Genomic DNA, 922,746 nt, shown 5'->3' with positions numbered 1-922,746 from the left:
CAAGAAAATGGTGTGGCCATTGACAGCCAAGATCTCATCAATGCCATTGGCGAAGGAGCAGGCCAGCGCGTTCGTCCAGTTATGATGACGGTACTGACGGTTATTATCGGCCTGATCCCGATTATGTATGGCACGGGAACCGGTTCTGAGGTCATGCAGCGCATTGCCGCACCCATGATTGGAGGCATGGCTTCAGCACTATTACTAACCTTATTGGTACTACCCGCGGTATTCAAACTATGGAAAAACCGTGAAATCGCAACACTCAAATAGCGTGCAGTTGGCAAAGTATAAACTAAGCACCAATCGGAAAATAAATAGTAACTGAATCAATTTAAGGAAAATCAAAATGAAAAAAACACTAATTACACTTTCACTGGCGTTGTTCACCTCTTCTGTCATGGCTGAAATGGATCATAGCAAAATGGACCATGGCAGTATGGCGATGAAGCAAACAGACACGATGAACATGGCGATGGATGACATGTCAGAAGTCGGCATGCCTGCCAAAGGAGCCAAACCCGATAAAGTGGTGCATGTTTTACTCTCGGATGACATGAAAATCACCTTCAAAAAAGAGGTCAACATCGAACCGAATGACGTTGTGCAATTTGTCGTTATGAACACAGGTAAAATTGAGCATGAATTTTCGATTGGTTCAGCCGCCGAGCAGCTAAAACACCGAGAAATGATGCGCCAAATGGGCAATCATAAACACGATGGTGGCAGCACCGTCACCGTTGCGCCGGGTAAAGCGAAACAACTGTTATGGCACTTTCATGGTGATAACAATGTTGAGTTTGCCTGCAATATACCCGGCCATGCTGAAGCTGGGATGATTAAGAAAATTCAGCTTCAGTAAAAGTTGTCACGCTAACTCGTTAAAAGAAAAACCGCCCTTCCAATGTGGCCGGGCGTTTTTTTTGACCATTGATTAATTATTTCAAATCACTAAGCGGTAGCCAGTTTACTTTAACTCCCGCTTGTAAAAACATATCTTGGCTGACTTTGATCTTATCACCCCAACGGGATAAGAAGTCTTCTGTTTGCTCTGGGCAGTGCACTGCGGAAATCCCAGTTTGAATAATTTTTGCTGCACAGTTCGGGCAAGGAAAATGTGTCACATAAATTTCGCAACCATCCAAATCACGCTTGGCAAACAGGATGGCATTTTCCTCAGCATGCAGTGTTTTGAGGTATTTCATATCACGATCATCGGTGCCTGCACTGTCTGAAATACCATGCGGGTAACCGTTAAATCCAACCGAAACGATGCGATTTTGCTTAGTGATCACTGCGCCGACTTGCGTGGAGGGATCTTTACTCCAAGAGCCAACAAGTTCTGCCATTTGGTAAAAGCGCTGTGCCCATTTCGAAATCATGTGTTGTTCCTCTGACGATTTTCTTGCATTTCCTCAGTAGCGAGGGAGATGTGTGATTAAGATCGACATTAATATCCTAGTTTTCTCACACTTAGTCTAGAGCAATTCTCATTTCTAAACAGAATTCAGCCGTGCCAATCAGTATTAGAGTGAGAGCCCTATCTCATTTCGTGCGGGCTTCTTGGTCAGGGCGACCGCATGAGTGTTTAGTTTTTCATCACCTGAGTAAAATCTGCACTTAATACTGCTTCAAGCATTGAAGTTTTCATCATGCATCGTTTTTGTTTCCCGACGACGCTCAGTTTTGTTGGCTCTGAGCGAAGCATATTCAAGCTCATGTGGCGCAGACAAGATAAATTCTCTGCCCCGTGCTCTTTGTAAATTTGGCAGCTGTCTTCTCGATGGTATGAGCCTCGTAGCGTTTTTCCGTCTATCGAAACCACCTGGTCATCAGTAGGTTCGTGTACTGACGATCTCCAGTTCACGAAGCATGGGTGAAATTGCTCAGGCTCAATCGTGGATATAATACGGGCAATCGTGTCATCAACAGGAATACCATTTTAAAATAAACCATTACGCGTAAACCAAACCCGCCCTCTAAGAAGTCGGTTTTTTTACTTATAAAAATAGGAAGATTGAATTCTAAAGTGTTTTTTATGTCAATTTAAAGTTAATTTAAAGTCAATTTATAATATTAAATATTAAATGTGAAATTGGTTTTATTCTATAACTATCTGTTATTCGGGTTTTATTTTTAAGCTTTGTCTTTCTACGAAATTATGACGGCTGAATATAATCTTTTCTTAATTAAATCCTAAGTTTTCAAGTTTAACTTTTATTTGTAGAAACCAGTCAGCAAGAAGCCATTCTCGCTCGACTTCAGGAATGCCTTAAGCAGCGAGGTAAATATTGTGAAAAATAACAATCCTGTATTTGAATCTATTTCAATGCAATCGTCTATCTCCCCTGAGGAAATAGCGGTTATCTACAAAGATAAGTCGCTGACCTATTTTGAGCTAGAGCGGCTATCTAACCAACTAGCAAGCTATTTAGTTGTTCAATATCCTGATCGCGATAAAGGTAAAGTAGCCGTTTACCTTGAACCTAGCCTGATTTTACCGGTAGTTATACTGGGTATAATGAAAGCAGGGTTCAGCTATGTGCCTCTCTCTTCGTTCCAGCCGACAAAACGCATTCAGCAAATTTTGGATGATTCAGGTGCCTTCGTCATCATTACAGATGAGTTGTTGAGCAAGAAATCAAGCATGTCTGAATGTCGTACAGACAAACTGAATGTTGCAGCGCTTGATCTTGCTGATACCTCAGACGGTCAATTGTTGCCAAAGGTAAGCCATGCTGATTTGGCGTATACCCTATACACATCAGGTTCAACGGGGATGCCAAAGGGGGTTGAAGTTGAACATGGCAGTATGGCGTATTATCTCAATTGGTTTAATAACGATTTGTGGCCTGAAACTCAGGCTACACTCCCGCTCACATCCTCTCTAAGCTTTGCGGCTGCGGTGACTCAACTGTTTGCTCCGTTGCTACGTGGTGACACGCTTCATATTCTTCCTGAAGGGACATTGAATAACCCTCAACGACTCTTTGACTGGTATCAGAATCGAACCAACGCTGCAATCTACTGTGTTCCTACAATATGGAATGAATTACTTAATTACCGCAGTTCTGTCGATAGTGAGCTGTCGTTGCCTAAGACCGTTTTTTTATCAGGTGAACCTGTCGGTGACGATATTAAGCAACGTACTTTCGATAGCATCGAAAATGTGCGTTTGTTTAACCTATATGGCCCAACTGAAACTGTAGCAAACTGTGCTTTTACTGAGTTAGAGCAAGACAAGCCCGTGACCATAGGCAAAGCGTTGGCAGGAAGTGAGTTGTTTCTGCTCGATGAAAAAGGCGCATTAGTGACAGATAACGGCGTGGGAGAAATCTGCCTATGCGGCCCGGGCGTGGCTCGTGGATACAGTAACCTTCCTGAATTGAGTGCAGAACGCTTCTTCTATCATCACGGTCATCGCGCGCATCGCACTGGAGATTTAGGTCAGTTCAATGCAAGCGGCGACATGGTGTACCTTGGCCGGAAAGATCGTCAGGTGAAAATTCACGGTGTGCGAGTTGAGTTGGGCGAAATAGAAGCCAATCTTCGTCAGCATGGTGAAATAGCCGATGCTGCGGTGAAAATGGTCAATGGTGGGCTGATGGCTTACTTGTTGACAGACAAAAAGCCAAGTGCTTGGGAACTGCGTGCTTTCCTTAGTGAGCGTTGCCCGAGTGCGATGATACCCGTTCAATTTGTTTACCTTGAAGTTTTTCCTAAGTTACCTAACGGAAAGTTAGATAGTGCTCGATTGCCGGATTCTGCGCCTGTAAGACCTGAACTAAATTATGATTGCAGCGCTCCCACAAACGACCTTGAGCGAGACCTTGTGGACATTTGGCAAGAAGTGCTAGGCTTTAGTGGCCTAGGGGTTAATGATGACTTCTTCGACTTAGGCGGGAATTCCTTGCAGGCGATGCGTGCCAGAACTCTGATTCGACACCGCCTGTACAGCGAGATAGATTTCAAGCTCTTTTTCAGTAATGCGACGCCGCGTAAGTTGGCTGCGGTCGTACCTTATTACCTAGCAGATGACTTGGATGACGCGACGCCCACTCCAAGTGAAAAGAATCAACAAGCGCAATTTGAACCGCTCACATCGCAACAGGCTTATTTCCTGACGTTAGAACAAACCAGTACTAACCCGAGAGCCTACCAGCCTGCGTTTTGTATTTACCTTGACGGAAAGGCAAATACAAAGGGTGTTGAATGGTGCCTCAATCGGTTGTTGGCCAGTAACCCAGTCCTGACTACTCAATTTGATCTGGATAACTTTACCGCTAAAGAAGGTGGATATCGCTCAGAGCAAGTTGAAATTCTTCAGCGCAAGGTTGAGCATTTGACAGGCAAACTCAGTGAAATGACTCATTGTGAGTTGCTGGATATGGCAGATATCTCTGACATCGATATTGACAGAGAACCGCCAATTCGCTTGGCATTATTGAGCAAAAATGACGATGAACATGTGGTCGTTGTACGTGTTCACCACGCCGTGTTTGATCATGATTCCATTGGTATATTCTTTGAGCAATTTATTCAGGCTTATCGCGCGTATGTGGCAGGAGATTATGGCTTTGCACTGCATCATCAACACCATTTGAGCTTGAAGCCGCATCGTGGTGCGATGGTGGATGAAGAGAGCCAGATGCAATTTTGGTTGTCGACATTGAATCGTTATCGGGCAAAAGGTGCGGATAGTTCGTTGTACCCAAGGGCGGATTACCCTTCACCACAAGGTTACACGGTTGAACTTTCCCAGCCATTCAGCCGAGCGATAAAAGACTTTGCACACGCTCATAATACAACGGCTTATGTCGTGTTACTCACGCTGTTTAATTTCGTGTTAAATCATGAAACTCGTTATCACAACATAACGATTGGCTTGCCTGTCTCCAATCGAGCCCTTTGTCAGCACGATGGTCAGTTAGGTTGTTTCGTCAACATGGTCACCTACCACGAACAGGTAGATCAGGTGGATAGCATTGTGCGTTTGATTGAAGCCAGCGGCAAAGCGATCTACTCGTTAATAGAAAATCAGTCAGTGTCCTATCTAGAACTTGCTGATGAAATGCGAAGCAAAGGCTGGCTCGAGAAGCTGCGCTTCCCGGTCATGTTTAATTATCTGTCTGCGATGCCGGAAGCCGTAAAGGTTCAGGGCTGTCACATCAAAGTTCAACACATCGTTGAGCAATCCGCTCGATGTGATTTGACCTTAACTGTCGACGACGACGAGCAGTTGACCCTTAATTTTGATTATGAAAGCACGGCGTTTACTCAACAGCAGGTTACCTTGTTGACAGAACAATACTTGGCTCTGATTTCAGGCACATTATCTATGTAATACGGAGTGTCTTCAGCTTGCAGGAAGCCGGAGATGAATACGATTAAATATGGGGAGATGAATGCAATGTTAAAATTGATCCACAATCAGTTTATTCATCAGTGTACCAAAACACCGGATAATATCGCTCTGCGAAGTGACAGCGAAAACATCACATATCGCCAACTGGAGCTGCGTGCCAATAATATTGCCCAGTCATTGATCCGCTCTGGTATTACATCAGGTGATGTTGTCGGAATATACATGAATCGCAGCAATAACCTAGTTGCGACCATATTAGGTGTTTTAATGTCAGGAGCCTGTTACTTGCCGCTTGATCCTTATTACCCAAGTAATCGTTTAGCTTACATGGTAGAGGATTCGGAAGCCAAGCTAGTGATCACTGATAGTTTGAATAGCATGGATTGGCTTAGTAATAAGTTTTCAACGTTGGATGTGAATAGCATAGATTTTTCCAGTGCGACAACGCCAGACTTACCGCAGACAGACGAACAGAGCTTGTGTTACATCATGTACACCTCGGGCTCAACTGGTCAGCCTAAGGGCGTGATGATTGCGCATCATACGGTGGTGAATTACCTCAACTGGATGCAAGAGGCTTTTCAACTGACGACAAATAGCCGGGTTCTAAATCAGACCACATTCAGCTTTGATATTTCAGTTTGGGAAATGTTCTGGCCTCTGATGACAGGGGCAAGCTGCGCACTGATTGCTGAAGATGCTAAGTATGATCCCGTACTGTTGGCTGACTTTGTTGAGCAGCATCAGGTCACAGTGGCTCAGTTTGTGCCAACCGCCTTGCGTATAATTGTCGATGCGGATGTATTACAGCAATGTATGTCTTTAGAGCATATCTTCTCTGGTGGAGAAGCACTATCACAACGTTTGGTGGATGATCTGTCTGCTCAGTATCCGGGTCATATCCACAATCTCTACGGGCCGACGGAGGCCACCATTTTTGCCTGTCACTGGTACTGTCAGCCACAGTGCACAGAGAAAGTCGTGCCCATTGGTCGCCCGATTCCACACGCAGAAGTTCTTGTCCTTGACGAAGCTCTGCAGCCCGTAACACAAGGGCAATGCGGTGAATTGTATTTAGCGGGAGATATTCTTGCGAAAGGTTATTTCAAACGAGCCGATCTTACTCAAGAGCGCTTTGTGGATCATCCCTTTGCTGTGCAGAGTGGAGAGAAAATGTATCGTACAGGCGATTTGGTGAGTACCAGAGAAGACGGCGCCTTATTGTTTCATGGCCGAACCGATTCACAAATCAAACTGCGAGGTCACCGAATTGAGCTGGCCGAGATTGAAGCTCAGTTGCAAGCTATGCCCAGCATTTCTCACGCTGCGGTCATTGTTGATAGTAGCGATGATGGCAAGGCGTCTTATCTGACGGCATTCTATGTGCCCTCTCAGCAGTCCAACGTTGATGTGCAAGTGATCAGAGAACAATTGGCAACAGTATTGCCTTATTACATGCAACCCTCACGATATTACTCCGTTGATAGCTTACCCACGCTTCCGAATGGGAAGATTAACAAGTCAGCTTTAAACACTCACTAATATCAGCTTTAAACGCTCACTAATAAAAGGTTCTAGCACCATGTCGAATAACAAACCCAATATTACACCTGAAATTGAAAACCGCATTCTCTCAATCTGGCAATCGGTTTTAGACGTCAAAAAAATTGCCCGAGATGAGAATTTCTTTGATGCAGGAGGCAACTCATTGCTAATGAGTAAAGTACACAGGGAAATAAAAAGACAGCTTGGAATTCCGATTAATATTATCGAACTGTTTCAATCTCCTACAGTGGATTCATTAAGTAAGAATATATCTAAAAAATACCATCAAGTGTTATTGGAAAAGTCAGTGTTAAATATTGGCTAAATAGTTTTATCTAGAAGTTAAATACATTTTATTCGCTGATTGAACACTCCTTTCTTTTCATTGGAGAGGGGGGTGTTTTTCCCGAAATAAGTATAAATAATACGACGTACAACCCGTGAGGTAGAATATGAAAGACCAAACAACACTACGCGATAAAGATATAGCTATTATTGGTATGTCAGGTCGATTCCCTGGTGCAGAAGATATCACGACTTTCTGGAGGAATCTGGTTGAAGGGCTGGAAACCATCACGACATTTAGCGAACAAGAGCTTCGCGAATCGGGTGTCGATGAAGAATTGATAGCCTCACCCAATTACATTCCTCGTCGAGGAATTCTCGGCAACGCGCAACATTTCGACGCGCATTTCTTTGATATTACCCCTCGTGATGCGGAAATCATGGATCCTCAACACCGTGCGTTTCTGGAAAGCAGTTGGCATGCTTTTGAAGATGCGGGGTATGTGCCTTCAAGTTATCCGGGCAAAGTGGCTGTTTTTGGCGGCACTGGTACGGCCTGGCATTTGAACAAAGTCCATTCCCATCCAGGCGTCAGCCAGTTTGCCAGTGGTGCATCCATTGTGACCAATAACGACAAAGACTATGTCACGACGCGAGTCTCCTACAAGCTCGACTTAAAAGGGCCAAGTGTGAATGTGCAGACGGCATGTTCAACCGCAATGGTGGCGGTGGTAATGGGGATTAACAGCCTTTTAAGCCGTGAAAGTGATCTCGTGGTTGCCGGCGGAGTATCCATCGATACACCGGAGCGTCGCGGCTACAAATACATGCAAGGTGGTATGGAGTCAGCGGATGGACGCTGTTATGCGTTTGATTCTCGTGCCAATGGTACAGTGTTTAGCCGCGGTGTTGGTGCTGTGCTGCTCAAACGTGTTAAGGACGCAGTCAAAGATGGCGACCACATTTACGCAGTGATTAAAGGCGGTGCGATCAACAATGATGGTAGTCTAAAAGCTGGATTCACTGCGCCGGGCATTGAAGGACAGATCGAAGTTGCAAAACAGGCGATTTCCAACGCTGATATTGATGTAGAAAACATCCGCTTTGTTGAAGCGCATGGCACGGCAACAGCGTTGGGCGATCCGATTGAATTTTCGTCATTGTCGCAAACTTTCCGCCACTTCACAGATAAAGAACAGTTCTGTCGCTTAGGCTCAGTCAAAACTAACATCGGTCATACCGATGCCGCTTCGGGTGTTGCCAGCCTGATTAAAGCCTCAATGGCATTGGAATCCGGGCTGCTTCCTGCCTCACTGCATTATGCTGAACCGAATCCAAACATTGATTTTGAAACCAGTCCGTTCATGATGAACACCGAACTGACGGCATTTAAACAGCAGGACAAGCCGAACAATGCGTTGGTCAACTCCTTTGGTGTCGGAGGTACGAATGCTTGTGTGATTCTCGAAATGGCACCAGAGACCCAACCGGGTGACGAGCATAACTCGCCACTCATGATCCCATTCTCAGCCCGCAGTCGTAACGCACTGAATGAGATGAAGCAGCGTCTGGCTAGTTACCTGACAGATAGTCCAGATGTAGATGTTGCAGATGTGGCGTACACCATGCAGGTAGGCCGTAAGCAGTTCGAGTTTTCTACCTCGGTGGTAGGCCATGATCGTCAAACCATCATAAATGCGCTGGCTAAGCCTTCTCAGATTGTGTCTGGAAATAAATCGAAACGACCAATTGTGTTTATGTTCCCAGGACAGGGAAACCAATATCCGAACATGTCTCACGATCTTTACCAGACGTATCCGGTGTTTAAACAGGCGATGGATCAGTGCTGCGAATATCTGATGCCAATTCTAGAACAGAACCTGCGTGACATTATCTTCCCACAAGATGACCAAACTGCAGCGCGTATTAACGAAACGCAATTCACACAGCCTGCGTTGTTCGTTGTTGAGTACAGCCTTGCTCAGCTTTGGATGTCATGGGGAATTCAGCCGGATGTAATGATAGGTCACAGTGTCGGTGAATACGTGGCAGCCTGTTTGTCCGGCGTGTTTTCGCTGGAAGATGCGCTAAAAGCCGTAGCGATTCGTGGCAAGCTGGTTCAGGCTCTGCCAGCGGGTGCGATGCTAGCCGTTCTGATCGATGAAGCAGAGTTGACTGAGCGTTTATCAAACAGTGAACTGGATATCGCAGCGGTCAATTATCCCGAGCTATGTGTAGTAGCGGGCGAGCTTGAAGCGATAAAAGCGTTTCAATATGAGCTGGAAGAAGAAGGTATCTTCTGTAAACACTTGGATACGTCACACGGTTTCCACTCAAGCATGATGGATCCTATGTTGCCAGCGTTCAAAGATGTTATCGATGGCATTGAACTGAATGCTCCGCAGATCCCGTTCGTCTCTTCGGTAAATGGCGAATGGATAAGTGATGAGTTAGCACAAGATAGCGACTACTGGGTGCGCCATGTCAGAAATCCTGTGTTGTTCTCGCATGCATTCAAAACCTTGATGGCCGATCATCAAGATGGTTTCGTGGCACTAGAAGTGGGACCGGGCCGTTCTCTGGAGTCGGCGGCTAAGCAACACTTCCGTGAAGAAGAGGGTTCGAATGCCAATATTTTCTCGTCTTTGCCTACGGCGAAAGAAGTCGATATTTCAGGAGAGTATTTCGTCTCAATGCTTGGCGCTTTATGGTCGCACGGCATCGAGATTGACTGGTCATCATACTATCGTGATGAGCGCCGACTTCGCTTGCCTTTGCCGGGCTACCCGTTCGAGCGAAATGAATTCAAACTGCCTGAGCTGAAAACAGGTAATGCTGGGAGCCTATCAATCAGCAATGCGGAAGTAGGTTTGAAACGCAAGAAAACCGATATCGGTGACTGGTTCTATATGCCTGCCTGGAAGCGAACCATTCCTGCTGACTTCATGCCGAGTAAGCAAACTCAAGAAGCAAATGATTGTTGGGTACTTTTCGCTGACGAATATGGCATAGCTGATCAGTTGCATGCTCAGCTTCTTGCATCAGGCCATCAGGCAGTGACGGTGTTTAAAGGCGTTTGCTATCAGGAGAATGTCGTCACCAGCGACAACGCAAAGAGCTTTGTCATTGACCCCATGTCTCGTGAAGATTACATCCGAGTGCTCAAAGCAGTCAAAGCTCATGAGATGCATCCAGTTCGAATTGTCGATCTTCGGAACCTCTCTCCTGAGCAAGGTGATGTCGACCTTGAACTGTGTCGTAAACACCAGTTAGATTCTTTCTATAGTCCACTGTATCTGCAACAGGCGCTGGTGAATGAGAACTTGCTGGATAATCTTCATTTGTTGTTGGTGACTAATAATATCTTCAGTGTCTCTGGGGAGCGAGTTTACGCACCAGAGAAAGCACTGTTAGTCGGGCCAGCCCGTGTGTTCTATCACGAATACCCAGATGTTCAGTGCCATTTAGTTGATATTGATTGGCCTGAAGATTTAGCTGATAAATCGGGCCATTGGACTGCAGAGCAAGCGGCGCGTTGTCTTATTGCTGAGAGCTGTATTAACACCGACGGCCAACTGGTGGCGTATCGAGGAGGGTGCCGCTGGGAGGAAGACTATCAGGCGGTTAATTTAAAAGAGCAAGAGCCAGGCTTACCGGCGCAATTCAAAGATGATGGCGTTTATCTCATTACTGGTGGATTGGGCGGCCTTGGTATGCTAGTGGCCGGGCATATCTCGGAAATGAGCAATGCGACGCTTGTTCTGACTTATCGCAGTCGTCTTCCTGTTCGTGAGCAATGGAATGACTGGATTCAGAAACACCCAGTTGATGACCCTATGAGTGAAAAACTGGCGAGTATCCTACGCCTTGAAGAGCAAGGTAACACGATTGACCTAGTCAATGTGGACGTCTGTGATTATGTGGCTATGTCGGAACTGTTTGATCGCTATGATCGCTTTGATGGCATTTTCCACACTGCTGGTATTGCGGGGGGCGGCATCATTCCTCTGAAATCCGATGAAGATTGTGCCAGTGTTCTGGAGCCGAAAATCCTCGGCAGCCTGATTCTGGATGACCTGACTAGAGACAGTCAGCCTGATTTTATGGTGCTGTTCTCATCCATCACCTCAATTGTCGGTGATGAAGCTCGAATTGACTACTGTTCCGGCAATGCGTTTATGGATGTGTTTGCCTGCTATCGTAACCAGAACCGAAATGGTCGTACCATCGCAATCAACTGGGGAAAATGGGGCGATGTAGGTATGGCGGTTCAGTGGGCTCGTGAGTTAGATGAGAAAAACAAAGCTAACGAAGCGCCTCTAAAACAAACAGGGTTGCTTACGCTTCTCGGCCGTCAAAAAGATATGGAAGAATATCGAGTCAATCTGGATGTGCAGAATGACTGGGTACTCAACGAGCATCGTTTGTCGAATCAACCGACCTTGGTTGGTACCACCATATTGTCGATGCTATCTACCTTGATGAATCACTTCAAACCTCAGGAAGCGCTTCAGGTTAAGAACTTGCTGTTGACCAAACCCGTAATTTACCACAACGCATGGCCACGTGAAATGCGCCTGTATGTACGCAGTGAAGGATCTGGCTACAGCTTCAGCCTTCGTAGCCGCGGTGTTCGTGATATTGAGTGGAGCGAACATGCGCTGGGCAATCTTGGCCGTGGTGTAGAGAGTGAAGAGAGCCTTGCTGCTTTAGATTCACTTGAAGCGATTCAGTCTCGCTGCATGAACAAACTGCCTGACGAATTAACTGGACAGGATTACCCGAATGCCATCACGGGTGAAACCTTTCTGTCGCTGAGTGAGCGATGGAATGGCCCTAAGTGCGTATGGCGAGGTGACGATGAGTGGCTGATTCATAAAGACCTCGACGCTCAGTTCCAGAATGATTTTGAGCAGTATCCGTATCATCCGGCACTGATTGACTCGGTATCAATTCGATGTATCAAGCTTATAACGACAGACAACTACCTTCCATTCAGCTACGGCAAGATCAGCTATCTGGCACCGCTTGACGAAGATTGTTACGCGCACATCAAACTCAAACAGCCGTATAAGGCGGAAGACAGCACCATTGTTTGGGATGTGGTCTTCCTATCTGCTGACAGCAAGCCGTTGATGGTTTTGGAAAACTACACGCTAGTTCGTATGAAAGCTGAGAATCAGGTTGTCGTTTCTGCACCAGCGTCAGCTATAGCTCAGGTTGCAGTTGATGTCTCTGATAAGGACATTCTGTTCTACGAAGGTCTAGATGCACTCAAACGACAGCTTGCACATCTTGAGTTTGAGCAGCTTGTCGTGGTGACCAGTGATCTGCGCCAGCTTATCTATGAAGCGACTCCTAAACAGGAAGATGAACAGTTGGCTGAACTGGAAGTGGAAGTCAGCCAAGGGCACGCACGTCCAGAACTTTCTGTTGAATATGTCGCCCCTGAAAATGATATCGAAAGAGGGATCATTGCAGTTTGGCAGTCGATTCTAGGGATTTCAGGCATTGGTGTTGATGACAATTTTGTTGAGCTTGGCGGTAATTCACTGCTGGCGGTGCAAATTGTGTCAAAAGTATCAGCCAAGTTTGAAGTCGATATTCGAGTGGATCTCTTCTATCAGGATCAAACCGTAAGAGGGTTGTCCGGCCTGATCATTGAAGCGTTTGAATCTGTTCTTCAGGGTGAATAGCTCCCACTTCTTCCCGGGCGTTAGCCCGGGAAGTTCATCACCCACAGGTTGTCACAAAGGCAGCCAAATCTTACAAATGGTAAAAGGGCACGGCTATGACAACTAAAACGAATCAGATTTTGAACTCTATGGGACTCGAAGAGCTGAAAAGGCTTGCCAGAGAGAAAAAACAGAAAAAAGCGCAGCTTATGGAAGAGAGCCGTTGTTCAATAACGGAACCAAAACGCAAAATATTCCCTCTCACCAATGCGCAAAAGAGCATTTGGACACTGGACCAGTTCCTCGAAGACAATAAAGCCTATAACAACCCCTTAGCGATCACTTGCCAGATTGATCATGAATTTGAACCGGACAGAGTCGAACGTGCTCTGACGAAAATGGTCAATAATCACGACATATTCCGCACCACGATCCGAGTGGTCGATGGCGAGCCTTGCCAGTGTATTGACAACCATCTCAATTTCGTTTTTGGTTTCGATGATATTACCTCTATGGCAGAAGTTGAAAAAAATCAGTGGGTTATGCGAGTCGCTCGTGAGGAGGGCAGAAAGAACTTTGACCTGACTAACGGACCACTGTTTCGCTGGCGAATGGCAAAAACTCAGTCGGGCGAATACATCATCATGCTGACCTTCCATCATATTATTTCGGATGGTTGGACCGTCAGTTTGTGCTTCAAGGAATTCATGAGCATCTATTTTGGCCAGACGGTAGATCATGCAGCGCAATTTACCGATTACGCCTTAAAGGAAAACCGCTGGTTCGAAAAAGGCGAGTACCAACAGGGTCTCAACTACTGGCGCGATAAACTCAGTGGCGTTCAAGGTATGCTGGAACTGGCAACCGATCATCCCCGTCCGGATACGCTCAATTTTGAGGGGAGTTATGTCGGCCATCTACTTGATGCTGACTTCTGTCATCAGCTTCAGTTTTGCGCAGCAAAACAGGGGGCAACCACTTTTCACTTGATGTTAGCGGCCTACCTGTTACTCCTGCATAAATACAGTCATCAGAACGACATTGTGATTGGTGTGCCTTTTGCCAATCGTGGTGACGCACAGACGCAGGAAATGATGGGGCTGTTCATGAACACGCTACCGCTGCGTTTCAATTTCAATGACAATTTGCCTCTTTCGGCTGTGATTGAAGCTGCGAAAACCGAAAGTAAAGAGGCGATTGCCTATCAAAACGTGCCGTTTAATCGCATTCTTGATGTTGTCGACTATTCGCGAGACGCACGTGTTAATCCGCTTTATCAGGCGGTGCTGACTTATCAGGTCTATCCGCACTCGCGAACCAACCCTTGGTTCACCTATTCACCACTTAAAGTTGACTACGGTGTGTCTAAGTTGGATCTCAATCTATGGATAGAGGAAGACGGCGACAGTTTATTGTGCACATTCAACTACAGTACAGCGCTGTTTGAACGTGCCACTGTGCAGCGAATGCTACGCGATTTACACACCATATTAGCAGCATTGGTTGAGAACCCACATCAGTCGATTCAAGCCTTGTCATTGGTTACAGAAGATGAACGTCAGTTTCTACTTAAAACGTGTTTACCTACAGAGGCAAGTAAATGGTTGCCAGTTCATCACCAATTTGAGCAACAAGCGTTAGCTTGCCCTGAAGGTGTGGCAGTGCGTTGTGAAGGCCGTGAACTGAGTTATGCCGATCTTAATGAGCGCGCCATTCAGTTGGCTGGACAACTGGTCTCACAAGGTGTAAGTCACGGTGAGCCTGTCGCGATACTTATGGAAAAAAGTGAGCATAGCGTGGTGGCGATATTAGCCATTCTGAAAGCGGGTGGTTGCTATCTTCCTATCGACATGAATTTGCCGGAATCCAAAATCAGTTTCATCTTAAACGATGCTAAAGTTAAGCGTGTTTTACTCGTAGGTGAAGTGCCCATTGCTTTAAAAGCAATGGCTACACAATCTTCACTAAATTGGATAGACATTCTGAAGACAGAAACGAGTAACACCTCACCAACACTCACCCATCATCCAGATAATCTTGACGATGGGCCTGCGTACATTATTTATACCTCTGGCAGTACAGGGGCACCAAAGGGTGTATGTGTTTACCATTCGCAACTCAGTCATTATTGCCGAGCGATTGCTCCTGTACTCGGACAAACTCACAGGGCGCGTTATGGCTTAATGTCTTCCTTCTCGACAGATCTGGCTCATACGATGTTATTCCCGGCGTTGGTCGGGCAAGGCGAGCTGGAGATAGTGACCAATGGCTTGTTGGAAAGCCCCGAAAAACTCGCCAGTTATCTGAAAGATAAACCTCTTGATTGCATGAAAATTACGCCGACACATTTGTCTGCGCTGTTGAATGTCGCGAACGCGCAGCACCTGCTGCCGGAGCGCAAATTGGTACTTGGCGGTGAGCGTTTACCCATTTCTCTGATTAAAAAAGTCAAAGCACTCAAACCCAACTGTGAGATGGTTAACCACTATGGTCCGACTGAGTGCACGGTGGGGGTGACGACGTTGACTATTCCCGAGGATGTTGCGGGTTTAGAGTTTCAAGTTGCACCAATTGGTCAGGCCCTCGATGGGAGTCATGTACTGGTTCTCGATGTAAACCAACAACTGCTTCCTGCTGGCGTACCTGGTGAAATTTGCATTGGTGGGGCACAGTTGGCTTCTGGGTACCTTGGGCTCGATGAGCAAACGCAGGGCCACTTTGTTCCACACCCGTATTGTCCTGGTGAGCGTCTGTACCGCACAGGCGACAAAGGCCGCCTGCTAGCGGATGGCAACCTAGAGTATCTTGGCCGCTTGGATCGTCAGGTCAAAGTACGTGGTTACCGAGTTGAGTTGGCCGAGATTGAGCAGGCTCTGGGGCAGATTACTAATGTTGAACAGGTGGCGGTTGTAGAGCAGCAAAAAGCGGGCGCCCATCGTTTGGTCGCTTATGTCGTTGCGGATAACACTGGCGTTCAGGAAGAGATTAAGGCTGAACTGAGACAGCAATTACCCGCTTACATGCAACCAGAAGTATGGATGTGGCTCGATTCCATGCCAGTCACGGCGAGCGGAAAAATCAATTATCAGGCGTTGCCCGTCGCTATATTAAATACGCAGACAGCAGCTTCTTCTCACCCAAAAAATCAAACGCAAGCTCGTTTGCTGACGCTGTTTCAGCAAGCATTGAATAATCAACAGGTCGGTATTGAGGACGATTTCTTCAATCTTGGGGGAAATTCCATCAGTGCGTTGAAACTGCTGATTGAGGTGAATAAAGCGTTCTCCACTACTTTGACCCTCGGACAGATACTGGAAAACAGCAGTGTTGCTCGACTTGGCAAACTATTCGAACAGGTATTCGATAGCGTTGAATACGGTTCTTCGATTGTGATGCTCAATCGGGGTAATCCGCAACGCAAGCCGACCTTGTTGTTGATTCACCCTGCCGGTGGCAATGTGCTTTGTTACGACGAGCTGGTGAAGGGTTTGAGCAAAGAGTATCCGGTTTACGGTGTTCAGGTGGCTGATTTTCAGGGGCTAGCTGAGTACAACCGCCAAGTGACGACGTTAGCTGAGCACTACGTGAAGCAGCTTGGGGAACTAGCGGAACGTTCTGAACTGGTCATCGGTGGTTGGTCTCTAGGAGGAACCATCGCTTTTGAGATGGCGTGCCAGGTTCAGACACTGACAGGAAATCAACCGAAGGTTTTGGTTTTTGACCAACCAGCCCCTCAAGTGAACGTCGATAACAGCGCCAGTATGGCTGAGCATGATCGCCTTGCTTATTTTGCTCATAAGGTAGAACTGCTTACCGGAACGTCTTTTGATACATCGGGCCCGCAACTGGCGAAGATGTCACAAGCGGAAAGAACACAAGTATTCCTAACTGGTTTCCGCAAAGCGAATTTGGTGCCGGACAACATTAGCGCCGAGGACTTCCAGCACTTTCTCGCCATTCTTCAGGCCCACATGAAGGCGACAGATGAGTATCAGGGGCAGCCTTATTCTGGCCCTGTAGTGGTTGTAGAAGCAGAAGAGATTTTAATTGGTCGTACGCGACTGAAAGAAACCGGCTTAGGCTGGCAGGCATATAGCGAGCAGCCTCTGACCGTATTGCCCGCAAAGGGCGACCACATATCCATGATGAATGCGTCTCACATTGGTGATTTGGCGACCCGTCTACAGGAGGTATTGCTTTGAGTACGATCGCACTTTCAACGCTGGAAAACGAAGTTGTCGTTTCAAGGAAGGAGTGGTTGGCCATCATTGGTGGCCTTATCGGTGGCTTTATGGCGATTCTGGATATCCAGATTACGAACTCTTCGATGAAAGTCATTCAGGGGGCGCTGTCCGCGTCTCTGGATGACGCCTCTTGGCTGATGACATCGTACTTTACGGCTGAGATTATTGCGATCCCACTTTGTGGCTGGCTATCAAAAGCGTTGGGAACCGGCCGTTACGCTTTATGGTGTATCGGTGGTTTCCTTGGAGCGTCTTTGCTTTGTTCCATGGCGTGGAATCTGAACTCAATGATCGTCTTCCGCGCTTTACAGGGTTTCTGTGGTGGTGCACTGATCCCCCTGTCTTTCCGCCTGATTATTGAAATTCTGCCGCCAGAAAAACGCCCTATGGGGATGTCGTTATTCAGTATTATTGCCACGTTTGCCCCAGCGATAGGCCCAGCCATCGGTGGTTGGCTCACTGAATACTTTTCATGGCACGCGATCTTTTATGTCAATGTTTTACCATCTGTGGTCGTCTGGGCGCTGATTCAATGTTCAATGAAGCATCCCATCATTAACTGGCAAATCATTCATCAGGGTGACTTTATCGGCGTTGTTTCGGTGATGATGTTTCTCGGTACGCTGGAAGTCATTCTGGAAAAAGGTCGGGATGAAAACTGGTTTGATTCACGCATGATTTGTGTATTGGCGGTACTCTCTGCTATCAGCTTTGTCATTTTTATTTATGACCAAATCGTACATCGTAACCCGCTGATTAACATTCGCCTGTTTAAGACATATCAGTATACCTATGCTTTGCTTATCTTTGCCATGTTGGGTTCCGCTATCTACGGCACATTGTTCTTGGTACCGTATTATCTGACGATGGTTCATGATTACAATGCGACAGAAATTGGTCATGTGGTGATCTGGATGGGGCTACCACAACTGGTGATTTTGCCGATGATTCCATTTCTTCTCCGTCGCTATAACCCCAAGTATCTTATCTTCATCGGGTTTATGGGGTTAGCCATCAGTGCCTTTATGGACTGCCACATGAATGCTGATTTTGCCGGGTCGCAGATGATTGCGTCTATGTTAGTTCGTGCGTTAGGCCAGCCGTTTATCATGGTGCCGCTCTCCATACTGGCGACCCAGAACATTAAAGCAGAGGATGCTGCATCATCGGCAGTGTTGATCAACGTATTCCGAAGTTTGGGTGGTTCAATGGGTACCGCGGTGCTGTCGACCTATTTCACTACTCGGATCTATTTCCATCTCGATTCCATCAAATCGACTTTACTGACAGGTAGTCAGCAGTTTTATTACTATCTGGGTGAGGTAAAGAGCCTATTGGTCAATCAGGGATTGCCGTCTGATAGCACCAATGTCCAACAAACTGCGGTGAGCATTCTTGGCGAAAGGATGGCAATTCAAACGCAAATCATGGCCTTTAACGACCTGTTTATGATCATGGGTTTCATGATGCTTGCTACCGCAATAATGGTGTTGTGCTCAAACCGTGATTTCCAACTTCGACTGAAAGAAGAGGAAGCAGCATGAGTGATAAAACATCGATGAGTGTCTGGAGCTATCTGCTGTCTTCGGAAGCAAGAACGACCATCATCGTGCCCATTCTTATCTATAACCTGATTTTCTGGGGAGTAGGAGCCGGAGCAGCATTGTTCGTCACCGCTTGTTACTCCGCATTGCTGGAGTTGTTCAGCAAAGGAAGTGGTTCTCTGTCTATTATTGCTTTGATTTTGGCTTCTGGCACCATTCATTACCTGTACCTGCACGGTTACACTCTGTTTGGGATTGACCAAGAAAGCGTCTTTCTCTCAGTGGGGGGCTCTCTGTCCGTCATTGTTGTGTTCGGATTCTACTCCATGATTGGTCGCCCAGTGGTTCGCACTCAGGCGGAAAATGCGCTTCCTCGCTTGATGCAGTTGCCTGTCTATGGCTCTCAGAAATATGCCCAAGTATGGCAGGAGATTTCTTTGGTTTGGATTCTCGCTTACGCAGTGAAAGCGCTGCTCGTGATTAAGTTCTCCCGTGATATGCCTGATTACGCCGACTATTTTGTTTTCATTGGTGCCTGGCCGCTAACGCTGGCGATGATCGCTTTCAGTTTTTACTGGCCCAGCTTTCGTTGGTCATCGGAGTTAAACGCATAAATTTCCACGTTATTTGGCGTAAAATTACAACACTATAAACTTAATGAGGTATTTTATGAAACAACTAGTTAACCCATCAATTGTACTTGATAACCACCCGCAAGGTGCCGCTAAGACGAGCAATTTTCGCATTGCCAATCAGCCGATTGGAGCGTTAAAACCGGGGGAGTTTTTAATTGAAAACACTTGGCTTTCGATGGACCCATACACGCGACCTCGCTTGAACGAAAACACTGCGTATGTAGAGCCGATCAAGCTGGGTGAAGTGATTCAGGGAGAAACCATCGGTAAGGTCGTCGAAAGTAATAGCCCTAAATATCAGGTCGGTGACATGGTGTTCACTTTTTCAGGTTGGCAAAAATATTGTGTTGGTAACGATACGGATTTTATGACTTATCGATTGCCAGACACTGTGCTGTCGCCAACGATCTTTCTCAGTGTCGCGGGAACTCCGGGGCGAGCAGCGTACTTTGGATTGAATAAAATTGCTAAGCCTAAAGCGGGTGAAACCATGGTGGTGTCAGCGGCTTCTGGTGCCGTTGGGTCGGTGGCTGGTCAGCTTGGAAAAATGGCGGGTTGCCGAGTTGTCGGAATCGCGGGTAGTGAAGATAAGTGTCGTTATGTGGTCGATGAACTGGGTTTTGATGTTTGCGTCAATTATAAGTCTGACAATTTGGGTGAGGAGATTGAGGCCGCCTGTCCGAACGGTGTGGATATCTACTTTGAAAATGTCGGCGGACGTATTTCCGCACTAGTTGCGCGCCACCTAAACGAAGGCGCTAGAGTGCCAATCTGTGGCAGCGCAGCCTTGTATAATAAGGGCAAAGATGTGGATGTCTCGACGTTATCTCGCTTCTACTCGTCACTACCGAGTGCGCCGGAAAATCGATTCTTTCTGGTGACTGAGTGGATTAACGATTATGCCAGTTCGATCAATTGGCTTACCGCCGCAGCGGAAAGTGGTCAGCTCAAATTTCGTGAAACAGTAACCGAAGGATTGGAAAACGCACCACAAGCCTTTGTTGAGCTATTGGAAGGGAAGCACTTTGGTAAACAACTGGTTCGAGTTTAATGTTCTTCGCCTTTGTTGATTGGTTGGTCGTGCTATGAAAAAAATAATAAAGATTTTGATTCCACTGGTGCTGGTGCTGTTGGTTTTGGCTGGAGGTGCCTATTGGTATTACTATGGGCGTTTTTTCCAGACCACCGACAACGCCTACGTTCAAACGGACATTACTAACGTCAGTTCGCGCATAAATTCGGAAGTGGTAAAAATTAATATTAAGGATAACCAAAAGGTTAAAAAAGGCGATTTACTGGCGCAGCTTGATGATAGTGAATTCGTGATTAAAGAGCAGCTCGCGGAAGCGACATTGGCGCAAAGTCAGGCAGAGCAGTTGAATGCGGATGCGGCGTATAAGATGCAGAAAAGTGCCATCGAAGAGTACCAGAGCAAGGTGACGTCTGCGAAAGCGAAATATCAATACTCACACCAACAATACAAGCGTTTGCAGGCCTTAGAGAAGCAAAACTATGTGTCCAAACGTGAACGTGACAATGGCGCTTCTGCCTATAAAGTTGATGAAGCGGCGTATATTGAGGCTAAGGCCAGCCTGAAAACGCAGCAAGACAAGCTAGCGGTATTGGAAAGCGAGATAGAGAAAGCGGATGCTATGCTTAAGCAAGCGAAAGCAAGCTTGTCTCAGGCTAAACTGCAATTGGGATACACCCGTATTGTGGCACCAATAGATGGCGTGATCAGCAATCGTAATCTGCAAGTCGGCATGATGGTGCAGCCGGGGCAATCTGTTGTGAGCCTAGTATCGGAACGCACTCCGTGGATTCTGGCGAACTTTAAAGAAACGCAAAAATCTCGCATGCATAAGGGGCAGTCTGTCGATGTCACGATTGATGCTTATCCGGGGAAAACCTTCTCTGCTCGGATCGATAGTGTATCGCCCGCCACAGGTTCCACCTTTGCTTTGCTTCCGCCAAATAATGCGACGGGCAACTTTATTAAAGTGGTGCAACGTGTACCAGTGAAGATCGTGTTCAATGATTCTGTTCAGGTAGACAATGGACTGTCCGCGGTTGTCACTGTGGATACGAGGCAGTAACTATGGCGACACGATTTCCCGATATTGATGCCATAGTGGGAGCGCATGAGTCATCTGAGCAAATAAGCGGTAGGTTTATCAACAAGGAGCAAAGGTTTCTTATCCATGGTGCGAGCGTCTCTGTATGCCAGTTTAATCAAAGCCTCTACCACGACACCTTATTCAAGCAGTTAAGCATTCAATGCCCTGATGAACTTAGCCACGCTGTCAGCGCTAGACGAGCCGAGTTTCTGGCTGGTCGTTATGTGGCAAGACTGGCGATATGTACTTGCGGTGGATTTTTTGCTAGCAGGGTACAGGTCGCGATAGGTGAAAATCGTTGCCCGATATGGCCCGACGGTATTTTAGGTACCATTACACATTGCGCTGATATTGCTGCATGCGCAGTACTTCCGGCTATCCAGAATACTAGGAGCTACATCGGAATGGATATTGAGAAAGTGTTAGCAACCAGTGTAGTGCGTGAGATATCCAACTCCGTTTGCTCAGTATCGGAATGGCAACGTTTGGCGTCCCTGCCATTTAGTACCGATGTCATTACCACAATTATCTTCTCCGCCAAAGAGAGCTTGTTCAAAGCGCTTTATCCCTATATTGGTGAGTATTTCGGGTTTGAGTGCGCTCAGGTTAAAAGCGTTGATCCATGCAAACAGCGAATATGGCTGAACTTATCGCCTTCGCTGGTGGCTAAGTCGGGTTTTCGAGAATTGGAGTGCTATTACACCTTGCAGTCAGATTTCGTCATCACTTTTGTCTCTCAACAGTTATTATCTTCGACGAAGAAAAATGGAAGTATCTGTACAAACTGATGTGCTTAGTATACTCAACAATATTAGTATTACAGAGGTTTCCGAACTCCAAGCCAGCACTGGTAGGGCCAAAAAACAAAATGTTTTGTTGTTTATTAAATGTTTTGTTGTTTATTAAATGTTTTTTAAGTCTGGTTTGTTAGTTTGGATGAATTCCCTATTTGGCTTTTTGCGTTTTCCAAGGCTCTGAAGTTTGATACAGTGGATTGAAAGCAATGAGACTCAGTTAATAAAAACCATCGCCAGTGATCTTTCTTTTCTCATTGCTGAATGGGTCACGATGCAGAACAGAGATAGATATCATGCGTGTATTATTAGTTGAAGATGACCCTATGCTTGGCAATGCGATTACCGCTTCCCTTGTCAGACATCACTATACCGCAGATTGGGTAACATCGGGTGAAAGTGCGCTTCACGCACTGCATACGGACAGTTTCCTACTGGTCATTCTTGATATTTCTTTACCGGGTATCAGCGGTTTCAAAGTACTCAAAGAGCTCAGGAGTAAAGGTGACAAGACGCCGGTTTTGATTCTCAGTGCCCGTGACGAGCTCAATGACCGTGTATATGGGCTGAATCATGGTGCAGACGATTATCTCGTTAAACCTTTTCAACTTGAAGAACTACTGGCGCGTATCGGAGCGCTGATTCGCCGAGCTGTGGGGATGGCGGATGACACCATAGTGGTTGGCGATGTCTCCATGTCGGTGAATTCACACCAAGTGGTAGTTGCTGGCGAGTGCATTAATCTGACGCCTAATGAGTTTAAAATTCTTCTCTATCTGATGACGAATGCTGGTCGTGTGCTAAGTAAAAATCAGATACTGCAAAACATGCATGGTTGGGATGAAAGTTCTGGGCTCAACTCGATTGAGGTGCACATCCATAATCTGCGGAAAAAAATGCCGAAAGGCATCATAGAAAACATTAGAGGAGTCGGATACATCATCCAACACTAGTATGAGACTGAATTCTGTTAAACGTCGTGTTGCATTGTCGAGCGTGCTACTTTGCCTCGCAGTTATTACCGCCTCTACCATCTGGGTTTACCTTGATACGCGTCGGGCTATTATAGACGTTAAAGATGAACGCCTGCAGGATCTTAGTGAGAGTCTCTTAAAGGTGTTGCTACTGACCGCCCCCTCAGTGATTGGTGGAGACCAAAACCCAGACCCAGAAACTGTTTTTGCTAACATCGCTAGTAAAATGTCTTCCAAAGACAATCTAGAAAAATGGTCGCGCGCTAAGCTGTTTGAGGATTATTTTGCCTTCTTACTGCTGGACTCTAAGGGCGCTGTATTGGTAAGTTCTCCTAATGCGCCACCTGTGGATCTAAAGATGATGCGTCATCCCGGCTTTAACGACATACAGGATCTGGGGCAATCCAATATGTGGCGTGGCGTCACCATGCTATTAACGCAGTTGAAAACGGGTGAACCAATGTGGCTATGGCTGGGTGAAGACAAGCGCGTGCGTAGAGAAGCCGAAAACAAAATTATGCTCCCAGCTATCCTGCCTATGCTGGTGGCAACGCCGATCTTATGTTTGCTACTGGTGCTGTTTACCTATCATTTATTTGCACCGATCAACCGTTTGGAAAAGGAAGTGTCAGAGAAGTCGATTGACAACCTCTCGCCACTTAATATGACTGATGTACCAACCGAGTTGTATAGCTTAGTTAAACGCTTGAACTACCTGTTTGATCAAGTCGATGCCGCTTGGCAAAGAGAAAAACGATTTAATCAAGATGCTGCACATGAATTACGGACCCCTCTGGCCGTTATCAAGCTTAATGCGCAGAATGCCTTGGAAACGCAAAGTGCAGAGGAAAAAGACCATGACCTCAGACAGATTGAAAAGAGCATTACTCGTTCTGAGCGAACCATTGAGCAACTGCTGACCTTAGCAAAAGTAGAGGGCGGGCTGATTGTGGATTTAAGCCAAACCGTCGATGTTGCCCAGATACTACGCAATGTGATTGCTGACTTGGTGCCCCTTGCATTGAAGCAACAACAAAAAATCACATTAGAAGCAGATGATAAAACCTATGCCATTCAGGGCAATGAGATTTTACTTAACTGTCTGTTTCGAAATCTGATGGATAACGCGATTCGTTATTCCGGAGAGGGGACCCGAATTGGGGCTAAAGTCATTGAGCATGAAGAGCATGTACATGTGGTGATTACCGATAACGGCCGGGGAATGAGCCAGATTGATATTGACCGGATCTTTGAGCGTTTTTTCCGTGGCAAAGAAACTCAGAACAAAGCCCAAGGAGTAGGTCTGGGGATGGCGATAGTTGAACGTGTCATCACTATCCATCAGGGAGAGGTTGATGTCAGATCTCTAGAGCCGGGTCTGGCGTTTATCATCACTTTACCAAAATCCCGTTTCATTTAGCTTGAAAGTTGGCTATGGCTATAAGCTTACAAAATTAGATTTCCTATTAAATGATTTAGATTGGATTAAAAAGGGCGAAAAGCTAGGAATTGTCGGTGTTAACGTTCTATTGAGCCTGAAGTTCATGCCTAATGGGGTGTTTTGACAGCATGAAATCCTTTCCTATGCTTAGATTTGCGTATACGTCATACCAATCTGTAAAATTAACTGGTCAGTCCAATTCCTTGAGCACATGTTCATGACTCTATCGGTGAATGAAGGGTTGTCGATTAAACGTGAAACGTTGCGCTCTTGGGTAGATTATATTCATCATGTGAAGTGTACTAAACGGTGTAGAAGCCGCGTTAGAAAGGATGGAATCTCCTAGTCCCATGTTGCAAATGGATGGAAGTTCTCATTAATAGGCTTTCAATTAATGTCAATCTAGGCGCTTAAGAAAAATAGTTAACGCGAACATCGTTTATTACTGCATTTAGCGGTGCCGGTTAGCCAAAACGAGAAACGATAACGATGTTTGGCAAAATACAAATACGCTTTATCGGCCATAGGTTTCATCTTTTGAGCGCACAATGGACAGGTTGCATCGTAAAATAAAGTTAATTGAGACATGATTGGGTCCAGTTAAAAACATCATAATGATTATTATTTGAAAGAGAACATATGATCACAACTAAATATGATCGTTAAATCGATCGTTTCAAGTGGTCAGAAAACGTTCGCCTTCTTGCCCTGGCTTCTTGCTTGCTGTGATAGGCAATTATAGGATTAAGTTTGTGCGAGATCTCTTACACGTATCGTGAGACTTCAGCGTTTCCTTATGCAATAAAAAGAGATAAAAATACCATAACCATTTGAATGTAATTGATAATTTTTATTTCCCTTCTTTCTGGTAGAGAAAAAACAACAGGTGGGGGATTGCTGAAAAAATTGAAATCCGTAATCTGAGCTTGTCAGCAGGAAGCAGACACGGAACAGGAAAGACCCAAGGATAGGTCATCTTCAGGACGAAGATTCGATGATTCAGGAAGAATTGTCGGCAGGGATAGCGAAGGACATTAGCCGGATGCTGAATAACTAGGATGGTTATCAAGGAAAGTTAATGGACGGTGCAAAGGAAAAGTGCACAAATCTGTCGGGACGACGGAGTTAAGGACACCGCTAGGAAGGCGATGAAAGGGAATGCGCTGAGGGAATCAGCAGACTATCAAGGAATTGATGCAGGGAGCACTTATCAGTAGCTGGATTGCTGCGAGTAAGAACTGGAACCCCACTAAGCGAAAGCTTAGTGGGGTTTTCTTTATTTAGTTCACTTAAAAATAATCGTTACCTGAAAATAATAGTCACCTGAAAATAATGAGTGGTGAGGTTAACATTGCTTCCTGCGGAGTAACTCCAGATAATGGGTGAAATAATGAAAGGATAGAATGATGATTCGCTTAGCCGTTATTGGAACTAACTGGATTACTGACCAGTTTATTGAAGGGGCATTGGGTACTGGGAAATTTCAGCTCGTAGCGGTTTATTCCCGTTCGCTGGACAAGGCGAAACAATTTGCCGAAAAATACGATGATCCGGCTTTGTTTACTGACCTTAAGACCCTAGGTGAGAGTGACAATGTGGATGCCGTGTACATCGCCAGCCCGAATGTCCTGCATTGCTCGCAGTCGATTCAAATGATGCAAGCGGGCAAACATGTTATCTGTGAGAAGCCGCTGGCTTCTGATTTCTCATTAGCACAGCAGATGTATCAAGTTGCCAAACAGCATAGCGTGGTACTGTTTGAAGCCTTTATAACCCCACATTTGCCCAATTTTTCCGTTCTCAAACAAGAGCTATCGCAGATTGGCGCTATCCGTAAAGCGGTGCTCAGCTACTGCCAGTATTCCTCTCGTTACCCTAAATATCTCAAGGGTGAGATGCCTAATACCTTTTTGCCCGAGTTCTCCAATGGTTCGATCATGGATATTGGTTATTACTGTTTGGGCTCAGCCATTGAACTGTTTGGTGAGCCTAAATCGGTACAAGCCCAAGCGCATTTACTGGAGACGGGGGTTGATGGCAACGGCAGTGTGATCTTAGGATATGACGGTTTTGATGTGCTATTAATGCATTCAAAAACCAGTGACTCCTATTTGCCGAGCGAAATTCAAGGTGAAGAGGCCGCACTGCACGTTGAGATGATCTCTACCTGCAACCGCATTACGAGAATTAACCGTGCTGGCCAAACCCAAGATCTGAGCATTGAGCAACACGCCAATCGCATGTTTTATGAAGCACAAAAATTTGCAGATCAGATACAGAACAAGACAATAGATGAGCAATGCAAATTACGCTCACTCACCGTTTCCAAATTATTGACAGAAATACGCCGCCAAACGGGCGTGATTTTTCCAACCGATAACCTGTAGTTTCATCGCACAGAGAAGAGAGCAAAAATAATGCAAGCTGAAGTAAAGTGGGTCGAAAATTTCAAGTTCTTGGGCCAATCCCAATCTGGTCATTCGGTGGTGATGGATGGCAGTGGTGGTGCAACCGCGCCTAGCCCAATGGAGATGGTTTTGATGGCTGCGGGAGGTTGTAGCTCTGTGGATGTGGTTGATGGCTTAAAATCGGCCAATCAACAGGTCACGGCATGTAACGCCAAATTGACGGCTGAGCGCCGTGAAACCGCACCGCGGATTTTTACGCTAGTCAATATCCATTTCGACGTATCAGGCGTTGATCTTGACCCTAGTGTCGTTGAAAAAGTGACGACCGATTCATTAGAAAAGTACTGTTCTGTCTGCTTAATGTTAGGCAAAGGTGTCACAATGACTCACAGTTGGGCGATTGTTTAAGCCATTCAATCAATAAGACTAGAAAAAAGCAATATGCTCTGATCTTGCCTTTTCGCTGTGCGTTACCGGTTGGCTGAAATTAAAGAGGAAAGTGAAACAGTGAGCTTTTCTCTTTTTTCTTTTGTTTATCCAAGTAGTCTAAATACACTAGATGCATAAGGAGGAACGGCTCATGACCGAAATGGAAAAAATGATGAATGGTATGGTGTTTGACGGTGCAGACCCAGAAATGGAAGCCATTCGTAGCAAAGCAGGACATTTACTGTTGCAGATCAACCAATGCGCCGATGCTACAGCCCGCCATCAATTGCAAACTCAGCTATATCGTCAAATTGGTCAACAAAGTGTTGTGCAGCCTCCTTTCTATTGTGAATTCGGTGAAACAATTTCCATTGGTGATGAAACCTTTATCAACATGAATGTCACTATGCTTGATGGCGCTAAAATCACGATTGGTAATCATGTTTTGATTGGCCCTAACACCCAGTTTTATACACCAGCGCATGCTTTGGATTATCGCAGCCGCCGCTTGTGGGAAACATTTTGCAAGCCGATTACGGTTGAAGATGACGTATGGATTGGTGGCAACGTTGTGATTAATCAAGGAGTCACGATTGGTGCGCGTTCGGTTGTCGCTGCAAATTCAGTGGTCAATCAGGATGTGCCAGCTGATAGCCTAGTCGGAGGCACACCAGCGAGAGTGCTCCGTTCATTAAAAGAAATGAATGGAACATCTGACCTGCATAGTGCAGTTAAGGAAGGGCATCATTGAAGCAGCATAAACATACACTATTTGGTGTTGCGGCTATCTTGCTGTGGAGCTGTCTACTGGGGCTAATCAGAACGGTCACCGAGCAATTTAGCCCAATTGGTGGGGCGGCACTGATTTACACTGTGAGCTCAGTATTTCTGATGCTTGTCATGGGCGTGCCTAAATTCAAACACTTTTCTCTGCGTTATGTTCTGATCGGTGGCGCGCTTTTTGTGAGCTACGAAATCTGCTTAGCATTAGCGTTAGGTATGGCCAATGATCGCCATCAAGCGCTCGAGATGGCGGTGATTAACTATTTGTGGCCAGCCTTGACGGTGTTGTTTGCGGTATTTCTCAGCCGTAAACCCGTCCATATTCTGGTGTATCCAAGCGTTGCGCTCGCATTTGTTGGGGTTGCTTGGACCATTACTGGTGATAGTGGATTTTCGGTGATGCAAATCTCAGCCAATATTGCGACTAATCCTTTAACCTATAGCATGGCGTTTGGCGGGGCGATTATTTGGGCTGTTTATTGCAATATCACCAAACAGTTAGCCAATGGACAAAATGCTATTATCCCGTTCTTTATGGCTACGGCTATCGCCCTCTGGATTAAGTATTTTCTTAGCAGCGAAAGCACTTTAGTGTTTACCGTTCCAGCAACCTTGAATTTAGCGTTAACGGGTGTGGTGATGGGCAGCGGTTATGCACTTTGGAATGTGGCAATCTTGCGCGGGAATATGATGTTATTGGCAACTCTTTCTTATTTCACGCCAGTGATTTCAACCTTGCTTTCATCGCTAATCTTAGGTGTAGCGCTTGGGTTTAGCTTTTGGCAAGGTGTGATTATGGTGACGATGGGTTCTTTAATTTGTTGGTGGGCGACCAGAGAACGTCAACCTACTGTGCAAGAGAAAATGCCAATAGCCTGACATCGCAACAGCTTTGCTATGTATAAAAAAAGCCCTCTCGTTCCCGAGAGGGCTTTTTCCGTTTAATTGAGACTGATTAACGAGCTACGTTCATGGTTAATTGCAGTACGAATGGCAGCTTTGATAAACGCTTATGTAGCGAGCGACGAGTACTTTCTATATCTTCGAGTGCAATCATTTCATTCTCATCAGGGCGAATGTCGACATTGACCCACAGCTCATGACCGACTTTAGTCACCGCAGTCAACTCGATATCTTGCTCTGATTCTTCACCTACGGCAATGACACCTTGATCCACGGTTTTACAAATCTCTTTACTTGGTGACATCATCAACAATTCACGCGTTGCCGATTTAAGCATGTCATAAGGCACTTTGATAAAGTAAAACGACATTAATAGCATCATGATTGGGTCTGCATAGACGGCATATTTTGCCCAAGGAGACAAGGTCATCAACCAAGCGGCAATGAAGCCGACCGTTACCGCGACGCTTAGTAGTGTATCCATTTGCCACTGTTTTACTTCAGCGTCAATCAAACCAGAAGAGTAACGTTTACTCTTGTTGACCATGAACCACCACGCAATCGCACAACCAATCACGTTCACTGTGCCAAAAACAGTGGCGATAGAGGCATCAACTTCTCGACCACCGCTAAACAATGCCATGACAGCCGAGTACAACGAATAACTCACGACTAACAAAATAACGCTGGCTTTGATGGCAATAACCGCTGGTTCTAGCACCGCCCGTCCAAAAGGAAAAGTGGCGTCAGAAGGTTTACGAATGTAGCGTGACGCCACCAGCGACAATAATGTTAACAGCAAACTAACCAGTGAATACACACCGTCAAACACGATAACCAGTGAACCGACAAGCATACCAACTACCAAACCACTGCTAGCAAAGCCAGAAGCTAAAAGGGCTGAAATCGTCAAAATGCGATTTTCATTATTTCTTGTTCGAGCACACATAAAAGACTACCTGTTGAAAACATGCTGTTATTTTGGCTTAAAGCACAGTTTTGACAATCTCTAAGTGTATTGGTCGTTGGCTTGAATATTGGGGTTTAAGTTTATTTTTAATTAAAACAACTAGTTATGTTTTTATTTGCCTGTCAGGATAATTGACGCTGACTGTCTTCGCTTTAGATTGTTTGAAATGTGGGCATCTTAAAAACCAAACAACGAAAATTAAAAATCAAACAAGAAAATTAAAAATCAAACAAATAGTCACGCAACTTATCGGCTAACCAGTTCATGCCAGGGTGTTCGGCCATGCCCGTGGCCGTAAACATGCAGTAATCTTCTTGAGTGAGACCGTAGGTGTGTTTAATCACCGTTAGTTTTTGTTCACGTAGGAAGTGGCGAATTAAAGGTTCTGGCAATACGCCCCATGCATTCTCAGTCAAGATGGTATTGAGCATGTAATCGAAACTGGAGAAGCCAATGTAGCGACGAGAGAAAGGTTGTAATTCGGGGTTATCTTTTTCGTTTAAATAGACCATCACGGCTTGCATTGCTCTGCGCAGTTCTTCGTCGGTGACTCGCGAAATTTTAGTTAGCGGGTGGTCACTTTTGCACACCGACATCATCCGGATTTTACCCAAAGGTTGATAAGTGATCCGCGGGTCGTTGATTCTTTCATAATCGACGCCAAAAGCAAAATCGACTTGATGAGTGGCAATCAAGTTGGCTAAGTCGCCGCTTGAAGCCAATACAAGGTTAAACGAGGTCGCGGGAAAACGATTATTCAGCTGGTGTGCAAAATCTTGCCACAAGGCATCAGGAAGAGAATCATCACGGGCAATCCACATCTCGGCGTTGAAGCCCCGTGATATTTGCGTACAGGTGTGTTTTATACGTGCAACAGTCACCAAAACACTTTCACAATCTTTATAAATCGCTTTCCCCGCTTCAGATAAGGTCAGGTTGTTGCCAGTGCGCACAAACAGAGCGGTATCGAGCTCTTTCTCCAACGCTTTAATCGCCATACTGAGTTTGGTTCGGTTACATTCTAATTGTCGCGCCGCTTCAGAGACTGAGCCTGTGTCCGCGACAGAGAAAAATGCTTCAATTTGAGAAAGGTTCATAACGTTCTCTAAGGCACAATAATGGGTTGATCATAAACAATTTTAGTACCACTGCCTATCTGATGTTCTGCTAGCAACTGACGGTTTTCTCGCCAATCAAAGCCAGTTCATCATTTCTTAGTCAAGATTGAGCTGTAACTCTATGAACGTAACACAGTTTTGGTTTATTCTTGGGGAAATTTCCCCAATACAAGAAGTAACACGGAGGCCATGATGGCGAACGAATGGGATGAGTGTGCAGCTCAGTGGGAGCAGGACGAATCCACAACGCTTTTTGCTCAAAATGTGTTTCAGCAATTGCAGAAACGGGTCACTCTCGAAGGTAAACATGTTCTTGATTTCGGGTGTGGTACGGGTTTGCTGAGCCAAATGATGTCTCGCCATGCCAGAGATATTGTCGCGCTAGATGGCTCTGAGGCCATGATTGAAGAGTTGGATAAAAAAGAGTTGGTCAACGTTGAACCCGTGGTGGATTTTCTGACCCGTGGTCTAGTCGCGCAACATCCGGCCTTTCGCAAACAGTTCGATCTTGTTGTGGCGTCATCTGTGTGCGCGTTTGTGCCGAATCTGAATGAAGTATTTACCATCATTCATTCTCTATTAGATGAGCATGGCGTCTTTATTCATTGGGATTGGTTGGTTGAAGAAGATGATCCTGACTATGGTCTTAGCCAAAACCAAATTGAGACACAGCTGAAAAGTGCAGGTTTTAGCCAAGTCGAAACCGCAGTTGCGTTTGAGGTTAAAAACTCAAAAGGTCTCGCGCCAGTTGTTATGGGCATTGGTAGGAAATAACATCATAAATTGAATGGTTTTCCAGATTGAGAATGGCTTATTTACGTTATTTCACTGTTCCATACCAACCAACTTGCGTAATCTTTAGTTATTGATAAGTGTCACGATAGTGTTCCTTTCTAGAAAGCGCTTAGACACTTATCAGTAATAATTCTGTTTGTTGACTAATAACTCATGGCTAGGGTTAATTAAAAAATAAGAGCACATCAGAAAAAATAAAAGAAGGCCAGTACTATCATTGTGCTGGCCTTCTTTATTTTGAGCATTGAGCTAAATTTTCAACGTTGATTCACAAACATCAGTGTGGTTTTTTGAGCTGATCACACAACCATTTCAAAGCTTGGTCGTTCATACTGGGCTTGTTCCACACTAAGCTGTAAGCCACTTTCCCATAATTGAAAGGTAACGGTTTGACGAGCAACCCCTTAGCTTGCATCGCTTGTTCCGCCCAGCGTTTGGAGCAAGTAAAGAGTGAGTCGGTATGCTTGCATAAGATGGCGGCCGCACCAAAGTCAGCGACAATAACCGGAACATGACGAGCTCGATGAGATTGAGCTAAATTCTGTTCAAAAAAAGGTTCAGCCAGCTCTTTGTCCATGATGCCGATATGCGATTGAGCAAGGTAGTGATCGATAGTGAGTTCTTCATTGGCTAAAGCATGATCACTACGCATTAAGCAGACCATTTCATCGTGAGCCATCACTTCCCACACGAGTTCTTTATCCCGCGTTGGGGGCTGGCTGATATCGTGTGGCAAAATGACGAAATCAATCAACCCGCTTTGCAGGGCGTCGAAGCCATAGTGATCTTTCGAGTAGATAGTAAAGGAAGCTTGCGGTGCATGATTTTTTATTACGTTTGTCAAAATAGGAGCAAACAACTCAAAGGCACTTTCTCGCATCGCAAGGCGGTATTTCCCCTGATAATGTTGAGGTTCGAAATTTGAGTGATGCAGCAATCCATTCATGCTAGAGAGGATTGAATGGACAGTGGGGCCCATTTGTAGCGCGAAAGGGGTAGGTATCAAATGTGTACCGTCACGATAAAATAGTTCATCTTCCAAGAGAATGCGCAATTGCGACAAGTTTTTACTGATGCTTGAAGGGCTAATGCAGAGCTGGGCTGCTGTCTGCGTGACGCTGCGGGTACTGAGCATGACGTGTAGCGCTGTTAAGTGTTTTAAACTGATTCTTGAAAGGTGAATATAATCCATAAATAAAGGCGGTTCCTCCAAACTTTTTCAAAAGCATATCACTGACATACTGACAAATTACACGAAAAGATGCGGGTTATTTGAAAAGCTGCCGAAATATTTACCGCTATGCGCCTACATCAACTTCCATCGCCTTTATTTCAAGAATAATGTTTATGTAAACAGCGCGTGGATTTCTTCTAATACATGAGGATTGGCAATGGCACCTAAGTTTTTGACTGTCTCGCCATGCAGTACTTGTTTCACCGCGAGTTCTACCAGTTTTCCGGATTTGGTGCGTGGCACATCACTGATGGAATGGATCTGTGCAGGAACATGACGAGGGGAGCAGTTTTCTCTTAGGCGCTGTTTGATGGTGTTCACCAGTAGGGGGTTGAGTTCGCACTGTGGAGCCAGTTGTACAAAAAGGATGATCTGCTCATCATTATCGATTTTCTGACCCACTGCGACCGAATCTTGTATTTCAGGCAAGCTATTCACTTGCTGATAAATTTCCGCCGTGCCGATACGCACGCCTCCGGGATTTAAGGTGGTGTCACTGCGCCCATAAAAACGTATTCCCCCATTGTCGGTCCACTCAACTTCATCACCGTGGTGCCATACACCAGAGAACTTGCTCCAATACGCATCGTGATAACGTTGGCCATCGTCATGCCAAAACCCGATGGGTTGATTAGGGAAACTGTTGCAGCAGACTAACTCTCCCCGTTGTTGTATCACGGGTTGACCAAGGTCGTTAAATACGGCCACATCAAGTCCTAAGCCTGCGCCTTGGCATTCTCCTCGATACACCGGCGATATGGGGTTGCCAAGCACGAAGCAGCCACAAATATCGGTTCCACCGGAGATAGAGGCGAGGTGTAAGTCCGCTTTTATGTTGGCGTATACATAATCAAACTGTTTTGGGTACAAAACCGAACCTGTTGAACATAATGTTTTCAGTGAGGAGAGAGGGTAGTAATCGCTCGGTGAATACGCGGTTTTTTGCAGTGCCTCTAAATATTTGGCCGATGTACCGAACAAAGTGATATTGGCTTCTTCTGCCAAATCCCACAATACACCCGGTTGCGGATACATTGGGCTACCATCATAAATAACCAACGTAGCACCGCTAGCGAGCGCCGAAACATGCCAGTTCCACATCATCCACCCACAAGTGGTGTAATAAAATACACGATCGCACGGTTGAATATCACAGTGTAATTGATGCTCTTTGAGATGATTTAAAATCGTACCGCCAACCGAATGGGCGATGCATTTGGGTTTACCTGTCGTACCTGATGAGTACAAGATAAACAGTGGGTCATTGAAGCCAACGCGTTCATAGCGTAGCCCACGTGGAAGGTAACTTGCGAGAATCGCATTCCAATCAGAAAAAGCGTCGTTAAAATCAGCCGTGAGTGAGCGTTGCTGTAAATATTCGATCTGACAAATGTTGTGTAGGCTCGAAATAGCATCGGCAATCTGACGGTTTTTTTCTTCCATGAGGTGGGTTTTGCCATTAAACGTATACCCATTGCAGCAGAACAAAATTTTGGGTTGTACTTGGCAGAAACGCTCCACTACGCTGTCGACACCGAAATCAGGAGAGGTTGATGTCCAAACGGCTCCTAAGCTAGTCGTTGCTAACATAGCCACTAAAGTTTCGGTCATATAGGGTAAGTAACCGGCGACAACATCACCTTTTTCAACTCCATTTTGTTTTAACCACTGCTGGATAATAGAAACCTGATCACTGAGTTGCTGCCATGTTAGCTTCTTGCTTTGCCCATTTTCATTTTTAAACCAAACGGCAATGCCTTCTGGTTGTTGAAACGCATAAGAGAGCAGATTTTCCGCGTAGTTCAGTTGTGCTTGGGGAAACCAAATTGTGTCTCTGGCGGCGGTGAATTCGTCCCATCTCGCAGCCCCCTCACCGTAAATGCAGTTACCACGAAAGCCGATCACATCGCAAAATTGCCACACTTCTAACCAAAATTTTTTTCTCTCGGTGACTGACCACAGATGCAGTTGTGAGTAGCTTTCTATCGCCTCACTTTGCATATTAACGTGCTCAATAAACTGGCTTAAATTGGACGCTTTGATGCGGTCTTGGCTAGGGACCCAAAGCGGTGTGTGCGGCGTCAAATTTTCTTCAAACATAATCGCGATCCCTTGCACGTTTATTTTGTGATCTGTTGGCACTGTTTAGTGTTGTCGGCGAACGCCGTAAAGTCAAACGGGTTTGTCATAATCATATCCCTGATATCTAAGTAAAAAAACTATAAATGTAAAATATTTGTTACGCGTGAGCGTCGTCAGATGTCGAGCCTAAGATTGGCAGACTTTTCACGAGGCGATAGGCTTAATGTAATCGGTTTGTTAAAAGGTTGTGGTATGACGAAGTATCATTCTAAGCCATTAAATAGCAAAGGTTTCATTGACTGGAGTAACGAAGAGGATCGGATTTGGCATGATCTGATCGCGCGTCAAGAGACCGTCATTGAGCAGCGAGCATGCCAAGCCTATTTGGATGGGTTAGCGATGCTGCAACTCTCTAAAGATCAGGCTCCTCAGTTGCCCGATATCAACCGTATTTTGCAACGTGAAACCGGATGGCAAGTCGAGCCAGTGCCCGCTTTAATCAATTTTGATCGATTTTTCGCCTTGTTGGCAGACAAGAAATTTCCAGTTGCCACGTTTTTGCGTAGCCGTGAAGAGTTTGACTATTTGCAAGAGCCGGATTTTTTTCATGAGATTTTTGGTCATTGCGCGATGCTTACTCATCCTGATTTTGCATCATTTACTCAGGTTTACGGCAAACTTGGGGCTAACGCGAGCCCAAAACAGAGAGCTTATTTGGCGCGACTCTACTGGTTTACGGTCGAATTTGGTTTAGTGCAAGAAAGTGACGGTGTAAAAATCTATGGCGGAGGTATTTTATCCTCCCCCGCTGAAACCGTGTATAGCCTTGATAATCAAACGGCCATACGTGAAAAATTTGACATCCAACAAGTGCTGAGAACGCCATATCGTATTGATATCATGCAACCCATTTATTATGTGTTGGATGATCTACGAGAACTGTACCATTTGAGCCAAGAAAATCTTGTGCAGCAGGTAGAAAGCGCCATGCAGGCAGGCTTGTTGGCCCCCTTATTTCAACCCAAGGAAGAGACCCATGCTTGAAGAATTACGTTGTGAAGCTTGTAGCACTGATGCGCTAGCATTATCGATCCCCGAGCAGCAGCAACTACTCACTGAACTTGAGGGGTGGTCTATTGTTGTACGTGATGGCATCCCCCAGTTGGAAAAAGTGTATGTGTTCAAAAACTTCAAGTTGGCATGGGCATTTTCTAACCAAGTTGCTCAATTAGCTGAAGCGGAATTCCACCACCCCAGTTTGTTATTGGAGTGGGGTAAAGTGACCGTGACTTGGTGGAGCCATTCCATCAAAGGACTGCACAAAAACGATTTTATCTGCGCCGCAAAATGCGATGGGTTAATCGATTAAACTTATTACTATCAATATGTTAGGTTTATCTCGACCTGATGGTTATTTTCCCTTCGTTGTGTACTTGAAGCTGCAGCAGTGCTGGCTACGTTTGCTCACCCCAAGCATGGAGTTTATTTGTGTTCATGGCGATGAGCTCACTTGCAGCCTACCTGCAACTTCAAGTCGTTTGGATGTATCAGGTCGTTTTTCTACGCAAAAGCCAAACCGTGACCTACACTTTGAAAAGCTCATAATACAAATTTCATATAAACCCAGTGGCTGGGGGCGACGATGGCTTTACAAAAAGTTGTTCATTTCTATGCGTAGGGTTTGACTATGAAAATATCAACGAAAATCATCGCGGCATGTACTATCTTGTGTTCAGTTGGCGTGGTAATCAGTGGTGGTTTTGTTGGGTGGCGAGCATCAGAGCTCTCAAGCCAAGCACTTTATGACCGAGCCGCAAATCAACTTACCTCCGTACGCGAAATCAAAAAGAGTGAAATAACTAACTATTTCAAACAGATCCGTCTGCAAATTGAGACCTTGTCTTCCGAGGTATCGACTCAAGAAGCAATGGATTCTTTTACTCGTTCGTTCTCTCGTTATCCTGCCCACCGTATAACGCCCCAAGATATGGATGCGCTAGAACGGTATTATCGTGATCAGTTTGGTCGTACTTACCGTCAGGAAAACAATGGCAGTCAGCCAAATGAACTTGGTGCATTTGCACAGCTTTCAGAGCAGGGAAAAGCACTGCAGGCTCGCTACATCGGCGTAAACCCTAACGAGCTTGGATCCAAACATCACTTGGATTTTGATTCATTGGGCAGCAGCTATGATGAAGCTCACCGGCGTTATCACGCCTCATTTAGGCGATTTTTAGAAGCGTTTGGCTATTACGATATTTTCCTTGTCGATTTGTCAGGCAACGTGGTTTATACCGTGTTTAAAGAACTGGATTTTGCGACCAATTTATCAACTGGCGCATATCAAAATTCGGGGCTAGGCCATGCATTTGCTAAGGCAAAAAACTTGCAAGAGGGGCAATCCTACCTCGAAGATTTTGCACCTTATTATCCTTCCTATGAGGCAGCGGCTTCGTTTATTTCGGCCCCAATTTTCAAAGAACAGCAGCGGGTAGGCACGCTGATCTTTCAGATGCCGATCGATGTGATCAACAACATCATGACATTTGGCGGTAGCTGGGCTGATGCGGGGCTCGGTAAAAGTGGAGAAACTTACCTTGTGGGGCAAGATGGTTTATTGCGCAGTCAATCACGGTTTTTATTAGAAGATCCTGAGCAATACTTTCAAACTTTAACTGATATTGGTGTTGAGCCTGCCACCATTGAGCAAATCAAAACCAAGGGTTCGGCCATTGGACGTCAACGCATCAAGACCGACGCGGTACGACAGGCATTGGCGGGTGGACAAGGCCTAGAAACCATCAAAGACTATCGTAATGTTGAAGTACTTTCGGCTTACGCACCTCTGGATGTTTTAGGACAAAAATGGGCTATATTAACTGAAATCGATCAATCTGAGGCGTTGCAAGATGTCTCGACTTTAGAGCGTTCAGTACTGCAAACTGTGTTGATTAGCATTGCTGTTCTTGTGGTGCTCTCACTCTTTATTTCTTACATCGTGGGAAGTGGTATATCCAAACCTATCCGCAGTGCGTCGTTAGAGCTGCATCGGATTAATCAGGAGAATGATTTAACCGCGCGTTTAAGTGAAAAGGGTAAAGATGAAATGGCGGAAGTTGCGGTTGCCTTTAACCAGCTATTTAGCAGCTTACAGAAAACCATTGAGCAGTTTGCGCGGGCGACGGAGTCACTCAACGGCAGCACTCATCGTATGTCTTCCAATATGGAGAGCACGCGAGGCGCTGTTGCCGAGCAGAGTATGAGAACAGAATCGGTCGCGGCGGCGGTAAATCAAATGAGTGCTTCAATTGGCGAGGTAGCGCAGTTTGCTAGCCGAGCTGCCGATTATGTGAAATCAGCTAATGATACAGGGTCACAAAGTGTCGACGTCGGGGAAGCGTTGGGAAATGAAATCAGTTTGTTGAGCGATGAGATGAAGATGGCGGTGGAAGCTATTGAGCGGCTCCATAGTGAAAGTAATTCTATTGCTGAAGTGCTTGATGTTATCCAAGGTATCGCCGAGCAGACCAACTTACTGGCCCTTAATGCGGCGATTGAAGCAGCACGTGCTGGCGAGCAGGGTCGTGGTTTTGCGGTCGTTGCCGATGAAGTGCGATCATTAGCAGGGCGCACGCAGACTTCTACTGAAGAGATCCGTAAAAAAATCGATTCGCTACAACATGAAATAAACAGTGTGTCGCAGGGAATTGAAAAGGCCAATAAAACCGTGGTGAAAGGGGTTGAAACCTGCCATTTGAATACGGATATGCTTGCTCAAATCATGTCGATGTTAACCGAACTGAATGACATGAATGTGCAAATTGCTGCCGCGACAGAAGAGCAAAAATCAGTAACGGATGAAATCAGCAGCAGTATTACTTCGATTGCCGATGCTTCACTGTCGGTTTCTGGGCAGGTGAATGATGTTGATGGGGTACTTACCGACCTTGCTGGGCAAGCAGAGACACTAAACAGTGAAATTGCTCAGTTTAAATATAAGAATTAGCCATAAAGTTGAGTGTCAATAAAAGGTACCCAGTCATCTAGGGATGAGGTTGTGATCCTCATTGGAGTGTTAAGTTATCGATTTCAAAAACTAATAGATTCATCAGATTAATTAAGATTCTAGCCAAGCAACAAAGTGGTTATGTGCTAAACCTATAAGAGTAGGAATTGATTAATACAGAGAGATAGGCAATGGATCTGTTTGCGGATTATCGACAAGAAGAGCAACCTAATGATCAGAAATCTCATGAACTTAAGGTTGAAAATAAGCCATGGCAAGTATTGCTAGTCGATGATGATGAGCAGATGCACCAGATCACTCGTTTAGCGCTAAGAGGGTTTTCATTTCAAGGGCGGCCACTAGAGCTACTGTCTGCTATGTCTGGTCTTGAAGCCAGAGAAGTGATGAGTACTAAGCCTGATATAGCTTTAGCGCTCGTTGATGTTGTCATGGAGACAGAACACGCGGGGTTGAATTTAGTTAGGTATATCCGTGAAGAGTGTAAGAATAGAATCATTCGTTTGGTATTGCGTACCGGACAAGCAGGGCAAGCCCCGGAAGATAAGGTCATCCAAGAGTATGAAATTGATGACTATAAAGAGAAAACAGAACTCACCACACAAAAACTCAGAACCCTGCTCTATTCGATGCTGCGTTCTTATCGGGACCTCTGTTTGATAGAAGAGCAAAAAGAGGGGCTTAAACGCGTGATTGAAGCCTCAGCGAAGGTACAAAATACTACAACCTTACAAACCTATGCTGAATCTGTACTGAGCCAGCTCACGTCTTTACTTAAACTCCATGCATCAGCATTTTATTGTATTGTTCAGCCTAAGTCTGAAGGTGAAGGTTCGTGCGCTTTAACGTTGGCGGCGATTGGAGGATTTGTCGATTGTTATTCTGACTGTGATTTCTCCCGCTTACCTTCGGAAGTGGCTAAGCGCTGCCAGCTTGCACTGCAAACCCAAATGTCACATAGCTATGATGATGCTTCTGTGCTGTATATGATGGATAGCCGTGGCGTAGAGAATTTACTCTATATTAATTTGCTTGAGCTCTTATCTGAAAACGACGAACGTTTGCTTGAAATCTATATGTACAACATAGGATTAACTTTTGAAAACTTAAATTTACAGCTTGATCTACGCGAAACATCGAAAGAGCTTGTTTATAACTTAGCGAATGCAGTGGAAGCCAGAAGTAAAGAAACAGGTGCACACGTACAGCGTGTTTCACTAATTGCTGAAAAACTGGCCGAGCTGTGTGGCTTGCCCGAGCAGGAGATGTACATGATAAAAAATGGTTCACCACTGCATGATGTAGGTAAAGTCGCAATACCGGATAGTATTTTGCATAAACCAGGTAAGTTAACGGCTGATGAATGGGAAATCATGAAAAAGCACGTTGACTGTGGTGTCGAAATACTGAGTAAATCCAATCGTCCACTGATTGTGAAAGCAAAAGAAATTGCAGGTAGTCATCATGAAAAATGGGATGGCAGCGGTTATCCCAATGGATTGGCTGGCGAGCAGATACCCATCAGTGGTCGTATCACCGCGTTAGCGGATGTGTTTGATGCTTTAGGATCTAAACGTAGTTATAAAGAGCCTTGGTCGGAAGATGATATTAAAAATGAATTAATTAGCCAAAATGGTAAACATTTTGACCCGACTTTAGTTACTTTGTTGATTGATAATTGGGAGTATTTTATCGCTATTCGTGAACAGTATCCTGATTAAGTTTATTTACTTATTAACTATAGGTGTTGTTATGAGTGTTTTAATGGATTGCAATCGATTTTTTATATATGCATCATTTATTTTCTTTCCTATTTTATTTTCTATTAATGCAGAAGAAAAAGAACAATCTAGGAATGAAATTATTGCCCATTTGGGTGAAATTCCTGGGTTGATTAATGCTGATGGTACTGGGCCTTTTGTTGATTTAGTACGACGTATTGATGTAATTGATCCTAATGTAAATATTATTATTCATGTTTATCCACTCCATCGTGCTATCTATGGTGTTGTGAATGGTCAAGCTGATTTTGCTTTGCCAGCGGTTAGAGTGGATGATCAGGATGACAAACTGGCTTACCGGTTTAGTAGTCGTTCTTTTGGTTTAGTCGCCTCTGTTCTTTACACTAATAAGGATAAACCATTTAGCGTCGATCAGCTTTGGGCGAACCCTAATCATTATATAATCGAAGCATTTCCTGATGATATGCCTTTTCCAGTGATGCGTTCTAATAGTATCAATACATCATTACTTAAACTATCTTCTGGTCGTATTGATGGATTTGTTTGGGCACAAGAAGAAGCCGACATTGCTCTAAGAAGTCTAAACCTGACAAATATTTATCGCCAGCATTTTTATGACCATGAGGATGTGTTTATCATTCCCAAAGGGCCTAAAGGTGATTGGATTGATGATTATTTAACAAGAATGATTGATAAACTTAAAGAGAGTGGTGAGTTGCAAATACTCTATGATGCTATTCACCTTCCTTACGATGATTGGCAACCTTGACCCTTTTACTTTCTATCTATTATTACTTTCTATCCATTATTACTGCACATTTATTGCAGCATCATTATTAACAAGTTCAAGGGCCTTAGGCAGGGTAAAAACGTAATGAACACCTTGGCCAACATTAGAACTAAAATCTAGTTTTCCTTGTAGTTTTTGAGTCGCTAGATTAAAGACAAGATTCAAACCAAGCCCTGATCCGCCACGGCCTCTTTTGCTGGTAAAAAAGGGTTCAAAGATTTTATGGTGCAGTTTTGGTTCGACGCCACAGCCATTATCTTTATATTCTAAGAGAATATTCTGCCCTTCTTGTCGGAATGTAATGATTATTATCGGATTTTTTTCCTCACTGAAAGCATGGTTAACGCTATTCATGACTAAGTTCGAGACAATTTGAGTGAGGACGCCTGGTAAGCTATTCATTGTGAGCCCGACATCTCCCTCTAGTTGTGGGATGACTGGAATTTTCCTAGTTTCCGGATGTAGGCTAGCAATCAACGCGCTTAATACTTGGTGGATCGAGAATTGACTGCGACTCTCAGATACCTGATCGACCGCTGTTTGTTTAAAGTCTCGGATCAGTTTGGCAGCACGATTTAAGTTGCTCTCAAGCATAGTGTTGGTTTCATTCATTCTCTGCATCAATTCAGAAAACTGCTGGCTTGTAAGCGTTTGATTGGCGAAGGCGGTATTTAGCTCTTGTGTGACCTCAATTATCACCGAACTTGCGGTCACCGCGATGCCTAATGGCGTATTGACTTCATGCGCGACCCCCGCGACTAAACCACCTAAAGCCGCTAATTTCTCAGATTCAATCAACTGTGTTTGCGTGGCTTTTAATTCTTCTATGCTATTTTCCAAATCACGAGTTCGCTCTGTGACTTGACGCTCTAAGTTTTGGTTGAGTTTTTGTAGTTCAAGCTGAGCCAGTTTTAGCTCGGTGATATTAATGGCTGTGCCCCGTAACCCGAGAAACATATCCTCCTCATACCGTGCTACCGCTTGAAACATCAAATAATGCTTACAATCATTGATGATAATCGTCTCTTCACACATTGAAAACGAGCAGTGTTTAGTAATGGATTGGAGTAATTTCTTCATATCTCTCAGTGAGTCAATCTCTGAAAGTAGTGGCTTGCTATTTTCACTGATCTCTAAAGCTTGACGCATGGGTTCGGAAGTGTAAATCAACCTATCAGAACTATCCGTCTCCCATAACCAGTCTGATGAGACCTCCGTAAAATCGGCTAATCGTTCTTGTTCAAGTTTTATATTACTGTACAACGTAGTTACATTTCCGGTAATTTTATTAGTCTCATCGGCCAGCCAAGTGAGTTCATCGTTATGCCCCATAATCCATTTCTTATGGGGAAGTTTTAGTGGTTTTGGTGGATGGCGAGGGTTGTATTTGCGTAAGTATTGAGCAATGGCGAAGACTCGTCGGTTTACGCTCTCATGGAAAATCATCAAAATAGCGTAACAAATAAAGGCAGTCTTAATCGAGTTCACAACCAATATCAGTAGAAACTGCTTGATTAAGTAGTTGTAGATTTCTTGGGCATTAGACTCAACGTAGAGCTCACCAATCTGCTCTTTGGCTTGCGTTTTTGGGTTGATATAAAGCATGGGATAACGGTGTGCGACTAATTGCCCCGTCACTTTTTCTCCGGCACTGAATTGATAACCGCCAGACGTGATTTCCAAATAATCAATTTTAGGCAAATTGACTAAGCCATCTAAGCGCTGTTGAAGTGCTACCAGATCATAATTCCATAAAGAAGCGGCAAGCAGTTCGGCATGAACGAATTCTATTTCGTGATGACGTTGAGCCACATCATCGAACTCTCTGTCATAGTCGAAATACGTTTGTGCTAACGTTGTCATCATTGTTACAGCGCCACTCAAGATGATGAGGAAAAAAATGATCCTGCGACCAATACGACTCGATAGTGGGTTATCAATGCTTTCATTAAATGTTCGGCTTTTGTTCATCCTGCTTCTCATTTTTTTGAGTGATAATTTGAGTATAGATGCCACATGGGAAGTGTGAATGACATCTTATTGACTACACTTAAAAAATAGTCGAGTCATTGGCGGCAGTTCATGCGTTGGATATGGATATTATTTCTTGTAAGTACACCTGAAGAGTTGACTAAAATTGATAGGCTTTGTTTGGATGATGATATTGAGTTTTTGAATCCTGTGTTACGTCTAAAATAAAAAAAGCAAATAAAAAAGCAGAGAGGCGGTGGCCTGTCTGCTTTTTCTTCATTACAGTTTATTAAACAGCCAATGGCATTTCATTTGATGGGTCATGTTTACTGTAAACACGAATCAAACCAACCACAGCAAACACAGACATCAACAGCATCAATGCGCCAAGTGGCATCTGATCATGAGCTGGAAACGCTGAGGCCAAAAGGGTGGCTAAACCAGCCCCAAGGTTTTGCATACCGCCTAACACAGCACCCCCTGTTCCTGCATGGTAAGGCAGTGGTGTTAACGCTCCAGTGGTGGCTGCGGGGAATAGAATGCCCGCACCGAGAAAATAGACGGTGGCGCCACCGATTAAGGTCAATGCGCTGGTTTGTCCCAACACTCCAGGAACAAACACCACCAATGAGCCCAATGCTATCGCTACCAACCCCACATACAAGGCGCTTTTTTCGTTGAAGTTCAACGCAATCACACTCGATAGCGCCGCACCAACTAAATAACCTGGGATCGGTAAGACAAACAATAAGCTGACGGTGGTGGCAGGCAGTTGCAAAACGCCACCAAGTAATACACCTGCAGCGGCTTCAAACACCGCGACGCCAGAGAAAGTCGCCACGAGACAAATTAAATACCCTTGGAAACGTTTGTCACTCAGCACATAGCGATAGCTGTTTACAACCGATTCGTGTCTGCGAGCCGCTTTAGGCAATGTTTCTACCATACTCGTCATCATAGTGATCACCACGGCAATCGCGAATAGGGATAAAAATAAGTAACTAGAGCGCCAGCCAAAACTTTCTGTTAAGTACCCACCAAGAACAGGAGCAATGAGTGGCGAAAAAATAACGCACATGCTGATAAGGCTATTGGCCTTATGCAATTCTGCTCCTGAAAAACAGTCTCGGGTAAGGGTTCGAGACATTGCGCCACCACACCCAATGCCAAGCCCTTGAATAAAACTACCAACCAAAAACCAATCGTATTGGTGAGCAAATAATGCGAGTAGTGATCCTGCAATATAAATCAGCAACCCAGCGATAATAATCGGTTTGCGTCCTAGACGGTCTGACAATGGACCATAGACAAATTGTGATAGTCCATAAGGGATTAAATAACATGCCATGACCGCCTGCAGTGATGCAGGAGAAACTAAAAATTCTCCCGCCATATGGCCAATGGACGGGACGTACATCGTTTGTGTCATTTGGCCGACAGCGGTCAAAATCGCAATTAAAAATGTGAGTTTCACTAACGGAAACGATGCGGACATGGTCTATCTCCTGCACAATAGTGCAACTACGAAATATAATTAATATGAATAATGAAACTAATGGCCAGCGTTAAAAGTATCGCTCTTTCGGCGCGAGATATTAGTGAGGCTAGGCGCTTTTATCAATCTAAAAGTGTGAAGTTGAGCAAGATAAAAATCTATGATTTGAATTAGAAAAACTAATCATTATTCGGGTGGTTAAAGAGAAATGAAAGACGGTTCCAATGCCTGTGTTGAGTATGGCTCTTGGTGTCTGATAATGTACCTAGTTTTTCTATTGCTTTTGTGCTGAACAGTGACTAATATTTAATGCAAATGAGAATTAATATCATAAAGGTGTAATTAATGATGTTACCTTTACTTGCTGCATTATTATTTATAGTGGGACTTGGCAAAAAGTTGTCGGTTCCAAATTCGTGGCTCTTCTACTATGCACTTTCTGTTGTATTGTTAAGCTGGCTATTCAGTATGAACCCCATTTTTGTCCTGATCCCGTTGTTTATCTTGTCACCTTGTCTTATCCACTATCGACATATCAAGGTGATTAAAATGGCTTATGTGGGCTGCCTGCTGCTGTCTTTTTTCGTCTCTTGGCTTGTGTAAACCAATCCATGTTTTTTCTCGCCAGACAGTCCAAGTCGCTTGGGGATAGTATTTGTGAAAATCATAAGGTAGGATCGCCGGCCTTTTTCTGATGCTAGGAGGTAGCGATGTTTATTGGTTTTGACTATGGAACGGCGAACTGTTCTGTCGCGATGATGCAAGATGGGCAGCCAACATTGTTACCCATAGAAGGTAAAAGCCACTACATTCCTTCGACAATATGCGCCCCGACGCGAGAGTCCATTTCTGAGCATCTGTTCCGTCATCATAATATTACGCCAAGCGATAAAATTGGTGAGCAAGTACTTCGCCGCGCGATCAATGTGAATCGCGAAGAGAGTATTGAACTTGCCGCGCAAGACATTGCCTTTGGCCAAGCGGCGCTTGATCTCTATCTGCAGGATCCGCGCGATATTTATTACGTTAAATCCCCTAAATCATTTCTAGGTGCGGCAGGTTTACGTGATGTGCAGGTCAGTTTTTTCGAAGACTTGGTGTGCGCCATGATGGTCAATATTAAGCACAATGCAGAGCAGCACCTTCAGCGCACCATCCAAGATACTGTGATTGGTCGTCCTATTAACTTTCATGGCCGAGGTGGTGAAGAGGCCAATCGACAAGCGGAATCTATTTTACAACGTGCGGCGAAACGCGCCGGTTTTCAGCACATCAGTTTTCAGTTTGAACCCGTTGCGGCGGGCTTAGAATATGAAGCGACTCTGGTGCAAGATCAAACCGTACTGGTGGTTGATATCGGTGGTGGAACCACCGACTGTTCATTGCTAAAAATGGGGCCGAGTTGGCGAGGGCGTGACGACCGTACCGCGAGTTTGCTTGCGCATAGTGGCCAACGGGTCGGAGGCAATGATCTTGATATCTATATTGCTTTCAAACAGTTGATGTCTTCTTTTGGATTAGGAAGTAAAGCCATTTCTGGCATTGATATGCCGATCACACAGTTTTGGAACCCGATTGCAATTAACAACGTGGAAGCGCAACGCGACTTCTATGCTCAGCAAAATTTAGCTGCATTGAAGTTGCTGCACAAAGAGGCGCAGCAACCAGAAAAGCTGGCGCGTTTGCTGAAAGTCTATTTTGAGACGCTCGGCTATCAAATTGTACGCCGTGCAGAAGAGGCAAAAATTGCTCTATCTGATCTTACACAATGTCAGGTGGTGCTCGATCTTCTTTCTGAGCAGATCGAAGTGCAAATTGAGCGAGAGCAAATGATCTACGCCATCGAATCCCCTAAAGCGAAAATGGTGGAATTGGTCAAAGAAGCCGTTGAGCAAGGCGGTGTAAAGCCGGATGTTATCTTTATGACGGGCGGATCTGCTCGTTCTCCAATATTACGCCAAGCGGTAGAGCAGCAACTGCCCCACGTACCCGTTGTCAGCGGTAACTACTTTGGTTCAGTGACTGCTGGTTTGGCTCGTTGGGCAGAGATTTGCTATCGCTGATATGAGCGTTTAGCGCTTCGTTTTTGATGTGTTTGATGTGCTTCGTTTTTAATGTATGGGTGGTCGGTAATGTTGCGAATGATCGTGTTTCATTAAAACATTACTGGCAACCCATCCCGCGCTGACGAGCGCATGCAAATTCGCCACCCACGCACAAATCCTAAACACTGCCCACCTCGCCATGCGTCAAGTGAAAGCCGCTACCGCGATGCCTATTTGAGTCTAGAGACAGCACTTTGCGTGCTGTCTCTAAGGTCAGGCTTATTTAAATTGAAATGACGCGAGTGAGTTTTTACTGATTTCATCGGCAATTAATTTATGAATCGCAGTGGTAGGGTGCGTGACGCCCCAAAATACATATTTGTCAGAGCTATGGTAAGCGCAATCATTGGTTAAGCTATGACGGTATAAGTAATCTAAAGCTGAATTGCGATTGATGTTGAGGCATGCATCGGTCGCATTTTCAAAGCCGTATTGCTGTGGATTGGCGGTGAGATTTTCAAACAAGCTATGGGCGTCAAACAAGATGATATTTATTCCTTGCATGCGGTAGTACAGTGCTTGCTGCTGAATAAACGCATTAAAGGCGGTGATTTTTGCGCTGACTTTCTCGATCTCTTCCGCTGTTGAATATTTAAACTGCGGTGCTTTAGTGGCATCGGGCAGGGTGAGTAGAATAATATTTTTAGCTCCCGAATCGACAAGACGAATCATTGCTCGGCTAAAATCGGCTTTGACTTCATAGACTTCATGGTTGTAATTCATAAAGTCATTTAAGCCAAATCCTAGGGTAAAGAGCGTATTTTCTGGCTGATAGTGTTTGGCCATTGTCATGTAATTTAGGTAAGAGCGGACTTGATCGTTCACACCCTTCAGCGCGATATATTGATTACGTCCTGCTGCACCACCAATCGCCCAGTTATATACAGGTAAATCGTACATTTTTGCTAAATACTCTGTCCACACAAAACCGTTGGAAAAGTGTCCTAAAAACCAAGAGTTAGGGTTGGGAAATTTCCATTGTGACGCATTAAATATATTGCCTGTATCCGAAAGGCTATCACCTATGGTCACCATTTTATTAATGACGGGTTCGGCATTTTTTTTATCGTTAGTCCAAATCGAATGATTGTATGAGAACCGATTGTCTGCTGCGAAATAAGTAATATCGGCCGAATCGTGGCTGACGCCGAGCGTCTCTTCACAACGCTGTTTTATTTCATGCTGTGAGGTATCGGTATAAAACATATTTTTAAAGCGTACAGAAGACCACCAGTACCCATAGATTCTGTAGTCGTTTCCTTCTTCATCTAATGCCCATTCCCAGTCCGTTGCTGGGTCATCATGATTGCCAGCAGGTCGATACCAACAGCGTACATAAGTGTAGGTTTGCCGATTTTGTGCACTCATTACGTCATAAGCGGTGACTGGTTCTGAGGTGGTATCCGTATTTTCTGCAACCGCCATGGAGAGTGGCAATATTGCGGTAATCAATAATGTCATTAGTTTCATATTTTCTTCTTCTTCTTCTTATTGGTTTAGGCACATATCCATTAAAGGATAAGTGCGAAAGTGAAATTAACTAACTGGTCAGACCTATTTTGGATTTATGGTGTTAAGCGTCAATCAATAAGGGGATCCTTTTAATTAAATTTGGCAATAAATTCAAAATATTAATAACTTTCTTTATAGGAGCTAGCACCTTCCAGAGGGGTGTTAATAAATACTAATTTAGCTTAGGCATATTAAGCCTTATCTTTATTATTTCATTCTAATGTTCATTGATGATAGCTTTATAAAATTATCAACAATATAAAAGCTCGTCAATCAGTATAAAAAGTAATCTAGATTATTGTGATTTCAAGTCAAATTAACATTTTTTTTACTTCTCAATCCTTATTGATAGATGTATTGCTATTCACTAGTGACCATTCTAATGGGAATAAGACGAACAGCTTTATATCACTAACTTCGAATCTAGACGTGTATGAAAAATAAAATAATGGGTTTTATTAAGATAAATAAAACCTGAAATAATAAATGCTTAGAGGTTTATATGTTAATAAACAAAAGAAAAGCACTTAGCGCTATTGCTATTCTGTCATGCTTGGTATGGAACACCGCTCAAGCTGATATGCATCAGCCACAAGGTTTAGCCATTGAAATGTTCAGTGAGCTTCAGGATAACAGCCAAATCAACTACTTCAATGCAAGCTACTGGCTACAAGAAGCCGTTGAACCCCCGACACTAATGCAGATCCGTGACGATGTACTGAACCAACATATGCGCTATTTTGTCGATTTCAGTACGATTGAAGGTGACTCGCAAAAGACAGAGGCGAAAGCCCTGCTCAGGAAAAAATTGGGCTTAGCGTTTGCCAGTGACTTTTTGATCATCAGTGAACACAAAGGAGAATTGTTGTTCACACCGTTAGATGACGAGAATGATCCCAACATTAGTCTATTGGAAGCCGCTCAAATTACCCATTCTCGCCAGCGCCGTAGTACGGCTAGCATGGTGTCAAATAGTGGTTCAGAAACGAACTCTTTGCCACACGTTGCCTTTTATTTGAATGTCAATCGGCCTATTACTGATAATGAATGTACGTTTAAGAACTCGCATCTTTGGGATCGAGGTACGCGAGTGTTTTGCGATAACCCTAATATCTCGTTGATTTATCGAGTTAATTTAGAGCGTTCATTACAATATGGCACGATTGGTTCTGCGACGCCGGACGCGAAAATTGTTCGCATCAGCTTAGATGATGATACAACGGGTGCGGGAATTCATCTCAATGATCGTCTTGATTATCGTCAATCGGGTGCTGATTACACGACATTAGATGCTTATTTCCGAGACTGGTCGACCGATGCCATCGCTCAAGACTACCAATTTGTATTTAACTCTTCGAACAACAAAGCACAGATTTTAAAAACGTTCCCGAGAGAAAATCTCAATGCAGAGTATGAAGTTAAAGAGATATCTGGCTTCCAATTGGGCGTTAGTGGCGGGGTTGAGGTTAGTGCTGATGGACCGAAAGGAAAGTTAGAAGCCAATGCTAGTTACAACCAAAGCCGTTGGTTAACCTTTAAAACGCATGATTATCGGGTTGAACGTAGTACCAAGAACGCGCAAAACGTCAGCTTCAAATGGAATCGTAGCCAGTATGCGACCGCGGAATCGATGTTAAATCGCTCAACGGATGCGCTGTGGGTCAATACTTATCCCGTGGATACCAACCGCATTAACCCGATTGGTTACGCAAGCTTTGTACCGAAAATGGATGTGATCTATAAAGCGGCTCCTGATGCGACTGGCACAACAGAGTTCACCATTGATTCTTCGGTCAATATTCGTCCCATTTATAACGGTGCTTATAAGCATTATTATGTGGTAGGTGCGCATCAGTCCTACCATGGTTTTGAAAATGCGACGCGTCGCAGAGTGAGCAAAAGTGCTAGCTTCACTGTCGATTGGGAGCACCCAGTATTCACAGGTGGTCGTCCAGTGAATTTGCAATTGGGCAGCTTTAATAATCGTTGCGTCGATGTGGCTGATGATGGCGCGCTCTCTGCTTCAAGCTGTGATGAAACCAAAAACTCACAATCTTTTATTTATGATCAGTTAGGTCGCTATGTGAGTGCAAATGACATCCACCAATGTTTGGATGGACAATCGCTGGGTCAATTACAAACCTGTAACTCAAGTTTAAGTCAGCGTTGGGAATGGATAGAAAACAGCGATAAGCTGAGTAATGTTTTCTCTCATGAGTTGCTTGGCCATGATAAAACAAGCGGTAAGTTAGGTTTGTATGCTGATGGCAATGAGCAGGTAAGTGTGCGCACCATTACCGCTTACACCAACGTATTTCATTCAGATAGTGAATCGGCCGTATTTGGATTTACATCGGGTTCATTGGCATTACAAGATGTTGGTCAATCGGGAATACTGTATATTCGCCATGGCGCTGCGATTGATGCGATTGGTACGCAAGCCAATGCGATGCAAGGTGGCGGAAGTGGCAGTTTGACAGAAATTGATCTGAAACGCGTGACACAAATAACCGTGACTTCGGGTGAGTTTAAGTACGGCGGTAACCATTTACTCCGTATGGCTTTTAAGCTTGATGATGGTTCAACTAAAATTGTGGGGTCAAAAAACTTCGCAATCAGCACCCACGATGAAGTGTTTGAGTTGCCAGCCGGATCGGCAATTAGGCAAGTCAAGGTGTGGTCTGAAGGCTGGTTAGCCGATGGTATTCAATTTATTTTAAAATAGCGCGATCCGTTAATAATTTAGTAGTAAAGAGCACTCATTCTTTTGGCTTGGTTAGCTAAAACGTGAGTGCTCTTTTTTGTTAATGCAATGTTAAATTTATCTGTTGTTTTTTTCGATTCATTCACGAAGCTGACAAGCCGCCATGAAATGAATGCGTTTTCTTCTACAGTTAGAGTGCTCCTCAGAGGTCTAATCTCTGGTGTGGTGAGGGTAGAAATAGCCGTATATCGCACTAAAAGCCAGAGCACTACAATAAGAAGGAATTTACTTTGAAAAGAACGATTATTATTGCTGCTTTTTGTCTGCTGAGTACCACGGCGCTGGCGGCAACCAGCACTGTGGGGTTAAGTAAGACAGGCTATACCCAAACCCAGTATCCTATTGTTTTGGTTCATGGCTTATTTGGTTTTGATACCCTGGCCGGAGTCGATTATTTCTACGGCATCCCACAATCACTGACGAAAGATGGTGCAAAGGTCTACGTGGCTCAAGTCTCCGCAACCAACAGCTCGGAGCTGAGAGGTGAACAACTATTGCAACAAGTGGAGTCACTTTTAGCCGCCACGGGCGCTCAAAAAGTGAATCTGATTGGTCATAGTCATGGGGCCCCAACCGCTCGTTATGTTGCATCGGTCCGGCCCGATCTTGTGGCGTCCGTGACTAGTATTGGTGGCGCGAATAAAGGCTCAATCGTTGCAGATTTAGTGCGTGGGCATATTAAAGAGGGCTCCATTTCTGAAGCGATTGCCGTCAAAATGGCGCAAGGTCTGGCGGGTTTGATTGGCCTTCTTTCTGGGGGAAGTAACCTAGATCAAGATCCTTTAGCCTCCTTAGAAGCCTTAACTACCCAAGGTTCGCTAACGTTTAATCAACACTACCCGGAAGGCGTTCCAAGCAGTGAATGTGGTGATGGTGAATTACTGGCTGGCAATGGTGTTTATTACTATTCGTGGACAGGGTCTGCGACCTTTACCAACCTCCTTGACCCAACCGATGCTGCGATGATGTTGACTGGGCTTGTCTTTAATGGTCCTAATGATGGTTTAGTGGGGGTGTGCAGCGCACATTTAGGCAAAGTGATCCGCGATGATTACCAAATGAACCACTTAGATGAAGTTAACGGCTTGCTTGGGATACACCACCTTTTTGAAACTGACCCCGTTACCTTGTATCGCCAGCACGCTAATCGATTGAAGCTTCAAGGTTTATAGTTTCGAGGTTTATAGTTTCGAGGTTTATAGTTTCAAGTTTTGTAACATCAAACTTTATAAGGATTGGCTATGAAAAAGCCCGCACTATTTGGTTTTATCGTGATCATCTTGGGGAGCATCGGTGCGGTGCTTTTTCTGCAAAAGTCAGTATTACCACAGAGCGCGTTACAAACGTCATCTCAACAAGATACGCAGATAGACAGTGCATCGAGTCTTGATTTAATTCACTATTTTATCTCCACATTAGGAGAGAGCTCATTGGCTGAGGTTGAGCAGCGCATCGCGCAATATGCTGAGCAGGATGAAGGTATTGTTATCGACCCAATGCTTTTTGAGCAATTTATTCAATATAAACAGGCGCTAACCTCGTTAGAGGCTAATTCTTCCATCGCCAATCTCGATCTTTCTACTTTAGCTGGGATCAATCAGCAGTTACTGAAAATACAAAGTCAATTTTTTAACGTTGATCAGCAAAGTATGTTGTTTGGTGAAGAGAATGCGTTACGAAATTTAGCCTTAGAAAAGCTGCGCATTAAAGCTCAAGCAGTGGATTCATATGATGAGCAGCAGCAGTGGCAAACGCTATTAGCGCAGCAGCCAGAATACATTCAGCGCAGTGAACGCAATGTACAATTACTGCCAACGCTCAACGCCAGTCGCCATTTGTCCACGCAAGAGCAATACTTAGCTTGGAACGAGTTGGTTGGCGAAAAAGGAGCACAGCGGTTAACGCAGCTTAGTGAGCAGCGAGAGCAGTTTTCTCAGCATCTCGAAAACTATCTACAACAGCGTTCGGCAGTGCTTGAAAATACGCGCTTGAGCCAAGATGAAAAAAGTCAGCAAATTACGCAACTGCGTACCCAAACGTTTGAGGCCAAACAACTCAAACGCGTCGAGGCGTTAGAAAGGTTACGCGATCAATTGCTTTGATTCTGTTTATCCAATAAAGAAGAGCGCGACCGAAGTCGCGCTCAAGTTTTCTAAGAGAAAATAGAATAGGCGGTTACAAATTCACCTCGATGATTTTAGTCACAATGGCCCCTTTGTCGTCCATCACTTTGATTTTTACTTCATGTTTTCCATAGCTTGGGAAAATGGCGCTGAAAAATTTACCACGTTTTATTTTTCCATTCGGTAGTGTCCATTCGGTATCGACAATACGCCCATCACTATCGCTGCTGGTCGACCACATGGTTACCCAGCGTCCCAGGTGGACATACTCAGCACTGGCTTGCGGTAATGCATTTGGCACTTCAACCTGTATTGTGCGCGTTGTGGTGTTGGTTGCGCTTTTATCATCGGTGACGGTTAGGCTTACGGTGTATTGCCCTGCCTGAGTATAATTCCAGCTTGGAGCTATTTCGTTGCTCATTTGTCCGTTACCAAAATCCCATGCGTAACTGACTAGCTCTCCATCTTCATCATGGCTGTAGTTGAGAGCGGTGACAGATAAACCGTCGGTTTTTAGCTCAAAGTTAGCGATAGGGGCTTGGTTTTGTTCGTTGACTTTTGATAAGCGAATTACGGCGTACTCATTGTCTTGACCTTGGTTGAGGATGTCGATCATCAAGCCAAATTCCGTTAACTTACGCCCAGCATCTGGCACTAATGGCGAGCTGTAATCTGCGCCATCATAAAAATTACCATTAGCGATTAAGCTTGTGTCTTCAAGTACATTACCATCGGCAGCGACTAAACGAAGAGGGGTTTGATCGCGCAGTGAGAAAGTAGCATCTCGCACTTGGAAGCGCGTTTGTGCGGCTTCACCGGTTTTTGACCAAACCAATGCGTTTTGATCCGCATCGACGACACCTAACCAACCTTCACCTGGATGTTTGCCTACCCAGTTATCCGCGTAAGATTTATCCACATACCACACCAGCAGACCGGGTTCGAAGGTCATGAGTTGACCCATACGTTTAATATTGGCTAAACCTTGGTCAACGTCATTGTGACTACGCCATTGGAGCAGATAATAATGTGCGGCTTCATGGAAGCCATCGTTGGTGGTGTAACCCTTAAAGGTAAAGGTGGATATTCCCTCTGCATCATCAATGAGGGTTTGCTGTCCATCGACTTCTAGCTGTAAGTTATCAAGGTACAAACCTTCCATAGCTAAGCCGCCATCGGTGACATAGTCAAAACTGAGAGTCACTTCTTGGCCGGCCCATTGGGAGACGTCAAATATCGCATCGACCCAACCGTTTGACTGACCAGCAATAGCAGGTACAAGCCCAGTACTGTACGGGTCATCCATGGTGGTGATGTTACCTGCAATCGCTTTGCCATTGATCAGTACGCGCGCAAAGTCGTAGTCTTTTTCAATCTGATACCATGCTTTGAAATTCAGCGTGGCTTGTTCACCTGTAGGGATAGACAGTTTACGAGACATGCTATTTTTCAGGTCATCACCCTTATTTGAATAAAAAGCAAACGACCCTAGATAGGGTGGTACCCCTTCGATACGTTTCATTGGTAAATCAACTTTTACCATATTAGGTCGTGCATTATCCGTGGTTTGGAAAAGGGTGAATACGCGAGGATTTTTCTCTAACTCTGCAATCGAAATGTGATCATCATTGATCCAACGTCCACCGATCGCTTTTTGTAAGAACTGTTTAGACCAAGAGCTGAATGCAGTGGGTTGTGTTCCGCCAATTTCCCCAGCCCAACTGCCAGAAGACATGATAGACCAATAGGAAACTGGCTCACCTTTACCTGTATATTGGGTATCGTATTCGTCAGGTAAACCTAAGTCGTGGCCATACTCGTGCGCGCACACTCCAGCGGCCGCATCAATGGGTTGTATGGTGTAATCAAATGCAGCATATTGGCCGTTAAAGCGATCTGGAAGCGCGCTTTTTGTCCCTTTCAGCACATGATATTGGCCCAAGTTATAGCGATGTGACCAGATAGCATCAGCTCCTAGAGCACCGCCGCCTGCTTCCTCACCAACAGATGAGTGGAATATCATCAAGTGATCAATTACGCCGTCTGGCTCGCGGAAGTTGCCATTACCGTTGTAGTCGTAGCGATCTTCGATATCGTAATCGGCAAGGTTAATACTAGGGTCTTGTGCTAGTTGGTTCAGTGCTTCACGTACCAATTCACGTACATTAATATCATTGCTATTTATTTCAGAATTGCCGCCATAATACGCTGCATTTTTTGAAGCGCGATACCAACCTGCGGCTTGTCCAGCCACACTATAGCTTTGCCCAGATTCACTTTCATAGTACTGACGCATCGAGATGAAATTTTCTCCATTAGGACCGACATAACCTGTATTGGAGAAGAGCAGATCTTGATAGTGTGATGGATTGTAGCTGGCATAGAGCATTTCAGTGTGCTCTTTGGTCAGGCGGTTATCGTTCCAAGGTAAATCGGGAAAATCTATTAAAAGCGCTAACACCTTATCGGTACGTTTGGTGCTGATATCGAGAGCAAAAACGCTGGCTTTTTGTTGGCCTTTTTGTTTTTCAATCGTCTTTAATACCCGTGCGCGTTGCTCAAGAGCTTGCTTATCAAACTGCGCATCGCCGTGGAAGCCTGATTTGATTTTCTGCTCCAAATAACGATCCAAGGCATCGCGCTTGATTGCATCGGTAGCATTGGTATCCACAACACCGTTACGCACTAACATTTCAATGAGTTTATCTTCATTGACCACTCCTAAATCAATTGGGGTGTGCGCATAAGTATTGACGCTAAATAGTGTTACCATTGCTGACGCAAGCAATGTTTTTCTTATGTTTTTCATCTGCTTTCCTTATTTTTCTTTCTGTATTTATGGTATTAACAATTTCACTGAACGGATTTACATACGACGGAACGCTATAGAGAATAGATGGCTTTTGTCACCATAAAATAGAATTTATGAATGCAATTAATGGCTGGTATATTCTTATCTAGGCAAGTTTTCTGAGTATTATTCAGTGAAGATTGAACGGGTGATTTAGTCACTCTTTGGCGGAGAGATACACGCTTCTTCTTGATGAGTTGTCGAATTGAGAGACTTTTCTTTGTGGTGTTTTTTTTGTAAATAAAGAGTGAGTGCTTGCTGTTGCTGCTCTGATGTCAGCCCTTCACATATCACACCTCGTTTGATTAATGAGGCGAGCAAACGTTCATCATCAACTGAAGATTGAGCAAGGCTAATTGATGAGTAACTAATTAATAAAAAATAAATTAAATGTTTCACAGTATATCCATATAATGTGTGAATTATTTGTAACAATCTATATATCAGTTATACACATAGCAAGTGTAAATAATGGTTATTTCCAAATGCCATCATATTTTAAACACAAACGGTTAACATTTGGTTTGTTTTTAATTGATAAATATGTTGGCTCTTTATTCTTAAATTTAGAATTAATAATTGATGGATTTGTCTTTTATTTTTAATGATGAAGATGAAATTGTTTGGATAAATAAAGTCATAGGTTCGAATTCAATCGAAAGTGAATTTTTATTAAAAACTAACAATGACTAATAATAGGTTTCGTATTTTTAATAATATGAATCCCCCTAAAATGTGATCTTAGAACAATAAATAATTCACCAATTAAGCTGCATTTAGAGTGATTAATTCGTGGTGTTGGTGAGCTAAGTGGCCAAGGTATCGTTGCTTGGACACCTTGCAGCCGTTGAGCAAACATGCTTTATTGAAATCAGTGACTGATTATTTTGGAATGTTTGCATTATGTGCCGCTGGCTCGCCTACCAAGGAACTCCTATCTACCTCGATCAACTGGTTTATCAACCGGAACACTCTCTCGTGCACCAAAGTTTAGAAGCGCGTAAAGCGGTCACCCGTGTCAATGCTGATGGGTTTGGATTGGGTTGGTATACCGAACGAACTACCCCCGGGCAGTTTCATGAGGTCTTACCCGCTTGGGGAGATGAAAACCTGCGATCCTTAACGCATCACATACGTTCTCACCGTTTTATGGCGCATGTGCGTTCGTCCACCGGAACGCAGGTTTCCCGTTCTAACTGTCATCCGTTTATTTTGGATAACTGGATGTTTTTACATAACGGGCAAATTGGTGAGTTTGAAAAAGTGAAATTCGCCTTAGAACGGCAGTTACCGGAATCGCTATACGTCAAACGTGTTGGAACAACAGATAGTGAATTGATTTTTTTATTGATGATGAGTAATGGGTTACACCGTCAGCCAGTACACGCCATTACGACCACGATTGATCAAATTGCACAGGCTTTGGCGGAGAAACAGATAGAGACACCTTTTAAAGCTTCGATTTGTATCTCTGATGGGCAAGATTTTTGGTTAGTGCGTTATAGCTCTGATGGTCATCCGCCGACCGTGTTTAGTAAAAGCGAAGGCGATAATATGGTGGTTGCGTCAGAACCCCTTGACAGTGAAAGTGGTTGGCAAATGATTGAGCCGCAAACCATTACTCATGTGATTGGTACTCAATGTACTGTGTATCCTATTACTTAGTTAGTGGTGGAAAAAATTAGTAATGCATTGATATTTAATATCCATTGGTTAATCGATTGCTCTCACATTAGGCTGATTCTTTTTTGAAGTAAGGTCTTGGTTTCTATGCGCCATGTTTCATCTAATGAATCTGGCGCTGGTATAAGTCGCAGCTCATTTATTAATATAATTTATAGAGTTGTAACTATGATGACATTTCCTGTCCCATTTATTCAATCCCCAAGCCTTAAACCTAACGCTTTACTATTGGCATTATCGCTAGCGGGGTTACCATCTCTTTCTTATGCATCAAATGCCTGCCAGTTTAATGATATCACGCAAGCACAAGAGCCTATTTTAGCGATTAAAAATGCACAACCTGCCTGTTATAACTCGTGGTTTTATACCGATAGTAATGCCATCTTGGGTCTATACAGTGAAAATAGTATAGACAGCATTAACCGAGCGCTGGCGTTAGAGATTTCGCAATATAAAGGGACGGAAGCACAAGCCAAGTCTATCGCTAACTTAGGGGAGTTTATCCGTGCCGCGTATTATGTGCGCTATGGTGTAAAACAAGATTTTGGTGATTATTCGGACCAATTGAGTAATGCTATTGCGGATACGATTAACCAGTTTATGTTATCGCCTTATAGTTTGAGCTTAGGTCGTGAACAAGTGGCGGCCATGTCGAGCTTAACGTTAATGGTCGATAACGTGAAACGCCTACCTTTAACGATGGCGAATTTCATCGTGTTATTGGATGCCTTTAGCCCACAAACGGCGCAAGATGTGCAGTTTGTTGATGGTTTAAATAATTTGTTCCGCTCAATGAGCGGGCATACCTCACGTGATGATTTTTATCAACATATTGAAGCCCATCCAGAATATTTGGAGACACTGTATCGTTTTGCCACTGAACATGATTGGGCGTTAGGAACTGATGCCGATTTCATTTTGTACAATGCGGTGCGTGAAACAGGGCGCTTACTGGTTAGCCCTTACCCAAACACCAAAACCCGAGTTATTGCGATTTTAGAAAAAGTATTGGAACGTTACCCGCTGGGTGGACGTAGCGATAAACTCTGGATTGCTGCGGTTGAAATGCTTTCTTACTACGCCCCTGAGACATTGGAAACGCTTAATTTAACGCAAGCTAAGCAGCAACTTGAACAGCGTATCATGCCAAATCGCCATCAATGCGATGGGCCTGCTATTATCCGCTCACAAAGCTTAACATCCCAACAAGCAGAGCAAGCGTGTCAGGTGTTGAATAAGAAAGAAGCCGATTTCCATACCGTGGTAAATACTGGTTTCACGCCCGTGGCCGATGATCTCAATCAACAAGTGGAAGTGGTGGTATTTGATAGCAACGAAAGTTATGTCAGTTATTCCAACTTCTTGTTTGGCAATACTACCAACAACGGCGGGCAATACCTTGAAGGCAACCCGGCCGATGCCAACAACACCGCGCGCTTTGTTGCTTATCGATATGCGCAGGATGAGGCGTTATCTATTCTCAATTTAGAGCATGAATATGTGCATTATTTGGACGGACGTTACAATCAGTACGGTTCGTTTTCTCTCAATTTAAGTGAAGGCCATATCGTGTGGTGGTTGGAAGGCTTCGCTGAATACATGCACTATAAAAAAGGCTACCAAGCGGCGGTAGACTTAATTGCTGAGAAAAAACTGAGCCTCACGCAAGTGCTGGGCACTACTTATCAAAATGACACCAATCAAATTTATCGCTGGGGCTATTTAGCGGTTCGTTTTATGTTGGAAAATCATCCAAATGAAGTGGATCAATTACTAGCGTTATCACGTAGTGGCGATTTCAAAGCGTGGGCTGAGCAAGTCAAACGGATTGGCAAAAGCCTAGACAGCGAATTTTCAACTTGGTTAGACACTTTGACAACGGGCAGTGGTAATCCAGAAGATCCGACTGTGCCGCCAATTCAACCAGAAGACACGATGAATTATTTAGCGTTAGGGCAGAGTGTTACCTTGTCGGGTGAGCAGTACAGTGAACAACTCTATTATATTGATGTTCCAGATAATGTCAGTGAATTGTCGATTAATATCAGCGGTGATGGTGATGCTGACCTTTATTTAAGTTACGAAAAAATTGCGCATTATTATGATTATCAGATAACAAATTTTGAACTGCATAGTAATGAAACGATTGCGCTAGAAAAACAAGCCAATGGTACCGTTTTACCGGGTCGCTATTATTTTAGTATTACGGGCAGAGAAGCTTACCAGCGTGTTGAATTAAATACGAAAGTAAGTTACGCCATTACCGATAATACGCAAAAACCAAGCGATGATTTAGCACCTGTTGTTCTCGAAAATCGTCAGCCAATGATCTTGGATATTCATCAGACTCGCTATGCGGCAATTTATGTGCCTGAAGGAATGAATACAGTCAAAGTGTGGCTCCAACCAGTTGACCAAACCTCAGTACACAACGTCGATCTTTATGCTGCAAGCGAGAACTGGCCTACATTGATTCATTTTGATCAAGTATCTAAGCGCGCCGATAGCTATGAGTATATCGAACTGCCAGTGACACAAGCGGGTTATGTCCATTTGATGCTTAATGCACAGCAAGCCAATAGTCAAGTCGAGCTCTATGCAACTTATGAATAATGAATGAATAAAAAGAAGTGTTTTTGCACTTCTTTTTATTAAAATCATATAATTAGCCAGTAAAACAATAGCTATATTAACATTGTTTAATTTAATGTTTACTTAATGATAATTTGATCTTGTTGGAAGAATATAAATTAACACTCTATTTATTTCTTGAAAGAATAGCATTCGGTGATATTGTATTTTCATATAGAGCTATTACTCCATGTTGTAATTAAAAATATTAAGGGTTCATTATGAGATATATAACACCCGTTTCATTACTGCTTGTGGCCACTATTATGGGGTGCAACTCTGAAGAAGCGACAACTAATAGCAATAGCACCAGCCAATCCAATGCTGATGTGATTGCACAGCAAAAAAGAGCGTTAGCGCTGCAACTGAGTGAAAGCTACGCCAAGCTTGAAACCACACTTAAAACTGAAATCAATGCGCAAAACCTATCCATTTCTGTTTCCACTTTGTTTGAAGAGCAGCCTGATTCCGATTTTAGTCAACAGATGGTTGTAGCAGACGCGCAAATTCGTTCAATGAAAGGCATTGAGGATTTTACAGAGCAATTGCTGCAACTGCGTATTGCTGATGCGTCAATGATTAAAGAGTGGCAAGAAGGGCAAAGCCCATTGTTTGCTTTTGAGCCCAAAGGTAATGATGCGTCTTGGCAATATATTGAAGCGTTTGATGTGTACGGACAGGTGCATCAACTGGATGTATATCAAATGCCGGATGTACCCGTTTTCGTGGTTGATAGTAACAGTGAAGTAGAATTGCGTGCAGGCTTACAAGCAATGCGTGCACAGATGAACGCATTGGGTCAATCGACCACACTGAGTACAGTCGAAAGTGGTGGCGTGGCTACTCATCAAGCGATGACACGTAGCAGTGACGAGAGTGCTGAGGCTATTTCAACGACTGTATTGAAAAAAATTCGTTTAGCCGATGACAAAGAACCGTGGATTTCAGGAAAAGCGGAAATCTATGCAATTGTTACAGGCGTAAATCCCAGTCGAAATGAACCAACTATTGATTTAGTCGAAATGCCTTATTTGGATTACGACAAGCAAGATTACTTCCCCAACCAAGTAATGATCCAATGGCCTCGTTACCGTTGGGGGGCAGCGGATCTTATTTTGATGGAACAAGATAGCGGTACTGACTATAAAGAGTTGGCGAAACTGTTGGTCAAAGCTGCGGCAGAAGTCCTCAAGTTGATCCCAGATCCAGAAATGCAAGCCTATGCCGTTATTCCACAAATCACAGGTAAGATCATTGACATTATTCCAAATAGCCTCCTGGTCAATGATGACGATTTTGTCGATGTCTTTTATACCTTGATGCAAGACACCAGCTATGTTGACCATCCAGGAGCGAGCGGTAACGCGGTGGTGACTTTTGAACCTTTAACGATTAACCCGACACGCCCATAACATTTATCTCATCCTAGAAAGCGAGCGCGAATTTCTTGTTAGTGCTCGCTTTTTCATCACTCCTGCTGCTTCTGATCATCATAATTGATTTTGATGTGAATAGGGTTGCTCGAACGGCGGTCAACGATTATATTACCCGAACTTAATGCGAATGCTTATCAAAATCTGTCGCAGTTATTTTGAATGGGAACCTATATGAAATCGTTGTTTAGTTTGGCAGCACTTGGCTTGCTTACCTCTTTTACTCTCAGTGCTAAAACAGTTTCTGTGGATCATCAACTCGGTACCACGACGATCGAGCAAAATCCGCAACGTGTGGTTATCATTGGTTTAGGTGCGTTAGATACGTTAGATCGCTTTGGTATTGAACCTGTCGCGGTATCGAAAGTGACTGAACTGCCGAATTATTTAGCGAAGTACAACAGCGATAAATACGCACCTGCCGGTTCTTTATTTGAGCCTGATTTCGAAACCATTTATATGCAAAAACCGGATGTGATTGTGATTGGGCCGCGCGCCGCAACCAGTTATGACGAGCTATCTAAGATTGCACCAACTATCGTTTTTGCAGCCGATGCAAGCCAAGGTTACTGGCGGAGTACACAGCAGCAGTGGCGTAATCTAGGCAAAGTATTTGCGATTGAAGATCAAGTGGAAGCTAAAATTGAAGAGTTAGATAAGCAGTTTCAAGCACTTCGTAGCTTTAATCAGAACAACCAAATCGATGCGCTCACAGTGATGAGCTCTGGCGGTAACATTACCGCTTTCGGGCCTGAATCACGTTTCTCGGCGGTGTATAAAGATTTTGGATTCAAAACGACCGTCGATAGCATCAAAGCGACACGCCATGGCGATCTAATCTCTTATGAATTTATTCGCGAACATGATCCTAAAACCTTATTGATCATTGATCGTGATACGTTGGTCAACAAAGGGCAAAGTCACACTCGCCAAGAGTTTGAAAATGACCTGATCAAAGCGACTGCGGCCTACAAAAATAAAAGTATGGCGTTTTTAGACCTTAATGCTTGGTACCTCTCCATTTCGGGTGTCACCGCTACAGAGCAGATGATCAGCGACGTTAGAAATGCTGTACACATTCAATAATTTACCACAAACAAGCAGAGGTTAGCTTTGAAAAAGTTATTGCTTGCTTTGTTGGTAGTCAGCCTATCTTCATTGTTTGTGGGGGTAGGCAATCTATCACTAATGGCATTACTGCAAGGGGATGCCCATGCTTGGCAACTGCTCTTTAGCAGTCGTTTACCACGTTTATTGGCGATTGTTTTAGCCGGGGCAGGGCTCAGTATCGCGGGTCTTATTATGCAGCAAATCAGTCAAAACCGATTTGCCGCGCCTTCTACCTCCGGTACCATTGAATGCGCCATGCTGGGCTACGTGTTGAGCTTAGTCTTTTTTGGCCACGGTGAAAGCTTGTGGCTTATTTTCTCGGTTTCGATTGCGGGCACTTTGCTGTTTGTACAACTGATCCAGCGCGTGCAGTTTAAAAATGCCATTTTTGTCCCTTTGGTCGGCATTATTTTTGGCAATGTGGTGGAATCTGCCGCGTCCTTCATCGCTTATAAATACGATGCGATACAAAACCTTTCTAGTTGGACGATCGCCAATTTTGCCAACTTGCTGAAAGGGGATTTCGAACTGCTCTATATTGCGATTCCGGTTGCCCTCTTTAGCTATTTATATGCGGCGCGAATTTCGGCCGTCGGCATGGGTAAAGATTTTGCTGTGAACTTAGGGCTTAACTATCAGCAAGTGCTGGTGATTGGCGTTTGTTTGGTATCGGTGATGTCGGCGACGGTTGTGATGATTGTCGGCCAACTGCCTTTTTTAGGGCTGATTGTGCCTAATTTAGTCAGCCACTATTACGGCGACAACTTACGCAAAAATATCCCTCGTACGGCCATTTTCGGTGCGTTATTGGTACTGCTATGTGATTTGGGCGGCCGTTTGATTATTTTCCCCTATGAAGTGCCGATTTCGATGATCATCAGTATTCTCGGTGGCAGTGTATTTATTGTGTTGCTGCTGCGAGGTCAACGCCATGGGTAAGTCTGTATGTGCGAGCATCACTTTGCGTGATCATAGCAAACTGTGGTTACTGGTTCTGGCTTCTCTGCTTTTTGCTGGCTTATTTATTGGTGTTGGATTGAACGCCGACAACTATCACTATTTTCTTTCTCGTCGTGTACCCAAAGTATTGGCGATGGTGTTAGCGGGCATTGCCATTGCGCAGTCTTCTCTAGCATTTCAAACCATTACCCACAACCGAATTTTAACGCCCAGCATCATGGGGTTTGATTCGCTCTACCTGTTCGTGCAGGTGTTAGTGGTGACTCTTTTTGGTGGCCTAAGTAGCTACGCGCTCAATGCTTATCTCAATTTTTCGTTGTCCGTTGCTGCCATGTTGCTCTTTTCTAGTGTGTTGTTCGCTTTTTATTTTCGTAAGCAGCAGAGCAACTTAATGGTGTTGTTGCTATTAGGCGTGATTTTAGGGCAACTGTTTTCCAGCATTTCCTCCTTTTTGATCATGCTGATGGATCCGAATGATTTTTCATCGGTACAGGCCAATATGTTTGCCAGCTTCAACAACGTGAAAGTGGAGCTGGTGTATTGGGTGACACCGTTACTGCTGTTGGTTTGCTTTGGCCTGTTTCGCCTGCATCGCGTGTTGGATGTTTTATGGTTGGATAACGATAACGCGGTCAGTTTAGGTGTGGATGTACGCCGAGTGACACACCATGTGTTGATGCTCAGTGCGGTATTAATTGCTATATCTACCGCTTTAGTTGGGCCCGTGATGTTCTTTGGCTTATTGGTCACTAACTTAACGCGCGAGTGGTTTCGTTCATACCAACACCGAACCTTATTGATTGGCTGTTCCGCAATGGCGGTGTGTGCATTGCTTTCAGGTCAATGGGTGGTGGAAAAAGTATTCCAGTTTGAAACAACGCTGAGTGTGGTGGTAAATTTCATCGGAGGTCTCTATTTTCTCTCCCTCCTTTTACGCAATAAAATGGTTTAATTTCATATGATTCAGCTAGATAAACTGACTAAAGTGTTTGGTCAACAAGCCGTTGTGGATAAGGCCTGTGCGCAGTTTGAAAAAGGCAAGGTCACTTCAATTATTGGCCCTAATGGTGCAGGAAAAAGTACCTTATTGTCGATGGCTAGCCGTTTGGTTAGCCGTGATAGCGGTAAAGTTTGGATTGAAAGCAAAGAGCTGGTTGATTGGGATACTAAGGCGTTGGCTAAAAAGCTATCAGTTTTGCGTCAAGCCAATACTCTGACCATGCGTTTTACCGTGAAAGAGCTGGTGGCTTTTGGCCGTTTTCCTTATTCGCAAGGTAAATTAACGGCCAACGATCATGCGATGATTGAACAATCGATCGAATATCTTGATCTTAAAGCGATAGAAGATAAATACTTAGACGAACTGAGTGGCGGCCAACGCCAACTGGCCTTTATTGCCATGGTGATCGCCCAAGATACCGATTACATCTTTCTCGATGAACCATTGAACAACCTCGATATCAAACACTCATTGCAGATCATGACCACCATTCAGCGTTTAGCACATGAGTTGAATAAAGCGGTGGTCGTGGTGATTCACGACATCAATTTTGCATCCTGTTACTCCGATTCCATCATTGCGCTGAAACGAGGCCAAGTAGTAGCAACCGGCACGGTACAAGAGGTGATCCAATCGTCGGTTTTGAGCGATATCTACGAAACGCCGTTTAACGTATTAGAAATAGAAAGTAAGCGTATTTGTATGTATTACACTCATTGATGCGGCTTAACTTCCAGTGTGCGTAACGTATGAGTACTGAAGAAAAGGCTTTCGATTCACCGTAAGCCGCTTTTTACTGGCTAATGTAGCCAACGTGAACGAGTAAAGGTTGGAAGGGCAGATGTTTACGGTGCGCTACAGGATTGACTTAAATATTGATATATTTCTCACATCAAAAGAAATAATAACTTGCCTTAGATCAATAAAAATTCGTTTGAAGTGGTGTCAAAACTAAAACAAAGTTGAAAGATTAAAAAATTATTGAATAATGAGGGTCACGTAAACCAAGAAGTTGTATACTTCTACACTTAGTCTAAAACAGGAAACTTACCCCATGTCGAACTCGTTTGTTTTGGTTATTAACTCTGGCAGCTCATCACTGAAGTTTGCGGTGATTGATTCAAATACGGGTGATGCCGTACTGAGTGGTCTAGGTGAATGCTTTGGGCTTGATGATGCCCGTATGAGCTGGAAGTTTAACGGAGAAAAAGCCAATTGTGTGATTCAAGGTGAAGCCAATCACCACCAGTTGGCAGTTGCAAAGCTGGTTGAGCTCGTGAAAAGCTACGGCTTGATTGATGATGTCGTTGCGATTGGACACCGCGTAGTACATGGTGGTGAGAAGTTTACTAAAACCGTTAAGTTAGACGAAAGAATTGTCAATGAAGTGGAAGCGCTCAGCGATTTAGCACCACTACACAATAAAGCGCACGCGATTGGTATGCGTGCGGCAATGTTAGCGTTTCCTGAGTTACCGCAGTTTGCTGTTTTTGATACCGCTTTCCACCAAACTATGCCAGCAAAAGCCTACACAGGTGCGATTGCAAAAGAGCTATACACCGAATTTGGTATTCGCCGCTATGGTTTCCACGGAACCAGCCATTATTTTGTGAGCCGTGAAGCGGCAAAAATGATCAACAAGCCAGTTGAAGAAAGCAGCTTTATTTCTGTTCACCTTGGTAATGGTGCGTCAGTGTGCGCAATTAAAGATGGCCAGAGTGTCGATACCAGTATGGGTTTTACACCGCTTTCCGGTTTGATGATGGGTACTCGCTGTGGTGACCTTGACCCCGGCATCATTGAATTTCTATTGAAGAAGGGGTGGACACAAGAACAAGTGTTTAATTCATTGAACAAAGCCTCCGGTTTCTTGGGTGTTTCTGGTTTAACCAGCGATGCACGTGGCATTCTAGAAGCCATGGAGCAAGGTCACGAAGGTGCTATATTGGCCTTCCAAGTCTTCACCTACCGTGTGGCCAAATACATCGCGTCATACCTTGCGGCGCTTGACTCGCTCGATGGTATTATTTTCACTGGCGGTATTGGTGAAAACGCATTGCCCATTCGTCGTGAAATTCTACGCAACCTGAAAATTCTTGGTTTTGTGGAAGATGAGCAGGGCAACGAGCAAGCTCGATTCGGTAATGCTGGCATTATCGCAAAATCTGAGCAATTAAATGCCGTAGCTCTTGTGGTACCAACCAACGAAGAATTCGTGATTGCTCAGCAATCGGTTGAATTACTGTAATTAATAAAAAAACAGATCGTTAAAAGCGAGCTTCGTGCTCGCTTTATTGATTTTTCTGTTGTGTAGACCATCGAAAAGCATGCGAATGGCGATACTCACTACACTGACTTCCGCAGCTCATTTTTGTTACCCCAAGCTAGCGAGGTTAGTGCTGGCTTATTGATGCCCAAAGTGCGTTAGACCTTTTACTCATTCACGCCTTGTTCACCGACCTCAACTCAAAGACAAGTCATCCAATCTTATAGCGCTGTTCGTTGTGAATTCCTGATATGTATCGCAGGGAGGAGGCACACCATAGCATCTGAAAACTTCAGTATCCCTTTTCTACTATGCCGCTGCTTATGAATAAAGAGACTTTCGTGTTTGGCTAGAAAGAAAAAGCCGCCTAAGTCGGCGGCCAATTGCAAGCAAAGGTATCTTTAATTTTGAATCTATAGTTCATCGCAAACACTAAACGACAAACTTGCGCCACTCAATACAGTTCTGTATAAAAACCGATAGACAACAGATTGCTTATTAAATCATTGTAGTTATGAATTGCATAAATATTATCAAATGAGTTAATGAGACGGTTTTGAACCCCCTAGCTTCTTATAGCAAAGCATTTAAGAGTGATTCGCAACGCGTGGCATTTTTACTATGGGTTGCTTTTAGTGTTTCAGGTGGTTTGCGGCGGCTTCTGCATTGCTCACCTTAACAGGGCGTTATATGCCATCTAGTTCTGCGTTCTATACCGCATATGAAATAGCATCTTTACTATGTTGAGCGGTCGGCTTGTATTGTCTACAATAGCGCACTGTTTTACATATTTTAGGTTATAAACATGAACGACACTACAGCTAAACCCACTTTGCCGGATCACCTTGCTGGTAATCCTCGCAGCCCACACTATGTAGCGGAGTGCTTTGAACACCACATTGGCATTCGTCTAAATGGTAAAGAGCGTACTGATGTTGAAGAATACTGCATTAGTGAAGGGTGGGTGAAAATTCCTTCACCGAAAGCTAAAGATCGTTTTGGCCAGCCGATGCTGATTAAGTTAAAAGGTGAAGTTGAAGCTTTTTATAAATAAGCTGTATTTTGTACCGTCTGCATGCAATGTGTTGATAATTATCTAATTCAATGCATTGCATTGCATTCAAGATCTAGCTAGGTTTTTCATCTAAACATACAAACTATTTAAGAGTGATTCGCAACGCTTGGCATTTTTTGCTATGCGTTGCGTTTTGCTGAGCAAGGAATTGAGATGTATCGCCAAGGCACTTGGCAACGCATCACTCAGCCCAGCTCACATTCCAGTGCGAGATAAAATACTGTTGGCCATCTAGGATGACCAACTTAATTCAAAGCGTTTTATAAACCAATCACACCACACACGATGCGCGCACCACCGCCACCCAAGGGCATTGGATGGTCGGAATGGTTATCCCCGCCCGCGTGGACCATCAAAGCTTTACCTTTTACCTCTGCCATTTTGAAGCGGGATGCCAAAACAGGTTGATTTGCTTGGCCTTGCGCATCCACGTACAAAGCTGGTAGGTCGCCCAAGTGATTGTCGTTTGTCCACGGATAGCCGTGTTTTCCGGTATTTTGCGGATCATAATGCCCACCCGCAGCGCCACCTAATACGGTTTTGCCATCTTTGGACGAGGTTTCACATGAGTCATTCGCATGCACATGAAAACCGTGCAAACCGGCTGGTAAGCCAGTTAATTGCGGGGTAAATACCGTACCATGCTCGCTATTAGTTAAGGTAACGGTACCCACGGATTGGCCAGAGCTCAAATCCGTCATCACCACGGTCATTTCTTGAGCCAAAACCGAAGAAGTGAAGAAAGCGACGGCAGCAAACAAAGTAGATTTATTCATGATGGATATCCTTATTGAGGGTTTGAAAGTAATACATATTAGTTGAAAAGCCGTGATTGAGTAGGAGACGACACGGCCAATTTTTCTTGATGCAGCGCTTTTAACGTCTCAGATTGACCGTATAACTCAGCAAATTCTTGCACCGAGAGTCCCGCTTTATTGCGAAGGTCATCCGCACACTCTGCTTGGTACAAGGCTCTCGCGATTTGTATTTCCCGCTTCAGTAGAGCTCCCATTAAAGCAGTATTACCACGTTTATCTTGCAAACAAGCATTCGCTCCGAAGCGCAGTAAGAGTTCCACGGTCTGTGCGTTGCCTTGGTAAGCGGCAACCATTAATGCGGTATAGCTCTCTGCATTTCGTTGATTAATCGGAAATCCTGCGGAAAGAAATTCATTCACAACTTCGTCATTCCCCGTTCTTGCTGCCGCGAAAAAGAGTGAGATCAGAGATTGATATTCTTGGTGTATATCTTCCCCGACAATGCCAGACGGCTCCGAGGCCGCAACACTGAATCTAAAAGGGGATAGTACCAATAAGCCAGTTAAGGCGAGCGGCCATAGCCATTTCATCATTCCTCTCCTTTGCTATCGTGAATGCCCCACAAGAGTCCTATTTTCTGGGCAGAAAAGAGCGGATTTATCTCTTGCGGGGCAAATTTTTATCGGTTACATCGCGGCCAGTTTTACCACTTGTTTCAAGTCGGTATTGGTCGCACTGGCTAAGCGAGTGCCGTAATCCTTATCCGCTCGGTAGAAATGGCTGACCATAGTGGCTTTGATCTCTTTGTCCGTGACTTTGTTTAAGTCACCCGCCAAGTTGGTGATGAGGTCTTGTTTGTCCCGTTCATTTAAGCTGCGATAGAACACGCCCGCTTGATAAAAGTTGCGCGGATTGCTGATCGCTTTTTGCTGGACACTTCCAACCAACTGAGTTTGTACCGCTTTAAATTGAGGGTCCTCTTTCAATTCAAGCTTACGACTGGGTTGGTAGTTAATGTCTGAAGCCGTTTGTGCATTATTACTCGCGCCCTCTTGGTTATGACTGTTCACCTCAACCAACGGGCGGTTAATGGGCAGTTGGAACAAATTGGCGCCTAAGCGATACAGTTGTGTATCGGCGTACGCAAATAAACGCCCCTGCAACAGACGGTCTTCCGATGGCTCAATGCCAGGAATTAGGTTTGATGGTGCAAATGCCGACTGTTCGGTTTCCAAAAAGAAGTTGTTAGGCACCTTGTTCAAAGTCATCGTACCGACTTTCTTCTCGGGTAAATCCAACCATACTTTGGTGGCATCTAAGCCGTTGTAATCCAGTTTGCTCAGTTGTTCTGGAGTCAACACTTGTACATAAAGATCCCATTTTGGGTGATTACCCGCGTTAATTTGTGCATAGAGATCATCAGTCAAATGGTTGAAGTCCTGCCCCTGAACTTTTATGACCTCATCAGGGCGCAAACTTTCAATTCCTTGCAAGCTTTTCCAATGGAATTTCACGTAGTTCACATCGCCTTTTTGGTTGATCCATTTGTAAGCGTGAACTCCAAAACCGTCCATGGTTCGGTAGCTAGCAGGTGTACCTAAGTTGGTATACACCCAAGTCAACATATGTGTAGACCCTGGCTCATGACTGAAAAAATCAAAAAAGCGATTCGGATCCTGGAGATTGGTGACGGGCGATGGTTTCAGCGAGTGAACCATATCCGGAAACTTGATCGAATCACGAATGAAGAACACAGGCAGGTTGTTCCCAACCAAATCCCAGTTGCCTTGTTCGGTGTAAAATTTGGTCGCAAAACCTCGCGGATCGCGCAGCGTTTCTGGTGAGCCTTTTGAGTGAACCACCGTTGAAAAACGTACAAATACTGGCGTGATTTTGCCTTTGCTGGTGAACGGCGATGAGAGTGTCAGATCACTAAAATCACCGGATGCGACAAACTCACCATGCGCTCCTGTTCCTCTGGCGTGCACAACCCGCTCAGGAATACGTTCTCTGGCAAAACGCTGCAATTTTTGGATCAGATGAACATCTTGCAGCAACACACTGCCATGTTCACCTGCCGTGATGGAATTTTGGTTATCGCCAACTGGCGCGCCGTTGTCTAGTGTCAGAGTTTGTGCCTGTACGGATACTGCCACTAACCCCATTGAAATAATTAAAAAGCTTTTTGACATATGCATGGTTGCTCTCCAATGCGACCTGCCATTCTGACCGACGTTGCGGAGAATGAAGAAATCAAAAGCTCTTTTCTGCCCAGCGAGAATATACGGGTAAATAACCCTTTTCACTAAATGGGAAATAACGATGAATTTAATAGAGAAAATCGATTTAAACTAAAGTTGTAGACTACTTCTCATATTTTTATTTATCAATCGGCGTTATTTTAAACAAATATTTGTGAGATTGGTTCACAGTTTTATTTGTTAGCGATATATCCGTGATCATTGCTACCCGTGATCATTGAAGATGCTTGATTTTCCATGAAATCAGGATAATGCTACGCACCATGAAAATCGTAGCCACTCCTGAACAAAAACGGCAACTCGAACAGATGCATGATTCATTCACCTCTGCTATCAAAAAGTTTTTCGATGTAACGCTAGCAGAAGTTGCAGGCTCACTGGTATCTAGAATTACGGATAATTTTCAGATATTGAAACCTGCATCTTCAAGTTGAACGGGTATAGCGGCTTCGCGAGCGAAGGGTTTGAGTTCCTTTCTTATCTATATTTTTTTCTTAGTCTTTAAGGCTTAAGTTTAGACAATTACACAAAATTCAGGGCACTCTCATGTCTATTATACGTAGGCTAATCCATCACCATACATATTTCCCATGGTTGCATTGCATTTTTCAAGTAGATACTTTTTGCCTTCTTTAATCATATTTATTGGCCCACATAAGTAGATGTCAAAATCTTGCAAATCTGAAAAGTCATTTAATATTGCATCAACCACTAATCCTTCCCTGCTCATTATTTGGTCGCAGGATTCCTCCAGCGAACACACATAGTGTAGATTAGGATATTGATCTGAAAGCATTAATAATTCTGGGTGAAGATACAATTGGTTAATCCCTTTCACTCCCCAGTAAAGATAAATGCTCTGATCGAGTTGATTATGAAGAGCATTTCTAAGTAAGCTCATTATGTAGGATATTCCCGTTCCTCCAGCAATAAATAATATGGGATTGTTGCTCTCTTTACGTAGCCAAGCATTACCAAGTGGTCCTTCAATTTCTAGTGGAAGTTCAGCTTCTTTAAACTCATGTAAGGCAGCAATAGTACTAAGAATGCCTTCATCAGTCTTTGAGGTTCCAATATGTAGTTCTATAAATCCTGGTTGTGAAGGACAACTAGCAATAGAAAAGTAGCGATCTTTACCTGCCAATGTGAGCTTCAAAAATTGTCCGGCTTTAAAATCTAAGGGGTAGTGTGGAGCCAAAATGATTTGGTAGATCCCCGGTGCTAGGTGCTGCACTGTATGAACGTGACATGAAAATTTCATTTTCTTATTCCTATTCTTATTGAGGTGTGATTTGAGGGAATGAAAAATGTTGTGACATCTTTAGGGCACAGCCTTTTTGGGCTCGTGTATTGATTCTGCGTACAATTTGTACCGTCGTGTAGGCAATCTTTTCAGTGTGCTGATGAATGTAACCAAGATCATCAGTAATTAAAAATGCAGGATAGCTTGTAGCAGAGGCATCCATGTAACTCATTAAACCTATTTCCCCATCAGGCAGAGGTTGGAGAGTTCGGGGATTTAAAGCCCGAGCATAAACCCAAGGCGGAACACATTTGCGTTGCTGATCATCTTCAAAAAAGCAAGTGTTGAGTTCAACTTGGTTGAACGTATCGCGTATTTGGCTTATATCATTGAGACCAAAAGTTTCCATCAATAATTGATTGAATTGATCTCTATTTAAGGCGGAGTTTTCGTGAGTTTTCCAACCACCACCCGTTATGATGTAGAGCTTATGCCCTGCTCTGAAGTGGATTTTTTCTGCTTTCATGTGCTGGCATAGAAGATAAACAAAATAGGGGGGACCAATTAAGCAAGTAGTTTTTCCCATGCTTTGAATGCGATATAAGTGCATGAGGGTTTGGTCAAAATCCACGAGATCATCTTTTGCTGTAAAAGCGGTTGGGTAGAGTAATTCAACAAGACTCATCACATATTTAAACCATATGTTGTGAGCGTTAAATCGATCGGGGCCTAAATTAACAAGCTCCATCTCATGGTCAAACCATGCGCCCACTAATTTCATTCCATAGTTTACAGAACCTAACAAACGCTCAATGCTCAGACGATCTCGTGGAATATGACTTTTTTGTCCCTGAGTCCCACTGCTTGTAAACCAATGCTCGATCTCTTGAGGTTTTGCGCTGGTCACTCGCATGGTTTTAAATATCGACGTGGGATAGACGGGGATATCGTCCAAATGCTCTATTTCAAGGCCAATACCGATAGTTTGGCAATAACGACGATAGTCAGTATTGTTTTGGTAGTGCCAACGAAAGGCTTTCATGATCACATCATGTCGAATTTTTTCCTGCTCTTCGTATGACCATGAATTCGGTTCACTCATGAAGATTAAGTCATCAAGGTAGGAGCTTGCTTCAATATCAAATTTATCAACGGCTTGCTTGTCAATTAAGGGCAGTGTGGTATCCATTGTTTATTCCTTAAAAAAGGGCCGCCGCCGAAGGAGGTAATGACGGCCCAAGGGAAAAAGAAAAGCCTTTTATTGATGGTATTTAGCGATGTTGCTATTAATCACATCCAATACATGCAGACGGTGAGCTGGCTCTTTAATCGACTCAACGGAGATCAGCAGATCGGAAGCTCCACACATCTCAATAGCCATACGAGCAGCTTGAGTGCTTTCTTCGTAGGTGCCAATAGCACTCTCTTTGATGATTCGTTCTAAGACGATTTCAATTTCATCGCTAGGGTAGCGTTCTATAACGTATTGAGTGAGGTATTGGCGAGCCTCTATACGCGCGATTTCACCATCATCATTTTGATTGATCAATAACGCGAGTTGATGTCGCACTGCTTGAACATCGACACCGTATTTTTTAGCGGTCTCTCGATAATGTCGCGCATACTGCTGCCGAGTCGTGTTGCTATCATCCCATTTAAAGGTCAGCGGTAATGCCCGTTTAGCTGCCCATCCCACGACTTGTGTACTAGAGGCATAAACATACTGTTGTGGGCCTCCTTGGGTATAACTGTGTGGGTTAACAGAAATTTTTGGGAAACTGTAAAAGTCATTATCTGGATGGCAATAACCGGAGGTTAAAGCATCATTTATGATCTGATAACAGGCTTCAAATATCGGCTGCTGAGAATCTAAAGGGCGGTTAAAAAAGATCATCTCGTCGCGGTTTTCACAATCACTGAAGCCTAAAATGAAACGGCCTTGACTCATTTGATCGAGTAGTCCCGTTTCTTCAGCCGTTCGGACGGGATGGTGAGTTGTCAGAACATGATTGAGCGAACCGACCTTGATACGCTCAGTCATGCCCAATAAAAAACTGGCCGCTGTGAGGGGGGCGCCCACAATACCATGGTCATTAAAATGGTTTTCATAAATAAATAGTCGATCAAAATGTCCTTTTTCTGCATAGTTCACGCTATCGATCATGGCATCGAAAACTTCTGTGCACGATTGACCTGAATGAAGGAAATTTAAGAAAAATAATCCGAATTTCATAGGTTCTTCCTCTGAAAATAGTTGGTGTTAGTTTGGGTTTTTGAGGCGAGGCATCACCTCAGCTTGGAACAACTTCATTGAGGCGATAATTTCTTGTTCTGAACCGTTGGCTTCAAATCCACAGCAGATATTAGTAATGCCTGTTGTATCAATGTCTTGCTGGATAATTCGAATGCATTCTTCTGGCGTTCCTACCGGATTGATCTCGTAGCTGTAATCAATCCGGCGATTAGTATCACGATGGCCTTTTAAGACAAAATCTCGCCATTGTCCTTTATTAAAGTCATAGCCTTTAGTTTGGTCTGAATCATCAAAAATGCGGGTAGCATTGACATAGGAGTCATACCAGTGGGCGAGAAATTGGCGACAAATATCTTTTGCGTGTTGTGAATCATGATCTACAGAGGTGATGTAGGAGAGGCAGTGATCAATATTCTGGATATCGTGTCCATGCTCTAAAGCGATCTCGTTATATAGATCAAGCTGCGCTTTTTTCTCATGGGTGTTGATAATCCAACTTAGAATCATGGGTAAACCACGTTTTGCTGCCCACTCAGTTGTTGAAGCAGACTCTGCTACCACATAAACAGGAGCACCACTACGGTGATAGGGTGCGGGTTGGACTTTCACTTCAGGGAAATGGATATGTTCGTTATCAGCGGATACTGTGCCTTGTGTCATGCCTGTCGTGATTAAGTCGTACCAACAATCCATCAACGCGCGGCTGTTGTTCATGTCAGTGCCAAACACACGAAAATCTTTGTCATAGAGTCCACGACAAATGCCAAAGCGAAAACGTCCTTTTGAAAGTTGATCGAGCAAGTTCACATCTTCAAGTTGTCGGATGGGGTGAGCGGTCGGTAGAACGATCGCCGCTGTACCTACATGAAGATGTTTCGTTGCACCAAGGAGATTAGCGGCTGCGACATAAGGATTACCGAGTAGACCAAACTCAGTGAAATGATGTTCTAGTAACCAAACTGCTTCGAAACCGCATGATTCTGAAGCACGTCCAAGATTAACCAAACGTTGGATCACTTCTGTCTGTGATAACCCAGGTGGTTGGTAGGTCAGTAAGAAATTTCCAAATTTCATAAAATATCCTTTATTAAGGTAGGTAAGTGTATGAGCGGGCTTAAGCCTGCATGGCCGTTTCAGTTTCAGTTTCAATTTGATTTTTCATTCGACGCTCATTGACGGTCGTGATAGTCAATTGTTCAAATGTGGGCTCCACAAACGGAATATCAATATCGAAACTATTTGAATCGAGTGCGAGTGCGGCTTTAGTGACTGATTGATAGAAGTTGCGAAGTACTACTAAGTTCTCACCGAGATCATGGGAACTTCCAAGCAGGGAATAGAGCTTGCTTTGACCTGCAGGGAGTTGAGAAAGAAGTTCAATGACTTCGTCTTGTTTGACCCAATCATCCCCATTCGCGGTGAACGCGATGAAAGGGATTGAGAGATGGCGCATTTGTTCGACGGTGGATGAAAAGCTATCCCAGTTATTCGCAAAACAATCACGAACAAAGACTTCAGCACCTAATTTATGGCCTTCAAAATCCAGATCGTTTGGCAAATCTTGAATAGGGAGACTGAGATAATCAAAGCCGAAGGCTTTCTCTAATGTATCGCGCAGATTCACAACTCCAACCGCGGAGATCAAGAAGGATAGGTCAAGTTCATTAACGGTGGCGTAAGCAATTCGAGCGGATAAGCTTGCGGCAATCACCCCAACGTCTGTTACTCCACGGTTATTAAGCCAAGCCATCACGATTTCAAGACTCTGCTTGCCAATGCTCATCGTGTATTGATCAATTGTGCCTGAGCTTAATCCAACGTGGTGAAGTGAATCATAGCGATAGACATGAAATCCATTGGCTGACAAATATCGTGCTAGACCTGCAAAATGGTCCATCCGACGAGCAAAACCAGAAGCGATCAAAATACTATTCCGCCGTGTTGGCATCTGATTAAATTTAAGTATTGGAGGTGTTTCCCAAACATGGATTTGCTGATTTCCAGATAAGGAAATCACATGATCAATGGTGCAGGGTTCATCCACTTCCCAATGTGATCGGTGAGACATTCATTTCTCCTTTATGACGTTGGTTTAAGTAACTAAGGAACAAAGACTAAGAATTTGTCTTCTTCTAAATAGCGTGTTTGTTCAATATCTACGGCGACATCTTTGGTTGTAAAATGGCTTGGGCGTTCATGGGAAATAAAACGTACTAAACGCTGTAATGGGCGCATGACATCATGGGCACCACCGACGCGGAAAATATTATTCATTCCAGATTCGACGATACGTTCAGCCCCGTGAGCGGCGAGTTGATCTCGATATTGAAATGAACAGGACCAAGGAAATAGGGAAACAGTTTGAGTTTGTCCTTTTATCACAAAGGGCAAAATTTCCTCAAATGACGCCATTTGATGCAGATAAATGCAGCGCCCTAGCGGATGATTCAGCTCTGTGCCAGCTGGAGATTCAATCATCATCCAATCCTGTTGACTGCCCATTTCTGAGGTAAACCCCGCAAATTGGCATTCACGCAGTGTTAAGGAGAAGTCGGCTTGTTCATCAATACTGGACTGTGATTTCGGCAAAATTCGAGCATAGCGCTGTAACTGCTCTCTTAACGCTTGTTTAAATTCAGGAAAACGAGAGCCGAGATAAAAAAGATTTTGAGTAGAAAAGCAGGCTTGTTGGTCGTAAAAACAGATGTCGTGAGCTGCTCCTTCGGCCGCTTCGATTAAATTTTCAGGATCATTGATAATAGTGAGGCTTTTTTTCGGGCCAAACTTAATGAGCTCAGCATGCGAAGGCGTGTGCTCGGCTGCCCAACGTATTGCTTCTGAACCGCCCCAAGCGACGACCACATCCATCTTTTGCATTAAACGCTGGGCTACCTGAGTGCATTGAGTATGAGGCCAATAAATAACGGAGATGGATTGGGTAATGGGATGATTTGGGTCGACATCTATAAAACTCATCGCTAATGCATGAGGGGTGAACGGGTCATTCGACGACATTTTTACGATTATCTGATTCTTGGTCAGAATGGCGCGCAAAATAGAGGTCACGCCAGAAAGAGGCACATTGCCCGCTAATAAATGGAGTGAACGGCCTTTGGGCAGTGCCTTAACATAGCATTCATCTTGTGCTATCCATTCATCCAATATATGACGTGAGCCTAGCTCAGTTTGTACAATGTCATACAATGCACTTTTAGAGCACAGAATCATGGCGATCCAATTGGTTTCTAATTTGGCCATTTCTTCGGAATAACCCAAGTAATTCTTTAAGTCACGAATGTAACTACGTCGTCTGGTGTATTCTTCATTTTTCCAACGCTGACCAACGGTATAAAGGAAATTAACAATATTATTGAGTGTTAATTCACGAGTTTTTTTATGGTCTATGATTTCATCAGTAATATGGTCAGTTAAAATATCTAAGTCGAGAGTCTTCTCTCGAAAAATAACGCTATTCAATTCTGGCTTTTCTAATTTTGAGACAGTCGAAATCTTGCCATTGATTATAAATGGTATGTGTTTTGTCATTTTTATACTATTCCTACTTGAAGCGGCAGCAATTTTTACTACGTTTTTACCTGCAACTGGGTATAGATGCTTATTTCAATTTGTTGATGAAAAAATAAAAACACAAACTAAGCATCACGCAACATTGGTTTAACATGGAGCTAACATCATGTCTTTTCTTTTGTAAGTCAATGCGAAAAATTATTCATTGAAGCAAATATGATATTGGGCACTATTTTTATTGAATTTAATGATAATTAAATTTTTGTGTGTGGCATGTGAGTTGATGTTTTTGTTATTAACTTTAATTATTGACAAAGTTATTTAATGTTGATTTTTTATTATTATATATCCGTGATCATTGCTACCCGTGATCATTGAAGATGCTTGATTTTCCATGAAATCAGGATAATGCTACGCACCATGAAAATCGTAGCCACTCCTGAACAAAAACGGCAACTCGAACAGATGCATGATTCCAATCGTGATGGTCGAGTACGTGACCGTATTAAAGCCGTTTTGCTGGCTTCTGAAGGCTGGAGTCAGGTCATGATTTTTCAAGCTCTTCGTATCCATCAATCTAGCGTTGCTCGTCATCTTAGTGATTATGTTCTCTCTGAAAAGTTCAAGCCTGAAAATGGTGGTAGCTAGAGTCGGATTTTTGCAACGCAGACGATGCAGTTCATCGAGTATTTGACTGAGAAAATCTATTCTGCTTAATGTACATTTCTTTGGGTGGTAGCAATTGGCAGGGAAATTCAGAAAAAATCACGTGAAATTGATAATTTTGTGAGAATAATCATTGTTACCTAAAATTTAATTACTATTTCCCAGTATGAAAATACCATTATCATTTGTTGCAGAAAAAATAGCTCATTTTGAAGACTCAACGAGAACTATAAATATAAAAACATGTTCTAATGTTGTTACCAATCAAGACCCAAGTTCGAGGGTTAGAAATCTTATCCGTCAATTCAATAGTCAACCAGAACAATCAATAGGGAAACGAATAAAAAACATTAAGGTAGGGGCTGAATTCTCAAACTCGTTCACCAAAACAAAACAAGAAAAATATGCTGCTAACTTAATTGGAGATACATTCAAAGCATATAAACAGAGGAAAAAAGTCAAATCGGAGAATGAGCTTGGTATCAAGACATTAACTAATTCAAATGCGTGTCGAAGTTATTTCTATGATCAAAAAGGCCTGTTTCTTAGCCGAACCCCCGATAATTTTCAGAAAGGAAGAAAAGGCGGTTTTAAGCAGCTCATACGTAGCGACGAAAAATTTGTTCAACTCCATGTTCACCGCCTAGACGAAGGTCTTAACCAACGAAGCTACAACCAGTTAGCTAATTATACTTTGCGAGATTACGAATCAATATGTAAGGCACAGTACGTCAATCCTACAACCATGATTGCACGCAATGGGGGAAGGGAAGTTGCCTCTCTTATTGAGGAGGGAAAATCCGTTAAGCTTCTTGCATTTAAAACTTTGCTTAGCGACCTAAAAAACTTGCACGATCAATCTATTTATTTCCACGATATTAAGCCTGAAAATTTAACATTCAACGATAAAATAGTCAGACATATTGACGTTGATAACCTTATTGCTCCGGGCTACAACACAACGGATGAAGGCGTAGTATGCTCACCATACTACGTCACTCAGTCTCTTCTGAACGATATTATGCATGGCGACAAGAAGGAACAAGCGAGTCGGAGTCATGATAATTACGCAGTTCTTAAGTCGATGATTGAGGCTACGACAGGATCTTATTTTGATATGAATAATAGAGATGAAGAAGATGCTCCGATGCCAATATTCGGAATGGGTAATGAGGCCTTAAAATGTGCCAAAGTATGGATTGACGAAAATGTTTTGTCTGAATGGCGAGATAATGCTAAACAGTTGCTGAAGTTTCCAGGATCTCAAACCGAGTCTGTCGCAGTCTTTGACATGATTGACTGGGCTTCATTAGAAAAAAATGATTTGGCTTTATAATCCAGGCGCAGTTGAAAATAATCAGATAAGGCAGGTCTATTAATTCAGGAAGGAGCATTCAAAGTAACGCTCGTTGTTCGTAGGTGTCGTGTCGATTTAACGTAATAGCACTGAATCCGTAGACATCATCTCTTTTTTGGCTAGCGCAGTTTAACTCGTTGCGCTAGCTCCTCAATACTCACTTAGCAATACTTGAAGTTATTCATGAATTGATAATGTTTAATTTTCCAAAGCTCATTCTTGTTCAAAAATAATTAATACAAAAAGGCGAACCTCTCAGTTCGCCTTTATTATTGAATATGGATAACTCAGTCAGTCATAATCTTAATTACGCTCACAAACTATGGTGAATAGTCATCAACATCAGCACTTACTCTTGGTAGTTATCAATACTTGGGCATGAGCAGACAAGGTTACGGTCACCGTATACGTTATCGACACGGCTCACGGTTGGCCAGTATTTTGATGCCTTAGTATGAGCGGATGGGAAGCAAGCCGTTTCACGAGAATATGGGTGAGCCCATGCTTCACTCGCGAGATCCGATTGTGTATGCGGCGCATTCACTAACGGGTTGTCGGCTAATGGCCATTCGCCTGATTGAACTTTCTCCATTTCGGCGCGAATCGCAATCATCGCCTCGCAGAAGCGATCCAATTCGGCTAAGTCTTCCGATTCGGTTGGTTCAATCATCAAGGTACCAGCAACAGGGAAGGACATCGTCGGTGCGTGGAAGCCATAATCCATCAAACGTTTAGCAATGTCTTCTTCGCTGATACCGGTCGCTTCTTTAAGCGGACGAATATCAATAATGCATTCGTGCGCTACGCGGCCGTTACTGCCACGGTAAAGAATAGGATAGTATGGGCGCAGTCTTTCCATCACGTAGTTGGCATTTAAAATAGCGACTTGAGTCGCAGTGGTTAAGCCTTCTGCACCCATCATGGCAATATAAGCCCATGAGATAGGTAAAATAGAAGCGCTGCCTAAATCGGCCGCAGATACGGCGTGATCGCTGCCTTCAACTCCCCCTTCAATATGTCCCGGTAGGAAAGGCGCTAGGTGAGATTTTACACCAATCGGTCCCATACCTGGGCCGCCACCGCCATGAGGAATACAGAATGTTTTGTGCAGGTTAAGGTGAGAAACATCAGAGCCAATAAAGCCCGGATTGGTCAAACCAACTTGCGCGTTCATGTTGGCACCATCAAGGTAAACTTGGCCGCCCGCGGCGTGAACCATGTTACACACTTCTTTAACTTGTTCTTCGTAAACGCCGTGCGTTGAAGGATAAGTGATCATGATGCTAGAGAGGTGCTCTTTATGCTTCTCAATTTTGTCTGCGAGGTCTGCGATATCAACGTTGCCGTTATTATCACATTTCACGACCACCACCTTCATCGAAACCATTGAAGCGGTTGCAGGGTTGGTGCCGTGTGCTGAGCTCGGAATTAAGCAGACGTTACGATGCCCTTCACCACGGCTTTTGTGGTAGCGCTGAATCGCCACAAGCCCTGCATATTCGCCAGAAGCACCGGAATTCGGTTGTAGCGAGAAGGCATCATAGCCTGTGATTTCACAGAGCTTTTCTTTTAAATCTTTAGCGAGAGCGGCGTAACCTGCGGCTTGCTCTTTCGGTGCAAATGGGTGGATTGAACCAAATTCAGGCCAAGTGACAGGGATCATCTCGGCTGCGGCGTTCAGTTTCATGGTGCAACTGCCAAGCGGGATCATGCCGTGAGTTAATGAAAAATCTTTATTCTCAAGTTTTTTCAAATAACGCATCATTTGCGTTTCGCTGTGATAGGTGTTGAACACAGGATGCGTTAGGAAGCGAGATTGACGGCGGCACTGTTCTGGCATCGCTGCAAATTCGTTGGCGGCAATTTCTGCCGACAGCGCGCTTACCGATTGCTTAATATCGAAAACCGCAAACAGGGTTTCAAGATCAGCTGTGGTGGTGGTTTCATCTAAACTGATGCCCAGTTGGTCATCAAAGCGGCGTAAGTTGATGTCGGCTTGTTGCGCTTTTGCGTAGATCGCTTGAGTTTGAGCGGCACTCTTTAAGGTAATCGTGTCAAAGAAGCTGTTATGCACCAATTCGTAACCCGCTTGAGTTAAGCCTGCCGCTAGAATTGCTGTCATATGATGAGTACGGCGCGCAATGGTGCGCAACCCTTCTGCGCCATGATAGACAGCATAAAACGAGGCCATATTAGCCAGCAGAGCTTGCGCGGTACAGATGTTCGAGGTCGCTTTTTCGCGGCGAATGTGCTGCTCGCGAGTTTGCATTGCCATGCGCAGTGCTGGTTTACCTTTGGCGTCAATCGACACTCCGATCACGCGGCCGGGCATAGTGCGTTTGTGCGCTTCACGCGTGGCCATAAAGGCGGCGTGTGGGCCGCCATAACCCATAGGGACACCGAAACGTTGAGCCGAGCCAATCACGACATCCGCGCCCATTTCACCTGCTGGTTTCAGCAAGGTGCTGGCCAGTAAATCTGTGGCAACAGTGACCAAGATTTTATTGGCTTGCGCTTTAGCAATCAGGTCGCTTAAATCACGCACTTCACCTGTGGTGCTTGGGTATTGCAGCAGCGCGCCAAACACATCTTGTTCAGGCAATGAGTCGAGTGCGCCGATTTGTACCTCAAAACCGATAAATTCAGCGCGAGTTTTTACCACTTCAATGGTTTGTGGATGAACATCGTCCGCCACAAAAAAGACGTTACTTTTGCTTTTTCCTGCGCGTTTACACAGTGTCATTGCTTCGCCAGCGGCCGTTGCTTCATCGAGCAGCGACGCGTTGGCAATATCCATTGCAGTTAAATCCATCACCATTTGTTGGTAGTTAAGCAGCGATTCCAAACGACCTTGAGAGATTTCTGGCTGGTAGGGCGTGTAAGCCGTATACCAGCCCGGATTTTCCAGTACGTTACGCAAAATGACGTTCGGTGTGAAGGTGTTGTAGTAACCTTGGCCAATGAACGTGCGTTTAATCTGGTTTTGATTGGCAAATACTTTCATCGCGCTGAGCATATCGGCTTCGCTTTTAGGCGCAGCAAGGGACATTGGGCTTTCTAAACGAATTTGCGCAGGAACGGTTTGTTCGATTAACGCGGCTAAGCTTTCGGCGTTAATCGCGTTGAGCATTTTTTGTTGATCGGCTGAGTTGGGTCCGTTGTGGCGTGCAACAAACTCATTTTCGGTACTTAACTGGCTAAGCAGTGGGCTGTGAAGTAATTCAGTCATTTCCTTTACCTTTTCAAAGATCGTGTGCGACCTTAAAAAAAAGCCGCCCATGCTGGGCAGCTTTGATCCGTGATGGGCTAATTAATCTTCTTCGATAGAGTTTTGGTACTCTTCTGCATCTTTTAGATTGTCGAGTTCAGAAGCATCAGACATCTTCACTTTCACAATCCAGCCACCTTCATACGGTTCTTCGTTGATGAGTTCTGGGCTATCTTCTAACTCTTCGTTGATTTCAACGATGACACCTGTAATCGGTGCGTAAATGTCTGAAGCGGCTTTGACAGATTCAACCAGAGAAAAACTGTCTCCAGCATCAATTTCTGCATCTACTTCAGGTAGGTCAACAAACACGACGTCACCAAGCATCTCTTGCGCATGCTGAGAAATACCGATGGTCACTGTGCCGTCACCGTTGTCGCGCACCCACTCGTGGCTATCTGCAAACTTCAGTGTATTGTCCATTGCTTTATCTCCAAAAAAGTATCGTATTAATTTGAACTTGTGTTTAATTTAAAAAGGTTATTGATAGAGTGGGAAGCGTTGGCACAGCGCTTTAACTTGTTTGCGCACACGTTGCTCAACATCACTGTTTCCTTCTGGGCTCACAACAAGGCCATCAAGAACATCGCCAATCCACTCACCGATGAGTTTGAATTCTTCACGACCAAAACCACGGCTGGTTCCAGCTGGCGTACCTAAACGAATACCCGAAGTAATCATAGGCTTCTCGGTATCAAATGGGATGCCATTTTTGTTACATGTGATCCCTGCACGCTCTAATGCTTGTTCGGCGATATTCCCCTTCAGCCCTTTAGGGCGAAGATCAACAAGCATGAGATGAGTGTCAGTCCCGCCAGTCACAATGTCACAACCGCGAGTTTGCAATACTTCGGCGAGAACTTTTGCGTTATCGATCACCGAATCAATATAACGATGAAACTCAGGGCCCAGCGCTTCGCCTAGTGCTACCGCTTTGGCCGCAATTACGTGCATTAACGGGCCACCTTGCAGGCCAGGAAAAACCGCCGAGTTAATTTTTTTGCTGATCTCTTCGCTGTTGGTCAAAACCATACCGCCTCGTGGGCCGCGCAAGGTTTTATGTGTGGTGGTCGTGACAACGTGGGCATGCGGCAATGGGCTTGGGTGAGCACCAGTGGCGACTAATCCGGCAATATGCGCCATATCGACCATTAAGAGCGCGCCCACTTCATCAGCAATGGCTCGGAATTTGGCAAAATCAATCACGCGAGGAATGGCAGAGCCGCCCGCAATGATCATTTTTGGTTGATGCTCTAACGCGAGGCTGCGTACATCATCATAATTGATTTCTAAGGTCGTGCTATCGACACCATATTGAATAGCATTAAACCACTTACCAGAGAGGGCAGGCCGAGCGCCATGAGTGAGGTGGCCTCCGGCATCCAGAGACATACCTAAAATTGTGTCACCCGGTTGCAGTAAAGCCAGCATCACCGCGCCATTGGCTTGTGCGCCTGAATGTGGCTGCACGTTGGCGTATTGACAATGAAATAGGGATTTTGCACGTTCAATCGCAATGGTTTCGACGGTATCAACGTGTTCGCAACCACCGTAATAGCGACGGCCGGGGTAGCCTTCTGCATATTTATTGGTGAGACAAGTACCTTGCGCTTGCATAACGGCTTTTGAAACAATGTTTTCTGAAGCGATCAGCTCAATTTGTTCATTTTGGCGCACGTATTCGGCTTGAATACCCGCAAAGACAGCATCATCAGTGGCAGCAAGGTTGGTTGAGAAAAAGCTCTCAAGGCAGTGGTTGGGGTAACTTTTGTTCACGTTGGCATTCATGGTAGATGACCTTCCAATAATCCGACGGATTGGCTAAACATTCCGTCATTCCTTTTTAGTGGCTGCTTTATTGTTAAGCCGTTAGGCGACAACAAAACAGGGTGTCAGTTATCCTTAAACTGGATTGCAACCCCAACAATACGGGGTGAAAAGCCACTTAAATATTGTTAAATCTCTAACCGCAATAAGTGGTGAATAGCATCTCCTTATCTAACAAGTCAGTAACATACTCTTTGACTTATAAACAATCAATCAAAAATTTCCTATAGGAAACATGGTTTCTTTTTTTGTAAGCAAGAGCACGCTTTATTTACGTGCAGCCTCTTTAACCTTGCGTTGGCTTTATGCCACAATGATGGCCGAAATCAGGAAGATAACAATCGAGGGAAAGCATGTCTGAAGACATTTATGATGAGTACCCATCGTTGACTTTGGCCAAGGAAACGGGTGAACAAACGATCGAACCGCTTAAGCTTGGGCAACGTATTAAAGAGATCCGCTCTAAGCTTGGGATTACGCTAGAAGAGGCGAGCCAGCGGACAGGATTAGCTCGATCTACATTGAGTAAAATCGAAAACGAACAGATTTCTCCAACCTACCAAGCGATGCAAAAACTCGCTCATGGATTGCAGATAGATATGCCTCAACTATTTGAACCACCAAAGAAAATTGTGGCAACAGGCCGTAGGGATATTTCTCGTATTGGTCAGGGAAAGCCGCATCCCACCCCAACTTACGAGCATGAATTGCTCGCCACGCAGCTCTCTAATAAGAAAATGATGCCGTTTAAAAGCCGAGTGCGAGCTCGTGCATTTGAAGAGTACAGTGACTGGGTTCGTCACGATGGTGAGGAGTTTTTGTTGATCCTCACGGGTGAAGTTTTGTTCTATAGCGAATTTTATGAACCAGTTCGATTGGCGGAAGGTGACAGTGTTTATTACGACGCTAACATGGGGCACATGCTGGTCTCTGTCAGCGAAGAGGATGCATTGATTTTGTGGGTTACGGCAAAATGAGTGTGAAAACGCGAAGTTTCTTATAGTGACAGCAATCGTTTGCTATTTGGTGGTTTTACCCTCTGCAGTGTGCTTTTAATCACTTTTAGCTCCGGCGATGGTAAGCATCTCGCGACTTTTAATTGTGATTGGGTTGTTAATTTTGACAATCCATCTTGTTTTGAACTTGTTAATCCGCCCGAACGGGCGCATTCTTGTTCACTATTGGAAACATGGTTTCCTCTTCTTTGGACATAATAGCCAACATTTGGTGGTGAATTCCCTGCTGGGTCGGCTGAAATGGAGATAAAAATGACTCAAGAACATGCAAATCAAACACTACTCACTACTCCTTTACATGCGCTGCACATCGAAGTTGGAGCGAAAATGGTGCCATTTGCTGGCTATGACATGCCCGTTCAGTATCCATTAGGGGTAAAGAAAGAGCATTTGCATACTCGCGAGGCGGCTGGTTTGTTTGATGTTTCGCATATGGGCCAACTTCGTTTGCATGGAGCCAATGCCGCGCAAGCATTGGAGTCATTGGTTCCTGTCGATATTATTGACTTACCAGCAGGCAAGCAGCGTTACGCCTTTTTCACAAATAGAGAAGGCGGCATTATGGATGATTTAATGGTCGCTAATCTGGGTGATCATCTGTTTGTTGTGGTTAACGCGGCTTGTAAAGCACAAGATATTGCTCATTTACAAGCACATTTGCCACAAGGTGTTGAGCTTGAAGTCATTGATGATCGCGCGCTGTTAGCGCTGCAAGGACCAAAAGCCGCTGAAGTGTTAGCTCGCCTGCAACCACAAGTGATGGCGATGCACTTTATGGATATTCAGCTAATGGACATCGATGGAGCCCAGTGCATTGTCAGCCGAAGTGGTTATACCGGTGAAGATGGTTATGAAATTTCTGTACCAGCAGAACAGGCCGAAGCATTGGCGCGTAAACTGACCGCTTATGAAGAAGTGGAATGGATTGGTCTGGGCGCGCGCGATTCACTGCGTTTAGAGTGCGGTTTATGTCTTTACGGGCATGATCTTGATACCAGCACAACGCCAGTTGAAGCGAGCTTGTTATGGGCGATAAGCAAAGTGCGTCGTGCTGAAGGTGAGCGTGCGGGTGGTTTCCCGGGTGCAGACATTATTCTTGGGCAGATCGAAAGCAAAGATGTTGCACGTAAACGTGTAGGTTTAGTGGGGTTAACTAAAGCGCCAGTACGTGAAGGCACTGAGCTATTTGACGCCGATGGCCAGCATATAGGTGTAGTGACCAGTGGTACAGCGGGACCGACAGCCGGAAAGCCCGTGTCTATGGCCTATATCCGAGCTGATTTATCAACGATAGGCACAGAAATTTTTGCTGATGTGCGCGGAAAAATGCTGCCTATGGTGGTTGAGAAAATGCCGTTTGTGGCTCAGCGTTATTATCGTGGTTAATTTATATGTATAGGCAATAATAATAATTAGATCATTCTTTTTACCTATACTATTATGAATAGTATTTACACGTACATGCTAGGAGTTAGGTCATGAATAACTGGGTAGTGCTTTTATCTTCAGTTGCCGTCTCTGGTAATGCGTTTGCCGTTGATGCTCAGCCACAGATAGTTAATGGAATATATGCGAATGTAACCGATTTTCCTTCTATGGTAAGTCTATTTACTGATACAACAGGTTATGAAGGTTATACAACTTATGGTCTTTTTTGCGGGGGCTCACTCATTAATAACCAGTATGTACTAACCGCCGCACACTGTATTTATGGTAGTACTGCGAAGCAGCTTTTGACGTCAGTTGTACCTCAACTGCAAGTTGAAACAGATTTTCCACACAACATATTAGAAAAAGCGCGAGTAGCAGAAATCTATTATCCATCAACTTATAACGATACCTCATTATTTGATGATATTGCGATTCTCAAGCTTGAAACGCCTTTGACAACGGTATCCTCTGCTAATTATTTGAATTTTCCAGAAAGCAACAGTTACCGAGATGTCTCCAACAGTTTTATTGCCGTGGGACATGGTAATACCGCTTCTAATGTTGATAACTCGACCTCTCTATTAAAAACCACACTCACCTATGTCCCTAATGAAGATTGTAATGCTTATAAAAGCTCTACAGTGAACAACTTATGTATGAAGGGGACGCCAATCAGCAGTACTACTGGCTTGGCGAATGCAACGTGCCAAGGTGATTCAGGTGGTCCTTTATTTTGGAGTAACGGCAGTATATATATTCAAGTAGGTATCACAAGTTTTGGGCCAACAACTTGCGGTGATCCTAGTTTTGACCCGACTTCCATCTTTACCGAAGTTGTCAAATATAGGACGTGGATTGATAGTGTAGTTGCAGGAACTGAGTCACCAAAGATTGTTGTTACCGAAAGTGATCGTCGAGCTTATTTATACCCCGCGTCTGACAGTGGTGGTTCATTCGGCTGGTGGTCTTTACTGCTGATGTTTATCCCCTTCATTCGTAGACGTTGAACCCTTATTGATCTTGAGCGACCTGTTTAGGTCGCTTTTTTATTGCCTTTTTTGAGCAGGTTCTACTTAGGGCGCTAAACTTGAAAGTGATACACGCGTATCTTTCTAGATGAGTGACGAGGTGATGGATGTACAAATGGATACTGTTCAGTGCGATGCTATCAGCAAATGCTTATGCGGTTGATTTCCAGCCTTACATTGTGAATGGTTCGGATACCAGTAGTGCCACTTACCCTTCTTTTGCTAGCCTTTTATATCAAAACAGCACTCAATCTAGTAGTAACAGTTTTTGTGGGGCGAGTATCATCAATGCACAGTTTATTTTGACTGCAGCTCATTGTATCTACGGTAAAAAAGATACCATGCTTTATACGGTGGTCGTGCCTCAGTTGGATAATGTGGCTGATTTCCCCTACGGGAATATCCAGATATCGCGCGCGGCGGCTTTTTATTACCCCAGTACTTACATCAATTCGTCCAGCGCACTCTGGCGTGATGACATTGCGATTATCAAGCTCGAAACACCGCTCAATGTGGCGGACTATTCTGCACTACTCAATACTCAGTTAAATAATGATTACCCTGCTGGCAATAATTACCAAGCGATTGGGCATGGCTACGTGGCGGGTAATGTCGCGAGTTCAAATACTCAGTTACAAGAAACGACCCTCACTTTTGTTAGTAATGCCGTCTGTAGTGCTTTTTATGGCTCGGCACTGACCTCAAAGCAGATCTGTTTTGATGGTGCGGTAAGCGGTGCTTATAAAAACTCCACCTGTTCTGGCGATTCCGGTGGGCCTGTCTATTGGTTTAATGGCTCGCAATACATTCAAATTGGTTTAACCAGCTTTGGGCCTTCACTATGTGGTGATATTAACCAACCGATCACCTCAGTATTTACGGAGCTTTATGATTATCAGAGCTGGATTCAGCGCGTTCTTACAGGTGCAGAGGTGCCTAAATATTATGTTGCCACTCAAAATGGGGTACGTGTCCTGATTGATACTCAAACTGTTGCCCCCCAAGAGGAGAGCGGTGGCAGTTTGAGTATCCTTGGGTTGACTCTGCTGCTGTTATTTCGCTTTCGGGCGACTGATAATTCTGTTGTTCCTGTTAAGCGGGTAAAATCACCTCAATAAGAGAAAAAGCCTAAACATCGATTTATACCCTCCCTACTTACCGACGACTTGCAACTTCAAGTCGTTTGAATATAGATAGAAAACACTCTAGATAAATCATTAAATAACCAATCTATATTTTGTTGAATTGATTCATGGTTCTGATGATAAGTTTAATATTCAGTTGATATGTGAATGCAATATCGTCACTCTGCGTACTCTTCTGTGATGGAATATCACCTGATGTTCCCATAACTCATAACGTAGATCTTTATAATGAAAAAAATAATAACCATGTTGTCTATTGCTGCTCCTTTAAGTGCTGTAGCAAATGATTCAAGCATCGAAGCGTTTATGACCGCGTTTCATAATGCTCCTCAAAAAGTAATGGATGCTATACCAGAAAAAGAAGGTGATACTTATCAAATTGTTAGTGCTGAAGATGTAGAACGATTTCGAGATAGAATGCGTGAAAGTGTTATTGAAAAAGAGAGTGAGATGCTATCCCGATTTGCAGCTAATTTAAATAACGATAATCCTGCTCGTTTAGTTGATATGGGTAATCGATTAGTTCGCAATTTAGTTGAATTGGATAAATCAGCGCCGGACTCAAAACGTTTAGATATTCAACCTTGGTCTGATAGTTATTGGCCGCTTTATTCTGGTGCCGCTGCTTGGCGATATTCAGATCGAGAGCTTCAAGCATCAAACTGGCAGGAATATCATGACTTTTCTTATTCTATCAAACCGTTAGAGAGTTATTCTAATGAGCAGCGTCATATGCTTTCACCAGCAGAAAAATATGATCTATTGGTTGGAGATAAAAACTTTACACTCACCAAAAGATCATGGGACTCAGGTAAAGGATACTTTGAATCTCATGGACATGTAGAGCGTTGGATGGGCTTATGTCATGGATGGGCTGCTGCCGCTTATATGTTACCGCGTCCTACTAAGTCCCTGATGGTCCCGGATGCGAATGGAGAAATGCTAAAAATCTATCCTTCAGATATCAAAGCATTAGGTACTTTGTTATGGTCTCAAGCGCCATTTCAAACTCGGTTTATTGGTGGGCGCTGTAATGTCAAAGATCCTAAAAAAGATCAAAATGGGCGAGTGATTGAACCGGCATGCGTGGATACTAATCCCGGCACTTGGCACTTATCTGTGCTCAACCAGATCGGTATCGCTGGGCGCAGTATGATTATGGACGCTACTTACGATTATGAAGTTTGGAACCAACCGATTCTCGGATATCAACTGAAGTACTTTAGTCCTCAGACCAACCGTTCTTCTAATAACCCTTCTGACGTTATGATTAAGATATCTGATTATACTAGAGACAAATTTAAATCGTACCGTTCATCACAAGCGGTCTCATTGGTGGGAGTGCAGATGGCTGTTGATTATATGGTTGAAACCAGTCCGACACACAGGGAAAAGGATAGGCCTCAGTTAGACGGTGTTGCTCGCGTAACCTACTACTATGATTTGGAGATTGACAGCCAAGGCGACATTATCGGTGGTGAATGGTATCAGAATCGTCATCCTGATTTTTTGTGGACTCCAGCCCCAGAAGCGGTTGCTAAATCCTATTATGACGGTCGCGGTCAATGGAATATGGCTCAATCAGTCCCAGCGGATTGGCAAAAAATAGCTCCTAATGCTTCTCGGTATACTCAACCGATGACATCGGTAGTTTTAGCGCTATTTTCAGCTTCAGCGGATGGTTCACAAGCTGATCAAAATTGGAGACAGATAGTGACTAAAGAAACACAGTGTATGGATGTTGAAGGTAGCTCTAATGCTATTGGTACCCGAGTTTATGCATGGAGATGTCATGGCGGTGAGAACCAGCTATGGCAGCTAAACCAAGCTAGTCAGCTAGTCAGTAAAGTCGCACCAGAGTTATGTTTGGATCAGCAAGACATCAATATCACAATGCAACGGTGTACTAATAAGCCAAGTCAGAAGTGGCGATGGCATAATGGAGAGCTCAAAAATGAGTTAAATAATTCGCTCAAATGGGATCAGAATAGCTGGTTGTTAAGAGCCGATATTGATGGCGAACAGTGGCGTTGGCAGTAGTCATTAAGTCATTTTTTACCGATAAATGAAACGATAAAATGTGAGAGCCCATCCCATGAGCTCTCACTTCTTCGGTGGAAATATGCGCCGGAGGGTTGAAGTATTTTGAGAAATGTAATGGGTCACTCAGGTTTTGAGTAATTTACCCACTCTTGTATTGGATATCTCTAACGGTTCAGCTAGCGCCATAAAACAGAGAGGCTAGCTAATTTCTTCAACAGTGGAAGCATTAGCTTCACACTGCTGAGAGATTAGTTCGGTGCTCTACGGCCTTTCTTCGCTGATAAGAGGGGCTTTTTGCAGTGAACGTTTACGCATTAACCAACCCACCATTAGCGTAGAGATTGCGATCAACAGTGTCATTAATGGCGCTAATATCAACGCATGATTGGCTATTTTGGCAAGCTTATCGGGCAAAAGAGAAATGCCGAAGCCTGAGCCGACCAAAAACAGAATCCACGCCAACGCGCTCAGTGGTGAGACGAGCAGGAAGCGTGTTGGTGTTACTGCATTACGCAGCCCTATTACCATAGGCAGCAAAGAACGTACCACTGGTAGAAAGCGTCCCATGAACATGGCCAGTAGCCCATACCTTTGGATCAAGTTATCGGTAGTGCGCCACTGTTTTTCTGAGACTTTGTTGAGCCAAGTTGAGACTAATCGCCACTCTTTAAGTTGGTGGCCTTGATAAAAGGCGATCGCACTGCCCAGCCAACCAGCAAAAACCAGCACGCCAATAATGGCATACAGGTTGAGTACCCCAACGGCCGCAAGGCTACCACACAGCACAATCACACTATCGCAAGGCAGCGGCGCTGCTGGAATAAATGCACTTTCAACGAAGATAAGTAACCCAATGCAGAGGTAAAGTAACGACAGATCGACCTGCTGTAGCGCAAACAGATCTTGATGCCATAAGGCAGAGAAAATAGACAAAAAAGTATTCATAACAAGCTTCCTCAATCAGTAAATAGTAATAATTGGTCCGATTGAAAAAGGTGTTAAGCGTGGGCGAAGCGTGAATACAGGTTGGAAAATTGCAGTGCTTTACGCACAAAAACGTGAGTTGATTGACCTATATACAGAGAACAAATGACGACAAACGCAGTGGTACTGAGAGTGTAAAAAAGTAGGGTAGTTTCTGCGCTCGTCTTTTCGTCATCATCTGAGATTAACCGAAGCCCACTGACTCGTGGCGTTTCATGCCTTGTGGTTAATATCGCTGCATCACGATCAACAAAAAATCGATGACTGGAAAAATGAACATGCTGGCTTGTCGTAGACTCACTCGCCGAAAAGCTTTGTGTAGCATTGAGGTTGAGCGAGGAGAAAAGGCTCAATAAGCTAAACAAGAAGGCAAACATCAATGATTGGATCATAACTATCGCGAGGCTACTTAAACTGAGAGTGAGTATGCGGCGTGTCAGCGGTGCGTGTAAAGGAATTTTAGCCTTGGAAAATGTGCAAAAGTGAGCAGCACGGCTGCTCACTCATCATAGTTAAAGACTAAGCATGCTGACTATATCGCTGCAACCGTCGAGCTCTCGCTCGCTTTTGCGCGGTTTTTAAGGAATGCGTAACCAAAGCCAGTCACCGCCGTACCGGCCGCAATTGCGATTAGGTACATCAGTACAGGTGTAATCGCATTTGGGATCAGTAGGACAAATAAGCCGCCGTGCGGGGCCATTAATTTCGCACCAAACAGCATAGACAGTGCACCGGTTAACGCGCCGCCTGCCATACAAGCTGGGATAACGCGCATTGGATCTTTCGCTGCAAATGGAATCGCTCCTTCAGAGATAAAGCATAAGCCCAATACGAAAGAGGCTTTACCCGCTTCACGTTCACCGGCTTCAAATTTGTCTCTGGCAAGGAAAGTCGCAAGGCCCATACCTAACGCTGGCACCATACCCGCAGCCATAATGGCGGCCATTGGTGCGTAAGTTTGCGAAGCCAGTAGACCAACACCAAAGGTATACGCTGCTTTATTAATCGGCCCGCCTAAGTCAAAGCACATCATCGCGCCTAGGATTACACCCAGAAGTACGGCGTTGGCTGAGCCCATGTTGTTTAAGAACTCAGTCATTGCAGCCATGATGCTCGATACAGGGCCACCGACGATGTAGATCATCACCAAGCCAGTAAAGAGACTCGCCACAAATGGAATGATGAGGATCGGTTTTAGCGCTTCCATCGATTGCGGTAAGGAGACTTTATCTGCAATGAATTTAGCGGCGTAACCTGCAATGAAACCGGCCACAATACCGCCAAGAAAACCGGCTCCGGTAGAGCTTGCCAACATCCCGCCAATCAAACCAGGAGCAAGCCCCGGACGGTCAGCAATCGAGAACGCAATAAAACCCGCCATGACAGGGATCATTAATGCAAAGGCTGAACCGCCACCAATGGTCATCAGCGCTGCCGCCAATGTGCCTTGCTCTTTAAACGCTTCAATACCAAACACAAAAGAGAGTGCGATGATCAAACCACCTGCGACTACGACAGGAAGCATGTGAGATACCCCAGTCATCAGGTGCTTGTACACCCCTTTTTTCTCTTCGGTTTGATTGTTATTAGACGCTGACGATTGCATATAAATAGACGCTTGGTTAAACGCGTTGGTGATCTCTTGCTCGGTTTTTTTCAGTGCAAGACCTGTACTGGTTTTGTACAGTTTTTTGCCGTTGAAACGATCGAGTGGCACTTCGATATCGGCCGCAATGATCACCAAATCCGCATCAGCAATCTCTTGCGCCGTGAGTTGGTTTTTCGCGCCCACAGAACCACGTGTCTCTACTTTGATTTGATGGCCAAGGCGTTTTGCATGGTTTTCTAGCGCTTCTGCCGCCATAAAGGTGTGTGCAACACCCGTTGGACAAGCGGTAATCGCCACGATTTTTTTAGCGGCTTGCGTTACGACTGGCGCAGATACCGTTTTTGCCTCTTGCTCAGTTAGGATAGTCGCTGCATTTATCGCGCTGTTTAAAAAAGCAACGGGATCAGAGGTGCAGGCTGAAATGTCACTTTGGTACACTTTTTTGCCGATAAAGCGGGTGGTATCTATTGGTGTATTACGAGCAATAACCACCACATCTGCGTTGTCGATTTCACTGCTAGAGAGCGTATGGCCTTGAATGATGCTGGAATGGCATTCAACCACCGCGGTCCAATTGAGCGATTTTGCCGCTTGTTCAAGCAGCCCGGCAGCAATGATGCTGTTTGCAACGCCACTGGGGCATGCGGTAATAATGGCAATCTTCATAGTTACGACCTTCTGTCCTTATGAGTTAGCGTTTAAGCTAACGGGTTGTAATTGGATTTGTTGTTGTAGGGTTTCGAGTTGTTTTCGGTTTGACATACCCACGCCGACTTGCGTAACAGCTAAAGCAGAGAGGGCGGTGGCAAAAGTAAGCAGTTCTGTTTTTGCCATTTGCTGCATGTGTCCCCAGCAAAGGCCAGCGACTAAAGTATCGCCTGCGCCAACGGTGCTAACGACCTGCATACGTGGTGGTTTTGCATGCAGCCATTGATGTTGGTTCAACCACATCACGCCATTTGCTCCCATCGACACCACGATATTTTCGATGCCTTTTTCGGCCAGTTGCGCGGCGGCCGCTTGGCACTGCTCTGGAGTATGTAGTTCACATCCCACAAATTGAGAAAGCTCTTCATCGTTTGGTTTAATCAACCAAGGCTTAGCGTCAAGGCCCGCTTTGAGAGCATCACGGCTGCTATCAAACAGCACTTTTTTACCCATGGAGTGCAGTTTTTCGATCCACGAAGCACATAATGCTGGGGAGATGCCCTGTGGCAAGCTACCAGCGAGCACAAAATAGTCGTGATCAGCGGCTAATCTCTCGAGAGTGCGTTCGAACTGCTCAATGGCAAGCGGCGTCACTTCAACTCCGGGGAAATTGATGTCGCTCACTTCACCCGATTGCTCCACCAATTTCACGTTAATACGGGTTGCACCATCAACACGAACAAACTCATCAATTGCGGCCATTTGATCAAATAGCTGACAGAACAACGCTTGGTTATCACGGCCAAGAAATCCGGTCACAGTCACCTTTGCACCGAGATCGCTCAGTACTTTCGCAACATTAACCCCTTTACCTGCGGCGTGAAGTGAACCTTGTTTAACTAGGCTCACTGAGCCAACATTGAGCACATCCAAGCTACCTGTTAAATCAAGCGCTGGGTTTAGCGTGATAGTGACGACTTTATTTGTCATGGCTTAATCCTTACCCTTCACCTAGACCAGAAGCAATCGCTTTACCGATCGATGCTAATGCTTGCTCGGCGTCTGGCCCCTCAGCTGAAAACTGCAGCTGGTGGCCATGTTTTACGCCCAGCGCAATGACTTTCATCAGGCTTTTCGCGTTGGCTGTTTTTCCGTCGCCATCTAAGTTAGATACTTTGATATTGGCTTCAAATTTCTTCGCTTCGGCCACCAACATCGCTCCTGGACGAGCGTGCAGACCATGTGCGTTTTTGATTTTGAATACCGCAACCTTGCTTGCTGCGCTCTCATCTTTTGTCGGAGCTTGCTCATTGTCATTGCTGAAGAAAGCCAATAATTGGGCTGCATTCGCATTGAGTAAGGTTTCTTGCTGCTGCTGAAGCACAAGCTGCGTGAGCTTATCCAGAATGTTTTGGTGGGCATTATTACAAGCGGCAATCGCGATCAAGGCTTTGACGTTGAGTTGATTGTATTCACACGCATTGGCGGTTGACACAAACGAAATGCCCGTGCGTTTGACCGCTTTGTCACTGCTGATTAACCACAATCCCTTGCCTAGGTGGGTTGGCTCTTTCGTGACCAGTTCGGCAACAAATTCATTGTCAGCAAAGCCGGTATTGCGTAGCAAACCGCCAGCGACGGCGCTCATCTGTACCATATCACTGGCAGGGAAAAGCAGTTGGATCAACGAAGCATCAAAATCAGGCTCAAATTGCACTTCGCCATTGAGGAGTGCAATCACATCATTGGCACTGGACGCTTGTTTCAGTTTCTCTTCAACGCCATCGGCGGACAACACTTGCGTCAGTTGTTTCAGAATGCCCAAATGTTCATCGGATTTCGCGGCAATACCAATCGCGACATAAACGGTTGCGTCGTTACCCCAGTCAACGCCGTTAGGGAAGTGATGAACGGCAACACCGGTTTGCTTAACCAGTTGACGTGTATCGGTTGTACCGTGTGGGATCGCGATACCATTACCAAGAAAGGTCGAATTCTGAGCTTCACGATTAAGCATGCCATCGACATAACCTGCTTCGACGAACCCTTTGTTGGTTAGATCCGCTGCAATAGCTCGAATCGCCTCTTGCTTGTTCGTGGGTGATTGGCCCAAAGTAATATTGTTGGAATTGAGTTGCAGCATTTTGGCCTCTTTGCCTTACGGCTTAATTCGTTATCACTTTGAAGTATGTATTTCACCTAAGTGATCGTTTATTAGTATGATTTATTCAAGCTGAATCGTTTCAGCTTTTTTCCCAAAAAAATTCAGCAAACCTATTTTTGACGAAAAATGGCGCTGTTCAACTTATTCGCACTGCTCATTTTTTAATAACACTCACATTTGGTCATCTTTACATCGACGGAGTGATGGTCAAATGTAGCCTTAGTTATCATTTTGTAATTTTGCTGAATCCTTTCAGCTTTTATACTGAATCGATTCAGCGTATAATTCAACTTCATCAAGGATCAAAAAATGAGTTCTATGATCCGACGCACAGAACAAGAGTGGTTGATATGACACTAGATGAGATAGCGAAGTTAGCGGGAGTCTCTAAAACCACCGCCAGTTATGTAATCAATGGCAAAGCGCAGAAGTACCGGATTAGTGAAAAAACCCAGCAGAAAGTGATGGCCGTGGTGGATGCCCATAATTACCGTCCCGATCACGCCGCTTCTGCTTTGCGAGCAGGAAATAGCCGCTCTTTTGGGCTCATCATCCCTGATCTTGAGAACACCAGTTACGCGCGTCTTGCCAAATTGTTAGAGCAGAACTCTCGTCAAGCGGGTTACCAAATTCTCATCGCCTGTTCGGACGATGACCCGCATACCGAAATGTCGGTGGTGGATGCCTTGGTCTCACGCCGCATCGATGCGCTATTTGTCGCCAGCGCGATTCCTCACGCCAGTGAGTTTTATCTCAAGTTGCAACATTCAGGCACTCCGGTTATTGCGATTGACCGCCCGTTAGATGATGAATTTTTCGCCTGTGTGATCAGTGAAGATTTCAATGCCGCGTTTGAATTGACGCATTCTTTATTAACGCCGGAGATCAAAACCGTCGGCTTAGTCGGTGCATTACCAGAGCTCAATATTTCGCAAGAACGCCAGTTGGGGTTTGAATCAGCGCTGAGAGCGAAAAATGTGCACAGTGTCATCGGTTATGGCGCGCACTTTAATCGAGAAGAGGGCAAACGAGTGGTGAATGGATGGATCGCCAATAACAGCATGCCGGATGCGATCGTCGCGACTTCCTACACCCTGCTTGAAGGGATCTTAGATGTACTGTTTGAAAACCCAAGCTTGATGAATCGTGTGAAGTTATCGACATTTGGTGATAACCGTTTACTTGATTTCTTGCCGATTAAAATCAACTCGTTGCCGCAGCAGTTTGAGCTGATTGCCGACAGCGCACTCGCGTTGGCACTCAACGCTTCGGCAAAACGTTATCAAGCTGGGATTGAATTGGTACCTCGTAAACTGAAAGTTCGTATTCATTGATGGTCACTTTTTAGCTTGATTTTTATAAAGTCATCAAGAAAATTCACGTAACCTAAGCTCTGTTTTGCTCGATCTTACGTCGCTTTTCTTGGTTAATCGCGTATTATGAAGCACTTTGATTTTCGCTATCTTTAGGGTTGGAATGAAGTTTCTGCACACCTCTGACTGGCATCTCGGTCGACAATTTCATAACGTTTCTTTATTGGATGATCAGCGTGCGGTACTCAATCAATTGATTGAGTATCTGCAGTGCAATCGAGTGGATGCTTTAATCGTCGCCGGAGATATCTACGATCGTTCAGTCCCACCGACGGCAGCCATTGAATTGATGGATGATATAGTCAATCGCGTGTGTAACGAGCTTTCCATCCCCTTAATTATGATCCCCGGTAACCACGACGGGGCGAAGCGTTTAGGCTTTGCGGCCAAGCAGATGCAACACTCGGGCTTGCACATCATTAGCAATTTTGAACAGATGATGCAGCCTGTGGTGCTAAAATCAGCCATTGCTGGTGAAGTGGCATTTTATGGTATGCCTTATAACGACCCTGAAGTCGTTCGCCACCACTTTGGAGAGGTCGTAACCAGTCATGATGAAGCCCATCAATACCTTATTGAGCAGATTACATCGCAGTGGGATCCGTCACAACGTCACGTTATGATTAGCCACTGCTTTGTTGATGGCGCTATCGAATCTGACTCTGAACGTCCTTTGTCCATTGGCGGCTCCGATCGTGTCAGTCATCAGCACTTTGTGCCCTTTGACTATGTTGCGCTCGGCCATCTGCACCAACCGCAGAAAAAAGGGGAAGAGTATATCCGTTACTCGGGCTCACTAATGAAATACAGCTTTTCAGAGCAGCACCACAAGAAAGGGGCGACCTTGGTTGAGTTTGATGAGCAAGGTTTTGCTAGCGCTACGCATGTGCCACTGACTGCTCCTCATAGCATGCGCATTATCGAAGGCGAACTGTTGGATATCATCGAGCAAGGCAAAACAGACCCACACAACCACGATTATCTGTTGGTTCGTCTTACCGACAAACACGCGATACTGGACCCGATGGAAAAACTGCGTCAATCCTACCCCAACGTACTGCATTTAGAAAAACCGGGCATGTTGGTTGGGGGGGACCAAGCCATGGGGCGTGCACGTTTGGCACGCGGTGAGGTGGATATGTTCCGCGATTTTTTCTTAGAAGCTAAGCAAGAAGTGTTAACCGCAGCGCAAGAGCAAGCGGTGATCGACGTCATTCAAGCCCTAAGGCCGGGAGCCCAAGTCTAATGCGTCCAATACAATTGACTCTGCAAGCATTTGGCCCCTTTGCTCATAAAGAAGTGGTGGATTTTACCGCCTTGGGAGCCTCGCCGCTATTTTTGATTAATGGTCCAACCGGAGCGGGCAAAAGTTCACTGCTCGATGCCATTTGCTACGCTTTGTATGGTGAAACGACAGGCAGTGAGCGCACTGGTGATCAAATGCGCTGCGACTACGCGGACCCGCACACGCTCACCGAAATCAGTTATCAGTTTGAGCTTGGCGGGCGAATCTACCAAGTTGATCGTTCGCCCGACCAAGAAGTGCCGAAAAAACGCGGTGAAGGCTCAACAAAAAAATCCCATGCCGCGAGCTTGTTTGAATGGGTCGATGGCGAAATGAAATTGCTTGCTAACAAGCCTAATCCTGTCGGTAAAGCCATGGTGGAATTGATCGGTTTAGATGTAAAACAGTTTCGCCAAGTGATGGTCATCCCCCAAGGTAAATTTCGTGAATTACTGACTGCCAACTCCAAAGAGCGGGAGCAAATCTTTGGTCAGTTGTTTCAAACTCACATTTATAGCCAAATTGAACGAGCGCTGTTTGAGAAAGCCGCGGGGATCCGCAAAGCGAAAGAAGAATTTGATCACCAAATTAAAGGCGCATTGGACGTCGTGAACGCGACTAGCGAGTCACACCTTGAAGCGTGCATTGCTGAGCTGTCACCGCAATTAACGGCCGCTCACGCCGCGTACTTAGATGCCCAGCAAAGGTTTGATGCAGCGAGTAGCGAGCAAAAAGCGGCGCAAACCCTTGCTAAACAATTTCAAGAGCAGCGTCAACTCGTGCAACTTAAAGCCGATCACGATGCACAATCGTCCGTCATCGATGCGGTAAAAGCTCAAAGGCAGCAAGCCTTGCAAGCGACGCGCTTAGATTCACCCTATTACGAATTACAATCGTCACAACGTCAGTTAGAAGCGGCCAACCAAGCAAAAGTCGAAAAAGAACAAGCGCTTACGCAGTCACAACAGCAGTGGCAACAGGCCAAAGCGGCTCAAGAAGAGGCGGCAGAAAAAGTCAAGATAGTGCCGAATCTGACACAACAAATTTACGACTTAAACCTAATCAAAACTAAGCTTGTCGAACGGGAGCATCATCAAAAAACGCTGCAACAAGCCTTACGTGAAGTGGAGCTCGCGACGCAAAATCGCCACAACTTGCACGCCGCTGTTGAGCAGTTTGAGCAGCAAATTATGCTTAAGCGCCAAGAGTGCGAAAGAGTCAACCAACAGTTGGCTGAGTTAAAAGGACAGCGCTTAGAGCTTGAAACCATCAAACAGCAGATTGATCGCTTATTAAAGCTGCAGCAGCTTGAACAGCGTTTAGCCACAGAGCAAACTGCACTGAGCTATAGTCAGCAGCAGTTTGATTTGGCGCAGCACGCAACGTTGGACGCGAAACAGCAAGCCGATAAATTAGAGCTGATTTGGCACACCAACCAAGCCGCCGAGCTGGCTCGAACCTTGGAGCAAGGGGACGAGTGCCCGGTGTGTGGCAGTTGCGATCATCCTAAATTAGCGCGTTATGCCGGAGAAACCGTGACTAAGGCGCAAGTGCAGCAGGCGAGAGCGATACAGCAAAACAAACTAACCACTGAGCAAGAAGCGCTGAAGCAGCAACAACTGCGAGAGACCCAATACGCACGGCTTGAGCAAGAGATGGCAAGTTTGAGGGAGTCATTATCTGGAAATACGCAAAGTTTAGTACAACTGCAGCAAGCTCAAAGCGATCTTGAACATTCCATTGCTCATCTTGAATCGCTTAATCCAGAGCAATTAGCTCAACAATTGGCAAAATTAGAATTGCAGTTAGCACAAGCTAAGCAAAATGCTGAAACGCAACAGCATAAAGTCGAACAGGCCACCCTGAGGGTTGCCAAAGAGCAGACTGAAGTTTCTGCATTAAGCCAAGGGATCCCGGAGTCGTATCAAGACAGTTTGCATTTGCACCAATCTTTAACCCAGTTAGAGCTGCAATTGGCTAATCTCAACCATTTAGATGCGGAAACTAAAGCGCGCTTCAATCAAGCGAACGCCGATTTTTCTGGTGCGAAAGCGGCGTTGGCGGCGGCGGTCGAACATCAGATACATTGGCAAAATGCGTTTACGCAGTCACAGCAGCAGTGGCACAGTGCGCTGATTGAGAGCCAGTTCGACGATACTGAGCACTATTTACAGGCGCGTTTATCTTCGCAGCAGATCGAGCAGCTTGAAAAGCAGATCAAACAATTTGACGAAAGAAGTACGACGTTAAACGCCCAGCTTCAAACATTAGCCAGTGAGCTGAGTGAAAAAAATGAGCCCAATCTTGCTGAGTATGCAAGCGCGGTCGAGGCTGTTGCCATGTTACAGCAAAGCGCATTGGATCAATGGAGCAGGTTACGGTCTAAAATGGATGCCTTAACCAGTGTGAAAGAAAAAATCGCTATTTTACATATAAAAAATCAAGCCTTAGAGCAAGAGTACCAAGTATTTGGGACTTTGAGCGATATCGCCAACGGCAAAACAGGCGCTAAAGTGAGTTTACATCGCTTTGTTCTTGGCGTGCTGTTAGATGATGTGCTGATCCAAGCCTCAATGAGGCTGCAGATCATGAGTAAGGGGCGTTACCTGCTCAAGCGTAAAGAAGATCGCGCCAAAGGTAACGTGGGTTCAGGGCTTGATCTGATGGTCGAAGATGGTTACACCGGAAAATGGCGAGATGTGGCGACCTTGTCTGGTGGTGAATCTTTTATGGCGGCGTTGTCATTAGCGCTGGGTTTATCGGATGTGGTGCAATCATACAGCGGCGGTATTAAACTGGATACACTGTTCATCGATGAAGGTTTTGGCAGTTTAGATCCTGAGTCATTGGATTTGGCGATTCAAACCCTTGTCGATTTACAACAAGGAGGTCGAACAATTGGCATTATTTCTCATGTGAGTGAGCTGAAAGAGCAAATAACTTTACGCATTGATGTCGATGTGGCAAGAAATCACGGCAGTTCAATAAGACTTGTTGCATAATGAATGGGAATGTAGGTTATCTTGTGCTAGTTATTAATAGGCATAGCGTGGTGAGTGTGACTCACTTCGACGTTTAAAAAGACTAGGTTATGCATGATGACTGTAAAAATGAATGTATCAGTTTGGTAAGGTTGTATGGACGTAGTAAAAAAAATATACCAGTACGCTGAGCCGAACCTCACTCTTGTGGGATGGATGGGGTTCATTGGTTTTCCTCTTTATTATTACGTGTGGACTTATCTCTTTCCACAACCTTATGAAAGCATAGAGTTACGGGTGATTTGCTCAGTTTTCTTTGCAGGTATTATTTTTCGCAATTCAACGCCGAAACATTTACAGCGCTACTTACCCTACTATTACTTGTTTTCAATAGGATTTTGCCTGCCATTCTTCTTTGGCTACATGATGCTGATGAACGATTGGTCAACGATCTGGGCGATGTCATTCATGGCGTCGATTTTCCTCCACATCCTGCTCGTCTACGAAACAAAAGTCATGCTGATTCAAGCCGCAGTTGCACTAGCATGTGCTTACTTTGTGACTTATGGCGTAATGAACGCGGAACTGCGAGTGGTGGTGGAATGGCCGTATGTACCGATTTTTCTATTTACTTACATTTTTGGCAACCAGTTCTATTTTCGTAACCAAATTGAACACGAAGCGAAGGTGTCGATTGCCAAGTCTTTTGGCGCAGGGATTGCTCATGAAATGAGAAATCCATTAAGTGCGTTAAAGGCGTCAATTGAAGTAATGGGTTCAGTATTACCGAGCTCTACTGCATCTAAATCAGAATCTTATACGCTACCATCTAAAGATTTAGAGCTGATTACTGGGTTATTAAGAGATGCTGATGAAGTCATTCGCTCTGGTAATGAGACCATTGATTTGCTGTTAACCTCGATTGATCAAAATAGGGTCTCAACCTCAACCTTTAAAAAACATACTGTAAAACCTGTCATCGAAGAAGCATTACACAGTTTCTCTTATAAAAGACCAGAAGATCGGCAAGCGGTGACTCTCGATGTTGTGGATGATTTTAATTTTTTAGGCAGCAGTACTTTACTTAAATACGTTCTCTACAATCTGCTTAAAAACGCGTTTTATTATAAAAATAATACGATGTTCCATATCCATATCTGCATGGAGTCAAAGGGAAATAAGCCCCAAATTACAGTGAAAGATAATGGTGTCGGTATTGAACCGCACTTACTGGACGATATTTTTAAAGACTTTTATACCTTTGGTAAGAATGGTAGTTATGGGTTAGGTTTGCCTTTTTGCCGTAAAGTGATGAACGCCTTTGGGGGCGATATCACCTGCCGCTCTGAGTTAGGTGAGTGGACAGAGTTTACCTTAAGGTTTCCTGAGTATGATTCGCAAGCCGTTGCTAATATTAAACTCGATCTAATGAAGGCTAAATCTCTGCTTTATATTGGCAAAACGAGCATAGTCAATCGTTATCTCAGTGAGAAATCGTTCTATCTTGGTTTCCAACTTAATGTATTAGAGCCTGAGAGCGTTTTGCTTCGCGAAGAGTTTGAGTTTGAATTTGATCTGATCTTTGTTGATCTGCAAACGTTGCATGAAACGCCAGATTACTTAACCAAACTAGAGCCTAAATTGCATTTTACCCAAGCAAAAATTTGCTATTTATATGACCAAAATCAGCGTTATGCGCTGACGATGGAGCGTCATTTAACCATTTACCCAATTGAAAAGCACAAATTGTTATTGGATGGGTCGGCCATTATTGATGAACTACTCTTTGAAGCGGAAGAGCTTATTGCCGATAAGAATGTTATCCCGTTAAAACAATACGATTATGAAAAACGAATTTTGTTGGTCGATGATAACCACTCCTTGCGTAGTTTCACCGCTCTGCTGCTAGAAAAGCAAGGCTATGAAGTGTTGCAAGCGAGTGATGGGGAATTAGCGTTACAAATGTTGGCCAATAATTCAATTGATTTGGTATTAATGGATATTGAGATGCCGATTATGGATGGTATTTCGGCTACTTTATCTATTCGTTCATCCACCGCTTCTTATAGTAAAGTGCCTATTATTGGTCATACGGGTGACAATAGCCCATCAACGATCGAAAAAATTCGCTCATCAGGAATGAATGATTACATTTTGAAGCCAGCGGATAAGACGCTGTTGCTAAATAAGCTCAGTCACTTAATTTAATAACCCTAGGCGGTAACCTAGGGTTATTTCTTAGGTGCCAGTTATTTATTTGAAATAGAGACTGCTCTCTTTGTTCGCTTTGTCGCACACAGTTAATATGGTGTCAATTTGTGAGTCCGTGACATCACTATTTAACGAAAGTCGAATAATATTTTTATTCTTTGCAGTGGCTGGCCTGCAAAAAACAGCGCCAAATATTTGGTTATCTTCTAAATAATCACGAACTTTTTCTGTATTTCGCTCATCCCCTGTTTCTAACGCGATGATTTGGGACTCGCTTCGTACACTTAGCCCTATACTATTTAGCCCGCGACGCAGTGTGTGTGCATTGCGGTGCAACTGAGATCTTTTAGCATCGGCTGATTTAATAATGTCCAACGTTGCTTCTAAGGCTTCTACTTCATAAGGCAAAATAGTCGAACTAAAAATAGCGGGATAGCCGACAAAAGGGATGCAGTGATTCACATTATTATTCGCCCATATAGCGCCAGCGCGATACGCGAACGTTTTCGCAAGACTTGCCGTAATAAAGTCAACTTCTGATGTTAATCCTAATTCGTTGACAAGCCCTGCACCTTTCTTACCATGCGTACCGAGAGAATGGGATTCGTCAACTAAAATAGCGCATCCCCATTCTTTGGCTATGGTGACCAAATCAGTGAGAGGTGCAACAGTACCGATAGTGCTGTAAATCGAATCAACCACGATGATCCCTGGTCCGTGCCGAGCGATCAGTTTTTGCAAATGTTCACAATTATTGTGCATGAATGGGCGAATATTGGCATTCGCATAACGAGCACCTTCCCACATTGACATGTGAGCAAAAAAGTCAATGTAGACGTTACTTTGTGGCCCACACACAGCTTGTAGCAGCGCAATGTTCGCATTCCAACCAGATTGAGAAAGAAGGCAACTATCAAAGCCTAAAAACTCTGCAAATTTCGTTTCTAATGAAGGTTTAGATTCGTCATCTTGTAGAAAAATAGCGGACATAAAAACACTATCATGTGTTTTATCGATGGCATTTTTTAGCCGTGCTTTAATTAATGGATGATCAGCCAAGCTCAAATAATCATTACTTTGTAACACTATGTCGTTTTTTGTTGGCCTTTTCCCCAGGACAAGATGTTTTCCGTTGGCATTTGCATTAATCAAATCATTGATAAAATAGTCAATTCTAGACTGTATGGAAGTCGGTAGTTCGTGTTTCCACTTACGTGAATTCATGGTTATATCCTTTATATTTTTTAATTAAATGCCAGCTGACAAAGGATATATTGAATATTAATTTAAAATTGTCACGAATGAGTTTTTATTATTTTGGCTGCTATTGCAAATTAAGGTATAGTGTCTTCTATATTGTTCGTCACTGCCTAGGCTTATCCAGCCCTAATTTGTTTTTAATTAAAGCTAAATATTAGATTTTCATTTATTAGTAAACAATTCAGGCCAATACATTTTTATATAACCAATAGAAACCCAAACGACTAAAAAAGTAGCAATAATCAATTCAAATAAACCAAATTGATGTAACCAGTGCCATTGCGGGTACTGTCCTTCAAAGAAGGTGGTTAAACGATGCATGGCGATAGCACTGATGACAGAAGGGAAGGTCACAGCAGCAATAGACGGTTGAAACTTGAGCCTGAGCAGACGGATATAGCAAAGGTAAATAAGCAGTGTCATGGTGATGGCAATGCCAGCCAGTGCGCCTGTTAATATTGGATCAGGATGAGGGAAGTTGACCAAATACGTCGCGAGGGTGAGGTTAATAGGTGCAGCCATAATGGCGAGTGTTGGGCGTGCGCGTTTAGGTAACATTCCTGCAAACACCAAACGATATAACACCAACGGCAGCATAAAAAAATAGATAGCAATACAGACAGAGACGAGTGTTTCTGAAAAGACAGTGTGACCAAATTGCGTGCCAGCGAGCGAGCTACTGATTAACCCAACCGGATAAAGAAACCAGCTTGGAACAATATGGTTGATTTTAAAGTTCATGGCCTGAAAACTGAAGAAAAGCAGCATCATGGTGAAGTGTAGCAAGAGTGCGGCAAACCAAATAGGATAAGCAATAAGCGGTGAAATTAAGGCGAGATAATCACTTAGTATCAGTAAAGCCATGCTCATCGGAGCCATCAAGCTACCTGAAAGAGGGTGGCGAATGTCCTCCATGAATGTCTTGAAGCTGGTGAGGTATTTCAGCAATACAGGCAGCAATAATAACGCACCGGATAGTGCCAAATAGGGACGAATAACGAGGCCGATCGAGGGAATATAAAGCGCCCACGCATGGCCGAGACTGATCACACCTAATGCCAGTGCCGCTTGAGAGGGCGGCGTACCTTGTACTTGAATTAACCTTTTCCAGTTCAACGATAAACTCCATGTCATCATTTGCTCTAGAAAATGAATAATGAATTTCTAGCAGCCAGCAAACGAGCGCATTATCAAGTTTATCGAGTTGTGGTGCAACATCTCACCTTCTAATTTGTTACTTAGACATAACAATTCGCAGCGGAGTCAATATCCATCAGTCTCACGGTTACTCTTTTGGTGGTAGATCTTGTTGTTGCAGCTTGGCCTTTTTCAAGGTGCGATGAAGCAACTGGCTATAAATGGGTTGGCCGCCAAGTAATTGAGCGAAAATAACCGCGCCAAGGCTAGTAATAATAAGCGGTAAAATTAAATAATAATTATTGGTCATTTCAATAACTAACAAAATACCTGTAATGGGTGCGCGAACCGTTGCGGCAAACAGTGCACCCATGCCTGCAATGGCGAACATTCCCGGGTCAATCGCCAATTGTGGCAATAATTCTTGCGCAATCAAGCCAAAGGCGTAACCAAATAAGGTGCCTAATGCCAGCATAGGCGCAAAAATCCCACCCGGAGCACCAGAACCAAAGCAGATCAAGGTGGTAAAAATACGACCAATGAACAAAAGCAGCAAGATAGCGGCACCGTAGTCACCATTGGTGATATTAGGGATCAGTGCGATACCACCCCCAGTCAATTCAGGAATATACAATAAAGTTAAGCCAAAACAGCCTCCCAATAGTGAGCCCGTGAGTAAATATCGCTTACGATCATTGCGATGAATTTTGGCAAAAATATCTTGTGATAGTGTGATTAAACGGTTGAACAGCACACCGAAAATACCAAACAGTCCCCCAAGCAGCAAAAACAGCCACAGTGAAGCCAGCTCTGGTGCTTGATATTGCGGCATTTGGATCACAGCATGTTGGCCATTAATCACTCGAAAGACGATATTTGCCGCCACCGCAGAGACAATGACGGCACGTACTGAAATGAGGGTATAGCGAAACTGCGGGCGCATCTCCTCTATCACAAACATGATGCCCGCCAGCGGCGCATTAAATGCGGCCGCTAGGCCTCCAGCTGCGCCAGAGGCTAAGAGTGAATGGCGGGTATCGTCATTTTTGATGCGGAAAATATCCGACACCATTCGGCCAATGGCTCCCCCCATTTGAACGGTGGGCCCTTCGCGTCCCAAAACCATACCTGAACCTAATGCGCCCATACCGCCAAAAAACTTCACTGGCAGTACTCGCCACCAACGAACGGGGCGCATACCATCCATCGCGCCTTCAATTTCAGGAATGCCAGAACCAGCGGCTTCGGGCGCAAACCGGTGCACAAGGAAATAACCGATAAACGCCAACGCGGCACTGATAAGAAAAGCGGCCAACCACAAGGGTAAGATATTACCAATCTCACTTTTTAACCACTCGGTGCGTGTTTCTGAAACCAGATGTACAGCAGCCTCAAAGTAAGTACCAACAATCCCAGCAAGAATACCGACAATGAGCGAAAGAAAAAGGACGGAGAGTGGCATTTTGTCCTTAGAGAGAAATTGGTTGATCGTATCTTTTGAAACTTTTGCAAGCAGTGACTGTTTCAATCTCTCTGTTTTGGTCATCGAAAAAGGGCCTCGCTTGGTCGGGTAAGAACATATTTTGTTACAGAATTATACGCATCAAAGCAGTGAACTATAGCGTCAAAGCTGCAATGTTGATTTCCATATCTGGAAGATGAATAGATTCTCTGCTTCAAAATGAGATCTGAGCTAAAAAACAGAGATTGAACCTTGCTAAGCCAGCCAAATGAACCATAGTTAAGTCGTAAGGCAGATTCAGATATCGTACAGGGAGGAATTCAAGCCTTACCTACAATTTGGATGGAATCAGCAATATTTCAATTCTATGTCCTCGTTTATGATCGGGTTGCATCTATAGTCCTCCCGATTCGCGAACTCACGATTGAGTTACGAGGGGAAAGGCGCGCTCACTGTAGTGCGTCTTTTGTCGTTTATGTATCTCAGTTCATTGTTACCTGTCTGACTGGCAAACCATGCACTGGCTTCTTATTTCGGTATATACTGCCGCAAAAGGAGTGCTGACATGACAAAAAAAGTACCAACTAACATTATTACCGGTTTTCTTGGTGTAGGAAAAACGACGGCCATTTTGAATTTATTGAAGAATAAACCTGCTGATGAAAAGTGGGCGGTGTTGGTCAATGAGTTTGGAGAAATTGGTATTGATGGGGCGATGATGTCTGACCAAGGCGCGCTGATCAAAGAAGTACCGGGTGGCTGTATGTGCTGTACCGCCGGTGTTCCTATGTCTGTTGGAATTAACGCCTTACTCAGGCAAAAGCCCGATCGTCTATTAATTGAGCCAACAGGGCTTGGGCACCCTAAGCAAGTGGTGGCGACTTTAACTTCTGATCAATATGCACCGTATGTCGATTTAAAAGCCACGATCACTTTAGTGGATCCACGCAACTTGCGTAATGAAAAATACACATCCAACCAAAATTTTAATGACCAATTGGCCAGTGGTGATGTGGTGATTGGCAACAAAGTGGATCAATGCACTAGTGCCGATGTGGATGCGTTTAATGACTGGGTGACTGATCAATCACCCGCGAAGATTTTTAGCAAGTTAGTCAAGCAAGGTGAGTTGCCTTTAGAATTATTAGATATTGAACGTCTTCACGGCGCAGCTTCTACTCATATTGAAGCGCATCACCATCATCATGCTTCGTTAGAACCACAGTTTGCCTTACAGCCGGGTAAAGCGTTTGTGCGCAAAGAAAACCGGGGCCAAGGCTATTTCAGCTGTGGTTGGTTAATCGGCGCTGAATACCATTTTGATTTTGATGAGCTCTTTTCTATGCTGAGTGCCCTGACCGCTGAGCGTGTTAAGGCGGTCGTCAATACCGATAAAGGATGCTACGCCTTCAATATCAACCAAGGAGTCGTTTCAGTGAATGAGATGAGCTTAGAAGGGTTTGAATCACGCTTAGAAGTGATTGACTCACAGCTCATGCCATGGGATCAACTCGAAGCGGTATTGCTGAAATTGGCGGGTATCTCTCAATAGGATCCAAAGAAAAACCAACAAAGAACAAAGAAAGAACAAAGAAAAAATGAACTAAGAAAGGCGAACTGGAACAGCTTCGTCTTTCTCGTTCACTTTACAACTTCTTACAATGCGTTGAGCTATTTATGGCTGCCTTGTTACGTGATCAACACGTTCATCAGATAAAATCTGCCCATCTTTGATATTCACTATTCTGTGAGTTCGCTTCGCTAATGCGAGATCGTGAGTGACGACAATAAGCGTTCGTCCTTCTTGATGAAGCTCATTGAACAGGGCTTCAATTTCAGCGCCTGATTTTGAATCTAACGCACCTGTTGGTTCGTCGGCTAAGATAATTTGCGGATCATTGACCAACGCGCGCGCAATCGCCACCCGCTGTTTTTGCCCACCCGAGAGCTGGTTGGGTTTATGCTGCATGCGATCTCCAAGCCCCACTTTTTCTAATAGTGTTGCTGCACGTGCTCGGCGCTCTTTTAATTTCACCCCGCGATAGACCAAGGGTAGGGCGACGTTATCGAGCGCATTAGCGTATTCGAGCAGGTTGAAACTTTGAAAAACAAAGCCAATTTTTTGATTACGAATATGAGCCAATTGATGGCTGCTGAGCGAGGCGACCGCCTTGTCGTCCAACTGATATTCACCCGAGGTAGGAACATCCAAGCAACCGAGGATATTCATTAAGGTTGATTTACCCGAGCCAGATGGCCCTAAAATAGAGAGAAATTCGCCTGTTTGAATCGATAGCGAAACACCGTCTAACGCTTTGACCAACTCTTCACCACTGCGATAGTGCTTGCTGATATTGGTCAATTGAACAAGGTTCGGTAAGTTTTGTTTATTCACTTTGTAATGCCTCTAATGGCGTAATGCTAGCCGCGCGATTGGCGGGAAACCACGCGGCAATCACACCGACAATCGCCAGCGCCGCGATCACAAGAAAGACAATCGAAAACGACAGTTCAGGTAAGGGTTTCCCTAATTGCTCAAACAGCATGTTGCCTTCTAAGGGAGCGTATCTTAATAAGGTGATCAGCCCGTAAGTGGATCCTAAGCCAGCTAAACCGCCAAGCGACATCGTGAGCAAGGCTTGCACTAAATAATGGAGTTTGATGGTGGTTGGCGTAGCTCCGACGGCCATTCGTACACCGATGTCTCGCGTGGATCGTTTTACCGTGGCGTACATGACATTGGCAATACCAATGCCTGCTACGCCGAGGGTAATGAGCCCAATAATGCCCAAAAAGCCTTGTAGACCGAATAAGAAACGGCGCATGCTTTTTTGCCTCAATAGCATGTCTTCGACTTGCAAGATCTGCGCGTCTGAAGCACTGGCACCGTACTTTCTGGCGATCACTTGTTTAATCACTTGCGCGGCTTTTTCGCGATCAACCGTGGCATTGAGCTGCACATTGATCGCTGCAATCGCTGCGTTGGGGTTAAAACGTTGCCAAGTGCGAAAAGGCACAAATACCGCGTAGTCAATAGGGGTTCCTTGTTCTACCTCTGCACTTGTCTGCGCTATCACGCCGATAACGGTAAAGTTTTCATCACCTATTTTTATCAATTGACCTACGGGATTTATGCTCAGCGTCTGGGGTTCCAGCCAACTCCAACCATCCTCAGAATTGAACAATTGCACTGCGGCGTTATAACCGAGTACAACCACTTTACGCTGCTGTTGATTATCGAGCGGGTTGATCCATCGTCCTCCTTTGGCTATCTCAATACCAGCTAAGAACTGATATTCTGGGTTAACCGCTAGCGGGCGCTGCCAGGTGCCATTGTCTTGATTGCTGACGCGTTTATCCCACTGTGCGCTGACTTCAGCGCGTTGGATAAAGGGCAGTGCGCGAACAAGCTCAACATCATCCGCTTGCAAAGAGAGTGCTTTCCCTTCAAAAAAGCGCCCGGCGGTCTGGCTGGCGTAACCCCCGGTCACATAAAGCAAATTGCCATTGCCACTTTGTGATGAGCGTGTCAGCCCTTGGCGTAATCCTTCGCCTGTTGCGAGCATGGTAGCGATGCAAAGTGTGCCCCAAGCCACGGCTAAAATAGTGAGCAGTAAGCGCAGTTTTTCGGCCGCCATCTCTTGATAAATTTGCCTGATAGGTAACATCATGATTAAGCCCTCGCACTTAAGGCGATGACGGGGGTGAGGTTGGCGGCACGCTTTGCTGGGAAATAAGCGGCCAGCAGCGCAAACAACGTGGTGACGAGCAGTGACCAGCCTAAAGCCGGCGCAGTGATGACTGGTTCGCCGAGCCAATCAGGTAAGCCGATGTAATTCAGTAATAGCACTACCAGATAGGAGAGGAGCATTCCCAACACTGCACCTAATACCACTAGCAACCCACCTTCTAAAATAAACTGGCGTAAAATGATCTTCGGTGTTGCGCCAATGGCTAAACGCACACCAATTTCCCGCGTTCTTTCCGTGACAGAAAGGAACATGATATTCGCGACGCCCAAAGCGCCGACCGCAAGCGTCATCGCTCCACTTGCCCCTAAAAATAGTTGTATACCTCGAAACAAGGCATTGAAAAACTGAGCGCCGCTGCTGAAATCCGGTAGGTTTATGGCCTCAGTATCGCTCGGATCAAAATGTTTCTGTTTGGCGAAGAAAGAGAGGATGTTCATGCGCAATACCGCTGCGGGTATCCCTGCTGCGGGCTGCACAAGCAAAAATTCAGGCTCACTTTGCCAAAGATCATTAAAAGCGCTGCTTGGGATCATCACTTGGCTGTTTTCATTGTTTATAGAAATGCCCCCTTCTTGCTGCTGAGTAATACCGACAACCGAGAAGGGAATGGTATTGACTTTGATCGTATCACCAATAGAGAGCTGACCAACTTGTGCCAACTGCCAACCAACCACCGCAATTCGGGAATGGTTTTGCTGATCGCTGGCGTGAATGCCGCGTGACCCCGCGGTCAGTTGCAAGTTGCGCAATGCTAAAAATTGGGAGTCGATCCCGCTGACGTAACCGGGAAGTGTTCGGCCTTTGACATTCGTCACTTTAGCATCCCATTTCCCGTAGATAACTGATAATGCGTTGATGTTTGGGTGTCGTGCCAAAGCGCGCATTTCCGGCTCTGAAAGGGTAATCGCTCGTCTTGCCGCAAGGCCTTGCCAAGGTTTGGTGGTTTGGCTGGGGAAAGCCATTTGTGTATCGCTCATTAACAGCGCGAAAGATTGTGTATTGACGCGATAAAATCCTTCACCTAAGGCAACGAGCACTAAAACAGAAACAATACCCCAAACGATAGCAATGACCGCGAGGGCGCTGCGTAACCGATGGGCAAGCAGTGTTTGCACGACTTGTTGTAGGCTTGAGATCATGAGTGCAGAGCCTGAGAGAGCGAAGCGATCACGTCATCGTCTAACTGCCCAGCAGTTTGCAGCAGGCCAATCCGCTGCTTCCAATATTGGTACAATCGCCGTTGTAGACTGTTTTTACTGTTAAACAGAGCGTTATGGGCGTCAATCAAATCAGAAGCTTCAGTCATTCCTGACTCATAAACGGTCTGTTTACTTTTTAAAGCTTGCTCTCTTGAGCGGACTTGTAACTGAGCCATCTCCACTTGTCGCCAATCCAGATGGATTTGGCTAAAGCCACTTTGAATTTTGCGTTTAATCTCGATATCTACCTTGCGCAGTACTTGCTTGGCACTTAAGACTTGCAGCGCAGCCTGATCGACCGTGGCGCGCGTAGAACCATTCAAATCCAACGGAATTTTTAAGCTTAAACCTGCACTGAGATCCCCATCTCGACCCTGATCATTGTCTTGGTAAGAAACACGGCCAGATAAGGTGGGATAATATTTGGCTTTGGCGGCATCTCGGCCAAATTCCGAAGCGGCGACTTCCTGCTGGGCAGCCAATAACTCAGGGCTATTATTCTGCGCAAGCTTTAACCATTCAGTTTCGCTGCTGACCTGCATTGGCGGTTCAATGAGGTCGGTCGTTTTAATTTGGTCAATGTGCTGTGGGTCTTGATTGATGAGCGCGATAAGGGCTGACTTTTTCTCTTCTAGAGCGGCTTGCGCACTCAGTATATCCGCTTGCTCATCGACGTGGTTGGCGCGCATGTCTTCCAATGCCGTTGATTGAATTTTTCCTGCTTTGTAGCGCTGCTCGGTAATCTTCAGCAGTTTTGCACCTTCTACGAACTTTTGCTCAGCAAGTTGTCGATCGCCTTGTGCGCTGGCGAGATCGAGATAGGCATACAGTAATGTTGCAGCCAGCTCATTATGTGCAGTCTTCACTTTTAATTGTGATGCTACATAGCTTGCTTGAGATTGGTCGAGTTGTGCCCAATTAGCACTATCCCAAATGGTTTGATTTAATGTGGCACCATAACCTTTAGTGTTATTGCCATCGTCATCCCATGAGGTATCTGCGTTGACTTCAAAAGAAGGTAAAAGTGCACTTTTGGTACTTCGGACCTCTGTTTCACTGATTTGAGATTGGATCTGCGCTTGTGAATAAGTAGGGTCAAAAGCTTTTGCGGCTTGCCAAGCTTGTTCAATAGTGATGGCGTGAGCTGAAAAAGTCACCGCGCCACAGAACGTCATTAGCGCGGCTGCTAGCGCATTAGGTTGAAAAGGGCGCTTAGTGGTCATCTTTGCCTCCCAATAAACTGTTGTCGATGATCACATCGTCCGCTGATAAACCCGCAATCACTTCCACATTAATACCATCGGACAAACCTAAGCTTACGGCGCGCATTTGGTAACCTTGTTCTGACTGGTCTGGGATCAAGACTTCAGGTTTTTCACCGCTAAATCGTAATGCGCGCTCTGGAATGGTGACGACGTTTTCCACGCTCTTTAATGTGATCTGTGCCGTAGCAGAAAAGCCCGAGCGAATCACCATATTGTCAGGAAAACGAATCTGGTTAATCTCTACTTCAAACCCATTATCAAAGCTGGTCGTTTTAGTATCACTAGGGTTATTCAACTTATCAGATTGAACCGCAACTTTGCTTAATACGCCGCTGATTTCTGCTTCTGGATACGGTGCTAATATTAAGTTGACGGCCATCCCAGCGGCGAGTTGCGCCGCATCATGCTCACTGACACTGCCTTTGAAAATCATGTCATTCATATCGGCAATCGACATCATTTCAGTCGCCGCTTGGCTTGAGGCAGTGGAAATGATCGGCTCTCCTACTTCCACTTTTAGGTTTAAAATGGTGCCATCAATGGGGGCGACGAGTGTGGACGTGAGTTTCGAATCGCCAACCGATGCTTCACCGCTGCGGATCAGCTCAAGGTTCTGCCTTTTTTGTTGCACTTCGGCTTGTTTTGATTTCAGCTCTGATTTTGCTTGGATTAGCTCACCGTAGTTTTCCGGCACAATCTTTTGTTCAACTAACTGCTGCAAGTTTGCCAGCGTCTGTTTGGCGGAGTCTAAGCTCGCCTCACTTTGCATTAATTCGGTAGTCGCGTCAGTTAACGCTTGCGGTGTTGGATTTGGGCGCACTTTGATCAAAGGCGTGCCCAAAGTAACTTGCTCACCGACCCGATGATAAATTTCGCCGACAATCCCCTCAATTTGCGATTTTATAGATACCGAGTGAGCCGGCACGATTTGGCCAACAGCGATTGCTTGTTTGGCAATATTTCCCTGTTCAACGGTTAGAGTGGGGAAGGCCGAGAGAGATTCATTGCTATTGGTGGTTAGATAGTAACCCCCGCCGATTAAGGCGGCGCTAATTACCGCGATGGCCCAACGCTTTTTCATGAACAATTCCATATCAAGGAGAAAAGAAACAATGGTGGTATGACTTGAGTGTCATCAGAAGGTTCCTTGATGCTACAGAAGTGGCACATAAAAACCTGTATCGATTTGTCATGATAATGTCAGCTAGAAATAGCAAACAGCATGCAGTCTTCTGTTTGGATGAAAAGGGCGATCATTGACCGCCCTGATGGTAATAATAGAAATGAGGTGTAGCGTAGCAGGGAACCGAGAGGAATTTAGCGCTTATTACGCAAATAACGTTTACGGCGTTCTACTTTTTTGGCTGCTTTTTCCTCGGCTTCTCTGGCCGCTCGTTCTTCCACTTCCACTAACTCTTTGGTGATCATTTCAGGGCGTTCAAGAGTAATTTGGCCGAGAATACCTTGGCGTAACTCATGCAGCAGGATCTCCGACGCTTTGTGCAGGTCAATACGGCCACCGGGGCGCAGAGCACCACGTTTGCGGCCAATCTCTTCCATCCATTCCACGTCAGATTGAGGTAGCTCATCGATTTGATAACGCTCTTGCAAACGCTCAGGATAAGCTTGCGCTAAATACTCAACAGTATAAAAGGCTACATCCTCATATTCCATTGCCGTATCTTTTACTGCCCCCGTGGCGGCTAGGCGAAAACCACTGTGTGGGTTTTCCACTTTAGGCCATAAAATTCCCGGGGTATCAGACAGCACAATGCCATTTTGCAAATTGATACGTTGCTGGCGGCGCGTAACGGCGGGTTGGTTACCTGTTTGAGCCACAGCGCGACCGGCTAACGTATTGATGATGGTTGATTTACCGACGTTCGGGATACCCATGATCATGGTGCGAATATTTTTTCCCACTTCTTCACGATGTGGTGCCAACTTACGGCAAAGCTCCATGATCTTATGCACTTCTTGAGGGTTAGACGTGGTTACCGCCATTGCTTTCACCCCTTGTTCTTTCTCAAAATGGTCGATCCACAATTGCGTCATTTCAGGGTCTGCTAGGTCACGTTTATTGAGCACCTTCACACACGGTTTATTACCACGCAAATGAGAGATAAGTGGATTTTCGCTGCTAAACGGGATACGAGCGTCCAACACTTCGATAATCACATCAACTTGCGGAATGACCTCTTCGATCTCCTTACGTGCTTTATGCATGTGCCCCGGAAACCATTGAATTGTGTTGTTAACCATTTGAAAACTGCCTTTTAATGTAAAAATTCTGCTGGTGGAGGAAGAGAGTTTTTATTGATGTTTATGAGAATCATCAACAAGGTTTACTGATAACCACCGCAGTTTTAGATGTGACGATATTAACATTTAATTGGCGAGGCTGGAATCTAAGCTGTGTGGTGAACTTTACATGTTCTCTCAAAGGTGGGGCGGCTTAGGATTGACGACGCTCGTGCAGTTACATCTCTTATCGTTGAGAGAGCACTAAACCGAGCAAAAATTCGTTCATATTGCGCCTGATTAAGCAAGTTTTTGCCTAGCGGAGCAATTTATTGCTCAGACAGTGAATGAGTCAACGTTAAGTCATTGAAATATAATGCGTTAACACTGGCATTGCTTTTGCTTAGTGAGGCATTACATTATGCGATGCGATTCACGAAAAAGGACCAAACTATGTCAGCCGCTCTTCGAACCATTTCTTATCAAGCGTTATTAAACGCAGAGCAAGCCCATATGCCAGCCGTAAGATTATGCTCTACGCAGGGGAAACCATCATGATCCTCTCTTGGTTTCAACAGCAGCAAAATCATCGCTATTGGTTAGTTGATCGCAAGCTTCACAAGCAGGCCTTACAGCAAAATGGGGGCTTTGGATTTGAAGAGGCCGTGCCTCTGTTTTATGGTGCAATGTTTACTGAGGTGATGCCACTCTCTCCATGGTTAATCCCTGTTTCTGAATCGGTATTGTCGCTCCCTGAAGCGTTACTTGAACAGGGTATTGGGCTGTCAAGCCATGCCGTGGGTGATGAAGTTTTGCAGCATCTTCGCAGTTTATTAATTGCCGGATTAGAGGGCGAGGAAGTGATGTTTCGCTTTTACGATAGGTCGGTCATTATTGCTATGCTAGCGAGAATGGACCAATCAGAAGTGAACCAGTTTTTGGGCAATATCAATCAATTGGCTGCATTAGGTGATGGAGATCAAGGCCACGATCGAGATCAAGGCCACTTAGTCACGTTTGACAACACCTCGCACGCGCCATTCAATGCTCAGCAAGGCTCTTGGTGGGTGATAAAATCGCATCATCTTGATAAACAAGAGAACTTACCTTTGTTAAAAGCTAACCTTGAATCTTGGTTATGGCAGCATTTCCCCAAGGCAATGGACCAGCACCTTACGCAAGGGCGTGATATCGCTTCCATGCTCACACCGTTTCTCTCTGCTGCTGAGCAAACCTTAACGTATCGTGTGATGAGCGCGGCCATCGCGGCGATTATGGGTAACGAATACTTGGCTCAGCCTAGCATGATAGAACTGATCAAAAACAATCAAAATGAAGAGATTAAATACGCTTTGCATGCCTTAAGTCGCCAATTACAACATGAGGGATAATCATGGATTCATTTAACTATTGCGTGCAGTGCAATCCCGAGAAAAATTGGTTGGAACTGGAGTTCATGAGTGAAAACGATGAACCGATTGATGGCCTTGCCGTCACCATTACGAACAAAATTTCGTCCCATACACACACGCAAACCACCAGCGCCGGTAGAGTGTTATTTGCAAATATTGCCGCAGGTGAATGGCGCGCTTCTGTCAGCCAAGCCTCTTTGTTAAGCGAAGTCGAAAAGTACGCCAGCCGTAAAGAAGGGCAAGAGTCGCCAGTGAAAATCCGTGCATCGGCAGAGTTTGATGCTGTTGATCAAAGCCCGAAACGGTATCACAGCACTACCATCGGTGATTTTTGGGATGAGGCCCCGCAAGATGAGTTTTTACAAGAGCATCATAAAGGGATAGATACCAATGCCTCTGCGGAAAAAGCAGGGTTCAGCCTTAGCCACAACCAAAGTTACGTTTTCGAAATCAAAGCACTGCGCAGTTATATGCCAGTGATTATTGATACCGATGAATTTAGTTTGGTGAATAGTTATACCTTTGCGTTGTTGTCCAAATTAGCTTATGCGACTAACGATTTTAATAGGGATGATGGTAAGACAACAGATAATCAGGGTGCGATTAGTACGGTAATTTCTCAGTTAAAGCGCAAAGAAAGACCAACTTATTCTGGAGATTTACAGGCGAAATGGCTACTAGAAGAAATACCATACAGCAGAGCTTTAAGTGCTCAATATTATGCTGAGGATGATGTTGGCAGTGAAGGTTACATCATCTTCAACGATGAATTGGCGATTATAGGTGTGAGAGGTACAGAGCCTTATTTCCAGAGTAAGAAACCACCTGTTGACAACACTAAATTTAAAATTATAAAAGCGGCTTCAGGTATGGCGGCTGTGATTGCGGATAAGATAGAAAGTGCTACCGATTCACCAGGAATGAAAGACCTTATTATAACGGACCTTGATGCTGCGCAAATCGCCCCCGAAGAGTTTGGTGGAACGTATATCCATCGGGGGTTTTACCAATATACGATGGCTTTGTTATCTTTGATGGAGAAAGATCTAGGACTACATAAAATAAAAAAATTCTACTGTTGTGGCCATAGCTTAGGGGGCGCTGGTGCATTACTTCTAAGCGCATTGATTAAAGATAGCTATCATCCCCCAGTATTGCGTTTATATACATATGGAATGCCACGTACAGGAACGCGCAGTTTTGTTACTCGGTATCAGAATATTCTGCATTATCGTCATGTTAATAACCATGATTTGGTTGCTCAAATCCCCATGACATGGGCAAATACCGATCTTACAGAGGGGCTAGATAAATGGGATGTATTTAGTAGTGGTATAACATTGATTAAAAAAATGCTTACCGATAACGACGATGATAATTATCTCCACCATGGTCATTTATCGCAGTTATTAACTTATAATGATTCTGACCAGATTTTACTGACGCCAAGGCAAACACAAATCACTATGCTAGATCTGGCAAAATTAGCCAGTAATGATTCTGTTACTTTGGTAAATAGCTTATCCGACGCTTCAATTGCAGAGCATGGAATGGAATATTATATCCCTAATTTGTGGCAACAAATGTATTCTTTAAGTAATGAAAGTTTAATGGTGCATTACCAGCAAGCGATATCAGCTCTCGATCAAGAAATTGCTACTTTACAGAAAAATTATCTCACCGTTAAACAAACTTGGGCTGAATCTTTAGGAAATGCTACACCAGCGTTGAGCATTGGACGTTTGATGAATGAGATGAATTCTATAAATAAACTAATAGAAAATCGCAATAAAATAAGAGGAGAGCTCAAGCAGATAGTCTTTGACCCTCAGCGCTTACCACTAGCGAAGTTATTAATAGCGCAAAAAACATTGCCTGATGAAATTAAGGATCAACTACAATGAAGTTATTGAATAACCTCACAATGAAAAAGCGAATATTAATTATTGTACTATTCATCGCATTATTTTTCCTTGGGTATGATTATGACCAGACTTCTCAACCGAATATTTGGGGTGATGAACCTGATGAGTCCTATATTACTATATCAGGCAAAAAGCCTATAGATGCTTATTTAGAAGTTTGGACTCATTTTTGGGTGACAGGAGATGAGTGTGAGGCTTATTCCTACGATTTATTTGGTCAAAAAGCTCATAAAGGAGGAAAGATAAGTCAGAAAATTACGCATGATTTTGCTAAAGATGGTTCAAATTTTGAATTTAGAATTCCTTACCAAACGTATAAGAACTCACAAAATTGTATAGTGGAATTAAGAGACTTTTCCATACAAGCTCACAATGATTTTGATACTGTAGGCTTTGCTCAGTTGCGATTTTCTCCGGCAGGCAGAGAATATTACAATCGAGAGGTTGAGCTAAACTCATTGATTACAGCAGATAATTGCAATAGTGATATATTTAAAAGTGTAAGAAAAGAGTGGGCAGGGGCCATTGGTTGTCATTTTTATGTCGATGGAAAGAAAAAGACTAAAGATGAAGAATTTAACGCCTACACCGTCTACTACGATTTCTCGAAATTTAATAACGACACCGTGATTCATTACGATATTTTAGCCGGTGAAAATTACCGCTCTGAACCGTTAGATAAAGAGAAAGGGCCGCAATAGTGAAATTTATCACTAATACTAATAGGAAAAAAAGAATATCAATTATTGTACTATTCATCGCATTATTTTTCCTCGGGTATGATTATTACCAGACTTCTCAACCGAATATTTGGGGCGATGAACCTGATGAATCCTATATTACTATATCAGGTAAAAAACCAACCGATGCTCACATAGTTGCATGGGCTGCATTTTGGGTAACGGGCGATGAATGTAAAACCTATTCCTATGATATGTTTGGCCGTAAAGCTCATCAGGGAGGGAAAATTGACAAAAAATATACCTATAATTTTTCAGACGACCCAAACCGTTATGAATTACGTTTACCTTTTAAATCTGTAGTAGATAATAATGATTGCAATATTGAATTGAGAGATTTTCAGGTAAATGTCTTAAATAACTTTGATGGGATCGCAGGATTTAGAGCTTATTCTCAGGGCGAGCTGCCTTATGAAAAGGCTATTTCTACATCGATGATAATAGAAGCACGAGATTGTAATGCTGAATTCCACCATGGGAAAAACGATATGTGGGATGGATGGTTTAACTGTGAGTATTTTGTTGGTAATAAATCCAGACTAAAAGATGTTAGACCTTATGAGTTCTATTACGATTTTTCTCAGTTTTCTGATGATACGATAATAAAATTTAATGTTTTAGCCGGCAAGAATTACCGCGCTGAGCCGTTAGATAAAAAGATAGGGCCGCAAGAGTGAAATTTATCGCTAATACCAATAGGAAAAAGCGAATATCAATTATTGTACTATTCATCGCATTATTTTTCCTTGGGTATGATTATTACCAGACTTCTCAGCCGAATATTTTGGGCGATGAACCTGATGAGTCCTATATTACTATATCAGGCAAAAAGCCTATAGATGCTTATTTAGAAGTTTGGACTCATTTTTGGGTGACAGGAGATGAGTGCGAGGCTTATTCCTACGATTTATTTGGTCAAAAATCCCATAAAGGAGGAAAGATAAGCCAAAAAATTACGCATAATTTTGCTAAAGATGATTCACGTTATGAATTTAGGATCCCTTACCAAACGTATAAAAATGAACAAAATTGTATAGTGGAATTAAGAGACTTTTCCATTCAAGCATACAACAAATTTGATACTGTTGGTTTTGCCCAGTTACGAGTTTCACCAGCAGGCAATGAATATTATAATAGCTCAATTGAGCTTGGTTCTTCTATTGAAGCAAAAAACTGTAGAGCAAGATATTACGAAGATTTGAAAGAATGGTCTACGGGCTTAGCATGCAGTTTTTATACTAATGGGAAAATCAGAGATAAAAGAGATTTAGTCGAATTCAACGCTTACACCGTCTATTACGATTTCTCGAAATTAAATAATGACACCGTGATTCATTACGATATTTTAGCCGGTGAGAATTACCGCTCTGAGCCGTTAGTGCAAGAACAAGCTGCTGTAGTGCAGTAATTAGGCATAACGTCAGACTTTAATTGCGATCTTCCCAAACTGCGGCAGGTTTGTGTGAAGCCAAACGTTGTTTATTCAAATGGTTACATTTAAACTCGTTGCAACATCCTTATCGGTTACCCTACCAAGAATAGAAGGCTCGTGCTAACACGGTCATCGTTGAAAAATCGAGTTGGGTTATCGGTAGATGAAGCACATCCTGTAACAATAGAAGCTCAGCCTGTAACAATAGTGGCTAACCCAGAGAAGCAAGCAGGCGAGGAATTCGATAAGATGTTAAAAAATGCCAGTCAGGTTTATCTGACTGGCATTACAGCATAGAAGGGGCTTTTAGCATCATTTTGGTAGCTTTCTACTCTCATCTCGCCCTTTGCCTCTGACACATCCAGACCTAATGGGACCTATGATGCGTTCGTTACTCGTGATGCAGCGTGATGCAATCCAGTCCGCCGTTACCGCGCAGCAGAGCCTCCGCTTGATTCAACTCCTTCCGTTTATTACTGGCTGTCTGCCCTACAAAATAGGGAGTGATCCCTGCTACTTCACCTTTAAGCCAGGTGGCGAATGCTTGATTGAGCGGATCGATGCTGGATGCATTGGTGATGTAAAAGGCCTGCTGGTTGGTGCCCATGATGCCGTTCATCCAGTTCACGTGTCGCTTGCCCACCTTGAACGCGCCCGGGGCGGCGATGGGGGTCAGGCCAGTATCGCTTAACTGCTGGTGGATTAGGGTGTGGATCTTGTGCCAGCGCTCACTCTGCTGGCGAAGGTTAGTCACGCTCTGGGTGAGTTCCTGCTGCTCGCTGTCGCTTAGGTTGCCATTGTCGGCCAGTACTTTTTCGAGCAGCGCTGCACTTGCCGCATAATCGTTAAGCAGGATGCGTCCATCGGCCAGTGGGCGTATGGCCATATCGAGGTGGAAACCGGGCTGGGCCAGAATCACTAGGTCCCGTTCTGCCACCTTGAGCTCTTTCGCCATCAGATGCTGGCTGATGGCCATCATGGCGAGGAAGCGGCGGGTCTGATGCTCTTGTTCGGCACTGTCTATTTCTTGTCGTTGGTAGCCACCAGCCTGTAGCATGTGGCCTAGTCGGGCCAGAGTTGCAGCATCGGCTGCCAGCGTCGGTAGAGTATTCGCTATCTGTTCGTCGCTGAAGTCGGAATGGAGGTCGGCAGTTACCACCAGAGAGGCGTAAGCAAACTTCAACTGCAATAACAAGTCGAAGGAGGCCGGCAGTGGTTGACCATGGATGGTACGATAGCGTTCGGCAATCCGTTCCCCTTGCTGGGGGCTCAGGAACATTCGCTGTTTCGCCGCCTCCAACGTTTGCGAATCTACCTCGCTCCTAGCGAGCCTAGCCTTGGCGCGTGCAGTTTTGGCAAAAGCGTGGCGCTGCTGATCATCCAGCCCCTTTGGCAGCAAGTTGGCCGCTTCCAGCAAAATGAGGTCCACCTCGGTGTCATGGCCGCTCTGGTAGGTATGGGGTTGTCCAAGAAATTCACTCTCACTCAGCTTCAGTTTAAAATCGCCGTTGCGCTCCATCTTCTCCTGCTGGGCGGCGATACGTTCACTATCCAGCCTGCTGTGGTGCAGAGCGGTCTGCAGCAGAGCGTCACGGCCGATCAGGGCATAGGGTGTACCGTCCGCACGCCGGCCAGTCAGCATGTTGCCGCCATCAATAATGGAGAAGGTAGGGATGAGTTCACGTCCCTGCGCCTCGGCGAAGCGATTGGCTTGGGAGAGTGTTGCGTCGTTGAGTCCCTGAGAGGCTTGTATACCGAGGCTGTGATGACCCTCCTGCTCGGCTTGTGGGGTTTGATCGGTCAGAGCGGTGATGAAGGCGTGGTAGCTATCCTTGTCGGCTAGCGACGCCCGAGGGCGGAAGATCAGTGCGCCATCGCGCGACGGCCACATGTTGTCCTCAGTCCAAGTGTACATGTCGCTGTGGGTGTTGACCGAGAACCCCTGCTCTATGCCAATCTGCTCCAGCTCCGCTACCAGTTCCGGTTCGATCTGAATGGGCAGGTGGAGCTGATTGATCTTGTTGCTCAAGTCGTCCTGTGTCAGCTGAAAAGTACGATCGAGGGCGGGGGAGTGCTGACCGTCGGTGAGCGATGGATCGTCGGGGAAGATCAAAGGTGCTGCCATGGCAGAGTGGAACCAGAAGAGGGTGGAGATGGCAAGTGCCACGCTAGTTTTGCGCATGATTATTTCCTATTGTATGGCGGGAGAGACCCGCAAGTCTGAATATCGGCATGCAGCTCAGTGCCGCACACTTCGCGTGGAACCATAACCCGCTGAATAAATAAACATAAGTGCAAGCGAGAATTCTTTGCATTCATTTTGCAAACCTTACCAAGCTAAAACATTATGCATACTGATAATTCGATCTCGTTTGTAGATGCAGTGCAGATTCGCTCCGCGTGCCTCTGATCCTCAATCTTATGGCGACGGCCCCTAGCACATAAACCAGATTGCCGAATGGCCAACCGGCAGAGATGAAACCAGTAAACGGGCTTTGCCGATTACGTGTTGTTTGTGGGCCTAAAGCCGATAGGAATTGTCGAAGCGAAAAAAGACAACCAAGATGTGGCAGCCAAACTGAACTGCGTTGATGTATCGCTTGATTCAGTTGCAGCGCTTTAAACGCGTATTGTTCCTTGTTGACCGACCCCCAAACGACGAGCCCGCCGAAAAGCTGCTTGCGCGCATTACCGAAGAATTTGAGTCCTTTATTCCATTTATAGGCTGATTTTGCAGAAGATTGACGCATAGCATCAAGTTCAGGATTAGGCTGCCGTTAGTGTCGCTATGCGTTCGCAAACTAGACAAAAATGACATTCGGAGATTTCAACTATAATTAACGAACAATTAAAGCGTGCCGTGCCGAACAAGGTTGCGCACAACAAGAAAGGAATGAGCAGCAAGATGAAAAAAATGCTGATGTTTCTATTATTGCTGCTTGGGCTGGCGGGCGCAGGCGCTGGCTATTACTTTCTTTATTATCTTCCCGAGCAAGAAGCACTGCAGGCCGATTCGTCGAGTTCGAACGATGAAGAACAAGTGCCAACCACTGAGACGGCTCCTAAAACGGCCTTGCCAGCAAAACCGCTCGTTAATGATTTATATGTCGATTTAGCAAGGCTTGGGGTGAGAGAAAAGCCCGATGCACAAGCGTTTGTTGAGCGGGTTCTATACCGTGGTGATAAGGTAAAAATCTTGGAACGTAAATCGGGTTTTGGCCGCATTACCGATTATTTTGTCTATGAGGAAAACGGGCCTGAAGTCGCGGAGTGGATACCTTTGGATGGTTTAGTGGAGCAAGCCCCGCTGATCACAGCCGAGGAGCGCCGTAAAACGGTCACGCAGTACATTGCGAATTCGGATGATTTTAAACTCTATGAAACGGCTTTTGTGCAGAAAACCGATGAGTTGTTAAAAGACGGAACTTGCGTACCAGAAGATTTTGAAGAGCTTGGTGGTTGGGTAAAGTCATTCAAATATCAACAACGTGAAGTCTATTTTGTGTATTGTGGCGGCCAGAAGTTAGCCAACAAAATTTATTTTGATACACAAACCAAAGCGGTGTTTTACGTTTCTAGTGAGCCCCAATAAGCACAATATTTAGATCTTTTTACTTGAGGCTTACACGGGGCAGGAATATGATGCTAGCTTGAGTTGAGAGGAATTCTTTTCCATGCATTGGCACTTTATTAAATATGTCTGGTTTACGTTTCTTGCGGTGGTTTTGCCTTCGCAAGCGTTTGGCTATTTAATTGAAAGTGAAACGCACCGCGACGCTGAACCTAAAGTCAGCCTGCAACGTGATGCTGAAAAAATGCCGCTCACGGCGATTGTTGATCAGCAAACATTGCCTCAAGCTATTGCTATTCAACAACCTATCTCTGATCAACAATCAATATCTGTTCAACAGGATAAACAAACGGCTCCACCCGTATCAAAATCGCTTCACTCAGACACTTCTGCTGCAATCGTCACTGCGTCTCGTTGGGGGGTAACTTCCCGAGTCGTTGAATACGATGGCCCCACTTTTGTCGATAACACGCCCAATTACGACGTAACCGTCGCTCCCTTTAGGCTTTATCTTTTTCCTGTCGCTGAGTTGGTGGCATGGCAAGCTCGCCCCTATAGTTCTCACCACAGAATTTCTGGCTGGAAAGAAACCAATGCCATGTATGTGGCGTTAAATAGCCAGTACTGATCCTTCTTACTTTATATCAAGTGACAAAGTCACTCGCTTGTTCATTTAACTTGTTTATTTAAAGTAATAACAACTCAGCTTTGCTGAGAGGATTGGTATGAGAAAAACAAATAATAAAAAGGCGTCAGCACGTCTTATTAATCACTATTCTGCGTGGAAGTATATCGTATTGGCCGCCACTTTGGTTGTGCTTGCCTTGAGCGCTATACCCACCTGGTATGGCGAACAGCCGTCTATCCAACTGCAAGTCTCAGCTAAAAATGAGATGCTTAATTCAGTCGTGGAATTGACTCATCTACTCGAAAAAAACGATATTGCGGTGCAAAACATACAACAGCAAGGTGGGAAAACGACCTTGGTTTTTGCTGATGAAGTCCAGCAAACACACGCCAGAGAATTGCTCGATGGCATGATTGAAAAAGAAGACAGTATTACGTTCTCTTACGTTTCGGTTGCACCAGCATGGTTGACGAATTTAGGTTTTAACCCGATTAAACTAGGGCTAGATCTGCGGGGTGGTGTGCAATTTTTGCTGAACGTTGACGTGGATAAAGCATTCCAAGAGCAGCGTGACAGCATGATCGATACCGTGAAAGATAAGCTGCGTGATGAGCGTCTTCGTAGCGTGAAAGTTAGCTCTGAAGGCATTGATAGCTTCAAAGTGATGAGCAATTCAGCTGAAGATCTCAATAAAATCAATGCATTCCTTAAAGAGACTTACTCAGGGTGGGATATCCAACGCTCTTCTGATCAACTACTGATCAAGCCTTCAAAACAGAATCGAGTCGATTTCCAATCAACGACGTTGCAACAGAACCTCAAGATTATGCGTGATCGCATTGAAGAGCTAGGCATCACTGAAGCGATGGTCCAGCGCCAAGGCGAACACAGTATTCGTATCGAATTACCGGGCGTACAAGATCCATCACAAGCGAAAAACGTGATTGGTGCAACGGCGAGCCTCGCTTTTTATGAGGCGAAATCACCCAGCGAAGCGTTTACGTCGCAAGACATTGTGCTCAAAGATGAAAATGGCCGCAATGTGGTGCTCACTAAACGGCCGATATTAACAGGCGAGCACATTGTCAATGCGCGCGCTGGCATTGACCAAATGGGAATGTCTGAGGTTAACATCTCGCTTGACCACGCGGCTGGTAAAATCATGAGTGATTTTTCATCCAAGCATATCGGTAAGCCGATGGCGACTGTGTATCGCGAATACACCACTAATGCTCGTGGCGAAACCGAGCGGAGTGAAAAAGTGATCAGTGTTGCGACTATTCAATCGCAGTTGGGTAGCCAATTTAGAATTACCGGCTCAGGCACAATGGCAGAAGCGCAACAGCTTGCGTTATTGCTGCGTGCAGGTTCATTAACTGCTCCGGTCACTATTGTTGAAGAACGCACCATCGGCGCCTCACTGGGCGCGGAAAATATTCAAAATGGTTTTGCCGCATTAGCCTTAGGCATGGCATTGACACTGACGTTTATGGCGCTTTGGTATCGCCGTTTGGGCTGGGTGGCGAACGCGGCGTTGCTGTTTAACATGGTGTGTTTGATTGGCTTGATTGCCTTATTGCCGGGTGCTGTGCTGACCTTGCCGGGAATTGCTGGCCTGGTTTTGACGGTTGGTATGGCCGTCGATACCAACGTGCTGATTTTTGAACGTATCAAAGACAAAATTGCAGAAGGACGTAATTTCGCCCAAGCGATTGATTCTGGGTTTAGTAGCGCCTTTAGTACTATTCTTGACGCTAACGTTACTACTATGATCACGGCTGTAATTCTGTATTCGATCGGTAATGGTCCAATCCAAGGCTTTGCGCTGACTTTAGGGCTCGGCATTATGACCAGTATGTTCAGCGGTGTGTTTGCTTCGCGTGCGGTTATCAATCTTATTTGGGGACGAGATGCTCGTCGTGATGTAAGGGTATAAACATGATTGATTATTTGAAAAACCATATTCGTCCAATTCGTTACATCACGAGCGTACTCTCTGTGGCATTGATGCTGATTTCGTTAGTGGCGTTTGGTGTAAAGGGCCTCAACATGGGGTTGGATTTTACTGGTGGGATGGTCACCGAAGTCACGGTCGATAAAACCCTCACCAACAAAGAGTTGCTGCAAGCGTTGAAACCTACATTAGGGGATTCAACGATGATCACCAAAGCCGGTGAAGAAGGGCGTTGGGTTATCCGTTACGCGCTTCCTGAAAGCGATCAAGAAACGCCTAATATCCCAGCTCTGCTCAGCGATGTCTCTGAACAGGTGACGGTGGTAAGCAACAGTATGGTCGGCTCGCAAGTGGGGCAAGATCTGGTTGACCAAGGCAGCTTGGCGCTGATGATTTGCTTGCTGTGTATCTTAGGTTACTTGTGTTTCCGCTTTGAATGGCGTTTAGCGAGCGGCTCGTTATTGGCTTTGCTGCATGACGTTATTTTAGTGCTCGGTTTCTTTGCCCTGACACAGATGGAGTTCAACCTAACTGTGTTTGCGGCGGTGTTGGCGGTATTGGGTTATTCATTGAACGACTCCATTATCATTGCCGACCGTATTCGTGAACTGCTCGTGGCCAAGCAAAGCACGCCAACCAAAGAGATCACCGACCAAGCGGTGATTGCGACTTTCTCACGCACTATGGTGACTTCGGGTACGACATTACTCACCGTTTCCGCATTATGGTTTATGGGCGGGGAGCCGCTTGAAGGGTTTGCCATTGCAATGTTCATCGGTATTATTTCTGGAACTTGGTCTTCAATCTCAATCGGGACTGTGTTACCAGAGTGGTTGAAACTTGAGCCTAAACATTACTTGCCTGTAGTGGTGGATTCCGCGCCTTAGGAGCCTTCGCATATTTCTACATACTAGTTATACCCTTCTCACTTGAAGCTGCAGCGGTGTTGGCTACGTTCACTCACCCCAATCACATAGTTTATCTATGCTCATGGGGATGAACTTACTTGCCTACCTGCAACTTCAAGTTGTTTGGGTATAGCAATAGAGTTTTTGTTTCATCGAAAGAGCGCCGAAATATAGGCGCTCTTTTTATTGGAGTAATATCTATTTTCTCTAATGATTTATATTCTCTTATTCGCTTGCTACTTGAAGTTGTAGCGGTGTTAGTTGAGTTTGTTCACATTAATTACACAATATATTTAGACTCATAAGGTTTCATTTACAGATGCCTAGCGGCAACGCTAAGCCATTTGGTATAGAATTCGCAATAGTTTAGTTTCATTTTCATATAGAATGTTAATGATTCTTAAATGTCGTACTCTTTATGAAATTATCATTAAACGCATTCACTCAACCCCACCATACCGCTATTTTCGACAGATCGCATGTAACAGCAATAAATAAGATAACTCCTTTAGTTTCAATTGGTTGATTTTAATTTTTGTTATTGTCAATAGCATAATTCAATTATAAATCAACACATTGCACCGTTTTAACTATTTAATAACATTTCATTCCATATGAGATCAACTTCAACCTTATGAATATTAATGCTTAATTTATTTGAAATGTCACAATCAGCCATTAAATTTAGTGCAGGGCCGAGTCTAATGCGGTTTCATTAAGTAAATTGAAAATAAATTATTTATAAAGTTAAAAATAGATAGCAGGGTGTATTGGTTTGTTATGCCTTGTCTGATGGATTAATACTATGCTGTTGAGAATGGAGTTCTAAATGAAGAAAGTCGCTTTGATCACGGGATCAAAAGGCGGAATCGGTTCTGCTATTTCTTGCCAATTAGTCAAAGATGGATATCGAGTCATTGCTACTTACTTTACTGGCAATTACCAATGTGCATTAGATTGGTTTCAAGAAAAGCAGTTTACTGAAGATCAAGTTCGACTGTTTGAACTTGATGTGACCAGCACTGAAGAGTGCGCAGAGCGCTTAAGCCAGTTATTGGAAGAAGAAGGCACCATTGATGTCATCGTGAATAATGCCGGCATTACGCGTGACAGCATGTTCAAAAAAATGTCATCTCAGTCATGGAAAGAAGTGATCGATACCAACCTAAACAGCGTTTTCAATGTCACCCAACCTCTGTTTTCAGCTATGTGCGAGAAAAAAGGGGGCCGGGTGATCAATATCTCCTCGGTGAATGGCCTCAAAGGTCAAATTGGTCAAACTAACTACTCTGCGGCCAAAGCGGGCATGATCGGTTTTTCAAAAGCTTTAGCTGCGGAAGGTGCGCGTAGTGGTGTAACGGTGAACGTAATTGCCCCTGGCTATACCGCAACACCTATGGTTGAAGAAATGAAGCCTGAAGTTCTGGCTTCCATCGTACAGCAGATCCCTATGTTACGTTTAGCGAAGCCAGAAGAGATCGCCCAAGCGGTCAGTTATTTAGCCAGTGATGCAGGTGCTTACATTACGGGTGAGACATTATCAATTAATGGCGGCTTGTACATGCACTAAGCAAGGATGGTTGGAAAATGGAAAAAGTATTCATTGTGGCTGCAAAACGCACCCCTATAGGTTCATTTTGTGGAGCATTAAAAGATTTCTCAGCAGGCAAACTGGCGGCAGTTGCGATTAAAGGGGCAGTTGAGTCAAGCCAAGTGTCTGCAGAAATTATCGATGAAGTAATCGTCGGCCATGTCGTGAGTGCGGCACAAGGTATGGGTGTTGGACGCCAAGCTGCTTTGTTTGCTGGCCTTGCTGATTCGGTTCCGGCTTACAGTGTTAATATGGTATGCGGTAGCGGAATGAAAGCGGTAATGGATGCCGTTTCACACATCCGTAGTGGTGATGCACAAGTTGTCGTTGCGGCGGGTGTTGAAGTGATGTCGCAAATCCCATTTGCGGCTCCAGCCACACTTCGTGAAGGCAACAAAATGGGCAACATCAGTCTAACCGATTTGCTGGTTGCTGATGGTTTAACCGACGTTTACAACCAATACCATATGGGGATTACGGCCGAAAATATCGCCAAACAGGTTGATATTTCGCGTGAGCAGCAAGACCAATTTGCACTTAATAGCCAACTCAAAGCGATAGCGGCGATTGAATCTGGCCAGTTTATTGATGAGATTGTTACGGTAGAAGTGCAGCGTCGTCGTGACACCTTCACCTTTGATACCGACGAATACCCCAAAGCCACAACCACATTAAACGCATTATCGGCCTTACGTCCAGCGTTTGACGCGCAAGGTACTGTCACGGCTGGTAATGCTTCTGGCATTAACGATGGAGCGAGCGCGGTCATCTTAGCGTCTGAATCCGCAGTGCAACAGTATGGTTTAACGCCGTTAGCTGAACTAGTGACTTATGCGCAGACGGGGATTGACCCGACGATTATGGGGCTCGGGCCGGTTCAAGCGGTCACCAAAGCGTTACATCATGCTGGCTTGTCACTGGGTGATATTGATCTTTTTGAGCTCAATGAAGCGTTTGCTGCGCAAGCGCTTGGTGTGGTGCATCAGTTAGCGAAACAACATGAAGTGGCCAGTCAATCGATTTTGGATAAAACCAATGTCAATGGTGGGGCTATTGCGCTTGGCCATCCGCTCGGGGCATCTGGAAATCGAATTTTGGTCACTTTAGTTCATGAACTCAATAAACGCCGCGGACAGTATGGAGTTGCTTCTCTTTGTGTCGGTGGTGGTATGGGAACCGCGGTTATTATCAAATCCGTTTAATGCGTTATTAATGGAATATATACACTCGTTAGGAGAAACAACATGTACACCGATTTTTTCAAAACATTTACTGATCAAACTGAAAAAAACTTAGAACCCTACTTCAACTTCAATAAGTTAGTGACAAAAAATGTGGAAGTCTTAACCGAACTACAATTGAACGCGATCCGCACTTATAGCGAAATGGGTTTAGCACAAATGAAGGCGGCCAGCGAAGTCAAAGATGTGATGTCATTTGCCTCTTTCAATGGCCAACAAATGAGTGTGCTCAACAAGCTTTCACAACAGATGATGGAAGATAGCAATAAGTTACAAACCATCGCCAAAGAGTTTAAAGATGATGTAGAAAAACTGGCCTCGGAAAACCTAAAAACAGTGACTCCTGCGTAACCGCTGTATTTGCGCCGCTAGGCCTAAGCGGCGCTTTTTTTCCGATCATAGGAGCAACACTCATGTTTCAGCACTTCTTTTCGGACTACCTTGTTAAACTCCAAGAAACCAACCAAAAGTGGTGGGATGACTTAGAGCTGAACAAGGCGGCCGTCAACTCTCCCCTTAATAAAGCGATGCAAGAAGTGAACTTTGAAGATACTGCGAAGTTCTTTGAGCAGGCGATTAATCAACCCACAGCAATGCTCAAACTGCAAACTCAATGGTGGGAGCAGCAATTGCATATTTGGCAAAACATCGTGCTCGCAGGTAACAAAGAGTCGATAGTCAACACCGATACGGGCGACAAACGTTTTGACCATGAAGCGTGGCAAAATGAGGCTTTTTATAGTTTTATCAAACAATCGTATTTGCTGTTTAGCAAAACGTGTTTAGAAACCATCGAGGCTATCGAAGGTTTGGATGAAAAAACCAAAGAACGGATTACGTTTTTTTCTCGTCAGGCGATCAATGCACTTTCACCCAGCAACTTTATTGCGACTAATCCAGAGCTCCTTAAGCTGACCATTGAAAAAAATGGTGAGAATCTGCTCGCTGGACTGGAAAAATTAAAAGAGGATGTTGAGTCGAGCGCGGACATCCTTAAAATTCGCATGACCAACAACAATGCCTTTCGTGTCGGTGAAGATGTGGCTAATTCACAGGGCAGTGTGGTTTTCAAAAATGAACTGTTTGAGTTGATTCAGTATAAGCCGCTAACAAAGACCGTTAATGCAACACCGCTTTTGATTGTGCCACCTTTCGTCAATAAATATTACATTCTTGATTTGCGTGAAAAGAACTCCATGGTGCGCTGGTTGGTTGAGCAAGGGCATAGCGTCTTCATGATTTCATGGCGCAACCCATCTCAAGCTCAGGCTCATATCAGCTTTGAAGACTATGTACTAGAAGGCGTGGTGAAAGCGGTCTCTGCGATTGAAGAGATCACTGGGCAAGAGCAGATCAACGCCGCGGGATATTGCATTGGCGGGACGGTTTTGGCTTCAACCATTGCTTACTACGCTGCTAAGCGAATGAAAAAACGCATCAAATCAGCTTCTTTCTTCACCACCTTGCTTGATTTCTCTCAACCGGGAGAGGTTGGGGCCTATATCAATGACACCATTATCAGCGCGATTGAGCACCAAAATAATGCCAAAGGGTATATGGATGGGCGTTCATTAAGTGTGACTTTCAGTTTACTGCGTGAAAACAGTTTGTACTGGAATTACTATGTTGATAACTATTTGAAAGGGAAGAGCCCTGTTGATTTTGACTTGTTGTATTGGAACAGTGATAGCACCAATGTTTCCGCTGCGACTCACAACTTCTTGTTGAGAGATTTGTACTTAGATAACAAATTGATTGAGGATAAAGGGGTAAAAGTCGGTGGGGTGTGGATTGATTTGGATAAGATAAAAATACCCAGTTATTTTATCTCGACGAAGGAAGACCACATTGCACTTTGGCAAGGCACTTACCGGGGCGCAATGAAAACCGGCGGCAACAAAACCTTTGTGCTCGGAGAATCGGGCCATATTGCCGGGATAGTGAATCACCCGGTAAAAAATAAGTATGGCTATTGGCTAAACGATACTTTAGATGATTCAGCGCAAGAGTGGCTTAACCACGCTGAACGCAAAGAGGGATCATGGTGGTTACATTGGAATGAGTGGTTAATGTCGTTCAATCCAACCGAACAAGTTCCCCCTTATGCGATCGGTTCAGAGCTTCACCCCGTTCTGGGCGCGGCCCCCGGCCAGTATGTTAAGCAAGTGCTGCCGATCATTTGTCAAGAGTAATGGGTTAGTGCGTCGTAGTTTGACTTATTTAAAACGCAACAAAGAATTTAAAACGCAACAAAGAATTTAAAACGCAACAAAAATCCGCCTTTCATCGGCGGATTTTTACTTTCTTCAGGGTTATTCAGGGCTACCTGATAGCATTCAGCGCTGTTTATTGCTCTTTATCTTTACTCAGTGACAACAACCAAAGTGAAACGGCAGCAACCACCGCAAAGCCGCCGAAGATAATGATAGGCATCGCGCTGTAACCAAGAATATGCCAAATTACCGATTCTAATGTACTCATGGGTTAATTCTCCTATTGCCAGCCTTCAACGCCTTGCATGTCTGGCAGTTTATGTGCAATACCTTTATGGCAATCGACACAGGTTTTTTCACCACTAGCAAGGGCGGTTGAATGCTGTTTGGCACTGCGTGGACCTTGCTCTGAAAAATCCATGTATTCGAACTCATGGCAGTTGCGGCACTCTAATGAGTCATTATTTTTCAATCGTGACCACTCACGCTCCGCGAGATGTGCTCGACGTGCTTGAAACTTTTCTGGTGTGCTAATGGTGCCTAACACCACATGAGCAAACAACTCTTTGGAGGCTTGCACTTTGCGGATAATCTTGTCTGTCCACTCATGGGGAACATGGCAGTCAGAGCAGATAGCACGTACGCCGGAACGGTTAGAATAGTGAATCGTCTCTTGGATCTCAGCCACAATCGGTGCATGACAGCCGGAGCAGAACTCTTCTGAGTTTGTTGCTTCCATACCGGTGTTAAATGCGCCCCAAAATAGCAGACCACCTGCAAACCCCATGAACAATACAATGCCAACGGCCGCTTTACTTGGGCTTGTGAGTCTTTTCCAAAACGCTTTTAATAATTTCATAAATAGCCTCTTAAGTTATTATCTGGCTACGATTAGCGAAGTGAATCAACGGATTTAAACTCATTTTCCACTAAAGGCTTCGCAATAGCTTGCGGTACATGGCACTGTAAACAGAAGTAACGGCGCGGTGAGACGTCAGCGAGCACCGCATCTTCACGGTTAACATAGTGGGTCACACTGATTTTGGTTGCGCCCATCTCTTTGGCATTTTTCCAACTGTGGCAAGCAAGGCACTTATTGGCGTTTAGCGACACTTCGTAGCCACGAATGTTATGTGGGATCAAAGGTGGCTGATAGACGTATTCGCTTTCAAGCGCTTGATCTCTTGGATACTTTTTAAAGTCGTCAGCAGGACGAGTCTCTTCGAGCTGTGTTGCGCCACGCAGCGATTCCAGCCCGCCGTTGCCGCCGGGGTTATTCAGTTCCGCCTGTATCGCTTGGCTAAATAAAACTCCAAAAGATAAAAGGGCGATCAGTAGTTTTTTCATCTTAAATTCTCCGCCTAATGGCTCATTCTGAGATCGGCTCCCCATAGGACAGCCGATGCATTCATTAACTGGCTTACGCTACTTTAGTGATTTTTACCGGACATTTTTTGAAGTCTGTCTGCTTCGACAGTGGGTCCGTGGCATCTAAAATCAGCTTGTTAATCAAAATGCGAGCATCAAAGAATGGGATAAAGACCAAACCATGCGGTGGACGATTTCGGCCGCGCGTTTCCACACGAACACGAACTTCGCCGCGTTTGTTGGAAATCAATACTTCATCACCACGTCGTAACCCACGCGCTTTGGCGTCATCTGGGTGGATGTAACAGAGCGCATCGGGTACGGCTTTATAAAGTTCAGGCACGCGCCGCGTCATAGTGCCGGTGTGCCAGTGTTCTAACACGCGGCCCGTACACAGCCACAGATCAAATTCGGCATCAGGTGATTCCGGCGGAGCTTCATAAGGAGCGGAGATGATCCACGCTTTACCATCCGGTTTGCCGTAGAAATCCCAATCAGATCCTTTTTTCGCATAAGGGTCGGAGCCTTCTTTAAAGCGCCATAACGTTTCTTTGCCATCCACAACCGGCCAGCGTAAGCCGCGAACGTTATGGTATGTGTCATAAGGCGCTAAGTCGTGGCCGTGACCGCGTCCGAAACTGGCGTACTCTTCAAATAACCCTTTTTGTACATAGAAACCGAAGTGATGTGCGTCATCGTTCAGCTCACGCGCTTCTTCAAGCGGGAATTGGTCAACCTGTCCGTTTCTGAACAGCACATCAAACAGGGTTTTACCGCGATATTGTGGCGCTTTGGCGAGTAATTCTTCAGGCCACACTTCTTCCATTTTGAAGCGTTTAGAGAACTCCATCACTTGCCATGAGTCTGATTTTGCTTCGCCTACCGTGCCAACTTGCTGATACCAAGCTTGAGTGCGGCGTTCAGCATTGCCGTAAGCGCCTTCTTTTTCTACCCACATTGCGGTAGGGAGCACTAAGTCGGCCGCTTGTGCTGTGGCTGTTGGATACGGATCAGACACGACGATAAAGTTTTCTGGGTTGCGATAACCCGGTAAACGTTCTTCGTTAATATTCGGGCCTGCTTGCATGTTGTTATTACACTGCACCCAGTAAGCGTTGAGTTTGCCATCTTTGAGCATTCGGTCTTGCTGTACGGCGTGAAAGCCCGGTTTTTCAGGAATGGTGCCTTGCGGAAGCTTCCATGTCTTTTCAGCAATCGCGCGATGTTTGGGGTTAGCCACCACCATGTCCGCAGGCAAGCGATGAGAAAAGGTTCCGACTTCACGTGCTGTGCCGCAAGCGGATGGCTGGCCTGTTAATGAAAATGGACTGTTGCCAGGTGTGGCAATTTTGCCTGTCAGTAAGTGCAGGTTGTAGACCAAGCTTTGCATCCAAACACCGCGAGTGTGTTGGTTCATGCCCATAGTCCACAGTGACATCACTTTGGTGTTAGGGTCAGCGTACTGTTTTGCCAGCGCGATCAGTTTATCTTCGGCAACGCCTGACATTTGCGCGGCTTTTTCAACCGTATAAGGTGCAACCGAGGCTTTATAAGCTTCAAAGTCAATCGCAGTCACATCACCGGAGTTGGCATTTTTCGCTTTAACTTGCAGTGGGTGCTCGTCACGCAGGCCATAACCAATATCGGTAGTCGCTTGTTTGAAGTGGGTATGTTTATTGACGAAATCCCAGTTCACCGCATTGTTTTGAATGATGTAGTTGGCGATGAAGTTGGCGATGGCAAGGTCACTTTGTGGGTGGAAAATGTAACCGTGGTCGGCCAGCTCAAACGAACGATGATAATAAGTCGAAAGGACATTTACTTTAACGTGTGGGTGACTTAAACGGCGATCGGTAATACGAGTCCAAAGAACCGGGTGCATTTCAGCCATGTTTGAACCCCAAAGCACAAAGGCATCAGCGTGTTCAAAATCATCATAGCAGCCCATCGGTTCATCAATACCAAAGGTGCGCATAAATCCAACAACGGCTGAAGCCATGCAGTGGCGAGCGTTCGGATCAATGTTATTAGAGCGAAAGCCCGCTTTCATTAGTTTAACGGCGGCGTAACCTTCCATCACGGTCCATTGGCCTGAACCGAACATGCCAACACTGGTTGGCCCTTTCGCTTTTAGAGCTTGTTTCCACTTTTCAGCCATCACATCGAAAGCCTGATCCCACGACACTGGCGTGAATTCTCCATCTTTATGATATTGGCCATCTTTCATGCGCAGCAGTGGCTGTGTTAAGCGATCTTTGCCATACATGATTTTTGAGAGGAAGTAGCCTTTAATGCAGTTCAACCCCTTGTTGACGGGGGATTCGGGGTCACCTTGCGTGGCAACCACTTTGCCATTTTGGGTACCGATTAATACTGAACAACCCGTACCGCAGAAACGACAAGGTGCTTTATCCCAGGTGATTTTTGTTTGGTCTGAGCTGGCAATCAAGTTCGTTGCGCTGGCGGGTAGAGTAATACCAGCGATAGCGGCTGCGGATGCGGCTGCGTTTGCTTTCACAAACGCGCGTCTTGTCATTTTCATACGTCACCCTCAATGTGGGAATGTTGTGTTCCAGAGTTGGTATCCGTGTCATCCAGCCCACTTTCTATTTGGTGATAAACCAAAGCGGTGCTGAGAACATGTGGTAAGTTGTTAATTGCATCGATGGTGTCAGTAACGAAGCCTTGATTTTCCGTTTCCAAAACGACGATCATTTTCCCTTCGTTGCTTTGGCCATACACTTCGGCGTTCTCAAACGATTCGATTGTCGCTTTGAGCGCCGCTAAATGTTCAGGCACGACGTGAACGATCAAACTTGAAATATGTACTTCATTGAGTGACATGTTTATCTCTCATTATTATTAATATTGCTCACACTGATGGCTGAGGTTGGACAGATGGAAACGCACGCGCCACATCCGTTGCAGGCATCAAGTTCGACATTCGGTTGCGCCACTTTTCCGATCACTAAATTGAACGTTATAGCGCTGACTTCACATGACTCAGCGCAGCTACGACACTCCACATTGCGCTTAGCCAAGCAGCTTTCTTCAAGCTCTGCTTTAGCTAGCCACGGTTGTGTTGAGCGCGGTGCGAAAATCGGCTCTGGGCAGCTTTGCGCGCACTGATAACAAAAGGTGCACTCATCAATATGAAAATCTATGGTTGGGAAGCCGCCATCACCTAAGGTGATGATCTTTGTTTCGCACGCGTCTAGGCAGCGGCCGCAGCGAGTGCACTCATCTGAAAAGGAGAGCGGGTGAGCAATCCAAGGCAAGCGGACAATGGTGTCATCGACCTGATTACGAGAAAAAAAACGCCTTTTCGAGAGATCAACCAAAGTGCATTCCTGTATTTGTTAACAAATCTTCATTTATCCATACACAAATTGTAGTTTTTGTCCTATTTCTATAAATACCCCCAAGGAGGTAATTGGCTAGGCATGTTGTTTTAGATCAATAAATTCAAGCGCGAGTGATCACATATTGAATGACTTTAACGACAGCGGCGTCCGATCAGATACAATGCTCGAGGAGAAGTTCACGGAGAGATGCTTTGAAAAAACGATCCAAACAGTCGGTAACCAGCACCATTGCCAAAGCCATGGTGTCGATTTTACTGTTATCGGTTGCCATCACAGGGTACGCCATTTTCACACTCGCTTCCTCACTCAATGATGCGGAAGCGGTGAACGTGGCTGGTTCAATGCGCATGCAAAGCTATCGATTGGCACATGATATTCAAAGCGACTCGGTGGATTATTCATCTCACATTTATCTTTTTGAACGTTCGCTTTATTCACCATCAATGAAAGCATTACAGCGTTGGCCGGTGCCAAACGACATCACCAAAGATTATTATCAGTTGATCATCCGCTGGCACGAACTGAAAAGCTTGTTAAATAGCGAGAACAAAGAGCGCTACCTTGATGAGGTAGCGAAATTTGTCAGCCAAATCGACCGTTTTGTCTTTAAGTTGCAGCACTTCTCAGAACAAAAGCTGATCCAACTGGCTTGGTTTGGCGGTATTGGGTTGGGTGGCGTGCTGTGTATCTCATTGTTTGTGGTGCATTTTATTCGTAAGGAAGTGGTGGGGCCATTGCGCTCGTTAGTGACCGCCAGTGAGCAGATCCAAAACCGTTCATTTGATGTATCGCTCAATGTCACCAGCCATAACGAAATGGGGATCTTAACCCGCACGTTTAATAAAATGGCCACCGATCTTGGTAAGCTTTATCTTGGTTTGGAGCAAGCGGTGAATGAGAAAACCCATAAGTTGCAAAATGCCAACCAAGCACTGCAAGTGTTGTACAACTGCTTGCAAGAGTTAACCGCGTCGCGCATTAGCCAAGATAATTTCCAAGCAATTTTGCAACACTTGGTTACCATTGAAGGCGTTGCGTTTGCTCAGCTAGAAATTGGTGATGACGCGGGTAAAAGTACGCGCTTATCCGAAGGCGAGAGTAATGGGCTCTCCCTCTCTCCGCTTTTGCTGAGCCTAGATGGGATGCAACTGGGTTACTTGTATCTGCAATACAGCTTGCCTTGTCCAAATAGCGCCTTGATTGATAACTTCGTGCAAATATTGTCGCGCGCTATCTATTATAATCAAGCGCAGAAACAAGCCGAGCAGTTGATCTTGATGGAAGAGCGCGCCACCATCGCCCGCGAACTGCATGATTCGTTAGCTCAATCGCTTTCGTATCTGAAGATACAAGTATCACTGCTAAAACGCGTGATTGGCCGAGCAGATACCCCGCAGGGCGTAGAGAGAAAAGAGCAAATCATTTTAGATATTGATCAAGGTTTATCGGGCGCTTACACCCAGTTAAGAGAGTTGTTAACCACCTTTAGGCTAACGATTAAAGAAGGCAATTTTGGTCAAGCACTCAAGGGCATGCTAGAGGAACTTGGCGAGCAAACCACAGCGGAAATTGTGCTTAAGAATAATTTGTCATCGATTGATTTAGATGCGCATCAACAAGTGCATTTACTGCAGTTAATCCGAGAAGCGACCACCAATGCCATCAAGCATGCTCAAGCTAATGTCATTCAAGTCAACTGTGATGAATTAGATGATCAGGTGATGGTGACGGTCAAAGACGACGGGATTGGCTTTGATCAACAGCGTGCTAAGCTCAATCATTATGGATTAAGCATTATGCAAGAAAGAGCGGCGCGGCTGCATGGCGCAGTGTCAGTAACCTCCGCACTCAATGCTGGGTGTGAAGTTATATTGAAATATAAACGTTCAAAGGATACCAATTTTGACAAGATGTAGAGTAATGCTGGTAGATGACCACCCTTTGATGAGACGTGGTATCAATCAGCTATTGAGCTTTGAAGATGACTTTGAAGTGGTTGCTGAAGCTTGTAACGGCAGTGAAGCCATTGCTTTGGCGCATGACATCGAGCCGGATCTCATTCTGCTTGATTTGAATATGAAAGGCATGTCAGGGCTCGATACGTTAACAGCGCTTCGTGCCGATGAATCAACCGCTACCATCGTTATTTTAACCGTATCAGACAGTGCGCTCGATATTGAAGCTATGGTGAAAGCGGGGGCTGATGGCTACCTTCTTAAAGATACTGAGCCAGATGAGCTGGTGGAACTGCTTAGACAGGCCGCGACGGGTGTAAAAGCGTACAGCGAGTTTGTTACTCAGTACCTCGCCGAGCGTCATACGCATGAAGATCTTTTTGAAACATTAACCGACCGTGAAACTCAGATTTTAAAAGAGGTCGCGAAAGGGTATCGGAATAAGCAAATTGCAGATCGTCTCTTCATTTCTGAGTCGACAGTAAAAGTGCACATGAAGAGTTTACTGAAGAAGCTACGCGTCCCATCGCGCACGGCAGCAACGATTTTATACTTGGAGCGCTATAGCGAGAGTAAATAACACCTATTTGGAAATAGCGGTTTGAAAAAGGGCGTCCGGTTGGACGCCCTGATTGTTTGTGGTCATTATACCGTCATTGGTACGAGGATGACTGTACCAATAATGACAGTGATCAAACCAAGGATGACAGGGACGGAGGTGCGCTTTACCACTTCAAATGGACTGATTTGACCCATACCAGCCGTTGCGACAACGACGCCTGATACTGGCGAAATGGTACGCCCAAGGTTGGAGGCTTGCAGCATTGGGATAATGAGAAAGGCTGGATTCACGCCCAATTTAGCCGCCAACGATGGCGCTAACTCAACAAAGGCGTAGAACGGAGCGTTGCCTGAACCCGTCGCAATAGCGGCTGCTACGGTAAGGCCTGTCAAAATCAGCATCAAGGCTATGCCGCCTGCGCCTGCGGTTTCTGCAAGATGAAGCAGGTTATCAATCGCTCCAATCGACATCAAACCTTGTGCGAACACGCCCGCAGCAACCAATAACATCACCACGCCTTTGAATGCTTCCGCCATGCCTGCGTAGCACGATTCTAGATCTTCTAACGTTTCTTTACCTTTAAAACGCTTCGTCACGAAGTCAACCAATGCACCGATGAAGATGGATCCGACCACAATGGTGTAAATATCAATGCTCAGACCTTTAATGGTTTCTCCGTTGAATAGAAATACGCCCGCAATAGGTAAGAATGGAAGAGCGGCATAGTAAGCGGGTGCTTTCACTTCGATGGCAGAAACATCGATTTTTTCCATCGGTGTATTGTCTTTCTTATCGAGATACTTGTTCCAGAAGAAGGCCGCGATCGCCATGACGATAATGGCGCAGATCGAAACAGGAAGAACCGTTTCCACAGCAAAAACGTGTAAAGGTAGGCCTGATTTTTCCGCCGCAATAACCACATCACCGGAGGTCGGGGAAAGGATGATCGCAGCAGGAGATGCACACACCGCAACCGCGGCCGGGCGAGAGATCCCCATCGCTACCATCATCGGAAATAAAGTGGCCATTAACAGCACGCCAAGACCCGTTGCTGAGCTCACCGCTAAAGACATCAAACACGCCACAATGTAAGCCGCAACCAGCAAGATATAAGGGGATGTAATAACCGAAAGAGGTTTAGAAAACTGTTTTACAACCACATTGTTGGCGCCGATGTGTGTCATGTACGAAGCAAAACCACACAGCAACATAATTTGCATGCCTAAACCGCCACCACTGTAACGTAGCATGTATTTCACGAATTCGAGTGCATCTGTTACTGTGTTACCGGTTGAGGGTACTTTAGCTGGCAGTACTGAATAGCCAAGTGCGCCGGTTAATAGCAGCAAAACGATACCTGCGGTGAGTAGCACACCGGCTGGCTTGTAACCTTTCACAATGAAATAACCCACTGCTATTGTTACTACTAAGCCAATTAAAAGCTCTAGCATTTAAGTCTCCTGAAATTATTAACAATATTGAAAAAACGTGTATCAATTTATGACAAGGAATTTACCGAAAAGAGTACTGTAGCACGAGAGCAAGTTGAGCTTTAGATGATCTAAAACAATAAAATTATCAATTGATAAGCTAGTTGAAAACACTTTAACTTTGAATATGTTTTGGTCGTTCTAACTATTCATTTAGCAAATATGTGGCTAGAAGTTCTGTTAGAGGGGGGAATAATTTAAGCTAGGAAAAATGAAGCCACTTAAGCCATGGCTTCACTGAACACGCAAAGTATGAATTTAGGAGTATTGACGGACAATGAGCTGCCAATTGGACTTTTGTAGTGCTAATTGATGCTTTACTTGCAGATAACGCAGCACCAATAGGGAGTGCTCATATCGGCGAATCATAGTACTTTTCTTACTTTCGATTAGCTGTTTCTTTAATTCATAATACTCTTGTAACTGTATGACTAAAGTGTCAAATTCACGCTGTATGCTGGCCATAACGAGTTGCTGATTGGGCAACGCGGCGATCTGTTTTTGCGCGTGACTTAATGCCATTAACGCTTTTGCTTTTTCGACCCTGAACGGAGGAGAAACACGCAGTTTATGTGCTAAGCCAAGCCACGCACACAGCTTGATCAGCCATTTTGTGGGGTCGTATTGCCACCAATAAATCCCATTTCGGTAATCATTTTCAAAAACATGGTGATAATTGTGGTAACCCTCTCCAAAAGTGAAGAAAGCCAAAATACCGTTATCGCGGGCTGTATTTTTATCAGTATAAGGCTGGCTACCCCATATATGGGCCAGTGAATTGATGAAAAATGTCGTGTGATGATTGAGCACTAAACGCAGCGCACCCACGATCAGTAACATGCCCAGTATATCGTGATAAATAAAACCAAGGAGCAGAGGAACGCCCAAGTTTATTGCGAGTGCCAAAGGCACATAATATTTATGCTGCCACATGACGATCTTATCTTTTTGCAGGTCACGGCAGTTGGAGTAGTCATCGTACGTGGTTTTATTGTAGTGACGCAGCATCCAACCTATGTGTGAAAACCAGAACCCACGTTTCGCTGAATAAGGATCTTTGTCATTATTATCTACATGCTTGTGATGAACTCGGTGATCAGAAGACCAATGTAGCGCGCTGTTTTGCAGTGCGAACGCCCCGCCTAATGCAAACAATAACCTTAATGTCCAGTGAGCTTCATAGGCTTTATGTGACCATAATCGGTGGTATCCCGCGGTTATGGAAAGGTTACAAAAGGAAAAACAAATCACTAACCAAAGCCAATGTGCCATACCATAACCAAATTGCCAGCCATACAAAGGGGCGACAATCGTTGCCAAGCCTAAACTGAAACTAAAAATAATAATGTTTATCCAGATAAGTGGTGGTTTTGATATCGTTTCCATGATTGAAACTCCTTGAGCTTACAGTTGTTCGCTAGAATATCAGCGAACAACTGTAAGTTAAAGAGGTTTGATGGCTATTTTGAGGATTGTGAACAGTATATTTTGCTTTTCTATTTGAACCTAATAGTATGAAAGGCGATGTTAATCCTTACAGGAAGTAAGAAGGACTAGAATATGGAAATAAAAGTAGCGGAATATTGTGATTTTGAAAGGATTGCTCAGCTCCACGCCCAAAGTTGGCGAACCCACTACCAAGGCATATTAGGCAAAGAGTACCTTGATGACGACGTTCTAGAAGATCGTTTACTGATTTGGCAAACTCGCTTAATCAATCCACCATTTAATCAACATGTCCTATTGATTGAAGAGGGAGGGTTGCTGTGTGGGTTTATCTGCGCCTTTGGTAACCACGATTTTGACAAAGGTAGCATTATCGAGTCTCTGCACATTGATGAAAATTATCGAGGAAGGGGGATTGGCCGTAAGTTGATCCAAGAGATGGCGGCATGGTTTGAGCAGTATTTCCCTAATAGCGGTGTATATTTGGAAGTGATGGCAGACAATAAGCAAGCCATCGAATTTTATGACTACTTAGCTGGTCGACCTAAAGGAGAGCGTTTATGGCGGTCTCCCTGTGGGCAAGATATTAAAGAGTGGGTTTACGCTTGGCCTAACCCAACAGATTTGCTGGCTTCGGTTTCTTCTACGGTTGATTGAAACGCATAGTGCGCGGGCTATGTCTTACCTACCGGTATTCGTGTGATTCGTTCTTGATGTATTGAGGGAGAGTCGATGACCAAATATGATTGCATCTTCCAGACACATGAGTTTTTAACCATCTAAAGTGTTAAATGCTATAAATAGAAAAAGCCTTTGATTATCAAAGGCTTTTTCTTGATATTTGGCGGAGAGATAGGGATTTGAACCCTAGGATAGCTATTAACCATCGCCGGTTTTCAAGACCGGTGCTTTAAACCACTCAGCCATCTCTCCGTGTGGTGCGCATAATAGATAGCCACCATAATATTGTAAAGCAATAAGTTGAGTCATCGACTCGGTTCGGCTAACCGCAATAACGTTTTCAGTTACAGTAAAGCGCCGTTTTTTACCGCCTCCCTTGATTTTATGAGCTATATACTCTATAACCTAGTTATCTAATAAAATGGTGTTTTATTTTTATTTAATTGATTTATATGTAATTTGTGCCTTTCGGGGAACGGTTGTACGCTCGAAAGTGTTTGCAGCTAAGTGTGAAGTACTTCAAAATTACACCAATCCAAGGGCATTCTAACTAATCACCGAGGTTTAGATGAAAGTCGAGAATCTTTTTAAGCATCGTGGCGATTCAATGAACAAGTACTCCTCTGAGCTTATGCAGTGGGTATCACCTTCAGTACGTGAGTACTGGGGCGAGCTTCTGCATAAAACAAACAGTCGCCAGTTGTTTTCTTGGGTTAGAGATTTTCACCAACCAGCGGTGAATGAAGATGCTCCTATTGCCGAACCCTTGGTACTCAAACCTGAAGCGCAACGTCTGTATAAACAGCTCCAGACTCAGATTGGTGAAGTCATTCATACGGGTAAATGGCTGGTGGTTGATCAAGAGCGCATTAACCAGTTTGGTCAAGTAACTGAGGATATGCAGTGGATTCATACCGACCCTCAAAAAGCAGAAGTTGATTCTCCATTTAGGACCACAATTGCGCACGGCTTTTTGACCTTGGCCTTGTTACCTAAATTGACGGATAGCGTTGATCCTGACAAACCAATATTTCCGACCGCAAAAATGGTGGTGAATATCGGTTTAAATGAAGTTCGTTTTCCGTATCCAGTGAAATCAGGAAACCGAGTAAGAGCCATTAGTACTCTATTGAAAGTTACACCAATCAAAAAAGGTTTGGAGATCGAGAGAGAAATTAAAGTGGAGATTGAAGGTATTCGTCGCCCAGGTTGTGTCGTGGTTTCCGTCATCCAACTCCATTTTTAAAGCCATAAAAAGGAGAGCAGTCTCTCCTTTGCCTATTTTATTTTCAATGTAATCGTATTTTCAATACCTGCTCTTACTTTGAAGCCTTCAAACTTTCGTGCTTTGGTCGATTGATATACTACTCAATAACTTGCTACTTAAGGCTTTTCATATCGAAGAGAGAGGAAGTCCGCTATAGTCGTGATGTCAGTAAGTAACGCCTGAGCGAGGGTAAAATGGCGGTAGTGAATTTCTTGCAACGTCAACTAGAACGAAGAGCAGAGCTTGTTTGCCATAATCGTAACCAAAGTGTGTCTGTTGAATTAGGCAAATCCTGTTTTGAGCCGATCGTTAACGGTGTGCACTTCATCAAACACCATTACAAATTAGATTCAACGCATTGCGACTATTCAAGTATCGTGGCGAAAGTGATTTGGGAAGACGCTAAATGGGCGCTGTATATTCCCAATACGGATCCCGATAAAGAAATTGAAGATTGGTTGCCGTATCCTTTTCTCTCTAAAACAACGGATTTGACGGCGTTGATCCGCGAAATTGAAAAAGATCCTAAATCTTACTTTTGGTGATCAATAAGCAATAAAAAGGCACTCCGAAGAATGCCTGATAGAAATGTCTATGTCGCTAAAATCACTCCCCTTGGATAGTGGTGTTAGCTTCTGAAGGCATAGGTAACGGTTCGAAAACCTGAGTCGGTTTTGCAATCAGACTGCGGTTTTCCATATTCACATCTGCGAGCACGACTTCCAGTGTATCACCGAGCATAAAGACGACTTCTTTATCGACAAGCAGCGTTCCACTTTCCGCATTACATTCAATACGTTCTTTGTTGTCTAAGATTAAAGAGCCAGGAATGAATGCGGCAGCGCCATTTTCCAAAAGACGTACGCGCATGCCAGCGCGATTGATATCAAAGATTTCAGCCGTAAAACGGGTGCCTTTGCTAGGTTCGTTTACTAGCGTTCTAGCATAGAGCCAGTCACCTACGTTACGCTCGGCCATTTTGTGGTGTTTGCGGTGTAGTGCCAACTCTTCACCAACGCTTTCATCCGGTGTTTGTACGGGCTCTTTGTTTAAAATATGTGCTTTCAACATACGATGGTTGATCATATCGCCATATTTACGGATAGGAGAAGTCCAAGTGGCATAGATATCCAAACCCATTGCGTAATGCGGAAGAGGTTGGTTTCCTATTTCACTGTAAGCTTGATACTTGCGGATACGATTATCCAGATAGCGGGTATCTTGCTTACATAACCAGCGACGTAAAGAGGCAAAGCCTTCTAGAGTCGCTAAGTTATCGGCAGTGTATTCAAGCTCACCCGTTGGGTTGACTAATTCGACAACATCGGCAATTTTTTCGGGTTTGAACCCCGCGTGCGTATTGAACACGCCTTGGCCAAAATGCGCTTTGAGCGTTTTTCCCGCACAGATATTCGCGGTTATCATCGCTTCCTCAACAAGACGGTTAGCACTACGGCGAAGATCCGCATGAATTGCCACTACGTCGTTGTCTTCACTCAGTTCAAATCGATAATCAGGGTGATCAGGAAACACGACCGCGTATGTTTCGCGCCATTGTGCGCGCGCTAATGAAAAATCATACAAATCACGCACAACGGAAGCGATTTGGTCACTTGGTTGCCAATCGGCAGAAGTGCCCGTTTCTAACCAATCTGATACATGATCATAAACCAATCGAGCGTGCGATTTAATGTTGGCCGCAAAAAAGGTAATGTCATCGCCAATCACACCTTCCTTAGTCACTGTTACGGTACAGCAAAGGGCAGGGCGAACTTCATTTTCCATCAACGAACACAAATCATCGGCTAAATCACGTGGCAACATTGGGATATTGCGGCCAGGGAGATAAATAGTGAAACCCCGTTCACGCGCGACACTGTCCATCTCGTCATCTGGCGTGATGTATGCGGTTGGGTCTGCAATGGCAATGGTTAATGTGAAGTCACCGTTTTCGGTTCTTTGGGCGAACAGTGCATCATCCATATCTTTAGTTGATGCCCCATCGATGGTCACGAAAGGAAGGTGGGTCATATCGAGGCGTTGTAGAGCAGCATCATCTTTTAGCTGCCAATGTTCAATGCCTGCCGGCTCACTGTTAGGCAGGTCATTTTCAGCTAAAGTAACCCACCAAGGCGCAATTTTATCGTTGGCATCCGTAATTTTATGGGTGATTTCAACCATAAAACCGCTATCGTCTTTAAGTGGATGATTAACAAGTTGTGCAACGACCCAATCGCCTTCAGAGAAATGTTCAGGATTTAATCCTTTTTGCACCTTGGCTTTCAGCGATTGCCTTTTTAGTTGCGGGTTATCGGGCGTGACATTCAGCTTACCTTTGTACAGCTTTACACGGCCAATGAAGCGAGTTAATGAAGGCTCAAGCAGCTCTTGAGGCTCAGCCACTTCTTTCTCATTCTCGGTGCGAATGATGGCCACCACTTTATCTCCGTGTAGGCATTTCTTCATGTACGGAGGCGGAATAAAGAAGCTGTTTTTACTGTCAACTTCTAAAAAGCCGAAGCCTTTTTCAGTGGCTTTTATCGTGCCTTCTTTTTTAGGCAAGTTCTCTTGGATTTGTTGCTTGAGTTGAGCAAGGAGCGGATTATCTTGAAACATGTTTCTTTTTCTAACAAATGCGATTGGGCACACTATAATCATTGAGCGGGATGATTACTACCGAAAGCGTTATTTTTGCTAGTCTGCTTTAACAGTGCGCTGTAAATGCAGCTTCTGTGTTCGTTTTGGGTGAATTAATAAGCTTAATGGTCATTTATGACGAATTTTTGTGATGTAATTCAATTTTTACTGGCTTTTTTTATGCTTTTAGGGAATAATCCGCGTCCCTTATATGTCCCTAGCGGCTTGATGCGTTTTAAGACTTATCCGCATCTGAACGGAACTCAGCTCTTTTTAATGGATCGGTATTGGAATTGGTAGAGCACGTGGGACCTTTTGTTAATTAATCTAGTGGGATCTCCATGCAAGACTCTGTAATTCAATTTAGTGAATTAGCCCTAAACGAATCAATCCTTTCTGCTCTAAATGAAATGGGTTTCGTTTCTCCAACTCCTATCCAAGCTGCTGCTATTCCATTTCTTCTTGAAGGAAGAGATGCGCTAGGTAAAGCACAAACAGGTACAGGCAAAACGGCTGCGTTTTCTCTACCTCTACTGAATAAATTAAACCTTTCTCAACACAAACCACAAGCGATCGTGATGGCACCAACTCGTGAACTTGCTATCCAAGTTGCGGCAGAAATCAAAAACCTTGGCCAAAAGATTCAAGGCCTTAAAGTACTTGAGATCTATGGCGGTGCTTCTATTGTTGACCAAATGCGCGCTTTGAAAAATGGTGCTCATATTGTGGTTGGCACACCTGGTCGTGTAAAAGACTTGATCACTCGTGATCGCCTTCATTTAGACGAATGTCATACCTTCGTTCTTGATGAAGCGGATGAAATGCTCAAAATGGGCTTCGTTGATGACGTAACTTGGATCATGGAACAAGCACCTGGCACCGCTCAACGCGTGCTGTTCTCTGCGACTATGCCTCCTATGGTGAAGACGATTGTTGACCGTTACCTACGTGATCCAGCTCGTGTTGACGTAGCAGGTTCAAACCAAACTGTTGCGAAAGTAGAGCAGCAATATTGGGTTGTTAAAGGTGTTGAAAAAGATGAAGCGATGGCTCGTCTTCTTGAAACAGAAGAAACCGATGCGTCAATCGTCTTTGTACGTACTCGTCAAGACACCGAGCGTTTAGCTGATTGGTTATTATCTCGTGGCTTTAAAGCGGCAGCACTTCATGGTGATATTCCGCAATCACTGCGTGAGCGCACGGTTGATCATATCAAACAGGGTGTAATCGACATTCTTGTTGCGACAGACGTTGTTGCTCGTGGTCTTGATGTTCCACGTATTACACACGTGTTCAACTATGATATCCCATTCGATGTAGAATCATACATCCACCGTATTGGCCGTACTGGCCGCGCTGGACGCAAAGGTAAAGCGATCCTTCTAGTTCGCACGAACCAAATTCGTATGTTGCGTACGATTGAGCGTGTAACTCGTTCTCAAATGGAAGAGATTCAACTTCCAATGCGTGACAAAGTTGCTGAAGCTCGCCTCATCAAACTGGGTGCAGAGCTAGAAGCTGACAAAGGTCATACTGCTTTAGACAAATTTGTTGAGCTCATTGAAAAACTTCAACAAAGCCTAGAGATTGATGCCACAACACTGGCGGCCATTTTACTGAAGCGCCAACAAGGCAATCGTCCACTCTTCTATGTCGGCCCAGATCCAATGGTCGACGCGATCGAGCGTGAAAAATCACGTCGCCGTGATCGTAAAGAGGGTAGTGAGCGTGGTGAACGCCGTGAAGGCGGTCGCGATAGCCGTGATGGACGCGAAGGTCGCCGCGAGTATGGTACTGCGAGCAATGACTGGGATACTTATCAGTTACAAGTCGGCCGTGAGCAAGGCGTGCAAGTGAAAGACATCGTTGGTGCTTTAGCTAATGAACTTGGTTTAACCAAAGGTTCAATTGGTGCAATTAAACTTGCTCAAGGCCATACATTCGTACAGCTTCCTAAATCAATGTCTTCAGATGTTGAAGGCAAATTGCGTAAACTGCGTATTCGCCAAAAAGAAGTCGGTGCCGTTGTATGTGACTTTGATGACTTCCGCGAGTCTCGTGGTCGTCGTGAAGGTGGTAACGGTGGTGGTGCCCGCCGTGAAGGCGGAAACGGTGGCTTCCGTAATCGTGAAGGCGGTGCTCCTGCTGCTGGTGCAGGTCGTGGTGGCCGTGAAGGTGGCTTCCGTGGCAACCGTGACGGTGCAGCGGCGACTGGTCGTGATGGTGAGCGTCGTTTTGACCGCAACCGTGGTGGCGATCATCGTGGTAACTTCCGTGGTGAACGTGGTCACGGTAATGCTAATGCTAATGCTAATGCGGGTACGCTAAGCCGTCCTCGTCGCGCTGAAGCATAATCAATTATTGAAACTCCAAAGCCCGTGATATTTATCATGGGCTTTTTCTTTTGATTTACATAATTCGATCTTTGCATTTCTAGCGTGAGCTAGTTAAAATCTTCGCTTCATTGAAGTTCCGGTATTCGTGTTACCGAGTGAGCTTCGATGGGTTATTTTCAATCAAACTCAACACGTGTTGCTTGGTATGCAACACCACTGTAAGGATTATACATGCCTATTATTACTCTTCCTGACGGCAGTCAACGTCATTTTGAACACCCTGTATCGACAATGGAAGTTGCAGCTTCTATCGGCCCTGGTCTTGCAAAAGCAACGATCGCAGGTCGTGTCGATGGTGTGCGCGTCGATGCGTGCGATCTTATCGAAAATGATGCTAGCCTTGAAATTATAACGACAAAAGATGAAGTTGATGGTTTAGAGATCGTACGCCACTCTTGTGCGCACTTACTTGGCCATGCATTAAAGCAACTTTATCCACAAGCCAAAATGGCGATTGGTCCGACGATCGACAGCGGCTTCTACTATGATATCGATCTTGAGCAATCACTCACGCAAGATGATTTAGAGCAAATCGAAAAGCGCATGAAAGAGCTTGCCAAGACAAAATATCAAGTTGTCAAAAAGAAAGTCAGTTGGCAGGAAGCCCGTGATGCTTTTGAAGCTCGCGGTGAAACATACAAGATGGAAATCTTGGATCAGAATGTGGCTCGTGATGACAGACCGGGTCTATACCATCATGAAGAATACATTGACATGTGTCGTGGCCCTCACGTACCTAACATGAGCTTCTGCCAACACTTTACCCTGCTTAGCATTGCTGGCGCGTACTGGCGTGGTAACAGTGATAACAAGATGCTACAGCGCATCTATGGTACGGCATTCCATGACAAGAAAGCACTTCAAGCCCATTTAACGCGTTTAGAAGAAGCGGCTAAACGTGACCATCGTAAAATTGGTAAGCAACTCGATCTATTCCATATGCAGCAAGAAGCTCCAGGGATGGTATTCTGGCACCATAACGGTTGGTCTATATTCCGTGATCTTGAAGTGTTCATTCGCCAAAAACTCAGTGAGTACGACTACCAAGAAGTAAAAGGTCCATTAATGATGGACAGAGTTCTATGGGAGCGTTCTGGTCACTGGGATAAATATGCGGATGCCATGTTCACTACGTCATCTGAAAACCGTGAATATGCAATTAAACCGATGAACTGCCCAGGCCACGTTCAAATATTTAATCAAGGTTTGAAATCATACCGTGATCTGCCATTGCGTATGGCTGAGTTTGGATCTTGCCACCGCAATGAACCATCAGGTTCATTACATGGTATTATGCGTGTTCGTGGCTTTACTCAAGATGACGCCCATATTTTCTGTACCGAAGATCAAATTCAACAAGAAGTGACATCTTGTATCAAGATGGTCTATGACACCTACACGACGTTCGGTTTTGATAACATCGTGGTTAAACTGTCTACACGCCCAGAAAAACGTGTTGGTAGTGATGAAATTTGGGATAAATCGGAAGAAGCATTAAAGCTTTCACTGCAGGCAATGGATATTCCATTTGAAATTCAAGAAGGTGAAGGCGCATTCTACGGCCCTAAAATTGAATTTACTTTGCATGATTGCTTAGATCGTGCGTGGCAATGTGGTACAGTGCAGCTGGATTTCAATTTACCTGCTCGTCTAGGCGCGACATATGTTGGCGAAAGTAACGAGCGTCTTGTTCCGGTTATGATTCACCGTGCAATTTTGGGTTCACTTGAGCGCTTTATCGGTATCCTTATCGAAGAGTATGCAGGTTTCTTCCCTACGTGGTTAGCGCCAGAACAAGCGGTAATTATGAACATTACTGATAAACAGTCAGTTTACGCTCAGGAAGTAGCACAAAAACTACAAAAATGTGGAATTAGAGCCAAAGCAGACTTGAGAAATGAGAAGATTGGCTTTAAAATCCGCGAACACACTTTAAAGCGTGTACCGTATATGCTTGTTTGTGGTGACCAAGAGATGGAAGCCGGAGAGATCGCAGTACGTACCCGCAGGGGCAAGGACTTAGGTAAATTTAAATTGGATGACTTTATTGCGTATATCCAAGCCGAAGTTTCTAGCCGTAAGCTCAATCTGGAGGAATAAACTATTAAAGGCGGAAGACGTGGCCAACAGCCGGCCAAACCAAACCAGCACCGTTTAAACGGTGAAATTCGTGGCGTTCGTGAAGTTCGTTTAACTGGCGCAGATGGTGAATCCGTTGGTGTTGTATCAATCAACGAAGCATTAGAAGCTGCTGTAGAAGCTGGTATGGATCTTGTAGAGATCAGCCCTAACGCCGAGCCACCAGTTTGTCGTGTGATGGACTATGGCAAGTTCCTCTTTGAAAAGAGCAAGACTGCTAAAGAGCAGAAGAAGAAGCAAAAACAGATCCAGATTAAGGAAATTAAATTCCGTCCTGGGACTGATATTGGAGACTATCAGGTAAAACTACGCAACCTGACCCGTTTCCTAGAAGAAGGCAACAAAGTGAAAGTTACTATTCGCTTCCGTGGCCGTGAGATGGCGCACCAAGACATCGGTGTCGATGTTCTTCATCGTTTGAAAGAGGATACTGCTGAAATTGCAGTAGTTGAGTCTTTCCCGAGTCGAATTGAAGCACGCCAGATGATCATGATGCTTGCCCCTAAAAAGAAGTAATTAACGGCTTACAAGTAATGATACCTCGCCGTTGAAAGACGGTGGGGTGTTATTCGCCCTAATTACATGTTATTTAAACTACTACAATGCGGAGTTATTCATCATGCCTAAGATGAAAACCAACAAAGGTGCAGCTAAGCGTTTTAAGAAAACTGCTGGCGGTATTAAATTTAAGCACGCTACAAAACGTCATATCCTGACTAAGCGTACTACTAAGAACAAGCGTCAACTACGCCCTAACTCAATCCTTCCAAAATGTGAAGTGGCTGGTGTTATGCGCATGTTGCCATACGCTTAATTCTTTTTAGTTTATTTATCGTTTAGTTTAGGAGAAGCATAATGCCTCGCGTAAAACGTGGTGTACAAGCTCGTGCACGTCATAAGAAAGTTCTAAAACAAGCTAAAGGTTACTACGGAGCACGTTCACGTGTTTACCGCGTAGCTTTCCAAGCTGTAACCAAAGCTGGTCAATACGCTTACCGTGACCGTCGCACTAAAAAGCGTCAGTTCCGTCAGCTATGGATTGCGCGTATTAACGCAGCATCTCGCCAAAATGGTCTATCTTACAGCCGTTTCATTAACGGTCTTAAGAAAGCATCTATCGAGATCGATCGTAAGATCCTTGCTGATATCGCGGTATTCGACAAAGCTGCATTTGCAGTGCTTGTTGAAAAAGCAAAAACTGCTCTTTAATTTAGCAGTGAAGGTTTAAAGAAAAAAGGAGGGCAAGTATGCTCTCCTTTTTTATTGCGCTTATTTATAAGCGCGACAATGGGCTTAATACACCGCTAGCGCCTCTATCCAGTACGTGAGTGTAAATCTGAGTGGTTTTTACATCACTATGTCCTAATTGTTCTTGTACTGTTCTGATGTCCGCTCCCGCTTCTAGCAAGTGTGTCGCAAAGCTATGCCTTAGCGTATGGCATGAAACTGATTTTTGTATCTCAGCATCATGAGCGGTTTTCCGAACTGCTCGCTGCAATGCCGACTCATTAATATGGTGCCTTCGTTTCAATCCACTATTCTCATCTAAGGTAAGTAAATTAGATGGAAACAAGTAGTGCCAATTAAACTCATAAGGAGCTGAAGGATATTTTTCTCGCAACGCATTGGGTAACCAGACTCCTCCATAACCTTTGGTTTGCATATCCTTATCATAGTAACGCTTAGCTAATGCTTGTTGCTCAGCTAGTTGTGGATAAAGCTCCTTAGCAAGTGTGACGGTGCGGTTTTTTCCTCCTTTTCCTTGCCATACCCGAACCGCACCATAATCTAAATCAATATCCTGTATTCGGAGTCTGACACATTCCATCAGCCGCAGCCCTGATCCGTATAAGAGCATAATTTGCAATTGATATCGTGGCTCAATATGTTCTAAAAACCGCTTAATTTCAGTTCTTGTCATCACTACTGGTAATTTCTGAGCAAGTTGAGATTTCTTGAAATTCATGCTAATTGATAGCGGTTCTTTAATGATTTCACGGTACAGAAAATGGAGAGAGTTAAGCGCTAACGCTTGTGTTTTCGCGGCTACTTTCCCATTAACAGCTAAGTCAGTTAAAAACATCTCAACTTCTTTACTACCCATTCTCATTGGATGTGTTTTGTTATGGAAGTAGATGAATCGTGTTATCCAATGCAAATATGCCTCTATAGTTTTCTTTGCATAGTGTCGTGCTTGCATATATTCTTTAACGCTTAAAATGAATTGTGATTTCATTTTTCCCCCAATAAATGGACTGTTTTTATATACAGTATTATTGTTTTTGGTTTAGTCAACAAACTAAGATACATAAAGTCGTCTAATGTGATGTCCGACGCAATTTTTTTTCAACTAACAATCTGATTAAAAAGATTTATATGATAGATTTCTAATTATCAAAGTTCATGATAAGTGGCGGTAGCGTGGTAAATTAGGTCGCATTTTGTTATATAGATAGCGTTATGCATTACATCAAATTCAGCGTTAAAAGGATGAATAATGAGCGTTCAAAAAGTAGTTGTTATTACTGGCGGTAGCCGAGGGATTGGTGCGGCGACAGCAAAGCTTTTTGCTCAAAACGGTTTTTCCGTATGCATAAATTACAAATCTAATGCTGAGGCTGCTAATACTCTCGTTGAAGAAATCAAAGCGTTAGGTGGTCATTGTATTGCGGTTCAAGCTGACGTTTCCAAAGAAGGTGATGTTGTTAAACTGTTTGAAACCGTTGACCAAGAGCTTGGTGTTGTTTCTGTTCTTGTCAACAATGCTGGTATCTTAAAGAAGCAGATGCGCTTAGACGAAATGAGTGCAGAGAGGATTAACTCAATTCTCATAAACAATGTGACAGGTTATTTCTTGTGTTGTCGTGAAGTAGTGAAACGAATGTCAACTCGTCATGGTGGTCTCGGTGGTGTCATAGTTAATGTTTCTTCGGGAGCCGCTCGAACAGGTTCACCGAATGAATACATCGATTATGCAGCGTCAAAGGGTGCAATTGACACGTTAACAAAAGGTCTGTCGTTGGAAGTTGCCGCGGAAGGTATCAGAGTTAACTGTGTTCGCCCAGGATTGATTTATACCGATATGCACGCTGACGGTGGAGAGCCTGACCGTATAGAACGACTCAAAAATAAAATCCCAATGCAACGGGGTGGTTTGCCTGATGAAGTTGCTGAGGCTATTTATTGGTTAGCGTCTGAAAAATCATCATTTTCCACAGGTAACTTTCTAGATTTAGCCGGTGGTTTGTAATGCATAACAAACGCTTCAAGAGGGACAGCCAACGCGCGGCATTTTTACTATGCGTTGGTTTTTGTGGTTACGGTGTTATGCAGTAAGTTGGTAGTGGCGTTGGCTGCCCCTTAAGCGGGCGTTATGCAACTCAGGTAAATTTAGGGGTTCAATCTTTTTAGATTTCTCCGGCCATTCGTTTTGTGTTGTCGGCAAATGAGCACTTTTACCCTCAGATTCGTGGTTCACTCAAACCGTAAAACAGGCAAGGTTCTTTGTTTGCCTCAATCATTTTTAGCGTTGGCGCGTTGTGAATTTAGCGGGCGCAAAGTGTGGAAAGGGCAAGTTAATCGAGCATTTTGCACTTGCTGAAAGTCTTGCTTGTAGGGTTTGTTTCCTTCAAAAGCTTGGTTGGTTGTTGAAAGGTGGACTTTGTTTTGGTGGCTTATTTATCATGGCTCTGGTTTGGGTTGGTTCTTGAATCACTCAACCATTGCAATTGTGGTTTTTGGTCGTGTAAAGTTAATTTATCTCATTGAATTTGCATAACAAACGGCTCAAGAGGGATTGCCAACGCCTGGCGACTTTAGTGCAAAATTGCAGTTCAGTGTTTACGGTGTGTTTTTTGAGTTCGGCGGTGCGTTGTCAACCCCTTAGCCGGGCGTTATGCAACTCAGGTAAATTTAGGGGTTCAATCTTTTAGGATTTCTCCGGCCATTCGTTTGGTGTTGTCGGCAAATGAGCTTTTTTACCCTCAAATTCGTGGTTAACTTAAACCGTAAAACAGGCAAGGTTCTTTGTTTGCCTCAATCAGTTTTAGCGCTGGCGCGTTGTAAATTCAGTGGGCGCAAAGTGTGGAAAGGGCAAGTTTATCGAGCATTTTGCACTTGCTGAAGGTTTCGCTCGTTGAGTTTTCCTGATTCAAAAGCTTGGTTTGTTGCTGAAAGGTGGACTTTGTTTTGGCGGCTCATTTATCACGGCTCTGGCTTGGGTTGATTCTTGAATCACTCAACCATTGCAATGGTGGCTTTTGGTCGTGTAAATTCAGTTTATCTCATTGAATTTGCATAACAAACGGCTCAAGAGGGATTGCCAACGCGTGGCGACTTTAGTGCAAAATTGAAGTTCAGTGTTTAAGTGTGTTTTTTAAGTTCGGCGGTGCGTTGTCAACCCCTTAGCCGGGCGTTATGCAACTCAGGTAAATTTAGGGGTTCAATCTTTTGGGATTTCTCCGGCTATTCGTTTTGCGTTGTCGGCAAATGAGCTTTTTTACCCTCAAATTCGTGGCTAACTCAAACCGTAAAACAGGCAAATTTCTTTGTTTTCCTCAATCGGTTTTGGCGCTGGCTTGTTGTCAAATCAGCGTTCGCAAAGTGTGGAAAGGGCAAGTTAATCGAGCATTTTGCACTTGCTTAAAGTCTTGCTTGTAGGGTTTGTCTCATTCAAAAGCTTGGTTTGTTGTTGAACGGTGGACTTTGTTTTGGCGGCTTATTTATCTCGGCTCCTACTTGGGTTGGTTCTTGAATCACTCAACCATTGCAATTGTGGCTTTTGGTCGTGTAAAGTTAGTTTATCTCATTGAATTTGCATAACAAACGGCTCAAGAGGGATTGCCAACGCTTGGCGATTTTAGTGCAAAATTGAAGTTCAGTGTTTAAGTGTGTTTTTTAAGTCCGGCGGTGCGTTGTCAACCCCTTAGCCGGGCGTTATGCAACTCAGGTAAATTTAGGGGTTCAATCTTTTGGATTTCTCCGGCCATTCGTTTTGTGTTGTCGGCAAATGAGCTTTTTTACCCTAAAATTCGTGGTTAACTCAAGCCGTAAAACAGGCAAAGTTCTTTGTTTGCCTCAATCAGTTTTGGTGCTGGTTTGTTGCCAATTCAGCGTGCGCAAAGTGTGGAAAGGGCAAGTTTATTGAGCATTTTGTACTTGCTGAAAATCTTGCTTGTTGAGTTTGTCTCATTCAAAAGCTTGGTTTGTTGTTGAAAGGTGAACTTTGTTTTGGCAGCTTATTTATCATGGCTCTGGCTTGGTTTGGTTCTTGAATTACTCAACCATTGCAATTGTGGCTTTTGGTCGTGAAAAGTCGGTTTATCTTATTGAATTTGCATAACAAACGGCTCAAGAGGGATTGCCAACGCGTGGCGGCTTTAGTGCAAAATTGAAGTTCAGTGTTTACAGTGTGTTTTTTGAGTTCGGTGGTGCGTTGTCAACCCCTTAGCCGGGCGTTATGCAACTCAGGTAAATTTAGGAGTTCAATCTTTTGGGACTTCTCCGGCCATTCGTTTGGTATTGTCGGCAAATGAGCACTTTTACCCTCAAATTCGTGGTTAATTCAAACCGTAAAACAGGCAAGTTTCTTTGTTTGCCTCAATCGGTTTTAGCGCTGGCGCGTTGTCAGTTTGGCAGGCGCAAAATGTGGAAAGGGCAAGTTAATCGAGCATTTTGCTTTTGCTGAAGTTTTCGCTCGTTGAGTTTGTCTGATTCAAAAGCTTGGTTGGTTGTTGAAAGGTGGGCTTTGTTTTGGCAGCTTATTTATCATGGCTCTGGCTTGGGTTGGTTCTTGAATCACTCAACCATTGCAATCGTGGCTTTTGAACGAGTAAAGTCAGTTTATCTTATTGAATTTGCATAACAAACGGCTCAAGAGGGATTGCCAACGCGTGGCGACTTTAGTGCAAAATTGAAGTTCAGCGTTTACAGTGTGTTTTTTGAGTTCGGCTATGCGTTGTCAACCCCTTAGCCGGGCGTTATGCAACTCAGGTAAATTTAGGGGTTCAATCTTTTGGATTTCTCCGGCCATTCGTTTTGTGTTGTCGGCAAATGAGCTTTTTCACCTTCAGATTCGTGGTTTACTCAAACCGTAAAACAGGCAAGGTTCTTTGTTTGCCTCAATGAGTTTTGGTGCTGTTTTGTTGTCAATTCAGCGTGCGCAAAGTGTGGAAAGGGCAAGTTTATCGAGCATTTTGCACTTGCTGAAGGTTTCGCTCGTTAAGTTTTCCTGATTCAAAAGCTTGGTTTGTTGCTGAAAGGTGGACTTTGTTTTGGCAGCTTATTTATCACGGCTCTGGTTTGGGTTGATTCTTGAATCACTCAACCATTGCAATTGTGGCTTTTGATCGAGTAAAGTCAGTTTATCTTATTGAATTTGCATAACAAACGGCTCAAGAGGGATTGCCAACGCTTGGCGGTTTTAGTGCAAAATTGAAGTTCAGTGTTTACGGTGTGTTTTTTGAGTCCGGCGGTGCGTTGTCAACCCCTTAGCCGGGCGTTATGTGTTTTTGAGTTTACAAAAGGAGATTTGTAGTGAAGGTTTATGGAGATATCCAATCTGGAAACTGTTACAAGGTCAAGCTGTTGCTTGCCTTCTTAGGCATTGAACATGAATGGCATCACGTCAATATTTTAAAAGGTGACACAAAAACAGACGAGTTTTTATCCATTAACCCAAACGGAAAAATACCCGCAGTTGTTTTGGATGATGGTCGTTGTTTGTCAGAGTCGAACGCAATTCTTGGCTATTTTGCAGATGGCACAGCGTTAATTCCTAGTGACCAATATGAAAAGGCTAAAATGTACGAATGGTTGTTCTTTGAACAATACAGTCATGAGCCATTTATCGCCGTGGCTCGTTTTATCCAAAAATATCAAGGTATGCCAGAGTCAAGGTTAGAGGAATATCGTGCCTTACAACCTGGAGGTAATAAAGCCTTATCAATAATAGAAAGTCGCTTAGCTCAAACGGATTATCTTGCTGGTAAGCAACTCACTATCGCTGATATTGCACTGTACGCTTATACGCATGTTGCAGATGAAGGTGGTTTTAACTTATCCGATTACCCCAATATTCAAGCGTGGTGCAAAAGACTCCAAGAGCAAGCAGGCTACGTTGGTATGACGGAAACAAACACATAACAAACGCTTCAAGAGGGACAGCCAACGCGCGGCATTTTTATTGTGCGTTGGTTTTTGTGATTACGGTGTTATGCGGAAGCTTGGTAGTAGCGTTGGCTGCCCCTTAAGCGGGCGTTATGTTTACAATGAGGTTTGGAGAATTATGGAAGTAATAGTGGGAGAAAGTGCATCGGTAGATGAGTCTCTTTGGCGCTACATGTCACTTGATAAATTGATTAATTTGTTAGAAACCAAACAATTATATTTCACTGCGTTGGAAAGCTATAATGAAAGTGATCCATTTGAGGGTTATATGCCAGATGTTGCCGCTAAAGCCTTTGCTCAAGTATTTGGTTCTCAAGTTAGTGAGCTTAAACTGGCTTATGAGTCGCTAAAACAAATAGATGACACTCACAACAATCCTAAACTTGATGAAATGAGGGATGGAATTGACAAGCTTGGTTCCATCATGGAATTAGCTTTTCATAAAATTTCAAAAGGAATAACTGTAAACTGTTGGCATAGCAATCGTGTTGAATCAGAAGCGATGTGGAAATTGTATTCAGATGGTGGCAAGGGTATAGCGGTCAAGACATCAGTTGAACGTCTACGTAGTGCTTTAAAAGACCAAGTCTTTGGCAAGAAAGTCCAAATTAGTAAGGTAAAGTATCTCGACTTTTCAGATACAAACCTAACACCAAAATGCTGCGTTGTTGATGGTCATATCAGCCCTCTAATTAAGCGTTCATCATTTAGTCACGAAAACGAGCTTAGATGTTTCATTGTTAACCAAGTACCTACTACCAATATTGAGAATTATCTCCCAAGTGCCGATAGTGTTCCTGTTGATTTAAATGAGTTGATAGAGGCTATCTATATATCTCCTTTTGCCAAAGAGCCTTTCACTTCAAGTGTGTTTGCTATGTGCCGTAAGTACGGGATCGAAGATAAGGTTATAAAATCTACTTTACTGGATAGCAGTGGTTTCCTGTCAAAGCTAAGTGACTGGTAAACATAACAAACAATTTAAGAGTGATTCAGCACGCTTGGCATTTTTGGTTTGGGTCAAGTTTAGTGTTTACGGCGTCCTTTTTGAGTGTTGTGGTAGCGCGCTTCACACCTTAATTGGGCGTTATGCAACTCAGGTAAATTTAGGGGCTCAATCTTTTGGGATTTTTCCGGCCATTCGTTTTGTGTTGTCGGCAAATGAGCTTTTTCACCTTCAGATTCGTGGTTTACTCAAACCGTAAAACAGGCAAGGTTCTTTGTTTGCCTCAATGAGTTTTGGTGCTGTTTTGTTGTCAATTCAGCGTGCGCAAAGTGTGGAAAGGGCAAGTTAATCGAGCATTTTTCACTTGCTGAAAGTCTTGCTTGTAGGGTTTGTCTCATTCAAAAGCTTGGTTGGTTGTTGAAAGGTGGGCTTTGTTTTGGCGGCTTATTTATCACGGCTCTGGCTTGGGTTGATTCTTGAATCACTCAACTATTGCAATTGTGGCTTTTGATCGTATAAATTCGGTTTATCTCATTGAATTTGCATAACAAACGGCTCAAGAGGGATTGCCAACGCGTGGCGGCTTTAGTACAAAATTGCAGTTCAGTGTTTAAGTGTGTTTTTTAAGTTCGGCGGTGCGTTGTCAACCCCTTAGCCGGGCGTTAGGCAAAGTGAGTTTTTATCAGCTAAATCGAGTTGAAATTGAACGGTAAATTCCATGTTTTGTGGCTTAATTTAAGCAATAAATAATCATCACATATTTGTCGTTTCTTGATCGTGTTGGGTTGTTTAACGCTGTGAATTCATCGGTAAAATAACCTTCAGCATCCAAACGTCCGCCGAGAATGCTACGCTCGTCACTTTTCTTCCAAATCGCTCAATTTGAGTTTTTTTGTTTCTTTGCTGATTCAGCATTTTGGTTTATAAATGAATCGGTTAGTTTGTTTCAAGTTTACAAACAAGCTCGTTCTTTGGTTGTGAAAGTGTCGGTGTCAATTGGTTGGCCTAACAAACGGCTCAAGAGGGATTGCCAACGCGTGGCGGCTTTAGTGCAAAATTGAAGTTCAGTGTTTACAGTGTGTTTTTTGAGTTCGGTGGTGCGTTGTCAACCCCTTAGCCGGGCGTTAGGCAAAGTGAGTTTTTATCAGCTAAATCGAGTTGAAATTGAACAGTAAATTCCATGTTTTGTGGCTTAAGTTAAGCAATAAATAATCATCACATATTTGTTGTTTCGTGATCGCGTTGGGTTGCTTTTCGTTGTGAGTTTAGCGGCAAAATAACCTTCAGCATCCAAACGTCCGCCGAGCATGCTACGCTCGTCACTTTTCTTCCAAATCGCTCAATTTGAGTTTTTTTGTTTCTTTTCTGATTGGGCATTTGGGTTTATAAATGAACGGTTTAGTTTGCTTAAACTTTACAAAAAGACTTGTTCTTGGGTTTTGAAAGCATTGTTGTCAATTGATTGGCCTAACAAACGGCTCAAGAGGGATTGCCAACGCGTGGCGGCTTTAGTGCAAAATTGAAGTTCAGTGTTTACAGTGTATTTTTTGAGTTCGGCAATGCGTTGTCAACCCCTTAGCCGGGCGTTATGCAACTCAGGTAAATTTAGGGGTTCAATCTTTTGGGATTTCTCCGGCTATTCGTTTTGTGTTGTCGGCAAATGAGCATTTTTACCCTAAAATTCGTTGTTTACTCAAGCCGTAAAACAGGCAAGGTTCTTTGTTTGCCTCAATCAGTTTTGGTGCTGGTTTGTTGGCAATTCAGCGTGCGCAAAGTGTGGAAAGGGCAAGTTTATCGAGCATTTTGCACTTGCTGAAGGTTTCGCTCGTTAAGTTTTCCTGATTCAAAAGCTTGGTTTGTTGTTGAAAGGTGGGCTTTGTTTTGGCAGCTCATTTATCACAGTTCTTGCTTAGGTTGGTTCTTGAATCACTCAACCATTGCAATGGTGGTTTTTGATCGAGTAAAGTCAGTTTATCTTATTGAATTTGCATAACAAACGGCTCAAGAGGGATTGCCAACGCGTGGCGACTTTAGTGCAAAATTGAAGTTCAGTGTTTAAGTGTGTTTTTTAAGTCCGGCGGTGCGTTGTCAACCCCTTAGCCGGGCGTTATGCAACTCAGGTAAATTTAGGGGCTCAATCTTTTGGGATTTCTCCGGCCATTCGTTTTGTGTTGTCGGCAAATGAGCTTTTTTACCCTCAAATTCGTGGTTCGCTCAAGCCGTAAAACAGGCAAGGTTCTTTGTTTGCCTCAATGAGTTTTGGTGCTGGTTTGTTGTGAATTTAGCGGGCGCAAAGTGTGGAAAGGGCAAGTTTATCGAGTATTTCGCATTTGCTGAAAGTCTTGCTTGTTGAGTTTGTCTCATTCAAAAGCTTGGTTTGTTGTTGAACGGTGGACTTTGTTTTGGCGGCTTATTTATCATGGCTCTGGTTTGGGTTGATTCTTGAATCACTCAGCCATTGCAATTGTGGCTTTTGGTCGTGTAAATTCGGTTTATCTCATTGAATTTGCATAACAAACGGCTCAAGAGGGATTGCCAACGCGTGGCGACTTTAGTGCAAAATTGCAGTTCAGTGTTTACAGTGTGTTTTTTAAGTTCGGCGGTGCGTTGTCAACCCCTTAGCCGGGCGTTATGTGCCACTGAGGTTCATCAGAACAAATCACTATGAGAGCCAATTCTAGCTAATTGAAGTTGACCATCAAAAATGCGATAAATGAGCACTAGATCTGGTTTAACGTGACAGTCTCGGAATCCAACCCATCCGCCAGTTAAAGGATGATCAACATTTTTAGGATCGAGTTTTTCGCCTCTTTGCAGCTTTGATATGACGTTGCCGACTTCAATGATGTCCGAAATCGGCATTTTGGTGATTTTTTTAAAGTCTTTTTTGAATTGTGTTGAGTATTCTAAACTATACATTCTTAACTTTGCCTTCAGTTAGCTCAGTAAGCATAGCGCCAACAGATTCGGCTTTATGTCCATGACCTTGAACGAGTTCATTCATTGCAGAAATCGTTGTTTCATTTGGTTGAGGTACACGTAAGTCAAATGGAATACCACCATGATTAATCACGGCTTTTGCAAAAATTTTAATAGCTTGTGATGTACTAAGACCCATTTCGTCACAGATGCTAGTAAAAGCAACTTTGGTATCATGGTCTATGCGAGTACTTAGCATTTCTGTTCTCATAAGAGCACCTTTGGTTGTACAATGTATTACATAGTTAAACGTCAGTATAATGGCACATAACAAACGCTTCAAGAGGGACAGCCAACGCGTGGCATTTTTACTATTCGTTGGTTTTTGTGATTACGGTGTTATGCGGAAAGTTAGTAGTAGCGTTGTCTGCCCCTTAAGCGGGCGTTATGCAACTCAGGTAAATTTAGGGGTTCAATCTTTTGGATTTCTCCGGCCATTCGTTTTGTTGTGTCGGCAAATGAGCATTTTTACCTTCAAATTCATTGTGAACTCAAGCCGTAAAACAGGCAAAGTTCTTTGTTTGCCTCAATCAGTTTTGGCGTTGGCGCGTTGTTAATTCAGTGGGCGCAAAGTGTAGAAAGGGCAAGTTTATCGAGCATTTTGCACTTGCTGAAAGTCTTGCTTGTTGAGTTTTCCTGATTCAAAAGCTTGGTTTGTTGTTGAAAGATGAACTTTGTTTTGGCGGCTTATTTATCGCAGTTCTTGCTTGGGTTGATTCTTGAATCACTCAACCATTGCAATGGTGGCTTTTGATCGAGTAAAGTCAGTTTATCTTATTGAATTTGCATAACAAACGGCTCAAGAGGGATTGCCAACGCGTGGCGACTTTAGTGCAAAATTGCAGTTCAGTGTTTAAGTGTGTTTTTTAAGTTCGGCGGTGCGTTGTCAACCCCTTAGCCGGGCGTTATGCAACTCAGGTAAATTTAGGGGTTCAATCTTTTGGATTTCTCCGGCCATTCGTTTTGTGTTGTCGGCAAATGAGCATTTTTACCCTCAAATTCGTCGTTAACTTAAACCGTAAAACAGACAAGGTTCTTTGTTTGCCTCAATGAGTTTTGGTGCTGTTTTGTTGTGAATTTAGCGGGCGCAAAGTGTGGAAAGGGCAAGTTTATCGAGCATTTTGGACTTGCTGAAGGTTTCGCTTGTTGAGTTTTCCTGATTCAAAAGCTTAGTTTGTTGTTGAAAGGTGAACTTTGTTTTGGCGGCTTATTTATCGCAGTTCTTGCTTGGGTTGATTCTTGAATCACTCAACCATTGCAATTGTGGCTTTTGGTCGTGTAAAGTCGGTTTATCTTATTGAATTTGCATAACAAACGGCTCAAGAGGGATTGCCAACGCGTGGCGACTTTGGTGCAAAATTGAAGTTCAGTGTTTAAGTGTGTTTTTTGAGTTCGGCGGTGCGTTGTCAACCCCTTAGCCGGGCGTTAGGCAAGGTGAGCTTTTATCAGCTAAATCGAGTTGAAATTGAGCAGTAAATTCCATGTTTTGTGGCGTAACTTAAGCAATAAATAATCATCACATATTTGCTGTTTCTTGATCGCGTTGGGTTGTTTATCGCTGTGAATTCATCGGTAAAATAACCTTCAGCATCCAAACGTCCGCCGAGCATGCTACGCTCGCCACTTTTCTTCCAAACCGCTAAATTTGAGTTTTTTGTTTCTTTGCTGATTTAGTATTTTGGTTTATAAATGAATCGGTTAGTTTGTTTCAAGTTTACAAAAATGCTCGTTCTTTGGTTGTGAAAGTGTCGGTGTCAATTGGTTGGCCTAACAAACGGCTCAAGAGGGATTGCCAACGCTTGGCGACTTTAGTGCAAAGTTGAAGTTCAATGTTTACAGTGTGTTTTTTGAGTTCGGCGGTGCGTTGTCAACCCCTTAGCCGGGCGTTAGGCAAGGTGAGTTTTTATCAGCTAAATCGAGTTTGAATTGAACGGTAAATCCCATGTTCTCAGGCTGAATTTAAGCAATAAATAATCATCACATATTTGTTGTTTCTTGATCGTGTTGGGTTGTTTATCGTTATAAATTTAGCGGCAAAATAACCTTCAGCATCCAAACGTCCGCCGAGAATGCTACGCTCGTCACTTTTCTTCCAAATCGCTCAATTTGAGTTTTTTGGTTTCTTTGCTGAGTTAGAGTTTTGGTTTATAAATGAATGGTTTAGTTTGCGTCAAATTTACAAAAAGCCTTGTTCTTGGCTTTTGAAAGTATTGTTGCCAATCGGTTGGCCTAACAAACGGTTAAAGAGGGACTGCCAACGCGTGGCGGTTTTTGTTCAAATCGGCCTTTGTGATTACGGTTGTTATTTTGAGTTCAGAGTTTTGCGTTGTCAGCCCCTTAACCGGGCGTTATGCAACTCAGGTAAATTTAGGGGTTCAATCTTTTGGGATTTCTCCGGCTATTCGTTTTGTGTTATCGGCAAATGAGCTTTTTTATCCTCAAATTCTTGGTTAACTCAAACCGTAAAACAGGCAAATTTCTTTGTTTGCCTCAATCAGTTTTAGCGTTGGCGCGTTGTCAGTTTAGCGGACGCAAAGTGTGGAAAGGGCAAGTTAATCGAGCATTTTGATTTTGATGAAGGTTTCGCTCGTTAAGTTTTCCTGATTCAAAAGCTTGGTTTGTTGCTGAAAGGTGGACTTTGTTTTGGCGGCTTATTTATCACAGTTCTTGCTTGGGTTGATTCTTGAATCACTCAGCCATTGCAATCGTGGCTTTTGGTCGTGTAAAGTCGGTTTATCTTATTGAATTTGCATAACAAACGGCTCAAGAGGGATTGCCAACGCGTGGCGGCTTTAGTGCAAAATTGAAGTTCAGTGTTTACAGTGTGTTTTTTGAGTTCGGTGGTGCGTTGTCAACCCCTTAGCCGGGCGTTATGCAACTCAGGTAAATTTAGGGGCTCAATCTTTTGGGATTTCTCCGGCCATTCGTTTTGTGTTATCGGCAAATGAGCTTTTTTACCCTCAAATTCGTGGTTAACTTAAACCGTAAAACAGGCAAGGTTCTTTATTTGCCTCAATCAGTTTTGGTGCTGTTTTGTTGTCAATTCAGCGTGCGCAAAGTGTGGAAAGGGCAAGTTTATCGAGTATTTCGCATTTGCTGAAAGTCTTGCTTGTTGAGTTTGTCTCATTCAAAAGCTTGGTTTGTTGTTGAACGGTGGGCTTTGTTTTGGCGGCTTATTTATCACGGCTCTGGCTTCGGTTGATTCTTGAATCACTCAACCATTGCGATTGTGGTTTTTGATCGTGTAAAGTCAGTTTATCTCATTGAATTTGCATAACAAACGGCTCAAGAGGGATTGCCAACGCTTGGCGACTTTAGTACAAAATTGAAGTTCAGTGTTTACAGTGTGTTTTTTGAGTTCGGCGGTGCGTTGTCAACCCCTTAGCCGGGCGTTAGTTTTTTCAGGTCAAATCAATACAAACGTAGTTGGTCGATAAAATGAAAAATAAAAATGGGTATGTAAGTGTTAGTGGCTCCGAGATTTATTACGAGCTTTCAGGTAATCATGATGGCAAGCCCTTATTGATGCTTCATGGCGGTCTTGGTTCATTGAATGAGTTAAGTTCAATTCATAAATATGTTGCTGCTGACTATCAATTGATAAGTATAGATTTCCGTGGTCACGGGAAGTCCCTTTTAGGTGAAAGTCCACTTAATTACATGCAATATCAGCAAGACGTTCAGCATGTTCTGAGCTATTTGGGTATCGATAAATATTCAATTTTTGGTTTTAGTGACGGTGGTATCGTAGGTTATCGGTTAGCAATACAAGAGCCGGAAAAGGTATCTTGTTTAGTGACACTTGGCTCGCAGTGGCGATTAGAGGCAGATGATCCATCGGTTGAATTGCTAAGTGGTTTGACGGCTGAATTTTGGTTATCAAGGTTTGCAGATGATGTTGCTTTATATGAGGCGTCAAATCCTAAACCGGATTTCCCTAAACTCGTAGACGCTGTGAAAGCAGTCTGGCTTGATACAACAGAATCTGGTTATCCACATAAATTAGTTGAAAAAATTAGTTGCCCGACATTAGTAATGCGAGGTGATAATGACTTCTTGTTTTCGTTGGATGAGGCAGCGGCTTTGAAGTCGAAAATTACAGGCTGTAGTTTTGCGAATATCCCATTGACAGGACATTCGTCGCATCAAGAATCTCCGGAATTGGTTGGTAAAATGTTAGAGCAGTTCTTGTTGCAGCACAAAAACTAACAAACGCTTCAAGAGGGACAGCCAACGCGTGGCATTTTTACTATGCGTTGGTTTTTGTGATTACGGTGTTATGCGGTAATTTGGTAGTAGCGTTGGCTGCCCCTTAAGCGGGCGTTAGCCCTCTTTATTAGATCTCATGGGTGAGGTGAGGATGGAATATAAATCAGTAGAAGAAGTCCCCGAAGATTTTAAGCATGTCATAAGTCTGTTTCTAGGTGAACAGAGAAAGAAGAGGTTAATTAAGCAGCTTCATACTGATGATTTCAATCGGCTTTTCCAAGTTGGTTATTACTTACTCATGGTCAGCGATGAAGCCATTGGTAAAATCAGTTCTAAAACTGAGTTTCAGCAAGTTGTGAGATTAATTGAAAACGCAATTGTAGAAGGTGCAGTCAGCCCTCAATTGGGTGATATTCTAGAGAAGAATATAAGTATTGAATTACAAGTAATCTGTTCGGAATTAAAGTCGCTAAGAATCAAAATTCTGAGGAAAAAAGCACCTAGCTATGAATACATGATTTCACAGGGGAAAGACTCTGACGCGAAGAAGCTGTTTGAAAGCGAGTTATCTAAGCCAAATAACATTAAATTAAAGCGTCAATATGAAGATCTACTGTCGGCAAGCGAGCAAATTAAAAATACATCTTTTAATGCCGATATTAGTTTAATTACCACTAAGCTGAGTGGTGAGTATCCAACTAATAACATCGCATACCTAATATGTAACCCAGCACGGCTATCCCTAAATCGTTTATTCGGTCGAGATGTGTGGTTAAGGTTTCCCATGAAATGGGCAGTACAAAAGATGTCCGTCGCATCCCTTTATGACGTAGTTGAAGAGTTTGAATGTGGTACCGATGTATCTCACTATGTTTTTGATAAGTATAACTATAAAGAAGGGTTCGATACTTTTTTAGAGCTCGTTGACAGTTTAGTTGTGCAGCATGCTCTTGGTGGGTTCGATAACCAGCGAAAACAAGTGTTGCGAGAGATTGTCGCTGCTTATAACGCGGGACATTTTTCACTATGCGTATACGCAGCTCTTCCGATGATAGAAGGATTGTTATGGGATATTGCTAATTATGTTCAAAGGACCGGTGGAAGCATATTCAATTCGGAGTCAGATGCGATAGTTAAAGGTTCGGAAAAAGTTATTAAAAAGCCTAAGATACGCCAGATTGTGTCTGAAACGGATCTTTCTAGTGATTTAGACTCTGAGTTTATAAATTACTTCTGTTCTGAATTGTACGATGAAAGAAATGGAGCATTGCATGGTAGGGTCATACCAGATGTTTCAGCTGAAAATGCAGGGAAAAAAATCGTAACGATAGAATATTTGTTAGATTTCATTGCAACGTTACATCAAGATAAACTTTTCAAACATCTAGAAAACTCACTTTCAAGTGAATATATTGATGAGCTGTTAGAAAAAACTTCAAAATCAGAGGGCTAACAAAGCATTTAAGAGTGATTCGCAACGCTTGGCAGTTTCGCTTCGCTCAAGTATAGCCAAGCGTCGCTCACACCTTAATGCGGCGTTAACTCTCTTCTGGGTATATATCAATAAATTCAATCGCTTGACTGATTTTGATAATTGGCTCTCTCTTTTTTGAGGCTGAATGTGTTTATATATGCCAGCTTATATAAAACAGAGGTTGGTATTGAAATGAGTGATATATTTTGTGAAAAGTGTGGCAAACAAACAGAGCATAAAGAGCTCATAAAACAAAAGCCCTCAAAGTATGGAAAAAGTAAGAAAGAACAATTTAAGGCTTTTCTGGAGGGCTTTTTTGGTGGTGTGGCAAGCCCAGTTGGAGCATCGCTAGATTTAATCAACAGATATGTAGTTTGCAGTGAGTGTGGCCATAAGACTTTAGATAATCAAGGAGATGAATTTCTTTAGTCATGAGCGTGTTGCAGATAGTTAACAAACGGCTCAAGAGGGATTGCCAACGCTTGGCGACTTTAGGGCAAAATTGAAGTTCAGTGTTTACGGTGTGTTTTTTAAGTTCGGCGGTGCGTTGTCAACCCCTTAGCCGGGCGTTATGCAACTCAGGTAAATTTAGGGTTTCAATCTTTTGGGATTTCTCCGGCTATTCGTTTTGTGTTGTCGGCAAATGAGCACTTTTACCCTCAAATTCGTGGTTCACTCAAGCCGTAAAACAGGTAAGATTCTTTGTTTGCCTCAATGAGTTTTGGTGCTGGTTTGTTGTGAATTTAGCGGGCGCAAAGTGTGGAAAGGGCAAGTTTATCGAGCATTTTGCACTTGCTGAAGTTTTAGCTCGTTGAGTTTTCCTGATTCAAAAGCTTGGTTTGTTGCTGAAAGGTGGACTTTGTTTTGGCGGCTTATTTATCTCGGCTCCTACTTGGGTTGGTTCTTGAATCACTCAACCATTGCAATTGTGGCTTTTGATCGAGTAAAGTCAATTTATCTTATTGAATTTGCATAACAAACGGCTCAAGAGGGATTGCCAACGCTTGGCGACTTTAGTGCAAAATTGAAATTCAGTGTTTACAGTGTGTTTTTTGAGTCCGGTGATGCGTTGTCAACCCCTTAGCCGGGCGTTATGCAACTCAGGTAAATTTAGGGGTTCAATCTTTTGGATTTCTCCGGCCATTCGTTTTGTGTTGTCGGCAAATGAGCATTTTTACCCTCAAATTCGTCGTTAACTTAAACCGTAAAACAGACAAGGTTCTTTGTTTGCCTCAATGAGTTTTGGTGCTGTTTTGTTGTGAATTTAGCGGGCGCAAAGTGTGGAAAGGGCAAGTTTATCGAGCATTTTGGACTTGCTGAAGGTTTCGCTTGTTGAGTTTTCCTGATTCAAAAGCTTGGTTTGTTGTTGAAAGGTGGACTTTGTTTTGGCGGCTTATTTATCATGGCTCTGACTTGGGTTGGTTCTTGAATCACTCAACCATTGCAATTGTGGCTTTTGGTCGTGTAAAGTCGGTTTATCTTATTGAATTTGCATAACAAACGGCTCAAGAGGGATTGCCAACGCGTGGCGGCTTTAGTGCAAAATTGAAGTTCAGTGTTTACAGTGTGTTTTTTGAGTTCGGTGGTGCGTTGTCAACCCCTTAGCCGGGCGTTAGCTGAGGTTAAGAAAAATCATCAAATTACGTGTTTATTTTTCTTAGTCTGAGGCTCTAGCTTTACACCTGAAAGTCAGCACTTTTCCGCGTATCTCGCCAGTGGCACTGTTCGTGAAGTGTTTGAACTAACCAAAGTCTGTTTACGGGAAGTGGTGTGTTTGTTTATTTCTTTGGTGTGGCTTCTTTGGTTTTGAAGCTCTTTCGCGCTTAAATGGATTTCGCGCACTTGGCCGTTGGCTTCTTCGAAAGAATTCTTTGTAAATTGAAGTCTTAGAAGCTCGTCAGTTTTCCTATTATTTCTTCTTTGCCAAGTACGTTTCGTGGGTTAGGTTTTAGTTTCTCAGTTGTCCGTTTTACTTTGTCGCTTGAAAGCAATAATGTGTTTTAAATTAGGCCGTTGGGTAGTAAATCTCCGGCTAAAGTGTAGCAGCTAACAAGCGGCTCAAGAGGGATTGCCAACGCGTGGCGGCTTTAGTGCAAAATTGAAGTTCAGTGTTTAAGGTGTGTTTTTTAAGTTCGGCGGTGCGTTGTCAACCCCTTAGCCGGGCGTTAGCTCTATAAATAGGAGGATTGGTGATCGAATTTAAAGAGGGTGTTTCGACCCCAGAAAATTGGTTTAGGCAAGCTTGGCAGATGTTTGAAGCTTCAAAATCTCTTTATGAAGTATTTTCAGTTCGGGAGATGAACACGAGTGAAAAGGATAATTATCGTCATGTTGGTGCGATGAAAGGAGCTATGTTGCTGCTTGGTCTCGCCGCTGAAAATGCTCTGAAAGGTGCTCTTATATATAAACATAAACCTGACACCTCGAATGACCGGTTATATCCAAATCATTTCCACAAAAATGCACACGATCTAACAGATGTTGCAGATAAGCTGCATTTGGAACTATCAGAACCTCAACTTGAATTGCTTGGTCGACTCACAATCTTTGTGCAATGGGCATCCAAGTATCATGTGCCATTAAAGAAATCTGAGCTTGAACGGGCAAGTGGAAAAATAAAATTAGTGTATCCTTCAGACTATGCTGACGTCGAAAACCTTATTCTTAGACTTCAAATTGAGTCTGGCTATGACGAGACGTACGGTTGGCCGCAGAAAAAGAGCTAACAAACGCTTCAAGAGGGACAGCCAACGCGTGGCATTTTTACTATGCGTTGGTTTTTGTGATTACGGTGTTATGCAGAAAGTTGGTAGTAGCGTTGTCTGCCCCTTAAGCGGGCGTTAGGCAAAGTGAGTTTTTATCAGCTAAATCGAGTTGGAATTGAGCGGTAAATTCCATGTTTTCTGGCTTAAGTTAAGCAATAAATAATCATCACATATTTGTTGTTTCTTGATCGCGTTGAGTTGCTTTTCGTTGTGAGTTTAGCGGCAAAATAACCTTCAGCATCCAAACGTCCGCCGAGAATGCTACGCTCGTCACTTTTCTTCCAAATCGCTCAATTTGAGTTTTTTTGTTTCTTTGCTGATTTAGAGTTTTGGTTTATAAATGAATCGGTTAGTTGTTTTAAAATTTACAAAAAAAAAGCTCGTTCTTTAGTTTTGAAAGTGTCAGTGTCAATCGGTTGGCCTAACAAACGGTTAAAGAGGGACTGCCAACGCGTGGCGGTTTTTGTTCAAATCGGCATTTGTGATTATGGCTGTTATTTTGAGTTCAGTGTTTTGCGTTGTCAGCCCCTTAACCGGGCGTTAGGCAAAGTGAGTTTTTATCAGCTAAATCGAGTTGGAATTGAGCGGTAAATTCCATGTTTTGTGGCTTAAGTTAAGCAATAAATAATCATCACATATTTGTTGTTTCTTGATCGCGTTGAGTTGTTTTTCGTTGTGAGTTTAGCGGCAAAATAACCTTCAGCATCCAAACGTCCGCCGAGCATGCTACGCTCGTCACTTTTCTTCCAAACCGCTCAATTTGAGTTTTTTTGGTTTCTTTGCTGCTTTAGCGTTTTGGTTTATAAATTAATCAGTTAGTTGGTTTCAAATTCACAAAAACTCGTTCTTTGGTTTTGAAAATGTCGTTGTCAATCTGTTGGCCTAACAAACGGCTCAAGAGGGATTGCCAACGCGTGGCGACTTTAGTGCAAATTGAAATTCAGTGTTTACAGTGTGTTTGTTAAGTTCGGCGGTGCGTTGTCAACCCCTTAGCCGGGCGTTAGGTATTTGGAGGCATCATGAGATCAATCTTGTTGATTATTTGTACTGTTTTATTAAACGGCTGCTTGGGTATGCCCGAATCAGTAAAGCCTGTGTCGGATTTTGAACTGAACAATTATTTAGGTAAATGGTACGAGGTTGCTCGACTTGATCATTCCTTTGAAAGAGGTTTAAGTCAGGTTACTGCGGAATATCGTGTTCGAAATGATGGCGGCGTTTCGGTTCTTAATCGTGGTTATTCCGAAGAGAAAGGTGAGTGGAAAGAGGCTGAAGGCAAAGCTTACTTTGTAAATAGTCCAACAGACGGTTATCTGAAGGTTTCATTTTTTGGTCCGTTTTATGGCTCTTACGTGGTGTTTGAGTTAGAGCGTGAAAACTACAGTTATGCCTTCGTATCAGGGCCGAATACAGAATATCTGTGGTTACTTTCAAGAACGCCTAGAGTCGAACCAGACATTCTGGAGAAGTTCGTTCAAATGTCGAAAGAGCGTGGCTTTGATACAAATCGGCTCATTTACGTTCAGCAGCAATAAATACCTAACAAACGGCTCAAGAGGGATTGCCAACGCTTGGCGACTTTAGTACAAAATTGAAGTTTAGCGTTTACCGTGTGTTTTTTGAGTTCGGCGGTGCGTCGTCAACCCCTTAGCCGGGCGTTATGCAACTCAGGTAAATTTAGGGGTTCAATCTTTTGGATTTCTCCGGCCATTCGTTTTGTATTGTCGGCAAATGAGCATTTTTATCCTAAAATTCTTGATTTACTCAAACCGTAAAACAGGCAAGGTTCTTTGTTTGCCTCAATCAGTTTTAGCGTTGGCGCGTTGTAAATTCAGTGGGCGCAAAGTGTGGAAAGGGCAAGTTTATCGAACATTTTGTACTTGCTGAAAATCTTGCTTGTTGAGTTTGTCTCATTCAAAAGCTTGGTTTGTTGTTGAAAGGTGGACTTTGTTTTGGCTGCTTATTTATCACAGTTCTTGTTTGGGTTGGTTCTTGAATTATTCAACCATTGCAGTTGTGGTTTTTGGTTGTGTAAATTCAGTTTATCTCATTGAATTTGCATAACAAACGGCTCAAGAGGGATTGCCAACGCTTGGCGACTTTAGTGCAAAATTGAAGTTCAGCGTTTACAGTGTGTTTTTTAAGTTCGGCGGTGCGTTGTCAACCCCTTAGCCGGGCGTTATGCAACTCAGGTAAATTTAGGGGTTCAATCTTTTGGATTTCTCCGGCCATTCGTTTGGTATTGTCGGCAAATGAGCTTTTTTACCCTCAAATTCGTGGCTAACTCAAACCGTAAAACAGGCAAATTTCTTTGTTTTCCTCAATCGGTTTTGGCGCTGGCTTGTTGTCAAATCAGCGTTCGCAAAGTGTGGAAAGGGCAAGTTAATCGAGCATTTTGCACTTGCTTAAAGTCTTGCTTGTAGGGTTTGTCTCATTCAAAAGCTTGGTTTGTTGTTGAACGGTGGACTTTGTTTTGGCGGCTTATTTATCTCGGCTCCTACTTGGGTTGGTTCTTGAATCACTCAACCATTGCAATTGTGGCTTTTGGTCGTGTAAAGTTAGTTTATCTCATTGAATTTGCATAACAAACGGCTCAAGAGGGATTGCCAACGCTTGGCGATTTTAGTGCAAAATTGAAGTTCAGTGTTTACGGTGTGTTTTTTGAGTCCGGCGGTGCGTTGTCAACCCCTTAGCCGGGCGTTATGCAACTCAGGTAAATTTAGGGGTTCAATCTTTTTAGATTTCTCCGGCCATTCTTTTTGTGTTGTCGGCAAATGAGCTTTTTTACCCTAAAATTCGTGGTTTACTCAAGCCGTAAAACAGGCAAGGTTCTTTGTTTGCCTCAATCAGTTTTGGTGCTGGTTTGTTGTGAATTTAGCGGGCGCAAAGTGTGGAAAGGGCAAGTTTATCGAGTATTTCGCATTTGCTGAAAGTCTTGCTTGTTGAGTTTGTTTCATTCAAAAGCTTGGTTTGTTGCTGAAAGGTGGACTTTGTTTTGGCGGCTCATTTATCACAGTTCTTGCTTGGGTTGATTCTTGAATCACTCAATCATTGCAATGGTGGCTTTTGATCGAGTAAAGTCAGTTTATCTCATTGAATTTGCTTAGTATCAAGTTTGAAGTGCGACACTTTCTACAGATGCGCATGAATATACTCCGTTGGTGTTCTATACCCAAGCCTTTTGCGTGGGCGTGTATTTAATTTATATGCAATTTCATTACACAGCTTCTGTGTCACGTGTGACATGGAGGTTCGTTTTGGTAAGTATTGTCGTATCAAACCATTGGTGTTTTCATTAGTGCCTCGCTCCCATGAATGGTATGGATTTGCAAAGTAAAACAGGCAGTTATGATGTTTTTCTAGTTGTGCATAACCATGAAATTCAGTGCCGTTATCTGATGTTATCGTTTTAAAAGGTAAGTCAGAGCGGGTCATGATTTTGCTCATTCTTACGTTGAGCGACTCGCTTGTTCTATCGTCCATTTGACCGATAAAAGTGTAGCCAGTCATTCTGTCGACTAAAGTGACGATACAGTGCTTGGTTCCGCGACCCACGACGGTATCAATTTCCCAGTGGCCAGGCTCTTTTCGATGCTCAGCGTCTGCAGGTCTTTCGGAAATATGACGCTTATTTGCCAGCCGTCCTCGACTGTCTTTTGAGTTGTACCTTTTACGCCTTTTCTTGGTGGATTGGCGTAGGTGTTTCCATAGCGTTCCACCGAGAGTTTTGTCGTTCCAAACGTGCTGATAAATGAGCTCGTGGCTCATTGTTGGATAGCCTCTCATCCTTAGGTATCCGACGATTTGGTCAGGGCTCCAATCCAGTCGTAGCAAGGCTTCAGGTAGTCTGAAGTCAAGTTTGGTATAGCGTTTATTTCGCCGTGAACGACTAAGCCGGTTGCGCGCCATTTGCTGTGCTCGCTCTGGTTGATAAGAGTACCTATCGAAGAACTTGTTGTAACGACAATTACGTTCAATTTCTCGATAGATAGTGGCTTTGTGACGCCCCAGTTGTTTAGCTATTTTTGCGGTACTGATCCCTTGCTTTCTGAGCAAAGAAATCATATACCTTTCAATCTCAGTGAGGTGTGTGTATTTCATGTTTTTTACTTCTTGGCGGGAGCAAACTTCATGATTATCGCACCTTACTGTTTTTATGTTCAGAGGTGTCGCACTTCGTACTTGAATCCAAGTTGCATAACAAACGGCTCAAGAGGGATTGCCAACGCTTGGCGACTTTAGTGCAAAATTGAAGTTCAGTGTTTATAGTGTGTTTTTTAAGTTCGGCGGTGCGTTGTCAACCCCTTAGCCGGGCGTTATGTTTTAAGGAGAAATAATAAAATGAATCAACTAATCGAAGCTTTAGAGTGTTGGGCTGGTCGTGCAACATGGTTTAGCCCCCATCCAAGTGATCAGCAGAATTTTAGAAAGGCAGTGTCAAATGTTAAGAAACTGTCTTTTACTCCTTCAACTGAAGACATCTATGCTGCAATTCTTCATCATGTCCAAGATGCTCCAGTAATGTTAGGGACTCCTTCTAATATTGAAAGTGAAGCAATGAAATTTGCTAAAAAAATAGCGGTGAAACTATGAGCAAATTATTTGTAGAAGTAAAAGCTGATTTGGGCAAAGGAACAATCGTGGAGATAGAGTCATCTTTTGTTCCTAGAATAGGTGAAATCATCGATATATCGGATGCAGAAAACTCGAAAGGTTATGGAGAAGTTATAGCCAAAGATATTTCGTATAAAGTCGAGCTAGGTCATCTAGATGCATGGGTAATTGCTGACCCCATTCCTGAGTAAATATCAGCCCCAAACATAACAAACGCTTTAAGACGGATTCGCAACGCTCGGCGGTTTTGGTTTGCATTGGCTTTTGTGGTTACGGTGCAATAAGTTAGTGTCGTGGTAGCGTTGCTCACCACTTAAGCGGGCGTTAGGGCTTAAGAATATAAAGGAGTATGTACGTTGAAAAAAATTGGATTAGTGGGTGGACTAGGTTGGGTATCTACACTTGAGTATTACAAACTTGTAAATGTTTTTACCAACCAAAACCTAGGTGGTCACAAGAGTGCTCACGTCCTAATTGAAAGTCTTGATGAGGGATTGTTTCTCGAAAATCAGAGCAAAGATCCAACAGAAAAATTGTGCGAAAAAATGATTGTCGACGCTGTGGATGTGCTTGTTTCTGGAGGTGCGGAAGTAATCGCTTTATGCGCAAATGGATTACACCGTTTTATGCCTATCATAGAAGCTAAGTATGACGCTGAATTCGTGGATATCAGAGATGCTACTGCTAAATCTATCCAAAAAATGGGTTTAGACCGTGTTGGACTAATTGGTGTACAGAAAACTATGGAAACACAATTCTATAAAGGCGTTCTTCAAAGCAGTAGCATTGAAGTTGTAGTACCTGAGTCAGACTCCAGAGAGTACGTCCATCAGAAAATCGTATCAGAACTGGTGCTAAATGAATTTAGTGTAGAAACAAAGCATGGCTTTTTATCAGTCATTGAAGAATTAGTTGAACATAATGCGCAAGGTGTAATTTTGGGTTGTACTGAAATTCCTTTATTACTAACAGCTTCTGAACACAAGGGTATTCCTCTGTTCTCAACGACGGAAATTCATTGCCGTGAAATAGTGGAAAGAGCGCTCAATTAACATCGCCCTAACAAACAATTTAAGAGTGATTCGGCACGCGTAGCATTTTTACTATGCGTTGGTTTTCGTGATTAAGGTGGTATGCGGTAGCTTTGGTATTGAGTGCCTCACACCTTAATTGGGCGTTATGCAACTCAGGTAAATTTAGGGGTTCAATCTTTTTAGATTTCTCCGGCTATTCGTTTTGTGTTGTCGGCAAATGAGCTTTTTTACCCTAAAATTCGTGGTTAACTCAAGCCGTAAAACAGGCAAAGTTCTTTGTTTGCCTCAATGAGTTTTGGTGCTGGTTTGTTGCCAATTCAGCGTGCGCAAAGTGTGGAAAGGGCAAGTTAATCGAGCATTTTGCTTTTGCTGAACTTTTCGCTCGTTGAGTTTTCCTGATTCAAAAGCTTGGTTGGTTGCTGAAAGGTGGACTTTGTTTTGGCGGCTCATTTATCACAGTTCTTGCTTGGGTTGATTCTTGAATCACTCAATCATTGCAATGGTGGCTTTTGATCGAGTAAAGTCAGTTTATCTCATTGAATTTGCATAACAAACGGCTCAAGAGGGATTGCCAACGCGTGGCGGTTTTAGTGCAAAATTGAAGTTCAGTGTTTACAGTGTATTTTTTGAGTCCGGTGATGCGTTGTCAACCCCTTAGCCGGGCGTTATATGCCAATGCAGATAGGAAGTAAAAATGAACTTTGTATATGAATTTCTATATGTGCTTTCACTATCGAAACGCACTCAATTAGCACTGATTTTTGGTGTCGTTTTTCACTTCGTAATTTTATTGATCGGCAAATACTATATCGCTGAAATTGAGTTCCAAGGAGTAATGAAGCCTTTGGAAGATGCCATAGTTGGGAAGTTATTACATAGATACGACAAGGTAGCGTTGTTTGCCTTGGTTTCGTTCTGGGTCTTGGCTTTTAAATGTTACCGTAAAGATCGCAAAAGGCTATATAGCTTGTAGCCTTTAAGTTAGGTGCTTACTAAGGGACTTGTAGACTTTGCGAACAGGCATATAACAAACGCTTCAAGAGGGACAGCCAACGCGCGGCATTTTTACTATGCGTTGGCTTTTGTGGTTACGGTGTTATGCGGAAAGTTAGTAGTAGCGTTGGCTGCCCCTTAAGCGGGCGTTAGGCAAAGTGAGTTTTTATCAGCTAAATCGAGTTGGAATTGAACGGTAAATACGATGTTCTCAGACTGAACTTAAGCAATAAATAATCATCACATATTTGCTGTTTCTTGATCGCGTTGGGTTGTTTAGCGTTGTGAATTTAGCGGTAAAATAACCTTCAGCATCCAAACGTCCGCCGAGCATGCTACGCTCGTCACTTTTCTTCCAAATCGCTCAATTTGAGTTTTTTGGTTTCTTTGCTGAGTTAGAGTTTTGGTTTATAAATGAATGGTTTAGTTTGTTTCAAATTTACAAAAAGCCTTGTTCTTGGGTTTTGAAAGCATTGTTGTCAATCGGTTGGCCTAACAAACGGTTAAAGAGGGATTGCCAACGCTCGTCGATTTTAATGCAAAATTGAAGTTAAGTGTTTACAGTGTATTTTTTGAGTTTAGTGGTGCGTTGTCAACCCCTTAACCGGGCGTTAGCTGTAATGTAGCAAGGGAGACATTTTGGAATTAATACAAATACTACCAAGTTTTTTAATAGGGCTAGTAACAGGTTCTTTATCACTTTACTTCACTGCATATTTGAAAGAGAAGGGGAAGTCACGTGCTCTACTAGAGGAATTAAGAAATCTTGAAGACCAAAAGCAAAAAATAATATCAAAGTATCAAAAGGAAGTTGAAGATGTGAAGAAAACTCATCAACTCGATATTGAGAAAAGAAAACATAGGTATGAGAGCAAGAAGACTCAGTATTATCAATTTATGGAAGAGGTAGACGAATTTAACGGATGTCTAGCTAGAGTTCTTGCTGGTGAATTCTCTCAGATAATGATGGAGTTTTACGGGTTCACACATAATGTTTCAGGGCTATCGAAAAATGAGCTAACTGTGAAGTTTAATAACATGGCTCAGGAGGCAGTAACTAACATTAAAGGTCAGCAAATAAAGCTATATTCAAGATTGAATGCTTTTAAACTGTCAGCTAATGATGAAATAGGCTCATTATTAGAAAATATGCTGCATGAAATACAGAAATCAGAGAATAACCTTGTTAGCATTTTAACTTATATAGGGAGTCCAGAGTTTCAGATTTCTAGAAATGTGCCAGAAGAAATCTTGAGAATATCAGATTCTAATAAAAGCAACTTGGCGAATGTTAAACAAAAGTTGATGACCGCTCTAAAGCATGATCTAGATGCTATATAATCCAGCTAACAATCTGTTTAAGAGTGATTCGCAACGCTTGGCACTTTCGCTATGCGTTGCGTTTTGTGTTTAAGGTGGTATACGGTAGCATCTGTATTGCGTTGCTCACACCTTAACAGGGCGTTATGCAACTCAGGTAAATTTAGGGGTTCAATCTTTTGAGGTTTCTCCGGCCATTCGTTTTGTGTTGTCGGCAAATGAGCACTTTACCCTCAAATTAGTGGTTAACTTAAACCGTAAAACAGACAAGGTTCTTTGTTTGCCTCAATCAGTTTTAGCGCTGGTTCGTTGCCAATTCAGCGTGCGCAAAGTGTGGAAAGGGCAAGTTTATCGATCATTTTACTTTTGCTGAAGTTGTCGCTCGTTGAGTTTGTCTGATTCAAAAGCTTGGTTTGTTGTTGAAAGGTGGACTTTGTTTTGGCAGCTCATTTATCACAGTTCTTGCTTGGGTTGATTCTTGAATCACTCAACCATTGCAATTGTGGTTTTTGATCGAGTAAAGTCAGTTTATCTTATTGAATTTGCATAACAAACGGCTCAAGAGGGATTGCCAACGCTTGGCGGTTTTAGTGCAAAATTGCAGTTCAGTGTTTACAGTGTGTTTTTTAAGTTCGGCGGTGCGTTGTCAACCCCTTAGCCGGGCGTTAGGCAAAATGAGTTTTTATCAGCTAAATCGGGTTTGAATTGAACGGTGAATTCCATGTTCTCATTGCTGGACTTAAGCAATAAATAATCATCACCTATTTGTTGTTTCTTGATCGCGTTGGGTTGTTTGTCGCTGTGAATTCATCGGTGAAATAACCTTCAGTATCCAAACGTCCGCCGAGCATGCTACGCTCGTCACTTTTCTTCCAAACCGCTCAATTTGAGTTTTTTGTTTCTTTGCTAATTTAGCATTTTTGTTTATAAATTAATCGGTTAGTTTGTTTCAAGTTTACAAAAAACTCGTTCTTTGGTTTTGAAAGTATCGTTGTCAATCGGTTGGCCTAACAAACGGCTCAAGAGGGATTGCCAACGCGTGGCGACTTTAGTGCAAAATTGAAGTTCAGAGTTTACAGTGTGTTTTTTGAGTTCGGCGGTGCGTTGTCAACCCCTTAGCCGGGCGTTATGCAACTCAGGTAAATTTAGGGCTCAATCTTTTGGGATTTCTCCGGCCATTCGTTTTGTGTTGTCGGCAAATGAGCATTTTTACCTTCAAATTCATGGTGAACTCAAGCCGTAAAACAGGCAAGGTTCTTTGTTTGCCTCAATCAGTTTTAGCGTTGGCGTGTTGTGAATCTTGTGGGCGCAAAGTGTGGAAAGGGCAAGTTTATCGAGCATTTTGCACTTGCTGAAGTTTTCGCTCGTTGAGTTTTCCTGATTCAAAAGCTTGGTTTGTTGTTGAAAGGTGGACTTTGTTTTGGCGGCTCATTTATCACAGTTCTTGTTTGGGGTGGTTCTTGAATCACTCAACCATTGCAATTGTGGCTTTTGGTCGTGTAAAGTCAGTTTATCTCATTGAATTTGCATAACAAACGGTTAAAGAGGGACTGCCAACGCGTGGCGGTTTTTGTTCAAATCGGCCTTTGTGATTACGGTTGTTATTTTGAGTTCAGTGTTTTGCGTTGTCAGCCCCTTAACCGGGCGTTATGTGAATTGGAGAAATTGAGTATATGAAGAAGTTAATCGCTATATTTATAGCCGTCTTTTGTCTAGCTTCTATTGGTGCTCAAGCTAATGATCATCAGTTAAAAAATGCGTATGAAAATCATCAAAGTGATATTCAAGTTCAAGGCTCAGGCATGGTCATTCGCTTGTTACCTGATGACAACGAAGGGAGTAGGCATCAAAAATTCATATTGAAACTGGACAGTAAACAAACTTTACTTGTTGCACACAATATTGATTTAGCTCCTAGGGTTCCAAATCTAAAAGTTGGCGATCGAGTCCAGTTTTACGGTGAATATGAATGGAACAAAAAAGGTGGTGTCATGCACTGGACGCACAAGGATCCAAACAATAAACACCCGCACGGTTGGTTAAAGCACAACGGTAAGACGTACGAGTAAAATTCACATAACAAACGGCTCAAGAGGGATTGCCAACGCGTGGCGACTTTAGTGCAAAATTGAAGTTCAGTGTTTACGGTGTGTTTTTTGAGTCCGGCGGTGCGTTGTCAACCCCTTAGCCGGGCGTTAGGCAAGGTGAGTTTTTATCAGCTAAATCGAGTTGAAATTGAGCAGTAAATTCCATGTTTTGTGGCTTAACTTAAGCAATAAATAATCATCACATATTTGCTGTTTCTTGATCGCGTTGAGTTGTTTATCGCTGTGAATTCATCGGCAAAATAACCTTCAGCATCCAAACGTCCGCCGAGCATGCTACGCTCGTCACTTTTCTTCCAAACCGCTCAATTTGAGTTTTTTTGTTTCTTTGCTGATTTAGCGTTTTGGTTTATAAATGAATGGTTTAATTTGTTTCAAATTTACAAAAAAGCTCGTTCTTTGGTTTTGGAAATGTCGTTGCCAATCGGTTGGCCTAACAAACGGCTCAAGAGGGATTGCCAACGCGTGGCGACTTTAGTGCAAAATTGAAATTCAGTGCTTACGGTGTGTTTTTTGAGTCCGGCGGTGCGTTGTCAACCCCTTAGCCGGGCGTTATGCAACTCAGGGAAATTTAGGGGTTCAATCTTTTTAGATTTCTCCGGCGATTCGTTTTGTGTTGTCGGCAAATGAGCTTTTTTACCCTAAAATTCGTGGTTTACTCAAGCCGTAAAACAGGCAAGGTTCTTTGTTTGCCTCAATGAGTTTTGGTGCTGGTTTGTTGTGAATTTAGCGGGCGCAAAGTGTGGAAAGGGCAAGTTTATCGAGCATTTTGCATTTTCTGAAAGTCTTGCTGGTTGAGTTTTCCTGATTCAAAAGCTTGGTTTGTTGTTGAAAGGTGGACTTTGTTTTGGCAGCTCATTTATCACGGCTCTTGCTTGGGTTGATTCTTGAATCACTCAACCATTGCAATTGTGGCTTTTGGTCGAGTAAAGTCAGTTTATCTCATTGAATTTGCATAACAAACGGCTCAAGAGGGATTGCCAACGCGTGGCGGTTTTAGTGCAAAATTGCAGTTCAGTGTTTACAGTGTGTTTTTTAAGTTCGGCGGTGCGTTGTCAACCCCTTAGCCGGGCGTTATGCAACTCAGGTAAATTTAGGGGTTCGATCTTTTTAGATTTCTCCGGCCATTCGTTTTGTGTTGTCGGCAAATGAGCTTTTTTATCCTCAAATCCTTGGTTAACTCAGCCGTAAAACAGGCAAGGTTCTTTGTTTGCCTCAATCATTTTTAGCGTTGGCTTGCTGCCAATTCAGCGGGCGCAAAGTGTGGAAAGGACAAGGTTATCGAGCGTTTTGTACTTGCTGAAGTTTTCGCTCGTTGAGTTTTCCTGACACAAAAGCTTGGTTTGTTGCTGAAAGGTGGACTTTGTTTTGGCGGCTTATTTATCATGGCTCTTACTTGGTTGGATTCTTGAATCACTCAACCATTGCAATGGTGGTTTTTGGTCGTGTAAAGTCAGTTTATCTTATTGAATTTGCATAACAAACGGTTAAAGAGGGACTGCCAACGCGTGGCGGTTTTTGTTCAAATCGGCCTTTGTGATTACGGTTGTTATTTTGAGTTCAGTGTTTTGCGTTGTCAGCCCCTTAACCGGGCGTTATGTAACTAGGAGAAAAAATGAACATCAGTGAAATTAATGGTTTTGAGGTTACGGGGTTCGTCGTTCGTACGACTAATGCAGATGAAATGAATCCTATGACTGCAAAAATCGGAAATCTTTGGGAAAAATTTTACTTAAATGCAGCTCCAAAGTTAACCGACAAGTCAAAAGTGTATGGTTTATACACAAACTATGAATCTGATTTTACTGGTGCTTTCGATGTTATCGCTTGTTCGGACACATTATCGCCACAATTATTATCAGAATCAGTAAAAACGAAAGTTTCCTCTGGTAAGTACGTGACTTTTTCAGCGACTGGTGAAATGCCACAAGTAGTTATCGATTTGTGGAATGAGGTTTGGAATTATTTTGCTTCTGAACACTGCCCTCACAAACGAGCGTATACAACAGACTTTGAGTATTACAAAAGTGCTAATACTGTAGAAATCTCTATTGCCGTTAGATAGTTACATAACAAACGGTTCAAGAGGGACAACCAACGCGTGGCATTTTTATTATGCGTTGGTTTTTATGGTTACGGTGTTATGCGGAAAGTTGGTAGTAGCGTTGGTTGCCCCTTAACCGGGCGTTATGCAACTCAGGTAAATTTAGGGGTTCAATCTTTTGGATTTCTCCGGCCATTCGTTTTGTGTTGTCGGCAAATGAGCTTTTTCACCTTCAGATTCGTGGTTTACTCAAACCGTAAAACAGGCAAGGTTCTTTGTTTGCCTCAATGAGTTTTGGTGCTGTTTTGTTGTCAATTCAGCGTGCGCAAAGTGTGGAAAGGGCAAGTTTATCGAGCATTTTGCACTTGCTGAAGGTTTCGCTCGTTAAGTTTTCCTGATTCAAAAGCTTGGTTTGTTGCTGAAAGGTGGACTTTGTTTTGGCAGCTTATTTATCACGGCTCTGGTTTGGGTTGATTCTTGAATCACTCAACCATTGCAATTGTGGCTTTTGATCGAGTAAAGTCAGTTTATCTTATTGAATTTGCTTAGTATCAAGTTTGAAGTGCGACACTTTCTACAGATGCGCATGAATATACTCCGTTGGTGTTCTATACCCAAGCCTTTTGCGTGGGCGTGTATTTAATTTATATGCAATTTCATTACACAGCTTCTGTGTCACGTGTGACATGGAGGTTCGTTTTGGTAAGTATTGTCGTATCAAACCATTGGTGTTTTCATTAGTGCCTCGCTCCCATGAATGGTATGGATTTGCAAAGTAAAACAGGCAGTTATGATGTTTTTCTAGTTGTGCATAACCATGAAATTCAGTGCCGTTATCTGATGTTATCGTTTTAAAAGGTAAGTCAGAGCGGGTCATGATTTTGCTCATTCTTACGTTGAGCGACTCGCTTGTTCTATCGTCCATTTGACCGATAAAAGTGTAGCCAGTCATTCTGTCGACTAAAGTGACGATACAGTGCTTGGTTCCGCGACCCACGACGGTATCAATTTCCCAGTGGCCAGGCTCTTTTCGATGCTCAGCGTCTGCAGGTCTTTCGGCAATATGACGCTTATTTGCCAGCCGTCCTCGACTGTCTTTTGAGTTGTACCTTTTACGCCTTTTCTTGGTGGATTGGCGTAGGTGTTTCCATAGCGTTCCACCGAGAGTTTTGTCGTTCCAAACGTGCTGATAAATGAGCTCGTGGCTCATTGTTGGATAGCCTCTCATCCTTAGGTATCCGACGATTTGGTCAGGGCTCCAATCCAGTCGTAGCAAGGCTTCAGGTAGTCTGAAGTCAAGTTTGGTATAGCGTTTATTTCGCCGTGAACGACTAAGCCGGTTGCGCGCCATTTGCTGTGCTCGCTCTGGTTGATAAGAGTACCTATCGAAGAACTTGTTGTAACGACAATTACGTTCAATTTCTCGATAGATAGTGGCTTTGTGACGCCCCAGTTGTTTAGCTATTTTTGCGGTACTGATCCCTTGCTTTCTGAGCAAAGAAATCATATACCTTTCAATCTCAGTGAGGTGTGTGTATTTCATGTTTTTTACTTCTTGGCGGGAGCAAACTTCATGATTATCGCACCTTACTGTTTTTATGTTCAGAGGTGTCGCACTTCGTACTTGAATCCAAGTTGCATAACAAACGGCTCAAGAGGGATTGCCAACGCTTGGCGGTTTTAGTGCAAAATTGAAGTTCAGTGTTTACGGTGTGTTTTTTGAGTCCGGCGGTGCGTTGTCAACCCCTTAGCCGGGCGTTATGCAACTCAGGTAAATTTAGGGGTTCAAACTTTTGGATTTCTCCGGCCATTCGTTTGGTGTTGTCGGCAAATGAGCATTTTTACCCTAAAATTCGTGGTTAACTCAAGCCGTAAAACAGGCAAAGTTCTTTGTTTGCCTCAATCAGTTTTGGTGCTGGTTTGTTGTGAATTTAGCGTGCGCAAAGTGTGGAAAGTGCAAGTTTATCGATCGTTTTGCACTTGCTGAATTTTTCGCCCGTTGAACTTGTCTGTTCCAAAAGCTTGGTTTGTTGTTGAAAGGTGGGCTTTGTTTTGGCGGCTTATTTATCACAGTTCTGGCTTGAGTTGGTTCTTGAATCACTCAACCATTGCAATGGTGGCTTTTGGTCGTGTACATTCGGTTTATCTCATTGAATTTGCATAACAAACGGCTTAAGAGGGATTGCCAACGCTTGGCGGTTTTAGTGCAAAATTGAAATTCAGAGTTTACAGTGTGTTTTTTAAGTCCGGCGGTGCGTTGTCAACCCCTTAGCCGGGCGTTATGCTACCAGTCGAAATCTTCAATAAGGAATACTATGAAACAGAACATTGTCCATATTGCTTTAGTTGTAAAAGATTATGATGAAGCCATTGATTTTTATGTAAACAAACTCAAATTTGAACTTATTGAAGATACTCATCAACCTGAACAAGACAAACGTTGGGTGGTTGTGGCTCCACCAAATTCTCATGGTGTTACGTTGTTACTTGCCAGAGCCTCGAAGCCAGAGCAGCATGATTTCATAGGGAATCAAGCAGGCGGTCGAGTATTCCTGTTCCTAAATACTGATGATTTCTGGCGTGACTTTAAGCGTATGAAATCGATTGGTATTAACTTCGTCCGCGAGCCAACAGAAGAAGACTATGGAACGGTAGCAGTGTTTGAAGACTTGTATGGAAACTTGTGGGATCTTCTTCAATTGAATCCAAGCCATCCAATGGCAAAAAGGTAGCATAACAAACGCTTCAAGAGGGACAGCCAACGCGCGGCATTTTTAGTATGCGTTGGTTTCGGTGATTACGGTGTTATGCGGTAAGTTGGTAGTAGCGTTGTCTGCCCCTTAAGCGGGCGTTAGGCAAAGTGAGTTTTTATCAGCTAAATCGGGTTTGAATTGAACGGCGAATTCCATGTTCTCATGGCTGGACTTAAGCAATAAATCGTCATCACATATTTGTTGTTTCTTGATCGCGTTGGGTTGTTTAGCGTTGTTAATTCAGCTGTAAAATAACCTTCAGCATCCAAACGTCCGCCGAGCATGCTACGCTCGTCACTTTTCTTCCAAATCGCTCAATTTGAGTTTTTTGTTTCTTTGCTAAGTTGGCATTTTGGTTTATAAATTAATCGGTTAGTTTGTTTTAAGTTTATAAAAAAGTTCATTCTTTAGTTTTGAAAGTGTCGGTGTCAATCGGTTGGCCTAACAAACGGCTCAAGAGGGATTGCCAACGCTTGGCGACTTTAGTGCAAAATTGAAGTTCAGTGTTTAAGTGTGTTTTTTAAGTTCGGCGGTGCGTTGTCAACCCCTTAGCCGGGCGTTAGCTATTATTTTATTCAGCAGTAAGGAAATTAAAGATGGCAAAGTATCAGTTTTTTTGTAAACCAAATTCAAATCGTACCGAATTTACTTATCTGGATATGGGCTCAGAAACTTATCTGTTTGAAAAAAAAGAACTCTTGAGTTCGGGACTAGAAGTAGACGGCGATACGATACAAGCTTCTACTCCAGAAGAAGCAATTGATAAATTCAAATTAAATTTCTGTGAGCCTTTAGAAGATTATGCAAATTCCAGTGCTTCAGGTGGATTAGCGACATTCATTTTTGAATCCTTCAAATCAGTTACTGGGAAAAAATAGCTAACAAACAATTCAAGCAGACCCTCAACGCGTGGCATTTTTGTTGTGCGTTGAGTTTGGTGATTACGGAGTTATGCGGGAAGTTGGTAGTTGCGTTTCGGGCTACTTAATTGGGCGTTATGCAACTCAGGTAAATTTAGGGGTTCAATCTTTTGGGATTTCTCCGGCCATTTGTTTTGTATTCTCGGCAAATGAGCATTGTTACCCTAAAATTCGTGGTTAACTCAAACCGTAAAACAGGCAAGGTTCTTTGTTTGCCTCAATCAGTTTTGGTACTGGTTTGTTGTGAATTTAGCGGGCGCAAAGTGTGGAAAGGGCAAGTTTATCGAGCATTTTGCACTTGCTGAAGTTTTAGCTCGTTGAGTTTTCCTGATTCAAAAGCTTGGTTTGTTGTTGAACGGTGGACTTTGTTTTGGCGGCTTATTTATCATGGCTCTGGCTTGGGTTGGTTCTTGAATCACTCAACCATTGCAATTGTGGCTTTTGGTCGTGTAAATTCAGTTTATCTCATTGAATTTGCATAACAAACGGCTCAAGAGGGATTGCCAACGCGTGGCGGTTTTAGTGCAAAATTGCAGTTCAGTGTTTACGGTGTGTTTTTTAAGTTCGGCGGTGCGTTGTCAACCCCTTAGCCGGGCGTTATAAGCTTCGAGGGAAATTATGGAAAGTATTATCAAACAAGCAATTAAATTGCGGAAAGAGGCTAAGTACCAAGAGTCGAGAGCTTTGCTAAAAACGCTGTTAAACGATGAAACTTATTCTGCTAGGGCTCACCTGCAAATTGCTTGGTCATACGACAACGAAGGTAAAGAGCAAGAAGCGGTTACTCATTATCTGTCATCTCTTTCAGGTCTGTTATCGTCGGTAGAAAGGTTCGATGCTTTATTCGGGCTAGCGAGTACCTATCGAAGTCTTGGCATGTATTCGGAGGCGTTAAGCTATTTTGAGCAAACTCTAAAAGAGTACCCTAGTTCTATTGAAGTTCAGCCTTTCTATGCCATGTGTCTCTACAACTTAGGACGTCATAAAGAAGCAACATCATTACTACTCGAGCTTTTAGTATCAACCACGAACAGTGACGCAATTAAAGAGTATCAGCGAGCTATTTCTTTATACGCACAAGATTTAGATAGAATGTGGTAAAACGAAACACGCTTATAACAAACAATTTAAGAGTGATTCAGCACGCTTGGCACTTTTTGTTTGGGTCTAGTTCAGTGATTACGGCGTCCAGTTTGAGTATTGTGGTAGCGTGCTTCACACCTTAATTGGGCGTTATGTGGCAAATCAAGTTTAGAGGAAAAAATGAAGTATAAAGGGTTAATTTATTTTGCAGTTGCTGTCGTCGGACTTCAGCTAATTTATGGTGTGGGAGTGCTTGAGCTTATTCCAGAACATGGCGATCGCGGCTTGTTTGGAGATATGTTTGGTGGGCTTACTTCATTGTTTTCTGGTTTAGCATTTGCGGGGATGATCTATGCCATCCTTTTACAAAGCAAAGAGCTAGGGTTACAACGTGAAGAATTAGCATTGACTAGAGGCGAGTTGGCAGCATCCCGTGAAGAGCAAAGAAAGTCTGCTAAAGCACAAGAAGAATTAGTAGAAAAGCAGTTAATGACAGCTAAAATTCAAGGCGTTTCAGCTATTGTACAAGGTCGATACCAATATGCTTCATCATACGGAATACATGCTGAGAGTAAGGTTCAGTCAGCTATCCAGGCAGAACAACACCTTATTGAGCTAATCAATGAATGCTCGGATACAGACTTACCAATTGACGAAATGAAGCCCTAGAAAATAGCCACATAACAAAGCATTTAAGAGTGATTCTCAACGCTTGGCATTTTCAGCTCAAGATTGGGTTTTGTGTTTACGGCGCAGTGGTTTAGGTCAGGTGGTAGCGTTGCTCACACCTTAATGCGGCGTTATGCAACTCAGGGAAATTTAGGGGTTCAATCTTTTGGGATTTCTCCGGCCATTCGTTTTGTGTTGTCGGCAAATGAGCATTTTTACCCTCAAATTCGTGGTTAACTCAAGCCGTAAAACAGGCAAGGTTCTTTGTTTGCCTCAATGAGTTTTGGTGCTGTTTTGTTGCCAATTCTGCGTGCGCAAAGTGTGGAAAGGGCAAGTTTATCGAGCATTTTGTACTTGCTGAAGTTTTCGCTCGTTGAGTTTTCCTAATTCAAAAGCTTGGTTTGTTGCTGAAGGGTGGACTTTGTTTTGGCGGCTTATTTATCATGGCTCTGGTTTGGGTTGGTTCTTGAATCACTCAACCATTGCAATTGTGGTTTTTGGTCGTGTAAAGTTGGTTTATCTTATTGAATTTGCATAACAAACGGCTCAAGAGGGATTGCCAACGCATGGCGGTTTTAGTGCAAAATTGAAGTTCAATGTTTACAGTGTGTTTTTTGAGTTCGGTGGTGCGTTGTCAACCCCTTAGCCGGGCGTTATGCAACTCAGGGAAATTTAGGGGTTCAATCTTTTTAGATTTCTCTGGCCATTCGTTTTGTGTTGTCGGCAAATGAGCACTTTTACCCTCAGATTCGTGGTTCACTCAAGCCGTAAAACAGGCAAAGTTCTTTGTTTGCCTCAATGAGTTTTGGTGCTGGTTTGTTGTCAATTCAGCGTGCGCAAAGTGTGGAAAGGGCAAGTTTATCGAGCATTTTACACTTGCTGAAGGTTTCGCTCGTTAAGTTTTCCTGATTCAAAAGCTTGGTTTGTTGTTGAAAGGTGGGCTTTGTTTTGGCGGCTTATTTATCATGGCTCTGGCTTGGGTTGGTTCTTGAATCACTCAACCATTGCAATTGTGGCTTTTGATCGAGTAAAGTCAGTTTATCTTATTGAATTTGCATAACAAACGGCTCAAGAGGGATTGCCAACGCTTGGCGGTTTTAGTGCAAAATTGAAGTTCAATGTTTACAGTGTGTTTTTTGAGTTCGGCGGTGCGTTGTCAACCCCTTAGCCGGGCGTTATGCAACTCAGGTAAATTTAGGGGTTCAATCTTTTGGATTTCTCCGGCCATTCGTTTTGTGTTGTCGGCAAATGAGCTTTTTACCTTCAAATTCATGGTGAACTCAAGCCGTAAAACAGGCAAGGTTCTTTGTTTGCCTCAATGAGTTTTGGTGCTGTTTTGTTGTCAATTCAGCGTGCGCAAAGTGTGGAAAGGGCAAGTTTATCGAACATTTTGTACTTGTTGAAAGTCTTGCTCGGCGAGTTTGTTTCATTCAAAAGCTTGGTTTGTTGTTGAAAGGTGGACTTTGTTTTGGCGGCTCATTTATCACAGTTCTTGCTTGGGCTGATTCTTGAACCACTCAACCATTGCAATTGTGGTTTTTGATCGAGTAAAGTCAGTTTATCTTATTGAATTTGCATAACAAACGGCTCAAGAGGGATTGCCAACGCTTGGCGGTTTTAGTACAAAATTGAAGTTCAGTGTTTACAGTGTGTTTTTTGAGTTCGGCGGTGCGTTGTCAACCCCTTAGCCGGGCGTTATGCAACTCAGGTAAATTTAGGGGTTCAAACTTTTGAGGTTTCTCCGGCCATTCGTTTTGTGTTGTCGGCAAATGAGCACTTTCACCCTCAGATTCGTGGTTTACTCAAACCGTAAAACAGGCAAGGTTCTTTGTTTGCCTCAATGAGTTTTGGTGCTGGTTTGTTGTGAATTTAGTGGGCGCAAAGTGTGGAAAGGGCAAGTTTATCGATCGTTTTGCACTTGCTGGATTTTTCGCCCGTTGAACTTGTCTGTTCCAAAAGCTTGGTTTATTGCTGAAGGGTGGGCTTTGTTTTGGCAGCTCATTTATCACCGCTCAGGCTTGGGTTGGTTCTTGAATCACTCAACCATTGCAATCGTGGCTTTTGATCGAGTAAAGTCAGTTTATCTTATTGAATTTGCATAACAAACGGCTCAAGAGGGATTGCCAACGCGTGGCGGCTTTAGTACAAAATTGAAGTTCGATGTTTACAGTGGTTTTTTGAGTCCGGTGGTGCGTTGTCAACCCCTTAGCCGGGCGTTATGCAACTCAGGTAAATTTAGGGGCTCAATCTTTTTGGATTTCTCCGGCCATTCGTTTGGTGTTGTCGGCAAATGAGCATTTTTACCCTAAAATTCGTGGTTTACTCAAGCCGTAAAACAGGCAAGGTTCTTTGTTTGCCTCAATGAGTTTTGGTGCTGGTTTGTTGTGAATTTAGCGGGCGCAAAGTGTGGAAAGGGCAAGTTAATCGAGCATTTCGCATTTACTGAAAGTCTTGCCGGTTGAGCTTGTCTGGTTCAAAAGCTTGGTTTGTTGTTGAAAGGTGGACTTTGTTTTGGCGGCTCATTTATCACAGTTCTTGCTTGGGCTGATTCTTGAACCACTCAACCATTGCAATTGTGGTTTTTGATCGAGTAAAGTCAGTTTATCTTATTGAATTTGCATAACAAACGGCTCAAGAGGGATTGCCAACGCGTGGCGGCTTTAGTGCAAAATTGAAGTTCAGTGTTTACAGTGTGTTTTTTGAGTTCGGTGGTGCGTTGTCAACCCCTTAGCCGGGCGTTATGCAACTCAGGGAAATTTAGGGGTTCAATCTTTTTAAATTTCTCCGGCCATTCGTTTGGTATTGTCGGCAAATGAGCTTTTTTACCCTAAAATTCATGGTTCACTCAAACAGTAAAACAGGCAAGGTTCTTTGTTTGCCTCAATGAGTTTTGGTGCTGTTTTGTTGTCAATTCAGCGTGCGCAAAGTGTGGAAAGGGCAAGTTAATCGAGCATTTTTCACTTGCTGAAAGTCTTGCTTGTAGGGTTTGTCTCATTCAAAAGCTTGGTTGGTTGTTGAAAGGTGGGCTTTGTTTTGGCGGCATATTTATCACGGCTCTTGCTTGGGTTTATTCTTGAATCACTCAACCATTGCAATGGTGGCTTTTGATCGAGTAAAGTCAGTTTATCTTATTGAATTTGCATAACAAACGGCTCAAGAGGGATTGCCAACGCTTGGCGGTTTTAGTGCAAAATTGAAATTCAGAGTTTACAGTGTGTTTTTTAAGTCCGGCGGTGCGTTGTCAACCCCTTAGCCGGGCGTTATGCAACTCAGGTAAATTTAGGGGTTCAATCTTTTGAGGTTTCTCCGGCCATTCGTTTTGTGTTGTCGGCAAGTGAGCACTTTTACCCTCAAATTCGTGGTTCACTCAAGCCGTAAAACAGGTAAGATTCTTTGTTTGCCGCAATGAGTTTTGGTGCTGGTTTGTTGTCAATTCAGCGTGCGCAAAGTGTGGAAAGGGCAAGTTTATCGAGCATTTTGTACTTGCTGAAAGTCTTGCTTGTAGGGTTTGTCTCATTCAAAAGCTTGGTTTGTTGTTGAACGGTGGACTTTGTTTTGGCGGCTTATTTATCACGGCTCTGGCTTCGGTTGGTTCTTGAATCACTCAACCATTGCAATCGTGGCTTTTGATCGAGTGAAGTCAGTTTATCTCATTGAATTTGCATAACAAACGGCTCAAGAGGGATTGCCAACGCTTGGCGACTTTAGGGCAAAATTGAAGTTCAGTGTTTACGGTGTGTTTTTTAAGTTCGGCGGTGCGTTGTCAACCCCTTAGCCGGGCGTTATGCCTATTAGTCGGGTTCTAGTCCCTTTTTATGTGCATGGTTTCATGGTGTGCAATATGATTATACAGTGCGATATTGTGTAATGGTTGATAGTTTCACTGTCAGCTAAGTAATACTAACTAATCTTGAGAGAGGAATTTATGGAATTGCTAGTTTGGTTCTTAGTGTTTGTTGCTGTGATTATTGTCATAAGTGGTTACCTCGATAAGAAAAAACGGCAGAGACTAATGGCTAAATATGGAAATGCTGAATTAGTTGATAGGTTGATGAAAAAAACCATTTGGGAAGGCCAAACAGAAGAGCAACTAATAGATTCTCTTGGAAAGCCGTTAGATATAGATCAGAAGGTGTTAAAGACCAAAGTTAAAGAAACGTGGAAATATGATAAAGCAGGTAAAAACCGCTACAACTTAAGAATTATTGTCGAAAATGGATTTGTTGTGGGCTGGGATAAAAAATAGGCATAACAAACGGCTCAAGAGGGATTGTCAACGCGTGGCGGCTTCAGTGCAAAATTGAAGTTCAGTGTTTACAGTGGTTTTTTGAGTTCGGCGGTGCGTTGTCAACCCCTTAGCCGGGCGTTAGCTTAACTATTGCAAAGTTGCTAAATATGCCTTTGGAAGATAATTTTTCAGTTCTTCGAGGAGTAAGTGGGCATTCGTGGGAGTGATTAATCGGGGATCGAACTCGTCCGAGTCCATGAGTCTTTGATGCATTGGTACTAGTAGCGGAGATTGTAAAATGTAGGCCATAGCCCATTCGCCGAACTGTCTGGTTGCAATAGGTGCTTTCTCTACGACCATTATATTTGTATGGCGTTTATCTTTTTCTATCAGAGTAAATACTTCTTCAATATCCTTATTTTCGCCTTCAAGGCATTGAAAGAAATAATGATTTGAGTAATAGAGAACCCCTGTGATATTTTTGCTAGCGTTCCTTCCAATAGCTTCAGCAAGGATGTTATCGATTTCATCTAAATTGCATTTATCTGACATCGAGCTAGTGTAAATAAGTTTTGTAAGCTTCATCTTGTTACCCCTAGACATTTTTGTAAAGTATAGACGATTTAAGCTAACAATCTGTTTAAGAGTGATTCGCAACGCTTGGCATTTTTACTATGCGTTGCGTTTAGTGTTTAAGGTGGTTTGCGGAAGCATCGGTATTGCGTTGCTCACACCTTAACAGGGCGTTATGCAACTCAGGTAAATTTAGGGCTCAATCTTTTGGGATTTCTCCGGCCATTCGTTTTGTGTTGTCGGCAAATGAGCATTTTTACCTTCAAATTCATGGTGAACTCAAGCCGTAAAACAGGCAAGGTTCTTTGTTTGCCTCAATCAGTTTTAGCGTTGGCGTGTTGTGAATCTTGTGGGCGCAAAGTGTGGAAAGGGCAAGTTTATCGAGCATTTTGCACTTGCTGAAGTTTTCGCTCGTTGAGTTTTCCTGATTCAAAAGCTTGGTTTGTTGTTGAAAGGTGGACTTTGTTTTGGCGGCTCATTTATCACAGTTCTTGTTTGGGGTGGTTCTTGAATCACTCAACCATTGCAATTGTGGCTTTTGGTCGTGTAAAGTCAGTTTATCTCATTGAATTTGCATAACAAACGGTTAAAGAGGGACTGCCAACGCGTGGCGGTTTTTGTTCAAATCGGCCTTTGTGATTACGGTTGTTATTTTGAGTTCAGTGTTTTGCGTTGTCAGCCCCTTAACCGGGCGTTATACAAAAAGGAGAATTAAGTGGCATTTAAAGCAAAAGTGGCAGAAATGCTAGCATATCGTTCTGCGTATATTTGCAATAATCCAGAATGTAATACCTTAACGGTTGGTGCTGCATTAAATGACAGCAGCCTCAAGTTAAAATTAGGTGAAGCTGCGCACATAATTGGTGAAAAACCACTTGCTGCTAGGTATGAAAACATTAGTCAAGAGAAAGCAGCCTCAATAGAAAATGGTATTTGGCTGTGTGCAAATTGTCACACAATGATCGATAAAATCGATGGTGTTGAATTTAAAAAAGAAGAATTGTACGACTGGAAAGAAAAGCATGAGAAAATGATATCGATGCTTTTAAAAACACATAAAAGTCCAGTGCCATTGTTAGTTCGTCAAACAGAGAATTTTGATCTTGCTCAGAGCTTAGTGGACTTTTTGTATGGAAAGGGTGTGTTTTATGAGCACGCGAGTTTTGAAAACCCAACACATGTTATGCTATCACTCGACGAAACTAGAAAGTTCATCAATCGAGAGATGAGAAAAATTCAACTGGATACAGAGCTTAAGCAAGTATTCTCAAGTATAAGTAAGTGCGCACAAGATGTAATGAACGAAACGTCTAAATCAGCCCAAAATTTAGATGTACATGAACTGAATGATTATTTGACAGTAATGCGTCGTAAAGTTGGTAAACAACTTAAGATCCTACAAGAAAAGTATGGCTGCTCTATAACGGGACAAATAACCACAATCATGTAGTTTTTGTATAACAAACGCTTCAAGAGGGACAGCCAACGCGTGGCATTTTCACTATGCGTTGGTTTTTGTGATTACGGTGTTATGCGGAAAGTTGGTAGTAGCGTTGGCTGCCCCTTAAGCGGGCGTTAGGCAAAGTGAGTTTTTATCAGCTAAATCGGGTTTGAATTGAACGGCGAATTCCATGTTCTCATGGCTGGACTTAAGCAATAAATCGTCATCACATATTTGTTGTTTCTTGATCGCGTTGGGTTGTTTAGCGTTGTTAATTCAGCTGTAAAATAACCTTCAGCATCCAAACGTCCGCCGAGCATGCTACGCTCGTCACTTTTCTTCCAAATCGCTCAATTTGAGTTTTTTGTTTCTTTGCTAAGTTGGCATTTTGGTTTATAAATTAATCGGTTAGTTTGTTTTAAGTTTATAAAAAAGTTCATTCTTTAGTTTTGAAAGTGTCGGTGTCAATCGGTTGGCCTAACAAACGGCTCAAGAGGGATTGCCAACGCTTGGCGACTTTAGTGCAAAATTGAAGTTCAGTGTTTAAGTGTGTTTTTTAAGTTCGGCGGTGCGTTGTCAACCCCTTAGCCGGGCGTTATGCTACCAGTCGAAATCTTCAATAAGGAATACTATGAAACAGAACATTGTCCATATTGCTTTAGTTGTAAAAGATTATGATGAAGCCATTGATTTTTATGTAAACAAACTCAAATTTGAACTTATTGAAGATACTCATCAACCTGAACAAGACAAACGTTGGGTGGTTGTGGCTCCACCAAATTCTCATGGTGTTACGTTGTTACTTGCCAGAGCCTCGAAGCCAGAGCAGCATGATTTCATAGGGAATCAAGCAGGCGGTCGAGTATTCCTGTTCCTAAATACTGATGATTTCTGGCGTGACTTTAAGCGTATGAAATCGATTGGTATTAACTTCGTCCGCGAGCCAACAGAAGAAGACTATGGAACGGTAGCAGTGTTTGAAGACTTGTATGGAAACTTGTGGGATCTTCTTCAATTGAATCCAAGCCATCCAATGGCAAAAAGGTAGCATAACAAACGCTTCAAGAGGGACAGCCAACGCGCGGCATTTTTAGTATGCGTTGGTTTCGGTGATTACGGTGTTATGCGGTAAGTTGGTAGTAGCGTTGTCTGCCCCTTAAGCGGGCGTTAAATTGCAGTCAAGGATGGTGGATTATCAAAATTGATATTTATGATGTGTTTATTGGCGAATCGGCCTTTGGCAACCCTTGCGGGGTACTAGAGCTAAAGAGCTGGCTTTCTGATACCGAGTTACATCAAATCACCCGTGAAGTTGGACAGCCTGTGACTTCGTTCATTACTCACATCGACGGACAGTTTCACATTCGCTGGTTTGCATTGGATGGTGAAATTAATCTTTGTGGTCACGGGAGTTTAGGCGCTGGTGCCGCGATCCTTTCTAAGTACCAGCTAGAAAATGTAGTTTTCAACAGTAAACATGGTGAAGTGGTGATTGCTAAGAGAAATGACCAATATTCATTGTTATTACCCAATTGGGAAGGTAAGCCTTGTGCTGTTCCAGTAGAAATCTCTGATTTAGCGACAGATGCGATTGATGTTTTCTCTACCCGGGACTTAGTCTTGGTTTTGTCTTCGGTTGAGACTGTAATGAATTTCCAGCCAGATGATGAGCGCTTGAGAAAAATCAATGAATACCATGCTCTAATTGTAACGGCTGCAACTGGTAATAGTGGTTATGTTCTAAGATACTTTGCACCAAAAATTGGCATATCTGAGGATTTAGCAACAGGTTCAGCACAGTGCTCTCTTGCACCGTATTGGTTTAAAAAACTTGGCTCCGACTCATTGAATGTACGTCAACTTTCAATGTCAGGTGGTTATTTTGAAATAGAGAGAACAACTAAAAATTCAATTACAGTATTTGCCCAAGCAAAGCGGCGAGCAATTGCAATTTAACAAACGGCTCAAGAGGGATTGCCAACGCGTGGCGACTTTAGCGCAAAATTGAAGTTCAATGTTTACAGTGTGTTTTTTGAGTTCGGCGGTGCGTTGTCAACCCCTTAGCCGGGCGTTAGGCAAAGTGAGTTTTTATTAGCTAAATCGAGTTGGAATTGAACGGTAAATTCAATGTTTTCTGGCTTAAGTTAAGCAATAAATAGTCATCACATATTTGTTGTTTCTTGATCGCGTTGGGTTGTTTAGTGTTGTTAATTCAGCGGCAAAATAACCTTCAGCATCCAAACGTCCGCCGAGCATGCTACGCTCGTCACTTTTCTTCCAAATCGCTCAATTTGAGTTTTTTGTTTCTTTGTTAATTTGAAGTTTTGGTTTATAAATTAATGGGTTAGTTTGCTTCGAATTTACAAAAAGCCTTGTTCTTGGGTTTTGAAAGTATTGTTGTCAATCGGTTGGCCTAACAAACGGTTAAAGAGGGATTGCCAACGCTTGGCGATTTTAGTGCAAAATTGAAGTTCAGTGTTTAAGTGTGTTTTTTAAGTCCGGCGGTGCGTTGTCAACCCCTTAGCCGGGCGTTATGCAACTCAGGTAAATTTAGGGGCTCAATCTTTTGGGATTTCTCCGGCTATTCGTTTTGTGTTGTCGGCAAATGAGCTTTTTACCCTCAGATTCGTGGTTAACTCAAACCGTAAAACAGGCAAGGTTCTGTGTTTGCCTCAATCAGTTTTAGCGTTGGCGTGTTGTGAATCTTGTGGGCGCAAAGTGTGGAAAGGGCAAGTTTATCGAGCATTTTGTACTTGCTGAAGTTTTAGCTCGTTGAGTTTTCCTGATTCAAAAGCTTGGTTTGTTGTTGAAAGGTGGGCTTTGTTTTGGCGGCTTATTTATCATGGCTCTTGCTTGGGTTGGTTCTTGAATCACTCAACCATTGCAATTGTGGCTTTTGGTCGTGTAAATTCGGTTTATCTCATTGAATTTGCATAACAAACGGCTCAAGAGGGATTGCCAACGCTTGGCGGTTTTAGTGCAAAATTGCAGTTCAGTGTTTACGGTGTGTTTTTTGAGTTCGGCTATGCGTTGTCAACCCCTTAGCCGGGCGTTATGCAACTCAGGTAAATTTAGGGTTTCAATCTTTTGGATTTCTCCGGCCATTCGTTTTGTGTTGTCGGCAAATGAGCTTTTTCACCTTCAGATTCGTGGTTTACTCAAACCGTAAAACAGACAAGGTTCTTTGTTTGCCTCAATGAGTTTTGGTGCTGGTTTGTTGTGAATTTAGCGGGCGCAAAGTGTGGAAAGGGCAAGTTTATCGAGCATTTTGCACTTGCTGAAGTTTTAGCTCGTTGAGTTTTCCTGATTCAAAAGCTTGGTTTGTTGCTGAAAGGTGGACTTTGTTTTGGCGGCTCCTACTTGGGTTGGTTCTTGAATCACTCAACCATTGCAATTGTGGCTTTTGGTCGTGTAAATTCGGTTTATCTCATTGAATTTGCATAACAAACGGCTCAAGAGGGATTGCCAACGCTTGGCGATTTTAGTGCAAAATTGAAGTTCAGTGTTTAAGTGTGTTTTTTAAGTCCGGCGGTGCGTTGTCAACCCCTTAGCCGGGCGTTATGCAACTCAGGTAAATTTAGGGGCTCAATCTTTTGGGATTTCTCCGGCCATTCGTTTTGTGTTGTCGGCAAATGAGCATTTTTACCCTAAAATTCGTGGTTCGCTCAAGCCGTAAAACAGGCAAGGTTCTTTGTTTGCCTCAATGAGTTTTGGTGCTGGTTTGTTGTGAATTTAGCGGGTGCAAAGTGTGGAAAGGGCAAGTTTATCGAGCATTTTGTACTTGCTGAAGGTTTCGCTCGTTGAGTTTGTCTCATTCAAAAGCTTGGTTTGTTGTTGAAAGGTGGGCTTTGTTTTGGCAGCTCATTTATTACAGTTCTTGCTTAGGTTGGTTCTTGAATCACTCAACCATTGCAATTGTGGCCTTTGGTCGTGTAAATTTGGTTTATCTCATTGAATTTGCATAACAAACGGCTCAAGAGGGATTGCCAACGCGTGGCGGTTTTAGTGCAAAATTGAAGTTCAATGTTTACAGTGTGTTTTTTGAGTTCGGCGGTGCGTTGTCAACCCCTTAGCCGGGCGTTATGTTTAAAGGAGTTCGATTTGAAGTTTTTGGTATTATTAGGGGTGCTGATTCCATTTCTAACACCGTTGTGCTTCAACCTGTATATTGCATTTATGCCCGGCTATACCGTCGGTGATGCAAACGGGTGGTTAGGATACTTGGGCGGATATTCGGGTGGTTTCTTAGCTTTTATTTCTGCTTACTGGCTTTTTCGTCAAGAGAAAAAGCAAGCTGGCAAATGTTGGTTAAGGGTTCGAACTGAAGAAACAACGAAAGAATCTATAAAAACATGTCGATACTCTGTAATTTATTACTCCAAAAGTTCAGAGCCTAAGTTCGATTGTATTGAGAGAAAAGATAAAGGTTGGGGTGAGTATGCAGTAATCAAAGTTTCTATAAAGAACGTTAGTGTTAATTATGCAAAAAGTATATCGCTTTCGATAGTCCCTCATATCGGCGCTAGAGTTAACCCCCATGTACATTTTTGTGGAGGGAATGGGATTGCAGTTTTCCCTTCAATTGCAGAGCTGGAGCATGGTGAGGTATTTCAATTCACTATACATGTTGACCCCAAATTTTTCGCTCAAAACAATCCAGTAGAATTTAGGTTAATAAGTAAGGGGTTAGAAGGAAGCGTAAATGAGCAAACATTGTATCTTCATCAAAGTACAATGGGTGATAATGGTATGTCATTTGAGAATTAAACATAACAAACAATTCAAGTTGATTCGCAACGCTCGGCGCTTTCGGTTTCAATTGGTTTGGTGATTACGGTGAAGTGCTCAGGCAATGTGGCAGCGTTGCTCACAACTTAATTGGGCGTTATGCAACTCAGGTAATTTTAGGGGTTCAATCTTTTGGATTTCTCCGGTCATTCGTTTTGTGTTGTCGGCAAATGAGCACTTTCACCCTCAGATTCGTGGTTTACTCAAACCGTAAAACAGGCAAGGTTCTTTGTTTGCCTCAATGAGTTTTGGTGCTGGTTTGTTGCCAATTCAGCGTGCGCAAAGTGTGGAAAGGGCAAGTTAATCGAGCATTTTGCTTTTGCTGAAGGTTTCGCTCGTTAAGTTTTCCTGATTCAAAAGCTTGGTTTGTTGCTGAAAGGTGGACTTTGTTTTGGCGGCTCATTTATCACAGTTCTTGCTTGGGCTGATTCTTGAACCACTCAACCATTGCAATTGTGGTTTTTGATCGAGTAAAGTCAGTTTATCTTATTGAATTTGCATAACAAACGGCTCAAGAGGGATTGCCAACGCGTGGCGACTTTAGTGCAAAATTGAAGTTCAATGTTTACAGTGTGTTTTTTGAGTTCGGCGGTGCGTTGTCAACCCCTTAGCCGGGCGTTATATGCCAATTTGCAATGTCGTAGATTATAAAATAGACTTAATTAGTCTATTTTAGTCTTTCGAGGGTTGTATGTTAGAACAGTTAAAATTTGAACTTGAAGATATTGCTTTTATGTTGGCTAGAGATGTGAATAAAAAGGAAATACATTCTAAAGTCATTAAGTGCTTAGTCTTGGTTGAAGATATGAGCTCGAATATGACTACCGAGGTTAGTGATGTTGATGAGATAAATAAAGTTTCTAGGCGATTACGGATGTGGTCAAAGCCGGAGAGGCAGAATCAGTATAATGCTCAAATCTTGAATGCATTTCTTGAACTTTTTATGTCTGGTTCTACTCATGTAACAGAGCAAGAACTCAGCAAGAAGTTAGGTAATCCAGAGTGGTTCACTTCCAATTTTATTCAAATGAAAGCAAAAGCAGATAAAAATCACGGTAAAGTTTTTGATACATCATCCGGTTACATTAAAATCTGGGAGCCAATACGATCTGCTGTTGATGAGTATAGAAAAAAGGTTTTTAGAACGGGCATATAACAAACGGTTCAAGAGGGACAGCCAACGCGTGGCATTTTTATTATGCGTTGGTTTTTTGTGGTTACGGTGTTATGCAGAAGCTTGGTAGTGGCGTTGTCTGCCCCTTAACCGGGCGTTATGCAACTCAGGTAAATTTAGGGTTTCAATCTTTTTAGATTTCTCCGGCCATTCGTTTTGTGTTGTCGGCAAATGAGCACTTTTACCCTCAGATTCGTGGTTCACTCAAACCGTAAAACAGGCAAGGTTCTTTGTTTGCCTCAATCAGTTTTAGCGTTGGCGTGTTGTGAATCTTGTGCGCGCAAAGTGTGGAAAGGGCAAGTTTATCGAGCATTTCGCATTTGCTGAAAGTCTTGCTTGTAGGGTTGTCTGATTCAAAAGCTTGGTTTGTTGTTGAACGGTGGACTTTGTTTTGGCGGCTTATTTATCATGGCTCTGGTTTGGGTTGATTCTTGAATCACTCAACCATTGCAATTGTGGCTTTTGGTCGTGTAAAGTCAGTTTATCTCATTGAATTTGCATAACAAACGGCTCAAGAGGGATTGCCAACGCTTGGCGACTTTAGTGCAAAATTGAAATTCAGTGTTTACAGTGTGTTTTTTGAGTTCGGCTATGCGTTGTCAACCCCTTAGCCGGGCGTTATGCAACTCAGGTAAATTTAGGGGTTTAATCTTTTAGGATTTCTCCGGCGATTCGTTTTGTGTTGTCGGCAAATGAGCTTTTTTACCCTAAAATTCGTGGTTTACTCAAGCCGTAAAACAGGCAAGGTTCTTTGTTTGCCTCAATGAGTTTTGGTGCTGGTTTGTTGTGAATTTAGCGGGCGCAAAGTGTGGAAAGGGCAAGTTTATCGAGCATTTTGCACTTGCTGAAGTTTTAGCTCGTTGAGTTTTCCTGATTCAAAAGCTTGGTTTGTTGCTGAAAGGTGGACTTTGTTTTGGCGGCTTATTTATCACAGTTCTTGCTTGGGTTGGTTCTTGAATCACTCAACCATTGCAATTGTGGCTTTTGGTCGTGTAAATTCGGTTTATCTCATTGAATTTGCATAACAAATGGCTCAAGAGGGATTGCCAACGCGTGGCAACTTTAGTGCAAAATTGCAGTTCAGCGTTTAAGTGTGTTTTTTAAGTTCGGCGGTGCGTTGTCAACCCCTTAGCCGGGCGTTAAATGAACGGAGTGATAATGAGTAATTTGCATGAAAGATCTAGTGTCCGAAATGGAATATTTGAAATAGAGCTTAATTCATGGATGGAATTTGTAGAGTTTTGTGATTTCTATTGGTCTCAGGATTTTGGTCTTTATTTTAGGGGGCAGCGAGATTCAAGCTGGGGACTTAATACGACATTAGATCGTTTTTCTCAAACGCTTGATCGTCGATGTGGTGGTACGTACAAAACACTGCTGGGTAGCTTTACAAAATCTTTAAGAGGAAGATCCAATGTAGAAAAAGTAATAGACAGGAATGAAGACGAGATTTGGGCTATTGGTCAGCACAATGGATTGGCAACACCTCTTTTAGACTGGACTACTGCAAGTTATATTGCTTTATTCTTTGCATTTGAGGAGGATACTCCTTCTTCTACTGGTAAACGTACTATTTGGGCGGTACATAAATACATAGCTGAAGAAATGGAAGTATTTAATAAAAACAAAACTGCTGAAGACGAATTTAAGTTCGTGGACTTAATCACTGACCATAATCCAAGACTGCTGTCTCAGTCGGGGGTTTTTACCAAGCAGCCGATAGCATTTAACTTTGAAAGTTGGATAGAAAAAAGATGGAAAGGAATAACTGATAGGCCAGTTATGTTTAAAGTCCACTTACCTGATTCAGAGCGAGTTCGAATCTTAACAAATTTACGACAAATGAATGTTCATCATGCTTCAATATATCCAGATGTAATCGGTGCAACAAAGTATGCTCAACATGAGTTGAGTTTACTTAATGAAAAAGTGAAAAAGATGGATAACTTGTCACTTAATGCTCATGTGCACTACTCGAAGTAGTTAATTTAACAAACAATTTAAGAGTGATTCAGCACGCTTGGCATTTTTGATTTGGGTTTAGTTTAGTGTTTAAGGTGGTCAAATTAAGTGTCGTGGTCGCGTGCTTCACACCTTAATTGGGCGTTATGCAACTCAGGTAAATTTAGGGGTTCAATCTTTTGTGATTTCTCCGGCTATTCGTTTTGTGTTGTCGGCAAATGAGCTTTTTTACCCTCAAATTCGTGGCTAACTCAAGCCGTAAAACAGGCAAGGTTCTTTGTTTGCCTCAATCAGTTTTAGCGCTGGCGCGTTGTAAATTCAGTGGGCGCAAAGTGTGGAAAGGGCAAGTTTATCGAGCATTTTGCACTTGCTGAAAGTCTTGCTTGTTGAGTTTTCCTGATTCAAAAGCTTGGTTTGTTGTTGAAAGGTGGACTTTGTTTTGGCGGCTCATTTATCACGGCTCTTACTTGGTTTGATTCTTGAATCACTCAACCATTGCAATTGTGGCTTTTGGTCGTGTAAATTCTGTTTATCTCATTGAATTTGCATAACAAACGGCTCAAGAGGGATTGCCAACGCTTGGCGGTTTTAGTGCAAAATTGAAGTTCAGTTTTTACAGTGTTTTTTTTAAGTTCGGCGGTGCGTTGTCAACCCCTTAGCCGGGCGTTATGTGTTTTTGAGTTTACAAAAGGAGATTTGTAGTGAAGGTTTATGGAGATATCCAATCTGGAAACTGTTACAAGGTCAAGCTGTTGCTTGCCTTCTTAGGCATTGAACATGAATGGCATCACGTCAATATTTTAAAAGGTGACACAAAAACAGCCGAGTTTTTATCCATTAACCCAAACGGAAAAATACCCGCAGTTGTTTTGGATGATGGTCGTTGTTTATCAGAGTCGAACGCAATTCTTGGCTATTTTGCAGATGGCACAGCGTTAATTCCTAGTGACCAATATGAAAAGGCTAAAATGTACGAATGGTTGTTCTTTGAACAATACAGTCATGAGCCATTTATCGCCGTGGCTCGTTTTATCCAAAAATATCAAGGTATGCCAGAGTCAAGGTTAGAGGAATATCGTGCCTTACAACCTGGAGGTAATAAAGCCTTATCAATAATGGAAAGTCGCTTAGCTCAAACGGATTATCTTGCTGGTAAGCAACTCACTATCGCTGATATTGCACTGTACGCTTATACGCATGTTGCAGATGAAGGTGGTTTTAACTTATCCGATTACCCCAATATTCAAGCGTGGTGCAAAAGACTCCAAGAGCAAGCAGGCTACGTTGGTATGACGGAAACAAACACATAACAAACGCTTCAAGAGGGACAGCCAACGCGCGGCATTTTTATTATGCGTTGATTTTGGTGATTACGGTGTTATGCGGAAACTTGGTAGTAGCGTTGTCAGCCCCTTAAGCGGGCGTTATGCAACTCAGGTAAATTTAGGGGTTCAATCTTTTGGATTTCTCCGGCCATTCGTTTGGTATTGTCGGCAAATGAGCTTTTTTACCCTCAAATTCGTGGTTAACTTAAACCGTAAAACAGGCAAGGTTCTTTGTTTGCCTCAATCAGTTTTGGTGCTGTTTTGTTGTCAATTCAGCGTGCGCAAAGTGTGGAAAGGGCAAGTTTATCGAGCATTTTGCACTTGCTGAAGGTTTCGCTCGTTAAGTTTTCCTGATTCAAAAGCTTGGTTTGTTGCTGAAAGGTGAACTTTGTTTTGGCAGCTTATTTATCATGGCTCTGGCTTGGTTTGGTTCTTGAATTAGTCAGCCATTGCAATTGTGGCTTTTGATCGAGTAAAGTCAGTTTATCTTATTGAATTTGCATAACAAACGGCTCAAGAGGGATTGCCAACGCTTGGCGACTTTAGTGCAAAATTGAAGTTCAGTGTTTATAGTGGTTTTTTGAGTTCGGCGGTGCGTTGTCAACCCCTTAGCCGGGCGTTATGCAACTCAGGTAAATTTAGGGGTTCAATCTTTTGGGATTTCTCTGGCCATTCGTTTTGTGTTGTCGGCAAATGAACATTTTTACCTTCAAATTCATGGTGAACTCAAGCCGTAAAACAGGCAAAGTTCTTTGTTTGCCTCAATGAGTTTTGGTGCTGGTTTGTTGTGAATTTAGCGGGCGCAAAGTGTGGAAAGGGCAAGTTTATCGAGTATTTCGCATTTGCTGAAAGTCTTGCTTGTAGGGTTTGTCTCATTCAAAAGCTTGGTTTGTTGCTGAAAGGTGGACTTTGTTTTGGCGGCTTATTTATCACAGTTCTTGCTTGGGTTGATTCTTGAATCACTCAACCATTGCAATTGTGGCTTTTGGTCGTGTAAAGTCGGTTTATCTTATTGAATTTGCATAACAAACGGCTCAAGAGGGATTGCCAACGCGTGGCGGCTTTAGTGCAAAATTGCAGTTCAGTGTTTAAGTGTGTTTTTTAAGTTCGGCGGTGCGTTGTCAACCCCTTAGCCGGGCGTTATACCCCCAATCGGCATTGCCGAATATATCAATATAAGGATTTAGTATGAAGATAGTTGTACCTGAAATTCAGATTTCTGATGAGAGTGGATTTAGTTCGGATATTGATATATTCAAACGAAAAGGCTTTGGTGAAAGGCTTGCTAATCTTGTTGAAAATTCAGGCGGAAGTCCCGTTATAGCTCTAGATTCGGGCTGGGGTGAGGGTAAAAGCACATTTATTAAAATGTGGCGAGGTTACCTTGAGAACCACCGAGATCCACAAATTAAATCTATTTACTTTGATGCTTTTGAAAATGACTATCAAAAAGACCCATTTTTGACATTGGCATCCGAAATGTATCAACTTATCACAGTTGAAGATGAAGAAAAGAAAGCGAAGTTTAAGGATAAAGCGGCAAAGGCTGCTAAGTCTCTTTTCAGAGGGGCTTTGAAAGTATCAGTAAAAGTTGGTACAGCCGGAATCGTTGATGGGAGTGCGTTGGACGCGGCAGAGAAAGAGATATCAAATTTGGTTTCGGATCAAGTTGATGACTTGATAAAAGAAAGGTTTGAATACGCAGAAAAAGATAAGTTGGCTCTGAAAGAGTTTAGGAATCATTTGTCTACGTTTGCCAATGAAATGAATGGTGGCAAGCCGATTGTATTTATTATCGATGAACTTGATCGCTGTAAGCCTGATTTTGCGTTAGAGTTGCTAGAACAAATTAAGCATTTGTTTTCAGTTAAAGGTATTACCTTCCTTCTAGTTACTAATAGAGAGCAGCTAGAAGAGTCAATTAAATCCAAGTATGGTCAAGGAATCGACCCTACAAATTATCTTCATAAGTTCATCAATGTATGGTTAACGATGCCTCGTGCCGCAAGTGAGTATGATGATAATGGTTATCAATTCTTACAAAGTGCTCTTTCTGCAATGAAAGAGGAAAGTGAGGTTATTGCAAATTCTGATTCAGTTTCAGTGTTGAATGATATCGTTAAGTTTTATCAGCCATCATTCAGAGAGATAGAGCGCATGCTGTCATATTTCGCTATTATAAACAATATGCTAGGTGCTAAGCCATACTACGAAAATTATCAGTATATGATTGCTATGGTATGTTATTTGAAAGCTTGTCACCCAAATTGCTTGAAAACAGTTAATGGGCAATTGGACTCTCGTAATATTATCAATGCAGCCAGATTAGACGAAATCGGATCTTCCGAGTCATATTACTCCCTTGAATATGTTAATAAACTTTTACGCTTCGATTTAGCTGACGACGCTACTAGACAAAGTATGTTAGAAGATAAACAGATTCAACTCGACAGACCGAGTCGAGCACCTAAAAGTTTTCTTAAAACAATCAGCTCATGGCTGTCAGAAATCAATCCAAGCTAGTGGTGGTATAACAATCTGTTTAAGAGTGATTCGCAACGCGTGGCATTTTTACTATGCGTTGAATTTAGTGATTAAGGTGGTATGCGGAAGCATCGGTATTGCGTTGCTCACACCTTAACAGGGCGTTATGTATATTTGGAGAGAGAGATGGCAAGTCAAGCATATGAAAATCAGAAGGTAACCCTTCATTATTCAAAAAAATCAATAGATAAGGCTGCTCGAGATATTCGCCATGGGTGTAAAGGAGCAGCAAGGGAAGATGCAATAAACAAAATCCAAAATTATCGAGAGCTTCATGCTTATCCTCTGATGTTAATGAAAAATCATTTAGTTAGAACGTCTAACAGAGTATCAGATGAAATACTTGTTGCGCGTAGGTTGAAACGCTTACCTACAATTATTAATAAATTGGAACGCCCTTCATTAGACGGAAAAAGTGATAACGCTATAAAATTTACACGTATGCAAGATATCGGTGGTTGCAGAGCGATAGTCAAAAACTTGAAACAACTTAAAGAGCTTCAGACATTATTGGTAAAAAGTCGCTCAGTTCATAAAATTATCCATACTTCCGACTATTTGACTCCAAAGGAAAGCGGCTATGGTGGTATCCATCTCGTCTATAGTTGCTTTAATGATGCAGAAGATAATCACAATTGGAAGAAAACAAAAGTTGAAGTGCAGTTAAGAACTCAGTTGCAACATGCTTGGGCTACAAGTCTTGAAATAATCGATACACTTGAACAGATTGAGCTCAAAACGAGCATTGATGGTCACCCTATTTGGCGAGAGTTTTTTGCAATTGCAGGGAAGCTAGTGGCACATGATGAAAAAGCATGTGTATTAGGTAGTACAGAAGTCGAAACGTTGGAAAAAAGGCTTCATGAACTTGAAGTGACGTTGGACGTTGAGAGAAAGCTATCAAACTTTTCACTGGGTATACAAGCAGCTACTCGTGGGCTAAAAGAGCTTAAATCACCAAAAAATATCGGTATGTGTTTAGTAACGTTGCACTCGAGTTCTTTATCTTCAGCTAAATTTACAAGCAAGAATACTTTCAAGCTAGAAGTAGGGTTTGAGACATTTAAACTCGATCAAACTCCTAACGCATTGAAGGAACTGAACAAGTGTGAAAAAGATCCTGATGTACTAATTTGTGTACTCCTGTCAGCTAAAAATGCTAAAAGCCTCCAAAAAGCTTACCCTAACTATTTTGGTTCTACCGCAGACTTTAGGCGGTTTATCCGAAAGCATACACAAAAATATACATAACAAACGCTTCAAGAGGGACTTCCAACGCGTGGCATTTTTATTGTGCGTTGATTCCGGTGGTTACGGTGTTATGCGGAAACTTGGTAGTAGCGTTGTCAGCCCCTTAAGCGGGCGTTAGCTGAGGTTAAGAAAAATCATAAAATTAAGCGTTTATTTTTCTTAGTCTGAGGCTCTAGCTTTACACCTGAAAGTCAGCACTTTTCCAAGTATCTCGCCAGTGGCACTGTTCGTGAAGTGTTTGAACTAACCGAAGCCTTCTTACGGGAAGTGATGTGTTTGTTTATTTCTTTGGTGTGGCTTCTTTGGTTTTGAAGCTCTTACGCGCTTAAATGGATTTCGCGCACTTGGTCGTTGGCTTCTTCGAAAGAATTCTTTGTAAATTGAAGTCTTAGAAGCTCGTCAGTTTTCCTGTTATTTCTTTTTTGCCAAGTACGTTTCGTGGGTTAGGTTTTAGTTTCTCAGTTGTCCGTTTTACTTTGTCGCTTGAAAACAATAATGTGTTTTAAATTAGGCCGTTGGGTAGTCAATCTCCGGTTAAAGTGCAGCAGCTAACAAACGGCTCAAGAGGGATTGCCAACGCTTGGCGGCTTTGGTGCAAAATTGAAGTTCAGCGTTTACAGTGTGTTTTTTGAGTTCGGCTATGCGTTGTCAACCCCTTAGCCGGGCGTTAGCTGAATGGTGGTAAATATCAGCATGATCGAAATTAGAAAGTATCAAGAATCAGATGCGCTTGATTTATGGGCTATTTTTTATCATACGGTTCGTAATGTGAACTTACGTGATTATTCACAAGCCCAAGTTGAAGCATGGGCTCCAGATGTTTTTTCTTCAGAGATTTGGCAACGAAAAATGAACTTGCTGTCACCTTTTGTGGCTGAAATTGATGGGAAAATTGTTGGTTATAGTGATCTTCAAGAAAATGGATTAATTGATCATTTCTTTTGTCATCATGAACATCAAGGTAAAGGAGTCGGACGCCAGTTAATGGAATATGTACTCAGAGTGGGTGAGTTACAAGGAATTACTAGGCTTTACTCTGAGGTGAGTATTACAGCTCGTCCGTTTTACGAGAGATTTGGCTTCAAGGTTATAGAAGAACAAACCATAGAAGTTCGCGGTCAAAAGCTGTGCAACTTTGTCATGGAGAAATTCAGCTAACAAACGGCTCAAGAGGGATTGCCAACGCTTGGCGACTTTAGTACAAAATTGAAGTTCAGTGTTTACAGTGTGTTTTTTAAGTTCGGCGGTGCGTTGTCAACCCCTTAGCCGGGCGTTATGCAACTCAGGTAAATTTAGGGGTTCAAACTTTTGAGGTTTCTCCGGCCATTCGTTTTGTGTTGTCGGCAAATGAGCACTTTCACCCTCAGATTCGTGGTTTACTCAAACCGTAAAACAGGCAAGGTTCTTTGTTTGCCTCAATGAGTTTTGGTGCTGGTTTGTTGTGAATTTAGTGGGCGCAAAGTGTGGAAAGGGCAAGTTTATCGATCGTTTTGCACTTGCTGGATTTTTCGCCCGTTGAACTTGTCTGTTCCAAAAGCTTGGTTTATTGCTGAAGGGTGGGCTTTGTTTTGGCAGCTCATTTATCACCGCTCAGGCTTGGGTTGGTTCTTGAATCACTCAACCATTGCAATCGTGGCTTTTGATCGAGTAAAGTCAGTTTATCTTATTGAATTTGCATAACAAACGGCTCAAGAGGGATTGCCAACGCGTGGCGGCTTTAGTACAAAATTGAAGTTCGATGTTTACAGTGGTTTTTTGAGTCCGGTGGTGCGTTGTCAACCCCTTAGCCGGGCGTTATGCAACTCAGGTAAATTTAGGGGTTCAATCTTTTGGATTTCTCCGGCCATTCGTTTTGTATTTTCGGCAAATGAGTATTTTTACCCTCAAATTCTTGGCTAACTCAAACCGTAAAACAGGCAAGGTTCTTTGTTTGCCTCAATCAGTTTTAGCGCTGGTTTGCTGTCAATTCAGCGTGCGCAAAGTGTGGAAAGGGCAAGTTAATCGAGCATTTTGCACTTGCTGAAAGTCTTGCTTGTTGAGTTTGTCTCATTCAAAAGCTTGGTTTGTTGTTGAACGGTGGGCTTTGTTTTGGCGGCTTATTTATCTCGGCTCCTACTTGGGTTGGTTCTTGAATCACTCAACCATTGCAATTGTGGCTTTTGGTCGTGATAAGTCAGTTTATCTCATTGAATTTGCATAACAAACGGCTCAAGAGGGATTGCCAACGCGTGGCGACTTTAGTGCAAAATTGCAGTTCAGTGTTTAAGTGTGTTTTTTAAGTTCGGCGGTGCGTTGTCAACCCCTTAGCCGGGCGTTAGGCAAAGTGAGTTTTTATCAGCTAAATCGGGTTTGAATTGAACGGCGAATTCCATGTTCTCATGGCTGGACTTAAGCAATAAATCGTCATCACATATTTGTTGTTTCTTGATCGTGTTGGGTTGTTTTTCGTTGTGAATTTAGCGGCAAAATAACCTTCAGCATCCAAACGTCCGCCGAGCATGCTACGCTCGTCACTTTTCTTCCAAACCGTTAAATTTGAGTTTTTTGGTTTCTTTGCTGATTTGAAATTTTGGTTTATAAATGAATCGGTTAGTTGGTTTTTAGTTTTCAAACAAGCCTTGTTCTTGAGTTTTTAAAGTATCGTTGTCAATCTATTGGCCTAACAAACGGCTCAAGAGGGATTGCCAACGCTTGGCGACTTTAGTGCAAAATTGAAGTTCAGTGTTCACAGTGTGTTTTTTGAATTCGGCGGTGCGTTGTCAACCCCTTAGCCGGGCGTTATGCAACTCAGGTAAATTTAGGGGTTCAATCTTTTGAGGTTTCTCCGGCCATTCGTTTTGTGTTGTCGGCAAGTGAGCACTTTTACCCTCAAATTCGTGGTTCACTCAAGCCGTAAAACAGGTAAGATTCTTTGTTTGCCGCAATGAGTTTTGGTGCTGGTTTGTTGTCAATTCAGCGTGCGCAAAGTGTGGAAAGGGCAAGTTTATCGAGCATTTTGTACTTGCTGAAAGTCTTGCTTGTAGGGTTTGTCTCATTCAAAAGCTTGGTTTGTTGTTGAACGGTGGACTTTGTTTTGGCGGCTTATTTATCACGGCTCTGGCTTCGGTTGGTTCTTGAATCACTCAACCATTGCAATCGTGGCTTTTGATCGAGTGAAGTCAGTTTATCTCATTGAATTTGCATAACAAACGGCTCAAGAGGGATTGCCAACGCTTGGCGACTTTAGGGCAAAATTGAAGTTCAGTGTTTACGGTGTGTTTTTTAAGTTCGGCGGTGCGTTGTCAACCCCTTAGCCGGGCGTTAGGCAAAGTGAGTTTTATCAGCTAAATCGAGTTGGAATTGAACGGTAAATTCCATGTTTTCTGGCTTAAGTTAAGCAATAAATAGTCATCACATATTTGTTGTTTCTTGATCGCGTTGAGCTGTTTTTCGTTGTGAGTTTAGCGGCATAATAACCTTCAGCATCCAAACGTCCGCCGAGCATGCTACGCTCGTCACTTTTCTTCCAAACCGCTCAATTTGAGTTTTTTGTTTCTTTGCTGATTTAGCATTTTGCTTTATAAATTAATCGGTTAGTTTGTTTCAAGTTTACAAAAAAGCTCGTTCTTTGGTTGTAAAAGTGTCGGTGTCAATTGGTTGGCCTAACAAACGGCTCAAGAGGGATTGCCAACGCGTGGCGACTTTAGTGCAAAATTGAAGTTCAGTGTTTGCAGTGTGTTTTTTAAGTTCGGTGGTGCGTTGTCAACCCCTTAGCCGGGCGTTAGGCAAAGTGAGTTTTTATCAGCTAAATCGAGTTGGAATTGAGCGGTAAATTCCATGTTTTCTGGCTTAAGTTAAGCAATAAATAATCATCACATATTTGTTGTTTCTTGATCGCGTTGAGTTGCTTTTCGTTGTGAGTTTAGCGGCAAAATAACCTTCAGCATCCAAACGTCCGCCGAGCATGCTACGCTCGTCACTTTTCTTCCAAATCGCTCAATTTGAGTTTTTTTGTTTCTTTGCTGATTTGGCATTTTGGTTTATAAATTAATCGGTTAGTTTGTTTTAAGTTTATAAAAAAGTTCGTTCTTTAGTTTTGAAAGTGTCGGTGTCAATCGGTTGGCCTAACAAACGGCTCAAGAGGGATTGCCAACGCGTAGCGGCTTTAGTGCAAAATTGAAGTTCAGTGTTTACGGTGTGTTTTTTAAGTTCGGTGGTGCGTTGTCAACCCCTTAGCCGGGCGTTAAATTTTATTCATCTATAGAGGAATCGTTGTGAAAAAAAATATTGTCCTGCTCATTTTATCTGCTTTGCTTTCCACAAATACTATGGCTTGGACCTTTGGCCAAAATGTAACTATTACAGCTGTAACACTTTGGGAAGGTTCTGGTATAAACCCTTTATACTTCAAAAGGTCAGATAACGTTTGGTGTTATGTTTCTGCAGATGAAAAAAATGTTCATTCACTTATTTTGACTTTGTATGCGTCTGGAAAAACAGCGGATATCCACTGTTATGATCAAGCAGAAAATAAAATGGGTGGTATTGAAGCAGCGCATAAGATGCATAGAATAATCGCAAAGTAGTGTATTAACCTGAAAAGCGCCCTACTTTCGTTGACCAAAAAATTAATTGCAAGGGTTGAGGCAGTTGTAGAAAAAGCAAGAGATTTATTGTATGAAAACAAGCTAGTTGTTAGTTTGCAAAGTTTTACTACAGATACCTAAAACATCTCGAACAATAAATTTAACAAACGCTTCAAGAGGGACAGCCAACGCGCAGCATTTTTACTATGCGTTGGTTTTTGTGATTACGGTGTTATGCGGTAAGTTGGTAGTAGCGTTGTCTGCCCCTTAAGCGGGCGTTAGGCAAGGTGAGCTTTTATCAGCTAAATCGAGTTGAAATTGAGCAGTAAATTCCATGTTTTGTGGCGTAACTTAAGCAATAAATAATCATCACATATTTGCTGTTTCTTGATCGCGTTGGGTTGTTTATCGCTGTGAATTCATCGGTAAAATAACCTTCAGCATCCAAACGTCCGCCGAGCATGCTACGCTCATCACTTTTCTTCCAAATCGCTAAATTTGAGTTTTTTGTTTCTTTGCTGACTTGGCATTTTGGTTTATAAATGAATCGGTTAGTTTGTTTTAAGTTTATAAAAAGTTCGTTCTTTAGTTTTGAAAGTGTCGGTGTCAATTGGTTGGCCTAACAAACGGCTCAAGAGGGATTGCCAACGCGTGGCGGCTTTAGTACAAAATTAAAATTCAGTGTTTACAGTGTGTTTTTTGAGTTCGGCTATGCGTTGTCAACCCCTTAGCCGGGCGTTAGTTGCCAGCGGTAAAAATGCAGCTAAATCAGAAAATTTTGGGCTAATGCATCGTGCAATTTTACTCGTTTTTCTATCTGGGTGTGGTTTGCTGAAATTGTGTTCGATTTTTAGTGTTGTGGTTTTGTTCTGCCGTTTCAGACGCGAATTTACTCGTTGAAAGTCAGCTTTGTGGCATTGCCTTTCCAAAAGGTTTATTGGGTGCTTTTGGCCAGTTTTCTACGTCGTTGTAAGTTCCAAGTGGTTTCAGTGGCAGGCGCTTTAAAACTGCGCCTGATTTGAGTTGTCAAAGCGCTGAAAAACGGCGTTGGCAAAAAAGTGGAAATAACTGGAAATCAAAGGTTTAGAATGGCAACTAACAAAGCGTTTAAGGCAGATTCGCAACGCTAGGCATTTTCAGTTTGCTTTGAATTTAGTGTTTACGGCACAATGGTTTAGGTTAGGTGGCGATGTTGCTCACTACTTAACGCGGCGTTATGTGAATTGGAGAAGTTGAGTATATGAAGAAGTTAATCGCTATATTTATAGCCGTCTTTTGTCTAGCTTCGATTGGTGCTCAAGCTAATGATCATCAGTTAAAAAATGCGTATGAAAATCATCAAAGTGATATTCAAGTTCAGGGCTCAGGCACAGTTATTCGCTTGTTACCTGATGACAACGAAGGAAGTAGGCACCAAAAATTCATATTGAAACTGGACAGCAAACAAACTTTACTTGTTGCTCACAATATTGATTTAGCTCCTAGGGTTCCAAATCTAAAAGTTGGCGATCGAGTCCAGTTTTACGGTGAATATGAATGGAACAAAAAAGGCGGTGTCATGCACTGGACGCACAAGGATCCAAACAATAAACACCCGCAAGGTTGGTTAAAGCACAACGGCAAGACGTACGAGTAAAATTCACATAACAAACGGCTCAAGAGGGATTGCCAACGCGTGGCGACTTTCGTGCAAAATTGCAGTTCAGTGTTTACAGTGTGTTTTTTAAGTTCGGCGGTGCGTTGTCAACCCCTTAGCCGGGCGTTATGCAACTCAGGTAAATTTAGGGGCTCAATCTTTTGGATTTCTCCGGCCATTCGTTTTGTGTTGTCGGCAAATGAGCACTTTTACCCTCAAATCCGTGGTTCACTCAAGCCGTAAAACAGCTAAGGTTCTTTGTTTGCCTCAATCAATTTTAGCGCTGGTTCGTTGCCAATTCAGCGTGCGCAAAGTGTGGAAAGAGCAAGTTTATCGAGCGTTTTACAGTTGCTGAAAGTCTTGCTTGTTGAGTTTGTCTCATTCAAAAGCTTGGTTGGTTGTTGAAAGGTGGACTTTGTTTTGGCGGCTCATTTATCACAGTTCTTGCTTGGGTTGGTTCTTGAATCACTCAACCATTGCAATCGTGGCTTTTGATCGAGTAAAGTCAGTTTATCTTATTGAATTTGCATAACAAACGGTTAAAGAGGGACTGCCAACGCGTGGCGGTTTTTGTTCAAATCGGCCTTTGTGATTACGGTTGTTATTTTGAGTTCAGTGTTTTGCGTTGTCAGCCCCTTAACCGGGCGTTAGGCAAGGTGAGTTTTTATCAGCTAAATCGAGTTGAAATTGAGCAGTAAATTCCATGTTTTGTGGCTTAACTTAAGCAATAAATAATCATCACATATTTGCTGTTTCTTGATCGCGTTGGGTTACTTATCGTTGTGAATTTAGCGGCAAAATAACCTTCAGCATCCAAACGTCCGCCGAGCATGCTACGCTCGTCACTTTTCTTCCAAACCGCTCAATTTGAGTTTTTTTGTTTCTTTGCTGATTTAGCATTTTGGTTTATAAATGAATCGGTTAGTTTGTTTCAAATTTACAAAAAAGCTCGTTCTTTGGTTTTGAAAGTCTCGGTGTCAATTGGTTGGCCTAACAAACGGCTCAAGAGGGATTGCCAACGCTTGGTGACTTTAGTGCAAAATTGAAGTTTAGTGTTTACAGTGTGTTTTTTGAGTCTGGCTATGCGTTGTCAACCCCTTAGCCGGGCGTTATGCAACTCAGATAAATTTAGGGGTTCAATCTTTTAGGATTTCTCCGGCCATTCGTTTGGTGTTGTCGGAAAATGAGCTTTTTTACCCTCAAATTCGTGGTTAACTTAAACCGTAAAACAGGCAAGGTTCTGTGTTTGCCTCAATCAGTTTTAGCGTTGGCGTGTTGTGAATCTTGTGGGCGCAAAGTGTGGAAAGGGCAAGTTTATCGAGCATTTTGTACTTGCTGAAGTTTTAGCTCGTTGAGTTTTCCTGATTCAAAAGCTTGGTTGGTTGCTGAAAGGTGGACTTTGTTTTGGCGGCTGATTTATCACGGCTCTTGTTTGGGTTGGTTCTTGAATTACTCAACCATTGCAATTGTGGCCTTTGGTCGTGTAAATTTGGTTTATCTCATTGAATTTGCATAACAAACGGCTCAAGAGGGATTGCCAACGCTTGGCGACTTTAGTGCAAAATTGAAATTCAGTGTTTACAGTGTGTTTTTTAAGCCCGGCGGTGCGTTGTCAACCCCTTAGCCGGGCGTTAGCTGAGGTTAAGAAAAATCATGAAATTACGTGTTTATTTTTCTTAGTCTGAGGTTCTAGCTTTACACCTGAAAGTCCGCACTTTTCCGCGTATCTCGCCAGTGGCACTGTTCGTGAAGCGGTTGAACTAACCGAAGTCTGTTTACGGGAAGTGTTGTGTTTGTTTATTTCTTTGGTGTGGCTTCTTTGGTTTTGAAGCTCTTTCGCGCTTAAATGGATTTCGCGCACTTGGTTGTTGGCTTCTTCGAAAGAATTCTTTGTAAATTTAAGTCCTAGAAGCTCGTCAGTTTCTCTGCTATTTCTTCTTTACCAAGTGCGTTTCGTGGGTTAGGTTTTAGTTTTTCAGTTGTCCATTTTATTTTGTCGCTTGAAAGCAATAATGTGTTTTAAATTAGGTTGTTGGGTAGTAAATCTCCGGCTAAAGTGCAGCAGCTAACAAACGGCTCAAGAGGGATTGCCAACGCGTGGCGACTTTAGTGCAAAATTAAAGTTCAGTGTTTACAGTGTGTTTTTTAAGTTCGGCTATGCGTTGTCAACCCCTTAGCCGGGCGTTATGTATTTTAATCAGTGGGTTAGTGATAACTGGCTAATTAACGTTGGAGCTACTGTCAATGCAACTAGAAACGAGTAAAAGCATGATTCGTACTGTTAAGAGAATGTGTGGGTCATATTATGCGCCTGGAATTCTCATGGCCATTTTTATTATGTCGATATGTGTTGTAGAAAATAGAGTTATTGAGGGACCATACACTGATAATGATGTGTTATACCATAAAGCTGAGGTAACTGGTAAGCATGGTACAACTGGTCGTGGATTATCTTATCAAATTATTTTTGATAAAGAATACAAGCACGATATTAAAGTTCAATGGTATGACTTTAATTCAATAAATCACTACTATTCCCTAGGATATGGTTCGCGTAAAGATACAGAAAATCTAAGTGTTGGGCTAGTTAGAACGCATATAGATAATATCTATTATACTGTTTATGTTAAGGCTGGAGATGAAGTTCTTCTTTCGAGTTCTGATGGTCTTCATAGGATAAATAAATTTAACGCCGAACAAGTTAGATGGAGCGCTTACTTAAGTCTTATTGCATTTATTTTGCTTTCTCTAATCTTTAGGTTTCTAAGGAAGTGGTATTAAATTCTCTATAATAAAGTTTGCTATTAAATTTGTGCACTCAAAATACTTAGTATCAAGTTTGAAGTGCGACACTTTCTACAGATGCGCATGAATATACTCCGTTGGTGTTCTATACCCAAGCCTTTTGCGTGGGCGTGTATTTAATTTATATGCAATTTCATTACACAGCTTCTGTGTCACGTGTGACATGGAGGTTCGTTTTGGTAAGTATTGTCGTATCAAACCATTGGTGTTTTCATTAGTGCCTCGCTCCCATGAATGGTATGGATTTGCAAAGTAAAACAGGCAGTTATGATGTTTTTCTAGTTGTGCATAACCATGAAATTCAGTGCCGTTATCTGATGTTATCGTTTTAAAAGGTAAGTCAGAGCGGGTCATGATTTTGCTCATTCTTACGTTGAGCGACTCGCTTGTTCTATCGTCCATTTGACCGATAAAAGTGTAGCCAGTCATTCTGTCGACTAAAGTGACGATACAGTGCTTGGTTCCGCGACCCACGACGGTATCAATTTCCCAGTGGCCAGGCTCTTTTCGATGCTCAGCGTCTGCAGGTCTTTCGGCAATATGACGCTTATTTGCCAGCCGTCCTCGACTGTCTTTTGAGTTGTACCTTTTACGCCTTTTCTTGGTGGATTGGCGTAGGTGTTTCCATAGCGTTCCACCGAGAGTTTTGTCGTTCCAAACGTGCTGATAAATGAGCTCGTGGCTCATTGTTGGATAGCCTCTCATCCTTAGGTATCCGACGATTTGGTCAGGGCTCCAATCCAGTCGTAGCAAGGCTTCAGGTAGTCTGAAGTCAAGTTTGGTATAGCGTTTATTTCGCCGTGAACGACTAAGCCGGTTGCGCGCCATTTGCTGTGCTCGCTCTGGTTGATAAGAGTACCTATCGAAGAACTTGTTGTAACGACAATTACGTTCAATTTCTCGATAGATAGTGGCTTTGTGACGCCCCAGTTGTTTAGCTATTTTTGCGGTACTGATCCCTTGCTTTCTGAGCAAAGAAATCATATACCTTTCAATCTCAGTGAGGTGTGTGTATTTCATGTTTTTTACTTCTTGGCGGGAGCAAACTTCATGATTATCGCACCTTACTGTTTTTATGTTCAGAGGTGTCGCACTTCGTACTTGAATCCAAGATACATAACAAACTGTTCAAGAGGGATTCGCAACGCGTGGCATTTTTACTATGCGTTGATTTAAGTGTTTAAGGTGATATGCGGCGACTTTAGTATTGCGTTGCTCACCCCTTAACAGGGCGTTATGCAACTCAGGTAAATTTAGGGGTTCAATCTTTTGGATTTCTCCGGACATTCGTTTGGTATTGTCGGCAAATGAGCTTTTTTACCCTAAAATTCGTGGTTCACTCAAGCCGTAAAACAGGCAAAGTTCTTTGTTTGCCTCAATCAGTTTTAGCGTTGGCGCGTTGTCAAATTAGTGGGCGCAAAGTGTGGAAAGGGCAAGTTTATCGAGCATTTTGCACTTGCTGAAGGTTTCGCTCGTTAAGTTTTCCTGATTCAAAAGCTTGGCTTGTTGCTGAAAGGTGAACTTTGTTTTGGCAGCTTATTTATCGCAGTTCTTACTTGGGTTGATTCTTGAATCACTCAACCATTGCAATCGTGGCTTTTGATCGAGTAAAGTCAGTTTATCTTATTGAATTTGCATAACAAACGGCTCAAGAGGGATTGTCAACGCGTGGCGACTTTAGCGCAAAATTGAAGTTCAGCGTTTACAGTGTGTTTTTTAAGTTCGGTAATGCGTTGTCAACCCCTTAGTCGGGCGTTATACGTTCTCGGAGGATTTTAGTCTTGGAAGAATTAGTTCAGAAATTAGCATTAATTGATGAGCTAGAAACTTGGAAAGAATATAGCCAAGGTTTTAGTCCTCAGGATAAGAAATTAGCTTTTGAGCGTGCTCAGGCTCTGTGGATAGCACGAAAGGTTTCTGAGAATGCGCTTTATCTTCATCCTGATGTTATTTCCGATCTTCAACGTCAAAGTTGGATTCCAAATGATTTACAAAAGCGCATGATTTGGGCTAGCGTTTTGGTATCTGCTGAGGGTGTTCGAAGTAGAGAACGTTTTAAATCAATTAAAAATAGTCTCATAAATAGATATGGTCGAGATTGGTGGGAAGACGTTTATAAACGTCAGAAACCAGCTTTTGCGGCAAAAGAACGTATTCGCAAGCAAATTGCTTCTAATGGCGCCGCGGTTAATATGCTGATGGCAAATACTCATCTATTTGGGGAAGTGGCAAGAGATCAAATTACTTCTGCTTTGAGTATGGTCCCCAAGTGGTAAACACGTATAACAAAGCGTTTAAGACGGACTCCCAACGCATGGCGTTTTCGGCTTACTTTGGTTTAAGTGTTTATGTCACAATGGTTTAGGTAAGGTGGTTAGCGTTGCTCGCCACTTAACGCGGCGTTATGCAACTCAGGTAAATTTAGGGTTTCAATCTTTTAGGATTTCTCCGGCCATTCGTTTGGTATTGTCGGCAAATGAGCTTTTTTACCCTCAAATTCGTGGTTAACTTAAACCGTAAAACAGGCAAGGTTCTTTGTTTGCCTCAATCGGTTTTAGCGTTGGCGTGTTGTAAGTTCAGTGGGCGCAAAGTGTGGAAAGGGCAAGTTTATCGAGCGTTTTGTACTTGCTGAAAGTCTTGCTTGTTGAGTTTGTCTGACACAAAGGCTTGGTTTGTTGCTGAAAGGTAGACTTTGTTTTGGCGGCTCATTTATCACAGTTCTTGTTTGGGTTGATTCTTGAATCACTCAACCATTGCAATTGTGGCTTTTGGTCGTATAAAGTCGGTTTATCTCATTGAATTTGCATAACAAACGGCTCAAGAGGGATTGCCAACGCGTGGCGACTTTAGCGCAAAATTGAAGTTCAATGTTTACAGTGTGTTTTTTGAGTTCGGCGGTGCGTTGTCAACCCCTTAGCCGGGCGTTATGCAACTCAGGTAAATTTAGGGGTTCAATCTTTTGGATTTCTCCGGCCATTCGTTTTGTGTTGTCGGCAAATGAGCTTTTTTACCCTAAAATTCGTGGTTAACTCAAGCCGTAAAACAGGCAAAGTTCTTTGTTTGCCTCAATCAGTTTTGGTGCTGGTTTGTTGCCAATTCAGCGTGCGCAAAGTGTGGAAAGGGCAAGTTTATTGAGCATTTTGTACTTGCTGAAAATCTTGCTTGTTGAGTTTGTCTCATTCAAAAGCTTGGTTTGTTGTTGAAAGGTGAACTTTGTTTTGGCAGCTTATTTATCATGGCTCTGGCTTGGTTTGGTTCTTGAATTACTCAACCATTGCAATTGTGGCTTTTGGTCGTGAAAAGTCGGTTTATCTTATTGAATTTGCATAACAAACGGCTCAAGAGGGATTGCCAACGCGTGGCGGCTTTAGTGCAAAATTGAAGTTCAGTGTTTACAGTGTGTTTTTTGAGTTCGGTGGTGCGTTGTCAACCCCTTAGCCGGGCGTTATGCAACTCAGGTAAATTTAGGGGTTCAATCTTTTTGGATTTCTCCGGCCATTCGTTTTGAGCTGTCGGCAAATGAGCATTTTCGCCTTCAAATTCGTAGTTAACTCAAGCCGTAAAACAGGCAAAGTTCTTTGTTTGCCTCAATCAGTTTTGGTGCTGGTTTGTTGCCAATTCAGCGGGCGCAAAGTGTGGAAAGGGCAAGTTAATCGAGTATTTTGCACTTGCTGAAGTTTTCGCTCGTTGAGTTTTCCTGATTTAAAAGCTTGGTTTGTTGTTGAAAGGTGGACTTTGTTTTGGCGGCTGATTTATCACAGTTCTTGCTTGGGTTGATTCTTGAATCACTCAACCATTGCAATCGTGGCTTTTGGTCGTATAAATTCTGTTTATCTCATTGAATTTGCATAACAAACGGCTCAAGAGGGATTGCCAACGCGTGGCGACTTTGGTACAAAATTGCAATTCAGTGTTTACAGTGTGTTTTTTGAGTTCGGCGGTGCGTTGTCAACCCCTTAGCCGGGCGTTAGGCAAAGTGAGTTTTTATCAGCTAAATCGAGTTGGAATTGAGCGGTAAATTCCATGTTTTGTGGCTTAAGTTAAGCAATAAATAATCATCACATATTTGTTGTTTCTTGATCGCGTTGAGTTGTTTTTCGTTGTGAGTTTAGCGGCAAAATAACCTTCAGCATCCAAACGTCCGCCGAGCATGCTACGCTCGTCACTTTTCTTCCAAACCGCTCAATTTGAGTTTTTTTGGTTTCTTTGCTGCTTTAGCGTTTTGGTTTATAAATTAATCAGTTAGTTGGTTTCAAATTCACAAAAACTCGTTCTTTGGTTTTGAAAATGTCGTTGTCAATCTGTTGGCCTAACAAACGGCTCAAGAGGGATTGCCAACGCGTGGCGACTTTAGTGCAAAATTGCAGTTCAGTGTTTAAGTGTGTTTTTTAAGTTCGGCGGTGCGTTGTCAACCCCTTAGCCGGGCGTTAGGCAAAGTGAGTTTTTATCAGCTAAATCGAGTTTGAATTGAATAGTAAATTCCATGTTTTGTGGCTTAAGTTAGGCAATAAATAGTCATCACATATTTGTTGTTTCTTGATCGCGTTGGGTTGTTTATCGCTGTGAATTCATCGGCAAAATAACCTTCAGCATCCAAACGTCCGCCGAGCATGCTACGCTCGTCACTTTTCTTCCAAATCGCTAAATTTGAGTTTTTTGGTTTCTTTGCTGATTTGAGATTTTGGTTTATAAATGAATCGGTTAGTTTGTTTCAAGTTTACAAAAAAGCTCGTTCTTTGGTTGTGAAAGTGTCGGTGTCAATTGGTTGGCCTAACAAACGGCTCAAGAGGGATTGCCAACGCTTGGCGACTTTAGTGCAAAATTGAAGTTCAGTGTTTACAGTGTGTTTTTTGAGTCTGGCGGTGCGTTGTCAACCCCTTAGCCGGGCGTTATGCAACTCAGGGAAATTTAGGGGTTCAATCTTTTTAGATTTCTCCGGCCATTTGTTTTGTATTGTCGGCAAATGAGCACTTTCACCCTCAAATTCGTGGTGAACTCAAGCCGTAAAACAGGCAAAGTTCTTTGTTTGCCTCAATCAGTTTTAGCGTTGGTTTGTTGTGAATTTAGCGGGTGCAAAGTGTGGAAAGGGCAAGTTAATCGAGCATTTTGCGCTTGCTGAAAGTCTTGCTTGTAGGGTTTGTTTCCTTCAAAAGCTTGGTTGGTTGTTGAAAGGTGGACTTTGTTTTGGCGGCTTATTTATCACAGTTCTTGCTTGGGTTGGTTCTTGAATCACTCAACCATTGCAATCGTGGCTTTTGGTCGAGTAAAGTCAGTTTATCTCATTGAATTTGCATAACAAACGGCTCAAGAGGGATTGCCAACGCGTGGCGACTTTAGTGCAAAATTGCAGTTCAGAGTTTACAGTGTGTTTTTTGAGTTCGGCGGTGCGTTGTCAACCCCTTAGCCGGGCGTTATGCAACTCAGGTAAATTTAGGGGTTCAATCTTTTGTGATTTCTCCGGCCATTCGCTTTATGTTGTCGGCAAATGAGCTTTTTACCCTCAGATTCTTGGTGAACTCAAGCCGTAAAACAGGCAAGGTTCTTTGTTTGCCTCAATCAGTTTTAGCGCTGGCGCGTTGTAAATTCAGTGGGCGCAAAGTGTGGAAAGGGCAAGTTTATCGAGCATTTTGCACTTGCTGAAGGTTTCGCTCGTTAAGTTTTCCTGATTCAAAAGCTTGGTTTGTTGTTGAAAGGTGGACTTTGTTTTGGCGGCTTATTTATCTCGGCTCCTACTTGGGTTGGTTCTTGAATCACTCAGCCATTGCAATTGTGGCTTTTGGTCGTGTAAAGTCAGTTTATCTCATTGAATTTGCATAACAAACGGCTCAAGAGGGATTGCCAACGCGTGGCGACTTTAGTGCAAAATTTCAGTTCAGTGTTTAAGTGTGTTTTTTGAGTCTGGCGTTGCGTTGTCAACCCCTTAGCCGGGCGTTATGCAACTCAGGTAAATTTAGGGGTTCAATCTTTTTAGATTTCTCCGGCTATTCGTTTTGCGTTGTCGGCAAATGAGCATTTTTACCTTCAAATTCATGGTGAACTCAAGCCGTAAAACAGGCAAGGTTCTTTGTTTGCCTCAATCAGTTTTAGCGCTGGCGCGTTGTAAATTCAGTGGGCGCAAAGTGTGGAAAGGGCAAGTTAATCGAGCATTTTGCACTTGCTGAAAGTATTGCTTGTAGGGTTTGTCTCATTCAAAAGCTTGGTTTGTTGCTGAAAGGTGGACTTTGTTTTGGCGGCTTATTTATCAAAGTTCTTGCTTGGGTTGGTTCTTGAATCACTCAACTATTGCAATTGTGGTTTTTAGTCGTGTAAATTCGGTTTATCTCATTGAATTTGCATAACAAACGGCTCAAGAGGGATTGCCAACGCTTGGCGACTTTAGTGCAAAATTGAAGTTCAGTGTTTACAGTGGTTTTTTGAGTTCGGCGGTGCGTTGTCAACCCCTTAGCCGGGCGTTATGCAACTCAGGGAAATTTAGGGGTTCAATCTTTTTAGGTTTCTCCGGCCATTCGTTTTGTGCTGTCGGCAAATGAGCTTTTTTACCCTAAAATTAGTGGTTAACTCAAACCGTAAAACAGGCAAGGTTCTTTGTTTGCCTCAATGAGTTTTAGCGTTGGCGTGTTGTGAATTTAGCGGGTGCAAAGTGTGGAAAGGGCAAGTTTATCGAGCATTTTGTGCTTGCTGAAAGTCTTGCTTGTTGAGTTTGTCTGGTTCAAAAGCTTGATTTGTTGTTGAAAGGTGGACTTTGTTTTGGCGGCTCATTTATCACAGTTCTTGCTTGGGTTGATTCTTGAATCACTCAACCATTGCAATTGTGGCTTTTGGTCGTGTAAAGTCAGTTTATCTCATTGAATTTGCATAACAAACGGCTCAAGAGGGATTGCCAACGCTTGGCGACTTTAGTGCAACATTGAAATTCAGTGTTTGCAGTGTGTTTTTTAAGTTCGGCGGTGCGTTGTCAACCCCTTAGCCGGGCGTTATGTTTAATCACCAAAAATCAGTGGGTTATGGTTTTTCTTTGTTCCCTCGGCTGATTGGTTTTGTGTTTGTCGGCAAGTTGGCTTCAGCGGGCGCTGTTTTCCGGACACTTGTTCTTTGGTGCTGGAAATTCAGAGAATTGCCTCAATCAATTTTTTGCCAAGCGCGAGGTTAGTGCTGCTGGCTCAATCAGTATTTTGATCACAGGTTTTTGTGCTTGAATTGCCAAAATTCGAAGTCTGTTTTTCAAATCTATGAGTCGTTTCAGTTTTTCAGGTCTTGGCTTTTGTTTGTGAATCAAAGCTGAGTTAATCTTGGTTTTGGTAAAACGTAAGTCATTGAAGCTTAAACATAACAAACGGTTCAAGAGGGACAGCCAACGCGTGGCATTTTTACTGTGCGTTGGTTTTTGTGGTTACGGTGTTATGCGGAAGCTTGGTAATGGCGTTGGCTGCCCCTTAACCGGGCGTTATGCAACTCAGGTAAATTTATGGGCTCAATCTTTTGGGATTTCTCGGGCCATTCGTTTTGTGTTGTCGGCAAATGAGCATGTTTACCCTAAAATTCGTGGTTAACTCAAACCGTAAAACAGGCAAGTTTCTTTGTTTGCCTCAATCGGTTTTAGCGCTGGCGCATTGTCAGTTTGGCAGGCGCAAAATGTGGAAAGGGCAAGTTAATCGAGCATTTTGCTTTTGCTGAAGTTTTCGCTCGTTGAGTTTGTCTGACACAAAAGCTTGGTTTTTTGTTGAAAGGTGGACTTTGTTTTGGCAGCTCATTTATCACAGTTCTTGCTTGGGTTGGTTCTTGAATCACTCAACCATTGCAATTGTGGTTTTTGATCGAGTAAAGTCAGTTTATCTTATTGAATTTGCATAACAAACGGCTCAAGAGGGATTGCCAACGCGTGGCGACTTTAGTGCAAAATTGAAGTTCAGTGTTTAAGGTGTGTTTTTTTGAGTTCGGCAATGCGTTGTCAACCCCTTAGCCGGGCGTTATGCAACTCAGGTAAATTTAGGGGTTCAATCTTTTGGGATTTCTCCGGCCATTCGTTTTGTGTTGTCGGCAAATGAGCATTTTTACCCTAAAATTCGTAGTTCACTCAAACCGTAAAACAGGCAAGGTTCTTTGTTTGCCTCAATCAGTTTTAGCGTTGGCTTGCTGCCAATTCAGCGTGCGCAAAGTGTGGAAAGGGCAAGTTTATCGAGCATTTTGTACTTGCTGAAAGTCTTGCTTGTTGAGTTTGTCTCATTCAAAAGCTTGGTTTGTTGTTGAACGGTGGACTTTGTTTTGGCGGCTTATTTATCTCGGCTCCTACTTGGGTTGGTTCTTGAATCACTCAACCATTGCAATCGTGGTTTTTGATCGAGTAAAGTCAGTTTATCTTATTGAATTTGCATAACAAACGGCTCAAGAGGGATTGCCAACGCTTGGCGGTTTTAGTGCAAAATTGAAGTTCAGTGTTTACAGTGTATTTTTTAAGTTCGGCGGTGCGTTGTCAACCCCTTAGCCGGGCGTTATGCAACTCAGGTAAATTTAGGGTTTCAATCTTTTGGATTTCTCCGGCCATTCGTTTGGTATTGTCGGCAAATGAGCACTTTTACCCTCAGATTCGTGGTTCACTCAAACCGTAAAACAGGCAAGGTTCTTTGTTTGCCTCAATCAGTTTTAGCGTTGGCGTGTTGTGAATCTTGTGGGCGCAAAGTGTGGAAAGGGCAAGTTAATCGATCATTTCGCATTTACTGAATGTTTCGCTCGTTGAGTTTGTCTCATTCAAAAGCTTGGTTTGTTGCTGAAAGGTGGGCTTTGTTTTGGCGGCTTATTTATCACGGCTCTGGCTTGGGTTGATTCTTGAATCACTCAACTATTGCAATTGTGGCTTTTGATCGTATAAATTCGGTTTATCTCATTGAATTTGCATAACAAACGGCTCAAGAGGGATTGCCAACGCGTGGCGGTTTTAGTGCAAAATTGAAGTTCAGTGTTTACAGTGTGTTTTTTGAGTTCGGCGGTGCGTTGTCAACCCCTTAGCCGGGCGTTAGCATTCCATTAGGAGATAATTATGCTTCCGAGCATATTGTATAAATATAGAAGCTTTGAAAAATATACAATTTTAGGTTTGATCAATAACAGCTACTGGTTGCCGAAGCCATATAACTTGAATGATCCTTTTGATGTGCAGATTAAACCGATACACCAGGCAATATCGCAAACTGAATTCGTAAGCGAACTTGAAGCTTTTCTTGTAACTCAGAGAAACATTAATAACGTAGATTTCCAATATCAGAATGTTGACTCTTTATATGAAAACGGACAACCATCTAAGATATTGAGAGAGAATGTTAAAAGCTTTAGTAGATCTGTTGAGCAGATAGCTAATGAAATCGGCGTGTTCTCACTATCTGAAATTAATACGAACTCTACAATGTGGTCGCATTACGGTGATGAACATCGTGGCATCTGTATTGGATACAGAAGTAGTGATTTACTGCCATTGTCTGGTGCATCGAGTCAAACTAGAATAGCGCCTGTAACATACAAGCCTCAAGAGGAACTACTTAGAAATGCTTACCTCCTGTATGTGCATTCTAATATGGGCGCTGATATTCAAATGTTGGTAGATTATGTCCTTAACTTATTCGCTCAAAAATCTGATGACTGGCAGTATGAGAAAGAATGGAGGTTATTAGTACCAAACATGGGTGGGAAAGTGATTGAATGTGAAGAAAGTATAATTCAAACGATTACTTTTGGGTTAAGGACTACAGTAGAAACTAAAAAAACAGTTAAAGAGCTTTTGCATAGTGAAGTTCAGTACTATCAGATGGTTAGGCATCCTATATATTTAGGCTTAATCGCTGAACCTATGTCTGAAACGAGTGAATATTGGTACTCGTCCGCAGAATGCTAACAAACAATTTAAGAGTGATTCAGCACGCTTGGCATTTTTGGTTTGGGTTAAGTTCAGTGTTTACGGTGTTCAAATTGAGTATGGTGGTAGCGTGCTTCACACCTTAATTGGGCGTTATGCAACTCAGGGAAATTTAGGGGTTCAATCTTTTGGGATTTCTCTGGCCATTCGTTTTGTATTGTCGGCAAATGAGCATTTTTACCCTAAATTTCGTGGTTTACTCAAGCCGTAAAACAGGCAAGGTTCTTTGTTTGCCTCAATCAGTTTTAGCGTTGGCGCGTTGTAAATTAAGTGGGCGCAAAGTGTGGAAAGGGCAAGTTTATCGAGTATTTCGCATTTGCTGAAAGTCTTGCTTGTTGAGTTTGTCTCATTCAAAAGCTTGGTTTGTTGTTGAAAGGTGAACTTTGTTTTGGCAGCTCATTTATCACAGTTCTTGCTTGGGTTGATTCTTGAATCACTCAACCATTGCAATTGTGGCTTTTGGTCGTGTAAATTCGGTTTATCTCATTGAATTTGCATAACAAACGGCTCAAGAGGGATTGCCAACGCTTGGCGACTTTAGTGCAAAATTGCAGTTCAGTGTTTAAGTGTGTTTTTTTAGTTCGGCGGTGCGTTGTCAACCCCTTAGCCGGGCGTTATGCAACTCAGGTAAATTTAGGGGTTCAATCTTTTAGGATTTCTCCGGCCATTCGTTTGGTGTTGTCGGCAAATGAGCTTTTTTACCCTCAAATTCGTGGTTAACTTAAACCGTAAAACAGGCAAGGTTCTTTGTTTGCCTCAATCAGTTTTAGCGCTGGCGCGTTGTAAATTCAGTGGGCGCAAAGTGTGGAAAGGGCAAGTTTATCGAGCATTTTGCACTTGCTGAAGGTTTCGCCCGTTGAACTTGTCTGTTCCAAAAGCTTGGTTTGTTGCTGAAGGGTGAACTTTGTTTTGGTGGCTTATTTATCATGGCTCTGGTTTGGGTTGATTCTTGAATCACTCAACCATTGCAATTGTGGCTTTTGATCGAGTAAAGTCAATTTATCTTATTGAATTTGCATAACAAACGGCTCAAGAGGGATTGCCAACGCTTGGCGACTTTAGTGCAAAATTGAAATTCAGTGTTTACAGTGTTTTTTTTTAAGTTCGGTGGTGCGTTGTCAACCCCTTAGCCGGGCGTTAGGCAAGGTGAGTTTTTATCAGCTAAATCGAGTTGAAATTGAACGGTAAATTCGATGTTCTCATTGCTGAACTTAAGCAATAAATAATCATCACCTATTTGTTGTTTCTTGATCGCGTTGGGTTGCTTAGCGCTGTAAATTCAGCGGCAAAATAACCTTCAGCATCCAAACGTCCGCCGAGCATGCTACGCTCGTCACTTTTCTTCCAAATCGCTCAATTTGAGTTTTTTTGTTTCTTTGCTGATTTAACATTTTGGTTTATAAATGAATCGGTTAGTTTGTTTTAAGTTTACAAAAAAGCTCGTTCTTTGGTTGTGAAAGTGTCGATGTCAATTGGTTGGCCTAACAAACGGCTCAAGAGGGATTGCCAACGCGTGGCGGCTTTAGTACAAAATTGAAGTTCAGTGTTTACAGTGTGTTTTTTGAGTCCGGTGGTGCGTTGTCAACCCCTTAGCCGGGCGTTAAGTTTCCATCAGGATAAAACTATATAGAGGAAAGTAAAGTGGCTGTACCAAAGGTATTTATAAGTTCAACATGTTTTGATTTAGGTGAAGTTAGAGACCAAATGAAGCGCTTCGTACGTTCGTTTGGTTTTGACCCCGTGTTGAGCGATCATGGTGGCGTGTTTTATCATCCAGATCTACACACACATGAAGCTTGTGTGCATGAGGTATCAAACTGTCAGTTATTTATCCTAGTTATTGGTGGAAGATACGGTGGTAAGCATATTAGTGACAAAACTAAGTCGATCACCAATGCTGAGTATGAAGCTGCGCGTCAAGCTAATATTCCTGTATTTACGTATGTGCGTAATGGCGTTTTAAATAATCACCACATCTATAGGGAAAATAAAAACTCATCATTTGTTGCTGATATAAACTATCCAGCAATTGATAAGCAAGAAGATGCCAAAAACATATTTAATTTTATCGATGATGTAAGACGCTCTCCCGTTAATAATGCATTTGAAGGGTTCGATAATTTTTACGATATTGAGTCACATTTGCGAAAGCAATGGGCTGGTATGTTTTTTGAGTTTTTGAGAACTCGTGAGGTTAAGTCTCAGATTGATGCAACAAATCATTTATTGTCAGGGCTAAAATCTTCTCATACAAAACTTGAAGACTTAGTTAAGAGTATGTATCGCTCTACTGCCCCTGATAATGTAGAAGAATCGATATCTGAAATTGAAACAATTGCTCTTATTCGGGCATTCTTCCATGAGTTGATTGAATTTGATGGAGATATAGATATAGACGTTGACGAGCTTGGTAATAGCTCTGAATTCGATGTGGAAAAAATCGCCAAAGTTTCGCCAAAAGGGAAAAAGTGGGATGACTACTTGGTTCAAACAGGTCTTTTTGAACGAGAAGATGATGCTCACATTATATTCCATACTGGTTCATTCGGTTTCCTGATCGAGGATGGTTTCCATAAGCAGTTGGAACTCGCTTACAGCAAGGGGCTCTTGAAATCTACAAAAGAGCAACGAGAAAAAGTACTTAAAGAGTTCATAAAATAGAAACTTAACAAACTGTTTAAGAGTGATTCGCAACGCGTGGCGTTTTTATTATGCGTTGCGTTTAGTGTTTAAGGTGGTATGCGGTGACTTCGGTATTACGTTGCTCACACCTTAACAGGGCGTTAGGCAAGGTGAGTTTTTATCAGCTAAATCGAGTTGAAATTGAGCAGTGAATTCTATGTTTTGTGGCTTAACTTAAGCAATAAATCGTCATCACATATTTGTTGTTTCTTGATCGCGTTGGGTTGTTTATCGCTGTGAATTCATCGGCAAAATAACCTTCGGCATCCAAACGTCCGCCGAGCATGCTACGCTCGTCACTTTTCTTCCAAATCGCTCAATTTGAGTTTTTTGGTTTCTTTTCTGATTTGAGATTTTGGTTTATAAATGAATCGCTTAGTTGGTTTTCAGTTTTTAAACAAGTCTTGTTCTTTGGTTTTGAAAGTATCGTTGTCAATCTGTTGGCCTAACAAACGGCTCAAGAGGGATTGCCAACGCTTGGCGGTTTTAGTGCAAAATTGAAGTTCAGTGTTTACAGTGTTTTTTTTAAGTTCGGTGGTGCGTTGTCAACCCCTTAGCCGGGCGTTATGCAACTCAGGTAAATTTATGGGCTCAATCTTTTGGGATTTCTCGGGCCATTCGTTTTGTGTTGTCGGCAAATGAGCATGTTTACCCTAAAATTCGTGGTTAACTCAAACCGTAAAACAGGCAAGTTTCTTTGTTTGCCTCAATCGGTTTTAGCGCTGGCGCATTGTCAGTTTGGCAGGCGCAAAATGTGGAAAGGGCAAGTTAATCGAGCATTTTGCTTTTGCTGAAGTTTTCGCTCGTTGAGTTTGTCTGACACAAAAGCTTGGTTTTTTGTTGAAAGGTGGACTTTGTTTTGGCGGCTTATTTATCTCGGCTCCTACTTGGGTTGGTTCTTGAATCACTCAACCATTGCGATTGTGGCTTTTGGTCGTGTAAATTCAGTTTATCTCATTGAATTTGCATAACAAACGGCTCAAGAGGGATTGCCAACGCTTGGCGGTTTTAGTGCAAAATTGAAGTTCAGTGTTTACAGTGTGTTTTTTGAGTTCGGCGGTGCGTTGTCAACCCCTTAGCCGGGCGTTATGCAACTCAGGGAAATTTAGGGGTTCAATCTTTTGGATTTCTCCGGCCATTCGTTTTGTGTTGTCGGCAAATGAGCATTTTTACCTTCAAATTCATGGTGAACTCAAACCGTAAAACAGGCAAATTTCTTTGTTTGCCTCAATGAGTTTTGGTGCTGGTTTGTTGTGAATTTAGCGGGCGCAAAGTGTGGAAAGGGCAAGTTTATCGAGCATTTTGTACTTGCTGAAAATCTTGCTTGTTGAGTTTGTCTCATTCAAAAGCTTGGTTTGTTGTTGAAAGGTGAACTTTGTTTTGGCAGCTTATTTATCATGGCTCTGGTTTGGGTTGGTTCTTGAATCACTCAACCATTGCAATGGTGGTTTTTGGTCGTGTAAAGTGGTTTTATCTCATTGAATTTGCATAACAAACGGCTCAAGAGGGATTGCCAACGCGTGGCGGCTTTAGTGCAAAATTGAAGCTTAGTGTTTACAGTGGTTTTTTGAGTTCGGCGGTGCGTTGTCAACCCCTTAGCCGGGCGTTATGCAACTCAGGTAAATTTAGGGGTTCAATCTTTTGGATTTCTCCGGCCATTGGTTTTGTGTTGTCGGCAAATGAGCATTTTTACCCTCAAATTCGTGGTTAACTCAAGCCGTAAAACAGGCAAGGTTCTTTGTTTGCCTCAATCAGTTTTAGCGCTGGCGCGTTGTAAATTCAGTGGGCGCAAAGTGTGGAAAGGGCAAGTGTATCGAGCATTTTGTAATTGTTGAAAGTCTTGCTTGTAGGGTTTGTCTCATTCAAAAGCTTGGTTTGTTGCTGAAAGGTGGACTTTGTTTTGGCGGCTCATTTATCACAGTTCTTGTTTGGGTTGATTCTTGAATCACTCAACCATTGCAATTGTGGCTTTTGGTCGTGTAAATTCGGTTTATCTCATTGAATTTGCATAACAAACGGCTCAAGAGGGATTGCCAACGCGTGGCGGTTTTAGTGCAAAATTGAAGTCTAGTGTTTACAGTGTGTTTTTTGAGTTCGGCGGTGCGTTGTCAACCCCTTAGCCGGGCGTTATGCAACTCAGGTAAATTTAGGGGGTCAATCTTTTTAGATTTCTCCGGCCATTCGTTTTGTGTTGTCGGCAAATGAGCTTTTTTACCCTCAAATTCGTGGTTAACTCAAACCGTAAAACAGGCAAGGTTCTTTGTTTGCCTCAATGAGTTTTGGTGCTGGTTTTTTGCCAATTCAGCGTGCGCAAAGTGTGGAAAGGGCAAGTTTATCGAGCATTTTGTACTTGCTGAAAGTCTTGCTTGTTGAGTTTGTCTCATTCAAAAGCTTGGTTTGTTGCTGAAAGGTGGGCTTTGTTTTGGCGGCTTATTTATCACGGCTCTGGCTTGGGTTGTTTCTTGAATCACTCAACCATTGCAATTGTGGCTTTTGGTCGTGTAAATTCAGTTTATCTCATTGAATTTGCATAACAAACGGCTCAAGAGGGATTGCCAACGCTTGGCGACTTTAGTGCAAAATTGAAGTTCAGTGTTTACAGTGTGTTTTTTGAGTCTGGCGGTGCGTTGTCAACCCCTTAGCCGGGCGTTAGTTTTATTTGGAGTTACGAGATTAAATGAAAGCGAAAATTTACAAGAATAGAATAACAACCATCCCAAACTTTATAGATCCGCTTCATGAACTTGAACCAAATGGGTATGGCTACCAGATTGACGATATTTTTGTTCATGTATACGGACAGGATAAAAATCTGTACACACTTTCTCATGGTTTGACAGTAACAGAACAAATCAATCAGTCTGCGGATAATTTGACTCAATGGATTGAGAACCAGTTCGGAGCAGTTGAACTAGAAGATACATTGAATGATGTAGGCACGGTTATAGACTCAGTGTGGCGTCCAGGTTTATACCTCTACAATGATGTGAAAGCAGCGCTGTCTATTGACGAGCATGAGCAGCGTTCTGCCGAACTTTCGCTTCGGATCTTAATAGAAAAATTAGAAGAAGTATTCTTATATATTGAACCCTCTGTGCACGGGTTACAGACATATAGCCATAAAACCCGAGAGCTTTTATTACTAGCATGTACAGAGGTAGAAAATAGTTGGAAAAACTACTTGGAGTTAGCGAATGTGCAACCAAGGGGGCGCTACTTTAGTACTTCAGATTATGTTTCATTGATGGACGTTTTGTTTTTGAATGAGTACCAAGTGACGTTAAAAGCGTATAATGCAGTTGCGCCAGTTCGCCCATTTGAAAACTGGAGTGCTCAAGCTCCAAGTCAAAGTATTCCTTGGTATGAAGCATACAACTTAACCAAGCACGACAAGAGTCAACATTTTGATAAAGCAACTCTCCATCATTGTATATCGGCTATAACTGCTAACCTAATAATGTACTGTTGTAGATATAGCCCATTTCCGTTAGTTAACGGAAATACGATGATAGCTAGTTTGTTCAATCAACTCTTTCAGATTGAACTTGTTAATGCTGACCCTAAATCATTTTATGTGCCAAAGATTCAGAGAATCAATAACTTGAATACTCATCTTCAGATGTTTGATAGTAAAAGAATCATGGAAAACTGGCAGAAGCTACCTTTCAGCATATAAAACTAACAAACTGTTCAAGAGGGATTCGCAACGCGTGGCATTTTTACTATGCGTTGAATTTAGTGATTAAGGTGGTATGCGGCGGCTTTTGTATTGCCTTGCTCACCCCTTAACAGAGCGTTAGCTGAGGTTAAGAAAAATCATGAAATTACGTGTTTATTTTTCTTAGTCTGAGGTTCTAGCTTTACACCTGAAAGTCCGCACTTTTCCGCGTATCTCGCCAGTGGCACTGTTCGTGAAGCGGTTGAACTAACCGAAGTCTGTTTACGGGAAGTGTTGTGTTTGTTTATTTCTTTGGTGTGGCTTCTTTGGTTTTGAAGCTCTTTCGCGCTTAAATGGATTTCGCGCACTTGGTTGTTGGCTTCTTCGAAAGAATTCTTTGTAAATTTAAGTCCTAGAAGCTCGTCAGTTTCTCTGCTATTTCTTCTTTACCAAGTGCGTTTCGTGGGTTAGGTTTTAGTTTTTCAGTTGTCCATTTTATTTTGTCGCTTGAAAGCAATAATGTGTTTTAAATTAGGTTGTTGGGTAGTAAATCTCCGGCTAAAGTGCAGCAGCTAACAAACGGCTCAAGAGGGATTGCCAACGCGTGGCGACTTTAGTGCAAAATTAAAGTTCAGTGTTTACAGTGTGTTTTTTAAGTTCGGCTATGCGTTGTCAACCCCTTAGCCGGGCGTTATGCAACTCAGGGAAATTTAGGGGTTCAATCTTTTTAGATTTCTCCAGCCATTCGTTTGGTGTTGTCGGCAAATGAGCTTTTTTACCCTAAAATTCGTGGTTTACTCAAGCCGTAAAACAGGCAAGGTTCTTTGTTTGCCTCAATCAGTTTTAGCGCTGGCGCGTTGTAAATTCAGTGGGCGCAAAGTGTGGAAAGTGCAAGTTTATCGAGCGTTTTGCACTTGCTGAATTTTTCGCCCGTTGAACTTGTCTGTTCCAAAAGCTTGGTTTGTTGCTGAAGGGTGGACTTTGTTTTGGCGGCTTATTTATCATGGCTCTGGTTTGGGTTGGTTCTTGAATCACTCAACCATTGCAATTGTGGTTTTTGGTCGTGTAAAGTGGTTTTATCTCATTGAATTTGCATAACAAACGGCTCAAGAGGGATTGCCAACGCGTGGCGGCTTTAGTGCAAAATTGCAGTTCAGTGTTTACGGTGTGTTTTTTAAGTTCGGTGGTGCGTTGTCAACCCCTTAGCCGGGCGTTATGCAACTCAGATAAATTCAGGGGTTCAATCTTTTGGGATTTCTCTGGCCATTCGTTTTGTGTTGTCGGCAAATGAGCATTTTTACCCTAAAATTCGTAGTTCACTCAAGCCGTAAAACAGGTAAGTTTCTTTGTTTGCCTCAATCAGTTTTAGCGTTGGCGTGCTGTCAAATTAGTGGGCGCAAAGTGTGGAAAGGGCAAGTTTATCGAGCATTTTGCACTTGCTGAATTTTTCGCCCGTTGAACTTGTTTGTTCCAAAAGCTTGGTTTGTTGTTGAAAGGTGGGCTTTGTTTTGGCGGCTTATTTATCACGGCTCCTACTTGGGTTGATTCTTGAATTACTCAACCATTGCAATCGTGGCTTTTGATCGAGTAAAGTTAGTTTATCTTATTGAATTTGCATAACAAACGGCTCAAGAGGGATTGCCAACGCTTGGCGGTTTTAGTGCAAAATTGAAGTTCAGTGTTTACAGTGTGTTTTTTGAGTTCGGCGGTGCGTTGTCAACCCCTTAGCCGGGCGTTATGCAACTCAGGTAAATTTAGGGGTTCAATCTTTTGTGATTTCTCCGGCTATTCGTTTTGTGTTGTCGGCAAATGAGCTTTTTTACCCTCAAATTCGTGGCTAACTCAAGCCGTAAAACAGGCAAGGTTCTTTGTTTGCCTCAATCAGTTTTAGCGCTGGCGCGTTGTAAATTCAGTGGGCGCAAAGTGTGGAAAGGGCAAGTTTATCGAGCATTTTGCACTTGCTGAAAGTCTTGCTTGTTGAGTTTTCCTGATTCAAAAGCTTGGTTTGTTGTTGAAAGGTGGACTTTGTTTTGGCGGCTTATTTATCACAGTTCTTGCTTGGGTTGGTTCTTGAATCACTCAACCATTGCAATTGTGGCTTTTGGTCGTGTAAATTCTGTTTATCTCATTGAATTTGCATAACAAACGGCTCAAGAGGGATTGCCAACGCTTGGCGGTTTTAGTGCAAAATTGAAGTTCAGTTTTTACAGTGTTTTTTTTAGTTCGGCGGTGCGTTGTCAACCCCTTAGCCGGGCGTTATGCCACTTCATTGAATATCTTTAACTATCTGTAATTTATGGGTTAAATCAGTGACAAGGAAGCTAGTGATAAGATGAAAATGATATTTGTAGATGCTGAAAATATTGGCCTCAAAGAATTGGAAAAGGTTAAAGCGACAGTAATTGATAAAGTGTTTGTCTTTTCTAAAGTCGAGTCAGTGCAACGTATTTGTGAAAAATCACTATTTTTGTACCTTTCTGACTATCCTTCTGGCACAAATCAAGCGGACTTTTATATTATCGCTTACCTATCTAAAGTGCTGTTATCATTAGATAAAAAGCAGTTTAATACAGTTATTTTTGAACTTTACAGTAATGATGAGAGTTTGATTTCTGCTTTCGAGTTTCAGTGTGGACAACTTGGTGCAAATGTCCAAACTATACGTACTAAAGACGATACCGTAGTTCAAATGCCTAGCGTGCAGCAAGAAAACACGCCACAAGATAAAGTGTTTTCTGCTCTTAAATCTCCGAAGGCTTTGGATCCGACATTGCAACAGCAATTAGGCTTATCTAAGTCTGATTTTACTAAGGCAATTAATGAGTTGGCCAAATCCAAAAAAATTCAACGTTCAGCAGAAAATAAACGGAAATGGGTTCGTTGTTAACAGTGGCATAACAAACGGTTCAAGAGGGACAACCAACGCGTAGCATTTTTACTATGCGTTAGTTTTTGTGATTACGGTGTTGTGCTGAAGCTTGGTAGTGGCGTTGGTTGCCCCTTAACCGGGCGTTATGCAACTCAGGTAAATTTAGGGGTTCAATCTTTTGGGATTTCTCTGGCCATTCGTTTTGTATTGTCGGCAAATGAGCATTTTTACCCTAAATTTCGTGGTTTACTCAAGCCGTAAAACAGGCAAGGTTCTTTGTTTGCCTCAATCAGTTTTAGCGTTGGCGCGTTGTAAATTAAGTGGGCGCAAAGTGTGGAAAGGGCAAGTTTATCGAGTATTTCGCATTTGCTGAAAGTCTTGCTCGTTGAGTTTTCCTGATTCAAAAGCTTGGTTTGTTGCTGAAAGGTGAACTTTGTTTTGGCGGCTTATTTATCACGGCTCTTGCTTGGGTTGATTCTTGAATCACTCAACCATTGCAATCGTGGCTTTTGGTCGTGTAAAGTCAATTTATCTCATTGAATTTGCATAACAAACGGCTCAAGAGGGATTGCCAACGCGTGGCGACTTTCGTGCAAAATTGCAGTTCAATGTTTACAGTGTGTTTTTTGAGTCTGGCGGTGCGTTGTCAACCCCTTAGCCGGGCGTTAGCCGTTTTCATAATCATTAGCCAAAGTGTAAGTTGCAAAATGAGTAAAAAGGGTGTAATTTTTACTCATGACGAAATTCGAATTTGATGAAAATAAAAGCAGGTCAAATTTTGAGAAACATGGAATTGATTTCTATACAGCTCAAGGTTTGTGGAATGACTCTGATCTTATCGAGATCCCTGCAAACACAAGTGATGAACCTAGGTATTTGGTCATCGGCATGTTAAATGGTAAGCATTGGTCTGGCGTCATTACATACCGTGGACTAAATATTAGGATCATTTCAGTCAGACGTTCACGTAAAGCGGAGGTGAACTTATATGAAAGCGCATGAGTTTGATGCCAAGTTTGAAAGTGACGATGACATTTTAGGTGATCTAGATTTATCTAAAGTTAAGCGTCCAATGCAAAAGCAGAAACGGGTAAATGTTGATTTCCCCTCATGGATGTTAGATTCACTAGATCGTGAAGCTAACCGAGTAGGTGTTACACGACAGTCGATTATCAAGATTTGGCTAGCTGAAAGGCTTGAAAATGTAGCTCATCACCACACTTCAAACTAAACGGCTAACAAACGCTTCAAGAGGGACAGCCAACGCGTGGCATTTTTACTATGCGTTGGTTTTTGTGGTTACGGTGCTATGCGGAAAGTTGGTAGTAGCGTTGGCTGCCCCTTAAGCGGGCGTTAGCCGTCATTAAACTTGCCATCCTCAAAGTGATAGAATAGTATCACTTTAGTGGTCTGTTTTTGGAGTAAGTCTAATGAAAGTTGAATTGGTAACATCACTTAAGCGACAAGCAACTAAGATTCTTGCTGATCTTCATGATACCAAAGAGCCTGTATTAATCACTGAACATGGTAAACCATCGGCTTATCTTATTGATGTTGATGATTATGAGTTTATGCAAAATCGATTAGCGATTCTTGAAGGTATTGCTCGTGGTGAGCGAGCGATTACCGACGGTAGAGTAATTTCTCATCATGAAGCCAAGGGCAAAATGTCAAAATGGCTGAAATAATTTGGACTGACCCAGCGTTATCAGATCTTAACGATATCGCTGAATATATAGCACTTGAAAATGTTGTGTCTGCAAAACAATTAGTCCAAACGATTTTCTCTAAAGTTGAACGTTTGGAAACCTTTCCTGATTCAGGCCGTATCCCACCAGAACTCGAACATTTAAGTTACAGGGAAGTTGTTATTAATCCGTGTCGTGTTTTTTATAAACAAAATGACGGCAAGGTTTATATTTTATTTGTTATGCGAGCAGAAAGAGATCTTCGTAAATTTTTGTTAAATAGACAATAGCTACGTGAATAAACGGCTAACAAACGCTTCAAGAGGGACAGCCAACGCGCGGCATTTTTACTGTGCGTTGATTTCGGTGGTTTCAGTGTTATGCGGAAACTTAGTAGTAGCGTTGTCAGCCCCTTAAGCGGGCGTTATGCAACTCAGGGAAATTTAGGGGTTCAATCTTTTTAAATTTCTCCGGCCATTCGTTTTGCGTTGTCGGCAAATGAGCATTTTTACCCTAAAATTCGTGGTTAACTCAAACCGTAAAACAGGCAAGGTTCTTTGTTTGCCTCAATGAGTTTTGGTGCTGTTTTGTTGTCAATTCAGCGTGCGCAAAGTGTGGAAAGGGCAAGTTAATCGAGCATTTTTCACTTGCTGAAAGTCTTGCTTGTAGGGTTTGTTTCATTCAAAAGCTTGGTTTGTTGTTGAAAGGTGGACTTTGTTTTGGCGGCTCATTTATCACAGTTCTTGCTTGGGCTGATTCTTGAACCACTCAACCATTGCAATTGTGGCTTTTGGTCGTGTAAATTCGGTTTATCTCATTGAATTTGCATAACAAACGGCTCAAGAGGGATTGCCAACGCTTGGCGATTTTAGTGCAAAATTGCAGTTCAGTGTTTAAGTGTGTTTTTTGAGTCCGGTGGTGCGTTGTCAACCCCTTAGCCGGGCGTTATGCAACTCAGGGAAATTTAGGGTTTCAATCTTTTGGGATTTCTCCGGCTATTCGTTTTGTGTTGTCGGCAAATGAGCACTTTTACCCTCAAATTCGTGGTTCACTCAAGCCGTAAAACAGGTAAGATTCTTTGTTTGCCGCAATGAGTTTTGGTGCTGGTTTGTTGTCAATTCAGCGTGCGCAAAGTGTGGAAAGGGCAAGTTTATCGAGCATTTTGTACTTGCTGAAAGTCTTGCTTGTAGGGTTTGTCTCATTCAAAAGCTTGGTTTGTTGTTGAACGGTGGACTTTGTTTTGGCGGCTTATTTATCACGGCTCTGGCTTCGGTTGGTTCTTGAATCACTCAACCATTGCAATCGTGGCTTTTGATCGAGTGAAGTCAGTTTATCTCATTGAATTTGCATAACAAACGGCTCAAGAGGGATTGCCAACGCGTGGCGACTTTAGTGCAAAATTGCAGTTCAGTGTTTACAGTGGTTTTTTGAGTCCGGCGGTGCGTTGTCAACCCCTTAGCCGGGCGTTATGCAACTCAGGTAAATTTAGGGGTTCAATCTTTTTAGATTTCTCCGGCCATTCGTTTTGTGTTGTCGGCAAATGAGCATGTTTACCCTCAAATTCGTGGTTAACTCAAACCGTAAAACAAGCAAGTTTCTTTGTTTGCCTCAATCAGTTTTAGCGTTGGCGCGTTGCGAATTTTGTGGGCGAAAAGTGTGGAAAGGGCAAGTTTATCGAGCATTTTGTACTTGCTGAAAATGTTGCTTGTTGAGTTTATCTCATTCAAAAGCTTGGTTTGTTGCTGAAAGGTGGACTTTGTTTTGGCGGCTTATTTATCACGGCTCTGGCTTCGGTTGGTTCTTGAATTACTCAACCATTGCAATTGTGGCTTTTGATCGAGTAAAGTCAGTTTATCTTATTGAATTTGCATAACAAACGGTTAAAGAGGGACTGCCAACGCGTGGCGGTTTTAGTTCAAATCGGCATTTGTGATTACGGTTGTTATTTTGAGTTCAGTATTTTGCGTTGTCAGCCCCTTAACCGGGCGTTAGGCAAAGTGAGTTTTTATCAGCTAAATCGAGTTTGAATTGAACGGTAAGTTCCATGTTTTGTGGCTTAACTTAAGCAATAAATAATCATCACATATTTGCTGTTTCTTGATCGCGTTGTGTTGCTTTTCGTTGTGAATTTAGCGGCAAAATAACCTTCAGCATCCAAACGTCCGCCGAGCATGCTACGCTCGTCACTTTTCTTCCAAATCGCTCAATTTGAGTTTTTTGTTTCTTTGTTAATTTGAAGTTTTTGTTTATAAATTAATGGGTTAGTTTGCTTCAAATTTACAAAAAGCCTTGTTCTTGGGTTTTGAAAGTATTGTTGTCAATCGGTTGGCCTAACAAACGGTTAAAGAGGGACTGCCAACGCGTGGCGGTTTTTGTTCAAATCGGCCTTTGTGATTACGGTTGTTTTTTTGAGTTCAGTGTTTTGCGTTGTCAGCCCCTTAACCGGGCGTTATGCGCCTAAGCATAGAAAAGCATTCATATTTGTAAAATTAACAGGGATAAAAATTGAGCAAAGTAATTCTAAAAGGCTTCATCATTGTTCCACAGTCGGAGTTAGCAACTGTGCTCAATGAGTTAGACAATCATATTTGTTTGACGAGATCAGAGGATGGCTGTTTGATTTTTGAAGTCACTCCAAATGAAGAAAATCCATGTCGATTCGATGTATATGAAGAGTTTAGAGATCAAGCTGCTTTTGAAAATCATCAATTAAGAGTTAAATCGTCTACGTGGGGTAAGGTTACCATTAATGTTGAACGAAATTATGAGGTTACGGGAATTTGCGCATAACAAACGCTTCAAGAGGGACTTCCAACGCGTGGCATTTTTATTATGCGTTGATTTCGGTGGTTTCAGTGTTATGCGGAGGCTTGGTAGTAGCGTTGTCAGCCCCTTAAGCGGGCGTTATGTGTTTCATGAACTAAGGAGAAAAAAATGGCAATTTTTGGCATCGGTGCGTTTTACGATGAAGATATGAGTCAGCAGTTTATTGATAACTCGATTGCAGGTCCTGGTTGGAGTGAATCTAATGCGCCAGAACTATTCCAATACATTGCATCTTTAAAGGTTGGCGATATTGTGTACATCAAATCGTGCCCTCCAAGTAGCAAAGACATTCATGTTAAAGCTATTGGTTTTATTGCTGATCATAGGCTCTTAACTGACATAAAAGATACGAATAATTTGGTAAGTGCTGGACGAAAAATTACTTGGATTAACACTGAGAAGTTCAAAATTCCTAAGCCTCAAGAAAAGAACAACGTTCGATCCAACACAATGTACGAAGAATTTCATCCAGAGGTGCAGCAGGTAATAATGTCAAAAGTCATTGATGCGATAAAAAACACATAACAAACGGTTTAAGAGGGACTGCCAACGCGTGGCGGTTTCACTTCAAATCAGCATTTGTGATTACGGCTGTTAATTTAAGTTCAGTGTTTTGCGTTGTCAGCCCCTTAACCGGGCGTTATGTTTAATCACGCAAAATCAGTTGGTTGTATCTTTTCTTTGTTCCTTCGGCTGATTGGTTTTGTGTTTGTCGGCAAGTTGGCTTCGTTTGGCGCTGTTTTCTGGACACTTATTCTTTGGCGCTGGAAATTCAGAGAATTGCCTCATTCAATTTTCGAGTAAGCGCGAGGTTAGGGCGGTTGGCGCAATCAGTATTTTGAACACAGGTTTTGGGGCTTGAATTGCCGAAATACAAAGTCTGTTTTTCAAATCTATGAGTCGTTTCCGTTTTTTAGGTCTTGGCTTTTGTTTGTAAATCAAAGCTGAGTTAATCTTGGTTTTGGTAAAACGTAAGTCATTGAAGCTTAAACATAACAAACGGTTCAAGAGGGACAGCCAACGCGCGGCATTTTTATTATGCGTTGGTTTTTGTGGTTACGGTGTTATGCGGAAGCTTGGTAATGGCGTTGGCTGCCCCTTAACCGGGCGTTAGTTGCTATGCGTGAATATGCTATTCAACTTCATTTGTTTCACTTATAGGAACTATGCAACTTAGGATATATAATCCCATATGTTGGTTAGCAATGATAATGATAGAGGTAAATAGAGGTAAAATGTTAAGCAAACATATGTTTCACTTCGCTCTAGTTCATGAGCAATTCGCTGAAACTGGCGATTTAGTTAGAGGACTTTTGCCTCTTTTTACTCCGCTTTTATCCGACTTGGAAGGGAAAGAATTTGTCCCAGAAAAGTTTTGTAAAGAGATAAATGCTACATATGGGCTAGAAATGCATCCATATGTAGCCGAAGATCTTGCGCCAAAACTGGTGGAGGCTGGAGTCTTAACTATCATAAACGAGAGGAACAAGGGCAAAAAATATTATATCGACTCAATTCCAAAAATAGACAATGCAAAGCTTCAGTCTGATATACAAAAGATATTCAATGAGTATGAGAAGCATGCTAAAAAGAATATGAAGCGAGCCAAGGTCACTAACCCTGTCGTAGACTATTCAAGTGAGTTTATCTCAAGATTAGTTCAGATAGATACTTTTGTTGAAAAATATGATCCTAGTAAAGTTAAACAATATAAATGTAGCGACATTCTAGATTATACTTTTGTCTGGTTTGTAAATGCGATTGAAGAGAAAGGAGGCGAACTAAAAGAAGTGCTAAATAAAGCCTATTCAGGCTGTATTTTGTCAGAAGTCGTTCTAAGTATTAAAGAACCATCCATAGCAAATGGTTCGATTAATGGAAAAAGTTTCTATATAGACGCCCCGATTCTACTCAATGTATTGGGCTTTAACGATGACTACTCCGTCCAATGCTCAAGGTTGTTGATCAACAAAATTCTCGATGAAGGTGGTATTCTTACTACAACCGAAAGCTATATTGAAGAGGCTCAAACATCTATTAGAATAGCACTTTCAAATAGAGATAGAAAACAACCCAGAGTTAGCTCTTTAGATCATTATATTTTCAAGAACCCAAGTAAGATCATTGATGTTAGAACGGCTCAAAATAATGTTAAAGATATTTTATCTCAAAAATATAATTTCAGCGTTAATAATAAATATATAAACATATCCTCATATGCGAGTAATCGTCATGGAGCAGCTCTAAAAGAGAAGTTATCAACAGAATTATCTTGGTATAGTAATGAGGTTGCATTGTATAATGATGTTGAGTCTATTACATATGTTGTAGCTAACCATGGGTACTCTTCGATTAAGAAGATCGCTGAATCTAAATCTTTTCTAATTTCACAGAATGAGAGCTTGATTAAATCTGCTAATAAAGTTTTGTATACACTAAGAACGTTTACTAAGCCAGATATGACTCCGTTACTTAGTGAAAAAAAATTAGCGGTGCTCTTGTGGGTTATTAGTGGCGGAGTTGGCCAAGATATAACTTCGCTCACGCTTGTTAGCTCTTGTGCTCGTGCTTTTGAGATGCACAAGGAGGTTTTCTATAAGGTTAAAGAATTCTTAAAAAACTTACCGGAAGAAAAAGTTAAAGACTATGAGCGCATAGTTTGTAATGATCGTGTCTTTAACTATCTAATTGATGAGGTGGGCTCAAACTATAACCAGATAGATGAAGATAATTTCGAAGAACTACTTGTTCAATCTAAAATAAAGCTTGATGAAGAAGAAATATTAAAAGAGAAGCTTTATAATTCCGAGAAGTCTAATTTGGAAGAAAGGGTTAGAAAGGTTGAGTTGGAAAGAAATAAAGCTCGTGAAGCTATTATTGCTAAATCAAAAGATCAAGTTATTAAGGAAAAGCAAAATTCTGAACTTAATGATAAGCTTGGAAAGCTACAAGAAAAAGTAGAGTTTTTGGAACGCCAAACAACTGAATCAAAGAGTGGTTACCTTAATGAAATTGAAAAAGCTAAAGCGGGATCATCTCGAGACATTGAAGATAGCGTTCAAGCTGCCCGCAAGGAAGTAAGTGCGGTTAACTTTTCTCGTTTATCGTCATTTTTTGAGAAAATTCTTAGATTAGTTGTGTCTTTAACGCTGGCTTTAGTTTGTTATCAATTGAGTGCTATGTCGCTCTCAGACACCATTGTTTTTGCTGATATTACTATATCTGGTGAAGCGGCGAGTTTGGTTAAATACCTTGTTTCGGTAATACCATTTATTGCAACTTGGGCATTACCAGACTTAATCTTTGGTGGAACCATTAAAATGCTAAGCGATAAAACTGCTAGTAGAATTTTGAGTGCGTCTTAAGCAGCACAATGTTAGTACGTTCGCAAGAGTGATAAATGGCAACTAACAAACGGCTCAAGAGGGATTGCCAACGCGTGGCGGCTTTAGTGCAAAATTGAAGTTCAGCGTTTACAGTGTGTTTTTTAAGTTCGGCGGTGCGTTGTCAACCCCTTAGCCGGGCGTTATGCAACTCAGGTAAATTTAGGGGTTCAATCTTTTTAGATTTCTCCGGCCATTCGTTTTGTGTTGCCGGCAAATGAGCACTTTTACCCTCAGATTCGTGGTTCACTCAAACCGTAAAACAGGCAAAGTTCTTTGTTTGCCTCAATCAGTTTTAGCGTTGGCGTGTTGTGAATCTTGTGGGCGCAAAGTGTGGAAAGGGCAAGTTTATCGAGCATTTTGCACTTGCTGAAAGTCTTGCTTGTTGAGTTTGTCTCATTCAAAAGCTTGGTTTGTTGTTGAACGGTGGACTTTGTTTTGGCGGCTTATTTATCATGGCTCTGGTTTGGGTTGATTCTTGAATCACTCAACCATTGCAATTGTGGCTTTTGATCGAGTAAAGTCAATTTATCTTATTGAATTTGCATAACAAACGGCTCAAGAGGGATTGCCAACGCTTGGCGACTTTAGTGCAAAATTGAAATTCAGTGTTTACAGTGTGTTTTTTAAGTTCGGCGGTGCGTTGTCAACCCCTTAGCCGGGCGTTATATTTTTTGAGGGACTATGAAGAAACAATTAGCGGTAATTTTGACATCAGCTACAACCGTATTGAGTGCAGTTTGGTGGTGGAAAGAAGGTGGTTATGAACCAGCAATTGTGTTTATTAGTGGTGTTGGTGGCTTGATTCTTTCCATGTACCCTACTAAGGATGGACATTCTGATCAGTTACCGGCACCGACACATATAGAGCATGAAGTTTTAGATGATCTCTATACACACATCTTGCATGTTGAAGGAACTATTAATAAGAGTTTTCTTGACCGACGACTTTGGAATGAGCTTCAAGACAACTTAGATCAACTAAAGCGTTTTTATCATGAAAATAAGATCAAATTCCCTGATACATTAGATCAAAAGGTACTTGAAGTAATTATGGTTGGGCGGAGCGTGATGAGTTCGGAAATTAATCAATCTATACCTGCAGAGCTAGCAAGTGCTTATCGTAGTTCAAAAGACAATGTTATCGCTGAAATTCGGTTACTAAAAGGTATCGAGCACTAAAAATATAACAAACTGTTCAAGAGGGATTCGCAACGCGTGGCATTTTCACTATGCGTTGAGTTTAGTGATTAAGGTGGTATGCGGCGGCTTTTGTATTGCGTTGCTCACCCCTTAACAGGGCGTTATGCAACTCAGGTAAATTTAGGGGCTCAATCGTTTGGGATTTCTCCGGCCATTTGTTTTGTATTGTCGGCAAATGAACACTTTTACCCTCAAATTCGTGATTAACTCAAACCGTAAAACAGATAAGGTTCTTTGTTTGCCTCAATGAGTTTTTGGCGCTGGTTTGTTGTCAATTCAGCGTGCGCAAAGTGTGGAAAGTGCAAGTTTATCGAACATTTTGTACTTGTTGAAAGTCTTGCTCGGTGAGTTTGTTTCATTCAAAAGCTTGGTTTGTTGTTGAAAGGTGGACTTTGTTTTGGCGGCTTATTTATCATGGCTCTGTCTTCGGTTTGTTCTTGAATCACTCAACCATTGCAATGGTGGCTTTTGATCGAGTAAAGTCAGTTTATCTTGTTGAATTTGCATAACAAACGGCTCAAGAGGGATTGTCAACGCGTGGCGGCTTTAGTACAAAATTGAAGTTCAATGTTTACAGTGTGTTTTTTGAGTTCGGCGGTGCGTTGTCAACCCCTTAGCCGGGCGTTATATTCTTTTGCGAAAATTTGACAGTTATAGGTAAGAAAGTGGTTTGGACGGTAATAAAAAATTCGTTTTTTAATGCGATGGATGCTTGGGAGTTACGAGCTGGTGATGTTCTCATTTGTCATAAAAAAACGAAGTTTAGTCTAGTACGAGCAGCGATTAAGGGATTTACTGCGAGTGAATATACCCATGCAGCTATAGCATTAGGTCAAGGAAAAATTTTAGATGCTGTAAAACCTAAGGTTAGAATCAGCAAAGGGATAGATTTCTTTGATGAGTATGATCATGTTGCAGTTTTCAGACGCAATGACTTCTGGGACAAAGGGCGACAGGCTCAACTTAATTTGTATGCAAATAAACTTGTTGAAGAATCGCGTGAGTATAGCGCTATTGGTGCTGTAAAGGCATACACTGAACGTAACAAAGAGCAAAGCCCTAAGCTGCATAAGTTTATGCAGTACTTAGAAGAAAGTAATACTAACGATAAAGAACAGTTTTTCTGTTCTCAGCTTGTAGTTCAATGCTTCATCGAGGTGGGTATCATTGACCAAGAAGCTGGAGAGTACTCAACGTTCCTAAATCCTAAGTTAGTGTATCCAGTTGACCTAAGCAAAGACTCAGTATTTGGTTATCACTATAAGTACATCAAGTTTAAGTATGAATATGATGTACCTGATGATGAGTTCACAACTATAGATAAATACAAAGACATCTATAAGTAAAAGTACGAATATAACAATCAATTTAAGAGTGATTCCCCACGCTTGGCATTTTTGGTTTGGGTTAAGTTCAGTGTTTACGGCGTTCAATTTTAGTGTCGTGGTCGCGTGGCTCACACCTTAATTGGGCGTTAGCCAACATTTGAAGGATGGAAGATGAAGGAAAAAATAAAGCAAGCATTTGTTCGGTATGATGAGGGAGAAAGGCCCCAAAATTATGGACGACCTGGTCATTGGTATGTACTTGACCAAGAAAATGTAATATATCCGGCGAAGATCATTTGGGCTCTTGCTAATAATATTTCAGATACGACAGACTTTCATTCTAAATATGCACGAGAGCAATTTGTATTGAATGGTTTTGGTTTGTTTGATAGCCGTAATCAAAAGGACAATGATTTCGATACTGCAGTGGATATAGCTATTAAAGACAGTCCAGAAAATCGTCGAAAACGATTGGCTCAAGCAACTAAGAAACCGAAGGTTATTTATGAAATGGTCAAACGATTCAAACGTAATCCTGATGTAGTAGCAGAAGTTATTCTACGCGCAGACGGTAAATGTGAAGGTTGTAATAAAGCAGCTCCTTTCCCTCGTCGCACAGATGGAACTGGATATCTTGAAGTTCATCATAAGTTGCCGCTAGCCAACGGAGGTGAAGACACTGTAGAAAATGCAGTTGCTATGTGCCCTAATTGTCATCGCGAAGCACATTTTGGCTAACAAACGCTTCAAGAGGGACAGCCAACGCGTGGCATTTTTACTATGCGTTGGTTTGTGTGATTACGCATGTTATGCGGAAGCTTGGTAGTAGCGTTGGCTGCCCCTTAAGCGGGCGTTAGCTGAGGTTAAGAGAAATCATAAAATCACGTGTTTATTTTTCTTAGTCTGAGGCTCTAGCTTTACACCTGAAAGTCAGCACTTTTCCACGTATCTCGCCAGTGGCACTGTCCGTGAAGTGGTTGAACTAACCGAAGTCTGTTTACGGGAAGTGGTGTGTTTGTTTATTTCTTTGGTGTGGCTTCTTTGGTTTTGAAGCTCTTTCGCGCTTAAATAGATTTCGCGCACTTGGTCGTTGGCTTCTTCGACATAATTCTTTGTAAATTAAGCTCTAGAAACTCGTCAAGTTTTGCTGTTATTTCTTCTTTGCCAAGTGCGTTTCGTGGATTAGGTTTTAGTTTCTCAGTTGTCCGTTTTACTTTGTCGCTTGAAAGCAATAATGTGTTTTAAATTAGGCCGTTGGGTAGTAAATCTCCAGCTAAAGTGCAGCAGCTAACAAACGGCTCAAGAGGGATTGCCAACGCTTGGCGACTTTAGTGCAAAATTGCAGTTCAGCGTTTACAGTGTGTTTTTTAAGTTCGGCGGTGCGTTGTCAACCCCTTAGCCGGGCGTTAGCAATATAAGGAGAATTTAGATGTATACAATGTATTCGCAACCTCGAACTGGATTGCAGTCAAAGTTCGAAATGTTTCGTGAAAATATAGAGTTAACTCAAACTCAAAAGGAAAAAATAATATCTAGTCATACACATTTACGGCAAAGAAACTTACAGCCACTTTTTTATGTCAAAGAGTCATTTCTAACCGGTTCGTATAAGCGTAATACAATGATCCGTCCACCAAGTGACGTAGATGCCTTTGTTGTTATTAACAAGTCAACTTATGAGACAACACCTAATGCCATTTTGGCGCAATTAAAGCGAGATCTAAATGGGTGCTACCCTAATAGTATAATCCGTCAAGATAAACCCTGTGTGACGTTAGATTTTAATCACTGTAAAATTGAGTTAACGCCTGCAATTCTTGCTGGTTACTATCCTGAGCAGGGATATTATATTCCGAAGCAAGGAACAAATGAATGGATGCTAACAGATGATCCGAAACGAGCAGAAACTCGGCTGTCCCAAGCAAATTCACGGTTAAATGGCAAACTTACTCCATTAATAAAAATGATTAAGCACGCGAAACAAATTAATAATATAAAAGATGTTAAATCTTATCAGATTGAAGATCTGGCAATACAAAACATCAGAACCATGTCTAGCTATCGCGATGGTGTTCAACAAATGTTTCGGGCTTTAGGGTGGACGGTTAACAACATGTCTCAGTTTCAATTAGAGCAGTTATCTGACTTTGCTTTTGCTGAACTGTGCCGAAGTTCAATATTTGGCAATGAATTTCCAGCGTAAATATTATGAATGACAATGAAAAACAATTACTAAGACGTTTAGGCGAAGATTCTGCATATACGTTTAAGGGTTTGCATAAACAAGCTGATTTGTTGGATAGAAAGTACAAATTGTATTTGTCGTTACCAATAATTTTTAGCATAGTGGCAATAGGTTTTGACGAAGAGATTCCCTCACTAATTCTGAAACTCATAGCTGTAGTTGCTTTGACTGGTTCTACACTTGCACTCATTGAACAAAAAGATTTCGAGAAATCAGGTGGCTATAGAGAGCTAGCAGATCAAGTGAAGAATCTTTATGAAAAAATAGAGGCATCTTACCACTTAGATGATTTTTCTAACTTTGCTTCATTATCAACTGAATGGAGCGAGTTACGAAAAAGCTTCAAAGATTATCCTATAGGTTCTAGAGCATATAAGTTGACTCAAAAAAACATAAAGCAAGAGATGAACCTTGATTGGTTGGGTGGTGAATATTGCTAACAAAGCATTTAAGAGTGATTCGCAACGCTTGGCAGTTTCGCTTCGCTCAAGTATAGCCAAGCGCTGCTCACACCTTAATGCGGCGTTAGCTGAGGTTAAGAAAAACCATAAAATTAAGCGCTTATTTTTCTTAGTCAGAGGCTCTAGCTTTACACCTGAAAGTCAGCACTTTTCCATGTATCTCGCCAGTGGCACTGTTCGTGAAGTGCTTGAACTAACCGAAGTCTGTTTACGGGAAGTGGTGTGTTTGTTTATTTCTTTGGTGTGGCTTCTTTGGTTTTGAAGCTCTTTCGCGCCTGAATGGGTTTTGCGCACTTGGTTGTTGGCTTCTTCGAAAGAATTCTTTGTAAATTTAAGTCCTAGAAGCTCGTCAAGTTTTCCTGTTATTTCTTCTTTGCCAAGTGCGTTTCGTGGATTAGGTTTTAGTTTCTAAATTGTCCGTTTTACTTTGTCGTTTGAAAGCAATAATGTGTTTTAAATTAGGCCATTGGGTAGTCAATCTCCGGCTAAAGTGCAGCAGCTAACAAACGGCTCAAGAGGGATTGCCAACGCGTGGCGACTTTAGTTCAAAATTGAACTTCAATGTTTACGGTGTGTTTTTTGAGTTCGGCTATGCGTTGTCAACCCCTTAGCCGGGCGTTATGCAACTCAGGTAAATTTAGGGGTTCAATCTTTTGGATTTCTCCGGCCATTCGTTTTGTGTTGTCGGCAAATGAGCATTTTACCTCCCAAATTCGTGGTTAACTCAAACCGTAAAACAGGCAAGATTCCTTTTTTTGCCTCAATCGATTTTAGCGTAGGCGCGTTGTGAATTGAGCGGGCGCAAAGTGTGGAAAGGGCAAGTTTATCGAGTATTTCGCATTTGCTGAAAGTCTTGCTTGTAGGGTTTGTCTCATTCAAAAGCTTGGTTTGTTGCTGAAAGGTGGACTTTGTTTTGGCGGCTTATTTATCACAGTTCTTGCTTGGGTTGATTCTTGAATCACTCAACCATTGCAATTGTGGCTTTTGGTCGTGTAAAGTCGGTTTATCTTATTGAATTTGCATAACAAACGGCTCAAGAGGGATTGCCAACGCGTGGCGGCTTTAGTGCAAAATTGAAGTTCAGTGTTTACAGTGTGTTTTTTGAGTTCGGTGGTGCGTTGTCAACCCCTTAGCCGGGCGTTAGGCAAAGTGAGTTTTTATTAGCTAAATCGAGTTGAAATTGAACGGTAAATTCCATGCTTTGTGGCTTAAGTTAAGCAATAAATCGTCATCACATATTTGTTGTTTCTTGATCGCGTTGGGTTGCTTTTCGTTGTGAATTTAGCGGCAAAATAACCTTCAGCATCCAAACGTCCGCCGAGTATGCTACGCTCGTCACTTTTCTTCCAAATCGCTCAATTTGAGTTTTTTTGTTTCTTTGCTGATTCAGCATTTTGGTTTATAAATGAATCGTTTAGTTGGTTTTAAGTTGGTAAAAAAAGCTCGTTCTTTGGTTTTGAAAGTGTCGGTGTCAATCGGTTGGCCTAACAAACGGCTCAAGAGGGATTGCCAACGCTTGGCGGTTTTAGTGCAAAATTGAAGTTCAGTGTTTACAGTGTGTTTTTTGAGTTCGGCGGTGCGTTGTCAACCCCTTAGCCGGGCGTTATATTTTTATTGATCAGGAGGTGGTTTTGTTTTCGTATAAAAAAATAGAAATGCCCTATGACGTAATAGGGCATTCAATGAGATCTCAAACGATAATAAATCGAATGCTTATTATGCGTGAAGTGTACTTAAAAGTGCACAATGTTCATCTTGAAGAATATAAATTGATGGAGCATCTTGATAAGCAAGAATATGAGCGTACCAAAGATGATGAGACGGATGAATTTTATGAATATGAGTATGCTAATAGACTTCAAGAGCTTGACCTATTGTTTTATAGAATTCATCGAGCATCAACTCTCTTAATGATTTATTCATTTCTTGAGCATTCAATGATGCGTATTTGCTCAATTTATGAGGAGATTTTAAATATACCTATTTCTGTTAATGAATTATCTGGAAAGGGGATTCAAAGATGCAAAATGTACCTATCAAAATTTTCAAGTTTTGATTTTTCTGATGAAAGTATTAAGCGTGATTGGGATTTTCTTAAATTTTTGAATCAATTAAGAAACTGTTTAGCTCATGAGGAAGGCTACCTCTCCGATAAGTCCAAAATCAAGAAAAGTACTATAAACGGTACTAAAGGGCTTTCTATGTATAATGACACGATATTAATATCTCATGAGTATGTTTTGTGTGCTTTTGATATTACTGAAAGATTCCTTATTAGATTTTGTGATAACAAAATATAACAAACGCTTCAAGAGGGACAGCCAACGCGTGGCATTTTTATAATGCGTTGGTTTTTGTGGTTACGGTGTTATGCGGAAGCTTGGTAGTTGCGTTGGCTGCCCCTTAAGCGGGCGTTAAACGTCGTTATAGTTCGGTGGTTATAATTTTTTATTTAATTACCAGTATGAACTTATAGACATATACATCCTCTTTGGTAAGAATACTTCATTCTTAACTATCTGAGGCATAAGTAAATGAAAGGTACCATCATCGATTTTAATGAGTTGGATCGAACTGGATTAATCTCGGGCGAAGACGGCATTCGCTATCCACTCAATATTAATGAATGGAAGGCAGGGCAGCTTCCTAAATCAGGAATGGCTGTAGACTTTTCTGTTGAAAATGATGAAGCGAAAGCTATTTATCTGATATCTACAAGCGTAGGTTCCTCAAAGAAAATTGCTGCTGCTCTGCTTGCTTTTTTCTTTGGAGCGCTAGGCGCTCATAAATTTTATTTAGGGTATACCAAACAAGGTTTAATAATGCTGCTGGCATTCTTATTTGGTTTTGTATTGCTTGGATTGCCTTCAATAGTCATAGGTGTTATTGCTTTTGTTGAGTTTATTATTTATCTCACTAAATCAGATGAAGATTTTGAAAAAACATATGTGACGGGACGTAAGGATTGGTTCTAATATACTGATGTAATTACGTTTAACAAGCGGCTCAAGAGGGATTGCCAACGCTTGGCGACTTTAGTGCAAAATTGAAGTTCAGGGGTTACGGTGTGTTTTTTGAGTTCGGCGGTGCGTCGTCAACCCCTTAGCCGGGCGTTATGCAACTCAGGTAAATTTAGGGCTCAATCTTTTGGGACTTCTCCGGCCATTCGTTTTGTGTTGTCGGCAAATGAGCATTTTTACCTTCAAATTCATGGTGAACTCAAGCCGTAAAACAGGCAAGGTTCTTTGTTTGCCTCAATCAGTTTTAGCGTTGGCGTGTTGTGAATCTTGTGGGCGAAAAGTGTGGAAAGGGCAAGTTTATCGAGCATTTCGCATTTGCTGAAAGTCTTGCTTGTAGGGTTTGTCTCATTCAAAAGCTTGGTTTGTTGCTGAAAGGTGGACTTTGTTTTGGCGGCTTATTTATCACAGTTCTTGCTTGGGTTGATTCTTGAATCACTCAACCATTGCAATTGTGGCTTTTGGTCGTGTAAAGTCGGTTTATCTTATTGAATTTGCATAACAAACGGCTCAAGAGGGATTGCCAACGCGTGGCGGCTTTAGTGCAAAATTGAAGTTCAGTGTTTACAGTGTGTTTTTTGAGTTCGGTGGTGCGTTGTCAACCCCTTAGCCGGGCGTTATGCAACTCAGGTAAATTTAGGGGTTCAATCTTTTGGGATTTCTCCGGCCATTTGTTTTGTATTCTCGGCAAATGAGCATTGTTACCCTAAAATTCGTGGTTAACTCAAACCGTAAAACAGGCAAGGTTCTTTGTTTGCCTCAATCAGTTTTGGTACTGGTTTGTTGTGAATTTAGCGGGCGCAAAGTGTGGAAAGGGCAAGTTTATCGAGCATTTTGCACTTGCTGAAGTTTTAGCTCGTTGAGTTTTCCTGATTCAAAAGCTTGGTTTGTTGTTGAACGGTGGACTTTGTTTTGGCGGCTTATTTATCATGGCTCTGGCTTGGGTTGGTTCTTGAATCACTCAACCATTGCAATTGTGGCTTTTGGTCGTGTAAATTCAGTTTATCTCATTGAATTTGCATAACAAACGGCTCAAGAGGGATTGCCAACGCGTGGCGGTTTTAGTGCAAAATTGCAGTTCAGTGTTTACGGTGTGTTTTTTAAGTTCGGCGGTGCGTTGTCAACCCCTTAGCCGGGCGTTATGCCTATTAGTCGGGTTCTAGTCCCTTTTTATGTGCATGGTTTCATGGTGTGCAATATGATTATACAGTGCGATATTGTGTAATGGTTGATAGTTTCACTGTCAGCTAAGTAATACTAACTAATCTTGAGAGAGGAATTTATGGAATTGCTAGTTTGGTTCTTAGTGTTTGTTGCTGTGATTATTGTCATAAGTGGTTACCTCGATAAGAAAAAACGGCAGAGACTAATGGCTAAATATGGAAATGCTGAATTAGTTGATAGGTTGATGAAAAAAACCATTTGGGAAGGCCAAACAGAAGAGCAACTAATAGATTCTCTTGGAAAGCCGTTAGATATAGATCAGAAGGTGTTAAAGACCAAAGTTAAAGAAACGTGGAAATATGATAAAGCAGGTAAAAACCGCTACAACTTAAGAATTATTGTCGAAAATGGATTTGTTGTGGGCTGGGATAAAAAATAGGCATAACAAACGGCTCAAGAGGGATTGTCAACGCGTGGCGGCTTCAGTGCAAAATTGAAGTTCAGTGTTTACAGTGGTTTTTTGAGTTCGGCGGTGCGTTGTCAACCCCTTAGCCGGGCGTTATAAATTTTTAAGAGGACATATGAATACGGAAGTAAATTATCTTATCTTGTTTGACAAGAAAAAGTTTCAGTTTTCCGGAGTTGATACTTTTATCAAACTAATAAATTTGTTGGATGATGTTACGGCAACAAATGACTCAATTAAGTTCAAAGGTAGTGAGTTTGGTTTTGGTTTAACTAGTGAGGGAGATCGTTTCGAAAATCATGATACTGAACTTTTCGATCTAGTTATTACTTCCAACAAAAATGAAAAAGATGTAGAGCATCTTGCACAACTTTTAAGAGAAATTCGCATAACGGTTTCTAATCAGCAAGGAACTATAACTCCTGTATTTGATGGTGTTTCGGCATTCTATGCTGAAAAAGCCTATCCCTATATTCACTATATTGAGAACCTGATGCGTAAGCTTTACTCAAAGTTTGCACTTATCAAGTTGGGACCTCAATGGGTTGATAGTATCCCAGATAACGTGGCTGTCTCCGGGAACAAAAATGGCGTCAATGGTTCTAATCCTCTTTATGATATGGACTTTATCACGATCAATGATTTGCTCTTCAAAGAACACCCTCTAAAAGAAATTACTCCCGATATTCTTAAAAAATTGAAAGCTGGAGATATCTCACCTGAGGAGATCGAACCATATATTCCTACATCAAATTGGGTTCGTCATTTTTCAGACCTAGTTGACTGTGAATCCAACTATCTTGAAACAAGATGGAAAAAACTCTATGAATTGCGTAATAAAATTGCACATAACAAGCAATTTACAAAACCAGATCTAGAAGATGTCAAGAAAATTACGGAAGATGTAAAATCTAAGCTTTTACCTGCATTTACTAAAATATCGGATTTAGAAATTACAGAAGTTGAAACTCCAACTGTTGGACTACAAAAAGAGAGTAATCCTCCAATTGAAGGTGAGCTTTGTAATGGGGATATTGTTAAGCAGAGTAGCGAAATCGTCAAAAAGGAAAATGATTTGGGAGGGCTTGCTACTTTAGCTTTGGTCGTAGGTTTTCTCGCTGCAATATCGAAGTGAAAAATTTATAACAAACAATTTAAGAGTGATTCAGCACGCTTGGCATTTTGGGTTTGAGTCAAGTTTGGTGATTACGGTGCTCAATTGAGTTGTGTGGTCGCGTGCTTCACACCTTAATTGGGCGTTAGCTGAGGTTAAGAAAAATCATAAAATTACGTGTTTATTTTTCTTGGTCTGAGGCTCTAGCTTTACACCTGAAAGTCAGCACTTTTCCATGTATCTCGCCAGTGGCACTGTTCGTGAAGTGCTTGAACTAACCGAAGTCTGTTTACGGGAAGTGGTGTGTTTGTTTATTTCTTTGGTGCGGCTTCTTTGGTTTTGAAGCTCTTTCGCGCCTAAATGGGTTTTGCGCACTTGGTCGTTGGCTTCTTCGAAAGAATTCTTTGTAAATTGAAGTCTTAGAAGCTCGTCAGTTTTCCTGTTATTTCTTCGTTGCCAAGTACGTTTCGTGGGTTAGGTTTTAGTTTCTCAGTTGTCCGTTTTACTTTGTCGCTTGAAAACAATAATGTGTTTTAAATTAGGCCGTTGGGTAGTCAATCTGTAAGCGCGTCATAAACACCGCATTCTAATCATCCTCAGTCCGCCATAAGATCAAATCTCCAACCTCAAGGAGATCTGAAATGGCAAAACGACGCACCAACCAAGAATGGCAAACCTTGTTCGAGCAATACCAATCCAGTCAACTATCCCAGCGTGTTTTCTGCGAGCGCCATAGTCTGAGTCTTTCGACCTTTTATGCAAAGCGTCAACAATTGCAGTGCTTTGGGCAATCTCAAACTGGTGGCTTTATCAAAGCTGAAGTCGTTGAAAAAACGACTCGCTACCAAGTAACTCAAACACCCGTCGCCAACATGACATTATTTATTAATGACGCTGAACTCAGCATTCCACAGGGTACACCTGCCTCGTATCTGGCAGAGTTAATCGGAGCACTGTCATGAAACGAATGTTGAGCGCCCCGAATGTTTACCTGTATCGAGAGTTCGTGGACTTTAGAAAATCCATCAATGGCCTAGCGGCGATTATCGAGTCCGAAACCGATTTGCCGCTAGGTACAGGCGCACTTTTCCTGTTTACCAATAAACAACGCGACAAAGTCAAAGTGTTGTACTGGGATAAAACGGGCTTCGCCCTGTGGTACAAACGGCTCGAAAAAGCCAAATTCAAATGGCCCACTCAAGAGAAAAAACAGGTCTACACCCTGACTCAATTTGACTTAGATAGACTGTTATCTGGCTTCACGATAATCGGCCATAAACCGATAAAAATAGACAATTTTACAATGAGTTAATCTCGATAAAAGTCAGTTATACCAAGCCTTGACGTGGTGTTTTTAGTATAATCAATGCCATGAAAAAGACGCCCGATATTAACCCAGAAAGCCAAGACATCGCCGAGCTTCAAGCTATGGTGAAAGCGTTGATGTCGGAGAAAAAAGAGTGGCAACAAGAGCGCCAATCCTTAATTGAGCAGTTTAAACTGGCCCTTGACCGTCAATTCGCCAAACGCTCGGAAGCGTTAAAGCCTTATAATGAAGCGCAAGGTGACCTCTTTAATGAGGCGGAATGTGAAGCAGCGAAAGTGGAAGATGAGGTTATCACCACCACAACGACGACCATTAAACGTCGTGGTAAACGTCAACCGCTGCCTAAAGACTTACCGCGTGAAACACTCGTACTTGACCTAGATGAGCACGACAAGCAGTGCTCATGCTGCCAACACGCTCTGCATAAAATCGGCGAAGACCGCAGTGAAAAGCTGGAGTTCACGCCCGCCGTCCTAAAAGTATTGGAAGTCGTTCGCCCGAAATACGCCTGTCGTCAGTGTGAACAACAGGCTGAAAAAAGCCACATTCACCAACAACCCGCACCGATAAGTATCATCCCCAAAAGCTTCGCTACCGAAAGTCTGCTTGCCAACATTATTTTAGGTAAATATCAGTATGCGCTTCCGCTGTATCGTCAGGAAACCTTGTTCACCCAATCAGGTATCGAGTTATCGAGAACGACCATGGCCAGGTGGGTAATCCAGGTGAGTGAAAAGTTCAAACCGCTTTATCAGGCACTGAAGGCTCACTTACTCGAACAAGTGGTGGTTCAGGCCGATGAAACGCCGCTCAATGTGCTCAAGGAAGACAAGCAATGTTACATGTGGTTGTACTGCTCGGGAGCCGACTCCCCTGAAGCTAAACTCCCTGACATGAAAAATATCGTCTTGTTCGACTATCAAAACAGTCGCGCGAGAGTGTGCCCCGTGAACTTCTTGGGTGATTACTCAGGCTATCTGCAAAGTGATGGTTACGCGGCTTATGATGGATTAACCAACGTCACCAATGTCGGTTGCTTCGCTCATGCACGTCGTAAGTTCATGGAAGCGAAGAAGCTTCAGGGCAAGGGTAAAACAGGTAAAGCGGATGTGGCGTTAGCCAAAATCCAAAAGTTGTACGCACTTGAATCTCGATTAAAACTGGCTTCGGTCGAAGAGCGTTGGGCAGAAAGACAAGCGCAGGCTAAACCGATGTTGGATGACTTCTATGACTGGTTAACCACGCAGAAAGTCATCGAATCGAGTCCTCTTGGTAAAGCGATCAAGTACACCTTGGGTCAGTGGCCTAAGCTGATACGCTATGTTGAAGATGGGCATTTATCTATCGACAACAACCGAGCGGAACGCGCAATCAAATCGCTGGTCATTGGCAGAAAAAATTGGTTATTCTCGACGAATCCGCTTGGTGCTGATGCGAGTGCTTTGCTGTATAGCATCATCGAGACGGCGAAAGCGAACGGACTGATACTCTACGATTACATGGTCAAATGTATGAAAGAACTGGCAAAGCCAGAGCCTGATATCAACTCACTGCTTCCTTGGAACTTCTCACACTAAAACGCCCCGTGGGATCATGGGGCGCATACGTCAATCTCCGGCTAAAGTGCAGCAGCTAACAAACGGCTCAAGAGGGATTGCCAACGCGTGGTGACTTTAGTGCAAAATTGAAGTTCAGTGTTTACGGTGTGTTTTTTGAGTTCGGCTATGCGTTGTCAACCCCTTAGCCGGGCGTTATATTTTTTAAGGTGAGTTATGGCAAGAATAGAAAGCTTAGATTTTAGTGTGGTTGAATCAATTTGCCGATTACTTGGTGATACTTCTAGTGGTTTTACTGGGACGGAAATAGGAAAGTTACTTTATGAATCTGGTATTGAAGATATTGATTCAGCCAATACCAAATGGAAAAGGTTAAACTCAGCATTAGCAAATAAACAAATGATTGATGGGTGTGCTAATAATGTTTTGGCTTTCATCCAAAACGCGATTAATCCGGCACGTCATTATAATAATTTGGAATGGTTTAATGACACTCGATTCCAATTAAATCAAATTCTCAGTTTTGCAGGCTTCAATATTGGCGAAAATGGCAAGATAGGTAAAGTAACCAAATCGAACACGATCAGTGAAGCTGCTGCAAGGGCTTATAAATTAAAGGACCATTTAGTTTCTCGTAATGTACATCCCGATGTTCTGAAATATTGCAAAGAAGAATTAGTTGTAGATAATTACTTCCATGCAGTATTCGAGGCTACTAAAAGTGTTGCTGATAAAATCAGAAATAAAACAGGTTTAACTTCTGACGGTTCAGCGTTAGTTGATGAGGCTTTTTCCTTTAAGCAAGTACCGCATTTAGCATTAAACTCTTTAGTTAGTGAAAGCGAGAAAAGTGAACAAAAAGGTTTTATGAATTTACTAAAAGGGCTATTTGGTACATTTCGTAATACTACAGCTCATGCACCAAAAATCACTTGGGCTATAGAGGAAATCGATGCATTAGATATCCTTTCTATGGTCTCTTTGGTTCATCGCCGATTAGACAAAGCTGTACAGGCTAAAATGATTTACGAGTCAAAAATATAACAAGGCGTTAAAGAGGGACAGCCAACGCGCAGCATTTTTATTATGCGTTGGTTTTTGTGATTACGGTGTTATGCGTTAAGTTTTTAGTGGCGTTGGCTGCCCCTTAACGCGGCGTTAGGTTTAAGGTTGTTCATGGAAATCAAAGAGTTTAGTGCCTGTAATCTCGAATCGTTGAGAAAGCTCTACTTGGACTCTAGACGAGATAGTTTCCCATGGCTCAAGGCGGATAGTTTTCGGATAGAAGACTTCGACCGCGATAGTCAAGGTGAACGAATTTGGTTGTCTGAGGTTTTAGGAAATGTTGCCGGCTTTATTTCCATTTGGGAGCCTGACAATTTTATTCATCATCTCTATGTCGCAACCGAATATCAGGGCCAAGGTGTGGGCTTGATGCTGCTTAACGGCGCAAAAATGAAATATGGCAACTTAAGCCTTAAGTGCATGGTTCAAAATCAAAAGGCACTCAACTTTTATTTGTCGCAAGGTTTTGAAATTGTGTCGAAAGTGGATGATGAATTGGGTGGTTATTACTACATGAGCTTCAGCGCACAAACCTAACAAACGCCTCAAGAGGGACTGTCAACGCGTGGCGTTTCCAGTCCCATTGAGCCGCGGTGGTTATGGTTGTTGTGTTTGAGTTTTGTGTTAATGCGTTGCCAGCCCCTTAGGCGGGCGTTATGTTTAAGGAGCAAAATTGGAGACATTACTGGTTGGGATAGCATGTGGTTTGATTGGGTGTTTTGTTGGTCACTGGTTGGCAATTGGCCGAGATCGGAGAAAAGAACATAACGATGTTATTTACCCATTAAAGCAAAAAATTTTAACGCATTTAGATGCATTATCTGAAGGAAACGTAAACTATTATATTTCAGAAGACGACATAAAGCCGTTACGTTTGTTTTATAAGGAAAGCAAGTATCAAAGAATAAAACATCTACACGATGACTATCAAAAAATAGCCAGAGATCATATGAGTCAAAATGATTATGGGGAAGTTATGTACTCTAAAGCTGGATGTGAAAAAATGGCAATAGAGGTTACAAAGCTTAATAAGATATTGCGGCTGAAATAAACATAACAAACGCTTCAAGAGGGACAGCCAACGCGCGGCATTTTTATTATGCGTTGGTTTTTGTGATTACGGTGTTGTGCGGAAAGTTAGTAGTAGCGTTGTCTGCCCCTTAAGCGGGCGTTATGCAACTCAGGTAAATTTAGGGGCTCAATCTTTTGGGATTTCTCCGGCCATTCGTTTTGTGTTGTCGGCAAATGAGCATTTTTACCCTAAAATTCGTGGTTCGCTCAAGCCGTAAAACAGGCAAGGTTCTTTGTTTGCCTCAATGAGTTTTGGTGCTGGTTTGTTGTGAATTTAGCGGGTGCAAAGTGTGGAAAGGGCAAGTTTATCGAGCATTTTGTACTTGCTGAAGGTTTCGCTCGTTGAGTTTGTCTCATTCAAAAGCTTGGTTTGTTGTTGAAAGGTGGGCTTTGTTTTGGCAGCTCATTTATTACAGTTCTTGCTTAGGTTGGTTCTTGACTCAACCATTGCAATTGTGGCCTTTGGTCGTGTAAATTTGGTTTATCTCATTGAATTTGCATAACAAACGGCTCAAGAGGGATTGCCAACGCGTGGCGGTTTTAGTGCAAAATTGAAGTTCAATGTTTACAGTGTGTTTTTTGAGTTCGGCGGTGCGTTGTCAACCCCTTAGCCGGGCGTTATGCAACTCAGATAAATTTAGGGGTTCAATCTTTTTAGATTTCTCTGGCCATCCGTTTTGTGTTGTCGGCAAATGAGCACTTTTACCCTCAGATTCGTGGTTCACTCAAACCGTAAAACAGGCAAGGTTCTTTGTTTGCCTCAATCAGTTTTAGCGTTGGCGTGTTGTGAATCTTGTGCGCGCAAAGTGTGGAAAGGGCAAGTTTATCGAGCATTTTGTACTTGCTGAAAGTCTTGCTTGTTGAGTTTGTCTGATTCAAAAGCTTGGTTGGTTGTTGAAAGGTGGACTTTGTTTTGGCGGCTCATTTATCACAGTTCTTGCTTGGGTTGATTCTTGAATCACTCAACCATTGCAATCGTGGCTTTTGATCGAGTCAAGTCAGTTTATCTCATTGAATTTGCATAACAAACGGCTCAAGAGGGATTGCCAACGCTTGGCGGCTTTAGTGCAAAATTGAAGTTCAGTGTTTACAGTGTGTTTTTTGAGTTCGGCGGTGCGTTGTCAACCCCTTAGCCGGGCGTTAGCTGAGGTTAAGAAAAGCCATAAAATTAAGCGCTTATTTTTCTTAGTCTGAGGCTCTAGCTTTACACCTGAAAGTCAGCACTTTTCCATGTATCTCGCCAGTGGCACTGTTCGTGAAGTGTTTGAACTAACCGAAGTCTTCTTACGGGAAGTGGTGTGTTTGTTTATTTCTTTGGTGTGGCTTCTTTGGTTTTGAAGCTCTTTCGCGCCTAAATGGGTTTTGCGCACTTGGTTGTTGGCTTCTTCGAAAGAATTCTTTGTAAATTTAAGTCCTAGAAGCTCGTCAAGTTTTCCTGTTATTTCTTCTTTGCCAAGTGCTTTTCGTGGATTAGGTTTTAGTTTCTAAATTGTCCGTTTTACTTTGTCGTTTGAAAGCAATAATGTGTTTTAAATTAGGCCGTTGGGTAGTCAATCTCCGGCTAAAGTGCAGCAGCTAACAAACGGCTCAAGAGGGATTGCCAACGCGTGGCGGCTTTAGTGCAAAATTGAAGTTCAGTGTTTACAGTGTGTTTTTTGAGTTCGGCGGTGCGTTGTCAACCCCTTAGCCGGGCGTTATGCAACTCAGATAAATTTAGGGGCTCAATCTTTTGGGATTTCTCCGGCCATTCGTTTGGTGTTGTCGGCAAATGAGCTTTTTTACCCTCAAATTCGTGGTTAACTTAAACCGTAAAACAGGCAAGGTTCTTTGTTTGCCTCAATCAGTTTTAGCGCTGGCGCGTTGTAAATTCAGTGGGCGCAAAGTGTGGAAAGGGCAAGTTTATCGAGCATTTTGTACTTGCTGAAGTTTTAGCTCGTTGAGTTTTCCTGATTTAAAAGCTTGGTTTGTTGCTGAAAGGTGGACTTTGTTTTGGCGGCTTATTTATCAAAGTTCTTGCTTGGGTTGGTTCTTGAATCACTCAACCATTGCAATCGTGGCTTTTGATCGAGTAAAGTCAGTTTATCTTATTGAATTTGCATAACAAACGGCTCAAGAGGGATTGCCAACGCTTGGCGACTTTAGTGCAAAATTGAAGTTCAGTGTTTACAGTGGTTTTTTGAGTTCGGCGGTGCGTTGTCAACCCCTTAGCCGGGCGTTATGCAACTCAGGTAAATTTAGGGGTTCAATCTTTTGGATTTCTCCGGCCATTCGTTTGGTATTGTCGGCAAATGAGCTTTTTTACCCTCAAATTCGTGGTTTACTCAAGCCGTAAAACAGGCAAGGTTCTTTGTTTGCCTCAATGAGTTTTGGTGCTGGTTTGTTGTGAATTTAGCGGGCGCAAAGTGTGGAAAGGGCAAGTTTATCGAGCATTTTGCACTTGCTGAAGTTTTAGCTCGTTGAGTTTTCCTGATTCAAAAGCTTGGTTTGTTGCTGAAAGGTGGACTTTGTTTTGGCGGCTTATTTATCATGGCTCTGGCTTGGGTTGGTTCTTGAATCACTCAACCATTGCAATTGTGGCTTTTAGCCGTGTAAAGTCAGTTTATCTCATTGAATTTGCATAACAAACGGCTCAAGAGGGATTGCCAACGCGTGGCGACTTTAGTTTAAAATTGAAGTTCAGTGTTTAAGGTGTGTTTTTTGAGTTCGGCGGTGCGTTGTCAACCCCTTAGCCGGGCGTTAAGCGATTCGACATATCATCGATATAGAGGAATATAGATGAGTACAATTATGAATAATCCTGCGGCAAGATTATTAAATATCTTAGAGGAAGGTAAACAGCAAAATGCTACTCAAAACTGTAGAGCAGTGTGGTGTAAGCTGTTAGATGTAAACCCTAATGATAAAGTCACTTTTTTAGGTAAGCTTGGTAAGGTACTTGCGTTGTCATCTGAGGTTGTAGATGAGTTGAAGAAAGTTGATGGCATAAATATTGAGCGTTACATGCATTGGTGCCAACCCGTAGAAAGAGCATTCTCGGAAAGCAATTTCAGTGGGCAATGGAATGAGTTTTCAAAGCATCTTAATGAACATGTTTTCAATTACTTAACTATGACATCAGATTTTTTATCTTTGCGTGCCCCTCAAGCGATATTGCCGCAGCAAGAAGTGGAAAAAATTTCATCTGGTGCTTTGGAGCTTATTTCAGAAGTAGAGGCATCTGAGCTACCAGAAAGTATTAAGTCGTATATGCTAGCTCAGTTAAAGAAAGTGGTAGTTGCAGCTGATGACTACAAAATTACGGGTTCAAAAGAAGTTATTCAGATTGTAGAAGAAACATTTGGACATGCGATCTTGAAAAATGATCTAGTCAAACCAGTAGAGAATCATCCAGTTGCTAAGAAGTTTTGGGCTTACATGGCAAATGCCGCTGTTATTACAACAATAGCAACTGGTGCACTTCAAATAGCTCCAGCGGTATCTAAACTTCTACCTGATATTCAGTTTACACAAGAGCCTGTGATTGAAGTGATCGAAAATCAATACCAAATAAGTACGGACAAAATCGCTTAACAAACTGTTTAAGAGGGATTCGCAACGCGTGGCATTTTTACTATGCGTTGGTTTAAGTGATTAAGGCGGTATGCAGCGGCTTCGGTATTGCGTTGCTCACCCCTTAACAGGGCGTTAAATGCTTTCAGCTTTGCGTGAAAACCTAAGTATGTGACCTTTGAATTTTTGCTCTAGATAGTCGGTATTGTCAGGTCTTATGTGATCACTAGTGAATCCATATTCACTCATTTTCGAGCTAAGTTTATTTTTTCGTCCTCGGCCTGGGTCAACGATAATAATATTGCATGTCGGATTAGCATGAGTTTGAATGAACTGAGCCAACAATGAGATGTGTTGGTCTTCATATAAAAGGTCGCTACCAATAATTAAATCAAAAAGGCCGAGCTGACTATTCGTATCTGCCCAATCGACACGTTCGAAAGCAATTTTTTTCCGATTATTCAGTTGAGTATTTCTGTCCAGGAATATTTCAACTTCAGGGTGATAATCCGTGGCGGTGATGTTTGCCATTTGCTCATTCAGAAGTAGGCTTGATAATCCAATTCCGCAACCGACTTCTAGAATTCGTTTGTTATTGGTATCTAAATTAAGGACGTGATGTGCTAGAACTAAACTGGATGGCCAAACTACCCCGAAAATTGGCCATGACGCAGAAGAAATACCTAAGTTTCGTGCCGTGTTTTTAGGGTCGCTAAACTGTTGTTTATCACGCAAGGTGCATAGATGTATATCATTGTTTCCAATGACAATTGTTTGGTAACGAAAACGAAGTGTAGTTATCATAATGGTTCTTGGTTAGGTAGAGAAGCTAAGCCAAATATTAATAATCCATATATGACGAAACAAAAAGTGTAATAAAGGCTAAAGCAATTTGAGTTTAGTGCAAGGCATTTAACAAACGGCTCAAGAGGGATTGCCAACGCGTGGCGACTTTAGTGCAAAAGTGAAGCTCAGTGTTTACGGTGTGTTTTTTAAGTTCGGCGGTGCGTCGTCAACCCCTTAGCCGGGCGTTATGCAACTCAGGTAAATTTAGGGGTTCAATCTTTTGGATTTCTCCGGCCATTCGTTTTGTGTTGTCGGCAAATGAGCATTTTTACCCTCAAATTCGTCGTTAACTTAAACCGTAAAACAGACAAGGTTCTTTGTTTGCCTCAATGAGTTTTGGTGCTGTTTTGTTGTGAATTTAGCGGGCGCAAAGTGTGGAAAGGGCAAGTTTATCGAGCATTTTGGACTTGCTGAAGGTTTCGCTTGTTGAGTTTTCCTGATTCAAAAGCTTAGTTTGTTGTTGAAAGGTGAACTTTGTTTTGGCGGCTTATTTATCGCAGTTCTTGCTTGGGTTGATTCTTGAATCACTCAACCATTGCAATTGTGGCTTTTGTTCGAGTAAAGTCAGTTTATCTCATTGAATTTGCATAACAAACGGCTCAAGAGGGATTGCCAACGCTTGGCGGTTTTAGTGCAAAATTGAAGTTCAGTGTTTACAGTGTGTTTTTTGAGTTCGGCGGTGCGTTGTCAACCCCTTAGCCGGGCGTTAAGCCTCAATCGATACTTTAGGAGTTGTAATGAAAATATATTTCTCGGATTTCTTTGATGTTAGTGAAGAGTCGATTGAAGGCTATGGCGCATTCAATCTATCCTTAATCAACGATATGCCTTTGTTTGTTGACCCATTTTTGCTGTTTAATAGTGATAAGCAGGAATATCAAAACTTACATAGCGATATGATTCAGTACCTATCTTTTCTTAGAGAAGTGTCTAAAGATGAAAGAGTCAATAAGGGGCTGATAAAAAGCTGGTTTATGTTTCCAGAAGTGAAACAAAATTGGTTTGGTTATAGTACGGTAGGAAATGGGGGCAGTGGATTAGGAGCTAAGTTTGCTAAAGCTCTCAACGAAAACTTGCATACAGTTTTTACTAACTTTGGCGCTGAAGAAATTACAACGAGTAGTCATTTAGAAAAACTATGCCTTATCAAGGATGGTGTTGGTAGAGATAACATAAGTGACTTTTCTACCAATTTAATCAAATCATTCCTTCTAAAGTACACTCAAGATTTTGCACAGAAACACATTGATAAAAAATTTAGGCAAGTCCACCTTGTCGAAAAAGTCTATTTTAACTACCAAACGAGAACTTGGGTTAACAAACAGTTTGATCTCCCTACTATTGATGGTGATTTTGTACTTTTGACACCAAAAGACATCCTTACTAAAGATGAAACGTGGATAAATAAAGCAGACATGATTGCCAACTTTAGTGGTATTGCTAACGCAATACCAAATGATCAATTAAGGGCACAACTAAATGATTATTTAGCTCGCAATTTACCGAATGAACCCAAGAAGAAAGACTATGATAAAGCAATTGCATCTACGATTCTAAAATACCCAGAATATATTGACTATTTTATCAAGTTTAAAGAGGACTCTGGGGATGAAGCAAAAGATATAAGCAAACTGAAAGTTAAAGAAACAGAAGTGATGTTTATTGAGAGAGTCAAATCTCTTGCGGAAAAACTCAAGGCTACAGAGTTTTACGAAAACAAATTTGATACTTTTGATGAGACGTTTCAACGAATAAGCTTTATGAAGCAAGTCATTGAAAATAATGACGGCTATAAGATTTTCTATATCAAAGGGCAACCAGTCAAACGAGAGTCAGATTTACAACTCCTGTTTCGCTTAACTTGGTTTGCATCAGTGTCTGATGTAAACGCTGAAGTAAATAATGGTCGAGGGCCTGTTGACTATAAAATTTCGAGGGGTAATAAGGACAAAACTCTCGTTGAATTCAAATTGGCTAGTAATAGTAAGTTAAAGCAGAATCTTAGAAATCAGGTTCAAGTATATGAGGCAGCGAATCAGACCAAGAAGTCTATTAAAGTTATTCTTTATTTTAATGACACTGAGCTAGCTACGTTGCTCAAAGTCTTTAAAGAGTTGGGGTTAACTCAAGGTGATACACTTGTCACTATTGATGCCCGTCCCAATAAAGAATCAGCGTCCAACGTAAAATAGAGGCTTAACAAACGCTTCAAGAGGGACAGCCAACGCGTGGCATTTTCACTATGCGTTGGCTTTTGTGATTACGGTGTTATGCGGAAAGTTAGTAGTAGCGTTGTCTGCCCCTTAAGCGGGCGTTAGGCAAAGTGAGTTTTTATCAGCTAAATCGAGTTGAAATTGAACGGTAAATTCCATGTTTTGTGGCTTAACTTAAGCAATAAATCGTCATCACATATTTGTTGTTTCTTGATCGTGTTGGGTTGTTTTTCGTTGTGAATTTAGCGGCAAAATAACCTTCAGCATCCAAACGTCCGCCGAGAATGCTACGCTCGTCACTTTTCTTCCAAATCGCTCAATTTGAGTTTTCTTTTTTCTTTGCTGATTTAGGGTTTTGGTTTATAAATGAATCGGTTAGTTTGTTTCAAGTTTACAAAAAAGTTCGTTCTTTGGTTTTGAAAGTGTTGTTGTCAATCTGTTGGCCTAACAAACGGCTCAAGAGGGATTGCCAACGCTTGGCGGTTTTAGTGCAAAATTGAAGTTCAGTGTTTACAGTGTGTTTTTTGAGTTCGGCGGTGCGTTGCCAACCCCTTAGCCGGGCGTTATGCAACTCAGGTAAATTTAGGGTTTCAATCTTTTGGATTTCTCCGGCCATTCGCTTTGTGTTGTCGGCAAATGAGCATTTTTACCCTAAAATTCGTAGTTCACTCAAGCCGTAAAACAGGCAAGGTTCTTTGTTTGCCTCAATGAGTTTTGGTGCTGTTTTGTTGTCAATTCAGCGTGCGCAAAGTGTGGAAAGGGCAAGTTTATCGAGCATTTTGCACTTGCTGAAGGTTTCGCTCGTTAAGTTTTCCTGATTCAAAAGCTTGGTTTGTTGCTGAAAGGTGGACTTTGTTTTGGCAGCTTATTTATCACGGCTCTGGTTTGGGTTGATTCTTGAATCACTCAACCATTGCAATTGTGGCTTTTGATCGAGTAAAGTCAGTTTATCTTATTGAATTTGCATAACAAACGGCTCAAGAGGGATTGCCAACGCTTGGCGGTTTTAGTGCAAAATTGAAGTTCAGTGTTTACGGTGTGTTTTTTGAGTCCGGCGGTGCGTTGTCAACCCCTTAGCCGGGCGTTAGGCAAAGTGAGTTTTTATCAGCTAAATCGAGTTTGAATTGAATAGTAAATTCCATGTTTTGTGGCTTAAGTTAGGCAATAAATAGTCATCACATATTTGTTGTTTCTTGATCGCGTTGGGTTGTTTATCGCTGTGAATTCATCGGCAAAATAACCTTCAGCATCCAAACGTCCGCCGAGCATGCTACGCTCGTCACTTTTCTTCCAAATCGCTAAATTTGAGTTTTTTGGTTTCTTTGCTGATTTGAGATTTTGGTTTATAAATGAATCGGTTAGTTTGTTTCAAGTTTACAAAAAAGCTCGTTCTTTGGTTGTGAAAGTGTCGGTGTCAATTGGTTGGCCTAACAAACGGCTCAAGAGGGATTGCCAACGCGTGGCGACTTTAGTGCAAAATTGAAGTTCAGAGTTTACAGTGTGTTTTTTGAGTTCGGCGGTGCGTTGTCAACCCCTTAGCCGGGCGTTAGGCAAAGTGAGTTTTTATCAGCTAAATCGAGTTTGAATTGAATAGTAAATTCCATGTTTTGTGGCTTAAGTTAGGCAATAAATAGTCATCACATATTTGTTGTTTCTTGATCGCGTTGGGTTGTTTATCGCTGTGAATTCATCGGCAAAATAACCTTCAGCATCCAAACGTCCGCCGAGCATGCTACGCTCGTCACTTTTCTTCCAAATCGCTAAATTTGAGTTTTTTGGTTTCTTTGCTGATTTGAGATTTTGGTTTATAAATGAATCGGTTAGTTTGTTTCAAGTTTACAAAAAAGCTCGTTCTTTGGTTGTGAAAGTGTCGGTGTCAATTGGTTGGCCTAACAAACGGCTCAAGAGGGATTGCCAACGCGTGGCGACTTTAGTGCAAAATTGAAGTTCAGTGTTTAAGGTGTGTTTTTTAAGTTCGGCGGTGCGTTGTCAACCCCTTAGCCGGGCGTTATGCAACTCTGGTAAATTTAGGGGTTCAATCTTTTGGGATTTCTCCGGCCATTCGTTTTGTGTTGTCGGCAAATGAGCATTTTTACCCTCAAATTCGTGGTTAACTCAAGCCGTAAAACAGGCAAGGTTCTTTGTTTGCCTCAATCAGTTTTAGCGCTGGCGCGTTGTCAGTTTGGCAGACGCAAAATGTGGAAAGGGCAAGTTAATCGAGCATTTTGCACTTGCTGAAGTTTTAGCTCGTTGAGTTTTCCTGATTCAAAAGCTTGGTTTGTTGCTGAAAGGTGGGCTTTGTTTTGGCGGCTTATTTATCACGGCTCTGGCTTGGGTTGATTCTTGAGTCACTCAACCATTGCAATTGTGGCTTTTGGTTGTGTAAAGTCAGTTTATCTCATTGAATTTGCATAACAAACGGCTCAAGAGGGATTGCCAACGCGTGGCGGTTTTAATGCAAAATTGAAGTTCAATGTTTACAGTGTGTTTTTTGAGTTCGGCGGTGCGTTGTCAACCCCTTAGCCGGGCGTTATGCAACTCAGGTAAATTTAGGGGCTCAATCGTTTGGGATTTCTCCGGCCATTTGTTTTGTATTGTCGGCAAATGAACACTTTTACCCTCAAATTCGTGATTAACTCAAACCGTAAAACAGATAAGGTTCTTTGTTTGCCTCAATGAGTTTTTGGCGCTGGTTTGTTGTCAATTCAGCGTGCGCAAAGTGTGGAAAGTGCAAGTTTATCGAACATTTTGTACTTGTTGAAAGTCTTGCTCGGTGAGTTTGTTTCATTCAAAAGCTTGGTTTGTTGTTGAAAGGTGGACTTTGTTTTGGCGGCTTATTTATCATGGCTCTGTCTTCGGTTTGTTCTTGAATCACTCAACCATTGCAATGGTGGCTTTTGATCGAGTAAAGTCAGTTTATCTTGTTGAATTTGCATAACAAACGGCTCAAGAGGGATTGCCAACGCGTGGCGGCTTTAGTGCAAAATTGAAGTTCAGTGTTTACAGTGTGTTTTTTGAGTTCGGCGGTGCGTTGTCAACCCCTTAGCCGGGCGTTAGGTTTATAGGAGAAAAAATTGAGTTTTATATCAAAATTGAATAATTTGGAAAGCAAATTTTCATGGTCTTTGTTTGGCTTTGTTCTAGCCGTTTTCTTCGGTAGTTTAACCATTTATACAGAGTTTTTTAAGGTGGAAACCCCTTACTTAACTACCGAAATATTAAGTGAAACAAATGTTCTTTCCTTTAAAGAAGACGTAAAGGAATTAAAAGTTCTCTGGGGTGACATCGACATAAAGAGCTTAGATAAGACAATCTCGGTAGTCAGTGTCAGAGTCAAAAATGATGGAGGTTCCTCTCTGTTAAAGGAATATTACGATTCAGAATACCCAGTGACGATTGTTGTTAAAGATGCTCAGATAATGGAAGTCGAGCTAATTTCATCGTCAAGTGACTATTTGAAAAATAGGGCTTTAATTTCATTTCATGAATCAAAGGTACTTTTACCTGAAGTCATCTTAGATCAAGGTAATAGCTATATATTCAAAATATTATTACTACATGAAAATAGTACACATCCTAGATTTTCTATGGTTGGAAAGATAGCAGGTGTGAAAGAGCTAAAAATAGAACGTCTAAATGAAGAAAAGAAAGTGGGATTCTGGAGTGAAGTTTTTTCTGGTGGTATAGGGGTGCAACTTGTTAGAGCTCCGCTGTATTTCTTTGGCTTTATTTTTTCTTTGACTTTAACATTTCTGCCTATAATTATAACTTCCGAATTCATATCTAAGCTTAAAAGAAAGCGCATACTTAAAAAGTATAAAGAAATGGAAGTTACAGTCTGTGAAGAGGTTCAAGATTATATTTTTGACTTGTACTTGAGTAGTGGTGTAAGCGATATCGAAAAAATAAGCACCTTCATTTCTGATGAAAATAATTTGGTGTCTTATGTTGAAAAGTCCAAAAAATATCTTACTGATGAGCAGCGAGAAGCGTACTATTTACAGCAACGATATTATGCAGAGAACCCTAGTTATAAAAGATCTGAAAGGAGAGCTTCCTTCGATAGATATCAACTTTATTCTTTACTAAAAAAATCAGGTGTGATTGAAGTGCAAGGTGATATTGCCAAAGTGCGAGAAGGTGCATCTGAGCTTATCTCTGACTTTCTAAAATTTGTGAAAATTAGAGAAAAATAAACCTAACAAACGCTTCAAGAGGGACAGCCAACGCGTAGCATTTTTACTATGCGTTGGCTTTTGTGATTACGGTGTTATGCGGAAAGTTAGTAGTAGCGTTGTCTGCCCCTTAAGCGGGCGTTATGGCTATCAAGTTGAGTTCATCATTAATGTCGGTAAATTGGTTTAAATTAGAGTACTATTCTGCGATTAAACTTGCTGAAGAACTCGATGACAATCCCAATTAAAAATGTATCAAATCCGGAAATATCGTGCTCAAACTGCCATGCTTGTTGTTGCCGTTTGGAGGTTATGATCATTACCGATACAGGTGTACCAGAGCAGCATATTGCATTCGATGAATGGGGTGGAGAAACTATGCTGCGTTTGTCAGATGGTTGGTGTTCAGCTCTAGATCGTGAAACGTTCATGTGCACAATTTACGAAAATCGCCCTTGGATTTGTCGAGAATTCGAAATGGGCTCTTACGAATGTCGAGATGAACGGATAGACCTTTTCTAAAGTTTTACCCAATAAATCAGTGAGTTGTTAGCCATAACAAACGGTTCAAGAGGGACAGCCAACGCGTGGCATTTTTATTATGCGTTGGTTTTTGTGGTTACGGTGTTATGCGTAAGCTTGGTTGTGGCGTTGGCTGCCCCTTAACCGGGCGTTATAACTCAAGGAGTAAAAATTGAAAACATTTGCACAAGTATTAGAAGAAACAGATGGCAAGCATCGTCACTTGTTGTTGGGTAATGGCTTTTCTCAAGCATGGCGACATGACATATTCAACTATAAGAATTTGCTGGACTCAGCGAATTTCGGAGCAAGAGATGCAGCTATCAAAGCTATTTTTCAAAAGCTAGAAACGTATGATTTTGAAACAGTCATGCAAAGCATGACTGTGAGTGCAGATATATGCGAGTTGTACGGAGGTGATGCTGCATTACTAGAAGCAATTCGCGAAGATGCTGATATTTTGAAATCATCATTAGTTAAAGCGATCGCGCAAACGCATCCAAGCTTACCTAGCGCTGTCACTGATGCACAATACGAAATGGCGCGAAACTTTCTTAGCCAATTTGGCAGCGTTTTCACTTTAAATTATGATCTGTTGATGTACTGGGCAAGGAATAAAGTTGAACTTGATCCTGATAACTATGAGACAGACGATGGATTTAGACGCAATAGAACTTGGGTCGGCTCGGAAACCGACCAAAATATCTTCTTTCTTCATGGTGGACTTCATTTATACGACGAGTCAGGCGTCATTAAGAAGCATGCCTATACACAAGATGGTGAAACAATTATCGATCAGGTCAGAGCAAACTTAGCTCTGAACAGGTTTCCTATTTTTGTATCAGAACCCACTCACTTTCAAAAACTCGATAAAATTCTGCATAACCCATACCTAAACTACTGCTACGGTAAATTGGGTAAAATGAACGGGAATTTGGTTATTTATGGGCATTCGATGGACGAGACCGATACGCACATTTTTGAACAAGCAGATGTGAGCAATATCGAAAATGTTTATATAAGTATATTCGGAGACCCTAATTCTCCGCAAAATAGGCGTACTAAAGCCAATGCAGTAAGTTACTTTGCTAGTTGCAATGTTCATTTTTACAGCGCAGAAAGTACCCCAATTTGGAGTTGAGTTATAACAAACAATTTAAGAGGGATTCACAACGCTCGGCATTTTTGCTTCTACTTCAAATTTAGTGTTTATGGCACAATGCTTTAGGTTTGGGTGGAGGCGTTGTTCACCCCTTAATTGGGCGTTATGTGAATTGGAGAAATTGAGTATATGAAGAAGTTAATCGCTATATTTATAGCCGTCTTTTGTCTAGCTTCGATTGGTGCTCAAGCTAATGATCATCAGTTAAAAAATGCGTATGAAAATCATCAAAGTGATATTCAAGTTCAAGGCTCAGGCATGGTCATTCGCTTGTTACCTGATGACAACGAAGGGAGTAGGCATCAAAAATTCATATTGAAACTGGACAGTAAACAAACTTTACTTGTTGCTCACAATATTGATTTAGCTCCTAGGGTTCCAAATCTAAAAGTTGGCGATCGAGTCCAGTTTTACGGTGAATATGAATGGAACAAAAAAGGTGGTGTCATGCACTGGACGCACAAGGATCCAAACAATAAACACCCGCACGGTTGGTTAAAGCACAACGGTAAGACGTACGAGTAAAATTCACATAACAAACGGCTCAAGAGGGATTGCCAACGCGTGGCGGCTTTAGTTCAAAATTGAAGTTCAGTGTTTACGGTGTGTTTTTTGAGTCCGGCGGTGCGTTGTCAACCCCTTAGCCGGGCGTTATGCGCCAAAGATTGGATTCACATCCATACTCTTATGCAAGATCCTAATTATCTGGATGTTTTGGCTACCAATTTGTTGATAAAAAATAACATGGCTTCCTTGCGGAAACTTTCGGTAGCCATCTCTGATTTCATCACAAGTTTTGCCAATGTCAGGATTTTCAGCTAATAGCCAAAATGACTCATCGAATTGTTTTAGGTAAATATTTCGCTGCTCTCGCCCCCATCTACGGGAGGTAAATAAGGCAATATCTTTTAAATCGGATTTTGCCTTGATTGTAAGTTGGAATGGTTTCATTTTCTCTCTTCGCTATCTAGTTCACTGATAAACGAATCGAGGTCATAATCAGCCATACCACTTTCTTCACCTTCAACGAGTAGCTGTCGTAACGTGTTCATTTTTGTTTCTTGTGTTTCGAGTAAACGTAAAGCTGAACGAATCACTTCACTTGCTGAACCATAGCGTCCACTTTGGATCTGGCTACTGATAAAGCCATCAAAATGTTCACCAAGAGTAATGCTAGTATTTTTAGCCATTGCGAGCTCCTTAGTACCAAATAATACCTAATTATGGTATTAAGTTGGCTTGACCGCAAGTGGCGCATAACAAACAATTCAAGCAGATTCGCAACGCGTGGCAGTTTTGGTTTGCAGTGAGTTTTGTGTTTATGGCGCAATGCGGTAGCTTTTGTATTGCGTTGCTCACTACTTAATTGGGCGTTATATTTTAGGAGAGTTTTGTGCAAGTAAATCATTCTTTTCGGCTATTAATAGAAGCTGCACTGTGTAAAACACAATTTAGTCTAGAGGATTTTGATATAACGTATCCTTCGTATGGCGATTTGGTGACAATCGAGTTTAAGCACCATGAAGGATTCAAAATATCTCTGGAAGAAGTAGAGTTTGAGGAAACACTGAAATTAACTAAGGGACTATCAGACCATTTAGCATTGGGTTTGCCGAGTTCATTTTACGGTGAGCCAGATACAAAAACAGTGACAAAAACAAAGTATGTATCCACAGAATCACCAGGTTCAATCAAAGCCACTGATGATGTGACAATTAAAAGCTTGACTGAATTTCCACGACGCTTCATCGCTTGGACTAGCAACATCGAGGCAGAACTACTGTCAATCTATAGTTTGCCAGAAAGCCCTGAAAATGATCTTGAAAGCCAAATTGAAGCAATTTTTCCTAATGAAATTGCCGAACCGACCAGCAAGTTTGATGCAAGTGAAGTATCAAAGCTAAAGGAAAGTCTTGAGACTTTGTACAAACGGGTTGAACAGCTGCAAGAGCAATGTGCTATTTCCAGTAGTGAACTTGAGTCTCTACGTAAAGCTTTAGATAACGCCAGTGAAAGTGCTCCTAAATATCCGAAAGGAATGTGGCTTAAACTGAATAAGGGAAAAATCAAAGAGTCGTTAGTAGCGATATTCAAGTCTGAAGAAGGGCGCCAGTTTTTGCTAAAAGTAGTTGAAAAAATCACACTAACATAAAATATAACAAACGGTTCAAGAGGGACAGCCAACGCGCGGCATTTTTATTATGCGTTGATTTTTGTGGTTACGGTGTTATGCGGAAGCTTGGTAGTGGCGTTGTCTGCCCCTTAACCGGGCGTTATGCGCCAAAGATTGGATTTACATCCATACTCTTATGCAAGATTCTTATGATCTGGATGTTTTGGCTACCAATTTGTTGATAAAAAATAACATGGCTTCCTTGTGGAAATTTTCGGTAGCCATCTCTGATTTCATCACAAGTTTTACCGATATCAGGATTTTCAGCGAGTAGCCAAAATGATTCATCGAATTGTTTGAGATAAATATTTCGTTGCTCGCGGCCCCACCTGCGAGAGGTAAATAAGGCAATATCTTTTAAATCGGATTTTGCCTTGTTGGTTAGTTGGAATGGTTTCATTTTCTTTCTTCGCTATCTAGTTCACTGATAAACGAATCGAGGTCATAATCAGCCATACCACTTTCTTCACCTTCAACGAGCAGTTGTCGTAAAGTGTTCATTTTCGTTTCTTGTGTTTCGAGTAAACGTAGAGCGGAACGAATTACTTCACTTGCTGAGCCATAGCGTCCACTTTGGATTTGGCTACTAATAAAACCATCAAAGTGGTCGCCGAGAGTGATGCTAGTATTTTTAGCCATTGTAATCTCCTAATACCAAATAGTACCTAATTATGGTATTAATTTGAGGTAATCGCAAGTGGCGCATAACAAAGCATTTAAGATGGATTCCCAACGCCCGGCATTTTCAGTTTGAATCAGCTTAAGTGATTACGGCACAATTGTTTAGGTTTGGTGGAGGCGTTGCTCACCACTTAATGCGGCGTTATGCAACTCAGGTAAATTTAGGGGTTCAATCTTTTGGATTTCTCCGGCCATTCGTTTGGTATTGTCGGCAAATGAGCTTTTTTACCCTAAAATTCGTGGTTTACTCAAGCCGTAAAACAGGCAAGGTTCTTTGTTTGCCTCAATGAGTTTTGGTGCTGGTTTGTTGTGAATTTAGCGGGCGCAAAGTGTGGAAAGGGCAAGTTTATCGAGCATTTTGCACTTGCTGAAGTTTTAGCTCGTTGAGTTTTCCTGATTCAAAAGCTTGGTTTGTTGTTGAACGGTGGACTTTGTTTTGGCGGCTTATTTATCGCAGTTCTTGCTTGGGTTGATTCTTGAATCACTCAACCATTGCAATGGTGGCTTTTGGTCGTGTAAATTCAGTTTATCTCATTGAATTTGCATAACAAACGGCTCAAGAGGGATTGCCAACGCGTGGCGACTTTAGTGCAAAATTGCAGTTCAGTGTTTAAGTGTGTTTTTTAAGTTCGGCGGTGCGTTGTCAACCCCTTAGCCGGGCGTTATGCAACTCAGGGAAATTTAGGGGTTCAATCTTTTTAGGTTTCTCCGGCCATTCGTTTTGTGTTGTCGGCAAATGAGCTTTTTTACCCTAAAATTAGTGGTTAACTCAAACCGTAAAACAGGCAAGGTTCTTTGTTTGCCTCAATTAGTTTTAGCGTTGGCGTGTTGTGAATTTAGCGGGTGCAAAGTGTGGAAAGGGCAAGTTTATCGAGCATTTTGTGCTTGCTGAAAGTCTTGCTTGTTGAGTTTGTCTGGTTCAAAAGCTTGATTTGTTGTTGAAAGGTGGACTTTGTTTTGGCGGCTTATTTATCACTGCTCTGGCTTGGGTTGATTCTTGAATCACTCAACCATTGCAATTGTGGCTTTTGGTCGTGTAAAGTCGGTTTATCTTATTGAATTTGCATAACAAACGGCTCAAGAGGGATTGCCAACGCTTGGCGGTTTTAGTGCAAAATTGAAGTTCAGTGTTTACAGTGGTTTTTTAAGTTCGGCGGTGCGTTGTCAACCCCTTAGCCGGGCGTTATGCAACTCAGGTAAATTTAGGGGTTTAATCTTTTAGGATTTCTCCGGCCATTCGTTTTGTGTTGTCGGCAAATGAGCACTTTTACCCTTAGATTCGTGGTTCACTCAAACCGTAAAACAGGCAAGGTTCTTTGTTTGCCTCAATCAGTTTTAGCGTTGGCGTGTTGTGAATCTTGTGGGCGCAAAGTGTGGAAAGGGCAAGTTTATCGAGCATTTTGTACTTGCTGAAAGTCTTGCTTGTTGAGTTTGTCTCATTCAAAAGCTTGGTTTGTTGTTGAACGGTGGACTTTGTTTTGGCGGCTTATTTATCTCGGCTCCTACTTGGGTTGATTCTTGAATCACTCAACCATTGCAATTGTGGCTTTTGGTCGTGTAAAGTCGGTTTATCTTATTGAATTTGCATAACAAACGGCTCAAGAGGGATTGCCAACGCGTGGCGACTTTAGTGCAAAATTAAAGTTCAGTGTTTACAGTGTGTTTTTTAAGTTCGGCGGTGCGTTGTCAACCCCTTAGCCGGGCGTTATGTTTTTAAGGATAATTGTGAAAAATTTTACACATTTATATCAGAGCTTTAAGTACTCAATGGTCCGTATAACTGTTAGAACAGAAAGTGGAGACTTGAGTAATGGTTCTGCGTTTCATATTGGAGATGGTTGGCTTGCTACCGCCGCACACGTAGTGAATGGCGGAGAAATCGAGGAAATTGTTTCTGAGTATTGTAATGAAAATTTGGTAGTCGAAAAGATTATTAGTCACAGTGATGACCGAGTTGATCTAGCAATAATTAAGACTAACCTCGATCTTACTCACTATTTAAAAAAAACGACTATTGTGGGGTCTCCAGAGGGATTTGTTCAAACTGATCATGTTGAAATTGGGGGGCATTTAGATGACTGGATTGGAGATGAGTTAGTTCTATCTAAAGTATTGCTAATGGGTTACCCGCCAATTCCCTTTTCAAATGGACCAGTATTACTCGCATCGGAAGGTGAAGTTAATGCAGTAGTTGACAAGTATAATGGTCCACACCCGCATTTTATTATTTCTAATATGGGACGTGGGGGATACAGTGGTGGACCTGTTTTAAGTGAATATGGCTTTTTACTTGGTGTACTTACCGAATCATTAGTAGCAAATAACCAATCTGAGGAGCTTGGGTATTCATCTGCAATATCAGTTGAACCTTTATTGGTGCTACTACAAGAAAACGGCGTTTATCCTGGTAAAAATAAAGAGACCATCGAGGTGCTTCTTGAAGGTGCTGACCATTGGGATAACAAAACATAACAAACGCTTCAAGAGGGACAGCCAACGCGTGGCATTTTTACCATGCGTTGGTTTTTGTGGTTACGGTGTTATGCAGTAAGTTGGTAGTGGCGTTGGCTGCCCCTTAAGCGGGCGTTATGCAACTCAGGTAAATTTAGGGGTTCAATCTTTTGGATTTCTCCGGCCATTCGTTTTGTTGTGTCGGCAAATGAGCATTTTTACCTTCAAATTCATTGTGAACTCAAGCCGTAAAACAGGCAAAGTTCTTTGTTTGCCTCAATCAGTTTTGGCGTTGGCGCGTTGTTAATTCAGTGGGCGCAAAGTGTAGAAAGGGCAAGTTTATCGAGCATTTTGCACTTGCTGAAAGTCTTGCTTGTTGAGTTTTCCTGATTCAAAAGCTTGGTTTGTTGTTGAAAGGTGAACTTTGTTTTGGCGGCTTATTTATCGCAGTTCTTGCTTGGGTTGATTCTTGAATCACTCAACCATTGCAATTGTGGTTTTTGGTCGTGTAAATTCGGTTTATCTCATTGAATTTGCATAACAAACGGCTCAAGAGGGATTGCCAACGCTTGGCGACTTTAGTGCAAAATTGAAGTTCAGTGTTTACAGTGGTTTTTTAAGTTCGGCGGTGCGTTGTCAACCCCTTAGCCGGGCGTTATGTGCTATCTAAGTATGCAAGGAATTTTGATGATATTTGAATGGTTTTCCACAGTATTTTCTGAGCCTACAGAACAAGCAAAGTTGTTTACTGTTGCTATTTCTACAACGCTTGCTGTTGCGCTATTATTGCTAAATCAATGGTTTATTAGGAAGCGAGATAAGAAAGAAAGGACTATAGAAAAGCTAGAAGAACTTACAGGATCTGTACGTGAGTTTTACTCACTAGGAAACGAGGTAAACCGCTCTCTAAATCTAAATAAGAATTACGACGAAAAGCTAATTGAGAAGTTTGTCGGGCTTGGAATTAGGATTGATACTTTGTGTAATCTATATTTTTGTCAGTCAAAGATAGATACCTCGATATCTGCAGATGTCATCAGTTTAGGAATGGACGCATTAAGTGAACCAAAGCTCGAAAGTGGGGATACGATTCCTAGCGACCATCCTTATTTAGAAACTAATGAAGAGCTCCATATGTGGTTTGAAACGTCGCAATCAAAATTGGAAAAATTAATACATCAGCACGTAAAATAGCACATAACAAACGCTTCAAGAGGGACAGCCAACGCGTGGCATTTTTATTATGCGTTGGTTTTTGTGATTACGGAGTTATGCGTTAAGTTGGTAGTAGCGTTGTCTGCCCCTTAAGCGGGCGTTATATTTGTTCTTTCACTCTACTTACGTCATACCGTAAGGTTGTGATATTATCTTCGCATTGATTCCGAGTGTAGTTAATTCTATGCCAACTTATTATGATGTTTTAGGCGTAACTCCAGAAGCACACCTTGTGGTAATAAAAGCTGCATATAAAGCTCTAGCTAAGGTTTATCACCCAGATCGTTGGAATGGCGATAACAAATTTGCTAAAGAGAAAATGCAAGAAATCAACGAAGCTTATAATATTTTATCAAATGAGCAGTTGCGTTCGAGTTATGATCAGAAATTTGACGATGAAAACCGTTTTTACTCTACTGATTTTGATGATAGTAACGTTGGTGATACTACGGATTCGATGTTTGAATCTGATTGGAACTATGCAGTAGAGTTCTATCCTTATATTAGATTTCACTATGAAGACTTGCGTCGACTATCGGTTAAGCTTGCTCAAATGTATAAGTTCACATTGCTGGATAGTAAAGATTTTGATAGGGCAGACCGATTAAAAGAGGACTTGGAAAGTAATTTTATTAGGAAATATTTCGGTTCTAGTCATGTGTTACAGCAACGGGGTAAGTATCATCTACTAAATAAAGAAAAACATATAGCTCTAGAGATTAATAAAGCAGCGGCTTTTTTTGGGAGTAATGTGCCTGTCGAACAAATTCTAAGTAAAATTGATGCTAAATATGGTGGAGTTGATTTCAATAAAAATACCACGGTTTCCACATCTAATAACTATTTTCAATTGAGCTTAAAGCAAGGTGCTATAGTAGCTGCATTTCTTATTATTTGTGTTTCTATTACCATTCTTAACCTATAAATATAACAAACGCTTCAAGAGGGACAGCCAACGCGCGGCATTTTTACTATGCGTTGGTTTTTGTGGTTACGGTGTTATGCGGAAGCTTGGTAGTAGCGTTGTCTGCCCCTTAAGCGGGCGTTATGCAACTCAGGTAAATTTAGGGGTTCAATCTTTTGGATTTCTCCGGCCATTCGTTTTGTGTTGTCGGCAAATGAGCTTTTTACCTTCAAATTCATGGTGAACTCAAGCCGTAAAACAGGCAAGGTTCTTTGTTTGCCTCAATGAGTTTTGGTGCTGTTTTGTTGTCAATTCAGCGTGCGCAAAGTGTGGAAAGGGCAAGTTTATCGAACATTTTGTACTTGTTGAAAGTCTTGCTCGGTGAGTTTGTTTCATTCAAAAGCTTGGTTTGTTGTTGAAAGGTGGACTTTGTTTTGGCGGCTCATTTATCACAGTTCTTGCTTGGGCTGATTCTTGAACCACTCAACCATTGCAATTGTGGTTTTTGATCGAGTAAAGTCAGTTTATCTTATTGAATTTGCATAACAAACGGCTCAAGAGGGATTGCCAACGCTTGGCGGTTTTAGTACAAAATTGAAGTTCAGTGTTTACAGTGTGTTTTTTGAGTTCGGCGGTGCGTTGTCAACCCCTTAGCCGGGCGTTATGCAACTCAGGTAAATTTAGGGGTTCAATCTTTTGGATTTCTCCGGCCATTCGTTTTGTGTTGTCGGCAAATGAGCATTTTTGCCCTCAAATCCGTGGTTCACTCAAGCCGTAAAACAGCTAAGGTTCTTTGTTTGCCTCAATCAGTTTTAGCGCTGGCGCGTTGTGAATCTTGCGGGCGCAAAGTGTGGAAAGGGCAAGTTTATCGAGCATTTTTTACTTGCTGAAGTTTTCGCTCGTTGAGTTTGTCTGATTCAAAAGCTTGGTTTGTTGTTGAAAGGTGGACTTTGTTTTGGCGGCTGATTTATCTCGGCTCCTACTTGGGTTGGTTCTTGAATCACTCAACCATTGCAATTGTGGCTTTTGATCGAGTAAAGTCAGTTTATCTTATTGAATTTGCATAACAAACGGCTCAAGAGGGATTGCCAACGCTTGGCGGTTTTAGTGCAAAATTGCAGTTCAGAGTTTACAGTGTGTTTTTTGAGTTCGGCGGTGCGTTGTCAACCCCTTAGCCGGGCGTTAGCTGAGGTTAAGAAAAACCATAAAATTAAGCGCTTATTTTTCTTAGTCAGAGGCTCTAGCTTTACACCTGAAAGTCAGCACTTTTCCATGTATCTCGCCAGTGGCACTGTTCGTGAAGTGTTTGAACTAACCGAAGCCTTCTTACGGGAAGTGATGTGCTTGTTTATTTCTTTGGTGTGGCTTCTTTGGTTTTGAAGCTCTTTCGCGCTTAAATGGATTTCGCGCACTTGGTTGTTGGCTTCTTCGAAAGGATTCTTTGTAAATTTAAGCTCTAGAAACTCGTCAAGTTTTGCTGTTATTTCTTCTTTGCCAAGTGCGTTTCGTGGGTTAGGTTTTAGTTTCTCAGTTGTCCGTTTTACTTTGTCGCTTGAAAACAATAATGTGTTTTAAATTAGGCCGTTGGGTAGCAAATCTCCGGCTAAAGTGCAGCAGCTAACAAACGGCTCAAGAGGGATTGCCAACGCGTGGCGGCTTTGGTGCAAAATTGAAGTTCAGCGTTTACAGTGTGTTTTTTGAGTTCGGCGGTGCGTTGTCAACCCCTTAGCCGGGCGTTAGCTGAGGTTAAGAAAAACCATAAAATTAAGCGTTTATTTTTCTTAGTCTGAGGCTCTAGCTTTACACCTGAAAGTCAGCACTTCTCCGCGTATCTCGCCAGTGGCACTGTTCGTGAAGTGTTTGAACTAACCGAAGTCTGTTTACGGGAAGTGGTGTGTTTGTTTATTTCTTTGGTATGGCTTCTTTGGTTTTGAAGTTTTGTCGCGCTTAAATGGATTTCGCGCACTTGGTTGTTGGCTTCTTCGAAAGAATTCTTTGTAAATTGAAGTCTTAGAAGCTCGTCAGTTTTCCTGTTATTTCTTCTTTGCCAAGTGCGTTTCGTGGATTAGGTTTTAGTTTCTCAGTTGTCCGTTTTACTTTGTCGTTTGAAAGCAATAATGTGTTTTAAATTAGGCCGTTGGGTAGTAAATCTCCGGCTAAAGTGCAGCAGCTAACAAACGGCTCAAGAGGGATTGCCAACGCTTGGCGGCTTTAGTACAAAATTGAAGTTCAGTGTTTACGGTGTGTTTTTTTAGTTCGGCGGTGCGTTGTCAACCCCTTAGCCGGGCGTTAGGCGTCAATTTGGAAAACTCGATCGAAAATGAGATTTTAGAATAAATGAAAGACTTGTTAAAAAAAGCTAGTGGGGGTTTAGAGGGTGTTGCTCTAGATATAGTTAATGCAGCATCAGGAGTTCTAAAGAAGAAGCTAGCTGAAGCGTTTGCAATGGAAAGGCTTAAGGTTTTTCGTGAAAATATTCAAAGGATAGGTTTCGTAAAAACTATTTTGAACCCAGATTCGATAAAAAAACTGGATGATATCTATTTCGATAAAACGGTTGCGTATGATAGTTGCCATTTCGAGTTATTTTCTCAATTTAGGTGTCCTCACGTACTTATTGAAGGTGGTCCGGGTCAAGGTAAATCTCTATTCTTACGTAAACTCTGCTTAAATGAAGCCAAAGGCAGTTCCTTGATCCCTATTTTTATAGAATTTCGTAACTTAAAGTTCGAACAAAATTTGAGAACAGAGTTGATCGAGGCAATAAATGAGCTTGGTGTTAGTCTCGACTCAAGTATGTTCGATTTTGTAGCAAAATCGAAAAAGGTGGTCTTATTTCTTGATGGCTTTGATGAAATCCCTAATTGCTCAAGAAGAAAAGTAGCACAAGAACTTGAAAACATTGGTAGGGCATATCCTGATTTAAAAATGTTAATCTCGTCAAGACCAGATGCAGGTATGGGAGGGTCTTATTATTTTACCAAGATCAAGATAGATCCAATGCCTTTAGCTATACAGAAAGAGTTTATCGAGCATATTTATGAGTGCCCGCATCAATGTAGAAGCATTAACGATATTCTTGACAGTAGCACTTTCCTGTCAGAAGTAACGGTTTCACCGTTACTTCTGACATTGTTTGCAATCACGTATAACTCGCGGCAGTTTAAACCAGATAGCTTGTCAGAATTTTATAGCCTCATCTTTCCAACGATGCTTTATAGGCATGATCGAATGAAAGTTGGTTTTGAGCGAGAGCGGAAATCAAATCTCACTGACTTTCAAATGCAAAAAGTGTTTGATTTGTTGAGCTTTCTATCGTTGCAGGATAACAATACTCGTTTTAGTGCGTATGAGTTTAGTTCTTATCTTGAGAAGATAATAAAAATTGAAAGACTAGAAGAAAATCTAGAAGATTTTTTAATTACAGATATATCTGATATTACCGCCCTTATTGTCAAAGATGGGTATGATGATTATTCATATACGCATAAAAGTATTCAAGAGTACTTTGCGGCTGTTTTCATCAATCGATTACCTGAAGAGAAAAAATCTGCTTTTTACAGCATGATTGTTAATAAGCAATATGAGTTTACAAAGTGGCAGAATTCTCTAGCATTTTTAGAAACACTCGATCACAGAAACTATTTGAAGTACTTCTTAATACCTTTTAAGAAAAAGCTATTAAGGTTAACAGAGAAAAACACTGTTAAAATGACTTACGCTCAAGTAATGCAATTATTTGGTGAAGATAGTCGATTTTTAGTGACAGAAGACGGAATTGTAAAGGGCTTCTACTGGGGAGATACCGTTGCGTCTGTGCTTTACAAGTCATACTCAGATTTTGCAAAGTCCAAAATGGAAAAATATCTAACTTCTATTCGTAGAGAAATTTGTGATGTGATCTCATTTTCAGATGCCTATTATTATGATGACTGCCGCACAGATGACGGTGATTTTTTGCTACCCATAGACTACGTGATTAAACATGCGAGTCATCAAATAAAACTTAGTTCATTTATTTCTAAAGAATTTAATAACAGCAAATTTAAACGGGAAGTTATCGAACTTGAAGCACAGCTTGACTTAGTCGATATCTATACGGATGAAATCTTGCCTTTCTAAGTCGCCGCCTAACAAAGCATTTAAGAGGGACAGCCAACGCGTGGCATTTTTATTATGCGTTAGTTTTTGTGATTACGGTATTATGCGGTGAGTTGGTAGTAGCGTTGGCTGCCCCTTAATGCGGCGTTATGCAACTCAGGGAAATTTAGGGGTTCAATCTTTTTAGATTTCTCCGGCCATTCGTTTTGTGTTGTCGGCAAATGAGCACTTTTACCCTCAGATTCGTGGTTCACTCAAACCGTAAAACAGGCAAGGTTCTTTGTTTTCCTCAATCAGTTTTAGCGTTGGCGTGTTGTGAATCTTGTGGGCGCAAAGTGTGGAAAGGGCAAGTTTATCGAGCATTTTGTACTTGCTGAAAGTCTTGCTCGTTGAGTTTTCCTAATTCAAAAGCTTGGTTTGTTGCTGAAGGGTGGACTTTGTTTTGGCGGCTTATTTATCATGGCTCTGGTTTGGGTTGGTTCTTGAATCACTCAACCATTGCAATTGTGGCTTTTGGTCGTGTAAATTCAGTTTATCTCATTGAATTTGCATAACAAACGGCTCAAGAGGGATTGCCAACGCGTGGCGACTTTGGTACAAAATTGCAATTCAGTGTTTACAGTGTGTTTTTTGAGTTCGGCGGTGCGTTGTCAACCCCTTAGCCGGGCGTTATATTTGCTATTGAGTTAGGAGGAAAATTGGAAGTTTCGTGGAATGATGTAAATAAAATTGGTCAAAATAAAGCTTTATCAAAGGCTTATTTATGGTTCTTTTTAGTACCAATTTTAGCCAAAATAATAGCGTTAGTTGAAAGTCCTATTGTTCTGACATCTATAGCAGAGGGGTTAATTTTTGACCTGTCATTGCCATTTTCTTGGAAATTGTTTTACTTAAGCTCTGTGTTCGTTTTTCTCGGAAATGCTATGTATCTTTTATGGTGTCCGCAGATTATTAAAGATTACCCAACATTTTCAAAGTTTGAGACTGACGGTCTAGGTGGGAAGTATCTGCTCGATTATGCTGAAAGAATAGATTGCTCAATAGAAACAGCAGAGACAGAAATGATCAACAATCTAGATTATGACCCAGTTAGAAAAAAAGAAGCAGTTAAGGCTGTATTTTATACTGTTTGTGAGCGTGAGAAAATGACTAAACTTAAACGTAAGTGTCTCTGCTTATTAATGTATATTTTGGGCTTTTTATGCTTATTATGGATTATGGGTCAAAATGCAATATATGTCGCACAACAAATATAACAAGGCGTTAAAGAGGGATTCACAACGCGCGGCATTTTCATTATGCATTGATTTTATTGGTTTTTATTGTAATGCGGTGAGTTAGTCGTTGCGTTGCTCACCCCTTAACGCGGCGTTATGCAACTCAGGTAAATTTAGGGGTTCAATCTTTTAGATTTCTCCGGCCATTCGTTTTGTGTTGTCGGCAAATGAGCTTTTTTACCCTAAAATTCGTGGTTCACTCAAGCCGTAAAACAGGTAAGGTTCTTTGTTTGCCTCAATCAGTTTTAGCGCTGGCGCGTTGTAAATTCAGTGGGCGCAAAGTGTGGAAAGTGCAAGTTTATCGAGCGTTTTGCACTTGCTGAATTTTTCGCCCGTTGAACTTGTCTGTTCCAAAAGCTTGGTTTGTTGCTGAAGGGTGGACTTTGTTTTGGCGGCTTATTTATCATGGCTCTGGTTTGGGTTGGTTCTTGAATCACTCAACCATTGCAATTGTGGTTTTTGGTCGTGTAAAGTGGTTTTATCTCATTGAATTTGCATAACAAACGGCTCAAGAGGGATTGCCAACGCGTGGCGGCTTTAGTGCAAAATTGCAGTTCAGTGTTTACGGTGTGTTTTTTAAGTTCGGTGGTGCGTTGTCAACCCCTTAGCCGGGCGTTATGCAACTCAGGTAAATTTAGGAGTTCAATCTTTTGGGATTTCTCCGGCCATTTGTTTTGTTTTGTCGGCAAATGAGCACTTTTGCCCTCAAATCCGTGGTTCACTCAAGCCGTAAAACAGCTAAGGTTCTTTGTTTGCCTCAATCAGTTTTAGCGCTGGCGCGTTGTGAATCTTGCGGGCGCAAAGTGTGGAAAGGGCAAGTTTATCGAGCATTTTTTACTTGCTGAAGTTTTCGCTCGTTGAGTTTGTCTGATTCAAAAGCTTGGTTTGTTGTTGAAAGGTGGACTTTGTTTTGGCGGCTGATTTATCTCGGCTCCTACTTGGGTTGGTTCTTGAATCACTCAACCATTGCAATTGTGGCTTTTGATCGAGTAAAGTCAGTTTATCTTATTGAATTTGCATAACAAACGGCTCAAGAGGGATTGCCAACGCTTGGCGGTTTTAGTGCAAAATTGCAGTTCAGAGTTTACAGTGTGTTTTTTGAGTTCGGCGGTGCGTTGTCAACCCCTTAGCCGGGCGTTATGCAACTCAGGTAAATTTAGGGGTTCAATCTTTTAGGATTTCTCCGGCCATTCGTTTGGTGTCGTCGGCAAATGAGCATTTTTGCCCTCAAATTCGTGGTTAACTTAAACCGTAAAACAGACAAGGTTCTTTGTTTGCCTCAATCAGTTTTTGCGCTGGTTTATTGTGAATTTAGCGGGCGCAAAGTGTGGAAAGGGCAAGTTTATCGAGCGTTTTGCAGTTGCTGAAAGTCTTGCTTGTTGAGTTTGTCTCATTCAAAAGCTTGGTTTGTTGCTGAAGGGTGAACTTTGTTTTGGCGGCTTATTTATCACAGTTCTTGCTTGGGTTGATTCTTGAATCACTCAACCATTGCAATTGTGGTTTTTGATCGAGTAAAGTCATTTTATCTCATTGAATTTGCATAACAAACGGCTCAAGATGGATTGCCAACGCGTGGCGACTTTAGTGCAAAATTGAAGTTCAGTGTTTACGGTGTGTTTTTTGAGTTCGGCGGTGCGTTGTCAACCCCTTAGCCGGGCGTTAAATGCTTTCAGCTTTGCGTGAAAACCTAAGTATGTGACCTTTGAATTTTTGCTCTAGATAGTCGGTATTGTCAGGTCTTATGTGATCACTAGTGAATCCATATTCACTCATTTTCGAGCTAAGTTTATTTTTTCGTCCTCGGCCTGGGTCAACGATAATAATATTGCATGTCGGATTAGCATGAGTTTGAATGAACTGAGCCAACAATGAGATGTGTTGGTCTTCATATAAAAGGTCGCTACCAATAATTAAATCAAAAAGGCCGAGCTGACTATTCGTATCTGCCCAATCGACACGTTCGAAAGCAATTTTTTTCCGATTATTCAGTTGAGTATTTCTGTCCAGGAATATTTCAACTTCAGGGTGATAATCCGTGGCGGTGATGTTTGCCATTTGCTCATTCAGAAGTAGGCTTGATAATCCAATTCCGCAACCGACTTCTAGAATTCGTTTGTTATTGGTATCTAAATTAAGGACGTGATGTGCTAGAACTAAACTGGATGGTCAAACTACCCCGAAAATTGGCCATGACGCAGAAGAAATACCTAAGTTTCGTGCCGTGTTTTTAGGGTCGCTAAACTGTTGTTTATCACGCAAGGTGCATAGATGTATATCATTGTTTCCAATGACAATTGTTTGGTAACGAAAACGAAGTGTAGTTATCATAATGGTTCTTGGTTAGGTAGAGAAGCTAAGCCAAATATTAATAATCCATATATGACGAAACAAAAAGTGTAATAAAGGCTAAAGCAATTTGAGTTTAGTGCAAGGCATTTAACAAACGGCTCAAGAGGGATTGCCAACGCGTGGCGACTTTAGTGCAAAAGTGAAGCTCAGTGTTTACGGTGTGTTTTTTAAGTTCGGCGGTGCGTCGTCAACCCCTTAGCCGGGCGTTATGCAACTCAGGTAAATTTAGGGTTTCAATCTTTTGGATTTCTCCGGCCATTCGTTTTGTGTTGTCGGCAAATGAGCATTTTTACCTTCAAATTCGTGGTCAACTCAAACCGTAAAACAGGCAAATTTCTTTGTTTGCCTCAATGAGTTTTGGTGCTGGTTTGTTGTCAATTCAGCGTGCGCAAAGTGTGGAAAGGGCAAGTTTATCGAGCATTTCGCATTTGCTGAAAGTCTTGCTTGTTGAGTTTGTCTCATTCAAAAGCTTGGTTTGTTGTTGAAAGGTGGACTTTGTTTTGGCGGCTCATTTATCACAGTTCTTGTTTGGGGTGGTTCTTGAATCACTCAACCATTGCAATTGTGGCTTTTGGTCGTGTAAAGTCAGTTTATCTCATTGAATTTGCATAACAAACGGCTCAAGAGGGATTGCCAACGCGTGGCGGCTTTAGTACAAAATTGAAATTCAGTGTTTACGGTGTGTTTTTTAAGTTCGGCGGTGCGTTGTCAACCCCTTAGCCGGGCGTTATGCAACTCAGGTAAATTTAGGGGTTCAATCTTTTGGATTTCTCCGGCCATTCGTTTGGTATTGTCGGCAAATGAGCTTTTTTACCCTAAAATTCGTGGTTCACTCAAGCCGTAAAACAGGCAAAGTTCTTTGTTTGCCTCAATCAGTTTTAGCGTTGGCGCGTTGTCAAATTAGTGGGCGCAAAGTGTGGAAAGGGCAAGTTTATCGAGCATTTTGCACTTGCTGAAGTTTTAGCTCGTTGAGTTTTCCTGATTCAAAAGCTTGGTTTGTTGCTGAAAGGTGGACTTTGTTTTGGCGGCTTATTTATCATGGCTCTGGCTTGGGTTGGTTCTTGAATCACTCAACCATTGCAATTGTGGCTTTTAGCCGTGTAAAGTCAGTTTATCTCATTGAATTTGCATAACAAACGGCTCAAGAGGGATTGCCAACGCTTGGCGACTTTAGCGCAAAATTGAAGTTCAATGTTTACAGTGTGTTTTTTGAGTTCGGCGGTGCGTTGTCAACCCCTTAGCCGGGCGTTATACATAAGGAGATATCGAGAATATGCCAGAATTAAATGAAGTATTTGGGGTAAACCCAAATCAAGTACTTTCCTATATCGAGAGGGATAAAATTGACACTAAGTTTAGTGATTCACTAAGTACTGGAAATCACATAGTCGTATATGGAGCATCGAAACAGGGTAAAACAGCCTTGGTGTCGAGACATCTTCCCTATGAAGAAAATATCGTTGTTAGACTCACTCCAAATACAAATATATCCGATATTTATTCGAGTATTTTAAGACAAGTAGGAGTGGAAATTGAGACTGCCAATCAAAGTGAAGAAACGTCGACCTCTTCCGCTAGTGTTGGCATAAAGGCTAAAGCAAAAATATGGCTGTTTGGAGAGGGTGAGGCAAGCGCATCAGGTACTATTAGTGCGGGCAGCAAACAGTCAAAAACATATCAAACAGTTCCATTTAATTTAGCTGTCGCGCAGGATATATCAGAGCTTCTACATAAGATTAACTTTAGCAAAAAGATCATCTTAGAAAATTTCCACTATTTGGATGAAGAGAAGCAAAGGGAGCTTTCATTCGATCTAAGAACTTTTCAAGAAACGGGCATAATATTTGTAGTCCTTGGAGTTTGGCGCAAGAAAGATAGGCTGAGAACATTCTGCCCTGACTTAACGGATAGAGTGAATGACATACCTGTTGAACCTTGGGTTGAAGGTGATTTTAGGAAGGTGGTACAAAAAGGGTGTGAAGAACTGAATATTACTATTAGCGAAAGCATTATTGCCAAATTTTTGGCAAATTCGTTCGGAAGCATCGGTGTGCTTCAGGAGTTATTAAAGGCTTGTTGCAATTTTGCAGGCATTAATCGAACCCATGAAGGCGAAAGCCTTCATTTAGCAAATGATTCTTATGCAGATCAAGCCTTAGAAGAAAAGTGCAATGAGTATCGAGAAAACCACCAGCAGGCGTTAGAATTATTGGCGGCTGGAAATGTAACGCACTCAAAGGGTAAGGAAAAAGCGCCTCTTCACCTTCCTTACTATCTAGTTAAAGTTATTGTCCAAAAAGGATATGACGGCATAATTGGTGGTTTATCTAGAGCCGATATTACTAATGGAATTAAAGCTATGCATCACCGCGCTGAGGATGTTAGGCCCGGAGATATAAGTAACCTACTGCATAATATATCCCACCTTCAGTTCAAGAAAAGGTTGAATCCACCTTTGATTGACTATGACCAAGGAAAAAGGCTTCTTTTTGCAATAGATTCTACGTTCTTCTATTTTCTCAAGAATAGTAATCTTAACGAGTTCGAAGAAGAGCTACCTTCACCTTTGGATTAAAGATGTATAACAAACGCTTCAAGAGGGACAACCAACGCGCGGCATTTTTACTATGCGTTGGTTTTTGTGATTACGGTGTTATGCGGTAAGTTGGCAGTAGCGTTGGCTGCCCCTTAAGCGGGCGTTATGCATATTGGAGGAAACATTGGAAGAATTAGTTACAGCAATTAATAATGCGGCTTTGCCAAGGACAATAGACTATGTAACATTGCTTGTTGCAGGCGCATCTTTGCTTATCGCAGCAGTGTCTCTCATTGCTGCTGGGTTCGCTACATACTATGCGAGAGCACAGAAAAAAATAGCTCAACGTGCAGAACGTAATCAAATTACATTAGAGCTTTTTGACTGCTTACATATTGTTAAGAAATTTAATGGTTCTAACCTGGATGATGAGCTTGTAGATCGCACATTCAAGCGTCTTCAAAAGTTAAAGCTAAAAGCTTGTGATAAAGAGTTATTAAGCGCAGAGTCCCATGCATTTATCTCAAAAGTTTTGACAATAGTTCATGAAATGCCAACAAAACAGAGCTTGCACAAAGAGAATACTGACGATGAGCTTCAGGTATTTCTAAATAAATTTGGTGTTGAGGTCACTGTTGAGCAGTTACAGAAAAAGTTTCGAACAGATTACATGGAAGCTCGCTATTTTTTACAAAAAGAAGCTTTCTTAAGGTTTGAGGAACTATTTGCAAAATATGCTTAGTATCAAGTTTGAAGTGCGACACTTTCTACAGATGCGCATGAATATACTCCGTTGGTGTTCTATACCCAAGCCTTTTGCGTGGGCGTGTATTTAATTTATATGCAATTTCATTACACAGCTTCTGTGTCACGTGTGACATGGAGGTTCGTTTTGGTAAGTATTGTCGTATCAAACCATTGGTGTTTTCATTAGTGCCTCGCTCCCATGAATGGTATGGATTTGCAAAGTAAAACAGGCAGTTATGATGTTTTTCTAGTTGTGCATAACCATGAAATTCAGTGCCGTTATCTGATGTTATCGTTTTAAAAGGTAAGTCAGAGCGGGTCATGATTTTGCTCATTCTTACGTTGAGCGACTCGCTTGTTCTATCGTCCATTTGACCGATAAAAGTGTAGCCAGTCATTCTGTCGACTAAAGTGACGATACAGTGCTTGGTTCCGCGACCCACGACGGTATCAATTTCCCAGTGGCCAGGCTCTTTTCGATGCTCAGCGTCTGCAGGTCTTTCGGCAATATGACGCTTATTTGCCAGCCGTCCTCGACTGTCTTTTGAGTTGTACCTTTTACGCCTTTTCTTGGTGGATTGGCGTAGGTGTTTCCATAGCGTTCCACCGAGAGTTTTGTCGTTCCAAACGTGCTGATAAATGAGCTCGTGGCTCATTGTTGGATAGCCTCTCATCCTTAGGTATCCGACGATTTGGTCAGGGCTCCAATCCAGTCGTAGCAAGGCTTCAGGTAGTCTGAAGTCAAGTTTGGTATAGCGTTTATTTCGCCGTGAACGACTAAGCCGGTTGCGCGCCATTTGCTGTGCTCGCTCTGGTTGATAAGAGTACCTATCGAAGAACTTGTTGTAACGACAATTACGTTCAATTTCTCGATAGATAGTGGCTTTGTGACGCCCCAGTTGTTTAGCTATTTTTGCGGTACTGATCCCTTGCTTTCTGAGCAAAGAAATCATATACCTTTCAATCTCAGTGAGGTGTGTGTATTTCATGTTTTTTACTTCTTGGCGGGAGCAAACTTCATGATTATCGCACCTTACTGTTTTTATGTTCAGAGGTGTCGCACTTCGTACTTGAATCCAAGATGCATAACAAACAATTTAAGCTGATTCGCAACGCTCGGCGCTTTCGGTTTCAATCTGTTTAGTGATTATGGTGAAGTGTTTGAGTAAGGTGGCAGCGTTGCTCACAACTTAATTGGGCGTTATGTGCTTGCGAGCCTTGTAAATAAGTGGTGGTTCGCCATACTATTAAGTCGTTTAAATATCGAGGTTAGTTATGAAGAATGCATTACTACGCTATGTAAAGGATAAACTGGAAACAGAAACTCGCCTTATTGGTAAAAGCTATATTTCAGGCTCTGATTTGTCTAACCCTCGCGGTGACACTTATGTTTCGATTGGGGTTAGAGGTTTTCCTGTTAACCTGTCTTATGGTCATCCGAAAATGAAAGATCAAGAGCTTATTCACATTGGAATTACCATCACTAGAGCAATTTATATTAAAAATAGCTCAAAGTTTGACTCTGATGCAAAAATATTTATAACAAACATAACGGGAAATGAGCCTCAACGAGGTGCAGAACACAGTGGTGAATTGAGACCAATTTGGAGATCAAAAATTGATATTCCTGTTCGTCAAGAAAACTTTGATATGTTCTATGAGCTATTGATCGATACATATTTAAAGTTCTATGGAGAACTATACAAAAGTGAGTTAGTTAACAAAGTTTAACTACGCACATAACAAACGGCTCAAGAGGGATTGCCAACGCGTGGCGACTTTAGCGCAAAATTGAAGTTCAGCGTTTACAGTGGTTTTTTGAGTTCGGCGGTGCGTTGTCAACCCCTTAGCCGGGCGTTATGCAACTCTGGTAAATTTAGGGGTTCAATCTTTTGGGATTTCTCCGGCCATTCGTTTTGTGTTGTCGGCAAATGAGCATTTTTACCCTCAAATTCGTGGTTAACTCAAGCCGTAAAACAGGTAAATTTCTTTGTTTGCCTCAATCAGTTTTGGCGTTGGCGTGTTGTGAATTTAGCGGGTGCAAAGTGTGGAAAGGGCAAGTTAATCGATTATTTCGCATTTGCTGAATTTTTCGCCCGTTGAACTTGTCTGTTCCAAAAGCTTGGTTTGTTGCTGAAAGGTGGACTTTGTTTTGGCGGCTTATTTATCACGGCTCTGGCTTCGGTTGGTTCTTGAATTACTCAACCATTGCAATTGTGGCTTTTGGTCGTGTAAATTCAGTTTATCTCATTGAATTTGCATAACAAACGGCTCAAGAGGGATTGCCAACGCGTGGCGACTTTAGCGCAAAATTGAAGTTCAATGTTTACAGTGTGTTTTTTGAGTTCGGCGGTGCGTTGTCAACCCCTTAGCCGGGCGTTATATTTTAAAGGACTATAATGAAAAACCTATATAAATACGTTACACCAGAATCTATTGACATTATTCTTCGTAATTCATCTATAAAAATTACTAACCCGTCGGAGTTTAATGACCCCTTGGACTGCAATGTCCCTGAGTTTGAAGTTGACTCTAAGATATTGAAAAAAATATTTACTAAGAACTCTGGTGTTACAAAGCACGAAATAAGTGATCTTTCCTCAGAGCTCGACAAAAGCATTAGTGAGCTCAAATCAGAGTTGGAGCCATTGTCTAAAGAACTAACGTCCGCTTGGGAAGAGCTTATCGCGCAATTCAGGGTTTTGTCACTTACTGAAGATTCTAATAATATTTTGATGTGGTCTCATTATGCGGATGACCATAAAGGTGCGGTAATTGGTTTCAAAAAGTTTGAAGGTAAAGGGTTTGTCAAAAATGCAAAACGCGTCGATTATAGAAATGGGAGCAAAAAGTTCAAAGAATTCTCGTCTAAATTGTTTGAAGTGTTAGTTCAATATTTTATTAAAGAAGAGCAGGATGCACATGTTAGTAATAAGCGTGAGAAACTAGTCGTTAATGCATTGACGTCTTCAACCTTAAAGTTTTTTACGTCATATTTCTTCTTTAAGAAAAATGAATGGAACTACGAAAAAGAGCATAGACTAGTTTTAAGGTGTGACTCTTCTGATATTAGTCAGAATGGAGGTGTCGAAACTATATCATTTGATACTAGTGAAGTATGTGAAATCATTTTTGGTGTTAAAGCTGACACTGAGGTCGTCCATTCTTGTTCTCTCCTGGCTAAAGAAAAGTATCCTGAAGTACATGTTTATCAAATGGAAAAAGTAGGCTGGAGCTTAGTACGAAAAAAAATATAACAAGCAATTTAAGAGGGATTCACAACGCTTGGCATTTTTGCTTCTACTTCAATTTTAGTGTTTATGGCACAATGCTTTAAGTTGGGTGGAGGCGTTGTTCACCCCTTAATTGGGCGTTATGCGCTAAAGGTGCACTAAAGGAGATAAAAATGGAAAATATACGTCAAATGGGTGTTTTAAAAAGCTATATCAATTTCCAACTATTAGACTATATCGATGAGAAGTTTTTAGAAGGAGATGAAGCCGCTAGATATTTAGTTACTTCATTTGCACAAAGAAAATCTTTTGAACCAAACGTCATATTAGATTGTATCTCATGTAAGGAAACCACATTAACATTACTATCAGGAATGATTTTTTTTGTTCGTTCAAATACTCTACCTCCAATTGAAGATGATAAATGTAAGTGGTGGAAACACATAGAGATTTCAATTGACCAAAACGATGACATTAGAGTAACAGCAATTACTATCATCCGTAATGCAATAGCACATTGGGATGAAGAAGGTTCGGGAGTGGAATTTTTAGAGGGAGCTACCAAGTTTACCGCTCATAAAGGCACATTATCAATCACAGATGAAGGTTTGCACTTATTAGTGATGCAAATGTATGGATATTCGCAACGCGCATAACAAACGCTTCAAGAGGGACAGCCAACGCGTGGCATTTTTATTGTGCGTTGGTTTTTGTGGTTACGATGTTATGCGGAAAGTTGGTAGTAGCGTTGTCTGCCCCTTAAGCGGGCGTTATGCAACTCAGGTAAATTTAGGGGTTCAATCTTTTGGGATTTCTCCGGCCATTTGTTTTGTATTCTCGGCAAATGAGCATTGTTACCCTAAAATTCGTGGTTAACTCAAACCGTAAAACAGGCAAGGTTCTTTGTTTGCCTCAATCAGTTTTGGTACTGGTTTGTTGTGAATTTAGCGGGCGCAAAGTGTGGAAAGGGCAAGTTTATCGAGCATTTTGCACTTGCTGAAGTTTTAGCTCGTTGAGTTTTCCTGATTCAAAAGCTTGGTTTGTTGTTGAACGGTGGACTTTGTTTTGGCGGCTTATTTATCATGGCTCTGGCTTGGGTTGGTTCTTGAATCACTCAACCATTGCAATTGTGGCTTTTGGTCGTGTAAATTCAGTTTATCTCATTGAATTTGCATAACAAACGGCTCAAGAGGGATTGCCAACGCTTGGCGGTTTTAGTGCAAAATTGCAGTTCAGTGTTTACGGTGTGTTTTTTGAGTTCGGCGGTGCGTTGTCAACCCCTTAGCCGGGCGTTATGCAACTCAGGTAAATTTAGGGGTTCAATCTTTTGGGATTTCTCCGGCTATTCGTTTTGCGTTGTCGGCAAATGAGCTTTTTTACCCTCAAATTCGTGGCTAACTCAAACCGTAAAACAGGCAAATTTCTTTGTTTTCCTCAATCGGTTTTGGCGCTGGCTTGTTGTCAAATCAGCGTTCGCAAAGTGTGGAAAGGGCAAGTTAATCGAGCATTTTGCACTTGCTTAAAGTCTTGCTTGTAGGGTTTGTCTCATTCAAAAGCTTGGTTTGTTGTTGAACGGTGGACTTTGTTTTGGCGGCTTATTTATCTCGGCTCCTACTTGGGTTGGTTCTTGAATCACTCAACCATTGCAATTGTGGCTTTTGGTCGTGTAAAGTTAGTTTATCTCATTGAATTTGCATAACAAACGGCTCAAGAGGGATTGCCAACGCTTGGCGATTTTAGTGCAAAATTGAAGTTCAGTGTTTAAGTGTGTTTTTTAAGTCCGGCGGTGCGTTGTCAACCCCTTAGCCGGGCGTTATGCAACTCAGGGAAATTTAGGGGTTCAATCTTTTTAGATTTCTCCGGCCATTCGTTTTGTGTTGTCGGCAAATGAGCACTTTTACCCTCAGATTCGTGGTTCACTCAAACCGTAAAACAGGCAAGGTTCTTTGTTTTCCTCAATCAGTTTTAGCGTTGGCGTGTTGTGAATCTTGTGGGCGCAAAGTGTGGAAAGGGCAAGTTTATCGAGCATTTTGCACTTGCTGAAGGTTTCGCTCGTTAAGTTTTCCTGATTCAAAAGCTTGGCTTGTTGCTGAAAGGTGAACTTTGTTTTGGCAGCTTATTTATCGCAGTTCTTACTTGGGTTGATTCTTGAATCACTCAACCATTGCAATCGTGGCTTTTGATCGAGTAAAGTCAGTTTATCTTATTGAATTTGCATAACAAACGGCTCAAGAGGGATTGTCAACGCGTGGCGACTTTAGCGCAAAATTGAAGTTCAGCGTTTACAGTGTGTTTTTTAAGTTCGGCGGTGCGTTGTCAACCCCTTAGCCGGGCGTTATGCAACTCAGGTAAATTTAGGGGCTCAATCTTTTGGATTTCTCCGGCCATTCGTTTTGTGTTGTCGGCAAATGAGCACTTTCACCCTCAAACTCGTGGTCAATTCAAACCGTAAAACAGGCAAGGTTCTTTGTTTGCCTCAATCAGTTTTAGCGTTGGTTTGTTGTGAATTTAGCGGGCGCAAAGTGTGGAAAGGGCAAGTTTATCGAGCATTTTGTACTTGCTGAAGGTTTCGCTCGTTGAGCTTTCCTGACACAAAAGCTTGGTTTGTTGCTGAAAGGTGGACTTTGTTTTGGCGGCTCATTTATCACAGCTCTGGCTTGGGTTGATTCTTGAATCACTCAACCATTGCAATTGTGGCTTTGGGTCGTGTAAAGTCAGTTTATCTCATTGAATTTGCATAACAAACGGTTAAAGAGGGACTGCCAACGCGTGGCGGTTTTTGTTCAAATCGGCCTTTGTGATTACGGTTGTTATTTTGAGTTCAGTGTTTTGCGTTGTCAGCCCCTTAACCGGGCGTTATGCAACTCAGGTAAATTTAGGGGCTCAATCTTTTGGGATTTTTCCGGCCATTCGTTTTGTGTTGTCGGCAAATGAGCATTTTTACCTTCAAATTCATTGTGAACTCAAGCCGTAAAACAGGCAAAGTTCTTTGTTTGCCTCAATCAGTTTTAGCGCTGGTTCGTTGCCAATTCAGCGTGCGTAAAGTGTGGAAAGGGTAAGTTTATCGAGCATTTTGCACTTGCTGAAAGTCTTGCTTGTTGAGTTTGTCTCATTCAAAAGCTTGGTTTGTTGCTGAAAGGTGGACTTTGTTTTGGCGGCTTATTTATCACGGCTCTGGCTTCGGTTGGTTCTTGAATTACTCAACCATTGCAATTGTGGCTTTTGATCGAGTAAAGTTGGTTTATCTTATTGAATTTGCATAACAAACGGCTCAAGAGGGATTGCCAACGCTTGGCGGTTTTAGTGCAAAATTGAAGTTCAGTGTTTACAGTGTTTTTTTTAAGTTCGGTGGTGCGTTGTCAACCCCTTAGCCGGGCGTTATGCAACTCAGGTAAATTTAGGGGTTCAATCTTTTGGGATTTCTCCGGCTATTCGTTTTGCGTTGTCGGCAAATGAGCTTTTTTACCCTCAAATTCGTGGCTAACTCAAACCGTAAAACAGGCAAATTTCTTTGTTTTCCTCAATCGGTTTTGGCGCTGGCTTGTTGTCAAATCAGCGTTCGCAAAGTGTGGAAAGGGCAAGTTAATCGAGCATTTTGCACTTGCTTAAAGTCTTGCTTGTAGGGTTTGTCTCATTCAAAAGCTTGGTTTGTTGTTGAACGGTGGACTTTGTTTTGGCGGCTTATTTATCTCGGCTCCTACTTGGGTTGGTTCTTGAATCACTCAACCATTGCAATTGTGGCTTTTGGTCGTGTAAAGTTAGTTTATCTCATTGAATTTGCATAACAAACGGCTCAAGAGGGATTGCCAACGCTTGGCGATTTTAGTGCAAAATTGAAGTTCAGTGTTTAAGTGTGTTTTTTAAGTCCGGCGGTGCGTTGTCAACCCCTTAGCCGGGCGTTAGGCAAAGTGAGTTTTTATCAGCTAAATCGAGTTTGAATTGAATAGTAAATTCCATGTTTTGTGGCTTAAGTTAGGCAATAAATAGTCATCACATATTTGTTGTTTCTTGATCGCGTTGGGTTGTTTATCGCTGTGAATTCATCGGCAAAATAACCTTCAGCATCCAAACGTCCGCCGAGCATGCTACGCTCGTCACTTTTCTTCCAAATCGCTAAATTTGAGTTTTTTGGTTTCTTTGCTGATTTGAGATTTTGGTTTATAAATGAATCGGTTAGTTTGTTTCAAGTTTACAAAAAAGCTCGTTCTTTGGTTGTGAAAGTGTCGGTGTCAATTGGTTGGCCTAACAAACGGCTCAAGAGGGATTGCCAACGCGTGGCGACTTTAGTGCAAAATTGAAGTTCAGTGTTTAAGGTGTGTTTTTTAAGTTCGGCGGTGCGTTGTCAACCCCTTAGCCGGGCGTTATGCAACTCTGGTAAATTTAGGGGTTCAATCTTTTGGGATTTCTCCGGCCATTCGTTTTGTGTTGTCGGCAAATGAGCATTTTTACCCTCAAATTCGTGGTTAACTCAAGCCGTAAAACAGGTAAATTTCTTTGTTTGCCTCAATCAGTTTTGGCGTTGGCGTGTTGTGAATTTAGCGGGTGCAAAGTGTGGAAAGGGCAAGTTAATCGATTATTTCGCATTTGCTGAATTTTTCGCCCGTTGAACTTGTCTGTTCCAAAAGCTTGGTTTGTTGCTGAAAGGTGGACTTTGTTTTGGCGGCTTATTTATCACGGCTCTGGCTTCGGTTGGTTCTTGAATTACTCAACCATTGCAATTGTGGCTTTTGGTCGTGTAAATTCAGTTTATCTCATTGAATTTGCATAACAAACGGCTCAAGAGGGATTGCCAACGCGTGGCGACTTTAGCGCAAAATTGAAGTTCAATGTTTACAGTGTGTTTTTTGAGTTCGGCGGTGCGTTGTCAACCCCTTAGCCGGGCGTTAAGTGCCTTTGTGATTCAGGAACATTATGGATAGAAGTCAGTTAGAAGAATATGCACGTTCAAGTCTAGTTTTTTATGGATTGGATCTGTCGCGTATTAGCTCAGTTTTGATAGTCCAAATCTGGAATCATGAGATAAATCGCAGCTTAAATGTCCATTGTATAGGGGACGAGCTAAAAAGAATTGAGCGAGGAAGTTCTAAGAAGGTAGGCATGTTCAAGCATTTACCTCTGAAAGGCTTGTACAAAGCTCACTTTTTTGGTGCTCGCTTTATTCACGGAAACATAAATGCTGAATTTGGCTTTGAGTATGGTGGTAACAAGAAACTAGACAAAGTGATTAATCAAGCTTTTGAACAGAGTAAGTCTGCCTATATTAATGATGAAATTATTATGTTTTTAGCTCACGAACTAACTGTAAAAACCATAGAAAATCGTACTCAGAAAGGTAATCTCTCTGGTGAATGGATTGTCTATCAAATATATGAAGGCCAAAAATACTATTTGGCGTTAGGTTGCCATAAAGAAAGCGATCAAGACATTTATGGCAGGGTACAAGCTGCATATCGGTTAGACTTCCCTTTTCTTGTGAGTACAGGCACTTAACAAACGCTTCAAGAGGGACTTCCAACGCGTGGCATTTTTATTATGCGTTGATTTTGGTGATTACGGTGTTATGCGGAAACTTGGTAGTAGCGTTGTCAGCCCCTTAAGCGGGCGTTATATGTTTAAGAGGAAATTGTGGAAAAGTTGCTCAATAAATTTGGCTATTACAAAAGAAAGCCCAAGTCGAATATTACGCCAGTAATCACATATAGGGAGCCTGAATCTCCGGAAAAAAATACTCAAAGATTGAAAGAAATAGTCGCAGAGGGCAACAATTGGTTCAGGGCTAGAACACAAAATTCTAATGCTAAAACTGGTGTGTTTTTTAGTATTGTGCTTTTAATTGAACACAAACTTAGTCATCTTCTTACTTGCATCGATCCTGATATTAAAGAATCCATGTTAGGAAAGAAAATTGATACGTTGAAATCATTTATCAATATTTATGAGTTTGAAGACAAAGCCGAAAAAAAAGAGTTTCGAGAACTTTTACCACCTTTGCATGAGGTGAAAAACATTCGTAATAAATTGGCACATGACCTAATGAAGTCATCGATCGAATTTAAAGAATTGCCTAGAACATTGGCATATGTTCGAAAGCGGGACAAAGATTTTGTTAACAATGTACTTGGCAAGATTGAAGATGATGGTGAAAAATCATGTGTTTTGTTGGCTAAATTTGGTTTTATGTTTTCAGTTGAACTAGCTCATGTAGCTATGACTGTGGAACTTTGAGCCAACATATAACAAACGGTTAAAGAGGGATTCGCAACGCTCGGCATTTTTGTTTTGCGTTGATTTCAGTGGTTACGGTGTTGTGCGGTGAGTTGGTAGTTGCGTTGCTCACCCCTTAACCGGGCGTTAACTGTTTTTGAGGAAGTATGGATAACATTGATTGGAATTTTGTTGTGACATCTATAGCCGCCGCAGCAGCAATAGGTAGCACCTTCGCTGCGCTGAGGTCTTATAAGATATCTAAGAGCCTAAGTAAAATTTGCAGTATTTTTACCTCTTCAGGACGTGATGAGATAACAGTTGCGGCGACTTCAGAAAGTGAACGTGTTTTCGTACTAGATATCTCTATCTTAGTTAAGGGGCGCTTATTTAAAAGTTCGAATTATCCATGCACTTTGTTGAAAAACGTTCATTTGAGTCATGAAAGAGCTAAAAGTGGTGACAGGCTTTTCCATACTTTATTTGAAAGAGGTTTGGTTGCCGGTGAATCGTATCGGTTTCCTATATCTGAATTGTTTAAGATCGCTCAAAACAACATCATATGTGTTAAAGGTTTAAAAAGTCGGAGCCTTGATGTTTCAACGTTAGTTGTTGGTTCAAAATCCGAGCTAGTTTTCAATATAAATGGGCAAGATATCAAGCAGGACTTGATACTTACGAAAGAAATTATCAATAACATTAATGGACCAACCAGAGAAACAGATTTTGTTCTGAGGGCTCAAAACAGTTAACAAACGGCTCAAGAGGGATTGCCAACGCTTGGCGGTTTTAGTGCAAAACTGAAGTTCAGTGTTACAGTGTGTTTTTTGAGTCTGGCGGTGCGTTGTCAACCCCTTAGCCGGGCGTTATGCAACTCAGGTAAATTTAGGGGGTCAATCTTTTTAGATTTCTCCGGCCATTCGTTTTGTGTTGTCGGCAAATGAGCTTTTTTACCCTCAAATTCGTGGTTAACTCAAACCGTAAAACAGGCAAGGTTCTTTGTTTGCCTCAATGAGTTTTGGTGCTGGTTTTTTGCCAATTCAGCGTGCGCAAAGTGTGGAAAGGGCAAGTTAATCGAGCATTTTGCACTTGCTGAAAGTCTTGCTTGTTGAGTTTGTCTAATTCAAAAGCTTGGTTTGTTGCTGAAGGTGGGCTTTGTTTTGGCGGCTCATTTATCACAGTTCTTGCTTGGGTTGATTCTTGACTCACTCAACCATTGCAATTGTGGCTTTTGTTCGAGTAAAGTCAGTTTATCTCATTGAATTTGCATAACAAACGGCTCAAGAGGGATTGCCAACGCGTGGCGGCTTTAGTACAAAATTGAAGTTCAGTGTTTACGGTGTGTTTTTTGAGTTCGGCGGTGCGTTGTCAACCCCTTAGCCGGGCGTTATGCAACTCAGGTAAATTTAGGGGTTCAATCTTTTGGATTTCTCCGGCCATTCGTTTGGTATTGTCGGCAAATGAGCTTTTTTACCCTAAAATTCGTGGTTTACTTAAGCCGTAAAACAGGCAAGGTTCTTTGTTTGCCTCAATGAGTTTTGGTGCTGGTTTGTTGTGAATTTAGCGGGCGCAAAGTGTGGAAAGGGCAAGTTTATCGAGCATTTTACACTTGTTGAAGTTTTAGCTCGTTGAGTTTTCCTGATTCAAAAGCTTGGTTGGTTGTTGAAAGGTGGGCTTTGTTTTGGCGGCTTATTTATCTCGGCTCCTACTTGGGTTGGTTCTTGAATCACTCAACCATTGCAATTGTGGCTTTTGGTCGTGTAAATTCGGTTTATCTCATTGAATTTGCATAACAAACGGCTCAAGAGGGATTGCCAACGCTTGGCGATTTTAGTGCAAAATTGAAGTTCAGTGTTTAAGTGTGTTTTTTAAGTCCGGCGGTGCGTTGTCAACCCCTTAGCCGGGCGTTAGGCAAAGTGAGTTTTTATCAACTAAATCGGGTTTGAATTGAACTGTGAATTCTATGTTCTCATGGCTGGACTTAAGCAATAAATCGTCATCACATATTTGTTGTTTCTTGATCGCGTTGGGTTGTTTATCGCTGTGAATTCATCGGCAAAATAACCTTCAGCATCCAAACGTCCGCCGAGCATGCTACGCTCGTCACTTTTCTTCCAAACCGCTCAATTTGAGTTTTTTGTTTCTTTGCTGATTTGGCATCTTGGTTTATAAATTAATCGGTTAGTTTGTTTTAAGTTTATAAAAAAGTTCGTTCTTTAGTTTTGAAAGTGTCGGAGTCAACCGGTTGGCCTAACAAACGGCTCAAGAGGGATTGCCAACGCGTGGCAACTTTAGTGCAAAATTGCAGTTCAGCGTTTAAGTGTGTTTTTTAAGTTCGGCGGTGCGTTGTCAACCCCTTAGCCGGGCGTTATGCAACTCAGGTAAATTTAGGGGTTCAATCTTTTGGATTTCTCCGGCCATTCGTTTTGTGTTGTCGGCAAATGAGCTTTTTTACCCGAAAATTCGTGGTTAACTCAAGCCGTAAAACAGGCAAAGTTCTTTGTTTGCCTCAATCAGTTTTGGTGCTGGTTTGTTGCCAATTCAGCGTGTGCAAAGTGTGGAAAGGGCAAGTTTATCGAGCATTTTGCACTTGCTGAAAGTCTTGCTTGTTGAGTTTGTCTCATTCAAAAGCTTGGTTTGTTGTTGAACGGTGGACTTTGTTTTGGCGGCTTATTTATCACGGCTCTGGCTTCGGTTGGTTCTTGAATCACTCAACCATTGCAATCGTGGCTTTTGATCGAGTGAAGTCAGTTTATCTCATTGAATTTGCATAACAAACGGCTCAAGAGGGATTGCCAACGCGTGGCGACTTTAGTGCAAAATTGAAGTTCAGAGTTTACAGTGTGTTTTTTGAGTTCGGTGGTGCGTTGTCAACCCCTTAGCCGGGCGTTATGCAACTCAGGTAAATTTAGGGGTTCAATCTTTTAGGATTTCTCCGGCCATTCGTTTGGTGTCGTCGGCAAATGAGCATTTTTGCCCTCAAATTCGTGGTTAACTTAAACCGTAAAACAGACAAGGTTCTTTGTTTGCCTCAATCAGTTTTTGCGCTGGTTTATTGTGAATTTAGCGGGCGCAAAGTGTGGAAAGGGCAAGTTTATCGAGCGTTTTGCAGTTGCTGAAAGTCTTGCTTGTTGAGTTTGTCTCATTCAAAAGCTTGGTTTGTTGCTGAAGGGTGAACTTTGTTTTGGCGGCTTATTTATCATGGCTCTGGTTTGGGTTGGTTCTTGAATCACTCAACCATTGCAATGGTGGTTTTTGGTCGTGTAAAGTGGTTTTATCTCATTGAATTTGCATAACAAACGGCTCAAGAGGGATTGCCAACGCGTGGCGGCTTTAGTGCAAAATTGAAGCTTAGTGTTTACAGTGGTTTTTTGAGTTCGGCGGTGCGTTGTCAACCCCTTAGCCGGGCGTTATGTGGAAAATATTGGAGATTCTAGTGAGGAATTTAGAGCGAGATATTCAAGAGCTTATTGAGATGCCCACAGAACCAAAATCTGAATGGATAAGAAAATTTGAGAATGCAAATGAATCAGCTATTGCCGGAGCTATTCTACACTGGAAAAAGTCCGGCTCTCTTATTCAAGGAGCTGATAACGCTATAAATAAACGAGAGGCAGCTTCCGCGATACTTCAAACTCGGCTAGCCTCACAAGTTACGCACACAATGGAAACGCTCGATAAGTCAGCGGATACAGTGACAAAAGTCGGACTGCTATTGGCAGTTATTGGTATCGTAATTGGTGTATTACAGTTAATCAGTGGTTAAATTACGTCGATTTTTTTCACATAACAAACGGTTAAAGAGGGCGTTATGTGCTTGCTGGATAGAAAAAGCAGCTTCTATTGAAACTGCTTTGATTTGGTTAATCACCTTTTTCGTGTTTGTGTTCTTTGAGTTTTGGGTGTTTTTTCTTATTTTCCTCAGTGACACGCTGTCGTTTATCAGGCGTTCCATCTTCGTTCTTTCTCTTAGGACCTGTTTTGATACCCATATTGTCTCCTTGCGTAAAGTTGAATGTAACCAAGAGCAAGGTATTAAATTTGAGAATGTTGTAAAGTGAGAATAAGCAAAAAGGTGCATTTAGTCGCAAGTTTCTGCTTCAAATATGATATTAACTTACGCACATAACAAACGGTTCAAGAGGGACTGCCAACGCGTGGCGGTTTTAGTTCAAATCGGCCTTTGTGATTATGGTTGTTATTTTAGGTTCAGTGTTTTGCGTTGTCAGCCCCTTAACCAGGCGTTATGCAACTCAGGTAAATTTAGGGGTTCAATCTTTTAGGATTTCTCCGGCCATTCGTTTGGTATTGTCGGCAAATGAGCTTTTTGACCTTAAAATTCGTGGTTCACTCAAGCCGTAAAACAGGCAAGGTTCTTTGTTTGCCTCAATCAGTTTTAACGTTGGCGCGTTGCGAATTTTGCGGGCGCAAAGTGTGGAAAGGGCAAGTTAATCGAGCATTTTGCTTTTGCTGAAGTTTTCGCTCGTTGAGTTTGTCTGACACAAAAGCTTGGTTTGTTGCTGAAAGGTGGACTTTGTTTTGGCGGCTCATTTATCACAGTTCTTGCTTGGGTTGATTCTTGAATTACTCAACCATTGCAATTGTGGCTTTTGGTCGTGTAAATTTAGTTTATCTCATTGAATTTGCATAACAAACGGCTCAAGAGGGATTGCCAACGCTTGGCGACTTTAGTGCAAAATTGAAGTTCAGTGTTTACAGTGGTTTTTTGAGTTCGGCGGTGCGTTGTCAACCCCTTAGCCGGGCGTTATAAGCACCGAACTGTTCAAAATAAGGAGTAATTTTGAGTATTTGTGAATGTGAAGGAACAACGAAGGTTAAAACATCATATATATGCACTGAATGTAATAAATCGGTGAAAAGCTGGCAACTTAAGAAAAAACTTAAGTATATTGGGATTATTGGTGTAATTGGATATGGTGTAGGACAGGCTACCGAGGCGGTTATCTTCGATAATAGATACCCTATGGAAGTTGAGTTTGCACTTACTGACGCGTGTATTAATAGCTCAGGTCGATCATTGAGTTCAAGCCAGTATCAGAAAAAACAGACATTGTGCTTATGTGCAGTGGAAAGTACGATTAGTGATGTTAGCTACTCCGACTTTAAATCATCAAAGCATCTATTTGACCAAAACCTGAAGCGAAATCTTAACGAGTGCTAGGTACAAGTACCTAGCACTCTTATGCTTATTTAGTGCGTGGAGGGTTGTTGCCTCGACCGCCACCTGAAGGATTACCAGTTTTGCTTGGTCCATTTGGTGGAGTATTATTAGCCATAATCTTTTCCTTACGTTTGTTAGTTTTATTGTCTCAATCGGACGTGATTAATTTACGATAGTGTATAGGGACATTTGGGGACATAATGGATATCAGTGAAATTCAAAATGAAATTAAGTCATTGCTTGACCTTCTTGGTTGGTCTCAAAAGAAGCTGGCTCGTGAACTGTATATGGAAGAGTTTGAGTATGATGATGAACTAGAAATAACGCGTTATGAGGAAAAAGTAAAAAAGGCTCTTTCCCGCTCTACGACCAAGGTTGAGCTTCTTCGGGGTTACTTAAACTTTATCAATAGCCACCCAACATTCAGCAAAAAACGCTTGGTGTTAAATAATTTTCACTCAAGAGAATGTCTTTCAGATGAGCAGTTAAGAGCAATGAAAGAATTTTCAAGCTTGGTTGATAAGAAAATAACATAATGTGCTTATAACAAAGCATTTAAGAGTGATTCCTTACGCTTGGCATTTTCGCTTCGCTCAAGTATAGCCAAGCGTGCGTCACACCTTAATGCGGCGTTAGCTTAACTATTGCAAAGTTGCTAAATATGCCTTTGGAAGATAATTTTTCAGTTCTTCGAGGAGTAAGTGGGCATTCGTGGGAGTGATTAATCGGGGATCGAACTCGTCCGAGTCCATGAGTCTTTGATGCATTGGTACTAGTAGCGGAGATTGTAAAATGTAGGCCATAGCCCATTCGCCGAACTGTCTGGTTGCAATAGGTGCTTTCTCTACGACCATTATATTTGTATGGCGTTTATCTTTTTCTATCAGAGTAAATACTTCTTCAATATCCTTATTTTCGCCTTCAAGGCATTGAAAGAAATAATGATTTGAGTAATAGAGAACCCCTGTGATATTTTTGCTAGCGTTCCTTCCAATAGCTTCAGCAAGGATGTTATCGATTTCATCTAAATTGCATTTATCTGACATCGAGCTAGTGTAAATAAGTTTTGTAAGCTTCATCTTGTTACCCCTAGACATTTTTGTAAAGTATAGACGATTTAAGCTAACAATCTGTTTAAGAGTGATTCGCAACGCTTGGCATTTTTACTATGCGTTGCGTTTAGTGTTTAAGGTGGTTTGCGGAAGCATCGGTATTGCGTTGCTCACACCTTAACAGGGCGTTAGGCAAAGTGAGTTTTTATCAGCTAAATCGGGTTTGAATTGAACGGCGAATTCCATGTTCTCATGGCTGGACTTAAGCAATAAATCGTCATCACATATTTGTTGTTTCTTGATCGCGTTGGGTTGTTTAGCGTTGTTAATTCAGCTGTAAAATAACCTTCAGCATCCAAACGTCCGCCGAGCATGCTACGCTCGTCACTTTTCTTCCAAATCGCTCAATTTGAGTTTTTTGTTTCTTTGCTAAGTTGGCATTTTGGTTTATAAATTAATCGGTTAGTTTGTTTTAAGTTTATAAAAAAGTTCATTCTTTAGTTTTGAAAGTGTCGGTGTCAATCGGTTGGCCTAACAAACGGCTCAAGAGGGATTGCCAACGCTTGGCGACTTTAGTGCAAAATTGAAGTTCAGTGTTTACAGTGTGTTTTTTGAGTCTGGCGGTGCGTTGTCAACCCCTTAGCCGGGCGTTATGTGTTTCTCGATTTATGGTCCACTCAAATTATGTAGTATGGAAAGATAATGTATAGAAGTATATTTACAGCTTTCGTCTTTGTTAGTTTCTTTTGCCATGGTGCATCAGATATTAACAGTCTTTATGTTTATGACGAACCGTTGGAGATGCCACCCTATTCAGATCAATGGTTTATTGATGGTGATTTAACAGATCTGAAGAACTTACATATAAGAAGAGACGGTAAATCTGGTGATTTATCAGCTCCAACCAGTATTGATTGTAAAACTAGAAAATTTACAGTGACGGGGAATGGACTTCTTTATACTTCCGATCCGATTTCATCATCAGAAGTTAGTCAACAAATCAGTGATAATGTCATTGAGGCAGTATTACAAAAAATTTGTGGTGCAAAAAGCACATAACAAACGGCTCAAGAGGGATTGCCAACGCGTGGCGACTTTAGTTCAAAATTGAAGTTCAGTGTTTACGGTGTGTTTTTTGAGTCCGGCTATGCGTTGTCAACCCCTTAGCCGGGCGTTATGCAACTCAGGTAAATTTAGGGGTTCGATCTTTTTAGATTTCTCCGGCCATTCGTTTTGTGTTGTCGGCAAATGAGCTTTTTTATCCTCAAATCCTTGGTTAACTCAGCCGTAAAACAGGCAAGGTTCTTTGTTTGCCTCAATCATTTTTAGCGTTGGCTTGCTGCCAATTCAGCGGGCGCAAAGTGTGGAAAGGACAAGGTTATCGAGCGTTTTGTACTTGCTGAAGTTTTCGCTCGTTGAGTTTTCCTGACACAAAAGCTTGGTTTGTTGCTGAAAGGTGGACTTTGTTTTGGCGGCTTATTTATCATGGCTCTTACTTGGTTGGATTCTTGAATCACTCAACCATTGCAATGGTGGTTTTTGGTCGTGTAAAGTCAGTTTATCTTATTGAATTTGCATAACAAACGGTTAAAGAGGGACTGCCAACGCGTGGCGGTTTTTGTTCAAATCGGCCTTTGTGATTACGGTTGTTATTTTGAGTTCAGTGTTTTGCGTTGTCAGCCCCTTAACCGGGCGTTATGCAACTCAGGTAAATTTAGGGGCTCAATCTTTTTGGATTTCTCCGGCCATTCGTTTGGTGTTGTCGGCAAATGAGCATTTTTACCCTAAAATTCGTGGTTTACTCAAGCCGTAAAACAGGCAAGGTTCTTTGTTTGCCTCAATGAGTTTTGGTGCTGGTTTGTTGTGAATTTAGCGGGCGCAAAGTGTGGAAAGGGCAAGTTAATCGAGCATTTCGCATTTACTGAAAGTCTTGCCGGTTGAGCTTGTCTGGTTCAAAAGCTTGGTTTGTTGTTGAAAGGTGGACTTTGTTTTGGCGGCTCATTTATCACAGTTCTTGCTTGGGCTGATTCTTGAACCACTCAACCATTGCAATTGTGGTTTTTGATCGAGTAAAGTCAGTTTATCTTATTGAATTTGCATAACAAACGGCTCAAGAGGGATTGCCAACGCGTGGCGGCTTTAGTGCAAAATTGAAGTTCAGTGTTTACAGTGTGTTTTTTGAGTTCGGTGGTGCGTTGTCAACCCCTTAGCCGGGCGTTAACTAGCAAGGGAAATTATGGCAAAACTAGCAGGGTTATATTTACACTTAGATATACCATTTGATGAAATTGAAGAGTATGAAGCAGAACAATATGTTAAAGACATAGGCAAAAAATACGCTAGTTTACTTTATGGTAATGATCTTGAGCTGGTCGTAAGAGTACGTGAAGGTAGTATTAGAGTGTATATTGCTGTTCTTGGCTCCATCTACCTTGCAATTGGGCAATATGGATCATTTCGCTCTGGGTGCGATTACCTAATTAAAGATGCTAAGACGTTCAAAGAATTAATTGTAAGTGAGTTGGTGAAAAACGGAGTGTCAGAGCATGATATAATATCGAAAACCAAAGAGCACTGTGACCCTGATAAAATACGTCGAGTATTATTAGCAATTGAACGGCTCGAATCTAAGACAAATCTTTCGGCAAGAGAAATGGAAAATGAACTGCGTAAAATTAAAACGTCTGTACATAATATTTGCCAGAATTTAAATGAAAGAGATGTAGGGCTATTTGCTTCCTCGATAGATTCAAAATATTTACCAGAAAATACTGATATTCCGTACATTGCTGAACAATACAAGATTAAAGCTCGTGAAGAGGATATCCTGTTTTTCCCTAATTCAGGTTCCAACGAAAAGCTAGTTAACAAAGCGTTTAAGACAGATTCGCAACGCTCGGCATTTTAGGAATAAATCAGTATTAGTGTTTACGGCACAATGCGTTAGGTTCAGTGGTAGAGTTGCTCACTACTTAACGCGGCGTTAGCTATTATTTTATTCAGCAGTAAGGAAATTAAAGATGGCAAAGTATCAGTTTTTTTGTAAACCAAATTCAAATCGTACCGAATTTACTTATCTGGATATGGGCTCAGAAACTTATCTGTTTGAAAAAAAAGAACTCTTGAGTTCGGGACTAGAAGTAGACGGCGATACGATACAAGCTTCTACTCCAGAAGAAGCAATTGATAAATTCAAATTAAATTTCTGTGAGCCTTTAGAAGATTATGCAAATTCCAGTGCTTCAGGTGGATTAGCGACATTCATTTTTGAATCCTTCAAATCAGTTACTGGGAAAAAATAGCTAACAAACAATTCAAGCAGACCCTCAACGCGTGGCATTTTTGTTGTGCGTTGAGTTTGGTGATTACGGAGTTATGCGGGAAGTTGGTAGTTGCGTTTCGGGCTACTTAATTGGGCGTTAGGCAAGGTGAGTTTTTATCAGCTAAATCGAGTTGGAATTGAACGGTAAACTCCATGTTTTCTGGTTTAAGTTAAGCGATAAATAGTCATCACATATTTGTTGTTTCTTGATCGCGTTGGGTTGCTTTTCGTTGTGAATTTAGCGGCAAAATAACCTTCAGCATCCAAACGTCCGCCGAGCATGCTACGTTCGTCACTTTTCTTCCAAATCGCTCAATTTGAGTTTTTTGGTTTCTTTGCTGATTTAGGTTTTTGGTTTATAAATTAATCGGTTAGTTTGTTTCAAGTTTACAAAAAAGTTCGTTCTTTGGTTTTGAAAGTCTCGGTGTCAATTGGTTGGCCTAACAAACGGCTCAAGAGGGATTGCCAACGCGTGGCGACTTTAGTGCAAAATTGAAGTTCAGTGTTTACGGTGTGTTTTTTAAGTTCGGCGGTGCGTTGTCAACCCCTTAGCCGGGCGTTATGTAACCTACTGATTAACTAGCTAAATCCTTCCAATGCATGATACAATCGCCTTCTTTTTACCTGATTTAACAAGGTCTTGTTTTCTTGAGTGCTGAATTATTAGATAAGTTGATGACTAAAGGTATCGACTACATCCTTGAAAGCCCAACACTGCTCTTCACTGTAGCGGTTTGTATGCTAACAGGGCATTTGCTGTTTTTTGTTATCTTGACCTACGGTGCAGATAAAGCTGACTCAAAAACTTACTTGAATGGTAAGTTGGGAAAAGTTGCTTTGGGAATGCTTTGGCATTCATTTGTGGTTCTGCCTGTTTATTGGTTCAACAATAAGACCTTTGCCATTGACTACGATAAACTAATTGAAATTTTACCCACTTCGTTGATCCTTGGTTTATTTTTGCAAGCTATATTTACTGCTATCTATATCTCTTGTCGTAAAGGAGGGAAATAATTATGAGCAACTCAAAAATTATTAACGTAATCAGTGGTAAAGGTGGCACTGGTAAAACCCTACTGACGGCTGTACTAGCTGACATGCTTGGCAACGAGGGATATTCAGTTTTAGTGATAGACTTAGACGTTTTTGTTCGAGGTCTAACTTCGCTTTTATACTTTCATAAGAAAGAGACTATTCAACTGACTCAGGAAGATAAAATGTCAGTTTCTGAGTTTTTCATTGATAAAGGCGATGTCGAAATATCAGGAAAAACTAAATTTTCAATTGAAAGGTATCGTTCTTTTGACGTAATTCCTTCAGTGACGCGTGTCGACGAAATCCTTAATTTTAAAGACATAATGCCTGACGATAAATCAGAAGCTAGAAGTATTGTAAATACAATGCTTAAAAGCATTGAGAAAGACTACGACTTTATAATTTTAGATAGTCGTGCAGGATATGACGAGTTAATTTCTGCTACGCATTATTTATCTGATCTATCTATATGCGTTGAAGAAGAAGATGATATTTCTAAAATTACTTCAAATAACCTTGTAAAGCAGTTAGAAGAAGATGCGAATGTGCCGATTTTTAGAATCACAAATAAAGCACGTGGTATTCACTCTGAAAGAGACTTAGCTGTAAGTGGTGTTGAAAACCTTGGCAAAGTTCCTTTTGATATGGATGTAATGGAAAGCTTTGGTACGTTTCATTTTTGGGATGATATCAGCCGAACCTTATACAAAGCATCACTGGCAAGATCATGGAACTTACTTTCGTCTAAATTACGTCTGGAAAAGCCAGTTACACAACAACGAATGAGCTTAGTCGGTAGCGAAAAGATTGAAAATAGACTTCAGTTTATCTCTTTAAGAGATAGAGTGAGTTTTATTTATAGCATATTGATAACTATTATTGGTTTAGCTTACGGTGTCTTTGGCGAACAAGGTTTGAAAGAATTATGGTCAGAGCTGGGATCGCTTCAGACAATATCGTTGGGCTTTGGCTTTGCGGGTCTTTTTGCTTCGTTATATTTACTACTTAAGAAGAAGCGGTAACACGGTTACATAACAAACTGTTTAAGAGTGATTCGCAACGCGTGGCATTTTTGCTATGCGTTGCGTTTTGTGTTTATGGTGGTATGCAGAAGCTTCGGTATTGCGTTGCTCACACCTTAACAGGGCGTTATGCAACTCAGGGAAATTTAGGGGTTCAATCTTTTTAAATTTCTCCGGCCATTCGTTTGGTATTGTCGGCAAATGAGCTTTTTTACCCTAAAATTCATGGTTCACTCAAACAGTAAAACAGGCAAGGTTCTTTGTTTGCCTCAATGAGTTTTGGTGCTGTTTTGTTGTCAATTCAGCGTGCGCAAAGTGTGGAAAGGGCAAGTTAATCGAGCATTTTTCACTTGCTGAAAGTCTTGCTTGTAGGGTTTGTCTCATTCAAAAGCTTGGTTGGTTGTTGAAAGGTGGGCTTTGTTTTGGCGGCATATTTATCACGGCTCTTGCTTGGGTTTATTCTTGAATCACTCAACCATTGCAATGGTGGCTTTTGATCGAGTAAAGTCAGTTTATCTTATTGAATTTGCATAACAAACGGCTCAAGAGGGATTGCCAACGCTTGGCGGTTTTAGTGCAAAATTGAAATTCAGAGTTTACAGTGTGTTTTTTAAGTCCGGCGGTGCGTTGTCAACCCCTTAGCCGGGCGTTATGCAACTCAGGTAAATTTAGGGGTTCAAACTTTTGAGGTTTCTCCGGCCATTCGTTTTGTGTTGTCGGCAAATGAGCACTTTCACCCTCAGATTCGTGGTTTACTCAAACCGTAAAACAGGCAAGGTTCTTTGTTTGCCTCAATGAGTTTTGGTGCTGGTTTGTTGTGAATTTAGTGGGCGCAAAGTGTGGAAAGGGCAAGTTTATCGATCGTTTTGCACTTGCTGGATTTTTCGCCCGTTGAACTTGTCTGTTCCAAAAGCTTGGTTTATTGCTGAAGGGTGGGCTTTGTTTTGGCAGCTCATTTATCACCGCTCAGGCTTGGGTTGGTTCTTGAATCACTCAACCATTGCAATCGTGGCTTTTGATCGAGTAAAGTCAGTTTATCTTATTGAATTTGCATAACAAACGGCTCAAGAGGGATTGCCAACGCGTGGCGGCTTTAGTACAAAATTGAAGTTCGATGTTTACAGTGGTTTTTTGAGTCCGGTGGTGCGTTGTCAACCCCTTAGCCGGGCGTTATGCAACTCAGGTAAATTTAGGGGTTCAATCTTTTGAGGTTTCTCCGGCCATTCGTTTTGTGTTGTCGGCAAGTGAGCACTTTTACCCTCAAATTCGTGGTTCACTCAAGCCGTAAAACAGGTAAGATTCTTTGTTTGCCGCAATGAGTTTTGGTGCTGGTTTGTTGTCAATTCAGCGTGCGCAAAGTGTGGAAAGGGCAAGTTTATCGAGCATTTTGTACTTGCTGAAAGTCTTGCTTGTAGGGTTTGTCTCATTCAAAAGCTTGGTTTGTTGTTGAACGGTGGACTTTGTTTTGGCGGCTTATTTATCACGGCTCTGGCTTCGGTTGGTTCTTGAATCACTCAACCATTGCAATCGTGGCTTTTGATCGAGTGAAGTCAGTTTATCTCATTGAATTTGCATAACAAACGGCTCAAGAGGGATTGCCAACGCTTGGCGACTTTAGGGCAAAATTGAAGTTCAGTGTTTACGGTGTGTTTTTTAAGTTCGGCGGTGCGTTGTCAACCCCTTAGCCGGGCGTTATGCAACTCAGGGAAATTTAGGGGTTCAATCTTTTGGGATTTCTCCGGCCATTCGTTTTGTGTTGTCGGCAAATGAGCATTTTTACCCTCAAATTCGTGGTTAACTCAAGCCGTAAAACAGGCAAGGTTCTTTGTTTGCCTCAATGAGTTTTGGTGCTGTTTTGTTGCCAATTCTGCGTGCGCAAAGTGTGGAAAGGGCAAGTTTATCGAGCATTTTGTACTTGCTGAAGTTTTCGCTCGTTGAGTTTTCCTAATTCAAAAGCTTGGTTTGTTGCTGAAGGGTGGACTTTGTTTTGGCGGCTTATTTATCATGGCTCTGGTTTGGGTTGGTTCTTGAATCACTCAACCATTGCAATTGTGGTTTTTGGTCGTGTAAAGTTGGTTTATCTTATTGAATTTGCATAACAAACGGCTCAAGAGGGATTGCCAACGCATGGCGGTTTTAGTGCAAAATTGAAGTTCAATGTTTACAGTGTGTTTTTTGAGTTCGGTGGTGCGTTGTCAACCCCTTAGCCGGGCGTTATAAGCTTCGAGGGAAATTATGGAAAGTATTATCAAACAAGCAATTAAATTGCGGAAAGAGGCTAAGTACCAAGAGTCGAGAGCTTTGCTAAAAACGCTGTTAAACGATGAAACTTATTCTGCTAGGGCTCACCTGCAAATTGCTTGGTCATACGACAACGAAGGTAAAGAGCAAGAAGCGGTTACTCATTATCTGTCATCTCTTTCAGGTCTGTTATCGTCGGTAGAAAGGTTCGATGCTTTATTCGGGCTAGCGAGTACCTATCGAAGTCTTGGCATGTATTCGGAGGCGTTAAGCTATTTTGAGCAAACTCTAAAAGAGTACCCTAGTTCTATTGAAGTTCAGCCTTTCTATGCCATGTGTCTCTACAACTTAGGACGTCATAAAGAAGCAACATCATTACTACTCGAGCTTTTAGTATCAACCACGAACAGTGACGCAATTAAAGAGTATCAGCGAGCTATTTCTTTATACGCACAAGATTTAGATAGAATGTGGTAAAACGAAACACGCTTATAACAAACAATTTAAGAGTGATTCAGCACGCTTGGCACTTTTTGTTTGGGTCTAGTTCAGTGATTACGGCGTCCAGTTTGAGTATTGTGGTAGCGTGCTTCACACCTTAATTGGGCGTTATGTTTAATCACGCAAAATCAGTTGGTTGTATCTTTTCTTTGTTCCTTCGGCTGATTGGTTTTGTGTTTGTCGGCAAGTTGGCTTCGTTTGGCGCTGTTTTCTGGACACTTATTCTTTGGCGCTGGAAATTCAGAGAATTGCCTCATTCAATTTTCGAGTAAGCGCGAGGTTAGGGCGGTTGGCGCAATCAGTATTTTGAACACAGGTTTTGGGGCTTGAATTGCCGAAATACAAAGTCTGTTTTTCAAATCTATGAGTCGTTTCCGTTTTTTAGGTCTTGGCTTTTGTTTGTAAATCAAAGCTGAGTTAATCTTGGTTTTGGTAAAACGTAAGTCATTGAAGCTTAAACATAACAAACGGTTCAAGAGGGACAGCCAACGCGCGGCATTTTTATTATGCGTTGGTTTTTGTGGTTACGGTGTTATGCGGAAGCTTGGTAATGGCGTTGGCTGCCCCTTAACCGGGCGTTATGCCTATTAGTCGGGTTCTAGTCCCTTTTTATGTGCATGGTTTCATGGTGTGCAATATGATTATACAGTGCGATATTGTGTAATGGTTGATAGTTTCACTGTCAGCTAAGTAATACTAACTAATCTTGAGAGAGGAATTTATGGAATTGCTAGTTTGGTTCTTAGTGTTTGTTGCTGTGATTATTGTCATAAGTGGTTACCTCGATAAGAAAAAACGGCAGAGACTAATGGCTAAATATGGAAATGCTGAATTAGTTGATAGGTTGATGAAAAAAACCATTTGGGAAGGCCAAACAGAAGAGCAACTAATAGATTCTCTTGGAAAGCCGTTAGATATAGATCAGAAGGTGTTAAAGACCAAAGTTAAAGAAACGTGGAAATATGATAAAGCAGGTAAAAACCGCTACAACTTAAGAATTATTGTCGAAAATGGATTTGTTGTGGGCTGGGATAAAAAATAGGCATAACAAACGGCTCAAGAGGGATTGTCAACGCGTGGCGGCTTCAGTGCAAAATTGAAGTTCAGTGTTTACAGTGGTTTTTTGAGTTCGGCGGTGCGTTGTCAACCCCTTAGCCGGGCGTTAAGTGCCTTTGTGATTCAGGAACATTATGGATAGAAGTCAGTTAGAAGAATATGCACGTTCAAGTCTAGTTTTTTATGGATTGGATCTGTCGCGTATTAGCTCAGTTTTGATAGTCCAAATCTGGAATCATGAGATAAATCGCAGCTTAAATGTCCATTGTATAGGGGACGAGCTAAAAAGAATTGAGCGAGGAAGTTCTAAGAAGGTAGGCATGTTCAAGCATTTACCTCTGAAAGGCTTGTACAAAGCTCACTTTTTTGGTGCTCGCTTTATTCACGGAAACATAAATGCTGAATTTGGCTTTGAGTATGGTGGTAACAAGAAACTAGACAAAGTGATTAATCAAGCTTTTGAACAGAGTAAGTCTGCCTATATTAATGATGAAATTATTATGTTTTTAGCTCACGAACTAACTGTAAAAACCATAGAAAATCGTACTCAGAAAGGTAATCTCTCTGGTGAATGGATTGTCTATCAAATATATGAAGGCCAAAAATACTATTTGGCGTTAGGTTGCCATAAAGAAAGCGATCAAGACATTTATGGCAGGGTACAAGCTGCATATCGGTTAGACTTCCCTTTTCTTGTGAGTACAGGCACTTAACAAACGCTTCAAGAGGGACTTCCAACGCGTGGCATTTTTATTATGCGTTGATTTTGGTGATTACGGTGTTATGCGGAAACTTGGTAGTAGCGTTGTCAGCCCCTTAAGCGGGCGTTATGCAACTCAGGTAAATTTAGGGGTTCAATCTTTTGGGATTTCTCCGGCCATTTGTTTTGTATTCTCGGCAAATGAGCATTGTTACCCTAAAATTCGTGGTTAACTCAAACCGTAAAACAGGCAAGGTTCTTTGTTTGCCTCAATCAGTTTTGGTACTGGTTTGTTGTGAATTTAGCGGGCGCAAAGTGTGGAAAGGGCAAGTTTATCGAGCATTTTGCACTTGCTGAAGTTTTAGCTCGTTGAGTTTTCCTGATTCAAAAGCTTGGTTTGTTGTTGAACGGTGGACTTTGTTTTGGCGGCTTATTTATCATGGCTCTGGCTTGGGTTGGTTCTTGAATCACTCAACCATTGCAATTGTGGCTTTTGGTCGTGTAAATTCAGTTTATCTCATTGAATTTGCATAACAAACGGCTCAAGAGGGATTGCCAACGCGTGGCGGTTTTAGTGCAAAATTGCAGTTCAGTGTTTACGGTGTGTTTTTTAAGTTCGGCGGTGCGTTGTCAACCCCTTAGCCGGGCGTTATGCAACTCAGGTAAATTTAGGGCTCAATCTTTTGGGACTTCTCCGGCCATTCGTTTTGTGTTGTCGGCAAATGAGCATTTTTACCTTCAAATTCATGGTGAACTCAAGCCGTAAAACAGGCAAGGTTCTTTGTTTGCCTCAATCAGTTTTAGCGTTGGCGTGTTGTGAATCTTGTGGGCGAAAAGTGTGGAAAGGGCAAGTTTATCGAGCATTTCGCATTTGCTGAAAGTCTTGCTTGTAGGGTTTGTCTCATTCAAAAGCTTGGTTTGTTGCTGAAAGGTGGACTTTGTTTTGGCGGCTTATTTATCACAGTTCTTGCTTGGGTTGATTCTTGAATCACTCAACCATTGCAATTGTGGCTTTTGGTCGTGTAAAGTCGGTTTATCTTATTGAATTTGCATAACAAACGGCTCAAGAGGGATTGCCAACGCGTGGCGGCTTTAGTGCAAAATTGAAGTTCAGTGTTTACAGTGTGTTTTTTGAGTTCGGTGGTGCGTTGTCAACCCCTTAGCCGGGCGTTATGCAACTCAGGGAAATTTAGGGGTTCAATCTTTTGGATTTCTCCGGCTATTCGTTTTGTGTTGTCGGCAAATGAGCTTTTTTATCCTAAAATTCGTGGTTAACTCAAGCCGTAAAACAGGCAAAGTTCTTTGTTTGCCTCAATGAGTTTTGGTGCTGGTTTGTTGCCAATTCAGCGTGCGCAAAGTGTGGAAAGGGCAAGTTAATCGAGCATTTTGCTTTTGCTGAAGTTTTCGCTCGTTGAGTTTTCCTGATTCAAAAGCTTGGTTGGTTGCTGAAAGGTGGACTTTGTTTTGGCGGCTGATTTATCACGGCTCTTGTTTGGGTTGGTTCTTGAATCACTCAACCATTGCAATGGTGGCCTTTGGTCGTGTAAATTTGGTTTATCTCATTGAATTTGCATAACAAACGGCTCAAGAGGGATTGCCAACGCGTGGCGACTTTAGTGCAAAATTGCAGTTCAGTGTTTAAGTGTGTTTTTTAAGTCCGGCGGTGCGTTGTCAACCCCTTAGCCGGGCGTTATGCAACTCAGGGAAATTTAGGGGTTCAATCTTTTTAGATTTCTCTGGCCATTCGTTTTGTGTTGTCGGCAAATGAGCACTTTTACCCTCAGATTCGTGGTTCACTCAAGCCGTAAAACAGGCAAAGTTCTTTGTTTGCCTCAATGAGTTTTGGTGCTGGTTTGTTGTCAATTCAGCGTGCGCAAAGTGTGGAAAGGGCAAGTTTATCGAGCATTTTACACTTGCTGAAGGTTTCGCTCGTTAAGTTTTCCTGATTCAAAAGCTTGGTTTGTTGTTGAAAGGTGGGCTTTGTTTTGGCGGCTTATTTATCATGGCTCTGGCTTGGGTTGGTTCTTGAATCACTCAACCATTGCAATTGTGGCTTTTGATCGAGTAAAGTCAGTTTATCTTATTGAATTTGCATAACAAACGGCTCAAGAGGGATTGCCAACGCTTGGCGGTTTTAGTGCAAAATTGAAGTTCAATGTTTACAGTGTGTTTTTTGAGTTCGGCGGTGCGTTGTCAACCCCTTAGCCGGGCGTTATGTGGCAAATCAAGTTTAGAGGAAAAAATGAAGTATAAAGGGTTAATTTATTTTGCAGTTGCTGTCGTCGGACTTCAGCTAATTTATGGTGTGGGAGTGCTTGAGCTTATTCCAGAACATGGCGATCGCGGCTTGTTTGGAGATATGTTTGGTGGGCTTACTTCATTGTTTTCTGGTTTAGCATTTGCGGGGATGATCTATGCCATCCTTTTACAAAGCAAAGAGCTAGGGTTACAACGTGAAGAATTAGCATTGACTAGAGGCGAGTTGGCAGCATCCCGTGAAGAGCAAAGAAAGTCTGCTAAAGCACAAGAAGAATTAGTAGAAAAGCAGTTAATGACAGCTAAAATTCAAGGCGTTTCAGCTATTGTACAAGGTCGATACCAATATGCTTCATCATACGGAATACATGCTGAGAGTAAGGTTCAGTCAGCTATCCAGGCAGAACAACACCTTATTGAGCTAATCAATGAATGCTCGGATACAGACTTACCAATTGACGAAATGAAGCCCTAGAAAATAGCCACATAACAAAGCATTTAAGAGTGATTCTCAACGCTTGGCATTTTCAGCTCAAGATTGGGTTTTGTGTTTACGGCGCAGTGGTTTAGGTCAGGTGGTAGCGTTGCTCACACCTTAATGCGGCGTTATGCAACTCAGGTAAATTTAGGGGTTCAATCTTTTGGATTTCTCCGGCCATTCGTTTTGTGTTGTCGGCAAATGAGCTTTTTACCTTCAAATTCATGGTGAACTCAAGCCGTAAAACAGGCAAGGTTCTTTGTTTGCCTCAATGAGTTTTGGTGCTGTTTTGTTGTCAATTCAGCGTGCGCAAAGTGTGGAAAGGGCAAGTTTATCGAACATTTTGTACTTGTTGAAAGTCTTGCTCGGCGAGTTTGTTTCATTCAAAAGCTTGGTTTGTTGTTGAAAGGTGGACTTTGTTTTGGCGGCTCATTTATCACAGTTCTTGCTTGGGCTGATTCTTGAACCACTCAACCATTGCAATTGTGGTTTTTGATCGAGTAAAGTCAGTTTATCTTATTGAATTTGCATAACAAACGGCTCAAGAGGGATTGCCAACGCTTGGCGGTTTTAGTACAAAATTGAAGTTCAGTGTTTACAGTGTGTTTTTTGAGTTCGGCGGTGCGTTGTCAACCCCTTAGCCGGGCGTTATGCAACTCAGGTAAATTTAGGGGTTCAATCTTTTTAGATTTCTCCGGCCATTCGTTTTGTGTTGTCGGCAAATGAGCTTTTTTACCCTAAAATTCGTGGTTTACTCAAGCCGTAAAACAGGCAAGGTTCTTTGTTTGCCTCAATGAGTTTTGGTGCTGGTTTGTTGTGAATTTAGCGGGCGCAAAGTGTGGAAAGGGCAAGTTTATCGAGCATTTTGTACTTGCTGAAGTTTTCGCTCGTTGAGTTTTCCTGATTCAAAAGCTTGGTTGGTTGCTGAAAGGTGGACTTTGTTTTCGCGGCTTACTTATCACAGTTCTTGCTTGGGTTGATTCTTGAATCACTCAACCATTGCAATCGTGGCTTTTGATCGAGTAAAGTCAGTTTATCTTATTGAATTTGCATAACAAACGGCTCAAGAGGGATTGCCAACGCGTGGCGACTTTAGTGCAAAATTGCAGTTCAGTGTTTAAGTGTGTTTTTTAAGTTCGGCGGTGCGTTGCCAACCCCTTAGCCGGGCGTTAGGCAAAGTGAGTTTTTATCAGCTAAATCGGGTTTGAATTGAATGGTGAATTCCATGTTTTAATGGCTGGACTTAAGCAATAAATCGTCATCACATATTTGTTGTTTCTTGATCGTGTTGGGTTGTTTTTCGCTGTGAATTCAGCGGCAAAATAACCTTCAGCATCCAAACGTCCGCCGAGCATGCTACGCTCGTCACTTTTCTTCCAAATCGCTAAATTTGAGTTTTTTGGTTTCTTTGCTGATTTGAGATTTTGGTTTATAAATGAATCGGTTAGTTTGTTTCAAGTTTACAAAAAAGCTCGTTCTTTGGTTGTGAAAGTGTCGGTGTCAATTGGTTGGCCTAACAAACGGCTCAAGAGGGATTGCCAACGCTTGGCGGTTTTAGTGCAAAATTGAAGCTTAGTGTTTACAGTGTGTTTTTTGAGTCCGGCAGTGCGTTGTCAACCCCTTAGCCGGGCGTTAGCTGAGGTTAAGAACAATCATAAAATTAAGCGTTTATTTTTCTTAGTCTGAGGCTCTAGCTTTACACCTGAAAGTCAGCACTTTTCCATGTATCTCGCCAGTGGCACTGTTCGTGAAGTGGTTGAACTAACCGAAGCCTTCTTACGGGAAGTGATGTGCTTGTTTATTTCTTTGGTGTGGCTTCTTTGGTTTTGAAGCTCTTTCGCGCTTAAGTTGATTTCGCGCACTTGGTTGTTGGCTTCTTCGAAAGAATTCTTTGTAAATTTAAGTCTTAGAAGCTCGTCAGTTTTGCTGTTATTTCTTCTTTGCCAAGTGCGTTTCGTGGGTTAGGTTTTAGTTTCTCAGTTGTTCGTTTTACTTTCTCGCTTGAAAGCAATAATGTGTTTTAAATTAGGCCGTTGGGCAGTAAATCTCTGGCTAAAGTGCAGCAGCTAACAAACGGCTCAAGAGGGATTGCCAACGCGTAGCGGCTTTGGTGCAAAATTGAAATTCAGTGTTTATAGTGTGTTTTTTAAGTTCGGCTATGCGTTGTCAACCCCTTAGCCGGGCGTTATGCAACTCAGGTAAATTTAGGGGTTCAATCTTTTGGATTTCTCCGGCCATTCGTTTTGTTGTGTCGGCAAATGAGCATTTTTACCTTCAAATTCATTGTGAACTCAAGCCGTAAAACAGGCAAGGTTCTTTGTTTGCCTCAATCAGTTTTAGCGCTGGCGCGTTGTAAATTCAGTGGGCGCAAAGTGTGGAAAGGGCAAGTTTATCGAGCATTTTGCACTTGCTGAAGTTTTCGCTCGTTGAGTTTTCCTGATTCAAAAGCTTGGTTTGTTGTTGAACGGTGGGCTTTGTTTTGGCGGCTTATTTATCACGGCTCTGGCTTCGGTTGATTCTTGAATCACTCAACCATTGCAATCGTGGCTTTTGATCGAGTAAAGTCAGTTTATCTCATTGAATTTGCATAACAAACGGCTCAAGAGGGATTGCCAACGCGTGGCGACTTGAGTGCAAAATTGAAGTTCAGTGTTTACAGTGGTTTTTTAAGTTCGGCGGTGCGTTGTCAACCCCTTAGCCGGGCGTTATGCAACTCAGGTAGATTTTAGGGGTTCAATCTTTTTAGATTTCTCCGGCCATTCGTTTTGTGTTGTCGGCAAATGAGCACTTTTACCCTCAGATTCGTGGTTCACTCAAACCGTAAAACAGGCAAGGTTCTTTGTTTGCCTCAATCAGTTTTAGCGTTGGCGTGTTGTGAATCTTGTGGGCGCAAAGTGTGGAAAGGGCAAGTTTATCGAGCATTTTGCACTTGCTGAAGTTTTAGCTCGTTGAGTTTTCCTGATTCAAAAGCTTGGTTTGTTGCTGAAAGGTGGACTTTGTTTTGGCGGCTTATTTATCATGGCTCTGGCTTGGGTTGGTTCTTGAATCACTCAACCATTGCAATTGTGGCTTTGGGTCGTGTAAATTCAGTTTATCTCATTGAATTTGCATAACAAACGGCTCAAGAGGGATTGCCAACGCGTGGCGGTTTTAGTGCAAAATTGAAGTTCAGTGTTTACAGTGTGTTTTTTGAGTTCGGCGGTGCGTTGTCAACCCCTTAGCCGGGCGTTAGGCAAGGTGAGTTTTTATCAGCTAAATCGAGTTTGAATTGAACGGTAAATCCCATGTTCTCAGGCTGAATTTAAGCAATAAATAATCATCACATATTTGTTGTTTCTTGATCGTGTTGGGTTGTTTATCGTTATAAATTTAGCGGCAAAATAACCTTCAGCATCCAAACGTCCGCCGAGAATGCTACGCTCGTCACTTTTCTTCCAAATCGCTCAATTTGAGTTTTTTGGTTTCTTTGCTGAGTTAGAGTTTTGGTTTATAAATGAATGGTTTAGTTTGCGTCAAATTTACAAAAAGCCTTGTTCTTGGCTTTTGAAAGTATTGTTGCCAATCGGTTGGCCTAACAAACGGTTAAAGAGGGACTGCCAACGCGTGGCGGTTTTTGTTCAAATCGGCCTTTGTGATTACGGTTGTTATTTTGAGTTCAGAGTTTTGCGTTGTCAGCCCCTTAACCGGGCGTTATGTTTAATCAGTATCACAAATCGACACTGTTTTTATATACAGCAATATATGTTCGGCTATCATATTGAGCTTTGAACACATTCGAAGAATTAAATATGAGTAACTATCTAGAGCGCGGCATTAAAGAACTCGTTGAAGAGTTCATTTCTTGTGGGAAACCTTGCCCATCAAAACAAACTATTTCTGAGCGTCGTGCCGGTTATCTATCAAGTACAGTTTTAGCTGGCTCTAGCCCTGAAATGGCCGATGAGTTTGTTGATGAGCTGGATGGTATTCATATCAAAGTTTATAAGCCAAGCGGTAAAGCTAATTTGCCAATCACGATTTACTTTCATGGTGGTTGTTTCATTAGTGGTGGTTTTGAAACACATGAAGCACAACTGAGGCAGTTAGCTCATCTATCAGAGACTATAGTGGTTTGCATTAAGTACCGATTAGCACCAGAACATACATATCCATCAGCTCATGATGATGTATTTCAGGCCGCGTTGGGTATCAAAGAGCATGGTCATAAATATGGCGCTGATACTGGACATGTGTTTTTTGTCGGTGATAGTGCTGGCGCACAATTAGCTCTTGCTACAGCTCTTCGCTTGAAAAATAAAAAGCTGTGGCTACCTGAAAAACAAGTCCTAATATATCCAATGGTCGATCCCTTGGGGGCGTCTGATAGTTATCAGAAAAACGGTACAGATTTTATTATTACCGCTCAAATGTTGCTGTCAGGTTTTCAGCTTTATGCGGGTGAATCAGAGCGGTTAGTCAGTGAAACAGAACTCAATCTATTGGCAAGGAAAGATTTTCAAGGTTTACCGCCAACGATGATTATCACAGCCGAGTATGACCCACTGCGAGATGAAGGAGAGCAGTTGTACAGGTTGCTTCTTTCCCAAGGAGTTGACGCTTATTGTGAACGTTACCTAGGTGTAATACATGGTTTCTATCAACTTTCGGGTGTAAGTGAGTCTGCAAGGCGTTGTATTAGGAATATTGCAGAAACGATCAAAAATTAAACATAACAAACGCTTCAAGAGGGACAGCCAACGCGTGGCATTTTTACTATGCGTTGGTTTTTGTGGTTACGGTGTTATGCGGAAAGTTAGTAGTAGCGTTGTCTGCCCCTTAAGCGGGCGTTAGCTTAACTATTGCAAAGTTGCTAAATATGCCTTTGGAAGATAATTTTTCAGTTCTTCGAGGAGTAAGTGGGCATTCGTGGGAGTGATTAATCGGGGATCGAACTCGTCCGAGTCCATGAGTCTTTGATGCATTGGTACTAGTAGCGGAGATTGTAAAATGTAGGCCATAGCCCATTCGCCGAACTGTCTGGTTGCAATAGGTGCTTTCTCTACGACCATTATATTTGTATGGCGTTTATCTTTTTCTATCAGAGTAAATACTTCTTCAATATCCTTATTTTCGCCTTCAAGGCATTGAAAGAAATAATGATTTGAGTAATAGAGAACCCCTGTGATATTTTTGCTAGCGTTCCTTCCAATAGCTTCAGCAAGGATGTTATCGATTTCATCTAAATTGCATTTATCTGACATCGAGCTAGTGTAAATAAGTTTTGTAAGCTTCATCTTGTTACCCCTAGACATTTTTGTAAAGTATAGACGATTTAAGCTAACAATCTGTTTAAGAGTGATTCGCAACGCTTGGCATTTTTACTATGCGTTGCGTTTAGTGTTTAAGGTGGTTTGCGGAAGCATCGGTATTGCGTTGCTCACACCTTAACAGGGCGTTATGGCGCAAGGTGAAAAATGGATACTATCGTTGATTTAGTTAGAAAAGATCCCGTTCGATTTGAAGCACTGGAATGTGTTTACCAGCTTGAATTGCCTCAGTGCTACATAGCCGCAGGTTTTGTGCGAAACCTTGTCTGGGATTTTTTACATCGCAATGTAAAGCCGACGCCATTAAACGATATTGATGTTATTTTCTTCGATGCTGATTGTGTCGATTCAGATTATGAAAAATCACTTGAACTCAAGTTATCGGAGCAAATGCCCCAGATCAATTGGCAAGTGAAAAATCAAGCCAAGATGCACTTACAAAATGGCGATGATCCTTACCAAAGCACATTGGATGCCATGAGCTATTGGCCTGAAAAAGAAACGGCGGTAGCAGTGAGAAAAGTCGAGTACGATCATTATGAATGTATATCAGCCTTTGGTTTCGAGAGTTTATTTCAAGGTTTAATCACACATAATCCTAAACGAGCATATGGAACCTTCGAAAATCGAGTAAAGTCAAAGGGTTGGCTAGTTATATGGCCTAACTTGAGAATTGCGCCATAACAAACGGCTCAAGAGGGATTGCCAACGCGTGGCGGTTTTAGTGCAAAATTGAAGTTCAGTGTTTAAGTGTGTTTTTTAAGTTCGGTGGTGCGTTGTCAACCCCTTAGCCGGGCGTTATATTTATTGTCGGTCACGTATATGAAACTAAACTCTATTCTAACAGAAAGTTTATTCATACAATTAGCTGATACTTAACCTGTTGATCAAGGAGTTATAAATGCCATTACCATTAATAGCAGCCGCAGGGGTTGGGGCTGGATTGGTTGCTGCCTATAATTATTTCATGAATGATGAAGACAAAATGAATGATAAGGCTGAGGTAAGGCCCAAAAAACCTCAGTTAACAAAAGCAAAGCAGAAAGAACTAGATTTTATGGTTAAACTTGCAACGGCAGCTGCTTATGCTGATGGTAATATTAGTGAAGAAGAAGAAAATGTAATAAATGGATATATAGAATCTCAAGTTTCTAAGTATGAGGAGTCCGATTTTCTAAGAAATTTACAAATCGAAGCTCCGTGTAGCATGGATGAACTGCACCGTCGTTGGGAAGCTATTAACGATTGTGCTCATGAAAGTTGGAACAAGATTGTTGAAGACATTATCGGCGCAGATAATCAGCATACTGAGTGTGAAAAAGCATTTTTGTATAGATGTAACTTGATGTTTCAGGGTGTGCCAGATCAAAAGCTTTTTATGCTTACAGAGGATAGTGAGAAGAAAAGTACTTTATCGCTAGATTATTTAGACCCCAGCGTAGAGCTTGAAGGCTATCTATTAACTAATGCTGTTCCTAATGAATTTTTAGTAGTTCATCCAGCACATAGGAAAAGCCAACTTAAAGAGCTAATTCCAATTAGTGAATTCTTTGACGACTCTTTTCTTACAAATCAAGATACAGAATTAGTTAATGCAGCCAGAATCGCTGGAGCAAAGAAAGTTACTATATTCTCTGATAGTAAGCGGTCGGAAAGTACCTCTACGGACATAGAAATCAATGCAGGCGTCAGTCACAAAGTAGTTTCAGGTAGTATCGCCTCAGGAGTTGGAGCGTCAAATGTATACTCTACTTCTGACAATAAAGTGATTGTATACGAGTTCACGGGTGGCGAAACCAGTTTAATGAACAAGCTGAAATCAAGGTTTAAATCACCTGAAAAAGAAATTCTAAGGCAATCTGCATGGTTACAACATGACCCGGACTTGACAGAGTTTGTGCGAAGCTGCTTTAGTGAAAATAAGGTGAAATACTTTAAGAAAACAATTAGTACAGAATCCCAAAGGAATATACTATTTTCTGCAAGAGTCGCAGCTAACTGCAAATTAATAAAAGTATCGTCTGAAGCTAAAAGTGCACTTGAGAGAAAAGGTGAGATCTTTGAGTCTTCAGAAAAAATGTATGAAGTAACATTCGAACTACCATAAATATAACAAACGCTTCAAGACGGATTCGCAACGCGTGGCATTTTATCCATGCGTTGATTTTTGTGATTAAGGTGGTGTGCGGAAACACCGCATTGCGCTGCTCACCACTTAAGCGGGCGTTATGCAACTCAGGTAAATTTAGGGGTTCAATCTTTTGGGATTTCTCCGGCCATTCGTTCTGTGTTGTCGGCAAATGAGCATTTTTACCCTCAAATTCGTGGTTCACTCAAGCCGTAAAACAGGTAAGATTCTTTGTTTGCCTCAATGAGTTTTGGTGCTGGTTTGTTGTCAATTCAGCGTGCGCAAAGTAAGCGCGTCATAAACACCGCATTCTAATCATCCTCAGTCCGCCATAAGATCAAATCTCCAACCTCAAGGAGATCTGAAATGGCAAAACGACGCACCAACCAAGAATGGCAAACCTTGTTCGAGCAATACCAATCCAGTCAACTATCCCAGCGTGTTTTCTGCGAGCGCCATAGTCTGAGTCTTTCGACCTTTTATGCAAAGCGTCAACAATTGCAGTGCTTTGGGCAATCTCAAACTGGTGGCTTTATCAAAGCTGAAGTCGTTGAAAAAACGACTCGCTACCAAGTAACTCAAACACCCGTCGCCAACATGACATTATTTATTAATGACGCTGAACTCAGCATTCCACAGGGTACACCTGCCTCGTATCTGGCAGAGTTAATCGGAGCACTGTCATGAAACGAATGTTGAGCGCCCCGAATGTTTACCTGTATCGAGAGTTCGTGGACTTTAGAAAATCCATCAATGGCCTAGCGGCGATTATCGAGTCCGAAACCGATTTGCCGCTAGGTACAGGCGCACTTTTCCTGTTTACCAATAAACAACGCGACAAAGTCAAAGTGTTGTACTGGGATAAAACGGGCTTCGCCCTGTGGTACAAACGGCTCGAAAAAGCCAAATTCAAATGGCCCACTCAAGAGAAAAAACAGGTCTACACCCTGACTCAATTTGACTTAGATAGACTGTTATCTGGCTTCACGATAATCGGCCATAAACCGATAAAAATAGACAATTTTACAATGAGTTAATCTCGATAAAAGTCAGTTATACCAAGCCTTGACGTGGTGTTTTTAGTATAATCAATGCCATGAAAAAGACGCCCGATATTAACCCAGAAAGCCAAGACATCGCCGAGCTTCAAGCTATGGTGAAAGCGTTGATGTCGGAGAAAAAAGAGTGGCAACAAGAGCGCCAATCCTTAATTGAGCAGTTTAAACTGGCCCTTGACCGTCAATTCGCCAAACGCTCGGAAGCGTTAAAGCCTTATAATGAAGCGCAAGGTGACCTCTTTAATGAGGCGGAATGTGAAGCAGCGAAAGTGGAAGATGAGGTTATCACCACCACAACGACGACCATTAAACGTCGTGGTAAACGTCAACCGCTGCCTAAAGACTTACCGCGTGAAACACTCGTACTTGACCTAGATGAGCACGACAAGCAGTGCTCATGCTGCCAACACGCTCTGCATAAAATCGGCGAAGACCGCAGTGAAAAGCTGGAGTTCACGCCCGCCGTCCTAAAAGTATTGGAAGTCGTTCGCCCGAAATACGCCTGTCGTCAGTGTGAACAACAGGCTGAAAAAAGCCACATTCACCAACAACCCGCACCGATAAGTATCATCCCCAAAAGCTTCGCTACCGAAAGTCTGCTTGCCAACATTATTTTAGGTAAATATCAGTATGCGCTTCCGCTGTATCGTCAGGAAACCTTGTTCACCCAATCAGGTATCGAGTTATCGAGAACGACCATGGCCAGGTGGGTAATCCAGGTGAGTGAAAAGTTCAAACCGCTTTATCAGGCACTGAAGGCTCACTTACTCGAACAAGTGGTGGTTCAGGCCGATGAAACGCCGCTCAATGTGCTCAAGGAAGACAAGCAATGTTACATGTGGTTGTACTGCTCGGGAGCCGACTCCCCTGAAGCTAAACTCCCTGACATGAAAAATATCGTCTTGTTCGACTATCAAAACAGTCGCGCGAGAGTGTGCCCCGTGAACTTCTTGGGTGATTACTCAGGCTATCTGCAAAGTGATGGTTACGCGGCTTATGATGGATTAACCAACGTCACCAATGTCGGTTGCTTCGCTCATGCACGTCGTAAGTTCATGGAAGCGAAGAAGCTTCAGGGCAAGGGTAAAACAGGTAAAGCGGATGTGGCGTTAGCCAAAATCCAAAAGTTGTACGCACTTGAATCTCGATTAAAACTGGCTTCGGTCGAAGAGCGTTGGGCAGAAAGACAAGCGCAGGCTAAACCGATGTTGGATGACTTCTATGACTGGTTAACCACGCAGAAAGTCATCGAATCGAGTCCTCTTGGTAAAGCGATCAAGTACACCTTGGGTCAGTGGCCTAAGCTGATACGCTATGTTGAAGATGGGCATTTATCTATCGACAACAACCGAGCGGAACGCGCAATCAAATCGCTGGTCATTGGCAGAAAAAATTGGTTATTCTCGACGAATCCGCTTGGTGCTGATGCGAGTGCTTTGCTGTATAGCATCATCGAGACGGCGAAAGCGAACGGACTGATACTCTACGATTACATGGTCAAATGTATGAAAGAACTGGCAAAGCCAGAGCCTGATATCAACTCACTGCTTCCTTGGAACTTCTCACACTAAAACGCCCCGTGGGATCATGGGGCGCATACTGCGCAAAGTGTGGAAAGGGCAAGTTAATCGAGCATTTTGCACTTGCTGAAAGTCTTGCTTGTTGAGTTTTCCTGATTCAAAAGCTTGGTTGATTGCTGAAAGGTGGGCTTTGTTTTGGCGGCTCATTTATCACAGTTCTTGCTTGGGTTGATTCTTGAATCACTCAACCATTGCAATTGTGGCTTTTGGTCGTGTAAATTCTGTTTATCTCATTGAATTTGCATAACAAACGGCTCAAGAGGGATTGCCAACGCTTGGCGACTTTAGTGCAAAATTGAAGTTCAGAGTTTACAGTGTGTTTTTTGAGTTCGGCGGTGCGTTGTCAACCCCTTAGCCGGGCGTTATGCAACTCAGGTAAATTTAGGGGTTCAATCTTTTTAGATTTCTCCGGCCATTCGTTTTGTGTTGTCGGCAAATGAGCTTTTTTACCCTAAAATTCGTGGTTTACTCAAGCCGTAAAACAGGCAAGGTTCTTTGTTTGCCTCAATGAGTTTTGGTGCTGGTTTGTTGTGAATTTAGCGGGCGCAAAGTGTGGAAAGGGCAAGTTTATCGAGCATTTTGTACTTGCTGAAGTTTTCGCTCGTTGAGTTTTCCTGATTCAAAAGCTTGGTTGGTTGCTGAAAGGTGGACTTTGTTTTCGCGGCTTACTTATCACAGTTCTTGCTTGGGTTGATTCTTGAATCACTCAACCATTGCAATCGTGGCTTTTGATCGAGTAAAGTCAGTTTATCTTATTGAATTTGCATAACAAACGGCTCAAGAGGGATTGCCAACGCGTGGCGACTTTAGTGCAAAATTGCAGTTCAGTGTTTAAGTGTGTTTTTTAAGTTCGGCGGTGCGTTGCCAACCCCTTAGCCGGGCGTTATGCAACTCAGGTAATTTTAGGGTTTCAATCTTTTGGATTTCTTCGGCCATTCGTTTTGTGTTGTCGGCAAATAAGTATTTTTACCCTCAGATTCGTGGTTAACTTAAGCCGTAAAACAGGCAAGGTTCTTTGTTTGCCTCAATCAGTTTTAGCGTTGGCGTGTTGTGAATCTTGTGGGCGCAAAGTGTGGAAAGGGCAAGTTTATCGAGCATTTTGTACTTGCTGAAAGTCTTGCTTGTTGAGTTTGTCTCATTCAAAAGCTTGGTTTGTTGTTGAACGGTGGACTTTGTTTTGGCGGCTGATTTATCACAGTTCTTGCTTGGGTTGATTCTTGAATCACTCAACCATTGCAATGGTGGCTTTTGATCGAGTAAAGTCAGTTTATCTTATTGAATTTGCATAACAAACGGCTCAAGAGGGATTGCCAACGCGTGGCGGTTTTAGTGCAAAATTGAAGTTCAATGTTTACAGTGTGTTTTTTGAGTTCGGCGGTGCGTTGTCAACCCCTTAGCCGGGCGTTATGCAACTCAGGTAGATTTTAGGGGTTCAATCTTTTTAGATTTCTCCGGCCATTCGTTTTGTGTTGTCGGCAAATGAGCACTTTTACCCTCAGATTCGTGGTTCACTCAAACCGTAAAACAGGCAAGGTTCTTTGTTTGCCTCAATCAGTTTTAGCGTTGGCGTGTTGTGAATCTTGTGGGCGCAAAGTGTGGAAAGGGCAAGTTTATCGAGCATTTTGCACTTGCTGAAGTTTTAGCTCGTTGAGTTTTCCTGATTCAAAAGCTTGGTTTGTTGCTGAAAGGTGGACTTTGTTTTGGCGGCTTATTTATCATGGCTCTGGCTTGGGTTGGTTCTTGAATCACTCAACCATTGCAATTGTGGCTTTGGGTCGTGTAAATTCAGTTTATCTCATTGAATTTGCATAACAAACGGCTCAAGAGGGATTGCCAACGCGTGGCGGTTTTAGTGCAAAATTGAAGTTCAGTGTTTACAGTGTGTTTTTTGAGTTCGGCGGTGCGTTGTCAACCCCTTAGCCGGGCGTTATGCAACTCAGGTAAATTTAGGGGCTCAATCTTTTGGATTTCTCCGGCCATTCGTTTTGTGTTGTCGGCAAATGAGCATTTTTACCTTCAAATTCATTGTGAACTCAAGCCGTAAAACAGGCAAAGTTCTTTGTTTGCCTCAATCAGTTTTGGCGTTGGCGCGTTGTTAATTCAGTGGGCGCAAAGTGTAGAAAGGGCAAGTTTATCGAGCATTTTGCACTTGCTGAAAGTCTTGCTTGTTGAGTTTGTCTCATTCAAAAGCTTGGTTTGTTGTTGAACGGTGGACTTTGTTTTGGCGGCTTATTTATCACAGTTCTTGCTTGGGTTGATTCTTGAATCACTCAACCATTGCAATTGTGGCGTTTGGTCGTGTAAATTCGGTTTATCTCATTGAATTTGCATAACAAACGGCTCAAGAGGGATTGCCAACGCTTGGCGACTTTAGTGCAAAATTGAAGTTCAGTGTTTACGGTGTGTTTTTTGAGTTCGGCGGTGCGTTGTCAACCCCTTAGCCGGGCGTTAGCTGGAGTTAAGAAAAATCATAAAATTAAGCGCTTATTTTTCTTAGTCAGAGGCTCTAGCTTTACACCTGAAAGTCAGCACTTTTCCATGTATCTCGCCAGTGGCACTGTTCGTGAAGTGCTTGAACTAACCGAAGTCTGTTTACGGGAAGTGGTGTGTTTGTTTATTTCTTTGGTGTAGCTTCTTTGGTTTTGAAGCTCTTTCGCGCCTAAATGGGTTTTGCGCACTTGGTTGTTGGCTTCTTCGAAAGAATTCTTTGTAAATTTAAGTCCTAGAAGCTCGTCAAGTTTTCCTGTTATTTCTTCTTTGCCAAGTGCGTTTCGTGGATTAGGTTTTAGTTTCTAAATTGTCCGTTTTACTTTGTCGTTTGAAAGCAATAATGTGTTTTAAATTAGGCCGTTGGGTAGTCAATCTCCGGCTAAAGTGCAGCAGCTAACAAACGGCTCAAGAGGGATTGCCAACGCGTGGCGGCTTTAGTGCAAAATTGAAGTTCAGTGTTTATGGCGTGTTTTTTGAGTTCGGCTATGCGTTGTCAACCCCTTAGCCGGGCGTTATGCAACTCAGGTAAATTTAGGGGCTCAATCTTTTGGGATTTCTCTGGCCATTCGTTTTGTGTTGTCGGCAAATGAGCATTTTCACCCTAAAATTTGAGGTTTACTCAAGCCGTAAAACAGGCAAGGTTCTTTGTTTGCCTCAATTATTTTTAGCGTTGGCTTGTTGTGAATCTTGCGGGCTCAAAGTGTGGAAAGGGCAAGTTAATCGAGCATTTTGCTTTTGCCGAAGGTTTCGCTCGTTAAGTTTTCCTGATTCAAAAGCTTGGTTTGTTGTTGAAAGGTGAACTTTGTTTTGGCGGCTTATTTATCACAGTTCTTGCTTGGGTTGATTCTTGAATCACTCAACCATTGCAATGGTGGCTTTTGGTCGTGTAAAGTCAGTTTATCTCATTGAATTTGCATAACAAACGGCTCAAGAGGGATTGCCAACGCTTGGCGACTTTAGTGCAAAATTGAAATTCAGTGTTTACTGTGTGTTTTTTGAGTTCGGCGGTGCGTTGTCAACCCCTTAGCCGGGCGTTAGTTGCCCACCGACTACAGTCAATCGGTAGGGAATTTCTGCTTCTGGTGTAGAACTCGCATTATGCGAATAATTGAACCTTCTACCCAATACGAAACGATCATTGAGATTTCGGGAATAATGAGTAATCGTCCTCGAATTCCATCCCGTTGAACACCCATCAATGGTTGTTCGAGTAAGTTTTCTACTTTAGCCTCAATAATGTCATCAGTTTTTTCAGCCGCATCAGGGTTAAAGTCATAAAGAAACTCAAAGATCTTCTCACGATCATTTAGCGATTCTTCTTCCCATAAAATCATTGCTGGCCTCGATTACGAATTTTGGCCTTTCGTTCAGCCATTCGTGCTTTAGCTGAATTATGTTCAACAAATGAAGATTTTCCTGAGTCAAACTTCTCAAATGCTAGGTTTATTTGTTCAGTTAACCAAGCGTCATGAGATAATGTTTTTCTTTGTTGCTCAGCCATTTGTTCAGTAAGTTCACGGCAAGCATCGCTGAGTGTGCGGCCTTGGCTCTCAGCCATCTGTTGGGCTAAACGTTTAATTTCGTCATCAACACGAAATTGAATTCTAGTGTCCATGAGTAGCTCCCTAAGTTTGCGTGTGTACAAATGTTAGCACTAGAATCGAGCAAGGACAACTAACAAACGGCTCAAGAGGGATTGCCAACGCGTGGCGGTTTTAGTGCAAAATTGAAGTTCAGTGTTTACAGTGTGTTTTTTGAGTTCGGCGGTGCGTTGTCAACCCCTTAGCCGGGCGTTATGCAACTCAGGTAAATTTAGGGGTTCAATCTTTTGGATTTCTCCGGCCATTCGCTTTGTGTTGTCGGCAAATGAGCATTTTTACCCTAAAATTCGTAGTTCACTCAAGCCGTAAAACAGGCAAGATTCTTTGTTTGCCTCAATCAGTTTTAGCGTTGGCTTGCTGCCAATTCAGTGGGCGCAAAGTGTGGAAAGGGCAAGCTTATCGAGTATTTCGCATTTGCTGAAAGTCTTGCTTGTAGGGTTTGTCTCATTCAAAAGCTTGGTTTGTTGTTGAAAGGTGGACTTTGTTTTGGCGGCTTATTTATCGCAGTTCTTGCTTGGGTTGGTTCTTGAATCACTCAACCATTGCAATTGTGGCTTTTGGTCGTGTAAATTCGGTTTATCTTATTGAATTTGCATAACAAACGGCTCAAGAGGGATTGCCAACGCGTGGCGGCTTTAGTACAAAATTAAAGTTCAGTTTTTACGGTGTGTTTTTTGAGTTCGGCGGTGCGTTGTCAACCCCTTAGCCGGGCGTTAGGCAAGGTGAGTTTTTATCAGCTAAATCGAGTTTGAATTGAACGGTAAATCCCATGTTCTCAGGCTGAATTTAAGCAATAAATAATCATCACATATTTGTTGTTTCTTGATCGTGTTGGGTTGTTTATCGTTATAAATTTAGCGGCAAAATAACCTTCAGCATCCAAACGTCCGCCGAGAATGCTACGCTCGTCACTTTTCTTCCAAATCGCTCAATTTGAGTTTTTTGGTTTCTTTGCTGAGTTAGAGTTTTGGTTTATAAATGAATGGTTTAGTTTGCGTCAAATTTACAAAAAGCCTTGTTCTTGGCTTTTGAAAGTATTGTTGCCAATCGGTTGGCCTAACAAACGGTTAAAGAGGGACTGCCAACGCGTGGCGGTTTTTGTTCAAATCGGCCTTTGTGATTACGGTTGTTATTTTGAGTTCAGAGTTTTGCGTTGTCAGCCCCTTAACCGGGCGTTATGCAACTCAGGTAAATTTAGGGGTTCAAACTTTTGGATTTCTCCGGCCATTCGTTTGGTGTTGTCGGCAAATGAGCATTTTTACCCTAAAATTCGTGGTTAACTCAAGCCGTAAAACAGGCAAAGTTCTTTGTTTGCCTCAATCAGTTTTGGTGCTGGTTTGTTGTGAATTTAGCGTGCGCAAAGTGTGGAAAGTGCAAGTTTATCGATCGTTTTGCACTTGCTGAATTTTTCGCCCGTTGAACTTGTCTGTTCCAAAAGCTTGGTTTGTTGTTGAAAGGTGGGCTTTGTTTTGGCGGCTTATTTATCACAGTTCTGGCTTGAGTTGGTTCTTGAATCACTCAACCATTGCAATGGTGGCTTTTGGTCGTGTACATTCGGTTTATCTCATTGAATTTGCATAACAAACGGCTTAAGAGGGATTGCCAACGCTTGGCGGTTTTAGTGCAAAATTGAAATTCAGAGTTTACAGTGTGTTTTTTAAGTCCGGCGGTGCGTTGTCAACCCCTTAGCCGGGCGTTATGCAACTCAGGTAAATTTAGGGCTCAATCTTTTGGGATTTCTCCGGCCATTCGTTTTGTGTTGTCGGCAAATGAGCATTTTTACCTTCAAATTCATGGTGAACTCAAGCCGTAAAACAGGCAAGGTTCTTTGTTTGCCTCAATCAGTTTTAGCGTTGGCGTGTTGTGAATCTTGTGGGCGCAAAGTGTGGAAAGGGCAAGTTTATCGAGCATTTTGCACTTGCTGAAGTTTTCGCTCGTTGAGTTTTCCTGATTCAAAAGCTTGGTTTGTTGTTGAAAGGTGGACTTTGTTTTGGCGGCTCATTTATCACAGTTCTTGTTTGGGGTGGTTCTTGAATCACTCAACCATTGCAATTGTGGCTTTTGGTCGTGTAAAGTCAGTTTATCTCATTGAATTTGCATAACAAACGGTTAAAGAGGGACTGCCAACGCGTGGCGGTTTTTGTTCAAATCGGCCTTTGTGATTACGGTTGTTATTTTGAGTTCAGTGTTTTGCGTTGTCAGCCCCTTAACCGGGCGTTATGCAACTCAGGTAAATTTATGGGCTCAATCTTTTGGGATTTCTCGGGCCATTCGTTTTGTGTTGTCGGCAAATGAGCATGTTTACCCTAAAATTCGTGGTTAACTCAAACCGTAAAACAGGCAAGTTTCTTTGTTTGCCTCAATCGGTTTTAGCGCTGGCGCATTGTCAGTTTGGCAGGCGCAAAATGTGGAAAGGGCAAGTTAATCGAGCATTTTGCTTTTGCTGAAGTTTTCGCTCGTTGAGTTTGTCTGACACAAAAGCTTGGTTTTTTGTTGAAAGGTGGACTTTGTTTTGGCGGCTTATTTATCTCGGCTCCTACTTGGGTTGGTTCTTGAATCACTCAACCATTGCGATTGTGGCTTTTGGTCGTGTAAATTCAGTTTATCTCATTGAATTTGCATAACAAACGGCTCAAGAGGGATTGCCAACGCGTGGCGACTTTAGTGCAAAATTGCAGTTCAGTGTTTACAGTGTGTTTTTTGAGTTCGGCGGTGCGTTGTCAACCCCTTAGCCGGGCGTTATACAAAATAATTTTAAAAGGAGTAGCTATGAAACTAAATATGGTCATAAATGAGATCAAATCCATTGATCATTTGGAAATTGATTTACCCATCGAGAAAGGACTTTATGCTATAACTGGACAAAATGGTTCAGGGAAAAGTACAGTTGTTACATGTGCGTCCAGTGCATTCTTTAATATGAGGATGAATGACTATTTCGGAACTACAAGTGAAAACGCAAAGATTAATTTTAAATTAAATGGTGCGTCTAGATCTTGGGAAAAGAAAGATGGTAAGTGGATTAGCCATCGTGATGGTAATATGTCAATAAAAGGTTTCTATGAAGGAAGTATAATTTTTGGGAATCGTTTTAAAAATACAAATTATAGCATATTAAAAAACCTTGATCGTATTGATGATGATTTACTTCAGCCCGGTGAGGATTTTATTAGAACTAATTTGGGTAAAATTCTGCATAATAATGAAGACTTTTACACTGAACTATTCAAAGTAAACAATGCTGACGTTGGTAAAAGTGTTCAATTTAGTGGTGATATTTTCTATTATCAAAAAGATGGGCGAAGAGTTAGTCAATTTCACATGTCAACTGGTGAAAACCTATTGGTTAGTGTTTTAAATTCCATTAATATTAGAAACTCTGATAGAGCCAGTTTAAGCAAGCCGTGCATTCTTTTTCTTGATGAAATTGAATTGGCTTTACATCCGTCATCATTAAAAAGACTGGTTTCTTTCCTTAATGAAATGTCAATGTTATATAATTACGCTATATATTTTTCGACACATTCAATAGAGCTAATATCAGCCATTTCACCTGAAAATATATTCTTTTTAGAGCGGCACTCTGATAATTCACTAGAAATAATAAACCCTTGTTATCCAGCGTATGCAACTAGAATACTATACGATCACTCCGGTTATGACAGCATAATATTAGTAGAGGATGACTTAGCAAAAGAGATTATTACAAGATTACTAAGAGATAACAATCTTCTTAATAGTCGCTTAGTTCATGTTTTACCTTGTGGCGGATATACAAATGTTATCGAGCTAGCTAAAGAAGTTGTTTCAAGTAACTTGGTTGGTAAGACATCAACTATATCGATTATCTTGGATGGTGATGTAAAGGAAGATGCATCAAAGTATATGTATAAGCATGGAATAAAAAATAACATCCCACTTAGCTATTTACCTATTGAAAGTTTAGAAAAATATTTAAAACATACATTACATGATTCCGTCGATCATAAGTTGTTTAGAAAATTAAATGATTTCATATTTCACCAAGTGAGTTTGAGAGAGTTAGTTGAAAATTATAAAAGTAATTATGATGTGAGGAGTGATAAGAGTGGTAAAAAACTATATAAGCTAATAGATTCTGAATTAAGAGAAAGAAATAAGTCAAGAGGGGATATTGTTGAAATTGTAGTTCAACATTTGCTAGAAAATAATAGAAGCGATATGGATAAATTAGTGGTGTATTTAAAAGAAACTCTTGAGTAAGTCAATCAGTATTTTGTATAACAAGCAATTTAAGAGGGATTCACAACGCTTGGCACTTTTGTTTCTACTTCAAATTTAGTGTTTATGGCACAATGCGTTAACTTGGGTGGATGCGTTGTTCACCCCTTAATTGGGCGTTATGCAACTCAGGTAAATTTAGGGGTTCGATCTTTTTAGATTTCTCCGGCCATTCGTTTTGTGTTGTCGGCAAATGAGCTTTTTTATCCTCAAATCCTTGGTTAACTCAGCCGTAAAACAGGCAAGGTTCTTTGTTTGCCTCAATCATTTTTAGCGTTGGCTTGCTGCCAATTCAGCGGGCGCAAAGTGTGGAAAGGACAAGGTTATCGAGCGTTTTGTACTTGCTGAAGTTTTCGCTCGTTGAGTTTTCCTGACACAAAAGCTTGGTTTGTTGCTGAAAGGTGGACTTTGTTTTGGCGGCTTATTTATCATGGCTCTTACTTGGTTGGATTCTTGAATCACTCAACCATTGCAATGGTGGTTTTTGGTCGTGTAAAGTCAGTTTATCTTATTGAATTTGCATAACAAACGGTTAAAGAGGGACTGCCAACGCGTGGCGGTTTTTGTTCAAATCGGCCTTTGTGATTACGGTTGTTATTTTGAGTTCAGTGTTTTGCGTTGTCAGCCCCTTAACCGGGCGTTATGCAACTCAGGTAAATTTAGGGGTTCAATCTTTGGGACTTCTCTGGCCATTCGTTTTGTGTTGTCGGCAAATGGGCATTTTTACCCTCAAATTCGTGGTTCGCTCAAGCCGTAAAACAGGCAAGGTTCTTTGTTTGCCTCAATGAGTTTTGGTGCTGGTTTGTTGTGAATTTAGCGTGCGCAAAGTGTGGAAAGGGCAAGTTTATCGAGCGTTTTTCACTTGCTGAATTTTTCGCCCGTTGAACTTGTCTGTTCCAAAAGCTTGGTTTGTTGCTGAAGGGTGAACTTTGTTTTGGCGGCTTATTTACCATGGCTCTGGTTTGGGTTGATTCTTGAATCACTCAACCATTGCAATTGTGGCTTTTGATCTAGTAAAGTCAATTTATCTTATTGAATTTGCATAACAAACGGCTCAAGAGGGATTGCCAACGCGTGGCGACTTTAGTGCAAAATTGAAGTTCAGTGTTTACGGTGTGTTTTTTGAGTTCGGCGGTGCGTTGTCAACCCCTTAGCCGGGCGTTATGCAACTCAGGTAAATTTAGGGGTTCAATCTTTTGGATTTCTCCGGCCATTCGTTTTGTGTTGTCGGCAAATGAGCTTTTTCACCTTCAGATTCGTGGTTTACTCAAACCGTAAAACAGGCAAGGTTCTTTGTTTGCCTCAATGAGTTTTGGTGCTGTTTTGTTGTCAATTCAGCGTGCGCAAAGTGTGGAAAGGGCAAGTTTATCGAGCATTTTGCACTTGCTGAAGGTTTCGCTCGTTAAGTTTTCCTGATTCAAAAGCTTGGTTTGTTGCTGAAAGGTGGACTTTGTTTTGGCAGCTTATTTATCACGGCTCTGGTTTGGGTTGATTCTTGAATCACTCAACCATTGCAATTGTGGCTTTTGATCGAGTAAAGTCAGTTTATCTTATTGAATTTGCTTAGTATCAAGTTTGAAGTGCGACACTTTCTACAGATGCGCATGAATATACTCCGTTGGTGTTCTATACCCAAGCCTTTTGCGTGGGCGTGTATTTAATTTATATGCAATTTCATTACACAGCTTCTGTGTCACGTGTGACATGGAGGTTCGTTTTGGTAAGTATTGTCGTATCAAACCATTGGTGTTTTCATTAGTGCCTCGCTCCCATGAATGGTATGGATTTGCAAAGTAAAACAGGCAGTTATGATGTTTTTCTAGTTGTGCATAACCATGAAATTCAGTGCCGTTATCTGATGTTATCGTTTTAAAAGGTAAGTCAGAGCGGGTCATGATTTTGCTCATTCTTACGTTGAGCGACTCGCTTGTTCTATCGTCCATTTGACCGATAAAAGTGTAGCCAGTCATTCTGTCGACTAAAGTGACGATACAGTGCTTGGTTCCGCGACCCACGACGGTATCAATTTCCCAGTGGCCAGGCTCTTTTCGATGCTCAGCGTCTGCAGGTCTTTCGGCAATATGACGCTTATTTGCCAGCCGTCCTCGACTGTCTTTTGAGTTGTACCTTTTACGCCTTTTCTTGGTGGATTGGCGTAGGTGTTTCCATAGCGTTCCACCGAGAGTTTTGTCGTTCCAAACGTGCTGATAAATGAGCTCGTGGCTCATTGTTGGATAGCCTCTCATCCTTAGGTATCCGACGATTTGGTCAGGGCTCCAATCCAGTCGTAGCAAGGCTTCAGGTAGTCTGAAGTCAAGTTTGGTATAGCGTTTATTTCGCCGTGAACGACTAAGCCGGTTGCGCGCCATTTGCTGTGCTCGCTCTGGTTGATAAGAGTACCTATCGAAGAACTTGTTGTAACGACAATTACGTTCAATTTCTCGATAGATAGTGGCTTTGTGACGCCCCAGTTGTTTAGCTATTTTTGCGGTACTGATCCCTTGCTTTCTGAGCAAAGAAATCATATACCTTTCAATCTCAGTGAGGTGTGTGTATTTCATGTTTTTTACTTCTTGGCGGGAGCAAACTTCATGATTATCGCACCTTACTGTTTTTATGTTCAGAGGTGTCGCACTTCGTACTTGAATCCAAGTTGCATAACAAACGGCTCAAGAGGGATTGCCAACGCTTGGCGGTTTTAGTGCAAAATTGAAGTTCAGTGTTTACGGTGTGTTTTTTGAGTCCGGCGGTGCGTTGTCAACCCCTTAGCCGGGCGTTAGGCAAGGTGAGTTTTTATCAGCTAAATCGAGTTGAAATTGAGCAGTAAATTCCATGTTTTGTGGCTTAACTTAAGCAATAAATAATCATCACATATTTGCTGTTTCTTGATCGCGTTGAGTTGTTTATCGCTGTGAATTCATCGGCAAAATAACCTTCAGCATCCAAACGTCCGCCGAGCATGCTACGCTCGTCACTTTTCTTCCAAACCGCTCAATTTGAGTTTTTTTGTTTCTTTGCTGATTTAGCGTTTTGGTTTATAAATGAATGGTTTAATTTGTTTCAAATTTACAAAAAAGCTCGTTCTTTGGTTTTGGAAATGTCGTTGCCAATCGGTTGGCCTAACAAACGGCTCAAGAGGGATTGCCAACGCGTGGCGACTTTAGTGCAAAATTGAAATTCAGTGCTTACGGTGTGTTTTTTGAGTCCGGCGGTGCGTTGTCAACCCCTTAGCCGGGCGTTAGCCGTTTGAAAGCTTGCTATGCTCAGAGTGATAGAATAGTATCACTTTGTTATTTCTTTGGAGCAGCTCAAATGAAAGTAGAACTCGTGACGTCACTAAAACGGCAGGCCACTAAGATCCTTGCCGATCTTCATGATACGAAAGAACCAGTATTGATAACTGAGCACGGAAAGCCGTCAGCTTACCTTATTGATGTAGATGATTATGAATTTATGCAAAATCGTCTAGCGATCCTCGAAGGCATTGCTCGTGGCGAACGAGCTCTAGCGGATGGCAAAGTGGTCAGCCATCAAGATGCTAAGGATAGAATGTCAAAATGGTTGAAATAATTTGGACGGAGCCGGCTCTATCCGATCTGAATGATATTGCTGAATACATCGCACTTGAAAATGTCGTGGCTGCTAAACAACTGGTGCAAACCGTGTTTACAAAAGTTGAACGTTTGGCCGATTTTCCAGAGTCTGGGCGCGTCCCACCAGAACTAGAACACCTCAATTATCGTGAAGTCGTTGTAAATCCGTGTCGTGTTTTCTACAAGTATGATGATGAAAAGGTTCGTATTCTTTTTGTTATGCGTGCGGAGCGAGATTTGCGTCGCTTAATGCTAACGAAACAGTAGGTTTGGTAAAAACGGCTAACAAACGCTTCAAGAGGGACAGCCAACGCGTGGCATTTTTACTATGCGTTGGTTTTTGTGGTTACGGTGTTATGCGGAAGCTTAGTAGTAGCGTTGCCTGCCCCTTAAGCGGGCGTTATATTTAATTGGAGTATGTAATGAAACCGACATTTTGGAAATTGTCACAAGGGACTGAATTTTTCACTTATGAAGATATGCTTCAGTCAATTGAAGATCGCTTAGTATATGTTCACAAGGATACAGCAGCTCAAGGACAGTCATCTGTAACTCAAGGGCAGACATTTGTTGAAGCTAAAATTGGTGATTACTTCTATTTAACACATGGTAATAACGGAGTGTATGTATTAGGACAATTTACAGGTCCGATAAATTACTTCTCGAATTGGGGAGATGGATGGTCCGATCGACCATTTCGCGTAATTGCTCGCTCAAAAACACAGGAATGTTACACAGGAATTCAAAAATGGTGGTCTCCGAATCATCGTTCTACCTTTATAAAAGTTCCAGAGCACGAATTATCCATGTTTGAAGAAGAAATATTGATTCCTTTCTTTGACCTACATTTGAAGGACTATGGATTTTAAATATAACAAACGGTTCAAGAGGGACAGCCAACGCGTGGCATTTTCACTATGCGTTGGTTTTGGTGGTTACGGTGTTATGCGGAAGCTTGGTAGTGGCGTTGTCTGCCCCTTAACCGGGCGTTATGCAACTCAGGGAAATTTAGGGGTTCAATCTTTTTAGATTTCTCCAGCCATTCGTTTGGTGTTGTCGGCAAATGAGCTTTTTTACCCTAAAATTCGTGGTTTACTCAAGCCGTAAAACAGGCAAGGTTCTTTGTTTGCCTCAATCAGTTTTAGCGCTGGCGCGTTGTAAATTCAGTGGGCGCAAAGTGTGGAAAGTGCAAGTTTATCGAGCGTTTTGCACTTGCTGAATTTTTCGCCCGTTGAACTTGTCTGTTCCAAAAGCTTGGTTTGTTGCTGAAGGGTGGACTTTGTTTTGGCGGCTTATTTATCATGGCTCTGGTTTGGGTTGGTTCTTGAATCACTCAACCATTGCAATTGTGGTTTTTGGTCGTGTAAAGTGGTTTTATCTCATTGAATTTGCATAACAAACGGCTCAAGAGGGATTGCCAACGCGTGGCGGCTTTAGTGCAAAATTGCAGTTCAGTGTTTACGGTGTGTTTTTTAAGTTCGGTGGTGCGTTGTCAACCCCTTAGCCGGGCGTTATGCAACTCAGGTAAATTTAGGGGTTCAATCTTTTTAGATTTCTCCGGCCATTCTTTTTGTGTTGTCGGCAAATGAGCTTTTTTACCCTAAAATTCGTGGTTTACTCAAGCCGTAAAACAGGCAAGGTTCTTTGTTTGCCTCAATGAGTTTTGGTGTTGGTTTGTTGCCAATTCAGCGTGCGCAAAGTGTGGAAAGGGCAAGTTTATCGAGTATTTCGCATTTGCTGAAAGTCTTGCTTGTTGAGTTTGTCTCATTCAAAAGCTTGGTTTGTTGTTGAACGGTGGGCTTTGTTTTGGCGGCTTATTTATCACGGCTCTGGCTTCGGTTGATTCTTGAATCACTCAACCATTGCAATCGTGGCTTTTGATCGAGTAAAGTCAGTTTATCTCATTGAATTTGCATAACAAACGGCTCAAGAGGGATTGCCAACGCTTGGCGACTTTAGTACAAAATTTAAGTCCAGTGTTTAGAGTGTGTTTTTTAAGTTCGGCAGTGCGTTGTCAACCCCTTAGCCGGGCGTTATGCAACTCAGGTAATTTTAGGGTTTCAATCTTTTTAGATTTCTCTGGCCATCCTTTTTGTGTCGTCGGCAAATGAGCATTTTTACCCTCAAATTCGTGGTTTACTCAAGCCGTAAAACAGGCAAGTTTCTTTGTTTGCCTCAATGAGTTTTGGTGCTGGTTTGTTGTGAATTTAGCGGGCGCAAAGTGTGGAAAGGGCAAGTTAATTGAGCATTTCGCATTTTCTGAAAGTCTTGCTTGTTGAGTTTTCCTGATTCAAAAGCTTGGTTTGTTGTTGAAAGGTGGGCTTTGTTTTGGCAGCTCATTTATCACAGTTCTTGCTTGGGTTGATTCTTGAATCACTCAACCATTGCAATTGTGGCTTTTGGTCGTGTAAAGTCGATTTATCTTATTGAATTTGCATAACAAACGGCTCAAGAGGGATTGCCAACGCGTGGCGACTTTAGCGCAAAATTGAAGTTCAGGGTTTACGGTGTGTTTTTTGAGTCTGGCGGTGCGTTGTCAACCCCTTAGCCGGGCGTTATGCAACTCAGGTAAATTTAGGGGTTTAATCTTTTAGGATTTCTCCGGCGATTCGTTTTGTGTTGTCGGCAAATGAGCTTTTTTACCCTAAAATTCGTGGTTTACTCAAGCCGTAAAACAGGCAAGGTTCTTTGTTTGCCTCAATGAGTTTTGGTGCTGGTTTGTTGTGAATTTAGCGGGCGCAAAGTGTGGAAAGGGCAAGTTTATCGAGCATTTTGCACTTGCTGAATTTTTCGCCCGTTGAACTTGTTTGTTCCAAAAGCTTGGTTTGTTGTTGAAAGGTGGACTTTGTTTTGGCGGCTAATTTATCACAGTTCTTGTTTGGGTTGATTCTTGAATCACTCAACTATTGCAATCGTGGTTTTTGATCGAGTAAAGTCAGTTTATCTCATCGAATTTGCATAACAAACGGCTCAAGAGGGATTGCCAACGCTTGGCGGTTTTAGTGCAAAATTGCAGTTCAGTGTTTACAGTGTGTTTTTTGAGTTCGGCGGTGCGTTGTCAACCCCTTAGCCGGGCGTTAGTTGCTTTCATAAATAATAGGTAAGTACATGAAAGAGAAGTTGGTATCATTTGATCTCGAAACAGATCTAGTCATGTCATTGCGGTGCTTACTTGACGCTTTGTCTCAAATTGAAAGAGGGCAAAATACGTATTTTAAATGGGCAGTGATCTACGGACATAACTCTGTTCAATCGGCAATGTGTTTAGCTCTCATTACATCGGACTCACGTCTAGTTCGGAAAAAAGATAGTTATCACTCAGAGTATGGTGATTTAGATAATATCGAATGGCTTTACGAAAAACTGCGGAAAGAAGACTTTCTTCCTTACACGGGTAGCAAAGTAATTGATATTGAGCGTTTTGAAAAAGAAAAAATTAGCCGTTTGCAGGCAGTTAGAAATAAATTTATCCATCAACACCCATCGCTCTATGTCTTTACGTTTAATGAATTAGTAGAGTTAATCCGTATTTCTGTTGAACTAGTTGGTTTCTTAGTCAATGAAAGTGAGCGTCTAGCTATAAATGGGCATACACAATCTCAAATAAAGGGTTTGGTGGATGAGTTGAGCACGCAACTAACAAACGGCTCAAGAGGGATTGCCAACGCGTGGCGACTTTAGTGCAAAATTGCAGTTCAGTGTTTACGGTGTGTTTTTTGAGTCTGGCGGTGCGTTGTCAACCCCTTAGCCGGGCGTTATGTGTATCGGAGAAAGTATGAAGTCCATTAGGAAAACTCTAATATCTCAACGTTTGAGTTGGTATGAAACTATCGACTCTACTTTCTTATCCCTGAGTAAAGAAAGTAGGCTGAAAATTAATCGAAAAGAAGAGTTGCTTCACGAGGAAAAAGATAAATTACTTGATATTTATTATAACGGTGCGGCTACTGAAGAGATCGAAAATCGAGTAATCGACATCGATGTTGAAATTGAGCATATAAAAAATGAGATAGAATCTCTCCTAGAAATGGAGGTTATCTATATTTACAAGTCTTATGAGTATAACCTCAAGCAAATACTAACACTCGCTTTCCAAGACACCAGCCCAAAAAACGCTTCTCATTGGGGCAATGTGGTAAAATTTCTCGACAAAAAAGGCGTCGACGTAATGTCTTGTTCTGGATTTCAGGAATTTATAGAGTTCAAAAAACTGAATAATGAAATAAAGCATGAGGCATTTGCTCAAAGCAAAAGCTTAAATGCACTTGGTTGTGTGATTAAAGAAGACTTTGAAAACTATGTATCAAATAGCAAGGCTAGCATCGAAGCTTTCCTTCAAGATCTTAATCGCAAAGTAAAGGTTGTGCTTGCAAATGATGAGTCTCCTTATATGAATGAAGTATTAGAAGGTATTGAAGTCCTAAAATACTATGCTGCGAGTGGAAAAAGATACACATAACAAACGGTTCAAGAGGGACAACCAACGCGTGGCATTTTTATTATGCGTTGTTTTTTGTGGTTACGGTGTTATGCGGAAGCTTGGTAGTAGCGTTGGTTGCCCCTTAACCGGGCGTTATGCAACTCAGGTAAATTTAGGGGTTCAATCTTTTGGATTTCTCCGGCCATTCGTTTGGTATTGTCGGCAAATGAGCTTTTTTACCCTAAAATTCGTGGTTTACTTAAGCCGTAAAACAGGCAAGGTTCTTTGTTTGCCTCAATGAGTTTTGGTGCTGGTTTGTTGTGAATTTAGCGGGCGCAAAGTGTGGAAAGGGCAAGTTTATCGAGCATTTTACACTTGTTGAAGTTTTAGCTCGTTGAGTTTTCCTGATTCAAAAGCTTGGTTTGTTGCTGAAAGGTGGACTTTGTTTTGGCGGCTCATTTATCACGGCTCTGGCTTGGGTTGATTCTTGAATTACTCAACCATTGCAATTGTGGCTTTTGGTCGTGTAAAGTCAGTTTATCTCATTGAATTTGCATAACAAACGGCTCAAGAGGGATTGCCAACGCGTGGCGACTTTAGTGCAAAATTGTAGTTCAGTGTTTAAGTGTGTTTTTTGAGTTCGGCGGTGCGTTGTCAACCCCTTAGCCGGGCGTTATGCGATTTTTTAATAAAGGAGTATTAAATTTGATTACGAGTGTTTTTTTAAGTCACAATCACGCAGACAAAGAGTTTGTGAGAAAGTTGGCTCGAGATCTAGAAAACCACAATGTAAAATGCTGGCTCGATGAAGCTGAAATGAAGATTGGCGATTCTTTGATTCAGAAAATTCGTGAGGGCATTGATAACGTAGCATACTTCGCGGTTATTTTATCCCCTAATTCGATTAATGCTCCATGGGTTGTGAATGAGCTCGATGTGGCAATGAATTATCAAATCGCGGGTAAGCCTATTAAAGTGTTACCGATCATGCTGAAAGACTGTGAACCGCCTGGGTTACTTGTTGGAAAGTTATATGCAAATTTCATGGACGAAAGCTCCTACGTCGAATCGTTTAAGACGCTAGTTAAAGACATCGGTGTGGTATTCAACAAAAACGCAATGAATGATGACTTTGCTGCGGTTCATTTAGGAACTGCAATTGATAAAGCAATATTTTATAACCTCCCATTATTAAGTTCTCCCTTTCATCGCCCATATCAGTATATTGGTATGCAAATTAATAAAGCTGAAACTGCTACAGGTGGGTTGGCTAATGAAGTCGGTAACATCATAGTAGAAAATGATGAGTGCAAAATGCTTTTGGAAGCTGAGGGTAATTTTGTAAGTTACGTTGAGGTTAGTATCAAGAGAACAGCCCCTCATTACCAACATCAAGAGTTTGATTCAGAATCCATATTGGGTTCTTTGAGTCTAAGTCTTTCCGAGTTAGAACTAGCTCGAAAACAAACTCATTATCACACTTACTACGACCATCGTAGACAATTAAAAGTAGGAGTTTCTTGCCAATATGACGAAGCGCCTATTTCTGTTGGTTTCAGTGCTAAATACTATGGACAGTAGTCCAATCGCATAACAATCTGTTTAAGAGTGATTCGCAACGCTTGGCATTTTTACTATGCGTTGCGTTTAGTGTTTAAGGTGGTATGCGGCGGCTTTGGTATTGCGTTGCTCACACCTTAACAGGGCGTTATGTGAATGGGAGATTCCAATGGACAAGGTAGTCAAAGATCGCTTCGATGAATATCCGGAAAATGTTCGTATTAGGTTAGAGGAACTGCGAAATCTAGTCTTTCAAATCGTATCTGAATTGGATCTGGGTGATGTTGATGAATCTCTAAAATGGGGTGAGCCAAGCTACAGCGTAAAAACAGGCAGTCCACTAAGAATGGATTGGAAGCTGAAGTCTCCTAATAATTATTACCTGTTTTTTAATTGTCAAACTAAGCTAGTCGATACATTTCGGGAATTGTATTGTGAAGAACTGGAGTTTCAGGGAAACAGAGCAATAGTGCTGTCCTTATCGAAACCGTTGCCAGAAACAGCAATCAAATCCTGTTTAGAGTTAGCTTTAACCTATCAGCAGCGCAAAAACTTTCCTCTTTTGGGTGCTTGAAAAAATTCACATAACAAACGGCTCAAGAGGGATTGCCAACGCTTGGCGGTTTTAGTGCAAAATTGAAGTTCAGTGTTTACAGTGTTTTTTTTAAGTTCGGTGGTGCGTTGTCAACCCCTTAGCCGGGCGTTATGCAACTCAGGTAAATTTAGGGGCTCAATCTTTTGGGATTTCTCCGGCCATTCGTTTTGTGTTGTCGGCAAATGAGCTTTTTCACCTTCAGATTCGTGGTTTACTCAAACCGTAAAACAGGCAAGGTTCTTTGTTTGCCTCAATGAGTTTTGGTGCTGTTTTGTTGTCAATTCAGCGTGCGCAAAGTGTGGAAAGGGCAAGTTAATCGAGCATTTTTCACTTGCTGAAAGTCTTGCTTGTAGGGTTTGTCTCATTCAAAAGCTTGGTTGGTTGTTGAAAGGTGGGCTTTGTTTTGGCGGCTTATTTATCTCGGCTCCTACTTGGGTTGGTTCTTGAATCACTCAACCATTGCAATTGTGGCTTTTGGTCGTGTAAATTCGGTTTATCTCATTGAATTTGCATAACAAACGGCTCAAGAGGGATTGCCAACGCTTGGCGATTTTAGTGCAAAATTGAAGTTCAGTGTTTAAGTGTGTTTTTTAAGTCCGGCGGTGCGTTGTCAACCCCTTAGCCGGGCGTTAAATGTACAAGGTAGCTATGAGTCAAGAAAACAGATACGAACGAACCCCAGAAGAACAAAAACGGTGTGAAGAGATACATGATACATACCGAGAGGATCTTCTGAAGCGTCAGTTGTCAAACAGTGAGGGCTATGACAAAGCTATTTTGTCACTGTCATCAGCGGGGTTAGCTTTATCGTTAACTGCCATACGTTTTATCGTTCCTTTAGAAACCGCTTCATATCTATGGAGCATAAAAGCCGCATGGGTCTTGTTTTTATTTACTGTAATTTCCACGTTAGTCGCATATCTTGTTGGAAATCATGCAATCTCAAAAGAGCTCGTTAAAGCCGAAAATTATTATATAAAGGGTATCGTTAACGCTCACTTAGAACCTAATATATATCAAAAAATCAACCACATATTGAATAGAATAACTGGAGTGTTTTTCATTCTAGCAATATCATTGGTAGTTGGTTTTGTAATATGCAATGTAGAGAGTAATGACATGAGTGATAAAAAAGCTACGACTAAAACTATTTTCGTCACCGACAGCGCTGACATCCCTAAAATGCAAGCTGCTCCGGGGCGTGATTTTGAAGCAAGTGCAGATATCCCAACCATGCAAATGGCACCGGGGACTCCTGTATCAAGTGGCCAATCAAGTGCGGGCAATGGTAATTCAGGCTCAGGTTCGGGCAGTTCCGAGAAAAAGTAGCACTTAGTATCAAGTTTGAAGTGCGACACTTTCTACAGATGCGCATGAATATACTCCGTTGGTGTTCTATACCCAAGCCTTTTGCGTGGGCGTGTATTTAATTTATATGCAATTTCATTACACAGCTTCTGTGTCACGTGTGACATGGAGGTTCGTTTTGGTAAGTATTGTCGTATCAAACCATTGGTGTTTTCATTAGTGCCTCGCTCCCATGAATGGTATGGATTTGCAAAGTAAAACAGGCAGTTATGATGTTTTTCTAGTTGTGCATAACCATGAAATTCAGTGCCGTTATCTGATGTTATCGTTTTAAAAGGTAAGTCAGAGCGGGTCATGATTTTGCTCATTCTTACGTTGAGCGACTCGCTTGTTCTATCGTCCATTTGACCGATAAAAGTGTAGCCAGTCATTCTGTCGACTAAAGTGACGATACAGTGCTTGGTTCCGCGACCCACGACGGTATCAATTTCCCAGTGGCCAGGCTCTTTTCGATGCTCAGCGTCTGCAGGTCTTTCGGCAATATGACGCTTATTTGCCAGCCGTCCTCGACTGTCTTTTGAGTTGTACCTTTTACGCCTTTTCTTGGTGGATTGGCGTAGGTGTTTCCATAGCGTTCCACCGAGAGTTTTGTCGTTCCAAACGTGCTGATAAATGAGCTCGTGGCTCATTGTTGGATAGCCTCTCATCCTTAGGTATCCGACGATTTGGTCAGGGCTCCAATCCAGTCGTAGCAAGGCTTCAGGTAGTCTGAAGTCAAGTTTGGTATAGCGTTTATTTCGCCGTGAACGACTAAGCCGGTTGCGCGCCATTTGCTGTGCTCGCTCTGGTTGATAAGAGTACCTATCGAAGAACTTGTTGTAACGACAATTACGTTCAATTTCTCGATAGATAGTGGCTTTGTGACGCCCCAGTTGTTTAGCTATTTTTGCGGTACTGATCCCTTGCTTTCTGAGCAAAGAAATCATATACCTTTCAATCTCAGTGAGGTGTGTGTATTTCATGTTTTTTACTTCTTGGCGGGAGCAAACTTCATGATTATCGCACCTTACTGTTTTTATGTTCAGAGGTGTCGCACTTCGTACTTGAATCCAAGGCATTTAACAAGCTGTTTAAGAGTGATTCGCAACGCGTGGCATTTTTGCTATGCGTTGCGTTTTGTGTTTAAGGTGGAATGCAGCGGCTTTTGTATTGCGTTGCTCACACCTTAACAGGGCGTTATGCAACTCAGGTAAATTTAGGGTTTCAATCTTTTGGATTTCTCCGGCCATTCGTTTTGTATTGTCGGCAAATGAGCATTTTTATCCTAAAATTCTTGGTTCACTCAAGCCGTAAAACAGGCAAAGTTCTTTGTTTGCCTCAATGAGTTTTGGTGCTGGTTTGTTGTGAATTCAGCGTGCGCAAAGTGTGGAAAGGGCAAGTTAATCGAGCATTTTGCACTTGCTGAAAGTCTTGCTTGTTGAGTTTGTCTCATTCAAAAGCTTGGTTTGTTGCTGAAGGGTGAACTTTGTTTTGGCGGCTTATTTATCATGGCTCTGGTTTGGGTTGATTCTTGAATCACTCAACCATTGCAATTGTGGCTTTTGATCGAGTAAAGTCAGTTTATCTTATTGAATTTGCATAACAAACGGCTCAAGAGGGATTGCCAACACGTGGCGGTTTTAGTACAAAATTGAAGTTCAGTGTTTACGGTGTATTTTTGAGTCTGGCGGTGCGTTGTCAACCCCTTAGCCGGGCGTTATGCAACTCAGGTAAATTTAGGGGTTCAATCTTTTAGGATTTCTCCGGCCATTCGTTTGGTGTCGTCGGCAAATGAGCATTTTTGCCCTCAAATTCGTGGTTAACTTAAACCGTAAAACAGACAAGGTTCTTTGTTTGCCTCAATGAGTTTTGGTGCTGGTTTGTTGTCAATTTAGCGGGCGCAAAGTGTGGAAAGGGCAAGTTTATCGAGTATTTCGCATTTGCTGAAAGTCTTGCTTGTTGAGTTTGTCTCATTCAAAAGCTTGGTTTGTTGTTGAACGGTGGACTTTGTTTTGGCGGCTTATTTATCGCAGTTCTTGCTTGGGTTGATTCTTGAATCACTCAACCATTGCAATTGTGGCTTTTGGTCGTGTAAATTCAGTTTATCTCATTGAATTTGCATAACAAACGGCTCAAGAGGGATTGCCAACGCTTGGCGATTTTAGTGCAAAATTGCAGTTCAGTATTTACGGTGTGTTTTTTGAGTTCGGCAATGCGTTGTCAACCCCTTAGCCGGGCGTTAGGCAAAGTGAGTTTTTATCAGCTAAATCGGGTTTGAATTGAACGGCGAATTCCATGTTCTCATGGCTGGACTTAAGCAATAAATCGTCATCACATATTTGTTGTTTCTTGAACGTTTTGGGTTGTTTATCGTTGTGAATTTAGCGGCAAAATAACCTTCAGCATCCAAACGTCCGCCGAGAATGCTACGCTCGTCACTTTTCTTCCAAATCGCTCAATTTGAGTTTTTTGTTTCTTTGCTGAGTTGGCGTTTTGGTTTATAAATGAATAGTTTAGTTTGCTTAAAATTTACAAAAAGCCTTGTTCTTGGGTTTTGAAAGTGTCGTTGTCAATCGGTTGGCCTAACAAACGGTTAAAGAGGGACTGCCAACGCGTGGCGGTTTTTGTTCAAATCGGCCTTTGTGATTACGGCTGTTATTTTGAGTTCAGTGTTTTGCGTTGTCAGCCCCTTAACCGGGCGTTAGGTGAGCAAGTTAAATCTGTAACTATCGATTTGATATAAATTGTAGGCAATATGAATCCATTTTTAGAAGAGCTTTTTGATGTTATTGCTATTGATATTGAGTATCTAAATGGGTATTTGGCATCAAGTGAAATGAACTATCTCAATACCACTTTGCAGTCTATTGAAGATTTGAATGGTGATTTCTACACTAACGAACAGGGTCAGAACCTCGAGGTTTTACTATTTTTTCTATTACGTCACTTAAACGATATCACCTCAATTTGGGAAGATCGCAGTAAAAAAGAGGTTTTGGTAACATTATATACATCAGGAATAATCTCTGGGAATTACGATTGTTTTCACTTTGATCTCTCAAAATTTGAACTGACATTTAAGCCGAGTGGGCAAGAATTGACTTTGTACCGGGTCGGTCGTGTAAGTGAGGTGATTAAAAGTCTCGGAAATTCATGGGCTAAAGATGGTGCGGGATTAAGAAGCTATTCTGAATCTTCATCTATAGATGTAGAAAATCGTCCTATATTCGAGGTTAAAGTTAATGATTCAGAAGTATTGTGTCAGGGAAAGGCGCAAGAAAGTGAATTGATTTTAAAGAAAAATTTCAAATGCAATGAGGTCAAGCTACTTAATACGGAAGAACGTTGCAAGCTCTTGACTAAATAGTGTCGAGCAATGCTTCACCTAACAAACGGCTCAAGAGGGATTGCCAACGCGTGGCGACTTTAGTGCAAAATTGCAGTTCAGTGTTTAAGTGTGTTTTTTAAGTTCGGCGGTGCGTTGTCAACCCCTTAGCCGGGCGTTATGTACTTTCTCGAAAATTAACCTAGCCAACGTATGAAATTAGGTCGTAAACTTAGCTTAATTAAAGGGTTAGGTGATAGATATGGCATTTTCAGAAATTGAGCAACAGCGTTACAGAAAGGCAGTGGAGAAGTACCTTGATTCTTGTCGACCGCCAGAAGAGATCCGCAATCAACTTGATATTGGGTATCGGTTAGAGGGGCAGGTCATCGAAATCTTCGAGATACGTCCTAAGTGGAATGATCCATCCGAAAAAATGGAGTGCCCAGTAGCCAAAGTCAAATATTATAAGTCGCGTGACGCGTGGAAAATTTACTGGATGAAATCCGACCAAAAATGGCATTCGTATGAGCCAATCCCAGAGATTCAACTTCTAGAAGCTTTCTTGGAAATACTAGAAGACGATACTTATGGGTGTTTCTGGGGATAGAACCAACCAGGTACATAACAAACGCTTCAAGAGGGACAGTCAACGCGGGGCATTTTTACTATGCGTTGGTTTGTGTGATTGCGGTGTTATGCGGAAACTTGGTAGTAGCGTTGTCTGCCCCTTAAGCGGGCGTTATGTGTAAAGGAATAATCCAGCAATGTCTTTAGAGTTTTACGATGAATTACTCAAAAGTGAGCGTTTTTGTGAAAGTTTGGGGCGATTGCTATTGATGTCTGGAAAGTTGGAATCGGCATTAAAATCAATTGTTCTTACGAGTAATGTTAAAGTGAGATATGACCTTAAGCGAGCTATGTTAGGTCAGCTTGTTGGGAGCTGTAAAGAACATGAATTAGTTACTGATGAGCTTAGTGAAATTTTAGCGTTTATATTGGTTCGCCGGAACTACCTTACTCATAATCTTTACCCTCTGTTTAACGATGAAATTGAATACACTTTATTGCCTAAAGACAACTTACACCCTGATGATGCAGAGTATTATTTCCCCAGATGTGTTGAAGAGTTAATAGACCATATAGAGTTCGCAATTGACTATATCAATGAGCGGGATTAACACATAACAAAGCGTTTAAGAGGGATTCGCAACGCTTAGCATTTTCATTATGCGTTGATTTTATTAGTTTTTAGTGTAATGCGGTGAGTTGGTAGTTGCGTTACTCACCCCTTAACGCGGCGTTAGGCAAAGTGAGTTTTTATCAGCTAAATCGGGTTTGAATTGAATGGTGAATTCCATGTTTTAATGGCTGGACTTAAGCAATAAATCGTCATCACATATTTGTTGTTTCTTGATCGTGTTGGGTTGTTTTTCGCTGTGAATTCAGCGGCAAAATAACCTTCAGCATCCAAACGTCCGCCGAGCATGCTACGCTCGTCACTTTTCTTCCAAATCGCTAAATTTGAGTTTTTTGGTTTCTTTGCTGATTTGAGATTTTGGTTTATAAATGAATCGGTTAGTTTGTTTCAAGTTTACAAAAAAGCTCGTTCTTTGGTTGTGAAAGTGTCGGTGTCAATTGGTTGGCCTAACAAACGGCTCAAGAGGGATTGCCAACGCTTGGCGGTTTTAGTGCAAAATTGAAGCTTAGTGTTTACAGTGTGTTTTTTGAGTCCGGCAGTGCGTTGTCAACCCCTTAGCCGGGCGTTATGCAACTCAGGTAAATTTAGGGGTTCAATCTTTTGGATTTCTCCGGCCATTCTTTTTGTGTTGTCGGCAAATGAGCTTTTTGACCTTAAAATTCGTGGTTCACTCAAGCCGTAAAACAGACAAGGTTCTTTGTTTGCCTCAATCAGTTTTAACGTTGGCGCGTTGCGAATTTTGTGGGCGCAAAGTGTGGAAAGGGCAAGTTTATCGAGCATTTTGTACTTGCTGAAGGTTTCGCTCGTTGAGTTTGTCTGATTCAAAAGCTTGGTTTGTTGCTGAAAGGTGAACTTTGTTTTGGCGGCTTATTTATCGCAGTTCTTGCTTGGGTTGATTCTTGAATCACTCAACCATTGCAATTGTGGCTTTTGGTCGTGTAAAATCGGTTTATCTCATTGAATTTGCATAACAAACGGCTCAAGAGGGATTGCCAACGCTTGGCGATTTTAGTGCAAAATTGCAGTTCAGTGTTTAAGTGTGTTTTTTGAGTCCGGTGGTGCGTTGTCAACCCCTTAGCCGGGCGTTATATGAATAAAGGAAGACTTGATGATCAGAAAAGTAGAAGATAACTGTATTAATATTGAAAATCTTGATCAAAAAATATACCGAGTGTTTAGCTATGACAGGTTTGAACAATTAATAAATGACCAAGAGCTCGTTTTAGTCAAACCGCCTATGTGGGAAGATCCTTTCGAAAACTTTTTCTTTAAGGCTGAAGTCGACTGCGGTAACAATGAGGTTGCTACACTAGATAATTTGGCAAAAGATTGGTACGGACAGTGTTGGACTACAGAAAAAGATACTGATGCCATGTGGCGTATATATAGCCATGATAAACAAGGGGTAAGAGTCTCAACTACTATACGTAAACTATTTGAGCCGATTTTTAACTCTCGTGAAGATTATCGAGGTTTGTGTTACTTCATAGGAAAGCTCAACTATTGGAGTGAAAGTGACATTTTTGGTTTTCTGTCAAATATAACTTTCACAAGTCTAGCTATGGGAGGACAAAATGATAACTTCGCGGAGTTATTATGTATTAAACGACCTGAGTTTTCGCATGAACATGAAGTACGACTTTTAGCGAACGATTTTGACGAAACTCGCGGAAGTAATGGTCTTTATCGGATTCCTTTCGATACCGACCTTCTGCTTGATGAAATATGTATAGATCCGCGTTTGAGTTCAGTTGATGCAAATGGTTTAATGACGAAAATAAAAGCTCTTGGTGTCAAGACTCAAATCATACAGTCTCCTTTATACAAGCTTAAAAACATGCCGCGTATAAAGCTCGAATAAAAATTCATATAACAAACTGTTCAAGAGGGATTCGCAACGCGTGGCATTTTTACTATGCGTTGGTGTAAGTGATTAAGGTGTATGCAGTGGCTTCGGTATTGCGTTGCTCACCCCTTAACAGGGCGTTAGGCAAGGTGAGTTTTTATCAGCTAAATCGAGTTTGAATTGAACGGTAAATCCCATGTTCTCAGGCTGAATTTAAGCAATAAATAATCATCACATATTTGTTGTTTCTTGATCGTGTTGGGTTGTTTATCGTTATAAATTTAGCGGCAAAATAACCTTCAGCATCCAAACGTCCGCCGAGAATGCTACGCTCGTCACTTTTCTTCCAAATCGCTCAATTTGAGTTTTTTGGTTTCTTTGCTGAGTTAGAGTTTTGGTTTATAAATGAATGGTTTAGTTTGCGTCAAATTTACAAAAAGCCTTGTTCTTGGCTTTTGAAAGTATTGTTGCCAATCGGTTGGCCTAACAAACGGTTAAAGAGGGACTGCCAACGCGTGGCGGTTTTTGTTCAAATCGGCCTTTGTGATTACGGTTGTTATTTTGAGTTCAGAGTTTTGCGTTGTCAGCCCCTTAACCGGGCGTTAGGCAAGGTGAGTTTTTATCAGCTAAATCGAGTTTGAATTGAACGGTAAATCCCATGTTCTCAGGCTGAATTTAAGCAATAAATAATCATCACATATTTGTTGTTTCTTGATCGTGTTGGGTTGTTTATCGTTATAAATTTAGCGGCAAAATAACCTTCAGCATCCAAACGTCCGCCGAGAATGCTACGCTCGTCACTTTTCTTCCAAATCGCTCAATTTGAGTTTTTTGGTTTCTTTGCTGAGTTAGAGTTTTGGTTTATAAATGAATGGTTTAGTTTGCGTCAAATTTACAAAAAGCCTTGTTCTTGGCTTTTGAAAGTATTGTTGCCAATCGGTTGGCCTAACAAACGGTTAAAGAGGGACTGCCAACGCGTGGCGGTTTTTGTTCAAATCGGCCTTTGTGATTACGGTTGTTATTTTGAGTTCAGAGTTTTGCGTTGTCAGCCCCTTAACCGGGCGTTATGCAACTCAGGTAAATTTAGGGGTTCAATCTTTTGGATTTCTCCGGCCATTCGTTTTGTTGTGTCGGCAAATGAGCATTTTTACCTTCAAATTCATTGTGAACTCAAGCCGTAAAACAGGCAAGGTTCTTTGTTTGCCTCAATCAGTTTTAGCGCTGGCGCGTTGTAAATTCAGTGGGCGCAAAGTGTGGAAAGGGCAAGTTTATCGAGCATTTTGCACTTGCTGAAGTTTTCGCTCGTTGAGTTTTCCTGATTCAAAAGCTTGGTTTGTTGTTGAACGGTGGGCTTTGTTTTGGCGGCTTATTTATCACGGCTCTGGCTTCGGTTGATTCTTGAATCACTCAACCATTGCAATCGTGGCTTTTGATCGAGTAAAGTCAGTTTATCTCATTGAATTTGCATAACAAACGGCTCAAGAGGGATTGCCAACGCGTGGCGACTTGAGTGCAAAATTGAAGTTCAGTGTTTACAGTGGTTTTTTAAGTTCGGCGGTGCGTTGTCAACCCCTTAGCCGGGCGTTATGCAACTCAGGGAAATTTAGGGCTCAATCTTTTGGGATTTCTCCGGCCATTCGTTTTGTGTTGTCGGCAAATGAGCATTTTTACCTTCAAATTCATGGTGAACTTAAGCCGTAAAACAGGCAAGGTTCTTTGTTTGCCTCAATCAGTTTTAGCGCTGGCGCGTTGTAAATTCAGTGGGCGCAAAGTGTGGAAAGGGCAAGTTTATCGAGCATTTTGCACTTGCTGAAGGTTTCGCTCGTTAAGTTTTCCTGATTCAAAAGCTTGGTTTGTTGTTGAAAGGTGGACTTTGTTTTGGCGGCTTATTTATCACAGTTCTTGCTTGGATTGGTTCTTGAATCACTCAACCATTGCAATTGTGGTTTTTGGTCGTGTAAATTTGATTTATCTCATTGAATTTGCATAACAAACGGCTCAAGAGGGATTGCCAACGCGTGGCGACTTTAGTGCAAAATTGCAGTTCAGTGTTTAAGTGTGTTTTTTTGAGTTCGGCTATGCGTTGTCAACCCCTTAGCCGGGCGTTATGCAACTCAGGTAAATTTAGGGCTCAATCTTTTGGGATTTCTCCGGCCATTCGTTTTGTGTTGTCGGCAAATGAGCATTTTTACCTTCAAATTCATGGTTAACTCAAGCCGTAAAACAGGCAAGGTTCTTTGTTTGCCTCAATTAGTTTTAGCGTTGGCGTGTTGTGAATCTTGTGGGCGCAAAGTGTGGAAAGGGCAAGTTTATCGAGCATTTTGCACTTGCTGAAGTTTTCGCTCGTTGAGTTTTCCTGATTCAAAAGCTTGGTTTGTTGTTGAAAGGTGGACTTTGTTTTGGCGGCTCATTTATCACAGTTCTTGTTTGGGGTGGTTCTTGAATCACTCAACCATTGCAATTGTGGCTTTTGGTCGTGTAAAGTCAGTTTATCTCATTGAATTTGCATAACAAACGGCTCAAGAGGGATTGCCAACGCGTGGCGACTTTGGTGCAAAATTGAAGTTCAGTGTTTAAGTGTGTTTTTTGAGTTCGGCGGTGCGTTGTCAACCCCTTAGCCGGGCGTTATAGCTCTTTTTAGTTTTAATTAACGTTGGAAGTTCTATGGTAAAAAAAGAAATAAGTGACTTAGAAATTACCGACACTCAAATAGTCGATGACTTAATGACCGGTGGTGATATCGGCACTTGGCAAGCAGACTATTTATTGCGAGAAGTCGAATTTGAGCGACTTAAAAATGGTAAACCCGTTACATATAACTGGGCAAATAGTATCGGCTTAACTACCTTTGGGTTTGCGTTAAATTTACTCGGCAAGGGATATTCTGATTACACCATAATTGTTAAAGGTGAGTGGATTGCTTTGGCTTTTGGCGGAGGGGCAACTATCGTTCTTTATTTGGTTGGTTTGTGCTTAAAAGATAGCCGAAAATTAGTCATGAAAAAGATAGAGAAGCACTTTGAAAGTGCTCCTACAAGAAGAAGAGTGCTCGGAGGTAACAATGGACAATAAGCTTCCTGATGGTTACAAGCCACTTAAAAAGCTCACTATATGTAGCAACACACTAACTGGCGGTGGAAATTTGGTATCTATTGGTGGGGACATTCCAGTACTAATAGGTAAGGGTAGTATTCCTCAAGTTTGGATCAAAGCTGTAGCTGATTCGTCTACCAATGAATTGGTTTCCGTAGTAGAGAAAAACAAATCACTACACCCAGCAATAAAAGTCGTAACCCAGAACAACAAAATTACGATACTAATCTCTGGCGAAACGGTCTTATCAGCTAAAGCACCGTCTCAAGATGTTGTAGTTGTGGATAAGTTAGACTTACGCCCTCTAGGTCTTAATTTGTACGGCGATAGTTCTTCATTAAAAGTTGGCGGCAACACTTTTTCGCGTAACTCAATGCATGGTGGTGGAACTTTAATAGGGTTTGGTGCATAGAGCTATAACAAACTGTTCAAGAGTGATTCGCAACGCGTGGCATTTTTACTATGCGTTGCGTTTAGTGTTTAAGGTGGTCTGCGGCAACATCGGTATTGCGTTGCTCACACCTTAACAGGGCGTTATGCAACTCAGGTAAATTTAGGGGTTCAATCTTTTTAGATTTCTCCGGCCATTCGTTTTGTGTTGTCGGCAAATGAGCTTTTTTACCCTAAAATTCGTGGTTCACTCAAGCCGTAAAACAGGTAAGGTTCTTTGTTTGCCTCAATCAGTTTTGGTGCTGGTTTGTTGCCAATTCAGCGTGCGCAAAGTGTGGAAAGGGCAAGTTAATCGAGCATTTTGCACTTGCTGAAAGTATTGCTTGTAGGGTTTGTCTCATTCAAAAGCTTGGTTTGTTGCTGAAAGGTGGACTTTGTTTTGGCGGCTTATTTATCACAGTTCTTGCTTGGGTTGGTTCTTGAATCACTCAACCATTACAATTGTGGCTTTTGATCGAGTAAAGTCAGCTTATCTTATTGAATTTGCATAACAAACGGCTCAAGAGGGATTGCCAACGCTTGGCGATTTTAGTGCAAAATTGCAGTTCAGTGTTTAAGTGTGTTTTTTGAGTCCGGTGGTGCGTTGTCAACCCCTTAGCCGGGCGTTAGGTGCTTTGAGGTATCAAGGAGAATTGTATCAATTATCAAGAATTAGCTTTCAAACTCATGAGTGGTGAGTATCCATGTGATATTCCGAGTGAAACATGGGCATCAGCAGTACATTATTCAGTGGAAAATATTGAACAATACGATTTTGATGCCGATAAAATGCACATGCTATGGATCGTTAATGGTGGAAACATTCGACGTCATGTGAGTAACGATAAATTGGTACTGACTTGGTTAAAACTCATATTGCCAAAATATGATGGCGCTGAACTTCACCTATATCGCGGCGAATGTAAGTTTCTCTATGAACAAGGATTAATCGGTTTTGGTTGGACTCCCAAAAAACAGGTAGCAGAAAAGTTTGCTCGGGGTCTAAATGCTATTGAGTCTGGCGGTGTGTTATTGAGTGCTAAAGTTGCACCTGAAGCAATTCTAAGTGCTCCAAACTATCATAGTGAAGATTGTCTTGGTGAGTCTGAGTATACTTGTGACCCTACCAAAATAGAGTTTATAGAAGTATTGCACCAGTACTCTAAATCGCAATAGTCAAAACGCACCTAACAAAGCATTTAAGAGGGACAGCCAACGCGTGGCATTTTTATTATGCGTTAGTTTTTGTGATTACGGTGTTATGCGGTGAGTTGGTAGTGGCGTTGGCTGCCCCTTAATGCGGCGTTATGCAACTCAGATAAATTTAGGGGCTCAATCTTTTGGGATTTCTCCGGCCATTCGTTTGGTGTTGTCGGCAAATGAGCTTTTTTACCCTCAAATTCGTGGTTAACTTAAACCGTAAAACAGGCAAGGTTCTTTGTTTGCCTCAATCAGTTTTAGCGCTGGCGCGTTGTAAATTCAGTGGGCGCAAAGTGTGGAAAGGGCAAGTTTATCGAGCATTTTGTACTTGCTGAAGTTTTAGCTCGTTGAGTTTTCCTGATTTAAAAGCTTGGTTTGTTGCTGAAAGGTGGACTTTGTTTTGGCGGCTTATTTATCACAGTTCTTGCTTGGGTTGGTTCTTGAATCACTCAACCATTGCAATCGTGGCTTTTGATCGAGTAAAGTCAGTTTATCTTATTGAATTTGCATAACAAACGGCTCAAGAGGGATTGCCAACGCTTGGCGACTTTAGTGCAAAATTGAAGTTCAGTGTTTACAGTGGTTTTTTGAGTTCGGCGGTGCGTTGTCAACCCCTTAGCCGGGCGTTATGTTTTTAATCAGGTTCAGAGAATCATGGAAGAAAAGAGTCAGTTATTTTTACAGCAGTACCTTCGAACTTTACCTAGTGAAGTGTCTGAAAAATATACATCATTTAGTTCGGATTACTTTTGCGCAGATGAGTATAACGCAAATCTATGTGCAGATTTAATTCTACGTGGCGAGAAACGAGCATCATGCAGCATGGAATATTGGTATAGCCACGAAAGCGAAGTATTACCTATAGTTGGCCACCTTCAAGTGGTCACAAACTGGGATGGTGAGCCAATTTGTATCATTGAGATCACATCGGTCTCAAGTTGTCGATTCAACGAAGTGACGGAAGAGTTTGCGGCAAGTGAGGGTGAGGGCGACAAATCGCTAGAATGGTGGCGTAATGCTCATTGGAAATTTTTCTCACGTGAATGTGAAACTTTAGGTATAGAGCCAAGTGAGGATATGTTATTGGTTTTAGAACACTTTAAGGTCGTGTATCAGTAAAAACATAACAAACGCTTCAAGAGGGACAGCCAACGCGTGGCATTTTCACTATGCTTTGGCTTTTGTGGTTACAGTGTTATCCGGAAAGTTAGTTGTAGCGTTGGCTGCCCCTTAAGCGGGCGTTATGCAACTCAGGTAAATTTAGGGGTTCAATCTTTTGGGATTTCTCCGGCTATTCGTTTTGTGTTATCGGCAAATGAGCTTTTTTATCCTCAAATTCTTGGTTAACTCAAACCGTAAAACAGGCAAATTTCTTTGTTTGCCTCAATCAGTTTTAGCGTTGGCGCGTTGTCAGTTTAGCGGACGCAAAGTGTGGAAAGGGCAAGTTAATCGAGCATTTTGATTTTGATGAAGGTTTCGCTCGTTAAGTTTTCCTGATTCAAAAGCTTGGTTTGTTGCTGAAAGGTGGACTTTGTTTTGGCGGCTTATTTATCACAGTTCTTGCTTGGGTTGATTCTTGAATCACTCAGCCATTGCAATCGTGGCTTTTGGTCGTGTAAAGTCGGTTTATCTTATTGAATTTGCATAACAAACGGCTCAAGAGGGATTGCCAACGCGTGGCGGCTTTAGTGCAAAATTGAAGTTCAGTGTTTACAGTGTGTTTTTTGAGTTCGGTGGTGCGTTGTCAACCCCTTAGCCGGGCGTTATGTTTAATCCTTAATCAACCAAAGAGGTTATAAAATGGGTATATTTTCTGGGTTAGAAAAATTAATTAATGAACACGGTAGTTCTGTGATTCTAAAAGAACGCCTATCTCAAGCTTCTGAGCAATTTTCTATTCTTGAGGCCAAGGTGGTAGCACTTGAGGCGGAGAACGCCACACTTCGCTTCGAAGTAGCAAACCATAAAGAACAGGCAAGTATTAGCCAAGCACTTATTGAAAAAATTCATAATAATAATCCTCATAATTTTCGTTGTGACTTTTGTGGGTCTGGGAACCTTACTCAACAATCCGCAAGAAAAGCCACTAACATGCGGTTGCTCAATAAGAAGGTAGGGACTTATTTGTGTAACGATTGTGGAAAAACCTCCGATCACGACATACCAATCACGCAACCGAAATAACTTAGTATCAAGTTTGAAGTGCGACACTTTCTACAGATGCGCATGAATATACTCCGTTGGTGTTCTATACCCAAGCCTTTTGCGTGGGCGTGTATTTAATTTATATGCAATTTCATTACACAGCTTCTGTGTCACGTGTGACATGGAGGTTCGTTTTGGTAAGTATTGTCGTATCAAACCATTGGTGTTTTCATTAGTGCCTCGCTCCCATGAATGGTATGGATTTGCAAAGTAAAACAGGCAGTTATGATGTTTTTCTAGTTGTGCATAACCATGAAATTCAGTGCCGTTATCTGATGTTATCGTTTTAAAAGGTAAGTCAGAGCGGGTCATGATTTTGCTCATTCTTACGTTGAGCGACTCGCTTGTTCTATCGTCCATTTGACCGATAAAAGTGTAGCCAGTCATTCTGTCGACTAAAGTGACGATACAGTGCTTGGTTCCGCGACCCACGACGGTATCAATTTCCCAGTGGCCAGGCTCTTTTCGATGCTCAGCGTCTGCAGGTCTTTCGGCAATATGACGCTTATTTGCCAGCCGTCCTCGACTGTCTTTTGAGTTGTACCTTTTACGCCTTTTCTTGGTGGATTGGCGTAGGTGTTTCCATAGCGTTCCACCGAGAGTTTTGTCGTTCCAAACGTGCTGATAAATGAGCTCGTGGCTCATTGTTGGATAGCCTCTCATCCTTAGGTATCCGACGATTTGGTCAGGGCTCCAATCCAGTCGTAGCAAGGCTTCAGGTAGTCTGAAGTCAAGTTTGGTATAGCGTTTATTTCGCCGTGAACGACTAAGCCGGTTGCGCGCCATTTGCTGTGCTCGCTCTGGTTGATAAGAGTACCTATCGAAGAACTTGTTGTAACGACAATTACGTTCAATTTCTCGATAGATAGTGGCTTTGTGACGCCCCAGTTGTTTAGCTATTTTTGCGGTACTGATCCCTTGCTTTCTGAGCAAAGAAATCATATACCTTTCAATCTCAGTGAGGTGTGTGTATTTCATGTTTTTTACTTCTTGGCGGGAGCAAACTTCATGATTATCGCACCTTACTGTTTTTATGTTCAGAGGTGTCGCACTTCGTACTTGAATCCAAGTAACATAACAAAGCATTTAAGTGGATTCACAACGCTCGGTGTTCCGAGCAAGAGTTAAGGTTCACAACTTGCGTTGCTCACCACTTAATGCGGCGTTATGCAACTCAGGTAAATTTAGGGGTTCAATCTTTTGGATTTCTCCGGCCATTCGTTTTGTGTTGTCGGCAAATGAGCTTTTTTACCCTAAAATTCGTGGTTAACTCAAGCCGTAAAACAGGCAAAGTTCTTTGTTTGCCTCAATCAGTTTTGGTGCTGGTTTGTTGCCAATTCAGCGTGCGCAAAGTGTGGAAAGGGCAAGTTTATTGAGCATTTTGTACTTGCTGAAAATCTTGCTTGTTGAGTTTGTCTCATTCAAAAGCTTGGTTTGTTGTTGAAAGGTGAACTTTGTTTTGGCAGCTTATTTATCATGGCTCTGGCTTGGTTTGGTTCTTGAATTACTCAACCATTGCAATTGTGGCTTTTGGTCGTGAAAAGTCGGTTTATCTTATTGAATTTGCTTAACAAACGGCTCAAGAGGGATTGCCAACGCGTGGCGGCTTTAGTGCAAAATTGAAGTTCAGTGTTTACAGTGTGTTTTTTGAGTTCGGTGGTGCGTTGTCAACCCCTTAGCCGGGCGTTAGCCGACTTCTACCACCTTACTCATCAGTAAGTGTATACTTAGCGAAGTTTTACTTACATTGAAGAAGACCACCATGACAGCATTGACAGATAACATGTGGAATATGAAACCAAATATACCGTTGGCTAAACAACTTGCCAAAAGAGATGTTCCAGCTTTGGTTTATGACGCTGTTAACCTCGAGGGTGTAGCAATGACTTTGCCTGAGGTGCAAACGATTCTTGATGGGATCACCGTAGGTGGCCATCGAATTAGTGATCAAAATATGGCAATGAACCAAGCTCGAGCATGGGAACTTATTTTTGGCTTAGTTGATCAAGGTGAGTTTCAATTTAATAAAGAAACCGCTTTAAAAATTCACAATATAGCTGGCAAAGAAGAAGCGTTAGAGTGGGGTAAGTTTCGCTCTGGTTACGTTTCCATTACGGGTTCAGAGTATGAGCCCCCCGCTCCAGATGAGTTGGACGATAAATGGCTTGAAGTTGAGAGTCAGGTTAATAGTGAATCTGATGTTTACGATCAAGCAATTACTGCATTTTTACAAATGGCACGCGCTCAATTTTTTTGGGATGTTAACAAACGTACCGGTCGGTTCATGATGAACGGTATTTTGTTGGCTAATGGTTTTCCTATCATTAATGTGCAAGCCAAACGTCAGCAAGAGTTTAATACGCTCATGCTCGATTTTTACTCTTCTAATGACATGACACAAATGAATAAGTTTTTACGAAGCTGTTTGGATGAAAAGATTATTCGTAATTTCAAGCTAGATCTGAAAATCGGCTAACAAACGCTTCAAGAAGGACAGCCAACGCGTGGCATTTTTATCATGCGTTGGTTTTTGTGATAATGGTGTTATGCGGAAGCTCGGTAGTAGCGTTGTCTGCCCCTTAAGCGGGCGTTAGGCAAGGTGAGTTTTTATCAGCTAAATCGAGTTGAAATTGAGCAGTGAATTCTATGTTTTGTGGCTTAACTTAAGCAATAAATCGTCATCACATATTTGTTGTTTCTTGATCGCGTTGGGTTGTTTATCGCTGTGAATTCATCGGCAAAATAACCTTCGGCATCCAAACGTCCGCCGAGCATGCTACGCTCGTCACTTTTCTTCCAAATCGCTCAATTTGAGTTTTTTGGTTTCTTTTCTGATTTGAGATTTTGGTTTATAAATGAATCGCTTAGTTGGTTTTCAGTTTTTAAACAAGTCTTGTTCTTTGGTTTTGAAAGTATCGTTGTCAATCTGTTGGCCTAACAAACGGCTCAAGAGGGATTGCCAACGCTTGGCGGTTTTAGTGCAAAATTGAAGTTCAGTGTTTACAGTGTTTTTTTTAAGTTCGGTGGTGCGTTGTCAACCCCTTAGCCGGGCGTTAGGCAAGGTGAGTTTTTATCAGCTAAATCGAGTTGGAATTGAACGGTAAATTCCATGTTCTCAGACTGAACTTAAGCAATAAATCGTCATCACCTATTTGTTGTTTCTTGATCGCGTTGAGTTATTTTTCGTTGTGAGTTTAGCGGCAAAATAACCTTCAGCATCCAAACGTCCGCCGAGCATGCTACGCTCGTCACTTTTCTTCCAAACCGCTCAATTTGAGTTTTTTGGTTTCTTTTCTGATTTGAGATTTTGGTTTATAAATGAATCGCTTAGTTGGTTTCAAGTTTACAAAAAACTCGTTCTTTGGTTTTGAAAGTATCGTTGTCAATCGGTTGGCCTAACAAACGGCTCAAGAGGGATTGCCAACGCGTGGCGACTTTAGTGCAAAATTGAAGCTTAGTGTTTACAGTGGTTTTTTGAGTTCGGCGGTGCGTTGTCAACCCCTTAGCCGGGCGTTATGCAACTCAGGTAAATTTAGGGGTTCAATCTTTTGGATTTCTCCGGCCATTCGTTTTGTGTTGTCGGCAAATGAGCTTTTTACCTTCAAATTCATGGTGAACTCAAGCCGTAAAACAGGCAAGGTTCTTTGTTTGCCTCAATGAGTTTTGGTGCTGTTTTGTTGTCAATTCAGCGTGCGCAAAGTGTGGAAAGGGCAAGTTAATCGAGCATTTTGCACTTGCTGAAAGTATTGCTTGTAGGGTTTGTCTCATTCAAAAGCTTGGTTTGTTGCTGAAAGGTGGACTTTGTTTTGGCGGCTTATTTATCAAAGTTCTTGCTTGGGTTGGTTCTTGAATCACTCAACTATTGCAATTGTGGTTTTTAGTCGTGTAAATTCGGTTTATCTCATTGAATTTGCATAACAAACGGCTCAAGAGGGATTGCCAACGCTTGGCGACTTTAGTGCAAAATTGAAGTTCAGTGTTTACAGTGGTTTTTTGAGTTCGGCGGTGCGTTGTCAACCCCTTAGCCGGGCGTTATGCAACTCAGGTAAATTTAGGGGTTCAATCTTTTGGATTTCTCCGGCCATTCGTTTGGTATTGTCGGCAAATGAGCTTTTTTACCCTAAAATTCGTGGTTTACTTAAGCCGTAAAACAGGCAAGGTTCTTTGTTTGCCTCAATGAGTTTTGGTGCTGGTTTGTTGTGAATTTAGCGGGCGCAAAGTGTGGAAAGGGCAAGTTTATCGAGCATTTTACACTTGTTGAAGTTTTAGCTCGTTGAGTTTTCCTGATTCAAAAGCTTGGTTTGTTGCTGAAAGGTGGACTTTGTTTTGGCGGCTCATTTATCACAGTTCTTGCTTGGGTTGATTCTTGAATCACTCAACCATTGCAATTGTGGCTTTTGATCGTGTAAAGTCAGTTTATCTCATTGAATTTGCATAACAAACGGCTCAAGAGGGATTGCCAACGCGTGGCGACTTTAGTGCAAAATTGAAGTTCAGTGTTTACAGTGGTTTTTTGAGTTCGGTGGTGCGTTGTCAACCCCTTAGCCGGGCGTTATGCAACTCAGGTAAATTTAGGGGCTCAATCTTTTTGGATTTCTCCGGCCATTCGTTTGGTGTTGTCGGCAAATGAGATTTTTTACCCTCAAATTCGTGGTTAACTTAAACCGTAAAACAGGCAAGGTTCTTTGTTTGCCTCAATGAGTTTTGGTGCTGTTTTGTTGTCAATTCAGCGTGCGCAAAGTGTGGAAAGGGCAAGTTTATCGAGCATTTTGCACTTGCTGAAAGTCTTGCTTGTTGAGTTTGTCTCATTCAAAAGCTTGGTTTGTTGTTGAACGGTGGACTTTGTTTTGGCGGCTTATTTATCTCGGCTCCTACTTGGGTTGGTTCTTGAATCACTCAACCATTGCAATTGTGGCTTTTGGTCGTGTAAATTCAGTTTATCTCATTGAATTTGCATAACAAACGGCTCAAGAGGGATTGCCAACGCTTGGCAACTTTAGTGCAAAATTGCAGTTCAGCGTTTACAGTGTGTTTTTTAAGTTCGGCGGTGCGTTGTCAACCCCTTAGCCGGGCGTTAGGCAAAGTGAGTTTTTATCAGCTAAATCGAGTTTGAATTGAACGGTAAGTTCCATGTTTTGTGGCTTAACTTAAGCAATAAATAATCATCACATATTTGCTGTTTCTTGATCGCGTTGTGTTGCTTTTCGTTGTGAATTTAGCGGCAAAATAACCTTCAGCATCCAAACGTCCGCCGAGCATGCTACGCTCGTCACTTTTCTTCCAAATCGCTCAATTTGAGTTTTTTGTTTCTTTGTTAATTTGAAGTTTTTGTTTATAAATTAATGGGTTAGTTTGCTTCAAATTTACAAAAAGCCTTGTTCTTGGGTTTTGAAAGTATTGTTGTCAATCGGTTGGCCTAACAAACGGTTAAAGAGGGACTGCCAACGCGTGGCGGTTTTTGTTCAAATCGGCCTTTGTGATTACGGTTGTTTTTTTGAGTTCAGTGTTTTGCGTTGTCAGCCCCTTAACCGGGCGTTATGCAACTCAGGTAAATTTATGGGCTCAATCTTTTGGGATTTCTCGGGCCATTCGTTTTGTGTTGTCGGCAAATGAGCATGTTTACCCTAAAATTCGTGGTTAACTCAAACCGTAAAACAGGCAAGTTTCTTTGTTTGCCTCAATCGGTTTTAGCGCTGGCGCATTGTCAGTTTGGCAGGCGCAAAATGTGGAAAGGGCAAGTTAATCGAGCATTTTGCTTTTGCTGAAGTTTTCGCTCGTTGAGTTTGTCTGACACAAAAGCTTGGTTTTTTGTTGAAAGGTGGACTTTGTTTTGGCGGCTTATTTATCTCGGCTCCTACTTGTGTTGGTTCTTGAATCACTCAACCATTGCGATTGTGGCTTTTGGTCGTGTAAATTCAGTTTATCTCATTGAATTTGCATAACAAACGGCTCAAGAGGGATTGCCAACGCGTGGCGACTTTAGTGCAAAATTGAAGTTCAGCGTTTACAGTGTGTTTTTTGAGTTCGGCTATGCGTTGTCAACCCCTTAGCCGGGCGTTATGTAACAAAAAGGAACTATGACATTGGTTTACATATTTTTGATCTTGGCAATCTTAACGGAAGTAACTGCAACTCTGTTGTTAAAGGCTTCAAATGGTTGGGAGAAGTGGTGGTTTGGAATGGGAGCGATATTTTTCTATTCAATCGCAGGAATGACTTTTGCGTTTGTTCTGAAATCTATGAATGTTGGGCTTGCTTACGCCATTTGGTCGGGCGCAGGCATTGCATTAGTATGTGTAGCGTCTGTCTTGATTTGGCAACAAAAATTCGACATATATGCCTTGGCTGGTGTGATGCTCATTGCATTAGGCACTGGATTAATCACATTAAAATCTAGTGTAGCACTCCAATAAATAGACTTAGCATATAGGCAAGGTTACATAACAAACGCTTCAAGAGGGACAGCCAACGCGTGGCATTTTTACTATGCGTTGGTTTTTGTGATTACGGCGTTATGCGGAAAGTTGGTAGTAGCGTTGTCTGCCCCTTAAGCGGGCGTTAGCTTACATTTGGTTAAATTAGGAGAGAAATTTGACAGATTTTTTATCGAGAATTCTTGGGTTTATAAAAAGGGCTCCACTAAGCTATTCTCTTTCTACATTACTTGTTGTGACATCTATTTATTTCTTACCTCATGATTTTTTAGCTAGAACAGGGTTGGATGAGTTTATTTCTGAATACAATAGTTATCTTTTAATGGTATTGATTTTTTCGACCGTATTATCGGGTGCGGAAATGATTGAATATGTAAATAAATACTTCAAAAAAAAGCGTGAGGAAAATAAGCAGTTAAAATTATTGCGCCTTCTAAATAAACAAGAGAAACTAATAATTAAACAATACATTGTTAATGGTGAAGCAACATTATATAGAGCTTATAGTGATGGCGTTATAGGTGGTTTGTGTAAGAAAAATATTTTATATCGTGCTTCTGATATGGAGGAGCCTTTGATGGGTTTCGCATTTAATATTCAACCTTGGGTATTGAATTATTATAAGGAACATCCTTCTTTCTCTAAAGAATTATAATATTTATGCCTTTAACGGAAGTGTTTCAGTAAGCTAACAAACGCTTCAAGAGGGACAGCCAACGCTTGGCATTTTTACTATGCGTTGGTTTTTGTGGTTACGGTGTTATGCGGAAAGTTAGTAGTGGCGTTGGCTGCCCCTTAAGCGGGCGTTATGCAACTCAGGTAAATTTAGGGGTTCAATCTTTTAGGATTTCTCCGGCCATTCGTTTGGTATTGTCGGCAAATGAGCTTTTTGACCTTAAAATTCGTGGTTCACTCAAGCCGTAAAACAGGCAAGGTTCTTTGTTTGCCTCAATCAGTTTTAACGTTGGCGCGTTGCGAATTTTGCGGGCGCAAAGTGTGGAAAGGGCAAGTTAATCGAGCATTTTGCTTTTGCTGAAGTTTTCGCTCGTTGAGTTTGTCTGACACAAAAGCTTGGTTTGTTGCTGAAAGGTGGACTTTGTTTTGGCGGCTCATTTATCACAGTTCTTGCTTGGGTTGATTCTTGAATTACTCAACCATTGCAATTGTGGCTTTTGGTCGTATAAATTTAGTTTATCTCATTGAATTTGCATAACAAACGGCTCAAGAGGGATTGCCAACGCTTGGCGACTTTAGTGCAAAATTGAAGTTCAGTGTTTACAGTGGTTTTTTGAGTTCGGCGGTGCGTTGTCAACCCCTTAGCCGGGCGTTATGCAACTCAGGTAAATTTAGGGGTTCAATCTTTTTAGATTTCTCCGGCTATTCGTTTTGCGTTGTCGGCAAATGAGCATTTTTACCTTCAAATTCATGGTGAACTCAAGCCGTAAAACAGGCAAGGTTCTTTGTTTGCCTCAATCAGTTTTAGCGCTGGCGCGTTGTAAATTCAGTGGGCGCAAAGTGTGGAAAGGGCAAGTTAATCGAGCATTTTGCACTTGCTGAAAGTATTGCTTGTAGGGTTTGTCTCATTCAAAAGCTTGGTTTGTTGCTGAAAGGTGGACTTTGTTTTGGCGGCTTATTTATCAAAGTTCTTGCTTGGGTTGGTTCTTGAATCACTCAACTATTGCAATTGTGGTTTTTAGTCGTGTAAATTCGGTTTATCTCATTGAATTTGCATAACAAACGGCTCAAGAGGGATTGCCAACGCTTGGCGACTTTAGTGCAAAATTGAAGTTCAGTGTTTACAGTGGTTTTTTGAGTTCGGCGGTGCGTTGTCAACCCCTTAGCCGGGCGTTATATTTTTTTTAAGTTCAGCAATCAAAAGGATTCATGATGAACGTGGATAAGGCGAAAAAACGCATATTGAAACGAGTACAAAGAGGTTTCAAAGGTTATCCGCAAATATCTTTAGAGTATTTCGGTAAAACGACAGATTTCGCTACCGAAGTAGTCATTACCTTTTTGTCTGAAGAAAATGCTGAACCGCAAATTCAGCGATTTACGAGTGATAAAGATGTTCGTGAAGATGAATCAATTCAATCGGTATTGTTGAAAATTATTGAGCGAGCCGAAGCTGCTACGGTTTTAGAAAGTCGAGAAGTATCAGTTTGTTAATGGTTTTTCGTTGATCTTAAGCTCTCGGTCACATTAGGGTTGAGAACGAAAATATAACAAACGGTTCAAGAGGGATTCGCAACGCGCAGCATTTGTGTAATGCGTTGATTTTTTTGGTTTACGGTGTTGTGCGGTGAGTTGGTCGTTGCGTTGCTCACCCCTTAACCGGGCGTTATGTTTGGTATGGCAATTGTTAAATTCGGTGATTATATGAAATGGATGCTTTGTGTTTTTAGTACAGTGATAATAAGTGGTTGTGCGAAAGAACCATCTGATGAACTTGTAAGAAATAATCAGTGTTATGAACAAATGGTTAGTAATCGGCTAGCCAAAATCAACGGGTTGATTACAAGTGAAGATGAAATTGATATACGAATAGCAGAAGATCATTTAAGGAAAAACATCCAAGATTGGATGTTAAAGTATCAACAAGCGAATGATATTACAGACCCAGTTGGTGGCTTATCATCCGCGTTTTATGGCATGGAATTGGCGAGAGATGCGACTAAAGCGAGCTGGAAAGATTTGTATGTTATTTTAAGTAGACCGACAGTGGATACTCGAGTATCGGAATATGTATCTAATACGTTGCTAAGTTCGTTTAAGACTTGTTATGGAACAATTGAAAATCAATAACATAACAAACGGCTCAAGAGGGATTGCCAACGCGTGGCGACTTTAGTGCAAAATTGCAGTTCAGTGTTTACGGTGTGTTTTTTGAGTCTGGCGGTGCGTTGTCAACCCCTTAGCCGGGCGTTAGGAGTTTTTATGGTCAAGCTAGATAAATCTAATTTAGAAAAAGTATTACATCACGATCTCACGTTAAATGATAAATATAAATTTGATCGCGCTTTTGATAGCATTGGCTATCAGAGTGAATATTGTTGTTATCATTATGCTGAGTTTGTCAGAAATTATAAGAATCATAAGCTTGCTATGTATGGTGAACTCGATGAAGAAATAAAAAATCCTCAATATTATAGAATTGGTTTTGAAGCAAATGCCATAGCTTTTTTTCGTTGTTTACATTCATTAGTCGAATCGGTTCCATATATTTTAAATATAATTTTTCAGATTAAAGATGATAAAGAGAGTCGAAATGTTGATTGGCGTTTAATTAAAAATTTTTGTGATCATAATAATATTTATGAAACGAGGAAGTTAATTGAAGAAATGCAAAAATTACCTTCTTATAATGAGCTTTCTCTTTTGGTTAATATTTCAAAGCATCGTCGTTTATTGAGAGTCGATAGTGGTTTATTTAGTGACTCTCCAAGTGCTAAATTTTTAGAAAAAGATTTTGAGGATAAATTTCAAAGTTATAATATTCAAGACTTGATGGAGAGGTTTTATTATGATCTTCATCCTTATGTGTTGAGGGTGATTAACAGTTGTGGTACAAACTCCTAACAAACGCTTCAAGAGGGACAGCCAACGCGCGGCATTTTTACTATGCATTGGTTTTTGTGGTTACGGTGTTATGCGGAAAGTTGGTAGTAGCGTTGTCTGCCCCTTAAGCGGGCGTTAGCTGAGGTTAAGAACAATCATAAAATTAAGCGTTTATTTTTCTTAGTCTGAGGCTCTAGCTTTACACCTGAAAGTCAGCACTTTTCCATGTATCTCGCCAGTGGCACTGTTCGTGAAGTGGTTGAACTAACCGAAGCATTCTTACGGGAAGTGATGTGCTTGTTTATTTCTTTGGTGTGGCTTCTTTGGTTTTGAAGCTCTTTCGCGCTTAAGTTGATTTCGCGCACTTGGTTGTTGGCTTCTTCGAAAGAATTCTTTGTAAATTTAAGTCTTAGAAGCTCGTCAGTTTTGCTGTTATTTCTTCTTTGCCAAGTGCGTTTCGTGGGTTAGGTTTTAGTTTCTCAGTTGTCCGTTTTACTTTGTCGCTTGAAAACAATAATGTGTTTTAAATTAGGCCGTTGGGTAGCCAATCTCCGGCTAAAGTGCAGCAGCTAACAAACGGCTCAAGACGGATTGCCAACGCTTGGCGACTTTAGTGCAAAATTGCAGTTCAGTGTTTACGGTGTGTTTTTTGAGTTCGGCGGTGCGTTGTCAACCCCTTAGCCGGGCGTTAGCCATCTCGAGGAAGTATGATGTCTTCAGAAACAATTGAATTATTAAAGTCTCTTGCATCGGCTATAGTCGGTTCCGGGCTTACTTTGGCTGTAATAGCGAAATTTGGTCAGGGATGGTTTTTCAAAAAAATCGACTCGAAGTATGCATCAGAGTTAGCAGAAAAGAACAATCAATTAATGGGGCAACTTGAAAGCAAGAAGAATGAACTCAATAAGCAACTTCAGATTGAAGTAACGCATATAAAGTCAGAATTGGATGTGTTAGGTAGTCAGCAGTCAAAGTTCTTAGATATGAAAGTAACGAGCATTTTGACACTTAATCAACAACACTATTTAGCCGTTAAAGAAATTAAAGCTCTAACTGATATCACTCATATGTGGGTTGAGGAAGCGGCTCTATACTTTAAAGTTCAAATTGATGAACGCAATAATGAGGGACTTTCTGACTACTCTGTGTATCGAAAAATGCACCAACAAAGGTGGAATAAATTTGATACAGCAGCAAATGCTGCTTTCAATAAATATGCTGAGTGTTTAGCTCTCAATATGACAATTCTTCCCCAAAGTCTTGTAAGTGAAGAAATGCAACTTGTAGATCTTTGTAAGACTGTATTATCAGGTGCTTCAATGAACTTCTCACGTGCGATGAACTTTTCAGAATATATTGTGAATCCCGAAGACTGCGATGGTACGGAAGAAGAGTTCATGATGGAGCTCAACAATGAACATGCAAAAGCAATTGCTCATAAACAGTATATCGATCAATTATCTGACGATCTTTTTTCTAAATCACAGAGGTCTCGAGTGTTAATTGACAGTCTTTTGAGCCATAGAAGCGATGGCTAACAAAGCGTTTAAGACGGATTCCCAACGCTTGGCATTTTCAGTTTGATCCAACTTTAGTGTTTACGGCACAATGCGTTAGGTGTGGTGGTCTGCGTTGCTCACCACTTAACGCGGCGTTATATTTTAGGAGAGTTTTGTGCAAGTAAATCATTCTTTTCGGCTATTAATAGAAGCTGCACTGTGTAAAACACAATTTAGTCTAGAGGATTTTGATATAACGTATCCTTCGTATGGCGATTTGGTGACAATCGAGTTTAAGCACCATGAAGGATTCAAAATATCTCTGGAAGAAGTAGAGTTTGAGGAAACACTGAAATTAACTAAGGGACTATCAGACCATTTAGCATTGGGTTTGCCGAGTTCATTTTACGGTGAGCCAGATACAAAAACAGTGACAAAAACAAAGTATGTATCCACAGAATCACCAGGTTCAATCAAAGCCACTGATGATGTGACAATTAAAAGCTTGACTGAATTTCCACGACGCTTCATCGCTTGGACTAGCAACATCGAGGCAGAACTACTGTCAATCTATAGTTTGCCAGAAAGCCCTGAAAATGATCTTGAAAGCCAAATTGAAGCAATTTTTCCTAATGAAATTGCCGAACCGACCAGCAAGTTTGATGCAAGTGAAGTATCAAAGCTAAAGGAAAGTCTTGAGACTTTGTACAAACGGGTTGAACAGCTGCAAGAGCAATGTGCTATTTCCAGTAGTGAACTTGAGTCTCTACGTAAAGCTTTAGATAACGCCAGTGAAAGTGCTCCTAAATATCCGAAAGGAATGTGGCTTAAACTGAATAAGGGAAAAATCAAAGAGTCGTTAGTAGCGATATTCAAGTCTGAAGAAGGGCGCCAGTTTTTGCTAAAAGTAGTTGAAAAAATCACACTAACATAAAATATAACAAACGGTTCAAGAGGGACAGCCAACGCGCGGCATTTTTATTATGCGTTGATTTTTGTGGTTACGGTGTTATGCGGAAGCTTGGTAGTGGCGTTGTCTGCCCCTTAACCGGGCGTTAGCAATCAGGAGGAAGTGATGACTTATGAAAACAGAGTTGTATGTTTCATTGATATATTAGGCTTTTCGTCAATGGTATCGAAAACTCTAAATTCAGATGATACATACAATGATGAACAAATATCTCATATTTACGAAGCGTTAGAATGTATCCGCGATACCTTGGATATTGATGAAGAGAATCAAGACACAGTTGTAACACAGTTCTCGGACTCAGTTGTTATATCATTTTGTTCTGATGAAGAGAGTCAAGTGTTCAATACATTGCTTGATATTCAGCATGTACTAATTCGTCTAATCTACCGAGGAATACTATGCCGTGGCGGGGTAGCTATCGGAGCTGTCGTCCATAATGACAAGTATCTATTCGGTCCAGCGATGATCGATGCATATACGCTAGAAAGTAAAGCTGCAAATTATCCGCGGGTAATTTTATCCGAAGAAATAATTAAACTAGCGGGACAGTCAAAATCTCAAGCACATACTGAAGAAGAAGAAATGCAGTATGTTATGTCATTGCTACAAAAAGACTCTGATGGAATGTATTTCATTGACTACATAGGTAAATCTGCTCAGCAAGAGCTAGATGAACCTGCGTTAGATTACCCTATATATTTATCCGAAATTGCAAATATTTTGGCAACAGGAATAAATAGCAAACGCCCAGATATACAAGTTAAATATAGCTGGTTAAAGGAGCGCTACAATGAAGTGCTTGAACCGATAAGAGCTACACTATCAGGCTCTGAAGTCAGTGACTATGAGCAATCCTTTTTGGACTTACCTAGTTACTAGATTGCTAACAAAACATTTAAGAGTGATTCCCAACGCTTGGCATTTTCATTCCATCGTTGGGTTTTGTGTTTACGGTGGTATGGTTTAGTTTCGTGGTTGCGTTGCTCACACCTTAATGTGGCGTTAGCTGAGGTTAAGAAAAACCATAAAATTAAGCGCTTATTTTTCTTAGTCTGAGGCTCTAGCTTTACACCTGAAAGTCAGCATTTTTCCATGTATCTCGCCAGTGGCACTGTTCGTGAAGTGCTTGAACTAACCGAAGTCTGTTTACGGGAAGTGGTGTGTTTGTTTATTTCTTTGGTGTGGCTTCTTTGGTTTTGAAGCTCTTTCGCGCCTAAATGGGTTTTGCGCACTTGGTTGTTGGCTTCTTCGAAAGAATTCTTTGTAAATTTAAGTCCTAGAAGCTCGTCAAGTTTTCCTGTTATTTCTTCTTTGCCAAGTGCTTTTCGTGGATTAGGTTTTAGTTTCTAAATTGTCCGTTTTACTTTGTCGTTTGAAAGCAATAATGTGTTTTAAATTAGGCCGTTGGGTAGTCAATCTCCGGCTAAAGTGCAGCAGCTAACAAACGGCTCAAGAGGGATTGCCAACGCGTGGCGGCTTTAGTGCAAAATTGAAATTCAGGGTTTACAGTGTGTTTTTTGAGTTCGGCGGTGCGTTGTCAACCCCTTAGCCGGGCGTTATATGCTTTTCCGTTTTTAGATAACTTAGAGGGCGAAATGACAATTGATGAAATGGCGAATGCCACAAGAAGTATCTTCAAGCCTGATGTAATGGATAAATCTCTGCCAGAGCTGGAACTGCTTTTGAAACAGCACATGGCGCGAGTCCCAGTGGAACATAAAGGCGGCGATAGCAGTAACCAACATTTATATGATTCTACTTACAAAGAGTACATTCATTGGATGGACGCATATAAACACCTGACCTTTCTTATTGAGGGGCGTCGTACAGCAAAACGTCATACATTCACCTTGGTTGTATCGTGTATGGCACTACTAGTTTCAGTTGGTTTGTTGTTAGCAAGGCTTTGGGGCATTTAGGACAATTCAGCACGCATATAACAAACAATTTAAGTGGGATTCACAACGCTTGGCACTTTTGTTTCTACTTCAATTTTAGTGGTTACGGTACAATGCTTTAGGTTGGGTGGTAGCGTTGTTCACCCCTTAATTGGGCGTTAGGCAGGGTGAGTTTTTATCAGCTAAATCGAGTTGGAATTGAACGGTAAATTCCATGTTTTCTGGCTTAAGTTAAGCAATAAATCGTCATCACACATTTGTTGTTTCTTGATCGCGTTAGGTTGTTTAGCGTTGTTAATTCAGCGGCAAAATAACCTTCAGCATCCAAACGTCCGCCGAGCATGCTACGCTCGTCACTTTTCTTCCAAATCGCTCAATTTGAGTTTTTTTGTTTCTTTGCTGAGTTGGAATTTTGGTTTATAAATGAATGGGTTAGTTTGTTTCAAGTTTACAAAAAAGCTCGTTCTTTGGTTTTGAAAGTCTCGGTGTCAATCAGTTGGCCTAACAAACGGCTCAAGAGGGATTGCCAACGCGTGGCGGCTTTAGTGCAAAATTGAAGTTCAGTGTTTACAGTGTGTTTTTTGAGTCCGGTGGTGCGTTGTCAACCCCTTAGCCGGGCGTTAGGCAAAGTGAGTTTTTATCAGCTAAATCGAGTTGGAATTGAACGGTAAATACGATGTTCTCAGACTGAACTTAAGCAATAAATAATCATCACATATTTGCTGTTTCTTGATCGCGTTGGGTTGTTTAGCGTTGTGAATTTAGCGGTAAAATAACCTTCAGCATCCAAACGTCCGCCGAGCATGCTACGCTCGTCACTTTTCTTCCAAATCGCTCAATTTGAGTTTTTTGGTTTCTTTGCTGAGTTAGAGTTTTGGTTTATAAATGAATGGTTTAGTTTGTTTCAAATTTACAAAAAGCCTTGTTCTTGGGTTTTGAAAGCATTGTTGTCAATCGGTTGGCCTAACAAACGGTTAAAGAGGGATTGCCAACGCTCGTCGATTTTAATGCAAAATTGAAGTTAAGTGTTTACAGTGTATTTTTTGAGTTTAGTGGTGCGTTGTCAACCCCTTAACCGGGCGTTATGCAACTCAGGTAAATTTAGGGGCTCAAACTTTTGGGATTTCTCCGGCTATTCGTTTTGTGTTGTCGGCAAATGAGCATTTTTACCCTAAAATTCGTGGTTCACTCAAGCCGTAAAACAGGCAAGGTTCTTTGTTTGCCTCAATGAGTTTTGGTGCTGGTTTGTTGTGAATTTAGCGGGCGCAAAGTGTGGAAAGGGCAAGTTAATCGAGCATTTCGCATTTTCTGAAAGTCTTGCTTGTTGAGTTTTCCTGATTCAAAAGCTTGGTTTGTTGTTGAAAGGTGAACTTTGTTTTGGCGGCTTATTTATCGCAGTTCTGGCTTGGGTTGATTCTTGAATCACTCAGCCATTGCAATTGTGGTTTTTGGTCGTGTAAAGTCGATTTATCTCATTGAATTTGCATAACAAACGGCTCAAGAGGGATTGCCAACGCTTGGCGGCTTTGGTGCAAAATTGAAGTTCAGCGTTTACAGTGTGTTTTTTGAGTTCGGTGGTGCGTTGTCAACCCCTTAGCCGGGCGTTAAGTGTTTCAAATTAATTAAGGAGAACAAATGTTTTATCATGTGTTAATCGAAACAAAAGAAAAGACGGGTAAGAACAAGAAGAACAAGCAAATTTTTGAGCTTGATTTTACAGATAAATCTAAAATTATTAGTGAAATCGTTGCTCCATATCTTTCTGAGCATGAATTTCAGTTTGATGGTTATTTTCTTACTAAATCAGAAATCGTACGCATTGTTGTGCGAGAGAGTGAACTTGATAGTTCAACGCTATCGAAAAACGCTAACAATAACCTCGCTCCCGGTGTGATTTTCTTTATTAGTCGTGAATCAGCCGTTCAATCTGATTCTCATACAAGAGATATAACAAAAGAAATATTTATCGAAGCAAAGAAAATTAATGACAATCAGCCTTCAATTGTAAGTGATACCGATGACGACAAGAACTGTGTTATGAATAAAAATCAAGTGTTCGTCGTTCATGGGCATGATAATTTGGCAAAGCTAGAGGTTTCAAGCTTTATAAAGGATCTAGACTTTGAACCTATAATTTTACATGAGCAAGCTAGCGGTGGAGACACGATAATTGAAAAGATTGAAAACTATTCAAATGTTGGCTTTGGAGTAGTTCTCTATACCCCATGTGATTTAGGTGCTAAAAATGAAGAAAATTTTCAACCTTCACCAAGAGCACGTCAAAATGTAGTGTTTGAACATGGATACCTCATTGGAAAATTAAAAAGAGGTAATGTTTGCGCCCTTGTTAAAGGACAAGTAGAAACTCCTAATGATATTAGTGGCGTGGTTTACGTGAGCCTGGATGATCATGGTGCATGGAAAATTGCTTTAGCGAAAGAGTTACGAAAAGCAGGGTATAACGTTGACATGAATAAGGTGTTGTAAACACTTAACAAACGCTTCAAGAGGGACAGCCAACGCGTGGTATTTTTACTATGCGTTGGTTTTTGTGGTTACGGTGTTATGCGGAAAGTTAATAGTAGCGTTGGCTGCCCCTTAAGCGGGCGTTATGCAACTCAGGTAAATTTAGGGGTTCAATCTTTTGGATTTCTCCGGCCATTCGTTTTGTGTTGTCGGCAAATGAGCTTTTTTACCCTAAAATTCGTGGTTAACTCAAGCCGTAAAACAGGCAAAGTTCTTTGTTTGCCTCAATCAGTTTTGGTGCTGGTTTGTTGCCAATTCAGCGTGCGCAAAGTGTGGAAAGGGCAAGTTTATTGAGCATTTTGTACTTGCTGAAAATCTTGCTTGTTGAGTTTGTCTCATTCAAAAGCTTGGTTTGTTGTTGAAAGGTGAACTTTGTTTTGGCAGCTTATTTATCATGGCTCTGGCTTGGTTTGGTTCTTGAATTACTCAACCATTGCAATTGTGGCTTTTGGTCGTGAAAAGTCGGTTTATCTTATTGAATTTGCATAACAAACGGCTCAAGAGGGATTGCCAACGCGTGGCGGCTTTAGTGCAAAATTGAAGTTCAGTGTTTACAGTGTGTTTTTTGAGTTCGGTGGTGCGTTGTCAACCCCTTAGCCGGGCGTTATGCAACTCAGGTAAATTTAGGGGCTCAATCTTTTGGATTTCTCCGGCCATTCGTTTTGTGTTGTCGGCAAATGAGCACTTTTACCCTCAAATCCGTGGTTCACTCAAGCCGTAAAACAGCTAAGGTTCTTTGTTTGCCTCAATCAATTTTAGCGCTGGTTCGTTGCCAATTCAGCGTGCGCAAAGTGTGGAAAGAGCAAGTTTATCGAGCGTTTTACAGTTGCTGAAAGTCTTGCTTGTTGAGTTTGTCTCATTCAAAAGCTTGGTTGGTTGTTGAAAGGTGGACTTTGTTTTGGCGGCTCATTTATCACAGTTCTTGCTTGGGTTGGTTCTTGAATCACTCAACCATTGCAATCGTGGCTTTTGATCGAGTAAAGTCAGTTTATCTTATTGAATTTGCATAACAAACGGTTAAAGAGGGACTGCCAACGCGTGGCGGTTTTTGTTCAAATCGGCCTTTGTGATTACGGTTGTTATTTTGAGTTCAGTGTTTTGCGTTGTCAGCCCCTTAACCGGGCGTTATGTGCTTTTGCCTAGAAATTAGGAAATTCACAATGATTAAGTTACGTCAAAGTGGAAAGGTGTTCAGTATGGATAGTTTTGAGTCAAAAGGTGAGTTGTTACGAAATCACGCCAAAGGTTTAGTTGTTGAGTTTATGCAAAGTCATCCTGACTGCTCCCCAAACAGCCTTGGAATGAAGCAGGCAGAAATTTTTAGGCGTTGTGGTCTTGGCTGGGGAGAGCAGCGTAAAGCAAGCCCATCGAACCAACAATATTGGCTAGTAGCCTTGCTACGACAGCTTGAGCAAGAAGGTGTAGTTGTTCAGGTGGTAGAGTCTGGTCCTTGGAGACTCTGCTAACTCAAAAAGTACGCACATAACAAACGGTTCAAGAGGGACAACCAACGCGTGGCATTTTTACTATGCGTTGGTTTTTGTGGTTACTGTGTTATGCGGAAGCTTGGTGTAGCGTTGGTTGCCCCTTAACCGGGCGTTATGCAACTCAGGTAAATTTAGGGGTTCAATCTTTTAGGATTTCTCCGGCCATTCGTTTGGTGTCGTCGGCAAATGAGCATTTTTGCCCTCAAATTCGTGGTTAACTTAAACCGTAAAACAGACAAGGTTCTTTGTTTGCCTCAATCAGTTTTTGCGCTGGTTTATTGTGAATTTAGCGGGCGCAAAGTGTGGAAAGGGCAAGTTTATCGAGCGTTTTGCAGTTGCTGAAAGTCTTGCTTGTTGAGTTTGTCTCATTCAAAAGCTTGGTTTGTTGCTGAAGGGTGAACTTTGTTTTGGCGGCTTATTTATCACAGTTCTTGCTTGGGTTGATTCTTGAATCACTCAACCATTGCAATTGTGGTTTTTGATCGAGTAAAGTTAGTTTATCTCATTGAATTTGCATAACAAACGGCTCAAGAGGGATTGTCAACGCGTGGCGACTTTAGTGCGAAATTGAAGTTCAGTGTTTACAGTGTGTTTTTTAAGTTCGGCGGTGCGTTGTCAACCCCTTAGCCGGGCGTTATGCAACTCAGGTAAATTTAGGGGTTCAATCTTTTGAGGTTTCTCCGGCCATTCGTTTTGTGTTGTCGGCAAGTGAGCATTTTTACCCTAAAATTCGTGGTTTACTCAAGCCGTAAAACAGGCAAGGTTCTTTGTTTGCCTCAATCAGTTTTAGCGCTGGCGCGTTGTAAATTCAGTGGGCGCAAAGTGTGGAAAGGGCAAGTTTATCGAGCATTTTTGCACTTGCTGAAGGTTTCGCTCGTTAAGTTTTCCTGATTCAAAAGCTTGGTTTGTTGCCGAAAGGTGGACTTTGTTTTGGCAGCTTATTTATCACGGCTCTGGCTTGGGTTGGTTCTTGAATTACTCAACCATTGCAATTGTGGTTTTTGATCGAGTAAAGTCAATTTATCTTATTGAATTTGCATAACAAACGGCTCAAGAGGGATTGCCAACGCTTGGCGACTTTAGTGCAAAATTGAAATTCAGTGTTTACAGTGTTTTTTTTTAAGTTCGGTGGTGCGTTGTCAACCCCTTAGCCGGGCGTTAACTGCTGGTAGGCATATAGGTAACATTAGAAATAAGAAACATGAAATATGAAGAAGACAAAGCCTTGAACGAATTTGAGCAAGCACATAGATGGTTATGGGATAAGGCATCATCAACGAAAAACCACTTTGATGCCAGAGGTTATGATTATGACTATCTAAAGCGTATATATGAAAGTGCTTTAAAAATGGATTTCATAGATGAAAAATCTGCGGACTTTGTCGCTTTTAATGTAATTGAGAATTACGCCTACGAGTATGGCGACTATTATGGTGAAAAAGAAGATCTTATGTATCAGTCTTTTACGAATACTACGTCATTCCATAATTTGTTTATTTCTATGTGCAAAGATCTGCAAATAGATCTTATCAATCCGACAGAAACGTGTAAATTTTCAGCTACCTTATATTTCTCTGGGCTTGGGTTAAATAAGGTTTTACAGGAACGAAAACTATAGCAAGCAGTTAACAAAGCATTTAAGAGTGATTCCCAACGCATGGCATTTTTCATTCCATCGTTGGGTCTAGTGTTTACGGTTGTCTAGTTAGGTTTCGTGGTAGCGTTGCTCACACCTTAATGCGGCGTTAGCATGCAGAGGTAGCATGAAAAAGATCCTTATCATCGGAAACTCTGGTTCAGGTAAAAGTTGGTTGTCAGGACAGTTATCAAAGAGACTTAGACTAAAAGAAGTTCACTTGGATTCAGTTGTTTGGGAACCTGGTGGCTATAACCAGAAACGCTCTCCTGAAACTATAAAAAGTGAACTGGTAAAATTGAGTATGGATCCATCTTGGATTGTTGAAGGTGTATTTGGTGCTTTAATAGAAGAGTTGATCCCACATGCGGACACTTTGTTGTTTTTGGATCTAAATTGGGCAGTATGTAAGGCTTCGTTACTTGCTCGTGGTTCAGAAAGTTCAAAGCAACTTGATGTAGTAGAAGCCGATAAAAATTTCAAAGAACTACTGACTTGGGCGTCTGAATATTCGATTCGTACATCAAAAAGTTCAAGACAGTTCCATGATTATCTTTTCAGCAATTTTTCTGGTATTAAAGTGCGTTTTACATCACGTTTGCAGGTTAGTTCTTTTGCAGCGGGAACAGCATGCTAACAAACGGCTCAAGAGGGATTGCCAACGCATGGCGACTTTGGTGCAAAATTGAAATTCAGTGTTTACAGTGTATTTTTTGAGTTCGGTGGTGCGTTGTCAACCCCTTAGCCGGGCGTTATGCATTACATCAAATTCAGCGTTAAAAGGATGAATAATGAGCGTTCAAAAAGTAGTTGTTATTACTGGCGGTAGCCGAGGGATTGGTGCGGCGACAGCAAAGCTTTTTGCTCAAAACGGTTTTTCCGTATGCATAAATTACAAATCTAATGCTGAGGCTGCTAATACTCTCGTTGAAGAAATCAAAGCGTTAGGTGGTCATTGTATTGCGGTTCAAGCTGACGTTTCCAAAGAAGGTGATGTTGTTAAACTGTTTGAAACCGTTGACCAAGAGCTTGGTGTTGTTTCTGTTCTTGTCAACAATGCTGGTATCTTAAAGAAGCAGATGCGCTTAGACGAAATGAGTGCAGAGAGGATTAACTCAATTCTCATAAACAATGTGACAGGTTATTTCTTGTGTTGTCGTGAAGTAGTGAAACGAATGTCAACTCGTCATGGTGGTCTCGGTGGTGTCATAGTTAATGTTTCTTCGGGAGCCGCTCGAACAGGTTCACCGAATGAATACATCGATTATGCAGCGTCAAAGGGTGCAATTGACACGTTAACAAAAGGTCTGTCGTTGGAAGTTGCCGCGGAAGGTATCAGAGTTAACTGTGTTCGCCCAGGATTGATTTATACCGATATGCACGCTGACGGTGGAGAGCCTGACCGTATAGAACGACTCAAAAATAAAATCCCAATGCAACGGGGTGGTTTGCCTGATGAAGTTGCTGAGGCTATTTATTGGTTAGCGTCTGAAAAATCATCATTTTCCACAGGTAACTTTCTAGATTTAGCCGGTGGTTTGTAATGCATAACAAACGCTTCAAGAGGGACAGCCAACGCGCGGCATTTTTACTATGCGTTGGTTTTTGTGGTTACGGTGTTATGCAGTAAGTTGGTAGTGGCGTTGGCTGCCCCTTAAGCGGGCGTTATGCAACTCAGGTAAATTTAGGGGCTCAATCTTTTGGGATTTCTCCGGCCATTCGTTTTGTGTTGTCGGCAAATGAGCATTTTTACCCTAAAATTCGTGGTTCGCTCAAGCCGTAAAACAGGCAAGGTTCTTTGTTTGCCTCAATGAGTTTTGGTGCTGGTTTGTTGTGAATTTAGCGGGTGCAAAGTGTGGAAAGGGCAAGTTTATCGAGCATTTTGTACTTGCTGAAGGTTTCGCTCGTTGAGTTTGTCTCATTCAAAAGCTTGGTTGGTTGTTGAAAGGTGGGCTTTGTTTTGGCAGCTCATTTATTACAGTTCTTGCTTAGGTTGGTTCTTGAATCACTCAACCATTGCAATTGTGGCCTTTGGTCGTGTAAATTTGGTTTATCTCATTGAATTTGCATAACAAACGGCTCAAGAGGGATTGCCAACGCTTGGCGGTTTTAGTGCAAAATTGAAATTCAGAGTTTACAGTGTGTTTTTTAAGTCCGGCGGTGCGTTGTCAACCCCTTAGCCGAGCGTTATGCAACTCAGGTAAATTTAGGGGTTCAATCTTTTGAGGTTTCTCCGGCCATTCGTTTTGTGTTGTCGGCAAGTGAGCATTTTTACCCTAAAATTCGTGGTTTACTCAAGCCGTAAAACAGGCAAGGTTCTTTGTTTGCCTCAATCAGTTTTAGCGCTGGCGCGTTGTAAATTCAGTGGGCGCAAAGTGTGGAAAGGGCAAGTTTATCGAGCATTTTGCACTTGCTGAAAGTATTGCTTGTAGGGTTTGTCTCATTCAAAAGCTTGGTTTGTTGCTGAAGGGTGGGCTTTGTTTTGGCGGCTTATTTATCACGGCTCTGGCTTGGGTTGGTTCTTGAATCACTCAACCATTGTAATTGTGGCTTTGGGTCGTGTAAATTCAGTTTATCTCATTGAATTTGCATAACAAATGGCTCAAGAGGGATTGCCAACGCGTGGCGGTTTTAGTGCAAAATTGAAGTTCAGTGTTTACAGTGTGTTTTTTGAGTTCGGCGGTGCGTTGTCAACCCCTTAGCCGTGCGTTATGCAACTCAGGTAAATTTAGGGGTTCAATCTTTTGGGATTTCTCCGGCTATTCGTTTTGCGTTGTCGGCAAATGAGCTTTTTTACCCTCAAATTCGTGGCTAACTCAAGCCGTAAAACAGGCAAAGTTCTTTGTTTGTCTCAATCAGTTTTGGTGCTGGTTTGTTGCCAATTCAGCGTGCGCAAAGTGTGGAAAGGGCAAGTTTATTGAGCATTTTGTACTTGCTGAAAATCTTGCTTGTTGGGTTTGCCTCATTCAAAAGCTTGATTTGTTGTTGAAAGGTGGACTTTGTTTTGGCGGCTTATTTATCACGGCTCTGGCTTCGGTTGGTTCTTGAATTACTCAACCATTGCAATTGTGGCTTTTGGTCGTGTAAATTCAGTTTATCTTATTGAATTTGCATAACAAACGGCTCAAGAGGGATTGCCAACGCGTGGCGACTTTAGTGCAAAATTGAAGTTCAGTGTTTACGGTGTGTTTTTTTGAGTTCGGCGGTGCGTTGTCAACCCCTTAGCCGGGCGTTATGCAACTCAGGTAAATTTAGGGGTTCAATCTTTTGGATTTCTCCGGCCATTCGTTTTGTTTTGTCGGCAAATGAGCTTTTTTACCCTAAAATTCATGGTTCACTCAAACCGTAAAACAGGCAAATTTCTTTGTTTGCCTCAATGAGTTTTGGTGCTGGTTTGTTGTGAATTTAGCGGGCGCAAAGTGTGGAAAGGGCAAGTTTATCGAGCATTTTGCACTTGCTGAAAGTCTTGCTTGTTGAGTTTGTCTCATTCAAAAGCTTGGTTTGTTGTTGAACGGTGGACTTTGTTTTGGCGGCTTATTTATCATGGCTCTTGCTTGGGTTGATTCTTGAATCACTCAACCATTGCAATGGTGGCTTTTGATCGAGTAAAGTCAGTTTATCTTATTGAATTTGCATAACAAACGGCTCAAGAGGGATTGCCAACGCGTGGCGACTTTAGTGCAAAATTGAAGTTCAGTGTTTACGGTGTGTTTTTTGAGTCTGGCGGTGCGTTGTCAACCCCTTAGCCGGGCGTTAGGCAAGGTGAGTTTTTATCAGCTAAATCGAGTTGAAATTGAACGGTAAATTCGATGTTCTCATTGCTGAACTTAAGCAATAAATAATCATCACCTATTTGTTGTTTCTTGATCGCGTTGGGTTGCTTAGCGCTGTAAATTCAGCGGCAAAATAACCTTCAGCATCCAAACGTCCGCCGAGCATGCTACGCTCGTCACTTTTCTTCCAAACCGCTCAATTTGAGTTTTTTTGTTTCTTTGCTGATTTAACATTTTGGTTTATAAATGAATCGGTTAGTTTGTTTTAAGTTTACAAAAAAGCTCGTTCTTTGGTTGTGAAAGTGTCGATGTCAATTGGTTGGCCTAACAAACGCTTCAAGAGGGACAGCCAACGCGCGGCATTTCTACTATGCGTTGGTTTTTGTGATTACGGTGTTATGCGGAAAGTTAGTAGTAGCGTTGGCTGCCCCTTAAGCGGGCGTTATGCAACTCAGGTAAATTTAGGGGCTCAATCTTTTGGGATTTCTCTGGCCATTCGTTTTGTGTTGTCGGCAAATGAGCACTTTCACCCTCAGATTCGTGGTTTACTCAAACCGTAAAACAGGCAAGGCTCTTTGTTTGCCTCAATGAGTTTTGGTGCTGTTTTGTTGTCAATTCAGCGTGCGCAAAGTGTGGAAAGGGCAAGTTTATCGAGCGTTTTGCACTTGCTGAATTTTTCGCCCGTTGAACTTGTCTGTTCCAAAAGCTTGGTTTATTGCTGAAGGGTGGGCTTTGTTTTGGCGGCCTATTTATCACAGTTCTTGTTTGGGGTGGTTCTTTAATCACTCAACCATTGCAATTGTGGCTTTTGGTCGTGTAAATTCGGTTTATCTCATTGAATTTGCATAACAAACGGCTCAAGAGGGATTGCCAACGCGTGGCGACTTTAGTGCAAAATTGTAGTTCAGTGTTTAAGTGTGTTTTTTGAGTTCGGCGGTGCGTTGTCAACCCCTTAGCCGGGCGTTATGCAACTCAGGTAAATTTAGGGGCTCAATCTTTTGGGATTTTTCCGGCCATTCGTTTTGTGTTGTCGGCAAATGAGCATTTTTACCTTCAAATTCATTGTGAACTCAAGCCGTAAAACAGGCAAGGTTCTTTGTTTGCCTCAATCAGTTTTAGCGCTGGCGCGTTGTAAATTCAGTGGGCGCAAAGTGTGGAAAGGGCAAGTTAATCGAGCATTTTGCACTTGCTGAAAGTCTTGCTTGTAGGGTTTGTCTCATTCAAAAGCTTGGTTGGTTGTTGAAAGGTGGGCTTTGTTTTGGCGGCATATTTATCACGGCTCTTGCTTGGGTTTATTCTTGAATCACTCAACCATTGCAATGGTGGCTTTTGATCGAGTAAAGTCAGTTTATCTTATTGAATTTGCATAACAAACGGCTCAAGAGGGATTGCCAACGCTTGGCGGTTTTAGTGCAAAATTGAAATTCAGAGTTTACAGTGTGTTTTTTAAGTCCGGCGGTGCGTTGTCAACCCCTTAGCCGAGCGTTATGCAACTCAGGTAAATTTAGGGGTTCAATCTTTTGAGGTTTCTCCGGCCATTCGTTTTGTGTTGTCGGCAAGTGAGCATTTTTACCCTAAAATTCGTGGTTTACTCAAGCCGTAAAACAGGCAAGGTTCTTTGTTTGCCTCAATCAGTTTTAGCGCTGGCGCGTTGTAAATTCAGTGGGCGCAAAGTGTGGAAAGGGCAAGTTTATCGAGCATTTTTGCACTTGCTGAAGGTTTCGCTCGTTAAGTTTTCCTGATTCAAAAGCTTGGTTTGTTGCCGAAAGGTGGACTTTGTTTTGGCAGCTTATTTATCACGGCTCTGGCTTGGGTTGGTTCTTGAATCACTCAATCATTGCAATTATGGCTTTTGGCCGTGTAAATTCTATTTATCTTATTGAATTTGCATAACAAACGGCTCAAGAGGGATTGCCAACGCTTGGCGACTTTAGTGCAAAATTGAAATTCAGTGTTTACGGTGGTTTTTTGAGTTCAGTGGTGCGTTGTCAACCCCTTAGCCGGGCGTTAAGCTGCTGAGGGGATTCTACTGTAGCTTAATTTGAGTGATTTTCCATAGATGGAATGCTAAGATCTTATGTGAGCGAGTTAATTAGTTATAGGTTTATTCTAATGATGGTACAGATGTCAAAATGAACAATTCAGAAAGGCATACGATCACAAATCTCTTTTCTAAAAAGTCTATGATGGCACTTATGGACGAAGAGAGTAATGATAAACTTAAACTCTTGATGGCTAGACACTTACACGAAGATGGTTTGACTTTGTGGGAAGCTTTTGAGCATCTGTACAAAAGGTTGGTGAAAGAGTATCGAAATGAGTATGTGTACAAAAATGCCATCGCTGAAAAAATAGTTAAAGGTCGCCACAAAATGGCAAATGTAGCGTACTTCACTGAGTTTCGAGTTCGGAAGACTATAGCTGATTGTGTCGTTGTTAATGGTTGTTCTACGGCATATGAAATCAAAACTGAGTTTGATACTTTCTATCGATTGAAGCATCAGTTGGAAAGTTATAGGCAAGTTTTTGAAAAAGTTAATATTGTTGTTCCTGAATCCAAGCTTTCAAAGCTGAAGAGAGGGGTAGATGATAGCATCGGTATTCTCGTGCTCACCGACCGCTACACATTCGAGGAAGTTCAACCATCGAGTATTCATACTGACTTATTGAAACATGATCTAGTTTTTGATTGTTTAAATAAAAATGAAATATTCGACATTGTATTAACTCACTTTGGTGAATTGCCGCAGGTAAAACCTGCGTTTGTCAGAAATGAGTGTAAGAAAATGTTCGAAGCTTTACCTAAAGAAGTTGTTAATTCTGAATTCAAAAAAGCTCTAAAACAACGAGAGTATTATGGAAAGCATAAGGAAACCTTAACAAAGTTTCCTAACTCTCTGTTATCTTTGATATGTACATCTAATTTTTCTGAGGAAAATCATGGCATCATGTTGCATAGTCTGAAGCAACGATTTTCATAATGAATGAAGAGGTGTCGGTATGTACTTTCCGTTTTTACGAGGGAAGCAAAATGAGCTCCTTGCTCTCAGGGAGTGTGTAGGTAAAGTTTCAGAAAGTGGAAAGGTTGTACCGATAATTGAACCTGTAACTAAAGGTTTTTCTCCTGTATTGAAATGTATCAATACATTATGTGATAAGAATGTTGAGCACATTATTGTTTTCAACTCTCAAAATGGTGATTTAGGGAAATCTCCCAAGCAAATGACAGCGTTGGTAGATGAGATAAAATCTAAAACACAGGCTCAACATTTTGCGTTTATATTAAATAGTTCAACAAAAGCTAGCGAAATCAATGATTTCTTAGCTAGTATCGGTGAACGAAAGTTTTCTTTCATTCATAATGCTTCATTTTCAGATCCTAAGTTTTTGTTTAGTATTTCTTCGAACGTAAACTTTTGTCATCATATTTTCATCGACTCCAACGTAAGTCGTTCTTATAAGCAGCAATTTAACGACTTTTCAAGAGTTAACATTTCAGATTGCTTCCGCTCGGTTAGCAAAAATTCTGAATATGCCGACCCTAACCACGAATTTTATACAGATGCGCATCTAACCTATATAACGGATGGTTTTTCTGGCTTTGGAGACTATACGACGTTATCTGAGCGTTTCAAATCAGGTGGTTTTCAGCCATATACGGCGGCTTTACATCTTACACATGAAGTTACTGACACTGGTGATATCTGGGTTCGTCACTTCTTATCTGAGGTGTACGAGTACCCAACATCAGATCAAGCAGCTTTGATCCATGAGGCTTTACCTGAAATGGTGGCATTTATTAATGAGTTCAAAGATTACTTTAGCTTCTCTGAAGCAATCAAAGAAATTATTGATATTGATAACGAGGGACGTTCAACTAATCTCGGTTACATGAAAAAGCTAGCGATAAAACATCATATTGAATTGTTGCTGAAGATCTTGTAGAAAACTGAAAAACGCAGCTTAGTATCAAGTTTGAAGTGCGACACTTTCTACAGATGCGCATGAATATACTCCGTTGGTGTTCTATACCCAAGCCTTTTGCGTGGGCGTGTATTTAATTTATATGCAATTTCATTACACAGCTTCTGTGTCACGTGTGACATGGAGGTTCGTTTTGGTAAGTATTGTCGTATCAAACCATTGGTGTTTTCATTAGTGCCTCGCTCCCATGAATGGTATGGATTTGCAAAGTAAAACAGGCAGTTATGATGTTTTTCTAGTTGTGCATAACCATGAAATTCAGTGCCGTTATCTGATGTTATCGTTTTAAAAGGTAAGTCAGAGCGGGTCATGATTTTGCTCATTCTTACGTTGAGCGACTCGCTTGTTCTATCGTCCATTTGACCGATAAAAGTGTAGCCAGTCATTCTGTCGACTAAAGTGACGATACAGTGCTTGGTTCCGCGACCCACGACGGTATCAATTTCCCAGTGGCCAGGCTCTTTTCGATGCTCAGCGTCTGCAGGTCTTTCGGCAATATGACGCTTATTTGCCAGCCGTCCTCGACTGTCTTTTGAGTTGTACCTTTTACGCCTTTTCTTGGTGGATTGGCGTAGGTGTTTCCATAGCGTTCCACCGAGAGTTTTGTCGTTCCAAACGTGCTGATAAATGAGCTCGTGGCTCATTGTTGGATAGCCTCTCATCCTTAGGTATCCGACGATTTGGTCAGGGCTCCAATCCAGTCGTAGCAAGGCTTCAGGTAGTCTGAAGTCAAGTTTGGTATAGCGTTTATTTCGCCGTGAACGACTAAGCCGGTTGCGCGCCATTTGCTGTGCTCGCTCTGGTTGATAAGAGTACCTATCGAAGAACTTGTTGTAACGACAATTACGTTCAATTTCTCGATAGATAGTGGCTTTGTGACGCCCCAGTTGTTTAGCTATTTTTGCGGTACTGATCCCTTGCTTTCTGAGCAAAGAAATCATATACCTTTCAATCTCAGTGAGGTGTGTGTATTTCATGTTTTTTACTTCTTGGCGGGAGCAAACTTCATGATTATCGCACCTTACTGTTTTTATGTTCAGAGGTGTCGCACTTCGTACTTGAATCCAAGCAGCTTAACAATCTGTTTAAGAGTGATTCGCAACGCTTGGCATTTTTGCTATGCGTTGCGTTTTGTGTTTAAGGTGGTATGCGGGAGCTTCGGCATTGCGTTGCTCACACCTTAACAGGGCGTTAGCATTCAATGGAGGTTCAATGGACATTTCTAGTGCATTAATAGCTTTACTTAGTGCATCTTTCGGTGCCACATTTACTTTCTGGGGACAGCGAAAATTATTAGAACAGCGTGTAAGTCTTGAGTTTCAGGTAAAGCAATCTGAGCGTTTAGAAGAAACTCGCAAGTTAGAGCTCGGAAAACTCGAAGAGAAAATTGAGGAAGCGCATGTTATCGCATCGGAACTAGGCTGGGAATTCTCGTTAACAGTTCTTAATATCGACTGGGAAGCAAATATGAGCCTAAGCGAGTATGATATAAAGTACAAAGCTCTGCTGGATAAATGTTCGCGACTACAAGTTTTAGTTGATCTGTATGTGCCTCATTTGAGTGAAGACGTAAACAAAATTTCGGGCAACATGAATATGTATTGGGGAAATTTCCGTAATGTACTTTCGAGAACTCATCAAGGTGTGAAGCCAAACGAGATGGGTAGTGTGTTTGATAGCGCAGTGAAATATTCAAGATTGATCCCTGAGCAGGCTTACTCGTTGAAATATGAACTTAGTGAATTTTATCGTACTAAGGCATCCAGAAATGAATGCTAACAAACGCTTCAAGAGGGACAGCCAACGCGCGGCATTTTTATTATGCGTTGGTTTTTGTGATTACGGTGTTATGCAGTAAGTTGGTAGTAGCGTTGTCTGCCCCTTAAGCGGGCGTTAGGTTGCTTCACGAAAAGGAGTAACAAATGGATGTTAAGTTGGTTGAAGAATATATTCTTGAAGTTTTAAAAGAGAAGTTTGAATGTGAATTTGAGGTTGTGAGTGGTCACAGACATTTTGAATTCAGAAGTGCTGATTATGATTTTTCCTTCCCAGTAAGCATTGCTGGAGCAACTAGCAAGCAGTCAATTCAAAAGAAAGTGATGTCATGGCTTGAGAGGGATTTTGAATCTATCAAACCTCAAAGTTACATCATTTACAACAATTCAGGTGTATGGCAGGAAGGTTCGGTTTTGGCAAAGTAAATTAGGTTGTTATTCACGTTTAACTAACACATGTTAGTCCCATGTGAATGAGATTAGTTCTGATTTAAATGCTCTGTAATCAATTTTGAGTGGTTTTATTAATTTGTGGCTTGTTAGTTATGGCATATCTCCTTGGGCTTGTTTCTGAGCTTAAATAGGCGGCTAAATTGGCAAGCCTTTGCTTTGATACTGTATCTGTATATTTTTCTCGGTCAAATGGACGTTGCTTTGTTGTAATTTGGTTCTCACATGTGTATTTGGCGAGCACTTTGTTAAGCAATTTCAAATCAAGTTCGGCAGTGGTGAGAATTTGAATGTATCCGACCACACCATAGTTGAACTGAATTTTTAATCTCAGCACCCAAATCATAGTGATACTTTTGAATGCAGCACTGATAGGTTTTTTAATCTTCTGCATCAAATTATTGAACTCAATGGCTTCATCAAAGTTGTTATAAAATATCGCTGCCTGATGTGTTGGCTTAATGTCTTTAATGTTATTTATGAGCTTACGTTTGGTTTTATTACGTGCTGATTCTGTCATAGTTTATACCCCAATAATCATATGTTCTCTATATCCTTATAACTTCACCTCAATATGTGAGGCTTGTCGTGTGATTAATGGTGCATAAGTTATTGATTTATGGCTATTATGCAACTGTGATTTTGGTCGAGTAAACGACTGAGAGTCACGAAAATCGGATAGTAGTGCGGTGAGAGTCACACTACAAATGAGTTAATTTACTTAGTATCAAGTTTGAAGTGCGACACTTTCTACAGATGCGCATGAATATACTCCGTTGGTGTTCTATACCCAAGCCTTTTGCGTGGGCGTGTATTTAATTTATATGCAATTTCATTACACAGCTTCTGTGTCACGTGTGACATGGAGGTTCGTTTTGGTAAGTATTGTCGTATCAAACCATTGGTGTTTTCATTAGTGCCTCGCTCCCATGAATGGTATGGATTTGCAAAGTAAAACAGGCAGTTATGATGTTTTTCTAGTTGTGCATAACCATGAAATTCAGTGCCGTTATCTGATGTTATCGTTTTAAAAGGTAAGTCAGAGCGGGTCATGATTTTGCTCATTCTTACGTTGAGCGACTCGCTTGTTCTATCGTCCATTTGACCGATAAAAGTGTAGCCAGTCATTCTGTCGACTAAAGTGACGATACAGTGCTTGGTTCCGCGACCCACGACGGTATCAATTTCCCAGTGGCCAGGCTCTTTTCGATGCTCAGCGTCTGCAGGTCTTTCGGCAATATGACGCTTATTTGCCAGCCGTCCTCGACTGTCTTTTGAGTTGTACCTTTTACGCCTTTTCTTGGTGGATTGGCGTAGGTGTTTCCATAGCGTTCCACCGAGAGTTTTGTCGTTCCAAACGTGCTGATAAATGAGCTCGTGGCTCATTGTTGGATAGCCTCTCATCCTTAGGTATCCGACGATTTGGTCAGGACTCCAATCCAGTCGTAGCAAGGCTTCAGGTAGTCTGAAGTCAAGTTTGGTATAGCGTTTATTTCGCCGTGAACGACTAAGCCGGTTGCGCGCCATTTGCTGTGCTCGCTCTGGTTGATAAGAGTACCTATCGAAGAACTTGTTGTAACGACAATTACGTTCAATTTCTCGATAGATAGTGGCTTTGTGACGCCCCAGTTGTTTAGCTATTTTTGCGGTACTGATCCCTTGCTTTCTGAGCAAAGAAATCATATACCTTTCAATCTCAGTGAGGTGTGTGTATTTCATGTTTTTTACTTCTTGGCGGGAGCAAACTTCATGATTATCGCACCTTACTGTTTTTATGTTCAGAGGTGTCGCACTTCGTACTTGAATCCAAGGCACATAACAAAGCGTTAAAGAGGGATTCGCAACGCGTAGCATTTTCATTATGCGTTGATTTTATTAGTTTTTAGTGTAATGCGGTGAGTTGGTGGTTGCGTTGCTCACCCCTTAACGCGGCGTTAGGCATAAGGAAATTATGGAACTCATCCAGCTAAATGAGAGTGAGCTAAAAATGTTGCGTGATGGTCAATCTGAGCTCAAGTATATGATTGACGGAATTCCACCAAATCATGTTTTAGAACGCTCTCTTAATCATTATCGTGATTCAATTTGTGAAGTTTGGTCTTTACCATACTTTATAAAGTCAAATGACCAGCTAATTGGTAGTTGTGGATTCAAGAACCCACCGTTCAACTGTCGAGTCGAAATCGGTTACAACGTAGCTTTTGGGGCTCAAGGCAAAGGTATTGCAACATTTGCAGTTAATAAACTTTGCCAAATTGCGTTTGAATCTGGTTTAGTCAAAGTTGTCTTTGCATTAATCTCTTCTGAAAATTCGGCGTCACTAAATGTTGTTCGCAAAAATGGATTTATTTATAAAAATATTGCTGTGGATAGTGATGGCGAATCATTAGAATGCTGGGAATTAAGCAATAATATCAATGCGTTGGAAAATGCCTAACAAACGCTTCAAGAGGGACTTCCAACGCGTGGCATTTTTATTATGCGTTGGTTTTTGTGTTTACGGTGTTATGCGGAAACTTGGTAGTAGCGTTGTCAGCCCCTTAAGCGGGCGTTATGCAACTCAGGTAAATTTAGGGGGTCAATCTTTTGGATTTCTCCGGCCATTCGTTTGGTATTGTCGGCAAATGAGCTTTTTACCCTAAAATTCGTGGTTTACTCAAGCCGTAAAACAGGCAAAGTTCTTTGTTTGCCTCAATCAGTTTTAGCGCTGGTTTGTTGTCAATTCAGCGGGCGCAAAGTGTGGAAAGGGCAAGTTTATCGAGCATTTTGGACTTGCTGAAGGTTTCGCTTGTTGAGTTTTCCTGATTCAAAAGCTTGGTTTGTTGTTGAAAGGTGGACTTTGTTTTGGCGGCTAATTTATCACAGTTCTTGTTTGGGTTGATTCTTGAATCACTCAACTATTGCAATCGTGGCTTTTGGTCGTGTAAATTCAGTTTATCTCATCGAATTTGCATAACAAACGGCTCAAGAGGGATTGCCAACGCTTGGCGGTTTTAGTGCAAAATTGCAGTTCAGTGTTTACAGTGTGTTTTTTGAGTTCGGCGGTGCGTTGTCAACCCCTTAGCCGGGCGTTATGGCTATCAAGTTGAGTTCATCATTAATGTCGGTAAATTGGTTTAAATTAGAGTACTATTCTGCGATTAAACTTGCTGAAGAACTCGATGACAATCCCAATTAAAAATGTATCAAATCCGGAAATATCGTGCTCAAACTGCCATGCTTGTTGTTGCCGTTTGGAGGTTATGATCATTACCGATACAGGTGTACCAGAGCAGCATATTGCATTCGATGAATGGGGTGGAGAAACTATGCTGCGTTTGTCAGATGGTTGGTGTTCAGCTCTAGATCGTGAAACGTTCATGTGCACAATTTACGAAAATCGCCCTTGGATTTGTCGAGAATTCGAAATGGGCTCTTACGAATGTCGAGATGAACGGATAGACCTTTTCTAAAGTTTTACCCAATAAATCAGTGAGTTGTTAGCCATAACAAACGGTTCAAGAGGGACAGCCAACGCGTGGCATTTTTATTATGCGTTGGTTTTTGTGGTTACGGTGTTATGCGTAAGCTTGGTTGTGGCGTTGGCTGCCCCTTAACCGGGCGTTATATTTTTTTAAGTTCAGCAACCAAAAGGATTCATGATGAACGTGGATAAAGCGAAAAAACGCATATTGAAACGAGTACAAAGAGGTTTCAAAGGTTATCCGCAAATATCATTAGAGTATTTCGGTAAAACGACGGACTTAGCGACCGAAGTCGTTATCACCTTTTTACCTGAAGAAAATGCTGATCCCCAAATACAACGTTTTACAAGTGACAAAGATGCCCGCGAAGACGAAGCGATTCAATCTGTATTGCTAAAAATCATTGAGCGTGCGGAAGCTGCTACAGTTTTGGAAAAGCAAGAAATATCAGTTTGTTAATGGTTTTTCGGCAATCCTAAACAGTCGGTCACGTTAGCGTAGAGAATGAAAATATAACAAACGGCTCAAGAGGGATTGCCAACGCGTGGCGACTTTAGTGCAAAATTGAAGTTCAGTGTTTACGGTGTTTTTTTTGAGTTCGGTGGTGCGTTGTCAACCCCTTAGCCGGGCGTTATGCAACTCAGGTAAATTTATGGGTTCAATCTTTTGGATTTCTCCGGCTATTCGTTTTGTGTTGTCGGCAAATGAGCATTTTTACCTTCAAATTCATTGTGAACTCAAGCCGTAAAACAGGCAAAGTTCTTTGTTTGCCTCAATCAGTTTTGGCGTTGGCGCGTTGTTAATTCAGTGGGCGCAAAGTGTAGAAAGGGCAAGTTTATCGAGCATTTTGCACTTGCTGAAAGTCTTGCTTGTTGAGTTTTCCTGATTCAAAAGCTTGGTTTGTTGTTGAAAGGTGGGCTTTGTTTTGGCGGCTTATTTATCACGGCTCTGGCTTGGGTTGGTACTTGAATCACTCAATCATTGCAATTGTGGCTTTTGGTCGTGTAAAGTCAGTTTATCTCATTGAATTTGCATAACAAACGGCTCAAGAGGGATTGCCAACGCGTGGCGACTTTAGCGCAAAATTGAAGTTCAATGTTTACAGTGTGTTTTTTGAGTTCGGCGGTGCGCTGTCAACCCCTTAGCCGGGCGTTATGCAACTCAGGTAAATTTAGGGGTTCAATCTTTTGGGATTTCTCTGGCCATTCGTTTTGTGTTGTCGGCAAATGAGCTTTTTTACCCTAAAATTCGTGGTTAACTTAAACCGTAAAACAGGCAAGGTTCTTTGTTTGCCTCAATCAGTTTTAGCGCCGGTGCGTTGTGAATTTTGTGTGCGCAAAGTGTGGAAAGGGCAAGTTTATTGAGCATTTTGTACTTGCTGAAAATCTTGCTTGTTGAGTTTGTCTAATTCAAAAGCTTGGTTTGTTGTTGAACGGTGGACTTTGTTTTGGCGGCTCATTTATCACCGCTCTGGCTTGGGTTGATTCTTGAATCACTCAACCATTGCAATCGTGGATTTTGGTCGTGTAAAGTCAGTTTATCTCATTGAATTTGCATAACAAACGGCTCAAGAGGGATTGCCAACGCTTGGCGACTTTAGTGCAAAATTGAAGTTCAGTGTTTACGGTGTGTTTTTTGAGTTCGGCGGTGCGTTGTCAACCCCTTAGCCGGGCGTTATGCAACTCAGGTAAATTTAGGGGTTCAATCTTTGGGACTTCTCTGGCCATTCGTTTTGTGTTGTCGGCAAATGGGCATTTTTACCTTCAAATTCTTGGCTAACTCAAACCGTAAAACAAGCAAGGTTCTTTGTTTGCCTCAATGAGTTTTGGTGCTGGTTTGTTGTCAATTCAGTGGGCGCAAAGTGTGGAAAGAGCAAGTTTATCGAGCGTTTTACAGTTGCTGAAAGTCTTGCTTGTTGAGTTTGTCTCATTCAAAAGCTTGGTTTGTTGTTGAAAGGTGGACTTTGTTTTGGCGGCTGATTTATCACAGTTCTTGCTTGGGTTGATTCTTGAATCACTCAACCATTGCAATGGTGGCTTTTGATCGAGTAAAGTCAGTTTATCTTATTGAATTTGCATAACAAACGGCTCAAGAGGGATTGCCAACGCGTGGCGGCTTTAGTACAAAATTAAAGTTCAGTGTTTACGGTGTGTTTTTTGAGTTCGGCGGTGCGTTGTCAACCCCTTAGCCGGGCGTTATGCAACTCAGGTAAATTTAGGGGTTCAATCTTTTAGGATTTCTCTGGCCATTCGTTTTGTGTTGTCGGCAAATGAGCTTTTTTACCCTCAAATTCGTGGTTAACTTAAACCGTAAAACAGGCAAGGTTCTTTGTTTGCCTCAATCAGTTTTAGCGCTGGCGCGTTGTAAATTCAGTGGGCACAAAGTGTGGAAAGGGCAAGTTTATCGAGCATTTTGCACTTGCTGAAAGTCTTGCTTGTTGAGTTTGTCTCATTCAAAAGCTTGGTTTGTTGTTGAACGGTGGACTTTGTTTTGGCGGCTTATTTATCACGGCTCTGGCTTCGGTTGGTTCTTGAGTTACTCAACCATTGCAATTGTGGCTTTTGGTCGTGTAAATTCTATTTATCTCATTGAATTTGCATAACAAACGGCTCAAGAGGGATTGCCAACGCGTGGCGACTTTAGTGCAAAATTGCAGTTCAGTGTTTAAGTGTGTTTTTTAAGTTCGGCGGTGCGTTGTCAACCCCTTAGCCGGGCGTTATGCAACTCAGGTAAATTTAGGGGTTCAATCTTTTGGATTTCTCCGGCCATTCGTTTTGTGTTGTCGGCAAATGAGCTTTTTTACCCTAAAATTCATGGTTCACTCAAACCGTAAAACAGGCAAATTTCTTTGTTTGCCTCAATGAGTTTTGGTGCTGGTTTGTTGTGAATTTAGCGGGCGCAAAGTGTGGAAAGGGCAAGTTTATCGAGCATTTTGCACTTGCTGAAAGTCTTGCTTGTTGAGTTTGTCTCATTCAAAAGCTTGGTTTGTTGTTGAACGGTGGACTTTGTTTTGGCGGCTTATTTATCATGGCTCTTGCTTGGGTTGATTCTTGAATCACTCAACCATTGCAATGGTGGCTTTTGATCGAGTAAAGTCAGTTTATCTTATTGAATTTGCATAACAAACGGCTCAAGAGGGATTGCCAACGCTTGGCGATTTTAGTGCAAAATTGAAGTTCAGTGTTTAAGTGTGTTTTTTAAGTCCGGCGGTGCGTTGTCAACCCCTTAGCCGGGCGTTATATTCTTCCTTGTTCCGTAAACTTTCCGTACGAATTGAATGTGCTTTAAGTTTAGACTATAATCTCTCAACATTACGGAATGTATCCGTACGCAGGAGGGGTTATGGCAACGGCACGTTTAGATATCCGCCTTGATGAAGATATCAAGGCAAAGGCCGAAAAAGCATCGGCTTTACTTGGTTTAAAAAGTCTCACTGAATATGTGGTGAGACTTATGGACGAAGATGCGACTCATGTTATTGAGGAGCATGAAAGTATTATGGTTAAAGACAGTGTTTTTGACGAGTTTATAGCTGCGTGTAATAAAGTAAAAGCTCCGAATCAAGCTTTGCTTGAAGCTGTTAAATTTACAGAGAAGAGCGGTATCAAGTGAGTTGGGGCAAAGAGTTTGTAGAACTTAGTAAATCAAAGCATGACCGCGACTCATTTGACTGTGGTGAGCAAGAGCTAAACACATTTATCAAAACTCAAGCTGCAAAGCACATGCAAGCAGGTATTAGCCGAACAATGGTTTTACCTAGTGCTCAACCACTGTTAAATCAAAAATTCGCTATTTGTGCATTTTATAGTGTTGCACCGAGTTCAATCAGTCGAGAAACATTGCCGGCACAACTAGCAAAGAAACTCCCTAGGTATCCAATTCCTGTTTTTCTTTTGGCTCAATTAGCTGTGCACAAAGAATTTCATGGCTCTGGGCTCGGAAAAGTTAGTCTAATTCGCGCACTGAAGTACTTGTGGGAAGTGAATCATCACATGAGAGTATACGCAATTGTTGTGGACTGTCTGACAGATTCCGCTCAAGCGTTCTATACGAAGTTCGGCTTTGAAGTGTTGTGCGAACATAATGGGCGTATTCGTATGTTCTTACCAATGAAAACGGTAGAACAGCTTTTTAATCAATAGGCTACGAATATAACAAACGGTTAAAGAGGGATTGCCAACGCATGGCGACTTTAGTTCAAAATTGAAATTCAGCGTTTACGGCGTGTTTTTTGAGTTAAGTGGTGCGTTGTCAACCCCTTAACCGGGCGTTAGGCAAAGTGAGTTTTTATCAGCTAAATCGGGTTTGAATTGAACGGCGAATTCCATGTTCTCATGGCTGGACTTAAGCAATAAATCGTCATCACATATTTGTTGTTTCTTGATCGCGTTGGGTTGTTTAGCGTTGTTAATTCAGCTGTAAAATAACCTTCAGCATCCAAACGTCCGCCGAGCATGCTACGCTCGTCACTTTTCTTCCAAATCGCTCAATTTGAGTTTTTTGTTTCTTTGCTAAGTTGGCATTTTGGTTTATAAATTAATCGGTTAGTTTGTTTTAAGTTTATAAAAAAGTTCATTCTTTAGTTTTGAAAGTGTCGGTGTCAATCGGTTGGCCTAACAAACGGCTCAAGAGGGATTGCCAACGCTTGGCGACTTTAGTGCAAAATTGAAGTTCAGTGTTTACAGTGTGTTTTTTGAGTCTGGCGGTGCGTTGTCAACCCCTTAGCCGGGCGTTAGCTGAGGTTAAGAAAAACCATAAAATTAAGCGTTTATTTTTCTTAGTCTGAGGCTCTAGCTTTACACCTGAAAGTCAGCACTTTTCCGCGTATCTCGCCAGTGGCACTGTTCGTGAAGCGGTTGAACTAACCGAAGTCTGTTTACGGGAAGTGGTGTGTTTGTTTATTTCTTTGGTGTGGCTTCTTTGGTTTTGAGGCTCTTTCGCGCTTAAATGGATTTCGCGCACTTGGTTGTTGGCTTCTTCGACATAATTCTTTGTAAATTTAAGTCTTAGAGGCTCGTCAGTTTTCCTGTTATTTCTTCTTTGCCAAGTGCGTTTCGTGGGTTAGGTTTTAGTTTCTCGGTTGTCGGTTTTACTTTGCCGCTTGAAAGCAATAATGTGTTTTAAATTAGGCTGTTGGGTAGTCAATCTCCGGCTAAAGTGCAGCAGCTAACAAACGGCTCAAGAGGGATTGCCAACGCGTGGCGGCTTTAGTGCAAAATTGAAGTTCAGGGTTTACGGTGTGTTTTTTGAGTTCGGCGGTGCGTCGTCAACCCCTTAGCCGGGCGTTAGGCAAAGTGAGTTTTTATCAGCTAAATCAGGTTTGAATTGAACGGCGAATTCCATGTTCTCATGGCTGGACTTAAGCAATAAATCGTCATCACATATTTGTTGTTTCTTGATCGTGTTGGGTTGCTTTTCGTTGTGAATTTAGCAGCAAAATAACCTTCAGCATCCAAACGTCCGCCGAGCATGCTACGCTCGTCACTTTTCTTCCAAATCGCTCAATTTGAATTTTTTTGTTTCTTTGCTGATTTAGCATTTTGGTTTATAAATGAATCGGTTAGTTTGTTTCAAGTTTACAAAAAAGCTTGTTCTTTGGTTTTTAAAGTGTCGGTGTCAATCGGTTGGCCTAACAAACGGCTCAAGAGGGATTGCCAACGCGTGACGACTTTAGTGCAAAATTGCAGTTCAGTGCTTACGGTGTGTTTTTTGAGTTCGGCGGTGCGTTGTCAACCCCTTAGCCGGGCGTTATGCAACTCAGGTAAATTTAGGGGTTCAATCTTTTCGATTTCTCCGGCCATTCGTTTTGTGTTGTCGGCAAATGAGCTTTTTTACCCTAAAATTCGTGGTTTACTCAAGCCGTAAAACAGGCAAGGTTCTTTGTTTGCCTCAATCAGTTTTAGCGTTCGCGCGTTGTAAATTAAGTGGGCGCAAAGTGTGGAAAGGGCAAGTTTATCGAGTATTTCGCATTTGCTGAAAGTCTTGCTTGTTGAGTTTGTCTCATTCAAAAGCTTGGTTTGTTGTTGAAAGGTGGGCTTTGTTTTGGCGGCTTATTTATCATGGCTCTTGCTTGGGTTGGTTCTTGAATCACTCAACCATTGCAATGGTGGCTTTTGATCGAGTAAAGTCAGTTTATCTTATTGAATTTGCATAACAAACGGCTCAAGAGGGATTGCCAACGCTTGGCGACTTTAGTGCAAAATTGCAGTTAAGTGTTTACAGTGTATTTTTTGAGTTTAGTGGTGCGTTGTCAACCCCTTAACCGGGCGTTAGGCAAGGTGAGTTTTTATCAGCTAAATCGAGTTGAAATTGAGCAGTGAATTCTATGTTTTGTGGCTTAACTTAAGCAATAAATCGTCATCACATATTTGTTGTTTCTTGATCGCGTTGGGTTGTTTATCGCTGTGAATTCATCGGCAAAATAACCTTCGGCATCCAAACGTCCGCCGAGCATGCTACGCTCGTCACTTTTCTTCCAAATCGCTCAATTTGAGTTTTTTGGTTTCTTTTCTGATTTGAGATTTTGGTTTATAAATGAATCGCTTAGTTGGTTTTCAGTTTTTAAACAAGTCTTGTTCTTTGGTTTTGAAAGTATCGTTGTCAATCTGTTGGCCTAACAAACGGCTCAAGAGGGATTGCCAACGCTTGGCGATTTTAGTGCAAAATTGAAGTTCAGTGTTTACAGTGGTTTTTTTGAGTTCGGCGGTGCGTTGTCAACCCCTTAGCCGGGCGTTATGCAACTCAGGGAAATTTAGGGGTTCAATCTTTTTAGATTTCTCCGGCCATTCGTTTTGTGTTGTCGGCAAATGAGCACTTTTACCCTCAGATTCGTGGTTAACTCAAACCGTAAAACAGGCAAATTTCTTTGTTTGCCTCAATCAGTTTTGGCGCTGGCTTGTTGTCAAATCAGCGTTCGCAAAGTGTGGAAAGGGCAAGTTAATCGAGCATTTTGCTTTTGCTGAACTTTTCGCTCGTTGAGTTTTCCTGATTCAAAAGCTTGGTTGGTTGCTGAAAGGTGGACTTTGTTTTGGCGGCTTATTTATCTCGGCTCCTACTTGGGTTGGTTCTTGAATCACTCAACCATTGCAATTGTGGCTTTTGGTCGTGTAAATTCGGTTTATCTCATTGAATTTGCATAACAAACGGCTCAAGAGGGATTGCCAACGCTTGGCGATTTTAGTGCAAAATTGAAGTTCAGTGTTTAAGTGTGTTTTTTAAGTCCGGCGGTGCGTTGTCAACCCCTTAGCCGGGCGTTATGTACTCAGGAGAAAAAATGTACTCATTTAAAGCTGACTCAGGCTGGAATTTCGAGACTGAACTAAGATGCTTGATCATTTATAAAACTCTCGCAGAACTTGAGTTTCCGAGAGGGTTACAAAGTGATTTATGTTCTGTTCTTTCTGAATCTACAGGTCTTAAATTTGAATCGGTAAAAGCAAAAGTTGGCAACTATAAGTCTGAGTTCGGTGTTACAAACCCATCAAATTCGTCTGAAGCAACTAAATATTTAGTAAAAAATTTTGGTCATATGAGTCTTCAAGAATTAGATGCATTATTGACTGGCTATCTTTTGGGTAAAGGTGAAGAACGTACATAACAAACGGTTCAAGAGGGACAACCAACGCGTGGCATTTTTACTATGCGTTGGTTTTTGTGATTACTGTGTTATGCGGAAAGTTGGTAGTGGCGTTGGTTGCCCCTTAACCGGGCGTTAGCTGAGGTTAAGAAAAACCATAAAATTAAGCGCTTATTTTTCTTAGTCTGAGGCTCTAGCTTTACACCTGAAAGTCAGCATTTTTCCATGTATCTCGCCAGTGGCACTGTTCGTGAAGTGCTTGAACTAACCGAAGTCTGTTTACGGGAAGTGGTGTGTTTGTTTATTTCTTTGGTGTGGCTTCTTTGGTTTTGAAGCTCTTTCGCGCCTAAATGGGTTTTGCGCACTTGGTTGTTGGCTTCTTCGAAAGAATTCTTTGTAAATTTAAGTCCTAGAAGCTCGTCAAGTTTTCCTGTTATTTCTTCTTTGCCAAGTGCGTTTCGTGGATTAGGTTTTAGTTTCTAAATTGTCCGTTTTACTTTGTCGTTTGAAAGCAATAATGTGTTTTAAATTAGGCCGTTGGGTAGTCAATCTCCGGCTAAAGTGCAGCAGCTAACAAACGGCTCAAGAGGGATTGCCAACGCGTGGCGGCTTTAGTGCAAAATTGAAATTCAGGGTTTACAGTGTGTTTTTTGAGTTCGGCGGTGCGTTGTCAACCCCTTAGCCGGGCGTTATGCGCCAGTGCAGCTGGTAAGTTTTGTGAAAAGAGGTTGGTATTGGAATTAATAGAAAAGAAGTTTAGAGATACGCCTTTTGGGCACAAAAAGTACCTAAAGCGGTTAAATGATTACATAAGCTATCTGATAGAGAATGGGCGAATACTTGAAGCAAAATATTTCTTCAACGAAATGCAAGAGGCAAAACCAAACCACATAAAAACGATTGTGCAGGGCTATGAGTTAGCTATTAAAACTTTTGACAATAACTCGGTTGTCTTGTTTGATCGTGCCCTCTATGAAAGTAAGCAGGATGAAGAGAAACTGCTTACCCTTAGGCTAAAATATTATTATTCAGTTAATAATGAAAAGCTGTTTGCTAGCCTTGTCGAATACCTTCTCTTTGAGCGAGTTGTTAAACCGAAAACATTTCACCTTATTGGTGAATTAGTAATTACTCAAAATTCGTATAAGCCCATAGCAACTCTAATCCGCTACCTCAAAAGTAACGGTAAGGTACTTCACAAGCAGGTTGAGGGACAAGTTCGTAGAATTGTTATGCAGAAGCTTGTTGATACCTTGGTGGAATCAAGTAAATGAAACCATATCTAATTGTCAAAGTCCTAGAAACGCAAAGTGTGTATCTGCCAACGACAACTGTGTATTCTAATGTTGAACTACGCTCATCAAATGCTGATTCATCAGAGGAACTTTCCGCACTTCAGGCTTGTGCCAAGAAATTAAATTTAGACTTCACTAAATATAGCCATTGTGCTCGGATCGCCACTATCGTCAATAGCAATTCAATGGAAGCAGCCGTCTCAATTGCTGAAAGTAGGTTTGAAGAGATCTTAGACCTAAAATCAATTGAAGTTCCGATGTCAAATTTTACTCTGTCTTCCATTGGCTTCGTAAAAGACCTTTCAACTGGACAGTTGCATAAATTGAAGTCATCAACACACCAACCGACTATGTCGTTTGTCACTCATCAAGGAAATACTCAAAGAGTCGATATTACTCACTGCATATTGGCTCAAGACTCAGAGTTAAGTAAGCGATATCTGCGATCCTTACACTGGTTTAGGAACAGCAAGCATGAGAATAACCCTCAGCTAAAAATCCTATTTAACTGGTTTGCGGTAGAAGCACTATTAAAGGAATCTGAAAAGGATAACATCGCCGTTTATATCCGTTGGTTCTTAGGCTTTCCTAATGGAAAGGCAGGTAAACTCGTTGACCAAGCGCTTTTGAGTAAGCTTGAAAGTTTTGAGAATTATTTTTACTGGAAGAAAGAGTTAGTAAAAGTCTTAGAAAAAATACGTATATTTAGAAATGACTCGACGCATCATGGCTTTAGGTCAATTGATTTCACATCCAAAGAGCTAGAACTGTATAGTCAGGTAATGATCTATGGCGTAACTCGTTGCCAAGGAGCTGTACAAACTGCAATCTTAAATGGTGTAACATCAGTGGAGGAGTTTAAAGACTATATGCCAACAATTTTCGAATCTAATAAATACATGCTAAACGATGTTCGTGGAAATATTATGTATAGCCTACATAAGCTAAAAGGCGCTTAGTATCAAGTTTGAAGTGCGACACTTTCTACAGATGCGCATGAATATACTCCAGTGGTGTTCTATACCCAAGTCTTTTGCGTGGGCGCGTATTTAATTTATCTGCAATTTCATTACACAGCTTCTGTGTCACGTGTGACATGGAGGTTCGTTTTGGTAAGTATTGTCGTATCAAACCATTGGTGTTTTCATTAGTGCCTCGCTCCCATGAATGGTATGGATTTGCAAAGTAAAACAGGCAGTTATGATGTTTTTCTAGTTGTGCATAACCATGAAATTCAGTGCCGTTATCAGCAGTTATCGTCTTAAAAGGTAAGTCAGAGCGGGTCATGATTTTGCTCATTCTTACGTTGAGTGATTCGCTTGTTCTATCGTCCATTTGCCCCATAAAAGTGTAGCCAGTCATTCTGTCGACTAAAGTGACGATACAGTGCTTGGTTCCGCGGCCAACGACGGTATCAATTTCCCAGTGGCCAGGCTCTTTTCGATGCTCAGCGTCTGCAGGTCTTTCGGCAATATGACGCTTATTTGCCAGCCGTCCTCGACTGTCTTTTGAGTTGTACCTTTTACGCCTTTTCTTGGTGGATTGGCGTAGGTGTTTCCATAGCGTTCCACCGAGAGTTTTGTCGTTCCAAACGTGCTGATAAATGAGCTCGTGGCTCATTGTTGGATAGCCTCTCATTCTTAGGTATCCGACTATTTGGTCAGGGCTCCAGTCCAGTCGTAGCAAGGCTTCAGGTAGTCTGAAGTCAAGTTCGGTATAGCGTTTATTTCGCCGTGAACGACTAAGCCGGTTGCGCGCCATTTGCTGTGCCCGCTCTGGTTGATAAGAGTACCTATCGAAGAACTTGTTGTAACGACAATTACGTTCAATTTCTCGATAGATAGTGGCTTTGTGACGGTCCAGTTGTTTAGCTATTTTTGCGGTACTGATCCCTTGCTTTCTGAGCGCAGAAATCATATACCTTTCGTTCTCAGTGAGGTGTGTGTATTTCATGTTTTTTACTTCTTGGCGGGAGCAAACTTCATGATTATCGCACCTTACTGTTTTTATGTTCAGAGGTGTCGCACTTCGTACTTGAATCCAAGGCGCATAACAAGCAATTTAAGAGGGATTCACAACGCATGGTATTTTCACTATGCGTTGGATTTAGTGTTTTAGGTGGTATGCGGCGGCATTGGTATTGCGTTGCTCACCCCTTAACAGGGCGTTATGTACTTTTCTGAAATCCTTCCTACAAATCAAACTTGTGCACAGTGTCATTATGCGTTAGTCTTTGTTTATGGATGCACAATGAGACAGTGCAAGTTGCAATGGCATTAGAATTTAAAGATAAGTGGTTAGAGCAGTTTTACGAGGATGATAAACGACATCGTTTAATTCCTAGTAGCATAGAGAACGCTCTATTTCGGAAGCTGGAAATCTTAGATGCAGCTCAAGCTGAATCAGACTTAAGAATTCCACCGGGTAATCGTTTTGAACATCTTGAAGGAAATCTTAAAGGTTGGTGTTCAATTCGAGTGAACAAACAGTATCGTTTGATTTTTCAGTGGGTTGATGGTGTTGCACTAAATACTTACTTAGACCCACATAAGTATTGAGGTAACGACTATGCGTAAGACAAAACGTCGTCCAGTTAGCGTTGGGGAAATGTTAAAAATTGAATTTCTTGAACCAATGGGCATCACATCAAAAGCGCTCGCTGAAGCTATGGGCGTACACAGAAATACGGTGAGTAATTTGATTAATGGCGGAGTGTTAACAGCTCCGGTAGCAATCAAGTTGGCCGCGGCATTAGGTAATACACCAGAATTTTGGCTTAACATTCAACATGCAGTTGATCTTTGGGATACGAGAAATCGTTATCAAGAAGAAGCAAAGTTTGTAAAGCCGTTGTTTGTTTCGCTGGAACAAAGCGCACGTACATAACAAACGCTTCAAGAGGGACAGCCAACGCGTGGCATTTTTACCATGCGTTGGCTTTTGTGATTACGATGTTATGCGGCAAGTTGGTAGTGGCGTTGGCTGCCCCTTAAGCGGGCGTTATGCAACTCAGGTAAATTTAGGGGCTCAATCTTTTGGGATTTCTCCGGCCATTCGTTTTGTGTTGTCGGCAAATGAGCTTTTTTACCCTCAAATTCGTGGTTCGCTCAAGCCGTAAAACAGGCAAGGTTCTTTGTTTGCCTCAATGAGTTTTGGTGCTGGTTTGTTGTGAATTTAGCGGGCGCAAAGTGTGGAAAGGGCAAGTTTATCGTATGCGCCCCATGATCCCACGGGGCGTTTTAGTGTGAGAAGTTCCAAGGAAGCAGTGAGTTGATATCAGGCTCTGGCTTTGCCAGTTCTTTCATACATTTGACCATGTAATCGTAGAGTATCAGTCCGTTCGCTTTCGCCGTCTCGATGATGCTATACAGCAAAGCACTCGCATCAGCACCAAGCGGATTCGTCGAGAATAACCAATTTTTTCTGCCAATGACCAGCGATTTGATTGCGCGTTCCGCTCGGTTGTTGTCGATAGATAAATGCCCATCTTCAACATAGCGTATCAGCTTAGGCCACTGACCCAAGGTGTACTTGATCGCTTTACCAAGAGGACTCGATTCGATGACTTTCTGCGTGGTTAACCAGTCATAGAAGTCATCCAACATCGGTTTAGCCTGCGCTTGTCTTTCTGCCCAACGCTCTTCGACCGAAGCCAGTTTTAATCGAGATTCAAGTGCGTACAACTTTTGGATTTTGGCTAACGCCACATCCGCTTTACCTGTTTTACCCTTGCCCTGAAGCTTCTTCGCTTCCATGAACTTACGACGTGCATGAGCGAAGCAACCGACATTGGTGACGTTGGTTAATCCATCATAAGCCGCGTAACCATCACTTTGCAGATAGCCTGAGTAATCACCCAAGAAGTTCACGGGGCACACTCTCGCGCGACTGTTTTGATAGTCGAACAAGACGATATTTTTCATGTCAGGGAGTTTAGCTTCAGGGGAGTCGGCTCCCGAGCAGTACAACCACATGTAACATTGCTTGTCTTCCTTGAGCACATTGAGCGGCGTTTCATCGGCCTGAACCACCACTTGTTCGAGTAAGTGAGCCTTCAGTGCCTGATAAAGCGGTTTGAACTTTTCACTCACCTGGATTACCCACCTGGCCATGGTCGTTCTCGATAACTCGATACCTGATTGGGTGAACAAGGTTTCCTGACGATACAGCGGAAGCGCATACTGATATTTACCTAAAATAATGTTGGCAAGCAGACTTTCGGTAGCGAAGCTTTTGGGGATGATACTTATCGGTGCGGGTTGTTGGTGAATGTGGCTTTTTTCAGCCTGTTGTTCACACTGACGACAGGCGTATTTCGGGCGAACGACTTCCAATACTTTTAGGACGGCGGGCGTGAACTCCAGCTTTTCACTGCGGTCTTCGCCGATTTTATGCAGAGCGTGTTGGCAGCATGAGCACTGCTTGTCGTGCTCATCTAGGTCAAGTACGAGTGTTTCACGCGGTAAGTCTTTAGGCAGCGGTTGACGTTTACCACGACGTTTAATGGTCGTCGTTGTGGTGGTGATAACCTCATCTTCCACTTTCGCTGCTTCACATTCCGCCTCATTAAAGAGGTCACCTTGCGCTTCATTATAAGGCTTTAACGCTTCCGAGCGTTTGGCGAATTGACGGTCAAGGGCCAGTTTAAACTGCTCAATTAAGGATTGGCGCTCTTGTTGCCACTCTTTTTTCTCCGACATCAACGCTTTCACCATAGCTTGAAGCTCGGCGATGTCTTGGCTTTCTGGGTTAATATCGGGCGTCTTTTTCATGGCATTGATTATACTAAAAACACCACGTCAAGGCTTGGTATAACTGACTTTTATCGAGATTAACTCATTGTAAAATTGTCTATTTTTATCGGTTTATGGCCGATTATCGTGAAGCCAGATAACAGTCTATCTAAGTCAAATTGAGTCAGGGTGTAGACCTGTTTTTTCTCTTGAGTGGGCCATTTGAATTTGGCTTTTTCGAGCCGTTTGTACCACAGGGCGAAGCCCGTTTTATCCCAGTACAACACTTTGACTTTGTCGCGTTGTTTATTGGTAAACAGGAAAAGTGCGCCTGTACCTAGCGGCAAATCGGTTTCGGACTCGATAATCGCCGCTAGGCCATTGATGGATTTTCTAAAGTCCACGAACTCTCGATACAGGTAAACATTCGGGGCGCTCAACATTCGTTTCATGACAGTGCTCCGATTAACTCTGCCAGATACGAGGCAGGTGTACCCTGTGGAATGCTGAGTTCAGCGTCATTAATAAATAATGTCATGTTGGCGACGGGTGTTTGAGTTACTTGGTAGCGAGTCGTTTTTTCAACGACTTCAGCTTTGATAAAGCCACCAGTTTGAGATTGCCCAAAGCACTGCAATTGTTGACGCTTTGCATAAAAGGTCGAAAGACTCAGACTATGGCGCTCGCAGAAAACACGCTGGGATAGTTGACTGGATTGGTATTGCTCGAACAAGGTTTGCCATTCTTGGTTGGTGCGTCGTTTTGCCATTTCAGATCTCCTTGAGGTTGGAGATTTGATCTTATGGCGGACTGAGGATGATTAGAATGCGGTGTTTATGACGCGCTTACCATTTATCTTGGTAGGGTAACGGGGGAAAAAATGCCTAGGCTCAAAGGCTCGTGACGATGCAGGCCCAGTTATGGGAAGGCTTCCTTCCTAGTTTTTGTTTAGCTAATATAGCAAAATCACTGGTATGGCTTTATCTAGAACCTTCAATTTTGATATTTGGTAACTCAGAAGTGCCCCTTTCTGCCTTAGACCTGTTACTCTCAAGATTCTTCACTATCGAAATTTGACCTGATTTTTCTAATGTAACACGATATGTTTAGTTGATTAATGTTCTGACTGACCTTGGATAATCAACTTGGGTTCAGACCACTCTATAAAGAGAAAAAAGAGACATCATATTGATGTCTCTATAGTTTTGACTAAGCTCTCACCGATACCGATTTGGTTCGAGTTTTTATAATGTCTGATATTGAAAACCAGACTATCAAGGCCACCGAACTGCTTATCAACATTACCTCTAGGATCGAAGGCTCCGAATATAGCGCCGACTCGAACAAGTAAGAGATCGCAGGAATCACAGATAGCATACAGACCGTAAGTACAGGCTTGGTAACCTCCATTCCTTTCTGAAGCAAAAAGAACGGTAGCACAAAACCAAAAACAGAAAGCCCGAACACCTCTGCCAGACCTACTTCCCCACCAAGGCTTGCACCCGTTGAGAAGGCCACGCCCGTGGCGACAACACCTGACAATAGAAAACGAAATGCCAAGATCTCATCAATAGACAAATCACCCATAAACTTTGCGTTCGACTTTAATGAAATTAGTGCAGCACCGATTCCGGCCAATGCAGCCAAAACCAAGCCCAGCAGCAACGCTGCATCCATCACGTTTGCCTTAACTGCAAACAATAGAGTTAGCAAAGCGATGGTGAAAGCCTGCGCCAACCTGCCTAAAGTTTCACGAGTAATCACAGACACTACAACCACGGCTACTGCCGACTCAAATAGAGCCGCGCTGGATGCTGGGATATAAGTCAAAGCCAAATGAAACGAGAAGAATGCTAGCAAGGTATATAAATTCATCTTAGCTAACGACAGTACCTTATCCCTAGTGAGATTCAGCTTTCTGGTAACCACCAGCTTGCACAGAAAAAATATCGAGCACAAGAAAAAGGAGGTCGCAGAGAAAATCATAATCTCCCCACTACTGAATTGGAAACTAACACGAGACAACGCAAATGCCTGTAGAGTCACCGAGGCCAAAATAAACACAAAACCCAACATATCTAATCCCTTATGCCGTATAAACCATCATGCTCCAAGATCTTTAGACGCATCAGAGTATTCTCAAACACATCCTTCGAGTCATGAGCAATATACGCGATCCCAAAGTCTCCAGTTGTAAGCTTAGGGTTCTCCGTCACGTAACCAAGCGGAGGAATCTGCCTTAAGCTATGAAACGCAGGTAGTCGCCTCATCTTGCTCAAATCAATCCGACTTGTCACGGTTCCTGCCTTGTGACCACGCAGATACACCATAGCGAAGTTCATTTTCTTAGGCTTACTCACTCCTACACGCGACAGAAACCTCTCAGGCTCAAAGATTGACTCAGCCCATAAAGACGCTTGACTGTACCCCACACCAAAAGAAAATGCGTCAATGTACAGATCCGGCCCCATTAATCGGAAATTCACCTCGATAAGCTTTACCCCAGATTCAGTTACACGAACCTCGGTATGAGCTGCGCCGTTCTTTACACCTAAAGCATCAAGGCAGCCAGATACATACTTGATAATATCTTTGCTCACACCTTTGTTGTAATCGATATCCGTTGCCGAGATCTCCCTGTATACGGGTGTCCCATCGACTTCCTCTAGATTAACCTCAAGAATGTCACCATATACATGATTGGAGTCTAAGCTCACTGTATTAACAACATATTGCTGGCCTTGGATATACTCCTGAACCATTACCCTTGTATTGATGTTTCCTAGCAAGTTTTCCGCATTAACCAGACTCTCAACTCGGCTTTGTAAGCTATTGATGTCATCACAACGGAAACACCCATCGCTACCCGCACTGTTTACTGGCTTAACGAATACTGGGAACGAATCTTCATCATAACTTGGAAGCTCTGAAACAGACTTAACCAACTTAAAACCAGCCGAGTCTAGCCCCAGATCTTGGATCCGCGAGAGCATATCAACTTTATTCGCTCTACATACGGCAGTGGCACTTTCATTGCCCTTCATGTTTAATGCCGCCGTAACAGCATCTACGTTAGGTACTGCAAACTCACTTCCCGATAGAACCAACTCACAGCCTGACGCTTTCACTCCAGCGATAAGCTCATCATTTGTGCTAAAGGCCAAGTCGTAGTTGTCGTAACTTTTCACAAATCGTTCATCGAGAGCCACGAATATCTCCGCGCCATAGTCCTTTAGTGCCTCGATTAGACAACTTCCACTGGAAAGTGGGTTAACCACACATATTTTCACTAGCAAACTCCCTTTTGATATTCATTGCTTTTATTTTTTTATGATTGTCTTGAGTTATGTATCTGATGTAGTTGACCACCAAATCAACTTCCCGATTTAGAGATCCGGAAGTATAAATGCCATATTTCGTTAAGTCGCCCACATCCAGCCCGACCTCTGCACTCTCCATATACCTGATATATATCAAGTTACCACCAACTGTTAGCGTTGGAAAGAGAGAGTCACCACCATCTACAAACAGGTGTCCGTCTACGGCATTTCTTTTGTAAGCCGACTTATTTCCCTTACTAATACTAAGCAGTCCACCACTCATGTACTGCTGAACGAGTAGAGCATTTTGGTAAGGGAACGAGCAGATGTATCTTTTAACGACTTGAGGAGCCAGAGCAAGCAAGCGCTCTAAATAAGGCGAACCGTTATTCATGATCTCCTGCAACCCGCAACCAATAAGATCTTGCCACTGATTGCTTTCTGAATCCGAGATGTCTTTGTTTAGCTTCTCAGCAACACTCAGGTTAGCGTAACTCTTATCTTTAGATTCTTTCGACACCTGCCTTACCAGCTCCTCTATCGATGAGCCGCTAGGGGCACTTTCATGCAGCCGAGACCTAACATTAGGTAACTCACCAGATGGCGAAACCATCTCAACCTTGATCCCCTTTGAGCAAAGGAAGATTGCCAAATCGATAGCCGACAATTTGCTGCCAAAGATGGTTGCGCTTTTAATCTCCGGTAAAGAGTCTGACTCTATACCGTAGCCGGATGGTCGAGTTGGCCCAAGACAAATAATGCAGTTCCCAAAGATATGATGCCCACTTTCTTTTGTAAGCACCTCTTTATCTACATAATCAATCGCCACAGCCTTGTCTTTAACAAACTCAATACAGCCACCACGACTTTCGAACAACCCTAAGTATTCTTCGAACTTAGATACCACGTACTCAAGAAAGAGGCTTCTTGGAGCGAAATCTTCCTTTTTGTGAGGGTGCCCCATCCGGATGCAATATTGGTAAAAGTCCAACAAGTTGTTGCCATCAACAGAGTTTAGGTTAACCGGAGTATTGCAAAGCATTTTGTCCGAGAATGTCGAAAAGCCACTACCCTTGCAGACCCCCAGAGGGTCTATGATGGTGATATGGTCGAAATCTTCACTTTGTACCGCAGAAATGAAGGCGCTAACCCCTGAAACGCCAGCCCCTACTACAATTAGGTGCTTTTGTTTATTCATGATGCCCACTCTTTATCATCACGTCTTTTATGGCAAGGTATTCTTGACGGTTATCCTCATTGACCTCATGGACAAACACAGAATCTAATACGTCATAGAAGGCAGTGTGCGGGAGCTTTCCTTTAAAGCACATGTGATTGAGCATCGCCATGATCTCTTTAACCTGATGACTCCCTGAATGCTTATTTAATGTAAGGAAAGCATTGATTATCGAATCCTCTAAAGCCAAATCTCTAACAACAGGCTCTTGATGCAAAGGTATATCTAATACACCACCTCTGGTAAATAAATCACCTAACGGAATATTAGGCTCAAAATCGATCATCAAGTTTAACTTACCTTTCTGACTAACAGATGTGGCACTATGAAGCATATTTCCATCTAAAAACCAGACTTCTCCAGCTTTCATCTGATAAACAATGCCGTTCTCTGAGTTTAAGCATGTCTCGTCTATATCAAGCACCACATGAATACGAGTAAATCCTTTCTCGAACTCCAAATAGTCTTTGTGCGGTAATATCATCCCACCTTTGCATGATCTTAACAGGCGAACAGATTTGATTAGAGAACAATCAAAATTATCTTCAATGAGCTTATTTATATTCGTTAGTTTTTCACCAATCGTATTTTTCTTTGCCGCTCCGTGGTATTCCTTCGAAATAGCATTCCCATCAGTACCTTCTTTATTCCATATAGAAAGCGTTTCCCAAACCCCAAAAGCGTACTCTTGGTAAGCAATATCGAATGATAATGACTGAATGAATTCTAAGTCCCTTTGGCTAAGGTACTGATCTAAATGGATGTTATACAACTTTCTTGATGACATGGATTTCCCTCTCAATTATAAATCTTGGTGCACTAAAACATATTTCAGTGCATCTATTTAAAGGGAAACTGTAACTAAATATTGCCTTACGTCAATAGTATTTAACAACCCTTACCTTTTATCAACATGTTGCGTATTTCTACAGGACTAGATAAAGAACTGGTGTTTGGGTCTGCAATATCCGTTAGTTATCGACTCTCATACCAAACTCAAGTGACAAAAACGTTGGGACTAGTACATAAAATCCTCAATTAGTTATGGAAATATCACTTTATTGTTGTAATAGATGAATAAATTTGGCCACTAGATTAGAGATTTTTCGATACCCAAGATAATCCGTTAAATACTAATTTAGTGAAGGATGTAACTCAGAATTGTCCAAAACCTTCATAGTTGGCACTTGTAAGAAATAACTCAGTCTGCTGCTTTCATCTTTATTGGCTTTCTTCAATCAAATGCCTGATGGTTTTATCCATATTTACAGTGAGGCAGCAATCTAGTGGCATTAGCGGAGAGTGCTCTGCATCTTCAGTTAAAGCCTCTATTTTATAAACAAAATTATTGTGTTCTAGCCATTCAATTACTCCAGTCTCAACCGCAACTTGTGTCTCATTATCAAGCAAGTACGCTGCAATTAGAGGTGTGTCGGCATCATGGTATCGAACAAAAAACTGGTGCTCACCTTCCATCAGGTTTACGGTAAATCGATTTTGTTTGCCACCAAAAGTTAGATTAATGTGGTCATTAGTGAAAACGAGTGTAAGCGCGCCATAAACACCGCATTCTAATCAACCTCAGTCCGCCATAAGATCAAATCTCCAACCTCAAGGAGATCTGAAATGGCAAAACGACGCACCAACCAAGAATGGCAAACCTTGTTCGAGCAATACCAATCCAGTCAACTATCCCAGCGTGTTTTCTGCGAGCGCCATAGTCTGAGTCTTTCGACCTTTTATGCAAAGCGTCAACAATTGCAGTGCTTTGGGCAATCTCAAACTGGTGGCTTTATCAAAGCTGAAGTCGTTGAAAAAACGACTCGCTACCAAGTAACTCAAACACCCGTCGCCAACATGACATTATTTATTAATGACGCTGAACTCAGCATTCCACAGGGTACACCTGCCTCGTATCTGGCAGAGTTAATCGGAGCACTGTCATGAAACGAATGTTGAGCGCCCCGAATGTTTACCTGTATCGAGAGTTCGTGGACTTTAGAAAATCCATCAATGGCCTAGCGGCGATTATCGAGTCCGAAACCGATTTGCCGCTAGGTACAGGCGCACTTTTCCTGTTTACCAATAAACAACGCGACAAAGTCAAAGTGTTGTACTGGGATAAAACGGGCTTCGCCCTGTGGTACAAACGGCTCGAAAAAGCCAAATTCAAATGGCCCACTCAAGAGAAAAAACAGGTCTACACCCTGACTCAATTTGACTTAGATAGACTGTTATCTGGCTTCACGATAATCGGCCATAAACCGATAAAAATAGACAATTTTACAATGAGTTAATCTCGATAAAAGTCAGTTATACCAAGCCTTGACGTGGTGTTTTTAGTATAATCAATGCCATGAAAAAGACGCCCGATATTAACCCAGAAAGCCAAGACATCGCCGAGCTTCAAGCTATGGTGAAAGCGTTGATGTCGGAGAAAAATGCGCTGCAAAAGAAGGAAGCGCAATGGCAACAAGAGCGCCAATCCTTAATTGAGCAGTTTAAACTGGCCCTTGACCGTCAATTCGCCAAACGCTCGGAAGCGTTAAAGCCGTATAACGAAGCACAGGGTGACCTCTTCAATGAAGCGGAATGTGAAGCGGCGAAAGTTATCGTCAGGAAACCTTGTTCACCCAATCAGGTATCGAGTTATCGAGAACGACCATGGCCAGGTGGGTAATCCAGGTGAGTGAAAAGTTCAAACCGCTTTATCAGGCACTGAAGGCTCACTTACTCGAACAAGTGGTGGTTCAGGCCGATGAAACGCCGCTCAATGTGCTCAAGGAAGACAAGCAATGTTATATGTGGTTGTACTGCTCGGGAGCCGACGCCCCTGAAGCTAAACTCCCTGACATGAAAAATATCGTCTTGTTCGACTATCAAAACAGTCGCGCGAGAGTGTGCCCCGTGAACTTCTTGGGTGATTACTCAGGCTATCTGCAAAGTGATGGTTACGCGGCTTATGATGGATTAGCCAACGTCACCAATGTCGGTTGCTTCGCTCATGCACGTCGTAAGTTCATGGAAGCGAAGAAGCTTCAGGGCAAGGGTAAAACAGGTAAAGCGGATGTGGCGTTAGCCAAAATCCAAAAGTTGTACGCACTTGAATCTCGATTAAAACTGGCTTCGGTCGAAGAGCGTTGGGCAGAAAGACAAGCGCAGGCTAAACCGATGTTGGATGACTTCTATGACTGGTTAACCACGCAGAAAGTCATCGAATCGAGTCCTCTTGGTAAAGCGATCAAGTACACCTTGGGTCAGTGGCCTAAGCTGATACGCTATGTTGAAGATGGGCATTTATCTATCGACAACAACCGAGCGGAACGCGCAATCAAATCGCTGGTCATTGGCAGAAAAAATTGGTTATTCTCGACGAATCCGCTTGGTGCTGATGCGAGTGCTTTGCTGTATAGCATCATCGAGACGGCGAAAGCGAACGGACTGATACTCTACGATTACATGGTCAAATGTATGAAAGAACTGGCAAAGCCAGAGCCTGATATCAACTCACTGCTTCCTTGGAACTTCTCACACTAAAACGCCCCGTGGGATCATGGGGCGCATACAAACGAGTGAGTCGGATGCGCCTTTGAACTCACTGAGTACAGATTGGTAACTCATATAGAACTCCATTTTATTTCTCATCATATCGATGTTTCTGATGCTATACACAGAGATTTTAAGCATCAGTTGCTAAACACGGAGAAAGGACAAATCTCCTTTTTTCTGCTCGCCTAAAAGCGGATCCTCGATAAGTGCTTTGACCGCATTGTCGAGATCCACTTTCTGATTTTGGTGGAGTTTTTTAACGGTTTTTTTGAATGATGGTGTTTGAAGAACCTGTGTAATATTAGCCAAAGTTGTATGCCTCAAGTTTACCGGCTTCTTTTTCAGCTTTAGCTATAATGGCTTGTCGAACAAATTCATAAGGTAAATCTGGGTTATCTTCCATCATTTCCCCAATTTTAGCCCAGTGTTCAATTTGTTTTGGTGTAGTGCGATTCAATGCTTTGGCCATGATAGCGGCTTTATCTATGAGGTCTTGATCAAGGCGTATGCTAGCGGTAGACATAATGTGCTCCTCCATTTAAAGTTTTAATAATTGTAGTGTGGCGCTACGAAGGTAGCAAGATGAATCATAAACGGCTCAAGAGGGGCGTTAGGTTTCTTTGAGCCGCCCCGTTAATACAGGGTGGCTCATTAAAAATTAGACTATTGCAGCGAGGTGATTTTCGATCCTATCCACGACTTTAGCATCCTCTAATAGGTCAAATTTTCGAGCGAAAAGATTAGGGCTCGAAATTAAGTTGGAAATATCGTCCATTGTAAATGTCCTCGGTCTAAGCTTTATGTCTCCATCTGGTACCCAATCGATAAGTCTCAAGTCATCTTGAATTATTTCACCATGACAATCGTTATTCATCATAACCGTTTGGAAAAATCCTTCATCAGCAATAAATGTATTTTTGTAAAATTCTTTATAGGGCAGAGATGCATCCGTGTTACAAACAAAATCACAGAACTTTCGTGACACAATCATCCATTGGGTGCCAATAAATGGTGTTATCCCTGGCATGAATTTCCTGGCTATTTCAGGTCGATAAATATGCTCTTTATATTCAAAACACATATTTTGTATGCGATTCATCGTTTCAGGCCTAGCTGCATTTTGGTCTAGTGCTCGAATAAATTCTTTGTCTTTATTATTTGACAAAAACTCATGAATATATGGCTGAGTTTTCAATGGAAAATCTTGTCCACTTAGGTTTATAAAATGTGTCCAGCTTTTGTTCATGTTTAATAACTTAGCCATACCACGAAGTTCAATATTAACTAAGCTATACCCACCCCATAGCGCATTTTCTGATTCAAGAATTTCAGCATTTTGGTACTCGTTTAGAAACAAAGTTATTTCATCTGAAATTTCTTTTCCAGAAGTTTTGTCAACATGGATAACGTAATGATTATTTGGGTGGTATATGGCATGAAAGAGCCGTTTAAATTGTCCTGGATAGCGGTGAACGAGAATAAGATAAGCAATCATTAGATCATTCCTTGAGAAATCTGGAATATTTATTTTCACGCTCCAGTTATCTCAGTTAGGGAATGTATGTTCTGAGTGGTAAGGCGTGTTCTTATCCATAGACTACATGGGGGCTCAGTCTTGATTAATCAATAGCAATGAAATATAAACCATACAAACGCTTCAAGAGGGACAGCCACCGCGTGGCGGTTTTTGTTCAAATCGGCATTTGTGATTACGGTTGTTATTTTAGGTTCAGTGGTTTGCGTTGTCAGCCCCTTAACCGGGCGTTAGGCGGAAAATTAATAAAGTGAAAATGTAATGCATTTAATATTAGAAGGGTTGAACTAGCGATCTAGGCGTGATCTTATGCTATTTATTGCAAAGTAGGATAAGCCGAACATGAACATAACTCCTTATTATGTCACTCAAAAAACACTCACGAAAGATCAACACGCCCTAAACAGTACAATCTAAATTATCCGTTGTTGCCGTCATTTCTGGCGGCAACAAGTATCAGGAATTATGACGTTGGTTTGATTACGCCGCCGCTAACAATTTCTGCTGATGAGCCAAGTATTCATCGTACGTCCCTTGGAAGTAGACCAACTGTTTGTTTTTCACATCAATGATCGAAGTGGCCAGCGAAGAGACAAACTCGCGATCGTGGCTAACAAAAATCAGTGTCCCCGTGTAGGACTTTAGCGCGTTATTGAGCGCCTCAATCGCTTCCATATCCATGTGGTTGGTGGGCTCGTCCATGATCAGCACGTTGATATCTTGCATCATTAGTTTGCCAAATAGCAGACGGTTCTTCTCACCACCCGAGCAGTTTCTTGCTTTCTTATTCACATCATCAGCTGTAAAGAGTAGTCGGCCAAGAATGGCACGTACCATCAAATCATCATGTTTTACGGTGCGCCACTGCGAGATCCAATCAAAGATAGTCAGATCGTTCTCAAAATCGACAGTACTGTCTTGAGGGCAATAGCCAATTGAGGCATTCTCAGACCATTTCACCACACCTTGGTTGGCCTGCAGCTCTTTGACTAAGCAGCGTAGAAAGGTCGTTTTACCGACGCCGTTTTCACCAATTACCGCCAAACGCGAGCCCGCCTCAAGCAGCAGATTGCCACCGTTGAAGAGCTGTTCATCGTCAAAAGCGTGGCCAAGATTTTGCAGTTCAAGTGCAAGGCGATGCAGTTTCTTACCTTCACCAAAATCAATCGAAGGACTGATGCGGCTTGAGGATTTCACTTCATCAAGCTTGATCTTGTCCATTTTTTTTGCGCGTGAGCTAGCCTGTTTTGCTTTTGAAGCATTGGCACCAAAGCGGTTAACGAAGTCTTGCAGTTCGTTGATCTCGGCCGCTTTTTTCGCGTTGCCAGAAAGTAACTGCTCTCGAATCAAGCTTGATGCTTCAAGAAAATACTCATAATTACCCGGATAAATACGCAGTTCACCGTAATCAATATCAGCCATATGGGTACACACTGAGTTCAAAAAGTGACGGTCATGGGAAATAATAATCATGGTGCATTTACGCTGATTAAGTTCTTCAGCCAACCAACCAATGGTGTGGATGTCTAAGTTGTTGGTTGGCTCATCGAGCAGCAAAATATCTGGGTTGGCAAACAAGGCTTGCGCCAACAAAACGCGCAGTTTCCAACCAGGAGCCACTTGTTGCATCAAGCCAAAATGAAACGATTCCTCAATACCCGCTTTTAACAAAATATCACCCGCGCGACTTTCGGCGGTGTAACCATCCATTTCAGCGTATTCGCTCTCAAGCTCGGCGACTTTCATGCCGTCGGCTTCGCTCATCTCGGCTAATGAATAAATGCGGTCACGCTCTTGCTTGATCTCCCATAGTTTACGGTCACCCATAATCACGGCATCAATTACCGTGTATTGTTCGAAAGCAAACTGATCTTGGCTCAGTACACCCAATTTTAGCCCTGGTGTAATGGAGACGTTGCCTGAGCTGGGAGTTAACGCGCCACTCAAGATCTTCATGAACGTCGATTTACCACAGCCGTTGGCGCCAATCAAACCGTAGCGATTGCCGTTACCGAATTTTGCAGAAATGTTTTCAAATAAAGGCTCAGCGCCAAATTGCATGGTGATATTTGCGGTAGAGATCAAGAGAGTTTTCCTAGGTATTGAGTTTAGCGAATCAGTGGTGTGCAGACGCCAAATCAGCAGAACATAAACAATGGTTAAATAGGCGGCGAATTATACAGAGTTATTACAAAAAGAACAGATGTGAGAGATAGCTCACAGACGGAAATTGCTTAACGTCGAATTATCTGTCGTTATTGGGGAGAAATGGGTGAATAAAAAAACACGCTTCACCACATTTTACAGACTAGCATATGCGCATTCAGTTTTATCATTAAAGGGATTTTAACAAGGTGCCACCAGCTCACTGTAGCCCGTTTGATTATCAAATTCTCGCTCAAACACTAAGTCAGGGTAGGAATGTAAAATCAGCTCTGCGGTAGTATTGATAAGAGAACCATCCAAAAGATGACCACCGATCACTTTGCCTGTTTTATCTGCAACCGCAATGTGCAAGTGCTGATGAGATGCGGTTAGCGTGCCAACCAAAGAGACAATTTCAAATGCATCAACAAGGTGTAGCTCTGAAGAGCCATCAGCGAGGCGGATGCGCACTTCAGATAGGCACCCGACACAAGAAGCGATGTTACCCGCTTGTATCTTCTCTTGCTTTATCAACGCGGCAATGGATTGCTTTAAATCGTGGCCTTTTATTAAGCGAGACACTGTCACTTTTATCATAGATAATTCGTTATAAAATTATGGTTGTGTTTAGTTTATCGTGCATGAGAGTTTACGTCTAAAGAGATTACTGCTTATATATCCTTGTTGAGACACAAAGTGGCAATTTTGCCCGCAGCTCTGAAAGCTCGCTCTCAAGTGATCCAATGGTTAATGTTTAAAGATTATAGGAAAGGGTGACAAGGTAACCTAAACCCTATAAGTACGATACAATGATAGGCTCTTTTGCTGTTATAAGTTCAGTTGAAGTACTTAACTGTGGTTCCTAATTTGCGCATTTAGCATTACACTGCGTGAAAATTCGTGATAAGAAAAACGTAATGATTAACGATAAAGACACATTAGAAAACGAAGAAATTGAAATAGAGGCGATTGGTATTGAAGTTTCAACGCAACCTATTGAGCTTTATAAGGTGTTAAAGATTGCTAACCTAGTGGATGGTGGCGGGCAAGCAAAATTCCTGATTAGCGATGGTTATGTGGCGGTCAATGGAGAACTTGAAACTCGAAAACGACGTAAAATGTACAATGGGGATTTTCTTGAATTTAACCAAGAGTACTACGTTGTATTGTGTGACCAACCAGTGATTGAAGCACCTGAAACTGAGGTGACGTCGGTAGTCGCAGCAATAAATGCGCCTAAACCGAAGCAAAAGGCGTCAAAAGCCAAGCCGGCTAGAAATAAGCCGACGACTACAAAGAAAGAGAATTCCGATGCACCTAAGAGCAAAGATGCTGAGAGTGGCCGTAACTCTATAGACTTTTTCTAATTTTCTGTTTTTAATGATCTGATAAATAAAAGACGGGAGCAATATGGCTCCCGTTGTTATTCAGCGCCATTCATCATCTGTTGCCGATCCACCATTTAACGCGTTAGGATCATCATCAAAAGGGTGCTGTGCCTTATACAGTAACACTTCCAACTGATGTTCTAACTGATTGACCGTCTCATAGTCACCTTCCGAACAGGCTATATAGATCTGTTGTTCTAGTGCTTCAATGCTGTCACGTATGGTCATTTTGCACCTCTCATCTCACCCATTAAAGGTGACTTTTATCTGTTTTCAAATCTATTGTAGTCAAGTAAACCAGATTCGACAGGCTGATTTTTTCGATACCATGCATGAACTTTATCGCTGAACGGCCAAAACTTCGAAGAACTGCGGCGAATGGCGAACGTATCGAGCAACTTAACGTAGTCCTGCTCATTTTGCATTTTACTCAATAAGATCACCAATTCTTCAATCTCGTGTTCATGCAGTGACAAATAAGCAGAAGGGTAACTGCCAATGACACCTCTCACTAGAGTCAAACCATCATTCGCTGGGTCACGGTTGCTTTGTTCATCAAATAGACTTGAAATATTGAGATGGGCGTTATTGTGCAACAAAGTAAACAGTTGATCCTCTCCGTTTTCAGCCGTGATCATCAACATCATGATTTGTGGCACAGCCAGCAACCCTTCGCCTTTGATCTTATTAATGCTATTTAACATCTGTTCACTGCGCGTTGAAAAACCAGTGTCAATTATCGAATAACGATTTGATAACACAGGTTGAAGCTCAGACTTCAAAAGTGCAAACAACTCAGATTTTGGATCTTGCGTGTGGTAAACAATACTGGTCGGTTGATCAAAAGGGGCCACGTTACGTTGCAAAAAGTCACTGAGTTGAGTGCTTTGATTTTGATACCAACTTGACTGCTCTTGGTGCCTTATCTCTCTAGGCAGCAGAGAGACAAAATTACTTTCACCTTCAAGACGCAGAAAATCCATAAACATGCGAGTAATGAGCTGGTGGCCGAAATTGCCGTAAACATCAAAACCCGCCACCAGTAAATAATGGATTCTTTCTAGTAGGGCATAGTCTAACACCCATGCTGTTTTGGGGTTTTCTCCCACCAGACCTTGCACTACCGATGCACTATCGAAATGCCTAAAAATAGTCAGTGCCGCATTCGGGTTATAGCCATCACCCATCCACAGTACATCTGTGGTTAAGTTCTCGCCATTTTTGAACCACTGATTAGTAAATTCAGACTTTGCTTTCAAATAACGTGCTTGTTGATGCGCATAACGGACCCAATGAGTAATAGGCAACGTGTTACTTTCCAGCTCGCTTGGCAGTTTCAGATTCGCGGCTTGCGAGCGATAAAATTGATTCACTTCGGGTAAATCCGCTTTCTCTGGGTCTAAAAAGAACACCCAAAAATGGTCGTTAATGACATTCAGGGCTAGCTGGCCACGACACACTGGCCCTTTGATGAAAGCCATGATGGTGTTTTGAGCATTGTCTAACATAAATCGAAAGCGTGCTTTAACCGGAAGGGCATCAAATGCCGTCATCGGATTGGCGGCAACTTCAATATCATAGCTAGGCAAAACCGAGACTTGATAATTAGGTTGAATGAACCATGCCTGCCAATCATCAAGACGTTTTTTATTCAACGCATAGGGTAAATGAGTTTTATCTACGATGCTGCCTTGCTCAGGAATCAAACGGTAGTAGACGCGTTCTACACAAGGATTATCGTAAGGACGCCTTGTCGCAATTCTGTTAACCGGCTCGCCCGGGGGCGTTGTCGAACGTATCAAAGTGAAAAATCTAGGTTGACCAGCAAGTTCAGAAAAATAAAGGTGGGAAAGAAAAAGATGCTCGTAGATATAACGAGCCATTAACTGATCCTTTGCAGTACCTTTATTTAAAAAGTTTTCGTATTGCGCAACCCATTTCTCTTGATCAGAAGTGAGCGGAATATGACCATTCATGATTGCGCCATCTTTTAGCCACGTGAGTAGCGTATTGTATTCAAGAGGGCTAAGATTTGGCATGCCATAAGGCATTCCCCACGTTGGGTGATCTTGTTTGTACTGTCCGTACTCTTCAATTGTTGGGCAAACTTGTTCGCGATCTATCGAGAAATCAAAACCTTTTAGCTGATCTTGTTCTGGTAACGGATGTTCCTCTTTTTGCATTAATAATTTCGCGACTAATCCTGCTTCTAGATTCGCGGTAGGCGTTTGAGATCTCTCGTTCAGCACAGGATGAAAACCAAAATCTCGCCACTGCTCTGTGTATTGTGCATCTTCAAACAAACGGGTAGGAGCCGACGCCGTCAGACGCGTACCATGATAAACCAACGCTTTACTGGCTCCACGATCAATCCCTTCAACTGATGACATTTTTAGCTGGCAGGGCGCATCATAACAGGCGTGACAGACCACGCAGCGCTGATCGATGATGGGTTTAACATCATTTAAAAAGAAAGAGGCTTTTTTTGAATCTACTGGCGATTGTCTTGATTGAACGCTTGCTTCACCAAACAGTTGGTCATAGTTCAAGCCCGCATACATTGCACATCCTGAAAAAAACACGATGCTAAGAATAATAAGTCGATGAAAAGACATAACACGAGAAATTTAGGAAAGTTTGTCCCAATTAAAGCAAATATTCACAAAATACACCACAAAACGACGCCAATGAGGTGTTCATAGAGCTACCCATGATTAAAAGAGCTAAAAAACTTTGAGGATTTCTATAAAATTAAGTGAAAATGTCAGCCCATATATTTGAACTGACGAGATGTTGTTCTTTGTATCTATTCTGCCGCTTTGACTCTGATTTTGCTTTTGGTAACTTCAGAGAGGTTTAGGCTAACAATTGCTGCATTAGCTTCATTTTCATTTGGCATTTCGATAAAAGCAAAGCCTTTTGATTGTCCAGTAACTTGGTCTAAAACAAGTGTGCATTCCGTCACTGATCCATGAGATGAGAATAAAACACGCAGTTCTTGTTCAGTTGTAGAGCGAGATAGATTGCGAACTAAAAGTTTCATTGTGAGCCTGTTGAGAGTTAATGATGTGCGAATTGTGGCAGCTAAAGCTAAATTTGGCTAAACAATTCGTTCATTATTCTCAGTGTTGGCTGAAAAAGGATTTACAGGAGCTATTGGAGGTGAATTCTCATCGGCAACATGACGTTAATGAGTATAAAAAGTCCTACTGGCAACATTTATAGTTATCAATTGTTAGGCTGAGAAAATTAACGGTTCAAATTGATTTTAAAATAACCAAAAGCACACAAATCTCAACCAATTGAATTTACTTTGTTTATTTACTGTTCGCTTGAACGGGTTTTGATAAAAAATGGGTTTTCTTTTTTGCTAACTGTGGCATAGTGACAGCGTCGATTCGATGCGCGGGCATCGTATAATGGCTATTACCTCAGCCTTCCAAGCTGATGATGCGGGTTCGATTCCCGCTGCCCGCTCCAATATTCTCGTATTTATCCAGTCTACTAGAAACAAAAAATCCACCCTAGAAAGAGTGGATTAGAGTCTTTCTTTTTAAAAACTTAAACGGGACTGACGCTCTCAGCTTGTGGTCCTTTTTGACCATCAGTGATTACAAAACTCACCTTTTGGCCATCGACTAAGTTGCGGCGCCCTTCACCCGTAATAGCGGAAAAATGTACAAATACATCTTTGCTGCCATTATCTGGGGTAATAAAGCCAAAACCTTTATCTTGGTTGAACCACTTTACAATTCCGTTTACTTTTTCACTCATAATCTTACTCTTGCTATGTTGTTTTGACGTTGCGAAACAGTTGCAACATAAATAACTTAACTAAAGTATTTTGCACAATCTAATGAAGTTTCTGTGAATGTGATGCACGCCTTGTTGAATATCAAGTTTTGCGATTTCTATACCAAAATGTGATGCCTTAAATCAAGGTAACTGTTCATACTTCAACTCTATTTCTGCCGTTTTGTTTAGCTTTATAGAGCGCTTGATCCGCAATTTTTAACACTGCTTCAGGTTTTTCTGAGGCGTAGCTATCAGCAACGCCAATACTAACCGTAATAGAGACGAGATTTGATGGTGTTTTCTGCTCACGCTTCTTGGAACCGAGCTTATCGTCTTTTGGTCTGTCTTCTGCGTTCCTAATGACCATTTGGTATTGTTCAATGTCTTTACGAAGCAAATCTAAGTAGATTGCAGCTTGCTGTGCATTTTTTCCTTTAAATAGGATGGTAAACTCTTCACCACCGTAGCGATAAACACGTGCGTTTCCTTGAGTCAACAATAAACGGCTAGCAATCAACTTAAGCACATCATCACCAGTGTCATGGCCATAGCGATCATTGAACTGCTTAAAATGGTCTATATCTAGCATCGCTATCGCATATTTTTTGCCTAAGTATTTGATGTCAAGATCTAAGGCGTGGCGAGCTGGGATACACGTTAAGCGATCAATAAACGCCATTTCATGGCCCGCCGAAATTAGATATAAGATCAATAAAACCCCGGCTAGAGAGAACAGTGTGCTTGAGATATAACTCACGTGGAAAAAAATAAAGGTGAAGGAGGAGAGTAAAATACTGGCGTAAATGCTAGTGTCTAAGATCTGGTTTCGCGTGAGCACAAATATTGCGGAGACCCCAATTAATGCCAAGAGGTACATCACCAACAAAAATGGCAATTTCGATATTTTTGGTATCGTTACTAAAAAAACCTGGCTAAAATTCTCAAATCCGCCATCACTGACGTACATCAAAGTAACAACGGCCCAAAGCACTAACAGCAGTAAAATGGCGATGTATAGGCCATAAGTTTTACTCAATACAGTAGCACTACTTCCTAACACATAGGGCACTAAACACAAAACGGGTAATAACAAACTTAATAACGAAAGCTCTAGCAAGGTTGTTCCCGCAGAAAGAGGTATCTGTAAACGCCACTGGATGATTGCGTAGGCCACCATCATCGCTGTCGAGATCATAGCCAAACGCCCTTGCTTAAAAATTTGTCCTAATGCGATTGCTACCGTGAAAAGAATATAAGGGAGGTTACTAGCGAAGCCAATATTGGCGCTAGTGATCAGAATGACGTTTTCCATCCCCAACATAATGGCTATTAACAACCCTATTGGGAATAAGAATCGAAACCAATGAGATGATACAAAACTTGTCGGCATTAATAATACAAATATGACCTTTGTGGCATTTAAAATTAAAATTGATAATAAGGCCCATAGCATACTTTTATTTAATAGATTGCCAAGCTTTTTGCTAGACTTACTAAATGAAAGCGAGCTCTTGAACAAAGTTTAGACGACAACGCATCTAAAAGTTGTATAAAATCACCAAGGTACGCTAAGTTGTTACTGCTAAGTTCTATCTAAATATTTTGATTAGTACGAAGAGGAAGGAGTGTAAGGATGCAAATCAGTGTTGATGTACATAATTACATGGAAACACTTGTCGGACGCGTATTGGCTGAAGATAAGTATGTAAATCACTATGATAATGAGCAGCTTGCCGATCTCGCTTGCTTATCCCTTGCTCAATTGAGACCGATCTATATTCGATACGACATAGATTTTCTCTCTGCGCTACCTGAAGAAAAATTGGTCATACTTAAAGAAAATGCACAAGTTGCCGTTGAATCGGCGGAAAGCATGATCGTTAATGATCGACGTAGACACAGAGAAGATGATATTCCTATCATTCTAGGCCAATTGCGCTTTGACGATAACTTAGAACTAGAGTGGTTCGAGAAGCCGATTATTGAAACAAACAAGTCTTAAAGGAGCTCTTGTGGGATTTTTTTCTCGTTTATTTAATCAAGAGTCAGGCAATGACTCAAAAATGAAGCTTTTGGATCCCATTGAATATAAAGGTTTTTTAATTTACCAAGATGCAATGTCTGAATCAGGGCAATATCGCGTCGCTGGCAAAATTAGTAAAGATGTTAATGGTGAAATATGTACTCACCGTTTTATCCGCTCCGATGTCATGGCTAGCAGAAGCGACGCTGATGAGCTTATGCTTAAAAAAGCAAAAATGCTCATCGATCAGATGGGCGAGAAAATCTTTTCCTAACATCGTCCAACTTGATAAAAATCATAATGAATATCCTCATTAGTCGATACCCTTATCCATTGAGTAAAATGCAGGGCTAATATCCTGTTTTTATAGAGCTTTGTGATAGTGGTTCGACCTCGGCTTTGTTTGGATGTCGTTGTGTTTTTGTCTTTCACCTATGACAATCACTCATTACTCATTACTCATTACTCAACCTTATATGTAATAGCATTTTGTATTTTTATTACAAACTGCTTGCAGTTATGCTGGTGGTTAGATAAAAACAGAATAATCATTGTGCCAATAGTCAAGGAATAACTATGCAAATTGGTGTACCAAAAGAGACCCTTACGGGTGAAACACGGGTTGCAGCTTCACCGAGTTCGGTAGCGCAATTAATCAAACTAGGCTTCGACGTCTCCATTGAAACTCAAGCTGGGGTTTTAGCCAGTTTTGATGATGCGGCTTTTGAGGCGGCTGGTGCCACGATTGTTTCGACACAAGATGTTTGGAATTCAGACATTATCTTGAAGGTCAATGCGCCGATTGTTGATGAAAAACAATCGATTGATGAGGTTGCTTTGATCAAAGAAGGGGCAAGCCTAATCAGTTTTATCTGGCCTGCACAAAACCCAGAATTGATGGAACAGTTATCAAGTAAAAAAATCAACGTGCTGGCGATGGACTCAGTGCCGAGAATATCCAGAGCACAAGCTTTAGACGCTTTGTCATCAATGGCTAACATTGCTGGCTACCGCGCTGTTGTTGAAGCTGCACATGAATTTGGCCGCTTCTTTACAGGGCAAATTACCGCAGCGGGCAAAGTCCCGCCGGCAAAAGTACTGGTTGCTGGAGCTGGCGTTGCTGGCCTCGCTGCTATCGGTGCCGCAGGAAGTTTGGGGGCAATTGTACGAGCTTTTGATGTTCGCCCAGAAGTAAAAGAACAAGTTCAATCAATGGGTGCAGAGTTTTTGGAAGTCGATTTCCAAGAAACGGCTGGTTCAGGCGATGGTTACGCCAAAGAGATGTCTGACGACTTTAATAAAAAGGCCGCTGAACTTTATGCTGCGCAAGCTAAAGATGTCGACATCATTATCACGACGGCTTTGATCCCTGGACGTCCAGCCCCTAAGCTGATCACCAAAGAGATGGTCGACAGCATGAGCGCTGGTAGCGTGATCGTCGATCTTGCAGCAGCCAACGGGGGTAACTGTGAATACACGGTTGCCGATCAGGTGATTACAACCGCCAATGGTGTGAAAGTGGTCGGTTATACTGATATGGTTGGCCGCTTACCAACACAATCCTCTCAATTATATTCAACAAACATCGTTAACTTGCTGAAATTGTTATGCAAGGAAAAAGATGGGTCCATCAATATTGACTTTGAAGACGTTGTTTTACGTGGTGTGACGGTCGTGAAAGAAGGCGAAATAACGTGGCCAGCACCACCGATCCAAGTCTCTGCGCAACCGCAAGTCAAGACCGCACCAACTAGACCTGAACCCAAAAAACAAGAACCCGTTTCTGCGACGAAAAAAATTGCTGGCTTAGTTGCTGCCGTTGGCGCTTTTGCTTGGATCGCATCGGTCGCACCTGCGGCTTTTTTAAGCCATTTCACCGTTTTTGTTTTAGCGTGTGTCGTAGGTTACTACGTCGTTTGGAATGTTACTCATGCTTTACATACTCCTTTGATGTCCGTTACCAATGCAATTTCCGGCATTATTGTGGTCGGAGCTTTATTGCAGATAGGTCAAGGGAGTGGTGTGGTCACTTTCCTCGCGTTTATCGCTGTTTTAATTGCAAGCATTAACATCTTTGGTGGTTTTACAGTCACCAAACGTATGCTTGAAATGTTCCGTAAAGACTAAGGGAGTAATATATGTCTGCAGGATTAGTACAAGCCGCATATATTATTGCTGCTATCTTTTTCATCATGAGCCTTGCTGGATTATCAAAGCAGGAATCAGCAAGAGCTGGTAACTACTATGGTATAGCGGGTATGGCTATCGCACTCATCGCCACTATTTTTCGTCCAGATGCGCAGGGCTTAGCTTGGGTATTGCTGGCGATGGTCATTGGGGGTGGTATCGGTATTCATTATGCTAAAAAAGTAGAAATGACCGAAATGCCCGAGCTTGTGGCTATTCTCCACAGTTTTGTGGGAATGGCTGCGGTATTAGTGGGTTATAACAGCTATATCGATGCGCCAATTGTACTCGATCACGCTGAACACGTGATTCATTTGGTTGAAGTGTTCATTGGGGTATTTATTGGTGCCGTCACCTTTACAGGATCTATCGTCGCCTTTGGTAAACTGCGTGGAACCATTTCGTCGTCGTCGCTCAATCTCCCTCATAAGCATAAGCTCAACCTTGCGGCCATTGTTGCCTCCACATTATTAATGATTTACTTCGTTAATAATGGTGGCAGCATGTTTGCATTAATTATTATGACTCTAATAGCGTTCGCGTTTGGCTACCATTTGGTGGCTTCGATTGGTGGTGCAGACATGCCAGTTGTGGTATCGATGCTTAACTCTTACTCAGGTTGGGCGGCCGCAGCGGCTGGCTTTATGTTAGCGAATGATTTGTTGATCGTAACCGGAGCACTGGTTGGTTCTTCAGGTGCTATTCTTTCTTACATCATGTGTAAAGCGATGAATCGCTCTTTTGTTAGTGTGATTGCCGGGGGCTTTGGTCAGGATGTGGCTATCAGCGCAGACGTTGAATACGGTGAACACCGTGAAATAAACGCTGAAGAAGTAGCCGAAATGCTGAAAAACTCTAAGTCAGTGATCATCACTCCAGGGTACGGCATGGCAGTAGCTCAAGCACAGTATCCCGTTCACGAAATCACGGAGAAGTTACGTGCACAAGGCATCAAAGTTCGCTTTGGTATTCATCCAGTAGCGGGACGTTTGCCTGGTCATATGAACGTACTGCTTGCTGAAGCAAAAGTGCCTTATGACATTGTGTTAGAAATGGACGAAATAAACGATGATTTTACTGAAACGGATACCGTTTTGGTGATCGGTGCAAATGACACAGTAAATCCAGCAGCATTAGAAGATCCGAACAGTCCGATCGCCGGAATGCCAGTGTTGGAAGTATGGAAAGCGCAAAATGTCATTGTATTCAAGCGCTCAATGAATACTGGCTACGCAGGTGTACAAAACCCTCTTTTCTTTAAAGATAATACCTATATGCTTTTTGGTGATGCAAAAGAGAGTGTAGACGCTATATCAAAAGCGTTATAGCATTTAAGACCAGAGATAGAAGAAGCCAGCATTTAGCTGGCTTCTTCTATTTTTGAGTAATCATTATTGACATGGATATAACATGCTTAATGTATTGTTAGGTAATAATGTTATATAGTTTTTAATCTAAACCATTAATGAAAATAAAACTTGTTTAAAGCGATTAAGACCTACTTGGGGACTGTTTTAGTCCTAATATCGATTCAAACCCATGCCGATTCGTTGCCAGAACGCATCGACATTTTTGTGTCGCTTTTTGATTATAGTACCGCTGATGTACGTTATGATATCCGTACCTTGCAAGTTGATTACCCAACCCGTTTGCTCACTCCGGATTCGATGTTACCGCAAACGGCTGAATACCCTTTAAAAGACATTCAACTACTGTATAAGCTATCTCAAAGCTGTACAGGTAAATTACCGCTCAGTCCACTTATAACAGAGCCATTAGTCTTTACGAGAGCCTTTTGTAAAGGCTCCAAATTACCTTCAAAATGGTTTGCAAGAAGTACTTTGATTCACCCTGGCGGAGGTACTTATGCGGCTCGCTATGTAAAGAAATACCCTGATAGCTTTCTAGAGTTACAGCAATACATGCACATACAAGAGCGTGCCAAAGCAAACGCTGATTCTTTACTCGGCCGTATTCAAAACATGAATGAAGATACAATTCTAGCACTCATTTCAGGTGCAACAATGTTTGTAGAAAACCAGGATCTTTGGCTAAGAAAAGGCGATATGTACTATGTTTTTGATGAAGACATATGGTTAGACAACGCGAGTAAAGCAGGACTTAGCTACAGTATGACTTCGGAAAATTCTACCTGTTTTATCCAGCGAGGTAACATTTGTTGGAATATTGAAGATCATTCCAACGTACTACGGATAAGTATGGTGATTCTTGTCTTAGCTAACATCATACTTGTATTTGGATGGTCTCTTTACCGGTGGAATTCAAAGCGGCAGGAAATGAAAAGTCGTATGTTGGTTTTGCAAATTCTTACCCACGAACTCAGAACGCCAATTGCAAGTTTGTTGCTGACTGTTGAAGGATTTCGACGCGAATTTGAAAGGTTACCATCAACGGTTTATGACGAATTTAGACGTCTATGTGAAGATTCAAGACGTCTACGGCAACTGGCCGAAGCCAGCAAGGATTATTTACAGTCCGATAATAGACCACTTGCAACAAGCTGGGTGCCTTCCGTAGAAGAGTGGTTACAATACAAAGTGGAAGAAGAGTTTCGTGAAAGCATAGATCTTTTTATAAACAAAGATATTGCGGCAAAACTGAATGTTTACTGGCTTGGAACATGCATCGATAACTTAATTAGAAACGCTGTTAAATACGGAGTTGCTCCAGTTACGTTAGAGGTGGTAACTAAACAAAATTCAATCACGATCAAAGTTACAGATCAAGGTCTGTTAAATCATCGAGATTGGAGAAATTTACGGAAACCTTTCGTCAGTAAAAGTGGCTTAGGTTTAGGTTTGACTATTGTAGAATCAATGGTAGGTCGAATGGGTGGCAAGATGACTCTCGCTGGACCACCAACCACATTTATATTGGAGATCCCCTGTGAAACAGACATTGCTTCTCGTTGAAGATGATAAAAACCTTGCCGATGGTTTATTAGTAAGCCTTGAACAAGCAGGGTATGACTGTTTACATGCTGAAACTATTGCAGATGTAAAACAGTATTGGGATAGTGCAGATTTGGTCATTCTTGATCGTCAATTACCCGATGGCGACTCCATCCAGCATTTGCCTGAATGGCGTAAAATAAAAGAATTACCCGTAATTCTATTGACGGCATTGGTAACCGTTAAAGATAAAGTTACTGGCTTAGATGCAGGGGCAAATGACTACTTAACCAAGCCTTTTGCCGAGGCTGAACTATTCGCACGTATTCGAGCACAGCTTCGTTCGCCTGAATCAGAAGGGCAAGACGATACTAAAGTGGTTACCCCAAACCTTGTTATTGATAAAGCGACAAGAGAAGTTTTTTTTAAGGAAGATTCAATTACCCTAACACGTACTGAATTTGATTTGCTTTTATTTTTGGCGAGTAACCTAGGGAGGGTGTTTACGCGTGATGAATTACTCGATCATGTATGGGGTTATAACCACTTTCCAACCACAAGAACTGTAGATACCCATGTACTGCAATTGCGACAAAAACTTCCTGGGCTAGAGATTGAAACTTTACGGGGAGTTGGATACAAGATGAAAGCGTGATGCAGAAATCTCGTTTACTATTGCTAGGCATAGCGTATGTGGCTATGCCTTCTAAAGCACAAAATATTGAGTGGTTTGATCAAATCACACCACTGACTCAAGCACATCAAAATCTTTTAAATAACAATTTAGAAGCGATGTTTAACTCACTTGTCGAAGTTTGGCAGCTTGGGCATAATAAAAACATTCAGAACCATCTCAATGAATTATTGTTACAGTCATTAAACGTTGATTGTGGTAAAAGTTTAGATAAAAAACCACTACCAGAATGGCTTAAATCGATCACCATTAATAGACAAGAGATTCAGAGCCCAGGAAGAGATGCGTTTCATGTTGATTTAGAAGTGGATGCTGAAAAACCGCTTGCGGATATTGCGTTAACCCAGTGGGTCGATAAAAGTTTATCCACCGATAGCTTATTAACGACCACTTCGAGTGACAGCGTCACTGGAAAGGCACATTACTTAAAACGTTATAATCTCAATAGTAAAATTACAATGGGTTTATACCGTCTTGATATAACGGCTAAGGATCTACAATCTTGGAGTGCATGGATTGTACTCGGAGAACCCAAAGCAAAACAAATTGTACGTTGGGCCTCAAAAGATCAATGGCAAATTGAAAAAAAAGCGCTGCTTAACCCTCACTGTCCTTTGCCAGAACTAAACGTATCACTATATGATTATGTAGACGGAAAATACTCTGAAATATGGAGTAAACGCTACGAATCCGAATACCCCAATGCGCTTGAAATAACTAATTTAGCTGCCGATCGATATGTACTAGCTGTATCAATGACTCAGCAGCGTTGGCAAGGGCCAATTATTATTGAGCAATCTCAAGTAATCAGTAAAACCTACGATGTTTCAGTAGATGAATAATTAAAGATCATAGACAATATGCCGTTATAGACATAAAGGAAATGACGCGCTTATAACATTATGAAAAATTTCATGAAAATACTCCCACTTGCAATAGTACTTACACCCTCTCTCAGCTTCGCAGCTAATTATGCAATAGAGGCGCGAGGCGATGCGATGGGTGGTGTAGGGGTTGTATCTGCGAACTTTCTCACTGCCCCATTTTATAATCCTGCACTTGTGGCTATTTATCGTCGTAACGATGACGCAGGCATGATCGTTCCTAGCTTCGGGATTTCTTATAATGATGAAGACCACATGGTCGATGATTTAGACAGCATTTCAAGCTTCATAGAAAAAAAAGATTACACAAATACTGAACAGCTGCAGAAAAGTTTAGATAATTTACAAAATGATAAACTAAAAGCCGAAATTGGCGGTGTTGTCGCCTTTGCCATTCCTAACCAATTTATAGCGGCTAATTTATTCGCCAAAGCCTATACCGAAACGTTTGTCACTCCTGATGTTTACAGCGGCGAAAACACTGCTTCATTAACTCCAGAGCTACAATCTGTTGAAAACGCCGAGCTCAGTGCAGTGAATGCTGTTTCAGTTGGAGTAACAGAAGTAGGTCTCTCTCTAGCTAAGTACCAAACATTTTTAGGCCAACATATTGCGTTTGGTGTAACTCCCAAACTTCAACGCATCTACACCTATGTTTATACTGCAAGTGTGACCAGTTACGATATAAAAGATGTACGAGATAATGGTCAGGGTGAAACGATGTTTAACTTAGATGCTGGTGCTTTATGGTTTTATGGCCCTCTACGAATTGGTTTTTCCGCAACCAATTTAGTCAAGCGTGATATTCAAACTCAATCTTACACTAAGAGCCTTCAGAGCCAATTCGGTAAAACACGAGACATCAATATTGGCTACGCATACCAAATGAGGCCACTTTATACAGTAGGCGTAGGTATTGTTGCAGACTACGTCACATTAAGTGTAGATTATGATCTTAATGAAGAAGAGCGCTACACTAATTTTAACGACAATACACAGATGATTCGAGTGGGTGGGGAAATCGATATCATGCGCCAGTTAAAATTAAGAGCAGGCTATAAAAAGAACTTAGCTTACGATAATGTGGATGGAACAATCACAGCAGGAGTAGGGATCTCACCTCTCAATCTCTTCCAATTGGACATTGGAGCAAGCTATACAAACGATAATGCGATGGGAGCTTACATAAATTTCCTTGCAAGCTACTAACTCGATCTTTATAGTCAGGCTCCTAATCAACCGGAGCCTTTTTAAATGTTTGATGATATTCCAACCTTATCTCACCAAGAACAGCAAGAAGCTGTTGAGAAAATTCAACAACTAATGGCTCAAGGTATCAGCACCGCAGAAGCCATAAAAATCGTTGCATCTCAAATTAGAGCAGAAAAATCCGCAGATAAAACGAATTAATTCTCAACCTAACGATCTCCATTGCATAAGAGCGTTCACTCATTAGTGGACGCTTTTTTATACCCTTATTATCTCGACTTTAAATCATTACAAACCAGAAACGAATTCATTGCACATATCGAATCCGATCGAAAAAGAAAGGATAATATCAAATAAAAACAATAAGATACAGCAGAATAAAAAACTGTGCGGATATCACAAATCAACCTAGTGTAATTTTATTACATGTCACTGCGTTCATCTCGAATAAGTGCTGATCGTGCCAGGATAAAACTCCAAATCAATACACTGTAACGTTAACCTGAACAATCCGACTTTAATCTTCTCTCAACCCTACGGTGCGCATTATATATCTTATGTTAAATGTTTAGTAACAAAATGAAAGCGCCATGCCTTTGTGCGCTTTCTAGGGATGTAGCCATTAAACATAATCAGTATTTACCATAAAATACCTAATAACTAGTCTGATAATCGAAGATTTCATTCTAGTTATTAATACGTTAATTTCCGGCTAGTTTAACTCTGAAACCTTTCTTTTCTAAATAAGCTTTAATTTTGTCTCGAGCATCACCTTGGATCTCTATTTCACCATCTTTTACTGAGCCACCACACCCACAACTTTTCTTGAGTTCTGCCGCAAATAGCTTTAATGCCGTATCATCTAAATCCAAGCCGGTCACGATACTCACGCCTTTCCCTTTTCGCCCTTTTGTTTGACGATGGATTCTAGCCACTCCATCTCCTTTAGGGCGTTCTATAACTTCAGGCTCAGCTTTGATACGGCCTAAATCCGTAGAATATACAAGTGTCATAAATAATTTACTTCTTCAATTGTTCTGCTTTCTGTTTTGCAAGCAAATAAGCTTCGATATGTTTTTGAATAGCCACTTTCGAACCTTTGATTAAGCGACCATTGAAAAAGCAATACCAGCCATTGAGCTCACCTGTATCATTTTTCAGTGTAAAGCCACCAAATTGCTCTTGTTTACCATCTGGGGCCTCTCTCTTCTTACCTACCGCATCGAACTCTCTAGGATCAATGATGGAGGCCGTGTCACACCACCAGTCTATGCTTTTTTTTACTGCCGCAAGGTTACCAGTCAAAACATGGTTTTTGATCTTAACTTGCCATATATCTGTAGAATTGGGAGCAGATGTAAGGGTGAATCCTCGATACGTCGCTATAGCCATATGTTATTGGTCTTTTTAATTTTAGGTTAGTTAAATAATAATTGTATCTCCAGCGTTATCAAGTATATTTATCGATAAACCATATTGTTATAGTGCATCAAGATGAAAAAAAACATCCCTCTCATCACAGATCCTATGATTTTAAAACAAAAGGTTACCGAATTTTCCGACACAGTTTGCTTTGAACAATTTCAACATTTGACACATTGGCAATATTCGAAGAACTCCGCTTTGGCCATGACTAAAGATTGGAATCATTTTGTTACATTTTGCAAAATAAGATGTGTTACTCCTCTTCCTGGCTCAACAACAGCTGTTAGGCAATTTATCGAAACGGAAGCTCGTGTGAGAAAATACGCGACTATCAGGCGTTACATGGTCACTATTGGTATCATCCATCACTTACTTTCGATGAAAGACCCCACGCAAAACCGACTCACTCAACTTTCTTTGTTTCGTCTTAAAGGAGAGAAAGGTGATGATGCTAAGCAAGCGACACCGTTAACGAAAAAACATTTATTAGCACTAGATATACAACTTATTCATTCACCTCACAAAAAGGATATCCGCGATCTTGCAATCTATTATGTGATGTTTGAGTGTGCTTTGAAACGAAGTGAGCTTAAAAAACTAAGTACAGGCCAAGTCTTAACTGTGGATGGGCAAATGAAGATCATCGTGGGAAATGTCGATTATTATCTTTCTCAATCGGCCTCTCTTGCACTTAAAAAGTGGCTACAATTACTTAATAAAGAGTCTAACATTGTATTTTGTTCAATCGATCGCCATGGCAATATTTCAAATAGATCTTTAAATGATGCGTCTATTTTTCGTATCTTACGTCATGCAGGGCAACGTTTAGGCATGTTTGAATTGAGGTTTTCAGGCCAATCAACCCGTGTTGGTGCGGCTCAAGAACTGGCTAAACAAGGTTATAAAATTCAAGATATTCAGCAATTTGGACGATGGTTAAGCCCTGCAATGCCAGCTCAATACATTGGTAAGCTCGACATTGCAGAAAGTGAACAGATGAAATTTAAGGTCATTAAAGCTTTTGATTGAGTGACGTTGTCACGCAATTGGCTAGAAATTCATGAAACCTATGCCCATTATGCTCTAACATTTTAGGAAACATTGAAATGGGAGTCATGCCTGGGAAGGTGTTAACTTCATTAAGATAAATGTTTCCCTCTGGGGTTAAAAAGAAATCAATACGTGCAAGGTGCCTAAGCTTCATGTGGGTAAAAACCCTAGCAGCACAATCACTTATCATTTCTAATTGATCTCTGGTTAAATTCTGAGCTTGTACTTCAGTCATCGAATGGCTAGTCGCACTGTATTTTTCTTCATAAGTATAAAATGCGTCTTCTGGTGCGATGATCTCACCCGGCTTAGAAAGATATAAAACACCGTCAAGCTGATAAGCGGCAACTTCTAATTCCCTAGGTTTCACTGCTTTTTCAACCAGAACTTGTTCCGAGTAGCTAAAAGCCGCATCGATTGCGCTGTTGAGCTGTGAAACCTCGGTGACTTTGTAACAACCAACCGATGAGCCTTGTCTCGCCGCTTTAATAAACACACTTCCCCATTTTTCCAGGGCCTGCTTACACTCTTGATGCGCTTGTGCATTATTTTCTGAAAGAAAAAGATAAGGTGTATTAGGAATGCCCAGCGCATCGTACCAAAGCTTAGATGTAATTTTATTAAAACTGTTAGCACTGGCTTCTGGACCACAACCTAAATATGGGATGCCAGCCAGCTCGAGCATAGATTGAATGTCGCCCGTTTCCCCTGGATAACCATGAATGCAAGGAACCACAAAATCGATATTGACGGCGACACCATTGGTATTCAACGTTGCAGCATTGGTATCTAAGAAACTCAGATCGCCCTTTTCACTGTACCAACCATCGGGTCGCATTTCGACGCGAATAACTTGAAAACCTTCTGTTTTTTCAAGTTGTGCTTGTAAATAGTTGGCTGACACAAGTGAAACTTCATGTTCTGACGAACCGCCACCACATAATAATAGGATTGTTGTTTGAGTCATTAAAATCTGTCCATGCTGCTGACGAATAAACTATAAAGCATGATAATCAATTCAGTGTGAAGTTACACGGTTTTAGCCAAGGAAAACCTTTTTACCGTTGTAACAGGCTAAGTTATAAGCAATAAAGGGGCATAAGCCCCTTTGATCATTTATTCGCGATAAAATCCAGAATCAGTTCAACTTATTGAGTGTCGGAAATTCCGAATTTTTGATGGTATCAATACTTTTGGCAAAAGGTTTCATGGCTTGAAACTCGGTTGGCAGTGTTTTGATTGCTTCAACAGCATCGACACGAGTTGCGTAGTCACCATAAAGTACGGTGTACCACTTGGTTCCATTCACTACTTTATAATTTTCCCAAATAGGTTGGCCGTCAGAATTGGGCAGTTTGCTGGCAAACTGATCAACTTTATTCTGTGATCCAACAGCAACGACCTGAATGGTGTAGCCAAAACGCGGATTCATTGCCGTCTGTTTAGCCGTCGGTGGAATGAGTGCTACTGCGGGTTTGCTTTGAGGGCTCATCTTAACGACTTTTTTCTCTGTATCGTTAGGAGACATCTTCACCACATTCGTTTCGACATTGCTCTCAGAAATTCCAGTAGCCATGCCTTCTTGAGCGACTACTGGTTGCTGAACCGGAGCAACTTTATACTCTTCACGATGGCTTTCAGAGGTGACATCGGTAATGTATGTATCAGATGCACAGGCAGCCAGAAGCACTGATAAACCGACAATTGTGATTTTTTTCATGAATTGTTCAACGCCTTAAGTAGAAATTACTATAAATCATGCCGATAGCGACGCTCAGAATCAAGCTCGCTTTGTGATTATATACCCTTGTACTGTGATTTATGGCACAAAGTCGCAGTTGTCTCACGACGTAATGATCACAATCAAACCAATATAGTGAACAAGGATAGCATTTGTTCGCTAAGCTAACGGTAATTCGTGAGTGAAAGGTTCATCAACATGAACAATTTAAATCCATTCCTGAAACCAAAATCGATCGCGGTTGTTGGTGCATCAGTACGCTCGTTTCGTGCTGGCAATATCGTGATGAAGAACCTACTCCAAGGAGGCTTCGATGGTGCGATTATGCCTGTCACGCCTTATTATCCATCCGTCTGCGGCGTATTGGCCTACAAAAGTATCGAATCTCTGCCTATCGTCCCTGATATTGCGATTTTATGCACGCACGCAACACGCAACGTCACCTTATTTAAACAATTGGCTGACAAAGGCATCAGCTCCGTTATCGTACTTTCATCTGATATGTATACTGAAGATGCTCAAGGAGTCGAAATCCAAGCCCAATGCACTAGCATTGCAAAATCAGCTGGAATGCGCATTTTGGGTCCTAATAGCTTAGGTTTGATTCTACCTTGGTTAAATTTCAATGCTTCGTTTTCTCCTGTCACAGCCTTAAAAGGTAACATTGCCTTTATTTCACAATCTGCAGCGGTTTGTACCACGATTTTAGATTGGGCAAATGACAAAGAGATCGGATTTTCAGCATTTATTTCTCTTGGTAATGCCAGCGACATCGATTTCTCTGACTTGCTTGATTGCCTGAGCACGGATAGACACACCCAAGCCATTTTGCTTTATGTTGATACGATTAAGGATGCTCGCCGTTTTATGTCGGCAGCGCGCGCCGCGTCACGTAACCGGCGAATCTTAGTCTTAAAAGGAGGAAGAACGCTTGCTGGACGTAAAGCGGCGCAAGCACATACTGGTGGAGACAATACACTCGACATTATTTATGACTCCGCAATTCAACGCACGGGTATGTTACGGGTGAATAATACCCATGAACTCTTTGCCGCTGTTGAAACACTCACTCACTCCGTTCCATTACGAGGTGAACGTCTTGCTATTATTACCAATGGTGGCGGGCCAGCTATTATGGCCGTCGATACCTTGTTAGATCGAGGCGGAAAACTGGCCGATCTTGAAGAGTCTACTTATCAAAAACTAAATCAGTGCCTGCCTAAAAGTTGGTCTCACAGTAATCCGGTCGATATGGTGGGTGATGCGGATCATACTCGCTACGTTAATACACTAAATGTGCTGCTAGATAGTGATAAAACCGATGCTATTCTCATTATGCACAGCCCATCTGCGATTGCGCAGTCTGAGCAAACCGCTCAAGCGGTGGTCGACGCCATTAAAGCGCACCCTCGCCATAAACGTTTTAACATCCTAACTAATTGGTCAGGAGAACTTACCGCGCGCCCGGCTAGACAAATATTTACCCAAGCGGGCATCCCAACCTATCGAACGCCAGAAAGTGCAGTAGTGGCATTCATGCACTTAGTCGAGTACCGTCGAAATCAAAAACAACTAATGGAAACGCCGACAACAGCAGAACCCGTCCATGTATCAGAAATACACAGTGCGCAGCAATGGATAGCGGAGCAACTAGGCATACACCCTACCCGTCACCTTGATACGCACCAAATAGGTAAGTTATTTAAATATTTTAATTTTAGCGTATTACCAACTTGGATAGCTTCTGATGCCAGTGAAGCGGTACATATTGCCGAGCAAATTGGTTACCCAGTCGTGGTGAAATTACGTTCGCCTGATATTGCGCATAAATCAGATGTGCAAGGCGTGATGCTCAATCTACGCAACCGCCACGAAGTGGCAAGCGCAGCACAAGCGATATTGGATCGCACGCAGATCTCGTATCCTTCCGCTAATGTTCATGGGTTATTGGTTCAGGCAATGGCAAAGATCGCTGGCGGAGAAGAGCTCAGGATCAAAGTCATCACTGATAGAACCTTTGGCCCGGTCATTTTACTGGGGCAAGGCGGTTCAGAATGGGATGAATCAATCGATGCCGCTGCCGCGCTACCCCCGCTGAATATGACGCTCGCTCGTTATCTGATTGTCAGAGCAATAAGCAGCGGGAAAATTCGGCTGCAAAAACTACCAGAGCCAATGAATATTGATGGATTATCTGAGTTTTTAGTTCGTCTCTCGCAGATGATTATTGAATGTCCACAAATAGATGAATTAGATATTCACCCGGTTTTAGCCAATGGCAATCAATTCACTATATTGGATGCCAACTTAGTCCTAAAAGATTACCAAGGCGAGGGACAAAGTAGATTAGCTATCCGCCCCTATCCAAGTGAGTTTGAAGAAAGTGTGATCCTAAAGGACAAGTCGGCCATTACCTTACGCCCAATCTTGCCGGAGGATGAGCCGCATCATGCAGAGTTTATCCGTAATGTATCAAAAGAAGATTTGTACAAACGCTTTTTTTCTGATGTCGGCGAGTTTAACCATGAAGCCTTAGCCAATTTTACTCAAATTGACTATGACCGAGAAATGGCTTTTGTCGCAGTGGATCATACCAATGATCAAGAGAGTATTATTGGCGTTTCACGAGCACTCATTAACCCTGAGAATAGCGATGCTGAGTTCGCCATCTTGATCCGTTCGGATTTAAAAGGAAAAGGTTTAGGTAAAATCTTGCTGCAAAAAATCATCGACTATTGTCGCTTGAAAGGAACCTTACAAATTTCCGGCATGACCATGCCAACCAACCGAGGCATGTTGACGCTAGCGCAAAAATTAGGTTTTGAGATTGAAGTGCATTTCGAAGATGGGACGGCAGATATGGTTTTGATCTTAAATAAACCAGAATAAAGCCGTAGCGATCAGATTTGATCACTGCGATCCGCCCAAAATTTTAACTTAGCACCCAGTTTTTCTTGAGGTATTGCACACACCACGACTTTGCTTCGCCCATTTTATTACGCCGCCATGCCATAATGATCTGCATCGATTTTTCTTCAGATCCGCTGATTGCTTTCAGTTTACCTGAGGCGATCAGTGGCTCTGCTATCTGTTTCGGTAATGTGCCAATACCTAACCCTTCCACTAACGCGGCACATTTTGCGCTGAAATTAGTTACCGTCAGACGCGGCTGTTTTTGCAAAATATTCACGCTCATTGCAGGCTGGTCACGCGCGGTATCGGCAATCGCAATCACTCGATACTTTTGTCTTGCTTCTTCATCAAATGCACCGCTTCGTTTGTGCACGTAATGAGAGCTGGCCGCTACCCAAACCATTGACATAGTTCCGATGGTTTCTGCTTTTACATCTTGTGGTAACGTATCGATACGTGGGCAAATCAGCAAATCGGCTCGATCGGTTGAAAGTGACTCCCAACACCCCGCTAAAATTTCTTCTTGAAGACGGATTCGTGTTTTACTGACATTACCTAACGCTTCAACCATTGAGAAAAAATTGTTAATTGGGATAATACCGTCAAATGCGACCGTCAAATCCAGTTCCCACCCATTCGCTAACAAGGTTGCGTCATTCACCAATTTTTCTGTCGCCGATAAAATGGCTCTACCCCGCTCAAGAATGAGCAAGCCGGCTTCAGTAAACGTCGCTTTATGCCCTGAACGGTCAAAAATAGTGATGTCTAAATCTTGTTCCAATTTTTGGATCTGATAACTCAGCGATGATGGTGCACGACTTAGCTCATTTGCCGCGGCAGCGAAGCTGCCTCGTCTATCAATTGCATCTAGAATATGAAGTGCTTCTAAGGTAATTGGACTTTGCAAAATAGACATCCTTTGGTGAAATTGCAGTGAGTATGCAATAACGAGTATGCCTTATTTATCATCGTTGTGGTATGTCTGACGAGATGGAAAATAGCTGAGAGGGGCAGGTTTGGGAACAAAAAGCGTAGAAATAACAAAGCCAGCTTAATGCTGGCTTTGGGACACATTCATTTAAAAAGGGGGAGAAAAGTTATCAATGAGTGAGTCTATTTCTTATTTTCGGACATCTCTTTCTTAACCATGACCGCTGCAGCCACGATAAAAACGATGATTAATCCAAGCTCCATATGAAACCTCAACAAGTGTATAAAATTAAGGACTAAAATATAAACACAGCGATTCTAACAGACTGGAAAAATTTAGACAGCTTTTAACGTATTACTAACGTTTTTAGTGATTCAGTTCAAAAAGAGCATGAATACAGAAAAATGGTAATTTTTATAACCGTTTACAGCTATAGGATTATAAATCTTACCTAATCACTAAGGAGTAGCATCTTCATCTATACCTCAGCGGCTTACTTCATACGGATACTTAAATCAAGAAAAACTCAAGCTTTTGGGCTTCGCCTTACCGTATGCATCAAATATCCAAAAGCGTTGTGGCCATAAAACCACCTTTCAATATACGGATAAATGAGTGAATTGATTAAAATATAACACTCAGTCTCTCTTAAATCATTTTCTATACTGTTTTCCCATGTTCATGGTAGGAACTTCTTTATCAATTGGCATAGTGCCGTATAATCGCGACCAAATTACGCTACACCAACCTATCAGTGAGTTGCAAATGTCCAAACTATTTTTCAAAGGTCGAATCGATGCTAGGCAAAACCACGTCATTTCAGGCTACAACGTAAACCGTGATGTAAAAGCAGGCACTGACGAGGCTCCAATTAATGTGGTCGTCTCAACCGATGCTCGTAAAACAGAGATAGAAACATTACTTTCCGAGCATTCTATAGTGGCCCATGTTGTCATAGACTCAAAACAGCCAGAGAACACCATTGAGCTTGATACATTATTAAATAAACCTAAAACTATTACCTATGACAAAACACCAAATCGCAATGAACCATGCATTTGCGGAAGCGGAAAAAAGTACAAAAAGTGCTGCGCTTAAGCTCTAGATAATGACATAAAAAGCCGTCTTCTGACGGCTTTTTATAAACTGGAGACTGACACTACCTGCTTGAGCCTCTAGCCTCTTTATCACAACTCTGGTTTAACCCAAACATTGCTAAAATCAAACCAGCCTAGCGCATTGCATTTCGCATTTTGTAATGCACCACATTGATCTTTGCTTATTCCTAACCAGCAGTGGAACATCGGGATAACTTGCTGTTTTTCTATTAAAGACTTGCCAATCTCTTTGGCCGGAAATATGGCATTTGGATCGGCGCGCCATTCATCCACTAACTGACACCAATACGAAAAATCTTCAGCGCGGCTTAAATGCTCGATATCACTGTAATCAAGTAACCATCCTGCTAACGCATCTTCTCTATGGTTAGCAATTCCCATCGGTTTGACCCAAACATCGACAGCATCGGTGTCTTCAACCGTCAAGTCATATTTAACAAGCTCCACCGAAATTCCATCTTCTTTTAACAGCTGTTGTATTGTTTTCACTAAGCTTGGAAACATAGGATGTTGAGCATGATATGCAATGGTGATCGAACGCTCGCCCGGCGGTGTAGCGGCAACATCTCCCGATGACTGATGATACCAGCCCGGTTTCAAACCATAAGCAGGTAACACCCCCAATTCGACCACTTTGTCTTCTGGTAATTGACGAAATAGGTTGAGAGTACTGAGTTTATTAGTGAGGTAGCGAGCCCAATTTTCATCAGCGGCAACACCATTTTTTCGATTGAGTAACAAATAAGTACAGCCGGGATCAAGATCCACGTCTTCTGTAAATGAACCTCGCTTTGTTTTTATCGGATGCGATAAGCTAGGAAAAACCATCGAAGAATGTACTTCGTCAATCACCCACACTTCGACCCGGTCAAGCAAAGGCCTAAATCCAAAATATCCATCAAACGCTTGCAAAACTAAGCGTTTTTCATCATTTAAAATGACTTTGTAAGGGCCAGTACCAATCGGCATTAAATCAAAATTATCACTACGATTGGACTCTGGTAGTAAAATCTTGGCACATGACTCAGATAAAAGAAGCGGTAAGCGGCTATCCGCTTTTTGTAAAAAGATATCGATAACCCAGTTGGAGGGCGAGCTGATCCTATCAAGATGAGAGAATAAATTCAGAAATCGCAGTTCCCACAAACTTTGGATAACACCGTCGGTGGTAAGCAAATCTCCATTGTGGAAACGGACTCCGGGGCGAAGATAAAAACGCCAATGTGTTGCTGTCACCGATTCCCACGTATGAGCGAGATCTGGCTGCAGCTGTTCATATTCATCTAGCCGCGTTAGCCCACTAAAAATTTGCATTACGATATGCTGCTCAGATCGACGCATGGATTTTAGCGGGTTTAGCATCGAAAGTGGGCGATAATAAGGCAGCCGTATGACTTGCAGTCCTTCTTGATGCTGAACACCGAGATAGCTTTGGATCACTTGCGTCAGTTTCGCAGCATCTTGATCCAGTACCGAAAATGCATGGCCAATTTTACCTTCATCTAAGTATCGACGCGCAAGGTTTTCACTGACATCACTGCGACTACGTTTAAAAATGAGATCGGATAATTTTCCACGCCCCGCCGCAGGACGCCATTCTATCCAGCCTTCATCCTCCATTTTATTTAAAACAATACGCGCATTACGGCGTGTGCAGAAAAGGATCTCGGTGATCTCTTCTAGCTGGACACCAACATCTTGGCCGTTAAAGTGCTCAAATAAGGATTCAAATTGAACGCGAAGTCGTGGGCTACTCATAAAGAGGAAATCTCAGTTTATAAAAAACAGAGATAGTTTCCTCATTTTATATTGGTTATGCAATAGCCTTAATCACTGTTTAAAGAATATTACAGCCGAGTTGTTGAGAAAGTTGCTGAATTTGCTCTTCGTTGTCCAACTTAATCGACCATTTACTTTCTGAGCAATTTACAGAGATGACATTCGCCCCTCTTCCAATGAGCTGAACAGCATCGGCTTGGGCTTGTAGCGTGATGGCGAGATCACCCAATACTCGTACCACTAATTCATGGGGTGTTACGATGATTTTTCCACCTGAAAATTCAATCACCATTTTATAAATCAACCTTGATAGCTTGAGAACGGTTACGAATTTTTTGTACTGCGACCGTCAAACGGCTAGTGCATACCAAACGTTCGCGCTCATCAGTGATATTGATTTGCCATACTTGCGTTGAAATACCAAGATGGATAGGTATCGCTGTTCCTATAACCATCCCCTCTCGCATGGCGCGAACATGATTAGCATTAATGTCTAACCCTACACAATAGTGTTCTTGATCCACACTGAAATTCGCGGCAACTGAACCTAGGGTTTCCGCAAGTACCACCGAGGCGCCACCATGCAGCATACCAAGCGGCTGATGGGTAAAGTGACAAACAGGCATGGTCGCAGACAAAGAGTGATCAGTATAATCGGTATAAATAATATTGAGATGCTCTATCAAGGTGTTTTTGGAGGTGGCGTTTAATGTTATTAAATCGATAGGCTTCTTCCAAATATCCATGCTTTTTTGTCTCATTCATCGTAAAAGAGATCCATTCTATACTTAAAAGGCTACGACTTGCAGCGAGTAATCCGTCAGTTCCGTCTTCGCGACGGATCCTATCGCTCATGTACCTAAAATGCGCAATGGCAGTTGTAGCAGCTCATCCCCTGTCGTTGCAAAACCCCAAATAATAGCGATAAGCGCAGCCACTAAGCTGACATACCAAAGTGAAGCTACAATTTGTCCATATCGATTCAGAGGTAGCAAATGACTTTGATGACGCTGCTTCCATTCCATCACAATTTCAATGCTGCCCATAATCAATAAAAAGCCGAACAGGGTTAATCCAAGCCAATAGCTCAAAATGACACCAGCGATCGCCGCAAGAGCACACAACGCAATCCCCAAAGTGCTGTTCATAGAAAAGCTGATGCTTTTTAACACGTGACCACCATCAAGCGGCAATATAGGCAATAGATTGAAGAGATTGAGAAAGGCATTAAAAACAGCAAGGCCCGCAAAAAATATCTCTCCCGTTATCCAATAAACGACAACCAGCACAACCGAGAGCTGCAAACCAAAAAATGGCCCCATAATTGAGATCACCACATCTTGCCAGCGGGTGTTAATTTTTTCATCACTTAATGCCAAACCACCAAGAAATGGAATGAGATAAATACCTTTGGTCTTCATACCAAAATATTTCATCGCTTTGATATGGCCAAACTCATGGAACACTAAACAGGCAATAAGTGCCATAGCAAACTGGAAGGAAAATAACCACGAATAGGCTGCGATACTTGCTGACGCCAGAACAACTTTAATCAGCTTGGCACTTTTCAATGCTTTCATACCAAGTGAAACTAGGCCAATAAGGCTAAAACGTCGTTCCCGCTTTGGTGGATTATAAGGTGTCTGTTTTTCAATATCTTTTTCTGAACGCTCGCCTTGCGTGACAATGTCACCATTCACTAATGCTTGATAACGAAGTCTAAAAGGCTGCCAACTCAGATTAACATTCAGCTCGCATTGGATCGTCGAGTCCCCACTTAACAACTGAAATCTATGGGTCGTTGTCGCCTCGCTATTCCCTGTCGCATCGCATTGCGCGACCAGTTGATTATCCCAATAGAGTTGCTGCCAACCAGAGATTGAACCTTCGAGACGAAGTGATTTTCCTAAAAATGGAGCCGAGAGGAGTTCCACAGTGATACCTGCATACAAACATAAAAACGGCGTTCATTATGCCTTTGAGCAATAACAGCGTAAAGCACGATGCCGATTTTCTTACGATTGAAGATGACTTAGTTCAATTCCCTTACGAATACCAAGCTTTTTGCCATCTCCCCTTTTAATTCCAGTTGTAACGTGGATAATACGCGCTTACATATTTTTACAAGGTGGGTACTATGTCTACTGAAGCAACTTTACTTGAACGCAGCCAATCAAAATGTGAGCTTTGTTCATCAGAATCTCCATTAGCTCCATTTGTGGTAGCGCCACACACTATGGTTACTGTTGACCATGCCGTTATGTTGTGTGATATCTGCAAAGGCCAAATTGAGAACCCAGAAACAGTAGATATGAACCACTGGCGTTGTTTGAACGACAGCATGTGGAGCCAAGAACAACCCGTTCAAGTACTGGCGTGGCGTCAACTGAAGCGCCTTACAGTCACTGAAGGTTGGGCTCAAGACCTACTTGATATGATGTATCTTGAAGAAGAAGCAGCAAAGTGGGCTGAAATTGGTATGGATGATGATGCAGAAAAGCCTCGTGATGTGAATGGCATAGAACTGAAAAAAGGCGACGACGTGACCATCATTAAAGATCTTCCTATCAAAGGCTCAAGCCAAGTCATTAAACAGGGTACTGTGGTTCGGGGTATCAGTTTAAGCGACGATCCTAAGTTAATCTCTGGTAAAGCTAATGGCCAATCGATGTATATCATTGCTGAATACTGTCGCAAAAAATAATAGCCATTGACGAATAAAACAAAGGCGCAACTTAGTTTGCGCCTTTGTTTTTCGGAAACCGTTGTTTTCATGAGCAGTGAAACTAGTAAATTTTAAATACAAAAAAGCCGACTATTTAATCCGTCGGCTTTTACATCTCTACACATTGAATTAACGGTATAAACCGATATCTTTCTGCATGTGACCAGACAAATTATTCGCGTAGTAGCTGCGAGGTTCGCTGTGGTCGACAAACAGAATATCAACTAAATGTGCAATCAATCCTTTGAAGTTAACCGCGTAGGTTTTTTTATCCATAGAGGTAGGTGCTGTAATCGTACCCATATTCATTGCTTGTGCCATGATAGCCTCTCTGTTAATTCGGTAACTTACTTTGTTGAAATGAATTCTAGGTGATATTTTTTTGGTTAAAAAATGACAAATTTTCCACATTCAAATTAGTTATTCTAATGAAACAACCCCATAACAATGCATGCTTTTATTATCCACAACAATCGACTACTTATTCACATTAAGTTTGATTTGGTGAATTTAAATCTCAATAAAAAACAAAAACACCGGTTATTTACAAAATTTTTACATTAATATTTTTGTCGTCGGTTAGATAAAGGATAAATAAAAGAGAGAGGTAAGTATTGTCAAACACTTACCTCCGTTTACTTATATTATGACTTATGAATAGCAGGTAATGGACTTCTCTGCTTATAGACAGAAGCCAACACCGCAATAATCATAGTGACTAACAGTACACCCAGTGATACTGGTGTCGGAATTTCCCACGCAGAACCGACTAGCATCATCTTAATACCAATGAAAATCATGATGAAGGAAAGCGCTGGTTTTAGGTAAATAAACTTATCCATCATCCCTTGCAACACAAAGTACAAAGATCGCAAACCAAGTAACGCAAACACGTTTGCTGCTAACACTAAAAAAGGTTCGCGGGTCACGGCAAAAATAGCCGGTATTGAATCTAATGCGAACATCACATCCATAAAAGCAATTACGCCAATCACAATCATCATGGGAGTCACAAACCATTGCTTATTGCGGCTCACAACTAAAGCATTCCCTTCGTAATGATCCGTCACATTGAACCAGCGTCGAATCAGTTTCTCCGGCATTGGATTTAGCTGTTCATCGCCTTTCTCACGCGCAAGTTGAATACCGGTCCACATAAGAAATAATGCAAACACATAAAGTAACCAATGATATTGTTCAAGCAGCTGCGCGCCAATTACAATCATCACCGCTCGTAAAAACAAAGCGCCGATCACTCCCCACAATAGAGCCCGCGGGCGTAAATGCTCTGGGACTGCGTATTGATGAAAAATAATCGCAAAGACGAATAAGTTATCAACACTTAACGATTTTTCTAATAAGTAACCAGTAATAAATGAGATCGTCGCCTTTTCGGCACTGTATGAACTGGTTGGTGCGTAACTATCCCAAAAGAAATAGATACTCGCGGCGAATGCAAACGCCAGCATAAACCAAATCATGCTCCAAACGGCAGCTTTAGTGATCGTGACTTTACCGCCACGGGTTTGCCAAATATCGATAACAACAAGAAATAGAGTCAGAATTGCAAAGCTGAGATAGGTTGTCGGGGTCATATATCCTCCAAAGGCGGAAGGATAAGATGGGATTAACCGATCGAAACCTTCCGCAAACAAAAACCGCTGTTCCTAATGAACAGAGCTGAATGCGTTGGTCTCGTCGAAATAAGCATTCCATTTTTTAACAGAAGGCTATTTATACTTACCGGATAAGCATGCGCTTAACGAGCTGACGATAAGTAAACAAAGGCGACTACTCCCCAATCAGCGCGGAGTTTATGCCTATTGGATGCAAAGGTCCATAGCCGTGATCAAAAAAAGGAGCCATTTATGCTCCTTTTAGCTTAGATTTTTATACGCCTGCCAGTGGTAGTAAATACACCAATACAGACCATGCACTGATCCAAGCAACGACGACAGCGGCATCTAACCAATCTTTCATCCACATGATACTTTCCCCTTTCACATCTTCATGCACCTTCTTCGGGTTGAAGATGCGATAAGACTGAAAGTTAAAAAGCAAAGTCTATGCCAGTAAATTTATGTCAAACCGAGTTACGGATAATGATGTTGGGGTTGAGTTCCTACGTGGTTAAGTATTTCAGGTTTTTCCGTCAGCAGTTCAATAAACGCATCGGCCATTGATACATTCGAAACAAAACCTTCTCCCTTCATTTTCAGTATCGCATCATATCCCTCTTTGCCTTTCATAGTATAGGCCGAAGAGGTTCCACAATAATAACCATTAAGATCAATTGGTTGCCAACCTTTTTGCTCATCAAATAGCAACACATTCGTGATGCGTTTTCCTACTGGCCGATCGGCGGCATAAGCAAACGAGAGATTGTGGGTGTAAGGATAACTGCCTGAACCTGTGCCATCGACCCCATTGCCCAGCGCATTATTAATCGCCCCTTCAAGTATCTCAATTAAGGTTTCTCCCTGCACTCGGTAGACACCAATAGGAACGGCAAAAGGCAATAAATTTCCGGCAATGTCTGCCACCGAAACTTGTCCGGCATTGAGCGAGTTTCTGACTCCACCAGCGTTATGTATTGCAAACTGCACGGGGTGCGCTCTTTGCCGCATGGCATAGACGAATGATTGAGCCACCAAAGGAGCCAACTCACTCGGCCCAGTTTCATCAGGAATTCTGACGTGTCTTAAGAAACGATCAGCATGTGCGATAATATTTTGTTGCAGCTGACGTACTCGCGGCATGTATTTATCGATCAATATTCCTTGGACCTGCGGATCTTTCTTACACACCACCACATTAGGGTGTTGGCTTAAAAATTCGCACGCCGCTAAATGGGTGTTATCAGTGCCCGCTTCGCTCATGCTGGCATCAAGAAACAGTCGACGGCCAAGTAACAGTTCATTACGACCCTGAAATTTGTCCACTTTGCCATCGGCTGAAAAGTCGATATAACAATGACCTAAGCTCAAAGAATGATAACCGGATTGGACGACATAAGTGTCGTTAATTCTTAAACCATATTCATCATCTTTCATTAGCCCTAGTGCACTAAAGTCACCTTGTAATCGATGGCTATGCCCGCCGACGACAACACTAATACCTTCCACTTGCTGTGCGAGCTCAATGTCCGCTTCATAACCTAAATGGCTGAGTAGAATAATTTTGTTGATCCCTTTAGCGCGTATTTCAGCAACCGTATTTTTCGCCGTTTGGATAGCGTTAATAAATGGAGTATCGAGATCTGGGTTGGCAATATCAGCCATTTTATCGAGTGATAAGCCGAAAATTGCAATCGTTTCATCACCAGCCTGTTTTTCTATCCAGCGAGCGTATTTACCTTGAGGTTGATAACTTATCACTTGCGAGCTACCGGCTATTGGAAAAGGCTTATTCGATCTTTGATTGGAAAGATCCCAATTCCCAGCTAGCAATGGGAATTGAATACGTTTAACAAAATGGGCAACGGGTTCATTACCCATATCCAGTTCGTGATTGCCTAATGCCATCGCATCAAGATTCAATGCGTTGAGCATGTCCGCATTGGCTTTACCTTTAAATAGCGAGAAATAGAGCGTGCCTTGGAAACAATCCCCAGCGTGTAAAAATACAAAGCCTCGCTTCATACGCGCCGCATCTTCTTTCAATTGCTGAACTCGGGTTGCAATTCGTGCAAAGCCGCCTGCGCTTACATAGGGTGTTAAAGTCTGCTGTTGGATGTGGAGAGTCAATTGCAGCGATGTCGGTTCAAAATATGAGTGAGTGTCATTAATGTGTGCCAGCATAATTGATGCTGGTCTATTCTTTTTATGCATCATTTATCTTTCTCTTCTTTTTCCACTCTATCCTAGCTGAAGAATCATGACAGAATCGTGACTTTTATGAAACGTGTTTGAAAATATAAATACGCTAAGTCAATCTCATCACACTTTGTGGCCTTTGTCTCATTCCGCTGTCCCTACATAAACACTTGATATGTGAGCCAGTAGCCTACTTATCTGCATAATTTCCATTATGCTTAAAGAAAAACAGACTCAGCGAGAAGCTAACTGGTTGAGTTATAAAAGGAGTCTGCCTATGCATCTAGAGCGAATTGAAATTTCCGGATTCAGAGGAATCAAACGTTTATCGCTCGCTTTTGATGAACTCACCACATTGATCGGTGAAAATACTTGGGGTAAGTCCTCATTGTTGGACGCCTTATCAGTGGTGCTACCAGCGAACGGCGTACCTTATCAATTTGAAATGCAAGATTTCCACGTCGATTACTCTATCGCTCATCCTCAAACTCAGCATTTACAAATCGTCTTAAGCTTTGTTTCTACAGACAAGAATGAATCTCAATCTGGTCGTTATCGTAAACTGAGACCGATTTGGGTTGAAGATGAAACGGGTACGAAACGAATATTCTATCGCATCAGTGCCACTCGCGAGCAATATGATATTACCACTCGCTACCTGTTTTTAGATCTCGAAGGCAACCCTCTGCCGCTGCATCATTCTGAAAAATTGGCGCAAGAGCTGATGAGCTTACACCCGGTGATCCGTTTGAAAGATTCACGGCGTTTCGAGCGACCTTTCGTCAATGGTAACGGTAAAAATTCTCGCGCCGAAAAACGCATTGATAATACCTGTCGTCGTTTACTGGCCATTCCTGGGCATGTTAACAAAGGCGAGATGAGAAGTAGCCTTAACTCAATGAATGTATTAGTTGAGCACTATTTTTCATTCAAAAGTCAGACACGTAAAAACCCAAGACAGCAACGTGACAGCTTAGTCTATTCCAACCCAGCCGCCGATAAAAACATAAGCCAATTTGTTGAAGAGACTAAAAATAAGCAAACTCGTTTGCTGTTGATGGGTTTACTCAATGCTTATCTGCAAGCCAAAGGCCCAACTGACCTACGCCGTTGCGCTAGGCCGCTGCTGATTATCGAAGATCCCGAAGGTCGATTGCACCCTACTCATCTGGCGCGCGCTTGGAGTTTACTTCAACTATTACCCATGCAAAAAATTCTCACAACGAACAGTGGTGATCTGCTTGGCTCTGTTCCCCTTCATTCGATTCGGCGTTTGGTGCGTACTTCTGACCGTACCATTGCAAATTCGATGGTCTCCCGTGGATTGAGTAAGGACGAACTACGACGTATCGGTTTTCATATCCGTTTTCATCGCTCAGGAGTGCTTTTTGCTCGCTGCTGGCTGTTAGTTGAAGGAGAAACTGAGGTGTGGCTGTTTAGTGAGCTGGCTCGCCAGTGTGGCTATAACCTAGCCGCCGAAGGAGTACAAATTGTCGAATTTGCTCAGTCTGGGCTGAAGTCCTTAATTAAAGTGGCGAAAGCATTTGGCATTGACTGGCATGTCGTGACTGATGGCGATCCCGCAGGCAAAAAATATTCGTCAACAGTACGCGGCATGCTGACAGGTGATCAAGAACGGCATCGCCTGACCGAACTTCCCGATCGAGATATCGAACATTTTCTGTACTCTCATGGCTTTGAACACTTCTTCAAAGATTTGATTAAAATACCTTACGATCATCCAATCCCTGCGAAAAAAGTGGTCACACGTGTGCTGAAAAAACACGCGAAACCTGATTTGGCGCTTGCCATCGTTTCCCATTGTGAACAACAAGGTGTGGACTTTATTCCTGTACTGCTGCGCTGGACACTAAAACGCGTGATTACGATGGCCAATGGCCACACATAAAAAAAGGCACACATAACGGTGTGCCTCGTATCATTTCCATTTCGCTATATGTGACTGATCTTATACTGAATGGGTATATCAACAATTTTGATGAATCGATACGGATCAATTGGGGGTAACGTTTACCAATGCGGATTTCACCAGCATTAGCCTTAAACATAAATTAACAAGTTGAGGATTTAGAGCGCGTTTTAACAGTTGCGCTATCGCTCAACGTTGGCTGGTTAGATCGTTGATGCAACCACATACCACTTGTTTTCATCGCAAAGCCAAAAATGCCACCGAATAAAAGTGATGGAATAACCAGTTGCCAATCACCACCCGCAGCAAAAGTGGCACAAGCGCCAATAAAGGTTCCAGGAATATAACCAAGCCATGCTTTCGACGCTTGAATGCACATTAAAAATGCCACCACAGCGGTGACAGCGTAACCCAAGATATCCAAGCTCACCAAACTGGATGAATGAATAATGACCATTGCCCAAAAAACGCCACTGATATTCGTTATCAAACTTTCTGCAAGACCTCTAATACCTTCGGTTGGAGAGGCAAAATAACTGGTACATCCTAAAAAGCCAGCCCATGATAGTAAGCCTAACGAAACGGCTATCCAGCCCCAAACACCAGAAAGAATGCCTGTCGTTAGTGAAATCGCAAATAGTGTGCTCATAGCGCCCTCATTTAGCCGCTATCTGCCTGCCATTTGACAAGCCGTTGTTATAGCGACATCAATAAATCAAGTGCCGATATTAAAAGCTTCAACCACGGATGACTAGTGACCCAAGTCATGAAATAAATGCAATGACTATACCTATTTCATTGAAATGTTGACGCAAACGATAAATCAACACATTTAAAGTGCTTTTTAATCGAGCATGAGCGTTAGATTAGGTGATGAGGGTGTGTGACATGATACTAAATGCGAACACTCAATAGCTTCACTTATCACACCCCATATTGAGAAGTAACAAAGTAAACCATAACCAAAATTAACAAGGTTAAAGTACGCTTGGTCGTCCTTTCATCATGCGCAGTCCTTCACGTTTAATGCACTCAACCAACGGGTTTTCAGCCATTTCTGCTCGCCAAATAAACGACAAGGTTCTTTCCATATTCAGATCAGGCACATTGAGCGCTACCAGTTGGCCATTCTCAATAAAGCGTTCTACATCGAGATAAGGTAAACAAGTTAAGTACGGACCATTCGCAACCATACTGCGTAGCACAGGGACATGTTCGTACTCTCGCCACACATCTAAATCGGAAATAAGATGGTGAATCGAGCTATCAAAAATATTGCGAGTGCCAGAACCGTGTTCTCTTAACACCCATTTGGCCTGTTCAAGCTGTGCAAGGCTCACTGTTTTACATTTGGCAAAAGGATGATGAGCCGAAGCTATCACCGTTAGGTGATCTCGACACCACACTTCTTGGGAAATACGGTTATCATCGCATCGACCTTCAATGATACCAAGGTCATATTTGTAGTCGAGGATGCCATCGATCACCCCTTTGGTGCTTTTCACACCAAGCTCAATACGCATCTCTGGGAAATCGTTATCAAGAATGCTGATAAGGTCTGGAACGAGGTGCTCAGCAGGGGTCTGGCTCGCCCCCATACTGATTTCACCGCTAAGCAAGTGCTGATCATAAAAGCCCATTTCGATCTGCTGAGCATCTTGCAATAAACGCTTCGCTTTCGGCCTAAGCCACATTCCCCAATGAGTCAATGCCATCTGCTTTCCTTGTCTTTCAAACAAAGGGCGACCTAACATTTTTTCCAATTGTGCCAGCGACATACTGGTCGCGGATTGAGTTAACGCTAATTTATCCGCAGCTTGACTGACGCTGCCACTATCGGCAACAGCATCGAAAACTGCTAATTGTTTGAGTGAATACCGCACTGCTTTTCCTATTTCGCTTTCATCTACTGCGCGCCACACCTTTAATTTCAAGGGAGTTAATATGCGCAAACGGTTTCATTCTACTCTTTCATTTATTCATATCAATTCATTTGATGGGTAATCTAAAAATTATCAATTTTACTACTTCATGATCCGTTCGTTAGTCTGTATCGGAAGCAAGGCATGACGCTTTGCTTGAACTGGGAGGTAATTATGAAATTGAGCTTTGGGAGCCTGTATGTCAACAGCCTACTCTGAAAATAAACAGCTATTCTCACCGATTGAGATGATGGCAGAAGCCGAGAAATTCGCCTTAAGCAAAGCCAAGAAAAGTAGCGGTATGACGCTAAGCCTTGCCATTATGGCGGGTGCTTTTATTGGCTTAGCATTTTTGTTCTACATCACGGTCACCACAGGCAGTGCTAACGCAGGTTGGGGGCTCAGTCGGTTAGCGGGTGGTTTAGCCTTTAGCATGGGGCTGATTTTAATCGTGATTTGTGGCGGTGAACTGTTCACCAGTTCCGTATTGTCGAGCATTTCTTGGGCCAATAAACAAATCAGCTTTAGCAAAATGTTATCCATTTGGGGCAAGGTTTATATCGGTAACTTCATTGGCGCCATGTTCTTACTGCTTTTGGTTACTGGGGCTGGTCTCTATCAGTTGGATGATGGTCAATGGGGTTTGAATGCGCTGAACATTGCGCAGCACAAACTGCACCATACACCTGTTCAAGCATTCTCTCTTGGGGTGCTATGTAACTTACTGGTTTGTCTTGCTATTTGGTTAACGTTCAGCTCTGCCAATGCAATGACCAAAGCCGCAATGACAATTTTGCCTGTGGCGATGTTCGTCTCTAGCGGCTTCGAGCACTGCGTAGCCAACATGTTTATGGTCCCTTTAGGCATTGTGATTCAAAACTTTGCACCAGAGAGCTTCTGGCAACAGGTCGGTATCAGTGCCACTCATTACGCAGATTTGAACATTCATCAATTTGTGACGGCAAACCTTATCCCAGTGACCTTGGGCAATATTGTCGGCGGTGCTGTGTTGGTTGGGCTCGCCAACTGGTCTATTTTTCGCCGTCCACAACTTAAAGCCGCAAACATTAGCACTATTACGGAAACAGCAACAATTACGTCAGTGAAGGAAACGAAAATGAATAAAACAATTACCGTTAAAGACATTATGAACACCCAACCTGTAACTCTAGGCGTTGAAATGCCAACCGCAATTGCCATTGATATGTTGCTGGATAACCAGCTCGATAGTGCTCCTGTGGTTGATGTGGCTGGCCGCCTAGTCGGATTTTTCTCAGCTCACGATGTCATGGTGGATTTATGGTGCCAAGACTACCTCCCTACTGAAGGGCAAAAAGTGGTGGATCTTATGAGCCGCGATGTTATCGCCATCGATGCATCTGATCGTCTGATTGATATTGCCGAGTTTTTATGTATCGATAAAGAACAGCTATACCCTACCTCGAGCATGGGTATTGCTACTCGTTTTAGCTCACTCTCTTTAGAAGAGCGCGCAAAAAGCATGAAAGTGAACAAACCACAAAATCTCCCGGTCCTTGAAGATGGCAAGTTTGTCGGTATGCTAACTCGTAACCATGTACTGGCAGCACTACGTCCAATTTATGGCGAGCGTCTAAGCGTGGTCAAAGAGCGTACGTTAGAAACGGCTTAACACATTGTTTTGTTCAAAACGGTTTTTGGTCAGGAAATAAGTCGCTTGGCTAAAAAGCAAAGACCCCGCATTGCGGGGTCTCTTTGATTCATCTATTTCGCTTGTTACTATCCCTGACGCCACCAGCGTCCGACGCACGGGTTTTCAGGATCAAGATATCGATTCAATAACGTTAAGTTGCTGTCGAACAAAATGAGATAAGGTTGAATCTCACTGACACTTAACGCCCCCTTTGTGGCATTGATACACTGCATCAATAAATCCGTAAGACAGCGAACAAAAGCCCACTTTGGGTTGCCTGCGATTTTATGGTTGATCGCTAAAATAGCCTCACATGCTATTTGGTAAGGAATGGCTCTCACTTGCGTGAGATCGCGCAAAAATGAGCCCGCCACAACACCTTCAAGGTAGACGCGGTAAGTCGTTAATTGATCGGCCAATAGAAACAGCTCCGCGGCTAAATGCGTATAAGGGTATTTCACCGCGAGGTGATCGTACAGATCCGATGAAATCGCCAGCGTGATCCCTATCATTTCACAGCGTTGTTTAAGCACTCGCAGTAACCCTTGTTCATCCATTAATTGCTGAATTTCAAAAATACGCTGCAAGTGATAGTCGTTAGAAATGAAAGTGACAGGTAATATTTTTTGCGTGTCAATACCACCGTTTTTATGCAGCTCTAACGCGACGTTTTCGATATTTTCCACTGTGCTGGTCGAGTGTTCTTCCAGCAAAATGCGGTTATTCAAAAGTGACACATTGAGCCGAGCAAGCTCCGATTGAAGGTAATGATACATAGCCTTCGCTTCAGAAATCTGTTGCCCTAGCGTGAGCCCACCGCATAAAGCAATGACACTATGAACGATGTCATGACGTTGTAACGCCTTAACGAGGCCATCAACACGGCTGCGCCCTTCTAATGTTAATTGCTGATCAACAAGTCGTTTACCTAATACGATATAAAGATGCTCGGCTACCATCGTTATTTCTCACTCTCTATTCCAGCGGGGGAATAATGTCATACAAGGCCACACACACTCAATAGCCACACCAAAATGTTCGAGCTATGGTTGATGTAGACGATTGTTCGAAATATCCCATCGAAAGAGCACCTAAGTGGTTTGTCGATAAAACCATATAGCGTAAAATAATGTAAATGATAGTTATTATCATTGATTCGTTTAAGTAGTCAGTTTAAGGTTACGCTAACAAAAGAAAAATGGCCGTTGTAGACAACATGAAAAAAGAAACAGAACCTAAAAGAGCTTTCTATCCGCTCACAGTAGTAGCAACTCAACAGATTTCCCCTTCTATGCAGCGCATAACATTACAGGGTAACTCAATTGCGCACTTTGGTGCGGAAAGTGAGGGTGATTATATTAAGCTGTTGTTTAATCAGAGTGGTACTACTGATTTATCTCGCTTATCACCTGATCAGCGCCCAATAATGCGCACTTATACCATTCGAAGCTTTGATGGGACCAACAACCGCATTGAAATCGATTTTGTACGGCATGAGGCGGAAGATAAGCAGTGCGGATTTGCAGTCAGATGGGCGATGCATACGGCCATTGGTGATACGATTTCAATTGCCGGCCCCGGTAAAGCTCAAGGGTTGAATCCCAATGGGAAATGGTTTTTCTTAGCCGCTGACATGACCGCGATCCCTGCTCTTGCAGCTCAATTAAAACGCTTACCGCGTGATGCAAAAGGTTATGCAGTAATTGAAATTGAGCATGTGGATGACAAACAGGCACTACAGGCTCCGGAGAACATAGAGATCTCTTGGGTAGTGAAAGACAGCAGCACCAATTTGGCAACTTCGGTTATCGAGAAAAATTGGCTAGGTGAGAATGGCTCGGTATGGTGTGCGTGTGAATTTGATACCATGCGCGCGCTAAGAGAGTATTTTCGCAATGAAAAAGAGATAGCCAAAGACAATATTTATATCAGCAGCTACTGGAAACGTGGCGTCAGTGAAGATGGGCATAAACAGCTCAAACAGACGGATGCACAAACCCAGTCATAAACAGCAATAACACAGTAAAAAGGTGACTTAATAGGAGGTCGCCTTTTCATTGAATGCGCTCAATTTTCAACGGTTCTAGCTTTAATGGACCTAGCTTTAACGGACCTAGTTTCAACGGACATAGCCTCAGCCCTCAGCGGGCCACGGTTAGCTTGGCTAACGACTCAATACAAATCGCGTCATGTCGCCAGTATTCGATGCCACAATCGATCAGTTCACCCTGTTGATTATAATTAATGCGCTCAACGACCATCGCCGGAGTGCCTGATGTAGCGCGTAGCGCTTGCGCCATATGACCAAGCAAAGAGCTAGTGGTAATTCGATAACGGACTGTTTGATACTCCACGGCAAAATGGTCGCGATAAATATCCGTCAGTGATTGAGACAAATCGAAAGTCAGCAAGTTGGGAAACAATTCAGGGCGCACGTAATTCGTCACATAGACCACGGGGCGATCTTCTAAATAACGCACACGATCAATTTGGTAAACATCCGAAAACGGCTTCAATCCCAATAAGAGCGATGCTTGTTTATTGGCTAATAGCGCTTTTGCCATCATCAGTTCCGTTTTTGGTACTCGGTTTTGTGCTAAAGCCATGTTGGTGAAATTCAGAGTTTGGGTTGGGTCGTAACGTATCGGCTCGGGAGAAATAAACCAACCTCGCCGATCTTCTCGGTAGATCTTGCCATCCGCTTCCAACAGAGACAAAGCCTCACGCAGGGTAACGCGTGTGGTATTAAACGACTCTGCAAGTTTTCGTTCAGAAGGTAATTTTTGACGAGGGGCAAGCATGCCAGCATCGATTTGTTCAACAATCACATCTTTAATTTTTACGTACTGCACAACATTTACTCCCAGCCTAAATACGTGCATGCCAAATTCATAACAAACTGATACCGTATTATTTGCATTCTATGTCGAACAAGATTAATGTCATAGCCTGAATCGCAATAACATTGACGTTAATTTTTATACCGCCTAGCTTTTGGGCGGTATTTCTTTTTGGAGTATTAAAAATGTCAAACTTAGCACCTGTCTTAGTTTCAAGCCTTGATATGGACAGAATATCCGCATTACTGGATGGCATGCCTAAACTAACGCCAGAGTTAGAAAAGCTCGAGGCTGAGTTGGATAGAGCCACCATTGTCGCCCCACAAGAGATGCCAAATAATGTGGTGAGCATGAACTCGACTGTTCGTTTCAAATTTATTGACAGCGATGAAGTGATCGAAAAAAGTCTCGTGTACCCGCATGAAGTAAAAAGTAACGAAGACATTTCTATTTTTGCGCCCGTTGGTAGTGCGCTTTTAGGATTATCGGTAGGTCAACAGCTCAGTTGGCCAATGCCAGGTGGTAGAGAAAGAGTGATTGAGATTCTTGATGTGGTTTATCAACCTGAGCGTGACGGTGAATTCAACCGCTAACGAATCGCTTTGTTGGTGTGGAGGTCGATATCATCACTCCACACCCCAAGCCACATCATTGTAAATAATTATGCGACCAAAATATCTTTAAGCTCGTGCAATGAACGCACATGGTAGTGTGGCTCAATACCCTCAACAGCACTTGCGCCAGTAGAGTTTAGCCAACAGGTCTCAATACCAAAATTCAAGCCACCTAGAATATCGGAATGCGGGTTATCTCCTACCATCAATACACGATTTTTAGCAGGGTTGCCCATTTTGTCTAACGCGTAGGCAAAAATCCCGTGATCGGGTTTCGCTACACCAACCTCTTCTGAAATAATCACGTGCTCAAAGTATTCACTCATCCCCGTTCTTTGCAAACGAATCGCTTGAAGTTCGGTAAAACCATTAGTAATGATGCCAAGTTTCGCTCGACCTGTAAGGGCATCCAATAACTCTTTTGCTCCTGGTAGTGGAGTACAAATATCAGCCATGGCTTCAAGAAATGCGCTGTTTAATTCCGTGGTTGTCGTCGCGAGCTTTTCTGCCCACTCTGTAAAACGAGTATGCTTCAACTGCGCCGCCGTGATATCACCATTTTGGTAATCGACCCACAGTGGTTTATTCACTTCTTGGTACTGCGCAAAATCTTGTTCAGTAAACAACACTCCTTTTCGCTCAAACATCAGTTGCATACCTTTGAAAGCATCAAAATGAAACAAGGTCTCGTCAGCGTCAAATAAAATCCAGTCGTACTTCATGATCTCTCCTCATAATGTTCGGGCTAGTTTAGATTGTTTTTAGTTAAATGATAATCTCTATCAGAAGAAACTTTTAAAATTCAATGTGATAACGAATCTAATCGTCCCTGTAATAAAAAAGGCTCCAATGAGCCTTTTCTTATGCTTAATATTGTAAATTATGATGCTTTTTCAGCTTCGTTAACCATAGAAAGCGCCAATGCTTCGGCCGCTTTAATACCATCAATGCCTGCTGATAAAATCCCGCCCGCATAACCTGCACCTTCACCTGCCGGATAAAAGCCTTTCAGGTTGATGCTTTGGAAATCTTTACCCCGTTTAATGCAAATGGGTGATGACGTGCGAGTTTCTACTCCAGTTAACAAACCATCCTCAGAGGCAAATCCTTTGATCTGCTTATCAAACGCTGGGATCGCTTCACGAATGGCTTCAATAGCAAAATCAGGCAACGCTTTTGAAATATCTGTCAACTTGATGCCGGGTGTAAAAGAGGGTTCGACATCACCTAACGCACTCGGATCACGACCTTGTAAAAAGTCACCAATTTTTTGTGCTGGCGCATCGTAGTTTTCGCCGCCAAGTTGATAAGCTCTTGATTCAAGCTCACGTTGGAAGCGCACGCCCGCCAGCGGATCACCGGGATAATCACGTTCAGGATCAATACCCACCACAATCGCACTGTTAGCATTACGTTCTGCGCGAGAATATTGGCTCATGCCATTGGTCACAACGCGCCCCTCTTCAGAAGTAGCCGCCACTACCGTGCCACCGGGGCACATGCAGAAGCTATAAACAGTGCGGCCATTCTTACAGTGGTGAACCAATTTGTAGTCCGCCGCGCCAAGAATGGGGTTACCCGCATTCGAACCAAAACGCGCTTCATCAATCATTGATTGTTTATGTTCAATACGGAACCCTACTGAAAAGGGTTTGGCTTCCATATAAACGCCACGTTCATGCAACATTTCAAAGGTATCACGTGCGCTATGACCGACCGCAAGGACAACATGACGTGTTTTAATTTCTTCACCATTTGACAGCGTAAGCCCGGTAATTTGCCCTTCTTCGATGTGAATGTCATCAACACGAGTACTAAAACGAATTTCACCGCCTAATTCGATGATTTTGGCACGCATTTTTTCAATCATGGTCACCAATTTGAACGTGCCAATGTGCGGTTTGCTCACGTACATGATTTCAGCAGGTGCGCCCGCAGCGACAAATTCTGTAGTGACCTTACGACCATAGAAGTTAGGATCTTTCACTTGGCTATAGAGTTTTCCATCAGAAAAAGTTCCCGCTCCACCTTCGCCAAACTGCACGTTAGATTCAGTATTCAATGTACGTTTACGCCAAAAACCAAAGGTATCTTTGGTGCGTTCGCGCACTTCTTTACCACGCTCGACAATGATTGGGTTAAACCCCATTTGAGCAAGAATCAGTCCTGCGAATAGACCACAAGGGCCAAAGCCTATCACCACTGGGCGCTCAGTAAGATTCGCTGGCGCTTGAGCAACGAATTTGTACTCCATATCCGGCGTCACTTTCACATGCGGATCATCAGCAAACTGAGCAAGCAACTCTGTTTCATTCTCCACGCTCACATCTAGCGTGTAAATCAGCATGATTTTCGTTTTCTTACGAGCATCGTAGCCACGTTTAAACATATTGAATGAAAGAACTTGTTCATCAGCAATACCAAGTTTTTCAGTAATAGCAGCAAAAATTGCCCCTTCCTCGTGGTCCAAAGGAAGTTTAATTTCGGTTAAACGTATCATGTCGGTGTCTCGTTTTAGTCGGTGTCTTAGCCAAAGCCGCAAGCGGCCCGCTCACAATGGCGCGCATTTTACGGGAAATGGCGTTATCTGTCATACTAAATCCCGAATTCATCACACGTTACGCTAGATATTCATAGCGTTGGATGTTGAAATTTAACTTGGGATGCGTATTATCCCCATTCTTCATTTTTGACTAACTAAGAGCTGATCATCATGGCGTTTGTCGTAACGGATAATTGCATCCAATGTAAATTTACTGACTGTGTCGCGGTATGCCCTGCAGATGCCTTTCACGAAGGCCCCAATTTTATGGTGATCAACCCCATTGAATGCATTGATTGCGGTTTATGTGTTCCTGAATGTGCAGCTCAAGCTATCTTTCAAGAAGATGAACTCCCAGAAGATCAGAAGATTTACATCGAACTCAATGCTGAGCTTGCCGACATATGGCCGGTGCAAACCGAAGTCAAACCAGCCATGGATGATGCTGAAAAATGGAATGGCGTGCCAAACAAACTGGGGATGTTAGAGAAGTAGTCTTTTCTTCTTATAACTAGCGTTATAAAAAAAGCGCAAAAACGGCATCCGTTATCACGCTTTTTGACGACAATCCAAAGCAACAACTTTTAAGCTTTACTTATTGATCGAGTGATCTTGATTTGATCTAGTGATGTTGGCGGCGCAGGTTATCCAAAATAATACCCGTAGCCATTGCTACGTTAAGTGACTCAGCTCCCCCGAAGGCGGGAATGGTGATTTTGTCGGTGACATATTGAGCCGCTTCGGCACGAATACCATGCGATTCACTGCCCATCAATAAAATTCCTTCTGCTGCAAATTTCGTATGATGAACGTTCTCACCTTCTAAAAAAGCCCCATAAACAGGTAGATTTGAACTCTGTAAATAAGCACCCAAATCCACTTGGCTCACCGTAACACGCCCAAAGCTACCCATGGTGGCACTGATGGTCTTCGGATTGTATGGATCGGCGCAATCGTGGCTAGCGACAATCTGTTTAATGCCATACCAATCAGCAACACGGATAATCGTCCCTAAATTACCGGGGTCAGAAACACCATCGAGAGCGATCATCAATCCTTTCGCTTCAGGCACCGTCACTTCGGGGATCTCAACAACTGCGATTGCCGCATTATTGCTCACCAAAGTGCTGGCTTTGGTCAAGTCATCTAATGTGGCCTCAATGCATTCAAAAACACTAAGCTCAACGCGGTTTTGTGCGATAAACTCCGCAGTGGCAAAAACCTGCTTCACCGTCAGTTGGCTGTTAATCAATTCCAACACGTTCTTTTCGCCTTGCACTAAAAACAGGCCATGAGCCTTGCGCTGTTTCTTTTGGCCTAAAGCACGAAGTAGTTTCAGTTGGTTTTTTGAAATCATAAAATATCCGCAGTGAGGTAAGGTTGGCCTAGTAAAAACGCCGCATTATAGAGTAAAGGCCGTCAGAGCTAAAGCAGTGTAAGTCGAGTTTCAATACCATAGGTTCAGTGACTAACAAACAAGGAAATCCATATGAAACGTTTTCTTCCCTCTTCCGTTATGTTAATCCCCTTTGTCGTCAAGCATTATGATCAACAAGATAGTGATCAACTTGAAGATGAACATCATAAAGAGCCCTGCGACAATGCCACAAAAGAGAACGAAGAATCGAGCTAAAAGCTCAGACATTAGTTTATAATCCACTCATTAAATAACTTTACAACCCATTTTTTGACGTTATTATCGCGACGCAAACGTTTCCCCAACCCGTACAATACTAAATAATGAGGGTTTTATGCTGCCTGATATTGAAATTTGCCGCGCCACTTCATTAACCTCCATAGAGGCTATCGCTAACAAAGCAGGATTCACCGCCAGCGAATTCCACAGCCAAGGCCGCTTTAAGGCCAAAATTTCATTAAGTTGCCTTGAACGTTTGCAAACACAAACGGTTGGAAAGTTAATCCTTGTGACCGCCATTACCCCAACGCCATTAGGGGAAGGAAAAACCGTCACCACTATAGGCCTATCACAAGGAATGGCGAAATTGGGTCATTCGGTGATGGCATGTATTCGTCAACCCTCAATGGGACCAATCTTTGGTGTTAAGGGCGGAGCCGCTGGCGGCGGTTATTCACAAGTGGCACCAATGGAAGAGCTCAATTTGCATCTCACTGGCGATATCCACGCCGTCACAGCCGCGCATAACCTAGCGGCAGCGGCGATAGATGCCCGGATCTATCACGAACAGCGCCTTGGTTATGACGATTTCGAGCAACGCACCGCAATGAAAGCACTGCGTATCGACTCGAATAATGTGGTTTGGAAGCGAGTGATGGATCACAACGATCGCGCACTGCGCATGGTCACCGTTGGCCGAAATGAAACGGATAAATCAATCAATGGCTTTGAACGTGAAGACGGTTTTGATATTTCAGCGGCTTCTGAGCTAATGGCGATTCTTGCCTTAGCCAAAAACTTAAACGATCTGCGTCAACGGATTGGGCGGATTGTCGTCGCCTATAGCCACCATGGTGCACCGATTACCACCGAAGATTTGCAAGTCGCTGGGGCAATGGCCGTTAGTATGAAAGAGGCGATTGAGCCTACATTAATGCAAACGTTAGAAGGCGTACCGACACTGATTCACGCCGGACCTTTTGCCAATATCGCGCACGGCAACTCTTCTATTATCGCCGATGACATCGCCACAAGGTTAGCCGAATTTACTGTAACAGAGGGCGGCTTTGGCTCTGATATGGGATTTGAAAAGGCGTGCAATATTAAAGCCGCGACATCTGGGAAAGCGCCAGATTGCGCTGTTATCGTCACCACACTTCGCGGCTTAAAAGCGAACTCTGGTCTGTATGAATTGCGTCCCGGCCAGCCAGTTCCCGACACTCTATTTCAGCCAGACCATGCCGCGCTGGTGTCCGGTTTTGAAAATCTCAAATGGCATATTGAAAATGTGAGTAAGTATGGAATACCCGCCGTGGTTGCCATTAACCGCTTTCCACAAGACAGCCAAGAAGAGCTTGAGCAGCTCGCAATAATGATTCACGCACTACCCTATCAGGTGGAGGTTGCACTGAGTGACGGTTTTGCTCTTGGAGGCGAAGGGACGACTGAGCTTGCTTCCAAAGTCATTAAGCAGTGTCAAAAAGTGAGTACGTTCACACCGTTATACCAAGCACAGCAGACGATCGAAGATAAGATCAACGCTGTGGCGAAAAAGGGCTATGGCGCGGCAAGCGTCACTTTTAGTGATAAAGCACGACGTCAAATACACAACATGCAAGAGCAAGGCTACGGGAAGCTTGCTGTTTGTTTGGCAAAAACGCCGCTTTCGATTTCCACTAATGCAGTAATTAAAGGTGCACCAAAAGGTTTTGATGTACCGATTCGCGAATTAAAGCTCTGTGCGGGTGCTGGCTTTATCTACGCACTATGCGGCAACGTGATGACCATGCCGGGTCTTCCTGAAAAACCCGCCTTTATGAGTTTAGATATTGATTCTAATGGAAATATTATTGGCCTAAACTGAGATTATTATTCGAAATTAACCTTTCTGAGCACAAATCTTCGGCCTCAGAAAGGCTTTCTTCACGCTATTTGTTTCCTTTCTCTGTAATTTTTTGCGCTTTTCACCGTTCTTTACCAGTATCAATAAAAAATAAGTAAGGTCGGTTATGAAACGTTTTACTCCCTTTATATTCTCAATAGCGCTTATTGTGCCTATTCTGTTTTCGCTATTTAGCCAAGCAGAAACTCAGCCTAAAACCATGCCCAGCATTGGTAATCAGCAAATCGCGACATTAGCTGGGGGCTGTTTTTGGTGTACAGAATCTGATCTTGAAAAACTCAACGGTGTCATTAGTGTTGTCTCGGGTTATGCGGGGGGTAGCCTTGAAAATCCATCCTATAAACAAGTTTCATCAGGAAAATCGGGCCACATTGAAGTGATTCAAGTGACCTTTGATCCGCAAGTTGTCAGCTACGAGAATGTATTGGATCATTTTTTCCGCCACATTGATCCGACAGATGATCAAGGCTCGTTTGTTGATAGAGGCCCACAGTATCGACCTGCCATTTTTTATCACAACAGTGAACAGAAGCAGACCGCGCAGCGTTTTATGCAAGAAATCAATGCGCTAGGGATCTTCAAAAAGCCGCTCAAAACAGAGCTGATTCAATATAGCCAATTTTGGCCTGCTGAAGAGTACCACCAAGACTTTTATAAAAAGAGCAAAGTACGTTACACCTACTATCGTCATGCTTCCGGACGTGACCAATATCTTGATACCATCTTCGGTAAAGATCGTAATGAGCATCCAAAAACCTTACGTCAATTGATCGAAGCACAAAAAATGCAAAACAACGTTAAGGCATACAATAAACCTTCGAATAAAGAAATACGCGCCAAATTGACTGATTTGCAATATTACGTGACGCAAGAAGAAGGTACTGAACGCGCATTTAACAATGAGTATTGGGATAACAAAGCCGATGGTATTTATGTCGATGTGGTCAGCGGAGAGCCATTATTCTCTTCTACCGACAAATACCGTTCTGGTACAGGCTGGCCCAGTTTTACTCGGCCAATTAATCAAGCGTATATTGCGACCAAAAGCGATTCTCGGCTTTTTTATACCAGAACCGAAGTGCGCAGCCGTTTTGCAGATTCTCACCTAGGCCATGTCTTTGAGGATGGACCAGCACCAACCGGCTTACGCTACTGCATGAACTCTGCCGCGATGCGATTTGTACCAAAAGAGGCGATGCAAGCTGAGGGCTATGGCGAGTACTTGGTTCTGTTTAAATAAAATTTGGCTCTGTTTCAATAAGGCGTGCGTGTTAAAACGAAAAAGCCCTCGGCTTCACTTGCGAGGGCTTTTTTAATTGATCAACGTTAATCGGTGGGCTCAACTCAGATTCGATTAATGTAAACCATGGAAAAATTCGGCGCGGGTGGCAGGGTTAGATTTAAAAATACCGCCTAATGCTGTGGTGGTCGTTTCACTGGTCGCATCCATAACACCACGTGACTTAACACAGTAATGAGTGGCATCAATGGTGACCGCGACATCAGCCGAACCGAGTAAGGTTTGCAAAGCCACTAGAATCTGCTGTGTCATTCGCTCTTGAACTTGGGGGCGCTGAGCAAAAAAACGTACAATACGGTTAATCTTAGAAAGACCAATTATCTTGCCTCTTGGGATATACGCCACCGCGGCTTTACCATCGATAGTCACTAGATGATGCTCACAGGTACTGGTCACGGTAATCTCTTTTACGCGCACCATTTCACTGACGTTCATCTTGTTTTCGATCACAGTAATTTTGGGGAAGTTTTGATAATCAAGGCCAGAAAACACTTCATCCACATACATTTTCGCAATTCGATGGGGCGTCTCTTCTAAACTGTCGTCGGTCAGGTCAAGACCGAGTAGTGTGAGGATCTCACGCATATGATGTTCGATTTTTTCTTTCTTTTCTTCACGAGTAACCTCATTTGGACGCATAGGCGTTTCCAAACCTCGGCTCTCTAGCGCATCTTTGACCAACTTTGCTGATTCGCTAAGACCTAGCATTCCGATTCCTCTTACTTTTTACCCCTTTCGGATGGCAGACAAGGATACTCGGAATTTTGAATAATTACATCCATATTTTAAGGATGGTCATTATTGCCCGCAAGCAATGTATGATAGAGTCCTCGCAAAGAAAAAAGCTATAGGAACCGATCATGGGCTGTTGTGATTCACCGGGCTTAATGCCTATCGAACAAGCGTTAGAGACAATGCTAGCGAATATCAAACCCATCCAAACGACGCTGAAACTGCCGCTAGCCGACGCATTAGGCTATGTGTTGGCTAAAGAGTTACTCTCACCCATTTTTGTGCCGCCTTTCGATAACTCAGCGATGGATGGCTACGCCATTCGGTTAGCGGACCTGCAACAGTCAACTACCCTGCCGCTGGCTGGCAAATCTTTTGCCGGTCTTCCATTTGAAGGGCCGTGGCCAGCCAACAGTTGCGTGCGAATTATGACTGGCGCGAAAATTCCAGCTGGTTGCGACGCGGTGATCATGCAAGAGCAAACGACCGAAAACGAAAATGGCATCTGCTTTCTACAGCCGAATGCAAAGCCTCAGCAAAATATTCGCCCCACTGGTGATGACATCAAACAGGGCGATGTAGTGCTGCATAAAGGGGCTCGCTTGACTTCGCGTGATATCCCAATGATTGCCACACTCGGCATCAGCCATGTGACCGTTTTTCGTAAACCCAAAGTGGCTTTTTTCTCAACTGGAGATGAGCTAAAACCACTCGGTGAACCTCTTGCTGAGGGGCAAATCTATGACAGCAATCGTTATGGCATTAAACCATTAATTGAGAATTTTGGTTGTGAAGCGGTTGATCTTGGGATCATTGCTGATTGCCCTGCCACTTTAAAAGCTACCTTTGATAAAGCTCAACATTTGGCCGATGTGGTTATTACTTCTGGCGGCGTAAGTGTAGGCGAAGCTGACTATACCAAAGATATTTTGCAAGAACTCGGAGAAATCGGTTTTTGGAAACTGGCAATAAAACCGGGCAAACCGTTTGCATTTGGAACATTAGATCATGCTTGGTTCTGTGGCTTACCTGGCAACCCCGTTTCAGCCGTATTAACCCTATACGTTTTGGTGCAACCTATGCTGGCTAAATTGGCTGGACACACTCAGTGGAAAGCACCGGAGTCCATTCCAGCCATCACTAAAAATGCCTTTAAAAAATCACCGGGCCGTACTGACTACCAACGCGGTATTTACACGATTGAAAATGGCCAGTTTGTTGTTGAAACTACCGGAAACCAAAGTTCGGGGGCATTTCGTTCGATGAGTCTCGCCAACTGTTTTGTGGTGTTAGAGCAAGATCGTGGCCGAGTGGAAGTGGGCGAAACCGTCAATATCCAACTTTTTAATCCCAGCTTGTACTAAGGATCACTATGGAGATCCTATCTGATCAAGAGCTCCTGCGCTACAACCGACAAATCATTCTCAAACAGTTTGATTTTGAAGGACAAGAAGCACTTAAACAAAGCTCTATTTTAATTCTTGGTGCAGGAGGATTGGGCTGCGCTGCAAGCCAATACCTTGCCACGGCAGGTGTTGGTTCACTCACGCTCATCGATGATGATGTGGTTGAGCTCTCTAATTTACAACGCCAAGTGCTACACAGTGATGCCGATATTGGACGTAAAAAAGTGGACTCAGCGGCAGAGTCACTGCGTATGCTTAACCCGTATTTAACGGTAAATACCGTTGATCAACGCCTTGAAGATGCACAATTGAAAGCATTAATTGAACAGCATTCTTTGGTGCTGGATGCATCAGATAACCTTGATACTCGTAACCAATTGAATAAACTCTGCTTTCAAACTAAAACACCACTGGTATCTGGTGCTGCGATTCGTATGGAAGGCCAAGTCAGCGTGTTTATGTATCAACACCCAGACGAGCCCTGTTACCAATGTTTAAGCGCTCTTTTTGGTAGTAACGTACTCACTTGCGTCGAAGCGGGCGTAATGGCTCCTGTCGTCGGGATTATTGGCGCAGTACAAGCGATGGAAGCAATCAAAGTGATCGCCCAATATGGGCAGATAAAACAAGGCAAAATCTTGATGTTGGACGCCCTTTCAATGACGTGGAGAGAAATGAACTTAGTCAAACTCGCTCACTGCCAGACTTGCCAGTAAATCCAGTAAATAAAGTACAAAGACTCAATAGTGTCTTTCTCATTCGTCCACCGCATCAGCCCACACAATAGGAGAGTTAAACTCATGTCACCACTCATCTCCCCCCAATGGCTAGCACAAAAGTTAGGCGACCCGCGCACCGTTGTTCTTGATTGCAGTATTGAATTCCAAATTCCCAGTGAAACTGAGAAAGATACTCTGCATAACATTCCCGGCGCTCGTCGCTTTAATTATGATGGTGAATTTTGTGACCTACAATCGTCACTACCTCATATGATGCCTAGTGAAGAGCGCTTTAATCAATTAGCACAATCGATCGGTTTAAACCACGATTCGATCGTAGTTGTCTATGACAATAGCGGGACGTTTGCATCACCGAGGGCATGGTGGATGCTCAAAGCGATGGGACATGCGTCGGTATACGTTCTTGATGGTGGATTAACCGAATGGAAACGCCAAGGTTTACCCGTTGTAAAAGAGTACACACACGCCTTTAAACACGGAAACTTCCATGGCATGCTCGATCCTCGCTATTTTGTGAACGCAGACTATGTGCTTGCACAAATAGAGAACCCAGAGAGCTTAACTGTTGATGCCCGTTCACAAGCCCGTTTTTTGGGTCAAATAAAAGAACCAAGAGAAGGCGTGCGCAGCGGCCATATTCCTCACTCTATTTGCTTACCTTTTACAGAGTTGATGAATGGGCATAAGCTTAAATCACCGCAAGATCTACAACCTATTATGCAAGCGACGCTGGCTGCTGGAAAAAAGCAATACATTTTCAGTTGTGGCTCAGGCGTAACCGCCGGTATTGTGCTGCTGGCTGCGCACATTTGCGGTTACGAAAAACTGTGCGTTTACGATGGTTCGTGGACAGAATGGGGGCAGCGCAGTGAGCTGCCTCTTGAACTTTAGCCTCTGAATCAATCCCCACCGTCGTGGGGATTGATTCATGTCATAAGGATTATATAGGTTAAATTCAAACTGACGATTCTGTGACGGTTTTCATCTGCTCATCTAAATTCAGTACCGTTAACGCGTTGCTTACGCTGGTGGCAATCACATCAATTGCACCGGTGCGTAGCGCCCCAAGCAGCGCTAAAGGTTTGCTGTTTTCCGCCGCGATAGCGATCACCTCAGCGATCGGTCGAAATTCGTCAAGCCCTAAGCCAATGACGCGATCGCTCATCACCGTATTGGCGGCTTTGCCGTGGATATCAAAAAAATCATAACCAGCGAAATCCCCCACCACACCTTGCTGTAAACGCGACTGCACCACTTCATCGGCGGTAAACCAACCGAGATCGACCATGTAGCTGTTTTCACTCATATCCCCAATACCCACTAACGCAATGTCTGCCTTACGTGCTAAATCTAAGGTTTGTTTGACGGTTGCATTTTGCATAAACGCTAATTTTTGTTCGCGATTTTCAGCATAGGCAGGCGCATAAAGCGTTTCAGAGCTTCCACCGTATTTTTTGGCCAGTTGCCGACAGATATGATCCGCATTAAACATCCCACCTCTTGGGTGAATGCCACCAATACTACAGACAAACTTACACTCTCGCGGTGTGATCACGCCAATATGATGCGCAACGGCCGATACATTTCGGCCTTGACCAACGGTCACAACCATGCCGTTTTTTAGCGTACTGGTCAGGTAATTGGAAACCAACCCCGCCACTTGTTGGCGCTGCAGCTCTTCGCTAGGTTGGTCAAGTGCAACCAGCGCACGTTTTACGCCAAAGCGTTCAATCAGTCGCTGCTCAATTTTGGCGCTAAAAACAGGGTGATATTTCACCGTAATTTCGACAATCCCTTCATCGCGTGCCTGTTTAAGCATTCTGCCTACTTTGGCTCGTGAAAGAGAAAACTTTTTCGAAATCTCTTCTTGAGTTGCACCATCTTGGTAATAAGCCACTGAAATTTCAGTTAATAAGTCAGTATTTTCGATAGAAATGTCTTGATTGGGAGTGGTCATACGGGATCTCATGGTCAATATTGTGCGCATAATAACGACAATTGAGCATTTGCTCATTGACCTAGCATAGGTTAAGCCTCATTTACTTTGCAACATTTGCTCACGGAAATTACATTTTCTCACTCTAATCAATGCACAGTAACGTTCGCTTTCAACCCTTGATAAATCTAAGCAAACGTTTATTTATCAGCACTGAGATTAATTCACAAAAAAATAGTTGATTGATATCACTATAACCTCAGAACAGCGATTGACTTTCCCAGTGGATAAGATAAATATGGCTACATCATTTACTCAACGATCGAGCAAATGTTCAACGCAAATGTTCGGTCGCTGGAAATAATTGAGTTAGCTTTTCTGGCATGTGTAAGACATGACTATGTGATTGCTAACCCGCTTGCAAATGCCCAGCAAACTCAAAATCTGGCTTGGCCCAAAGAAATAGGATGATCGATATGAGCAATAAATTAGAGCAACTTCGTAAAATGACGACTGTTGTTGCTGACACTGGTGAAATTGACGCAATCAAAAAATACCAACCAGAAGATGCGACCACTAACCCATCTCTCATTCTTAAAGCGGCTCAAATTGCAGAATACGCGCCACTGATTGATGCTTCTATCGCATACGCAAAAACACAGAGCTCAGACAAGGCTCAACAAGTTCAAGATACTTGTGACATGCTTGCGGTCAATATCGGTAAAGAGATCTTAAAAACGATTCCAGGGCGTATTTCTACCGAGGTCGATGCTCGCCTCTCTTATGATATGGCAGGCAGCGTGGCAAAAGCGCGCCAACTGATCAAAATGTACAACGATGCTGGCATTACTAACGACCGTATTTTGATCAAACTGGCTTCAACCTGGGAAGGTATTCGCGCAGCAGAGATCCTTGAAAAAGAAGGCATCAACTGTAACCTGACTCTATTATTCTCCTTTGCTCAAGCACGCGCGTGTGCAGAAGCAGGCGTATTCCTGATTTCTCCATTCGTCGGCCGTATTATGGATTGGTATAAAGCCAAAGAAGGCCGTGATTTTGCACCGCAAGAAGATCCTGGTGTATTGTCCGTGACTGCGATCTACAACTACTACAAAGAGCATGGCTACAAGACAGTCGTGATGGGCGCAAGCTTCCGTAATATTGGTGAAATTTTAGAGCTAGCAGGCTGTGATCGTTTGACTATTGCCCCTTCTTTACTGGCAGAACTCGAAGCAGCTGAAGGTGAAGTGGTTGAAAAACTGGTTGACTCTCAAGGCAACAAAGCACGCCCAGCAGCAATGACCCACGCAGAGTTTTTGTGGGAACACAACCAAGACCCAATGGCCGTAGAAAAATTGGCGGAAGGCATCCGTAACTTTGCCATTGACCAAGGCAAGCTTGAAGTCATGATTGCAGCCAAGTTGTAATCCACTTACGAATTAAAATTTGGGGAACGATTAACGTTCCCCTTTCCTTTCTAACTCTATTATTTGTCGGTAATTATTATGGAACGTAAACAATTAGCCAATGCCATCCGTGCTCTTAGTATGGATGGTGTTCAACAAGCTAACTCTGGTCACCCTGGTGCACCGATGGGTATGGCCGATATCGCTGAAGTTCTTTGGCGTGGCCACTTAAACCATAACCCACAAAACCCACAATGGGCTGACCGCGACCGTTTTGTGCTGTCGAACGGCCACGGCTCAATGCTGATTTACTCTTTACTGCACCTGAGCGGTTACGCGCTGTCGATTGATGATTTGAAAAACTTCCGTCAATTGCACTCAAAAACACCGGGTCATCCAGAATACGGTTACGCGCCGGGCATTGAAACCACCACGGGCCCACTAGGCCAAGGTATTACCAATGCGGTCGGCATGGCGATGGCTGAAAAAGCACTGGCGGCGCAGTTCAACAAACCGGGTCACGACATCGTTGACCACTTCACTTATGTGTTCATGGGTGATGGTTGTTTGATGGAAGGCATCTCGCACGAGGCGTGTTCTCTGGCGGGCACTCTGGGCCTTGGCAAACTGATTGCGTTTTGGGATGACAACGGCATCTCTATCGATGGTCATGTGGAAGGCTGGTTCTCTGATGACACGCCAAAACGTTTTGAAGCGTACGGCTGGCATGTTATTGCTGCGGTTGATGGCCATAACGCTGAAGCGATTAATGCCGCGATTGAGGCTGCGAAAGCAGACCCTCGTCCAACCTTGATTTGCACCAAAACCATCATCGGTTTTGGTTCGCCAAACAAAGCGGGCTCACACGACTGTCACGGTGCCCCTTTAGGCGCTGAGGAAATCAAAGCGGCGCGTGAATTCCTGGGTTGGCCGCACGCACCTTTCCACATCCCTGCCGACATTTACGCGCAGTGGGATGCCAAAGAAGCTGGCCAAGCGAAAGAAACCGATTGGAACGCTAAGTTTGAAGCCTACGCCGCCGCTTACCCAGCCGAAGCCGCTGAGTTCAAACGCCGCGTAAATGGCGAGTTGCCAGCAGAATGGGAAGCGAAAGCGAGTCAAATTATCGCTGACCTTCAAGCTAACCCAGCCAATATTGCGTCACGTAAAGCGTCACAAAATGCGCTGGAAGCGTTTGGTAAAATGCTGCCAGAATTTATGGGCGGCTCGGCGGACTTGGCACCGTCCAACCTCACCATGTGGTCGGGCTCTCAATCGCTCACGGCGGAAGACTTCTCGGGTAACTACATTCACTACGGTGTGCGTGAATTCGGTATGACCGCCATCATGAATGGTATTGCGCTGCACGGTGGCTTCGTACCTTACGGCGCAACCTTCCTGATGTTCATGGAATACGCACGTAACGCCATGCGCATGGCGGCTCTGATGAAGATTCAGAACATCCAAGTCTACACTCATGACTCGATTGGCTTGGGCGAAGATGGCCCTACTCACCAGCCGGTTGAGCAAATCGCGTCTCTGCGTCTAACACCAAACATGAGCACATGGCGTCCGTGTGACCAAGTGGAATCAGCTGTCGCATGGAAATTGGCGATTGAGCGTAAAGATGGCCCATCAGCGCTGATTTTCTCTCGTCAAAACCTCGCGCAGCAGCCACGCAGCGAAACGCAAGTTGCCGATATCGCGAAAGGTGGTTACATCCTGAAAGAGTGTGCAGGCCAGCCTGAGCTGATCCTGATTGCCACTGGCTCAGAAGTTGAACTGGCGGTGAAAGCCGCAGAGCAACTTACAGCCGAAGGTAAGAAAGTGCGGGTAGTGTCGATGCCATCGACCGATGCGTTTGATAAACAAGACGCAGCTTACCGCGAAGCCGTACTACCAGCAGCCGTGACTAAGCGTATCGCTATTGAAGCGGGTATCGCGGATTTCTGGTACAAGTACGTTGGTTTTGGCGGCAAGATCATCGGTATGACCACTTTCGGTGAGTCAGCACCAGCGGATCAACTGTTCAAAATGTTCGGTTTTACAACTGAAAACGTGGTGAAACAAGCGCAAGAGCTGCTTGCCTAAGTCTTCTTATTTTTAATGCAAAAGCCCAGCGAGTCATTCGCTGGGCTTTTTTGATCTTGTCGCATATGAAAGAGATATATCACTTAAAAGGCACGCCACCAAAAGGCATAACTTAATTATTGGAAACAATAAATAACACTTCCACACGACGGTTACATGCTTTACCTGCATTGGTTTTATTCGTACAAGCCGGAACGTATTCACCATATCCACGGGTAAAAATAGAGTCCATCGCCACATTACTTTTCACTAAAGTGCTTTTTACCGCTTTAGCACGGCGTTCAGACAAACCATCATTAAAGGTTGGCGCTCCAGTACTGTCCGTATGGCCATCAATCACAATATCAATGCCGGGTTCTGAGGCTAAATAACGCCCCATCATAGTAAGCCAATCACCAGAGCCAGTAGAGACCGTTGAGGAACCTGTTTCGAACTTCACCGTATCTTTCAATTTAACCATGATGTGATTACCCGGAAGGACTTCGTAATCCACACCATTTTTCAATAAGAAACGCTGCAAAGAATCATAACTATTCGTGCGCTGCTGACCTATCGGACCTTGAACGTCAGCCGAAACTATTTTCGGCGCATGGCCCCATTCAGGATAGAGCACATCAAAATCGCCTTTTGGCGCCGCATCCAACAGGTTATCGCTAAACATCCGATCAGTGGCTAACGTTCCGCATCCTGTTAACAACATTAATAACGGTAAGGCTAAATACTTCATTCGAGCATCACTCCATTCTCTTACTACCTCAACTGTATCGGCCAAGGCTGTAAAACTTTATATATATTTGGTAGCAATTTCGTGATGGTTTCTGTTTTCCTTGTCGCCGGAAGCCGTTAGAATTCAAGCCTTCTTCCTTAAAACAATACCCATGATGAAAAAAATAATACTCTATTGGTTGAGCCTTAGCACGACACTGTTGATCCTAGCTGGCTGTAGTGATAACCCCATACCACAGAAAGGGAAACAATATGATGAGCTTGCTGTAAATCTCGCCACATACCGCCTGCCAGCCGTCACCGAAGTGTTTTCGCTGACTTGCGGTCACTGTCGTTCAATGGAAAAGGTCATCCCGGATCTCGAGAAAATAACAGGTGAGACATTTGGCAAGCTGCATGTCACCTTTAACGAAGGCGCACAGATTGGAGCCATGATTTACTATTCAGCCGTGATGCAACTAGGAACAATTCCCGATCATGCCATGATGGAACAGCTATTTTCGGCCGTGCAAATGGATGGAGAAGTAACGTTAAATGAGCGTAAAGAAGCGATTGATTTAGCCTTCAGCCAGCGAGGGCTAATCAGCCCATATTCGTTAGATGATGAGCAGCAAAAACTGTTATTCCAAGAAATTCAGCGTGCCTATGATATTTCAACAAAAGGCCAAATTAATGCTGTTCCAACCTTTATTGTGAAAGGTAAGTACTTAGTCATTACCTCTGGCCATCAAGATACCGTAAGTATTGCCAACACCATCTCCTATTTATTGACTCAACCCTAATTTGCAAGGCTCTAGAATATGTCTAAATTTGTCTTTCCCATTATTATTTTTTTATTGGCTGGGTTTTTCATCTATCGTACATGGAATAACCACAAAGTTGCCGATGAAAATTTTGCCAAAGGCCAAGCGTTTTTAGCTGAAAATGCTAAGCAAGATGGCGTAACCACAACTGAAAGTGGCTTGCAATATCTTGTACTAGAACAAGGTACTGGCACCGTTCATCCGAAAGCCAACAGTCGTGTAAAAGTGCATTATCACGGTACTTTACTTGACGGTTCTGTGTTTGATAGCTCAGTTGAACGTAACGACCCGATTGTGTTTGGCTTGAAGCAGGTGATTCAAGGCTGGCAAGAAGGTCTACAACTGATGGTGGAAGGACAAAAAATGCGCCTGTTCATACCCAGTAATTTAGGTTATGGCAAAAGTGGCAGCGGCCCAATTCCCCCCGCATCCGTACTGATTTTTGATGTGGAATTAATTGAGATACAGTAAGTCAATCATGATGGGCCGCTTATCGCGGCTCTATTTTTGAGAAGTAGACGGATAAAACACTGACTCCATTTTTTATCCAGCAATTTCCAACCATGCATGATAGCAAGCACTCTATCCATGAAAAATCAGTGGGTGACCATTCCCCAAATTGCTTACCGCTGCTAAAAACGCCATTAAAAAACCCGTTTTAAATCAAACGAATAAATCATTCATAAATATGTCATGCTCATAGAGTTAATTTATATCCTAGGGTTAATTGATATACACTTCATTTACTCCTAATATTCTAATCACACATATCAATAATTGTATTTCTATCAACTATACCCAAACAACTTGGAGTTGCAGGTAGGCGGCAAGTGAGTGAGTCCCCATGAGCATAGGCAAACTATGTGATTGGGGTGAACGAACGTAGCCAACACCGCTGCGGCTTCAAGTAGGAAGGGTATATAGCTATGACCATTTTACTTAGGTGTATAATCTCATGAATATTAAACAAAAATTATATTCACTGGGTGTTATTGCGGTTATAGGGGTTCTGGCAATGTTAACCACTACCTCGCATTTTTCTCAAACCACTGAAACACTCAATCAAGCAATGAGTATTGTTAATAAACTTGAAATTCGATTGCTCAACTTACGGCGTAATGAAAAAGATTTCCTTCTACGAAGCGACGCAAAGTATCTTGAAACTTTCAATAAAAATAGCAATCTTTTTTTGGAACTGGAACAGGAATTATCTTCTATCCTATCAGCTCGTAATCTCCCCTCTAGCAACCAACTCAAACAAGACCTTCTACTTTATAAACAAGGCTTTGAAAAATTAGTACAAGCTTATGGACTGCATGGATTAAATGAAAAATCTGGCCTTTTAGCGACTTATTTACAAGCATTGGAAACTGTAAAAATGAATGCTACAGATGAAATCCTATTAGATCTAATCGCGTTTGATCAAAACGTGCAAGCAGGAGAGTTAAAGAGTGGCACTGTAACTGACTATTACCCCATATTGGTACAAGCGGCAAAAAGTCTCATTGAACAAAAAAAAGTGATTGGCCTGAAATATAATCAAGGCTTACTTGGCGAAACACGTAAGCTTTCTCACAACGTTGAAACCCAGTTCGTTAGCTTTTCTGAAGCACTGAATAAAGAGATTACGATTATTGAACAAGAGGTTAACTATGTTAAGCAAGGCGTCAGTTCGTTAGTCATATTGCTAATCCTTGGGTTCATTCTGCAAATAGCGCGTTCTATTAATGTGCAAGTGAGTAAGTTGCTGTCAGTCATGCAAACAATTTCCAGCAGTAACAATATCAGTTTGCGTGTTGAGCTCAGTGGTCGCAATGAACTAGTGTCAATTGCAACTTACTTTAACGTCCTACTCGATAAATTCGAAACTCTGATCGCTGGCTCTCAAACAAAATCTCATCAGTTATCAAGCAGTACGTCTAGCATGCATAATGAGTTAGAAGATGTGATTGAGCAATTTCACGTTCAAGCAGACCACACTACAACCATGGCAACGGCTGTACAAGAAATGGTGTCCACCATCAGTGAAATATCAGAAAGCACTAGTATCGCTGTAGAAGGCGTTCATAAAGCAGCACACAATGCCCAGAAAGGACGTTCTGTCGTAGAGTCGACGGTTAAAAATGTCGATGAGCTCTCACGTATCCTAGAAAAAAGTCAAACGTCGATTACCTCACTCAATAAAAATGTTGAACAGATAGGCGGTGCCGTTAATATCATTCAAGGTATTGCAGAGCAGACTAACCTACTCGCCTTAAATGCGGCGATTGAAGCCGCGCGCGCCGGAGAGCAAGGTAGAGGCTTTGCGGTAGTCGCAGATGAAGTTCGCGCTTTAGCCAGCCGCACACATCAGTCAACAGAAGAGATCACCAACGTAGTTTCCGCTATTCAAAGCCAAATGAGTACCGTTGTGAGCGATATTGCACAGTGCAATACACAAGGCCATACGACGTTAGCAGCCTCAGAAGCGTTAGATGAAAGTTTACGCCAAATTATCTCTGATATGGAAATGATACAGAGCAACTCTGAGCGAATCGCCTCAGCCATTGAAGAGCAAGGCATTGTGATGAACCAAGTCAGTGAATCGATCACTGAGCTTAACTCGATCTCGGATAACAATATGCATTCAGCAAAACAGTGCTTGAGTGAAGTCGATATCGTTTCCCAGCAAGCCAATGATATGGATAAGGCGGTAGCCGAATTCCAAACTCAACAATCAGCATCTTAACCATAAAACTAAGCGGCAGTTTGAGCACATATAAAAGGGCCTAATAGGCCCTTTTATATGTGCTAAGTTAAGAAAGAATAAGCAATGGGTTATTTTTGAATCCCTTCAACATGAAGTTCCATATCGACATAGCTCGAAGTGCCCATAACTGCAATATTGAAATCTGCAAGCTCAATACGCGTTGTACCAGAAAAACCAGCACGTTGACCACCCCATGGATCCTTACCCGCACCAATGAACTCGGCATCAATGGTAATAGGTTTGGTTTGACCATGCAAAGTAAGATCGCCAAGTACGGCTAATTTACCATTCCCTTTATCAACTACCTGAGTACTGGTAAACGTGGCTTGTGAATATTTTGATGCATCAATGAAATCTGCACTACGAATATGTTTATCACGCTCAGCATGGTTACTGTCCAAACTGCGAGTATCCACATTAACTTTCACTTTTGAGCTTGCAAGGTCGTTAGGGTCGTAGGAAAACTCACCATCAAACTTATTAAAGCGGCCCTTGGTAAAGCTATAACCAAGATGGCTGACTTTAAAGTTAATAGAAGCATGCGCACCTTTAGTATCTATAACATAGTCAGCAGCGTTTGCACTTAGCGGCATGAGCGTTGCGAAAGCCAATCCAGTAGCAAGTAACGTTTTCTTCATTTAGAAACTCCTATCATTTTTCGTAGCGTATTATCTTTATCAACAAAATGGTGCTTGAGTGCGGCAACAGCGTGCACGCCCGCTAAAATAATCAGCGTCCAAGCTGCGTAAAAGTGAACCGTACCAGAGAGATCGGCTTGTCCTTCAAACAGCAAGCCCATACTTGGTACAGTAAACCAATTGAAAACATCAATCCCTCGGCCATCTTCTGTTGAGATTAAATAACCGGAGACAAACAGCGTCATCAATAATAAATACATTAATCCGTGGGCCGCTTTAGCCGCAAGGCGTTCGTAGCGACCACCATCAATGGCAGGAGACACACTCACCGACTTCCATAGTATGCGAAACAGAGTGACAGCGAGCAGCAATAAACCGACAGATTTATGCCAATGTGGTGCGGTGTTGTACCATTGGCTGTAATAGGTTAACTCTACCATCCAGATCCCGGCACCAAACATACCGATGATAACGAGTGCGGATAACCAGTGGATAAGACGCGCGACTAAGTTGTAATTTTTAACTTCAGTTGTCATAAATTTTCTAAACCAGCAAGTGAAACAGCAACAAATTGAATTGAATCTATATTCTAGCCTAAATTATTAACACAGTATTTACCATACTTTACATTGTGAACATACTTTAGTACCGATTGAGTTATTCGAAAAAACTGAAGGAACTTATTGTGGATATAGATAACCACGACTTAGGCTCAAACAACTTGAAACAACGGTAGCTTCAAATCATAAGGGTATAACACCTGTAGAATGCTCGAATTAGAAGAATAGTGTGAAAGATCAAGAACTCGCCATTTGCCGCTCGTGCTTGTTGATAACTGTGATAATCTTGCTGGGCTTTATTAGAGGAGAATAACAAGTTGCTACTGGACATACTCACGCAAAGCGTCAACGAATTTCAAGCTGACTGCCTAAAACTTTGTGAAAAGCACTACCCGACCATACACAACCAAGGAATGAGTGAACATCACTTAGGACTTGCTTTTGCTCGTAGGTTGGCTCGTACACTCAGTGAATTTGGGCACCCATGTCACTATTCTGCTATTGAATCAATCCCTCAACGGGACATGCCACACCACTACCGAGTGAGCAGTGATGCCGGAACAGTATGGATCCTGACTCACCATATGGTCAGTGCCGGAAAAACATGTCGAGAAAAGTTGATGCAGGACATTGCGCAGTGGAAATATGAGTACGCTTACGCGATTCAACCGAATGATTTACTGTTATTACTGACCGATCACTGGATCAGTCGTAGCCAAAAAAGTCGCGAGTTACTTCATTGGTGGACAGGGCAGTTACCCGATGAGATAGATCAATACCTTGCTCAAGGTATCACGCTGTATGAAAGTGATTCACTCCTGAACCAATCTCTAGAAAATCGATTTCAAATTAGCCCTTGCTATATTAAATTTAGCCACCCTTTAAAGCGCTCAAAAAATCAGCAGCTAGTTCGCAAATACATCCAATTGTATGCGGTATTGCAATGGGCATAACTTAAATAAAACATCCTTATTATCTCCAAAATTTTCAATTTATCATCCAACCCTCACTGCCGGAGAAATTTGATATCAGTCGAATTTATGGCGTTATGCGCTTCCCTACCTTTTTGTATGTTCATCACAGGAAACTACGCATCAAAACATCACTTTAGGCGCTAAAATCATAACCCTTTGTTTTATAAAAAATTAACAAGTGCATGCCAACATAGATATCAATGAACCGCATAGTATAGCGTGATGTTTAATAAGAAAAAGAAATCAGCTCTTGGGTATAAGGGTGTTGAGGATTGAGAAACAGCTGTTGCGTTTCACCTTGCTCAATGACTTCACCTTGTTTCATCACCATAGTGTAATGGCATAATGATTTCACCACATGTAAATCATGGCTAATGAACAAGTACGTTAACCCATATTTTTGTTGCAGCGATTTAAGCAGATCCAACACTTGCGCTTGAATCGTACGATCTAAAGAAGAAGTTGGTTCATCAAGTAAAATGAACTCAGGTTTAAGCACCAATGCCCGAGCAATCGCGATACGTTGTCGTTGTCCACCTGAAAACTCATTGGGATAACGGTAGCGAGTAGTAGGGTCGAGTTCAACTTCTCGCATCACATCACAAATCATTCGTTCAACAGTTTGTCGATCATAACGGCTATGAACCTCTAACCCTTCACCAATAATCTGCGCCACCGACATTCTCGGATTCAGTGCTGAAAATGGATCTTGAAAAACGACTTGCATCTTGCTGCGATAAGGTAGCATAGCTTTCCTATCTAACCCTTGCAGCTCATTATTGTCGTAACAAATCGAGCCTTCCGAATGGACTAATTTTAGTATCGCCATACCAGTGGTCGATTTACCCGAACCGCTCTCGCCAACAATTCCTAATGAATGTCCTCTTTTAAGCTTAAACTGCATGTCGGTGACAGCTTTAATATGCGAGATCGTGCGCTTGAATAAGCCGCCAGTGATGGGAAACCAGACGTTGAGATGCTGGAGCTGCACTAGAATTGGGTTGTCAGGGTTTACGTCAACGGGCAAACCTCGGGGATCGGATTCAATCAATTTTTTGGTATAAGAGTGAGAGGGTGATGAGAACAGCGTTTTGGCATCATTGACCTCGATCACTTGCCCATTTTGCATCACTGCAACGCGATCAGCGATACGCTTAACAATACTGAGATCATGAGTAATGAACAACATGGCCATGCCCAGTTCTTGTTGCAGATTTTTAAGTAGATCTAATATTTGCGCCTGCACAGAAACATCAAGCGCAGTGGTGGGCTCATCAGCAATCAGTAATTCAGGCTCATTGATCAAAGCCATCGCAATCATGACGCGCTGGCGTTCTCCCCCAGAAAGTTCATGTGGATAAGCATTAATCTTAATTTCTGGCGATCGAATACCCACTTTTTCTAACCATGCAATGGCCAACTGACGTGCTTTGCTGCCTCTTAGTCCTCGATGAATCTCAACAACTTCGATCAACTGTTTACCAACTTTGTGCAGAGGGTTGAGTGAGACCATTGGCTCTTGGAAAATCATACCAATCCGCCCGCCTCGTATACCTCTTAATTGCCTCTCGCTACAGTTCAACGTGTTGATACCATCAAAACAGATCTCCCCTTGCAAATAGTGGGCAGCACCTTTCGGTAACAACTTCAAAATGGCATTCGCCGTCACTGATTTACCAGAACCACTTTCCCCCACCAGCGCTAAGGTTTCCCCTGCGGAGAGAGAAAGTGACACTGCTTTAATCACAGGTTCAACATTGTCTTTTTGACCAAACCCGATCGAAAGATTTTGGATAGAGAGTACGGTTTTACTCATCATCTTCTCCCTGTCGAATGCGGGTCAAAGGCATCGCGTACAGCTTCGCCGATAAAGACCAATAATGTCAGCATTAACGAGAGCACCACAAATGCTGAAATACCTAACCATGGAGCTTGTAAATTGGCTTTCCCTTGCGCCAATAATTCGCCCAAAGAGGGCGAGCCGACTGGCAAGCCAAAACCGAGAAAATCTAAGGATGTTAAAGTCGTAACTGAGCCTGAAAGAATAAAGGGCATCATAGTTAAAGAAGCCACCATCGCGTTAGGTAGCATGTGGCGAAGCATAATGCGGCGATCACTCACACCCATCGCTTGCGCAGCCCGCACATAATCAAAATTACGACAGCGTAAAAACTCCGCTCTCACCACGCCCACTAAACTCATCCAACTAAAAAGCACCATAATACCGAGCAACCACCAAAAATTCGGTTCGACGAAACTCGATAAAATGATCAGCAGAAAAAGCGTTGGCATTCCTGACCACACTTCAATAAAACGCTGCCCAAGTAAATCAAGCCAACCACCATAATAGCCTTGAGTGGCACCAACGATAACGCCTATCACTGACGAGACGAGTGTTAATACAAAACCAAACAAAACCGAAATACGAAACCCGTAAATAATACGAGCCAGCACATCGCGCCCTTTATCATCAGTACCAAGCCAGTTCACTGAATCTGGCGCTGACGGCACTGCATTATTGATATTAAAGTTGATGGTGTCGTAACTAAATGGGATCAATGGCCAAACAATAAAGCCTTTTTGTTCAATCAGATCGATGACATAAGGATCGGTATAATCCGCTTCGGTTTCAAACTCACCACCAAAACGAGTTTCTGCATATTGTTGAAAGGTGGGGAAAAACCACTGCTGATCGTACTCAACCAAAAGGGGTTTATCATTTGCAATCAGCTCAGCAAATAGGCTCACCACAAATAAAAGCGTAAACAACCATAGTGAATAAAAACCGCGCCGATTGGACTTAAAACCGTGCCAGCGCAATACGTTTAATGGGTTGGACAGTCTTTTTTTTACCATCATGAACGAGCCTCAAAGTCGATTCGAGGATCAACCCAAATATAGGTCAAATCGGAAATGATGCTGAGGACTAATCCAAGTAACGTCATGATGTATAAAGAACTAAACACTACAGGATAATCCCGTTGAATGGTCGATTCAAAACCAAGTAGCCCTATACCTTCCAGTGAAAACATCACTTCAATCAGCATCGAACCGGTGAAAAATATGCTGATAAAAGCACTCGGAAAACCGGCAATAATAATCAGCATCGCATTACGAAAAACATGCTGATAAAGAATACGCCCTTCATCCAGTCCTTTTGCTCGAGCCGTCACCACATACTGTTTGTTGATTTCATCAAGAAATGAGTTTTTCGTTAGCATACTCAAAGTGGCAAACCCACCGATCACCATTGCAAAGATGGGCAAAGCCAAATGCCAAAAATAGTCGCCAATTTGTTGATACCAAGTCAGATCAGCAAAATTATTTGATACTAAACCACGCAGTGGAAACCAACTGAAATAATTCCCGCTGGCAAAAATAATGATCAAAATGATCGCAAATAAGAAGCCAGGAATGGCGTAACCTATAATGACCACCGCGCTTGACCATACATCAAACCTTGAACCGTGGTGAATCGCTTTTAAAATTCCGAGAGGAATGGAGATGAGGTAGATGATCAGCGTACTCCATAACCCTAAAGAGATCGAAACAGGCAAACGCTCAGTGATCAAATCAATAACATTGCCCCCTTTGAATAAGCTGTCCCCAAAATTAAAGGTCGCATAGTTTTTCAGCATTTCAAAATAGCGAACATGAAGTGGCTTATCGAAACCAAACTGTTTTTTTATCGCTTCGACTACCTCGGGATCTAAACCTCGAGAACCTTTATACCCTCCAGTGTTAGCCGGCAGCGACATGTCCACTTCTTGGCCGCCACCGGTAAACCGTTCCATGATACCATCACCATGCCCTTCCATTTGTGCAATGGCTTGCTCAACAGGGCCACCTGGGGCAATTTGGATGATAAAAAAATTGATGGTAATAATCGCCCACAGCGTGGGCACAACTAGCAGCAATCGGCGGAAAATATAAGCAGTCATTACATCCTCTTAACGGCGTTTTTCTGGCAACAATTGTGCTTTCTGCTCCGAAACCCACCAAGTATCAAGACCAATATCATATTTTGGCATCACGCTAGGACGCTCGAATTTGTCCCAAGTTGCGATACGATATTGGCTCAGATACCACTGTGGAATAAGATAAAAATTCCATTGTAGAACGCGATCTAGTGCTCGGCCTAAAGACAGTAGTTTTTCTGGGTGCTCTTGATTGGCGGCAATTTGTTCAGTGAGGAAGTCGACAACTGGGTCTGCCACTCCGGCGCGATTGTACGTGGAATCGATGTAGTTTGAATTCCAGATAATCAACAAGTTAGGACTTGGGTAAGGATTCGCCGCATAGGCCGACGAAAGCATGTCAAAATCTCTATCGCGCAAACGCTTAAGATATTGTGTGGTATCCACTGAGCGAATCTTCATCTCAATACCAAGCTGTTTTAGATTTTTTTGCAAAGGAATAGCAATGCGTTCGGTGGTCGGACTGTAGATCAATAACTCAAACTCAAACGCTTTGCCCGTTTCTTTATGGGTCATCACTTTATCTTTCAGCTCCCACCCCGCCTCTTTGAGCAATTGAAAAGCGACTCGTAGTTGTTGACGAATACGACCAGACCCATCCGTCACTGGTGGTTGGTATTCTTGGGTAAAAACACGTTCTGGGATCTTATCTTTTAGTGGTGTAAGAATAGTGAGCTCATCAGTAGAGGGAAGAGCTTTCGCTTCATACTCTGTGTTCTGAAAATAGCTACGCGTTCGTGAGTATTGATCGTAGAACATATTTTTGTTCATCCATTCAAAATCCATCGCATAGGTCAAAGCCTCGCGCACTTTCGGATCACTAAACACTTCTCGTTGAATATTAAATACAAAACCTTGGGTTGAAGCTGGGCTATTATGCGCGATCGCTTCTTTCTTGATGAATCCTTTATCGAAGTTCAATCCAGTGTATGAGCTGGCCCAAAACTTCGCCGAACTCTCTTGGCGAATATCAAATTCCCCAGCTTTAAATGCCTCAAGCATTACGGTATCGTCGCGGTAATAGTCGTATTGGATCTGCTTGAAATTATGCCGCCCAATGCTGACCGGTAAGTTGGCAGCCCAATAATCTTCCTGCAACTCATAAGTGACACTCTGCCCAGTTTGATAACGTACGACTTTGTAAGGACCGCTGCCGACTGGCGGTTCATTTAATGGTTCTGCTAAGTTTTTATCCTGCCAATAGTGCTTAGGCAACACTTGAGTTGATTGAGCCAAACTAAAAAGCTTTTCTCTATTAGGTTCTGACATCTCAATACGAACCGTTAAAGGATGGATCGCCGCTACCGATTTAACCGCTTTGTAAAACAGTCGATATTGAGGCACCCCTTCTGTCATGAACTTGTTGAACGTAAACTCAACATCTTGCGCGGTGATGGGCTTACCGTCTTGAAAACGTGCGTTCGGGTTGATATCCAGTTCTAGCCATGAATAGTCATCAGAATAACGAACTTTAGAAGCAATCAATGGATAATAGGTATCAATTTCGTCGCTGGGAGCAAACATCAGTGAATCATAAAGCTCACCACTGCCTGCCGCCGGAGCGCCTCGGGAAGCAAAACGGTTAAAGTTGTCGTAAGTTCCCACCTCGCCATAAGTTACTTTACCGTACTTAGGTGCGCTGGGATTAACATAATCGAAATGAGAAAAATTGGCAGGATATTTGGCTTGCCCAACGCCAGATAATGTTGTGGTTTCTACAACATCCGCAGTCGCCAAAGCACTCACCAGCAGCACAGTCACACCTAACAGCGTAGGCTTAATTTTTCTCATACTAGAACCCTTCTTTTGATAACTTCTCGACATTCCATCAGAGTAAATTATTAATAATTCAGTCACTTGGATAAGTATAGAGAAAAATAAGATTTACGAAACCCCAAGCTGCAATTATAACGAAACAACTCGGCATTACTGGTAGGTGGTGAGTCGCAATAAGAATAGGTAACTTTGTGGTTTTTAGGAATGAAACGTATAGAAAACGCCGCTATGCAATAAAAAGCCCCGCCATGCAGGGCTTCACTGGCTTTAACCATCTGTGGTAATTTGGCTGATCAGCTCTTTTTCTACTTGTTCGGCCATTTCAAGAGCGATTTGGCATGTTCCAGCCGCTTGATGGCCACCACCACCATATTTGAGCATTAACCCGCCTACATTGGTTTTCGAGCCACGGTCAAAAATCGATTTCCCTGTAGCAAACACAATATTTTGCTTCTGAAACCCCCACATTTTGTGGATCGAGATATTACACTGAGGAAATAAGGCATAAATGATAAACCGATTCCCCGCATATATGATCTCTTCTCCCGTCAAATCAAGAACGACCAAATTTTGGTAGACTTTGGCACAACGTTGGATTTGTTGTTTAAATAAAATTTCATGCTCACGGTATAAGTTAATACGCTCTTGTACATCTGGCAGCACGAGAATTTCGTCAATTGAATGGTTAGCACAGTAATCGATGAGATCCATCATTAATTGATAATTAGAGATGCGGAACTCATGGAAGCGCCCTAAACCTGTCCTTGCATCCATCAGGAAATTCATCAGATTCCATCCGGTAGAATCAAGCACTTCATCGCGAGTAAACTGCGCGGAGTCACCTTTGTCGACGGCAATGAGCATCTCTTGCCACTCAGTGGGGAAAGTGTTTAACCCGCCATAATATTTCCATACTACATGCGCGGCCGAGGGCGCGTTTGGATCAATAATATGATTCGGCCTTTCACCTTGATTGCGAATAGTTTCCGATAGGTGATGGTCAAAAATTAAGTGAGCATTAGCGACGTAAGGCAGGTTAGTGACAATGTCACGCTCAGTTATTGTCACCTTCCCATCTTGCATATCTTTGGGGTGAACAAACACTATTTCATCAATTAAATTCAGTTTTTTGAGCAGTACAGCGCAGACTAACCCATCAAAATCACTGCGTGTCACTAATCTAAATTTACTTTCAGCTTGTTGATGCTCAGACATAGACAATTTCCTTATTAGCAGTCATATCACTGCTCGGCGTGGTTTTAAGCAGTGTTTTGTATATCAAATTCTGAGTTAACACCTTCTAGGTTTACCAATGCAGGTGGTATGTTTTAATTTTAGACGCCATCGTCTTTTTAACAAACTTAACACAATGGTTTTCAAACATTATTCAACACAGCACATCATTTTATTGAGCAAATATCGAATAAAGTAGTGAGGTATGAAGACTGCTGTTACAACTAGGGAATTGGAGGTAAGAAAAAGCCAGCAACAAATGCTGGCGGTTAGGTTGAGCTAAGAAGCGAGGTATCTCTATTTACGTTTATTCTGAATGTACTTACGGCTCACATCAACAAGCGCTACATCTTTAAAGAAACTACGACCAAGTAACAATGGGTAAGTCAGATGTGTACGATCGGCAAGCGTAAATTCGGTTCTCTCTTTGAGATCACCAATTTCAATCCAAGCGATAACGACCGCACGTCTTTGTGTACCCTCTGCGCTGGATTGCCGAATTCTGACCCAGCGTTCAACAGGTAAACTTATCTCATCACTTTTAATGTCATCGTGTTCAATCCTGAACTTGACCCAATCATTTCCATCGCGTTCAAAAGCAACAACATCCACAGCGCTAATTGAAGAGGTGGTGGCTCCGGTATCGATACGCGCTTTGAAGCTTTCGTTCAAGCCCGGCACATAGACCCACTCTTTTTCACCTAAAATAAGCTTACCATCTGAGGTTTTCCTTGCCTCGACCACAACTACTGGCTCTTTCGAGGGCTTTTTAACCGGTTTTTGTGCCTCAGTATTTTGTTGTTTTGGCTCTTCAACTTTTGGCTTTTGCTCTGGTTGTGTTGAGGTTTGGTTTAGCGTGCTGCATGCCATCAAACTAGTACTCAACATTAAAAGAGCAATAAGTTTCAAGTGTTGTTTCATTGACCCACCTAATCAAACTGATAAATATTTAAGAGACATTCACTATGGCTTTAGCAACATACGGAATATGTTGTTCTGATAAGCCTGCAATGTTAATTCGGCCATCACCTACCCCATAGATTCCGTATTGATCTCGTAGCTGAGCCATCTGTTCTGGAGTAAAGCCTAGCACAGTAAACATCCCTTTGTGACTTTCGATAAAGTCGAATTGTGAAGTATTGTGCTGATTTCTCAAATGATTACACAAGGTTTGACGCAGGTTTAACAAACGCTGTTGCATTTCACTTAACTCTTGCTTCCAAATAGCGGTTAATGCTTGATTTTGTAAAATAGTTTTCACCAGTGCAGCACCATGATCGGGCGGCATAGTGTAGGTCGAACGGGCTAACGTTAGTAATTTACCTTTTGCATTCGCTACATCTTGTGCGTTTTTACCGACCACAATCGCGGCACCTGTTCGTTCTCGGTAGAGACCAAAGTTCTTTGAACAAGAGGTGGTGATCAACATCTCTTCGACGTTGTTTGCCATAAAACGCAGCCCTTTCACATCCTCTTCAAGACCTTCACCAAACCCTTGGTAGGCAACATCAACAAAAGGGATGAAGCCATTTTTCTGCGCAAGACTGGTGATCGCTTGCCATGCGGCGAAATCAATATCCGCGCCCGTTGGGTTATGGCAACAACCATGGATAAGCACCACATCTTTTGACCCTGCTTGCGATAAATCATCAAGCATCCGCGCAGTATCGACTTGCTTAGTCTCGCGACAGAAGTAAGAATAATATTTCACTTTTAAACCCGCCGCTTCCATCACAGGTTTATGATTGACGTAACTTGGGTCAGTAATCCATACCGTCGTTTCGGGTTGTGCTACGTGCATTAAGTCACCGAGCATACGCAGCGCACCGCTTGCTCCGGGCGTTTGAATCGCAGCCACACGATCAAGCACTGAAGTGCCAGACAATAATAAGTTCACCATGCTTTGGTTAAACTCTTCACACCCAGCAAGTCCAACATACGATTTAGTGGTTTGTGTGGCAATCACGTGCTCTTGCGCTTTGGCAATGGCGCGCATAATCGGCGTCTCTCCTTGGCTATTACGATAAACGCCAATGCCTAGGTCAACTTTTTCGCTGCGAGGATCGTTGCGGTATGCAACCGATAATGAAAGTATTGGATCGAGTGTTGGTGTTGGTAAATGTGAAAACATGAAGGTCACAACCCTTTGAAATTCAAGTAATGACCTTCAAGTTAGCACTAGATACATAATTTTTACAGTTTAAATTGATGGATTATTTGATTGGCACTGCCTCGCCATTCTAAGCTTGGATCGGCTTTATCCTGTTCAAATTTTCCATCAATCAAGACATCAACATATTCAATGACTTGTCTTTGAGCATCACTGAGTTCGTTTAGGGTATATCCCGTCCATAACCAGATATCTTTCCCCACACATTCAGTCTTTACTCGTTTAACCAACTGCAAAATAGAAGCAAGGTTTTGCGGGTGTAAAGGATCGCCACCCGACAAGGATAAGCCTCGGCGCTTGATGCGCATGTCGTTCAAGTCGGTGATGATCTGCTGCTCTAGTTGCTCATTGTAAGTGTGGCCAGAATGCAGCGACCAAGTCCCTTTGTTGTAACATCCTTTGCACTGATGTACACAGCCGGAGACGAACAGCGTACAACGCGTCCCCGGCCCATTCACAACATCAATCGGATGATATTGGTGATAATTCATGCCAACAGGTTACTCACTATCACTTACAAGTGTTTAACGCGACGTTTAACTTCTTCTTGTTTACCGAAGTTAAACGGACGAGCATCTGGGCTGCCAAGGTAGCCACACACGCGGCGGGTTACGGAGACTTTGGATGAGTCGTGATTACCACATTTAGGACAAGTAAACCCTTTACTCGTACACTCAAATTCGCCAGTAAAACCGCATTCATAGCACTCATCAATTGGCGTATTGGTCCCATAATAAGGAACACGGCTGTAACTGTAATCCCAAACGTTTTCAAGCGCTTCTACGTTTTTCTGCATATTCGGAAACTCTCCATAACAGATAAATCCACCACTTGAAACCTCTGGATATGGCATCTCAAAATCAATCTTATCGTATGGATTAACTTTCTTTTGCACATCCAAATGGAAGCTATTGGTGTAATAACCTTTATCCGTTACACCTTCAATCACACCAAATTCTTTGGTGTCAATACGGCAGAAACGGCTGCAGAGGTTCTCACTTGGCGTACCGTACAAACTGAACGCGTAACCGGTTTCTTCCGTCCATTGGTTAACGGCCCCTTTCAGGTATTTAATGATATCTAACGCGCGATCTCGCAATTCGCTATCATCATAAACATGTGTATCACTGCCATAGAGCGCGGTAATGGTTTCGTGCACACCGATGTAGCCCAAAGAGATAGATGCTCGACCATTTTTGAATATATCGGCAATAGAATCATCGGCTTTTAATCGAACACCACATGCCCCTTCCATATATAAAATAGGTGCGACGCGTGCTTTGACTTTTTCAAGGCGGCTGATGCGAGTTTCTAAAGCACGCCGAGCCAGTTTTAATTTTTTATCGAGTAATGTGTAGAACTGTTCAATATTTCGGCCCGCTTTCAGCGCGATACGAGGTAAATTGAGACTGACTACCCCCAAATTATTGCGCCCTTCGTGAATCAGCTCACCACCTTCTTCATAGGTATTTAAGAAGCTGCGGCAACCCATTGGGGTTTTGAATGAACCCGTCACTTCAACTACTTTGTCGTAGTTGAGAATGTCCGGGTACATGCGTTTGGTTGCGCACTCTAATGCGAGTTGTTTGATGTCATAATTTGGATCTTCCGCTTTATGATTTAAGCCATCTTTGATGGCAAATACCAATTTAGGGAATACAGCCGTTTTACGATTTTTGCCTAAGCCAGCAATGCGATTTTTCAAAATCGACTGTTGAATTAATTTAGAGGCCCAAGTGGTCCCAAGACCAAAGCCGAAAGTGACAAACGGAGTTTGCCCATTCGCGGTATGCAAAGTGTTGACTTCATATTCAAGTGACTGGAATGCGTCGTAGCACTCTTTTTCTGTACGGGACATAGCAAAGGCTTCGGGATGATGAATATCCCACTCTTGTGCTATTTCTAAATGTTTGTCGTAACTGGCTGTCACATACGGTTCAAGCACTTCATCGATACGGTTGATGGTGGTGCCGCCGTAAATATGGCTCGCAACCTGAGCGATAATTTGCGCGGTCACTGCGGTGGCGGTTGAAATTGATTTTGGCGTATCAATTTCCGCATTACCCATTTTAAAGCCATGAGTGAGCATGCCTTTTAAATCAATCAGCATGCAGTTAAACATTGGGAAAAAAGGAGCGTAATCCAAGTCATGATAGTGGATATCACCCTCTTCATGCGCTTGCACAATATCACGCGGTAAAATTCGGGTTTTAGCGTAGTGTTTCGCCACAATACCAGCCAGTAAGTCACGCTGCGTTGGGATAACTTTGCCGTCTTTATTCGCATTTTCATTGAGCAGATCGGCATTACTTTCTTCGATAAGGCCTTCAATCTCTTGCGTCAAAGCACTTTGCTTTTCACGCGCGATATCACGATCGTGTCGGTACTCGATGTATGAACGAGCTAATGCTTTATAGGGCCCTTGCATTAGCTCGTTCTCTACTAAGGTTTGAATCTCGGCGATATGGACTTCATCGTAATCTTTGAGCTTCAGTTCTACCGCCAACGCCACATTGAGTGCGTAAATAGCGATCTCTTTATCAATATGTTCAGCTGCACTTTCGACGGCAGATTGAATGCGATCACGGTTGAACGGGGCTCTCGATCCGTCACGTTTGATTACGATAGGTTTCACCATTTCTCCTTACCCCTAGCATACTCACAGAGTTATCCACAAACACACTATATAGAGCAGTTTATTATCCGACTGACACAATATATTGTGGTGCATTTAACGAAAACTCCCAACTCAGGGTATTGATTTGGATCAATAAAAACCGAGCATTGAACAAGATCAATGCGATCTTGGGGTAGTAGATCTCACTTAGAAAAGAAACGATGAAAATTGCAAATTTTTGATTTTCCCTCTTGAAATTTCACCAAACCTGATGGGCTAAGCCTTCACATTCGATCAGTGAGGGATTGCGATGTTAAAATCAAAAGGTATGTGTCGATTAACAGCAGAACCGCCCTAAATGGCAAGTATTAACTCATCAATTAAGGGATCATTGCCCGCTAAGGAGCGTGATTTTTCGCTAGCCTGCACTATATAAGCACCGGTTTCATGCGTTGAAACTGACAAACACTTACGCCGATCCGACAATTCATTACAATCAATTTACTCAATAACCCTCTATGATTACACCCATTCAGACGTTCAATATTTTAAGTAAAAGTAGTGCCTTATGTTATTTGATATACGTTCAATTGTGCTTAATGCAATCCAGAACCATCTCCATAAACCTGCTCTTTGGGTGGATAAGTGCAGCTACACGTACCAACAAATGACCGCAATTGCTTGCGCTTTAAATAAACAGTGGCAGTCACTTTCCATTACTAATATTGCTATTTTGTCGCAGCGCGACCTCAGCGCATACGCCGCTATTTGGGGATGCTATTTAGGCGGTAAAACGTATATCCCATTGAACCAACGGCTGGCCTCGAAACAAATCATAGAAACTCTTGAAGAGACAGGTTGCACCGCTCTAGTGATTGATAAACACCAATTACACCGTCTTTCTGACATTCTTGAAATAGCCCCTATCCATTATCAGATATTTTGTTTATCTGGAGTTGATGTCCGTGAGATAAGTGCGCGATACCCCGATCATGAGTTCTATACTATCGACTCAACAGAAGATGACTTTTCATTTTGGAAAACGCAATTGACCGCTCCAGACGGAAGCCGTTACGCCTATATTATGCAAACTTCGGGTTCCACAGGAAAACCAAAACGAATAGCGGTCAACTACGATAATCTGCACAGCTATTTGGGGAATATTTACCACAGATGGCCCATGACAAGTGATGATCGTGTTGCTCAATTCTCTGACTTAAGTTTTGATCTCTCAGTGCATGATATTTTTTGTGCGATGATGTCCGGTGCTTGCTTATATAGCCTTCCTGAATTGGTTAAATTAAACCCTGTCGGATTCATTCGCCATCACCAATTAACCGCTTGGTTATCGGTCCCAACAGTCATTGAGCTCTGCTTGCAGCGAGATAATCTCGTCGAACACTCAATGCCTTCACTAAGGCTAAGCTTTTTCTGCGGGCAAGCGCTTCTCCCTGAATTGGCTTATCGGTGGGAAATGGCGACGGGGTGTGCGGTGATTAATCTCTATGGTCCAACCGAATGTACCGTAGCCGTAACCTCTCATCTATACCAATCATGTGATGATTTGCACTTCAATAGCGTTCCTATCGGAAATAGCTTTTCCGATCATCAACTTGCCATCATTGATGAAGAACAACAATGGCACCGCATCACTAATACGCTGGCGAACACTACCGGTGAATTATGTCTATCAGGTCCACAATTAACCGAAGGTTATCTCAACGATAAAACCAATACCGCTAAAGCTTATTTTTTAAAAGACGGTATACGTTGGTATCGTACCGGCGACCTAGTTTCAATACGCGATTCTCACCTCATTCATCTAGGACGACTGGATCACCAAGTTAAAATTGCAGGGCAACGTGTGGAATTAGGAGAAATAGAAACCATCGCCCGTCAGGTAACACAATCACACAGTATTGCCATTGTTCCTTGGCCATTGAGCCCGTCAGGTTATGCTAGCGGCACCGTCGCCTTTGTCAGTAAACCAGAGCAATGGCAACCCAATCAATGGATCTCGGAATGTAAAAAGAGATTAAATCCAATTTTTGTTCCAAAAGAGTGGTACATACTCGATAAATTACCTCTCAACATCAATGGCAAAACAGACATAAAAGCATTACAAAAACAGCTAGAGACACAAATATTATGAATATTGAACAATTTATTATTGATAAGCTTTGCATAGATAAGTCAGAAATAAATGAGCGTAAATTAACTCGATTTTTTGATGAAATAGATTCTTTTGCTTTTATTGATCTTATCGCCCAAGTAGAAAATCAGTTTAATATTTTCGTTGATTTAATGGATATCACCTTCGATCAAAAAGCCAGTGTAAACGAAGTTATTGAATGGTTTACTCAATATGCCGAGAATTAAAATGCGCCACTTGATATTAAAACACCTCGTCACTGTTATTTTCTATCTGCCTCTCTCTTTTAAAGTAGCACTTTGTCATTTAGGTGCAAGAATATTAGCGAGAAAAAAAATGCACATAGCCCAACAAGGGCTATCATACGCATTACCCGCTCTGAATGATCAACAACAAAAAATAATTGCTGAAGAGGCTGCTCTTATTTCCCTCAAAAATCTGGTTGGGTTTTGTCACCACGCTCATTATGCTTATGAAATTATTGACCAATCCGCTTTTAGCCACATTGCTAGTGCGACGACTGGAGGCATCATTATGTGTCCACACATGGGGGTTTATGATGGAGTAACTTGGTTACTTAACCAGAAAGGCATTCGAACAAAAACTATTTTTGGTGCAGGTAAGTCTGGCGATCGTATCGATGAAAATATCATGATCACTCAGGCTGCTCACTTAGCTAAAATTCCACATCTTTTGCGCCAAGATAACCTGTTGATTGCATTACTGGAGCAAATCAAACAAGGCTACTGGATTGTACTGCATATGGATATGCGTACTAAAGGTGTCCCCGTCGAATGGTTTGGTCAAAAAACAGAACTCGCACCGACTCCTTTTTTTCTAGCTCACAAACTAGGGTGCCCTATATATTTTCACTATGCTTTAACATCAGGAAATATACAGAAAATGCATTTCTCTTCCTTTAAGCTTGAACATGAAGGTACCTTAAGTGAAAAAATAGTAAAAGATGCTCAGAAACTAGCAAGTGCAATGGAAATTGTTATTAGGACACATCCTGCCCAATGGATATGGCAATATAGAAGATGGAAGTAAGACTCTTTTTTATTTATATCTAACAGCTCGCCTTAACATCAAAATGTAAATAAAAAGAATCGTCAAAGCAACACCAATGACGACAGGGGAAAAATATTTTGGGTAAACAGTCTCTCGATATATCCAGTTGCTCAATAACTTAATCCGACTATAGCCAAAAAACTTGGAGTTGCAGGTAGACATGCAAATGAAACACTATGAGTATAGATATTACTATGTAAGCAGGATGAACGACGCAGCCAACACCGATAGAGCTTCAAGTAGGAAGGTGATAAATAATCTGAAGAAGCTCCAATAGAAAGTCGCTGAATATTCAACGCCTTTCTTGCTAGTGTCGAGTTTCACTGTAATCGTTAGCTAAAACGTCGATGCATGACAGCGTAGTACAAAACAGGAATAACCAATAAAGTTAAGACGGTAGAAACAAAGATACCAAAAATCAGGCTAATAGCTAAGCCGTTAAAAATGGGATCATCTAAAATAAATACCGCCCCTATCATGGCCGCTAAAGCGGTAAGCATGATGGGTTTAGCACGAACAGACGCAGACTGAATAACCGCTTCGGAAAATGCCACACCTTCCTCAATCTGCTGATTAATGAAATCAACCAGCAAGATAGAGTTACGCACAATAATCCCTGCTAACGCAATCATCCCAATCATCGACGTGGCGGTGAACTGAGCACCAAGTAACGCATGGCCGGGCATGACGCCGATAATCGTCAGCGGGATTGGAGCCATAATGATCAACGGAATAAGGTAGGACCTAAACTGCGCGACAACCAGTAAGTAAATAAGGATCATCCCAACCGCGTAGGCAATGCCCATGTCGCGGAATGTTTCATAAGTGATCGTCCATTCACCATCCCAGAATATTTCGACACCATTTAACCCTGTAGGTTGGTGGATATAATACTGTTCAACAGGTAGACCAAGTGCATTGATGTTGAACGCCATTTCAAACATACCGTATAAGGGGCTGTCTGTTTCACCCGTCATATCCGCCACCACCATCACCATTGGTAACAGGTTTTTATGCACAATGTAGTCATCCATTTGAGTTTGGCGAATAGTGACTAAATCAGACAATGGATATGCACTGCCCGCAGTGCTCCCTACTTTCATGTTCAACACTTGATCTAATCGGACTTTGACGTTTTCACTAGCTTGCACTTGAATCGGGATCGGGTACTTGCTGTGCTCACTGTGCAAATAGGTGATCGGCTTTCCACCGACGGCCGTCGCCAAAGCATCGACTATCGAAGCATAAGGTACTTGATAGTGTGACGCTTTGCTGCGATCAATCACTACTTGCCATTTTTGATGCACTTCCGGTAGATACATATCGATATCGACAATGTCCGCTGTTTCGTGGAAGATCCCGCGTAGCATCCTTGCTGCTTGTGCCCGAATATCATGTGTCGGACCATACACTTCCGCTAAAATAGGTGACCAAACGGGTGGCCCCGGTGGAACTTCAACGACTTTGACTTTACCGCCAAATCGGCTAGCAACCTCATTAAGCTTTGGGCGTACTTCACTTGCAATCGTATGACTATCTTTATCGCGCTCTTTTCGCCCTAATAGGTTCACCTGAATATCACCTTGGTTGGCTTGATTACGCATAAAATAATGACGCACAAGGCCATTGAAGTTGATCGGTGCGGCTGTACCTGCGTAAATCTGATACCCACTGACTTCAGGCACGCTATTTAACACCGCGCCAAGTTCAAATAAAACGCGTTGCGTTTTCTCAAGCGATGCCCCTTCAGGCATATCCAATACCACTTGAAACTCTGATTTATTATCGAAAGGCAGCATTTTTAAAACCACGGCCTTAGTGATTGGCAATAACAGGGAACCAGCAATAAGCGCAAATACCGCAAGCATCAAGAAAAGCCGGTTACGTCTTTGTGCAGCCGAGACCACAAACGGGTTCATGATTCGGTGAAAGATGCCTTGAGTTGATTGAGATTGTGCTTGATGCGATGAAGGCTTAAGAAACTTGGCCGCTAACCAAGGTGAAAAAACAAATGCAACCGCCAATGAAATCAGCATTCCCATCGAAGCATTGATGGGAATTGGGCTCATATACGGGCCCATAAGCCCAGAGACAAAGGCCATTGGCAACAGTGCGGCAATCACGGTTAAGGTGGCAAGGATTGTAGGTCCACCCACTTCATCAACCGCCGTAGGAATGAGATCCACCAGTTTGCGCTTACCTAACGCCATATGACGGTGGATATTTTCCACAACAACAATGGCATCGTCCACTAAAATACCAATAGAGAAAATTAACGCAAAAAGCGAGACCCGGTTGAGTGTAAAACCCCATGCCCATGATGCAAACAGAGTCATCATCAAGGTAACAATAATAGCCATACCGACCACGATAGCCTCGCGCCATCCCATCGCAATGACCACCAAAATAACAACCGCCGTGGTCGCAAAAATCAATTTGGCGATCAATGTATTGCTTTTATCGGCGGCGGTTTTCCCGTAGTCACGCGTGATTTCAACACTGATTCCGTGTGGAATTAACTGATTTTCAAGTTCTGCAACTCGAGCTTCAACCATCTCAGCCACACGAACGGCGTTTTCGCCTCCTTTTTTAGCGATGGCTAAGGTAACTGCTGGATAAATACCTTGCTTATCACTGGTCCAAACTTGTTGGGTTGATGTATCAACACCCAATTGAACCGTAGCGACATCCGCTAAATATACTGGTGCCTGGTTATGCAGCCCAATCACCAATTGCTTTACTTCTTCAACTTTTGTTAAAAACTGACCAATTTGGACGGGAAACTGCTGATTTTCATGCGTTAGTTTCAACATTGGAGAGCTGTGGTTCGCCGCAGGAAGATGCTGATTCAGTTGATCTAACGTGATGCCAAAGCTGTTCATTTTAACGGGGTCTAAACGTACATCAACAATAGTAGGGTGGCGACCTATCGTATAAATATCTCGTGTACCATCAATGCGTTTGAGCTCTGTTTCTAAACCATGGGCCACTTGCGTTAACTGCTGGTTGTCCAAGGTGCCCGTTTTATCGGATAACGTAATGCTGACGATAGGCACATCTTCAATGCCTTTAGGTTTGATGATCGGCTCGCCCACCCCAACACCTTTTGGCATCCAATCTTTATTGGAATAGAGTTTATTATAAATACGAACCACGGCGTCGTTTCTAGGGACGCCGACATCAAAGATAGCCACAATCATCGCACCATCGGGTTGTGAAAAAGAGTAAATTTTATCAATTCCCTCAATTTCAGAGATGATCTGCTCTGCTGGGTTCGTCACTAAACTCTCCACTTCCGCCGGAGAAGCGCCGGGAAAAGGAATATACACATCGGCAAAGGTCACATCGATTTGCGGCTCTTCTTCTTTAGGAGTAACCATTACCGCAAAAAAGCCCATCAGTAACCCAACAATCGCGAGCAACGGCGTCATCGCTGAAATCTGAAAAGCTTTGGCAATACGTCCTGAGGCGCCTAAACGATTATCCATATCACTCACCTACTTGTGTAAATACACGGCTTGCGACCGTATCGCCTTGTTCCAAGCCAGATAATACTTCCACATATTCACCATAGGTTTGCCCTAATCGCACTGGATTTAGCAGTCGTTTATCATCAACGATGCGATATACGGCACTCAGTTCTGCTCGGCGAATCACAGCGGCAACAGGAATGAGCATCACCTCACGTTGACCATAATTAAACTCTGTCTTGACCCACATTCCCGGCATCACTTGCCCGAGCTTGTTAGTTTGATCTGCACGAGGCAGCTCAAGACGGATTTTGAATGTATGAGATTGAGGGTCGGCATAGCTGAATAAGCTGTAATCGATTGGAGTTATTTTATCGCCCGTAGGCATAATGACTTGGAATTGAGCCACATTGGTGACTGCAGGCTGATAGCGCTGCGGAATAGCCGTTTCAACGCGTAACTCATTGAATGAGAAACCACTGAGTAGCGCCGTTCCTGGAGCCACCGTTTCACCCAGCTCTACATGTCGCTCCGTCACGACACCATCGTAAGGAGCGGTAATGTTGGTGTATCCAAGTGACTCCTTCGCTTGCACGACCGCAGCTTTTGCCGCTTTGACGGCCGCATCGGCACTTCGAGCTTGAGCTTCAGCGCCATCCATTTGGTCTTGTGAGATCGCACCTTTAGGAAACAGCAGTTGATAACGCTTTAGTTGAGCTTGAGCTTCACGATTTCGAGCCTCTGCACTGGTTAACTGAGCTTGAGATGCGTCTAAAGAAGCCGATTGCTGAATAGCGCTGATTTCTAATAGCACATCGCCCTTTTTAACAAAATCGTTAACGTCGACATACACACCAACGACTCGACCAGAGGTTTGAGCCGCAACTGTCCCTTTGTTAACTGGCTGGACAACACCTTCGAATGCAATCTGCTGTGGTATCTGCTCATAGGTCACGATATAACGATCATCAGCATAGCCAACGGCCCAATAACCGCTCGTGATTAAGGCAATACACACACTCCAGATTCGCCTTTTCATACCCATCCCTCATGTTAATCGTTACGGTTCAAGTTGCTTATTCCATTCTAGTTAGGTTAGGTCGTTTGCGTTTGCTGTTGTTTACTATTTTTAATGCAGATCAACAAATTAGTTGCACCAAGCCCAACCATCATTGAGGCAAAGAAGATCCACACATCAATATTACCCAAGGCAAGGCTCGATAGCGCAGGCCCTGGACAAATGCCGCCTAACCCCCAACCTAACCCAAAAATCGCAGCACCAGAGATAAGCCGGGTATCAACACTGCGAGTCGTCGCTAAACAGAACTTTTCTGCATTTATAGGCTGCTGTCTTGCTTTAATAACGATGAAATAGATCGGCATAAAAACGGCCAATGCGCCTCCCATTACAAACATTAAGCTTGGATCCCAAGCACCAGCCACATCCAAAAAACCTACGACTTTGGCTGGATTGGCCATTCCTGAGATAACCATACCCATACCAAACAAAATACCTGCCACTAACGAGGTTAATCTAAACAACATCTGATTCATTTTGACTCACTTATAGAAGATGAAGGCGTACAAACACAGTAATGGCAGCAACGCCCATGAAAGTACCTGTCGCCGCAATAGAGCGAGTAGATAGCCGGCCAACACCACAGATGCCATGGCCACTGGTGCAACCATTACCTAATCGAGTCCCTACCCCAACTAATAGACCAGCAAGCGCCAAAACACCGTTATTAAAGTTAAACGTTTGCGGCACTTGTGCATTTAAAAACCAAACGGCAATAGCACCACCAGTTACCATGCCAAATGCAAATAACAAACGCCATGCAAAATCACGCGTTTTAGGTGTCATCAACCCCGTTAGTACCCCACTTATTCCAGCAATTTTGCCGTTAAACAGCAACATGATTGAAGTTGATACCCCTATTAAAACACCACCTAACAACGATTCCCAAGGAACAGAAAACGACATTGTTTACCCTCTTAATCTATTACAAATGAACTAATTACAAAAAATGGTCTGTAAACTTTGGACAAGCTGTGCAACCCGCAGATCCGATAGCGAATAAAAAACTTGCTGTGATTCTTTTCTGGCTTTGATCATGCCTTGTTTACGAAGTACGGTTAAATGTTGCGAAAAAGCCGATTGACTTAACGTTGAGCTTTGCTGCAGTTGTCCAACCCCCACTTCACCGTTAATTAATTGGCAAAGTACTATCAAACGTTCAGGGTGGGCCATCGTTTTAAGTAACTCTGAAGCCTCAATTGCACTAGTTTTCATTTGATCTATATTGACTGATGTAATCTCCATCGATACCCCTCCGCATTACCATTTATTAGATAATACTAATAAACATTATTTAGTCAATACTTATTTAGGTGTACTAAAATTAGTAAAATTAACATTAGACAATGCTAATTAATAAATTTATAGTAACCTTAATTTCCAACGGAGGGTAACAACATGACAATTGAAAATGGGGTAAGAATATTAGCAGGCAGCATGGTTTTGCTGTCCATCATTTTAACGACGTTTATCGATCCTAACTTTGTTTGGCTAACGGTTTTTGTAGGTGCAAACTTAATTCAAAGTGCTTTTACAGGAATTTGCCCAGCCGCATTTTTCTTGAAAAAGCTTGGCCTACATTGAGGATTTAACCTCTTACCGTACCGCTTGTATTTAATTTTATTGGAGTAAGTTATGACTAAGATTGTGATTATTGGTGGTGTCGCAGGTGGAGCATCAGCGGCGGCTCGTGCTCGTCGTTTAAGTGAAGATGCGCAGATCATCATGCTTGAACGAGGGCCTTATGTCTCTTTTGCAAACTGCGGTCTACCGTATCACATTGGAGGTGACATTACTGAACGTAGCAAACTGCTACTACAGACTCCCGAAAGTTTCTTAGCTCGCTTTAACGTTGACGTCAGAATCACCAGTGAAGTTTTGAAAATCAATCCTCAAGATAAAACCGTGCTGGTTAAAAACCTGACAGATAATAGTGAATATACTGAAAGCTATGACTATCTGCTATTGAGCCCTGGTGCAGGTCCTATAGTTCCCCCTATTTCAGGTATTCACAATCCACTGACTCATTCGCTGCGCAACATTCCAGATATGGATAAAATCATTCAGACGCTGCAAATGAATAAACCTGAGCATGCAACTGTCGTCGGCGGTGGTTTTATCGGTTTGGAAATGATGGAAGCGTTCCATCACCTCGGTATCAAAACCACGCTGATCGAAATGGCTGATCAGGTAATGACACCTGTCGATAGTGAAATGGCGGGCTTTGCTCATGCGGAAATTCGCGCTAAAAGCGTCGATTTACGTTTAGGTGTTGCCTTAAAATCGGTCGAATATAAACCAGCGGCGACGTTACCTAGCACTGAATCGGGTGAAACTCTCGAGCACAGACACATCGAAGGTGAACTGGATCTTGTGCTCAGCAATGGTGAAATACTCACCACTGACATCCTGATTATGGCGATTGGTGTGCGTCCAGAAACCAAACTGGCTGCTGAAGCGGGCTTACAACTCGGTGAACTTGGTGGCATTTGGGTGAACGAACAGATGCAGACCAGCGATCCAGCGATTTACGCCGTCGGCGATGCGATCGAAGAAAAGGATTTTGTTACAGGCAAACAAACACTGGTTCCACTCGCAGGTCCTGCCAACCGCCAAGGTCGCATGGCAGCTGATAACATGCTTGGTCGTAACGAAAGCTATCAAGGGACACAAGGAACTGCCATCTGTAAAATATTCGACTTAGCTGTAGCATCGACAGGTAAAAACGAGAAGCAACTGAAACGTGACGGTGTTGAATACGAAAAAGTGTATGTACACACCGCAAGCCATGCTAGCTATTATCCCGGTGCCGAAATTGTCTCTTTTAAAATGCTCTTTGATCCACAAAATGGAAAAATATTTGGTGCGCAAGCGGTTGGTAAAGATGGCATCGACAAGCGTATCGACGTGATGGCTGTCGCTCAACGTGCAGGTATGACAGTAGAACAACTACAACACTTAGAGCTGACTTACGCGCCACCATACGGCAGCGCGAAAGATGTGATTAACCAAGCAGCTTTTGTCGCGACAAATATAATGAAAGGCGATGCAAAAGCTATCCATTTTGATCAAATCGATTCGCTAAGCAGCGCACACATTATCTTAGATGTGCGTAGCCCGGGTGAACGAGAAAATGGACATCATCTTAAAGGTGACATCAATATTCCGGTTGACCAACTTCGCCAGCGTATGAATGAACTGCCCAAAGACAAAGAGATCATCATTTATTGTCAGGTTGGGTTACGCGGTAACGTAGCTTACCGTCAACTAGTAAACAATGGTTTTAAAGCACGTAATCTGATTGGAGGGTTACGCACTTACCTGTTTGCGAAACAATAAAAGATTCAACTGATTGCCGCATCTACTGATGTGGCAATCTTTTCCTACTAAGCTTACATCTACTAAAAAGGTGTCCTAGAATTAAAACGTTTATTTATTCTCATGGAATATAAAATACAATGCGCATGATGGTTCTTATCGCCCTATTTTTCACCACTCACTTTATACCAATCTGTAAAATTAACTGGTCAGTTCAATCCAATCTCTTGAGCACATTCTCATTACTCTATCGGTACTTGCCAAAAAGCAATCCCGTTTTTTGAAATCAATATTGTGTAAGCTGTCCATGGTCAATTAATCTTGGCAGTCGTCTTTTTCAATTAGATCATATTATTACTTATACCCAAACAACTTGAAGTTGCAGGTAGGCGGCAAGTAAGTTCATCCCCATGCGCATAGATAAACTATGTGATTCGGGTGAGCGAACGTAGTCAACACCGCTGCAGCTTCAAGTGGGAAGGGTATAGATATGTATTAGGGTTGACAGCGGCCTACAGCATTATTAAACGCCACGGCGGCGACATCACTTTAGACAGTGAACTAGATAAAGGCACTAAAGTAGTGATCCACTTACCAAAAGTGGCTTATCCTGTTAATTGTACAATTTAGGCAAACTAGCAAACATTAACCAATATAAACAGTCATTGGCATGTTATTTTGTTCTTCAAGCTCTTTTAACTTAACCAACAACGTCGAATTAATTTGATTACCCGCGGTCAGCATGAGATTACCATTCGGTAAATAGAGATCTCGTTTGATTTTCATTCCTGGTGTAACTTCACTGAGGCCAATACATAACTCAAGACCATCGTCCAAATTCTTCAGCGATGTGACGACCATGAGAAAGGCGTCTACGACAACAGGATCGTATAACGTTCCAGCTTGATCTTTAATATAGCTCTGTGCACTTTTAGTGTGCATGCGGCGAGGGTTTTTCGGAGAGGCGATATAATAATCATAATCTTTAACTACTTTTATAATACGAGAACCTAAAGGGATTTGGTCGCCATTTAAGTGGTCCGGTTTGCCCCGTCCATCAAAAAGCTCATCTTGATGTCGAATAATCTCAACCAAAGGTTCGAAGCGTTTAATCCGTCCTAGTATCTGCGCGCCTAGCACTGCATTCGCTTCAGGGCAAAGTGGTATCTGGTTATCAGGATCAACTATAGGTTTTTCAACAGCTTTATCTTTAGATCCAATTAAGCCAATTTGATGCATCAGACCACATAAGTAAATATGGCTCACTTGGCTTTCTGGTAATTTTAATCGTTGCGCTACCGCTTTCGCTTGATTTGCGATTCTTTCAGCATGATCTGCCGGATGGCCTGTACGATGCTGAATGATGGCCGTGACCATACCAAGAATATCTTTGAACGTTTTATTTCGACTTGCTAATAGCTGCTCTAATTTACGATGAGAAGATTGTAACGCTGCAGTGCGCTCTCCTACTTTTTGTTCTAATACTTGATTGACTACTTCCAATTCATCGTTACGCTTTTCTAATTCAAGTGCCAAGGATTCACGCTCTTTTGTTAAACGGTAAAACTCAGCGGCCTTAGAAACAATAAGTTTGAGATTTTCATTATCCCACGGCTTACTAATGTAAGTGTGAATACCACCTGCATTCACGGCGCGAACAGTTGATTGAATATCACTGTAACCAGTCAATAATATGCGTATCGTATTGGGGTACAGCTCTTTAGATTTGGCAAGAAATTCCGCGCCATCCATTTCTGGCATGCGCATATCAGAAATAATGATCGAAACCTCGTGCTGTTCAAGATAGTCCAAAGCTTCTTGACCAGCGTTAAAGGTGACCACGTCATAATCCAAACGCAGAACACGATTGAGAGCTTTAAGAATGTCACTTTCGTCATCAAGCAAGAGAAGGGTTAGTTTGTTGTTACTTTTTGTAACGGGTTGCGCAATCGTATCCATAGTATTACCTCTCCACTCTCGACAAATAACTGACCACGTCATCTGGTGATAAGGCCTGACTCACCAACTCCCCCCTGAATAATAGAGCCGCCTAAGGTTTTTAATCTATCAGTCAGCTTAGTCAACAATTTATAAAATTGCCCATTGATAAACATCTTTCCAGTTTCGAACGGGTGTTGTTCTAACATTTTCAGTGCTTCAGTTACGTTATTTGCACAATGAATCACAGCAAAATGTGGCTTAAATTAGCGAGTTAACGCTTTAAGCACTGCTGACTCATCATCGACCAGCAAATTTTTTTATATCGAAACATACAACTACCCCAGTTCTTTCATCGAATGATGAGAAGTCACATAGAGAGGAAAACGAAGGTAAACACAAGTTCCTTTACCTACGGTCGACTGAATATCAATTTTTCCGAGGTGTTCTTCAATGATCTCTTTCGCTACAGATAATCCAAGCCCCGCACCATCACCGACACGTTTAGTCGTAAAAAAGGGGTCAAAAACACACATTAAATCTTCCGCGCTAATTCCCTTACCGCTATCACACACTGATAGGCAGATATTGGGCTTATTCTTGATTAGTCGGCTATCTTCAATCATCAATACAACGTCCACCTCTCCCTCGGGTGAAGGGAATGATTGCAATGCATTAACTAATAAATTGATCAGTACTTGTTGCAGTTTATGGGTTTGTCCTAACACATAGAAAGGGATTTTAGGTGTCTCATAATTCAAGCGAGCTTTCAGCTTCATTTCACTCAAAACCATATTGATTGCTGAGCTCACAACGTCCCTTAGATCAACCATACCGACCGATAACCCAGGAACGTGATAATAGACATTCAAGCTCGCGACGATATTTTTAATCCGAGAGAGCCCCTCTAGGCTTTCAACAATGATTGACTCACTGTCATCAAGCATCTCGCCTAATTCACTGTCTTTCATTTGAAGTATCAGTGGGTGTGCCTTAATTTGTGTAAGGTAAGCACTTAATGTACTGAAATTGCTCATTACAAAACCTAAAGGATTATTGATTTCGTGTGCAACCCCTGCCGCTAACTTTCCTAGAGAAGCCAACTTCTCATCTTGCAAATTACGTTGATGATTACCGTTTCCTTGCACTGAGGTCAGTAGCTTTAAAGCCATTTTGGCTAAAAGCATTCCTTCTTGAATGATTTCTAATTCTTTTTCGTCAAACGCATCACACTGGGTGCGAGCGATGAATAAGCTATAACGACGCGTTGGAGAGGAAACGGTGAATGTCACACCACTTTCCCATTCGGGGAAATCTTGTTGATAGAGGCTAAATGCTTCACCTTGGTGATTCGAAAATTTAGAAAAGTAGCAAAACTCATCGTCGGAGATGACTGGGTAGAGATTTTGCAAAACATCATCGCTCAAGGGCATGCTAGCTCGTAAAACACGTAGCTTTCGCTCTGAATAGTAGAAAAAAAGAGCAACATGAGTATTTGGGAAAAGTTGCTGAATAAGCTCGATCATCTCATCTAATTTGTCATCTTGAGACTGGGTAGAAAAAAGCACCTCAAGCAAAGACAACATGATGTGATGAAAGGATGACTCCACACCATTTTTTTGATCAAGAAAAGGTTTGTTTTCGTCCAAATGCTGCATCCTGCCCACATGTACACCCCATAATTAACTGACAATAATCACTATTCCGTTATTGATGTAGCCACTTCTATTGGGTTAACTGGCAGAGTAATAATGAATTCTGTTCCTTGATTCACTTCACTATGTACTGCGATGTTCCCTTTATGGCTATTGATGATCCCGTACGAAACTGACAACCCTAATCCAGTACCGGATCCTACCGCTTTTGTGGTAAAAAAAGGTTCAAAGATACGGTCTTTAATCGCATCGGGGATGCCACTTCCAGTATCTTTGATACGCACTTCAACCTGCTTATCATTGCATTTAGACAATGAAATAGTGATAGTACCCTCCCCATGGATCGCCTGACTGGCGTTCACTAAAATGTTCAATAGAACTTGGTTGATCTGCATGGGCTGACAATACACATCAGGCACGTTTTCTTGATAAATTTTTTCTAGCGTAATGTTGTATTTAATCTCGTTATTAATAATTTTGAGTGTTGATTCGATGCAACTTTCTAGATTGGCATAACTCCACTCTGAACCATCAACGTGCGAAAACTCTTTTAAATTTTTGACAATCGCCATTACGCGCGATGATCCTTCTAAAGATTCGGAGATCAAATCTGCAGTATCTTCTAAAATAAAATCTATCTGCTTCTCCTTTAATAAGGCCTCACAGCTTGTCACTAACGCAGTATCATTGGCCTGTGACACTTGCCTTTTGATCTCTTCTAACACGGCGGCCAGCGTTTGAAAATAGTCACTAAGCGTTTGAATATTTGACGTAATAAAACCAACAGGGTTATTTATCTCATGAGCAATGCCTGCAGAAAGCAGACCAATAGAGGCCATTTTCTCGGATTGGCGGAGTTGCCCTTGGGCGTCTTCCAGTTTTTTAATCAACACTTTTTGCGCTTGATGCTCTTGCTCTAATTGGTGAGAAATGCGCTTGAGTTCTTGCTGTTGGCTCGCTTGTATTGTCACGTCGTAAACACAGATACAGACATGCTCAATAACACCATCATCACTGTGAATCGGGATGATTTCTAAGTCTTGGTACATCTGATCTTCCTCACCCGATAACGGGCGAGAGCCTTTAAAAGGCAGCAGATGAGGCTTCTGCTCCCAACGGCTAAAGCTTGATGTTTCAATCACTAAGGCAGTATCAATTTTCCGTTTCAAGTAGTCAGCAGAATGGGGGAACAGTTCGAGGATGTTCTTTCCCTGCATCACATCACCATCAAAAATGACTCGAGATTGGAAATAGTCATTGGCCTTCACAATGACATAATCCTGCCGCACTATACACAGAGCAAAAGAGAATTGATCAAGCAAATCTGAAAGCAGTAAGCGACTTTTTCCCATTGCAGACTCCTACATCAACTCATCCAGATGAGTGAGTACCTTATCCAATGTACTATCCTCCAGACTCACGACATGTTGCGTATCACCTGTCGATTGCTGTAAATCGTTGACTATCAGCTCACACCCACAGCGACTCATCAAGGTCACAAGTTCGCCATCCATATCACCAAAAAAACAATTGGCGTGTGTAGTCATAATCGGCTTCGTAATTAAGTCTAAAAACATCATTTCGGCACAACCATTTTGGTAATGGACTAACGCTTCTTTGCCATTTTGAGCTTCGTTGATCTCGATATCCCACTCTTCAGGCATTGCCCTGATTACCGCTTTTCTCGACATTTTTGATGTCGTCGGCTATTGTGACCTTAATCACCATGTCTATTCCCTTCTATCACGTCTCAGAGTAATCATTGATTACTCGATAAACATAGGTTTTAGCTCATTCAACACAGCCGCCACAACGTCAGGTACGCTATCCATAATGGCCTGATAATCAACATCATTGCTACTTATCTCAATACGTGTTGCTAAACCCACAATACTGCCCAGTAAGAGCAACTTATCCTCAGGAAAATCCGATTTGCCTTGATTTAAAATAATATCGCCGATCTCGATATCATATCCCCAGATGATTAGCACGTAAGCGGCAATAATGTGTGAGTCAGCGTAACCATTTTGTAAACCGATAAAGCTGTCCACAGCATCTAACGCAGCTCCCTCTTCTAATAAAATCAGTGTTCCTATAGAAGTCAGTAAGCTAGCGACAAATACGCGATCTTGATCAAGCCGAGAACACTCGAATTGTTTGGCTAGAAGTTGTGCAATACAGCTCACTCTTAAAGCTTGCTCGGCTACTTTCTGATGCTCGTGTCTTGATACATAGTGATGAGTATGATGACAAAGCAGTGATACGGCGATCGTTTCTATCAAAGTCGCACCTAACCGCCCTACCGCTTCAGACAATGATTCTGTGTGTCGCCGAAAACCAAAATAAGACGAATTAGCGATTTGAAAAACACGGGCTACTAACGCAGGTTCATGGCTAATGGTGTCAGCGATTGCGGTAATATCACAAGTAGGAGACGCGATCGTTTGTTGCAAGCGGCGCACTGATGTGGGTAACACGGGTAGATCCGCAAACCCGCCAAGCTTGGTACGGCATTCATCATTGAAAGGCATCTGATACAATCGTTCTGTGCACACAAATAACCGTTCAAAATCATCCTCAGTAAACGGTTTAGGGATTACAAAATGCGAATAAGCATGGGCTTTTTGAGGTAACTTATTGGTGGTATCCCCTGTAAGCAGCACTCTAACCACTTGCGGGTAGCGATTTCTAAACTCTTCAAGAAGCTCATCACCTCGCAATTTGGGCATCAGTAGATCAGAGATAATGATGGCAGGTAATTCATCATGAACTTTATGCCACTCCTCTTTCCATGCTAAAGGATCAGACACTAGCATCAATTGCCAATCTGGCCTTAAGCGTCTGATTAACCGCCCTATCGCTTTGAGCATAAACTCATCATCATCGACGCATATTACTTTCAGTGCATTGAGTTCCATTCCATCCCCAATTCCGTTGGATTGATTCAAATACTGGCTGATTTCATCTTCAAGCAATTTGCTCTGCTCCGTAATCGAACAAAATAGCATTTCGGTTTGCGTAGATAAGCTCACATCATTTAGTGTTGCCAATTCCAAATTCTGAAATGCGTTACCGAGCTCTTCTGCGCCCACAAATCGAGAAGAAGACTTCATGGTATGCGCAATATGATTGATGGTATTGGCCTCTTGACTCTCAAAGGCAGACTGAAGCTTCATGATGGCTTCAGATAAACTTAAGTGGTAGCCAGTCAACATCTCATCAACATTCTCTTTACCCACCATTTCTGCTATTTTCTCTGGTGAAAAGTACGTCAAAGCTACCATAACTAAGTCCATCAGTTTGTGAACGACTAAAACAAAGCATCAACGCTTGTAAACCAAAGCCTTAGAACAAGTGTAGTCGATGTTTTTATTCAGCAATGGTTTAGAAGTATGTTGAGAAGAAGAATCTGCAGAATTGTGATGTGGCTTAATCTAACGCTTTTTTAGTAACATCGTAAGAAATAAAGCAATTCCTGCCTTGGTGCTTCGCTTGGTACAAGGCTTCATCGGCTAGGCTATAAATATTAGTGATAGACTCCGTACCACTCGGTATTAACGAGATCACTCCTTGAGATAAAGTGACATACTCGGCAATTTCACTGTATTGATGGGGATATTGTGCTTTCTTCATCGCTTGCTGAATTCGCTCAGCGGCAACCAGTGCTTGTTCATAATTAGTATTGCCCAATAGTACTAGAAATTCCTCGCCACCGTAGCGGCCTACATACTCCCCCGTACGTACAAATAACTGATTTACTGTTTGAGCAATCGTAGTCAGACAACAGTCTCCTTCGATGTGGCCATAGTTATCATTAAATAATTTGAAGTAGTCTACATCCAACAAAATGAGGCTCATTGGAAATACGTGGCGGCCATGCCAGCTGATCATCTCTTTAAGTTTATCGTCCATAAATCGGCGATTGAAGAGCTGCGTTAAACCATCTTCATTCGCTTGTTGATGCAAAACTCGATTGAGTTCTTCCAATTTGACTGTCGCTCGCTTCAGCTCTCGACGCATGCTGGCAATACGCTGCATCGCGAGTAATTTGGAATTAAGCACAAGCTTATCAACTGGCTTGGTTAAGTAGTCATCCCCACCTGCCTCTATCGCTTTAGCAATCATCGATGGTTCATCATGTCCACTTAAAAAGATAATCGGCACCCATTCATGGTGTTGTAAACGTATTTTTTTCGACAATTCAAAACCATTCATTCCGGGCATCGAAATATCCATCAAAATCAATTCTGGATCAAATTTTCGATAAATATCCAGTGCCGCTTGTCCACTGGCAACCGCTTCCACGTGATGACCGAGCTGTTTAAGACGAATGGTGAGTTGCATGCGATCCAATTGCACGTCATCAACCAGTAAGATCCTCATAGAAGAGCCCGAACTTACCATCTGTAACCCCTTTAAATTTCAACCATATGCTTAGGTATAACATAGATTTATTCACTTTCTTTGTTTAATTTTGCGCGCAATATTGACTTTTCGCTATAAATTTTTAGCATGTAACTTTTCCCCCTAAAGAGATATCTTCATGTCTGAAGTAAAGCAAACCGAACAACCTGTAGTGGACTTAGAGGCCATTTCACCAGAATTGCGTCAAGTGATCGAATTTGATCAAGTGCCACAAGAGATGCACTACATGGTCGTGTCTATACATGAAGTCTCTGAAGAAGCGGTACGCGAGTCTTGGAACTCTCTACCAGCCAGTGCGCAAAATGTGTTGGATAATTTTGAACAGTTTCATGCGTTGATCTCTGTCAGCCAAGCTTTTGCTGGTGTCAATGTCATGGAGGAGTTCCCAACATTAAATTTACCGAAAGAGATGACAGACCAAGATAAAGAAGAGTACCGAGCAGAGCTTCTTGATCAAGTGCTGCATAACTGTGTGAAAGATATGGTTAAACAGATCAAAAAAGCGCGCCGCGACCCGATTCTAAAACGCGATTTTAAAGACGTGTTTACAAAATAAAACGCACGCCATGAAGCATAAAGCCGTCAATTTTATATGACGGCTTTTTCTATTGAACCTGAACTCGGCATAAGAGAGGCTTAAGTTATTGAATCAATGCATTCATAATGAAAAGTATTAATGTGTTAAGACAATATCACGCTGCGACACGCTCACGCCTTTAATTTGCACATACAGCGAATCACCAACATCCAGTTGTAGCTCATCGGCCGCCCATTTGGTTACCGTAGCCCACAGGTAACACCCTTCGCCTAACTTGAGTTTTATCCCCACACTCTGTTTATCAGTACCTAGAGGCTGCTTTTCAAGCTGGCAAATCTGCGCAGGCAGAATATTACGAATTGACGTCTGATTTGGCTTATCAAGCGCCACCGAAACATCATTCGCACGGATCTGTAATCGCAGTGCCGAGCCTACCTCACCTTCTACATACTGCACCCACAGCTTGACATCATCTGCAAGCGAGACTTGGGTGAGCCCATATTCCTTATTGTGCTGGCAGATATGAGCAGAAAACAGACTACTTTGCTCGGAAAACGATTGCCAAGCACGCATATAACTTGAAGACCAAACCTGCTCTAGTTCACCACTTATCAACACTGCACCCTGATCTAGCACAACTAAATGATTAGCCAGACGCAAAATTTCACTCATGCTGTGCGTCACATAAAGAATTGGAATGTGCACGCTATGAGCCAGCTCTTCTAAAAATGGCATCACTTCACGTTTGCGCGGCATATCAAGAGATGCCAATGGCTCATCCATCAATAAAATATCAGGTTTGGATAGCAAGGCTCGGCCAATCGCCACTCGCTGTTTCTCCCCGCCCGATAAATCATGCGGATAACGTGTAAGTAATGGCGCTAAAGCCAATAATTTTACGATAGCGGCGAAGTGGTCGGCATCCTTTTTCTTGACACCATAGTTTAAATTGCCATGAACTGTGTAATGTGGAAACAATCGAGCATCTTGAAAAACGTAGCCAACGTTGCGCTTTTCAACAGGTAAGTTAATCTTTTTTCGTTGACTAAACAAAATGCGACCATTGATTTCAATGTCACCGGACTCAGGCTTCTCTAACCCACTAATAACATTGATGAAGGAGGTCTTCCCCGCCCCAGAACGCCCGAAAACCGCACAAATACCACGGCTTGGCAGAGCCAAATCCGCATTAAGCTTGATATCGCCCAACTGTTTTTTAAATTGAATCTTCAACTCACTCATCATTGAGTCCCTAAGCGCCTTTTCACTCGGCGGCTAATCACTTCAGAAATGAATAACGAAGCCAAGGCAATCGCGATGGAGATAATGCACAAACGCATCGCTTCCATTTCGGCTCCTGGCGTTTCTAAAAAGTTATACATCGCAAGGGGAAGCGTTTGAGTTTCACCGGGAATATTGGACACAAAGCTAATAGTGGCTCCAAACTCACCTAGGCTGCGAGCAAAAGAGAGCATTGCGCCAGTGATCAACCCGGGTAGTGTTAAAGGCAAAGTGATGGTCAAAAAAACTTTGAGTGGTGAAGCGCCTAAGGTTCGAGCGGCTTGCTCTAACTTAGGATCGACGCTTTCAAGGCTTAAACGAATCGCACGAACCATCAAGGGCAGTGCGATGATGACACACGCCAATACCGCTCCACGCCAACTGAAACTGAAACGCAAACCAAACATGTTATCAAGCCACTGCCCAATTGAGCCTTGTTTACCCATGGTGATCAGTAGAAGATATCCCACAACCACTGGCGGTAAAACGAGCGGCAGATGCACTAGGCTATCTAGTATACTTTTACCCCAAAACTGCTTTCTGGCGAGTAACCACGCAAAAAATATTCCCAGCGGCAAGAGCCAAAGCACGGTATAAATCGCGACTTTTAAGCTCAGTTGCAATGCAACCCATTCGTACTCAGAAAGCAAAGGAATCCGTTCCTGTCATCACGCTAAAACCGTAGTTCTGTAAGATATTTTTTGCTCGATCACTGCGTAAAAAAAGCATGAATTGATTCACCGTATCACGATCAGTTAGCTGCACTAAAGGATAATGGATGGCGCTGTGTAGGCTTGAATCAAATTCGTGCACCACTTTGACCTTATTGCTCATCAATGCGTCCGTCTTATATACAATACCAAGTGCGGCTTCTTGACGTTCGACTAGCGCAAGCGCTAAACGTACGTTATTGGTTTGAGCCAGCATAGGGGCGAGCGACGACCACACTTTTAACTTTTCTAGTGCTTTTTTGGCATACATTCCCACAGGCACCGCCGTTGTGTTACCTATCGCTAAACGTGAGCCGTGCAAGGCGTCAAGCCATGCCGCAACATCATTTACCATCAGCGAATTGAGCTTCGACGATTGAGGGGCGATAAGCACCAGTTGATTTCCAGCCAACAATGTGACCTTATCGCTCGTCACAATGTTCTTGTTAAGCAAATGAGTAACCCAGTCATCATTGGCTGAAATGAAAATATCCGCGGGTGCACCTTGCTCTATTTGACGAGCAAGCGCGGATGAACCCGCATAAACGGGCACAATATCTAACGGTTGTTTCGGCTGGTAAGCCGCAATCAATTCATTAACCGCATTCGTCATGGATGACGCTGCATAAACAGTGATTTTCTCTTGTGCATAAACCGCCGTGCAGCACAGCATGGCGACGATAGAGAGCAGTATTTTTCTCATGTTAACGCTCCGTTAATTCTGGCCATAATAAGGCCAAGTTCAAATGCTCTTCAATCGCATCCGCAATGCGGTTAATGGCTTGTTCTTTTTGCGCCACATGATCGTAATAACTTATATCAGCGGCACCAGCCCAGCGACAAATAAGCTCAGTTGCGGAAAAACTATCAAAAATTCCGTGCATGTAAGTCCCTAATACTTGTTGGCAATCACTTAATAAGCCGTCATGGTTGCCATTGTCTAACGTGATGATTGCTGAGGATGATGCATCATCAAGCGTTGTGCGTCCAACGTGGATCTCGTAGCCTGAGACCTTCGCTTTACCTTGCGGTAAAATAAGCTCGCCTTGAACATTCCTGAGCGTTTTTTCAGCGGTCAGTTCTGTACTGACGTTCAACAACCCCAGCCCTTCACTTTCGCCTGCTTCACCTTCAACGCCGAGCGGATCGCGAATTACCCGACCTAACATTTGGTAACCACCACAAATGCCCATCACTTTGCCACCAAAACGCAGATGACGTTTAATATCCTGATCCCAACCCTGCGAGCGAAGATACGCAAGATCGTCCCTTACAGATTTACTGCCCGGAAGTAAAATCAGATCTGCATTTTCGATCCGTTCCCCCTTTCCCACATAACGTAAATCAACATCAGGATTTAAACGCAACGCATCAAAATCAGTATGGTTACTAATGCGAGTCAACACTGGCACCACAATATTCAATTTACTGTTGCTGCTGAGGGTTTGCGCTTGGGTAATCGCATCTTCTGCTTCTAAATCAAAGCCATGTAAATAAGGCAGCGCACCAATGACGGGTTTACCCGTTTTGGCTTCTAACCAATCAAGGCCAGATTGCAGTAACGCAATATCACCTCGAAAGCGGTTAATCACAAACCCTTTTACACGCAGCTGTTCCGATTCAGAAAGCAGTGCTAACGTGCCATACAGATGAGCAAATACACCGCCTCTATCAATATCGGCAATGATAATCACAGGTACATCGGCCGCTTCAGCAAACCCCATGTTAGCAATGTCGTTTTCGCGTAGGTTGATTTCAGCCGGGCTTCCCGCCCCTTCAATCATGACACTTTGATACTCGGCTTGTAACCGAGCGTAGGAATCAAGCACAGTATTCATCGCGACTTTCTTATAATCGTGATAACCCGTTGCTTCCATATTAGAGAGCGCTCTGCCTTGCAGGATAACCTGCGCACCCGTGTCTGAATTTGGCTTGAGTAATACAGGGTTCATGTGTACCGATGGCTCAACGCCACACGCTTGCGCCTGAACAGCTTGCGCTCTCCCGATTTCGCCACCATCGGCCGTCACCGCACTATTGAGGGCCATGTTTTGCGGCTTAAAAGGGGCTACTTTTATTCCTCGACGTGCTAACACTCGGCATAAGCCTGCAACCAGCACACTTTTTCCAGCATCGGAAGTGGTGCCCTGCACCATCAATGACCTTAATGTTGATTCCATATTAACTCTACGATAGGCGTTTGCTGCTAATCATACCGTCACAGCCACACCTCACTCAATAAAATGAATGGAATATTAATGTTCTACTCAGAGTGTGTTCAACATCTTAGTGTTTAAATCGCTTCATCAAAACAACAAACCCATAGAGGAATTAAAAATGAAACGTACAACACTAGCCATCGCAGCTTCGATGATTATTGCTCCTGTTTTCGCTTTTGCAGGTAACCATAACCAAAACAGTAATACCATCAATTACAATGGTCCTATCGAACTTACGTCTGTGGAATCGTTGCTAAAAGACACCAATATGTTTACAGAAAAGCACGTTGTGGTTGAAGGAAAGTTGATTCGTCAAATCAGAAAAGACACATTCGTATTCAGTGATGGCAATGGTGAGATTCAAGTAGAACTGGATGATGATATCCACTTCACAGCGCCACTCAATGCAGAGACTAAGGTTCGCCTTTATGGCGAATATGAAGGAGGACTGACACCTGAAATTGAAGTGGATCAGATCCAAGTTCTATAGTCACTACTGTTTATTGCCCTCTTGATGGTAAAACACAAAAAATAAGATGGATTTTTTTGTGAAAATGGCCTGTAATTTGCAGGCCATTGCTGTATCTTATTCAGCTTAATTTTCATCTTTTCAGGACGAAGCGTACATGTATAAAAAAGCGTACTCACTAGGCCTAGTCGGTTTGTCATGTGTTCTTTCTTTCTCTGCGCAAGCTAACAATTTTAACTACAATTTCTTTGAAGTCAGAACCGCTATCAGCCCTGAATCTTCAGGCGCAGAATTTAGTACATATTTAACCGATAATACACACCTGATCGCTCGTTATGATTCAAGGTTTGACGGTGATTGGGATGCCGCTGGCGGAATTGGCTTTAACGGTCCAATAAACCAATTTGCTGATGTCTACGGACAAATGCTTGTTCACCACATTAGACCTACCGATGAACAGGGTGGCAAGAACGAAACCCAAATGGAATTTAATATCGGTAGCCGAATCTGGTTATCGAGCCAAATTGAAGCCCATATAAAGATGGGTAAGAATGATGAACACTCGGTATTTTGCGCTGGATTACGTTTTCACTCTACCGAACAATTATCGCTAGGTGCAGAAACTAAAAATAATGGAGTTTACGGGCCACAAATTGCCATGAGTGTCCGTTTCCAGTTCTAAAACCAGTTATTGAACGAAGAAGCGCGAGATGGTTTTTAGAATACTACGCGCTTTTTCTTACAATATGAATTGCCCTACAAACTTTGACACGCTCCACGATATCAACTATTTGGAAGCGACTTCTCATATTTCAGCGATATACTATGCACTTAATAACTTATGTGTGCTGATATGTTTCACTCTGTCTATAAATACCTAGCTCAATGGTTTTTTTTAAGCATCGTGCTTGGGGTTGTGCCCTTTCTTTATTTCGTAAAAGAATTTGACCAAGCCCACCAACAAGTGATGCAACTTATTGAGCAAAAAAGCCATTCTCAACTCGAATACAATAAGCTCGAACTGCTTACTGCGTTTAATGACGTTTACAATTCCACTCAAATATTGTCAAACAACACTATGTTGTACAGCGCATTACGTCTTCCCTCCACAGCAAATATCGAAGCGGTTCAGGAATTTTGGCTATTAGCGGCTCGTATTCAACCCCTTTATTCTCAGCTCAGGCTTTTTGATATGGAGGGTAACGAATTAATTCGCGTGAATCAGAGTAATGAATCAACAGAAGTCGTGCCAAGATCTCAACTAAAAAACAAATTACACCGAGACTATTTTCATAGTGCGCAAAACCTATCCCCCAACCAAATTCAGATCTTCGGTGTTGATAATGAAAGAGAAGAAGAAAATTATGGTACTGCTTCCCCGATAACTACAGCATTTAGGATTATTGCACCAATAGATTTTGATGGGAAAATACAGGGCTATCTTGTCGCAACTCTTAACTTAACCCAGTCGTACAAAAAATTTAACCAGAGTTTAAACTCACTGAGCCGCCCAGACATCATCAGTTTCAAGGGTCAGTATATTCATCCTGAAAATGAGATGTTATCTCAGAAAGAAAACCCGCCGAAATACCACATGCTGAATATGAACAGTGTCACCCCTTTGCTATGGAAAAGTATGCAAGAGCAAACTTCTGGCACAGCATGGGATAACAACCGCTGGTATAGTTTTACTCAAGTTCCTTTTCAATCCATTTTCCCTGAAATGGAGCCAATTTACCTAATTCAGTCATTAAATGGTGATGCGCTCAATCAATTGCTTTCAGCCACAGCGCTAAAAATTAGCTTTCAAGCGGTTGGCATCGCGCTATTAGTAATGACGATTGCCGCTGGTTTTATTCGTTGGAACGCAAATCACGATAAAAACAGCATTGAGAGCAAACTGGCTAGAGCGGCAATGAATGGTATGTCCGCCATGGTGATTACCGATCGCAATAACCGCATTATCAAAGTGAATAATGAGTTTACCCGGATCAGCGGCTACACCTTAGCCGAAGTGAGAGGTCAACAACCTTCCGTTTTTTCCTCCGGCAAACACAATCAAGCTTTTTACATGAATATGTGGAAAGTGCTACAAGACGAAGGGTTATGGGAAGGAGAAGTGATTAATAAACGCAAAGATGGTTCTATGCAAACCGAGATTTTGCGAATTCAAACCATCCGCGATTCAAACGGAATTATTCAGTTTTATGTGGCCTCATTTGTTGATATTAGCCATCGCAAAGAGCTAGAAAATCGCCTGCGTGAACTCAGCGAGAAAGATGCGCTCACCAACATTTGGAACCGCAGAAAATTTGATCAAGAAATGCGTTCAGAATGCTTACGCGTAAAACGTTACCAAGCTCAAGTGCAGTCGTGCCTAGCCATTATCGATATCGACCATTTTAAACGCATTAACGATAAATTAGGCCACGCAGAAGGCGATAAGATCATTCGTTCTGTCGCAACACAATTAAGTGAGCACCTAAGAGAAACGGACTTTTTAGCTCGTATCGGTGGCGAGGAATTTGCCATCATTATGCCTCATACGCCTCTGGCAGAAGCGGAATTAGTCATGCACCGTTTACGAGTAGCCGTTCACTTAAATCACCGCTTACAAGTGTCGATCAGCGGTGGCATTACCGACATTACAGAAAAACCAGAAGAGGTGTATAAACGTGCTGACATTGCATTGTATGAGTCAAAGGCATCGGGACGTAATCTTATCTCCGTATTAACCAGTGTCGAGATCGAAGAATTGGCTTAACGACTAGCCCCCTTTAAGTGCATTGAGGAATAAAACGGGTTTATTTTCGTGCAATCATCACAAACTCAGTTTGTAACATATTGTTCGCTATCATTTTTACTTTTGGCTTAAAACTTGTACTACTCTCTAAGATGGTAAAGAAATTGCACATACTTAGGGAGAAATAAGATGCAAGAAACACTAACCGTTGTGTTAGCGGGTGGCATGGGTTCGCGGTTATCTCCGCTAACCGACGACAGAGCAAAACCGGCGGTACCCTTTGGTGGAAAATATCGGATCATTGATTTTACACTCACCAACTGCCTACACTCCGGTTTACGGAAGATTTTAGTTCTGACTCAATACAAATCTCATTCATTACAAAAACATTTACGTGATGGCTGGTCTATTTTTAATCCAGAACTCGGTGAATTTATTTCTGTGATCCCCCCGCAAATGAGAAAAGGAGGAAAGTGGTACGAAGGAACAGCAGACGCGATTTATCATAATATGTGGTTGCTTTCACGCAGTGACGATAAATACGTTGTCGTCTTATCTGGTGATCATATTTACCGGATGGATTATGCTTCCATGCTAGCCGCTCACAAACAAAACAATGCGGCACTGACTATCGCCTGCATGGATGTCCCAAGAGAACAAGCTTCTGCCTTTGGCGTTATGAATGTGGATAATGATTTCAAGATCACCTCATTCATCGAAAAACCAAGTGACCCACCCTCCATGCCCAATAATCCTCATCGCAGCTTAGTTTCTATGGGGATCTACATTTTTGATATGGAAGTATTAAAAAGTGCTTTGATTCACGATGCAGAGCTAGAAAACTCGAGCCATGATTTTGGCAATGACATCATTCCCAAATTGATTGAAAGCCATGCTGTTTATGCACATGAGTTTTGCGGTGACCGAGGGCGAGTCGCTAAAGATTGTTACTGGCGTGATGTCGGAACACTTGATTCTTTTTATAACGCCAACATGGATTTACTCGAACCCGTTCCACCGATGAACTTATACCAAAAAAACTGGGCCATCCGAACATACGAAGCCCAGTATCCACCAGCGCGCACGGTTTCTTCTGCAACAGGTAACGAAGGTATATTCATTAATTCGATTATTTCAAACGGTGTGATTAACTCAGGAGGTTCCGTGCAGCATTCCATCATCTCTTCAAACGTCAGAATTGATGATGGTGCAACAGTGGTTGATAGCATTTTGTTTGATGATGTGGAAGTCGGCGCAGGATGCCAGCTCATGAGATGCATTATTGATAAACATGTAAAAATCCCCCCACATACCCAAATTGGCTTAAACCCAATTGAAGATGCCCAGCGTTTTCGTATTTCAGAAAATGGTATTGTTGTGGTTCCGGAAAGTTATCAGTTCTAAGCTAATACTCTTTTGTTAATGGGTGGTTCGTAATCAAAAAGAAGCCTTAGCAAACCGCTAAGGCTTCTTACTTTATGCTGAGTTGAACAAATACCGATCAATCACGCTCGATTATGGGCACGTTGTTTCATCCCAAAACCAATTTGACTGAGTCGGTGACTCCCAAACGCCAGGGTTATTTTTGGCAATAAAACATTTCCCGTTATAACTCACAACATCGCCGGTTTTCACCTGTGTGGATCCTGGAACCCACGTAATGGCATTGCTAGGATTCGTGGTACCACCGCCAGTGTCACCACCGCCAGTGTCACCACCGTCACTACCACCCGAAGATAGGTCCGCAAGTGGAAGATCGGGTTGTTCAAACTTGAAGGCGTAATCGACACCATTAATGTTTACGCTGTAATTTGCAGGCCCAGAAATAGGGAGGTAGTAAACCATATCCAACTCATACACACCACCTGCAGGCAGAGCTTTCCAATTCGGTAAACTAAACGCTACGCGGTGCATGACGCCGTCTAAACCACCGACGTTGTTGGCGCGAGTATGGCCAGAAGCAATCACCTTCAAACCACCACCAGATTGATCTTTAGCATTATCAGGTGCAGATACTGGGATATCAAACTGGAACTCAGTACCTCCGGGGATCTCTTGACCTGTGTTGTTAGTAAAGCTGATTTTAGGGTTGATTGGGTAGTTTTGATCACCCACCTTAAATCCACCGACGGAGACTGCGATGTCTACGGTCTCATTAGCAATCGTTCCTGTTGCAAGCATGTTGCCATAAGGCGTTGCCGACTTAAACTTGTCATAAATTGCTTTCGTCATGGTATTACCCATGTGGTATTCGCCATTTCCGCTTGCACAAGCTTGCTCTGTTGAATCCACTTGAGTGCGTTGGCCATTAGCGTCCAATACATAACAGTTATAATCGCCTGCTAACTCCCAAAACATGATGCCGCCGATCTCTTTATCGATGACATAATCGGCTTTGGTGTTGATAGACTCTTTATCTTCAGTTGATAAGAACACCCCTTTATCGGCATTCCACAGCCAAGGCGCGACGGCAACGCTGTCGTAGTGACGTTGGTAAAGACCGACAAGTTGATCGGCAGGCTCATTGACTGGATCAAGGTTATACGCTTGGGCGTAAGAGCCCCAAATTCCCTTCTCTAGGTTTTTGGCATGCCACATTGGGTTTGAACCTGCACCCATCTCGTTTCCTTTCGGATCGGTATCGTGCCACATATTGTCAATACCCACCGCGCCGTGGCCACAGTTGTTTTTCTCACCCTCACCAGTGCCCGGAGCACATTCCGCTTGGTTAGGTAATGCCGCTCGCCCCCATAAACCATTCTCTCCACCCGTGACACCTTGCCAGCCGCGCGTGTAGTAAGGAACGCCGATGTTGATACGCCCTGCGGGCATAGAACCGCGGAAATAGTGATAAGCCCAGTCAGTGTTGAGGTAACCAATGCCACCGTATTGAGCCGTGCCATATACGTTCCACTGTGCTAACTCTGAATCTTTACCAGTGTCGTACAATGCCGCGTTGTGACCCACGTGATCATTCCATGCACCATGTAAGTCGTAAGACATGATGTTCACATAATCAAGATACTGAGTGACATCAAACGTCTCCATACCACGCAATAGATAACCAGAAGACGGTGCTGCGATCGTCAGCATGTAATGGTGCCCATCTTGTGCCGATGCTTGATCAAGCTTCTGACGTAGTACCTTCATTAACTCTTGGTACGACGCCCATAAATAAGCACGGCGAGGTTCCATAATCGCTTTATCATCTGGATTACCTGCGCCCGCCATTGAGGTTGGATATTCATAGTCGATATCGACACCATCGAATTGATATTTACGAATCATTTCAACAGCCGATGTTGCAAATTTTTCAATACCAGCGTGGTTGATAGAGCCATCAGCGTTGGTCGTCATGGTATAAAAACCACCATCAGCGACGCGATTACCATCTGTATCAAAGTGCCCGCCAGTTTCAGCCCAGCCTCCGATAGAAATTAAGGTCTTAACATCAAATTTTTTCTTCGCTGTTGCCAACGCACCAAAATGACCTTTAAAACCTAATGCAGGATCAATCTCAACCCCTGGCCACTCTTTGCCCACTGCCGCATTATTGGGATCGTTCACATCGCCCACATTCACTTTGCCATCGGAACCTATGCTGACGAAGGCATAGTTAATGTGCGTGAGCTGCTCCCACGGGATGTCTTTTACAAGGTAAGCCGATTGCGGATCATCACCCGCACGCCAACTGGTGAAATAACCGATAACACGACGTGGATGATCCGCCCCCATGATCTCACGACCTTCCGCATCGTAAACGGTGCAATAAGGTACATTCACACCTTCGGTTTGATATAAACCATCAGGACGACAATTATTAGCTATTGGCGCGCCATTGACTGTTAAAGTCGCTAACGTGGAATCTGTCGTCGCACCAAGGTTATCAGTGGCGCGTGCAAACACCGCCAAGTTACCCGCTTTTGTCGCGGTGTATTCTAAGATATACGGAGCACTAACAGCCGTTCCAACCAGCGTTCCCGCAACGAAGAAATCAACTTTATCGACGCTTCCATCAGTATCAGCAGCGTTTGCGGTTAAGGTGACTAAAGCCCCCACGTCAACGGAAACCGCAGAGAGCGTAATATCAACGGTTGGAGCCTGGTTGCCTGGTTGTTGTGCCTCTTTCACCGTTAAGGTCGTTGCACTTTTCACGCTGGCATCACCTTTATCATCGATGGCTACAACACTGAATTCATGCTGACCAGCGGTTGCGACCCACGTGGCTTTATAAGGTGCCGTGGTGACGATACCCACAACTGCACCATCGACAGAAAACTCGACTCGAGCAACGCTGCCGTCACTATCGGTTGCATTCGCACTTAATATTACGGTGTCACCGACAGCAATCACATCTGCTGCGGAAGGTGAAGAGAGATTCGCGGTCGGTAGCTGGTTCTCACCACCGGAAGTGGCGCAAACATCCAACACTTTCCACTGGGCATAATCACCGGAAAAGTTAGCTGGATCGTTACCTTGAGTCCAATAGTTAGCTTGGTAGGCGGTGCCACTGTGCTGAACCTTGTTACCGCCAGTATAAACTTTTGACGATTCCCAAGGGCTTAGTGTCGTGCAATCAACGGCTGCATAGCTGTTAAAAGCCATCAAGCAAGAGGCCGTTAAAGTGCTCAGTGTAAAAACACCCTTTGCCACTGTCCTGTTGTTTAAATGCATAGCTGCTCATTCCTTAAGTTATTGTTTCACTATAAAAAGCCTCGTATCAAGAAGAAACCAGACTTTAATTCTCACGTGAAACAACTGTAGGACAGAGCGATAAATAAGCACCTCAATTTGTTCAAATATCAAAAATCACTCGCAACAAGTTGCACTATTTCTGCAAAAGAGACATCGTTATTTTGCATCAACAACTAATTATTGGTTAATTTTCCGATTCTAAAAAAAGCGCCGAAATCAGAACAATATACGGACTACTTGCCGGTTATTTAACTTACACACCATCAAAAAGAGCAAAAAACATGCAACAACACTAATTGTTACAAAAATGTAGAGTTTAACTTTATGCGCTATTTCTAACGCTGTACTCCTCTTGGGGTTTCATTAAAATGTCGCTTATATTCTCGACTAAACTGAGATGCGCTGGCATAACCAACTAAACGAGCGGCATCGTTCACACGCTTGCCTTCAACACGGATTAACTCTTTCGCCCTGTTAAGCCTGACCTTTTTTAAATATTGTAAAGGAGATTCTAACGTCACCAGCCTAAAAGCATGGTGAAACGCCGAAACACTCATATTGGCTTCTTCGGCGAGCAACTGGACAGTAATGGACTGATCATATTCTTGATGCACTTTGCTCAACGCTTTGGCTATCCGTGCGTAATGCCCTTCTTGATGGGCGAGATCAAAAAGCACATAACCATGCTCGCTGGTTAATGCCCGAAACACAATCTCCTCGACTAAGCTTTCGCCAAGCACTTTAGCTTCAAGATCATCAACCAATGCAGACATCAAACGAATCGCACTTGCTTGCATCTTTGCGCCCATTTCTACTGATTTCAGCCCGCATTTTGATTTGTCTATGCAATCAGACAAAAAACCAGAAGCCTCAAGTCGATCAACCTGTTTAAGGAGAAGTGAGTGATCGATATTAATAGTCAAGCCCAATAACGGTTCACTTTCTGATGCAAAAGCTTCGCACTCAAGTGGTAAAGGTACCCCAACAACCAAGTAATCATTGGGGCCATAATTTACGGGCTGGCTACCAATATGAATGCGTTTATGTCCTTGCCCCAACAATATGATACCGGATTGATAAACAAAGGGTTGCCTGCTATTACCAAGACTGCTGCGATAAAACATTACGCCCGGCACTGCCGTTTGGTGAATACCTTGCAAATGATCTAAAGATTGTTTTTCAATGTATTGCTGCATCAGTTGCGCCAGTTTACTCATCATGCCCCCTTATCAAAACTGAAGGAAGAATACGACAATTAGAGAATTAGGCAATTAAATTCGAGAAATTGGTCTATATTGGCTGGGTAATTAATACTAATATGCACATCGTAAAACACTGCCTTGGAGGCCCGCCTCCTTTTCTATAAGCAAAGGTGAGAATAATGAAATTTACTTATGTTAACCCTACTCTAATTCACTTCGGCCAAGGCCAAATCTCGGCAATCAGCCAGGCGATTCCAACTGACCAAAAAGTACTGGTGATCTACGGTGGCGGTTCGATCAAAAAAAATGGTGTTTATGACCAAGTCGTGAGTGCACTCACTGACCACCAATGGGTCGAGTTTTCAGGTGTAGAAGCAAACCCAACCAAAGAAACCTTAGATAAAGCGGTTGCTATCGTCAAAGAACAGGACATCGACTTTATTCTTGCAGTGGGTGGTGGTTCGGTTATCGATGGTTCAAAATACGTTGCCGCGGCGGCTAAGTATGATGGGGATGGCTGGGACATCATGGTGGGTAAACATCAAGTTACTGAAGCTACGCCTATCGGTGCAATTCTGACTCTGCCAGCAACCGGTTCTGAATCCAACATGGGCGCGGTCATTACCAAAGCACAAACACAAGACAAACTGGCCTTTATGGCTCCAGCGGTACAGCCTAAGTTCGCAGTGCTTGATCCAGACGTAATGAAATCACTGCCTGAGCGCCAGTTGATCAACGGTATTGTTGATGCTTGGGTACACGTCTGTGAGCAATATTTAACCTTGCCAACCAATGCGATGGTTCAAGACGGCTATGCCGAAACTTTACTTAAAAACTTGCTGGTATTGGGTCAGCAATATGACCAGCGTGACAATGATGGATGGCGAGCAAACCTGATGTGGACAGCGAACCAAGCACTAAATGGCCTGATCGGTACTGGCGTTCCACAAGATTGGGCGACTCATATGATTGGTCACGAGTTCACCGCATTATGGCATGTTGATCACGCCCGTTCGCTAGCGATTGTGCAGCCTTCCCTGCTGCGCAATCAACTTGAGAACAAACGCGCCAAACTTGAGCAAATGGGCAAAAATGTCTTCGGGCTCAATCAAACTAGCGATCTTGCCTTACGCACAATCGATGCGATTGAAGCCTTCTACCACAGCTTGAATGTTCCAACTCAATTTGCGGATCATAACAGTAGCAAGCAAGCGGCCATAGACGCAGTTATCGCTCAACTGAACGCACATGGAATGCTTGTTTTGGGTGAACAGCAAGCCATCACGCTTGAAAAATCACGGGAAATTTTGGAACAAGCTATCATTTAGCCTCATTTTTTAGACGAGTGAATCGTGATTTCCGCATTCCAATAGCATAGATTCAGCTACATCAAGCAGCGCAATTGGGCGCTGCTTTTTTTGTACTTTTTTGTATTGGATACTTTATGTAGCGGCCTTTCATTACCATGCCAGCATTATCAAACTGATCCACCACCTAAAATTGAAAAACTAATAACGACTTTTAAAGTCATCCTTTTCTAAACCATGTTTTTTCATTCGTAAGTAGAGCTTTTTACGCGGTACTTGCAGATAATTTGCTGCGTCAGCGACGCGACCAGAATGGAGAAATAATGCATCTTCAATGATTTGCTTTTCGTAATCATCCACCAATTCATCAAGCGGTGATAAAAGATCAGACTGATTGTACAAACGCTCTTTTCCCGTCAGTTTTACAATACCTATCGCATATAATTCAGCTACATTTCTCAGCTCTCGTACATTTCCCGGCCATTGATGTGCACGCAGTAGCGACAAATAACTCAGTTCTACCGCTGGCAAAGGTTTCGCCAATTTCTTACAGCTCTGCTTGAGAAAATAATGGAACAAAGTAGCGATATCATCGGGACGATGTCGAAGTACAGGCACCTCTATCACGCCTTGGTTTAGCAAATAATAGAGCTCTGGCTGCAACCGATTAGCCGTAATCAAGGCTTCAGGTTCCGTACCTAAAATAGCAATCACGCGCGTTCGAGCTTTGCTTAGGCGTTCTTGGTTAAGCATCCTCTGAGTCAAATAACGCTGCAATTCTTCAGAAAGTAATTCGATGTGGTCTATTAGCAATGTACCGTTTTCACTTGCATCTAATTTTTGTTCAATCTGTGCGAGCGTGGTCGCTGATGAAACGGTTAATTCCACCAGCGATGAAGCATGATTACCCTGTGTCAGTTGGTGGATGAGATATGCAATAGTATGCCGCCCAACACCCGATTCTCCACAAATAACAACATGACTGTTGAGCATTGAATACTGAGCAACATGGTGGCGAATTTGCCCCATTTGAGCGGATTTTCCGATGAGTTCGCATTTGATTGAGTTGGCCATAGCCGTTTTTTGTTGTACAAAATGACGACGAATATCGAGATTTTTCTTCACTAAGCTCAATAACTCCGCAGGATTGATTGGCTTTTCAAGAAAATCGCATGCCCCTATTTTGACCGCCTCTACCGCCATAGGAATGTCTCCGTGGCCAGTAATGACAATCACAGGAATATGCTCATCAATCGATTTAATCGCTTTAAGCAATTCAATGCCGTTCATTTGTGGCATATAGACATCAAGCAATATCACTCCAGCCCAATCAGAATGGATAAACTCACACGCTTTGGTGGGGTTAAGAAGTGCTTTTGACGGCAAATTAGCTATCGACATAAGATGCGAATATGAGTCAAGGACATCTTGGTCATCATCAATCAATAAAACAGAATAATTATGATTCATAAGGCAACTCCAGCACGACCATTGCACCTCGACTGACTGTTGAGGCAAGATAAATTTGACCCTTTATTTTTCCTATGAGCGAGCGGCAAATATTCAGCCCTAAGCCCAACCCTACTTCTTTGGTCGTGGTAAAGGGCGTAAAGAGTTTTTCAACGACATCATGAGCAAATCCAGCCCCTGAATCGCATACTGCAACAACGTGATGCGTTGGCGTACTCGACAGCAATATCACGTCAACTTTTTTGTGCTCACATCCCACAACCGCTTCACAGCCATTTACCAACAAATTAATCAATACCTGTTCCAAGCCGATTTGATCTGCAATGACTTGTATTGGTTGATGAATATGGCTTTGCAATACTATTTGTTGGCGTTTCGCTTTCGTTTCAACCAACAACATAGCCTGACCGATAACATCAGTAATCAAGACAGGGGTAAGGGTTTCATCACTGCTACTTTTACGAGAAAAATGACGTAACCCATTGATGATTTTGCCCATTCGCTCTGTTAAATGTTCAATATGATCGATGGAATGTCTGATTTGCTCTGTTTTCTTCTGCTCTAAAGCAAGGTTTACGCTATAGAGATAAGTCGACATCGCGCTTAATGGTTGATTCAATTCGTGCGCTAAACTGGTCATCGTTTGCCCGACCACCGCCATTTTAGCGGCTTGAACTAGCTCACTTTGTGTTTTTTTAAGATGGTTTTCGGTCCGGTGGTGCTGCTCAATTTCAGCGAGTAACTGATGGTTTTTTTCACGTAATGAATGAGTTTTTGCTCGAACTCGCTCTTCTAATAGTCGATTAGCGTGCTCTTGATCGGTAACATCCGTAATCGTGATGATAACTTTATCGCTTAAACCGTGGGTATACTTACGTAAATACAAGCGCAAGTAATAAGGTTTATCCACATCGCCTAACGATAGCGTAATGACATCTGCACCATTTTCGATCAACTTAGCCTCTGGGTTAAACAGTGCTTGCAACTGCGATTGAGTTGACGTTGAAAAACAGAGCCAAAAGGCTTTCGGGTCCTCATTCTGGTCTATATTCAAGCGAACACGAGCACTTAAGTTAGCCGATTCAATATAACCATCCAAATCACAAGTGATTAAACTCGCTTGCGTATTGTTAATCAAACTCAGTGCGTTGGTTCGGTCCATTTCCTCCACTTTTTTACCATACTGAACCAATTTTTCACTGATCCGGCCAATTTCATCTCTGCCGTCTACCACAATAGGGTGTGAAAGATCATTATGAATGATGGCATCTAAACTGTCGCTAAGGCGGTTAAGTCGGCCCACAATCCGACGATTGATGAAATAGTAAGTCAAAAACAAACTGATAATGATCGATAAGCTAAAGCAGACAAACAGAATACGGTTACCATGAGAAACCAGTTCCGTGGTCTCTTTTTTCGCTTGAACAAACGACTCATCGGCGTTGGCGACCAACATCGCAATATCAGTATGTTGGTGGAGAAGCTGCTGCTGAACTTCAGCTCGAATATCATCAAGCTGGGCATTTAAACGCACCATAGAACGTAAGTTTTGATGGAAAGAGCCATTCAAACTCAATACATCCATTAGCTCACTGAGTAATTGTTGATAGGCGATGGTTGCAGGTTGTGAAAAAATCGGCGCACTCTGTGCGTACAGTTCTTCAAGGCGGAACTGTAGTACTTTCATGCCATTATTCACTTGGCTAATATGCTTAGATTGGATGAGCTCTTTTGCGAACATAAACGTTTGAGCCTCACCATCTAGGATAGACTGGACAGCCCCTAAACTCGCAAACAGCATGTCGCTTTCATTACCTTTCATTTTACGCTCTAGCTGCCACTGTATTTCTTGGCGCAGCGGAGTCAACTCAGAACCAATATCTTGATGTAGCCATTGGATCTGCTCTTGAAGTAACTCAATTTGACGACTTTGATCAATCCGTTGCCCGACCAGAAGACCAAATTGCTCACTAAGATTACGTAGCCGTTGATACCCAGCAAGCAGCCGTTGCTGCTCGCTGTTCAATTCAATCTCGCTTAATATTTTGCTGATCGTCGTTAAATTGTTATCCAAACGTTGCCGTTGCTCATCCAACTCAACTTTGTTACGCGTATTTGAGATGATTTCGATCCGTCTTTTAATTTCCGAACTACTGCTTTCGAGCAGATAACTGGCATTATATTTAGGAACACTTTTATCAAGCAGCTCGCTCACTTGATTATCTAAACTATTCCATGTTCCCCATGCGACGATGCTGACAATCGTCAACAGCAAGGTACTACAAGCAAAGGCCAAAACCAGTCTCGCGCCAATCGTGTTGTATTTCGGAAAAATCATGGCGTATCGACCCGGTCCAAGTTTTTTAGATCGGACAAAGCTTCTTCTAAGGTTAATGCCAACTGCATCTTCCAACGATGCGTCAGTTCCGCTACTTGCATAGAAATGGCGGCGGAGTGTGTCTCATACTGCACTTCATCAACACTGATTTTTTGCCATGACTGATATACCACGGCTAACTCTGTTTCGGTCACAGGTAAAGAGAACACTCGAGTTTCAATATTTTCAATGAGCTTCAGAGCTGGTTCATTGTGTGCGTACTTGGTTTTAGCATGATTGATTGCGAGCCAAGTGTCTTTTAACTGAGGTAAGCGTTTGGTAATCGCAATTTCAAACAATAAGTTAACTAACTCCTCACGATGTGTAATGGATGCCATGGACAACTGTGTATATGCCTCATTAAACAGGGATTTATCGTTTATCGCATGTTTAGAAAAATCATTGCTATCCATATTCGTTTGTACCGATTTTGACATCAATAAATCGATGAATGCCTTCGCATATTGATCATTTTCACGCAGGCTCACTTGGGCGACGTATGTGGGCATTAGGGTAAAACTTTCATCATAGCGAAATTGAACGTGCTCAAATTTTCGTTCTAATATGCTGGCATAGCTATCAATCGTTGGGCCTATCCCAAATTGCCCTTTGGCTACATAATCACTCACACCAAAACTGCGTGAGGAAATTGTCCCTAAATTTGCCCCCACGTTCAGTAAAATCCGCCACCCTTGTTGCCAACCATATTTAGCAAGAATGCTCTCGACCATTAACTGAGTAGTACCCGAACGTGTTGGGGTACTCATCGTGATGTGGTCAAAATAGATAAAATTAGCCAGATCGGTGAACGACGTAGGCGTCGGTAAATGATGTAAGCTGAGATAGTCACGATTCCATACCAAACCAGCGCCAGAATAGCCTATCGTCACGACTTTATCAGTTGGCGGTAACATGTAGGGTTTTAACCATTCTGGTGGTTGCAAATGGGCAGGTAAGGTTGCGAGCTTATTGCTATTTGCTAAATGCTGCATTAAAAAAGGCGATGAGCTCAGCACTACATCAATATTCTGGATATAGCTTTTATTAAGCAGTTGAATGCTCGATTGTGCTCTACGATGGACAACTTGCACATCAACCCCTTGATACTGTTTGCTGAACTCTTCAATAAGAGGTAGCAAGGGTTCACGTGAAAATGTGGTCAGTATGACTAACTCATTCTCTTTTGCATAAGCGGTATTGATAGCCGCCGCTATCGATCCTAGTAGCACCATCCATTTGCACCAGCGTAATAAGGTACAAGAACGGGAAACCGCTTTTAAATCATAAAACCCTAAAAATTGTGCGTTCACTCAAAACTCTACCGTTTAGCTAAAAATAAATTATTAAACATTTGTGTCAGTTATGACGCAAAACAGCGTATTACAATTTCAATTTTATCAGCAAAACATAATTTACCCTTCGCTGAATTCCCATTTTTGACCCATTCACACTCTCAATTTGAGTCATTTCTGCCTCAAATTGGCACTTTTGAGCCCCATACCCATTTGTTTGAAGATGCATTCCGACAACGAAACAACCCTATTTAGTATTTGATGAATGGAGAGCTCCATGCTTAACTTTTTTAAAACTCGCCCAGATCTACCGCTATCGGATAGCTCTGAGGGCGCAATGCAATCGCGTTTCAAAAGTTTTCAATGGCAAGTATTCTTAGGCTTAGTCTTTGGATACGCCATGTTCTATGTGGTTCGTATGAGTTTAGGCGTCGTTAAAAAACCGATGCTTGATGCCGGCATCGTATCGATAGAAGAACTCGGGATCATGGGATCAGCCTTCTTCTTCACCTACGCATTTGGTAAGTTTTCGAACGGTTTCCTTTCTGACTACGCCAACATCGGCCGATTTATGTCGTTCTCACTACTGCTTTCTGGTGCCACTGCCATATTCATGGGGTTGAACACCACGGCATTCTTCTTTGTGTTACTTTGGGCCGTCAATGGTTGGTTCCAATCGGTGGGTTCTGCGCCTTCTTGCGTCTCGCTTTTCCAATGGTTCTCACCTAAACAGCGCGGAAGCCGTTATTCAATTTGGGGAGGATCTCGAAATATCGGCGAAGGCATCACTTGGATCCTAACAGCAACGCTAGTGAGTTATTTAGGCTGGCAAGCAGGTTTCATCGGTGCGGGCATTGCCGCCATCATCGCTGCATTGATTATGTTCTTTGTACTGAAAGATCGTCCGCAGACCTATGGTTTACCTGATGTTGCAACAGCATTTGGTGAAGAGCCCGAGTTCAAAAAAGCCAACGATCCAAAGGAAACACGTCGCGCTCAACTGTTCATTTTGAAGCAACCGACGGTCTGGCTGATTGCCGCTGCTTGTGCCGCGATGTATATCTCTCGCTATGCGATGTCTTCTTGGGCGGTGTTGTACCTACAAGAAACCAAAGGCTATTCACTGATTGATGCTGGTTTTGCAATGTCCACTTACCCTATTGCAGGCCTCGCGGGAGCTATTTTGTCTGGTATCATTTCAGATAAAGTATTCAACGCTAACCGTCATATCCCAACACTACTTTACGGATTTGCCAACATTGCAGGTATGTGCTTGATGTTCTTCGGCCCCGATAACCGTATGGTAGATGCTGTTGCTCTAGGCTTAATTGGCTTTGCGATTGGTGGGCTTGTCGTATTTCTTGCTGGCCTAACGGCTTGTGACTTAATGCCTAAAAATGCCGTTGGTGCCGTAAAGGGCTTTATTGGTTTGTTCTCTTACTTAGCCGCTTCGGCTCAAGAACTGGTGTCCTCATCATTGATTAAAATGACGGAAGTGGATGGCGTAACCAAATATGACTTTACTCAAGCACAATATTTCTGGTTGGCCGCTGGCGTGATTTCTTTACTGCTTGCGACTACGGTATGGAATGCCAAGAAAGTAACGGATATTGATGCTCCTACGGGCCAGATACTGGAAACGAAACCGAGTCTCTAATCTATATCACCCTTGATACAGGGGGATAATCCCCCCTGTTATTTTCTTATTTTCATTCTTATTTTCTATATCCAAATCACTTGAAAAATCGACCAAATGTAGGCCGAGAGCAATGGACAAGTGCAATTAGCACCACCATAACTTCAAGTAAAATGGCTATAGCGAGTGTCGTTATAGGATACCACTATGTGTAAAACAAAAATCGTTGCAACGCTTGGCCCTGCAAGCCAAAGCCGTGAAATGATCACTAAGCTCATTAATGCTGGTGTTAACGTTGTACGTTTAAACTTTTCTCACGGCACCGCTGACGAGCATATTGAATGCGCGATGTTAGTACGTGACATTTCACAAAAGCTTGGTGTCAGTGTCGGCATATTAGTCGATTTACAAGGACCTAAGATCCGTATTTCCTGTTTTGAAGACGGTGCGATCACTCTAAAAGCTGGTGACTCATTTATTCTCGATGGGCTTCACCCTACAATGGCTGGTAACCAAGAACGTGTGGGCTTAGATTACCCGCAGCTGATTCAAGACTTGAAATTGGGTGATACTTTACTGCTTGATGATGGCCGAGTACAACTCCGGGTCGAAGAACTCAACAAACCACAGCAGTGGGTAAAAACTCGCGTCATAAACAACGGTAAGCTGTCTAATCGCAAAGGCATTAATTTGCTCGGTGGTGGCCTTTCCGCGCCAGCACTGACGGACAAAGACAAACGAGACATCATCACTGCCGCGAAACTCCAAGCCGATTTTCTAGCCGTCTCATTTCCACGTAATGCCCAGGATTTACATGAAGCGCGCCGGTTAGCGGTACAAGCTGGCTGTCATGCACACATTGTCGCCAAAGTAGAGCGAGCCGAAGTGGTGAGCGATCAAAAAAATATGGACGCGGTCATCAATGCATCCGACGTAGTGATGGTTGCTCGTGGTGATTTAGGCGTTGAAATCGGTGATGCTCGCCTACCCGGCGTACAAAAAGCGTTGATTGCGCGCTCAAACTATTTAGGCAAACCCGTTATCACCGCAACACAGATGCTGGAGTCGATGATTGACAACCCGCTGCCAACACGCGCAGAAGTGCTTGATGTAGCGAACGCGATTATTGATGGCACTGACGCTATTATGCTGTCAGCAGAATCAGCGGCGGGAAGCTATCCCATTGAAGCAGTAGAAGCGATGGTGCGTATCGCTCATGGTGCAGAACAAGAGTTAGGCTGTGCGCAAAATTCATGGGATAAACTGCATCATTTGTGCAGCGATGCGGGCAAAAGCTTCGCGCTTTCTTCCATGATATCGGCGACTAAGGTTCACAAAGATCTTGGGGTCGCCATTTTAACTCAACAGGGAGAAACACCCCTGTTGATGTCTCGCTGTCAAAGCCAAGCTACCATTTGGGCACTCTCCGACAGGCCTGAACTGCTGCGTAAATTAACCATTTTGCGCGGCGTTACACCAACCTATATTCCATCATTAGCGACGCAAGCAGATTTGCTGTCTCAGCAAGTGCTTAACGCTCTGGCACAAGACGCGGCTAACCGCCATATTTCATCCATTTTAATGACACAATTAGAATCGATCGAAGGCGTGGGTAATATTAACGTCTGTCGTTTATTGACGTTGCCAGTAGTAAAAGAATTAGCCGCGTAGAATGTAGGGTTCTGCGCCGCTAATCATGAGATCATTAAAATTATTCAGTGATCTCAACACCTCCCCCTAAAAACCTTGCTCCAGAGGGAACTTGGCCTGCGCTTGTCGCAGGCCCTTTTTAATGATGCCAACAGCCAATTATTTATACAAACAGTAACCTCAGCGAATAAATAGATTGAGCGGCTAAGGCTTCTAATTCCGCTTGTAGCTCTTGATACGTTTGCGCAGAGTCAGCACTTTTCTCAATGACTAAACACAGATCAAACAAGGCATGCAAACCTAAGCTGCCAGCTGAACCTTTCAATTTGTGTGCTAACGACTTAACGACCTGAGCCTGTTCCCTAGATTGGCGAAACTCGTGTAGGTATTCATGCGTGCAATCGGCGAACAGTTCAATGATTTCATTCATCTTGTCACGCCCTAGCACCTCAATATCCGCGAGTAGGATCCGCTCGTCCACGATCGGACGAGCGGATTTTTGGCTATCCGAGGTTACGTGCGTAGGCACAATCAACTCAACGGGTAAGGTATTGTGTTCAATACGTTGCTGGACAAGTTGTGCAAGATCTTCTTTGACTAAAGGTTTGGGCAAATAGCCATCAAAACCAGCCGCTAAATAGCTTTCCACCTCTTCATTAAACACATGTGCCGAAATAGCAATCATCGGTGTGGGGCGTAGATGCGAATACTGTTCACTTTCGATACGTTTGAGCTGCGCCAACAGCTCAACACCATTAACGTCAGGTAGATTAATATCGAGCAGTGCGATATCAAACCTGTCTTCACTAAACAGAACCCGAGCTTCAGCGCCTGTTTTCGCGGTGAGCACATTATGACCGAGACTGGCCAAAAACCCTTCAGCAACCATGCAGTTGACAGGGTTATCCTCCACCAGCAAGATGTTGGCCTCTCGCGTCGCGGCTATCGGCCTTTTAACCACGTCATTCACTGCCTCTCCTCGCTGTAAAGGAACAGTAAACTCAAAACGGCTTCCTTTGCCTAAATCTGATTCAAGCTTAAGCTCGCCGCCCATGGCTTCAACAAGCCGTTTGCTGATAGCCAAACCAAGCCCAGTACCGCCTTTGTAACTTTGCTCACTGGAAGCTTGAGTAAACGCATCAAACAGCCTGATTTGATCCTGTTCACTGACTCCAACACCGGAATCCGACACTTCAAATGTCACTTGATTAGGCATTTCAGCATCAAGACTGACATAAATATCCACATAACCTTGATCGGTAAATTTGATGGCATTACCCACAAGGTTCGTCAGCACTTGACCTAAGCGAGTCATATCACCCACCCAAAAAGGAGCAACATCCAGTTCAATCTGCTTGGTAAATTCAAGCGACTTTTCTTCAGCACGTCCTTTCATCAGTTGGTAAACATCGTCCACCATTTGATGCAAATTAAAGTTGGCATTGCGAATTTCTAAGTGTCCGGCCTCAATTTTTGAATAATCCAGCACATCATTCAAAATGGACAGCAAGGTGTGGCCGCTGCGGTTAATCACGTCCACATACTGGCGCTGTTGAACGGTTAATGGCATCTCTTGTAATAAACGAGCCGTGCCCAATACGCCATTCATTGGTGTGCGGATTTCATGGCTCATGGTGGCCAAAAATGCCGATTTAGCGCGGTTGGCTTGCTCGGCTAAGTTGCGAGCTTTGGCATGATTCAACACTTCCATATTGAGTTTCTTATTGGTGTGTTGTAATTGCTCTGTTCGCTCGGTAACCACTTCCTCTAAATGCTCTTTATGTTCTTGTAACGCCTCTCTCGCCTGCGCTTCACTTTCCGCTACAACTTTAAGAGACTGCGCGGTATTGCGAGCCGTGATGATCGCCTGCCCCATTTGCGCCAGTTCATCCTCTCCTTGGACTGCCACTTCCACCTGCAGTTGCCCTTTTGCGATGGATAACAGTGCCGATGAATATTCGGCTAAACGTTTTACCACCGACAGATAGACGACCTTCCACATAATGAAAGCTGCAATGAGAAGGCCAACCAAGCTTAATAAGGTCAATGTATACTGGGCCACGTTCAAGGTTGTAGAGAGCTGCTCAACAGCGAGGGTCGTTGTACGATTGGAGTCATCCACTAAGCGGCTGACGGTGGTATTGAGATCTGAAAACTGTAGTAAGGTATTTTGTGTGAGCGATTTCGCGACCTGTTCGTTATCATAACGTTGCTGCAAAACCCGAAAAACCACTTTGCGCTTTTCCAGCGCATTGAGCAGCTCTGTCATTTGCTTCGAACGCGTCGGGTCTTCTACCGCGCGTACTCTGCGCTGCATGATGGTGAGGTTATGCAAAAACTCGGTTTGGATTTGTTGGATTCGCTCAACATCGGTAACCGTGCGTGTCTCTTCGATGTGGCTGAGCATTTTGAACGCCATTAAATGAAGCTCATGCAAGCGCTCTGAAAGATCGAGGTCCACTTCCACTAGAGCATCTAACGCTTGGTACGCTTGTGACGTTTTATCGGCTTGTAGCAAGTCATAAATGTGCGTCACATTCGCCACTGCGATGGTACTGGTATTGAGCACTTGAGTGCGCGTCAGCTCTTCCAATTGCAGTGCCAGTTGCCGCATCTCTTCCACTCGAACACTTAAGTCATGTGCCAGATACAACTTACGCTCAACCGTAATACCAAGCTGAGCCAGTGTATCGATAACGCTTTGAACATCATTTTCTAGGCGCGTCAGCAGTTCTGAATCAAAGGAATCGGCACCCAACTGCTTGATGTGATTAAGCAAAGATTGAAGCTGATCGAAAAGCGCTTTGCCATACTGCTGGCGCTCTTGCTCTGTTTTAGAGTTGGTTAACATTTGCACAGACGTAATGATTCGTGTGCTTAACTCCGACACTTGACGCGCTTCCAGCATCGAAGGAATGGCAGAATTCACCACATTACGTTCGGTTTTAGCCACCAGCGAAAAACCAAACACACCGATCAACGCCGATAACAAAACGAGCAGGGCCATTGCCGAAAAGGACAACATTAATTTTCGGCCAATACTGGCTTTGGCTAACAACATGGCACCCAACCTCAAACATTACTTCTTAAGCAACCCGGAATGGGCTATATTTTGCAGTGTTTACTCACGTTATGCCAACGAATAGCGAATGCAATTGATCTTAAACCTTATTTCCCCAACGCTTTTACTGCTGATTTTAAGCTTGGTTAGCAGCACAACATTCGCCGAACCCCATAAGAAAGTCTGCGCTTTATACCCTCACCTCAAAGATTCCTATTGGTTATCAGTCAACTATGGAATGGTTGAGGAGGCGAGAAAACAGAAGTTGAATTTACGCGTGTTAGAATCAGGTGGTTATCCTAATCACGAACGACAAAAAGAACAGCTTTCATTGTGCGTTCGTTGGGGCGCTGATGCGATCATTCTCGGTACAGTTGCGCCGGATCTTTACACAACGGACTTAAGTACATACGTCGCTTCTACGCCTGTGTTTGCAACGGTTAATCAACTCATTCTCAATCAGCAGCAGTCTGCGCGGCTACAAGGTCAAGTGGGTGTCGATTGGTATTGGATGGGGTACTACGCGGGAAAATATCTTGCTGACAAGCACCCACAAGGCAGTGGTAAAACTAAGATCGCTTTACTACTTGGTCCAAAAACAAGTGGAGGAACAAAACCTGTTAGCCAAGGTTTTTATCGCGCAATACAAGGTAGTGATATAGACGTAGTCGAAAACTTATGGGCAGATAACGATAAAGAACTGCAGCGTAATTTAGTACAACAAGCGCTGGAGCGAGCTGACCTTCGCTATATTGTGGGCAGCGCCGTCGCGATTGAAGCGGCGATCAGCGAATTGAGAACCTCAGGGATGACAAACCACATCGGTTTGGTGGCAACCTATTTAAGTCATGGCGTCTACCGCGGGCTACTGCGTGGCCGAGTCGAATTTGCGCCAACGGATAAAATGGTCGAGCAAGGCAGGCTTTCCATTCAACAAGCTGCGGCTTTTTTCAATCAGCAACCTTATGAAAAAAAAGCCGCACCGATTATCGAATCCTTAACGCCTATGTCACTCAATCCGCAGATAATTGCAGATTCGTTATCTCCATCTGAATATAGGCCGACTTTTAGCGTAAAAGAGATTGAATAAAAGTGGCGATTTCGCTATTTAACATACTGATTTGAATCATAGGAACTCTTCAATGCAAACAACGACTCGGACTATGCCTGCGCATAAGCATGTCGCTCTCGTCGCTCACGACAACTGCAAACCAGAACTACTTCGCTGGGTAAAAGAAAATAAAGAAAAACTACAGCGCCATTTTTTATACGCGACAGGAACCACTGGCAACATGCTCAGCAAAGAGACTGGCCTTGCTATAAAAAGCATGATCAGCGGTCCGATGGGTGGCGACCAACAAATTGGTGCGTTGATTTCTGAAGGCAAAATTGATGTGTTGATCTTCTTCTGGGACCCACTCAATGCCGTACCGCATGATCCCGATGTAAAAGCTCTGCTACGAATTGCCAGCGTTTGGAACATTCCAGTTGCCACAAACCGCGCCAGTGCTAAATTTTTGTTCTCTTCACAGTTGATAGAGCAAGAGGTCGATATCGAGATCCCTGATTACCAAGCTTATCTAGCTGAACGCATGTAACCTATAACCTTCACATACGCACAGAGACACACAGTCAAAATCCAAATCACCACATAAGACAACTTGATCGCCTGCGTGAACGCATCCCCTTTCAAAGGATGCGTTATTTCTGCTTCACCACTGGGTAATCCCCTGATAGCAATTCGCGAACAAAAACCGAGCCACTGCCCGAGTGCGTGATCCACACTTTCTCTTTAGCGCGGGTCATTGCAACGTAGAATAAACGGCGCTCTTCGGCGTAGGGGAAATCATCATTCGATTGGCTCAATGCACTATCGATATGCAGCGCTTTCACTCGAGCCGGAAACTGCCCCTCATCAACACCGAGCACAATCACAAAATCGGCTTCTTTACCTTTACTGGCATGACAAGTCATAAATTCTATATTGAGTGAGCGGTAATGCTTTTTCCAGTCGTTAAGCCGCTCTGGTTTATGATAATGGTTTCGTCCAAGCAGTAGCACAGATTGTGTACGATTCGCTTGGCGATTGAGTTGATCCAAGATCTTTTCAATGTTGTTGCTTGGTGCAATAAAAACTGATTTTTGTTTTTGCTGCTTGAAGCTGTTAAGTGTTTTTGGTAACTGATTCGGATTGGCTTGAATAAACTGGTTAGCCACCGCACCCAACTGATCATTAAAACGATAAGTCCTATCCAGATAATGAACCGTCGAGTGTGGGAAGCGTTCACTAAACCCAGTCGTAAGATCAACGTCAGAACCTGCAAATTGATAGATTGACTGCCAATCATCACCGACTGCAAACAAGTTACACGCTCCTGGCTGTTGCTCACACAAAGATTGGATCAACGCCAATCGCTGTGGTGAAATATCTTGGTATTCATCGATCATGATGAATTTCCAATTCGATTTAAATTTGCCCTTTTCAACGTATTCCGTTGCGCGGCTGATCATCATATTAAAATCAATTTGATTTTGCTCTTTGAGCATTTGTAACCAAGCTTGGTAACATGGCCAGCACAAAGAGAGCTCACTGTTCAGCCGTGAATAGTCTGGATGGTCAATCAAACGTTGTTGCAGCTCCTTTTTTCCAAGACCAAGCATAGCCAGTTGCTCAAGCTGCTTTTCCAACCATGCAATCAGCTTGGGGTTTTCAACATGGCTGCCCAGTTCATCATCACCAGCTAAATAAGCAATTGGCCATTTAGATAAATGCTTCTGCCAACGCTTAAAATTGGTCGGCGTCATCCAATGTTTCTTCAACCAATCAATACACCATGCCAACTTTAAGTTACTGTCTAGAGCTACAGGCGAAATGATCGCTTCTCGCCCTTCGACCTCGTTTAAAATTTTCAGTCCTAACTGATGGAAGGTATTAACGCGAACGCGTTCCGCCGCCATGCCGATTTTGCTATCTAATCGCTGTTCCATCTCTTTCGACGCATCGCGACCAAAAGCCACCAGTAGAATTTCGTGGGCCTGTGCAAGGTGACTCTGGAGTAGATACGCAACACGCGCCGTCAAAACGCTGGTTTTGCCCGAACCTGCACCCGCTAGGATGAGGTTGTGATCATCATTGAGTAGCACTGCCTGTTGCTGCGACAAATTAAGTGGAGAACTTTCAACTTGAGAGAATAAGACTTCCCAGTTTTGACGTTCCAATTCAAGCCAGTGTTGATTTCGTTGGGCAAGGGACGCCGAGCGATCCGTAAGCCAAGGCGAGAGCTGAGCAATAGCATCAGGTAGCCGTTGACGTGCTTCGGCTAATTTCATGTCCATCGTCGCAAAGTCGGCTTCCACTTGTAAAGCCCAAACATCCAATAAGGAGTGTGGCAAAAAAGAGGGTAAACGCTTCAAGCGATTGAGCTCTTGCTCCCAGCGAGGCAGATACTGACTCAACTGCACACATTGACGATTGTGCCATTGTTGATAAGCCGCTACCGCCGTATGGGCAAACTGTCGGCACTCGGGCCAAGGCAAACCTTGCACCAACCATGATTGCTGAACGCCTTCATCTTCATGCGCAAAAAACTGCAATGCTCCCCAAAACAAACCACGCTTAACACGGACTTTACCGTTCCAAACCGTAAACGGGATCCGCTCTTCGCTGACAGCCGAGGAGATAATCAAACGCTGTTGGTCAAGTTCAACTTGGTTATATTCGTCTTGAATGAGAAATTGTGCAGGCTTATTTGCGCTCAGCTGCATGGTTTTATGCTCTTTTATAAGAATGTGAATATGATATACCAATCACAGTGGGCATTGAAAAATTAATGTCAAGATTGCTGTGGGTGATTTTGTAATCAAGTAGACGTTTTTCTTTATCTTGATCAGAGTGTTAATCAAGGTTTCTGCTACACTATGGTTTTCTTTTTGGATGTTGAAGTATCGTGCCGCTTTCTCGCAAAATTCGCCTTTATTGGGCGAATAAAACCGTCAATTACAGCATTCTCATTTTGATCACCCTATTAGGCGTGGTCATTCCTGCGTGGCACTACAACCTCAATACTTGGATTACACCACTGATCCTCGGCGTAATTGCCGCAGCGCTGGCTGAAAGTGATGACAGTTTCAGTGGACGGCTAAAATCCCTCACTTTGACATTTATCTGCTTTGCCATCGCTGCTTTTTCCATCGAACTGCTTTTCCATACCCCGCCACTGTTTGCGATTGGGTTATTTATCTCCTCGTTTGGTTTTATCATTCTTGGCGCCATTGGGCCACGTTATGCCAGCATTGCGTTTGGCTCCTTACTCATCGCCATCTACACTATGTTGGGTGCACACCAAAGCGTGAATTTGTGGTTTCAACCCGTTTTGCTCCTGACGGGTGCGGCTTGGTATTACTTCATGTCGATGATTTGGCATATGTTTTGGCCAATGCAACCAGTACAGCAAAGCTTAGCGAATGTTTTTTTGCAATTGGCCAATTATCTTGAGTCCAAAAGCCATCTCTTCCATCCCGTATCGAACTTAGTCCCTCAGCCATATCGAATTGCTGAAGCCAATTTAAACGCGGCAACGGTTACCGCACTCAATCAATGTAAAGCCACTTTGTTGAGTCGTTCAAAAAGAGGCCATATTGATGGTGCCAGTGACCGCTTTCTCAACATTTATTTTCTAGCGCAAGATATTCATGAACGCGTCAGCTCAAGTCATTATCGCTATCAAGAACTTGCCGAGCACTTTGGCCGCTCAGATGTACTGTTTCGCTTTAAGCATTTACTCGAAACACAAGCGAAAGCCTGCCGTGAAATTGCCCAATCAATCCAGCTAGGGCGGAGCTATCAGCACCATTCAGAGTCAATCATGGCTCTAGACGAATTGCAAAGCTCATTAAACTACCTACAAGAACAACAACGCCCTGACTGGCGAATGTTGATAGCACAACTGGGCTATCTTTTCAACAACTTGGCAACAGTAGAAAAGCAACTAAATAACATCTGCAACCCTGATGTCAATAAGCTCGAAGAGGGAGTATTGGATGATACGGAAGCTCATACTCTCAAAGCCATGTGGCTGCGAGTTAAAGCCAATTTGCATAAAGATTCGATGCTGTTTCGACATGCGCTGCGTATGTCTATCGCACTTACCATAGGTTACGGAATCATCCAAGGTTTTGGTATTGAACGAGGCTACTGGATTTTGCTCACGACACTGTTTGTTTGTCAGCCAAACTACTCAGCCACTCGGCAAAAACTGACGGCCCGAATCATTGGCACGTTATCGGGGCTGTTTTTAGGCGTGCTGCTCTTAACCTTGTTCCCATCGCCAGAAAGCCAATTGGTCTTTATCGTACTATCAGGGGTAATGTTTTTCGCCTTTAGACTAAACAACTACGGCTATGCGACGGGCTTTATTACTCTTTTAGTGCTGTTCTGCTTTAATCAATTGGGTGAAGGTTACGCCGTGGTACTACCTCGACTTGCCGATACTTTAATTGGTTGCGCACTGGCCGTCGCAGCGGTAGTGCTGATTCTCCCTGACTGGCAATCAAAACGCTTACATAAAGTCATGGCGGATGCGATCGATGCCAACAAAGCTTATTTAGGACAGATTATTGGCCAGTACCGTATCGGTAAGAAAGATAGCTTGAGCTATCGCATCTCACGGCGCAATGCTCACAACCAAGACGCAAATTTAACCGCAGCAATCAGTAATATGCTGGCAGAACCAGGGAAATATCGCACAGCAATCGATGAAAGTTTCCGTTTTCTGACACTAAACCATGCCCTGCTCAGCTATATCTCTGCTCTTGGAGCCCATCGGACACGCATCGAAGATGAAGCAACGCACCAACTGGTACTTGAAACCCACCGAGTGATCCACCACCACTTAGAGGTGTTGCACAAACAACTTTATGAACATTGTGATGAATGCGATACCAGCGACATTGACGATGCAGGCTTAGAGAAACGCTTAGCCGAATGGCGTGAAGAAGATGAAAGCTCGGTAAGAATGGTCTTACAACAGCTGCACCTCATTTATCGCATGCTACCTGAGCTTCACTCTCTCGCCAGCAAGTTCGCCGTCCGTGTAAACCAGCAACTGTCGTAATAATGAGAGCGGCTTAGTTTCGAGCGACTCTCACCTTTCTCTTATTATAACTTGACATTTTTCGGACAAAAAATCGCCACATCGAGAATAATCTCAGACTAAGTATTTTCTTACAGGTGTAAGGCCATGAAAGGACATCAAACTTACCGCGGTGAGAAGGCAGCGCATTTTTTACTGAGGCATGAGTCGATGACGCATAATCAATTTGAGTCTTTAAAATCACAATTACAGCATTTGACACCCCAACAACTGCGTTTATTACAAGGCGAAATAAAGCACTCTTTGGAACATGAAACGAACAGCTTGCTCACCGATGATGAGCTGAATGTGCTTTCGAGCCTCTTTTCCTAGTTACAATTTTCTTCTTGTGCAAAAAGTAAACGGAACCTAAACTTTAGACATCAACGAGGGTAAGCTTATGTCTATATCTGGTGTTCATTCTGGCTATCAACTGATCAATCAGTCAAATAAAATGGTTGAAGAGGCCGCTAGTGAGCTTAATATGGAAAAAGACATCTCTCCTGTTGATAAGGCGGACAAAGCGCTTGCTTTTAATAAAGTTGAGTTTGATAAAGTTGTTGCTAAGACTGAAGATAAACCTGAAGCAATTGATAGCCTACTGAAATTGAACCAAGCCACACAATACAACCGCATTGGTACCAATATTATCCAGCGAGATCAAGACATGCTTGGCTCAATATTGGATATCCAAGCCTAACTCTTCACACAACTTGCAACACAAGCAAATATTGTGTTTATATCCATGGTCAGTACAATGCCTGCAAATTCTTTACCATGATTCGCTATGCCTAAGCTAAACCAGCATCGAAGAAATTATGTTTCTATTTTGTGCGGTGATATATCAGCCCAGCAGCTAGAGCAAACACTCCAACCCAAACTCACTTCTCCAACGCTCAAATTAACACCAAGTCCGTATTTAACCGCAAAAAATGTGGAGCGCCGTTGGCAAGTACTTAACACGCGAACGAGCAAAAGTGCGCTTTTAGATGACTCAACAGAGCAAGATATGCTCTGCTACCACAAAAATATTGAGCATTTTATTGGCACAGTCAAAGTTCCAGTTGGGATCGCAGGGCCATTACGAGTCAATGGACTGTTTGCCAAAGGTGATTATCTCGTCCCGCTCGCTACAACCGAAGCCGCTTTGGTTGCCTCTTATCATCGTGGTGCAAAATTGCTCACTGCGGCAGGAGGTGCAAGCGCCATGTTGTTAAATGAAGGCGTTACTCGCACGCCAGGCTTTGCATTTTATAACTTAATCGAAGCTGGGCAGTTTGTGGCGTGGATAGTGACTCAATATGACCACTTTAAACAAGTTGCAGAAAACACGACAGCACACGGAAAACTGTCAGACATTAATGTCAATATTGAAGGGAACCATGTCTACCTCGTGTTTGAGTTTTTAACCGGCGATGCATCAGGGCAAAACATGGTCACTATTGCCACCAATGCCGTGTTCCAAACCATTCTGGCAAATACTCCTGTGCAGCCTGAATACGCATTCCTTGATGGCAACCTATCGGGTGATAAAAAAGCCACTAGCCAAACACTGCGTAGTGTGAGAGGAAAAAAAGTGACTGCCGAGGTGCATTTATCTGCCGAACTCATCCATAAACATCTGCATACGACGCCACAGTCTATGATGCAATTTGGCCAAATGACGACTGTTGGTGGGGCATTAAGCGGCGCGATAGGCATTAACGCACATTACGCTAATGCACTCGCTGCTTTGTATATTGCCTGTGGGCAAGACGCCGCTTGCGTTGCTGAATCGGCAATTGGTATGACACGCATGGAAGTGGACAAAAATGGTGGTTTGTACGCCAGTGTAACCTTACCCAATTTAATGTTAGGGACCGTTGGTGGCGGTACAGGGTTACCGAGTCAAAAAGCATGTTTGGATATTCTCGGTCTGCACGGTACTGGTCATTCGCAAGCGTTAGCCGAAGTGGCAGCATCACTCTGTCTGGCTGGTGAACTTTCTATTGTCGGTGCGTTCTGCGCTGGCCATTTTTCACGCGCTCATCGTAAACTCGCTCGTTGAGGTATTACTTTTCACAACCGAAAAGGCGTTACGTGAAGACGTAGCGCCTTTTTTATTGGTTAAGTGAGCATATGCATTAGAAAATAATGATCGAGATCAAAATAAAAAAACAAAAAACTAACTATTTTGACTAAAGAATGGTTTCATACGAACATTACAGAACAAAAACGAAATAGGTACGCTCAATGAACAACCATTCTGTTTGCAACTCGATTGAAGCCGAAAACAATGTGCTCGACATTATTGTTGTCGGTGGCGGTATCAATGGGGCAGGCATCGCCGTCGATGCAGCTGGCCGCGGGCTGAAAGTTGGCCTGTATGAAGCAAAAGATTTTGCTAGCGCTACCTCTTCTGCGAGCTCAAAATTAATTCATGGTGGGTTAAGATACCTAGAACATTATGAATTTCGTTTAGTCGGTGAGTCATTGGCTGAACGCGAAGTACTGTTGCGCAAAGCGCCTCACATTGCAAAACCAATGCGATTTCGTCTACCACACCGCCCTTTTCTAAGGCCTGCTTGGATGATTCGTGCCGGACTTTTCCTTTATGACCATTTAGGCAAACGAACCTCACTACCTGCCAGCAAAAAAATAGCCCTTAACGCAGGTGTGGTGACTAAAAATGAGATGAAAATGGGTTTCGAATACTCAGACTGCTGGGTCGATGATGCTCGTTTAGTGATACTGAATGCGATGCAAGCACGTGAACTCGGTTCCGAAGTAAAAAACTATTGCCGCGTTGAATCAGCTCGTCGTGTTGACGAGTTATGGCATGTGACTTTGTTTGATGAAAAAACACAAACTCGTTTTACGCGCCGCAGCCACGCGCTTGTCAACGCAACAGGTCCTTGGGTTAAACAGTTCATTGATGAGCAGATTGAAATTACTTCTCCCTACGGTATCCGGCTCATCAAAGGGTCACATATTATCGTGCCGAAAATTCACGATGAAGAGCAAGCATATATTTTACAAAACGAAGATAAACGGATCGTCTTTGTGATCCCCTATCTTGATCACTATTCAATGATAGGCACCACTGATGTCGAATACCAAGGTGATCCTCGTCAAGTGAAAATTAGCGTCGAAGAAAAACAGTACTTATTGGATGTTGTGAATAAGCACTTTATCCATCAGGTCAAATTGGATGAGATTGTGGCCGACTTCAGCGGTGTGCGCCCGCTGTGTGATGATGAGTCTGATTCACCGCAAGCGATTACTCGTGACTATACACTTTCTCTCGATCAACAAGCTGATAATGCGCCACTACTTTCTATTTTTGGTGGAAAGTTAACCACTTATCGCAAGTTAGCTGAATCTGCTATGGGTCAATTAAAACCATTTTTTAATCAAATGTCTGACTGTTGGACCGCAAACAAACCACTGCCCGGTGGAGAAGAATTTTATCCAGCACAGCTCAAACAGCAGCTCGAACAACGTTTCTCAGATATTGATAAAGCAACCATTAACCGCTGGGTCACTAATTACGGAAGCCGAACTTTGGCGATGCTCGAAAATGTGCAAAGCAGTGCTGATCTGGGTAAACATTTTGCGTTTGGGCTCTATCAACGCGAAGTCGATTATCTATTAGATCATGAATTTGCTTCTTCATGTGAAGATATCCTATGGCGCAGAAGTAAACTCGGCTTAGCATTTAACACTGAGCAAATTGCTCAGTTAAATGATTATATCGACCAATCATCAACCTGTGAGTGTCAGCGCATCAGTGCTTAACACAAGAGGTAGCCACTAGCATTAAACTTGAGAAAAGCTCTTAGAAACATGATCTTCTGAGAGCTTTTACTTTTTCTTAGTAGGTGACGTAAAAATCACGCGCTATAGTAAAGCTATATTTTCGCAACGACGATACCACTCAATGCCAATTCCGAATACTAATAGCGACGAACTCATCAAACTCCTTAAGCCATGCATGAAAATCCTCGCCACAGTCGAATTTGGGCCTGAAGATTCTTATAACTTTTCAACGACAATTATCGGGTGTAAACGTGAAAGATATGTATTGATCGATATGCCCATCAAAGCACGTGAAGACTTGGTGATGCGCAAAATAGTTAATATCCAAATTATTCTACGTGGGATTTGTGACACGGAATTAGGTCATATACTCGCGTTCAAAACATCGATTATTCGCAGTATTTCCAAACCGTTCGGATTACTGTTTATCAAGTTTCCTAATCACTTTGTGACCAAAGCGATCCGAGAGCACGAACGCTACAAACTCTCTTTACCGGCAATTGTGTATGAAGGAGAGCACCAATTAAAAGGAAAATTGGTCGACTTTTCGATTTCTGGCTGTGCACTACTTATTCCTAGCGTACATCATTTAGAAAAAGATATGTTTATTGAGATAAAGTCCACACTGTCCCCACTTCTACCACAAGACCTCGCTTGCCAAATCGTCAGTGTCCGTCAACAAGGTCAAGGAGTGTTAGTTGGCGTTAAATTTCTTGAATCAATTGCAATGACAGCTGCATTGAAAAAAGAAATTTTAGAACGCGCTTTTATGGCAAGTAGCGTGTAGCATTCTATAAGATAAAAAACCGTATAAGAATGTTGCGCTGTACTTTATTTCTGCCGTTTTTGGAAATGACAAAAAGCCTCATGCAATGCTTTCTCTTTGATGGGTTTAACTATCACATATTCTGCACCTGCAGCCATGAATGCTTCGTTAGTCGATTGCATACCATCAGCTGTACACGCATAAATAGGTACATCCATCATCAGCTCGTGTTTGATCAAATGGGTTGTTTCAACCCCTCCTAAATAAGGCAGTTGGTTATCCATTAAGATAAGATCCACTGGATGATCTTTCAAATAATCAATCGCCTGTAGGCCATCTTCCACTCTTGACACTTCCATACGGTATTTTTTGCAAAATGCTTGAGCAATAAAAGCATTGGTATGGTTATCTTCGACTAGCAACACTTTGATTGGTTTTTCAAACAGCTCATGTGGTGGAGTAGACGCATAGGATGTTACCTCCTTCTTACAGCCACTGACTGCAACTAATGGGAGTTTGATAGAAAACGTCGTACCTACACCAAATTGACTTTTTACGCTTACTGTACCATCAAGCATCTCAATCAAGCTTTTGACAATTGCAAGCCCCAAACCACTCCCGCCGTATTCTCGTGTGGTGTTTGATTCTACTTGAGTAAAAGGCTCAAAAATAAGCGCGAGATCTTGCTCTCTGATGCCGATACCTGTATCGCTAATCGAAATCAACAGATGGCTGCTATTCTTTTGCTGGAACTCAATGCTAATCAGCCCATTGTGGGTAAACTTAGTGGCATTATTTAATAGATTGAACAGAATTTGGTTCAGGCGGACTTGATCGCCATGGATCATCATATCAGGCGGAATATTGCTCTTCAGGCTGAACTCAATCTCTTTTTCGGCACATAAAGGTCGATAGATACTTTCCACAGCAGAGATGACTTCAACCAGCTTAAAATCAGACTCTTGAATTCTAAACTGCTCCTCCTCTATCTTTGAAAAATCAAGGATATCATTAAGCACCGCCAATAAATGTTCACCACTGCTGCATAACACATTCACTTGCTCAAGTTGCTCATGGTTGCTAATTTCACGCTTAAGTAATTGAGAAACACCCAAAATTCCATTCAGTGGTGTTCTCAATTCATGGCTCATTTTTGCAAGAAATTCAGCACGAATACGCGCCGACTCTTCCGCTTCTTGCCTTGCGAGTCGGCTCTGTTTAGCCGCCTCGGCGATTGTCGTAATATCTTGTCCTTGGGTGATGATTGACTCAATTCTTTGCTCAAAAATAATGGGTGATAAATTCCAACGAAAAACCTTATTCCCGACTTCAACATTTATCTCTCGGAAAGTTTCTTGTTCAACCGCAAGGCGTATCTTTGGCTGCAACTCCTGCTTTAATGCATCAAAAATGCACTGCTGCTGATCATTGCGACGCATGAAATATTTTTTTGCGGATGGGTTCATTTTGATGATATCGCCGTCGATACTCCACACTATGATGGGCGAAAGTGAAAAATTGAACAGATCCTCAAATTGTTTTTCTTGCTCAGATAAACGTTGAAATGTGTGTTCTAGCGTTCTGCCGAAGTGATCAAATTCATAGATTTTAGAACCAGAAAAAAGCTCATAATTCCCCGCTTCAGAAGCTTTGCGGGTGTAATTCATCAAGCTACTGATCTCTATTTTGACTCGTCGATGTAACCACCAACGAGTCAAAATAGAGACTATCACCATGGCAAAAAGAGCAAAAATCATCCAAAAAAAATAATTTTCACGCAATTGCAATACGTTCTTATTACTCTGCACACTGAGAACATTAATATAAATTGGTACCCCTTCAGTGGTTAACTCGGTACGGCTTAACATGTAATCTGCAAAACTGTAGGCGTCAAAATTATCGTCTAAAAGATCATGTTCCGTGTAGGTATCATCACCATTAATTGTTGAGGCTAAGACCTTGTCACCGGTCGTCATCACGAGATTTTCTGAGTTGCTGCCTTCACGTAATGTTTCTGCCAGCACGTAATTGTTGTTAAGTACGCTAGCAAGATGCAAAAAGCCAATCACTTCCCCAGATGGTGAGTCAATAACGGGTGTACGTCTGAGCATTAAGTAGGTATAGCCCAATTGAGAAGGCGATTTGATCATATGCCAGTTATTACTTAACGCAACTTTATGAGACATGTTTACCAGCTCGTTCTGTTCAATACCATAAAACTGCGCATTGCCATCTTCCCACATCAGGCTGTCAGAATCAGAAATGAAACGAATATCTGGCGTATTGGTTACTTCTAGCTGGTCAACCCCAAAAAAGAACTGATCAATGCTGTCATTATCGCCCTTACGAATTGCTTTAACTAAGCCTGTATTTTTTGCGCTGCTATCTTGGTTTACCTGCAGTAATGAAAGACGGAAGTTAAAGAGATTCTGAATAAGACTGGAGGTTTGAGAAGCCGTACGTTGCACTTCTTGAGCAATGATTTTGCTACTGATCTGATAACTTTGAAATAAAACACTGAGCGTCAACGCGCCAATTACCGCAATCATTGATTTGGTAATCACGGTGGCTATCTTTTGTTTTTTCTTGACGCTGCTTGACCTTAAACTCATTAATGGCTCGATATATCAATGGTCAGAGTAACGAAATGCTCGTTTTTTGAGCTTATCAATATACGCTGAAGACGCCTCTTTGGTTACCAATTCAAAATCACCAGAGTAAACCGTAGGTACCGGTTTTCCTTCAAGATCCCACTTAATGGCTTCCGCCATAGCAACACCTGCATCATCATTGACACGCATAATAGTGACATCAAGTGTACTATTTTGTAACGCTTCCAATTCAGCCTCACCACCACCCCAGCCGTTTAAAGTAATGTCTTCTCTATTTTGCTGCTGCAGCGCATCCATGGCACCGAGTGCAACATCAGTAGAGCATGCATAAATAAAATTAATATCTGGTGTTTGTTTAAGGATATGCAAAGTTGCATCAAATGCACTATCTCGTGTCGCTTTTGTATAAAACGAAGAGGCCAAGTGATATTTACTGTCCCGACTCATTTCTTGGATAAAACTATCGCCGCGTGCATCGCTAACATAGCCTTCAGAATAATAGAGTACAGAATAAGCACTATTCTTTGGCACCGATTTTTTGTAGTAATCCACCAGCTTCATTGTGCCAATTTCATGATCAAACCCCACGTACATAAAAGGCTGCCGATCTCCCCAACTTTTTACTGGCGTGGTGATATTTTGCAGGATAATTTTGGTTTGATTTGAGCTTAACAACTGCTCGATAAATTTACGATGCCGGATGGTATCAAGCGTAAACACCAAATAATCGGATTTGTTTCTGATCGCTTCCATCAGCGATAAACTTTGTTGACGAATATCAATATTCGGACGAGTAAATACCTGATTAATTTGGTATCTGATCCCAAGTTCATCTAAACGCATCTCAAAAGCTTTGATATTGCGTGCCCAATAATCGGAAACTTGTTGGCCTGGATAAACAACAGAAATGTGAATGGGTTTATCTTGCTCTATTGAGAGTGCAGCAGGAGGTTGACGCACTGCCTGTATCATCTGGTCGGTAAGAACCTGTTGCGCAGGATTAAGATCTAAAAACTCTTGATATCGCCAATAGCCATTTAAAACTTGTGCGGCAGCCTGAGTGGAGGCTGCCAAACTGACACTAAATACAAATGAAAGGAACAGGATTTTTCTCATGGCATTCTCGTACACTAACTTCTGGATTAAATGATACACAATGGCTGATTTCGCACTCATCATATTTCCGGACTACCCAATGAAGGATCAAACAAGCATCCCGTATATCATATTGATTATTAAGTATGTGCCTTATAAATGATAGTACAAACTACTAAAAAAGCTGACGTACACTTACTAACCGCTCATTTACTAAACAAAAGCAACAGAATGCTTTCTTATAACTTAAAAGGTGAAAGCTAAATTCCCAGAAATGCCAAATTGGTTATCCCCAGCATAGTTTCCTGCAAGATCGAAACTGACAAGATCTCCGGGACTGATGCCGATGCCAAACGTGACAGCGTTATCCAAAGTATCTTCTAGATCGATTTCATAACCGGCTCGAAGCTGTGCCCATCCCCACGCATTGCCTTCTAAGCCAAAGCGTAGGTATTGCGTATCATCTTTTTGGTCTTTGAAACGACTCTGCTTTGTTGCATCTAAATCGATTGCAGCAGTGAAAAACTCAGTGACATATCCACCCGAGATTGTGACTTGCGTATCCAAATCATATGAACTTAAACCATCAATGGTTTTTAATTCTTGAGCCAAAAGATCCTTTACCGCAACACCCATACGAAAATCGTTAATTAACCATACAGCCCCTAAATCAAGATTGAAGGCATTATCGTTCGTTTCGCTTTTGTCATAATCAGCAAGATCAAATTCTTTTACCGAAATATTTTGCTTATAGGTTCTTAATTGTTGAATTTTAGGCGTAATGCCAAATGCCAATTGCTGACCACGAATGTTGTATATTTTGGCCAGTGCTAGGCCAAATTCTGAGTAACCAAATGCAATCAGATCAACGGTGGAGTTTTTATAACGATTCTCAACGTCGGCGCTGCTATTGCCTGTATTTGCCGCAATATCAGAACGCGCAATCACCTCAGCGTGCCCACGCGCAAAAATATTAAGTGAAACTAGATCGAGAGGAATCGCTATCGCCATACCAATGCCCGCCGATACAGCAAGAGGCTTGTCGTCGGCAAGCTGGTCTAAATACTGGTTGAGCTTATCAATATTACGTTGATTAGGTGTACCCGAATTTTCAAACGCTTTGATGCTATCTTGCAAATCATCAATGGATTTTAGGCTTTTATCTGGATCTCTAGCCGCAGCACCTACCGCAGGGAAAAGCACGCCAAACGTGTCATTATTCCGATACACGGCCACCAATGCAGGATTATAGAATGGGGCTAGCAGATAATCGGCCGTTGTTACGCCTGTATTCCCCATTCCATTACCACGCGCGTCAGCTATCGTGTTCGCCGCTTGTGCAGAAGCACAAGCCAACAAGAGCAACGAAACCAATGACCATTTGTTGTAACTGTTCATATTGCAACCAACCTTGTTGTTATTATTCCCTAAACAAGGTTAATACAATTTTTTACATTGCACATGAAATTGGCGAATAATGCCGCTGACCAAACCTAATCGTCACCAAAATCATCCATGCCACTAACAGAGAAATGAACATTCTCTTGCCCTGCCACCAACTGTTCTTTTTGCAATTTTGTCAGCTTTTTAATCGCTAACTCAGTTTTTAAAGCGAGGCTTTTACCGCCTTCTACACGTTGAGACCAAACCAATAATAACGGCCCTTTACCTCGTAACGCTTTTGCACCCTTCCCTGTTTGGTGTTGTACAAAGCGTCGTTCAACATCCGTCGTAATACCGCAATACAGTGCTTGGTGGCGGGTTCGAACCAAATAAACCCACCAGTCCGAGCAATCTCTGTGGGGCACCTTATTCACTTACAGTAAGCTTTCCACCAAAGCGCGTAACTCGGCGACTTCATTTTTTAATGCGTGAACCTCATGTTCAAGTTGATCAATACGAGTGGTCACTCCACCTTCCACCGCGTGAGCAAAGCTCTGCTCCAAACTTTCAACGTCAACCTCTCCGGAAAAGAGATGTTGATAACGCGACTCTCGCTTGCCCGGTTCCCGTGGTAGCTTCACCACCAGCGGGCCTGATTCACGGTTGGCTAAACCGTCTAGAATAGTTTCGACTTCTTTTACATCGGTAAAGCTGCATAAACGGTTAGTACGAGTGCGCAACTCTCCCGGTGTTTGCGGGCCACGCAGTAACATGCAGCACACCAAGCCAAGCTCTTGATTTGATAACTTTAAATCGCCAAATTCGGTGTTGCAGAAACGATGCTGATATTTGCTTACTCGACTGTTAAAAGCACTTTCATCACTCATCAAGCGACGTGAAATCAAGCCCTCAGCGGCATCTTGAACCTCAGCTTCGGTTAATGACAGCACTGGCTCGCGGTTACTTTTTTGGTTACATGCAGTGGTCAAACTGTTGAGCGTTAATGGGTAGTAATCTGGCGTGGTCACTTCTTTTTCAATTAAACAGCCAATAATTCGTGCTTCTAGGGGAGAGAGCTCAATATTCATTATAATTTCCTTTTTTCTAAGCAGAGTTTCCTAATCAAGACCACAATCTACGTTGTACGTTGTACGTTCTATGTTCTATGTTCTATGTTCTATGTTCTATGTTCTATTAGTGTTCTAACAACAGTGAGATTCTGATGAGTTTCCCATTGCTATCAATCATCATAATCTTTGCACGGCTTAACTCTAACTCGGTCATCTCTAGCTGTTCACGTTCGCTAATGTAAGCCTCACGTAATTTGACATTGTGATGCTGTTTTGCAGGCACGTCTTTCGTGTTAGGGATTACAATCTCTGAAAGTTGCATATCTGGTATCATTACATTGTCATACGGTTCGCACATGATATAGCGCATTTACACCGCAGTACAATCACTCATGAATAGACTGATGATTTCTTAATCAAGAGTGAGTCAGGATTGATCTAAAGACTGTTATGAATCAGCTCGATATGATTTAATCAGTAGCAATTGACATTCAAGTTGGAAAAGGAACCTATGAGTATCGTATTTGAAATTGTTAACCAAGCTCGCCGTAAAAATAAACTGAAACGTGAACTGCTAGATAACGAGAAAAAAGTTCGTGATAACCGTAAAAGAGTTGAATTGCTTGAGAACTTGCTCGATTACATGAAACCAGATATGACCCACGAAGAAGTCATGGCGATCATCAATAATATGAAAGCCGATTACGAAGATCGCGTCGATGACCACATCATCAAAAGCGCAGAAATTTCAAAAGAGCGCCGTGATATTAGCCGTCGTATTCGCGAGCTGACCGATAAAGATAAACAAATGACTCAAGGCAAAAAGTAAAATTGATGCCGACCATCTTCGAAACCCGCATCAAAGCGGGTTTTTTATTGGCAATAACATTCACAAAGCCAATGAATGTTTCCATCAAACAAAAGCACGATAAATTTAATGCAATAGACATTAAACGTTTGCGTAATCGCTAACCTTCTCCGAACCTGGTTTTGAGTCTTTTATCACATATTAGCTATTGTTATATTAATATACATAAAATTAACTATGACCATTCGAGGCATGGAGCTTCCTCACTTATCTCACGGCGAGAAGATTGGTACCGACATCGTTCGGCATATATTAAGAGGGTCAAATTATGGAAATGAATGTGGTTGAAATTTTGGGCTATGCCGCCTCAATCATGGTGGCAATCTCGCTGACAATGAAAGATATCGTTAAACTGCGTATTCTTAATTTTGTTGGTTGTGCACTGTTTACCGCTTACGGACTAATGATTGACTCATGGCCTGTAGTGCTCACCAACGGCTTTATCGCCTGCGTAAACATATACTTTTTAGCAAAGATGCAGCGAGAAAAAAAAACGGCTGACGCCAAAAACGCTGCATGATAAACCCAAAATAATAAAAATTGACGTGTAAAAAAATGCTCTGCCACGATGACAGAGCATTTTTTATCGATAAATCAGAGAGCAAAAACATAGATAGCCAAGCAAAAAGCCTCTAGCAGGGGGATACATAGAGGCCATAAGGCTAAGTATTACTCTTCGTCATCGTGCATAGTTGCCCAAGCTTGCGCACATTTCACCGCACGTTTCCAACCTTTATAGCGACGATCGCGCTTCTCTTCATCTTGATGAGGAACGAATGTTTTATCGATCACGGCTTTATCAGCAAGCTCATCCAAGCTTCCCCAAAAGCCAACCGCAAGACCAGCTAAATAGGCTGCCCCTAGCGCGGTCACTTCTGTCACTTTAGGACGGTGCACTTCGGTAGCAAGCACATCAGATTGGAATTGCATTAAGAAATTATTGGCTACCGCGCCACCGTCTACACGTAACGCAGACAGTTTAATGCCAGAATCAGCTTGCATTGCATCAAGTACATCACGTGTTTGGTAAGCGACACTTTCCAAGGTCGCTCGAATAATATGGTTCGAATTCACGCCACGCGTTAAACCAACAATCGTACCACGGGCATAAGCATCCCAATATGGCGCGCCTAAACCAGTAAACGCTGGCACAACATAAACGCCGTTGGCCGTATCAACTTTCGTAGCGAAATATTCCGAGTCATGCGCATCTGAAATCAGTTTCAATTCATCACGCAACCATTGAATCGATGCACCGCCCATAAAGACTGCACCTTCAAGTGCATAGTAAGGTTCACCAGCAGGGCCACAAGCCAGAGTTGTTAGCAAGCCATTGTGTGAGGTGACTTTCTCTTTACCTGTGTTCATCAATAAGAAACAGCCAGTGCCGTAAGTATTTTTTGCTTGGCCCGCCTCAACACACATCTGCCCATAAAGTGCAGCTTGCTGGTCACCCGCAATCCCAGCAATAGGAATACGTGTCCCCCCTTTACGACCAATGTTGGTTTGGCCGTAAACTTCGGAAGAGTTCTTCACTTCAGGCATCATAGACAAAGGAATATCAAACTCTTTTAGGATCTTTTCATCCCAATGCAAGTTATTGATATTGAAAAGCATAGTGCGAGATGCATTGGTATAATCAGTAACGTGAACACGGCCTTGTGTCATGTTCCAAACGAGCCACGAGTCAATCGTACCAAACAGCAGTTTTCCAGCCTCGGCGTCTTCACGAGCCCCTTCGACATTATCCAAAATCCATTTGATTTTGGTGCCAGAGAAGTAAGGGTCAAGCACTAGGCCTGTATTCTCGCGGATATACTCTTCTAGCCCTGGGCGTGCTTTCAATTCTTCACAAATGGATGCGGTACGTCGACATTGCCATACAATCGCATTGTAGACTGGTTTACCCGTTTCTTTGTTCCACACCACCGTAGTTTCACGTTGGTTGGTAATACCAATCGCCGCAATTTCATCACTGCGAATGCCTGCTTTGCCAAGTGCTTCTACTAGCGTCGAACTTTGCGTCGCATAAATTTCCAGTGGATCATGTTCAACCCAGCCAGCTTGAGGGTAGATCTGGGTAAATTCACGCTGAGAAACACTGACAATGTTAGCATCATGATCTAACACTACAGCACGTGAGCTTGTTGTTCCTTGGTCAAGGGCAACAATATATTTCTGCTCAGTCATGGTCTTTTCCTTATCTTTCACGTTAATCGTTTTATGAAGTGTTGTCGTTATTTTAGACGTGAGCTTGCTCACTTTCTTCTACGTCATCACACTGGTTTGGAATGGTGCAGCCTACGCCGACAGTGGGTAAGTACGCGCCAATAAATTTAGGGTAAGCCCATGCCCCAAAACAGGCACCAGCAATAGGAGCAATGATAGGTACGATGAAGTATGGGATATCTTTTGCACCTGTTAGTGCGTAGTCCCAGCCAGCTAAGTAAGCAAACAATTTCGGCCCAAAGTCACGCGCCGGGTTCATTGCAAAGCCAGTCAATGGGCCAAGTGAACCACCGATAACCGCAATCAGAATACCAATCAGCAATGGGTTCATTGCATTGCGATGAGCACCATTATTTTCATCACCTAGTGCCAAAATAGCGAACATTAATACCGCTGTGATGACAAATTCGACCGCCAATGCACCAACAAATGATAATGAAGCATTAGGGTAGGTAGAAAAAATACCTGCTGTGGCTAACGCTTCTTGGCTGCTACGGACAAAATTGTGTGCGATTTCATAATCAGTAAAAAGGTTGCTGTACAAGCCGTAAACCAGAGCAGCAGAGCAGAATGCACCGAGCATTTGCGCCGCAATATAGGGAAGCACTTTCGCTTTATTAAAGCCATGAAAGGCGGCCAGTGCAATGGTCACCGCTGGATTAATGTGAGCGCCAGAAACACCCGCAGTGCAATAGATAGCAATTGCCACACCTAAGCCCCACATGATGCTGATTTCCCACTGGCCAAATTGTGCACCAGTGAGAACTAAGGCGGCAACACAACCTACACCGAAAAAAATCAGCAATCCCGTGCCGATAAACTCCGCTATACACTCTCCGAGAAGAGTATGTTGTTTTGTTCGAGTCATAGTAAGTGTCCTTGTTTATTTTTTGTGTACACAATGTCTGTGTGCGGCAAATTTTGCACATTTCTCTTCCCACGAAAATTAAAAAACAGCATTTATGAGCGTTCGAGCACAATTCTGTTACTTTTAATATTATTTTTTGTTAATTAACTCATTATTTTGATCTTCTGCTCACTAACGCAGATCTTAACAAATGATAGGAAACTAAGGGAGTATCTATAAATAGCAACATAATCAAGTGTAATAATGGATAGAGATATAATTCCATACTGATAAAAGAGGCATGATGAAGAGGTCATCGGATCAGCTCGTAAGCGTATTCGCTCTCCAAAACGACTACAGTTGTTAAATTAACTCAACCTAAATTGTTAAATTATCCATCATTTTGATATAAATCGACATGCAGACATGAATTCAACGCCAAAATGAAACACAATTTCGCTCACTCGCTCTTTTGTGAGCAATATATCGAACATTTTCTATTGAAAATGCCACACTAAATATAAGTTTTTCATCGAATAAGGTTTCACCATGACCACAACCACACGATTTGAAACCGATGTTGTTATCATTGGTGGCGGAGCAACCGGTACTGGGATCATGCGCGACTGCGCACTGCGTGGCATTGGGTGTATTTTGCTAGAAAAAGATGATATTGCCTCTGGTACCACCGGGCGAAATCACGGTTTATTACATTCCGGAGCACGTTACGCAGTTACCGATCCTGAATCGGCCAAAGAGTGCATCCAAGAGAATCAAATTTTAAAAAATATCGCCAGACATTGTGTAGAGAAAACCGACGGCCTGTTCATTACTCTGCCTGAAGACGATCTTGCTTTTCAGAGCACGTTTATCGACGCGTGCGCTCAAGCTGGCATTACAACCGAGCCGCTTTCTGCCAAAGAAGCACTGCGTTTAGAGCCTCACGTTAATCCAAACCTTGTTGGCGCGGTCAAAGTACCCGATGGCACACTCGACCCTTTTCGTTTATGCGCTTCCAATGTGCTAGACGCCAAAGAGCATGGTGCGCGGATCATGAACAAAACCATTGTGACGTCGCTGATCCGCCAAGGTGACACAGTATTAGGCGTGCGCTGTTTACAGCTCAACACTCATCAACAATATGAGATTTTCGCCAAAGAAGTGATTAACGCAGCTGGAATATGGGGACAAAACATCTGTGAATACGCCGATCTCAACATCAAAATGTTCCCCGCGAAAGGCTCATTGTTGATCCTTGATTATCGTATCAACAACCTTGTGATCAACCGCTGTCGCAAGCCTTCTGATGCCGATATTCTTGTCCCTGGCGATACCATTTCCCTGATCGGCACTACCTCTGAACACATTGACTACGACCAAATTGACAACCTGCACGTGACTGAAAAAGAGGTCGATATACTACTGGCCGAAGGCGCGAAACTGGCCCCCATCATGGCGAATACTCGTGTATTACGCGCTTATGCGGGTGTGCGTCCATTGGTCTCTATTAATGATGATGGCAGCGGCCGAAACATCAGTCGCGGCATCGTATTACTTGACCACGAACAACGCGATGGATTGAAAGGCCTCACCACGATTACAGGCGGTAAATTAATGACTTACCGCCTAATGGCAGAATGGGCGACCGATTTAGTCGCTAAAAAACTGGGCAATAATACCCCTTGCGAAACTCATACTCGCGCCCTACCCGGCTCCAACGAAACCCCCAAACAGGTGAAAAAAACCGCCAGCATTGCCAAACCCGTCTATGAATCGGCTATTTATCGCCATGGTGAGCGCGCACAAAATTTCTTATCTGATGATGCAAAGAGCCAAGCGGTTATTTGTGAATGTGAAATGGTGACCGCGGGCGAAATTGAATACGCAATTAAACAACTCGATGTAAATAACTTGGTCGATTTACGTCGCCGCACTCGTTTAGGTATGGGACCGTGCCAAGGAGAGCTTTGCAGCTATCGCGCCGCCAGCTTATTTCAAGAATATGGTCACGTTTCGGGAAACCAATCGAGCCAACTGTTGGTTGAGTTTTTAGAAGAGCGCTGGAAAGGCATTAAACCGATTTTCTGGGGAGATGCACTGCGCGAAGCTGAATTCAGTTACTGGATTTATGAAGGCTTGTTCGGAGCCAATGACATTCCAACGCAACACAAGCAAAATGAAAGTGAGGAGACGTTATGATGAAATACGACGTCACAATTATCGGTGGTGGAATTGCAGGTTACAGTGCAGGTCTTCGCTGCTTACAAGCGGGCCTAAAAACAGCACTGATCAGTCAAGGCCAAAGTGCTCTGCATTTTTCATCCGGTTCCATCGATGTTCTGGGTAAACTGCCTAGCGGCGAAGCGGTTGAATCCCCTTTGCTCGCCATGGAAGCATTACGTCAACAAGCCCCGAATCACCCTTACAGTAAAATTGGCGCTGACACTATTTCGCAAGGGTTAATGTGGTTTCAAAAAACGCTGCAGCAGCGCGGCATGCCGCTGACACACCAAGCGGACAACAGTAACCACTATCGCATTACTCCGATGGGGACATTGAAAACCACTTGGTTATCACAACCTTATGTTTATCAACATAAAACGAATGCTGATTTCAAGCGTATTGTGCTGCTCGCCATCGATGGTTATCGAGATTTTCAACCACATATGCTGCAAGATAACTTACGCGCTCTACCTGCATTTTCGACTATCCCAAGTGAGATCATCAATATCACGATTCCGGGTTTCGAAGCACTTCGCCATAACCCCAACGAACTGCGCTCCATCGATATTGCTCGTTTGCTCAAACAACCACACGCATGGCGCAGTTTTTGTGATCAACTGATCCGTCATGCCACTGTGCAAGATCTAGTGATCCTACCGGCTATCATGGGCAATGGTGATGGATTAACCTTACTGAATAAACTCAAATTGGAAACCAACTTGCAGTTGCATGAAGTCCCGACCATGCCGCCATCATTAATGGGCATCCGCATTGAAGATACACTCAGCCGAGCTTTTTTAACCATGGGTGGTACCCATTTAAAAGGCGATAAAGTCATCAGTGGTGAATTTGATGGCAACCGTTTGACCGCCATTCATACTCAAAATCTCAATGATATGCCGATTCAAGCAGACCATTTCGTGATGGCTACAGGAAGCTATTTCAGCCAAGGTTTACAGGCTTCTCATCACGGTATTAGCGAACCCGTGTTCCAATTAGAGACGGAAAGCTGTCATGATCGCGCTCTATGGCGAAACCATGCCTTTTTCTCAGAAAACTCTCACCCTTTCATGACCTTTGGTGTGCTGACCAACACGTCACTTAACCCAACTCATCAAGGTAATATCATTACCAATTTATACTGCTGTGGTTCAATGCTCGCGGGTTATGATCCTGTCTTTGAAGGCAGCGGTGGAGGCGTTGCTATTGCCAGCGCTTACCACGCTACCTCTCAAATTATGGCTCAAACTCAATCTCGACCAGCCATTCAGGAGGTATTAGCATGAGCACCTCTTTTGTTGAAGCCGCACCCAAAAATACCTCTTTTGATCAATGCATCAAATGCACTGTTTGTACCGTTTATTGCCCGGTTGCTAAAGCAAACCCACTCTATCCGGGGCCAAAACAGTGCGGGCCGGATGGCGAACGCTTGAGGATTAAAAGCGCAGAGTATTATGACGACCTACTCAAGCTCTGCACCAACTGCAAACGGTGTGAAACCGCCTGTCCTTCCGGAGTAAAAATTGGCGATATCATTGCTGTGGCGCGTGGCAAACATGGCAAAAAAACACTGAGTCCAAAGCTGGTGCGTGATTACGTGCTGAGCCATACCGATCTTTTTGGCACGATCGCCACACCATTTGCACCGATAGTGAACGCTGCTACGGCTATGCCGATGGTAAAAAAACTGATGCACAAGACCATTGGTGTGCACGATCATAAATCACTTCCCAAATACTCACACGGCACGTTTCGTCGTTGGTTTAAGCAGAACTGCACACGCCAACCCCTGTATAACCGGCAAGTGACCTATTTCCACGGCTGCTACGTTAACTATAACCACCCACAGTTAGGTAAAGATTTTGTCTCTGTGATGAATGCGATGAATATCGGCGTGCGGTTACTGGATAACGAGAAATGCTGTGGTGTACCGCTGATTGCCAATGGTTTTCACGATAAAGCACGTAAAAATGCGCTATTGAATGTGAAAAATATCGAAGCCGCGGTAGTTGATCGTCAAACGACGCTCCTCTCCACCTCATCAACGTGTTCGTTTACCTTACAACAAGAATACCCTCATGTTTTAGGGGTTGATAATAGTAAGGTGGTCAAACAAATCGAGTACGTCACACGCTTTCTACTCAAAGAGTTCATGAGCGGTAATGCGCCTAAAATGAAACCCGTCAACTTGAAAGTGGTTTACCACACCCCTTGCCACCTTGAACGCAGCGGTAATGTCATTTTTACCATTGAATTATTAAAAATGATCCCGGGATTGGAGTTAGTGGTCTTAGACAGCGAATGCTGCGGCTTAGCGGGAACCTACGGTTTTAAAGAAGAGAACTATGACGTTTCAATGAAAATTGGCGCGCACCTGTTTGATGCAATCAAAACATCGCAAGCTGACTATGCGATTACCGATTGTGAAACCTGTAAATGGCAAATTGAAGAAAATACCGCGTTAGAAACCATTCATCCAATTAGCCTGCTCGCCATGGCGATTGCCTAGTTTACACACCTAGCATTGAGAGTAAAACAGGCCACATTGTGGCCTGTTCTCATACTGCTTGTACTGTGTGAACATTCGTTTTCTAAGCGTTATTTAGATAGCGGGCGCTGCTGGCAGTGCTCAATTGCATTGGCCAATAATTCTAACGCACTGGACTGACACTCTGGTAACTGCGCTTGGCTACGGCTAATCGCAGTAACACGCTCGCCCCATTTGATGTGCCCAGCCCCCCAAGTTAAGCCCGCCCCGAAAGCGGCCACCAGCAGGTTATCATTCGGTTTGATTTTCCCTTGTTCTACCGCTTCACACAATGCAATAGGTACGGTCGCGGCAGACGTATTACCATAGTGTTGAATGTTAACGAATGCTTTATCTTGGCTAATACCTGATAAGTCACACAAGGTTTGAATGATACGAATATTCGCTTGATGCGGGATCACCACATCAACTTGCTCGGTTGAAAGACCGGAACGCGCCAACACAGTTTGCGCCGCTGCGCCCATGCCTCGAACCGCGCGTTTAAAAATCTCTTTCCCAACAAAATCAAAATCCCAATACCCATTGTCAGCGGCAAAACGATCCATCGAAGAGCCAAATTTAGGCACCGCCAAAATATCACGCCCTTCTGCATCACAACCGATTTGTGCATCTTGCAAACCTACTACTTTATCGGTTTTACTCAAGACAACAGCACCAGCACCGTCACCAAACAACACAGCGGTATCACGTTTGGTCCAATCAATGTAAAAAGAGAGACGCTCAGCACCCACCACTAACGCATGGCGGTAATGGCTTGATTGCATTAAACGTGTCGCAGTTTCTAATCCATAAACAAAACCGGTACAGGCTGCATTTAAGTCAAAAGCGGCGGCATTTTTAATCCCAAGGTTCTGCTGCACTTTCGAGGCAATATTTGGGATAAGAGAATCTGGCGAACAGGTTGCGATGATGATGAGATCAATCTCAGTTGCATCAATCCCAGCGCAAGCGATGGCGTGTTGGGCAGCCACCGTAGCTAAATCCGAGGTATTGACATGGCTAATGCGGCGCTGTTCAATCCCGGTGCGAGTTTTAATCCACTCATCGGAAGTTTCAATAAAGGTGCTAAGATCATGGTTTGAGAGCGTTGCAGGTGGTAGGCATTTACCCCAACCTGTAATTTCGGCATAGAATTTTGTCATTGTTAACCTGTTCTTGTTGTATTTTCTAATGCAATCCAAAGACCTAAAATTAAAAACTCATCGTATGAAAGAGAAATGAGACTCAAAAGGTCCTTTTGATGTCAGTCAGTATACGCGCTTTTGCTCCGACGTTAAGTCTAGCGATACTGAAAGAGTAACTCATTATAACCAACAATAAAGTTGGCATTTTTTATCGATTTATGCCAACTTTACTGCTCATTGCTCTGGCTTTATTTTCGATTAATAAAATTAATCGTTAAGAACATAATTTTTCGTTTTACCTTTCTCAATATCAGCTCCATATTCGCCGCAAAATCTCCCATCAATTCTGGTTTTGAGGCAAAGTCAATGGACAACATCACTGTGAACGCGTCGTCCCCTCGCATTTCCGTTCCGGTCATTGCGCTATCGCTTTATGCGATTGCCTCAGGCTATTTAATGAGCCTGATCCCATTGATGTTGCCGCATTACGGGCTTGATAGTTCATTGGCAAGCTGGCTTGCCAGTGCCTTTTACGCTGGCTTATTGATCGGCGCATTAGTCGTTGAACCTGTTGTCAACCGAGTTGGCCACCGAAACGCTTTTGTATGGTGCTTAGCGCTACTCATGTTAACCATTTTTGCCTTACCTGCTCTGCACTATGCCAGTGCTTGGTTAGTGGCACGTTTTGTTGCTGGTATTGCGGTGGCGGGTGTTTTTGTTGTCGTCGAGTCTTGGCTATTACACGGTGATGAAAAAGGCCGAGCAAAACGCCTTGGTATCTATATGGCGGCGCTTTACGGCGGTACGGCATTGGGCCAATTAGGGATTGGTTATTTAGGCGTATCAGGCGGCGTGCCTTTCATTGCCATCATTACCTTGCTATTAATCGCCAGTTTGGTGCTGATTTATGGCGAATCTGACCAACCGTCAACTCAGCATGCCGTCAGCCTATCACTGAAACAGGTACTCAAACTAAACCATGCCGCCTTGCTCGGTTGCGGAGTTTCAGGACTCACTTTGGGGGCTATCTACGGTCTAATGCCTGTTGAATTGGAACAACGCGGTATCAGCCATACCGATATTGGCAGCTTAATGGCGCTTGTAGTTTTGGGTGGCATGGCGGTGCAACCTATGGTGCCTTGGCTATCAAAGTTTTTGGGCCGAACACTATTAATGGCACTGTTTTGCTTGATTGGCTCTGCGGCGATTACCATGACCTTGTTCGATTCAACGATGATGATATTAGCTGCCAGCTTGTTTTTCTTAGGTATGGCGACGTTTGCCCTGTACCCAATAGCCATCAACTTAGGTTGTGATAAGCTCGATGCCAATTACATTGTCTCAGCGACACAAGTTATGCTGTTTAGCTACAGTATCGGCTCTGTGGTTGGCCCAATGATCGCTGATTGGTTTATGCAAAGATCGCAAGGCTTAATGGGCTATCTCTTTATTGCTTTACTGGCGACTTGTATTTATATGTTGGCTTCAAGCCTCAAAACCAAACGCCAGTGGGTGGCGGGAAAATAAGTCGCAGCAAAGCGGATCATATTTTATCGCAAGGCGCACGGTTCAATCGTTGATGGCGATTTGATGCATGCGCCTTTGGTTTTTCTGGTAGTGCACGTTTTTCATGCAGTAGATGGCGGATCGCCAATATAGGGTGAGAAAGCAACATTCTTGGCCCTGCGTAACGCATCACCAATCTCATTTGTTCTTTCGGCTCAGGCTTATAGCAATGAATTGGGCAACGGTTGCAGGTGGGTTTATGTTGGCCATAAGGACAGCGATCTAAGCGTACTTGCGCATATTCCAACAAGGTTTTGCAACACGTACAGAGGCCAGATTGACAGCGATGATGGCGCTGACAATAAATGTTCACCATCGCCTCTACGGTACGAAATTCACTGAGCAGCTCTCCCGTTAAAAGATCGCTATGCATTTTTTCCATTGCCAATAACTTCCATTGAGATCGCAGATAAAAACAAGTATCCTGCGCCACCTTGTTCCTCATGTACCCAAGACTTTGTGTCAAAGAGCAGACGACGATGAACCGCAAAAAGAAAATTAACCAAACACTGCAAAAGCATCTTAAAAAGAAGCATGCCAAGCTGCACGGCAGCAATAAGCCTCGTTATATTTCAAAAGCTGAACGTGAAAAATTAGACGCAGAGCAAGCCGCTTCAACCAGCACGGTAGATACTCAACATAGTGAGATTGTGCCTGCTGAAGGTGAGCTACAACAGTAAGTCTTGCTCGATTGGAACAAACTGGCTGGCGACATCAATAAGGCTTTGAGCCGTCAGCCTTGGTACTCCGTACACTTCTACTTTTTTGTTAAAACGCTGTTTAATCCGTTCGACCAATAGCTCGAAATCACCATCTCCTGATACCAGAACAATCACATCAGCTTGCTCTGCCAGCTCAATCGCATCGAGAGTAATACCGACATCCCAATCCCCTTTTGCACTGCCATCACGACGCTGAATGAAGGGCTTAAGCTGAACCTCAAAACCAATACCGCGCAAAATATGGTGGAACTGGCGCTGCTTAGGATCTTGGCTAGCAATCGCATAGGCATTGGCTTTAATCACCTCACGCCCTTGAGTGGCTACATACCAAAATTGGTTGTAATCAAAATGCTGGCGGTACTTCTCTTTACAGGTGTAATAGACGTTTTGAACGTCGACAAGAATGGCAACTTTTTCCATGAGCTCTCTTCTCAAATAGAAACAAAAACAGCGGCTTGTTCGCCGCTGCTTTGCAAATTGCGCTTAGTATACGCCAAACCACTTCAATTTGTCGTGCAAGCGAGTCACACTGCCGACCACAATCAAGGCTGGGCTTTGTGCTTGTTGCGCTAAAAGGGGTAAATCGTCAAGCGAGCCCGTCAATACTCGCTGTTTATCTGTAGTGCCGCGTTCAATAATCGCGCAAGGCGTTTCTGCGCTCAGGCCAGCATCCAACAAGTTTCGCGTGATATTCGGGCACTGCTTTAACCCCATATAAAAAACCAAGGTTTGATTGTCTTGCGCTAAACATCGCCAATTGATCGCTTTACCTTCTTTTTGTAAGTGACCCGTAATGAACTGCACACTTTGCGCGTGATCACGGTGCGTCAGCGGAATCCCCGCGTAAGCCGTGCAGCCTGCCGCCGCCGTGATCCCCGGAACCACTTCATAAGCGATATGATGTTCAGCCAGCGTTTCGAGCTCTTCACCGCCTCGGCCAAAAATAAAGGAATCACCGCCTTTCAAACGGACAACTTTTTTACCTTGTTTGGCTTTATCGACCAGAATTTGGTTGATCTGATCTTGCGGCACACAATGAAAATCCAACTGTTTGCCAACGTAGATCATCTCCGCGCTGCTTGGCGCCAGATCTAAAATCGCTTGCGAAACTAAACGATCATACACCACCACTTGCGCTTGGCTGATCACCCGTAGCCCCTTAACCGTCAGTAGATCGGGATCGCCTGGCCCAGCCCCTACTAAAGAGACAAAACCGCGACTCGTTACACTGCTTACCATGATTATTCTCTACCTTATCGACAAAAGGATATCGTCATTAAGCGAGGTTAAACCTCACTTAACAATGGTTAGCCAAGGTTGCGTTGTGGCAAGGTTTTACCGTGAGTCATGTAAAGGCTTAACCCGGTAAATAACAAGCCGCCCACTAAGTTACCCAATGTGGCCGGAATTTGGTTCCACACCAACCAATCACCAATGGTAAATTCAGCCCCGAGCATCATACCAAGTGGGAACAGATACATGTTCACTACCGCATGCTCAAAAACCAAACCGAAGAAGATAAAAATAGGTAACCACATTGCAACCACTTTGCCGCTCACAGTAGTTGATGTCATAGCACCGACAACACCTAGACACACCATCCAGTTACACAAGATGCCTTTCACAAACACGGTGATCCAGCCATTAATACCGTGTTCGGCAAAGCCAAGAGTGCGAGCAGTAGACGCTTTGATAAACGCTTGCCCAACAGCGCTCGGCTCGATACTGAAATTCATGGTGAAGGTTAGCGCCACTAAAAAGGCGACGGCAACGGCACCGATTAAGTTACCCAGCCCAACCAAGCCCCAATTCCGTAGAACGCCCGCTTTGGTTACTCCGGCGCGTTTTTCAAACAAAGCTAAAGGCGCTAAAGCAAAAACACCCGTTAATAAATCAAAACCCATTAGGTTCAAAATACAAAACCCCACAGGGAAGACCAGAGCACCAACAATAGGCACTCCGGTTTGCACAGCCGCAGTAATGGCCACAGCGACGGCGATAGCAAGAATCGCCCCCGCCATAATGCCGCGAATTAGGGTATCGCGCGTTGACATGAAGATTTTGCTTTCGCCAGCGTCAATCATTGTTTGCACAAAATCGGCAGGTTTTACATAAGACATAATGGTCCTTATTGTCACCAAAGTTAAAATTAAAAAGGGAAATTGAATAGATAAAGGCTCCCAGCCATCGATGCATCACCAAGAGAACTCGATGAACAAGGAACCTTTTTGCTATTGAATCTCATCGTCTCAAAAGCGGCTGTTAAGCCGCGACTTCGACCACACCGTCGGTGACTCGCGCGGCATAAGCTTTCACGCTAAAGCGTTCATCTTCCATACATTGGCCTGTTATGAGATTGAAACGCTGCTTTTTAAGCGGGCTTGCTACCCAGAACTGCTCTTGATGTTGGCAAATAAAACCGCGTGACAACACATTGGCTCGAGCAAAGGGATCCATATTGCTTATCGCCATCACTTCTTGCGCCTCAGTCGGACGGAAGAGAGCCACTTGCTCACCGTTCACCAGTGCACACACACCCGTTCCGGGAACAATGTCATTAATGTCACAGATGGCTTGAAATACTGTGTTATTAGCCATAGTTATTTCTCCAAAACAGGGGTAGAGATTGCCGAATCAGCAAGCGCAATGTGGAATATATCGCCTTTCGCTGCTGGGTGTTTTTCGCCATAAGTCGCAGGACGGTGCTGCTCACGAGCGCTGACGAACACGACGTTCTCATCGCGTAAATCAGAATTAATGAAGTGAGTAAAACGAGTTAATTGCTCAGGATGATTAAGCGTTTCTGTCCATTCACAGCGATAATCAGCAATAAGCTTCGCCACATCCGCTTCGAGTTGATCGTTAATGCCCAACTTATCGTCCACAATCACTTCACGCAGGTAATCAACACCACCTTCTAGGTTGTCTAGCCACACTGAGGTGCGTTGTAATTTATCGGCTGTGCGAATGTAGAACATCATGAAACGGTCGATGTATTTCAGTAGTGTTGCTTCATCTAAATCAGAGGCCAGCAGATCCGCATGTCGAGGCTTCATACCACCATTACCGCAGACATACATATTCCAACCCGCATCGGTCGCGATCAGGCCTAAATCTTTCCCTTGCGCTTCGGCACATTCGCGGGTACAGCCTGAGACACCAAACTTCATTTTGTGTGGTGTACGGATACCTTTGTAGCGGTTTTCAATCAGCACACCCAAACCGACGCTGTCTTGCACACCAAAACGACACCACGTACTACCGACACACGTTTTTGCCATGCGCAGAGCTTTGGCATAGGCTTGGCCTGTCTCGTATCCAGCATCAATCAGTTTGCGCCAAATCTCAGGTAAATCGTCTTTTTGAGCACCAAACAGACCAATGCGCTGCGCGCCCGTCACTTTGGTGTAAAGTTTGTATTCTTGAGCGACATTCGCTAGCACCGCAAGCGCTTGTGGTGTGACTTCACCACCCGCCATGCGTGGGATCACCGAATAAGTACCGTCTTTTTGCATGTTGCCCAAGAAGTTATCATTGGTGTCTTGCAAACTGACCAGCGATGGCGAGAGCACATGATCCCCCCAACACGAGGCCAGAATCGAACCAATTGTTGGCTTACAGACTTCGCACCCATAACCGCGTCCATGTTTTGCCAACATCTCATCAAAACGTTTGATACCGTTAATGCGGATCAAATGGAACAGCTCTTGGCGTGAATACGCAAAGTGCTCACAAATATCGTTTTTGACTTCCACACCCGATTTAGCCAGTTCAGCATTCAGAACCGACGTCACTAAAGGCACGCAACCACCACAACCGGTTCCTGCCCCTGTCACGGCTTTAATCGCGCCGAGCGTATGATGACCATCGGCCACGGCTTGGGCAATTTTCGCTTTAGTCACATCAAAACAAGAACAGATCACCGCAGTATCAGGTAGTGCATCCGCGCCTAATGCCGGTTTTTCAGCGCCAGCATGCGCGGGTAGAATCAAGGTGTCTGGGTGTTTGGGTAGCTCAATATCATTGAGTTTGAGTTGCAGTAAATCGCCGTAATCTGACGTGTCGCCAACTAAAACTGCACCAAGCAATTTTTTACCGTCTTCAGAAACGATAATGCGCTTATAAACTTCATCTTCTTCATTTTGATAGACGTAGCTTTTACAACCGGGCGTTCGTCCATTGGCATCACCAATCGATCCCACCTTCACACCCAGCAGTTTGAGCTTGGCGCTCATGTCTGCACCACTAAATTGGCTCTCATTACCCACAAGATGATCAACCGCAACCGTTGCCATTTTGTAGCCAGGAGCAACCAGACCGAAGAAGGTTTGATTCCAAGAAGCACATTCGCCAATCGCGTAAATATCAGGATCGGATGTTTGGCAGTGATCGTTAATGGCAACGCCACCACGCGGCGCGATGTCTAAGCCCATTTCACGAGCTAATTTGTCCTGAGGACGTATCCCTGCGGAAAATACGATGAAGTCAACTTCCAAATCCGAACCGTCGGCAAATTTCATGGTATTACGAGCGGTCTCGCCTTGAGCAACAATCTCTAGCGTATTTTTGCTAGTGTGAACTTGCACCCCCATCCGCTCAATTTTATTACGCAGTTGTAAACCGCCTTGCAAGTCAAGTTGCTCAGCCATTAATACCGGAGCAAACTCAATCACATGGGTTTGTACGCCCAACGCTTTCAGCGCGCCAGCCGCTTCAAGGCCAAGTAAACCACCGCCTATCACTACGCCGCTTTTGCTCTTTTTCGCGCACGTTTCGATGGCCTTTAGATCTTCAATGGTGCGGTAGACAAAGCAGTCTTTACTTTCATTGCCTTTGATCAGCGGTACAAAGGGATAAGAGCCCGTCGCCAAGACTAATTTGTCATAGCTCACTTCACGGCCAGTATTTGAATAGACCACGCGCTTTTCGCGGTTAATGTTAACCGCCCGCTCGCCCATCAAGACATTAATCGCATGCTTTTGATAGAAACCCGGCTTAACAAGCGAAAGCTCTTCAGCGGTATGGTGTGAAAAGTAGGAAGAAAGATGGACGCGATCGTAGGCAACACGCGGTTCCTCACAAAAAACCGTGACATCAACAGCCGATGCCTCCATTTTTTCGACCAAATCTTCGATATAGCGATGGCCAACCATGCCATTACCGATGACAACCAGCTTCATCCTGCTCATATGGGTTCCTAATTATGGTAACGTTTCATTGAGCGAGATTTTTAATTATGAAAGAAAATGAATTACTGATGTAAATCAATTACAAACTCAAACTACCCTAAAGAGGTAGCCATAAAGAGGAGTATCAAAGAGAAATAAACACGTTATCGTGAAGGCTAGGGGCCGACAGGCATCGGAAGATAATTAATATATACCCAAACAACTTGGAGTTGCAGGTAGGCGGCAAGTGAGTGAGTCCCCATGAGCATAGGCAAACTATGTGATTGGGGTGAACGAACGTAGCCAACACCGCTGCAGCTTCAAGTAGGAAGGGTATAGTATGATCGCTTCCAATCAAACCTGCTCATTTACAACAAAATTGGTCAGTTTTCCTCTGCCAAAGCACTTGGCAGAAGTTATATAAACAACTCAAACACGCTCATTATGCTTTCGAGTAGAAGCTTATGACGGGGTGTTCACCCCACCCTAACCCTCCCCTTGAAGGGGAGGGAATTAATTTCGTGAGTATTAGGCATGCTATTTATGATGAGCGATATAGCTTGCTAGTGTTGAAATGCAAAAAATAATAGATAGCAAGAGGCAAGACCTGAACCTGCGGTTCTCCGAGCTTCATTACCGGCAGCCATATAGCCCCAACTTAAATCCAGAATTACGGGTAATTTTCAGATATTGAAACCTGCAACTTCAAGTTGAACGAGGGGAGGATTTGTATTTATCAACAAGAGAGTAAAGAATTGCCACGGTTTCTATATCTACTTTTCCTGAGTAATTCTCAGGGCGGAAGTGTAACTGAAATGCTCGAATCAATTGTTGATACACTTGAGCATCCTCAGTTTTGGTTGTGTCATAACCATAAGTTTTTAGTTTTTCTAAAATGTCATTTTTGTTTGGAAGATTTGTTTGAAATTTCTTGCAATACTTAGTTTTAGTTTCTTCATCATACCAAGCACCAATCCCTGATAAATAGAGTTCTTTCCAAGGAAAGAGAGCTCCCGGATCGCTTTTTCTACCTGGTGATACATCACTATGGCCTATGATATTAGTTGGTGAAACATCAGGATAACGTTGTAGTATATTAATAGCGAGTGATTTTAAAGCTGCAATCTGTTGTGGATGATAAGGTGAAAAAGTTATTATTCCATTGTTATCTTTTGCTTGATTAACAATCTCGATACCTAAAGAAGTATCATTTAAATTACTTCTACCAGACCAAGCACTAATGCCAGCATGCCAAGCTCTATCATTTTCATTGACTAAGTTGAAAATTCTAACATCTTTAAATCCAGCATTTATATAGGTGGTATCAGTTGGGTCTGGGATTAGATAATGTGCACTAACAGCATTACTGGTTAACGCTTTGACTGATTCGCTAAAATTTAGAGCGGTATAGTGGAAAATTAGAAATCTGGTGCGCTGGTTAAATCCACTTATAGAGCGATAACTGTTGTAGTCTATATTAAACATGATATTTCCTTAACCTTAATGTTGGTTCAAGGCTTAATCATGAAATGGTTTTATTTTAAATGAGTTAGTTGTTTGTTGTTTTTTTGTCAGGTTTTATTTTCCTTGTTAGAACTTCGTATTGTTTATGGTGGTTGTTTTTATATGAGATAGTTACTTTTTATATTAATTAATCTAAAGTTACCAGTCAGTGTTTATTTTTATGGGGTATTGCTCTATAAAAATTTTACTTGTTATTTTTGTTTTATAAATTCATAGCGGTGTACATTTCTTCTTTTTTGCATTTCTATTTTTGTTTAAAATTTATGTGCATTTTTGATATCCCCGTGTTCATTGAAGGTGCTTGATTTTCCATGAAATCAGGATCATGCCACGCACCATAAAAATCGAACTCACTTCTGAACAAAAACGACAACTCGAACTAATGCATGATTACGATCGTGATGGTCGAGTACGTGACCGTATAAAAGCCGTTTGGCTGGCTTCTGAGAGCTGGAGTTAAGTCATGATTTATCAAGCTCTTCGTATCCATGAATCTACCGTCGCACGTCATCTTAGTGATTATGTTCTCTCTGAAAATCTCAAGCCTGAAAGCGGTGGTAGCCAGCGTCGGCTTTTTTTCGTAAGCATCACCGACGCAACTCTCATTCCGCATACATAACAAAAAGAACACGAATCTTTTTATCGTCATACTTGTAGAAAATACGACACGGATTTACGACGACTTCACAATAATTGAGGTGCTGGTGGAATGCGTCCATACTCTGGAAAATCGACCAAACATTCAACTTTTGCGAAAACGGTTTACACCAGCTACTTGGTAGCCACGACATTTTCAATTGCTATGTATTCAGCAGTATCACTCAGATCGGACAGAGTCAGCTCGGTGCAAATGATTTCAGCCATTTTGACATTCTTTCCTTCGCATCTTTATGGCTGACGACTTTGCCATCCGCTAAAGCTCGCTCGCCACGAGCAATGCCTTCAGCATCCAGCATCGTAAGTGTTCAAACGGCTAACGCCCGCCTAAGGGGCTGACTGCATTTAAATACAAAGACTCCCCCACCCCAAACTGCACCGTTCATAAAGCATTCACATTCAACCGCTACGTTAGCTCAATATCTTCGAGAGCTGTCATGTGAAACCACTTAAACGCTATCAATACGAACGCTATGCCGTGCTGTGCAACCTTGCTTATCCCAGAGTGTTTAGGCAGACACGTTATGGTTTTGATCCGAACGGTCAGCACATCATCCGTAACCAGTTTGGTAAAATCATGATTCGAGTGCTGTGGAGTAAAAACCAAGAAGAGGCCGTGGTGGTCATTAAAGGTTCGCACAGTGTCAGTGATTGGCTTTTGAACTTTGCAATGTGGACACGCAGTTGTAAGCACTTAGGATTGGATTACCGTATTCATGCGGGCTTTTACCATCTCCTGCATCAAGAGAGCCTGCCAACGCGCAACGAAGATAAACTCGGCCTATCGGTTTTACAGCGGCTGGAAGCCGTCGTTGTTCCTCTGATCGAGAGCGGCAAACGCATTGCCATTACTGGCCACTCTTCGGGTGGGGCAATTGGGTGTATCTTTGCTGACTACATCGAAAAGAAATACCCAAAATGCATCAAACGCATTGTAACATTCGGCCAACCCGCGATTGGTAATTGGCGTTTTCGTCAACGCTACGCGCTTAGTCACAAAACCTATCGTATTTGTTGTGACCTCGACATCGTCACCTTTATGCCACCCATTCCTTTAATCTATTGGCATGTGGGTAAATTGCTGTGGCTTTACAATGGGCGGATTTACGAAAACACACCAACGTTCATTCGATTAGGCAGGTCTTTATTGAGCTGGCTAATTCGTCCGTTTTCATATCATTTGATGAGTAAGTACATTCGCAATAAGGATTTTTTTGATGAAAGGTAGCCATTGATCGAGACTATTTTGAAACGAGAAATCCCAGCAATTGGCTGGGATCTTCGATAATGGAGGCGCGACCCGGAGTCGAACCGAGGTCCACGGATTTGCAATCCGCTGCATAACCAGTCTGCCATCGCGCCTTTAATTTTTTGTTGCTCTTAATGAGCAAAGAATAGATGGTGCCCCGGGCCGGACTTGAACCGGCACGACTCGAAAGTCGAGGGATTTTAAATCCCTTGTGTCTACCAATTTCACCACCAGGGCACGCAATTCTGGATTGCGATGCCGTCAACTGAGTCAGTTACACACCATCGAAAATTTTTTGAAGTACATTCGCTAGCTTTGTTATTAACAACATTTGGCTATTAACAACATTTGTTATTAAGAACATTTGCTATTAAACATTGCGTTGCAGCTTTTAATAACTTTGCTCATCTTGCTGAGCAACTAACTTCTGACATTGTTCTTTCGGGCTTTGCCGTGAGAACGAGGCGTACTTTAACGGATTAAGAAAATGAGTCAACAATAAATTTTCCACTTATGAATCAAGTGACTAAGAATCGACCCGCAAAGGATAGAAGGCGAACAATTAGAGCAACAATCCATCAGTTTTTATCAAGTGATCGTTACCATTTTTTCATCAGTCTCCCGACGAGATTAGGATGGTATGCCCAGCAGTGATCAAACATCGCCATCAACTGTGGATTACCATAGCGAGACAAACTCACCGCATGAAAACGATTTTTTTGATGTTTTAAGGTCGCGATTTTTTCTAGCAGAGCTTCCGGCGGTTTAGGTGCGATGAAATCCGACAATACGACCAAATCTGCATTGCGGTATTTGTCACTGTTCATCAGTTCAATCGATTGTTCTAGCACAGGGTCTAAATCCGTTCCGCCGTGAAATGAATAACTTAAAAAATCACTCGCTTCACGCAAGCCATCTTGCTTGGTCAGCTCATAGGTAATTTGCTGAGTAGAAAACAGCATCACGTAACACTCGCGCCTCTCAGCCAGCGCGATCTGCATCAGAGCATAAGCCATCGCTTTAGCACACTGTTCTGGGAAACCACTCATGGAACCAGAAGCGTCCACACATACGATGAACGGCCCTTTTTCAATCTCAAACTGTTTGTGTTCTGGCTGGTACGCTTTGACTTTACGCAAGGTGCGAGACTTGCCTTGCATGCGATAGTTCATCAAACGCTTATCCACTAAATGCTTGTAGAAAACCACCTCAAGTTCAGGATAGGCAAGAAACATGGTTTCGTTGGGCAGCAGCTTGTTCAGATCATCACTTTCGTGGATGCCGACGATGTCATCCGTCGCTTGGTCCGATTTCTCCTCCACCATTTGCAGCGCTTCGGCTGGAGTGCGGTTGAGATCCGGGTCATCGACTTCGCCAGCCATGCGCCCAAGCTGTTCAGCAATCTCTTGCAATCCTTTGTTCTTTTTCAAAAATTCCGCATGGCGTTTCATGACACTAATGTCTGTTTTACTGAGCTTCGCCGATGCCATATCCCACAAGCGACCGACGCTGCTTTCATCGCCCGATTCCGTGACTTTATCCATGTTTTTCATGGTTTCCATACGCTGGTACAAATCGGCCAACACTTTTTCTTTGTTACTTTCTAGTTCGTTGATTTGCGCTTGTTTAATCGCATGGCAAAGGCTTTGATACCATTGATCACAAAAGAAATGAGGGAACATGGGGTTATGTAGCCCCTTGTTTTTTTCGATTAAACGACGTGCTTGGAGATAAAATGCTGAGTGCCATTCCAACTGTTTGATTATCTCGTTAATCCGAGTAAAGAAGGTCTCTTCATTCCAGTGAATCACTTCTTGGTATAAGGTCAGCTCTTGTTGAAAACGCTCAGTTTCACACACTTTTGTAATGCGTTTTTTGACACTACCACTCCACTTAGTTAGGTGATTTTTAACTGAATTCGCCACGCCGTGGTTTTCAGCCATCATCATCACTTGCGAGCGCGCAAGCAAATCATTCACTGCCGTATCAATGATGCCCGAGTCGGCAATCATTAACGCTAAATTTAAACCATCGGCCCCAAGCATCTTCTCTCCTTACGCAAAAAACTGGTTTAGGTTTTTAAAACGAAGCACCGTTTTTTCGCATTCGGTATGAGTCGATTCAAGTAATTGCTGCAGCTGCTGCAACGTCGCTTCCATAGCGGTGGGCAGTTCCGGATCAATGAAGTTATGCGGCAAAGCGCCGTGAAACTTAGAACGTACTTTGCGCAAATGATGTTCGGCATGTTGCAACTGTGCAACGGCTTGATCCGCTTTCGTAAGCCACTCTTGATAAAGACTTTCGTCTAAACCTTGCTCAGTCACCAAACTCACCAATACCGAGCGATTAGCAATATCTTTAAGAACGAGGTTATTACCAGCATCTAAATCAAACCTTAAACGGCACAAATTGGTATTTTGATTCACATAACCATACACATCGCCATGCCCCTCTTTGATCGTTCTTTCAAGTTCGATTTTAGGCACATAAACCCAGCGGCTATCGCCTTTTTCTACCTCAGAGACGGACATATTGCTTTGCAGCAATACCAATTTGACCAAGTCATGAGCGGTGCCTACCTGATAGGTTTTTGCCGATTTAGTATCAAACTGATGCACTTGCTTTTTAATCAAACCCGATGATATTTCCAGCGAGAGCAACATGCCAAATTCAGACTCTAGCTCTTCTTGAATCTCAGCCAGCTCTTCACGACACACTACGATTTGATGTTCAACTTCTTGTTGGTCAAAAGCATGTTTCAACGCAAAGTCGCGGATAACGCGGCGCACAATATCGCGAGAATCGGGGCTATTCCAAAGACAATCTTGCAGCAATAGTAAATCAAGCGGGTTGATCGAGTCTCGGCCATTAAAAAACGCACTCGCTTTGAGCAGCTTCACCGCTTTTTTCCAACGGCGATCTGAAACGTACATATCAATACTTGCCGCAGAGGGCTGGTTTTCAACGGCATGCTCTAGCATGTTTTTCAGCTCAAATAACTTTTCAAACACGTCATCTGTCAACAGTAAATCGTCAAGTTGTCGCTGCCATGAGTGATACTCTTCATCGGTAATCGCAAGCCCTTCAGGGATGCACGCTTCTTGTGGCGTACCAATGGTCAGCATCGATTTGAAATTCTGCTTATTTTGAATACGGTTGACAAACACACGCACTAACATGCGATCGTACAAGGCATCTAAACCACTCTCTTCATCCGGTAATTCGTTCGATGCCGAAACCAGAAGACGCATTGGAACACGTTCAATATCGCTGCCATTTTTGAAGGTCTTTTCATTCACTACCGTTAATAAGGTGTTCAAAATGGCGGGGCCTGCTTTCCAAATTTCATCAAGAAAAACCACTTGTGCAGTAGGAAGATAGCCTTTGGTTAGGCGAATATAGCGCCCATTATCTTTTAATTCTTGAATGCTTAATGGACCAAATACCTCCTCTGGTGTTGAGAAACGCGTCATGAGGTATTCAAAATAACTGCTGTTATCGAAGGCTTGGATCAGACGTTTCGCAATCAAACTTTTTGCAATGCCAGGAGGGCCGAGTAGGAAAACACTTTCCCCCGCTAAAGCAGCCAGTAGACAAAGTTTGATGGTGTCTTCACGCTCATAAACACCATCCGATAAAGCCTTAGCAAGCTTATTTATGCGCTCTGAGAGTAGCGCTTTTTGCGCATGAGATGTAGGAGTAAAATTGATCACTTAAGCGCTCCAAATGGTTTGCATACATAACTTTATACGACTGTTATTGTTTTGTTACAAATAGTTTTTAGTATAAGCGCCCACTTATAGCAGATCTCTTTTCTATGAAATTCTTCGAAATCAATGTTTGCATATATGAGACTGACATCACTGATTGTGCAAGCAATATTGATACTTAGGTTATCGTTTTACTTTGTCTTAGCCACAGATTCTCGGTAAGGTTGAACCCTTATCACCATATCAGTCATTGGCTAGCCACAATTAAAGAAGAGTTTGCATGAGCAAAACCATACATACATGGAAAACCATTTCATTAGTGCAAGAGGATGTCACCCTTCCTACAGGCAAAAGCATTGAGCACACCACCATAGTCCATCCGGGCGCAGCCGTGATTTTGCCGATCACAAAGCAAGGCGATATTATTCTGATTAATCAGTTTCGCCCTTCACTCAAAAAGTGGTTGTTAGAGCTCCCAGCAGGCACTTTAGAAAAGGGGGAGCTTCCAGCCGAATGCGCGCACCGTGAGCTTGAAGAAGAGACAGGGTACAGCGCAAATGAGCTGATCGCTTTAGGGCAAGTCACACCATTAGCTGGACTTTGTGACGAAATACAGCACCTGTTTGTCGCTAAACAGTTAAGCAAAACTGCACGATTAGCATGCGACGATGATGAGGTCATTGAGGTGGTGACGCTTTCAATTCAGGAATTGGAGCAAAAAATCATTACTGGGCAAATCACAGATTCAAAAACCATTGCCTGCCTAAGTAAGGCGAAGCTGTGTGGCTATCTATAAAATACTTAGCTATCGATAAAGTGCTTAGCTATCAATAAAGTGCTTAGCTATCAATAAAGTACAAGCACAGATAAGAATTGAAGTGAAAATGCTTCTAGCAAAAATAGAAAAACGCATGAGGAGATTATATGGATTTTCGATCAGATACCGTTACTAAACCCACCGCCGCGATGCGTGAAGCAATGGCTAATGCCGACGTGGGTGATGATGTGTATGGCGATGACCCAACCGTCAACGCCTTAGAAGAGTGGGCCGCGCAGCGACACGGTTTTGAAGCGGCGCTATTTACCACGTCAGGCACACAAGCCAACCTGCTGGGTTTAATGTCACATTGTGAGCGTGGTGATGAGTACCTGTGTGGCCAACAAGCGCACAACTACAAATATGAAGCGGGTGGCGCCGCGGTTCTTGGCTCTATTCAGCCACAGCCAATCGAAAATAACCCTGATGGCACGTTAGACTTCGATAAACTGCGCGCGGCCATTAAACCTGATGATGCCCACTTTGCTCGCACTCAATTACTTAGCCTTGAAAACACCATCAATGGCAAAGTTCTACCACTCGCCTATTTAGCGCAAGCGCGAGCGTTTGTTGATCAACACCATTTGGCACTGCATTTAGATGGCGCGCGCGTATACAACGCTGCTGTAGCGCTGGATGTAGATGTCAAAGAGATTGCGCAATACTTTGACTCAATGACGGTCTGTTTATCTAAAGGGCTTTCCGCTCCTATCGGCTCGCTGCTGTTGGGTTCAAAAACCTACATTGCCAAGGCTCGACGTTTAAGAAAAATGCTCGGTGGCGGCATGCGTCAAGCAGGCATTTTGGCCGCAGCAGGCCATCTTGCATTGACTGAACAAGTCACTCAATTAAGGACTGATCACGACAATGCCCAATATTTAGCGCGCAAATTAGCGGACTTAAACGGGTTTTCCGTCAATCCAGATTTAGTGCAAACTAACATCGTATTTGCCAAATTAGCTGATTCTATCGATATCCATACAATTACCAATCAGTTGGCGCAAGATGGAATAAAAGTTTCGCCAGGCAATCCGGTACGTTTTGTGACCCATAAAGACGTCTCACGCGATGATATTGATTTTCTAATCAGCAAAATCTCCCTTTATCTCCGATCCAATTAACATTGTGCAGTCATAACCTTATCATCGGTTATGACTGCCAAAGCGTTTTTTCCGTGAAACTACCTATCAAATCTGGTACAACTGCGCTCGTTAAAAATGAGACGAGTTAAAAAATGACCAGAAGACAAGGCCGCCGAAGTGCCACTGATGCCCAAAAAACCAAAAGAGACATTCTAGTGGTCGCTGCGGATCTGTTTTGCGAGCTAGGTTATGCACGAGTGTCATTACGAACGATCAGCGAAAAAGCTGGGGTTTCACACAGTTTGCTGCGTCATCATTTCGGTAGTAAAGAGCAAATATGGCGCAGTATCAGCGATGGTCTCCATCTTTATATGGAGAATTATTTACGTCATATATTGAAAGAGATCCCAGCCAACACCCCCGCCAACGTGCAGTTGTATTTGTTCATGGTACGGCTACTCGCGCATATGCTGACCGTCAAACAGCCGATTCAGCTGATCGCCGATGCGGTAAGACAAGAAGATGCTCTGTTTGATTATTTTATCGACAGTGCAGGTGAAATTGAGCAGCTCGTCGAACAACTTGCCGAACAATACAACCGTGAATTTTCAGCCACACCAATAAAGGTGTGGGAGATAAAATGGCAGATGATCATGTATGCGCACGGCGCGGCGAGCCTCACGCCATTTTTAAAAGAAACGTGGTCAGATGAAACTCAAGATGTAAACCAATGCTTACTAAAACATTGGCAACTCTTTAATGACTTGATGATCGCCAAGTTCCATATCGACGAAGCTCAGACGCTCTGTCCGAACTCCATCAATGAACTGCTGTATGATATTGAATCTGACCGGGCCAGATAAAGTAAGCGCTTTATCGCTTACCTCTACCCGCATGGATGTTCAGCTTTGCTTTCATCTTTCTTTTTTCCGCTGAACGGCTAGGTTTACGGCTGCTACGCTCAGTCGGTAGGGCTTCCAACAAACTCGGCTCAAACCCTTTTAACCACTCTTGCGGCAAGCGTTGATTGAGTAAAGCCTCGATCGCTTCAAGCAGATACTCTTCATCTCGACTCATCAAAGAGACAGCGAAGCCCGTTAGCCCGGCCCGGCCTGTGCGGCCAATGCGGTGCACGTAATCTTCCGCTTTATACGGCATGTCGTAGTTAACCACTTGTTCAAGTTGCTGAATGTCAATTCCACGAGCCGCAACATCGGTAGCGATCAACGCTCTAACTTTACCTGCTTTAAAATCATCCAACGCTTTTTGGCGCGCCCCTTGGCTTTTATCGCCATTGATCGAAGCCGCTTTGATGCCGTCCAATTTCAGTTCTTTGGCTAGCTCATCGCTGCCTTGTTTGGTTTTGGTAAACACCAAGACTTGCTGCCAATTACGTGAACCAATTAGATAAGCTAATAACTCGCTTTTACGTTTTTTATCCACTGGATAAACGATCTGTTTTACAGTATCAGCGGTCGCGTTGGCCGGTGAAATTTGCACGCCGACAGGGTCGCGCATCATTTTGTGTGCTAATGCTTTGATTTTGTCATCAAAGGTGGCCGAGAAAAACAGCGTTTGGCGTTCATCATTCATGCGTTGCAAAATACGTTGGATATCAGGCAAAAAACCCATATCGAGCATGCGATCGGCTTCATCCAACACCAACACTTCGGTTTGCGTCAGGATAATGTTGCGCACAAACAGATGGTCAATTAACCGCCCCGGCGTCGCAATTAAAATATCCGTACCGCCACGTAAATTACGTGTTTGCACTTGCATGCTGGTTCCACCATACGCGGTGACAATCTTCAATGTAGTGCTTTGTGCATAAGCACTTAAGCTATCAAACACTTGTTGAGCCAGCTCACGAGTCGGAACCAAAACAAGCGCGCGCACAACTTTACTATTGGCTTCTCGCTCAACTTGGTTATCAAGAAAACGTTGCAAAATAGGTAAACCGAAAGCTGCCGTTTTGCCGGTACCCGTTTGCGCCCCAGCCATGACATCTTTACCAGCCAAAACATGCGGGATAGCTTGAGATTGAACATCCGTCGGTTGTTCAAAACCTAAAGATTGCAGAGCGCTAACTAATGTGGTTGAAAGTCCTAAACGTTGGAATGGGTGCACAGTATCAGACATTGCAGCTTACCTATTGGAAATCAGGGCGCGGATTGTAACAAAGCGCAAGGTAATCGCCTATTCAAAATCAGCGGAAATCAACAGTGCTATGGAATTGATACACGAGGGGGGAATGTAAGGAGCATAGCCAGCATAGGCTGCTGGCTGGTACTATTCTGCGCTCTGTTCAGAGCATTCATGAGATACAGAGTCATAATCGGATAAATCAAATCCGATCTCCATGGCGTCGAGCCACTCTAAACACTCATCGTTTTTATATTGGTCACTCATTAATCGACCTCCTTTGATATTTACTGAGACGGAATTATCACGTCGCAAGATCCTTTTTAAATGATTTATATGACAGTTTTTTGAAAGCGAATGGTCAAATGAATCATCAGCACAATATCTATCACAGCGAAACAATTTCGACCACTCTTATTTAGCCGCCACCTTGAAGTGTAAACAAAAAAACACATTCATGGATTTTTATTTTTACAAAGCTGTTGAAAATGAATCCGAAGTTCTACAATATAGCCCAAAATAAGTGGATTAATGGTCAACACCCCGTTGCATTCATATATATCACTCCCTGAAACACAACATAACGTATAAAGAACTTTACACCATGACTCAATCAAAGATTTTCGGCAGTACTTTGATCATAGCAGGGACCACTATCGGTGCAGGCATGCTAGCTCTACCGCTCGCTTCTGCAGGTATCGGCTTTGGCACATCATTACTGATTATGATCGCCCTCTGGGCATTAATGGCTTTCACTGCATTGTTAATGGTTGAAATCCATCAATATGCAGACAAAGACGCCACCTTACATACATTGGCTAAACAGATCTTAGGGCAAAAAGGAAAGTGGGTAGCGAGCTTTGCTATGCTATTTTTGTTCTATTCGCTTTGTGCAGCTTACATTGCCGGTGGCGGCGCACAATTCACTCATCGCCTGACAGAGTTTGCTGGCATTGAGATCAGCAATCCGCTAGGCACCTTGCTTTTTACTTTACTGGTTGCACTTGTGGTGACGATCGGCACCAGCACGGTTGATAAAGTGAACCGCCTGCTGTTTGCCGGTAAAATGGTCGCGATGATTATAGTGCTCTCATTTCTTGCACCTAATGTTTCTCAGTCATACTTGCTTAGTATGCCACTTGAGCAAGGCTTAATCGTTGCTGCAATTCCCGTCATTTTCACCTCATTCGGTTTCCATGGCAGTATTCCGGCGATTGTGAATTACTTAGATGGCGACACCCCTTCGCTGCGCAAAGCCATCTTAATTGGTTCCGCTATCCCGTTGATTATTTACATTTTTTGGCAGATCGTCACGTTAGGTGTCGTTAGCCAACCTCAGTTGGTTGAGAATTCCGGCCTGAGTGCGCTAATTGTGACATTAGGACAAACCGTTCATCAATCCAATTTAAGCAGCATTATTGGCGTGTTTGCCGACCTTGCACTTTTGACGTCATTCTTAGGCGTAAGCTTGGGCTTGTTTGAATTCATGGGCGATACGATTAAGAAAAAGAACATTCCATTGCACCGTATGGCTGCCTCCGTCATCACCTATCTGCCACCATTAGTCTTTGCGCTATTTTACCCTCAAGGCTTTATTATGGCGCTCGGTTACGCGGCTATTGCGTTGACTATTTTGGCCATATTCTTACCGATTGTGATGGTGATTAAAGTGCGTTCAAACCAAGTATTCCAACTGCAGGGTGAAACACAATATCAAGTCAGAGGCGGCAAACTGGCTTTGACCATGACAGCAACCATTGGTTTGATGATCGTCACTTCGCAAATCTTTATTAGCCTTGGTGTACTACCCGCTCTGGGTTAATTATCCAACCAAGTCAGATCAACATAGCCAGTCATTTGACTGGCTATTTATTTCATTCATCGCAGAGAAGTTGAAGCAAGAGCTTAAGACTCAGGATAACCTTGTGGATTATTTGACTGCCAACGCCACGTATCTTGTGTCATCGCTTCTAGGCTGCGAGTCGCTTTCCAGCCTAGATCCGCCATCGCTTTGCTTGGATCTGCCCAACACTCCGCAATATCACCAGCGCGGCGTTCAACCAATTGGTACGGCACGCTTTTACCTGACGCTTGTTCAAACGCTTTCACCATCTCTAGTACACTGTAGCCATTTCCTGTGCCTAGGTTATAAATGTGCAAGCCTGCTTGTTGGCCTACTTTTTCCAGCGCAGCAATATGACCATCGGCTAGGTCCATTACGTGAATATAATCGCGAACACCTGTGCCGTCTTTAGTGGGGTAATCACTGCCAAAAACAGAGAGAAATGCTCTTCGACCCACGGCCACTTGCGAGACAAAAGGCATTAGGTTGTTCGGAATGCCTTGTGGATCTTCACCTAACTCGCCTGATGGATGTGAACCTACAGGGTTAAAATAGCGCAGCAGTGTAATGCTCCAATCTGGGTTGGCTTTATGGAAATCGGCCAAGCACTCTTCAACCATTAACTTACTACGGCCATAAGGGTTGGTCGCGCTGGTTGGGAAATCTTCGGTAATAGGCACTGAGGCTGGGTCACCGTATACGGTTGCAGATGAACTAAAAACAAGTGCCTTCACGCCAGCTTCACGCATGGCCGCCACCAGTACCAATGTGCCATTCACATTGTTATCGTAATATTCCAATGGTTTTTCTACTGACTCACCGACTGCTTTTAAGCCTGCGAAATGGATCACCGCTTGAATATTTTGCGCTTTCATCACTTCAACCAGTTGTGCTTGGTTGCGTACATCACCATGGACGAACAGCGGCTTCACACCGGACACTTTTTCGATGCGCTCTAAAACCGATGCTTTACTATTGTATAAGTTGTCAAAAATTACGGGTGTCATACCGGCGTGGATCATTTGAATGCAGGTATGGCTGCCGATATACCCCATCCCGCCTGTCACTAATACTTTCATTGTTTTTACCTTCTGACATTGGTTGTGCAAGTTTAACGACTTTCAACCTAAACTTCACTTATAAATCAATCTGCTTTAATGTTTGTCTATCAGGCCAATTCGCTCTCTTTCGGCCCATACCTATCGCCAAACAATGAATCGGATCACTGTATATTGCCTTTGATTACGGCAAGTTACTCAACATGGACACTCAAGGATGATGCAACCCGTGACAAAAAGAACAATCACTCTCAATTGTGACATGGGCGAGAGCTTCGGTGCATGGCAAATGGGCGCTGATGAGTTGGTGATGCCTTGGATTGACATGGCCAATATTGCGTGTGGCTTTCATGCCTCTGACCCACACGTGATGAGCCGAACGATTGAGCTGGCGATTCAATTTGATGTAATGATTGGCGCTCACCCGGGTTACCCCGATTTGCAAGGTTTTGGTCGCCGTTCAATGAGTTTTAGCGAAGAAGAGATATGCGAGTTACTGATTTACCAGATTGGCGCACTCAAGGCATTATGTGAGAGCAAAAATGCCGAGATAAGCTACGTCAAACCTCATGGGGCTTTATATAACGATATGATGCGTGACAAATCTGTCTTTCGCGCAGTGGTCGATGCAGTTTCTTGCTTCAATGTGCCCTTGATGATCTTAGCTTCAGGCAATAACCAAGATTACCTTGATATCGCCGATATTTATGACGTGCCATTGCTGTTTGAAGCCTTTGCCGACCGGACTTATCTCGCTAATGGTATGCTCACTCCAAGAGGCCAAGCCAATGCAGTGCTGACGAATGAAGAGGCGATCATCAATCAAATTAAACAACTGGTTGATTACGGAAAAGTGACCAGTTCAGATGGCTTTGTGATCCCTATCGAAGCCGATACGATTTGCGTGCATGGCGATAACCCGGCGGCGATTGAACTGATAGAGAAAATCCGAATTTGTCTACGAGAGCGTTGAACCATTACACGTGTATCTCCTAGCGGCTACAACGTCATCACAAGGAGTGTTAAGTGACATTGAACTACAGCATTGAACCCGTTGCGGAATGCAGTCTCTTATTGCGTTTTACTCACCCACCATCAGCTGATCTCTCACTCGATATCGGACAAATTGCGCAGCAGATCATGGTGCAGTTTTCTGCTTACCTGATGAATGTCACCCCTTCTTACACTACCATTTTGATCGATTACCTTCCTTATCGTATAAGTCAAAGGGAGCTAGAGCAGCAATTGATCACAGCGATCTCGGCCTTATCTTTAGCTGTGGAAGCCACCCACAATTTGGTTGAGCTTGGCGCTTACTACGATGAAAGTGTCGGCCCAGATTTAAAGCGCTACCATGCGCTTGGTTTATCCACGCAACAAGTTATCGCGCTGCACACTCAAACGGTCTACACCGTTTGTGCCGTCGGTTTTGCACCAGGCTTTGCCTTTATGGCTGAAGTAGATGAACAATTACGCTTACCGCGCCATGCCACCCCACGCCTTAGTGTGGTCAAAGGCAGCGTCGCGATTGCAGAACAGCAAACGGCCGTCTATCCGAACAACTCTCCCGGAGGATGGAATATCATCGCCAATTGCCCCCATGCGCTCTTTTCTCCTCATCAAACACCAATGACGCCTTTTTCGATTGGAACTAAAGTGAAGTTTACAGCGATGACTCGCGAGGAGTTTTTATCATTGGGAGGTGAAATACCTCAATTAGCCGCGCAGTGGGAGCACCATTCATGAGCCCCCTACTACAGGTGATAAAACCCGGTCAACTGAGCTTAATTCAAGATTTTGGTCGCTTTGGTCTCAGTCATATCGGTGTTACTCAATCAGGACCAGTCGATGATTACGCCTACAGTTGGGCCAACCATTTACTGGGTAACCGAATCAATTTAGCAACGCTTGAAATCACCCTTGGTCAGGCGGAATTTCATGTTAAACATCCATGTATGCTGGCCATTGCAGGTGGTGATTTATCGGCCACGTTAGATGGAAAACTGATTGGTAATTGGCAAAGCTTTAGCGCGCAAGCCGGGCAAACACTGAAATTTGGCCTAGCCAAAAATGGCTTAAGAGCTTATTTGGCCGTGCGCGGAGGGTTCATTGTGCCTCACCATTTAGGTAGTGTTGCCACCGTACCCAAAGAACAGCTAGGTGGGTTAACGCAAAACGGCGTACCACTGCAAACGGGCGATTCACTGTACTTTAATCCCCACGCTATCGATAACAAACCCGTACACATCACTTTTCGTTATAAGCCTGATTATAATCTGCCACTTAAATTACGCGTCATTGAAGGCTACCAAGCCCTGCAATTTTCATCGCAGCAACTCGATCGCTTTTATCAAACCAGCTTCACTGTCAGTCAGCATGCCGATCGCATGGGCTATCGTCTTAATGGCGATACGGTTACCCCACCCACGACACCTATTTTATCGGAAGGAATTGCTTTGGGGGCGATTCAAATCCCGCCAGATGGCCAACCGATCATTTTACTCAACGATCGCCAAACCATCGGCGGTTACCCCAAATTAGGGTGTGTGGCTCGTATTGATCTGCCCCGTTTGGCGCAAGCAAAACCGGGGCAGAAAATACGTTTTGTCAAAGGTGATATACAAGGCCTGCAAGAGGTTTGGTGCCAATGGGCGCGTTATTTCGGCTACTAACGACTATCACCTTGCTCCTTTAGAAAACCGCAAGGTGTCACCAATCAAACCATACCGACAATTTTTGCCAATCCTTCAGGATAAGCGCGTGCCTTAGCTAACGCGATGGCTTTCTCTTCCACCTGTTCAAGAGCCAAACTCATGCTGATTGGGTGACGAGCTTCTATCGATTGTAGCAAGTCTTCATCGTTCACTAACTGCCAATGCTGAACAATTTTAGTTGCCGCTTCCAACGCGGATGAACCTTTAACCACTTCGATTCGCGCATAATTATGAGCTTCAAACGTAACATCAGCGGCTCGTAATGTGGCATCTTGGCCGGGAATTTGCTGCGCACCAAACAGTGGCTTACCAGCTACTTGTGCTTGAATATACTGTGGGATGAACTGACTCATGTGGTGTATGGCTCGTTCACTGCGCTCTTGCAGTGCGTCCTGTTGCCAGCCGTTCTTAATTTTGCGTTCGAGATAATCAGGCAATACGGGCTGTGATGATCCAGCTTGCGAGGCCACTAATCCATCTTTAAATAACGTGATTCCCTCGGTCATACCGTGCAACTGAAATAGACCATCAGCATACGGTGTTAGCTGAGCCATTCCTTGTGGGGTGCCTCTTGGCCCGTGAAAAATCACTTCTGGCCATTGCTGATCGCATTCTGCCCAACGGGTAACGTAGGCCGCTTTAAATTCCACCAAGCGTTGACGCGGAGCTTTAGCCAAATCATCGACTATTCCCGTTTCATAACCACATGCATTAACTAAATAATCGGCATAAATAACGTGTTCATGCTTTTGAGCATCCAAATAAACGAGCTGCCATTGCTCATCAATAAAATCAGATTTGATTAACTTAGCGTGCGTTAAAACTTGGCAATGAGGCATCGCCGCTAACGCAAGCTCAGCACTAGCCGCGAGCCGAAAAACACTCCAACCGTACTCTTGCACTGCAATGACTGGGTATTTCAACTGATTTAAATCTGCATGTTGAGCAAAAGGGATCACCCAATCATCAAATGATGTCGGTTGATCACTCTGTTGCTGAGTTGCTAATACCTGCAGTGCTTCACGGCTGTAGAGTTTGAAATACTCTTGGGGTTGACCAAGCTGCTGATTACGTGGGTCTTCATCAACCAATTGTTGATAGCTGCGCTGAATAAGCTCTAGCCTTGGTAATAAGGCTTGCGGCTCACCACCATCACTATGCGGAACAGCAATCACAGTCGGTCGCTTATTCAGCGTGTGGGGGTAGAGCCTGACGGTTTCAATCGACTGCTTAAGTAACTCAAGACACTGCTGCTGCGAAATTTCACGATAGAGGTTACCGCCCGCGTGCAGATGACAAATCGGCGGCCCATTAACGAGGCCAGCGCTTTTTTCCAAAAGCAGCACATTGAGCCCCAGTTCTCCCATATGGACGGCAGCAGTGGCACCAGCGACCCCTCCACCAATAATGGCGACACATGGAGAATCTGTATTGAACTTTTTATATGACATAAGATACGAGTACTCTGGAAAACCCGGATGCATTCTAAAGCTTGTAAAGCGTTATTAAAATCACATTTTTCACGTGGTCTTATCTGTTTTACCACTAACAAGCAATACGCATAATCGACAAATAACTTAAAAAATTGCTTGACTCAATAAAGCCAAAACGACGTTTTTCCAACCTTGTGAATAACAAATCTGCGCAACCCAAGGTAACTACGGGGCTAAGCGCAAACAGGCCGTTATCAAGCCGTCGAGTTATCCCAAACTTTATCCACTGTTTTTGTGGATAACTCCGTCTGGGATAATGGATACCGCTAGTTAAAGTCTTTATTTATAGGGGTTAGCAGCCGCTTAATTAAACTACTCACGACCAGCGATAATGTGCAAAACGTCGTCAATGGTAACACCAACCACATACTGTAATGCGCCATAGGTTCTAGTTCAAAACCGAACTTCATGACTCCCGCCACTACCGCATCAGAGCCAAGGCTTGCAACAACACCAGCGACGAGTGCCATCAAACCGTATTCAGCCCAAATAGTCTGCTCGACGCGGCGCTTGCTAGCCCCTAAAGTTCGATATAAACGAATTTCTTGTTGCCTCTGGCTTAAACTTAAACGCAACAGGGTAAAAATCAGCAAAATACCAGCAATCACGCCCATTGCGGCCAGTACGGTCACTGACCAGACAATTTGCGTCAACAAAGTTTGAATTTTATCGCCCATTGCCCGGATATCCATCAAACTGACGGTGGGATAAGTGCGAGCAAGCGTAGCAAGTAAGGCGTTATCTTGATCTTGCGCTCTGAAACTCACCAACCACGTGGCAGGGATCTCCTGCAATAGGTCTGGGGTAAAAATGAAATAGAAGTTAGGCTTCATTTCTCGCCACTCAACTTGGCGAATCGAATTTACTTTCGCTTCCACGGTTTGGCTATTGATCACAAACCCCAAACTATCACCCAGTTTCAGCCCCAAATCACGAGCAACGTCCGATTCAACCGAAACGCCACCTTGCTCTGTCCACAATCCTGCCGTCAGTTGGTTGTTGTTGGGTAACGATTCACCCCAAGTGAAATTGAGCTCACGCCTTAACGCATCGCTGCCCTCTTCACCTTGAGCTTGCTGCTGGGCTTCTATGCCATTAATAGTGGATAAACGCCCTCGAATAATAGGATAGGCTTGTGAGCGCACAATATTCGCGCTATCTAACGTGTTGAGGTAATCATTAACTTCAGTTGGTGAAATGTTGAGCGCAAATGCGTTGTGAGCATCGCTGGGTAAGGTTCGCTGCCAATCAGAGAGTAAATCGGTACGCACCAACCAAATGATCGCCAATAGCATTAACGATAATCCTAACGCGCCAAACTGGACTCCCGTCATCATCGCCGAGCGATTGATTCGGCTGAGCGCTAATTTAAGTGCGGTAGAGAGAGGAAGACGTCCTAAACTACGAGTCACCAAGACACTGACCACAGCAAGCACCGCAAAAAGCGCCACTATCCCAGCCAACACAATCCAGACTAAGAGGTTATTCCAATAAACCCACAGCATCGGTACTAACGGAATCAAGATGAGCAACCCATTACGGCGATGATTCGGTTTCGCTCGCTCTGTTTGCATGACATTGAGCGCACTGGTATCTAGCAAATGCAATAGAGGAATGCCGAGTGCAGGAAAAGCGATCAACCCACTCACCATCAGCGCAATAAAAGCGGGTTTAGCGCCATAACTCGGTAAAGGCGTAGGCAATAAATCCACCAGCGGCACGCGTAATAAAGACTCTAGGCCAATGCCGATCAATACCCCAAGCACCGCAGCAGAAACAAACAAAATCACCACTTGTACGATCAACCATTGGCGGATCCAACGTTTGCTCGCCCCAAGGCTTTTTAACATGGCGATGGTTTTTTGCCGCGTAGAAACATAGTGCTGACAAGTCAGAACTAATGTGGTTGCCGCCATGATGATCACAATCGCTACGGTTAACGACAAATATTGCTCGGTGCGTTCAAAAGCCTCATTCGTTCGGCTGGCGCTATTTCGGTCGCGCCAGCGATCGCTAGGCGTTAAAGTAACGGACTGTTTTACTGCTTCAATCTGTCCATCATCACCATTAATGAACAGACTAAATTGCACTCGGCTTCCCAATTGAAGTGCACCAGTACGAGCCACATCGTCTTGGTGGATCAACACCGCTGGCATCTGTTGAAACGGATTAAAGCTGAGTCCCGGCTCCTCAAGGATGCGTCCCGAGACCGTAAAGTCGGCATCGCCCAGAGTGAGCTGATCACCAATTTGAACGTCTAATTGCGCAAACACTCGTTCATCTAACCACAGTTGATTCGGCGCAAGGTGTTGAAATGTCGTCACATCATCAGAAAGACGCATTTCACCGCGTAGCGGATAAGCACTATCCACCGCTTTGACAGTGACTAACTGCATACCGCGCTCACTGAATGCCATTGTCGCGTAACGTGTAAGTTGTGAAGACGGCAATTGCAAGCGCTCGATCTGATCGAGCAATGACGCTGGGGGTGGGTTTGCGGAAACAAACACACTATCGGCAGTGAGTGCATCTTTACCTTGTTTAACAATCACTTGCTCCATACGCTCAGCTAAGGCAGTCAGCGCAAAAATACAAGCAATGATCAAGGTTAACGCCACTGAAATAGGCCATAGCTGTCCGTGGCGGATTTCACCCAAGCTCCAGCGAATTAAGCGTTTATTGAGTGAACGGTTCGACATCTCACTCATTACCGCTCCTCCAACATACCGGCTTGCATGTGGAAAATACGGTCACATTGCGCCGCAAGAGCGGGATCATGGGTAACCAGCACTAAGGTCGTTCCGTGCTGCTTATTTAATTCAAACAGCAATGAAACCACTTTCGCCGCAGTTTCTTGATCAAGGTTGCCAGTAGGCTCATCGGCAAACAGCACTTGCGGATTGATCATAAAGGCTCTTGCTAGCGCGACTCGTTGCTGCTCGCCCCCTGAAAGCTGTGCAGGAGAGTGATGCATTCGATGTGATAACCCGACGGCTGTCAACAAGGATTTAGCACGATCCACATCCTCTTTTTCGCCTTTTAACAAACAAGGTAGCGTCACGTTCTCTAACGCAGACAAGCTTGGGATCAGCAAAAAACTTTGAAACACAAAGCCAACCGATTGACTGCGGATCGCCGCGCGCCCTTCATCGTCCAGTTGAGACAATGGCTGACCCAATAGTTCTACCTCTCCGCGTGTCGGCGTATCAAGCCCAGCCAACAGCGTCATCAGGGTTGATTTCCCCGCACCAGACGTTCCGACTATCGCCACGCTTTCACCATTTTTTATCTCTAGGTTTACCTCTTTTAAGATTGTTAAATGCTCTTGATTGGTAGAGACTGTTTTAGATAATGAATGTGCTCTGATAACGGATGTTTGCATGACTCGACTTTTTTCCTTAATTTGTATTTTATTATTCTCGGCTAGCGCTAGTAGTACCACACTCTTGATATTGGGTGATAGTTTAAGCGCTGGCTACCAAATGACGATTGAAAACGCTTGGCCTAGCTTGCTACCTAATGCGTTGCAAGCTGAAGGCAAATCAGACATTGATGTCATTAATGCCAGTATTTCTGGCGATACAACGGGTAATGGCCTAGCCCGCTTACCGTCACTACTCACCCTACATACCCCTGATGCGGTGCTTATTGAGCTTGGTGCAAACGACGGATTGCGTGGCTTTCCACCTCAATTGATCAGCAGCAATTTAACCGCCATCATTGGCCAAATAAAAAAAGCAGGCTCAACCCCTCTTTTGATGCAGATCCGCATTCCACCAAACTATGGCAAACGCTACAGCGATGCCTTTTATAGCCTCTATTCTGAGCTTAGCCTCCAACACACTGTGCCGTTACTGCCCTTTTTCTTAGAGCAAGTGATCATTAAACCCGAGTGGATGATGGCCGATGGCTTACATCCGACAGTCGACGCACAGCCGTGGATCGCCAATTTTGTTGCGCAACATTTAGCAGATCATCTCTGATTTTAATGCCTCAGCTCAATGAACTTTACCTAGTTTTACGATATTTTTTAGACCATTCCCCTAACCGCAAAGGTACAAACTATGCACATTGAACCTGTGATCAAAGGTGTGGTCGCTCGCTCTGCTCATCCACTCGGATGCGAACAAGCTGTGTTACAACAGATTAATTACGTGAAATCTTGTAGACCGATCACTCACGGGCCAAAACGAGTTCTCATTTTAGGTTCTTCTTCCGGTTTTGGACTCGCCGCCCGCATTGCCCTTACCTTTGGTGGTTCAGAAGCCGATACGATTGGCATTTCCTTTGAAAAAGCACCGTCAGAAAAGGGCGTTGGTAGCGCTGGTTGGTACAACAGTCTTTTTTTTAAAAAATATGCTGAACAAGCAGGTCGAGTCGCCGTCAATATCGATGGGGATGTTTTTTCACCATCAGTACGCGAGCAAGTGATTGAAGCGATAGAGACCTATTTTGAAGGGGAAGTCGATTTAGTCATTTACAGTATCGCCAGCGGCATGAGACCAAAACCCAATTCAGATCAGTATTGGCGCTCCGCCATCAAACCGATTGGTGAGGCCGTTTCTGGTGCGACGATATTACTGGAAAACGATACGTGGGTAGAAACCACCATTGCCCCTGCAAATGACGAAGAGATCGAAGGTACACTGAAAGTGATGGGTGGCGAGGATTGGGAAAACTGGATAGATACCCTGATCAACACTGAATCGATCGCACAAGGGTGTAAAACTATCGCCTTTTCCTACATCGGCCCTCAAGTTACTCACCCTATTTATCTTGACGGTACGCTTGGGCGCGCCAAAATTGATTTGCACCAAACCAGCCACTCTCTCAACCTAAAACTGTCTAACTATGGCGGCGGAGCTTACGCAACTGTTTGCAAGGCTTTGGTCACGAAGGCAAGCGTGTTTATTCCCAATTTAAGCCCTTACATTGTCGCATTATATAAGGTAATGAAAGAAAAAGAGACGCACGAAGGATGTATCGAGCAGATGCAACGTCTGTTTAGAGAAAAGCTCTACAGCAAAGGCAAAATACCGCTTGATGGTGAACGACTGATCCGTATGGACGATTGGGAACTTAACCCAGATACCCAGCAAAGAGTGGCCGATTTACTTCAACAAATGGAACAACACAACTTTAAACAACTAGCTGACTATAAAGGATTTAAGCAAGAATTCATGCAGCTCAATGGCTTCGGTTTTGATGGTGTTGATTATTCTCAGGAAATCAATATCGAACACTACATCAAACAAACCAATCAATAGCCACTGTCTTATTTATAAGACGCAGTTAACTATCTCAATGCCTCAATATTTTATTGGGGCTTTTTTTTGTTACATTGGCGGCGCGTTCTTATACTTCATACCATACTATGGCAAATAGGAGCGAACTTGTCGTTGTTAGTCTAGAGCAATGAATGCTCGGCTTTTTAAGCTCTGTCACCCAAAGGAATTTGATAATATGTCGAAAATAAAGACACATGAGCTGCTGATCCCCTCTTCTATGATGGATGGGTGGCAGCGTATTGTGAATTTACTCGCTGAAATTTTAAACATCCCGAGCGCATTAATCATGCGTGCTAGTCAGCAAAACCTCGAAATATTCTGTAAAAATAACAACGTCGACAACCCCTATCAAACCGGGCATAAAGAACCCTTAGGACAAGGTCTGTACTGTGAAACTGTGATGCAAACACAGCAGAAATTACTGGTTCCGAATGCTTTAGCCGATGAAAAATGGATACATAATCCAGATATTCCACTAGGTATGATTGCCTATTGCGGTATCCCATTAAAGTGGCCAAATGGTGAAATATTTGGCACCATTTGTGTACTCGACAGCAAAGAGAATCACTTCAGCCCAACTTACAGACAGTTACTAGAAAGTTTTCGCGATACCATTGAATCTCAGCTCACAACCTTATACCAGCAAGTTAAACTTCAGCAGCTCAATGATGAGCTTAAGCTTCGCGTCGATAACCGTACCCAAGATCTTGCAGATCTCAACTACTCGCTCACGCAAGAAATCGATAAACGCCGCGCCGCAGAGCAACAAATTCAATATCAAAAATGGCATGACACCAGCACTGGCTTCTTAAACCGTCATGCACTTGAAATAGAGCTTAAAAATAGCCTTTTACAGGCAACAAAGCAGCGCACAGAAGTTGCTGCAGTTCACATTGGTTTCACTAATGCTCGTCACATTCAGTCTCACTTTGGCTACCGCGCCTGGGATCAAGTCATCTCTCGGTACCGTAAACGACTCGGCCACTGCAACAAAATTGAAATATTGACCGCTCGCCCCACGTCGACAGATTTAGTCTTGATCGTCAAAACAAAACTATTAGCGCGCCACCTAGAAAAGTTGTGCCATAAATTGGTCGAGATCGGTCATTCTGAATTTAAACTCGATAACCATAATGTTCATCTTCACGCTTATATTGGTATTGCGACAAGTTTAGATACTGACAATGCTATCGAGCTGCTTAAACAAGCTTCGGCTGCCATGGTCTCATGTAAGGACTCCGGTCATAAATTTTGCTATCACTCGCAAGCATTCAGTGACTCACTCAAACAAATCAATCAATTAGAAAGCTACTTGTTGCGCGCAGTACGCAATGATGAACTCATGCTCTATTTTCAACCTAAAGTATCTCCGACCACTCATCGCTGGACAGGAGCTGAAGCACTACTACGCTGGCGACATCCTGTATTGGGCGATATATCTAATGAAACCTTAATTCATATGGCAGAACAAAATGGACTGATTTTTGAAGTAGGCAACTTTGTTCTGCGGTCAGCCATTGAAAAAACGAGCAAATGGGCACAACAGGTCGATGATTTTAAAATGGCCATTAACGTTTCAGCGGTCCAATTACAGAATGCCCAATTTGCAGACCAAGTTCGCGAGCTACTGAATACCTATCAACTTCCTGCTCGGTATTTAGAGTTAGAAGTAACTGAAAGCTGTTTAATTGCAGATGAAGCGGTGGCTCGCAACACGTTAAAAATTCTACATCAACTGGGCGTGACATTGTCACTTGATGATTTTGGCACAGGCTACGCCTCTTTCAGCTATTTGAAAAAATTCCCTTTTGATTGCATAAAAATAGATAAAAGTTTTGTACATCAACTGGATGAAAGTGAGGAAGATAAAGAAATTGTTCGTTCAATCATTCACGTTGCCAAGAAATTAAAGTTGAAAGTGATCCTCGAGGGGATTGAAACTCAAAGCCAAGAAGACTTTATCATCAGTGAAGGGTGTGAGTTTGGTCAAGGCTATTTCTATGGTAAGCCGATGCCTTGTGACGAGTTTGAGATTGGGCTACTGAACCAAAATCATGTACATCCCGTTGATACAAAGGTTTTGTAGAGTAAAGGAATCACTTATCATTTCTTTACTCTCAGTCTGGTGGTTCCTATAATCGCCGCCTTTCCTTTCCAAACGAGCGATATCGAGATGGATTTATTAACCTCAATTCTCAAAAAGCTAGAGAAACAGAACTACCGAGCCTATCAGCAGATTAAAGGACAATACGATTTTGGTGATTTCACCTTGTATATTGATCATATTCAAGCGGATCCTTACGCTTCTGCATCGCGCTTCCGCGCTACTCGAGCTTGGTCTCTAACAGGTTTGGAATGGTTAAAAGAAAAATCAAGCGCTTATCAAATGGCCGCAAGAGATTTTATCGCGCGTAGTTTTGCTGAGTTTGCTAAGCAAGAGAACCATATTGCCATCGCATTAACCGGTCAAACAGTGCTTGATAGCACAGCCGTTCTCTTTACAGAGCATGGTATTGAGCTTCGTTTTCGCATCAATTTGCCCGCTGAAGGTCGTGACATTCTGGCCAAAAAAGCGCTCAACATCATCACCTTTTATCTGCCAAAATTCATTCGCCGAGCCACCATTGAACGTGAACTGGATAAAGATGCCCTACTTGAGCATTGCGCTGTGATCGAAGATCAAGAAGCAATGCGTGCACAACTGACACAGCACAATCTGGTCGCTTTTGTGGCCAATGGCAGCGTATTACCTCGCTTGGCAGGTAACTGCGATCTGCCGATGAAAGACGCCGTTACTTTCCAAGCCCCCACATCGCTAGAAGTCGAGCTTCAGACACCAAACCAAGGCAAAATTAAAGGACTCGGCATCCCCAAAGGTATCACCCTTATCGTCGGCGGTGGTTTTCACGGTAAATCGACGTTATTAACGGCGATCGAACGCTCAATTTACAACCATATTCCCGGCGATGGGCGTGAGCGAATTGTTACGGATCATCAAGCCATGAAAATTCGCGCTGAAGATGGACGTTGCGTGCATAATTTGAATTTGTCCAACTACATCAATCATCTGCCTATGGGCAAAGAAACTTCTGATTTCAGCACTCAAGATGCGTCCGGTTCAACATCGCAAGCAGCGTGGTTACAAGAATCCATTGAATCTGGCGCTAGTACATTACTGATTGATGAAGATACTTCGGCCACCAACTTCATGATCCGTGATGAGCGTATGCAAGCATTAGTTAGTAAAGGCGATGAACCCATTACACCATTGGTTGATCGTATTGGGCAGCTACGTGATGATTTGGATATCTCAACGCTGATCGTCATGGGTGGCTCCGGTGATTACTTAGATGTTGCCGATACGGTCATTCAAATGCATGATTACCACGCCGTTGATGTGACTAACAAAGCTAAAGAAGTGATCAAACAGCACCCAACTGCTCGTTACAACGAGTGTGAAACGCCACTGGCCATTTTCCCAGAGCGCGCAGTGAATCGCACCGTGCTGCAGAAATTACTGGTTGATGGCAAATTCCGCGTCTCAGCCAAAGGTGTTGATTCGCTTCGCTTTGGCAAAGAATTTACGGATTTAAATGCGTTAGAACAGTTGGAGTCACCTTCTGAAGTCAATGCGATTGGCTGGACTTGGTTCCAGTTTGCACAAACACCAGGGTGGTCAGCGCAACCAAGCAAAGAGATGGTGGCTTTATTAGCAGGAACATGGCACCAAAATATGCCAAACCATGGTGATTTAGCGAAACCACGAGTCATCGATGTGATGGCAGCGTTAAACCGTATGCGCAAATCACAATTTAAAAACCATCAGTAAGATTAAATCCGCCAAAGCAAAAGCAAAAAGAAGCAAGTAATCGCTTCTTTTTGCTTTAATACCTTACAGGCAGTTAGCTTAGGCATGCCTTGCTGTGCCAGTTGACCCTTATTGACGAATATCTTGTTTAGAGTTTAAGACTTGGGCTTTAGCTATTTTGTCGCAAAATATTCCATGCTTCACACAACACTCGAAACGTTTCAGCATTGCCATTGTCTCGATCTGGATGCCACTTTAGTGCTAACTTGCGCCATGTTTTTCGGATTTCAATTTGCGTCGCTTCAGCTGGTAATTTAAACAGCCTCAATGCTTGAATACGATTCATATTAAGGTTACTCGTTCCACCCATTGCTTTGCGGTAACGAGTCCAGAATTCGTTCAACAAGCGGCGCACTTCTCCTTCATCAGCCTCATAGTTTTTCCACTGCGTATAATAATCACGCAATGGTTCATCTGGGTCGATTTCGCAATTGACCGCACGATGCGCTGGCATTAGTACAATGTCCATTGCTGACACTTGTAACCACTTTTCAGGGTAAAGCGTCTCTTGAAGCTGATAGAGCGCGTTCATGATCAAAAAATTACGCTTAAAGAGGTCTTTTTCAGGTGCGCTATCAAGTACAGGCATGAATCCCTGTTCACTTAAATGTGCCGCTAACGTATGGACTTTCCAACCGGAAGGCTGTTTGCGCAACACCTCCAACATTGGCCAAAGCAGCGGATTTTCCATGTAAGATTGAAACTGAGCGGTAAGTTCTAAGCTTTCGGACATACTTTCTGGCCTACTTTGGGACATAGTCTCGACGTTCACATTAAGGTTCTCTCTTCATTCAAAGCCAATATCGCTTTTTTGTCGAGTTTCTTACCGCATCTTATCTTGGCTTTTTGAACTAGACTCCGTTTATCACACGCACTATCTATCGATCGATACATAAAAAGAGAAAGGCCGAATTGTTGCATGATGTTCTCCACCTTACGGAACGCTTCGTCAAGACGATACTGAAAACCAATCACAAAACGAAGCTAGATAGGCACATCTCAAACACAAATTTCTACGGCTATAAGATACAAAACTGAACATTCCTTACAGTGAAGTATGAAATGCCTCTAATTTTTGAAACTAAGGTAAATATTACAGAGAGCAAGTTTTGATTAGTGTTTATTCTGTGCATACGGAGAACATTACTCTCCCTTTTCGCTGCTGAGAATTGATTATGAAAAATATAAATAAAACACTCGAAAAAATAGACTGCTGTCCACTTTGTCAGCATGACGAATATTTTATTTCCACAAACAATGAAAAGTTTATCTGTGCACAATGTGGTTTTAAAACCGACCACTTACAAAGTGTCCAGCAAATGATTGGTGTACACACCGCGCTAATCAGTCATAAACACATTCATTGCTTGGCCAACAATGTGCATTGAGCCATGGTTTAAGCTCGAGTAATGTGTCGATAACAACGACATTAGGCGCTTGAGAAAAACCCTGCGGGTTAAGAGGTGCTAGCTGAACGGTTGGTACCTCTGCATTAATACCCGCTTCAACCCCTTTTGCTGAATCATCCACATAAATACATTCTTGTAAAAGAAATCCCATATTCATCGCACAATAACGAATCAAATCAGGTTCAGGCTTCCAGCTATTCGCATCAAAGGCTGAAAAAATACGTCCTTCAAACAAGGGAAGCAAACCACTCCGTTGTAAAATTGATGATATTTTTTCTTTAGGTGCATTAGAGGTGACACAGTATTCAATACCCTGCTGGCGTAAATACTCAAGTAGTTCTATCGCACCATTCATGGGTGAAAGAGATTGCTGGAAGAGCTCATTAACTTTATCCCGATAAAGGTTCTCTAAAAGATCAAGATCGGCGTTAATGTTCGTATGTTCAAGTGCTTGCAACAGTATATCTGCAATTTTACCGCCTTCAAAATGGTTGCGCAGTTGTGAAAAAGTAATATCGGATCCAAGTTGGTTTAAGACATAAACCAATGCTTCGCAGCACAAATGCTCACTATCCACCAAGGTGCCTTCGCAGTCGAAAATAATGCATTTTATTTTTTTTACAGCCATAAACACTTCCTTCATTCGATACTTAATCTTACCCCTTGAATGAAGGGATAGAATGATTGAGTTAACAAAATGAAACGAAGGTAAGAGTTGATATGCATAACTTATATCCGCATCACTCTTTTATGCCGAATAAGATGTTGCAACTGGCGTTATAACCGCCTGTCGTATCGAAATGCAAATTCAGAATGAAGATGATTCTAGACTTTTAATGGTGCACTTTAACAGGATAAGTTACTGTTCTATAAAAATATCACCGCTGAATTCATGATTAGAACGCAATTTTTCGAGCAATAAATGTATAAATGCGTCTTTTCCACCAAATGAATCTTTATCCAAAACAACGATGTCAGAAATGAGTAGCGCTTGAGAAGTAAAAGTGACGACACCAGCAGCAACTGGCTCACCCTGTTTAAAACCTAAGTAAAGTTCACAAGGTGGTGAATAAATAATTTGGGTAAAGAATTCGATAACCTTTGATTGATCATTTTTATCGTCCCATAGGCTTGCTTGCAGAAGAGCAAACCATATTGTCATTCGATGAAAATCAACTAAATAAATCTCGTCGAGTAATGACAAGTTGGGATCATCAATAGAGGTCATAAAAGAACGATAGCTACGTTGAATAACAGCCTGCTGGTAAAGGTCTCGACCTTGTAAGCTCTCCTGGGTGGGAAATTCAACATTCACTTGGTCAAACAGCCATTGGTTTTTAATGGCGACAACGTCAGGTTGGTTAATCATTGCTATTTACTTCTTCTTTTAATTGTTACAAGCAGGATACTAACCAGATCGATATGCGACAAGCAATTACTCACATTATCCTCATCTAAACTGCAGATATGCTGGCCAAAACATCAACATAACAGCCTATATCATTCTCCTTTGATGCTGCTATCATGTGCAGAAAGATGGATAAATGGATTATAGACATGAACAAGAAACTCATCACCACCGCATTCATACTTAGCTTTGGTTTAGTTGGCTGCGATAACAATGAAGTTGGCGATGTATCGCTCGGATTTTTCACACTTAAAGACGTAAAAATCGAAATTCTAAGTGATGATATTGTAACTGGTGTTACGTGCCATATTGCTTCAATTGAGGCTAATTTGAGCCTTTCTGATCCAAGTGATAGCTCTATCTCGTGTCGTCAGACTGGTGATATCACGCCAGAGATGATTGCGAAAATTGATAAAAGTAAATCAGGCGAAATCGTGTTTAAGAAGTCAAAAAGCATTTTCTTCAAGTCAATGAAAGTCAGACGTATCTACGATGTAGAAAATCAAACCCTGATCTACTTGTCTTATACCACCAAAGAAACAGATGGTAGCTTCAAACACAGCCTATCGACCGTACCGCTTTGGGGCACTAAGGCTTATAGTATAGAGATAGAACCTAATAAATAGCGGCTAACATTGCGGTTACCTATGTATGGATCACTTTTTTATGTAATAAAATGAAAGCAAGAATTTGTATCCGTGATATGATGCGGAAAATTTTCAATTCTCATTTTTCAACATGAAGTTTCCTGGACAGCGTAAATCTAAGCACTATTTTCCAACCCATGCTCGTGACCCTCTCGTCAATCAAATTCAACAAACGGCTATGCTTCACCGACCAACGGTGGTCGGTGTTGGACAAACCATTGTTGATATTGAAGCTCGTGTAGATAATGAATTCTTAGAAAAATATCAATTGAGCAAAGGCCACTCACTGGTACTTGAAGAGAGCAAAGCTGATGCGCTCTATGAAGAGTTAGTCGAACGAGGTTTAATTACTCACCAATACCCGGGAGATACAATTGGCAACACACTACATAACTACTCTGTGTTGGCCGATAGTAAATCCGTACTGCTTGGAGTGATGTCAAAAAACATTGAAGTCGGCTCATACAGCTATCGTTATTTGTGTAGAACCTCATCGCGCATGAACCTAAACCACCTTCAAACTGTCGATGGTCCTATAGGGCGTTGCTACACCCTAATTTCTGATGATGGAGAGCGTACCTTCGCCATTAATGAAGGGCATATGAATAAACTACGCCCCGATAGTGTTCCTGAAGAGGTTTTTGAAAAAGCTTCCGCTTTAGTTGTTTCTTCTTATTTAATGCGTGGAAAACCCGAAGATCCAATGCCACTTGCGGTCAAACGCGCTATTGAGATCGCGAAATCCAAGCACATTCCAGTGGTGTTAACCCTAGGCACTAAGTATGTAATTGAAGGGAATGCGAAGTGGTGGCAAGACTATATCAAAGAAAATATTACTGTTGTTGCCATGAATGAAGAAGAAGGTGAAGCGTTAACTGGTGAGAAAGATCCCCTGCTTGCTGCGAACAAAGCACTCGAATGGGTAGATTTAATCCTCTGCACCGCGGGGCCCGTGGGTCTTTATATGGCTAGTTACACCGATGAAAGCGCAAAACGCGAAACTGAGTTACCTCTTCTACCAGGTAATATTGCTGAATTTAATAAGTATGAATTTAGTCGTGCGATGCGAAAGCAAGACTGCCCTAATCCAGTAAAAGTGTATTCACATATTGGTCCTTACTTAGGTGGTCCGCTAGAAATCAAGAATACAAATGGAGCTGGCGACGGTGCGCTATCGGCTTTATTGCACGATATGGCCGCAAACCGTTATCACCAAAGTAATGTTCCAAACTCTGCAAAGCATGACATGCCGTACTTAACTTACTCTTCGCTATCTCAGATTTGTAAGTACGCAAATCGTGTCAGTTATGAAGTGCTTACGCAGCACTCGCCACGATTATCGAGAGCGTTGCCAGAACGCGAAGATAGCCTTGAGGAAGTATACTGGGATCGTTAGATCATTTTATAAAATAAGACTTTACCAATAAAAGCGGCGATTCGTCGCTTTTATTATTTGCCCCAACAATAATTCACACAAAAATCATTCCCCTTTAAAATTGGTAAGATTGTCCCACTAAATTTCATAAATCAGCACCATTATGAAATAAACTGATAACCTATGACTAATTGATGAATCAATCGTTTTATAATTGAGACATATTGTTACAAGCGTTATAGTACTCTTTAAAGATGAGCCATGCATAAAGTAATCATACATAAAGTAATAATATGCTTTAGATAAAGACTCACAATATAGCCCCGTTACTGCTTTCGCTTGAATTAGGATTAACATGACCATGTCGCTTCCGCAGAAAGAGTGTTCAATTCCCGACCTAGACAATGACATTGCCAAGCAGCGTTTGGTTCACATTCTCGATTTTTTTAGTCAAGGTCTGTTTTATATGAGCAGTGATGGGACGATGGTGTTCTATAATCCCACATTTTATGTGCAATTTGGAGTAAATAGCGAAACTATTTCCTATTCTGACTGGCTGTGTTTAGTTCACCCTCTGGATCGCGCGCGGCTGAGTAAACGAGTCGACGAGCATATCAGTACCACTGAATTAAGGGAAACTATTCAATACCGGGTTAAAAAAGCAAATGGCCAATATATTTGGTTAGAGGGGAATGCGGTCACAAAAAGTGTGAACGGTGAACATTTTATGGTGGGTAGCCATAAAGATATCTCCGATCAAAAATTGATGGAAGATTATATTCATCAAGCTGCATTTTTTGACAGCTCATCAGGCCTCTATAATCGAAGTAAATTACTGCTCGATATTGATGAGAAAGCACTCAAAATTGGAGACCCTTACTCACTTATCTACATCCAACTTGAAGATATTAAGTCTTATCTCAATCAATACGGCTCAGATATTGTTAAAGATTTACTGAATCACGTCGTCAGTGCACTGCGTGAACTGCCCGATGAATTTGCTGATTTTTACCGTATTCGCTCTGACGATTTTGCCATATTACTGAGAGGAGAACGCTCATACGATGAGCTCAAGCATATCTGCTCTCAAATAATGAAGCACTACTCGAAATCAGCCACGGAGCATGGGCACCTCTATGGCAATGATATTAGCATTGGCGTCTATCCCGAGATCAACCGTGCTATATCTGCCGATGAGTTGTTAAATATTGCATCACGAACTTGCCAATTTGCCAGTGCCAAAAATCATTCTCGTATCGAAATTTACAGTGGCCGAATTCAAAAGAACGTTGATCGTTATTTCTTCATCGAAAGAGGCTTAAAAGAAGCATTAGCTCAACGTTCATTATCTGTGAAATTCCAACCCATTATTCATGCACAATCAGGACAGGTATCCAGCTTTGAAGCCTTAGTCCGCTGGCGCTCAAAAGAGTTTGGTGAGATTTTCCCGGACGAATTTATTCCCGTTGCAGAAAAAAAGGGGCTGATTGTTGATTTAGGCTATTTTGTTTTCGAAAAAGCCTGTGAGTTTATTGGCCGTTACAATAAACAAAATGGGGTCAATATTCGGGTTAATATTAATGTTTCAGTCCTGCAACTTCTGAAAAGTGACTTCCCACAACAGATACTAACGATGGCTAAGGCTTCCGGTGTATTGCCCTCTTCTATTGTGTTAGAACTGACGGAAACCGTCATACTCGATGGCGATAAAAATGCGCTTAACCAGCTTCATTCCTTAAATGAAATGGGGTTTCAACTGTCGCTGGATGATTTTGGAGCTGGTTTTAGCTCACTCAATAGCTTCTTTGATTTACCTCTCAATCAAATCAAAATAGACAAAAGCATTGTATGGAAAACACTGACTAACCCAGCATCAGAACAATATTTAGCCTTTCTCATCCAGTTTTGTCACACCAATGGCGTCGATATTGTTATTGAGGGGGTTGAAACTGGCGACATGTACCAAAAATTTAAAGAGATGGGCGCAACTTATTTGCAAGGCTATTGGTTTTCAAAACCGCTATCTTTGGCCAGTGCAAGCCGCTATACATTAAATACCGTCAATGAATAAGCACAAAAGATAGCTTAGCGAAATTAAGCACTTGCACCTAAAATTTGAAAAAGCAGAGCAGAGCAGAGGAAAGAGTAAACCCTATGAACGCGGCGGCACAAGCTAACGGCTCTGCAATTGAGAACTAGGTATATTGTAAGCCCGGCCACAACTTCAAGTCGCTCAAAACACAAACGACAATAATTGTTATTCTTTATCTAGCACTAAGCGAGCATTGTGAGCTTGTATGGGCCGATTGTTATTTCCCATCACACTATGTAGTGCTGCACTTTGTTGCTGTGACAAACTTTTCGGCTGCTTGACCACCAACCATCTCACGCCTTCACTGCAAGGCGGCGTTGTGAGTGACCCATTAAAACGGTAATACTCATCTAGCTTAGGTAACAGTGACTGTACTGCTAACCCTTTTGCTAACTGCACACTCGTCCCAACTTTAGGCAACTCCGCAGTAAGCTGAGATAATGGTTCATCCTGTGTGCCCGTTTCAAACATCACCGCCAAAACGGCCAGATTGCCAGCCACATCAGCATGCACAAAATGCGCTTCTAAAGGATATTGATGTCCTTTAATTAAGTTTTCAGAAGGGGTATGGAAATGAAATTGTTTGAGTTCAAATTCTGTACCATCCACTACCAGTGTATTTTTCCCTGAAACTGAGGCTTGCAGCGTGTGTCCATTGTTGGTCAATGCACCCACAACGCCTGAATAGTGGATATCTAAAGATTTTAAATCAGCTTCAACGAGGCCATTGATATCTATTGGGCTTTGATTTTTGCCCATTTCACAAATTTTAGAAACATGTCCCCAATGTTCAGGACCACGTTCACCTTCATATCCCCATTCACTTGCTTGCGCCACATAGGTAAAGCAAACACTAATTGCTAGGGTCAACAGTTTTTTTTTCATTATCGTTCCTTGAGACAGCTTGTTATCTAAAATATAACATTCAGGTTAATATCACGCGCACATGGTAATACATTCTTTACACAGCATCCGTGGTGAAAAATAACATTACATTGACGTCAGTAGTCATTCATTTCAGTTCGCGCTCACCCTTTCCATGGCTAGCGCCGAACAATGTTTTGGCAAAACTGTTTGATATGCTTTCGGGTGGTATTGGGGTTCATTAACACCGCTTTTTCTCCCGGAATATATAAGCAATGTCCAGTATCATCATAATGAGTGCGCGCAATCGAATCGACCCAATTGGTGTTAAGATGCTGGCCTTTATGAGATAAGAACTGATGACGATGGTAGAGCGTATTCTCTACTATCGAATCAACCATAGAACCCTGACGTGCGACGTTCATTTCTTGCTCAAACATCGATTCAGCACACGTCACTTTCTGTGGATCATAGAGACGAAAAGTAACACTTGGCCCTTGGTTTTCTACTGCTGCCACCTTGCAGTGTGGTAGAGCGGCTAATTGGCAGCGTAAATAATTAGCATTTTGCAATGTATGACCAATCACGGTTTGGTAGCCTTCGATACCTAAATGTTGCAGTGCTGAATAGGCAGAGAAAACACCCACGGCACTGCGTGAACATTCAATGGTCGATTGCAAATGGCTCTCTTCTCTTTGAGCATGTTCAAAGTAGGAGTAATAACCGGGATCTGTTTTTAATACCGCGAGATCGTGTTTGTTTTTGAGCATCACCAAGCTGGAAGTATAAGGAACATACCCCCATTTTTGAAAGTCGACCGTAAATGAATCCGCTAATTGTAAACTTTTAATCCTCGGCAATAAGGATTCAATACCCGTCAGTGTTGCTCGATTAAGCGATAAAGGGTTGCGTTCAGAATCATACTCTTGAAAAAACAACATACTCCACCCAACAGCAGCATCAACATGAATATGTGGTTTTATTGAAATTGCATATTCTTGGCATCTTCTTTCTCTTATCGCATAAACCTGTTCAATATCATCAATCGCAAAGGTATCCGTACTGCCAAACGTCAACATGATGGCAGGAACAGCAATGCCATTTCTAAAACAGAAAATCAATTGTTGGTCTAATTCAGCCAAATCCATTTCATTGTTATCTTTAACTTTGATCCGAATCGCTTTACCTTGAACATCAACCCCCAACAACGACAAATTTGTCATGTTTGAATAGTGACCCGCTTCTGAATTGAATATCCTGTAATCTTCTCCCGCCAAACCATTCAGAGCTGACTTTGGCAACGCTTTTCGAATACCTAATAGATAGCCGTACAAATTACAAAATGTACCTCCTTGTGTGAATACTCCTGTTGCTTGCTCGCTATCGTAGCCAGCTAAATGCGCGATTTGCCGCACGACTAATTTTTCCAGTTCAATGGCATCTCCCGCATATTCGCTATAAACCAAGTTAGGGTTGGCAATAGTCGCAAGTAGCGCACCGTGAATGGCCGGGTCACAAGGTGTCGAGATCACATTTTCCACTGAGCGAGGGTCATCCCAGTTTTTTGAACGTTTGGCGGCATAAAGCGCTAAGTCGTTAAAAGGGTGAATGGCGTGGATCGAGTGTCGAGGAATGGTGTTTGAATGCCGTAATTGTTGCTGCAATACAGTATTTACCACGGTTGGCGCATCAATTTTTCGCTCTTCAAGCCAACGAGCGATCTCGTGAATACGATACAAAGGCCAACGATTGGGATCGCGAGCAAAAAAATGCGCTTTCACTGTCTGGAAAATTTGCTCAAACGCAGGGTTCAGTTGGTTGGCGTGCTCATCTAGCCACACGCTATAGTACGCTGTTTTCATGATGCTCTCTCCATGCTCAATCCCAAATAAAACGCCGCGTTAGCGGCGTTTTATTACTTTAATTTAAAGTTGGAGACCAAGCGGTCAAGCTCATGGTTTGAGTAAGAGAGTGACTCTGTAGCACTGACGGTTTGTCTGCCACTCACCACCAATGATTCAACAATGTCTCTTATCGCTAGCATATTGCGACTGAGCTCTTCTGCCACTGTACTTTGCTGTTCGGTCGCAGCTGCGATCTGGGTACTGAGATCATCAATTTCGGACACGGAAGTGCTCATGATGTTTAAACTACCAGAAACTTCGGACGTTTTATCTGCTGTGGTTTGACATTGGTTTTTAGTTTTGTCCATTGCGGCTACAACGCTATCCGTCCCTTCAAGTAGCTTGGCCAGCATATCTGATATTTCAGTAGTGCTGTTTTGCGTTCTTGCCGCTAAAGCACGAACTTCATCTGCAACCACCGCAAACCCACGGCCTTGCTCACCCGCACGCGCCGCTTCGATCGCCGCATTCAACGCAAGCAAGTTCGTTTGCTCTGAAATAGCGCCAATCACGGTCAATACTTCGCTGATCTTGATCGCATCTTTGTTCATATTGGCAATGCGCTCTGACATCTGTTCAACGTCACTCACCAATGAGCTGACCGTTTCAACCGCATTATTCACAATAATAATCGATTGTTTGGCCTCTTTGCTCGCCGAGTCAGTAATGTGATTCGATTGCGTGACGCTCTCTGCCACAGTACGTGCACTTTCACTCATTTCAGTAATGGCCGTCACCACTTGCTCTGTTTCAGATGAGTGCGAAAGCAGCATCCGCTCATTTTCCTTTGCCGTTTGACCTAACTGTTCAATATTAGAGGAGATGTTTTGACTGGCATCAGATATTTGCAACATCATTTTTTGTAGATTTTCTGAGAATAAATTGAAGCCTTGGCTTATCTGCGCTAAGTCATCATCACCATTCACCTCCAAGCGGCGTGTCAAATCACCAGAGCCTTTCGAAAGATCAAGTACCGCTTTTTTCAGGCGTAGCAAAGGCTTGTAGATATAATTAAGAATGACGAAGATTGCCGCAACGCTGATAATGAGCAAAATCACCCCAGTGTAAATAGCGCTACTTTGCGCTTCATACACATTAGCTAACGCCGTACCTTTGTCGACAAACACCATCATGGTCCAGTACATGTTATCGGTTAGGTTAACGCGTTTGAAATAACCATCAAATTCAATGCCTAAATAAGGAAATGACAAATGACCAGCATCCTGCTGGCTAAAAAGTTTCTCCATTTCGAGGAAATTAGGGCTGACTTGCGAGGGCGTTCGTCCAATATCACTAGGATCATCACTAGCAAAAAAGACAGCATTCTTGTCGGTTAGTGTCGCTGCACCGCCGGCAAAGCGCATATTACTGACCTGGACAATGACTTCATCCAGTTGGATATCTCCCAGCAAAACACCAATGAAACGGCTTTGTTGGTAGACAGGCATAACTACACTAATAACCTGTTTAGCGGTGATTTTATCTTCATAAATTTCCGTTACCTGAGCAGTTCGAGAGGTTTTTGCTTGTTGATACCAATCCCTACTGGTCAAATTTTGTTGACCTGTAACAACTCCGTTGTCTTTGTCAAACGACATATAGGTACGGCCATCATCATACACCATGATGACATTGGATATTTGCGCACTCTCCGCAAGCAGGCGTACTAAATTAACATTCTCTTGATCCGACAGCTCAGTGCGGAAATGTTGTGAACCTTTAACTACGGCTTGATAACGTGTTTTCACCCAAGATTCGAGTTCAGAAACGTGATAGTTGAGCTTGTTTTGAGTTTCTGTGGTTAAAGAAGTAATCATCTTCTCTTTTAACGACAGCATATTGATGGTGCCCAAAACGATTAATGAAATCGCCACAAGCAGCGCTACGCTCACATATATTCTGCTTTTAAAACCTAAATTCATAGATTCACCCTCACCGTATAACAGCTAGAAAGATTAAGGTGAAACTTGATCATATTATTAATATGAATGGTAGACCAATGAGACACCTAGCCAACCTAATAAAATTGGTACACGGAGAACACTTATGCAAGTTATGTCATTAATATTTATTATTGGGTGCGCAAAGTGAACGTTACATTGAAAGAGAATATGATGATTTTGGATGGAAATACGTTGAGGTGATGGTTAAGAAAAACGCGCAGCGGTGATGCTGCGCGCTGACTTATTTTTTATGACGCCACATTTGGCTTAGAAGCCCAAACGTAAAGCAGCTCTAGAGCAATTGTCGCACCAGCTAGAGCGGTGAGCTCACTTTGGTCGTACGGAGGAGAAACTTCAACAACATCCATTCCCACCAAATTAATTCCGGCCAATGCACGAATGATTTTCAGCACTTTATCGGAATTCAATCCACCACATACTGGTGTACCCGTTCCAGGAGCAAAAGCAGGATCTAAGCAGTCAATATCAAACGTTAGGTATACGGGTTTATCACCAATAGTTTGACGAATATTAGCGACGATCTCTTCCACTGACATATCATTCGCTTGCATCGCATTGATGACATTAAAACCGTGGCCTTCCTGTTTGTATTCGGTACGAATACCCACTTGCACAGAATGCTTGGCTGAGATTAACCCTTCCTTCGGCGCATGATAGAACATAGTGCCGTGATCATAAGCGCTGCCGTTGGCATAAGTATCGGTATGAGCATCAAAATGAATCAATGCCATTTCGCCATAATGTTTGGCATAAGCACGCAATATAGGCAAAGTGATGAAATGGTCACCACCTAAAGCAAGCATGGTTTTGCCACTTTTTAGAATTTCGCTGGTCGCCGCTTCTAAGCGATAAGTGAAATCTTCAGCATCACCGCAATCAAACACTAAATCGCCTGCGTCGATCACCTTGGTATTTTGAAACAAGTTAAAGTTCCAAGGAAACTTTTTGCCTTCCCATGCAAGGTTCACTGAAGCGCGACGAATCGCATCTGGACCCATTCTCGCGCCCGGGCGACCTGATGTGGCCATATCCAAAGGTACGCCTAGGACCACGACATCGGCATCCGCACTTACTGGGTTTTTGACATAAGGACGACGCACAAACGTCATCGCATTTGAATACAGGGAATAATCAGTTTTAGTAAACAAATCATTCATTTAGAAATCCTCTAAATAGGTATAACCGCTTAAGCCTTGTTCAAGCTCTTGCAATACATTTGCTTGTTCTTCGACCGCGACTCGTTGGCTTACTAATTCACGGTAGTTCGTACGGATAGCATCAAGATCAATATGGACATAACGCATCACATCCTCGACCGTATCCCCTTCATTAATCGACACAATTTCAGTTTCGCCATTCTCGGTCATGTTCACCACAACACTGTGAGTATCGCCAAATAGGTTATGCATATCGCCTAAGATCTCTTGATATGCACCAACGAGGAAGAACCCCATTAAATAGGGTTCATCGGCATTCCATGCGGGTACTGGCAGTGTCGTTTCAATACCTTGCCCTTCAACGTACTGCTCGATGGCACCATCAGAATCACAGGTGATATCGAGCATCACGGCGCGGCGATCTTCCACTTTTTCAAGGCCAGACAATGGCAATACAGGGAAAACTTGGTCGATCCCCCACGCATCTGGCAATGATTGAAACAGTGAAAAGTTAACAAAGAACTTATCCGCCAATCGCTCATTCAGTTCATCCAAAATAGGACGATGAAAGCGATTTTTGGTGCTCATTTGCAGTGTCAGTTCGTGATAAATGCGCAGCGATAGCTGTTCAGCCCAAGCACGGTGCTGAAGGTTAATAACGCCAGTCGAAAACTGGCTGTGCGCTTCCGACAGATCGCTTTGCGTATCATTGTAAATTTCAATCAGTGCACGTGCATCAGAGCCACCACTTAAGCTCTGCCAGTTACGCCACATGTTTTGTAGTAGTACAGGAGCCTCTTCACCAACCTCTGGGATCTCTTCAGGATAATAAGCTTCTGTGCCAATAACATTAGTAATAAGTACGGCGTGGTGCGCGGTAATTGAGCGGCCTGATTCAGAAATAATGACTGGTCTTGGCTGGCTGTATAACTGGCACACATCGCTCACCGTGCTTACGATATTACGTGCATATTCAGCTAAGCCGTAGTTCATCGAGTTGGATGATTGACTGCGCGTACCGTCGTAGTCCACCGCCAAACCACCACCCACATCGAAAAAGTCAATCTCTGCACCAATATCGCGCAGCTCGCAGTAAAAACGCGCCGCTTCGTTCACGCCATTGCGTACATCACGAATATTCGCCATTTGCGAACCTAAGTGGAAATGCACCAGTTGCAACGCCTCAAGTTGTTGCTCTTTTTTAAGGTGTTCGATAACGGTCAACACTTGAGATGCAGAGAGCCCGAACTTTGATTTTTCACCACCACTCGCCTGCCATTTTCCCGCACCTTGTGAAGCTAAACGAATGCGGAGCCCTAAACGTGGTTTCACGCCTAAGCTTTTTGCCTCTTTCAGAACGAGCTCTAACTCAGACAATTTTTCCAAAACGATGAATACTTTATGGCCAAGCTTTTCACCAATCAGGGCCAGACGAATGTACTCTCTGTCTTTGTAACCGTTACACACGATCACAGAACTTGCTTGTTGGGCTAAAGCCAATACCGCCAATAATTCTGGCTTACTGCCCGCTTCCAATCCAAGCTGTTTAGTCTCTAGCTGCGCTTGGCTGGCTAAAATCTCATCTACCACTTCTTTTTGTTGGTTCACTTTGATTGGGTAGACCAACAGGTAGTTGTTTGGATATTGGTATTCTTCAATCGCCTGATTAAAGGCGTCACAAATGTTATGTACGCGTTGATGCAGGATCTGCGGAAAACGTACAAGCACAGGCAAATTTAAATCACGCGCTTCAAGCTGCTTTACGATCGAACTCAAGGGGGTTTGGTGCGCCTTATCATGGCGCGGCGAAACATAAACTTCGCCTTGATTGTCAATACCGAAGAAGCCTTGGCTCCAATAATGAACATTGTAGTCAGCGCGAACGCGATCTAATTTGGATGGTTGTTCCACATCTAATCTCACAAAAACAGAGAGTAAAAAGTGAATCAGAAAGTCTGATATCACGACTTGACGCCTGTAACGTCAGGCGCATTAACGGTTAAAAGCGTAAGTGTGTCTAATGATAATAATTTGTCGTTAAGATTACGTTTGATTATCACCAGTTCGCTATAAAAAGTGGATGAAATTTAATACAAAATCAAATGTTGCCACTGATCAGCTCGTCAAACTTCTTATTGCCGTGTAGTCCTTCTAAATCAGCTTCTTCTGCAATTAAATCTCGCAATGAAGCGCTAATTTCCGTGGCTCTTTGTAAATCCTCAATCGCTTGTTTTCGGTAATGATGTGTGTTTTGCGCTTAAGATATTTACGGCTAGACATTAAATATACCCAAACAACTTGGAGTTGCAGGTAGGCGGCAAGTGAGTCCCCATGAGCATAGGCAAACTATGTGATTGGGGTGAACGAACGTAGCCAACACCGCTGTGGCTTCAAGTAGGAAGGGGATAGCCATGAAGAACAAAGGATGTAAATCATATCACCCTGATTAGAGGTTGTAATTGACTGAATTTCAGTTATTTTGAATCAAATCTCCTTTTTCTGATTCGTCATGGAATACTTAGACTTATTTCAAAAAAATTATCAATGGATCATCACGATCATGGCGTTGCTTATTTATCCTAAAGCAGCCAGCTACACCGTGCGATGGTTTGAAAATATGGTCGTAGGCAAAGTCGATATTCATCGGCTCAAACGAGCTCGTTGGCTGGTAAAGACCTTACTCTTCTTGGTGTTAGTGCTGACTCTGCTAATGATGTGGGGCGTGGAACTGCGTGGGTTATTGGTTGTTGGCTCATCACTTTTTGCGTTGCTTGGCGTCGGTTTGTTTGCAAGTTGGTCTTTGCTGAGCAACGTCACCTCATTTCTGGTTTTATTTGTACAAAATCACTGTCGCATCGGTTTATGGGTGCGAGTGGTGGATGGCGCAAATTTTGTTGAAGGTAAAATCGTCGACATGAACCTACTCAATGTCGTACTAGAGAATGTTGATGGTAATACAGTGCTCTATCCAAACAACCTCTTTATTGTTCGCCCTGTAATTGTATTAAGCAAAACTCCAGAAAAAGCCGTGAAAAAAATCGAGAAGAAACAACTTCCTATCGGAGTAAAACGTTGAACGAATATCAAGACCTTTCACTGCATATTGAAACGATTTCAAAAGCCGATGAGCAGCAACAAATCGACTTACTCGGCGAGTACGTGGAAAGTGGGCTTGATGAAAGCTCGATCGCAATCATCTTAGAAGCTTTTCCTGTCGAGCAGCGGGTACGTCTGTGGCGTAGCCTACCCTTAGAGCTGCACATTGATGTACTGACAGAGATGCGTGCTGAAGTACGTTTCTCTATCATCAACGCACTGTCAGAAATAGAACTAAAACTGACTCTCGCCAAACTCGATAACTTGTCTCTGCTCGAATGGGCCGATTCTCTGCCTGATGAAATCATCAGTGAAGCGCTGCGCTTAATTAGTCGCGACGAGCTTGAATTGTATGATCAAGCCAATGCCTATGAAGATACTGAAGTTGGCCACTGGGCAAACCGTAAAGTGTATACCTTGCCTTTCAGCATCAGTGTCGACAAAGCCAAGATGCTATTGGAGAAATATCATTATGACTCTCCACAACATATCTATTTGATCAACAAAGCAAAAAAATTCCAAGGTATCGTGAGTTATACAGAAATTTTGCTTGCTGAAAGCAAAACTTTACTGAAAAACATCAAGCAAGATGATCTCTTTACGCTGAATGCTCACCAATCACTTTCTGAAGCAGTAGAAGCGTTAGAACATTCCCAATTGCCGACCGTCGCTATCATTGATAACCATGAAATCTTAGTGGGTGAAATTGACTGGCAATTTGCCCTGAGTACACAACGAGAGATTTACGAATCGCGCTTAATGGCCGGTACGGGTATGGATGAAGGAGATGACTTATTTGCCCCTATCATTAAAAGTTCTAAAAAACGAGGTCTTTGGCTCGGGATCAACCTGCTGACCGCCATCCTCGCTTCGGTCACTATAGGTATGTTTGAAACGGTCATCTCGCAAGTTGTCGCGTTAGCGGTGTTGATGCCAATTGTTGCCTCGATGGGCGGTATTGCGGGAAGCCAAACCTTAACCTTGATGGTACGCGCCATGGCATTGAACCAAATTACACCGGGTAACCGTTTTGCGTTGCTCAAAAATGAAATTGGTATTGGTTCCATTAACGGTTTGTTATGGGCGTTGATCATTGGTGCCTTGGCAGGGCTCTGGTTCCAGTCAGCGATGATTGGCGCCACCATTTCACTGGCCATTGTCGTAAATATCATTACCGCCGCACTGTTTGGGGTACTCATCCCGATCACGCTTGATAAGTTTAAGCTTGACCCAGCATTAGCGGGTTCTGTCATCTTAACCACAGTAACGGATGTTGTCGGCTTCTTTGCCTTCTTAGGCACAGCAAGTTTAGTGATGTTGTAGCTTTCCAAACCGCTTGAAAACTAAGCGAGCTAAGCCACTTAAAAACAGCCGCTCAGAAAATAAATCCCCAATCACGTAGATTACTATGTGATTGGGGGGGAACGATGCTTCAATCTGAACCGCTAAGCCGCTTTTTTGGTAGATAGCGGTTTCGCAATCAACACATCATGTAAAACACAAATCGCGCGATTGTAATCGTTGTCTTCTACGACGAATTGTACATTGACATTACGCATCGACGAGTGAGCGGCAATAGGGCTAATTTTTGCGTTAACTAATGCTTGCATGCCTTGCGTTAATGCGTTGTTGGTGTTCATTGATGCACCGATTGCGGAAATGAGGGCGACCATTTTTCCTGATGCGGATGCATTCGGGTAGCGCTTCTCTATTTTGTACAACACGTGGTTTAAGTTATCGCTGCTGCCACTGAGGTAATACGTCATCGAGTTTGCATTCATCTCTTTACCAACGAGATGTACCTTAGCTTCGGCGATCACTTCCATCAATTCATAACTGGCATTATCAATTTTCCCGACCATGCTTTGGTCAAAAATATGCAAGGCGAACACTTTGTCCTTGCCCGCAATAATCTCTACCTTATTGTTCTTAGGCTTATGAACATTGGAAATGAGAGTACCTTTATGCTCTGGTTCGAACGTATTTTTGATTCTGAGCTCAATCCCCTGCTGACGCAGCCCAGCCGCCGCATTCGGATGAATCGCCTCCATACCTAAATTAGCCAGTTGGTCTGCTACGTCAAAGTTCGTCAATCCCATCGGGCTAACCTTATCCGCGCCTACAATTCTCGGGTCTGCGGAGCTTAAGTGATACTCTTTATGGATGATCGCTTGCGTTGCGTTGGTTAATGCGGCAATGCGGCTAAAGGTCATTTCACTATAGCCACGATCATAGGTTTTCATTAATCCTTCATTACAATAGGCGTAGCCAGTCACGATTGGCAATTGCGTTGCTACATCAATGTCTTCGAAGGCAGCCAGAATCACCTCATCTAAGCTTCCTGCTTGGCCATTATTCCACCCGGAGAGATCAATGAAGCATGCATTAATCCCAAGAGTTTTTAGCTTCAAACTGGTGTTATAGGCACTATGAGCCTCGCCTATTGAAGATAAAAATTCTCGCACCTGAGGCAAATACTGACGCAATGAAAACTGCCCGTATTGACACGTTTCTAGAATATTATTAATGCAGTTGACTGCTTCTGAGATCCGCGAACGAATAAATTTATCCGCGCGAATACGACTCATAGGATCGGCGAACAAGTGCTCATTAATCAGAAGCATGCGCTGTTCAAGTTGGTACATCGCTTCTTGCCATTGCGTATCATGTTTCGCGATCATCTGGTAAATACCGGGCTTGCCAGTGCGTTTGCATTCCAGTAGAGCATCGGTAATGGTTGCATACGCTGATACCACAAACACTCGTTCATAAGGGTGATGAGGCCTTAGTAAAATATTGTCGAGCACAGCATCAAAAGCGCTCATTGATGTTCCACCGATTTTTTCTACGGTGTAAGGCATGGGATCTCCTTTTCTTTTAAATTGAATGCAGTGAATCGTCGCGAGTGATTACTCAATGATTGGGTAAACACCTTTTTCATCATGCGTTTCAGTTCCTGTCAGTGGCGGGTTAAAAACACATGCCATAACCATATCTGCACCAGAATAAGCTCTTAAATAGTGCTCATCATGTTGATCAAGGATATACAAAGTGCCAGGTTTTATCGGGTAAGTTTCCCCTCCCATCACTTCGATTTCCCCTTCACCTGACATGCAATACACGGATTCCAAATGGTTTTGATAGTGGATATGGGTCTCGCCGCCTTTAAAAATGGTCGTAACATGGAATGAAAAACCCATATTGTCATCTTTCAGCAGCATACGAACGCTTTCCCAAGTTTGAGCAACAACCCGGCGCTCACTTTGGCGACACTCTTCTAATGTTCTAACAATCATTTTTTATTCCTAAGATGCTTTTTTAATTAACTGAGAGGCTAACTCTTCTACCGCTTGTGCAAAAATATCTAAACCTTGGTCAAGTTCGGTTTCCGTGATAGTGAGTGGACAGAAAAACTTAATCACTTCGTCATTTGGGCCTGCGGTTTCAATCACCATCCCTAGTTGAAAACAACGACGAGCAATTTTATGGGCGATCTCACCACTGCTACATTCAATGCCTTGCATTAGTCCACGCCCTTTGTGGCGGTTAAACAGTGTGGGGAAACGACGCAGTGTGGTTTGAATGACATGCGTCACTTGCTTGGCTCGATGTGCGATATGAGTGGTAAAATCATCATTTGACCAATAGGTTTCCAGCGCTTTTGTAGCGGTTACAAAGGCGTGATTATTACCGCGAAAGGTTCCGTTGTGCTCTCCCGGTTTCCACACATCTAACTCAGGTTTCAGCAGCACAATCGCCATAGGTAACCCATAACCACTGAGCGATTTCGATAGCGTCACTATGTCTGGTTTTATTGCTGATGGCTCAAAACTGAAAAAGGTTCCCGTACGTCCACAACCAGCTTGAATATCGTCAACGATAAGCAAAATATCGTTTTTCTTACAGAGACGACTTAAACGTTGCAACCACTCGTTGGACGCGCAATTCAAGCCACCTTCGCCTTGGACAACCTCCAATAATACCGCAGCCGGTTTGTCTAAACCCGATGAGTTATCATTCAGCATATTTTCAAATAGCGACAGGCCATCAATATTGGCATAGCCATCATAAGGGAGCCGCGTCACGCCACCTAAGCTAAGCCCAGCGCCGCCTCGATGATGTTGATTTCCTGTTGCGGCAAGTGCGCCATAAGAGCAACCATGAAAGCCGTTAGTGAAAGCCACAATATTACTTCTACCCGTGGCTTTTCTGGCCAGCTTCATTGCCGCTTCTACAGCATTAGTCCCAGTTGGACCAGTAAACTGCACTTTGTAGTCGAGGTTTCTTGGTTCAAGAATGAGACGTTCAAATACCGCGAGGAACTCAGCCTTGGCAGAGGAGTGCATATCCAAACCGTGAGTAATGCCGTCTTTATCAATGTACTCCAATAGCGCCAGCTTAAAGAGGGCGTTATTGTGACCATAATTTAACGAACCAGCTCCAGCCAAAAAATCTAAGTAGCGATCACCAGAATCGGTAAATAACCAGCTCCCTTTTGCCGTAGAGAAAACCACGGGAAAGTGATTGGCATAAGATTGCACGTTTGATTCTTTCTTTTTAAAAATATCCATAACGATGATAGTTATCCTGTTGAGTTAGAACGAGGTTTGAGCGGAATACGGTATAAATACTCGGTATCATGTTCGCCTTCAAAGTGACGAGTTTGATCGAGAAAGGTCGATACCTCTCCTTGCTCGCCATGTGCTCGATCAAACTTCTTAAAGAGGCTCCATGAACCTTGGTTGTTTTTCGTGATGGTGGTTTCCAATACACGAACATCAGCCATAACGTCACGAGCGAGCAATTCATGTAACAAATGCGATGCAAGCCCTAGCCCACGAGCATTTGGATGCACGGCCACTTGCCAAATAAACAATTCATCAGAATTGTCAGGCTTTAAATAGGCCGAAATAAACCCCACGGTTTCGCCATTTCTTTCCGCTAAGATACAAGTCTCTTGAAAGTGAATCGCTTGTAGAAAATTACAGTATGAGGAGTTTTCATCTAAGGGAGGACATAGCCCAATCAAATCATGTACACGCTGCCCGTCGGCTTGATTAGGGGTACGAAACGTCCATTGTTCTGTCTTTGTTTGCATAATTTCCGGGTATGCAACCCAAGGTGCTGCTGTAATCATTGTCTGCCACATAAATAGTTAGAACTCTAATTAAAAACCTCTATATAAACTAACAGTACAAATGAAAAATTCAACCAAAAAATTCAAAAAAATAGCAATAATAGATATATGCCGCTGATTTAAAACGAATAAATAAGCTTGGGCATTTAACTAAAAAACCACCAATTAGTTAGACGTGTAATCAAATAAAAGTAAGGTAGCAGAGCGAATGTGATTGAACCTAGCGGCATTAGCAATCTGAGTCGTTTTTGCAGTTTGCATTTGCAGCCTGCAAAAATTTTCTTGGGGAAGTTTGAAAAAACAAAGAAACAATCGCAACTAAGCGCTATAAAACTTGGCACGTATGCTGCAATAACTATATTGACCCTTCTTAAGCCGAGGGTCACCTAGCCAACTGACGTTGTTAGTGAATACTCTTTGTTCACAATTTACATAGGCCAATCGCGAATATTGCGGTTGGCTTTTTTGTTTTCTGAGAGAATTTGTTTACTGAGGGAAAACGTTAGAAGGGAACTTCAATTTGCATCATGACAACGCTGTCGAAATCTTCATGCCAACGATAGTCAAAACGCATGCGCGGCTCACCCGTTTTTTTCTCGCCAAAACCGATACTCAGCTGTAAGCCGTGACTCATTAACCACTCTTCGGTTGACATGTCACTTTGCTTGTCGAGCAATTCAGAGGGCATCCAGACCCCAAATCCAATGTAACTTGTGGCTAATTTCTGAGTAAACAGGGGATCCGAATCGGCTTTAAAAAACCAATCAGTCCAATAAGAAGAGTCGGCTGGAGATTCTTCAAATAAACCTAAAGCCAGCAGTTGTTTCGATGCGTAGCCCATACTATCTAATATAGAAAAGCAGACGCCCGATGCTGGTAACATTGCTGGGCTACTATCTGAACCTAGTGTTAATTCTAACTCTGGCGTTAATAATGAACCGGAATAGGGATCGCAAGCTTCCGTCAGCGACGAAAACATGATTAACACACAAACAACCACATTTAACTTCATGAATGCAAACAGTTCCGACCACGAAAAGGGCGTGGATTGTCTAGTAAAGTTTTCTTTGCTGCAAGATTTTCCTAACAGAGATAGTCGTTAAATCGGCAATGTCTAAATTTTCAGCTAACCGCTGACGAATATCAGTGCTACGAATCGCGACTTTTTCAGGACAGGCCATGACTGACCAGCGTTGCAAGATATCTTGAGCTTTATAGAATTTCGCAAAATTGAACAGATTATCCGGGCCCATTACAAAAGTAATGTCAGCATCAGGTGATTGTTTTTGCAGTAATGACAAAACAGCATGCGTTGTCACGCTCTGCCCGGGCTGTTGCAGTTCCTCTTCGACTATTGAGCGCTGTATCTTATCTGACTGCAAATCACGAATAAAAGCATCAATAAGTTCACAACGGATCTCATAACTGAGCATCTGCTTACCCCAAGCGTGTGAAATGCTCGGTACCAACAGAATTAAATCGAAATGGCTTAGCGATTCAATCACACTTTTATGTCCTAAGCTCGGAGGGTTAAAAGCACTCCCAAAGACGGCAATTTTGGTCATAGCAATCCTATTCAAGTCTGAAAACCATTTTCTCGGTTTTCTAATCTGATGATTTCGGTATGATACACCAAAGATTTATATTGCTTGCAGGAAAAGGAACCCTAATGGAACAAATGATCCGTGATGAGATGCGTGTTCTCTCATCCATTGACCCGGTTTATGAAATTGAACGGCGCGTTGATTTTATTAAACGCAAATTGGTTGAATCTGGTTGTAAGTCTTTAGTGCTTGGCATCAGTGGTGGCGTCGACTCAACAACGTGCGGCCGTCTAGCCCAACTCGCCGTGACACAACTCAACCAAGAATACGCCGTTAACGACTATCAGTTTATCGCCGTTCGTTTACCCTATGGCGAACAAAAAGATGAGGATGAAGCGCAGCTTGCTCTCTCCTTCATTCAACCTACACACTCAATTTCGGTCAATATTAAAGCGGGTGTAGATGGCCTGCACTCAGCCTCTCTTGATGCGCTACAAGGCACAAGCTTAACTCCAACTGACAGTGCCAAAATTGATTTCGTGAAAGGAAATGTAAAGGCGCGCGCTCGCATGGTCGCGCAGTACGAAATTGCAGGTTTTGTTGGTGCGTTAGTACTCGGCACGGATCATTCCGCAGAAAACATCACCGGTTTTTATACTAAATTTGGTGATGGCGCGTGTGATTTAGCACCACTTTTTGGCTTGAGTAAACGTCAAGTGCGCGCGGTAGCGGCTCAATTAGGCGCACCACAACAATTGGTTCAAAAAACACCCACCGCGGATTTAGAAGAGCTCGCACCACAAAAAGCAGATGAAGATGCGTTAAACTTAAGTTATGACCAAATCGATGATTTTTTAGAAGGGAAGCCTGTTTCACAGCACGTGATTGACCGTCTTGTCGCGATTTACACAGCAACTCAGCATAAACGTCAACCGATCCCAACGTTGTATGACTGATCGGCACACTCTCTCTATAAAAAGCACTAAAGCCAACTTCTCAGTTGGCTTTAGTGTTAAAGTCGACAATACAAGCTTGCACAAAGTGCCAAATTATTGACTCATTTTAATCAGCGATTTACCAATCAGCCACTCAAGCTCCCTTGCGCTTTCTTTGCCAAACTGTACAGCCACCGTTTTATATAACCGATCGACACCGTTTGATGCGAATTCATCCGCATTTTCAGTCGTCACGACATGGTGAAATAACAAACGCAAAATAGCCAAAAATTGCGCATTCTCCAGCGCATTTATCCAACTATTTGAAAAGCTTGAAAGGTCATTTTCAAAATCTAAATGCTCAACAAACAGCTTAAAAATCCGCCCATCTAAAGCGGCCGTAAAATCGGTTTTCTTTGGAAAATGGTGGCTAATCCCCGTTCGTGAAACCCCTGTTTGTTGACTCAACGTGGTATACGACATTTTGTCGTAACCTAGTCTCAATAGCTGATCGACAACAGCATCCATTATTCTCTGAATGGTGATTTCAGTATCTTCTTTACTACGCTTTGGCATGGTCCAGACTCTTCTCTTTTTTATTAATCCATCTAACTCAATTGCGATGATAGTGCCGTTTCGCGAATCACCCCCGTGGTATGGCATTTTCTGTCTAAAAAACCATCCCTTAAAACAGTAAATTCAAACCAGAATCATCTTGTTAAAAGCGTTATCTACTGGCTTGTTACTGTCACTCCTTTAGCCATCACTAATGAGACTTAAATTTCCAGTTTATTAGTCATCACCACTAATGGATGAAGCGCAATTTATAATATTAATAATTGTTTCAACCGAATAATCTTACAATCATCAACAATTCGCAACGAACTGAAGGCTGTTCTGACAAATTTATGACACAAAAACTAGTGATTATTTGAGCAGTATCACACTCATTAATTCATAATGATGGCTAAAAACTTTCGAACAACCAAAATAAGACGCGATTTACCCCAAACCTGATTGGCTTTTTGTGGCTGATAAACGATTTGCCCGCTAGAATGTCCATACATTTACTAAGAGGATTCACAATGAGTATCGAAAAAGACGTTGATATCCAAGTCTGCGAAGCATGTGGCTGCGCTGGCGAAATTGGCTTTATTATCAAAGAAGGTGATGAAGTTGCCGAAGTGATGGTCATGGCACCCAACAAAGCTCAGCTAGCAGCTGAATTTGAGAAGTACCTCGCTCTTGCCAAACAAGTTTCAGATAATGTTGAGTTTGAAGTTTCACCGTTAGATGATAATTCTACTGAATTGCATGCACGTTTCAAATTTGAAGTCAGTGCCGAAAAGCTTATTTTTGAACTGAAGTCGCGCTCTTTGGCTCGTTAATCTAATTGCTCCTAGCGGGCCTAATCATGGCTCGCTTTTTTATCGCCCAAGCACTTTGCTTTCTCATCCTAGGCAATGCATTATTGAAGCTTAACCGTAATCTGCCGATACTCTAGGTATCGTGTCTTCATCTGCAGGCTTTATGAATAAGTTTTCGCTTTTACTAACATTATGCAGCCTTCTCTATGACTCTTGTGCATGGTCACAGCCGCTCGATCAATACCAAATCCTTAACCACCTTGATAATTATGGCAATCTCTATTTGCGTAATAAACCCTACACAACATTGCCCGAAAATCTCACGCTTAAAGGCAACCTAAATATTGCTAAGACATCGATAAAATCCCTGCCTAAGGGCTTGAATGTGCAGGGTAGTTTAGAAGCATCTAATAGCTTGCTAGAGAATATTCCAAAAGGCACCACCATTCGTGGTTATGCGAACTTACTGGGTAGCAAAATCAAATCGTGGCCAATGAGAATCAAGGTTGGTGGTTACCTCAATTTCACGGATACACCACTTGAAACGCTGCCTGCGAATCTCTTAGTCAAGGGGGATTTGAGCGTAATTCGAACGCCATTAACCCACTTGCCCGAAGGTTTAGTCGTGGAAGGGAGTTTGTTTATTGGTGGTTCAAAAATCACCGAATTTCCTGACACGATGACCGTCAATGGTCATATTTATTTGGGAGGTAATGTCATCAGTAAATGGCCAAGCAAACTGGCCCTTGGCGGCGCGGTCGCAAGATAGGCTAGAAGAGAAGAGAAGAGAAGAGAAGAGAAGAGAAGAGAAGAGAAGAAGCCGTGGGCCCCTCTCTTCATCGTTTGATGATTATTGCTGATTCTTTACTGGGTTGGCGTAACTATCGAGTAAATAGCGTTGTGCCCCTTCAGGGATTTCGGTCAGCTTGCTTTCTAAGTGGGCGCGGATATCTGGCGTGATATCACAGCTTTCGATCCCAGCCGCTAACTTATTGATCGGGAATAATTTGTAATTTGTGTGAATTTGGCGATCGATCTCTTGCGCCAATGCTTCTGGCGTTTCAAATGCTTGGGTAATCACTTCACCAAAGCCAACATGCACTCGGCCTTTCTCACCGACAATACCTTGGACAATGCTTTCAATATCTTCAAATTCCCCTTTTTCATAACGCCCATGCGTCGCTTTTTCATATAACTCACACGCTTTGGCCATATCACACGGATCATTTTCATATGAAATCGCGACCGGGACAATTTTGAGCGATTGAATATACTGAGCAAACTCTATTTTCTGCTTGCGCCCTTCCACATGGAACATTTTCAAAATGGCCGGATCGGTAAAATCGTTGCCATCTTTTGCTCGCCCCTCTTTTTGCGCTATCCAGATAGAATTTCCAGTTTCAAGTGAGTGTTTAATGTAGGCAGATAAGGTACTGAGCGCTTTCATCATCTCACGCGGACCTTTAGCCGAGCGTTTCACAATAAAGCTCTTATTAAGACGCATCAGCTCTGTGGTACAAGGCTTTTTCAATAAGTTATCACCGATCGCAATACGCACAGTTTTGTGACCAGACGTATACAGGCCATAATTGACTAATGCTGGGTCCATCGCGATATCACGGTGGTTCGAAATAAATAAATAAGCCGTCTGTTTATCCAATTTATCGAGACCACTGAAGGTGACACCTTGTGTCGTTGATTCTAGCGTTTTCGTGAGGTATTTCTTCACTTCAAGTTGGATTGCTTCCACGGACGTGAGTTTGGCCCATTTAAACTTTAAGTATGCTTTTACAAAAGGGCTCAGCATCGATTTTAGCCAAGCAGATCGTTTGTCAAAACGATGTTGCAAAATAGCTGAGATAAATTCTTCATCATTGATTAAACGGCCAATAGCCGCTGGAATCTCATCGTCGTTGTAAGGACGGATATCTACATAAGGATCAGTTGTGGTGGTCATATATTCATACATCAAATAAAAAGCTGGCTCATTCTACGCATAGTTGACGTAGCTCGCAGCTACAGTCGTAACAGATTCACTAAGGTCAGACCAGAATAAGGTGATTTTAGTTCGCATATTTGGCATTTTCTGTGAGACAAGGTACTCTTAGCGCCCCAAAATCAGTGAGAAGTACCATGAACTACGCGATTCAATTTGAAGCCTTACTGTCTGCTAACTTAGTTGTCACCCCTCGCAAGAAAGTCATCAAACACAGTTTGATTCGAGTAATGAGCGGATTAGTACTGTGTAAACTTGGCAAACATGAATATTCAGTTGAAGCAAAGCAGAGTTTTTGGATCCCTTTTGACTGTTTATGCTCGCTGACTATTTTTCCTAATACGCAGTGGCAGCGTGTCGATTTTTCAGTACGTTTAACCGCCGATTTTTCCCATCAAGCGGGTTACGTCACCTTATCTGAACTGAGCCAAGCCGCTTGTGATCACCTGAGTCAATGTCAACCTAACGATGAAATCTATTCGCACCTTCTTCATGTACTAAAAAGTGAAGCCACGCATTTTAAACCCAAATTATCGTTAAACAACTTCAGCGAAAAGCTATCAGCGTGGCAACCACATCAAGTAAGTGAGCTACCAATTGAATGTCAAATAGCACTACGTGTTCGTGAGGCACAAAAGCGCAAACTGTCTGGCATCAAGCTGAACCAAATCGTCGATGAGCTTTTCCAAGGCAATGAAGGACAGTGCCAACAACTTGCGCTTTTAGTTCTCGGGCGAAATTTGTAATTTTTCGCTTAAAAATGGATTGTTTACTGGCTGAATGATTAATCCCTAACTATACATTTATTAATAATATTAATATTTATTGATGGAAGGGATTGCCATGAAATTCAGCCATAAGATCGTCGCGGCGTCATCTTTGCTGCTGTTGGTCACCGTTACTCTGCTGACGATACAACAATACTTCACCGTCCAAAAAGAAGTGAAGTCACTAGTAGAAGCGAGTGTAACTGAAATAGTGGATGGGGTTAGCAATACAGCTGGTGCAGAGATCAATAGCCGCAAGGCCATTGCCGCTTACGCCACCAGCATGTTGGAAGTCGACATTAACCGAGAAAGTATGTCTAAGGTCATCACAAGGCCGATTGTCAAACAAACTTTTTTACTGGCTGGGGTCGGTTTTGAGAGTGATGGCTCTTACATCAGTAATGATCCTACTTGGAACCCAGGCGCATCATGGAATCCACGCGTGCGCCCTTGGTATATTGATGCAAAAAATGCCGACAAACTGATTATTACTGCACCTTACGCCGACTCTGCCACTAATGAAATATTGGTGTCTATTGCTACCCCAGTTAAAGATAACGGCAAATTTATCGGCGCAATCTTCTACGATGTTAGCCTTGCTGGATTTTCGGAGTTGGTCAATACCGTCAAATTGTTTGATGCTGGCTATGTGTTTATTGTGTCATCCGATGGCACAACCATTGCGCACCCAAACGCTGACCTCAATGGTAAGCCAATGAAAGATTATTTAGGTAATGCCGTTATCGCCGAAGAACCTAAACAAGTGCTGATCGACAATAAACACTACACACTCGATTTTTCAAAAGTCCCTGGAGAGAACTGGTACGTTGGTATCCTTTTGGATGAAGAGATCACCTATGCGTCTTTAGCGACACTGCGCAACAGTTCGATAATCTATACGTTGATCGCTTTAGTGTTTAGTATTGCGATACTGCTTTTACTTATCCGTCTATTGATGAAGCCGCTGGGTGCGCTCAACGATGCAATACAGAACGTTGCCTCTGGTAGTGGTGACTTAACCCAACGCTTAGCCACCGACACGGATAAGGAATTCTCGGTATTAGCCGTCGGTTTCAATACATTTACTGAGACCTTACAACAGCAAATCACTCAGTCTAAAGCCATAGGTTCAGAAATTTTGCGCGGTTCGGAGATGACTTCTGTTGGGTTGCAAGAATCAGCCGAAGCGATGCGTGATCAACTGCATGAACTTGAGCAATTAGCCACGGCCATGCATGAGATGGCCACCACTTCTGGCGATGTCGCCAACAACGCGCAAGGCGCGGCATCGGCGGCAAAAGATGCTGATGATGCGACAGAATTTGGTACCAATGTTGTGACCCAAACCACGCAAGCGATCGATAATCTTTCGACGCGTATTGATGAAGCAGTAACAGAGGTAAGTGCACTAGAAAATGCGACATCCAACATTGAAACCATTTTGAAAGTAATCAACGACATTGCTGACCAGACCAACTTACTAGCACTAAACGCCGCAATTGAAGCGGCTCGAGCTGGAGAGTCAGGTCGAGGTTTTGCGGTTGTGGCTGACGAAGTTCGTACGCTAGCGCAAAGAACGCAGCAATCTACGACAGAAATCCGCACTATGATAGAGAAGTTGCAGTCGAGCGCTACTTCTGTTGCCAATGCGATGAATCAGAGTAAAACAACGGCAGCTGAGGCCGTCAGCCGTGCCGAAGAAGCGAATAACGCTCTGCTGAAAATCCGCGATGCTATTCAGCAAATTAGTGATATGAATATCCAAATAGCGTCAGCTGCCGAAGAACAAAGCTTAGTCGCAGAGGAGATTAACCACAATACGGTTAAGATCAAAGATCTTTCCGTTCAAGTTGCAGACGCCGCTGACAATGCCAATATCGCCATGCAAGCTCAAACCGAAAATATCAGAGAGCAAGATGCTATATTGAATAAATTCATCGTTTAATCCTCTACCGCAGCAACTGGGTAGACTCAGTAAAGGCGCTGATTACGCGCCTTTATTTTTCTAACGACTCACGTTTTATTCACCATCAGACATTTGATAGCCGACAAAGCATCGCGCTAGAGCGAGCGGCGATATCCATGACAATCTTTTGGTTATTGGGTTGATACTGCTGCTTTGTAAACAGCTCTAGCATTGGATTTGTCCAATCAATTTCAACACGCTGACTGCGTTGAGATTTATTCAAAACCACTATCCCTTCGTTACCGCGGCTGAACACTAACAGGTCATCACTCGCTTCTAGCGTTTCCATTGGCAATGCATGCATTTTATTATGAAAAGCAATACACGCCGACATTTGTGGCGAACACCATGCCTCTTGCCAGCGCGGAAGACCAGCATGGTTCATAATACCACTGGTGTTCAAATCGGTGTAAATTAATGGCACTCCCCCATCGCGACCAAGAATGTAGCTGTAGGCGATATTTTCTAAGGCTTCATCCATGACGAGGTCGGCAAACACAGCGTTGTTGGGGATATCATGCGTAATGGCAAACGTAATCGCTCGGTTGTTGGAAAGCGCCTGACCAAAACAATAAGGGTCAATCAGCCATTTCAGGCTACCTTTTGTTTGTAACGCATCGTACACCGTTTGAAATAGTGGAAAATCATAAGCACCCAACTTTGTTTCTTGCAGATAAGGCTCTAGAAAAAGTTGGTACTCTTCCTTGGTTGCACCGCCATCAGTAATGATCTCGCCAAAAATATGCATGCCTTGCGTAATGTCATCGGCCCATACTTTCTTCAAATGCTCAATAGACATATGCTTAGCAGCATCAATTCGAAATCCTTTGACTCCTAACGCTTTCAACGCCCTTAAATAAGCCTGTTGTTGTACAACCACGTGTTCATTATCACGCAACGTGGGTAGGCCCGGATCATGCGCCCCTCCAGTAATGCGGCCATTTTGCACTTGCCAACGATCCTTCCAATCTTTTATACCAAACGCTTCCACAAAGTCATCTTTATCAAAGAGTGGCTGGGTCAGATCACCAAAGAGGCGCAGCGCTTGGTACTCATCGCTTTTATTCTGGTAGGAAGCTAAGTCTTGTGTGCTCGGGTATTGTAAATCCAAACGCAATTTGGATTCGTTGGCCATATGGTTGAACACCACATCGGCATAAATTCGCAAGCCTAATGCGGTTAAGGTTTGAACCATTTGTTTAAAATCATGGGTATTGCCCAGTTGGTTATCAATGATGCGATAATCTTGCGGCTGGTAACGTTGCCACCATTTTGTACCTTGAGCGGTTTTGAACGATTTCATCGGCGGTGAAATCAACACCGTTTTATAACCCAGTTGGAAAATTTGCTCTGCACGCTCAGCGACTAAACGATACGGCCAATCAAAAGCATGCAAAATCACATCGGTTGGTTGAACATTTGTCATACGTCAATGTCCCTGTTCATCATGGTTAACTCACAAGTTGAAAGAGGCGAAACCTCACAATACGTCACTTGTTTCTCAAAGCGCAGTTTAATTCTCTGCATTTAACGTTTTTAGAGTATAGAGAGCGTTTCAGCAATTCCATCAGCCTTATTGCAATATTGTTTGTATGAGAGAAAAGGCGTAGAGCGATAAAAAAGCGCCTAGCTTTCCAAAAGGCTACACAACAAGTCACAGTTTATGTTGATAATCTCGCTATAATTAAGGTCAGTGAATTGCCAATCGCGGTAGGGAAGAAAATGAAAAAACTACGCATTGATATCGTGTCAGATGTTGTCTGCCCTTGGTGCATCATTGGCTATAAGCGGTTAGAGCAAGCGCTGCTGGCTCTCAGCGATACGATCGATGCAGACATCCATTGGCACCCTTTTGAACTCAACCCTGCTATGCCTATAGGTGGTGAACACCTACAGCAACATTTAGCCAAAAAATATGGCACGTCGATAGAAGCAAGTTTACAAGCACGCCAAACCCTCAGCGCCCTAGGGCAAGAAGTCGGCTTTCAATTCAATTTCAGTGACAACATGCGTATTTATAATACCCGTAAAGCGCATCAATTATTAATGTGGGCGAATAGCCAAGGAAAACAATTAGAGCTGGAAATGGCACTATTTCGTGCTTATTTCACTTTCGGGCAAGCCTTAGATGACGATGATGTCTTGCTCGACCTAGTACAGAGCCTTGGTTTAGACAGAGACATCTGCCGCGCAGTTTTAACTGATGAGTCGTGGGCGAAAACCGTTTCTGTCACAGAACAACAGTGGTTAGAGGCGGGAATTCAAGCGGTACCAGCCTTGATCATTGAGCAACGCCATCTTATCTCAGGCGCGCAAACGACAGAGATTCTTCAACAGGCACTCGAAGATATCGCGCAACAACTACCTATGACTCAATAACGTTTTCTGATAAGAAAGGGCAGCACTACTGTGTGCCCTAAATACTAATGTGTGCCCTAAATACTATTGTGTACTCTAAATAAACTTGTGTACTCTAAATAAACTTGTGTACTCTAAATAAACTTGTGCTCTAAATTAAATAAAGTGGGTTTGAATTAATGGACGGGAGTATCCGTTTCTGTAAAGAATTGCCCAAAATGCTTTTCCAGCACTTCTGCCGTCAGCTTGCCTTCCGCTTCTAGCTGCTTAAGCTCAGCCACAATCGCTTTTTGCTCTTCCAACGAAGGCAGTTTCACTTCAGGTTCACCCGCCACCTGTTGCGACAATTGTGCTAACTCTTTTTCGAAATCACTCATTTTACTTACCTAAACATAAACGTAATGGGGGAAGTGTACCGATTTCCCTCTCATGATTCTAGAGCTTAAAGCTACCCACCATTTTATCTAAACGACCTAATAGATGAGGTTTATGCTTAGGAGAGACTGACTCAAGGCCTCATCGCACCACTCCTTAACTAACTTATTTATTATTATGAATAATTGAATTAATTTATCTTTAGTGCTTAAAAAACCATCGAACTCACCATATGGATTAATTTTCATGGAACTTTTCGAATCAATAAATTACTAATTCAGCAAAACAGCAGGAGACCCATTCAATGCCATCGCACGCGTTTCAATCGCTACAACACTATTTAAATCAGCAAGTCATAGGCCAGACAGGTTTGGTTAAACAGTTATTAGTTGCACTTCTTGCTGATGGGCACATTTTGGTCGAGGGGCCTCCTGGCCTTGCAAAAACCCGTGCCGTGAAATCACTCGCCGATTGCATAGAAGGTGATTTTCATCGAATCCAATTTACGCCTGATCTGCTCCCCGCCGATTTAACCGGTACCGATATCTTCCGCCCTGAAACAGGTGAGTTCACCTTTCAAGCGGGCCCGATTTTTAACTCATTAGTATTGGCTGATGAAATCAACCGCGCTCCAGCCAAAGTACAAGCTGCGATGCTCGAGGCGATGGCCGAAAAACAGATCACGGCAGGTCGAAAAACCTACCCGTTACCTGAACTTTTTTTAGTGATGGCTACCCAAAACCCTATCGAGCAAGAGGGTACTTATCCTCTACCCGAAGCGCAGTTGGATCGTTTTTTATTGCATTTAAATGTTGATTATCCAGACGCTGAAAATGAACTCGCCATTTTACGTTTGAACCGCGGGGAAGCGCAGGGAATTGAGAAAGTCTCTCCGCCAACATTAAGCCAAAGCGATATTTTCAGTGCTCGACAAGCGGTGCTGAACATTCACATGGCCGAACCTATTGAGCAATATATTATTCGCCTGATCATGGCAACGCGTAAACCCGCAGACTACGATGCCACGTTGGCACAATGGTTAGAGATGGGCGTCAGCCCGCGAGCAACCATCGCGCTTGATCGATGCGCTCGCGCTCATGCATGGCTCAGTGGGCGTGATTTTGTCAGCCCTGAAGATGTTCAAGCGATGGTATTTCCGGTTTTGCGCCACCGGCTATTATTGAGCTACCAAGCACAGGCTGAGGGCGTACATCCCAACCAAGTTATCACTCACTTACTGTCACTGGTTGGTAGTGCTTAGCACTAAGACTAAGGTTTACTATGCAAGAGTCACTTCCACCGTTTAGTACGGGTGTCACACTTTCATTGGCTGAACTGTTGCCTTACAAGCAGCACGCTATTCGCTGGCTGCCACCTGCTAAAAGTTTATGGGCGCAAGTATTGGGGCAGCATCAGAGCAAGCAACTCGGCCGAGGAATGGACTTTGCTGAGGTCAGGCAATACCAAGCAGGAGATGATATTCGGACCATCGACTGGCGCGTTACTGCGCGTACGGGAAAGCCTCATACCAAACTGTTCAGTGAAGAACGAGAAAAACCCGTCATTCTTTACGTTGATCTGAGCCGCTCTATGCAGTTTGGATCGCAGTTAATGCTCAAATCAGTGCAAGCGGCGCACATGGCAAGCTTGCTCAGTTGGTTAAGCATTGCCAACAAGGACCGAGTGGGCGCGGTGATTGATACTGGTTCGACACTGGTTGAGTTAAAACCGACTAGCCGCCAAAAAGGGCCATTACAGCTGTTGCAACAGTTGGTGACACTACAAAACCAACAGCTGCTGGAGCTTGATAAAACGAAATCACACAGCATGCAGCGCGGCCTAACTGCGTTGAATCGTTTGTGCCCTAAAGGCAGTGAAGTGATTTTGATCAGTGACTTCGTCCATTTCAATGCCACATTACAACCAATACTCAACCAATTGCAACGACATAATCGTGTAAAAATGGTGCACATTTACGATCCATTAGAGCAAGGAGAGACCCAATTTCGCGGTGTAGAACGCGTAACCGATGACCAACAGACGAGCTGGCTCAACTTTTCGAAAAATAGTACGCGCTTAGGGTTAAAAAAAGCCTTTGAATCTCAAAAAGAAAAACTAAAATCATTGAGTCAAACTATGGCAATTTCTTATACCTCACTCTCTAGTGAGAAACCTTTGTTGCAACAACTATCCGGATATAAAGAATGAAGGAATCATCAATAGCTACACTTTTAGATTTAAGCGCGATGCAACTGCCTGAGCTACCCTCTTGGTTTCCCTTGGCTTGGGGATGGTGGGCAAGCGCGGCGGGCATACTGCTCTGTCTGCTGATTCTGGTGTTAGCCATTCGTTGGCGTCGTAAACGCTTAGCCCCGAAAAAAACGGCGCTGCGTTTACTCAACCCCCAATTTGGGCATTTAACTCCTTCTTCAGCGATTGAGCTACTTCGTCAAGCCGCGCTTTGTTACTACCCTCGTATGGAAATCGCACATCTTACCGGCAAAGAGTGGTACACCTTTTTAGATTCACAAATTTCTTACCCTCTTTTTGTTCCCAATGAAACATTGTGGCAGCAAGCGTTATACCAAAAGCAGAAAACAGAACATAGTCAAGAGCTGATTAATCACTGCTATCAATGGGTTAATGATGCTTTGCCGCCTAAAAAACGGAGATAGCTAGGCTTTGGCAAATATAGAGTTATTGTGGTGGTGGATGCTATGCCTGCTGCCACTCCCGCTGGTCGTTTATCGATTCTTACCACCAGCAAAAGAAAGGGCAGCGATTCACCTGCCCTACCTTCCTAAAGATAATCAGCGTCAAGCACCAAACCAGATCATCGCTAAAATCATTGCAAGCGTTATTTGGTGCTTAGTAGTGATCGCCGCCGCCCGCCCTGTGTGGTTTGGCGAACCGGTTATTGCTCAGCCCAAACACCGAGATCTGATGCTGGTGGTTGACCTCTCTTACTCCATGAGCCAAGAAGATATGCTGCTTGGCGATCAGTACATTGATCGTTTGAGCGCCGTTAAAAATGTGCTCTCTGATTTTATTGACAAGCGCGAAGGTGATCGCCTTGGGTTAGTCTTATTTGCCGATCACGCCTATCTACAAACGCCTCTGACTCTGGATAGAAACACCATTCGCCAGCAACTTAATCAAGCCGTCCTTAAGCTGATCGGCACCCAAACCTCCATTGGTGAAGGGATTGGGCTTGCGACCAAAACGTTTATCGATAGTGATGCCCCACAGCGGGTGATGATTTTACTCAGCGATGGCAGCAATACCGCTGGCGTGCTCGACCCAATCGAAGCGGCGAAAATTGCCCAAAAATACAATGCCACCATTTACACAGTCGGCGTTGGCGCTGGCGAAATGATGGTCAAAGAGTTTTTTATGACTCGAAAAATCAATACCGCGGAAGATTTAGATGAGAAGACGTTAACACAAATTGCGACCATGACCGGTGGCCAATATTTTCGCGCACGAAACAGCCAAGATCTCGCCAAAATATACGACACCATTAATCAATTAGAACCCATAAACCAAGCAAGCCAAACTTGGCGTCCACAAAGTGAATGGTTTGGTTATCCGTTGGCGATAGCGCTCGCGCTATCTATGCTCTTAGCGCTACTAAGGAGAAATCATGTCTGAGTTTGTTTTTCTTACACCTTGGTGGTTAACCGCACTATTCCCCTTAGCACTACTGCTGGGCTGGTTCACTCTGCGTGCCAAACGACACTCTTTGATAGCACCGCATCTGGCTAAGGCGATGGGTTTGAACGCTAAAAAACATAACGCGGCCATCGTAATCATCGGCATCAGTTGGCTGATCGCAGTACTGGCGCTGGCTGGTCCGAGTTTTGAATCTCAAACACGCCCCAGTTACAGCAATAGTAACGCGCGCGTATTAGTGATGGACATGTCACTATCGATGTACGCTACTGATATAAAACCCAACCGCTTAACGCAAGCGCGTTATAAAGCGCTCGACTTACTCACGCAATGGCAAGAAGGTAGCACAGGGCTTGTCGCCTATGCAGGTGATGCCTATACCGTTAGCCCATTAACCACCGACACCGCAACCCTAAGCAACTTAGTGCCCAATCTATCGCCCGATATTATGCCCTACCCCGGCGCAGATGCAGCTCGCGCGGTTCAATTAGCCATCGACATAATGAAAAATGCTGGCCTTGCACAAGGTGACATTGTGTTATTGACCGATGACATCGACTCACAAGAGCAAGCTCAGATTGAAACACAGCTTACCAATACGCGTTGGAAATTGGTGATCTTAGGCATTGGTACACAAGCGGGCGCGCCCATTACGCTCAGCGATGGCAGCTTACTGAAAAATGCACAAGGGCAGACCGTGGTGGCCAAGACCAACTTTGCCAATATGCAGTCGCTCGCACAGAATATAAATGGATTATTTACGCCAATCAGCTTAGACAATAGCGATGTCGCAATGATCGCTAAGCTAGACCAAAACGAACAACCACACAGTACAACCAAGAGTCAACAAATGGTGAAAGAGCGCGTTAACAATGGCTATTGGTTAGTGCTGCTCCTCATTATCCCGTGTTTGCTTTTGTTTCGCCGTGGCGTCGTTTTTTCTTTGTTACTGCTCTTCATCCCTACACTGCACAGCAATAGTGTACAGGCTTCACCTTGGCTAAATAGCAATCAACAAGCCAAAAAAGCGTTTGATGCAAAGGAGTATCAAGCGGCCAGTGAACAATTTACAGACTTAGAGTGGAAAGGCATCGCTCAATATCAGGCTGGGGAATATCATGCAGCGGTGGAGACCCTCTCTCAACTGCCACAAGACAGTGCGCGAGTGCAATACAACTTGGCCAACGCCTACGCGCAAAATGGAGAATTGGAAAAGGCCCAAACCTTGTATGAAGAGGTGTTAAAGCGCGACCCAAACCATAAAGATGCTCAGCATAATTTGGAAATCGTAAAAAAAGCGCAGCAACAGCAACAGCAACAGCAACAGCAACAGCAACAGCAACAGCAACAGCAACAGCAACAGCAACAGCAACAGCAACAGTCTGGTGAGCCTTCCGATCCAAATCAAGATCAAAATCGCTCAGAAAATAAAAATAATGCGCAGAATAAAAACGGCGAACAAACAGAAGATAAATCTGACAAACAAAGCGATAACTCACCGCAGAACGACGGCTCTCAGTCTTCACCTCAATCGGCACAAAGTAAAGATGAGCAAAGTGAGCGATCCAAGGCCAACACGGCGGATGAATCGCCTGCCTCTCAACAGCCGACTGAAGCGACTCAAACAAATGAATCAATGAACAACGAAGATGAGGTCAGTGACAAAGAAGCCTCTGAGCAGCAAACACAGAAGCAATCGCAACCGCAACCGCAAGGCGATAGCCAAACCGTTGACCCGCAACTTCGCAAGCTAGAACAAGTCGAAAGTGCACGAGACCCTAGCGGCTTACTCAAAGCACAATTGTTGCTACAAGCAAGACAACGGCAAGAAGACCAAGCACAACCTCAACAAAACAACAGCAAGAAGTGGTAAGTATGAAATCGATCAAGCGTTCATTTTGGGCTGCGATTATCAGCCTAGTTTCTGTTGCTCTACTGAGCTCGGCCGCTAACGCGGCTGCACTTTACGCCAGCGTCAGTAAAAATAAGGTCGCGAAAAATGAAGTATTCCAATTACGAATTGTCGCCGATGAAAAAGTATCGACCGATGCGATCGACTTTAAGGTGTTAGAAGGCGATTTTTTCCTCGGCCGCCCAAGTTTTGGTACTTCGGTGAACATCATCAATGGCGATCGCAGCACGCGCAGTGAATGGAATGTATCGTTGGCAGCCAACAAACTCGGTATACTGACCATTCCTAGTTTTAGCGTCAATGGCGCTACTACTCAACCGATCGCGATTCAAGTTATCGCTGATGGTGAAGCGCCCAAGCAATCTGACCTTGTTGAAATACAAGCTGATCTAGAACGTAGCAAACTCTACCCGAGTGAAAGCACTTTTCTCAATGCTCGCCTAATCATCAAAGCTGATCCAAGAAGGCTGCAAAATCCACAAATTACACCACCCGCTGTACAAGGATTAGAACTGACAACTGAGGGAGAAGCTAACCAGTACCAAAGCTTATTGGATGGGGTTGAAGTCACCGTTGTAGACCAAAAATTTAGAGTCACGGCCCAAGAGGCAGGAACTTTCACGTTATCCGGCCCTGCGTTTAAAGCTGGCCTCATCTATGGTAACAACCAAACGGGCAGCACCCGCTTGCTGCAAGTCGATATTCCGGCCAAAACCTTTTCGCTCACCGTACTGCCGAAACCAGATAGCTATCAAGGCACTTGGCTACCTACACCAAAACTAACACTCAACCAAACGTGGCGAGATGCCACAGGGCAGATCATCACCGCCGAGAGCTTTAAAACCAAAGTAGGTGAATCGTTGACTCGTGAATGGATTCTGACAGTGAAAGGCCTTACGCAGACGCAGTTGCCTAACCTCTCAGTGCAATATCCAGGCTCAATTCGGCTCTATGCTGAAAAGCCTCAGTTTAAAAGTTTAGAGAATGGCGATGTGCAAATGACGCTAAAACAAGTACTCATCCCCAAAACCGTCGGTAAGGTTGAGCTGGCGGATCTCACCGTCAGTTGGTGGGACACCAAAAATGAATCTCAGCAAAGCGCGCAAGCCAAAGGATTAACGCTAGAGGTTTCGCCAGGTGAATTACTCAACCCCTCCACTTCTGTGCTGACACCACCAACAGTACCAACCGTCACTGTTAAAGATGCAGGATACTGGCCCTACTTTACCGCATTTTTTGCACTGTTATGGATGGCGACTATGGTCGTTGCTTGGTCATTTCGTAACGCACCACAGACAGCAACACAAGAAACCGACGCTCATCATCAACCGCTTGAAGGCCACCCATATCAACAGTTAAAAGAAGCGGTACAAAGCCAAGATGGTGCCAAAATCAGCTATTACTTCACCCTCTGGCGCGATTCAGTCGTATTAAGTGATGAAGAGAAAACCGCACTAGATGCACAAGTCAACCAGCAACTTAAAACTTTGTACGCACCTCAGAAAAGTGATTGGGATGGCTCAGCGTTAAGCTCTATGATTGATGCCATTCAAAAAAAGCAAACTAAGCGCCAGCATAAAAAATTAGAATCTCTGGCAAAACTCTAACCGAAAATGGCTGTCGAAATCACAATCTCAAATCTAAGGTGTGTTGTTATATTCAAACGACTCACCGCTGCGACTTCAAGTCGTTTGAGGACTGTTGCCAACAAAAGGAAAACAAGGCATGCAAATAAAAAGTAGCGCTTCATTGATCATCGGTTTGAGTTTAATACTCGGGCTCGCAACCCTCGGTTACTTTGTGCAGCAAACGGCTGTGAAATATAAAGAGTATGAGCGCGTGGTAACCGTTAAAGGATTATCAGAGCGAGAATATCCCGCCGACACCGTTGTTTGGCCGATCCAATTTAGTGTGGCCGACAATGATTTACCCACCATGTTCAACACGATTGAAAAGCAGAACCAACTGGTGACCGCATTTTTAGCTCAACAAGGCATTGATGAAAAAAGTGTCTCGCTATCATCGCCAGCGGTGATCGACAAAAAGGCACAGCAGTATGGTGGAGAAAATTTAGTCGAGTTTCGTTATTTAGCGAACCAAACCATTACGGTGTACAGCAATCAAGTTGACCTAGTGCGCGAGGCCATTAATAAGCTCGGCAATTTAGGAAAACAAGGCATCGTTTTTAATCAAGATCCTTACAACAACCGCGTTGATTATTCATTTTCTGGACTCAATGAAATCAAACCCGACATGATTGAAGAAGCGACCAAACAAGCAAGAGAAGTCGCAGAGAAATTTGCCAAAGATTCGCAAAGCTCACTTGGCAAGATTAAACGCGCTTCACAGGGACAATTTAGTATTGTGGATCGTGATAACAATACTCCTTACATCAAAAAAGTACGCGTCGTTTCAACGGTTGAATATTACCTCTCAGACTGAATAATCTGCTGTTCTCATTATTCTTGCCATGACTCGCCGCGCCAACACTATAGATTTGGCGCGGCGACTTTATCACTTCGAGTATGGTGTTTTTGCTCAGAGTAACCAACCACTTGATTTCTGCCATTATCTTTTGCTTGGTAAAGTGCCTTATCCGCTTTGCTGTACATCTCCTCAAACTTAAGTTCACTGGGAAGGTACTGGGCAATAGTGTAGCCAATCGAAACACTTAAGCAGTCACCATCAGGGTTCTCACTATGTTCAATTTGCTCTCGTTCAATACTAAAGCGTATGCTTTCAGCCAACGCTTTCACTTCTGCTGCATCACGGTTGGCCACCAACAATATAAATTCTTCACCACCAATTCGGCAGAAGAGTTCATTCTCTGCCTGAGCATGTTGGTTGAGAATATGGCCAATACGAATCAAAGCAATATCCCCTTCCAAGTGACCATAGTAATTATTAAATAAACCAAAGTGATCAATATCAAGCAGAATTAAACCATAGCTTACGGTTTCCGTTTGTACTCTCGAACCGATGCGTTCCAATAAATGAGCTAACATCCGACGATTTCCAAGACGAGTTAATGGATCCATTTTGGCCATTAAATCCAGTTTGTTGTTCACTTTTTGTAACTCATAGGTACGGTTTCGCACCTCAATTTCTAAGTTCTCATTCAGTTCACTGATCGCCTGCTGAGCACTGGTGCGCATCAATACTTCGGTTAAATTCGAGGCGAACATGCGGATCACTTCTCGCAGTTGCGAGGTCAATGGTGAGCGACGAATCAAATTATCCGCCGCAATAAAAGCAATAGGCTCTTCATTACTGGTCAGCATGGTCAAGGCTGTCCAACCAAAACCAACAATGTTGCTGTCATGATAAATAGGGACTGACTCTTCAAACACCACCTCATTAGGGTTGGCTTTGGCCATATCAACAATCATATTATTGGTGGTCCGAGAACGAAAATAGGATTCATCCACGATATTGCCCTGGATATCGGTTCCCCACGTTCCTTGAATATACGAGCAGTGTTTATCGGTCAAAAATACTGCCATACGATCAATGCCCATGCGGTTAATCGCAAAACTGACCGCCGATTTGCACACTTCACTCACCGTCATACAACGTGACAATTCAACCATGCTCGCATGCAACATACGAACATTTTGCTCCTGACGCTTACGAATATAAATTTGCGCAAGCAATGAACCAAAAGATTCCAACATCTGCTTTTGGTATTCAGTAATGGGCTGGCGATTAATGTAGTTATCAATCGCGATCCAACCGATGGTTTCATTACCATCACGTAGGATCAGCATCCCATTCCATCCTTGCCCGACTACATTGCCCGCCGTGTATAGAGGGGCATCGTCGATCAGCACCAAACTTTTAGTATCATCAGAAAGACCGCTTAAATAACTTTCTTCTAGCTGGTGCAAATCGTATTGAGTATGGTGTTCATTTACCGTTTTTCCGCTTTCATCCGTACCATAAGTTCCGCTAAAACAACGTTTTTTCATATCAAGAACTAAAAAAGCGGCTCGATCAAATCCTAAGCGAGTTTTCGTGACATCAACGGCCGCTCTGTGCAGCGCATCCAAATTGTCTGGGTTAGCCAGTTCAATCGCTAATTGATGAACCAGCTTCATGTTATCAATGAACATTTCGCGCTGTTTAATTTCGTCCAAATACTTTGCTTCGCGGATATCTCTATTTTTGAACTCCTTTGCCGCTTCAGATTCCGCGCGAAGACATTGCCAACGAGCCGCAATCAGTTGCAAACAATCGAGCTCTCCGGATTCTGTTTTCGCATGAATGTTGACGTTATCAATTGCCTCAAGCAGCAAATAGGTTCTTAAATCCGGGTGGTTATCTAACATAAAAAGAGAAGACTCACCGCCCATCACACTACGGTAGTCCCAATTGCAGGTGTTGATCGCTAGTGGAATTAGGCCATCTGAGGTGTCAAATTGTGCGGCCCAATTCCAAAAGGTATTTGGATACTTTTGCAGAGCAGTTGGTAAGTTATACTCAAATAATGACTCATGGCGCTTATTTAATGTTGGTGCGTGAAAGATCCGCATTGATTTGGGAGAAATGAAACTTTGAAGAAAATCAAACGTCGCTTCCGCAAGCATACGGTGGTTACGAGCAGAAGAAATCTGTTTGAGCAAAGTACGAGAGAACATATAAGCGGCCTGACATTTTAATAATTTTCATTGCAAAATTACCCAAAAGATCATGTGCAATCAAACTCTTAAAAAGGTCACTGTTAAGTACGCCGCAAATTTGCACTCAATGTTTTTACATCCTAGAGTTAACCTACATTTTTGAGATTTTGTTTCCATTTATTACATGATTAGTCCTATTATTTTTAGTATTATCTTATTTATAAGACAGCATTAGCAGCTCGCTAGGTTCATTCTTCCGCTGCATAAAGGCACGCCGATTGAGATCGAGTAGTAAAAGTGGCACTTACGCTAAGGTGTGAGCGTGTGCATTAAAATAAATCACACAAACTTTGATTAGCGTAGATTTTTGGTTTTTAATATCGGAAAAGTATTTTTAATCAATGGTTGGAATTAACATGTCGTCAGATTTTTATGGTTCAAGTGCCAATTATGCTCGTAAAGAGAGCGGTTACCGAGAAAAAGCACTTAAACTTTACCCTTGGGTGTGTGGCAATTGCGCGCGTGAATTTGTCTATTCAAATTTACGAGAATTAACTGTGCATCACAAAGATCACGATCACACCAATAACCCTGAAGATGGCAGTAACTGGGAGCTTTTATGCCTCTATTGTCACGATCATGAGCACTCTAAATATTCAGACCACGACCGATTTGGCGCTGAGCCTGTTGCGAGACTAGACGATCATCAAAGCGCGACCTATAACCCCTTTGCCGATCTCGCCAAACTGATGAAAAAATAATGCAGCTAGCCACTAGATCACATACGCTTTAGTGGCTTAACCACGCTGTCTAAGCCTTCAATTTTCAACGCTAAGCAAAGTTGCAGCAAACGCCCCAGCTCCCCTTCAGGAAAGCCCTTTTTATCAAACCACAGCAAATACTCTTCTGGTAAGTCGATAAGCGCTCGTCCTGCATACCTACCAAACGGCATTGGCATACGCGCAAGTTTAATCAGGTTCTCTTTTTCTAACATTTTGTGCCTTACAGCTGGCCAAACCAAGTTTAGTTTGGCCAGTTTATGTTTCTTAGCTTCCTTTCGGTACTGTTTTTATACCAAAAATATGCTCAGATAAGCTTTACAGCCACTGAATTACTTACAACTGCCTTGATAATTCCAATACCAATAATTATCAAATGGATCGGCTCCCCAATTATCTTGAATTGCAGTAAATCGATGCCCGTAGTATTGAACTTGCATACCCGTAGGGTAGTAATAAGAAGGCGACCATTCGCTCAGAGTAGTACATAAATCTTGAGGTTCGGGTGGAGCGGGTAATAAACCTTCTGCAATCACAACAAGGTGAGTATCTACAGAACGGTCAGCGCCAGTAACTAATACATAAATATCCGTTCCTTTTATACCACTAAAACCACAATATTCGTCATTAGTCTGATTACGAGAAACGCAATCAAAGTCATTCACTGATGCAGGTCTATTAATCGCTACATAAAGATCAACGTTGCCATGACCATGGTATGTATAAACTGAGGCTTCATCTGTTGAAAGATTTTTCAGAACATAATGTTGTTCATTACCATAATTAGCATCGATGATTACTGGTTTATTACTCGATAATGTAACAATGTTAGGTTCTGGTTGTGGAGTAGGCTCTGGTTGGCTTGAACCACAGTTTTGTACTTGGATCCCAACTTGAGCAAAGGCACTGCTTACGGCAGAGCTTTCATAACCGAGTTTATGTGCTGCTTTGCAAACGCCATCTGCACCTTGCTGAAAGTTTGAATTTGGTCGCCAATACAGTCGATTCGCCGTTGCATAAGCAATGAAGGCTTGCTTAATATTCCAGCCATGGCTGGTTGCAAGATGGTAAAATGCTTTGTTGAAAATTCCTGAGCTATGGTGGACGTCTATACCTTGATAATACTGGTTAATATGATCAATCGAACTGCCGTCTCGACTTGGGCGAATGAAATAACGCATCGCGTCTGAATATTTCATCACGTGCTCACCCATCTTCCAGTTAAAGCTGCCATGAACATATTCACTTAATGCTGCGGCTGCAACATCAGAAAAGGATTCATTCATCCCGCCAGACATTCCACGATACTCTAAACCTGAATTTTGCTCAGTAAAGCCATGACTCACTTCATGTGCAATCACATCCCACGTCGCAAGTGGATACATTGATTGATTACCATCTCCAAAGGTCATCTGACGACCATCCCAGAAAGCGTTACCGTAGTTATAACCGTAATGAACACGCATAGTGAGTTTCTGCTGAATAGGTCGAGTATTGAGCCACTCCATATACATGTCAAAAACACGTTGGCCAAAGTAGTGAGCGTCATTCATTGGAGCATAAGCTCCGTTAACAGCCCGATGGTTGTTAACGTGACAATCAAATTGATGGACCCATCCACCATACTGTTGATTATTCATATTGAGCGTAACAACATTAGCGCTATCCATGCGGCAGTCTTTGCTAACCTGGAAACCACCATATTTTGTATTAGCACCAAAGTAGTAGCGGCCACTTTTTTGATTACCGCCTGGGCCCTCGGCTTCAATAAAAGTCAGCCCTTCCCACTCATCAAGTATTTGTCCTGATTTAGCATCGACTAAGGAGATTGGGCGAGATGGGGTCATTCCGTTCCTAGAGAGAAAATCGACTTTATAGACCAAATAAGCGGTTTGCTGATCATCTACCCAAATCATCAATTCAGTCTGTGCATCCTGCACACTTGTAGCAGCAATACCTTGTAGCTTTCCTTTGGCGGCATCGATTGCTTGGTCAACATTAATCATCGGTAAAGTTGAACCAATATCTGATTCAATCCCCGTTAAGACTTGACCATCAATTACCTTTGCAAAACCACGATTAGAAACATCTGTGACCACAAAATGACCGTAGACCGGAAGCCCATAATGGAGCTGCTGTTTACGAACGAGTGTTTCCTGTCCTACTCTAACGACATTCGCATCACGATAGCTAAGTGACCGAGAAGAAGCAGAGAATCCTTTTGTATTATTTTCGTTGATCACCTTTGAGAGATCGATTTGTGAATAGTCAATTAAATTGGCAGCCTGTACCGAAAATACGGCCGACAATAATATTAATATAATAATAGGCATAGCTTACCTTTGTCTTTTTATTGTGTATTTAAATGCATAATGCCCATCTATATTACGGATAACTCAACTCAACAATTAAGTGCAAATAGTTTGATATATGATATTGATTCAGAATAATTTTTTATCCCCTAAAATAATGTGATCTTATTTCCAAACCAACTAGAATTAAGGCAACTCGATACGCTCAAAAATACAAACAAAAACGAAACCACCACTCCCCTTATTACGAACAAATTGATCACTTTTATCTCACTACCCCATTGCTGCTATGATTTAGGAGTAAATAGTATTTCCTTGCTGATGACCTTCATTCCATATGGCGTACTTTCAAGAATACGTCGTTCGCCGTTTGATATGTATTCCTTAATAGTAAAAGAGTCACGCTCTTTTACTATTTCACTGAACTGCTCCAATAGCAGGCTTCCATCGTGACCTATTGCCTCAGCACTTGCCAAAAGCTTTTCATTACAACAAATTTCAATTCGGTGGATTATCTGCATACTGATTTACCTACGTTTATGCCTAGCTATAGTCTGCACTAGGCCAAGTTTGTGTGAACACTTCGCATTATGAACTTTCTGGCTCATGCTATGTTTTTATCTATAGACAAACTTTATCTTGCCCTCTATATTTGTCATAGGATATATAATTTTTGTCATAGGTCAATAATGATTGTAGGGAAAACAACAAACGACATTTTCGAGTCCATACGCTCAATGGTCCACTCTGGAGAGTTTAAATCTGGCGATCTTCTTCCTCCTTTGAGAGAGCTAGCACAACATTTAGATGTCAATCGAAATACGGTCGCGGCAGCATATAAAAAGTTAGTGGATGCAGGAATAGCGGTTAGCGAAGGCAGAAAAGGGACTTCGATACGAGAAAAAACTCACACTTTAACTCGTGAGGGTACTCCACCAGGTTTAGCCTTGCTCGATTTAAGTGGAGGAAATCCTTCCTCATTATTATTACCAAATCTACAGCTTGCTTTTCAACATATCGCATACACTCCAAGGCTATATGGTGCGGCGAGCTTAAGCGAAGATATTGAAAAATTTGCGCGCAATTGGATGAATAACGATATTCAAGTACCATTTGAGTTAAACGTAACAAATGGTGCTGTTGATGCCATTGAACGTGTCCTTTCCAGTTACTTAATTGCCGGTGATAAGGTCGCGGTCGAAGATCCCTGCTTTCTAGGAAGCATCAACACCTTATATACTAACCGCTATACCGCTGTTGGAATCCCTATCGATGAACACGGTCTATGTATCGACACGCTCTCACAGCAACTTAAAAACGGGATTCAAGCACTGATCATTACTCCTCGTGCCCACAACCCTACGGGATATGGGCTGAGCAAAACAAGAGCCGATCAAGTGCGCCAATTACTCTCATTGTATCCACATGTGCTCATCATCATTGATGACCATTTCTCGTTACTCTCAACACACAATTATCACCACATCGTTCCCTTAGAAAGTAAGCACTGGGCTTTGATACGTTCTTTGTCTAAATGCTTTGGGCCAGATATACGCTTAGCCATCGTTGCCAGTGATCACGAAACATCATCAAAACTGCAGCAACGGCTGAACTCAGGTACAAATTGGGTCAGCCATATTCTCCAAGATTTGGCTGTATATTTACTTCAATCAGAGGCTATTAGCGAATCGTTGGAACAAGCAAAAAACATCTATAAGCAGCGACGAGAAAAGCTTATCCATGCTTTACAAGCAAAAGGGTTAAGAGTCTCCAACCAGCATGACGGTTTAAATGTTTGGGTGCAACTCAACAATGAAAGCACTCCTGTAATCATGGCGCTGGCTAAACAAGGCTGGTTAGTGCGTGCAGGTGAAATCTTTGGTTTAAAGCAAGCAAGTTATGGACTGCGGATCACCGTCTCCGAGTTAAATGATGAAGTTATCGATAGCCTTGCAGCCACATTAAGTCAAAGTATCGAGTAGTCATTCATACGAAATGCTTGGCAAAACATGATATTTGAGACGCTAAATGTAACGATTTTACGCTGAAAAAATTCGCCAACTAGTAAGAGGATAATTTATGGGAAATATACAACCGATTGCGATTTATCGAGGGAAAGTGTCGGAAGAGCTTGGGTTTAGGACCGCAATGAATAAACAGCCAATATTCGGCCCTATCTTTCTCAGAGAGAATGGATTAGAAGGCGATGAAGTTGCGGAATTAAAATTCCATGGCGGCCCAGACCGCGCGTTACTTCACTACCCATCAGAACATTACCCCTATTGGCTGGCACGATTCTCTTTAGACGAAACCTGTCGCGCTCCAAGTATGGGTGAAAATATATCCACAATTGGAATGACAGAGGAAAATGTATTTATCGGCGACCGCTACCAGTGGGGAGAAGCCATCATTGAAGTAAGCCAACCACGATCACCATGCTATAAATTAAACCGTCGGTGGGGGACTGACTCATTTTCCGTAACAATGCAGGAGCTCAGTCTTTGCGGTTGGCTCTATCGAGTTATATCTCCTGGGCAGGTGAGTGCAGAAGACGCACTGATATTAATTGAACGACAAGCAAGCCCTATCTCAGTGAAAGATCTTTGTCGTCTTTATTTTGGCGACCCTCTTAATCGAGAAGGACTGAGGGCGATTCTAGCACAAACTAAACTATCAGAAAGTTGGACTCAGAAAGTTATCCAGCGTCTAGAAACACGTCAAGTAGAAAACTGGAATTTTCGCTTGTTAGGTCGACCATAATAGTTTTTCTTAAATCTTTACGAAGAGAATTCAATTTATTACGACGATTCTTGACTATTCACTGCTGAAAACATCACCGTTTAGGTTGCACTCATTATTAGAGCAGCGATTGCGTACTGCCTCTGTATTACCTATTTTCAAAGCTTACTTATTTACACAAAAACAGAATAAAGTATTGTAAAATTAAAATGTACGATGCTTTATCCTGACAATAAGCCGTGTTAGCATATAGGCTCGATAAATACTTCAATCAGCTATTGATATATTTTTTGAATGAGAATTTAGCTCCGCATACTTGCTGGCTCGTTAAATAGATTCTTTATCCGTATAGGTAATTAAATGAATTATAAATTTTTTAAACCTTTGGTCTTAGCCATGGTTTTTTCGCTGCCCACCATTCCCTCTTTTGCCAATCAAACTCCAAATAATAATTCGGCAATAGGCTCTGAATCGCCATTACTGTTTGACAAAGCTTGGCAATTTAATTTTGCACAAGACTATGGCCAGTTAGTACAAGCCATACCAGATCCTGTCACCATCGCTTCACGAGAAATTAAAGCGGCTTTGCTCAAACATGGTTATCATGATATCGATCCTGACACCGTTTTCTATAACCGCTTTAATGGGGCCATGAGCAGCTCGCGTAGTTACAATGGTTGGGCACATGATACCGCTCCAGTGCAGTCTTATACTTTAACTCAAGCCGTAATGCTCAATGTATTTAATGAATATCGAGACACCTCACCTGGTACAATCGATGTAGATACCGGCATCTACACTCAAGGAGCTGGACACTCTCGTTACGATGAACATAATGAGGTACGTTTACTCTCTTCTGCACTATGGGATATTGCTTACTATAACCTCGATATCCAATCCACTTACACTCAAGAGCTGAATCATTTTTGGCAGCAATATGGCAAGCGCTACACTCAATTAACGCAAGATAGTTATGCATTCTCGGCTTATCAGCAATATCGCTTAGGGTTACTGAGTCAAGCACAGTACCAATTAGCGACATCACTACTCAAAAAAAACCGTTCACGAGAAATTAATGTCTACCGCTTTGATATTTACGGCTATGACTCCACTGATACTCTACTGATTGAGCAACAAGGGAAAAATGCAGGACTTCTGTACATCCCAGGAGCACCGCAACCCTTTTTCCCTTATGCCAATGAACGCCAGCTAAAAAAACACCTTTATAAAAGCCTGCGGAATGCGAATAACCGCGCAACCTTAGCCAAACACTTCAGTCTCTATCTACGCCAAGATGGCACGACTTATTCAGGCATAGATACCGCTCTTAAAGGCTTTGCTAGTGGTAGTTGGAATGAAGACTATTTCATGATGAAACATCGCCCAATTTACGGCGATGTCTTCGCGCGGCTCACAGAACAAATCAAAGCTCGTCTGGTCAGTGATGCTGATACTATGATCAAATCCAATAGTGAAGCACAACGCGACTACTTACTTTCTGTTGCTTACAGCGTAATGACCCTATTCCCTATTGTTGATGTGATCGCACCAGAGCTAGGCATCCCGCTAGGTATTACCATCAGTAGTACTCAATTTGGTTTAAGCCTAGATAAAGCGGTCAATGGCGATACTCTTGCTGAACGTCTGCAAGGGACGCAAATGAGCGCGATAAACGCAGCTATTGTCGGTGCAACCACTCTCTTTCCGACTCTAGCCCAATATGGACGCACTCTTGAGCAGTCTGCAGATATAGCTATCGATTCATTGTCAAATAGTGTGGTGATTAATCACGGCTTCCCAGTAGAAGAACTGAATAATTTTGTCTCAATGCCAAAAATCATTACTCATCCACAAACGGGTGAGGAGTTACTTGGTGTTAAGCTTACTGACAGCGGTAGAGGCACCTTGCTACGAGCCGATGGCTTTGGCTATTACCGAGAAATTGATGCCGCTAGTGGACGTTTATTAAGTGATAAACGAGTTGTTAGAACCTTAGATCAAGAGACCGGTGAACCACAATGGCTTGAACACGGAGGGCTTAAAGGTGGCAATGATGAGCTAAGTAATGACGCACTTTCCGAACAAAACAGTAGCCGTAGCGAATTACCTGAAATTTTGCTCCCAGAAGATTTACCTAATCGCCCAGGGCTAGGTGGCTCTGGCTACGCTGATATGACTGGTGGCCGTAACTTAGAAGCACTAAAAGATTTCTGGGAATTAGAGCAGAAAGTTGACCCTTATGCCTATCTGACCGACGTTAAATCCTTGCATCGACTCAACCAAGAGGCTCAACACGAGATACTCAATGTCCCCTTCCTACACAGCTATCAGCCCGAATTAAAAGGGAGCCTTGTATTTAGAGGCGATACACGGCTGCCTGATGAACTTTTCCACTCTGGTTTTAACCGAAAACCGGGAGTGGTAGAGTATTTTGAACTCGATCACCACACCCGAGGCATTAGCGGTGTGATTTCGACAAGTTCCGAGCAGTCTATCGCCGTAAGCTACGCATTACATCAGCAACGTGGTTATGTCTATGCAGTAGAACTCAATCATGGTGGCAAAGCTGTAAATACCTCTGTACGAGGTGTTTCACTTCACGAAGTCGCAACACTTAATATTCCGCCAGAAGATATCATATTTGCTGTAGGCCCGTTTAACGGTGCTGATATTGGGTATCATGATTTGATCAGCAAGCCTAATTATCGTTATCGTAGTGCTGAATTGCTGATTAATCCTCATGCAACCGCAACACCTGAAGTGGCCACACAAGCATTCGAACGGTTAAAAAATACGCTTAAGTATGATTTAAGCCCTGAAATGTCATTTGCAGAGCGCTATGAAAACCGCGCCGACTTATTATGGCATGAAGATGAAGCGCCTTTATCTCCAGCAGAATCAAAGAGCGAATAGAGAAATAATTTAGGCACAATACTTCAATCAGTAAGGAGGGGCTTCCTCCTTACTTTTTCCACTAAATTACATGAATTATACACAAAGCGTTTAGCCAAACCTCAAATTGACAATACCTACCAAACTGTAAACTCGATGTTAAGATTTTTGGGCTCTGACATTGACCTGAATTTCAAGCCAGATTCAGAAGGTAACATTCTAATTCCAAAGATTCATGTATGATTAAGGAATAACGTATGAGAAAGCAACATGTCTCAGCAGCAGTACTTATTGCAATTACTATGTCTGGGTGTGGAGGCGAAAGTTCATCTAGAGGTGACAGCACAACTTCTGATAGCGCTAATAATCCTAGTCACTCTGATACGCTAGGCAGTCCCGGAAACTCCGATGATTCATTAAACACTACCTCGCAGCAGCCTGACATTAAAGCGCTCAGTAGCAACATGCTCTTTGCTATTGAAGGCTTTGTAGATAGCTCTGACCCCATCAGAAACTACTCATCTATTACCGTTAAAAATGAACTGCCAGCATTCAAAGGTGCTAATACTCAAAATGTCGATGTGGTTATCTCTTCACCCACTATCATCATCGATAACGGAAGCCGTTTTGTTGATGATTGGCACTGTTATGAGGCGGTTGGGTTAAGCGCACAAAGACAAAGTAATAAATTGCTTGTGGATGGAACGCTTACAGAATATCGATATGATATGAATAGTAACTCTTGTTCTAGTGAGCATCTTGGAACGTATGTGTTTAACCATGCTGTAATCGACAGTTCTTTGAAATTTGAAACCGTTGGCAGCGTCGTGAGTAAAGACGAGAATGGTGTTGAAGCGGACTTACCGACTTACGAATTTATTGCTAAAGCACATGAACAGCAGTCCAAAGAGCGGTTTGGTGATTCTTGGGCGTTATTACAACGAGACAAAATAAATGCCGCAGCCAAGGAAGTTGGAGAGTCAATCTTTGAGTTGAATGCTCCGTCAGGAAATATCAATTTGGATTTAAGTCAACTTACTAGTGACACTCTGATCGATTTCGCATCGCTCGATAAAAATCAAATATTGAATGGTTCAGTGTGGGGCATGCCTGGCCAAGGTGTTGCCGATGAAAAATGGTGCCGAATTGTGAATATTCCAGATGTTCTAAGCCAAGACAGCATTAAGTATCAATCTGTTATTTCGACAAACTGTGCAAGGTCGACACAGCGCTATTGTGATGCATTTGATTCATCATTTCCGAGTGGGAATTACCCTCCAGTTGCCCCTATCGCTTGGGACAATAACACCGCGAGTAATGCTCAGTTGAATTCAGACGAGCAGTATAAAAGAGGGGCTCAAGGTCACTTTATTGTGAATAGTTCAGGCCAGAATGTGTTTGTTCTTTCATCGAACTCAGTAGTCATCCCTATCTTTGGTTACACAAGCCCGCGAACGGATGGGAAAATTAACAATGCGGGTCTTAATAGCTGGGCAGGTCATGAAGGGCACTGCCAAAACATTATGAATAGCACATACACAAAGATGGGAATTGGCTCTAAAATCAGTAAGTCTGACTCATCGAAGGTGTCTTACTGGACGCAAGATTTCAATTAACTACAGACGTACCGTCTGATGATTTCTTCATTTACGAGGTGTTTCACTTCACGAAGTCGCAACACTTAATATTCCGCCAGAAGATATCATATTTGCTGTAGGCCCGTTTAACGGTGCTGATATTGGGTATCGTGATTTGATCAGCAAGCCCAATTATCGTTATCGTAGTGCTGAATTGCTGATTAATCCTCATGCAACCGCAACACCTGAAGTGGCCACACAAGCATTCGAACGGTTAAAAAATACGCTTAAGTATGATTTAAGCCCTGAAATTTCATTTGCAGAGCGCTATGAAAACCGCGCCGACTTATTATGGCATGAAGATGAAGCGCCTTTGTCTCCAGCAGAATCAAAGAGCGAATAGAGAAATAATTTAGGCACAATACTTCAATCAGTAAGGAGGGGCTTCCTCCTTACTTTTTCCACTAAAAACCGCTACAACCGAAGAGGCAACGCTTCAGAATGAAAAGCATCAGGATGCCTCAAAGATTTACCGCTCACCTAACACTTCAAAATCATCGCTAGCTAAACGAGCTTTCCCATCACTCTCCACTACCCAATGCTCTTTATGTATGACACCAAATGCTTTATTCATTTGCCACTCAGCCGTTAGTATATATCCATTTTGCCCAGCGGGTTCCCAGTAAACATTCGTATAAGAAACCTCCTTAAAACCTTGATCCATAATATCTTGCCAGAAAGCCTCAATGGCACTTTTACCTTCAAAAACTCCAAATGGGCGAGCATGCATTGTTGATGTGGAAATGTATTGATCTGCACAACCTTTAGCATCTTGCTGGTTAAATGCGCTTTGCCACGCTTCAATGCCTTGCTGGCAAGCGGCTAATACTGAGTTATTTACCATCGTTTTTATACCTCTAAGTGATATTGTCCGCTATAGATTACCGCTACTCATCTCCATGAAAAACAGCAATAATAGAAATTACTGTTTAGTAAAAAAGAACAATAATCATGAATAGATTAAGACAAATGTCCATTTTTGCTCATATCGTCGAAGCAGGCTCGGTATCCGCGGCAGCTGATAAACTCAATATTTCTAAGTCAGTGGTTAGCCAGCATTTAAAGCTCTTAGAAAAAGAGCTGGGTATGATCCTGATGAAAAGGACAACAAGACGGCAAATATTGACCGATGTCGGTGAACGTTTTTACCTAAAATGCAAGGAATTAAATATACTTGCCAATTGCGCTTGGGATATCGCTAGCGAATATCAACTTGAACCTCAGGGGCGCTTTCGTATTACAGCTCCCAATGCATTGATGGATAGTTTAGTGGTTCCCGTTATTGCTGATTTGATGAAGACCTATCCAAAGCTGAAACCAGAGCTAATTTGTGATGATCAGCACCTTGATTTAATAGCCCACGACATCGATATTGCCATCAGAATTGGGTCCTCACATGATAGTAATATTAAACAAAAACGCATTGGTGAGTTTAGGGATGTTCTATGCGGAGTATCAGAAAAGAAAAAGAATATCAATGAATTGCCATATATTGCTAATGTTTGGCAATCAGAGAAAATAATACACCAATTTCACCACACTAGCGGTACATCTTTTATTTATACTAAACATGCAAATTGTATTGCAAATTCATTTCATAGCTGCCTATCTTTGATTCGTTCCGGTGCTGGTATTGGTATTATTCCTGATTTTTATTTAACTGAAATGGAGCAAAATCTAGTGAACTTAATGCCCGAACACACTTTACCTCTCAACACCGTCTACACCTTAACTCCGTTCGCAAGCCACGTTCCCTCGATAGTCAAACTATGTATTCATAATTTAGAGCAGTGCTTGGCAAGCAAACTGTCTAAATAAATGCTTTGCTGCACTATTTAAGAAAGAAATTAATACATTAAAAGGCTACATAGTCTGGCCATCTTGAACGGTGGATAAAAATCTACCGCTCAAGCTAGATTTTTGATCGATATAATAGAGCATTGGAATATGGATGATCTGATACGCTTCAAAGACCTTTTCAGCCAAAATGCATGCAAGATTTACAGCAAACGTCTCACCCTGCTTTCTGAAACGCTTTTTATTTATTTCGACAAATAATCCGCCATGATTTTTTCGACATCAATACGGCTTAACCCGTCATTGAGAATATTTTTCCAACGCTCGCCTTCTGGATTGTTGGTAAAAGCAACATGCAGCGACTTTTCCACCAGCAATTTGCTGTTCATTTGTAAATTGGCTTTTATAGAATCAATCGCTGGCGTGTTTCCTAGCAAATAGTGGTAAACGTTGCTGTCAATCACCGCAAGTGGAATCCGTCCATGGCCGACTTTCGCAAGATTCTGACTGTCGCTGCTGACCGCTTCTGATTTTAACTCTCCAGTTGCGATCATTTGATCCAATTCTTCGGTGTTAACATAGCCCCGCACCACACCAATTTTATATGGTTTTAGATCAGGCAAACTCGCCCAAGTTACAGGGGTTGCACTATTTTCAACAAACCCAAGTGGACCTAAACCAATCGAGTTAGAAAAGAGAATATCTTTAGATTCAAATAAGTATTCTGGAAAATATCCTGCATACTGAGCATCATTAGTCGCTAAGTATACAGCCCTCTCCCAAGGATAAAATTCAACTTTCACTTCATGTCCCATGGCCTTAATCGCTGCCGAAACAACCGCAATCGACGCTCCATTTTGCGCGAGTTTAGGTGAAGAATAAGGCGGCCATTCAAGTGAGGTCAGCGTTAACACATCCGCTTTAGTGTAAAATGATGAAAATTGACTAACCAACACGAGTGAACAAGCAGCTACCGACAGTTTAAAACGTTGCATAATGAGTATCCTTACTAAGGTATTTCCATTTAGCATAGTTAAGCTTCGCCAATGTACGAAAATTTTTGCGAAAGGAAAAGATGAGAAAGATACAATAGCGCCCAGTAGCTCAGAAATAGCGATTAAACATCGTAATGAAAATAATAGTCGAAGGTGCAAAAAACCTTCGACTATTATTTATTGGATTAACGAGTTACTGCCAATCAAGGATAACTTTGCCAGACAGCCCGCTGCGCATAGCATAGAAGCCCGTTTGGAAGTCATCAATTTTGTAATGGTGAGTGATGATAGGCGTTATATCGAGGCCAGATTGGATCATTGAGTTACCATCAAATGATTCACAAAACAAATGCCGTAAGAATTATTATTTAGATCATAATAGGCTATAATGTCATGACTCAAATCGGTTGAATTACCAGTAGAGCTCTCGCTCGATAAACGTCCCTATAACTTTCTCATGCATCTCTTCTGATTTTGAAAAACTGATCGTTTCACGAACCAGTCGCTTTAATCTTGAACCTAATGTCAGATTGTTGCGCTCAATTCATTGAGTGAACCTTTTACCTACCATGCGCTTTTTTCTTGGTAACTCTTTCCTTTAGACACTGAAATCATCAGTGGAAAAAACTGATGTCGAACGGCTTTAGTAAAGCGAGTAATGCTCGCAACGCATCCCTATTACGTTTACCAAATGCGTGAGCAATAGCGTGTTTATAGCACGGCTCCCATGCATACCAAAACCAACGACGATTTTTCTTATTACCTACGAATGACCATTGTTCATCGACTTCACGCATGAGAGAGGTTTGCTCTATCGAAAGTTAAGCTATTGAGGTCAACTACACTTGCCTTGACGAGAGTTTAAAGTCCTCAATACCGTGTTGTACGCCACATTCAACGCTCAGACCGTCTCCCTAACGCTAAATCTATTCATGCCATATCTACAATTTTTTCTTTTACATCTGGCTTGCGAGCTTCATAGACATAATCGAGTTGAAAGCTCTTCTTACACTCGATACATCTGAAGCGAGGAAAGCCTGAATGTCCCTTTTCATGTTTACGGACGGATTCAGTTTTATCACAGAAATGACCTTAAATACTGACTGTAAGAATAGTAATAAATTTTCATAAAAAGTCTCGTGATATGGAACCTTGTTAATGATTAATATTACTTTTCTTAATCCGAGTTAAGTAAAAACTTAGTTAATCATTAATTTTTAGATAGGTAACATTATGGCAATCTCTTCTTTTTTTTCTTGCATTTTACCGAATTCATCCATATCTGAGAGTGAATTAAAAAAAATAGAAAAAATAGATATAAAATCAATTTCTAAAACTGATATTAATAGAATCAAAAAATCACTTTCAAGAAAGAAAACATCATTAGAAAAAAAAGGAAGAATAGTCATAATTTTAAATAAAAAAGGGCAATATAATGAGTGTGATAATCATATATTATCTAAATATAACTCTGAAAAAATAGTTGATTTAAGAGTTAATCAAGTAGTTGAGAGTGCTTTTAGTTCGATAATAGAGAATAAAAATAACCCATTGGTATCACCTACTAAAGAAGAAATTAAACAACACTTTGCCTGCTATGGCGTAGGTTTAATAGAACAAAAATTATTACTAAAAGAAATAGACTCAGAACAAGCAAAAAAACACATTAAAGAATTGCTAAAATGGATAAAAGCTAATAAAGCGTGTATTGGTAGATCTGGGCTTCAAGCAACGCTAAGAAGTGAAGTAGATAAAATGAAACTAGATCAAGGACAATTAAATGTTAACTTGAGGATGAGTGTGACTAATCAGATTAACAAGCAAGTTGAAAGTAAAATAAATGATCATTTATCTAGCTATGCTAAGAAGAAGTATGGTGGTGCTACCATTTTAACTGGAGAATCAATAGACAGTTGGATTTTAAATAATATTAACATATCCTAATAATCTAATCTTTCATTTATTAAATTATAATACATACACTTAATATATTTTTAGCTAGCCAGATTTATGGGGTAAACAAAAAATGAAGACATTTAATGTTGTAACAAATGGTAATGCAAATAATAGCCGAAGGGACAAAAAAACCTTCGACTATTATTTATTGGATTAGCGAGTTACTGCCAATCAAGGATAACTTTGCCAGAAAGCCCGCTGCGCATAGCATCGAAGCCCGTTTGGAAGTCATCAATTTTGTAATGGTGAGTGATGATAGGCGTTAGATCGAGGCCAGATTGAATCAGGCTCGCCATTTTATACCAAGTTTCGAACATTTCACGGCCATAGATACCTTTGATCACCAAACCTTTGAAGATCACTTGGTTCCAATCGATCGCCATATCTGAAGGTGGGATACCTAATAAAGCAATACGACCACCGTGATTCATGGTTTTCAGCATAGAACTAAAGGCACTCGGTACGCCTGACATTTCAAGGCCGACGTCAAAACCTTCCGTCATGCCAAGTTCACTCATGACCTCTTCTAACTTTTGTTTCGCAACATTCACGGCGCGTGTCACGCCCATTTTGCGCGCAAGTTCAAGGCGATATTCGTTGACATCGGTGATCACCACATGGCGCGCACCAACGTGTTTCGCCACTGAGGCCGCCATGATACCGATTGGACCAGCACCAGTGATCAGCACATCTTCACCGACTAAATCAAATGACAAGGCGGTGTGTACCGCGTTACCAAATGGGTCAAAAATCGAGGCTAGATCATCGGAAATACCATCTGGGATCTTGAAAGCATTAAACGCAGGGATAACTAAGTATTCAGAAAATGCACCAGTGCGGTTCACACCAACACCCACAGTATTACGACATAAGTGAGTACGACCACCACGGCAATTTCGACAATGGCCGCAAGTAATATGACCTTCGCCAGACACGCGATCACCTAATTCAAAACCGCGAACTTCTTGACCAATGCCAACCACTTCACCGACGTATTCATGCCCAACCACCATTGGTACTGGGATGGTTTTTTGTGACCACTCGTCCCAGTTATAGATGTGAACATCGGTGCCACAAATTGCGGTTTTCTTAATTTTAATCAGCAGATCGTTGTGACCAAGTTCAGGCATTGGCACTTCGGTCATCCAAATGCCTTGCTCTGGTTTGAGTTTGGATAATGCTTTAATTTTCATTTAATGAGCCCCATTTCTTGGCCAACAGCAATAAACGCATCAATGGCGTGGTCGAGTTGCTCGCGGCTATGCGCGGCTGACATTTGTGTACGAATACGAGCTTGGCCTTTTGGCACAACAGGGAACGAGAAACCAACAACATAAATGCCCTTAGCTAGTGCTCGTTCTGCAAACTCTGCTGCAACGATAGCATCGCCGAGCATAATCGGGATGATGGCGTGATCCGCGCCACCCATAGTGAACCCCGCGCCTTCCATACGAGTACGGAAATGCGCGGCGTTATCCCAAAGTTGGTCGCGAAGCGCAGCGCTTTCTGCCAGTAAATCCAGCACGCGAATCGATGCTGCAACAATCGCTGGCGCAACCGAATTAGAGAACAAATAAGGACGTGAACGTTGACGAAGCCAATCAATAACTTCTTTCTTGCCTGAAGTGTAACCGCCGGATGCGCCGCCCATGGCTTTACCAAGGGTACCGGTGATGATGTCGATGCGATCAATCACATCGTGGTATTCGTGTGTGCCGCGACCATTCGCGCCCATGAAGCCCACCGCGTGAGAATCATCCACCATCACTAAGGCGTTGTATTTATCCGCCAAGTCACAGATGGCAGGCAAGTTAGCCACTACACCGTCCATTGAGAATACACCATCCGTTACGATGAGCTTATTACGAGCGCCCGCCGCATCGGCTGCGATCAACTGCTGTTCTAACTCTTCCATGTTGTTGTTGGAGTAACGAAAACGCATTGCTTTACATAAACGCACACCATCAATGATTGAGGCATGGTTCAACGCGTCAGAGATAATCGCGTCTTCTTTATCTAAAATAGTTTCAAATAAACCGGTGTTTGCATCAAAACATGAGGTGTAAAGAATCGTATCTTCTTTCCCTAAAAATTGAGAGAGCTTCTGTTCCAGTTGCTTATGGATATCTTGCGTACCACAGATGAAACGCACAGAAGCCATACCAAAGCCGTGACTGTCCATGCCTTGCTTTGCCGCTTCAACCAGCGCAGGGTGATTAGCCAAACCAAGGTAGTTGTTGGCACAGAAGTTCAACACTTCTTCACCAGTAGAAATTTCGACCGCCGCTTGTTGTTGCGAGGTAATCACACGTTCAGATTTATACAGACCTTCCGCTTTGATTTCCTCAAGCTGGTTTTGGATCTGTTGATAAAATGCAGAAGACATTGCTACGTCCTTATTTTTATATAGCGCAATAGCTATGGTGTAGGGCAGCCTAAACGAAAATAGACCCTTCATTTACACTGTAAAATCGCTTAATGGTATTTTAGTTGATCCCATTTACGACTATTATCCCATGACATGGAAAACCATTAGTGAACTTCAGGCACAAATACAATTATGATCACGCATCGTCTTATCGCCCTGCTGCCTGATTTAGCGGCTTTCATTCTCGTCGTCAATGAAGGTAGCTTTACGGCAGCAGCTCAAAAGCTGGGGGTAACACCTTCGGCATTAAGTAAATTGATTACCCGTTTAGAACAAGCGCTATCAGTGAAGTTATTTGAGCGAACCACGCGCCAGCTCTTAATCACTCAGGCAGGAAAGCGCGTTTATGATCAAAGTCTGTTGATGGTCAACGCTGCGCAGCAAGCGGTTGAGCTTTCAACCTCTGACCACACCGAACCTGCAGGCGCACTCACTGTTGCGGCACCCGAAGCATTTTTGAACTCAGTTCTGCAACCCCTTGTGCTTCCTTTTCTAACTCAATACCCTGAAATTCAACTTAAGCTGAGAGCTGCAGATGGTGCGATCGATTTATTCAAACACAATATTGATGTGGCGTTTAAACTGACTGATAAGCCAGATGAAAACTTGGTACTGCGTGAAATTGGCAAAACCCACCTGGTGTTGTGCGCCAGCCCAGAATATATAGCGGCCAGAGGCACGCCCACCCACCCTATCGAATTAACGGCTCATGACTGCTTATACCTTGCAGAAACCGAGCGTGACCATCTCTGGGATTTTCATAAAGAAGATGAGTTCCATACAGTGGCCGTCTCAGGCCGTTATGCAGTGAACCACTCACAAATGCGTTTGAACGGCGTGAAAAATGGCTTAGGTATCGGCATCTTCCATGATTTTGTCATTCAGCAAGCGCTCGTTGAAGGCAGCGTCGTCCGGCTATTAGCCGATTGGACGATCAAAAGTAATTACTACGGCTCGATTGCCATGCAATATCCGCAAACCAAGTACATGCCAGCAAGGCTGCGGGTGTTCATTGATTACGTCACTGAACATTTGGTCAGCCAACTCAACAAATAAAGGGTAATCATGCTAAAACGAATCCACCACGCGGCAATTATTTGTTCAGACTACGCACGTTCCAAAGCGTTTTATACTCAGATCTTAGGGCTGCCTGTTATTGCTGAAAATTACCGCGCCGCTCGCGATTCATACAAGCTGGATCTTGCTCTGCCCGATGGCGGACAAATTGAGCTGTTCTCATTTCCAAATACACCACCAAGACCAAGCTTCCCTGAAGCTCAAGGGCTACGACATTTAGCGTTTGTGGTGGACAGTGTCAGTGAAGTCAAAGCGTATTTAGAGGAAAAAGGCGTCATCGTCGAGCCCATCCGCGTTGATGAGTTCACTGGTCACGAATACACATTTTTCGCCGACCCAGATGGTTTACCGTTAGAGCTTTATTCTGAATAGTGAAAAGAGGAAGGAATCAAGGCTATTTTCTAACGCCAGTACAACAGATTAAATAATGGTGCACAGTGGCCCAAACCCCCGCCGTATTGCCATGCGCGTTTATTACAGGCATAAGCGACACCAACACCCAACTGAGCGCGCTGGTGAGCAACATTATTCTGTTAAAACGGTTTAGGCGAATCATAGCAACACTCAATTTTTTCTTGTCGACACTCTATAACGCAATGATAAAAATAACAGTGCGGCAGTGCTAAAAACTTAACAAATGCCATCAAGTTCGCTACAAATCGTTACCTTAATGACGACGTTTCAAGATGCATATCAATGTGACTCCATTCACGCTTTGTCTATCAATCCACCCAAACTAGGAAATATTCCTAACTCAGTTAGGCCATGCCCTCAAGTCAATCGCCAAGCCGATTTTTACAATCACTCTATGATGCAGCCAGACGGTTGCTAGCCATTCGACTCTGGTGTGAATTGACTGACAGCAGAGATTTCTTTGACGTGATTTTCTAAGGATTTCACATGCTAAAACTTTTGCAACAGGTTAGGCTACCGACCCTCGATCTCCCCGTAGCAGAACGCCGTAAAATGTGGTTCAAACCATTTTTACAATCGTACCTTGTGGTGTTTATTGGCTACATGGCGATGTATTTAGTGCGCAAAAACTTCAACGTTGCACAAAACGATATGATATCAACCTACGGCTTGTCGATGACACAACTAGGGCTGATTGGACTTGGTTTTTCCATCACTTACGGGATTGGTAAGACAGTGGTCTCTTACTACGCCGATGGCAAAAACACGAAGCAATTCCTACCTTTTATGCTGATCCTTTCTGGTATTGCCATGCTTGGATTTAGCATGAGCATGGGCGGTTCAAGCGTCAGCATTTTCCTAATGGTTGCTTTTTATGCGCTAAGCGGTTTTTTCCAAAGTACCGGTGGGCCATCAAGCTACTCCACCATAACCAAATGGACGCCCAAAAATAAACGCGGCACCTACTTGGGTTTATGGAATATGTCGCACAATGTCGGCGGTGCATGTGCCGCAGGCGTAGCACTGTTTGGTGCCAACTATCTCTTTAATGGTCACGTGGTGGGCATGTTCGTATTCCCGTCAATCATCGCATTAGTGGTGGGTTTCATTGGTTTGCGTTACGGTAGTGATTCTCCAGAAGCCTACGGTTTAGGTACGGTCGAAGAGTTGTTTGATGAAGCGGTCAGCGAGGAAGATATTGCTGCGGAAGAAAACCAAATGACCAAACGTGAGATCTTTGTTGAATACATTTTGAAAAACAAAGTGATTTGGTTACTCTGCTTTGCCAACATCTTCCTCTACATCGTGCGTATTGGCATCGACCAGTGGTCGACTGTGTATGCCTATCAAGAACTTGGTTTGTCAAAAGAAGCAGCCATTTCAGGCTTCACTCTGTTTGAAGTGGGCGCATTAGTTGGCACTTTAATGTGGGGTTATCTGTCTGATCTTGCCAATGGCCGCCGAGCTTTGGTCGCCTGTGTATCATTGGGACTCATCATTGTTGCGCTCGAATTCTATCAGCACGCCACCAGCGAGTTTATGTATCTCGCGTCACTGTTCGTACTGGGTTTTCTTGTTTTTGGCCCACAATTACTGATTGGTGTTGCTGCGGTTGGCTTTGTGCCGAAAAAAGCGATCAGTGTCGCCGATGGCGTTAAGGGCACCTTTGCTTACTTAATTGGTGATAGCTTTGCCAAACTTGGCCTAGGTATGATCGCCGACGGTACACCAATTTTTGGCCTTACAGGCTGGAAGGGCACCTTTGCTGCACTCGATACTTCAGCGATGATCTGTATCGTGCTGCTGATTTTTGTCGCTATCGCTGAAGAGCGTAAGATCCGCCATGAGAAAAGACTAAAATTGGCCGCGGCCAACGCTTAACTCCCAGCAAAATCAAACGCGATATTCTCTTTTATGAGTGTGTCGCGTTTTATTGTGTCACCCCTTCCTTTTTGACGCGCTAGACTCCTCTACAATGGCATCCATAGCAAAGGGATATATTGCTTGTTTAATTGCCTCTGTGGCGTTAATTTAGGCTCCCTTTTTACTCAGGCAATATAAACAGCGGGGATTGTGATGATCAAAGTAGCACTAGTGGATGACCATATCGTGGTACGTTCAGGCTTTGCCCAACTCATGAACCTTGAAGACGACATCCAAGTGGTCGGCCAATTTAGCTCGGCGGCCGAAGCGCGCGCAGGGCTTCCCGGCACGGGGGCAAACGTCTGTATTCTTGATATTTCAATGCCTGATGAAAGCGGGCTGTCGCTGCTGCAAGATCTCCCCTCTGGGATAGCATGCATTATGCTGAGCGTTCACGATTCTGCGGCCATGGTCGAAAAAGCCTTGGAGGCTGGAGCAAGAGGCTACTTAAGCAAACGTTGTAGCCCAGATGAACTTATCCAAGCCGTACGAACCAGCGCCCACGGTGGTTGCTACTTAACACCCGATATTGCGCTTAAACTCACCTCTCCCAAGCGCGAGGCAAAGCTATTAGCACAGTTGACCAAACGTGAGCGGCAAATCAGTGAAATGCTGGCCGCCGGGCTGGATGTGAAAGCGGTCGCCAATAAGCTTGGGCTTAGCCACAAAACCATTCATGTCCATCGCGCTAATGCCATGGATAAGTTAGGCGTGAGCAATAACGTGGCCTTAGCGAAATATTTTTCTGACTCATTCTAATGCCACGCTATTTTATTACGTCACTCTGCGCTTGGTTTCTACTCTCTTGCAGTTGGTTTTGCTTGTGGGTTATCGCCTATTATTTTGTCAACGATCCGGAACTGGCGATCTTCTTCTTTCCTTTTGCTCTGCGTTTAGGCACTGCGCTGCACAGTCCACAACGTTACTGGCCCGCTATTTATGGTGCAGAATGGGGGCTGACGATTGCGCTCGCCATGCTAATGGAACAACCTCAATGGCTGACAGTACTCGCCGCCAGTATCGCAACGCTGCCATTAAACCTGCTCGCCCAGCGCTACTACCGGGGAAGTCAGTGGCGTCGCTTTATTGTGATGGGCGGGTTGATCCTCGCCAGTGCCATCATTAATACGCTGGCCACCACCTACCACGGCCATGCCGCGTCAATGGTGATGTTAGTCAGCATCACAGCTGGCTTAATGATTGTGCCAAGCTGCTATTTAATCTGGAATTATCTTTTCCAAAGCACTTGGGTTCCACTGACGGCGAACTTAGTCTCTCGCCATATCGAATTTCGCACGCGTCACGTCTTACTCTATTCTTTGACATTTATTTTAAGCATTGCACTGCAAATCGGTTTACCTGATGAACTTCGGCGTTTTGCTCCATTTTGTTTAGCCATTCCGATCATTTTGCTCGCGTTTCGCTACGGCTGGCAAGGTGCATTGCTCGGCACGTTGCTCAATAGCATTGCCTTGATCGCGGCGCGCAGTGGTGTCTCTAATATGGAAGTCACGGATCTCCTGCTCTCTCTTTCAGCACAAAGTTTAACCGGCATTTTGCTGGGAATGGGTGTACAGCGTCAAAGAGATCTCAATACCAAGCTGCGCCAACAGCTTGATCGTAACCAAAATTTGTCCCGCCAATTAGTCAAAGCAGAAGAATCTGTTCGGCGCGATATTGCTCGCGAGCTGCACGATGAGATCGGTCAAAACATTACCGCTATCCGTACTCAAGCCAGCATTATTCAACGCGTCGAATCTCAGCCCGTCACCAGCCATTGTGCTAAAACCATTGAGTCTCTCTCTTTAAATGTTTACGACACAACTAAAAGTTTGCTGACCCGTTTACGCCCCAAAACCTTGGATGATTTAGGCCTAGTCGAAGCACTGGATCAACTGCTGCGTGACCTTGAATTTGAGACGCACGGCATTCAAACCCAAGTGGTTTGGACGGGGAATTCAACCGCTCAACTGCAAAAACTGAGTGATGCCACCAAAGTGACCCTTTATCGATTGTGCCAAGAGGCGCTCAATAACGCCTTAAAATACGCGGAAGCTAGCCACATTGTGATTGAGTTTTCGTTGGCAAGTGATGTCACACTGCGCATCCGCGACGATGGCATCGGTTTCAAAGCACAAGCGCAGCTGAACGGCTTTGGTTTACGGGGGATGCGTGAGCGAGTCGAGGCATTGGGTGGCCACTTTCAGATTATTAGCCACTGTCAGTCTACAACAGCCAACCACGATCTAAGCGAGAATGGCACTCAGCTTACCATCACACTGCCCCACTTATAATCGTGGAATTATAAAGCACTATGATAAATTTTCTACGCTCTCAACCACCGAAACCGCTTCTTGCATCAGCGCAGGAGGTTAACCAGCAGTACCGTTATTGGCGCTTTCACATCATGATGGCGATGTATGTCGGTTATGCGCTTTTCTACTTCACGCGTAAAAGTTTGAATTACGCCATGCCCGCGATGATTGCTGACCTCGGTTTAGATAAGAGTGATATTGGCATCATGGGCACGTTGTTTTACATCACCTATGGTATCTCAAAATTTCTGTCTGGAATTTTGTCGGACCGCTCCAACCCGCGCTATTTTATGGGCTTAGGGTTAATGGCAACCGGTTTTATCAATATTCTGTTTGGCTTTTCAAGCTCAATCAGTATGTTCATCTTACTCTGGATTCTTAACGCTTGGTTTCAAGGTTGGGGATGGCCTTCTTGCTCTAAACTCCTGACCACTTGGTATTCGCGCTCTGAACGTGGTTTTTGGTGGGCGTTATGGAATACCGCTCATAACGTGGGTGGCGCATTGATCCCATTACTGGTTGGCTTTCTCACTTTCCATTTTAGTTGGCGTGAAGGTTTTATTGTGCCGGGCTGTTTAGCCGTTGTTGGCGGGTTTTTCTTATGTTGGCGATTGCGTGATAAACCAATGACCCAAGGTTTACCCAGCGTTGGTCAATGGCGTAATGACGCCCTTGAACTGGCACAAGAAAATGAAGGCCTCGGCCTTAGCACCAAACAGATCTTGCACAAATATGTGCTAGGAAATAAGTACATCTGGTTGCTCGCCTTGAGCTATGTGCTGGTCTACATAGTGCGTACTGCCATCAATGATTGGGGAAATATCTACCTTACCGAGCAACAAGGCTATGATTTGATCACGGCTAATGGCGCACTTTCTCTGTTTGAAGTCGGTGGATTTATTGGATCGTTAGTCGCAGGCTGGGGCTCAGACAAACTGTTTGGCGGCAACCGTGGACCAATGAACCTGATTTTTTCAATGGGCATTTTTCTTTCGGTGGCAGCGCTGTGGCTGATGCCGTTAACGGGGTTTGTATTCCAAGCCGCTGGCTTTTTTACGATTGGCTTTTTTGTCTTTGGCCCACAAATGTTAATTGGTATGGCCGCCGCGGAGTGTTCTCACAAAGATTCGGCTGGTGCAGCAACTGGGTTTGTGGGGTTATTTGCGTATATGGGCGCAGCGCTCGCCGGTTACCCGTTAGCCATTATTGTCGAGCAATTCGAATGGCGAGGTTTTTTTGTCACCATTTCTGTTTGCGCCGCTGTGATCGGCTTACTACTGCTGCCTTTCTTACAAGCTCAGTTTTCAGGCAGTGACCACCCCACGAACCATTGAACGTTATAGCCAATCCAACGTTATCGTGAGAGGGCCACAAAGCTGATTAACCAAATAAGCGCTTCCAGATACTTGGGTTACGCTGCTCGTGGTATTCAACACGCAGTTCGTCTACCGTGCGCAGCGTTTGTTGAGCTTGCTCTAAATTTCCTTGCTCAAGATCCACTTCGATTTTATCTAATGCCACGGAAAGCTTATTAAACCCTTCTAAATAGAGATCTTGCTTCTCCGGTGGATAATTTCCCAGTTTTGACTCTTCAACCAACTGACTTAATCTATTAATGGGTGCTTGCATTGTTTCAACGCTGGTCGCTTCTGCCGCTTGTTTAAATTCAAGCTTCATTTGTTTCATGTTCTGTTTTAAGTCAACATTAGCCGCCGACACGCTAGCCGCAAATAATGCGCAAGCTGTTAATATCATTATTTTTTTCATAATTATTTCTTTTTATTCTGGCAAGAAGTACCAAGTTTAATGGATCTCAAGATAAAAGAGGGACAAATTTTTGTCATTTTTTATGACCTCTTTACGGCTTATAGTGTTTGATATTCTGCGATCGCTTTTCGCCCGCGCAGTGCTAAAAAGGCCAGAAACTGCTCGACACTGTGCGTAATCACTTTCTCAGCAGCAATACCAACGTTCTCAAGCAGTTCACTGGCCAGTTGAAGTTGGCCGATATCTTGACAAAAATGGGCATCGCTGCCAGTGGTAACATAAGCACCATGTGCTTTCGCCACTTTAGCAATCTGATAACAGCGATCGACACTCCCTACCCTGCTGTGTCCTTTTAAGGTGCTGTTATTAATTTCTATTGCGACGTGATACTGGGCAGCGCAAGCGATCACTTCATCAAAATCAAAATCGAAATTAGGGTTGCCTAAATGTCCTAGCGCATCCACTCGTCCACCTTTAATCACATTGATTAACGCTTCGGTATGCGCCGCTTTATCGGCAGGCTGAAATACGGGCTCATGAAAACTGGCGATCACCCAATCTAAGTTTTGGTCAACGGAAGGGTGTACATCAATCTCGCCAGCACGATTCATGATGTTGGACTCAATGCCTCGGATAATGGCAACACCCTCTAAAAAGCGCGGCAAAATACGTTGATTGGAGAAGAACCAATAATGCGGCGCTCCGGGCATCGACTGTGCATGATCGGTTGTGCAAAACATTGCCAATCCATTTTCTTTAGCTGAGCGCGCATTTTCGATTAGCGTGCTGTAAGCGTGGCCACTTGCATAAGTGTGAGTATGAGTATCAACGACAAGATTCATTTTAGTTATTCCATTGCAACAGCGTTGCTTGAGTGTAACAGCCCAACTGATATCACTTCAATCTAAGGGCGATATATTCACCGTATCGGCACTTTCTGACCGGATGAAAACGCATCGATGTGAAATGGTTTTTTGCAACTTACCCACATTGAACAATACTTAGCAATGTCATCCAATTCGGAGTTGGTTATGAAACGACGTCGTTATTCACTGAGCATTCACATTACGAGTCTCTTTTTAGTGCTCGTCATGGTGATCGGCATTGTATTGATTGGCATAAGTTATCACCATAGTCAGCAACTACTGACGGTCAGCGCACAAGGATTAAGTAGCGAAAACAGTAAAAAACTGGAATCAGCATTTAAACAAAGTGCCGCACCTATCTTGACCACACTCGATTTTTTAGCTTTTAGTAACGTAATTGACCAACCGGATAAAGTCATCTCTGACCCACGCCAACTCGCCACCATTTGGCTAACCTTCCAACGTAACCCGCAGTTGGTCGCGCTCTATTATTGTGACGAAGCCGGAGCTTGTACTACGTTTCGCTCGCTGAGCTTTAATAAAGCCAAACAGCGTTTTAATGCCCCCGCGCAAGCTCAGCTATTAGCGCATTACACTCAAGTGGATGGCACCAACCGCTTTATCTATCTAGACCAGAACCTTGAAAGCCTGCTCGATAAAGAGGATAACAACAATAAATTTGATCCCCGCGTGCGTCCTTGGTTCACCTCGGCGAGTCAAGATGGCGCGATACGCTTAACGGAACCTTATTTCTTTTTCTTCCTACAAACGAGCGGCGTCACACTGTCACGTAGATCAGTCGATGGAAAGAGTGTGCTTGGCGCTGATTTCACGCTTGACTCACTGTCAAAACAGATGAGTACGATAGGTTTTTCTAACAGTGCTCAACTCATTCTATTCGATAATCAATTTAGACCACTGGCCCAGCACAACACCAACTTCGATCTACAGCAAGATCCCTCACAGATTGCACAGCAGCTGCAGCAAAGTACTTTTGCACCAATATTGAATCGGGTCAGCAGCCAAACTTTGTACGAAACGCTCAATATGAATGGCACAACGTGGTCGGTGACGTTAACGCCAGTAGCTTTAAACGACAATGTCCGCTTGTTGCTGGCAGAAGCGGTACCACAAGATGATTTGATCGCAGATTTACTCTCGATGCGAGATAAGCAGATTTTTGTCGCGTTAATCATGCTCGCTATCGCTTTCGCAGTGGTTGGTTTTGTGGCACAAAGGCTTGCCAGCCCTTTAGGTAACCTAGTGCAATTGACCGACAACATCACGCGCTTTGAATTTAAAAAGACACGCTATCCAAAAAGCAGGATTCGCGAAGTTGCCAATTTAACCCAATCGATAGAGCTCATGGAGCATACACTGCACGACTTGCTGCGACTATTACGCGAAACCGCCAGCAACCAAGAATTCGGTGTGTTGGCCAAAACGATTACCCATCAAAGTTATTTGATCACTCGAGCTGAAACTATTTTGCTCTACACTTATGCTAGCGAAAACAACCAATTTATCACCGCAGCAAACCACGCCATCATTCCGTTTAAGCTCGACATTAATCAATTGTCTGAAGAGATGCCTTGGCTAGTCTCCGAACTGCGTAAAGGCCAAACGGTTCACTTATCTAAAACCGATAATTCGATGCGCAAACATAAAGATGAGCTGTACAATTCTGATCTTTACCTTTTCCCGCTGCTCAACCGAGATAAGCAGTTGGTTGGCGTATTAAATCTAGGCTACGAACGAGCCATCACTCTTGATCAGCAAGACAAACATGCATTTTTAAGAGAGCTGCTCAGTTTTGCCGAAATTGCTAAAGACAATATCGACAAAATGCAGCGCCAAAAGGAGATGCTCAACTCGTTTATTGAATTGATTGCATCGGCCATTGATACCAAATCCCCTTATACGGGTGGCCATTGTCAACGAGTTCCTGAATTAACCAAAATGATCACCAAAGCGGCTGAAAACGATCACACCTATTTCCCACAATTTTCCATGACTAACGAAGAGTGGGAAGAGCTCACGCTCGCCGCTTGGCTGCATGATTGTGGCAAAGTAACCACGCCTGAATATGTGATTGATAAAGCGACTAAATTAGAAACAATCTATGACAGAATTCACGAAATTAGAATGCGTTTTGAGCTGCTCAAATGCCAAGCCGAAACGGACTACTGGCAAGGTGTTGCGCAGGGCAAGAACGAGCCAGAGCTCAAGCAGCAATTACTGGAAAACCAACAAATCCTCGATGAGGAATTTGCTTTCGTCGCGCAATGCAATATTGGCAGCGAATTCATGAATGATGATGACATAACCCGCTTAGAGCAAATTGCTCAAAAAGAGTGGAAACGAACTTTGGATGATCAACTCGGTACTTCTTGGATAGAGAACCAACGTGCCGGAGAGGCAAAATCATTGCCCACTATGGAGCGCTTACTGGATGATAAACCCGTACATCAGTTGCACTGGGTAAACGGTTGTCGTCCACAAGATCTGTGGCAGGAAAGCTTTATTTTACAACCAGGAGAACTACGTTATAACCGAGGTGAGCTCTATAATTTGTCCATTCGCCGTGGCACGCTCACTAACGAAGAACGCTTTATGATTAATGATCACATTGTGCAAACCATCATGATGCTCAAGCGGTTGCCTTATCCTGAACATATGAAAAACGTTCCTGATATTGCAGGAAGCCACCACGAACGAATGGATGGCGAGGGTTATCCAAGAGGTTTAAGTGAAGAGCAGCTTTCGATCCCCGCTCGGGTCATGGCAATAGCCGATGTATTTGAAGCACTCACCTCCAGCGACCGCCCTTATAAAAAGGCCAAAACGCTCAGTGAATCGATCGCGATCATGACCACCATGGCCACTACAGGCCATATTGATCCGAAGCTTTACTTACTCTTTTTAGAAAAAGAGATTTATCAAGACTATGCGGATCTTTTTTTACACTCCGATCAGCACAGCCCAATTGATAAAGAAGCACAGATAAAAAAAGTCAAAATGAGTTTGAAAAAGACTTTTTAAAGACCGCGAATATCTAACTCATTCTGGATCAGCACAATGCACTGCGAGGCAAACAGCATTCGAGGCCCAAGGCTGATTTTCTGTGTATTAAGGCGCTTTAAGCTGTTCCAACTTTTTTTCGGCATCGGGATGTGGTCAGTAAGTAAAAAGCAGCTGTCGTCAGAAAATTGATGCTCACGGACACTCTCGCCTTTTTTATCCAGTAAATACAAATGGTAACTATCCGAAAGGCGCTGCACCAACTTTTCAAAACTGATGGTTTCAACCGTGAGCCCTTGCTCGACCTCTCGGGTTTGCTCTTTGCCCATACCCATAGAAACATCTAAGGCGTGGCCTATTTTAGTCAGTAAGGCTTGCTCGTGAAAACCACCGATATTATGCAACTGGCTCGACTCAAAACATAAAGTCCGCGAGAAATCTTGCGTACTTTCCAGCACCAAATAGACCACCACGTCATCACGATGCGACTGCGCGGTAAAAATAGCGTTCATGAGTACGTGGGCCAAAATTTCAGTGTGAGCTTCTTGCCCAACAGAGGCTAAAAAAGTCTGTTTATCCGTGGAAGCGGCGCGGGCCCTTACAACAAAAGATCTCATGTGACTGACTCAATTCGTTCAATAAAGCACGAACTCTATCACAATCTCCATCCACTGGAATAGTCATCCGCTGGTGACACTACGGTTCAAGTGTCAGCGCGGCTCTGCTTTTCGGTAACCCCAACGAAATAAGGGTGGTCAGCAGCAGAAAGCCAAACGAAACCCACAAGCACGCCGCTAAACCCCACAGTTGGAAAACCCATCCGGAAAGCACCGTACCGATTAAGCGCCCCATAGCGTTTGCCATGTAGTAAAAGCCAACATCAAGCGATACGCCATCACCTTTGGCATAGCTAACGATTAAATAGGAATGCAGCGATGAGTTAATCGCAAAGACAGCGCCGAAAAGCAGTAATCCCGCGATAATCACGACTTCCGGATGCCACTGAACTTGAATGCTGTAGGCGATAAAACCGGTAATCAGCGCCAATAGCGCCGCCCAACCGAGCGCAGAGCGCCCATCCGGCACTTGATCTGAAGCGCTGCCCGTTATTTTAGGAGCAAACCCTTGGATGACACCGTAGCCAATCACCCACAGCGCTAAAAAGCCGCCCACGGCACTGTGATCCCAACCAAAAACGCTGCCGAGATAAATGGGCAAAGCAATCACAAACCAAACGTCTCGCGCGCCAAATAAAAATAGGCGAGCCGCTGATAAAATGTTCACGCTGCGCGATTTGGAGAAAATCTCTGAAAATTTCGGTTTGGTTTTGGCTTTGCCAATATCCGCTTTTAAGCTGAGTAAACTGCCGATAAAAACCAACAGCAATACTACCGCCATAGCCGCTACCGTATATTGAAAACCGATCCAAGAGAGCAAGACGCCACCGAGAAAAAAGCCAGCCCCTTTTAGAGCGTTTTTTGAACCCGTAAGAATGGCTATCCATTTGTAGAGTGCGCCTTGTGCGTTGTCAGGGACCAACGTTTTGATCGCACTTTTTGCACTCATTTTATTGAGATCTTTTGCGATGCCCGATAACGCCTGCGCCGCCATCACCCAAGGAATGGTTAACCATGCCGCAGGTACAGCAAGCATCAAGAGCGCGAATATTTGCATGCCAAGGCCAATATTCATGGTGCGATTCAGCCCTAAGCGCGCACCAAGCCAACCGCCAATCAGGTTCGTCACCACACCAAAAAATTCATAAAAGAGAAACAAAGACGCAATCGCTAAGGTCGAATAACCCAAATCATAAAAATACAACACCACTAACATGCGCAGCGCGCCGTCAGTGACGGTAAAATTCCAATAATTAAAAGTCACTAGCATGTACTGGCGAACGTTTTGGTTGAGTTGAGACAGCATAATCACTCTCTTTGCAAAAGAGCCGCCTAAGGCAGCTCTTTGGGACTGTTATTGATTAACAAATTGTTTGATGTACTCAACTTGTACATCTTTGGTAAACGCACCCGGTCTTAATGATTGAACTTGAGTAATAATGTTTTGCAGTTCCCAACCTTTCTCCAGCAATAAATGAGCAGCAAGTAAACCAGTACGACCCGATCCACCCATGCAATGCATGGCAATCTTATCTCCCTTGGCAAGCGCCTGATGCAGTGATGGGGAGATACTTTGCCAATGCGTTTGAAACTGATGGTCGGGCGCGCAATCATCTTCAATTGGGGCGTGAAACCATTGCAGCCCCGCTTGCTCAACCACTTTAGGTAAGTCGCCAACACCTTTCTCTTGCATCTCTTCATGACTTAGAGCCGTCACCACAACGGTAACACCTTGAGATTTCAGTTGTTCAATACTCTCAACCAGAGGAAGATCTTTTGTACCCGGGCAAGGCGTCAATACCAAACCAGCGCTGTTTTCTGCAACGGACAGTTCCCATGTAGGATGTGTCATTTCTTTGCTCCTTTATGCCAAACCGACTTTGCGTACTAATTCTGCGGTACGGGTTGCGTAACCCATTTCGTTATCGTACCAAGCGTAAATTTTCACCATGCGCTTTCCCACCACCATGGTCGAGAGTGCATCGACAATCGTTGAGCGTTGATCGCCTTTATAATCAATCGATACCAATGGCCGCGCTTCAAAACCGAGAATGCCTTTGAGCTCATTTTCTGAAGCCGCTTTCAGTAGCGCGTTAACTTCTTCCGCGCTGGTATCGCGTTTCACATCAAAAATAATGTCGGTTAACGACGCATTGGCCAGCGGCACACGCACCGCGTGACCGTTAATTTTGTCTTTCAGATCGGGGAAAATTTCCACAATCGCTGTCGCAGAACCTGTTGTGGTAGGGATAAGGCTCATACCACATGCGCGGGCGCGGCGTAGATCTTTATGCGGTGCATCCAAAATGGTTTGCGTATTGGTCAGGTCATGAATGGTCGTAAACGATGAGTGTTCAATACCCAGTTGCTCATGAATCACTTTGACGATAGGCGCAATGCAGTTGGTGGTACAAGAAGCGGCCGTAACAATCTGATGTATTTGTGGATCAAAGATGTGGTCATTGACCCCAACCACGATATTAGCAATCCCCGCTTCTTTCACTGGAGCTGATACCACAACACGTTTGACACCTTGTGCTAAATACTGATTCAAAAACTCAGACTTGCGGTGTTTTCCCGTGGCTTCGATGACCACATCACAACCAGACCAATCGACGTCACTGATCGCTTTTTGTTGTGAGGTACGAATAACCTTACCGTTGGCAATGATCGCATTACCGTCGCTTGTCACTTCGTGATGCCAACGGCCTTGTATTGAATCAAATTCGAGCAAATGAGCCAAGGTCGCCGCGTCACCCGCAACGTCGTTAATCTGCACAAATTCGATCTCAGGCCAATCAAATGAGGCTCTTAATGCTAAACGACCGATGCGGCCAAACCCGTTAATTCCGACTTTAATAGACATTTTTATTTCCTTTTATCCCTTCTAAATACAACAAGCTGGGCGAGATTTCATCTCTGCTAGCCTTTGCATATCCTGTTGGTATTCTTGTTTCAGGCAACTGGAGTCCACAAGCCCTTGAATTTGTTTTTTCATCCATCCGGGCAGTTGGTCCGAGAGCCGATAAAACACCCATTGTCCTTGCCTTGTATCGACCACCACGCCACTTGAACGAAGTAGAGCCAGATGGCGAGAAATTTTGGGTTGGCTTTCATCAAGAGCTTCGGATAACTCGCCAACGCACACTTTCTCTTCACGAGAAATCATCAATAAACAACGCACTCGAGTTTCATCGGACAGCAATTTAAAAAACTGATGAGGTAACATTTTATTAATCTCTGTATATGCGGATGTTCATATATATCATATAAAAAGAAATCGCTGTCAATATAAAAGTTACCGCTAAATAAAAGTTACCGCTGGCTTTAGCTTTAGAGCAATTTTAAAGCGAAAAGTAAAATAGCTGATGGCATGCTGCAGAGTTTTTATTGCATTTTGATTACAATCGATTTCTCAATAGGCCTATTTTTGATACCTCGACGTCTATCATATTATCAACCTCCTTTACTGACATACTCTATCAAGTCAACGTGTGAAGCAGAAATAGATAAAATTTCGAATTTATTCACAAATATTTCACGCCGTTAAATATTCAACCACCCCATAGCTACTGGACAATAAAATATAAATTACTGATTTTTAATAAAAAACCCCTCATATAAAACAAAAGAAATCTGCTTGGTCATAAATTTGTCATATAAAAACTATTTTACTGTCACATTGCCCAATCAAAATTCATCTCAGCTAAACAATACAAAGCTGCTTACGGAAGGCTTTTCAAAAATAGTCTACGGTTATGAAATTTAATGAGGGAAATATTATGAAGTTCGGACGCAATGCGCTTTTGCTTGCTTCAACCATAGCAACCGCTATCTCTGCCCCAGCAATGGCACGTAATACGATCCAAATCGCTGGCTCTTCAACCGTTTTACCATTTTCTTCTATCGTTGCAGAAGAGTTTGGTCAAACCTTCCCACAATTCAGCACGCCAGTGGTTGGTTCAGGTGGTTCAAGTGGCGGTTTACGTCAGTTCTGCCAAGGTGTCGGGGTGAATACTATCGACATCGCGAACGCATCACGCGCCATCAAATCATCTGAAGTGGAAAGCTGCCGTACCAATGGTGTAACAGAAATCATTGAAGTCAAAGTCGGCTACGACGGCATCGTGTTTGCTTCTCGTTCTGACAGCGGTTCTTTTGCACTTAAGCCAGAGCATGTATTTAAAGCGGGTGCCGCACAAATTCCACAAAACGGAAAAATGGTTTCAAACCCTTATACCAACTGGAAGCAAATTGACGCATCCTTGCCTGACCAAGAGATCTTGCTAGTGATCCCTGGCTCTAACCACGGTACACGTGAAGTGTACGAAGAGAAAGTCGTTCATCCAGGTTGTGAAACATTTGCCGAAGTCAAAGCGTTGGACAAGAAAGCCAAAGGCAATTTCTGTAACGCGATTCGCACCGATGGCCGCGTAGTTGAAGTCGCTGGCGATTATACCGAAACCCTAGCTCGTCTTGATGCTCAGAAAAATGCGCTTGGTGTATTTGGCCTGAGCTTCTACGACCAAAACCGTGACCGCTTGAAAGTCGCGACTGTTAACGACGTAACCCCAAGCTTAGAGACGATTGGTAACGGACAATACCCAGTATCCCGTCCACTATTCTTCTACATCAAAAAAGCTCACGTTGGTGTAGTACCTGGATTATCAGAGTACGCTCAGTTTTTTGTGAGCGAACAAATGGGTGCAACGGGTAGCCCACTTGAAACGGCAGGTCTTATCCCAATGGATGATAAAGAGCGCGCTCAAGTGTCTCAAAATATTAAAAATCGCAAAGTCCTTTAAGGCTCTCTGATTAGCTTGGGCCGACATTTTTCGGCCCAAGCTAACGCTTTAATAAGGTAAGAATAACAATGAATAATCTGATGCTGATGGTTGTACTACTGGCGGTAATGACACTGGCTTACCACTTAGGGCTGACGCGCAGTAAAAAAGTGGCATCAACCAATACTGGGGCTCAGCGCTTACATTCTCGGCCTGTTTACCACGGTATGCTAACTCTGCTTTGGTGTGCAGTTCCTGCACTGCTCATCTGGATAATGTGGAGTCTATCTTCTCCCATACTGATTCAGCAAATGGTGGTTGATAGCCTTCCTACGGATCTGCAACCAACGGCAGCTGAAAGCACTCACGTGCTGATGAATAAACTGCATAATATCGCCAGCGGTTTCGCTGTACTCGATAGTTTTTCTCCTCAAGAAATTACCGCCGCAGACTACTTAAAGCAGTTAGAACAACGCAGTGATTTATTACTCTCGGGTTTGATGGCAACCGTTGCCGCTGCTGGCATAGTATTCAGTACACGTCAAATTCGTCCTGATCTTCGCGCGCGTAACAAAGTAGAAACCGCACTGCACATATTACTGATTCTATGCTCTGGTGTGGCGATTTTAACCACAGTAGGTATTGTCCTTTCTATGGTTGGAGAAGCGTTACGTTTCTTTAGTTTTGTTAGCCCGAGTGAATTTTTCTTCGGCACCACATGGAACCCTCGCTTTTCAACCGTTGGAACAGAGAACCAAACCGGCTTTGGTATGTTGCCATTACTGGCAGGAACCTTTTTAATTGCCTTGATTGCCTTAATCGTCGCTATTCCTATTGGCCTGATGTGCGCTATTTATCTGGCTGAATATGCGCCAAGTCGCGTTCGTTCAGTAGCCAAACCGATTATTGAAGTGCTGGCGGGTATTCCTACCATCGTTTATGGTTTTTTCGCTTTGATTACCGTCGGCCCATTTTTAACCGAACTGGGTCAGTGGCTCCATATTGATATTCGTGCCACTTCAGCTCTCACTGCTGGGATTGTGATGGGCTTAATGGTCATTCCTTTTATTTCCTCTTTGTCCGACGACATTCTTACTCAAGTACCAAAAGCACTGCGAGATGGCTCGTTAGGACTGGGCGCGACTAAGTCAGAAACCATTCGTAAAGTGGTACTACCTGCCGCTCTACCCGGTATTACGGGGGCTGTACTACTCGCGGCCAGTCGCGCGATAGGTGAAACCATGATTGTAGTCCTTGCTGCCGGAAACAGTCCAGTGCTGACCGCCAATCCATTCGAAGCAGTCTCAACCATGACGGTTACGATCGTTAACCAATTAACGGGAGACACTGATTTTGCTAGCCCACAGTCATTAGTCGCGTTTGCACTTGGTCTGACCCTATTTGTGATCACTTTGGTTCTTAATGTGATCGCACTCGTTATCGTGCGTAAGTACCGTGAACAGTATGAGTAACGCTATGGACAACAGTATGAATACCTCCAGCCTTTCAAATGATGACGCTTTAGCCCGGCGTAACGAAACAAAGCAGCGCATTGCTCGCTCGCTGAAAAAACGTCACAACAGTGAACGCCGCTTTAAAGCCTTTGGCATTGCTGCCGTTGCTCTAGCGTTAAGCTTTGTGGCGATATTATTCACCTCGATTCTTTCTAAAGGCATTCCTGCATTTTGGCAAGCCACCGTGACATTGGATGTCTACTTTGACCCTGATGTGGTGAAAATTGATCCTAAACCCATTCAGCAAAATGATGAGAGCCCTGCACAATTCAGGCAACGCATGCTGACATGGCAAAGCAGTGTTGGCATGGTTAATTTCAACCGTATTATTGTCAACAGTTTGGCTAATGAAATCCCTGAAGCGACTCGCTACCAGCGTGATGCGATCAAATTGATCACCAGCGGCGAGCGTTTTGCTCTACGCGATATGATAGTCAATGACCCTTCACTGGTCGGCCAAACCTTACGTCTTGATTTACTGGCCGAAGCCAACGTCGATGTGTGGTTGAAAGGCAACATCGACCGTGACCTACCCGACTCTCGTCAGCAGTTAAGTGCTCGTACTCGCGCTTGGGCTGATGAATTGGCTGAGCGTGGCATTATCCAAAACAAATTCAGTACAGCGCTGTTTATGAACGTCGATTCTCGCAGCTCATTAGCTTCGGCTGGCCTTGCTGGGGCGTTTATGGGCTCGGTATTTATGATGCTCATTGTTATGGTATTGGCGGTACCGATTGGCGTCGCTTCCGCGATTTACCTAGAAGAATTTGCCCCAAAAAACAAGTTCACCGATTTGATTGAAGTGAACATCAACAACTTGGCGGCGGTTCCTTCGATTGTTTTTGGTTTACTGGGCGCTTCAGTGTTTATTTTGTGGTTTAAGCTGCCGCTCTCTGCGCCATTTGTCGGTGGTTTGGTGCTAACGCTTATGACGTTGCCGACGGTCATCATCGCCACGCGTTCGACGTTAAAAGCGATCCCTCCCTCGATTCGGCAAGCAGCACTGGGTATCGGTGCATCGAAAACGCAAGCGGTATTTCATCACGTATTGCCTTTGGCATTACCCGGTATTTTGACTGGGGCCATTTTAGGTATCGCGCAAGCATTGGGTGAGACAGCACCACTTCTTTTGATCGGCATGAGCTCGTTTGTGGCTAGTGTGCCTGCGACACCGCTCGATCAATCAACCGCGCTACCAGTGCAAATTTTCCTCTGGCAAGGTAACGAACTGCGTAACTTTTTTGAAGCAAGAACGTCTGCTGCAATCACCGTATTGTTAGCATTAATGATTAGCTTAAATGCGTTGGCGATTTGGTTGCGCCGACGCTTTGAAACTCGGTGGTAATAAAGATGATAAGTGAAGCTATTATGAACAAACACACCCTTGTGACACCACAGGTAAAGAGCACAGCTAAAGAAGCGGCCCAAGCCACACAGATTAAAATGGCCGCTCGTGATGTGAAAGTTTTCTATGGTGAGACTGAGGCGCTACACGGCATCAATATGGATATCATTGAGCATGAAGTGGTCGCCTTTATTGGCCCTTCAGGTTGCGGTAAATCGACTTTTTTACGCTGTCTAAATCGCATGAATGACACCATCGACACGGCTCGTGTTGAAGGTTCAGTTACCTTAGATGGGCAAGACATCTATCACCCAAGTTTGGATGTGGTCCAACTGCGAGCACAAGTGGGCATGGTGTTCCAAAAACCGAATCCGTTCCCAAAATCGATTTATGAAAATATCGCCTACGGTCCGAAATTACATGGTTTAGTCAACAATAAATCCGACTTAGACGAAATCGTCGAAACCAGTTTACGTCGTGCTGGTTTGTGGAAAGAAGTCAAAGATCGCTTATCAGCGCCAGGGACAGGGTTGTCTGGTGGTCAGCAGCAGCGTTTGTGTATTGCACGGGCGATTGCAGTAAATCCAGAAGTCATCTTAATGGATGAACCTTGTTCGGCGCTTGACCCTATTGCGACTTCGATCATTGAAGATTTAATCGATGAGCTCAAAGGCAGCTACACCATTGCGATGGTGACACACAACATGCAACAAGCGGCGCGCGTTTCCGATAAAACCGCTTTTTTCCACTTGGGTAACCTCGTTGAACTGAGTGAAACCCGTGAGCTGTTCACTAACCCTCGTGATAGCCGTACTGAAGATTACATTACTGGCCGTTTCGGTTAACGATCGTTTTTTAGGAGAACTTTATGACAACTCATGGTGTCGATGGGCACACCTCTCATAGCTACAATAGCGAAATGCGTTCTATTGTGGATAGCGTGGTGAATATGGGTGATTTAGTCATCGTACAAGTGCGAGACGCACTCGATGCGTTTATGACAGGCAATACCGAACAAGCCAAGCAAGTAATTGAAAACGATCATAATATCAATTTGTTAGAGCTGGCTATTGATCAACGCTGCATTGATATTTTAGTCAAACGCCAACCCGCAGCACGTGATTTACGTGCGGTGTTTTCGATCATGAAAGCGATCATGGATCTGGAACGAATTGGCGATCAATCTAAACGTATCGCTCATGCGGTGTTACGTTTAAAGGAACACCATCCGGGTAACAAAGACTATTTTGAGGGCATTGAACTACAAGAAGATGCATTTGAAAAAATCAATGCTAACGTGATCAATATGCTGCAAAAATCGATGAACGCTTTTCACGATCTCAATGCGCACGATGCGCTAGAAGCAGCCATGTTGGATAAGCAAATCGACAACAGCTACGGCGATATTTTGCGTCAAAATGATAAAGATATGCTGGTACAAGGTACTGACTATCAAACCATTTTGGAAATCACTTGGATTGGTCGCGCCGTCGAACGGATTGGCGATCACGCGCGCAACGTTTGTGAGTACACGATCTATTTTGTCACTGGCTTAGACGTACGCCACCAAAAAGATCAAGCCATTGCCGATCTTTTAGCGAGTCAGAAAACCCGTTCGTAGTGATATTGCTCATTGGTAAAAAGGCTGCAAATTCGCAGCCTTTGATTTTTTTCGGAAAGCCAACCCGGTGTTTAAACCAGTTACGCCCCCCATTCTGCCTTAAGCATTATGCGGTTTATCACTAGGATGAATGGCATAGTATTTCTTTTTCATGCGCAGCGCGACGTTGACCAAGGCAATCAACACCGGCACTTCAACCAAGGGCCCAATCACACCCGCAAATGCTTGATCGGAATTTAGACCGAACACGGCAATGGAGACCGCAATCGCCAGTTCAAAATTGTTGCCTGATGAGGTAAAAGCAATTGAGGCATTTTGATCGTAAGGAATGCCCAGTTTTTTACCAATGAAAAAGCTGACAAAAAACATCACTAAGAAATAAATCACCAAAGGTATCGCAACGCGTATCACGTCCATCGGCAGCTCAATGATCATCTCGCCTTTCAGGCTGAACATCAAAACTATCGTCGCTAGTAGTGCCACCAGCGTAATCGGTGAAATACGCGGAATAAACTCCTCGTTGTACCATTGCTCACCTTTCGCGGCCACCAACCATTTGCGGCTCAAAAAGCCAGCTAAAAATGGGATGCCTAAATAAATCAGTACACTTTCGGCGATATCGAGAATGGTAATATCAACTACAAAGCTCTCTAGCCCAAAATATGGCGGCAAAACAGTAATAAATAGCCACGCCATAAAGCTGTAGGTGACGATTTGGAATGCGCTATTGAGCGCCACCAGCGCTGCGCCGTACTCTTTGTTCCCGCCGCTGATATCATTCCACACCAATACCATCGCGATGCAGCGCGCCAGGCCAATTAAGATCAGTCCGACCATATAACCGGGGTAATCACGTAAGAAAATGATCGCCAATGCAAACATTAAGATAGGCCCAACAATCCAGTTCATCACTAAAGAGAGTGTGATGGCGCGTTTATCACGAGTCACTTCACCTAGCAGGCTGTAATTCACTTTTGCCAGCGGTGGATACATCATCAAAATCAAACCGATCGCCAGCGGAATATTGGTCGAACCGACCGACATGCTCTCATTCCACTGCGCCACTTGCGGAAAGAAGACACCGATCGCCACCCCGAACCCCATCGCAAGAAAAATCCACAAGGTTAGATAGCGATCAAGAAAACTCATTTTTTCGGCTGCAGAGGCTTCTGCGCAGACAGGTAATTCACTCATACATCACATCTCTCGGTAAGTCTAAAAGGGAGCCGCGCACAACTTTCTACTTACAGCCATGGCGAAATAGCAACGCTAAAATTTCATTCATTTTGACAAGATGGGTGAGCAATACGCGTTAGCTCTTGCGCAATCAATGCAGCATTGTGGCTCAGCGTGATGTCCAATATCTGCACCATCCAACTTTCCAGCTCAGGATTAATTTGGTAGTACACCCACTTGCCGCGCCGCTCATCAATCACTAATTCATTTTTTCTCAGTTCTGCTAAATGGCGTGACACCTTAGGCTGGCTTAATTGCAACGCATTCATTAAATCACACACGCACAACTGCCCTTGATGCTTCATCAACAGAAGCGATTTAAGCCTCGTCTCTTCAGACAAGCATTTATAAAAAGATAAACTGCAGCACATAAAAACACATATGAAATATCGAATATGTTCAAGTGTAAGAAGTAAAAGAATAAAAGTCAAACACCAGAACTATCCTCGCGTACGACGGGCAGCGCTTGAAAAGCAGCGTGATAACGGGAGAAATCCACGACTGCAATACAAATAGTGATCGTTTGGTTGACCTACACCACATCAATGATTAGGATCACATTTTTAAAATCAACCAAGAGATGTTGCGAATGCTGCTTACGCCGCCCTAGATTGACCCTTACCTCTCACAACTCACCTTTTTATTTCATTTTTTAGAGATTAAGTATGCTACAAAATATTAAGCGCGATTGGTTTTCCAATGTGCGAGGGGATGCTCTAGCTGGCACTGTCGTTGCGTTAGCATTGATTCCTGAGGCGATTGCCTTTTCTATTATCGCGGGTGTTGACCCTAAAATCGGCCTTTACGCTTCATTCAGTATTGCCGTGATCATTTCAATTGTCGGTGGACGTCCCGGCATGATCTCAGCAGCCACTGGTGCAATGGCACTCTTGATGGTCACTTTAGTCAAAGAGCATGGCTTGCAATATCTACTGGCAGCCACTGTTTTGACCGGGGTTCTACAAATACTGGCCGGTTACCTCAAACTGGGCGATTTGATGCGTTTTGTATCACGTTCGGTCGTGACGGGGTTTGTTAACGCGCTGGCGATTCTGATTTTTATGGCGCAATTACCAGAGCTGACCAATGTAACATGGCATGTTTATGCCATGACACTCGGTGGGCTGGCGATTATCTACCTATTCCCCTACGTTCCTGTGGTTGGCAAATTGCTACCTTCGCCATTAGTGTGCATTATCGCCTTAACTCTGATTGCTATCAGCTTTGGCATGGATATTCGCACTGTGGGCGATATGGGTGAATTACCTGATACTTTACCGATATTTTTATGGCCAGATGTTCCGCTCAACCTTGAAACCTTATGGATTATATTTCCTTATTCAGCCGGATTGGCCGTTGTCGGTTTATTAGAATCAATGATGACAGCAACCATTGTTGACGATTTAACCGATACCAGCAGTGATAAAAATCGCGAATGTAAAGGCCAAGGTATTGCCAATATTGCCACCGGCTTTCTTGGCGGCATGGCTGGTTGTGCGATGATTGGTCAATCGATCATCAACATTAAATCCGGTGGACGCGGCAGACTCTCTACTTTTTGCGCCGGTATTCTACTGATCATCATGGTGGTGTTTTTAAGTGATTGGCTCAAGCTCATCCCGATGGCGGCTTTAGTCGCGGTAATGATCATGGTTTCCATTGGGACCTTCTCTTGGAGTTCGGTAAAGGATCTCAAAACTCACCCACTTTCTACCAGCATTGTGATGATCGCGACCGTCGTTGTTGTGGTTGCAACCCATAACTTAGCGATCGGTGTCGGTGTCGGTGTGCTGCTTGCTTCTCTTTTCTTTGCTAACAAAATTGGCCGCTTCATGGTGGTTAAAAGTGAACTCTCTGAAAATGGAGAAGAGCGTACCTATTGTGTTGTTGGGCAAGTCTTCTTTGCTTCGTCAGATCAATTTATGAACGCGTTTGACTTCAAAGAGGTCTTAGAGCGTGTCACTATCGACCTCTCTGCAGCGCACTTTTGGGATATTACTTCGGTTTCTTCGCTAGATCGTGCTGTTATCAAATTCCGACGCGAAGGGACCGATGTAAACATCATCGGTATGAATGAAGCAACAGCAACGATTGTCGATAAATTCGGCGTGCATGGTAAGCCAGAAGAAGTTGAAAAGCTGATGGGCGGACATTAAGGAACAGATTATGACCAATATTATTGCTTGCATCGATGGATCGATTTATTCACAGTCGGTCGCCAATTTAAGCGTGTGGGCCGCCAAAAGCTTACACGCACCGTTAACCTTATTGCACGTACTTGATAAGGCGGCCAATCAAACCGAAAGTGAGCTGTCTGGTAACATCGGTTTAGGCAGCCGAGAGCAACTATTGAAAGAGCTGGTTGAACTAGACGAAAAGCGTTCTAAGCTGGCCTTAAGGCACGGTAAAGCGTTACTCAATGAGCTAGAAACCAAAGCCCATGAACAAGGTTTACAAGATGTGCATAAACTGCAAAAGCACGGCAACCTGCTGGACACTTTGCTTGATCTTGAAAACGAAATTCGTGTATTGGTGGTCGGTAAATCAGGTGAAGTGCACCAAAACGACGCCATGGCTGTTGGATCTCAATTAGAGAGTATCGTGCGTACAATGAAGTCGCACACCTTAGTGGCAACGGGTGATTTTACACCACCACAAAGCTATCTATTGGCTTTTGATGGTAGCGAAATCAGTCAAAAATTAGTAGATAAAGCCATTAAAACGCCGCTGCTGAAAGGGCTAGAGTGCCATTTGGTGATGGTGGAAGATAACCACGATAAAGCGATCGCGTTTAAAGCTGCCGCCGAAAAATTGTGTGAACACGGTGTTCACGTCGTTGAAGCGTGCTTATCTGGCGAAGTTCATAAGGCGATTCTTCACTACCAACAACAAAACCAACTGGGCATGATCGTCATGGGCGCGTTTGGGCACTCTAAACTTCGTCAGTTCTTCGTTGGCAGTAACACCACTCGGATCTTAGCCGAATCAAGCGTGCCGATGTTGTTGATACGTTAATAATTGATAAATCAATTACATAGATAAAGCCTTCTGCGGAAGGCTTTTATTATAAAACGCTGTTGTGGAGGGTAAGTGCAAGTAGTAAACTTGCCGCGGATATGCAACGGGCACTAAAGACATTAGGTACAAATAAAGTCGCGGTTACCGACACTGAGTGACGTGACGCCAACTACTCTCCTAAATCAAAGTCCCATTTACTAGTGCCTATCTAATAAATAAATAAAAAATAATTAAATAAATAAACCTCGGCTAGGTTAACTCAATGAAAATAATACCATCTTTAGGCTCACAGCTGGCAACCAGCCTGCCTATCGAAAAAAAACAGCGGGCTCTGATAGAGTTCGTCATCAATACTTATCAACCACAGCAACGAGCTGATCTTTTTCGCGCGGTGACAGATTGCCGTAAAAACCAATTACTCAACCTATTTCCTGAACATCACAATAAAAGTTTCTCAATACTGTTTGAATTGATGGACTACCGAGATCTCATCCAGCGCTATCCGAATACATTAGATGAAGAAATAGCACATCTTGAGCAAGCCGTCAGCGAGTGTTATTCGCATTGGCTAGATTTCTGGTGTGAATGCGAAATTGCGGCTATAAAAACACTATTCCCTATCGAAGCGGATGCTCCTCCTCGTATCGAACTACCACTTAAAGACTGTGCTTACCGTGGTTTTTTGATCGACCAGATAGAACATTCTGAACTTTGGGTCACAACGCCCAGTCACCCGCAAAAAATGCCGATTAAAGATGCGATCACCTTAAGCAATCTTGAGCTATTTATTAAAGGCGAAAAGTGGTACGAGATGCTGCCTTTATTGTCCTTATCACAAAAGGGTAAGCACTTTGTTTTACTCAAGCATCCTGATAACGAAGCATCTCCCACACTGGTCGCTTCAATGTTGGTAAAAGATTGGTCAGTAAATCAGACTTGGCTCAGCTATGCGCCACAGTTCAGTAATGAGCAGTGGCTGTTCTGTTTACCCGATCATGGCTACCATGCCTTGATGGAATTACAACTTTTCAAACCAGCATTGTCGAAATGCGACTCTCTCCCAAAATTCGATCAGCAATTTCGGCGACAATTGACTGACACGCGAGCAGTCTGTGAAGTGCTGCGTTTCACCGTCAGTGGCAACGCTCAGCAAAAGCTCTACTTCCTCTACCTTGCTCAAAAAAAGTTCATGCATGTAATGCATCAGCTAGGATACAAACTTGGTTTATTCGCTACTGCTCAATCTTTCATGCTTAATTTTTATCAAGCTGTTGACCCGAAAGCGTATTTCCATTGTGGAAATTGCGATCTGAATAGCGACGGAGTAAAAACTTATCGTGGTTTCTGGAATTTCGAATCGATGGACCGCGTCTTCAGGGATGCCGATTTTCGTGACTATAAACATGCGGTTTCTCAAAGTAGAAAATACCATTTAATCAAAAGGGAAGAGTATGCTTGATTTCAGCTTAGAGCCAATTCTCTATCCTAAAGCGATAACGCTTATCGTAGCAGTAGCCATGGTGCTCGTTTGGCTAACCTACTATTGCTATCGTCTTAAGCAAAAAAATGAAATGATCTGGGGTACACGCCATGTCGCCTATATTGCTTATTCTCTTTTTATCATTGCATGGATAGGGAGTAATGCGTATTTCCATACTGATTGGCTAGCCGAACTTGGCGCAGATAGAGCTATATTTATGGCCAAATTTGCCAACGTCGTATCATCCTTTGCATTTGCTTTTGCTTACTATTTTTCATGTCAGCTCTCTGCCGAGCAAAGAGGAGGCAGAATATACCTTTGGCAACAATTGTTTTTCATTGCCATAGTGATGTATTTTTTGGTCATTAATTTACAGCCTAACCTTACGGTCCGACATGTTGATATCGCTGGGCCGAGCAAGTTTGTCATTGAGTTTGGGCCACACACTCCATACTTTTTTAGTGCTCTACTTTGCGCCATGATAATGACACTGTTCAACTTGATCTCAATGCGAGCCAATAGCAGTAAGTTAACACTGGCCAAAACCAACTATATGATTGCAGGTATCCTGGTATACATGCTTTCAACGCTCATACTCCAAGTCGGAATTACCTTTTTCTTTCAAGATTTTTCACTCACTTGGCTGCCTCCGGCACTCTCCATTAGCGAAATGATGTTTGTCGGCTATGCTCTTATCACTTCACGCTTCTACAGTGTGAAATACCTTGCTTACTTGTGCCTCAATACCGCGTTAGTGTGTGGGGTTTTATTCATACCGCTCGGCGCGATCTTCATCCCTCTCACCGACAGCAACCAATGGCTGGTTGCAATACCACTCTGTGCGCTGATTGGAATTACTTGGAATCCACTCTACAAACGCTTAAGCCGTTACGCCTCTTTACTCATTTACGGCAATCAGCAGACTCCTGTAGAGCAAATACTCGCTTTGGAAGACGATTTCAAGCGTTCAATTGATGATGCGATGCGCCGCTTAAGCCAATTATTATACATCGCCGATGATAAGCTGCAGTTCGTTAATAGTAACTATAACGAAACCGTCTACGAACGTTACCTTTCATCCAAACAAACCGCACTGGTGTTTGATGAATTGTTTGAAAAATTAGACAACAAAACCGCGGCAAAAAACTCGATCAAAGCCCTTTATGACAAAATGAGCTCAAACAATACGGCCTTGGTCATGCCACTGTTTGGGCACAGCAAATTGGTCACACATTTATTGATCTCGCCACACAAAATCAATAATCAGATGTTTTCTAATGAAGAAATCGCTGCACTTCAAACCTTGCTAACCCGAATACAAAGTATTATTGAAGCGGATAGACGTGTCTGCCAAAGTCGCGCATTAGCTAATTCAATTGCGCATGAAATGCGTAACCCGCTCGCTCAAGTACAATTGCATTTTGAAATTTTAAAGCAACATATTGATAATCAAGCGCCCGCACAACAAATTAAACAGGATATTGAGAACGGCCAAGCAGCGATTCAACGTGGGCGGCAGTTGATTGATATTATCTTGCGCGAGGTCAGTGATAGTTCACCTGAACACGAACCGATTACGATGACGTCGATCCACAAAGCCGTTGATCAGGCGGTCAGTCAATATGGCTTTGAGAATGAGAAAGTAATTGAGCGAATTCATTTACCACAACAAGATGACTTCGTAGCAAAACTCAATGAAACCTTATTCAACTTTGTTATTTTCAACTTGATTCGTAACGCAATTTATTATTTTGATTCCTACCCAAATAGCCAAATTGAGATCACAACTCAAATCGGTACTTATGAAAATATTTTAATCTTCAGAGATACAGGCCCGGGGATTGACGACGTCATTTCTTATAAGATTTTCGATGACTTCTTCTCTTATCAAAAAAGCGGAGGCAGCGGTCTGGGGCTCGGCTATTGCCAGCGTGTCATGCGCTCCTTTGGCGGCCGAGTTGAATGCAAATCGAAACTGGGGGAGTTTACGGAATTCCACTTATACTTTCCTATGGTACCCAATGCCCCCCAAGCCGACTCGCTTCGTACTCCTGATTTCAAAGGTTGGCAACAGCCTAAAACGAATACAGAGCAAAGAACCGTTGATGATATACAACCCATCGATCAGCCATTTCTAATCAATAACAAAGCACCCACAGTACTCATCGTTGACGATAAAGAAGTACAGCGCTCACTAGTTCAAATGTATCTGAACCAACTTGGCGTTAACAACTTGCAGGCAAACAACGGTGAAAATGCAGTAGAAATCTTTAAAGCGAATTGCATCGATTTGATTTTGATGGATATTCAAATGCCAGTGATGAATGGTTTTGAAGCCAGCCAAATCATTAAGGCACATTCTCCGCAGATTCCGATCATTGCGCTGTCAGGTGAATCTGGCGAACGTGAGCTAGAAATGATTAGCAAGCTGATGGACGGTCGCTTAGAGAAACCAACGTCATTAAATGCGTTACGGCAAGTAATCAGCCATTGGTTAAATAAAGACGTGGTACTCAATGCTCATACAGCAAAGAGTGGAACGGTTACTTGACGCGGTTGAAGACATCAACATTGAGATAAAAACTCAGCCAGTACCCAAACCATTTCGGTGCTGGCTGACAATTTTAAAACCGCGTAATCTATTATAAACAGCATACTACCTGCTCTCGACAAGCCTTGATCTCACCGACCTCAAGTGGTTCTAGCTGAATATCTAATGAAACCATGCAAGTTATAAATGCAATAATTACATATGCATTCGGTTGCAAATCTCATTTCATTAACGACAGGGTTGAGCACCGCACCTTTTCAGTCTATTGTTTGTATCGAACGACAGGTTCAACTTGAACACCTTTGCTTGCACACTTTTAGCCGCCTACTTTGGCGGCTTTTTTCTTACTAGGTAATTATTTTCTCTTTAGCAGTGCAATACACTCTTCATAGTGGGGGGCATTATGGATGTCCCACAACTGTTTCGCAGCATAATGGGCAAAATCATCATCGGCGGGTAAGCTTTTTTTACGCTGATTTTTGATCTTGAGGTAGATAGCCTGCATCTCTTTCTGCTGATCTCTGGAGATAGAGCGCGAATTGGCACACATATCCGCCAATCCTTCGTAAGCATAGGCATTCACTTCAGCCATATTGATCTTGGCGAAAGTCAAGGTAGGAGAAAGCAATACAACTCCTATCAGGGTATTGAATTTACTTGGCATTTCTTCCCCTCAAAAATGATACTTCTATCCATAGTATAGAAGACGACAGAGATTGAGGACGAACATGGTTCCTTAATTTGTTCGATCTTGAAGCATAGTCACGTCAGTCCACTACTCAATTCAGACCCCTAATCATGAAAAATCACTTCCAAATTGAGCAGACGGTAATCATAAAACGCCACAAAATAACTTTCAGTTTTATAAAACGAATAATAATAACGATGAGAGATCTCGATAGAACTCATGACTTCTTTGCGTGGCACGCTTTTCATTACACAGACGAAACACTAGGGGCAAATCCGACCCACGCATTTTTGAATGGTATCTAAAATGAATCGTGTTGATTTAAAACCAAACTCCACATCCATACGCTTACCGAAACGTTGCCTAAGCCATCAGTCAAGCGTGCCGACTCCGCGACAACCGCTTGCCTGTCAATCTTTTGGGGGATGCCTTGGCTGCAATATACATACGCTATCGGGATATGGTGGCTGTACCTCGTATGAACCGACCACTCACTCTGAACGATACTGCCTACGTTTACTGACCGTAATTAAAGGCGAGCAGCTCATTTGGTACAGTCATGATAATGAGCCCATCAGTTTACACAACGGAAAAAGTGTACTGATTTTCTCAGTTAATACCTTTAACGATGTATTCATTAGTGAAACAGAGAGTTACGTCGAGATTGCCGATATGCGCTTTGACTGCCAACTTCTCGCGACTATTTACCAGCAAATGAGTGAGAGTTTGCGTGACAATGGTATTAATCCTTTAACGGAAAAACGCCGTTTTGTCTTTGATACCAGTGTTGAAATTCAGCAATTTATTAACCAGTTGCAAACTGGCTTAACCAACCAAACGGGTGCCGGTAGCTTGTATGCCGTCTCACAGGCTTATCAATGTTTGGCCAAACTACTCAGCCAGCTTGAGATGATAAAAAGCAACAAAAAAGACAGTGAGTGCTCATCCCTTTCCAGTCGAACCTTAAATCGGATACGCAAAGCACACTCGATGATTGCTTCAGAACCAGAAAAAAATTGGAGCTTAAACGAGCTTTGTCGACAAGTAGGCACGAATGAAACCAGCTTTAAACGCGGTTTTAAAGTGCTTTTTAATACGACATTTTCCAAACTTCTTCAACACACACGAATGAAAATAGCAGCTGAATCATTAGAGCAGACCGATCGTCCGATTATCGACATCGCTTATCAAGTGGGATATGCCAGCCCTTCTCACTTTAGCAAACTATTCAAACAACACTTTGGGCAGAACCCTCTACAATATCGGAAACATCGTCAACGTCCCTAAAATATCGATAAATAAAGCTTAAACCAGTCAAGGTTTCTCTTTCCTAACAGAACAGCAGTCGTGCTGGTGAAGTCATCTTGTGCCTTTTTTATGCGCATTTTGTTGAATACGCTTTTTTGTTGAACAGTTGAATAGCCATCATCAATCACTCCCTAGACAGATAATCATGATAATGATAACTTTTCTCATAAAACCAATCGGACGTGATTTCACTATGCCTTACTATCGAGTTCCATTTAATTTGGATTTACTGGAAGAGTCCATGCAAACCAATGGCAATATCGTTTTTAAGCATGAACATTGCGAATTTTCGTTACGTTGCTGTGTGATCAATGATGACATGGTGATGAGCCAATTTAAGGGAAGGTTTGAAACACCTACCCAACTCGATACAGCCGATAAAACCGAATACGACAGTGTGGCGATCATGCTGAATTTAGGGAATGCGGTTTACTATCAAATTAATGGCTTAAATACGGCAAAGATTTTTCCGGCCAACACTATTGCTCTTTGTTATTCCGATACACGTCATGGCTTCTGTCGCTATCAGCCGCAAATCACTCAGTTATTTGCACTGCAAGTCCCAAGACTTCTATTGCTTGAGTACATCAACGTCATGCAAATAAGTGAGCCACTAGCAGATAAGTTAGGACGTCGAGAGCCGTTTTTCCTAATCAGAACAGCTTCTGCTGCGTTGCAATTTATGGCCGTAAAACTTTCAGAGACCCATAATCAAAACAGCGCGATTCAACGCCAGCTTTGCTACTCATTCATCAGCGATGCAGCCCGATATCTAGTCTGCGATGACAGCACTCAACAACAAGGCGATAATCACAATCTCCTAGAAAAAGCGATGGGGATTCTTGATAGTGAGTACACTTTGCCACCCACCATTACCGAACTGGCTCGACGAATTGGAACCAATGAGACCTCTCTCAAACAGGGGTTTCGAAAAGAACTAAATACCACCATTCATCAGTACATCACTCAGCAAAGAATGACAAAAGCGGCTGAACTACTCAGCGCAGAAATCTACACTATTTCGCATATTGCTCATGAGGTGGGTTACTCCAATCATGGACATTTTTCCGCCGCTTTTAAAAAAGAATTCGGTTGTACGCCATCCAAATACCTAGCATAACAGGGTGCTCTCACGCCTAAAAAGATGGTCCAAAAAGCGTCATAAGCCATACGGCGATCCTCTATTTCTGGCCCAACACCACCAGCTATCACTTTGACAGTTATTTGTTTGAAACTCATCTAAAACAAAACCAGAAAATAAAATAAAAACCAACAAAATTAAATACTTAATTTTAATTAAGTTCAAAAGTAGACGACCCGCTCTATTCAAGCTTGTTTAAAATAACAATCATAAACGTCGATTCACGCTCTTTTTATGCCTTATTCAGTTAGCAGGTAAAAGACAGAATCGGCACTATAAGTTCAATATGGATACCACAGGAAACAGATTCGATGCATAGGAACAGCCTTAAACTTTCACCATTAACTTTAGCGATGACCTTAACTATGTTCACTTCAACCGCTTTCGCACTCGAAAGTGGCCATGATGTCATGGTGGTAGAATCGAGCAAGCAGTCGACCCTTCTTGAACAGATGGACAGTTCGGTCTTGATTAAAACAGGAGAAGAGCTTGAGCAAGCCGGAGTCGATCAAGTTCAAGACTTGGAGAAAGTGTTCCCGGGTCTATTGATCCAAACTCGCGGTAATCGTACTTATGCCAACACGACGATTCGTGGCATAAGTTCACCGGATTATTATTCCCCCACTATTAGCTTGTATGTTGATGGTGTGTTGCAAGATAGCGCCTTTTTAACTCAACCACTGGTTAATGTTGAGCGCGTCGAACTGCTAAGAGGCCCGCAAGGCACTTTGTACGGTGGTAATGCTCAAGGTGGTATTATCAATATCATCACCAAAAAAACCGTTGGACAGAACACAACCGTTGCTAGCGCGAGCTACAGTAACCTCAATGAGCAACTCAATGCTTCGGCAGCTCTCTCACTCAATGACTCGCTTTCCGCCGATGTTGCACTGCGCGTAATCAAAGACAATGGCAACATTGAACACCTACCGAGTCAGCAGAAAGATGCTAATAATAGTCAACAATTCAGTGGGTTAGCTCGCTTACACTATTTACCACACAACTCGCCGTTCACTCTGACCTTATCAGTCGCCAATAGCAATCTGGATAGCCATGAAGAGTGGTATCTCACCCAAGCTGAATTTGACCAAAAAATGACGAGCCAAGCGATCCCTCAGCTCAAACGTATCGTTAACAGCTATGCGCTGCAAATGGGTTACGATTTAGGTGAGACTCAATTGACCAGTGTTACGGCTTATCAAAACCGTAACATCTATCGTCAGTTTATTGGAGGAACTTGGCAAGAAGACCAAAATACTTTTAGCCAAGAGCTACGTGCCAATACGCAAGTCAGCGATGCTTTATCTACGCTACTTGGCGCTTATTTTGAACAGCGCGACTTCGATGCAAAACTTGGCGTAGGCTCTCAAGTCACCAATCAGGTTGAAGCAACTCAATACGCTCTGTTTGGTCAAGCCATTTATGCGCTCCATGAACAGATTGACCTCACTTTAGGGCTGCGTGCCACTCACCTTTCGACTCGTGCGGATTACAGCGGTAATCCGTCTTGGATGATTGATGCTTACGCGCAAAATAAATCAGAAAACACCCTATCCCCCAAAGCCGCTTTAGGTTGGCAAATCACGCCGGACTCTCGGGTTTTTACTTCTATATCAAGTGGTTATAGACCCGGAGGCTTCAGTTTAAAGCCACTCAATAGCGACGATAAAAATGGCTACAGCGCTGAGAAATCCCTCAATGGAGAGTTGGGCTGGCGTACTCGCTTAGCTAACAATATGGTTGATCTGAGTGGGGCTCTGTATTGGATAAAAACGGATGATATTCATATTTATACTGGGAATCCTGGTAGCCAAGTGCTGCGCAATTTAGGGGAAGCGCAAAGCCGAGGCTTAGAGCTGCAGCTCGCTTTCTATCCCACGGATGATTTAACCCTGAATCTAGGCGGCACTTTCGGTGAGTCAAGCTTCAAATCGGGGAATCACGATATTGAGGGGAACACACTACCCTACGCACCCAAGACAACACTGGTGGCCGGAATAGACTATGTATTACCGCAAGCTTGGTTTAATGGTGCTGTCTCCCTTTCCTCGAATGCTCGCTATACCTCAAGCGTCTTTTTCGATGAAAAAAACACCTTGTCACAAGCGGGTTACACCTTAGTCGACTTAGCCATTCAGTACCAAGTAAACCCACACCTTTCGATGCGCCTGTTTAGCAATAATGTGACCGACCAAGAATACAAAACCTATTCATTCGCAATGCCAAACTCCAGCGTCGCCTTGAGTAACTACGGGGTCGGCCGTGAAGTCGGACTTAACATCAAACTTGAGTGGTAATAGGATGAGTTTTCAAACAGCCAAACATTCCACGCTAAGCCAAGCTTCCTTGCTCAGTCTGTTAGCGGGGGTTTACACCACCCAAAGCCTGATTGGCATGTTCACACTGCAGGGTCTCCCTGCAGTGCTGCGTTCAGAAGGCGTCTCTACCTCTCAAATTGGTCTTTTTTACTTAGCTATGCTGCCGTGGGCCCTGAAATTTCTTTGGGCACCGTATGTGGAGAGCATTCGACAACAGGGCATCACTTTGACCCGTCACGCTTACCTGATTGGCTTGGCGCAAACAGGTATGCTGCTGGTTTTAGGAGCCTTCTCATTTAACGCCGTGATCAGTGACCAAACGCTGTTATTTGTTGGTGTACTCACGTTGGCTTTACTTTCAACCTTTGCTGATATCACCACGGATGGCTTAGCGGTTGATGTGTTACCTGCCGATCAAAGACGTTTTGGCAATGTGATGCAAGTGGGTGGTGCTTATCTGGGCGCCGTGTTTGGTGGCGGCTTATTCATTTACCTTACTGCCAGTGTCAGTTGGCAAAATGCCATTCTACTGCTGATGGCGTTGCTCCTTTTCATGTCGCTACCAACTGCCTCTTTATTTGGCAAACTGAAAACAGCACAAAACCTTCATCGTGAGCACCGCCCCTCCCTGAAATCAGCCCTTACTAACCCCAAGGTAACTTTGGGGTTAGGATTAGTCGCGCTTTGCCAGTTAGGCACTCGGGGGGTGCAATCCATGATGATGCCCTTTTTATACGATCACGGTATTGAACTGGAGGCACTTGGTCTGTTGGTTGCTGGTGGCGGTATTATCACCGCATTTATCGGGATTGGGCTAAGTGGTTGGTTGATGAAAAAAGTGAGCGCCATCAGCATTGTTCTCTTTTGTCTTGGGTTGGAGGCGTTGATATATAGTGGATTCACTTTCTATGCAGCACACATTATACCGCTCACCTACGGTCTAGAGGGGCTCTATGTACTCAATACGGTTCTGGTTGCCGCCAAATTTGTTGCGCTGTATACCCTAATGATGGAATGGTCCTATGGTCATCAAGCAGGCGTTGATTTCTCTCTTTTCCAATCGATGGATATGCTGATCGCGATACTGATGGCGATGCTGTGTGGCTGGGTGATTGCTCAATTTGGTTACCAAGTTCATTACCTGCTGACATTCGCCGTTACCCTCTGCGCCCTGCTGACACTCTATCAATTTCACGCCTACCAGCTAAGGCTAGGCAATAAGGATATTTGCCATGTCTCTGAACACGCTTAATTTCTAAACTTCGCCCGCGGTAACGCGGGCTATTCCATCCACTTTCTGCATGATGGCACGGTTCATCAGGCGGGAGCGTTTTGCCTAAAATTTGCCGGGGTATGATGTCTTATGTCAGAACAACACCTGATTTTATCCACTTTTCGAGAGGCCATTTGCCAATCATTAGGCCTCGCCTTTGACACGATCAGTACAACAGACAATCTGTTTGAGTTGGGTGTCGATTCGATGCTGATGATGCGCATGGTAAGCCAATGCCGCCGAGCCGGATGTAAACTCACCTTAAAAGAAATATACCAAAATCCAACATTGGCACAAATTGGTGAGCTGATTCAAAGCAAGCTCGCGGGTAATCTCACAGGTAATACTGGCGCGGTCCGTGAACAACGCCAACCCGACTTGTTACCCACCATGATAGAGGGCATACCCTTTGCCATGACCCCGGTACAACTGGCTTATTATATTGGCCGTGATCCGCAACAAGCCTTAGGTGGCAATGGTTGTCATCTGTATCAGGAGTTTAATGGTCTCGGTATTGAAATCTCCGCGCTTGAACAGGCACTGAATCAATTACGTCTGCGCCATCCCATGCTCTGTGTGCATTTCCACAATGATGGTACTCAATGCTGGAAAGCGCCTAGCGCCTCATACCATATTACGGTGCACGACTTACGCCATTTAACCGATGATGGCGCTGAACAAGCCATGCTCACACTTCGTGAACAATTGAGTCATCAAATGTTGGATGTAGAACATGGGCAAACCTTCGATTTTCAAATTGCCTTACTCACTCATGAGCGGCAGCGTCTGTATGTCAGCATTGATCTGCTGGTAATGGATGCTTCCAGCTTTAGCTTGTTCTTCAATGAACTCTCGCTACTCTTGCAAAACAAAACCTTGCCTACTCATACTTCCGATTATGATTTTTGCAGTTATTTGCAGCAGGAACAGCAAGAGTTTGCCGCGCAAAAGAAGGCGGCTAATGCTTTTTGGCAAACGCAATCGTCTCTGCTGCCGCCTGCGCCCAACTTACCCTTAGTGCAGGACCCATCCTTAGTTAAAAAACCAACTTTCCATCGGCGTAAACATTGGTTAAATCCAACTCAGTGGCAACAACTGCAAACGCTCTGTGCCGCCAATCAAGTCACACCGACTATGACTCTTGCCACTTTGTTTGCCGCAGTATTGTCACGTTGGAGTGGGCAAAGCCAGTTGTTGCTCAATCTAACCTTATTTGACTGTCACCCATTTAACCAGCATGTCCAGCAGATGCTCGCGGACTTTACTAACATTCTGCTCTTACCAACCGAGATTAACCAAGCCAGTCTGGCTGAGCTTTGCCAAACCCAGCAACAGCGTTTTGCCGAGATTTATGAACACCGTTTTGTGTCTGGCGTTGAGGTGTTGCGTGAGTTAAAACGCCATGGTAGCCATCCTTACGGAGCCCCTATCGTATTCACCAGTAATCTTCACCATTCACTATTTGGTGATGATACCCATAGCCCACTGGGTGAACTCGGTTGGGGAATTTCACAAACTCCACAAGTGTGGCTCGATTTTGTCGCGTTTAAGCAAGGTGACGGTATTGCACTGCAATGGGATGGGGTGGATGAACTGTTTGCGCAAGGTCTGCTGGATACGCTGTTTAGCGCCTTTATTCAGTTGGTTGAGCATACACTACAAGGACAAGCAGCATGGCGGTCACCGTTACCAGACTTGCTTCCAACCAGCCAACGCCAAATCCGGGCTGAACGTAATCAGACCTCTAGTGAGCCGCCTCAGGGTTTACTGCATCAGCGAATTTTTGAGCAAGCGCAAGCCAACCCAAGCAACACCGCCCTTATCACTGCGGAACAAATGCTAAGTTATAACGATCTGGTAAGCCAAGCCAAACGGCTAGCCCAGACACTGCTCAACGCTGGAATGCAAAATGGTGAGCATGTCGCCATCAGTATGGAAAAAGGGGTTGGACAAATCGTTGCCGTCTTGGCTATTTTGCACGCCGGTGGTGTTTATGTCCCCATTGCCCCTAACCAGCCTCTTAGCCGTCGTCAAGCGATTGAAGAGAGTGCTAATGTACGCATTGTGCTGCGCTGTGAGACCTGCGCGCAAAAGTTTGCATGGAGCTCAGCCACTCACATTGATTGGCAAACCCATGGCGATATTGCTCTTGAGACATCGCCATACTCACGTCAACCCGAGCAAGCGGCTTATATTATCTACACTTCCGGCTCAACCGGGACACCGAAAGGGGTGGTGGTCTCCCACCAATCGGCGCTCAATACTTGTCTTGATATAAACCAACGTCATCGTGTTTGCCATACCGATCGAATATTCGCCGTTGCTGCACTGCATTTTGACCTCTCGGTTTATGACATTTTCGGCGTGTTATCGGCCGGCGGAGCCTTAGTGCTACCTAAAGAGCAGCAAACTCGTGATCCTATGGCTTGGAATTCACTGGTCGCGCAGCATAGTGTCACGCTTTGGAATAGCGTGCCTGCACTGTTCGACATGTTCCTCACTTTTTGCGAGGGGATGAAATTCAACACACCGCAACAACTGAGAACAGTGATGCTCTCTGGTGACTGGATTGATCTCTCGCTACCCGGCCGCTACCGCTCTTTCCGTCCGCTCGGTACCTTCAGTGCCATGGGCGGCGCAACGGAGGCGGCGATTTGGTCAAACGAATATCTGGTTAATCACGTTCAACCGCACTGGCGATCCATCCCTTATGGCTACCCATTGACCAATCAAGCTTATCGAGTGGTGGATGAGGCTGGCCGAGACTGCCCTGATTGGGTGCAAGGTGAACTTTGGATTGGGGGTCTTGGGGTGGCTCAAGGTTACTGGAATGATGAAGCGCGCACAGCAGCACAATTTGTTCATGCTGTTTGTCTAGATAGCCATCAAATCCAACGTTGGTATCGTACAGGAGATATGGGCTGTTATTGGCCTGACGGCACTCTTGAGTTCCTTGGCCGCAAGGATAATCAAGTCAAAGTGGGCGGCCATCGCATTGAGCTGGGAGAAATTGATGCAGCCTTGAATCGTATTCAAGGTGTGCGTCATGGCGTCACTCTGGCCACTGAGCTCGCCGGCAGCCGAGATAAACAACTGGAATGTGTGGTGGTGCTCGAAGGAACCACGCTCTGCTCGCAATTAAAATCCGACCCACGGCTGCCACAAGATTATGCAACGCTTTTCGAAATGCAGCCTAATACCGACATTGAGGACACCGGATCTCAGGTTGCGAATTTCTTATCTTGGCATTTACTACAGACGCTGCCTAGTAGCCTGCAAGCTCAACCTTTAGCCAAACTCGCCCAATCTTATGGTGTCTGTGCACCCTATTTAGAACTCTTTAAGCAGTGGTGGCAACTACTGTGCTCTAGAGGTTACGCCACCACCGAGCAACAAGGCGCTGAACACTATTATCAGCTCGTTTCTCAATCTAGTGCACAACCACAGACCAGCGCACTTTGCACAAATTTTTCTCAAGTCAGCCCACTGCTGCAACAAATCATCACCGGCCAAGCAGACCCTTCTGTGATACTGGAGACAGAACTTGCGCCTGAGGTGATGCTCTTCAAAACGCCAGCGTTTCAAGCCTTGCTGTCAAACACAATCAAGGCGATATCGAGCTTGGCAGAGCAACTGTGCAGACCAATCGTCTTGATTGAAACCGAAGCGCGCAGTGGCTTGTTGGCACAGCATATCTGCTCTGCGCTCGGTCCTGAAAAGTTGTATTACTATGCCTTAGACTCTTCATTAAGCTTCACCCAACGTGCCGCACAACGTTTACAACGTTTTAGCCATGTCACAATCCAACATGGTTCACTGACTCATCTGGATACACTTGTTGGGCAAGCTGACGTAGTGCTACTCAATAATGTGTTGCACCGCCAAACCAACCCTATTGACTATTTGCAACACAGCACCCGATTACTCAAGCCGGAAGCCATGCTGTTGGTCAATGAGATGGCAAGCTTACCTGAAGCCAGTTTGATCAGTGCTCAGGTTTTACAACAGGCCCCGACTCTTTTATCGGACCAGCAGCTCGCAACCCACTTTGAACTCGCCAAACTGTACTTACAACATGAGGCACTGGCCACAGAGCAACGACTTTATGTGCTCAGAAATCAACGTGTCTTGCTCAGCCCTGATAGCAGCCAATTATCCGCCAAACTCAGTTCACTACTACCGGCTTATATGGTGCCTAAACGCTTTACCTTTGTTGAATCTCTGCCACTCACGACAAATGGCAAAGTCGATAGAAAAGCGTTAATGGAATCCACTCGTGATACCAGCCATCAGCAAGAACAATCTCAACCCGTACGGACCACCAAAGAGCAAATCGTCGCTCAAGTCTGGCAGGCGTTATTTCATCGCTCAGATTTACAAGCTGACAGTGATTTCTTCCTGATCGGAGGGGATAGTTTACTGGCAACGCGTTGTATGGGGGAATTACGCAAACAGGGTTACCAGGCGGATTTAACCGCTCTGTTTAGCCATCCCACTTTGTCACAATTCGCCGCCAGTTTAATTGAAATGACGGCTGATGAATCAAGCCCGCTTGCTCCTTTAGTCGCACAGCCCAGCCGGCGTTTTCTGCCTTTCCCAATGACGGAAGTGCAGCAAGCCTATTGGGTTGGTCGTCAATCTGGGTTTGCACTTGGAGAAATAAGCTCTCAATTCTTTATTGAGTTTCGAGCTGAACAACTGGATGTTGAGCGCTTTAACCAAGCGATGAATCGCTTAATCCAGCGCCACGATATGCTCCGTGCCGTAGTGCGTGATCATCAACAGCAGGTTTTGATTCAGGTTCCTGCTTTTACGCTGACTTGTCATTTATTGGATGATATTGATGGTTTTCAAGCCAATGCCCTGCGTGATGCATTAGCCCATCAGGTAAAAAATAGTGCGCTATGGCCGCTGTTTACGGTTGAGGCGGTTAGCGCTTCCCACGGCGAGGCGCGCATTTTTGTCAATCTCGATAATATGATGCTCGATGGCTTGAGCATGCAGATCTTCTTTTCTGAGCTGCAAGCGCTCTATCACAATCCCGATCTTGTTTTAGAAGAGCTTGCGATCACCTTTAGAGATTATGTTGAATGGCAGCAACAAGCGGTCACCGAGCAAACACGTTCAACGGCGAAAAAATATTGGCTGCAGCGCTTGGCCGATCTGCCTGCGCCCCCGGCTTTGCCTCTGCAAAGTGATCCAAACCAGATTCACAAGCCTAAGTTTATTCGTGCCGCAGGCTCACTGTCTCCACAAGAGTGGCAAGCTTTGAAAAAGCTGGCCGCCAGACACCAAGTCACACCATCGGCTCTCTTGATCAATGCATATGCCAGTGTACTCTCCGCTTGGAGCGATCAGCAAGCACTCACCCTCAACCTCACTTTATTTGATAGACCTGATGTCCATCCAAATATTGGGCAGATCATGGGCGATTTCACCACCCTACTGCTGCTCGCATGGCATCCTGATCAGCATTGGCTCGCGAGCCTACAGCGTCTACAACACCAGCTGGTCAACGATCTCAAACACAGCCAAGTTTCTGCGGTGTGGGTGATGCGTGAATTGGCTCGTCAGCAGCAGCGTACCAGCGCCACTATGCCTGTGGTGTTTACCAGCGCCTTGGGCACTTCTGAGCGCGATTTCCTCTCTGATTCGGGTTGGCTTAAACCGGTAGGAGGTCTATCACAAACCCCTCAGGTATGGTTGGATCACCAAGTCTATGAGTCTTCAGGACAACTCTGCCTCAACTGGGATGCCGTCGGGGAATTATTGCCTCAGCCCTTACTGGAAAAGATGTTCAGCCAGTACCTCACTCTGTTGCAAACGCTGGCGACTCAACCAGAGGCTTGGTCACGGCCATTAAACTTGCTGGTGCCCGCACCGCAAGGGGTAAGTCGATTGATTCCCAGCCCAAGCAAGCTTGACAACTACGAAGCGATCTTGCCCCCAGTCGGCGGCGACCCGGTAACCATTTTGACCATTCGCGAACAGTTTCAGCAGATTGTGAATGTACCGATCAGCGAAAGAGAAAACTTCTTTGATGCGGGGGCTAACTCTTTGCAACTGGTTCAACTACACGCCGCCTTACATTCACTGGCGATGCCGCTATCGGTTACCGACCTTTTTGCCTACCCCTCTCCAGCTTTACTTGCTGCTTGGTTATCGAAGGCGGAAAAGGTCGATAGCTCAAACGAAACATTGAAAAGTAGGCAACAAAGAGTGAGCGATCGAAAAGCCAACCGTCGTCAACGAGCCACGTCATCCCCCCATATCGCTTGACGTGAACAGAATCTATCAAATGCACAACAGGGTGGCGAAACTGACCACCCTGCAACTGAATTACGAGGATAACCATGAACACTCTCGACCCTTGCTTTGGCAACAGTGACCCAATCGCCGTCATCGGACTGGCTTGCCGCTTTCCGAAAGCACCGAATGCGGAGCAATTTTGGCACAACTTAGTGAATGGTATTTCTGGGCAAAGCTATTTTTCGGAACAAGAGCTACAAACGGCTGGAATAACCACTTCGCTCTCCGCGCAAGAGAACTTCGTGCCAAGCGGTGCCATTATTGATAATCCAGACTACTTTGATGCAAGCTTGTTTGGTTATTCGCCCACTGAAGCTCTCTCTATTGATCCCCAACAGCGGCTATTTTTACAGATAGTTTGGCATGCGCTTGAAGATGCAGGGTATGCACCAAACGCCATTCAATCGAAAACTGGTGTCTTCGGCTCGATTCGTACCAGTACCTACCCCTCTTTTGCCGACTTTGATGTCACTCAAGTTGGCCAAGTCAAGGGGCTACAAGCCTTATTGGGTAACGATAAAGATTACCTTGCCACGCGAGTCGCCCATAAATTTAACTTAACGGGTCCTGCGTTTACTGTTCAAACGGCTTGTTCTAGCTCTTTGGTCGCCTGCCACCTCGCCTGCGAAAGTCTGCGTTCGGGGGAATGCGATATGGCGATTGCGGGTGGTGTCGCGGTGTCATTTCCTCAAAGCTCAGGCTACTTGTACCAACCCGGTATGATCTTTTCTCCAGATGGGTTGTGTCGCCCGTTTGATATTGATGCCAATGGTACTTTTGGTGGTCACGGGCTAGGCTGTGTGGTGCTCAAACGCTGGGAGGATGCGCGACGCGATGGTGATACTATTCTGGCGTTGTTACGTGGTAGTGCTATCAACAACGATGGTCAGGATAAAGTGGGGTTTACCGCTCCCTCGGTAAAAGGCCAAGCACAAGTGCTATCCGATGCCCTGCATTTGGCTGATGTATTACCCGATGAAGTGGAGATGATCGAGGCTCATGGTACAGGCACTAAACTCGGTGACCCTATCGAAGTGCGAGCCATCAAACAAGCTTATCAACGCAGCATTGAAGCAAAACCCTGCTTTTTGGGTTCAGTAAAAAGCGGACTCGGGCATCTGGACACAGCGGCAGGTATCGCCTCTTTAATCAAGACGGTGTTATCGGTATCGCGCCGCAAAATTCCGGCCTCACTCAACCTTTCTCAAGCTAACCCGGCTCTAGAGCTTACAGGTTCTGGTTTCCAGCTTACGACCGCGACCATTGATTGGCCGAGCGAAACTCGCACTGCAGCGGTCTCTTCCTTTGGTATCGGTGGTACCAACTGCCATATGATTGTGCAGTCGGCCCCTGAGCTGGCGGATCCTACGCCCCTCAATCCTCGATCCGAAAATGCAAAACTACTGATCTCCGCCAATAGTGAAACCTCGCTGCGCAAACTGGCCGGTGAATATGCCACACACTTAGAGCTGCCAACACACCACAGTGATATTGCTTACTCCGCCATGTTAAAGCGAGCATTAGATCTCCCCTATCGACTGGCGATTGATTGCAATTCTGTGGCAATTCAGGCCCTACGTGATTTCGCGCTAACAGGGCAAGCTGGCCGTGATTTACATGTTGGCCAGCCTTCAGCAACAGGCAAGGTACTGTGGTGCTTTACTGGCCAAGGCAGCCAATGGGCCAATATGGGGCAAGAGTTATATCACCGCAGCGCCGCATTTCGTGACAGCATCGAACTGAGCCAACAATATGCGCTCGGCAGCTTAGAAATACGGCTTACTGATGCGTTATTCGGTCACCGCACAGAATTACTCCAACGTACCGACTACGCACAATTAGCGATTGTCGCTTTTGAAATCGCGATGGCCGCTCACTGGCAAAGTAAAGGGTTTAGGCCAGATATGGTGATGGGCCATTCGGTAGGTGAATTTGCCGCTTGTGTGGTGTCAGGATACCTCACTCACCAACAAGCGATTGCGCTTGTTAGCGAACGAGGACGGCTGATGCACTTATGTGCGCAACGCCAAGCGGGCTCCATGTTGGCGATTTTCGCTAAGCCAAACACATTAGAGACGATACCGGCTTTGCGCGCACTCGATCTGGCCGCGCATAATGGCGCGCAGCATTGGGTATATTCCGGCCATCAACGGGATGTCGACAACGCGATACTGGAACTTGATAAGCATGCCATTCGTTATAAAAAGTTAGACGTATCCTGCGCCGCACATTCACGCCTATTGGATGAAATGCTAGCGTCGTTTCATGAGTTTGCGGCTCCCATAACCGCAAAGCAAGGTACCATACCTCTCATTTCTAGTGTCACAGGACAGGTCGCCGATGATGCGGCATCGTTCAACGCTGAGTATTGGACCCGTCATGTCCGTGATACTGTACAGTTCCAGCGTGCAATAGAGTCGGCCTTAGCCAAGCAGGCTAAGCTGTTGGTCGAAATGGGGCCAAGTGCGCACCTCACAGCCATGGGGCAACGTGAAACATGGTCAACAGATTGTGTATGGCTAGGCACTTCTCACCCTAGCATCCCCACACAGCGTTTAGAAACTGAACTCTTAGCCGCTCTTTTTATCGCGGGCTGCAATAATAAGTGGCCAGCGCTATTCGCGCTGCAAGGTCAACCTTGTCGATTGCCTCTTTATGTGTTCGATGAACAGAGATATTGGTATCAAACCCCCGATGTCAAAACAATCGAAACTGCACTGCCTAAGCAAACCTTGAGTGTACCGCCACCCACCACAATCGCGGCTCTCTATCCGATGCTGCGCTGTTGTGTGATCCGCGATTTGGTTCACTCTTGTACGGCTCAGCCTCGTTTTACTCTACGCGATCTGATCCGTGGGGGGCGTTTGCTACCAAAACATCGAAATCTGATCACAACACTTTTAAACTCTTTACTTGAACACGGCTACTTGCAACAAGCGCATAAGTGTTATCAATTCACTGCCGTGCCTTTGCCAGCAACAGACGTGGTTGCACAATGGCTGCGTGATGCTTTGGCCACCAATCAAGAGCCAGCGACAGTGCCATTGAGCGATATCCGAGCCTTGTGCGAGGCTCCGGTGCGTCTTAAACAAGTATTACGTTGTTATCACACTTCACCACTGCAACTTAAAAAACAAGTGGCAGAAATAAAACAGCGTTTGCTCAGTCCACTGACTCCTTCTATTCAGCCAAACCTAGCAATACCATTCAGCAATCAAACGCAGTTGCTCTATGTAGACTGGGTAATGACACCAACAGAAACAGACTGGCATCAACTCATCACCCTGCATATGCCGAGTTTCGTACAAGAAGAGCGTAGCGACTGGTTGATTGTTGCAGCGCCATCTCTTGACCCTAAAACAATAACGCAACTGATTGCACACAGAACAACTCAACTCTGGGGACAAGTCCAATACCAATTAAGAGGATGCTTAACTTCAGGAGAATGGGCTTGGATCGGTCAGATTCAAACCCCAAACTTTGATGATTCTCAACCACACGCGCTGTTACCAAGCCCCCATCAGCGCTATGAGTGGCAATGGCTGCCAGTCGCCGCGAGCCAAGCTAGGCTCAACGTCAGTGAGTCTGATCTCCAACAAGCACTACAGCGTCAAGGAGAGATTTACCGTGTCAATGAGACTGTCAGCCTGTTCGTATTGCCTGATGGTGAGCTTGTCGAGTGTGCTGAAAAAGTCATCCAATCACTAAGCGCTGATTTTACAACGCTGTATGTTTTGAGCTCACAAGCCATGGCGACAGATGCAACGCAAAGTGTTACTGCCGAGAAAGTGGCACTGATGTCTCTGCTGCGAGTTGCTCGCGCGGAACACAAACATCAAGGTATCTATCTACTTGATATTGAGCCGTCCTTTGAGAATGATCACCATCAAGCCCAGATTCTGAGTCAGTCTTTAAACTCTGCTCCTTTCCATCTAGCGACTGAGATAGCTTATCGCAACCACAGCTACTGGATACCTCAACTGGTGCACGCCAAAACCGTGCCCGACCTCATCCCTTCCTCTTGGTTTACGACTTCAGGTTGGCATCTTGTCACTGGAGGTATGGGGGGCATAGGCCGGCACATCATTAAATGGCTAGCACAATCCGGTGCCCGCCATATTGCGGTGATTGGGCGACGAGAACCCAGCGATTGGCCTGAGTTTTGCCAAACTATAGCCAGATTCGGCTGTCAGGTGATGACCTTGCTTTGCGATGTGAGCCAAGAAGGGGAGCTGCAACGAATGCTTAATGACTGGCCGCGGACTTTACCTATCATAGGTGCGTTTCATGCTGCGGGAACATCGCTAACAGGCCTTATCAATCAATGGGATCCTCAGCAATCTGCCCTACTTATTCAAACCAAATGCCACGCTTTTGTCGCACTACACCAGTGGCTTGAAGCACAAGAAGCCCAATATTTACTGGGTTTATCCTCCGCAGCTTCACTAGGTGCGGTTGGACAAGGTGCTTATGCGTTAGCCAATGCCTTCTTAGATGGCTATGCTCTCGCCCAACAGGGCAGCAGCCGTTGCCGCGTGATGAGTATTGGATGGGGAGCTTGGGATAGCATCGGAATGACCGCCGATTCAGCGCTTCTCGATACACTGGCCAAAGAAGGTATGCATACCTTAAACGTACAAGAAGGTTTGTGGCAGATCAGTCAGAGTCTGCTCAGTAGCGCTCCTTTCGTACTGGCAATGAATATCGAACCTCAGCATGCTAATTTCCAGCCTTATCTTGACCCATTGAACACGGCAATAGATACAGTAGATGCAGTAGATGCAGTGGATTGCTTGGCATCACCCGAGCCGCTAACGCATCCCACAGTGAGCGATGTAGGTCAATGGCTGACGGAACGACTTCGTTACCAATTGGGTATGAGTGACGATACACCAATCCGAGTCGATCAAGATTTACTGCAATTAGGCTTAGACTCTCTGCAATTTCTTGAGCTTAGTGCGGTTATTCAAAAACAGTTCGCAGTCAAGATCGATGCCGAACAAGCCTACCAAAACTTAACCATTTCAGGTTTGGTGGAAGCGATCGCCCGTGTCCCTGCTGCACCAGAATCAGATTCAATGCTCACACACTTTGTGAACGATCCTCACAACCGCTATACCCCCTTCCCACTCACGCCTATTCAACACGCGTATTGGATTGGTCGTGAACCCTGGGTTCAATATGGCGGTATTGCCTGTCACGTCGTCTTTGAGTGGGATAAGGATCTTACCGAGTTTAACCCACAACAATTTGCAGCCGCTTGGAATGCCTTAATCAAGCGTCACGACATGCTGCGCATGACAGTCAATCATGCAGGAGAACAAGTTGTTCACGCTGAGGTTGACTATTTTCCGATTGTAGAGAGAGACTTACGTTCACTCTCAGAAGAAGCACAACACGTTGAGCTTGAGCAAATACGCCAACAAATGCGTCATCAGGTACGGGCTGCGGATGTCTGGCCACTCTTTGATGTCCAACTCAGCCGTTTATCTGAGCACAAAGTGCGTTTGCACCTAAACCTCGACTTACTGCAGTTTGATGTACAAAGCTTCAAAATCATGATGGATGATTTAGCCACCGCCTATCAAGGCAAAGACTTGGAGCCTCTGCCGATCACTTTCCGTGACTACGTGATGCATGAACAAACCTTACGCCATACCGCCGAGTGGCAAAACTCATGGCACTACTGGCAACAAACGATCCCAACTCTGCCTAAAGCGCCTCAGTTGCCACTGAACCCGGATTATCAACACCATGCTCCGGAATTTATTACCTTAGAAGGCCGCCTTAGCGACTCTGAATGGCAAACGCTAAAATCGGTTTGGCAACAATGGGGGGTAACCCCTTCAGCTGGCCTGCTGACCCTATTTGCGCATACCTTGGCCAATTGGACTGCAAGCCCTGATTTTACGTTGAACATGACGTTCTTTAATCGTCAACCTTTTCATGAGGCCGTCCAAGATCTGATTGGTGACTTCACCTCAGTCCTTCTAATGGATTTCCAACACGACTCCAGCACCGATTTGAAACAGCGTATCTTGCAAACCCAAAGCAAACTTTGGCAACGCTTAGGCCATAGTCAAGTCAATGGGGTTGAGGTGATCCGCGAACTAGCCAAACACTGGAAATCCTCCGGTCAGCTCAGTGAGCAAGAAGCGGTACTGCCGTTAACTCCGGTGGTATTTACTAGCATGCTGGGAATGTCGATGGATGGCATGGATATCGAACAAGCCATGACCCATTTACTGGGGGATCCGGTTTATGTTCTGAGTCAAACCCCACAAGTCTGGCTTGATCATCAAATCATGGAAATTGAAGGTAATTTGGCGTTCAACTGGTATTGCATGGCCGGCGTACTGGCGCCAGATCTGTTGGAAAACTTATTCAACCAATATCTAAGCTTACTGCAGCAGTGTGCGGCAGACCCGCAGTTTTTCGAGCGATCATTGACTCAACCAGAGCCTCTGCACCCCCTTCTGCCGCCTGATCACGTCATCGCCGAATCCACCCTTGATTGGCACAACATATCTCTGCCCGAAATTTCACCACAGATTGTACAAGAGGTGACGCAAGCGTGGGCGCAGCTTGAGCATCGTGCACTGCGTGGGATCTGGACAACCTTACGCAATCACCAGTTATTTACCTCGCCGGAGCAAGCCTATCGCGCACCACAAATTATTCAACAACTTAAAGTAACCGATAAACATCATAAGCTTATCCAACTTTGGTTAGATCAGTTATGCCGAGAGGGCGTGCTGACGGAGAAGGATGGAGAGTATCGCTTCCAAGACGATTTCCCCAAAGCACCGGGGTTACCTTTGCCTCAACAAGCTTGGTGTCAGCGTTTGGATACCTATCTTGAGGATTGCCTCAAGCAACACCCGGCTTTGTTGAATGGTCGCCACTCTGCACTCGAGTTGCTATTTTCTGACCCGGCGATCACCGATAGCCTCTACCGTTGTAATCCATCACTGCAAATATTGAATTTAAGTGCCGCGCGTGCCATTTATGCCCTTGGCCAACAGCAGGCGCAAGGTTTGAATATACTTGAAGTCGGGGCTGGCACTGCAGCGACCACTCGAGAGGTATTAAGCCTCGCCTCTTCAACGATTCGCCACTATCAGTTTACCGATGTGTCTCGTCTGTTCCTTCATGAAGCACGCGAACTATTGTCTGAATACCCACAGGTAAGCTATGGGTTATTTGATATTAATCAGCCCATTGATGAAGCACTAAAAATGGATGGTGGATATCAGGTTATTTTGGCCGTCAATGTTCTGCACGATGCCATCGATCTCGCAAAATGTTTACAAGGTCTCCGCGCTCTTCTGGCCGATGATGGCTATTTGATTTTGATTGAGGCGACCGATCAACACAGCCCAATGCAGTTGGCGACGGTTGGGTTTATTGAAGGAATCAACGCATTCAACGATTTTCGCCAATCCACTGGAAGTGGCATGCTGACACAACCTGCTTGGCTTGCCCTGCTGGCGGAACAAGGTTTAGAGCCACAGTTGAGCTATCCCAACAGTGAGGTATCGGCATTACGTCAGCATCTGATAGTAACCCAAAAACGTCCACAACATAGTCCGCAGACCTTAGGTCAGTCTGAGTCCTATCAGCAACAAATAGAACAAATAGAACAAATAGAACAAATAGAACAAATAGAACAAATAAAAAGTATATGGCAAACGTTTTTACATGGTGAGATTAACCACGACACCGATTTTTTCCTTGCCGGTGGTGATAGTTTAATGGCAACAAAGATGATCGTGGCACTACAACATGCGGGAATCAAACAAGCGAGCTTACAATCCTTGTTTGAGCATCCGAAATTCCAAGACTTCTGTTGCCAATTTGAGAGTGCCCCGTCTACTGCAACGACAACCGTTGAAACGGACATTATTGAGCCAAACACCACTCTTGAATCCCAAGATAATACAACACAACAGAAAAATGGCGTTTGCGTTCGACATTACCCACTCACGCCGCTACAAAATGCCTACTGGCTTGGTGAAAATGCCCTGTTTTCCTTGGGAAATGGGGTTGCCCATTTCTATGCAGAGCTTGAAATTAAGCATCTTGATCGTCTGAGACTCACCCAAGCATGGAATCGCCTGGTGCAATTACACGACCAGTTACGCGGTGAAATCGATGCAGGTCAATATCATATTCATCGCCAAGTACCAGAGTATCAACCACAGTTTCTCGACTTAAGCTCATGGGATGAACCACAAAAAACACGCTGGATTGATGAGGCAAGGACGCAGATCGCCGCCCACGGTGTAGCGACAGATCAATGGCCTCTGTTTGATATCAGCATCCTGCAGGTAGACGGCGAAACCTCTTTGGTACATTTGGTACTCGATTTGGTCGTGGCTGATGGCAAAAGCCTCAATACTCTATTTCAACAATGGTTTGCACTGTATGACGATCTGAGTATCGAATTGGCAGTGCCAACGATGAGTATCGACAACTATCTCCTTGAGCTTGAACAGCTCAAACAGTCTGAGCCTTACCAACAAGCTCAAGCTTACTGGCTTGACCGAGTACCGACACTACCAGAAGCTCCAGCACTGCCGTTAGCGGATAAACGCTCAGAGCATTTAGCACAAAGTGTACTTACTTACCACCTCAGTGCCGAACAGTGGAGTCAGATCCAAGCCGTCTCATTTGCCCATAATTTATTGCCGTCAATGAGTATGCTGTCCACATTTTGCCTTGTGATCAGTCATTGGAGTGCCCAGAAGCATTTTGCGATCAATATACTGCACAGTAACCGTCCAGCTATGCTGCCTCAATCCGTCGACGTCATTGGTAACCTTTCAACCACATCCATGCTTGAAGTAAGAACCCAACCCGGTTCATTACTCGCGTTTGTTGAGCAAATTCAACAGCAGATGGCCGATGATATGGCACATTCCTTATTTGATGGTCAATCAGTGTTAACTGAAAAAAACCGCCATAATCATAATCTCAATGCGGGTATGCCAGTGGTGTTTAACGACACCTTATCGGTTGGGCAACATAGACCATTACCTTATTGCAAGCTCAATGCCTTTGGTGCACAAACCCCCCATGTTTACCTTGACAGTATGTTGATTCCGTCACCATGCGGCGGCGTTATCATCAAATGGACGATTCAAGAAAACTACTTAAAAAGCGGTGTCTTTGAAGCCATGTTTGCCGCTTATACCCACACGTTAGAAACGCTTACAAACCGAGACTGGCAACAACCTCTCGCCCTAGCACTCCCCTCTGCACAGCAGCAGAAGCGTGATCAAGTCAATGCGACACAAGGTGAAGTCAAACTGGTTTTAGACAACCAAACTACGGCTTGTGTGGCGACATTGTGCGATTTAGTAAGGCTCGGTGTGGAACAGCACCCACAGCGAATTGCGATTGAGCAAGGCGAACTAGAACTGACTTATCAAACACTTTGGTTTTCCGCTCAGCACTTAGCTGCGCAGCTTATCGAACAGCAAGATGATGCACCATTAGTGGCGGTTGTGATGAACAAAGGATGGCAACAGGTAGTCGCTGTTCTCGCCATTCTGTTGGCAGGGAAAGCTTATATGCCCATTGATGGCGCTTATCCTGAACCTCGTATCCAAGCTCTGCTTAAACAAGGAGCAGTCTCAACCATTATCAGCGATAGCTCTGAGCCTTGCCGCACCGATGACTATCGAGTTCTATTCCCTGCGTTAATGACAGAAGCCCAAGCGCATTTTATCCCAGTGGCAAACCAACCGACCGATCTGGCTTACGTCATTTTCACCTCTGGCTCCACAGACCAACCTAAAGGGGTAATGATGGAGCATGGTGCCGTAGTCAATACCCTGCTCGATATTAACCAGCGTATTGCACTCGATCATCGTGACCGAGTATTGGCGATTTCCTCTCTCAATTTTGATCTCTCTGTGTTTGATATTTTCTCCACCCTAAGCTGTGGGGCAAGATTGGTAATACCACAGACATCGCCAAGTCAAGATCCTGAAGCACTGGTGCATTTAGCTCAGCAGTCAGCGATTACGGTGTGGAATAGTGTGCCCGCCTTCGCACAGTTATTGGTAGATTTACTAGAAAATCGATCAAATCCGCTGCCCCATTTACGTCAAATCATGATGAGTGGCGACTGGATACCCGTCAACTTACCAGACCGACTGAATACCCTTACGCCTCAGGCTAAATTGCTCAGCTTAGGTGGTGCTACCGAGGCCGCCATTTGGTCTATCTGCTATCCGATTGAGAAAAGCTATGCCACACATACCAGTATTCCCTATGGAAAACCGCTCACTCATCAACAATTTTATGTGCTCGATGAACAACTCAATCCTTGTGCAGATTGGGTTACGGGAGAGCTTTACATTGGTGGACGTGGTCTCGCTCGCGGCTATTGGCATGATCAAGAAAAGACCGACTTCGCTTTTATCAAACATCCAACTCTTGGCCAACGCTTGTATAAAACGGGGGATTTAGGCCGCTATTTACCGGATGGTAACATTGAGTTTCTGGGCAGAAACGATCACCAAGTCAAAATTAACGGTTATCGTATTGAGCTTGGTGAAGTGGAAAATGCTCTACGTCAATGTGCACTCAACGCGAGCGGAATAGACATCCTAGATGCCATCGTTCAGCCAGACAGAACGGCACAAAATGGTGCACGTTTAGTGGCTTATATTCAGTACGCCCCCCACAGTCGACGTGATAATCAGGCTTTACTGGATCATGCTCGCCGACTGTTGCCCCAGTACTTATGTCCAAGCCAGATCATAACCTTAGAGCACCTTCCATTGACGGCTAACGGTAAGGTGGATCGTTCTGCACTACCGCGCCCAGATGCCCATATTGCCGCAGAACAATTACGCATGCCGCACTCACAGCAGGAACAACTTCTGGCTCAGATCTGGTCTGAATGCCTTAATTTTGCACCGATTCCGGCCAATCAAAGCTTTTTCGACCTAGGCGGAAATTCATTGATCGCCGTGCGCTTACTTAACCAAATCAATCACCGTTTAAACCTTGCTCTCAGCGCAGGGCAGTTACAAACCCATGATACGGTTGAGCGCCTCGCCACCTTGCTGACAGAGCAAACTCAACTGCTCCATCATGCACCGGTAAAACTCTCATCAAATGGCAGTAACCGAAACCGTACACTCTTTATTGTGCATCCGATTGGCGGACACTTATTGAGCTATCAAGCATTAGCTAAAGAGCTCAACCAGATCACTTTGTATGGACTTGCCTACCCAGATCGGCACGATAAATCTGCGCCAAAAACCGACATTGTGGCTTTAGCCGCACACTATCTATCTATGATTCGCCACGTACAGCCAACTGGCCCTTACCAGCTGGCAGGTTGGTCATTTGGGGGAGTAGTGGCTTTTGAAATGGCTCGACAACTCATGGAACAGGGCGAAGAGGTCAGCCACTGCATCTTGATTGATAGTTATAAACCAAGCCAAAACCCAAATCAGCGATTAACCGAGGCGTCGATCCGCCAATACTTCTACGCAGATTGTATTGGCCGATTCCCGGCGCTGAAAGAGCATGTGATTTCGAACTTCGAATCAGAGACGCAATTTTGCGCAGAGCTTGCCAAGGCATTTTTAGAGACGGGATCAGGCTTATTAGACAGTGCAAGTTTTGCTGAGTTGCTAGCAATCTATCAGCAAAACTTGCGTGCCATGCTCGACTATCAGCCACCTTATTTGGAGACGCTCCCCGTCACACTTTATAGCGCACAAAACCATTCACAGCTTGATTTTATGCGCTACCAACATCCTGAGATGGCAAAACGCCGCTGCCATGGTTGGAGTGATTGCTGTCATCCCATCATTCATCGCATGCAGGGAGATCACTACACCCTACTACAACAACCTCATGTGAAAACACTGGCGCACGAGATCTCTACTTTGCTCGGTCACCCTTCACATTCATTAAATTCGTTCCACCAACAAAACGTAAAAGAGCTAGAAAATGAAGAGTCGTAAGAAAGTCATTATCGTTGGGGCTAAATTTGGTGAACTGTACCTAAATGCCTTTATCGAATCTCATCCAGATCTAGAACTGGCAGGGATTCTGTCCCAAGGTAGCCTGCGTTCAAAGAATCTGGCCACTGCCTTTGGTGTACCACTGTATGAAAAGGTGTCACAGTTGCCTCAGGATATTGCTATTGCCTGCGTGGTGGTTCGCGCCTCCGTTATCGGTGGGGGCGGTAACGTATTGGTCGAAGAGCTGCTCAAACGTCATATTCATGTTTTGCAAGAGCATCCCGTGTCGGCGAAAGAATTACAACGGCATCATGCGCTTGCAGAGCAATGTGGAGTCCAATACCGAGTCAACAGTTTCTATAGTTCGTCTCAAGCAGGGCAAACCATGATTTCAAGCGCACAGCAAGTCTCATTGCAAATGCGCCAGCCCGCCAGCTACGGCAATATTACGACAAGTCGACAGTTGCTTTACTCAACATTGGATTTACTGCTGTTGGCATTAGGCCGCGATGGCAAAATTCAACCTATAAAATTAGGCAAACAACACCGTTTTGATCTGATTAGTCTTCAATCTCCTCACGGTGATTATCTGTTGCAGTTACAAAACTATCTGGACCCACAAGATCCAGATATGCATAGCCTCGCCATGCATCGTCTTATGTTAGGGTGGGAAGCTGGCTATCTTTCGATGGTCGATAGCTATGGCCCGATACATTGGACACCAGCGCTTCATGCCGAAAAGCACCAGAATAACCAGCAAAGCCTGTATCAGATAGTCAGCCTCGCTGAAGGAGACTATCTCAATCAACCGACTACGCAGACACTTTACGACCAACCTTGTCTCGTTAAAGATCTGTTTGAAGAATTCGGACCTGAAGGGGTATGCAACACTTTAGAGCAGTTTTGCCGTTTAATTGATGGGCAAGACGCCGCGCCATTATTGCTGATCTGTCACCAACTCAAGGTTGCTCAACTGTGGGAAGACATTCTCACATTATGTGGACAACCCCAAGAAAGGACCATGACTCCACCACCACCAATTTCATTTCGATTCAATCGCGCAATGACCAAAGAGGTGGAGATATGAATCAGGTGTTCAAAACACTTTATCAGAGTGGTGCCCAACCTCGTGAAATATTGATTATTTGTCCTTTTGCTGGAGGCAGTTTAAGTGCATTTAAAACATGGATGTCACTTGACTGCAATGCACTAGCAAAAGAAACACTGGTACTGCTGGCCACTTACCCTGGCAGAGATCATCGAATGCGAGAACGCCCCCTCACGAGTATTGAAGCAATAGCAGAGGATGTTGCTGAAGGATTGAGGACTTGGATAGCGGATCAAACCTTCACTAAAGAGACTCGAATAATACTCTGTGGACATAGCATGGGGGCACAAGTGGCCTATGAAGTATGTCATCGATTTGAGAGCAGTTTTGGAGCCCTATCACCGATCAAATATCTGATCCTTTCTGCCTGCCATGCCCCGCATTTAAGCAGTCGAAGACGATTGAGCCAACTCAATGATGATGACTTTATTGACCAACTGATCGCGATTGGCAGCGGCAGTCCGATACTCAAGCAGCATCCTGAACTACTCCCGCTGTTTCTACCCATGTTGAGAGCGGATTTTTTAGCCACAGAGTGCTACTACCAACAAGTTAACTACCACCAACAAGTTAACTACCACCAACAAGTTACAGCATCGAAATGCCTACAGCACACCCCATGCACACTCGTGTTTGGCGAACATGACCCTGAAGCTTGGGAGTCCGAAGTCGCTGCATGGCAACCATGGTTGATGCCAATCGGTGAGAAACCAACACTGATAGCTATATCAGGCGATCACTTTTACATCACGGCGACCCCTGAGCACTTTCTTAACAAGGTTACCGTGCATATACCCACAAGAGTGGAGCATCGCCCTACACCACCAATGAACCACCCCCACTTTTCTGGAGAACAACATGGCTAACATTCACACAGCACAATTGAACTCTTCGGTATTAGAACATCAATGTCATCCACTCCAACTCGTTGCCGAACTGACCTCGGCCTCTTTCTGTCATGAATATCTGGTCTATGAGCATGAGAATGAATGGGCGATCGGCATCAATAAACGACTGCAATTAACCGTCAACCATAGAAGCGAAGTTTGTGACTTTGAAGGAAAAGTCGCACAGGTAAACCCTCATCATCTGTGTCAATATATTCATCGCGCAACCCAAACTCTGAGTGGAGAGGACTGGCGACTCTTCGGCCGCGCTGATTTTGAATTCAGTCGCTTTGCTCACGATTTACCGCAGCAAGAGTGTCAACATCCACTGCTGGAACTGTTTGTAGCCGAAACCGAATTACGCGTTACGACCACTCACGTTATCGTTCGTACCTTTGAAAGCTCACTACTTACGCAAATTCAAGCCATCATTACCCGGGTATCATGCTTACCTGCGCCATTGCCTCTGCAAGGTAAACCCTGCTCTCAACAGGATATTGTTGATGGCCTTGAAGTGAAACATCACTATCAGCAGGCGGTCGATTTAGCGGTCAATGAAATCAAGACCAACCAATACAAGAAAGTGATTTTGTCTCGGCCAGCAATACTGCCCTTCAATCTCGACATAACCAAAAGCTTTATTAACGGTAGAATGAACAACACACCTGCTCGCTCTTTCATGCTCAAGCTCAATAACGTGCAAGCATTTGGTTTTTCACCAGAAACTGTCTTAGAAGTCGATGAGCGAGGGACCTTGAGCACCCAACCGTTGGCCGGAACACGCTTATTGCCGCAAGATAAAACCGACGCAGCAAGGCTAAAGAACGAACTGCTTAACGATCCTAAAGAAATTGCCGAACATGCCGCTTCCGTCAAGCTGGCTATCGAAGAGCTCGAACAGGTTTGTGATCCCTCAAGCGTCCATGTATCCGAATTTATGACCGTATCAGAAAGAGGTAGCGTGCAACATTTAGCATCACGAGTAAAAGGTCAGCTCGCCACAGACAAATCCGCATGGGATGCCTTCCGAGTCCTCTTTCCTTCCATCACAGCCTCTGGCATTCCTAAACGTGAGGCGATTGCCGCGATTGCTCGTTTTGAGAAACAACCCAGAAAACTGTACAGCGGTAGCGTATTCATTACAGACCGCAATGGATTTTTCGATGCGGCTTTGGTGTTAAGGGCTGGATACAAAACAGGTTCTGTTTCTATGCTTCAAGCCGGAGCTGGCATCATCAGTTTGTCTAATCCTCAGCGAGAATGGGAAGAAACCTGCGAAAAAATGGCCTGCGTACTCGACCATTTAGTACTTGAACCAGCCTACACGCTAAATCAATCGTCTCTAGTCAGTGAGGAAGTTGCATGAAGAACCACATGATAACGTCAGATTTACTGCAAGGTTTTAGCACCTACCGAGCGGATCAAGCAGCACTGTATCAGCAAGCAGGACTTTGGGAATATGCACCGCTTTGGTCCCTATTAAGTCAAGGTGCTGAGCAATACGGTGATCGGATCGCAGTGATTGATGACGAAGGTCAACTTACCTATCGAGAGCTCTTAGACGCGGCGGATGGGATCGCGCATCGTTTAATGACCGATGGAATGCAAGTGGGTGAGCGCGTAGTGATCCAACTCTCTAACACTTATCGCTTTCCCATCGTTCTGTTTGCCACTCTACGAGCAGGTTTAGTACCTATTTTGGCGCTGCCTGCTCATGGGCTTTCTGAAATCAAACACTTGGCTCAGCTCGGCGATGCCAAAGCGTATATTAGTGAAAAAATTCAAGGTGCGGCGTTGGCAAATAACTTAATAGCCAACTGCCAAGGCTTACAGCAGGTTTATCTGTTTGGTGAGCACGGTAACCACCATTCTCTTAATAATATTCAGCTTCACTCACCACTGGTACCTCCTGCCATTAATCCAGACCACCCTGCTCTATTTCTGGTATCTGGTGGCACGACAGGACTGCCCAAGCTTATCCCTCGCACCCACAACGATTACCTGTTCAATATTCGTTGTTGCTGTCAGGCAAGTGAGATAAATGAGCGGGATGTTTATCTTGCCGTACTGCCAGCTGCACACAATTTCACACTCGGCTGCCCGGGCTTTTTAGGGGTGCTCGCCAAAGGTGGAAAGGTCGTGTTTACCCAACACGCGGGGCCAGACCACTGTTTTGGGTTGATTGAACAGCACCAAATCAGCGCCACCGCTTTGGTGCCATCCTTAGCTCAATTATGGACAGAAGCCACACAATGGGAAGAGAGCGATCTTTCAAGCCTACGCTTAATGCAAGTTGGAGGCTCGAAACTCGCCTACAGCGATGCTTTAGACCTCCAAAAAGCTTTCCCTAATGCCCTACAACAAGTATTTGGTATGGCGGAAGGCCTTATCTGTTGCACTCGCTTGGGCGATCATCCTGAAATTATTGCGTCTCGACAAGGTCGTCCAGTCTGCGCACTCGATGAAATTCGAGTGGTCGACCCTCAAGGCCATTCTGTTGGCGAGGGGGAAGAAGGCGAATTGCTGACCCGAGGCCCCTACACCTTGCGTGGTTACTACCGAGCGAATGAACACAATCAGAGAGCTTTCACTCTGGACGGTTTTTATTGCAGTGGTGATAAAGTGCGCATGGATAGCGACCAATATCTCACCGTGACCGGGCGGATTAAAGATGTGGTCAACCGAGCTGGGGAATGCATTGCTACGGATGAAATTGAAGAGCATTTATTAGCTCACCCTCAAGTAGCGCAGGTCGCCGTGGTTGCAGTACCCGACCCTTATTTAGGCGAGCGGATCGGTGTCGCACTCATCTCCAAAGACTCAACATTGACATTACAAGCACTCCGTCAGTTTTTAAAAGAGCGTAATCTCGCCTCATTTAAGCTTCCAGATGAACTGCACATACTCAGCCATCTACCCAAAACCGCCGTCGGAAAAATAGATAAAAAAGCGATTTTAGGCCCCAGTGGGAAACCGTGGATGCTGGATATTCAGACTGGCTATAGCGTTGCTACTTGAAGCCCAAGTCATTGGGGGGAAGAGCCATTTCCCATTCAAAAATCCGAAACCGAGACCACGGTTTCGGATTTTGATTCACATACGATCAAATAGCATTTTGCTGTGGCTTAACTTGGGCCTCTTCATAAGTCAGATGACTCTCAATCCAGGCCGGAGAGCACTTTGGTTCACGCTCTTCTGCCTTCATCGTTTTATAAAGACCAATCATATATAGGATAAGAATCACAGAGAATGGGAGCCCGGCGAGTACTACCACTGTCTGCATTGCAGCAAAATTGCCTGCAAAGAGTAAACCGATCGTCACAACGGTGATCGCGGACGACCAAAAGATACGCAGCCAATGGGGGGCATCTTGATCCAAATCTCCCCCACGACGAGAAAGGTTAGCAAGCATCACTGTGCCTGAATCTGCCGGCGTCAAGAAAAGTACGAATCCGACAAAAACCGACATCCCAATAACGATTTTCGCCCATGGATAAAATTCTAATAGCAGATAAATCGACATAGAGGGCTGCTCGATGGCTGCTTGAGCAAGCGCTGTTGCATTGTGATTGAGTACCAAATCCATTGCACTATTACCAAATACAGAGAGCCACATCAGCGTAAAGGCAAGTGGTATAAATAACACACCAAATATAAGCTCACGCACGGTTCGCCCACGTGAAATCCGCGCAATGAACATACCAACAAAAGGTGCCCACGATATCCACCATCCCCAGTAAAAAAACGTCCATAAGCCAAGCCATTCAATATTTTGACCCGGCACCGCATCCGTGTAGGCGTAGAGATCGAATGTCTTCAAAATTAAGCCATTCGCATAATCGCCAAGGTTTTGTACAAAACGGTTAAGAAGTTCAAGAGTCGGCCCACAAAATAACACGAACAAAAGTAACGAACTGAATAACAGGATGTTTAGGTTTGAAAGACGTCGGATCCCCTTCTCGACTCCTGAAATAGCGGCCAACGTAGCCACTAAACTCATGACCAACAAGACGATAAGGAGCGTGCTTTGTGAATGAGGTATGCCCAAAAGATACTCTACTCCAGAGGTGACTTGTAACGCACCGATCCCTAAATTGGTCACAAGGCCGACCAAAGTAACGAAAATGCCAAAGCAATCAACCGCATGGCCTGCCATTCCTTTGACTCGTTTTTCACCTAAAATCGGCAGTAATGCCGAGCGCAGCGCTAAAGGCTGTTGATGACGATAAGCAAAATACCCAACGGACAACCCAACCAAAGCATAAATCGCCCAGCCGTGGATCCCCCAGTGTAGGAAAATTAACTGTATAGCTTGCCGTGCGGCTTGCGCGGAACCTGCCACGCCTTCTGGTGGATGATACAGATGGTTAATCGGTTCAGACGCTGCGAAATAGAGTAATGAAATACCAATCCCGGATGAAAAAAGCATTCCCGCCCAAGCCGCATAACTAAAATCCGGTTTTTCATGATCAGCACCGAGTTTTAATTGGCCAAATCTAGAGAAAGCGATCCAACACACAAAAAAAAGATAGGCACCGATGGCAAGCATGTAGTACCAGCCGAAGCTCTGTGATAGCCAAGTCTGGACTTGGCCAAGCCATATGCCCGCCGCGTCAGGAAAACTGACGAGTGTTGCTGTCAGCAACAAAATAAGAGAAGTGGAACCATAAAAGACGATGGGGTTTATCCTCGCCTCCGCTGGCTTAGTCAATGGTGTACTCATGCAAACGTTGCCCCTATGGCAATAAATTTATATTAATCCGACACGTAACCATGTAGCCGCATCGTGACGCCTATTGTGGTGGAGCTTTGTCACAACCTTGGGGATCGTTCGACAAGGCTCCCTATTTTGATCTGATCAATACATGTCTTTTCGACGAGTCGTAGCCTAGCCTCAACCTCCAAAGGTTAATTGATAGTTATATTTGTTATTAATCGGTTATAAAATATTACCAAAAAGTTAATTGAACATTCAATTAAAAAAAAATAGACTGGTTTACGGTCACTTAATTCACCATCCATTCGAAGGATGGGCTTTGGGAAAGGAGGAAGAAATGCCAAAAGTAGGGATGCAACCCATTCGTCGAGCACAATTGATCCAAGCGACATTGTTAGCCGTTGATCAGGTGGGTATTAATGACGCGAGTATCGCGCTTATCGCGCGATTAGCAGGTGTTTCTAGTGGCATCATTAGCCATTATTTCCAAGGTAAAAATGGTCTATTGGACGCCACGATGCGCCACTTAATGTCAGCGCTAAGAACTGCGGTGAAAGAGCGGCAACAATCAATGAATGACGATTCGGCACAAGCTCAAATACGAGCCATTATTGAGGGTAACTTTGATGCCACTCAGGTTAACGAAGCTGCGATGAAAACTTGGCTAGCTTTCTGGGCAAGCAGCATGCATCAACCCTCATTACGTCGGTTACAAACGATTAATGATCGCCGTCTCTATTCAAATCTGTACTATCAATTTCGCAGAGTCTTACCTGTTAGCGCCGCCAAAACCTCAGCACGTGGGCTCGCGGCACTGATCGATGGTTTATGGCTTCGCGGTGCATTAACGGGGACCCAATTTGATACCGAACAAGCTCTGCTGATTGCCTACAGCTATGTGCAACAACAGTTGGCGAATCCCTCCCTTAGCACACCCAATTCCCCCCAGTAAAAGAGGATTTACACCATGGCTTTATTCCCTGAACAGCTACTTTACATTGGTGGTCGCTATGTACAGGCGAGCAGCGCAAACACATTTGACACCATAAATCCGGCCAATGGAGAAGTATTAGCCAGGGTACAACACGCGTCGAAAGAGGATGTCGATCGCGCCGTACAGAGCTCGGTGGAAGGTCAGCGAATTTGGGCGGCGATGAGCCCAATGGAGCGTTCGCGTATCTTACGTCGTGCCGTTGACCTGCTTCGTGAACGAAATGATCAACTGGCTGAACTAGAAACGCTAGATACGGGTAAGGCTCTTTCTGAAACACTTACCGTCGATATCGTCACCGGTGCCGATGTCTTGGAATATTACGCTGGCCTTATCCCCGCCATCGAAGGTGAGCAAATCCCATTACGTGACAGCAGTTTTGTCTATACCCGTAGAGAGCCATTAGGTGTCGTGGCGGGTATCGGCGCATGGAATTATCCTATCCAAATTGCTTTGTGGAAATCAGCACCTGCACTAGCCGCCGGCAATGCAATGATTTTCAAACCCAGCGAAGTCACCCCACTGAGTGTTTTTAAATTAGCTGAGATTTACACTGAAGCTGGTCTGCCTGATGGCGTGTTTAACGTGTTAACCGGTTATGGTCATGAGGTTGGCCATTGGCTTACGGAACATCCCACTATAGAGAAAATATCATTCACTGGTGGTACGACAACAGGGAAGAAAGTAATGGCTACGGCTTGCGGCTCTTCGCTGAAGGAAGTCACCATGGAGCTAGGAGGTAAATCGCCGCTGATCATCTGCGACGATGCAGACCTTGATCGTGCTGCTGACATCGCCATGATGGCGAATTTCTTCAGCTCAGGTCAAGTCTGTACCAACGGCACGCGTGTTTTTATTCCTCGGTACTTACAAGCTCAATTTGAGGCGAAAATTGTCGAACGGGTAGCGCGTATTCGCCTAGGCCACCCGCAACACATGCAAACCAACTTCGGCCCACTGGTTAGCTTCGCTCACCTTGAACGCGTGCTCGGATACATTGAATCGGGCAAAGCTCAGCATGCTCGGCTGTTAGTCGGCGGCTACCGAGTCACCGAGGGTGAGTTCAGCCAAGGTGCCTACGTTGCTCCTACAGTGTTTACCGATTGCCATGACGAGATGAAGATCGTGCAAGAAGAAATCTTCGGTCCCGTCATGAGCATTTTGGCTTATGAGAATGAGCAAGAAGTGATCCAACGAGCCAACAAAACGCTCTATGGTTTAGCCGCAGGAGTGGTAACCCATGACTTGGCTCGCGCTCATCGGATTATTCATCAACTTGAAGCGGGTATTTGCTGGATCAACACTTGGGGTGAATCTCCAGCTCAAATGCCTGTAGGCGGCTATAAGCAATCCGGAATCGGCCGAGAAAATGGTCTGAGTACGCTTACGCACTACACCAAGCTTAAGTCGATACAAGTAGAGCTTGGCGATTATAGTTCTATTTTTTAACCCAGATTCGGCCTCTCACTCATGAATAAGGAGTCCTACATGTCTCAAGAATACGATTACATTATCATTGGTGCTGGCTCTGCTGGTAACGTGTTAGCTACACGCCTAACCGAGGAGAGTGACGTTAGTGTGCTACTACTGGAAGCTGGTGGACCAGACTACCGCCTTGATTTTCGCACCCAAATGCCAGCGGCATTAGCGTACCCATTACAGGGAAGACGCTACAACTGGGCCTATTTAACCGATCCAGAACCACATATGAATTATCGAAGAATGGAGTGTGGTCGAGGTAAAGGGCTTGGTGGTTCATCGCTTATCAATGGTATGTGTTACATACGTGGTAATGCGATGGATTTTGATGGCTGGGCTAAACTCAAAGGCTTAGCCGATTGGAGCTACCTTGACTGCCTGCCCTACTTTCGAAAGGCAGAATGTCGTGATATTGGAGCCAATGATTATCATGGCCATGAGGGGCCTGTTCATGTCACTACCCCAAAAGCCAATAATAATCCTCTTTTTCAAGCGATGGTAATGGCTGGAACCGAAGCAGGATTCCCTCTCACCGATGACCTGAACGGCTATCAACAAGAAGGCTTTGGTCCTATGGACCGTTCGGTTACACCGCAAGGTCGTCGCTCTAGTACAGCGAGAGGCTATCTCGACCAAGCTAAGCATCGCCCTAACTTAACAATTGTGACTCATGCTTTAGCTGACAAAATCTTATTCGATGGCAAACAAGCTATAGGCATCCGCTATCTAGTAGAAAATAACCCGAACTGCCTTGAGGCACGAGCTAAACGTGAAGTATTAGTTTGTTCTGGCGCTATTGCTTCACCCCAATTGTTACAACGCTCGGGTGTGGGTCCAGCCGCTTTACTCAAAAATCTGGATATTCCTCTCGTGCATGATTTACCCGGTGTCGGGCAGAATCTTCAAGATCATTTAGAGATGTACCTGCAATATTCTTGTACACAACCCGTCTCCCTTTATCCTTCACTGCAATGGTGGAATCAACCTCAAATTGGGGCTGAATGGTTATTGAAAGGTACCGGTATTGGCGCCAGTAACCACTTTGAAGCTGGCGGCTTTATTCGTACTAGGGATTCATTTGCATGGCCCAACATTCAGTTCCATTTTTTACCGGTGGCCATTAATTACAACGGTAGTAACGCCGTTAAAGAGCACGGTTTCCAAGCGCATGTCGGCTCAATGCGATCCCCAAGTCGCGGCCGGATCGAACTGCTATCTCGAGATCCTCGTCAACATCCAAGTATTTTGTTTAATTACATGTCCACAGAACAAGATTGGCAAGAATTTCGTGATGCGATTCGTATTACTCGTGAAATCATCAACCAGCCCGCGCTCGATAAATACCGAGGCCGAGAATTGAGTCCGGGGATCAATTACCAGAGTGATGCAGAACTGGATGCATTCATTCGCCAACACGCTGAAACAGCCTTTCATCCTTCTTGCTCTTGTAAAATGGGCGAGGATGATATGGCGGTCGTCGATGGAGAAGGCAGAGTCCATGGAGTTCAAAAACTTCGCGTGGTAGATGCTTCGATTATGCCGATTATTATCACCGGGAACCTCAATGCTACCACCATCATGATAGCCGAAAAGATTGCCGATAAAATTCGTGGCCGCGCCCCATTACCACGCAGTACTGCAGCCTACTACCAAGCTAGCGGAGCCCCCACCAGAACAGCTCCAATCCGAGCCGTAGTTGGCGAACCGTCGATCATTGGCGCGTAGCTTTTGGCTACCATCCGTTTTCGAATGCAGTAAAGCCGCTAATTGTTGATATAACCAAACAACTTGAAATCGCAGGCTAGCGGCAAATAAGTGAGTCCCCAATCACAGCAATAGACCATGTGATTGGGGCGAAAAAACTCAGCCAAGATGGCGGTAGCTTCACATCGTTAGGGATAAGCCGAGCACATATCTTGGCTCCATTTAAGAACCATTTTCCATTAAGCCATTTCGCTCTTTTTACAGCGTTGTGGTTTATAGAGTTGTGGGTTGGCTGTTGTAACCTCCTGTTGATACTGCTCAACCTTGCGCAATTGCCCTGCCTCCATCAAATAAACAGTATCAGCTTGCTGAATAGTCTCCAAGCGATGCGCTACGGAAATCACCGTTTTCCCTTCGCAAAGAATCTCAAGCGCTTGCAACACTTGGGCCTGAGTTTGGCTATCCAGTGCGGAGGTAAATTCATCAAGCAGTAAGATAGGCGCATCATGCAATAGCGCTCGCGCAATCGACAAACGCTGCCGCTCCCCGCCAGAGATTTGGTTACCATTTTCGCCAATCCGCGAATCTAGTCCGTGCGGCAACTTAGCCACTAACTCACTCAAACCCGCCGCCTCTACTGCCTCGCACAACACTTGCTCACTCGCTTCGGGTTTGGCCAATAGCAAGTTATCACGTAGGCTACCGCCAAGGAGCTGAACCTCTTGCGTGACATAGGCGATATGTCGATACCAGTGCTCAGTACCTATTTCATCCAAGGTTTTTCCTCCCATAGTTAAGCAACCTTGTGTGGGGATATGAAACACAGCCAACACATCGAGTAAACTACTTTTACCTGAACCACTTTTGCCCACCAGCACAATATGCTCACCCTCCGCCACCTCAAGGTTAACCCCATTGAGTACTGGCTGGTCGTCTAAGCAAAGATGAATATCCTTGAGTGATAAATCAAAAGTACTAGGTTCTACTCCCTGTGAGGTTTGTTGCGGCAACTGGGAAAGCCGATGTAAACGTGATGCTGCTTTTAACATATAACGGAGTAAGGCTGCATACACCGTCATCCGCGCTAGTGGACGAATAGAGACCACGGTGACAACCACAGCAACCAAAAATTGTGAGTGATTCAACCAATCGAGATCCACCAACCACGCAGCCAAAACTAAATTGAGCACGAGGCCAAGCTCTAAGATCAGCGTTGCTAACAATACACCACTTCCGCCAAGCCACTCTAATCCTAGTCCCTGATCTTTTTGCTTTTCAATCTGCTGGCAGAGTGGGTCCGCCAATCGCCCACTCTGTCCAAAGCTGCGCAGCATCGGCAAACAGTCTAGGTATTCGAGCAACAAGTTACTACTTTGCACATTGGTATGATGTGTGTGGTCTGCCTGATGGCTAAATCTCCGTTCTACGAGCACTAATACGCTAAACGCTAACCCAAAAATCAGCACTAGAGTCACGGCTAACCAAGGCTGAATCAGTGCAAGTACAATCGTCATGACGATCGGTGTTACCCAAGTTGCGACAAACTCGGTCAACAGGTGACTGAAAATATCTTCAAACTGTTTGAGATCAGAAGTGAGTAACTTTACTTTTTCACCTAAGCGTTTACCACGCAAAGCCGCCAAGGGTTGAAGACGGATATCGGTCAATAACTGATGACGTAATTGATGGGTGATTTCATAGGCACCAAGAAAACTGAGCTTGGTACTCTGGCCTACTATCCACTGCGCTAAGATCAACGACAGCGCTATCAATAACATGACAGTGAACGGTAATGACTCGGAAGAGAGCAGAAAGGTAAATAACATAATCCAGACCAGTAGCCCAGTCAGCTCAGTAGCGACTTTGCCCAGTAAACCAAACCAAAAGTGCTGTGTCTTTGCACCACTATGTTCAATTAAGCGCCTCAGACTATTCATCAGCTTTCTCCTCTAGTTGACCGTTCAACAGTACCAAGCGGCGATCAACCTGCTGAATCTGACTGGCACGGTGGCTAATGATCAGTTGAATCTGAGCTGGTGCATAATGGCGTAACGCCTCAAAAACGCTCTGCTCTGAAAGCGCATCCAAATGGGCCGTTGCCTCATCCAAAATTAGGATCGGTGCTTTAGTGACAGCGGCGCGGATAATCGCCAAACGCTGCATTTCACCACCACTGAACAATCGGCACGCTTCTCCAATTGGGCAATCGAGCTGCTGAGGTAGGCTTTGCACTAACGGTTTAAGCCCAAACCAAGTCAGTAATTGCCAGATTTCATGCTCTTCAACGTGACGTTTCGTTAAGATTAAATTATCGCGTAAGGATCCAGAAAAAAAGACCACTCGCTGATCAACCGAGGCGAGATAATGACTACGGCTCTCATCGTCAATATCGGTTATTGGCTGACCATTGATGTACCAAGCACCCGAAGTAGGCTCCAACTCACCGAGTAACGACGCAAGTAGTGTGCTTTTCCCAACCCCAGACGCTCCCTCAATCGTTATGCGTTGTCCGGGATACGCTTTCAAATTCGCCTGTTGCAATACGGCAACCTTTGGGTCGCGAGCCACAACAAGGTCACGGCACTCAAGAAGCATCAAAGACGAGGGGTAATGGAAAGGATGAGACTCAGGCTCACCGCATAAGGGAAGGATTCTGTCTATGGCGATGAACGATTGCTGAATTTGCGCAAATACTTGCGTTAAGTCTAACCACGGTTTAAGCAATCCCACACTCACGCATGCCACCATCACCAAATCAATGAGGGTTAATTGGCCCGTATTGGCGAGCATGATGGCAACAGGCAACACCAAGATCAGCGAAATTTGTGCCAGCGTGACAAATGTCACCCAAGCGCTAACCATCGTTTGAGTGTATCCCGTCACAATCTTATGATGAGATTGTAAGGTTCGGCTGAGTTCAAGGTAGGAATCCGCATCAACTGCAAACAGTTTCATTACACCTATAGTGCGCAGAAATTCCATTTGTGCTTGATGCAGATGAGCGACGATTTGATTATATTTCTGCTGTCTTTCAGCAAATCCACGCATCATCCAAATTTGTGCAGTCATTGCCAACGGCAGTGGCATTAAAGCAATCAGGGCGAGTCGCCAATCAATATAGAATAAAAATCCCACCATAAACAGGGGCATCAGAAGTCCGTTGATGATATCCGTACCATGGTGAGCAATCAGCGGCTCAAGACTCTGGCATTCATCGGTGATACGCTTTTCAATATCGCCCCGACTCAAGCTGCGCAGTTTATCCATTCTCATCTTGGCTAACGCACGCACTAAGTGTTGCCTTACTTTCTGAATAATGTGATAGGCCGCTAAATGTGCTTGCCATACTGCTAATGCATAAAAGGCGTAGCGACCCATTACCGTCAAACACATCATTAGAAAATAAGCTGTCGCCGATTCGTTATGGTAAATCGCAGTGACGGCTAAATAGAGAAAAATCCAAGAGATAAGCTCAAAGACACTGCATAGAATAGCACTGGTTATCGATAAGGTGACGCGATTTCGCTCACTGAACAACAAGCTTTTCAGCGCCGTCATCCGGCTCATGTGATGCGAGAGCAACATAATAAAGCTCCATAAATGGAGGCTATTTTTGCTGAATATGCATGCCATCGCTAACGCAATTAGGTATAAAATCGTCGCGTTTAGTCGTAACTAGCCCACCACTCAGCAATCGGTATTAGTATATTAGTGGCCACATTCATTAATCCTCAATTGCTCAATATCGTATCAGCATCGCACTAGGTGGCCGTACATCAGTAACCAACCAATTTAAGCGCACCTTATCGTCAAGTGGTATAGATTACGTTTGGTTGTATAAATCAAAACCAACCGAATCAAATAGAATATATAGGTAATCTTATTGATTGAAACAAAATCATTTGTATAAAAAAGAGCCGCAAAAGCGGCTCTGATTAATTATGGTTGTTGATACAACCATAAGATGATATTCGTATTTTCCTATATTTCATATAGTTAACCAAAATACAACCATATATTGATATCGATTAAAACAACCATATGTTGATATTTTTGTGAATCATCCACTTCAGCCAAACTTCATCAGTAAGAAAGTTACTTTCACGCTCCACTTCTGCGAAAGGTAACTAACAACCTATGAACTATGAATCAATCGCTAAATACGTCATTCACAATACTCCCTATCTCTGAACCACGATATAGCTATCATGATCAGCGGATTTTACACTAAAGTTCCATTTACTTGCCTCAGTCGCTTCATAATTCACATCATCAAAATCGAAACGTTCACGTGAATAAACTCTTCGATTTGTCCAGTAGCCCATACCTTGATCGAAGATTAGTTTTACGATTGAATTGTCAGAAAGATGTATAACCATAGATCGACCATGCGGCATATTACGTGGTTCACAAACCTCACTATACACCGCCAAGTTAAATTGTCGTCCTAGAGTGTTAATAAACTCAGGTAACGAACCATCATCGTAAAAGTTATCTGCCACGCAATATGGACTACGCCCTCTATGATCCTGTTTTGGCTCTGCCGTCATGACTTCAGCGGTAAAACTGCCAATCGCACGTTTTAAACTGGCCAACACGTTGACGATAAGGTGAGCACTGATTGGGCTCACAATGTATTTATCGAAATATTCAATTTTTTCGACATTATCATGAAGCTGCTCTTTTAAGCCTTCTACATTAGTAAATAAGAATTCAACAAACTCTTTGCCAAAAGACTGAACATTGACATCCAATTGCTCATCAATGTTCTCGATGATAGTGACACCGCTATTATTAAGCTCTGAAGCTCTCGATAGTGACTGTAGATCAAAACTTCTCAACATGATCTTTGACTCAAAGTATGAGCTTTTAACTAGGCAGCTATGTTTGGAGTTCCCCCAACCAGCGTTAGCTGATAATTGAGAATTATCGTTGGTTGCGTACCAAATAGTCCGGTTGTTCTTATAGAGACTCATCAATGGGAACGCTGAATTCTCCAAACTTTTTTCAAATTCTGCAATATACCATTCTACGTCTGAGGTCGTCCGCTTTTGAATTTCCCATGCCAAATCCGAGTCGATCGATTGAGCGACATTTTCTGTCAGCATAATACGAACTCGTTGCTGCTTGTTCAGCATACTTAGCATAAGCAAACGAACAGGCCAATCCGACCAACTCCAGTTAGTATCGGATATATAGAAATCGATACCAGATACTACATTGATGTTACGATGAATCACTTGCTGTGCATTCAACAGTTCTGCCTGAGATCGATGACCGAAGAATTGCATCTCTTTTGGAAGAGAAAGCTTCTCAATAAATTGCGAACTGACCAGTTCTTCAATCAAGTAATTTCGATTTAACACTTTTACTTGATGTTGTGTATCGTAGTCCAACAAACAAGCGTGGCAGGCCGACTCACACTTTTGAGTACATGACTCTAAATAGCCGATAACACGTCCCATCAACGTATTAAATAACTCAGGGATAGACGTAGAAAAGCCAGCTCCTTGAGTTGCCAAATCATACATAAATAAACTCGTTACAGAATCGCCATCTTCTGTTTTTCTTGAGCGAATCGATAACCCAATCTCCTGCGTAGTGATCCCTTTTTCGAGGCACAATAACTGACGCAAAGCGGCACCTAAGGTATACATCCACTTCTCATCGTTAATCCAAACGCCTGATCTAGGATGCTTAAGCTGGAGCTCAAACATACCTGTCGTTTGTGGGTAACCAAGTATAAATGGCACAACAACTTGATTATCAGTTCCTGAAACTTTGCTTTGTTTGATGCTCCATGGTCTACTAGAACTCTCACATTTCAGCGAATCGCTAACCTTTGTACCTTGCAAACGTCGATGACTTTTAGCAATCTGCGGAGTGCCTTGCTGAGTAATTTTATTACCTTTTTTCTCAATAGCCAGAGCCTCCGCTTTCCCACAGCACCAACACAGAGCATACCCCCCTCCATTACCATCATTGTAATGAAAGATGCTTCCAGACTCGGAGATTCTAAAACGACCTAAACTAGTATCAGACAACATCTGCCAATCTGTATCATTAATAGAAATCTTTCCTTCTTTGTAAGGTGCATAATGCGGCTGAGCGTAATTGTTATTAAGAGGCTTGTTATAATCGACGATAAAACCCGAAGGGACAATAAACTCATTCCAAACTAGGTGAGAGTGACCACAAGCGTTGCATCGGTGTTTTTTTCTATCAACCGTATATGACTCCACACCAATGTTAGAGCAATTCTTACATTCCCATTGATATTTTAAGAGCTGATCTTCTTTGATTTCGTTCTCGCCAAATGGCATCTTCCAGTTTAGTTGCAAGCCTTGTGATTGATATACTGCACCATTAACCACAATGTCAGCACCAGGTGCGTATTCTCGCAAAGCTACATCAAGGCTTCGACTTGGGTAAGAATGTTTAATATAAGCATCTTCTCGTCTTTCATTTCTGTTATTTGTCACTAGTGTTACAACTCCCGTAGGAAAGCCATATCCAGGCAAAAAATTAGTTGCCGAAAGCTCTGATAACAAATAGTTCTTTTCAAAACGCTTTAACTGACGCTCTAATTTTCGTTTAGCACCGAAATCATCAACTCCTCCTTGCGCACAACTTATCTGATTTGACAGCGCTTCGTGCTGCGATAACCAACTCGTCATCGAAGACTCCATTGCCGCGACAGTTCTTTCAATTAATGCTTTAGATGAATAACCAGAAAAAGCACTATCAAATTTAAGAGCGTTTAAGCCTTTAATAACAAATTCATCATCGTTCACATCGGTTAAACACCAATCAATAAAGCCTTGAGCTTTGGACTGTGCAGCCTCTTCCTTGAAGAATTTGGCAGCCTGCATCTTCACCAAATCATTGGTCTTTTTAAGGATATCAGACAGATAACTGGCTAATAGGAATGCATTTACGTGTCTCTGCACAATAGTGGGGCTATCTAAAGCCACTTTGGGCACACTGATGGGTGTGATAAACGGCCATTTAGGCTCTGCAAACACTCTTTCACCATGAGGGGTCGCTTTACAGAATGTAAGTGCTAACGCAGTTGATTCTTTACGGCGACCTGCTCGCCCAGCCCTTTGCAAGTAGTTAGCGGGCCCCGGAGGTACATTGTTCATGGCAACCATGCTTAGCGAGCCAATATCAACCCCCATCTCCATCGTAGTAGAACAACTTAAAACGTTTAGATGATCTTTTTTAAATGCCTTTTCAAATGCTTGTAAGCTCGATGAACTTTGCTGTGCTGAGTGTTCACAAGCTCTAATCAGGGGTATCCCTTTGATTACACCATCATGAACATCAGACCAAGTACCATCATTTTTATATCGTACGATCTCTTTGTCATTTTCCAACCAATGATTCAATGCTTGCTTCGTTTCATCATCGTAAAACTGAATATCAGGTATCGATATATCGAAAGGTCCATTTAGACATTCAACATCTCTTCGTACAGAGCCTGTTTTGGTATAAGGAGACAGTCCCCGAAAAGTCGTATCTAACCATCGTTGAGTTACAGGACATACCCAAGCTTTGGTAATATGTTCAAACTTAATCTTTTCATTAAAGGCAAGATGATAACCTGTTACTTCGTTACCTGTTTTTCTTTCAATACGAGTATGAGAAACCAATAAATTAAGTTTTTGGGTCAGTGTTTTCCAAGCAAACTCGAGAATTGGATTCAGCAACCCCTCTTGCTCTTTAGCATCAATCTCCTTAGCTATCTCAATTAATCGAACCAATCGATGTTGACTACCATTGTTCACTTTGGGCCATTTTCTATAAACCTTCTTCTCGAATTCCTCAATAGGTTCAAAGTCCGAAGGCTTCAATAGGCGCGGCATGATTTTCGCCCCCATCCAATCACACTGGTAAGGCTGCATATCAACGAAGGTATTTTCTCGGACATAGAAATCGAGACAAATTTTAAGATAATCTTTCCAATCTTGAAGACCGAAACCAAGCTGCTGCCATTCGGGGCATAGGTCGTCGCTGATCAGGTTTTCAATATCAGGGTAACAGAGTTTAACTAACCCCATTGATTCAAGGTTGTTTGCCGTCTTAGCTCGACGAGAGAACTCTCTCAGTAAGAAGAGATGTGCTAACTCTTTTGCTTCACCTAACTTTTCCGATCTTAGACTATATTCGCCTGGCAGTTTCTCTTGCACTTTCTCTTTTGCTTCATCTTCAAGCTCATTGAGAAACTCACCAGAAAGGAGTTGAATAGTTGGCTCTTTCGCTAACAAATCTTTGGCCTCAGACCAATCTAAAAGTGAAGGAGTTAACATCGCGCCATAACTAGGGACTGTTCTTGCAATCATTTCACTAGACAAACCTGCATTTTTTAACGTCTGCACTGCAAGTTCTTCTTCGACTGTTAAAATCGAATTGCTCTGTTTTTTTGTCAATACCTGACGATATATCCATCCTCTAGCCCAATTGCGTTCGGAATCAAGCTGCATTTTTGCTGAAAAACGTGCCGTACCTTGTCGACTGTCTGTAAACGTTATCAATCGTTTACCTTTCATATCGTAAGGATTGTCGCTTGGGATGTGGCGAAGCATTGCTGGCACTAAAGATCCCATTAAGAAAGGAGATCCAAGAATTGCACGCTTAAATGTTGTATTAGGTGTCTTTTCAACTTTATTACAGCAAGCGCATCGAACTCCATCTAAACGGTCACTCTGGTTGTAAAAAACAGCTAACGTGTTTTCTTGCCATGAGTCGTGGATGCGGTTCGAAGAGCGTTCGATGTATGCTGTGGTGCAGCCCAGCTTATCAAAGTGATTACCTTTCGCTAAAGATTTGCCGAATAATTGAACATTAGCTTCAAACTCAGTTTCCAAGAGCTCTTCTTCATCTTGCTCGCCTGAATCTTCAACTTCATCAGCGTAATCATCAAGTAGATCAACTTCCCTACCTTCAAGGTACTTAATACCAGCTTCCGCCGTTGTTTTTACTGCTGTAAGACTTGGCGTACCGTAGTCAATACAATGAGTAAGTTCAAACACTGGGGCACCGCAGTCACCATCGCAATGTCGCTTTTCTTGAGTGTATACCTTGCCAAACTCCCACCCAGTTTCCAAAGCTGTTCCCTTTTTGTTGCAACACTCAGGATCAGCACAAGCCCATAACCCTCTTTGAGCTCGATGGAATATGTGAGCTCGAACCGGCAAAAAGGCTTGCTCACGCTTTTCATCACCGTTAGGGTAAGCAGTAGTAGCAAGATCTATGAGTTCTAGAGCCTTTTTCTGATCATGAATCTCGATAACATCCTTTTCTGGCCACACAACCTTAACAATTTCGCCAAGAGACAACGGCATTTCCGTCAAGATAGTTCGTAATTTAAGTAATGTCGGATATTGTGAAAGGTAATCGTATAAATCCCCCGATGAAAGTGTCCTCGCTTTATCCATTTGGAATGAGGTCTGAGAGAAAGGTTTTTTAATTGGCGGGATGAGACGATGACCATTCACAACCACAACTTGTTCTGTTCTCACACCAGCAAGCTTCGCTAAAAATTCTTGTAATTTTTCATTGGTCTTATCTTGGTCTGCTTTATCACCAATCGTTGCAGACGTAGCCACAAAACGAACATTTTCCGGTTCAACACCAAAGGCATGCATTACTCGTCTTAACAGCAATGAAATTTCCGCCGCTTGAGAGCCAACATAGGTATGTGCCTCATCCAGAACAATCCATTTCAGTTTACCTTTTGATTTCTCGATTAAGGGGCGGTCTTTCTGACGAACAAGCATATATTCCAGCATTGTGGCATTGGTTACCAATATAGGCGGAGGTGTTTTCCAGATATCTTTACGATAAAAAAGTTGTTCTGGTGCCTTGTTTTGACCTTTAGATTTTTTATTGTTATCTGATTCAGACTCAGGAGTCTCTCCGTTATACAGACTAAATTTCACTTTTCCGGCAAATCCGCGAGTCCAAGCGCTCAAACGCTCTCGTTGAGAGTTAATCAAAGCATTTAACGGATACAAGAATATAGCCTGTGTACCGACTAGATCATCAGTGGATTTGCTTGCTTGCTTGGCCAAGTCATTTAAAAGAGGAACTAAGAAGCACTCGGTTTTACCTGAGCCCGTTCCCGAAGTTACAACAACTGATTTTGTTGTATCAGACGTTAGATGGCTCCATGCTTCATACTGGTGAGCATACGGAGGGCGGTCTATCGGCCAAGTATAGTCTTCTTGAATATCTTCAAAGCAACGGTCCTCAGTAATACCTCTGCGCACATATTCTTCTCTCTCATCGTCACTTTCTGGGAATGGCATCGGAGGAGACACAAGATTATTCACCAAGCTAGGCGCGATCATTCCTTGCTGCTGAAGACCACTTAAATTGTATTTTTTATCCGCAGGCCGCCAACCAAAAGTGGCTTCAAATACAGGTTGAGCAAAAAAATCATTTCCTCTGCCAAATTGGGGCTTAAACTCTTCACGCAAAAAAGCGCGCAAAGACGGGTTGTTTAGACGAAGTCTATTGATGACTGCTTGAGAAGTAACCGAAGTTAAATCTTCGTATAGGGCAGAAAAATTAATACTCTTAGGTTGTCTCATTTTATTCATCCATAGACTCTAACTTATATAATGTGGTTGCTTTTACAGCACATGCCATAGAGGCTTGCAACCATTGCCGATCAAATTGTTGCAAGCGTGACAATGCAAAGTTGAGCAGTAGTTGCTCACTGTCATCGAGTACCTTAAAAGCTTGAACATTATCCGATTTAAAAGCATTCATATTATTGAAAGCAACTTTGATTGGTAGATCTAATACAACCGCTCGGTGATCTGCCTTTTCTGATTCAAGGGAAGGTGGTTGAACAAAACCTTTTAACGTCCCTGGCAAAAGCTCACGGCTAAACGTAGTGTTCAGTAGCTCACGCAAACGAAAATCATTAGTCTTATTTTGAACATTGCGTAATAGCTTTCCCTGATGTCGCAAAAATAATTTACTTTTTTCTCCATAGAAATTATCAACAACTGTTCCTTCTCCTTCCCATATTGAAGAGAGAAGCCATTCAGGTTCAATATCAAACAGTTCATATAGGCAAAATTCAGCTACAGTTTTAAAGTATTCCCCTTTGCTCATTAATGGTTCAAGCTTGGAAAAAAACAATCCTTTCTTGGCTTCCTTATATTGCTTATCACTAAACACACTGCTCAGAGGTTTCAAACTATCTAAAGCACTCAAAAGATTATGTTCAATAGCATGCTTCCACGTTGAGACCGATAAGCTGAGCCATTCAAAAGGCATTTTGCTCGCCATTTGCCACACATTTTCAAAGTGTCTAGGGTCACTTTGTTTTAAAAGTAGTAAAGCTAAAGCCTTTGGAGAATACAATAAGCGATTTATAACATGAAATGTGTTTGGCTCTGCATAATCAAGGGCTTCCACAAAACCTTGTACCACCTGCCAATCATCATGATATATGTCGTTCGCCAAAACCTCTAAGATTCTGTCAATATCAGAAAAGTCGTAACCATAAGTAGAACTATTAAACTTCAAATCTCTTATTGCATTGGACAACTCCTGACCATCACATGAAAATGATGGCAACACCATTTCATGATTTAAGACTTCCGCATAGCTTGATATTTCTATTTTCGGCCTTGAAATAATTACAGCTCTAGGCTGAATTCTGTTCTCTAAAGAGGAATAAAGAAACCAAGGTCCATATTCAGAAGTGGACGGAAGTGAAAAAATTAAATCATTATATGGGTTGGCGTACCTTTCTAACTCAATATGCTCTCGATTTAAATCCCACATTGGGGCAGCATACATCTTTATGCCTTCGCGATTCTTATGACTACGAGAATTAACAAGCTTCACACCGACAAGTTCATCATCCACTATAAAGTTCTTAACATGATGCTTGTAGCATTCGACTTTAGGTACCACAGACTCTAACTCTTCATCACCAAAGAACCTAAAAGTAACCACATCCCGTAAGTCGCTCGATTGGTTAAACAGTAATTGCGCAAGCTTAGCTAACACACTGCTGCTCACAATTTGGCTTCCACCACCCTCTAGCTCAATAGTTTGTGAAACAAAAGCCTCATGATTTCTATTTTTTATAAGGACTGCCGACACGTTTACAAACCTCTTTCTAGAATCAGGAGGCAGCTGAATTTTTAATTTATGGCTATATAAATCATCTAACGTCAAAACTGTCTTAGTATGTACAAATGGACGTCCTTCAGGTGTTAATAAACAGACACCACTCTGCTCTGTAGGTAACTCAAACGTAATTTTATTATTTATCAAACTGTGCCAACAGATTACGGGGTTTATAACATCTGACATTTTACGAGGTAGCTGTATTTCACCTAAATAAAGCTCCTCATACTTATCAACCGCCCTTAGCCAATTCGATTGTTCTTCAATCAAACCAACGTCAATATCGTTACCAAATCCAAGGACTTTAAGCTCTAGTTCACCCTGTTCATAGCTAATGACATCAAAACCCGAACCTTCCGGTAACAAAGCACATTTAGACTGCCACTTCAACTCGCCATCTTTTTGCCAACTGATGGTGCCAAGACCATGTTCTAACGAACTGCCCGTCAAAGCCTCGACTCGTTCTGAGTTTTCCGCCTGCCAATATAACTCAGAACGAGACACACACACCTTCTCACCTAAACCTTCACGGTAGTAGATATTAGGAACACCTTTGTACACATGCTTTGACGAAATCGCTTCAATACAACGATCACCATCGAACCAACAGTGTAGATCACCTGCTTCTTCAGCTAGCGTTGTGATCGTGAACTTACCAGAAAGAACTTGGGCATAAGCTTGCCCCGCTAATCGGTATACCGTTTGTCCTAACGCCCCGAGTTTCCCAACGACTTCAACTGTCGACAAGACGTTTGCAGGTTCTAGCTGTCCTGCAAACACCACCAAAACGTTCTCATGAGCAACTTTCGTATTACCTTGACCAAGAAAATGATAACGCTCCCCCGACTGCGAGAAGACCCATGGTAAATCTGGGTTGAGCTCTTCTCCCCTATAATAGGTATTCTCACAGATCTTGTTACCATCACTCCAAAGTTCAAAGCTGATTTCAGACGCCGCATCACCATTAAAGAAACGAGTTTCATTTGGGACCACTTGCCATCGCTTCGCTCCAACACCTTTTAAATTAAAGGATGCAGATCGAGAACGTTCACCGGACTCTGTCTGTGTATATAAATCAAAAAATATGGGTAAGTTTGGGCACCCAATACATCTCATTAAATCTTCGGGATGTATCGTATGGTTAATATGAGTTTCGGCAACAAGTTGCCAACTATTGACTCCTTTTTCAATATATCGAGAAATTCTGACCGGGTTTTGCTCTCGCTTGATCAAGGCTGCTGTTCGACGAAGAAGCTTTTGCATTAACTCATACGCTTCTTTATCACACAATAAGAATGGCAGCTGATTACGCCAATTAGGACATTTAATATCAAGCGCTAAAACAGGATCAGATTCTGAGTATAAATGATACTTATCTCGTAATTTGAGCAGACAATTAATCAGCTCAGCAGCAAGCTGTGCAAACGGCTTTTGACGCAAAGTAACCGGTAGATCATCCATCGCTTTTAAGGCGATGTCTTCTGCTGTTGCTGTATGATGAAATTGGGAGTATTGCTGAATAACAGCATTTAAATAATTGGGAACAGGTCCATTGTTCAACCCAACAAGTCCAGCCCTAGGGAAACCTCCCTGGCAATATAGCGTCGCAAAGTACTGATCTCTATTTTCAGTGCTATAAACATCAACTCCCCAACCAGCCAAACCATTATCTATCGATTGATAGATAGAAGGCATAAGCGTAGTACTATGTTTGATGTCAATATTTTCTAACACTGGAGGCCAACGCAATCGTTCACCTTGATAGTTGCGCTGCAACCACGTTGAGATATACAGAGTAAATAGTCGATCAAATTCATTGGCTTTATCACTACCACGACAACTGTAATAATTGAGAATTGTCTTAGGGTCTTTTCCTCGAAAAAGATGCTGAAAAAGAACTCTCAGTTCTAGTAGCTCAGTATCCGTTACTTTTAATGCCCATAAAGGTAAACCATGGATGTTAGTTCGTTTACCTTCGAATGTTTTCAACCAAGATTTAATATTTCCTAGAGGAGTTCTTTTGATTACATCCATCATAAATACCTAATAATACGCAGCATACCAAAAATCATATCCCAGCCATGCACTGCATACTTTGTGTACGTGATTCTTTAAAATCAGAATTTTTGACAGTTAAAGTTTTTGTCTTGAGTCTTTTTATTTTTATAAATCTGATAGTGTTGCATCAGTTACGGGCACTAGCTCTCTAAAGAACCTGATGCACTTATTCAACTCTTCACGCTTGACGATATGAGCTTCATTTTTGTCAGTTTGGGCACGATGAACAGCCTCACCTCGCTTTTTTAGCCATCTGTTTAATTGCGTACGAGCATCATCCGCGGTGTGGACGTTACCCCACACCCAAGCTTCAGTAACATCAATGCCAAAGAATTCTTCGAACAAAGCTTTTGTTTTCTGAGATCCAGGATTGTTGAAGTACTTGAGGTGCTCCTCAAGCCGATTTTCTACTATTCGCCCAAGTTGAGACCCCTTAACGACTCCATACTTTGCATCAACAAGCTCTTTTGCTATGTCTTCTACATAGGTTTCCCAAGCAGTAAGGGTCATTATCAAAGTAGCTCTCTTGAGTACCTCTGGAGGTTGGGAGTTGGAATTACATCCGTTTAATTGATCGTAGCACTCTAATAATTGCTCTGTAAGCGCATCATAAACACCGCATTCTAATCAACCTCAGTCCGCCATAAGATCAAATCTCCAACCTCAAGGAGATCTGAAATGGCAAAACGACGCACCAACCAAGAATGGCAAACCTTGTTTGAAAAATACCAATCCAGTCAACTATCCCAGCGTGTTTTCTGCGAGCGCCATAGTCTGAGTCTTTCGACCTTTTATGCAAAGCGTCAACAATTGCAGTGCTTTGGGCAATCTCAAACTGGTGGCTTTATCAAAGCTGAAGTCGTTGAAAAAACGACTCGCTACCAAGTAACTCAAACACCCGTCGCCAACATGACATTATTTATTAATGACGCTGAACTCAGCATTCCACAGGGTACACCTGCCTCGTATCTGGCAGAGTTAATCGGAGCACTGTCATGAAACGAATGTTGAGCGCCCCGAATGTTTACCTGTATCGAGAGTTCGTGGACTTTAGAAAATCCATCAATGGCCTAGCGGCGATTATCGAGTCCGAAACCGATTTGCCGCTAGGTACAGGCGCACTTTTCCTGTTTACCAATAAACAACGCGACAAAGTCAAAGTGTTGTACTGGGATAAAACGGGCTTCGCCCTGTGGTACAAACGGCTCGAAAAAGCCAAATTCAAATGGCCCACTCAAGAGAAAAAACAGGTCTACACCCTGACTCAATTTGACTTAGATAGACTGTTATCTGGCTTCACGATAATCGGCCATAAACCGATAAAAATAGACAATTTTACAATGAGTTAATCTCGATAAAAGTCAGTTATACCAAGCCTTGACGTGGTGTTTTTAGTATAATCAATGCCATGAAAAAGACGCCCGATATTAACCCAGAAAGCCAAGACATCGCCGAGCTTCAAGCTATGGTGAAAGCGTTGATGTCGGAGAAAAAAGAGTGGCAACAAGAGCGCCAATCCTTAATTGAACAGTTTAAACTGGCCCTTGACCGTCAATTCGCCAAACGCTCGGAAGCGTTAAAGCCTTATAATGAAGCGCAAGGTGACCTCTTCAATGAAGCGGAATGTGAAGCGGCGAAAGCGGAAGATGAGGTTATCACCACCACAACGACGACCATTAAACGTCGTGGTAAACGTCAACCGCTGCCTAAAGACTTACCGCGTGAAACACTCGTACTTGACCTAGATGAGCACGACAAGCAGTGCTCATGCTGCCAACACGCTCTGCATAAAATCGGCGAAGACCGCAGTGAAAAGCTGGAGTTCACGCCCGCCGTCCTAAAAGTATTGGAAGTCGTTCGCCCGAAATACGCCTGTCGTCAGTGTGAACAACAGGCTGAAAAAAGCCACATTCACCAACAACCCGCACCGATAAGTATCATCCCCAAAAGCTTCGCTACCGAAAGTCTGCTTGCCAACATTATTTTAGGCAAATATCAGTATGCGCTTCCGCTGTATCGTCAGGAAACCTTGTTCACCCAATCAGGTATCGAGTTATCGAGAACGACCATGGCCAGGTGGGTAATCCAGGTGAGTGAAAAGTTCAAACCGCTTTATCAGGCACTGAAGGCTCACTTACTCGAACAAGTGGTGGTTCAGGCCGATGAAACGCCGCTCAATGTGCTCAAGGAAGACAAGCAATGTTACATGTGGTTGTACTGCTCGGGAGCCGACTCCCCTGAAGCTAAACTCCCTGACATGAAAAATATCGTCTTGTTCGACTATCAAAACAGTCGCGCGAGAGTGTGCCCCGTGAACTTCTTGGGTGATTACTCAGGCTATCTGCAAAGTGATGGTTACGCGGCTTATGATGGATTAAGCAACGTCACTAATGTCGGTTGCTTCGCTCATGCACGTCGTAAGTTCATGGAAGCGAAGAAGCTTCAGGGCAAGGGTAAAACAGGTAAAGCGGATGTGGCGTTAGCCAAAATCCAAAAGTTGTACGCACTTGAATCTCGATTAAAACTGGCTTCGGTTGAAGAGCGTTGGGCAGAAAGACAAGCGCAGGCTAAACCGATGTTGGATGACTTCTATGACTGGTTAACCACGCAGAAAGTCATCGAATCGAGTCCTCTTGGTAAAGCGATCAAGTACACCTTGGGTCAGTGGCCTAAGCTGATACGCTATGTTGAAGATGGGCATTTATCTATCGACAACAACCGAGCGGAACGCGCAATCAAATCGCTGGTCATTGGCAGAAAAAATTGGTTATTCTCGACGAATCCGCTTGGTGCTGATGCGAGTGCTTTGCTGTATAGCATCATCGAGACGGCGAAAGCGAACGGACTGATACTCTACGATTACATGGTCAAATGTATGAAAGAACTGGCAAAGCCAGAGCCTGATATCAACTCACTGCTTCCTTGGAACTTCTCATACTAAAACGCCCCGTGGGATCATGGGGCGCATACATTGCTCTGCGTCTGAGATCGCGTACTCAAAATTGGCTTTCGCTTCTGACATCCTTTGTCCTAGTTATCATGATATATGCATACAATGGAATTTATCATATCTAGGGTTAAATCATGATAATTAGCTTCGAGAAAATTGAGTTACTTCAATAAGCTAGTTACTTTTGGCTGCTAATTGCGTTAAAAGCAGATTGGCATCACCAACAAACGACTAACGTTTTAAATCAATCCACTCCAAGATGTAATGCATCGGATCACAAATTTTGCTCATTGATGTGTAGTAAGAGCTACCTATTTGAATACCGTGGAGTTGTAGCCCCTGCTTCTCTCTTCGATTACTAATTTTCCTACTCAGCCCTGACGATACTGGAAATTCACCATCACTCACTAACAAAATATCTGCTTTGTACCACTCTTCTGAATCACATTTTTCTAGAGCTTTGTTGAGTGGCCCTTCTACATCTGTACCACCTCCAAAAGACATCGTCAGAAAGTTTAGTAGGTCATTAAACCCTGAAGTATCTAACGTAAGGTCAAGTTCACTAACCTCATCCTTACTCCCAAAGAGATAAACGTAGCAACGCCGCTTTTCTTTGTAGGCCACTTTCAAGCATTCCAAAACGATCGCTTTGGCAATGTTTTCTGGTAACCCCTTCATGGAGCCGGAAGTATCCAGACAAATCACCATCGGTCCTCGAATGTTATTGCTTTTATTACCCTGCTTTTCACTAACAAACTCTTGCTCTAGCTTCTCTTCTGTTTCCAGGACCTCGGTCCCTTCCACTGAATAAGAAAGTAAAGCATGCTCTGCTCGCTTGGCGTGCCACAGTTTTTTTAGTACAGGGTTAGTTAACAGTGAGGCTTCTTGGGGCAACATTCTAGAAATCGAATCAGAGCGAGTAATGCCTTTAGTTTCCATAGGAACAAGAGACGTCGTCACATACTTCTCATGCCTGGAAGCGGCACTCATTTTGATCACTATTTCTTCAAGAACTGAGCCATTTGCTTGCTCATCACGCCCTAAGTCTCGAATCAAGCTTTGTAACTTGGGAAGCTTTTTAACAAGCTTGTTTAACCGAACAATATCGAGCCAACCATGGCTTTGGAAAACGCCTTTTGATAAGTCAAAGCCTAAACCTGTGATCAGCCCAAGTTCAGTAAATACCTCTTCTAGTTGCGACCATACCGCTAGCCTCTCTTGCCATACATTAGGCAAAATCTCGATGCCAGTCTCATTAGAAAGCAATTCCTGCCATATTTGCTCTGAGGCAGTCGCGGCAATTCTTGCTCGCTGTGCGTTAGTCAGAAACAGAGATTTGGCCTGTTTAGGCTTTTTCTTCTCTAAAGCTTGCTTGATTTGATTTAATGCTTCTTCTTCCAACTGCTTAAGCAGGTCCGTAACTAACGGCGATGCTTTAGATTGAAGCTTATCTATCGTAGTTAGAATGTCAGAAAGCAGTGCATCTGTGACCTCTTCACTCTGCAAGCAGTATCGAGTCAATCCTGTTTCTTCTACCGCTTTGCAAATCGCATTCGTCAATGGTTGAGACGCTAAGGGAAACAAACTCGTCGGATTCTCTCCCGTTAGAAGTTGATTTCTAGAATTAACTAAAGACTCACACCGCTCCGCTAATTCGCCGACAGAGCTCGTAATAACCGCCGGAAGAAATTTTTCCGGCACATTATCGAGGCATGTAAATTGACTATCCATGTTAAATAGCGGAGAGCCAATCTGGTACGATTCTCTAATCACACAGCTCTCCTTCCACAGGATCATCAGAAGAAACTAGCTCTGCAATTTCAATACTTGGGTCTTCCTCCAAAGGCAAACGACCAAACCCATCAACAAGTTTATTAGCTCTGTTTAACAGCTTTTCAGCCTGTTTGAGTGACTCATTGAGTGAGCCGACAATTTCTGGTAACAAACTGCAATCTAACCAAAGGTGACTATTGAAGTATTCTGCAACAGTCTGCAATTCTTGCTTCACAGTAGCAATGTACTGCTCAATGTTATTCACTATTTCTTGAACGCTTGTTACCCGGCTCTCGATATGAGCATGTGAAAATCGAGCACTACCAATCAATGGATTGTTCTCCACTTTTTCCATCCAAGGTTCGTTACGACCATAATCGCTGTGCGTAGTTTTACTTCCCTGATAGTCTTTATAGAGCAATCTACCATTTTTATCCGTGGCTTGACGTTCACTAGACTTTTTAGTCGTTTCATTACCATCACAATCGATGTAGAGTAGTTTTCCTTGAGCATCTTTTTTATGCGGGCTGTTTTCTTCTGCTAACCTATTATCCCATACACTCATAACTTGTAATAGGCGTGATGGTGGTGTTTTCCCATCAACAGTCACCAATCGTTTATAAAGCTCTTGCAGGCCTTCAAATTGCTCTGGTTGTTCCCATAAACAATGTGGAAGAATCCATGTGTCGTAAATACTGGTTTCATTAAAGCCTGAAGTGAAAGCTGACACTTTCATTAATTTCGCCAACTTACGCCAACGGCGATCAGATACGTAAATCTCTTGTGACACTAAGTAATTACGAAATTCTTTACATGCTTCTCTCGTTGCTACAGTCAACTCAACTTTCTCAGCTAGGCGCTGTACCTCATTTAGATCTTCAACCTTCAAACGTACATTGAGTTCTGGGTCGAACCCCTCTAATGCTCCACAAAGTAATGCATCAAACGACTCTGTGGATACAGGCGACACATAAGAACGCAAAATAAATCTATCGTATAAAGCGCTGAGCTCTTCCCCTTCCGGTAGCTCGTTACTTGCTGCTACAACAGAGATCAAAGGAACATTGACCCTTCTATTGCCATTATCGAACTGGCGTTCATTCAATAGGGTTAGTAGGCTGTTTAGAATGGCGCTATTTGCTTTAAAAATCTCATCGATAAAGGCAACCGAAGCTTCAGGCAAATATCCACTAGTAAGCCTGTTATAACGATCCTCTTCCAACGCTTTTATCGAAAGCGGTCCAAACAGCTCTTCTGGAACAGAAAAACGCGTCACTAATCGTTCAAAGTAATTAGCCTCAACAAAGACATTTTTCAATCGCTTTGCCAATTCACTTTTAGCGGTTCCTGGTGGTCCTACAAGTAATACATGTTCACCAGAAAGTGCTGCTAACATCATTAGTCGGACTTGCTGCTCCCTTTCCAATAAGCCATCGCTCATCTGAGCCATTAGTGCTTGGAACTTGCCTTTTCTATTCATCGTTGTTGCACATACTGTTGTTGTCACAATAAATTCCTTTTCTAATTTTGTTGCCAAGTGAAACACGTCATAAACTCACAGCAATTGCCGTTGTTACGAGTCTGTTCCCTGCATTTCTTGCTGCGATGGAAAAGCCTGCGATCGCTACCACAAACACCCACAAAGATTGATAACTTACTTCTGAAAGATACTCGCCCAAGAATTGCTTCGCGGCCAGCAATGCAAAGGCACTGACAAAAGATACAGCCGCGGCATCGCGATACAGCAAATAAGCTCGGTGAGTTGAAGCCACTTCGTCCTGCTTATTGGATGAGCGATAAAACTCTTTGTACCAATAACTGTTCTGCTCTCTATTATTTTGCTTCAACAATTCAAACTCGGACACGCGGGCCTTAAGGAGCGCAGTGTCAATACGTCGATCTTTCTCTGATAACTGTATAAAGCGATGCCCTGGTAACACATTGTTCCATCGCCAAAATACCAAGACGCTCTTGAGGTCAGGAGGCATGAGGTGGCTAAGCCACCCCGAAACCGCACCTATTGCTAACATCGCACCACTCGTGTCTTTTAGTATATCTACATAACTGATATCAAAAGCACTTTGATTTACAAGTGATATCACTGTTAGCTGAAGAACCATCAGTACTGAGAGCGGGATAATGTTATTAGTTTTCATAGAGATTCTCGCCATTATGCCACCTCTTCTTCATAGTCGAAGTGATATGGCTCAGGGTTCATACTATTCCACCCATCACGGCCAGGTGCATTGTAATGGTGACAAATACTGGAACCTCTCGTCGCTAGTGCTTTGACACCTCGGTGAGTGAAAGCATTCATCACCGCTTTCCGTGGGTGCTTAGGCTCGCCATTTTTCGCCGTAGAGGCAATCGCCGTAATGTTCCGAGATGAGCCTTGTCTGATGGGCTCTCCAACTAAACGATTTAGAACGGTCGTCCCAATATTGCGCTTACTTCCATGATGCGGGATCTGCATAAATCGAAGGTCTACTCCGCTCATACACTGCTCAATTTGATCTGCCGCGTGTTCCAAAGCCTGAATGCCCGCATCACCAGTAAATAGGGAGCGTCGGCCATCGACGACCAATTGAGTGATAACGCTTGAGTTGTTCTTCGCCGATGTTACCCCTTCATCATCAATCTGGTCTTCGCCCCAAGTAGCAAAAAAACGACGAATAGATGCGGCCGCTTTTTCAAAAAAACTTTCTAAAGCATTTGTTGCAATGGCTTTTTCCGGCATGCCATCGAAATCAGGAATGAGGGATTCGTAGTATTCGACAGAAGGACCGAGAACCTTGATACCACCGCCTGTATCCGTTAAACCAGTAAAAGGTTCACGTACACTGATCCCTTTCGACTCAGCTAACTTAACCAGCGACCACGCTTTTTCGAGGTTTTGCTTAAGACGTTCCCCTAAGCTGTTGTCCGTTACGCGTCCATCTTTGAAGTTATCAGCAAGTCCTTGGTTATGTAGCCAAGGCTGATGAATCCAAAGTTCTTTTACTTCGAGTTCATTGAGGACGGTTTCCAAACCGTTAATATGGTCTTGATCAGCGTGAGTATTAATGACCAAGTCCACTTTAGAAGTGCCAAAACAAGTGGTGATGTGATCAATAATCTTTGAACCTGTGCTTTGAAAGCCACCGTCAATCACAACAACAGTTTGCTCGTCACGTGGACCGTGTAGATTCCCGTAGCGAAGTGCTATCGCATCGCCACTCTTAGACTCTTCACCAACACCTAAAAAATCTATTTCGTAACCCATAACTTTTTCCTTTTTCTATGAAAGTTATGAGTTACTAATCAACTAGCATGCCAAATTATAACCTTTTGTTTTTATTAAAATTAAGTTAGAGCGTAACGACACAACCCGTAACCATATTTACCTGTGGTAAATTTTATTACCTTCAGATAAATCAAAAAATCAAACTAGCGCCTAAACAGAACTACATTACTCGTATCATCAGAAGGTGGGTTTTCTTTAGTAATTTGTTGGACATAGTCAAGCAATCGCTCGATTGGGATGAAGCGGTGCTTCTTGTTGTTCACCTTAATGCTTTTAGTTTGGCAATTGATATATACCCGTTCAACTTGAAGATGCAGGTTTCAATATCTGAAAATTATCCGTAATTCTGGATACAAGTGTGCCTGCAACTTCTGGTAGCATCACATCGAAAAACGTTTTGATAGCCGAGGTGAATGTTGCTTTCGAGGAGAAATAAACATTGTTCCTCACATGCTCATTCATTACTTTCCAAAGCCGCTCTATTGGATTTAAGTTGGGACTGTATGGCGGCAGGTAATGAAGCTCTATATTGAGCACTTTGGCCGCATTTCTCACCAGCTCTGACCGATGATAGGCGGCACCATCAAGAACGATATGAACCGTCTGCTCTAGGGGGTAATGTTCTTTCTTGAGCTTCCAAAAGAAGCGAACAATGCTCTCACTATCTATCGTCTCATAAGTATCGGTGATCGTTGCGCTAATGTCTTTCAGTGGTAGAGCACCGATTAAATTCACTCGAGTACGACTACCTGTCGTTTCAATAAGCTTATCCTGACCCTTACGGATCCAGCCATAGCTGAGCTTTGTTGATTGAGTCGGATGAACGGCATCCATGAAAAGCACAGGCGCGTCGTTAAACTTAAGAGTATCGTTGTAATACTCGATAAATGTTTGCTGCTCTTCAGGTTTTAATTTGTGTGGTACACCTTTGGGCTTTTTGTATGAAAAACCGTGGTGATGTAACCACTTATTCATGCCTGCAACCGTGTGGCGAACGCCGAATTCAGCCTCGACGTAAGTAACGATTTGATGGGTATGAAAATAGGTTTTTTCAGTCAAATGCTCGATGAGCTGCATAGTCTGCGTCTCAGAAAGTCGACTCTGGCTACCACTATTCTCAGGCTTGAGCTTTTCAGAGAGCACATAATCACTGAGGCGACGAGCAACCGTCGATTCATGAATACGGAGAGCTTGAGAAATCATAGCCTGACTCCAACCTTCAGACGCGAGTAAAACCGCTTTGATGCGGTCACGCACTCGACCATCACGGGTTGAATCGTGCATCTCTTCGAGTTGTTGTTTCTGTTGAGAAGTCAGTATTATTTTCATGATGCGTAGCATGATCCTGATTTTATGAGAAATCAAGCATCTTCAATGATCACGGGTATAGACAGTATGAAAATCTTATCGGCCGAGAACAAAAGCGAATGATGCTGCGCTCAAAATCAAAATGATAACAAGCAGCACATTCTAAAAAAGATTCTACTGTAACTCTTTCTCCCATATTAGCACTGACGTAACCGTGTATGTTTTTCCCACGTGATTTAGTTAAGTTTCGAGCAGGCGTAGCAAATGCACTTTCAAGTGCAATCAGGGTGACAGTAGAAGGGGAAGGTAGATCGGACATAATATTGCCTCTTCACGATTTTGTCGTAAACTTACCTAAGTCTCGACTATGAAGAGGCAATATCAAATTATGGTTGTTTCAACATTTTCCGAAGAGTTGGAAGTTTACTCTTTACCGTAAACGTTGTTCTCTTGCTCTTGAACACGGATAAATGTGGTGCGCTTTGTGAGCTCTTTTAACTTAGCTGCACCGACATAAGTACAGGTTGAACGTACACCGCCAAGGATGTCTGAAATCGTTTCATGAACACTGCCACGGAAAGGTAGCAATACGGTTTTGCCTTCCGCTGCGCGGTATTTTGCAACGCCGCCAGAGTGCTTCGCCATTGCAGACTGTGACGACATGCCGTAGAACTTCATGTAGCTCACGCCCTCTTTTTCAAACACTTCGCCGCCAGATTCTTCATGGCCTGCTAGCATGCCACCAAGCATGACAAAATCAGCGCCACCACCAAAGGCTTTAGAAACGTCACCTGCGCATGTGCAGCCACCATCACCAATGATACACCCGCCTAATCCATGCGCCGCATCGGCACATTCAATAATGGCTGAAAGCTGAGGATAACCAACACCTGTTTTCACGCGAGTGGTACAAACCGAGCCCGGGCCGATACCAACTTTTACGATATCCGCACCCGCTAGAATAAGCTCTTCGCACATGTCTCCGGTGACAACATTACCAGCTGAGATCACTTTATCTGGAAATTGCGCACGCACGCGTTGTACGTAATCGACCAAGTGCTCAGAGTAGCCGTTAGCAATATCAACACAAATGAAAATCAGATCGTCACTAAGCGCCATGATATCTTTGGTTTTTTGAAAATCAGCATCAGATGTGCCAGTTGAAACCATCACATGCTTAAGTGTTGATGCATCGGCGTTTTTAACAAACTCAGCCCAATCAGCTACTGAGTAATGTTTATGAACCGCTGTCATTACCTCATGTTCAGCAAGTGATTTTGCCATAGCAAAACTGCCTACCGAGTCCATATTCGCCGCAATAACAGGCACGCCGGACCATTGACGCCCACTATGCTTGAATGTAAAATCGCGGGTTAAATTTACTTGAGAACGGCTTTTTAGTGTTGAACGCTTAGGGCGAAACAGGACATCTTTAAAACCTAACTTAAGTTCTTGTTCGATACGCATTATGTAATTCCTTGATTAATTGACCATTTGTGTCTTTTTTGCAGAGTGCGTAGTACCTTCGTTGGCAGACGTCAGTACATTTTGGACACAAAAAAACCGGAGCGTTGGCAGACGCTCCGGTTTTCAGCATTATAGGCCCGGATTTCTTATCGGCAAGTCTGATATTTGCATTTTTTTTGTGGTACTATCTCGAAACTTTCATATCCGACACTTCTCAAGTTTATCTCTCTCAAATACTCATCGTGTAAATTTTTATTTTTCAATACGTTATTAAAGAACCCATCATTTTAGCAAAATCTTTCATACAATAAGCAAACGTTACCTTGTTCAGCATTGCGCCGAAAATGTGATGAAAATCACACTCACAAAAGAGGTGACTCAGACATTTCTATCGGCGACTTTTACAGATTGTGGTGAATTTTTATCATTAATCCGTCCGTTTTCGATTTTAGTGACATCACCCCGCAACTCCTACCATCCCAAAGACATAGTTATTTTGTGGTTTATTTTCTGTGATATTAAGCGTATTTATAGGTGAAAACTATAAGTCTGATTAGGAAGATAATATGATCAACATTGCATTTTTTAGCGCAAAATCTTACGACGCGAGCTCTTTTTCGAAAATTAATGATGAGACACTCTTCTCGTTACACTTTCACGATTTTCGACTCACCCCAGCCACAGCCAAAATGGCCCAAGGATGCGCTGTGGTGTGCGCTTTTGTGAATGACGATTTAAGTCGCCCAGTATTGAGCCAATTGTATAAAAATGGGACGAGGCTTATCGCAATGCGCTGCGCAGGGTTTGATAAAGTTGATCTTGATGCCGCAAAAGAGCTGGGAATTCAAGTGGTGCGAGTGCCCGCATATTCACCAGAATCGGTGGCAGAGCACACAGTAGGAATGATGATGTGTTTGAACCGCCGCTTTCACAAGGCGTACCAGCGCACCCGAGACGCTAATTTCTCACTAGAAGGGTTGGTCGGGTTTAACTTCTTCGGTAAAACCGCGGGAGTTGTTGGCACAGGAAAAATTGGTATCGCCACAATGCGCATTTTAAAAGGGTTAGGAATGAAAGTACTGTGCTTCGACCCTTATCAGAACCCTCTGGCGATTGAACTCGGTGCCACTTACTGCAGCCTTGAGGAAATTTACCAACAAAGTGATGTGATTACGCTTCACTGCCCAATGTCGCCAGAGAACTACCATTTACTCAACAGCCACGCATTTTCCCAAATGAAAGATGGCGTGATGATTGTAAACACCAGCCGAGGTGAATTGCTCGATTCAGTTGCAGCAATTGAAGCACTGAAACAAGGTCGTATCGGCGCTCTTGGTTTAGATGTTTACGACAATGAAAAAGATCTTTTCTTCCAAGATAAGTCGAATGATGTGATTGTCGATGATGTATTCAGACGCCTATCAGCTTGCCACAATGTACTGTTTACAGGTCATCAAGCCTTTTTGACTGAAGATGCGCTACACAATATCGCTCAGACAACTTTGGATAACATTCGTGCCTTTATAAACAATCAGCGTTGCGGAAATGAGCTTGTAACGCTTAATTAATTGAACCCATCACTAATATGAAGCCTCCTTAATAAAATATTAAAAAGGAGGCTTCAAAATACTCGACATTTTTATTCTATGTGTGTGTCCGCAAAGAGGCCAACGCCTCAGATGTGGCATCCTGTATCGATAAAAACAGTGAGTTTATTTTACCCGTCGTGGTTCGCATCGGGTTTAAAGTAATGCTTTGGTACATGTAGTCGGCTTGCTGAGTAATAGGGCGAACATTACGACATTTGAAGAGATATGGGCGCTGCTGCCAAGTAATAAAACTACGACAGCCTAAGTCATACACAGGTTTGGTTTTGAGCTTAAACCACTCTTGGGGGATTTCAGGAAACAGTTCAAAAATGGTTTTGCCAATTGCATCATGTCCTTGAATACCACTGTGGTGTGTCATAAATCCATTCCAGACTTGTACTTCATAGTCACGATTAATCACGACAAGCCCCATATCGACATTCTGCACCATATCCACCATCCAGTGGAACTGTTCAAATTCTGCAGGGAGATTCATCGTTAAAAATCCTCCATTAAGTACGATAATTTATTGTCTAGCAACGGAAGAGACTCATCCACAAACATAAAGAGCAAGTCACAGCGGATCGTTGTTTGATCAATGTTATAGCTTACTTCAAATGTCATTGTCTTTTTAAATGAACCGGCTGTTGAGTTAATGATGGAGTCAATCGAAATATGTTGTCCAAGCAGCACTGGAGAGCTTTGAAAAAAGCGCACCTCCGATTGCTCGCCTAATCCATTCAGAAAAGAGCCAACTAAAATATTGGATACATCCATCAACAGCTCTAATTCTTCAAGCTCTTCGCTGTCTGCTGGTACTTTCATTAATTTTTTGAGGTCAGAAACACTTGAATCACTCAAGAGCACGAGTGCTTCACCTGCAATACCTTCACCGCTAAAACCTTGACATACGCCCGACACTTGATCATTTTCTGCCAAGTCTCGCAGTGCCATATGTAGTTCACTCACTTCAAAAATATTCACGTTAGGCAAAGGTAAATGAACAAATACATCAAAGTGCCGCGCTAGAGCATCTGCCGCTCGACCAATCGAAACGTTCGCAACTTCCATATAGATGTCACGACGCTTTAAAATCGGTAATTCAACCGAAATAGGTGTAACGATATGAGGTTGTGTTGGTGGTTCGACCAGCTCTTTCAGCACACGATTCAAGGCTTCTTTATCGATCGGCTTTTGAATAAAAGCTCGAGCCCCGAGGGCCATTACCCGTTCTTTCGCTTTTGGCTGTATATCCCCGGAAACCACAACGACAGGAATAGACATTCCTCTACGCTGTATTTCTTCTAACGTACCGTAACCATCCAATTCTGGCATGGTCAAATCGAGGAACATCAATTTAAAATCATGTTCTTCAAGATTTTTAATCCCATCTAAACCATGAACTGCGAAAGTAATATCGGCGTTTAGCGAGGCGGGAAGTGAACGAGCCATCTGCTTTCGAGCCAGTGCAGAGTCATCACAGATGAGTACGGGGAAAGACATGTAATCACCTTCTATTTATTTAATTTGATAAATAGAGTGTATACCTAAACGTTAGATAGATGCGAGTTGTGGAAAAATTTAATTGATATCGCCGTAGAAGAAAAGCCAACACGTGTGAATAGTATTGTCATTAAAAAACCACCCTATTCAGACCAAACTTACAGTGCAGGCCAAAACGTCAACAAAGTAATACGCAACACAATAGCTACAACAATCAGCGCCACTCCTAAGCGGTACCACTTATATTCCTCAATTGACATCGGAATACGACGATAAAACATCGTTATCACACCTTTCCAGTCATGACTGCGTTTACTGTACCGCACAATACTCATCAAAATAAAAATAATACCGAGTAGTAAGATGCCTTTCTCTGCCCAAAATAACCCAATTATCATTGACTTCCCTTTTCAATTATCCTGTGAAGCGCTTTTAACACACTAGCTATAACCGCGATCAATGCCGCTAAAAACTCAATACAAAATCAACGTGAGGCCTCTATTTAGTTTATTTCGGCTCTGATAATTTTTTATCTTTAAAACTGAACCATAGATAGGTCACAACAATAGAGAAAAATAGGTATGAGAGTGCAAAAATAAATGGTGAAGTCATTAACTCAGCAGACAAACTCCACATCACTCCTACAACGGTAATGGTCAACTTAGCCAGTAAACCACAGATCAAAAGCACAAGTGCTAATGCGGGGGCTTTTGTGCTTCTAAAGGCAAACCAATAACAGCTTCCTACTGCTAATGACGAGATGTACAATCCAAGCAGAAAAGAGTGAAAGTGCTCTGCTGAGGCCAATCCGGCGACAATGGACACAACGAAAATAATTAACAGTTTCAGTTTCATTTTATACCTCTCAGTAGGTAACTCTTCCTCAGTCAACAATCAACCCCTCTAGCAATCTTCTTACACTTCTAATCTGCGAGTAGAAGAAGATACAAATCAAATCAGTGTGTACTGAAAGTAAACAACTTTTATTTCCATACTCGGCACACATTATGGACCAATCGCAAGGACGAAAGGAAGCGTGAATATAGTAACGGGAACATACGCCACAAAACTCATATTTATTTAGCCTAAGTAAACAAAACATACACTATCAATACATTGAAGTATCACTCATAATTAACATAATTTTGCTATGAGTTGCGATAAGTATCGATACCGATAAAGACTAACACACCCATTTTCGAGCTCGGCACTCTGAACAAGAGATAAATATTTAGTTATTTTAAAAAACCTAAACAATCTCAGTCACCAAGCTAACAATGATGTTAATTTCAAGCCTCAGCACAAGAAAATGCAACATAGAGCATAAAACCCAACTATTTTAAAAAAGTTTTTCGAGTTTTATCGAGTTATGATTGACAAGATAAAAGTTTGAACTAGACTTTGCACTAGCTAGAAAGCAGTTCTTTGTATACACATACGTCTCGTTGGATTACTTGTAACTCCCCCGTCGTGTCGTACGCAATAGCAATCTACTTTTCCACGCTATCCGCGCCGTATTCGGCTGTAAAACTTTTTTTGATTTTGGGTATTAAAATGGCTAACACAGTTACTGGTACAGTAAAATGGTTCAACGAAACTAAAGGTTTCGGCTTCATTCAACAAGAAAACGGTCCAGACGTATTCGCACACTTCAGCCAAATTAAAGGTGACGGTTTCCGCACTCTTGCTGAAGGTCAAAAGGTAGAGTTTGAAGTAGCTCAAGGCCAAAAAGGCCCTCAAGCTGAAAACATCCGCCTAGTATAATTTTTTACTAAGTATTCTAATAGCCAGCAATTTGCTGGCTATTTTCGTTTTACTTCTTGGCACTCTTCCAATGGCTCTGAAACCGACAATCTATAAGTTCCGTATTGCGCTGACGGATACTAATCGCGATCATTATGACTCTTTAAATCTCACCATTGCTCAGCATCCTTCAGAAAGCAACGAACGAATGATGGCGCGCATTTTAGCGTTTTGTCTTAATGCATCAGCCGATCTGACGTTCACGAAAGGGCTTTCTTCGATTGAAGAACCTGATCTCTGGCTAAAATCATTAGATGATCAAATTCAACTTTGGGTTGAGGTCGGTGAACCCGACACTGAGCGCGTTAAAAAAGCCACACGACTTGCCAAACAGGTGAAAGTCTACAGCTTTAACACCAAATCACAGGTTTGGTGGGAACAAAATAAAGGAAAATTCGCTCACCTTAATGCCGATATATTTCGCTTTGATGCTACAGCGATTGAAAAACTCTCCGCATCATTGAGCCGAGGTATGGATATTTCAGTGATGATCAGTGGATCGTCAATTTTTATTGATAGCGATAGCCATTCCGATGAAATTACTTGGCAAGCACTACAAATAAAAAGTGAGCACTAATTCCCAGCCCACTTTTGAGTATCTATACCCAAACCACTGAAGTTGCAGGTAGACGGCAAGTGAGTTCATCCCCATGAGCATAGATAAACTATGTGATTGAGGTGAGCGAACGTAGCTAACACCGCAGCAGCTTCAAGTGGGAAGAGTGTAGGCCCTTAAAAGAGCCTAGATTAAGATAGCGCTTTATACTTTATAAATAGGCGTGCGGGCCAAAGACTTCGTAGTGGATACGCTCTCTTGTTACGCCAAGCAATTCAAGCTGTTCAACAATGAACTGCATAAAACCAACGGGGCCACAGATATAAAAATCCCCCTGTGTTAGCGGCAGTTGCTCGCAAACTTCATGCAAGATCATAGAACCTTGCTTGGCTGCTGTTTGCTCACTTTCCAGATACCAGACCACTTGCTGCCATGATGGATGCACCGCCATTAATGTCGCTGTTTCATCAATAAAAGAGTGTTGTGATAAATTGTTGCAAGCATGCAGATATGTCACCTCTTTTTTTCCTACTGACGCAAGCTGTTGCAACATGGCTTGCATCGGTGTTGCCCCAATACCAGCAGAGATGAGTACAACGGGAGCAAGCTTCTCAACATAGAAAAAATCACCTGCTGGCGCATAAAGTTTCACTCGACTGCCTTTTTCAACATAATCATGTAAATGATTAGAAACTGTCCCAGGATGTTCAGTATCCACGCCTTCACGTTTCACAGAAATGCGATAGTTTTTTCCATTGGGTTTTTGCGACAAGGAATATTGACGAATTTCACTGTATGACGCGCCTTCCGGCTTGAGCTCAATCCCAATATACTGACCTACCTGATAATCTAATACTGCTTTGCCATCAGCAGGCTCAAAGATAAAACTAGTGACCAACTCAGACTCTTTCACTTTATCTTGCACTACAAACTCACGCGCGTTTTCCCAACCGCCGATCGCCTGCTTACGCTGTAAGTACAACTCGCCTTCTCTATCAATAAAGACTTGCGCTAAAAAGAGATAGGCCGCCGTCCATGCTGCTTCAACGTCAGGAGTAAAAGCATCGGCAGCAAGCTCTCGCAACGTTTCAATAAGGTGATGACCGACGATTTGATAGTGCTCTGGCTGAATGTTAAAGCTGGTGTGCTTTTGGGCAATACGTTCCACTGCACTGGTTAACGCGGCGAGATTTTCAATATTTTTCGCATACGCAGCAATCGCCTCAAACAGTGCAACGCCCTGACGGCCAGTATGTTGATGGGTCATATTAAAAATATCTTTTAGCTCAGGATTGTGAGTAAACATTCTGTGATAGAAATGAGCCGTGAGTGCTGGCCCGGCAGATTCAAGCAAAGGAATGGTACTTTTGACAATGGCGATGTGTTGATTATTGAGCATATTGAGCTTTCTCCTCAGATTTTATAAATGGCGAATTAGATTCGCTCTGATACTGAAGTTTATATAGCACAAAGCATACCAAAATTAATCTATTGATTTTTAAATAAAAAATAAAAAATCATTAAATGATCAGGTCAAAATAACACTTCAAAAAATGTCATTATGACACTACAATATCCAAAAACATCACCTGAGTGCTTACCATGCAAGATTTTTCCATCTCTACCTTGATTGAAATGACCATAGGACTCGCAAGTGGTTTGAATGATCAAGATAGGTTCAATCGCCTGCTTGATGCGATTCGTAAAACCATTCAATGCGACTGTGTGATGCTGCTTTCACGCCAAGGTGATTTGTTAATCCCCCTTGCGATGCAAGGCTTGACTCGCGATACCTTAGGCAGGCGCTTTTTAATTGATGAACATCCGCGCTTTAGTGAGATTTGCCACGCTGGTGGACCGGTCATTTTCGATGCAAATTCACCACTGCCGGATCCTTTCGATGGTTTATTGATGGACCATGATGGCAACCTTCCCATGCACTCTTGTATGGGCCTACCCCTTTTGTTTGGTGACAAACTGCTCGGTATCTTGACGCTTGATAGCCTTAATCCCAACATGTTTGAGCATATTCCAAAACGCAGCCTAGAAGCCTTGTCGGCAATCGCGGCCTCTACCTTGAAGATGGCACTGACCTTTTCTCAACTTGAAGCACAGGCCAAACAATCCCAGCAACGCTTAGAAGAGCTGAATGAAGAAGCATGGGACAGAGAAGGTGGAGAGATCATCGGTTCAAGTGCGTCGATGCTGACCATGAAAGCCGATTTGGAAGTAGTCGCCCCTTCTAATTTCAACATCTTAATCTATGGTGAAACGGGGGTCGGTAAAGAGCTGGTCGCACGAACACTGCACCAACTATCAGCGCGTAAACGCCAACCCCTTATCTATGTCAACTGCGCCGCAATTCCTGAAAACTTGGTCGAAAGTGAACTGTTTGGGCATGTCAAAGGCGCTTTTACTGGCGCAGAACGGCACCGCTTAGGCAAGTTTGCATTAGCCGACGGTGGAACCTTATTTCTCGATGAGATCGGTGAACTGCCACTGGCTGCCCAAAGCAAGATTTTACGCGCATTGCAGAACAATGAAATTCAGCCCGTAGGACAGGATCATGTCCAAACTATTGATGTACGAATATTGGCAGCGACAAATCGAGATTTAAAGCAAGAGGTGGAAGCGGGAAGATTCCGAGCTGATCTTTACCATCGACTCAGCGTATACCCTGTTCATATCCCTCCGCTAAGAGAGCGAAATGGTGACGTTACCTTGTTGGCAGGTTATTTTTTAGAGCAAGCGCGTCGCAAGCTCGGTATCACGCAGCTCAAAATCGATCCCAACGCACTGGCTGGGTTACTCAACTACTCATGGCCCGGTAATGTTCGCGAATTAGAACACGTGATCAACCGCGCAGCGCTGAAAGCACGAGCCAGACAAGGCTTACAAGCGTTGATCACCGTCAACAGCTACGACATAGGGGAGTTAGATTTCAGCCTACCTCTGGTTAACACGCCAAGCACGTTGAGCGACAAAGAGGTCACAGCGAAGGTGTGGCAACGTGGGCTGCGAGAAGCAACGGATGAATATCAGCGTAAATTGATCAGTGAAGCATTGACCCAATCCGATTTCAATTGGGCAAAAGCGGGAAGATTATTGCAAGTGGATCGCGCGAATCTTACTCGGCTTTCAAAACGCTTAGGGATTTCGGTGAAAAAAACACACGCAATTGAGCGTTAATCTCACTGTCATCACTAATATATCTTTTCTCACCCAGAGAGTCATTAGAGGTAAGACGCTCACCATACTGTGTGAGCGCTCATTATTCGGCGGTTAGCTACCCACTTCACTCGGCAGCACTTCTGTTGCAACTAAAGCGCGTGGAAATGCGTTTTCATACGCTTGCATAAAGTCTTGGCGGATCAGTTGCTCTAAATGGTTGGCCCGCTCTGTTGGGCAAAAAATCATGAAATGCACGATCTGTTCTCCTGCGGCTGCGCTGCTGATCTGAATGTGCGGCTCAGCACTAGGCAAATCTACACCCGCATGTTTTTCAATCATGCTGTTATAACGCCTTGCAACATCGATAAAATGGGCAAAGTGTCTCTCTATCTTTTCATGCATAATCGGCAATAAAGGGTACAAATTTACAAATTCAGGCACTACTATCGAAAAATTATGAAACACATAACGCTTCATAAAGTTAAGGTTTTTCACCGGAAATGAGAAGAACATACTGTTTGGCAAGGTCGCGGTTTTTCCTGTGTAGTGATATTGACCATGATTCAAATCGATTTCTTGGATCACGGTTGCCATCAAGTTATGTTCGATCACTTCACCGCTCAGTTTTCCGACTTCAATCCAATCCCCGATACGAAATGAGCGAGAGCTCGCTCGCTGAATTGAGCCGGTAAAACACAAGATGATCTCTTTTGATGCAACTACAATGGCGACCGCTATCGCAGTCACTGACAGTGCAAATTCGTTGATCTCCGATTGCCACACTATAAATAGGATGATCAAAGTAAAGGCAAAGGCGCCATTCTTGGTGCGTGACATCCATTTCCGCTGCTTTTCGGTAATCAGTGCCACATCGCCACGAATTTGAGAAAGCACAACTCGCCGCGTCAAAATAATCAACGTCATGATTAAAATACTAAACACCAATTTATGAGTGATAAGAAAGTCCCACACCGCGACCACTTTCTCCATATCAATCCCCTTCTTTTGTTTTTATATGATAAGCAGCAACACACCTACGGCGACTAGAAAGGCACCCATTAACAACGTGTTTGAAAGGTATTGTAACTGAGTGAATAGTTAACGTCGGCATAAGGCGCAATTATTATGCGCCCTGTCATAGCTTTGGGAGAGAAACTCCTCTTTAGATTGGCGAAAGGGAAGGTTTATTATCAGTGTTGATTGGCCAATACTATCTTTTGGGCCAGTTTTAAAATCAGGTTCATCGCTTGTTCCATCCCTCCGATGGCAATGAACTCATGAATACCATGGGAATTATAACCACCAGTAAAAATATGAGGGCATGACAGCCCGAAAAATGAAAGCCTTACGCCATCCGTACTAACATTCACACTATAGTTTGCCTAGCACATCTTTTGTGGTATCTCAGAAACAGGACAATCGACATTCGATGACAGCTTTGCCATAGCATAGTCATGCTCATCAGAAATAGAATTCATTATAAATCAGAACATAGAAGTGACTGACAAACAGATCATTCGGTAAATGGATCAAAAATGCCCACCGCAGTGAGCATTAAGATAAGCAAACAGTGCGTTAAAGCAGAATGAAAATGCCCGCTAGGCATGCACTCATTAAGTTAGCTAGCGTACCTGCAATCACCGCTTTAATACCTAAATTCGCGACTTCTGCACGGCGTTCAGGAGCGATAACCCCGATAGAGCCTAATTGGATCGCGATAGAACCAATATTGGCAAAGCCGCACAGAGCAAAAGTAATGATAACTTGGGTGTGTTCCGACAACAGCGCTTTGTGGTCAACAAAATCAATGAAAGCCACAAATTCGTTCATCACCACTTTTTGCCCAATGTAAGAGCCCGCCATCAAGACTTCATGGCTTGGTACACCAATCAACCAAGCCAGTGGTGAAAATAAATAACCGAACAGCAGTTGTAAGGTAATGCCGTTCAGACCCAATAACTCACCGAAACTTTCAAGCCCAGTGTTAACCATCGCAATCACGCTCACAAATGCAACCAGCATTGTACCGACGGCCACCGCCACTTTCATGCCATTCATCGCCCCGCTCGCCAGTGCGTCAATCACATTACTTTCTTGCGCTTTATCCATCTCAATATTGGTTTGATCAAGTGGAACATCGCGCTCTGGTACGATGATTTTTGCCATCATCAAACTGCCGGGGGCCGCCATAAAACTGGCTGCAATAAGGTATTTAAGCTCAACACCTAGGCCGGCATAGCCACCCAACACACTACCTGCGACAGAGGCCATACCTCCGGCCATGACGGCAAACAGTTCTGAACGCGTCATGCGCGACAAAAAGGGACGCACAAGCAGTGGAGATTCACCTTGTGAAAGGAAAATGTTACCCGTAGCGACCAGTGATTCAGCTTTGCTCGTACCTAAAAATTTTTGAATACCACCACCGATAAACTCGATGACTTTTTGCATGATACCAAGGTAATAAAGGGCAGAGATAAGAGCGCTGAAGAAAATGATAATAGGCAGAACACGAACAGCAAAAATAAATCCGGAATCGGCTAAATCACCGAATAGGAAACGGATACCTGCATCGGCGAAACCTAGCAAACTAGACACACCGCCGCTGATGCTGGCTAGTGCGCTTTGTCCCCATGGGAAATAGAGCACCAGCGCGGCAAAACCAACTTGCAGCAATAAAGCACGTGATACGGTTTTCCAATTGATGAAAGATCGATTTTCAGAGAGCAGGTAGGCGCAAGCGATCAGCGCTAAAATGCCGACGAGGCCAAAAAGAATATTCATTGTATTTACCTAGTTTGAAATTTGGAAATAAGGGTAGAACCAAAAAACTTGGCAAAGGAAGAATCATTGTCCTTTTGCACAACAAAAGCATGACAAAAAGAGGGGTATGCGAACATATTGTTCATCTAAGATCACCTTATACAAGCAGAGGAACTTAGCTGGTCCAGTCCTTGGGGTCATTCACATTTCCGTGTGACGGCTTGTATGGGTTGAGCACCGGCTCATAACCGGGCGGAAAGTATAGCGAACAAAATGAGAGTTTCATCACATATTTTTACGCAAACGTTCAAGCGCTCATTTATTCGACAGTTATTCTAAAAAAACATCAAACACAGGCAAGATTGGATGGAAAATAAACAAAAAAAATATGGAATTTTCATCACAAATTTAAACTAATTTAACTACATAAAAACGAATAATTGGTATTTCTGCACTTTGCCAACTAGCTTTAAGAGAGTCACTTTGAAGAGACTGAAACGGTTTCGAATAAAAATCACTAGCAACGTCACGCCTCTTGCGGTCAACACTGACCCAAGAGGCATTTTTATTGGACAAAGTCACTGTAGTGCAACAGCGTGAGGCGAAAACTAGTTTACCACCTCAATATCGGTTTCAGGAATACAACAACACGCTAAAGCGAAACCAAGATGACGTTCATGCTCAGGCAGTGCTGGCACGTCAGGTTGATGCACTTTGCCCGACTGCACAGTCACCTTGCACGCGCCACAGAACCCTGCTCGGCAACTGCTGGCAATCGCAATGCCAGCGGCTTCGGCTTGATCTAATAAGGTCGTTTGGTTATTACCCTCAAATACATGGCCATTGACGCTCAGTTGTAACGTTTTCAGCTCAGCTGCGCCGGTGTGCGCCACACCAAATGCTTCTTGGTGGTAAGATTCTTCCGCAAGCCCTTTTTTCAACAATAAGCTTTTTGCTTTCTGCATAAAACCATCAGGCCCACACACAAACACTTGGCGAGCAGTCACATGTTGGATTTGCTTAAGATGGGATAAAGAGAGCCGACCTTTCAGCCCCAACCAATCGATGGGAGCTTGAGTCAGCGAAATGAAGACTTTCAACCCCGGATGCTGCTTAAGCGCTTCAAGTTCAACACGGCAAGGAATATCGTCAACGCTGCGGCATTGATGATAAAAGACCACATCTTGAATTTGTTGATTATCGGCAAGATAGCGCAACATCGATAACATAGGCGTCACGCCACTTCCAGCCGACAACAGTAACAACGGTTGTTGGTGCTGAGTCGACAGATGAAACGAGCCATCCGGTGATTGCGTGGTCAATGTACTTCCTACCTGCAAGTGATCAAGAAGCCAGTTAGAGACTCTACCGCCATCAATGCGTTTGACTGAAATCGCTAACCGACCCGGACGCGATGGGCTAGATGACAAAGTGTAGCGGCGCGCCACGTTCTCGCCATCGATCACAACTTCGATTGGTAGGTGCTGCCCAGGTTGATAATTGGGCATTTCCCCCTTTTTCGGCTCTAGCCAGAACGTGACAAAATCACGCGCAATCGCTTCACGCTCAACACAGGTCATCACATGGTGACTCATGCCCAAATCTCGATAAAACTCTTTCTCTTTGTACTCAAGCACCTCAACGCTGTCGCCAACTCGAATCATCCCCTCATTTTTTGCGACTAAATTTTGCCCAAAAAACACACCGCCTCTTTCGTTAGCGCGAAATTGTGACAAGGTTCTTAGCGGCTCTTTGGTTGGACGAAAAGCCCCTTTATTCACATCAACAGTAGTGAGAATACAGCGTTCACAAGGTTTTACTGCTTCAAATTCGACCTCACCAATTCGGATCCGCTTCCAGCTATCTTCAGCGAAAGGCTCATCGGTTCGTACCACTAGATTGGTACGAAATTGATCCATACTGTGCACTTCAGGGCTGCGGCGATTAAGTTCATCAAGTGAAGCTTGGCTGATGACCAGCACGGGATAGCCATCAGCAAAACTGACATTGTGACCCACTTTTTCACGCATTCGGTTTGATTGCTCTCCGGTAAACAGCAACTCAACACGCTGGCCTAACACTTGGCTAAACCAATCATCCGCTTCATCGGTTGTGGTGTAAGCGGTAAAGTTGTCATCCCACACTTGCGCTGGGGAAGGTTGCATTTTGAAATCTGCATAACGCAGTTTTAATGGAGATTGGTTCGCCGCCGTGAAGATCAAACCATCCGCAACCAGTATTGAATTCACCTTAACCATCTTTGGATACTTACGTGCAGTGACCATTGAACCATCAGCTAACGCGATCATAAAGCGCCGATCAAAAGCCAGCCCCTGTTTTTCAACCCAAGCGGTGGACTGCGAGAGGCCACCTATCGATTTGACTGGGTAGACGTTAATTTGTGAGAGTTGAGCTGACGACATGGCCTAACCTTATGCTTTTTTGAAGGTATTTTTATAACGCGATGATAATCGAAATCGCCAAAGCTGGCTAACCCTATGGAAAATAAAAGGATGAAATTCACCCCTGTTTCCTCTATCATCCTGTCGCTTAAACGTAAGCGATTGCGCGCACATTAAAAGCGAAGCCCGTTTAAGCTCCAATCAATTTATTTTCCGGTGGGAGCAACCAATGAAAACATTAACGATTACTCGTCCAGACGACTGGCATGTTCACTTACGTGATGGTGATGTGCTGGCCGATACAGTACGAGACATCAGTCGCTACAACGGCCGCGCACTGATCATGCCCAATACGGTCCCGCCGATCACCACCACAGAATTAGCATTAGCGTACCAACAGCGCATCATGGCGCAAAAACCACGTGATTCTTTCAAGCCACTCATGGCGCTTTATCTCACCGATAACACGACACCTGATGAGATCCGCAAAGCCAAAGCTTCTGGCACTGTCGTGGCAGCCAAACTTTATCCGGCTGGGGCGACCACCAATTCAGATTCTGGCGTAACCTGCGCTCAAAATATTTACCCTGTATTGGAAGCAATGCAAGAGGTTGGCATGCTGCTGCTGATTCATGGCGAAGTAACCGCTCACGATGTGGATATTTTTGACCGAGAAAAAGCCTTCCTCGATACCGTGCTTGCTCCTATTGTTAATGATTTCCCAAATCTGAAAATAGTGTTAGAACACATCACCACCGCCGATGCTGCCGAGTTTGTAAAAAATGCGAACCAGAATGTAGCGGCAACGATCACGGCGCACCATCTACTTTATAACCGCAATCACATGCTCGCTGGTGGTATTCGCCCTCATTTTTACTGTTTGCCAATCCTTAAGCGCAACACCCACCAGCTTGCGCTGATTCAGGCAGCGACATCGGGCAATAAGAAATTTTTCTTGGGTACTGATTCTGCGCCTCATGCCAAAGGCAAAAAAGAAGCCGCTTGCGGCTGCGCTGGATCGTACACAGCGCACGCAGCCTTGGAGTTATACGCAGAGGTGTTTGAGCAAGTTGGTAAAATTGGCAACCTTGAAGCGTTTGCCAGTCACAATGGCCCTGATTTTTACGGCCTACCCCGTAATAACGACACCGTTACTTTGGTCAAAGAAGAGTGGCTAGTTGCTGAAAGTATGCCATTTGGCTCAGATATTGTGGTGCCGATCCGCGCCGGCGAAACGGTCGCGTGGGCAGTAAAATAGCCCATTAATGCATCAAAAAGGGAAGCCGCGGCTTCCCTCTCTTTATCATTTTTTCACCACACAGCGCTTATCTCGACTTAGGCTGACGCTCTAACAGCACCATCACTTCGCTATGATCGGTATGTGGAAACATATCAAACCATTGCAGTTTTTTGGGTAAGTAGCCCACCATACCTTGTATATCAGTGATTAGCGTTTGCGGGTTACAGCTTGAGTAAATGATGTGTTTGGGTGATAAAGCCACCAATCGCTCAACTAATTCAGCTCCTAAACCACGACGCGGAGGGTTGACTAGCACCAGCTCAGGCGCGATTGATTGAGCCTGTGAGAATTGGGCAGAATCCAGCGCAGCAAAATCTAAATTGGTAATGCCCATCGTCTTGGCAGAGCGTTTAGCACTGGCAATCGCTTCTGGTTCAATTTCAATGCCTGTGACTGCCGTAGTTGAACTGGCACAATGTAGGGCAAAACCGCCCACGCCACAAAACAGATCCCACATATAGCTTGGGTTTATCTCTCTCACCCAATCACGCGCCGCCGCGTACAACTGCTTAGCTACATGCGGGTTGGTTTGGAAAAAACTTTTCGGGCGGATAACCATAGGCACCTGATTAAACTGCTCAATCAAATACTCACTCTCGGTTAAAAAAATCTCTTCTTCACCTTCTAGGCGCGCCATGTGGATGGGTTGAAGGTTAACTGAGACGACGCGAATGGTTGGAAACTGCGCCTGAAGCCGCGCGAGGTTTTGCTCAACTCGGCCTAAAGCTTCGCGGCTTCTCAGTACGAAACGCAGCATAAACTCACCTGAATATTCGCTGCGTGTGAGCAATATGTATTTGAGTTCGCCTTTCTTCTTGGTTTTATTATAGGGGGGAATGCCCGAGCTGCGGATCCAATCTTGTAGATAAGTTAATAGCGTTTGTGTCTCTTGTGGGTAGAGGCCACATTGCACCAAGGACACGGGCGTTGATTGCCCATCAACCATAGATTCAACACCCAAAATCGGTGCATGGGCCGCGCCAAGAGCCACCATTTTCGCTTTGTTACGAAAACCCGTCTCTTCACTTATGACAGGTTCTAGCCACTGCTGTGGCATCTGCGTTGAAAACAGCGCTTTTAGTGCCAAATCTTTGCGCTTCACCTGCTCTGAATAAGAAACCGCGCAATGAGTACAAGAACGGCACAGCTGTTGATCAAAAAACGCACACTGCATAATGGGAACTGCCAAAAACGAAAAGCGCTAGTCTATTCGTCTGCGGGCAAATCACCATTCAATATGGTTATCTTCACCATAGAAAAAATTAATGCGACGGTTTCAATATCATCTAGCAATGTTAATAAGCTTGCCCCTGCCATCATTTTCCCCATTCGCTATTTTGAAGAGCAAAACTGTAACACCAACCATAGCAAGCAATAAACAAGTGTAATGAAAAGTTTCATCTCTCTATTGCTAGCTATACCCAAACAACTTGGAGTTGCAGGTAGGCGGCAAGTGAGTGAGTCCCCATGAGCATAGGCAAACTATGTGATTGGGGTGAACGAACGTAGCCAACACCGCTGCGGCTTCAAGTAGGAAGGGTATATATGCTCTTGTATCAAGGTAAGAGTGTTGCATCAGGTTAATCTGCGCATTAAGCTTTCGGTCCATTACACCGAGATTTGAAGGAATGTCATGCAGCACTCTCACTATTACCCTATAGGTACTCCCGGACAAAAATGGACGCAAACCGAACGCGAAGCGTGGCTCGCACAAACGACGATTAAACGAGAATATCAGCAAGAAGTCGTGCCGAAGATTAACGCTTTGGCAACGGATTTTGAGGTAGAGCAATACGGTGCATTATCAATAAACAAAGATCGCTACCCACTATTTGCCTTAAAAAGTCGCTCATGGAACCCTGACAAACCAACGGTGTTGATCACAGGTGGTGTACACGGTTACGAAACCAGCGGAGTGCACGGCGCGTTGCAGTTTTTAGCGACTCAAGCACAGCAGTATCAATCTCATTTCAACATTGCCGTTGCCCCGTGCGTAAGCCCTTGGGGCTATGAAACGATCAATCGTTGGAACCCATCAGCGCTTGACCCTAATCGCTCATTTTACGCCAATAGCCCAGCCGAAGAGTCGGCAAGCTTAATGCGCTGGGTCACAAGCTTAGGTGACGTGTTGGTGCATATTGATTTACATGAAACTACAGACAGTGATGAAAGCGAGTTTCGCCCTGCACTCGCAGCGCGCGATGGCATTGGATATGAAGCCGATACAATTCCCGATGGGTTTTATACTGTCGGCGATACGGAAAATCCGCAGCCAGAATTCCAAGCAGCCATTATTGAATCGGTACGCAAAGTCACGCACATTGCACCAGCCGATAGTAAAGGCGAGATCATCGGCTCTCCCATCACTCAAGAGGGAGTAATTAATTACTCAATGAAAGCATTAGGGTTATGCGGTGGCATCACAAATTGCTACTTTGGCACCACCACCGAAGTGTACCCAGATAGCCCAAAAGTCACAGCGCAAGAGTGTAATGACGCACAAGTCGCCGCCATTGTTGGTGCTTTGGACTACGTGTGCCGCTAAAACGATAAAGTACCGAACCACCTATGTCATGGATTCATGAGTAATAGGCGTTGTAAAAATTACCAAATTAAGTCTAAGGCACTTCTTTATAGTTTGATCAGGACGAAGTGCCTACATACGCTTAAGCAATATTATAACAAGCGATTTTTATACTGTTCCGGCGTTTGGCCGGAGTATTTTTTAAACATGGTAATAAAAGGACTGGCTTGGTTGTAGCCAAGAGTTAATGCTACCTCTTTCACTGAATGCCCTGTGCGCAGTAAATCCATGGAATAGAGATAGCGTACTCTTAATCGCCATTCGGTAAAACTCATCCCTAGTTCCGTTTGGCAATGACGCGCTAATGTTCGCTCTGTGGTATGTACTTTTTCAGCCCACAAAGCCAATGTCGTATCATCGGTCGGGTTTTCTTCTACCGCCGCTAAAATCGGGGCTAAATATTTGTGATTAGTGGAAGGCAAAAAATGATGCTGCGTTTCCTGAGTTGCCAATTGATCGAGCAATACTTGTACTAGACGTTTATCTTGCGCGTTTTGAGCCACACTGATTTCACGCGCCCGAAAATCCTCAATGATGGCAGAAACGATGGGCGTCACTTTTATCAAACTGGTGTGCTTGGGAAAACCATGGGTGAGAGCCCGATCAATATTGAGCGAACAATATTCAATTGGCTTACGATTATAGCTGCAGTGTTTCACCCCCGCAGGAACCCAAATCGCTAGATGAGGCGGTGCAAGAAATCGCGTTTCTTGCGCTTCCATTTCCAAAATCCCGCCGGAAATTAACTGTACTTGACCCCATGCATGACTGTGCGTTCGCGTTTCTGTGTTTGATAAAAACGCGTCGAAATTCATAAAAACATCTGATGGTGCACTATCAATCGATAATGAAGGGTGAAGATTTCTGGTCGCTTTTTTCAAACTTGTCTTCCTATCGCTCGCAATGTCGTTTTGGAGATATATGTAATTATAGAGACCTGCCACACTATACTCCAAAGCACAATTTGCGACGAGGCTCACATGGTATATCTTCTCCCACTGTTCACGGTTCTGATTTGGGGTGGCAACTCTATCATCAACAAGCTCGCCGCAGAAACCATTGAACCCAGTGCGATGAGTTTTTATCGCTGGTTTACCGCAATGTTATTGCTGACACCTTTTTGCTTACCTACTGTTCTTCGTCAATGGCCAACCATCAAACCTTATTTAACTAAACTGGCTTTTTTGGCGATGTTAGGCATGGTACTCAATCAGTCTCTTGGTTATTACGCAGGGCTAACGACTACCGCATCAAATATGTCGTTAATCACTTCGCTGGTACCACTGCTCAGTGTATTCATTAGTGTTCCCCTGCTCCGCAAGCGTATTTCGGCTTTGAGCATCGTTGGGGGGATCCGCTTTGTCGCACCGATTCACGTAGGGAACCTTGTTGAAGTCAGCGCAAAAGTCATTTATACCGGAACAAGCTCAATGCATATCGCCATTGATGTACAGGCAAGCGATCCAAAAGAGTTGAAAAACCAACTGACTACCCATTGTATTGTCATCATGGTGGCTGTCGATGAGCAAGGCAAGCCAACCCCCATCCCAGAATGGGTACCACAAACGGCAGAAGATATTGCCCTACGCCAATCAGCGATACGCTTAATGAACATGCGTAAAGAGATAGGGGAAGAGATGGAAGCTCACGTTAAGTACTTAAAATAACCACCCATGATGCGCTCAGTTGTCATTTTTTCTTCATCTTTATCTGCTTAAATCGAGCTCTCTGACATTTTGCATCGATGGTAGGAAAAGACTTTGACTCTCAAAGAGATTACCTTGAGTGAATCGACGTTAGTCGACCCAAAGTCAATTGAGTATCACTGGGTCCGAACGCTTTACGTTGAAGGTTACCAACCCCAAGAAATTAACCACTATATCCGCGCCTGTTTTGGTGGAGATGACACCTTTGCGGATCTGTTTCGCCGCGTTGCGCTGCAGCAAGAGAGCTTGTATGTCCTTTTACAATACTTAGGCTGCGCCCCTTCTAGCCGTGAGTTCTAACTTTTTAGCCTTCCTTTACGACGTTACACAAAGATTTCAGATGTGAGTCGCATCCAAACATCATTTCACTTTTGAGACATTCAATTCATCATATAATGCATGCGCGTTACCAATAGCACCCTTTAATACAGATATAAAAAAACCCAAGCAAAGCTCGGGTCTTGGTTACAAAAACTGTTAGTTTGTTGGATAGTAAGGAAATAAAGCTAACAGCCAGCTATGCGTAACGCCAGATTTGCATATTACTTAACTGATCGGCGGCCAAACCAAATACGTTAAGCTAATACAATATGGGCGACCTCACGGTCGCCCTATCGTTATTATCCTTTCACACCGCCAGCCGTAAGTCCTCCGACTAACCAGCGCTGTGCAAGCAAAAATACGACAGTGATAGGTAAAGCAGACAACACTGCTGCTGCTGCAAAATCTCCCCACAAATAGTTCTGAGGATAAAGATACTGCTGCATACCCACCGCTAATGTATATGAGTTTACATCAGAAAGTAGCAAAGATGCCACTGGTACTTCACCAACCACCCCAATAAACGAGAGAATAAACACAACCGCAAGAATCGGCACAGAGAGTGGTAGCAGCACCAGTCTAAAGGCTTGCCATGGTGTAGCGCCATCTAAAGCAGCCGCTTCTTCTAATGAGTTATCTATCGTTTCAAAATAGCCTTTGATCGTCCATACGTGCAGTGCGATACCGCCTAAGTAAGAGAAAATCAAACCACCATGCGTATTTAAGCCCAAAAATGGGATGTATTGACCTAACTTGTCAAACAGCGCATACATCGCAACCAGTGCCAGTACCGCTGGGAACATTTGAAAAATCATCATCGCTTTTAGGATGGTGTCTTTACCTTTAAAACGCATGCGCGCAAAGGCATAAGCAGACGTTGTCGATAGTGCCACAATGAGCACTGAAGTAATGCCTGCTACTTTCACTGAATTCCATAACCAAGTCAGAACCGGAAATGGCGGCGGTGTAACAGAGCCATCAGCGTTAGTGACAGCAAAACCTAATGCCAATTTCCAGTGTTCTAAAGATGGGTTATCTGGGATCAAGCTGCCCGTGGCAAAGTTCCCTTCACGAAATGAAATCGCAATGACCATCAATAGTGGAAAAATGATCAGCGATAAAAATGCCCACAGAGCAACATGAGTCGCCCATAAGCGATATTTGAGAGATTGACCTTGTACCATCGCCATAACGATTACTCCTTAATTCTGTGACAGCTTAGTGAAACGTAAGTTGAGTAGCGCTAAACCACCGACCAGTAGGAAGATCAAAGTTGCGATGGCACTAGCCAAACCGAAGTCTTGACCACCAGCTCCTTCAAACGCAATACGATAGGTATAGCTTACGAGTAAATCGGTGTAACCGGCAGGCTCTGAGGTGCCAATCATATTTGGGCCACCTTGTGTCAGAAGCTGAATCATCACAAAGTTGTTGAAGTTAAATGCAAAGCTCGCGATAAGTAGCGGAGTCATTGGTTTGATCATTAGCGGCAAGGTGATACGGGTGAAGTTGTGTAAAAAACCTGCACCATCAATCGCCGATGCTTCATATAAATCCTCTGGAATCGCTTTCAAAAGACCCATACACAAAATCATCATGTAAGGAAAACCAAGCCAAGTATTGACGATCAACACCATACTTTTAGCGAGAAAGGGGTCTGAGAACCAGCTAGGACTAATGCCAAAAATACTGTTGAGTACCATATTGATCTCACCAAAGCTTTGGTTGAACAAGCCTTTGAAGATCAAAATAGAAATAAAGGCAGGAACAGCATAAGGCAGGATTAATAGCACTCGGTAAACGGCGCGACCTTTAAGCTCTTCCCATTGCACAACACTAGCCAACACTAACCCTATCATAAGAGTGAAAATCACGGTTAAGGTTGAGAAAACGACCGTCCAGATAAAGATATTGATGAAAGGCTCTTTAATACCGTCATCTTTCCATACACGCTCAAAATTATGTGTACCAATTTTCACCACAAAACCAGGCGATACTGTCGCACCGATAAACTGACCACTTTCGTCCACTGGTTGATAAAAGCCAACATCCATATTCGGCCGTAGCATTTCACCCGTTTGATTATTGACCAGCGTTTCGCCATCATCTTGCATGGTGTACAGCGGCGATACGGCGGCAAACTTGCGTAAGCCACTCATGCGTACATCTTCACCACTAGGGAAATGCAGATCAATTGAGCTCAACGTAGCACGGTGATTAATAATGGTTTTAATCGGCTCTTTGGTGCCCTCAATACCCTCAATAGGTTGAAGATCCATATCGGTCACCGATAAGCCATTTAAGGAAAATACGTCGGTAGCGAGCGTCTGCTCCCCATCTTCGATTGCAATTCGATAGCCACTTTCCGTTTTGTATAGAGTGAAAGGATAGCTTTCCCCGCCCTGATAAGTTCGATCCAACAGTACGGTTTGTGCACGTTCTAAAGAGAGTTGGTTTTTAGCACTGTAGTTAGTAAAAGCCAGACCAACGGTGTAGGCCAAAGGAAAGAGGATGAATAAGATCATTCCCGCGATACCCGGATAAATATAGCGGTGTGCGTAAGTATGTTTACTGCCGAAAATATAAAGGGCCAGAGCGGTAAGAATGAGAGTAAGCAGCGCAAAGGCGAGCTCACCGCGAGAATACATAAGAATAGTGGCGTAACCGTTAACGATACCAACCGTACCTAATAATGCCCATTTAATGAGCACATTTTTACTGGAAGGAAGTGCCGTTTCGGGTGCTGACAAAGCATCTGTACCTTGAACTGACTGCATAGAAGAACCTGCTAGCGATATAAACGTAAAATGAAGGAGAGGTTACCCTCTCCTTAAGGGCTTGACCAAAACCGAATTATTTAGTCATTTGTTTTTCTGCATCAGCCAGTGCGGCATCGACAGTTTGGCGGCCATCTACAATATTGATAATTGCACTTTTCGCGCTGCCCCAAAATGCATTCATCTGAGGGATATTCGGCATAATTTCGCCATTCATTGCGTTATCCATTGTCGCGGCGATGCGTGTATCTGCATCAAGCTCGCGTTGGAAAGAGTTAAGAGCCACCGCGCCAAGAGGTTTGTCATTATTGACCATGCGCAGACCATCATTGGTGAGTAAGTAGTTTTCGATAAACTCAATCGCAAGATCTTTATTTGGAGAAGCAGTGCTGATACCTGCCGTCAATACGCCTACAAACGGCTTGGAAGATTGCCCGTTAAATTTCGGTAATGTCGTCACTCCGTAATTAATACCTGATTTTTCAATGTTGCCCCAAGCCCACGGACCGTTGATCGTCATTGCCGTTTTGCCCTGGTTAAACGCCGCTTCAGAAACAGAGTAATCCATATCCGGAGAGATCACGCCTTTGTCCACCAAACCTTTCACGAAATTCATCGCATCTTTTACGCCTTTATTCGCGATACCCGCATCTTTCACATCATAACCATCAATCGTGTATTTGAATGCGTAGCCGCTATCAGCCGCCATAAGAGGCCATGTGAAATACGGTTCTTTCAAGTTCCACATGATGGCCGTTTTGCCCTCTTTCTTCAGTTTGGCGTTCAACGCTTCCACTTCTTCCCAGCTTTTCGGTGGGTTTGGCACAAGATCTTTGTTATAGATGAGCGACAAGGATTCTACCGCGACTGGGTAGCCGATGATTTTACCGTTGTATTTCACCGCATCCCAGGCAAAATCCACGATACCCTCTTGAATCGCTTTTGAAGGTTTAATTTCAGCCAGCAAGCCAGCTTCTGCATAACCACCAAAACGGTCATGAGCCCAGAACACAATATCAGGTCCATCACCCGTTGCTGCGGTTTGTGGGAATTTATCTTGAAGTGCGTCAGGGTGAGCCACGGTCACTTTGATACCCGTGTCCGCCTCAAATTTCTTACCCACTTCAGCCAAACCGTTATAGCCTTTATCACCATTAATCCAAATGGTGAGTTGTCCTTCTTCAATAGCAGCATGTGCACCAAACGAACCAAGAGCAACTAGAGTACTTAGCGCGACTGTGCTTAGGGCGTTTTTCATGTTCATATCCTTTTTATTTTTGTGTTGTAGGGCTTACCAAGAGGTTTCGCCGTATTTCGTCATATATCATCAGAGAAAACCTGACTTGACTCATCCTCCTACGCCCTACGCCCTCGATATTATGGACTATTTTCGTGATCATCATCGCTCAAGGTTAGAGAGCTCAATCACAAAAAAATACCTTTTTGTGACATGCTTCCTCTTAACAGACATTAATTATTTGAACTGGATCTAACTCAGCCCTTACACCCCTCCTCCATCACATCCATCGCTACTCCCCCCTATAAAAAACTCAATTAGGAGGATGTGTCAAACACAAACACAACACAAAATACAGTCATCCCAGAGTGGATAGTAAGAGCCCTTTCCAGTAACTCATCGTTTACTGGCTTACATCGCTAGATTGGTTTGCTGTCATAAATGAGCGTTCGTGGTAATTGATTTTATAACGGGGGAGACGCTCAATGTGCAGGGGAAGTAAACTAAATCATTGGCATGGATGGGTGATGCTTTCTTCAGATTCCCTTAATTTGAAGACATCACCCTTTTTCTTACGTTATTAACCACCTTACCCAATTCCTGCTGTCATTGCCTGCAAGAAAACTCATATAATGATGGGCAGTGATTTATAAAAAATATTGATCGAGGACGAGCTCTATGGCGAGTGTCACGTTAAAAAATGTATGTAAAGCATACGGTGATGTATTAATTTCTAAAAATGTCGACTTAGAAATTCAAGAAGGCGAATTTGTCGTCTTTGTCGGCCCGTCAGGTTGTGGGAAATCCACCCTACTGCGTTGCATCGCAGGCCTAGAAGATATCACCTCGGGTGACTTGTTTATTGGCGACAAGCGAATGAATGATGTTGAACCCTCTAAACGTGGCGTAGGCATGGTATTTCAATCCTATGCGCTCTACCCGCACCTTAATCTTTTCGACAACATGTCTTTTGGCCTAAAGTTGGCCAAAGCCGATAAAAAGGAGATCGAGCAACGTGTTGAGCACGCCGCCGATATTCTCCAGCTCAGCCATTTGCTTGAACGTCAACCTAAGTCTCTTTCAGGTGGCCAACGTCAGCGTGTCGCGATTGGGCGTACTTTAGTCTCACAACCGAATGTCTTTTTGCTTGATGAGCCACTGTCTAACCTAGATGCAGCGCTGCGCGTACAGATGCGTTCAGAGATAACCAAACTGCAACGCAAATTAGGCTGTACTATGATTTACGTTACCCATGACCAAGTCGAAGCAATGACAATGGCTGACAAAATCGTGGTCTTAGATGCCGGGTTCGTATCACAAGTAGGTAAACCACTTGAGTTGTATCATTACCCAGAAAACCGTTTCGTCGCAGGTTTCATCGGCTCTCCTAAAATGAACTTCATGAGCGTATTCATCGAAGATGTTGAAGCCGAACGTGTGAAAGTTCAACTCTCTAATGGAACCTCATTTTGGATTTTGGTCGATGGCACCACGATCACTCGCGGCGAGCGTATGTCATTAGGTGTGCGTCCAGAGCACTTACTGAGCGCTGAAGATGGTGATGCAAAAATTGAAGGCAAGGTGATGATGGTTGAGAAACTCGGCAATGAAACTCAAGTTTACATGAACTTAAAAGGCTCTGATTCTGATGTAATTTACCGCCAGCCTGATACCTTGGGCGTTGAAACGGGTGATACACTGACAATTGGTATTCCAGGACATCGCTGCCACCTATTCCACAGCGACGGACGCGCATGCCGCCGCCTTTACAAAGAAAAAGGCATCGAAGCAGAATAAAGAGAAATTCAATTAAGAAAATAAGACAGCCCCTGTGATAGGGGCTGTCTTATTTAAAAGTAAATGAAATTTAATTAAACTCTTCAATACCAATATTATCTTTTGCCCATAATAATGCCTGAAGTCTATTCTTAGCATTTATCTTTTTAAATACATTATGTAAATGTGTTTTTACTGTATTTTCACTTACAAACAACTCATCTGCAATTTGCATATTAGATGAACCACACCCAAGTAACTTAATTATTTGCTGTTCTCTTTTTGTTAATTTAGTATAGGCTTGAGAGGTAATAGATGAATTACCTGCACGATAATGCTGTATATATTCCTGAGCCAGTTTACGATTAAACCACATTTCATCATCGAGCACTTTTTCCATGCCCTTAACTAAAGATTCAAGCTGGTCATTAGTATAAAATACACCTACTAGGCTCTGCCATTTAAAGAGCATTTTAGGTTCAATCTCTAGCGGACAATTTATAAGCACTTCTTTTGCATCAGGGCAGGATAAGCGTTTAAATGCTGAGTAATCAGCAAAATTATTTTCATCAACGCGAGCATAGTCGATGATAACCAATTGAATTTTATAGGATGATAGACTGTTATCATTCATCCACGTATCGCAAAGCGGAGAGATATCAATACTAATCGGCAACTTTGACTCTAGCGAATCTTTAAGTAAGCGAGACTGCATACAAACATCAGAAAGCAATCGAACATTAATTTTTTTTTCTTCACTCATTTTAAACTCCTAGATCATACCGCTCACTTGCTAAAACTAACGTTAAGCGACTATAAGTCAATATCTCAAAATAACCCGAACCCATTTTAATAAAAAACCTGTAGAATAAACCCATTTAATTCATAAAGTTATTGCCAATTCTTATTTGTGAGAACAAATGACGGTTTTATTTATAGTGAGGCATTCTGTGAAATGTAATAGAAGAAATTAAGATAAAGAATTGAAAGTAAGCACTCATACACAAAACGTGCACAACGACGATTCACTTAAATTATCGCTTTAAAACAGCCTCGACGAGTAAACGAAATCGGCTAGGTACGATATAATACTTTCACGATATGCCAGCCAAACTTGGTTTTCACCAGATGGGGTGTCAATACCTCACCGGTGAAACAGACTTTATCAAACTGAGGTACCATCTGCCCCTGACGAAACTCACCCAGATCGCCCCCTTTTTTACCAGAAGGGCAGGTAGAATATTTTCTGGCTAATGTTTGAAATTTCGCTCCCTTTTTTAACTGAACGATAATATCTTCAGCTTGTTCTTTATGCTTCACTAAAATGTGAAGAGCCGCTGCCGTTCTTGCCATCATTTTTCTCAATAAATTTGCTACTACAAATAGTGTAACGGATGCTTTTCAAGAGTCCAGTCCCAATCTAAGAGTGCAAAAGGTCAATAAACATACAGTTATAGTGTTTATTTGCATTTAACGCATTGCCGTCAGTAAGAGATCGTTTAGTATTAGGCATAAGAAACGACGTTGAGTAAGGTGTTATGGCTAAAACCCCCAGTAAGGCAAACCAATCCCAAGGCATGTTGATGTTCACATTGAACACTCAAAAACAGCTTTTTGCTATCGGGACTCTGAAAGTACGAGAGATTGTCCCTTACATGCCAATGACACAAATTCCTTATTCTCATCACCATGTGATCGGAACCATTACTATCCGTAACTTGACGGTACCTGTTATTGATATGGCTGCGGCCATTGGCTTTAGAGCAATTCAACCTAGTGAATATAAACAATGCTATTTAATCGTGACGGACTGCCTGCGAACTGTAGTTGCGTTTATGGTGCGTAGCATTGAGAAAATTATTGAGTGTGACTGGCGATCAATCGAGTCTTCACCGGCAGTCGCGGGAAAAGACGTTTTTGTCACTGGCATAACCCGCTATCAAAAACAGATTGTGCAGTTACTTGATGTCGAATTATTACTTTCAAAAATTTATCCACAGTATGAATCAACTAAGATCCCGATGCTGACTGATATTGAACGTGAGCGACTAAAAGCACTGCGTATTTTACTGGTAGATGATTCATCTATTGCACGTAAACAATTGTCGGATGCCTTAGACAGTATTAACATCCCTTACCAAATCTGTAAAAATGGGCTTGATGCAATTGAGCTGATGCGTCAAGACGCTCAACATCAACATGCGATCGATTTGCTAGTCAGTGATATTGAAATGCCGGGGCTCGATGGGTATGAACTTGCCTTTGAGGTCCAAAATGATCCAATGCTGAGCCATGCCTATTGTATTCTTCACACCTCGCTTTCCAGTGAGATCTGTTTGGATAGAGCTCACCAAGTCGGAGCCCACGAAGCTTTGGAAAAATTTAACGCTACGGAATTGATAGAAGCGATGCTGCGTGGCGCAAAAAAACTAGAACAACATTAAGGATACCGCTTAATCAAGTTTGGCTTGCACAAATAGAGCCTGAAGCGCTTCTCTATCTGATTTTTTCAATTTACTCACCACAAGCTGATAAGAGCGCCCACACAATTCCTCTAACATCATCTGGTCAACATCTCCGTTTAGCTTAACGGAGATCCAGTGCTTTTTATTCATATGATAACCAGGGCGAATAGCGGAAAAGGCACTGGTCAGAACTTCACCATCTTCAGGAGTGCACTTCAATGTTACAAACGGCTCTTCTCTCGACTGAGACTCTTCTCTCGACTGAAAAGTATAGGCAAACATTTTACCGCGAATTTTGAAAACAAACGCGTCAGGACCAAACGGATAACTACTTTCTACCTGAGGGAAAATATCCAAAAACGATTCAATATCATGCATCTTCATCTATTACTCCTTGATTCAGTAACCAACTTATTTTAATCATTCAAGGATTCAATATATAACCCTCCTACCATGTCTGTCTATTGTGTTTGATCAACATCAAGAATCGGTTGTTTACCGTAAATAAAAATTCAACTTCAAACTTTAGTTGCATTTTTTTAGCGCATAACTTTGGGATATCCGCTAATCTTAGCGGTATGAATATCTGTGACTGCCTATTAATTTTACGATAATGACTAGCGACGACTTTAAGAGATCTACAGCCAACTTAAAAAAAGCAGTACCGTTGATGATGAAAAATCATGTGGCGGCGACACCTGCTAACTATGCACTTTGGTATACCTACGTCGACAATGCCATACCTCAGCTTAATCAAGAACTCGATTCTGTATTAGAAAACTTTGGTCTTTGTCCTCCCGCGGCAAGCTCTCAACTCTATAGCAACTATGTCGCATCGCGCTCTGAAACCAGTTTAAGCACGCTACGCAACAATATTGAAGTGTTAGTCAATGAAGTCGCAAGTTCAATGTCAGATACCCTAACCGATACCAGCGAATTTGCCAGAGTGATTGATAAAAGTTTTAGTGAATTAGAACGAGTCGAAAACGATGATTTATCGATCGAAGAGGTGATGAAAGTGGTTCGCCAATTGGTCACTGAATCGCGAGATATTCGCCATTCAACTCAGTTTTTAAATGGTCAACTCAATAGTGCCAGTAAAGAAATTCATCGACTGAAAGAACAGCTTGCCGAGGTACAAAAGGAAGCGCTATTTGATGGATTGTCCGGTTTATATAATCGCCGTTCATTCAATGATGATCTCTTTACCTTGATGAGCGCACAGCAACCTATGAGCCTGATTTTATTAGATATTGATCACTTCAAATCTTTTAATGACAACTACGGCCACTTATTTGGTGACACTGTTATCAAAGGGATCGCTAAAAAGCTTCAAAGTAGCTGTCGAGATGGCATTACTGCCTACCGATTTGGCGGTGAAGAGTTCGTTTTAATTGTTCCAAATAAAACACTGCGCATTGCCAGACAGTTTGCAGAATCACTGCGTCGTTCGATAGAAAAAATGAGCGTGAAAGATCGCCGTTCAGGAAACCAAGTTGGTAATATTACCGCCTCTTTTGGTGTGACAGAATTACAATTAGGTGATACACCCGAATCTTTGATAGAAAGAACCGATAAACTGCTCTATGAGGCAAAACAGTTAGGCCGCAACCGTGTTATGCCGCTTTAATCGCTTCAACCTTATGGGTAGCTAAAAAGCAACAACAATTTCCATAAACCTCGATTTATGGATAGAAAAGTAAAAGGGGCACCACGCCCCATTTAATCCCAATATCTATCAACCTAAGAAAGGTTAAAACTGTAGTTTAAGTAATAGTCTTCGCCATCTTTTGCGGTGTACTCCTTATCTTCACTACAAGCTTGAGGTTTACCCTTTTCATCACCTTTGACTAAGCTGATCCAATGGCGCATTGCGGCGCTGGGCGTTTCTTCCACAGATTGGGTAAATGTGGTACAAGTTTCCAACTGAATGTCATTAATCTCTACCAGCTCAACGCGCCCAGTCCCCTTAGTACAGCCTAATACCACTTCGACATGGCTACCACTTCCATCACGGAACAAGATAGAACATGGCGACGCCTTTTCACCATTGAAGGCAACAAAATGTTTTGGATGCTTCAAACCACTATGACGCCCATCCTTAAAATAAGCCAACACATGGCGGTAATCGATCACATAACTGGTCACATCTTGATGAGAGCCCGTCGCCAAAGGGAACAATCTATCGAGTAGTTGCTTTGCTCTACTCTGCTTTTCATTTTGTTGATTAGCGCTGATCGTCTCGACGGCGAAGACGGCTTCAGCGATAAAGGGTTTATCTAGTTTTTGGATTTCTGTTTTATCGAATGTCAGCATATTCATCGTCTTTTCCTTATAGGTAACTCAATATTTTGTGTTCTAGAGCAATTATTCCAAACTTGCGTTTAACCTTTGTGCAAATTTGTGACCTTGCTTACTTGGTAGATTAACCAATTTTTTACTACAATTTCACAACAAAAATTTTACAGTGTGAATTTTACAAAATGGCCTTATCAAAAAGCTTAGTTCGTCAGTCACATTTCTTAGGGACAAAAGTCAGAAACTTAAGAAAACGTAATCACCTAACGATGGAAGACTTATCGGCACGCTGTATTCGCATTAACCCAGAATATGCCCCCTCCGTTTCATACCTTTCGATGATTGAGCGTGGAAAACGGGTGCCTAGTATTGATATGTTGGAGGTTATTGCCCAAGTATTCCAAAAAGATCCCGCTTGGTTTTTAGATGATGAACCAGGTCAAACGGATATCACTCCTGACAAGGGTAACAGAGGTGGGATCAGCGGTATGGCTCTTGAGCCTAGCTTTTTATTCTCAAATGACATTTTACAAATCGCGATCCCAGAGATGCTTTCGCAAACTGGGATTACTGGCAAACAGTTTGCTCACTTATTAATTCGCGCCCACCAAGAAAGTTTACAAAATCATTTTCCAGATCTTGAGCGGGCAGCAGAAGAAGTGGGTTTAAAACGCTTAAACTTAGCTGTTGAAGATCTTATCGACATAGCCAAAAGCCTTGGTTTGGCTATCCGATGGGTAACGAGAACCCCGCAAGATGTTGTTGATGAGCTCGGTGTTAGCGCCAAACAACTAATTACCTCTTTTTTTGAACCACCATGCACGATCTACCTCAATGAAATTCTCCGTGAGTATCCAACTCGCCTAAAGTACGACCTCGCGGTGTATATTGGCCACAATATTCTGCATAGCAAAGAAGGGCTAAAAAGCGTTTTAACGGTCGGTCACACAAATAGTTGGGAAGAGACTTCTGATACCACCGCCACCTGTGAACTCAACTCCCAAGATATCCTTCAAGCATGGCGAGATTTTGAATCGAGTTTTTTTGCAGGCGCACTGCTGTGCCCCAAAGTGCCTTATCGGCAACTTCTTGATCGCAACGGCTACGAAATCGATGTACATTTGAAAGCAGGAGTTTCTCCTTCTGTTGCGATGAGGCGCATGACGGTCGTATCACCCTATCCGCATTGGCATTATTTCGATGCTTATGGTGAAGGCAAACTAAAAGCGGTTTATCGTGGCAATGGGATCCCTCTACCATGGGGGAATATGCGTAAAGTGAATGACCCTTGCCAACATTGGGCCGTATTTAGACGCCTTTCAGAACCGCAAAGTGGAAGCTCTGCGCAAATTTCGATTTTGAATGTAGGTGATGAACCGAGAATATATTGCTGTGAATCCGTCAATATGATCGATCCAGCGGGCAATAATCGAGTGCTATGCGCTGGAATAGATTTGAATCCAGCCATCAATGCCCAAGGAGGGAATGCTCACTCTATTGCTGAGGAGCTCAAAGCGTTATGCGTCAGTAACGGCGGAAGCTCTCTTATTCCAAGACACATCAAAAAAGATCTTACCACTATTGCTAAAATTCTCAATATTAATTGGATTGAACGTGGAATTGAAAATAATGCGCGTTTAATCTGCTCACGCGGTGCTGTTTGCCCAAGAAAGCCAAGCTGCTATGAGAAATGTGCTGGCTAGTGCTGAGCATAAAAATAAAAAAAAGCCAATCACAAAAAATATGATTGGCTATTAATAAGTGTGAACAAAAATAAGGTTCACTAACAACGTCAGTTGGCTAGGTGACCCTCGGCTTAGAAGGGTCGATTAGTATATAGCAGAATCCATGCCAACTTTAAAACTGCCAAAAAACGCCATATCTGTCTACTTTATGAGCGGTTTCATTACAACCTGTCGCATAATAAATTTGCATTTTGCAATTAAATTTCAAAATGCAAACCTGAATAAACAATTTAGCACTACTGCTGCCTCTTTTCTTGATACATCCGCTCATCAGCCAGTTTCAACATGTCATCCACATTATCAAATTCTGGGCTGAATACAGCTGCACCTATACTGACATGGAGGTTAATCAAGTGCTGCTCATAAATGACTGGTGTATTGCATAACGCACTTTTTATTTTGAGACTGATCCGCTCAATATCATCGTTACTCGATACTCGCGACAGCAAGACCAAAAACTCATCACCGCCAATGCGTGCAACTACATCCGAAGAACGCAATACGCTTTTCACTCGCTCCGCACAAGCAATCAACACCTTGTCACCGGCCGCATGACCATAGGTGTCATTAATCGATTTGAACTTATCAATATCAATGTTAAGGATCACAAAACCAGCCGATTGCTCCATTTTAATCGCTTGTTCAAAATATCGCTCAAGCGTATACATGAAGTACCGACGGTTAGGAAGCTGGGTTAATTCATCATGAAGTGCTCTTTGATTGGCAATAGAGTACAAGCGATAAATTGTAATAAACGCTGCGACTAACAAGACTAAGATTGGATAACCCACCAACCGTACAATATGAACTTGATACCAAGGTACTTGACCTAAAATATCGCTTTTCTGAGCAACGGCAATTTCCCAGCCACCATAAGGAAAATGAATACTCTCCTTTGCAAAGGCTTTCACAAACACCTCGTGCTCGCCAAAAAACACTTCGCCCTCCGAGCCTCTACTGTCTACTCCACGTATCGCCAAATTAAAGCGGTGAGTGAAATGTTCAACTCCGGTAGCAAGCAACAGGGAGTCCAAATCAATGACCACACCACACACTCCCCAATATTGCTGATTATTCGGTGGGTCAGTGAATATAGGAATACGTGCCAAAAGGCCTCTGCCACCTTGGATTAGGTCCACTGGACCTGCGATGAAGATTTCTTGGATCTCTCTCGCTTTTACAATGGCATTCCATTGTTCAGGAATGGTGCGATAGTCGAGGCCTATCGCTTGATGATTCCCAGCTAATGGGTAGATGTAACGAATCACATCACCAGGCGCAAGCCCAATAACGCGTAGGTGTTTACCTTCACGTAAAATATTAGCGGCAATTTTTTCCCAATCTTCAAATTGAGAGTGGGCGTTAATCGCAATTAAACTGGTTAATCCATTTGCTACATAGATATCTGACAAAATGGCCGCTTCTAACTGAGCTCGAATAATCGAAAGCTCTTCTTTTGCTCTAGTTTGAAGATTATCTCGGATAAAACTTCGTTGATTGAAATTGATGATTTCGATCAACCCTCCGCAAAAAATGATGAAGGCAACGAGAAGCAAATTGACAGACCACTGTTTGCCTGAGATATGTCTCATGCAACTCCCCCTTACTTAGCCTGTAGCGATGACTACATATGTATGGTTTCACTTGCTCTATTTAGAATAGTGCTTCTTACTTAAGATTAACGTAACCAACGAGAGAACACTCAAATTAATTACATATTTGTTGATAAAATCAAATAAAATCTTATCCTTTTGATAACATGACAAGATTCTAATTCATCGATTTGCATAGAGTAAAAAGTGCGATCAGCTAAACGAATTATCCTAACGACGACTCAAAGTGGTCATTTTACGCACATCTTACATATCACCAACAATAATAAAACTATGGAATGCTAGTATTATTGTGAATGTTAGCTTAGAGGTGTGTTTTCATCATGTTATTAAAAAAGAGTGGCCTATTTCTGGGATTAGCTATTGGATTATGGTTGCCTGCCTCTGGCTATGCAGAGCCAGCGTCAACAACGAATAACACTTTTTCTGAATCTGCGGAGCTTATTCGTCAAACCTATGAAGAGCAACTTTTCACATTGCCGGCATTCAAAGAGGGGCACTATGGGTTACGGATGTATCGCCAAACTCTAGACCCTAAATATTCAGCAGCGGTGTGGAGTGATCTTGCTCGCGTGGCGAGCCGACTTAATCAATTTTCCGCAGAAGTTTCAACTGCTGAACAGGTTTTTCTCTACTCTGAGCAACGTTTGGCTGGATACCTCGATGACGAAGATGAACGCAGCCAATTACGCTATATCGCCACTAAACATATGCCAGAATACCTCTACTTAGGCGTCGACCTATTAGGCTCTATGGCCCGTGCCAACGAATATGGTTTGAAACATAAAGAAGATCAGCTTTTGCGCCAAGTGATCCGCCGTTATGATTTTACTAAGTACGCCACTGATGAAGAAATGATTAAAGCGTGGGCTGCACAACTTGCTAACCAAGTCTATTGGTTACGCCAGTTAGGTGAGCAAGATGTCGTACAACCATTCATTGATAGCTTTAGGAAAACATACCCAGATTCTGCTGATAAAGCACTCTCCGCGCAACAATATGGCAATAAGCTGTATGGCATGACACACATTATTTTTGCCGATTCAGAATACTATCAAAATCCCATTAAGGAGCAGCAGCATCGATGGATATTCGACTACTTTCGCAATAACATCGATACCATTTTGCTCAGAGCGAAGGAAGATGTAGTTGCTGAAGTTGGGATCACTTTTCTACTCGCAGGTTTAGAAAAGGATCCTGTTGTACAAAAAACTCGTCTCGCAATTCAAAAGGCGATTGATAAAGAGAAAGGAATGATTCCATCTACCTCAGGTGTGTTTGACCTTGCCGATGGAGAGCACCGTAATGTACTTGCCATTATGTTACTTGACTGGCAGAAAACCAACCAAGCACCCACAGTGAAAAATAATCCTAAGGTGTTTTCTAGTCTACCTTATGGGCTAATTATTCAGTAGCAATAAACGGCGCGATCTGCGAGCCAGAGTATACCAGACGGTAGGCTTTGGCTCGAAAAATTTGAGTATTATTGCCGTGGCAGAAACGGACAGCATGGCAGATGCAGCAAAACACCTTAATGTTAGTCATTCAGCCATCAGTCAATCAATAAAAGCATTAGAGAACCAGCTAAACCAGCCGCTATTCAATCCCGTTGGGCGTCACGTCGTACTTAATAATGCTGGCCAAAAATACTACCGGAGAATTGCGCCTGCTTTGGAGCAAATCGTTGAAGCAACTGAAACAAGAGAGTATCTTAGTGTTGCGAAGCTCGATCAAAAAAGAATTTACGATGTAACTAAATTTACGATGTAACTACAGGACAGCTTAGATTTTTTTGCTATATCCACATTTTTTTATATTCATTTTTTATAAAAAAAATAATAGCTTATTTGGACAGCGTTAAAATAATCGACAAAACATGCTGATAATACAATAAGTTATAAGACCATTAATCACCGATTATTAATAGCCTGATGACTTAACGAAAACGCAAAATGATTAGCCATTGTATTTTTTAACTTACGCCATGCACTTCGTCCGCAAAACTCTGTTATGTATTCTAGACTTAACTCGGTATCTAATACTTTAGGATAGCATCGAGATCGAGTATGACTGAACTGGTAGGTAGACATTTAGAAGAGATGGCCAATATGCGAGCGTCACGCAAGCGTAGGGTAGTTGCCTTATGCTCGTTTGTGTCTGTACTACTTTTCGCCTTTTATGGCATTCTTCATTTTCTTGAACAGCAATATTATCTGAGCACTTTTAATTTATTATGCTTGATCGCCATTGCCTCTAATTACCTTTATTTTTACCATCGCTCTGATAACACCTCCTATGCCGATTTATTTCTCAGTGCTATCTTGCTGACAAAAGGGGTCATATTACTACTATATGGACAGCATATGGTCGGTAATGTGTTGTGGTTGTTTCCAATTATTGCCGCCGTGATCTTCATTAATGACTTTCGAATAGGGTTAGTTTTTAGCTGCAGTTTCTTTATGCTAATTGGCGTCTCAGTACAACTCTCCGGAGTCGACATTCTTCCTCAATATCTACCTATAGATCGGTTTTTTCTCAGTCTCATCGCACTCTGTTGCATGTGCCATATTTCCTCTTACTACTACAACAAAGCGGTTTGCTATATCCAGCATCTTTATCAAGAAGGAATTGAAGACCTTGCCTACACCGACCAATTAACTGGTCTCGCCAATCGCTGGAGTTTCGAAACTTGGGCACGAGAAAAGCTCTCCCAGCAGACTGATAAAAAGACCATCACCGCACTCGTTTTTCTAGACATTGATAATTTCAAGTCCATTAATGACAGCTACGGCCATGAGGTCGGGGATCGAGTCTTACAATATTTCGCCAATCGTTTAAAAAACAACGTCCGAAATAAAGACCGAAAGACCGATAAACACGATTACTCCATCGCGAGGTTTGCCGGAGATGAGTTCGTGCTACTGCTTTACGATATCAAAACGGTTAAGGATTTGGACGGTGTTCTCAACCGGATTTGTTATCTATTTGAGGATAAATATCAAGGGTCAGAAATGATCAATAACCTCACTGTCAGCATCGGCGCTGCTTTGTTTCCTTCCGATGCTGATAACTTAGCCGAGCTGACTCGGTGCGCAGACAAAGCGATGTACGCAGCAAAGCACAACGGCAAAAATCAATATCAGTATTACCAACATCTTTCACTTGACCATACTGCAGCCTCTCCTGCAATCCAACCAACTCATTTCGCAACGGTGACATCAATAAAGAAAGCTAGCGAGCCATATACATAATCCACAAACCTACTGCACATACCACCACCATCCATGCGGCGTAGCGTGCTGTATTAGGTTTGTTTGGTTTAGGATGAATCACTGGCCTCATTGCCGCGCGCTTTGCTGCTTCAACAATGGAGACGTCTTTATCACTGAGCGGTCCAAGCGTATCGCGATTTTTCTGCGCTTGATTAGCCACCTTGGTAAATCGATGCATCTGATCAAGCGTAAAATCCTCTTTGGGATCATAATGCGTATTCTGATCTTTATGTTTGGGTAACATCGACATTGAGCATCCTCCTTGTGATCTGACTTACTGTAATTATAGCCTTCCTCACAATATGTTCTAATTTCTCGACAAAGACCTTCAAAACACAGCGCTCTTCTTTATCAGCACCTTGTCTTAGACTGATGTTATACCGACAAGGAGAATGATTATGCTAACGCAACGTGAAATAAAACAGATAATCCCCGCGCAACCCACTTCGGATGGAGGTGGCGTAAAAATTAGCCGCGTTGCTGGCTTTAATAACGCTAATTTTTCACCATTTTTAATGCTCGATGAATTTAAATCTGATCAAAAAGCCGACTATATTGGTGGATTCCCTCCTCATCCACACCGAGGAATCGAAACGCTCACTTATATGCTAAATGGGCATTTCCAACATCAAGATCACATGGGTAATGTCGGTGAATTACGCTCTGGTGGTGCCCAATGGATGGCAGCAGGAAGAGGTGTTATTCACAGCGAAATGCCAATCATGACTGAAGGTCAGTTGCACGGTTTTCAGATTTGGATCAATCAGCCTACTAGCCAAAAAATGGCGCCAGCGCAATACCACGACTTTCAACCCGAAACCATTACCGAATACCACTCTCAAGAGGCTGGCCTACTGAGAGTACTTGCGGGTGATGTCACTTGTGGCAACCAGAGAGTAACTGGCCCATTAACAAAAACGGGCGTTAAATTGAGTGTGGCCGACTGGCAAGCAACACCGGGTAGCCAATTAGAGATCGTCACTCCGAATCACTTTAATGTCATGGCATTTATCTACAAAGGCAATGTACAGCTAGGCAGTAAAGTGTTGGAGCAAGGCGAGCTAGCGTTGCTCTCAAAAGGTGAGTTCTTAACATTAAAAGCCAATGATATGAGCGGAGTCTTGTTGCTAATGGGGCAACCCATTGATGAACCTGTCGTGCATTATGGGCCGTTTGTAATGAACTCATTTTCGGAGATAGAACAAGCAATTAGAGACTACAATTCAGGTGTGTTTGAACAGTATTAATCATGAGATAACCATCCGACTGATCTTAAGTGCCACTTTAGTTGACCAGTACCGTTCTCAGAAAGTTTGTCTATACTCAGGTAGTATATTTGACGAGAGGCACGAAATATGTGGGTATTGACTAGAAATATTCTCATTTCATTGGCAGCAGTGCTGGTTAGCTCAACACTTTTTGCTAACACCCTGAAGGCTGATTTTAGGCATCGACCACCAGAAATGGTGATTAGTCCAGATGGTCAAAAAATCAGTGGCCCATTAAAAGAAGTCATTGAAGAAGCAGCCAAAAACATAGGCTTCGATATCGAGTGGCGAAACATTCCATTTCCTCGCAGCCTTGCTACTTTAGAAAATGGTACTGTTGACATTGTTCCACGTGTTATACGAACAGCAGAAAGAGAAGCATTTGTTCACTTTATCGGCCCTATAAGTGAGCAAACACGGAATATTGTTTTTGTCACGCGCAGTGATGGGCCAACAATCAGCAATTATCAAGATTTACGAGAGCTGGATGTCGGTGTGAAAAGAGGTACCGCTTATTTCGAAACGTTTGATCAAGACAAAGAGATAAATAGAACGGTTGTTAATGATGACTTCAACCTAGCAAGAATGCTAGAGGCAAAGAGAATAGATACCGTTGTCGTATTGGATTTAGCTGCGCTAGAAGTGGAATTAAAAACAATTAATTTTAGTGACTACCGAGTAGCGACCTACTACTATCCAAACACTATCGGCAACTATTACGCTATGCCTAAAAGCCATCCACAAGCGGATGCACTACAAAACGCTCTATCTGGAATGGTAAAAAGTGGAAGGATAGAGGCCATCTATGCAAAATTTGGCTTAACAGCTCAATAAGATATCAGCTCAATAAGATATAGGGCTTTTAAGCCCTATATAAGTTACAAATATTCGCACAAATAAGCTGTTGCTTCGACAACTTTCAAATCAAAGGACGAATTCTCAGCGACTTCAAAAGATTCCTTCGCTTTAAATGTAGACCAGTGCTCATCCCCTAAACGCTTTATCGTTAACGAACCTTTGATGACTGTCATACGCTCAGAAGCCGCCGTACCAAAGGTGTATTCACCAGGTTCCATGACACCCACCGAACTATCACCACTTTGGTGAGCGAAACCTAAAGACTTTACGTCACCATCGAAGTATGTGTTTTCTTTGATCATTTCTCTTCCTTGTAAAATAAGCCACCAAGATACGGTGAATAACACGTTTATAAGCCGTTTTATCTGAAATCGTAAAAATACACAAGCGGCAATTGGGATTAACCAAATAGTGAAACTCGACCTATACTGATCGGTAAGTCAACAAAATTCATGATGCAATGTTCAACTTACCATCCATTAGTGCTAGTTTTGGAAAAAAGATCATATTTTCCAGTATGACATTTGCTAAACCACACGACATACCTCAGTCTCCTACTTCGTTTTAATAGTCAGTCTGACCGATGGCAATCGTTGATGGTTTAGGTTACGGAATGAGAATGACAGTTAAGGGTTTCACGCATGCAAATAAAGCCTCTTCAGGTCACCCGATGAAGAAAGCTTGGGTATTAAAAAGTCTTTTTTGGGTAGTGCTGCTTGCTATCGCGACAGGGTTCGCCTCATTACTCTCGGTGAGCTATCGAGAGTATACAAGCCCCAAAAATGTCTATGGTTCATGGACCGAAATCGGCACACCCAGCTATAGCACTGAGGTTCTAACTCTCAATTCAAATGGCGTGTTTCGAAATAATCGCTTAGTCAGTACTCAGTTTGAATATGATGGGGATAAAATTGTGATTAACACTGGTAGTGGCGTGACCATTTACCAACTTGCTGGGACAACAAACTCCCCTCAACTCAAGCGCATTGAACCTGCTATGCCTTTACAGCGCTTTATCAAACAAGGTTATGAAAGCACAGTAGCAAACGATGAAAACGGCGACCCAAGTAAAAATCGTCGTTCAGCACTATCTGAGCATTTTTCACAACCATAGTACGAGTATGATGCTGCACTGATTGGCCAACTTAAATAGAAAAGCTCCCATCAAAGGGAGCATTTGGAAGAAGATGATGCCATATTCTTAACGCGCGCGACGAGCCTCTACGGCACCAGCCAACTCGCGCAGTGCCACTTCTGTATCATCCCAACCAATACACGCATCTGTAATCGACTGACCATAGGTGGCCGCACAGCCATCTATAAGATCCTGACGTCCTTCAACGAGATGAGACTCAATCATCACCCCAAAAATAGCATGCTCACCGGATGCGATCTGCTCGCTCACATCTTGTGATACCACAAGTTGACGCTGGTACTGTTTAGAGCTGTTTGCATGGCTAAAATCAATCATCACTTTCTGTGGTAAACCAGATGATTCAAGCTCTTGCTTAATGATACCAACATGTTGAGCTCCGTAGTTTGGCTCTTTACCACCACGCAGAATAATATGACAATCTGGATTGCCTGCCGTTTGAATGATGGCAGAATGGCCATACTTAGTGACCGACAAAAAATGGTGCGATGCACTGGCAGAGCGAATGGCATCGGAAGCGATTTTGATATTACCATCCGTACCATTTTTGAAACCGACAGGGCAAGAAAGCCCAGATGCGAGCTCACGGTGAACTTGAGATTCTGTTGTACGAGCACCAATAGCCCCCCAACTGATAAGGTCAGCCACATACTGCGGTGTGATCATATCCAAAAATTCGCTCGCTGTTGGCATCCCCATATCGGTCAGATCAAGCAGCAGCTTACGCGCCATGCGTAAACCATCATTAATTTTATAGGTATCGTTCAGATATGGGTCGTTAATGAGCCCTTTCCATCCAACGGTAGTACGAGGTTTTTCAAAATAGACACGCATGACAATTTCAAGGCGATCACCTAGCTCATCGCGCAACACTTTAAGACGTTTTCCATATTCAACAGCTGCTTGAGGATCATGAATTGAACATGGTCCAATGATCACCAATAAGCGATCATCTTTATCTTGTAGAATATTATGAATGGCTTCTCGAGCCTGAAATGTGGTTGAAGAAGCAACTTCTGTTGCCGGAAACTTTTCTAGAACCGCAACAGGAGGTAATAACTCTTTAACTCGTTTAATTTTTACATCATCAGTCTGAAACATTGCTTACTTCTTCCTTATTCTTTTCTACTGCCTACCGAACAACGGACAGGTTGGATCTATACGCAGCCTTGCTTTCGGCTCTCCCCTGTAACTTATCTACTAAAAACCACAACTTCAATCATTATTTTCAACAAAAGGCAATATTGGCCACTTTTTTACAAAATTACCATTGCGTAAAAAAATAGTTACACCTTTATGCTGGAACCCACAAATTAACGCTAATATGAGCTTCGTAGGTGCATTATCTCGTTGATATTGTTAAGGTAGGTGGTAACAAAATAACAACAAGATATTCAGCCATGAATGCGATAGAGTTTGAAAAAGTAAACAAGTGGTACAATAATTTTCACGCTTTGAAAGACATTACTCTTCAGGTTCGTCGAGGGGAAATCTTAGTCGTTTGTGGCCCTTCAGGCTCAGGGAAATCAACATTAATCCGAACAGTCAATGGGTTAGAAGCTATCACCGCGGGCAAGATCACCCTGAAATCCAACCATTTCGACATCACACAGCCTGCGGGAAAAATCGGTATGGTTTTCCAGCATTTCAACCTTTTCCCTCACTTGACGGTGATTGAAAACCTTATTTTAGCTCCAATTCGTACACTGAAATTGAGTAAGCAAGCCGCAAGACAAAGAGCGAGCCATTTTTTACAGCGAGTGAATATTCTTGACCAAGCTGACAAATATCCGGTGCAATTATCTGGCGGTCAGCAACAGCGTGTTGCCATTGCACGCTCACTCTGTATGCAACCAGACATTTTGCTGTTTGATGAACCCACTTCGGCCCTTGACCCAGAAACGATTCAAGAAGTACTGGATGTGATGGTTGACCTTGCTCAAGATGGCATCACCATGATGTGCGTCACTCATGAAATGGGTTTTGCCCGAAAAGTAGCGGATCGCGTCATTTTTATGGATGAAGGGAGAATTCTCGAGATCGCTACGCCGGAAGAGATATTTCGTCAGCCAAAACACCCAAGAACTCAACAGTTTCTCAACCAAATATTGAGCCATTGATGATAAAAGTACTGATAAAACCGATCTTCTCCGCTCTAGTACAGATAGTTCTACTGCTTGCAGGGATGGTATGGCTACTTGATTCCGGCGCACATGCTATGGGTTACCAGTGGCAATGGCATCGTGTGCCTGATTTCATCGCTTTTTACGACGAGGGTGAATGGTGGCCCGCGGAACTGCTCGAAGGGTTAGCCGTCACGGTGAAAATCTCAACGGTCAGTCTATTTTTTACGCTGGTCATTGGCTTAACAACCGCTTTGTTGAAGCTTTCCAATTCCGTGATAGGGCGTTGGCTGGCCAATATTTATATTGAGCTTATCCGCAATACGCCGCTACTGGTACAGATATACCTGCTCTATTTTGTGTTTGGCCCAGTGCTGGGTTTAGATCGCTTCTCTACCGCCATTTTAGCTTTGGCACTGTTTCAAGGCGCTTATACTGCCGAAGTGTTTCGTGGTGGTTTAAACAGCATTCCGAAGGGACAGTTTGAAGCGGCACGAACATTAGGGCTTTCTCGTTTTTATACCTATGTTGATGTGATCTTACCGCAACTTATCCAACGTACATTACCTCCACTGACCAATGAAGTCGTGTCATTAATTAAAAACTCGTCTATCGTCAGTGTGATGGCTATTTTTGACTTAACCACTCAAGGTAGAAATATTGTCTCAGAAACGGCGATGCCATTTGAAATATGGTTTACCGTCGCTGCAATTTATTTACTGTTAACTCTGTCTTTATCAGGGTTTTCAGCATGGTTAGAACACAAACTCGGGTCGCAATGGCGCGCTCAATAATCATCCTTAAAGGAGAACATAATGCAGCAATCTGCAACAAAAGCGTGGCAACGCGCAAGGTTGAAGGCTATCGCCGCTCTATCACTCGGGTTAACTATGTTACTAGGGATAACCATTTCCATACCCGCCTTTGCCAGTGAAACGCCTAGCCTTGATAAAATCACTGAACGAGGCACATTGCGTGTGGGTATGTCTACGTTTGTGCCTTGGGCAATGCGCGACAAGCAAGGCGACCTGATTGGCTTTGAAATTGATGTTGCCAAACGTCTTGCTGAAGATTCAGGTTGGAAAGTGGAATTTGTACCTACCGCGTGGGATGGCATTATTCCAGCACTCTTAGCACAAAAATTTGATGTTATTATCGGCGGCATGTCTATCACGCCAGAACGCTCGAAAAGCGTCCTGTTCACTGCTCCCTATTCACATTCAGGAGTACAACTTGCCGCTAATCAGTCTCTCGCTAAAGGATTTTCTACAATAGAAGACTTCAATTCTCGTCGAGTGACTATCGCAGCGCGACGCGGAGCATTTACCGTTCAAGTCGCTCGTGAAACCTTCCCCAAAGCCAAAATTCTGCAATTTGATGACGATGCACAAGCCTTTCAAGAAGTATTAAACGGCCAAGCACACGCCGTGATTGCGTCAAGCCCTAAACCTGAGCATGAAACAGTGAAACACAGTGACAAACTGTTCATTCCTTTTAATGAACGGTTGTCCAAAGGAAACGAAGCATTCGCCGTTCGCTTAGGTGAAGAGGACAAAAAAGCCTTTTTTGATCAATGGATTATTGAACGAACCAATGACGGCTGGTTGAGTGAACGCTACGAATATTGGTTCTCAACACTAGATTGGCAAAACCAAATCGTCTCAGGGCAATAGCCTGAGGGGCGGATGTGAATAGAACAAAAACCGTACTGTATGAAAAACGGAGCCTTAAACCATGGCTACGATTATCGCTCAATAAGCTCGATTATGCGTTACTCGTAGCACTGTTAGGCTTTGTTATTTGGTTAACGCACCGAGCCGAGCTTGGGGTGAATTATAATTGGCGTTGGCAAGAAGCTTTTGCTCTGATTTTCACTCCCACCAGCAATGGCGACATCCCTTATTTCTTTCAAGGTTTGGTCGCCACTTTGCGCTTAAGTGTCTGGGCGATGGTGCTGGCCCTTGTGTTAGGCACACTGCTTGGCGTAGCACGCCACTCTCAGTTTTCGTGGTTCAGAATTCCGGCTAACGCTTTTGTGCAATTAGTTAGGAACATTCCGCCGCTGGTTTTCGTGTTCATTTTTTATTTTTTTGTCTCCAATCAAGTGATCCCGTTGTTGGGCCTAGAAAACCTACTACGGGAACACCATGATCCAACCAATGCCATTCAGCATTGGCTGTTTGGTCCTTCTCATCTATGGGAAAATTTGTTCTCTGGAATTGTGTGTATTGGGATGCTTTCATCGGCCTACATCGCTGAAGTTGTTCGTTCAGGGTTGGCCGGAATCGCTCAAGGTCAATGGGAAGCAGCGCACTCTTTAGGGCTGTCTCGATGGGTAAAATACCGATACGTCATTGCCCCTCAAGTATTGGCGGCGATCACGCCGGCTTTAGCTGGGCAAGCAATTTCTTTGGTCAAAGATTCTTCGATTGTATCGCTAATTTCAATTCAAGAAATGACGTTTGTTGGCACAGAAATCGCTAACTCTTCTGGGCTTATTTTTGAAATATGGTTGTTAGTGGGCGGTGCATACTTAGGTTTATGTTTAAGCCTCTCTTTACTGTTTAGGCGGCTCGAGCTACGCAGTTTACGCCATCTCTCGCTTCATCACTCTAACTAGATAACAAGGAATTTGTCAGCGTCAGTTGCGCAACCAATCAAAGAGAAGCAACACGTGATGAGAAACAGAATAAGAACGATGTTTAGCGATTGCGCCCCCATTATTGAGAATGAATATCAGTTAGAATCAATTCAACATGAATGTAAGAAGGTGAAACCATGATGCAACACGTTTCCGAATGGTTAGAAAAAGATCCCGATCCTAAAACTCGCCAAGAACTACAAGCACTAGTCGATCAGCATCAGTTAGATGAGATAAAAGCTCGCTTTCAATCACGTCTTGAGTTTGGCACCGCTGGTTTACGCGGCATGGTGGGATGCGGCCCTAATCGTATGAACCGTCTGGTAATTCAAGAAACGGCGACGGGTTTAGGACACTATCTCATTCAGCAAGTCAGCAATGCCAAAATACGTGGTGTAGTGATTGGCTATGATGGCCGACCAGATTCTCAGCAATTTGCACACGATACCGCCTCAGTACTCGCCGCGCTGGGGATCAAAGTGTATCTCACGCATAAAGTGGCACCGACCCCTGTAGTCGCTTTTGGGGTAAAACACTTTAATGCCGCCGCCGCCGTCGTAGTCACCGCCAGTCACAACCCACCCGAATACAATGGCTTTAAGGTGTACTGGGAAAATGGTGCACAGATTATCCCACCTCACGATTCAGGTATTGCAGCAGAAATCGACTTAGCGGCAACGCGAGCTATTTCTCTGATGCCGTTAGACAACGCGCACCAACAAGGCCTTTTGCAATGGCTAACAGAAGAGTATTACCAAACTTACCGCCGTACCCTCAATCAAAGCCCAGTGTTGAACCACCACACTGATCCGCAATGCCTTACCATTGCGTATACCGCGATGCATGGTGTCGGCGCTGAGATGGCTGAAACTTTGCTGCATGACGCTGGGTTTACCCATGTCATCAGTGTGAAAGAACAGCGCGAACCAGATGGCCGTTTCCCGACCGTCAACTTCCCGAACCCTGAAGAGCCGGGGGCGATGGATATGGTTATCGCGTTAGCTCATGCCCAAAATGCACAACTGGCCTGCGCCAACGACCCAGATGCCGACCGATTTGCCGTTGCCGTACAACGAGCGGATGGTCAGTACCAAATGCTGACTGGCGATCAAGTTGGTACACTATTTGGGGACTATTTGCTCTCCAAAACCGATGCCTCAAAGCAGTTGGTTGGCAACACCATCGTCTCATCCAGTTTACTCGGTAATATTGCGCAGGCGAAAGGTGCAAAATACTACCAAACCTTGACTGGCTTTAAATGGTTAACCAACGTGGCGATGCAACAACAAAGCGATGAACAGCAGTTCTTATTCGCCTATGAAGAAGCATTGGGTTACACCATAGGGCAAACCGTTTGGGATAAAGATGGCCTTTCGGCCATGGTGGCATTTGCACAACTAGCGGCCGAATTATACAGCCAAGGTAAGACTATTTGGGATCAACTCGAAACTATTTACCGCCAGCACGGTTTTTACATTAATGCACAACGTAGCATTAAGTTAGACCCTAACTCACCGCCGATCGGTGATAAGCTTCGCGCCACACCGCCAACGGAAATCGCCGGTCGAAAAGTGCTCATGACCGACGATCTCAAATCACTAACACGTTATATTGCCGATGGAACAACGCAAGCGATTCAACTTCCTGCTAGCGATGTATTGACCTATCACTTGGAAGGCGGAGCGAGAGTGATTGTGCGCCCGTCGGGCACTGAGCCTAAATTGAAATGCTATTACGAGGTCGTCGGAGCCTTCGAAGCAGAAGAAGATTTCGCCAGCGCCGAGAAAAAAGCTGACGAGCAAATGGCGATGCTCATCGCAGAACACCAACACAGCTTGTAGCACTCATTGCTGGATAAGCACAACGAAATAACAGGCCGTCTTCAGTTCATTGTTGGCGGCATTTTTATTTCATCTGTTTAGGTGAACAATGCCTGCGACTACGACACTCTTTTCCCTCCAGTGGATAACAGTTATATGCGCAATTTTGTACAATCGCTTGACCCAACCTTGTGGCTTGATAAATTCATCACTTCCAGTAAAGGAATTACTATGGATAGCACACTATTGAAGCACATACATTTAGAACCTCGACGTCGTCTCTTTGGCAAATCAATTTATTGTGCTAGCCATTCAATCTCGATTAAGGTCTGCTCTCCACATTTAAGACGCCCTAAAAAGAGATCGCCACAATGTACTTCTCCAACGCCTTGTGGCGTTCCGGTCATCACAACATCACCATCACGCAGCGATGTGTAAGATTTCAGCTCTTCTAAAATGGTGGCGGGTGAATAGATCATTTGGTTGACACCGCCGCACTGAACCCGAACACAGTTGATGAATAGCTCTAACTGCAACTTATTGATGTCGAGACCATGCAGTGGCACAAATCGGCTAAGTACTGCTGAACCATCAAATGCTTTCGCCCGCTCCCAAGGTAAACCTTTTGCTTTAAGCTGAGATTGCAGTACCCGCTTAGTCAGATCTAACCCCAAACCAACCGCGCTGTATTGACCTTTTTTGATCAAAAAACAAATTTCAGCTTCATAGTGAAGCGTCTCTTGGTGAAACGAGGATAGAGTGGTTGTAATGCTCGTATTGGGTTTATTAAACACCACCATTTGTTCTGGCATTGTGTTATTAAGCTCTTGAATATGTTCAATATAGTTCCGACCAACACACAACACTTTAGACGGGGTTATCTTCTGTTTATCCAAACGAACCGAATACATATACTCTTCCTTGAGACGACTAAGGTCGTCGAGTTTACCTCATCTACAGCGCGAGTGAATGGATTTGCACCGTCATTAGATAAAAGTAAGATCTTCGACTCAAAATTCATGGCACCTTGATGACTTTGAGCATCGACACACAACATTCTCTTTAATAAATCGTCAATAAAAACAACATGCAAACATCATAAATCAGTAATTAAACATTCATTTAAAACATCTACTTTACTCACATCAAAACCGTTCGAGCACTGAAGCTCATTGATCATGGATAAGGTAAATAAAATGAAAAAAGCAACAATCGCAACCGCAATTCTTACAGCATTGGTATCAGGTTCTTCTTTTGCTGCGACCGTTTACAAAGCGGATGGAAATGAGCTTAAAGTTGGTGGACGTGCAGAATTTCGTGGCGATTTCGGTGGTGATGACAAAGGCAAAGAAATTGAAGGCACGATGAAAAACAAAAGCCGTGCGCGTTTGAACATTACAGGTTCAACAGAAATCTCTGACTCTTTGAAAGGTTTTGCAACCTATGAAGCAGAGCAAACGGTTAATTCCTCCGCCAGCAACGATAAGAACTCTGATTTCAACCAACGTTACCTATTTGCAGGTTTACAAGCTGATTTTGGTGCTATCTCTGTAGGCCGCCAAGATACCGCTGGCGTGCAAATCTCTCAAATGTCAGACATCGGTACTTATACTGGTGCTCAAAAAGAGTTCATTAACGCGGGTAACGAGCAAATCAACAACACCTTCCTCTACGCAGGTACATTTGATGCCCTTAATGTGAAAGCAAGCTTTATTGCAGGCGAAGAAAAAGACACCGATGGCTTTGGTCTTTCTGCAATTTATAACTTACCTATCGGGCTTGGTTTAGGCTTGGGCTACGCAAGCAACGATAATGGCACAGGCCAAGGTGCGGCGAATCAAATTATTACTGGGGTGAATTACACGTTGGACGATTTGTACTTAGGCCTGACCTATACACAAGGGGATTTGGACGATAAAGCGAAGAGCGAATTCAACGGGATTGAATTTGCTGCGCAATACAAAATCACAAGTAACTTCCGCTTGATTGGTGTGTATCAAAAAACGGAAAATGAAACTGCAAACGTCACAACGACGAAAAGTGATTTTGCTGAGTTGACGGGGCGTTATGATTTCAATAAATCAATCTACACTTACGTTGCCTACAAAATGAACAACCTAGATAAAACAGACCTCGGCACTGCGTATGATGCAAAAGACTCTATTCGCCTAGGCCTACGTTACAACTTCTAATTTTAATTATACAAACACATATACTCCCTAAGGATTTTGTCCTTTTGGCCAGGCACTCGCTTGGCCTTTTTTATTTGCCGGCATTGCACCACAATAAAACACATTGCACTAGGCTAGACCATGTTTAACAGAGCCAACAATATAAGTTCACTATTTTTCAATAAGTTAAAGGTGGCACATAACCTGCTATGTAATAAGTACAAATGCATGGCAGCGTTTGTGCTTCTTTTCAGTGCTAAGGCAGAGCACTGACCGTTCATGTTCTTTCGCCCCCTTTTTAGGGGGCTTTTTTTATCCCATCACCACAGTCCATACGCAAAATGTTTGGCGTTTCAGACAAGCGGAAATCAGCAGGGATAACACTTGCTCAAATTTATTGAACCACTCTATTCATTTCAGAGATTGGTTTAACGCTGATAAGTCAGTATGATTCAACGACTTTTTCTATAACCCTCTTCTCTATGACCAAAATACTTCACCACCCGATCCAAGGGGCAAGTTGGATGCTGATCGCAGGCCTCGCTTTTGCGATAGTCAATAGCCTTGCTCAAATCGCCAGTATCAATTATGGCCTGCCATCTACCACGGTGGCGCTGGTTCAATATGCCATCGCGTTAGTCGTTATTTTGCCGTATTTATCAAGGTTAGGGATCCGCTACTCGCTACGCACCGAGCATTTAAGCATGCATATTTTCCGTGTGTTTTTATCTGTGATTGGCATACAGCTCTGGTTATGGGCACTCGCCTATCCCGTACCCATTTGGCAAGGTATTGCACTGCTGATGACCTCTCCTCTTTTTGCCACGATTGGCTCAGGTCTTTTTTTAAAAGAGAAAGTGGCTACAGCGCGCTGGGGAGCAACATTAACTGGCTTTGTCGGGGCGATGATCATCCTTGAACCTTGGGCTGACGATTTCAACTGGGCATCGTTGCTGCCTGTTGGCGCGGCATTTTTTTGGGCTTGTTACTCTTTGATGGTGAAAAAACTGTCTGCCCATGACTCACCGTCTACTATGGTGGTCTACCTTTTGGTACTGATCACACCGTTCAATCTACTGCTCGCTTTACCAGATTGGCAAACACCTCAAGGAAGCACTCTATGGCTCATATTGCTTTTTGCGGGTGCGATGACAGCACTGGCTCAATGGGCGATAGTTAAAGCCTATGCGGTGGCAGATGCGTCTTTTGTGCAACCTTTTGATCACGCGAAGCTGCCACTGAATGTTTTGGCGGGTTGGTTAGTGTTTGGCTGGGCACCACCCGGGCGATTATGGCTTGGCGCTGCCATCATTATCGCTTCAGTGGCCTTTATTACTCACTGGGAAACAAAAAAATCTTCGCGTTGAAATAAAAAGTCACTCCACTCTTTCCTATTCTCTAAGCAATGCTTCTTGAGGAAAACACGATGGCAAAACCGATAAAAATCACACTATACCGATGGGCTGGAAGTTGGGGTCCATTTAAAGTCACCATCCCTTGCGGCGAGTGTACTCTCACCAAAGACATTTTGACTGACACCTTCAATAATGAACTGGAGGGCATTCCCATCGAGTTAGAAGTCAAAGACTGGCTATCGTACTGGTGGGAACCCTTGAAACTTGGCGCATGGCACGCCCCAATATTGGTCGTTGAAGGTAAAGTGATCAGCCAAGGAGAAGCGTTAAATCGAGGTGTTTTGGTTCAATCGGTGATCAAAGAGTGGGCACAACGTGACGAGTTAACTGGCAATATTGTGTATGGAAAAGCCACTTGCCCATACTGCGTCAAAGCAAAAAAATTGCTGGATGAAGCGGGAATTCAATACACCTATCATGATGTCGTCAAAGAAAGTGCGGCGCTGTACCGGATGATCCCAGAAGTTAAAGCCATCATCGGTCAAAAAACGCCCGTCACCGTGCCACAAATTTGGCTAGAAAGCCGCTATATCGGCGGGTGTGATAAATTGGAAGATTGGCTAACCAAAAAAAGTCAGTAGTGCCCCCCCCCTGAGTATCTGGTTACTTTAGAAGAAAAAGTACTGACGCCTCAGAAACCGCCGACTCTTTAGTCAGTAATGGTATACGGGCTCTTTGTGGACGAATGGTGGACGAATGGTGGACGAATTTGCACAGCCATTTTTACCCGAGTAAATAAAGCAAAGCCCCAGCTTGTTACCAAGCTAGGGCTTTTTAATTCTTAGGCATTCACTATTTGCTGAATTTCTTCACTAGCGTTTTAATGAAAGACTTTTTCTTTGCTTGTGGTTTGCCATGCATTGCATCATACATCGCTTTTTTTGCGATCAGTTGACCAACGTAAGCACCACCTAATTCATAACCCATGAATCACCTCAACATGTAATTTATTTACCTGACAAGGTGTATATTAGTCCAAAAAAGAACAAAAACAAGATTTGAGTCACAAAATTAAGTAATTAATTTTCAGTTAACCGCGTTTAGGCTGCTTATAGGTTTTACCGGCAGCCAAGTAAGTCTCTTTCTGCTTAACTTCAAACATGGTTTCAAAAAACCAAGCAACAAACTTAATAACGTCATCGCCTTCATTCATAATGTGTTCGACAAACTCTTCTTCTTCACCTTGCTCATTTTCTTGCAACACGACGTGGTAAATGCGTTGCTCTCCATCCACTTCGGCTAAAGCGAACTGGCCCACTAACGATAAGGCTGCTTCAGCAATATCTTGATCTTCAAATACTTTCAGCATGTCTAACGCTTGAGGAAGTGTTTTTTGCTCGCACAAGCTTTTGACTAATGCTTGAAATTCATCTTGTTGCATTGATTTTTCCGTCGAATTAATGTCACCGAGATTATACCTCAAATTATTTCTCTTGTGCCGACATGTACGATGCAAATGCACAACTAGACTTAAACCGCTTCAAACCGGAAGGGCATAAGCAGCATCAAGCGAATTTGCTTTGATGTAAACGATAGGAAGAACACAACACCAGAAACATAGCGCAACTGGTGGCTAAATAGAACCAGCCTAGCGACATCTGACTCGTGATCCATCTTTCCACCAAGTATCCCCCTAAGAATCCAGCTAAACACATTTGAATAGAGCCGGATAAAGCCGCCACGGAGCCCGCTTGAGTTTTGTGTGGCCCGAGCAGCATGCTGGTGGATAATGGAAATGAGATACCTTGCGCAACCGTTAACCAAGTAAATCCCCACACTAAATTGAACACGCTCATCGGTGTTATCAGTAACCAAACACCAGCAAAAGCCATAATGACAATCGCCAAAGCAAGTAAACGTTGGGATGAAAAACGATCATTGAGTAAGTTAACGGCAACACTGCCTATCATCAAACCCGCGGAAGGGACGATCATTACGGTTCCATAATCGGCGGCCGTTAACCCCAACTTGTTTTGCAAGAGAAAAGGCAGCACCGACAGAGTTACTAAGCTAGATAAATAGCTGATCCAGTTGTAACTGGCACTGGTCAGCACTTGGGAATTTGTCAAGAGTAGCAAGTAGTTATGCAATACGGCCTTCGGTTGAAACCGATGTTTCGCGTATGGCAACGTTTCTGGCAATATCCACCAACCTAAAATAAAAATGGTACAGATATACACTAATACGAACACAAACACGGACTGCCAACTGAAATGAAAGGCAAGCCACCCACCGAGTACGGGGGCAATAATGGGCATAATTGAGGCAGTGATGGCGATGTAAGAAAGCGCCTTTGTTAATTGCAGACCATCATAACTGTCACGCAGCACACTGCGGCCAAGAACAGAAGCACTTCCCGCGCCAAGACCTTGCAGTAGGCGACCAGCAGCCAACGCATGAAAATTATCCGAAAAACAGACACACAATACTGTACCGGCCAAATAGATCCCCTGCCCGAGTAAAAATGTCGGGCGTCTACCAACCGCATCAGACAATGGCCCGTAAAAAAGCTGTGACATTCCAAACGCCACTAAAAAGAGCGTGACGAGCCATTGAATACTGGCTTGGTCAACCATTAAGTCTCGGCTGATCAGCGGCAGTGCAGGTAAATAGATGCTCACCCCAACTTGGCCCGTGGCAATGATCATCATCGCCAATAACATCGGCGTCTTTTTAAATGGTGTGCTAGCGAGAGTTTTCATGGATTGCTAAGTGAGCTCTTATCGTCGGTAGATGTGGTGTCAAAATACGTTTTCAGTATATATTGGCAACTCAGATTTGATAATAAAGCACTCAGGAAATGAATTAGTTCCAATGAGGAATGAGTAGGGTAACGATGGATTGGATACAAAATGTTAAAACATACATGCGAGTGGTTGAAGAAGGCAGCTTTAACGGCGCGGCACGTAAGCTCAATACCACCAGCTCAGCCATCAGTAAACGAGTACATTGGCTGGAAGAGAAAATTGGCGTGCAGTTACTTAAGCGCACCACACGAACGGTGACACAAACCGAAGCGGGTGCTCTCTTTTATGAGCGAGCAAAAGCACAACTTGAAAGTTGGCAATCGGTGGTTGATGAAACACGATCTGTCAGCCAAACTCCCGCTGGCCTGCTAAAAATTGGGGCGACACTCTCTGTGGGCTCAAAATTTTTGGTGCAGTATTTAGATGAATTTCTACAGCGCTACCCTGACATTCGAATCCAACTGACCACAACAACTCCGGGGCAATTGCCCGAACTTCACCTTGATTTATTCATCAGCCGAGAAATTGACCAACTCAACTCCCTCAGTTTTAAAGCCTCACCCCTATTTGAACATAGGGCCGGCTTTTATGCTTCTCCTAACTATATTGAAAAATATGGTATGCCCAAATCCGCCGAACAGCTTCAACAGCACAATGTCTTGATTTGGGGAGAACACACAACGCGCGAATTAAAAACCTCCACGGGCAAACGCCTATCCGTATCGGGTAATTTCGCGACAACCAATCCAGAAGCACTTTTCTATGCAGGCAAAAATGGCATGGGAGTGATTGTCACCAACGATGTGATGGTCAAAGAAGAGCTACGTTTGGGCAATTTGGTACGTTTGCTACCCGATATCACCGTTGATCAAGCAACGGTTTACGCTTATTACCCTAAACTTGATTATCAACACACTCGAACTCATTTATTTCTCAAATACTTAAAAGAAAAATTAACGAATGAAGCTAAGTAATCAAATTAGTATTACGGATATTTTGATCACAAAATGGGGCACAAGAAACAATCTATCCTAGAAAAAAGTCTCCATAAAACTCTGTAACCAAGCCACTGAATAAACAATATTTTATTTTTTACGTCTCAAGTCCCCATCATTGCGAGTGGCAAAAATGCGCAATATCGACCATAGTCACTAAGTGCATATTCTAAAAAAACAGAGTACGACATATGACTATAACATCATTGGCTAGGGATGCAGTTAGTCTAAACACCATAAACAAGCTCATGCAACTCGATGGTCCTGAGTTACACGACAGAGCTACTTTGGTGCTGCATACACATTTTCAAACCTGCTGTACATGCATTGTCGAGGTCGACAATTTACATTACAGGGCTCATGCCTTATCCCATGCTGGCAAATCGCCAGACGACAGCGATACAGGTTATCCGCTTAGGGGAACACCATATGAACAAGTATGGAAATCAAAACAGGAATACTGTCTCTTCGCGTCACACGTGATGAGCCTATTTCCCAATGACAAGTTTCTGATTGAAAATAAGATTGACGCTTATATCGGTATTCCCTTACGCGCCCAAAATGGCGAGGTGATAGGAATTCTCGTGTCTACTTTCTATTCGTCCATCGAGGATGAGGAATCCGTGATTGGCTATCACCAGCTCATTGCTAACATAGTCGTACACAGTTTGCGCAATAAATGGCTAACTGAACGCTCTGATAAATTGGTGAATCAACTTAACTATGAAGTTTCTCACGACAATCTAACCGATTTAATGAATCGCAGTTATCTAGCTGACAAATTAGAACGTTTGGTTGAAACGACAGATAAGCCTTTTACTCTTGCTTATTTAGATATTGATAATTTCAAAGCGCTCAATGATTCACATGGTCACTACATTGGCGATCAAATCATTAAATTTGTAGCTAATACTATCATTCAAAACGTTTCGGAAGAGCATTTAGCATTTAGAATTGCAGGGGATGAATTCGCGTTTATAACTTTTTCTAACGATCCACTGCAAATCTGTCGCAACATATTGGATAAACTGGATGTGGGTTATATCGACGCATCACATCATATTAAAATTAGCTTAAGTATCGGCATCTCTAAAAAAAATCAAGAAGCCATTACGACCGATCAACTGATTCTCAACGCCTGTTTAGCGCTCAAAGAGTGCAAGCAAACTCGCAACAGTAATATCCGTTGTTATGATACCCATTTGAGTAACCAGTACCATCGCCAAACTCGAATAACTGAAGCACTACGCAGTGAACTCAGTAAACCAACCAGTAGAAATAGTGAAATATTCGTAGTGGCGCAGCCAATCGTCAGTCGTGATCAGAATGAGTGGAATTATTTTGAGATCCTCACTCGCTGGAATAGCGAAACTCTAGGTAGCATTTCACCAATTGAGTTTATCAATACCGCAGAACAATCAGGTTTAATTGTGGAGTTGGGAGAACGTATTGTTGAACTAGCCTGTCTAGCAAAAGTTGAATTAGAGGAGGGCTTAGGATACAAGGTAAGATTAGGACTTAACTGCTCGGCGCATGAACTTACCAACTCCAATCGTTATCTTGAACACTTAATGCAAACCCTTGATCGATACAACTTTAAACCAAATGAGTTTACGATTGAACTCACTGAAACCGTGCTGCTTTCACAAACCAGTGAAGTAAGATACATCTTAGATAAGCTCAGACTGCTTGGTTTTATGATTGCGCTTGATGACTTTGGTACTGGCTATTCAAGCTTAAATTACATCCACAGCTATCCCATCGATTGTATTAAAATTGATGCCACTTTTATCAAAAACATGCTGTGTAGTGAAACTGCGGAGAGCGTAGTTTGGCTCATTATCCAACTTGCAAATCAACTTAAAGTCGATCTTGTTGCTGAAGGGGTAGAGAGCCAAGAGGCACTTGAAAAACTCTATGCTATGGGATGTGGGCAGATCCAAGGCTACTACTTTTCAAAACCCGAAACACCGCTCTCTATCGTGACTCATTGGAACAATATCAATCATGTACGGCGTGCATAAAAAGCCCCCTCAATTTAAAAATCAGGGGGCTATCGGGCTTATTATGCTAACTCATTAAGAATCTTGGTCAGCCAAAGCTCCACTAGTGGCATAACGCAACTCTTGTTGTTTAAGCATAGAATCGAGTTCATTGCGCCTTGCAACAAAGCCCGCCATCTCTTTTTTAGGCACTGAATTTGCCATTGGAATATTAGCCGTCATGGCATTCACCGCGCGATCTCGAATCATCAGCTCATAATGCAGATGAGGCCCTGACACACGACCTGATTGTCCTGATAAACCGATCCGATCACCCCGTGATACTTTCTGACCTTTACGCACTAAAATTTTACTCAAATGCAAATAGCGTGTTTTGTAAGTACTGCCATGCTGGATCACTACATAATTACCCGCATAAGGGTGGTTGCGCGTCATGATCACCGTGCCATCGCCAGTAGAAAATACAGGTGTACCAACTGGCACACCAAAGTCAGTACCATTATGCGGTGCAACTCTTTTTGTCACTGGATGCAAGCGATGCGCATCAAAATTAGAGGTAATACGTTTGTTTGTCGTAGGATAACGCTGAAATGCACGCTGCAGGCTATCGCCATTCTTGTCATAGTACTGCCCATCACGGTGTAAATAAGCAGAAACGTCTTTACCTCGACTATAGATTTTAATCGCTTGGATTTCACGGTTACCCGTCAACTTTTCACCGACAAATTGACGAGATTGAACCACTTCAAATCGGTCACCAACCCTAAGATCACGGGAGAAGTTGAGCTTATCTTTAAGTAAAGAGACGATCTGCTCTATCTCGGCGCTGCCTAATCCTATCGAATTGACCGACTGAGAAAAGCTGCCTTGGATCTCACCAACCATAGCAAACTCTTTCCATATACCCGGTATTTTAACATCTTGAAACTCATAGGTACCATCTTCTAGGCGTGAATACACCGCACGCTCGACTAGGCTAAATTCCAACTCCATTTTGGAAAGCGCATTTCCGTCTTGCGCTTTCCAAAACCTAAGGATGTTGCCAGGCTTCAACGTATCTAATGCGAGATAGTTTAAATCGGTTTCCATAATCTTCATCAAATCTTGATAACCGAAACCAAGTTGATTAAAGATGGTGCTTAAATTGTCACCAGGTTTTATCTCATATTCAAAATCTGGAAGGTTTTTCACATCAACAGTGTCAGACAAAATCGACTGAACAATTTGAGTGTCAGTAATAGAGAGCTCAATTTGGCGCTGTAAGGAGCTATCCTGAATAGATGAGGAAAACGCGATGGCCGCGACAATCGGCAGGCCAATAACCGACGCTTTCTTTGGAAGTGAAAGCTCAGAAAAGCGCAGAATGAGAGAACGAGAAAGCACTATCTACCCTGTTGATTAAGTCAAAAGAGCCTCAAGATTAAGACTTTCTGTTTCAAAAGTCACCTATCTCGTGTAATTCTAGGGTCAAAAAGGCACCGAAGTGCCTTACAATAAATCAACGATTACCAGTAAAAATGAGTGCTGCCCTAGTCATGCTGCACACTTTAGCAAGGCTTATCAATAACCTATTGATAAGTCGTCACTAGGCTATTTTCCTCTCCAAAACCATTGGCAATGTACTGGTCAGCACTAGGGTCATTAACCCATTGTTGGTCATCCAACAAGTAACGAAATTGAAATTCAGCATCTTTAGGTAAACGGGTTTTAAATTTAAAACTATTACTTTTCGCTACCTTTTTCATTGGTTCTGGTTGCCAGTCAAGAAAATCCGCCACTATCGCAACATGGCCAGCAGTCTCTGGAGCATCCAGTTCAAAGGTCACTTCGACTTCTTCTTTTGTTTTAAAAAAACGTTTATTGATCATCACAAACTCCATCTCTGTATAAAAACATCCTACCTAGTGAATCATAAGAAAATAGACTCACATCCACAACTCTAAATAGTAAAAATTCCGCCGCCGAACCATTATATTTATAGCCTCTGTGGAATATTCCCCCTCTTTACAGCATTTTAAATGAGCGTAGAATTCACCGCGCTTTCTACGAACCCCCTATTTTCAATAAGGTTATCAATTATGTTTGCCATATATGAATCCTATAAAGCCGGTCTGTTACGACCAAAACAGTGGTTAAATAATATCAGTGCAGGTTTGATTGTAGGGGTCGTTGCTCTGCCACTGGCGATGGCATTTGCTATTGCTTCTGGCGTAAAACCGGAGCAAGGGATATACACCGCCATTATTGCAGGCATTATCGTTTCACTGTTTGGCGGTTCGCGAGTACAGATAGCCGGTCCAACGGGCGCTTTCATCGTGATACTCGCTGGAATTGTTAGCCAGTACGGGGTCAGCGGGTTGCAGATAGCCACTATGATGGCGGGTGTGATTCTATTGGTTCTGGGGGCAGCAAAACTCGGTAGCATTATCCACTATATTCCTGACCCCGTAATCGTCGGCTTTACCAGTGGTATTGGTGTCATCATCTGGGTTGGGCAATGGCAAGAGTTCTTCGGTCTTCCCAAGATCGAAGGTGAGCATTTTCATCAAAAATTAGTGTCTATTTTCCATGCCTTTCCGCAGATGGATTGCGCTACAACAAGCCTTGCGTTGTTTTCGCTCACGCTGGTTATCTTCGGTCCTAAGATCCCGAAGCTCTCGAAAGTACCAGGGCCGCTGCTTGCTCTCGTCACCGTTACCGTGTTGCAATATTTTGTTGGCTTTGAAGGGATCCGCACGATTGGATCGGCTTTTGGAGGCATACCTCAAGGCCTGCCAGAGTTTTCGCTTCCAGAAGTTAGCTTCTCTCAAATTATTCTATTGATTGGTCCTGCTTTTGCGATTGCCATGCTGGGCGCGATTGAATCATTGCTTTCGGCGGTGGTCGCCGATGGTATGGCGGGCACCAAACATAACTCAAACCAAGAATTAGTCGGCCAAGGTATCGCTAATATCGTGGCTCCACTGTTCGGTGGCATTGCAGCGACAGGCGCCATTGCACGTACTGCAACCAATATACGCAACGGGGGGACAAGCCCACTTTCGGGCGTGGTGCACTCGCTCACTCTGGTCATTATCCTTATTGCACTTGCACCATTAGCCGTCAATATTCCACTGGCAGTACTCAGTGCGATTTTGTTCGTCGTAGCATGGAACATGAGTGAAGTTCCCCACTTTATTAAATTGGTTAAACGCGCACCTAAAGCCGATGTGGTTATTTTGTTGCTAACCTTTGGATTAACCGTGTTTGCTGACTTAGTTGTCGCCGTCAATATCGGGGTGATCATCGCTACCCTTCACTTTGTAAAACGTATGGCATCTAGCGTTGAAGTGAAAGCCAGTACACATCATGAACTCAGTGCTGAGCTGCTTCGTCATGGGCAAACTCAGTTACCAAGAGAGCTCGCCGTTTACGCCTTAGAAGGCCCATTTTTCTTTGCTGCGGCTGAAACCTTTGAGCGTGTGATGAGCAGCATTCAAGAGCAGCCAGAAATTTTAATTATTCGCCTTAAATGGGTTCCATTTATGGACATTACTGGCCTGCAATCCATTGAGGAAATGATCGAAAACTTCCATAAAAAGAATGTGCAAGTGTTGATCTCTGGTGCAAATACCCGTGTGGCAATGAAACTGAAAAAAGCGGGGATTGTTGATTTGGTCGGTGAAGATAATTTCTTTAGTCAATTCGATGATGCGCTTAGTGTTAGCTTACAACGTTTGAGTATCAGTTCAGCTCAATAAAGCTCATTGGACCTATACATTTTTGGCCTTTAGCCTGCGGTTAAAGGCCTTTGACTGACCCGTCCCTCTTACCTTAACCACCCAATTTTCCGCAGCCCTCCTTAAGTCTTTGTAAAACGGACGCCTCAATCAATAACAGAGTATTAACCAATGCAACAACAACAAAACAAATGACCGTGTTATCTGAGAATGACAGCTCTTTTATTTGAATACTTAACCTTTGTTAATGAATAGTATTGCAAGCCATTTTAAAAATAGATATTCTTGCCTGCAATGACTAAATAGAGCTATTTAGTGCATTTTTATGCCACCAGTTGGTGGCTATTGACCCGCAGTAATACGAGACACAACATGCAAGATAACGCTCAAACTATTGAAGCTCCTGTAGCACCAACACAAAGTAGCTTTTGGATGTTTTTCATCCCTTCGTTAATTGGTCTATTTTTGTTTATGGCGCCAATTAGCTACCAAGGTGACTTAACCATTCCAGTTGCCGTCCTTGCTAAATCTATTCAAGCTATTTTGGGCGATTACCTTGTTGCAATAGTGACAGTGATCATCGCCTTTATGTCTGCAGCTTCCATTTTATGTAAAATTTTTCAACCTGCATTCATTACAAAGAGTCCTTTCTTAAATGGGCTTTTTAATCCATCCGTGCTTTGGTTAGCCGTCCGTGTATTTGGTGGTATCGCCGTCATCATGACGTTTTTCCAAATCGGCCCTAAGGCTATCTGGGAAGAAAATACTGGCGGTATGGTTCTTGAGGGTTTATTACCCACTTTATTTTCTGTATTTATTTTTGCCGGGCTTTTGCTGCCTTTACTGCTTAACTTCGGGCTGCTAGAGCTATTTGGTAGCTTATTAAGCAGAATCATGCGTCCAGTTTTTAACCTTCCAGGCCGTAGTGCAATTGACTGTATGGCTTCTTGGTTAGGTGATGGCACTGTTGGTATCTTACTAACCAGTAAACAGTACGAAAACAAATTTTATACTCAACGTGAAGCTGCTATTGTTGGTACAACATTTTCTGCCGTATCAATTACCTTCAGCTTAGTCGTTATTGCACAAGTGAAACTAGAACATCTGTTCTTGCCTTTTTATGGCACCATTTGCCTTGCAGGCTTTGTAGCGGCGATCATCATTCCTCGCCTGCCACCATTAAGTTTCAAAAAGAATACTTACATTGATGGGACATCTCCTGCTAAAGATGCAGATGCAGTTCCAAATGGTCACACGTCTTTCTCATGGGGTATGGAATTAGCGCTAGCAAAGGCAAGCCAAGTCAAATCTGCAAAAGCTATTTTCGCTGAAGGTATCCGTAACGCTGTTGATATGGTGTTTGGCGTATTACCTATCGTGATGGGTTTGGGTACTATGGCTTTGATTATTGCAGAATACACCTCTGTATTTTCTGTATTGGGCCAACCATTTATTCCTTTTTTAGAATTACTTGGCGTACCTGAGGCTGTTCAAGCATCTCAAACCATTGTGGTCGGTTTTGCAGATATGTTTATTCCCGCGATTCTTGCGGCTTCGATTGATAATGAAATGACACGTTTCGTGATTGCGGCCATGTCCGTGACTCAGTTGATCTATATGTCTGAAGTAGGTGCATTAATGTTAGGCAGCAAAATTCCTGTCAACATACTTGAGCTGTTTGTCATATTTATTCTGCGTACACTCATTACACTGCCAGTGATAGCGGGTGTAGCACATCTCATTTTTTAGTAAACAATGTGGCAGTAACCGCACTAATAACACATCAATATGCAAGTCCCCACTTATGTGGGGATTTTTCGCTCTAAACTAAAGATTGATTCGACCAAATTAATAGGAATATAAATAGAAAATAATTTCATTGATTAAATTATCACCTTATACTTTTGGCCTATGCTTAATGAAAGATGTCGAAAGTAAATAAGGTTTTTTATGATGAAATGGCTCACCGCTTTACCCCTTATTTTTTTCAGTTTATTTGCTCATACGGCGAGCTTGACCATTACCCTACCAAACCAAGAAAGGGTCACTTATTCTCTTGCGCAATTGGCTGAAAATTTGCCTCGTGAAACCTTTACGACCTCACTTCCTTGGCTTCTCCAAGAAAACCGTTTTACTGGGTTTAAAGTTACTGATTTAATTACATATTTGAAGGTAGGACAAGTATCGTCAGTGTCATTTTTGGCTATTGATGACTACGCCGCTAATATTTCGATTGAAGACTTAACTCGCTATGAGCCCATTATTGCTTATCATATGAATGGCAATGAAATGAAGATAAGAAACAAGGGACCATTTTGGCTTATCTATAATTTAGGTAAATATCCAAAGCTACTAAATAATACGATCTATCATAACCAGATGGTTTGGCAATTAAAAAACTTAATAATTCTCGATAAATAATGAAAGTCACAACACACTGCACTTTACACCCATTACTATACCGCGCCAAGAGACTACTGATTGTTCTGTCTGCGTGCCTTATCGTCGCCAATTTATACATAATTTCAACTACGCGCTCCTTAGCTAATTCCTATACAGATCAACAAAACTACGCTACTTGGTACTTATTCCAACTCACTAAAGAGTATTCTGAACTAGTGGCTTCGGCTCCTTATTACTTAGATTCACAGGAGAAGAGATCGCACACTTGGCTGCAGTATGAGCTGATTTGGAGCCGTTTTGATTTAATTCTAACCAGCCATGAATCAGATAATTTTATGAGTCGAGTTGATTCTCAGCACTTTTTTAAGAACAACTTCGATGATTTCAAAATATTAGAAAGCTTATTGCTAGCCGTTAAAGATCAAAAGTCATTGGCTGTATTTGAAAAACATGCTCGCTTGATTTACGACCGGGTTATCGGCTATGTAAACCAAAACTTTCAACTGCAAAGCCCTATCTATCTCGAGCAAAAAGAAAAAGCAAATAGGCTGACACAGGTACAATTTCTGCTGATGTTCTTAATGCTGGGTTGCATTGGCTTAGTCAGCTATATTTTTCATAAAGAAGCGGTTGCTCAACGTACCTTAGCGTTAACTGACCCTTTAACTGGTCTTGCAAACCGCCTTGCTATGTTTGAAAAACTGCATCATATTTCTGTCAATAAACCCTTTTCTCTCTTTCTCCTCGACTTAAACGACTTTAAACCAATCAATGACCAAAATGGCCATAAAGCAGGAGACAGTGTGCTACAGCAAGTAGCCTTTCGCTTAACTCATTCAATTCCAACGTTCGATTATTCAGTATTTCGAATGGGAGGGGATGAGTTTGCTCTGATCATCCATAGTATTGACACGATGGAACTGAGCATCATGCAACGCAATATTAAAGCGTGTTTTAAAGAGAAGTTCTTCGTGGATAATGGAGTGGGAGCAAAGCTCTCAACCAGTATAGGTGTTGCCTCTTTTCCTAAAGATTCGGCCAATATTAATCAATTAATACATATTGCGGATAAGAATATGTATGCCATGAAGTTCCTACAAAAAAGCCCCTCTGTATGAGCAAAGTTACCATCGCTTTATAGTTATAATGAGTTCGTCATTATTTCAGGTTAGTTGCTGCAATAAGTGACTAGCCAAAATCGCCATTGACATATCCCATGGTTCTACCATCTTTAGGATTGTTGAAAATGACTTGTGTATCATTGTGTTCAACCAATTCCCCCATTAAGAAAAACGCCGTGCGGTCAGAAATACGACCCGCTTGCTGCATTGAGTGCGTGACAATAACGAGGGTGTAATTCTTTTTCAGCTCTTCCATTAATTGTTCAATTTTATGCGTTGCAATCGGGTCAAGAGCGGATGATAACCATTTCTCTAGCAAATGGGATCTTAACCATCAGCTTCGCTTACAACACAAAATAAGCACGTACTTTAAAAAATTGCTGACTAACCACTTGTATTGCAACAAAGTCGGCATAAGATGAATGCCTTAGTTCAATGAAGGTTTGCTATGAACAATCAATTATCATTAAGAGCGTTAGAGCGCGGTGACTTACGCTTTATCCATGATCTCAATAACAACCGCAACATTATGTCTTACTGGTTTGAAGAGCCTTATGAGTCTTTTGATGAGTTGGAAGAGCTGTACAACAAGCACATTCACGATAACGCCGAGCGTCGGTTTGTGGTTGAGAATCGAGATAAAGCACTGATCGGGCTCGTTGAATTAATTGAAATTGATTATATTCACCGCAGCGGTGAGTTTCAGATCATCATCACGCCGGAGCACCAAGGAAAAGGGTTTGCACAAACCTTAATCAACAAAGCATTAGACTACTCTTTCACCATTTTGAACCTACACAAAATCTATCTGCATGTGTCGACGGAAAACGACAAAGCCATCCATTTGTATCAAAAAGCTGGCTTTGTTGAGGAAGGACACTTAGTTGAAGAATTCTTCATTAATGGCCAATATCGTGACGTAAAGCGCATGTACATTTTGCAAAACGCGTATCTTAATAAGCCCACCTAATACCATCGAAGCGAGCAAGGGCGTGGTTACACAAAAGCCACGCTGACTTATTAGCTTTGCGTTAACTGGCAATATCGAGCTTGTTGCCTGTCACACCATTCACGCGAAACCACCCAGCGATGCTGAAACGCTCAGCGTTGGTAGGTTGTACTTCATGCGGAAAACGTTCTGATAAAAAGACCAGTAAACGCCCAGCTATCGGCGCAACCGTCGCGAGATACTGATCTTGAATATCATAAATAACCAACTCACCTGCATCAGCGGCACACCATTGATCATTCATATAAAATACCGTTGTCAGCTTTCGACTAGCATTGCCGATAAAGGCATCAAGATGTTTTTGATAAAACGCCCCTATTTCATATTTGGCAAAATGAGCTTCGTATTCAAACAGCCCAAGGAAAAAGTGGCGGTTAACCTCTTGCCGAATTTGCTCCATACGTTGCAAATAGTCTTGCACAGGCAGGCCCATGCTGTCTTCAATCCACTGAATTTTATCGTTGCGTATTTCAACCTCTAATTGCAAGGCATCGTGCCTGCCAATTCGCGCCACTTGTAACTGCGGTGGCGTACAAGCTCGTAGGTTTTGGGTTTGATCTGGTGTTAAAAAGTCATCCCATATGTACCAACCTTGATCGGCAATTGCGTCCATCAATTTATCTAACGACATTTTCACACTACATATAACAAAAGTGCTGTGGTTATATCGATAGCAAGCCATAACAACAAATCGGTGTTTCGATGCTTAAGACAAGGCGAATTTGTGGAGGCGGAGAAGTTGGCAAGAAAAGACTAGAAACAAACACCGTGGTTGTTGGACAAACTCGTGGTTATTAAGCAACCTATTGTTTAATAACCTAGCCCTAGCATAACGAAGGGGCACAGACTCGTACCCCTTTAAATTTAATCAATAAAGTTGGTTAATCCAGTCTTAACGTTACACCACTGTAGTTACTATAGCCTTTGAGCATCACATGGTAGGTGGTTCCTGGTGTTGCAGAAATTGTGCACTGTTCATTGTTACCCGATTCGTAAGGGCGGCAATCCCACGAAGAAGTGGTTGGTTTACTGCCGGCTTTGACATACAAATCAGCATCACCTGAGCCCAAACTGATCGAAACTTTAGCGCTGGTTGAGCTTGTGACCGTAAAGGTATAGAAGGCTGCGGAGCCTCGCGCACCTTGTAACGCAACAATAGGTTTACCTTTTTCAAGTACATTACCTACAGGAGGCACTACGCCACAGCTGGCATTTACGCCCACTTGGTTAAAGGCATCAACCACATCCGCTTTGTTATAACCTAAGTCTTGTGCCGCTTTTGCGACGCCACATCCACCTTGGTCAAAGGTACTGTTTGCTGTCCAATATAACTGGTTAGCTACGGTGAACACTTCAAAACCTTTACGAACCGACCAATTGGCTTTGTTGGCTAGCAAATAATACGCGCGATTAAACACACCACTTGAATAGTGAACATTTAATCCATTGTAGTATTGAGAAGCGTGATCGATAGACCGGCCATCTTTTGATGGTTGGTCAAAGTAGCGTAAACCACCCGAAGACTTAAATATGTCACTGCCAACAATCCAGTCAACGCTGCCTTTCATATAAAATTCAGCCGCTTCCCCAGCAATATCAGAGAACGCTTCATTCATCCCGCCAGACATATTTTTGTAAACAAGCCCTGAGTTCTGCTCGGTAAAACCGTGGCTCACTTCATGCGCGCTGACGTTAATATCCACTAATGGATAAAATGTATTTTGGCCATCACCAAAAGTCATGGACGATCCGTTCCAGAAGGCGTTTTCATAATTGCTGCCGTAATGAACACGCATGGTTAGCTGAAAGGTTAATGGTGTGGTATTCATCCAGTCTTTGTACATATCGAACACCACCTTACCAAAGTAGTGTGCGTCATTAAGCGGAGAGTAAGCACCATTCACCGTTTTGTAATCGTTGTAATTACTCGCATCAGTACATGGATAGCTGAATGTTGAACCGCCGGATGTTGCATGCTTCATATCCACCGTTTTTACGGCGCTGTTCACCATGCTACAAGTGGTGCCGACTTTATTGATCAAGAACGTGGGGAAATCCGTTCCATATTGATAAAAACCGGTCTTTTGATTCCCACCAGGCCCTGTGCCCGTCGCCTCTGCGTGGTTTAACCCTTCCCATGTTTCTAACACCTCACCCGACATTGCATCAATGAAGAAAAACGGTCGTGCAGGTTCATTGGTTGCAACAAAGAAATCGACTAAGTAAACCATCTGAGCTGTTTGGTTTTCATCCAAGCGCACCATCAATTTAGCCTGTTCATTCTCTATGGTGAGGTCGCCCGCAAGCAGTGATGGATTCTGCTGTTGATAATGAGCCAATGCAATATTCATCGCTTTCTTTTGTTCAACTTGCGGTGAAATACTCGTCATATCGGCATCAATTTGCTGCGCCATCATGCCATAAACTAGATCGATACCTTTCTCAGTCTGCGTTGCGACGACTGACGTATTGAAGACCGGTAAACCATGATACATCTGTTGGTAACGGACTTTGACTTTACCATTAGGTAGAGTGATACTTTTTACTGCTTGGAAACCATTTTGTGTTGGCACAATACTGCGAGCCTGCATGGATAAAGCTTGTTCTAATAGAGTTGGGTCATCAACTTGCACCATTTTTGCGGCCGATACAGGCAGTGCTGCTGCGATAGAGGCGGCGAGGAATAGCCACTTTATTTGACGTTGTACTTTTTTCATTTCTCAATCCTAGAGAGTTATTATTAGCATCCGCTGACGACTTACATCCAATCAACCACCAGCGACGTGACTGCGAATGGTTCGCTTATTAAAAGTGATTCAAGAAGGCCAACCTTGCCAGCAGCACGAAAAAATAGTGCAAAACGAGCGTCAAATAAAATGGTCACAAAAAAGACAGTAGCCCAAATTACTTGGATATTTTCGGGAAAATGTTACATAAATGTTAAACATTTAGGCGTAAATGATAGTTATGCGTACATTTAAAAGAACACACAATTATCAATATATTTTTTACTTGAAATTGAAAAAGGCAGCGTTCGCTGCCTTCTAATGATCACATTACTACCACTAAAACTTATAACCAGCGCCTGTCATAAATACCCGAGGGTCTAGGCATAAAAACACACAGTCATGTAATGCGTTTTTTATGTGCATCACACCTAGCCTAACGTTGAAATGGCTTTATTATTTATGGTTAAAAACTGACAATATTGGTAAGAAATAGTAATAGCGTTTTATTGTCAGAAAATATCATCATAATTTATCACGCACCTAACAGAGCTTGACGGACTCCTCACACCACAATTGTTAATATGAACTCCTCAGATCAACCCTTTCTGCTTTTCTAAAAACAAAGGACAACTCAATGAAACGATTTCTTTTACCTCTATTTGGTTTGCTCGCGTTAGCGGGGTGTGATCAACAAACGCAAACAGAAAGTACTAAGGCTCTAGAGCCCACCGCCGTGGTGGCGGAAACAGATGCCGTACCGTCACCCATCTGTGCAAGCGAGTTGATGCCGGGAGGTTGGCAAGCGACAGAAATTACCGACGAAGCTAAAGAAGCGTTGAAGAGCGCTTTAGCACAAATGGAGAGCAATGCACAATTAAAAGACATTATCGATGTCCGTTCACAAGTGGTTAACGGGGTGAATTATGCCATTGAGTTTGAAATGGCGGATGGCAGCATTTGGAATGCGATAATCTATCGCAGTTTAGAAGGTGATTACTCGTTAACCCAACCAGCAAAACAAGGCAAATTGTGTGAATAACCTCATCTCATAAGCCATTATTAAACCAGAGTTAGAGAGTAAAAAGAGGCCATGGCCTCTTTTTACTACTCGATACTATAGCTATTTAATACTATCGCCATACACCCCATTCACCCGTAGTTCCGGGCTCTTCATTTTTTGTCCACCACTGTGCGGTCCAAGTTTGCTGCTTGTGCATAACGACATCACCGGACGTATAAATTTTAGTCGCATTCCAAGCATTATCGGGAACAGGTGGCTGTGGCGTTTCCTCTTTTAGCAAAGAAAGCTGATAACTGTAAGTCGCGTTTGGAGCAAATACACGGTTAGCATACACATTCTGGCTATCGTACATATAGTGATTCATTTCTTGGTGCCAAATACCAATAAACCACTCCCCTTTTTTCACTTGGTTAAACTGACCTGCCATTTCCGCTGGCCACGTTGCTGTATTATTGGCTGAAATCGCTAAGCTGATATCGGTCGTTTCATTGCCATTGGCATCGAAGGTACGCAAACGAACCGTATCGCCAGATTCAACAGGACCAAAACCTTGTGAAAGATAACCACCAAGATCGCTGAGATTCTGCGCAGGTTCTGATGGGTCTGTCGGATCCGTTGGGTTTGAGCCACCACCGCTAAAACTAATATCACTGCAGTTATAAAAACCTTCGCCCGCGGCATCAATACGTTGCCAGCGAGTATAGAGTACAGCATCACCACTTCTATCGGCGGGCAGGGTAATCTTGATGCGATATTTTTTATCCGTCCCTACCGTTACATTCCCTTTGGTATCAATAAGATCCAGATCATCCCAAGTTAATGGGGCCTCACCAATATAAGTCGGTTTAGAGAGATAAAACTCCCAATAAGAGGGGTTATGTGGCGCGGTAGCATTAAAGACTAATTCGATTTGTTGATTGGCGTCTAAATTCACGGCCGTTTTTTGCCAATGAGGTGAAGCAACATCTAACCCTGCTTTGGCATCGCTGCCTGCGGAGCACAGCAAGCCGTCGCGAACAACAGCTTGAACATGAGTCATGTCACGATAATTTGCTACATTGGCCGCCACTTCATTGCGTTGTACAAAAGGATAAGCTCCGGACTGATCAAAAGCCGCTTGGCATGCTGCATTAGGGATCGCATTACTCCAAAAACCACCATCTAGGTAACAGGTGTTTTGCCGTGCGCTCGGAAATTCAACCCAGCCATGAGCTTGTACATGAGTAGAAAGCAAAGCGCTCAATGAAAACAAACCCAACACACTGACTTTATTAAAATTATTCATCATTATTCCTTTTTGCATTATTAACATCAATGCCACAGAACTTCACTCCGTAACACATGGATTGCTAATCAAAGCTAACAAGAATTATCAATAGACAGTGTCAAATCTAGGTACGAATACTGGACTATTTGCTTATTTTGCCACCCTCTTTCCAATCAAATAGGGTATGGAGCATTGAACTCACCGTGGGTTTCGAGTGACTTCATGTTTTAACAATTTTTGCCAATTTTCCTTATCTGCGATTCAATTGATGGCAAAACAACCAAAAACAAACATCTCGCGAACAAAAATGAAAAGGATTACATCTCAAATTAATGGTACTAACATTAAGAAAATGAAAACTAATTATTTGTTTTCCTGCGTAAATTAATTCACCTGTAACATTTGTCACAGAAATACATTCTATTGCACACGACAATGCGGCCCTCTTTCGAACGAAATATTTTTTTATCGTTCGAGCTTTAGAACCATCGCACTACATTAATAGTAATGGGGTCAACTATGTTGTTTGATATCTTTAAACCAAAGGCGCATATAGAAAGGCTATCTTCTGATCGCCTCGATAGCACTTATAGCCGCTTACGCTGGCAGTTATTCATCAGTATTTTTGTCGGCTATGCAGGCTACTACCTTGTTCGTAAGAACTTTAGTTTGGCGATGCCTTATTTGATTGAGCAAGGTTTTAGCCGTGGTGATCTTGGGGTAGCTCTTGCCGCTGTGTCGATTGCTTATGGCTTGTCTAAGTTCTTAATGGGCAACGTATCTGACCGCTCTAACCCACGCTACTTTTTGAGTGCAGGTCTTTTAATGTCTGCATTAGTGATGTTCTGTTTCGGTTTTATGCCGTGGGCAACAGGCAGCATTACCGCAATGTTTATTTTGCTGTTCTTAAACGGTTGGTTCCAAGGTATGGGCTGGCCTGCGTGTGGCCGTACCATGGTTCACTGGTGGTCACGTAAAGAGCGGGGGGAAATTGTTTCGGTATGGAACGTAGCCCACAACGTCGGCGGTGGCTTAATTGGTCCCCTTTTCTTGTTTGGTCTTTGGGCATTTAACGATGACTGGCGCGCCGCATTTTACGTTCCTGCTTTTTTTGCGACCTTAGTTGCCATTTTCATTTGGATGACACTGCGCGATACGCCGCAATCTTGTGGTTTACCACCCATTGAAGAGTACAAAAACGACTATCCAGACGACTACGACAAATCTCATGAAACCGAGATGACCGCTAAAGAAATCTTCTTCAAATACGTTTTCTCAAACAAGCTATTATGGTCTATCGCTATTGCCAACGCCTTTGTATACCTCATTCGTTATGGCGTATTGGACTGGGCTCCTGTTTATTTGAAAGAGGCCAAAGAGTTCACCGTTAATAAATCTTCTTGGGCGTACTTCTTGTATGAGTGGGCAGGTATTCCGGGCACGCTATTGTGTGGTTGGATATCCGATAAAGTATTCAAAGGCCGTCGTGCCCCTGCGGGCATCTTATTCATGGTTCTTGTTACCTTTGCGGTACTGATTTACTGGTTCAACCCTGCGGGTAACCCAGGCATCGATATGGCAGCTCTTGTTGCAATTGGTTTCTTAATTTATGGCCCAGTAATGCTAATTGGTTTATACGCCCTGGAACTGGCTCCGAAAAAAGCAGCAGGTACCGCAGCAGGTTTAACAGGTTTGTTTGGTTATCTCGGCGGCGCAGTAGCGGCAAATGCGGTATTGGGTTACACCGTTGACCACTTTGGTTGGGATGGCGGCTTTATGATCCTAGTCGCTTCGTGCGGTATTTCTATCCTTTGTCTGCTGTATGCCTACGTTGGCGAGCGTGCTCACCATAAAGAAAAAGACAGACTTGCGGAAGAAAAAGCGTCAACGCTATCATAAATCTGACACCTAAATGTGTTGAATTTGCGTTACGCACTGTTCACTTTGAATCAAAACTCTCCCCCTGCACCGTCAGGGGGAATTTTTAAGGATAACAATATGAAACTGATACCATTCGCACTTTCCATGGCTACTTTAGCCAGCTCGGCGTGGGTTCAAGCAGAACCATTGGTGATAGCCCATCGCGGCGCTTCCGGTTATCTGCCTGAACATACCCTGGAAGCCAAAGCGCTTGCTTACGGCATGAAGCCTGATTTTATTGAACAAGATGTCGTGATGACCAAGGATGACCAATTGGTGGTTCTACACGATCACTACCTTGACCGCGTCACTGATGTTGCCGAGCGTTTCCCTGACCGCGCACGTGGTGATGGTCGCTACTACGCCATCGATTTTACGCTGGCAGAGATCAAAAGCCTGCGTGTAACTGAAGGTTTTAATATCGATGAAAAAGGCAATAAAACTGCCGGTTTCCCCAACCGTTTCCCTCTTTGGAAATCAGACTTCACCGTCCCAACCTTAGCGGAAGAGATCGAGCTGATCCAAGGGCTGAACAAAACGCTCGGTTACGATATTGGTATTTATCCAGAAATCAAAGCGCCTTGGTTCCACCGCCATGAAGGGAAAGACATCAGTAAAGCGGTGCTGAAAATGCTGAAGGAATATGGTTACGACAGTCAAGAGTCGAACGTTTACTTGCAATGTTTTGATCCTATCGAGCTAAAACGCATTAATGATGAACTGCTTCCAGCAATGAACATGGACCTCAAGCTGGTTCAATTGATCGCCTACACCGATTGGAATGAGACAATGGTCTATGATGGCGGCCAAGCACAACCATACAGCTATGATTGGATGTTCGAAGCAAACGGCATGCAACAAGTCGCCACCTACGCCGATGGAATTGGCCCGTGGAAACCTATGTTGGTTGACGATGCTTCAACCAAAGAAAACATCATCATCAAGCCGTTGATGAAAGCCGCTAAGGCCTCAGGGTTAATCGTTCACCCTTATACCTTCCGCGCAGAACCCGATCGCATTGCACCTTATGCAGACAGCTTTGAAGGTATGCTCGATGTGTTCTACAACACTGTCAAAGTGGATGGTTTATTTACCGATTTCCCAGACAAAGCCGTCACATTTTTACATCAGAAATAGATATCCTTTGATTGATAAATTTCACTTAATCTCATCCCCTGCATTTTAATGTGGGGGATTATTTTTTAATGCAAAGTGCTTTCACCATCTTCGCTACTTGCTTATTTAAGTTGCTGGCTTCCCATACTAAGGCTATCTGACTGCTAAAGGGCATTCCCTCCAAGCTAGCAATGGTGGCAGAATCATCAATATGCTCTGCTAACGATTTGGGGACAATCGCAATGCCAAAACCAGCTTGAGCCATTGCCACTGTTGAGCGTAGTTGCGGTGCAAAGAATCGTTCATCGATGCGGATACCGACATCATCAAACAGTGCACTCATCGTATCGTGCAAGGCGGGGCCAGTTTCTCGAGGAAACAGTAATACATGCTCATTTTTTAATTGCTGAAGTGTAAGATGGTGCTGTTCAGAAAGTGGATGCCCGATAGGAATAACCGCGACAAAAGGTTCTTCACATAAGATAACTTGCTTTAAAGGCTTACTGGCATAGCAAGGTAGACGCATAAAAGCGAGATCCAGTTGTTTAGATTTCAGTTGATCTACTAATTCAGGCATAGACAGCTCAACAGCGATTAAATTTACAACGGGAAATCCGTCCCTGAGCTCTCTAACTCGTGATAATATTTCAGTACTCGCCGCGACCGACGTCGCAAACCCCATTCTTACTTCAATATTTTCTCCACGAGCTAACTGTTTAACTCTGGCTTTTGCACGCTCGACATCTTTCAAAATGCTTAATGCATCCATATAAAACATTTGTCCGACTTCGGTTAACTCGACACCTCTCGGTAAGCGCTTGAACAATGGCGTGCCGAGCTCATGCTCCAATTTCTTTATCTGCTGACTCAACGGTGGTTGAGCAATGCCTAACACTTCAGCCGCTCGTGTAAAATGGCGAGTTTGTGCCACCGCCACAAAATACTTGAGATAGCGAAACTCCATATCTTTTCCATATAAAAACAAATCTTATTTATATTGGATTTAGCCACGTGGAGAAGTCAATCTAAATATACACTTTATTGCATAAATGGTTATTCTCATGCGTGGATTCTACACTCCGCTTTGTGCGTGTTCGCTCGATGTAGCAAAAGAGTTTGCTGAATATCATCATGTAACGGGGAATGGAGAGATTTACCAAACTTCGCTGATGAGTGCATTGATTGCCGGCGTTTATGAAGGCGCAACAACGGTTGAGCAACTGCTGCAACATGGCGATTTTGGTTTGGGCACATTCAATCAATTAGACGGTGAGCTCATTGCGTTTGATAAAGAGGTTTTTCAATTAAAAGCCGATGGTTCGGCCAACCCAGCACATTTAGCGCAGCAAACCCCCTTCGCCGTCATGACTTTTTTTACTCCTGATGTCGAAGTTCCTATCACCTCCAAAATGTCTCGTGATGAGGTCCATCATCTGATTGATGAACTAGTACCCAGTGACAATATCTTCTGCGCGGTACGCCTTGACGGTTTATATCAGTTTGTCAGAACGCGTACCGTGCCGCGCCAAACTCGCCCATTTCGCCCAATGTTGGATGTTGTAAAAGAGCAGCCCACATTTAATTTCACCTTCAAACAAGGCGTTATCGCCGGTTTTAGAAGCCCACAATACACCACAGGTATTAACGTGCCCGGGTATCACGAACATTTCATTACCGAAGATAGAAAAGGTGGCGGCCACATACAGGACTACTCTATTTCGTCCGGATTTTTGCAAATTGGCAAGGTATCACGCTTGGTGATTGATACACCGACCTCGCTAGATTTTCTTAAAGCTAACCTAGCGCCCAATGACATCCGAGCCGCAATTGAAAAAGCAGAAAAATAATGCTGAACAGGAGAAAAAATACCAGTTTGAATTGAAAAAACAGCCAGACAGTACCACCACTTCGTCAAGAAGTGACAACGTCAGTAAAAATGATAAGGGTATAAAAATGAATACAAAACCTACCAATAGAAATGGCGCTCAATTAATCGCTCAACAGCTGGAATCTTTGGGTATCCGCTATATTTTTGGCATTCCAGGAGCCAAAATTGATCGATTATTTGACGCCATTGAAGATACTAATATTCAAATGATCCCAGTACGCCATGAAGCCAATGCCGCCTTTATGGCAGGCGTCATCGGCCGCTTAACTGGCAAAGCAGGAGTCACCATGGTGACCTCAGGCCCCGGTTGTGGCAACTTGGTTTCAGGAGTCGCCACTGCCAATTCAGAAGGGGACCCGCTGGTCGCCATTGGCGGCGCAGTCAAACGAGCAGACCAACAAAAGCAAACGCACCAGAGTATGGATACCGTCAGTATTTTCCGCTCTATCACAAAATCCAGTGCAGAAATTCAACATGTTGATGCGGCCAGCGAAGTGATGGCAAATGCCTTTCGCACCGCAGAATCGGGCCGGCCGGGGGCGTGTTTTGTTAGCATTCCCCAAGATGTGTTATCCGATCACACACTCACCGATATCATTGTTCCGTCACGCAACGTTCATTCAAGCCAAGCCAACCCAGAAGCGATCGAAGAAGCCATTAACCGCATCGAACGTTCACACCGCTGCGTCGTATTACTTGGCTTACACGCCAGTCGCACTGAAAATGCTCAAGCGATTAGCCGTTTTTTACGAGCAACTCAATTGCCCGTGGTAGGAACCTATCAAGCGGCGGGCGCGGTTGATATTAACTATTATCACCATTTCGCAGGCCGAGTGGGCTTGTTTAACAATCAGCCCGGAGATGTACTGCTGCAAGATGCCGACCTGATTGTCACTATCGGCTTTAACCCCATAGAGTACGACCCCGAGCTTTGGAATATCAAACAGTGCCCGATCATTCACTTAGATATTGAAGTGGCCGAATATCAGCTTAATTACCAACCTTGTGTGGAAGTTATCGGTAATATCGCTCAATCATTGGATAGCATGATCGACTCTGTGACAAAACTTGCACGTCTTTCTCCCAAAGCCTTATCGATTTTAGAGGAAGTGACACAACGGCGGCAGATAATAAAATCCTACCCTAATCGCCAATCTCAACAAGGTTTTCATCCATTAACCTTAATTAAAGCGATGCAATCCATTATTACCCAAGACACCACTTTGTGTCTGGATATGGGCAGTTTTCATATCTGGATTGCACGCTATCTATGCTGTTTTCGCGCCCGTCAAATGTTGATCTCAAATGGTCAACAAACCATGGGGGTTGCCCTACCTTGGGCTATTGGCGCTAATCTGCTCAAACCCAGTACCAAAGTGGTCTCTGTTTCTGGTGATGGCGGCTTTATGCAATCAAGCATGGAGCTAGAAACTGCCGTCCGCCTAAAATGCAACATTGTACATATCATCTGGGTCGATAACGCCTACAACATGGTCGAGATACAAGAGATGACAAAATATCAACGCCCTTCTGGTGTCAGATTTGGCCCGATAGACTTTAAAGCTTATGCCGAATCATTTGGCGCGCAAGGCTTTGCCGTGACCGAACGTCATCAACTGATGCCTATGCTGCATCAAGCCATGGAAACTCAAGGACCTGCTGTCATTGCGATCCCCGTTGATTACAGTGACAACTACAAGTTGATGCTACCCAGAACACAAGAAAATCGAGATCCTATTTTTGAGCATGTAGAAGGAGAAATGATATGAATGGTTTAACCCATAAAGTCGCTTTAGTCACGGGGGCCGCAAACGGCATCGGCTTTGCGATAGCTCAGCGTTTATATGATGAAGGGGCCAATGTGGTACTGGCCGACTGGAATGAAGAGCAGCTCGCGACCGCCATCGAAGCTTTTGACTCAACACGCGTCGCGGCGCAAGTAATTGACGTATCCGACCCTAAAAAAGTAAAAGCCATGATCGATAACGCCGTATCGCGCTTCGGTAAGCTCGACATTTTAGTCAACAATGCGGGCATCCACATCCCCGGCTCCGTCTTAGAAAGCAGCGTTGAAGATTGGAAGAAAATATCAGCGGTGAATATTGATGGCGTAGTGTATTGCTCTAAATTTGCCTTACCTGAACTGCTAAAAACGCAGGGGACCATAGTCAACACCGCTTCAGTCTCTGGCTTAGGTGGCGACTGGGGTGCCGCATTTTACTGCGCCAGTAAAGGCGCGGTAGTCAACCTCACTCGCGCCATGGCGCTAGACCACGGTGCCGCTGGCGTGCGAATTAACGCCGTGTGCCCAAGCTTAGTTAAAACCAATATGACCAATGGTTGGTCGCAAGAGATTAGAGATAAATTTAACGAGCGCATCGCTCTAGGACGCGCCGCAGAACCGAGCGAAATTGCCGCCGCAGTGGCCTTTTTAGCCAGCGACGATGCATCGTTTATTAATGGTGTCAATTTACCCGTCGATGGTGGCGCTACCGCTTCCGACGGCCAACCTAAAATCGTTTAACCACGAAAATTCAGCCAGTACCTAAACCATTTTCCGTGCTGGCTGACATTTTAAAACCGCATAATTCAAAACAAGCCCCATAAACCTTTCAGCCCTAAACGGCCTCCTTTTCCACAATTAGTACGACTCCAGCAAACTTGGTTTCTCGATATTTATTGCAAGATCGTGTAGACACGTTTAGGAAAAAGACAAGACCTGCCCCTGATGTTTCGAGCACCTTTAGTGTGCTACAATAATATAGAAGATAAACCTAGTATCATCGATTTTTACAACAAAGTCAGTTATACTACTTTTTAATTACATACATAGTAGAGATATTTATGTTTAATGCTTCTGATAGTAACTTTCATGATTTGTATAATTTATTTATGAAATCTTTTCCTGGTTTTTTATCTATTCGAGATGAAGATCATAGATTAGTTTATTTAAATGAAACTTTTAAAAATTGGATCAAGAAATATACTAATGTCGATGTGATAGGTCTTACAAATGAAGAGATAGCAAAAGATCTGGATTCAAATGTAGCTGATGTTTTTCAAGAGTGTCATGATTTGACGATAAGTTTCCTATACGACTCCGATACTAACAATAAAATCATTAAATTCATCGAAGAAGGAAATACGTTATACTTTGATGTTATGAAGTTTAAGTGTGAGTATCAAGGTAAAGCTTACATATTCACTCAAGGCAAAGATATTACAACATTATATAATGAAACAAAAAACTATGAAATACAAGCAGTTACTGATGAGTTAACTGGCTTGCACAACAGGAAAATATTTAATCGTTTAGATTTCAAGGAATCAGATTTATTTATTTACGTTGATTTAAACAATTTTAAAATAATAAACGACAAGTTCGGTCATTTAGTAGGCGACCAAATCTTAGTTAAATTTTCAAATCTATTGAGAGAGTCATTTAGGAAAAATCAAGACCATATAATCAGATTGGGTGGAGATGAATTTTTGATTATAGTTGATATGTATGAAAATGAATTTAATTTCGATGAAGAGGTTAAACGAGTAAGGGCGAAGTTTAATCAAGTTTTTAGTGATTATGCCGATTTAGGGTTTTCTTATGGCTATCATCAATATTCAATAAATCTTGAACATACTTTAAATCTTGTGGATAAACTAATGTATCAAGACAAAGAAAAAAAACGTACCATGTAAATTAGGTAACCATTCTCCAGTAACCCATTGACACAAAAAGTGTGATTTAACGTAATTGATCCAACATTCTTTATTGAGTGATCATTTCTAGCCGTCATGTTTAATGCATAAAAAAGAAAAAATCTAAATACGATTATTGAGTTTATACATTCCGTTAATAACGATGGTTGGTTCGCTCCTACCAGACCTTCGAGCGATGCCAGTTCCATCGCTTACCGTCGCCACTGACAACTCAAAATTTCTGTCAGCGTGTATGGCCAAAGAGCGCCAGTTAGAAAACTCGAAAGGCGCCTACCATCACGCAGTGAATTGTCCATCATCATTCCATCCGGGGTAACGCCCAACAACTCCGGCGACACCATTTCTCTATTTGATGAATACGAACAACCGTTGGACTCTGTTAGTAGCTACTCATCTTGTAAAGAAGGCATTTAAATCACTTTTAAGGAAGAATACACCACGTTACATCCCGCTTTGGTACACGAAAATCACTCAAAAATAGTGTGAAATAGTCAAATAGCGGGCGCGGATGTGCTCTATCAGCAAGCGGACTTTATTCGGGGGTTGGCGAGTAAAGGGATACACGGCATATATACCCAATTTTTTGCCCACTTGTTCCGGGAAAATATCCACTAGCTGGCCGTTACGGAAATCATGATAAACCAAACAGCGCGGTACATAAGCAATGCCGTGGCCGCCTAAAGCCGCTTTTCTCAATGCCGTGGCGTTATCCGTAGAAAAGCAGCCCGACACTGTAACAATGTAGTTTCCTTTGCGACCTTTAAATTCCCACTCGCTCGCGCCTGTGGTTTGGTAGGCATATTGAAAGCAGTTGTGGTTGACTAAATCTTCCGGTTTTAACGGTTTTCCATTTTTCGCAATATAAGAGGGAGAAGCGCACACAACCCACTGTGAGTCTAAAATATGCCGCGCAATTAGGCTTGAATCTTCCAAGTAACCAGTGCGGATCACTAGGTCAAAACCTCCTTCCACTAAATCAACAAAACGGTTATCAAGCGACATGTCGACCGTTAAGCCGGGGTGTAAATTGCAAAATTCCGCAACCGCGTCGGCCAAAATTAGATCGCCTGATATGGTGGGTACCGACATTTTGATGTGGCCGCTGACATTTTCACCAAAGCCAGACACAGCGTTTACCGCTTCTTGAGTGGCGAGCTTCACATTTTTCGCACCCTGTAACAGTGCCTTGCCCGCCTCGGTTAGAGTTAATTTACGCGTTGTTCGATATAATAACTGTACGCCTAACTCTTCTTCTAAACGCGCCATTCTTTTACTAACTACCGAATTTGTAAGGCTATTCTGTTCTGCTACTTTACTAAAACTTCCCAGTTCCATCACTTGTGAAAACAATATTAGGTCGTCTGCTCGCATCTTATTATGTCAATTTTGGAATTAATTATTTTCATTATTTCCCTATATCCACAAAAAATAAAGGAGTAAATTCACCACAAATTAACAAAAGCATCACAAATATAATAAGTTAGCTACTCGACGTGACCGAAAAGTCTTTAGTACCTACAGGATGTTAGCTCTTCAACTACGCTACTATTTTAAAGAGAACGAAGAGCACACTTTACGAGGAAGTATCCAATGAACGAAACCTTACTGGCACTAGTGGCCTTCTCCCCCATTGTGGTGGCAGCGATTCTTTTAGTCGGCCTCAACTGGCCTGCGAGAAAGGCGATGCCCGTGGCCTTTGCATTAACTGTGGCCATCGCCCTCACCTTTTGGGATATGTCGGCGAACCGTGTGCTCGCTTCTGTTTTGCAAGGGTTCGGTATCACGATTTCCGTACTCTGGATTGTGTTTGGCGCAATCTTCCTACTCAACACCTTAAAACACACTGGTGCTATCACCACCATTCGTAACGGTTTTACGGATGTTTCGGCTGATCGCCGTGTGCAAGCCATTATCATTGCGTGGTGTTTTGGCTCTTTTATTGAAGGCGCTTCTGGTTTTGGTACACCGGCAGCTATCGCGGCTCCGTTGCTGGTTGCGATTGGCTTTCCCGCGTTGGCTGCCGTATTGATGGGGATGATGATCCAATCCACTCCTGTCTCTTTCGGCGCAGTGGGTACGCCCATTATTGTTGGGGTAAACAAGGGGTTAGATACGCACAACATCACCGAAACGCTGATCAGCAACGGTTCAAGTTGGGATGTGTATTTACAGCAAATCACCGCCAGTGTCGCCATCACCCATGCGATAGTCGGTACATTGATGCCAGTATTAATGGCGATGATGTTGACGCGCTTTTTCGGTAAAAACAAAAGCTGGACCGAAGGGTTAGATATTTTGCCTTTTGCGATTTTCTCTGGCTTGGCTTTTACTGTGCCTTACGCGCTAACGGGCGTCTTTCTTGGCCCAGAATTTCCCTCATTAATCGGTGGCTTGATCAGCTTGGCACTGGTTGTCACGGCCGCGAAAAAAGGCTTTTTAGTACCAAAATCACAATGGGATTTTCCAGAAGAAAAATCGTGGCCCGCAGAGTGGTTAGGCTCATTAAAAATTGATATTGAAGAGATCAAAGCTAAACCGATGGGCCTTGCATTGGCTTGGACTCCCTATGTTCTACTCGCGGTTATCCTTGTGGCAAGCCGTGTGAGCAGCGAATTTAAGTCACTGCTGGCTGGAGTGAGCCTATCCTTTAACAACATTCTGGCTGAAACAGGCATCAGCACGGCCATTCAACCGCTTTATCTTCCCGGTGGCATCTTGGTTTTTGTCGCGTTACTGGCAGTAATATTGCAGTCACGCAGTGCCACACCGCTCATCAAAGCATTCGGTGAATCAAGCAAAACGCTGATCGGCGCGGGTTTTGTGTTGGTATTCACTATCCCTATGGTGCGCATTTTTATTAATTCTGGCGTCAATGGCGCAGAGCTTGCGAGTATGCCTGTCACTACCGCCAATTTTGCCGCGGGTTTAGTCGGTGATGCCTTCCCCGCATTAAGTGCCACCGTTGGCGCACTTGGGGCGTTCATCGCAGGCTCAAATACGGTGTCGAACATGATGTTCAGCCAGTTCCAGTTTGAAGTGGCGCAAACACTCTCTATCTCCAGTGTGATGATCATTGCGCTACAAGCTGTTGGCGCAGCGGCGGGCAATATGATTGCGATTCACAACGTCGTCGCGGCATCAGCAACGGTCGGTTTATTGGGCCAAGAAGGAGCCACGCTGCGCAAAACCATTATCCCGACTTTCTACTACCTTGTGATGACTGGCCTTATCGGTTTAGTGGTGATTTACGGCTTTAATATGACCGACGTACTAATGACCCAGCAACCCTAAGTTTGGTGATGTGATTTGGTATCAACTTGGTTTTTATAACCATTAATCTTGTGTAATAAATGCAGAGCTCGCTAGGCGGCGGCTCTGCACAAATTAGGATTCAATCTATGATTATTTCAGCCTCCACCGACTATCGCGCTGCCGCGAAAGCGAAATTGCCTCCTTTTCTGTTTCATTATATTGATGGTGGCTCATACGGTGAGCACACGCTCACACGCAATACTGCGGATTTGGCCGACATCGCACTGCGCCAACGCGTGCTTAATGACATGTCAGAGCTCAGTTTAGAAACACAACTGTTTGGCGAACAGCTTGCAATGCCGATTGCTCTTGCCCCTGTTGGTTTAACTGGTATGTACGCACGGCGCGGCGAAGTGCAAGCGGCGCGCGCGGCTGAAAATAAAGGCATTCCTTTTACACTGTCCACCGTATCGGTTTGCCCAATCGAAGAAGTATCAGCGGCACTGGCTCGACCAATTTGGTTTCAACTCTACGTGCTTAAAGATCGCGGCTTTATGAAAAATGTGTTGGAGCGCGCCAAAGCCGCGGGGGTAAAAAACCTCGTGTTTACCGTGGATATGCCCGTTCCCGGCGCGCGTTACCGCGATATGCATTCTGGCATGAGCGGCCCTAATGCGGCGATGCGCCGAGTGTTTCAAGCGATGAAACACCCAAGCTGGGCGTGGGATGTCGGCTTGCTCGGTAAACCACACGATTTAGGCAATATTTCTGCCTACCGTGGCACGCCGACTAAATTGGAAGACTACATTGGTTGGCTTGGTGAGAATTTTGATCCTTCCATTTCATGGAAAGATTTAGAGTGGATCCGCGACTTTTGGGACGGCCCGATGATCATTAAAGGTATTCTAGACACAGAAGATGCCAAAGACGCGGTGCGATTTGGCGCTGATGGCATTATCGTATCCAACCACGGTGGTCGCCAGCTTGATGGGGTATTGTCAACCGCCAAAGCCTTACCTGCGATTGCTGATGCGGTGAAGGGCGACCTGAAAATTCTGGTCGATTCTGGAATTCGCACTGGGCTTGATGTGGTGCGCATGCTGGCGCTGGGCGCGGACTGCACGCTGCTGGGTCGCTCGTTTGTTTATGCATTGGCGGCGCAAGGTCAAAGCGGCGTTGAGAACTTGCTCGATTTGTATGAAAAAGAGATGCGCGTTGCCATGACCTTAACCGGAGCGAAAACCATTGCCGATTTGTCACGAGACTCGTTAGTCAAACTTTAATCTCATGATGACAAACCAACGGTAGCCGCACGTTAACCTATCCACAACCTCAATTTAAAATGGGAAACAATGATGGCCAGCACTCTTTCAGACGCCACCTATCGTCAACTGGAAACGCAACTCGCTACACGCATCGACTCTGAGCGCATCATCACGCAGCAGGCAAAACGCCTTGCTTATGGCACTGATGCCAGTTTCTATCGCTTGGTGCCGAAAATTGTGCTGCGCTTACAAAGCCTTGATGAGGTCATTTTTGCCATTAAAAGCTGCCGCGAGCTTGGCGTTCACTGCACGTTTCGCGCTGCTGGCACCAGTTTATCTGGTCAGGCAGTTTCTGATTCGGTCTTGATCGCCTTAACCGATGACTGGCGCGGCCATCGCATTCACGATGAGGGCAAAAAAATCACCCTACAACCGGGGGTCATCGGAGCCGATGCCAACAAATACCTTGCCCCTTTTCAACGCAAGATCGGCCCAGATCCAGCCTCAATCAACACCTGCAAAATTGGTGGAATCGCCGCCAATAACGCCAGTGGTATGTGCTGCGGCACTGCGCAAAATTCTTACCGCACTGTCGATAGTATGAAGATCGTCTTCGCAGACGGTTCCGTGCTCGACACCGCAAACCCAGAAAGCATCGCTGCATTCAAAATCGCTAAACCCGAATTGCTTGAAGGTATTGCTCAACTTCATGCACAAACGGCGCAAAATCACACACTATCAAAGCTTATTCACCACAAATATCGCCTAAAAAACACCACTGGCTATGCCCTAAATGCTCTCGTTGATTACTCTGATCCGATTGAAATCATTGAACATTTGATGATTGGGTCGGAAGGCACACTCGGTTTTATTGCCGACATCACCTACAACACCGTCATTGAGCACGCGCACAAAGCCTCAGCGCTGCTTGTCTTTGCTGATATTGAGCAGGCTAGCCAAGCGGTTACGACCCTGTCCAAAACCCCAGTTGCGGCAGTCGAAATGATGGATGGACGCGCGATGCGCTCTGTCGCTGACAAAGCTGGCATGCCCGCATTTATTGCGCAATTGGATCTAGAAGCCGCTGCGCTGCTAATTGAGTCTCACGCCAGCGATCACGCGGCCCTTCATTCGCAATGCAGCGCCGTGATGGCAGCACTAAGCGATTACCAGATCATCGAATCCGTACCATTCACCTCTGATGCCAAAACGGTGGCAACCTTATGGGGCATTCGCAAAGGGATGTTCCCTGCCGTGGGCGCGGTGCGCGAAGTGGGGACAACCGTCATCATTGAAGATGTGGCGTTTCCGGTAGAAAGCCTTGCTAATGGTGTGCGCGACTTGCAGGCTCTGTTTGATCACTACCACTATCACGAAGCCATCATCTTCGGCCACGCTCTGGAAGGCAACTTGCATTTTGTCTTTACACAAGGCTTTGATAGCCAAAGCGAGATCGACCGCTACGGCGCATTTATGGATGACGTGGCCGAGCTAGTGGCCGTGAAATATCAAGGCTCACTCAAAGCCGAGCACGGCACGGGCCGTAACATGGCACCGTATGTGGAATTGGAATGGGGCAAAGACGGTTACACCTTAATGCAACAAATCAAAACCCTGTTTGACCCACAAGGCTTGCTCAACCCCGGCGTTATAATCAACGATGATCCGCGTTCCCACTTAGCCAACCTAAAGCCAATGCCAGCAGCTGATGCCTTGGTCGATCGCTGCATCGAATGCGGGTTTTGCGAACCTGTTTGTCCGTCTCGCACACTATCACTCTCGCCCCGTCAACGAATCGTCTTGTACCGCGAGCTGCAACGTCGACGCGCGCAAGGTGAAACGGTAGAAGCTTCTGAGCTTGAAAAAGTCTTTGAATACCAAGGATTAGACACCTGCGCCGCAACTGGCTTATGCGCTGAGCGCTGCCCTGTTGGCATCAACACTGGTGATTTAGTGAAAAAGCTGCGCACCGCGAAATACCAAAAATTCATCCCCATTGCTACATGGACGGCGGATCACTTTGCCGCCACCACAGCCGTGGCTAAAATCGGCCTCAGTGCCAACCAATTGGCGAGCAAATGGCTGGGCGAGAAGTTAGTCGGCGGCGCAACCAACGGCTTGCGTAAACTCAGCAAAGGCAAAACGCCTATTTGGTATCCACAACTGCCGCAAGCCAATCATCAGAACTTAGCCATTGCAGTAGAAAACCTGCCGCGCCGTGAGAAAAAAGTCGTCTATCTGCCCTCTTGTGCAAGCCGAAATATGGGCCAACAAAACAGCGCGGGCGATCAGCGGCCATTAACCGAAGTGACCTTATCGCTGCTTAACAAAGCAGGATATGAGGTGATCCTACCTAACGAGCTCAACAGCCAATGTTGTGGTATGCCCTATGACAGCAAGGGAATGAATGAGCTTGCGCAGTCAAAAGCGCAGCAGTTAGAAGCCGCGTTATGGCAAGCTAGCCAACAAGGGCGATATCCGGTATTGATGGATACCAGCCCGTGTGCAAAACGCAGTATTGAACAATTTACCAAACCACTGGAGATCTTAGAACCCGTCGGTTTTGTCAATAGGTATCTGTTGGATTCTTTAGCGATCAAAGCCAAAGAAGAGACTGTGATGCTGCATATCACCTGCAGTGCGCGCAAAATGGGGTTAGAAGCCGATATGCTCAAATTGACCCAAACCTGCGTCAGCACGGTGATTGTGCCAGAGCATATTCAATGCTGCGGCTGGGCGGGCGATAAAGGCTTTACCACGCCAGAACTGAATGCGGCGGCCGTTCATCCGCTCAAAGAGCAAGTCCCTGCTCACTGCGAACGCGGATTCAGTAATAGCCGTACCTGTGAAATTGGCCTGTCGCACCACAGCGGCATTCCATATCAATCCATTTTGTATTTGGTTGATGAAGTGTCTAAACCGCTTTGACCATAAAGATCGATAGAGAATATCGTTTTGCAAGATATCGGTTTCCAAAAAATTGGAGTTACAGGTAGGGTCTAAGTGAAGAAAGCCCCAATCACATAGATGTACTATGTGATTGGGGTGAACGAACGTAGCCAACCCCGCTGCAGCTGACTTAGAGAACCTTCGAAAGATGAGGAAGCAAGGCATCAATATTAGTAATTAGGTCAAATTGAGCAAATTTTTGCTTTAACGATATTTCAGATTGAGCCGCTGAAGCTCTTGCCATATAACGAGTTTTGAGAAGGCTAGAGACCCGCTGCCAATTCTGTAAATAAGCATGCGACATGATCAAATATTGGAAAAGAACATCCTGCTGAGCATGACTGCCTCCCAACTGATAATAATGATGTTGAACTTCCCCTATACATTCTATCGCTCGATGATATTGCGCAGAGTGATAGGCGGAAATACCTTTCATTACCATAGCCGCAACTGAAAATTCGACCTGTTGACCAACCAGTGGTTGCTGGCTAATGTGTTCAATACTCAAATCCAGTTTGCGATTATTTTCCGTACGCGCCAAAACCATTGCATTGTGGACTTCAGTGAACATAATGGTGCTATCTTGGCTGTTCTGATTAACGCTATCAACCAAACCACTCCAACGATTTCCAACATCGACACCTAAAAACTCAAGTCTAATCAACAGTGAAGCTGCATTCTGTATATCTAAATAAAGCGAGGATTCGGAGGGATAGATCTGCTTATCAAACAGTGAAAGCGCGTCATCGACACGTCCTTGCTCAAGGTAAAACAAGGCAAGATGCCACCATAAATGACCTCGAAATGCATTATGCTGGTAGAATGTTGATGCGCTTTTCTCAAGAAAATCAATCCCCTCTTTAGGCCTTCCTTGCATCTCATAAAGATGGGCAAGCGTATGTTTAGCGATCAAGTCTGCGCTATTCAATTGCAAGGTTTGACGCGCAAAAGCTTCCGATATTTCATACTCTCCGGCTTCTTCGAGAGCGAAAGCATGACTGGCAGCAAACATCCAAAATCCGGGCACATGACTATCCCAATATGGCAAAATTTGTTTGGAAACATGTAAAGCCCGAGCTTTTTGACCAAACCAGAATAGTTGTCCTAATAATTGCCGATAAGCGATAATATCCAGTGGCCAAACACTTAGGATCTGCTGCCAAGTATTCATTGCCCCTTTCAAATTACCACCACTCCATTGTTTGAGTGCTTGGATATGTAAAGACTCCCGCTGAGTAGAACCAAAAGACAAACTTTCAATGTGTGACACCCTAGCCGCAATATTCGCTAGAGTAGAGCGCCGCCCATCACTCGCTTCAATATAGGCTTTAAAAACCCATCCCAAGGTAAACGCAGGATATTTTTCTAATAAACTATTTAAATACTGAGCGCCTTCTGGCAAAAAAGTTAACGTCTGTTCAACGACTCGCTCGAACTGATTGACGCCATCTGCGTCTATTCCTGTCATGACCAAGTTTCTTAAATCTCTTATCATTACGCACATTACCTATTAGTAGATAGTTAAACTTATCCAAATAATGCCCACAGAATGTGGGCAAACTATTCACTTTATGTTTTTAAACAGGGCTGCTACTTCTTTAACATTGCCATGTAACTTTCTTTAACTGAACGAATGTAATCCGCATCTTTAAACTTTGATAGCAACATACTGCCCTCTAAAGAAACAAAATAGAGTCTTGAGAAACGAGTAGCATCAATAAGAGAGATAAATTCGTCACTCTTCACGCCTTGTTCAATAACTGATTGAATCCATTTCTCATTCAGTTCAACAAATTGATTCAATTCCCCCCCAACTTCGTTTGAAAGAGAATAAAAATCAGAGGCATACATGCCACACAAACAGAGTTTATCTTGCTCTCTGACGGCAATAAAAATATCAGCCAGGGCGCGAAGCTTCTCTTCTGCACTGGAATATTTCTGCTCTATCTCAGAAAGCGCCATTTTATAGCGCTCAAGATAACGTTGGAAAACGGTTCTCGCCAAATCTTGTTTCGTTTTGAAATGGTAATGAATACTGGCTGTTTTAATACCTAACTCATTTTGTATATCACGAAAACTAAAACCATTGAAACCACGACGCTGTATATAGCTTTCAGCAAGATCGGCGATCTTATTTGCCGTTGAACTAAGCTCTTTCATCGTTATCCACCCTTTTCATTTTTTAGCACCATACCACAGGTTAAAACTCCAATCTACCTATGAATAGGTCATCTATACCCAAACAACTTGGAGTTGCAGCTAGGCGGCCAGTGAGTGAGTCCCCATGAGTATAGGCAAATGATGTGATTGGGGTGAACGAACGCAGCCAGCACCGCTGCGGCTTCAAGTAGGAAGGGGATATTTATCACAACATGCCTTCTGCACACATTGTAAATAAACTTGGTTGAGCTTGTCTAAGCTGAACTTATCACTCCTCTACAACATTTCTTAAAAAAATAAAAATAAAATTCAATTTAATATCAATGATTTACCAAAAACACCAAAAAAACTACCTATCAGAAGGTAGATAAATGATTGACTTACAATTCCAATGAATTTAGAGTGGCAACCACTGACCGAGAGCACTAATACGATGCTCTTTTTTTAAAACCCCAAAAACTATCTACTGATAGGTAAGGAAATTAACAATGAAAACAGGTAACCAACAAAAACGAGTTCTTTTAATCATGTCTTCTGTCGATACACTCGGCATTAGTGGTAAACAAACCGGAACTTGGTTTACTGAACTTGCCGCGCCTTATTACATCCTAACTGAAGCAGGACATGAAGTGGTCTTCGCCTCACCTGAAGGTGGTGAAGCACCTATCGATTTACTCAGTATGAAAGCACCTTATACGACCCAATACACTGAACGTTTCTTCAACGACCCTATTGCTATGTTTGCGGCTCGACACACTCGTAAACTGCGTGAAGTGGATTACAACACTTTTGATGCCGTATTCTTACCTGGTGGTTATGGACTACTCACCGACTTAGCCTCTGATCAATATACGCTTAAGTTGATCAAAGATTTCTATGAAAGCGATCGTCCCGTCGCCATGGTCTGTCATGCACCCGCAATCTTGCGCGACATTAAGCTCTCAAATGGTCAATACCTCGTTAATGGAAAGGCGTTGACTGGCTTTAAAAATGCTGAAGATGAGGAAGTCGAACTTCTTAAACATCTTCTGTTTTCTCTGGAAGATGAATTACAGCTCAGAGGTGCTATCTACAAGAGCAAAGCAAACTGGGAACCTAATGTTGTGATCGACGGAATGTTAATGACAGGTCAAAGCCCAGCATCTGCGGATCCGTTAGCAGAAGCCTTGTCTGAAGTATTGAATAAATAAGATGGATTTTAAGCCGTCCTCGTGACGGCTTTTTCACCCCTCTGTACAGCACAATCTTCAGTCAAGCGATATCAGCATTAATCAAGATTGAACCCACTCTCCCATTTATATTATGAGGTACAAAATGGATCATAAACAGATTGCTATCATAGGCGGCGGGCTCAGTGGCTTATACGCAGCAACTTTGCTAGAAGCACAAGGCATCACCGACTACGTTCTTCTTGAAGCGAGGGAAAGATTGGGTGGCCGAATTGAGGATTTCTCACTAAAAAACGGCTCTAAAGACGAGCAATTTGACCTCGGTCCGACTTGGTTCTGGCCAGAGATCCAACCACAACTCAATACGTTAGTTGAAGAGTTAGGTTTACAGAAATTCCCTCAATATGACCAAGGTAAAATCAGAATAGAACGCGCACCTAATGAAAAACCAGTAAGTATCCGAGGTTTTACTAGCTCACCACAATCTATGCGCTTAAAAGGGGGGATGGGAACATTAATGAGATCGCTTCATTCACGCCTCAATAACACCAGTATTCTGCTTGGAAACAAAGTTCATTCGATCACCAAATATGACCACAATATTGAAATTCGTTACCAAGATGTTAACCAAGCGGGCACGATACAATCACTTACCGCTGATCACGTATTTTTGGCGCTTTCTCCTCGTCTAGCGGTAGAAAGTATCAACTTCATTCCAAACTTACCAACCGACGTATTTGAGCAATGGCAAAAAACGGCAACTTGGATGGCTCCGCACGCCAAATACATCGCAGTATATGACCATCCTTTTTGGCGTAAAGAAGGGCTCTCAGGCGATGCACGAAGTGCTTATGGGCCTATGGTTGAAATTCATGACGCAACAACGTCAGAAGGTCGAGCCGCACTCTTTGGTTTTATCGGTATACCGCCTAATGCTCGGCAAGCAGTAGGCGATGAACAAATGAAAGTGCTCTGTAGAGCACAAATGAAACGTTTATTTGGAGACCAAGCCGCCAAGCCTTATGCCGACATAATTAAAGATTGGGCAAAAGATCCTCTAACGAGCACTGATTTAGATCTCAATGCACTGAATGAGCATCATCATACTCCAGAAATAGGGGTGAAAAGTGGGCCATGGCACCATCATCTTACGGGAATTGCGAGTGAATGGTCGGTTCAATTTCCTGGGTATATCGCAGGAGCAATTGAAGCAGCAAATGCCGGGGTTGAACATTATGTAACCCGCATCAATCTTCAGTCATAATACGCATTGGAGGGGTTTTGTCTCTTTATCTCACATACCAAGAGTGTGTAAATACGCTTTGGGGCTTAAACCAAACTGACTGCGAAAGCGTTGATTAAATCGCTGTTCCGATTGGTAGCCGCAACACTGTGCCAATATCGCTATATTTCGTTGGCCACTTTGCATTAAGTTCAGCGCGTGATTCACACGCACTTCAGCCAAAACCTCACGGTAACCGGTGCCATGTTGCTTTAAGCGTCGAATTAAGGTCGCGCGGCTCATGGCAAAGTGCGTTGCTACCCGCTCAAGTGGATGTTCTTCTTCTGGTGACTGGGCGAGGTAGTTTCTCAGCTTCTGCTCAAAGGGTAGAGAATTACTCTCAAAGAGCCAATGCAGTACACCTTGCTCAGCCAATTGTTGGTATAACACCATCAGTAGATAGGCTTGGGTTTCTTGGCTGATTAACGAAAGATCGAACGAGGCGAGCGCATTGAGCGAACTTTTCAGTGAGGGGCTGGTTGAAATCACAGGCCACATAACTGGGCGATCATGACTTGCGCTTAACGCAAGCATCGCCTCGGTCGGGCGGTAGGTGAAACTGAACAGCCTTGAAGAGAAGTAACCGTGTTCTGGTAAATTTTCGAAACTGAGCGAAGCTGAGGCCTCACACAATAATAACGAAGCGCTCGATAGATTAATCGCCTCTTCCTTATGAAACAGTTTTTTACTGCCAGATTGGATCTGAATCAAGCTTGGAGAGTGAATCCTCACATTTCTCAGCCTTTGTTGCTGAGCGGCTCGAAAGGTGGTGACTTGGTATTGGTGATTCATCACTCCCCCATGAATTAGCGTGTATAGGTTGCGGTCAGCGTCGCTTTTTCTAACGCCAAACTATTGAGGGTAAAACCAACCACCGCAGGTGACACATCGGCTGTTAAATTGAGTTTTTCCGTCGGGAGAGCCCATACCGTAAACTGGTAACGGTGCATTCCGTGCCCTTCTGGCGGACAAGCACCACCAAAACCAACACTGCCATAATCGATACGTGTTTCTATTGCACCGAGTTTTTTGACTTCAACCCCACGTGATAGCTCACTCACTGTCGCTGGAATATCCAGCGCAATCCAATGCCAAAAGCCACTTCCTGTCGGAGCATCTGGATCAAAAGCCGTAATAGCAAAACTTTTGGTTCCTTGTGGTACATCGGTCCAAATTAAGTGTGGCGAAAGATTCTCTCCAGAACAACCCCAGCCTGAAAACTCAAAGGTTTTTGCCATCGGGTGGCCTTCTTGGATATCACGGCTGCTGAGTTGCAAAGCATTGGCCATCCCTGCAAATAATAAGCTGGTGGTTAACGTCGTGGTGACGATGGCCGAGCTAAAAATCGTCGAGTTCATTGTTTTCTCCTATGAATAAGTTCATGAACAAGTCTAGCAGCATCACCCATGCAAAATCTGACAAAAAGTATCATTTTGACGCTTTAAAAATTAAAAAGTGATACTTTTTGTTAATCCCATTCTTCTGCTATCATCGAGATACTACTGGGGGGAGGACTACTATTAATAATATGACGCACAATTAAGTTTACACACATATCGAGACTGTTTTTGAGCCAATACTCTCATAGGCTCATAGGCTTTATGAGGCATTTATTGCCACATAGAGGAGATAAAAGTCAGCAAAATCTGGCCTCAGGTTGCACCATTTTTTGATAACCACTTGCAAGTCGCTGGTGGTTGGTCATAGCTTAAAACTCTTGGTTCATTTTTAGCAGGCTGTTGAGTAATACTGCTTCTTCGTTTGCATCCAAGTATCTCGTCAGATCTTTCACTAACTCCACATGCAACTGATTATGCTGGCGATGAATTTTCTGACCTTCCGCGGTTAAAGTCACGACAATCGATCTTCTGTCATCTGGGTGCGCGCCGCGTTCAATCAACTTGGCATTCACTAACTTCTCTATTTGAACGGTGAGCGTACCGGTTGTGATACCGAGTTTTTGCGCTAACTCTTTCATTCTCATCGCGCCATGAATACCTAACACCTCGATGGTGTGGATCTGCGCCAGAGAATAGCCAGTTTCTCGCACCACAGATTGCTCCCATGAGGACATCTTGTCGTAAAATTCCGTTAATTGTTGATTCAGTTTTTCGATATTACTCATCATGCCATCGGGTGAACTTCAAGGGTAAGGTGGTGGATTTTATCAAACTTCGCCAGTATTTGTTTATATTCTGCCACGGTTTTATCAACATGAGATTCTAAGATAATCGCAGCTGAGTAGTGATGAGCACTGATTTTCCAAATATGGAGATCTTTAATCACCGCAAATGCGGCTAGCTCTTCTTCAATTAAACGTCGATAGGGTTGCTCGATGCTTTCATCTAATAAAATGGGGCTAGTCTGCTTGATAAGTCCTATTGTCCACTTAGCAATCACGGCAGCGCCGACGATGCCTACAACAGAATCTAACCAGTTCCAGCCATAATATTTTCCAAACAAGAGCGCCACAATCGCCAAAAGAGAAGTCAAGGCATCGGCAAGAACATGCAAATAGGCCGCTCGTAAATTGTGATCGTGATGGTCATGGTCATGGTCATGATGATGGTCATGGTCATGGTCACCATGATGATGATGGTGATGGTGATGGTTATCATGCAACAATAGCATGCTCACTACATTCACCAGCAAGCCAATGATGGCGACAATAATCGCTTCATTAAATTGAATCGCTTCGGGATTGAATAAACGATGAACCGATTCCACCACCATCAGCAACGCCACAATACCTAATGCAATCGCACTGGTGTAGCCTCCCAACACACTCACTTTACCGGTACCAAATGAGAACTTCTCACTGTGTGCATGCTTTCTAGCATAACGGTAAGCAAACAGCGTAATGCAGAAAGCGGCCGCATGAGTTCCCATATGCCAACCATCGGCAAGCAGAGCCATCGAACCGAAAATAGTACCAGCAATGATCTCCGCTACCATGGTGACAAGCGTGAGCAAAAGAACGTAAAACGTGCGTTTCTCATTTTGGTCTGCGCTAGCGATAAAGTTATGACGATGCTCGGTAGTAAACTGCAAAATTCCACTCACTTAGTTTGATAATCAAAATATTTGATTTGAATTTAATTTGATCATCAAACATTGTCAACAAACTCTGTCTATTGGTACCGAAACCATTGGGAAATAAGCTAAGTGGAAAGTAGAGGTAGGAAGAGGGAACAAAAGCCCTCCTCCGTTGAGAAGGAGAGCCGGAAGGAATTACCACATCAAATCATCAGGGACTACGAAATCCGCGTACGGATCATCTTCAGCAGGTAGAGATTCATCGGCGGTTTTATTTTCGATAATACTCTCTTCATCACGCATGAAGATTTTATCCGCTACCACACCCGGGATGACAGCATAGCCCTCTTCATAACGCGCGATAGCGAGAATGCCTTTGCTCAGTTGGTCGCGAACCAGTGAATCGACATAAAGTGACTTCACCAACTTACCATCAACAAAGTTGTATTTGATTTCACCGTGTTTTAGATCCAGCTTATTCATCTCAATCAATTGTTTTACTTGAGCGCGAATTTCTTTGCTCAACAACTGCTCTTTTTGCTGTTTATTCAGTGCCTTGTCGCGCTCTTGTTGCTCGACTTTATTCGCTTCTACTGCCGCTTTCACTTCACGTGCTTGCACGCGCGATTTTTTAGAGCTCTTTTTCGCTTTGCTGAGTTTTTTGGCGTTCACTAAACCCGCTTTTAGCATTTGCTCTTGTAGAGATAAGGTTGCCATGATCAATCCAAGTCAGTTATTTGCTGGTGAGTTTAACGGTTCATGGCGAGTGAATAAAGAGCGCTTGGTTATCTTATTCATCCTAACGAGCAAAAAATGCTTTTCTAAACTGATAACGCTGCTTTACCGCGTAGCACTGTGATCAAGGTGGCACTGTGATCAAGTAAGATGATAAAAAACAGAAACACGATTGAAAAATTGATCGATATTTTTCCTTTTACTGCAAATTTTAGCGTTATACTGCCCGCCCCAAATTGTGAGAGGATTTTTTGTGGAACGTGAAATGTCAGTGATCATTGGTTTGTGTAACCCTAAAAGCCCAACCAACGTAGGTGGTGTGATGCGCGCTGCGGGCTGCTACCAAGCGTGCGCGGTTCGCTACAGTGGTGAGCGTTATGATCGCGCAGTGAAATTTCAAACCGACACAAAAAACATTCAAAGTAAAATCCCGCTCACCGCGATGGTAGAGATCACAGAGGACTTGCCAAGTGAGATGAAAATCGTCTGTGTTGAATTGGCAGAAGGAGCCACACCACTGCCCGAGTTTATACACCCGGAAAAAGCGCTGTATGTGTTTGGCCCTGAAGATGGATCTATTCCACAAGAGATAGTCAATCAAGCCAGTGAAGTCGTATATGTACCCACGGTTGGTTGTATGAATCTGGCCGCGAGCGTCAATGTGCTGCTGTATGATCGATTGGCAAAATCCAAGCTCGATATTGACCACAGCCAACGTATTCTCGATAGCCGAGATGTGAAAAATCGTTTGAAGTTTAAACGTGCTGATCAACCAGCCACTTAAGGCTGCAATCGAAGCCAATGAAACAAGCGAACGTTCTTCACTCAATAGAGCCTAACGCTCACTTATTTCATTGGCAGTCATAACGGTTAACTCTCGCTAGCGAATATCCAACTGTTTAAGAACCGATGGGTAACCCCAACCATCTTCGCCAACTTTAACTTCGTCTCCCGTTAGATAGTGATAAAGAGTGGGCGCAAGTGAGCCATTTTCGACTGAACCGAGCAGCGTTGCTTGATTGACAATCGGACTCCCCAAAAACCGATAAAAGCATCTTTTTCTAACAGGCGCTAAACCATGATCGCCAGCCATGCCATAACGTGGGGTTACTCCCGCGTCTTGATAGGTTGCTTATTTGCGCTAGCCAGTAATCGAGGCGGTTTAGTTCCCCAGTTGGCATGATGACATCATCGCTAAATGGGCCGCTAAAATGAGCAAAATGATCCGACCATGGATTATAAATCAGCGTATAGTCGGGCATTCCTTTCCGTTCTTTTTGTGCAGATACACGAGATGAATGTGAGGATTTAGTGGTAAACCTTGGTTCTCAAGGACAGTTAGTCAGCCAATTTAGAAAGTTATAGTTGTCATCCTTCCAAGTAAGCCCTCTTATTAGGGGCTTGCCAAAAATCCACGGCGTTAACATGGCATTATTATCATTAGTGAGTAACTTTAAACTTGTTTTTCTTGGACAAGGCTACATATTAAATTCTTACCCATATTACTGAGCCAAATCATGCCAACCACCGCCCTATTTTCTCCACCTTCACTCACGCGACAACTCCTGCAAATGACTTGGCCGATGATGTTTGGTGTGCTGTCCCTCATGAGCTTCCAACTGGTCGATAGTGCGTTTATCGGCCAACTTGGCGTGTTACCCCTTGCCGCGCAAGGGTTTACATTACCCATTCAGATGATCATTATTGGCCTTCAGGTTGGGCTTGGCATTGCGACCACAGCGGTGATTGCTCGCGCATTGGGTGCGGGCCAAATTCGCTACGCGAAGCAGCTTGGTGGGTTGGTCGTCGCTATTGGCAGCATTGGGGTTGCTCTGTTTTCAGTGATTATCTATTTACTGCGTCATCCCATCTTAGCGCTACTCAGCGCTCCTGAATCTGTGTATCAGATCGTCGACAGCTACTGGATTTATTGGTTAGTCAGTGCTTGGGTGGGCGCGGTGCTGTACTTTTTATACAGCCTGTGTCGAGCCAATGGCAATACCATGTTGCCGGGTACTATGATGATGGTCACCAGCATTTTAAACCTGATTTTAGACCCTATTTTTATCTTCACTTTTGATTTGGGTATTGAAGGCGCAGCGCTGGCGACCATTCTAGCCTTTGGAATTGGCGTATTCGTGGTTGCGCCCAAGGTGTCGAAAAAACACTGGATGCTGTTTGATTGGTCAGATTTAGATGTAGGGAAAAGTATTCGCTCTATCAGCCATATCATGGGGCCAGCCATGATAAGCCAGCTTCTTCCACCGCTTTCTTCGATGCTAGCAACCAAACTATTGGCCAGTTTCGGTACCGCAGCCGTTGCAGCATGGGCATTAGGCTCTCGTTTTGAGTTTTTTGCGATGGTCGCAATATTGGCATTAACCATGTCAATGCCACCAATGGTGGGCCGTTTGCTTGGCGCAGGGAAATTGCAAGACATTCGAAAATTGGTTCGTATTGCGTGCCAATTTATTCTTGGGTTTCAGCTCATCATCGCCGTGGTGACCTATCTATTATCCGGCCACCTTGCCGCGCTGATGACCAGTGAACAAAGTGTCGAATCCATTTTGCACTGGCACTTAATGATTGTGCCAATCAGTTTAGGGCCGCTTGGTATCTGCATGTTAATGGTCTCGGTTTCTAATGCGTTGGCAAAATCATACACCGCCTTAACCATTTCCGCGCTACGCCTGTTTGTGTTCTTCTTGCCCTGTTTATGGGTTGGCGCTCAAATAGCGGCGCTGCATGGCCTGTTTATCGGGGCGTTGCTCGGTAACATCCTCGCAGGCCTTGCCGCGTGGGCGATGTACCAGCGTGCACTTCGACAAGTTGAAGAGAAAGTCAGCTCTTTAGTATGATGAGCGAAGAACCGAACCTTTAGGAAATGAGTCGAATTTAAAAGTTAATTACGGTTGTCAGCACTAACCCTGCGACAATTTGCGCTGCATTGACGGCACTGGTGCGTACAATCACTTGTGGAAGATCGTAAAAATAAGCATCTATCAAAAAAACGCTAACCTTTTCTATTGGTTATATATTCGTTGGTTCATAAAAAAACCGCATAACCTGTTGAGTTATGCGGTTAATACTGGGGAATATTAGCCGATTTACAGTTTGAAGAAGGCAAGCTGCTCTTTTTGCTTCTCGGCTAATTGTGATAGCTCAGCACTGGCGCTGGCGCTCTGGCTGATACCCGTTACGTTTTGATTTACAAGCTCAGACATATTAACCACGTTACGGTTAATATCTTGCGTGACTTGCGACTGCTCTTCTGCGGCGGTCGCCACTTGGGTATTTGAATCATTGATGTCCGAAACCGATTCCGTTATCCCGATAAGCGCATCGTTTACTCGTTGCGTTAACTCACTGTTGCGCGCAAGCATCTCAATACTGGTTTGCATACTATCATTTGCAAGAATCGATTGGCTTTGCAGCTCTTCAATGATAACTCGGATCTCTTTAGTTGAACTCTCAGTACGTGCAGCAAGCATGCGGACTTCATCAGCAACGACCGCAAAACCACGACCAGTCTCACCTGCGCGCGCCGCTTCAATAGCCGCATTCAGTGCCAATAAGTTGGTTTGTTCAGAGACACCTCGGATCACTTCAACGACATCGTTGATCTGCTCTGATTGCTCTTTTAGACGCAAAACTACGCTCGCAGCATGATTCAACGCTTCTGACATTTGTAAGCTCGCTTGGGCGCTCTCTTTAAAAATAGATAAGCCTGATTTAGCAAGTTCATCCGCTTCGCGAGCGGTTGAGTCGGCGGCTGTCGCATTATCACTTACGTTATTTGCTGTACTGGCGAGTTCGTTCAACGCTGAAGCGACTTGTTCAATTTCACACAACTCTTGTTGTGCATTTGACTCTGCTTGCGTCATCACCGCAGCCAGCTCGGTTGAGGCTGACGCCACTTCTTCACTAATGCGATTCAGATGGTCAACGGTAGCATGTAACTGAGAGGCCGTCGTATTGACATCGTTACTCAGCATTGCAACCTCGTTTTTACCATCAACGTCTGAACGAATGGTTAAATTGCCTTGCGCTAATTCACGCATCACCGCTTGCAACTTCTGAATTGGAGCTACAATCATATTTGAGAGGATCCAAGCCACCACAAGAGATAACGCAAGCACAGACAGCACAGTAATCATCGCGGTGTTCATTGCGCTCTGTTCATGTGCTGCAATTTTATCCAATGCTTGATCTGCTTGCTGCTTAACTTTGCTACTCAGGTCAGAAACAGCGCTGAGCATATCAGCGCCTGTTTCTCTAAACTCAGAAATGTATGACATGTATTCAGTTTCAGATACAGCGCCCTGATCATAACGTTCCAAGAATGCCAACATTTGGTTTGAAAGAGTTGCATATTCATCCACTCGGCTAAGAATATGAGAAGCACCACCTTGATATACTGACTCTTTTTGCAAATTTTTCAGTTGTGTGGCAATGGCATTTCTAGTTTGTTTTAAGTGGAGTGGAAGCTCTTTCCGATAGCGTGGATCAATAATCGAATACAGTGCATTAATGCGCATCAAGTTAATATCATCGACTACAAATACGGACAATGTCTCCTCATTTTCTTGAACGACACTTCTCACAGCCGTGGCCTCAACCTGATCATGCTGTAAATTATTTTTTGTAATCCACAGAGCGGTAGTTAAGGCAAATGTAGTAATTAAAACAGGGAACAATACCTGTAGACGAATAGGTAAATTTTTCATTGAAAATTGCATACATATCTCAAGTGGTGAATATGGGGCTGGTGAGCATGGTTAAATGTTGAGCAACCTTAAACCATGAACATTGATACTTGAAATGAAAAATAATGAAATTATCAGTAAAATATAAACCATTAACTAACAACGAATTAAAAAACTGGTTTTACATTTATTTATATTTTAATCATTAAAGATTATTGTGGGATAAGTTAAAGCATTCCTTTCAACCTGAAACTGCAGCGTACTGGTAGTTTTATCTCTCATCACAAGCATCAAAATATATGCTCAGAACGATTAATTCACTAGCCCCAATCTGCAGTTTCAAGTTGTATGGATATTATCCGTCAATCTTATTTTCTAAGTGCATTCAGTTTGGCTTGGGCTAAACCGAAGATGGTATCAACTGGGTAGCTGCCATCTTCTGTTGCTTCGCCTGCGGGTTTGCCAGTAAAGAGCTCAACCGCTTCAGTGACATGTTCAATAGCCCAGATATTGAACTCCCCTTTCTCGACCGCTTTAACAACGTCAGCGCGTAACATCAGATTGTGCATGTTTGAACGAGGAATGATGACACCTTGCTGGCTGGTGCGCCCTTTGATTGCACACACATCAAAGAAACCTTCAATTTTCTCATTCACACCACCAATCGGCTGCGATTCACCAAATTGGTTCATCGAACCTGTGATCGCAATATCTTGGCGATTAGGCCGCTTGGAAAACGCAGACACAATCGCACAAAATTCGGCCATGCTGGCACTATCACCATCCACACCACCGTAAGATTGCTCAAATGTAATGGTCGTGGTGAGCGGTACGCGCGCCGTACGGCCAAATACCGAAGAGAGATACGCGGATAAAATCATCACACCTTTAGAGTGGATGCTGCCACCCAGATCGACACTGCGCTCGATATCGATAATGTCACCATCACCATAGGAAGTGGTGGCGGTAATACGGTTTGGCGCACCAAACATATGATCGCTGGTGCTCAATACCGACAGCGCATTCACCTGCCCGACCGCCATACCTTGCGTTTGGATTAGCGTTGTACCGTTAACATACGACTCCATCACACTGTCTTGCAGGCGGCTCACTCGCATCTCTTGGTTGCTGAGCGCCTCTTCGACATGATTTTGGCGGATCATGTTTGAATTCGCCTGCTTCGCCACATAGTTAGATTCGCGTAACAAATTGGCAATATGCGCCGAATGAAGTGACAGTTTGCCTTGATCGCCCGTTGTACGTGAACTGTGTTCAATGATGCGTGCAATCGCTTTACGGTCGCAATGCAGCATATTGTTGTCGTGCACTATGCTCGAAATAAAACGCGCGTAATGTAGCTCGGTATCGGGCGTACGTTTCATCTCATCTTCAAAATCGGCCGTTACTCGGAACAATTCGCTAAATTCAGGATCGTAATGAGTCAGCAGCTGATAGGTGTGGTAATCACCAAATAAGATAATTTTCACATTTAGCGGGATAGGCTCTGGGTCAAGTGAAACCGTCCCTGTGAGCGTGACCTCTTTTTCCAAAGAGGTAAAACTCATTTGACGTGAACGCAACGCACGCTTTAAACCGTCCCAAACATAGGGCTGTTCAAGCACTTTCACCGCATCCATCAACAGCACACCACCATTGGCTTTATGTAAACTACCCGCTCGAATCAACGAAAAATCGGTAAATACTGTGCCTTTAAAAGTCGCCGTTTCGATATAACCAAATAGAGAGTGGTAGTTCGGGTTCTCTTCTACCACGATCGGTAGCTTGTCTGAAGGCTGGCTGACCAGCACATTGACTTTGTAGCGACGCGGTAGACGCTTATCTAAAGAAGCTGTCGCGACTTCGCCTTGCTCACTGTCTTCATCTAAGAAAATGTCCGCATTATCGACGATGTCTTTTTGTAACTCCGTGAGATAGGTTTTGATGTCTGGGTAGCCAGAATAATCTTGCTTAAGCTGCTTAATAAAGTGAGTAATGACACCAAGCGTTACTTCATCATTGAGCTTTTTGATCTTCTCACTGTAGGAGTCTTCCCATTCGGTCAGTTGACGTACCATATTGCGTAGGCTGATTTCTAGCTCATCAATGGTATGGCTAAAGTGCTCTTGCTCTTTTTTAGACAAGGCGTCAAAGGACTCTTCGGTGTGCATCTCTTCACCGTTCATCGCAACAAATTGATAGTCGCCTTGAGTGGTGATGGTTAAGCTAATCCCTTTATCTTTGGCTTCTTTGCTGATGCTATCCAATTCACTTTGCTGTTTTTGTGCCATCTGATTTTTCAGTTTATCGGCACGAGCAAAGTAAATCTCGTTATCAAAAGCTAACGGGATCGCATTGACCAACTTATTCATTAACTTTTCAATGTCTTGCTTGAGTTTAACCCCAATACCCGAAGGCAGCTTTAGCACTTTTGGAGTTCGAATATCGCTGAAATTGGCCACATAGCACCAATCAAACAACGCCTCGACATCATGCTGATGGCGGTTTAAATAACGCAAAATCATCGTACGCTTGCCCAACCCATTGCGGCCAATCGCGTAGATGTTGTAACCCTTCTCTTTGATCGACATTGCAAATTCGACCGCTTTTTGCGCCCGTTCTTGGCCCACAATCTCATCAACTGGGTCTAATTCCTTAGTTGATTTACAAGCAAGTTTTTCTAACTGGGCAACGTGGTAGAGCTGCTCTGCATTCAATCGTTGAATCGCCATCACTCCGCTCCTTAGCTTTTGGATTCTTGTTGTAGTTTGACCTAAGTGTAGAAGCAATTCATTTATATTTTAGCGAGTTACACCTTATTCGCGTTTAACCGAACAAATAATAAACAATCATCACACTTAGAATTGCAAATAACAATTATTTGCATTTGATAATAAATTGCATTTAAATAAGTAAACGTCGTCATTCTGGAGAATTGAGTATGGACTTACAACAGTGCTGGGCAAGCTATCTCAAGGCTGAACAACTATTAGCGCAAGGGCATTGGCCACAAGCACACCGTTTGCTTGAAGATGTACTGCATCATATGCCAAGCCATATTCAATCAGCGCTAAACTGTGGGCAAACAAAACCTTGCCAGTTGGTGTGCTTGATCTCTGGGCTATGTGATGCCGCTGTTTCCCAATCTGAAATTTTCAATCGCTTGGGTCAGCATAAACAAGCCTTTGATGTCTTAAATCAATCTTATGCTCTGCTGCAATTTACTGCGATTGAGCCCAATGCCTTGGTTAACCGCCTTGCCAACGTACTCACCAAACAAAGCGATGACTTGCTCAGACATATGGGTGCTTTTTGTTCAGCGCAACGCAGTGCGACTTGGATGCTGGAATTCGAACACGTACAAAAAGCGCATCACTATTTCAGCCAACTCAAACGTTATAACCAAGTACAAGCGCAAGTTCCGTCGTCAAACTGTCATTGTTCAACTGAATAATCACCATAGAGTTACCATTCCGGATAAGACTGACCACCTAGCATCATTCACAGCCGCTATAAGTAACGTGCTGCAGTCAAGGGATGAGACTTAAGCAGAACCTAACCTCTCACCCTGAAAATGTATCGAGATGGCATGAGAATTTAATCGATTGCGTTATCAATAGTTGATGTATGTCAAATTGTCGTAGACAATACGCACCCGAGTCTAGGGGCGATCCCTAGACTGCGTTCTGCACTTTTGGAGGAGCGCATTGGTTTTAACTATCGACATTATAGTTAGAGCCTATTTTCTATTTTTGCATGACGCTGCTACCGTTGGCGCATGCTAAATACCTCGTTTTTAAGGGAAAGATGATGGTAATACCTGAAAACAGCAGTATTGTGATTTTTGGTGCTTCAGGCGACTTAACCTATCGCAAGCTTATACCTGCTCTGTATCACTTGTTCGCCAGTGATCAACTGCCGAAATCCTTTGCTATTCTGGGTGTCAGCCGAACCCAATACAGCGATGAGTCATACCGTGAAAAATTAAAGCGCTCTCTTCAGGAAATGGAAAAGACCGTCCCAGATATTCTCGACGCCTTTTGCGAGCACTTGCATTATCAAGCGATCAATACTTCAGATGTTGCAGAATACGCGCAGCTCGCCACGCGTCTTGACTCTTTGGCTGAGCAATACCAATTCACGCAACGCAACACTCTGTTCTATCTCGCGACGCCGCCGAGCCTTTATGGCGTCATCCCGGCCAATCTCGCAGCGCATGGATTAAATAGCGAAGCGCAAGGTTGGAAGCGTTTGATCATCGAAAAACCGTTTGGTTATGATCTTGCATCGGCTCAAAGCCTTGATATCGAAATTCATCGCCATTTCCAAGAACACCAGATCTACCGTATCGACCATTATTTAGGCAAAGAGACGGTACAAAACCTGTTGGTTTTCCGTTTTGCTAACGGGATGTTCGAACCTTTGTGGAACCGCAATTTCATTGACTATGTCGAAATTACAGGCGCAGAATTTTTGGGCGTCGAAGAACGCGGTGGCTATTACGACGGTTCTGGTGCGGTGCGTGATATGTTCCAAAACCATTTACTGCAAGTGTTAGCTATGGTTAGCATGGAACCACCAGCCGCCATTAATGCTGATTCAATTCGTAACGAAGTCAATAAAGTGCTGCAAAGCCTGCAACCGCTTTCTGATGATGACCTACGCCACAACCTCGTACTGGGGCAATATACGGAATCAGAAGTGCGTGGCCAGTTTTTACCCAGTTACCGTGATGAACATGGTGTGGCAGCAGGATCGCGCACTGAAACCTATGTCGGTTTGAAAATGTTTATCAATAACTGGCGCTGGAATGGCGTGCCATTTTATGTGCGTTCAGGTAAACGTTTACCAACGCGCGTCACCGAAGTGGTCATTCACTTTAAGCGTACGCCACACCCTGTTTTTGGGCAAAATGCCCCTGAAAACAAGCTCATCATCCGCATTCAGCCCGATGAAGGCATTCAAATGAGCTTTGGTTTGAAGGAACCAGGTGCGGGCTTTAAAGCCAAAGAAGTCTCCATGAACTTCCATTACACATCACTGGAAGAAACCAAGATGTTGACCGCTTATGAACGGCTTCTTTTGGATGCGCTCAACGGTGATGCAACTTTATTTGCACGTACCGATGCCGTAGAAGCGTGTTGGAAGTTCGTACAACCTATTTTGGATTTCAAACAAGACCCTCAATCGCTGTTTGGCTATGCCTGTGGCACGTGGGGACCAAAAGAGTCCGATTTGCTGCTACACAATGATGGCCGCGCGTGGCGCTTCCCGTGTAAAAACTTGACCGATACGGATTACTGCGAATTATGATCAATCATAAAATATTTCAAACCCCAGAACAGGTGGTTGAAACGCTTGCCAATGAAATGCAACGCTATAGCGAGCAAGGTCAGCCGGTTCATATCTCCCTTTCCGGTGGCAGCACACCCAAAATGCTGTTCAAATTATTGGCCAGTGAACCTTATGCACAGGTGATTGCATGGCAAAACCTGCATTTCTGGTGGGGTGATGAACGCTGTGTTGCTCCTGAGGATGCCGAAAGCAACTTTGGTGAAGCCAATACACTGCTGTTTAGCCAAGTGAACATTCCACCTCAAAATATTCACCGTATTCGCGGCGAAGATGATCCACAAACCGAAGCTAAGCGCTTTGCCGATGAGATGGCAAAAGTCATTCCATCCGTCAACGGTACTCCTGTTTTTGATTGGATTTTGCTCGGTGTTGGCGCAGATGGCCATACGGCGTCCCTGTTCCCTAATGTGACCGACTACGAGGATGAGAATTTATCTTTAGTGGCAACGCATCCGGAATCAGGCCAACTTCGTGTCTCTAAAACAGCTAAAGTGTTGGAAGCTGCAAAACGTATTAGTTACCTCGTTCTTGGCGCAGGTAAAGCCGAGATCGTACACGAAATTCACACCACGAAAGCCGAGGATCTTCCTTATCCGGCTGCCAAAGTTAAATCAACAACTGGCGAAACAGAGTGGTTTTTAGATTCAGATGCCGCAACAAAGATTGCGTGAAGGAGAGAAATAAATGAAAGGTGATATCGGTGTAATCGGCCTAGCAGTGATGGGCCAAAACCTTATCCTAAATATGAACGACCACGGTTTTAAAGTGGTGGCTCACAACCGTACCGCGGCAAAAGTCGATGAGTTCCTAGCAGGTCCAGCGAAAGACACCAATATTGTTGGTGCTTATTCACTGCAAGAGTTAGTCGACAAACTGGCGACACCTCGCAAAGTGATGCTGATGGTGCGTGCGGGCCAAGTCGTGGATGATTTCATCGACCAACTGGTTCCGTTACTCGATAAAGGCGACATCATTATCGATGGCGGTAACACGAACTTCCCAGACACCAACCGCCGTGTTGCAGCACTGCGTGAAAAAGGTATTCACTTTATCGGTACAGGCGTTTCTGGTGGCGAAGAAGGGGCACGTTTTGGCCCATCTATCATGCCAGGTGGCGCACCTGAAGCTTGGCAAGCCGTGAAGCCAATTTTCCAAGGTATCTCAGCAAAAACCGAAGCTGGTGAACCTTGCTGTGATTGGGTGGGTAACGACGGCGCGGGTCACTTCGTTAAAATGGTACACAACGGTATCGAATATGGCGATATGCAGCTAATTACCGAAGCTTATCAGTTTATGAAAGACGGCTTGGGTTTAAACCATGATGAAATGCAAAAAGTGTTTGCTGATTGGAACAAGACCGAGCTCGATAGTTACCTAGTGGAAATCACCGCTGATATCTTAGGCTACAAAGACGAAGATGGTGAAGCTCTGGTTGAGAAAATCCTCGATACTGCTGGCCAAAAAGGCACAGGGAAATGGACGGGCATTAACGCACTCGATATGGGTATTCCGCTGACGCTGATCACTGAGTCAGTTTTCTCTCGTTGCCTTTCAGCATTGAAAGATCAGCGCGTTGCTGCCGAAGCACTGTTTGGTAAGAGCAATATGCAAATCGAAGGTGATAAACAAGAGTGGGTTGACGCACTTCGTCAAGCGCTACTTGCGTCTAAGATCATCTCTTACGCACAAGGCTTTATGCTAATGCGCCAAGCGTCTAACGAAAATGGTTGGAATCTTAACTACGGTAACGTGGCATTGATGTGGCGTGGTGGTTGTATCATCCGCTCCGCATTCCTGAGCAACATTCGTGATGCGTTCGAAGCTAACCCAGAAATCGCCTTCTTAGGTTCAGATGCCTACTTCAAGGGCATTTTGGATAACTGCCTAGCGGCTTGGCGTAAAGTAGCGGCCAAATCAATGGAAGTCGGCATTCCAATGCCATGTATGACCTCCGCGCTCACTTTCTTAGATGGCTACACCACCGCTCGCTTACCGGCTAATTTACTGCAAGCCCAACGTGATTACTTTGGTGCTCACACTTATGAGCGTACTGATCGTCCACGTGGTGAATTCTTCCACACAAACTGGACCGGTACAGGCGGCGATACAGCGTCTACCACTTACGACGTATAGAAAATTTGGCTTATGATGAAAAAAGGACTAGCTAAGCCCCCTCATCTACGCCTATAATTTGACCGTCATGGAGGATGTTAACTAGGTTAACATCCTCTATTTTTTTGTTTCCAAAACTATATGAGATCCAAAGATGACCATCAATAAGTTCTATGTATTTGTCCCACAGGCTGTGGAAGAAGACACTCATAGGGAAAATGAAGTTCAATCTGCTATGGAAGCTCAACGTCAGGCATTAGTGCAACAAGCGCAGAAACAAGGCGCAGTAGCATAATCCATAAGCAGAGTGTGGCAACACGCTCTGCTTATCACTCCTCTCTACCTCATCTATAGGCATATCGTTTGCCAATCATGATTCACGAAATACTCTTTCTGACATTCAATCAAAGCTTGTACTGCTAGCGATAAACCTCTGCCATTTAACTGTAGCTATAGCACGAACGCGTTAAGCGAATTCTATATCCAAAAACTCTCGTTTGTTGGTTAATTTATTCCTCATTAGTTCAAATTAAGAAACAATGATGTTAATTATTAGCTATATATCCGAACAAGTCTAATTCGTATGATAGCTCCCGAACCGATAACAACTCTTTGGATAAATAATCATGAAAAAACTGACTCTACTTACCGCAACCACACTCATCAGCAGCGCCGCGTTTGCAGCACAACAACCTTTGACACTTGACGTCTACAACGCAGATGGTAATAGTTTTCATGTCAACTCCACTTTGGTTTATGGCGAAACAGAAGCGATGGTGGTTGACACTGGCTTTACCAAAGCAGACGCTCTCCGTATTGCGGCAAAAGTACTCGACTCTGGCAAAAACTTAACCACGATCTTTATTAGCCAAGCTGACCCTGATTACTACTTCGGCGCTGAAGTGCTGCATGACATGTTTCCGCAAGCGAAAGTACTTACGACTCCTGGCGTACGTGCAACGATTGAAGAGAAACTGGAAGGTAAACTGGCATTTTGGGCTCCAAAAATGGGCGCAAATGCCCCTGTAAAACCAATACTACCAACGGCTTATAATGGCAAAACATTAACCATTGATGGGCAAACTATTGAAATTCGCGATGCGGATGGAGAATTAGCGCATCGTCCTTATTTATGGATACCAGCCAATAAAGCAATTTTAGGTAACGTCGCGGTATACGGAAATGTTCATTTATGGATGGCCGATGCACAAAGTGATGCGAGCCGCCAAGCTTGGGCGCAACAACTTGATCAAATGAAAGCACTCAAACCAAACGTAGTGATCCCGGGGCATATGACTTCTGGTACAGCGCTTGATGCTTCTTCAATTGAATTTGCACAACAATATCTTATGGATTTTGCTAAAGCGAAAGCAAACAGCAAAGACAGCGCTCAGTTAATTCAAACCATGCAAAACCTTTACCCTAATGCTGGCCTACCAATGGCTTTAGAAATTGGTGCCAAAGTTCACATGGGTGAGATGAAATGGTAAACGTCCACTATATTTTCGACCCAATGTGTGGCTGGTGTTACGGAGCAACCTCTCTCATTCAACAGTTGAATGAAATGGGCGGAGTAAAACTGCACCTTCATCCGGGTGGAATGATCGAGCGATCGCCTCTTTCAGATGGTTTTCGCCAGCATGTACTGCAAGCTGATCAGCGTATTGCTCAGCAAACAGGAGCCGTATTTGGGGAAGGTTACATCGCCAAAATCAAAAGTGGTGAAACCGTGATATTGGACTCATACGTTACTGCTCAAGCCATTATTGCAGCGCAATTACTCGGTGTATCGCCAAGTGTTATGCTCAAAAGCATTCAACAAGCGCATTACCAGCAAGGTTTGCCTGTGGCCGATACTGACACATTGGCACTGTTAGCCCAATCGCTTGACCTAGAGCCAAATCAATGGGAACAAGCGATGGAGCAAGCCAAAGCTCAGTTACCAGAGCAGTTAGAGCAGACGCAAAGCTTAATGGCGCAATATCAGCTTTCTGGTTTTCCCTCGATTGTGTATGAAGCAGAGGGGCAATGGCGAACCGTATCTGTTAGCCATTTCTATAATCGACCACAACAATGGGCTGATTTCTGGAAAAAGATGACTCAGTAGTTAGTGCCTCATCCCTCTCTTGACTAAAGAGAGGGATTTTTCCATCTACTTGTTCATCATTTTGATGCTTTTACGCACCGCTAAAGTCGGCTCTAATTGAACAATTTGCGGTTCGAGCGCTTCGTTTTCTAAACGGGCAAGCAAGGTGTCAACTGCCGCTTTACCTAAACGATATTTGGGTTGATGGATAGTGGTTAGAGCTGGCGACATAAAACGGGCGATGTGAATATCGTCATACCCCATCAGCGAAAGATCTTCAGGAATGCGGATCCCTTTTTCATTAGCTGCATTAATCACCCCCATTGCCATCATGTCATTAGAGACAAAAATCGCACTCGGTAATGGTCCTTTGGCTAACATTTTATTGAACGCTTCGTAGCCACCTTCACATTCAAAATCGGATTCCACAATCCAATTGGGGTGAATGTCCAAACCTGCTTCCAAGACAGCGCGCTTATAGCCTTCATAACGCATTTGAGCTTGATGACGAATCAATGGCCCGGTAATGCAACCGATTTCTTTATGACCGCACTCAATCAAATAGTTCGCCGCAATATAACCACCACGTAAAGAGTTATCTTGTATTTTATCGCTAGGAAAGAGCATTGGGCCCCAATCCATCACCACGACAGGGATATCTGGGTAACGTTCAAAAACGTCAATCCGCTCACCTTCTAAGGTGGAACACATCAAAAGTAAGCCATCAACGCGCTTTTGCAGTAGCGTGTTGATAGAGGCTTGCATTCGCTGGCTATCCCCTTCGGTATTACACAAAATAAGGTTATAACCTTTGTGGTAGCAACTGCGCTCTACCCCTTTGACCACTTCGCCAAAAAAAGGGTTCGTCGAAGTGGTCACTAACATACCAATGGTACGCGTTCGGTTCATTTTGAGACTGCGAGCCAATGCTGACGGGGCATAGTTCAGATCTTGCGCGGCTTTATTGACACGCACAGCGATTTCATCGCTCACATAGCGAGATTTATTAATGACATGGCTGACGGTAGACGTGGATACGCCGGCTAATCTTGCAATATCTTTCATTGTCGCCATGTCTGTTTTTCCTATTGATGCTGAGCGAGAAACGCGTCCACTTCTATTCGGGTGGGTATTGAGGTTTGCGCGCCAAAACGGGTAACAGAAATGGCTGCCGCAGCATGCGCAAATTTAATGGCTGATTCTAAAGGCATATCTTCCAAAAGACCCGTTACTAAAGCACCGTTAAACGTATCACCTGCCGCGGTGGTGTCTGTCACATCGACTTTAAAACCAGCAATCAGTTGACCACGCCCATTTTGGCTTAGCCAAACGCCTTTTGCACCTAAGGTGATCAAGACGATTTCAATCCCTTTTTTATGCAGTTCATTGGCCGCTAACTGCGCCGTGTGATCATCATCAACCGTGATCCCCGTTAAGCGCTGCGCTTCCGTTTCGTTTGGTGTGATCACATCGACACATTCTAGCAGAGTATCAGGCAGATCTCGGGCAGGCGCTGGGTTTAAAATCACATTGGTACGATTTTGTTTGGCGATTTGCGCAGCTTTAATAATGCCATCGATTGGCGTCTCTAATTGCATCAATAAATATTTGGCCGCGCCAATGGCGGCTAAATCCGCTTCAATAGCATCAGCCGTCAGCTTGTCATTCGCCTCTGCCGAAATACAGATGCTGTTTTCTCCGCTGTCCGAGACTTGGATCATCGCGATGCCCGTCGGACAATTGGGCTGCATTTTAACTCCCGCAATGTTGATACCATCGAGCTTAAAATTCTCACGAGTATTGATACCGAATGCGTCGTCACCCACGCAGGCAATAAAACCGATGTCCGCTTTTAATCGCGCAGCCGCTACAGCTTGGTTGGCCCCTTTACCACCGGGAATAACTTGATAATGACGCCCATGCAGCGTCTCACCCGGGCGAGGAAATGAAGGCACTTGCAAAACATGGTCAGCGTTAACACTGCCTAATACCACTAACTGATTCATAATTTGTCCTTTGTTCATGAGTGAACATGTTTGAAATAGAGCTGGAGAGGTTTGGCTTTTGTGGCTTCACCTGAAAAAACAAACCTATCGAGCCTGATTACTGGTTATTGATAGCTGAGGGGTTATAGAAGAGGTAGCTCTCTACGAGCCAGTAAAGAGCTACCTGCCAGTAAAGAGCTACCTACAGCAAAGATTATTTGCTGATGATTTTTAGAGGAACCGGAATGTACTCATCCACTTGTTCGCCTTTTAGCATTTTATCGGCCGTTTCAATGCCAAGTGCACCGATCATGTCTGGTTGCTGAGCAACAGTCGCAGCAAGTTGGCCGCGTTCTACCGCAGCGATACCATCGTCGGTACCATCAAAACCGATGATCATCACCTCTTTGCCTGATGCTTGAACGGCGCGAAGTGCACCCAATGCCATTTCATCATTTTGGGCAAATACAGCTTGAACATCTGGGTTTGCCGCTAGCAGGTTTTCCATTACATTCAAACCTTTAGTGCGGTCAAAATCAGCAGGCTGGCTAGCAAGCAGTTCCATTTCACTGCCTTTCACCGCGTTCATGAAACCTTCTCCACGCTCACGAGCGGCCGATGTGCCGGCAATCCCTTCCAGTTGAATGACTTTGGCTTTTGCACCGATTTTTTCGACGATAAAGTGACCGGCCATTTCACCACCGACTACGTTATCAGAAGCGATGTGGCTCACAACATCACCACGGCTTGCACCGCGATCCAGTGTCAACACTGGCACTTTAGCGCGGTTGGCCATACGAATGGCGTTAGAGACGGCATCAGAATCGGTTGGGTTGATCAAAATCGCTTTAACGCCACGAACGGTTAGGTCTTCTACGTTTGATAGCTCTTTGCTTGGATCATTTTGTGAATCCAAGACGATCAGGTTGTAGCCTAGCTCTTTCGCTTTTGCTTCTGCGCCATCTTTCATGGTGACAAAAAATGGGTTGTTCAGAGTGGATAGTACAATCGCCATGGTGTCTTGCGCATGCGCAGCCACAGAGACAGTGGTGGAAAGTAGAGCAGCAGAGATTAAAGTTGCAAGTTTTTTCATCTTTATAGTCCTTTTTGTAGGGGCCGTTTTAAAGCTAATATGGCTCGCTTTAAAACGGAGGTTTTCTATCGTGTTACTTATTTTTGTTATCCACGAGTACCGCGAGCAAAATAACCACGGCTTTCGCAATCATTTGGTAGTAAGAAGAGACATCAAGCAGGTTCAGCGCGTTATTAAGAAAGCCGATGATCAGCGCCCCAATTAACGTGCCCATAATGCGTCCTTTACCCCCCATCAAGCTGGTACCACCAAGTACAACGGCAGCGATGGCATCCAGCTCATAACCCATACCAGCAGTCGGTTGCGCAGAAGAGAGGCGAGACGTGACGATGATGCCAGCCAGCGCAGCCAATAGACCACAGATGGCGTACACACCAATTTTCACGCGATCCACATTAATACCTGACAATCGAGTTGCAGACTCATTGCCACCGAGCGCGTAAACATAGCGGCCAAAACGTGTATGGTTGAGTAAGTACCAAACCGCAGCAAAGACCACCACCATCATCCACACCGGAACAGGAATACCCAACGCGTAACCTGTACCAAACCAAGCAAAAGCGTCTGCAGTATCGGTAAAACCTGTCGAAATTGGACGCCCATCGGTATAAACCATGGTCACACCACGCAATAAGGTCATGGTGACTAAGGTGGCAATAAACGCTTGCACTTTACCTTTGGCGATAATGATGCCGCTAATCGCACCCAGTGCCGCACCAGCAAGTAACGCTGTAGGGACTGCGATAATGACCGGAATCTCAAGACCAATCATGGTTGCAGCAAAAGCGCCGCACAACGCCAGTACCGAGCCAACACTCAAATCGATACCTGCCGTTAGAATAACCAAGGTCATCCCCACAGCGATAATGGCGTTGACTGAGGTTTGGCGCAAAATGTTCAGTATGTTGTCAACCGTGAAGAAATTGGGGTTTAAAAAAGAGACAACGACCACTAAAAAAAGCAAAGCAATCAGTGATTTTTGCTCAATGAGCCACTCTTTACTGATCCATTTTCTGCGGTTAGTTTGGGTTGAATTACTCATGCTGTTACTGCTCATGCTGCTTCCTCATTGATCTTTTTGCCTACCGCACAGGCGAGTAGAATCTCTTGGTTGGCTTGTTTGGCACTGAATTCGCCGCTGATTCGACCTTCATGCATCACCAAAATTCGGTCACTCATCCCTAGCACTTCTGGCATCTCTGACGAAACCAAAATAATGCTCATCCCTTCGGCTTTAAATTGGTTAATCAATTGGTAAATCTCTTTTTTGGCTCCCACGTCAACCCCGCGTGTGGGTTCATCCAAAATCAAAACTTTGGGACGTGTCATCAACCCTTTCGCAATCGCTACTTTTTGCTGATTGCCACCGGACAAATTACCAATGATTTGATCACGAGATGGCGTTTTGATGTTGAATAGGCGAATAAAATCTTCCACTGCGATGACTTCATCACTGTGTTGAATCTGTACACCTTTGCTAAATTTATTCAACGCACACAGTGACATGTTCTCTTTCACCGACAGGCCAAGAACCAAACCGTCCCCTTTGCGATCTTCTGAAATATACGCGATACCGTTTGCAAGGCCATCTTGTGGGCTGACTGGGTTGATGGTTTTGTTCTCAAGGTTAATCACGCCTCGCTCACTGGGCAGCGCGCCGTAAATCACTTTCATTAATTCAGTGCGCCCTGCGCCCATCAAACCCGAAACACCGAGGATTTCACCTCGTTTGAGCGTAAAATTAATGTCATGCACACCTGAGCCCGTGAGGCCTATCACTTCAAGGCAAGTGTCGCCGTGCTTTACCTCAATACGTGGGTACTGTTCTTCTAATTTCCGGCCGACCATCATCTCAATCAGGCCATCTTCATTGGTGTCAGACACTTTGCACTGGCCAATGAATTTGCCATCACGTAACACGGTAATATCGTCACAAATTTCAAAAATTTCTTTCAACCGATGTGAGATATAAACAATGCCGCAACCTTGTTCACGCAGCTCGTTAATCACATTAAATAACGATTCAGTTTCGGTATCCGTCAGCGCATCCGTCGGTTCATCCATGATGATCACTTTCGACTCAAATGAGAGCGCTTTTGCAATCTCAACCATCTGTTGCTCACCAAGGCTTAAGTCACCCAACAAGGTCTTGGAGCTGTGTTTAACATTTAAGCGAGCCAGTAGTTTGTCGGCTGCTTGGTACATTTCATTCCATAAAATTCGCCCCATCGCACCGGTTATCTCTCTGCCTAGAAAAATGTTTTCAGCAATAGTTAATTCCGGAATCAAATTCAACTCTTGGTGAATAATGCTGATGCCCGCTTGTTGTGAATCTCGTGGGCCTTTAAAGGCGGCTGGTTTTCCTTGGTAAGTGATAGAACCCGCATCCAATGAATAGATACCCGTCAACACTTTCATTAAGGTTGATTTACCCGCGCCGTTTTCGCCCATCAACGCCATCACGCGGCCGGGGTAAACATTGAGGCTAGCTTTATCGAGCGCTTTCACGCCGGGGAACGCTTTTTCAATCTCACTGAGCGCTAAAATTGCTTGAGTCATAGTGGATCCTCAATCGCGGCTTAAAACACGACGCCTGCTTGAAAAATAACATTCGCATACGGCGTGCATTCGCCAGTTCTTACCACGGCGCGGCTGCGCATAGTGCGCTCTTTAAAATCGTGATGAGAGAGGTAAGTGACAGCAATCGTTTTCTCGCATAACTCCTCTTCCGCTTTCAGCTCAGCCAGCAGCGCTTTGTGATGCTCAGGGCTTACTTGTGTAAACTCTTCAGCAATGATCACACCTTCAATTTGAGATTCAGAAAGAATCACGCGGACCGTGTCAAGAAAACCGGGAATACCGTGAGTTAATGCTAAATCAATACGCTGCACTTCATCGGGAATAGGCAAACCTGCATCACAAATTGTGATTTCGTCGGTATGCCCTAAAGTAGCCACCAAGTAAGAGAGTTCCGAGTTTAATAGGGTACTTTTTTTCATTGTTATACCTTCACGTTAGGCTTTATGTTTCGCTTTCTGACACCTTTCTATCACTCTTGAATCGTTCAAGAAAATCTCATCGAAACGTTTCGATGAATCCTAGCGTAGCAAAAATAATTTGCACGATGCGAAAATAGGTAATGTGATTTTGATCGTTGATTAGTGAGCTGAGGAGTAAAAAAGAGTGAGGATCATCACTGAGTGATTTGTCATTAGATGCCCATTTTTAGCATAGGATTAACACTGAGACCGTGATTTTCGGTATAGTCACTCCGAACAAAAATCGCATCCATTTGGAACTCAAACATGAAAAAAATAGCCTTGGTATTGTTTACTGCATTCTCACTCGCCGCCTGCTCAGAAGTGGGCAGCGAAGCATGGTGTCAAGATATGAAAGAGAAACCAAAAGGCGAATGGAACGCCGGGCAGGCGGTGGATTATGCAAAGCACTGTGTCTTCCAATCACAAATTGGCAGCGACGCGTGGTGTGAAGATATGAAAGACAAGCCAAAAGGTGATTGGACAGCGAATGAGGCTGGCGACTTCGCTAAGCATTGTATTTTTTAGGATTAGTTTAAATAAAGAGCCTAGCTATGTTGGCTCTTTATTCTATTTAAAACAACAGTCAATATCTAACCGTAGGGCTCATCACATTCTATTTTTTGATCTTCGGTAAAAATACGACAGCTCATTGAATACCAGAGTGTATCGTATGAAAAACTAACATCGCTCTTTGATACACTTTTTAAAGTAATATAAAAACCTTGCTTATCACTATTCGACAAGTTTTCATTCTCGTTAATAAAACAATACTCATAATGCTTTCCATTAGTAACGACATTCAGACAAGGCTTGCCTATTGGTATATAGGCAACATTACCTCCAGTTTTACCTGTCTGATTATCGTAAAACTTAATTAACGTTCTTAACTCATTACTTGGTGGAATCGGAAATGCCCCAGCATAGAATGAACAAGATAATAAAAAAGTACAGTGAAATATTAGGTTATAAGTGGTCATATCTTATTGTCTTCCTGTTTGACGAGACATTACGCCAAGAAAAACACACGAATGGCAATTAATTTCTAACAAGCTCACCAGCTGTATAAGTATAACAAGTGTCATTGTAAATCATTGAATCATAAGCACTCTCACCAGAAATGCATAACCTTGAGCTTTCCTTGCTGAAACTTAAAGAAAAGTCTTCCAGCTCTGAGTCGGCAATATAGTTATCAGGAAGATCGATAAATAATTTGGATTGAGAATCGTAAATGTTTGCACATATAGCCCCACCACCACAAGCATATGAAAAGACGTAATCATCAGTATTGAAATTGGGGCCTAGTTCATAGACTTGATAGAAACTATTTTTAAAAACCTCAGAATAACCCTGCCCTTCTAAGAGACTATTTATGTTTGCACATGCCACTGAACTAAATAAAAAAACACTGTATATAAAAACTAAAAATAGCTTCATCACTTCATATCCTGCTTAGATTTAATTAATACTTTTTTCATCTTTTCGGTTGATAAATGCGCTTTATTCAAACCATCACCTGAATAATATGACTCACCACCGACTGCAACGCGGCCTTTACTAATTGCTTTACCTTTTTCAACTCCTGCTGATGCAAATTCTTTAGCCCAAGCATACATCGCATCTTCTACGGAGCCAGTTGACTCCAAAAATGCAGCAATTTGAGGTCTTTTAACTCTAATCAAATAATCATTAAATATTTGATCTTGTGTATGTTTATCAAAAATAGACGTAGTATCAATTGATAGTGTAAGAACTGCATCCTTTAAAGTACTTGGAATTAATTGAAACCGTCCAGCAGCGAATACCTCTCTGGATTTCTGCTTTGCTAGAACTTCACTTACAGTCATTTTATTAAGCATTGTATTGTAGAAAGATTTCAAACCACCTTGTGTTCTGTTATAAGCAGAATAATCATTTTTTGATTCAACGCTACCAAGTAAGATACCAAACTTACTATCAGCCCAGTTTACGCTTTTCAACGGAGTTGTCTTCCACCCATCCATCAACGCTTCATCTAAACCTAACAATGTCCCTTGGCCAACAATACCATCAACGGGGCCAATGCTGTACGACGGATGCGTTTGATGGCTGGGTTGATAACTTTTTTGGAACTGCTCAATGGCCGTTTTGGTTTTATTACCGAAATCACCATCGGCTTGCAAATCAAATTTCATTTTGACTAACGCTTGCTGAATCAAGCTCACTTCTTTGCCATTGTTGCCTTTTCTGAAAGCGCTGGCTTGTTTCTTCGCTAATTTTTCCAGCTCTTCTGAAGCTTTCAACACATCCGATTGTAGCAGTGACGCTTTATCTTCGTTTTGTGCATCCTCTTTTTGGCTCTCTTCCTGAGCGCTCTTTTCTGCCACCTTAGATTCTGACTGCTTTTGTGATGATGCAGATGATTTCTGCGCAGCGGATTGTATTGCGGCAGCCTCAAAATGAGTGATCACATTCGCTTGGCCGCTTTGCATGGTCGCGCTAATAGCACTCGCTTGTAATTCGGCCGGAGCTTTCATATCAAGTAGTGGGGTTGCCAGCATGGCGGATTGCCCACCATAAGCGCTACCGCTACCAGCACTTCCGCCAGCATTAAGGTTAATCGCAGGACCAACGATGTGCACGCCACCGGCATCCACTTTGACAAAGCTGCCACCCGCTTTTAAAGTCACTTCAGCCCCAGCTTCTACAACGATTTTAGCTCCCGCTTTAAGGCTTATTTCGCGCCCTGTTTGTATCGCGGTCAGTTTGGCCACTTTATGCTGTAATGACCCGCTAATCTCTACACTGCTATCTTGGGTTATGTTATCGCGGCTTTCGCCCTCCACCGTGAGGTGATGGTTATGTTTAACGTGCGTGAATTGGTCGTTATCCACCGTGAGGTGCTGGTCGTGCTTGATGTGCGCCGTGGCATCATTGAGCACCAAGGCGTCTAAGTCTTTTTGCGCGTGTAGGTAGATTTTCTCTTGCGCTGCTTGGTCTTCAAAGCTCAGCTCGTTAAACCCTTGCCCTTGGTGCGTTTCACTGCGCAGCACGGTTTTGGTTTTGTTATCCGGCAGTATGTACGGCGCTTTGTTGGTCGCATGGTAGGTACGGCCTGTCACTATCGGTTGGTCTGGGTCGCCGTTGAGAAACGAGACGATGACTTCATGACCAATGCGCGGAATGGCTATCATGCCATATTGGCTGCCAGCCCAACCTTGTGAGACGCGCACCCAGCATGAGCTGTGCTCATCGCCGTTGGAATATCTGTCCCACGGGAAATGCAGTTTGACGCGGCCATGTTCGTCACAGAAGATTTCTTCGCCGTCAGGGCCCACGACTAACGCCATGCAAGGGCCATCCACTTGAGGTTTGGCTTGCGGTGTCGCACGCCACGTCACATCGGCAGGAATGAGCGTGAATTGGTTGCTGTACGTGGTCGCGCCACTGCCGCCCTCTTCTTCCAATGCTTGTGGTTGACGCCCCTGATGATGCACTTGCACCACAACCCAGTCGCGATTCGCGCTGTCGTCAAGATGCTCTTGTAAGTCGAACTTTGTGCCCGCTTGCAGGCCAGGATGGTTACTTTTTCCGCTCGCGGTTCGCGCTTCTCGTCGTAAGTACTCTAAGCGAATTTGATTAAAGGCTTTGCCGCTGACGTCGTCTTTAAAGCGACCCGGTGCATCAAAGTGCTCGTAGGTCGCTTGCTGGTAATCCATCTCGCGCCCTTGCGCTTGCTGAGCAAACGAGTAGCTCGGCTTTTTAAAGCTGTAATCTTGCAGCGCGCTGTGGCTCACTTCGGTTTGGCTGTGTTGCGTTAATTGCGACACATAAGGACTCTCCATCACGCCACCTGCAAGGGTGTTGTAAGGGATAGGCGTTTCTCGCTTTATCAGGCTTTGGCTGTCGTCACTGAAAAAGAGGGTGTGTTTCCCCTCTTCGTGAATGAAGTGATACACCAAGCCCTCTTCGGCGGCTAAGCGGTGCAAGAAGTCGATATCCGTCTCACGGTACTGCACGCAGAATTCACGCTGAGCACACTCACGCTTCAGCGAGAAGGCGTAGTCGTTAATGCCCATTTCTTGCAGTACGATGGAGAGGATTTCGGGAACGGTTTTGAGCTGGAAAATACGGCTGTTTTGGCGCAGTGATAGCCGCTCTAATGCTGGAACTAAGCTCAGTGAGTAAAAGGTGTGATGATGGCCAATATCGCCTTTACTGAACTGGCGCACAATGCCGTGCACGCGCTGCACGACAAGGCCATCACGCAACATCTCAAGCTGAGCGGTTTTGTCCACCAGCTCCAACGCCGTTAAACCAGATTGGCGACTGGCCAGTTTTATCTCATAGCGAAAACCGTAGCAGCGCTGGCCCGCCTGCGCGCTATCAGACAGCGATTCCACGCCTTGGTATTCACGCACCACTAACGTGTCGTCTGCCAAACCCTCCACGGTGAGCCTAAAACTTAACCTTGCCATCTTTTTCCCTTCCACTCTTTTATCGCAAAATGACACTAGTACAGCAAGTGCAGTGCCAGATATTTTTCTTTGGTATTCATGAGCTTATAAACAGCTCGATTGACAAAGGCAACAAACTGCCTGATATGAGCAAAAAGTTGCCCTTCAATAACCAATTGTTGCTCAGCTTATTGAGTCTGAGTTTCCTGATTATGTGTCACAGTCAAATGCTCAAACTGCTTGTCGAGCTCGGCCATTTTCCAGCTCAAATTATTAAGCCGCTGCTTCAGAATCATAAACTCCTGTTCAGCCTGTACAACATCACCTTTTTTGAGCAACTCTTCGACATATGCAGCTCTCCCGTAAATAGGAGACAAACTAATAGCGAACTCCTCCAACGATTTGGTTTGTCTTTGCAGTTCGGTTAATTTTCCTTTTTGCGCGAGCAGCGCGATGTTGGCCATCTTGGTTCGCGTTTCACTAAAACGCTCCATAAAGCGCTCAGTTTGTTGCAGAGCTTCACGCTTAGCATCGGCAAACGCTTGATCCACCTCCAGCACTGATTCGGTTTGGGGATAGAGTTGCAATAACGCATCCAACACTTGCTGGGCTTCAACACGAGCCGATTCAAAAGAGCGCGCCATTTTTTGCTCAATCGCCTCTCGGTACAATGGCACAATCTCATTTGACAACTGTTCAAGCTTGGCTGGCGAGTTGGCCTGTTGAAACGCATTGACCTGCTCTGGCGTATGTAAAGCAGGTAACCTTAGGTTGGTTGCATAAGATATTGAGTTGAAAAACGGCAAATAAGTGACGGCTCCATACACCATCACAACACCAAGAACACCGGATATAAAAGCGGCCACATGCGTAACACGTGAGCGCTTTTGATTACGCACCTGCTCAACCTGTTCCGTTTGAGTATGGCGCTTTAGCAGCGAATGATATTGCGTTTCTAAACGATCAATATGTTCAAAAATAGCAAAACCTACTCCTTCGAAATCAACCAAATAGTCCGGCTGTTGCAGCTCTAAAATGGCATGCATACGCTCACAAAAGCGCTCACAACGGTATAAATCACGCAGCGCTTCATGATTCGGACGCAGATCTTTTAACTCCCGCACTACACGAGCATTAACCCAATCGAGCACTTCCTTGCGCATTTTCGCCGATTTTACGTCCGGTTTTGGCAAATTACTTAAGCAGCAGCACAACAGTTCAACACCATTGGCGTATCCCGCTAAGCCCTGCATTTTTAAACAGGCTACGGTGTAATAACCGCACAGCAAAAGGTCAATCCCCGGGCCTTTTGCTAATGTTTCACAAGCAACTTTCACCACAGCCCAGTCTGGACCACCTGATAATGGGTTGTTACGACGATTGATCTCATCTCTCACCTTTTGGTAGGCATCAATGTGACGAACAGCAGCAGCATCATCTATCAAATGAAAACGAGCGTGGTCGATAAATACAATATTGGACATGACTACAGCGTCCTAAGTGAGTTGAGGAGCGATGACCAATCGCTCCTCACTATTATTTTAGTAAAGGGTTTTCGAGAGTTTGAATGACTTAAATAACCGCTCGGTGAATGGGTTAATATCTGCCTCTGAATTGAGTCGATAAATCATCTCACCATCGTCAACTGCAAACTTAAAGTCAACCGACGTGGAACTAGCACCCACCACATCACCTTGTTCAAGCAAGCGGAAAAATGCCCACGGACCTTGGATATTAATACTTCGTGGCGACATATTATTTTTAGTCGGCACTAACGTTACTTTAGAGATCGCAGAATCACGCAGCGTATTTGGCCAAATCAACTCGACACTGTCTCTTGGGCCGTGACTGTAAGCGAGATATTGACCATCAACATTCAGCACACTGCGGCGTTTGTTGTTGCTCAAGCGTAGTGGTTCAACCGAGAAACTAACGTCTAAGACCCCTTTGCGGTTAAAGAAAGCTTGCTGAATTTTCTTCGCCTGCTTGAGCTGTTCTAGAACGTCTTTGCGAATAATAGACTGCGCATTATCATCGTCATTGACCGCAATGTTTTCTTCCACAAACATTCTTAACTGATTGTTGTAGAAGTTATCCAATGTACCTTTAGGCGCAAAAAACGCTTCGAAATCAGACAAAGAGCTATCTTTGTTAGAAGAGGCATTGAATGGATAGCGACCAGCCAATTTCTCTTCGAAGGTTTTGTAAACATCATCATGCCAACGAACTTCAAGGTGCTTAATCGCTTCTTGTTTGACAACATACCAACTTTCATCCGCCAGTTTAGACACCATAGTATCAAGCGGTTTAGGCAAACCTGATGCAATACGTTTCACCGTGTAAATTGGATCAGCGTTCACTAATTTTACGCGTGCTTTGGTGGCATCAAGCGCAGCCATACCAACATCTGGCGCTTCTTGAATCGATTTGAGGTAATTTTGTAACTCTTCCACCGCCACTAACACTTCATTGATGTACGCAGGCTTGTCTCCTACTGGCTTGAGCATGGCGTTTAGTTCAGCAAAGGGCGCATCAATCTGCGAAGCAACTTTGTATTTTGGATTTTTTAACAGCTCTTTTTGCGCGGCTTCATCTTTAGGCACGCTGGCATACATTTGAGTATTGCTTTCTAAAGTGCGAAGCAAACGCTGCATCGGTTCAATGTTGCCAGTAAAGTTTTCTAATACTGACACCGCGTCATTGATGTCGCTAAAATACTTAACGCTGATTTCATTAAGAGCCGCACGCCAGGTATTGGTGTAGTCCGCCACATACAAGCTGCGGATTTTGTTACGAAGGTCGTGCTTATCCGCTTCGCTAAATTGAGCCGATTTAGATTGCCCTAGTACCCAACTGTCGATCAAGGCCAGCTCAGAAACGGATTCTGATTGCGGCATGAAGTAATCTTCAAACCCTTTTTTGGTAAGCATTTGCGGAATATACAGCGAGCTGCTGTTGACCACTCGCTCTTCAAAAACCACATCAAAGACGGGGCCAATCAAGTTGCGTAAATTGATCGAGGGACCAAGAACCGTTTGTGCATTCAACTTCAAATTACGGTAAACACGTTGATCGTTAGGCATAGAACCAAGATCAGACTGCACTTTCGCCACCACCTGATCATAAGGCTTCATCACCGACTCTGCATTGCGATTACCGCGCGCGCGATCACCCGCTAAATCCGTGTGTAACATGGCGTAGTCTAAATGCCCCAGTAGTTCTTCTTGGATCACGCGTTGCCCAGCGAACTCTTGCTGCCAGTATTTGGAGAAATAATCGAGTACATAATCCTTATAGCGGCCGCTTTTATCTACCATCATGCGATAGACGCGCAGCACGGCCAGCTTCTCTTCATCTGTTTTGGCTTGGTTAAGCTGCACAACGACATCAGCCATTAGTAGAGGTAAAAATCGGTTTTCCAATAAATTCAAATAGGTCGCTTCAACCATTGGACCAATCGTGTGGCCTTGGTACAAACCAAAATCGGAAATGTACTGTGGTTTATCACGGAAGAAACCAAACTCCAATGTCGCTTCACGAATTTTATTGAGCGGCACGAGAACATCTTGCTGAGAGGCTAAATAAAGATTAGAGGGGAACTCGTTTTTGTACTCGTTCACTTTCGCTAACACCGCATCAGAGTGCTTCACGTTGCTAAGGTAATAGCGATGCCAAGTGCCGACTAATAACACAGTTGCAATAGAACAAGCCACTACCGATAAACCAATCAAACGGCGTTTTTGCTTCGCAACACGAAAGTTATCTGAGGCAAGCCCAGCTTCAGGATAAATGATGTTATTAAACAGTTTTTGTGTGAAATAAACCGTCGAGTTTTTGGCTTGCTGCGCTTTGTTGATGGCATGATCTAGCCCATAGCGGCGCGAAGCAGCATCATCAAACGCATTGGTAGGTACACCTTGTTGATACACAGAAGTGAAATAGGCACCACGCACCAAAGCCGAAGTAGAGAACTGATCACTGGCCAATGCATCGTTGAAAAATTGTAATAAGATCTCTTTTAAACCGGAGATTTGACGCGTGAAGCTATAAATAGCATTACGCTCTTCGAGATCCATAGGTACAGAAACCGCATGCGGCAACACATCATTAATGCGCTCAACAAACTGACTGTAGTCTTTTGAAAACTCGTTGAGCCAGTTATCCAAGTCATCAATAGAGTCGAGTGAAAAGGTAAAGCCCAGCACATCCTCACGCTGACTGCGCGAATAATGCTTAAAGAAAGGTTCAAAACCGTGTAATAAATCCAATTTCGTCAATGCAATATAGACAGGCAGACGCGTGGATAACGTCTCCATTAGTTCACGTAAACGAGCACGTAATAAATTGGCGTAAGCTTTACGCTCAGTTGCAGTTGCGGTTGCTAAATGAGAAACGTCTAACGCTAGTACAATACCGTTGAGTGGACGGCGGCTACGCGTTCTCTCCAACCAATTAACAAAATGAAGCCACAAACGGCGCTCCATCGCACCATCATTATCATTGCTGTGGTTACCTTGTGTCAGTAGCTCTCCATCAGGATCAATCAGTACCGATTCATCACCAATCCACCAATCAAACGAATACGGGTTTTCACTTTTTTGGCCCGAAGCTCGCATTACCGAAGAAAAAACAAAGTTTTGACCAGAGCGATTGATGAGGCTAGTTTTACCCGCATTTTCCAAACCGAGTACTAAATACCATGGCAGCGCATAAAGATAATTACGTTTATTGAGGTTCTCTTTCATGCTGACCATCACTTGGTTCAGCTCAACCTCTTGGCGCTCTTCATAGGCTTTAATTGGATCTTGGCGAAGCTGCTCTTCACGTTTTTGCTCGGCTTTAAAGCCTTGCAATTTTCGCCACTGCCACACGCCCCACACGGCCAATGCACCTAAAGTAAACAAGCTGCTGGCCACCGCGCGAGCGGTTATCGACTCAAGCGGCTTATTACCCGCAATCTCTAGCCAAGGGCCAGCCCACCAAATCGCAACATTCAATAGAATGAACGTGCTAAATAGCAAAATAGGCATCGCCGCGGCGATGCCCGGTGTTAACTTTCTTGCGATCCCAACAATAAATTTCCACATGGGTTTGTGTCCTTCGTTTACTCTGACGTTGTGTATTGTTCTAATTGCTCAACTAATGAGGGTTCCCAATCGGTAACGCTCATGGTGCTAACCTGAGCATGTAACGTTTGGTACTGTTCTTTCGCCATCGCATCTAAATTATTGCTATTTAATAAATCAGCCGATAATAACCGCCAATAGAATTTATCTCTTGGCTCACTGGCGCTGACCAGGCCATCGTTGAGCATAGAGAGCGCCACCGCAATGCCTCCCTCTTTCGCTAAGCTAAACGCCTCTTTGCGTTTGTCTTGCCAATCGCCTGCTACTTGGCCTTGTGCGCTACTTTGCTGCTGGCTGAGTAGCCACTCTTTTACGCTCGCATTGACAAAAGGCTCGCCTCCTTTGAATTTCAACTCGAGCAGCGCAGGTAGACGTGCCACAAACTGCTGGCTTTCACTCAAAATGGCTTCACTCCACGCCTTTTGGCCTAAGCTTTGCGCGATTTGATAGCTCATCAGTTGCCCTTCAAACCAGTAAGGTGCCATGGTCAAACTCTGCTCTACCTTGCGCCATAAGGCTAAATCTGGGCTACGCATTTGGTCGTGATACTCTTTGATTCGTTCTTGCGCCATCGCCCGTAACAGTGTTTCACCGCTGACGTCGTGCTCAGGTAATGAGGTAATACTTGACCACACGGCAAAACGCCTGACTCGTATTGCCAAGGCAATGCCGAACTCTTGTTCAGACAAAAACTCAGCTACCTTTAGTAAGGTCTGCTTAGTGGCTTTGTCACTTGAACTGTCAACTGAGATGGCGCTCTGCGTGGTTGTTTTACGTTCAACTACTGGAGCCTCTTGCACATGTTGGCTCGCTTGCTCACGTTCTGTGGCACGGCGCAGTTGGGCTTGAACTTTAGCCACCAAACTTTCAACGCTCTCAGACATCAGCCCCACCTGAGTGGTTGCTTGTTGTAACGCCTCCATTGCAGCGTTCAACTCATCACGATCTTGTCCATCAAATTGTGCGAAATCTAACTTATCAATCACCAAAGCTAACCGCTGCACGATCTGGCTGAAGAATTTGCGGCGCGGTAAACTGCCTCTTTTGCCTGGCGCTGGGAAGCAATCTTCCCAATACAGAGACATAAAGTCGCTCAGCAGCTGCAACGAAGTGGTGAAACGTGGCGGTGTGACTTGGTTATGCAAACACTGCAACAAGTAGATCAATAATTTGAGATCTTTACTTTTTTCACTGAGCAGTTTGAGCGTACTGTGTTCGACTTCATCCCATTGCACGCTAGCGTGGGAGAGTGACCCCACTTTCATCATTTGATCTTCAACAAAATCAAACAGTGGCTCATCAATCAGCCGCTCACCCACAGGGTTATCGGCTTGAATAGGCTGAGTAATACAGCGGCGATAATCGGTTAACTCCATTGACACTCCTTACCAACCACAACGTGTTTTTAGTGCTATCAACGACTGCGAAAGCTCACCAGCATCAAACTGCAACCCATCAACAAAAGGAGAGTTTGAACGCAGCACCAGGCGCTTTTCTCGCGCCATCGCTTTCATCATATCAATCGCTGGCATGCCGCGACCTGAGGAAAAGAGCAAACCTAAATCGTCACTACGCCAAGATTGTGCCTGCATATTGGCAATCGAAACTTGGATGCGAGGGTCATCAATCGCGCTAGGAAACGCCAATTCCACTCGACTCAAATTGTCGATACAGCTCATCAGCAGAACAGGTTTAGCGTTATCGTCAAACTTTGTATTTTGATTTAACGCAACCAAAGTAATCCACGCATTCCCTTTATCATCGTCGCCCTCAACGGTTAAGTGACTTGCTTCCCCGTCTTGATACTGGCTGAGGCTATCAAAGGCGCGTTGCCAAGATAGCGGCACATTGGGCGTTGCCGCTTGAGGCATCACCACGTCAGAAGGCGTTTTGAATAGATGATCAAAACAGCTCAGTCGCTCTAACCGAGACGTGAGCGTGGTGCATTGCTCTGCTTGTGCTACAAGGTCATTTTCCGCATTTACCATCGGGAAATGCAGCATGGTAGAGAGGCAAACAGTAAGCCTAAACAGCCGTTTATTCATGGTGTTTTAATCTCCAACTTTTGGCATTTGTAGGCCAAAGTTCGCTTGGGAATACCGAGGCTTTTGGCCGCTTTAGCCCTGTCACCAGCAAAATATTGGAGGCGCTCACGGATAATACGAGACTCAAATTCATTCACCGCTTGTTTGAGATCATCCACTACGCGGCTAACGCTTGACTCGGTTTTTGCGGCCTTATGATCATGTCGTTCGGCCTCAGGCTGCTGAGCGGGTTTAGTGCAGGCTAAACGTTGTGTAAAGCAAGCCTCCTCCACCTGTGTACCATCGAGTGTTTGCGCACAACCAAATTCAATAAGGTGCTTGAGTTCACGTACGTTACCGGGAAAGTCATAACGCTTTAGGCAATCAATCGCTTTATAGTGCACACCCCGAATGTTGGTTGCATGCTGCTGATTGAAGCTGCGCACAAAATGTTGGCTAAGCCGTTCAATATCATCCATCCTTGCCGCTAGGCGTGGCAAAGTAATCGGGTACTGAAATAAGCGGTAATAAAGATCCTGACGAAACGACTTATTACGCACTTGTTCAAGGAGGTTGACGTGCGTTGCTGAAACCAAACGAAAATCAGAAGACTGCTCTTTTTTACCGCCAATTGGCCGAAAAGAGCGAGATTCTAATACCCGTAGTAATTTCGCTTGCAGACTCAGCGGCATATCACCGATTTCATCCAAAAACAGGGTTCCGCCATCGGCTTGCGCAATCAACCCTTGTTTATCACTATCCGCACCGGAAAACGCCCCTTTGCAATAGCCGAACAATTCACTTTCCAATAAGTTTTCAGGAATAGCTGCGCAGTTAATAGCAACAAATGGCGCTTGTTTGCGGGGCGAGAGTTGGTGCACCGCTTGCGCGACCAACTCTTTACCTGTGCCTGTTTCACCTTGCACCATCACTGAAAGCTGCGATGGCGCGGCGTTGATGATCTGCTCTCTTAATTTTTTCATTGCCAAACTGTTGCCAATCAAGGTTCCAGAGAGGCTCGCAATTAATGAGCGACGAGCGTTATCACGCTGAGCGTCAGACAAGGATTCTGATAAATTTTGGCGATTTTGTTCTTCTCGTTGCATCTCATTAAGCAGCGACCACTGATGGCAAAAAACATCCACATACTTGATAAAATCGAGCTGTTCAAATAAACCTTCCAAGGTATGATTTTCGCCAATCAACAACAAAATAGACTGAACTTGTGTATCACCATTCGGTAACGGATGTACCACCACGCTATCTAACATGCCGACACTGCCAGTGAGTTGGCTAAACAGGCGGTTAGATTGCCAAAAAACCAATTCATCAGCGGTTAAATGCATCGATTTGGCCGATTGCAATACATGGGCAAACGGACAATCAAAATCGGTGACCGACCAGCTTAAATTCAGCGGGTTATCCTGTGGCACTAAGGTACGGCCGTCTGAACTGGGAACCAGTAACAAGCAGGTATCGAGCCTTAGCTCTCGGCGCAGCGTTTCTACAAACAATGCGGCCAATTGGCTAGGCTTTCTCGCGACAACAAGCTCGGTTGCGTAAGCTAACCAGTGACTCATGATCACTCAACCTCTCCAATAAACTCACCCTCTTCCGCCGCTAAATAGATGCGTTGCACTGGTTGTTTATCAGCCAATTTATTTAACAAAGCTAATGAAATCGGTGGTAGTAATTGACCTTCGATGATCGCTTCCAGCATACGAGCCCCATTTTCAGAGCGCGTGGCACGGCTTAAGATCTCTTCGATCAAGCTATCTTCAATCACCACGTCAGCGGCATAACGCTGTTTAAAGAGTTGCTCAAGGCGGGTTAACTTGCCACGCACAATCTGCTCTAGCACTTCTTTGCTGAGCGGTAGATACGGGATAATCTCCATACGAGCCAGTAAGGCGGGTTTGAAGAAAGCCGCCAGTTCTGGGTAAAGCTGCTCATCAAGCAACTGAGGCTGCTGCGCGTAATCGACTATGGTTTGGTAACCTAAATTCGAGGTGAGGAAGAAGACGATGTTTTGGCAGTCGATCACTCGACCTTCACCATCGGCCAGCTCACCTTTATCAAAGGCTTGGTAGAAAATATTGAGCACTTCTGGGTGCGCTTTTTCAACTTCGTCTAACAGCACCACAGAGTACGGCATTTTACGAATCGCTTCGGTAAGAATGCCACCCTCACCATAACCAACATAACCCGGAGGCGAGCCAATCAGGCGTGAAACGGTATGCTTTTCTTGATATTCCGACATGTTGATAGTAGTTAAAAATTGTTTACCACCATAAAGTTGTTGCGCCAGTTGCACCACAGTTTCGGTTTTACCAACGCCACTTGGACCCACGAGTAGGAAGGAACCTTTGGGACGCCCCGGACGGCGCAAATCCGCGCGCGCCGTTAATAAGTTACGGTGAACACGTTCAATCGCAGTATCTTGCCCTTTGATTGCCTCACCTAAAATAGCCGTTAGGTGGGTGATTTTATGCAGCTCATCGCTGTTCATTTGATCAACAGGCACCCCCGTCCAATCCGCAATTACTTCCGCGATTTGCTGTGCATCGACTTGTGGATGCATGAGGCGATCATTATGAGGGATCTCTTCTAACGCTTGATATTGTGCCTGTAGTTGAGCAAGTAATGCATCACGCTCAGCTTGAGTGTCCTCATCACGAGCCTCTGCACCATCTAAAAGCTGCTCACGCAGAGTAATAATGCGCTCAATGATCGCTTTTTGCTCTTGCCAGCTTTGAGTCAAGGCCGCTTTTTCAGCTTCATCGGCCACTTCTTGGCTACACAGCTCATCCAAGCGATGCGAATCAACCACTTGACCTAAATATTGAGCACGCTCAAGCATATCAATTTCAAGTTGACGTTGATGGCAAGCGGTCTCTAGTTGCGCTAAGCGCTTCGGCGGTGTGGTGATATTAATTGCAATACGCGCGCAAGCAGTATCCAACACATCAATCGCTTTATCCGGCAGTTGTCTACCTGAAATGTAACGCGCTGAAAGCTCGGCGGCGGCTTTCAATGCATCATCGGTAATCAATACGTTATGGGCTTTTTCGTAAACACGATTCAAGCCGCGCAGAATATCTACTGCTTGACTGATGCTCGGCTCTTCTAATTTCACTAACTGGAAACGACGAGTCAGCGCCGGATCTTTTTCAAAATACTTTTTGTACTCTTTCCATGTGGTGGCCGCGATGGTACTGAGCTCGCCTCGCGCAAGAGCTGGCTTGAGCAAGTTGGCCGCATCACTGCCACCCTCTTGGTTGCCTGAGCCAATTAAAGTATGCGCTTCATCGATAAATAAAATGATCGGTTTAGGCGAGGTTTTGATCGCATCAATCACGCCTTTAAGACGTTTTTCAAATTCACCTTTGACTGAAGCACCCGCTTGCAACAAGCCGAGATCGAGTGAGCACAACTCTACATTTTGCAACTGTGTCGGCACATTGCCCGCAACGACGCGCAATGCAAGCCCTTCAATCATGGCGCTTTTACCAACACCAGCATCTCCAACTACGATGGGGTTGTTTTTACGACGACGACACAAAATGTCGATCATCAAATTGAGTTCGTTTTCACGGCACAATACTGGGTCGAGTTCGCCATTACGTGCTTGCGCCGTAACATTGGTGCAGTATTTATGCAGTGGCGAAGATGACGCAGCGTCCAGCGCGGCAGGAGCTTGAGAACCCGCTTTGCTTTTTGCAACCGCCGACTCGGAAGAGTCTTGCAGCAGCGTATCAAACCCTTTGTTTAGGCTCTCTTTGTTGATGTGTTCAAAAAGACGGATTAGTTTAATTGGTAGATAACGATCAGCGCGCATCAACGCGGCTAAAAACACCACACCTGAACGAAGCTGATTCTGATTCAGCTCAGTGGTAGAAAGCAACCAAGCTTCCTGCAATAGCTCAACCAACAGTGGCGAGAATGCTGGATAGGTATCTAACACTTGTTCACGAGCGTAACTGGCACTGATGGCTTGCTTTACGGTTTCCACATCTAAATTAGCGTGCTTAGCAATGACACGGACATCGGAAAGTGGGTTCTCTAGCAACACATGCAAGAAGTGCTCATAGGTCACTTCTGGGTGCTGACGTTCAATACATAGTGAGGCGGCTTGCTCTAGGGCTAACTTACTCTGTCCATTAAGTTTTGAAATTAATGTGGGTAATTCAATACGGATCACTACAATCACCTAGCCTTTTATAATTAGAGTATTTGGTTCAATTGGTTTAAGACATCTGCCGATTGGCTGTGCAGTAAATAGGAATAGCCTAAAAATACACCGACCCAAATAACGACAAAACCAAGCAATACGGACCAAACTGGTACCTGTCTGCTTAACTTATATTTTGATTTCACCACATGATCTGTAGCTGATGTCAGTTCTTTCGGCTCGTTTTCATCCAGCGAACTGATGGTGTCATGTAAACGACTGATCACCTTTTCACGCTCATTGTGACCGCTTTCCATCACACGATATTTACCTTCAAAACCTAACACTAGGCATTGATAGATAAACTCTAGCAACGCGCGGTAACGTTTAGGTTCACCCTCTAGTCGACTTAAGATGGTAAAGACTTTTTCGCCGCCCCAAGTCTCATTGTGAAAGCGGGACAGCATTGAATGCTCAGCCCATACGCTAGATGCACCCCACTCGGTTCCCATAACGGCTTCATCCAAAAACGCACACAGAATGTAGCGATAAGCCATCAAAATCGCGTGCTCAAACCCTTGCTCGGCCAGCTCGATTTCAATTGCTTTAATCTCTTCCACTGTCTGTTTGTAAATCAGCTCAATGTTGTCGCACTCGGACAAACTGCGTACGCGCAGCGACAAACCAAACAGAGGGGTAGCAGCATCAATCAAAATATTCGGGTTATCACCACGCAGTTGAAACCAGTAATCTTGGTCATGGTTGATCTGCTCGACGCTGTCAAAAAGCAGACCGCTGTATTGGGTGTTTTTTTTATCAATGGCCATTATCAGCTCCTAATCGCCCAGAATTGCAGGTCAAGATCTTCAAACGCACCCGCCACGTGGAAAGCAAAACCACTTGAGTGGCCTAACATTGACCATGCCGAGCTGGTTTTATCCAATTGGTAATAGGTATAACCGGCGTGGTAAGGCAACTGCCTTGGCGCAACTGGCAACGGTGTAATTGGAATGCCCGGTAATTGCAGTGAAATGAGTTCGCGGATTTTCTCCACTGACGATACTTTTGTCTGCTGAGTAAAGAGCCGACGCAGTTCATCTAATGGCATACGTGCTTTCACCGCGATGATGAATTCTGCGCTTTCAACCAGTTGAGGGTCGTGGATTGGGGCAACCATCAGGCCGTACTTACGTTTATCCAACTGAATCGAGACCGCTCTAGGCTCAAGCACGATACTTAGGCTCTGTCTTAAATTGCGGATCAGCGGCCCAAAAGAGTGGGTCGGCATTTCATGGTTGTAGCTCGGGATGCTCGGTGGTAAACGACTTTCATCGGTAAATGTAGCCAACTCACCACATACGCATGACAGGCACTCAAATAAACGTTCCGGGTGCAAGCTGCGTAGCTCTGCCAAGTGTTGCATCTGGGGTTGTAGACGATTCAGGGCTTGCAACAGCATAAAATCAGACACATCCGCGACCCCACCTTGAGAGGGAGAACTGATACGTTGAGCAATGTTTTTGGCACGCTCGCGCATTAACCCGGATATTTCGTTAATGAAACGGTGCAAAGCCGCATTGCTCGCCACATTAAGATGGCACGGAATAAAGTCCGGATCGAGCACGACACTGCCATCAGGACGTTTTTCTAAAATACGAGCGATCGCAATTGAGGCATAAGAGCTTCTGTCTTCTTTTTCAAGCATCAACTGCACACGAACAGGTGAGACATCTAGCGTCGTGGTGTCACCGCGCACGGTATGCACATCGCGCACTTCTAAACGATTGCTTAAGTAACGCCCGGTTCCACGCTCTTCGGGCCAGTTAATCTCCATTAACGATTCACTGCGAAGTGGCACCGCTAAATAGACCAATTGGTTTGCAAGCGAAGCATCGGCAATCTCGAGCGCATCTGGCAACACATCTTCCTGAGGAATACGGAAAACGGTTCCATCAGGCATAATGCCGACCGCACGTTCGATCGCGATACGACCAAAAGAGAGATATTCAGGGTTAAGTGATAACTCTGATACTCCGTAAAGATAGCCACTGACTGATGAGATGCGTTCATCAATATGATATTCAAAATAGCGTTGCTGCTGCTGGAAATGCTGCGGTTTAATGAATAGACCTTCATTCCAAATGACACGATTACGCGCAAACATCTTGTTATTCCACCCTTTCCAGTTTTACATCGTAGTCTTTGAAATACATCAAAAGATGGTATTCCCTACCTTTGTTAAGCACTTTGACGGCCTTTTTCCATTCACTCAGCTCAGGTTCAGCAAAATGCGCCATGACCCCAATGTAGTTCGTGCCTTCATCAATCTCGAACGCGTTCACAAACTTAAACTGGCCTGGTGTCATTACATAATCGTAATTGGCGATAAAATTGCTGCGTAACGCTTTTTTGTAGTCTGCTTTTACTTGGTCATAATCGGCAGACATAAACATCGAATCATCTTTGAGCTCAAACACTTGAACCTCTATCGGCGACGCTTCACCCCAAATATTAGGGTTAGTACCTTCATCACTAACGAGGCTGAACGTTACCTTGGTCGGCTGTGTGGCTGGCTCATACTTTTCTGATGAGCTACAGGCGGTTAATACCGTCAGTAGCATCAGCAGGACAAAAGACCGCTTGTTCACCGTTATAGCTCCAGCTGTTTTTCACGAATTTTCTTGTCGTAAGACTGCTCGAAAATTTCCCAAAACAGTTTCTCAAATCCTTTTTGGCGATTAGAAGTGAGCTCTTGGTAATAGTGGCAATACATCTCCCACGCCCAAGAATCTGAAGAGTGATTCTGTGCATCACTATTGCGCTTGTAGTGTTGGAAACGACGCAGTAGCACTTGAGGAGAAAAGGCATTAAGAATCTGATTTAGGGCTTCACTCGTGGCGTGCTGCATTGCTTCGTTATGGTCGCGCACATTTTTTAGGCTTTCGGCAATCGCCGCAGGGGCGGACAAGTGCACCACACTTTTATCAGCATCATACAGAGTACGAATGGTTTCTTGGTATGATAGCCCCAAGCGAAGTGGGTTATCTTCAATCGGTTGCAAGTTACGATTCATCATACCAAAACGCCCTTCACTCACTTGCTGGTGAAGTTCAAGCAAACCTTGCACACACGCTTGCAACGATTGCCCAAGCTCTTCTGAAAGCATGTGCATTTTCGCCATATCGTGGCTATTGCCAACGTCAACACCTAGCCCGGTGAGCATGGGGCCGGTCAATAAGTGTGAAGCATTGTTTGACGAGCTGCTGTGCTGCTCTGAGTGAGGCTGGTAGCTTTTCGCCACTTCTTCCTCAAGTAGATCTAATACTTTATCATCCATCGCTAAGCCCTCAGGTGCGTTGTAAATGCTGTTGTTAATGTTCAAATGAGTCGGTGGTTGCGCAGTCTCATGGTGCTCAACAGCCGGAATAGGTGGCAAATCGGTGGAGGTTTTGCCAAAACCGAGAATTTTCTTTAATCGAATCGATGACGTCATCTCATACTCGCTGTCTGCTTGAGGTGTAAACTGCAATTGCGACTGTTGGCTATCGTATTCAGGCACTAATGAATATTGTGCTTGTGCGAGCGGTTTTTCCGTCTCCTCAAGCAACGACTCTTCTTGTTTAATGCCTTGCAACAAATCATCTAAAGCGGCGATAGGGTCCATTGAACTCGGCTCTGGTTCATCCTCGTCGCGGCTGATATCATCCAATGGACCATCTTTGAGTAGATCGAGCCCCTCTTTAGCAAACAGCTGATCCAAAGAGCCATTAATCAGAGAATCGTCTTCACCCACTTGACCAAAAATGACACGAATTTGGTAAGGGCCAATGGACACTTCATCTTTATGCTCCAACTTAGCCGAAGCACCTTGTCCTAACGGCTTATGGGAACCATTAACATAGGTATTACCAACCAGATCTTGAATGCAAAACGCACCATCAATCACACGGATGGCACAGTGATGATTTTGAATTTTCCCTTTACCGTCACGAAGCTGCCAATGCGCATCACTTGCAGAGCCAATCACACCGCCTTGCACATTAAACATCGCTTGTGCGGATAATCCTGATTCCAGTAGTTGCACATTCGTCACTACCATTGAAAGCATTCGCTTCTTCTGCATATCGCTATTGCCTTACTTGTATAAGCACGCTTTTGTCCGCCAAATCGCGCCCTAAAAATGATGACCAACCCAAAGCGACACCACTGTCATGGCATAAACTCATCACCGGAGCCTCGCTCTCGTGCATGGTCAGCTCAAGGTCGTAAGCCATCTGCTCTCGTAAAATAAACTCCACCAACTTACACAGCGGTTGATGTTCTTTGCCTGATGGCAAAAAATCGGCAAATCGTTCTCGAGTTAAGTTTTTGATACAGATAACAAACTTACCATTACAGTCCATTACTGACTCACCCAACATGCTGTTGATCCCAAGCTCACCATTCTGCTTACCTAAGCAAAACTGCTGATAAGGCTCAATCCGAACTTTGCGGCGAACCCACTGGCGAATACTAACCTCTTGCAGATCAAAGCAGTGTGCTATGATGCCAGACACCACTTGCGGTGAACGACTTCGGCCAGCCAAAGTGCCCGCATAAGCCAACATCTTGCACCAATTTATCGGTGTTTCGCCGCGCAAGTCCGCATCACCCAAACCGACTAAAGCGAACAGCTGTGATGAAAATTGATCCTGCGCACCCGCTTGAAAACGGACGTAATAGCGATACTTTCGCCATACGCGATACACAAGGTTAATCAACCGGTTATTAAAAAAATCTAAAAAAGGCCGCTTGAAACCACCGGGATCTTCTTCAACCAATTGCTGCAAAATAAAACCAGGCAACGGTGACTGCGCACCCGTTAATCCAAAAAAATTGGTTTGCAAAATCAGGCGCTCATCTGCAAGCTCACGCAAATCCGTCACATCCGCTGGTGCAAAACCTAAACTGGGGTTGGCACTGAATACCAATTGGCATGTCCGCTCCCAATCTTCTGATTCAGGATTAAGCGCATTAAGTTTTTGCAGCAGTTCCACCAACTGGTAGAAGTTGTACGTTCGTACATCGCTTGGCAAACCCAGTAGAGGCTCCGGCACAGTCGCCGCAGCCATCTCTAGATCAATGGCTGCATTCCTGTCTGTGATCCCCATGTGTACTTCTCTTGATTGGACGCATTAATAACAATCAGCTCATGAAACGAATTGATGCTGGCATAGAGGGCAAAAAAGTGACTAAGCACAGTGCCAAAGAGGTAAAGCTCCCCTTCTGAACCAAAGCAGTTTTGATCAATATGGATGGTTGATTGCAGCCCTCGTACGGGCAACCCACGCAATATTTTATCCACGGGGTGCGACTCAATTTTTTGGATCCCTTCAAGACGCAAACGCGCAACACGCTCCGCCTGGCGATCCACCAAGGCTCTGAAATCGTAAGCTCGCAACACACTACTTAAGGCATCTTTGGACAGCAGCGATAAATAATTCAGCGATAAGTTAGAAATCAATACCCACAATAGGCTGCCATCCAGTACTGGGCGCAGAGATTGTGAAGGCACGGTAATATTGCTGAAAGTGGCAAAGGGGGGTGAGCTGTCTGTCGGCTCACAAATGTCACCGACCCCCAGTTCCAGAGGCAATAAGCGATTGGTGCAGGTAAGTTTGAGCGAGATGGCTTCATCGACATGCATCGATTGCGTTTCATCTCCGCGAATGAAAGAGATGAAATTATCAAATCCATCACCACGGATGCTGTCTTTTACTCGCGTGCGGTAGTAGAGCGCTTCACGATTTCGCACTCGTTCCACTTCGTGCTGAAAACTTTCAAATGCTGAATAAACACGTTTTTCACCACGAATCCGTTGGCTAGCTTGAGTTTTATCTTGCCAACCGTATACACCGTCAACGCTGAACACTTCATAGTGAGAAGGGTAACGGCTAGAAGGAACGATACGGTATTCAGAGCGCCTGCCCGTTAAATCGATCGGATCGGCATCATGTTCAAACAAGTTAATGACAGGGGTGCAGTACAGTTGGAAATTATCCTGGCGCACTCGAACATCGGCAGGTAAGGTTTTTGAAAAGCTGATTTTCAATTTGAACGCACCGTGCACCGATTTCGGCACTACGCTAGCTAAACGCGTAATATCAAAGAAGTGAAATGCTTCAGGAAACGATAAATACTCCTGCAAAATTCGATAGCCTTCGTACACATTTGACGGATAAGGCAAAAGTGACTGCTCACTATCAAATCCAACCGTTTTAAAACTATGGCGAGGCAGAGTAAATTCAACTCCTGCCACTTCAACACAAACCTTATCAAGATAATGGTTGAGCCATAAATAGAGCATTTGCGAGCTGTATTTGTCACCGCCTAAGTAGAAGCGTAGATCATCAAGATGCGCATCACCGACGCTTATCTCACCCAACATATTAAGCGACACTTCGATGATGGTCGCTTCTCTCGTATGTTGCGCAGTGACGTCAGTACATTTCAGTGGGTAAATCTGCACGTCACGACAGGTTCTAAAGTGGCATTTGGTGCCGAAAACAGGCTTGCTATCGAGCTGAGTGCCACGAGCGATTGGCTGCTTATCACTGACACTTTTATCTGGAGTGAAGGAGACAATGCTCATGCTTGGCACAGGCCGTAAGTAGTTTGGCCATAACATGTTGATGATGGAATGGGTTAGTTCTGGAAATTCATCTTCAACTTTTTCGCGCAGGCGAGCCGTTAGAAAGGCGAAACCTTCCAGTAAACGTTCGACATCAGGATCCGTCGTTCTGCCGTGCAAGAAGCGAGAGAGTTGAGGATGAATTTCAGTGAAATGCTTTCCCTGTTCCTTAAGGAAAGCAAGCTCTTCTCTGAAGTACTTATCTTGAGCCATAATTTTCTAATACACTCGGTACTTTCGGTTTTGATCCAGTAACAGGTTAAACTGCACTTTCTCATGTAACGCATCACTGTTTATTTCGGCCACAATGTGGAAGCGCAGCATCAAAGGGCTAAACGCGTCTGACTCGGATCGAATCACAATATTTCGTAAGCGGGGCTCATAAGCGTCTAAGCAGCTTTGTATCGCAAGCTTAATCCGCAACGATAAGTCTAAGGTTTCTAACGTTGCATCGTTAAAATCCACTAAACCTAACGTTGGCGCACTTTGCGCCTCACCCATGCGGGTATTCAAAATATTGGAAACATTGCGTTTGATTGATTGGAGCACATCCCATGCATTTGGTCCTTGGGTCAAAGACATAGGTTTGGTGCCAGCTTCTAAACGTTCAAAGAAGCCGACACCAAATGCACTCTCTTCAGGTGCAATATAAGTCATTGTTATGCTTGATCTAATCGACCAACCAATGACAGTTCAAAGTTCGCACCCATGTACTTAAAGTGAGGACGAACAGAGAGAGAGACCTGATACCAACCTGGTTCACCTTCAACATCCATGACTTCGATTTTTGCAGCACGAAGAGGACGACGGCTACGTACGTCTGCTGGTGGATTTTCTTGGTCAGCCACGTACTGTTTGATCCAACCATTAAGCTCGCGCTCAAGATCTTGACGCTCTTTCCAAGCACCAATTTGTTCACGCTGTAGCACTTTGACGTAATGTGCAAGGCGGTTGATGATCATCATATATGGCAGTTGCGTACCCAACTTGTAGTTGGTTTCCGCTTCTTTGCCTTCTTTAGTATTAGGGAATATTTTTGGCTTTTGGATCGAGTTTGCAGAGAAGAATGCGGCGTTATCACTGCCTTTACGCATGGTTAAAGCAATGAAGCCTTCTTCTGCTAATTCAAACTCTTTACGGTCAGTCACCAACACTTCCGTCGGGATCTTACTTTGCAGTGCACCCATCGATTCAAACACGTGCACTGGCAGATCTTCAACCGCACCGCCACTTTGTGGACCAATGATGTTTGGACACCAACGGTACTTGGCAAAGCTATCCGTTAGACGAGTAGCGAAAGCAAACGCGGTGTTACCCCATAGATAGTGTTCGTGTGAAGCGCTGACACTTTCCACATAATTAAATGATTTAATTGGGTTTTCCGTTGGATCATAAGGTACGCGCAATAAGAAACGAGGCGCAGTCAAGCCAAGGTAACGAGCATCTTCTGATTCACGTAAAGAACGCCATTTAGTGTATTTAGGGCTTTCAAATGTTGACTTAAGATCCTTGATATTTGGTAGCTCTTCAAAAGAATCGATACCAAAAAACTCAGGGCCTACACTAGAAATGAATGGAGCATGAGCCATCGCACCAAGTGCACCCATGTATTGAAGTAGCTTCATGTCAGGGGTTGATGGCGTGAAAGCAAAGTTACCGATGATAGCGCCCGTCGGCTCACCACCAAATTGGCCATAGCCAGAAGAATAAACGTGCTTATACAGACCGGATTGCGTCGTTTCTGGTGCAAATTCAAAGTCTTCAAGCAGCTCATCTTTCGTTACATGCAACAAATCAACTTTGTTGTTTTCACGAAAATCAGTACGGTCAATAAACAGTTTCAAACCACGCCATGACGATTCCATCTGCTGGAAACGCTCTTCGTGCAAAATCTCATCCATTTGAGCACTGATTTTCTTATCAAGCTCAACCAGCATTTGGTCAACGAGTGATTTGTTAACAGGCTCTTCTGTTTGATTCGAACCGATGAGATTCTCAATAAACGCAGCAACCCCTTTCTTCGCAACATCATAGCCTTCTTCAGTCGGTGCAATGCGCGTTTGTGCCATGATTTCATCAAGTAAGCTGCCTTGGGTGGCACTTTGTCTCTCTAAGACGGCTTCAGTAGTAGACATCAATTTCGTTCCTAAATTTGATTAAATAAACAGTTGGGTTGATCAAGCCTTATGCTTGAGGCTCTTCTTCTTTGCCGCTCACTAGGCTTAGCTCAGATAGAAGTTTTTCACGCGATTCTTCCGAATTTAGTAGCTCTTGTAGACGCTCTCTAAACGCGGGAATATTGCCCAAAGGACCTTTTAAGGCCACAAGAGCTTGGCGTAGCTCAACCAATTTATTTAATTCTGGAACTTGTGCTGCCACTGAATCCGGTTCGAAGTCAGCAAGAGATTTGAAACTAAGCTCAACAGGAAGCTCAGCATTTTCATCGCCACTCAGTTTATTGCGCACTGTAGTGGTCAGTTTCAACTCGCTTTCACGCATAACCGCTTCAAAGTTGTTCTTATCCACTGAAACGGTCTGCCTCTCTTCAAGTGGTGTCTCTTCGGTATGGCCTTTAAAATCACCCACCACCAAAGTTTTTAGTGGTAATTCAACTTCAGCCTGTGCATCTCCCGTTGCTGGAATATACTTAATATTAATCCGCTCTTTAGGAGCTACACTTCCTTCTTTAGACATATTACGTCTCCAATACCTATGCCAATCATTGTCAAAATTACGGACAGAGCGTAGCTAAACTTGTTACCACTTACTCAGGCCGAAGGTTACATAACGTTGTAAAAATTAAAGTTAAATCTATTGGACTTAAGTTCTAATAAAACTCAAGTCTCTTAATATTTATTATCTGGTAGATTTTAATGAGACTTTAAACAATAAAGCTCATTAATTAGCATTAGCTTTTAAATTCTTCCCTAAATTACCCCATCGGATTTATTGATACTTTTCGTGAGGATTTATATTTCTCGGCACATTCTATTCATATAGGAGCATTTTAAATATAAAAAATCACAAAAATATGATCTTCACCCCAAAAAATATGCCGTTTCTAATACTGTATAATTTAACTAATTAATATCCCAAAAGACATCATGATAATAAAAATTCAGATTATTCTTATAGTTAATAAATATATCATTAGCTTGAAGCTTTTCCTCATCACTCATCTTACCAGCTAGGCTTTCTTCCTCTAATTGTAACGTAGAGTAGAGTGATTGCATGCGCTCAGTGCCAGCGTAAGTGAGGTACAAGTCTAAATAGGCTTTCGCTTTAATTCTGTCTTGGATGACAAATTGATAAGAGGCACTGTCACCCAGCAGGATCTTAATAATCGTAGCTAAAGAAGTAATATCACCTTGCTCTAATGCCATCAATCGCCATTGATAAGCTTCTTTAAAGCGGCCTTTGCTTTCCAAAATATCAATGTAAAATCTCATTGCGGGAATATAGTTTGTTTTCGCTGCGGCGAGATAGAGCTCTCTGACTTTTGTCTCTCTTTCTCCAGGCATTAAAAACAGACCGCTACCAGCTTGAACTTGCTTTGCTTTATCCATCAATGCCCGTGGGTGATTAAAGCTGACCGCTTTATCGAGATAGTGGCTATACATCTCGTTATCCATACCTTTGTAAAACTGAGCAAGCTCGTAAGTGGCTTGTGCAGGCTCATCTCGTCCTAAACGAATCAAACTATCGTAATACTGGCTTTTCCAATACTGCACATCGCGATCTCTTAACCACTTAGCATCGGTATAAAGATGTTTCATGGCGCGACGATTGCCTAGCTCTGCGGCTTTAAGTAAGTACTCGCGCGCTTCAGGAGGGGTTCTGATGGTCGTTTTGTAGTTCGAAAGTTCCATCGCATAGAGAAAAGCAGCATCTGGGTTATCACTATCTGCTGCATACTTAAGATAGGGCCTCGACTCCATATTTTTGTATTGCGCTCGAAGCAGCCGTCCGGTAGCAAACGCTTTTTCTGGAGACATATCTCCCACTTCATACGCATCAATGGCTTGATAGTTTTCTTGCTCCGCTTCCGCGCGCACCGCCGTTGAAGAAAATGGCAAAAATATTGCTAAGATCACACACGTTTTAACCCACATAGATATGACATCCACCAATTAAAACACGATCAAAATCGTGGATATTGCTGATTATAGTGGTGTGCTTGTCATCTATTTTTACCGTTACTGATCCTGCAATAATAGGTTCTTGCGGAAACCCGTCGTGACATATATCGATATTAACCGCTACATTCCGATTGCTCATTATATTTCCTTCAATCACTAATCATTTATCCATAGACACGTAAGCAAAAATCATTCCTTTAACCACTCCTGCTTTAGAATGAAAACCCATATAACATCGGGCAATAACTTGCCCGGTCGAGCAGAAAACTGCCCACCCAGGCATAATATTGCCTACTTGATTATTAATATTCAGTGCTTAGCTACTTAAAAATAATCCTTTAAACAAGCTCACTTATGGCTCAAAACTCACCAACAATACACTCACAAAACAATAACCTTACGTTAACAACTCATTGTTAATTAATATTGATAGCTCAGTTTAAACTTTTATACGTTCTATACCCAAACAACTTGGAGTTGCAGGTAGGCGGCAAGTGAGTGAGTCCCCATGGGCATAGGCAAACTATGTGATTGGGGTGAACGAACGTAGCCAACACCGCTGCAGCTTCAAGTAGGAAGGGTATATATAATATTCATAAATAAATGTATGGCATATCATTATAAAATCACTGGCTAACACTAGATTAATTTGGATACACAAAGACAGCTACGAGGAAAGCCTCTTTTTAATAAACGTATGCTCAACACACTGGCATTCCTAGATCAAACCAGTACAATTCTGCGTTCTCCACCACCATCCACTGCGAGCCAGAGAAAATGCCAGCACCAGCGCCCTGTTTTACTGCCTTTAAAAAACCTATTGAAGGCTACTCTCTGCCTGAGCGCTTTACTTTCCCATTTTGTTACGAGCCGCATCCGCTAAGCGAATTAGCGGCAAGTCAGCTGCAACAACACCTGCTGAACCAGCAGAATTGGCAACATAATTTTGGGCTCGATAATCACGGCGTGCTAAATCAGCATCCGGAAGCTATCGGGAAAATGTTTGGCGTGTTAGTGGTGCGTAAACAAAGTGGAGAGCTAGGGTACCTGTCTGCATTCTCGGGGAAGTTAGCTGAGCAAAACCTGCTGCCGCATTTTGTGCCGCCTATATTTGACATGCTCACTAACGATGGTTTTTTCTTGGGAGGCAGCGTGCCGATCAATCAAATTAATCAGCAGGTTGAACAATTGGAGTGCGATCCGCAGCGTGCGCTACTTCAGCGGCAATGGACCACCGCCCATCAGCAGGCACAAGATGAATTAGAAGCGCATCGCCAGCTGATGATTCAAGGTCGTGAACAGCGTAAACAGCAACGCATCCTTGCCGAGCAATCAAATGATGCCCAACAATTGCGCGAAACCTTGGATTGTCTCGCCAAACAAAGTGTGGCTGAAAAAGCGTCCCTCAAGCAATTAAAACGAAAGTGGGACGTCAACCTCAACGAACTACAAGCGCAAATAGACGCATTTCAAGAACAGATTGATGCATTAAAAGAGCAGCGTAAAAATCTCTCTAATACGTTACAGCAACGACTTTTTTCTCACTATCGATTTCTCAATCAATACGGCACTGAAAAATCTCTGGGGGAGATTTTCCGTCTTACGGCTAACCCTGTTCCACCAGCAGGATCTGGAGAATGCGCCGCACCAAAATTGCTGCACTACGCGTTTCAACATCAGATGACACCGATTTCACTCGCCGAATTCTGGTGGGGAGCGTCACCAAAATCTGAAATTCGTCAACACAAGAAATTCTATCCTGCTTGTCAAAACAAGTGCCAACCGATTTTGGCTCACATGCTTGATGGACTGAAGCTCGATGATAACCCGCTATTGCATAACCCAGCGCAAGGCAAAGAGATCGACATCATCTATCAGGATGAAGCCATTGTTGTCGTCAACAAACCTGCCGAGTTTCTATCCGTTCCCGGAGTCAACATTCAGGACTCGGTTTACACTCGTCTGCAACAAACGTTTAGCTCAGATGAAGGGCTTTTTGTGATCCACCGCCTCGATATGTCTACTTCAGGTTTATTGGTGTTTGCTCTCACCCGCCGAGCCAATAAAAGCCTGCAGAAGCAATTTATTACTCGCGGCGTTGAAAAACGCTACCTTGCCTTACTCGCTGGTGAATTACAGCAATCGCATGGTGACATTCGCTTACCGCTGCGGGGCGATTTAGATGACAGGCCGCGTCAATTGGTCTGTTTTGAGCATGGCAAACCCGCAGACACTCACTGGCAATTAATTGAATGCCGAGATGGATTCAGTAAAGTCTACCTCTACCCCAAAACAGGACGAACCCACCAATTGCGCGTGCATTGCGCTCATGTGGAAGGACTCAACCTGCCCATCGTTGGCGACGATCTTTATGGCACGAAAGGAGCGCGTTTACATCTACATGCTGAGTCGCTGAGCTTTGATCACCCTTATACCAAGCAAAGGATGACATTCATGGTGGATGCCGAGTTTTGATCGACATTCCGCTTTAGTGACATTGAGGTGACAAATCCTGACTTAGCACAGCTATAATTTCGTGAATGCGAACCTTTTTCTAAGTGCTTAACGTTGAGAACACGGCTGCTGTACCTTTTGATCACACTCACCGCAGTGCTAGGACAATCAAACCTAGCACACGGGCAAGAGCAAACGCTGCAAGGTCGTTGGCAGCATTTTCTACGCCAAGCCGAATCGCTATCGGCTGCGCGAGCCTTGCCATTACAAAGCATTAACTCATACCCTGTCGATCTTCTGCTCAGCGCCAGCGCCTATCCTGATTTTTCCCGTTATTCATGGCAAACCATAACCGAGCTCAAAGCGATAGCCTCACAGTGCGCACTGTCGCCCGGTTTATCAAAAACCTTGGCATCACGCCCTGAATTGCAAAAAGCAGCGTCGTTTGAACTCGCTTTATGCCAAGGCGATGAATTGCCCATCCGTTGGTTTAAGACTGCTCCGTTTCTGCATCCTGCAGGCGGGAGCTACGCAGAGCGATACTTAGCTTTTTCTACTCATAACATAACCGCCGAGCTACAGCCCTACACGACTCTCTCTGACCCTCAGCATCCGCTGTACACCTTTTTTACCGATTTAGAAACGGCAGGGCGAGATGCCTTGGTCAGCGGTTATCGCGCTTATATTGACCATCAACAACGGCTATGGATCAGTGGCGATTTCGGTATTCGCGTACTGAGCGCATTGCAATGGAAAAAAGTCGCGCTCGATCAGCAATTGGTATTGTCGGCCATCACAGCGGCTACTCAAAGTTGCCAATTACGCTACAGTAATCTGTGTGTCTCTAGCCAAGAAAAACCCAATATTTCACTGTGGTTATCAGTCATATTACTGCTGTTGCTCGCAGCAACGCTGAGTAGGACGCTCTGGTTACGCCGCCAACAAGCCAAAGAAAAACGCTTTATTTTACAGTTGCTGACGCATGAACTACGCACCCCTATCACCAGTCTTGGCTTGACCGTTGAGCAGTTTCGCCAGCAATTTGATACTCTGCCAGAGCTGGCCCAAGATACATTCGGCCGCTTACTGGCCGATCACCAACGTTTAGCTCAGCTTGCTCAGACCAGTAAAGGATTTTTGAGTAGCGACCCAAATGAGCCGTTTCAATGTCAAACCGCTTATCTCTCAGATTGGTTAGATCACTGCGTAGCGAAACACGAACTCAGCTATGAACTGACACAAGATATCGAGCTCACACTGCCGTATTACTGGCTTGGGATCTGTTTGGATAACTTGATCCGTAATGCCAAGCAGCATGGTCAAGGGACAATCTCAATAACGGCCAGCGTGACTGACACTCAACTGCGGCTTTGCGTCAGCGATGAAGGCGAGTTTCCCTCTCGTCTAAAACGGCTATTTTCCCGTTCTCGCACAGTTTCCAATATGGGGATTGGACTCCGTCTTGTGAGCCATTTGATGCTTAAAATGGGCGGCAAACTGACTTGTAAAGCCCACCCCACTCGCTGCCAATTGGAATTGCCATTATGAACACACTGTTATTGGTCGAAGATGATCCCCTACTCGGGCAAGGTTTGCATGATTACTTACTACAGCAAGGTTTTGATTGTTTGTGGGTACAGCAGCTCTCACAAGTCAAAAAAGCATGGTTTCGCGCCGATTTGGTGATTTTAGATAGGCAACTGGCTCAAGGAGACAGCTTGGATCATCTGCCTCAATGGCTAATGACCAAAGCCGTGCCAGTGATCATCCTGACGGCCAAAATCGAGGTTGAGCAAAAAATAGCAGGTCTGATGGCGGGGGCGAAAGACTACGTCACCAAGCCATTTTCGCAACAAGAATTACTGGCGCGAATTCAAGCGCAACTGCGACCATTAGGAGAAAGTTTGCTTTCCTACGCTGACATTGCCATTGATCTCTCAAAGCGCAGCGTTACCTTAGGTGAGCAGTTGATGACGCTAAAACCGAAACAGTTTCAGCTATTACTGCTGCTGGTTCAAAACCAAGGACGTGTTTTTCACCGTGATGAACTACTCAATAAAGTGTGGGGCTACCAAGCCTTTCCCTCAACTCGGACCGTCGATAACCATGTTTTACAGCTGAGGCAGCAGTTACCCTCACTCAATATCGAAACCGTTCGTGGCGTTGGGTACCGTTTAGTCGAGGTGTCCAATGCGTAACCTTTGGCTGTTTGCACTGTTCGTCGTTAGTCCAAGCCACGCCGTGAGTGATGATTGGTTTATGGCCACACCACTGCAATCAACCTATCGCGCTTTAGCGAACCATCAGCCACAGCTTGCCTGGCAAGAGTTGGTCCTCGCACTCAATAACCAAACCATTGCCACGCCACACTGGGCAAGCGTCAAAAATACCATTATTGAACAAACCCAATGTGGCCAACAGTTCTTAAGCGATGTGGTACCAAATACGGCGCTGATCAACGTCTCGATACAAAAAAAAACCAACGTGATGCAGCAAGGTTACCAGTTCAAATTATCAATGGAGGGAGCGAAGCTGCCTAGCCTGGTTGAACTTCTTGGCCCTGACAATAGCTTGATCATCTCACAGAGCCAAGTAACGTCATCAGCCCCTTATATAGAATTAGAAAGCCCAGAGCTGCTCTTTGCTCCCCAAGATGGCGTTTATCGACTGACACTCGACAAACAGCACTATTGGTTAGTTCTTACCATGCCTTTTGGCTCCACATGGTTGCAATCCGCCTCTCCCAACGGTGGCTACCCACTAGCGCTTGAGTCCCCCACTGCATTGACAAATTGCCCCCCAACAAGCCTTGCTTGGCAATGGTTTGACGACCAATTTCAGTTAATCAAGCAGCAAGATATGGTGGCAATAAGTAATACTCAGCAATTATTGGACAAACCAAGCTCATCCCCCAGCTCGGCTAAATGGCTCAGTACTCTGATCAAAACTATCGAGTATCAAGGAACAATCAAAGTGGAATATGTACAACGTTTGACTCTGCCAAAGCAGGCTCAATGAAGACATCAGGGTGACAATTGATTTGTCGATTTCTTATGTAATCAGCATACCGAGACACACTGGAAATGACAAACCATGTATAAACCACTTTGTTCTTTATTGATCACTTGTACACCACTTTTGGCGTTGGCTAGCCAATCACAACCGGCGTCAATTACACTGCATAATCAAAACCAAACCGTGCAAATAGAGCCACAAAATTTTGCTATTGATTGGCAGAAAAATGCCCAGCTAACCATTAACCAAGGCCAGCTAACCGTTAACGGCCAGCCACAGCAAGTCAGCCAACTGCAACAAGATAATCAACATCACGCCTCTTGGCTGCTTGTTCCTAGCCAGTTAAAGGTTGAGGCCAATTTACAACAAACATTGAAGCTGTCGATTACCGCGAGCGCTGAGAGTAAGATCTCTCGTGCTAAACCGTTAACCGTGCAGTGGTTTGAACTGCCGGAGCAGCAAAGCAAAACGCTCATTCTTCCTTTTAGTGAAGGGATGCGGGTTCCAACCGATAATCCACAGTGGGTTAACTATCTGACAAGCGAGCATTCTGCCAGCAATACCACCCAAGATCTCAAAATGCCATTTTGGAGTGTGGAAGCAAGCGATGAGCAGTACGTGAGCTACCAACTCAATACCGCCACCAACAACAAACTCAATTTTAATGCCAAGCAAAACAAGTTAGACATGCAAGCCACGCACGCTTTTACTGTACTCAACAAAGATGAGCCTTTTGAGGTGGAAATCTCTATTGGCAACTCGCCGTTAGATGGCGCAAAACGTTATCGTCAGTGGCGAAAAGAGAATGGACTATCGCAAACGCTCGAACAGAAAGCGCAGCAAAATCCGGCCATAAAAGAGCTTATCGGCGCAAGCCATGTCTATCTGTTTGGTAGAGACTTACTCTCTGAGCAAGATGTTAGCGACTTCTGGGCATTGAAAGCTTGGTATTTTGAGCAGCCGCAGTGGACAGCGTCAAACGAAGCACTCAAAGAGCTTAAGCCGCTCATCAAGGGCAAAGATTTCTTAAGCCGCTATCATAAACGTTTGCTGATTGAAGAGGTGAATAATGGGCTGAACTCTTGGATCAAAGAGTCGCCCTCAAATAACGAGGCTGGAATCGCCAGCCAATACCAAGCCGCTCAGGCACGAAAAGCATGGCTCGCAGAGCAGAAACTACCGTTTCTACGTGATGCCAGCACTTGGGGACAAGGGCTATCGACATCCATGATTGACGCACTCAGCTCAGCTGGTTTGCAACACTTATGGTTAGGTTTGGATAATTGGATGCCCGCCTTTTACCAGCCACAAGTGGTTGACCAAGCAAAACAAGCTGGCTACTTAGTTGGGGTGTACGACTCCTACAACACCGCCATTGAAAAAGGCATCAACGATGGTTGGCTTACCGCGCAGCTACCGGATTCGATGCGTGAGCAATGTGCGATAGAAAACGCCGACGGTAAACAACAGAAAGGATTTCGTGGCAACGGCTTTTACCTTAACCCTGCCTGCCAATTAGGATTTGCGCAGCAACGCATTGAGGCGATTTTAAAATATGGCCGCTTTAACAGCCTGTTTCTTGATGTGGATGGGACCGGAATGGCCCGTGAAGATTACTCATACCAAGAGGGCCAAGGAATGAAAGAAAGCGCGATGCTGGAGGCATTCAATCAACGCATGCGCTGGATAGCCAATGAACAGAATGTGGTTCTCGGCTCTGAAGATGGTAACAGCCTGACGGCACAAGGGCTCGCCTTTGCTCATGGTTTAGAAACGGTAGGATTTGGCTGGACAGATCCGGATATGAAAACTAACCGTCAATCGCCTTATTTTCTTGGGGCATGGTTTCCAGACAATAAACCCGATTTTTTCTTCAAACCCGCACAAGTCAAAGAGCCGTACAAAACACTGTTATTTGCACCGCAATACCGTATTCCTCTCTATCAGGCCGTGTTCCATGATGAGGTGATCAGCAGTCACCACTGGCACAGCGACAGCGTGAAGTTTTCCAATGTGCAAGCGGAGCGAGATTTAATCGCCATGCTGTATAACACCCCAGCGATGATTCACCTTAGCCGTGATGAAGCGACGCCTAACAGCGCTCGAGTCAACGCATTACGCCGCTATCAACAAGGGTTTACACCAATCCATGAAGTAGTGTGGAACCAACCTTTAGTCGATTTTAAATGGCTTGATGAACAAGGGATGGTACAACAAACAACCTTTGGTGATGGCAGTAAAATTACCGCCAATTTCTCTACGCAGCCATATAAAAAAGAGGATAAGGAAATAGTTCCAGCCTTGACTATTCAAGCTGAACTCAGCAATGGGCAAAACATCATTTGGCCATCGGATACGCTAAAGACAGAAAAATAGTCTCATCGCTCACTCATTAAAAGATAAATAATAGTGCGACACTTCAAGGAGGAAGTGTCCATTTCTATCATTCAGCAACCATAGCCAGTAGCACAAAGACAATATGGGCAAATAAAACTAGACGACTGGTCTAATTTCAATTATAGTGCCGTCCATGAATACAAAAACCCATGATACTCGCCAACACATCCTTGAGGTCGGTTACCAACTTGTCGTAACCAAAGGCTTCACCAGCGTAGGCTTGTCTGAATTATTAAAAACCGCTGATGTGCCCAAAGGCTCTTTCTATCACTACTTTAAGTCAAAAGAGCAATTTGGCGAGGCACTGATTACGGACTATTTTCAGCACTATTTAGTGCGGATTAATGCCCTTTTTAACCAAGAAGAAGGAAACGCCTACCAACACTTGATGCATTATTGGCAATGTTGGTATGAGCAGAGCAATGGTTTATGTAACGCACAGCGCTGCTTGGTGGTGAAATTAAGCGCTGAAGTTTCAGACTTGTCTGATGCGATGCGTATTGCTTTACTTAAAGGTGCAGATAGCATTATTGAGGCGGTCGGAAAATGTATCCAGCAAGGGATCGACGACGGCTCCATTCACGTACAACACAGCCAGCAAACCGCAGAATTGCTTTATAACCTTTGGCTCGGCGCAAGTTTGCTCAGTAAACTGCGTCAAGATAACCAAGGGCTTGCACAAGCGCTTACGAGCACCGAACACATTTTGCAAGGCCAGTGCCCTAGTTAAGATTCACCCGCTATTTCGATAGCGGTTTTTTTGAAATCCATACTAGACGACTGGTCTAATTTAAAATAATAAAGGACTCTCCAATGACTGAACAAACTAACCGCCGCATTGTACTCGCTTCACGCCCTGTCGGTGCACCAACGCCTGCTAACTTTCGCTTAGAACATGCGCCTAAACCAACACCGGCCGCTGGTGAAGTACTGCTGCGTAGTGTTTATCTTTCACTTGACCCCTACATGCGCGGCCGCATGAGTGATGCTAAATCGTACGCCGATCCTGTCGCAATTGATGATGTCATGGTAGGCGGGACCGTGTGTCAAGTGGAAGTATCAAACCACCCAAAATTTGAGCAAGGTGAGTGGGTACTCGCTTATACCGGATGGCAGGATTACGCTATTTCTAACGGCGAAGGTTTACTCAAACTCGGTAAAAATCCAACCTCACCCTCATACGCACTAGGCATCATGGGAATGCCCGGTTTTACCGCTTATATGGGTTTGCTAGACATCGGCCAGCCGAAGCAAGGTGAAACGGTGGTAGTCGCCGCAGCTACTGGCCCAGTAGGGGCAACGGTTGGTCAAATTGCTAAAATCAAAGGCTGCCATGTGGTGGGCATTGCTGGCGGTGAAGAAAAATGTCGTTACGCTAAAGAAGTATTAGGTTTTGATGAATGTATTGATCACAAAGCTGACGATTTTGCAGAGCAATTGGCTAAAACATGTGCTCAAGGGATTGACGTTTACTACGAAAATGTCGGTGGCAAAGTCTTTGATGCGGTTTTACCTCTGCTTAACACAGCAGCGCGAGTTCCGCTGTGTGGCTTGATTTCTCAATACAATGCAACGTCGCTGCCTGAAGGACCTGATCGTCTCTCTATGCTGATGGGCACCTTGCTTACCAAACGAATCCGCATGCAAGGTTTCATTATTTTTGATGACTACGGCCATCGCTATAACGAATTTGCTACTGACATGACTCAATGGCTAAGCGAAGGGAAAGTGAAATACCGCGAGCAACTGATTGACGGTTTAGAAAACGCACCACAAGCCTTTATTGGTCTATTGGAAGGCAAAAACTTTGGCAAACTGGTTATCCAAATCAACCAACCACTTTAATAAGGACCGCATAATGATCAAACTTCACCATCTAAATAAATCACGCTCTAAGCGCATTATCTGGTTACTTGAAGAGCTAGGGGTTGAGTATCAAGTAGTTCCATATCAACGTGATAGTGTGACCTTTCTGGCACCGCCCGAACTAAAAAGCGTGCATCCGTTAGGTAAGTCACCTGTGATTGAAGACAATGGTTTGGTGATTGCTGAATCTGGCGCCATTACCGATTACCTGATAGAAAAATACGGCCAACACTTTGCGCCTCAGCGTGGCAGCGTGGAATATGTGCAATACCAGCAATGGCTCCACTTTGCAGAAAGCTCTGCCATATTGCCGCTGCTATTAAAAATGTTTGTTGCCAAAGATGGCTGTCAAACCAATTTCCTTGGTGGCTATGCAGAAAGCGAAACGGCCAAAGTGATGAGTTATTTTGACCAGTGTTTAGCGGGTAAACGCTACTTAGTGGCCGACCAACTCACTGGCGCTGATTTCATGATGTCATTCATTGCTGAAATATTGCTGACCAACGGAGCGATTACTCACTTCCCGAATATTGAACGTTACTTAGAGCAGCTCGCCACTCACCCTGCTTATCTAAAATCGAACCAAATCGAAGCGCAATACGCCTAACCTTAGGTTCCTGATGACGCCACTTCGACGATAACGAAGTGGCGTTTTTATTTCCATTATGGAAATGACTACTTGATGTATTATCAATAGTGAAAAGTAACCAAGCACATTAGGATTAAACCACAATAATATAAGGGTTTAATTCATGAGCCATTCACTCGATACACAACAACGCTTTCAAGCCATCGTCACTGACGCACACCTCTCGCCTAAACAAAAGTCACACTTCCTTGCGCTAGAGGCCGAAGCAAGCTTGCCCTATCTGAAACTCTCTCCTGAGTTAGCTCGTGCAATGGAACAAGACATTATCTGCGATATGTTTGAAGGCCATGCCCCTTTTAAACCACGTTACGTGTTGCCTGACTACGCCAAATTTTTAGCACAAGGCAGTGAGTATTTAGAGCTTTCGCCTGCCAGTAATTTTGATGAAGCACTCAATATGCTGACCATTTTGTACCATCACGTGCCTTCAGTGACCTCTATTCCTGTCTATTTGGGGCAATTGGATAGCGTGTTATTACCCTATGTGGGCGAACTGAGCGAAGTGGCGATTTATCAAAAATTGAAGCTGTTTTGGATCATGCTTGATCGCACTCTGCCCGATGCTTTCATGCACGCCAACATCGGCCCGAGCGACAATATTATTTGTCGGACTATTTTACGTGTCGATGCTGAACTGAAACAGATCGCTCCCAACCTTACCTTCATGTATGACCCTTCCATCACTCCTGACGATTTACTGCGCCAAGCGACCGATAATATCTGTCAATGCAGTAAACCGCACATCGCCAACTATCCGATTCATGCTACCGCCTATGGCGAGCAAGGTTTTGGTATTGTCAGTTGCTACAACTCACTTCCTTTAGCGGGAGGCTGCAATACTTTAGTCAGAATGAATTTAAAAGAGGCCGCGGAAAAAGCCAGTGACCGCCAAACATTTTTAGATCAGATTCTACCCACTTACAGCCAATATATGATTGAGCTGATGGATGTTCGAGCTGCTCATCTGCACCAACAATCTCATTTTTTTGAAGGCTTTCTGACTCAAGAAGGTTTGATTGAAGAATCTCGTTTCGCACCGATGTTTGGCATTTATGGCATGGCTGAAGCCGTTAATCTATTACTGGAAAAGGAGCAGAGTAACGCTCGTTATGGTCATGATGATATCGCCAACCAATTAGGCATCGCCATTTCCGCCAAGCTGGCCAACATTGTACAAAACTCACCAGTCAAATATGGCTTCAACGACCGTGCTTTGCTGCACGCGCAAGGTGGTATTAGCCTTGATCTTGATGTCACTCCGGGCGTGCGCATCCCTTATGGCACCGAACCCAACCCGATTGAATATGTACAAGCAACGGCTGGACATCATCAATATTACACCTCTGGTATCAGCGATATTTTAACTCTGGATGAAACCATAAAGGCCAACCCAGAGGCGATGTTCAACCTATGTAAAGGAGCCCTCCACTCTGGCTATCGCGAATTTACTGCCAACGTGGCTTCGAACGATTTAGTTCGCATTACGGGTTACATGGTGAAATTGTCTGAAATAGTGCAATTTGAGCAGCGCGGATCACGCACCAACACCACGTTTCTTGGGGCAGAAGCGGCCAAAAACACGGCCGTGCTCAAGCGAAAAGCACGCGTGGTTAGCCATGAAATGCAACCGGCTTATCAGCCAAACTCTGTCAGCCAAACTCTGTCAGCCAAACTCTGTCAGCTAAACTAATGGTCAGCTAAACTAATGGTAAGTGGAAAACAGCCGCTCCGAGCAAAAGTCAGCCGAGTGCTGACTTTCTCCTGCGTTGATGGCCCGGGCAACCGACTGGTCATTTTTATGCAAGGTTGTAACTTCAATTGCTTGTCTTGCCATAACCCACATACGATTCGTCACTGTCACCATTGCGGTGATTGTGTGCCAACCTGCCCATCGCAAGCACTGCGCCTCAATGCTGACCAGCAAGTCGAATGGCTAGCGGAGAAATGCACTCACTGCGATCGCTGCATTGAGCACTGCATACACCAATCAAACCCCAAAATTCATCACTACAGTGTTGAACAACTTGTGGAACTTATCCGCCGAAATCATTATTTCTTAGCCGGTATTACCATTTCAGGGGGGGAAGCAACCCTACAACTTCCGTTTATCATCGCTCTTTTCAAAGCCATCAAACACGATGAAGAATTGAAACATCTCAGCTGTTTTATTGATAGTAATGGCTCACTATCAGAATCGGGATGGGACAAAATCTCGCCCTATTTGGATGGCGCGATGATCGATTTAAAAGCTTGGCAAGAGGAGACGCATCGGTGGCTAACCGGACGCAGTAACCATAGAGTGATACGCACTATTTTCCACCTCGCTACACTGAATAGACTGCACGAAGTGCGATTGCTGCATATACCGGACAAAAGTGATTTAGAGACTGAAATTACCGAAGTAGCGCATCTGATTAACCAGTTGCCTGCGAACGTCAACATTCGGCTAAGCGCCTTCCAACATCACGGTGTGGTCGGCAAGGCCTTAACTTGGCAGCCATGCAGTGAAGGTGCAATGCTGCAATTTCATCAAAAACTGGCCGCTCAAGTACAGCGAACTATTTACCTGCCGACACTCTACGCCTAGCGTCGAAAACCACCATACCCATAGGCTACCTATTAGATTAATAACCCTTACCATTTTGCCTAATGCATAACGCTCACCTATGCTTATCCAAACAGGCACCAACCGTTTAACAAAAGGCCGAACACTCGCTCTCATCACGTAAAAAGGAAAGCATCATGATTGAATGGGATTTCTTACATCTTTTCGATACTCAAGAGCTCTTTATCTTTTATTAACGAGAATCAATATTATTAACGAGAGCTAACCTCATTTTAAATAGTAGCCGCAATTTCACCTTCAATATCCTTTTGCGGCTCTTTTTGTACTGGCGGAACTTGTCCTTCTTCTACAGCGTGTTGGTAACATCCACTCAGCTTAATGGCTAAATACATGTCTGCACGGATGACAATGCCACCATCCCCAGTTGAAATCCCGGCAATTTTGCACCATTTTTTCAGGCTACGCTTACGCCCCGCCAACACTAAGCGAATACCACGTTTTTTCAGAATGCTTTGCACGTCCGATAACATCGCCATGACGCTTAAGTCTAAATGAGTAAAACTCGACACTGCATCAATAATTACGCACCCTACACTTAAGCCCGCCGATTCAGTGTGAAATAAAATTCGACGTTTAAAGTAAGGCGCATTGAAATAAGTCAGCGGAGAGTTGAAACGATAAATCACCAAACCCGGTATTGGTTTCGCCTTCGCTGACGTATCAATCGTGCGAATCGTTCCTTTATCATCCAGACCTAATGTTTGATCACTTGGCCGCATCACGGTGCGTAAGAACTGAAACAGACCCAGTAATACCGCAAGAGTGATGCCGGGGATAACGCCAATAACCAATACGGCGATGAAGGTTAAGCTTGCCAAATAAAAGGCGTCTTTATCACGCTTGTGTAAACTCCAAATCCCTTTCAGATCCAACAACGAGATAGACGCGATAATCAACACCACCCCTAATGCAGCAATCGGAATGTATTGCAGTGGCTGATATGCCACTATCGCGACAAAGCCGATCACAATCGCTGCAATAATCGAAACTAATTGCGATTTTCCACCATTAGCGTCATTCACCGCTGTGCGTGAATCCGCTCCACTGATGGCAAAGCCTTGTGAAAATGCAGAGGCAATATTGGCGAATCCAAGCGCACGAAACTCTTTATCGGCATCAATATCGTAGCCATTTTTTGCTGCAAAACTGCGCGCAGTAAGCATCATACTAACAAAGCTCACCATCGCTAAGTTCAGAGCAGGCATGACTAATTCACGACTCACTCCTAAATCAAATTGAGGCGTTTGAAAGACAGGTAATCCACCTTGAATAATACCAACCACTTTAATACCAAGATTCTCAGCCCCCACAAACCACACCCAACAAGCGGCTACAATAATAGCCAACATTGCTGCTGGCCAATTGGGTCTGACACGCTTACACAGAAAATAAACGATTGTTGTCAGCATACTAATAAATAAGGTTTGCCAGTGTAGGTCAATCAGTAGAGATGGCGCTTCTATGATACGTTCAAGTAGATATCGTTGCTCATATTTCAAGCCAAATACCTTGGCAAATTGGCCCACAATGATGGTTAAAGCAACGCCGTTTAATAGCCCAAGTAAAATAGGGCGAGAGAGAAAATCAGCCAAAATACCGAGTTTAAAACGACTCGCCAGCAAGCACCACATCCCCGTCATCGCCGTCATTGTCATGACCAACTGCCAGTGTTTGAGAGGATCGCCCATCGCCAGTGGGGTAACCACTGCCGCAATCACCGCGCAAGTTGCCGCGTCTGGCCCTAATATCAACTGCCTAGACGTGCCAAAAATTGCGTACACCAACATGGGTAATACACAAGAATATAAACCGACAATCGCGCTGACTCCGGTAAGCTGCGCGTACGCAATCGCGACGGGTAGTGCAACCGCCACCACAGAGAGTGCCGCACGCATATCATCCATTAACCAGCGAGTTTCGTAGCCTTTAAGTTGGTGTAAACCCGGCATCCACTGCTGTACAAATGCACTATTCAAGTCGCTTCCCTCCTTACTACATTGTCACGACACGCTTTATCTAAGCATAACTCATTGCTAATAAACTAGCGCTTATAATTGGCTGATTTTATTGAAGTATGAGAAAAAGAAAAAGTGCAGGAAAAAGATCGCCTCCATAGGTCGACTTATGTGAAAATAACCCACTCCATTTCACTCGCCTAAAGTTGTACTTATGAAATTTCAAGCTGCCATTTTTGATATGGATGGACTGTTACTCGACACCGAACGTGTCTGTCTTACGATATTCGAACAAGCTTGCGACGCGGTTGGCGTCCCATTTTTAAAAGAGGTTTATCTCTCGGCTATTGGTTGCAATGCGGCAGGCATTGAACAAGCACTGCGCGCAGGCTACGGGCCAGAATTGGACTATCCGGTATTGCATACGGAGTGGCGTAAACGTTACGATGCCGTGGTGAAACATCAAGCGATCCCAGTGAAAGAAGGGGTTATCGAATTATTACAATGGTTAAAAACTAATCGTATTCCTACTGCTGTCGCAACATCAACCCAAAAAGACGTGGCACAAATTAAGCTGCATCTTTCAGGCCTTGATCAATACTTTGATTCATTCACAACCGGTTGTGAAGTGACACATGGCAAGCCCGATCCTGAGATTTATCTACTCGCTGCGCAACGTCTTGGCGCTGAACCGAGCCAATGTCTAGCCTTTGAAGATTCTAATAACGGCGTGCGATCCGCCGTGAGTGCGAATATGATCACCTACCAAATTCCTGATCTCGTCGAACCCAGTGAAGAGGTTTTGGCGCTTGGACACCAAGTGGTCCCCTCGCTACATCACGTTTTAACAGCCCTGAAAAACAGTAATTGATCGGTTTTTATATCCTCACTGATTGGAGGTGACTGATAAAGTAACGTGATAGGTGTGAACGAACCCTGCTATTTCGTTCGGCAATGAGAGTATGGTTATGGCTTATAACTACGATTGGTATATAAGTGAGTTATTTTATAGATGAAAAATAATGGCACTCCATTGCCATCTGATCACGTCATGGTATTAATCACGGCTTCTTTTTTCCGTTGTCTGGTATTGATAGTCAACCTTAACAATCGAGCGGTATTCAACAACACCGGGTTTCTTGGCAAAAGATTGAACCATAACTTCAGTATCATTAATCTTTAAACTTCTAGGTAAAACACTGCCTTCCCAAACCGACAATTCATTTGCTAATTTGTTAGCGGGCAGCACCTGTAGCTGCTCGATTTTATCAAATCCTGCGGTGTAAGCTTGCTCTTGGCTAGTGTAGACACCCACATTTAGCGAGCGCTCTTTGTGATTAGTATCGATAGCTGCAAACGCACCAGCGCTGAGAGAAAGAGCTGTAATTCCAAGGATAATATTTTTCATGGTTTTTCCTTTTTGATTTCGAAAGCTGTAGTTAATTTCTAAAATTAATCTATGTTGTCTTACTGAGAGGTACCCATACTATCAATGGTTTTGTAAAGAATCCGTCAAGCAGGGTAAAGCCTTCGAAAACGTATGATGAGGTTTCTTGACATAAACTGACTTACGCAGCCTTTTCTTGATACGATTAGCTTCACCACAGTGCTGTTCTAGTGTATTACGAAAGCCATTAACGACAATCGCAAGGCCACTTACCCCCATTTTTTTGCTTAATGGCTTGTTTTCTGTTGAAACTGCTTCACGCTGCGTTTTTGAGCACTGCGGCGGTTAGCTTGCTTATCGCGCGGTTTGCGCTTCGGTTCACCGCTGGTCGGTTGGTCTGTCACTGGAAAATCGCTCAATGCCTGCAGCGGTAAAGCGCGCTGCGTTAAGCTGCGGATAGCCTCCAGCGCTTGGCTTTCACCATGGCAGACCAGCGAAATCGCCACACCACCTTGACCAGCACGCGCTGTGCGGCCAACGCGGTGAATATAAACTGGCGCACTAGGCGGTAAATCAAAATTGATCACCACTGGCAGCGCGTCAATGTGAATACCACGCGCCAGTAAATCGGTGGCCACCAGTACATCCACTTGATTCGCTTTGAAATCGGCTAACGTTTGCTCGCGAATGACTTGATCTTTTTCACCATGCAAAGCCGCCGCACGAATACCCGCTTTGAGTAATTTTTTCGCGACCGCGTCAGCACTATCACGAGCGCTAATGAACACTAATACTTGCTGCCCAGCCCGCTGCTTAATCAGAGCAATTAATGCTTGTGCTTTACTGCCCTTATTCACGAGGTAGAGCTGCTCTTCAATTTCTTCCACCACTTGATTGGCTTGATTCGCCTCTATCTTTACCGGGTTACTTAACACGGCCAATGCCATCTGTTCGAGATCGGCGGCGAGTGTGGCGGAAAACAGCAACGTTTGTTTGGTTTGGGGCATAAAACTGAGCAGGCGTTGTACATCCGGCCAAAACCCCATCTCTAACAGTCGGTCAGCTTCATCTAACACCACACAGTGCATCGACTCCAATGAGATCAGTTGCTGTATGAGTAAATCAAGCAAGCGGCCCGGTGTCGCGACGATTAAATGCGGTAATTTGGCCAACTGCGCAAGCTGCTCTTCTTGGGCCACTCCCCCGCATAAAGTGCATAAGCTAATGCCCATTTTGCTTGCCACAGCACTCAGCTCTTGGCTGACTTGTTGTGCTAATTCACGGGTAGGAACAATAACAACCAATTGAATTTCAAGAGTATTAATTTCAATTTGTTGCAGTAAAGGCAAGCCATAAGCTAACGTTTTACCACTGCCCGTCTGCGCGAAGGCAAGCACATCTTGCCCAGAAAGTACGGCTGGAATAGCCAATTGTTGGATTTTGGTCGCCGTGTGTCGCGACGCAGGCAGCGCAGCCATCAAAGGGACGCTTAAGTTAAGCTTAGAAAAATTCATAAACGACTAGCAGGGTGAAAAAGGTTGCGCCGAGTCTAAAGCTATTCATTCTCCATCACAACTGTCGATACGGATCAGTACTGAATCTGGCCGCCAGTACTCAAATTCGCAATCCATGATCTCGCCATCTTGTTTGTAATTAACTCGACAAATTTTCATTACAGATTGGCCAGCAGCCAAGTTAAGCGCTTTTGCCACATGAAGAGGCGCAGCCGTAGGAATCACCTCAAAACGAGAACGCGTAGTGATGTAACCGTATTTTTGCTGATAGAGATGCGTTAACGAAGCGGTTAAATTTTCCTCTAATATCTTTGGAAACCACTGCGCAATCAGGCAGTTTTCGACAAACAGTACCGCTCGCCCGTCAATCGAACGCAACCGTTCAATAATATGAATGGGCGTAATTCGGTCAATATCCATCGCTCTTGCATACTCACGAGAAGCCATCACGCTGCGTACCGCAACTAGCTTAGTTTCAGCGATTCGGTGCTGCTCGCGGATCATCTGGTGGAAGTGGCAACGCGATAGCGGGTTATAATGAATTCGCGCCGGAGAGACAAACCAGCCACGCCGCTCTTCTCGGTAAATCAACCCTTCCGTTTCCAGTGAAACCAAAGCGTCTTTAATTGTAATGCGGGTTGTATTAAACAATTCACTCAATTCACGTTCAGACGGCAGTTTTTGCCTGTCATCAAGCATTCCACTACAAATTTGCTCACGAAGGGTGTTTTTAATATTGCCAAGTTGGGTCTTTTCTAAAGGAGCATTTGCCACTGGCAAAGGGCTGCGAAATCTCATGTGTGACCTAGTCCAATAGTATACAGAGTGAATAAACGTCTTTTAGACTACTTAAGGCAGATAACAGATTTATGACAGACTAATTGATTGAATTTGAAATAAAAGTGCAATAGAAAATCATCAAAAATGTCAAATAACTACACCGAAAACGTCACAGTTCTTCCCTAGGATAAAAATCGAACTTACTGACCTAGTCCAGAAGGATAGCGACAATGAAAACCTTATTTACCCGCGCAACGACTGCCACAGCACTTGCGCTGACTCTTTCAACTTCGGCTTTTGCTAAAGAGGCTGATTTACAATCTTTGATCAACGCAGCGAAACAAGAAGGCCAAGTGTACAGTGTTGGTATGCCCGGCAGTTGGGCTAACTGGCAAGACACGTGGAGCGATTTAGGTAAGATTTATGGCCTAAAACACCAAGATACGGATATGAGCTCAGCGCAAGAAATTGCCAAGTTTGAAGCCGAAAAGAAAAATGCGACCGCCGATATCGGTGATGTTGGCTTTGCATTTGCTCGCGTGGCGGTGAAAAAAGGCGTAACTCAAGCGTACAAACCGAGCACTTGGAATGAGATCCCAGACTGGGCCAAAGATAAAGATGGCCACTGGGCTCTGGCTTATACGGGCACCATTTCATTTATCTCGAACAATAATCTAGTCAAGAATGCGCCAAAAACGTGGAACGATTTGCTCAAAGGCGATTACAAAATCAGTATTGGTAATGTCGGTGTTGCCGCGCAAGCAAATAATGCCGTACTAGCCGCTGCTTTTGCTCATGGTGGCAGTGAAAAGAACCTCGATCCGGCAATCGAATTTTTTGCCAAACTCGCCAAGCAAGGTCGCTTATCATTTACAGACCCAAGTATCGCTAACCTCGAAAAAGGTGAAGTTGAAGTGGCCGTATTGTGGGATTTCAACGCCCTAAGTTACCGTGACCAAATTGACCGTAACCGCTTTAGCGTTAACATTCCGCAAGATGGTTCTGTGATTTCCGGCTACACCACCATCATCAATAAATACGCCAAAAACCCAAACGCGGCCAAGCTAGCACGTGAATACATCTTTAGCGATCAAGGCCAGATCAACCTTGCACAAGGCTATGCTCGCCCGATCCGCAGCAACGTTGCACTGCCTGCTGCGGTACAAAGCAAATTGATTGCTAACGATCAATACCAGAACGTGAGCCCAATTAGCGACTTTAATGCTTGGGAAAAATCAGCTCGCCAATTGCCACGTCAATGGCAAGAAAATGTCATTATCCACCAGCAGTAAGAGGTAACCATGAACAATAAGGTGATCCTTGTTGTTCTTGATGGACTCAATTATTCCGTAGCCCGTGATTGCATGGGCTACTTAAACGGCTTAATTGAGCAGCAAAGAGCAACCTTATACTCTCTACAATGTGAATTGCCTTCGTTATCGCGTCCTTTGTATGAATGTCTACTCACTGGCGTAAAGCCTGTCGAAAGCGGTATTGTTCATAACCACATTGTGCGCCTTTCACATCATCAATCCATCTTCAGTTTGGCAAAAGAGCAAGGGCTGACAACAGCCGCAGCGGCGTATCATTGGGTCAGCGAGCTCTATAACCGCGCGCCTTTTGATGCAACGCGCGATCGTTTTACCTGTGATAAAACACTCAATATTCAGCATGGCTGTTTTTATCACTGGGATCACTATCCCGATGAAGCACTGTTTTTAGACGCCGAACACTTAAGGCGAACTCATCAGCCTGATTTTTTATTGATCCATCCAATGAATATCGATAATGCTGGGCATAAGTTTGGTCTTGATTCAGGACAGTATCGTAATAGTGCACGCATGGCCGATGCGCTGTTATCTCACTTTTTAGAAAGCTGGCTAAACGATGGCTACCAAGTGATGGTGACCAGCGATCACGGTATGAACAATGACAAGTCACACGGCGGAATATTAACCGAAGAGCGCAACGTTCCGCTGTTTGTATTGGGCGATCAATTTTCGCACCAAGCTTGTGAGATCAAACAAACTGAGCTCTGCGGCCTGTGCTGCCAACTGCTTAATCTTGATCACAATAAGCCCTTTTCTGCGGAGTGCTTAGCATGATCAGTAGCCAAGTTATTAGCAAGCCTAGCGCCGTGCTGAGCCAATCAACACACTGGGCACGCAAACTCAAACCTGCGTTATGGCTTGCTCCTTTTGCGCTGTTTTTCTACTTATTTCAGCTCGCCCCCATGCTGTGGGTTCTGTTCAACAGCTTTATCTCTGACGATCAATGGTCACTAGACCATTATCGCGAAATCTTCAGCTCATCCTTTATTTTGCAAGGGTTGGGCAACAGTTTGTGGCTCGCCATATGGTCCAGCGTCGCGGGCCTTACGATTGCGGCAATGTTGGTCGCCTCCTTACGCCGAGTCGATGGCAAGCTGCGCGATGGTGTGATCGCCTTTACCAATATGAGCAGTAATTTTGCTGGCGTCCCTTTGGCATTCGCTTTCATTATTATTCTTGGGGTCAACGGCGCACTGACTTTGCTGCTAAAGCAATACGGTTTGATTGAAGAGTTCAACCTGTATGGCAAATGGGGGCTGCTGGCGATGTATATCTACTTTCAGATCCCTCTTGGCGTGCTGCTGCTCTATCCTGCATTTGATGCGCTCAGTGATGACTGGCAAGCGGCGGCGTCTACTCTGGGCGCCAACGGATGGCAATATTGGCAGAAAATCGCCTTGCCCGTGCTTTCACCAGCCCTACTCGGCACCTTGATTATCCTGATCGCCAATGCGATGGGCGCGTATGCCAGCGTCTACGCACTCACATCCGGCAACTACAACGTCATTACGGTACGCATTGCCAGTTTAGTGGCGGGAGATCTGTTCTTAGAGCCCAATTTGGCCGCCGCCATTTCCGTGGTATTGATGCTAATTTTAGCCTTCATTACTGTGATCAATCAGTGGCTAATTGCGAAAAGCTATAGCGCAAGGAACACCCATGCAAAACGCTAATCCTACCCTTGATAAAATCACCTTTCATAAAAGTGTGGTCTATTCCATCGTGGGAGTGATGTTGCTGCCCATTTTAGCCACCTTGGTTTATTCCTTTTCTTCACGCTGGGGCGCAACGATTTTACCCGATGGCTTCACCTTTGACTGGTATCTCAAACTGCTGACCGACCCTCGCTTTCTCGATGCATTTGGCCGCTCATTGCTGATTGGCATCGCTTCTCTGACACTCAGCGCAGTTTTGATTATTCCGGCGATCTTCGTGGTGTTTTACTATTTCCCTCGTCTCGATAAAGTGATGAACCTGCTGATTTTAATCCCTTTTGCAGTGCCGCCTGTGGTCTCTTCAGTTGGATTACTGCAACTGTACGCCGATAGCCAATTTCCAATTGTGGGTACACCTTGGATTTTGATTGGCACTTATTTCACCATTGCGCTGCCGTTTATGTACCGTGCAATTGCCAACAGTTTTGAGGCGATCCATCTACACGATCTCATGGATGCCGCGCACCTGCTCGGCGCAAGCACCAGCCGTGCTTTTTTACTGATCGTACTGCCAAACATTAGAAAAGGGTTGATGGCTTCGCTGTTTCTATCCTTCTCTTTTCTACTTGGCGAGTTTGTATTTGCGAACATTTTGGTCGGCACGCGCTATGAAACCTTGCAGATTTATCTCTACAACATGCGTCAGACTAGTGGTCACTTCACCTCCGCGTTAGTGATGACTTACTTCCTATTTATCTTTTTACTGACTTGGCTCGCCAGTCGTTTTAGCCGAGGATCCACTCAATGAATGCCACGACCCACACAACCTCTCGCTCTGATTACGTCCACGTCGCCAACCTCACCAAACGTTTTGGCAACAATACCGTTTTTGAAGGGATTGAATTTTCCATTGAGCAAGGGGAATTTGTCACGCTACTTGGCCCGAGCGGCTGCGGAAAATCGACCTTATTGCGCAGTTTGGCTGGCTTAAATCCCGTCGATGACGGCGAAATTTGGGTCAACGGTGAAAACATCACTAACCAAACACCACAGCAACGTGGCATTGGCATGGTGTTTCAATCCTACGCTCTGTTTCCGAATATGACGGTGGCTGAAAACATCGCCTTTGGCCTCAAAATGCAAGGGCAAGACAGGGCTTACATCAAGCGTGAAGTGCAAAAAGTGGTCGAACTGGTTTCGCTGATAGGGAAAGAAAAACACTATCCCAACCAGCTCTCGGGTGGGCAGCGCCAACGCGTCGCTTTAGCTCGCGCCTTAGTGGTCAAACCGCGTATTTTGCTACTTGATGAGCCCCTTTCAGCACTGGATGCCAAAATTCGCAAACACTTGCGCCAGCAGATCCGTGATATTCAAAAAGAGCTCAATCTCACCACCGTATTTGTAACCCATGATCAAGAAGAGGCGATGATTCTCTCTGATCGTATTTTTTTAATGCACCAAGGTGAAATCGTTCAGCAAGGCTCCCCAGAAAGCATTTATACTCAGCCAGCCAATGAGTTTGTGGCCGGTTTTATGGGCCATTACAATTTAGTAGAGGCGGCCACCGCCAAGCAGTTGTTTAATATAGACACGGCTTGGAAAGTGGCTATTCGTCCCGAATCCATCTACGTCAAGGAAGCTGGGCGGAGCTATGGTGCCCATGTTTCTGCGCCGCAACATGGCACCATCAAGCATCACCAATTACTGGGTAACGTGATTCGCTACCATGTGGATGTGCGAGGCTGCGAGCTCACGGTCGATTTACTCAATCGTTCGTCAGAGCGATTATTTGCCACTGGCAGTCAGCTAGAATTACTGTTTAACCTTAACGAAATACAACCTGTGAGAGCCTAAATAGATGCCAACACCTCTATACGTTTTTGATATGGACGACACATTGATTGACGGCGACTGCGCAATGATTTGGAGCGAATATTTGGCCGATAAGGGCATAGCGAGCGACCCGGATTTTGTCGCGCAAGATAGGCTGATCATGTCACGCTATGCCAGCGGTGAAATGGACATGGAAGATTACCTCGATTTTGCGATGCAACCGTTGCTCACCCTGCCCACAGAGCAAGTCCAGCGCTTGGCAGA

Annotated in this window: 705 protein-coding genes, 4 tRNA genes and 23 pseudogenes (2 of these 732 running past the window's edge); 431 read left to right on the top strand and 301 right to left on the bottom strand. The window is 43.4% G+C overall.

Annotated features, from left to right (window positions below; genetic code table 11):
* Together CCZ37_RS18190 and copI are read left to right on the top strand one after the other, a co-directional pair.
* On the top strand, window positions 1-273 hold the final stretch of the coding sequence (locus CCZ37_RS18190; RefSeq protein ID WP_094501933.1) for an efflux RND transporter permease subunit. The gene continues 2,856 nt to the left of window position 1, outside the view; 273 of the gene's 3,129 nt are visible here — the last part of the coding sequence; its start codon lies off the left edge, out of view; it ends in the stop codon at window positions 271-273.
* A 76-nt stretch (window positions 274-349) separates the two neighbouring features.
* A complete protein-coding gene (gene copI / locus CCZ37_RS18185) occupies window positions 350-862 on the top strand; it encodes a copper-resistant cuproprotein CopI (protein WP_010319356.1) in 513 nt (170 codons plus the stop codon).
* Between the two features lie 76 nt (window positions 863-938).
* Here copI and CCZ37_RS18180 read toward each other — a convergent pair whose 3' ends face one another.
* From CCZ37_RS18180 to CCZ37_RS19740, 3 genes and pseudogenes are all read right to left on the bottom strand, one after another.
* Complete coding sequence (locus tag CCZ37_RS18180; RefSeq protein WP_010319355.1) at window positions 939-1,382, bottom strand: dCMP deaminase family protein; 444 nt, start codon at window positions 1,380-1,382, stop codon at window positions 939-941.
* A gap of 206 nt (window positions 1,383-1,588) precedes the next feature.
* Window positions 1,589-1,780 (bottom strand): annotated as a pseudogene (locus CCZ37_RS19745) (transposase); the annotation flags it as partial.
* Window positions 1,775-1,969, bottom strand: a pseudogene (locus CCZ37_RS19740) (ISAs1 family transposase); the annotation flags it as partial. The pseudogenes CCZ37_RS19745 and CCZ37_RS19740, both read right to left, overlap by 6 nt.
* Window positions 1,970-2,293: 324 nt before the next feature.
* Between CCZ37_RS19740 and CCZ37_RS18170 the strand changes: the two are divergent.
* The 17 genes and pseudogenes from CCZ37_RS18170 to yddG all read left to right on the top strand — a co-directional run bounded on the left by CCZ37_RS18170 (window position 2,294) and on the right by yddG (window position 29,118).
* On the top strand, window positions 2,294-5,344 hold the full coding sequence (locus CCZ37_RS18170; RefSeq protein ID WP_094501931.1) for an amino acid adenylation domain-containing protein: 3,051 nt from the start codon (window positions 2,294-2,296) through the stop codon (window positions 5,342-5,344).
* A gap of 33 nt (window positions 5,345-5,377) precedes the next feature.
* Window positions 5,378-6,907 carry a non-ribosomal peptide synthetase gene (locus CCZ37_RS18165; protein WP_244187302.1) on the top strand — a complete coding sequence of 510 codons (1,530 nt, stop codon included), beginning with the start codon at window positions 5,378-5,380 and terminating at the stop codon, window positions 6,905-6,907.
* Window positions 6,908-6,947: 40 nt separating this feature from the next.
* Window positions 6,948-7,235, top strand: coding sequence for a phosphopantetheine-binding protein (locus tag CCZ37_RS18160; protein WP_094501929.1), 288 nt, complete (start codon window positions 6,948-6,950; stop codon window positions 7,233-7,235).
* A 127-nt stretch (window positions 7,236-7,362) separates the two neighbouring features.
* Window positions 7,363-12,891 carry a type I polyketide synthase gene (locus CCZ37_RS18155; RefSeq protein ID WP_094501927.1) on the top strand — a complete coding sequence of 1,843 codons (5,529 nt, stop codon included), beginning with the start codon at window positions 7,363-7,365 and terminating at the stop codon, window positions 12,889-12,891.
* Window positions 12,892-12,986: 95 nt separating this feature from the next.
* A complete protein-coding gene (locus CCZ37_RS18150) occupies window positions 12,987-17,072 on the top strand; it encodes a non-ribosomal peptide synthetase (protein WP_094501925.1) in 4,086 nt (1,361 codons plus the stop codon).
* Window positions 17,069-18,658: an MDR family MFS transporter gene (locus CCZ37_RS18145; protein WP_094501923.1), complete on the top strand. Its 1,590-nt coding sequence runs from the start codon at window positions 17,069-17,071 to the stop codon at window positions 18,656-18,658. Before CCZ37_RS18150 ends, CCZ37_RS18145 begins: the two co-directional genes overlap by 4 nt.
* Window positions 18,655-19,272, top strand: coding sequence for a hypothetical protein (locus tag CCZ37_RS18140; protein WP_094501921.1), 618 nt, complete (start codon window positions 18,655-18,657; stop codon window positions 19,270-19,272). Before CCZ37_RS18145 ends, CCZ37_RS18140 begins: the two co-directional genes overlap by 4 nt.
* A 55-nt stretch (window positions 19,273-19,327) precedes the next feature.
* Window positions 19,328-20,344: an NADP-dependent oxidoreductase gene (locus CCZ37_RS18135; RefSeq protein ID WP_094501919.1), complete on the top strand. Its 1,017-nt coding sequence runs from the start codon at window positions 19,328-19,330 to the stop codon at window positions 20,342-20,344.
* Window positions 20,345-20,378: 34 nt separating this feature from the next.
* A complete protein-coding gene (locus CCZ37_RS18130) occupies window positions 20,379-21,389 on the top strand; it encodes an HlyD family secretion protein (protein WP_094501917.1) in 1,011 nt (336 codons plus the stop codon).
* Window positions 21,390-21,391: 2 nt separating this feature from the next.
* Complete coding sequence (locus tag CCZ37_RS18125; RefSeq protein WP_094501915.1) at window positions 21,392-22,198, top strand: 4'-phosphopantetheinyl transferase family protein; 807 nt, start codon at window positions 21,392-21,394, stop codon at window positions 22,196-22,198.
* 302 nt (window positions 22,199-22,500) lie between these two features.
* Window positions 22,501-23,157 carry a response regulator transcription factor gene (locus tag CCZ37_RS18120; protein ID WP_094501913.1) on the top strand — a complete coding sequence of 219 codons (657 nt, stop codon included), beginning with the start codon at window positions 22,501-22,503 and terminating at the stop codon, window positions 23,155-23,157.
* Between the two features lies 1 nt (window position 23,158).
* The gene (locus tag CCZ37_RS18115) at window positions 23,159-24,598 is read left to right on the top strand and encodes a sensor histidine kinase (protein ID WP_094501910.1); all 1,440 of its coding nucleotides are present in this window, start codon (window positions 23,159-23,161) and stop codon (window positions 24,596-24,598) included.
* 244 nt (window positions 24,599-24,842) lie between these two features.
* Window positions 24,843-24,996: pseudogene (locus CCZ37_RS19550) on the top strand (ISNCY family transposase); the annotation flags it as partial.
* A 1,029-nt stretch (window positions 24,997-26,025) separates the two neighbouring features.
* Window positions 26,026-27,006, top strand: coding sequence for a Gfo/Idh/MocA family protein (locus CCZ37_RS18110; protein ID WP_094501908.1), 981 nt, complete (start codon window positions 26,026-26,028; stop codon window positions 27,004-27,006).
* A 30-nt stretch (window positions 27,007-27,036) separates the two neighbouring features.
* Window positions 27,037-27,435, top strand: coding sequence for an OsmC family protein (locus tag CCZ37_RS18105; RefSeq protein ID WP_010319649.1), 399 nt, complete (start codon window positions 27,037-27,039; stop codon window positions 27,433-27,435).
* 172 nt (window positions 27,436-27,607) lie between these two features.
* Window positions 27,608-28,207, top strand: a complete 600-nt coding sequence (locus CCZ37_RS18100; RefSeq protein WP_026027405.1) for a sugar O-acetyltransferase — start codon at window positions 27,608-27,610, stop codon at window positions 28,205-28,207.
* Window positions 28,204-29,118, top strand: a complete 915-nt coding sequence (gene yddG, locus CCZ37_RS18095; RefSeq protein ID WP_094501906.1) for an aromatic amino acid DMT transporter YddG — start codon at window positions 28,204-28,206, stop codon at window positions 29,116-29,118. The genes CCZ37_RS18100 and yddG overlap by 4 nt, the downstream gene beginning before the upstream one ends.
* Window positions 29,119-29,194: 76 nt before the next feature.
* Here the strand turns inward: yddG and CCZ37_RS18090 are convergent, their stop codons facing one another.
* Complete coding sequence (locus CCZ37_RS18090; protein WP_064626630.1) at window positions 29,195-30,091, bottom strand: cation diffusion facilitator family transporter; 897 nt, start codon at window positions 30,089-30,091, stop codon at window positions 29,195-29,197.
* A 239-nt stretch (window positions 30,092-30,330) separates the two neighbouring features.
* Window positions 30,331-31,209 carry a LysR family transcriptional regulator gene (locus tag CCZ37_RS18085; protein ID WP_094501904.1) on the bottom strand — a complete coding sequence of 293 codons (879 nt, stop codon included), beginning with the start codon at window positions 31,207-31,209 and terminating at the stop codon, window positions 30,331-30,333.
* 213 nt (window positions 31,210-31,422) lie between these two features.
* Between CCZ37_RS18085 and CCZ37_RS18080 the strand changes: the two genes are divergently transcribed.
* Entirely contained in the window at window positions 31,423-32,004 is a 582-nt protein-coding gene (locus CCZ37_RS18080) for a class I SAM-dependent DNA methyltransferase (protein WP_038198459.1), read from the top strand.
* Between the two features lie 298 nt (window positions 32,005-32,302).
* Here the strand turns inward: CCZ37_RS18080 and CCZ37_RS18075 are convergent, their stop codons facing one another.
* Together CCZ37_RS18075 and CCZ37_RS18070 are read right to left on the bottom strand one after the other, a co-directional pair.
* Complete coding sequence (locus tag CCZ37_RS18075) at window positions 32,303-33,217, bottom strand: LysR family transcriptional regulator (RefSeq protein WP_208613952.1); 915 nt, start codon at window positions 33,215-33,217, stop codon at window positions 32,303-32,305.
* Window positions 33,218-33,370: 153 nt separating this feature from the next.
* On the bottom strand, window positions 33,371-35,344 hold the full coding sequence (locus tag CCZ37_RS18070; RefSeq protein WP_094502184.1) for an acetoacetate--CoA ligase: 1,974 nt from the start codon (window positions 35,342-35,344) through the stop codon (window positions 33,371-33,373).
* 249 nt (window positions 35,345-35,593) lie between these two features.
* Between CCZ37_RS18070 and phhA the strand changes: the two genes are divergently transcribed.
* From phhA to CCZ37_RS18045, 5 genes are all read left to right on the top strand, one after another.
* Window positions 35,594-36,385 (top strand): phenylalanine 4-monooxygenase, encoded by a 792-nt coding sequence (gene phhA, locus CCZ37_RS18065; protein WP_094501900.1) that lies wholly within the window; start codon window positions 35,594-35,596, stop codon window positions 36,383-36,385.
* Complete coding sequence (locus tag CCZ37_RS18060; protein WP_094501898.1) at window positions 36,378-36,710, top strand: 4a-hydroxytetrahydrobiopterin dehydratase; 333 nt, start codon at window positions 36,378-36,380, stop codon at window positions 36,708-36,710. Before phhA ends, CCZ37_RS18060 begins: the two co-directional genes overlap by 8 nt.
* Before the next feature lie 312 nt (window positions 36,711-37,022).
* Window positions 37,023-39,347, top strand: coding sequence for a methyl-accepting chemotaxis protein (locus CCZ37_RS18055; protein WP_094501896.1), 2,325 nt, complete (start codon window positions 37,023-37,025; stop codon window positions 39,345-39,347).
* Window positions 39,348-39,538: 191 nt separating this feature from the next.
* Entirely contained in the window at window positions 39,539-41,086 is a 1,548-nt protein-coding gene (locus tag CCZ37_RS18050) for a DUF3369 domain-containing protein (protein ID WP_094501894.1), read from the top strand.
* A 31-nt stretch (window positions 41,087-41,117) separates the two neighbouring features.
* Complete coding sequence (locus tag CCZ37_RS18045) at window positions 41,118-41,876, top strand: ABC transporter substrate-binding protein (RefSeq protein ID WP_094501892.1); 759 nt, start codon at window positions 41,118-41,120, stop codon at window positions 41,874-41,876.
* 39 nt (window positions 41,877-41,915) lie between these two features.
* Here the strand turns inward: CCZ37_RS18045 and CCZ37_RS18040 are convergent, their stop codons facing one another.
* Both CCZ37_RS18040 and emrD read right to left on the bottom strand, forming a co-directional pair.
* A complete protein-coding gene (locus tag CCZ37_RS18040) occupies window positions 41,916-43,868 on the bottom strand; it encodes a PAS domain-containing sensor histidine kinase (protein ID WP_167372455.1) in 1,953 nt (650 codons plus the stop codon).
* 289 nt (window positions 43,869-44,157) lie between these two features.
* The gene (gene emrD / locus CCZ37_RS18035; protein WP_094501888.1) at window positions 44,158-45,363 is read right to left on the bottom strand and encodes a multidrug efflux MFS transporter EmrD; all 1,206 of its coding nucleotides are present in this window, start codon (window positions 45,361-45,363) and stop codon (window positions 44,158-44,160) included.
* A 345-nt stretch (window positions 45,364-45,708) separates the two neighbouring features.
* Here emrD and CCZ37_RS18030 point away from each other — a divergent pair, with 345 nt between their 5' ends.
* Together CCZ37_RS18030 and yegD are read left to right on the top strand one after the other, a co-directional pair.
* Window positions 45,709-45,966 carry a hypothetical protein gene (locus CCZ37_RS18030; RefSeq protein WP_017045096.1) on the top strand — a complete coding sequence of 86 codons (258 nt, stop codon included), beginning with the start codon at window positions 45,709-45,711 and terminating at the stop codon, window positions 45,964-45,966.
* A 107-nt stretch (window positions 45,967-46,073) separates the two neighbouring features.
* Window positions 46,074-47,426, top strand: a complete 1,353-nt coding sequence (yegD, locus tag CCZ37_RS18025; protein WP_094501886.1) for a molecular chaperone — start codon at window positions 46,074-46,076, stop codon at window positions 47,424-47,426.
* 261 nt (window positions 47,427-47,687) lie between these two features.
* On the opposite strand, the gene CCZ37_RS18020 is transcribed toward yegD, so the two are convergent.
* Window positions 47,688-48,938 (bottom strand): SGNH/GDSL hydrolase family protein, encoded by a 1,251-nt coding sequence (locus CCZ37_RS18020; RefSeq protein ID WP_094501884.1) that lies wholly within the window; start codon window positions 48,936-48,938, stop codon window positions 47,688-47,690.
* Between the two features lie 544 nt (window positions 48,939-49,482).
* Between CCZ37_RS18020 and CCZ37_RS18015 the strand changes: the two genes are divergently transcribed.
* The 3 genes from CCZ37_RS18015 to CCZ37_RS18005 all read left to right on the top strand — a co-directional run bounded on the left by CCZ37_RS18015 (window position 49,483) and on the right by CCZ37_RS18005 (window position 53,846).
* Window positions 49,483-51,705 carry a leukocidin family pore-forming toxin gene (locus CCZ37_RS18015; RefSeq protein ID WP_094501882.1) on the top strand — a complete coding sequence of 741 codons (2,223 nt, stop codon included), beginning with the start codon at window positions 49,483-49,485 and terminating at the stop codon, window positions 51,703-51,705.
* 269 nt (window positions 51,706-51,974) lie between these two features.
* Window positions 51,975-52,916, top strand: coding sequence for a lipase family alpha/beta hydrolase (locus CCZ37_RS18010; RefSeq protein WP_094501880.1), 942 nt, complete (start codon window positions 51,975-51,977; stop codon window positions 52,914-52,916).
* Window positions 52,917-52,985: 69 nt separating this feature from the next.
* The gene (locus tag CCZ37_RS18005) at window positions 52,986-53,846 is read left to right on the top strand and encodes a lipase secretion chaperone (RefSeq protein WP_094501878.1); all 861 of its coding nucleotides are present in this window, start codon (window positions 52,986-52,988) and stop codon (window positions 53,844-53,846) included.
* Window positions 53,847-53,919: 73 nt separating this feature from the next.
* Here the strand turns inward: CCZ37_RS18005 and CCZ37_RS18000 are convergent, their stop codons facing one another.
* Window positions 53,920-56,676 carry an immune inhibitor A domain-containing protein gene (locus CCZ37_RS18000; protein WP_094501876.1) on the bottom strand — a complete coding sequence of 919 codons (2,757 nt, stop codon included), beginning with the start codon at window positions 56,674-56,676 and terminating at the stop codon, window positions 53,920-53,922.
* A gap of 195 nt (window positions 56,677-56,871) precedes the next feature.
* The gene (locus CCZ37_RS17995; protein WP_094501874.1) at window positions 56,872-57,117 is read right to left on the bottom strand and encodes a hypothetical protein; all 246 of its coding nucleotides are present in this window, start codon (window positions 57,115-57,117) and stop codon (window positions 56,872-56,874) included.
* 504 nt (window positions 57,118-57,621) lie between these two features.
* Between CCZ37_RS17995 and CCZ37_RS17990 the strand changes: the two genes are divergently transcribed.
* The 9 genes from CCZ37_RS17990 (at window position 57,622) to CCZ37_RS17945 (ending at window position 68,855) form a co-directional block, all read left to right on the top strand.
* Window positions 57,622-58,383, top strand: coding sequence for a class II glutamine amidotransferase (locus CCZ37_RS17990; RefSeq protein WP_094501872.1), 762 nt, complete (start codon window positions 57,622-57,624; stop codon window positions 58,381-58,383).
* A gap of 189 nt (window positions 58,384-58,572) precedes the next feature.
* On the top strand, window positions 58,573-61,014 hold the full coding sequence (locus CCZ37_RS17985; protein ID WP_422641344.1) for a M9 family metallopeptidase: 2,442 nt from the start codon (window positions 58,573-58,575) through the stop codon (window positions 61,012-61,014).
* 239 nt (window positions 61,015-61,253) lie between these two features.
* Window positions 61,254-62,444 (top strand): DUF3103 domain-containing protein, encoded by a 1,191-nt coding sequence (locus tag CCZ37_RS17980; protein ID WP_094501868.1) that lies wholly within the window; start codon window positions 61,254-61,256, stop codon window positions 62,442-62,444.
* Between the two features lie 195 nt (window positions 62,445-62,639).
* The gene (locus CCZ37_RS17975) at window positions 62,640-63,551 is read left to right on the top strand and encodes a siderophore ABC transporter substrate-binding protein (protein WP_208613951.1); all 912 of its coding nucleotides are present in this window, start codon (window positions 62,640-62,642) and stop codon (window positions 63,549-63,551) included.
* Window positions 63,552-63,578: 27 nt separating this feature from the next.
* Window positions 63,579-64,514 carry an iron chelate uptake ABC transporter permease subunit VctD gene (vctD, locus tag CCZ37_RS17970; RefSeq protein WP_094501864.1) on the top strand — a complete coding sequence of 312 codons (936 nt, stop codon included), beginning with the start codon at window positions 63,579-63,581 and terminating at the stop codon, window positions 64,512-64,514.
* A 22-nt stretch (window positions 64,515-64,536) separates the two neighbouring features.
* Window positions 64,537-65,487 (top strand): iron chelate uptake ABC transporter permease subunit VctG, encoded by a 951-nt coding sequence (gene vctG / locus CCZ37_RS17965; protein ID WP_094502182.1) that lies wholly within the window; start codon window positions 64,537-64,539, stop codon window positions 65,485-65,487.
* Window positions 65,488-65,493: 6 nt separating this feature from the next.
* On the top strand, window positions 65,494-66,255 hold the full coding sequence (gene vctC / locus CCZ37_RS17960; protein WP_094501862.1) for an iron chelate ABC transporter ATP-binding protein VctC: 762 nt from the start codon (window positions 65,494-65,496) through the stop codon (window positions 66,253-66,255).
* Window positions 66,256-66,589: 334 nt separating this feature from the next.
* Window positions 66,590-67,783, top strand: coding sequence for an acetate/propionate family kinase (locus CCZ37_RS17955; protein ID WP_094501860.1), 1,194 nt, complete (start codon window positions 66,590-66,592; stop codon window positions 67,781-67,783).
* Between the two features lie 823 nt (window positions 67,784-68,606).
* Complete coding sequence (locus tag CCZ37_RS17945; protein WP_010320737.1) at window positions 68,607-68,855, top strand: DUF3297 family protein; 249 nt, start codon at window positions 68,607-68,609, stop codon at window positions 68,853-68,855.
* 281 nt (window positions 68,856-69,136) lie between these two features.
* Here CCZ37_RS17945 and sodC read toward each other — a convergent pair whose 3' ends face one another.
* From sodC to katE1, 3 genes are all read right to left on the bottom strand, one after another.
* Window positions 69,137-69,652 (bottom strand): superoxide dismutase family protein, encoded by a 516-nt coding sequence (sodC, locus tag CCZ37_RS17940; RefSeq protein WP_094501856.1) that lies wholly within the window; start codon window positions 69,650-69,652, stop codon window positions 69,137-69,139.
* 38 nt (window positions 69,653-69,690) lie between these two features.
* Entirely contained in the window at window positions 69,691-70,227 is a 537-nt protein-coding gene (locus CCZ37_RS17935; RefSeq protein WP_094501854.1) for an ankyrin repeat domain-containing protein, read from the bottom strand.
* Window positions 70,228-70,320: 93 nt separating this feature from the next.
* Complete coding sequence (gene katE1 / locus CCZ37_RS17930) at window positions 70,321-71,832, bottom strand: catalase KatE1 (RefSeq protein WP_094501852.1); 1,512 nt, start codon at window positions 71,830-71,832, stop codon at window positions 70,321-70,323.
* 380 nt (window positions 71,833-72,212) lie between these two features.
* Between katE1 and CCZ37_RS17925 the strand changes: the two are divergent.
* A pseudogene (locus CCZ37_RS17925) lies at window positions 72,213-72,329 on the top strand (IS630 family transposase); the annotation flags it as partial.
* Between the two features lie 119 nt (window positions 72,330-72,448).
* Here CCZ37_RS17925 and fre read toward each other — a convergent pair.
* The 6 genes from fre to luxC all read right to left on the bottom strand — a co-directional run bounded on the left by fre (window position 72,449) and on the right by luxC (window position 78,938).
* Window positions 72,449-73,156, bottom strand: coding sequence for an NAD(P)H-flavin reductase (gene fre, locus CCZ37_RS17920; protein WP_094501850.1), 708 nt, complete (start codon window positions 73,154-73,156; stop codon window positions 72,449-72,451).
* Window positions 73,157-73,172: 16 nt separating this feature from the next.
* On the bottom strand, window positions 73,173-74,327 hold the full coding sequence (luxE, locus tag CCZ37_RS17915; RefSeq protein ID WP_094501848.1) for a long-chain-fatty-acid--protein ligase LuxE: 1,155 nt from the start codon (window positions 74,325-74,327) through the stop codon (window positions 73,173-73,175).
* A 69-nt stretch (window positions 74,328-74,396) separates the two neighbouring features.
* Window positions 74,397-75,371: a luciferase subunit beta gene (luxB, locus tag CCZ37_RS17910; protein ID WP_094501846.1), complete on the bottom strand. Its 975-nt coding sequence runs from the start codon at window positions 75,369-75,371 to the stop codon at window positions 74,397-74,399.
* Window positions 75,372-75,398: 27 nt separating this feature from the next.
* A complete protein-coding gene (gene luxA / locus CCZ37_RS17905) occupies window positions 75,399-76,466 on the bottom strand; it encodes a luciferase subunit alpha (RefSeq protein WP_094501844.1) in 1,068 nt (355 codons plus the stop codon).
* A gap of 40 nt (window positions 76,467-76,506) precedes the next feature.
* Window positions 76,507-77,460 (bottom strand): fatty acid reductase transferase subunit LuxD, encoded by a 954-nt coding sequence (gene luxD / locus CCZ37_RS17900; protein ID WP_094501842.1) that lies wholly within the window; start codon window positions 77,458-77,460, stop codon window positions 76,507-76,509.
* A gap of 32 nt (window positions 77,461-77,492) precedes the next feature.
* On the bottom strand, window positions 77,493-78,938 hold the full coding sequence (gene luxC / locus CCZ37_RS17895) for a long-chain-fatty-acyl-CoA reductase LuxC (RefSeq protein ID WP_094501840.1): 1,446 nt from the start codon (window positions 78,936-78,938) through the stop codon (window positions 77,493-77,495).
* A 402-nt stretch (window positions 78,939-79,340) separates the two neighbouring features.
* On the opposite strand from luxC, the pseudogene CCZ37_RS17890 reads away from it, so the two are divergent.
* Together CCZ37_RS17890 and CCZ37_RS17885 are read left to right on the top strand one after the other, a co-directional pair.
* A pseudogene (locus CCZ37_RS17890) lies at window positions 79,341-79,628 on the top strand (IS630 family transposase); the annotation flags it as partial.
* A 124-nt stretch (window positions 79,629-79,752) separates the two neighbouring features.
* Complete coding sequence (locus tag CCZ37_RS17885; protein ID WP_094501838.1) at window positions 79,753-80,922, top strand: protein kinase family protein; 1,170 nt, start codon at window positions 79,753-79,755, stop codon at window positions 80,920-80,922.
* 370 nt (window positions 80,923-81,292) lie between these two features.
* Here CCZ37_RS17885 and gcvP read toward each other — a convergent pair whose 3' ends face one another.
* The 3 genes from gcvP to CCZ37_RS17870 form a co-directional block, all read right to left on the bottom strand.
* Window positions 81,293-84,172: an aminomethyl-transferring glycine dehydrogenase gene (gene gcvP, locus CCZ37_RS17880; RefSeq protein WP_094501836.1), complete on the bottom strand. Its 2,880-nt coding sequence runs from the start codon at window positions 84,170-84,172 to the stop codon at window positions 81,293-81,295.
* Between the two features lie 81 nt (window positions 84,173-84,253).
* A complete protein-coding gene (gcvH, locus tag CCZ37_RS17875; protein ID WP_094501834.1) occupies window positions 84,254-84,634 on the bottom strand; it encodes a glycine cleavage system protein GcvH in 381 nt (126 codons plus the stop codon).
* A 57-nt stretch (window positions 84,635-84,691) separates the two neighbouring features.
* The gene (locus tag CCZ37_RS17870; protein WP_017043957.1) at window positions 84,692-85,999 is read right to left on the bottom strand and encodes a serine hydroxymethyltransferase; all 1,308 of its coding nucleotides are present in this window, start codon (window positions 85,997-85,999) and stop codon (window positions 84,692-84,694) included.
* Window positions 86,000-86,391: 392 nt separating this feature from the next.
* Here CCZ37_RS17870 and CCZ37_RS17865 point away from each other — a divergent pair, with 392 nt between their 5' ends.
* The 5 genes from CCZ37_RS17865 (at window position 86,392) to CCZ37_RS17845 (ending at window position 92,698) form a co-directional block, all read left to right on the top strand.
* Window positions 86,392-87,015 carry a helix-turn-helix domain-containing protein gene (locus CCZ37_RS17865; protein WP_010320321.1) on the top strand — a complete coding sequence of 208 codons (624 nt, stop codon included), beginning with the start codon at window positions 86,392-86,394 and terminating at the stop codon, window positions 87,013-87,015.
* Window positions 87,016-87,306: 291 nt separating this feature from the next.
* On the top strand, window positions 87,307-88,440 hold the full coding sequence (gene gcvT / locus CCZ37_RS17860; RefSeq protein ID WP_208613950.1) for a glycine cleavage system aminomethyltransferase GcvT: 1,134 nt from the start codon (window positions 87,307-87,309) through the stop codon (window positions 88,438-88,440).
* Between the two features lie 92 nt (window positions 88,441-88,532).
* A complete protein-coding gene (locus CCZ37_RS17855) occupies window positions 88,533-89,492 on the top strand; it encodes a trypsin-like serine protease (protein ID WP_094501830.1) in 960 nt (319 codons plus the stop codon).
* A 128-nt stretch (window positions 89,493-89,620) separates the two neighbouring features.
* Window positions 89,621-90,631, top strand: coding sequence for a S1 family peptidase (locus CCZ37_RS17850; RefSeq protein ID WP_094501828.1), 1,011 nt, complete (start codon window positions 89,621-89,623; stop codon window positions 90,629-90,631).
* Window positions 90,632-90,886: 255 nt separating this feature from the next.
* Window positions 90,887-92,698 (top strand): ricin-type beta-trefoil lectin domain protein, encoded by a 1,812-nt coding sequence (locus CCZ37_RS17845; protein ID WP_094501826.1) that lies wholly within the window; start codon window positions 90,887-90,889, stop codon window positions 92,696-92,698.
* A gap of 264 nt (window positions 92,699-92,962) precedes the next feature.
* On the opposite strand, the gene CCZ37_RS17840 is transcribed toward CCZ37_RS17845, so the two are convergent.
* The 4 genes from CCZ37_RS17840 to fruB form a co-directional block, all read right to left on the bottom strand.
* Window positions 92,963-93,646, bottom strand: a complete 684-nt coding sequence (locus CCZ37_RS17840; protein ID WP_010320318.1) for a DedA family protein — start codon at window positions 93,644-93,646, stop codon at window positions 92,963-92,965.
* A gap of 571 nt (window positions 93,647-94,217) precedes the next feature.
* On the bottom strand, window positions 94,218-95,960 hold the full coding sequence (fruA, locus tag CCZ37_RS17830; RefSeq protein ID WP_094501824.1) for a PTS fructose transporter subunit IIBC: 1,743 nt from the start codon (window positions 95,958-95,960) through the stop codon (window positions 94,218-94,220).
* 18 nt (window positions 95,961-95,978) lie between these two features.
* The gene (pfkB, locus tag CCZ37_RS17825) at window positions 95,979-96,932 is read right to left on the bottom strand and encodes a 1-phosphofructokinase (RefSeq protein ID WP_094501822.1); all 954 of its coding nucleotides are present in this window, start codon (window positions 96,930-96,932) and stop codon (window positions 95,979-95,981) included.
* A 10-nt stretch (window positions 96,933-96,942) separates the two neighbouring features.
* The gene (gene fruB, locus CCZ37_RS17820; RefSeq protein ID WP_094501821.1) at window positions 96,943-98,085 is read right to left on the bottom strand and encodes a fused PTS fructose transporter subunit IIA/HPr protein; all 1,143 of its coding nucleotides are present in this window, start codon (window positions 98,083-98,085) and stop codon (window positions 96,943-96,945) included.
* A 224-nt stretch (window positions 98,086-98,309) separates the two neighbouring features.
* On the opposite strand from fruB, the gene cra reads away from it, so the two are divergent.
* The 4 genes from cra to CCZ37_RS17800 all read left to right on the top strand — a co-directional run bounded on the left by cra (window position 98,310) and on the right by CCZ37_RS17800 (window position 105,953).
* Complete coding sequence (gene cra, locus CCZ37_RS17815; RefSeq protein ID WP_208613969.1) at window positions 98,310-99,440, top strand: catabolite repressor/activator; 1,131 nt, start codon at window positions 98,310-98,312, stop codon at window positions 99,438-99,440.
* Window positions 99,441-99,582: 142 nt separating this feature from the next.
* Entirely contained in the window at window positions 99,583-100,725 is a 1,143-nt protein-coding gene (locus tag CCZ37_RS17810; protein WP_094501819.1) for an exonuclease SbcCD subunit D, read from the top strand.
* Window positions 100,725-103,766 (top strand): SbcC/MukB-like Walker B domain-containing protein, encoded by a 3,042-nt coding sequence (locus CCZ37_RS17805; protein ID WP_094501817.1) that lies wholly within the window; start codon window positions 100,725-100,727, stop codon window positions 103,764-103,766. Before CCZ37_RS17810 ends, CCZ37_RS17805 begins: the two co-directional genes overlap by 1 nt.
* 135 nt (window positions 103,767-103,901) lie before the next feature.
* Complete coding sequence (locus tag CCZ37_RS17800) at window positions 103,902-105,953, top strand: hybrid sensor histidine kinase/response regulator (RefSeq protein ID WP_094501815.1); 2,052 nt, start codon at window positions 103,902-103,904, stop codon at window positions 105,951-105,953.
* Between the two features lie 45 nt (window positions 105,954-105,998).
* Here CCZ37_RS17800 and cqsA read toward each other — a convergent pair whose 3' ends face one another.
* From cqsA to clcA, 3 genes are all read right to left on the bottom strand, one after another.
* On the bottom strand, window positions 105,999-107,180 hold the full coding sequence (cqsA, locus tag CCZ37_RS17795) for an alpha-hydroxyketone-type quorum-sensing autoinducer synthase (RefSeq protein WP_094501813.1): 1,182 nt from the start codon (window positions 107,178-107,180) through the stop codon (window positions 105,999-106,001).
* A gap of 198 nt (window positions 107,181-107,378) precedes the next feature.
* Entirely contained in the window at window positions 107,379-108,332 is a 954-nt protein-coding gene (locus tag CCZ37_RS17790; protein WP_479688296.1) for a TDT family transporter, read from the bottom strand.
* A 169-nt stretch (window positions 108,333-108,501) separates the two neighbouring features.
* Entirely contained in the window at window positions 108,502-109,899 is a 1,398-nt protein-coding gene (clcA, locus tag CCZ37_RS17785; RefSeq protein ID WP_094501809.1) for a H(+)/Cl(-) exchange transporter ClcA, read from the bottom strand.
* Window positions 109,900-110,380: 481 nt separating this feature from the next.
* Here clcA and CCZ37_RS17780 point away from each other — a divergent pair, with 481 nt between their 5' ends.
* Window positions 110,381-111,367, top strand: coding sequence for a CobW family GTP-binding protein (locus CCZ37_RS17780; protein ID WP_010320211.1), 987 nt, complete (start codon window positions 110,381-110,383; stop codon window positions 111,365-111,367).
* Between the two features lie 123 nt (window positions 111,368-111,490).
* On the opposite strand, the gene CCZ37_RS17775 is transcribed toward CCZ37_RS17780, so the two are convergent.
* The 6 genes from CCZ37_RS17775 to ylqF all read right to left on the bottom strand — a co-directional run bounded on the left by CCZ37_RS17775 (window position 111,491) and on the right by ylqF (window position 118,293).
* Complete coding sequence (locus CCZ37_RS17775) at window positions 111,491-112,210, bottom strand: ABC transporter ATP-binding protein (protein ID WP_094501807.1); 720 nt, start codon at window positions 112,208-112,210, stop codon at window positions 111,491-111,493.
* The gene (locus tag CCZ37_RS17770; RefSeq protein ID WP_094501805.1) at window positions 112,203-113,486 is read right to left on the bottom strand and encodes an ABC transporter permease; all 1,284 of its coding nucleotides are present in this window, start codon (window positions 113,484-113,486) and stop codon (window positions 112,203-112,205) included. The genes CCZ37_RS17775 and CCZ37_RS17770 overlap by 8 nt, the downstream gene beginning before the upstream one ends.
* A 2-nt stretch (window positions 113,487-113,488) precedes the next feature.
* Window positions 113,489-114,706 carry an ABC transporter permease gene (locus CCZ37_RS17765; protein WP_094501803.1) on the bottom strand — a complete coding sequence of 406 codons (1,218 nt, stop codon included), beginning with the start codon at window positions 114,704-114,706 and terminating at the stop codon, window positions 113,489-113,491.
* Window positions 114,703-115,989, bottom strand: a complete 1,287-nt coding sequence (locus CCZ37_RS17760) for a TolC family protein (protein ID WP_010320207.1) — start codon at window positions 115,987-115,989, stop codon at window positions 114,703-114,705. The genes CCZ37_RS17765 and CCZ37_RS17760 overlap by 4 nt, the downstream gene beginning before the upstream one ends.
* The gene (locus CCZ37_RS17755) at window positions 115,979-117,112 is read right to left on the bottom strand and encodes an efflux RND transporter periplasmic adaptor subunit (RefSeq protein WP_244187301.1); all 1,134 of its coding nucleotides are present in this window, start codon (window positions 117,110-117,112) and stop codon (window positions 115,979-115,981) included. The genes CCZ37_RS17760 and CCZ37_RS17755 overlap by 11 nt, the downstream gene beginning before the upstream one ends.
* A 236-nt stretch (window positions 117,113-117,348) precedes the next feature.
* A complete protein-coding gene (ylqF, locus tag CCZ37_RS17750; protein ID WP_013868498.1) occupies window positions 117,349-118,293 on the bottom strand; it encodes a ribosome biogenesis GTPase YlqF in 945 nt (314 codons plus the stop codon).
* Between the two features lie 509 nt (window positions 118,294-118,802).
* On the opposite strand from ylqF, the gene CCZ37_RS17745 reads away from it, so the two are divergent.
* The 6 genes from CCZ37_RS17745 (at window position 118,803) to CCZ37_RS17720 (ending at window position 124,078) form a co-directional block, all read left to right on the top strand.
* Complete coding sequence (locus CCZ37_RS17745) at window positions 118,803-119,663, top strand: DUF4123 domain-containing protein (RefSeq protein WP_094501799.1); 861 nt, start codon at window positions 118,803-118,805, stop codon at window positions 119,661-119,663.
* A gap of 2 nt (window positions 119,664-119,665) precedes the next feature.
* Window positions 119,666-121,588: a lipase family protein gene (locus CCZ37_RS17740; RefSeq protein ID WP_094501797.1), complete on the top strand. Its 1,923-nt coding sequence runs from the start codon at window positions 119,666-119,668 to the stop codon at window positions 121,586-121,588.
* A complete protein-coding gene (tsiV1, locus tag CCZ37_RS17735) occupies window positions 121,585-122,310 on the top strand; it encodes a type VI secretion system immunity protein TsiV1 (protein ID WP_094501795.1) in 726 nt (241 codons plus the stop codon). Before CCZ37_RS17740 ends, tsiV1 begins: the two co-directional genes overlap by 4 nt.
* Window positions 122,310-123,026 carry a hypothetical protein gene (locus CCZ37_RS17730; RefSeq protein ID WP_094501793.1) on the top strand — a complete coding sequence of 239 codons (717 nt, stop codon included), beginning with the start codon at window positions 122,310-122,312 and terminating at the stop codon, window positions 123,024-123,026. The genes tsiV1 and CCZ37_RS17730 overlap by 1 nt, the downstream gene beginning before the upstream one ends.
* Window positions 123,023-123,757, top strand: a complete 735-nt coding sequence (locus tag CCZ37_RS17725) for a hypothetical protein (RefSeq protein ID WP_094501791.1) — start codon at window positions 123,023-123,025, stop codon at window positions 123,755-123,757. Before CCZ37_RS17730 ends, CCZ37_RS17725 begins: the two co-directional genes overlap by 4 nt.
* A 141-nt stretch (window positions 123,758-123,898) precedes the next feature.
* On the top strand, window positions 123,899-124,078 hold the full coding sequence (locus CCZ37_RS17720) for a hypothetical protein (protein WP_094501789.1): 180 nt from the start codon (window positions 123,899-123,901) through the stop codon (window positions 124,076-124,078).
* 94 nt (window positions 124,079-124,172) lie between these two features.
* Here the strand turns inward: CCZ37_RS17720 and CCZ37_RS17715 are convergent, their stop codons facing one another.
* Window positions 124,173-125,963 (bottom strand): hypothetical protein, encoded by a 1,791-nt coding sequence (locus tag CCZ37_RS17715; protein ID WP_094501787.1) that lies wholly within the window; start codon window positions 125,961-125,963, stop codon window positions 124,173-124,175.
* Between the two features lie 723 nt (window positions 125,964-126,686).
* On the opposite strand from CCZ37_RS17715, the gene CCZ37_RS17705 reads away from it, so the two are divergent.
* The 8 genes from CCZ37_RS17705 (at window position 126,687) to phaC (ending at window position 135,866) form a co-directional block, all read left to right on the top strand.
* Window positions 126,687-127,373 (top strand): SH3 domain-containing protein, encoded by a 687-nt coding sequence (locus tag CCZ37_RS17705; protein ID WP_208613949.1) that lies wholly within the window; start codon window positions 126,687-126,689, stop codon window positions 127,371-127,373.
* Window positions 127,374-127,455: 82 nt separating this feature from the next.
* Window positions 127,456-127,980 carry a hypothetical protein gene (locus CCZ37_RS17700; RefSeq protein ID WP_094501781.1) on the top strand — a complete coding sequence of 175 codons (525 nt, stop codon included), beginning with the start codon at window positions 127,456-127,458 and terminating at the stop codon, window positions 127,978-127,980.
* A gap of 97 nt (window positions 127,981-128,077) precedes the next feature.
* Complete coding sequence (gene secD, locus CCZ37_RS17695; RefSeq protein ID WP_094501779.1) at window positions 128,078-129,916, top strand: protein translocase subunit SecD; 1,839 nt, start codon at window positions 128,078-128,080, stop codon at window positions 129,914-129,916.
* A gap of 2 nt (window positions 129,917-129,918) precedes the next feature.
* Entirely contained in the window at window positions 129,919-130,821 is a 903-nt protein-coding gene (secF, locus tag CCZ37_RS17690) for a protein translocase subunit SecF (RefSeq protein ID WP_094501777.1), read from the top strand.
* A gap of 850 nt (window positions 130,822-131,671) precedes the next feature.
* Window positions 131,672-132,412: an SDR family oxidoreductase gene (locus CCZ37_RS17685; protein WP_094501775.1), complete on the top strand. Its 741-nt coding sequence runs from the start codon at window positions 131,672-131,674 to the stop codon at window positions 132,410-132,412.
* A gap of 17 nt (window positions 132,413-132,429) precedes the next feature.
* Window positions 132,430-133,635, top strand: coding sequence for an acetyl-CoA C-acetyltransferase (locus CCZ37_RS17680; RefSeq protein ID WP_094501773.1), 1,206 nt, complete (start codon window positions 132,430-132,432; stop codon window positions 133,633-133,635).
* 42 nt (window positions 133,636-133,677) lie between these two features.
* Window positions 133,678-134,025, top strand: coding sequence for a phasin family protein (locus CCZ37_RS17675; protein ID WP_094501771.1), 348 nt, complete (start codon window positions 133,678-133,680; stop codon window positions 134,023-134,025).
* A gap of 62 nt (window positions 134,026-134,087) precedes the next feature.
* Complete coding sequence (gene phaC, locus CCZ37_RS17670; RefSeq protein ID WP_094501769.1) at window positions 134,088-135,866, top strand: class I poly(R)-hydroxyalkanoic acid synthase; 1,779 nt, start codon at window positions 134,088-134,090, stop codon at window positions 135,864-135,866.
* A 154-nt stretch (window positions 135,867-136,020) separates the two neighbouring features.
* On the opposite strand, the gene CCZ37_RS17665 is transcribed toward phaC, so the two are convergent.
* The 6 genes from CCZ37_RS17665 to napF form a co-directional block, all read right to left on the bottom strand.
* Window positions 136,021-136,155: a TIGR02808 family protein gene (locus tag CCZ37_RS17665; protein ID WP_094501767.1), complete on the bottom strand. Its 135-nt coding sequence runs from the start codon at window positions 136,153-136,155 to the stop codon at window positions 136,021-136,023.
* Window positions 136,156-136,167: 12 nt separating this feature from the next.
* Complete coding sequence (locus tag CCZ37_RS17660; protein WP_013868528.1) at window positions 136,168-136,746, bottom strand: NapC/NirT family cytochrome c; 579 nt, start codon at window positions 136,744-136,746, stop codon at window positions 136,168-136,170.
* A 32-nt stretch (window positions 136,747-136,778) separates the two neighbouring features.
* Window positions 136,779-137,234: a nitrate reductase cytochrome c-type subunit gene (locus tag CCZ37_RS17655; protein WP_094502178.1), complete on the bottom strand. Its 456-nt coding sequence runs from the start codon at window positions 137,232-137,234 to the stop codon at window positions 136,779-136,781.
* 73 nt (window positions 137,235-137,307) lie between these two features.
* Window positions 137,308-139,797, bottom strand: a complete 2,490-nt coding sequence (gene napA, locus CCZ37_RS17650; protein ID WP_094501765.1) for a periplasmic nitrate reductase subunit alpha — start codon at window positions 139,795-139,797, stop codon at window positions 137,308-137,310.
* Window positions 139,794-140,099, bottom strand: a complete 306-nt coding sequence (locus CCZ37_RS17645; protein ID WP_094501763.1) for a chaperone NapD — start codon at window positions 140,097-140,099, stop codon at window positions 139,794-139,796. The genes napA and CCZ37_RS17645 overlap by 4 nt, the downstream gene beginning before the upstream one ends.
* 2 nt (window positions 140,100-140,101) lie before the next feature.
* Entirely contained in the window at window positions 140,102-140,596 is a 495-nt protein-coding gene (gene napF / locus CCZ37_RS17640; RefSeq protein WP_094501761.1) for a ferredoxin-type protein NapF, read from the bottom strand.
* Between the two features lie 215 nt (window positions 140,597-140,811).
* Here napF and narQ point away from each other — a divergent pair, with 215 nt between their 5' ends.
* Window positions 140,812-142,536, top strand: coding sequence for a nitrate/nitrite two-component system sensor histidine kinase NarQ (gene narQ / locus CCZ37_RS17635; protein WP_094501759.1), 1,725 nt, complete (start codon window positions 140,812-140,814; stop codon window positions 142,534-142,536).
* On the top strand, window positions 142,523-143,155 hold the full coding sequence (locus tag CCZ37_RS17630) for a response regulator (protein ID WP_094501757.1): 633 nt from the start codon (window positions 142,523-142,525) through the stop codon (window positions 143,153-143,155). Before narQ ends, CCZ37_RS17630 begins: the two co-directional genes overlap by 14 nt.
* A gap of 65 nt (window positions 143,156-143,220) precedes the next feature.
* Here CCZ37_RS17630 and dcuC read toward each other — a convergent pair whose 3' ends face one another.
* Together dcuC and CCZ37_RS17620 are read right to left on the bottom strand one after the other, a co-directional pair.
* Entirely contained in the window at window positions 143,221-144,588 is a 1,368-nt protein-coding gene (dcuC, locus tag CCZ37_RS17625) for an anaerobic C4-dicarboxylate transporter DcuC (RefSeq protein WP_094501755.1), read from the bottom strand.
* Window positions 144,589-144,885: 297 nt separating this feature from the next.
* Complete coding sequence (locus CCZ37_RS17620) at window positions 144,886-146,013, bottom strand: acyl-CoA desaturase (protein ID WP_094501753.1); 1,128 nt, start codon at window positions 146,011-146,013, stop codon at window positions 144,886-144,888.
* Window positions 146,014-146,187: 174 nt separating this feature from the next.
* Here CCZ37_RS17620 and CCZ37_RS17615 point away from each other — a divergent pair, with 174 nt between their 5' ends.
* On the top strand, window positions 146,188-146,730 hold the full coding sequence (locus CCZ37_RS17615) for a GNAT family N-acetyltransferase (RefSeq protein WP_094501751.1): 543 nt from the start codon (window positions 146,188-146,190) through the stop codon (window positions 146,728-146,730).
* 185 nt (window positions 146,731-146,915) lie between these two features.
* On the opposite strand, the gene CCZ37_RS17610 is transcribed toward CCZ37_RS17615, so the two are convergent.
* Window positions 146,916-147,006, bottom strand: a tRNA-Ser gene (locus CCZ37_RS17610).
* Window positions 147,007-147,322: 316 nt separating this feature from the next.
* Between CCZ37_RS17610 and CCZ37_RS17605 the strand changes: the two genes are divergently transcribed.
* The gene (locus CCZ37_RS17605; RefSeq protein WP_010319597.1) at window positions 147,323-148,000 is read left to right on the top strand and encodes a MaoC family dehydratase; all 678 of its coding nucleotides are present in this window, start codon (window positions 147,323-147,325) and stop codon (window positions 147,998-148,000) included.
* A 215-nt stretch (window positions 148,001-148,215) separates the two neighbouring features.
* Window positions 148,216-148,566: a DUF3024 domain-containing protein gene (locus tag CCZ37_RS17600; RefSeq protein ID WP_010319596.1), complete on the top strand. Its 351-nt coding sequence runs from the start codon at window positions 148,216-148,218 to the stop codon at window positions 148,564-148,566.
* A gap of 61 nt (window positions 148,567-148,627) precedes the next feature.
* On the opposite strand, the gene rnb is transcribed toward CCZ37_RS17600, so the two are convergent.
* Window positions 148,628-150,637: an exoribonuclease II gene (gene rnb, locus CCZ37_RS17595; protein WP_094501749.1), complete on the bottom strand. Its 2,010-nt coding sequence runs from the start codon at window positions 150,635-150,637 to the stop codon at window positions 148,628-148,630.
* 362 nt (window positions 150,638-150,999) lie between these two features.
* On the opposite strand from rnb, the gene CCZ37_RS17590 reads away from it, so the two are divergent.
* From CCZ37_RS17590 to rplT, 5 genes are all read left to right on the top strand, one after another.
* Entirely contained in the window at window positions 151,000-153,012 is a 2,013-nt protein-coding gene (locus CCZ37_RS17590) for a DEAD/DEAH box helicase (protein ID WP_094501747.1), read from the top strand.
* Window positions 153,013-153,225: 213 nt separating this feature from the next.
* Complete coding sequence (gene thrS / locus CCZ37_RS17585) at window positions 153,226-155,154, top strand: threonine--tRNA ligase (RefSeq protein WP_010319593.1); 1,929 nt, start codon at window positions 153,226-153,228, stop codon at window positions 155,152-155,154.
* A gap of 3 nt (window positions 155,155-155,157) precedes the next feature.
* Window positions 155,158-155,709: a translation initiation factor IF-3 gene (infC, locus tag CCZ37_RS17580; RefSeq protein ID WP_080569453.1), complete on the top strand. Its 552-nt coding sequence runs from the start codon at window positions 155,158-155,160 to the stop codon at window positions 155,707-155,709.
* Between the two features lie 103 nt (window positions 155,710-155,812).
* A complete protein-coding gene (gene rpmI / locus CCZ37_RS17575; RefSeq protein WP_010319591.1) occupies window positions 155,813-156,007 on the top strand; it encodes a 50S ribosomal protein L35 in 195 nt (64 codons plus the stop codon).
* Window positions 156,008-156,048: 41 nt separating this feature from the next.
* The gene (gene rplT, locus CCZ37_RS17570; RefSeq protein ID WP_010319590.1) at window positions 156,049-156,402 is read left to right on the top strand and encodes a 50S ribosomal protein L20; all 354 of its coding nucleotides are present in this window, start codon (window positions 156,049-156,051) and stop codon (window positions 156,400-156,402) included.
* Window positions 156,403-156,466: 64 nt separating this feature from the next.
* Here the strand turns inward: rplT and CCZ37_RS17565 are convergent, their stop codons facing one another.
* Window positions 156,467-157,429, bottom strand: a complete 963-nt coding sequence (locus tag CCZ37_RS17565; RefSeq protein ID WP_094501745.1) for an integron integrase — start codon at window positions 157,427-157,429, stop codon at window positions 156,467-156,469.
* Between the two features lie 261 nt (window positions 157,430-157,690).
* Here CCZ37_RS17565 and CCZ37_RS17560 point away from each other — a divergent pair, with 261 nt between their 5' ends.
* The 3 genes from CCZ37_RS17560 (at window position 157,691) to CCZ37_RS17540 (ending at window position 163,327) form a co-directional block, all read left to right on the top strand.
* Window positions 157,691-158,443 (top strand): SDR family oxidoreductase, encoded by a 753-nt coding sequence (locus CCZ37_RS17560; protein WP_094501500.1) that lies wholly within the window; start codon window positions 157,691-157,693, stop codon window positions 158,441-158,443.
* Window positions 158,444-161,727: 3,284 nt separating this feature from the next.
* On the top strand, window positions 161,728-162,336 hold the full coding sequence (locus CCZ37_RS17550) for a glutathione S-transferase family protein (RefSeq protein ID WP_094501743.1): 609 nt from the start codon (window positions 161,728-161,730) through the stop codon (window positions 162,334-162,336).
* Window positions 162,337-162,478: 142 nt separating this feature from the next.
* Window positions 162,479-163,327: a DUF2971 domain-containing protein gene (locus tag CCZ37_RS17540; RefSeq protein WP_094501741.1), complete on the top strand. Its 849-nt coding sequence runs from the start codon at window positions 162,479-162,481 to the stop codon at window positions 163,325-163,327.
* Between the two features lie 2,628 nt (window positions 163,328-165,955).
* Here the strand turns inward: CCZ37_RS17540 and CCZ37_RS17520 are convergent.
* Both CCZ37_RS17520 and CCZ37_RS17515 read right to left on the bottom strand, forming a co-directional pair.
* Window positions 165,956-166,225: a type II toxin-antitoxin system YafQ family toxin gene (locus CCZ37_RS17520; RefSeq protein WP_069212181.1), complete on the bottom strand. Its 270-nt coding sequence runs from the start codon at window positions 166,223-166,225 to the stop codon at window positions 165,956-165,958.
* A complete protein-coding gene (locus tag CCZ37_RS17515) occupies window positions 166,218-166,496 on the bottom strand; it encodes a type II toxin-antitoxin system RelB/DinJ family antitoxin (RefSeq protein WP_019283191.1) in 279 nt (92 codons plus the stop codon). Before CCZ37_RS17515 ends, CCZ37_RS17520 begins: the two co-directional genes overlap by 8 nt.
* A 3,227-nt stretch (window positions 166,497-169,723) precedes the next feature.
* Here CCZ37_RS17515 and CCZ37_RS17495 point away from each other — a divergent pair.
* The 5 genes from CCZ37_RS17495 to CCZ37_RS17450 all read left to right on the top strand — a co-directional run bounded on the left by CCZ37_RS17495 (window position 169,724) and on the right by CCZ37_RS17450 (window position 176,268).
* Window positions 169,724-170,494: an alpha/beta fold hydrolase gene (locus CCZ37_RS17495; RefSeq protein ID WP_094501735.1), complete on the top strand. Its 771-nt coding sequence runs from the start codon at window positions 169,724-169,726 to the stop codon at window positions 170,492-170,494.
* A gap of 151 nt (window positions 170,495-170,645) precedes the next feature.
* Window positions 170,646-171,947 carry a hypothetical protein gene (locus CCZ37_RS17485; protein WP_094501733.1) on the top strand — a complete coding sequence of 434 codons (1,302 nt, stop codon included), beginning with the start codon at window positions 170,646-170,648 and terminating at the stop codon, window positions 171,945-171,947.
* A 213-nt stretch (window positions 171,948-172,160) separates the two neighbouring features.
* A complete protein-coding gene (locus CCZ37_RS17480) occupies window positions 172,161-172,397 on the top strand; it encodes a hypothetical protein (protein WP_094502172.1) in 237 nt (78 codons plus the stop codon).
* Window positions 172,398-174,157: 1,760 nt separating this feature from the next.
* The gene (locus tag CCZ37_RS17470; protein WP_094501731.1) at window positions 174,158-174,694 is read left to right on the top strand and encodes a hypothetical protein; all 537 of its coding nucleotides are present in this window, start codon (window positions 174,158-174,160) and stop codon (window positions 174,692-174,694) included.
* 1,058 nt (window positions 174,695-175,752) lie between these two features.
* Entirely contained in the window at window positions 175,753-176,268 is a 516-nt protein-coding gene (locus CCZ37_RS17450; protein ID WP_094124518.1) for a lipocalin family protein, read from the top strand.
* A gap of 1,597 nt (window positions 176,269-177,865) precedes the next feature.
* Here the strand turns inward: CCZ37_RS17450 and CCZ37_RS17445 are convergent.
* Window positions 177,866-178,834 carry an IS30 family transposase gene (locus CCZ37_RS17445; RefSeq protein ID WP_094501727.1) on the bottom strand — a complete coding sequence of 323 codons (969 nt, stop codon included), beginning with the start codon at window positions 178,832-178,834 and terminating at the stop codon, window positions 177,866-177,868.
* 240 nt (window positions 178,835-179,074) lie between these two features.
* Here CCZ37_RS17445 and CCZ37_RS17440 point away from each other — a divergent pair, with 240 nt between their 5' ends.
* The 7 genes from CCZ37_RS17440 to CCZ37_RS17390 all read left to right on the top strand — a co-directional run bounded on the left by CCZ37_RS17440 (window position 179,075) and on the right by CCZ37_RS17390 (window position 186,864).
* On the top strand, window positions 179,075-179,326 hold the full coding sequence (locus CCZ37_RS17440; RefSeq protein ID WP_094501725.1) for a hypothetical protein: 252 nt from the start codon (window positions 179,075-179,077) through the stop codon (window positions 179,324-179,326).
* A complete protein-coding gene (locus CCZ37_RS17435; RefSeq protein ID WP_094501723.1) occupies window positions 179,323-179,538 on the top strand; it encodes a hypothetical protein in 216 nt (71 codons plus the stop codon). Before CCZ37_RS17440 ends, CCZ37_RS17435 begins: the two co-directional genes overlap by 4 nt.
* A 165-nt stretch (window positions 179,539-179,703) precedes the next feature.
* Complete coding sequence (locus CCZ37_RS17430) at window positions 179,704-180,399, top strand: aspartate/glutamate racemase family protein (RefSeq protein ID WP_094501721.1); 696 nt, start codon at window positions 179,704-179,706, stop codon at window positions 180,397-180,399.
* Between the two features lie 676 nt (window positions 180,400-181,075).
* Window positions 181,076-181,354 carry a hypothetical protein gene (locus CCZ37_RS17420; RefSeq protein ID WP_094501719.1) on the top strand — a complete coding sequence of 93 codons (279 nt, stop codon included), beginning with the start codon at window positions 181,076-181,078 and terminating at the stop codon, window positions 181,352-181,354.
* Window positions 181,355-182,013: 659 nt separating this feature from the next.
* Window positions 182,014-182,715 (top strand): hypothetical protein, encoded by a 702-nt coding sequence (locus tag CCZ37_RS17410; RefSeq protein WP_094501715.1) that lies wholly within the window; start codon window positions 182,014-182,016, stop codon window positions 182,713-182,715.
* 1,652 nt (window positions 182,716-184,367) lie between these two features.
* Entirely contained in the window at window positions 184,368-184,763 is a 396-nt protein-coding gene (locus CCZ37_RS17400; RefSeq protein WP_094182980.1) for a DUF3465 domain-containing protein, read from the top strand.
* Window positions 184,764-186,414: 1,651 nt separating this feature from the next.
* Window positions 186,415-186,864: a GyrI-like domain-containing protein gene (locus CCZ37_RS17390; protein ID WP_057556343.1), complete on the top strand. Its 450-nt coding sequence runs from the start codon at window positions 186,415-186,417 to the stop codon at window positions 186,862-186,864.
* A 553-nt stretch (window positions 186,865-187,417) separates the two neighbouring features.
* On the opposite strand, the gene CCZ37_RS17380 is transcribed toward CCZ37_RS17390, so the two are convergent.
* Window positions 187,418-188,386 carry an IS30 family transposase gene (locus CCZ37_RS17380; protein ID WP_094501484.1) on the bottom strand — a complete coding sequence of 323 codons (969 nt, stop codon included), beginning with the start codon at window positions 188,384-188,386 and terminating at the stop codon, window positions 187,418-187,420.
* 772 nt (window positions 188,387-189,158) lie between these two features.
* Here CCZ37_RS17380 and CCZ37_RS17375 point away from each other — a divergent pair.
* The 5 genes from CCZ37_RS17375 to CCZ37_RS17335 all read left to right on the top strand — a co-directional run bounded on the left by CCZ37_RS17375 (window position 189,159) and on the right by CCZ37_RS17335 (window position 196,514).
* Entirely contained in the window at window positions 189,159-189,575 is a 417-nt protein-coding gene (locus CCZ37_RS17375) for a VOC family protein (protein ID WP_017045395.1), read from the top strand.
* Between the two features lie 617 nt (window positions 189,576-190,192).
* Window positions 190,193-190,474, top strand: coding sequence for a hypothetical protein (locus CCZ37_RS17365; protein ID WP_040905395.1), 282 nt, complete (start codon window positions 190,193-190,195; stop codon window positions 190,472-190,474).
* 660 nt (window positions 190,475-191,134) lie between these two features.
* Entirely contained in the window at window positions 191,135-191,617 is a 483-nt protein-coding gene (locus tag CCZ37_RS17355; protein ID WP_046265424.1) for a tetratricopeptide repeat protein, read from the top strand.
* Between the two features lie 162 nt (window positions 191,618-191,779).
* The gene (locus CCZ37_RS17350) at window positions 191,780-192,268 is read left to right on the top strand and encodes a hypothetical protein (RefSeq protein ID WP_094128447.1); all 489 of its coding nucleotides are present in this window, start codon (window positions 191,780-191,782) and stop codon (window positions 192,266-192,268) included.
* A gap of 3,925 nt (window positions 192,269-196,193) precedes the next feature.
* The gene (locus CCZ37_RS17335) at window positions 196,194-196,514 is read left to right on the top strand and encodes a DUF2845 domain-containing protein (protein WP_094501579.1); all 321 of its coding nucleotides are present in this window, start codon (window positions 196,194-196,196) and stop codon (window positions 196,512-196,514) included.
* A 129-nt stretch (window positions 196,515-196,643) separates the two neighbouring features.
* Here CCZ37_RS17335 and CCZ37_RS17325 read toward each other — a convergent pair whose 3' ends face one another.
* Window positions 196,644-197,081, bottom strand: coding sequence for a BLUF domain-containing protein (locus CCZ37_RS17325; protein WP_157729223.1), 438 nt, complete (start codon window positions 197,079-197,081; stop codon window positions 196,644-196,646).
* Window positions 197,082-197,784: 703 nt separating this feature from the next.
* On the opposite strand from CCZ37_RS17325, the gene CCZ37_RS17315 reads away from it, so the two are divergent.
* The 13 genes from CCZ37_RS17315 to CCZ37_RS17175 all read left to right on the top strand — a co-directional run bounded on the left by CCZ37_RS17315 (window position 197,785) and on the right by CCZ37_RS17175 (window position 220,536).
* Window positions 197,785-198,519 carry an HNH endonuclease gene (locus CCZ37_RS17315; protein ID WP_094501711.1) on the top strand — a complete coding sequence of 245 codons (735 nt, stop codon included), beginning with the start codon at window positions 197,785-197,787 and terminating at the stop codon, window positions 198,517-198,519.
* Window positions 198,520-199,141: 622 nt separating this feature from the next.
* On the top strand, window positions 199,142-199,558 hold the full coding sequence (locus CCZ37_RS17305; protein ID WP_017045395.1) for a VOC family protein: 417 nt from the start codon (window positions 199,142-199,144) through the stop codon (window positions 199,556-199,558).
* A 167-nt stretch (window positions 199,559-199,725) separates the two neighbouring features.
* Window positions 199,726-200,466, top strand: coding sequence for a PhzF family phenazine biosynthesis protein (locus tag CCZ37_RS17295; protein ID WP_157729234.1), 741 nt, complete (start codon window positions 199,726-199,728; stop codon window positions 200,464-200,466).
* Window positions 200,467-202,611: 2,145 nt separating this feature from the next.
* Window positions 202,612-203,277, top strand: coding sequence for a hypothetical protein (locus tag CCZ37_RS17290; protein ID WP_094501707.1), 666 nt, complete (start codon window positions 202,612-202,614; stop codon window positions 203,275-203,277).
* A 712-nt stretch (window positions 203,278-203,989) separates the two neighbouring features.
* Window positions 203,990-204,454, top strand: coding sequence for a hypothetical protein (locus tag CCZ37_RS17285; RefSeq protein WP_094501705.1), 465 nt, complete (start codon window positions 203,990-203,992; stop codon window positions 204,452-204,454).
* A 1,176-nt stretch (window positions 204,455-205,630) separates the two neighbouring features.
* The gene (locus CCZ37_RS17270; protein ID WP_157729233.1) at window positions 205,631-206,455 is read left to right on the top strand and encodes an FRG domain-containing protein; all 825 of its coding nucleotides are present in this window, start codon (window positions 205,631-205,633) and stop codon (window positions 206,453-206,455) included.
* 680 nt (window positions 206,456-207,135) lie between these two features.
* Window positions 207,136-207,744, top strand: coding sequence for a glutathione S-transferase family protein (locus CCZ37_RS17260; protein WP_094501701.1), 609 nt, complete (start codon window positions 207,136-207,138; stop codon window positions 207,742-207,744).
* A gap of 1,203 nt (window positions 207,745-208,947) precedes the next feature.
* Window positions 208,948-210,282 (top strand): KAP family P-loop NTPase fold protein, encoded by a 1,335-nt coding sequence (locus CCZ37_RS17245; RefSeq protein WP_094501699.1) that lies wholly within the window; start codon window positions 208,948-208,950, stop codon window positions 210,280-210,282.
* A 147-nt stretch (window positions 210,283-210,429) separates the two neighbouring features.
* Entirely contained in the window at window positions 210,430-211,554 is a 1,125-nt protein-coding gene (locus CCZ37_RS17235; RefSeq protein WP_094501695.1) for a RelA/SpoT domain-containing protein, read from the top strand.
* A 693-nt stretch (window positions 211,555-212,247) separates the two neighbouring features.
* On the top strand, window positions 212,248-212,712 hold the full coding sequence (locus CCZ37_RS17220; protein WP_094182984.1) for a GNAT family N-acetyltransferase: 465 nt from the start codon (window positions 212,248-212,250) through the stop codon (window positions 212,710-212,712).
* A 3,095-nt stretch (window positions 212,713-215,807) separates the two neighbouring features.
* Window positions 215,808-216,119, top strand: a complete 312-nt coding sequence (locus CCZ37_RS17210; protein WP_094501693.1) for a hypothetical protein — start codon at window positions 215,808-215,810, stop codon at window positions 216,117-216,119.
* Window positions 216,120-217,359: 1,240 nt separating this feature from the next.
* A complete protein-coding gene (locus CCZ37_RS17195) occupies window positions 217,360-217,755 on the top strand; it encodes a DUF3465 domain-containing protein (RefSeq protein WP_017049506.1) in 396 nt (131 codons plus the stop codon).
* 2,322 nt (window positions 217,756-220,077) lie between these two features.
* Window positions 220,078-220,536 carry a hypothetical protein gene (locus CCZ37_RS17175; protein ID WP_244187300.1) on the top strand — a complete coding sequence of 153 codons (459 nt, stop codon included), beginning with the start codon at window positions 220,078-220,080 and terminating at the stop codon, window positions 220,534-220,536.
* 75 nt (window positions 220,537-220,611) lie between these two features.
* On the opposite strand, the gene CCZ37_RS17170 is transcribed toward CCZ37_RS17175, so the two are convergent.
* Window positions 220,612-221,580 carry an IS30 family transposase gene (locus CCZ37_RS17170; protein WP_094501484.1) on the bottom strand — a complete coding sequence of 323 codons (969 nt, stop codon included), beginning with the start codon at window positions 221,578-221,580 and terminating at the stop codon, window positions 220,612-220,614.
* A gap of 761 nt (window positions 221,581-222,341) precedes the next feature.
* Here CCZ37_RS17170 and CCZ37_RS17165 point away from each other — a divergent pair.
* From CCZ37_RS17165 to CCZ37_RS16875, 29 genes are all read left to right on the top strand, one after another.
* Window positions 222,342-222,836, top strand: coding sequence for a hypothetical protein (locus tag CCZ37_RS17165; protein ID WP_094501685.1), 495 nt, complete (start codon window positions 222,342-222,344; stop codon window positions 222,834-222,836).
* A 6,758-nt stretch (window positions 222,837-229,594) separates the two neighbouring features.
* Window positions 229,595-230,443: a DUF2971 domain-containing protein gene (locus tag CCZ37_RS17140; protein WP_094165548.1), complete on the top strand. Its 849-nt coding sequence runs from the start codon at window positions 229,595-229,597 to the stop codon at window positions 230,441-230,443.
* 1,662 nt (window positions 230,444-232,105) lie between these two features.
* Window positions 232,106-233,125: a DUF4062 domain-containing protein gene (locus CCZ37_RS19495; RefSeq protein WP_094501677.1), complete on the top strand. Its 1,020-nt coding sequence runs from the start codon at window positions 232,106-232,108 to the stop codon at window positions 233,123-233,125.
* Between the two features lie 2,698 nt (window positions 233,126-235,823).
* Complete coding sequence (locus CCZ37_RS17110; RefSeq protein ID WP_094501674.1) at window positions 235,824-236,822, top strand: hypothetical protein; 999 nt, start codon at window positions 235,824-235,826, stop codon at window positions 236,820-236,822.
* A gap of 2,314 nt (window positions 236,823-239,136) precedes the next feature.
* Window positions 239,137-239,691 (top strand): hypothetical protein, encoded by a 555-nt coding sequence (locus CCZ37_RS17090; protein WP_088733336.1) that lies wholly within the window; start codon window positions 239,137-239,139, stop codon window positions 239,689-239,691.
* Window positions 239,692-240,408: 717 nt separating this feature from the next.
* The gene (locus CCZ37_RS17085) at window positions 240,409-240,675 is read left to right on the top strand and encodes a BrnT family toxin (RefSeq protein WP_010320360.1); all 267 of its coding nucleotides are present in this window, start codon (window positions 240,409-240,411) and stop codon (window positions 240,673-240,675) included.
* The gene (brnA, locus tag CCZ37_RS17080) at window positions 240,662-240,904 is read left to right on the top strand and encodes a type II toxin-antitoxin system BrnA family antitoxin (protein WP_010320361.1); all 243 of its coding nucleotides are present in this window, start codon (window positions 240,662-240,664) and stop codon (window positions 240,902-240,904) included. The genes CCZ37_RS17085 and brnA overlap by 14 nt, the downstream gene beginning before the upstream one ends.
* 199 nt (window positions 240,905-241,103) lie before the next feature.
* Window positions 241,104-241,361, top strand: a complete 258-nt coding sequence (locus CCZ37_RS17070; protein ID WP_094501672.1) for a type II toxin-antitoxin system Phd/YefM family antitoxin — start codon at window positions 241,104-241,106, stop codon at window positions 241,359-241,361.
* Window positions 241,349-241,651, top strand: coding sequence for a type II toxin-antitoxin system RelE/ParE family toxin (locus CCZ37_RS17065; protein WP_094501670.1), 303 nt, complete (start codon window positions 241,349-241,351; stop codon window positions 241,649-241,651). The genes CCZ37_RS17070 and CCZ37_RS17065 overlap by 13 nt, the downstream gene beginning before the upstream one ends.
* A 2,215-nt stretch (window positions 241,652-243,866) precedes the next feature.
* Complete coding sequence (locus CCZ37_RS17045; RefSeq protein ID WP_094501666.1) at window positions 243,867-244,151, top strand: putative quinol monooxygenase; 285 nt, start codon at window positions 243,867-243,869, stop codon at window positions 244,149-244,151.
* Between the two features lie 144 nt (window positions 244,152-244,295).
* Window positions 244,296-244,712, top strand: a complete 417-nt coding sequence (locus CCZ37_RS17035; RefSeq protein WP_071187975.1) for a hypothetical protein — start codon at window positions 244,296-244,298, stop codon at window positions 244,710-244,712.
* 710 nt (window positions 244,713-245,422) lie between these two features.
* Window positions 245,423-247,552, top strand: coding sequence for a hypothetical protein (locus CCZ37_RS17015; protein ID WP_157729230.1), 2,130 nt, complete (start codon window positions 245,423-245,425; stop codon window positions 247,550-247,552).
* A gap of 702 nt (window positions 247,553-248,254) precedes the next feature.
* Entirely contained in the window at window positions 248,255-248,752 is a 498-nt protein-coding gene (locus CCZ37_RS17010; protein ID WP_094501660.1) for a hypothetical protein, read from the top strand.
* 686 nt (window positions 248,753-249,438) lie between these two features.
* Entirely contained in the window at window positions 249,439-250,119 is a 681-nt protein-coding gene (locus tag CCZ37_RS17000; RefSeq protein ID WP_094501658.1) for a C40 family peptidase, read from the top strand.
* Between the two features lie 153 nt (window positions 250,120-250,272).
* Window positions 250,273-250,839: an HNH endonuclease gene (locus tag CCZ37_RS16995; protein ID WP_094501656.1), complete on the top strand. Its 567-nt coding sequence runs from the start codon at window positions 250,273-250,275 to the stop codon at window positions 250,837-250,839.
* Window positions 250,840-251,530: 691 nt separating this feature from the next.
* Entirely contained in the window at window positions 251,531-252,304 is a 774-nt protein-coding gene (locus CCZ37_RS16980; RefSeq protein ID WP_094501654.1) for an SMODS domain-containing nucleotidyltransferase, read from the top strand.
* 5 nt (window positions 252,305-252,309) lie between these two features.
* Window positions 252,310-252,786 (top strand): hypothetical protein, encoded by a 477-nt coding sequence (locus CCZ37_RS16975; RefSeq protein WP_094501652.1) that lies wholly within the window; start codon window positions 252,310-252,312, stop codon window positions 252,784-252,786.
* Entirely contained in the window at window positions 252,773-253,069 is a 297-nt protein-coding gene (locus CCZ37_RS16970; protein ID WP_157729229.1) for a hypothetical protein, read from the top strand. The genes CCZ37_RS16975 and CCZ37_RS16970 overlap by 14 nt, the downstream gene beginning before the upstream one ends.
* A 1,369-nt stretch (window positions 253,070-254,438) precedes the next feature.
* The gene (locus tag CCZ37_RS16955; protein ID WP_094501649.1) at window positions 254,439-255,107 is read left to right on the top strand and encodes a hypothetical protein; all 669 of its coding nucleotides are present in this window, start codon (window positions 254,439-254,441) and stop codon (window positions 255,105-255,107) included.
* 234 nt (window positions 255,108-255,341) lie between these two features.
* A complete protein-coding gene (locus tag CCZ37_RS16945; protein WP_017046221.1) occupies window positions 255,342-255,782 on the top strand; it encodes a TM2 domain-containing protein in 441 nt (146 codons plus the stop codon).
* A 1,324-nt stretch (window positions 255,783-257,106) separates the two neighbouring features.
* The gene (locus CCZ37_RS16940; protein WP_094501579.1) at window positions 257,107-257,427 is read left to right on the top strand and encodes a DUF2845 domain-containing protein; all 321 of its coding nucleotides are present in this window, start codon (window positions 257,107-257,109) and stop codon (window positions 257,425-257,427) included.
* A 142-nt stretch (window positions 257,428-257,569) separates the two neighbouring features.
* Complete coding sequence (locus CCZ37_RS16930; protein WP_094501647.1) at window positions 257,570-258,589, top strand: HEPN domain-containing protein; 1,020 nt, start codon at window positions 257,570-257,572, stop codon at window positions 258,587-258,589.
* Between the two features lie 620 nt (window positions 258,590-259,209).
* Window positions 259,210-259,530 carry an IS66 family insertion sequence element accessory protein TnpA gene (tnpA, locus tag CCZ37_RS16920; protein WP_094501461.1) on the top strand — a complete coding sequence of 107 codons (321 nt, stop codon included), beginning with the start codon at window positions 259,210-259,212 and terminating at the stop codon, window positions 259,528-259,530.
* A complete protein-coding gene (gene tnpB / locus CCZ37_RS16915) occupies window positions 259,527-259,880 on the top strand; it encodes an IS66 family insertion sequence element accessory protein TnpB (protein ID WP_094499614.1) in 354 nt (117 codons plus the stop codon). Before tnpA (CCZ37_RS16920) ends, tnpB (CCZ37_RS16915) begins: the two co-directional genes overlap by 4 nt.
* A gap of 59 nt (window positions 259,881-259,939) precedes the next feature.
* Entirely contained in the window at window positions 259,940-261,472 is a 1,533-nt protein-coding gene (locus CCZ37_RS16910; protein WP_094499631.1) for an IS66-like element ISVa12 family transposase, read from the top strand.
* Window positions 261,473-261,667: 195 nt separating this feature from the next.
* Window positions 261,668-262,495, top strand: a complete 828-nt coding sequence (locus CCZ37_RS16905) for a TIGR02391 family protein (RefSeq protein WP_094501645.1) — start codon at window positions 261,668-261,670, stop codon at window positions 262,493-262,495.
* A 132-nt stretch (window positions 262,496-262,627) separates the two neighbouring features.
* Window positions 262,628-263,053 (top strand): GNAT family N-acetyltransferase, encoded by a 426-nt coding sequence (locus CCZ37_RS16900; RefSeq protein ID WP_001903098.1) that lies wholly within the window; start codon window positions 262,628-262,630, stop codon window positions 263,051-263,053.
* 136 nt (window positions 263,054-263,189) lie between these two features.
* The gene (locus tag CCZ37_RS16895) at window positions 263,190-263,567 is read left to right on the top strand and encodes a hypothetical protein (RefSeq protein WP_094501643.1); all 378 of its coding nucleotides are present in this window, start codon (window positions 263,190-263,192) and stop codon (window positions 263,565-263,567) included.
* A 2,795-nt stretch (window positions 263,568-266,362) separates the two neighbouring features.
* A complete protein-coding gene (locus CCZ37_RS16875) occupies window positions 266,363-267,157 on the top strand; it encodes a type 2 periplasmic-binding domain-containing protein (protein WP_094501641.1) in 795 nt (264 codons plus the stop codon).
* A 114-nt stretch (window positions 267,158-267,271) separates the two neighbouring features.
* On the opposite strand, the gene CCZ37_RS16870 is transcribed toward CCZ37_RS16875, so the two are convergent.
* On the bottom strand, window positions 267,272-267,940 hold the full coding sequence (locus CCZ37_RS16870) for a class I SAM-dependent methyltransferase (RefSeq protein ID WP_094501639.1): 669 nt from the start codon (window positions 267,938-267,940) through the stop codon (window positions 267,272-267,274).
* A gap of 779 nt (window positions 267,941-268,719) precedes the next feature.
* Here CCZ37_RS16870 and CCZ37_RS16865 point away from each other — a divergent pair.
* The 5 genes from CCZ37_RS16865 (at window position 268,720) to CCZ37_RS16815 (ending at window position 276,579) form a co-directional block, all read left to right on the top strand.
* Window positions 268,720-270,174 (top strand): hypothetical protein, encoded by a 1,455-nt coding sequence (locus CCZ37_RS16865; protein ID WP_094501637.1) that lies wholly within the window; start codon window positions 268,720-268,722, stop codon window positions 270,172-270,174.
* 3,095 nt (window positions 270,175-273,269) lie between these two features.
* Window positions 273,270-274,391 (top strand): hypothetical protein, encoded by a 1,122-nt coding sequence (locus CCZ37_RS16840; protein ID WP_094501633.1) that lies wholly within the window; start codon window positions 273,270-273,272, stop codon window positions 274,389-274,391.
* A gap of 210 nt (window positions 274,392-274,601) precedes the next feature.
* The gene (locus CCZ37_RS16830) at window positions 274,602-274,892 is read left to right on the top strand and encodes a YkgJ family cysteine cluster protein (protein WP_080536237.1); all 291 of its coding nucleotides are present in this window, start codon (window positions 274,602-274,604) and stop codon (window positions 274,890-274,892) included.
* Window positions 274,893-275,064: 172 nt separating this feature from the next.
* A complete protein-coding gene (locus CCZ37_RS16820) occupies window positions 275,065-276,033 on the top strand; it encodes a DUF4917 family protein (protein ID WP_094501631.1) in 969 nt (322 codons plus the stop codon).
* A gap of 150 nt (window positions 276,034-276,183) precedes the next feature.
* The gene (locus CCZ37_RS16815; protein WP_094182980.1) at window positions 276,184-276,579 is read left to right on the top strand and encodes a DUF3465 domain-containing protein; all 396 of its coding nucleotides are present in this window, start codon (window positions 276,184-276,186) and stop codon (window positions 276,577-276,579) included.
* Between the two features lie 126 nt (window positions 276,580-276,705).
* On the opposite strand, the gene CCZ37_RS16810 is transcribed toward CCZ37_RS16815, so the two are convergent.
* Both CCZ37_RS16810 and CCZ37_RS16805 read right to left on the bottom strand, forming a co-directional pair.
* A complete protein-coding gene (locus CCZ37_RS16810) occupies window positions 276,706-277,005 on the bottom strand; it encodes a type II toxin-antitoxin system RelE/ParE family toxin (protein WP_094501630.1) in 300 nt (99 codons plus the stop codon).
* Window positions 277,002-277,244 (bottom strand): type II toxin-antitoxin system ParD family antitoxin, encoded by a 243-nt coding sequence (locus CCZ37_RS16805; RefSeq protein WP_072609711.1) that lies wholly within the window; start codon window positions 277,242-277,244, stop codon window positions 277,002-277,004. Before CCZ37_RS16805 ends, CCZ37_RS16810 begins: the two co-directional genes overlap by 4 nt.
* Window positions 277,245-277,447: 203 nt before the next feature.
* On the opposite strand from CCZ37_RS16805, the gene CCZ37_RS16795 reads away from it, so the two are divergent.
* On the top strand, window positions 277,448-278,206 hold the full coding sequence (locus CCZ37_RS16795) for a hypothetical protein (protein ID WP_094501516.1): 759 nt from the start codon (window positions 277,448-277,450) through the stop codon (window positions 278,204-278,206).
* Between the two features lie 121 nt (window positions 278,207-278,327).
* On the opposite strand, the gene CCZ37_RS16785 is transcribed toward CCZ37_RS16795, so the two are convergent.
* The gene (locus CCZ37_RS16785; RefSeq protein ID WP_019282621.1) at window positions 278,328-278,627 is read right to left on the bottom strand and encodes a type II toxin-antitoxin system RelE/ParE family toxin; all 300 of its coding nucleotides are present in this window, start codon (window positions 278,625-278,627) and stop codon (window positions 278,328-278,330) included.
* Window positions 278,624-278,866, bottom strand: coding sequence for a type II toxin-antitoxin system ParD family antitoxin (locus CCZ37_RS16780; RefSeq protein ID WP_017045414.1), 243 nt, complete (start codon window positions 278,864-278,866; stop codon window positions 278,624-278,626). Before CCZ37_RS16780 ends, CCZ37_RS16785 begins: the two co-directional genes overlap by 4 nt.
* A gap of 1,767 nt (window positions 278,867-280,633) precedes the next feature.
* On the opposite strand from CCZ37_RS16780, the gene CCZ37_RS16770 reads away from it, so the two are divergent.
* The 5 genes from CCZ37_RS16770 (at window position 280,634) to CCZ37_RS16710 (ending at window position 288,835) form a co-directional block, all read left to right on the top strand.
* Window positions 280,634-281,380, top strand: coding sequence for a S1 family peptidase (locus CCZ37_RS16770; RefSeq protein ID WP_157729227.1), 747 nt, complete (start codon window positions 280,634-280,636; stop codon window positions 281,378-281,380).
* Between the two features lie 666 nt (window positions 281,381-282,046).
* Window positions 282,047-282,553, top strand: a complete 507-nt coding sequence (locus CCZ37_RS16755) for a hypothetical protein (protein WP_094501626.1) — start codon at window positions 282,047-282,049, stop codon at window positions 282,551-282,553.
* A gap of 205 nt (window positions 282,554-282,758) precedes the next feature.
* Window positions 282,759-283,499, top strand: coding sequence for a J domain-containing protein (locus tag CCZ37_RS16745; protein ID WP_094501624.1), 741 nt, complete (start codon window positions 282,759-282,761; stop codon window positions 283,497-283,499).
* 2,316 nt (window positions 283,500-285,815) lie between these two features.
* The gene (locus CCZ37_RS16720; RefSeq protein WP_094501620.1) at window positions 285,816-287,600 is read left to right on the top strand and encodes an NACHT domain-containing protein; all 1,785 of its coding nucleotides are present in this window, start codon (window positions 285,816-285,818) and stop codon (window positions 287,598-287,600) included.
* A gap of 677 nt (window positions 287,601-288,277) precedes the next feature.
* Window positions 288,278-288,835: a hypothetical protein gene (locus tag CCZ37_RS16710; RefSeq protein WP_094501618.1), complete on the top strand. Its 558-nt coding sequence runs from the start codon at window positions 288,278-288,280 to the stop codon at window positions 288,833-288,835.
* Window positions 288,836-290,515: 1,680 nt separating this feature from the next.
* On the opposite strand, the gene CCZ37_RS19435 is transcribed toward CCZ37_RS16710, so the two are convergent.
* The gene (locus tag CCZ37_RS19435) at window positions 290,516-290,923 is read right to left on the bottom strand and encodes a class I SAM-dependent methyltransferase (protein ID WP_244187318.1); all 408 of its coding nucleotides are present in this window, start codon (window positions 290,921-290,923) and stop codon (window positions 290,516-290,518) included.
* A gap of 1,555 nt (window positions 290,924-292,478) precedes the next feature.
* Between CCZ37_RS19435 and CCZ37_RS16695 the strand changes: the two genes are divergently transcribed.
* Together CCZ37_RS16695 and CCZ37_RS16685 are read left to right on the top strand one after the other, a co-directional pair.
* Window positions 292,479-293,780, top strand: coding sequence for a hypothetical protein (locus CCZ37_RS16695; RefSeq protein ID WP_094501616.1), 1,302 nt, complete (start codon window positions 292,479-292,481; stop codon window positions 293,778-293,780).
* A gap of 145 nt (window positions 293,781-293,925) precedes the next feature.
* Complete coding sequence (locus CCZ37_RS16685) at window positions 293,926-294,483, top strand: hypothetical protein (RefSeq protein ID WP_094501614.1); 558 nt, start codon at window positions 293,926-293,928, stop codon at window positions 294,481-294,483.
* A 25-nt stretch (window positions 294,484-294,508) separates the two neighbouring features.
* Here the strand turns inward: CCZ37_RS16685 and CCZ37_RS16680 are convergent, their stop codons facing one another.
* Window positions 294,509-295,477 (bottom strand): IS30 family transposase, encoded by a 969-nt coding sequence (locus CCZ37_RS16680; RefSeq protein WP_094501484.1) that lies wholly within the window; start codon window positions 295,475-295,477, stop codon window positions 294,509-294,511.
* Between the two features lie 286 nt (window positions 295,478-295,763).
* On the opposite strand from CCZ37_RS16680, the gene CCZ37_RS16675 reads away from it, so the two are divergent.
* The 7 genes from CCZ37_RS16675 (at window position 295,764) to CCZ37_RS16610 (ending at window position 307,691) form a co-directional block, all read left to right on the top strand.
* Window positions 295,764-296,219 (top strand): hypothetical protein, encoded by a 456-nt coding sequence (locus CCZ37_RS16675; protein WP_094501612.1) that lies wholly within the window; start codon window positions 295,764-295,766, stop codon window positions 296,217-296,219.
* A gap of 668 nt (window positions 296,220-296,887) precedes the next feature.
* Window positions 296,888-297,745 carry a DUF2971 domain-containing protein gene (locus tag CCZ37_RS16670; RefSeq protein WP_094501610.1) on the top strand — a complete coding sequence of 286 codons (858 nt, stop codon included), beginning with the start codon at window positions 296,888-296,890 and terminating at the stop codon, window positions 297,743-297,745.
* Between the two features lie 149 nt (window positions 297,746-297,894).
* The gene (locus tag CCZ37_RS16665; RefSeq protein WP_094501609.1) at window positions 297,895-298,377 is read left to right on the top strand and encodes a hypothetical protein; all 483 of its coding nucleotides are present in this window, start codon (window positions 297,895-297,897) and stop codon (window positions 298,375-298,377) included.
* Window positions 298,378-302,632: 4,255 nt separating this feature from the next.
* Window positions 302,633-303,211: a hypothetical protein gene (locus CCZ37_RS16645; RefSeq protein WP_157729224.1), complete on the top strand. Its 579-nt coding sequence runs from the start codon at window positions 302,633-302,635 to the stop codon at window positions 303,209-303,211.
* A 135-nt stretch (window positions 303,212-303,346) separates the two neighbouring features.
* On the top strand, window positions 303,347-303,946 hold the full coding sequence (locus CCZ37_RS16635; RefSeq protein WP_094501605.1) for a hypothetical protein: 600 nt from the start codon (window positions 303,347-303,349) through the stop codon (window positions 303,944-303,946).
* Window positions 303,947-304,092: 146 nt separating this feature from the next.
* Window positions 304,093-304,677, top strand: coding sequence for a hypothetical protein (locus CCZ37_RS16625; RefSeq protein WP_094501603.1), 585 nt, complete (start codon window positions 304,093-304,095; stop codon window positions 304,675-304,677).
* Between the two features lie 2,660 nt (window positions 304,678-307,337).
* Window positions 307,338-307,691, top strand: a complete 354-nt coding sequence (locus CCZ37_RS16610; protein ID WP_157729225.1) for a hypothetical protein — start codon at window positions 307,338-307,340, stop codon at window positions 307,689-307,691.
* A 97-nt stretch (window positions 307,692-307,788) separates the two neighbouring features.
* Here the strand turns inward: CCZ37_RS16610 and CCZ37_RS19615 are convergent, their stop codons facing one another.
* On the bottom strand, window positions 307,789-307,917 hold the full coding sequence (locus CCZ37_RS19615; protein ID WP_260601388.1) for a hypothetical protein: 129 nt from the start codon (window positions 307,915-307,917) through the stop codon (window positions 307,789-307,791).
* Between the two features lie 1,390 nt (window positions 307,918-309,307).
* Here CCZ37_RS19615 and CCZ37_RS16595 point away from each other — a divergent pair.
* Window positions 309,308-309,643, top strand: coding sequence for a hypothetical protein (locus CCZ37_RS16595; RefSeq protein ID WP_094501597.1), 336 nt, complete (start codon window positions 309,308-309,310; stop codon window positions 309,641-309,643).
* 105 nt (window positions 309,644-309,748) lie between these two features.
* On the opposite strand, the gene CCZ37_RS16590 is transcribed toward CCZ37_RS16595, so the two are convergent.
* Window positions 309,749-310,186, bottom strand: a complete 438-nt coding sequence (locus CCZ37_RS16590; RefSeq protein ID WP_157729223.1) for a BLUF domain-containing protein — start codon at window positions 310,184-310,186, stop codon at window positions 309,749-309,751.
* Window positions 310,187-310,861: 675 nt separating this feature from the next.
* On the opposite strand from CCZ37_RS16590, the gene CCZ37_RS16580 reads away from it, so the two are divergent.
* The 10 genes from CCZ37_RS16580 (at window position 310,862) to CCZ37_RS16470 (ending at window position 327,476) form a co-directional block, all read left to right on the top strand.
* Window positions 310,862-311,218, top strand: coding sequence for a hypothetical protein (locus CCZ37_RS16580; protein ID WP_094501595.1), 357 nt, complete (start codon window positions 310,862-310,864; stop codon window positions 311,216-311,218).
* 1,177 nt (window positions 311,219-312,395) lie between these two features.
* Window positions 312,396-313,067 carry a hypothetical protein gene (locus CCZ37_RS16570; protein ID WP_094501591.1) on the top strand — a complete coding sequence of 224 codons (672 nt, stop codon included), beginning with the start codon at window positions 312,396-312,398 and terminating at the stop codon, window positions 313,065-313,067.
* A 112-nt stretch (window positions 313,068-313,179) separates the two neighbouring features.
* Window positions 313,180-313,461: a hypothetical protein gene (locus CCZ37_RS16565; RefSeq protein WP_040905395.1), complete on the top strand. Its 282-nt coding sequence runs from the start codon at window positions 313,180-313,182 to the stop codon at window positions 313,459-313,461.
* Between the two features lie 668 nt (window positions 313,462-314,129).
* Window positions 314,130-314,495 carry a hypothetical protein gene (locus CCZ37_RS16555; protein WP_094501589.1) on the top strand — a complete coding sequence of 122 codons (366 nt, stop codon included), beginning with the start codon at window positions 314,130-314,132 and terminating at the stop codon, window positions 314,493-314,495.
* Between the two features lie 2 nt (window positions 314,496-314,497).
* Window positions 314,498-315,538 carry a ParA family protein gene (locus tag CCZ37_RS16550; protein WP_094501587.1) on the top strand — a complete coding sequence of 347 codons (1,041 nt, stop codon included), beginning with the start codon at window positions 314,498-314,500 and terminating at the stop codon, window positions 315,536-315,538.
* A gap of 2,235 nt (window positions 315,539-317,773) precedes the next feature.
* A complete protein-coding gene (locus CCZ37_RS16530) occupies window positions 317,774-318,256 on the top strand; it encodes a tetratricopeptide repeat protein (protein WP_046265424.1) in 483 nt (160 codons plus the stop codon).
* Between the two features lie 745 nt (window positions 318,257-319,001).
* The gene (locus CCZ37_RS16515) at window positions 319,002-319,322 is read left to right on the top strand and encodes a DUF2845 domain-containing protein (RefSeq protein WP_094501579.1); all 321 of its coding nucleotides are present in this window, start codon (window positions 319,002-319,004) and stop codon (window positions 319,320-319,322) included.
* Window positions 319,323-319,470: 148 nt separating this feature from the next.
* Window positions 319,471-320,049, top strand: a complete 579-nt coding sequence (locus CCZ37_RS16505) for a hypothetical protein (RefSeq protein ID WP_157729224.1) — start codon at window positions 319,471-319,473, stop codon at window positions 320,047-320,049.
* A 2,229-nt stretch (window positions 320,050-322,278) separates the two neighbouring features.
* Entirely contained in the window at window positions 322,279-322,767 is a 489-nt protein-coding gene (locus CCZ37_RS16495; protein WP_094128447.1) for a hypothetical protein, read from the top strand.
* Between the two features lie 3,791 nt (window positions 322,768-326,558).
* On the top strand, window positions 326,559-327,476 hold the full coding sequence (locus CCZ37_RS16470) for an alpha/beta hydrolase (RefSeq protein ID WP_094501576.1): 918 nt from the start codon (window positions 326,559-326,561) through the stop codon (window positions 327,474-327,476).
* A gap of 129 nt (window positions 327,477-327,605) precedes the next feature.
* Here CCZ37_RS16470 and CCZ37_RS16460 read toward each other — a convergent pair whose 3' ends face one another.
* Window positions 327,606-328,043: a BLUF domain-containing protein gene (locus CCZ37_RS16460; RefSeq protein WP_157729223.1), complete on the bottom strand. Its 438-nt coding sequence runs from the start codon at window positions 328,041-328,043 to the stop codon at window positions 327,606-327,608.
* Between the two features lie 180 nt (window positions 328,044-328,223).
* Between CCZ37_RS16460 and CCZ37_RS16450 the strand changes: the two genes are divergently transcribed.
* From CCZ37_RS16450 to CCZ37_RS16425, 5 genes are all read left to right on the top strand, one after another.
* On the top strand, window positions 328,224-328,760 hold the full coding sequence (locus CCZ37_RS16450; protein WP_088729492.1) for a nucleotidyltransferase family protein: 537 nt from the start codon (window positions 328,224-328,226) through the stop codon (window positions 328,758-328,760).
* A gap of 217 nt (window positions 328,761-328,977) precedes the next feature.
* A complete protein-coding gene (locus tag CCZ37_RS16445) occupies window positions 328,978-330,183 on the top strand; it encodes a DUF533 domain-containing protein (protein ID WP_094501574.1) in 1,206 nt (401 codons plus the stop codon).
* Window positions 330,184-330,570: 387 nt separating this feature from the next.
* Entirely contained in the window at window positions 330,571-330,891 is a 321-nt protein-coding gene (tnpA, locus tag CCZ37_RS16435; protein WP_094501461.1) for an IS66 family insertion sequence element accessory protein TnpA, read from the top strand.
* On the top strand, window positions 330,888-331,241 hold the full coding sequence (tnpB, locus tag CCZ37_RS16430) for an IS66 family insertion sequence element accessory protein TnpB (protein ID WP_094499614.1): 354 nt from the start codon (window positions 330,888-330,890) through the stop codon (window positions 331,239-331,241). The genes tnpA (CCZ37_RS16435) and tnpB (CCZ37_RS16430) overlap by 4 nt, the downstream gene beginning before the upstream one ends.
* A gap of 59 nt (window positions 331,242-331,300) precedes the next feature.
* Window positions 331,301-332,833 (top strand): IS66-like element ISVa12 family transposase, encoded by a 1,533-nt coding sequence (locus CCZ37_RS16425; RefSeq protein WP_094499631.1) that lies wholly within the window; start codon window positions 331,301-331,303, stop codon window positions 332,831-332,833.
* 3,554 nt (window positions 332,834-336,387) lie between these two features.
* Here the strand turns inward: CCZ37_RS16425 and CCZ37_RS16410 are convergent.
* Together CCZ37_RS16410 and CCZ37_RS16405 are read right to left on the bottom strand one after the other, a co-directional pair.
* A complete protein-coding gene (locus CCZ37_RS16410; protein ID WP_010320663.1) occupies window positions 336,388-336,666 on the bottom strand; it encodes a type II toxin-antitoxin system RelE/ParE family toxin in 279 nt (92 codons plus the stop codon).
* Window positions 336,663-336,947, bottom strand: coding sequence for a type II toxin-antitoxin system RelB/DinJ family antitoxin (locus tag CCZ37_RS16405; RefSeq protein WP_017040620.1), 285 nt, complete (start codon window positions 336,945-336,947; stop codon window positions 336,663-336,665). The genes CCZ37_RS16410 and CCZ37_RS16405 overlap by 4 nt, the downstream gene beginning before the upstream one ends.
* 2,755 nt (window positions 336,948-339,702) lie before the next feature.
* Between CCZ37_RS16405 and CCZ37_RS16385 the strand changes: the two genes are divergently transcribed.
* Window positions 339,703-341,175 (top strand): ATP-dependent nuclease, encoded by a 1,473-nt coding sequence (locus CCZ37_RS16385; protein ID WP_094501567.1) that lies wholly within the window; start codon window positions 339,703-339,705, stop codon window positions 341,173-341,175.
* A 1,610-nt stretch (window positions 341,176-342,785) separates the two neighbouring features.
* Here CCZ37_RS16385 and CCZ37_RS16375 read toward each other — a convergent pair.
* Window positions 342,786-343,754: an IS30 family transposase gene (locus CCZ37_RS16375; protein WP_094501484.1), complete on the bottom strand. Its 969-nt coding sequence runs from the start codon at window positions 343,752-343,754 to the stop codon at window positions 342,786-342,788.
* Between the two features lie 751 nt (window positions 343,755-344,505).
* Between CCZ37_RS16375 and CCZ37_RS16365 the strand changes: the two genes are divergently transcribed.
* The 8 genes from CCZ37_RS16365 (at window position 344,506) to CCZ37_RS16310 (ending at window position 352,690) form a co-directional block, all read left to right on the top strand.
* Window positions 344,506-344,763 (top strand): type II toxin-antitoxin system Phd/YefM family antitoxin, encoded by a 258-nt coding sequence (locus tag CCZ37_RS16365; protein WP_000861987.1) that lies wholly within the window; start codon window positions 344,506-344,508, stop codon window positions 344,761-344,763.
* Complete coding sequence (locus CCZ37_RS16360; protein WP_000229324.1) at window positions 344,751-345,053, top strand: type II toxin-antitoxin system RelE/ParE family toxin; 303 nt, start codon at window positions 344,751-344,753, stop codon at window positions 345,051-345,053. The genes CCZ37_RS16365 and CCZ37_RS16360 overlap by 13 nt, the downstream gene beginning before the upstream one ends.
* 155 nt (window positions 345,054-345,208) lie before the next feature.
* Window positions 345,209-345,655: a hypothetical protein gene (locus tag CCZ37_RS16350; protein ID WP_000805118.1), complete on the top strand. Its 447-nt coding sequence runs from the start codon at window positions 345,209-345,211 to the stop codon at window positions 345,653-345,655.
* Window positions 345,656-347,894: 2,239 nt separating this feature from the next.
* Window positions 347,895-348,467: a hypothetical protein gene (locus tag CCZ37_RS16340; protein WP_094501563.1), complete on the top strand. Its 573-nt coding sequence runs from the start codon at window positions 347,895-347,897 to the stop codon at window positions 348,465-348,467.
* 94 nt (window positions 348,468-348,561) lie between these two features.
* Window positions 348,562-349,245 carry a hypothetical protein gene (locus CCZ37_RS16335; RefSeq protein ID WP_094501561.1) on the top strand — a complete coding sequence of 228 codons (684 nt, stop codon included), beginning with the start codon at window positions 348,562-348,564 and terminating at the stop codon, window positions 349,243-349,245.
* A 666-nt stretch (window positions 349,246-349,911) separates the two neighbouring features.
* A complete protein-coding gene (locus CCZ37_RS16325; protein WP_094501559.1) occupies window positions 349,912-350,787 on the top strand; it encodes a toll/interleukin-1 receptor domain-containing protein in 876 nt (291 codons plus the stop codon).
* A 148-nt stretch (window positions 350,788-350,935) separates the two neighbouring features.
* A complete protein-coding gene (locus tag CCZ37_RS16315) occupies window positions 350,936-351,340 on the top strand; it encodes a DUF1801 domain-containing protein (protein ID WP_094182979.1) in 405 nt (134 codons plus the stop codon).
* 669 nt (window positions 351,341-352,009) lie between these two features.
* A complete protein-coding gene (locus CCZ37_RS16310) occupies window positions 352,010-352,690 on the top strand; it encodes a hypothetical protein (protein WP_094501555.1) in 681 nt (226 codons plus the stop codon).
* Between the two features lie 32 nt (window positions 352,691-352,722).
* On the opposite strand, the gene CCZ37_RS16305 is transcribed toward CCZ37_RS16310, so the two are convergent.
* A complete protein-coding gene (locus CCZ37_RS16305; protein ID WP_094501484.1) occupies window positions 352,723-353,691 on the bottom strand; it encodes an IS30 family transposase in 969 nt (322 codons plus the stop codon).
* A 1,772-nt stretch (window positions 353,692-355,463) separates the two neighbouring features.
* Here CCZ37_RS16305 and CCZ37_RS16285 point away from each other — a divergent pair.
* The 9 genes from CCZ37_RS16285 (at window position 355,464) to CCZ37_RS16190 (ending at window position 365,986) form a co-directional block, all read left to right on the top strand.
* Entirely contained in the window at window positions 355,464-356,075 is a 612-nt protein-coding gene (locus CCZ37_RS16285; RefSeq protein ID WP_094501553.1) for a hypothetical protein, read from the top strand.
* A gap of 220 nt (window positions 356,076-356,295) precedes the next feature.
* Complete coding sequence (locus CCZ37_RS16275; protein ID WP_017042813.1) at window positions 356,296-356,643, top strand: DUF3024 domain-containing protein; 348 nt, start codon at window positions 356,296-356,298, stop codon at window positions 356,641-356,643.
* 157 nt (window positions 356,644-356,800) lie between these two features.
* Entirely contained in the window at window positions 356,801-357,214 is a 414-nt protein-coding gene (locus tag CCZ37_RS16265) for a hypothetical protein (RefSeq protein WP_094501549.1), read from the top strand.
* A gap of 1,128 nt (window positions 357,215-358,342) precedes the next feature.
* Window positions 358,343-359,095 (top strand): DUF2971 domain-containing protein, encoded by a 753-nt coding sequence (locus tag CCZ37_RS16255; protein WP_094501545.1) that lies wholly within the window; start codon window positions 358,343-358,345, stop codon window positions 359,093-359,095.
* Between the two features lie 2,649 nt (window positions 359,096-361,744).
* Window positions 361,745-362,152 (top strand): hypothetical protein, encoded by a 408-nt coding sequence (locus tag CCZ37_RS16230; protein ID WP_094501542.1) that lies wholly within the window; start codon window positions 361,745-361,747, stop codon window positions 362,150-362,152.
* On the top strand, window positions 362,142-362,585 hold the full coding sequence (locus CCZ37_RS16225) for a hypothetical protein (protein ID WP_094501540.1): 444 nt from the start codon (window positions 362,142-362,144) through the stop codon (window positions 362,583-362,585). Before CCZ37_RS16230 ends, CCZ37_RS16225 begins: the two co-directional genes overlap by 11 nt.
* Before the next feature lie 704 nt (window positions 362,586-363,289).
* A complete protein-coding gene (locus CCZ37_RS16215) occupies window positions 363,290-363,778 on the top strand; it encodes a hypothetical protein (RefSeq protein WP_094501536.1) in 489 nt (162 codons plus the stop codon).
* Window positions 363,779-364,456: 678 nt separating this feature from the next.
* On the top strand, window positions 364,457-364,921 hold the full coding sequence (locus CCZ37_RS16200) for an ASCH domain-containing protein (protein ID WP_094501534.1): 465 nt from the start codon (window positions 364,457-364,459) through the stop codon (window positions 364,919-364,921).
* 681 nt (window positions 364,922-365,602) lie between these two features.
* Window positions 365,603-365,986, top strand: coding sequence for a hypothetical protein (locus tag CCZ37_RS16190; protein ID WP_094501532.1), 384 nt, complete (start codon window positions 365,603-365,605; stop codon window positions 365,984-365,986).
* A gap of 30 nt (window positions 365,987-366,016) precedes the next feature.
* Here the strand turns inward: CCZ37_RS16190 and CCZ37_RS16185 are convergent, their stop codons facing one another.
* Window positions 366,017-366,985 (bottom strand): IS30 family transposase, encoded by a 969-nt coding sequence (locus CCZ37_RS16185; RefSeq protein WP_094501484.1) that lies wholly within the window; start codon window positions 366,983-366,985, stop codon window positions 366,017-366,019.
* Window positions 366,986-367,769: 784 nt separating this feature from the next.
* On the opposite strand from CCZ37_RS16185, the gene CCZ37_RS16180 reads away from it, so the two are divergent.
* The 17 genes from CCZ37_RS16180 to CCZ37_RS16000 all read left to right on the top strand — a co-directional run bounded on the left by CCZ37_RS16180 (window position 367,770) and on the right by CCZ37_RS16000 (window position 393,736).
* Window positions 367,770-368,483, top strand: a complete 714-nt coding sequence (locus tag CCZ37_RS16180; protein ID WP_170908065.1) for a Fic family protein — start codon at window positions 367,770-367,772, stop codon at window positions 368,481-368,483.
* Window positions 368,484-372,084: 3,601 nt separating this feature from the next.
* A complete protein-coding gene (locus CCZ37_RS16150) occupies window positions 372,085-372,420 on the top strand; it encodes a DMT family transporter (protein WP_208613946.1) in 336 nt (111 codons plus the stop codon).
* Between the two features lie 178 nt (window positions 372,421-372,598).
* Complete coding sequence (locus CCZ37_RS16140; protein ID WP_094501528.1) at window positions 372,599-373,096, top strand: super-infection exclusion protein B; 498 nt, start codon at window positions 372,599-372,601, stop codon at window positions 373,094-373,096.
* 1,232 nt (window positions 373,097-374,328) lie between these two features.
* Window positions 374,329-374,610, top strand: a complete 282-nt coding sequence (locus tag CCZ37_RS16120) for a hypothetical protein (protein ID WP_170887982.1) — start codon at window positions 374,329-374,331, stop codon at window positions 374,608-374,610.
* A gap of 183 nt (window positions 374,611-374,793) precedes the next feature.
* On the top strand, window positions 374,794-375,246 hold the full coding sequence (locus tag CCZ37_RS16115) for a hypothetical protein (RefSeq protein WP_157729220.1): 453 nt from the start codon (window positions 374,794-374,796) through the stop codon (window positions 375,244-375,246).
* A gap of 33 nt (window positions 375,247-375,279) precedes the next feature.
* On the top strand, window positions 375,280-376,020 hold the full coding sequence (locus CCZ37_RS19230; protein ID WP_208613945.1) for a hypothetical protein: 741 nt from the start codon (window positions 375,280-375,282) through the stop codon (window positions 376,018-376,020).
* Between the two features lie 689 nt (window positions 376,021-376,709).
* Window positions 376,710-377,537 (top strand): hypothetical protein, encoded by an 828-nt coding sequence (locus CCZ37_RS16095; protein ID WP_094501518.1) that lies wholly within the window; start codon window positions 376,710-376,712, stop codon window positions 377,535-377,537.
* Between the two features lie 136 nt (window positions 377,538-377,673).
* A complete protein-coding gene (locus tag CCZ37_RS16090; RefSeq protein WP_094501516.1) occupies window positions 377,674-378,432 on the top strand; it encodes a hypothetical protein in 759 nt (252 codons plus the stop codon).
* 141 nt (window positions 378,433-378,573) lie between these two features.
* Window positions 378,574-379,350 carry a hypothetical protein gene (locus CCZ37_RS16080; protein WP_094501514.1) on the top strand — a complete coding sequence of 259 codons (777 nt, stop codon included), beginning with the start codon at window positions 378,574-378,576 and terminating at the stop codon, window positions 379,348-379,350.
* Window positions 379,351-380,066: 716 nt separating this feature from the next.
* Window positions 380,067-380,390 (top strand): hypothetical protein, encoded by a 324-nt coding sequence (locus CCZ37_RS16070; protein WP_094501512.1) that lies wholly within the window; start codon window positions 380,067-380,069, stop codon window positions 380,388-380,390.
* Between the two features lie 1,614 nt (window positions 380,391-382,004).
* Window positions 382,005-382,856, top strand: coding sequence for a TIR domain-containing protein (locus CCZ37_RS16060; RefSeq protein ID WP_094501508.1), 852 nt, complete (start codon window positions 382,005-382,007; stop codon window positions 382,854-382,856).
* Window positions 382,857-384,055: 1,199 nt separating this feature from the next.
* Window positions 384,056-384,361: a hypothetical protein gene (locus tag CCZ37_RS16050; protein WP_198041669.1), complete on the top strand. Its 306-nt coding sequence runs from the start codon at window positions 384,056-384,058 to the stop codon at window positions 384,359-384,361.
* A gap of 1,222 nt (window positions 384,362-385,583) precedes the next feature.
* A complete protein-coding gene (locus tag CCZ37_RS16035) occupies window positions 385,584-386,000 on the top strand; it encodes a hypothetical protein (RefSeq protein ID WP_094501504.1) in 417 nt (138 codons plus the stop codon).
* Between the two features lie 145 nt (window positions 386,001-386,145).
* On the top strand, window positions 386,146-386,655 hold the full coding sequence (locus tag CCZ37_RS16030) for a P-loop NTPase family protein (RefSeq protein WP_094501502.1): 510 nt from the start codon (window positions 386,146-386,148) through the stop codon (window positions 386,653-386,655).
* A 154-nt stretch (window positions 386,656-386,809) separates the two neighbouring features.
* Window positions 386,810-387,562 (top strand): SDR family oxidoreductase, encoded by a 753-nt coding sequence (locus tag CCZ37_RS16025; protein WP_094501500.1) that lies wholly within the window; start codon window positions 386,810-386,812, stop codon window positions 387,560-387,562.
* Window positions 387,563-391,923: 4,361 nt separating this feature from the next.
* Window positions 391,924-392,772, top strand: coding sequence for a sce7726 family protein (locus CCZ37_RS16005; protein WP_094501496.1), 849 nt, complete (start codon window positions 391,924-391,926; stop codon window positions 392,770-392,772).
* A gap of 19 nt (window positions 392,773-392,791) precedes the next feature.
* Window positions 392,792-393,736: a sce7725 family protein gene (locus CCZ37_RS16000; RefSeq protein WP_094501494.1), complete on the top strand. Its 945-nt coding sequence runs from the start codon at window positions 392,792-392,794 to the stop codon at window positions 393,734-393,736.
* 47 nt (window positions 393,737-393,783) lie between these two features.
* Here CCZ37_RS16000 and CCZ37_RS15995 read toward each other — a convergent pair whose 3' ends face one another.
* Entirely contained in the window at window positions 393,784-394,752 is a 969-nt protein-coding gene (locus CCZ37_RS15995) for an IS30 family transposase (RefSeq protein WP_094501484.1), read from the bottom strand.
* A 142-nt stretch (window positions 394,753-394,894) separates the two neighbouring features.
* Here CCZ37_RS15995 and CCZ37_RS15985 point away from each other — a divergent pair, with 142 nt between their 5' ends.
* Together CCZ37_RS15985 and CCZ37_RS15975 are read left to right on the top strand one after the other, a co-directional pair.
* A complete protein-coding gene (locus tag CCZ37_RS15985; protein WP_422641341.1) occupies window positions 394,895-395,554 on the top strand; it encodes a hypothetical protein in 660 nt (219 codons plus the stop codon).
* 143 nt (window positions 395,555-395,697) lie between these two features.
* Window positions 395,698-395,976 carry a hypothetical protein gene (locus CCZ37_RS15975; RefSeq protein WP_094501488.1) on the top strand — a complete coding sequence of 93 codons (279 nt, stop codon included), beginning with the start codon at window positions 395,698-395,700 and terminating at the stop codon, window positions 395,974-395,976.
* 79 nt (window positions 395,977-396,055) lie between these two features.
* On the opposite strand, the gene CCZ37_RS15970 is transcribed toward CCZ37_RS15975, so the two are convergent.
* Window positions 396,056-396,520 carry a hypothetical protein gene (locus CCZ37_RS15970; RefSeq protein ID WP_094501486.1) on the bottom strand — a complete coding sequence of 155 codons (465 nt, stop codon included), beginning with the start codon at window positions 396,518-396,520 and terminating at the stop codon, window positions 396,056-396,058.
* Window positions 396,521-396,750: 230 nt separating this feature from the next.
* Window positions 396,751-397,719: an IS30 family transposase gene (locus tag CCZ37_RS15965; protein ID WP_094501484.1), complete on the bottom strand. Its 969-nt coding sequence runs from the start codon at window positions 397,717-397,719 to the stop codon at window positions 396,751-396,753.
* Window positions 397,720-397,951: 232 nt separating this feature from the next.
* Here CCZ37_RS15965 and CCZ37_RS15960 point away from each other — a divergent pair, with 232 nt between their 5' ends.
* The 8 genes from CCZ37_RS15960 to CCZ37_RS15895 all read left to right on the top strand — a co-directional run bounded on the left by CCZ37_RS15960 (window position 397,952) and on the right by CCZ37_RS15895 (window position 409,294).
* The gene (locus CCZ37_RS15960; RefSeq protein WP_094501482.1) at window positions 397,952-398,437 is read left to right on the top strand and encodes a GNAT family N-acetyltransferase; all 486 of its coding nucleotides are present in this window, start codon (window positions 397,952-397,954) and stop codon (window positions 398,435-398,437) included.
* Window positions 398,438-399,161: 724 nt separating this feature from the next.
* Window positions 399,162-399,452, top strand: coding sequence for a YkgJ family cysteine cluster protein (locus CCZ37_RS15950; protein WP_080536237.1), 291 nt, complete (start codon window positions 399,162-399,164; stop codon window positions 399,450-399,452).
* 189 nt (window positions 399,453-399,641) lie between these two features.
* Complete coding sequence (locus CCZ37_RS15940) at window positions 399,642-399,923, top strand: hypothetical protein (protein ID WP_170895745.1); 282 nt, start codon at window positions 399,642-399,644, stop codon at window positions 399,921-399,923.
* Window positions 399,924-402,806: 2,883 nt separating this feature from the next.
* Entirely contained in the window at window positions 402,807-403,076 is a 270-nt protein-coding gene (locus CCZ37_RS15935; protein ID WP_094501479.1) for a type II toxin-antitoxin system TacA family antitoxin, read from the top strand.
* Window positions 403,073-403,606, top strand: a complete 534-nt coding sequence (locus CCZ37_RS15930; RefSeq protein ID WP_094501477.1) for a GNAT family N-acetyltransferase — start codon at window positions 403,073-403,075, stop codon at window positions 403,604-403,606. The genes CCZ37_RS15935 and CCZ37_RS15930 overlap by 4 nt, the downstream gene beginning before the upstream one ends.
* 3,131 nt (window positions 403,607-406,737) lie before the next feature.
* Entirely contained in the window at window positions 406,738-407,061 is a 324-nt protein-coding gene (locus CCZ37_RS15915) for a hypothetical protein (protein ID WP_004397191.1), read from the top strand.
* 713 nt (window positions 407,062-407,774) lie between these two features.
* A complete protein-coding gene (locus CCZ37_RS15900; RefSeq protein WP_094501475.1) occupies window positions 407,775-408,314 on the top strand; it encodes a hypothetical protein in 540 nt (179 codons plus the stop codon).
* On the top strand, window positions 408,311-409,294 hold the full coding sequence (locus CCZ37_RS15895; RefSeq protein ID WP_094501473.1) for a HEPN domain-containing protein: 984 nt from the start codon (window positions 408,311-408,313) through the stop codon (window positions 409,292-409,294). The genes CCZ37_RS15900 and CCZ37_RS15895 overlap by 4 nt, the downstream gene beginning before the upstream one ends.
* A gap of 25 nt (window positions 409,295-409,319) precedes the next feature.
* On the opposite strand, the gene CCZ37_RS15890 is transcribed toward CCZ37_RS15895, so the two are convergent.
* Window positions 409,320-410,288: an IS30 family transposase gene (locus tag CCZ37_RS15890; protein WP_094501471.1), complete on the bottom strand. Its 969-nt coding sequence runs from the start codon at window positions 410,286-410,288 to the stop codon at window positions 409,320-409,322.
* A gap of 317 nt (window positions 410,289-410,605) precedes the next feature.
* Between CCZ37_RS15890 and CCZ37_RS15875 the strand changes: the two genes are divergently transcribed.
* On the top strand, window positions 410,606-410,893 hold the full coding sequence (locus CCZ37_RS15875) for a type II toxin-antitoxin system RelE/ParE family toxin (RefSeq protein WP_001162670.1): 288 nt from the start codon (window positions 410,606-410,608) through the stop codon (window positions 410,891-410,893).
* 10 nt (window positions 410,894-410,903) lie between these two features.
* On the top strand, window positions 410,904-411,221 hold the full coding sequence (locus CCZ37_RS15870; protein WP_026027241.1) for a HigA family addiction module antitoxin: 318 nt from the start codon (window positions 410,904-410,906) through the stop codon (window positions 411,219-411,221).
* A gap of 353 nt (window positions 411,222-411,574) precedes the next feature.
* On the opposite strand, the gene CCZ37_RS15855 is transcribed toward CCZ37_RS15870, so the two are convergent.
* From CCZ37_RS15855 to CCZ37_RS15820, 8 genes are all read right to left on the bottom strand, one after another.
* Window positions 411,575-413,107: an IS66-like element ISVa12 family transposase gene (locus CCZ37_RS15855; protein ID WP_094499631.1), complete on the bottom strand. Its 1,533-nt coding sequence runs from the start codon at window positions 413,105-413,107 to the stop codon at window positions 411,575-411,577.
* 59 nt (window positions 413,108-413,166) lie between these two features.
* Window positions 413,167-413,520: an IS66 family insertion sequence element accessory protein TnpB gene (gene tnpB, locus CCZ37_RS15850; protein WP_094499614.1), complete on the bottom strand. Its 354-nt coding sequence runs from the start codon at window positions 413,518-413,520 to the stop codon at window positions 413,167-413,169.
* On the bottom strand, window positions 413,517-413,837 hold the full coding sequence (gene tnpA, locus CCZ37_RS15845; protein WP_094501461.1) for an IS66 family insertion sequence element accessory protein TnpA: 321 nt from the start codon (window positions 413,835-413,837) through the stop codon (window positions 413,517-413,519). Before tnpA (CCZ37_RS15845) ends, tnpB (CCZ37_RS15850) begins: the two co-directional genes overlap by 4 nt.
* Before the next feature lie 440 nt (window positions 413,838-414,277).
* Window positions 414,278-415,144, bottom strand: a complete 867-nt coding sequence (locus tag CCZ37_RS15840) for a hypothetical protein (RefSeq protein WP_088728983.1) — start codon at window positions 415,142-415,144, stop codon at window positions 414,278-414,280.
* Between the two features lie 2 nt (window positions 415,145-415,146).
* A complete protein-coding gene (locus CCZ37_RS15835; RefSeq protein ID WP_157729216.1) occupies window positions 415,147-416,232 on the bottom strand; it encodes an ATP-grasp domain-containing protein in 1,086 nt (361 codons plus the stop codon).
* 106 nt (window positions 416,233-416,338) lie between these two features.
* A complete protein-coding gene (locus CCZ37_RS15830) occupies window positions 416,339-417,586 on the bottom strand; it encodes an FAD/NAD(P)-binding protein (protein WP_094501465.1) in 1,248 nt (415 codons plus the stop codon).
* Window positions 417,579-418,412, bottom strand: a complete 834-nt coding sequence (locus CCZ37_RS15825) for an aspartyl/asparaginyl beta-hydroxylase domain-containing protein (protein ID WP_094501463.1) — start codon at window positions 418,410-418,412, stop codon at window positions 417,579-417,581. The genes CCZ37_RS15830 and CCZ37_RS15825 overlap by 8 nt, the downstream gene beginning before the upstream one ends.
* Window positions 418,413-418,846: 434 nt before the next feature.
* Window positions 418,847-419,101 carry a hypothetical protein gene (locus CCZ37_RS15820; protein WP_244187313.1) on the bottom strand — a complete coding sequence of 85 codons (255 nt, stop codon included), beginning with the start codon at window positions 419,099-419,101 and terminating at the stop codon, window positions 418,847-418,849.
* A 150-nt stretch (window positions 419,102-419,251) separates the two neighbouring features.
* Here CCZ37_RS15820 and tnpA (CCZ37_RS15815) point away from each other — a divergent pair, with 150 nt between their 5' ends.
* From tnpA (CCZ37_RS15815) to tnpC (CCZ37_RS15805), 3 genes and pseudogenes are all read left to right on the top strand, one after another.
* On the top strand, window positions 419,252-419,572 hold the full coding sequence (gene tnpA / locus CCZ37_RS15815; protein WP_094501461.1) for an IS66 family insertion sequence element accessory protein TnpA: 321 nt from the start codon (window positions 419,252-419,254) through the stop codon (window positions 419,570-419,572).
* Window positions 419,569-419,922, top strand: a complete 354-nt coding sequence (tnpB, locus tag CCZ37_RS15810; protein WP_094499614.1) for an IS66 family insertion sequence element accessory protein TnpB — start codon at window positions 419,569-419,571, stop codon at window positions 419,920-419,922. The genes tnpA (CCZ37_RS15815) and tnpB (CCZ37_RS15810) overlap by 4 nt, the downstream gene beginning before the upstream one ends.
* 59 nt (window positions 419,923-419,981) lie before the next feature.
* Window positions 419,982-421,162: pseudogene (gene tnpC, locus CCZ37_RS15805) on the top strand (IS66 family transposase).
* 159 nt (window positions 421,163-421,321) lie between these two features.
* Here tnpC (CCZ37_RS15805) and CCZ37_RS19645 read toward each other — a convergent pair.
* The 5 genes and pseudogenes from CCZ37_RS19645 to CCZ37_RS15775 form a co-directional block, all read right to left on the bottom strand.
* Window positions 421,322-421,483, bottom strand: a pseudogene (locus CCZ37_RS19645) (type II toxin-antitoxin system RelE/ParE family toxin); the annotation flags it as partial.
* The gene (locus CCZ37_RS15795) at window positions 421,476-421,697 is read right to left on the bottom strand and encodes a TA system antitoxin ParD family protein (protein ID WP_094501459.1); all 222 of its coding nucleotides are present in this window, start codon (window positions 421,695-421,697) and stop codon (window positions 421,476-421,478) included. The pseudogene CCZ37_RS19645 and the gene CCZ37_RS15795, both read right to left, overlap by 8 nt.
* A gap of 135 nt (window positions 421,698-421,832) precedes the next feature.
* Window positions 421,833-422,669 carry a beta-1,6-N-acetylglucosaminyltransferase gene (locus CCZ37_RS15790; protein ID WP_094501457.1) on the bottom strand — a complete coding sequence of 279 codons (837 nt, stop codon included), beginning with the start codon at window positions 422,667-422,669 and terminating at the stop codon, window positions 421,833-421,835.
* Between the two features lie 519 nt (window positions 422,670-423,188).
* On the bottom strand, window positions 423,189-424,793 hold the full coding sequence (locus CCZ37_RS15780) for an ABC-F family ATPase (protein ID WP_094501455.1): 1,605 nt from the start codon (window positions 424,791-424,793) through the stop codon (window positions 423,189-423,191).
* 261 nt (window positions 424,794-425,054) lie between these two features.
* Window positions 425,055-425,450: a PPC domain-containing DNA-binding protein gene (locus tag CCZ37_RS15775; protein ID WP_094501452.1), complete on the bottom strand. Its 396-nt coding sequence runs from the start codon at window positions 425,448-425,450 to the stop codon at window positions 425,055-425,057.
* 320 nt (window positions 425,451-425,770) lie between these two features.
* Here CCZ37_RS15775 and CCZ37_RS15770 point away from each other — a divergent pair, with 320 nt between their 5' ends.
* Window positions 425,771-426,220 (top strand): RNA-binding S4 domain-containing protein, encoded by a 450-nt coding sequence (locus tag CCZ37_RS15770; RefSeq protein WP_010318258.1) that lies wholly within the window; start codon window positions 425,771-425,773, stop codon window positions 426,218-426,220.
* Window positions 426,221-426,280: 60 nt separating this feature from the next.
* On the opposite strand, the gene CCZ37_RS15765 is transcribed toward CCZ37_RS15770, so the two are convergent.
* The 3 genes from CCZ37_RS15765 to CCZ37_RS15755 all read right to left on the bottom strand — a co-directional run bounded on the left by CCZ37_RS15765 (window position 426,281) and on the right by CCZ37_RS15755 (window position 429,284).
* Window positions 426,281-426,469, bottom strand: a complete 189-nt coding sequence (locus CCZ37_RS15765) for a hypothetical protein (RefSeq protein WP_010318257.1) — start codon at window positions 426,467-426,469, stop codon at window positions 426,281-426,283.
* 35 nt (window positions 426,470-426,504) lie between these two features.
* On the bottom strand, window positions 426,505-428,856 hold the full coding sequence (locus CCZ37_RS15760) for a fatty acid cis/trans isomerase (protein ID WP_094501450.1): 2,352 nt from the start codon (window positions 428,854-428,856) through the stop codon (window positions 426,505-426,507).
* Between the two features lie 191 nt (window positions 428,857-429,047).
* Window positions 429,048-429,284 (bottom strand): RNA recognition motif domain-containing protein, encoded by a 237-nt coding sequence (locus CCZ37_RS15755; RefSeq protein ID WP_017042829.1) that lies wholly within the window; start codon window positions 429,282-429,284, stop codon window positions 429,048-429,050.
* Between the two features lie 362 nt (window positions 429,285-429,646).
* Between CCZ37_RS15755 and CCZ37_RS15750 the strand changes: the two genes are divergently transcribed.
* Window positions 429,647-429,721 (top strand) — tRNA-Gly (locus CCZ37_RS15750).
* 81 nt (window positions 429,722-429,802) lie between these two features.
* On the opposite strand, the gene CCZ37_RS15745 is transcribed toward CCZ37_RS15750, so the two are convergent.
* Entirely contained in the window at window positions 429,803-430,015 is a 213-nt protein-coding gene (locus CCZ37_RS15745; RefSeq protein ID WP_013867804.1) for a cold-shock protein, read from the bottom strand.
* Between the two features lie 175 nt (window positions 430,016-430,190).
* Entirely contained in the window at window positions 430,191-431,555 is a 1,365-nt protein-coding gene (locus tag CCZ37_RS15740) for a GGDEF domain-containing protein (RefSeq protein WP_094501448.1), read from the bottom strand.
* A 114-nt stretch (window positions 431,556-431,669) separates the two neighbouring features.
* Here CCZ37_RS15740 and CCZ37_RS15735 point away from each other — a divergent pair, with 114 nt between their 5' ends.
* The 9 genes from CCZ37_RS15735 to CCZ37_RS15695 all read left to right on the top strand — a co-directional run bounded on the left by CCZ37_RS15735 (window position 431,670) and on the right by CCZ37_RS15695 (window position 440,146).
* A complete protein-coding gene (locus tag CCZ37_RS15735; RefSeq protein ID WP_013867802.1) occupies window positions 431,670-432,038 on the top strand; it encodes a late competence development ComFB family protein in 369 nt (122 codons plus the stop codon).
* 10 nt (window positions 432,039-432,048) lie between these two features.
* The gene (locus CCZ37_RS15730) at window positions 432,049-432,333 is read left to right on the top strand and encodes an HlyU family transcriptional regulator (RefSeq protein ID WP_167372452.1); all 285 of its coding nucleotides are present in this window, start codon (window positions 432,049-432,051) and stop codon (window positions 432,331-432,333) included.
* Window positions 432,334-432,635: 302 nt separating this feature from the next.
* Window positions 432,636-434,186, top strand: coding sequence for a Re/Si-specific NAD(P)(+) transhydrogenase subunit alpha (locus CCZ37_RS15725; protein WP_094501444.1), 1,551 nt, complete (start codon window positions 432,636-432,638; stop codon window positions 434,184-434,186).
* Window positions 434,187-434,197: 11 nt separating this feature from the next.
* On the top strand, window positions 434,198-435,574 hold the full coding sequence (gene pntB / locus CCZ37_RS15720) for a Re/Si-specific NAD(P)(+) transhydrogenase subunit beta (protein WP_094501442.1): 1,377 nt from the start codon (window positions 434,198-434,200) through the stop codon (window positions 435,572-435,574).
* A 150-nt stretch (window positions 435,575-435,724) separates the two neighbouring features.
* Window positions 435,725-437,179 carry a sensor histidine kinase VxrA gene (vxrA, locus tag CCZ37_RS15715; RefSeq protein ID WP_094501440.1) on the top strand — a complete coding sequence of 485 codons (1,455 nt, stop codon included), beginning with the start codon at window positions 435,725-435,727 and terminating at the stop codon, window positions 437,177-437,179.
* The gene (vxrB, locus tag CCZ37_RS15710; protein ID WP_010319486.1) at window positions 437,154-437,813 is read left to right on the top strand and encodes a response regulator transcription factor VxrB; all 660 of its coding nucleotides are present in this window, start codon (window positions 437,154-437,156) and stop codon (window positions 437,811-437,813) included. Before vxrA ends, vxrB begins: the two co-directional genes overlap by 26 nt.
* Window positions 437,810-438,694 carry a DUF2861 family protein gene (locus CCZ37_RS15705; protein ID WP_094501438.1) on the top strand — a complete coding sequence of 295 codons (885 nt, stop codon included), beginning with the start codon at window positions 437,810-437,812 and terminating at the stop codon, window positions 438,692-438,694. Before vxrB ends, CCZ37_RS15705 begins: the two co-directional genes overlap by 4 nt.
* Before the next feature lie 60 nt (window positions 438,695-438,754).
* Window positions 438,755-439,945: a conjugal transfer protein TraF gene (locus tag CCZ37_RS15700; protein ID WP_094501436.1), complete on the top strand. Its 1,191-nt coding sequence runs from the start codon at window positions 438,755-438,757 to the stop codon at window positions 439,943-439,945.
* A 45-nt stretch (window positions 439,946-439,990) separates the two neighbouring features.
* Window positions 439,991-440,146, top strand: a complete 156-nt coding sequence (locus CCZ37_RS15695) for a YoaH family protein (protein WP_013867794.1) — start codon at window positions 439,991-439,993, stop codon at window positions 440,144-440,146.
* A gap of 500 nt (window positions 440,147-440,646) precedes the next feature.
* Here CCZ37_RS15695 and yciH read toward each other — a convergent pair whose 3' ends face one another.
* Entirely contained in the window at window positions 440,647-440,958 is a 312-nt protein-coding gene (gene yciH, locus CCZ37_RS15690; RefSeq protein WP_010320567.1) for a stress response translation initiation inhibitor YciH, read from the bottom strand.
* 7 nt (window positions 440,959-440,965) lie between these two features.
* Complete coding sequence (locus CCZ37_RS15685; protein WP_010320568.1) at window positions 440,966-441,337, bottom strand: DUF3319 domain-containing protein; 372 nt, start codon at window positions 441,335-441,337, stop codon at window positions 440,966-440,968.
* A 102-nt stretch (window positions 441,338-441,439) separates the two neighbouring features.
* On the opposite strand from CCZ37_RS15685, the gene CCZ37_RS15680 reads away from it, so the two are divergent.
* Window positions 441,440-442,399: a tyrosine-type recombinase/integrase gene (locus CCZ37_RS15680; RefSeq protein ID WP_094501434.1), complete on the top strand. Its 960-nt coding sequence runs from the start codon at window positions 441,440-441,442 to the stop codon at window positions 442,397-442,399.
* Here CCZ37_RS15680 and CCZ37_RS15675 read toward each other — a convergent pair.
* Window positions 442,383-443,387 carry a D-alanine--D-alanine ligase gene (locus tag CCZ37_RS15675; RefSeq protein WP_094501432.1) on the bottom strand — a complete coding sequence of 335 codons (1,005 nt, stop codon included), beginning with the start codon at window positions 443,385-443,387 and terminating at the stop codon, window positions 442,383-442,385. The two genes, CCZ37_RS15680 and CCZ37_RS15675, sit on opposite strands and share 17 nt — an antisense overlap.
* 171 nt (window positions 443,388-443,558) lie before the next feature.
* Complete coding sequence (locus tag CCZ37_RS15670) at window positions 443,559-444,140, bottom strand: SPOR domain-containing protein (RefSeq protein WP_010320478.1); 582 nt, start codon at window positions 444,138-444,140, stop codon at window positions 443,559-443,561.
* Window positions 444,141-444,359: 219 nt separating this feature from the next.
* Here CCZ37_RS15670 and CCZ37_RS15665 point away from each other — a divergent pair, with 219 nt between their 5' ends.
* A complete protein-coding gene (locus CCZ37_RS15665; protein ID WP_094501430.1) occupies window positions 444,360-447,050 on the top strand; it encodes a bifunctional acetate--CoA ligase family protein/GNAT family N-acetyltransferase in 2,691 nt (896 codons plus the stop codon).
* 43 nt (window positions 447,051-447,093) lie between these two features.
* Here the strand turns inward: CCZ37_RS15665 and CCZ37_RS15660 are convergent, their stop codons facing one another.
* The gene (locus CCZ37_RS15660) at window positions 447,094-447,981 is read right to left on the bottom strand and encodes a LysR family transcriptional regulator (protein WP_094501428.1); all 888 of its coding nucleotides are present in this window, start codon (window positions 447,979-447,981) and stop codon (window positions 447,094-447,096) included.
* Window positions 447,982-448,770: 789 nt separating this feature from the next.
* Here CCZ37_RS15660 and CCZ37_RS15655 point away from each other — a divergent pair.
* Entirely contained in the window at window positions 448,771-449,103 is a 333-nt protein-coding gene (locus tag CCZ37_RS15655; protein ID WP_094502115.1) for a PBPRA1643 family SWIM/SEC-C metal-binding motif protein, read from the top strand.
* Between the two features lie 89 nt (window positions 449,104-449,192).
* On the opposite strand, the gene CCZ37_RS15650 is transcribed toward CCZ37_RS15655, so the two are convergent.
* The 4 genes from CCZ37_RS15650 to CCZ37_RS15635 all read right to left on the bottom strand — a co-directional run bounded on the left by CCZ37_RS15650 (window position 449,193) and on the right by CCZ37_RS15635 (window position 452,836).
* The gene (locus CCZ37_RS15650) at window positions 449,193-450,881 is read right to left on the bottom strand and encodes an SgrR family transcriptional regulator (RefSeq protein ID WP_010320751.1); all 1,689 of its coding nucleotides are present in this window, start codon (window positions 450,879-450,881) and stop codon (window positions 449,193-449,195) included.
* A 79-nt stretch (window positions 450,882-450,960) separates the two neighbouring features.
* On the bottom strand, window positions 450,961-451,194 hold the full coding sequence (locus tag CCZ37_RS15645; RefSeq protein ID WP_010320752.1) for a DUF3389 domain-containing protein: 234 nt from the start codon (window positions 451,192-451,194) through the stop codon (window positions 450,961-450,963).
* A gap of 1 nt (window position 451,195) precedes the next feature.
* Complete coding sequence (locus CCZ37_RS15640; RefSeq protein WP_208613963.1) at window positions 451,196-451,648, bottom strand: hotdog fold thioesterase; 453 nt, start codon at window positions 451,646-451,648, stop codon at window positions 451,196-451,198.
* 105 nt (window positions 451,649-451,753) lie between these two features.
* The gene (locus CCZ37_RS15635; protein ID WP_094501424.1) at window positions 451,754-452,836 is read right to left on the bottom strand and encodes a site-2 protease family protein; all 1,083 of its coding nucleotides are present in this window, start codon (window positions 452,834-452,836) and stop codon (window positions 451,754-451,756) included.
* 203 nt (window positions 452,837-453,039) lie between these two features.
* On the opposite strand from CCZ37_RS15635, the gene CCZ37_RS15630 reads away from it, so the two are divergent.
* Entirely contained in the window at window positions 453,040-453,606 is a 567-nt protein-coding gene (locus CCZ37_RS15630) for a PhnA domain-containing protein (RefSeq protein ID WP_010320755.1), read from the top strand.
* A 150-nt stretch (window positions 453,607-453,756) separates the two neighbouring features.
* On the opposite strand, the gene CCZ37_RS15625 is transcribed toward CCZ37_RS15630, so the two are convergent.
* The 3 genes from CCZ37_RS15625 to CCZ37_RS15615 form a co-directional block, all read right to left on the bottom strand.
* Window positions 453,757-453,948 carry a hypothetical protein gene (locus tag CCZ37_RS15625; RefSeq protein WP_017042819.1) on the bottom strand — a complete coding sequence of 64 codons (192 nt, stop codon included), beginning with the start codon at window positions 453,946-453,948 and terminating at the stop codon, window positions 453,757-453,759.
* A 323-nt stretch (window positions 453,949-454,271) separates the two neighbouring features.
* Window positions 454,272-455,222 carry a TerC/Alx family metal homeostasis membrane protein gene (locus tag CCZ37_RS15620; protein ID WP_244187312.1) on the bottom strand — a complete coding sequence of 317 codons (951 nt, stop codon included), beginning with the start codon at window positions 455,220-455,222 and terminating at the stop codon, window positions 454,272-454,274.
* 498 nt (window positions 455,223-455,720) lie between these two features.
* Window positions 455,721-457,460, bottom strand: coding sequence for a bifunctional metallophosphatase/5'-nucleotidase (locus CCZ37_RS15615; protein ID WP_010318502.1), 1,740 nt, complete (start codon window positions 457,458-457,460; stop codon window positions 455,721-455,723).
* Between the two features lie 259 nt (window positions 457,461-457,719).
* Between CCZ37_RS15615 and CCZ37_RS15610 the strand changes: the two genes are divergently transcribed.
* Entirely contained in the window at window positions 457,720-459,351 is a 1,632-nt protein-coding gene (locus tag CCZ37_RS15610) for an ATP-dependent endonuclease (RefSeq protein ID WP_094501418.1), read from the top strand.
* A 163-nt stretch (window positions 459,352-459,514) separates the two neighbouring features.
* Here CCZ37_RS15610 and CCZ37_RS15605 read toward each other — a convergent pair whose 3' ends face one another.
* Together CCZ37_RS15605 and CCZ37_RS15600 are read right to left on the bottom strand one after the other, a co-directional pair.
* The gene (locus CCZ37_RS15605) at window positions 459,515-460,021 is read right to left on the bottom strand and encodes a DUF1097 domain-containing protein (RefSeq protein WP_010318504.1); all 507 of its coding nucleotides are present in this window, start codon (window positions 460,019-460,021) and stop codon (window positions 459,515-459,517) included.
* A 328-nt stretch (window positions 460,022-460,349) separates the two neighbouring features.
* Window positions 460,350-461,255, bottom strand: coding sequence for a LysR substrate-binding domain-containing protein (locus CCZ37_RS15600; protein ID WP_010318505.1), 906 nt, complete (start codon window positions 461,253-461,255; stop codon window positions 460,350-460,352).
* 238 nt (window positions 461,256-461,493) lie between these two features.
* Between CCZ37_RS15600 and focA the strand changes: the two genes are divergently transcribed.
* Window positions 461,494-462,945: a formate transporter FocA gene (gene focA, locus CCZ37_RS15595; protein WP_094501416.1), complete on the top strand. Its 1,452-nt coding sequence runs from the start codon at window positions 461,494-461,496 to the stop codon at window positions 462,943-462,945.
* 107 nt (window positions 462,946-463,052) lie between these two features.
* Here focA and CCZ37_RS15590 read toward each other — a convergent pair whose 3' ends face one another.
* Window positions 463,053-463,925, bottom strand: coding sequence for a YdcF family protein (locus CCZ37_RS15590; RefSeq protein WP_094501414.1), 873 nt, complete (start codon window positions 463,923-463,925; stop codon window positions 463,053-463,055).
* Between the two features lie 257 nt (window positions 463,926-464,182).
* Between CCZ37_RS15590 and CCZ37_RS15585 the strand changes: the two genes are divergently transcribed.
* On the top strand, window positions 464,183-464,974 hold the full coding sequence (locus CCZ37_RS15585; protein WP_094502114.1) for a siderophore-interacting protein: 792 nt from the start codon (window positions 464,183-464,185) through the stop codon (window positions 464,972-464,974).
* A gap of 133 nt (window positions 464,975-465,107) precedes the next feature.
* Here the strand turns inward: CCZ37_RS15585 and phnR are convergent, their stop codons facing one another.
* Window positions 465,108-465,818 (bottom strand): phosphonate utilization transcriptional regulator PhnR, encoded by a 711-nt coding sequence (gene phnR / locus CCZ37_RS15580; protein ID WP_026027711.1) that lies wholly within the window; start codon window positions 465,816-465,818, stop codon window positions 465,108-465,110.
* A 173-nt stretch (window positions 465,819-465,991) separates the two neighbouring features.
* On the opposite strand from phnR, the gene rnk reads away from it, so the two are divergent.
* On the top strand, window positions 465,992-466,399 hold the full coding sequence (gene rnk / locus CCZ37_RS15575) for a nucleoside diphosphate kinase regulator (protein ID WP_094501412.1): 408 nt from the start codon (window positions 465,992-465,994) through the stop codon (window positions 466,397-466,399).
* Between the two features lie 68 nt (window positions 466,400-466,467).
* On the opposite strand, the gene yjjG is transcribed toward rnk, so the two are convergent.
* On the bottom strand, window positions 466,468-467,142 hold the full coding sequence (gene yjjG, locus CCZ37_RS15570) for a pyrimidine 5'-nucleotidase (protein WP_094501410.1): 675 nt from the start codon (window positions 467,140-467,142) through the stop codon (window positions 466,468-466,470).
* Between the two features lie 158 nt (window positions 467,143-467,300).
* The gene (locus CCZ37_RS15565; protein WP_038171574.1) at window positions 467,301-468,920 is read right to left on the bottom strand and encodes an NAD(P)/FAD-dependent oxidoreductase; all 1,620 of its coding nucleotides are present in this window, start codon (window positions 468,918-468,920) and stop codon (window positions 467,301-467,303) included.
* A 213-nt stretch (window positions 468,921-469,133) separates the two neighbouring features.
* Here CCZ37_RS15565 and fdxA point away from each other — a divergent pair, with 213 nt between their 5' ends.
* Window positions 469,134-469,457 carry a ferredoxin FdxA gene (gene fdxA / locus CCZ37_RS15555; protein WP_010318513.1) on the top strand — a complete coding sequence of 108 codons (324 nt, stop codon included), beginning with the start codon at window positions 469,134-469,136 and terminating at the stop codon, window positions 469,455-469,457.
* Between the two features lie 127 nt (window positions 469,458-469,584).
* On the opposite strand, the gene CCZ37_RS15550 is transcribed toward fdxA, so the two are convergent.
* Window positions 469,585-470,319 (bottom strand): RNA methyltransferase, encoded by a 735-nt coding sequence (locus CCZ37_RS15550; protein WP_094501408.1) that lies wholly within the window; start codon window positions 470,317-470,319, stop codon window positions 469,585-469,587.
* A gap of 132 nt (window positions 470,320-470,451) precedes the next feature.
* Between CCZ37_RS15550 and CCZ37_RS19075 the strand changes: the two genes are divergently transcribed.
* From CCZ37_RS19075 to msrB, 3 genes are all read left to right on the top strand, one after another.
* A complete protein-coding gene (locus CCZ37_RS19075) occupies window positions 470,452-470,595 on the top strand; it encodes a hypothetical protein (protein WP_167372451.1) in 144 nt (47 codons plus the stop codon).
* Between the two features lie 118 nt (window positions 470,596-470,713).
* On the top strand, window positions 470,714-472,462 hold the full coding sequence (locus tag CCZ37_RS15545; RefSeq protein WP_094501405.1) for a formate--tetrahydrofolate ligase: 1,749 nt from the start codon (window positions 470,714-470,716) through the stop codon (window positions 472,460-472,462).
* Between the two features lie 145 nt (window positions 472,463-472,607).
* Window positions 472,608-473,741 carry a peptide-methionine (R)-S-oxide reductase MsrB gene (msrB, locus tag CCZ37_RS15540; protein ID WP_094501403.1) on the top strand — a complete coding sequence of 378 codons (1,134 nt, stop codon included), beginning with the start codon at window positions 472,608-472,610 and terminating at the stop codon, window positions 473,739-473,741.
* A 114-nt stretch (window positions 473,742-473,855) separates the two neighbouring features.
* On the opposite strand, the gene folE is transcribed toward msrB, so the two are convergent.
* A complete protein-coding gene (gene folE / locus CCZ37_RS15535; protein ID WP_094501401.1) occupies window positions 473,856-474,509 on the bottom strand; it encodes a GTP cyclohydrolase I FolE in 654 nt (217 codons plus the stop codon).
* Between the two features lie 152 nt (window positions 474,510-474,661).
* On the opposite strand from folE, the gene moeA reads away from it, so the two are divergent.
* The 3 genes from moeA (at window position 474,662) to CCZ37_RS15520 (ending at window position 477,570) form a co-directional block, all read left to right on the top strand.
* Window positions 474,662-475,897, top strand: coding sequence for a molybdopterin molybdotransferase MoeA (gene moeA, locus CCZ37_RS15530; RefSeq protein WP_094501399.1), 1,236 nt, complete (start codon window positions 474,662-474,664; stop codon window positions 475,895-475,897).
* A gap of 8 nt (window positions 475,898-475,905) precedes the next feature.
* The gene (moeB, locus tag CCZ37_RS15525) at window positions 475,906-476,655 is read left to right on the top strand and encodes a molybdopterin-synthase adenylyltransferase MoeB (RefSeq protein WP_094501397.1); all 750 of its coding nucleotides are present in this window, start codon (window positions 475,906-475,908) and stop codon (window positions 476,653-476,655) included.
* A gap of 84 nt (window positions 476,656-476,739) precedes the next feature.
* Complete coding sequence (locus tag CCZ37_RS15520; RefSeq protein WP_208613962.1) at window positions 476,740-477,570, top strand: sulfurtransferase; 831 nt, start codon at window positions 476,740-476,742, stop codon at window positions 477,568-477,570.
* A gap of 64 nt (window positions 477,571-477,634) precedes the next feature.
* Here the strand turns inward: CCZ37_RS15520 and CCZ37_RS15515 are convergent, their stop codons facing one another.
* Entirely contained in the window at window positions 477,635-478,636 is a 1,002-nt protein-coding gene (locus tag CCZ37_RS15515) for a sugar-binding transcriptional regulator (RefSeq protein ID WP_010319001.1), read from the bottom strand.
* Window positions 478,637-479,091: 455 nt separating this feature from the next.
* Here CCZ37_RS15515 and tal point away from each other — a divergent pair, with 455 nt between their 5' ends.
* Complete coding sequence (gene tal, locus CCZ37_RS15510; protein WP_094502112.1) at window positions 479,092-480,042, top strand: transaldolase; 951 nt, start codon at window positions 479,092-479,094, stop codon at window positions 480,040-480,042.
* Window positions 480,043-480,117: 75 nt separating this feature from the next.
* The gene (tkt, locus tag CCZ37_RS15505; protein ID WP_167372460.1) at window positions 480,118-482,112 is read left to right on the top strand and encodes a transketolase; all 1,995 of its coding nucleotides are present in this window, start codon (window positions 480,118-480,120) and stop codon (window positions 482,110-482,112) included.
* 112 nt (window positions 482,113-482,224) lie between these two features.
* On the opposite strand, the gene CCZ37_RS15500 is transcribed toward tkt, so the two are convergent.
* Complete coding sequence (locus CCZ37_RS15500; RefSeq protein WP_010319004.1) at window positions 482,225-482,839, bottom strand: OmpA family protein; 615 nt, start codon at window positions 482,837-482,839, stop codon at window positions 482,225-482,227.
* Between the two features lie 154 nt (window positions 482,840-482,993).
* Between CCZ37_RS15500 and CCZ37_RS15495 the strand changes: the two genes are divergently transcribed.
* From CCZ37_RS15495 to CCZ37_RS15485, 3 genes are all read left to right on the top strand, one after another.
* On the top strand, window positions 482,994-483,620 hold the full coding sequence (locus CCZ37_RS15495; RefSeq protein WP_094501391.1) for a thioredoxin domain-containing protein: 627 nt from the start codon (window positions 482,994-482,996) through the stop codon (window positions 483,618-483,620).
* 18 nt (window positions 483,621-483,638) lie between these two features.
* Window positions 483,639-484,112: a BamJ family beta-barrel-assembly machinery protein gene (gene bamJ, locus CCZ37_RS15490; protein ID WP_010319006.1), complete on the top strand. Its 474-nt coding sequence runs from the start codon at window positions 483,639-483,641 to the stop codon at window positions 484,110-484,112.
* Window positions 484,113-484,596: 484 nt separating this feature from the next.
* Window positions 484,597-486,369, top strand: coding sequence for a methyl-accepting chemotaxis protein (locus tag CCZ37_RS15485; protein WP_167372450.1), 1,773 nt, complete (start codon window positions 484,597-484,599; stop codon window positions 486,367-486,369).
* 89 nt (window positions 486,370-486,458) lie between these two features.
* Here CCZ37_RS15485 and CCZ37_RS15480 read toward each other — a convergent pair whose 3' ends face one another.
* Both CCZ37_RS15480 and CCZ37_RS15475 read right to left on the bottom strand, forming a co-directional pair.
* Window positions 486,459-487,028: a YceI family protein gene (locus CCZ37_RS15480; RefSeq protein WP_010319059.1), complete on the bottom strand. Its 570-nt coding sequence runs from the start codon at window positions 487,026-487,028 to the stop codon at window positions 486,459-486,461.
* Window positions 487,025-487,564: a cytochrome b gene (locus tag CCZ37_RS15475; RefSeq protein WP_010319060.1), complete on the bottom strand. Its 540-nt coding sequence runs from the start codon at window positions 487,562-487,564 to the stop codon at window positions 487,025-487,027. Before CCZ37_RS15475 ends, CCZ37_RS15480 begins: the two co-directional genes overlap by 4 nt.
* 341 nt (window positions 487,565-487,905) lie before the next feature.
* Between CCZ37_RS15475 and CCZ37_RS15470 the strand changes: the two genes are divergently transcribed.
* Window positions 487,906-488,541 carry a hypothetical protein gene (locus CCZ37_RS15470; RefSeq protein WP_010319061.1) on the top strand — a complete coding sequence of 212 codons (636 nt, stop codon included), beginning with the start codon at window positions 487,906-487,908 and terminating at the stop codon, window positions 488,539-488,541.
* Window positions 488,542-488,788: 247 nt separating this feature from the next.
* On the opposite strand, the gene CCZ37_RS15465 is transcribed toward CCZ37_RS15470, so the two are convergent.
* From CCZ37_RS15465 to nrdD, 9 genes are all read right to left on the bottom strand, one after another.
* The gene (locus CCZ37_RS15465; RefSeq protein ID WP_094501386.1) at window positions 488,789-490,381 is read right to left on the bottom strand and encodes an ABC transporter ATP-binding protein; all 1,593 of its coding nucleotides are present in this window, start codon (window positions 490,379-490,381) and stop codon (window positions 488,789-488,791) included.
* Entirely contained in the window at window positions 490,378-491,421 is a 1,044-nt protein-coding gene (locus CCZ37_RS15460; RefSeq protein WP_017046433.1) for an ABC transporter permease, read from the bottom strand. The genes CCZ37_RS15465 and CCZ37_RS15460 overlap by 4 nt, the downstream gene beginning before the upstream one ends.
* Window positions 491,418-492,503, bottom strand: coding sequence for a microcin C ABC transporter permease YejB (locus CCZ37_RS15455; RefSeq protein ID WP_094501383.1), 1,086 nt, complete (start codon window positions 492,501-492,503; stop codon window positions 491,418-491,420). Before CCZ37_RS15455 ends, CCZ37_RS15460 begins: the two co-directional genes overlap by 4 nt.
* A 9-nt stretch (window positions 492,504-492,512) precedes the next feature.
* Window positions 492,513-494,363, bottom strand: a complete 1,851-nt coding sequence (locus tag CCZ37_RS15450; protein ID WP_208613961.1) for an extracellular solute-binding protein — start codon at window positions 494,361-494,363, stop codon at window positions 492,513-492,515.
* Window positions 494,364-494,582: 219 nt separating this feature from the next.
* Window positions 494,583-495,530 carry an exopolyphosphatase gene (locus tag CCZ37_RS15440; protein ID WP_010320468.1) on the bottom strand — a complete coding sequence of 316 codons (948 nt, stop codon included), beginning with the start codon at window positions 495,528-495,530 and terminating at the stop codon, window positions 494,583-494,585.
* 315 nt (window positions 495,531-495,845) lie between these two features.
* On the bottom strand, window positions 495,846-496,469 hold the full coding sequence (locus CCZ37_RS15435) for an ATP-dependent zinc protease family protein (RefSeq protein ID WP_094501379.1): 624 nt from the start codon (window positions 496,467-496,469) through the stop codon (window positions 495,846-495,848).
* Window positions 496,470-496,497: 28 nt separating this feature from the next.
* On the bottom strand, window positions 496,498-497,679 hold the full coding sequence (locus CCZ37_RS15430) for an amino acid aminotransferase (RefSeq protein WP_094501376.1): 1,182 nt from the start codon (window positions 497,677-497,679) through the stop codon (window positions 496,498-496,500).
* Between the two features lie 62 nt (window positions 497,680-497,741).
* Window positions 497,742-498,209, bottom strand: coding sequence for an anaerobic ribonucleoside-triphosphate reductase-activating protein (nrdG, locus tag CCZ37_RS15425; RefSeq protein WP_010320471.1), 468 nt, complete (start codon window positions 498,207-498,209; stop codon window positions 497,742-497,744).
* Between the two features lie 23 nt (window positions 498,210-498,232).
* A complete protein-coding gene (nrdD, locus tag CCZ37_RS15420; protein WP_094502110.1) occupies window positions 498,233-500,353 on the bottom strand; it encodes an anaerobic ribonucleoside-triphosphate reductase in 2,121 nt (706 codons plus the stop codon).
* A 550-nt stretch (window positions 500,354-500,903) separates the two neighbouring features.
* On the opposite strand from nrdD, the gene CCZ37_RS15415 reads away from it, so the two are divergent.
* Genes CCZ37_RS15415 through CCZ37_RS15405 form a run of 3 tightly spaced genes read left to right on the top strand, consistent with a single transcriptional unit; the run spans window position 500,904 to window position 503,537 of the window.
* On the top strand, window positions 500,904-502,487 hold the full coding sequence (locus CCZ37_RS15415; RefSeq protein WP_047689732.1) for an AMP-binding protein: 1,584 nt from the start codon (window positions 500,904-500,906) through the stop codon (window positions 502,485-502,487).
* Complete coding sequence (locus tag CCZ37_RS15410; RefSeq protein ID WP_094501374.1) at window positions 502,484-502,714, top strand: phosphopantetheine-binding protein; 231 nt, start codon at window positions 502,484-502,486, stop codon at window positions 502,712-502,714. Before CCZ37_RS15415 ends, CCZ37_RS15410 begins: the two co-directional genes overlap by 4 nt.
* Window positions 502,701-503,537, top strand: coding sequence for a lysophospholipid acyltransferase family protein (locus CCZ37_RS15405; RefSeq protein WP_269413194.1), 837 nt, complete (start codon window positions 502,701-502,703; stop codon window positions 503,535-503,537). Before CCZ37_RS15410 ends, CCZ37_RS15405 begins: the two co-directional genes overlap by 14 nt.
* Window positions 503,538-503,890: 353 nt before the next feature.
* On the opposite strand, the gene CCZ37_RS15400 is transcribed toward CCZ37_RS15405, so the two are convergent.
* Genes CCZ37_RS15400 through CCZ37_RS15380 form a run of 5 tightly spaced genes read right to left on the bottom strand, consistent with a single transcriptional unit; the run spans window position 503,891 to window position 509,351 of the window.
* Window positions 503,891-507,046, bottom strand: coding sequence for an efflux RND transporter permease subunit (locus CCZ37_RS15400; protein WP_094501372.1), 3,156 nt, complete (start codon window positions 507,044-507,046; stop codon window positions 503,891-503,893).
* A gap of 1 nt (window position 507,047) precedes the next feature.
* Window positions 507,048-508,067 carry an efflux RND transporter periplasmic adaptor subunit gene (locus tag CCZ37_RS15395; RefSeq protein WP_208613960.1) on the bottom strand — a complete coding sequence of 340 codons (1,020 nt, stop codon included), beginning with the start codon at window positions 508,065-508,067 and terminating at the stop codon, window positions 507,048-507,050.
* 56 nt (window positions 508,068-508,123) lie between these two features.
* Window positions 508,124-508,582, bottom strand: coding sequence for a YeeE/YedE family protein (locus tag CCZ37_RS15390; protein WP_094501367.1), 459 nt, complete (start codon window positions 508,580-508,582; stop codon window positions 508,124-508,126).
* Window positions 508,583-508,592: 10 nt separating this feature from the next.
* Window positions 508,593-509,012 (bottom strand): YeeE/YedE family protein, encoded by a 420-nt coding sequence (locus tag CCZ37_RS15385; protein ID WP_094501364.1) that lies wholly within the window; start codon window positions 509,010-509,012, stop codon window positions 508,593-508,595.
* 30 nt (window positions 509,013-509,042) lie between these two features.
* Window positions 509,043-509,351 (bottom strand): ArsR/SmtB family transcription factor, encoded by a 309-nt coding sequence (locus CCZ37_RS15380; protein WP_094501361.1) that lies wholly within the window; start codon window positions 509,349-509,351, stop codon window positions 509,043-509,045.
* A gap of 153 nt (window positions 509,352-509,504) precedes the next feature.
* On the opposite strand from CCZ37_RS15380, the gene CCZ37_RS15375 reads away from it, so the two are divergent.
* The 3 genes from CCZ37_RS15375 (at window position 509,505) to CCZ37_RS18895 (ending at window position 512,054) form a co-directional block, all read left to right on the top strand.
* Window positions 509,505-509,690: a YgaP family membrane protein gene (locus CCZ37_RS15375; protein ID WP_094501359.1), complete on the top strand. Its 186-nt coding sequence runs from the start codon at window positions 509,505-509,507 to the stop codon at window positions 509,688-509,690.
* Window positions 509,691-509,741: 51 nt separating this feature from the next.
* Window positions 509,742-511,445 (top strand): FAD-dependent oxidoreductase, encoded by a 1,704-nt coding sequence (locus CCZ37_RS15370; protein WP_094501356.1) that lies wholly within the window; start codon window positions 509,742-509,744, stop codon window positions 511,443-511,445.
* A gap of 417 nt (window positions 511,446-511,862) precedes the next feature.
* Window positions 511,863-512,054: an ATP-binding protein gene (locus CCZ37_RS18895; RefSeq protein WP_157729215.1), complete on the top strand. Its 192-nt coding sequence runs from the start codon at window positions 511,863-511,865 to the stop codon at window positions 512,052-512,054.
* 15 nt (window positions 512,055-512,069) lie between these two features.
* Here CCZ37_RS18895 and nosR read toward each other — a convergent pair whose 3' ends face one another.
* The 8 genes and pseudogenes from nosR to CCZ37_RS15330 all read right to left on the bottom strand — a co-directional run bounded on the left by nosR (window position 512,070) and on the right by CCZ37_RS15330 (window position 519,421).
* On the bottom strand, window positions 512,070-513,383 hold the full coding sequence (gene nosR / locus CCZ37_RS15365) for a response regulator c-di-GMP phosphodiesterase, NosR family (RefSeq protein WP_094501353.1): 1,314 nt from the start codon (window positions 513,381-513,383) through the stop codon (window positions 512,070-512,072).
* Window positions 513,384-513,700: 317 nt separating this feature from the next.
* The gene (locus CCZ37_RS15360; RefSeq protein ID WP_094501350.1) at window positions 513,701-515,020 is read right to left on the bottom strand and encodes a sensor histidine kinase; all 1,320 of its coding nucleotides are present in this window, start codon (window positions 515,018-515,020) and stop codon (window positions 513,701-513,703) included.
* Between the two features lie 41 nt (window positions 515,021-515,061).
* On the bottom strand, window positions 515,062-516,369 hold the full coding sequence (locus CCZ37_RS15355; RefSeq protein WP_094501347.1) for a sensor histidine kinase: 1,308 nt from the start codon (window positions 516,367-516,369) through the stop codon (window positions 515,062-515,064).
* 42 nt (window positions 516,370-516,411) lie between these two features.
* Window positions 516,412-516,580: pseudogene (locus CCZ37_RS15350) on the bottom strand (chemotaxis protein CheC); the annotation flags it as partial.
* Window positions 516,562-516,745: pseudogene (locus CCZ37_RS15345) on the bottom strand (response regulator); the annotation flags it as partial. The pseudogenes CCZ37_RS15345 and CCZ37_RS15350, both read right to left, overlap by 19 nt.
* 38 nt (window positions 516,746-516,783) lie before the next feature.
* Window positions 516,784-517,935: an HDOD domain-containing protein gene (locus CCZ37_RS15340; RefSeq protein ID WP_094502108.1), complete on the bottom strand. Its 1,152-nt coding sequence runs from the start codon at window positions 517,933-517,935 to the stop codon at window positions 516,784-516,786.
* Between the two features lie 99 nt (window positions 517,936-518,034).
* Window positions 518,035-518,193 (bottom strand): annotated as a pseudogene (locus tag CCZ37_RS19640) (Hpt domain-containing protein); the annotation flags it as partial.
* A gap of 253 nt (window positions 518,194-518,446) precedes the next feature.
* Window positions 518,447-519,421, bottom strand: a complete 975-nt coding sequence (locus CCZ37_RS15330; protein WP_094501344.1) for a diguanylate cyclase domain-containing protein — start codon at window positions 519,419-519,421, stop codon at window positions 518,447-518,449.
* A gap of 139 nt (window positions 519,422-519,560) precedes the next feature.
* Here CCZ37_RS15330 and CCZ37_RS15325 point away from each other — a divergent pair, with 139 nt between their 5' ends.
* Window positions 519,561-519,998, top strand: coding sequence for a DUF3069 domain-containing protein (locus CCZ37_RS15325; RefSeq protein WP_094501341.1), 438 nt, complete (start codon window positions 519,561-519,563; stop codon window positions 519,996-519,998).
* Window positions 519,999-520,115: 117 nt separating this feature from the next.
* On the opposite strand, the gene modC is transcribed toward CCZ37_RS15325, so the two are convergent.
* The 4 genes from modC to CCZ37_RS15305 are packed head-to-tail and all read right to left on the bottom strand — an operon-like array spanning window position 520,116 to window position 524,151.
* Window positions 520,116-521,222, bottom strand: coding sequence for a molybdenum ABC transporter ATP-binding protein ModC (modC, locus tag CCZ37_RS15320; protein ID WP_208613967.1), 1,107 nt, complete (start codon window positions 521,220-521,222; stop codon window positions 520,116-520,118).
* Complete coding sequence (gene modB, locus CCZ37_RS15315; protein WP_167372448.1) at window positions 521,222-521,911, bottom strand: molybdate ABC transporter permease subunit; 690 nt, start codon at window positions 521,909-521,911, stop codon at window positions 521,222-521,224. Before modB ends, modC begins: the two co-directional genes overlap by 1 nt.
* Entirely contained in the window at window positions 521,901-522,674 is a 774-nt protein-coding gene (gene modA / locus CCZ37_RS15310) for a molybdate ABC transporter substrate-binding protein (RefSeq protein WP_010318432.1), read from the bottom strand. Before modA ends, modB begins: the two co-directional genes overlap by 11 nt.
* A gap of 1 nt (window position 522,675) precedes the next feature.
* Complete coding sequence (locus tag CCZ37_RS15305; protein ID WP_094501332.1) at window positions 522,676-524,151, bottom strand: cobyric acid synthase; 1,476 nt, start codon at window positions 524,149-524,151, stop codon at window positions 522,676-522,678.
* 157 nt (window positions 524,152-524,308) lie between these two features.
* Here CCZ37_RS15305 and CCZ37_RS15300 point away from each other — a divergent pair, with 157 nt between their 5' ends.
* The 4 genes from CCZ37_RS15300 to glgC all read left to right on the top strand — a co-directional run bounded on the left by CCZ37_RS15300 (window position 524,309) and on the right by glgC (window position 528,806).
* Complete coding sequence (locus CCZ37_RS15300) at window positions 524,309-524,680, top strand: YgiW/YdeI family stress tolerance OB fold protein (RefSeq protein ID WP_141195601.1); 372 nt, start codon at window positions 524,309-524,311, stop codon at window positions 524,678-524,680.
* Between the two features lie 136 nt (window positions 524,681-524,816).
* Window positions 524,817-525,341 carry a hypothetical protein gene (locus tag CCZ37_RS15295; protein WP_094145138.1) on the top strand — a complete coding sequence of 175 codons (525 nt, stop codon included), beginning with the start codon at window positions 524,817-524,819 and terminating at the stop codon, window positions 525,339-525,341.
* 171 nt (window positions 525,342-525,512) lie between these two features.
* Window positions 525,513-527,423: a sensor domain-containing diguanylate cyclase gene (locus CCZ37_RS15290; protein ID WP_094501328.1), complete on the top strand. Its 1,911-nt coding sequence runs from the start codon at window positions 525,513-525,515 to the stop codon at window positions 527,421-527,423.
* A 168-nt stretch (window positions 527,424-527,591) separates the two neighbouring features.
* Complete coding sequence (glgC, locus tag CCZ37_RS15285) at window positions 527,592-528,806, top strand: glucose-1-phosphate adenylyltransferase (protein ID WP_017042362.1); 1,215 nt, start codon at window positions 527,592-527,594, stop codon at window positions 528,804-528,806.
* A 111-nt stretch (window positions 528,807-528,917) separates the two neighbouring features.
* Here the strand turns inward: glgC and CCZ37_RS15280 are convergent, their stop codons facing one another.
* Both CCZ37_RS15280 and CCZ37_RS15275 read right to left on the bottom strand, forming a co-directional pair.
* Window positions 528,918-532,076: a chitinase C-terminal domain-containing protein gene (locus tag CCZ37_RS15280; RefSeq protein WP_094501326.1), complete on the bottom strand. Its 3,159-nt coding sequence runs from the start codon at window positions 532,074-532,076 to the stop codon at window positions 528,918-528,920.
* A gap of 356 nt (window positions 532,077-532,432) precedes the next feature.
* A complete protein-coding gene (locus CCZ37_RS15275) occupies window positions 532,433-533,314 on the bottom strand; it encodes an AraC family transcriptional regulator (protein WP_094501323.1) in 882 nt (293 codons plus the stop codon).
* Window positions 533,315-533,478: 164 nt separating this feature from the next.
* Here CCZ37_RS15275 and CCZ37_RS15270 point away from each other — a divergent pair, with 164 nt between their 5' ends.
* Complete coding sequence (locus CCZ37_RS15270; RefSeq protein WP_026029117.1) at window positions 533,479-534,627, top strand: iron-containing alcohol dehydrogenase; 1,149 nt, start codon at window positions 533,479-533,481, stop codon at window positions 534,625-534,627.
* Between the two features lie 180 nt (window positions 534,628-534,807).
* Here CCZ37_RS15270 and CCZ37_RS15265 read toward each other — a convergent pair whose 3' ends face one another.
* From CCZ37_RS15265 to CCZ37_RS15255, 3 genes are read right to left on the bottom strand one after another with little or no spacing between them, the layout of a single operon-like run.
* Window positions 534,808-536,076 (bottom strand): sigma-54-dependent transcriptional regulator, encoded by a 1,269-nt coding sequence (locus tag CCZ37_RS15265; RefSeq protein WP_094501320.1) that lies wholly within the window; start codon window positions 536,074-536,076, stop codon window positions 534,808-534,810.
* Window positions 536,066-538,414 carry an ATP-binding protein gene (locus tag CCZ37_RS15260; protein WP_047689680.1) on the bottom strand — a complete coding sequence of 783 codons (2,349 nt, stop codon included), beginning with the start codon at window positions 538,412-538,414 and terminating at the stop codon, window positions 536,066-536,068. Before CCZ37_RS15260 ends, CCZ37_RS15265 begins: the two co-directional genes overlap by 11 nt.
* Complete coding sequence (locus CCZ37_RS15255) at window positions 538,411-539,763, bottom strand: ABC transporter substrate-binding protein (RefSeq protein ID WP_094501318.1); 1,353 nt, start codon at window positions 539,761-539,763, stop codon at window positions 538,411-538,413. Before CCZ37_RS15255 ends, CCZ37_RS15260 begins: the two co-directional genes overlap by 4 nt.
* Before the next feature lie 259 nt (window positions 539,764-540,022).
* Here CCZ37_RS15255 and CCZ37_RS15245 point away from each other — a divergent pair, with 259 nt between their 5' ends.
* On the top strand, window positions 540,023-541,402 hold the full coding sequence (locus tag CCZ37_RS15245; protein WP_026028333.1) for an MFS transporter: 1,380 nt from the start codon (window positions 540,023-540,025) through the stop codon (window positions 541,400-541,402).
* 186 nt (window positions 541,403-541,588) lie between these two features.
* On the top strand, window positions 541,589-543,052 hold the full coding sequence (pyk, locus tag CCZ37_RS15240) for a pyruvate kinase (RefSeq protein ID WP_094501315.1): 1,464 nt from the start codon (window positions 541,589-541,591) through the stop codon (window positions 543,050-543,052).
* Between the two features lie 142 nt (window positions 543,053-543,194).
* Here pyk and torS read toward each other — a convergent pair whose 3' ends face one another.
* Entirely contained in the window at window positions 543,195-546,092 is a 2,898-nt protein-coding gene (gene torS, locus CCZ37_RS15235) for a TMAO reductase system sensor histidine kinase/response regulator TorS (protein WP_244187311.1), read from the bottom strand.
* 88 nt (window positions 546,093-546,180) lie between these two features.
* Between torS and torT the strand changes: the two genes are divergently transcribed.
* Both torT and CCZ37_RS15225 read left to right on the top strand, forming a co-directional pair.
* Window positions 546,181-547,182, top strand: a complete 1,002-nt coding sequence (gene torT, locus CCZ37_RS15230) for a TMAO reductase system periplasmic protein TorT (RefSeq protein ID WP_094501310.1) — start codon at window positions 546,181-546,183, stop codon at window positions 547,180-547,182.
* 52 nt (window positions 547,183-547,234) lie between these two features.
* A complete protein-coding gene (locus CCZ37_RS15225; RefSeq protein ID WP_026027464.1) occupies window positions 547,235-547,690 on the top strand; it encodes a methylglyoxal synthase in 456 nt (151 codons plus the stop codon).
* A 103-nt stretch (window positions 547,691-547,793) separates the two neighbouring features.
* Here CCZ37_RS15225 and helD read toward each other — a convergent pair whose 3' ends face one another.
* Window positions 547,794-549,857, bottom strand: a complete 2,064-nt coding sequence (gene helD, locus CCZ37_RS15220) for a DNA helicase IV (protein ID WP_167372447.1) — start codon at window positions 549,855-549,857, stop codon at window positions 547,794-547,796.
* Window positions 549,858-550,039: 182 nt separating this feature from the next.
* Here helD and yccS point away from each other — a divergent pair, with 182 nt between their 5' ends.
* The 6 genes from yccS (at window position 550,040) to CCZ37_RS15190 (ending at window position 556,808) form a co-directional block, all read left to right on the top strand.
* The gene (gene yccS / locus CCZ37_RS15215) at window positions 550,040-552,205 is read left to right on the top strand and encodes a YccS family putative transporter (protein ID WP_094501304.1); all 2,166 of its coding nucleotides are present in this window, start codon (window positions 550,040-550,042) and stop codon (window positions 552,203-552,205) included.
* 126 nt (window positions 552,206-552,331) lie between these two features.
* Complete coding sequence (locus CCZ37_RS15210) at window positions 552,332-552,556, top strand: hypothetical protein (protein WP_010316984.1); 225 nt, start codon at window positions 552,332-552,334, stop codon at window positions 552,554-552,556.
* Window positions 552,557-552,623: 67 nt separating this feature from the next.
* Window positions 552,624-552,923 carry a hypothetical protein gene (locus CCZ37_RS15205; protein ID WP_094501301.1) on the top strand — a complete coding sequence of 100 codons (300 nt, stop codon included), beginning with the start codon at window positions 552,624-552,626 and terminating at the stop codon, window positions 552,921-552,923.
* Between the two features lie 87 nt (window positions 552,924-553,010).
* Entirely contained in the window at window positions 553,011-554,270 is a 1,260-nt protein-coding gene (locus tag CCZ37_RS15200; protein WP_029626763.1) for a hydroxymethylglutaryl-CoA reductase, read from the top strand.
* A gap of 185 nt (window positions 554,271-554,455) precedes the next feature.
* Window positions 554,456-556,000, top strand: a complete 1,545-nt coding sequence (gene glpD / locus CCZ37_RS15195) for a glycerol-3-phosphate dehydrogenase (RefSeq protein ID WP_094501299.1) — start codon at window positions 554,456-554,458, stop codon at window positions 555,998-556,000.
* A 142-nt stretch (window positions 556,001-556,142) separates the two neighbouring features.
* The gene (locus CCZ37_RS15190) at window positions 556,143-556,808 is read left to right on the top strand and encodes a PilZ domain-containing protein (protein ID WP_244187310.1); all 666 of its coding nucleotides are present in this window, start codon (window positions 556,143-556,145) and stop codon (window positions 556,806-556,808) included.
* A gap of 44 nt (window positions 556,809-556,852) precedes the next feature.
* Here the strand turns inward: CCZ37_RS15190 and luxQ are convergent, their stop codons facing one another.
* From luxQ to CCZ37_RS15160, 6 genes are all read right to left on the bottom strand, one after another.
* Window positions 556,853-559,399 carry a quorum-sensing autoinducer 2 sensor kinase/phosphatase LuxQ gene (gene luxQ, locus CCZ37_RS15185; protein WP_094501295.1) on the bottom strand — a complete coding sequence of 849 codons (2,547 nt, stop codon included), beginning with the start codon at window positions 559,397-559,399 and terminating at the stop codon, window positions 556,853-556,855.
* Between the two features lie 15 nt (window positions 559,400-559,414).
* A complete protein-coding gene (locus tag CCZ37_RS15180; protein ID WP_010319902.1) occupies window positions 559,415-560,515 on the bottom strand; it encodes an autoinducer 2-binding periplasmic protein LuxP in 1,101 nt (366 codons plus the stop codon).
* Window positions 560,516-560,740: 225 nt separating this feature from the next.
* The gene (locus CCZ37_RS15175) at window positions 560,741-561,892 is read right to left on the bottom strand and encodes a conjugal transfer protein TraF (RefSeq protein ID WP_094501293.1); all 1,152 of its coding nucleotides are present in this window, start codon (window positions 561,890-561,892) and stop codon (window positions 560,741-560,743) included.
* Between the two features lie 95 nt (window positions 561,893-561,987).
* The gene (locus CCZ37_RS15170; RefSeq protein WP_094501290.1) at window positions 561,988-562,311 is read right to left on the bottom strand and encodes a GIY-YIG nuclease family protein; all 324 of its coding nucleotides are present in this window, start codon (window positions 562,309-562,311) and stop codon (window positions 561,988-561,990) included.
* Complete coding sequence (locus CCZ37_RS15165; protein WP_094501288.1) at window positions 562,312-562,965, bottom strand: YceH family protein; 654 nt, start codon at window positions 562,963-562,965, stop codon at window positions 562,312-562,314. It lies immediately after the preceding gene.
* Window positions 562,966-563,071: 106 nt separating this feature from the next.
* A complete protein-coding gene (locus CCZ37_RS15160) occupies window positions 563,072-563,269 on the bottom strand; it encodes a hypothetical protein (RefSeq protein WP_010319898.1) in 198 nt (65 codons plus the stop codon).
* 189 nt (window positions 563,270-563,458) lie between these two features.
* On the opposite strand from CCZ37_RS15160, the gene CCZ37_RS15155 reads away from it, so the two are divergent.
* Together CCZ37_RS15155 and CCZ37_RS15150 are read left to right on the top strand one after the other, a co-directional pair.
* On the top strand, window positions 563,459-563,776 hold the full coding sequence (locus CCZ37_RS15155) for a DUF496 family protein (RefSeq protein ID WP_010319897.1): 318 nt from the start codon (window positions 563,459-563,461) through the stop codon (window positions 563,774-563,776).
* 307 nt (window positions 563,777-564,083) lie between these two features.
* Window positions 564,084-564,335, top strand: a complete 252-nt coding sequence (locus CCZ37_RS15150; RefSeq protein WP_010319896.1) for a YgjV family protein — start codon at window positions 564,084-564,086, stop codon at window positions 564,333-564,335.
* Window positions 564,336-564,484: 149 nt separating this feature from the next.
* Here the strand turns inward: CCZ37_RS15150 and glpK are convergent, their stop codons facing one another.
* Complete coding sequence (gene glpK, locus CCZ37_RS15145) at window positions 564,485-566,005, bottom strand: glycerol kinase GlpK (protein WP_094501286.1); 1,521 nt, start codon at window positions 566,003-566,005, stop codon at window positions 564,485-564,487.
* Window positions 566,006-566,057: 52 nt separating this feature from the next.
* The gene (locus CCZ37_RS15140) at window positions 566,058-566,912 is read right to left on the bottom strand and encodes an MIP/aquaporin family protein (protein ID WP_010319894.1); all 855 of its coding nucleotides are present in this window, start codon (window positions 566,910-566,912) and stop codon (window positions 566,058-566,060) included.
* 528 nt (window positions 566,913-567,440) lie between these two features.
* Here CCZ37_RS15140 and glpA point away from each other — a divergent pair.
* Genes glpA through glpC form a run of 3 tightly spaced genes read left to right on the top strand, consistent with a single transcriptional unit; the run spans window position 567,441 to window position 571,623 of the window.
* Window positions 567,441-569,090 carry an anaerobic glycerol-3-phosphate dehydrogenase subunit A gene (gene glpA, locus CCZ37_RS15135; RefSeq protein ID WP_010318298.1) on the top strand — a complete coding sequence of 550 codons (1,650 nt, stop codon included), beginning with the start codon at window positions 567,441-567,443 and terminating at the stop codon, window positions 569,088-569,090.
* The gene (glpB, locus tag CCZ37_RS15130) at window positions 569,087-570,400 is read left to right on the top strand and encodes a glycerol-3-phosphate dehydrogenase subunit GlpB (protein ID WP_094501283.1); all 1,314 of its coding nucleotides are present in this window, start codon (window positions 569,087-569,089) and stop codon (window positions 570,398-570,400) included. The genes glpA and glpB overlap by 4 nt, the downstream gene beginning before the upstream one ends.
* A complete protein-coding gene (gene glpC / locus CCZ37_RS15125) occupies window positions 570,397-571,623 on the top strand; it encodes an anaerobic glycerol-3-phosphate dehydrogenase subunit GlpC (RefSeq protein ID WP_013867920.1) in 1,227 nt (408 codons plus the stop codon). Before glpB ends, glpC begins: the two co-directional genes overlap by 4 nt.
* Before the next feature lie 89 nt (window positions 571,624-571,712).
* Here glpC and CCZ37_RS15120 read toward each other — a convergent pair whose 3' ends face one another.
* Complete coding sequence (locus CCZ37_RS15120; protein WP_026027461.1) at window positions 571,713-572,804, bottom strand: ketoacyl-ACP synthase III; 1,092 nt, start codon at window positions 572,802-572,804, stop codon at window positions 571,713-571,715.
* A 348-nt stretch (window positions 572,805-573,152) separates the two neighbouring features.
* On the opposite strand from CCZ37_RS15120, the gene CCZ37_RS15115 reads away from it, so the two are divergent.
* The gene (locus CCZ37_RS15115) at window positions 573,153-574,313 is read left to right on the top strand and encodes an MFS transporter (protein WP_010319686.1); all 1,161 of its coding nucleotides are present in this window, start codon (window positions 573,153-573,155) and stop codon (window positions 574,311-574,313) included.
* A gap of 16 nt (window positions 574,314-574,329) precedes the next feature.
* On the opposite strand, the gene CCZ37_RS15110 is transcribed toward CCZ37_RS15115, so the two are convergent.
* Window positions 574,330-574,734, bottom strand: coding sequence for a nitrous oxide-stimulated promoter family protein (locus CCZ37_RS15110; RefSeq protein ID WP_202599014.1), 405 nt, complete (start codon window positions 574,732-574,734; stop codon window positions 574,330-574,332).
* Window positions 574,735-574,831: 97 nt separating this feature from the next.
* Between CCZ37_RS15110 and CCZ37_RS15105 the strand changes: the two genes are divergently transcribed.
* Window positions 574,832-575,032 (top strand): DUF2986 domain-containing protein, encoded by a 201-nt coding sequence (locus tag CCZ37_RS15105; RefSeq protein WP_010319684.1) that lies wholly within the window; start codon window positions 574,832-574,834, stop codon window positions 575,030-575,032.
* Here the strand turns inward: CCZ37_RS15105 and CCZ37_RS15100 are convergent.
* From CCZ37_RS15100 to CCZ37_RS15070, 6 genes are all read right to left on the bottom strand, one after another.
* Complete coding sequence (locus tag CCZ37_RS15100; protein WP_010319683.1) at window positions 575,021-575,494, bottom strand: LabA-like NYN domain-containing protein; 474 nt, start codon at window positions 575,492-575,494, stop codon at window positions 575,021-575,023. The genes CCZ37_RS15105 and CCZ37_RS15100 overlap by 12 nt on opposite strands.
* 63 nt (window positions 575,495-575,557) lie before the next feature.
* On the bottom strand, window positions 575,558-576,313 hold the full coding sequence (gene cobA / locus CCZ37_RS15095) for a uroporphyrinogen-III C-methyltransferase (protein WP_010319682.1): 756 nt from the start codon (window positions 576,311-576,313) through the stop codon (window positions 575,558-575,560).
* A gap of 68 nt (window positions 576,314-576,381) precedes the next feature.
* Window positions 576,382-577,194, bottom strand: a complete 813-nt coding sequence (locus CCZ37_RS15090; protein WP_094501277.1) for a formate/nitrite transporter family protein — start codon at window positions 577,192-577,194, stop codon at window positions 576,382-576,384.
* Between the two features lie 142 nt (window positions 577,195-577,336).
* Window positions 577,337-577,672 carry a nitrite reductase small subunit NirD gene (gene nirD, locus CCZ37_RS15085; protein ID WP_010319680.1) on the bottom strand — a complete coding sequence of 112 codons (336 nt, stop codon included), beginning with the start codon at window positions 577,670-577,672 and terminating at the stop codon, window positions 577,337-577,339.
* A 2-nt stretch (window positions 577,673-577,674) separates the two neighbouring features.
* A complete protein-coding gene (gene nirB, locus CCZ37_RS15080; RefSeq protein WP_094501274.1) occupies window positions 577,675-580,263 on the bottom strand; it encodes a nitrite reductase large subunit NirB in 2,589 nt (862 codons plus the stop codon).
* Between the two features lie 684 nt (window positions 580,264-580,947).
* The gene (locus CCZ37_RS15070; RefSeq protein ID WP_094501272.1) at window positions 580,948-581,727 is read right to left on the bottom strand and encodes an N-acetylmuramoyl-L-alanine amidase; all 780 of its coding nucleotides are present in this window, start codon (window positions 581,725-581,727) and stop codon (window positions 580,948-580,950) included.
* 376 nt (window positions 581,728-582,103) lie between these two features.
* Here CCZ37_RS15070 and CCZ37_RS15065 point away from each other — a divergent pair.
* Window positions 582,104-582,340: pseudogene (locus CCZ37_RS15065) on the top strand (helix-turn-helix domain-containing protein); the annotation flags it as partial.
* A gap of 28 nt (window positions 582,341-582,368) precedes the next feature.
* Here CCZ37_RS15065 and CCZ37_RS15060 read toward each other — a convergent pair.
* Window positions 582,369-582,630: pseudogene (locus tag CCZ37_RS15060) on the bottom strand (type II toxin-antitoxin system RelE/ParE family toxin).
* Window positions 582,603-582,710, bottom strand: a pseudogene (locus CCZ37_RS15055) (toxin-antitoxin system subunit antitoxin); the annotation flags it as partial. The pseudogenes CCZ37_RS15055 and CCZ37_RS15060, both read right to left, overlap by 28 nt.
* 152 nt (window positions 582,711-582,862) lie before the next feature.
* Here CCZ37_RS15055 and CCZ37_RS15050 point away from each other — a divergent pair.
* Window positions 582,863-583,651 (top strand): lipase family protein, encoded by a 789-nt coding sequence (locus CCZ37_RS15050; protein WP_094501269.1) that lies wholly within the window; start codon window positions 582,863-582,865, stop codon window positions 583,649-583,651.
* A 60-nt stretch (window positions 583,652-583,711) separates the two neighbouring features.
* On the opposite strand, the gene CCZ37_RS15045 is transcribed toward CCZ37_RS15050, so the two are convergent.
* The 4 genes from CCZ37_RS15045 to CCZ37_RS15030 form a co-directional block, all read right to left on the bottom strand.
* A tRNA-Cys gene (locus CCZ37_RS15045) sits at window positions 583,712-583,785 on the bottom strand.
* Window positions 583,786-583,822: 37 nt separating this feature from the next.
* Window positions 583,823-583,909: transfer RNA gene (locus CCZ37_RS15040), tRNA-Leu, on the bottom strand.
* 362 nt (window positions 583,910-584,271) lie between these two features.
* Window positions 584,272-585,717: an ATPase RavA stimulator ViaA gene (viaA, locus tag CCZ37_RS15035; protein ID WP_094501266.1), complete on the bottom strand. Its 1,446-nt coding sequence runs from the start codon at window positions 585,715-585,717 to the stop codon at window positions 584,272-584,274.
* Window positions 585,718-585,726: 9 nt separating this feature from the next.
* The gene (locus CCZ37_RS15030) at window positions 585,727-587,385 is read right to left on the bottom strand and encodes an ATPase RavA domain-containing protein (protein WP_094501263.1); all 1,659 of its coding nucleotides are present in this window, start codon (window positions 587,383-587,385) and stop codon (window positions 585,727-585,729) included.
* A gap of 277 nt (window positions 587,386-587,662) precedes the next feature.
* Between CCZ37_RS15030 and CCZ37_RS15025 the strand changes: the two genes are divergently transcribed.
* The 3 genes from CCZ37_RS15025 (at window position 587,663) to CCZ37_RS15015 (ending at window position 590,144) form a co-directional block, all read left to right on the top strand.
* Window positions 587,663-588,178, top strand: a complete 516-nt coding sequence (locus CCZ37_RS15025; RefSeq protein WP_010318320.1) for an NUDIX hydrolase — start codon at window positions 587,663-587,665, stop codon at window positions 588,176-588,178.
* A 128-nt stretch (window positions 588,179-588,306) separates the two neighbouring features.
* A complete protein-coding gene (ltaE, locus tag CCZ37_RS15020; RefSeq protein ID WP_094501261.1) occupies window positions 588,307-589,320 on the top strand; it encodes a low-specificity L-threonine aldolase in 1,014 nt (337 codons plus the stop codon).
* Window positions 589,321-589,433: 113 nt separating this feature from the next.
* The gene (locus CCZ37_RS15015) at window positions 589,434-590,144 is read left to right on the top strand and encodes a TetR/AcrR family transcriptional regulator (RefSeq protein WP_010318318.1); all 711 of its coding nucleotides are present in this window, start codon (window positions 589,434-589,436) and stop codon (window positions 590,142-590,144) included.
* 10 nt (window positions 590,145-590,154) lie between these two features.
* Here the strand turns inward: CCZ37_RS15015 and CCZ37_RS15010 are convergent, their stop codons facing one another.
* The gene (locus tag CCZ37_RS15010; protein ID WP_094501258.1) at window positions 590,155-591,420 is read right to left on the bottom strand and encodes a DEAD/DEAH box helicase; all 1,266 of its coding nucleotides are present in this window, start codon (window positions 591,418-591,420) and stop codon (window positions 590,155-590,157) included.
* 607 nt (window positions 591,421-592,027) lie between these two features.
* Here CCZ37_RS15010 and CCZ37_RS15005 point away from each other — a divergent pair.
* Window positions 592,028-593,245, top strand: coding sequence for an aromatic amino acid transport family protein (locus CCZ37_RS15005; protein ID WP_017046094.1), 1,218 nt, complete (start codon window positions 592,028-592,030; stop codon window positions 593,243-593,245).
* Window positions 593,246-593,328: 83 nt separating this feature from the next.
* On the opposite strand, the gene galE is transcribed toward CCZ37_RS15005, so the two are convergent.
* On the bottom strand, window positions 593,329-594,345 hold the full coding sequence (galE, locus tag CCZ37_RS15000; RefSeq protein ID WP_029189705.1) for a UDP-glucose 4-epimerase GalE: 1,017 nt from the start codon (window positions 594,343-594,345) through the stop codon (window positions 593,329-593,331).
* Between the two features lie 208 nt (window positions 594,346-594,553).
* Here galE and CCZ37_RS14995 point away from each other — a divergent pair, with 208 nt between their 5' ends.
* The 3 genes from CCZ37_RS14995 to CCZ37_RS14985 are packed head-to-tail and all read left to right on the top strand — an operon-like array spanning window position 594,554 to window position 596,996.
* A complete protein-coding gene (locus tag CCZ37_RS14995) occupies window positions 594,554-595,297 on the top strand; it encodes a 5-oxoprolinase subunit PxpA (RefSeq protein WP_026027410.1) in 744 nt (247 codons plus the stop codon).
* A gap of 53 nt (window positions 595,298-595,350) precedes the next feature.
* Window positions 595,351-596,070: a 5-oxoprolinase subunit B family protein gene (locus tag CCZ37_RS14990; RefSeq protein WP_094501256.1), complete on the top strand. Its 720-nt coding sequence runs from the start codon at window positions 595,351-595,353 to the stop codon at window positions 596,068-596,070.
* Window positions 596,052-596,996, top strand: a complete 945-nt coding sequence (locus CCZ37_RS14985) for a 5-oxoprolinase subunit C family protein (protein WP_094501253.1) — start codon at window positions 596,052-596,054, stop codon at window positions 596,994-596,996. The genes CCZ37_RS14990 and CCZ37_RS14985 overlap by 19 nt, the downstream gene beginning before the upstream one ends.
* Before the next feature lie 44 nt (window positions 596,997-597,040).
* On the opposite strand, the gene CCZ37_RS14980 is transcribed toward CCZ37_RS14985, so the two are convergent.
* From CCZ37_RS14980 to CCZ37_RS14970, 3 genes are all read right to left on the bottom strand, one after another.
* Window positions 597,041-598,522, bottom strand: coding sequence for an FAD-dependent oxidoreductase (locus CCZ37_RS14980; protein WP_081265572.1), 1,482 nt, complete (start codon window positions 598,520-598,522; stop codon window positions 597,041-597,043).
* A gap of 275 nt (window positions 598,523-598,797) precedes the next feature.
* A complete protein-coding gene (locus CCZ37_RS14975; protein ID WP_094501250.1) occupies window positions 598,798-601,239 on the bottom strand; it encodes an ABC transporter permease in 2,442 nt (813 codons plus the stop codon).
* Window positions 601,239-601,913: an ABC transporter ATP-binding protein gene (locus tag CCZ37_RS14970; protein ID WP_094501247.1), complete on the bottom strand. Its 675-nt coding sequence runs from the start codon at window positions 601,911-601,913 to the stop codon at window positions 601,239-601,241. The genes CCZ37_RS14975 and CCZ37_RS14970 overlap by 1 nt, the downstream gene beginning before the upstream one ends.
* On the opposite strand from CCZ37_RS14970, the gene tesA reads away from it, so the two are divergent.
* From tesA to CCZ37_RS14950, 4 genes are all read left to right on the top strand, one after another.
* On the top strand, window positions 601,912-602,514 hold the full coding sequence (tesA, locus tag CCZ37_RS14965; RefSeq protein ID WP_094501245.1) for a multifunctional acyl-CoA thioesterase I/protease I/lysophospholipase L1: 603 nt from the start codon (window positions 601,912-601,914) through the stop codon (window positions 602,512-602,514). The two genes, CCZ37_RS14970 and tesA, sit on opposite strands and share 2 nt — an antisense overlap.
* 81 nt (window positions 602,515-602,595) lie before the next feature.
* On the top strand, window positions 602,596-603,798 hold the full coding sequence (fabV, locus tag CCZ37_RS14960) for an enoyl-ACP reductase FabV (protein ID WP_094501243.1): 1,203 nt from the start codon (window positions 602,596-602,598) through the stop codon (window positions 603,796-603,798).
* Window positions 603,799-603,994: 196 nt separating this feature from the next.
* On the top strand, window positions 603,995-605,905 hold the full coding sequence (locus CCZ37_RS14955; RefSeq protein ID WP_094501241.1) for a sensor domain-containing phosphodiesterase: 1,911 nt from the start codon (window positions 603,995-603,997) through the stop codon (window positions 605,903-605,905).
* A gap of 87 nt (window positions 605,906-605,992) precedes the next feature.
* Window positions 605,993-607,648, top strand: coding sequence for an ABC-ATPase domain-containing protein (locus CCZ37_RS14950; protein WP_094501239.1), 1,656 nt, complete (start codon window positions 605,993-605,995; stop codon window positions 607,646-607,648).
* A gap of 148 nt (window positions 607,649-607,796) precedes the next feature.
* Here the strand turns inward: CCZ37_RS14950 and CCZ37_RS14945 are convergent, their stop codons facing one another.
* Entirely contained in the window at window positions 607,797-608,420 is a 624-nt protein-coding gene (locus tag CCZ37_RS14945; protein WP_010318304.1) for a DNA-J related domain-containing protein, read from the bottom strand.
* 442 nt (window positions 608,421-608,862) lie between these two features.
* Between CCZ37_RS14945 and CCZ37_RS19635 the strand changes: the two genes are divergently transcribed.
* Window positions 608,863-609,075: a hypothetical protein gene (locus tag CCZ37_RS19635; protein WP_010318303.1), complete on the top strand. Its 213-nt coding sequence runs from the start codon at window positions 608,863-608,865 to the stop codon at window positions 609,073-609,075.
* Here CCZ37_RS19635 and CCZ37_RS14935 read toward each other — a convergent pair.
* Window positions 609,032-609,724, bottom strand: a complete 693-nt coding sequence (locus CCZ37_RS14935; RefSeq protein WP_167372445.1) for an HAD family hydrolase — start codon at window positions 609,722-609,724, stop codon at window positions 609,032-609,034. The two genes, CCZ37_RS19635 and CCZ37_RS14935, sit on opposite strands and share 44 nt — an antisense overlap.
* Window positions 609,725-609,955: 231 nt before the next feature.
* Complete coding sequence (locus CCZ37_RS14930; protein WP_010318301.1) at window positions 609,956-610,465, bottom strand: hypothetical protein; 510 nt, start codon at window positions 610,463-610,465, stop codon at window positions 609,956-609,958.
* Between the two features lie 188 nt (window positions 610,466-610,653).
* Between CCZ37_RS14930 and CCZ37_RS14925 the strand changes: the two genes are divergently transcribed.
* From CCZ37_RS14925 to CCZ37_RS14915, 3 genes are all read left to right on the top strand, one after another.
* Window positions 610,654-611,130, top strand: a complete 477-nt coding sequence (locus CCZ37_RS14925; protein WP_094501235.1) for a CreA family protein — start codon at window positions 610,654-610,656, stop codon at window positions 611,128-611,130.
* Between the two features lie 112 nt (window positions 611,131-611,242).
* Complete coding sequence (locus CCZ37_RS14920; RefSeq protein ID WP_094501233.1) at window positions 611,243-612,547, top strand: inosine/guanosine kinase; 1,305 nt, start codon at window positions 611,243-611,245, stop codon at window positions 612,545-612,547.
* 334 nt (window positions 612,548-612,881) lie between these two features.
* On the top strand, window positions 612,882-614,597 hold the full coding sequence (locus CCZ37_RS14915; RefSeq protein ID WP_094501232.1) for a putative bifunctional diguanylate cyclase/phosphodiesterase: 1,716 nt from the start codon (window positions 612,882-612,884) through the stop codon (window positions 614,595-614,597).
* Window positions 614,598-614,783: 186 nt separating this feature from the next.
* On the opposite strand, the gene CCZ37_RS14910 is transcribed toward CCZ37_RS14915, so the two are convergent.
* The 6 genes from CCZ37_RS14910 to CCZ37_RS19700 all read right to left on the bottom strand — a co-directional run bounded on the left by CCZ37_RS14910 (window position 614,784) and on the right by CCZ37_RS19700 (window position 622,692).
* Window positions 614,784-615,503, bottom strand: a complete 720-nt coding sequence (locus tag CCZ37_RS14910; RefSeq protein WP_010316958.1) for a carbonic anhydrase — start codon at window positions 615,501-615,503, stop codon at window positions 614,784-614,786.
* Window positions 615,504-615,661: 158 nt separating this feature from the next.
* Window positions 615,662-617,344 carry a pyridoxal phosphate-dependent decarboxylase family protein gene (locus CCZ37_RS14905; protein WP_094501230.1) on the bottom strand — a complete coding sequence of 561 codons (1,683 nt, stop codon included), beginning with the start codon at window positions 617,342-617,344 and terminating at the stop codon, window positions 615,662-615,664.
* 53 nt (window positions 617,345-617,397) lie between these two features.
* Window positions 617,398-619,308, bottom strand: coding sequence for a methyl-accepting chemotaxis protein (locus tag CCZ37_RS14900; protein ID WP_094501228.1), 1,911 nt, complete (start codon window positions 619,306-619,308; stop codon window positions 617,398-617,400).
* A gap of 269 nt (window positions 619,309-619,577) precedes the next feature.
* Entirely contained in the window at window positions 619,578-620,507 is a 930-nt protein-coding gene (gene speB, locus CCZ37_RS14895; protein WP_094501226.1) for an agmatinase, read from the bottom strand.
* Window positions 620,508-622,418, bottom strand: coding sequence for an arginine decarboxylase (gene speA, locus CCZ37_RS14890; RefSeq protein ID WP_167372444.1), 1,911 nt, complete (start codon window positions 622,416-622,418; stop codon window positions 620,508-620,510). It lies immediately after the preceding gene.
* A gap of 187 nt (window positions 622,419-622,605) precedes the next feature.
* Window positions 622,606-622,692, bottom strand: a complete 87-nt coding sequence (locus CCZ37_RS19700; protein ID WP_425275064.1) for a hypothetical protein — start codon at window positions 622,690-622,692, stop codon at window positions 622,606-622,608.
* Between the two features lie 324 nt (window positions 622,693-623,016).
* Here CCZ37_RS19700 and CCZ37_RS14880 point away from each other — a divergent pair, with 324 nt between their 5' ends.
* Both CCZ37_RS14880 and CCZ37_RS14875 read left to right on the top strand, forming a co-directional pair.
* Complete coding sequence (locus tag CCZ37_RS14880) at window positions 623,017-623,583, top strand: mechanosensitive ion channel domain-containing protein (protein WP_094501224.1); 567 nt, start codon at window positions 623,017-623,019, stop codon at window positions 623,581-623,583.
* A complete protein-coding gene (locus CCZ37_RS14875) occupies window positions 623,580-624,926 on the top strand; it encodes a magnesium transporter (protein ID WP_157729213.1) in 1,347 nt (448 codons plus the stop codon). Before CCZ37_RS14880 ends, CCZ37_RS14875 begins: the two co-directional genes overlap by 4 nt.
* Window positions 624,927-625,048: 122 nt before the next feature.
* On the opposite strand, the gene CCZ37_RS14870 is transcribed toward CCZ37_RS14875, so the two are convergent.
* From CCZ37_RS14870 to CCZ37_RS14845, 6 genes are all read right to left on the bottom strand, one after another.
* On the bottom strand, window positions 625,049-626,464 hold the full coding sequence (locus tag CCZ37_RS14870) for an aspartate kinase (protein WP_094501222.1): 1,416 nt from the start codon (window positions 626,462-626,464) through the stop codon (window positions 625,049-625,051).
* Between the two features lie 48 nt (window positions 626,465-626,512).
* Window positions 626,513-626,899: an ectoine synthase gene (locus tag CCZ37_RS14865; protein ID WP_094501220.1), complete on the bottom strand. Its 387-nt coding sequence runs from the start codon at window positions 626,897-626,899 to the stop codon at window positions 626,513-626,515.
* Window positions 626,900-626,908: 9 nt separating this feature from the next.
* Window positions 626,909-628,174, bottom strand: coding sequence for a diaminobutyrate--2-oxoglutarate transaminase (ectB, locus tag CCZ37_RS14860; RefSeq protein WP_094501218.1), 1,266 nt, complete (start codon window positions 628,172-628,174; stop codon window positions 626,909-626,911).
* 11 nt (window positions 628,175-628,185) lie between these two features.
* Entirely contained in the window at window positions 628,186-628,752 is a 567-nt protein-coding gene (gene ectA, locus CCZ37_RS14855; protein WP_029626909.1) for a diaminobutyrate acetyltransferase, read from the bottom strand.
* Between the two features lie 490 nt (window positions 628,753-629,242).
* Window positions 629,243-629,752, bottom strand: a complete 510-nt coding sequence (locus CCZ37_RS14850; protein WP_010318566.1) for a hypothetical protein — start codon at window positions 629,750-629,752, stop codon at window positions 629,243-629,245.
* A 40-nt stretch (window positions 629,753-629,792) separates the two neighbouring features.
* Window positions 629,793-630,305 (bottom strand): nicotinate-nicotinamide nucleotide adenylyltransferase, encoded by a 513-nt coding sequence (locus CCZ37_RS14845; protein ID WP_010318565.1) that lies wholly within the window; start codon window positions 630,303-630,305, stop codon window positions 629,793-629,795.
* Window positions 630,306-630,409: 104 nt separating this feature from the next.
* On the opposite strand from CCZ37_RS14845, the gene nadE reads away from it, so the two are divergent.
* Complete coding sequence (gene nadE, locus CCZ37_RS14840) at window positions 630,410-631,240, top strand: ammonia-dependent NAD(+) synthetase (RefSeq protein ID WP_094501216.1); 831 nt, start codon at window positions 630,410-630,412, stop codon at window positions 631,238-631,240.
* A gap of 93 nt (window positions 631,241-631,333) precedes the next feature.
* Here the strand turns inward: nadE and CCZ37_RS14835 are convergent, their stop codons facing one another.
* Entirely contained in the window at window positions 631,334-631,795 is a 462-nt protein-coding gene (locus CCZ37_RS14835; protein WP_094501214.1) for a TetR/AcrR family transcriptional regulator, read from the bottom strand.
* Window positions 631,796-632,304: 509 nt separating this feature from the next.
* Here CCZ37_RS14835 and CCZ37_RS14830 point away from each other — a divergent pair.
* On the top strand, window positions 632,305-632,607 hold the full coding sequence (locus CCZ37_RS14830; RefSeq protein ID WP_094501212.1) for a YfcZ/YiiS family protein: 303 nt from the start codon (window positions 632,305-632,307) through the stop codon (window positions 632,605-632,607).
* Between the two features lie 121 nt (window positions 632,608-632,728).
* Entirely contained in the window at window positions 632,729-633,355 is a 627-nt protein-coding gene (locus CCZ37_RS14825) for a hypothetical protein (RefSeq protein WP_094501210.1), read from the top strand.
* A gap of 81 nt (window positions 633,356-633,436) precedes the next feature.
* Here the strand turns inward: CCZ37_RS14825 and CCZ37_RS14820 are convergent, their stop codons facing one another.
* A complete protein-coding gene (locus CCZ37_RS14820) occupies window positions 633,437-634,543 on the bottom strand; it encodes a 1-acyl-sn-glycerol-3-phosphate acyltransferase (protein ID WP_167372443.1) in 1,107 nt (368 codons plus the stop codon).
* Between the two features lie 176 nt (window positions 634,544-634,719).
* Here CCZ37_RS14820 and CCZ37_RS14815 point away from each other — a divergent pair, with 176 nt between their 5' ends.
* A complete protein-coding gene (locus CCZ37_RS14815) occupies window positions 634,720-635,328 on the top strand; it encodes a hypothetical protein (protein WP_094501207.1) in 609 nt (202 codons plus the stop codon).
* 97 nt (window positions 635,329-635,425) lie between these two features.
* The gene (locus CCZ37_RS14810) at window positions 635,426-637,294 is read left to right on the top strand and encodes a methyl-accepting chemotaxis protein (RefSeq protein ID WP_094501205.1); all 1,869 of its coding nucleotides are present in this window, start codon (window positions 635,426-635,428) and stop codon (window positions 637,292-637,294) included.
* Between the two features lie 85 nt (window positions 637,295-637,379).
* On the opposite strand, the gene CCZ37_RS14805 is transcribed toward CCZ37_RS14810, so the two are convergent.
* Window positions 637,380-638,741: an alpha-amylase family protein gene (locus tag CCZ37_RS14805; protein ID WP_094501203.1), complete on the bottom strand. Its 1,362-nt coding sequence runs from the start codon at window positions 638,739-638,741 to the stop codon at window positions 637,380-637,382.
* A gap of 272 nt (window positions 638,742-639,013) precedes the next feature.
* Between CCZ37_RS14805 and CCZ37_RS14800 the strand changes: the two genes are divergently transcribed.
* Window positions 639,014-639,694, top strand: a complete 681-nt coding sequence (locus tag CCZ37_RS14800) for a DsbA family oxidoreductase (protein ID WP_094501201.1) — start codon at window positions 639,014-639,016, stop codon at window positions 639,692-639,694.
* A gap of 155 nt (window positions 639,695-639,849) precedes the next feature.
* Here CCZ37_RS14800 and CCZ37_RS14795 read toward each other — a convergent pair whose 3' ends face one another.
* A complete protein-coding gene (locus tag CCZ37_RS14795; protein WP_010318555.1) occupies window positions 639,850-640,050 on the bottom strand; it encodes a restriction endonuclease subunit S in 201 nt (66 codons plus the stop codon).
* Window positions 640,051-640,352: 302 nt separating this feature from the next.
* Here CCZ37_RS14795 and CCZ37_RS14790 point away from each other — a divergent pair, with 302 nt between their 5' ends.
* The 7 genes from CCZ37_RS14790 to CCZ37_RS14760 all read left to right on the top strand — a co-directional run bounded on the left by CCZ37_RS14790 (window position 640,353) and on the right by CCZ37_RS14760 (window position 648,074).
* On the top strand, window positions 640,353-641,309 hold the full coding sequence (locus CCZ37_RS14790) for an AAA family ATPase (protein WP_064626305.1): 957 nt from the start codon (window positions 640,353-640,355) through the stop codon (window positions 641,307-641,309).
* A gap of 20 nt (window positions 641,310-641,329) precedes the next feature.
* Window positions 641,330-642,256 carry a DUF58 domain-containing protein gene (locus CCZ37_RS14785; RefSeq protein ID WP_094501199.1) on the top strand — a complete coding sequence of 309 codons (927 nt, stop codon included), beginning with the start codon at window positions 641,330-641,332 and terminating at the stop codon, window positions 642,254-642,256.
* Complete coding sequence (locus tag CCZ37_RS14780) at window positions 642,253-642,723, top strand: DUF4381 domain-containing protein (protein ID WP_010318552.1); 471 nt, start codon at window positions 642,253-642,255, stop codon at window positions 642,721-642,723. The genes CCZ37_RS14785 and CCZ37_RS14780 overlap by 4 nt, the downstream gene beginning before the upstream one ends.
* A gap of 7 nt (window positions 642,724-642,730) precedes the next feature.
* Window positions 642,731-643,699: a vWA domain-containing protein gene (locus CCZ37_RS14775; RefSeq protein ID WP_094501197.1), complete on the top strand. Its 969-nt coding sequence runs from the start codon at window positions 642,731-642,733 to the stop codon at window positions 643,697-643,699.
* On the top strand, window positions 643,692-645,593 hold the full coding sequence (locus CCZ37_RS14770) for a vWA domain-containing protein (protein ID WP_094501195.1): 1,902 nt from the start codon (window positions 643,692-643,694) through the stop codon (window positions 645,591-645,593). Before CCZ37_RS14775 ends, CCZ37_RS14770 begins: the two co-directional genes overlap by 8 nt.
* Window positions 645,587-647,239: a BatD family protein gene (locus tag CCZ37_RS14765; protein ID WP_094501193.1), complete on the top strand. Its 1,653-nt coding sequence runs from the start codon at window positions 645,587-645,589 to the stop codon at window positions 647,237-647,239. Before CCZ37_RS14770 ends, CCZ37_RS14765 begins: the two co-directional genes overlap by 7 nt.
* Before the next feature lie 118 nt (window positions 647,240-647,357).
* Window positions 647,358-648,074, top strand: a complete 717-nt coding sequence (locus CCZ37_RS14760; protein WP_010318548.1) for an SIMPL domain-containing protein — start codon at window positions 647,358-647,360, stop codon at window positions 648,072-648,074.
* A gap of 47 nt (window positions 648,075-648,121) precedes the next feature.
* Here the strand turns inward: CCZ37_RS14760 and CCZ37_RS14755 are convergent, their stop codons facing one another.
* The gene (locus tag CCZ37_RS14755) at window positions 648,122-650,269 is read right to left on the bottom strand and encodes a GGDEF domain-containing protein (protein WP_094501191.1); all 2,148 of its coding nucleotides are present in this window, start codon (window positions 650,267-650,269) and stop codon (window positions 648,122-648,124) included.
* 398 nt (window positions 650,270-650,667) lie between these two features.
* Here CCZ37_RS14755 and CCZ37_RS14750 point away from each other — a divergent pair, with 398 nt between their 5' ends.
* Window positions 650,668-651,012 (top strand): YajD family HNH nuclease, encoded by a 345-nt coding sequence (locus CCZ37_RS14750; protein WP_010318547.1) that lies wholly within the window; start codon window positions 650,668-650,670, stop codon window positions 651,010-651,012.
* Between the two features lie 17 nt (window positions 651,013-651,029).
* Here the strand turns inward: CCZ37_RS14750 and CCZ37_RS14745 are convergent, their stop codons facing one another.
* From CCZ37_RS14745 to CCZ37_RS14735, 3 genes are all read right to left on the bottom strand, one after another.
* A complete protein-coding gene (locus CCZ37_RS14745; RefSeq protein ID WP_094501189.1) occupies window positions 651,030-651,245 on the bottom strand; it encodes a DUF3820 family protein in 216 nt (71 codons plus the stop codon).
* Between the two features lie 117 nt (window positions 651,246-651,362).
* The gene (locus CCZ37_RS14740; protein ID WP_094501187.1) at window positions 651,363-653,363 is read right to left on the bottom strand and encodes a M4 family metallopeptidase; all 2,001 of its coding nucleotides are present in this window, start codon (window positions 653,361-653,363) and stop codon (window positions 651,363-651,365) included.
* Window positions 653,364-653,629: 266 nt separating this feature from the next.
* Window positions 653,630-653,863 carry a hypothetical protein gene (locus tag CCZ37_RS14735; protein ID WP_019281856.1) on the bottom strand — a complete coding sequence of 78 codons (234 nt, stop codon included), beginning with the start codon at window positions 653,861-653,863 and terminating at the stop codon, window positions 653,630-653,632.
* A gap of 168 nt (window positions 653,864-654,031) precedes the next feature.
* Here CCZ37_RS14735 and ptsJ point away from each other — a divergent pair, with 168 nt between their 5' ends.
* The 5 genes from ptsJ to CCZ37_RS14705 all read left to right on the top strand — a co-directional run bounded on the left by ptsJ (window position 654,032) and on the right by CCZ37_RS14705 (window position 660,953).
* Window positions 654,032-655,324: a MocR-like B6 salvage transcription factor PtsJ gene (gene ptsJ, locus CCZ37_RS14730; RefSeq protein WP_094501185.1), complete on the top strand. Its 1,293-nt coding sequence runs from the start codon at window positions 654,032-654,034 to the stop codon at window positions 655,322-655,324.
* A 97-nt stretch (window positions 655,325-655,421) separates the two neighbouring features.
* On the top strand, window positions 655,422-656,102 hold the full coding sequence (locus tag CCZ37_RS14725; RefSeq protein WP_094501183.1) for an MOSC domain-containing protein: 681 nt from the start codon (window positions 655,422-655,424) through the stop codon (window positions 656,100-656,102).
* A gap of 339 nt (window positions 656,103-656,441) precedes the next feature.
* A complete protein-coding gene (locus tag CCZ37_RS18890; protein WP_157729212.1) occupies window positions 656,442-658,994 on the top strand; it encodes a dermonecrotic toxin domain-containing protein in 2,553 nt (850 codons plus the stop codon).
* A 236-nt stretch (window positions 658,995-659,230) separates the two neighbouring features.
* Window positions 659,231-660,589, top strand: a complete 1,359-nt coding sequence (locus CCZ37_RS14710; RefSeq protein WP_094501181.1) for a CAP domain-containing protein — start codon at window positions 659,231-659,233, stop codon at window positions 660,587-660,589.
* Between the two features lie 136 nt (window positions 660,590-660,725).
* Window positions 660,726-660,953, top strand: a complete 228-nt coding sequence (locus CCZ37_RS14705; RefSeq protein WP_244187307.1) for a hypothetical protein — start codon at window positions 660,726-660,728, stop codon at window positions 660,951-660,953.
* A 126-nt stretch (window positions 660,954-661,079) separates the two neighbouring features.
* On the opposite strand, the gene CCZ37_RS14700 is transcribed toward CCZ37_RS14705, so the two are convergent.
* Window positions 661,080-661,454: a Cif family virulence factor gene (locus CCZ37_RS14700; RefSeq protein ID WP_019281858.1), complete on the bottom strand. Its 375-nt coding sequence runs from the start codon at window positions 661,452-661,454 to the stop codon at window positions 661,080-661,082.
* 107 nt (window positions 661,455-661,561) lie between these two features.
* Here CCZ37_RS14700 and CCZ37_RS14695 point away from each other — a divergent pair, with 107 nt between their 5' ends.
* Window positions 661,562-662,428 (top strand): LysR family transcriptional regulator, encoded by an 867-nt coding sequence (locus CCZ37_RS14695; protein WP_094501179.1) that lies wholly within the window; start codon window positions 661,562-661,564, stop codon window positions 662,426-662,428.
* Between the two features lie 224 nt (window positions 662,429-662,652).
* Here CCZ37_RS14695 and CCZ37_RS14690 read toward each other — a convergent pair whose 3' ends face one another.
* The 3 genes and pseudogenes from CCZ37_RS14690 to CCZ37_RS14680 form a co-directional block, all read right to left on the bottom strand.
* On the bottom strand, window positions 662,653-663,402 hold the full coding sequence (locus CCZ37_RS14690) for a substrate-binding periplasmic protein (protein ID WP_094501177.1): 750 nt from the start codon (window positions 663,400-663,402) through the stop codon (window positions 662,653-662,655).
* 193 nt (window positions 663,403-663,595) lie between these two features.
* Window positions 663,596-663,724, bottom strand: a pseudogene (locus CCZ37_RS14685) (L-threonine 3-dehydrogenase); the annotation flags it as partial.
* Between the two features lie 90 nt (window positions 663,725-663,814).
* Window positions 663,815-664,488, bottom strand: a pseudogene (locus tag CCZ37_RS14680) (IS1 family transposase); the annotation flags it as partial.
* 147 nt (window positions 664,489-664,635) lie between these two features.
* On the opposite strand from CCZ37_RS14680, the gene CCZ37_RS14675 reads away from it, so the two are divergent.
* The gene (locus CCZ37_RS14675) at window positions 664,636-665,346 is read left to right on the top strand and encodes a hypothetical protein (protein WP_094501173.1); all 711 of its coding nucleotides are present in this window, start codon (window positions 664,636-664,638) and stop codon (window positions 665,344-665,346) included.
* Between the two features lie 173 nt (window positions 665,347-665,519).
* Here the strand turns inward: CCZ37_RS14675 and tdh are convergent, their stop codons facing one another.
* Both tdh and CCZ37_RS14665 read right to left on the bottom strand, forming a co-directional pair.
* Window positions 665,520-666,551, bottom strand: a complete 1,032-nt coding sequence (gene tdh, locus CCZ37_RS14670; RefSeq protein WP_094501171.1) for an L-threonine 3-dehydrogenase — start codon at window positions 666,549-666,551, stop codon at window positions 665,520-665,522.
* Window positions 666,548-667,744 (bottom strand): glycine C-acetyltransferase, encoded by a 1,197-nt coding sequence (locus CCZ37_RS14665; RefSeq protein ID WP_010318537.1) that lies wholly within the window; start codon window positions 667,742-667,744, stop codon window positions 666,548-666,550. Before CCZ37_RS14665 ends, tdh begins: the two co-directional genes overlap by 4 nt.
* Before the next feature lie 174 nt (window positions 667,745-667,918).
* Here CCZ37_RS14665 and CCZ37_RS14660 point away from each other — a divergent pair, with 174 nt between their 5' ends.
* The 6 genes from CCZ37_RS14660 to uhpC all read left to right on the top strand — a co-directional run bounded on the left by CCZ37_RS14660 (window position 667,919) and on the right by uhpC (window position 674,849).
* On the top strand, window positions 667,919-668,842 hold the full coding sequence (locus CCZ37_RS14660; protein ID WP_010318538.1) for a LysR family transcriptional regulator: 924 nt from the start codon (window positions 667,919-667,921) through the stop codon (window positions 668,840-668,842).
* 9 nt (window positions 668,843-668,851) lie between these two features.
* Window positions 668,852-669,235 (top strand): SMU1112c/YaeR family gloxylase I-like metalloprotein, encoded by a 384-nt coding sequence (gloA2, locus tag CCZ37_RS14655; protein ID WP_094501169.1) that lies wholly within the window; start codon window positions 668,852-668,854, stop codon window positions 669,233-669,235.
* 528 nt (window positions 669,236-669,763) lie between these two features.
* Entirely contained in the window at window positions 669,764-671,158 is a 1,395-nt protein-coding gene (gene uhpT / locus CCZ37_RS14645; protein WP_094501167.1) for a hexose-6-phosphate:phosphate antiporter, read from the top strand.
* 195 nt (window positions 671,159-671,353) lie between these two features.
* Window positions 671,354-671,959 carry a response regulator transcription factor UhpA gene (uhpA, locus tag CCZ37_RS14640; protein WP_094501165.1) on the top strand — a complete coding sequence of 202 codons (606 nt, stop codon included), beginning with the start codon at window positions 671,354-671,356 and terminating at the stop codon, window positions 671,957-671,959.
* Complete coding sequence (gene uhpB, locus CCZ37_RS14635) at window positions 671,959-673,494, top strand: signal transduction histidine-protein kinase/phosphatase UhpB (protein WP_094501163.1); 1,536 nt, start codon at window positions 671,959-671,961, stop codon at window positions 673,492-673,494. The genes uhpA and uhpB overlap by 1 nt, the downstream gene beginning before the upstream one ends.
* Window positions 673,495-673,514: 20 nt before the next feature.
* The gene (gene uhpC / locus CCZ37_RS14630) at window positions 673,515-674,849 is read left to right on the top strand and encodes an MFS transporter (protein WP_094501161.1); all 1,335 of its coding nucleotides are present in this window, start codon (window positions 673,515-673,517) and stop codon (window positions 674,847-674,849) included.
* A 46-nt stretch (window positions 674,850-674,895) separates the two neighbouring features.
* Here the strand turns inward: uhpC and CCZ37_RS14625 are convergent, their stop codons facing one another.
* Together CCZ37_RS14625 and CCZ37_RS14620 are read right to left on the bottom strand one after the other, a co-directional pair.
* Window positions 674,896-675,282 (bottom strand): cytochrome b562, encoded by a 387-nt coding sequence (locus CCZ37_RS14625; protein WP_094501159.1) that lies wholly within the window; start codon window positions 675,280-675,282, stop codon window positions 674,896-674,898.
* 98 nt (window positions 675,283-675,380) lie between these two features.
* Window positions 675,381-676,124, bottom strand: coding sequence for a phosphatase (locus CCZ37_RS14620; RefSeq protein WP_010317001.1), 744 nt, complete (start codon window positions 676,122-676,124; stop codon window positions 675,381-675,383).
* Window positions 676,125-676,313: 189 nt separating this feature from the next.
* Here CCZ37_RS14620 and CCZ37_RS14615 point away from each other — a divergent pair, with 189 nt between their 5' ends.
* Window positions 676,314-679,190, top strand: coding sequence for an HD domain-containing phosphohydrolase (locus CCZ37_RS14615; protein ID WP_167372441.1), 2,877 nt, complete (start codon window positions 676,314-676,316; stop codon window positions 679,188-679,190).
* On the opposite strand, the gene trmY is transcribed toward CCZ37_RS14615, so the two are convergent.
* The 5 genes from trmY to CCZ37_RS14590 form a co-directional block, all read right to left on the bottom strand.
* Window positions 679,187-679,786 (bottom strand): tRNA (pseudouridine(54)-N(1))-methyltransferase TrmY, encoded by a 600-nt coding sequence (gene trmY / locus CCZ37_RS14610; RefSeq protein ID WP_010317003.1) that lies wholly within the window; start codon window positions 679,784-679,786, stop codon window positions 679,187-679,189. The genes CCZ37_RS14615 and trmY overlap by 4 nt on opposite strands.
* Before the next feature lie 79 nt (window positions 679,787-679,865).
* Window positions 679,866-681,098, bottom strand: coding sequence for an organoarsenical effux MFS transporter ArsJ (arsJ, locus tag CCZ37_RS14605; RefSeq protein ID WP_094501155.1), 1,233 nt, complete (start codon window positions 681,096-681,098; stop codon window positions 679,866-679,868).
* Between the two features lie 42 nt (window positions 681,099-681,140).
* The gene (locus tag CCZ37_RS14600) at window positions 681,141-681,638 is read right to left on the bottom strand and encodes a cyclin-dependent kinase inhibitor 3 family protein (RefSeq protein ID WP_094501153.1); all 498 of its coding nucleotides are present in this window, start codon (window positions 681,636-681,638) and stop codon (window positions 681,141-681,143) included.
* Between the two features lie 12 nt (window positions 681,639-681,650).
* Window positions 681,651-682,652: an ArsJ-associated glyceraldehyde-3-phosphate dehydrogenase gene (locus CCZ37_RS14595; RefSeq protein ID WP_010317007.1), complete on the bottom strand. Its 1,002-nt coding sequence runs from the start codon at window positions 682,650-682,652 to the stop codon at window positions 681,651-681,653.
* Between the two features lie 21 nt (window positions 682,653-682,673).
* Window positions 682,674-683,015 (bottom strand): metalloregulator ArsR/SmtB family transcription factor, encoded by a 342-nt coding sequence (locus CCZ37_RS14590; protein WP_010317009.1) that lies wholly within the window; start codon window positions 683,013-683,015, stop codon window positions 682,674-682,676.
* A 553-nt stretch (window positions 683,016-683,568) separates the two neighbouring features.
* Here CCZ37_RS14590 and CCZ37_RS14585 point away from each other — a divergent pair.
* The 5 genes from CCZ37_RS14585 to phoU all read left to right on the top strand — a co-directional run bounded on the left by CCZ37_RS14585 (window position 683,569) and on the right by phoU (window position 689,050).
* Complete coding sequence (locus CCZ37_RS14585; protein WP_010317011.1) at window positions 683,569-684,591, top strand: substrate-binding domain-containing protein; 1,023 nt, start codon at window positions 683,569-683,571, stop codon at window positions 684,589-684,591.
* Between the two features lie 68 nt (window positions 684,592-684,659).
* On the top strand, window positions 684,660-686,042 hold the full coding sequence (pstC, locus tag CCZ37_RS14580) for a phosphate ABC transporter permease subunit PstC (RefSeq protein ID WP_010317013.1): 1,383 nt from the start codon (window positions 684,660-684,662) through the stop codon (window positions 686,040-686,042).
* A gap of 16 nt (window positions 686,043-686,058) precedes the next feature.
* On the top strand, window positions 686,059-687,429 hold the full coding sequence (pstA, locus tag CCZ37_RS14575) for a phosphate ABC transporter permease PstA (protein ID WP_208613959.1): 1,371 nt from the start codon (window positions 686,059-686,061) through the stop codon (window positions 687,427-687,429).
* A gap of 5 nt (window positions 687,430-687,434) precedes the next feature.
* Window positions 687,435-688,274 (top strand): phosphate ABC transporter ATP-binding protein PstB, encoded by an 840-nt coding sequence (gene pstB / locus CCZ37_RS14570; protein ID WP_010317018.1) that lies wholly within the window; start codon window positions 687,435-687,437, stop codon window positions 688,272-688,274.
* Between the two features lie 23 nt (window positions 688,275-688,297).
* A complete protein-coding gene (gene phoU, locus CCZ37_RS14565) occupies window positions 688,298-689,050 on the top strand; it encodes a phosphate signaling complex protein PhoU (protein WP_010317019.1) in 753 nt (250 codons plus the stop codon).
* Between the two features lie 99 nt (window positions 689,051-689,149).
* On the opposite strand, the gene arsB is transcribed toward phoU, so the two are convergent.
* Window positions 689,150-690,244, bottom strand: coding sequence for an ACR3 family arsenite efflux transporter (arsB, locus tag CCZ37_RS14560; protein WP_010317020.1), 1,095 nt, complete (start codon window positions 690,242-690,244; stop codon window positions 689,150-689,152).
* A gap of 83 nt (window positions 690,245-690,327) precedes the next feature.
* Window positions 690,328-690,657, bottom strand: coding sequence for a metalloregulator ArsR/SmtB family transcription factor (locus CCZ37_RS14555; RefSeq protein WP_094501151.1), 330 nt, complete (start codon window positions 690,655-690,657; stop codon window positions 690,328-690,330).
* A 294-nt stretch (window positions 690,658-690,951) separates the two neighbouring features.
* Between CCZ37_RS14555 and CCZ37_RS14550 the strand changes: the two genes are divergently transcribed.
* The 4 genes from CCZ37_RS14550 (at window position 690,952) to luxN (ending at window position 697,335) form a co-directional block, all read left to right on the top strand.
* Window positions 690,952-692,442, top strand: a complete 1,491-nt coding sequence (locus CCZ37_RS14550) for a SulP family inorganic anion transporter (protein WP_094501149.1) — start codon at window positions 690,952-690,954, stop codon at window positions 692,440-692,442.
* A 10-nt stretch (window positions 692,443-692,452) separates the two neighbouring features.
* Window positions 692,453-693,301 carry a universal stress protein gene (locus CCZ37_RS14545; RefSeq protein WP_094501147.1) on the top strand — a complete coding sequence of 283 codons (849 nt, stop codon included), beginning with the start codon at window positions 692,453-692,455 and terminating at the stop codon, window positions 693,299-693,301.
* A 265-nt stretch (window positions 693,302-693,566) separates the two neighbouring features.
* On the top strand, window positions 693,567-694,763 hold the full coding sequence (locus tag CCZ37_RS14540; RefSeq protein ID WP_094501145.1) for an acyl-homoserine-lactone synthase: 1,197 nt from the start codon (window positions 693,567-693,569) through the stop codon (window positions 694,761-694,763).
* Window positions 694,756-697,335 carry a quorum-sensing autoinducer 1 sensor kinase/phosphatase LuxN gene (gene luxN, locus CCZ37_RS14535; RefSeq protein ID WP_094501143.1) on the top strand — a complete coding sequence of 860 codons (2,580 nt, stop codon included), beginning with the start codon at window positions 694,756-694,758 and terminating at the stop codon, window positions 697,333-697,335. The genes CCZ37_RS14540 and luxN overlap by 8 nt, the downstream gene beginning before the upstream one ends.
* 355 nt (window positions 697,336-697,690) lie before the next feature.
* On the opposite strand, the gene CCZ37_RS14530 is transcribed toward luxN, so the two are convergent.
* Window positions 697,691-697,999, bottom strand: a complete 309-nt coding sequence (locus CCZ37_RS14530; protein ID WP_094501141.1) for a hypothetical protein — start codon at window positions 697,997-697,999, stop codon at window positions 697,691-697,693.
* Between the two features lie 330 nt (window positions 698,000-698,329).
* On the opposite strand from CCZ37_RS14530, the gene CCZ37_RS14525 reads away from it, so the two are divergent.
* From CCZ37_RS14525 to CCZ37_RS14480, 10 genes are all read left to right on the top strand, one after another.
* Window positions 698,330-699,310 carry a helix-turn-helix transcriptional regulator gene (locus CCZ37_RS14525; RefSeq protein ID WP_017044471.1) on the top strand — a complete coding sequence of 327 codons (981 nt, stop codon included), beginning with the start codon at window positions 698,330-698,332 and terminating at the stop codon, window positions 699,308-699,310.
* A 262-nt stretch (window positions 699,311-699,572) separates the two neighbouring features.
* Window positions 699,573-700,451 carry a helix-turn-helix transcriptional regulator gene (locus tag CCZ37_RS14520; protein WP_094501139.1) on the top strand — a complete coding sequence of 293 codons (879 nt, stop codon included), beginning with the start codon at window positions 699,573-699,575 and terminating at the stop codon, window positions 700,449-700,451.
* A gap of 374 nt (window positions 700,452-700,825) precedes the next feature.
* Entirely contained in the window at window positions 700,826-702,769 is a 1,944-nt protein-coding gene (locus CCZ37_RS14515) for a TonB-dependent receptor (RefSeq protein WP_094501137.1), read from the top strand.
* A 4-nt stretch (window positions 702,770-702,773) separates the two neighbouring features.
* On the top strand, window positions 702,774-704,042 hold the full coding sequence (locus tag CCZ37_RS14510; protein WP_094501135.1) for an MFS transporter: 1,269 nt from the start codon (window positions 702,774-702,776) through the stop codon (window positions 704,040-704,042).
* A gap of 111 nt (window positions 704,043-704,153) precedes the next feature.
* Entirely contained in the window at window positions 704,154-710,342 is a 6,189-nt protein-coding gene (locus tag CCZ37_RS14505) for a non-ribosomal peptide synthetase (protein ID WP_094501133.1), read from the top strand.
* 74 nt (window positions 710,343-710,416) lie between these two features.
* Window positions 710,417-722,365 carry a hybrid non-ribosomal peptide synthetase/type I polyketide synthase gene (locus CCZ37_RS14500; RefSeq protein ID WP_094501131.1) on the top strand — a complete coding sequence of 3,983 codons (11,949 nt, stop codon included), beginning with the start codon at window positions 710,417-710,419 and terminating at the stop codon, window positions 722,363-722,365.
* Window positions 722,352-723,452, top strand: a complete 1,101-nt coding sequence (locus CCZ37_RS14495; protein ID WP_094501129.1) for a Gfo/Idh/MocA family oxidoreductase — start codon at window positions 722,352-722,354, stop codon at window positions 723,450-723,452. Before CCZ37_RS14500 ends, CCZ37_RS14495 begins: the two co-directional genes overlap by 14 nt.
* Entirely contained in the window at window positions 723,449-724,339 is an 891-nt protein-coding gene (locus CCZ37_RS14490) for a thioesterase II family protein (protein ID WP_094501127.1), read from the top strand. The genes CCZ37_RS14495 and CCZ37_RS14490 overlap by 4 nt, the downstream gene beginning before the upstream one ends.
* On the top strand, window positions 724,332-725,726 hold the full coding sequence (locus tag CCZ37_RS14485) for a salicylate synthase (RefSeq protein ID WP_094501125.1): 1,395 nt from the start codon (window positions 724,332-724,334) through the stop codon (window positions 725,724-725,726). Before CCZ37_RS14490 ends, CCZ37_RS14485 begins: the two co-directional genes overlap by 8 nt.
* Window positions 725,723-727,378 carry a (2,3-dihydroxybenzoyl)adenylate synthase gene (locus tag CCZ37_RS14480; RefSeq protein ID WP_094501123.1) on the top strand — a complete coding sequence of 552 codons (1,656 nt, stop codon included), beginning with the start codon at window positions 725,723-725,725 and terminating at the stop codon, window positions 727,376-727,378. The genes CCZ37_RS14485 and CCZ37_RS14480 overlap by 4 nt, the downstream gene beginning before the upstream one ends.
* A gap of 85 nt (window positions 727,379-727,463) precedes the next feature.
* Here the strand turns inward: CCZ37_RS14480 and CCZ37_RS14475 are convergent, their stop codons facing one another.
* Window positions 727,464-729,083 (bottom strand): BCCT family transporter, encoded by a 1,620-nt coding sequence (locus CCZ37_RS14475; protein ID WP_094501121.1) that lies wholly within the window; start codon window positions 729,081-729,083, stop codon window positions 727,464-727,466.
* Window positions 729,084-729,414: 331 nt separating this feature from the next.
* Here CCZ37_RS14475 and betI point away from each other — a divergent pair, with 331 nt between their 5' ends.
* From betI to betA, 3 genes are read left to right on the top strand one after another with little or no spacing between them, the layout of a single operon-like run.
* Window positions 729,415-730,029 carry a transcriptional regulator BetI gene (gene betI, locus CCZ37_RS14470; RefSeq protein ID WP_010317046.1) on the top strand — a complete coding sequence of 205 codons (615 nt, stop codon included), beginning with the start codon at window positions 729,415-729,417 and terminating at the stop codon, window positions 730,027-730,029.
* A 15-nt stretch (window positions 730,030-730,044) separates the two neighbouring features.
* A complete protein-coding gene (gene betB, locus CCZ37_RS14465; protein ID WP_094501120.1) occupies window positions 730,045-731,517 on the top strand; it encodes a betaine-aldehyde dehydrogenase in 1,473 nt (490 codons plus the stop codon).
* A 39-nt stretch (window positions 731,518-731,556) separates the two neighbouring features.
* On the top strand, window positions 731,557-733,272 hold the full coding sequence (gene betA, locus CCZ37_RS14460; protein WP_094501118.1) for a choline dehydrogenase: 1,716 nt from the start codon (window positions 731,557-731,559) through the stop codon (window positions 733,270-733,272).
* A 218-nt stretch (window positions 733,273-733,490) separates the two neighbouring features.
* Here betA and CCZ37_RS14455 read toward each other — a convergent pair whose 3' ends face one another.
* The 5 genes and pseudogenes from CCZ37_RS14455 to CCZ37_RS14435 all read right to left on the bottom strand — a co-directional run.
* Window positions 733,491-735,188: an ABC transporter ATP-binding protein gene (locus CCZ37_RS14455; RefSeq protein WP_094501116.1), complete on the bottom strand. Its 1,698-nt coding sequence runs from the start codon at window positions 735,186-735,188 to the stop codon at window positions 733,491-733,493.
* Complete coding sequence (locus tag CCZ37_RS14450) at window positions 735,181-736,836, bottom strand: ABC transporter ATP-binding protein (protein ID WP_094501114.1); 1,656 nt, start codon at window positions 736,834-736,836, stop codon at window positions 735,181-735,183. The genes CCZ37_RS14455 and CCZ37_RS14450 overlap by 8 nt, the downstream gene beginning before the upstream one ends.
* A gap of 596 nt (window positions 736,837-737,432) precedes the next feature.
* The gene (locus CCZ37_RS14445) at window positions 737,433-743,849 is read right to left on the bottom strand and encodes a DEAD/DEAH box helicase (RefSeq protein ID WP_094502098.1); all 6,417 of its coding nucleotides are present in this window, start codon (window positions 743,847-743,849) and stop codon (window positions 737,433-737,435) included.
* Between the two features lies 1 nt (window position 743,850).
* Window positions 743,851-747,447, bottom strand: coding sequence for an STY4851/ECs_5259 family protein (locus tag CCZ37_RS14440; RefSeq protein ID WP_157729210.1), 3,597 nt, complete (start codon window positions 747,445-747,447; stop codon window positions 743,851-743,853).
* 126 nt (window positions 747,448-747,573) lie between these two features.
* Window positions 747,574-748,008, bottom strand: a pseudogene (locus tag CCZ37_RS14435) (HEPN domain-containing protein); the annotation flags it as partial.
* Between the two features lie 138 nt (window positions 748,009-748,146).
* Here CCZ37_RS14435 and tnpA (CCZ37_RS14430) point away from each other — a divergent pair.
* The 3 genes from tnpA (CCZ37_RS14430) to tnpC (CCZ37_RS14420) are packed head-to-tail and all read left to right on the top strand — an operon-like array spanning window position 748,147 to window position 750,409.
* Window positions 748,147-748,467 carry an IS66 family insertion sequence element accessory protein TnpA gene (tnpA, locus tag CCZ37_RS14430; protein ID WP_094499615.1) on the top strand — a complete coding sequence of 107 codons (321 nt, stop codon included), beginning with the start codon at window positions 748,147-748,149 and terminating at the stop codon, window positions 748,465-748,467.
* Window positions 748,464-748,817 (top strand): IS66 family insertion sequence element accessory protein TnpB, encoded by a 354-nt coding sequence (tnpB, locus tag CCZ37_RS14425; protein ID WP_094499614.1) that lies wholly within the window; start codon window positions 748,464-748,466, stop codon window positions 748,815-748,817. The genes tnpA (CCZ37_RS14430) and tnpB (CCZ37_RS14425) overlap by 4 nt, the downstream gene beginning before the upstream one ends.
* Window positions 748,818-748,876: 59 nt before the next feature.
* Window positions 748,877-750,409, top strand: a complete 1,533-nt coding sequence (gene tnpC / locus CCZ37_RS14420; protein ID WP_094499613.1) for an IS66 family transposase — start codon at window positions 748,877-748,879, stop codon at window positions 750,407-750,409.
* 240 nt (window positions 750,410-750,649) lie between these two features.
* Here the strand turns inward: tnpC (CCZ37_RS14420) and CCZ37_RS14415 are convergent, their stop codons facing one another.
* From CCZ37_RS14415 to CCZ37_RS14380, 6 genes are all read right to left on the bottom strand, one after another.
* Window positions 750,650-752,191: a VWA domain-containing protein gene (locus CCZ37_RS14415; protein ID WP_208613957.1), complete on the bottom strand. Its 1,542-nt coding sequence runs from the start codon at window positions 752,189-752,191 to the stop codon at window positions 750,650-750,652.
* Window positions 752,184-753,698, bottom strand: a complete 1,515-nt coding sequence (locus CCZ37_RS14410; RefSeq protein WP_208613956.1) for an AAA family ATPase — start codon at window positions 753,696-753,698, stop codon at window positions 752,184-752,186. The genes CCZ37_RS14415 and CCZ37_RS14410 overlap by 8 nt, the downstream gene beginning before the upstream one ends.
* 40 nt (window positions 753,699-753,738) lie before the next feature.
* Window positions 753,739-754,362, bottom strand: a complete 624-nt coding sequence (locus tag CCZ37_RS14405; RefSeq protein ID WP_094501106.1) for a hypothetical protein — start codon at window positions 754,360-754,362, stop codon at window positions 753,739-753,741.
* Entirely contained in the window at window positions 754,362-755,453 is a 1,092-nt protein-coding gene (locus tag CCZ37_RS14400; RefSeq protein WP_094501104.1) for a ComEC/Rec2 family competence protein, read from the bottom strand. Before CCZ37_RS14400 ends, CCZ37_RS14405 begins: the two co-directional genes overlap by 1 nt.
* Window positions 755,454-755,774: 321 nt before the next feature.
* On the bottom strand, window positions 755,775-756,803 hold the full coding sequence (locus tag CCZ37_RS14390) for an IS630 family transposase (RefSeq protein WP_094502096.1): 1,029 nt from the start codon (window positions 756,801-756,803) through the stop codon (window positions 755,775-755,777).
* 402 nt (window positions 756,804-757,205) lie between these two features.
* A complete protein-coding gene (locus tag CCZ37_RS14380; protein ID WP_010319889.1) occupies window positions 757,206-758,249 on the bottom strand; it encodes a GMP reductase in 1,044 nt (347 codons plus the stop codon).
* A 566-nt stretch (window positions 758,250-758,815) separates the two neighbouring features.
* On the opposite strand from CCZ37_RS14380, the gene CCZ37_RS14375 reads away from it, so the two are divergent.
* Window positions 758,816-759,817: a 2-hydroxyacid dehydrogenase gene (locus CCZ37_RS14375; protein ID WP_010319888.1), complete on the top strand. Its 1,002-nt coding sequence runs from the start codon at window positions 758,816-758,818 to the stop codon at window positions 759,815-759,817.
* A gap of 76 nt (window positions 759,818-759,893) precedes the next feature.
* On the opposite strand, the gene CCZ37_RS14370 is transcribed toward CCZ37_RS14375, so the two are convergent.
* From CCZ37_RS14370 to CCZ37_RS14355, 4 genes are all read right to left on the bottom strand, one after another.
* Window positions 759,894-760,334 carry a PAS domain-containing protein gene (locus CCZ37_RS14370; protein ID WP_010319887.1) on the bottom strand — a complete coding sequence of 147 codons (441 nt, stop codon included), beginning with the start codon at window positions 760,332-760,334 and terminating at the stop codon, window positions 759,894-759,896.
* Window positions 760,335-760,336: 2 nt separating this feature from the next.
* On the bottom strand, window positions 760,337-761,341 hold the full coding sequence (locus tag CCZ37_RS14365; RefSeq protein ID WP_010319886.1) for a response regulator: 1,005 nt from the start codon (window positions 761,339-761,341) through the stop codon (window positions 760,337-760,339).
* Between the two features lie 158 nt (window positions 761,342-761,499).
* Complete coding sequence (locus tag CCZ37_RS14360) at window positions 761,500-761,739, bottom strand: hypothetical protein (protein WP_094501102.1); 240 nt, start codon at window positions 761,737-761,739, stop codon at window positions 761,500-761,502.
* Between the two features lie 109 nt (window positions 761,740-761,848).
* Window positions 761,849-762,196, bottom strand: a complete 348-nt coding sequence (locus tag CCZ37_RS14355) for an NADH:ubiquinone oxidoreductase (protein WP_208613955.1) — start codon at window positions 762,194-762,196, stop codon at window positions 761,849-761,851.
* Between the two features lie 699 nt (window positions 762,197-762,895).
* On the opposite strand from CCZ37_RS14355, the gene CCZ37_RS14350 reads away from it, so the two are divergent.
* Together CCZ37_RS14350 and CCZ37_RS14345 are read left to right on the top strand one after the other, a co-directional pair.
* A complete protein-coding gene (locus CCZ37_RS14350) occupies window positions 762,896-763,105 on the top strand; it encodes a cold-shock protein (RefSeq protein ID WP_010318975.1) in 210 nt (69 codons plus the stop codon).
* A 70-nt stretch (window positions 763,106-763,175) separates the two neighbouring features.
* Entirely contained in the window at window positions 763,176-763,721 is a 546-nt protein-coding gene (locus CCZ37_RS14345) for a YaeQ family protein (protein ID WP_010318974.1), read from the top strand.
* A 190-nt stretch (window positions 763,722-763,911) separates the two neighbouring features.
* Here CCZ37_RS14345 and hmpA read toward each other — a convergent pair whose 3' ends face one another.
* Window positions 763,912-765,099 (bottom strand): NO-inducible flavohemoprotein, encoded by a 1,188-nt coding sequence (gene hmpA / locus CCZ37_RS14340; RefSeq protein ID WP_094501100.1) that lies wholly within the window; start codon window positions 765,097-765,099, stop codon window positions 763,912-763,914.
* Between the two features lie 203 nt (window positions 765,100-765,302).
* On the opposite strand from hmpA, the gene norR reads away from it, so the two are divergent.
* Window positions 765,303-766,889, top strand: a complete 1,587-nt coding sequence (gene norR / locus CCZ37_RS14335; protein WP_094501098.1) for a nitric oxide reductase transcriptional regulator NorR — start codon at window positions 765,303-765,305, stop codon at window positions 766,887-766,889.
* 93 nt (window positions 766,890-766,982) lie between these two features.
* Here norR and CCZ37_RS14330 read toward each other — a convergent pair whose 3' ends face one another.
* The 4 genes and pseudogenes from CCZ37_RS14330 to CCZ37_RS14315 all read right to left on the bottom strand — a co-directional run bounded on the left by CCZ37_RS14330 (window position 766,983) and on the right by CCZ37_RS14315 (window position 772,057).
* Window positions 766,983-767,861, bottom strand: a complete 879-nt coding sequence (locus CCZ37_RS14330; RefSeq protein WP_094501096.1) for a mechanosensitive ion channel family protein — start codon at window positions 767,859-767,861, stop codon at window positions 766,983-766,985.
* Window positions 767,862-768,061: 200 nt separating this feature from the next.
* Window positions 768,062-768,229, bottom strand: a pseudogene (locus tag CCZ37_RS14325) (peptidase T); the annotation flags it as partial.
* A gap of 217 nt (window positions 768,230-768,446) precedes the next feature.
* The gene (locus CCZ37_RS14320) at window positions 768,447-769,655 is read right to left on the bottom strand and encodes a NupC/NupG family nucleoside CNT transporter (RefSeq protein WP_013868046.1); all 1,209 of its coding nucleotides are present in this window, start codon (window positions 769,653-769,655) and stop codon (window positions 768,447-768,449) included.
* A gap of 587 nt (window positions 769,656-770,242) precedes the next feature.
* On the bottom strand, window positions 770,243-772,057 hold the full coding sequence (locus CCZ37_RS14315; protein WP_094501094.1) for a hybrid-cluster NAD(P)-dependent oxidoreductase: 1,815 nt from the start codon (window positions 772,055-772,057) through the stop codon (window positions 770,243-770,245).
* Between the two features lie 208 nt (window positions 772,058-772,265).
* Here CCZ37_RS14315 and pyrC point away from each other — a divergent pair, with 208 nt between their 5' ends.
* Window positions 772,266-773,294: a dihydroorotase gene (gene pyrC, locus CCZ37_RS14310; protein WP_010317588.1), complete on the top strand. Its 1,029-nt coding sequence runs from the start codon at window positions 772,266-772,268 to the stop codon at window positions 773,292-773,294.
* A gap of 67 nt (window positions 773,295-773,361) precedes the next feature.
* Here the strand turns inward: pyrC and rlmC are convergent, their stop codons facing one another.
* The gene (gene rlmC / locus CCZ37_RS14305) at window positions 773,362-774,510 is read right to left on the bottom strand and encodes a 23S rRNA (uracil(747)-C(5))-methyltransferase RlmC (protein ID WP_167372440.1); all 1,149 of its coding nucleotides are present in this window, start codon (window positions 774,508-774,510) and stop codon (window positions 773,362-773,364) included.
* Between rlmC and CCZ37_RS19065 the strand changes: the two genes are divergently transcribed.
* Together CCZ37_RS19065 and CCZ37_RS14295 are read left to right on the top strand one after the other, a co-directional pair.
* On the top strand, window positions 774,463-774,714 hold the full coding sequence (locus CCZ37_RS19065; protein WP_162097683.1) for a hypothetical protein: 252 nt from the start codon (window positions 774,463-774,465) through the stop codon (window positions 774,712-774,714). The two genes, rlmC and CCZ37_RS19065, sit on opposite strands and share 48 nt — an antisense overlap.
* 255 nt (window positions 774,715-774,969) lie before the next feature.
* Window positions 774,970-775,881, top strand: a complete 912-nt coding sequence (locus tag CCZ37_RS14295) for a M14 family metallopeptidase (RefSeq protein ID WP_094501088.1) — start codon at window positions 774,970-774,972, stop codon at window positions 775,879-775,881.
* Between the two features lie 131 nt (window positions 775,882-776,012).
* Here CCZ37_RS14295 and CCZ37_RS14290 read toward each other — a convergent pair whose 3' ends face one another.
* Entirely contained in the window at window positions 776,013-776,801 is a 789-nt protein-coding gene (locus tag CCZ37_RS14290) for an AraC family transcriptional regulator (protein WP_010317585.1), read from the bottom strand.
* Between the two features lie 99 nt (window positions 776,802-776,900).
* Between CCZ37_RS14290 and CCZ37_RS19220 the strand changes: the two are divergent.
* The 3 genes and pseudogenes from CCZ37_RS19220 to CCZ37_RS14280 all read left to right on the top strand — a co-directional run.
* Window positions 776,901-777,276 (top strand): annotated as a pseudogene (locus CCZ37_RS19220) (DMT family transporter); the annotation flags it as partial.
* Window positions 777,267-777,587 (top strand): annotated as a pseudogene (locus CCZ37_RS19215) (acyl-CoA thioesterase); the annotation flags it as partial. The pseudogenes CCZ37_RS19220 and CCZ37_RS19215, both read left to right, overlap by 10 nt.
* Before the next feature lie 93 nt (window positions 777,588-777,680).
* The gene (locus CCZ37_RS14280) at window positions 777,681-777,926 is read left to right on the top strand and encodes a hypothetical protein (RefSeq protein WP_010317577.1); all 246 of its coding nucleotides are present in this window, start codon (window positions 777,681-777,683) and stop codon (window positions 777,924-777,926) included.
* Window positions 777,927-778,246: 320 nt separating this feature from the next.
* On the opposite strand, the gene malG is transcribed toward CCZ37_RS14280, so the two are convergent.
* From malG to malE, 3 genes are all read right to left on the bottom strand, one after another.
* On the bottom strand, window positions 778,247-779,137 hold the full coding sequence (gene malG / locus CCZ37_RS14275) for a maltose ABC transporter permease MalG (RefSeq protein ID WP_010317575.1): 891 nt from the start codon (window positions 779,135-779,137) through the stop codon (window positions 778,247-778,249).
* A gap of 12 nt (window positions 779,138-779,149) precedes the next feature.
* Entirely contained in the window at window positions 779,150-780,724 is a 1,575-nt protein-coding gene (gene malF / locus CCZ37_RS14270; protein ID WP_010317574.1) for a maltose ABC transporter permease MalF, read from the bottom strand.
* A 76-nt stretch (window positions 780,725-780,800) separates the two neighbouring features.
* On the bottom strand, window positions 780,801-781,982 hold the full coding sequence (malE, locus tag CCZ37_RS14265) for a maltose/maltodextrin ABC transporter substrate-binding protein MalE (RefSeq protein WP_094501084.1): 1,182 nt from the start codon (window positions 781,980-781,982) through the stop codon (window positions 780,801-780,803).
* A 657-nt stretch (window positions 781,983-782,639) separates the two neighbouring features.
* Between malE and malK the strand changes: the two genes are divergently transcribed.
* A complete protein-coding gene (gene malK, locus CCZ37_RS14255) occupies window positions 782,640-783,758 on the top strand; it encodes a maltose/maltodextrin ABC transporter ATP-binding protein MalK (RefSeq protein ID WP_017045996.1) in 1,119 nt (372 codons plus the stop codon).
* A 70-nt stretch (window positions 783,759-783,828) separates the two neighbouring features.
* Here malK and CCZ37_RS14250 read toward each other — a convergent pair whose 3' ends face one another.
* Window positions 783,829-784,500 carry a LuxR C-terminal-related transcriptional regulator gene (locus CCZ37_RS14250; protein ID WP_094501082.1) on the bottom strand — a complete coding sequence of 224 codons (672 nt, stop codon included), beginning with the start codon at window positions 784,498-784,500 and terminating at the stop codon, window positions 783,829-783,831.
* A 311-nt stretch (window positions 784,501-784,811) separates the two neighbouring features.
* Window positions 784,812-785,090 (bottom strand): peptidylprolyl isomerase PpiC, encoded by a 279-nt coding sequence (gene ppiC / locus CCZ37_RS14245; RefSeq protein WP_010320741.1) that lies wholly within the window; start codon window positions 785,088-785,090, stop codon window positions 784,812-784,814.
* Window positions 785,091-785,275: 185 nt separating this feature from the next.
* Between ppiC and CCZ37_RS14240 the strand changes: the two genes are divergently transcribed.
* Window positions 785,276-786,181 carry a chemotaxis protein gene (locus CCZ37_RS14240; protein WP_094501080.1) on the top strand — a complete coding sequence of 302 codons (906 nt, stop codon included), beginning with the start codon at window positions 785,276-785,278 and terminating at the stop codon, window positions 786,179-786,181.
* A 9-nt stretch (window positions 786,182-786,190) separates the two neighbouring features.
* Here the strand turns inward: CCZ37_RS14240 and CCZ37_RS14235 are convergent, their stop codons facing one another.
* Window positions 786,191-786,586: an MmcQ/YjbR family DNA-binding protein gene (locus tag CCZ37_RS14235; protein ID WP_029627299.1), complete on the bottom strand. Its 396-nt coding sequence runs from the start codon at window positions 786,584-786,586 to the stop codon at window positions 786,191-786,193.
* A 229-nt stretch (window positions 786,587-786,815) separates the two neighbouring features.
* Here CCZ37_RS14235 and CCZ37_RS14230 point away from each other — a divergent pair, with 229 nt between their 5' ends.
* Window positions 786,816-787,832, top strand: coding sequence for a GGDEF domain-containing protein (locus tag CCZ37_RS14230; RefSeq protein WP_094501078.1), 1,017 nt, complete (start codon window positions 786,816-786,818; stop codon window positions 787,830-787,832).
* A 113-nt stretch (window positions 787,833-787,945) separates the two neighbouring features.
* On the opposite strand, the gene CCZ37_RS14225 is transcribed toward CCZ37_RS14230, so the two are convergent.
* On the bottom strand, window positions 787,946-788,524 hold the full coding sequence (locus CCZ37_RS14225) for an aldolase/citrate lyase/malate synthase family protein (protein ID WP_094501076.1): 579 nt from the start codon (window positions 788,522-788,524) through the stop codon (window positions 787,946-787,948).
* Window positions 788,525-788,685: 161 nt separating this feature from the next.
* Here CCZ37_RS14225 and CCZ37_RS14220 point away from each other — a divergent pair, with 161 nt between their 5' ends.
* Window positions 788,686-790,203: a DUF3612 domain-containing protein gene (locus CCZ37_RS14220; RefSeq protein ID WP_094501074.1), complete on the top strand. Its 1,518-nt coding sequence runs from the start codon at window positions 788,686-788,688 to the stop codon at window positions 790,201-790,203.
* Between the two features lie 278 nt (window positions 790,204-790,481).
* On the opposite strand, the gene CCZ37_RS14215 is transcribed toward CCZ37_RS14220, so the two are convergent.
* Window positions 790,482-791,837 carry a diguanylate cyclase gene (locus tag CCZ37_RS14215; RefSeq protein WP_094501072.1) on the bottom strand — a complete coding sequence of 452 codons (1,356 nt, stop codon included), beginning with the start codon at window positions 791,835-791,837 and terminating at the stop codon, window positions 790,482-790,484.
* Between the two features lie 344 nt (window positions 791,838-792,181).
* Between CCZ37_RS14215 and CCZ37_RS14210 the strand changes: the two genes are divergently transcribed.
* From CCZ37_RS14210 to CCZ37_RS14200, 3 genes and pseudogenes are all read left to right on the top strand, one after another.
* Entirely contained in the window at window positions 792,182-793,273 is a 1,092-nt protein-coding gene (locus CCZ37_RS14210) for a DUF3541 domain-containing protein (protein WP_094501070.1), read from the top strand.
* A 94-nt stretch (window positions 793,274-793,367) separates the two neighbouring features.
* Window positions 793,368-793,559: pseudogene (locus CCZ37_RS14205) on the top strand (LysR family transcriptional regulator); the annotation flags it as partial.
* Between the two features lie 365 nt (window positions 793,560-793,924).
* Window positions 793,925-795,109 carry a GGDEF domain-containing protein gene (locus CCZ37_RS14200; protein ID WP_094501068.1) on the top strand — a complete coding sequence of 395 codons (1,185 nt, stop codon included), beginning with the start codon at window positions 793,925-793,927 and terminating at the stop codon, window positions 795,107-795,109.
* Here the strand turns inward: CCZ37_RS14200 and CCZ37_RS14195 are convergent.
* The gene (locus tag CCZ37_RS14195; RefSeq protein WP_010319412.1) at window positions 795,090-795,380 is read right to left on the bottom strand and encodes a hypothetical protein; all 291 of its coding nucleotides are present in this window, start codon (window positions 795,378-795,380) and stop codon (window positions 795,090-795,092) included. The two genes, CCZ37_RS14200 and CCZ37_RS14195, sit on opposite strands and share 20 nt — an antisense overlap.
* Window positions 795,381-795,528: 148 nt before the next feature.
* Here CCZ37_RS14195 and CCZ37_RS14190 point away from each other — a divergent pair, with 148 nt between their 5' ends.
* Complete coding sequence (locus CCZ37_RS14190; RefSeq protein WP_094501066.1) at window positions 795,529-796,377, top strand: pirin family protein; 849 nt, start codon at window positions 795,529-795,531, stop codon at window positions 796,375-796,377.
* Window positions 796,378-796,485: 108 nt separating this feature from the next.
* Window positions 796,486-797,232 (top strand): substrate-binding periplasmic protein, encoded by a 747-nt coding sequence (locus CCZ37_RS14185; RefSeq protein WP_094501064.1) that lies wholly within the window; start codon window positions 796,486-796,488, stop codon window positions 797,230-797,232.
* Between the two features lie 44 nt (window positions 797,233-797,276).
* Here CCZ37_RS14185 and ppnP read toward each other — a convergent pair whose 3' ends face one another.
* Window positions 797,277-797,558, bottom strand: a complete 282-nt coding sequence (ppnP, locus tag CCZ37_RS14180) for a pyrimidine/purine nucleoside phosphorylase (protein ID WP_010319409.1) — start codon at window positions 797,556-797,558, stop codon at window positions 797,277-797,279.
* Between the two features lie 368 nt (window positions 797,559-797,926).
* Between ppnP and CCZ37_RS14175 the strand changes: the two genes are divergently transcribed.
* Window positions 797,927-798,370, top strand: a complete 444-nt coding sequence (locus CCZ37_RS14175) for a DUF2850 domain-containing protein (RefSeq protein WP_208613966.1) — start codon at window positions 797,927-797,929, stop codon at window positions 798,368-798,370.
* 87 nt (window positions 798,371-798,457) lie between these two features.
* Here CCZ37_RS14175 and aroG read toward each other — a convergent pair whose 3' ends face one another.
* Window positions 798,458-799,510 carry a 3-deoxy-7-phosphoheptulonate synthase AroG gene (aroG, locus tag CCZ37_RS14170; protein ID WP_010319407.1) on the bottom strand — a complete coding sequence of 351 codons (1,053 nt, stop codon included), beginning with the start codon at window positions 799,508-799,510 and terminating at the stop codon, window positions 798,458-798,460.
* A gap of 299 nt (window positions 799,511-799,809) precedes the next feature.
* Between aroG and CCZ37_RS14165 the strand changes: the two genes are divergently transcribed.
* From CCZ37_RS14165 to CCZ37_RS14145, 5 genes are all read left to right on the top strand, one after another.
* Window positions 799,810-800,529, top strand: a complete 720-nt coding sequence (locus tag CCZ37_RS14165; RefSeq protein ID WP_010319406.1) for an amino acid ABC transporter ATP-binding protein — start codon at window positions 799,810-799,812, stop codon at window positions 800,527-800,529.
* Window positions 800,529-801,326 carry an amino acid ABC transporter permease gene (locus tag CCZ37_RS14160; RefSeq protein WP_094501060.1) on the top strand — a complete coding sequence of 266 codons (798 nt, stop codon included), beginning with the start codon at window positions 800,529-800,531 and terminating at the stop codon, window positions 801,324-801,326. The genes CCZ37_RS14165 and CCZ37_RS14160 overlap by 1 nt, the downstream gene beginning before the upstream one ends.
* Window positions 801,327-801,422: 96 nt before the next feature.
* Window positions 801,423-802,205 carry a transporter substrate-binding domain-containing protein gene (locus tag CCZ37_RS14155; protein ID WP_088721593.1) on the top strand — a complete coding sequence of 261 codons (783 nt, stop codon included), beginning with the start codon at window positions 801,423-801,425 and terminating at the stop codon, window positions 802,203-802,205.
* 35 nt (window positions 802,206-802,240) lie between these two features.
* Window positions 802,241-803,152 carry an amino acid ABC transporter permease gene (locus tag CCZ37_RS14150; RefSeq protein ID WP_422641343.1) on the top strand — a complete coding sequence of 304 codons (912 nt, stop codon included), beginning with the start codon at window positions 802,241-802,243 and terminating at the stop codon, window positions 803,150-803,152.
* Window positions 803,153-803,310: 158 nt separating this feature from the next.
* Window positions 803,311-805,014, top strand: coding sequence for a phospho-sugar mutase (locus tag CCZ37_RS14145; RefSeq protein WP_094501054.1), 1,704 nt, complete (start codon window positions 803,311-803,313; stop codon window positions 805,012-805,014).
* A gap of 275 nt (window positions 805,015-805,289) precedes the next feature.
* Here CCZ37_RS14145 and CCZ37_RS14135 read toward each other — a convergent pair whose 3' ends face one another.
* Window positions 805,290-805,904, bottom strand: coding sequence for a fumarylacetoacetate hydrolase family protein (locus tag CCZ37_RS14135; protein WP_010319401.1), 615 nt, complete (start codon window positions 805,902-805,904; stop codon window positions 805,290-805,292).
* 285 nt (window positions 805,905-806,189) lie between these two features.
* Between CCZ37_RS14135 and CCZ37_RS14130 the strand changes: the two genes are divergently transcribed.
* From CCZ37_RS14130 to CCZ37_RS14120, 3 genes are all read left to right on the top strand, one after another.
* The gene (locus CCZ37_RS14130; RefSeq protein ID WP_010319400.1) at window positions 806,190-807,185 is read left to right on the top strand and encodes a porin; all 996 of its coding nucleotides are present in this window, start codon (window positions 806,190-806,192) and stop codon (window positions 807,183-807,185) included.
* Window positions 807,186-807,646: 461 nt separating this feature from the next.
* Window positions 807,647-808,531, top strand: coding sequence for a DMT family transporter (locus CCZ37_RS14125; protein ID WP_094501052.1), 885 nt, complete (start codon window positions 807,647-807,649; stop codon window positions 808,529-808,531).
* Between the two features lie 59 nt (window positions 808,532-808,590).
* Window positions 808,591-809,160: a glutaredoxin domain-containing protein gene (locus CCZ37_RS14120; protein WP_010320515.1), complete on the top strand. Its 570-nt coding sequence runs from the start codon at window positions 808,591-808,593 to the stop codon at window positions 809,158-809,160.
* 211 nt (window positions 809,161-809,371) lie between these two features.
* Here the strand turns inward: CCZ37_RS14120 and CCZ37_RS19610 are convergent, their stop codons facing one another.
* From CCZ37_RS19610 to CCZ37_RS14105, 3 genes are all read right to left on the bottom strand, one after another.
* Window positions 809,372-809,506: a hypothetical protein gene (locus CCZ37_RS19610; protein WP_013868100.1), complete on the bottom strand. Its 135-nt coding sequence runs from the start codon at window positions 809,504-809,506 to the stop codon at window positions 809,372-809,374.
* Window positions 809,507-809,609: 103 nt separating this feature from the next.
* A complete protein-coding gene (locus tag CCZ37_RS14110; protein ID WP_026027570.1) occupies window positions 809,610-809,960 on the bottom strand; it encodes a hypothetical protein in 351 nt (116 codons plus the stop codon).
* 124 nt (window positions 809,961-810,084) lie between these two features.
* A complete protein-coding gene (locus tag CCZ37_RS14105) occupies window positions 810,085-811,281 on the bottom strand; it encodes a multidrug effflux MFS transporter (protein ID WP_094501050.1) in 1,197 nt (398 codons plus the stop codon).
* Window positions 811,282-811,415: 134 nt separating this feature from the next.
* Here CCZ37_RS14105 and CCZ37_RS14100 point away from each other — a divergent pair, with 134 nt between their 5' ends.
* Together CCZ37_RS14100 and CCZ37_RS14095 are read left to right on the top strand one after the other, a co-directional pair.
* Window positions 811,416-812,300 (top strand): LysR family transcriptional regulator, encoded by an 885-nt coding sequence (locus CCZ37_RS14100; RefSeq protein WP_208613954.1) that lies wholly within the window; start codon window positions 811,416-811,418, stop codon window positions 812,298-812,300.
* 212 nt (window positions 812,301-812,512) lie between these two features.
* Window positions 812,513-814,345, top strand: coding sequence for a putative bifunctional diguanylate cyclase/phosphodiesterase (locus tag CCZ37_RS14095; RefSeq protein ID WP_094501046.1), 1,833 nt, complete (start codon window positions 812,513-812,515; stop codon window positions 814,343-814,345).
* A gap of 54 nt (window positions 814,346-814,399) precedes the next feature.
* On the opposite strand, the gene shyA is transcribed toward CCZ37_RS14095, so the two are convergent.
* Both shyA and CCZ37_RS14085 read right to left on the bottom strand, forming a co-directional pair.
* A complete protein-coding gene (gene shyA, locus CCZ37_RS14090; RefSeq protein WP_010320523.1) occupies window positions 814,400-815,707 on the bottom strand; it encodes a peptidoglycan DD-endopeptidase ShyA in 1,308 nt (435 codons plus the stop codon).
* Between the two features lie 185 nt (window positions 815,708-815,892).
* Entirely contained in the window at window positions 815,893-816,192 is a 300-nt protein-coding gene (locus tag CCZ37_RS14085; protein WP_029627262.1) for an isoamylase early set domain-containing protein, read from the bottom strand.
* A gap of 210 nt (window positions 816,193-816,402) precedes the next feature.
* On the opposite strand from CCZ37_RS14085, the gene CCZ37_RS14080 reads away from it, so the two are divergent.
* From CCZ37_RS14080 to CCZ37_RS14065, 4 genes are all read left to right on the top strand, one after another.
* Window positions 816,403-818,064 carry a SulP family inorganic anion transporter gene (locus CCZ37_RS14080; RefSeq protein WP_094501044.1) on the top strand — a complete coding sequence of 554 codons (1,662 nt, stop codon included), beginning with the start codon at window positions 816,403-816,405 and terminating at the stop codon, window positions 818,062-818,064.
* A gap of 351 nt (window positions 818,065-818,415) precedes the next feature.
* Window positions 818,416-819,792 carry a YjiH family protein gene (locus tag CCZ37_RS14075; RefSeq protein WP_094501042.1) on the top strand — a complete coding sequence of 459 codons (1,377 nt, stop codon included), beginning with the start codon at window positions 818,416-818,418 and terminating at the stop codon, window positions 819,790-819,792.
* Window positions 819,793-819,993: 201 nt separating this feature from the next.
* Complete coding sequence (locus CCZ37_RS14070) at window positions 819,994-820,464, top strand: putative pterin-binding protein (RefSeq protein WP_094501040.1); 471 nt, start codon at window positions 819,994-819,996, stop codon at window positions 820,462-820,464.
* Complete coding sequence (locus tag CCZ37_RS14065; protein WP_094501038.1) at window positions 820,464-821,564, top strand: GGDEF domain-containing protein; 1,101 nt, start codon at window positions 820,464-820,466, stop codon at window positions 821,562-821,564. Before CCZ37_RS14070 ends, CCZ37_RS14065 begins: the two co-directional genes overlap by 1 nt.
* Window positions 821,565-821,634: 70 nt before the next feature.
* Here CCZ37_RS14065 and CCZ37_RS14060 read toward each other — a convergent pair.
* Window positions 821,635-821,868: pseudogene (locus CCZ37_RS14060) on the bottom strand (ATP-binding cassette domain-containing protein); the annotation flags it as partial.
* Between the two features lie 147 nt (window positions 821,869-822,015).
* Between CCZ37_RS14060 and speG the strand changes: the two are divergent.
* Window positions 822,016-822,537 (top strand): spermidine N1-acetyltransferase, encoded by a 522-nt coding sequence (gene speG / locus CCZ37_RS14055; protein WP_010319981.1) that lies wholly within the window; start codon window positions 822,016-822,018, stop codon window positions 822,535-822,537.
* 61 nt (window positions 822,538-822,598) lie between these two features.
* Here speG and CCZ37_RS14050 read toward each other — a convergent pair whose 3' ends face one another.
* Window positions 822,599-823,207, bottom strand: a complete 609-nt coding sequence (locus CCZ37_RS14050) for a 2OG-Fe(II) oxygenase (protein ID WP_208613953.1) — start codon at window positions 823,205-823,207, stop codon at window positions 822,599-822,601.
* A 250-nt stretch (window positions 823,208-823,457) separates the two neighbouring features.
* Window positions 823,458-825,293: a M4 family metallopeptidase gene (locus CCZ37_RS14045; protein WP_094501034.1), complete on the bottom strand. Its 1,836-nt coding sequence runs from the start codon at window positions 825,291-825,293 to the stop codon at window positions 823,458-823,460.
* Window positions 825,294-825,939: 646 nt separating this feature from the next.
* Between CCZ37_RS14045 and CCZ37_RS14040 the strand changes: the two genes are divergently transcribed.
* Window positions 825,940-826,344, top strand: a complete 405-nt coding sequence (locus CCZ37_RS14040) for a cystatin domain-containing protein (protein WP_094501032.1) — start codon at window positions 825,940-825,942, stop codon at window positions 826,342-826,344.
* A 91-nt stretch (window positions 826,345-826,435) separates the two neighbouring features.
* Here CCZ37_RS14040 and CCZ37_RS14035 read toward each other — a convergent pair whose 3' ends face one another.
* A complete protein-coding gene (locus CCZ37_RS14035; protein ID WP_167372459.1) occupies window positions 826,436-827,611 on the bottom strand; it encodes a lytic polysaccharide monooxygenase in 1,176 nt (391 codons plus the stop codon).
* Window positions 827,612-828,115: 504 nt separating this feature from the next.
* Between CCZ37_RS14035 and glpT the strand changes: the two genes are divergently transcribed.
* Both glpT and glpQ read left to right on the top strand, forming a co-directional pair.
* On the top strand, window positions 828,116-829,492 hold the full coding sequence (gene glpT, locus CCZ37_RS14030; protein ID WP_094502088.1) for a glycerol-3-phosphate transporter: 1,377 nt from the start codon (window positions 828,116-828,118) through the stop codon (window positions 829,490-829,492).
* 99 nt (window positions 829,493-829,591) lie between these two features.
* Complete coding sequence (gene glpQ / locus CCZ37_RS14025) at window positions 829,592-830,650, top strand: glycerophosphodiester phosphodiesterase (protein ID WP_094501030.1); 1,059 nt, start codon at window positions 829,592-829,594, stop codon at window positions 830,648-830,650.
* Window positions 830,651-830,708: 58 nt separating this feature from the next.
* Here glpQ and CCZ37_RS14020 read toward each other — a convergent pair whose 3' ends face one another.
* Complete coding sequence (locus CCZ37_RS14020; protein WP_094501028.1) at window positions 830,709-831,593, bottom strand: LysR family transcriptional regulator; 885 nt, start codon at window positions 831,591-831,593, stop codon at window positions 830,709-830,711.
* A 97-nt stretch (window positions 831,594-831,690) separates the two neighbouring features.
* On the opposite strand from CCZ37_RS14020, the gene budA reads away from it, so the two are divergent.
* From budA to CCZ37_RS14000, 4 genes are all read left to right on the top strand, one after another.
* Window positions 831,691-832,476 carry an acetolactate decarboxylase gene (budA, locus tag CCZ37_RS14015; protein ID WP_422641340.1) on the top strand — a complete coding sequence of 262 codons (786 nt, stop codon included), beginning with the start codon at window positions 831,691-831,693 and terminating at the stop codon, window positions 832,474-832,476.
* Window positions 832,477-832,582: 106 nt separating this feature from the next.
* A complete protein-coding gene (alsS, locus tag CCZ37_RS14010) occupies window positions 832,583-834,286 on the top strand; it encodes an acetolactate synthase AlsS (RefSeq protein WP_094502086.1) in 1,704 nt (567 codons plus the stop codon).
* Window positions 834,283-835,041, top strand: coding sequence for a meso-2,3-butanediol dehydrogenase (budC, locus tag CCZ37_RS14005; RefSeq protein ID WP_013868131.1), 759 nt, complete (start codon window positions 834,283-834,285; stop codon window positions 835,039-835,041). Before alsS ends, budC begins: the two co-directional genes overlap by 4 nt.
* 320 nt (window positions 835,042-835,361) lie before the next feature.
* Window positions 835,362-836,213 carry a GGDEF domain-containing protein gene (locus CCZ37_RS14000; RefSeq protein ID WP_094501024.1) on the top strand — a complete coding sequence of 284 codons (852 nt, stop codon included), beginning with the start codon at window positions 835,362-835,364 and terminating at the stop codon, window positions 836,211-836,213.
* A gap of 492 nt (window positions 836,214-836,705) precedes the next feature.
* Here CCZ37_RS14000 and CCZ37_RS13995 read toward each other — a convergent pair whose 3' ends face one another.
* The gene (locus CCZ37_RS13995) at window positions 836,706-837,605 is read right to left on the bottom strand and encodes a LysR family transcriptional regulator (RefSeq protein WP_094501022.1); all 900 of its coding nucleotides are present in this window, start codon (window positions 837,603-837,605) and stop codon (window positions 836,706-836,708) included.
* 219 nt (window positions 837,606-837,824) lie between these two features.
* On the opposite strand from CCZ37_RS13995, the gene CCZ37_RS13990 reads away from it, so the two are divergent.
* From CCZ37_RS13990 to CCZ37_RS13980, 3 genes are all read left to right on the top strand, one after another.
* Complete coding sequence (locus CCZ37_RS13990) at window positions 837,825-839,525, top strand: L-lactate permease (RefSeq protein WP_094501020.1); 1,701 nt, start codon at window positions 837,825-837,827, stop codon at window positions 839,523-839,525.
* Window positions 839,526-839,632: 107 nt separating this feature from the next.
* Window positions 839,633-840,769, top strand: coding sequence for an FMN-dependent L-lactate dehydrogenase LldD (gene lldD / locus CCZ37_RS13985; RefSeq protein WP_026027779.1), 1,137 nt, complete (start codon window positions 839,633-839,635; stop codon window positions 840,767-840,769).
* A 69-nt stretch (window positions 840,770-840,838) separates the two neighbouring features.
* Window positions 840,839-843,679: an FAD-binding and (Fe-S)-binding domain-containing protein gene (locus CCZ37_RS13980; protein WP_167372438.1), complete on the top strand. Its 2,841-nt coding sequence runs from the start codon at window positions 840,839-840,841 to the stop codon at window positions 843,677-843,679.
* 151 nt (window positions 843,680-843,830) lie between these two features.
* Here CCZ37_RS13980 and CCZ37_RS13975 read toward each other — a convergent pair whose 3' ends face one another.
* Together CCZ37_RS13975 and CCZ37_RS13970 are read right to left on the bottom strand one after the other, a co-directional pair.
* Complete coding sequence (locus CCZ37_RS13975; protein WP_094501016.1) at window positions 843,831-845,168, bottom strand: tetratricopeptide repeat protein; 1,338 nt, start codon at window positions 845,166-845,168, stop codon at window positions 843,831-843,833.
* A gap of 122 nt (window positions 845,169-845,290) precedes the next feature.
* Window positions 845,291-845,860 carry a TetR/AcrR family transcriptional regulator gene (locus tag CCZ37_RS13970; RefSeq protein WP_010320218.1) on the bottom strand — a complete coding sequence of 190 codons (570 nt, stop codon included), beginning with the start codon at window positions 845,858-845,860 and terminating at the stop codon, window positions 845,291-845,293.
* Window positions 845,861-846,348: 488 nt separating this feature from the next.
* Between CCZ37_RS13970 and CCZ37_RS13965 the strand changes: the two genes are divergently transcribed.
* Window positions 846,349-847,050 carry a type 1 glutamine amidotransferase domain-containing protein gene (locus CCZ37_RS13965; protein ID WP_010320219.1) on the top strand — a complete coding sequence of 234 codons (702 nt, stop codon included), beginning with the start codon at window positions 846,349-846,351 and terminating at the stop codon, window positions 847,048-847,050.
* Window positions 847,051-847,174: 124 nt separating this feature from the next.
* Window positions 847,175-848,293, top strand: coding sequence for a flavin monoamine oxidase family protein (locus tag CCZ37_RS13960; RefSeq protein WP_094501014.1), 1,119 nt, complete (start codon window positions 847,175-847,177; stop codon window positions 848,291-848,293).
* 30 nt (window positions 848,294-848,323) lie between these two features.
* Here the strand turns inward: CCZ37_RS13960 and CCZ37_RS13955 are convergent, their stop codons facing one another.
* The 5 genes from CCZ37_RS13955 to CCZ37_RS13935 form a co-directional block, all read right to left on the bottom strand.
* Window positions 848,324-849,103, bottom strand: a complete 780-nt coding sequence (locus tag CCZ37_RS13955) for a helix-turn-helix transcriptional regulator (protein ID WP_094501012.1) — start codon at window positions 849,101-849,103, stop codon at window positions 848,324-848,326.
* Between the two features lie 14 nt (window positions 849,104-849,117).
* Window positions 849,118-849,669 (bottom strand): YbhB/YbcL family Raf kinase inhibitor-like protein, encoded by a 552-nt coding sequence (locus CCZ37_RS13950; protein ID WP_094501010.1) that lies wholly within the window; start codon window positions 849,667-849,669, stop codon window positions 849,118-849,120.
* Window positions 849,670-850,019: 350 nt separating this feature from the next.
* Window positions 850,020-850,436, bottom strand: coding sequence for a MarR family winged helix-turn-helix transcriptional regulator (locus CCZ37_RS13945; RefSeq protein ID WP_094501008.1), 417 nt, complete (start codon window positions 850,434-850,436; stop codon window positions 850,020-850,022).
* Complete coding sequence (gene dmeF / locus CCZ37_RS13940) at window positions 850,436-851,362, bottom strand: CDF family Co(II)/Ni(II) efflux transporter DmeF (protein WP_094501006.1); 927 nt, start codon at window positions 851,360-851,362, stop codon at window positions 850,436-850,438. Before dmeF ends, CCZ37_RS13945 begins: the two co-directional genes overlap by 1 nt.
* A gap of 180 nt (window positions 851,363-851,542) precedes the next feature.
* Window positions 851,543-852,064: a DUF2058 domain-containing protein gene (locus CCZ37_RS13935; protein WP_010320225.1), complete on the bottom strand. Its 522-nt coding sequence runs from the start codon at window positions 852,062-852,064 to the stop codon at window positions 851,543-851,545.
* Between the two features lie 271 nt (window positions 852,065-852,335).
* Here CCZ37_RS13935 and CCZ37_RS13930 point away from each other — a divergent pair, with 271 nt between their 5' ends.
* Entirely contained in the window at window positions 852,336-852,866 is a 531-nt protein-coding gene (locus CCZ37_RS13930; protein ID WP_422641339.1) for an RNA methyltransferase, read from the top strand.
* Window positions 852,867-852,962: 96 nt separating this feature from the next.
* Here CCZ37_RS13930 and CCZ37_RS19360 read toward each other — a convergent pair whose 3' ends face one another.
* Both CCZ37_RS19360 and CCZ37_RS19355 read right to left on the bottom strand, forming a co-directional pair.
* Window positions 852,963-853,121: a hypothetical protein gene (locus CCZ37_RS19360; RefSeq protein ID WP_244187322.1), complete on the bottom strand. Its 159-nt coding sequence runs from the start codon at window positions 853,119-853,121 to the stop codon at window positions 852,963-852,965.
* A 24-nt stretch (window positions 853,122-853,145) separates the two neighbouring features.
* A pseudogene (locus CCZ37_RS19355) lies at window positions 853,146-853,365 on the bottom strand (alkaline phosphatase family protein); the annotation flags it as partial.
* A 234-nt stretch (window positions 853,366-853,599) separates the two neighbouring features.
* Between CCZ37_RS19355 and CCZ37_RS13920 the strand changes: the two are divergent.
* On the top strand, window positions 853,600-854,940 hold the full coding sequence (locus CCZ37_RS13920) for an MATE family efflux transporter (RefSeq protein WP_094501003.1): 1,341 nt from the start codon (window positions 853,600-853,602) through the stop codon (window positions 854,938-854,940).
* Between the two features lie 249 nt (window positions 854,941-855,189).
* On the opposite strand, the gene CCZ37_RS13915 is transcribed toward CCZ37_RS13920, so the two are convergent.
* Window positions 855,190-856,821: a methyl-accepting chemotaxis protein gene (locus tag CCZ37_RS13915; protein WP_094501001.1), complete on the bottom strand. Its 1,632-nt coding sequence runs from the start codon at window positions 856,819-856,821 to the stop codon at window positions 855,190-855,192.
* 335 nt (window positions 856,822-857,156) lie between these two features.
* Window positions 857,157-859,517, bottom strand: coding sequence for a Lon protease family protein (locus CCZ37_RS13910; protein ID WP_094500999.1), 2,361 nt, complete (start codon window positions 859,515-859,517; stop codon window positions 857,157-857,159).
* A 209-nt stretch (window positions 859,518-859,726) separates the two neighbouring features.
* Here CCZ37_RS13910 and CCZ37_RS13905 point away from each other — a divergent pair, with 209 nt between their 5' ends.
* The 7 genes from CCZ37_RS13905 to CCZ37_RS13880 all read left to right on the top strand — a co-directional run bounded on the left by CCZ37_RS13905 (window position 859,727) and on the right by CCZ37_RS13880 (window position 866,359).
* Entirely contained in the window at window positions 859,727-860,239 is a 513-nt protein-coding gene (locus CCZ37_RS13905; RefSeq protein ID WP_167372436.1) for a hypothetical protein, read from the top strand.
* Window positions 860,240-860,595: 356 nt separating this feature from the next.
* Window positions 860,596-862,098, top strand: coding sequence for a glucose-6-phosphate dehydrogenase (zwf, locus tag CCZ37_RS13900; RefSeq protein ID WP_010320534.1), 1,503 nt, complete (start codon window positions 860,596-860,598; stop codon window positions 862,096-862,098).
* Entirely contained in the window at window positions 862,095-862,811 is a 717-nt protein-coding gene (pgl, locus tag CCZ37_RS13895; protein WP_010320535.1) for a 6-phosphogluconolactonase, read from the top strand. The genes zwf and pgl overlap by 4 nt, the downstream gene beginning before the upstream one ends.
* A gap of 13 nt (window positions 862,812-862,824) precedes the next feature.
* A complete protein-coding gene (gnd, locus tag CCZ37_RS13890; protein WP_094500993.1) occupies window positions 862,825-864,273 on the top strand; it encodes a decarboxylating NADP(+)-dependent phosphogluconate dehydrogenase in 1,449 nt (482 codons plus the stop codon).
* A 133-nt stretch (window positions 864,274-864,406) separates the two neighbouring features.
* Entirely contained in the window at window positions 864,407-864,547 is a 141-nt protein-coding gene (locus tag CCZ37_RS19060) for a hypothetical protein (RefSeq protein ID WP_010320537.1), read from the top strand.
* Between the two features lie 331 nt (window positions 864,548-864,878).
* The gene (locus CCZ37_RS13885) at window positions 864,879-865,742 is read left to right on the top strand and encodes an MBL fold metallo-hydrolase (RefSeq protein WP_094500991.1); all 864 of its coding nucleotides are present in this window, start codon (window positions 864,879-864,881) and stop codon (window positions 865,740-865,742) included.
* A complete protein-coding gene (locus CCZ37_RS13880; RefSeq protein ID WP_094500989.1) occupies window positions 865,736-866,359 on the top strand; it encodes a DsbA family protein in 624 nt (207 codons plus the stop codon). The genes CCZ37_RS13885 and CCZ37_RS13880 overlap by 7 nt, the downstream gene beginning before the upstream one ends.
* 45 nt (window positions 866,360-866,404) lie before the next feature.
* On the opposite strand, the gene CCZ37_RS13875 is transcribed toward CCZ37_RS13880, so the two are convergent.
* From CCZ37_RS13875 to rbsD, 6 genes are all read right to left on the bottom strand, one after another.
* Window positions 866,405-867,412, bottom strand: a complete 1,008-nt coding sequence (locus CCZ37_RS13875) for a substrate-binding domain-containing protein (protein WP_010320541.1) — start codon at window positions 867,410-867,412, stop codon at window positions 866,405-866,407.
* An 11-nt stretch (window positions 867,413-867,423) separates the two neighbouring features.
* Entirely contained in the window at window positions 867,424-868,344 is a 921-nt protein-coding gene (gene rbsK / locus CCZ37_RS13870; protein WP_094500987.1) for a ribokinase, read from the bottom strand.
* Between the two features lie 193 nt (window positions 868,345-868,537).
* Window positions 868,538-869,416, bottom strand: a complete 879-nt coding sequence (gene rbsB / locus CCZ37_RS13865; protein ID WP_010320543.1) for a ribose ABC transporter substrate-binding protein RbsB — start codon at window positions 869,414-869,416, stop codon at window positions 868,538-868,540.
* Window positions 869,417-869,489: 73 nt separating this feature from the next.
* Window positions 869,490-870,458 carry a ribose ABC transporter permease gene (gene rbsC / locus CCZ37_RS13860; protein ID WP_010320544.1) on the bottom strand — a complete coding sequence of 323 codons (969 nt, stop codon included), beginning with the start codon at window positions 870,456-870,458 and terminating at the stop codon, window positions 869,490-869,492.
* An 11-nt stretch (window positions 870,459-870,469) separates the two neighbouring features.
* A complete protein-coding gene (rbsA, locus tag CCZ37_RS13855; RefSeq protein ID WP_013868175.1) occupies window positions 870,470-871,975 on the bottom strand; it encodes a ribose ABC transporter ATP-binding protein RbsA in 1,506 nt (501 codons plus the stop codon).
* A 20-nt stretch (window positions 871,976-871,995) separates the two neighbouring features.
* Complete coding sequence (gene rbsD / locus CCZ37_RS13850) at window positions 871,996-872,415, bottom strand: D-ribose pyranase (protein WP_094500985.1); 420 nt, start codon at window positions 872,413-872,415, stop codon at window positions 871,996-871,998.
* Window positions 872,416-872,721: 306 nt separating this feature from the next.
* On the opposite strand from rbsD, the gene CCZ37_RS13845 reads away from it, so the two are divergent.
* Window positions 872,722-872,982, top strand: coding sequence for a DUF3012 domain-containing protein (locus CCZ37_RS13845; protein ID WP_017050233.1), 261 nt, complete (start codon window positions 872,722-872,724; stop codon window positions 872,980-872,982).
* Window positions 872,983-873,047: 65 nt separating this feature from the next.
* On the opposite strand, the gene CCZ37_RS18885 is transcribed toward CCZ37_RS13845, so the two are convergent.
* The 19 genes and pseudogenes from CCZ37_RS18885 to CCZ37_RS13755 all read right to left on the bottom strand — a co-directional run bounded on the left by CCZ37_RS18885 (window position 873,048) and on the right by CCZ37_RS13755 (window position 898,993).
* Complete coding sequence (locus CCZ37_RS18885; RefSeq protein ID WP_157729209.1) at window positions 873,048-873,434, bottom strand: hypothetical protein; 387 nt, start codon at window positions 873,432-873,434, stop codon at window positions 873,048-873,050.
* A 58-nt stretch (window positions 873,435-873,492) separates the two neighbouring features.
* Window positions 873,493-873,891 carry a hypothetical protein gene (locus CCZ37_RS13840; protein WP_094500983.1) on the bottom strand — a complete coding sequence of 133 codons (399 nt, stop codon included), beginning with the start codon at window positions 873,889-873,891 and terminating at the stop codon, window positions 873,493-873,495.
* Between the two features lie 554 nt (window positions 873,892-874,445).
* Window positions 874,446-876,911: pseudogene (gene tssI, locus CCZ37_RS13835) on the bottom strand (type VI secretion system tip protein TssI/VgrG); the annotation flags it as partial.
* A gap of 167 nt (window positions 876,912-877,078) precedes the next feature.
* Window positions 877,079-878,374 carry a type VI secretion system ImpA family N-terminal domain-containing protein gene (locus CCZ37_RS13830; RefSeq protein WP_094500979.1) on the bottom strand — a complete coding sequence of 432 codons (1,296 nt, stop codon included), beginning with the start codon at window positions 878,372-878,374 and terminating at the stop codon, window positions 877,079-877,081.
* A 57-nt stretch (window positions 878,375-878,431) separates the two neighbouring features.
* Complete coding sequence (gene tssM / locus CCZ37_RS13825; protein WP_094500977.1) at window positions 878,432-881,977, bottom strand: type VI secretion system membrane subunit TssM; 3,546 nt, start codon at window positions 881,975-881,977, stop codon at window positions 878,432-878,434.
* Window positions 881,978-881,994: 17 nt separating this feature from the next.
* Window positions 881,995-883,392, bottom strand: a complete 1,398-nt coding sequence (gene tssA / locus CCZ37_RS13820; protein ID WP_094500975.1) for a type VI secretion system protein TssA — start codon at window positions 883,390-883,392, stop codon at window positions 881,995-881,997.
* Between the two features lie 9 nt (window positions 883,393-883,401).
* Window positions 883,402-884,061, bottom strand: coding sequence for a type VI secretion system-associated protein VasI (gene vasI, locus CCZ37_RS13815; protein ID WP_094500973.1), 660 nt, complete (start codon window positions 884,059-884,061; stop codon window positions 883,402-883,404).
* Complete coding sequence (locus tag CCZ37_RS13810) at window positions 884,058-885,620, bottom strand: sigma-54 interaction domain-containing protein (RefSeq protein ID WP_167372435.1); 1,563 nt, start codon at window positions 885,618-885,620, stop codon at window positions 884,058-884,060. The genes vasI and CCZ37_RS13810 overlap by 4 nt, the downstream gene beginning before the upstream one ends.
* A 2-nt stretch (window positions 885,621-885,622) precedes the next feature.
* A complete protein-coding gene (gene tssH, locus CCZ37_RS13805) occupies window positions 885,623-888,241 on the bottom strand; it encodes a type VI secretion system ATPase TssH (RefSeq protein ID WP_094500968.1) in 2,619 nt (872 codons plus the stop codon).
* Window positions 888,242-888,264: 23 nt separating this feature from the next.
* Window positions 888,265-889,038, bottom strand: a complete 774-nt coding sequence (gene icmH, locus CCZ37_RS13800) for a type IVB secretion system protein IcmH/DotU (protein ID WP_094500966.1) — start codon at window positions 889,036-889,038, stop codon at window positions 888,265-888,267.
* Between the two features lie 2 nt (window positions 889,039-889,040).
* A complete protein-coding gene (gene tssK, locus CCZ37_RS13795) occupies window positions 889,041-890,375 on the bottom strand; it encodes a type VI secretion system baseplate subunit TssK (protein WP_094500964.1) in 1,335 nt (444 codons plus the stop codon).
* Between the two features lie 4 nt (window positions 890,376-890,379).
* Entirely contained in the window at window positions 890,380-890,832 is a 453-nt protein-coding gene (gene tssJ, locus CCZ37_RS13790; RefSeq protein WP_231140460.1) for a type VI secretion system lipoprotein TssJ, read from the bottom strand.
* Between the two features lie 29 nt (window positions 890,833-890,861).
* Window positions 890,862-892,334, bottom strand: a complete 1,473-nt coding sequence (gene tagH, locus CCZ37_RS13785; RefSeq protein ID WP_094500962.1) for a type VI secretion system-associated FHA domain protein TagH — start codon at window positions 892,332-892,334, stop codon at window positions 890,862-890,864.
* A gap of 4 nt (window positions 892,335-892,338) precedes the next feature.
* Window positions 892,339-893,361 carry a type VI secretion system baseplate subunit TssG gene (gene tssG / locus CCZ37_RS13780; protein ID WP_094500960.1) on the bottom strand — a complete coding sequence of 341 codons (1,023 nt, stop codon included), beginning with the start codon at window positions 893,359-893,361 and terminating at the stop codon, window positions 892,339-892,341.
* Window positions 893,325-895,094 carry a type VI secretion system baseplate subunit TssF gene (gene tssF, locus CCZ37_RS13775; protein WP_094500958.1) on the bottom strand — a complete coding sequence of 590 codons (1,770 nt, stop codon included), beginning with the start codon at window positions 895,092-895,094 and terminating at the stop codon, window positions 893,325-893,327. Before tssF ends, tssG begins: the two co-directional genes overlap by 37 nt.
* Window positions 895,095-895,100: 6 nt before the next feature.
* A complete protein-coding gene (tssE, locus tag CCZ37_RS13770; RefSeq protein ID WP_094500956.1) occupies window positions 895,101-895,538 on the bottom strand; it encodes a type VI secretion system baseplate subunit TssE in 438 nt (145 codons plus the stop codon).
* A 2-nt stretch (window positions 895,539-895,540) separates the two neighbouring features.
* Window positions 895,541-897,016, bottom strand: coding sequence for a type VI secretion system contractile sheath large subunit (gene tssC, locus CCZ37_RS13765; protein ID WP_167372434.1), 1,476 nt, complete (start codon window positions 897,014-897,016; stop codon window positions 895,541-895,543).
* A 49-nt stretch (window positions 897,017-897,065) separates the two neighbouring features.
* Complete coding sequence (gene tssB / locus CCZ37_RS13760) at window positions 897,066-897,575, bottom strand: type VI secretion system contractile sheath small subunit (protein WP_094500952.1); 510 nt, start codon at window positions 897,573-897,575, stop codon at window positions 897,066-897,068.
* Between the two features lie 386 nt (window positions 897,576-897,961).
* Window positions 897,962-898,993 (bottom strand): SEL1-like repeat protein, encoded by a 1,032-nt coding sequence (locus CCZ37_RS13755; protein ID WP_244187306.1) that lies wholly within the window; start codon window positions 898,991-898,993, stop codon window positions 897,962-897,964.
* An 804-nt stretch (window positions 898,994-899,797) separates the two neighbouring features.
* Here CCZ37_RS13755 and CCZ37_RS13750 point away from each other — a divergent pair.
* From CCZ37_RS13750 to CCZ37_RS13705, 10 genes are all read left to right on the top strand, one after another.
* Window positions 899,798-901,495, top strand: coding sequence for an RluA family pseudouridine synthase (locus CCZ37_RS13750; protein WP_094500948.1), 1,698 nt, complete (start codon window positions 899,798-899,800; stop codon window positions 901,493-901,495).
* A 93-nt stretch (window positions 901,496-901,588) separates the two neighbouring features.
* Window positions 901,589-903,022 carry an ATP-binding protein gene (locus CCZ37_RS13745; RefSeq protein ID WP_094500946.1) on the top strand — a complete coding sequence of 478 codons (1,434 nt, stop codon included), beginning with the start codon at window positions 901,589-901,591 and terminating at the stop codon, window positions 903,020-903,022.
* Window positions 903,019-903,672: a response regulator transcription factor gene (locus CCZ37_RS13740; RefSeq protein WP_017044992.1), complete on the top strand. Its 654-nt coding sequence runs from the start codon at window positions 903,019-903,021 to the stop codon at window positions 903,670-903,672. Before CCZ37_RS13745 ends, CCZ37_RS13740 begins: the two co-directional genes overlap by 4 nt.
* Window positions 903,665-904,492: a DUF2861 family protein gene (locus tag CCZ37_RS13735; RefSeq protein ID WP_094500944.1), complete on the top strand. Its 828-nt coding sequence runs from the start codon at window positions 903,665-903,667 to the stop codon at window positions 904,490-904,492. The genes CCZ37_RS13740 and CCZ37_RS13735 overlap by 8 nt, the downstream gene beginning before the upstream one ends.
* A 75-nt stretch (window positions 904,493-904,567) precedes the next feature.
* Complete coding sequence (locus CCZ37_RS13730; protein WP_094500942.1) at window positions 904,568-906,865, top strand: glycoside hydrolase; 2,298 nt, start codon at window positions 904,568-904,570, stop codon at window positions 906,863-906,865.
* 154 nt (window positions 906,866-907,019) lie between these two features.
* Window positions 907,020-907,616: a TetR/AcrR family transcriptional regulator gene (locus CCZ37_RS13725; protein ID WP_038169460.1), complete on the top strand. Its 597-nt coding sequence runs from the start codon at window positions 907,020-907,022 to the stop codon at window positions 907,614-907,616.
* 83 nt (window positions 907,617-907,699) lie between these two features.
* Window positions 907,700-908,731 (top strand): NADP-dependent oxidoreductase, encoded by a 1,032-nt coding sequence (locus CCZ37_RS13720; protein ID WP_047687590.1) that lies wholly within the window; start codon window positions 907,700-907,702, stop codon window positions 908,729-908,731.
* Between the two features lie 13 nt (window positions 908,732-908,744).
* The gene (locus CCZ37_RS13715) at window positions 908,745-909,359 is read left to right on the top strand and encodes a glutathione S-transferase family protein (protein ID WP_010319179.1); all 615 of its coding nucleotides are present in this window, start codon (window positions 908,745-908,747) and stop codon (window positions 909,357-909,359) included.
* A 145-nt stretch (window positions 909,360-909,504) separates the two neighbouring features.
* Entirely contained in the window at window positions 909,505-911,091 is a 1,587-nt protein-coding gene (locus CCZ37_RS13710; RefSeq protein ID WP_094500940.1) for a YjjI family glycine radical enzyme, read from the top strand.
* Window positions 911,092-911,106: 15 nt separating this feature from the next.
* A complete protein-coding gene (locus CCZ37_RS13705; RefSeq protein ID WP_094500938.1) occupies window positions 911,107-911,988 on the top strand; it encodes a YjjW family glycine radical enzyme activase in 882 nt (293 codons plus the stop codon).
* A gap of 251 nt (window positions 911,989-912,239) precedes the next feature.
* Here CCZ37_RS13705 and CCZ37_RS13700 read toward each other — a convergent pair whose 3' ends face one another.
* Window positions 912,240-913,976: a SulP family inorganic anion transporter gene (locus tag CCZ37_RS13700; protein WP_050946483.1), complete on the bottom strand. Its 1,737-nt coding sequence runs from the start codon at window positions 913,974-913,976 to the stop codon at window positions 912,240-912,242.
* Between the two features lie 220 nt (window positions 913,977-914,196).
* On the opposite strand from CCZ37_RS13700, the gene CCZ37_RS13695 reads away from it, so the two are divergent.
* Entirely contained in the window at window positions 914,197-914,853 is a 657-nt protein-coding gene (locus CCZ37_RS13695) for an HAD family hydrolase (protein WP_094500936.1), read from the top strand.
* 186 nt (window positions 914,854-915,039) lie between these two features.
* On the opposite strand, the gene CCZ37_RS13690 is transcribed toward CCZ37_RS13695, so the two are convergent.
* From CCZ37_RS13690 to CCZ37_RS13680, 3 genes are all read right to left on the bottom strand, one after another.
* Window positions 915,040-915,390, bottom strand: coding sequence for a DUF3316 domain-containing protein (locus CCZ37_RS13690; protein WP_010318645.1), 351 nt, complete (start codon window positions 915,388-915,390; stop codon window positions 915,040-915,042).
* Between the two features lie 266 nt (window positions 915,391-915,656).
* Window positions 915,657-916,883, bottom strand: a complete 1,227-nt coding sequence (locus tag CCZ37_RS13685) for a DEAD/DEAH box helicase (RefSeq protein ID WP_094500934.1) — start codon at window positions 916,881-916,883, stop codon at window positions 915,657-915,659.
* A gap of 45 nt (window positions 916,884-916,928) precedes the next feature.
* Window positions 916,929-917,681, bottom strand: coding sequence for a UTRA domain-containing protein (locus tag CCZ37_RS13680; protein WP_094500932.1), 753 nt, complete (start codon window positions 917,679-917,681; stop codon window positions 916,929-916,931).
* Window positions 917,682-917,893: 212 nt separating this feature from the next.
* Here CCZ37_RS13680 and CCZ37_RS13675 point away from each other — a divergent pair, with 212 nt between their 5' ends.
* The 6 genes in view from CCZ37_RS13675 to CCZ37_RS13650 are tightly spaced (at most 9 nt apart) and all read left to right on the top strand, a layout consistent with a single transcriptional unit that may run on beyond the window.
* The gene (locus tag CCZ37_RS13675; protein WP_094500930.1) at window positions 917,894-918,955 is read left to right on the top strand and encodes an ABC transporter substrate-binding protein; all 1,062 of its coding nucleotides are present in this window, start codon (window positions 917,894-917,896) and stop codon (window positions 918,953-918,955) included.
* A gap of 9 nt (window positions 918,956-918,964) precedes the next feature.
* The gene (locus tag CCZ37_RS13670; protein WP_094500928.1) at window positions 918,965-919,768 is read left to right on the top strand and encodes an alkaline phosphatase family protein; all 804 of its coding nucleotides are present in this window, start codon (window positions 918,965-918,967) and stop codon (window positions 919,766-919,768) included.
* A complete protein-coding gene (locus tag CCZ37_RS13665) occupies window positions 919,768-920,667 on the top strand; it encodes an ABC transporter permease (RefSeq protein WP_094502084.1) in 900 nt (299 codons plus the stop codon). Before CCZ37_RS13670 ends, CCZ37_RS13665 begins: the two co-directional genes overlap by 1 nt.
* Window positions 920,654-921,457, top strand: a complete 804-nt coding sequence (locus tag CCZ37_RS13660) for an ABC transporter permease (RefSeq protein ID WP_010318639.1) — start codon at window positions 920,654-920,656, stop codon at window positions 921,455-921,457. Before CCZ37_RS13665 ends, CCZ37_RS13660 begins: the two co-directional genes overlap by 14 nt.
* Window positions 921,454-922,503 (top strand): ABC transporter ATP-binding protein, encoded by a 1,050-nt coding sequence (locus CCZ37_RS13655; protein ID WP_094500926.1) that lies wholly within the window; start codon window positions 921,454-921,456, stop codon window positions 922,501-922,503. Before CCZ37_RS13660 ends, CCZ37_RS13655 begins: the two co-directional genes overlap by 4 nt.
* 4 nt (window positions 922,504-922,507) lie before the next feature.
* On the top strand, window positions 922,508-922,746 hold the beginning of the coding sequence (locus CCZ37_RS13650) for an HAD family hydrolase (RefSeq protein ID WP_094500924.1). 421 nt of this gene lie beyond the right edge of the window; 239 of the gene's 660 nt are visible here — the first part of the coding sequence; its start codon is at window positions 922,508-922,510; its stop codon lies off the right edge, out of view.

The organism is Vibrio qinghaiensis (assembly GCF_002257545.1).
Classification (GTDB): Bacteria; Pseudomonadota; Gammaproteobacteria; order Enterobacterales; family Vibrionaceae; genus Vibrio; species Vibrio ordalii.
Note: the sequence above shows the minus strand (reverse complement) of the source record. Positions and strands in the feature narration are given on the sequence as shown.

Coding starts and splice junctions, on each gene's coding strand:
- copI (WP_010319356.1), top strand. CDS start 350: ATGAAAAAAACACTAATTACACTTTCACTGGCGTTGTTCACCTCTTCT.
- CCZ37_RS18180 (WP_010319355.1), bottom strand. CDS start 1,382: ATGATTTCGAAATGGGCACAGCGCTTTTACCAAATGGCAGAACTTGTT.
- CCZ37_RS18165 (WP_244187302.1), top strand. CDS start 5,378: ATGAATACGATTAAATATGGGGAGATGAATGCAATGTTAAAATTGATC.
- CCZ37_RS18160 (WP_094501929.1), top strand. CDS start 6,948: ATGTCGAATAACAAACCCAATATTACACCTGAAATTGAAAACCGCATT.
- CCZ37_RS18155 (WP_094501927.1), top strand. CDS start 7,363: ATGAAAGACCAAACAACACTACGCGATAAAGATATAGCTATTATTGGT.
- CCZ37_RS18150 (WP_094501925.1), top strand. CDS start 12,987: ATGACAACTAAAACGAATCAGATTTTGAACTCTATGGGACTCGAAGAG.
- CCZ37_RS18140 (WP_094501921.1), top strand. CDS start 18,655: ATGAGTGATAAAACATCGATGAGTGTCTGGAGCTATCTGCTGTCTTCG.
- CCZ37_RS18135 (WP_094501919.1), top strand. CDS start 19,328: ATGAAACAACTAGTTAACCCATCAATTGTACTTGATAACCACCCGCAA.
- CCZ37_RS18130 (WP_094501917.1), top strand. CDS start 20,379: ATGAAAAAAATAATAAAGATTTTGATTCCACTGGTGCTGGTGCTGTTG.
- CCZ37_RS18125 (WP_094501915.1), top strand. CDS start 21,392: ATGGCGACACGATTTCCCGATATTGATGCCATAGTGGGAGCGCATGAG.
- CCZ37_RS18120 (WP_094501913.1), top strand. CDS start 22,501: ATGCGTGTATTATTAGTTGAAGATGACCCTATGCTTGGCAATGCGATT.
- CCZ37_RS18115 (WP_094501910.1), top strand. CDS start 23,159: ATGAGACTGAATTCTGTTAAACGTCGTGTTGCATTGTCGAGCGTGCTA.
- CCZ37_RS18110 (WP_094501908.1), top strand. CDS start 26,026: ATGATTCGCTTAGCCGTTATTGGAACTAACTGGATTACTGACCAGTTT.
- CCZ37_RS18105 (WP_010319649.1), top strand. CDS start 27,037: ATGCAAGCTGAAGTAAAGTGGGTCGAAAATTTCAAGTTCTTGGGCCAA.
- CCZ37_RS18100 (WP_026027405.1), top strand. CDS start 27,608: ATGACCGAAATGGAAAAAATGATGAATGGTATGGTGTTTGACGGTGCA.
- CCZ37_RS18090 (WP_064626630.1), bottom strand. CDS start 30,091: ATGTGTGCTCGAACAAGAAATAATGAAAATCGCATTTTGACGATTTCA.
- CCZ37_RS18085 (WP_094501904.1), bottom strand. CDS start 31,209: ATGAACCTTTCTCAAATTGAAGCATTTTTCTCTGTCGCGGACACAGGC.
- CCZ37_RS18080 (WP_038198459.1), top strand. CDS start 31,423: ATGGCGAACGAATGGGATGAGTGTGCAGCTCAGTGGGAGCAGGACGAA.
- CCZ37_RS18075 (WP_208613952.1), bottom strand. CDS start 33,217: ATGGATTATATTCACCTTTCAAGAATCAGTTTAAAACACTTAACAGCG.
- phhA (WP_094501900.1), top strand. CDS start 35,594: ATGACGAAGTATCATTCTAAGCCATTAAATAGCAAAGGTTTCATTGAC.
- CCZ37_RS18060 (WP_094501898.1), top strand. CDS start 36,378: ATGCTTGAAGAATTACGTTGTGAAGCTTGTAGCACTGATGCGCTAGCA.
- CCZ37_RS18050 (WP_094501894.1), top strand. CDS start 39,539: ATGGATCTGTTTGCGGATTATCGACAAGAAGAGCAACCTAATGATCAG.
- CCZ37_RS18045 (WP_094501892.1), top strand. CDS start 41,118: ATGAGTGTTTTAATGGATTGCAATCGATTTTTTATATATGCATCATTT.
- CCZ37_RS18040 (WP_167372455.1), bottom strand. CDS start 43,868: ATGAACAAAAGCCGAACATTTAATGAAAGCATTGATAACCCACTATCG.
- emrD (WP_094501888.1), bottom strand. CDS start 45,363: ATGTCCGCATCGTTTCCGTTAGTGAAACTCACATTTTTAATTGCGATT.
- CCZ37_RS18030 (WP_017045096.1), top strand. CDS start 45,709: ATGATGTTACCTTTACTTGCTGCATTATTATTTATAGTGGGACTTGGC.
- yegD (WP_094501886.1), top strand. CDS start 46,074: ATGTTTATTGGTTTTGACTATGGAACGGCGAACTGTTCTGTCGCGATG.
- CCZ37_RS18020 (WP_094501884.1), bottom strand. CDS start 48,938: ATGAAACTAATGACATTATTGATTACCGCAATATTGCCACTCTCCATG.
- CCZ37_RS18015 (WP_094501882.1), top strand. CDS start 49,483: ATGTTAATAAACAAAAGAAAAGCACTTAGCGCTATTGCTATTCTGTCA.
- CCZ37_RS18005 (WP_094501878.1), top strand. CDS start 52,986: ATGAAAAAGCCCGCACTATTTGGTTTTATCGTGATCATCTTGGGGAGC.
- CCZ37_RS18000 (WP_094501876.1), bottom strand. CDS start 56,676: ATGAAAAACATAAGAAAAACATTGCTTGCGTCAGCAATGGTAACACTA.
- CCZ37_RS17990 (WP_094501872.1), top strand. CDS start 57,622: ATGTGCCGCTGGCTCGCCTACCAAGGAACTCCTATCTACCTCGATCAA.
- CCZ37_RS17985 (WP_422641344.1), top strand. CDS start 58,573: ATGACATTTCCTGTCCCATTTATTCAATCCCCAAGCCTTAAACCTAAC.
- CCZ37_RS17980 (WP_094501868.1), top strand. CDS start 61,254: ATGAGATATATAACACCCGTTTCATTACTGCTTGTGGCCACTATTATG.
- CCZ37_RS17975 (WP_208613951.1), top strand. CDS start 62,640: ATGAAATCGTTGTTTAGTTTGGCAGCACTTGGCTTGCTTACCTCTTTT.
- vctC (WP_094501862.1), top strand. CDS start 65,494: ATGATTCAGCTAGATAAACTGACTAAAGTGTTTGGTCAACAAGCCGTT.
- CCZ37_RS17955 (WP_094501860.1), top strand. CDS start 66,590: ATGTCGAACTCGTTTGTTTTGGTTATTAACTCTGGCAGCTCATCACTG.
- CCZ37_RS17945 (WP_010320737.1), top strand. CDS start 68,607: ATGAACGACACTACAGCTAAACCCACTTTGCCGGATCACCTTGCTGGT.
- sodC (WP_094501856.1), bottom strand. CDS start 69,652: ATGAATAAATCTACTTTGTTTGCTGCCGTCGCTTTCTTCACTTCTTCG.
- CCZ37_RS17935 (WP_094501854.1), bottom strand. CDS start 70,227: ATGATGAAATGGCTATGGCCGCTCGCCTTAACTGGCTTATTGGTACTA.
- katE1 (WP_094501852.1), bottom strand. CDS start 71,832: ATGCATATGTCAAAAAGCTTTTTAATTATTTCAATGGGGTTAGTGGCA.
- fre (WP_094501850.1), bottom strand. CDS start 73,156: ATGAAATTTTCATGTCACGTTCATACAGTGCAGCACCTAGCACCGGGG.
- luxE (WP_094501848.1), bottom strand. CDS start 74,327: ATGGATACCACACTGCCCTTAATTGACAAGCAAGCCGTTGATAAATTT.
- luxB (WP_094501846.1), bottom strand. CDS start 75,371: ATGAAATTCGGATTATTTTTCTTAAATTTCCTTCATTCAGGTCAATCG.
- luxA (WP_094501844.1), bottom strand. CDS start 76,466: ATGAAATTTGGAAATTTCTTACTGACCTACCAACCACCTGGGTTATCA.
- luxD (WP_094501842.1), bottom strand. CDS start 77,460: ATGTCTCACCGATCACATTGGGAAGTGGATGAACCCTGCACCATTGAT.
- luxC (WP_094501840.1), bottom strand. CDS start 78,938: ATGACAAAACACATACCATTTATAATCAATGGCAAGATTTCGACTGTC.
- CCZ37_RS17885 (WP_094501838.1), top strand. CDS start 79,753: ATGAAAATACCATTATCATTTGTTGCAGAAAAAATAGCTCATTTTGAA.
- gcvP (WP_094501836.1), bottom strand. CDS start 84,172: ATGACTGAATTACTTCACAGCCCACTGCTTAGCCAGTTAAGTACCGAA.
- gcvH (WP_094501834.1), bottom strand. CDS start 84,634: ATGGACAATACACTGAAGTTTGCAGATAGCCACGAGTGGGTGCGCGAC.
- CCZ37_RS17870 (WP_017043957.1), bottom strand. CDS start 85,999: ATGAATGCCAACGTGAACAAAAGTTACCCCAACCACTGCCTTGAGAGC.
- CCZ37_RS17865 (WP_010320321.1), top strand. CDS start 86,392: ATGTCTGAAGACATTTATGATGAGTACCCATCGTTGACTTTGGCCAAG.
- gcvT (WP_208613950.1), top strand. CDS start 87,307: ATGACTCAAGAACATGCAAATCAAACACTACTCACTACTCCTTTACAT.
- CCZ37_RS17855 (WP_094501830.1), top strand. CDS start 88,533: ATGAATAACTGGGTAGTGCTTTTATCTTCAGTTGCCGTCTCTGGTAAT.
- CCZ37_RS17850 (WP_094501828.1), top strand. CDS start 89,621: ATGTACAAATGGATACTGTTCAGTGCGATGCTATCAGCAAATGCTTAT.
- CCZ37_RS17845 (WP_094501826.1), top strand. CDS start 90,887: ATGAAAAAAATAATAACCATGTTGTCTATTGCTGCTCCTTTAAGTGCT.
- CCZ37_RS17840 (WP_010320318.1), bottom strand. CDS start 93,646: ATGAATACTTTTTTGTCTATTTTCTCTGCCTTATGGCATCAAGATCTG.
- fruA (WP_094501824.1), bottom strand. CDS start 95,960: ATGAAGATTGCCATTATTACCGCATGCCCCAGTGGCGTTGCAAACAGC.
- pfkB (WP_094501822.1), bottom strand. CDS start 96,932: ATGACAAATAAAGTCGTCACTATCACGCTAAACCCAGCGCTTGATTTA.
- fruB (WP_094501821.1), bottom strand. CDS start 98,085: ATGCTGCAACTCAATTCCAACAATATTACTTTGGGCCAATCACCCACG.
- cra (WP_208613969.1), top strand. CDS start 98,310: ATGGTCAAATGTAGCCTTAGTTATCATTTTGTAATTTTGCTGAATCCT.
- CCZ37_RS17810 (WP_094501819.1), top strand. CDS start 99,583: ATGAAGTTTCTGCACACCTCTGACTGGCATCTCGGTCGACAATTTCAT.
- CCZ37_RS17805 (WP_094501817.1), top strand. CDS start 100,725: ATGCGTCCAATACAATTGACTCTGCAAGCATTTGGCCCCTTTGCTCAT.
- CCZ37_RS17800 (WP_094501815.1), top strand. CDS start 103,902: ATGGACGTAGTAAAAAAAATATACCAGTACGCTGAGCCGAACCTCACT.
- cqsA (WP_094501813.1), bottom strand. CDS start 107,180: ATGAATTCACGTAAGTGGAAACACGAACTACCGACTTCCATACAGTCT.
- clcA (WP_094501809.1), bottom strand. CDS start 109,899: ATGACCAAAACAGAGAGATTGAAACAGTCACTGCTTGCAAAAGTTTCA.
- CCZ37_RS17780 (WP_010320211.1), top strand. CDS start 110,381: ATGACAAAAAAAGTACCAACTAACATTATTACCGGTTTTCTTGGTGTA.
- CCZ37_RS17770 (WP_094501805.1), bottom strand. CDS start 113,486: ATGATGTTACCTATCAGGCAAATTTATCAAGAGATGGCGGCCGAAAAA.
- CCZ37_RS17765 (WP_094501803.1), bottom strand. CDS start 114,706: ATGATCTCAAGCCTACAACAAGTCGTGCAAACACTGCTTGCCCATCGG.
- CCZ37_RS17760 (WP_010320207.1), bottom strand. CDS start 115,989: ATGACCACTAAGCGCCCTTTTCAACCTAATGCGCTAGCAGCCGCGCTA.
- CCZ37_RS17755 (WP_244187301.1), bottom strand. CDS start 117,112: ATGAAAAAGCGTTGGGCCATCGCGGTAATTAGCGCCGCCTTAATCGGC.
- ylqF (WP_013868498.1), bottom strand. CDS start 118,293: ATGGTTAACAACACAATTCAATGGTTTCCGGGGCACATGCATAAAGCA.
- CCZ37_RS17745 (WP_094501799.1), top strand. CDS start 118,803: ATGCTCTACGCAGGGGAAACCATCATGATCCTCTCTTGGTTTCAACAG.
- CCZ37_RS17740 (WP_094501797.1), top strand. CDS start 119,666: ATGGATTCATTTAACTATTGCGTGCAGTGCAATCCCGAGAAAAATTGG.
- tsiV1 (WP_094501795.1), top strand. CDS start 121,585: ATGAAGTTATTGAATAACCTCACAATGAAAAAGCGAATATTAATTATT.
- CCZ37_RS17715 (WP_094501787.1), bottom strand. CDS start 125,963: ATGCGCAAAACTAGCGTGGCACTTGCCATCTCCACCCTCTTCTGGTTC.
- CCZ37_RS17705 (WP_208613949.1), top strand. CDS start 126,687: ATGAAAAAAATGCTGATGTTTCTATTATTGCTGCTTGGGCTGGCGGGC.
- CCZ37_RS17700 (WP_094501781.1), top strand. CDS start 127,456: ATGCATTGGCACTTTATTAAATATGTCTGGTTTACGTTTCTTGCGGTG.
- secD (WP_094501779.1), top strand. CDS start 128,078: ATGAGAAAAACAAATAATAAAAAGGCGTCAGCACGTCTTATTAATCAC.
- secF (WP_094501777.1), top strand. CDS start 129,919: ATGATTGATTATTTGAAAAACCATATTCGTCCAATTCGTTACATCACG.
- CCZ37_RS17685 (WP_094501775.1), top strand. CDS start 131,672: ATGAAGAAAGTCGCTTTGATCACGGGATCAAAAGGCGGAATCGGTTCT.
- CCZ37_RS17680 (WP_094501773.1), top strand. CDS start 132,430: ATGGAAAAAGTATTCATTGTGGCTGCAAAACGCACCCCTATAGGTTCA.
- CCZ37_RS17675 (WP_094501771.1), top strand. CDS start 133,678: ATGTACACCGATTTTTTCAAAACATTTACTGATCAAACTGAAAAAAAC.
- phaC (WP_094501769.1), top strand. CDS start 134,088: ATGTTTCAGCACTTCTTTTCGGACTACCTTGTTAAACTCCAAGAAACC.
- CCZ37_RS17665 (WP_094501767.1), bottom strand. CDS start 136,155: ATGAGTACATTAGAATCGGTAATTTGGCATATTCTTGGTTACAGCGCG.
- CCZ37_RS17660 (WP_013868528.1), bottom strand. CDS start 136,746: ATGAAATTATTAAAAGCGTTTTGGAAAAGACTCACAAGCCCAAGTAAA.
- CCZ37_RS17655 (WP_094502178.1), bottom strand. CDS start 137,234: ATGAAAAAACTACTGATCGCCCTTTTATCTTTTGGAGTTTTATTTAGC.
- napA (WP_094501765.1), bottom strand. CDS start 139,797: ATGAAAATGACAAGACGCGCGTTTGTGAAAGCAAACGCAGCCGCATCC.
- CCZ37_RS17645 (WP_094501763.1), bottom strand. CDS start 140,099: ATGTCACTCAATGAAGTACATATTTCAAGTTTGATCGTTCACGTCGTG.
- dcuC (WP_094501755.1), bottom strand. CDS start 144,588: ATGCTAGAGCTTTTAATTGGCTTAGTAGTAACAATAGCAGTGGGTTAT.
- CCZ37_RS17620 (WP_094501753.1), bottom strand. CDS start 146,013: ATGGAAACGATATCAAAACCACCACTTATCTGGATAAACATTATTATT.
- CCZ37_RS17615 (WP_094501751.1), top strand. CDS start 146,188: ATGGAAATAAAAGTAGCGGAATATTGTGATTTTGAAAGGATTGCTCAG.
- CCZ37_RS17605 (WP_010319597.1), top strand. CDS start 147,323: ATGAAAGTCGAGAATCTTTTTAAGCATCGTGGCGATTCAATGAACAAG.
- CCZ37_RS17600 (WP_010319596.1), top strand. CDS start 148,216: ATGGCGGTAGTGAATTTCTTGCAACGTCAACTAGAACGAAGAGCAGAG.
- rnb (WP_094501749.1), bottom strand. CDS start 150,637: ATGTTTCAAGATAATCCGCTCCTTGCTCAACTCAAGCAACAAATCCAA.
- CCZ37_RS17590 (WP_094501747.1), top strand. CDS start 151,000: ATGCAAGACTCTGTAATTCAATTTAGTGAATTAGCCCTAAACGAATCA.
- thrS (WP_010319593.1), top strand. CDS start 153,226: ATGCCTATTATTACTCTTCCTGACGGCAGTCAACGTCATTTTGAACAC.
- rpmI (WP_010319591.1), top strand. CDS start 155,813: ATGCCTAAGATGAAAACCAACAAAGGTGCAGCTAAGCGTTTTAAGAAA.
- rplT (WP_010319590.1), top strand. CDS start 156,049: ATGCCTCGCGTAAAACGTGGTGTACAAGCTCGTGCACGTCATAAGAAA.
- CCZ37_RS17565 (WP_094501745.1), bottom strand. CDS start 157,429: ATGAAATCACAATTCATTTTAAGCGTTAAAGAATATATGCAAGCACGA.
- CCZ37_RS17560 (WP_094501500.1), top strand. CDS start 157,691: ATGAGCGTTCAAAAAGTAGTTGTTATTACTGGCGGTAGCCGAGGGATT.
- CCZ37_RS17540 (WP_094501741.1), top strand. CDS start 162,479: ATGGAAGTAATAGTGGGAGAAAGTGCATCGGTAGATGAGTCTCTTTGG.
- CCZ37_RS17520 (WP_069212181.1), bottom strand. CDS start 166,225: ATGTATAGTTTAGAATACTCAACACAATTCAAAAAAGACTTTAAAAAA.
- CCZ37_RS17515 (WP_019283191.1), bottom strand. CDS start 166,496: ATGAGAACAGAAATGCTAAGTACTCGCATAGACCATGATACCAAAGTT.
- CCZ37_RS17495 (WP_094501735.1), top strand. CDS start 169,724: ATGAAAAATAAAAATGGGTATGTAAGTGTTAGTGGCTCCGAGATTTAT.
- CCZ37_RS17485 (WP_094501733.1), top strand. CDS start 170,646: ATGGAATATAAATCAGTAGAAGAAGTCCCCGAAGATTTTAAGCATGTC.
- CCZ37_RS17480 (WP_094502172.1), top strand. CDS start 172,161: ATGAGTGATATATTTTGTGAAAAGTGTGGCAAACAAACAGAGCATAAA.
- CCZ37_RS17450 (WP_094124518.1), top strand. CDS start 175,753: ATGAGATCAATCTTGTTGATTATTTGTACTGTTTTATTAAACGGCTGC.
- CCZ37_RS17445 (WP_094501727.1), bottom strand. CDS start 178,834: ATGAAATACACACACCTCACTGAGATTGAAAGGTATATGATTTCTTTG.
- CCZ37_RS17440 (WP_094501725.1), top strand. CDS start 179,075: ATGAATCAACTAATCGAAGCTTTAGAGTGTTGGGCTGGTCGTGCAACA.
- CCZ37_RS17435 (WP_094501723.1), top strand. CDS start 179,323: ATGAGCAAATTATTTGTAGAAGTAAAAGCTGATTTGGGCAAAGGAACA.
- CCZ37_RS17420 (WP_094501719.1), top strand. CDS start 181,076: ATGAACTTTGTATATGAATTTCTATATGTGCTTTCACTATCGAAACGC.
- CCZ37_RS17400 (WP_094182980.1), top strand. CDS start 184,368: ATGAAGAAGTTAATCGCTATATTTATAGCCGTCTTTTGTCTAGCTTCT.
- CCZ37_RS17390 (WP_057556343.1), top strand. CDS start 186,415: ATGAACATCAGTGAAATTAATGGTTTTGAGGTTACGGGGTTCGTCGTT.
- CCZ37_RS17380 (WP_094501484.1), bottom strand. CDS start 188,386: ATGAAATACACACACCTCACTGAGATTGAAAGGTATATGATTTCTTTG.
- CCZ37_RS17375 (WP_017045395.1), top strand. CDS start 189,159: ATGAAACAGAACATTGTCCATATTGCTTTAGTTGTAAAAGATTATGAT.
- CCZ37_RS17365 (WP_040905395.1), top strand. CDS start 190,193: ATGGCAAAGTATCAGTTTTTTTGTAAACCAAATTCAAATCGTACCGAA.
- CCZ37_RS17355 (WP_046265424.1), top strand. CDS start 191,135: ATGGAAAGTATTATCAAACAAGCAATTAAATTGCGGAAAGAGGCTAAG.
- CCZ37_RS17350 (WP_094128447.1), top strand. CDS start 191,780: ATGAAGTATAAAGGGTTAATTTATTTTGCAGTTGCTGTCGTCGGACTT.
- CCZ37_RS17335 (WP_094501579.1), top strand. CDS start 196,194: ATGGAATTGCTAGTTTGGTTCTTAGTGTTTGTTGCTGTGATTATTGTC.
- CCZ37_RS17325 (WP_157729223.1), bottom strand. CDS start 197,081: ATGAAGCTTACAAAACTTATTTACACTAGCTCGATGTCAGATAAATGC.
- CCZ37_RS17305 (WP_017045395.1), top strand. CDS start 199,142: ATGAAACAGAACATTGTCCATATTGCTTTAGTTGTAAAAGATTATGAT.
- CCZ37_RS17285 (WP_094501705.1), top strand. CDS start 203,990: ATGTTAGAACAGTTAAAATTTGAACTTGAAGATATTGCTTTTATGTTG.
- CCZ37_RS17270 (WP_157729233.1), top strand. CDS start 205,631: ATGAGTAATTTGCATGAAAGATCTAGTGTCCGAAATGGAATATTTGAA.
- CCZ37_RS17245 (WP_094501699.1), top strand. CDS start 208,948: ATGAAGATAGTTGTACCTGAAATTCAGATTTCTGATGAGAGTGGATTT.
- CCZ37_RS17235 (WP_094501695.1), top strand. CDS start 210,430: ATGGCAAGTCAAGCATATGAAAATCAGAAGGTAACCCTTCATTATTCA.
- CCZ37_RS17220 (WP_094182984.1), top strand. CDS start 212,248: ATGATCGAAATTAGAAAGTATCAAGAATCAGATGCGCTTGATTTATGG.
- CCZ37_RS17195 (WP_017049506.1), top strand. CDS start 217,360: ATGAAGAAGTTAATCGCTATATTTATAGCCGTCTTTTGTCTAGCTTCG.
- CCZ37_RS17175 (WP_244187300.1), top strand. CDS start 220,078: ATGGCCATTTTTATTATGTCGATATGTGTTGTAGAAAATAGAGTTATT.
- CCZ37_RS17170 (WP_094501484.1), bottom strand. CDS start 221,580: ATGAAATACACACACCTCACTGAGATTGAAAGGTATATGATTTCTTTG.
- CCZ37_RS17140 (WP_094165548.1), top strand. CDS start 229,595: ATGCTTCCGAGCATATTGTATAAATATAGAAGCTTTGAAAAATATACA.
- CCZ37_RS17110 (WP_094501674.1), top strand. CDS start 235,824: ATGAAAGCGAAAATTTACAAGAATAGAATAACAACCATCCCAAACTTT.
- CCZ37_RS17090 (WP_088733336.1), top strand. CDS start 239,137: ATGAAAATGATATTTGTAGATGCTGAAAATATTGGCCTCAAAGAATTG.
- CCZ37_RS17085 (WP_010320360.1), top strand. CDS start 240,409: ATGACGAAATTCGAATTTGATGAAAATAAAAGCAGGTCAAATTTTGAG.
- brnA (WP_010320361.1), top strand. CDS start 240,662: ATGAAAGCGCATGAGTTTGATGCCAAGTTTGAAAGTGACGATGACATT.
- CCZ37_RS17070 (WP_094501672.1), top strand. CDS start 241,104: ATGAAAGTTGAATTGGTAACATCACTTAAGCGACAAGCAACTAAGATT.
- CCZ37_RS17065 (WP_094501670.1), top strand. CDS start 241,349: ATGGCTGAAATAATTTGGACTGACCCAGCGTTATCAGATCTTAACGAT.
- CCZ37_RS17035 (WP_071187975.1), top strand. CDS start 244,296: ATGGCAATTTTTGGCATCGGTGCGTTTTACGATGAAGATATGAGTCAG.
- CCZ37_RS17015 (WP_157729230.1), top strand. CDS start 245,423: ATGTTAAGCAAACATATGTTTCACTTCGCTCTAGTTCATGAGCAATTC.
- CCZ37_RS17010 (WP_094501660.1), top strand. CDS start 248,255: ATGAAGAAACAATTAGCGGTAATTTTGACATCAGCTACAACCGTATTG.
- CCZ37_RS16995 (WP_094501656.1), top strand. CDS start 250,273: ATGAAGGAAAAAATAAAGCAAGCATTTGTTCGGTATGATGAGGGAGAA.
- CCZ37_RS16980 (WP_094501654.1), top strand. CDS start 251,531: ATGTATACAATGTATTCGCAACCTCGAACTGGATTGCAGTCAAAGTTC.
- CCZ37_RS16975 (WP_094501652.1), top strand. CDS start 252,310: ATGAATGACAATGAAAAACAATTACTAAGACGTTTAGGCGAAGATTCT.
- CCZ37_RS16945 (WP_017046221.1), top strand. CDS start 255,342: ATGAAAGGTACCATCATCGATTTTAATGAGTTGGATCGAACTGGATTA.
- CCZ37_RS16940 (WP_094501579.1), top strand. CDS start 257,107: ATGGAATTGCTAGTTTGGTTCTTAGTGTTTGTTGCTGTGATTATTGTC.
- CCZ37_RS16930 (WP_094501647.1), top strand. CDS start 257,570: ATGAATACGGAAGTAAATTATCTTATCTTGTTTGACAAGAAAAAGTTT.
- tnpA (WP_094501461.1), top strand. CDS start 259,210: ATGGCAAAACGACGCACCAACCAAGAATGGCAAACCTTGTTCGAGCAA.
- tnpB (WP_094499614.1), top strand. CDS start 259,527: ATGAAACGAATGTTGAGCGCCCCGAATGTTTACCTGTATCGAGAGTTC.
- CCZ37_RS16910 (WP_094499631.1), top strand. CDS start 259,940: ATGAAAAAGACGCCCGATATTAACCCAGAAAGCCAAGACATCGCCGAG.
- CCZ37_RS16905 (WP_094501645.1), top strand. CDS start 261,668: ATGGCAAGAATAGAAAGCTTAGATTTTAGTGTGGTTGAATCAATTTGC.
- CCZ37_RS16900 (WP_001903098.1), top strand. CDS start 262,628: ATGGAAATCAAAGAGTTTAGTGCCTGTAATCTCGAATCGTTGAGAAAG.
- CCZ37_RS16875 (WP_094501641.1), top strand. CDS start 266,363: ATGAGTACAATTATGAATAATCCTGCGGCAAGATTATTAAATATCTTA.
- CCZ37_RS16870 (WP_094501639.1), bottom strand. CDS start 267,940: ATGATAACTACACTTCGTTTTCGTTACCAAACAATTGTCATTGGAAAC.
- CCZ37_RS16865 (WP_094501637.1), top strand. CDS start 268,720: ATGAAAATATATTTCTCGGATTTCTTTGATGTTAGTGAAGAGTCGATT.
- CCZ37_RS16830 (WP_080536237.1), top strand. CDS start 274,602: ATGACAATCCCAATTAAAAATGTATCAAATCCGGAAATATCGTGCTCA.
- CCZ37_RS16815 (WP_094182980.1), top strand. CDS start 276,184: ATGAAGAAGTTAATCGCTATATTTATAGCCGTCTTTTGTCTAGCTTCG.
- CCZ37_RS16810 (WP_094501630.1), bottom strand. CDS start 277,005: ATGAAACCATTCCAACTTACAATCAAGGCAAAATCCGATTTAAAAGAT.
- CCZ37_RS16805 (WP_072609711.1), bottom strand. CDS start 277,244: ATGGCTAAAAATACTAGCATTACTCTTGGTGAACATTTTGATGGCTTT.
- CCZ37_RS16785 (WP_019282621.1), bottom strand. CDS start 278,627: ATGAAACCATTCCAACTAACCAACAAGGCAAAATCCGATTTAAAAGAT.
- CCZ37_RS16780 (WP_017045414.1), bottom strand. CDS start 278,866: ATGGCTAAAAATACTAGCATCACTCTCGGCGACCACTTTGATGGTTTT.
- CCZ37_RS16755 (WP_094501626.1), top strand. CDS start 282,047: ATGATATTTGAATGGTTTTCCACAGTATTTTCTGAGCCTACAGAACAA.
- CCZ37_RS16745 (WP_094501624.1), top strand. CDS start 282,759: ATGCCAACTTATTATGATGTTTTAGGCGTAACTCCAGAAGCACACCTT.
- CCZ37_RS16720 (WP_094501620.1), top strand. CDS start 285,816: ATGAAAGACTTGTTAAAAAAAGCTAGTGGGGGTTTAGAGGGTGTTGCT.
- CCZ37_RS16695 (WP_094501616.1), top strand. CDS start 292,479: ATGCCAGAATTAAATGAAGTATTTGGGGTAAACCCAAATCAAGTACTT.
- CCZ37_RS16680 (WP_094501484.1), bottom strand. CDS start 295,477: ATGAAATACACACACCTCACTGAGATTGAAAGGTATATGATTTCTTTG.
- CCZ37_RS16675 (WP_094501612.1), top strand. CDS start 295,764: ATGAAGAATGCATTACTACGCTATGTAAAGGATAAACTGGAAACAGAA.
- CCZ37_RS16670 (WP_094501610.1), top strand. CDS start 296,888: ATGAAAAACCTATATAAATACGTTACACCAGAATCTATTGACATTATT.
- CCZ37_RS16665 (WP_094501609.1), top strand. CDS start 297,895: ATGGAAAATATACGTCAAATGGGTGTTTTAAAAAGCTATATCAATTTC.
- CCZ37_RS16645 (WP_157729224.1), top strand. CDS start 302,633: ATGGATAGAAGTCAGTTAGAAGAATATGCACGTTCAAGTCTAGTTTTT.
- CCZ37_RS16625 (WP_094501603.1), top strand. CDS start 304,093: ATGGATAACATTGATTGGAATTTTGTTGTGACATCTATAGCCGCCGCA.
- CCZ37_RS16610 (WP_157729225.1), top strand. CDS start 307,338: ATGTGGAAAATATTGGAGATTCTAGTGAGGAATTTAGAGCGAGATATT.
- CCZ37_RS19615 (WP_260601388.1), bottom strand. CDS start 307,917: ATGGGTATCAAAACAGGTCCTAAGAGAAAGAACGAAGATGGAACGCCT.
- CCZ37_RS16595 (WP_094501597.1), top strand. CDS start 309,308: ATGGATATCAGTGAAATTCAAAATGAAATTAAGTCATTGCTTGACCTT.
- CCZ37_RS16590 (WP_157729223.1), bottom strand. CDS start 310,186: ATGAAGCTTACAAAACTTATTTACACTAGCTCGATGTCAGATAAATGC.
- CCZ37_RS16580 (WP_094501595.1), top strand. CDS start 310,862: ATGTATAGAAGTATATTTACAGCTTTCGTCTTTGTTAGTTTCTTTTGC.
- CCZ37_RS16570 (WP_094501591.1), top strand. CDS start 312,396: ATGGCAAAACTAGCAGGGTTATATTTACACTTAGATATACCATTTGAT.
- CCZ37_RS16565 (WP_040905395.1), top strand. CDS start 313,180: ATGGCAAAGTATCAGTTTTTTTGTAAACCAAATTCAAATCGTACCGAA.
- CCZ37_RS16550 (WP_094501587.1), top strand. CDS start 314,498: ATGAGCAACTCAAAAATTATTAACGTAATCAGTGGTAAAGGTGGCACT.
- CCZ37_RS16530 (WP_046265424.1), top strand. CDS start 317,774: ATGGAAAGTATTATCAAACAAGCAATTAAATTGCGGAAAGAGGCTAAG.
- CCZ37_RS16515 (WP_094501579.1), top strand. CDS start 319,002: ATGGAATTGCTAGTTTGGTTCTTAGTGTTTGTTGCTGTGATTATTGTC.
- CCZ37_RS16505 (WP_157729224.1), top strand. CDS start 319,471: ATGGATAGAAGTCAGTTAGAAGAATATGCACGTTCAAGTCTAGTTTTT.
- CCZ37_RS16495 (WP_094128447.1), top strand. CDS start 322,279: ATGAAGTATAAAGGGTTAATTTATTTTGCAGTTGCTGTCGTCGGACTT.
- CCZ37_RS16470 (WP_094501576.1), top strand. CDS start 326,559: ATGAGTAACTATCTAGAGCGCGGCATTAAAGAACTCGTTGAAGAGTTC.
- CCZ37_RS16460 (WP_157729223.1), bottom strand. CDS start 328,043: ATGAAGCTTACAAAACTTATTTACACTAGCTCGATGTCAGATAAATGC.
- CCZ37_RS16450 (WP_088729492.1), top strand. CDS start 328,224: ATGGATACTATCGTTGATTTAGTTAGAAAAGATCCCGTTCGATTTGAA.
- CCZ37_RS16445 (WP_094501574.1), top strand. CDS start 328,978: ATGCCATTACCATTAATAGCAGCCGCAGGGGTTGGGGCTGGATTGGTT.
- tnpA (WP_094501461.1), top strand. CDS start 330,571: ATGGCAAAACGACGCACCAACCAAGAATGGCAAACCTTGTTCGAGCAA.
- tnpB (WP_094499614.1), top strand. CDS start 330,888: ATGAAACGAATGTTGAGCGCCCCGAATGTTTACCTGTATCGAGAGTTC.
- CCZ37_RS16425 (WP_094499631.1), top strand. CDS start 331,301: ATGAAAAAGACGCCCGATATTAACCCAGAAAGCCAAGACATCGCCGAG.
- CCZ37_RS16410 (WP_010320663.1), bottom strand. CDS start 336,666: ATGATTTTATGGGAAGAAGAATCGCTAAATGATCGTGAGAAGATCTTT.
- CCZ37_RS16405 (WP_017040620.1), bottom strand. CDS start 336,947: ATGGACACTAGAATTCAATTTCGTGTTGATGACGAAATTAAACGTTTA.
- CCZ37_RS16385 (WP_094501567.1), top strand. CDS start 339,703: ATGAAACTAAATATGGTCATAAATGAGATCAAATCCATTGATCATTTG.
- CCZ37_RS16375 (WP_094501484.1), bottom strand. CDS start 343,754: ATGAAATACACACACCTCACTGAGATTGAAAGGTATATGATTTCTTTG.
- CCZ37_RS16365 (WP_000861987.1), top strand. CDS start 344,506: ATGAAAGTAGAACTCGTGACGTCACTAAAACGGCAGGCCACTAAGATC.
- CCZ37_RS16360 (WP_000229324.1), top strand. CDS start 344,751: ATGGTTGAAATAATTTGGACGGAGCCGGCTCTATCCGATCTGAATGAT.
- CCZ37_RS16350 (WP_000805118.1), top strand. CDS start 345,209: ATGAAACCGACATTTTGGAAATTGTCACAAGGGACTGAATTTTTCACT.
- CCZ37_RS16340 (WP_094501563.1), top strand. CDS start 347,895: ATGAAAGAGAAGTTGGTATCATTTGATCTCGAAACAGATCTAGTCATG.
- CCZ37_RS16335 (WP_094501561.1), top strand. CDS start 348,562: ATGAAGTCCATTAGGAAAACTCTAATATCTCAACGTTTGAGTTGGTAT.
- CCZ37_RS16315 (WP_094182979.1), top strand. CDS start 350,936: ATGGACAAGGTAGTCAAAGATCGCTTCGATGAATATCCGGAAAATGTT.
- CCZ37_RS16310 (WP_094501555.1), top strand. CDS start 352,010: ATGAGTCAAGAAAACAGATACGAACGAACCCCAGAAGAACAAAAACGG.
- CCZ37_RS16305 (WP_094501484.1), bottom strand. CDS start 353,691: ATGAAATACACACACCTCACTGAGATTGAAAGGTATATGATTTCTTTG.
- CCZ37_RS16285 (WP_094501553.1), top strand. CDS start 355,464: ATGAATCCATTTTTAGAAGAGCTTTTTGATGTTATTGCTATTGATATT.
- CCZ37_RS16275 (WP_017042813.1), top strand. CDS start 356,296: ATGGCATTTTCAGAAATTGAGCAACAGCGTTACAGAAAGGCAGTGGAG.
- CCZ37_RS16265 (WP_094501549.1), top strand. CDS start 356,801: ATGTCTTTAGAGTTTTACGATGAATTACTCAAAAGTGAGCGTTTTTGT.
- CCZ37_RS16255 (WP_094501545.1), top strand. CDS start 358,343: ATGATCAGAAAAGTAGAAGATAACTGTATTAATATTGAAAATCTTGAT.
- CCZ37_RS16230 (WP_094501542.1), top strand. CDS start 361,745: ATGGTAAAAAAAGAAATAAGTGACTTAGAAATTACCGACACTCAAATA.
- CCZ37_RS16225 (WP_094501540.1), top strand. CDS start 362,142: ATGGACAATAAGCTTCCTGATGGTTACAAGCCACTTAAAAAGCTCACT.
- CCZ37_RS16215 (WP_094501536.1), top strand. CDS start 363,290: ATGAGTGGTGAGTATCCATGTGATATTCCGAGTGAAACATGGGCATCA.
- CCZ37_RS16200 (WP_094501534.1), top strand. CDS start 364,457: ATGGAAGAAAAGAGTCAGTTATTTTTACAGCAGTACCTTCGAACTTTA.
- CCZ37_RS16190 (WP_094501532.1), top strand. CDS start 365,603: ATGGGTATATTTTCTGGGTTAGAAAAATTAATTAATGAACACGGTAGT.
- CCZ37_RS16185 (WP_094501484.1), bottom strand. CDS start 366,985: ATGAAATACACACACCTCACTGAGATTGAAAGGTATATGATTTCTTTG.
- CCZ37_RS16180 (WP_170908065.1), top strand. CDS start 367,770: ATGACAGCATTGACAGATAACATGTGGAATATGAAACCAAATATACCG.
- CCZ37_RS16150 (WP_208613946.1), top strand. CDS start 372,085: ATGACATTGGTTTACATATTTTTGATCTTGGCAATCTTAACGGAAGTA.
- CCZ37_RS16120 (WP_170887982.1), top strand. CDS start 374,329: ATGAACGTGGATAAGGCGAAAAAACGCATATTGAAACGAGTACAAAGA.
- CCZ37_RS16115 (WP_157729220.1), top strand. CDS start 374,794: ATGGCAATTGTTAAATTCGGTGATTATATGAAATGGATGCTTTGTGTT.
- CCZ37_RS16095 (WP_094501518.1), top strand. CDS start 376,710: ATGTCTTCAGAAACAATTGAATTATTAAAGTCTCTTGCATCGGCTATA.
- CCZ37_RS16080 (WP_094501514.1), top strand. CDS start 378,574: ATGACTTATGAAAACAGAGTTGTATGTTTCATTGATATATTAGGCTTT.
- CCZ37_RS16070 (WP_094501512.1), top strand. CDS start 380,067: ATGACAATTGATGAAATGGCGAATGCCACAAGAAGTATCTTCAAGCCT.
- CCZ37_RS16060 (WP_094501508.1), top strand. CDS start 382,005: ATGTTTTATCATGTGTTAATCGAAACAAAAGAAAAGACGGGTAAGAAC.
- CCZ37_RS16050 (WP_198041669.1), top strand. CDS start 384,056: ATGATTAAGTTACGTCAAAGTGGAAAGGTGTTCAGTATGGATAGTTTT.
- CCZ37_RS16035 (WP_094501504.1), top strand. CDS start 385,584: ATGAAATATGAAGAAGACAAAGCCTTGAACGAATTTGAGCAAGCACAT.
- CCZ37_RS16030 (WP_094501502.1), top strand. CDS start 386,146: ATGAAAAAGATCCTTATCATCGGAAACTCTGGTTCAGGTAAAAGTTGG.
- CCZ37_RS16025 (WP_094501500.1), top strand. CDS start 386,810: ATGAGCGTTCAAAAAGTAGTTGTTATTACTGGCGGTAGCCGAGGGATT.
- CCZ37_RS16005 (WP_094501496.1), top strand. CDS start 391,924: ATGAACAATTCAGAAAGGCATACGATCACAAATCTCTTTTCTAAAAAG.
- CCZ37_RS16000 (WP_094501494.1), top strand. CDS start 392,792: ATGTACTTTCCGTTTTTACGAGGGAAGCAAAATGAGCTCCTTGCTCTC.
- CCZ37_RS15995 (WP_094501484.1), bottom strand. CDS start 394,752: ATGAAATACACACACCTCACTGAGATTGAAAGGTATATGATTTCTTTG.
- CCZ37_RS15985 (WP_422641341.1), top strand. CDS start 394,895: ATGCGTTGCGTTTTGTGTTTAAGGTGGTATGCGGGAGCTTCGGCATTG.
- CCZ37_RS15975 (WP_094501488.1), top strand. CDS start 395,698: ATGGATGTTAAGTTGGTTGAAGAATATATTCTTGAAGTTTTAAAAGAG.
- CCZ37_RS15970 (WP_094501486.1), bottom strand. CDS start 396,520: ATGACAGAATCAGCACGTAATAAAACCAAACGTAAGCTCATAAATAAC.
- CCZ37_RS15965 (WP_094501484.1), bottom strand. CDS start 397,719: ATGAAATACACACACCTCACTGAGATTGAAAGGTATATGATTTCTTTG.
- CCZ37_RS15960 (WP_094501482.1), top strand. CDS start 397,952: ATGGAACTCATCCAGCTAAATGAGAGTGAGCTAAAAATGTTGCGTGAT.
- CCZ37_RS15950 (WP_080536237.1), top strand. CDS start 399,162: ATGACAATCCCAATTAAAAATGTATCAAATCCGGAAATATCGTGCTCA.
- CCZ37_RS15940 (WP_170895745.1), top strand. CDS start 399,642: ATGAACGTGGATAAAGCGAAAAAACGCATATTGAAACGAGTACAAAGA.
- CCZ37_RS15935 (WP_094501479.1), top strand. CDS start 402,807: ATGGCAACGGCACGTTTAGATATCCGCCTTGATGAAGATATCAAGGCA.
- CCZ37_RS15915 (WP_004397191.1), top strand. CDS start 406,738: ATGTACTCATTTAAAGCTGACTCAGGCTGGAATTTCGAGACTGAACTA.
- CCZ37_RS15895 (WP_094501473.1), top strand. CDS start 408,311: ATGAAACCATATCTAATTGTCAAAGTCCTAGAAACGCAAAGTGTGTAT.
- CCZ37_RS15890 (WP_094501471.1), bottom strand. CDS start 410,288: ATGAAATACACACACCTCACTGAGAACGAAAGGTATATGATTTCTGCG.
- CCZ37_RS15875 (WP_001162670.1), top strand. CDS start 410,606: ATGGCATTAGAATTTAAAGATAAGTGGTTAGAGCAGTTTTACGAGGAT.
- CCZ37_RS15870 (WP_026027241.1), top strand. CDS start 410,904: ATGCGTAAGACAAAACGTCGTCCAGTTAGCGTTGGGGAAATGTTAAAA.
- CCZ37_RS15855 (WP_094499631.1), bottom strand. CDS start 413,107: ATGAAAAAGACGCCCGATATTAACCCAGAAAGCCAAGACATCGCCGAG.
- tnpB (WP_094499614.1), bottom strand. CDS start 413,520: ATGAAACGAATGTTGAGCGCCCCGAATGTTTACCTGTATCGAGAGTTC.
- tnpA (WP_094501461.1), bottom strand. CDS start 413,837: ATGGCAAAACGACGCACCAACCAAGAATGGCAAACCTTGTTCGAGCAA.
- CCZ37_RS15840 (WP_088728983.1), bottom strand. CDS start 415,144: ATGTTGGGTTTTGTGTTTATTTTGGCCTCGGTGACTCTACAGGCATTT.
- CCZ37_RS15830 (WP_094501465.1), bottom strand. CDS start 417,586: ATGAATAAACAAAAGCACCTAATTGTAGTAGGGGCTGGCGTTTCAGGG.
- CCZ37_RS15825 (WP_094501463.1), bottom strand. CDS start 418,412: ATGTCATCAAGAAAGTTGTATAACATCCATTTAGATCAGTACCTTAGC.
- CCZ37_RS15820 (WP_244187313.1), bottom strand. CDS start 419,101: ATGGAAGGTGAGCACCAGTTTTTTGTTCGATACCATGATGCCGACACA.
- tnpA (WP_094501461.1), top strand. CDS start 419,252: ATGGCAAAACGACGCACCAACCAAGAATGGCAAACCTTGTTCGAGCAA.
- tnpB (WP_094499614.1), top strand. CDS start 419,569: ATGAAACGAATGTTGAGCGCCCCGAATGTTTACCTGTATCGAGAGTTC.
- CCZ37_RS15795 (WP_094501459.1), bottom strand. CDS start 421,697: ATGTCTACCGCTAGCATACGCCTTGATCAAGACCTCATAGATAAAGCC.
- CCZ37_RS15790 (WP_094501457.1), bottom strand. CDS start 422,669: ATGATTGCTTATCTTATTCTCGTTCACCGCTATCCAGGACAATTTAAA.
- CCZ37_RS15775 (WP_094501452.1), bottom strand. CDS start 425,450: ATGATAAAAGTGACAGTGTCTCGCTTAATAAAAGGCCACGATTTAAAG.
- CCZ37_RS15770 (WP_010318258.1), top strand. CDS start 425,771: ATGATTAACGATAAAGACACATTAGAAAACGAAGAAATTGAAATAGAG.
- CCZ37_RS15765 (WP_010318257.1), bottom strand. CDS start 426,469: ATGACCATACGTGACAGCATTGAAGCACTAGAACAACAGATCTATATA.
- CCZ37_RS15760 (WP_094501450.1), bottom strand. CDS start 428,856: ATGTCTTTTCATCGACTTATTATTCTTAGCATCGTGTTTTTTTCAGGA.
- CCZ37_RS15755 (WP_017042829.1), bottom strand. CDS start 429,284: ATGAAACTTTTAGTTCGCAATCTATCTCGCTCTACAACTGAACAAGAA.
- CCZ37_RS15745 (WP_013867804.1), bottom strand. CDS start 430,015: ATGAGTGAAAAAGTAAACGGAATTGTAAAGTGGTTCAACCAAGATAAA.
- CCZ37_RS15735 (WP_013867802.1), top strand. CDS start 431,670: ATGCAAATCAGTGTTGATGTACATAATTACATGGAAACACTTGTCGGA.
- CCZ37_RS15725 (WP_094501444.1), top strand. CDS start 432,636: ATGCAAATTGGTGTACCAAAAGAGACCCTTACGGGTGAAACACGGGTT.
- pntB (WP_094501442.1), top strand. CDS start 434,198: ATGTCTGCAGGATTAGTACAAGCCGCATATATTATTGCTGCTATCTTT.
- CCZ37_RS15700 (WP_094501436.1), top strand. CDS start 438,755: ATGAAAAATTTCATGAAAATACTCCCACTTGCAATAGTACTTACACCC.
- CCZ37_RS15695 (WP_013867794.1), top strand. CDS start 439,991: ATGTTTGATGATATTCCAACCTTATCTCACCAAGAACAGCAAGAAGCT.
- yciH (WP_010320567.1), bottom strand. CDS start 440,958: ATGACACTTGTATATTCTACGGATTTAGGCCGTATCAAAGCTGAGCCT.
- CCZ37_RS15685 (WP_010320568.1), bottom strand. CDS start 441,337: ATGGCTATAGCGACGTATCGAGGATTCACCCTTACATCTGCTCCCAAT.
- CCZ37_RS15680 (WP_094501434.1), top strand. CDS start 441,440: ATGAAAAAAAACATCCCTCTCATCACAGATCCTATGATTTTAAAACAA.
- CCZ37_RS15675 (WP_094501432.1), bottom strand. CDS start 443,387: ATGACTCAAACAACAATCCTATTATTATGTGGTGGCGGTTCGTCAGAA.
- CCZ37_RS15670 (WP_010320478.1), bottom strand. CDS start 444,140: ATGAAAAAAATCACAATTGTCGGTTTATCAGTGCTTCTGGCTGCCTGT.
- CCZ37_RS15665 (WP_094501430.1), top strand. CDS start 444,360: ATGAACAATTTAAATCCATTCCTGAAACCAAAATCGATCGCGGTTGTT.
- CCZ37_RS15655 (WP_094502115.1), top strand. CDS start 448,771: ATGTCCAAACTATTTTTCAAAGGTCGAATCGATGCTAGGCAAAACCAC.
- CCZ37_RS15650 (WP_010320751.1), bottom strand. CDS start 450,881: ATGAGTAGCCCACGACTTCGCGTTCAATTTGAATCCTTATTTGAGCAC.
- CCZ37_RS15645 (WP_010320752.1), bottom strand. CDS start 451,194: ATGGTGATTGAATTTTCAGGTGGAAAAATCATCGTAACACCCCATGAA.
- CCZ37_RS15640 (WP_208613963.1), bottom strand. CDS start 451,648: ATGGATATTTGGAAGAAGCCTATCGATTTAATAACATTAAACGCCACC.
- CCZ37_RS15630 (WP_010320755.1), top strand. CDS start 453,040: ATGTCTACTGAAGCAACTTTACTTGAACGCAGCCAATCAAAATGTGAG.
- CCZ37_RS15625 (WP_017042819.1), bottom strand. CDS start 453,948: ATGGCACAAGCAATGAATATGGGTACGATTACAGCACCTACCTCTATG.
- CCZ37_RS15620 (WP_244187312.1), bottom strand. CDS start 455,222: ATGACCCCGACAACCTATCTCAGCTTTGCAATTCTGACTCTATTTCTT.
- CCZ37_RS15615 (WP_010318502.1), bottom strand. CDS start 457,460: ATGATGCATAAAAAGAATAGACCAGCATCAATTATGCTGGCACACATT.
- CCZ37_RS15610 (WP_094501418.1), top strand. CDS start 457,720: ATGCATCTAGAGCGAATTGAAATTTCCGGATTCAGAGGAATCAAACGT.
- CCZ37_RS15605 (WP_010318504.1), bottom strand. CDS start 460,021: ATGAGCACACTATTTGCGATTTCACTAACGACAGGCATTCTTTCTGGT.
- focA (WP_094501416.1), top strand. CDS start 461,494: ATGTCAACAGCCTACTCTGAAAATAAACAGCTATTCTCACCGATTGAG.
- CCZ37_RS15590 (WP_094501414.1), bottom strand. CDS start 463,925: ATGGTAGCCGAGCATCTTTATATCGTATTAGGTAAACGACTTGTTGAT.
- CCZ37_RS15585 (WP_094502114.1), top strand. CDS start 464,183: ATGAAAAAAGAAACAGAACCTAAAAGAGCTTTCTATCCGCTCACAGTA.
- rnk (WP_094501412.1), top strand. CDS start 465,992: ATGTCAAACTTAGCACCTGTCTTAGTTTCAAGCCTTGATATGGACAGA.
- yjjG (WP_094501410.1), bottom strand. CDS start 467,142: ATGAAGTACGACTGGATTTTATTTGACGCTGACGAGACCTTGTTTCAT.
- CCZ37_RS15565 (WP_038171574.1), bottom strand. CDS start 468,920: ATGATACGTTTAACCGAAATTAAACTTCCTTTGGACCACGAGGAAGGG.
- fdxA (WP_010318513.1), top strand. CDS start 469,134: ATGGCGTTTGTCGTAACGGATAATTGCATCCAATGTAAATTTACTGAC.
- CCZ37_RS15550 (WP_094501408.1), bottom strand. CDS start 470,319: ATGATTTCAAAAAACCAACTGAAACTACTTCGTGCTTTAGGCCAAAAG.
- CCZ37_RS19075 (WP_167372451.1), top strand. CDS start 470,452: ATGAAACGTTTTCTTCCCTCTTCCGTTATGTTAATCCCCTTTGTCGTC.
- CCZ37_RS15545 (WP_094501405.1), top strand. CDS start 470,714: ATGCTGCCTGATATTGAAATTTGCCGCGCCACTTCATTAACCTCCATA.
- msrB (WP_094501403.1), top strand. CDS start 472,608: ATGAAACGTTTTACTCCCTTTATATTCTCAATAGCGCTTATTGTGCCT.
- folE (WP_094501401.1), bottom strand. CDS start 474,509: ATGCTAGGTCTTAGCGAATCAGCAAAGTTGGTCAAAGATGCGCTAGAG.
- moeA (WP_094501399.1), top strand. CDS start 474,662: ATGGGCTGTTGTGATTCACCGGGCTTAATGCCTATCGAACAAGCGTTA.
- moeB (WP_094501397.1), top strand. CDS start 475,906: ATGGAGATCCTATCTGATCAAGAGCTCCTGCGCTACAACCGACAAATC.
- CCZ37_RS15520 (WP_208613962.1), top strand. CDS start 476,740: ATGTCACCACTCATCTCCCCCCAATGGCTAGCACAAAAGTTAGGCGAC.
- CCZ37_RS15515 (WP_010319001.1), bottom strand. CDS start 478,636: ATGACCACTCCCAATCAAGACATTTCTATCGAAAATACTGACTTATTA.
- tal (WP_094502112.1), top strand. CDS start 479,092: ATGAGCAATAAATTAGAGCAACTTCGTAAAATGACGACTGTTGTTGCT.
- CCZ37_RS15500 (WP_010319004.1), bottom strand. CDS start 482,839: ATGAAGTATTTAGCCTTACCGTTATTAATGTTGTTAACAGGATGCGGA.
- CCZ37_RS15495 (WP_094501391.1), top strand. CDS start 482,994: ATGAAAAAAATAATACTCTATTGGTTGAGCCTTAGCACGACACTGTTG.
- bamJ (WP_010319006.1), top strand. CDS start 483,639: ATGTCTAAATTTGTCTTTCCCATTATTATTTTTTTATTGGCTGGGTTT.
- CCZ37_RS15485 (WP_167372450.1), top strand. CDS start 484,597: ATGAATATTAAACAAAAATTATATTCACTGGGTGTTATTGCGGTTATA.
- CCZ37_RS15480 (WP_010319059.1), bottom strand. CDS start 487,028: ATGAAGAAAACGTTACTTGCTACTGGATTGGCTTTCGCAACGCTCATG.
- CCZ37_RS15475 (WP_010319060.1), bottom strand. CDS start 487,564: ATGACAACTGAAGTTAAAAATTACAACTTAGTCGCGCGTCTTATCCAC.
- CCZ37_RS15465 (WP_094501386.1), bottom strand. CDS start 490,381: ATGATGAGTAAAACCGTACTCTCTATCCAAAATCTTTCGATCGGGTTT.
- CCZ37_RS15460 (WP_017046433.1), bottom strand. CDS start 491,421: ATGATGGTAAAAAAAAGACTGTCCAACCCATTAAACGTATTGCGCTGG.
- CCZ37_RS15455 (WP_094501383.1), bottom strand. CDS start 492,503: ATGACTGCTTATATTTTCCGCCGATTGCTGCTAGTTGTGCCCACGCTG.
- CCZ37_RS15450 (WP_208613961.1), bottom strand. CDS start 494,363: ATGTCGAGAAGTTATCAAAAGAAGGGTTCTAGTATGAGAAAAATTAAG.
- CCZ37_RS15440 (WP_010320468.1), bottom strand. CDS start 495,530: ATGTCTGAGCATCAACAAGCTGAAAGTAAATTTAGATTAGTGACACGC.
- CCZ37_RS15435 (WP_094501379.1), bottom strand. CDS start 496,469: ATGAAACAACACTTGAAACTTATTGCTCTTTTAATGTTGAGTACTAGT.
- CCZ37_RS15430 (WP_094501376.1), bottom strand. CDS start 497,679: ATGTTTTCACATTTACCAACACCAACACTCGATCCAATACTTTCATTA.
- nrdG (WP_010320471.1), bottom strand. CDS start 498,209: ATGAATTATCACCAATATCATCCGATTGATGTTGTGAATGGGCCGGGG.
- CCZ37_RS15415 (WP_047689732.1), top strand. CDS start 500,904: ATGTTATTTGATATACGTTCAATTGTGCTTAATGCAATCCAGAACCAT.
- CCZ37_RS15410 (WP_094501374.1), top strand. CDS start 502,484: ATGAATATTGAACAATTTATTATTGATAAGCTTTGCATAGATAAGTCA.
- CCZ37_RS15405 (WP_269413194.1), top strand. CDS start 502,701: ATGCCGAGAATTAAAATGCGCCACTTGATATTAAAACACCTCGTCACT.
- CCZ37_RS15400 (WP_094501372.1), bottom strand. CDS start 507,046: ATGGATAATCGTTTAGGCGCCTCAGGACGTATTGCCAAAGCTTTTCAG.
- CCZ37_RS15395 (WP_208613960.1), bottom strand. CDS start 508,067: ATGAAAAGGCGAATCTGGAGTGTGTGTATTGCCTTAATCACGAGCGGT.
- CCZ37_RS15390 (WP_094501367.1), bottom strand. CDS start 508,582: ATGAATCAGATGTTGTTTAGATTAACCTCGTTAGTGGCAGGTATTTTG.
- CCZ37_RS15385 (WP_094501364.1), bottom strand. CDS start 509,012: ATGTCGTTTTCTGTTCCTTGGGAATCGTTGTTAGGTGGTGTTTTAATA.
- CCZ37_RS15380 (WP_094501361.1), bottom strand. CDS start 509,351: ATGGAGATTACATCAGTCAATATAGATCAAATGAAAACTAGTGCAATT.
- CCZ37_RS15375 (WP_094501359.1), top strand. CDS start 509,505: ATGACAATTGAAAATGGGGTAAGAATATTAGCAGGCAGCATGGTTTTG.
- CCZ37_RS15370 (WP_094501356.1), top strand. CDS start 509,742: ATGACTAAGATTGTGATTATTGGTGGTGTCGCAGGTGGAGCATCAGCG.
- nosR (WP_094501353.1), bottom strand. CDS start 513,383: ATGGATACGATTGCGCAACCCGTTACAAAAAGTAACAACAAACTAACC.
- CCZ37_RS15360 (WP_094501350.1), bottom strand. CDS start 515,020: ATGCAGCATTTGGACGAAAACAAACCTTTTCTTGATCAAAAAAATGGT.
- CCZ37_RS15355 (WP_094501347.1), bottom strand. CDS start 516,369: ATGGGAAAAAGTCGCTTACTGCTTTCAGATTTGCTTGATCAATTCTCT.
- CCZ37_RS15340 (WP_094502108.1), bottom strand. CDS start 517,935: ATGGAACTCAATGCACTGAAAGTAATATGCGTCGATGATGATGAGTTT.
- CCZ37_RS15330 (WP_094501344.1), bottom strand. CDS start 519,421: ATGGTAAGTTCGGGCTCTTCTATGAGGATCTTACTGGTTGATGACGTG.
- CCZ37_RS15325 (WP_094501341.1), top strand. CDS start 519,561: ATGTCTGAAGTAAAGCAAACCGAACAACCTGTAGTGGACTTAGAGGCC.
- modC (WP_208613967.1), bottom strand. CDS start 521,222: ATGAGTGAGTTGAAGATTCAATTTAAAAAACAGTTGGGCGATATCAAG.
- modA (WP_010318432.1), bottom strand. CDS start 522,674: ATGAGAAAAATACTGCTCTCTATCGTCGCCATGCTGTGCTGCACGGCG.
- CCZ37_RS15305 (WP_094501332.1), bottom strand. CDS start 524,151: ATGGAATCAACATTAAGGTCATTGATGGTGCAGGGCACCACTTCCGAT.
- CCZ37_RS15300 (WP_141195601.1), top strand. CDS start 524,309: ATGAAACGTACAACACTAGCCATCGCAGCTTCGATGATTATTGCTCCT.
- CCZ37_RS15295 (WP_094145138.1), top strand. CDS start 524,817: ATGTATAAAAAAGCGTACTCACTAGGCCTAGTCGGTTTGTCATGTGTT.
- CCZ37_RS15290 (WP_094501328.1), top strand. CDS start 525,513: ATGTTTCACTCTGTCTATAAATACCTAGCTCAATGGTTTTTTTTAAGC.
- glgC (WP_017042362.1), top strand. CDS start 527,592: ATGCAAGAAACACTAACCGTTGTGTTAGCGGGTGGCATGGGTTCGCGG.
- CCZ37_RS15280 (WP_094501326.1), bottom strand. CDS start 532,076: ATGCATTTAAACAACAGGACAGTGGCAAAGGGTGTTTTTACACTGAGC.
- CCZ37_RS15275 (WP_094501323.1), bottom strand. CDS start 533,314: ATGAGTAAACTGGCGCAACTGATGCAGCAATACATTGAAAAACAATCT.
- CCZ37_RS15270 (WP_026029117.1), top strand. CDS start 533,479: ATGAAATTTACTTATGTTAACCCTACTCTAATTCACTTCGGCCAAGGC.
- CCZ37_RS15265 (WP_094501320.1), bottom strand. CDS start 536,076: ATGAATCATAATTATTCTGTTTTATTGATTGATGATGACCAAGATGTC.
- CCZ37_RS15260 (WP_047689680.1), bottom strand. CDS start 538,414: ATGATTTTTCCGAAATACAACACGATTGGCGCGAGACTGGTTTTGGCC.
- CCZ37_RS15245 (WP_026028333.1), top strand. CDS start 540,023: ATGCTTAACTTTTTTAAAACTCGCCCAGATCTACCGCTATCGGATAGC.
- pyk (WP_094501315.1), top strand. CDS start 541,589: ATGTGTAAAACAAAAATCGTTGCAACGCTTGGCCCTGCAAGCCAAAGC.
- torS (WP_244187311.1), bottom strand. CDS start 546,092: ATGTTGTTAGCCAAAGCCAGTATTGGCCGAAAATTAATGTTGTCCTTT.
- torT (WP_094501310.1), top strand. CDS start 546,181: ATGCAATTGATCTTAAACCTTATTTCCCCAACGCTTTTACTGCTGATT.
- CCZ37_RS15225 (WP_026027464.1), top strand. CDS start 547,235: ATGCAAACAACGACTCGGACTATGCCTGCGCATAAGCATGTCGCTCTC.
- helD (WP_167372447.1), bottom strand. CDS start 549,857: ATGCAGCTGAGCGCAAATAAGCCTGCACAATTTCTCATTCAAGACGAA.
- CCZ37_RS15210 (WP_010316984.1), top strand. CDS start 552,332: ATGAAAGGACATCAAACTTACCGCGGTGAGAAGGCAGCGCATTTTTTA.
- CCZ37_RS15205 (WP_094501301.1), top strand. CDS start 552,624: ATGTCTATATCTGGTGTTCATTCTGGCTATCAACTGATCAATCAGTCA.
- CCZ37_RS15200 (WP_029626763.1), top strand. CDS start 553,011: ATGCCTAAGCTAAACCAGCATCGAAGAAATTATGTTTCTATTTTGTGC.
- glpD (WP_094501299.1), top strand. CDS start 554,456: ATGAACAACCATTCTGTTTGCAACTCGATTGAAGCCGAAAACAATGTG.
- CCZ37_RS15190 (WP_244187310.1), top strand. CDS start 556,143: ATGCCAATTCCGAATACTAATAGCGACGAACTCATCAAACTCCTTAAG.
- luxQ (WP_094501295.1), bottom strand. CDS start 559,399: ATGAGTTTAAGGTCAAGCAGCGTCAAGAAAAAACAAAAGATAGCCACC.
- CCZ37_RS15180 (WP_010319902.1), bottom strand. CDS start 560,515: ATGAGAAAAATCCTGTTCCTTTCATTTGTATTTAGTGTCAGTTTGGCA.
- CCZ37_RS15175 (WP_094501293.1), bottom strand. CDS start 561,892: ATGAACAGTTACAACAAATGGTCATTGGTTTCGTTGCTCTTGTTGGCT.
- CCZ37_RS15165 (WP_094501288.1), bottom strand. CDS start 562,965: ATGAATATTGAGCTCTCTCCCCTAGAAGCACGAATTATTGGCTGTTTA.
- CCZ37_RS15160 (WP_010319898.1), bottom strand. CDS start 563,269: ATGCAACTTTCAGAGATTGTAATCCCTAACACGAAAGACGTGCCTGCA.
- CCZ37_RS15155 (WP_010319897.1), top strand. CDS start 563,459: ATGAGTATCGTATTTGAAATTGTTAACCAAGCTCGCCGTAAAAATAAA.
- CCZ37_RS15150 (WP_010319896.1), top strand. CDS start 564,084: ATGGAAATGAATGTGGTTGAAATTTTGGGCTATGCCGCCTCAATCATG.
- glpK (WP_094501286.1), bottom strand. CDS start 566,005: ATGACTGAGCAGAAATATATTGTTGCCCTTGACCAAGGAACAACAAGC.
- CCZ37_RS15140 (WP_010319894.1), bottom strand. CDS start 566,912: ATGACTCGAACAAAACAACATACTCTTCTCGGAGAGTGTATAGCGGAG.
- glpA (WP_010318298.1), top strand. CDS start 567,441: ATGACCACAACCACACGATTTGAAACCGATGTTGTTATCATTGGTGGC.
- glpB (WP_094501283.1), top strand. CDS start 569,087: ATGATGAAATACGACGTCACAATTATCGGTGGTGGAATTGCAGGTTAC.
- glpC (WP_013867920.1), top strand. CDS start 570,397: ATGAGCACCTCTTTTGTTGAAGCCGCACCCAAAAATACCTCTTTTGAT.
- CCZ37_RS15120 (WP_026027461.1), bottom strand. CDS start 572,804: ATGACAAAATTCTATGCCGAAATTACAGGTTGGGGTAAATGCCTACCA.
- CCZ37_RS15115 (WP_010319686.1), top strand. CDS start 573,153: ATGGACAACATCACTGTGAACGCGTCGTCCCCTCGCATTTCCGTTCCG.
- CCZ37_RS15110 (WP_202599014.1), bottom strand. CDS start 574,734: ATGGAAAAAATGCATAGCGATCTTTTAACGGGAGAGCTGCTCAGTGAA.
- CCZ37_RS15105 (WP_010319684.1), top strand. CDS start 574,832: ATGAACCGCAAAAAGAAAATTAACCAAACACTGCAAAAGCATCTTAAA.
- CCZ37_RS15100 (WP_010319683.1), bottom strand. CDS start 575,494: ATGGAAAAAGTTGCCATTCTTGTCGACGTTCAAAACGTCTATTACACC.
- cobA (WP_010319682.1), bottom strand. CDS start 576,313: ATGGTAAGCAGTGTAACGAGTCGCGGTTTTGTCTCTTTAGTAGGGGCT.
- CCZ37_RS15090 (WP_094501277.1), bottom strand. CDS start 577,194: ATGTCTTATGTAAAACCTGCCGATTTTGTGCAAACAATGATTGACGCT.
- nirD (WP_010319680.1), bottom strand. CDS start 577,672: ATGGCTAATAACACAGTATTTCAAGCCATCTGTGACATTAATGACATT.
- nirB (WP_094501274.1), bottom strand. CDS start 580,263: ATGAGCAGGATGAAGCTGGTTGTCATCGGTAATGGCATGGTTGGCCAT.
- CCZ37_RS15070 (WP_094501272.1), bottom strand. CDS start 581,727: ATGTTTAATATAGACTACAACAGTTATCGCTCTATAAGTGGATTTAAC.
- viaA (WP_094501266.1), bottom strand. CDS start 585,717: ATGCTTGGGGCCGATGGTTTAAATTTAGCGTTAATGATTGCCGACTCG.
- CCZ37_RS15025 (WP_010318320.1), top strand. CDS start 587,663: ATGAGCAAAACCATACATACATGGAAAACCATTTCATTAGTGCAAGAG.
- ltaE (WP_094501261.1), top strand. CDS start 588,307: ATGGATTTTCGATCAGATACCGTTACTAAACCCACCGCCGCGATGCGT.
- CCZ37_RS15015 (WP_010318318.1), top strand. CDS start 589,434: ATGACCAGAAGACAAGGCCGCCGAAGTGCCACTGATGCCCAAAAAACC.
- CCZ37_RS15010 (WP_094501258.1), bottom strand. CDS start 591,420: ATGTCTGATACTGTGCACCCATTCCAACGTTTAGGACTTTCAACCACA.
- CCZ37_RS15005 (WP_017046094.1), top strand. CDS start 592,028: ATGACTCAATCAAAGATTTTCGGCAGTACTTTGATCATAGCAGGGACC.
- galE (WP_029189705.1), bottom strand. CDS start 594,345: ATGAAAGTATTAGTGACAGGCGGGATGGGGTATATCGGCAGCCATACC.
- CCZ37_RS14980 (WP_081265572.1), bottom strand. CDS start 598,522: ATGCATCCGGGTTTTCCAGAGTACTCGTATCTTATGTCATATAAAAAG.
- CCZ37_RS14975 (WP_094501250.1), bottom strand. CDS start 601,239: ATGAGTGAGATGTCGAACCGTTCACTCAATAAACGCTTAATTCGCTGG.
- tesA (WP_094501245.1), top strand. CDS start 601,912: ATGACTCGACTTTTTTCCTTAATTTGTATTTTATTATTCTCGGCTAGC.
- CCZ37_RS14970 (WP_094501247.1), bottom strand. CDS start 601,913: ATGCAAACATCCGTTATCAGAGCACATTCATTATCTAAAACAGTCTCT.
- fabV (WP_094501243.1), top strand. CDS start 602,596: ATGCACATTGAACCTGTGATCAAAGGTGTGGTCGCTCGCTCTGCTCAT.
- CCZ37_RS14955 (WP_094501241.1), top strand. CDS start 603,995: ATGTCGAAAATAAAGACACATGAGCTGCTGATCCCCTCTTCTATGATG.
- CCZ37_RS14950 (WP_094501239.1), top strand. CDS start 605,993: ATGGATTTATTAACCTCAATTCTCAAAAAGCTAGAGAAACAGAACTAC.
- CCZ37_RS14945 (WP_010318304.1), bottom strand. CDS start 608,420: ATGTCCGAAAGCTTAGAACTTACCGCTCAGTTTCAATCTTACATGGAA.
- CCZ37_RS19635 (WP_010318303.1), top strand. CDS start 608,863: ATGAAAAATATAAATAAAACACTCGAAAAAATAGACTGCTGTCCACTT.
- CCZ37_RS14935 (WP_167372445.1), bottom strand. CDS start 609,724: ATGGCTGTAAAAAAAATAAAATGCATTATTTTCGACTGCGAAGGCACC.
- CCZ37_RS14930 (WP_010318301.1), bottom strand. CDS start 610,465: ATGATTAACCAACCTGACGTTGTCGCCATTAAAAACCAATGGCTGTTT.
- CCZ37_RS14925 (WP_094501235.1), top strand. CDS start 610,654: ATGAACAAGAAACTCATCACCACCGCATTCATACTTAGCTTTGGTTTA.
- CCZ37_RS14920 (WP_094501233.1), top strand. CDS start 611,243: ATGAAGTTTCCTGGACAGCGTAAATCTAAGCACTATTTTCCAACCCAT.
- CCZ37_RS14915 (WP_094501232.1), top strand. CDS start 612,882: ATGACCATGTCGCTTCCGCAGAAAGAGTGTTCAATTCCCGACCTAGAC.
- CCZ37_RS14910 (WP_010316958.1), bottom strand. CDS start 615,503: ATGAAAAAAAAACTGTTGACCCTAGCAATTAGTGTTTGCTTTACCTAT.
- CCZ37_RS14905 (WP_094501230.1), bottom strand. CDS start 617,344: ATGAAAACAGCGTACTATAGCGTGTGGCTAGATGAGCACGCCAACCAA.
- CCZ37_RS14900 (WP_094501228.1), bottom strand. CDS start 619,308: ATGAATTTAGGTTTTAAAAGCAGAATATATGTGAGCGTAGCGCTGCTT.
- speB (WP_094501226.1), bottom strand. CDS start 620,507: ATGAATGATTTGTTTACTAAAACTGATTATTCCCTGTATTCAAATGCG.
- CCZ37_RS14880 (WP_094501224.1), top strand. CDS start 623,017: ATGGAATACTTAGACTTATTTCAAAAAAATTATCAATGGATCATCACG.
- CCZ37_RS14870 (WP_094501222.1), bottom strand. CDS start 626,464: ATGCCTTACACCGTAGAAAAAATCGGTGGAACATCAATGAGCGCTTTT.
- CCZ37_RS14865 (WP_094501220.1), bottom strand. CDS start 626,899: ATGATTGTTAGAACATTAGAAGAGTGTCGCCAAAGTGAGCGCCGGGTT.
- ectB (WP_094501218.1), bottom strand. CDS start 628,174: ATGGATATTTTTAAAAAGAAAGAATCAAACGTGCAATCTTATGCCAAT.
- ectA (WP_029626909.1), bottom strand. CDS start 628,752: ATGTGGCAGACAATGATTACAGCAGCACCTTGGGTTGCATACCCGGAA.
- CCZ37_RS14850 (WP_010318566.1), bottom strand. CDS start 629,752: ATGAAGTTAAATGTGGTTGTTTGTGTGTTAATCATGTTTTCGTCGCTG.
- CCZ37_RS14845 (WP_010318565.1), bottom strand. CDS start 630,305: ATGACCAAAATTGCCGTCTTTGGGAGTGCTTTTAACCCTCCGAGCTTA.
- nadE (WP_094501216.1), top strand. CDS start 630,410: ATGGAACAAATGATCCGTGATGAGATGCGTGTTCTCTCATCCATTGAC.
- CCZ37_RS14835 (WP_094501214.1), bottom strand. CDS start 631,795: ATGCCAAAGCGTAGTAAAGAAGATACTGAAATCACCATTCAGAGAATA.
- CCZ37_RS14830 (WP_094501212.1), top strand. CDS start 632,305: ATGAGTATCGAAAAAGACGTTGATATCCAAGTCTGCGAAGCATGTGGC.
- CCZ37_RS14820 (WP_167372443.1), bottom strand. CDS start 634,543: ATGACCACCACAACTGATCCTTATGTAGATATCCGTCCTTACAACGAC.
- CCZ37_RS14815 (WP_094501207.1), top strand. CDS start 634,720: ATGAACTACGCGATTCAATTTGAAGCCTTACTGTCTGCTAACTTAGTT.
- CCZ37_RS14810 (WP_094501205.1), top strand. CDS start 635,426: ATGAAATTCAGCCATAAGATCGTCGCGGCGTCATCTTTGCTGCTGTTG.
- CCZ37_RS14805 (WP_094501203.1), bottom strand. CDS start 638,741: ATGACAAATGTTCAACCAACCGATGTGATTTTGCATGCTTTTGATTGG.
- CCZ37_RS14795 (WP_010318555.1), bottom strand. CDS start 640,050: ATGAGTGATTTCGAAAAAGAGTTAGCACAATTGTCGCAACAGGTGGCG.
- CCZ37_RS14790 (WP_064626305.1), top strand. CDS start 640,353: ATGCCATCGCACGCGTTTCAATCGCTACAACACTATTTAAATCAGCAA.
- CCZ37_RS14785 (WP_094501199.1), top strand. CDS start 641,330: ATGCAAGAGTCACTTCCACCGTTTAGTACGGGTGTCACACTTTCATTG.
- CCZ37_RS14780 (WP_010318552.1), top strand. CDS start 642,253: ATGAAGGAATCATCAATAGCTACACTTTTAGATTTAAGCGCGATGCAA.
- CCZ37_RS14770 (WP_094501195.1), top strand. CDS start 643,692: ATGTCTGAGTTTGTTTTTCTTACACCTTGGTGGTTAACCGCACTATTC.
- CCZ37_RS14760 (WP_010318548.1), top strand. CDS start 647,358: ATGCAAATAAAAAGTAGCGCTTCATTGATCATCGGTTTGAGTTTAATA.
- CCZ37_RS14755 (WP_094501191.1), bottom strand. CDS start 650,269: ATGTTCTCTCGTACTTTGCTCAAACAGATTTCTTCTGCTCGTAACCAC.
- CCZ37_RS14750 (WP_010318547.1), top strand. CDS start 650,668: ATGTCGTCAGATTTTTATGGTTCAAGTGCCAATTATGCTCGTAAAGAG.
- CCZ37_RS14745 (WP_094501189.1), bottom strand. CDS start 651,245: ATGTTAGAAAAAGAGAACCTGATTAAACTTGCGCGTATGCCAATGCCG.
- CCZ37_RS14740 (WP_094501187.1), bottom strand. CDS start 653,363: ATGCCTATTATTATATTAATATTATTGTCGGCCGTATTTTCGGTACAG.
- CCZ37_RS14735 (WP_019281856.1), bottom strand. CDS start 653,863: ATGCAGATAATCCACCGAATTGAAATTTGTTGTAATGAAAAGCTTTTG.
- ptsJ (WP_094501185.1), top strand. CDS start 654,032: ATGATTGTAGGGAAAACAACAAACGACATTTTCGAGTCCATACGCTCA.
- CCZ37_RS14725 (WP_094501183.1), top strand. CDS start 655,422: ATGGGAAATATACAACCGATTGCGATTTATCGAGGGAAAGTGTCGGAA.
- CCZ37_RS18890 (WP_157729212.1), top strand. CDS start 656,442: ATGAATTATAAATTTTTTAAACCTTTGGTCTTAGCCATGGTTTTTTCG.
- CCZ37_RS14710 (WP_094501181.1), top strand. CDS start 659,231: ATGAGAAAGCAACATGTCTCAGCAGCAGTACTTATTGCAATTACTATG.
- CCZ37_RS14700 (WP_019281858.1), bottom strand. CDS start 661,454: ATGGTAAATAACTCAGTATTAGCCGCTTGCCAGCAAGGCATTGAAGCG.
- CCZ37_RS14695 (WP_094501179.1), top strand. CDS start 661,562: ATGAATAGATTAAGACAAATGTCCATTTTTGCTCATATCGTCGAAGCA.
- CCZ37_RS14690 (WP_094501177.1), bottom strand. CDS start 663,402: ATGCAACGTTTTAAACTGTCGGTAGCTGCTTGTTCACTCGTGTTGGTT.
- CCZ37_RS14675 (WP_094501173.1), top strand. CDS start 664,636: ATGGCAATCTCTTCTTTTTTTTCTTGCATTTTACCGAATTCATCCATA.
- tdh (WP_094501171.1), bottom strand. CDS start 666,551: ATGAAAATTAAAGCATTATCCAAACTCAAACCAGAGCAAGGCATTTGG.
- CCZ37_RS14665 (WP_010318537.1), bottom strand. CDS start 667,744: ATGTCTTCTGCATTTTATCAACAGATCCAAAACCAGCTTGAGGAAATC.
- CCZ37_RS14660 (WP_010318538.1), top strand. CDS start 667,919: ATGATCACGCATCGTCTTATCGCCCTGCTGCCTGATTTAGCGGCTTTC.
- gloA2 (WP_094501169.1), top strand. CDS start 668,852: ATGCTAAAACGAATCCACCACGCGGCAATTATTTGTTCAGACTACGCA.
- uhpT (WP_094501167.1), top strand. CDS start 669,764: ATGCTAAAACTTTTGCAACAGGTTAGGCTACCGACCCTCGATCTCCCC.
- uhpA (WP_094501165.1), top strand. CDS start 671,354: ATGATCAAAGTAGCACTAGTGGATGACCATATCGTGGTACGTTCAGGC.
- uhpB (WP_094501163.1), top strand. CDS start 671,959: ATGCCACGCTATTTTATTACGTCACTCTGCGCTTGGTTTCTACTCTCT.
- uhpC (WP_094501161.1), top strand. CDS start 673,515: ATGATAAATTTTCTACGCTCTCAACCACCGAAACCGCTTCTTGCATCA.
- CCZ37_RS14625 (WP_094501159.1), bottom strand. CDS start 675,282: ATGAAAAAAATAATGATATTAACAGCTTGCGCATTATTTGCGGCTAGC.
- CCZ37_RS14620 (WP_010317001.1), bottom strand. CDS start 676,124: ATGAATCTTGTCGTTGATACTCATACTCACACTTATGCAAGTGGCCAC.
- CCZ37_RS14615 (WP_167372441.1), top strand. CDS start 676,314: ATGAAACGACGTCGTTATTCACTGAGCATTCACATTACGAGTCTCTTT.
- trmY (WP_010317003.1), bottom strand. CDS start 679,786: ATGAGATCTTTTGTTGTAAGGGCCCGCGCCGCTTCCACGGATAAACAG.
- CCZ37_RS14600 (WP_094501153.1), bottom strand. CDS start 681,638: ATGACACATCCTACATGGGAACTGTCCGTTGCAGAAAACAGCGCTGGT.
- CCZ37_RS14595 (WP_010317007.1), bottom strand. CDS start 682,652: ATGTCTATTAAAGTCGGAATTAACGGGTTTGGCCGCATCGGTCGTTTA.
- CCZ37_RS14590 (WP_010317009.1), bottom strand. CDS start 683,015: ATGTTACCTCATCAGTTTTTTAAATTGCTGTCCGATGAAACTCGAGTG.
- CCZ37_RS14585 (WP_010317011.1), top strand. CDS start 683,569: ATGAAGTTCGGACGCAATGCGCTTTTGCTTGCTTCAACCATAGCAACC.
- pstC (WP_010317013.1), top strand. CDS start 684,660: ATGAATAATCTGATGCTGATGGTTGTACTACTGGCGGTAATGACACTG.
- pstA (WP_208613959.1), top strand. CDS start 686,059: ATGAATACCTCCAGCCTTTCAAATGATGACGCTTTAGCCCGGCGTAAC.
- pstB (WP_010317018.1), top strand. CDS start 687,435: ATGATAAGTGAAGCTATTATGAACAAACACACCCTTGTGACACCACAG.
- phoU (WP_010317019.1), top strand. CDS start 688,298: ATGACAACTCATGGTGTCGATGGGCACACCTCTCATAGCTACAATAGC.
- arsB (WP_010317020.1), bottom strand. CDS start 690,244: ATGAGTGAATTACCTGTCTGCGCAGAAGCCTCTGCAGCCGAAAAAATG.
- CCZ37_RS14555 (WP_094501151.1), bottom strand. CDS start 690,657: ATGTGCTGCAGTTTATCTTTTTATAAATGCTTGTCTGAAGAGACGAGG.
- CCZ37_RS14550 (WP_094501149.1), top strand. CDS start 690,952: ATGCTACAAAATATTAAGCGCGATTGGTTTTCCAATGTGCGAGGGGAT.
- CCZ37_RS14545 (WP_094501147.1), top strand. CDS start 692,453: ATGACCAATATTATTGCTTGCATCGATGGATCGATTTATTCACAGTCG.
- CCZ37_RS14540 (WP_094501145.1), top strand. CDS start 693,567: ATGAAAATAATACCATCTTTAGGCTCACAGCTGGCAACCAGCCTGCCT.
- luxN (WP_094501143.1), top strand. CDS start 694,756: ATGCTTGATTTCAGCTTAGAGCCAATTCTCTATCCTAAAGCGATAACG.
- CCZ37_RS14530 (WP_094501141.1), bottom strand. CDS start 697,999: ATGCCAAGTAAATTCAATACCCTGATAGGAGTTGTATTGCTTTCTCCT.
- CCZ37_RS14525 (WP_017044471.1), top strand. CDS start 698,330: ATGAATCGTGTTGATTTAAAACCAAACTCCACATCCATACGCTTACCG.
- CCZ37_RS14520 (WP_094501139.1), top strand. CDS start 699,573: ATGCAAACCAATGGCAATATCGTTTTTAAGCATGAACATTGCGAATTT.
- CCZ37_RS14515 (WP_094501137.1), top strand. CDS start 700,826: ATGACCTTAACTATGTTCACTTCAACCGCTTTCGCACTCGAAAGTGGC.
- CCZ37_RS14510 (WP_094501135.1), top strand. CDS start 702,774: ATGAGTTTTCAAACAGCCAAACATTCCACGCTAAGCCAAGCTTCCTTG.
- CCZ37_RS14505 (WP_094501133.1), top strand. CDS start 704,154: ATGTCAGAACAACACCTGATTTTATCCACTTTTCGAGAGGCCATTTGC.
- CCZ37_RS14500 (WP_094501131.1), top strand. CDS start 710,417: ATGAACACTCTCGACCCTTGCTTTGGCAACAGTGACCCAATCGCCGTC.
- CCZ37_RS14495 (WP_094501129.1), top strand. CDS start 722,352: ATGAAGAGTCGTAAGAAAGTCATTATCGTTGGGGCTAAATTTGGTGAA.
- CCZ37_RS14490 (WP_094501127.1), top strand. CDS start 723,449: ATGAATCAGGTGTTCAAAACACTTTATCAGAGTGGTGCCCAACCTCGT.
- CCZ37_RS14485 (WP_094501125.1), top strand. CDS start 724,332: ATGGCTAACATTCACACAGCACAATTGAACTCTTCGGTATTAGAACAT.
- CCZ37_RS14480 (WP_094501123.1), top strand. CDS start 725,723: ATGAAGAACCACATGATAACGTCAGATTTACTGCAAGGTTTTAGCACC.
- CCZ37_RS14475 (WP_094501121.1), bottom strand. CDS start 729,083: ATGAGTACACCATTGACTAAGCCAGCGGAGGCGAGGATAAACCCCATC.
- betI (WP_010317046.1), top strand. CDS start 729,415: ATGCCAAAAGTAGGGATGCAACCCATTCGTCGAGCACAATTGATCCAA.
- betB (WP_094501120.1), top strand. CDS start 730,045: ATGGCTTTATTCCCTGAACAGCTACTTTACATTGGTGGTCGCTATGTA.
- betA (WP_094501118.1), top strand. CDS start 731,557: ATGTCTCAAGAATACGATTACATTATCATTGGTGCTGGCTCTGCTGGT.
- CCZ37_RS14455 (WP_094501116.1), bottom strand. CDS start 735,188: ATGAATAGTCTGAGGCGCTTAATTGAACATAGTGGTGCAAAGACACAG.
- CCZ37_RS14450 (WP_094501114.1), bottom strand. CDS start 736,836: ATGTTGCTCTCGCATCACATGAGCCGGATGACGGCGCTGAAAAGCTTG.
- CCZ37_RS14445 (WP_094502098.1), bottom strand. CDS start 743,849: ATGAGACAACCTAAGAGTATTAATTTTTCTGCCCTATACGAAGATTTA.
- CCZ37_RS14440 (WP_157729210.1), bottom strand. CDS start 747,447: ATGATGGATGTAATCAAAAGAACTCCTCTAGGAAATATTAAATCTTGG.
- tnpA (WP_094499615.1), top strand. CDS start 748,147: ATGGCAAAACGACGCACCAACCAAGAATGGCAAACCTTGTTTGAAAAA.
- tnpB (WP_094499614.1), top strand. CDS start 748,464: ATGAAACGAATGTTGAGCGCCCCGAATGTTTACCTGTATCGAGAGTTC.
- tnpC (WP_094499613.1), top strand. CDS start 748,877: ATGAAAAAGACGCCCGATATTAACCCAGAAAGCCAAGACATCGCCGAG.
- CCZ37_RS14405 (WP_094501106.1), bottom strand. CDS start 754,362: ATGGCGAGAATCTCTATGAAAACTAATAACATTATCCCGCTCTCAGTA.
- CCZ37_RS14400 (WP_094501104.1), bottom strand. CDS start 755,453: ATGGGTTACGAAATAGATTTTTTAGGTGTTGGTGAAGAGTCTAAGAGT.
- CCZ37_RS14390 (WP_094502096.1), bottom strand. CDS start 756,803: ATGAAAATAATACTGACTTCTCAACAGAAACAACAACTCGAAGAGATG.
- CCZ37_RS14380 (WP_010319889.1), bottom strand. CDS start 758,249: ATGCGTATCGAACAAGAACTTAAGTTAGGTTTTAAAGATGTCCTGTTT.
- CCZ37_RS14375 (WP_010319888.1), top strand. CDS start 758,816: ATGATCAACATTGCATTTTTTAGCGCAAAATCTTACGACGCGAGCTCT.
- CCZ37_RS14370 (WP_010319887.1), bottom strand. CDS start 760,334: ATGAATCTCCCTGCAGAATTTGAACAGTTCCACTGGATGGTGGATATG.
- CCZ37_RS14365 (WP_010319886.1), bottom strand. CDS start 761,341: ATGTCTTTCCCCGTACTCATCTGTGATGACTCTGCACTGGCTCGAAAG.
- CCZ37_RS14360 (WP_094501102.1), bottom strand. CDS start 761,739: ATGATAATTGGGTTATTTTGGGCAGAGAAAGGCATCTTACTACTCGGT.
- CCZ37_RS14355 (WP_208613955.1), bottom strand. CDS start 762,196: ATGAAACTGAAACTGTTAATTATTTTCGTTGTGTCCATTGTCGCCGGA.
- CCZ37_RS14350 (WP_010318975.1), top strand. CDS start 762,896: ATGGCTAACACAGTTACTGGTACAGTAAAATGGTTCAACGAAACTAAA.
- CCZ37_RS14345 (WP_010318974.1), top strand. CDS start 763,176: ATGGCTCTGAAACCGACAATCTATAAGTTCCGTATTGCGCTGACGGAT.
- hmpA (WP_094501100.1), bottom strand. CDS start 765,099: ATGCTCAATAATCAACACATCGCCATTGTCAAAAGTACCATTCCTTTG.
- norR (WP_094501098.1), top strand. CDS start 765,303: ATGCAAGATTTTTCCATCTCTACCTTGATTGAAATGACCATAGGACTC.
- CCZ37_RS14330 (WP_094501096.1), bottom strand. CDS start 767,861: ATGGAGAAAGTGGTCGCGGTGTGGGACTTTCTTATCACTCATAAATTG.
- CCZ37_RS14320 (WP_013868046.1), bottom strand. CDS start 769,655: ATGAATATTCTTTTTGGCCTCGTCGGCATTTTAGCGCTGATCGCTTGC.
- CCZ37_RS14315 (WP_094501094.1), bottom strand. CDS start 772,057: ATGTCGTCAGCTCAACTCTCACAAATTAACGTCTACCCAGTCAAATCG.
- pyrC (WP_010317588.1), top strand. CDS start 772,266: ATGAAAACATTAACGATTACTCGTCCAGACGACTGGCATGTTCACTTA.
- CCZ37_RS19065 (WP_162097683.1), top strand. CDS start 774,463: ATGAGTACAAGAACGGCACAGCTGTTGATCAAAAAACGCACACTGCAT.
- rlmC (WP_167372440.1), bottom strand. CDS start 774,510: ATGCAGTGTGCGTTTTTTGATCAACAGCTGTGCCGTTCTTGTACTCAT.
- CCZ37_RS14295 (WP_094501088.1), top strand. CDS start 774,970: ATGCAGCACTCTCACTATTACCCTATAGGTACTCCCGGACAAAAATGG.
- malG (WP_010317575.1), bottom strand. CDS start 779,137: ATGGCGATGGTACAAGGTCAATCTCTCAAATATCGCTTATGGGCGACT.
- malF (WP_010317574.1), bottom strand. CDS start 780,724: ATGCAGTCAGTTCAAGGTACAGATGCTTTGTCAGCACCCGAAACGGCA.
- malE (WP_094501084.1), bottom strand. CDS start 781,982: ATGAAAAACGCCCTAAGCACAGTCGCGCTAAGTACTCTAGTTGCTCTT.
- malK (WP_017045996.1), top strand. CDS start 782,640: ATGGCGAGTGTCACGTTAAAAAATGTATGTAAAGCATACGGTGATGTA.
- CCZ37_RS14250 (WP_094501082.1), bottom strand. CDS start 784,500: ATGAGTGAAGAAAAAAAAATTAATGTTCGATTGCTTTCTGATGTTTGT.
- ppiC (WP_010320741.1), bottom strand. CDS start 785,090: ATGGCAAGAACGGCAGCGGCTCTTCACATTTTAGTGAAGCATAAAGAA.
- CCZ37_RS14240 (WP_094501080.1), top strand. CDS start 785,276: ATGGCTAAAACCCCCAGTAAGGCAAACCAATCCCAAGGCATGTTGATG.
- CCZ37_RS14235 (WP_029627299.1), bottom strand. CDS start 786,586: ATGAAGATGCATGATATTGAATCGTTTTTGGATATTTTCCCTCAGGTA.
- CCZ37_RS14230 (WP_094501078.1), top strand. CDS start 786,816: ATGACTAGCGACGACTTTAAGAGATCTACAGCCAACTTAAAAAAAGCA.
- CCZ37_RS14225 (WP_094501076.1), bottom strand. CDS start 788,524: ATGAATATGCTGACATTCGATAAAACAGAAATCCAAAAACTAGATAAA.
- CCZ37_RS14220 (WP_094501074.1), top strand. CDS start 788,686: ATGGCCTTATCAAAAAGCTTAGTTCGTCAGTCACATTTCTTAGGGACA.
- CCZ37_RS14215 (WP_094501072.1), bottom strand. CDS start 791,837: ATGAGACATATCTCAGGCAAACAGTGGTCTGTCAATTTGCTTCTCGTT.
- CCZ37_RS14210 (WP_094501070.1), top strand. CDS start 792,182: ATGTTATTAAAAAAGAGTGGCCTATTTCTGGGATTAGCTATTGGATTA.
- CCZ37_RS14200 (WP_094501068.1), top strand. CDS start 793,925: ATGACTGAACTGGTAGGTAGACATTTAGAAGAGATGGCCAATATGCGA.
- CCZ37_RS14195 (WP_010319412.1), bottom strand. CDS start 795,380: ATGTCGATGTTACCCAAACATAAAGATCAGAATACGCATTATGATCCC.
- CCZ37_RS14190 (WP_094501066.1), top strand. CDS start 795,529: ATGCTAACGCAACGTGAAATAAAACAGATAATCCCCGCGCAACCCACT.
- CCZ37_RS14185 (WP_094501064.1), top strand. CDS start 796,486: ATGTGGGTATTGACTAGAAATATTCTCATTTCATTGGCAGCAGTGCTG.
- ppnP (WP_010319409.1), bottom strand. CDS start 797,558: ATGATCAAAGAAAACACATACTTCGATGGTGACGTAAAGTCTTTAGGT.
- CCZ37_RS14175 (WP_208613966.1), top strand. CDS start 797,927: ATGAAGAAAGCTTGGGTATTAAAAAGTCTTTTTTGGGTAGTGCTGCTT.
- aroG (WP_010319407.1), bottom strand. CDS start 799,510: ATGTTTCAGACTGATGATGTAAAAATTAAACGAGTTAAAGAGTTATTA.
- CCZ37_RS14165 (WP_010319406.1), top strand. CDS start 799,810: ATGAATGCGATAGAGTTTGAAAAAGTAAACAAGTGGTACAATAATTTT.
- CCZ37_RS14160 (WP_094501060.1), top strand. CDS start 800,529: ATGATAAAAGTACTGATAAAACCGATCTTCTCCGCTCTAGTACAGATA.
- CCZ37_RS14155 (WP_088721593.1), top strand. CDS start 801,423: ATGTTACTAGGGATAACCATTTCCATACCCGCCTTTGCCAGTGAAACG.
- CCZ37_RS14145 (WP_094501054.1), top strand. CDS start 803,311: ATGATGCAACACGTTTCCGAATGGTTAGAAAAAGATCCCGATCCTAAA.
- CCZ37_RS14135 (WP_010319401.1), bottom strand. CDS start 805,904: ATGTATTCGGTTCGTTTGGATAAACAGAAGATAACCCCGTCTAAAGTG.
- CCZ37_RS14130 (WP_010319400.1), top strand. CDS start 806,190: ATGAAAAAAGCAACAATCGCAACCGCAATTCTTACAGCATTGGTATCA.
- CCZ37_RS14125 (WP_094501052.1), top strand. CDS start 807,647: ATGACCAAAATACTTCACCACCCGATCCAAGGGGCAAGTTGGATGCTG.
- CCZ37_RS14120 (WP_010320515.1), top strand. CDS start 808,591: ATGGCAAAACCGATAAAAATCACACTATACCGATGGGCTGGAAGTTGG.
- CCZ37_RS19610 (WP_013868100.1), bottom strand. CDS start 809,506: ATGGGTTATGAATTAGGTGGTGCTTACGTTGGTCAACTGATCGCAAAA.
- CCZ37_RS14110 (WP_026027570.1), bottom strand. CDS start 809,960: ATGCAACAAGATGAATTTCAAGCATTAGTCAAAAGCTTGTGCGAGCAA.
- CCZ37_RS14105 (WP_094501050.1), bottom strand. CDS start 811,281: ATGAAAACTCTCGCTAGCACACCATTTAAAAAGACGCCGATGTTATTG.
- CCZ37_RS14100 (WP_208613954.1), top strand. CDS start 811,416: ATGGATTGGATACAAAATGTTAAAACATACATGCGAGTGGTTGAAGAA.
- CCZ37_RS14095 (WP_094501046.1), top strand. CDS start 812,513: ATGACTATAACATCATTGGCTAGGGATGCAGTTAGTCTAAACACCATA.
- CCZ37_RS14085 (WP_029627262.1), bottom strand. CDS start 816,192: ATGATCAATAAACGTTTTTTTAAAACAAAAGAAGAAGTCGAAGTGACC.
- CCZ37_RS14080 (WP_094501044.1), top strand. CDS start 816,403: ATGTTTGCCATATATGAATCCTATAAAGCCGGTCTGTTACGACCAAAA.
- CCZ37_RS14075 (WP_094501042.1), top strand. CDS start 818,416: ATGCAAGATAACGCTCAAACTATTGAAGCTCCTGTAGCACCAACACAA.
- CCZ37_RS14070 (WP_094501040.1), top strand. CDS start 819,994: ATGATGAAATGGCTCACCGCTTTACCCCTTATTTTTTTCAGTTTATTT.
- CCZ37_RS14065 (WP_094501038.1), top strand. CDS start 820,464: ATGAAAGTCACAACACACTGCACTTTACACCCATTACTATACCGCGCC.
- speG (WP_010319981.1), top strand. CDS start 822,016: ATGAACAATCAATTATCATTAAGAGCGTTAGAGCGCGGTGACTTACGC.
- CCZ37_RS14050 (WP_208613953.1), bottom strand. CDS start 823,207: ATGTCGTTAGATAAATTGATGGACGCAATTGCCGATCAAGGTTGGTAC.
- CCZ37_RS14045 (WP_094501034.1), bottom strand. CDS start 825,293: ATGAAAAAAGTACAACGTCAAATAAAGTGGCTATTCCTCGCCGCCTCT.
- CCZ37_RS14040 (WP_094501032.1), top strand. CDS start 825,940: ATGAAACGATTTCTTTTACCTCTATTTGGTTTGCTCGCGTTAGCGGGG.
- CCZ37_RS14035 (WP_167372459.1), bottom strand. CDS start 827,611: ATGAATAATTTTAATAAAGTCAGTGTGTTGGGTTTGTTTTCATTGAGC.
- glpQ (WP_094501030.1), top strand. CDS start 829,592: ATGAAACTGATACCATTCGCACTTTCCATGGCTACTTTAGCCAGCTCG.
- CCZ37_RS14020 (WP_094501028.1), bottom strand. CDS start 831,593: ATGGAGTTTCGCTATCTCAAGTATTTTGTGGCGGTGGCACAAACTCGC.
- budA (WP_422641340.1), top strand. CDS start 831,691: ATGCGTGGATTCTACACTCCGCTTTGTGCGTGTTCGCTCGATGTAGCA.
- alsS (WP_094502086.1), top strand. CDS start 832,583: ATGAATACAAAACCTACCAATAGAAATGGCGCTCAATTAATCGCTCAA.
- budC (WP_013868131.1), top strand. CDS start 834,283: ATGAATGGTTTAACCCATAAAGTCGCTTTAGTCACGGGGGCCGCAAAC.
- CCZ37_RS14000 (WP_094501024.1), top strand. CDS start 835,362: ATGTTTAATGCTTCTGATAGTAACTTTCATGATTTGTATAATTTATTT.
- CCZ37_RS13995 (WP_094501022.1), bottom strand. CDS start 837,605: ATGCGAGCAGACGACCTAATATTGTTTTCACAAGTGATGGAACTGGGA.
- CCZ37_RS13990 (WP_094501020.1), top strand. CDS start 837,825: ATGAACGAAACCTTACTGGCACTAGTGGCCTTCTCCCCCATTGTGGTG.
- lldD (WP_026027779.1), top strand. CDS start 839,633: ATGATTATTTCAGCCTCCACCGACTATCGCGCTGCCGCGAAAGCGAAA.
- CCZ37_RS13980 (WP_167372438.1), top strand. CDS start 840,839: ATGATGGCCAGCACTCTTTCAGACGCCACCTATCGTCAACTGGAAACG.
- CCZ37_RS13975 (WP_094501016.1), bottom strand. CDS start 845,168: ATGACAGGAATAGACGCAGATGGCGTCAATCAGTTCGAGCGAGTCGTT.
- CCZ37_RS13970 (WP_010320218.1), bottom strand. CDS start 845,860: ATGAAAGAGCTTAGTTCAACGGCAAATAAGATCGCCGATCTTGCTGAA.
- CCZ37_RS13965 (WP_010320219.1), top strand. CDS start 846,349: ATGAAAACAGGTAACCAACAAAAACGAGTTCTTTTAATCATGTCTTCT.
- CCZ37_RS13960 (WP_094501014.1), top strand. CDS start 847,175: ATGGATCATAAACAGATTGCTATCATAGGCGGCGGGCTCAGTGGCTTA.
- CCZ37_RS13955 (WP_094501012.1), bottom strand. CDS start 849,103: ATGAATCACCAATACCAAGTCACCACCTTTCGAGCCGCTCAGCAACAA.
- CCZ37_RS13950 (WP_094501010.1), bottom strand. CDS start 849,669: ATGAACTCGACGATTTTTAGCTCGGCCATCGTCACCACGACGTTAACC.
- CCZ37_RS13945 (WP_094501008.1), bottom strand. CDS start 850,436: ATGAGTAATATCGAAAAACTGAATCAACAATTAACGGAATTTTACGAC.
- CCZ37_RS13935 (WP_010320225.1), bottom strand. CDS start 852,064: ATGGCAACCTTATCTCTACAAGAGCAAATGCTAAAAGCGGGTTTAGTG.
- CCZ37_RS13920 (WP_094501003.1), top strand. CDS start 853,600: ATGCCAACCACCGCCCTATTTTCTCCACCTTCACTCACGCGACAACTC.
- CCZ37_RS13915 (WP_094501001.1), bottom strand. CDS start 856,821: ATGCAATTTTCAATGAAAAATTTACCTATTCGTCTACAGGTATTGTTC.
- CCZ37_RS13910 (WP_094500999.1), bottom strand. CDS start 859,517: ATGGCGATTCAACGATTGAATGCAGAGCAGCTCTACCACGTTGCCCAG.
- CCZ37_RS13905 (WP_167372436.1), top strand. CDS start 859,727: ATGGACTTACAACAGTGCTGGGCAAGCTATCTCAAGGCTGAACAACTA.
- zwf (WP_010320534.1), top strand. CDS start 860,596: ATGGTAATACCTGAAAACAGCAGTATTGTGATTTTTGGTGCTTCAGGC.
- pgl (WP_010320535.1), top strand. CDS start 862,095: ATGATCAATCATAAAATATTTCAAACCCCAGAACAGGTGGTTGAAACG.
- gnd (WP_094500993.1), top strand. CDS start 862,825: ATGAAAGGTGATATCGGTGTAATCGGCCTAGCAGTGATGGGCCAAAAC.
- CCZ37_RS19060 (WP_010320537.1), top strand. CDS start 864,407: ATGACCATCAATAAGTTCTATGTATTTGTCCCACAGGCTGTGGAAGAA.
- CCZ37_RS13885 (WP_094500991.1), top strand. CDS start 864,879: ATGAAAAAACTGACTCTACTTACCGCAACCACACTCATCAGCAGCGCC.
- CCZ37_RS13880 (WP_094500989.1), top strand. CDS start 865,736: ATGGTAAACGTCCACTATATTTTCGACCCAATGTGTGGCTGGTGTTAC.
- CCZ37_RS13875 (WP_010320541.1), bottom strand. CDS start 867,412: ATGGCGACAATGAAAGATATTGCAAGATTAGCCGGCGTATCCACGTCT.
- rbsK (WP_094500987.1), bottom strand. CDS start 868,344: ATGAATCAGTTAGTGGTATTAGGCAGTGTTAACGCTGACCATGTTTTG.
- rbsB (WP_010320543.1), bottom strand. CDS start 869,416: ATGAAAAAACTTGCAACTTTAATCTCTGCTGCTCTACTTTCCACCACT.
- rbsC (WP_010320544.1), bottom strand. CDS start 870,458: ATGAGTAATTCAACCCAAACTAACCGCAGAAAATGGATCAGTAAAGAG.
- rbsA (WP_013868175.1), bottom strand. CDS start 871,975: ATGACTCAAGCAATTTTAGCGCTCAGTGAGATTGAAAAAGCGTTCCCC.
- rbsD (WP_094500985.1), bottom strand. CDS start 872,415: ATGAAAAAAAGTACCCTATTAAACTCGGAACTCTCTTACTTGGTGGCT.
- CCZ37_RS13845 (WP_017050233.1), top strand. CDS start 872,722: ATGAAAAAAATAGCCTTGGTATTGTTTACTGCATTCTCACTCGCCGCC.
- CCZ37_RS18885 (WP_157729209.1), bottom strand. CDS start 873,434: ATGACCACTTATAACCTAATATTTCACTGTACTTTTTTATTATCTTGT.
- CCZ37_RS13840 (WP_094500983.1), bottom strand. CDS start 873,891: ATGAAGCTATTTTTAGTTTTTATATACAGTGTTTTTTTATTTAGTTCA.
- CCZ37_RS13830 (WP_094500979.1), bottom strand. CDS start 878,374: ATGTCCAATATTGTATTTATCGACCACGCTCGTTTTCATTTGATAGAT.
- tssM (WP_094500977.1), bottom strand. CDS start 881,977: ATGTGGAAATTTATTGTTGGGATCGCAAGAAAGTTAACACCGGGCATC.
- tssA (WP_094500975.1), bottom strand. CDS start 883,392: ATGGAGTTAACCGATTATCGCCGCTGTATTACTCAGCCTATTCAAGCC.
- vasI (WP_094500973.1), bottom strand. CDS start 884,061: ATGAATAAACGGCTGTTTAGGCTTACTGTTTGCCTCTCTACCATGCTG.
- CCZ37_RS13810 (WP_167372435.1), bottom strand. CDS start 885,620: ATGAGTCACTGGTTAGCTTACGCAACCGAGCTTGTTGTCGCGAGAAAG.
- icmH (WP_094500966.1), bottom strand. CDS start 889,038: ATGGCCATTGATAAAAAAAACACCCAATACAGCGGTCTGCTTTTTGAC.
- tssK (WP_094500964.1), bottom strand. CDS start 890,375: ATGTTTGCGCGTAATCGTGTCATTTGGAATGAAGGTCTATTCATTAAA.
- tssJ (WP_231140460.1), bottom strand. CDS start 890,832: ATGCTACTGACGGTATTAACCGCCTGTAGCTCATCAGAAAAGTATGAG.
- tagH (WP_094500962.1), bottom strand. CDS start 892,334: ATGCAGAAGAAGCGAATGCTTTCAATGGTAGTGACGAATGTGCAACTA.
- tssG (WP_094500960.1), bottom strand. CDS start 893,361: ATGGGGATCACAGACAGGAATGCAGCCATTGATCTAGAGATGGCTGCG.
- tssF (WP_094500958.1), bottom strand. CDS start 895,094: ATGGCTCAAGATAAGTACTTCAGAGAAGAGCTTGCTTTCCTTAAGGAA.
- tssE (WP_094500956.1), bottom strand. CDS start 895,538: ATGACTTATATTGCACCTGAAGAGAGTGCATTTGGTGTCGGCTTCTTT.
- tssC (WP_167372434.1), bottom strand. CDS start 897,016: ATGTCTACTACTGAAGCCGTCTTAGAGAGACAAAGTGCCACCCAAGGC.
- tssB (WP_094500952.1), bottom strand. CDS start 897,575: ATGTCTAAAGAAGGAAGTGTAGCTCCTAAAGAGCGGATTAATATTAAG.
- CCZ37_RS13755 (WP_244187306.1), bottom strand. CDS start 898,993: ATGTGGGTTAAAACGTGTGTGATCTTAGCAATATTTTTGCCATTTTCT.
- CCZ37_RS13750 (WP_094500948.1), top strand. CDS start 899,798: ATGCCAGCACCAGCGCCCTGTTTTACTGCCTTTAAAAAACCTATTGAA.
- CCZ37_RS13740 (WP_017044992.1), top strand. CDS start 903,019: ATGAACACACTGTTATTGGTCGAAGATGATCCCCTACTCGGGCAAGGT.
- CCZ37_RS13735 (WP_094500944.1), top strand. CDS start 903,665: ATGCGTAACCTTTGGCTGTTTGCACTGTTCGTCGTTAGTCCAAGCCAC.
- CCZ37_RS13730 (WP_094500942.1), top strand. CDS start 904,568: ATGTATAAACCACTTTGTTCTTTATTGATCACTTGTACACCACTTTTG.
- CCZ37_RS13725 (WP_038169460.1), top strand. CDS start 907,020: ATGAATACAAAAACCCATGATACTCGCCAACACATCCTTGAGGTCGGT.
- CCZ37_RS13720 (WP_047687590.1), top strand. CDS start 907,700: ATGACTGAACAAACTAACCGCCGCATTGTACTCGCTTCACGCCCTGTC.
- CCZ37_RS13715 (WP_010319179.1), top strand. CDS start 908,745: ATGATCAAACTTCACCATCTAAATAAATCACGCTCTAAGCGCATTATC.
- CCZ37_RS13710 (WP_094500940.1), top strand. CDS start 909,505: ATGAGCCATTCACTCGATACACAACAACGCTTTCAAGCCATCGTCACT.
- CCZ37_RS13705 (WP_094500938.1), top strand. CDS start 911,107: ATGGTAAGTGGAAAACAGCCGCTCCGAGCAAAAGTCAGCCGAGTGCTG.
- CCZ37_RS13700 (WP_050946483.1), bottom strand. CDS start 913,976: ATGCCGGGTTTACACCAACTTAAAGGCTACGAAACTCGCTGGTTAATG.
- CCZ37_RS13695 (WP_094500936.1), top strand. CDS start 914,197: ATGAAATTTCAAGCTGCCATTTTTGATATGGATGGACTGTTACTCGAC.
- CCZ37_RS13690 (WP_010318645.1), bottom strand. CDS start 915,390: ATGAAAAATATTATCCTTGGAATTACAGCTCTTTCTCTCAGCGCTGGT.
- CCZ37_RS13685 (WP_094500934.1), bottom strand. CDS start 916,883: ATGAATTTTTCTAAGCTTAACTTAAGCGTCCCTTTGATGGCTGCGCTG.
- CCZ37_RS13680 (WP_094500932.1), bottom strand. CDS start 917,681: ATGAGATTTCGCAGCCCTTTGCCAGTGGCAAATGCTCCTTTAGAAAAG.
- CCZ37_RS13675 (WP_094500930.1), top strand. CDS start 917,894: ATGAAAACCTTATTTACCCGCGCAACGACTGCCACAGCACTTGCGCTG.
- CCZ37_RS13670 (WP_094500928.1), top strand. CDS start 918,965: ATGAACAATAAGGTGATCCTTGTTGTTCTTGATGGACTCAATTATTCC.
- CCZ37_RS13660 (WP_010318639.1), top strand. CDS start 920,654: ATGCAAAACGCTAATCCTACCCTTGATAAAATCACCTTTCATAAAAGT.
- CCZ37_RS13655 (WP_094500926.1), top strand. CDS start 921,454: ATGAATGCCACGACCCACACAACCTCTCGCTCTGATTACGTCCACGTC.